Origin of the sequence: Pseudomonas sp. UV AK001 (assembly GCF_046097675.1) — a bacterium.
Lineage (GTDB): Bacteria > Pseudomonadota > Gammaproteobacteria > Pseudomonadales > Pseudomonadaceae > Aquipseudomonas > Aquipseudomonas kribbensis.
Genome location: NZ_JBJUVZ010000001.1, coordinates 790,141 through 1,712,886, shown reverse-complemented (window position 1 = coordinate 1,712,886; position 922,746 = coordinate 790,141). Strand labels below are relative to the sequence as shown.

Genomic DNA, 922,746 nt, shown 5'->3' with positions numbered 1-922,746 from the left:
AGGGCGGCAGCAGGTTTCACCGCCTGCCCACAGCCTTCGACTGACCGTAACCGATCTGCAAGGGCCCGATGCTCAAGAGCGTCTCACCCGGTTGATCGACGAGGAGGGCGCCAGACCGTTCGACCTGAGCCGTGGCCCGCTGATGCGCGTAAGTCTGGTGCGGTTGGCGCCGGACGACCATGTGCTGATGCTGACCCAGCACCACATCATCTCCGATGGCTGGTCGATGGGCGTGCTCACTCGTGAGCTGGGGCAACTCTACGAAGCCGCACTACAGGATCGCGGCGATCCGCTGCCGCCGTTGCCCGTGCAGTACGTGGATTACGCCGTGTGGCAGAAACAATGGCTGACCGGTGAAGTGCTGGAGCAGCAGAGCCGTTACTGGCGCGAAACCCTTACCGGCGCCCCGGTGCTGCTGGAGTTGCCGACGGATCACAAGCGTCCGCCCGTGCAGGATTACCTCGGTGGCTTTGTCCCGCTGGTCTTCGACGAAGCCTTGACCACGCGCCTGAAAGCCCTGGGCATGCAACAAGGCACCACGCTGTTCATGACCTTGCTGGCCGGTTTTTCGCTGCTGCTGTCGCGCCTGTCGGGGCAGGATGATGTGGTGATCGGCGTGCCATCGGCCAACCGTCCGCAGCAGGAGCTGGAAGGGCTGATCGGTTTCTTCGTCAACACCCTGGCCCTGCGCATGACCCGATCGGGTACGCCTTCAGTAGCGCAATGGCTGCAACAGGCGCGCCGGGTCGCGCTGGAGGCTCAGGAGCATCAGGACCTGCCATTCGAGCAAGTGGTGGAGTTGCTCAACCCGCCGCGCAGTCTGGCCCACAGTCCGCTATTCCAGGTGCTGTTTGCCTGGGAGCAGGATCAGGATTCCGATCTGCTGCTGACCGGGCTCGACGTCACACCGGTCGAAAGCAGTCATCACGTGGCCAAGTTCGATCTGCAACTGGCGCTCCATGAGCGCGACGGGCAGATCGTCGGTGGTCTGGAATACGCCTCGGGTCTGTTCGAACGCAGCACCGTCGAGCAGTTCGGCGAGTACCTGCGCCGGGTGCTGATGCAGATGGTCGAGGACAGCGAACAGTCGCTGGCGGGGATCAAGCTACTGAGCGCCGAGCAACATCAGCAAATTGTTCACGACTGGAACCGCACCGCGCGGGATACCACGTCGCTGCCCGGTTGTGTGGCGCGATTCGAAACCCAGGCTCGGCAAAGCCCCGAAGCCGTGGCGCTGCTCGCCGACCGTGAGCAACTGAGCTACGGCGAACTGAATCGCGCGGCCAACCGTCTCGCGCATTACCTGATCGAACAGGGCGTCGGCCCCGAACATCGCGTCGGCCTGTGCCTGGAACGCTCGCCGCAAATGGTCATCGGCCTGCTGGCAATCCTCAAGGCCGGCGCGGCGTACGTGCCGTTCGACCCGGCTTATCCGAGTGAGCGTCTGGCGTTCATGTTCAGCGATGCCGCGCCGACCATGCTGCTGACGCAATCGAGCCTGATGGCCGGGCTGCCGGCCAACGAGGCGCAGATCTGCTGCCTGGACACTGACGCATCGCAATGGGCACAACACCCGACGGATGATCCGCAAGTCAATGTGAGCCCGGAAAATCTTGGCTACGTGCTCTACACCTCCGGCTCCACCGGGCGACCTAAAGGCGTCGCCCACAACCGTCGTGCGCTGGACAACCTGATTAACTGGCAACTCGATCAAGCCACGGCACCTCAGCGCGTGCTGCAATTCGCCTCGCTGAACTTCGACGTTTCGTTCCAGGAAATCTGCAGCACCCTCTGCCAGGGCGGCAGTCTGCTGCTGATGACCGAAGACAGCCGCAAGGACCTCGCCGCGCTGCGCCCGACTCTGGTGGCCGAAGGCGTGCAACGCGCCTTTCTGCCGTTCGCCGTGTTGCAGCAACTCGCCGGCCTGACCGAAGCCGATGCACCGATGCCGGCCGGCGGTTGCGAAATCATCACCGCCGGTGAAGCCCTGCAAATCAATGACGAGCTGCGCGGTTTTGTCCGTGGGTTGGGCGGCGCGCAGTTGCACAACCAGTACGGGCCGACGGAAACCCATGTGGTCAGCCAGTTCAGCCTTGACTGCAACGAGGCCGAATCGTGGCCGGACGCGCCGCCCATTGGCCGTCCCATCGCTAATGCGCGGCTCTACGTGCTGGACGAGCATCTGAATCCGGTGCCGATCGGCGTGGCGGGCGAGTTGTACATAGCCGGCGCGTGCCTGGCCCGGGGTTACCTGAACCGCCCGGACCTGACCGCCGAACGCTTCCTGCCGGACCCGTTCAACGACGAGCCGGGCGCGCGGATGTACCGCAGCGGTGACCTCGCGAAGTTCCAGGCCGACGGCAACGTGCTGTACCTGGGACGCATCGACCAACAGGTGAAGCTGCGCGGTTTCCGCATCGAACTCGGCGAGATCGACAGCCTGTTGCAGCAGCAACCTGGCGTGCAGGAAGCCGCCGTGCTGTTGCGCGAAGACGTGGCCGGGGACAAGCGTCTGGTGGCCTATGTGGTCGGCTCCGCGAGCAGTGAATTCCTGCGTGCCGAACTGCAACGCCAGTTGCCCGAACACATGATCCCGAGTGCCTGGGTCCGGCTTTCGCAACTGCCGCTGACCCGCAACGGCAAGCTCGACCGACAGGCGCTGCCGGCACCGGAACGCAGCGCCGGGGCGACCTACGAGGCGCCACGCAACGACATCGAACGGCAAATGGCCGAGATCTGGGCCGAAGTGCTCAAGTGCGAGCGGGTCGGCATCCACGACAACTTCTTCGACCTCGGCGGTCATTCGCTGCTGGCGACGCGGATGATCTACGCGATCAACCAGCGCATGGGCGCGCAACTGTCCCTGAGCAGCCTGTTTCAGACCCCGGTGTTGAGGGATCTGGCGGCGCAGGTTACGCGTGAAGAGCAGAGCGTTGAACCGGCGTTCATCCAGATCGATCCGGATCGCGGTAACCGGCATGAACCCTTCCCGCTGACCGATATTCAGCAGGCCTACTGGTTCGGTCGCGAGGCCACGGTCAGCCTCGGCGGTGTCAGTGCCCACGGCTACGAAGAACTGCGCATTCCCGGGTTCGACGCCGAGCGTTTCGAGCAAGCCTTGAACCGCATGATCCTGCGCCACGACATGCTGCGCGTGGTGTTTCTCAGCGACGGCACGCAACAGGTGCTGGCGCAGGTGCCGACCTACCGCATGCCCCGCAGCGACCTGCGCGGTTTACCCGCCGAAGAGGCGCAGCGCACGCTGGAGGCGACCCGCGAGCGCCAGTCCCATCAGGTGCTGGACGCCAGTCGCTGGCCGCTGTTCGAGTTCAGCCTGTCGCTTCTTGATGACGGCATTACCCATCTGCATATCAGCCTCGACGCGCTGATCGTCGACGCCGCGAGCACGCAGATTCTCGCCCGCGAACTCATGGCGTTCTACGTCGATCCGGCGCTGGAACTGGCGGAACCAGGCCTGACTTTCCGCGACTACGTGCTGGCCGAACAACAGCTGCGCAACGGTCGCCGCTACGAGCAGGCGCTGGGCTACTGGCGCGAGCGGGTGACCACTCTGGCCCCGGCGCCGGACCTGCCGCTGGTGCGCCAACCCGAGAGCATCGTCAACCCGCACTTCACCCGCCGCGACCGCGACATGTCGGCGGCGCAGTGGGCGCAACTCAAAGCCGTGGCCAAGCAGTTTGCGGTGACGCCGTCGGTGATGCTCCTGACAGCCTTCAGCGAAGTGTTGGCGCTGTGGAGCCGCACCCCGCGTTTCACCCTGAGCCTGCCGCTGTTCAACCGTATGCCGCTGCACCCGGATGTCGACGAAATCATTGGCGACTTCACCTCGCTGGTGCTGCTGGAAGTCGGCATCGACGGGGCGCAGAGCTTCACCGACAAGGCCCGCGCCGTGCAGGCGCAACTGTGGCGCGACATCGACCATTCGGTGGTCAGCGGCGTACGGGTGCTGCGCGAGTTGTCTCAGGCCCGGGGCGTGCAGCAGACGGCGATGCCGATCGTGTTCAACAGCACGCTGTCGGAAGCGGCGCCGGAACTGGCCGAATTCAACCTGGCCGACGCATTGAACGCCAAACACATGCACAGCATCACCCAGACCCCGCAGGTGTGGCTCGACCACACGTTGCTGGAGCTGGAAGGACGCCTGTTGTTCAACTGGGACAGCATCGACGAACTGTTCCCGCAAGGCATGATCGAGCAGATGTTCGTCGCCTATAACACGTTGCTCGACAGCCTCTGCGAACCGGCAGCCTGGGGCGCCAACACGCCACAACTGCTGCCGCAAGCGCGATTGCCGGCACCGGTCGACAATCAGCAAACACTGCCGTTGATGCACGAACTGTTCGAGCGTCAGGCCCTCGCCTCGCCGGATGCAATGGCGGTGATCGGCACGCGGCAGCTGACGTACGCCCAGCTTCGCTTTGAGGCCCGGCAACTCGGCGCCCGCCTGCAAGCGCAGGGCGTGCTGCCGAACCGGTTGGTGGCGGTGGTGATGGAGCGCGGCTGGGAGCAAGTGGTGGCAACGTTGGCGATTCTGTACGCCGGCGGCGCCTACCTGCCCATCGAACCGACTCAGCCAGCGGAACGGCTGCGGCATATTCTGGAGCGGGCCGAGGCGAGTCTGGCCCTGACCCAACCGGTGCTGCTCGACAAAATCGAATGGCCGGCACAGGTCACGCCCATTGCCGTGACCGATGCAGTCTCAAACGACGCATTGCCCCTGCAACCGGTGCAGATCAACGAAAGCGACCTCGCTTACGTGATCTACACCTCCGGCTCCACCGGCCAGCCGAAAGGCGTGGTGATCGACCATCGCGGTGCGGTCAACACCTTGCTCGACATCAACCGCCGTTTTGCCGTGGGCCCGAACGACCGCGTATTGGCGATCTCCTCGCTGAGTTTCGACCTGTCGGTCTATGACTTCTTCGGCACACTGGCCGTGGGTGCGGCGGTGGTCATCCTTGATCCGCAACTGACCCTCGATCCGGCGCACTGGCTTGAATTGATCAAGCGTCATCAGGTCAGCCTGTGGAACTCGGTGCCGGCGCTGCTCGGCATGCTGGTCGAGTACGTGGAGGGCGAGGGCGACGCGTTGCCTGCCAGCCTGCGGGTGGCGATGTTGTCCGGCGACTGGATTCCGTTGACCCTGCCCGAGCGGGCCTGGGCGTTGCAGCCGGACTTGCAGTTGATCAGCCTGGGCGGCGCCACCGAAGCGTCGATCTGGTCGATCTATTATCCGGTGAAGCACGTCGATCCGGCCTGGCGCAGCATTCCCTACGGCAAGGCCCTCGATCATCAGCGCTTCTACGTGCTGGACGAAGCCCTGCAAGTGCGCCCGACCTGGGTCGCGGGGCAGCTTTACATCGGCGGCATCGGTCTGGCCAAGGGTTACTGGCGTGACGAGAAACTCAGCGCGGGCAGTTTTTTCGACCATCCACTGACTGGCGAACGGCTGTACCGCACCGGCGACCTGGGGCGCTTGCTGCCCGACGGCAATATCGAATTCCTCGGCCGCGAAGACAATCAGGTCAAGGTCCAGGGCTATCGCATCGAGCTGGGCGAGATCGAAGCCGCGCTCAATCGCCATCCCGGCGTGCAGAGCGCGGTGGTGCGGATTCTTGGCAGCACGCTGGGTGAGAAACGTCTGGCGGGTTATGTGCTCAAGGCCGATCCGGCGTTGCAGGCCAGTGACTTCACCGACTACCTGACGGACAAGCTACCGGCGTACATGATTCCGTCGTCGTTCACCTTCGTCGAAGCCTGGCCGTTGTCCTCCAACGGCAAGGTCGACAAGAAGCGCCTGCCGGAACCCGAGCAAATCGAGGAACAAGGCCCGGCGCTGGAAGTCGAGGGCCCGCAGGAACAGCGGCTGGTGGAAATCGTGCAGGGCGTGCTCAAGCGCGAATCCATTGCCGCCAATGCCAACCTGCTGAATCTCGGTGCGACCTCGATCGATATCGTCAGGATCAGCAACGCCTTGTCCGGCGCCTTGCAGTTCCGCCCGCATGTGGCGCAACTGCTGGCCCAGCCGACGTTGCTGCATCTGCTCGGCATGTACCGCCAGAACCGGGCCCGTCAGGAATTGCTCGGCAACGTCCAGCAGACGCCGGAGACCCCGCAGGACATCATCGAAGATCCGCAGCAGCGGGCGCAGTTCAAGGCTGAGCAACGCGGTCGCCGTGCCTTCGCTCAAGCCTTGCCGGAGGTGGCACTGGACTTGCCGCAAGACCCGGCGTTCGCCCGGCGTTTGAGTGATTACCGCTCGGTGCGCCAGTTCGGCGCGCAGCCGATTGCCACTCAAGCTTTCGCGCACTTGTTGGCGGCACTGGCCCAGGGGCAGCTCGACGGTGAAGTGAAATACCAGTTCCCTTCGGCGGGCGGGTTGTACCCGATTCAGGCTTATCTCTACATCAAACCGGATCGCGTGCTCGGCGTACCCGGTGGCGCGTATTACTACGATCCTCGCCAGCATCGCTTGCTGGCGCTCCAGAGCGGGCTGCTCGACCCGGACACCTACGACTATTTCGTCAATCGCCCGGTGTACGAAAACGCCGCGTTCTCGCTGTTTTTCATTGCCGACATGGCCGCGATCCGCCCGCTGTATGGCGAGCGCAGTCGTGACTTCTGCCATATCGAAAGCGGCGCCATGGCCCAGTTGCTGAGCATGACCGCCGTCGAACACGGCCTGGGCCTGTGCGGCATCGGCTCGGTCGAGGAGCAGCAACTGACGGCGCTGTTCGACCTCGGGCCGAGTCATGAATTGATCTACTCGATGATCGGCGGCCTGCGCACGGCCGATGAACAACACCGCGCGCCGGTCGAGGCGTTTGCCATCGAGCCTGTGACCGCAAGCCTGGACGACGAAGACATGGAGGAGTTCGAAGTATGAATGCCGATCAATTGCTGGCGTTGTTCGCTCGGCATGGCGTGGTGCTCGAGGTGGACGGTGACAGGCTGCGTTGCAAGGCGCCGCGGGGGTTTCTCACCGAAGAACTGACCCAGGCGCTCAAGCTCCACAAGCAGGAACTGATTGCCTTGCTCGGCGGCCAGGATGACACGGCGATTCCCCGGCGCGCCGACGGGAAAACGGACTGGCCGTTGTCATTCTCGCAACGACAGTTGTGGTTTCTCGATCAACTGGAACCCGGCAACCCGTTCTACAACGTGCCCACGGCGGTGACGCTGAAGGGGCGACTGGACGTGGCGCTGCTGGAGCGGGCACTGAATGAACTGGTTGCCCGCCACGAAGTCTTGCGCACGACGTTCTGCAGTGTGGATGGCGAGCCGCGTCAGGTGGTGCATCCGTCGATGCCGCTGTCGTTGTCGGTGACGGATCTGCGCCAGCTATCTGCCGATGAGCGGGAGCAGCAAGTGCGATTCGCCGTCGAACAGGACGCCCGGGCACCGTTCGATCTGGCCACCGGGCCATTGCTGCGCGCGTCTTTGTTGCGTTTGGCGGACGACGAATACCTGTGGCTGTACAGCGTGCATCACATCATCGCCGACGGTTGGTCGATGGGCGTGATCCTGCAGGAAGTCGCGACGCTCTACGGCGATTATCTGCGCGGCGAAACCTCGACTCTCGCGCCGTTGCCGGTGCAATACGCCGATTACGCCTGCTGGCAGCAACAGCGCGTCGGCGGTGCGGCGCTGGATGCTCAGCTCGATTACTGGCGTCGCACCCTGGACGACGCGCCGCTCTTGTCGACTCTGCCCGCCGACCGGCCGCGCCCGTTGGTGCAGCGTTATGTCGGCGCCACTTTCAGCTCCTCCGTCGATGGCGGCACGTTGCGCGAACTCACGGCGCTGGCCTGGCAGACTCAGGGCACGCTGTTCAACGTGCTGCTCGGTGCTTTGGCGGTGTTGCTGTGGCGCCACAGCGGTCAGCAGGATCTGTGCATCGGCACGCCGTTCGCCAACCGCAATCGCCCGGAGGTCGAGCCGCTGATCGGCCATTTCGTCAACACGCTGGTGCTGCGTCAGCGCCTGAATCCGCAGCAGACCTTCGCCGAACTGCTGCGCGATGTGCGTGGCCAGATGCTCGACGTCCACGCTCATCAGGACGTGCCGTTCGACCGCGTGGTCGAAGCCGTCAACCCGCAGCGCGATCCGGGACATTCGCCGCTGTTCCAGGTGATGCTGGTGCTGCAGAACACCCCCGGCAGCGGCGTACAGATGCCCGAACTGGAACTGACGCCGTATGGCACCAGCAGCGCCACGGCCAAGTTTGACCTGGCGTTTGAATGGGTCGAGCGGGAAGGGCGGCTGGACCTGTTGGTGGAGTACAACACCGACCTCTATGACGTCGCCACCATCGAACGCCTGAGCGGGCGTTACCGTCATCTACTTGAGCAGATCGCCGTCGACGCCAAGCAACCGATCAATGCCTTGCCGTTGATGAACGAGGCCGAGCGTCAGCAGGTGCTGGTCGACTTCAACCGCACAATGCCGCTGACGCAACCGGCGCAATGCGTGCATCAGTTGGTCGAAACTCAGGCCGCGAGTAACCCTCAGGCCTGCGCGGTGGTGTTTGAAGGGGAGTCACTGAACTACACCGAACTCAATGCCCGGGCCAACCGACTGGCGCGGCACTTGCGCACGCTGGGCGTCGGCCCGGACGTGCGCGTGGCGGTGTGCATCGAGCGTTCGCTGGAACTGCCGGTGGCGTTGCTGGCAGTGCTCAAGGCCGGTGGCGCCTATGTGCCGCTGGACCCGGATTACCCGCTGGGACGCCTGAGCCACATGCTCGGCGACAGCACGCCGGCAGTGCTGCTGACCCTCGGCTCGGCGCACGGGATTTTGCGTCAGGCCATACAAGGTTCGACCTGGGAAGCGCCAATCCTTGACCTCGAAAAAGATGCCGCGAGCTGGGCATTGTTGCCGGCGGACAATCTCGACCCACGCAATGTCGGCGTCACCCCTGACCATCTCGCCTACGTGATCTACACCTCCGGCACCACCGGATTGCCAAAGGGTGCAATGGTCGCTCACCGAGGCCTGAGCAACCTGCTGCTGTGGTGTTTGCAGGTCTGCGGTGAAGCGGGGGCGATGTTGCACAAGATCCCGTTCGGTTTCGATGCCTCGGCGTGGGAGACATTCTGGCCGCTGGCAACCGGCGGGCGTCTGATCATTGCGAAGCCCGGCGGGCATTACGAACCAGCGTATCTGGCGCGTGAGGTGCGCGAGCAGCAGGTCACGGCGCTGGTGTTCGTGCCGGCGATGTTGCAGCTGTTTCTGGAAGTCGAAGAGGTCAGCCTGTGCACTTCGCTGACCGATGTGTTCAGCGGCGGCGGTGAACTCCCGCCAGCCCTGGCCCGGCGTTTTCAGGAGCGTCTGCCCAATGCGCGGCTGCACAACGTCTACGGCCCGACCGAAACCACGGTGATCAACAGCATCTGGACCCTTGAGCCCGGCGCCGAAGTACCGGCCCGGCAACTGCCGATCGGCCGGCCGATTTCCAACAACCGTTTTTACGTGCTCGATGACCGCGATGAGCCGGTGCCGGTGGGTGTCACCGGGCAATTGCACATTGGCGGCGTCGGCGTGGCCCGGGGGTATCTGGGGCTGGCGCAGCTCAGTGCCGAGCGCTTTATCGACAATCCGTTCGTGGCAGGTGATCGCCTCTATCGCAGCGGCGATCTGGCGCGCTATCGACCGGATGGCCAACTGGAGTTTCTCGGGCGCAACGACTTCCAGGTCAAGTTGCGCGGTGTGCGTCTGGAGCTGGGCGAGATCGAAACCCGGCTCGAAGCGTTTCCCGGCATTCGCAGCGCCGTGGTGCTGATGGTCGGCGAAGCGGCGCAGGATCAGCGACTGGTGGCCTGTTGTGTGGTCGCCGAGTCGATGGATGACGCGGCGGTGCAGGCCCATCTGGCGACGACGCTGCCCCGTGCGGTCGTCCCCGGCAGTTATCTGTGGCTCGACGCCTTGCCCCTGACGGCCAATGGCAAGGTCGACCGTGCCGCGCTGACGGCGTTGGCGAATGAGGAAATGGTCAATCGTCAGGTCAACCTGAGCAGCCCGCGCGACCACATAGAACTGACGCTGTATCAAATCTGGAAACGTCTGCTGCTGGTGCCGCAGATCGGCATCCGCGACAACTTCTTCAACGTCGGCGGCACCTCCATCGCCGCGATCAAGATGGCCCATGAAATCAGCCAGGTGTTCGCGGTTGAGATGCCGGTGCGCGTGGTACTCAGTTATCCGACCATCGAAGCGCTGGGCGGCTGGCTGCGGGTCGGGGCGAACCCGGCGGTGGCGCAGGGCAATCTGATCGAATTCCGCCGTGGCGCGGGGCAGAGCAATGTGGTGTGCATTCACCCGGCGGGCGGTACGGCGTTCTGTTATCTGTCACTGGCCAAGGTGTTGCCGGATGAGGCTGGTGTTTACGGCGTGCAATCGCCGGGGCTGAATCCAGGGGAGAGCACCGAGCCGACGGTCGAAGCGATGGCCGAAGCGTATCTGCGATTGATCGAACCGCTGACGACGCAACCGCTGATTCTCACCGGGCTGTCGTTCGGCGGTCTGGTGGCTTATGAAATGGCGCGGTTGCTGACGGCGGCCGGGCATCGTCGGGTGACCGTGGTGTTGCTCGATACCCAAGGCAGCGATGATCCGGGTTTCCGCGAGCAGATCGGCACCGTGGACATGGCCGAGTTCCGCGACAAACTGGTGCGCTTCAACGGCATGTACCCCGGCATTGAAGATGCCCAGGTCGAGCGCTATTTCCACATTTACAACCATAACCGAATGGCCATGGCCTCCTATGAATGTGCGCCGCGCGCCGGGCGTGTGGTGCTGATTCAGGCGCGGGAAGACTTCAGCCGTCATCAGTTGCATGAACTGCGCGGGTTCTGGCGTCGTCGCGCGGGTAGCGGCTATCTGGCGAAACTGGTCAGCGGCGGGCACTGGGACATGCTCGAAAGTGCGGAAATCCATCGGGTCTCGCAGATCATCCGTCAGGAGCTGCAACGCTTCGCCGCGCAGGAGGCGAAATGATGAGCGCATCCAATGACCTGACGTTGCTCGCGCGCTTTGCCGGGCAAGTGCAGCGCAATCCGCAAGCCCCGGCCGTCATCGACGGCTCGGTAACCCTGACTTACGCCGAACTGGCCAGCGCCAGCGAGCGCATCGCCCGAGGGTTGCTGGCACGCGGTGTCGGGCCCGGCCAGTCGCTGGCGTTGTGCATGCCACGTTGCTGGCAATGGCTGGCGGCGATTCTCGGCGCATTGAAAATCGGCGCCGTGGTTGTGCCGCTGGACCGTGCCAGTCCGCTCAAGCGCCGGGAGTTGATGCTGGCGGATGCAGCGTGCGTGGGGCTGATTACCCTGGACGAAGAGCCACTGATGTCGTCCTCACTGTGGCAAGTCAGTGTCGAGGCGTTGCTCGATCAACCGGACGTTCCGCCGCAAGCGCTGACCGCAGAAGTCGCCGAGGTGATGTTCCTGTTCTACACCTCGGGCACCACCGGCATTCCGAAAGCCGTGGAAGTCGGCGAGCGTGGTCTGTTGCGTCTGGCGCACACCGCCGGCTATATCGAAATTCGTCCGGCGGACCGCTTCGCCTGCCTGTCCAACCCGGCGTTCGACGCATGCAGTTTCGAGCTGTGGGCACCGCTGCTCAACGGCGGTTGCTGCGTGATGATCGCCGACGAAGACGTGCTGGATGCCCGGCGGCTGGCCGAGGTGCTGGAGCGGACGCAGGTCGACAACCTGTTCATGACGGTGTCGTTGTTCAACACCTTGATTGCCGAGTGGCCGTCGTGCTTTGCCAGCGCTCGTCAGGTGCTGATCGGCGGCGAGCAGATCAGCGCCGCAGCCGTTCGTGCATGGTATCGGGCCAACCCTGAGAGCCAGTGCCGGATTCATAACGTCTACGGCCCTACCGAATGCACCACGTTCGCCCTGTGCTGGCCGATCAGCCGCGACTTTACCGGTGACCTGGCGCCCATTGGCCGGGCGCTGCCGGATACTGGCGTGCAGGTGCTGGACGAGCAGCAACAGCCGGTGCCCGTGGGAGAGGTGGGCGAACTGTATTTGAGTGGCAGCGGCGTCGCCCGTGGCTACCGCAACCGGCCCGAAGAAACGGCCCGCCAGTTCGTGCGGTTGCCCGACCTCGACGGTGGCGCGCACGTCCATTACCGCACCGGTGATCTGGTGCGCTGCAATGCCGAAGGTTTGATCGAGTGCCTGGGGCGGGTTGACCGTCAGGTGAAGATTCGCGGCTTCCGCATCGAGCCGGGGGAGGTGGAGCAACGGATCCTGGAGCATCCGGGCGTGGCGCAGGTGTACGTCTGCACCCGGCGTCAGGCGGCGGAAGATCATCAGTTGCTGGCGTTCATCGTTCCGCGCGGGGAGCTGGACTATCACGCGTTCGAAGCCCATTTGCGGGCGCAACTGGCGCCGTACATGCGACCGCATCAGTTGTTCCTGCTGGAGCGTCTGCCGCTGACGGCCAATGGCAAGATCGATCGCGACAGCTTGCTGGGGCAACCGCTGAATCCGTGGTATCCAGCTTCAGTGGCCATGGAAAACGACAATTCTTCGCCACTGCTGGACTGGTTGCTGAGTCAGGCCCGTTCGCTGCTCGGCCAACCGGGCCTGAGTGCGCAGGATGACTGGCTGGGCAGCGGCGGCGATTCGCTCAAGGCCATGCGTCTGCGTTCGGCAATTCGTAACCGTTGGCAGCGCGAGATCCCCCTCGATACTCTGCTCAACGAGTCTTTCTCATCATTGGCCGGGCAACTGCTGGGTGAGCGTTGCGATTCGATCTATCCACCTGCGCCCGGGATCAGTCGCGCCGCACGCTTGCCGGCCACCGCCGAACAGCGCCGTTTGTGGTTGTTGCAGCAACGTTCGCCGACCTCGACCGCTTACAGCGTGCCGCTGATTCTGCATTTGGCGGCAGGTGTCAGGGTCGCGGCGCTGGGCGAGGCCGTGGACCGTCTGGTGAAGCGCCATCCCGGTTTGCGCACGGCATTCGCATCGGGTGCCGAGGGTCTTGATCAGGTGATTGCCGAGCAAGGTTCGGCCTGCCGCACCTTTGCCGTCGGGCACTTTACAGAAGACAACTGGCAGGCCTTCGCGGAACTGGTGTTCGCCACGCCGTTCGACCTGTTCACGCCGAACCTGTTTCAGGCGTGGCTGTTGCCGTTCGCCGATGGCAGCGTCCGGCTGCTGCTGAATCTGCATCACATCATCGTCGATGGCTGGTCGGTGAACCTGCTGTTCGACGGCCTGAAGCAGCTCTACAGCGACGCCGTTCAAGGTCACGAAAGCCCTGAATCGACAGCCCATCTGACGACACTGGAGTTTGGCCAGTGGCAGCGCCAGTGGGGCGTCGATCCGCATTATCGCGACCACCGTCGCGCACTGGCCGAGTTGCATCGTCGGCAGGAAGAACCGTCGCCCGCACTGATGCCAATGCGCGAAATCAGCGCGGACGCCCGGTTGCATCGAGAACCCTTGGGCACCGTGCGCAGCGCCGCCCTCGAACGGTTCTGCACGCAACAGCGACTGACCCGTTTCGAAGTGCTGTTCAGTGTCTTCGCCTGGAGTCTTTACGCCTTGACCGGGTGCGAGCGGCCCCGGATCGCCAGCCCGGTGGCCAACCGGCCACTGGCGGAGTTCGAGGACAGCGTCGGCATGTTCGCCAACACCGTGCTGATTCCCGCCGCCTTAAACCACACGGTGACCCTGAGCGAGCAGCTACATCAACAGACCGCCACCGTGCGCGAGGTACTGGCGCTGCAGGACGTGGCGCTGGCGGATCTGGTCGAAGACCTGCGGCTGTCCTCGAGTATCGCGCTGTTCGATTTCATGTTCGTGCTGGAAAACACTGATTACGCGGCGCTGGCTGACTCCAGCCTGCGCGCGACCCTTGAGTTCAACGAACACCTGCACGCCAAGTGTCCGCTGACTTTGTTGATGGTGGGCAGCGGTTCGCAGCTGGAGTGCTGGTGGGAATTTCAGTGCAGCTATTTCGATGCCGGGCAGATTAGCGCGGCGAACGCGTTGTTCCGCCGTGGTCTGGACCTGTTGCTGGAAAGCCCGGCGGCGACGCTCGACAGTCTGCTGGGCCCTTATCGACACACTCTGGCCCCGGCCAGTGAGGGGCCGAAGGGCGAGCTGCCGTTCAACACCCTTGCGGACTGGTTCGAGCATCAGGTGCATTGCACGCCGGAGGCGGTTGCGCTGGTGCAAGGTCAGCGCCAACTCACTTATAGCGAGCTGAATGGACTGGCCGACGCTCTGGCTGGTGACTTGGTCGAGCGCCATCCGTTGCCGATTCGGAATGCGCCGCTGCATGTGGTGCTGTTTCTCGACGCCTCGGTCGAGCACATCGTCGCGCTGCTGGCCCTGGCCAAACTCAATCTGACCGCCGTACCGCTGGATCCCGCTTATCCGGTGGCGATCCAGCGTCAGGTGCTGGAGCAGGCTCAGCCGCATTGTGTGCTGTTCAGCGACACGACGACGGCCGCGCTCGATGACCTCAATGCCGGACGATTCGCCGTGCACCGGGTCGATCTGCACGTCGATGCCGAAGCGTTCAAGCGCCCACGTCACGCCGGCGAGCGACCGCTGTACACGCTGTTCACCTCCGGCTCGACCGGCACGCCCAAAGGTGTGCAAGTGTCGGAACGAACCCTGTGCAACCTGCTGCAATGGCAGCGCAGCGAAGGGCAGTTGCCGGCAAAAGTGGTGACCCTGCAGTTCTCGATGCTGTCGTTCGATGTGTCGTTTCAGGAGATTTTCAGCACCCTGTGCGGGGGCGGCTGCTATCACCTGATCACGCCGCGCTGGCGGCAGGATGCCGAGGCGTTGCTGGGTTACATGGTCGAGGCGCGGATCGAACGGTTGTTTCTGCCGTACGTGGCGCTGCAGCATCTGGCGCAAACCGCTGTGGCTCGGGGAATCTACCCGTCGGCATTGCGCGAAGTGATCACCGCCGGGGAGCAGCTGCTCTGCACGGACGCGCTGCGCAACTGGTTCGGCGGGATGCCGCAGGCTTCGTTGTTCAATCACTATGGCCCGACCGAAACCCACGTGATCAGTGCCTTGCGTCTGCCTCCGCAGCCCCGTGAATGGCCGTTGCGTGCACCGATCGGTCACGCCGTCGGCAATGCCCGTCTGCTGTTGGTGGATGAATACGACCGTCCGGTTCCGAACGGTTGTCGTGGCTATCTACTGGTGGCGGGGCCGATGGTTGCTCGATGCTATCTGGCTGATGCTGATCTGAATGCCAAGCGGTTTGTAGAGCTGCCAGAGGGCCGCTTGTTCTATCGCACCGGCGATCTGGCGTGGGCCGATGCCCAAGGCTGTCTGCATTATTTGGGACGTGACGACCAGCAGATCAAACTCAGCGGTCATCGTCTGGAGCTGGGGCAGATCGAAGCGGCGCTGATGCAGGTGCCGGAAGTGGTCAACGCGGTGGTGGCGGTTCAGAGCGATCCGCCGCGCCTGATCGCATGGCTGCAACTCGACGGCGAGCCTGCGACGTCGCAACAGCTGGATCGTCAGGTCGCGCAACGTCTGCCGGCCCATGTGCGGATCGATGAGTATCGGCGGATCGACGTCTGGCCACGCACCCCAAGCGGCAAGATCGATCGCAAGGCCTTGCCGAATGTGGGCGAGGCGCTGGAGCGTCGCAGCACGCCACATCCGGTTGTGCAATTGACCGCGCTGGAGCGGCAACTGAGCGAACTGTTCCGGGATGTGATCGGCCGTGACATCGAGCCGGATCAGACCTTCTTCGAGGCCGGTGCCACCAGCCTCGGCCTGATGCGTTTGCATGGTCGTTACGCCGAAGCGCTGCCGCACAAGGTGACGATGGCCGACCTGTTCGAACACGTCACGATTCGGCGTCTGGCGGCGCATCTGTCGACGGCTTCGGTGGCAGCAGTGGAGCGTGTCCGGCAAACCGATGCAGGTCATCAGCCGATGGCAATCATCGGCATGTCGGTCAATGTGGCCGGGGCGCAGAACCTGTCCGAGTTCTGGGCGATGGTGCAGGGGAATGAGCTGGGCATCGAACACTTTGATGCGAGCGAAGTTCTGGTCGGCGCCCGCAGCCAACTGGCCGGCATGCTCGATTTTGATCCCGAATACTTCGGCATCAGCCGCCAGGAAGCGCGCCTGATGGATCCGCAACAGCGGCACCTGCTGATGGGCTGTGTGCAGGCCTTGCAACACGCAGCCATCGTTCCGTCGGCGGACGGTCCGCGTATCGGCCTGATCGCCAGTTGCGGCGAAACCACCTACTTCCAGCAGCTGCTGCGTGAGACTGCTGAAGGCGATCTGCCGGACGGCTTCCAGATGGCACTGCATCACGACAAGGACTTTCTGGCGACCAAAGCCGCCTATCACCTGGACCTCAACGGCCCGGCCCTGAGCGTGCAGGCGGCGTGCGGCAGCTCGCTGATCGCCGTGCACCTAGCCAGTTCGATGCTGCGTCAGGGCGACAGTGACGTGATGCTGGCCGCCGGCGTGCTGATCGACCCGACCTTGACCGATGGCTACCGTCATCGCTCGCAGCACATCTTCTCCGCCGATGGCCTGTGCCGTCCGTTCAGCGACGACGCCAGCGGCACCATCGGCGCCAGCGGTTATGGCGTGGTGGTGCTCAAGCCGTTGGCCAGGGCGCGGGCGGATGGTGACCGGATCTACGCGTTGCTCGAAGGCTCTGCACTGAACAACGATGGCCGGGCCAAGATGAGTTACACCGCGCCGTCGGTGGCCGGACAAAGCGCGGTCATCAGCGATGCCTTGAATCGTGCCGGACTGACGGGCGCGGACATCGGCTACATCGAAGCCCATGGCACCGGCACTTTGCTGGGGGATCCGATCGAGGTCGCGGCATTGACCAAGGCCTTCGGCGAGGCGCCGCCCGACAGTTGCGCGCTGGCCTCGGTGAAAAGCCAGATCGGTCATCTGGGTGCGGCAGCGGGGGTGGTCGGGCTGATTCGCGCCAGTCTGGCAGTGTTCCATGGCGTGTTGCCGCCGAACCTCGGGTTTGGCCGGATCAATCCGCAAATCGATCTGGAGCATTCGCCGTTCTACGTGCCCACCACGTCCCGGCCGTGGCCGGAAGGGCGGCGGCGACTGGCGGGTGTCAGCAGTTTCGGGATCGGTGGCACCAACGCTCATGTGATTGTCGGCGCCGCACCCAAGACGCAGGACGTGACCGAGGAAACGCTGCCACTGCTGATGATCTCGGCTCACAGCCGAGCGGAACTGCTGCGCGATATCGCGGTGATCCGCGAACACCTGCAAACGCATCCAGAGCAGCACACCGCATTGCTCCGGCACTTGCAGTCAGGTCGCCGGCAACTGCGCTGGCGCTTCGGGATGGTCTGCCAACCGGGTGACGAAATTCCCTTGCAGCCGACAACGATCAAGGAAATCACCACGTCGGGTGCACAACTGATCGCCCGTGATCATTCAGCGCAGGTATTGCTGGAGGCCTGGTACGAAGGCGCTCATATCCAGTGGCCGCAGCGCTCGGCACCGCCGCCCTGGGATTTGCAGCCGTCGTCTTTTGATCTCCAGACCTATCGCTTTCAACCCGCTGGCGAAATCGTTGCCCCCGTTTCGGCCGGCATCGAGCGGCAACCTCTGGCGCAGTGGTTTCATCAGCGGCAGTGGGTGCGCGTCCAGCGCCTGAACACAAAGGTCATGAGCGCCGCACGAGAAACGCTGATCCTTTGCAGCCATGAAACACCCGGCGCGGCATTGCTGGAAAATCTGCGAACGGTTTATCGACGCGTGGTTCAAGTCCGCACCGGCAATGGTTTCAAGCCTCTCGGCACAGATCGTTTCGAACTGGATCCGCTGGACACCGAAGCCCTGAATCGTCTGCTCACCGAGGTCACAGAACCTGAACCCGGCGAACTCGACTGGCTGCACACCTTGCCGCTGGCGGTGTCAGGGGCGGTCAACGAGCAATCGCTGGATCTGGCGCAGTGGGCCTGTCTGGACACGGTCAGTGCGTTGATGCAGGCCTGGGGGCAAACCATGCGCACGACACGACTGCGGTTGTGGCTGATGTCGTGGCAGGCGTGCCCGGTGGATGGCGAGGTTCGGCGTCCCGAGTTGGGGGCACTGGCCGGGATCAGCGAAGTGGTGCCCCAGGAATACCCGGTGCGTTGCCACTGGCTGGACTGGCCGTCGCCGCACCTTGATGCGCAGGCCGCAGAGCTGGCGGCGCTGCTCGGTGATCCGGCGACGTTGCCTCGGCGGATGGCGGTGCGCGACGGTTACCTGTGGCAGCCACGGTTGATCGCTCAGCCATTGCCGGGCCCGACCACGACTTCCAGCCTGCTGCCGGAAGATGGCACGTTTCTGGTGCTGGGCGGCACTGGCGGGATTGGTCGAACCCTTTGCGAACATCTGTTGCAAGCGCCCGGGCGGCGTGTGGTGTTGCTCTCGCGTCAGGGGCAGTTGCCTGCAAATCTCGCAGCTTATTCGCCGCGAATCGATTGCCTTCAGGCGGACATCGCCGATCTGTCACGCTGGCCGCAGGTACTCGATCATCTGGCCCGACGTTACGGTCAACTGACCGGGTTGATTCATGCGGCGGGTGTCGGTGCAGGCAGTCTGATTCGCCACCGTGACACCCGGCAGATGGCCGAGGCGATGGCCGCCAAGACTCGCGGCATGCTGGCGGTCGAAAGCCTGATCGAACAGCTTTCGCCGGGCTTCGTCCTGTACTGCTCGTCGATGTCGGCACTGTTCGGCGGCGCGGGTCATCTGGATTATTCGGCAGCCAGCGGCGTGCTCGACGGCTTCGTGCATTACCGTCCGGACACGACCAATGCTTGCCTGCGCCTGGGGATCAACTGGGACATCTGGCGCGACATCGGCATGGCCACGACCAGCAATGGCGGGGATGCTGCGCATCAAGAGCATCTGACGGTCGGCTTGTCGGCTGAAGAGGGGTGTCGGGTGTTCAATCTGGCGATGGCGGCGCAGTTGCCGCAATTGCTGGTTTCCACCACCGGTATCGACACGGCGCGGCGTTTCTATCCGGTTCGCCATGGCGCCGTTGTCGCGCAGGTCGAAATGCCCAAGGGTGTGGATCTTTCCGAGCGCCTGCGTGAATGCCTGTGCAAATGGCTCGGCGTGGCTGAGCTGGAGGATGACGATTCGCTGTACGACCTGGGCGCGGATTCGCTGACCTTGCTGGACCTGATCGATGAACTGCAAGCGGCCACCGGCGAGGTGTTCCAGCTGTCGCAGTTCAGCCACAAAGTCAGCCTGAGCGAGGTGTTGGGGCTGGTGGCAGATTCCACGGCAGAGGCTTCAGATGACGCGTCGCACAGCTGGAGCGACGCGGTGCGGATCGACCAATGGCATGCCGGTGCCGGTCGCGAATGGCTGTATTTGATCCATCCGGTGGGCGGTGATGTTCAGGCCTACCGGGAACTGGTTTCGACACTGCCGACGGATCTGGGTGTCTGCGTGATTGCGGACCCTGCGTTGCGTGTGCCGGCGCTGGCGAACATCAGCATTGTCGAGCGGGCCCGGTGGTATCTGCAGACGATCAAGGCCCACCTCCCGGACGGTTGCGCCTGGCGCCTGGCGGGTTGGTCGTTCGGGGCCTGGGTAGCGCAGGCGCTGTGTCAGCAGGCCCACGTTGACGGCTTCCGACAACCTCGGTTGTACCTGATCGATCCACCCGCGCCGGATGCCGGTGCGGAACTGGCCAGCATCGACGAGCAGACCATCGAACAGGTGTTCCAGCGTGAGTTCGCCCAGCGCTGGCCCGACGTCGAAGGGCAGGGGATGTCCGAGGAACGTCAGGCTTATCTGCAACGGCTGACGGTGTGCTGCCGCAATAACATGGCCAGCATGGTCGACTTCCGGCCTCCAGCGCTGAGCAACACACAGGTGCAGATGTTTATCGCCGGGCACGCCAACCCTTATGGGCTGGGCAACGCCTGGAACATGAATGACCTGCAACGCAACTGGCAGGCCTTGCTGCCGCAGCTGCAGAGCTGGCAACGGCTCGACACCGACCACTACGGCATCGTCGCGGGCCCTTGGGCGCGGATGCTCGCTGAGGTCATCGGTATGGAGGGGCCGTCGAGATGAATGAGCCGATCTTGATGCCTCGCTGGTGGCTGACGTTGATGCAGGTGCTGTGTGAAGACCAGCCCGAAGTCCTGCGTCAGCGGATTCACGGGTTCGAGGACACGCAGTCGCTTCGTCCGATTCATCGTTGGCAAGCCGATGTTGTCGTGCCGATGTTGTGCGAGGCATTGCCGAAGCACCGGTCAGCGCTGCTTGCCTTGCAAAGCCTGCATCAACGGGCGGCCCTTGGTTTGTCCGGGCGTCAGGGCGAGTGGCGGGCCACGCTCAAACCGGTGTTGCTGGCGCTGTATCGACGGGCCTATGCCTATGACGCGGCGTACGCCCAGGCCCATGCCAGTGCGATGACTTACGGCCTCGCGCCGAGCAACACCGCGATGATCGCCGAGCACTTCGGCGATGCCGAGGCGTTCGCGGTGTATTACGCGCAACTGAATACCGAGGCCAGCGCCTCGGCGTTCGCTCAGGCCCATGCCACCGCCAATGTTGAAATCTCGTCCCGAGCCTTCGCGGCTGACGACGCGGATGCGTATGCGCAGGTTTGCGCAGCGTCGGCGCGGGTTTACGTCTGGGCCTGTGCCCAGACCGACGAACAACGGCGTGTGCTGTTCAACCATCTTGCAGAAGGGCTGGTCCGGCACCTGCAGTCCCATCCAACAGGAGAAACGACATGAATGACGCGCAGCAGCAATTCGATGTGGTGATCAACGCTCAGGGTCAGTATTCCCTGTGGCCGGCGGGCAAGCCGATGGCCAGCGGCTGGAATGCGGCCGGGATGCGCGGTGAACGTCAGGTCTGTTTGGATTACATCAATGAGCACTGGATCGACATGCGCCCGCGTTCTCTGCGCGAGCAGTCATCGGTGTCGTTCCAATAAAAAGGTGAGGAAACATGGATCAGTTGGCACTCAAGGCAATCGAGCGCATCGCCGCAGAAAAACGTGCGCCGTATCAGCGCATCACGGTCGACCGGATCACACCGATCATCGGTGCCGAAATCGGCGGCGTCGATCTTTCGCAACCGCTGGATGACGCTCAGCTCGCGGAAATCCGCCGGGCCTTTTTGGAGAATCATGTGCTGGTGTTCCGCGATCAGCATCTGTCGGTGGAAGAGCACAAGGCGTTTGGTCGGTTGTTCGGCGAACTGCGGGCGTTGCCGGTGGAGGACATCGATGGCGATGACCCGGAACTGGTGGTGATCCGCGCCAATGCGCAATCGCGCTACGTGGCCGGCGAAACCTGGCACACCGACGGCACGGCTGACCTGGCGCCGTCCATGGGTTCGATGTTGTACGTCAAGGAAACCCCGGCCATCGGCACGGGCGGCGATACGCTGTTCGCCAACATGCACCTGGCGATTGAAATGCTTTCGCCAACGATGCAGCAGTTTCTCGGCGAATTGACCGCGATTCACGACGGTGCAATTCCATGGAAAGGCTATGAGGCGCCGGCCAATCTGCCCAAGACCGAACACCCGGTGGTGGTGCGCCACCCGGAAACCGGGCGCAAGTCGCTGTTCGTCAATTCCGGGTTCACGTCGCACATCGTGCAATTGTCCGGGGGCGAAAGTCAGGTGCTGTTGAACATGCTGTTCGACCTGGTGGCCCGGGAGCCATCCCTCAGCTGCCGCGTTCGCTGGGCGCCGAACACGCTGGTGTTCTGGGACAACCGCTGCACCCAGCACCACGCGATCTGGGATTACTTCCCGCATTCGCGTTATGGCGAGCGGGTGACGATCCTCGGGACGCAGCCCAAGGCTTGAAAACATCGGAGGGAGCAATGCGCTCCCTTTTTTTCTAGACGCCGCGCCGAATCAGTTGCTCGACGATCAACTCACCGAACGCCAGGTTGCCGTGCAGCGGGTCATCCCCTTCGCAGAACGCCTCACGCTGAAAACCCTGCTCATCATTCGCTGCCTCGCGCACGTCGATCAACTCGACACCAAGCCCTTGCAGGCGTTCGATCAGCAATGACTGCGCCGCCATGAACACGCGTGGGTCCGACAGCTCCGGCACCCGTTGCGGCGGCAGTACGGCGAACACCTTGAGATTCAGCGCCAGGGCCTGTTCATAGAAGGCCAGGGCGGGGCGGGACAGGGTGTCGATGACCGCCTCAAACAACGGCCCGGCGAGAAAACCGTCGTCGAACTCACCCTGCGCATTTTGGTAACAGGTCCAGTTCGGCGCGGTGGCCAGATAGTGCAGGCTCAGGCCGATGGTGCTCACCAGCGGTACGCCGACCTTCGCCAGTTGCGGGACTTCCAGCGTGTCGAGGGCCTGGCGGTACAGCCGATCCATTTCCGCATCCCGAAAGGCCACGTCATGACGGGTCAACTGGAAGAAATCGACGGCGAAATCCCGGCCGGTGCCCAGCGGACCGCCACCGAAAGGCAGCTTACGGGCCTGCGCTGCCTTGCCGATGACGCCGGCATGGGAGTCGCCCAGCAGCAGAAACCTAGGCGTAGTAATCGAGTACGGCGTCTTCACAGACAAGATCCTCGCTGGATACACTAGTGGAGGTGGTCGGCGCCTGCACCGACTGGACGGCTTCAAGTCCGGCAAAGAATTGCTGCATCACGAACGCCACGCCCTCTGGCGTGACTTCCCGCTGGTTGGGCTGGTAGAACGCGCCCTTGAACGGGGTGCCGGTGATGATTTCGTAGGACGGGAAATAGTCGACGTCGGGCAGGTCTTCACACAATTGCCCGGCGACTGCACGCAGCACTGATTTGGAGTAGGTCGTGGCGCTCAGCACATGTTGCCCGGTGGCGGTGGCCGTCAGGGGCACCGGTGAAACGGTGAGCAGCAGGCGCAGTTGCGGGTTGATCGAACGCATCAATTCCACCGCCCTGACCATGTCGCCATAGGTGTCCATGAAGCCGAAATTGCAGAACCGATGGAGCTGCGGATCGAAGGTTCCGCGTACGGTGCCGGGGCACACGGGATACACCAGACCGGTCTGTCGATGTTGCCAGGCTTCGGTCAAACCGAGGGTGAACACAAACACTTTGGCCCGGCGCAGCGCTTCGCGGATGGCGTCCAGGGTGGCCTCGCGCGAGTCGAACAACGCCTGCTCGCTGGCAAATCCGTCGGGCTCCACGGCGGGGCGGAACGGGTCGAAGAAGCGCCCGTCATGCACCCAGGTCTCATCCGGCGGCGCGCTCACACCCAGTGCCCATTCGAGCCATTGGCACAACATGGCCGGGGTATACAGATTGCCGGTGCGGAACGAAAACACCCCGTAGTTGTGAGTTTTCCAGTCGGCCTCCGGCAACGCGTCCGGGGCGGGCTCCGCGTCCAGCCAGTGCATGCCGCGCTCCACCAGTGCGCGGCCGATGTGCTGGGCGAAACAGGAGCCGGCGGTGACGATGGCATCCTTGTTGCCGATATCGAATTGCGGGGTCCACAGCTCACCGATGTCCGGCGGGGACTTGTCGGCGATGGCCGTACGCCAGAAAGCGCGGGGTGGCAGGCATTGATAGGGATTCACGACGAGAGGCCTCCTTGGCGAGTCGTTGAGCGCAAGGCTCAGCGGATTTGATAGTGGTAGATCAGATCGTCGAACCACCGATCACCGATCCGGTAGGCCTGCGGCACACGACGTGCGAACACAAAGCCGCATTTTTCCAATACCTTGCAGGACGCGATATTGCCATCGGTGACGGTCGACTCCAGCGAGTTCAGCCCGATGGCCGCGGCGTAGTCGATGATCGCCTTTCGCGACTCGGTGCCAAAGCCTTTGCCCTGATGCTCCGGCAACAGCAGGCATCCCACCTCCGCGTGCCCCGGCGACAGGATGCGAAAACCGGTCACGCCCAGCTCGTGGCCGCTGGTCCTGTCGGTCACCACCAGGCACAGCCAGTGCTCCGACTGCGGGCCCCATTCCGGGAGTCGATGCTCGAAGCCCTGGCGGACCTGTTCCTCGGCAATCTCGCCGAACACGTACTGCATGGTCTGCGGCTCGGAATGCAACCTGAGAAACAACGGCCAGTCGGATTCGACCATCGTGCGCAGGTCCAGTCGATCCGTGGATAGCTCGAGCATCCGCTGCTCCTTGCAAGAATGGAAAAAGGAGAGGGTTTTTTACTTGGTGTGGGGGGAAAGATCAATGAGCTGAACCGCTCGGCGGATTCGATGGTTTTGCTGTCGGGGCATCGTGCTGATTGCAGTGGTTGCGAGATTTGGGTTCTGCACAATTGCTCTTGAATTTCTCGTGTTTCTTTCTGCCGTTTATTTGAGGCTTCCAAGCCTCATCTGCAGTGTGCACTTCTGTGCACCGGAGTCGGAAGAGCGGGCGACAGAGTACGCAACCAGTGAGCCTTCCGTTGTTGTTTCTGTGATGAAAAGCAGGGAGGGACCGAAGAGGGCGTTGACTTCTTCCGGCATGCAGGTCGGTAAATAGGTGCGCAGCACTCGCGGGTCGTAGAAGCGAAAGGCGAGCTCATTGCCTTCGAAGTCCACTACTTTGAGCAAGGTGCGAAAGTGACGGCGTAACTGGCGGAGGGAAACATCAGGTGGTGCAACGACAAAATACCCCCAGCTTGCTCCCCACCCCAGATCCAGCAATGAACCGGTGAACGCTTGATCAGGATCAAGATGTACCAGATAGGGTGCAACGGCAGACAGCGCCGGAGTGAGACGTCCTGCGTACAGGCAGGTGAAATTGGCCTTGCTCGCACGGATCATGGGTTCGATTCGGTCATCCCGAGCACCGTCCAGCAATGCATATACCTGCGGTGCTTGCGGACCTTTCCCTGCGCTCCACAACTCCCGAATAAGCCATGTGACCAGGCTCAGGTCTGATTCATGCGGAGCATTCATTTCGAACAGATCTCACAGAATGGCTTTCCGTCTTCGGCCGCTTGTTTGAGAGGTCTGACTTGGCGATTCTGGCGTTGTATAAGGGCCTTTTTGCGTTCGGCAGCCGATAGGGACGGCGCAGAGATACGGGGCGCAGTGGCAGTCGTAGCGGCTTTCAGTCGTTGGCCGTTTTTATCGCTGTCAGCTATCCACGGAATGACCGGGTCCAGAATCTGGATACCGGAACCCACCCCCGGCGCACCACCGGTGTTGGCCTTCACTTCTGCACCACTGATGGTCACGCCACCCGCATCCACCTTGACGAAACTCCCCCCAGCCTTCGCCGTCAGCTCCATCCCGCCTTCAATCACCACTTTTTCGCCAGCGTGGTAGTGAATCTCCGTACCCGCTTCAACGAACTGCCCGGTGCCGACCTTCACATGGCGGGTCACGCCCACGGTCAGGTGATCGTTGGCACGCATCTCACTGACACGATCCAGATGAGTGATGCGGTGTTCTTCAACCTTGAATTCACTTAAAACATTGGCTTCGACCGTGTCATGCCGTTCATTGCCAACCCGAATCTTCTGGTCGTGCTCGATGTTTTCGTCCCAGTCGCGCTGGGCGTGGATGTAGATCTGCTCGACGCCTTTCTTGTCTTCGATGCGGAACTCGTTGTAGCCCTTGCCGCCCGGTGAACTCAGGGTCTTGAAGGTGCTGCGGGTCTTGTTCGCCGGCAGGTCGTAGGGGACGACGTTTTCCTTGTGGTACAGGCAACCTGTGACCAGCGGCTGGTCGGGGTCGCCTTCGAGGAAGGTCACCAGCACTTCCATGCCGATGCGCGGGATGGCGATGCCGCCGTAGGCTGCGCCGGCCCAGCCGCTGGCGACGCGCAGCCAGCAAGTGGTCTTGTCGTCAGCCTGGCCGTCGCGGTCCCAGTGGAATTGCACTTTCACGCGGCCGTACTGGTCGCAGTGGATTTCTTCGCCGGCGGGGCCGGTGACGATGGCGGTCTGGCTGCCGAGGACTTTCGGTTTCGGGTGTTCGAGGGCAGGGCGGTAGTGGGCGTCCCACGGGGTGGCGACGAAGCTGTTGCGGTAGCCCTGGTGGAAATCGCTCTTGTTGTCGGTGACGTCGCTGGTGACGTTTTCGCCCAGCACTTGCGGCTGCTTGCCTTCGTGGAAGATTTCCAGCAGCAGCCACAGGTCGTTCCACTCGGCGCGCGGGTGTTCGGCCAGCGTCAGGAAATGGCCCGTGGTCAGCGTCGGCTCGTCACCCTTGCCTTCGGCGAGTTTGTAGTCGCTGCGATGGCGTTCCAGGGCGCGGGTCGAAAGGAACTTGCCGCGCTCACGTGTAGTGAAGCGGCCGGGGTAGTCGTAGTCCTCGAGGTCCGGCATGAACGCGGATTTGACTGCGCCTTCGGGCAGGATCTTCGGTTTCTCGAAATCGTAATCGCGACGGCTGACGCGGCTGGTGCGGGTTTCCAGGCGCAGGTTGAAGCGCTTGATCACCGGTTTGTCGGCGGTCATGCCGGAGTCTTGCTGGTAGTTCACCGGTTTCAGTTTGCGGAACACGGTCTGGTCGTCGCCGAACACCAGTTTGTGGCCGCTGCTGCTGTGCTGGAAGTGGAAGTGAATGCCTTCCTCTTCGCACAGGCGCTGGATAAAGTGCAGGTCGGATTCGTCGTACTGCACGCAGTAATCGCGTTCCGGGTACTCGGCGCCGAGCTGGAAGCTGTAGGCGTCGGCCAGAATGCCGCGATCTTCCAGTACCTGGGCGATGATCTTCGGCACGGTCAGTTGCTGGAAGATCTGCTGGTCATGGTTGTGCCGCAGGTAGGCCAGCTGTGGCTCCAGGCTGAGGCTGTAGCGAGTCAGGGTCTTGCCGGAATCGCCTTGCTCGATGCGATACACCAAGCCATGAATCTTGCCTTCGCCGGTGGCGCCGAAAGTCAGGCAGCCGGGCTTGTGCAGGAGTTCTTCGAGGTTGAGGTCGGGACGGGCGCTGACCAGTTCGAGGTCGAAACGGAACGGTTCGTTGAGGGCTTCGCGACCGGTGAAGCTGAGGACTTGCAGATCGGCCGAAGCGCCTTCGAGCGTGAGGGTAATGTGGGTAGCGTTGGCGTCCAGCATGCCTTGAACTCCGTCCTGGTCGGCACAACGAAAAGTTGCGCCAGAGTGAAATCCATTCCTGTTAAAACTGACGCTACCCGATGGTTGACAGTGTTTCTGTCTGAGCTGCCATTCCCATGCGTCGGGCGACTGGCCGGGGGGCGGTTGATGTGGCATGAATAAGGTAGTCTGCAAAATGGCTGAATGCCACTATCTTGTGAAGTTGAACGCGTACAAACTTGAGTTTGGCGCAGACAGGCAGGCCAATAAACCAATGGACGGTCGATTGTATGCTGATGATCAGACGCGAACAGATGGAGGCGTTCGACAACAACGCGCGCGAACAGCTTGGCAGGAGGGTGGTACTAAACCTCAAGGAAACAGCCCCGCATACTGTTATGGGATTGTCATCGACGGAGTCGGACGCTCGGCTGGCAACGGCGTTGGAGATGGCTGAGAAATACGCTCTGCGAGAGGCGCCGGATCTTCGCTCATTCATTCGGCTTTGCTTTGTAGTCGGACCGCTGTTTGCAGAGTATCCCGCTGCACATGATTTATTGATCTCGGCGGGGCCGGACAAGAACCGGCGCATGACACCGTTGTTCGAAGGTATGAAAACGGATATCTGGGAGCGTGCTGCAGACAACGATATCGTCACTCGAGCGCAAACTCCGTTTCCGTTCGCGAGCCTGTTACCCGGCAAACCTGCCCAAGACGCGTACGTTCCCAAGTCGGTTCGTCCCTCGATATCGATAGAGCCTTTGGCGGCAGCCCATGCCGATCTGTATTTCCACTACGCACTTCACCCGGATGTCTGGAGGCTTGGCCGAATGCCGCCGCGTATCAGTCTGGAACAGGTCCAGACGCACATCAGGTCGGTCAGTGCCGGAAATGGTCAGGAGGCCTACGCGATCAGACACTCGGAGGCTGGATTTATTGGAGCGATCACGTTACGTAACGAACTGCCCTTCACATGCATCGCCTATTGGGTCGCCCGGCCGTTCTGGGGCTATGGAGTTGCCACCGATGCCATTGGAAAACTGCTTGTGCATCTGAGCAAGCAACCGCACTCGATAAGGTTACGGGCGAACATTGCACGGACGAACATACCGTCGATACGCCTGGTCGAGACGCTGGGGTGGAAAGAGCTGGCGCGAACGCTCGAAAGCAAGGGCAACAGGATCTTCGAGTTTCATATCTAGGGACGACCAGGGAGCGTGTCGAGATGGAAATGGATCAATCCAGCATGATGGAAGAGGATATCCAGGCGGCATCCGGTATCTATGATGAGGATGACGAACACATCGGCGAACAAATGATCAGGCAAGAGTGCCCGTTAGCGATCTTTGACGACACATTCAGTGTGGCACTCGGATTGGGGTACCCGCAAATACCGGCGAAACTTTCAGATTTCAAAAAGTGCAATGCGGTGGCCTATTGCTCATACGTTTATCGATATCACGATAACGGTGGCAAAGGCGCCATGAAATATCAGCCCGTGGGTTGCTCTGATATTTATTTACCTGCGCAGTGTGAAGAACTGCGCCAACGACGAGGAAGGGCAGAGGTCAAGTTCAAATTTGAAATGTTGCTGAAACCCGGATGCAATGACGTTCATCGCAAAGTCATGGCTGTTCCGACAATTGGTTGTCCTGCGCTGCTGAAAGACATCAATTTCTGCAGAGCGCTTTTGTGGGCGGCCCATGCCAAAGAACGCCCTACGTTCCTCGTTGTCCATGGAACGGAGGCAAAGTGTTATATGGATAATGTCGGAGACGTCATGGAAAAACTTAACGTCGGAATTGTCTCCTGGACGTGCGACCAACCGATTGCAGGCTTTGGTATTTCAAGACTTGCCGCCCAACAAGCCGGCCTGCGTTACAGCGACAGGGGCCTTGTCGTCATGTCGGATGTCAACGTTGTCAATACCGGCAACCTGCAGAGCGGTTACGAGACTGACAGGGAAGATAAACTTCCCTTCAAATCCACCTATCGATATTCCTCTATGGGCAGCGGTTCCGGAGTTCCTGTTTATAAATGGCGCGATCCTGTAGTTGCCGATGAAGATGGCGATGGCGCTCAGGTCGGGATGATGATCGAGGTTAAAAAGAGCGAGGGGGGCGGTGGACGGCCTCTTGAACAGGTCATCATGATCAGTGACGAGTTGATGTATGACCCGTGCTTCATCACATCCTCAGAAGACTCTGATGTGACCGCAACATTTGTAGCAGAAGAAAGAAGCTGGCGATCCAGAGGCAGGATCGATCATCAAACCTTTCGGGTGAAGAGCAAAACCATTGCGAAAATCGACATGGGATCTGTGTTTTTGACTCAGGCATACGGGACGTTGCGCGATGACTATCTGGCTACGTTGACGTGGGAGGATGATGTTCAAATTAAATATTGCGAGGACAAAAAAATACGGACCACCAGTGTAGGGACGCTAGCAAAAGAGTTTGCCGAAAAACATAAAATTTCAGCACTACACATTCGTTCGTTGATTATCGAAAAAATCTTGCTGGAATATAAAGAAAGGGTGCTTCATGAATGAAACAGACCTTTGACATTAAAACGTATCAGAAGATACCCCCCCGCTGGAAACAGGGGGGTATCTTCACGACGGTCAAAGTCTGCAGGTTCCTTTCGTTGTGATGTATTCAGCCAGCCAGCGTCGCGTTATCGATCACAAACCGATACTTCACATCGCCCTGCAGCATCCGCTCATAGGACGCGTTGATCTGATCGGCGCGAATCAGCTCGATGTCGGAAACGATGCCGTGTTCGGCACAGAAATCCAGCATCTCCTGGGTCTCGGGAATGCCGCCGATCATTGAGCCGGCGATGGTGCGGCGTTTCATGATCAGATTGAACACGTTTGGCGATGGATGCGGCGAGGCGGGGGCGCCCACAAGAGTCAGCGCGCCGTCACGCTTGAGCAGCACCAGAAACGCATCGAGATCATGTGGCGCGGCGACGGTGTTGAGGATGAAGTCGAAACTCTTGGAGTGCGCGGCCATTTCTTCCGGATTGCGCGAAATCACTACCTCATCTGCGCCCAGGGCTTTTGCCGCTTCGCGCTTGGACTCGGATGTGGTGAACGCCACCACGTGCGCGCCCATCGCATGGGCAAGCTTGATGCCCATGTGGCCCAGGCCACCGATGCCGACCACGCCGATCTTCTTGCCCGGCCCGGCGTTCCACTGACGCAGGGGCGAGTAAGTGGTGATGCCTGCGCACAGCAGCGGTGCGACAGCGGCCAGTTGTGCTTCGGGGTGGCGGATGCGCAGCACGTAGCGCTCATGCACCACGATGTTTTGCGAGTAGCCGCCGAGGGTCCAGCCGGGGGCGTCCGGGGTCGGGAAGTTGTAGGTGCCGATCATGCCGTCGCAGTAGTTTTCCAGGCCGGTTTCGCAGTCCTCACAGTGTTTGCAGCTGTCGACGATGCAACCGACGCCGACCAGATCGCCGACCTTGTATTCGGACACATGGGCACCGACCGCCGAAACGCGGCCGACGATTTCGTGTCCCGGGACGCAAGGGAATTGTGTGCCGGCCCACTCGGAGCGCACCTGGTGCAGGTCGGAATGGCAGATGCCGCAGAAGGCGATGTCGATCTGGACGTCATGGGCCGCAGGGGCGCGGCGATTGATCTGGATGGGCTCAAGGGGTTTGTCGCCCGCGTGGGCACCGTAGGCTTGTACAAGCATGGGAACGTCCTCGATGGATCTGTCGGACAGCCATCCTCCCGCTCCGAACCCACATTCCGTTAGTGCATTTCTACTGAATTCTTGCCTGATCCTGTGCGTCAGCGCCGTGCAGAAAGTTGCTGCGGTGCCAGGAACGCATCGTGGAAGTAATTGCGCAAGGCCTGCATCGCCGGGCTGAATTCACGCTCGCGGTGCCAGGCCAGGCCGACGCTCATCGGGGTTACCTTGTCGGTGATGGTCAGGGTCTCGATGCGCTTGCCTTCCAGCGACCAGGGACGGTGCACCAGGTCCGAGAGAATCGCCACGCCGCTGCCATTGGCGACCATGCTGCGCACGGCTTCTACAGAACTGGTGCGTACCCGCACGTTGGGTTGCTGGCGGGCGTTTTCCCAATAGCGCATGGCACTTTGTTCCGCTTCATCCACGGTCAGCAGGATGTAGGGTTCCAGCGCGACATCCGAAAGGCTGACGGCTGAGCGCTCACAGAGCGGATGGTGGCTGGGCAGCCACAGCCGGCGTTCGGAGTTGAACAGGGTTTCCGAAACGATGTCGGGGTGCGTGAGGTTCGCGGTAAGCACCACCGCCATATCGAATTTGCCTTCCAGCAATCCCTGTTCGATGGCCTGCCGTTCCTGCTCGTGGACTTCGATGGCGACGTCCGGGTGCCAGTGTTCCAGCCGTTGCAGATGGTGCGGCAGAAAATAACCGATCACCGTGTAGCTCGCGGCCAGGCGAATCAGGCCGCTGGCGCGGATGTCGGGTAGCGGGCTGTTCAGCGCGTCGTCGACGCTGCGCAAAATCACGTAGGCGCGGTTCAGGAAGTGCCTACCGGCATCCGTCAGACTCATGCCTTGTGCCGAGCGCTGGAACAGCAACGTGCCGAGCATGCCTTCCAGTTCCTTGATCGCCGTGGTCACCGCCGACTGGGAAATATTCAAATGAATCGCTGCCTGGGAGATCTGACCGATCTCGGCGGTGGCAACGAAATAGCGAACCTGACGCAAGGTCAACGACATGGGTGTTCCTGTTTTTTCAGGTATCTGTTTTTCAGAAGATACCCTATCTGTTAATAGATCTTCCCAAGGGGTTGGCGGGAATTTAACGTGGCCTGCATGAAGTCACAAGGGTCAGGAGCAAGGGTTATGCAGGCAGTAGATTTCAACTCGGACATGGGCGAAGGCTTCGGCCCGTGGACCATCGGCGATGGTGTCGACGACGAACTGATGACGTTCATCAGTTCCGCCAACATCGCCACCGGTTTCCATGCCGGCGATCCCGGCACCATGCGTCGCACCGTCGAGCTGGCCAAGCGTCTGAAGGTCGGCATCGGTGCGCATCCGGGGTTTCGCGATCTGGTGGGTTTCGGGCGCCGACACATCAATGCACCGGCTCAGGAACTGGTCGACGACATCCTTTATCAACTGGGCGCACTGCGCGAACTGGCGCGGGTGCAGGGCGTGACGCTGCAACACATCAAGCCTCACGGCGCGCTGTACATGCATCTGGCCCGGGACGAAGAAGCAGCGCGTCTGCTGGTGGAAAACCTGCAACGGCTGGAGCCCGATCTGTTGCTGTATTGCATGCCGAATTCGGTTATCTGGCGTGTCGCCAAAGAACTCGGCCAACCGGTTGTTCGCGAATTCTATGCAGACCGCGAATACGACTTGAGCGGCTCCATCGTCTTCACCCGCAATGTTCGCGCCTACGATCCGGAATTTGTCGCCGCCCGTGTGTTGCGCGCTTGCCAGGAGGGGGTGGTGCGCACCGTCGAGGGTGAGGATCTGCCGATCGAGTTCGATTCCATCTGTCTGCACAGCGATACGCCGGGCGCTTTGGCGCTGGTCGAGGCCACCCGCAAGGCGCTCGATGCCGCCGGGATCGAGGTGCGCCGACCCCGCTGAATAAAAACGAAACACCCGGCACACAGACGCCGGGGTTCAAACATTTTTTGCCTGCCTTTCTACAACTATTCCAAGAGGAACAGACATGGCCGAACACTCTGTCATCACCCCGTTACCCGGGACTTTCTACCGAAAGGCCACGCCTGATTCGGCGAATTACGTCGAAGTCGGCGATCCAGTCAGCGCCGACACGGTGATTGGCCTGATCGAAGTCATGAAGCAGTTTTCCGAACTGACCGCCGGGACGGCGGGGCGCCTTAGTGCCTTTCAGGTTGAAGACGGTGATCCGGTGGAGCCGGGTCAGGTCGTCGCTACGCTTGATAGCGAGTGAGGGCGTGAACATGACTCAACCTATTCGTAAATTGCTGGTCGCCAACCGTGGCGAAATCGCCGTGCGCATCATCCGTGCGGCCAAGGCCCTGGGCATTCCCACCGTTGCCGCGTGCAGCGAGGCCGATATCGACTCTCAGGCCGCACGCCTGGCCGATGAAGTGCATCTTCTGGGGCCGGCCCGTGCCGATAAAAGCTACCTGAACATCGAGGCGTTGCTGGGTGCCCTGCAAGCGACGTGCGCCAATGCGGTTCACCCTGGATATGGTTTTCTGTCCGAGAACGCCGGGTTTGCCGAAGCCGTGATTGCCAGCGGCGCGATTTTCGTCGGGCCGGACCCGGACACGATCCGGCGCATGGGTGACAAGGCCGAAGCGCGGCGTACCGCCCAGGCGGCAGGTGTTCCAGTCGTGCCGGGTTCGCCGGGCGAGCTGTTTGATGTCGAGTCGGCGCTTCGGGCGGCGGAATCGGTCGGTTACCCGTTGCTGATCAAAGCCTCGGCCGGTGGCGGCGGGCGGGGTATTCGTCTGGCAGAAAGTGCCGCGCAATTGAGTGAAGAGTTTCCCCGTTCGCAGCGCGAGGCACAGGCCGCTTTCGGTAATGGTGCGGTATATCTGGAGCGCTTTATCGGCAAGGCCCGGCACATCGAAGTACAGGTTCTGGGCGACGGGAAAAACGCCGTGCACCTGTTCGAGCGCGAGTGTTCGCTACAGCGCCGGCGTCAGAAAATCTTTGAAGAAGCACCGTCGCCCGTACTCGACGCGCAGCAGCGGGAGGCACTCTGCGCCAGCGCCGTACGCTTGACTGAATCCCTCGGCTACAAGGGAGCGGGCACGCTGGAGTACCTGTATGACGACGTCACCGGCGAGTTTTTCTTTATCGAGATGAACACCCGAATCCAGGTGGAGCACCCGGTCACCGAACGGGTCACCGGCATCGATCTGGTACAGGCGATGCTGCGAATTGCCGGTGGCGAACCACTGGGCCTGAAACAGAGTGACATCCGTCTGAATGGCGCGGCCCTGCAAATGCGCTTGAACGCCGAAGACCCGGCCCGGGACTTTTTCCCCAGCCCCGGTCTGGTCGAATCGTTGGTCTGGCCGCAAGGCGAAGGCGTTCGTGTGGACACCCACCTGTATGAAGGTTATCGGGTGCCACCGTACTATGACTCGCTGTTGGCCAAGCTCATTGTGCATGGGCCGGATCGCTCCACAGCCCTGGCGCGTGCCCGGACAGCAGTGGCGCAAACCCTGCTGACCGGCATGGCCAGCACCTTGTCGCTGCACGCTGAACTGCTGCAACAACCGTGGTTGCAAACCGCCGACTTTCATACCGGGACGCTGGAAAACTGGCTGTCCGCACGCCGCAGCGGAGGTGAAGCATGAGTCGTCCGATCCGCTACAGCTTTGGTGCCGATGAGCATCTGTTTGCCGAAGTCAGTGAAAGCATGTCCCTCGAGGCGTTTTTCAAGGGCATGGCGGTCACCCGCGCCGTGGAGCGGTTGAAACTCGATGGCGTACTCGATGTGTGCCTGGCCAACGCATCCTTCCAGATCCGCTTCGATCCGGATCGCATTGCGCCGCAGGCCTTGCTCGAGGCGGTGCAGGGCGCCGAGGCAGAAGCCGTTGCCGAGCGCACATTGCAGACCCGGATCATTGAGATTCCGGTGCTGTACAACGATCCATGGACCCACGAAACGCTGATGCGTTTTCGCGACCGGCACCAGGACCCGAGCGCCACGGATCTGGAATACGCCGCGCGCATCAATGGCCTGGCGGACGTCGATGCGTTCATTGCGGCTCATAGCGGGGCGCCATGGTTTGTCTCGATGGTGGGGTTCGTCGCCGGTTTGCCCTTCATGTTCCAGATGGTCGAGCGCGAACGTCAGTTGCAGGTGCCCAAGTACCTGCGTCCACGTACCGACACGCCGAAACTGACACTGGGTCACGGTGGTTGCTTCGGTTGTATCTACTCGGTGCGTGGCGCCGGGGGCTATCAGATGTTCGGTGTCACACCGGCGCCCATTTACGACCCGCAGCAATCGCTGGCGTACCTGAAAGACCACATGGTGTTTTTCCGTCCGGGTGACATCGTGCAGTTCAAGCCAATGGATCGTGCAGCGTATGACCAGGCCGTTGCAGAGGTGGAGGCCGGGCATTTCGATTTACGGATCCGGCCGGTGGAGTTTTCACTGGATGCGTTTCTCGCCGACCCGGTCGGTTATCCCGTGTCGCTGCAGGAGGTGCTGGCATGATCAAGGTACTCAAACCCGGTCTCGCCACGTCGGTTCAGGATCTGGGCCGCGAAGGTTACTACCACCTCGGCATCCCGCCGTCCGGCGCGCTCGATCAATATGCGCTGAGAGCGGCCAATCATCTGGTCGGCAACGCGGCGGATTGCGCCGCACTGGAGTGTACGTTGCTGGGCCCTGAGCTGGCGTTTCAGCAAGACGCACTGGTCGCGGTGTGCGGCGCGCACATGGCACCTCGACTCGATGGTGTGGAAATGCATCACGCCACCGCGTTCGCGGTGAAGGCCGGCCAGGTTCTGCGTTTCGATTTTCCCAAGGCCGGTGCCCGGGCTTATCTGGCGGTGGCAGGCGGAATCGATGTACCGCTGGTGTTGGGCAGTCGGTCGACTTATGCGCTCGGGGCGTTGGGCGGTTTTGCCGGACGCCGCCTGATCGCCGGAGATGAATTGCCGGTGGGCAACGCCAGCGACAAGGGGCGTGCCGGGGCCAGTCTGCCCATGGCGCTGCGCCAGTCACTGGGCGGGGAGATCACTCTGCGTGTGGTGCCGGGGCTTTATTACGATCGCCTGAGCGACGCGGCAGCGAAGAGCTTTTTCGCCGAGCCGTGGACCGTCGGATCGGAAGCGGACCGCATCGGCTATCGCTTCAAGGGCGGCAGCGCGCTGGATTTCCAGCCGAGAGAGCAACCCTTTGGTGCCGGCTCCGATCCGTCGAACATCGTTGACAGCTGCTACCCGATCGGCTCGATTCAGGTACCTGCCGGCCTCGAACCCATCGTGCTGCATCGCGATGCCGTATCGGGTGGCGGTTACGCCATGATCGGCACCGTCATCAGTGCCGACCTGGATCTGATCGGCCAGATGCAGCCCAACCAGAAGGCTCGCTTTGTAGCGGTCAGCCTCGACGAGGCCCTGGACGCACGGCGCTCCTACAAGAAAAAACTCAGCTGCCTGAGCAAGCTTTTCCCTTCCTGACTCTGCCCGCCGCACCGCGCGGGCCCTGCCACACGCCAGGCCAACGCCGCACCTCGGTGCGGTGAAGGCTGCCCGCGCTTCAACCTTTGACTGGTTCTGGAGTACACGCATATGGCTGCTTTATCGCAATCGAGTCAAACCGGGCAGGATCCGGCCCATCATCCTGTTCCCGCCGAAGCCCGCATGGGCCGACTGTCTCTGACCATGGCCTGGTGGGCCGTGTGCAGCGCCATGTTCTACATCGTGGTCGGCGCTTCGCTGGCCTTGTCTTTCGGCGCACGCAATGCGCTGATCGGGATGGTGCTGTCGGTGATCAGTTATGGACTGGTCAACAGCGTTCTCAGCCGTTTCGCCATGCGCAGCGGCTGGTCGGTCGCGTTGTTTTCAAGCGTGTTGTTCGGCCGGACCGGGGCATGCCTGGCCACGCTGATTTTCTTTTCGACGGCGATTTACTACGCCGTGTTCGAAGGATCGGTGATCGCCGTGGCGCTCAATCACCTGTACCCGGAACTGGTCTATCCACTGGCTGCCCTGCTGGTGGTTCTGTACAGCGTGCCGATGATTCTGGGTAGCGTGCAGCACTGGCTGGACAAGCTCAACGGCGTGTTGTTGCCGGTGTACCTGGGCGGTTTGCTGGTGGCGGTCGGGCTGTCGATCAGCCGTTATGGTTACCAGCCGCAATGGCTCGACTTCGGCCCGGCAACCCCTGCGACCTTCGGCTGGTGGGACTGCTTTGTGGCCTACATGGGCGTCTGGATCCTGATGCTGTTCACCTTCGACTACGCCCGTTTCGGCAAGCCGCAGGACGCTCAGTATCATGGGCGCTGGAACTTCGGCATGCCGTTTTATGCCGTGACGTTTCTGCTCAACGGCGCGGCAGGCATCTATCTGGTCAGCAGCATTCCCCATGAAGGTGCGCTGAACGAAGTCTCTGTGGTGATGGCAATTCTGCAGTTGATGGGGCTGTGGGGCCTGCTGTTCGTCTGGGCCACGCAAACCCGGATCAACACCGCCAACTACTATCTGGCGACCCTCAACATGCAGGCATTCTTCGGTCGTTTCGGCATACGCGGTTCGTACCTGCTGTGGGCAGTGGTGGTCGGGGTGATCGTGTACGGCTTGATGCTCGCCGACGTGTTTTCCTACTTGCTCAAGGCATTGGCGTATCAGGGCATTTTTGTGGTCGCCTGGGTCGGTGTGGCATTGGCGCAGATTGTCTATGGCAGCAATGACGAAGGTGCACTTGAACGCAGCCCGGCGTTCAACCCGGTCGGCCTGATGGCGTGGTTCGCTGCCACGGCACTGGGGTTGTTGCTGATGTGGACGGGCGGTGTTCCCGGCAGTTTTTCTGCACCGGCGACGGTGCTGCTCGCGTTCGGCTTGCAGGCCGGGCTTGCCTATCGGCATCGGTGGGTAGGGCAGAGGGCAAGTTGAGAGGATCGGCGTTGGCCCGCTCGACTGCGGGCCAGCGTCGCGAGTGCATGGTCAGGAAGTCGAACGTCGGACTTATGTGATTCTGATATCAGTGCTATCCAATTAGTGCCGTTTATCCATCAATCGTCGAAGGGTAGTTTGCATCTCCATACCGTATTGATGGAAACGAGGGGGCAAACGATGCGAACCACGATGAAGGCCGGCGTGCTGGCCGAGATGATCGGAATGTCGGGCGCTGAAGTCGAGGCGGCGGATTACCGGCAGAATCCGTTCACCTTGACCTACGGTGGCGCGATCACCCGTAACGAACCGGGCAAGGTCAACATTCACCCGGTGACCTACACGCTCAATGGCCTGGCCATTTCCGCCAACGTCTACACCCCCGCGAACTACGATCCTGCCCGGCACTATCCCGCCGTTGTCGTCGCGCACCCCAATGGCGGGGTGAAAGAGCAGGTTGCCGGTCTTTACGCTCAGCGTCTGGCCGATCAGGGCTACATCACGATCACGGCGGACGCGGCGTATCAGGGCGCAAGTGGTGGCGAGCCACGCAACATCGACAAACCGGCCAACCGCGTCGAAGACATTCACGGCATGGCCGACTTCATCGCCAGCTACCCGGGCGTCGACACTGCCCATCTCGGCTTGCTCGGCATCTGCGGCGGTGGCGGCTATTCGTTGAAGGCTGCGCAGACCGACAAGCGCTTCCGCTCGATTGCCACGGTGAGCATGTTCAATTCCGGGCTGGTGCGCCGCAACGGGTATCAGGATTCGCAACTCGACACCATCCAGCAGCGCTTGCAGCAAGCCTCGGCCGCCCGTGCCCAGGAAGCTGCCGGCGGGGAAATCCAATACATCGGCGATGCCAAACTGACCGACGAGCAGATCGCCAAATTGCCGTTCGACCTGTACCGCCAGGGCTTCGAGTATTACGGCAAGACCCACGCGCATCCCAACTCGACTTTCCGTTACACCCTCAGCAGCCTGCTGAACCTGATGAGTTTCGATGCGACGGACCAGATCGAGCTGATCGACAAACCGTTGCTGATGATCGCCGGCAGCAAGGCCGACAGCCTGTACATGTCGGAGCAAGCCTTCGCCAAGGCCACCGGCACTCAGGACAAGACGCTGTTCAAGATCGACGGCGCCACGCACATCGAAACCTATTGGGTGCCGGCCTACGTGGACGTCGCCATGCAACAGCTGACGGCGTTCTACGCCCGAACTCTCTGATTCGAAGGAAGCCATCGCCATGAACAAAACCTTGTTGGGCCTCGCCATGTGCGCAGCCACCCCTTTTGCCAGCGCTGCCGAAGTCGCGGGCGGCGGCAGTGAGCCGTCGAGCGCGCAGCAGATCCGTCGTGCGGGTTCCCAGGCTTCATTCGTGGGGCCTGAAGATTATTTCTCCGGTCGGGTGCGCGTCGATCCGCTGTTCAACGACACGGGCGAAATCAACGCGTCCGGCGCTTACGTGACGTTCGAGTCGGGCGCCCGGTCAGCCTGGCACACGCATCCGGCGGGGCAGCGGCTGGTGGTGATTTCCGGTGTCGGGCAGACCCAGGAATGGGGCAAGCCTGTGCAGGAGATTCACCCCGGCGATGTGATCGTCTGCCCGCCGGGCGTCAAGCATTGGCACGGCGCCGCGCCCAACAGCACCATGACCCATCTGGCGGTGACCGGCTCGGTGAACGGCAAGAATGTGGAGTGGCTGGAGAAAGTCGCCGAAGACCGGCCAGTGCCGCCGGCAGCACCCGTAGAGGCCGCTGTCTCCGACGTTCTGTCCGCAAGACAGCAGGCGATCGTGCCGATTGGTGCGGCCATGGCCAGCAGCAACATGCCGCGTCTCAACAGCGCTTTGAACGAAGGGCTGGATGCCGGGCTGACCGTCAGCGAGGCAAAGGAAATCCTGGTGCAGTTGTATGCCTACGCCGGGTTTCCCCGCAGCCTCAATGCGCTGGGCGAATTGATGAAAGTGGTCGAGGCACGCAAGCAACGGGGCATTCACGATGAGCCGGGGCGCGAACCCGGTCACGCCGTGGCGACAGGCGACGCCTTGCTGGCAGTGGGCAAGGCCAATCAGACCCGTATCGCCGGGGCGCCGGTTCAGGGCCCGTTGTTCGACTTCGCGCCGGTCATCAACCAGTTCCTGCAGGCGCATCTGTTCGGCGACATCTTCGAACGCGACAACCTGGACTGGCAAAGCCGCGAACTGGCCACGGTTTCAGCCCTGGCGGCTACGCCCGGCGCCGAATCGCAGTTGCGTTCGCATGTCGCGGCCAGCCTGCGGGTGGGCTTGAGTGCTGCGCAAATGCGTCAGTTGACGCAGGTGCTGACTCGTCACGGAGAAGTCGAAGCGGCGGCGCGCGCGAGCGAAGCACTGGAAAAACACCTGGCCCAACCCTGAGCCGCGTCAGCCGCCATAGCGCAACGCATCGCGCAGCAAAGTGAAGGCGGGTGAACTCTGGCGCCGGCTGGGGTAGTAGAGGTGATAGCCGGAAAACGGCTCGCACCAGTCGGCGAGCACCCGGATCAAGCGGCCCTGCGCGACATGCTCCTGCACTAGGTCTTCCGGCATGTAGGCCAGCCCCAGCCCCTGGAGCACGGACTGCAGGCGCATGGCAATGTTGTTGAACACCAGTTGCCCTTCGACTCGCACATTCAGGGTTTGCCCGTTCTTCTCGAATTCCCAGAGCAGCAGGCTGCCGTGGGTCGGCATGCGCAGGGTGATGCAGTTGTGTTCCATGAGGTCGGGTGGAATCAGCGGTTTGCGGTGGCGGGCGAAGTAGGCCGGGGAGCCGACTACCGCCATGCGCATGTCCGGCCCGATGCGCATGGCGATCATGTCCTTGGCTACCTGTTCGCCCAGCCGCACGCCGGCGTCGAAGCCTTCGGCGACGATGTCGGTCAGGCCGTAGTCGACGATGATCTCGATATTCAGGTCGGGGTTGTCGGGCATCAGCCGGGCGAGGGCGGGTTGCAGAATCGTAATCGCCGAATGCTCGCCAGCGGTGATGCGCAGTTTGCCAGCGGGCTTGTCGCGAAACTCGCTGAGCAAGGCCAGTTCGTGATCGATCTCCTCGAACCGCGGCGCAATCACACGCAACAGGTGCTCGCCGGCCTGGGTCGGGGAAACACTGCGGGTGGTGCGCGCGAGCAAGCGCACGCCCAAGCGTTCCTCCAGTTGACGCATCGCCCGGCTCAGGGCCGGTTGCGACATGCCCAGTTTCGCCGCCGCACGGGTGAAGCTGCGCTCTTGCGCCACCGCCGAAAAGATCGCGAGCAGGTCGTAGCTTTCAACGGACATTGATGCGCCCCTATTATGAACTGCCGGCGATTATGCCATCAGCCATAACAATCGGCCGACTTTAAAAACCTGTGCGACAGCTCGGATCAGGTCGATTTTTTACGCATTCTTTACGGTGGAGTATTGGGTTCGCATTGATACTGGCCGCGTTTTTTTGACCGCCCCTGAGCCTTGTATTCCTGAAGGCCACGGTCCGCGTATTGCCCAAGGATGGCATGCCACTACTTCCCGCCGTTCGAGAGCCGCGACCCTTGAGTAAAACCAACGAAAATTCCCCAACCAAAACCTCGGGCGCAGCCATGCTGGTGGCCGCTGTCGGTGTGGTTTACGGGGATATCGGCACCAGCCCCCTCTACACCCTCAAAGAAGTGTTTTCCGGCCACTACGGCGTGCAGCTCAATCACGACGGTGTGCTGGGCATTCTGTCGTTGGTTTTCTGGTCACTGATCTGGGTGGTCTCGATCAAGTACGTGTTGTTCATCCTGCGGGCCAACAACCAGGGTGAGGGCGGCATCATGGCGCTGACGGCGTTGGCCCGTCGTGCGTCGGCGCCTTACCCGCACTTGAGCAAGGTGCTGGTGTTGCTCGGTCTGTTCGGTGCGGCGCTGTTTTACGGCGACAGCATGATCACCCCGGCGATCTCGGTGCTCTCGGCGGTGGAAGGGCTGGAGCTGGCGTTCGACGGCATCGAACACTGGGTGGTGCCGCTGTCTGTGCTGGTGCTGGTGGCGCTGTTTTTGATCCAGAAACACGGCACGGCGCGGATCGGCATCCTGTTCGGCCCGGTCATGGTGCTGTGGTTCGTGGTGTTGGGCGCGCTCGGGGTCTACGGCATTGTGCAGCGCCCCGAGGTGTTGCAGGCGCTGAACCCGGTCTGGGCGGTGCGCTTCTTTACGGCCCATCCGGGCATGGGCGTGGCGATTCTGGGCGCGGTCGTCCTGTCGTTGACCGGTGCGGAAGCGTTGTACGCCGATATGGGCCATTTCGGTCGCAAACCGATTGCCCGTGCCTGGTTCATGCTGGTCCTGCCCGGCCTAGTCCTGAATTACTTTGGCCAGGGCGCGTTGATCCTCGGCAACCCGGAAGCGGTGCGCAACCCGTTCTATCTGCTGGCCCCGGAATGGGCGCTGCTGCCGATGGTGGCGCTGTCGACGCTGGCGACGATCATCGCTTCGCAAGCGGTGATTTCCGGTGCGTTCTCCCTGACGCGCCAGGCCATCCAGCTGGGCTACGTCCCGCGCATGTTCATCCAGCACACCTCGAGCCAGGAGCAGGGCCAGATCTACATCGGCACGGTCAACTGGGCATTGATGGTCGGCGTGGTGCTGCTGGTGATCGGTTTCGAATCCTCCAGCGCCCTGGCTGCCGCGTATGGCGTGGCGGTGACGGGCACCATGTTGATCACCACGCTGCTGTCCGCCGCCGTGGTGTTGTTGCTGTGGAAGACGCCGCGCTGGCTGGCGATCCCGATGCTGTTCGGTTTTCTGTTGGTGGACAGCCTGTACTTCGCCGCCAACGCACCTAAGATCCTGCAGGGCGGTGCGTTCCCGGTGATCGCCGGCATCGGCCTGTTCATTCTGATGACCACCTGGAAGCGCGGACGCAAGATCATCGTCGAGCGACTGGATGAAACCGCGTTGCCGCTGCCGTTGTTCATCAGCAGCATCCGTGCGCAGCCACCTCATCGCGTGCAGGGCACGGCGGTGTTCCTGACGGCCCGGGCCGACGCGGTTCCCCACGCGCTGCTGCACAACCTGCTGCATAACCAGGTGCTGCATGAGCAGGTGGTGCTGTTGACCGCGGTGTCCGAAGACAGTCCGCGAGTGCCGGTGGATCGCCGCTTTGAAGTCGAGTCCTATGGCGACGGCTTCTTCCGGGTCAACCTGCATTTCGGTTTTACCGAGGAACCGGATGTGCCAATGGCGCTGAGCCTTTGTCACTTGGCCGAACTGGATTTCAGCCCGATGCGCACCACATACTTCCTCAGTCGTGAAACGGTCATCCCGACCAAACGCATCGGCATGGCCAAGTGGCGGGAGTACCTGTTCGCGTTCCTGCTCAAGAATGCCAACAGCAACCTGAAGTACTTCAAGTTGCCGCTGAACCGGGTGATCGAGCTGGGGACGCAAGTCGAAATGTAAGGACGGGAAACGGCTCAGGGCTGCCCGATGCTGACGGTGACACACAGACCGCTGCGCTCGATGACGTCGGTAAACCCCAGATCAACCTTGAGCCCCGTTCGATCGGCAATCGCCTTGACGATGGACAGCCCCAGCCCCGAGCCCGACTCATCGGTGCCCAGGCTGCGGTAGAACGGGTCGAAGACGCGCGCCTGTTCTTCCACGGCAATCCCGGGACCGGTGTCGCTGACTTGCAGGACGACCGCCGCTTGCTCCCGCTTGACCGAGAGGTCGATGCGTCCGCCGGGAGGGGTGTAGCGGATGGCGTTGTCCACCAGGTTGCGGATCAGGATCAGCAGGTCGGTTTCGTTGATGCTGACCTGCACGTCCTCGCTGCTCTCGACGCCGATATCGATATTCTTGCGGTCCGCCAGCGGCAGCAGGTCTTCCAGAATCCGTCGGTAAATGTGCAGGACTGAAACGCGGCTCGGCGCTGTATTTGAGCTGGACTGCGCGGCAGCCAGGCTCAGCAACTGATCGATCAGGTTCCGGCTGCGTTCTATGCCTCGGGACAGCGGCAACAGGCGTTCGCGGGCGGCGGCCGGCATTTCCGTGGCGGCCAGTCGTTCGGCCTGCAGGGACAGGGCGGTCATCGGCGAGCGCAGTTCATGGGCAGCATCGGCGACAAAACGCCTCTGGTTGTCCACGGACTGGGCGACGCGGCCGAGCAGGCGGTTGATGGCCACCACAAACGGCCGGATCTCGCTTGGCACATGGCTTTCGTCCACCGGGTGCAGGGCCTGTTCGTCACGCTGATCAATGTCGGCCGAGAGCGTGGCGATGGGGCGGAACATCTTGCGCACCAGATCGCCCACCACCAGCAACAGCACCGGAAACAGGATCAGAAACGGCAACAGGCTGCGCCAGGCGCTTTCGCGGGCCTCCTTGTCGCGCACGCCGGTTTCCTGGGCGACAACGATGCGCTCGCCACGGGCGGTGGTTCTGACCAGCACGCGAAAGTCTTCACCGGTCACCTTCAAGGTCGACAGGCCATCGGACAGGGTCGTGGGGAATGGCAGTGGCAGCAGGGCGTCGTCGTTGCCGACCGCTTGGCTGCCGTCGGCCAGGTATTGCACGATGACCCGGGACTCTTCGTTGTCGTCGTCCACGGCCTGAGCGGCGGGGTAGTGCAGGGTCATTTGCTGGCGGTCGTACAGGGCCGCCACTTGACGCAGGGTTTCATCCTGCATTTCGTGGGCTTCGTCCAACGCCGAGACAAACGCAAACGCAGCGGCCAGCAGTGCAACGACCAGAATCGCCAGCGACAGGGTGACCGACAGCCGCAGTTGCACCGAATCCCTCAGGCGCCTTTTGAAACCATCCATCCCATTCCCCTGACGTTCTTGATGACGTGACTGCCGAGTTTGCGGCGCAGGGCGTGAATCAGAAACTCCACCGCGTTGCTTTCCACTTCATTGCCCCAGCCATAGAGCCGGTCTTCCAGTTCACTGCGCGAAAGGATTGCGCCGGGCCGGATCAACAGAGCCTGCAACAGGGCGAATTCGCGGCTGGACAATTGCACGTCCGGGTTGTCGGCGGTCGTGGCTTGCTTGGAGACCAGATCGAGGGACACCACGCCGTTGTCGAGCAAGGACAACGCTGTCCCGCCCTTGCGCCGCAGCACCGCGCGCATCCGCGCCAGCAATTCGGCCATGTCGAAAGGTTTGAGCAAGTAATCGTCGGCGCCGCCATCGAGACCGCGCAGGCGATCGTCGAGACCGTCCCGGGCGGTGATGATCAGCAACGGTACCGGGTTGTTGCGAGCGCGAATGCTGTCGAGCACGTCCAGTCCGTCCTTGCCGGGCAGGCCGAGGTCCAGCAGCACCAGGTCGTAGTGCTGGGTGTCCAGGGTGGCCAGTGCGGTGAGGCCGTTTTTCACCCAGTCGGTGGCGTAGCTGGCGTCGTTCAGCGCGCCCTGGATGGCGTCGCCGATCATCGGATCGTCTTCCACCAGTAATATCCGCATGACCCGCTCTCCAAAAAAATAGCGCGACGGGCAGGGCCGTCGCGCTTGTATTGAAGCATCTGTGCAAGGGTTTGTCCGGCCCCGGATCAGGCGTTGCCCTTCAGCGAGTCAAAGGCCTTGAGCAACTCATCCATCCGCGCCTTGCAGTCCTTCTGCTGCGGGGCGCTGGCGCGCAAGGTATCGAGCGAGCGGTCGATGGCCTTGTCCAGCATGTGCCAGTCGCCGGCGGCACGGGGTTTGATCCCGGCCTCGGCCGAGTCCCAGGCGGTTTCCAGATCCTTGATCCGGGCCTTGGCACCGGGCAGATCATTTTTATCGACGAGGGCAGCTACGTCGGCCGCGATGTTGCGGAACTCGGACAGATCACCCAGTTTGGAGGCGGCCTGGCCTTGTGTGCTGACTGCGCCTGCAGCGGCGTTTGCAGCAGGCTTGTCTGCCGGTTTCGAGCAGCCGGCAGCAATGCTCAGCAGGCAAATGGACGAGACGATGGCAACGTGACGAATGATGTCTTGAATCTGGCGCATGATGATTCCTTGATGAAAGTCTGAAGGTTTACTGAGTGATGGCTTTGCGATTGCCGACGCTGATCTGCGCGACGGTGACCAGCAGGACGATGACGCAGAGGAAGATCGCGCTGGTCCAGGTCGCGCCCATGCCGAGGCCGCCGTAGGTCTTGGCCTGGGTCAGCAGGTCGCCGAGGGAGGCGCCGAAGGGGCGGGTCAGGATGTAGGCGATCCAGAACGTCAGCACGGTGTTGGCACCCAGACGCCAGGCGATCAGGGTGGCCGCGATCAGCGCGCCGAAAATCACTGCGCCGACGGTGAAGCCCAGGCCCAGCGCTTCAGTGGCCAGGTCGCCGGCGGCGGTGCCGAGGGCAAAGGTGCAGAGCACCGTGGCCCAATAGAACAGCTCCCGGCGCGGGGTGACGATTTCGCGGATCGACAGGCTGCGTTCGGTCCGGTACCAGATCAGGAAATTCACCACCAGCAACACAGAGAACACCGCCGTGCTGGTGTAGAGGCTGACGTCCAGCATGTCGGTCAGGATGTCGGTGATCTGCGTGCCGACGATGCTCACCAGCACCACGGTCAGCCAGTAGATCCACGGGGTGTAGGCTTTGGTACGCAACTGGGTGAACAGCGCGATGGCCAGCAGCGCGGCCATGCCGAGGCTGGTCGGGCCGGCGCCGAAACCGGCGTCGACGGCCAGAAAGTCGGCACCGGTTTCACCCACGGTCGTGGACAGGATCTTGATCACCCAGAAGGACAGCGTCACTTCGGGCACTTTGTTGAGCCAGTCGGCTATGGCGGGTTTCATGGGTGGATGGCCTCTCCTGAGCAGCGCTGAATGTGCGCAGGAGAGAAGGTATCCAGTGAAACTTAGCTGAGCCTGAGGGGCAGGCGATTGTCAGCGCAGCGGCACGTAAATATCCGTTTGCCACTGTTCCTGCGGGGTCTCGGGACTGATGCTCAAGTACTCGAAGAACAGCGGGTGATCGCGCAACTCTTCGCCGCTGGCGGGCAGCCAGTCGCGGTAGACCGGGTAGATGGTTTCGCCGATGTGATCGGTTGAACCTGAGTGACGCACCACCGCGCAACGGCCGGCAGGAATGCTCAGCTCGCGGACGCTGAATTCATTCGGTGCCACCGCTTCACGGATTTCGCCGCAGATCGCGAAATGAAAGTCCTCCGGCGGCGTCGTGTCGGGATTGCCGTAAGGAATCCCGAAGGTGCGGCTCGACGCCACCGGCGACTGCCCGCTTTGCTGGCGCCACTGGATGAAGCGTTGCACGCTTTGATTGACAAGGCCTGGTGGCCCACGGTGATCGAGTGCAGCGACCTGGACTCCGGCGAAGTCGACGATTTGTACCTGCATGGTAATGCTCCTTGAAAAGTGAGGTATGGCGAAGACCGTGTGCCAGACGCTCCAGTCCGGAGCCTTGCGAAATGCCCCCGGCGAAGTGCCGAAGGCTCGCTTGAATGCCCTGGAAAACGCTTCGGGACTTTCGAACCCCGCGTCGAGCGTGGCTTCCATCACCGAATGGTCGGGCAGGGTGCTCAAACGGTGCGCGGCACGGCGCAGGCGCATCAACTGCACATAGCGCGAGACGGGCACGCCGACGTATCCCGTAAACTGGCGGTGAAAGTGGAACTCGGAAAAGTTCGCCACCTGGCTCAGCGTTTTCACCGACAGATCGCCCTCAAGATTGGCGTCGATGTAGGCGAGTACGACGGTGAAGCGCTTCGCGTAGGCTGTTTGCGTCGGTGCGTCTGGCACGGAGTGAAGCTCCTGGAGTAACGGTCGGCCCTAGAATCGTCGAAAGCGGCGTACAGATACCTAGCCGGACTTGCTGAGGGTTTGACCTCTTCAGGCATTACATCCGAACGACCCTGCACGAATCAATCGCGCGCCTGAGCGACGATTGCAAAGTTGCCCGGGGCTTTTTCCAGCAATCCGAGGAATCTCACCAGATCCACCGTGCTGCCATCGACCTTCAGGTCTTTGGACGTAAGCGCGTCCTTGAATCCCGCCGTGCCGCCCAGCAGTTGCACGAAAAGATCCTTGGTGACGCTCAGCGTGGCGTTGGCATTGCTGGCCGGTGCGCCCCGGCGATAGTGCAACACGGCGTTCTCGATCCACAGCACGAATGATTCCTTCGTATCGGTCAGTTGCAGGTTGAAGGTCCAGTTTTTGCCGTCCGCCGCCGGCCCGTCGAGGCTGGCGGCCATGGCTTCGAGGAAGCGTTCGGTAGGTGTCTGCTTCATCAGCTCGATGAGATCCGAGCGGCGCACGCCTTTTTCCGGCGGGCCGTTGCGCAGTTCCTGGGCGGCGGTCAGGTAGCTGTTGCGCCAGGTCGCCGATTCCGATTGATAGCCCAGCTGTTCATAGGCTCGGGCCAGCAGTTCCTTGGCGGCCTTGTCGCCGGGTTGGTCGAGGACGGCTTGATCCAGCAGCTCGGCGACCCAGCGGTATTCGCCTTTGTCATAGGCCGCGCGTGCGGCTTCGAGCACTTTGGCGCTGCCGCCCATCAACTCGACGTAGCGCTTGGCGGATTCCCTGGGAGGGAGCGGATTCAGATGCGCCGGGTTGCCATCGTAGGCGCCGAGGTACATCTGGTAGATCGCCTTGACGTTGTGTCGCACGTCGCCGTAATAGCCGCGGGTGCCGAAGTACGAGGCCAGCGAGTCGGGCAACTGGATCTTCTCGGCGATCTCGTCGGGCGTGTAGCCGGCATTCATCAACCGCACGGTCTGGTCGTGCATGTATTTGTAGACGTCACGGTGTTTGGTGATGAATTCGCGGATGCGCTCATTGCCCCAGACCGGCCAGTTGTGCTGGCCGAAATAGACTTCGGTGTCGCCCAGTTCATCAAGGGCAGCCTGGGCGTAATCGGACCAGAGCAATGCGTCGCGGACCTTGGCGCCACGGATCGGCAGCAGATTGTGCATGGTCTGCGCCAGCAGCTCGGCACCGCCGTAGGCCTTGCGTTCGGGGATGGAGAAAGTCAGCTCGGCCGGGGCCTCAGCACCGGGAATGTTGTGGAACACGAAGGTCACGCCGTCGATCACAAGCTCCTGCGTCGGCTGATCGATGATCTGCGTCGGCGGCAGAATGCCGATGCTGCCGTAGGCGACGTTTTTGCCCAGCCCGGTATCCACCATGCCGGTGGCGCCCGGTGCCAGGTTCTTGCCGAACTGATACATCGAACGGCGCGACATCGCAGGCCCGGCCAATACGTTTTCGCTGGTGGCTTCCTCCATGAAACCGACAGGAGCCACCACGGGAATCTTGCGTTCGGCCACTTCCGCGACCGAGGTAATGCCCAGCACACCACCGAAGTGGTCGGCGTGGTCATGGGTGAAGATGATGGCGGTCACGGGTTTGTCGCCCAGTTGTGCGCGGGCGAATGCCAAGGCAGCGGCGGCGGTTTCCTTCGAGGTCAGTGGATCGACCACGATCCATCCGGTCTGGCCCTCGATCAGCGTCATGTTGGCGATGTCGAAGCCGCGCAACTGGTAGATGCCGTCGGTGACTTTGAACAAACCGATCTGGGCGTTGAGCATCGCATGGCGCCAAAGGCTCGGATTGACCGTGGCGGGGGCCTTGCCTTCGACGAACCTGAACGCATCGAAATCGATCAGCACAGAGCCGTCGGAGCCGAGGATCTGGCCGGTCGGCCGGGCGATGAGACCGCGCTGGGCGTCTTCCATGTCCCGCGTGTCGTTGAGGTCCAGGCCGTTGATTGAGGCTTCTATCACCGCCGCCGTGGCGGACGTCGCTTCGCCGCTGGCAACGCTGGGCGGTTTGTCACAGCCGGCGAGGGAAACCAGCGTCAGGGCGATCAGTGTGTGAAAGGTCGGTCTCATTCTTGTTGTTCTCCGAGGATCGATTCATCAGAGAGTAGGGAGGCGGGCGTGATGTATCCAATGCATTGTTTACATCCAGACAATGCGTGGCTAGCATCGGCCAGATGGACCTCAAACGACTGACACACCTGCTGGCCCTTGCCGATGAACGCCATTTCGGCCGCGCCGCCGAACGCGTGCACCTCAGCCAGCCGGCGCTGAGCCGCAGCATCCAGGCACTCGAAAGCGAAACCGGACAGCGCCTGTTCGACCGGGACAGCGGCGATGTACGCCCGACGCCGGCAGGGGAGTTTCTGATCGAGCGGGCGCGACGGCTGCTGTTCGATGCACGCTCGCTGGAACGGGACCTGGCGCTTTACGGCGATGGCCGGCTCGGCAGCCTCGCGTTCGGCGTCGGGCCGTTTCCGGCAGCGATGCTGATGCATCAGGTGGTGCCTCGGTTGCGCCGGGAATATCCGCAAGTCACCCTGCGGGTAGAGATCAACAACTGGCAGATTCTCGAAGCACGGTTGCGGGATGAGGCGATCGAATTCTTCGTCGCGGACATCCGCAATTTTTCGGCCGACAGCGACCTGTTGATCCGCTCGTTGGGTCAGGCCTCGGCGGGGTTCTTCGTCCGGCCACAACACCCGTTGTCCGGACGCGCGGTGACGATGAGAGACCTGGAAAAGTACGGCATCGCCACGACACGCCTGCCGGCCGTGGTGAAGGAAGAGACTGCGCATACCCTGGGCATTTCCGCTCGCCAGGCCTTGCCGCTGGCACTGGAGTGCGACGATGTGGCGCTGCTCAGGACGGTGGCCTGCTCGACCGATACCATCCTCGGCGTGATTCACGGCGCCGTGGCTGAAGACCTGCGCAGCGGCAACCTGATCGAATTGCAGGTCATGGACCGGCCCGGACTGCACTCCGAAATCGGTGTCGTCAGCCTGCCCAACAGAAGCCTGTCACCGACCGCCCGCTGCGTGATCGACGCCATCGTCGCCGAGATGGAGCAATGCAACGCCTCGACCTGACCGGTACCCCGGTCGGCGGCCAAAACGCCAAAGCACAAGACTTCCCGCTCAAAAACCGGATAATGGCGGCCATTCTGTTCAGCTCGCTATTCTGGTAGTCCCCCATGGAAATCAAGGTCAACTTTCTCGACAACCTTCGACTTGAAGCCAAGTTCGACGACTTCACGGTGGTGGCCGACCAACCGATCCGCTACAAGGGCGATGGTTCGGCACCGGGTCCGTTCGACTACTTCCTGGCTTCGTCGGCGCTGTGTGCGGCGTACTTCGTGAAGCTGTATTGCGAAACCCGCAATATCCCGACCGATAACATCCGCCTGTCGCAGAACAACATTGTTGACCCGGAGAACCGCTACAACCAGATCTTCAAGATTCAGGTCGAGCTGCCGGCAGACATCTCCGACAAGGACCGTCAGGGCATCCTGCGTTCCATCGACCGTTGCACCGTGAAAAAAGTGGTGCAGGCCGGCCCCGAGTTCGTCATTGAAGAAGTGGAAAACCTCGACGCCGACGCCCAGGCACTGCTGATGCCGGGCGCGAACTCCAGCGCGAGCACTTACATTCCGGGCAAGGACCTGCCGCTGGAGCAGACTATCGCCAACATGTCGGGCATCCTCGCCGACCTCGGCATGAAGATCGAAATCGCCTCGTGGCGCAACATCGTGCCGAACGTGTGGTCGCTGCACATTCGCGACGCGCACTCGCCGATGTGCTTCACCAACGGCAAGGGCTCGACCAAGGAAGGCGCGCTGGCGTCGGCTCTGGGCGAGTTCATCGAGCGTCTGAACTGCAACTTCTTCTACAACGATCAGTTCTGGGGCCTGGACCTGGCCGATGCGCCATTCGTGCACTACCCGGACGAGCGCTGGTTCAAGCCGGGTAGCAATGACGAGCTGCCGAGCGAAATCCTCGACCCGTACTGCCTGAAGATCTACAACCGCGACGGCGAACTGCGCGGTTCGCACCTGATCGACACCAACTCCGGCAATGAAGAGCGCGGCATCGTTTCGCTGCCGTTCGTGCGCCAGTCGGACGGCGAGGTGGTGTACTTCCCGTCGAACCTGATCGAAAACCTGTACCTGAGCAACGGTATGAGCGCCGGCAACACCTTGGCCGAAGCCCAGGTGCAGTGCCTGTCGGAAATCTTCGAGCGTGCAGTGAAGCGCGAAATCATCGAAGGCGAATTCGCCCTGCCGGACGTGCCGCAGGAAGTGTTGGCCAAGTACCCGGCGATCATGGCCGGCATTCAAGGCCTGGAAGCCCAGGGCTTCCCGGTGCTGGTGAAGGATGCGTCGCTGGGGGGCGAATTCCCTGTGATGTGCGTCACGCTGATGAACCCGCGTACCGGCGGCGTGTTCGCCTCGTTCGGCGCACACCCGAGCTTCGAGGTGGCGCTGGAGCGCAGCCTGACCGAACTGCTGCAGGGTCGCAGCTTTGAAGGCCTGAACGATCTGCCGCAACCAACGTTCGAAGCTCAGGCGGTCACCGAACCGAACAACTTCGTCGAGCATTTCATCGACTCCAGCGGCGTGGTGTCGTGGCGCTTCTTCAGCGCCCAGGCGGAATACGAATTTGTGGAGTGGGACTTCACCGGCGAAGGTGAAAACTCCAACGTCGAAGAAGCCGAAACCCTGTTCGGCATCCTCAAGGGCATGGGCAAGGAAGTGTACATGGCGGTCTACGAGCACATCGGTGCCACCGCTTGCCGCATCCTGGTGCCGGATTACTCGGAAATCTACCCGGTGGACGACCTGATCTGGGACAACACCAACAAGGCGCTGTTCTTCCGCGAAGACATCCTCAACCTGCATCGCTTGAACGAAGAAGAACTCCAGTCGCTGGTCGAGCGTCTGGTGGAAAGCGAACTGGACGACTACACCGACATCACCTCGCTGATCGGCATCGAGTTCGATGACAACACCGTGTGGGGTCAGCTGACCATCCTGGAACTGAAACTGCTGATCTGGCTCGCCCTGGGACAAATCGAGGAGGCTAAGGAAGCGGTGGAGATGTTCCTGCAGTACAACGACAACACCGTCGAGCGGGGTCTGTTCTATCAGGCCGTCAACGGGGTGCTGGAGATGCAGCTGGACGAGGATCTGGAGCTGGCCGACTACGAAACCAACTTCCGCCGCATGTTCGGCAACGAACGGATGGACGCGGCGATCGGCTCGGTGGACGGCAGCGTACGCTTCTATGGCTTGACGCCGACCAGCATGAAGCTCGAAGGCCTCGACCGCCATCTGCGACTGATCGACAGCTACAAGAAACTGCACGCGGCCCGGGCCAGCGTGAAGACTTCGTAACGCTGACAGTAGCGACAAAAAAAGCACCTTCGGGTGCTTTTTTGTTGTCGGGTGGTGGGGCGGTCGCTGGCTCTGTTACGTGTGAGTCGGTTCCTGGCTTGTCCAGACGGCCAGTTCATAGCCATCCGGATCAATGAAGTGGAATCGGCGGCCACCGGGATTTTTTAATGGGGACAGATTTATTTTTAAAATAAATCTGTCCCCTTTTGAAAATACTTGCACCCTGATGCATCCATTTGCGCGGCTGCTCCGTAAGTTCATCACCCTCATTCGAAGGGTCGAAGAATTCAGGAGACACACCATGCACTCGCTCATCAAACGCATCGCCATCGCCTGCTTCACATTGCTCTGCCTTGGCACGGGATCGAGCTTTGCCGCCGATACCGTGATGGTCGGCGGTGCGGCCATGTACCCGAACAAGACCATCGTCGAAAACGCCGTCAACTCGAAGGACCACACCACGCTCGTTGCAGCGGTCAAGGCGGCGGGGCTGGTCGATACCCTCAACAGCAAGGGTCCGTTTACTGTCTTCGCGCCGACCAATGAAGCCTTCGCCAAGTTGCCCGCCGGCACCGTCGATACGCTCGTCAAACCGGAGCACAAGGCCGACCTGACCACGATCCTCACCTATCACGTGGTTGCCGGCACTCACACGGCAAAACAGCTGATGAATGACGCCAAAATGCACGGCGGCAAAGTCTTGCTCAAAACCGTTCAGGGCGAATCCCTGACCGTCATGCTGCACGACGGCAAATTGTGGGTGGTGGATGCCAAAGGCGGAAAGGCAGCGATCACCATTGCGGACGTGATGCAGTCCAATGGTGTGATTCATGTAGTGGATACGGTGCTGATGCCGAAGTAGTCCTTTTAATGGGGACAGATTTATTTTTTAAATAAATCTGTCCCCATTTTCACCATTTTCAGGCGCTTTTCTGTTTTAAATGGGCGACTGTCAGTCAGGGGGACATGCAATGGATTTGAAGTTCAGTCACGTCGATGTTCTGGTCAATAACCTCGAGGAGGCCTGTGCCTACTATGCGCAGATCCTGAAAGCCAGAATCTCCAGAACCCTCATCTGGGAGCGGGGTGGCCTGCACGTTCGCTACGCGGTTGCGCTGATCGGCCAGGAGCGTTTCATGCTGGTCCAACCGTTGGCGGGCAATCTCAAGGAACTGCTGGATTCGTCGGGGGAAGGAATGATCTATCGTCACTGCTATTCGACACCGGACATCGAGAAAGCCTACGACGAACTGGTGATCGCCGGTGTGCAGCCAGAAGACGAAAACGGCCAGCCACTGGAACGTGCAAACCTGCAATCACCGTCCGGGACACGCATCATCTGGCTGCCCAAGCGCTTCGGGCATTTCTCTATCGAGATTCTGGAAGAGCAGACGCTTGAGGCGTTCATCGAATCGATTTTTTAATGGGGACAGATTTATTTTTAAAATAAATCTGTCCCCATTTGAGGGGCTTGGAATTGGCCTGTGTGCCCTCATAACAAGGGTTACCTCCAACATCCCCAAGGGGAAGGACAGACCATGACCAGCCAAACCGAAACTGCCATCCTCGCCGGCGGCTGCTTCTGGGGCATGCAGGACCTGCTGCGGCGCTACCCCGGTGTCCTGAAGACGCGCGTCGGTTACACCGGCGGCGATGTGCCGAATGCCACCTACCGCAATCATGGCAACCACGCCGAGGCCATCGAAATCGTCTTCGATCCTGCCGTTATCAGTTATCGGCAGATCCTCGAATTCTTCTTTCAGATACATGACCCGACCACGCCCAACCGTCAGGGCAATGACCGCGGTCCCAGCTATCGCTCGGCGATCTATTACCTCAGCGAACAGCAACGCGACGTCGCCGAAGACACCGCTGCCGATGTCGACGCCTCACGCCTGTGGCCTGGACGCGTGGTGACCGAAATCGAGCCGGCCGGGCCGTTCTGGGAAGCGGAACCGGAGCACCAGGATTACCTGGAGCGCATTCCGAATGGCTACACCTGCCACTTCATTCGCCCGAACTGGAAGCTTCCGAAGCGCGCCTGAGGTTCAGTAGCGTCAGTGTGAAAGAGGGGATCGGTCTGTTTTCCGAAAAACGGACCGGTTCCCTTTTTTTGCCTTCAGTCCAGAAATGTAGCTAAGCAAGTTAGCTATATGTTAGTTTCGCGTCCTCACCACGACCCGCCGGGACTGACCCTACACATGACATCGCCTTCATCACCGCCCGATCCGTCCGAAGATCCCCGCAATCTGCAGATCGCCAGTGATGTCGTCGGCCAGCAGTTGCAGCAGATCGCCATCCTCACGCGCAAGGCGGCCAGCCATCTGGGCGCGGTTCTGGGCATCAATCAGACCGATGTCGCGGCGCTGGAGCATCTGATCGCGGATGGACCTCTGCCGCCGACCGAACTCGCGGCGCGGCTTTCCGTGACCTCCGCCGGTATCACGCAGGTCATCGATCGACTGGAACGCGCCGGGCATGTGGTCCGCGAGCGGCAGCTCAATGACAAGCGCCGGGTGCTGGTGTGTCCGGTTCCGGAATCGGTGGCGCAGGCCTATCGGCATATCGCGCCGATGCTCAATAGCCTGAGCGCCGTGCTCGGAGCCCTCGATGGCGAGGATCGCGCCGTGGTTGAAGCCTTCCTGGGTCAAGTGATCGAGGTCTACCGCACCACGTTGCCAGGCAACGCTGTGGTCACGTCTGAAAACCGGGACGAGTGATGAACCCCAAAAAAGTATTGGTGACCGGCGCAAGCATCGCCGGGCCTGCGCTGGCGTATTGGTTGTCCCGGCAGGGTATGGACGTCACGGTGGTGGAGAGGGCGCCTGCGTTTCGCGATGGCGGACAGACGATTGACGTGCGGGGCGCCGGGCGTGAGGTCGTCCGGCGCATGGGCCTGGAAGATTTGATTCGGGCGAACACGACCCAGGAACAAGGCATCGCCTTCGTTGACCGGAACAATCGGACCAAGGCGTTTCTGGGGGTCGAAGCGTTCGACGGTGAGGGGCCGATTGCCGAACTGGAGATCCTGCGGGGTGAGCTCGCCAAACTGCTGATCCAGCACGGCCAGGACCGTGTCCTGTACCGCTTCGGCGATAGTGTTGAAGCCATGGAAGACGATGGCGAGCAGGTTCATGTGCGTTTCGAGCAGGGTAGCGAACAGGTTTACGATCTGGTGATCGTGGCTGAAGGGATTGGTTCGACGACCCGCAACCGGGTGTTCGGCAACGAGGTCCAGCGTCGTCCTCTCAATCTGTACACGGCTTACTTCACCGTGCCTCGACAGCCGAGCGATGGCCAGGTCATGCGCTGGCACAACCTTCCGCGTGGTCGCTGTGTCTGCTTGCGGCCGGACAATCTGGGCACCACCCGCGCGTTTTTGTCTTTTCAGCAGGCGCCGTGTGGATACGAAAAACTCGCGCAGGACGAACAGAAGTCCTTGCTCAGGCAAATATTTGCCGACGCCGGTTGGGAAACGCCCCGCGTACTGGCTGCGTTGGAGGATGCCACCGATCTTTATCTGGACGCAGTGGGGCAGGTCAAAATGTCCCGCTGGTCCAAGGGACGCATCGCGTTGGTTGGGGACGCAGCTTATTGCGCATCGCCCATCAGCGGCATGGGCACCAGCCTGGGGCTGTGCGGCGCCTATGTGCTGGCCGGTGAACTGGGGCGTCATGCCGACCATACCCTGGCGTTCGCGGCCTATGAAAAACGGATGCGGCCCTTCGTCGCCCAGGCGCAAAACGTGCCCGGCTTCGCCCCCAGACTGGCCTCGCCGCATTCGCGCCTTGGCATTGCCCTTGGTCACACGGTGTTGAGGCTGGCCAGCGCGCCGGGGTTCAAGCGCCTGTTCGGGAAGATCCTTTCGCCGAAGGCGGATGCTATCGAGTTGCCGGAGTATGGCGAGCAGCAGTGAATCAATGGGGACAGATTTATTATCAACAAATAAATCTGTCCCCATTTTGCATTAATCTGTCCCCATTTTATTGTCCCCATTTTATTAACATCAGCGGGTCATAAAGCGGCGAATCGCCTGAGTGGTTTCCACCGGCGCTTCTTCCATCAGCCAATGGCCCGCGCCGGCGATCACCACTTCGGTGACGTTGTCGGCGGCGTTGCGCATTACGATGGCTTCGTTGTTGCCGAAGGATTTCTCACCACCGACGGCCAGGACCGGCATCGTCAGTTTGTTCTTTGACGACGCTTCGTTGTCCACCGCGTCCTGGCGAATGGCGCGGAACTGGGCGAAGGCTGCGTGCATCGCGCCGGGGCGGGCGTAGAGTTTGGCGTAGTGCTGGCGGGTGGCTTCGTCGACTTTTTTCGGGTCGCCGGCGAACTCGTTCCAGAACCGGTCCAGATAAATGCGCTCACGGCCGGCGACCAGCCGCTCCATGTCCACGCCTCCAAAATCGAAGTGCCAGAGCATCGGCGAACGCACGATGTCATTCCACGGCGCAATGCCCGGAACGGGCGCATCCATCACTACCAGGCGGTCGGTCTTTTGCGGATACCGCGAGGCATAGGCGAAGGCGACCATGGTGCCGATGTCGTGACCGATGACGACCGAATGTTCGATGCCCAGCGAGGCGAGTACGGCGCGGATGTCTCCCGCCTGGGTCTTCTTGTCATAGCCACCGTCGGGTATCGACGACAACCCCATGCCGCGCAGATCAGGGATTACCACGGTGTGATCCTTCGCCAGATCGGTGGCGAGTGGCACCCACATGTCCCCGGTATCACCAAAACCATGCAACAGCACCACGGCTGGGCCTTTGCCGCCGATGCGCGTGTGGATTTTCGCGCCGTCCACGGCAACGTCTTGCGTGCGGAAGTCAGCGGGGAACGGTTTTACGTCAGCATGTGCCGGAGCACTCAGGGCCACCAGCAAGGAGGCGGTCAGCAAGGCGCGGATCATCACGGAGACTCCAGAGGAGGTAGTGGATGGAGCGTAGACCGCTTTTAGAACCCCGCCTTTTAGCGTTGAGTGTTTTGCGCGGGCGTCTGCTTCTGGCTGACTTGAGGTGTGGTGCAAAGCCTGTCGAGAAAGGTCGAAACCTGCCGTTTGCCACGCAGACGCACTACCGGGATGTTTGGCCCGATTGATTGACGTACGTTATCGATACCCGGGCGGTAATCCTGGTCAAAGGTCCATACGAACTTCAGAAATGTCAGGAATTTTCTGTCGATTTTCTCTCTGCAGCCTGTCGCGAGATCCGGGCGAGGGCGGTTCATGATGCTGCGCCGAATTACGCGGGCGAAGCAGGTGAGTCGCGGCGTATCGAGCCAGATAATCAGGTCGGCACGGGGCAGGCGCAGATCGAAGGTTCGCCGGGCATAGTTGCCTTCACACACCCATGAATCTGCTTTGATTGCTTCGCGGACCCGTGTGCGGAACTGCTCCGCGTCGGGCTCGACCCAGCCTGGCTCCCAGAACAAGGTGTCCAGGTGAACCACGGGAAGGTTCAGGCGCCGGCCGAGGGTGCGGGCGAGGGTGGATTTGCCGCTGCCGGCATTACCCAGAATCACAATCCGTTGCATGGGGACGTCCTGTCGAAAAAAGCCGGCAATTGTGCAGGCTTCGGGTGTTCAATCAAAGCGGATTCAGTCGTATTTCTTGCCTGACCCGTAGATATCAGGGAAGCTCCCGCGAATCCTGTCTCGGGCAAGTTGGCTTTACGATCGAATCGTTAGGGAAGCGGTGAATGGCGTTCAAGGTGTTGGTGGTCGGTGGGTATGGAAACTTCGGCAGCATCGTCTGCCGGCATCTGGCGTCGATGCCCGATGTTGATCTGGCGATCTCGGGTCGCGATCCGCACAAGTTGCTGCGCAAGGTCGAGGCGTTGCAAGCCGCTTCAGGAAAAACCTGCGCCAGTTGGTGTGGTGATGCCATGGGGAATGGGTTCAAGTCCGCTCTGAATTCGATGGGGATCGAGTTGGTCATCCACACCGGAGGCCCGTTTCAGGGGCAGTCCTATGCGGTAGCCGAGAGTTGCATCGAGGCCGGGGTGAATTATTGCGACTTGTCTGACTGCCGAACCTTCGTCAACGGTATCGCTGTACTCGATGCGCGCGCGAAAGCGGCGGGCGTGGCGATTCTCAGTGGTTGCAGTTCAGTGCCGACGCTATCGTCAGCCATCATCGATCAGCAGCGGTATCGCTTTCAGCGCATCGACTCGATCGAGCATGGCATTTCCTCTTCCGCGAAGATGCCGGGGCTGTCGACCGTCGAAGGTGTGCTTGCCTACGCGGGCAAGCCGATCAAGCAGCTCAAGGATGGCCGGGTTCACGAGGTGCCGGGCTGGCAGGATCTGACGCTGCGCAAGATGCCGCACCTGGGCACTCGCTTGCTGGCTAATGTCGACGTGCCGGACATGGACATTTTCGCCGGTCGTTACGGTGCCCGTACCTTGAGTTTCAAGGCTGGGGCGGGGTTGAAACTTGGCGGTGTCGCCAATGCTCTATTTGCCCAGGCCCAGAAGATGGGGCTGATTCGGGACCATGCGCCTTGGGCTGCGCGACTGCATCGCCTGGGCACCCGCTTCGAGCGATTCGGCGATGGCAAAAGTGCGATGTACATCGACGTGCAAGGTCTCGGGGTTGAAGGACAACCGCTGTCCATGACCGCTCAACTCACGGCCGGAAATGACAAGGGCCCGGAAATCCCAAGCTGCGCCGCTGTGGCCCTGGCCACCAAAATGGCCCAAGGGTATGTGCCCGAGTCCGGCGCCCGGCCTTGCGTCGGCGAAATCACCGTCGACGAATACATGGCCGCGATCAACGACCCTGGAAACCTCAGCCTGTCCGTGCATTTCTCTGACGGGCAGCGCTGACCATGCTTTATCTGTGCCTCAAGTACATTCATGTGATCGCCGCGGTTTTCCTGTTCGGCTTCGGCATGGGCTCCTACCTTTACCTGATCGCCGCCAGCCGCACTGCCAACCCTCAGGTGATCGCTCACGTGGCGAAAATGGTCGTGCGCTTCGACGCCTGGATCACCACCCCGGCAGGTTTCATTCAGATCGCATCGGGCTATGGGCTGATCAGGCTGGCCGGCCTTCCGTTGACCACGGAATGGGTGCTGACCTCGTTGATCATCTTTCTTTGCGTGGGATCGCTCTGGCTGCCGGTACTGGTGCTTCAGAAGCGCCTGTACGTGATGGCTTCGAATGCAATCGAGACCGGAGGAGGGCTTGAGGATGAATACCGGTCGGTCTACCGGAAATGGTTCTGGATGGGGGTGGCCGGTTTTCTGGGGATGTTCGTGATTGTCTTGATGATGGTGACGAAGATGACGCCCGTGCAGGTGCTAGGGCTGTTGCTGTAGTGAAGCCTTCAGAAAGCGTTGCTCATGATCGGGATCAGGCAGAAGACAGGTGTCATATTGTCCAAACAGCCGATAACGATTCAGGGCAATACGATCGTAGGCCCAGTTCCGAAGCCCGCGCGGGAAAATGCGCAAGCATTGCAATGGACGCCAGCGGGCAGGCAGTTGGGCAACGACTTCGAAAAAGGCATCGGAGCGCTCCCAATAGTGTCGGTCGCGGATGACCGCCATGGTGTCGAACTGATCGAGGGGTAACTCTGCCCAGGCGAGCAGCGCCTGCCCTTCGGGAGACTGCACCGCTGCCAGCCGGACTCGCTGATGGCGGTCATGGCGAATCAGGAATTTCGCCCAGCCATTGCACAACTTGCAGACACCATCGAACAACACCACCGTCTCGCCGGGTTTCAGCAGGGGAGCGGGTGACGGGCGAATCCGGGAAACGGGCATAGACATCGGTCCATTGAGGCCTGGTTTCCCGGATCATATCCTTAAACGGTCACGACAATCTTGCCGACCTGCTGGTTGGCTTCAAGAAAGCGATGCGCTTCTTGAATGTCCTCGAGGGGGAACGTCTTCGCGATGATCGGCTTCAGCGCGCCCGATGCGAGACCGTCGGAAATGAACGTCTTGGCTCGGGCCAGAGCGGCAGGATCCGCGACGACCTCCGCGTAGAGGTAGCCCTTGAGGGTCAGGCATTTGCCCAGCACGGTGAACAGCGGGAACGGCGTAGGCTCCGGGCTCAAGGCGCCGTACTCAAGCAGAATGCCGCCCCTGGCCATGCTCTGGGTGAGTTGTTCGAAAGCGGGGCCGCCGATCGGATCGAACACCACGCGCGCACCCTGGCCATCGGTCAGGGCCATGACGGCGGCAACGATATCCTCTTCATCGCTGACGATGACGTGCGCGGCGCCGGCGTCCAGCAAGGCTTGCTTCTTGGCGCGGGTGCGGGTCACGGCAATCGAAGTCGCGCCGACCATTCGGGCAATCTGGAAGGCGGCGAGGCCAACGCTGCTGGAGGCGGCAGTGACCAGCACAAAATCATTCCTCGTCAGTCTGGCCTGTTCGACGAGCGCGCCCCACGCGGTGACGTATTGCATCCAGGAGGCGGCAGCCTGCGCGAAAGTCAGGTTCGACGGGTGTTTGACCGTGAGCTCGGCGGGCACGTTGGCCAGTTCGCCGTAGGTGCCCCATTTCGCGATGTCCAGCGGCGGAATCAGGCTGACCGCATCGCCGACCTTGAACTCGCTGACACCGGCACCGACGGCAGCTACCACCCCGGCGGCTTCATAACCGAGGCGGCTGGGAAATTGCGCTTCCTGCAGATAGGCGTGATTGCGGAACATGACCTCGGCCCGATTCAGTCCAAAGGCCTTGACCTCGATTTGCACTTCGCCGGGTGCCGGGGCCGGCACATCGACCGATTCCAGTTTCAAAACGCTTGCGTCGCCGTATTCATGAATCCTGACAATGCGTGCCATGGTTACCTCTTCTGTGATCAATGAGGCCGGTGTGAACGACCTGAGTACCAGTGATAACGCGCCTGCTGGAGTTGTGCGCGTCGTTGCCATGGCCGTCAATTTAGGCTTTGGCCCGGGTCGGATAAAGACCTACGATAGCGCAACACTAGAAACACAGGGTTTCCAATGGATCGCCTCACATTGATGGCCGTCTTCGTCAAAGCGGTGGAACTTGGCTCCTTCAGCGCGGTGGCCGATGAGCTCAATCTGTCCCCGCAACTGGTCGGCAAACAGGTCAAGATGCTCGAGCAGCATCTGGGTGTCTCGCTGCTCAATCGCACGACCCGCAAACAGAGCCTGACCGACTTCGGCCGCACGTTCTATCAACGGGCGAAGCTGATCCTGGCCGATATGGACGCCGCCGAAGAAATGGCCGCGATGACCCGAGGCGTGCCCAGTGGCCGCCTCAGAATCAACGCACCGGTCACCTTTGGCGTCAGCACGCTGGCGCCTCGACTGCTGGAGTACATGGTCAGGTATCCGCAGGTGTCGGTGGATCTGACCCTGTCCAACGAACTCGTTGACCTGCTGGAGGGCGGGTATGACGTGGTGTTTCGAATCGGTGAACTGTCTGACAGCGGTCTGAAGGCATTGCCTTTGAAGCCCTATCAAATGGTGCTGTGCGCGGCGCCTGCCTATCTGGCCAGGCGTCCACCGATTACGACCCCGCTGGATCTGCAGGAACATGAATGCCTGGCGTTCGCCTATTCCGACGGTCGTTCCCACATTCGCCTCGAAGGGCCGGACGGTTGCATCGACGTGCCGATTAAAAGCAGATTGACGATCAATCAGGCCGACCCGTTGCTGTCGGCGGCGGTGGCCGGACTGGGTGTGGTGCTGTTGCCGCTGGAGCTGGTCAAGGATGCGCTGAGAAGCGGAACGCTGGTCGGGCTGCTGCCGGACTACAACGTCCCGGTCTCCCCGATGAATCTTCTGTACGCACCGGACCCTCGGTTGACGCCCAAGTTGCGAAGCTTCGTGGATTTTGCAAGGGGTGTGTTTGGGGCGGGTGCGTGAAGGAAGATTGTGGCCTTCATCTCTGATTTTCTGGCTGGCTTGTAGCCCATTGCTCCCGGGTCAACCCGTAACACTTGCACCAGGCCGGTGTCGTGGACAGCGTCAGCTCGGCATCATACAAGTGCACCGCACCGATCTTCATGGCGGCTTTTTGCGAGCGGATGTTCGACGGTGCGATGTGGAGATAGACCGTGTCGTACGCCTTGAAGGCGTGTTCCAGCATCAGCTGCTTCAGTTCGTGATTGGTTTCGCCACCCCATTTCGCCCGCACCAGAAAGGTGTACCCGATGGCGATACTGTCCGGCAGGTCGGGCGGTGTGTAATAACTCGACATGCCCACGATCAGCCCCGAGTCGATATCGATGACGACCAGGGTTTTGCCGGTGGCCAGCCGCGCGGCGAAGTACGTTTCGAATACCGGCTGCTCATGGCGGTCGCTGGCGGGGTGGCCTGCCCAGATTTGCGGGTCCGAGGCCGCCAGAAACAGACCTTCAAAATCGTTTTCGGTCAGAGGCCTGAGCCTCAGCGTGCTCCCGCATAAAACGGGTTGGCAGTCGAAGTCGCGCACTTGATGGGGGTCCTTTCCAGTTGAATCGTGGGAAGGGAACCAGTCTAGAGTCTCGGATCCTCAAGAAAAGAGCCAATGCGCCTGATATTGATGGAGCCATCGCGCTCAAGCTTGATGACTACGGTTTCGACGCTTGAATCGCCGCATCAAGCAATGGCCCCGTGATCAGCCGTGCCTTGTAATCGCTGACGAAATAATTGATTCGATTGGCCAGGTACTGAATGGACAGCCAGCCCAGGCCGTGGTGATCGCGCAACTCATCGTCGTTGAGCTTGATCAGAGCGTCATAACTCACAAAAGACGCTTCGCAATTGACGAGCAGATACAGGGATCCGTCTTCAGCACCCAGAAGGTCCCAATAACTGTCGTTCAGGTGATAGGTTGCAGGGGCAAGTCGAAGCAGCTTCATGTTTGATTCCCGTGAAAAGGCGTGAGAAGGGGACTGATTTATTTCAGGAACCGATCCGAAAACCCTCTGGCCAGCCTCACCACAGCAACGCTTCAACTTCATCAAATTTACCGGCGACCCTCAAAAAGGTATCCGCCCATCCGCTACTCATGCCGAGTTCCTGCAACGGTCCGGTCGGTGCGAACAGCACGGCGACCTTCAACCGCTCTGGCAAGGTGCCAGCCTTTAAGGAGTGAATTAGGGCTTGCAGTTCTGTTTTCGCATCGAGCTCATCAGCCCAGGACGACCAGCAGAAGTCGTTATCCGGAATCGACACCAACTCGATAACGGCCTCAAGTATGAGGATGAGTGATTCGATATCGGACTCACACTGGGTGGGTCCTTGGAGTAAACGACGCAGGTGACGGGTTTCCATGGAGCATTCCAGATACGGTTTCTACGTTAAATGAGGCAGGTATTGATTGTGCGAGCCGCACATCCTGTGTCGACTCTACGCCCGAATCAAACCAGATTGGGCCGCAACTCGTGCACCAGATCAATCAGCGCACGCAACCGAGCCGGCACGAAGCGATGGCCCGAGTAGTAAAGCCTCAACCCGCCAAACGACGGACACCACGGCATCAGCACCGGCACCAGCGCGCCGCTGGCCAGTTCTTCCTGGATGAACCACTCGGAAATGAAGCCGATGCCAAGGCCCAGCACCACGGCCTGTTTGATCGCCAGCAATTCGTTGAACACGAAGCGCGTCGGCAGATCCATCTGCAGTTTCTCGCCGTCGCGTTCCAGCTCCCAGTGATAGAGGCCGCCGTGGGCCATGCGCATGCCGATGCTCTGGTGGGTGAGCAGATCCCGTGGGTGTTCGGGCACGCCGTGGCGTTCGAGGTACTCGGGCGTTGCCACCATGAGCATGCGGATGTCGTCTGACAGCGCCACCGCAATCATGTCCTGCGGCACGGATTCCGCCAGGCGGATCCCGGCGTCGAAGCCCCCGGCGACGATGTCGACCATGCTGGCCTCGCTGACGACGTCGATGCGCACCTCGGGATAACGTCGGGCGTACTGATTGAGCAGCGGCTCCAGCAGCAGGTACGCCGCGCCGTGCGGCGCGTTGATGCGCAGTGTGCCGCTGGGCTCGTCGAGACCGACGCTGGCCTCTTCGCCGGCACTCTTGATCTGCGCCAGGGCCGGGGCGATGCGCTCCACATAGCGCTGCCCGATGTCGGTGAGGGCAACGCTGCGCGTAGAGCGATTGAACAGACGCACCTTCAGGCGCGCTTCGAGGCCGGCCACCGCGCTGCTCACCGCCGTGGTGGACATGCCCAGTTCCTGTGCCGCGCCGCGAAAACTTTTGCGTCGGGCGACGGCCAGCACCACTTCCAGCTCGGTCATTCCTGTCCTGTGCATGGATTGTCCTGAAAATAGGGATGCTTCATAAGCCGAAGGATAGCTTATCGGAACAATCAACCCTTCTTAGACTTCGCTTCATCGAGGCTTGCTTCAAGCGGGTCATTTTCAGCGAGGAGTTGCCATGCAGCGCATTGAACACATCTACATCAACGGTGAGTACGTCCTGCCACACGGTCAGGAATGGTTCGACCTCCATAACCCGAGCACCGAGGAAGTCATCGGCCAGGTTCGACTGGGCGATGCACTCGACGCCCAGCGTGCCATCGCCGCCGCCAAGGCTGCGTTCCCGGCCTGGTCTCGTACCACGCGTGAAGAGCGTGTTGCCGCCCTGCAACGCATGCACAAGGCCGTCGCGGCCAGAGAGGAAGAACTGCTGGAAGCCATCCTTGAGGAGTACGGCTCGCCTGCGGTTCGCGGGCGCTGGATGGCGACGTACCCGGCGGATGTGATTGCGCAAGCGATCGAGGCACTGGAGGCGTTCGACTTCGAAGAGCAGGCCGGCATGGCCAAGGTCATTCTGACGCCCGTGGGCGTGACCGGGCTGATCACGCCGTGGAACAGCAATGCCGGCTTCATCTGCAACAAGCTGGCCACCGCACTGGCGGCAGGCTGCACTGCCGTCATCAAACCCAGTGAGATGAGCGCGTTGCAGACGCAGGTCGTAATCCGGGCGTTGCACGAAGCAGAGCTGCCACCGGGTGTCTTCAATATCGTCAACGGACGAGGCGACGTGGTTGGCGAGGAGATCGCCCGCCATCCCGACGTGGCCAAAATCTCGTTCACCGGGTCGTCCGCGGTCGGTCAGCATCTGGTCAGAACCGGTGCCGACACCCTGAAGCGCGTGACCCTGGAGCTGGGCGGCAAGTCACCCACCGTGGTACTCGATGACGCGGATTTCGAGGCGGTCATGCCGCTGGCGCTGCACGCAGGATTTCTCAACAGCGGCCAGGCCTGCATCGCGGGTACGCGCATTCTTGTTCCGCGTAAACGGCTCGCAGAGTTCGAGCAGGCTGCGAAGGAAGGCGTCGCACAGTTTCAATCGGGCGACCCACGCAACGCCGACACCGATATCGGCCCGATGGTGAGTCAGAAACAATGGGACCGAGTGCAGCGCTACATCCGTATCGGCCAGGAAGAGGGCGCGAGGTTGCTGGCGGGTGGCGAAGGTCGACCTGAAGGCCTGCACGCCGGATGGTTCGTCAAACCTACGATCTTCACCGACGCCAACAACCAGATGCGTATCGCGCGAGAAGAAATCTTCGGTCCCGTGCTGACGATCATCCCTTACGAGGACGACGCCGATGCGATCCGCATCGCCAACGATACGGACTATGGGTTGAGCGCCCTGGTGCTGGGCCAGAACCCCGAACGCTGTGTGAACATCGCCCGCCAGATCGATTCGGGGCGCGTGCTGATCAACACCCTGGCCCACGAACCGCGTGCTCCGTTTGGTGGATTCAAACACTCGGGCCTGGGGCGCGAAATGGGCAAGTGGGGGATGAGTGCGTATCTGGAGCCGAAGACGTTGATCACCCTTGACGCTGTGAAGTGAAAGGATTGCGTCCTTGTCGGGGAGTGCTGTGTGAGGATCGGAAATCGGGTGGTATGCATTCCTGGTTTCCAGCAGCGCTACGCATGATCGCCCGGGTCTGAAGTTGACCGTCCATGCTGCCTTGTCGCAGCATGGCGTCTCCCGAATTCCACGGCTGGAAACTCATGTCTGAACCTTTGGACCTTGATGAATTGTTGGAGCATGTCAGCGATGAAGCCTCGTTCATTCGCTTCATCAAGGCGCTGGGTGCTGATTTTGCCCACGAGCGATCATTGGAAGGCCTTTCACCTTCAGCCCTCTATGGAGCAGGCGCTTCAGGGTGGGAAAACGGATCCGTTGACTCGTTCCTTGATGCCGCCGCCGCGTGGGCGGATTCGAGCAGCCGATCCTCCTCAAACGGAGGTGCGGTATCGAACGTATGGCAGCGTTGCGCAGCCATTCTGCTGGCCGGAAAGTTTTATGAGTGAGCTGCCCGCGACCTTCGCGTCTGACCGGAAGAACCCCATGCCCAGAGTGTTACCGGACAACGAACTCAACGCGTTATTGGTGGAAGCCGAGGACAACGGTTTAACGCTCAGTGATCTTGCCGCCACTTGCACGCAGTTCTCCATTGCACCGCGAGATCTGCTGAACGAACTCTCCATAACCATTGCCGATGGCTATCTGGAGAGATCGCTGGACTATGAGTTTTGCGATGGTGTGATGAACGGAATCATCAACGCCGTGGTTGAGGTCGCCATGACTGAAGATATGCCTGAACCCGCCTTCTCGCTCTATCAGGCGTTCGATCTGGGTGAGTGGATCCGCAGTGAAGACCCGCCGGGAACTGATCCCAGTGAGAAATACGCGAGGCCAGTGGTTGAGGACATAATGCGTACGTTGAGGGGCTGAGGTTCATTGTCGATTCTGACGGGCGACTGACGTGGAATCGGGCTTGCGCTTCTGGCCGTCACGCGCCGTCATCAATCACACCGACTCATCCGCCGAGCACCAACGATTGCGCCCCAGCCGCTTCGCCTGATACAGGCAGGTATCCGCCGACTTCAGCAGCATGGCCGGCGTCACCGCGTCGTCAACCGGATGGCGGGTCGCAATGCCGGCGCTGGCGGTCACGTATCCGAGGGGATGCCCGGTGTGTTCCAGTTCCAGCGAGCGGATGGCTTGCAGGATGTCCTCGGCGACCTGGATGGCGCCGGCGTTTTCGGTGTTGGGCAGCAGCACGGTGAATTCTTCGCCACCGTAGCGCACGGCGAGGTCGCCGGGGCGTTTGACCGCTTGCTGGATCGCACGTCCGACGGCGTTCAGGCAGTCATCGCCGGCGGCGTGGCCATAGCGGTCGTTGTAGCGTTTGAAGTGGTCGACATCGAGCATGATCAACGACAGCGACGAGCCCTGGCGCCGGGCCAGACGAATCTCGTCCGCCAGCGCATTGTCCAGGCGCCGACGGTTGCCGAGGCCGGTGAGGCTGTCGGTCAGTGCCATATCGCGCATGGCCTGGTGGGCGGAACGGATTTCCCGTTCCATCGCGATCCGCTGGCGCAACTGGCTCAGTACGATCAGTCCGAAACCGGCGAGGACCAGAATCAGGAAAATCAACACGAAGCCGTTTTTCAGCAAGTCCCGACGCCACGGCGCGGTGATGGAATCTTTCGACAGGCCGGCCTCCACCACCAGCGGATAGGTGGTCAACGCGCGATAGCCGTACAGGCGCTCGGTGTCATCGACCACCGCCCGGATCTGGGCAATACCTTCGTTGGAGGCGGGCAGGTAGGTCTTGAAGATCTCGCTGTTCGCCAGGCTTTTGCCCACCACGGAGGCGATGAAAGGGCGGCGAACCAGAATCGTGCCGTCACGCATGGCCAGCACCAGTGCGCCTTTGTCATCGATCCGGAAATCGCCGTAATAGTCGACGAAGTAACTGACCTTGACCGTCCCCAGCAGCACGCCGGCGAACGAGCCATCGGGGTTGTTCAAGCGGCGGGAGATGGGAATGATCAGGTCATGGGTGGAGCGGCTCTCGACCACCTGGCCGATGCGTACCTGCCGATCCTCATGGGTGCGGTGGTACTCGAAATAATCGCGGTCGGCGTTGTTGGCCATTTCCGGGGTGACTTCTTTGTCAGTCACGATCCAGTGGCCGTCCCGGCCGTAGATGAACAGGCCGTGCAGCTGCGGCATGATTTTCGATTGCTGCACCAGCAGCTTGTGAATGCGCGGGACATCGAGGTTCTGCAGACCATCACCTTCGACACGCTCGGCCAGCCCGGCGGTGACCACATCGACCTGGCGAATCGTATCCTCGGCGTGCTGGGCCGTGGCGCGGGCCAGGTTGGTCACCGAATCGCGCGCGGACGCAAAGACCGAACGATAGTCACGCCATGTCCGCCAGCTCTCGACCGCCAGAAACGCCACGACCACCACCAGCATGAAGCTGACGGTCAGCCGAAAGGTCGAACCGGCCTTCATCGCTTTGCCGGCGGGGCGCCGCGTGTCGTTCGCCGTGGGCGCTTGTGTGTTGCGTCCGAGCATCAACTTTTCCCTGGATGTCGTTCTGAACGTATTGCTGGCGAACATTATGACAAGGATCGGCGGGAAGGTCGGGACCGCCGTGTGATTGAGCCCCGGATTGAGTGGATTGTCTCGTTTGGGTTGACGGTAAAACGCTTTGCAGGTGATTTATCGCTTTCAGGCGAGTCATTAATCTGTGCCCATCTTGAACGCAAGCGAACTTCCACAACTAAAAAGGGATTCAACATGAGCACTGCAACCTACAACCGCCTGAACAAAGACGACGCCGTGGTTCTGCTGGTCGATCACCAGACCGGTCTGATTTCGCTGGTCCAGGACTTCTCGCCGAACGAGTTCAAGAACAACGTGCTGGCACTGGCCGACCTGGCCAAATTCTTCGAGCTGCCGACCATCCTCACCACCAGTTTCGAGCAGGGTCCGAACGGCCCGCTGGTGCCGGAACTCAAGGAAATGTTCCCGGATGCGCCGTACATTGCCCGCCCGGGCCAGATCAACGCCTGGGACAACGAAGACTTCGTCAAGGCCATCAAGGCCACCGGCCGCAAGCAGATCATCATTGCCGGTGTTGTCACCGACGTGTGCGTGGCGTTCCCGACCTTGTCGGCACTGGCGGAAGGGTTTGACGTGTTCGTGGTGACCGATGCTTCCGGCACTTTCAACACCACCGTGCAACAGGCCGCATGGAACCGCATGACCCAGGCCGGCGCACAGATGATGAACTGGTTCTCCGTGGCCTGTGAGCTGCACCGCGACTGGCGCAACGATATCGAAGGGTTGGGCAACCTGCTGTCGCAGCGGATTCCGAACTACCGCAATTTGATGAATGGGTATGCGGCGCTGACGGCTCGTCAGGGTTGATCGCGATAGTGCAATAAATACGAAAGGCCTGCCCTCAGAAGCAGGCCTTTCGCTTTTTCAGAAACGATCCAGCCTGTAAGGCTCGACACTCGGCAGCTCCACATCCCGAGTCGCAGCCAGCGGCGAAACCATCCGCTCGACCATCTCCGCCGTCACCGCCGCTTGCGTCAACCCCAGATGCTGATGCCCGAACGCGAGCAGCACCTTGCCGTCGTTTGTCTGGTCGATGACCGGCAGCGAGTCCGGCAGCGAAGGCCTGAACCCCATCCACGGTGTGGCCGCTTCAATACTCAACTCCTCACGAAACAACCCCTTGCTCAACCGATGCAACTGCCAGGCCCGGGCCATGGTCGGCGGCGCTTCCAGTCCGGCGAACTCGACGGTGCCCGCCAGGCGCAAGCCTTCGGACATTGGCGTCATGATGAACTTGCGTTCCAGTGAGGTGACGGGGAAGGGCAGCCGGTTGTGTTCCTGAGGCAGCATCAGGTGATAACCGCGTTCGGTGTCCAACGGTATTTTCTTGCCGGTCAGCGCTGTCGTCAGTCTGGCCGAATGGGCACCGCAGGCGATCAGTACTCGACGGGCATTCAGGCGGCCGGTTCCGGTATTGAGTGAAACGCCCTGTGCATTCAGTTGTCCGCCTTCGACCCGTTGTTTCACAAACTGCACGCCACTGGCCTTGGCGGCGCTGACCAGTTCACACACCACCCGGTACGGATCGATGAAGTGCCCGGTGCTAGGGAAAAACAATCCGCCTTGCAGGTGTTCGCTCAGTTGCGGCGCGGTGTCACGCACCGCAGATGCCTGCCATAGGTCGACCGGGACCTGTTGCTGACGCAAGCGCGCCTGCAACGCATCAATGGCCGGACGCGAGTCGGGCCGTTCGAACACCAGCAGCGAACCTTCCACCTTCAGCAGATCGGGTCGCTGGATGTCACCGAGCAACCGGTGCCAGGCCTCCAGCGAACGCTCATTGAGCGCTCGCAGACCTGCCACCGTGCGCTGGAACGGCGCCGAGCGCAGATTCAGCAGCAGCCGGGTGAACCAGGGCAGGGCGCAGGGCAGGTATTTCCAGTCCAGGCGCAGCGGCCCCATCGGGTCCATGAGCATGGCCGGCAAGCGCTTGAGAATCGACAGGTCGGCAATCGGAAACACCTGCTCGGTCGCCAGGTGCCCCGCATTGCCGAACGATGCGCCGTGGCCGGGTTCCTGCGGGTCGATCACGACCACCTGCAAACCCTGCCGCGCCAGACGCAGTGCGCAGGCAACGCCGATGATGCCGGCGCCGACCACGGCGATGTCATGGGTGATGTTCGACATGGTTTCAGGCTTCCCTTTGGCCATCGAGCAGGCGTCGCAGTGCCAGTGGATTGGCCTGTTTGAGCGAGGTTGGCAGCAAGGCGTCGGGGAAATCCTGATAGCAGACCGGGCGCAGGAAGCGCTGGATGGCGGCAGTGCCGACCGACGTGGTGCGCGGATCGGACGTGGCCGGGAACGGCCCGCCATGCACCATCGCATCGCAGACTTCGACGCCGGTCGGCCAGCCGTTGACCAGCAAGCGCCCGGCCTTGCGCTCCAGGGTCGGCAGTAATGAGCGGGCCTGATCCTGATCCTCGTCATCCAGATGCAGCGTGGCGGTCAGTTGACCTTCCAGATGTTCCAGAACCTCACGGATTTCATCGTGACTGATGCACTGCACGATCAAGGATGCCGAGCCAAAGGCTTCGGCTTGCAGCGTGTGATCGGCAAGAAAATCCGCAGCATCGGTGACGAAAAAATGTGCCTGGCCCTGGTTTGGACCTGTCCCTCTCTGGCCGACCGCTGCAAGGCGAGCACGCGGATTTTCCGCCAGTGCGTTCACGCTGGACTCGTAAGCATTGAAGATGCCGGGTGTGAGCATGGTCTGGGCCGGGCTGCGCTGGATGAGCTCGGCGGCGGCGCCAATGAAGGTGTCGAGTTCCGGCCTCTTGAGGGCGATCACCAGGCCGGGATTGGTGCAGAACTGCCCGGCGCCCAGCGTGAGCGAGTTAACAAAACCTTCAGCCAGCGCTTGCGAACGATTGCGCAGCGCAGCGGGAAACAGCAGCACCGGGTTGATCGAGCTCATTTCCGCATACACCGGAATCGGTTCGGGGCGAGCCTGAGCCGCTTTGATCAACGCGAGCCCGCCGCTGCGCGAACCGGTGAAACCGACGGCTTTGATACGTGGATCACTGACCAAGGCAATGCCGACTTCACGCCCGGAACCGTACAGCAACGAGAACACGCCCTCAGGCAGTCCGCCGGCCTTGACGGCCCGAGCCACTGCACGGCCGACCAGTTCGCTGGTGCCGGGGTGGGCGCCGTGGGCCTTGACGATCACTGGGCAACCGGCGGCCAGTGCCGAAGCGGTATCGCCGCCGGCGACGGAGAACGCCAATGGAAAATTGCTCGCGCCGAACACCGCCACCGGCCCCAGCGCAATCTGGCGCTGACGCAGATCCGAGCGCGGCAGCGGCTGACGCTGCGGTTGTGCGCTGTCAACGCGCACATCCAGCCATTCGCCGGCGCGTACGGTGCGGGCGAAAAGGCGCAATTGCTGGCAGGTACGTCCGCGTTCGCCCAACAGGCGAGGGCGCGGCAGGCCGGTTTCGGCCATGGCGCGGTCGATCAACTCATCGCCGAGGGCTTCGATCTCGTGGGCGATGGTTTCGATGAATTCGGCGCGTGCGTCCAGCGCGGTTTCGCGGTAGCGGTCGAACGCAGCCCAGGCCAGCGCGCAAGCCTGTTCGACGTGCTCGGCGGAGCCGCCAGCGTAAGCGGGCTCCAGCAGCGCGTCGGTGGCCGGGTTGATTCCCTGAATGACCTCGCGATCACCCGAGATAGTTTGCTGACCGATCAGCAGTTTGCCCGTAAGAGACATGGCATGTTCCTGAGAAGAAAGAAGGCCCGCCGCCGGTAATCACGGCGGGCTGAAACGGGGCTACGGGTCAGGCGAAGTTTTGTTCTGCCGACCAGTTTTCGTACCAGTGACGGAACAGCGCGTACTGGGCTTCCGCGTAGCGACGCTGGGAGTCGCTGAGGGCGTCGGTCTCGTTGAAATGCAGGGTGTATTCCTTGTCGCCGTTGAGCACCATCAGGTGTTTGTAATACAGCACCAGATCCGCGCCTTCGTCGAAGGACGACAGCACCGCCAGCGCCGATTCCAGTTCCCGCGCCTGACGCCGGGCCTTGGCGTCCCCCTTGGCCGCTTGCTTGCTCAGGGCCACCAGTTGCAGCACTTCGCGGGGCAGGGCGTTGCCGATGCCGGTGATCGCGCCGGTGGCGTTGCAGTTGACGAAGCCGTGCACGACCTGAGTGTCGACACCCACCATCAAGGTCACGTCATCGTCCTTGGAAGTGATGTTTTCAGCGGCGTAGCGCAGGTCGGCGCCACCACCGAACTCCTTGAAGCCGATCAGGTTCGGGTACTCGCGGCGTAGTTCGAAGAACAGGTCGGCGCGGGTTGCGAAGCCGTAGTAAGGGCTGTTGTAGATCACCGCCGGCAGGTTCGGCGCGGCCTGCAGAATCGCGGCGAAGTGCGCCTTCTGCGCGGCGAGCGAAGAGCCTCGGGACAACACCCGTGGAATCACCATCAAACCCTGAGCACCGACTTTGGCCGCATGGGCCGCGTAGGAGACCGCTTCACGGGTGTTGATGGCGCCAGTACCGACGATGGTCGGAATCCCGGCAGCCACCAGCCGCGCCACGCCTTCCTGACGCTCGGCTTCGGTAAGCAGCGGCCAGTCACCCATGGAGCCGCAATACACCACGGCGCTCATGCCGATATCGATCAACTCGCGACCCTTGGCCACCAACGCATCGAAGTCCGGTTTGCGTGCGGCGGTGCACGGGGTCATCAGGGCGGGCATGCAGCCAGTGAAGATGTTGTCGCTCATTATTGTTCTCCTTGGAACGGTCATTCAGATAGGTTTGAAAATCAGCGCAGCGGCTCAGATGCCCCACGCGAACGGATCGTTTTCGTCGATCAGCAGCGTGCTGTCGGCGGTCATGTAGGCGCGGCCGGTGATGAACGGGCGCACGCGTTCACCTTCCCGTTCGAAGCGACCTTCGAACTGGCTGCCGGTGATGCTGGCTTGTACCCAGCGCTGGCCGGGCTGAAGTTTTTCGTCGGCGGCCAGACAAGCGAGTTTGGCGCTGGTGCCGGTGCCGCACGGTGAGCGGTCGTAGGCTTTGCCGGGGCACATGACGAAGTTGCGGCTGTCGGCGTGGTCGTCATCGGCAAACAGTTCAACGTGGTCGATGATTGCGCCGTCTTCGCCATGGATGCCTTGGTCCTCGAGGGCCTTGAGCATTTTCCAGGTGAAGTCGGTCAGGGTTTCGACGTTGTCCATCGTCAGCGTCTGACCGTGCTCGGAGACCAGGAAAAACCAGTTGCCGCCATAGGCGATGTCGCCGAGGAAACGGCCGTATCCCGACACCTCAACCGCTACTTGTTTGCGCAATCGGTAAGCCGGTACGTTGCCCAGGGTCACGGCGCCGTCCTCATGCAACGTCGCGCTGACCGGGCCGACCGGTGTGTCGATCTTGTGCACGCCCGGGGCGATCAGCCCCAGATGCTGCAAGGAGGCGATCAGGCCGATGGTGCCGTGGCCGCACATGCCCAAATAGCCGGCGTTGTTGAAGAAAATCACCCCGCAAGTGGCGTCCGGCGACACCGGTTCGCAATACAGCGCGCCCACCAGTACATCGTTGCCGCGCGGCTCCAGCAGGCAGGCCCGGCGCCAGCGGTCGTGCTGGTTGCGCAGGGCATCGCGCTTTTCGGCCATGGTGTTGCCGGGCAGATCGGGGAAACCCTTCATCACCAGACGCGTCGGTTCACCGCCGGTATGCGAATCAATGACGTGTACGCGTTTCATGTTCGTGTCCCTTCAAAAGGTTTCAATAAGCGCCGGCAGCGCGCGGGTTGGCAGCGGAGACCGGGGACGTCGAAGCGACTTCGCTTTCATCCTCTTCGGACTCCAGACGCAGCAGGTGCGACGGCACACCGGTGGCGGCGCCCCAGTAGTAGATGCCGGTGGCGAAAGCGGCGACGACCAGCGTGTCGAAAGGGTGGGCGAGGATGCCGAGGCCACCGAAAGTGCCGAGTTTCGACAAGACGATGGTCACGGCGTAGAAGGCGATCAGCCACGCCGATGAGCGCACTTGATGGGCAAGGCTCAGGTGTCTGGTCGGTACGAAACGGCCGCACAGCAGGTACACGACAAACATCAGGATTTGCAGGCCGAGCAGCCAGGAGACGGTGTCCCACCCGGACCAGTAAACGATCAGCGCAGCGATGATGAACGACACCGGCCCCAGCACGCCCATGCACTTGACTCGGAACGGGCGCGGCATGTCCGGCGCATTGCGACGCAGTGCAGCGACGGTCACCGGGGCCACGGCGTAGCTCAACACCAGTGCGGCGGACACCACGTTGATCAGCGCTTCCCAGGACGGGAACGGCAGGGTCCAGAACACCGACAGGGCAAAAGTCAGCCACAGCGCCGGGCGCGGGATGCCGGATTTCTCATCGATGCGGGTGAACACTTTGAAGAAGGTGCCGGTCTGCGCCCAGCCGTAGATCACTCGTGGTGTGGCGTTCATGTAGATGTTGCCGCAGCCGCTGGGCGAGATCACCGCGTCGGCCACCACCAGATAGGCCAGCCAGCCCACGCCGAGCGCCAGGGCGATATCGCGGTACGGCAGGGCGAACTCCTTGGAAACCCCGGCCCAGCCATTGGCGAGCAGTTCAGTCGGGATGCCGCCGAGGAACGCCGTTTGCAACAGCACGTAGATCGCGGTGGACAGCAGCACCGACAGGATCAGCGCAATCGGAATGGTGCGTTGCGGATTTTTCACCTCACTGGCCACCGAGATGATCGGGGTCAGGCCGAGGTAGGCGAAGATCACGCCGCCAGCGGAAACGGCCATCTCGATACCCGAGAGCCCGAAGGGTGCGAAGCCCTGAACCTGAAAGTTCTCCGGTTTGAAGAAGGTGAACAGCACACCGATCACCAGTAGCGGCACGATGAACTTGAACACGCTCACCAGATTGTTGGCCTTGGCGAAGGTTTTCACGCTGCGGTAGTTGAGCAGGAAGAACACGCAGAGCAGACCGAACTGCACCAGCCAGCCCAGCACCGTCGGATCGCCGCTACCGGCTTTGGTCAGGCCGGGAAACCATGCAGCGGCATATTGGCGCGAGGCGACCACTTCGATCGCCACCAGACTGGAAAACGCGATCAGTGTGATGAAACCCATCAGATAGCCGAGCAGCGGCCCGTGGCTGTAGACCGGATAGCGAACCACACCGCCGGCCCGGGGCAGCGCAGCGCCCAGTTCGCAGTAGACGATGCCCAGCAGCAACACGGCGAAACCGCCCAGCAACCAGGAAAAAATCCCCGCCGGCCCGGCAATCGCAGAAACGTGACTGGCCGCGAACAGCCACCCCGAACCGAAGATCGCTCCGAGCCCGATAAACGTGAGGTCGATCAATGAAAGCTGTTTTTTGAACTTGCCTTGGCCTGACATGGCGTCGCCTTCTTGTGAGTTATTGGATAGGCAGGTGTATGTCACTGGGACGGGCCAACATTGAACTCATCGGCCGCTGCGTGATTGATGTTTTGCGCAAGCCTGGATGACGAAATCAGCACAATTGCGCTGAACGACGGCAGGCCTCGACAGGCCGTGGGCGTTGCTGCACTCTGCACGCGAACGCCGTATGGCGGGCCGTTGGCCGACTCACCCGCGAAGGAAAACACCGACGATGCAGAACGCATTTGCGCGCCTGTGCGAGGGCGATGAGCACAATCGCCCCCAGACCCTCGAAGCCCTGGTGGCGGGCGTTGCCGCACTGTTGCCGATGCTGGACGTGATCCCGAATGCGGTGATTTTCATCAAGGATCCGGACGCGCGTTACGTCCTGGCCAACCGCACACTGGTGCAGCGCTGCGGGTTGAAAGACCTGAAGCCGTTGCTCGGCAAAACCAGTGCGCAGGTATTTCCCGCGCAATTGGGGCCGGGCTACACCGAGCAGGATCGCCGGGTGCTGGAAGAAGGGTGGGTGCTGGAGGATCAGCTGGAATTGCATCTGTACGGCAGTCGCGAGCCGGGCTGGTGCCTGACCCACAAGCGACCGTTGTACAACCGCGATGGTGCGATCATCGGTCTGGCGGGGATTTCGGTGGATCTGCAATCGGCCAGCGAGACGCATCCGGCCTTCGAGCGACTGGCCGCCGTCGACGAGCACATTCGCACGCATTTCAATCGCCGGGTGACGCTGGGCGAGCTGACCCGGATCGCCGGTATTTCGGTGGCGCAACTGGAGCGTTACTGCAAGCGCGTGTTCCACCTGACGCCCCGGCAGATGATCCAGAAAGTACGGCTGGAGCATGCCCATCGTTTGTTGCACACCGACCTGCCGATCACCGAAGTCGCCCTGCAGTGCGGCTACACCGACCACAGCGCCTTCACTCGCCAATTCAAGGCCTCGACCGGATTCACACCGCGTCAGTACCGGCAGGCGACAGAGCAATGAACGGTTCCCGGGTCATTGCGGATAAACTGAGCCCGTCAGCCCCAATGTGCGCAGGTAAAACGAGATGAACCGGATACAGATACGCCATTGCGCGTATTTTCTTTGCGCGATCATGCTGACGTTGACGACAAGCTGCTCCAGCAAGGCTCGCTATGCGACCGTGGGTGATCGCTGCTATGCCAAAGCGGTGCCGACGATGGGCGAGGGTGGCCTGGCCTGGGGACAGACCCTGGGCCAGGCACAGAAAAAATCCATGGATAACTGCATGCGCTACGCCGGCCGCTCCGGCGGTACACCCGGTACTTGTCAGGTGGTGTTGGCCAAGTGCAAGTGAATACCCAGTCATACCGGTATATCTGATTTCACATAAGCAACATGCTTCTCACGACATGGGCGAGGCCGGCGCGAATCTCTAGCATGGATTTCGCACTCGTCGTCCGCAGGCCAACAACACAACCAATAGCCTGCGGATGCGCACCTCTTCGGTGCCTTTTCCACGTCAAGGAGAACTCACATGTCCACGGCCGCAATAGCCTGCCAGTCCGTTACCTGGAACCCGATCACCAAGAGCAGCACCTTCACCGCACAAGACCGCGAGACGCTCAGCAAGCACTGGCACCCCGTGGCCTTTTCGGCAGACGTGACCGACAAACCCTATGCCGTCACGCTACTGGATGAGCCCGTCGTGCTCTACCGGGCCGGCGGGAAACTGAACGCCGCCCGGGATATTTGCAGTCATCGCGGCGCGCCGCTGAGCAAAGGTTGGGTGAAGGGCGAAAACATCATCTGCCCGTATCACGGCCTGCACTTCGGCACCGATGGTCGATGCACGCGTATCCCGTCGGAGCCCAATGCCAATCTCACCGAACGCCACCGCATCCAGATGTACGCGACCCGCGAGGACTTCGGGCTGATCTGGGTGCTGATGTCGGGAACGAAAGCGCCATTTGCTGAAATGCCGTCCTGGGCCGATGACAGCTTCCAGCGCATCCTGCCGCCGTCCATCGACATTGCGGCTTCCGCCGGCCGGCAGGTGGAGGGCTTTATCGATGTCGCGCACTTTGCGTGGATCCACCACGAGGCTTTTGCCGAGCGCGACAACCCGGTGGTGCCGACCTACAAGGCCGAGGTCACGCCGTACGGGGTTCATGCCGAGTACATCAGCAACGTCAGCAACTTCCCCAAGAGCCTGCAGCATCGCGCGCCGGAAGGCTTTCTCTGGAACCGCACCTTCGATGTCTTTGCGCCGTTCACCGCGCGCCTGACCGTCAACTTTCCCGAACCGGAACACCGCTTGGTGATTCTGAACGCAGCCAGCCCGATCTCGGCGCGCAAGACCCGCATGTTCTGCGCCATCACCCGCAACTTCGACAAGGAGATGCCGCTTGAAGACGTCTACGCGTTCAACCAGCAGGTCTTCGAAGAAGATCGCGACATCGTCGAGCTGTGCCGCCCGGAAGACTTGCCGCTGGATCTGTCGCTGGAAATCCATATTCCTGCCGACCGTTCCTCCACTGCCTACCGTCGCGCCTTGAGTGCGCTCGGCCTGGGACGCGCCTTCACCAGCTGACCCAACCGCTGCGTATCGATTGACTGGAGGATCGACCATGTTCAAGTGGGAATGTCTTGTGTGCGGCTTCATTTACGACGAAGCCGTGGGTATGCCTGAGCACGATATCCCGGCCGGGACTCGCTGGGAGGACGTGCCGGAGAGCTGGTATTGCCCGGAGTGCGGGGTAGGGAAGGCTGACTTTCAGATGATTCAGGTCGGGCAGAGTGCAGAGCCGAACTCCGTGCCGGAGCAATCCGACCCGGTGATCATTCTGGGCTCAGGGCTAGCCGGGTACACCGTGGCGCGCGAACTGCGCAAGCGGGATAGCGACACGCCAATCCTGATCGTCACCCGCGACGGCGGCGAGTTCTACTCAAAGCCGGCGCTGTCCAACGCCTTCCAGACCGGACGTTTGCCGGAGCAACTGGTGACCTTCAGCGCCGAGCAGATGGCCGCGCAACTGCAAGCGCAGGTCAGGACACGTACTTCGATTGAACGGATCGACACCGATGCCCGGTCGATCTACATCGACGGCCAGCCACTTCGCTACCGCGCGCTGGTGTTGGCGCTCGGGGCGGATGCGCGTCGCCCCGCGCTGCAAGGCGATGGGGTGGACGCGATCATCACGGTGAACGACCTGGAAGATTACCGGCGCCTGCGTCAGCAGATCAGCGCTGATAGCCGGATCGCCATTCTGGGCGGCGGGCTGATCGGCTGCGAGTTCGCCAATGATTTGCGGCATGCCGGTCATGAAGTGTGGGTTGTCGACCGGGCCACCTGGCCGCTGAGTCGCCTGCTGCCTTCGGAGGCTGGAGAGGAAATGGCCAATGCACTGGCGTCGATCGGCGTGCGCCTGGAGCTTGGCAATGCGCCCATTGCGGTTAACCGCGCGGGTAAAGGGTATGCATTGCAACTGGCCGATGGCCGCGTGCTGGAAGCGGATTATGTGTTGAGTGCCATTGGCCTCGAACCCCGCGTCGATCTGGCGCGGGCGGCGGGTATTCGGGTTGCCGGCGGTATTGTCACTGACGCTTATTTGCGTGCGAGCGCCGATAACGTTTACGCCTTGGGTGATTGCGCGCAAGTCCATGACCTGGTGCTGCCCTATGTGATGCCGATCATGTTGCAGGCCCGGGCGCTGGCCCGGACCCTGGCGGGTCAGCCGACGCCGGTCGCTTATCCCGCCATGCCGGTGACGATCAAGACCAGCGTCTTGCCGACCATTGTGGCGTCGCCGATGAACCCCGAGGGAGAGTGGTCGACCGAGTGGGCGGGTCGCTGTGACAAAGGCATTGCTCACGTGAAATCCATTTATCTGGATCAGCAGAGCCAGATGCAGGGATTCGTCCTGATGGGCGGTGCGGTCCATGAAAAGGCCGAGCTGCTGAAAAGGCTGCCGGACTGGCGGTAGCACTGCCTTTGAACCCTCGCATGGACGCGAAAATGAATGGCGCTATATCATCTGGTATATAGCGCTATATAAAACTGTCCACCGGAAAAGAGGTTGCTGTGTCCAACGCTTTGCCCAATTGCGACGTTCAACTGATCCGCACGCTCTACACGCTGCTGACAGAGTGCAGCGTGTCGCGCACGGCCGAGCTGCTCGGGCAGACCCAACCGGCAATCAGCGTCGCGCTGCGCAGGCTGCGCGAGCTGACCGGCGATCAATTGCTGGTGCGAAGCGGCAGCCGGATGGTGCTGACCGCGCACGGCCTTACCTTGATCGAGCCCGTTTCGCAGGCTCTGAACGGTATCGAGCAGATCCTGCATCCGGTCGATCTGTTCGATCCCGCCACCACCCGACAGACCTTTCGCATCAGCACGCCGGATTACCTGAGCGTGTTTTTCGTGCCCGCCATCATCGAGCGTTTTTATGCGCAAGCCCCGTTCGCCACGCTGGAGCTCAAGCACCTGCAAGCCGAGGGCGGCTACTCCCGTGGACTGGAGGACGGTTTTCTGGATCTGGTGATCGGCAACTGGCGAACGCCGGCCGAGCATCTTCATCTGCAGCCCTTGTGCGACGATGACTTGGTTTGTCTGATGCGTAAGGAGCATCCGATTCCGCAAGGCGGGTTGACCCCGGAGGCCTATGCGGAAGCAGACCACCTGGCGGTGATGACACACAACGCGTCCGGGCAGGGCACGATTGGCGCCGAGCTGGCGAAAAGCGGCCTGGCCCGGCGCGTGAAAACGACCTTGCCGTATTTCTGCATTGCGCCTTACGTGCTGGTCAAATCGAATCTGGTGTTCACCACCACACGTTCGTTTGCCAAGCATTACACCGAGTTGTTGCCGCTGCGGATCGAGCCGTTTCCGGTGCCGGCGCAGCCCTTGCGCTACTACCAGTTGTGGCATGCGCGCAAACATCGTTCGCAAGCGTCGAAGTGGCTGCGCAGCGTGGTGTTGGCCGCAGCCAAGGCGATTGGCCCCGAGCCTTTGATGCCGATCAGTGAGAACCGCAGGTGCTAGGGGAGCAGGACAAGACTCGTTCTCTAGGTGCGTTGCAAGGCCCGCGACACGTACATTTTGGTAATCATTGACACCATCTCTTTCGCCCCGAAACAACGGAAGTAAAAGTGGCCGTACTCGGTTTCCAGACTCACAATCTTGGTCAAGAACCCCCATTCCAGGCTGACCTTTCGAATCGATGCCATGGGGATTTCAATATCCAGAACCCCGTCCTGAACCATACGGTTCATGGCATTGGCGTTCATGAAAATCGTGGAGTGGGTCACCGTCACCTTCCCGCCAACCCAGAGTCCGCTGGGGGCCAGAAAATTGGCCAGTTTCGTCTTCAATACTGCTTCGGCCATCCCTGCATCTCCTTCGTTCAAATCACAATCCAGCCTTTCAGCCGCCTGTTTACCTGACAAAAAACAAAATCGCCATGTGTTTACTTCGTTCATTCATACGTCGCAGTTCTCACTGCCCGTAACTGTCTGTCTGGAGTTCTCTCGATGCCCTCTCTCAAAACACTGCCCGCTGCATTGCTGGGGCTGGCCCTTGCCTGTCCGGTCGAAGCCGAGTCTCAGGGCATGGAGTTGGGGCAGGTGTTGATCGGGGCTGAAGAACAGACTGGCGAAGATCTTTCGGTGGAAGAGGCCAGGTCCCGGCTTGCGCAAGTCCCCGGCGCTACCAATGTGGTCGATATGCGGGCTCCGTTGCAGGGGCGGGTGGCGAGCAATCAGGATGTGCTGGCGTATCAGCCGGGCGTATATGCGCAGTCGGCGGGTAACGAAGGGGTGAAAATATCGATTCGCGGCTCGGGCATCAATCGGGCTCCCGGTGCTCACGCGTCGGGGCTGTACACGATGCTCGACGGGCTGCCGCTGACCGGCCCCGGCGGTACGCCTTATGAATTGCTGGAGCCACTGTGGCTTGACCATGTGGAAGTGCTGCGCGGTGCCAACGGTTTCGACCGCGGCGCGCCGGCCCTCGGCGGGGCGGTCGATTACGTCAGCCACACGGGCTACAACGCGCCGCGGTTGAATGTGCGCTACGTCATGGGCAGCCACGGCTATGCGCAACGGCAAGCCAGCTCGGGCCAGGTGCTGGGCGATTTCGATTACTACCTGTCGATGACCGACGCGCACTCCGACGGTTATCAGGATCACACCGCCAGCAAGAGCCAGGGTGTGATCGCCAACTTCGGTTATCGCTTCAATCCGAATCTGGAAACCCGTTTCTACATCCGTCACCGCGAGACCGACAATGATCTTGCCGGGCGAGTGACCAAGTATTCCATCGAGCACGATCCACGTGCGGCCAACCCGGCCTACGTGACCCGCAACGACAGCCGCGATCAGCCCGGCAGCACCTTCATCGGCAACAAGACCACGTACTACATCGACGATGATTCGAGCATCCAGACCGGTCTGGTTTATCACGATTACCCGATGGATCTGCGTGAAGGTCCGAACCGTTTGAAGGTCGCGTACACCGATGTCAGCGGCACGTTCGACTACAAGCGCCGCGATACGCTTTGGGGGCTCGAAAGCCGCAGCACGGTTGGCCTGCGGGTGACCAAACACCTGCCCAACGACGGCGCCAGCGAGCTGGTTCGGATCCCCACCGGCAACACCGCCGGTTATGCGCCGGGCACGCACATGCGCAACTTCACTTATCAAGGCTCGGACACCGTCCTGCACTTTGGCAATGACCTGGAAATCGCCAATGACCTGTGGCTGACCACGGGCCTCGCCGCGATCTACACCCGCCGCGAAAGTGCCGTGACTTACCCCGACGGAGGCGGCAAGACCAGCCTCGGCGACTGGGACTACGCGCCACGTCTGGGCCTGCGTTATCAGGTGACGCCGGACCTGCAACTGTTCGGCAACCTCAGTCGCTCGGTCGAAGCGCCGCATCCGTGGTCGCTGATCTACAGCTCCAACGTACGGTTCCCGGCGGGCAGCGGCGCCGCCACCGGCACCCAGCGCGATCCGGTCAAACTGCAGAACCAGACCGCGACCACGCTGGAACTCGGTGGTCGTGGCAACAGTGCACTCGGCGAATGGAGCCTGGCCTGGTACTACGCCCAGGTGCGCCACGAACTGCTTTCGGTGTTGCCGGATGCCAACGCGACTACCCCGTACGAACTCAACGCCAGCCCGACCGTGCACCAAGGCATTGAAGCCAGCCTGAACAGTAACCTGTGGTCGGCGAACGACGGCGGCAAGTTGAGCCTGCGTCAGGCCTACACCTTCAGCGACTTCCACTACCGCAATGACGATCGCTTCGGCGACAACCGTCTGCCGGGCCTGCCGATGCATTACTACCAGGGCGAACTGCGCTACGATTTCCCGCAGGGTTTCTTCGCCGCAGTCAACATGCAACTGGTGTCGAAAGTCGCGGTGGATTACGCCAACAGCTACTACGCCGACCCTTACGCCACCTTCGGCGCGACCCTTGGATACAACGCACCCAAGGGCGACTGGCAGACCTGGCTGGACATGCGCAACCTGACCGACAAGCACTACGCCGCTACAGTTACGCCGGGCTATGACGATAAAGGACTGGACGCTGCACGCTCCACGCCGGGCGAAGGCATGGCGATGTATGTCGGGGTGTCGTGGAGTCTGCTCTGAGGACCCACCCTCAGACAATATCGTCGATCAGAATATGGCGCTGCCCGCGACTGCACTGCTCGATCCGCGCCTCGACCTTGTAGACCGTACGCAGCATCGGCTCGGTGATGACTTCGTGGCTGGGCCCGCTGCCATGGGCGGTGCCGCCCGCGATGACCAGCACTTGATCGGCAAAACGCAGCGCCTGGTTCAGGTCGTGGATGGCGATGAACACGATCACTTCGCGGCGGCGCGCCAGGGCTTTCATGAAGTTCAGCACCTGCACCTGCCGGTGCATGTCGAGTGCGCTGGTGGGTTCGTCCATCAGCAGGATTTCCGGTTCGCGCACCAGGGTCTGGGCGATTGACACCAACTGTTGTTGGCCGCCGCTCAGTTCGCCGAGGTTGCGAAACGACAGTTCGGTGACCCCGAGCGCCTCGAGAATCTCGTCCACCAGTTGCAACTCATCGTCGTGAACCGACCAGTTGGGCGTCAGTTGCTTGCGCGCCAGCAGCACTGATTCGTACACCGTGAGCCGGGCGCTGGCGTTCAGGCCCTGGGGCATGTAGCTGATGCCTTGCGTACCTTTTTTCGAACCTTCCAGAATCACTTCGCCCGGGCCGTCGATCAGCCCGGCCATGCGTTTGAACAACGTCGATTTGCCCGCCGCATTGGGCCCGACCACCGCCACGACCTGGCCGCCGGTAAACGTCGCGGTGCTGACACCGGAAATGATCTCGCGCTGGCCGTAACCGGCCCCGAGGTTTTCGAGCCGCAGCTTCACCATGAGTTTTTCTTCCCGTTGAGAATCAGAGAAATGAAGAACGGCACGCCGATCAGTGACGTGACCACGCCGATGGGGAATATCGCCCCCGGGATCAGGGTCTTGCTGACCACCGAACTGGCGGACAGGATCAGTGCACCGGTCAACAACGAGGCCGGCAGGAAAAACCGCTGATCCTCGCCGATCAGCATCCGCGCGATGTGCGGCCCGACCAGTCCGATAAAACCGATGGTGCCGACGAACGCCACCGGAAACGAGGCGAGCAGGCTGACCATGATCAATGTCTGAAAACGCAGGCTGCGCACGTTGATGCCGAAGCTCGCGGCCTTGTCATCCCCCAGACGCAGGGCCGTCATCGCCCACGCGCGCTTGGCGAAAATCGGCAGGGTGATGAGGATCACCACGCAGATCACCCCGAGCTTGGGCCAGGTGGCTTTGGTCAGGCTGCCCATGGTCCAGAACACCACGGCCGCCACGGCCTGTTCGGTGGCGAAGAACTGCACCAGCGCCAGCAGCGCATTGAAGGTAAACACCAGTGCGATGCCGAGCAGCACGATGGTTTCAGCGGTCACGCCACGGCGCATGCTCATGAAGTGGATCAGCAGCGCCGAGAGCATCGCCATGATGAACGCGTTGAGCGGCACCATGTATTGCGCCGCCAGCGGAAACAGCGCCACGCCGAAGGCCAGCCCCAGTGCTGCGCCGAAACCGGCCGCCGCAGAAATGCCGAGGGTGAAAGGGCTGGCGAGCGGGTTGTTGAGGATGGTCTGCATCTGCGCCCCGGCCAGCGAAAGCGCCGCGCCGACAGCGACCGCCATCAGAGCCACCGGCAGACGGATGTCCCACATCACCACCCGAACCTGCGCCGAAGCTGTATCCGGCGAGAACAGCGCTTCGAGCACTTCACCAAGGCTGTATTTTGCCGGGCCGAGGGCCAGGTCGAGCAATACGCTGAAGATCAGCAGCACGGCCAGCCCGAGCAGAATCAGCCGTTTACGCAGCACCAGCCGCCGGTAGGTGACGCTTTGCACGATCGGTGCTTCGCCCAGCGAACTCATGGTTTGGTCTCGTTTTTTTGCAGGCTGACGAAATAGCCAGGTTCATAAGGCACCGGCAGGAAGCGCTCGTGCAGCTCGCGAAATGCGGCATCCGGATCAAGATCGGCGAACAGCTCCGGGTGGAACCATTTGGCCAATTGCTGAATGGCCACGAACTGGTAAGGACTGTTGTAGAACTGATGCCAGATCGCATGAAACGCCTGAGTGTTCTGCGCTTTGATCCCGGCGTAGGCCGGGCGCTGGGTGTACCAGGCCAGTTTGCGTCGGGCTTCGGCCAGGTCCGCGCCCGGTCCGACACCGACCCAATGGCCGCCCGGTGCAAAGGCTTCCCAGTCGGCGCTGGTGACCACGACGTGGTCGGGGTTGGCGACGATCACTTGCTCGGGGTTCAGTTGCCCGAACGTACTCGGAATGATCCGTCGGGCGATGTTGTTGCCGCCGGCCATGTCGACGAACAGGCCGAAGTTCTCGTTGCCGAAGCTCAGGCAACAATCATCGGTGTAGCCGCCGATGCGTTCGATGAACACGCTGGGGCGGGCCGGGTGGTGTTTCTCGATCACGTCGGTGACGCGGTGGATCTGCTGGTTACGAAAGTCGATGAAGGCCTCGGCGCGTTCTTCCTTGCCGAACAACTTGCCGAACAGGCGCATGGTCGGTTCGGTGTTCTGCATCGGGTTGTTGCGAAAGTCGACGTACACCACCGGAATGCCCAGGGCGTCGAGTTTCTCGATGTAGCGCGCATCCTCCGTCGCGTGCTGGGCTTCGATGTTGAGGATGATCACGTCTGGCTTCTGCGAGATCGCCTGCTCGATGTCGAAGGTGCCGCTCTCGAAGCCGCCGAAGGTCGGGATTTTTGCGATGTCGGGGAATTTGCGCAGGTAGGCGTTGTAGGTGTCCGGGTCGGACTGGATCAAATCCTTGCGCCAGCCGACGATGCGTTCGATGGGGTTCTGCGTGTCCAGCGCGGCCACCAGATACAACTGGCGACCTTCACCCAGGATCACTCGACGGACCGGCAGGTGAACCTTGACCGTGCGGCCCTGCAAATCAGTCACGGTGCCCAGTGCCGGATCCGGTTCTGCAGCCTGTGCGCTGCCTGGCATCAGGGAGGAAATCGACAAACCCAGCAGCCCGGCGAACAGCAGGGCGGCGAAGGTCTGGCGGCGGCGAAAAACATTAACCATGGTGTATGCCTTTGCAAAAGCCGGATCGGACCACGACGCCAGGCGCCGCACCGGGCCGGACGTTTCAGAAATCGACAGTGGCCGAGAGCAACAGGGTCCGAGGCGCACCTTGAGAGAACGCGCCATAGGAGGCGACGCCCGACCAGTATTCGCGGTCGAACACGTTCTGCACGGTGGCCCGGAACGTGGTCGGCCGTTCGGCGATGCGCGTGGCGTAGCGGGCGCCGACGTCGAAGCGGGTCCAGTCATCCAGTTTCTGCGTGTTGGCCTGATCGACGTACTGGCTGCCGGTGTAGATGGCGCCGCTGGTCAATGTCAGGCCTTCGACTTGCGGGACGTCCCACTCGGCCCAGAGGTTGGCCTGCACCTCTGGCACCCCCACGGGCTTGTTGCCGCGGTTGGCGGCAACGCTGGTTCGGGTCAGCTCTCCGTCGAGCAGCGTCACGCCACCGAGCAGGCGAGTGCCCGGGGTGACTTCGCCTGCCATGTTCAGCTCCACGCCGCGGTTGCGTTGCTCGCCCTGGACCGAAAACACGCCCGAGGCCAGTTCACCGCTGGGTTTCTGTAACTGGAACAGGGCCAGGGTGGACATGAAACTGCCGTAGTCGAGCTTGACCCCAAGCTCCTGCTGCCGGGAAACGTAGGGAGAAAAGATCTCGCCGGCGTTCGAAGCGGCGGAAGGCGCGATGTCACCCTTGCTCAGGCCTTCGACGTAGTTGTAGTAGAACGAGACATGCTCCCAGGGCTTGATCACGAACCCGTACAGCGGCGTGGATTTGCTCTTGTCGTAGGACGTGGTGACGAAGCCGGCCGCGTTGTAGTTGTCCGATTTGATGTTCTGCTGGCGCAACCCGACCGTGACTTGCACGCGTTCGTCGAGCACCGACAGGGTGTCGGCAAGGGCCACGCCCGACAGTTCGCTTTGCGAGACTTTGGGTGTATCGGGTTTGGCGATTGCAGGTTTCGGGCGGTCGATCGGGTGGTAGATGTTGGACAGGATCGCCGGGCCGGAAATGATGCCCCGCGCCAGCTCATCGCGATAGCGGGTGACTTGCAGAGCGGTGCTGTGGCTGACCGGCCCGGTGTCGAACCGCAGCCGCGCACCGGCATCGACGGTGTAGCGCTGGACTTCGAATTTGTAATAGCCGGGGATAGACGAGGTGTCGCCCGCTGCGTTGACGATGGTCGGGGTCTGGTCGGACATGCGCGCGACATCCGACCGTCCGCCACCGGCGTGGGCGAACAGCGTCAGGTTATCGTTGAGATCGTATTCGCCACCGAGCAACGCCGATTTGTCCCGGGTATCCGACCAGCCCCATTCCTGGCTGACGCTGGTGCGTCCGTTGGCCGCCGACGGAATGTCCACGCCGGGGGCGATCAGAAATGGTCGGGAAGCGGCGTCGAATGATTCTTTCTGGTTGATCAGATCCAGGGTAGTGCGCAGGCGCTCGCCCTGATAGTCGAGGGAAATGGCGCCGATGCCGACTTCCCGGGACTGTTTTTCGATGGCGGTTTCACCTTGCTGGATGCTGCCGTTGATCCTCACCCCGAACCGCCGTTCTTCGCCGAAGCGGCGGCTGATGTCGAGGTGGCTGCCCACTTGTGTGTTCAAGGCGTAATTGGCGGTGAAGCGGGTCAGGTCTTCGTCCAGCGAACGCTTGGGCACCACGTTGATCACGCCGCCGACGCCACTGTTGGGCGACATGCCGTAGAGCAGGGCGGCGGGGCCTTTGACCAGTTCGATCCGCTCGGCGTATTCGGTGAACACCCGGTAGTTGGAGGCCACGCCGTACACGCCGTCGAACGCCAGTTCACCGAGGTTGCCTTCGCCGACCGGAAAACCACGGATGAAAAACGAATCGACAATGCCGCCGGCCTGTCCCGTGGAGCGCACCGAAGAGTCGCGCTCCAGCAAATCGCCGACGGTGACCGCCTGCTGGTCCCTGATCAGCGTCGAGGTGTAGCTGCTGACGCTGAACGGGGCGTCCATCGCGTCACGGTTGCCCAGCATGCCGAGGCGTCCGCCCCGAGCGGCCTGACCGCCCGGCAGCACCGTCGGGAGGCTGTCGGTGCGCTTTCCGGTGCCTTCGACCGTGGTGTCCGGCAAGGTCACCCGGCGTACCACCAACGTCCATGTGCCGTCGCTGCGGGCGACCATTTCCAGGCCGCTGCCTTCCAGCAGCCGGGACACCGCTTCCTGAATCGAGTACCTGCCGGACAATCCCGGACTGACGAGGCCTTCAGTGATCGATGGTTGAAACGACAGGGCAATCCCGGCGTCCACGGCAAAACTCGACAGGGTCACGCCAAGCGGCCCCGGAGCGATGTTGTAGGCTCGAACGGTGACCGCGTCCAGTTGCGCCGGCTCGGCAGCCAGCGCAAACGCACCGCCGGCCAGGCCCAGCACGACGCTGAGCAACACACTGCATATAACGGGCTTTAGTAGCAGACGATCCGAAGACAAGGGTCGTGCAACGAGCATGAAGGGATGACCCTATGGACGAGGTGGAATGGTTGTTCCTTTCATTGCCAGCCGAGAACAAAAAAAGTATCACCCGTTCGGTGATTTTTTTGCTCAGGCGGGTGAGAGCGTCACCCAGTAACCGCTCAAGTGCCCTGAAACGTGCACGGGATAGGTCTGCGCCAGCATGTTCAGCGAGCGCTGGGTATCGCTGATGGGAAAGGCCCCGGAAATGCGCAAGTCGGCAATGGCCGGGTCGCAGCGCACGAAACCCCGGCGATAGCGCGCTAGTTCGACGACGAAATCCGCCAGGCGCATCTTGTCGGCCATCAGCATGCCTTGGGTCCAGGCGCCGACGTTGCGGTCGGTCGGATTCACTGAGCCAAAGGCCTGTGATGAAAAGTCGGTGCGTTGCCCGGCGTCGACGATGATCGGGGTGCGCTGAGGGTTGTCGGCCAGTTCGACCTGCACGGCGCCTTCGAGTACCGCGAGTTGGGTACGCGGCTGCCATTCACGAACGGTGAAGCGGGTGCCCAGCGCCTGCATCCGGCCCTGACGGGTGCTGACCAGAAAGGGTCGAGGCTGCGCGGCGTTGTCCGGCGCAGTCTGCACGAGGATTTCGCCTTCGCGCAAATTGATGAGGCGCTGTCGGGTGTCGAACAGAACGTCGATGGCCGTGTCGGTGTTCAGGGTGATGTGCGAGCCATCGGCCAGGGTCAGTTCGCGGCGCTGGCCGACGGCGGTGTGGTAATCGGCGGACCATTGCTGCGATTGCGCCAGTTTCCAGCTGCCCCAACCGGCGGGCACCGCTGCCAGCAGCAAGGCCAGTTTGCCGAGGGCTGCGCGGCGTTCCGGGTTGCTCGGGCGATCCAGCGCCGACATTGCCAGCGCCGGAGGTAAACCGCCGAACTTGCTTTGCAGCAATTGGGCGCGAGCCCACGCCCGATTGCGCTCGGGGCTGCTGACTTTCCAGTATTCCCATTCCGCGCGCTCGGTCTCGCTGAGGTCGTTTTCGCTCAGGCGCATCAGCCACTCGGCGGCTTCTTCGAGAATTTTCGGGTCGAGCGGCGGTTCATTGCGACGCGTGAGCATTCATTCCACCAGCATCAGGCACTGCACGAAAGCCTGTTTCATGTAGCGCTTGACGGTGATCAGCGAGACGTCCAGCTGCTCGGCGATGTCGGCGTATTTCAAACCGCCGATCTGCGACAGCAGGAATGCGCGTTTGACCAGTGGCGGGAGGGTGTCGAGCATCGCGTCGATTTCGTGCAGGGTTTCCAGCACCACGAAACGCAACTCGGGCGAGGTGACTTCCGGCGCCGGCAAATGCGCGAGGGCATCGAGGTAGGCGCGTTCCAGTGCCTTGCGCTGATACCAGTTGATCAAAATGCCCTTGGCCACGCAGCTCAGGTAAGCCCGGGGTTGCTCGATGGCCGTGACCTGGGAGGCGAGGATCCGGGTGAAGGTGTCCTGCGCCAGATCCGCCGCATCCATGGCGTTACCCAGTTTTTTCTTCAGCGTGTTGTACAGCCAGCCATGATGGCCGCTGTACAGCGCTTCGATCACGCGCAGATGGTTGTCGTTGTTCGCGGGAAGGGTTTCGCTCATGGCTGCAGTGTTTTGCAATTGAGAAGTATTCCCAATGCTAGTGTACAAAGAGCCCGCGACGCAAGCGCGAATCAGCATCCGTTTTCAGGCGCGGGGCATTCTCATCAACGCGTCCACCATGGCATCGATTTCGGCCTCGGTGTTGTAGGCGTGCAGCGATGCGCGGCTGACTTCCAGCAGGTCCCGTTGCTGCATATCGAGCATCGTCGAGCGGAAGGTCGAGGTGGTGACGTTGATGCGTTTTTCCTGCTGCGCCAGCCATGCCTGGACTTGCGCCGCGCTGGCGTTCTGGCAGGTGAAGGTGACGATGCCCGACTTGATGGCGCCCATGTCCTGCGGCGTAATTCCCGGCACGTCGGCCAGGCGATTGCGCAGGTGCGCCGACAATCGTTGAATGCGTTGCCACATGGGCTCGATGCCTTGCGCCAGGGCGTAACGGGCCGCCGCGCCCATGCCCAGTTTCGCGGCAACGTTGCATTCCCAGTTTTCGAAGCGTCGGGCATCGCCGCGAATTTTGAAGGTGTCCGGGGTCAGCAATGAAGCCGCGTGCAGGTCGAGAAACGCCGGTTCGAGGCTTTCGCACAAAGACTTTTCGACGTACAGAAAGCCCATGCCCCGAGGGCCGCGAAGGTATTTGCGGCTGGTGGCAGCGAGCATATGGCAGCCGATTTTCTGCACATCGATCGGCATCTGCCCGACGCCCTGACAGGCATCCAGCAGGAACAGAACTCCGGCCGCGCGGGCGAGGGCGCCGATCTGTTCGATGGGCTGCACCGGGCCTCCATTGGTGGCGATCACCGGCAGCGAAACCAGGGCAACCCGATCATCGCCAAGCATGTCCCGCAGCGCCGACAATGACACCTGGCCCTGCTCGTCATTGGGAATGACCCTGATCTCGATCCCGCGCTGTTGCTTGAGTTGCAGGTAGGGAATGTAGTTTCCGGCGTATTCGGTGGTCGATGTCAGCACCACATCGCCCGGCTGCAGCGGCAATGAATAGAAAGCCATGTCCCAGGCGCGGGTCGCATTCTCGATCACCGCGATTTCTTCGGGACGGGCGTTGATCAGTCGGCCGATGTCTTCATAGACATTTTCCATTTCAACGGATTGCTGTCCGGCGGCTTCGTATCCACCGATCCGGGCTTCAAGTTGCAGATGACGGGTCATCACCTCGATTACCGGGTCAGGCATCAGCGCCGCACCGGCATTGTTGAAGTGAATCAGTTGCTCGACACCCGATGTGTCGGCGCGCAGTTGTTCAATGTTCAAAGCAAACTCCTTGATCAGTCGCCCGGCGGGATCTGGCTCGGTTGCATCACCATGGGCCGATAGCGCAACGCAACGATGGGAATCAGCGCGAGGATGTAGGCGAGGCAGACAAACAGGTAGGTGTACTGCAAACCATAAACCTGGCTGAGCAGCCCGCCGGCCGAGATGCCGGCGATGGACGCAAATTGCGCGGTGCTTTGGGCAATGCCCAGCACGTAGCCCTGGCGCGAGCTGTCGGCGGTCTTGGAGATCAGGGCCATCAGCACCGGCGTCGTGGCGCCGAGCAATACGCCCCAGATGAAGTAGGCGCCGACGAACATGATCGGATTACGCGTGATGCCGGCCAGTGCCGTGAGCGCAATGCAGCCGATCACGACATAGGTGATGCGTTGCAAGGTGTCCTGCTGACTGCGGTGCTCGAAATAACGCGACCACGCCGTTGCCGACAGAATGAAACCCAGCGCCAGCAAGCCATAACACAGCCCGACCACCGAATTGCTGACCTCGAACACCGAGCTGACATACAGCGAGAACGAGGTCTGCGGCAGCATCCGCGCCAGCAGCAAGATACCCATGACACCCAGCAGCGACAGCAGCGGCGTGCCTTGCCAGACGCTGCCACTGTGACTGCTTGGCGTCGCTGTATCCGCAACCGGGGCCTTCTTCACCGGCGGCACGTCCGGCAGCGTGACGGCCGCGACCACGGTGCAGATGGCGCATAACACCGCCGCGATCAAGTTGATCCAGAAGAACGTCGCGTAATCGAGGATCAGCCCGCCCACCACCGCGCCGAGCAACGAGCCGACGTTGGTGGAAATCTGCAGGATCGCGAACAGCCGCGCCCGCCGCGAAGGCGCTTCGATGCTCACGCCATAGGCCTGGGCCGGGGCGATGTAGCCGGCGAAGGCGCCTTGCAGGAAGCGCAGGATCAGGATCACCCAGATGTCACTGCACAGGGCCAGCCCAAGCTGGGTCAATGACAGGCCGGCGAGGGCGCGGATCATCATCAACTTGTGGCCGTAGCGGTCGCCGATACGGCCCCAGAATGCACTGGTCAGAATAATGCCCAGCATCGGCCCGACGTACACGGCGATGCTGGCGAAGCTGAAGAGCGAGTCCGACGAGGTCAGCCCACGCAGGTGGACGGGCCAGAACGGCCCGCTCATTTCCATCGCACCCATCGAAATGAGCTGGATCGCGAACAGAAGATAAATCAGGACTCTTACGCGCGAACCCGCGATGGCACCTGCATGGGTCATGGGTCAGCCTCGGTTATTGAACGACATTGAGCGGGTTGGTCAGCGTGTGCTGAATCCGGTAGTTGGAGTACTGCATCATGTGCATGCGCAACAACGAACGGGTCGGCCACGGATCATTGAGGAAGGCCTTGCGTTCGACTTCCCACAGGTCCGGCGCAACACGCTCGCGCACGGCGGCGAAGGCCAGTTCGGTCTCTTCACGCAGAATGTCCCACATCCGGTTGTTGTCCAGCGCGTACTCCTTGGTCAGCCACAGGGCCATTTCATGCAGGTGCGTGAGGAACGCCGCGTCCAGCACGAACATGCGCACCGGCTCGATATCGCCTTCGAACACCGTTGGCAGAATGCCCGGTTGCACGTGCGGTTGCAGGGTGTAGCCGCGTCCTTCCAGCAATGGAGCGTAGGTCCTGCCGTCGCCGAAATCACGGATCAGCAGACTACGTGCTTTGCCATCCGGGGAAAACAGCACCATCGTGTTCTGCTGGTGCGCCTCGAGACCGATGCCGTACATCAGGTAGATCGCCACCACCGGATGAGTGACGACTTTGGCGTATTGGCGGAACCACTCTTCAATCTGAGCGGTATTGGCCCGAACGCCATCGCGCTCGATCAACTCGGTGAACAAGGGGCGGCCGTTGCCGGGCAGCCGTGTGAACAGCGACGCCACGGTGATCGGCAGACACTCGTCGGAGCGTTCGAACGCTTGCTGGCTGGCACGGAACACCACCGACAGATGCCGGCCGGGGTGATCGTCCTGCGTGATCGCGTTCTTGTAGCGCACACCGATTTCTTCCGGGAAGATTTCCAGTCGCTGCTCGAAGCCGTTTTCGACTTCGAGGATTTTCGTGATGACCGTGCTGATACGCGGCCCCATGTGGATCGACTTGGCTTGCAGGCTGCGCAGTTCGCTGGTCATCCACACGGCAATCGGCAACTTGATCAGCGGCGCGCTCTCCTTGAGCACCGGCATCATCGTGCGGTAGGACATGGTCGGCAGGGTCTGGATGTCCGGGCCGTCGGTGATCAGGATGCCTTCTGCGATTTCTGCCGCGAAGTTTTTCAGCACGTAAGCCTGCAAATGCCATGAGTGAATCGGCAGTGGCAACCACTGGGATTCGTCCAGACCCTTGTCGTTCAGCGACGCTTTCCATTGCTCCCATTGAGTCGGGAAGTTGCTGGCGAACCAACTGCGGTAGTCGGTGACGTGGGGCATGCTTTCGCTTTTCGCCATGTCGGCCCGCAGCGCGGCAATGCGCAGCGGCACCTGGGCGTTGAACTCCGGCGACAGTTGCTCGACTTCTTCATCGCTCAGGCCCGGGCGGGCTTTCCACGTCGGATAGTACGGGTGACCTTCCAGCGAACCCCACTGGTCGAGGAGGATCGCGGCGTCCTTGGTGCTGGCGTGCTGGCGCAGGTAATCGGTCAGGCTGTCGAGGCCTTGTTCCCGGGCGGCGGCGGCCAGTCGTGCGTTCCATTGCTGGCGATGCTGACGCGCGTGGGCGTCGTTCATCAGGCTGTTTTCCATGTCCGACTTGAGCCCGGCGATGCCTTCATCGGTGGGTTCGAAATCGAAGCTGTCGCGCAGCACATCCAGCAAGTCGTGATGGGTGTGAATCACCTGGCGTACGCCTTCATCGGTCACCAGCACCACATCGCCGTCATTGACCACGGTGTCGGCCGGGCCCTTGGCGATGTTGGAAAAGAACACATGGGAGCGGCCATCTTTCAGCGCGTACGTGGCCTCGTTGCCGGCCTCGGAGAAACGCAGCCCCGAGCGGTCCAGAATGTTTTCGGCAAACAGGCAACGGATCATCCGTCGCAGGGCGTTCTTGCGGGAGTAGGCGATGAGTGTCTTGAAGTCATCCATATCAGCTATCTGCTCGTCGAGAAATTAATGAAATGTTGAACCCGCTCACGCCGTGCGCGGCCAGTGGCGGGGGAAGTAGTCGAGCGCCGAGTCGCGCAAGCCCTGCATATAGGAAACGCTCCATTGCAGGACTTCTTCGATGTAGGGGACTTTCAGTTCGAAGCGCCGGGCCATTTCCACCAGCAGCACCAGGCCGTAGGCAACGTCTTCATTGAAGGCGCGGCTTTCGCGTTCGATCACGTAACCCGTGCGGTTGTCGTCGGCCGGAATCATCGGGGCGAGGATGTCGTTGTAGGCCTGGTTGGTGCGCAGGATCGACAACATGCTGCTCTGATCGCGGATCTGTTCGCCGTAGGCCTCGACGATTTCCTGCTTGAGGGATTTCACCGACGACAGGTCGATGCCCATACGCTGGCTGATCACGCTGCACAGTTCCTGGCTTTCCTGATCCATGCGCTCGAGAAAATAGGCGCCCAGTTCGGGGCACTCGGTCCACCAGCACATGCGCTGCGGGAAGATCTTGCGATGCCATTGGCCGTAAGGGCCGATCAAGCCGTAGATCACCGAGCTGTGCATGATCGGATTGCCCGGTGTCAGGGTGATTTCCAGGTAGTGATCGAGCATCGTCACGCAGGGGCCGTACAGCGTCGTGAGGATGTCCTCCAGGTGGTGCCGTGATTGCGCTGATTCCCGGTCGTGCAGAGCGACGTACAACTGGCTCTTGCCGCCGCCCATCTTCACCGACACGCCCGGCTTCAGATCGAACGCGGTGTGTGGCACATCCTTCATGCCCCAGATCACTACGTTCGAACGCTCGCCCAGCGTGGCTTCCGCCAGCCAGTCGAAGCCGCAGAATCCCGGAATCGCGCCGACGTACACCGGTTTGCTCGCGCTCAAATGCGGCGCGATGGCTTGCAGGGTTTGTGGTCGAGCGTGGGCCGGTACCGTGATGATCACGATGTCGGCGTCGGCCACCACGACGCTGGCATCGGTGCTGACCTGATCCGGCCGTGCGCTCAGCGTCGAACCGTCCGGCATCAGCGCCTGCATCGGCAGGTTGGCGAGGTGCCGGTCGACCACTTCCTGATTGTTGGTGAGCATCGAGACCTGAACATTGGGCAGCTGTTTGAACAGAATTGCATTCAGGTGCCCGGTCCGGCCTGCGCCGCAGATGGCGACTTTCAGCGGTTTCATACAGAGACTTTCCTGTGTGGGAGACGCGTCAGGCGACGCTCAATTGCAGGGGAGTGGCGTCGGATTCAAGCCAGCGGGTCTTGCCCAGCCAGTTATCCAGTTGTGGTGCTACGCCCGGGTCCAGCAGGTCCCGCTCTTCCAGCCATTTGTCGTCGAACACGGTGTGCAGATATTTCTCGCCGCCGTCGGCAATCGGCACCACGACGTTGCCGGTCAACGTGCCTTTGTGGATCAGCTCCAGCGCCTTGTAGATCGCACCGCCGGTCGAGCCTCCGACCAGCAGGGCCAGATTGCGCGCGATGTAGCGGGCGGTTTCGAAGGCCTGGGAATCGGTGACTTGCAGGCCCAGATCGATGCAGCTGTAGTCGAGCACCAGGCCGACAGTGTCGCCGGCGGGAGTGCCGGTTCCCGACTGGTAATACGGATAGCCCGGATGACCGAAGACAATGGAACCGGCCGGTTCGACGGCGACGGTGACGATGTCCGGGTTGTGCAGTTTCAGACCCCGTGCGATGCCGGTCATCGAGCCGCCGGTGCCGACGCAACCGACATAGGCACCGATGTGGCCACCGGCCTGGGCGATGGTTTCACGGACGAAATCGCTGTAGCCGCCGGCGTTGGCCGCGTTGTCGGACTGGTTCATGAACACTGCACCGGGGATCTGCGAGGCGAGTTCGGCGGCCAGCCGTTGACGCTCGACCACGGCCACTTCGTCTTCCCGATAGGTCCCGGCGACAAAGCGGATCTCCGCTCCCAGTGCTTTCATCACTGCGATCTTGTCCTGCGCCGCATGGTGATCGACCACGGCAATGAAATGCAGATCGAACTCCACGGCTGCCATGGCGAGGCCGATACCGGTATTGCCGGAGGACGATTCCACAACCACGCCACCGGGTTTCAACTTTCCGGATTTGAGCGCCGCCAAAACCATGTTTCTCGCCATACGGTCTTTAATACTGCCGCCGGGGTTGTTCTTCTCTATCTTGAGCAAAAGCCGGGCGTTGGTATCCGGAACATCGATGCCCAACATTGGTGTATTGCCAATAAGATCCGAAACTTTATTCAGTATCATCTGGACGTCTTCCCTTAATAGTCAGGTGTAAATGCGTAGTTACCTTCCGTACAACATGTCGCCATCAGTCGCTGCGGCAACGGGTGGCGATGAAATTCATTTTCCAGCAAGTCCATCTGGTAACCGGCGGTGTTGGCGTAGATCAATAAGTCACCGGTTTGTGGTGTTGTGTCGAAGTTGATCAGGCGATGAGTGATTACATCATCATCCAGGCAACTATGGCCGGCGATGTAGGCTTGCATCGGAACAGGTTTCGATTCTTTCGATGTAATAAGGATTGGATCGACAAGGTATTCAGACGAGAACCAGGTTTCACACGCGCTGAAACTGCTGCCTTCGGCAAAGATCACAACTTTGTTGTCGGCCAGCTGTTTGGTTCGGGTGACGCGGAATACTGAAATGGCCGCTTGATCCACCAGGCTTCGGCCCGGTTCCAGTGCCAGTTTTATATTCTGGCTCTTCAAGTAACCGGCAATGGTTTTTCCTGGGGAATGATCCGACTCCAGGAATAACTCCAGCCACTGGCAAGCCGTCAGACTGCTGCCATAAGGGTAATAAGAGCTGGGAACTCGACGATTCTGATAATGCCCCGGGTTGTTATCGTTCTGCAGAAAACTGTTGTAATCCTGCGGGTCTACATATCGCATCGGCAGGCCTCCACCGATGTCGATCATGACCGGGTCGAGGCCCATTTCCCTTGCTGCATCGATGAAGCCGGTGACTTCACGGAAAGCCTGTACCCGGGTTTCGTAGCCGTAGCCGCCGAGGTGGAAATGGAACCCCTCGAAGTGGAACGACTCACGTTGTTCCACCAGGTACTGAAGGCACTGAAACAAATCCTCCGCGCCCATTCCGAAGCGGCTCGCCGGGCAAGTTGTCGGCCTGTAACGCAGCAGAATCCGGGCTTTGGCCGATGGTTGCGAAGTGTCGAGCAGCGCTTTGAGATGGCTGAACTCTTCCAGTGAATCCACACAAATCAGCGAACCGCCTTGTATCAGCGCGCGATGAAACGCTGCCGTTTTGGCCGGCCCGGTTGCGCACAAATGTTCCGCCGGCGTTCCGGCGCGCAGTGCCGCTTGCAGCTCAAACAGGCTCGACACGTCGGTGCCGATGCCCGAAGCCGATGCCGCAGCCAGCAGGCATTGCGACTTGTTGGCCTTGGCTCCGTAGAAAATCGCGTAGTCGACTTCGTGTCGTTTCAACACCGATTGCAGCGCCTGAACGTTGGCCTCAAACGCATGTGGCCATACCAGATTCAGCGGGGATCCGTGTTGGTTAACGAGTTCAAAAAGCTTTTCCGGAGAAAGTTTAAGTAGATTGGCGATAACAGGGTCGATTAACGGTTTCAGCACTTTTTGGTATTGGACTTCTGTTGTTTCTTTAGTTTGCGGCGCAATTAATTCAGGCATAGAAAACCCCTGGCGTCGATAATCGCCATGTGCAGGTCGACAACTAATTTTTGTCGAGTTGTGTGTTCTTGCTGCTCGTCAGATACGAGGGTTTAAAGAGGTGGAGGCGGATGACAGATCCGCTCTGCAAATAAACACGGGGTATTTTCTTTCATAAAATTTTCACAAAACTGTTTCATGAGAACCCCACTCCTTAAGGTTCAGGCAGGCAAGGATAAGGCCAATGACTGATGGCCTTTTCTCTTTTTAAGTGCCATTACCTGACATGTAAATGACATCATTGCGCCGAACTTTCCGTGAACAAAATCACAGGTCTTGATTTGAATCCTGACCCTGTCAGCGGCTCGAACAATATTGCGAACAGGAACGATTATCAAGTAAGGTTTTCAAATATTTTTGAATGAACACACACAACAGGGGAGTGCGAAGCCGCTTGTTCGCATGCTCAAGTAAACGCTCGCGTGTTGATTTCAAAAACCTTCAACGCCTTGTTATTCAAGGTGTTGACGGTTGATTCAAGACACCGGGATTCAGCCCGGTTTTTCCCCTGTAACAGGTGTTCGATTTTTTTTGGAAACCCACGACTGAAGCACGCTCAGGAGAGTCCCGATGACTGTTCGTCACAGCACCAACGCCACGCTTCCCATCAGCTACCTCTTCGTTCCCGGCAACCGGCCGGAGCGCTTTTCCAAAGCGGTCGAGGCCGGGCCGGACGCGATCATTCTCGACCTCGAAGATGCCGTTCATCCGAACAGCAAAGCCGTGGCCCGGGCGTCGATCTGGGCCTGGCAGCAGAGCACGCCCGAAACCGCCAGCCAGCGTTACATCCGGTTGAACAGCGTCGGCAGTTCGCTGTTTCGCCAAGACATGACCTGGCTGGGCGACATGCGCTACCCCGAGCGCTGCGCAGGGATTTTCCTGCCCAAGGCCGAATGCCCGGAGAGCCTGTCCCGCGTGGTCGAACGCCTGCTGGAATGGAACCCCGAACTGCAAATCGTCGCCATCATCGAGACCGCCAAGGGCTTGCATCAGGTCGAGTCGATTGCAGCGATTCCCGGCCTGGCGCGGCTGGCATTCGGCTCGCTGGATTTCTCCCTGGACATCGATTGCAGCCAGATTCCCGAAGCGTTTCTGTTCGCTCGAAATCGCATTGTGTTGGCATCGCGCGTTGCCGGTTTGCCGGCGCCGATCGATGGCGTGACCCCGGCCATCAGCGACATGGCGCTGGTCGAGCGCGACTCGCGTTATGCCCGGTCACTGGGGTTCGGCGCCAAGCTGTGTATCCATCCCGCGCAAATCGCCACGGTGCAGAAAGCCTATCTGCCCAACGCCCGCCAACTGGCGTGGGCGGACCGGGTCCTGAATGCCGTGGCCGGGGGCAGCCACGCGGTGCAAGTCGACGGCGAAATGGTCGATCTGCCGCTCATCGAACAGGCGCAACGCCTGCGGGACATGGCCAGCCAGTACGCGCTGGTCGCCAGCGCGGATGTCTGCTGAAACGGGGGACGAATCATGGGACATGGTTACCAGATTGCCCTGCGTCCACTGTGCGTCGTGCGGCAATCCGAGCAGGTCGATCCGCTCAACGTGCAACGGCTGCGCGAGGCGATCGTCCAGGCCGGGCACTGGCTGGAACCGATCATCGTCGAGCGCTCCCGGGGCATCGTGATGGACGGCAATCACCGGTTCAACGCAGCGCGGGCGCTAGGGTTGAAGCGGGTGCCGTGTATCCAGCTCGACTACGCTGACCCACGTGTCTGTGTGCGGCACTGGCAAACCGGGCAAGCGTTCGAGGTGGCGCGGATTTTCACCACCATCGAGCGCGGCGAACTGTTCCCGTACAAGACTACCCGGCACGCGTTTGACCCGGCGCTGCCGGTGATCTCCATTCCGCTGCAATGCCTGTACGACTGACCTGTACCGGAGGGTGGGCTTCTCCCGCCCATCCTCCGCGCAAACCGGTCGCCAAAAAAATTCCGACGACGCTGATACTTTTTCGATTGCTGGCTGGCAAATAGGAGTCATTACCATTTTCAGCCATTCGAGAAGGACCCCATCGTCATGTCTGTTGCACGTCGACCTTGCAGTGAACGCGCGTTAACCCTGGCTATTCGCACCGCCATGCTGAGTTCTATTCTGGCCGCAGGAAGCGCCACTGTCTGGGCAGCAGACCCCAAGCAATCCGAGCAACAGGACACCGTCACCACGGAAGGCCTCACGCTGGACACCACCAACGTCAACGCCAGTTACAACGGCGCGACCGCCTTGCCGGAAGTGCTCGCCGGCGGCCAGGTCGCCCGGGGCGCGCGGCTCGGGATGATGGGCAACAAGGACGTGATGGACACGCCGTTCAGCGTAACCAGCTACACCGCGAAAACCCTCGCCGACCTGCAAACGGTGACCGTGGCCGATGCACTGGAGCGTGACCCTTCGGTGCGTTCCACCGGGCAGACCGGCGGCATCGTCGATTCGTTTTTCATTCGCGGATTTGCGATAGGCGAGGGCAACCTCGGCGAACTGGCCTACGACGGTGTGTACGGCGTAGCCCCGAACTACCGGGTGTTTACCGAATACGCCGAACGCGTAGAAGTGCTCAAAGGGCCGGGCGCGCTGATGTACGGGATATCGCCGAACAGCGGCGTCGGCGGCGTGATCAACATCGTGCCCAAACGGCCGCTGGACGAAGACCTGACCCGCTTCACCGGCACTTACGCGTCCGACTCGCAAGTGGGCGGGCACCTGGACGTCAGCCGGCGTTTCGGCAGCGAGAACCAGTTCGGCATCCGTTTCAACGGCAGTACCCAGGGCGGCGATACCGCCATCGACAATCAGGAGCGCGCACTGGACATCGGTGCCATCGCACTCGATTACAAGGGCGAACGGCTGCGCTTGAACCTGGATTACATCAGCCAGAAAGAGAGCTTCGACGCGGCCTCGCGACCGTTCACCATTGCACCCGGCGTGAAGGTACCATCGGCGCCGAACGGTCGCACCAATCTGCCGCAGGACTGGGGCTGGTCGGACACCAAGGAGCAGTCGGCATTGCTCGGCGGCGAGTACGACCTCAATGACAACCTGACCGTGTTCGCCCACGCCGGCGGCGGTCGCTCCGACGTCAAACGCATGTCCGACCAGGTGCCGAGAATCCTTAACGACGCCGGCGACACCAGCAACATTCCTGGCTACTACAAATTCAACGTCGATCGTTCGACCGCCGATGTGGGGATGCGCGCGCTGTTCGCCACCGGTCCGGTCACTCACACCACCACGATCATGGCGACCCGTTATCAGGACGAGTTGTCCCGGGGCATCAACAACGGCACGGAAATCCGCTCGAATATCTATCACCCGGTGGACGTGCCCAAGCAGTACATCAACTCGCCGAAAGTGCTGCGCATTTCCGAGTCGGAACTGTCCGGCGTCGCACTGACCGACACCCTGGGTTTTCTCGATGACCGGATTCAACTGACCCTCGGCGTGCGCCGTCAGGACATTGAATCGCGTAACTACAGCGCGTCCGGTTCGGTCAGCTCCCGTTACGACGACAGCGCCACCACACCGCTGGCGGGCGTGGTGGTCAAACCGTGGGAAGACGTCTCGCTGTATTACAACTATGTCGAAGGCCTGAGCAAAGGTGACATCGCCCCCGGCACGGCAGCCAACTCCGGCGAAACCTTCGCACCCTACAAATCCAAGCAGCATGAAATCGGCGTGAAGTACGAACACGGCACGTTCATGACTACCCTGGCGCTGTTCCAGATCGAAAAACCGAGTGGCGAAATCGGCGCCGGCAACGTGTTCTCGGTGCAGGCCGAACAACGCAACCGTGGTGTCGAGTTGAGCATGTTCGGCGAAGTGGCGCCGGGCACTCGCCTGATGGGCGGCGTGACCTTGCTCGACGGCGAACTGACGGATTCGGCCACCGCTGCCAACCGTGGCAACAAACCGGTGGGCGTGCCGGATGTGCAGGCCAACCTCTGGGCCGAGTGGGACACCCCGTGGGTCGAAGGTTTCACCCTGACCGGTGGCGCGATCTACACCGACAGCCAATACGTCAATCAGGCCAACACCCAGGAGCTGCCATCCTGGACCCGCATCGACGCCGGCGCCCGTTACGCCACCAAGATCGAAGGTCGGCCGACGACGTTCCGCGCCACGGTGCAGAACGTGTTTGATCGTGAGTACTGGTCGGGTGTGGCGTCCTACGGTGCGTTCTCCCCGGGCTATCCACGCACGCTGCAATTGTCGGCGACCGTCGACTTCTGATCGGGAGGTGCACTTGATGGCGGAGCTGTCGAGTGCGCCTTCTTCTATATATAGCTACGCACAGCGGCTGATCACAAAAAGGAGCATTCGAATGTTAACCAGCCCGGCATCGACTTCCTCTGGCAAGCAATCGCAGTTCCCGTTGGCGAAAGGTCAGCGGGCCTTCGATTTCGAGCGCAGTACCAATGAGCACATCCGTGAACTGCTGCATTATTACGGACTGCGCACCAGCCTGATCCGGATCAAGGTGATCGATGCCTTGCTGGTGGCTGCACGGGAAGGACGCGCCGTTGGCGGGCGCGGGGTGCACGGATATCTGCAGGCGTTTGTCAGCGGAATTCAGTTCATCAGCGTGAGGGAAGTGCTCAAGCGTTTGTGCGAGGAGGGCGTCATCGTGTTTCAGCCGGACAAGAGTTATCGGTTTACCGGTGAAGCCTACGCATTGCTGGAGCAGCATGCCGAGCGCTGATTGCTGATGGGTTCAGCGTTGTTGATCCGGGGCCTAAGCTAATGCAAAAAGGGTATTTGTCGGAAGTTTTTAATATCGTTTAGTTTTGGTTCATCAACGAATCAAAGCATCAAACCGACAGACCCCCGATTGCCATGACGGCACACGCTGAATCGATCACAGGCTCTTCAGGTTTGATTCACACGGGAGTGAATCATGCCGCATACCTTGGACATCACCGCATTACCAACCCTTGATCTGTCACAGCTCGACGGTACGCCGCAGCAGCGCCAGGCCTTTCTCGATGACTTGCGTCACGCTGCTCGCGATGTCGGGTTCTTCTACCTGACCGGCCATGGCATCGACGCCAATCTTCTCAAGCAGGTTCAGGATCACGCCCGCCAGTTTTTCGCCTTGCCCGACAGTGAAAAAGCCGCTGTCGGGATGATCAATTCGCCGCATTTTCGCGGTTACAACCGCGCAGCTTCGGAGATCACTCGCGGCCAGCCGGACCAGCGTGAACAGTTCGATCTGGGCGCCGAGCGTGAGGTCTTGCCGCTGACGGCCGACAGTCCGCTGTGGGCGCGTCTGCAAGGTCCGAATCAATGGCCGCAGGCGTTGCCGCTACTCAAGCCGTTGCTGCTCGATTGGCAACAAGCGATGACCCATATGTCGCTGCGCCTGCTGCGCGCTTTCGCTCAGGCACTCGCGCTGCCGGAGAACGCCTTCGACCGGTTGTACGGCGACAAACCCAACGAACACATCAAGCTGATGCGCTATCCGGGGCAGTCCTCGACAGCGAGCAATCAGGGCGTCGGCGCGCACAAGGATTCGGGTTTCCTCAGCTTCCTGCTGCAAGACCAGCATGCTGGTCTGCAAGTGGAGATCGAAGAGGGGCGCTGGATCGATGCGTTGCCACGGGACAACACCCTGGTGGTCAACATCGGCGAGTTGCTGGAGCTGGCCACCAACGGTTATCTGCGCGCCACTGTGCATCGCGTGGTCTCGCCGCCGGCGGGGAGCGAGCGTTTATCCATCGCGTTTTTCCTTGGCGCGCAACTCGACGCGGTGGTGCCGCTGTACCCGCTGCCGGCGGTGTTGCTGCGCGAAGCGCGGGGGCCGGCGAGCGATCCGCTCAATCCGCTGTTTCGTGACGTCGGCTGGAACTACCTCAAGGGCCGGCTGCGTTCGCACCCGGATGTGGCGCGTCGATTCTACGCCGACGCCTTGCTGCCCGAACCAGCGGCTCGCAAGACCGCAAACGCCTGATCCATCACTCGCTAAAGGATTCTCCTCATGTTGAAAACAGCAGGTTTGACCCTCGCCGTCCTCGGCGCGCTGGTGACTTCGATCAGTGTTCAAGCGCTGGAGCCATTGCGCGTTGCGGCCGACCCGGTGCCCCACGCGCAGATCCTCGCGTACATCCAGAAGCTTGATCCGCAACTGGACCTCAAGGTGATCGAGATCCCGCAGGGAGTGAACTCCAACGAGTTGCTGGTGCATGGCGATGTGGACGCCAACTACTTCCAGCATCTGCCATACCTGCAATCCCAGGAAAAAGCCCTCGGCGAAAAACTCGCAGTGGCGGCCACGGTGCACATCGAACCGCTGGGCATCTATTCCCATCGCCACAAAACCTTCGCCCAACTGCCGGACAAGGGCACGGTCGCGGTGCCGAACAACGTCACCAACCTGAGCCGCGCGTTGTACCTGCTGCAGGACAACGGCCTGATCAAACTCAAACCCGGTTTCAATGACCCGGCGGCCGATCAGGCGACACCGAAGGACATCGCCGAAAACCCGAAACACCTGAAGATCCTCGAAATCGAATCACCGCAACTGCCCCGCGCACTGGACGACGTGGACCTGGCGGTGATCAACGGCAACTACGCGCTGGAAGCCGGGCTGGTGCCGGCCAGGGATGCGCTCGGTCTGGAGAAGGCTGAACACAACCCGTACGCCAACATTCTGGTGACCACGCCGAAACTGGAAAACGATCCGCGCATCCAGCAACTGGCCAGGGATCTGACTTCGCCGCAAGTGGCCAAGTACATCGCCGAGAGCTTCAAGGGCTCGGTGATCCCGGTGGCGGATGCCAAGCCATGATCCTCGTCGAGCGATTGAGCAAGACCTATCCGTCAGCATCGACCCCGGCGCTGGATCAGGTATCGCTGAGCATTCCCGATGGCGCGATCTACGGGATTCTCGGGCGCAGCGGCGCGGGCAAGTCGACGCTGCTGCGTTGCCTCAATCTGCTCGAACGTCCGGACACCGGGCGGATTCTGCTGGATGGCGAAGACCTCACCGCGCTGTCCGACGGTGAACTGCGCCGCCAGCGTCAGCGCATCGGCATGATCTTCCAGGGTTTCAACCTGCTGCATTCGCGCAATGTGTTCGACAACGTCGCGGTACCGCTGGAAATTGCCAAAGTCGCCAAACCACAGCGTCATGAACGGGTTCGGGAACTGCTGGATCTGGTGGGGCTGAGCGACAAGGCTGAAGCCTTTCCGTCGCAATTGTCCGGCGGCCAGAAGCAGCGGGTCGGGATTGCCCGGGCCCTGGCGGCGCGGCCTGCGTACCTGTTGTCGGACGAAGCGACCAGCGCTCTCGATCCGGAAACCACGACGTCGATTCTGGAACTGCTGCGCGACATCAATCGTCAGCTTGGACTGACCATCGTCTTGATCACTCATGAACTGGACGTGGTGCGTTCGATCTGCGATCACGCCGCGTCCATGGCCAACGGAAGGCTGGTGGAGGCGGGGCCGGTGGCCCGATTGCTCGCCGATCCGCAGTCCGCCCTCGGCGCTTCCCTGCGGCCCAGTTGCGGATTGCCGCTGGGGCACGACGCGCCGGGCCTGAGTTTTCTGCGGCAATACGGCGTACGGGCGGCCCACTCATGAACCGCGTGATCGACTGGAATGAAATCCTGCAACTGGTGCTCAACGCCACCGGCGAAACCCTTTACATGGTGCTGCTCGCCGGGCTGTTCACCCTGTTGATCGGCCTGCCGCTGGGGGTGTTGCTGTTCATCAGTCGCCGTCAGGGTCTGTACCCGTTGCCCCGGATCAATCAGGCACTGGGCGCGATCATCAACCTCGGTCGCTCGCTGCCGTTCGTGGTGATGCTGATTGCCCTGATCCCGCTGACCCGTCTGGTGGTTGGCACCACGTTGGGCAGCACCGCCGCCGTAGTGCCGATCACCATCGGCGCCTTTCCGTTTTTTGCGCGGATCGTCGAGAACGCCCTGGACGAAGTCGAAAAGGGCCGCATCGAAGCCATCCTCGCCATGGGCGGCGACATCCGCCATGTGATTTTCAAAGTGCTGTTGCCCGAAGCGCTGCCGGCCCTGTTGGCGGGCGTGACCCTGACGCTGGTGATGCTGATCGGTTTTTCCTCCATGGCCGGGGTTATCGGTGGCGGCGGACTGGGCGATCTGGCCATCCGTTACGGCTATCAGCGGTTCAACAACGAAGTGATGGTCGCCACCGTGGTGGTGTTGGTCATTCTCGTCCAGGGCGTGCAGAGCCTGGGTGACCGGCTGGTGCGTTCGCTGGCTCATCGACGTTAAGGAATCTTATGAGTGCGCCTGTCACCGTGGTCTCCGAACCACTGATTCGTGTGCGTGAACTGAGCAAGACCTTCGGCTCGAACCGGGCGCTGGATCGGGTCAGCCTGGAGATTTTTCCCGCTGAAGTAGTGGCGCTGCTGGGGGCGAACGGTGCGGGCAAGTCAACGTTGGTGAAGATCCTCGCCGGCAGCCAGTCGGCCGACAGCGGCGAGATTCAGGTGGATGGTCAGCTTCGACAGTTCAACTCGCCGCTGTCGGCACGGCGCGTTGGCATCGTTGCGGTCCATCAGCAGATCAACGAGGGCATCGCACCCGGATTGAGCGTGGCGGAAAACCTGCTGCTCGATGAACTGTGCCGCCCGGACGGCGACTTCTGGCTCAACCGTAAACGCCTGCTGGAGCGCGCCGCGAATATTGCCGCCGGACTCGGCCTGGTGCTGCCGTTGGAGCAACCGATCGAACACCTCGGCCAGGCCGAACGGCAACTGGTGGTGCTGGCCCGTGCCTTCGCTCTGCAGCCACGGTTGCTGATTCTCGATGAGCCCACGGCGGCGCTGTCGGATGCCGAAGCGCAGCGCCTGTTCGGTCTGATCGACACGCTGCGCAGCCGGGGCGTGGCGATCATTTATATCTCCCATCGCCTGTCGGATCTGCAACGGGTGGCGGATCGAGCCATCGTCCTGCGTGACGGACAACTGGCCGGCGAATTCAGTGCGCGGCAACTGCCTCAAGCGCTGGAAGCCATGCTCGGCCAGGCGCTGGGGGCGCACGTCTACACGCCGAGAACCGCAGGGCGCGAAGTGCTGAAGCTGCGCGGAGTGAAACTGTTGCCACGTACCCGAGCCTTTGACATGACCCTGCACGAAGGCGAAGTCGTGGTGTTGACCGGGTTGCTCGGCGCCGGCAAAAGCGAGATCGCCGAAATGCTGTTCGGACTGCGCAACCCGTTGTCCGGCTCATTGCAACTGGATGGTGTGGACTGGCAGCCGGGCTCGCCGCGTCAGGCGATCCAGAGCGGCGTGTTCTTCGCCGCCGAAGACCGGGCCAGTCAATCGCTAGTGCCGGATTTTTCATTGCGCCGGACCCTGACCCTGCCGTTTCTCGAACGCTTCACCCGTGGCGGTTTCATCCGTAATCGTGCCGAAGCGGCAGCGGTGGAGGCGCAGGTTGCGGCGCTGGGGATCAAGACCGCTGGCATCGATGTGCCGATGAGCGCGCTGTCCGGCGGCAATCAGCAGAAAGTCGTGCTCGGCCGCTGGCTGCTCGGCGAGGGCAGGGTGCTGATCCTCGACGAGCCTTTTCAGGGCGTAGACGTACGTGCCCGACGCGAGATCGGCCAGCTGCTGCGCAACAGCGCCGATGGCCGCGCCACGCTGGTGATCTGTGCGGATGTCGATGAAGCCCTGGAGATCGCCGACCGGATACTGCTGGTACGCGATCACGCGGTGGTCGCCGAGTACCCGCGTGCCGGTCTGGATCGCGCCGTTCTGGTCGCTGCGCTGGCCGGCACCGATCCGCAAAGTTCTTTTGTTCAAGCCGCGCCAAGGAGTAGAGCGAGTGCCTGATTCGAGTTCCCTGTTGTCATCCGCCCCGGCGACGTCCGAGCGCTTCGTGCAGGCGCTGATCCGTTACGGCCTGCTGTGGGTGCTGGCATTGATCGTGGTGTTTTTCAGTGTCGCGGAGCCGGCGTTTCTGCGGGTCGGCAACCTGTTCAGCATCTTGCAGTCGGTGTCGATTGTCGCGCTGCTGGCATTGGGCGTGACGCTGACCATGGCCGTTGGCGGGCTGGACTTGTCCATCGGTGCGGTGGCCGCCATGAGCCTGATGATCGCCAGTTACGTGATGGTGGTGCTCGGTTGGGGCGCGCTGCCGGCGGTGCTGGTCAGTCTGGCGGGCGGCGCGCTGGTCGGGCTGCTCAACGGCTGGCTGATCGTGAAGATGCGCGTGCCGGACATTCTCGCGACGCTGGGCAGCATGTTCCTGGTGATCGGCATGCAGTTGATTCCCACGGGCGGGCGCTCGATTGCGGTGGGGATGACCCTGCCCAATGGCGATGAAACCGAAGGCTCGTTCAGTGCGCTGTTTCTCGCCCTTGGACGTGGACGGTTGTGGGACGTGGTGCCGGTTCCGGTGTTGATCACGGCGGTTGTCGCGCTGGCGGTGTGGCTGTTTCTCGAACGTACGCGCATCGGCCGGTTGTTCTATGCGATTGGCGGTAACGAGCAGGCGGCGCGTCTGGCCGGTGCGCCGGTGCAGCGCTTCAAGTTGCTCGCTTACGTGTTGTCGGCGCTGCTGGCCTCGCTCGGCGGAGTGTTGTTGGCGGCGCGGTTGGGGCGCGGCGATGTCAGCTCCGGCAACGGTCTGGTGCTGGATGCACTCGGCGCTGCACTGATCGGTTTTGCCGTGCTCGGGGCGAAGAAGCCCAACGCGTTCGGCACGCTGGTCGGTGCGCTGCTGGTGGCGTCGTTGCTCAACGGCCTGACCATGCTCAACGCACCGTATTACGCACAGGATTTCGTCAAGGGACTGGTGCTGGTGCTGGCCCTGATGTTCACCTTCGGCCTCGCGCATCGGGCGCGCTGAGCCGGTTCATTGATGCTTCAAGGAACGATCCATGCACGGTTCAATCAAGCAGTTCGCACGTCATTGCCTCACCGGTGCCTTGCTATCGGCACTGGCGCTGAATGCCCAGGCCAAAGCCTTGCCGGGGGCGCCGGCACCGTTCGATAAAGGTCAGGTACAAATTGCGCTGGTGGGGTATCTGTTTTCCGGGGATTTCCCTGAAGCCTACCTGCGCGGCGTCGAGAAACAGACCGAAGCGCTGGGCGCCAACCTGCGGGTATTCGATGCCCGGCAACAGGCGGCCAGCCAGGGCGAGATGATCGATCAGGCGGCCGACCTTGGCGTTGACGGGATCATCGTGCAACTGGGTCTGGCCGAAACCCTCAAGGGGCCGATTGACCGTGCGCTCGCCAAAGGCATCAAGGTCGTCGCGTTCGACGTCGATCTGAACACGCCGCAGGTGACTCAAGTCGAGCAGGACCACCACGCACTGGCGCGTCTGGCACTCGATCAAGCGGTGAAGGACAACGGCACCCGCTTCGACGCCGGGTACGTTTACATCAGCGGTTTCACACCGATGGAGCGTCGCGACGAGATCTGGAGCCAGGTCAAAAAGAGTAATCCGGGGATCATCGAGAAGGCGCGGTTCGGCACGCTCAATCCGCCAATTGCCAACTCCGTGGCCGATCAGGCCAGCGCCGTGCTGCGGGCCAATCCGGGGATCAGCGTGATCTTCGCGCCGTTCGACGAGTTCGCCAAAGGCGCGAAGATCGCCGTCGATGAGGCGGGCCTGAGCAGCAAGGTGAAGATCTACAGCGCCGACATTTCCACCGCCGACATTCAAATCATGAAGGAACCCGACAGCGCCTGGGCGGCGACGGCGGCGGTCAATCCGCAAGTGGCCGGCGCGATCAGCGTGCGCAGCCTGGCGCTGCTGATCGCCGGCGAGAATCCGGGGCACAAGGTGCTGGTGCCGCCGACCCTGATTACCCGCCAGCAGTTGCTGGATCTGGATGTGAAAAACGTCCGCGATCTGGGACAGAAACTGCCGTCCTTCGGTGATACCGCCAACGTCGCGCGGGCGCCGTGGATTCCTGTGGCGAACTGAAAATCCCAACCCCCAAAAAACTACAGCAGACATATGCCGTGCACTGACTGACGACTCCTTTTTTGTCGGCAGCGGACGGGTATTAGCTGCGTTAAAAGGAGCTGTCACATGGTTCACCGTTCCCGTTCATTACTGGCTGTCGCTGTTGTCAGTGCGATCTGGCAACTTCCTGCGCAGGCCGAGGACACTTCCACCCACGTTGACGATGACACACGGCTGGGCACCGTGCTGGTCACTGGCACCCGAGGCACGGCGCGCACAGTACTGGATTCGCCAGTGCCGGTGGATGTGCTGACCGCCGAAGACCTCAAGTCCGCCGGTGCCGCCGACGGCGAACTGGGCGCGGCGTTGCAGACGCTGTTGCCGTCGTTCAGCCTGCCGCGCCAGTCCAACTCCGGCGGTGCCGACCATGTGCGTGCCGCACAGCTGCGGGGCATGAGTCCGGACCAGGTGCTGGTGCTGGTCAACGGCAAGCGCCGGCACACCTCGGCGGTGGTCAACGACTCGTCGAAAATCGGTCGCGGCACGGCGCCGGTGGACTTCAACTCGATCCCCATCAGCGCCATCAAACGCATCGAAGTGCTGCGTGACGGCGCCGGTGCGCAGTATGGTTCAGACGCGATTGCCGGGGTGATCAACATCATCCTCGACGATGCCCCGGAGGGCGGTGAAATCTCCACCAGTTATGGCGCGTATCATACCCATCAGGACGCCATCGACCGCACCACCACCGACGGCCAGAACAGCGTGACCACGGCCAAGATCGGCACCCGGCTGGGCGAGGAGGGCGGGTTCATTCGTGGCGGCACCGAGTACAAGAACCGCAACCCGACCAACCGTGCCGGTTTCGATGGTTTTGCCGACACGCCGGGCCAGCGCAACTACGTGATGGGCGATGGTCTGGCGCGGGACGTGAACCTGTGGTTCAACAGTGAGCTGCCGCTGGCCGGCGGCAAGGCTTACAGCTTCGGCACTTACAACCAGCGCCATACCACCGGCGCCGAGTTCTATCGTTATCCGTCGGAGCAGCCGCAGTTCTATCCCGACGGCTACCTGCCGCAATCCCTTGGCGACAACACCGACATTTCCGCCACCGCCGGTTTCAAGGGCCTGATTGGCGACGACTGGGACTTCGACAGCAGCCTGACCCATGGCCGCAACCGCTTCGAATCGGCTACCCGCCGCACCCTCAACGTCAGCCTCGGTGCGGACTCGCCGACCCGTTTTGACACCGGCGATTACGAGCTGCGCCAGACCACCGCCAACCTTGATTTCAGTCGCGAACTGCGCCTCGGCGGCCGCTCGTTCGTGCTGGCGCTTGGGGGCGAATATCGTTACGAGAACTACCTGACGTTCGCCGGTGACGAGGCTTCTTACATCGGCTCCGGGGCTGATGGCGCCAACGGTTTGCGCCCGAGCGAAGAGTCGGATCTGGATCGCAACGTGTTCGGCACTTACGCCGAATTGTCCGGCGATCTCACCGACCGGTTCTTCGTCGACGCCGCCACCCGCTGGGAGCATTACGACGATGCCGGCAGCAAACTCACCGGCAAGCTCAGCGGTCGCTACAAATTGACCGAGCAGTGGGCGGTGAGAGGCGCGGTGTCGAACAACTTCCGCGCACCTTCGCTGGCGCAGAGCGGCTTCCAGAACACCACCAGCAACTTCGGCGAGGGCGGCACGCTCACCGACATTCGTGTGCTGTCGGTCAATGATCCGATTGCCCGGGCACTGGGGGCGCAGAAGCTCGATCCGGAAACCTCGAACAACTACAGCCTCGGCCTGACCTTCCAGTTGAACGAACGCTTCGATGCCTCCCTCGATGTGTTCCGCATCGACGTCAAGGATCGCATCACGCTGTCCCAGCGCATCGGCAGCGATGCCCTGGAAAGCTATATCAACGACAACTTCGGCGTGCCGGGCGTGCACGACGTCAACTTCTTCACCAATGCCGCCGACACCAGCACCCACGGTGCGGAACTGGTGCTCAACTACCATCAGCCGTTCTACGAAGGGCAACTGGGCCTGACCACCGCATACACCTACAACCACACCAAAGTCACCAGCACCAAAGGTACGCCGTCGCAACTGACCGCATTGGGGATTGGCAACGATGCGCTGGTGGGCGTCGAGGAAACCAACACCCTGACCGATGCGGCACCCAAGGATCGCTTCGTGTTTTCCGCCAACTGGGTCAGCGAACACTGGGGCTTGCTCGGGCGTCTGACCCGGCAGGGCGAGACCACCCGAGTGTTCGATTTCGGCGACTCGCAGCCCGAGCAAACCTATGGCGCGGTGTGGCAACTGGACGCCGAAGTGACCTACAAATTCACCCCGAAATTCAACATCGCCCTGGGTGGCAACAACCTGACCGACAACTACCCGGAACGCTCCGGTTCAGCCATCAACTACGGCGGCAACCTGCCGTACGACGTGCTTTCGCCGATAGGCACCAACGGCGCTTACTACTACGCCCGCGCCACTTACGGCTTCTGAGATTTGCCGCCATGGATGGCGGACCCTCTGCAGGATCACGCATGAGTAAAACCAACGGCCCTCAATGCCATTTGCCGGTATTCCAGGCGTTGCTGATCACCCTGGGCATGGTCATCACCACCGATATTCTCAAAACCGCGCCGACCGTTGCCTTGAACGTCGGGCCGGAACATTTCTATTGGGTCTGGGTTCTCGGCGGACTGGCGTCGATGGCCGGGGCCTTGTGCTTTGCCGAAATGGCCACCGCGTTTCCGCACCCGGGCGGTGACTATCATTTTCTGCGCACCGCTTATGGCGAGCGCATGGGTTTTCTGTTCGCCTGGTCGCGTTTTTCAGTGATGCACACCGGGTGGATCGCGTTGTCGGCGTTCATGTTTGCCGATTACTTCAACGCGGTTTTTCCGCTGGGGCATTACGGCTCGGGGCTGTTCGCCGGCGCGATCATTGCGGCATTGGTGCTGCTGAATCTGACGGGCAAGCACATCGGCTTCATCACCCAGACCGTGCTGGTCGGGCTGCTTGCTCTCGGGTTCCTGAGCATTGCCAGCGCCGGGGTCTGGCTGGCGTGGCAAGGGATCGAACCGACGCTGCCCAGCGATCCGGTCGTGCCCGAACACACCGGCGCGGCAGGGTTTTCCGCCGCGATGATCTTCGTGTTTCTGGCCTTTGGCGGCTGGAGCGATGCGGCGACGTTGTCCGCCGAAGTGCGCGATGGCCGACGCGGAATCTTCATTGCCATGCTCGGCGCACTGACGGTGTTGATGGCGATCTATCTGGCGCTGAACTGGGCGTTCGTTCAAGGTCTGGGGTTCGCAGGCCTGGCGGCAAGCAATGCGCCCGCCGTGGAGTTGTTGAATCGTGCGTTCGGTGCGCCGGGCGTGATGCTGATCCTGCTGATGGTCGGCATCGCAGCCATCGCCACCATCAATTCGACCCTGCTGGTCGGCGCCCGCACGACGTACGCCGCCGCCCGGGACGTGCCGCAATTGCGTCGCTTCGGTGAATGGGACGAACGCGATGGCGTGCCGCGCAAGGCCTTGCTGGCGGAGGGGGCGGTAGCGTTGTTGCTGGTGTTGTTCGGCAGTTTTACTCAGAGTGGCTTCAACACGATGGTTGAGTATCTGACGCCGGTGTACTGGTTATTTTTGAGTTTGAGCAGCCTGGCGTTGATCATTCTGCGGCGGCGATTTCCCGAGGTGCCGCGGCCGGTCAGGGTGCCGCTTTATCCGATTTTGCCGCTGCTGTTTTTCGGGTTGTGCGTGTACATGCTGTATTCCAGCGTGACGGTGGTGGGGTTGGGGGCGTTTCTGGGGATCGGGGTGTTGCTGGTAGGGGCGCTGGTGCTGGCGGGGTTGAGCCGCCTGGTGTCGACACCTCGGCAAGCTCTACAGCAGACAGCGGATTAGAACGATACCTGGGCCGGTTGCGACAAGCGCAACACCGACAAATCCCCCGTTATGCGCTTGTAAGCCAGACGAATCGCCTCAATGTCGCTCTCACGTTTCGGGCTGCCTTCGTGCAGGATCACAATCACCTTGGTCGCCAGCCGCTCAGGCACTTTCGCGTCATGGTCCTTCCACTGCCCGTAGGCGTCCAGCACGGTGAAACCGTCCGGGAACCGCGACGTCACTTCCTGATCGAGAAACTCGCGCCAGCGCGCGGGGCTCACCACACCTTCCTTGCCTTCTATCGGCCCCACCGAAAAATACAACTCGGTGCGAACCCACTGTGCCTGGGCCGGGCGCGTGGTATCGCCTTGCAGGGTTGAACTGGCGGGATCCTTTGTATGCACGGAAACGGGAGGAGGACTGGCACAACCGGCGACTGCCAAAAACATAGCGGCCATCAACAGGCTTTTTTGCATGGAAACTCCCTTTTTATGAGTTGAGGTGCAGGCGTGAGCAATCATCTGGGGCATCAGTAAAGAGATGCGAGGCAGACGGAATGAGCTGAGACTACGTCGTTATTTTTATAACGATAAATACTGATTTTGTATTTGTTAATTCGTCTCGGTTATTTGAGAGTGACCGGTGGTTTATCCCTTGCGTTCTCTCACTCAGCCATCTCAATCCTGAACTGGCCGAAACTTCCGCCTTGCTTGATGTTGATCGGCACGAACATCCCATAGGTCTGAAGATAGGCATACGTTGTCGTGTTTTGGCCGTAGTGATAGTCCTTGCCAGTGCAATCGATAACCTTGGCGATGCCGGTCAACGTCGAATAAAACTCGCTGGCAGACTCCTGGGACTTCACCTCGCATTCAATTCGCCTGTCGGTCAGCTCGGGTACTTTGTTGAATGGGATGTGAGACCTTTGCACGGTGTAGCTCAAATGCGTGCCAACCGGCATGTTCGCCCAGTCACCTTCGAATCGCAGGTCCGTAATGGCGTCCGTTTTTACCGTAATCCGCTTGTGGTCATTGGTGTAATCGATTTTGGCCAGCCTGGTCAGTCCACGAAAACTGAGGCTGACCGATTGGCTGATTTCTCCTTCGAATCGCTCAGTCAGCTGTTTGCCCGGCTCATGCGCAAGGTAGGTGCTATCGCGTCCCAGACGTCCCAGCTCATTTTGAATGCGGGTGTTGAGATACGACAGATCGATACCGTTGAAAATGTCGGGCTCAGGTTCCTCGTACGTTTCCTTGAACGACAGGCGCAAGTGTCGAATATTCTTTTCCGGGGCGGGCAATTTCAGCCCTTCGATGGCTTTCACCACAGACGCGGGCAATACAGGGTCGGGCAATATAAAAGCGGTCTGTTCCCGCCCCAGGAAAGGTTTGTATTGGTCCAGCGCTTGCCGGGGACCGCAAGCCAGGGTCAGCAACTGACGCTGATCCGCATTGAGGTTTTGCAGCGCAACCGGCTGGCGTTCTAACAACCCACCAATCACACGGCTTTGCTTATCAAGATAAAAAGTACTGAGTGGGGTCAACCGCTGCTGAGCACAATCAGCGCTCCAGCGTTGGCGCTCCCGTGCGAACAGCGATTTACTGGGCGTAGGCATCAGTTCTTCGGCCGGTGGAACCCGGGAAGACCAGAACAACGTGTGGCCGTCTTTCTGAGTGAGGCTGGCGCGATCGATCATTTGCCAATCCTGATGTTCGGGCGCCGTAACCACTTGCCATTGAGAAGCTGAAACTTGAGCGCACACTTGCTTCAACTGGTTGCTTTGCAGAAACAGTGCTTTCTGCTCGGCAGGCAATTGCCTGCCCTCTGGCGTGCGACCGTGGCCATCAGCTGTGAGCTGCAACATGCCGGCAGTGGTCAAGTAGGCCATTTGCGCGTCCGGCAGATGGCAATCGGCATCGAAGCGCACCAGATGAATGCGTTTTCCCTCGACCCTCATGACCATATATGTGACGTGGTCACCTTCACGCACAATGGAGTCCGGCTCGGGTTGACCGGTTATGGCGGTCTCGAACTCCTTACGACCCATGGCATCGAAATCGGGCAAGGTCTGAGGCTTGGGAGGGTTTTGGCATCCGCTCAGCACGAGGGCAACGATCAATAAAGACAAGCAACTGAAACGGTGAATCAAGGCATCCATGCAGGCACACATCGTCAAGGGAAAGTGATGGCATATTAACATGCCTGTTGGCAGTCACCCTCGATACAATGGCTCGCGGGCTGTCCAGAACGCGCTCAGCAGATAATCCCGCACATACACCAGGCTCGGACTCTGCAACGCGCTCTTGCGCCACACCAGATACAGCACGTTGACCGGCGCATCGGTGAACAGGGTCGGAGAAATCAAACGACCGTCAGCAACCGCGTCGGCGCACTGATAATCCGGCAACACCGTCCAGCCGTGACCGCCGAGCACCAGGTCCTTGATGATCCGCAGGTCTGGAATGGTCAGCGACGCTTGCAGTTGCGGGGCGATCTGGAACATCGATGACCAAAGCGGGCGCACCAGGGCGAGGTCTTCGTCGAAGGCAATCAGCGGCACCTCAGTCAGCTGTTCTTGAGTAGGGTGTTCCCCCAATCGGTCCAGCAAGCTGGGTGCGTAGACCAGCAGCATGCGTTCGGTCAGCAGGTGGGCGAAGCCGTGGGTCTGTTCGTCGGGCAGTGACGCGGTAATTGCAAAATCGATCTGCCTTGATTCGAGCATCTCGTAGATGCGTTTTTTTGCGCCAGTGTGAAAGCGCAGCAGGAAACCTTCACCCATCAGCGGCGCAAGCCGGGCGGCGATTTGTGAGTGAATGAAGTCCGAAGGCCCGACCAGATGAATCGTGCCGCCCTTGAGCAGCCCGGGCCGCAGCGAGGCGATCTTGTTTTCCAGACCGTCCAGAAATGGTGCGACCGAACGGGCCAGTTCGTCGGCGGCTGCGGTGGGTTCGACGCCCCTCGGCAGACGCTGGAACAGCGGCTTGCCCACCAATGCTTCCACGGCCTGGACATGCATCGAAGCCGCCGGCTGGGTGATGCCCAGGTGCTCGGCGGCTTTGGAAAACGACTTGGCGCGGTAGGCTTCGAGGAAGGTTCGCAGGTGGGTGAGGTGGCTCATGGATTGGCGGCGTCCGGGGGCTGAACCTGGTTTTTACCATGGTGCGCAGGTGGTGTGCTCGTCTCGGGAAAACGCCGTTGCGGCGCTTTCCCGACGCGAGGCTCGTCAGATGTTATCGGCCGGGCGATAGCGTGTGGCGGAGGTCGCGGACATCTGGCAGAGAATCAACAGAAGACCGAGTGCCGAAACCACTGCGCCGGTGAGGCCCACATAGCTCAGGCCGATCTGGCTGATGGTCACGCCACCGGCGACTGAGCCCAAGGCAATCCCGGAGTTGAAACCGGCAATGTTCAGGCCGGCAGCGACACCATGGGCATGGGGAGCATGCTGTTCGGCGATTCCGATCAGTCTGGCCTGCAGGGCCGGTACGGCGGCGAAGCTGAACATTCCGAGCAGAGCTACCAGCACACCCATCAGCACTGGCGAACCGGAGAACGCCCAGATGCCGACGGTGACCAGTGCGATACCGGCGATCAGCGAGGCGCTGGCGCGGTCAACGCCCCAGGCATCCGTGAGTTTGCCGCCGAGCACGTTGCCGATGGCAGCCATCACGCCGTAGAGCAACATGAACACGCCGACAGTGGTGGCGGTGGTGCCGGTAACATCGGTCAGCACCGGAGCGATGTAGGTGTAGGCCACAAACGAACCGGCGTAACCGAGCACGGTGACCAGCGCACCGGCCAGCAGTTTGCGGTTGAACAACGTCTTGAGACTGTCGACTGCCGAACCGCTGTTGGTGGCGGTCGGCAGCGGATCGCGCATGCCGAACAACAGCCCGAAGAAGCCGATCGCGCCGAACACCGCGATGGCGGCCAACACCAGACGCCACGACATCACACCGCCCAGATACGTGCTGATCGGCACGCCGATGGCCATGGCCAGCGTGAAACCGCCAAACACCACGGCGACAGCGCTGCCAGCGCGACCGGGACCGGCCAGGCGCGCGGCGGTGCTTGATGCCACAGCCAGGAACAGGCCGTGGCCCATGCCGGCGATGAAGCGGGCGATGAGCATCAGCGTCAGCGTGCTGGAAAAGGCTGCCGCCAGACTGCCCGCACTGAACACCAGCGCCGTGGCGAGCATCACGTTCTTGCGTGACCAACTGGCGGTCAGCGCACTGAAGATCGGCGCGGCAACGGTAGCGCCCAAAGCATAGGCAGTGATGGTTGCGCCGGTGGCCTCGACATTGACGCCGAGACTTTGCGCCATCACCTCGGTCAGGCCGATCGGCACGAATTCAGCGAGCCCGAGGGCGAAGGCGCTGAGGGTGAAGATATAGATGACAAATGGCATGGGAGCCTCTCGCAAATGGAAGATGGCGAGAGGCTAGGGCGTGCTGATTTATAAATGAAATTCTGTTTTTGCGGTGCTGGTATAAAAATATTGATAGGTTTTTGGCGAGGCAAAAAAAAGCGCGTGAGTTTTTGACTCACGCGCCTTGGGTTCATTTGCTGGCGTTCAACACAATCCGATACCGCGCCTTGCCGCTGCGCAGATGATCGACGGCCTCATTGACCTTGCTCATCGGAAATTCTTCGACCTGCGGCAGGATCTGATGCCGTGCGCAAAACTCCAGCATGGTCGCCGCCGTGGCGGGCGAGCCCACCGGTGAGGCAGACAGGGACTTTTGCTGAGGGATGAGATTGAACACATGCACCGGAATCGCATCGGGCACGATGCCGACGAAGTGCAGCCGGCCTTTGCCGCGCAGGGTGGCGAGCATCGCCGTCCAGTCGAGATTGGCGTTGGCGGTGATCAGCAGGAAATCCAGCGTGCCGGCAATCGCTTTCAGCGCATCGCTGTCGGTGGAGGCAACGACCTTGTGCGCGCCAAGGCGTTTGGCTTCGTCCTGTTTGCTCAGCGACGAGGTGAACGCCGTGACGTCGCAGCCCCAGGCATTGAGAAAGCGCAGCGCGAGATGACCGAGGCCGCCGATGCCCACCACGCCGACCCGGTCGGTCGGCTTGATGTCGAATTCCACCAGCGGGTTGAATACCGTGGAACCGGCGCAGAACAATGGGCCGGCCAGCGCGGGATCGAGATTGTCCGGGAGTTTCAGGGCCCAGGCCCAGTGGGTGCGCAGCCGATCGGCGAATCCGCCGTGGCTGCCGATGATGGTGGGTTTGGCGGTGGCGCAAAGGTGATGGGAGCCGCCGATACAGGAAGAGCAGTGCATGCAGCTGCCCTTGTACCAGCCGATCCCCACGCGCTGTCCGACTTCCAGTCCGCGGACCTGCGGGCCTGTACGCACAATGCGGCCGACCACTTCGTGGCCGGGAATGAACGGGTATTGGCTGATGCCCCAATCGTTGTCGATCAGCGACTGGTCGGAGTGACAGACGCCGCAGTATTCCACGGCGACTTCGACTTCTTCATCCCCGAGCGGGCCGGGATCGTAGCTGTAGCGCTCCAGCGGAGCGCCGGCCGAGGTGGCGGCCCATCCGGTAAATGTCGTCGGTTCGGTGTTATTGCTCACAGGACACCTCCAGGTCTGGCGCTGCGGGCGCAGCCTGAAGAGTCTAGCGGGTCATCGCGTATGCGCGAGCCAGGTGTCCAGCACGCGCCGGTCGAGTTCTTCCCAGTCCGCCATGCCCAGCACTCGCGTGGTGTTGAGGCCGCGCAGATAGCCGCGTAATTGATTGGCCACGGCCCGTACCGACTCCGAATCGTCCGCTGGCTGGCCCAGCACGGTTTCGTATTCGACGAGGTATTCGGCCACCCGGTCGCGGAATTCGGGCAGGACGGCATCGCGGATCAAATCAAAGGTTCGCACGGAAAATCCTCATTTGTTTTCGTTGTGATCGAGTGTGCAGCAGTCTGCACGCTGCGCAACTATTGGTTCAAGTAATAGTGACCATCAAGAAACGCAAGTTCTGCTTTGCGGCCGACAGGCGGAAAATCGCCTCCATCGAAACGCAGCTCAAGGAATTTGCGCGATGAAGACTCTGACCCGACTGGCTTTGGTCGCCCTGCTGATGGGAGGGGTAGCCACCACTGCACCGACTTACGCAGCCGACGCCGGTACGTGCCATTTTCTTCCCATCGGCAGCGCCAGCAGCGGACTGCAGCACTCGCAAACCGTGGGTGTGCTGTACAGCGAAAACACCCTGGACAACCTGCAATACCTCGAGCGTTACCACGATGTGGCGGAGAACGGTGCCAAGGATGCACTCGATGCGCGGATTCGCGAGGCCTTCGTCAACAGCTCCGATCCGGAACTGGCCATCGACTGGTTGATGAGCTCGCTGCAACAGCAGTTTCTCTCGGTGACCGTCTACGACAGCCTGGATCAACTGGTGCAGGCCCATCCCGACGTGGTGGTGATGCTCGACACCCACAACCGTCTGCTGACCCAGCGCAACAGCCAGGTCGAAGCGCGGTTCGCCGCACGCTTCTACGACGCCAACCTGCAATACATTGGCAAGGCCGAAGGTGCGGTGGAGAAACAGATGCCGTCGGTGTGGGTTCACAACAAGGCGGCGCCCGAGATTGCGGCCCAGATCGAAAAACAACGGGACCTGCAATTCAGCGCCTTGAAGCAGTTCGATGATTCGCTCAAGGCCCTGGTGACTGCTGGCTGAGCACACATATTAAAACCGCAACGGCAGCGCCCGTGACGCTGAACGTTGCTTGAGAACCGAACCTTTTATTTTCAGGATTTTATCCATGCGTGCCTTTTTTATCCCTGCCATGGCTTCCGCCACTTTGCTGCTGAACGCTTGCGCCTCGGCGCCGAACGATCCGACGCTGACCTTGCAGACCCACAAGACCCCGGCCCAGTACGCCGAATGCGTCGTGCCGAAACTGCAGAGCAGTGCGATGAACCCGACTGTCTCCCAGACCCAGCGCAGCTACCGGATCGTGGTGCCGAGCAAAGTGTCGGCGGACAACGTGCTGGAAGCCTACAAGGCGCAGGACGGCGGCAAGGTGTTCTTGTACGAGCGCCATTTGCTGGCGTCGAGTTTCATGCCGTCGAGTTTTGAACGGGCTGCCCAGGAGTGCCTGTAACGCCTGACGGTCAGCGCTTTTGACGATGCTCCTTTGGTTGGCCGCAACCAACCAATTCCTTTGCCCCGCACCTTGCGGGGCTTTTTTTTGCCCGACGTCTGGCGCAGTCGGCGCTACGCTGGATAGCGGACAAGGTTTTCGGGAGAACAAGAACATGAAGAAGGACAACAGCGGCGTGGCGACCGAGAATCCCTCGGTGCTGATCGACGCAAGAATCAAGGAACTCAACGACTGGCGCGGCCAGAAACTGGCCGAGATCCGCGCGATCATTCACGAGGCCGATCCGGAGGTCATCGAGGAGTGGAAGTGGCGCGGCGTTCCGGTCTGGTCACACAACGGCATCATCTGCACCGGAGAGACCTACAAGGCCGTGGTGAAAATGACCTTTGCCAAGGGCGCGGCGCTGGAGGATCCGTCGGGACTGTTCAATGCCAGCCTTGAAGGCAATACCCGGCGGGCGATTGATGTTCACGAAGACGACAAGATTGATGCAAAGGCACTGAAAGCGCTGGTGCGTTCGGCGATTACGTTGAATTCGAAAAAGTGATTTGCCGTTGAGGCAGAGATGACGCGGAGGAGGGTGAAACGAGGAAAAAATGGCAGGGGCGGCTGGATTCGAACCAACGCATGGCAGGATCAAAACCTGCTGCCTTACCGCTTGGCGACGCCCCTGTAGCTATTGTGTTCAGCCCCGAGAGGACCTCTGCAACAGTGGGCAGCACTTTACCAGCGCTCTTGCGTTCTGGGAACCCCTGAAGCAAATAAATTTCATGGAAAACAGCTACTTATTTCCCGGAGCGGGTGAAAGGGCCGGATTTTCAGGACGTCCTGGCGGTCCAGGCGCCCGAATCCTGCGGGCGCCTGGACCCGATTTCACACCAACGTACTCGGCGCCACCCCCAGCAAACCCGTCAGCGTGTTCATGATCGCCTGCTGACGGGCACGGTCCGTCTGGTGCCTGGCCTCGGCGGCGGCGACATCGGCGTGGCAGTGCGGGCAGATCGATTCGTGGGGATGAATGTACTGCAGGCAACTGCGACACAGCGCCAGTTGCACGGGGATGCGTCCTTCCTCCGGCGACTTCTGACCCTGATTGATCCACGCCAGTTTGATCACCTGGCCGCTGTCGCTGACGCTGCTGACCTGCTCGCCGGTGTCGATGCGTTCGGTGATCAGGTCGAAACGGCCGATGGCGAAGGAGCGCTGCGCCGCGTCTTCGAGCTTGACGATGCGCTCGCGCAGTCCGCGTTTTTGCAGTTCCAGGGTGCGGTAATGGCAGTAAGGATTGTTGCCCGGTTTGCCCAGCAGCGAGTGGGACGTCCAGGTGCAGCCGCCCCGGCAGACATCGTTGTAGTAGCAGCTGCGGCAGTAGCCCCAAAGATCGTCGACCGAGCGCAGGCGTCCGAAGTGGATACCTTCGCTGTAGTGCCAGATGTCGTGCAGGCTCATGTTGCGCACGTTGCCGCCGGAGAAACCGACGGTCGCCAGTGACGGACAGCCTTTAACCGTGCCGTCCGCTTCGAGCGCCAGCACGGTCTGACCCGCCGCGCAGCCGCTCCAGTGCACGCGCTCGTCACCGAAGCCGCGCCACAAATGTTCGTAAGGGCCGTAGTAGCCGATGTTGTTGCCGACGTTCATCAACAAACCGCGATCCACGCCCTCGCGGTACAGCCGTGCGAGCAGCGGCATCACCTCCAGCAATTGATAGGGTTGCAGCAAGAGTTCCGGGTGATCCACGGCATTGCCCATGGCCACGGTGATCTGGATCTGCCAGTGGGTGGCGCCGAGTTCGATGATGGTGTCCATCAGTTCCGGCAAATCGGGCAGGGTCGCCGCGCCGATCTGGGTGTTGACGCTCACCGCCAGCCCGGACGCCTTGGCCCGGCGCAGGGTATCGACCGCCTTGTCGAAAGAGCCGGGGACGTTACGCACCTTGTCGTGCAACGGCGCGAGCCCGTCCAGAGAGATTCCGACCCCGTTGAGGCCCGCGTCTACCGCCGCCTGCATCTTCGCCGGCGTCAGATTGCGCCCGCCGGTCTGGATCGCGCAGTACATGCCGTGGTCGTGGATGGCCTGGATCAGTTGCGTCCAGTCCTTGCGCAGATAGGCTTCGCCGCCGATCAAAGTGATCTCGCGGGTGCCGAGGGCAGCGAGAGAATCGATAACGTCGAGGCATTCACGGGTGTTGAGTTCATCGGGGCGTCGATGCCCCGCGCGCGAGCCGCAATGCAGGCATTTGAGGTCGCAGGCCAGGGTGATTTCCCAGACCACGTGCACCGGCACGTAGCGTTTGAGATCGGTGTCACTGAGGTAGCGGGCAGGGCGGTTGTCTGTCATGGGAGATCCTTGCGCACGGGCCTGTGCGCGGCACGAGTGGACTGACCTCGAGTGGCTGGAAGACCGGGCGCGGTCACCCATGACCGCGCCCGGGCCGTAGCGCTTAGCGCGCTTCCAGTCGCGCGATTTCCGCGTTCAGCTGCGCAAGGGCACTGCGCAAGGCGTCCTCGTGGGCCAGCTGTTGTTCGCCCTGCTGCACGGCGACTTTCAACTGCGCCAGATCACCGCTTTCTTTCGCCGTTTGCACGGCCACGGCATACAGCGGGTGGACATGGTGCTCGGGCGGCAGTGGCTCAACGCTCGGCGCCTGATGCACGGCGACGTGACGCACGTCCTGCCACTGACCGCCTTCGTTGTAGCGGTAATCGACAAAGCCGCTGGTCCAGTCGTTCAGAATGCCCTTGAGGTGGAAGGTCTGGGCAATCTGACTCAACGGACCGCTCGGGTTACCGCCGAGGGTGAGAATGATGTAGTTCTCGGTGGATGGCGTCAGCCTGGCCTCGGAATAATCGCCCCAGACCTGGGCGTGGAAGTTCACCGGTGGCCAGGTGCTTTGAAAAACACTCGCGGTTCCGCTGACTTTTTTACGGACGGTATCGACCACGATATCGAGGGTCAGAACCGGTGCGCCCAGCAGTGAGTTGCTGGCAATGAGACGGGTGTGAAAAAGTCCGATCGACATGATGCTGCTCCCTTGTGAAAGTGATGGTTCCAAATGGCCGATCAGCGACTTTGCACGCGGCTGATTTCTTTGTTGGCGTCGTCCACTGCTTTGCGCAACAGCGGCAGTTGCTCCAGCTGCTGTCTGGCCTGGGCGGACAGGCTCTTCATCTGGGCCAGGTCACCGCTGGCGATGGCGCCCTGAATCGGCGCGGCATACAGCGGCAGAACCGGTTTGTGCCGCTCGATCACCGGGCCGGGATTGAAAGATTGCAGGACGTTCGAAGGCACCTCCACCAGATGTGCCGGCACATTGTTCAGTTCGTGCCAGCGCTGGCCGTCGAAATACTCATAGTTGGCCACGCCTTCACGCCAGTCAGTGCCGACCACCAAATGAATCTTGAAGTTGATGATGGAGTTGGAGCCGGGGCCTCCATGGTTGCCTTGAGCGGTGATCAGTATCTTGCTGACACCGGGCTTCATGACTGTCATGTAGGTGTATTCGCCCCAGACATCCGAGTCGATGTCGAGCGGCGGATTGGTCGCCTGAGTCACGGCGGCGTTGCCGGTGACATGCTGCTGTGGCGTGGACACCAGCAGGTTCAACGCAAGACTTTGCGCCCCCGGCTGACCTGTGCCGATCCGATAGCTCACGGGGAACAAGCCGACATTTTGTTGCTGAACTGAACCAGACATGTGAATTGCCTCCATTGCAATGTGGTTGATGGCCTTAGTGTTTTTCCAGACGGGAAACTTCTTTGGCCAGTTTTTCGTACGCGGTTTGCAGCTCCTTCGCTTCCGGCTTCGTTGAATCGCGCTGCTTCAACAAAGTCTTCATCTGTTGCAGATCGCCTCCCGTGATGGCGCTCTGGATGGCGACGCCGTAAGGCGGCATGTTGTGTTTTGAGCCAGTCATATCGAGGGTTTCCTCGTGGTGGTTGCCGAACATCCCCTTCAGGCGAGGGGCGTCTTTCCTGACAGGCAGGCGACAGCAAACGGCAGGAATCACTGGCGACAGTGGTGCCTGGCGAGGTGAAGGCCTGATCCGTCCGGATCCGTCAAATCGTGGTGATTGAATGGGCGCCGATGCGACGCCGAGGGCGTCAGCCGAAACCGTCCGGTCTGCTGTCCGGAATCGGGGAGCGCGTCTGCCGTGGCAGAGGGCAAGAGAAGTTCGCCTGTACGTTGGTCATCTTTCTGTCCTTGATAGAAAGCAACGAAACACAGGGATAGGTTGTTCACTCATCAAGAGTGCATTAACCCGCAAGCACAAAAACCATCCCTGATTTTTCTTCCAGTGCTGCTGATGGCGTTCGTCGAGAGACGTTTGCCAAGTGGCCAGCATATCGCCAGCCACGCAACCCTAGCCCTGTTTGTCCGGGGCTGCCAGAAAAAGCGCCGAACGGTCATGGCCGCTGCTATCCTGCGCGAATCATGAAGCAGGCAGTGGAAGATCGCGCTGTATGAACACGAATCGTGACCAGTTTCCCTTGCCCGAAGACCTCAAGGTATTCCTGACGGTCATCCGCAAGAACAGCTTCGCCAGCGCCGCCGACGAGTTGGGCTATTCGCCGGCCTACGTCAGCAAACGCATCGCGGTGCTCGAAAGCACGCTCTCGACAAAACTGTTACACCGCACCACCCGGCGCATCGCCCTGACCGACGATGGCGAGCGGGTACGGATCTGGGCGGAAAAGCTGCTGGGGGACTTCGATGATTTCCTCGGCGAGATGGCCCAGGCCCGGCACCAGCCAGCCGGGTCGCTGCACATTTGCAGCAGCTTCGGTTTTGGCCGCAATCACGTCGCACCGGCGATCAGCCAACTGGCCCGCACCTGCCCAAAGCTCGACATTCGCCTGGACGTGTTCGACCGCGTAGTTGATCTGGTGGGCGAGGGCTTCGATCTGGAAATCCTCGTTGGCGATGACCTGCCGGGTCAGCATCTGGCGCGCAAACTGGTGAGCAACCGGCGGGTGCTGTGCGCCACGCCGGACTACCTCGAGCGTCGGGGCACGCCGCAATCCCTCGAAGATCTGCAAGACCACGACTGCCTGGTGCTGAAGGAACGCAACAATGCGTTCGGCATCTGGGAACTTACCAAGGACGGGCAGCAGGAGTCGGTACGGGTCAGCGGCCCGCTGTCCTCCAACAGTGGCGAAATCGTGATGGAGTGGGCCTTGAGCGGCGGCGGGATCCTGTTGCGCTCGATGTGGGACGTCAAACCGATGCTCGAACAGGGGCGGCTGGTACAGGTGCTGGCGGATTACACCCAGAGCGCCAACGTCTGGGCGGTGTACCCGACACGGCTCAGCGAGTCGGCCAAGTTGCGGGTCTGCGTGGAGTTTCTCGAAGAGTATTTCCGCGACTTGTCCGTTGAATGAAAAACCGGGTTGTTCGCTGAGCCACCCGGTTTTTTGTGTTCAGCTCAGCCAGGGATTTTCTGCCAGATGTCGCGCTTCAAACGCGCGAATCTGCCCGGCCCGTTGCAGCGTTGTGCCGATAGCGTCCAGCCCCAGCAGCAGTGACTGTTTGCGCAACTCATCAATCTCGAAAGCGATCCGTGTTCCGTCCGCCAGCTCGATGGTCTGCTCGGGCAGATTCACGCGGATGTGCGCGGTTGCCGGAACGCTGATGATGTCGGAGACCTGCTTGAGCTGCGCGGCATCGAGCTGAATCGCCAACACGCCGTTGCGCTGACAGTTGTCGTAGAAGATCCCGGCGAACGTGGTGCCGATCAGCGCCCGGATGCCGACCTGTTTCAAGCCCCACACCGCGTGCTCACGACTGGAGCCGCAGCCGAAATTCGGTCCGGTCACCAGAAACGCCGCGTCCTGCCAGGCGGGCTGATTGAGCACGAACCCGGGATTGGGTTCGCCCGAGGCCAGAAAACGCAGATCGAAAAATAGCCCCCGATCCAGCCCCTGACGATCGATGCCCTTGAGAAACTGCTTGGGCATGATCACGTCGGTGTCGATGTTGGCCGCCAGAAACGGCGCGGCGCTGCCGCTGATAGTGGTGAACGGTTGCATGGCTCAAACTCCCGGCGCGAAGGCGCGAACGTCAGTCAAATGTCCGGTGATGGCGGCTGCGGCGACCATTGCCGGGCTCATCAGGTGAGTGCGCGCACCGGCGCCCTGACGGCCTTCGAAGTTGCGATTGGTGCTGGACGCGCAGCGATCCCCCGGCGCGAGCACGTCGTCGTTCATCGCCAGGCACATCGAACAGCCCGATTGCCGCCATTCGAAACCGGCGTCGCGAAAGATCTGCGCCAGCCCTTCGTCTTCCGCCTGATCGCGAACCAGCGTCGAGCCGGGCACGATCATCGCCCGCACGTGGGGCGCCACGTGCTTGCCGCGCACTACGCGGGCAACGTCACGCAAGTCTTCGATCCGCGCATTGGTGCAGGAGCCGATGAAGGCGTGGCTGATGACCACTTCGCTCAGCGGCGTGCCGGGTTTCAGGCCCATGTAATCGAGGGCGCGTTGCAGACCCTGACGCAGTATCGGGTCGGGCTGGCTGGCCGGGTCCGGCACTCGTCCCCCGACCGGGGAGGCCTGATCCGGGCTGGTGCCCCAGGTAACCATCGGTTCCAGCGCCGAGACATCCAGGCTGACCTCACTGTCGAACACCGCGCCATGGTCGCTGTGCAGGCCTTTCCAGCGCTCGACCGCCAGCTCCCAGAGTTCGCCTTTGGGCGCGCGCGGCTTGAGTTGCAGATAGGCGAAGACCTTGTCGTCCGGCGCCATGAACGCCCCACGGGCGCCGGCCTCCACGGCCATGTTGCAGATGGTCATGCGTGCTTCGACGCTGAGGTCGCTGATCGCCGGGCCGGTGAATTCGATGGCATAACCGGTGGCTCCCGAAGCACCGATCTGCTCGATCAGCGCCATGATGATGTCTTTCGACGTGACACCCGCCCCCAGCTCACCGTTGACCGTCACCCGCATGGTTTTCAGGCGTTTGTAGACCAGGGTCTGCGTTGCCAGCAGGTGCTCGATTTCCGAGGTGCCGATGCCGAAACCGAACGCACCCAGTGCGCCGTAAGTGGTGGTGTGGCTGTCACCGGCCGCCACCACCATGCCCGGCAGAATGAAGCCTTGTTCCGGTGCGACGACGTGTTCGATGCCCTGGCGCTTGTCCAGCACATCGAACAGTTCGATGCCGAAGTCGCGGCAATTCTCTTCGAAATACGACACCTGCCGCGCACCGCCCACGTCGGGCATGGTTGCGGTGCGGGTCGGCGCGGTGGGGTTCACATGATCGACCACCGCCAGCGTCGCAGCCGGCCGCCAGACCTTGCGCCCGGCGTCGCGTAAACCACTGAAGGCTTGCGGACTGGTGTATTCGTTGGCGACCTGGCGGTCGATGTACAGCAGCACGTGGCCCTGATCGTCGAGATCGCAGACGGTGTGACTGTCGATGTGTTTCTGGTACAGGGTTCTGGGGCTGGGCATGGCGCAGGCTCTTTTCGGTCAGTGCAAAAACAACGTACGGACAGAATTGTTGATTGCGGAACCTGCATCAAGCGCGCATTGGTGAAGCCGTTGAACACGAAGTGTGAGTAATGGAAAGCAGTGGGGTGCTACTCGGTAGCCTCGAACGCCTCGTGGTATTTCACTACACCCACCGGCAACTCCCCACCAAACGCCAACGCCTGAAAATACTCCGCCGGAATCCCCGGCAACTCCAGGCCCGCATAAGCCTTGAAGCCGAAACGACCGTAATAGCCCGGATCACCCAGCACCACGCAACCAGCGCCGCCGATGCGCTGCAACTCCGCCAGCGAGGCTTTCATCAGCGCCGAGCCGATGCCTTGCTGCTGGCGGGTCGGGCACACGGAGATCGGGCCGAGGCCATACCAGTCCTGTATTCCGGAGGAAATCGTCACCGGCGAAATGGCCACATGGCCAACCACCGTGTCGTTCTCCAACGCCACCAGCGAAACACTGAGCTGGCCGGCGTGGCGCAAGGCGTTGACGATGAATTGTTCGGTGTGGCTGGAGTGTTCTTCGTGCTGGAACGCCGCTTCGGTCAATTTCGCGATGGCGTCGATGTCTTCGGGGCGTTCGTTGCGGATCGTGATGTGTGTATTCATGCGTTCTCGGGTATCCCGGTCGATCAGCGTTCGAAGGGTTTCGAACAGCGGATCGGCGTTGGTGTATTGCTTGCCGTAGGCCAGGTTGAAGCCATAGTCGAAGTCTGGCGGATTCTTCCCTTGAGTGTGTTGTAAAAGTGTTTCCAGCTTGTCCAGCGCCTTCACGGCCTTGGCTTCGGGAGAGCCGGCGTTTTCGTAGTCGTCCCAGAGTGCGAGGATTTCGTTTCTCAGGGCGTCGTCCAGGGAGCGGGTGAGCAGGAGCAAGTCGTTGCGTTCCTGTTCGCCCTTGTCGGGAAAACCGACTTGATCGACCGCCGGAATGTCACCGTTGATGGCCTCGCCGAGGTCGTGGATGACGCACATCTTCAGGACTTTCAGCACATCGAGCCCGCCCAGGTCGTCGGCAAACACGATCGCCATCAGGCACAGGCGCCAGCTGTGTTCGGCGGTGCTTTCGCTGCGCCCGGAGGACGTGTGCGCGCTTCTGAGGACGTCCTTGAGCCGCTCTGCTTCGCGCAGGAATTCGAGGCGTCCCTTGATTTTTTCGAGGTCCATACACTGGCCGGGATAGAGAAAACAGGGCTTAAAGCCTAGGCCCGGCCTCGATCATCGTCCACGCATAAAATATGCGGCGGGTGGCCTACAGCGTTTCCACCAGCCGTGCGGCGGTGCCGTCGGAGAGGGCGATCCGCGTCCAGCGGCAGAGACCCGGCTGGATCGGCACGAGGGTGGAGTCATTGCTGCCCGTCAGGAATTCCAGAGCCGGCGGCGCCTGGACTTCCCGCCAACCGGTGTCATCCAGCAAGGATTCCTTGTGCTGGATTTCCGCTGTCGCAAACCGCCACAGCGATTGCCCCAGCAGATCGCTCAGCGGGCTGGCGAACTGCGCGGCCCGGGCCGGGGAGCAGGCCAGAAGGCGATGGGTCAGGTCGCAGACGAGATGAACCGGCCGCGCACTTTCCGTCACCAGCCGTGCGAGGGCCTGATCGGCGGCGCTGTCGAGGCGCGCCGCGAGCAACGTTTCGAGTTGCCGATGCGCCTCCGGGTCCATTGCCAGCACACCGCTTTCCCAGCGGGAAATCGTCGACTGGGTGACCTTGAACAACTCGGCGGCATGGCTCTGCTTGACGCGGTGCAGCGCACGCCAGCGTCGCAGGGCGATGCCGGGGAGACTGGGCTTGAGCAAGGTGTCGGGCATGGCGATGGATCGCAAAAGGAATGCGGGCCGACAGTCTGAAGACTGGCGGCCCGTGCTGCAAATCGAAGCGATATCAGGTCACTCCGGCACTTTGGCAATCACCTTGATCTCGAACTGAAATCCGTACAGCCACGTCACGCCGACCGCCGTAATCGTCGGATGCGGCGCCTCGCCCCAGAACTCCGGCACCACTTCCCAGATGGTTTCGAAGGTCGATTGCGGATCGACCATGAACACCGTCACGTCCACCACGTCATCGAAACTGCCGCCGGCCGCGCCGAGAATCGCATTCAGGTTGGTGAACGCCCGTCGCACCTGTTGTTTCAGATCCGGCTCGGGCGAGCCGTCCTCAAGGCTGCCGACTTGCCCCGAGACAAACAGAAAACCGTTGGATCGAACGGCCGGCGAATAGCGATTGCGCTCATAGAGGGCATGGCGTCCGGGTGGGAAAACCACGTCGCGTTTTGGCTGGGCGTGGGTCATGGGGTGTCTCCTTCAATGGGTTGAAAACTGTGATGGAGAAACTCTAGGGGCTTGCATCGGCCCGATAAACGCGCAACCTTGGCGTTCACTGTTTGGGATAACCAAACAATCGAGCCGCCATTAGAGGTTGGATATGGACCGTTTTGACGCGATGCAGGCCTTCGCCCGGGTGGTGGAGGCGGGCAGCTTCACCAAGGCCGCCGAGACCCTGCACATGAGCAAGACCACCGTGACCCATCTGGTACAGCAACTGGAGGCGCGCCTGCGGGTCAAGTTGCTCAACCGCACCACGCGCAAGGTCAACGCCACGGCGGACGGCGCGGCCTATTACGAGCGGGTGATCAGATTGCTGGCGGACATGGATGATGCCGAGACCAGCCTTCCCGGCGCGGCGGCCCAGCCCAAGGGGCGCTTGCGGGTCGATGTGCCGAGCCCTCTGGCCAATCTGATTCTGGTGCCGGCACTGCCCGAGTTCTGCGCGCGCTACCCGGAGATCCAGATCGATATGGGCGTCAGTGACCGGATCGTCGACATCATTGATGAAAACGTCGACTGCGTGGTGCGCGGGGGCGAGTTGCGGGATCAGTCACTGATGGCCCGGAAGGTGGCGGATCTGCAACTGGGCGTCTATGCCGCGCCAGGTTACCTGGCCCGGGCCGGCATCCCGACGCACCCCCGGGAACTGGAGGACAGCCATCACCGGGTGGTCGGTTTCCTCTGGGCGCGCACCGGCAAACCGGTGCCTTACGCGTTGCACAACGAACACGAAGACTTGCAGATCAAGGGCCGCCACGTACTGGCGGTGGATGACGGCAATGCTTACCTCTCGGCGGGCCTCGCGGGACTGGGCGTGTTGTGGTTGCCCAAGTACATGTCCAAAGCACACGAGGCCAGCGGTGATCTGGTGCCGCTGTTCCAAGACTGGCGCCTCGATCCGATGCCGCTCTACGTCGCGTACCCGCCCAACCGTCACATCAGCCGCAAACTGCGAGTGTTCATCGACTGGATCGCCGAGGTGATGGCCCGCCATGCACCGGTCATGGATCGCCCAGGTTCGCCAGCAACCACTCGGTGAAACTGCGGGCCATCGGGTCGCTTTCGCTGTCGCGGTGGGTCAACAGCGCCCAGTTCGGGCCGCGAATAGTGTCGTCCACCAAGGCCTGCAACAGCCCGTCGGCCCGGGCCTTGCGGCTGAGCAACTGGCTGACCAGCGCGATGCCGAGCCCGCCGCACGCGGCGTCCAGCAACAGGCCGGGATCGGAGAAGTTCAGGCCCTGATCCTGCTGGCCGACATCGATCCCCGATTCCACCGCCCAATGGCTCCAGTCCATTTCCCGCTCGCCGTGCAGCGTTGTCCGCTGTGCGCTCGGTACGCTCAGCAGGCTTGGGTGACACGCCGGATACAGGCGGTCGGCGTGCAGCACCTTGAAGCTGCATTCGGCCTGGGAGCTGATGTCGTCGCGCACCGCCAGATCGATGGTCTGGGTGGCCATGTCCGGCACTTCATCGGTGCTGAAAATCCACAGATCCACCTTCGGGTGCTGACGGCGGAAATCCCCCAGACGCGGCAGCAACCAGTGCCGGGCAAACGCCGGCGTGGTGTTGAGCACCAGTTGATTGGGTTTCTGGTACTGCCCCAGCCGACGAATGCCCACCGACAGTTGCTGCAGCATCGCCTGAGTGGTGCTGAGCAGATCGTGGCCGGCGTCGGTCAGGGCGACGCTGCGTCCGCTGCGGAAAAACAGCGGCTGCTCCAGGTACGCCTCAAGGCTGCGGATCTGCTGACTGATGGCCGACTGCGTGAGGCTCAGCTCTTCGGCAGCCTTGTGAAAACTGCCCAGCCTTGCGGCGGCTTCGAAGCCGCGCAACGAGCTGAGGGGTGGCCAGTGTTTCAGCATGATCGATAAGTTCCTCTAATCAGTTTCCCGCTAAATCCATCGTTTGTTTGCCCGTCAGGCCGCCATTAGCATGCACGTCAACGCCGCCAAGGCTGTTTTCATTGAACACAATGGCTTAACTCAAAGGGCTTTTTACCATGCAGCAGAACAAAAACAACAACAGCGGTTGGATGATGCCGGCAGAGTGGGTGACGCACGCCGCGACCTGGATGGTCTGGCCCCACAACAAGGCCCTGTGGGAGTCGGGCTGGCGCGTGACCCTGCCGTTGGTGCAGGAAGATTTCGCCCGCGTCGCCAACGCCATCGCCCGGTTCGAACCGGTGAAAATGGTCGTCGATCCGTCGGCCATCGCCAGTGCCAAAGCCTTGTGCGGGCCGAACATCGAACTGATCCCGCTGGCGGTCAACGACAGCTGGTGCCGCGACTCCGGCCCGAGCTTCGTCGTTCACCCCGAGCAAGGTCTGGCCGGTGTGAGCTGGCGCTTCAACGCCTGGGGCGGCAAGTCGGCCCACGACCTGGACGAAAGCCTCGCCCGCCGCGTGCTCAATCATTTGGGCGGCGAGTGCTTCGGCACGGCGCTGAGCAACGAGGGCGGTGCGATCCATGTGGACGGCGAGGGCACCTTGATCACTACCGAATCGGTGCTGCTCAACCCCAACCGTAACCCCGGTGTGAGCAAGGCCGAGATGGAAGAACTCTTCAGCCGCCTGCTCGGCGTGAAGAAAACCATCTGGCTGCCGGGGGATCCGGATTACGTCACCGGCGACATGACCGATGGCCACGTCGATGGCGTCTGCGCCTTCGCTCGCCCCGGCGTGTTGCTGGTGGACGCCACTCACGATCGCAGCTCGGTGTACGCCGAAGTGGTGCGGGAAAACCGTCGCGCACTGGAGCTGGCGACCGACGCCCAAGGCCGCCAGTTCGAGCTGATCGAGCTGTACGAAGCCACCGACGCGGTGGACACCGAAGCCGAAGTGTTCTGCGCCTCGTACACCAATTTCTACATCGCCAACGGCGCGATCATTATGCCGGCGTACGGCATCGAGGCCGACCATGTGGCGGCAGAAACCCTGGCCAAGGCATTCCCGGGACGTGAAGTGGTGCCGGTGCAGATCAATCATCTGGCCCACGGTGGCGGCGGTGTGCACTGCATCACCCAACAGCAGCCAGCCTGGCCGGTGGAGGGTTGATCGATGACGATGCTCAAAGTCGCTACCACCCAGATGCCGTGCACCTGGGACCTGAAAAGCAACCTCGACCGCGCCGAGCAACTGGTGCGTGAAGCAGCGGCACAGGGTGCGCAAGTGATTCTGTTGCAGGAGCTGTTCGCCACGCCGTATTTCTGCATCGAGCAGAGTCACCATCATATGGCGCTGGCCGAGGAGTACCGCGACAGTCAGGTGCTGTCGCGCTTCGCCGCGCTGGCCCGGGAACTCGGCGTGGTGCTGCCGCTGAGTTGGTACGAGAAGGCCGGCAATGCCTACTTCAATTCCCTGAGCGTGGCCGATGCCGACGGGCGCCTGTTGGGCGTGTACCGCAAGACCCACATTCCCAACGCCATCGGCTATCAGGAGAAGGAATACTTCAGCCCCGGCGACACCGGTTTCAAAGTCTGGGACACCGCGTTCGGCCGTCTCGGCGTGGGCATCTGCTGGGATCAGTGGTTTCCGGAAACCGCGCGCTGCCTGGCGTTGATGGGCGCTGAAGTGCTGCTGTTCCCGACCGCCATCGGCTCTGAACCGGGCTGCGCGGATCTGGATTCGCGCGACCACTGGCAGATGACCATGCGTGGCCACGCTGCCGCGAACCTGCTGCCGGTGATCGCCTCCAACCGGGTTGGCCGTGAAGTGGCGGGCACCGATGCGGCGCTGCAAATGAATTTCTACGGCTCGTCGTTCATCTGCAACCACAAGGGAAAAATGCTCGCCGAAGCCGACCGCGCCAGCACCGGTGTCTTGGTGCAAAGCCTGGATCTGGCAGTCATGCGTGAAGATCGCCTGAGCTGGGGCATCTACCGCGACCGTCGCCCGGAAATGTACGGCGCCTTGTTGAGCCAGGACGGCCGTCACCTTAACGCCCGCTGGAATCCTCAAGGAGTCTGATATGCATACCTCACACAAGTGGTTGCTGGGCGCTCTGGGTCTGGCGCTGGTTGGTCTGATGCCGGCCGTACACGCCGAAGACAAGACGCTACGGTTGTACAACTGGGCGGATTATTTCGCCGAAGACACCCTGAGCAAATTCACCGCCGAAACCGGGATCAAGGTGATCTACGACGTGATGGACGGCAGCGAAACCCTGGAAGCCAAAATGCTCTCCGGCGGCAGCGGCTACGACCTGATCTTCCCCGGCGACACCGTGGCCGAAAGGCTGATGCGCGCCGGCAGCCTGTTGCCGCTGGATCCTTCGAAAGTCACGGCGATGAATGACATCGAACCGGGCCTGCAAAAACTGCGCAGCCATTACGAGCATTCGAACAAAGCCACCGTGCCGTACACCTGGGGCACCATCGGCCTGACTTACAACGCCGAGCAGATCAAGCAGCGCATGGCCGATGCGCCGGTCAACAGCCTCGACATGCTGTTCAAGCCGGAACTGGCGGCGAAATTCGCCGATTGCGGGATTTCGATGATCGACTCACCGGACGAAGTGCTGGCGGTGGTGCTCAATTATCTGGGCCGTGATCCGCGCAGCGCTAAGTCCGAGGATCTGGCAGCGGCCAGTGATTTGCTGATGAAACTGCGGCCGTATATCCGCAAGTTCCAGTCGCAACCAGTGACCGATCTGGTCAACGGCAACCTGTGCCTGTCCCTCGGCTACAGCGGTGACATGACCCAGGCCCAGCGCACCTCGGACAGCGCCGGCAAGAAGACCCGCTTCCAGTACCGCGTGCCCCGCGAGGGCACCACGGTGTGGATGGACACCATGGCCATTCCGGTCGATGCCAAGCATCCGGAATACGCCTACGCGTTCATCAACTTCGTGATGCGCCCGGAGAACATGGCCGCGATCAGCAATTTCACCGGTTACCCGACCTCCAACGCCAAGGCCCGGCCAATGGTGGATGAGGCGATGCGCAACAACCCGGACATCTACCTCGACGAAGCGACCTATGCTCGTCTGATACCGGGCAAGGATATTCCCCAGGCCGACATGCGTGCCCGCATGCGCACCTGGACCAAGTTCAAGACCGCCACTGCAAAGTGATTTTTCCGGGCCGCTTCGGTGGCCCTTTACACATCAGGAACGTACACATGCCCACTCGTCGCGAGTTCATCAAACAGGTTTCAGTCGCCGCCGGCGCAGGCGCTGCCGTCATGGGCCTCGGTCTGTCCCCGGCGCGGGTGCTGGCGGCCAGCGAAGGTCGCTGGTTCATGCCCGACGAGGGCGACAAACACGAACGCGCCTACATGGCCTTTGGCGCGCAGGACGCGATCTGGGAAGACTTCACCGAAGACGTCCAGGAAGCCCTGGGCCGCATCGCCCGCGCCATCGCCCGTTACGAACCGCTGACCATCTACTGCCGCAGCGGCGAACGCAGCCTGGCCGAAGAGATTTGCGGCACCTCCAACATCACCTACCAGATCGCCAACCTCGACGACATCTGGATGCGTGACATCAGCGCCAACTTCGTCATCGATGACAAAAGTGGCCTCGGTGCGGTGGACTTCAATTTCAGTGGCTGGGGCAACAAGCAGCAGCACTCCAAAGACGCGAAAATCGCCCAACGAGTGGCGCAAGACGCACAAGCGACCTACATCCGCAGCGAACTGGTGGGCGAGGGCGGCGGCATCGAAGTCGATGGCCACGGCACCGGGATCATGACTGAAAGCTGCTGGGTCAACGCCAACCGCAACCCCGGCTGGAGCAAGGCCGACGTCGAGGCGGAACTGAAGGCGCGTCTGGGCCTGCGCAAGATCATCTGGTTGCCGGGCATCAAGGACAAGGACATCACCGATGCCCACGTCGATTTCTACGCGCGCTTCGTCAAGCCCGGCGTAGTGATCGCCAACCTCGACACCGACCCGCAATCCTACGATCACAAGGTCACGCTGGCGCATCTGGAAATCCTGAAGAAGGCCACCGACGCCGACGGTCGCCCCTTGCAGATCCACACCGTGTCGCCACCGCTGAAGCCGCGCAAGACCAAATTCAACAAGAACAACGACGACTTCGCGGCCGGTTACATCAACTACTTCGTCATCAACGGCGCGGTCATCGCCCCGGAGTTCGGCGACAGGGACGCCGACAAGAAGGCCTTCGACCTGCTCAAACAGCTCTACCCGAACCGTGACGTGGTGCAGATCAACATCGATGCCATCGCCGCCGGTGGTGGCGGGATTCACTGCGTGACCAGTCACCAGCCGGCGTGAGGTCGTTCCTCAGCGAAACCGTTGGGGAAGCGCTTCGGCAAAGGGATAGAAGTCAAACCAGGGTTTGGCTTCGTCGATCACCTGGCTGAATGACGGGCGCTGTACCAGCCGCTCGAAATAGGCGCCGAGGCGAGGGCGGTCGGCGCCAAACGGCACCAGCGTACTGGCGTAGAACAGGGCCGGGCTGGCCGAGCAATCCGCCATGCTGTAGTCCGGGCTGGCGATCCACGGGTGGGTGGCCAACTGGTTTTCCAGCATGTCGTAGGCGGTGTTCAGCAACGTGCGCTGGCTGCTCAGGTCGGCGTTTCTGCTGTGGATGCGGTCGGCGACGATCTGCGACATCGGCGTCATCACGTAATTGTCGAAAAACCGGTCCCAGAGGCGAACCTGCAGCGCTGTGTCCCAATCGTCGGGGATCAGGCGGCCAGCCCCGGCGTGATAGCGGTCCACGTATTCAATGATCACGCTCGACTCCGGCACGTTGCGCTGGCGGGCACGATCCTGCAGCACCGGAAATTTGACCAGTGGCCACAGCGCCCGCAACTCGGCTCGTTCGGCTTCGCTGGACAGGTCGATCAGGCGTTTTTCGAAGGCGACGCCGTGTTCGTACAGGGCAATCAGCGCTTTGTGGCAATAGGACGACAACGGATGGTAGTAGAGGGTCAAGTCCATGGTTCAACGCCTCGCGTTGGTGGTGAAAAACACTACACAGGTATAGCGCGCCTGCGCACGGCCACACATTTGATTTCCACCAGCAACCCCGGATGGGCCAGTTCGCTGACGCCGATGCAGGTCCAGGCGCAGAAGCCTTTGGGGAATACGCGGTTTTTCACGTCACGGAACACCGGCATGTGTTGGCTCATGTCGACGTGATAGGTGGTCATCTCCACCACATCGTTGAAGGTGCAACCACCGGCCTTCAGCACTTCGTCGAGGTTTTCCCAGGCACGGATGAATTGCTGCTCGGGGTCTTCGATGACTTTCAGATCTGCCGTCCGGCCGACCTGACCGGCACAGTAAAGCGTGTCGCCGACCAGAACCGCCGGGGCATAACCGGCGCGTTCGACGATGGGCTTCATGGAGTCGGGGATGATGATTTTGCGATCGGGCATGGTGTTTTCCTTCAGCGTTGCATTTCAGCGGCCGTGGGCATTCGCCGCCAACTGTTCGGTATCCACCCGCACAAACACCGAATCACCCACTGCTGTCAGCACATCCCTGGCGTATACCTCGCAGATCACCCGGCTCTTGCGCCCGACTTCTCCTTCGACTTTCGCCTTCAATGTCAGCGGTACGCCCATCGGCGTCGGCTTGATGAACTTGATGCCGAGGTTGCCGGTGACGCAGTTGATGCGCGGCAGGCTTTCGGCTTCACGCCCTTCGGCGCGGTAGTGATAAGCCATCGCCGTCCAGTTGGAATGGCAGTCCACCAGCATCGCGATCAAACCGCCGTAGACCAGCTCCGGCCAGCCGCAGTATTTGGCTTCGGGCACATGCTCGGCCATGACATGCACGCCGTCCTCGTGCCAGAAGCTCTTGATGTGCAAACCGTGCGGGTTGCTGCTGCCGCAGCCGAAGCAGACGCCGTCGGGGGCGGCGGTGTCTTGCAGGGAGGTGTCGAGGGTGGACATGCCGGGGTCATCCTTAAACTGTTAGCCGAACCGGGCCGAATCTTAACCTTGAACGACGTCAGATCAACAACCCCAACGTATCGAACAACTCGACATCTTCCGGCCTCGCCGAGCGTGCACGGCGGCGGATCACTTGCAGCAGGCAATCGACAAAACACTGCGCCGCCGCCCCCAGCGGGGCGTTGCGCGGGGTGACGATGCCGATGATATCGTTGGCGAACGTCTCGGCCAGATCGAGCCGGGCCACGCGTTCACGGTAGCCGGGCACTGTCAGCATCGGTTCGGGAAAGTAGCTGAGCATGTCGGTCTGCTCGATCAGCGACAGGGTCAGTTGCGGCGAGTGGGCGCGGTGAATGTGTTGCAGGTCGATCTGCGCGCCGTGTTGCCAGAACAGCTCGGTCATCAAGCCTTCGTGGCTGGCGTCGGGGTAGTTGACCACCCAGTCCTGATCGAGCAGTTGGTGGATGGAGTCAGCCTTGCGCAACGGGTGCTCGTGGCGGGCGACCACCGCCATGCGGTAGGAGAAGATCGGTTCGCTGACGAACTCCGGACGCGGCAGCAGCGACGAGACCAGGCCCACCGCGAACTCCATGGTGCCGTCGCGCAGTTTTGGCAGGGCCACGGCCATCAGGCCTTCGAAGATCTCCAGACGCACTTGCGGCATGCGCTGGCGGAACAGGGTGACGACCTCCGGCAACAGGGTCATGCCCATCCACGGCGAGATGCCCAGGCGCAACTGGCCCTGGGCCTGATCGCTCAGGTGCGTCAGCTCCAGTTGCGCGCGCTCGAGCTGACTCAGCATCTGCCGCGCATGCTGCAGCAGCGACTGACCGTAAGCGGTCAGCACCACGCCGCTGGCATTGCGCACCAGCAGCGGCAATTGCAGGTGTTCTTCCAGTTCGCGCAGGGCCTTGGCCACGGCAGTCTGCGAAACCCCCAGTTGCCGCGCCGCCGCTCGAATGCTGCCGCAGTCGGCAATCATCACCAGCGCTCGCAGTTGATGCAGCTTCATCCTTTTCTCCCGTTGTGACGGTGTAAACCCACGGTTTTCAGCCCCCATTTTTTGCGACTGCCGCGGCATTCGGCAAGTCATTAGGATCGCAGGGTATCAGTCGAACACCCGAAAACGCCCCCATAAAAACAAGGAACCTGCTGATGACCGACCTGCCTGCACTGCCCGGTATCCGTGCGCTCGAAGAAGAAATGATCGCGCTGCGCCAACACATTCACGCCTACCCGGAACTGAGCTTCGAAGAGTTCGCCACCGCCGATCTGGTGGCGGGCAAGCTGAGCGAATGGGGCTATGAGGTGCATCGCGGACTCGGCGGCACCGGCGTGGTCGGCCTGCTGCGCCAGGGCAGCGGCGGCAAGATGATCGGCTTGCGCGCCGACATGGATGCGCTGCCGATCATCGAGCAGACCGGGCTGCCGTATTCCAGCCGCCACGAAGGCGTGATGCACGCCTGCGGGCACGACGGGCACACGGCGATGCTGCTGGCGGCGGCGCGTTATCTGGCCGAAAGCCGCGACTTCGACGGTTCGCTGGTGGTGATCTTCCAGCCTGCCGAAGAAGGCGATGGCGGCGCGCAACGCATGCTCGATGACGGTTTGTTTGAACTGTTCCCGTGCGACGCGGTGTTCGCCATGCACAACATGCCGGGGTTGCCGGTGGGCAAGCTGGGCTTTCTCGAAGGGCCGTTCATGGCCTCCACCGATACCGTGACCATCCGTGTCGATGGTGTTGGCGGCCACGGCGCGATGCCGCACAAGGCGGTGGATCCGGTGCTGGCCGGGGCGGCGATTGTCATGGCATTGCAGAGCATCGTTTCGCGCACTGTCGATCCGCTGGACACGGCGGTGGTGACGGTGGGTGCCTTTCATGCCGGGATCGCCGCCAACGTGATTCCCGATCACGCCGAGCTGCAGTTGAGCGTGCGTGCACTCAAGGCCTCGGTGCGTGACGAATTGATTGAGCGCATCACCCGCATTGCCCAGGCCCAGGCCAGCGGTTTCGGGGCGCGGGCGACGGTGGATGTGGACGAGGCACAACGCTTCCCGGCGCTGTTCAACGATGAAGCCAAGACTGCTTTTGCGCGGCAAGTGGCGATCGATTGGGTGGGCGAGGAAGGGCTGATCCCGAACATGAAACCGCTGACCGGCAGCGAAGATTTCGCGGTCATGCTGCAGCGCTGCCCCGGCTGTTATCTGCTGATCGGCAATGGCGACGGGGAGGGCGGCTGCATGGTGCATAACCCCGGTTACGACTTCAACGACGATTGCCTGGCGACCGGCGCCAGTTACTGGGTGCGACTGGTGGAAGCCTTCCTGGCCTGATCCGCTTCGACAACTTCAGGAATTCGCCCCATGTCCACTGCCATTACCAGCGCCGCGGCCACTGCAGTCGCGACGCGCAAACCCATCGGTGCGCGGGCCATTGCCGCGATCACCATCGGCTCCGGCCTCGAGTTCTATGATTTTTCTGTCTACAGCTTTTTCGCCACGCTCATTGGCCGGCAGTTTTTCCCGGTAGAGAGCACGCTGGGGCAATTGCTGCTGTCACTGGCCACGTTCGGCGTCGGCTTCGGCATGCGCCCGATCGGTGGGATCGTGCTCGGTGCCTACGCCGACCGGGTCGGGCGCAAACCGGCGATGATGCTCACGCTGTGGCTGATGGCGCTCGGTTCGCTGCTGTTTGCCATCGCCCCCACCTACGCGCAGATCGGCCTCGCGGCACCGGTGCTGATTGTGCTGGCGCGATTGGTTCAAGGGTTTGCGATGGGCGGCGAAGTGGGGGCCTCCACGGCGATGCTGATGGAATACGCCGACGACAAAAACCGAGGTTTCTACGGGAGCTGGCAGCTGTTCAGCCAGGGCTTGAGCTTCATGTTCGGCGCGCTGGTGGCGCTGGGGTTGAGTTCGACCTTGTCGGCCGAATCCCTTGAAAGCTGGGGCTGGCGATTGCCGTTCGTACTGGGGATGCTGGTGATTCCGGTGGGGCTGTATATCCGTCGCCACCTCGATGAAACTGCCGAGCAGGAACCGCCGGGCGATGGCGTCACCTCCGGCCTGCGCCTGATTTTCCGGGACTATCGCAAAGTCCTGCTGACCGGCGTGCTGCTGGTCATCGGCAGCACGGCGTCCAGCTACATCGTGCTCGATTACATGACCAACTACACCGTCAGCGTGCTGCACCTGCCGATGACCATGGGCACCACGGCTGCGTGTCTTGGCGCGCTGGTGCAAATCAGTCTGTCGATCTGGGCCGGTCGACTGAGCGACCGCATCGGTCGTCGCCGCACCATCGCATTGGGCTGCATTCCGATGCTGTTGCTGATCTATCCGGCGTTCATGTTGATGAACCGCTTTCCGACCCTGGGCACGCTGCTGGGTGTTTCGATGGTCACCACATTGTTTCTGGTGCTGATCACCGTGCCGACGCTGGTGCTGGTGACGGAGATGTTCCCCCGCAAGATTCGCGCGTCGGGACTGTCGATCATCTATTGCCTGGGTGTGTCGGTGTTTGGCGGGTTTGCGCAGTTCTTTGCCACCGGGCTGATCGGTCTGACCGGCAACAACAACGCGCCTGCGCTGTATGTGATGACGTGTCTGTGCCTGACCCTGGCGGGGCTGGCGATGGTGCGGGAGACCGCAGGCAGGCCGCTGGAGTGAGCGGCCCGGGCGCGGCGCACTAGTTGCGCTGCGCCAGGTTGCGTTGAAACTCTTCGAAGCTGCAGGGCAGCGTCGTGGCTTTGCGTTTCTTCGACTTGTCGTGCTCGTCGGGCAATTGATCGCTCAACTCCCAGACCTCAAGCATCTTCGCGTACTCGAAGGCGTGGCGCGGGCTGCTCTGAATCCATTGCTGGAAGGCCTGGCGTTCGTCAGGCGTGCAGGTTTCGTCTTGCAGACGCAGGCACCAGTGCGCCGCCTGATTGAGGACTTCATCGTCGGCGTCTTGAGGGCTTTGGAGGTTCATTGACTGCTTCCAGGATGGCCGGAGAGGGCACTTTACCCTGCCTCTTGCAAAAAAAACGTCAAAGATCGACAGGGATTTAGCCTGCCTGACGGACAGAACGCGCGCCCGCCGGACAGATCGCGCCGCCATTTACGCTTTTCGCAGATTTGCCATATTCAGTCACATTTCGTTGTAGATAGTGGGCAGCCCAACCGGTTTCCAATGAGGCTGCATCGTGTTTCCACGTCTTCTGTGTTCGCTGTCCGTGTTGAGTCTGTCCATTGCCGCCGCCCACGCGGCCGACCTTGATACCCCGCGCCTGCAGGGCATCGACAACTTCCGCGATGTCGCCGGTATCACCACGGCCTACTCGACGACCCATGACGGCACGATGCGCGCCGGTGTGTTCTACCGCTCCAACGCGCTGACGCCGACGGCGTCGGACCTGGCGACCCTCAGCGGTCTGGGGATCAAGGCGGTTTTTGACCTGCGCACCCCCAGCGAAATCGCGGCCACGCCGGACACGATGATCAGCGGCGCAACCTATCAAAACATCGACATCATCGGCGCCACCACTTCGGGCGCGAACATCACCACGGTCTCGTTCAAGAGCGCGGCCGATGCGATTGCGATGATGCAGGAGACCAACCGCGCCTTTGTCAGCGACGCCGGCATGCGCGGTCAGCTGGGCGTGCTGTTCAACGAACTGGCGGGCGTCGACGGCGCCGCGCTGTTCCACTGCACCGCCGGCAAGGACCGCACCGGCTGGACCGCCGCCGTGCTGCAAAGCATCGCCGGGGTCGACAACGCGACGATCATGAGCAACTACCTGGCGACCAACGACTACACCGCCGCCCGCGTGGCCAAGACGCTGGCGATGATGCCGCCGAGCATGGCCGCGGTCTATGCGCCGCTGCTGGGCGTGGAGGCGAGTTACCTGCAAGCGGGTCTGGATCAGGTGACCGCGCAATACGGCAGCATGGACAACTACCTCAAGCAGGGTCTGGGTCTGTCCCAGGAAACCATTTATGTGCTGCGCGGCAAAATGGTCGAGTACAACAGTCTGCCGGGCCAGGTCGGACTGGTCGGCAACGCCGCCGCCGGTGCGCAACTGTTACAGGAATTGCAGAACAGCAAGCTGTCGGGCACCTACAGCGCCTACAACTACTACCTGCAATCGGCCATCGACGCCGGCACTCTGGGCGGCGTCGAGTCTACGGTTGGCGGTCAGGTGCACGCCGATGCGGCCAGTTACCTGCTGCGTCAGAACGCGATGATCGAGCAAGCCGCCGCGCCATTCGCCAGCGGCACCGACCTCAGGGTCGGCCAATACCGCTTGTGGAGCACCGCGCTCGCCGGTTACCTCGGCACCGAAGGTTCGGCCCATGCGCAAAGCAGCAACGAACACAGCCAGGGCCTGATGGTCGGCGTTACCCAGCGCTTCTCCGAGCAACTCAGCGCCCGGGGCGGGATTGGTTACAGCAAAGGTACCGTCGGCGGGGCGGGCGGCGAGGCTGATACCGACTTCACTTTCCTCAATCTGGGTGCCCGTTACGGTTTCACCAGTCTGGAACGTGGTTTGTTTGCCGATGCCAATCTCAGCGCCGGTTACGTCGACTACGACAGCAAGCGCGACCTCGGCGGTGGTCTCGGTTCGGCGAAGGGCGACACCCACGGCAACCTCAGCGGCGCCACGCTGGCGCTGGGTTATCGCCTGCCGATGAACGATGTGGTTCTGGAGCCGAGCTTCGGCGTGCGCGTCAGTCGTCTGGACCTGTCGGGCTTTCAGGAGAAGGGCAGCGAACTGGCCCTCGACGTCGACAGCCTCCAGCAAACCCGTCGCAGCGCCGTGGCCAATCTTGACGTCTCGTTTGCTCCGATGCCGATGGGCGCGTGGCAACTGGTGCCGGGCGTGCGGGTCGGCTACGAGCGTGTGCTCGGTGATCATCAGGTCGACAGCGAAGGCCATCTGCTGGGGCTGGATATCGAACAGCGCGCGGCGTTCGACAACCGCGATCAGTTCAGCGGCGGCGTCAACCTGATGGCCAGCCTCGGCGCGCTGAGCCTGGGCGCCGAAGTCGGTACCAGCGGTGGCGGCGACAGCCACGGTTTTAGCGGCGGGCTCAAGGCCAGTTATCAGTTCTGATCAATTTGAAGGTGAAGAAAAAGGACTGCCTCAGCGCAGTCCTTTTCGCATTTCTGCGGGGCTCACGCCGTAGGCGTCCTGAAAGTACTGGCAGAACCGGCCGACGTTACTGAATCCGTATTGCAGGGCCACGTCGGTCACCGATGACGATGGGCCGTGCTTCAACGCTTCGCAGGCACGTTCCAGCCTGACCTGGCGCTGGTACGCCACAATCGACGTCCCGACGAACCGCCGGAAGCCTTCCTGCAAGGCCCGCAGGCTGACGTTCACCAGCCCCGCCAGATCCGTCCCGCTGACCAGTTGCTCGGGATGCGCCTGAATGTATTCGATGGCTTGCTTCACATGCCGAGGTGCGATCTGCGCCTCGGGTCGGCGCAAGGCTTCGCTGAAATTGTGCGGCCAGGCTTCCAGCACCGCGTCCACCAGCATTTCCCGCAGGCGCGACGGCATCAGCGAACCGGCGTTCAACAACAGGTCGAATTCGGTGCCGGTGGCCAGGTCGATCAGTGCACGAATGCCCTGAAACGCCGGGCTGTTCAGATCCACCCGCGGCTCGAAATGCAGCTTGTGCACGATCGGTCGGCCCAGCAGTGACGACAGGCGCTCGGTGAGCGCCGCGCGGCTGATCGACATGCCGTGCTGGGCATGATTGTCGACGAAACGCATCGAGCGCAAATCCGCCTTGTCGATGGCCAGCCCGATGTGGGGCAGGCCCAGGGATTCGGCGGAGTCGTTGAAGATGATCCGGCCGGCGGTGGGAATCACAAAGGTGATTTCATCGTAGGGCTCGGGGAACGCTACGGTGAAATCGCCCCGGTAATGCATGCGCCGGAAACTGACGCCGTCGTGCCGGCCGTAGACGCCGCCGATGATGATGTCCTTGGGCGGCGGCGGTGTGTCGCCATAACGATTGCCGAACATGCGGGAGAACAGCGCACCGAAGTCGTCGCAGGACATGTCGGCGGATCTGAGAATGATGGTCTGGCGCGTCGGGCTTGAGTACACCGGGAAGGTCACCTTGGCAGTCGGGGCAAAGAGGCGCGAGGACGTTAGCAACCGAGAATGACAGCGACATGACACAAACGGATTACCCCGCTTGCCAATGCGCCTTCAGGAAATCGATGAACACCTTGACCTTGCGTGTATTGCGCCGATGGGCCTGATACAGCACGTAGATCCACGGGCCGAAAGCGCTGGGTTCACGCCAGTATTCAGGCATCAATTCCACCAGTTCGCCCCGGGCGAGATACGGCGCGGCGCTCCACTGCGGGAGAAATTGCAGGCCCTGGCCGTCGAGCAGGCAGGCCAACAGGAAATCGTAATTGTCACTGGCGATGCGCGGGGTCGGCTGGGTCATGCGCAAGCGTCGCTCGCCTTGCTTGACCCACCAGAAATGCCGGTTGAGCAGCGGGTGACGGAAGATCAGCCAGTCGTGCTGGTGGTAGTTGTCCAGCGACACATCGCTGCCCTTGCGCGCCAGATAGGCCGGGCTGGCGCAGAGCTGCACGCGGTTTTCCACCAGCGGCTGGGCGATCACTCCCGGCAGATCGATCGGCCCGTCACGCAGCGCCAGGTCGTAGCTGCCATCCACCGGGTCGTCGTAGTTGTCGCTCAGATCCACTTCCAGATTCACCTGCGGATGCTCGTTCAGAAAGCGGCAGCACACCTGATTGAGAAAGGCCGGGGCGAAGGAGGGCGGGGCGATGATGCGCAACTCACCGCGCAATTCGTGCTTGAGCTGTTCGACACCTTCGCTGGCCAGTTGCAGTTGCAACAGCGCCTGACGCGCGCCTTCCAGATAGATCCGCCCGGCTTCGGTCAGCGCCATGCGTCGTGTCGTGCGGTCGAACAAGCGGCTGCCGAGTTCCTCTTCCAGTTGCGCTACGGCCTTGGTCAGGGCCGACGGCGTGTTGCCGAGCACCTCGGCGGCACGGCTGAAATTACCGTGCTCGGCGGTGGCGACGAACATGGTCAGGGCGCTCATTTTGTCCATTGATCTATTCCTGATGGGCACAGAAGTTGTGCGTGAGACGGCATTCAGTTATTCGGCGGGCTTGGCTAATCTGGCCTCAGCCTAACAAAAATAACGAGAACGCTCATGAGGCAGCTTCTGACCCTGATGGTGTCGTCCGCACTGGCCTGTGCCTCGCTGGAAAGTCTGGCGGCCACCGATCTGATCCTGCACAACGCGAAAATCTACACCGCCGAACCCGGCCAGCCGTTGCAGCAGGCCATCGCCATCGAAGGTGACAAGGTCGTCGCGGTCGGCTCGAATGCGCAAGTGCTGCGCCTGAAGACCGCCGACACCCGGCTGATCGATCTGGGCGGCAAAGTAGTGATGCCCGGTTTCATCGACTCTCACTCCCACACGATCAAGGGCGGCCTGCAGATGCTGCAGGCCAATCTCGACGGGCAGCTACTGCCGCTCGATGAACTGGAATCGCGCTTGCGCCAATGGCGTGAGGACGGCAAGGCCCGGCGCGGCGAGTTCCTCAGCGTCGGCGGATTGCCCTCGACTTACTGGAACCAGACCGACGCGCTGGAGCAACGTTTCAATCAGGGCGAGTGGGCCGATCAGCCGTTGTTGCTGCTGGGCTGGGACCTGCACACCGGCTGGGCCAATCAGGCGATGCTCAAACGCGCCGGCATCGATGCTGCGCGCATCCAGGCGCTCAAGCCCGAAGAGAAAGACACCCTCGGTCATCATCCGGACGGACAACCGAACGGTTTTATGGTGGATGCCGGGCTTTACCCGGTACAGGCCCTGTTGCCGCCGCCGACCGATGAAGCGCTGCTGGCGGGCGGTCGCGCCGCGCTGGATTACTACAAGAGCCTGGGCATCACCGGTTGGATGGACCCGCTGGCCAACGAACTGCCCGGGGCCGACGTGAAAAACGATTCGCTGGGCGTGCTGCCGACGTACAAGACGCTTTCGGAAAACGGCGAACTCACTGCCCACGTTGCGGCACTGTTGATGGCGGATTCGAAAGCCACGCCAGCGGATCTCGATGAACTGGACAAGGTCCGCCAGCAGTTCCTCGGCGTACATAACCTGACCCTGCCGGGCATCAAGGTGTTTGCCGACGGCGTGGCCGAGTCGCCCGCACAGAGTGCGGCGATGCTGGAGCCATACAAAAACTCGAAGAAGTCCGGCGAGCTGCTGATCGACCCGGCGCACTTTGGCGAACTGGTCAGCGCCGCCGACGCCCGTGGCTGGCTGGTGCACATCCACGCCATCGGCGACCGCGCGGTACGCGAATCCCTCAACGGCATCGAGCAGGCGCGCAAGGATCGCCAGAGCGGCATCGCTCATTCGATCACCCACCTGCAAATGGTCAACCCGAAAGAGTTCGCCCGCTTCAAGGCGCTGAACGTCATCGCCTCGATGCAGATGTACTGGGCCAGTGCCGATGAGTCGAGCATGGATCTGGTCAAGCCCTACGTCAGCGCCATGGCCTTCATGTACACCTACCCGGCGCGTTCGCTGCTCAAGCAGGGCGCCACCATCGCCGGCGCCAGCGACTGGCCGATCACAACGCCCGAGCCGTGGAAAGCCATTTATCAGGCCGTCAGCCGCAAGGGCCCGAAAGGCGTGCTCAACGCCGCCGAAGACATCGACCGCCAGGTCATGTTCCAGGCCTACACCCTCAATGCCGCCAAGGTTCTGCGACTGGAAGACCAGATCGGCTCACTCAAACCCGGCAAACAGGCCGACCTGATCGTGCTCGACCGCGATGTGTTCACGGTCGCCCCCGAAGCCCTGCGCGACACCCAGGTGCTCAACACCTTTTTCGCCGGTCGTGAAATCTATCGCCGCCAGCCGTAAGCCGCACTCCGATTACAACGCCAAAAAAAGGAAAACCTTTCGTGAACCTTCATTGCTTCGTCACCGACACTCGCAACCCGCAAACCCGTGGGCACCAGATCGGTGATGCCTTCAGCGCGCAGATTCGCCAGACCGTTGCGCTGTACCTCGACTTTTTCAATCAGCTCGATATCCCGCCGCAGCAAGTGCGCGCCATCGGCGAAGCCAGCCTGAAAGCCCTTGGAGACTGGAGCCCGGCACTGGCCGAGGAAATCGTCGCCATGGCCGAAGGCGCGGATCTGCCGCTGTGGCAACTCGCGGCCCTGAACGCCCGCACCGAAATCCTGGCGGTGATGCCCTCGAATGAAGGCGAATGCTCGACCGCTGTGTTCGCGCCCCATGGCCCACAGGCGCCGAAAACCATCCAGACCTGGGACTGGCACGACACGCTGGTGCCCAACGGCCTGATCCTGCAACTGACCACCGACGCCGGGATGACCGTCAAGCTGTTCACCGAGTTCGGCATGCTCGGCAAGATCGGCGTCAACAGCGCCGGGCTCGGGCTGCACTTCAACATCCTTCACCATGCCAGCGACAACGGCAGCGGCGGGGTGCCGGTGCACGCGATTGCGCGGCGGATTCTGGAACAGGCGCGCAGTGTCGATGAGGCCATCGAACTGGCGCGTTCGGCACGGGTCAGTGCGTCCACGGTGCTGACGGTATTCACTCGCGAAGACTCGAAAATCCGCGCCTGCAGCATCGAAATGTCGCCGGCCGCCACCGCCGTGGTGTTGCCGAACGCTGAAGGCTGGATCACCCACACCAACCATTTCCTCGACCCGGAGCTGAGCGCTGGCGAACGCACGCCGGACGCCTCGACCACCTACGCGCGCATCAATCACGTCAACGCCTTGCTGAGCGGCATGACCGAGGGCGACCTCGTGCGCCGTGCCGATGCCATGTGCGGTGCGGCCGGCGAAGAGGCGCCGATCTGCTTCCATCCCGACCTGAGCATGCCGGCCACCGAACGCTGGGAAACCTTGCTGACCATTGGCATCGACACCGAATCCTGTGTGCTCGAATTTGCCGCCGGCAACCCGAAACAGCTGGCCCGCAACGGTTACCAGCGCTTCTGAAACCCTTGCAGCAACGCCCCGAAAAACAACAACAAGAGGAGCACCCCAACATGGCCAGTCACCCTGCACGCACGGCGGGTTCACCGTCGGCGCTGAGAACCTTCTTCGTCTCCGGCATGGGCACCGCCCTGGAGTTTTATGACTTCGTGATCTACGGCACCGCCGCCGCGCTGGTGTTCCCCAAGGTGTTTTTCCCGCAGATGGACCCGCTCACCGCGACCCTCGTTGCCTTTGGCGCGTTCGGTGCGGGGTTCTTCGCCCGGCCGTTGGGCGGCATGGTGTTCGGGCATTACGGCGACAAACTCGGTCGGCAGAAAATGCTCGTTATCACGCTGTTGTTGATGGGTCTCAGCACCTTCCTGATCGGTTGCCTGCCGGGCTACGCAACAATCGGCGCAGGCGCGCCGGCCTTGCTGGTGCTGTTGCGACTGGTGCAGGGATTTGCCGCCGGGGGCGAGTGGGGCGGGGCCGCGCTGTTCGGCATCGAGTCGGCACCCGTGGGGCGTCGAGGGCTGTGGGGCAGTTTCACCAGCATGGGCATCGGCATCGGCGGGATTCTCGGCTCGGCGGTGTTCGCCGTGGTCAGCGTGGCGGCGAACGACGACCTTGCCGGTTTTGCCTGGCGTATTCCGTTCTGGCTGGGCGGCGTGCTGGTGCTGGTCGGGCTGTATGCGCGGTTGCAGAAACCGGCGCAGTCGCTGGGCGAGTCAAAGGGACACGGGCGCATGCCGTTGATTGAAGCGTTGCGTGCGCGACCTCGGGCCATGCTGTTGTGTACTGGCATCGCGTTTGGCTACGTGACCATCGCTTACATCGGCAGCACGTTCTTTCTGTCCTACGCCACCCAACTGGGCTATGGCAGCACCGATGCGCTGATTTTCGACATTGCGTTGTCCGTCGCCATCGTCATCACTGCGCCGCTGTTTGCCTTGCTCTCCGACCGGATCGGCCGGCGCAAGGTGATGATCCTCGGGGCGTTCATCATGGCGGCCGGGTTCTTCGTGTTCTTCCCGCTGGTGGGGCTGAAAAGCCTGTTGGTGTCGACGTTCGCCTACATCGTGATCGGTGCGTTCATGGGCGCGACGCAGGGGCCGATCCCGGCGTTTCTCGCCGAGCAGTTCCCACGGGATATGCGTTATTCAGGGATGTCGGCGGCGTACCAGATCGGTGCCGCGCTGGGTGGCGGGACGGCATCGAGTGCGGCTACGGCCATTCTGATCGCCAACAACCACAACGCGTTTGGCGTTGCAGTTTATGGGGCGGTGGCGCTGGGGATTGTGGCGGTCTGCTCGTTCTTCCTCAAGGAGACCGCGCACTTGAGCCTGGATGAAATCGACGCGCCATCAAGTGGCGCGCCGACCTCTGCAACAGTGCCGGGGCGTTTGCAGACACCCTGACAACGGCATTCAGGTTCAGGCCGAAAGGTGTTCGTAGAGAATCGTCGCACCGACGATCATCAGCACCACGCCACCGACGATTTCCGCACGCTTGCCGACCACGGTGCCCAGCACCCGACCCAGCATCACGCCAATGGTGACCATGGTCATGGTCGCCAGGCCGATGGCGGCAGCGGCCACCCAGATGTTCACATCGACGAACGCCAGGCCGACGCCGACAGCCAGTGCGTCGATGCTGGTGGCCACGGCGGTGACGGCGAGGATGAAGAACGAGTGCTGCCCCGGTTTTTCTTCTTCGGCTTCCTCATGCTTGAGGCCGTTGTAGATCATGTGCAGGCCCAAAGCGACGAGCAGAGTGAAGGCGATCCAGTGGTCCCAGCTTTCCACCCAGCGGGTGGCGGCCTGGCCGATGAACCAGCCGATGACCGGGGTGATCGCTTCGATGACACCGAAGATCAGACCGGTGCGCAGGGCTTCGGTCAGGCGTGGTTTGTGCAGGCTGGAGCCCTTGCCGATGGCGGCCGCGAAGGCATCCGTGGACATGGCGAGTGCGAGGAAGATCAGGGAAACAGGATTCACGGGCAATACTTCCAGTCGGGCCATGAGTCAACGACACAACCACACGCCCGACTTTCGGCATGGATGTGTCGTCGGTCTCACCAACCAGAAGGTGTTCGCACCACGGCATGTTGCCGAATATGTTGATACGAACGCTACCGAGGGGCTCGGAAGCAGGTTACTCCCCAACGAAGGCCCGGATCATAGGCAGGCAAACATGAAAATTTCGTTAAATGCCCGGCGCAGGTTCGGTTGATCCCGCAGGGATTCGCAGCTCGGCGCACAGCCCGCCCTCAGGCCGGTTGTACAGCTGCAGAGTGCTGCCGATCTTGCTCACGATCATCTGCACGATGGCCAGTCCCAGACCCGCGCCATTGGCGTGACCCTCGCTGTAGAAACGTTCGAACAACCGCGCATATTGCTGCTCATCGATGCCGGGACCGGCGTCTTCGACGCTGATCGAAACCGCGCCGCAGGCCTGTGGCTGCACCTGCACGCGCACCTCGCTGCCGGGCGGGGCGAAGTTCAGCGCATTGGTTACCAGATTTTGCAGAGCGATGGCCAACGCTACCGGATCGGTGTCGACCGGGCAGTGATGATCGCTGTCGAGGATCAGTTCGACGTCTTTTTCCAGGGCCAGCGGCGTCAGCTCGGCCAGTTCTTCACGCACCAGTGCAGTCAGCTCGACGCGGGCATTTTGCGGGGACGCCAGACGCGGTTCGATGCGCGCCATGGTCAGCAACTGGCTGGCGATGCGCGTGGCGCGGTCCACGGCGCTGACCAGAAACTCCAGCGCTTCTTCGCGTTGTTGCGGGGTGTTGGCCAACTGCGCGTTCTGCGCGTGAATCCGCAAGATTGCCAGTGGTGTGCGCAGCTCGTGGGCGGCGTCGGCGATAAAGCGTCGCTCCCGGGCCAGCAGGTTGTCGATCTGTTGCAGCAGGCGGTTGAGCGCGGTCTGCATCGGCTCCAGGTCCTGGGGCAGGGGGCTCAGGTGCAGGGGTTTCAGGGTGTCGGTGTCGCGGCCGCGAATCGATTGGGCCATGGCGCGCAACGGCTGCAGACCCCAGCCGATGGCCAGCCAGATCAGGATGGTCAGCAGCGGCACGCCGATCAGGCTCGGCCACAGGGTATGGCCGACGATGCGGGTGATCAGGTCCTGGCGGATGTCGTCGCGCTCGCCGACCCAGATCAACAGGCCTTGTCGCGGATCCTGGAGCAGGAAGGCGCACCAGTCGCGACCGTTTTCCATCAGGTCATGGGCGCCGAGGGTGGCGGGCGGTGCATCCAGAATCGGGGCTTCGGCGGAGCGCATCAGCAACTGGCCGTCGTTGCGCCAGACCTGAAAGGTCAGCCGCGTCTCGTAGGGATGCGCCGCCTCGCCATCGCCGTCACCGTCTCGGCTCATCGCCTCGTCGAAGGCCTGATGCAGGCGCTCCCAATCGTTGTCGCCGGGTGCGCGCTGGGCCAGCACGCCTTGCAGCAGGCGCGCACTTTGCGCCAGCTGGGCGTCGTAGATTTCTTCGATTTCGTGGTGGCTGTAGCGCAACACTGCCCAGCTGATCAACACATCGCCGAGTAGAACCAGAAACAGCACCGGCAGCAGAATCCGCGCGCGAATCGAGTTCATGGCTTGAGCTCCACGACGTAACCCACGCCGCGCACGGTGCGGATCAGTTCGGCGGAAAGCTTCTTGCGCAGGTTGTGGATCAGCACTTCCAGGGTGTTGCTTTCGACCCGTTCCTGCCAGCCGTACAAGGTGCGCGACAGGCGCTCGCGGGTGACGACTTTGCCGGGGCGGGCCATCAGTTGATGCAGCAGTTGATATTCCATCGGCGTGACCACCACCGTGCTGCCGCGCCAGGTGACTTGCTGGCTGATCGGGTCGAGGCAGACGCCGGCGTGTTCCAGTACCGGTTGCGCACGGCCCTGACTGCGCCGCAGCAAGGCACGGATGCGCGCCTTGAGTTCATCGACATCGAATGGCTTGACCAGATAATCGTCAGCGCCGGCGTCCAGCCCGGCGATGCGTTCGGTGGTGCCGTCGCGAGCGGTGAGGATCAACACCGGCAAATCATGCTGGCTGGCGCGCAATTGTTGCAGCAGCGCCAAGCCGTCGAGCCTAGGCAGGCCGAGGTCGAGCAGCAACAGATCGAAGCTTTCGCTGCGCAATGCGTGCAGCGCACTGACGCCATCCTGCAACCAGTCGAGAGTGTAGCCCTCGTTGCTCAGGGCGACGCGGATGCCCTGGCCGAGGGCGCGGTCATCTTCGACCAGAAGTAGGCGCATGGCATTTTCTCTGTGGGAAATCGGGCGCGTGTCCGGCGGCATCATGCCGCTCGCCTTGCTGCCGTGGCAGTCCCTGAACCGGCGAAGATGTTACGACTCGTTGCCAACTAAGCTTTCGTTAAGCTTGGTTTTGCACAGTGAGGCCTTTCCCATCCAGCGAGAGTGCTTCCATGCGCAAACTTGTGCTGTTGTCCCTGATTGTCGCCAGCCCCCTGGCCGTCGCCGGCCCGCAATGCACCACGGCCGAACGTTCGCAGTGGCAGGACCAGAAGGCGTTTCAGGAACAACTGAAATCCCAGGGTTACGAAATCAGCAAGTTCAAGGTCACCGACGGCAACTGCTACGAGATCTACGGCTTCGACAAGGACAAGCGCAAGGTAGAGATCTACCACGATCCGGTCAGCGGCAAAGCGGTGAAAACCGAGATCAAGGGCTGATGCCACGGGACTCCCTGCGCCTCTGGGACCCGGTGGTGCGGGTGTTTCACCTGTCCATCGCCGGGGTCTTTGCCGCCAACTACTTCTTCAATGAGGCCGGTGACGACTGGCATGTCTGGCTTGGTTATTACGCCATGGGCTGGCTGCTGGTGCGTCTGGTGTGGGGATTCGTCGGGCCGCGCAGTGCGCGCTGGTCGGACTTCTGGCCGACGCCGTCACGGCTGGCGGCCCATGCCCGGTCGCTGATCGCCGGGCGGCCCGAGCATCGACTCGGGCATTCACCGATTGGCGCGCTGGTAATGATCTTGATGCTGCTGGCGATGCTGACCATTGGCCTCAGCGGCTGGGCCATGGAAGAAATCGATGCCCTGTGGGGCGCCGACTGGCCGTTGCAAGTCCACGAAACCGCCGCCGATGCGTTGCTGGCGCTGGTGATCGTGCACATCGTGGCGGCGCTGTTTGAGAGTGTTCAAGTGCGCGACAACCTGCCGTTGTCGATGCTCACCGGGCGCCGGCGTCGTCTGCCGGACGATCCGGGCCAGTGACAGGGATGTTCTTTCGATGGTTTGCCATCTCGTAACTGCCATGAGCTGCCTATGCGTGCCTTGTCCTTTCGTTTGAGATTCATCGTCGCCGCGCTTGCCGTGAGCCTGATTTTTATCGCGGCGTGGCGCAGTCACCCGGAGCATGTGCTGGCGCCGTTCGCGGTTGAAACGCCTGCGGTCCAGACTTCGGCGAATGCGGCCGAGCCGATGTACAGCAGCCGTTTCGTGTCCTCGGAACTGGATGACTTCGTGCACTCGTCTTCGCTCACCGCACTGCCCGGCGGCGACCTGATGGCGGTGTGGTTCGCCGGCTCCCGCGAAGGCGCCGCCGACGTGCAGATCCGCACCGCGCGTTTCAACGCCAAAACCGCAGAGTGGGGCGCCGAACAGGTGCTGGCCACCCGCGAATCCACCGTCGCCGGCACCCAGCGCTACATTCGCAAACTCGGCAATCCGGTGATTGCCCTCGCGCCGGATCAGCGCTTGTGGATGTTCTACGTGTCGGTGTCCGTCGGCGGCTGGGCCACCAGTGCGATCAACGTGATGGTCTCCGATGATCTGGGGCGCAACTGGACGGCGCCGCGACAGCTGATCACCTCGCCGTTCTTCAACATCAGCACCCTGGTGCGCGCCGCGCCGGTGTTCCATGCCGATGGCTCGATCGGGCTGCCGGTGTATCACGAGTTCATGGGCAAGTTCGCCGAATACCTGTATCTGAGCGCGGACGGCGACGTGATCGACAAATTCCGCATCAGCCGGGGCAAGCATTCGCTGCAACCGACCATCGTGCCGCAGGACGAGCGCCGCGCCGTGGCGATGCTGCGTTATGCCGGTGAAACCCATCACAAGGTGCTGGCCAGCCGCACTGAGGACGCCGGGCAGACCTGGAGCGAACCCTATCCGCTGGAACCGGCCAACCCCAATTCGTCGCTGGCGGCGGTGGGCACCGCTGATGACGGTTTGCTGGTGGCGCTCAATGACCTGCGCGACGGTCGCTTCAAGCTCAGCCTGTACGGCACCGATGCCAATCTCAACGACTGGCGCAACGTGATCGAACTCGACCAGTCCCCCGATCCCCTCGGCCAGCCGTTCTCGCCCGAGGCCTACAAGGCGATCATTGGCGAAGGCTTTCGCGCCTCCAGCGGCGCGCAGCGTTTGCCGCTGGAACAACGTTTCCTGAGCAATCTCGACTACCGCGTGTGCAAGCCCGAAGGCTGTGAATTCGAGTACGAATATCCGTACTTCAGCCGTGGCCGCGATGGCCTGTATCACCTGGTGTATTCCTGGAACAACACCTTCATCAAACATGTCAGCTTCAACGATGCCTGGCTGGCGGAGCGCCTGTGATGCTGTTTCTCTGGCAAGCCCATTTGAGTTTCATCCTGCTCGGTTTTGTTCTGCTGGGCTCCTTTCAATTCACCCAGCGCTGGCGTCCGTGGCTGTTGCCGATGCTGGCGCTGGTCAGCTTCATTCCGCTCAACGGCCTGCCGCTGGCTGCGTATGTGCGCAGCTTTACCGATGACCTGGCGATTACCACGCTGGTGTTTCTTGGCTGGGCCGCGTTGTTGCGCCTCGGTGTGGTTCAACCCTTGAGAACGTTTTCGCGAGTGCAGGTGCTGGGGCTGTTCGTGGTGCTGACGGCGCTGTTGTACCCGGCGACGATGGGCCTGACCTATGTCGATCCTTACCGTTGGGGCTTCAATCCACGGCCGATGATCGTGGTTGTCGGGCTGGCGACACTGGTGTTGCTGTGGTTGCGTAACGCGCTGGGCGTGGCGATGCTGGCCCTGGCCACGTTGGCATTCGCGCTGCGCCTCAAGCCTTCCGAAAACTATTGGGATTACCTGATCGACCCTTTGCTGGCGGGTTATTGCCTGATCGCCGGATTTGGACTTTGCATTAAGGCAGCGTGGCAGTTCCTGCCATCTCAACGAACAACACAGAGGTAAACGATGGGGTGGTTGCAATCGCGTCGCCTGCGCTATGGCGTGGGCGCGACAGGTCTGGCGTTTCTGCTGTTTGCGTTGCTGCGGCTGGTGTTCCTGATCGGATTCTCCGGGGTGGGTGCCGCGCAGTTCTTTGCCGACCCGCAATGGCTGCAAACCCTGGGCATCGGTTTTCGCTTCGACCTGAGACTGGCGCTGTTGATGGTGCTGCCATTGGCGGTGCTCGCATGGTTGCCGCGCTGGAACCTGACCACGGTGCCGCTGTTGCGAGGCGTGGCCCGGGTTTATCTGTTGCTGGCATTGGGGCTGATCGGTCTGGTGTACATCATCGACTTCGGTCATTACGCCTACCTCGGTGTGCGGATCAACGCCACAGTGCTGCGTTATCTGGAGGATGCGCAGATCTCGCAGCAGATGGTCCGGGAAACCTATCCGGTATTCTGGATTGCGCTGGGTTGGCTCGCCGTTCTGGCGCTGTGGTTCTACGGATTTGTACGGCTGGAACGGTTGACCCTGACCCGTGAACCTCGAGTGATCCGCCGCAGCTCAGTCGCCGTGGGCGCAGGGCTCGGCGTGGTGGCCGTCCTGCTGGCGCTGTTGGGCCGGGTCGACAAGCTCAACCTGGAAAACCCGGTGCCTCTGCGCTGGAGCGATGCGTTCTTTTCCGGCAACGGACAGATTGCCGCCGTGGGCCTGAACCCGGTGTTGTTCCTCTACGACACGCTCAAGGCCGGGCAGGCGCAATTCGACGAGTCGCAGGTGCGGGCGCATTACCCGGTGATTTCCCGTTATCTGGGGGTGGATCGGCCGGATGTGCAAAGCCTCACATTTGAGCGTCAGCAAGCCGTGCAGCCTTATCGCGTCGCGGGTGAGCGAGCGCCGAACGTGATGTTTGTCATGCTCGAATCCCTCGGCACCAGCGCGGTGGGCGCCTATGGCAACCCGTTGAACCCGACGCCCAACCTTGATCGGCTGGCAAACGAGAGCTGGTTCTTCAAACACTTCTACGTCCCGGTCACCGGCACTGCGAAAACCGTGTGGGCGAGCATCACCGGCGTCCCCGACGTCACCCGGCAGGAAACCGCCACCCGGCATCCGCTGATCACCAACCAGCGTACGCTGATCAATGCCTTCACCGATTACCAGAAGCTCTACATGATCGGCGGCAACGCCGGTTGGGCCAACATCAATGCGCTGATCCAGCAAAGCATCGACGGCGTGCGTCTGTACGAGGAGCGCGACTGGCGTTCGCCACGGGTGGATGTGTGGGGGATTTCCGATCTGGATCTGTTCAAGGAAGGCGATGAGATTTTGCGCGCACTGCCCAAGGACAAACCGTTCTTCGCCTACGTACAAACCTCGGGCAATCACCGGCCGTTCACCATTCCCAAGGACAACGACGGCTTCGAGGTCAGCAACCTGTCGCTGGAGCAGGTGCAAAACGCCGGCTCACGCAGCGTCGAGCAATACAACGCGGTGCGGCTGCTGGACTTCAACATCGGTCGACTGATGGAACTGGCCAAGGCCGGTGGCTATTACGACAACACGATTTTCGTGTTCTTCGGCGATCACAACACCCGCATCAGCCGCATCCCGCACATGCCGCCCGCGTTCGAGCAATTGGGGCTGGAAAGTAACCATGTGCCGATGCTGATTCACGCGCCGGGGCTGCTCAAGCCGAAGGTGATCGAAGAGGCGGTGGGGCTTGCCGATTTGCTGCCAACCGTGGCGGGCATGGTCGGCGTTTCTTTCGACAACCGCGCCATGGGCCGCGACCTGCAGCAACCGGCGCCCGAAGGCGAGCGGGTGGTGCCGCTGGTGTTGCGCGAAGGGACATTCCCGTTGATCGGCGGAGTAACCAAGGATCACTTGCTGCAAATGCAACACGACGGCAGCGCGCCGACGTTGCATGACCTGAAATCGGCGACACCGCTGGAGAATGTCGCCGATGCGCATCCCGAGGAGGTTCAGCGGCTGGTCGAGCTGACCCGGGGACTGCACGAAAGCGCACGGCTGATGCTGTATCGCAACGTGCGTTGACGGCCCTCTCTCGATGAAAGAGGGCCGCCACGGTTTCAGGTGTGATGGATGTCGCGATCCTTGGTTTCCGGCATGAAGAAGATGCCGAGAATCGCCGTCATCACCGCGATGACAATCGGGTACCACAAGCCGTAATAGATGTCCCCGGTGGCCGCGACCATCGCGAATGCCACGGTCGGCAGGAACCCGCCGAACCAGCCGTTACCGATGTGGTAGGGCAGCGACATCGAGGTATAGCGGATGCGCGCCGGGAACAGCTCGACCAGCCACGCCGCAATCGGGCCGTAAACCATGGTCACGTAGATCACTAGCACGGTCAGCAGGAGCAAGACCATCGGGTAATTGGTCTTGGCCGGATCAGCCTTTTCCGGATACCCGGCTTCTTTCAAAGCGGTACCGAGGCTGGCGGTGAAGGCGTCGTTGCGGGTCTTGAAGTCGGCGGCCGGCATGGCCGTGCCTTCGAAACTTTCGATGACCTTGTCGCCAATGCGCACCTGGGCCACGGTGCCCGGTTCCGCCACCACGTTTTCGTACGGGATCGCCCGTTTGGCCAGGATGGTTTTCGCCAGATCGCACGAACTGGTGAATTTGGCCTTGCCCACCGGATCGAACTGGAACGAGCACTGGTCAGGGCTGGCGACCACTTTGACCGGGTTCTTTTCCTGGGCGATGAACACGTCGGGATTACCGTACTGGGTCAGCGCGTGGAAGATCGGGAAGTAGGTCACCGCCGCCAGAATGCACCCGGCCATGATGATGCCCTTGCGCCCGATGCGGTCCGACAGACTGCCGAAGATCACGAAGAACGGGGTGCCGATCAGCAACGAACCGGCGATCAACAGGTTGGCGGTCTGCGGGTCGATCTTCAGGGTTTGCAGCAGGAAAAACAGCGCGTAGAACTGCCCGGTGTACCAGACCACCGCTTGCCCGGCGGTGCCGCCGAGCAGGGCCATGATTACGATTTTCAGGTTGTCCCAACGGGCGAAGGATTCGGTCAGCGGCGCTTTCGACGCCTTGCCTTCGGCCTTCATCTTCATGAACACCGGCGACTCGTTCAGTTGCAGACGGATGTACACCGACACCGCCAGCAGCAGGATCGACAGCAGAAACGGAATCCGCCAGCCCCAGGCCTCGAACGCCTCGGTGCCCAGCGCGGTGCGGCAGGCCAGAATCACCAGCAGCGAGAGAAACAGCCCGAGCGTCGCGGTGGTCTGAATCCACGAGGTGAAATACCCGCGTTTACCCTTCGGCGCATGCTCGGCCACATAAGTCGCCGCGCCGCCGTATTCACCGCCCAGCGCCAGACCTTGCAGCAACCGCAGGGTAATCAGAATGATCGGCGCTGCGACCCCGATGGTCGCGTAACCCGGCAGGAAACCCACAATCGCCGTCGACACACCCATGATCACAATCGTGATCAGAAACGTGTGCTTGCGTCCGATCATGTCGCCCAACCGGCCGAACACCACCGCCCCGAACGGCCGCACCGCAAAACCGGCGGCAAAGGCGAGCAGGGCGAAGATGAACGAAGTGGTCTCGTTGACCCCGGCAAAGAAGTGCTTGGCGATGATCGCGGCGAGGGAGCCGTAAAGGTAGAAGTCGTACCACTCGAACACCGTTCCGAGTGACGACGCGAAGATGACCTTGCGCTCCTCCTTGCTGACACTGTGGTGCGGATGCGGCGCACTGCCGGTGGACATGCTGTCGAGTACGGCCATGGGGGTTCTCCGTCGTGCTTGTTGTTATAGGCCGGAGCACTTCATCAACGTCGCGTACCCGAGGCCTTTGGTTGGTGCTGGAGCAGGTGCTTCGTGGAGCGTGCACAGACTCCCGACCTCGCGGGAGGGCGGGGTTTCTTTGAGCATAATTGGGATTGGGGGGATATCCAGTGTCGGCGGATGTGGGCAGTGACGGAGAGAGATTGGTTGGTTCGGGGAGAGAATGAGTTAAAAGAGTTTGCGGCCGTAGGTTCTTATGGCTATTCAGAATTTGAGTTGTTCTAAATAATTATTAAAAACTGTTATTTCTATCAGGTGTGGTTTTAGGCTTTTATGTCGATACTTTTTCTGGTGGAGGGGCGAAAACAAATCTGTCCCCTTGGGTTGTTTTATGTTTGATACTGCCAAATAAAGGGATTTCAAGATGAGCGACCAATCTGCAAGTTCGAATTCGCAAGTTGATCCGGAAGCCGTGGGCTGGACAACTACATACCTTACATCATCTACGGAAGGGTTCAGAAGCGAGCTAAGACTCCGTTTTCAAAAAGTCGGAACTCAAGTAAATGTCCAAACTGAAACATACAAAATTGACAAGGGAAATAATCAGGGTGGTAACAAGGCAAATATTAATCTCAATGTCAAAGGCAATGCGGGCGGGGAGAAGCAACTCAACTCTGGTGATAATCTTCACCAGGATGGAGTGTCAAGGCTTTATGAGAAGCATTTTACAATAAATGTCGGGAACTCCAGCTCGCTATCCATGTCAGCACTAACTATTTTTGATAAGTCTGGTGGTGGAGATCCACGTTCGACTGCTTTCGCGACGTTTCCTATTTAGTTTTTCCAAAGGGGACAGATTTATTTAATCATCCCCTTTCGATTATCAGCAATTTTGTCGACGACTCCGTATTCAAGCAATTTTGTCGACGACTCCGTATTCAAGAAAGGTGCACCATGAATCAATCTATCGCCAGCGCATTCGTTGTGTCGATTGCCGCTCTATGCCCACCTGTGCTGGTGCAAGCAGCTCCAATCACTTGCGACGGTGTTGCTGTAGTTTTGATAACCCCCGATATAGTCAGAGGGGCAACCTTTGACGTCGAGGTGACGGTGCGCAGCGATTTGTTGGGAAAGGTTAGCGGTGTGGTGCAGTTCGCTGGCTTTCAAGGGCAAAGCTCAAATCTCACGTCGGTTAACCAGACGTTTTCGGCAGAAAAGACCAAAGTAACAGTCAACACGAAACCCACGGCCTTCGCCAATAACTACAAGGGCACGCTGCTGGGCGTTGTGAACGGCGTTCAATGTGAAAAACGGGTGGAAGGTGTGCTGGACTTGCGTGCTTCCTGATCAAAAGGGGACAGATTTATTTAATCGCCCCCTTTTGACGTTAAGCATCTTTTTCGGGCCGTCCTCGCGCTCTGAAGTCAATTCGTCTCCCGGTGATTTTCTCGATTTCGTCGACGAATCTCGTGTTTCCAGTCAGTTGGCTCCGTTGAAGTGCACCTCTGATGAGTTGCAATTCATTGGTGGGTGTCGCCATCTCAACAAACGATTTATAGCGTTCACGCCTTATGGCATCCGTAGGCCCTAGCTCCAGAAAGCAGGGATCTTTGTCCAGCCATGTGGATTCAGAGAAATCGCTCAGACGCAGAGCAAAACTTGACCAGCGATAATCTACTGCACGCGCCACCATGTGCGCTCGCACTGGGTTTAGCTCTATGTATCGACTGCAAGCCAATAGATAAGTATCGGATTGAACAACGCTAGATTTGTAGCGACTTTCCCACAGCGTCCCGGTCCTCCCCTCAACCTTGTTGCGATACCGCGTCATCCGTCCGGCGAGGGCTTTCATGAGCTGTCCAAGGCTGGACGTTGATTCCCCTGGGGCGAGCAGCAAGTGGACATGGTTGGTCATCAAGCAGTAGGCATAAACTTTTATACCCAATGCTTCCTTGAACTCGCGCAGGTCAGAAAGATAGCGTTCGTAATCCGCCGGTACGGCGAACACAACCTGCCTGTTGTGGCCGCGCTGCACGATGTGGTGCGGGTAGTGGGGTAGCACGATGCGTCCCGTTCTGGGCATGGGTCTTCCTACGTCCTTGTTTTGATGGATGAAGCTTAGAAGGTGGTTAGGCTTAGGCAGGCGGGATGTGTCAGAGAATGTATCTGAGGGGACTGAGGGGGTGTAAGTAAGTCGGTGTTCGTTGCCTCTTATGGTTATTTAGAATTTTGGTTGTTCTGAATAAGTATTAAAAACTGTAATTTCTGTCAGGTGTGGTTTTTGGTGTTTGTGTTGATACTTTGCTTGTGGGTGCGCAGAAAATAAATCTGTCCCCTTTGATTTTCTTTGATTTTGCAAATGGCACGGATCTATTAATGAAATTCAAGGAGGTGCGGCAATGGCTACTAAAACGCTTTTGGTCACTGACTTGCCTGAGGGGGCGACGCCTGACAGTGTCAAGGCTGTAATTCAACGCAAATATAAAGTGCAGGTGTTAGAAATCGGATCTGTTAGTCGCAAGGGCGGCATTACGTCATTACAGGCTATTTATGTCCCCGCAGATGATTTAACTGACCCCGCTCCCGCTATGACTTTTGCACAGTTGGACGCTACAACAGTTTTATCGCGGTGAGTTCGCTGGAGCCAAAGGAATAATAGGGGAGCTGTTTTTTAAACCGCCCCCCTAAATAGCAGTAAAAATGAGTCCTGCCGCTATGGATTATTCGGTTGGAGCGACTTTATCCAGTACCTGATTCACCGCCAATTCCGCCAGCATCACGATCTGCGCGATGCCCTGTGCGGTCTTGCGATGGGGGCCTTCGAGGAGGTCGACGAAGTTGTTGAGCATGACGTTGGCCGAGCCCAGGGTTTCGACGGCGTCGGCGAGCAGGGATTCGTTATTGCTGGCCGGGTTGGTCTGGTAGAGGCGGTTGGGGGTGTAGGGCGCGGCCATCATGTGGGCCGATATCGGGCCGAGGTGGTAGTCGAGGGCGCGGTTGGCGGCTTCGTTGAATCTCTTCGAATCAGGGCATTCATAGGGGGACGTTGGGTCGGTGATGCTGGCCGGTTCGGTGACCGGGGGATTCGGAGTTGCTTTGAACATTGGCTCTAACCTCTCTAAGGAGTGAGGCTGCAACCATCTCGCTGCTAAACGAATAGGGTGGCAGCTGCGCGCAGGTTAGCAGACCGATGAGCCAAGCAATCGGCGCACCCGAAGGTGCCCTGCGCACAGCCACCATCAAGCTCAGAAATATCTGAATTGATAGAGGCTTGTACGGCTTGACTCGACGGGCTGCTAAACCCGATCACTGCGAATCAGTGACCCGATCCAAGTTACCGGCCGACCCCAAGGCGCACAAGCCGGCGGATTCTGGCGTAGCCGTAGGCTCTGGCGCAAGGATTTGTGGGCAATTGCGCGTAACTTCAGGTGTCTCTAAACACACGTATCGAAACCTGTTTATCGGCCAACAAAACACACTGAAACATCCGTCAGAACCCACCCCGAAAACCACCATGGCTTCAATCCCGCCGCCGTGTCTGTAAACTGGCCGCCCGAAACGGCGCGCGATGGCGCCGTCCTCACTGCCAGCGAAGGACTTTCCCATGGCCAACCAAGACATCACCTACACCCCGGACCCGGATGCAGACTCGATCTCTTCGGACGTGACCGAATTCAACGGCATCCTGATGTCGACCCAGATCCCGACCCGTGCCGACGGCAGCCTGGAACTGGGCGACGTCACTGCGCAAAGCGAATGCACGCTGCAGGCGCTGAAAGTAGCGCTGGAAAAGGCCGGCAGCTCGATGGACCGCGTGCTGCACCTGACCATCTACCTGACCGACATGGCTGATCGCGCCGCATTCAACGAGGTGTACAAGCGCTTCTTCGCCAAGCCTTGGCCGGTGCGCGCAGCGGTTGGCGTGGCGGCGCTGGCGGTTGAAGGAATGAAGGTGGAAGTCACCGCAATGGCTGCAAAAGCCTGAGTTTGCGGTTCGGTTTGGCAGTTCTGCCCTGAGCAGGGCTGCCACCCGGCAGCGCAGGCGTGCCGCCCACGCGTTTCGCGGCTACAATGCGCGCCTCGACCGTGACAGCCTGACTAAAAACTATATATGTCCTTGCCCAAACATCACCTGGAACTGCTCAGCCCCGCCCGTGACGTGGCCATCGCCCGCGAGGCCATCCTGCATGGCGCCGACGCGGTGTACATCGGCGGCCCGAGCTTCGGTGCGCGCCACAACGCGTGCAACGAGGTGAGCGAAATCGCCGAACTGGTGGAATTTGCCCGTCGCTATCACGCGCGCATCTTCACCACCATCAACACCATCCTGCACGACAACGAACTGGAGCCGGCACGCAAGCTGATCCATCAGTTGTACGACGCCGGCGTCGATGCGCTGATCGTCCAGGACCTGGGCGTGATGGAACTGGACATTCCACCCATCGAGCTGCACGCCAGCACCCAGACCGACATCCGCACCCTTGAGCGGGCCAAGTTCCTCGATCAGGCCGGTTTCTCGCAACTGGTACTGGCCCGTGAACTGAACCTCAAGGAAATCCGCGCGATCGCCGATGAAACCGATGCCGCCATCGAGTTCTTCATTCACGGCGCGTTGTGCGTGGCGTTTTCCGGTCAGTGCAACATTTCCCACGCGCAGACCGGGCGCAGCGCCAACCGTGGCGACTGCTCCCAGGCCTGCCGTCTGCCGTACACCCTGAAAGACGAAAAGGGTGGCGTGATCGCCTACGAAAAACACCTGCTGTCGATGAAGGACAACAACCAGAGCGCCAACATCCGCGCGCTGGTCGAGGCTGGTGTGCGTTCGTTCAAGATCGAAGGTCGCTACAAGGACATGGGCTATGTGAAGAACATCACCGCCTATTACCGCCAGCGTCTCGACGACGTGCTCAACGACCGCCCGGACCTGGCCCGCGCCTCCAGCGGCCGCACCGCGCATTTCTTCATGCCGGACCCGGAAAAGACCTTCCACCGTGGCAGCACCGACTACTTCGTCAGCGAGCGCAAGATCGACATCGGCGCGTTCGATTCGCCGACCTTCACCGGTCTGGCGGTGGGTACGGTCGAGAAAGTCGGCAAGCGTGACATGCAGGTCATCACCCACGAGCCGCTGTCCAACGGCGACGGCCTCAACGTGCTGGTCAAGCGCGAAGTGGTGGGTTTCCGCGCCAACATCGCCGAAGCCAAGGGCGAGTTCGAGGAAGAAGGCGAGAAGCGCTATCGCTATCGCGTCGAGCCGAACGAAATGCCGGAAGGCCTGTACAAGCTGCGCCCGAACCATCCGCTGAACCGCAACCTCGACCACAACTGGCAGCAGGCCTTGCTCAAGACTTCTGCCGAGCGTCGTATCGGCGTGAGCTGGCTGGCGAAGCTGCGTGAAGAGCGTCTGGAACTGACCGTGACCAGTGAAGAGGGCATCAGCGCCAGCGTCGCGCTGGACGGCCCGTTCGGCGTCGCCAACAAACCGGAGCAGGCGCTGGAGACCTTGCACGACCTGCTCGGTCAGCTCGGCACCACCGAGTACCACGCGACCTCGATCAAACTGGATGCGCCGCAAGCGTTCTTCATCCCGAACTCGCAGCTCAAGTCGTTGCGCCGTGAAGTGATCGAAGCGCTGACCGCTGCCCGCGTTGCCGCCCACCCACGCGGTTCGCGCAAGGCCGAGACCACGCCACCGCCGGTGTACCCGGAAGCGCATCTGTCGTTCCTGGCCAACGTCTACAACCAGAAGGCTCGCGACTTCTACCACCGTCACGGCGTGAAGCTGATCGACGCGGCGTACGAGGCCCACGAAGAGGCGGGCGAAGTGCCGGTGATGATCACCAAGCACTGCCTGCGGTTCTCCTTCAACCTGTGCCCGAAACAGGCCAAAGGCGTGACCGGCGTGAAGACCAAAGTCGCGCCGATGCAACTGATTCATGGCGACGAAGTGCTGACCCTGAAGTTCGACTGCAAACCGTGCGAAATGCACGTGATCGGCAAGATGAAGGGCCACATCCTGAATCTGCCGCAGCCGGGCAGTGTGGTGGGGCATATCAGCCCTGAAGACCTGATGAAGACCATTCCTCGGGCGCCGCACTAATTTGCAGGCAATAAAAAACCGGTGACGAAAGTCACCGGTTTTTTTATGCCCGCCAGAAACTCAACTGGCTTCGTAGCGCGATGCCGTTGGCGGCGCCGCTTCGCCACTCAACGCATCGACCATCGGCGGGTGCTCCTGCGCGGCCTGACGCAGATCTTCGGTCACCCGCAGCTCGGCGCCGGTCGGCGAGAACGTCGCTGCCGCCGCAAACGGCGCCGGATTGGCCGGCACCGGACGCTTGCCACGACGCCAGAAGAAGAACGTCACCATGGCCAGGTTGACCAGCGCGAAGGCCCAGAACAGGCCGGTTTCGCCGTGGGCGTTCATCGCCGGCGAGATCAGCAGCGGGCTCATCGCCGAGCCCAGCGAGTTGATCAGCAGCATGCCCTGAATCATCGGCACCAGAGTTTCGACCGGCGCACGGTCGGCAGCATGGCTGACGGCCACCGGGTACAGCGCGAACACGCCGCCGCCCAGCAGGAACAGCATCGCCGCGAGCATGGCCGAGGACAGCGGCACCAGCACGATCACCAGTGACAGCACGGTGCACGCGGCGCACAGCACGGTAAGCACTTGCAGACGATCCTTGCGGTCGGACCAGCGCCCGACCGGGTATTGCAGGAGCATCGCGCCGAGGACCGTCCAGGCCATCATGCTACCGACTTCGCCGACATTCAGGCCGATGCGTTGCAGGTACAGCGGCAGCAGGGTGTAGATCGCCGCGATGGTCACGCCGGAACCGAAGCAGCCGACCAGACCGGTGGGCGACACGCCGAGCAGTGCCCGAGGCTTTAGCGGCTCGACCTGTTCCAGCAACGGCGAAACGCGCGGCAGGATTACGATCGGCAGCACCGACAAGGTCGCGAGCATGCCGGCGACCATGAACGGCGCGGTGTCGCCCAGACCGGTGATTTTCCCCAAAAACGCCTGACCCAGTACCCCGGCGCCGTAGAGAACGATCATGTACAGCGCCAACAGACGCCCGCGAATCTTCGCGTCACCGGCCAGCAGCAGCCAGCTCTCGATCACCAGAAACACGCCGACCGTGGCCCAGCCGTTGATCAGGCGCAGCACGACCCAGCCCCAGGTGTCATAAAACAGACCTTGCAGCAGGATGGTTGCGGCGATCAGCGAGGCGAAGCTGCTGTAGGCACGGATATGGCCGATGCGCAGGATCAACCGGTCGTTGAAGATTGCGCCCAGCGTCAGGCCGATGAAATAGGCCGAGGACACGATGCCGATCATCGTCGCCGATTCGCCGGCAGCGCCCAGGCGCAGGGTGGTCAAAGAAGACAGAAAGCCGTTGCCCAGGGCAACGATGAAGAGCCCGAGCAGGGGCGCCAGCGCCATGGCCAGCAAACGCGGTGTCATAAAAACCTCAAGTGATCGAACAGCGGAACGTGCGCCTCTGCGCATGCGAGTGCCAAGCCGAAGTGTGTTGAAGACAAACGACCGCCGAACGGGCAGGACGATTGAGCCAGGCTGACTTCGTGAAAGTCGCCGGCTGTTCAAACCTGAGGGTTGTCATGGCTGCGGGCAGGCGCCGGTCGGGCGACTGCAAGAGGAGGCGCGATTTTAAGCCTTGTGCGGCGTTTGCCAAGGTGCCGGGCCTGCGACGTTGGGACGCAGGCCGAATCGATAACCCCAGCGCATTCATTGCCCGGATGAAAAGTTGCTGTATCGATCCGGTTTCCCTCGTTAGCCTGTGCGGTCGAATCGCGATATTGATCCAGAGGCAATGATGCAGATAAGAGGCGAGCGTGCCGCCACGGCGTGCGGGTTGTTGGCGATTGTGTTGTGGAGCACCGCCGCCGGGTTGATCAGGGGCGTCAGTGAACATTTCGGCCCTCTGGGCGGGGCGGCGATGATTTACACCCTGGGGGCGATCCTGCTGGTGATGTTTCTCGGGCGGCCGCGCCTTCGCTCCACGTCAACACTCTATCTCCTGCTCGGCAGTGGGTTGTTCGTTGCCTATGAGGTGTGCCTGTCTTTGGCGCTGGGGTTTGCCAGTGACCGGCAACAGTCCATCGAACTGGGCGTGGTCAATTACCTGTGGCCGTGCCTGACCGTGGTGCTGGCGATCTTCATGAACGGGCAGAAAACCCGCTGGTTCATCGTTCCCGGCAGTGCGCTCGCGCTGTTCGGCATCCTCTGGGTGGTCAGCGGCCAGGGCTTGTCGTTGCCGGGGATCATCGCCAACTTCAATTCCAACCCGTTGAGTTACAGCCTGGCGCTGGCCTGCGCGATCACGTTTGCGCTGTATTGCAACGTCACACGCCGCTACGCCAACGGGCAGAGTCTGGTGGTGCTGTTTTTCGTGCTGACGGCCGTTGTGCTGTGGGTGAAGTGGGGCTTCAGCAATGAGCATATTTCCACCTTCACCCTGGGCAACTCCCTGGAACTGATCGCCACCGGCATCGCCATGGCCGGTGGTTATGCGCTGTGGAACATCGGCATCCTGCGCGGCAATCTGACCTTGCTGGCCACCGCGTCCTACGGCGCACCGGTACTGTCGTCGGCGTTCGCCGCGCTGTGGCTGGGCGTTAGTTTGCAGATGCAGTTCTGGCAGGGTGCGGTGCTGGTGACCGTAGGTTCGCTGATCTGCTGGCAGGCGACGCGGCAACGTCAGATCTCCTGAAAAACCCGGCGTTGCCGCGCATACCGGTCAGCCCACGGACTTCAACGGAACCGGCCCCTTGAGCCGGTCCATCATCGTCGCGCAGTACCAGTCATCGAACTGGCAGACGCCGGTTTCCGCCGTTTCCGAGTAGGGCCCCGGTTCATAGGACGGGGACGTCACGCCACGCTGGGTGCCTTCGACCAGTGTGCGGTCCTGATCGTTGGTGGCGACCCAGACTTTGGTCAGGCGTTCGAGGTCGTAATCCACGCCTTCCACCGCCGTGTCGGGCACCAGCCATTTGGTGGTGACCATGGTTTGTGTAGCGCTGATCGGCAACACCCGGAAGCTCAACGCATGGTCGCCTAAGAAGTGGTTCCAGGTGGACGGGTAGTGGAAATAGAGCAGGGCGCCGATGTCCGGTTCAGCGGTTTTGTCCAGACGCCCGTTCACCGCAGGCTTGCCGTCCATGGTGTAGCTGACGGCCCCGGACGACAGCGGAATGCGGGTCATGCGGTACTGGCCGTTGATGTCCATTACCAGGCGACTTGGCAGGCCGGCTTTCTCGCAAGTGTTCCAGTAAGCCGACAACTGTGGGTCGTCTTCGCCTCTGAGGCCGCCGACCGACAGGTTGTCGACGAAGGATTTCAGCAGCTCCGGGTGGGAACCGTCGCAGTGGTAGCACTCGCGGTTGTTTTCGAACACCAGTTTCCAGTTACCGTTCTCGATGATGGTCGACTCGAACGCCACTTTGCAGTTGTCCAGATAATGCGGGGCGATGAACGGGCTGACGGCTTTGCGAAAACCTTCGAAGTCTGGCGCCTTGGCGGCGACGCAGACATAGATGTAGCTGTGCACGATCTCGCAATGCACGGACTTCAGGTTGTACTGGGCCTTGTCGAAATCCTGGCCCATGTTGCCGGCGAACAGCAGGTTGCCGTCCAGCTCGTAGGTCCATTTGTGATAGGGGCAGACCATCTTCGCGACCTTGCCGTGCTCGTGTTCGCAGATCTTGGCGCCGCGATGGCGGCAGGCGTTGTGAAATGCCCGGACCTCGCCATCCTTGCCGCGCACCACGGCGACCGGGTAATCACCGATCTGCAGGGTGAAGTACTGGCCGGGTCTGGAAATTTCGAAGGTGTGCCCGGCGAAAATCCAGTCCTTGTGCCAGATCTGTTCGAGGTCCTGGCGATAGACGTTTTCATCCTTGTAGAGGGCGCCCGGCAGCGAATGCCAGGGTTTGCGCTGGGCGATCAGGTCAAACACGGTGTCTTTATTGTTCATTGTTATCCTCGTCATGCGCGTAGGGCCGGAACAGGTCCAGCCTATCTGTGCCGGGAAACCCGTCACAAACGACATTTCCTGCGGACAATCGATGCGTTGCGGTTATGGGTGAGGGCGTCCGAAGATCGGCTCAAGCGTGGCGATGGCCGACGCAGACTGGTCCAGATTGCGAATCGCCCGTTTCACCGCGAGGCTGCGTTCATGGCCGAGGCTTGAGGCGAACAGGTCGAATTTCTGCTCCAGTTCTTCGCGGCTCAGGGCCGTTTCGGGATCGCCGCGCGCGGCGGTGATCGGGCTGACGAGTACACTGCCGTTTTTCAGGGTGACGGTGACGCGCGAGAGGATTTCATTGGGGAATCGCGCGGAAATATCGGCGGCTTCGACGATCTCGATGCGTGTACTCAAGGCGCGGATGTCGGCGGCATGAATGGATTCGCCGGTCACTTCATCCGGTCCGAGCTTGCCTCTGACAATCAGCGCCGCCAGCGGAAACGCCAGGGCGTACTGCGCCTGATCGGCATCCGCCGGGGTGTGACCTTGCAGGCACATCGATTCATAAAAGGTCTCGACGCGGATGGTCTCGATCCCGTCAGCGTTGAGCCCAGGGTTCTCCTGTTGCAGCTGAAGCATCGCGGTCAGTGCCGGTTGCGCCCAGCGGCACACCGGCCAGGGTTTGAAATACTGGCTGTCGATTTCCCAGCGCTGACCAAGGTCGAGCCAGTGCTCGGCGACCGAAGCATCCTCGACGGTTTCCGCCGGCGCGCCGGTCACGCCTTCCTTGGCCAGCAGCAGCGCATTCAACCCGACGAAGGCGCCGCTGCCGTGGGCGTCACGCAACATGGTCGGAAACGCGATCAGGCGCATCATCGGGCATCGGGCGCTGAAGTACTCGGCAATGCCCAAGGCATGGCGGAACGTCGGCTCGTCAAAACCCAGCAAACGGGCGCCGGCGCAGACCACGCCAATCGCTGAAAAGCCGCCGGACGCGTGGTAAGTCGAGGAGGTCGCCATCAGGGCCGTTCCGGCGCGCAGTCCGGTTTCGTAGCCAATGCACAACGCGGTCAACAGCTCATGCCCGCTGACGTTTTTGCCTTGGTGATGCAGGGCATCAGCGAGGGCGAGGAGGGCCGGCACCACGGTCGCACCGGCGTGCCCCTTGGATCGGAAGTGACCTTCGTGGGCATCGAGGCTGTCGGCGGAAAAGCCGCCGGCCCAACCCGCGCCTAGCAGGTTAACGCGCCGACCGTCGAACAGCAGACGGCTGCCGAACTCGCCGGCGGGGTAGTGGGCAACGGCAAAACGGCGCAGCGCCACACTGGTGTCGTTGGACGCCGCACCGGCCATGACGGCGACGATATCCAGCAGGCTGTTCTGCAGGATCTCCCGGGTCTTGGCCGGGGCCTGGAGGAAATCAAAGTCGCGGCAGAATTCGTAGAGTGACATTCAACAATTCCTTCCTGTTGGGGGGAGCCGGCCAGATCCCGGCCGGCGCCGCTCCACAATGAGTCAGGAAGGTTGTGCGGCTCCAACGACATTTTCGTCGGGCTATTGATAACCTAATCGATGGCTAACGACGGGGAAACTTCGACAGGATCCACTCGCGAAACCGCCGTAGCGCGTCTTCGTTGTCGGCGTTCTCGCGGCAGCTCAGGTAGTGCCAGCTGTTGCGTAGCTGGACTTCCTGCTCGATCGGACGCACCAGCAAGCCCTGTTGCACCAGCGGTGCGACCAGATGATTCCAGCCCAGCGCGATGCCTTGATGGGTGAGCACCATGCTGATCAGCAGGTTGTAGTCGTTGGCATTGAAAATCTGCGGACTGGTTGCCGGGCGGTCGTCGATGTCGATGGACTGAAACGCCAGCCACACGCCCCAGTCGACGTGCTCGGCGACTTGCGAGCGACCATAGGGGCTGAGGTTGAGCAGGGCCGAATCACGCACGCCCTCAATAGTGGCGATTTCCGGGTGCTGCTCCAGATACTGCGGCGTGCACACCGGGTAGATCAGGTCATGGCACAGCGGGTAGCTGCGATAGCCTTCGCGGATGCGCGAAATCTTGGTGATGAACACGTCGGGCTGCACGCCCGGTTCCATGGTCAGGAAGTTCTGCGTGGTGATCAGGTTCAGCTCGATGCCTTCGCTCTGGGCGAAGAACTCCGGCAGGTGATTCGACAGCCACAGCGCCGAGAACGCCGGGGAGCAGCAGATGGTCAGCACCTTCTTGACCGACTGACTGCTGCGGATGCGCTCGGCAGCCTGGGCAATGTTCACGAACGAAAGCTGGGCGGCGTCGAAAAACAGCGCGCCCGCCGAAGTGAGTTCAACGGCACGCCCGACGCGGGTGAACAACTGCGCGCCGAGGTAGCTTTCCAGCTCGCGGATCTGCCGGCTGATGGCGGCCTGGGAAACGCACAATGCTTCGGCAGCACGGGTGAAACTCTGGTACTTGGCGGCGGCGACAAATGCCTTTACGGCCCGCAAGGACGGCATCTTCAGCAAGATGGTGTCTGGGTCGACATGCTTGGTCATTTGTACGGCCTCCTCACGATACGGCTCCCGGGCGAAGCGCGACGAGGGTAGCCCAAGCCTGCGCGCAGGGATACGCCGGCGTCGCAGCAAGGATAGTCGCGGTCGCTGGCAGGCGATGCCGGCTGCCAGCGGCGGATGCCGGCGTGATCGATAACCCGACGTTATCAACATGCCCCTGTAAATGTCGTTGGATTAAGCAGGGGGATGCTAATAAATTTGAAACGTCCCTCGTTCCTGGGGTCCCAAAAATAATAAAAGGAAACCCGTCGTGACGACTTATAACTATTACCGCTGCCGCTCTAAAACCGTTTCGCTCGATTGCATATTGTTTGAATTCGAATATGCACAACGCGATGGAGGCAAGGTATGACTCGCTCCGACGAAATAATTTGCGTCAAGAATGTTTATAAAGTCTTCGGCACTCAGCCAGCACTGGCCATGAAGTTGATCGAAGAGGGCGCCTCGAAAGCCGAAGTCTTCAAAAAGACCGGCCAGGCCATCGGCGTATTCGATGCCAACTTCTCGGTCAAGCGAGGCGAGATCTTTGTCATCATGGGGTTGTCCGGCTCGGGCAAATCGACCATGGTCCGACTGTTCAATCGCCTGATCGAGCCGACCTCCGGCAGCATCTTTCTGAATGGCCGGGAAATCACCGGCCTGGGCGACAAGGACCTGTTGCAGGTGCGCCGCAAAGACATGGGCATGGTCTTCCAGTCCTTTGCCCTGATGCCGCACATGAGTGTCATCGACAACGTCAGCTTCGGCCTGGAAATCAGCGGAGTCGGCGAAAAGGAACGCTACTGCCGGGCCATGGGCGCCCTTGAGCAGGTCGGGCTTTCCGGGCAGGAAATGTGCTTCCCTCACCAGCTCTCCGGCGGCATGCAACAGCGGGTCGGCCTGGCCCGGGCGCTGGCCAACGACCCGGCCATCCTGCTCATGGACGAAGCGTTCTCCGCCCTCGATCCGATGATCCGCAGCGAGATGCAGGGCGAGCTGATCAAGCTTCAGGCCGAGCAGGATCGCACCATCATTTTCATCTCCCACGATATTGAAGAGGCCGTGCGCATCGGCCATCGCATCGCGATCATGGAGGGCGGGCGCGTGGTGCAGATCGGTACGCCCCGTGAGCTGCTGTGCAACCCGGTGAACCAATACGTCCGGGACTTCTTCAACGGTTTCGATACCAGCCGGATCTTGCGCGCCGGCGATATCGCACAAACCGATTCGGGCATTGTTTATGAACCGGGTCGTCAAACTCCGATAAAGGCTGACGCTTCCTTGCGCGAGATTTTTCATCTTGTTGCGGCATCTTCAACACCAATGCCGGTAGTTGATGAAGTTGGACTTTATAAAGGGTCGATCTCGCAAGGGCATCTATTAAGTTGCCTGGGCAATAGCTGAGATCCTGATTTAAAAAAAGAATGGTCACGCAGTCCGCAAGTGCGAGGTAGTGTCATGTCCGACTTTAACTTTCTGGATCCCTTCCAGAGTTTGAATATTCCTCTGGGATCGTGGGTTGAAACCGCCCTCAAATACCTGGTGCATAACTTCCGGGATGTCTTCCGCTCGATTCGCTGGCCGGTCGATCAGGTGCTCGACGGCGTCCAGTGGGGGCTGCTTTCGCTGCCGCCAACGGTGTTCATCATCATTGCCGGGCTGATCAGCTGGCAGATCGGCGGCAAACGCATCGCGATCTTCAGTGTGGCGACCCTGACCGGGCTCGGGCTGATCGGCGTGTGGAACGACGCGATGGTCACCCTGGCGCTGGTGCTGACCTCGCTGTTGTTCTGCGCGGTGATCGGCATTCCGCTGGGCATCCTGTGTGCCCGCAGCGACCGCACGGAAATGATCATCCGCCCAGTGCTGGACGCCATGCAGACCCTGCCGGCGTTCGTGTACCTGGTGCCGGTGGTGATGCTGTTCGGCATCGGCAACGTGCCCGGTGTGATCGTCACGATCATCTTCTCCGTCGCGCCGCTGGTGCGTCTGACCAACCTCGGCATCCGTCAGGTGCCGGCGGACAAGGTCGAGGCGGCGCGGGCCTTCGGCTGCACACCGATGCAGATGCTGATGAAGGTTCAACTGCCGCTGGCTGCGCCGACCATGATGGCGGGCTTGAATCAGACGCTGATGTTGTCGCTGTCGATGGTGGTGGTCGCCTCGATGATTTCGGTCGGCGGGCTGGGGTTGATGGTGCTCAGCGGCATCGGTCGCCTCGACATGGGCCTGGCCAGTGTCGGCGGGGCAGGGCTGGTGTTGCTGGCGGTGTTCCTCGATCGCCTGACCCAGGCCATGGGTGAACGCAGCAGCGATCTGGCCACCGGTCAGCGCTGGTATGAAAGCGGGCCGGTCGGCCTGGTCATGAAGTTGAAGAAAAAGAAGAACGTTGCTCGTGCGGTCATTAACTGAACCTTTCTGCTCACCGATTAAAACTCCAAAGCGTGGTGAAACATGAAACTGGCAAATCTCAAGAAAAGCGTCATGGCGGGTGTGGTTGCTTGTGTATTGGGCACGGTGCTGTGTTCGGCGGCCTATGCGGCCGATGCCAACAAACCCGGCGCCGGCGTGTCGATCACGCCGATTTTTCCGACCATCGCCGAAGAGCGCTTTCGCGGCGAAGTGGTGATCGCCGGGCTCAAGGAGCTGGGCTACGACGTCAAACAGCCGAAGGAAACCGATTACCCGGCGATGTTCCTCGCGCTGTCCTACGGCGACGCGGATTTCACCGTGCATGAGTGGGAGCACCTGCACGAAGCCTTTTACGAGAAGGCTGGCGGCGATGACGTGATGGTCAAGGTCGGGCAGATCATGAAAGGCGTGCTGCAGGGTTACCTGATCGACAAGAAAACCGCAGACGCCTATCACATCAAGGATCTGTCGGACCTGAAGAAACCGGAGATCGCCAAACTGTTCGACAGCAACGGCGACGGCAAGGCCGACCTGACCGGTTGCAACCCGGGCTGGGGCTGCGAAGTCATGGTCGAACACCACATGAAGGCTTACGGCCTGGAACCGACCGTCGTCGACAATCGCGGCTCGTACTTCGCGTTGATGGCCGACACCATCGCCCGCTACCAGCAAGGCAAACCTGTGCTGTTCTTCACTTGGGTGCCGCAGTGGATTTCCAGCGTGCTGGTCGAAGGGCGCGATGTGGTCTGGCTGCCGGTGCCGTACACCGACCTGCCTGACGGCAAGGAAAGCAAGGACACCTTCTACGAAGGCAAGAACCTCGGCTTCCCGGTGGACACGATCAATGCCGTCATGAACAAGGAATTCGCCGAGAATAACCCGGTAGCCCGCAAGTTCCTCTCCGAAGTCAGCATCAGCACCGCCGACGAAAGTGCGCAGAACCTGAAGATGCAGAACGGCGAAAAGTCCCTGGCCGATATCAAGCGCCACGCTGCCGAATGGATCAAGGCCCACCAGCAAAGTTACGACGGCTGGCTGAGCGATGCGCGGGCGGCGGCCAAGTAAGCGGTTGTTCGTTAGTTCGAGTGGCGGTTATCCCGTGGCGTAAAGCCGTCATTCAAACGCATTCATTTACGCAACTTTGATGGCTGTTTTCATTCAACGCGATTCCGCGCGTTCGCTTCGTGTCGGGTTCGATTTGTCATTTCAACAATAAACGGTTCAACACTATGAAAGTCAGTTCGCTGCCCGCCGATGATGACAGCTGTGGCTGGTTCCACCTGAGCCGGCCACGCAGCCCCGAGCCTGGCCATCGCGGCCACCGTTTGGCGCGTTGGGTGGTCGTGGGGGCCGGCTTCACCGGTCTGGCGGCGGCCCGCCAGCTCGCGCTGAACTTCCCCGACGATGAAGTGGTGCTGATCGAAGCGCAGGAAGTGGGATTGGGACCGTCCGGTCGCAATGCCGGTTTCGCGATCGATCTGCCCCACGACATCGGGGCCGAGGACTATATCGGTGATATCGACCTGGCCAGGATCAGTCTGAAGCTGAACCTGGAAGGCCAGTCGATCCTGCGCAATCTGGTCGATCAGTTCGGTATCGATTGCCAGATGAAAGCCTGCGGCAAGTATCAGGCGGCCGTGGAAGAACGCGGGATCGCGGTGCTGGAAGCTTATCGCCGGGGTCTCGACAAGCTCGGTCAGCCGTATCAGATGATCGAGGCCGAAGAATTGCCCGAGCATCTGGGCACCCGTTTCTATCGCAAGGCGCTGTTCACCCCCGGTGCGGTGCTGGTTCAGCCGTCGGCACTGGTGAAGGGCCTGGCGGACAGTTTGCCGGCCAACGTCACCCTCTACGAACGCACGCCGATTCTGGAAGTGGAATACGGCGCCAAGACGTTGCTCAAGCACGCTCACGGCAGCATCACCGCCGACAAACTGATCCTCGCCAACAACTCGTTCGGCATGCGCTTCGGTTTTCTCCAGGGCCGCATGTTGCCGATCTACACCTACGCCAGCATCACCCGCCCGCTGACCGATGAAGAGCAGGCGCGTCTGGGCGGCAAACCGTACTGGGGCGCGATTCCGGCCGATCCGTTCGGCACCACGGTGCGGCGTACTCCCGACAATCGTTTGCTGATCCGCAACAGTTTCAGCTTCAACCCCGATGGCCGCAGCAACAGCAAATACAACGAGCGCTTCGTGCACCGTCACCGCGCGTCGTTCGATCAGCGCTTCCCGATGTTGCCGGGTGTGGCGTTCGAATACACCTGGGGCGGGGCGCTGGCCATGTCGAGGAACCACAACGGCTTCTTCGGCGAACTGGCGCCGAACGTGTACGGCGCGCTGGGCTGCAATGGCCTGGGTGTCACCCGTGGCACGGTCACCGGCAAGTTGCTGGCCGACTGGCTGGCCGGGGAGCGCGACGGCTTGATCGATTTTCTGTTGCAGGCCCCGGGGCCGACGGGCAACCCGCCCGAACCGTTTCTGTCGCTGGGCGTGAACATGAACCTGAAGTGGGGGCAATACCGCGCCGGCCGCGAAAGTTGAACGCTCATCGCCCGACCTGCGCGATGAACTGAAGTAGCGATGCACTGAATACAAGGACAAGAAATGAACAACGTTGCTGTATCAATCGAGGACGTACCGCTCAATGGCTTTCATCGTCTGCTGACGATCCGTTCGGCCGGTGGCTCCTTTGTCGACGGGTATGTTCTGAGCATCATCGGTGTGGCGCTGGTGCACATGTCCAGGTCTCTGGCGCTGGACGATTTCTGGGAAGGCATGATCGCCGCCTCGGCGCTGATCGGCATTTTCTTCGGCGGGTTTCTCGGCGGCTGGCTGACCGATGTGCTGGGCCGCAAGCGTCTGCTGTTTGTCGGGCCGACCCTGTTCATCGTGGCCTCGCTGGCGCAACTGTGGGTCGATTCGGCGGTGGCGCTGTTTTTTCTGCGGCTGCTGCTGGGGGTGGCGGTCGGCATCGAGTACCCGGTGGCGACTTCGCTGCTGGTCGAGTTCATGCCGCGCAAATATCGCGGCCCGCGTCTGGCAACGCTGACGATCATGTGGTTCGCCGGGGCTGCAACGGCGTATGTCGTGGGCGAGCTGATGTTCAAGCTGTGGGGCTCCGATGCCTGGCGGCTGGTGCTGGCCAGCGCGGCGGTCATCGGCGCCATGCTGTTTCTGGTGCGCATCGGCACCCCCGAGTCGCCGCGCTGGCTGCTGAGCAAGGGCCGCGCCGCCGAAGCCGAGGCGATCATCAAACAGGTCTACGGCAACGATTTCTCCCTGGCCAATCTTCCGGAGCACCGGGTGGGCGAGAAGTTGACGATCTTCAACCTGCTGCACTCCGGCTATGGCAAACGCATGCTGTTTGTCGTGGTGTTCTGGACTTGCTCGGTGGTGCCGCTGTTTGCCGTGTATGCCTTTGCGCCGAAGGTGCTGGCCGCGCTGAATCTGCAGGGCGACTGGTCATCCCTGGGGTCGGTGGCAATTACCTTGTTCTTTGTCATCGGCTGCGTGATTTCGACCCGGATCATCAACCGCGTCGGCCGACGCAATCTGCTGATCTACAGCTTTCTCTGCTCCGGGCTTGCGCTGCTCGGGCTGGCGGTCGGACACGCCGGGCCCAATGCGCTGGTGCTCGCCTTCTTTGCCGTTTACGCCTTGTTCATCGGTGGCGCCCAGATGCTGACGCTGGTGTACCCCAATGAACTGTTCCCCACGGAAATCCGCGCCTTCGCGGTCGGCGTCGGCACGTCACTGTCGCGCATCGGCGCGGCGGCGGGGACTTATCTGGTGCCGGTTTCCCTGAGCACGCTGGGCATCGCCCAGACCATGTACATCGCAGCGGCCGTCACCTTGGTCGGCCTTGTGCTGTCGTGGGTGCTCGCGCCGGAAACCCGCTCGCTCAACCTGCAACAGGCTGCCTCGCTGAACTGAACCTTGCCCGAGCCATAGCGGCGTCGGGCCAACGCATTGAACACTGCAATCACTGGAGAAAAACCTATGAACTTTGACGGCATCTTTACCCCTGCCATTACGCCTTTGTCCGCCGATGGCCAGATCGATTATTCGGCCTTCGCCGAAGTGCTCGAGTATCTGATCGAGTCGCGGGTTCACGGCATCGTCATCGGTGGTTCGACCGGCGAGTACTACGCCCACACCACCGCCGAGCGGCTGAAAGTGGCCGAGCGCGCGAAGGAAGTGATCAACGGCCGCATCCCGCTGGTGATCGGCACGGGCGGGATTCGCACCGAGGATGCGGTGGCCTTCGCCGAGCACGCCAAGTCGATCGAGGCCGACGCGATTCTGGTGGGCTCGCCGCCCTATGCCTTGCCAACACAGAAGGAAATCGCCGCCCACGTGCTGGCCGTGGACAAGGCCGCCGGCCTGCCGATCATGCTTTACAACTATCCGGCACGGATGGGCGTAGCGATGGGCCCGGAATTCTTCGAGGCGATTGCCGGTTGCAAGAACATCGTCGCGATCAAGGAAAGCTCCGGCGATACCGCCCAGTTGCATCGTCTGGCGCATTCGCATCCTTCGATTCAGCTGTCCTGCGGCTGGGACGACATGGCCCTGGAGTTCTTTGCCTGGGGCGCGCGCAGTTGGGTCTGCGCCGGTTCGAACTTCATTCCGGCCGAGCACATTGCGCTTTACGAAGCCTGCGTTCTGGAGAAGAACTTCGACAAGGGCCGGCGGATCATGTCGGCGCTGTTACCGCTGATGGATGTGCTGGAGAGCGGCAAGTTCGTTCAGTCGATCAAGCACGGCAGCGAACTGGTCGGCCTGCAGGCCGGCGGCGTGCGCAAGCCGATGCAGCCGCTGGAAGCGTCCGAGAAGGAAGTGCTGGAAAGCGTGATCAAAACCCTCAAACAGAATGTGGCGCGCATCGTCGCGGAGGTTTGAAATGGCCGATCTTCTGAGTCAAGCGCAATACCGTGAGCTGGCGGCGAAGCTCGAGTTTCGCAATCAGGCGTTTATCAACGGCGAGTTTTGCAGCGCGCTGTCCGGCAAGACGTTCACCACGACCAACCCGGCCACTGAAGCGGTGTTGACCGAGATTACCGCCTGCGGTGCCCAGGACGTGGACGTCGCTGTCGCCGCCGCCAAGGCTGCGTTCGAAGACGGACGCTGGCAGGGGCTGGCGCCGTCGGCGCGCAAATCGGTGTTGCTGCGGTTCGCCCAATTGCTGGACGACCACTCCCATGAACTGGCGGTGCTGGAAAGCCTCGACAGCGGCAAACCGATCCGCGAATGCCAGAACATCGACGTGCCCGAGACGATTCATACCCTGCGCTGGCACGCCGAGCTGATCGACAAGATCTACGACTCGACCGCACCGACCGGTAACGGCGCGGTGACCATGGTCGTGCGCGAGCCGATCGGCGTGGTCGGCCTGGTGTTGCCGTGGAATTTCCCGCTGCTGATGCTCGCGTGGAAGATCGGCCCTTCGCTGGCCGCTGGCTGCTCGATTGTGGTCAAACCGGCCAAGGAAACCACCTTGAGCACCCTGCGCGTAGCCGAGCTGGCGCATCAGGCGGGGATTCCCGCCGGCGTGTTCAACGTGGTGCCCGGCGGCGGCAAGGAGGCGGGCGAACCGCTGGGCCGTCACCCGGACGTCGCCATGGTCAGCTTCACCGGCTCGACCGATACGGGGCGGTTGTTCCTCAAGTACTCCAGCGAATCCAACCTGAAACGCATCGTGCTGGAGTGCGGCGGCAAGAACCCGGCGGTGGTGATGAACGATGTCGAAGACGTCGATCTGGTTGCCCAGCACGTGGTCAACGGCGCGTTCTGGAACATGGGCGAAAACTGCTCGGCCTCGTCGCGGCTGATCGTGCATTCGGACATCAAGGACGAATTGCTCAAACGCGTGCAGGTGCATCTGGCCGACTGGAAAATGGGCGATCCGCTGGACCCGGAAAACCGTCTGGGCTCGATGATCAGCAAGGCGCATTTCGAGAAGGTCCGTTCGTACCTCGACCATGCCCGGGATGAGAATCTTTCGGTGCTGGCGGGGGGCAACACAGCCGACAACATCTTCGTCGAGCCGACCATCGTCGATGGCGTCAGCCGTGACAGTCGTCTGTTTCAGGAAGAAATCTTCGGCCCGGTGCTGAGCGTGACCACGTTCACCTCCGTCGACGAAGCGATCAGCCTGGCCAACGATACGGCTTATGGCCTGGCAGCCTCGGCCTACACCGGCAGCCTGCGCCATGCGCTGAAACTCTCGCGGGGGATCCGCGCCGGTATCGTCACCGTGAACTGCTTCGGCGAAGGTGATGCGTCGACGCCTTTCGGCGGCTACAAGGAGTCGGGTTTTGGTGGGCGTGACAAGTCGATCTGGGCCCATGACCAGTACACCGAGCTGAAAACCATCTGGATCGACGCGTCCTGATTCATCGCGGTTTTTCGCAGGTCTTTTTCGCCCCGATCGGTACGCGCGTACCGGTTGGGGCGAATTGCGTTCATTCCCGAGTATTTTGCCGCTTCGGCGGTTAGCATGGCGCTACAACAATGAAACCGATGGACCACACCTTGATCGAACGACGCCAATTCAGCGGTGGCATGAAGGGCAAGAACCTTCGCTACCTGAACGAGCCCGCCAGCGGGCCGGGACGCATGACCCGCACCGGGTTTGTGCTGCTGGAGCATTTTTCCCTGCCGGCCTTCACCCAGGCGCTGGACACCCTTGTCACCGCCAATCTGCTGCGCCCCGGTCTGTTTTCCACCCGCACTTTCGGCCTCAGCGACGGTGAAGTGATCAGCGATCTGGGGCTGGTGATCCGCCCGGATTCACGGCTTGAGGCGAGCGTGTTGCAGGAACTGGACTTGCTGGTGATCTGCGGCGGTTACCGCACGGAATTGAAGGCCAGCGACGAGTTCATCGGCCTGCTGAAAATGGCCGCCGAGGCTGGCGTGTTGCTCGCCGGGTTGTGGAATGGTTCGTGGTTTCTGGGGCGGGCAGGGGTGCTGGAAGGCTATCGCTGTGCAATTCACCCGGAGCATCGACCGGCGCTGGCGGAAATCTCCAAGGCCACCCAGGTCAGCAGCGAGCCTTATGTGATCGACCGCGACCGGTTGACCGCGTCGAGCCCGTCCGGGGCGTTTCACATGGCGCTGGACTGGATCAAAAGCCTGCACGACAAGGCGTTGGTCGAGGGCATCGAAGACATTCTGGCGTTCGAGGAGTCGCGCTACCGGCGGATCAAACCCACCGAAAACATCAGCGTCAGCGCGCCGTTGCGCGAAGTGGTGAAGCTGATGGACGCCAACCTCGAAGAACCGCTGGAGCTGGAACAACTGGCGGTGTACGCCGGGCGTTCCCGGCGTCAGTTGGAACGACTGTTCAAGGAACAACTGGGCACCACACCGCAGCGTTATTACATGGAACTGCGCATCACCGAGGCCCGGCGTTTGCTGCAGCACACTGAGTTGTCCCAGGTGGATGTGTTGGTGGCTTGCGGGTTCGTCTCGCCGAGTCATTTCAGCAAGTGCTACAGCGCCTATTTCGGTTATCGGCCGTCCAAGGAAAAACGGCTCGTCAAATGACGAGCCGTTTTTGGGTACATCTTTAGAGGTGATCGGCGTCGATAATTGCCTTGGCGAAGGTCTGCGGACTTTCCTGCGGCAGGTTGTGGCCGATGCCGCCGTTGATCAGACGGAACTCGTACTTGCCGGTAAAGCGTTTGGCGTAGTCCTCGGGCGCCGGGTGTGGTGCGCCGTTGGCATCGCCTTCCAGGGTGATGGTCGGCACGCTGATCGACGGCGCGGTGGCGAGTTTCTGCTCCAGCGCTTCGTACTGGCTTTCACCCTGCACCAGGCCCAGGCGCCAGCGGTAGTTGAACACGGTGATGGCGACGTGATCCGGGTTCTCCAGGGCCTTGGCGCTGCGGTCGAAGGTGGCATCGTCCAGCGCCCATTTCGGTGAGGCGGTCTGCCAGATCAGCTTGGCGAAATCGTGGGTGTTCTTGGCGTAACCGGCAGCACCGCGGTCGGTGGCGAAGTAGAACTGATACCACCATTGCAGCTCGGCCTTGGGCGGCAGCGGGTTCTTGCCGGCGGCCTGATTGCCGATCAGATAGCCGCTGACCGACACCAGCGCTTTCACTCGCTCCGGCCACAGCGCCGAGACGATGTCCGCCGAACGTGCGCCCCAGTCGTAGCCGCCGAGTACGGCTTGTTTGATTTTCAGTGCATCCATGAAATCGATCACGTCACTGGCGAGTGCCGCCGGTTGACCGTTGCGCACGGTCTTGTCGGACAGGAAGTGCGTGTCGCCATAACCCCGGGCGTACGGCATCAGCACCCGATAACCCTTGGCCGCCAGAATGGGGGCGACTTCGTCGTAGCTGTGAATGTCGTAGGGCCAGCCGTGCAGCAGAATCACCACCGGGCCATCGGCCGGGCCGGTTTCGGCGTAGGCCACGTCCAGCACGCCGGCTTTCACATGTTTCAGTGCGCCGAAGGGCAGGTCGGCTTTCACACTGGCGGCTACGGTCTTGACCGGTTCCGGTGCAGTTGATTGCGCGTTGGCGTACGCGCCGAATTGCATCAGAGCGGTGGCGAGAATCGACAGGCCCAGCAGGCGACGACGGGTGTTGCCGGTAGCGGTGGTGTGCAGTGCAGTTTTCATGGTCAGGCTCCTTTGCAATCGACGGGGATGGGGTTCTGGGTGAACCCTTCTGAACTGGAGCCCAGTAAAACCTGTTGGTGTATCCGTGCTGTTTCGGTTTTGCTCCCGAGTTGAAGGTGTGTGTATCCGCAGGCATCCCGTACACAGTGCGATACAAATCCGCCGTCCATTTAAAAGCCCCGAATGATCGGGGCCTGTTGTGTCGCGCTTTTGGCAGATTCAGGCTTGGGTTACGTGCTTCGGTCCGGCCAGGGCCCAGGCGATCAGTCCCAGTAACGGTACAAACACGATCAGTACGATCCAGACGCCCTTGTTGCTCGATTTCCCTTCGCTCTTGCGTACCCGGTTGATTGCCCACAGTTCCACGAGCAAAAGAATGATGGCCAGCACGATCCACGTGGTTTCGATTTGCATGAGCTACCTCCTGATGGTCATTCGGTTAGGCGGGCGGTGAAACCGAGGGTTCATTAAATTTGCGCCAGGCCTGCGCCGGTCAACCTGCACAAATCTTCTAAACGCTTCGACCTGAAGCGCGGTAAGTTAGGCATCGAACCCAATTCTCCGGAGCCTTTGCGTGGACAAACGCAACTGGATCGACCTGTCTCAGGATGCTGACACCGGCATCGAGTCGATCCGTGCCCATTTCCGGGGCCATGCCTACGATCCGCACTGGCATGACAGTTTTCTGGTGGGCGTCACCGAGCAAGGGGTTCAGCAGTTCGATTGCCGGCGGGTGCGGCACTTCAGTACGCCGGGCAAAATCTTCATGCTGGAGCCGGGGGAGATCCACGACGGGCACGCGCCCACCGAGGAAGGCTTTACCTATTCCATGCTCTATCTCGATCCGCACTGGCTGGAGCGCGAGTTGCTGGCGCTGTTCGAGCAGGCGCCGGACAATAGTCAGCTCGGATTCGCCGACACCCTGAGCCAGGACCCGCGACTGGCCACTTCCATCAATCAAGCCTTTCAGGCCCTGCATCACGGTGACCTGCGCATCGTCCGGCAGAGCGCGGTCGACCACTTGCTGGGTGCTTTGACGTCCCACCTCGACTGGCGCAAGCGTCAGGCGTTCGATCCTCGCTTGCCGCGCGTGGCGCAGGTGGCGCGGGACTATCTGCATGCCCATGCCTTCGAAGACATCGGGCTGGATGATCTTGCCCGGGTCTGCGGGGTTGACCGCTTTCGGCTGACCCGGGCCTTCAAGTCGGCCTTCGGGCTGGCGCCCCACGGTTACTTGATCCAGTTGCGGCTGGCTCGGGCCCGGCAATTGCTGGCGCGAGGCGAAACGCCCGCCGACGTCGCCAGTGCGCTGGGGTTTGCCGATCAAAGCCATCTCGGCCGCTGGTTTCGCCGTGCCTATCACCTGACGCCGGCGGACTACCGCAAGCGTTGCTCAAACCTTCCAGACTGAACCGCGCACAACCGCGACCATGGCTCTCTGTTCTGATCCGGAGTCCATGCCATGGAATCGTTGTTGCCCTTTCTGCTGTTTTCCTTTGTCGCCTCGATCACCCCGGGGCCGACCAATATTCTGGTGATGAGCCACAGTTCGCGACGCGGGATGGTGGCCACGCTGCCGATCATCTTCGGCGCCTGTGTGTCGGCGGCACTGGTGGTGCTGGTGGTCGGGCTCGGCGTGGGTGAAACGCTGCTGCGTTATCCCCGTGTGCAGCAGGCGATGGCCTGGGCCGGGGTGCTGTGGCTGAGCTGGCTGGCGTGGCAGATCTTTCGCAGCACGCCGCCATCCCTCGACCCTGCAATGGCGGGTGAAGAAGGGATCGGCGTTTATGGCGCCGCCGGCCTGCAACTGATCAATCCCAAGGTGTGGATGATGGCGGTGGCGGTGGTGAGCGTGTTTGGCGGGAGCGGCGACGAGAGTACACGGATGGCGCTGTTGGCCTTTGTTTTTCTGCTGGTCTGCCTGCCGTGCATGACGGCGTGGGCGGTGCTGGGCGTGGGCAGTGCGCGGTTCTTTGGATCGCCACGGGCATTCAGGCGCATGAATGCAGGGTTGGCGTTTTTGCTGTTGCTGTCGGCCTGGTTGACGGTGTTGGTGTAGCCCTCCAGAATCGCGCCCCGATCCGGCCAGTGGTGCCGAACGCTCGACGTAAAAGGGGTTGCGGTTGAACGAACAGACATTGTCCATGCGCCTGGAGCGTGTCGCTGCACACGTACCCGCCGGTGCGCGCCTGGCCGATATCGGCTCGGATCACGGCTACCTGCCGGTGGCGTTGATGCGTCGTGGAGCCATCGAGGCGGCGGTGGCGGGGGAGATGGCTCTGACACCGTTTCGCTCGGCTGAGCGCACCGTTTGCGAGAACGATTTGCAGAAGCAGATCACCGTGCGTCTGGCCAATGGCTTGATGGCCGTCGAACCGGCCGACGGGATCAACGCGATTACGATGTGTGGCATGGGCGGCGAGACCATTCGCGACATCCTCGAAGCCGGCAAGGCGCGCCTCAGCGGCCGCGAACGCCTGATCCTGCAACCCAACGGCGGCGAGCAACCGCTGCGCCAATGGTTGATGGAGAACGACTACCGGATCCTCTGCGAAGAAGTCCTGCGGGAAAACCGCTTCGACTACGAAATCATCGTCGCCGAGCGTGGCGAGCCGGTGATTTACTCCGCCGAAGAACTGTACTTCGGTCCCCTGCAATTGCAGGCGCGCAGCCCGGCGTTTGTCAGCAAGTGGCAGCAACGGTTGCGGCACAAGCAGCAGACCCTGAGCCAGTTCGGGCGGGCGCGGCATACAGTGTGTGAAGAGAAAGTGCAGGATCTGGCGAGGCAGGTGCAGTGGATCACCGAAGTGCTCGCTTGAACCTGACTCACGGCTGATATCATTCAACAACTTTCAAGCAGGGCAAGACACCATGAACCGCCAAAAGAAACTGCAACAACTCTTCAAGGAAAAATCCAGGAAGGCCAACGCCAAACTGGCGCCGAAAAGCAACAAGCCCAAGTACATCAGCAAGGCGGATCGTCTGAAAATGGCGGCTGAAGCAACCGAAGAAGCAATCGTTGGCGCTGAGAGTTGATCCGAGCGATGAAGTCCGTCTACCCGTTTATTCCCAAATCCAGTACCAAACTGACGCCTGGCGATTTCTGGGCCATCCCGCTGGACGATGGCAGTTTCGCCTGTGGCCGAGTCATCGAGCTGCCGCCCAAAGGGCGTGGCGGTGCAAGGGTTTCTTTTCTGGGCGCATTGCTGGATTGGCATGGACCTATGGAACCGACAGCGACACGGATTGCGGGCGCCCGGACGCTCACGCAGTCGGTGATGCGCATCAAGGCAATCATCGAGAGTGGCGGGCAGATACTGGGGCACCGGCCGCTGGAAGAGGACAACATCGAACCCTTCGAACAAATTGATGGTGCAACCATTTTAAGGGGCTTCGTCCCCGTCAGAGCCTGGCGTGTTTCAGACAACGACTCTTTGCCGACCTTTGCGATGTGGGGTTATGACGTCATTTCCCGCGAAGCTCATAAACGTTTTCTAAAGTCTTAGCTTCAGCCACCCGGCTGCACACGGCTGCACAAAAGGGGACCACCACAAAAGGGGACAGATTTATTTTCCAGATTTATTTTCCAACACAAAAGCAGAAAATAAATCTGTCCCCTTTAGGTTCCTAGGTTCTAGGTTCAACCGCTTCGGGTTTCCCCGAGTATCCGGGCCGCGTCCCGCGAGGGGGGCAGGCCGAATACCCGTGTGTAGTCACGGCTGAACTGTGTAGCGCTTTCATACCCGACTTCGAACGCCGCCTGGGTGACATTCCGGGTACTCGCCACCATCAGCGTTCGGGCTTGCAGCAGTCGAACCCGCTTTTGATATTGCAATGGGCTCAGCGCCGTAACGGCTTTGAAGTGTCGGTGGAAGGCTGACACGCTCATTGACGCAAGCCGAGCCAGATCGTCCACCCGGATCGGTTCGGCAAAGTCCTGTCGTATGTGCGCAATGGCCAGGTTGACGCGCGCCATGGCGCTGTCGGGGGCGGCGATGTCACGCAGCATCCAGCCATGGGGGCCTTGCAGGACACGGTACAGAATTTCCCGCTCGTAGACCGGCGCCAGTGCCGCGATTTCTTCAGGTTTTCCCATCAGGCGTAGCATGCGCACCCAGGCATCCATCAAGGGCGGGGTGACAGCCGCCACCGAAAAACCGGTGTCCTGTTCATGTTGGCCGAAGGGTTTGGGCAGATCGGCCAGCAGCGTCGTCAAGACAACCGGATCAAGCGTCAGACTGACCGCCAGGTACGGCTCGCCGGCAGAAGAGCGGTGGACCTGGCCGACTGCCGGCAGGTCGATGGACATGACAAAGTAGGTCGCCGGGTCGTAATGCAGCGTACGGTCGGCGATGGTCATGGTTTTGCTGCCTTGCAGAATCAGGTTGATCATCGGTTGGTAAACCGCCGCCAGCAAATGCTCGGGGATTTCGCCCTGAACCATGGCGACGCGCGGAATACCCGTTTCCGTGCGGCGGTTTTCGGCGTGTCGGGCCAGGGTACGAAGTTCTGTCAGTTGGCTGTTCATGCCGAGCATCTGACCCCACGCGAATACGTCCACGCAAGCAAAAAGCAGAAACAGGCAGGTTTCGAAGAGGAACGGCTGCGCTCACCGCCCGCCCGATGGCTACTGTGGTGACTCACCTCAAACGACATTGGAGTAGCGCATGAGCGTTATCGTTATTACCGGCGGCAGCCGTGGCATCGGCGCCAGTGCGGCCGAGCAGTGTGCCCGGCGCGGTATGGGCGTCATCCTGACTTATCAACGCAATGCCGACGCGGCAGCCTCTGTTGTCCAGGGTATCCAGGCTTCGGGCGGCAGCGCCGTGGCGCTTCAACTGGACGTGGCCGACGTCAGCCAGTTCGACGATTTCCGCCAGAATGTCGTGCACGCACTACAGGCCACCTGGGGTGTGGAAAGACTGTCCGGGCTGGTCAACAACGCCGGCCACGGCTTGTTCAATTCGCTGGAAACGGTGACCGAGGCGCAGTTCGACGGTTTATTGAACGCCCACCTCAAAGGCCCGTTTTTTCTCACACAGACTCTGCTGCCGCTAATGGAGGAGGGCGCCAGTATCGTCAATCTGACCAGTGCGACCACCCGCGTCGCAACAGCGGGCGTGGCGCCATATGCCGCCGCCAAGGGTGGGCTTGAGGTCCTGACGCGTTACATGGCCAAGGAGTTCGCGGATCGCCGGATTCGGGCCAACGCGGTTTCGCCGGGCGCGATACGCACTGAATTGGGCGGCGGTTTGAATGATGAATTCGAGGCCTTGCTGGCCTCGCAAACGGCGCTCGGCCGAGTGGGCGAGCCGCAGGACGTCGCTCGCGTCATTTCCCTGTTGCTGAGCGAAGAGAGCGGCTGGATCAACGCTCAGTCCATTGAAGTCGCGGGCGGCTATTTCATCTGAACCGATCATTGAACGCGAGGCAGCACCATGCTTGATCATATTTTTCTGTCAGTCAGCGATATCCAGCGCTCCATTGATTTCTATACGGCCGTATTGAACCCGCTGGGCATCACCGCCAGGCTCGATTACGAAGGCAAGGACGGCCCGCCGGGGCATCCCGACCTGAAAGGTTTCGGTGCCCATGGCCGGATGTTTTTCTGGTTGCGCGCAGGTGTAGTAGAGGGGCGGGCAGTGCATGTAGGTTTTGTCGCCAGCAGCAAGGCCGAGGTTGACGCGGCTTACGCGGTGGCCATTGAACGGGGTGCTGTCGACAACGGCCCGCCGGGCGCACGCTTGCATTACGACCCCGACTATTACGCGGCCAACGTCCTCGATCCGGACGGTTACAGCCTGGAATTCGTCTACAAAAAATGGCAGCACGTCCAATGAGTACATTAATGATCTACGGCGCGACGGGTTACACCGGGCGCATGGCGGCCGAGCACGCTCGGTCGTTGGGCCTCGATGTCGTCATCGCCGGCCGGACAGCGGAAAAACTCCAGTCCCTCGCCGCGCAACTGGACGTGCCTTATCGAGTGTTCGCTGCGGATAGCGTCGCAGCAGAGTCTCTGGAGGGCGTTGCAGTACTGTTGAACTTTGCAGGGCCGTTCGCGCAGACGGCGGACATTTTCATGCAGGCGTGTATAAAGGCCGGGGTGGACTATCTGGATATCACCGCAGAGATCAATGTCTATCGGCGGGCCGAGCAGCTAGGCGCCGAGGCCGCGAAGGCCGGTGTCATGTTGCTGCCTGGCGTCGGCTGGGATGTGGTGCCGACCGATTGCCTGGCGATGCATGTCGCTCGACGAGTACAGGAACCGCGTTCACTGAAGATCGCCCTGCAAGTGGCCGGCTCCATGTCTCGCGGGTCGGCTCTGAGCGTCGGTGAAATCGTTGGCGCGGGCCTGCTGGCCAGGGTCGACGGACAACTGGTCGCCACGCCCGATGCAGAGCCCCGCCAATTCGATTTCGGCGACGGACCGGTGGCTTGCGTACCGCTATCGTTCGGCGACCTGGTCACCGGGTGGCACTCCACCGGCATTCCCGACATCGCCATGTATGTGCACATCAGCGGCGACGCGTTTCCCGAGGGCGATCTGTCGCTGTTGCCGGACGGTCCCAGCGCCGAACAGCGTGAGGCTCATCGCGCCCGTGCGGTGGCCGAGGTCTCTGGCGTCAACGGCAGTGCCGCGCGGTCGGTCATTGAAACGGTCAACGGCTATACCTACACACCGTTGGCAGCCGTGGAGGCTGCTCGTCGAGTGTTGGCGGGGGAACGACGGCCAGGTTTTGAAACACCGGCTCGGGTATTCGGCATCGAGTTTGCCCGGAGCATTGCAGGAACAACCGTGACTGACTTCTAAAAACATCGGGACGACGAGCCGCCTTTCCATCAAGTACTCGGCGGCTTCGCCAACTCAATCCCCGCCGCCCCCAGCCGCTTGAGTATCTCGAACAACAGATCACTCTTGGTCTTGCCGACAATCCTCGGGCTGTCGACATAACCGGTCACGGTCAACGTGATGCCATCGGGCGAAAGTTTGCTGAATCGCACGAACGGCGCTGGTTTGCCGAGGATGGTTTCGTGCTCTTTGTAGGTGTCGAGCAGCAGGCCTTTGACCTGTTCCGGGTCGATGTCCAGCGGGAACATCAGCTCCAGCGTCGCCACGCCCTGGGCGCTGCCGCCGAGGGTGACGTTGCGCAGGTTCTGCGAGATCAGCTGCGAGTTGGGCACGATCACGATGGAGCGGTCGCTGAGCTGGATTTCCGTGGCGCGCACGTTGATCCGGCGGATGTCGCCCTCGACGCCGCTGATGCTGATCAGGTCGCCCACCTTGACCGGGCGTTCGGTGAGCAGGATCAGCCCGGAAACGAAGTTCTTCACGATCTCCTGCAGACCGAAACCGATGCCTACCGACAGTGCGCTGACGATCCACGCCAGGTTGGTCCACTGCACGCCCAGCGACGACAGCGTCAGCAGAATCACCACCGCGTAGCCGATGTTGGAAAACAGCGTACTGAGCGACGCGCACATGCCCGGGTCCATGTCGGTCTTGGGCAGGAACTCGTTGTCGAGCCAGCGGCGCAGGGCACGAATCAGGTAAATGCCGATCAGCAGGGCGAGTATGGCGTTGAGCAAATGCCCGGGAACGATGTTCAGTTTGCGCAGGCCGGCACCGCCGAGAATGGTGCCGATGCTGTTGGCCAATTGGCCCAGTGTGGTGCCGATGCCGCCCACGAACAGCGTGATCACCGCCAGCAACAACAACGCCGCCCGACCCACGCCGGCCAGCAGGGTCGAGGCCTGTTCGAGGCGCCGGTCGCCGACGCCCAGCAGTTGCTTCAAGGCCTTGCCGCTGGAATGGCGGGGCGAGAAGACGTATTCGCAACTGTCCTTGAGCAACTGCATCAGCAGGTAGAAACCGGACAGCACGATAAACGCCCACACCAGTTCATAAGTGATGAAGCGCGCCAGCGATACGTAGCCTGTCAGCAACGCGCCGAGGGAAGTGACCATCGCCAGCGTGGTCACGGTGTAAATCACCCCGGCCAGGGTGTTGCCCGTCACCTGCGTATCCCCGGCCGCCGCCAGCGCCTTGCGCACCTTGCCGACGCGCATCAGCAGCACGGTGACGATGGCCAATACCACCAGTGCGATCACGCCGCGGCCGGTGATCACGATCTGGCTGCTCATGCCGGACGAGTTGCCGACCTGCACCGCCGTTACCAGCACCAGCAGTGTCGCGGCGAGGACCCTGGCGAAAGGCTTGAGCGTGAGCGCTACCGGTTCGGCAATCGCCGGCAACCGCCACGACGGGTGCTCGGTGGACAGCAAGGCGCGGCTCAGGCTGGTGATCATCACGCAGGCGTACACGACTTTCTGGAATTCGTCGGAGAACGTCGCCAGCATCGGCGGCAGCGGCACATGCCGGGTACAGGCGTAATACAGCAGTTCCAGGGCTATCGCGGTGGTCGCCAGTGTTGCCAGCGCCGAGGCGAAGGCCAGCGAACTGCGGCGCAAGCGGCCTTCGGGCATGCGATGGATGCACACCCACGCCAGCCAGCGGTCGGCGAGCCGTCGGCCCAGGGTCCAGACCAGGAAGGACAGCACCACCAGCACGCCGGTGTAGAACCGTTGCCCCGGTTGCCAGGCCTCGTTGCCGGTTTCCTTGATCTGGTCGACGAACATCTGCAGGCGTTGGCGATCGGCAGGGTCTGGATCGATCATCGGCGACCAGAAATCAGGACTGAGCACGCTGTCGGTGCGCAGGGTGAGTTCACTTTCCAGCAACGTGCGGCGAATGCCGGCGATCTGGGTGATCAGCTCCGTGGCGTTCTGCTTGAGCGTGGCCAGATTCTTCAGCGCGGTATCGACCTTGTTCTTCTGCTCGATCAGCGCCGCCCGTTGTGCGGCGATATCGGCCTGTTCGGCGGCCACCGTTTCTGTCGGTGCGGCGCCCAGCACGCCCAGTTGCACGGTCAGCTGTGCCTGTTGTGGCAGCAGCGAAGCCGACAGCCGATCGATGTCCAGAATGAACGCCTGCACCCGATCCTGCGGGCCTTCGAGCTGGTTGTAATTGTTGGCGGAGGAGATTTGCTGCTTGAGGCCATCGAGGCGTTGTTGCAGGGCTTGCAGATCATTCTGGGTGACGCCGGGGAGCGGGGCACCGCTGTCGGGCGAGGGCGACAAATCTGCGGCCGACACCATGGCCAGCCCCGGGACAAGCAGGATCAGGGCGACGAACATCAATGACTTCAATGCGTTGCGCATGGGACTGGCGATTCCGGTTGAACACACAATCAATGAGGTTAGGTGATCGTTCGAGCGCTGCATGATTTTCCGTTGCTAATCCTGGCTTAATGCTCATCCGCTGATATCGCCGGCATCCGATTGTGAATCCCGTTTCTCGCAACTAGACTTCCGGCCATGAAACGCTACCTGCGGTTTTGTCTCGTCTTCCTGATCAGCCTGGCGCTTCCCCTCAGCGGGATGGCGGGCGTGCAGGCACCGACAGAACCCTGCCCGATGCAAGCCATGGGCATGGCGATGATGGATGGCATGGGCATGGATTGCTGCAAGGACATGAAAAACCCCACCGATCACGGCGCTCCTTGCAAGCCGGGCCAGGAGTGCAAGACCGGCGGCCTGCTGCAAGTCGCGATCCTCAAGCCGCCCGTCACCGTGTTCAGCCCCGTTGCGCATTCTTTCTTCAGTGATTCCCTGCCCGTAGCGACCCCGTCCGGGGTCTGGCGACCGCCCCGCGTCTGATTCCTGTCTCCCCTAAAAGCTCATTCCGCCCCGGCGGAGTGGATTGGCTGTGCGCGTGTTTTACGCCGCGCACAGCGGACGATCACAGGAATCGTAAACATGAAATTCAAGTGCACAGGTTGGCCCTTCGCGGCCGGCCTTGCGGCAAGCGTGCTCGCGTGGCCGGGTTTCGCCGCCGCGCTGACACTCGATGAAGCGTTGCGGCTGGCGGAAACCAACGCACCGTCGCTGAACGCTCAAGATGCAAAAATTCAGGCCGCCAGCAGCGCCGCCATCCCGGCGGGGGAGTTGCCCGATCCGAAACTGGTGCTGGGCGTGCAGAACTATCCCGTGGGCGGCCCGGACCGCTACAGCCTCGACAAAGACTTCATGACCATGCAAATGGTCGGCTGGCGCCAGGACATGCCCAACGGCGACAAGCGCAAGGCGCGTATCGAAGTCGCCGAGGCGGGCGTCGAGCGCGCGGCGGCGGAACGTCGCGTCGAACGTCTGAAAGTCCGTCAGGCCACGGCGCTGGCGTGGATTGGCAGCTATTCGGTGGAGCGCAAACAAGCGCTACTTCAGGACTTCTACAAGGAAAACCACCTGCTGAGCGATACCGTGCGGGCGCAGATCGCCGGTGGCCGGGCGCAACCTGCGGACGCGGTGACGCCGAAACAGGAAGCCGCCCGACTGGCGGAGCAAGAAGACAACCTGACGCTGGAACGCACCCAGGCCCGGGCGGCGCTCAAACGCTGGATCGGCACCGCCGCCAACGACAAGCCCGAAGGCAACCTGCCGCAATGGTCGGTCGAGCCCGCCACCTTCAATCATCAACTGCAACACCATCCCGAACTGGCCGCGTTTGCGCCCATGGCTCGCGAAGCAGAGGCGAAGGTGCAGGAAGCGGTGTCGGAGAAAAAGTCCGACTGGAGCTGGGAAGTGGATTACCAGCACCGTGGCCGCGAATTCGGCGACATGGTCAGTGTGCAGTTTTCCTGGGATCTGCCGCTGTTTCCCGAATCGCGACAAAACCCGAAGATCGCCGCCCGCCAGGCCGAACTCAGCCAGATCGAAGCGGAACGCGAAGCCTTGTCCCGGGAGCACACCGAACAACTGGAAAACGAGCTGGCCGAGTACGCGCGCCTCGACCGGGCGGTGCTGCGCAACCAGCAGAGTCTGGTGCCGTTGGCCAAAGAAAAGGTCGAGTTGAGCCAGGCCAGTTATCGCGCCGGCAAGGGCGATCTGAACGCCGTGGTCAGCGCCCGCCGTGAACTCATCGAGGCGCGCCTCAAACAGATCGACGTGGAAGAACAGCGCGCACTGACCGCTGCGCGTCTGCATTTCGCTTACGGGGAGAGCAGCCTGTGAACCTGCCAAAACACAACAGCTTCTGGCTGGCCGGCCTCGCCCTTGCGGTGGGGGTTGCTGCGGGCTACGGCGTGGCTTATCAGCGCATGCCTGGGGAAACCGGTGCGGGAACCGAGCAGGGCGCCGAACCCAAGGCCCTGTACTGGTACGACCCGATGTACCCGCAGCAGAAGTTCGACAAGCCGGGCAAGTCGCCCTTCATGGACATGCAACTGGTGCCGCGATACGCCAGCGAAGGCGCAGGCAATGCGACGGTGAGCATCGATCCGGGCCTGACCCAGAATCTGGGGCTGCGCACGGCAACGGTTGCGCGCGGACGGTTTTCCTCCAGCCTCGATGTGACCGGTGTGCTGGCCTTCAACGAGCGCGATGTGGCGGTGATCCAGACCCGCACCAGCGGTTTTGTCGAGCGGGTCTATGCCCGGGCGCCGGGGGATGTGCTGGCGGCGGGGGCGCCATTGGCGGACATTCTCGTACCGGACTGGGCGGCAGCGCAGACCGAGTTTCTGGCCCTCAAGCGCAGCGGCGATCGGGAGCTGATTTCGGCGGCGCGCCAACGGCTGCAACTGACCGGCATGCCGTTGAGCCTGATTGCCCAGTTGGAACGCAGCGGCAAGGTTCAGCCGAACCTCACCGTCACCAGCCCAGTAAGCGGCGTGATTCAGGAACTCAATGTGCGCACCGGCATGACCGTGGCGAGCGGCGAGACGCTGGCGCGGGTCAACGGGTTGGGCAGTGTCTGGCTCGCCGTGGCGGTGCCGGAAGCGCAGACCGGTTCCATCACCGAAGGGCAATCCATCGAAGCGCGACTGCCGGCGTTTCCCGGCATCGTGCTCAACGGCAAGGTCAGCTCCATTCTTCCGGACACCAACCCCGACAGCCGCACCCTGCGCGTACGGGTCGAACTGGCCAACGCCGAGGGTCGCTTGCGTCCGGGGATGACCGCTCAAGTACGGCTGAACCGCTCGACCGGGCAGGACAGCCTGTGGGTGCCGAGTGAAGCGGTGATCCGCACCGGCAAACGGGCCTTGGTCATGCTGGCCGAGGACGCGGGGCACTATCGCCCGGTGGAGGTGCGGCTCGGCGAGGAAAGCGACGGCAAAACGGTGATCCTCCAGGGCCTGGAAGAAGGACAAAGGGTCGTGACTTCCGGCCAGTTCCTGCTCGACTCCGAGGCCAGCCTGAAGGGCATCGTCGCCGCCCCGCTTGAGACGGACGGCCAAGCCTCGGGGAGTCAGCCATGATCGCCGCGCTGATTCGCTGGTCCGTGGCCAACCGCTTTCTGGTGCTGCTGGCGACGCTGTTCGTCACCGGTTGGGGAGTGTGGTCGGTGCAGAGCACACCGATCGATGCGCTGCCGGATTTGTCCGACGTGCAGGTGATCATCCGCACGCCATACCCCGGGCAGGCGCCGCAGATTGTCGAGAACCAGGTGACCTATCCGCTGACCACCACCATGCTCTCGGTGCCGGGGGCGAAAACCGTGCGCGGTTATTCGTTCTTCGGTGACAGCTTTGTGTACGTGCTGTTCGAGGACGGCACCGATCAATACTGGGCGCGCTCGCGGGTGCTGGAGTACCTGAGCCAGATCCAGAGTCGCCTGCCGGCCAGTGCCAAACCGGCGTTGGGGCCGGACGCCACCGGGGTCGGCTGGATCTATCAGTACGCGCTGCTGGACCGCAGCGGCCAGCACGATCTGGCGCAGTTGCGCGCGTTGCAGGACTGGTTCCTCAAGTTCGAGCTCAAGACCCTGCCCAACGTCGCCGAAGTCGCCACCCTCGGCGGTATGGTCAAGCAGTATCAGGTGCAGCCCGATCCGGTAAAACTGGCCAGCCTCGGCATCACCCTGGCGCAGGTGCGTGAAGCCATCGGCAAGGCCAATCAGGAAACCGGCGGTGCGGTGCTGGAAATGGCCGAGACCGAGTTCATCGTGCGTGCGTCCGGCTATCTGAAAACCCTAGATGACTTCCGGGCGATCCCGCTCAAACTCGGTGCCGGCGGGGTGCCGGTGACCCTGGGCGATGTCGCGACGATCCAGACCGGACCGGACATGCGCCGGGGCATCACCGAACTGGACGGCCAGGGCGAGACCGTCGGTGGCGTGGTGGTCCTGCGCAGCGGCAAGAACGCCCGAGAGACCATCGCAGCGGTCAAGGCCAAACTCGAGGACATGAAAAGCAGCCTGCCGCCCGGCGTGGAGATCGTCACCACCTACGATCGCAGCAAGCTGATCGATCGCGCCGTGGACAACCTCAGCCACAAATTGCTCGAAGAGTTCATTGTTGTGGCGCTGGTTTGCGGGATCTTCCTCTGGCATCTGCGCTCGTCACTGGTGGCGATCATCTCGTTGCCGGTGGGTGTGCTGATTGCGTTTATCGTCATGCGCCATCAGGGGCTGAACGCCAACATCATGTCGCTGGGCGGGATTGCGATTGCCATCGGCGCGATGGTCGATGCCGCCGTGGTAATGATCGAGAACGCGCACAAGAAAATCGAAGCGTGGCACGCCGACAATCCGGGGCAGGAACTCAAGGGCGAACGTCACTGGCAGGTGATGACCGACGCGGCGGCGGAGGTGGGGCCGGCGCTGTTCTTCTGCCTGTTGATCATCACGCTGTCGTTCATCCCGGTGTTCACCTTGCAGGCCCAGGAGGGACGGCTGTTCGGCCCGCTGGCGTTTACCAAGACCTACGCCATGGCGGCGGCAGCGGGGTTGTCGGTGACGCTGGTGCCGGTACTGATGGGTTACTGGATTCGCGGGCGGATTCCGGATGAACGCCACAATCCGCTCAACCGTTGGCTGATCCGGATCTACCAGCCCGCACTGGATGCGGTGTTGCGCCGACCGAAGTTCACGCTGCTGGTGGCGTTGCTGGTGTTCGTCAGTGCGGCGTGGCCTGTTTCGCGCCTGGGTGGCGAGTTTCTGCCGCCGCTGGACGAAGGCGATTTGCTGTACATGCCGTCGGCCTTGCCGGGTTTGTCAGCGCAAAAAGCCGCGCAATTGCTGCAGCAGACCGACCGGCTGATCAAGACCGTGCCCGAGGTCGAGCATGTGTTCGGCAAGGCCGGTCGCGCCGAAACCGCCACCGACCCGGCACCGCTGGAGATGTTCGAAACCACGATCCAGTTCAAGCCCCACGAGCAATGGCGCCCGGGCATGACCCCGGAAAAACTCGTGGAAGAACTGGACCGTGTGGTGAAAGTGCCGGGGCTGACCAACATCTGGATCCCGCCGATCCGCAACCGCATCGACATGCTCGCCACCGGGATCAAAAGCCCCATCGGCGTGAAGGTCGCCGGCAACGATCTGGCCCAGATCGATGCGGTGACCCATGCCGTCGAGCGTGTGGCCAAAGACGTGCCCGGCGTCAGTTCGGCGCTGGCCGAGCGACTTACCGGTGGTCGCTACATCGACGTCGATATCGACCGCAACGCCGCCGGCCGTTACGGGCTGAACATCAGTGATGTGCAGTCCATCGTCGCGGGGGCCATCGGCGGTGAAACCGTCGGGGAAACCATCGAGGGGCTGGCGCGGTTCCCGATCAACATCCGTTACCCGCGAGAGTGGCGCGATTCACCCGGTGCCCTGGAGCAGCTGCCGATCTACACGCCTTCGGGCAGTCAGGTCACCCTCGGCATGCTGGCGAAAATCCGGGTCACGGACGGCCCGCCGATGCTCAAGAGCGAAAACGCCCGACCGTCCGGCTGGGTGTACATCGACGTGCGCGGGCGGGACATCGCTTCGGTGGTGGGTGACTTGCGTCGAGCAGTCAGCGAGCAGGTGAAACTGCAGCCCGGCATGAGCCTGAGTTACTCGGGGCAATTCGAGTTTCTCGAACGGGCCAACGCTCGCCTGAAACTCGTGGTTCCGGCCACGCTGTTGATCATCTTTGTGCTGCTCTACCTGACCTTCACCCGCTTCGACGAAGCGCTGCTGATCATGGCCACGTTGCCGTTCGCCCTGAGTGGCGGTGCGTGGTTTCTCTATCTGCTGGGCTACAACCTGTCGGTCGCCACCGGGGTCGGGTTCATTGCACTGGCCGGGGTCTCTGCCGAGTTCGGCGTGATCATGCTGCTGTATCTGAAAAACGCCTGGGCCGAGTGCGAAGACGGCGGCGACCGCACCGAGCGCGGGCTGGTCGCGGCGATTCGCGAGGGTGCCGTACAGCGTGTACGCCCCAAAGCCATGACCGTGGCCGTGATCATCGCCGGCCTGCTGCCGATCCTGCTGGGCAGCGGCACCGGCAGCGAAGTCATGAGCCGCATCGCCGCGCCCATGGTCGGCGGCATGGTCACGGCGCCCTTGTTGTCCCTGTTTGTCATCCCGGCGGCGTATCGACTGATGCGCCGTCGTCACTTGTCCGTTGAAACCCTCCCACCTGAAGGAAAAACCTCATGAAACTGATCCCGATCTCTGTTGCAGGCACGCTGGTTGCGTTCGCTTTTACTGTGCAGGCAGAAGACATGCCCGGCATGAAGATGGACGACATGCAGGGCATGCAGATGCAGTCCGCGACGCAACAGGCACCTGCCGCGAATGCCGAGGGCACGATCAAGGCCATTGATGCCGTGAAACACACTGTGACCATCGCACATGGCGCCGTAGCGTCGTTGCAGTGGCCGCCGATGACCATGGGCTTCGCCGCGACTGAGGAACAACTGGCCGGGTTGGCGGTGGGCGACCGGGTGAAGTTTTCGTTCCGGATGGAGGGCAGCAAGGCGACGCTGGTTTCGATCAGCAAGTAAGGTCGAGATGTAAAAAAACCGGCGCGAATCATCGCGCCGGTTTTTATTCAGGTTTTCAGATTGAGCGTTGGTTGACCCGCTGCATCAGTTCTTCCGCCGACTCCTTGCGCTCCGAGTAGCGATCCACCAGGTCCGGGCGATCACGCAGCAACAGCGTGAACTTCACCAGTTCCTCCATCACGTCGACCACCCGGTCGTACAGCGCCGAAGGCTTCATGCGGTTGCCTTCGTCAAACTCCAGATACGCCTTGGGCACCGAAGACTGATTGGGGATGGTGAACATGCGCATCCAGCGGCCCAGAACGCGCAGTTGATTGACCACGTTGAATGATTGCGAACCGCCGCAGACCTGCATCACCGCCAGGGTCTTGCCCTGGGTCGGGCGTACTGCGCCAAGCGCCAGCGGCACCCAGTCGATCTGCGCCTTGAACACCGCCGACATCGCGCCGTGACGTTCGGGCGAGCACCAGACCTGGCCTTCGGACCATTGCATCAGCGCAAGCAACTCCTGGACTTTCGGATGATCGCCGGGCGCGTCATCCGGTAGCGGCAGGCCCGATGGATTGAAGATCCGCGTTTCGGCGCCGAAGTGCTCCAGCAGCCGGGCGGCTTCTTCCACCAGCAAGCGGCTGAACGAGCGTGGGCGGGTCGAGCCGTAGAGCAGCAGGATACGTGGCTTGTGGAGGCCGTCGTCGCGCGTGGTTTTCTGAATCAGTGATGGGTCGAGATTGGGCAGGTCGGTCATGACGGCTCCGGTCAAAGCAGGCTGATGCGGTCGAGCTCGCGCTTGAGAGCAGCGCGGTCGAGTTGGGCGAAGGGCAGGGAGAGGAAGGCCCGGCAGCGGGTTTCGATCCGGGCGAGGGTGGCGTGGAAGGCTGCGTTGATAGCGGTCTCATCGTCATGCACCTCTGACGGATCCTCCAGTCCCCAATGGGCTTTCAGGGCCGGGCCGAAGTACACCGGGCAGGCTTCGCCGGCGGCCTTGTCGCACACGGTGATGACAATGTCCGGCGGGTTGTCTTCGAAGGCATCGTTGCCCTTGCTGCTCAAGCCGGCGATGGAAATGCCGGCCTCCTGCAACGTGGCCAGGCTGCGCGGCAGCACCTGGCCCTTGGGGAAACTGCCGGCGCTGACCGCCTCGAAACCTTGCGGTGCCAGGTGATTGAACATCGCCTCGGACAGAATGCTGCGGCAGCTGTTGGCAGTACACATGAATAGAACGCGCATGATCGGTCCTCAGCAGCAGGCGGATGTATTGAGCGGGCGGTCGCCCATGGCGGCGAGCCGAGCACTGTTTTCTTCCAGCCACGCGGTGTTGGCGGCGAGGGTGGTCTGCAACATCTCGCGTACCCATTCCGGTAACTGCGGATTCAGTCGGTAATACACCCACTGGCCCTGACGCCGATCCAGCAGCAAACCACAGGTGCGAAGTTGTGCCAGATGACGGGAGATTTTCGGCTGACTGTCGTCCAGCGCGCAGACCAGTTCGCAGACGCACAACTCGCCTTCACGGGTGATCAGCAACGTGGCCCGGGCGCGGGTTTCGTCGGCGAGGCATTTGAAAACGGTGGCGGGGGTGAGCATGAAGGTGCCCTGGATACATATGGGGTTTCGAATATACGGATATCCATATGTTTAGGGCAAGCGCTTGAATCGATGAAACTGCACGCGTCGATAGAAGGCGTTGCGTGGCTCAACGCTTGCTGAAGGCCAGCCGCGCGGCAAACAGCACGAAAATCACCCCGGTGGTGCGATCCATCCAGCGAATCACCTTCTCCCGGCGCAGAAATCCGGACAGCGGCTGCGTCGCGCCGATCAGCACCAGCGACCAGATCAGTCCCAGCACCACATGAATGCTCACCAGCCCGAACGTCCACGGCACCAGTGGCTGCCCTTGCGGAATGAACTGCGGCAGAAACGACACGTAGAAAATCCCCACCTTGGGATTGAGCACGTTGCCCAGCATGCCCTTCAAGAACCAGTTGCCTCCCGGCCTGCCGTTGGCTTCGGCGGCTGTCAGCGAGCGGCGAGGGCGCAGCAGCATGTTCAACCCGAGCCACGCCAGATACGCCGCGCCGCAGTACTTCAACAGGTTGTAGGCCAGCTCCGACACCGCAATCAACGCCCCGAGTCCGAACGCCACCGCCGCGCCCCACAACAGGCAACCGGCGTTGATGCCCAATGCAGCACGCAAGGCCTGTTGCTTGCCTTCGACGGTAGCGGTGCGCAGGACCAGCGCGGTGTCGAGGCCGGGTGTCAGGGTCAGCAGCGTGGCGGCGAGGGTGAAAGCGAGGAGGTTGTCGGCGATGGACATGGCGCGTGGGTTCCCTGTTCTGGATGGGGGAACGGTAGCGGTTTCAGGCGGGGGGATCCAGCAGGGAGATGAGGCGGGGTTCGATGGCGTCAGGTTGTATCTCCAGGATCGCCAGCGTGACCGGCAGTTTGAAGCGACGAGGGCCGGCGCTGCCTGGGTTGACGTAGAGACGGTCGCCACGCCATTCGATAAGCGGTTTGTGGGAGTGGCCGGTGATGATGAGTTTTACACCGGGGTCGAGATCGCCGGGAACGTCGGCGATGTCGTGGACGAGCAGGGTTTGCCAGCCGTTGAGGATGAAGGTCAGAAGGTCTGGGATCTCGGTGGCCCAGGGGCTGTTCAGATCATTGTTGCCGCGCACGGCATGGACGGGGGCGATCTCGGCCAGCCGGGCGAGGATGTCCGGGTTACCGATGTCGCCGGCGTGGATGATCCGGTCGCAGCCATGCAGTGCGGCGAGGGCTTCGGGGCGCAGGAGATTGTGGGTGTCGGAGATGAGGCCGATCTTCATGCAGAGACTCCAATTGTGGCCGTACCACTTATCGGATCAACCCAATCGTGTCAGGACCTCGGGCGTTCCTGGTTGGGATCAGACGAAAGAGAGCATCACAACCCAATCGCCCATGTCTGACTCACCAGCTCCTTCCCGAAGCTAAATATCGGCTCTTCCTCTACCAACTCAAACCCCGCCCGCTGATACAACTTGCGCGCATCCACCAGATTGCTGGTCGTCCACAAAATCATCTTTTTGTACCCGACATCCCGGGCAAACCTCAGGCATTCCTCGACCAGTCGATTGCCGATCCCCAACCCGCGCGCGCTGGCGTCCACAAACAACATGCGCAGTTTCGCCGTGGTTTCGTCATGACGGATGACAAACACCGAGCCCACCACCTTGCCGTCCTTTTCCGCGATCCAGCAGCGTTCGCTGGCTGGGTCGAACTCGCGCAGGTACTTGGCGACGATCTCGGCGACCAGCGCCTCGAACTCCCAGTTCCAGCCGTATTCGCGGGTGTAGATTACGGTTTGTTGCTGCACCACCAGGCCCATGTCGCCGGGTTGTGGGTCGCGCAACAGGTAGGCTGGTTGTTTGCCTCCCTCGAGCAGGGTCTGGATCTGCTTCATGGACTCGATCAATTGCAGTTGCTGCGGCTCGGCCAGGCGTTCGAGCAGGGTGATGACTTCCTGTCGAGAGGCCTGTTCCAGCGGGGCGAGGATTTCGCGGCCGAGGTCAGTGATGTGCAACAGGCTGGCGCGGGCGTCGGTGGCGGAGGGGACCTTCTGGATCAGGCCTTTTTTATCGAAGCCGCTGATGATCCGGCTCATGTAGCCCGCGTCCAGGCCCAGCATCTGGCGCAGGTCGGCGCTGGTCAGATCGCCGCCGGAGGCCAGTTCGTAGAGGATGCGCAGCTCGGTCAACGAGTAGTCGCTTTGCAGCAGGTGTTCCTGCAGCACGCCGATCTGATGGGTGTAGAAGCGGTTGAATTGCCGGACGATGTCGGCTCGTTCGATCAGTGGGGTCGCGGACATGACATGTGCTCGAATGGTTGCCTTGAGCAACTATATAGTTGCCTAAGGCAAGCATGTCAAATGAATTGCTCAGCTTCTTTCAGTGCAAACTCTGCCGGATCGAACCGTTCGCTGGTGTCCATTCGAATGTTTCTGAGCCCCACCGTTTCCAGGTGTGATGCGTAGAGCGTTTCCGAAAAATAAGTGATCAGCAGTGTGCGGCGGTGAGCGCCGGTGGGGTTCAGGCTCCCCGCGTGAACCAGGTCCGCATCGAATATCAGGATGTCGCCCGCGTTGCCCGTCAGTTGCACGGATCGGGATTCGTCAGTGAAATCGAACGGGGGCTCGCCGAGTGCAGGGCTATGGCTGCCGGGGACGAGGCGGGTGGCGCCGTTCTCGGGGCCGTAATCGTTGAGGTACACCAGCGCGATGGCGGTGTCGCCGGGGCGTTGTGCCGACAGGTCGCGGTGCAGTTGTTGGTGGCCGCCACCGGCAAGTGGTTCGCGGCCCTCGACCTGGGAAAGGAAGAAGCGCTCGCCAATCAATTCGCCCACCACCGACAGCAAGGATGGCAACCGGCACACAGCCTGAACGGTCGGGTCAGTGTCCAGCAGCGAATGGCGCCAGACGATGCCGCGGGGCACGGGCCATTCGCTTGAGGGCCTTACGCCTGTGTCGAACGTTGCCCGAAGCCCGGTCAGCCATGCAGCCGGGATTGCCTGGCGCAGAAGGGCATAACCGTTTTGGTGAAGTTGCCTAGCGCAGGGCGTAGACCCAGGCATCCGTTGCCGTCCCGTCATCCAGAGTCACCTTGGTCAGAACCCGCTGATACTCGGCCCCTTCAAACTCATCGAGCGCCGCCCAGTGCGACTGGAAGTTATCGGAGGAGAACACAAAGCCTTCAATGACGTCGCCATCGTTGGCAATCACCAACCCGGGGAAACCCATCGCCGCCCCCCAGCCGGCCTGCGACAAACGCCCCTTCAATGAAGCGGCCTGCCATGTGCCGCCAATGTTCAGCATCACATGTTCATTCGGCCGGCCGGGGCCCAGGGTTCCATAAACGAAGAGACGCTCCACGATTGCTCCTGATGGTCAAAAGAAAGGAATCCTGACGTAAGGTCGATGTGCAGGCAACAGCGCCATCAGTTCTGAGCCGACCGGTTCAGAAAACCGTCGATCAGCGCGACGACCTGCTGCTGGATAACCTCACGGGAGCGAGCGCCACCGTCCTCGCAAATGATGCCGTCGCCCGGCGCGTCCTCTTCGAGCATCGCCACGGCGCCGGGTTTGCACAATGAAAGGAAGGTGAAGTGACTGGCGTCATTGATCTCGACATACGTCGAGGAGGCCGCAGGCAAGCGCTTGGCGAGGTATGCGGATTCCAGCTCGGCCGGTAGCGCTTCGGACGGTACGCCCGCCGCGATCACCAGTGTCGGTACTGACAGCGCTGTGAGGCTTGCGTCGGTCAGTCCACGGGACAAACCCAGGTCCATTGAAACGATGGCGGTGACGCGTTTGTCGCGCAGGTCGGCACTTAGCCGGGTTTTCGAGTCCGGGCGCGATGCAGGGTTCATCTGCTGGTAAACACTGCAACTGGACAGTTTCGGATGTGTCGGGCAGTCCTTGGCAAAGCGTTCTGAGTCGAAGCGTGCGCCAGCGATCTCCAGCGCGGTCCAGCCGCCCAAGGAGTGGCCGACGACGGCAATACGATGGTTTGACACCGCGCCAAATTGCCCGGGCCGAGCCGTGACCGCATCGATGACACGGCTGATGTCGACAGGTCTTTGCCACAACTGCGCAGCCGCTTGCGGACTGCGGTCATGGGTCGTGCTCCCGGGGTGATTGACCGCCGCCACGATATAACCCTGATGCGCCAGTGCACTGGCCAGCCATGCCTGGTTGCTCCAGTTGCCCCGGTAGCCGTGAGAGAGCACCACCAACGGATGTTCTCCGGCAACGGGTGGTGCATCGTTTACAACCGGGACGCCGACAAAGGCCGGATTGTCACCCACCAATTCCGGGGTGGCGGTAGTGGTTGCGGGATACCAGACGACCATCTGCAACGGGCGATCATTATGTGCGTCCGGCAAAGTCGTGGAGTGGAAACCGATAGGGTTTTCACCTGCGTGTGCGCTGGTCGAAAGACAGATAAGCAGCAGGGTGCCGAGGGCTTTTTTCATTGTTTTTATCTTCCTTGATCAAATTCGGCTAGCGAGCCGTTCACTCGAACGTTCTACCAGAAATACGAAACGGCGAAACATGAAAAAGTTGCCGAGAGGCAGACATTCGCGATCCCGTCTTCAGAAAACCCTCGCAATGACGATAACTAGCCCAACCCGGAGTCGGGTTCAAGTCGTTCAAGGTCCAGGGAAAAGAAGTTAATGATCAAGGATAAAACCGAGCGCTCGCGCAAGAGTTACGCTTCGGGTGTGCGGCACTTTGCAAAACGGATTTCGTTGCTGGCATTGGCTGGCGTACTGGTCGCGGGCTGCTCCAGCCATAAACCGACGCCACTCGTGGTCGCACAGAATCAGTGCCTGGACGCAGGGCCGGTCGGGACTGTCGCGTACGAGACGTGCGTAAAGGAGCAAGAGAACAAGAAAGCAAAAGCGCTTGCAGCGCTTCTTTACGGTCCCTTTCCTGAAAGAATGGTAACGAGCGACGACGGCAGGTTTCAGGAGTCCGACTTCCCGGATACGCCGCTAATCGCGACTTTCAAGGTTGTTGACTCTCTCTCGGCGACTGAAAAACGCGCGCTGCCCTTCAAGGCCCGAATTACCTGGAAATATATCTCGAAGAAAGTCGTGCCGGTGGAGCGAGACCGCGAGCGCATGACCGAAATGGAGAAACTGATCTTGCCTGCCCTGGAAGACAAAGGCCTGGCCAAGTGGATCTGCACGGTGACGGGAGGGCAGCAACGCGAATGGATCTTCTATACCCAAAGCGAAGAAGCGTTTATCGCTAAAACCCGGGCGATTCTCTTGCAGACCGGGCCATACCCGATTGAGTTGAGCGCAAAGCGGGAACCGGAATCGAGTGCGCAAAGCCTGACGGAAACTATCAGAATGACGCCCAAAAAATGCGTTGAATGACAATGCAGTGGCCGCTCCACCGGCAACCTGCTTGATCGGGGCAGAGCGTCAAGGATTCAATGTCCTGAGCTGCTGCGCCAACTCCAGCACCACCCGACCACTGCCCACCGTCGGCAACAGATGCGTAAACGGAATATCGATCATCCGGTCCTCACGCACGGCCCGCAGGGTCGACAGCACCGGATCCTGCATCAGCAACTGGCGCTTGCGAGTGGCTGGCGACCACTGTGCGTCGGCCAGCAGGATCACGTCCGGGTCCTTGGCGAGCAGGGATTCGCGGCTGACGGTCACCCGGTATTGGTTGATGTCGGCGAACAGGTTTTGCGCCCCGGCGGCGGCCAGCAGAGTGGTGACAAAACCACGGCGGCCTTCGCTGTCGAGACCGTTGACCTCGCTGTCGAGGTAGAACACTGACAGCGGCCTGCCCGGACGGGTTAAAGCCTTGGCCTTTTCCAGATCGGCATCCATCGCATCGCTCAGTTCCCGAGCGCGCTGCTGTTTGTGCAGCAAGGCACCGAGGGTCAAGAGGTCGTTGCGGATGTGTTCAAAGTAGTCCAGCGAATGCCCGTTGCAGGCCGACTCCAGCAGATACGTAGCAACTCCATTGCGCCCCAGTCCGCTGCGTGACGTCACGCCGTTGCCGAATGCCGTCGCAAATCCACCGACCACCAGATCCGGCTTCTGCGCGTACAGCACTTCGCTCGACGGATAGCGGTGCGAGATCACTGGCACGCCGAAGTACTCGGTCCGAGGCGTGCCGGTATCATCCAGATAAGCCACACCCGCCAGCGCCGGGCCTGCGCCCAACGCCAACACCAGATCGGCCGCATGCTGATTGAGCGCAACAATCCGCGACGGTGGCGACGCCGGCAGGTGCCAGGTCTCGCCACAATTGCGGTAGTCATCTGCCAGAGCCGCAGAAGCGCAAAGCAGGGCGCCCACGAGCAAACACAGCTTTCTCACGAGCGCTCCTTGATCAGTAGATCCTCGACCACTTCACCGCCCACCAGATGCACTTCGACCAGTCGCTGCGCATCGGCGTGGCTGCGCACGCCGTACCAGCAGGCCTCCGGATACACCGTCAGCACCGGGCCGAGATTGCACGGAAACTGACAGTGCGTACGTGTCAGCAAAACCCCGCCCGGCGTCTCGATGCGGTCATGCGCGAGCAAGTGTCGGCGCAGGGTTTTCCATAGCTGCAAGGCGCCGCGCTGGGTGCAGCGCGGGCCGGTGCAGAGGAACACGTGGCGCGCATGCTCGGGCACGTGCGACCAGTCCGGGTGCGTGTCGACGCCGTCGATGGTTTTGATCTCAGCCATCAGAAACGGTACGTGTAGCGCACTTCGGAGGTGAGGGGCCGTCCGAGGTTGTCGACGTTGTTAGAGCGACTGGTGACGTAATCGCGGTCGAACAGGTTTTCCACCAGCAGGCTCACCCGGTGCTGATGAGCACCGTCGAGATAGCGATAAGCGTCGGCGTCCACCACCGAATAATGGCCGTACTCGACCTGTTTCGAGCTGATCACATCGCGGATATAGCGGATCGCACCGCCGGCGCCCCACATCCGGTCTTCTGATTCGTAACCGATGCGCGAACGAGCGAAGAAGCTTGGCACATCGTTGATCGTTACCCCCGCGCGGGACTCGGTCAGGTTGCGGGTCATGTCGGCCTGCAGGCTCCATTGATCGTTGAGCGCCAGTTTCGCGTCCGCCTCGAAACCACGCATCTGGATCCGCCCCTGGCCGTTGACCCACTGGATGTCATCGAGGGTGATCAGGTCATCGATCTTGCGTTTGAACAGAGTGACGCTGGCGCTGAACTCGCGGTCGATGAGCAAGCCTTTGTAGTCGAGGCCGAGTTCGGCGTTGCGGCTTTTCTCCGGTTTCAGGTTACGGTTGCCCAGTTCATCGCCCGGCTCGTTGACGAACAGTTGCTCGGCGTTCGGCAGTTTGTAGGCCGTGCCGTACTGGCCACGAACAGACCAGTTTTCATTGAGGTCGTACAGCGAAGTGAGCATGCCGACCGTGGCACTGTCGCCGCCGCTCATGGCTTCGTGGCGGATGCCGATACTCGGATGCCACTCGGGCAGGGCGTCGATCTTCGGACGCAACTGGGTGTAGAAGGCGTGGGCTTCAGCCTTGTCATTGTCGATGATCAGCACATCGTCCTGGCCCTTGAACCACTGGTTGTCCGTACCGAACACCAGCACGTGGCCACCGGGCAATTCAGCCTTGCCTTCCGCCTGCACGCCCCAGTCGGTGAAGCCCCAATAGTCGTTGTGGTTGATGGTTTTTACACCGCCATCGGACGTGTTGTTGATGCGCGTGTAGCGGGTGTCCCAGTCGTTGATGTGGCCTTTGACGAAGTAGCTCAGACGTTCATTGACGTTCTGTTCGAAGGTCGCCGTGGCGATCTGCTGGATGCGGTCGTTGGTGGTCTTGTGGTTGTCCACCGGGCGGGCGAAGTCGAGATTGGCGTCGGCGTATTGGTAGAACAGTTCCAGGCGCGTGTCATCGGCAAAGGACTGAATCGCCTTGGCGCCGAAGGTGGTGACTTCGTAGGCGCGATTCTTTTCGCTGCTGTTCCTGATGTCGTGATTGCGAAACGGCTGATAGCCGTCCGAAACGTTATGGCTGACGTAGGCCAGCAGGCCCAGGTCGCCGAAACCGTTGGTGAAGATGTTTTCGACCCGCGCATCCTCGGTGGTGCCACCGAACGTATCCACGCCCATGTTCACTTCGCCGGAGGCTTTGCGGCTCTGCGGGCTGCGGGTGACGATGTTGATCACGCCGGACACGGCTTGCGTGCCGAACAGCAGACTCTGTCCGCCCTTGAGCACTTCGATGCGCTCGATGGCGTTGGCCGGCAGGGTGTCCAGGTACAGACCGCCGTAGAGGCGGTTGTTCAAGCGCACGCCGTCGAGCAGGATCAGCGTGTCATCGTTGCGCCCCCCCAGCAGGGAATAGGTGCCGTAGTCGAACGGGCCGTTTTTCGGCGCGACGTACAGGCCGGGAATGAACATCTGCATCACGCGGCTGACATCGGCGCTGGGGCCGGCGCGTTCAATTTGCTCGCGGGTGACGATCTCGACTTTGCTGCCGAACTGCGCCATGTCGGCCACGGTGGTGGACTCCACGGACGGCGCGGAAACGATTTGCTGAGTGAGTTCAAGCGGCGCGTCGTCCGCCAGCAGCAGGGGGCTGAACAGACAGCCAAGCAACAGGGATGGAGCCGGAGTGTTGAAAGGTTTGATCATCGTCTTCTCGAAAGGATCTTCGCAGAAGAGCATGCAGGAGAAGGCATCGCGCACACGCCGACACCGGCCCATGCCCGCCCACCGCAGGAGTTTGCCAAACAGCATTTCAGGCCGGTCTCCGGGCTCGCGCGTCTGGACGCTTTCACCTTCCCATGGCCGTCTGGCCACAGTGGTGTGTCGAAAGCATCACGCGCCTACCGTTGCGGGGGCAGCACCGGACTGGTTCGAAACGAACGCACCGGTTTCCCGTTTCACCCCATGCACGGCGGCATGGGACACCTGAAACAGGGCGGCATCTGAACATTCGGATGACCGCTCGTCAACTTGCCGGATCAAGCCACTTGCGTGTTTTGCTGAACGAACCGCTCGATCAACCACCGCGCCGCCGGCCCCGGTGGCGCATCGGTGCGGTAGATGGCGTCGAAGGTGTATTGCCCGCTGGCGTACTCCGACAAATCCAGCTGTACCAGCCGGCCGCTGTCCAGATCCTCCTGAATCATCGGCCTCGGCATGTTGCCCCAACCGATGCCCTCACGCAGCAACATGTGTTTGGCGCCCAGGTCCGCCAGGCGCCAGGTGCGGTTGCTCAGCACAGCGAACTCCTTGTCTTTGGTCAGTTGCGAGCGGTCGGACAGCACCAGCTGTGTGTGCTCGCGCCCGGCACCCGGAACATTGCCTTCGGCGCTCGCCAAAGGATGATTCGGCGCTGCCACCGGAATCAGCTCGACGCTGCCGATGCCGATTCTTTCAATGGCGTTGATGCCGTCATTCATCGGCCCGCTGACGCCAACCACCGCGCCGCGATTGATCACCCGTTCAGTCACGGCACCGAGCGCTTCCATGTGCAGATGCAGGGCAACGGTGGGGAACTCTTCGCGAAAGGATTTCAGCGCATCCACCACGCGCTCGGCGGGCAACATGACGTCGAGTACCAGATGCACTTCGGCTTCCAGCCCCTGCAGCAGGCCTTTGACCTTGGCGCGCAAGCCATGCACGCCGTTGGCGATGGTCCGGGCTTCGGCCAGCACGGTGCGGCCGGCGTCGGTGAGTTGCGGCTTGCGGGTGGTTTCACGATCGAACAGGGTGACGCCCAGTTGCATCTCAAGATTGGCAATCGAGTAGCTGATCACCGAGGTCGCCCGATGAAGTTTGCGCGCGGCGGCGGCAAAGCTGCCGACTTCCACGACGGTCAGAAAGACCCGCAGTTGATCGAGTGTCGGTGTGCCTGGGTCGGAGATCATGCCGGTGTCCTTGAGTTACCGTGAGGGACGTTACTGGATGTACAGCTTACCTATTTTATCGAACGTAACGATCTAAATTAGTCGGCTATTCAGATGAGCTGCCGAGGCGCAACATTTCTTCATCCGAACGGTTCAAGTCGAACCGGACCCCATTGAAGGAAATTCTCCCATGGCTACTTCTGCAAACATCACTCAAGCAACTGCTGTACAGAATGCTTCCGACACCAAACAAGCATCGGCTGCCTTGATCGGCCGGGTCTTGCTCAGCGTGATTTTCATTCTCTCCGGTTTCTCTAAACTCGCCGCGCCGGCCATGATGATCGGCTACATCGGCTCGGTTGGGCTGCCGCTGCCGCAAGTGGCGCTGGCACTGGCAATCATCGTCGAAATCGGTGGTGGCCTGGCGCTGATCGCCGGTTACCGCACCCGCACCGTCGCCGCTGTGCTGGCCGCGTTCAGCGTGGTCACCGCTCTGGCCTTCCACAATGCGCTGGCTGACCAGAACCAGTTCATCCACTTCTTCAAGAACATCGCCATGGCCGGCGGCCTGCTGCAAGTCGTGGCCTTCGGTGCCGGTCGCTTCAGCCTCGACGCCCGTCGCCGCTGAAAGCCGGGCGCCGCGAGGGACAGGTTCCCTCGCGGCGCTTTGCCGTTTGTTGGCCGTTCCCCGCATCAGAATCGAGTAATCATCATGACCGTTCAGCAACATCTCTCCGGCTACACCCGCGAACCTGTCACTCACCGCACTCTGCGCTACCGCACCAGCGGGAGCGGGCACGGCTCGATCGTGCGGCTGATGAGCCCTTCGGATCTGGGCCAGTTGATCAAGCCCTTCGTGTTCCTCGACCTGTTCGAAGGCGAGGCCTCGTTCATTCACAACATGCCGATGCACCCGCATTCGGGGATCGCCACCGTGACGGTGATTACCGAAGGCAACCTGCGCTTCGAGGACGCCGGATCGGGCAAGGGCATGATCGATTACGGCGGTGTCGAGTGGATGCGCGCGGGCGGCGGGGTGTGGCACGGCAAGGAAATGTCGGTGGGCACGTCGCAGCGGATACAGGGTTTTCAACTGTGGGTGGCTTTGTCGCCGGAGCTTGAGAACGCCAGTGTCGACAGCCAGTATCTGGAATCCTCCGCGATGCCCGTAACGGGGCCGGCGCGGGTGATTCTCGGTGTCCATCAAGGCGTGCAAAGCCCGGTTCGGGCGCCTGCCGGTATCAATTATCTGCTGGTCACATTGAGTGCCGGCGAAACCTGGACTTATACGCCACCCGAAGGCCACGAGTCGTTATGGCTGAGCGTCAGCCGTGGATTGCTGGCGACACCGGATCTGGTCAGTGCGGGCGAAATGGCGATTTTCGAACCGGGCAACGGTGCCGTTACCCTGAAAGCCCTGCGCGATGGCACGGTGTTCGTGATCGGCTCGGCGCAGCCTCATCCCCATGATTTGGCGCTGGGCAACTACTCCGTGCACACCAACTCGCAAGCCCTGCGTGAGGGCGAAGCGAAGATCGCGGAAATCGGCGGGCGGTTGCGCGAGTATCTCAAGCAGGCGGATGGAGTGGGGGCGGTGCCGGTGTTCAAGTAAGCCCCGGGGCTGGCTAGCCTTCGACACAATACCGAAGACGTGTTGACTTTCAGCTAGCCGCCGCTAATGCGGCGCATCTGTTTACGATGGCTTGGGGCAGGTGGAACGCAACCCATCGATGTGTTCCATCAATCCATCAGGAATGCTCTGCCACATCGGATCAAGTATGAAATCAACGCCTTCGCGGCGAGCCATCTTCGCCGCAGGGACAAAGTCAGCGTCACCCGCAATGAGGACAATCTGATCGACCTGTTGCTTGAACGAAAGCGATGCGACATCGACGCCGATTCTCATATCCACGCCTTTTTGCCGCGTGTCTATGCTGACATCGGCCTCAGTCAAGTCTGATATCTGAATTTTGCCCTTGAGCAGATCGCCGATTCTTGCGGGTTTGATTGTCCATTTCACGTCTTTCGACAGATGCCCCAGACGCAATGCCAACTTGCGTTTGCTACGCAACCGAATGTGCAGCTCTCTACGAAAAACTGCCTCTCTGGATTTAGAGAAGTCCACGAGTTTTTTCGTTATTGGGTTGTGTTGCTTGGTGTCCAGGGGAGGACAGTCGTAGAAGAAAATCCTGTAAAGCTCCTTTCTGGGACGTTGCTGTGGCCCTGAAGGTAAGCCACTTTGGCCAGAAAAGGTTCTGGACATCAGGTGAGCCGTCGCCCATCGATGTACGAGATCGGCAGCGCGCTCGGCATTGAATGCGTTGTGAGGCTCAATCCTTCGAAATCGCTTGATGAAGTAGGCGCCGTCAACCAGAACCGCTGTGGGCATACATTCTTCCTGAAAACAAAAACGCCCAAGGGTTTGGCACGTCCTGGATGGTTAGGACGGCTTACTGCCTTGGGCGGGATGTGGGCAGATTAGGGAGAGATGACAGTGTCGTCAATCGTGCCATCTTTGTTTTTGATCAAGGACTAGCCATCAATCCTGAATGTGCTCTTGATTTTGTCGATGAGCAGTGAGCTAGAAAGATAAAGCCTAAGGATTTGGCTCACAAGCCAGCGCTTTCTGACGTATTTGTAGGTTTTTGCGCTGGGGGCTGTAGCTTGAAAGAGTGGGTATTACTGCCTTGAACAGTCAATATCCAAGCGCAGTCGTATCGATTTGAGTATCTGCAATACAGGGGAGAAGTTGATGCTTGAAGACATCCTGACTAAAGGCCTGTCCGTGGTGTTCTGCGGGATCAATCCCGGCCTGTTGGCGGCGGAGCAGGGGCGTCACTTTGCGGGGCGGAGCAATCGGTTCTGGCGCACGCTGCATCTGGCCGGGTTCACGCCTGTTGAAGTGGCCCCGGAAAACGATCGCTCGATTCTGCAATTTCAGTGTGGGCTGACTGCCGTGGTCGAGCGGGCGACGGCGCGGGCGGATCAACTGTCGGCGCAGGAGTTCACCGCTGCAGCGAGGGACTTCGAGCGCAAGATCAAACGTTATGCACCACGTTATGTGGCGTTTCTTGGTAAGGCTGCCTATGCCGGATTGTCCGGGAAAAAAGCGCTTGAATGGGGCCCGCAGGACAGCACGTTCGGCGGGGCCGATGTGTGGATCCTGCCCAACCCCAGCGGTCGCAATCTGGCGTTCAATCAGGAGCAATTGGTGACGGCGTATCGAGCGCTTTATCTGGCGTCGAGCGCATCGCGATAAAGCGCCGCGTGACTTTCATCAACGGTGCTGTGCGCTCAGGCATAATCCCGCGCCGGGCAGCAATCGCCCCAATGGCATCCGGTCTGTCGTCCAGGAAACCCGCAATCCATGCATTCGCTTCAATCCGCAATCGATTTCACCGTCCCGTTCGGAAGCCACAAGCTTTACGCCGATACGCTGCCGGGCAGCGGTCGCCCGCATTTGTTCTGCATTCACGGTGGCGGTGCCCGCAGCCGAGAGGTGTTTGCAGACCTGCGCCAGATATTGCAGGGGCAGGGCATCGGCTCCACCGCGCTGGATTGCATCGGGCATGGGCAAACCGGGGGCGTGTTCGCCGAGTCTTCCCTGCACCGGCGCGACCAACAGTCGCTGTCGGTCATCGAGCACAGCGGAACCCGGCCGACCGCTCTGATCGGCATCAGCATGGGCGCCTACAATGCCGTGCGCCTGAGCGAAATCCTGGATGTCCGGATGCTGATTCTGGTCGTGCCCGGGATCTACACCCCGCAGGCGTACAAGGTGCCGTTCGGCCCTGAGTTCTCGGCGATCATTCGCCAGCACCGCAGCTGGCTGGCGAGTGATGCCTGGGACATTCTCGGTCGGTTCAAGGGCCGGTTGCTGGTGATTGCGGGGGAGCGGGACGAAGTCATTCCGCTGGAAATCCCCGAACGTCTCCTGGCCGCTGCGACTCAGGCACAGGATCGGCAGTTGTGGGTTGTTCCGGATGCCGGTCATTACGGTTTGTTGCCGCTGGTGTTGCAGAATCCCGAGTGGCTGGCCGCGATCACTGCGGGGCTGGCGCCGAGCGGTTGAGTGCAAGTCTGTGAGGGCCGTCTGATCTTCCATCCGGGCGACAGGATTCGTCTATCGTCATGAAGATCAACACTTGGCCAGGATCAGGGAGCTGATCATGAATCGTCAGGAAGACCTCAACATCATCTGGAAGCGCATATTCTGGATTTTCATAGCCCTGTTGGTGCTGGCGATTGCCGTCACTTACAGCCTGCCCGACTACAAAGTGCCGTTTATCGTTTGCATCGCCGGGAACGTTGGGGGCTATGTAGGGTTTCACCGACGACTGTCAATTCTTGACGACCCGGAAATCGAAAACCTCTCCCGATCATGGTTCGCCTTGATTCTGCCTTCATTCATCGGCGGGATACTGGCGGGGCTCTTGTACCTCTTGTTTCTTTCCGGTGTTATCAGGGGCGATCTGTTTCCGGTGATCGTTCCGGATGAGGATCCGCAATGTCTGAAGCAAATCTTCAATGACATCTTTTGCCAGCATGCGGAGGGGTATGCGGCTTACGCCAAGTTGCTGTTCTGGTCATTTGTCGCGGGTTTCAACCAGGACTATGTCGTTGACCTGATTGAAAACATAAAGGGTAGCGATAAAAAGACTGACTGAAACAGGCACTTAGTTCTGTTTTTTTGAAATGACGTCGTTCATGTACCGATTCAAATCGCGAAAATCATTAACGCTCCAGGCGTGCGGGGGGATCTTTACGCCGTTCTCGCGCAAGGTTTTTGGAATCAGGTCGCCGTTCGGGCGAAGAATGATTGAGGACACGATAACGCCCGGATAATCATTGAGCCGTTTCTTGAAGGCAGGTGTTGTCAGATCAGGTGTCGGTGGATTGCTTTTATGGGCCAGTGGGCCTGTTCCCTTGATATCGGGTCCGTGGCACACAGCGCATCTTTGAACGTAGAGGTTCTTGCCGTTGGTGTTATCGGCGAAGACGTGTGTGGTTTGAGTTGATAGCGCGACAGCCATCAAGACAATGAGCGATGTTTTCATTGTGGAATCAGCTTTCGTCCGTTTTGAATGCTGGGAAAAAACGCCGCAATACTATCCATATTCCTTGTTGCTGTCGTCAGAAGGCGATATCGGCGTCACCGCATGTGCCATAGGTTAAACGCCGGTAACTTTTGTACGTTTTCAGCAATTCAATCTGTCAGAAGATGCCTTGTCGCCGGTGAGGGAATCGACCTCGGAAGCCTTGGGTCAACCCTTTGGCCAAGGCGTATTTCGCTGCATTTTTCCCGCATCGACTGATCGCAAGTTGACACCATCAAGCCATCTCCTATCGTTCTCCGCAGACCGCATCCAGGGACCGGATGAGCCGGACAGCCTTTGCGGGCGCGGTCGTTCATGCCATTCCAAAAAGGAGCAGCAAAATGTCCAGTGCGACCAATACCTACGACGTGCTCGTCAATATCGACGCCGATTACCTGATTGCCCATCCCAACGACGTCGGCGGAGCGATTTCCATGCTGGTGACACGCGATGCTGTCGATCCACATGCCAGCGGCAACACCGGCGAAGGCGGCAACGAGTTGTGGATCGATGTCAAAACCGGCGACAACATCCGCTGGCGTGCCACCACGCTGTCGCGCAACTTCGACCGCATCGCGCAGATCAAGAACGTCCAGCCCGGCGACCCTCATCAGGGCGGCGATTACAGAGGCACCATCTCGACACCGGTCTCTTTCAACGTGCCGGGTGTGGTGATCTACTTGAACAAAGCGGCTCCCGGCGGTATTTCCAAAACCGATGTGACGTATTCCCTGTGGCAAGCCACTGCTCTGAATCCAGGCAAACTCTGGTACACCATCAACTTCGCGCTGTATGACCGTGACCTTAACCAGATTGGTACCGACCACACCTGGGACCCCTACATCACCGTCAATAACCAATAACTGAACAGCCAAAAAGCCCGGCCAGATACTCTTCGTCAGTGACGAAGGGTTCTGACCGGGCTTTTTTATTGACTTTCATCAGTCTCGTTCAGGGAATGTTGGGGCGCGTAATGCTTGAATAGTCCCCTTCGTGGGCTAGGCTAAAATTCAACTTTTCGGTAAACGGGCGACACGTTCCAGTGCTACCGGAGTTAAAGGATTTCAGCCAAAAAGAACAACTTCACTAAAGGGTTACCGATGGATCGATATGATGCCCCGCTTGTTGTAGATCGCACTTGGCGGGCAGGCATGTTGAAAGGATTGATTGCAAAAAATCCATGCCTGAGCATTTTCTTCATGACACTGGCCGTGTTCATGGTGTTGCAGTACAAACCTGCTGTCCTCAACTACACAACACGCTTTGTCGACTTTGCCGAGTACATGTTGCTGCACGGCGTCACGCTGTTTCCCATTGCCGACGACCTCAAGCCTTATCCCGACTACACGGTCCTCAATACCTTGCTGGTCTATCTGGTTTCCTTGCCGTTCGGCCGGGTTTCGATACTTTCCATGGGATTTCCGTCCTGCGTGGCCGCGTCCCTGATGCTGGTGTTCATTTATCGGCTGGGTGCGCTGCACAGCAAGAAGTGGGGCGCCTACGGCGTGCTTTTCAGCCTGTTGACCTGGGCCTTTCTCGACGGCGTCAACTCGCTGGCACTGGATATCTACCCGGCGTTGTTTACGGTGATGTGCTTTTACATTGCCTATTCGGCCGAATTGAAAAAAGACCCGCGACGCCTGGCGTTTCTGTTCGTGGGCCTGGCGCTGGGCTTTGCGTTTCGTGGGCCGATCGGTTTGATCGGGCCGGCAAGTGTCATCGGGGCTTATTACTTCCTGAGCCGCCAATGGCGCATGTTGCTGCTGTTTTCATTCCTGTCGGGCCTGATCCTGGCCGCCGGGGTTGTGCTGCTGGCCTGGGCGGCCTACCTGCAAGGGGGGCAAACGTTCCTCGAAGACGTGCTTAACATGCAGGGCATCGGCCGCTTCGGCTCCGACCACGCGCCACGCTATTACTTCTACTTCTCCGCAGGCCTTTTCACCTATGGCTTCACGGTGTTTTACGCCATCAACGTGATCCTGAAGAAGTACAAGCTGTTTTTCCGTTCGACCCGCGACAAAGACATCGAGCTGCTGCTTTACCTGACCGGGTGGTTGTTGGTGTTGCTGGTACTGTTCACCATCCCGAGTTCCAAAAAAGCACGCTACATCCTGGCAATCACCCCGGCCATTTCACTGCTGGCCGCGTACCTCTTCGTCAGCCAGGAAGCCGCCTTCGTACGCGCCAAAAACGGCCTGCTGAAGTTCTGCCTGAAGTTACCCATGCTGGGGTTGGGGATGCTGGTTTCGGTGCTGGTCTACAACAACTTCGCCGAAGTCCCGTTACAGCCCAACTACCTGGGCGCAGGGTTGGGATTGATTGCGCTGCTGAGCTTCTACCACGCCAAGCGCGAGTACTTCGCCGAGCATCCTTATCGCGAGTTCATGACGCTGTCGTTTGGGGTAGGGGCGTTTTTGATTCTGGATATGTTTTTCTTCAATCCGATCACCTATCACCTGGAACTGATGATCGAACCTACGCCGAAGTTTTTGCCGTATTGGTTTTGGTGAAGCGCTGTAGAGGCAGCCATTGACTGCTTCTACAGCCACCCACCGCTTACGCCACTTCGACGTGATCCAGCGCCTGATTCACCGCCAACCCGGCGACCATCACCACCTGCGCAATCCCCAACGCCGTCTTGCGATGCGAGGGTTCGAGCGTGGACGCAAAGTTATTCAACATCTCCCTTGCCGAACCCAGGGATTCGCTGGCATTGGCCAGCAGGGACTCAGTGTTGTACTTGGGATTGGCCCGGAACATCGGCTCGGGATCGATGCAGCACGACATCACCCGGGAAGACGGGGAGAGGTAGTGATCCAGAGCACGCTCGGCGGCGTCGTGGAATTTCTTCGAATCGGGAATTCGTAAGGGGAGGTTGGGTCGGTTTCGGGTGGGTTGGGTGTTGGTTTGATCATGGTGTAACTCCTTGTGTCGTCATCAGGAGCCATCACCCACTCGCTACCAAACGATGGGATGGTGGCCATACGCAGGTTGGTAGACCGGGACACAAGGAGACCGGCGCACTCGAAAGTGCCCTGTGCATGGCCACCATAAAACCGGGACGATTGAACGCCGCGATGGGTTGAGTGGAGGAGCAAACCCTGCAGTAGAAAACTGCAGGGCGCGGTGGCTTTTAACCTTGACTTGAAACCGGCTAATGGGTGTCACTTTTTGGTTCGATTTACCATCACCAATTTTCTGATTCTGTTTTGTACTTATCAACTTTTTCTTCTGCTGCAGTAGGAAAAGTCTCTGAGTTTCGAGGTTTTTTCTTCACGCAAGTATTTCGATTGACGTTCGTTACGGTCTTAGTTTAGTTTGTTTTAATACTCAGCATGGCATATGTTGGTTGTATTTATAAACTGTGGAGATTTGAATAAATGGAATTTGGAAAAGTATCGAAATATGCGTTTTTATCTCTAGTGGCGTGCGCCGCTATTGGGTTAAATGTAGCAAGCGCAACCGCCCGCATTTATACTGCTACGATCGATAGCGATGGTAATGTCCTGTCGCAGAATCCGAATTGGGTTTCCAAAGTTGAGCATGTTGTCCACCAGAATTATTTCGCTAATTATCAAGTGGAGTTCAATAAGAGAACCTTCAATAAAGCGCCAGGTTATTGCTCCGTTTCACTTGCGGACACGCGTTCGGCAGATGATATCTATTATGGTCAGGCGAGACTGGGGGCGGCACCGAAGCAATCGGGTTTGAGCGTGGTCACTCAGTTGGCGGGTAAACCAGGAGCCTGGGTAGACTCTTCTCAGAGTTTCATGCTGATGTGTGTCCAGTAAGTAGTTGATTTAGCTGCTGGCGACTGATCGAGCTTGCTTGCTTGCCAAGACCTGTGAAGCTCGTCATCTGTTAGTTGTTTAAAAAAAACGCCCGTATCGCAGGATACGGGCGTTTTTTTCTCCTGTGCTCAGCGTGAACCAGGCATGGAAAAGATGGCTCGAAAGGATAACGGTTTTTTTGCGCGACAAAGGGATAGGGAAATAACTATTTGGTACTGCTGGATAGGTTTAATAAATAAATCCGGTAAATAAATCGGTAAATAAATCAGTCCCGATGGCACTTGTACGCCTTGTCGACGGGACAACGGTTTCGATGCCCGACACCCTTGCCAATCAGGGTACCTATCCGCAATCTCGCGGTCAGAAAGTCGGTCTTGGTTTTCCGTTGTGTCGAGTGGTGGGGCTCGTTTGTCTTTCCAGTGGCGCCGTTTTAGATGCCGCCCTTGGGCGTTTCCGAGGCAAGGGTGGCGATGAACAGACGCTGATTAGATCAATGCTCGATACGTTGAAAACAGGCGATATCTTGTTGGGCGCCGCTTACTACGCCTCCCCAAGGTTTCGGGTGACGCCGCTCCAGAAGTGTTCAAACCTACGCCTTAACCCACCGCCCCCGACTCCAGGCGCTCAACGAATCCACCCCAAGCACCAACCCCAACATCGCCAAAATCACCGTCCCCGCCTGCGCTTCCTGAAACAGACTCAAGCTCACATACAACATCTGCCCCAGCCCCCCAGCCCCGACAAACCCCAGCACGCTGGCCATCCGGATATTGTTCTCCCACCGATACAAACAATACGCCAGCAACTGCGGCGCCAGATTCGGCAGCGTGCCGTAGCAGAACGCCAAAACCGGATTCCCCCCTTGCAACCGAATCGCCTCCGCCGGTTCCGGCGGCGTGTTCTCCAGCGCCTCAGCAAACAACCGCCCCAACACGCCAGTGGTGTGCAGGGCCAGAGCCAGGGTGCCGGCGTTAGGACCGAGCCCAGCCGCAAACACCATCAGCGCAGCCCATACCAATTCAGGAATGGCGCGCAGGCCGTTGAGCAGCAGGCGGGCGGCACTTTGTAATGGCCAGCCAAAGCGGCCGGCGGCGGGGAGTGCCAACAACAGTCCCAGGACGGCGGCGAGGAGGGTGCCGAGGGCGGACATGGCGAGGGTTTCCATGGCGCCGTGGAGGATGGCGTTGAGGTAACCGGCGCTGAAGTCGGGGCTCAGGAAGCGGCCAACGTACGAGCCCATCTGTTTCAGGCTGGTGGCGCTGCCGAGTTCTTCGAGGTCGAGGCCAAGGTAGGCGAACGAGGCGATGACGGCGAAGACGATGGCGAGGATCAGCGCCGTGTTGATCAGGCGCTTCATGTCAGTCTCCAGCGCAGCAGGCGGCTGAGTTGGTCGGCGCCGAGTACCAGCAGCAGGAAGGTCAGCAGCATGCTGGCGACTTCGCCGCCGGCGAACATGCGGATCGACAGGTCGATCTGTTGGCCGAGGCCGCCGGCGCCGACGAAGCCCATGACCACCGAGGCGCGGATCGCGCATTCCCAGCGGTACACGGTGTAGGAGAGCAGTTCCGCCGCGACGTTGGGCAGCACGCCGTAGGCGAAACTGGCCAGGCGCCCGCTGCCGGCCTGGAGCAAGGCGTGGGCCGGGCGCTGGTCGGTGGATTCGAAGATTTCCGCGTAGACCTTGCCGAGCATGCCGCTGTAGGTGATGGCGATTGCCAACACGCCCGCCGCCGGGCCGAGGCCGACGGCGCGCACGAACAGCAGCGCCCAGACGATTTCCGGCACGCTGCGCAGGAAGATCAGCAATCCGCGCACGGGCCAGCGCAGTAACCGGCCCAACAGGCTCGGGCGGCCGCCGTGGGACGCAGCGGACAGTGACAAGGCGCGGCTGGCGAGCAGGCTGGCCGGCACCGCCAATATCAGTGCCAACGCCATGCCTGCCGTGGCGATGGCCAGGGTTTGCAGGGTGGCCTTGAGCAGCAGTTGCAGAAAGTCCCGGTCATGGGCCGGCGGCCAGAAGGTCGAGACGAAGCGGCCCATTTCGCTCTGGCTGTCGGCGTGCAGCAACACGCCGAGGTCGAGTTCGCTGAGCTGAATGCCCGGCCACAACAGGGCAATCGCCAGCAGTGTCAGCAACAGGCGTGGCAGTGCGGCGGGGTCGCGGGTGTCGGTGCTCAGCATCGTGGAATCTGCACAATCAGCGGCGTCAGGGCCGGCGCCGGGGATTGCAGTTGTTCGTTGGCGTACAGGCTGTCGAGCATGTCGTGGCTGACTTGATCGGACGGGCAATCGAACAGGATCTGCCCCTCGCGCAGGCCGATGATGCGCGGGAAGTGCGCCAGCGCCAGTTCCACCGCGTGCAGGCTCGCCACCAGCGTGACGTTGTGCTCTTGGGCGTGGCGCGACAGGACCGTCAGGGTGTGCCCGGCGAGGACCGGGTCCATGGCCGATACCGGTTCGTCCGCCAGTAATACCTCCGGCGCCTGATACAGCACGCGAGCGATGCCGACCCGCTGCAATTGGCCACCGGAAAGTTGCTGGCACTGGCTGAAGAGTTTGTCCGCCAGATCCAGCCGCGCCAACGCGGCGCGGGCGCCGGGGATGTCCAGTGGATGCAGCAGATTGACGAGGCTTTTACCCAGGCTCCATTGCCCGAGTTTGCCGGCCAGCACCGCCGTCACCACCCGTTGCCGGGGCGGCAGGGGCGGTGCCTGATGCACTAGGCCGATTTTTGCGCGCAGGTATTGGCGCTGGCGGGCGGACAAGTGCCAGGCCCGTTGGCCCAGCACCTCGATGTTGCCGCTGCTCGGCCGAATGGCGGTGGCCAGCAGGTTGAGCAGGCTGGATTTACCGGCGCCGGACGGGCCGATGATCGCCACCTGCTCGCCGCTGTTGATCTGCAAATCCACACCACGCAGGGCTTCGACGCCGTTGGCGTGGTGCAGAAAGACTTGCTTGAGGCTCAGGGTCATTTCAGCAGTTCGGCGGCGCGGGCTGCTTCCTCGATGCCTTTGTAGTTGTCCGGGCTGGTTTCGATGAAGCGGCTGGCGGCCTGCAGATCGAGGATTTTCTTCTGCTCGGGGTTGGCCGGGTCGAGGGCGAGGAAGGCTTTTTTGATCTTCGCTGCCAGCGCCGGGTCGAGGGTGCCGCGCACGGTCCAGTTGTAATCGAAGTAGGCCGGGGTGGTGGCGAAGACCTTGACCTTGTTGGTGTCGACCTTGCCGGCGTCCACCAGTTTCTGCCAGACGCTGGCGTTCAACACACCGGCATCGACCTTGCCGGCCTGCACCCAGGCGACGGTGGCGTCGTGGGCACCGGAGTAGCCGACGCGGCTGAAATAGGTTTCCGGTTTGATGCCGTCCTTGAGCATGAAGTAGCGCGGCATCAGGCTGCCGGAGGTCGACGATACCGAACCGAAGGCGAAGGTCTTGCCCTTGAGGTCGGTGAGGCTTTTCACGTTCGGGTCGGCGGTGATGAATTTGCTGGTGAACTGCGCGTCCTGCTCGCGCTGCACCAGCGGGATCACCGGGGTGGTGGCATCGGTTTTCAGCCGCGCCTGGACGAAGGTGAAACCGCCCAGCCAGGCCATGTCAAGGCGGTCGGTGGCCAGGGCTTCAACCACGGCCGGGTAGTCGGCCACGGGAACGAATTGCACTTTCATGCCCAATTGCTGCTCCAGATAAGCCCCCAGCGGTTCGAACTTGCGCAGCAGTTCGGTCGGGGCCTCGTCGGGAATCGCGCTGACTCTCAACACGTCTGCGGCCTGGGCCAGCAGGGTGGAAAAGGACAGGGCCAGGCCTGCAGTCAGTGCCAGGGTGCGTTTGAGCATGGGAATCTCCGTTTCATGGGCGTCAGGATCGGTGCGTAGCCTGCGGAAAAACGTCGGCGGCTGCAACGTCAGGTTAGACGAATCGGCGCGACAGCGAGGCTCAGTCCACCTGCGCGAAGCGCTCCACCAGCCAGTCGATGAACACCCGCACGCGATTGCTCAGGTGCCGGTTCGGCGGATACAGCAGGTGGAACGGGTACGCCGGCGGGCGCCAGTCAGTGAGGATCGGCACCAGTTCACCCCGCTCGATGGCCGCCCTGACTGTGTAGCTGAATGTGTGAATGATCCCCAGCCCCGCCAATCCGGCCGCCAGATGCGAGTTGCTTTCGTTGACGCTGACCAGGCCTTTGCCTTCGATTTGATGGCGTTCGCCGTTGCGCTGGAAGTTCGACGGCAGGATGCGCCCGGTGGAGGCCGAGCGATAGGCGATCATTTGATGCCGGGCCAGTTCCAGTGGGTGCATCGGCGTGCCGTGGCGCTGCAAATAGCCGGGCGTGGCGCAGGTGGTCCAGGACACTTCGCCCAAGCGGCGCACGGCCAGAGCCTGCTCGGTCAGCGGGCCGCCGCGAATCACGCAGTCGACGCGCTCGCTGATCAAGTCCACCGGACGGTCACTGACGCCAAGATCGACCTGAATGTCCGGGTAGCGCTCGAAGAACTTCGGCAGTTCGGGAATCACCAGCATGGTCGCAGTGGAGCCGCCGATGTCCACACGAATCCTGCCGCGCGGCAAGCCCTGGGCCTGGCTGAAACCCTGATCGATGTCGTCCAGTTGATGCAGCAGTTGCTGTGTCAGCTGGTAATAGGAGGCGCCGTCGGCTGTAACGGTCAGGCGCCGGGTGGTGCGTTGCAGCAGGCGCACGCCGAGGTGGCTTTCCAGTTGCCCGATCAGTTTGCTGACCGTGGTTTTTGGCTGGTTCAACGAGTCGGCGGCTTTGGTGAACGAACCGCTTTCCACGACGCGGGCGAAGACGCGGATCGCCAGTAACTGATTCATCGGGCTGCACTCAAGGATCGAAGACAGGGCTGAGTATTGTGCATATCTGTGCACAAACAAAACCGATTTTGCGGATTTTTCAAATCAATCCATCGGCCTAAAGTCGCTTCCAACGGCTCACCTACGACCCGTCACCTTCCCCGAAACGGTTACTGGAGATTCATCATGAGCAACAGACTCGAAGGCAAAATCGCACTGATCACTGGCGGCACCACCGGCATCGGTCTGGCCTCGGCGCAGGAATTCGTCGCCCAGGGCGCCACGGTATTCATCACCGGCCGTCGTCAGGCCGAACTGGACAAAGCCGTCGCCGCCATCGGCCCTCGCGCCATCGGCATTCAGGGCGACGTGGCAAAACTGGACGATCTGGATCGCGTCTACCGCGAAATCGCCGAGAAGGCCGGCCACCTCGACATCCTGTTCGCCAATGCCGGTGGCGGTGACATGCTGCCGCTGGGTTCGATCACCGAAGAGCATTTCGACCGGATTTTCGACGCCAACGTGAAGGGCACGCTGTTCACTGTGCAAAAGGCGCTGCCTCTGCTGCGCGATGGTGGTTCGATCCTGCTGACTTCATCGACCACTTCGGTGCAAGGCACGGAAAATTTCAGCGTCTACAGCGCGAGCAAAGCCGCCGTGCGCAATTTCGCCCGGTCGTGGCTGCTGGACTTGAAACCCCGGCGCATCCGCGTCAACGCCATCAGTCCCGGCCCGGTGCGTACGCCAGGTTTGGCAGGGCTGGTGCCGGCGGAACACGCGCAGGGTCTGTTCGATCAACTGGCGTCGGTGGTGCCGATCGGGCGTCTGGGCGAACCGAGCGAGATTGCCAAGGCTGCGCTGTTCCTCGCTTCGGATGACAGCAGCTTCGTCAACGGCATCGAACTGTTCGTCGACGGCGGCACCGCGCAGATCTGATTGGAGTCACTCAATGCCCCGGCACTTGTTCGTTCGAGTGCCGGGGCTCGTCTGTTTCATCGGTTTCTTCGGCCGGCGCCTTGTCCCAGATCAGGCGCGGGTCGAAGCTCATGGCCGAGAGCATGGTGAACACCACCACCAGCCCGAAAAACAGAATCCCCGGTCGCGGCTCGATATCCCCCAGCGCCTGGAACTTCACCAGCGCCGCCACCAATGCGACCACCAGCACGTCGAGCATCGACCAGTAGCCGATCAACTCGACGAACCGGTACAGCTTCGAACGTTCCCGGCGCGCCCAGTGGCTGTCCCGTTGCACGGTGACCAGCAGCAGCGTCAGCGCGATGAACTTGATCCCCGGCACCGCGATGCTGGCGATGAAGATGATCAGCGCAATGTCCCACGCACCGTGCTCCCAGAACTCCAATACACCGCTCATGATGGTGCTGTCGGCGCCGTTGCCGAGCAGGGTGGTGTTCATCACCGGCAGCAGATTCGCCGGCACGTAAAACGCCAGGGCGGCGAACATGTAGGCCCAGGTGCGGGCCAGGGAGTTGGTCTTGCGTCGGTGCAGCGGTGCGTCGCAGCGCGGGCACTGGTGCGGCTCGTCGGTCATGTCGCAGGCCAGTCCGCAGCTGTGGCACAGGCAGAGGTTGAGTTCGCTGGCGGTCGGTGGTCGTTTCACAGGATGTCCCACAAATCACGTATGTCGCGTCCGGCGACGCGAATCAGCAACAGGCTGAGCACGGCCAGCGCGAACAGGCCGATGCCGGGGATCACATCGAGCATGCCCGCCAGTTTGAACACCGCCACCATCGCCCCGAGCAGGCACACTTCGAGCATGCTCCATGGCCGCAGCGCTTCCAGCCAGCGCATGCACAGCTTGAAGGCCGGCGAGCGGCGCGAGGCGAGGGCGAAGCTCAATACCCAGATGAGCAAAACCAGTTGAAAGGCCGGGGCGATGATGATCGAGATCGCCGCGACCATGGCCATGAAGGTGATCGGCCCCTGACTCAGGGCCAGCACCGAATCCCACAGGGTCGCGCTGTTTTTCAGGCCCTTCATGCTGATGCTCATCACCGGGTAGAAATTGGCGAACAGCCACAGCATCGCAGCGGTGAAACTCAGGGCCAGACGCTGCTCCACGCTCAGGTTGTTGTGGCGCTGGAGCACGCCGCCACAACGGGCGCAGAGGGATTTCTGGTAGCGGGCGAGCGTGGCTTTTTCGTACACGCAGTCGCAGTGCTCGCAGATGATCAGGTGATCAGTCGTGGCCATGGGGCGCTCGAGGGGAGGAGGGCTTGAACCTTCTTCAATATAGGCGCGTTGGGGCATCCGACAACTGTCACATCCCGAAATGCACCTTTGGTCTGCCGGCCCGCCGGGTTTGTGGAAGCGTTCCATACTCCTTGGCGCCGAATTCATTACGAGCAGGAGCAGGGCCATGAGTGAAAAACCGACGATTGTGCTGGTACACGGGTTCTGGGGCGGGGCCGCGCATTGGGGCAAGGTGATTGTCGAGCTGTCGCGCAAGGGCTACCGCTCGATTCAGGCGGTGGAGATGCCGCTGACGTCGCTGGCCGACGATGCCGAACGCACGCGCAAAATGGTCGCGCAAGTGAGCGGTCCGGTGCTACTGGTCGGGCATTCCTACGGCGGGGCGGTGATCACCCAGGCCGGCAATCAACCGAATGTGACGGGCCTGGTGTACATCGCCGCGTTCGCCCCGGATCAGGGCGAAAGCCCCGGCGGCATCACTCAGGAACATCTGCCCGCCGCCGCGCCGAATCTCGCCCCGGACAGCGACGGTTTCCTCTGGCTCAAGGCCGACAAGTTCCATGAAAGCTTCTGCCAGGACCTGTCGGCGGATGAAGCGCTGGTGATGGCCGTCACCCAGAAAGCGCCGCTGGCCAGCACTTTCGGCGATGTCATCAGTGATCCGGCGTGGAAGCACAAACCGTCGTGGTATCAGATTTCCAGTCAGGACCACATGATTCACCCGGACAACCAGAAACGCATGTCCGCCCGGCTCAATGCGAAGAAAGTCATCACCCTCGACGCCAGTCACGCCTCGCTGGCCTCCCGCGCCGCTGAAGTGGCGGCGCTGATCGACGAGGCCGCCAAGGCCTGACAACGACCACGCAACCGGACGATTCACACCGGTTGCGTGGCTTCCTCTTCCGCTATCGCAGCCTTCACACCGGGCCGCTCGGCGATGCGCGTCATGTAGCTCGCCAGTGCTGGCCAGTCTTCGATGGCGATGCTGAACGTCGGCAACCACTTCAACACCGTGAACAGATAGGCATCCGCCACGCCGAACGCCTGCATCAGAAAGGGTTGGGTCGCAAGGATTCGGTTCAGGTAATCCAGTCGCTTGAAGAGTTTGTGTTTGAAGATCGTTTTGATGGAATCCGGGATTTCGCTGCTGAAGAGCGGTGCGCTGCCGCCGTGGATTTCCGAACTGATGAAATTCAGATGCTCCTGCAGGCGCGAGCGCTCCCAGGTGCCATTGGCCGGGGCCAGTCTCAGGTCGGGGGTAAGGTCGGCGAGGTATTGCAGAATCGCCGGGCCTTCGGTCAACACCTCGCCGTTGTCGAGCATCAGTGCGGCCACGTAGCCCTTCGGATTGATCTCGCGAAAGTCCCGGCCGTCGGCGGTGCGCTTGGTCTGGTTGTTGACCCGGATCAGTTCGAACGGCAGCGTCAGTTCTCGCAGCACAATGTGCGGGGCCAGCGAACAGGTCATGGGGGCGAAGTACAGTTTCATGGGCTCTCCTTCAAATGGGAGCCCAGAATCCGGCATTGTGGCGGCGCTTCGCAAAGGACATCTGCGGTGCTAGCGTATGACAAAATCTCATGGACTGAAGAAGCCCCATGCTCACCCGACTACCGTCGCTCAACGGATTGCGCGCCTTCGAATCTGCGGCCCGACACCTGAGTTTCACCCACGCCGCCGAAGAGCTGAATGTCACGCAAACCGCGATCAGCCATCAGATCCGCCGCCTCGAAGATGAACTGGGCGTGCGGCTGTTCATGCGCTTGAAGGACGGATTGGCGCTCACAGAAGAGGGCAACGCTTATTTTCCCGGTGTACGTTCGGCGTTCATGGAACTGCGCCATTCGACCGAGCGTTTGCTGGAGGCGAACAATCAAAGCGTTCTGACGATCAGTACTTTGGTTTCGGTTGCATCCAAATGGCTGCTGCCGCGCCTGCCGTCCTTTCGCGAGGCGTTTCCCGAGATCGATGTGCGGATCAGTGCGTCCACGGAGTGGGTGGACTTTCGCAAGGGTGGCATCGATGCAGCGATCCGCTACGGCAACGGAAACTGGCCGGGACTGCGCGCCGACTGGCTGATGGCCGACGAGATTTTCCCGGTGTGCAGCCCGCGTTTGCTCACCGGGCCGGACCCGATCCGCACCCCGGCCGATCTGGCCCGGCACACCTTGCTGCACGTCAGCGGGCAGACCACCGATGACTGGAGCGCCTGGCTGAACGCCGCAGGTCAACCGCCACCATCGGCCAAAGGCCCGCGCCTGACCTTCGACCTGGCCATGATGGCGGTGCAGTCGGCGATTGACGGGCAGGGCGTGTGCATCGGGCGCTCGACCTACGTCGAGGACGATTTACGCGCGGGTAGGCTGGTGGCGCCGTTCGATTTGCGGCTCAAGTCCGATTCGGGTTTCTACTTCGTCACGCCCCATGAAAACGCCGGTTCGAAAAAGATCGTCGCCTTCAGGCAGTGGCTGTCGCAGATGGCGAGAGTTGTATGAGCGTGTATCAATCCCGCCCTCGTACACAGTGAGCTAACAAGCGCCGATATCGGGACACATTCCCGGTACATGCCCTCCTCAAAGTAGAGGCGTCACTTCACTACTTCCAAGAGGGCAACACCATGCGCCGCACACTCCTGATGACCGCAGCCGCCGTACTGGTTTCAATGGCCGGCCTGGCAAACGCCGCCGACACTCAATCTGCCGCCCCGGCGAAGAGCTGGCAACAAGGCCTGAGCCGCACGGATCTGGTCCATCAGGACCTGGGCGCTGCGGATCGCGAAGTGATCCAGGCCCGGGTCGATTTCGAACCGGGCATCACCTCGCCCCGGCACGCACACCCGGGCGTTGAAGTTGCTTACGTCATCAGCGGCACTTTCGAATACCAGCTCGAAGGCCGGGCGCCGGTGACGCTGAAGGCCGGCGATTCGCTGTTCATCCCGGAAGGTGTGGCGCACATCGCGAAAAACGTCGGCAACGACAAGGGCTCGGAGCTGGCAACTTACATCGTCAAAAAGGGCGAGCCGTTGTTGATCCTCAAGCAATAACGCCCGGGACACTGAACAGGCCTGCCAATGTGGCAGGCCTTTTTTGTTGTCGGCGGATTCAACGCAGGCTGATGCCGCGCGATTCGAACTGAAGCAACTTCAGCGCGCATCTACCTCTTTCACAACTCTGGTAGATGCCCTTTGCTTGCGCCGCTTGAACCAGCTGAAAAACGCATGCACCGGATGCAAAACAGCCGTCAGCACGCCAAGCAGCAGGATGATGAAAAGGATGATCAGCGGGATGCTTTCGTGCGAGAACATGGTGGGTTACTCCTGTAGTCACTATGTTGGAACCCGCAGACTAGACGCATCCGGTGATGTTTTTGGTGAACGTATGTTCATCCTCGGGCGCTTCGATTGTGCTACGGGGAGGCGGTGGATTTGCTCCGGGATCGTCATCCATCGCATGCTGAGCGCCGCACTCACCATCACTGAAGACGCTCCCCTTGCAGACCCTCCGTCGCGCCCGACCCGAAGACGCCGCGCCCATCGCCACACTGGTCGATGAGGCCTACAGCCCGTACATCCCGCGCATCGGCCGCAAACCCGCGCCCATGCTCGATGACTACGTACAAGTGCTGCGCGAAACCGAGACGTTCGTGCTGGCCGACAACGATGAAATCCTCGGTGTGCTGGTGATGAGCCAGGAGGGCAACGAGCTGCTGCTGATCAACGTCGCCGTGTCGCCCCGGCACAAGGGCAAGGGCCTCGGCAAAGTGCTGATGACCTTCTGCGAAACCCATGCACGGAGTCTCGGTTGCGATGCGGTGCGGCTGTACACCCACGAGCGGATGACCGAGAACGTCGCCATCTATGAAAAGCTCGGTTTTGTGGAAACCCACCGCGCCACCGAGGACGGATTTGCCCGGGTTTTCATGCGCAAAACGCTTGTCGGTTCTCGCTGACCGTCACCCGGGCATGTCGAAATCAGGCATCGGCATGCCGCACCCGGGCTATTTGCGTTCAACTTCAGCCACGTAAGGTGAGGCGTCCATCAGAGAACAACAAAAACAATGAACAGCCTGAATTCGAAGGAATCGAGCGGTCAACTGGCGCAGGGGTTCAAGCCGCGTCACGTGACCATGTTGTCAATTGCGGGAATTATCGGCGCGGGGTTGTTTGTCGGTTCCGGGCACGCGATCGCTGCGGCGGGGCCGGCGGTGTTGCTGGCGTATCTGTTTTCCGGCCTGCTGGTGGTGCTGGTCATGCGCATGCTGGGGGAAATGGCGGTGGCCCGACCGGACACCGGATCGTTCTCCACCTACGCCGATCAGGCCATCGGCCGCTGGGCCGGCTTCACCATCGGCTGGCTCTACTGGTGGTTCTGGGTGCTGGTCATCCCCATCGAGGCGCTGGCCGCCGGGCATGTCTTGAATCAATGGTTTCCCCAGGTCGATGCGTGGCTGTTTGCGTTGGTGTCGATCATTCTGCTGGTAATCACCAACCTGTTCAGTGTCTCCAAATACGGCGAGTTCGAATTCTGGTTCGCCATGGCCAAGGTCGTGGCGATCATCGGCTTCATCGGCGTGGGTTTTGCCGTCCTGATGGGCTGGATTCCCGAGCGTGAAGCCAGCGGTCTCAGCCGCTTGATGGAAGAACATGGCGGGTTCGCCCCCAATGGTTTGTCGGCGGTGGTCGGCGCCTTTATCACCATCATGTTCAGTTTTATCGGTACGGAAGCGGTGACCATCGCCGCCGCCGAATCGGACAATCCGGCGCAGAACATCGCCAAGGCTACGCGCTCGGTGATCTGGCGCATCGGCGTGTTCTATCTGTTGTCGATCTTCGTGGTGATTTCCGTGGTGCCCTGGAACGATCCGCTGCTGGCGTCCGTCGGTTCCTATCAGCGCGCACTGGAACTGATGAACGTTCCCCACGCGAAATTCATGGTCGATGTAGTGGTGTTGATCGCCGTGGCCAGTTGCATGAACTCGTCGATCTATATCGCTTCGCGCATGCTGTTTTCACTGGGGCTTCGCGGCGATGCACCGCACGCGTTGAAAGTGACTTCCGGCGCAGGCGTGCCAAGGGCGGCGGTGATTGCCAGCAGCGTCATCGGCGCCGGGGTGACGTTGCTCAGCTACTTCATGCCCGCCGGCCTGTTTCAATTCCTGCTCGCCAGTTCTGGTGCCATCGCGCTGTTGGTGTACCTGGTGATCGCGGTTTCCCAACTGCGTATGCGGCGGATGCTGCTTCGGCAGAATGTCGAGCTGACCTTTCGCATGTGGCTGTTTCCGTGGCTGACCTATCTGGTGATGGCCTTCATCTGCGCCGCGCTCGCGGTGATGATGCTGACGCCGGAGCATCGTCTGGAAGTGACGTCGACCATTGGCCTGGCGCTGGCCATTTCCTTTATCGGACTGGTGACCACGCGTCAGCATGGGCAGGCGGGTGCTTCTGTCCCAGTCAAACAAAACGCCCGAGGCACTGCCTCGGGCGTATAGTGGGATCGGGATTCAGATCAAGCGCAGGGTCACGTCGATGTTACCGCGCGTGGCCTTGGAGTAAGGGCAGGTCTGGTGCGCGGCTTCCACCAGCGACTGGGCGACCGAAGGCTCCAGCCCCGGCAGGCTGACATTCAAGCGTGCCTGGAGGAAAAACGCATCGCCGGTCTTGCCCAGATCGATTTCGGTTTCCACCGCCACATCCGCCGGCAGCCTGATCTTCAGCGCAGCCGCCGCTTTGCCCATGGCGCCGATGAAACAGGCCGACCAGCCGGCCGCCAGCAGTTGTTCCGGGTTGGTGCCACTGCCATTGGAGCCCGGTGGTGACAGCTTGACGTCCAGATTGCCGTCGGAACTGCGCGAGGCGCCATCGCGTCCGCCGGTGGTGCGGGTCTTGCCGGTGTACAGCACGGTGTCGATTTGATTGATCATGAGAAGGCCTGCCTGTGTGAGTGGTGAAGTCGGAGGGAAGGCTCCGATGGCCCACACTTTTGCATCGGCATGTACCGGGGATGTGTCATGAAACGGGGGTTATGTATCGCTGTGTAGCAATGCGTTCAGCCTGATCGCTGAGACAGCGTCAGCAGAACCCCGAAGCCCACGAGCAGGCCGCCGAACGCCCGGTCAATCCACTGCCGTGCCGCCAGCAGTTTCTCCCGCACCCGCCCGGCCGAGAAACACAGCGCCACCAGGCTGAACCACAGCACATGCGCCCCGGCAATGAACACCCCGTAGGCCATTTGTACCGGCAGGCCGGTGTCCGGCCGGACGACACCCATGAACAGGCTCACGATGAAAATCGAGGTTTTGGGGTTCAACGCATTGGTGAGAAAACCCGAGCGCAGTGCGGCCAGATCCGACAGGGCGGGTGACGCAGCATCCGGCTGCTGAGCGTCAGCTCTGGAGCGAAGCATCTTGATGCCCAGATAAACCAGATACGCAGCCCCCGCCAGTTTCAGTGCATTGAACAACCAGGGCGATTGTTGAAGCACCAATCCGAGCCCGAGCAGGGTGTAGCCGACATGCACCAGCACGCCCAGACCAATGCCCATCGCCGTGAGTACGCCTGCGCGTCGAGAGAGCAGCAAGCCGTTGCGCGAGACCAGGGCGAAGTCCGGTCCGGGGCTGATGCATGCCAGCAGGGTGATGGTGATTACGACTATCCATTCGCTCATGGTGGAACCTTGGGTGGGTTGGTGATAGAAAGCCATGTTTACAGATGCTGAGCGCTGGAACTAACGATGATTTCTGAAGCAAATGGTGAATCTGACTCACCGTTTTCCGAGGGTCGAATGCCTTCTCTGCTGGCGCTGCGCTGCTTCGAATCCGCAGGCCGGTTCGAGAATTTCGCCCGTGCGGCTGACGAACTGCATCTGACACCCGGCGCCATCAGCCGGGCGGTGCGTCTGCTTGAAGAGGATCTGGGCGTTGATCTGTTCGAGCGGCGCCAGCGAAGGGTTTTCCTGACTGAGCCGGGGAAGCGACTGTTGAAAGCGGTAAGCGAAGGTTTGGGGGTGATGAACCAGGCCGTCCGCGAGATCCGCACTGAGGCGCGCCGGACGCGGCGGCTGGTCTTGTCGTGCGAGCCGACGCTGTTGATGCGCTGGTTGATTCCGCGCTGGAGTGATTTCCAGCAACAACATCGCGGCCCGGACATTCATCTGGTGGCCGGCGGCGGTCCGTTTTCATTTGAACAAGGAATTGACCTGGCCATTCGGCGCGACGATTTTCCCCGGCCTCCCGGTTACCACGCCGAGCGCTTGTTTGCCGAGAAGGTCGGGCCAGTCTGTCGGCCGGATAAAGTCGGCCAGTGGTTCGATGAAAGCGGCAAAGGCCTGCGTGCCACGGCGCCTCTGCTGCAAACGAGCAGCCGGTCTACGGCCTGGCAGGAGTGGGCCGCCGCAGCGGACCAGTCCGTTTCTGCGACGCAGATGCGGGCTTTTGAGCACTTTTATTTCAGCATTCAGGCGGCTGTCGCTGGACTTGGAGTGGCCATAGGTCCGTGGCATCTGGTCCGTGACGATATAGAGAGCGGGGTGTTGGCCGCACCGGCAGGCTTCGTTGAAGACGGCTCGCATTATTGCCTGCTGTCGCCTGCGCCTCCCAAACCGGGCAGCCTGGAATTGGATTTGCTGGAGTGGTTACGGTCGGTAGGTTGAGGCCTGTCGGTTTTCAATGGCTGGCCGGCGTTGCCTTGCCCAACAAATCAATCCGGCACCCCGGCGCCGCATCGTTCACCGTCACCCGCATGTCATGCAGGCGCGCGACCGCCGACACCATGCTCAAGCCCAACCCGTTGCCCGGCGTATGGCGGCTGGATTCGGCGCGGTACAACCGGCGCAACACCGCCTCGCGTTCGGCCGGGGGAATGCCGGGGCCATTGTCGGTGACGCGGATTCCGACGCTGTCCTGATCGGCAATCACGCTCAACCGCACCTGGCTGTGGTCGGGCGAGAACTTGATGGCGTTGTCGAGCAGGTTGCACAGGGCGTCGAACAGCAGTTGTGCGTCGCCGGCCATGATCGCGGGGGCCTGACTGTTTTCGATGGTCAGGCTGATGCCGCGTTCTTCGGCCAGGGGTTCGTAGAGTTCGGCGGCATCGGCGCTGATCAGGTTCAGATCCAGCGGGGCGAAGTGGCTGCGCCGGGCGCTGTTTTCGATTTCCGAGATCCGCAGCAGGGCCTTGAAGGTCAGCAGCAGGGCTTTGGCCTCGGTCAGCGCCGCGTCGATGCTGGCGGCGTATTGCGCTTCATCCAGGCCCCGGCGCTGGGTGCGTTCCAGGCCGGCAATCAGGCGCGTCAGCGGAGTGCGCAGGTCGTGAGCGATGTCGTCGCATACGCCTTTGACTTCGCTCATCAAACGCTCCAGTTCATCGAGCATGCTGTTGACCACCGAGGCGAGGCGGTCGATGTCATCGTTGTTGCCCTTGACCGGCAAACGTCCTTTCAAATCACCTTCGATGATGCCCTTGATCGAGCGGCTGACCTTGTCCAGCCGTCGGTGTGCCGAATAGCCCAGCACTACCGCACCGAGCAGCCCGACCAGCAACAGCAGGAGGCCGCCGGAAATCAGCGCGTTGATCAGCAGTTCGTCGAATTCGCGGATGTCGTGGACGTCCTGAGCAACCAGCAACGTTTTACCGTCCGCCAGTTTATGCACGATGAAACGCACCGGCCGGTGATGCCCGTTGGACTTGAGCCAGCGAAACTCCTGCGGCTTGTCATAGGCGGAGAAGGGCGGCAGTTCTTTGATCACGCCGGCAATGAATTTGCCGTCGACATCGAACAGGCTGTGGGGCAGGCGTGCTTCGACGTCCTGCAGGGCGTGTTTGCGGATTTCCTGCAATTGCAGTTCCGGCGGCTGGGCGCTGCGGTTTTCCACTTGTCGATACAGGGCGGTGTCGGCTTCGGTCTTCAGGTAGAACGCCGTTTGCCAGTAGACGTAACCGAACAACGCCAGAAACGAGCAGCCGAACAGCCCGAGAAACAGCAGCGCCGTGCGAAAGCTGATGGTGCGCGGGATTTCACTCAGGTGAACGGAGGACATACCCGGCTCCACGAATGGTATGGATCATCGGCGGCTCGCCGTCACCATCAACCTTGCGGCGCAGGCGGCTCATGTGCACTTCGATCACGTTGGTGCGCTCGTCGTAGCTGTAATTCCATACCGCTTCGAAGAGCATGGTGCGGGTCACCACCTGATCGGCATGCCGTACCAGATGTTCGAGCAGCGCGTATTCCCGGGGCACCAGATCGATGGTGCGTTCGCCACGGCGTACGGTACGGCTCAGCAGATCGACGTCCAGGTTACCGACCTTCAGACGGGTTTCCTGAGTCACGGCCACCGGTTCGGCCCGGCGCCGGTTCAAGGCGTCCAGGCGGGCGGTCAGCTCGATGAATTCGAATGGTTTGGTCAGGTAGTCGTCGCCCCCGGCGCGCAAGCCGCGTACCCGTTCGTCCAGCGCACTCAGGGCGCTGAGGATCAGCACCGGGGTGTTCACGCTGGCGGCGCGCAACGCGGTGAGCACGCCCAGACCATCGAGGCCGCCGGGCAGCATGCGGTCGAGCACGATCAGGTCGAATGGCTCGCCGAGGGCTTTCAACAGACCTTCACGGCCATTGTCGACGCTGCTCACGGTGAAGCCGTGGTCAGTCAGCGCCGCTTCGATTTCGCGGCGGGTGGGCAAGTCGTCCTCGACGACCAGAACATGGGTCATGGCTTTTGAACCACTCACATCATCAGGCAGAGATGGCATAGTGTGGCAAAGCCTGCGGTTGCGCCACGTTCCCGCCGGATAAATAAAAGTTCAGGTTGGCTTGATGGAGTAGGTGCCTTGCGCATTCTCGTGGTTGAAGACGACGCCCAGACCGCCGCTTACCTGCTGCGCGGTTTGAGCGAAAGCGGGCATGTGGTCGATGTCGCCGGCGATGGCAACAGCGGTCTGGACATGGCGCTGGAAGGCATTCACGACGTGCTGATCGTCGATCGACGCCTGCCCGGCCTCGACGGCATCGGCCTGATCAAGGCCTTGCGCGCACGACAGGTGCGGGTGCCGATCCTGATGCTCAGCGCCCAGGCCTCGACCGAGCAGAAGGTCGAAGGGCTGCAGGCCGGTTGTGACGATTATCTGGCCAAGCCTTATGCCTTCGCCGAAGTGCTGGCGCGGCTCGAAGCCTTGCTGCGCGGGCGCGATCAGGTCGCGGGGCCGGCGCGGCAACTGGTGGTTGGCGAGTTGCAGCTGGACTGCGCCACGCGCACAGCGGTGCGGCGGGGCAAGGTGATTGCCTTGCAGCACCGCGAAGCCCTGTTGCTGGAAAAACTCATGCGCCACAGCGGCCAGATCGTCACCCGCGACATGCTGCTCGACAGTGCCTGGGACTACGATTTCGACCCCAACAACAACGTCATCGACAAACACATCCACCGCTTGCGGCGCAAACTCGATGACGGTTTCGACTATTCGCTGATCCGGACCATCCCCGGCGCCGGTTACAGCTTCCAGACGACGCCCGAGCAAGGCTAAACAAAAGTTTATCTGCCGGGGAACGCTCTGGCAGGCACCCCTCGCTATCTTCGCCGCATTCGTGGATCGCTCCACAAAGGCTCAAGCGGGGAGACAGCTTGCTCATGTCGGTTCCAAAGACCAAGGCGCGCAGACGGCGCGTTGCATTTCAATCATCGGCGACTTTGATTCTGCTGGGCGTATTGACCCTCGGCGGCTGTTCGATGGTGCCCGAGTATCGGCAGCCCGGGTTGCCGCTGGCCCAACAGTGGAACGCGGCTTCTGGCGGTCAATCCGCTGCGGGCGGTCAATGGTGGCGCGAGTTTCACAGCGCCGAGCTGGATCAGTTGATCGACCGTGGGCTGGCCTCCAACTTCACCCTCAAAGCGGCGATCAGCCGCATCGACGAGGCGCGGGCCTCCGCGCAGGTCACCGGCGCCGGGCAATATCCGGCGCTGAATCTGGGCGGCAACTATCAGCGCCAGAACAACTACGGCACCACGCAAAAACGCAGCGTGTTTGCCGAAGCCACCTATGAAGTGGATTTCTGGGGCAAGCAGCGCGCCGCCGCCGATTCCGCCGATGCGCTGGCCAACGCCACCGCGTTCGATGCCCAGACCCTGCGCATGAGCCTCAGCGCGAGCATCGCCGACAGTTACTTTCAGGTGCTGTCGCTGGAAGAGCGCCTGCGTCTGGCCCAGTCGATAGCCGACGACGCCCGCCAGGTGCTGGATCTGGTGGAAGTCCAGGCCAGTCAGGGCGCGGTTTCCAACCTCGAAGTCGCCCAGCAGCGCAACGCCATGCAGACCTTCGAAGCGGCGATGCCACCTCTTCGTCAGCAACGGGATCAGGCGCTGTATCAACTGGCGGTTCTGGTAGGCGCGCCGCCCGAGGGTTTCCATTTGCAGGGCGACAGCCTCGGCGCCGTGCAAGTGCCGCAACCGGCGACCGGTCTGCCCATCGGCCTGCTGCGTCAGCGGCCGGACATTCAGGCTGCCGAAGCGCGGCTGAAGTCTGCCAACTTCGACGTCGGCGTGGCCCGTGCCGCGTTCCTGCCGAATCTGTCGCTGGACCTGCTGGGTGGTATCGACACCCTCGCCGGCGGGCAGATCTGGAGCGTCATCGGCACCCTCGGGCAACCGGTGTTTGCCGGGGGCCAACTCAAGGGCCAGCTGCATTTCGATCAGGCCCACGTACAGGAACTGACCGCCAGTTATCGCGAGTCCATCGTCGAAGCCCTGCAAGACGTCGAAACCCAGATCAGCGCCGCCCGCGAGCTCGACAAGAGTTACGCGCTGAACGCCTCGGCAGTGGATTCGGCACGGGAAGCGGCGCGCCTGGCGCAGGTTCGCTACCGCCTCGGCTCCACCGACTTCCAGACGCTGCTGATCGTCGAACGCACGCAATATCAGGCCGAAGACACGCTGTTGCAGGTTCGTCTGCAACACCTTCAAGCGGCGGTCGGCCTGTTCCGGGCCCTGGGCGGGGACTTTTCCGCTGACGCCCTCGCACTCAATTCTTCTGTTCAGGTGACTCATCCATGACTGTCCTGCACCCACGTCGTCGCACCGTTTTCCTGGGCGTCGCGGCACTTTCGCTGGCGGTGGCCGTCGGCGGTTTTCAATGGATCAAACAGGCTCACGCTGCGCCGGTGAAAACTGATGCCGGTGCGATCCCGGTACAGATGACGCAGGTCAGCCGTCAGGATCTGCCGGTGTGGATCAGCGCCATCGGCAACGTGCAGGCGCTCAACAGCGTCAATGTGCGGGTGAGGGTGGACGGCGAGTTGCAGAAAGTCCTGTTCAACGAAGGGCAGACCGTCACCGCCGGCAGCCTGTTGGCGGTGATCGATCCACGGGTTTATCAGGCCCAGGTCGCCCAGGCGCAGGCGTTGCTGGCCAAGGATCAGGCGCAACTGGCGAACCTCAGGGTCAACCTCGACCGGGCGAGCAAACTCGCCGCCGCCAAGGCCGGCCCGACTCAGGATGTCGACACTTACCGCGCGCAACTGGCCGCGCAACAGGCGACGGTGCAGGCCGACCAGGCGGCGCTGGATGCGGCGCGGCTGCAACTGGAGTTCACCCAGGTAAAAGCGCCGCTGACCGGCCGCACCGGCCAGCGTCTGCTGGATGTTGGCGCGATTGCCCACGGTGCCGAGGCGACGGGGCTGGTGACGATCACCCAGATGAATCCGATCTCCGTCGCGTTCGCCGTCTCCCAGGACGAACTGGCGGAGATCCTCGAAGAGAACGCCAAAGGTGCCTTGCAAGTGGTCGCGATGACCCGCGATGGCCAGCAGGAAATCGCCAAAGGTCATCTGAGCTTCATCGACAGCCAGGTGACGGCGGCCAGCGGGCAGATCCAGCTCAAGGCGCAGTTCGACAACGCTGATGCCAAGCTTTGGCCGGGTGAGTTGGTGAGTGCGCGCCTGCTGGTGCAGACCCATCGCGACGTGGCCGTGGTACCCGCCGATGCGGTGCAACTGGGGCGTCAGGGCAATTTCGTCTATGTGGTCGATGCCGATCAGCGGGTACAGCCGCGTCTGGTGGACGCCGCCAATGTGGTGGACGGCAAGCAGTGGATTCGTCAGGGCCTGAATGCCGGCGAAACCGTCGTGGTGCAGGGCCAGTCGCGGGTGGCGCCGGGGTTGAAGGTGATGCCGGTCAAGACTGACACCAGCGCCGATCTGGCGGAGGCCGCCCGATGAATGCGCTGGCCGGACTGATTCAACGGCGTGTGGGGCTGAGCCTGCTGGCGCTGGGCGTCATGCTGCTGGGGGCTTTCGCGTACTTCCAGTTGCCGGTGGCGCCGCTGCCGACGGTGGATTTTCCGACCATTCAGGTCACCGCGAAACTCTCCGGGGCGAGCGCGGAAACCATGGCCTCGTCGGTGGCAACGCCACTGGAACGGGCCTTCGCCGCCGTGCCGCAAGTCACTTCGATGACCTCGTCCAGCGCCGCCGGCAAGACCCAGGTGGTGCTGCAATTCGACCTGTCGCGGGACATCGACGGTGCCGCCCAGGACGTACAGACGGCGATCAACACCGCCACCCCGAACCTGCCCAAGACCATGTCCAGCGCGCCGACCTTCAACAAGGTCAACCCGGCGGAAGGCACCGTGCTGTCGCTGGCGGTAACGTCGCCGACCCGCACGCTGCCGGAGCTGGATCGCTACGCTGACAACTACATCGCCCAGCGCCTGTCGCAAATGCCCGGCGTCGGGCTGGTGGATTTCCATGGCGAGCAGAAACCGGCGGTGCGCGTGCAGATTGATCCCGATGCGCTGGCCGCTCGCGGTCTGACACTGGAAGACGTACGCAGCGTGATTGGCGTCAGCACTCTGGATCAGCCCAAGGGCACCCTCGATGGCCAGAGCCGTTCGATCACCCTTGGCGCGACCGACCAGTTGCTCGATCCGCAGCATTATCGCGATCAGGTCGTCGCCTATAAAAACGGCATGCCGATCAAGCTAGGCGATCTGGGCCGGGTCATCGCCGGAGCCGAGGACACCCAACAAGCCGCGCAATTGGGACGCGAACCGACGGTCATCGTCGACATCCACAAGCAACCGGGTTTCAACCTGTTGTCGACCATCGCCACGATCAAGGCCAAGTTGCCGGAGCTGACCGCGTCCTTGCCCCGCGACGTGCAGGTGCAAGTGGTGGGCGACCGCACCCAGACCATCGAAGCGTCGGTCAATGACATGCAGTTCACCTTGCTGCTGTCGATTGCGCTGGTGGTCGTGGTGATCTTCGTGTTCCTGCGCAAGGCCACCGCCACGCTGATTCCCAGCCTGACGATTCCGCTGTCGCTGGTGGCCACGTTCGGTGTCATGTATCTGCTCGGCTACAGCCTCGACAACCTGTCGATCATGGGCCTGGCGATTGCCGTCGGGTTTGTGGTGGACGACGCCATTGTGGTGATGGAAAACATCGTCCGACACCTGGAGATGGGCAAGTCGCGCCTGCAATCGGCAGTCGATGGCTTGCGCGAGGTGGGCTTCACCATCGTCTCGATGACGGTGTCGCTGATTGCGGTGTTCCTGCCGATCCTGTTGATGTCCGGCATCGTCGGGCGCTTGATGCGTGAGTTTGCGGTGACTGTCAGCGTAGCGATCATCATGTCCGGCATCGTCTCCCTGACCATCACGCCGATGCTCTGCGCCTGGCTGCTTAAACCCCATGCCGATCAGGAGGAGGGGCGTTTCGCCCAGGCCTGCGAGCGAGTGTTCGACCGGTTGCACAACGGGTACCGGCGCAGCCTGGACTGGGTGCTCGATCATCAGCGCATCACCATGGCGGTGGCCATCGCCACTCTCGCGGCGACAGCGGTGCTGTATGTCGGGATTCCCAAGGGCTTCTTTCCGCAACAGGACAACGGTCTGATTCAAGGTGTGGCGGAAGCGGCGGCGGACATTTCGCCGACGGCCATGCGTGCGCAGGTCAACCGTGCGGCGGAGATCATTGGCCAGGATCCGGCGGTAGCGCGGGTGTATTTCTGGATCGGCCCGAACCCGACGGTCAGCCAAGGCAAGGTGATGATCAACCTCAAACCTTTCAGTGAGCGCACGGCCAGCGCCGCGCAGGTCATCCAGCGCTTGCAACCGGCGCTCGACGGGTTGTCCGGGGTCAAGGTGTTCATGCAGGCCAACCAGGACATCCAGATCGGCGGCCGGGCCAGCAAGACCCAATATCAATACACCCTGCAGGACCCGGACAGCGTCGAGCTGGATCACTGGAGCGGAGTGCTGCTGGCCAAGCTCAAGACCTTGCCGCAATTGCAGCACGTGACTTCCGACCAGCAGCAGGCCATTCCGCAATCGACGCTGGTGATTGATCGTCCGACCGCTGCGCGTCTGGGCGTGACCGTGCAGGCCATTGATGACGTGCTGTACGACGCGTTTGGCCAGCGGCAGATCGCGACCATGTTCACCCAGCTGGATCAGAACCATGTGATTCTGGAACTCGATCCGAGCTGGCAAACGTCCATCGCCACCCTCGAGCATCTGTTTGTTCGCGCAAGCTCCGGGGCACTGGTGCCGCTGAACCTGTTGGCCAGTCTCAAGACCGAGCAGGTGCCGATCATCATCAACCATCAGGGCGTGTTCCCGGCCATTACCCTGTCGTTTGACCTCGCGCCGGGGCATGCCTTGAGCGAGGCGGTCAGCGCGATCAATCAGGCGTCGCTGGCGGTCGCCATGCCTGACACCGTGGCGGGCAGTTTCCAGGGTACGGCCCAGGCATTTCAGGATTCGCTGAAGTCGCAGCCATGGCTGATTCTGGCGGCGATCCTGACGGTCTACATCGTGCTTGGCGTGTTGTATGAAAACGCGATCCACCCGCTGACGATCATCTCGACCCTGCCGTCCGCCGGTTTCGGCGCGCTGCTGGCCTTGATGCTGTGCGGGCAGGACCTGTCGGTGCTGGGGATGATCGGGATCATTCTGCTGATCGGCATCGTCAAGAAGAACGCGATCATGATTGTCGACTTTACCTTGCAGGCGCAGCAGCGTGGCTTGTCGCCGCGTGAAGCGGTGAGGGAAGGGTGCCTGTTGCGCTTGCGGCCGATTCTGATGACTTCGCTGGCGGCATTGCTGGGCGCGGTGCCGCTGGCGTTCGGGCACGGTGCCGGTTCGGAATTGCGTCAGCCGTTGGGAATTGCGATTGTCGGTGGCCTGGCGGTTTCGCAGATCCTGACGCTCTACACCACGCCGGTGGTTTACCTGTGGTTCGAGCGTCGGCGGCGCAAGGCACACGCCGCCGAGGTCATCGAGGCTTCCTGACGCTTACTGCGATTTGTAAGTCAGGACGGTGAAGGTGTCGGGGTGAAATGCCGGGTCGGGCTTGGGTTGTTCCCGGCTTGGCGCCGGTTGGGTGAAGTCGGCGGTGAACAGATAGGCCTGACCGCGTCGGGCGTCCAGCACCATGTTGTGCGCCCATGGCCGGGTCCCGACGCTGCCGAGCAACTTGTACTGATTCTGATTGTCGCGCTGGACCACTGCAAGGCTGGCATCGGCGCCGCTGGGCACCAGCAACTGGTCTTTCACCCGATCGTAAGCCAGCGCATTCACGGCGCGGCCGATGGGCAGGGTGCTCAAGGCCTTGCCGGTTTTCAGGTCGGCGACCACCAGAATCGGGTCAGCGCCACGGCAAGCCACGAACAGGCGTTGACGCGATTCGTCCACGGCCAGTGCGCTGGGTTTGCTGCAACCCTTGAATGTCCAGAATTGCTGCTGTTCAAGCTTCGCCCCTGAGAGCACGGCGACTTTATCTTCGTCGCGCATGGGAACGATGAAGTGGCCGTTTTCAAGGATCACCGGGCCGTCGAGTTTTTGCGCCGGCACATCCACCGCATCGGTCAGGCGATCGGTTTTCGCATCGATCAGATACAGCGTCGAATGATCGCCGCGTCGGCCGCTGGTGACGATCAACCGGTCGTGGCTGGCGTCGTAGACCAGGTTGTTGAGGTTGCCTGAATCGAGCTTGAGTCGCTGCAGCACTTGCAGACGATCCAGTGCCACGATGCCCAGCGTTCCATCCATGTTGGCGACATAGGCGCGGTTGCGTTCCGGTACGAAGGCAACAGCATTGGCGCCGGCGGAGTTGTCGAGGGTCTTCAGCAGTTTCTGCTGGTCGACGTCGAACACCGACAGGCCGTTTTCGCGGCGAGCGACGAACAGTTGCGCGCTCTGTGGTTGCAGGGCGGCGAATCCCCAACTATGACCGTCACCGGGCAATGTTTTGGTGGCGTTCAGGGTGTACAGCAGCGGCGCGTCGGCCTCGGCGTATTGGGCCCCGGACAGGCAGATCGTCAGGACGGCAAACGCTCGCCAGGTTTTTGCAAATACCATTCAAAACCTCAAAATTTCAGTGTTCGGCAGGAACGGTTCATGCCCGGTCCATTGCTTCATCCAGCCCTTGATCTTCACCGAGAAAACCGCCGCTCTGATGCTGCCAGAGCCGCGCGTAGGTGCCGTTTCGTTCCAGCAGTTCGGCGTGGGTGCCTTGTTCGATGATGCGGCCCTCGTCCATGACAATCAGTCGGTCCATGGCGGCAATCGTCGACAAACGATGCGCAATGGCGATGACGGTCTTGCCTTGCATCATTTCATCGAGGCTTTCCTGGATGGCGACTTCGACTTCGGAATCCAGTGCGCTGGTGGCCTCGTCGAGCAGCAGGATCGGCGCGTTCTTGAGCATCACCCGGGCGATGGCGATACGTTGGCGCTGACCGCCGGACAGCTTGATGCCGCGCTCGCCGACCAGCGTGTCGTAACCGGTATGGCCCTGGCGGTCGCTCAGTTGGCTGATGAAGCCGTCGGCCTGGGCGTTGACCGCAGCACGGTGAACCTGCGCATCGGTGGCGTCCGGACGTCCGTAGGCAATGTTGTCGCGGATCGAACGGTGCAGCAGCGACGTATCCTGAGTGACCATGCCGATGGCGCTGCGCAGACTGTCCTGCGTCACCTGTGCGATGTTCTGCCCGTCGATGCGAATCGTACCGCTGTCGACGTCATAGAAGCGCAGCAGCAGATTGATCAGCGTCGATTTGCCGGCCCCGGAGCGGCCCACCAGACCGATTTTTTCCCCGGCGCGGATGTGCAGGCTCAAGCCGTCGAGCACCTGGCGCTCGCCGTTGTAGTTGAAATGCACGTTGTCGAAGGCCACGGCGCCGCCGGAAGGCACCAGCACGCCGGCGTCGGGTGCGTCTTGCACCTTGGGGCCGCGGGTGAGGGTGGCCATGCCGTCCTGCACGGTGCCGATGTTTTCGAACAGCGAGGTCATCTGCCACATGATCCAGTGGGACATGCCGTTGATCCGCAACGCCATGGCGGTAATTGCCGCCACCGCGCCCGCACCGACCTGACCCTGATGCCAGAGCCACAGGGCATAACCCCCGGCACCCAGGATCAGCCCGACCACCAGGGCCTGATTGACGATCTCGAACTGACTGACCAGACGCATCTGGCGAAAACCGGTGAGCTTGAAGTCTTCCATCGCCGCCCGCGCGAAGTGCGCTTCGCGGTTGGAGTGCGAGAACAGTTTGACGGTGGTGATGTTGGTGTAAGCGTCGGAAATACGCCCCGTCATCGACGAGCGCGCATGGGCCTGTTCCTGCCCGACCTGTCCCAGGCGCGGCACGAAATACAGCATCGCCAGCCCGAACAGGGCGACCCAGGCAATGAACGGCAGCATCAGTTTCAGGGCAAACCCACCGGCCAAAGCGATGATCGCAATGAAATAAACGCCGATACCGGGGGCGATTTCGATGATCGTGAACAGGACTTCGCGTACGGCCAGCGCGGTCTGCATCACTTTGGTCGTGACCCGGCCGGAGAACTCGTCGGAAAAGAACGAAAGGCTTTGCCGCAACATCAGGCGATGGAAGTCCCAGCGCAGGCGCAGCGGCAAGTTGATCGCCAGAATCTGGTGCTGGACCATCGTGCGCAGCGCGACCAGACCGACGCTGGTGAGCAAAACGATGGCGATGCCCCACAGCACACGGCTTTCCTGACCGCTCGCGGCGCCGCCGGCCTGCCAGGTCGAGAGCAGGTCCACCACTTGCCCGAGAAACGAAAACAGCCAGGCTTCGTAGATCGACACACTGGCACTGAGCAGCGCCAGCGCAAGCACGTAGCCACGGGCACCCCGGGTGCAGGCCCACAGAAAACGCATCAGGCCAACGGGCGGTGGCGGCGCCTCGTCGGGCGGGAAAGGATCGAGCCTGCGTTCAAACACGCGAAGCATAAGGGTCTCCGAAATGATCAGGTTCAGGGGAGTATGCCATCTTCGCCGCTGGCCCCGGATAGGAGGACAACGATCGCTCGGCCATCTTTGACCATTGGTCAGTTCTCAATACTATCCAACAGGGTAAAGACTATTTTTTATCCGGGTCAGCGAAGTGACAGCAGCCCTTGGGAAACGATCACTTTAGCTGAGCCCGGTGACGCCGCTTTCAGGATGGATCTTGAAAGGCGCGGAGCATCGTTCGCTCGATGCGTAACGGAGATCCCGCGCCTTTTTACTTGTTAAGGAGAACGCAGATGGCAAGCAATCGAGTACTCGAAACCTCAGACAAAACAGCGCTCGTCGAAGCCGAGGTGTATCGCTGGTACAACCTGTTTTTCCCGTGGTCACGGGGCATGTCTTCGCAATCGGAAGGCGCCATTAAGCCTTTGTACGATGCGCTGGCGGACGATTTTCGCGTGGTGCTCACGGATGGCCAGATCATGGAACGGGCCGACTACTGGGAACGACTCTGGGGCCTGCATGGCAAGCGTGCCGGAAGCCCCGAATCGCATATCACCAATCTCTCGATCACGCCGCTACCCGGTGGCTTTTTCCTGACGGTGTTCGATCTGGTCAAGGACGGGATCACCAAGAAGAAGGTCGACTCCGCGCTGATGCGTCTTGATGAGAACTCCCCATCGGGCATCTCGTGGATTTACGTCCATGAAAGCGAGCATGAGAGGGCGGCCGCGTAAGGTTTCCGACTTCACTTCTGTGCGCCGGTCGCAGTGTCAATCACCGCGACCTGGGCGACTCATTCTTCGTCGCGGATCTGCATCAGCGCGAATCCCAGCAGATTCAGGCCTTGCCACAGGTCGGGATTGCTCGCGTTTTGGTGGTCCTGGGCGAGCCCGATGCCCCAGATGCTGTCGACCGGACTTGCCTCGACGATGATGCTGGAGCCGGTTTCCTTGAGGAACGCATGCAGTTCCGGGTTTTGCGAGAACTTGGCCCGGTTGGCCCGGACGACAATCTCGTATCGATGTTCCAGCCAATCGTGTTCGTTGAAGCCGCGCACCTTGCGGCCAAGCGCCTTGGCTGCGTTGGGTGTGGGCGCCTGGAGCACTTGAGCACGAATGTCCTGATCGCCGAACAAGGCGGCCTTCTCGGCCATCATGAAATGTTCGGCTGTCGCGTAGCGTTGCCCGTCTACAACGAATTCGGCTTCGAACCACTGGCTGAAGCACGAAGCAGTGACGCCGTGCTTGCTGCGCTGGTGTCCCCAGAAAAAGACATAGTTCAGATCCTCTCCAGCGTTGAAGCGGGAGCGGAGGTCTTCCAGATATTTGGAGTCTTGCAATTGGACTTCCTTGGCAGTTGGATTTTGGCGTGGGAGGTTTACCACATCATTCACTTGTGTTGAAACTCGTGCGAGTTCGGAGCATTTCAAACCTATCAACACAATTTTTTGCGCACAGCCTTCAATACCGCTTCGGTGTACCAGGTCTCGACATCGATGGCGATGGCTTCACCCGCATCGGGCACTAACTCGATTTGGGTGTTTATGCCTTGCTCAAGAAGCATTCGCTGCGCGTCTTGAAGTAGCCGGCGTTTGCCCGTGAGCCAAAGTCGTTGTTCCCCCGTGAGCAATGCAAAGGTTTGCGGGTAGTTGCATTGCAGTTTTCGGCGCAAGTTGACCAGTGCCGGTTTGTCAGTCCGGTCAAATATTGGAGTCAGTACATACGGGTTGCCCGAGGCTGCCTCCAGGTCGTATTTGTCTTGCAGATGATCATCGACACTCCAACCGACGACCATCTCATGCTCGCCCGTCCTGACGTTGATCAAGTGCGCATTAACACCGACGTAACAGTGCTCCGTCATGCCGTGGACGACGAAATCCTCACTGTTACTGCGAATGACCCAGTAATCACCGTTGGCCGAAAGCTCACAGAACTGAATGACAAAACGTTCGGGCTTGCCATCTCTCATGACGCCGTCAGACAGGCCGAGCACAAATTCACAGGCCTGTTCTGCGGTCAGTCCGGCGTTATGCTCCGTCATGCCTTGCCAAAACCAAGCAATTTACCCAGCCAGCCTGCTGACGCAAGCCTGAGTGACTTTTCGAGGGTGTTCTTTTGCTGGGTATCCATGATGTCCATCGGCAGTTCCATCGATGCAGGCAAAAAAGAGTTACGAGAGCGCGCAGTTTTTCACGCTGCTGTGAAAACAGGAAGAACAATAGGGAGGCCAAGCCTGCGCACACTTGGCCGTTGCGCTTCACGTTTGCGCACCTCCGGCTGTATCGTTATGCCTGCGGGCACGTCTCACGCCGATACCCACTGAGCGGCGCTGCGTTAGAATCGCGTCATGTAAATGAGCGATCAGGTCTGTTCGATGGATGATGCAACAAAGGCGCGCCTACAGTGGCTGGACGAGTCGGCCAGCGATCATGGTTGGAACAATCGTGAGGAAATTAACGCGAGTGAAAAATGCATTTGCAGCGCCTGCGGCCAATGGTCAGAACCCGCCCAAATCACAAAGTGGTACAACGAAAGGCACGCCTGTTGCCCTCATTGCGGGTTGACCGGTGTTGTTGTTGGCTCCAGGTCGGGGCTGCCGCTTGAGGCGTACGAGAACTGCCGAATCCCTGAGTAGAAGTAGAAAAGGGGACAGAAAAGGGGACTGATTTATTTGCTGAGAAGTTAAGTCAGTCCTCTTTTCGATACTATCGACCTAGCGATGCTTTTATAAGGCGCAGTCCGTCTTGCCAAGACTCGTATTCGTCACTCTCGATCCAAAGCTCCGCGAGCTCTGAGTTTTCGGATAACACACGCTCAATGACCATTTGTGCTTTGGTGAGCAGAGCCGAACCTGGTTTAGTCGTTTGACTCTTCACCCAAGTAGATATCGCCTCATCAGGGGCTCCAGGGATTTCCTGGCCGTTGAGCAAAGCCAAAACCGCTGCAGCAGCTATCCCACGGTCTGCCTCTGGAGCCTCCAGATACTCATCCGCTACGATTACATCCTCCAGCGCTGACTGGATCAGGTCGAAATCGCTGGACTCGCTCAGTTCAATAGCAAAATCAGCTGCTTCGTCGTTACCAAATGCATGAATTGACCATGTACCCATCGATAATTCGTCCTTTAACATCGGTGCTGCAGCACCAAGAATTTACGCAGTCCGGAAGTGCGGTTGCAACTTGCGGGCTTTTTTTCGTACGCGGAGTAAAAGTGCTGACTACTTGTTCCGCATCAGCACATACGCTTCACCGCCGTTCCGGTCATGCTGAAGAATAAAGTTGTTGTCCTGGATACGCACCTTCGATGGCACACGACCTGCTACCGGCGTTTGCGAGTAAGTCTGTGCGGCGCTCAGCAGCTGGCGGGTCAGACGGTGCGCACCAGGGCTGACCTGACAGCGCTCGGCACATGCACTTATCCAGGACCGGCCCACCGCTGCGTGGGCGGCAAGCCGGCAATGTTGCGCAGTTCAGCGCTTGAGAAGGTCCAGCGCGACGTCGACGATCATGTCTTCCTGACCGCCAACCATGCGACGTCTGCCCAGTTCGACCAGTATGTCCAGGGTCTTGAGGCCGTACCTGGCGGCGGCAATTTCGGCATGCCGCAGGAAGCTTGAATAGACGCCCGCATAACCCAGTGCCAGGGTTTCACGATCAACCCGCACCGGCCGATCCTGCAGCGGGCGAACGATGTCGTCGGCGGCGTCGAGCAGCGTGTAGAGATCCGTGCCGTGGTTCCAGCCGAGCCGTTCGGCGGCGGCGATGAACACTTCCAACGGCGCATTGCCGGCGCCGGCCCCCATGCCTGCGAGACTGGCGTCAATGCGGTCGCAGCCTTCCTCGACGGCGGTTATAGAGTTGGCGACGCCCAGCGACAGGTTGTGGTGGGCGTGCATGCCGGTTTCGGTTTCCGGTTTCAGAACGGCTTTGAAAGCCCGGAAGCGCTCGCGAACATCCTGCATGTTCATCGCGCCACCGGAGTCGGCCATGTACACGCAGGTCGCGCCATAGCTTTCCATCAGCCGGGCCTGGGCCGCCAGGTGCTCAGGGGCGATCATGTGGCTCATCATCAGGAAACCGACGGTGTCCATGCCCAGCTCGCGAGCATATTCAATGTGCTGTTTCGAAACGTCGGCTTCCGTACAGTGCGTAGCGATGCGCACCACCCGTGCGCCGGCGTCATAGGCGGCCTTGAGGTCGTGCACCGTGCCGATCCCCGGCAGCAGCAGGGTGGTGATTTTGGCGTGCTCGAGGACATCGGCCGCCGCTTCGATCCATTCCAGATCGGTATGGGCAGCGAAACCATAGTTGAAGCTCGAACCCTGCAGGCCGTCGCCGTGAGCGATTTCGATCGAATCGACCCTGGCCTTGTCCAGTGCGCGCGCAATGTCCTGCACATTCTGAAGAGAGTACTGATGGCGGATGGCATGGCTGCCGTCGCGCAGGGTGACGTCGGAGATATAGATTTTCTTGCCGGGATTGAATGTCATGTCGGGCCCTTCAGGCGTTGAGCATCGACTGCGCCATGCGCTCGGCGGTGGCCAAGGCAGCGGAGGTCATGATATCGAGATTGCCGGCGTAGGCTGGCAGGTAATGGGCGGCGCCTTCGACCTCAAGGAATACCGAGGTCTTGAGGCCGCTGAAGTGTCCCAGCCCCGGAATGTTCAAGGGTGCCGATTCGGCAATGACGTCAAACTGAACCTTCTGTTTCAGGCGATAGCCCGGCACATAGGCCTGGACTGCCGCCACCATCTCCTCGACGGAGGCCTCGATCTGCGCCTGATCGGCGGCTTCGGACAGCACGAACACCGTGTCACGCATCATGAGTGGCGGTTCGGCGGGGTTCATGATGATAATCGCCTTGCCTTTGGACGCCCCACCCACCATTTCGATAGCCCTGGAGGTGGTTTCCGTGAATTCGTCGATGTTGGTGCGGGTTCCGGAGCCGGCGGATTTGCTGGCGATCGAGGCGACGATTTCGGCGTAGTGAACCCGGGCAACACGGGATACGGCGGCGACCACTGGAATGGTCGCCTGACCACCACAGGTGACCATGTTGACGTTGAGTCGATCCAGGTTTTCCTCGAGATTGACCACTGGAATGCAGTAAGGGCCGATAGCCGCCGGAGTGAGGTCGATCAGGCGGATACCCGGCTTGATCGAGCGCAGGCGTTTTTCGTTCTCGATATGGGCGCTAGCCGAGGTGGCATCGAAGACGAAATCGATGTCCTTGAACGCGTCCATGCGGGTCAGGCCTTCAACCCCCTCGTGGGTGGTCGCGACGCCCATGCGTTCGGCGCGGGCGAGGCCGTCGGATGCAGGGTCGATCCCGACCATCACCGCCATTTCCAGGTGTCTGGCGTTGCGCAGAATCTTGATCATCAGGTCGGTGCCGATGTTGCCGGAACCGATGATGGCGACCTTGAGTTTGGTTTGACTCATGGGAGCAATCTCTCAGAGTGGCCAGGCCACGACAGCCTGGCGTAGAAGGACGGGCAGGTCAGATGAAGCGGCAACGGATCTGGCCAAGTCGGGTCAGGTGCAAGTGCAGGCTGTCCCCGGCCACGACAGGCGTCATCGGCCCCAGAGCACCGGAGAGCAGCACGTCGCCGGCCTGCAAGGGCCGGCCCATCCGGGCCATGGTGCGAGCCAGCCACAGGCAGGCGTCCACCGGATTGCCGAGGCACGCAGCGCCGACACCGATCGAAGCCGTGGCGGCATTTTTTTCCAGCAGCATGCCTTCCAGCCGAAGGTCCAGCGAGGCGAGTGGAGTCGGCTGTTTACCCAACACATACAGCCCGGATGAAGCGTTGTCCGCCACCGTGTCCACCAGCGATATGTTCCAGTTCTCGATGGCCGAGTCGACGATTTCCAGCGCAGGCACCACGTACTCCACCGCCCGCAGCAGTTCCGCGAGGGTCGTATCTTCATACGGAAGATCGCGGCCCAGAACGAACGCAATCTCGCCTTCGGCCTTGGGCTGGATCAACTGACTGATCTGGATTTCACCGCCATCGGCGATTTCCATATCGGCGAACAGCATGCCGAAATCCGGTTGATCGACGCCCAGTTGCTGTTGCACGGCAGGCGAGGTCAGTCCGATTTTACGGCCGACCAGACGCCGCCCCTGGGCCAGGGCCAGTTGAGTGTTGATCTCCTGTACGGCATAGGCGCCGGTCAACGAATCGATACCGAAAGTGGACGAGATCCGCGCACAGGGTTCGCGTTGTTCCCGTGCTCTGGCCAGGGCAGCGGCGGCGTCTTGCAGAGGCTTCAGAGGGAACTGGCTCATGCGATTTTCCTCAGCAGTCGAGGCTCGTCTGCGACGACTTCAGCACCGGAGCTCCATTGCAGCTGGAACTTGAGTTCGTTGATGGCCCGATCCAGATCCGCGGCCTCGACCATGGCGAAGGTGAATTTGTCCGGGCGCACCACGGCGACGGCTCCGCAGGAGAACCCCGAGCGCTTGAACCAGGCGACCATCTCACCCTGCACATCCTCCAGTTCGACCAACTCTTGGGTATTGGAACGATCGGTATCGGCGCCCTGCGGACGGGTGCCGAACGGGAAGAGGGTGGCGAAACGCGTGTTCTGGATATCCAGCAGTTTCCGGGAGGCCTGACTCAGGTGGGCGCGTGGATCGACTTCAAGACCGATCAAGGCAAAACCGTCGCCCAGCAGGTCATCGAGCAATACGCGCTGGCCCTTGAAGGTGCGGACTTCGGGTTGCGGAATCATCCGGCCTTCCGGCGAGCGCCGATGGCGGCGTGGCATGCCCAGATAGCTGTCAGGGGCATAGGTCGGGGCCGGTTTGAAACGGCCTTCGCGAACATAGCGACCGAGAAATGGCGTCGCCAGGACGGTCTTGACCAGCAGGTTGCGCATCAGGCTGGAAACGGGGCTGGACATCGAGACGAAGTCCTTCATCTGCACCGAAATATCAATCATCGCCTTGGCATGGTGGAAGCGTTCGCTGCCATAGGTGTCGAGCAGCCGCTCACCGGCTTGCCCCTTGATCACGGCGTCGATTTTCCAGGCCAGGTTGTAGGCGTCACGCACGCCGGAACTCATGCCCTGGCCCATGAACTGCGGCGTCATGTGGGCAGCATCGCCGGCAATCAAAACCCGGCCCTTGCGCCAATCCTTCGCCACCAGCGCGTTAAAGGTGTAGACCAGCTTGCGTTTGACCTCGAACTTGTCCGGATCGACGTAACGGCTGATCAGGTTGCGCACCACTGTCGGGTCTTCCATCTGTTCGCGAGTCTGGCCGGGCATCAGCATGAATTCGAAGCGATGGAAACGACCGGGCTGAGGGCAGCAGACCGTCGGGCATTCAGGGTCGCAGATGAAGCTGAAGTAGGGCAGATGACGCAAGGCTTCCTCGCCTTCCTTCATCTCCAGGTCGACCACCAGCCAGGGTTCGGGAAAGTTCTTGCCGCTCATGCCGATGCCCAAGGCCTCACGGACCGTACTGCGGCCGCCGTCAGCCCCCACCAGATAGCGCCCGCGAATGGTTTGCGGGTCCGGATCGACTTCGCAGGCCTGACGGGCATCCGTCGCATCACTGAAGCGGAAGGTGCTGGTGGCCTGATGGGTCACGGTCACCCCATGTTCATCCTGTGTGAACTGCGTGAGTTCACGACCACGGGCAACCCGCACATTGGGGTAACGCTCGAGCAGATCGCTCAGCGTGGTTTCCAGCCAGGGCTGGTAAAGGAAGTTGATGATCGGCCAGCCATAGGGGCGATCGAGGCGCCAGTACTGGCCGAGGATCTTGCCATTGGCCAGCACCCATTGAGCGGGTGTATCGACTTGCATGTTGGCTGAAAGCTCGGCGGCAACACCGGCCGCCTGCATGACGCGCATGCATTCGTCGTCCGTATAGACCGCCCGGGCGTTGCCGTAAAACATGGGCTCGCGTTCTAGCACAAGTACCGACAGACCACGCTTGCCGAGCAGATGCGCGAGCGTGGCGCCCGTCGGGCCAAGCCCGGAAATAATCACGTCGACGCTCGTTACAGACTCGTTTTTGTTATTCATGACGATATCTCTCTTACAGCGGTGAATATTCGGGCTTGAGCAACGAACGTGTGCCACGGGCGAAGTTGCGCAGGTTGGTGGTCAACGTGTACCAGGCACCGCTTTTCTCCGGGCGATGCCCCCAAAGGCTGATGCCTTGATAGGAGGTTGTGCGCCAATGCGCCTCATCGACCACCCTGGCGTTGCAACCCAGTTCCAGCTCGAAACCGCTGGGGCTCATCACGTAGAACGATTGCTCACGGTCGTTGGGGTGCTCACCGATTTCGTGGGCCATTTCGAAACCGAGGGTCCTGCAGCGCAAATAGGCATTGGTCAGTTCGCTGACCGAGGTGGTCAGCAGGTTCATGTGCTGCACACGGGTACGAATCGGATCCATCGGCAGGCCACGCAAACGGGCGATGGCAATCGAGTGGTGACGTTCGTTGACCCGGAAGAAATCAATGTCCAGGGTCACTCCGGCAATCCGCTCGACGATGTGGTCGCTGGCTCTGGCATCAAATATTTCCTGCCAGAAGCGCTGCATCTGCTGTGGTTTGCGCGAGGTGATCGCCAGGTGGCCCATCCCGGCGGAACCGGTGATGAAACCTGCACTGAGCATGTTCAGGGGCTTGTCGGTCAGCAGCGGCTCCCAGAACAGCTCGACGGCCATGCGTTTGGGGCCGAGCACCCGCCAGAACCTTTTCACGCCGCGTTGTGCGGCTTCTTCCGGTTGGCTGGGTTGCGCTTCGATACCGAGGCGTTGCAGGCGCTTGAGCACTTCATCGAGGGTGGCCTGGTCGCGTAATTGCCAGCCGACGGCAAGAAAATCCTCCTGCGGACCGCGCTGGATAATGATCCGCCGCTGGTGCTGATCCATACGGAAAGCCAGGGTTTGTTCGTCCGAGCTGGCCAGGTGCAGGCCGATGCCGTGCTGGAGCAGCTCACGCCAACGAGCCAAGTGGCGTGACTCGATCAACGCATAGCCCATGCTGCTGGCGCCGAAGATGTCCGGCGTTGTTCGACTGATCGTTGCTTGATTATTCATGACGACAACTCAGCGCGCTGTGCGACTGGCGAGGAACGCCAGGGTCACGGAGTTGAATTCGTCCGCACGTTCCCACTGCACCCAATGACCGGTCCGGCTGAACAGGTAGAGGTTGCAATCCGGCATGCGACTGCGCAGCGCCTCGCCGCCGCTGGGACGATTGACCTTGTCGTCCGCGCCCCAGAGCACCAGGGTCGGAACCTGGCAATGCTTGAGGCGTGAATCGCGGGTGAAGTCCCAGCGCGAGAAGCGGGGAATACCGGTTGGCCGGCGCAGGGGAGGGGCCGCAATGACCTGCGGGTCGATACTCGCCTCGAAACGTTCGCGGATCATTTCGTCACTGACCTGGCTGCCGTCATACACCAGGTAGTTGCGGATAAAACGCGTGATCTTGGCCAGCGTCGGGCCTTCACCGTTGTAGTAGTCGAGCAACAGCTTGAGACCGGGTGTCGGCAGGCTGCGAGTGGTATTGACGCCACCGGGGCCCATCAGCACCAAAGCCGACACCCGGCCGGGTGCATCCAGCGCCATGCGCAAGGCACAGGCGCCACCCAAAGAGTTGCCCACCACGTGAGCGCTGCTGATGTTCAGGGTGTCGAGCAGGCCGAGCATCGCCCCCGCCAGATCGCCGAAGGGGTCCTTGCGATCCACACCTTTGGTGGATCGGCCGTAACCGGGCATGTCGGCCACAATGACGCGGAACTGCCGGGCAAGCGATTCGATATTGCGCGAGTAGTTTGAGAGCCCCGAGGCTCCCGCTCCGCCACCGTGAAGCATCAGCAGGGGATGGCCGACGCCCGTTTCGCTGATGAAAATCTGCCGACGACCCACTTGTACCGTTCGCGAGGTCAGGGCAGGAAGAGGTTCTTTATTGTTCATTGTCAGTTCCTGGCGTAAGGCACTTCGACCCGGGCGGTGGGTCAGTGCTTGCGACAGACTCTAACACTCAAGATTATAATTGAACAACAGTGTTCAGTTGTCATTTTGCGGGCAATAAAAAAGCCAGACTCCCCAAGGGATCTGGCTCAAGAAAATCAGCGTAGGACTTCAGGCTGCGAGAAGGGGCAGATCCTGTGTAGCTATGCCGCGCGCTTCATCGGCTGGCACGCCGAGAGCCCTGAGAACGAATTCGGCCATATCGGAACCCGCGTCGCGCCAGGTCTTGTGACCCTGAAGTACCAGCATCGTGGCCCCCAGTACGCCACCTCCGATCATCGCCATCACCGAAGGCAGCTGCTCCTGTCGAAAGCTGTATTGCTCACTGCTCAGGCCGCTGAGCACATCGTGCATGGGTGGACCGCTCCACATCTGTTGCAGCGTCTCATTGCTGGCCCCGTAGCGCACGATGAACGCGCCCCAGTGCGGCTCTTCATGGGCGCGGCGGATATACAGGCGGATACCGGTGGCCAGGCGGACGGCAGGGGACGCATGGGGATCTGTACTGCGCGCGGCCCTGTCGTTCATTTCGGCACTGAGCTGGCTGGCGACATCTTCGAACAGCGTCTCCACCGAGTTGAGGTTGTTGTAGATCGTGCCGCGCGCTACCCCGGCGATCTGTGCCAGTTCGCTGACATTGACCTCTTCGACACGTTTCTCGACAAACAGCCGGATCGCAGCTTCATGGATGCGCTTCTGCACGGGACTGAGTTTCAAAGCAATGAGCTCCAACGGAGAGATTCAGGACATTGAACAAGCGCGTTCAAAATAAAGCAAATCAGCGTTTACCGATCATTGACATAATTGAACACAAATGTTCAATATTGATCTCAAGAGCTGTACGGCCACCGAGCACGGTTCTTTACCCAGTGGCCGCAGGCGCTCGGTCGAAGCCCAAACAAGAGAGTCAGCATGTCAATCAAGCAAGGCCGTATCGATGTCCACCATCACATCATTCCACCTGCATTCGTCGATGCGATGAATGCCAGAGGGCTGCACTCCGTTGCGGGAGCGCCGCTGCCAGACTGGACCCCGGAAAAATCCATTGAGGTGATGGATGCGAACGGCATCGAACGGGCAATTACCTCGCTGTCTGCGCCCGGCGTCCACTTCGGTGACGGGGTCCAACAAGCCAGCGAGCTGGCGCGACGCTGCAACGAGTTCGCTGCGCAGATGCGTACACGCTATCCGAGCCGCTTCGGCAACTTTGCGGTGCTGCCGATGCCGTTCACCGAGGCCGCCTGCCGTGAAGCCGTTCATGCGCTGGACGTGCTTAAGGCCGAGGGCATTGTTTTGCTGGGCAGCACCGACGGGGTGTTTCTGGGTGATCCGCGCTTCGACGAACTGATGGCCGAACTCGACCGCCGAAAAGCCGTGGTATTCATCCATCCCAACATGCACCAGACCAGCGAAAGCATCGGTCTGCAGACCCCGGGATTTCTCATTGAGTTTCTCTGCGACACCACGCGCGCGGCGGTCAATCTGATCCTTGGCGGGACCATGGAGCGCTATCCCGGCATTCGCTGGATTCTGTCCCACTCCGGCGGCTTCCTGCCGTTTGTAGCCTGGCGTGTCTCGCTGGCCAACATGTTGCCGGAATTTCAGCAGCACGCGCCGCAAGGCGTCATGACCTACATCCGTCGCTTTTACTTCGACACGGCGTTGTCACCGTCACCTTATTCCATGGCGGCGCTCAAGGAACTGGTGGAACCGTCACACATTCTTTTCGGCAGTGACTATCCCTTCGCCCCGGCTCCCGCCACGGCGCTGCAGTGCCGGACGCTGGAAAGCCTGGAGATGTGGTCGCCGGCGATCATGCATGGCATCAACCGTGCCCATGCACTCAGTCTTTTTCCGCAGTACAGCCAGCCAAATGAAGTGGTCACCCCGGCACCGATCTATGAGGGCGAATCCTTCTCTCAACGCTTGCGACGCAGCATGACCCGACCGATCGGTGCGCTGGCAGAGCGGATGCGCAAACGCTGAACCAAACCCGTCGCCATGGATGGCCGGCGACCTATCTCATCATTGAATCCAACGATCCATCCGCGTGCCTTGGGTGTTCGCGCCCACCAAAAAAATAACAAGAGCCAGATCATGACAATAAGAAATCAGCTTTGTGTGCTGGGGCTTTGCCTCACCTCCACTCAACTCCTGGCCAACGGCCTGCAAATCAACGAACAGAGCATCAGCTCGGGAGGCAAGGCTTATTCCGGTCGGGCTTCTGATGTGCAGGACGCCTCGATCGTTTACGGCAACCCCGCCGGCATGTCCCGCCTGGCGGGTGAACACGTCAGTGGCGGTCTCAGTTTCATTGATGTCAGTTCGCGCATCAGCAACATCAATACCACGGTGTCGGGCACTTCGCACGGCGATATGGTGCCTGATCCGATTGTCGTGCCATCGGGCTTCTACACGCTGCAACTCAACGAGGACTGGCACGTTGGGTTCGGGGTTTATGCCCCGTTTGGCGGGAGCACGGACTACGAAAGCAACTTCCAGGGACGCTACCGCAGCTCGCAGACTCAGGTGAAGGTCGTCACCTTGCAGCCGACGGTCAGTTACCGGATCAATGATCGACTGTCCGTGGGTTTTGGGCCGACGATCAACCGCATCGACGGGCTGCTCGAAAGCAAGATCGCCAACAACGCGGTGGGCGGGCAGGGCGACGGAACTGTCAAAGTCACCGGCGACGACACGGCCATGGGCTTCAGTCTGGGCATCCTGTTCGACCCGCTCGACGACCTGACCCTGGGGCTAACCTATCACTCCAGAGTCGATTACAAGCTGAGCGGAAAGACCAAGGTCTCCGGTGCCAATGGATTGCTGGCACCGATCCCGGGGCTGGGGCTGCCGGGGCTCAACGGCAAATATGACGCGAGCCTGGATTTCACTTCACCGGAAACGGTCGATGCCTCGGCGACCTGGCGCATCAATGATCGACTGGATGTCTCCGCCGGTGCGTTGTGGAGTCGCTGGAGTCGCGTGCAGGAATTGAGGGTGCTGAACTCCGGTGTGCCACAGGCCTATGGCCCTTTCGATACGATCCTCGAAACCCTGAAGTGGCGTGATACCTGGTCGTTCTCCACCGGCATGTCCTATCGCCTGAACAAGCAATGGAAGGTTCGTGGCGGGATCGCCTATGAGCCGACACCGATGCCCAATCAGTACACGTCCACCCGTGCACCAACGGGAGACCGGAAGATTTTCACGGTTGGCCTGAACTGGCAGATGACCGATCAGACTTCGCTTGATCTGGGATACGGCTACATCCACGAAGATCCGGTGAAGGTTTCACAGGACACGTCTCAGGGCGGGCTGCGTCCGGGTTACAGCGCCACCTACCAGAACACGGTCAATGGCCTTGGGCTGCAGTTGAATCACAGCTTCTGATCAGTCTTGCTCGACGACAAGATTGCGCTGGACACCCAGATCGACAATGCCGTCCGCGCTACGGATTCTCGCCTCGACCCTGTCGCCCGGCTTGAGGTAGCGCTCGCGACGGGCCTGGGCCTTCAGAAACAGTTTCCACTTGAGGGCCTCGGGCAGCAGGGCGGCAATGCGCTGGGTGGCGGGTGATGGAATGGCCAGCGCACAGCCGGCCGGAGTGCCTGTGGCAATCAGGTCTCCGGCCGCGAGATCTTGCACGGCAGACAGTTCTGTCAGGGTCTGCGCAGGGGTGTAAACCATGTTCGCGGTATTGTCGTCTTGGCGCAGTTGGTCGTTGACGGTCAGGCGCAGCTGCAAGGCCTTGAGGTAGTGCATCTGGTTGGCTTCCAACAGACACAAATAAGGCCCGACCGGGCCGAAGGTGCGGAAACTTTTGCCTTTGTAGAACTGCATCTGCGGAATCTGGATGTCCCGCGCCGAATAGTCATTGACGATGACCAGCCCGGCCACGAACTGGTGCAGGTTGCTGTCGTCAATCTGGACCGGGCCGTTGATGTCGCTGCGCATGACCAGGCCCAACTCGATCTCGTAGTCGAGAAAGCGGACATGGCGTGGCTTGATCAGGTCGCTGTCGGCCGGGCAAATGCAACTGGCTGCCTTGGTAAACATCATGTTGTACGACTTGGCGTCCGGATCCATCCCGGACTCGATCATGTGCTGACGGTAGTTGGCACCCTGACAGACAAACTGCTGGTTGCGGGTGACCGGGGAGAGCAGCCGCACTTGATTGAGTTCGAGTGTCGGGCTCTTCAGGTCGCGCAACTGCTCGATGCTGACTTGCCGGATGAACTCGCCGGTTGTCGCGTATTGCCCAGAAACGGGCGTGATGCGCTGATTGTGAATACGTCCCCATTGGACGGTGTTCTGATATTCGAAACGGACAACCTGCACAGCCATGACAACGACTCCTGGGGGTGAGGAGGGGGCCAGCGCCAACCTCGTGTGGTTTGCGACGCTGCAAAATCAGGCGAACAGGCGTGCCAGTGTGATCAGCTTGCGCACGCTCAGATCCGGACTGCGGCGAAGATGGCGGAACAAGGAAAGAACATTCGCCGGTGTCAGTTTCGGTTTGGTAAACCTTCTGGGCATGGATTTGCCCCACTGGGACATCGCCGCTGCGCTGACACTGTGCACACCTGTGGGCTGGTCGGCAGTGAATCGGTCACCATCACAATAGTGCTCGTGCTTGTCGCCGAACGGGTCCTGCCAGTAATCGAAGATCTGGCTTCCAAGAATGTGCCGGCCAATACCCCAGGCATGGCGCCAACCCCGATCCCGAAGAACCTTCTGGCCCATGCCGACGGCGTCCAGATCGACCACCTCATAAGCGCTATGGCTGTAGGCCGGCATGAATCCCTGGGCCAGGGCCAGCGTGTGATGGTCGGCTGGCGTGTCGGCCAGATTCAGACGCAGGAAGGCCACCGCCGGCGAACCGTCAGGCAACAACTGCACATCGCTGGGAATGAATCCGAAGTGTTGTGTGTACCAGGCGCAGGTGCGCTGGAAGTCCGCCACTTCCAGCACGAGATGGCCAAGGCGGATGATCTCTGGTGGAGCAATCGGCGGACGCTGGGTTGCATTGATGCGCACCACGCTATCCCCAAGGTTGAGTGGCAAGGGCGAGCGATGGGGCCTGGAGCCAACCACCGACTGGCCATGAAGGGCCTCGACGAGGAAACCGGACGGGTCGCGCAAGGTGACTTGTTCGCCACCTCCGGGGTGATCGCACGGCATGATGGGTGATGCTTGTGGTAACAAGCTCAGACGCTCCAGGTCGGTACGGGAACCGACACTCAGACCGAAACCAATAAAACGTGGCTTCTTGCCGCGGTGTACGCGATAGCAATAGGGAGTCGGTCCGGTGCCACGTAAAAGCAGCAGATCCGCATTGCGCAGAACCGTCAGCAGCCCGAAGTCCTGGAGAAAGCGCTCGGTTCGTTCCAGATCCGGCCGTTCGAAAATCATATGAGTCAGTGCACGGGCGCGTACAGTGGGAGCCACGTGGCGTGCTGGCTGTGCGGGATTGAGCTTCACTATGGGAGACTCTAGGCGCAAGAGTATGGCGTAGCGCAAGTTGAACATGGTCGTTCAATTTGAGTCAAATGTGTCGCCTTGGTGAATTCCGGAAAACATAAATTTTCCGGACCAGGCCGAGATCGATTTTGTGAAGGTCTCTACTGATCTCAAGAAATCAGACCCGCGAACATTGACTGTCTGCTTTTGCCCGAAAGCTCCCATTTCATACTCACCACAATTGGACAGAGTAATCCACATTGACTCTCAACTCGCCGACGTTACGCGCAAAGTCACTGTGGTAGTCGGCTTGACGAATCCTGAATGCCACATCCTTGAACGTGCCGCTTTGAATCACGTAGGAGAGCTCTATTCCACGTTCACGCTCTTTGCTGCCGATGGCATCACCCGGCAGTTCAATGTGATCGCCCTTGATGTAGCGCCACATACCGCGTAGCCCGGGAATGCCTAAAGCCGCAAAGTCGTAGTCGTACCGAATTTGCATCACACGCTCGTTGGGATTAACGAACTCGGAGACCAATGCCCCTTCGGTGTTGACGTTGACACTCGTACCTGAAACGTAGGGCAGGGCCGTATCGCCCGTGAGTTGCATGTAACCCACGCCCAGGGAATGAGCACCCGCCAGCCAGGTAAACATACTGCTCAGCGTTTGGTTATCGACGGCTCCTGCTTTTTCATTGCCGTTTTCACGACTGTTGAAATAACGTAAATCGGTCTTGAAACGGCTGTGCCCAAGGTCCAGGAAATGCACCAGGTCGATATAGTCCTGCTCATACAGATCGTTAAGCGTGGCGTGGTAATAGCGGGTAGTAAGGGTTTTCGACCAGTTGTAGTCAGCCCCGACAATATTCAAATCGTTTGAGGTCGCCCCGGCCTTGAATCGGCGGTTGGGATTGGCGATTGCCATGGGTTCAAAATCAGTGGAGTCGCGATATTTGATGCGATCCAGATGCGCAACATGCAACGTTAACCCATCCATTTCTTTGGACGTCAGGTAGCCCCCCCGTAGTAAAGGCGGGAACAACCGCATGGTGTTAGCCAGCAACACAGGCATCAAGGGTTGCAGTGTGCCCAGTTGCACCTCTGTCTTTGAGTAGCGCGCCTTGGCAGCCAGGCCGAATTTGGAATAATCATCTGCAACTTCGTGAGTCGAGGCGTTATACGCCAGTATTCCGGTGCCGGTTCTACCAGGGCCTGAATCAAGCTTCACGCCGAGCATTCCGACGGCATTCAAACCCAAACCGATCGTGCCCTCGGTATAGCCCGAGGCATAGTTGAATATGAAACCCTGTGCCCATTCTTGTGCCTGGGACTGGCCACTGCCATCGCGATAATCCCTATCGTAATAGAAGTTGCGTAACGTCATTTTTGCAGAGCTATCGCTGATAAAGTCATTTGCCTGCAAGGATGAACTCATGGCGACGAGGGTCGTCAGTACAAAATATTTGTTCATTTTGGCCTTCATTTTGTTGTTATTGATAGGCGTGTACTGAATGAAAGGCGAGCGAATCCGCCTCGCCGACAAACGAGGTCGGCGAGGTGGATTTATTGCGTGTTCAGTTTTTTAGATGTGGAAATAACGTCAGGCCGGATTGACGATTGATGGCACTTAACTGACCTTTAGAGAAACCTTGGTAAGTGTCCAGGTTACGTGTGAACCATTTAACCTTGTCGTTGATTGCGTAGGGTATGTCACTGCCAAAAAGCACATGGCCGGGGCGCGCGAACGCCATCAGGCTCGGCAGCACGGTCGCACTGGCGGACAGTGCAGTATCGAAATAGAAGTTCTGCATCTGGCTGATCAGTTCTTGAGGGGTAAATCCCAGGCCAAGATTGCCCAGGCTTTGCGCAAATCGGTCAGCCCCGTAGGGAATGAAACCGCCAGCGTGGGACAGAATGATTTTGACGTCAGGGTATTTGGCAGGTACTCGATTCGCCAGCAGACTCAGTGCCGCGCGGGTCGTATCAAAAGGATAGTCCGCCGTGGGGCCAGGAATGCCAGGGATAAGTTCCAGCTTGGGTTGAGTTGGGTGTATGAGCACGACAGCCTTGTAGGTTTCCAAAGCCTGCCAGACAGGATCGAAGTGGGCGTCGCCCAGGTAGAGACCGTCGTAGTTTGAAAGCAGAATCACGCCTTCGGCTTTCAACACCGTCATGGCGTGTTCCAGCTCCTTCAAGGCACCTTCGATGTCTTGCATCGGCAGGGTCACAAAGCTGCCAAAGCGCCCTTTATGATCACTGGCAAGTTGCGCGGCGTATTCATTGACGCGACGCGCCATGTCCAGGGCCGCTTGTCCCTTCCAGCCTGCGACACCCGGCGCAGTGAGCGAGAGCATGGCCATGTCGATGCCCAGGCTGTCCATGAACTCGATGTCCGAGACGGGGTTCCAGGCTGGCATTTTCCAGCCTGACGGATCGCCGCCATTTTTAGCCAGGTCGGCCGCCCAGAAATCCGGAACGAAGTGATGGTGTACGTCAATGCGCCGGGCATTCGTGTTGATCATTCCATCCGAAAACGGTGAAGCGGTAGAAGCGACGGCAGGCATTACGGACATGACAGCACCTGCGGAAATGGCTACGCCTGTAGCGTTCAGGAAGTCTCTGCGTTTCATGGCGGTTTCCTTGTCAGCGAAGAATTTGAACAGGGCGATGTTCAATTCAGGGTTATGGAGCAGCCCCGTACTGTTCTTGCACGGGGTTCGAGAAAGGGGTTTCAGTCGATTTGAGCGCCGTTGCGCCGTACCGACAGGTAGAACATCGCCAGGGCGGCGATGACGATGCCGGGTGCCGAAGCCATCATCACCCCGGTGGTGCCGGTGCCAAGTGCGAGCATTTTGCCGGCCACCAAGGGGCCGCTCATGGCACCCAGGCGGCCGATGGCGACGGCGCTGCCGACGCCTGTGGCGCGAATCGTCGGACGATAGAAGTGCGGTGCCAGGGCATACAGCACGCATTGACCGCCGGTGGCAAAGAAACCGGCGACGAAACCGGCTGCCAGCATGCTTTCCCACCGACTGGCCAGACCCAGAGCTATCAGTGAACCGAGAATGCCGACGTAGATCAGCGCGGACAGGGCCCAGGCCGGCAACCGGTCCATCACCCAACCCAGCGACAAAGTGCCGAGGGCCGCGCCAAACTGCAGTGCCAGCATGACCCAACTGGCCTGGCGGCCGCTGAAGCCCTGGCCGACCAACAGGCTGGGCAACCAGTTGATCAGGATGTACACCACCATCAGGGTGAAGAAGTAACTGACCCAGATCATTAGCGTCGGCAACGCCGCTCCTTCTCGGAACAGACCCCGGACCACTCCGATCGGGGCAGATTCACGGGCGTTGCGAAACTGCGCCGACTCCGGCAGATACAGCCCCAGCAGCGGCACGATCAACAGCGGCACCACACCACCGACGTAGAACACCACCTGCCAGCCGCCGGCGAGCTCAGCGATGCCGATGCTGGCTGCCAGCGCCGCACCCAGCGGCACGCCGCAGTACATCAGGCTGACGGCAGTGCCACGCAGGCGCGGGCCGGCCACTTCACTGGTCAGGGCGATCAAATTGGGGAGGGCGGCACCTAGCCCCACTCCGGTGAGGCAACGGGCAATCATCAGACTGTTGAAGTCCCAGGCCATGGCCGTGACCAGGGAGAACAGCCCGAACAGTGCCACCGAGGCCATCAGTACCCGTTTGCGGCCGATGCGATCGGCCAGCAGGCCGCCGAGGAATGCACCGGGCAACAGGCCGAAAATCCCGGCGCTGAAGACCCAGCCCATGTGCATTTTGTCCAGCTGGAAAGCTGCCGCCATGCCTTGGGCGGCGATCCCCGAGGCTTGCAGGTCCAGGCCTTCCATCAGGGCGACGAGGAAGCAAAGACTAATGGTCCGTGCCATATACAGCGTGGTGGTTGTCACGTTCAGCGATGTCATGGGAAGTACCCGTTTTATTGTTGTAATGGGCAAAGCAGAACCGACCGACCGCTGCGTGGACGGTCGGCCGGGGTGGTACAGGGGTCAGCGTTTGAGCAGGTCCAGCGCGACGTCGACGATCATGTCTTCCTGGCCGCCGACCATGCGCCGCTTGCCCAGCTCGACAAGAATGTCGAGGGTCTTGAGGCCGTATTTGGCGGCGGCAACTTCGGCGTGGCGCAGGAAGCTGGAGTAGACCCCGGCGTAACCGAGGGCCAAGGTTTCGCGATCGACCCGCACCGGGCGGTCCTGCAACGGACGCACGACGTCGTCGGCGGCGTCCATCAGGGTGTAGAGGTCGGTGCCGTGGTTCCAACCCAGGCGCTCGGCGGCGGCGATGAACACTTCCAACGGCGCATTGCCGGCGCCGGCACCCATACCGGCGAGACTGGCGTCAATGCGGTCGCAGCCTTCCTCGACAGCGGTGATCGAGTTGGCCACGCCGAGCGACAGATTGTGGTGGGCATGCATCCCCGTCTCTGTTTCCGGCTTGAGCACCGCCTTGAACGCGCGGAAACGATCGCGCACGTCCTGCATGTTCATTGCACCACCGGAGTCGGCCATGTACACGCAGGTCGCGCCGTAGCTTTCCATCAGTCTGGCCTGCGCGGCGAGCTGCTCGGCCGGGATCATGTGGCTCATCATCAAAAAACCGACGGTGTCCATGCCCAGCTCGCGGGCGTACTCGATGTGCTGTTTCGAGACATCCGCTTCGGTGCAATGGGTGGCGATGCGCGCCACCCGAGCTCCGGCGTTGTAGGCGGCCTTAAGGTCATGCACGGTGCCGATACCGGGTAACAGCAAGGTGGTGATCTTCGCGTGCTGGATCACGTCGGCGGCCGCTTCGATCCATTCCAGATCGGTGTGTGCGGCGAAGCCATAGTTGAAGCTCGACCCTTGCAGGCCATCGCCGTGAGCCACCTCGATTGAATCAACCTTGGCCTTGTCCAGTGCGCGCGCGATGTCCTGAACATTTTGCAGCGAGTACTGATGTCGGATGGCATGGCTGCCGTCGCGCAGGGTCACGTCGGAGATGTAAAGTTTTTTGCCGTTCATGAAATTCTCCTCAAGCCTTTTGCATCGACTGCGCCATGCGCTCGGCGGTGGCCAAGGCAGCGGAGGTCATGATGTCGAGGTTGCCGGCGTAGGCGGGCAGGTAATGGGCGGCTCCTTCGACTTCGAGGAATACCGAAGTCTTTAGCCCGGAAAATTGTCCGAGGCCCGGAATGTTCAGCGGCGCGTGTTCGGGAATCACGTCGAACTGCACTTTTTGCTTGAGGCGATAGCCCGGCACATAGGCTTGCACTGCCGCCGCCATCTCCTCGACGGAAGCCTCTATCTGCGCCTGATCGGCAGCTTCGGACAGCACAAACACGGTGTCGCGCATCATCAGCGGCGGCTCGGCCGGGTTCATCACGATGATTGCCTTGCCCTTGGCTGCACCGCCGATCACTTCAATGGCCCTGGAAGTGGTTTCTGTAAACTCGTCGATGTTGGCACGGGTGCCGGGGCCGGCGGATTTACTGGCGATCGAGGCGACGATCTCGGCGTAATGCACCTTGGCCACCCGCGACACCGCTGCGACCATCGGGATGGTCGCCTGGCCACCACAGGTCACCATGTTGACGTTTGGCTGAGCCAGATTCTGTTCCAGGTTGACCACCGGCACGCAATACGGGCCGATGGCTGCCGGGGTCAAATCTATCAGGCGGATGCCGGGTTTGACCGAGCGCAAGAACGCATCGTTCTTCACGTGGGCGCCAGCCGAGGTAGCGTCGAAAACAAAATCGATGTTCTGGAACTCGTCCATGCGCACCAGGCCTTCGACACCTTCGTGTGTCACTGCCACACCCATACGCTGGGCGCGGGCGAGGCCGTCGGAGGCAGGGTCGATGCCGACCATCACCGCCATTTCCAGATGCCTGGCGTTACGCAGGATCTTGATCATCAAATCGGTGCCGATGTTGCCCGAGCCGATGATCGCGACTTTGAGTTTGTTCATGGTTGTTGCCCCTTATGCAAAGTCGACCGCGACACGACCGATACCGTCGATCTCGGCTTCAAAACGGTCACCGGCAGCGACCGCGACCATCGGCCCGAGTGCGCCGGTCAGAATGATGTCGCCGGCGCGCAGCGGATCGCCCAGGCGGGCCATGGTGCAAGCCAGCCAGACCGCAGCGTTGAGTGGATGTCCCAGGCATTCGGCGCCGCTGCCGCTGGATACTTCCTCGCCGTTGCGGGTCATGCGCATGGTGGCTGCCTGCAGGTCGAGGCCGTCGATCTGGCGGGTGCTTTCGCCGAGGACGAAACAGCCACTGGAGGCGTTGTCGGCCACGGTGTCGACGAAGCGGATGTTCCAGTTCTGGATCCGGCTGCCGACGATTTCCAGCGCCGCAGCGACCCAACCGGTGGCGGCCAGTACATCGGCGAAAGTGGTCTCGGTGCTCGGCAGGTCACGCTCGAGGATCAGGGCGATTTCCGCCTCGATCTTCGGCTGCAACACGCGACCGATCGGTACACGGTCGTTGTGGTCATAGCGCATGTCGGCGAGCAGGGTGCCGAAGTCAGGCTGATCCACACCCAGTTGCCGCTGGACCTTGGGATTGGTCAGGCCGATCTTCCGGCCGATCACGGGGTTGCCATTGCCCACCGCGTGAGCAATGTTCAGGCGCTGGATGGCGTAGGCGGCGTCTGCATTGTCTTCGCCGATCAGTTCGCGCAAAGGCGCGATGGCTTCGCCGTGGGCCTGGGCCTGGCGCAGGTCGCTTGCCAGTTGCTCCAGTGTGGCTTGAGTCAGGGTCATGGTGGCCTCGGTCATCAATGGGTCAGGAAATCCAGCACCAGGCGGTTGTAGGTGTCGGCGTGTTCCCACTGGGCCCAATGGCCGCAACGGTTGAACACATGCAGTTGCGCGTCGGGCAGACCGGCCAGCAGGCGCAGGCCGGTGTCCATCGGCACGAAGCGGTCCTCGCGGCCCCAGACAATCAGGGTGCGGGCCTTGATCTCGTGCAGGCGATGGCTGAAGTCCGGGAACTGCTTGGGGTTCAGGGTGCTGCTCTTGACGAAGTTATCCAGGTGATCGCGGCGCGCCAGGATGTTGTCCAGGCGGGTCTGGAACATCGCGTCGGTGATGCTGCTGGCGTCGAAGACGAAGACGTTCATCATCTTCTTCAGGTTCTCGATGGTCGGCTCGCGGTACAGCGCGCCGATCAGCTTGATGCCCTCGGTGGGTTGCGGGACGAAGGCGCTCGGGCCGCCGGTGCCGCCGCCCATCAGGATCAGTTTGCCGATGCGTTGCGGGTAGGCGAGGGCGAACGCCACGGTGCTGTGGCCGCCCATGGAGTTGCCGATGATGTGCACGCGGTCCAGGTCCAGCACGTCGATCAGGCCTTTGAGGGCGCGGGCGTTGAGGTCCGAGCGCGAGCCATCGCAAACCACCGGATCGCTTTTGCTCCAGCCAGGGCAGTCCATCAGGATCACCCGGTAGCCGGCGTTGACCAAGGGCTCGATGTTGCAGTGAAAGTTGGCCCAGCCGCTGGCACCGGGACCAGAACCGTGGAGCATGACCACGGTTTCGGCGCCCGGATTTTCAGGGATTGGACCGACATCGTTGTAATGCAGTTGCAGGTCCAGGTCGCCTTCCTTGATGCGGGTAAAGCGGCTGGTGGATGCTTCGGTGAATCCAGTGGCAGTCATGGCAGTTCCTCGAAATTCAGTGATGGTTGTGCTGTGGTCGTGCGCCGAGGCTGGCGAAGCCTGCGATCCATTCAGGGATCGGTCGGTAGTAGCGGTCTTCGGTCTGGTACGGGCCGAAGGAGGAGAGGGCGGCGAACGCCGCGACCCAGGTTTTCACTTCGTGGGTGGATTTGCCGGCCAGTGCCGATAGCTCGTCATTGCCCAGCCCATCGAAATCGCTCAGGCGTCCCTGTTCGAGGCTGTTGAGAAAGCCCCGGTCCCAGGTCGGGTTGAGCGGATGTAGGCAGTGCTGGTCCTGAACGAATTCCCTCGCGGCCTGGATGACCCGGTTCTGGCGGGCCAGGCGCTCATCGGCAGGCAGATCGCGGCCGCTCCCCATCAGTCGGTCCGCCATACGCGCATCGACTTTGGCCAGCTCCGGCACCGGTGGCTGGTGCGACAAGCCGCCGGAGGCCAGAAACAGCACGCGTTTGTTCAACGTTTTGGCCCATCGACCGATAGCCTCGCCGAGCAAGCGGGCACGCTTGAAACCGGGCAGGGGTACCGCCACCGAATTGATGAACACCGGGATTACCGGACAGCCTTGCAAGCCGCCGAGCAACAATTCCAGTGGCTGAGCGAAGGCATGGTCGACCTGCATGCAATACGACACGGCGGTATCGACCCCAGCATTGAGCACCGCCTGGGCGCACGACTCAGCCAGCGCCTTGGGTACGTCGAGTTCACCGGCAGCCGTACCGAAATCGCCGATTGCATGGGCTGCCATTCCGATGCAGAACGCCGGCATCACATCGTAGAAAAAGCCGTTGTAGTGGTCCGGGCCGAACAGCACGATCAACTCCGGGGCGAAGCGGGCAATACGCTCACGGGCCGCGGCGGTCATGCCGTCAATTTCGGCCAGCACCTGCGGTTCGGGGTCGACGAACCCCACCAGCGGCGTGTGGGATATGCAGTGCAGATAAGCGCTCATCTCAGGCCACCTTGCTGGCGACGAAAGTCGCGGCCGGGTGCGGCAGAGCCTTGAGCGCAAGGATCAACTGATCGCAGGCCTGACCCACGGTTTGCGGAATGGCCAAACCGGCAACAAAACGATCCGGGCGTACGAGGGCGATGGACGATGCCCCGTGGGCAAACCACTCGCGGATCCGGCCGCTACTGTCACCGACGCGAATCACGCCTTTGCCGGCATCGCTGGCGGACTTGAGCTGGACGTCCGGCAGCACTTGAATGAAGCGCGTACCCAGCGCCTGCCACTGTTCGATTTGCGCAGCCGAAAGGCCCCAGGTCGGATCGCAGCCCCAGGCAATGATTGCGAAATGCTTGCCGATCACTTCATCGAGCAGCACCCGCTCGCCGGCTTCGGTGAGCACCTGCGGCTGGATGAACATTTTGCCCACCGGCGAGGCGCTGTCTTGCGCGGCGATCAGCGCGCCCTTGGTGTATTGCGGCATCGGCTTGAAGCGCATTTCCAGGAAGAAGCGTTTGACCGGCGGCAGATAGTTCAGCAACCAGGACACGCCATCGCGAAAGGTGCCTTGCCAGCGCTTGGGCGGTGCCAGTACGTGACCGGCGAGTACCGACAGATCGATCATTGCCTTGGCGTGGTCGCGACGCTCCTGTTCGTAGCTGTCGAGCAGGCTATCGGCGGCCAGGCCTTGGATCACCATCGCCAGTTTCCACGCCAGATTGGAGGCGTCGCGCATGCCGCTGTTGTAACCCTGGCCTTGCCAAACCGGCATGATGTGCGCGGCATCGCCGGCCAGCAGCACCCGCCCCTGACGGAAACGTCCGGCCAGGCGGGCGTTGTGGGTGTAGACGCGACTACGGATCAGCTCGATGTGGTCCGGGTTGGGCAAGACTTTGCCGAGCAGCTTGCGCATGTTTTCCGGTTTGCTCAGCTCGGCTTCCGTCTCTCCGGGCATGACCATGAACTCGAAACGCCGAACGCCATGGGGCAGGGCAGCAGAAACGTAAGGGCGCACCGGGTCACAGCACAGGTAGACGTGAGGAGTGCCCAGCGGATCGTTGGCGATATCGACCACGATCCACTGGTTCGGCGCGGTCTTGCCTTCGAAGCTGATGTCCAGGCTGCGCCGCACCAGGCTGTTGCCGCCGTCGCAACCGATCAGGTAGCGGGCATGCAGGCGCTCGCCGCGACCGTTTTGATCTTTGAGGTTGAGCACAACGACGCTGTCGCTTTGTTCGAAGCTCTCCAGTTCGCGACTGAAAAGCACTTTGACGTTATCGAAGCGTTGCAGGCCGTCGAACAGCACGCGGTCGGCCAAGGGCTGGATGAAGGCGTTGCGTCGTGGCCAGCCGAACTCATCGGTCTTGGGCTGGATATCGGCGAAGCAGCGACCTTTGGGAGTAAGGAAACGCATCGCGTGCCAAGGGGTGGTGTGGGGCAGCACGGCGTCGACCAGGCCAACCGCCTGGAAGGTACGCAAGCTTTCATCGTCCAGGCCAATGGCGCGGGGGTAGTCGATCAGACTGTCGAGTTTTTCCACCAGAGTGACTTTCACGCCACACTGGCCAAGGTAATTGGCGATCATCAAGCCGACGGGACCGGCGCCGACGATGGCGACGTCGGTGCTCAGCTCCAATGGGGTAGGCGTGGGTGCAGAACTCATGGATATCTCCCTACAGCGCTTTTGGATTTCTTGTTGGGCGCAGTATGGAAATGGTCGGGCTGGTCGACAACGACAACCCTTGTTAGTGTGCACCAGGTGCACAACGTTGATTTGCAAGCAGAACGGAGCGATTCGATGAGCGAGACCGAATACAAGGCCGTGCGTGGATTGATGCGCGGCCTGGCCCTGATCAACGGCCTGAATCGCTTCGACGGCGGCGCCAGCACGGCTCAACTGGCCGAGCAGAGTGGGCTGCACCGCACCACCGTCAGGCGCCTGTTGGAGACCTTGCAGGCCGAAGGTTACGTGCGGCGCAGCGAGTCCGACGACAGCTATCGGCTGACCCTGAAAGTGCGGGAATTGAGTGAGGGTTTTCGCGATGAGCAGTGGATTTCCTCCATCGCGGCACCGCTGCTGGGCGAGCTACTGCAAGAGGTAGTTTGGCCCACCGATCTGTGCACCCTGGACGGCGACGCCATGGTGATTCGCGAGACTACCCATCGCTTCAGTCGCCTTTCGTTCCACCGTTCCATGGTCGGGCGGCGCCTGCCGTTGCTGATGACCGCCACCGGACGTGCCTACTTCGCTTTTTGCCCGCCTGCCGAACGTGAAGAACTGATTGAGTTGATGATCAGCCGCGAAGACGAGCAATCCGCGCTGGCAACTGACCGGCGTTTTGTTGAGCGGTTGGTGGAACATACGGTAAGCAGGGGATACGGAGAAAATAATTCCCACTGGGGCCAGGAGCGCAAGATCGCTGCCATCGCCGTTCCGATCACGCATGAGGCGCGGCTAATGGGCTGTTTGAACCTGGTTTACATCGCTAAGGCGATGTCGGTGGAGGAAGCGGCTCGGCGCTATCTGCCAGCGATGCACAGTGTGGTGCGAAAGATCCAGGTTAAGTTGGGTGGCGAAGGCGAATGTGTCTAGTCATCCACTTTTCAGCCCACATCTCCCTGCGTGTCGAGGTCGAATATGTGGCTTCGGAGAGGTAGGGTTGCGGAAATGACCAAAAAGATGCGGAAACGATACAGAAAGGGAGAGACAAGATTGCCGATTCCCGGAAACGACAAAGCCCTGAATAATCAGGGCTTTGTCGTATCAAATATGGCGGAGGCGATGGGATTCGAACTCATGGACCTGTTACAGTCGACGGTTTTCAAGACCGTTGCCTTAAACCACTCGGCCACACCTCCGTTGCGTTGCGGGCGCCATAATACCTGAATGAAACACACTGTCAAACTCTGTGCATGGCTTGTTACAGAGCGTCTGTTATGATCTTTGCGACTGAACGTTTCAAACCAACAGGAGTGTCGCCATGCGCGAACAGGATTACGCAGTTCACAACAGCGTGCAGGCTGAGCAGCTAGAGGTTAGCCGCGTCCTGCGCAACACATACGGCTTGCTGGCGCTCACCCTCGCTTTCAGCGGTGTGATGGCTTTCGTGGCCCAGCAGATGCGCGTCGGCTACCCGAATATCTTCGTGGTGCTGATCGGTTTCTACGGCTTGTTCTTCCTCACCAACAAACTTCGTGATTCGGCCTGGGGCCTGGTGTCGGCGTTTGCCCTGACCGGTTTCATGGGTTTCCTGCTCGGCCCGATCCTCAACCGTTACCTGGGCATGCAGGGCGGCGCTGAAGTGGTCAGCTCCGCGTTCGCGATGACTGCACTGGTGTTCGGTGGCCTGTCGGCCTACGTGCTGATCACCCGCAAGGACATGAGCTTCCTCGGTGGCTTCATCACCGCCGGTTTCTTCGTGTTGCTGGGTGCGACGCTGGCGAGCATGTTCTTCCAGATCAGCGGCCTGCAACTGGCGATCAGCGCAGGTTTTGTGCTGTTCTCGTCGGTCTGCATCCTGTTCCAGACCAGCGCCATCATCCACGGCGGCGAGCGCAACTACATCATGGCGACCATCAGCCTGTATGTATCGATCTACAACCTGTTCATCAGCCTGTTGCAGATCTTCGGCATCATGAGCCGCGACGACTGATCGCTACACCGCTATAAACAAGAAACCCGCGAGAGCGGGTTTTTTGTTGTCTGCAAAAACGTGATCAGTTGATGATCATGCTGCCGTCGGCGTGTTGCTTGTAAATCGTGTAGGGCAGCAGAAACGTATCCAGCACCCCGGAAACGGCTCCGTCGACCACCAGCCCGAGGGAGGGGTTCTTGTAGTTGAACGCATCGACGTCATCCGGTTTTTCGGCGTGCAGCATGCAGAAATCGTACGTCACGCCGCTGTAGATACGCGGTACGGCGCCGCAGTAGGTTTTTTTCGCCTTCAACTGATCGACGTTCGTTTTATCGCTGAGCGCTACTGTCTGTATGGTCCCGCAACCCGTCAGCATCAATGCCGCCAGTATCACTGCCTGAATTTTCATGCCGCGAATCCTTCGCTGGAAAAAACTCAATCTACGCCGCTCACGCCATCGGCGGCAATCGTCGTTTGACCGGTGTTTTCTTGACGATGGCCGTATTGGTCTCGGCCAGGGTATTGAGGCGGTCGAGCAGGGTGTCGAGTTGCTCCATCGACCGCACATGCAGGCGGGCGATGAAACAGTCCTCGCCGGTGACCTTGTCACACTCGGTGAACTCGGGAATCGACAGGATCTGCCGCTCCACTTCCTGCAACTGCCCCGGCAATGGCCGCACGCGGACGATGGCCTGCAACTGGTAGCCGAAGCACTTGGGATCGATCTCCACGGTATAGCCCTTGAGCACGCCGCGCTCTTCCAGTCGGCGCAAGCGTTCGGCCACACTCGGCGAGGACAACCCGCTGATCTGCGCCAGGGCCTTGAGCGAACGCCGGGAGTCTTCCATCAAGGCCCCGATCAGGATCTGGTCGATATCGTCGGTCATACAAAAACTCCCGCATTAGGCGAATGACGCAAACCACCCTTGATAAAAAAGGCAGAAATCGAGTTTAGCCTGCTTTTTGCGCTGGAGAAGCCTCGGTCTCGCTTGGCATACTTTTGCCACACATTAAGGAGATTGATGATGGACAAAACAATCCGTCGCGGCTCATTCGAAATGACCGCTGCCATGCTGATATCCGGGACGATCGGCTGGTTTGTGCTGGTGTCCGGGCAACCGGTGCTGGACGTGGTGTTCTGGCGCTGCGTATTCGGCGCAGGGACTTTGCTGTTGATTTGCTCCGCTTTCGGTTTCTTGCGCCCGGGCATTCTGACCCGCACCACGTTCCTGCTGGCCGTGCTCAGCGGCATGGCGATTGTCGGCAACTGGGTGCTGCTGTTCGCTTCCTATTCACGGGCCTCGATTGCCATCGGCACGGCGGTGTACAACGTGCAACCGTTCATGCTGGTGGGATTGGCGGCGCTGTTTCTGGGCGAGAAGATCACCCTGCAAAAGCTGTTCTGGCTGGCGATTTCGTTTATGGGAATGCTGGCCATCGTCAGTGCCCACGGCGGGCAGGGCGAGGGCGGCAATGATTACCTGATGGGCATCGCGCTGGCACTGGGGGCGGCGTTTCTGTACGCCATCGCCGCGTTGATCATCAAGCGCCTGACCGGCACACCACCACACCTGATTGCGCTGATCCAGGTCTGCACTGGTGTGTTGCTGCTGGCACCGTTCGCCCACTTGAACGCGCTGCCGCAGGCGCCGGGTGCCTGGGCCAGCCTGGTGACGCTGGGCATCGTCCACACCGGTCTGATGTACGTGTTGCTCTACGGCGCGATCCAGAAACTGCCGACGGCGCTGACCGGCGCACTGTCGTTCATCTATCCGATTGCGGCGATTTTCGTCGACTGGTTTGCCTTCGGCCATCACCTGCAGACTCTGCAATGGGTCGGTGTGGCGGCGATCCTGCTGGCCGCTGCCGGCATGCAACAGGGCTGGGGCTTCAAGTCGCGGCGTCTGGCGGCGCAGTGACTTCAGATCTCCTTGATCACGGACTTGAACAGGTCTTTGAGTTGTTTATTACCGGCATCCACCAGATGGTTATCGTCGAAGTACAACGGCACACCCTTTTTTGACCCCATGCAGCTACCATCCGGGCAAAGGTTTGGGGTCGGGTCCACCACCTGCGCATTGCAACGTTTCGCCACAATGTCGATGGCATTGTTGGCGATCCGGTTGCGTTGCTCGTAATCCTTCAACGGGATCGAAATGTCGGCTGAGTCACCGAAAATGCGCTGGTGCAGATTCAGGCCTTTATAGACGCTGAACGGCATTTCCGGGATCGGCTTGACGATGTAGACCGGATGGTTTTCGGCGATCGCACAGACGGTATTTGCGTATTCGGCGACATAGGCATCGCCGAAGGACACAGGCAACCGATCCGGAAAATGAATCTGATAGCTGTTACTGCGACTCGGATCGGCATACAGCGCCGCTCTGCTGAACAGCACCACGGGAACCCCGACGTACGAGTTTTTCAGTATCTGCAGTTTTTCGTGATTGAACGCCTGGCATTTGCGCTCGAGTTTTTTGTCGTGCATCTGGAAGCTTTGCAACGTCGGACAACCACCGAGCGACCAGGACAGGGCTGCCTGCGGATTATTCATCTGCACGGATGCTGCGGTGGATTGCGCATGGCTGTCGCCAAAAAGAATGACAGACACCTCGCCACGGCCCAGCTTGCAATCGGCGGCGTCGTAGGCACTCGGAAGGCACTCTTGGGTATAGAGCTTGCTGATGTATTCGGGTTGTCCGAGGTCGACAAAGGCGAACCGAAGGTTCGGATGGTCCTTGACCAGTGACGCCGTTGTGGCGGACAGGATAACCATCCCGATTACCCACGACGCAAACTTGAAAAGTGTGCCGCGTGCGGTGGTCATCGGCGTGATCTTCGACTCCACCAGGTAATACGACATGGCACCCAGAACGAACGAAAGCGCCACGGCACCCGCTACATGCGGCCAGCTGTCGAGCAGGCCGCAAGTGTAGAGCAGAACCACCAGTGGCCAGTGCCACAGGTAAACCGAGTAGGAAATGGTGCCGGTGAACTGCAATGGCTTGAAAGTACTGAAGACAGAGCGAGTATTACCATAGATCACCAGTACGGTGCCCAATACCGGTAAAAGCGCCAGGTAACCTGGCCACAGATCCTGCTCCGAAAAGCACAACACGCTCCCCAAAATGGCCAGCAGCCCCAGCCCTTCAAAGATAAAACCGTTACGTTTGCCCAGTTGCAGGGGGAAGAGAAACACCAGGCCGCCGGCAATCAGTTCCCAGGCGCGGGTCGGCAACATGTAGAAGGCAAATACCGGGTCTGTGCGAGTAACAACAGCCGACCCAGCAAAAGACAAGGCGGCCAGCATCAACAGGGTATAGCGGGTTTTTTGTGGGCCCAGAAATCTGTACAGCGCCATCAGCAGCAGGGGATACAGCATGTAAAACTGCCATTCCACTGACAGCGACCAGGTGTGCAACAACCAATTTTCTTGCAGCGGCGCATCGAAGTAGCTGCCACCCTTGGCGAACATGAAGTTGGAACTGAACAGCAGGCTGCTTTTGATCGTTCTGATGACGTCGCGATAGTCATCCAGCGGCAGGAAGACGAAACCGAACAGCAGCAGGGCGAAACACACCGCCAGTAGCGCCGGGATGATTCGCCGGGCTCTCGATGCGTAAAAACCCGCCAGGGAGAAGCGTTGCTGTGCCAGACCGGTGAAGATGATGCCGGTCATCAGGAAGCCGGAAATGACGAAGAACACGTCTACGCCCGCAAATCCGCCGTCGAATCCTGGGATAGCGAAGTGATAGAGCACCACCGATAGCACGGCAAGCGCCCGCAAGGCATTGATATTCGTCCTGAATTGCATTTATGCATCCGCCCACGTCCGTTGTGGGGGCGCATTGTAGAGATGATGTCGAAATTGTTACATCGAAAAATACGTCGATCAGATATTCCAGCGCGGCGCCGTCTTCGCCAGGCGCTGGCGCATTTCGCCGATGTTGGACGCCAGTTGCCGGGTCAGCAGACGGTAACCGTCCAACGGACTGTAAACCGGCGCATCAAGGCTGGCGTCCGGCAATTCCACCGGGCGCCCGAGACGCTGGGTCGCACCGGTTTTCAAGGCCCGGGCCATGCCGATCAGTTGCACACGGATCTGCCGATGCTCGGCCTTCAATGCCGATTGCAGATGGGCCATCGCTTCAGGGTCGTTGGTGTCCGGTCGAGTATTGCCGAGGATTTCCAGGGTGCTGATGCACATGCGCAGGTTGCGCTGGATCGCGTCCAGTTCGGTCATCGAGACCTTCACTTCCTTGGACACCGACGGCATCAGCGAGCGCAGTTGCACCATCACCGTGTTCAACCGGCCCATCAGTTTCAGATGTTCATCGGCGGAAACCGGCTCACCGCTGATGATCCGCCCGTACACGGTTGCGCAGTCGCGCAACGCATCGGCCAGGTTGTAGCGCCACGAGTACACCGCGTACAGCGGCAGGGCAAAGGAAAAGGCCAGGGCCAGGGCGATTCCGATCAGGATATCGACCCCGCGCCACAGCCCGTCGGTGATCGGGTTGTCGCCATGCCCGGCGACAATGAAAACGGTAATGGCCGAGAGCAGGGCGGTGTAGCCGCCCTTGCCGATGGCGTGATACGAGAAGAATCCGCACACCACCGCCATCGCGAAATAGGTCAGCCATGGCATTCCCAGCCACGCCTGCTGCGCCACCAGCAACAGACCGACGCCGGCGCCGATCAAGGTGCCGGTGGCGCGTTCGGCGGCTTTCTTCCCGATATTGCCGTGGTGTTGCAAACCGCCGATCACCACCAGCATGGTCACCGACGCCCACTCGCCGTGAGGCAGGTTGATGCCGGTGGTCAGCAGGATCGTCGCCAGCAACCCCAGTGCCACCCGCACCGCATGAATCAACCGCGCATGCCGGTAGCGACGGTACGGGTCCAGCAATGGCCGCAGAATCCGCCGCAACAGCGGCGGCCAGCGGTGAGGGCTGAAAGTGCTCAGCGGTGATTCCTCCTTAGAAGATGTAATCGGTGGCGATGAAGTTCGAATCGCGCCCGCGAATGATTTCGCTGATCAGGTCCTTGTTGGGTTCCTGGAACTTGGTCGCCACCAACGTACGGATTGAAAACACCCGCAGCGCATCGTGTACCGACAGCGTGCCTTCGGCGGAGTTCTTGCGCCCGTTGAACGGGTAGGTGTCGGGACCGCGCTGGCACTGGGCATTGAGGTTGATCCGCCCGACCTGGTTGGCGAAGGTATCGACCAGGCGGCCGACCGCCACCGGGTTGGTGCCGAAGATGCTCAGTTGCTGGCCGAAGTCCGACTCCAGCACGTAGTCGATCACGGTATCGAGATGGCGGTACGGCACGATTGGCACTACCGGGCCGAACTGCTCTTCCTGATACACGCGCATCTGCGGTGTCACCGGGTACAGCACCGCCGGATAGAAGAACGACTCCCGCGATTCGCCGCCATTCGGGTTGACCACCTGAGCGCCCTTGCTCTGGGCATCGGCCACCAGGCCGTGCAAGTAATCGACCTTGCCCGACTCCGGCAACGGCGTCAGCGACACGCCACTGTCCCACGGCATGCCCGGTTTGAGGCTGGCCAGTTTCGCGTTGAATTTTTCGATGAAGCTTTCGACCACGTCTTCATGCACGAACAGGATTTTCAGCGCGGTGCAGCGCTGGCCGTTGAACGACAGGGAGCCGGTGACGGCTTCGCTGACGGCATTGTCCAGATCCACCTCCGGCAGGACGATGCCGGGGTTCTTCGCATCCAGCCCCAGTGCGGCGCGCAAACGGTGTGGTTTCGGGTGCAGTTTCTTCAGGTCGCTGGCGGCCTTGTTGGTGCCGATGAAGGCGAAGATGTCGATCTTGCCGCTGGCCATCAGCGCACTGACGGTCTCGCGGCCGCTGCCGTAGATCACGTTGATCACGCCGGTCGGGAAGCTGTCGCGGAAGGCTTCGAGCAGCGGACGGATCAGCAGCACACCGAGCTTGGCCGGTTTGAACACCACGGTGTTGCCCATGATCAGCGCCGGAATCAGCGTGGTGAAGGTTTCGTTCAGCGGATAGTTGTAAGGCCCCATGCACAGCGCCACGCCAAGCGGTACGCGACGGATCTGGCCGAGAGTGTCCTGTTCCAGCTCGAAGCGGCTGGAGCGGCGGTCGAGTTCTTTCAGCGCATTGATGGTGTCGACGATGTAGTCGCAGGTGCGGTCGAACTCTTTTTCCGAGTCCTTGAGGTTCTTGCCGATTTCCCACATCAGCAGTTTCACCACGGCGTCGCGCTGCTGGCGCATGCGCCCGAGGAAGGCTTCGACGTGCTGGATGCGTTCGGCGACGCGCATGGTCGGCCACAGGCCCTGGCCCCTGTCATAGGCGCGCACGGCGGCGTCGAGGGCGGTGAGGGCGGTGTCGGCGTCCAGCAGCGGCGTGCTGCCGAGGATCACTTGTTCATCGCCGTTTTCGCCGTGCAGATAGACCGGGCTGCGCACGGTGGCGAGGGGGCCGTCCCAGCGGCGCAACTGGCCATCAACCAGGTATTCGCGTTGTTCGACCTGACCGTCGAGGCGGTATTTTTCCGGGATGTCGCTGACAGAAGGGAACAGATTGCCAAGGATGTTTGCTGTGGTCATGTCGCTACCCCGCGTGTCATTGAAAAAGTCTGTAACGGTTATACGCCTGAATGCGCCGAAATTTAAACCCGCAAATGTCACGCGAATGTCACGCAAAGGCGCAGGGCAGAGGGCTCAGCAGAATATCCGCCGTTTAGACGATGTCGAGCTGCGTCCTGGCTGTCCCCGGATGCCCCCTTCGCTGGCCCGCAATGCCCTCAACGCGCTGGCGTCGCTGCCTTAAGGTGTGATCACAACAATAAGTGGCACCCCACGCGAGGATCGTTATGCGGGCATCCCGAATCATGTTGCCGCTGATGCTGGCCGCTGCACTGGCCGGCTGCGGCGAAGACCCCAACCCCCCGGCCAGCACCAACAACGCCATTCCCAAAGACCCGGCGCTGGCGCAGATCTACGCCAACAGCTGCCAGCTCTGCCACGCCAATCCCGCCGCGAATGCGCCTCTGACCGGTGACCGCAAGGCCTGGGAACCGCGCATCCAGCAGGGCGCCGACACGCTGCTCGACCACGCCATCAATGGCTACAACGGCATGCCGCCGATGGGCCAGTGCGTCGAGTGCTCGGAAGAACAATTCCTTCAGTTGATCGGCTTCATGGCCGACCAGCCGCTGCCACAATAAGGGTGCGCGCATGACGATGGATCTGACTCGACGTCAGCTGTTGCAACGGGCAAGCATCGTCGGCGCTTTCAGTGCGCTGGCGACGAATCCGGCCTTGGGCCAATTGATGCGCGCACCCCGGTTGATCCCGTGGCGCAACTGGTCGGGCGGCCAGAGTTGCCTACCGGCGGCGCGAGTGGCGCCAAAGAACCTGGATGAACTGACGGCAGTGATTCAGCAGGCACCAGGCAAGATCCGTCCGGTCGGCTCGGCGCATTCCTTCAGCGCGCTGGTGCCTACTGACGGCACGCTGTTGTCGCTGAGCTACTTCAATGGTCTGCTCGATCACGACCCGAAAACCCTGCAAGCCGAATTCGCCGCCGGCACGCCGATGTCGCGCATGGGCACACCGCTCAAGGACGTCGGCCAGGCCCTGCAAAACATGGCCGACATCGACTACCAGACCCTCGCCGGCGCGATTTCCACATCCACCCACGGCACCGGCAAAACCTTCCAGTCCTATTCCGCCCACGTCTGCGGCATGCAACTGGTGACGGCCAGCGGTGAAGTGCTGGACTGTAACAGCCAGCGTCATCCCGAAGTGTTCAACGCCGCCCGGGTGTCCCTCGGTGCATTGGGCGTAGCGACCAAAATCCGCCTGCAAAATCGCCCGGCCTATCGCCTGCGCGAACGCCAATGGATCGCCAAGACCGAAGAACTGCTGGAAGACATCGACAAGAACACATCGGAAAACCAGCACTGGGAAATGCTCGTCGTCACCCATTCCGACTACGCCTTGTCCATCGCCCTCAACGAAACCACCGATCCGGCCACGCCGCCGATCCCGCCCGAAGATGAGGGCGGCAATGAGTTCGTGACCCTGATCGAAAAGATCGACAAGTACGGCAGCGACTTCCCGGGCCTGCGCAGTTCGCTGCTCAACAGCCTGCGGCATCTGGCGAGTTTCGAGGATCGGGTGGGCGATTCGTTCGACATCTACGCCAACGTGCGCACCGTGCGTTTCAACGAAATGGAATACTCGGTGCCCGCCGAACATGGTCCGGCGTGCCTGCGCGAGATTCTCAAACTGATCCGCGACAAGGACCTGCGCACCTGGTTTCCCATCGAGTACCGCTACGTCAAGGCCGACGACATTCCCCTGAGCATGTTCGAGGGCCGCGACAGCTGCTCGATCTCGGTCCACCAGCATTACCAGATGGACCATCACAACTTCTTCGCCGCCGTCGAGCCGATCTTCTGGAAGTACAACGGCCGCCCGCACTGGGGCAAGTTGCACACGCTCAACGCGCGGACTTTGCAGACGTTGTACCCGCGCTGGCAGGAATTCATTCAGGTGCGCCAGGCGCTGGACCCGAGCGGCAAGTTTCTCAACGGGCATCTGTCATCGATTCTGGGGGTGAGTTGATGGCGGTCAATCGACGCAATTTTGTGCTCGGCACCTTGGGTGTCGGCGCCTTGCTGGTGGGCGTGGGTGCGTGGCTGCGGCCGGGGGATCGCGGCGGGCCTTACAGCGAGTATTTCCGGGCGCTGAACAACGAACTCAAGAGCAAAGGCCCGATGCGCCCGGTGTTGTTGATCGATCTGGATCGCCTCGACCACAACATCGACGTCGTGTTGGGCTCGGTGAAACGCAGCGGCAAACACCTGCGACTGGTGGAGAAATCGCTGCCGTCGCCGGGGCTGCTCAGCTACATCGGCCAACGGGCCGGGACGCAACGGTTGATGTCGTTTCATCAGCCGTTTCTCAATCACGATGCGCAGGTCTATCCGCAGTCCGACATCCTGCTCGGCAAGCCGTTGCCGGTACGCTCGGCGGAGCTGTTCTACCAGACCCACAAAGGCCCGTTCGACCCGGCGAAGCAACTGCAATGGCTGATCGACAACCCCGAGCGCCTGCAGCAATACCTCGCGCTGGCGCAGGGACTGGGCACCCGAATGCGGATCAACATCGAACTGGACGTCGGCCTGCACCGGGGCGGGGTCAGTGACGTGAACGTGCTCGGGCAGATGCTCGCGCTGATCGCCGCCAACCCGCAGCACCTGGAATTCGCCGGCTTCATGGGCTACGACCCGTTCGTGGGCATGGGCGTGCCGGGGATTCTCGGTTCGCCCGAGGAGCTGTTCGCCAAGGTAATGGTGATTTATCAGCGCTGCGTCGACTTCACCCGGCAGCAATACCCGGCGCTGTGGCATGACGGCTTGTGCCTGAACACTGCCGGAAGTCCAAGTTATCGCATGCACGAAAACGAAAGCCTGAGCAGCGAAGTCTCGGTGGGCACGGCGATGCTCAAGCCGACGCACTACGATCTGCCGTCACTGGTGGAGCATGTGCCTGCCACGTACATCGCCACGCCGGTATTGAAAAGCACCGGGGCGGTGAACATTCCGGCGCTGGATGACAAGTCGAAGCTGTTTTCGTGGTGGGACGCCAACCAGCGCCAGACGTTCTTCATCTACGGCGGCAACTGGATGGCCGAGTTTGAATCGCCACCGGGGCTGCAGAGCAATGGGATTTACGGGCGCAGTTCGAATCAGGAGATGGTCAACGGTTCGAATGCCGTGGGGCTGACCGTGGAGGATCAGGTTTTCCTGCGACCGACCCAGACCGAGGCGGTGTTGCTGCAGTTTGGTGATTTGCTGGCGGTGCGCGGCGGCAAGATCGTTGATACCTGGCCGGTTTATTCCTGACGTTGAATCACGATGAAAGCCTGTGGGAACCAGCCAGTTCCCACAGGTTTTTTTATGCCCGCCGTTTCCCGATCAAATTCTGTAATGAAGCTTTTATGACAAAAGTTCGGTAGCACATCGCCAGTCCGGTCATGCCTATGTAACGCGCTTGAGGGGCCCTTTGGGCGCTTTTCACAAGCCGAGGCGGGACGCCGGGAGTGAGGCAATGGGGACTATGGAACGCTACTCGAAAGTGGGCATGCAGGAACTCGATCAACGCCTGTCGAAGATCGTCGAAGCCGCGCGCAAGAAGCCGGTTTCGGTGTATCGCTACGGCGCGCCGTGGGTCTGGATCGTGTCGCAGGATGACTGGCAGGGCGCCTTGAAAGAGGTCTCCAGCTACATTCCGCCGGGTCATTCGCTGGTGCTTTTGCGCCCGCAGATCGACGACCTGTTCGACGCCCACGCCGATCTCCTGCACGAGCTCAACGCCCAGCCCGGCATGCTGATTCCGGCGCAAACGGTCATGCACATCCTGCTCCTGCAACTGTTGTATTCGGTGCCGAGCGAGCAGCAGTTGTTCGAACAACTCAATTACAACCTGCTGTTCCGCTGGTTCGTCGGCCTGGGCCTGAACCAGAAAGTCTGGAGCTACAACGTCCTCAGTCGCGACATCGCCACGCTGCTCAACGAGCCCCGTGCGGTGCTGCTCATTCAGAAAATCATTGGCGAAGTGTTCTGCGGTGCCTTGCTGCAAATGCCCGAGTTCTCCTTGAACTTCGCGCTGCTGCACACCTGGCTCGGCAAGCACGCCTGCGCCCCGCACGTCAGCAACTGACGGCGGCCAGCAACCGACGCAATACACAGGGCGCCGAGACGCCAACAGGTCATCGCGAATTTCAGGGGGTAGTGTGGAGCAGATTTTCACGTCACGGCTGGCGCTGTGGGGCTGGCTGCTGGTGACGGCCGGCGTGCAGCCGGCGTTCGCCGAGGAGGCCGCAAACGCAGGTGCGCAGCGTCTGGTGGACGTCAACGAATACTTCGTGCGCGGCAACACCGTGCTCGATGCCCGGGCCATCGAAGAAGCGGTGTATCCGTTCCTCGGCCCGCAAAAAGCCCTGAGCGACATCGAAGGCGCGCGGGACGCCTTGCAGAAGGTCTATCAGGAACGCGGCTATCAATCGGTGTTCGTCGAACTGCCGGAGCAAGCGGTGGCCGACGGCATCGTCTACCTGCAAGTCAGCGAAACCAAGGTCGGCCGGGTGCGGGTGGTCGGCGCCAAACACTATTCGCCGCTGGACATCCGCGACAACGTCCCGGCGCTGAAGGAAGGCGAGGTGCCGGACTTCGCCAAGGTCCAGGGCGAACTGGCGCAACTCAACAAGACCCCGGGCCGGCAGGTGATGCCGCTGGTGCGCGAAGGTCAGCGCCCCGGCACCATGGACGTCGATCTGCAGGTCGAAGACCAGAACCCGTGGACCGCCAGCGTGGGTCTGAACAACGACTACAGCGCCGACACCGAAAAGCTGCGTGCCGTCACCAGCCTCGGCTACAACAACCTCTGGCAGCTCGGCCACAGCATCAACCTGACCTACTTCACCGCGCCGCAGGACACCGACAACGCCAAGGTCTGGTCGGGCTCGTACACCGCGCCGCTGACCGACCGCTGGAGTGTGCAGTTCTCCGGTTACCAGTCCGACAGCAACGTCGCCACCATCGGCGGCAGCAATGTGCTCGGCAAGGGCCATTCCTACGGTGTGTCGGCGATCTACACCATCCCTTCCAGTGGCAGTTGGTCAAACTCGCTGTCGGCCGGCATCGACTTCAAGGACTTCGACGAACGCCTGACCCTGTCCGACGAGAGCGACAAGGTGCCGCTGAAGTACGCGCCGTTCACCTTCGCCTACAACGGCTATCGCTACACCGAAAAAAGCCAGCTCGGCCTCGGCCTGAGCCTCGTTGCGGCCACCCGCAGCATTTTCGGCTACGGCAGCTCCGACGAAGAATTCGACTACAAGCGCTACCGCGCCAAGCCGAGTTTCGCCGTGCTCAAGGGCGATACCAGTTTCACCTGGACCTTCGACAACGACTGGCAGAGCGCGAGCAAAGCCGCGTTCCAACTGGCATCGGGGCCACTGGTTTCCAACGAACAATTCTCTGCCGGCGGCGCGACTTCGGTACGCGGTTATCTGGCCGCCGAACGCACCGGCGATGACGGCGTGTTGCTCAGTCAGGAGGTCCGCACACCGTCGCTGGCCAAGTACGCCGGCACCTGGATGCAGGACTGGCGCTTCTACGCCTTCGCCGAAGGCGCGCAACTGTACCTGCGCGACGAACTGCCGGACCAGGACGCCAGTTACGCCCTGGCCAGTGTCGGCCTCGGCACCCGCGCCAGCCTGAGCAAATGGCTGTCCGGCAGCGTCGACTGGGGCTACCCGCTACTCGAAGGGCCGAACACCTCGAAACAGGAATCGCGCCTGCACTTCAACCTACAGGCCACTTTCTAACAAGGAGCACTTTCCATGCAGCGCCTATTCCTTTCGTTGTTGATCTGCCTGGGCTTCGTGCTCCCGGCCACGGCTCAGGCCTGGTGGCAGGACGACTGGCATTACCGCAAACAGATCGCCGTCGACACCACGCCGCAAGGCGCCGGGATCAATCAGGCCCTCGGCCGCACCGCGCTGCTGGTGCGCCTGCACACCGGCAATTTCACCTTTGACGGCGTGAAAGAGGACGGCTCGGACCTGCGCTTTGTCGCAGCCGACGACAAGACCGTGCTTAACCACCAGATCGAAAGCTTCGACGCGCTGATGGGTATGGCGCTGATCTGGGTCGATGTGCCGAATGTCGAGGGTGGCCAGCGCCAGGACATCTGGATGTACTACGGCAACCAGAAAGCGCCGGCGACCGGCAACGGCCAACTGACGTTCGATCCGAATTACACCGCGCTCTACCACTTCGACGGCGCCACCGGCACCCCGGCGAAAGACACCACCGCCTACGGCAACACCGCGCAGAGCGCGACCGGTGCCGCGATTGACGGCGTAGTAGGGCGGGCCTTGCAGTTCAGCGGTCAGCCGTTGCTGCTGCCGGCCAGTCCGTCGCTGCAGCACAACGCCGGCAGCGCCTTCACCTTCAGTGCCTGGCTGCGACTGGATCAGGCCAACGGCGAGCAACTGATCCTGGCCCGCCGCGAAGGCACCAACAGCCTGCTGGTCGGTGTGAACCAAGGTGTGCCGTTCGTGGAGATCGACGGCCAGCGTGCGGTGGCCACTCAACCGCTGAATCCGGGTCAATGGCAGCACGTCGCACTGACCGCTGAAGGTTCGAAAGTAACGCTGTACATCAACGGTCGCGAAAGCGCAGCGCTGGCTCAAGCGATGCCGGCGTTCAACTCGGTCATGGCCATCGGCGCCGATCTGCACGAAGGTCCTTTCCAGCCATTCATAGGCGCCATCGATGAACTGCGCCTGTCGAAAGTCGCCCGCCCGGCGCCGCTGTTGCTGGCCGACGCCACTTCCCAGGGCGCCGAGTCGAAACTCGTGGGTTATGGCGTCGATGAAGAACAGTCCGGCTTCGGTTTCGGCAGCCTCGGTTTCCTGCTCAACGCGGTGCCGATAGACGCCTGGGTGATCATCGCGGTGCTGGTGCTGATGATGTTCCAGTCGTGGATCATCATGCTGCGCAAGAACCGCACCCTCAGTCGCGTGACCGCCGCCAACGAAGACTTCCGCGTGCAGTTCGCCAAGGTCGGCACCCGCCTGGAGATGTTCGCCGACGACACGCAACTCGCCCAGCGTCTGCAGCACTCGCCGCTGTGGCGCCTGTATCAAGTGGCAGTGAAAGAGATCCGCACCCGCCGTGAGCAGGGCGCCGATACCTCGTCCGTTTCCGCCGCCACCATCGAAGCCATCCGCTGCTCGATGGACGGCGTGCGCACCCGTGAAAACCAGCAACTCAGCTCGAAACTTTCGACCCTGTCCAACGCCATCGCCGGCGGCCCGTACATCGGCCTGCTCGGCACCGTGCTGGGGATCATGGTGGTGTTCCTCGGCACCGCCATGGCCGGTGACGTCAACATCAACGCCATTGCGCCGGGTATGGCTGCAGCCTTGCTCGCCACGGCCATGGGCCTGTTCGTCGCGATCCCGGCGCTGTTTGGCTACAACCGCCTGATCACCCGCAACAAGGAAGTCAGCGCCGACATGCGCGTGTTCGTCGACGAGTTCATCACCCGTCTGGCGGAGATGCACGGCGAAGGCCAGTCCAGTGAAGCGGCGCATCAGCGCGGTCATCACGCCAACCACTCCGTACCGGCCTGAGGAGCACTGACATGGCGTCCGTAAATGCCTCCCACGACGATGACGAAGATGCTGCGGTAGACAGCATCAACATCACTCCACTGGTGGACGTGCTGATGGTGGTGCTGGTGATGTTCATCCTCACCGCCACCGCGCAGGTCTCCGGGATCCAGATCAACCTGCCCAAGGCCAGCGCCGCGGTGTCGCTGTCCGAGGCCAAGACCAAGGCGATTTCGGTCAACGACGGCGGCCAGGTGTTCCTCGACGCCTACCCGGTGACCCTGCCGGAGCTGGAAGAACGCCTGCGCATCGAGAAGGCACAGAACCCGGACTTCCCGGTGATCGTGCGCGGCGACGCCACGGTGCAATACCAGAAGGTCATCGAAGTGCTGGATCTGCTGCGCCGGCTTGAACTGTCCCAGGTCGGTCTCGTCACCGGCAAACCGACGCAGGGCTGAGTCATGACTGCACAGATGCCAATCGAACCGCTGCCGGTGAAGAAGTCGCCAGTGCGCTACGTGAAGTGGGGCGCCGGGTTGATCCTCGGTGCGCTCGCCGCGTGGTTCCTGTGGCAGTGGGCCAACGACATGAGCGGCATCCGCCGGGAGGCGCCGAAGGTGCCGACGATCATTCCGTTGCCGCCACCGCCACCTCCGCCGCCGGAAAAACCGCCGGAGCCGGAAACCCCGGTGGAAGAAAAAGTCGTCGAGCCGGAGCCGACGCCCGAGCCACAGGAAGTGAAACCCGAGGAAGAAGCGCCGCCATCGCCGGCGGACGACCTGGCCAACCCGATGCAAATGGACGGCGACGCCCAGAGCGGCAACGACGCCTTCAACATCGGCGCGGGCAAGGGCGGCGGTATGGCCGGCGCCGGTGGTGGACGTGTGGGCAACGGCACCTACAGCCAGTTCCTAGCGTTCACCTTCCAGAAGCTGCTGCGCGAGAACCCGGACCTGCGCAACCTCGCGTTCTCGCTGCAGGCCGATGTCTGGCTGAGCGGTGTCGGCGAGATCACCCGGGTCGAACTGGTCAAGTCCAGCGGCAACCCCGAGATCGATACGCAGGTGCTGGCCGCGTTGCGTAACGCGCCCCATCTGAGCGAACGGCCACCGGCCTCCATCACCTTGCCTGTGCGCATGTCCCTGCAAGGGCGGCGTCCGGGTTAACCGAATTCATAAAGCTGTATGAAAAGGAGTTGTGTGCAGATGATTTCCAACGTGAATCGATTGTCCCTGGCGGTCGGCATGGTCATCGCGACCCTGGTCGGTCAGGCCGCGGCAGCGCCTGCGCCCTCGGAGAACGCCACGATCAATCTGATCCGCTTGCTGGTCGAGCAGGGCATTCTGAAACAGGACAAGGCTGACGCCTTGATCGCCCAGGCCCAGAACGAAGCGGCCCAGGCCAAACAGGCTGCGGCATCCACCGCTGTGGCTGCCGGGCCGGTCGCGGCGCCAGGTGATGTGCGGGTGCAATACGTGCCGGCCGCGGTGCGCGACCAGATCCGTGATCAGGTCAAGGCTGAAGTCATGGCCACCGCCAAGCAGGAAAACTGGGCCGCGCCCAACACCTTCCCGGACTGGGCGTCGCGCATCAGCTTCGACGGCGACATCCGTCTGCGTGACGAATCGCGCTACTACTCGGGCAGCAACAGCAACGAAATCGTCGACTTCGCCAAGCTCAACAACAACGGTCCGTACGACGTGAACCCCAACAGCAGCACCGCGCTGCCGCCGTTGCTCAACACCCGTGAAGACCGCACCAATCTGTTCCGCCTGCGTGCGCGACTGGGCATGAAGGCGGAAATTTCGCCGGAATGGACTGCCGGCATCCGCATCGGCACCGGCTCGGACAACAACCCGGTGTCGACCACCCAGAACCTCGGCGGCGGTTTTGCCAAGAAAGACATCTGGCTTGATCAGGGTTACCTGACCTGGAAGCCGTCGGATGAACTGACCCTGACCGGTGGCCGCTTCGCCAACCCGTTCATGTCCACCGACATGCTGTATTCCAACGACCTGAATTTCGACGGCGTGGCAGCGATTTTCGACCACAAGCTCAACCGCGACTGGGGCGTGTTCGGCACCGTCGGCGCGTTCCCGGTGGATTACACCAGCGACACCACCACCAGCAACGGCTTCGACAAGGAAGAAAGCGACAACAAATGGCTGTACGGCGCGCAGGTCGGCGCCAAGTGGGCGATCAACAGCAACAACCGCTTGAAAGGTGCGCTGGCTTACTACCGCTTCGAAGACATTCAGGGCCAGCGCTCCAGCCCTTGCGAGCCGTGGGCCGGCGCGCCGGGTTGCGACAGCGACGGCACCCGCGCGGCGTTCATGCAGAAGGGCAACAGCGTGTTCCTGCTGCGCGATATCACGCCGAACCCGCTCAACCCGAGCACCACGCCACAGCCGCAATTCGTCGGCCTGGCGTCGGAGTTCAACCTGCTGGACCTGAACCTGGTCTGGGACGCCGACCTGCCTGCCGACTTCAAACTGCGTAGCCAGGGCAACTACATCCACAACCTCGGCTACGACGAAGGCGACATGCGCAAGCGTTCGGCCGGGCAACTGGTCAACAACCTCGACAGCAGCGGCAACATCGAAAGCGGCGCCAATGCGTGGATGGTGCAGTTCACCCTCGGCAACGCGCTGGACCTGAAGAAGCAGGGCGACTGGAACCTGTTCGCCGGCTACAAGTACATCCAGCCGGATGCCTTGCCGGACGGCTTCAACGACTCGTCGTTCCACCTCGGCGGCACCAACGCCAAGGGCTACATCCTCGGGGGCAACTACGGTCTGGCGAAGAACGTCTACGCCACCGGCCGCTGGATGAGCACCGAGGCGGTGTACGGCGCGCCGTTCGACATCGACGTCTTGCAGCTCGAGATCAACACGCGCTTCTAAGGCGCCGGGAGAGGGTTATGAACGCGCGATTTTTAGTGTTGGGTCTGGGCTTGATAGTCGCCAGCGGGGCCAGCGCCGAAGGCATGGAGGAACGCCTGCGCACGCAATTGCGCAGCACCACCCTGCAGCTGCAAACCCTGCAAAGCCAGCAGGCCCAGGCCAGCGCCGCGCAACTGGCGGCGCAGAACGAAGCCAAGGAAGCGCAGGCGCAAATCAAGCAATTGACTGCCGAGCTGGCCAAGGCCAAAGGCCTCGCCGAGCAACTCGCCGGGCAGCAGCAGAGCCTGCACAGCCAGGCCCAGGCGCAGGTGGCGGCCAGCAACGAACAGACCGGCAAGTTCAAGAAGGCCTATGACGAGCTGTTGGTCATGGCCCGTGCCAAAGAGGCAGAACGGTCTAAGCTTCAAACGCAATTGGCCGAACGTGACACACAAGTGCAGCAATGTTCGGTCAAGAATCAGCAAATGTACGGCGTGGCCAAGCAGATCCTCACCGCCTACGAAAACATCGATGTGGCCGAGGTGATGAAGATCCGCCAGCCCTTCGCCGGCAGCGCCCGGGTCAAGTTCGATGAACTGGCTCAGGGCTTCGGCGATGACCTGTACAAGACACAATTCGATGCGCCGCAAGCCGCGATCGCGCACTGATTAAAAGACTCATAGACAAGGAAGAAGTAATGACTCAATTGATCTCCCACGTATCCCCGCAATCCCTGACCGAAGTGCTGCAGGCCGCCGGTTATCGCGTCAACCAGACCGAACAAAACGGCATCGTTCAACTGCTTAGCGCCAGCCAGGGCATCGGCTACGCCGTACGTTTCGGCAACCCGGCGGTGGTGGAGCAGGGCAGCTACGTCGACTTCACCTTCAGCTGCGCACTGCGCGTACAGGGTGAGTTGCCAGCGGGTGTGGCCGAGCAGTGGAACGCGACCCGCCGCTTTGCCCGGTTGTCGTTGCAGGGCGAGTTTCTGGTGATGGAGATGGACGTGGTGGTGGCCGCTGGCGTCAGCAGCGATTACCTGCGCGGCAATCTGGAACTGTGGGATCGCCTGCTGCAGGAATTCATCGTGTACCTGCGTGACTTCACCCAGAACTCCGCTGCCGCCCAGGCTCCAAAGGTTGAGCAAGAGGAAGTCGCGCCGTGACGAAACCTGCCATGGTGATCAGCGCCGCTGCGGTGGCGCTGTTGGTGGTGGCCGTGGCGCTGGTGGTGCGGCCGGGCAATGACCCGGTCGCCGCCCAGCAATCGGCGCCGGTCATTGCGGCGAATGCCGGGCCGGCGGTGGCGCGGTTGGGCAATCAGCAGGTCACGCCGGAGGAATTGCAGGCGTTGCTGACGGCTGTTCCACCGCAAACCCGCGAGCAACTGCGCGGCAATCGTGAGGCGCTGGAGCGCTGGATACGTTCACGCCTGGCTGAAAAAGCCGTGTTGGAACAGGCCGACGCCCAGGGCTGGGCGCAGCGTCCGGACGTGGTGCGGCAAACCCGCGCCGCCACCGAGCAGATCGTGTTTCGCGACTATTTGCAGTCGGTGAGCAAAGTGCCGGCGGATTACCCGAGCGCCGCCGAGTTGCAGCAGGCCTATGACGCGGGCAAGGCCAACTGGCAGACGCCGGCGCTGTATCGGGTGAGCCAGATTTTCCTCGGGGTGAATGAACCGCAGAATCTTGAAACCGTGCGCAAACAGGCCGGAGAGCTGAGCAAGAAGGCGCAAGCATCTCCGACGGAGTTTGCAGCGATGGCCAAGGAGTTTTCTCAGGATCGGCTCACTGCTGAACGCGGTGGTGACACCGGCCTGCAACCGTTGCAGCAACTGGTGCCGGAAGTGCGTGGCGCCGTGGCGCGGCTCAAGGTCGGAGCGGTTTCCGATCCCGTGCAAAGCAGCGCCGGGTTTCACGTGATCAAACTCACCGAACAGCAACCGGCCCGCACCGCGACCCTCGACGAACTGCGTGACCAACTGACCCAGGCCTTGCGGGCACAACGTCAGGAACAGATCGCCCAGGCGTATCTGGACGGCATGCTCAACACCGCAACGCTGAGCATTGACGGGGCAGAACTCAACAAGGTGCTGGAGGAAAAACTGTAATTCAGACTCACCGCAGCTCCCGCGGGAGATGTGTGCAAAGGCAAACAACAAAGATCGACAGGGAGTCATCGATGTCATTCACCGAACCCGCAGGACGACAGGGCAGCCCCGATTTTCGCTGGCCGCAGGAAAAGGCCGAACCCTGGCTGGCGCAGGTTGCGAAGATCGAGGGTGAAATCGCGCAATACTTTCTGGTCAGCGCCCGTTGCGGCTGCTTCATGCAGGCCGCCCGCAGCCTCAACGTGCGCTCGACCCTGTTGCGCAAGCAACTGGCGCAACTCGAACAGCAACTGCAATGCGCACTGTTCAGCTTCCAGGGCAGCGCCTTGACCCTGACCCGCGAAGGCCAGCAATTACAGGCGCAACTGGTTGCCCTGGCTCACGAACGCAAACTCCCGGTGATCGAGCAACCCCTGATCAGGCTGGCCGTCGCCGAATCGATCCTGCATGACATCCTCGGTCGCGACCTCATCGCACTGCTGCGCCGCAACGCCAGCGTGCGCCTCGAGATCATCGCCCTCGACAGCGAACTGGCCCTGCGCGCCGTCAGCGCCGACATCGTGCTGTGGCTCGCCCACGGCGACACCCCGCATCCCGGCCCGACCTTCGCCACCAGCGAACCGCAACGCCTGGCGCAACTGGAGTACCAGCCGCACATTGCCAAGCGCTACTCCCGCGTGACTGCACGGCCAGAAAGCCCGGACGACCTTGCCGACTTCATGCTGGTGCAATGGCAGCATGATCGGCAGATCGACAGCTTCCGGCCCTGGAACAATCTGGTCGAGCAACGTCTGGCTGGCGTGGTGCAGATGCAATCCTATGAATTGATGCTGGAGATGATTCGCTGCAGCGCGTGCATCGGGTTGCTGCCGATGTACATGAGCCGGTTTGATCGCGGGTTGGTGGCGTTGCCGGGGTTGTTTGAGGAGGCGATGCGGTTGCAGGCGTGGTTGGCGGTGAACAGTGACTCGCAGAGTGTCGGGGAGGTGCAGGTGCTGGTGGAGTTGATTCAACGCACGTTCAATGAGCGAAAGGAGTGGTTTGAATAATCGCGTAAAAGGACGGACTTAATTTAATAAATCCGTCCCCTTTTTCAATTTGCTGATGGATCAAGGGTATACAAGATCGGGCAGTGGCCCGGTATAGATCGGTGCTTCTGGCCCGACCACGGGCGCACTCATAACGCCTCCGCCGCTATCCAGCCGGACGACTCTGATATTTCGTATACCGAAATCGTTACCGTTACTGCCGTCCTGGAAATTGCTGACGTACAGCCGTGCAACTTGCCGTTGAGTGATAGTGAAGGCGTTCAAAAACAGATACCACACTCCATTCTTGGGAACTACGCGGCGGTCGCCGGGCCATTGCACCATACCTGTATCCGCACACAGGATCGGATTGACCAACTGCGGGTTGGGAGAATCGGCAACGTGAGTCCCTTCAAATGTGAAGTGATATTGGCCTGGTATGAACAGAAAGTCATGATAGAAAATCGCTCCGGCGAATCCGGTCGGTGCTCCTTGGTCGGTGAAGTTGAAAAACGCGGTCACCCATTGATTGGCCATGAGGAACGGGCGGATGGATCCGGAACGAGCTCCTGCGTAGGGAATCCAGCCGTTATAGGAGTCCGCAAGTGAGGTGTAGTGATCTTGCCACTCCAACCTGACATCGAGTAGCCATTTCGTTGAATCAGCGCCGACGGGCAATGGCCTGGCAATGAATGTATGAAAAAAAACCGCCAGCCCGGAGATGCTGTAGTTCCAGATTCCGGCGGCGTTGGCCGTCACGGTTTGTCGAACTGTGCCGTTGAGCAGGATTTGCACCTGCTGGTTGCTGCCTGCGGTACCGGTCAATGTGCCCCCCGTCTCGTAGGTCCAGCCTCCGTTGGACACACTGGTGTTTGCCGAGTCTGTATACGAAGTAATCGTGACACTCGATGCCTTGACGGTGTACACCTGATCCGCAAACTTCGTCGCCGTCGCAAAGTTGTTGCTCTTGTCCTCCGACACCCAGAATTCCATCCGCAAACTGGAGGCATCCCTCAATTGGGACAGAAAGCTGGCCGGCAACGGTTTGGGCCAGAAGCCCTGGCTGACCCAGGTCGCATTGACCTGATTGGCACCGCCATTCCAGATCTGCAAGGTGGCGGCCGAACTGTCGGGTTTCTGTCCGGTCAGTTTGAGCCAGACCTGCTGCCCCACCGCGATTCCTGTCCAAATCAGGCCGTGAATCGTGGCGTCTTTTCCGTTCAGTGCTGTCACGTCAAGCACCTTGCCCGGTTCTGCCTCCACGATGATCGGCGGGTTACGTTCAACCCGGTCAAGGTGCACGTCAACCACAAGTTCTTTCGACCAGAATTCCTGCGGGTTGAATACTCCGTTCGATGACGTGCCGGAAAAGTCGTCTATCTGACTGATGACGTTGTACTTGAATATGAACTGTGGGTTGTTGGGGGCATGGGCGAAATCGGCAGTCTTGAAGGTCAAGACCACTGGTTTGGTTTCGGGGTTGGGATCCTGTGCAGTTGGCACGATCTGGTGGGTGAGGGTTTTACCGCCATAGTTGATGGTCAGCAGGTCATACAGCGCCATGCCGAGGTAACTCATTGTCAGCTTCACGCCTGCTGCAGCTTCGGCCGGACCGATACTCTTCGGGGTGACATCAATGTTCAGCAATGAATTGCCAGGGGTCGGATCCGGATCATTGCCGGCAGGGGCGACGAGGGAATGCAGCACAGACAACTCTGACGAATCCTCATTGCCCGACTGGCGCTGGAGGTTGACTTTCAGGTTGTTTACTCCGTTTGATAGCAACCCCGGCGGCACGAGAAACCTAAGCGGTGAGGTCTTGTCCACGGTGGTCTGGGCCGGGGTCGGCACAGGCAAGCCATTGAGGTAAATCCGTCCGGTCTCGTCGGGTTCCTGATCCAGATAAGGCCCAAACAACACCAACAGTCCCTTCGAGTCCGCGTAATAGTTGAGCCGGGAGAGCCCAACCTGGGCGACCGGGTGAATGATCGGGTAGGTCTGGCTTGGAATATAGGGCGGTGTCAGTGCCAGGGCGACGATGGGGCCGCCGCTGGATGCGGGATTGTTCATGGCACGCAACTCCTGGGTGATTGATGTGCCATGAAAACCTTGTGCGATCCGTTTCGGCTACTGTCAGATCTGACAGGTGAGACTGGTTTTAAGACGGACGGTCATCAGTCGAAGTGGTCTAAACAGCCACCTCACACAGGAAAACGGCCTACTTGAGGCCGTTTCGGTTTTATCACTCAGGGCCGAGGTTCAGCCGCCACGTCCAGATTATCCAGCACCCGATTCACCGCCAGTTCCGCCAGCATGATCAGTTGCCCGATGCCCAGCAGCACATGCCGCTGCGGCGCATCGATCATCCCGGCGAAATCGCTGGCCATGGTTTTGGCCGAGGTCAGGGTTTCGCAGGCGTCGGCCAGCAGTTCTTCATTCGGGATGCCGGGGGCGATCAGGTAGCGGGTATTGGGTTTGAGCAGCGGCTTTCTGGGGTGGAACGGGTGAGGTAGTGGTTGAGGGCGCGTTCGGCGGCTTCGTGGAATTTCTCTGAATCGAGGGTTTCGTAGGGCGAGGTCGGGTCGGTTTCGGGTGGGTTTGGCGTTGGTTTGATCATGATTGAATCTCCAGAGTCATGGAGCCGCCACGATTCGCTGCGATACGAAGGGGTGGCAGCTATACGCGGGTCGCAGACCGGGACTCTAGAACCGGCAGACCCGAGGGTCTCCCACGTACAGCCGCCATAAAAATGGAGGGTGTTGTGCGTCTAGAGATCGCGGGCTGCGAGACCCGATCGCTGATTTATCAGCGACCCGGAAACGATAGGGGCCGTCCTCAAGGCGCACAAGCCGGCGGATTCTGGCGGATGCGTAGGCAATGGCGCAAGGCGTTGTGGCTTGCCGGAAGTTTCGGTCAACGGCTTTAAACAGTCATGGCGAATCCGTGAAGAAGCGGTTTACAGTGACCGGCCACGCACTGGTCCAGGAGGGATCTGTCATGCCTGAGCACAACCCCGCCATTCACCTCGAACGCTTCAGCGAATCCCACATCGAAGGCGTTACCGCGCTCTACAACGACCCGGCCGTGACCCGGCAGGTGTTGCAGATGCCGTTTCAGTCTGCCGAGATCTGGCGTCAACGACTGATGCCGGAAAACGAGCGGATGGTGAAACTGGTGGCGTTGCATCAAGGTGCGGTGATCGGGCATCTCGGCCTGGAGGCTTTTTCGCGGATTCGTCGCAGCCATGCCGGCAGTGTCGGCATGGCCGTTGCGGTGGCGTGGCAGGGCAAGGGCGTCGGTTCGAAGCTGTTGGCGGCGGCGCTGGACGTCGCCGACAACTGGATGAACCTGCACCGCGTCGAGCTTTCGGTGTACGCCGACAACGAGGCGGCCATCGGGCTCTATCGCAAGTTCGGCTTCGAAACCGAGGGCCTGTTCCGCGATTACGCCGTGCGTGACGGGCAGTGGGTCGACACCCTGAGCATGGCGCGTCTGCGCAGAGTCTGAATTGCTGTGAAAGATCGTTCCCACGCAGGGCGCGGGAACGATCAACAGTGGGCAGCCATTTGCGGCTACATGTCGAGATTGATCCAGCCCGACTTCGCCGTTTCCGGCGCCACCGCTTTCACGGTTTTACCGGTGGCCAGTTCCACCCGCCGCGCTACCTCGGGATCATCCGCAAACGGCGTCAGACTCGCATCATCCAGGCTTTCAGCCGTTTCATGGCGCAAGCAATACTCCACCGACAGCCACAGAAACAGCACGCCCAACACATTCAAAAAAATATCGAACATGACCGGCTCCCTGCTTCAGGCTATCTGCGCTTCACGGTGGGCAATCGCAACATCCGCCACCCGCACCGTGCGCCACACGTTGTAGGCCATCAGCAACATGCCGCTGAGGAAGAACACCCCGCCGGCAAACCGTACGACAAACCCCGGATGGCTGGCCTGCAGCGCCTCGACGAACGAGTAGGTCAGCGTGCCGTCCTCGTTGATTGCCCGCCACATCAGGCCCTGCGTAATCCCGTTGACCCACATCGAAGCGATGTACAACACGGTGCCGATGGTCGCCAGCCAGAAGTGCAGGTTGATCAGCGGCGTGCTGTGCATTCGTTCGCGGCCGAAGACCTTGGGCACCATGTGATAGGTCGCGCCGAAGGTGATCATCGCCACCCAGCCGAGGGCGCCGGCGTGTACGTGGCCGATGGTCCAGTCGGTGTAGTGGGAGAGAGCGTTGACGGTCTTGATTGCCATCATCGGGCCTTCGAAGGTCGACATGCCGTAGAACGCCAGCGACAGAACGAGGAAGCGCAGGATCGGGTCGGTGCGCAACTGATGCCAGGCGCCGGACAGCGTCATCATCCCGTTGATCATCCCGCCCCAGCTCGGTGCCAGCAGGATCAGCGACATCGCCATGCCCAGCGACTGCGCCCAGTCCGGCAGCGCGGTGTAGTGCAAATGGTGCGGGCCGGCCCAGATGTACAGGGTGATCAACGCCCAGAAGTGCACGATCGACAACCGGTACGAGTACACCGGCCGATTGACCTGCTTGGGCACGAAGTAATACATCATCCCGAGGAACCCGGTGGTCAGGAAGAAGCCCACCGCGTTGTGCCCGTACCACCACTGCACCATGGCGTCGGTGGCGCCGGAATACACCGGATAGGACTTGAACCAGTCCACCGGAATCGACAGGTGATTGACCACGTGCAGCATGGCGATCACCAGGATGAACGCACCGAAGAACCAGTTACCGACGTAGATATGCTTGGTCTTGCGTTGCACCACCGTGGTGAAGAACACGATGGCGTACGCGACCCAGACCACTGCCATCCACACCGCGCCGGAGAACTCGATCTCGGCGTATTCCTTGGTGGTGGTGTAGCCCATCGGCAGGGTGACCAGCATGATCACGATCACCGATTGCCAGCCCCAGAAGGTGAAGGCAGCGAGTTTGTCCGAGTACAGCCGCACCTGGCAGGTACGCTGCACCGCGTAGTAGCTGGCGGCGAATTGCGCGCTGCCGGCGAAGCCGAAAATCACCAGGCTGGTGTGCAACGGTCGCAAGCGGCCGAAGGTGGTCCACGGCAGGTCCAGATTCATATCCGGCCATACCAGTTGCGAGGCGATCCATACCCCCATCGCCATGCCCACGACACCCCAGAAAACCGTCGCGATGACGAATTGGCGGACGACCTTGTAGTTATAAGCCTGTCCGATTGTTGCTGTGCTCATGGTCAATTCTTCCACGGTTGCAAAGTCTTGCCAGGCCACCCGGTCTGGCACGAGCTGCACTGTAGAAACCCCGCCAGAAACAAAACAGGCTCAGGAATTGTTCATTTATGCGGATCAGATCGAAGCGCTGCCTGCGGCCATCTGCCGCGCCCTGATACGGTTTTTATGCGTTCAGGTGAATCTGTTGTGCACTGCGCCGTTCGTCCATAGTCAGGCAAAATACTGTGGGAACGGGCGAACCCGAGATAGCGCCAGACGCGAACTGGCGCTATCTCGGGTTCGCCCGTTCCCACAGGAGTCTTTGCATTCCTGATGAGGTAGCCGATGTATCAATACGACGATTACGACCGGGCGCTGGTGTTCGAGCGCGTTGCGCAGTTTCGCGATCAGGTCGAGCGCTTCATGGCCGGGGAGTTGAGCGAAGAAGAGTTTCTGCCGCTGCGCCTGCAGAACGGCCTGTACATGCAAAAGCACGCCTACATGCTGCGGGTGGCGATTCCCTACGGCACATTGAGCGCCGAACAAATGCGCACACTGGCGAGCATCGCCAGTGACTACGACCGTGGCTACGGCCACTTCACCACTCGGCAAAACATGCAGTTCAACTGGATCGAGCTGAGCGAGGTGCCGGACATTCTCGAACGTCTGGCGCAGGTCAACATGCATGCGATCCAGACCTCGGGCAACTGCGTGCGCAACATCACCACCGAAGCCTTCGCCGGGGTTGCGGCGGACGAGTTGATCGACCCGCGTCCGCTGGCGGAGATCCTGCGGCAATGGTCGACGATCAACCCGGAATTCCTGTTCCTGCCGCGCAAGTTCAAGATCGCCATCTGCTCGGCGAAGCAGGACCGTGCGGCGATCATGATGCACGACATCGGCCTCTATCTTTACCCCGGTCGCGACGGGCAGATGCTGCTGCGGGTGATCGTTGGCGGTGGTCTGGGGCGCACGCCGATCCTTGGCTTGCAGATCCGCGACGGCCTGCCGTGGCAGCATTTGCTGTCCTACGTCGAGGCGGTGCTGCGGGTCTACAACCGCCATGGCCGGCGGGACAACAAGTACAAGGCGCGGATCAAGATTCTGGTCAAGGCGCTGGGCATCGAGGCCTTCGCCAAGGAAGTCGAAGAGGAATGGCAGCACATCAAGGACGGGCCGGCGCAACTGACCGAGGATGAATACCTGCGGGTCGCCAACGCCTTTGTGCCGCCGAGCTACCGCACCCTGGCCGGCACCGATCTGGATTTCGGCACGCACCTGGCCGACAACCCGGCGTTCGCCCGCTGGGTCGCGCGCAACGTGCAGCCGCACAAGGTTCCGGGCTACACCAGCGTGGTGCTGTCGACCAAACCGGGCGTTGCGGCCGCACCGGGGGATGTCACCGGCTTGCAGATGCTGGCGGTGGCCGACTGGTCCGAGCGTTTCGGCTTCGGCGAGATTCGCATCGCCCACGAGCAGAACATCGTCCTGCCCGACGTGCCCAAATCAGAGCTGTATGCGCTGTGGCAACTGGCGAAAGAGCAGGGGCTGGGCGCCGCCAACGTCGGCCTGCTGACCGACATCATTGCCTGTCCCGGCGGTGATTTCTGTGCGCTGGCCAACGCCAAGTCGATCCCGATTGCCCAGGCGATTCAGGCGCGTTTCGACAACCTCGATTACCTGCACGATCTGGGCGATATCAGCCTGAACATCTCCGGCTGCATGAACGCCTGCGGCCATCACCACATCGGCAACATCGGGATTCTCGGTGTCGATAAAAACGGCAGCGAGTGGTACCAGATCACCCTCGGCGGGGCACAGGGCAAGAACAGCGCGCTGGGCAAAGTCATCGGCCCGTCGTTCAGCGCCGCCGAGGTGCCACAGGTGATCGAGCGGATCATCGGCACCTTCGTCCGTTACCGCGAGGCTGAAGAACTGTTTGTCGATACCGTGGCACGCATCGGGCTGGAACCGTTCAAGGAACGGGTCTACCCGAAAGCCCTGGAGGTGTCGGCATGAACAATCTGCTGCGGATGGAGGCGAGCGGGGCGCGGATCGTGCTCGATGATCCGTGGACGCTGATCCGTTCACCTGAAACAGCGACCAGTTCCGGGCTGCTGATTCTGCCGCTGACCCACTGGCTCGAATCGCCCTCGACCCACGCAGTCTGGCTGGGCCCGGACGATAGCGTCGAAAGCCTGCTGCCATGGCTGACCTCGCTGCCGCTGATCGCCCTCGACTTCCCGAGCTTCCGTGACGGCCGTGCCTACAGCCAGGCCTATCTGCTGCGCAGCCGCTTCGGCTGGAAAGGCGAACTGCGTGCCATTGGCGATGTGCTGCGCGACCAGCTCAGCCACATGCGCCAGTGCGGTTTCGACAGCTTTGCCGTGCGCGAGGACAAATCCGCCGAGGATGCGCTCAAGGGGCTCGCGGGGATGAGCGTGTTGTACGGGCGCTCGGTGATCGAGCCGCGGCCGTTGTTTCGGCGGCGTTGACTCAGATGTTTCAACCTGTGATTTCGAGTATCTGGCTCAGAGCGCGGTGGCCTCAATGATCGAGAAGGGGGTTGTCGTTGTTTTGATGCTTTCTACCTTGAAAGCGGCTCGTTCGAGTAACTTGATGAACTCCTGAGCTGTGCGCTCTTTCCCATTGCCAAAAAGCATCATTTCAATGTCACTCATTCTGGCGAGAGGAGGGCTGGAGGCGGAAAAAACCTGTTCAATGATAAACAGACGGCCTCCAGGATTGAGTGCTCGATGACTGTTCAAAAGAATGGTCAGGGCATCGTGGTCCGCCCAGTCATGAAGGATAAACTTCATGACATGCGCATCGGCTTTCACCGGGATTGCGTCAAAGAAAGAGCCCTTTATGAAGTCACAGCGTTGAGCGCTGGCAAAGTGGCTCAAGTGTTTGCTTTGCCGAGCCCGGTCAATGGCGTCGGGCAAATCAAGCAAATGACCTTTTAAATGCGGTTGGTGTGTGAGGATTTGTGCAAGAAAAATTCCACTACCACCACCAATATCCAGGACCGAATGTAGTTTCGAAAGATCCAGTTCTGTGGCCACGTAAGGGCCCCATATTGATGAAAGGGCATTCATGGCGTTGTCGAACAAGGCACCTGCAATTGGATTTTTTGTAAGGTATTCGAAGACGGGCTCGCCCATGACTTCATCAAAGGCAGGGTTGTTTGATCCAAGGCGTGCGAACAAATGTTCCCAAGTCTTGTTGTGCCAGTCCTGGCCACAAAGCAACGCAAAAGGGTGCAGTGTTTCATCCTTATCTGAGCGCAGTAGTTCGCCCATCTCGGTCAGTTCGAGCAAACCCGTGTCATGCAGGCGGATGAGACCTAAAGCATCGACTGCACTCAGCAGCCGGTTGAGTTCCGGTTTATTGATGCTGAGGATGCTGGCAAGTTTTTCCATAGAGTTGAAACCTGTCTGGATCTTGTCGACGATTCCAGCCTTCGCACTGGTGTAAATGATCTGTGAAGCCCAAGAGCCAATGATCAGATCGAACAAGCGATTGGCAGCGTCTGGAACAGATTTCTTTTGCATAGAAAAGTCGTGATTCATGGCAATACTCTCGAGTTGCCCAACAAGACAGCATGTTTGGCTTTATCGTTAATGCTGAACGGCCGTCATTCTTGCGAAGCCGGTTGAAAAGCGGGCGCTCTCGGGGACATAGCAGAGAATCACATCTCCATGCTTCAGTTTTTTGCTTTTGAGCAAGTCGTTTATCAAGAAATAAATAGAGGCGGAACCAATGTTTCCTACCCTCTCCAGATTCGTATGCCAGCACTCGAATGGTATTTCGAAGTCAATGGATTTGAGCGAGTTGTAAACTTTTTCTCGAAAATAGTTTGAGGAGTAATGGGGCAGAAACCAGTCGATTTGTTGTGGGTTTGTTGGGTGTTTTTTAAGGGTGTCTTGTAATCCTCTTGCAACGGTGAAATCGATGACATGTTCATTGAGAAGCCTCACGTCCTGCGTGAACGAAAAAATGGATCGATCCCCGAGTTCCTGATAAGAGTTAAACTCTCGCCAGCCTTTAAGGGAGCCGTCCTCAAGCTTTTCTGCACCTAAATACATGCAAGGTGGCAACAAGTTTGCGTAGGAGAAAATTTCAATCCAGTCTATACGCAAGGACATTTCTGATTCGTTGGGTTTGTTGGTCATCAGAAAAGCGCCAGCGCCGTCAGACAGCATCCAGCGGAGAAAGTCTCTTTCGAAGGCTATTTCAGGATTGGAGTCGAATCTCTCGGCAGCTGAATGTAACTCCTCAGCGAAGTTTTTTCCGCGCATCATTGTCGAGGTCAATTCTGAGCCTGTCGTAATTGCATTGTTTTCCAAGCCAGAAAGGATCGAGCTGTAACCGAATTTCATCGCAGATAATCCGCTTAAACAACCACCGCTGAAAGATGCAAGTTCACAAGGTGGATTTCCTAGCTCACCATGTACCATGGAGGCAATGCTAGGAAGAATTTGATCGGGACTGCTTGTTCCACAACTTATTAATGAGATGTCAGATAGTGACGAGCAATTGAATAATGCATTGCGGATTGCCTCTGCGGTAAGTTGTGCATTGTTGTGAGTTGTTCTCCCTGTCAGTCGGTCGATAGCGTAATGCCGACTTTTGATTCCATTGCTTTTCAGAATTCTTTCTCGAAGAATTGATGGTTTGCCTGCAACCATACCAAGGATGTCCTCAATTTCATCGTTCGAAACCGGGTTTCCGGGCAAGAAGGTGGCAGTACGATTGATGTATACGGTGTTGTTCACGAGAACTTCTCCATTCGATCGTCATTTGACCCGGATGGGCCTTCGAAGTATTTAAGCTCTTTCTCAATAGCCTGCTTCCGCCAAGGTCTTCGAAGCACTCTGATAGTCATCGTCAAGGGAACAACGGTTGCGATAACAACAATCAGAAAAAACCCGTAAGCAATGGCCGCTAGTTTTCTGAGCAAATGCCCTTGCGGTCCCAGTGTCCGAAACAATTTTCCCCAGATCAGGAAGCTGCGACGTGCGATTTTTTCGCTGTCGATCAGTCGTTGATCAACCGTTGCGGCTTTCAATCCCGTCAGGACCGGTTCTTTTTTTTGTATATCTCCATGGATAAGTGAAAAGAGAAGAGCTTTTCCAAATCGTTGTGTTGCAACGATGTCATTATTTTGAATCCCTGCTCTGGGGAAAATACGCAAAAAAGCATTTCTCTTTCCCGTCAGCATCCAGCGTGGCGTTGTTACAAGTGTTTTTAACGCACTTCCTCTGTCCGTTAGTACCACGTTGTCCAAAATATATGAGTTGGCCTGGTCTATTAACTGTTTAACTTGCTCTTGGGCCTCGATCCACATGTTTCGGCAAGCGATCAATGTTATGACCGGAGTTCCATTGAGTACCGATTTTCCCTCGCTGGACTTTAAAAAAGCAGTGATCGGCGGGCTGGGCGATAGAAACCAAACAGTGTAAGCAAGAATAATCAAATCGTATTTTTTGCTTTGGTCGAATTGAAACGGATGCAACGCAGGTGCGAGTAGTGAGACAGCTTCCGGAAACTGATCGATGAACTGATCGAAGGGCCAAGGAAATGGGTAGGGCGTAATGGGTTTTAGTTCTTCCACGTCTACTGTAATGGAATGGTTGTCAATTATTGGGCGTATGAAGGACTCTGCAATCTGTTTCAACTGTCCGGTCTGGGAGTAATAGATCAGAAGTATATTTTTCATGGGTGTCAGAGCGGGAAGTTTTAGAATGAATCTATTTTTTATTGTTTAGTATCGATTTCCTACTGTCAGAAATTACAGTTTTTTAGAGTTTTTCGCTTTATCTGTAATTTCTAAACGGAAAGTTTCATATGGAAACTGAATGCTCGAGGATTGATTGCACAATCGGGCTCTGGCGCCATGTACCGGGGAATCCCCTACGACGGGCGTATTTCAGGGATTTTTCCTTGGGTCGATGCTGGCCTTTTGGTAGAGTCCCCGTCGCCAGCGGGTTTTCGGCTGGACGACGGAACGAAGAAGGGAGTCTGATCAGTGGGTCCGGGCAAAAAGATTCTGGGCCTCACCGCGTTGCTTTTGATGCTGACGCTGTGGGCCGGTTACATCTACGTATTCAACGAAAACCGTGGCGGTCAGCTCGGCGGTGTCGGCGAAAGCACCGCGTGGTGCGGCACGCCGCCGTCCTCGGATGCGGCGCTGCTGGGCAAGGATCAACTGACCTTGCGCATCACCAACAACCTGCGCGGCGAGTTCATGCTCAGCGGTGCGGTGGTGGTTTCCGAGCGCACCTTCAACCGCTACGACCTGGGCCGCAACGAACTGCGTCTGCGCCTGGAACCGTTGCAGTGGTCCTACGGCGTCACGCCGATCTTCCTTGAGCAAGTGAAGGTCCTGCCCCTGAGCCGCAACCTCGCCTCGACCGACAAGAGTGCTTTCGCCCAGCTCGAATCGCGCCCGATTGGCGTTCAGGGCCGTGTCACCGAGTTCCCTTTCGACACCTATCGCTACGGCTACAAACCGGTGCTGTACTACGTCAAGGGCAACGAGCGCATCGACCTGCGCTTCAAGAACATCACCACGCTGATGGAGATGTCCAACACCTTCACGCCGATCCAGAAGTACAACCGCGCCGACTACATCAACGAGAAAAACGTGATGGTCCGCGACGAGGACTACAAAGCCTACGGCCACCACGAATGCGCGTTCAGCGTCGAGCGCAAAGGCGCGTTCAAGGTTGTGGTGCTGCTGATGTTGCTAGTGCTGTGCCTGCCGTTGCTGCTGGTGTTCTACCGCGACGAGCCGGGGATCGACTTCCTCGCAACCCTGGTGGGCATCGGCGTGGTACGTACGGTGCTGGTGGGGCCGGTGCAGGATTTCCAGCTGTACAACATCGACTTCCTGTTCGGCGCGGCGTTGTTGCTGGTGGGCACGGTGTCGCTGATCAAGGCGATGCGGCTTCACAGTCGGCGGGAGATGGCGTTGCGCAGCGGGGAGACGTCGACCTGGTGAATCTGATCTGAATCGGGTTCTATCGTGCTTCAGTCCGGGGGCGGGATTCATTTCCCGTCCGGCAAGCGCAAAGCCTGTGGTTTTAGCTATACCTGTAACTCCCCGATGCAATAAATCAGGCCTTCTGACAGGAGTTACAGCATGAAGCTAGCCCTAATGATGAGCACCCTGTGCATTGCCACGCTTGGCGTGGTGGGTTGCTCCAGCAAGACCGTCGCTCCGGATGAGTATTCAGGCTTCCTCAAGGACTACAGCCAACTCAAGGAGGCCAAGTCACCGTCCGGTGCCGAGGTGATGCGCTGGGTCGATCCCAAACTCGATATCAACAAGTTCACCAGCGTCTACATCGAACCGACCCAGCTGTATCCCAAGCCTCAGCCAACGGTAAAAATCCCGCAACAGACCCTCAACGGCATCACGGCTTACTATGATCAGGCGCTCAAGCGTGAAGTGGGCAAATCCCTGCCGTTGGCCAGCGGGCCCGGCCCGGGCGTGATCGTCGTGCGCGCGGCCATCACCGCCGTCAGCAGCAAGACCGAGGGCCTGCATGCCTATGAAGTGATCCCGATTGCTCTGGTGGCGGCAGCGGTCACGACCGCCAGCGGCAGTCGCGATCAGGAAACCACCCTGGCCACCGAAGCGGTGTTCCTCGATGGCGGCAACAACAAGGTGGTGGCGCAGGTCGTGCGCAAGGGCACCGGCAAACCTCTGGAAAACGACTCCCAAGTGATGAAGGCCGATGACGTGAAAGCCGTGATCGATGGTTGGGCGTCGGACATGCACCAGTCCTATCTGAAAATGAAATCCAGATAAGGCGGCCTGATGGCCTCCACGGCGTGAGTCGTGGGGGCCGGTTTGCGAGAGCGGGGCTGTCAGTGCTTTTTCGCCTGCTCACGAATCCGCTCTTCCTGCTCGCGCAGTTCCGGGGTGAACTCGGCACCAAAGTCTTCCGGGCAGAATATCTGGCGAATCTCGATTTCGGCCTCGGTGCCCGGCATCGGGTTGGGGCAGCGCTTGACCCACTCGATGGCTTCCTCCTTCGATTTCACGTCCCAGATCCAGTAACCGGCGATCAGCTCCTTGGTTTCGGCAAAAGGACCGTCGATCACACTGCGTTTTTCGCCGCTGAAACGTACCCGGGCACCCTTGCTGCTCGGGTGCAGGCCATCGGCGGAAACCAGGATGCCGGCCTTGGACAGTTCTTCGTTGTAGTTGCCCATGTCGGTCAGCAACTGTTCGCTGGGCATCACGCCGGCTTCGGAATCCTGGCTGGCTTTGACAATGATCATGAAGCGCATGGTGTTTCTCCGTGAGAAATGGGGGGATTCACTGCTTTGTCGAACGGCCAGGGCTTGAATCGACAGCTCGTTAAAGAAAAGATGCAGAACCGCGTTTTAACAAGCATCGCCTTCATACGGAATGTGTCCGCCATGCCCACCCTGGAACTCACCACGCTGATCCCCGATCGCACCCCGGAAGAAGTGCTCGATTTCTGTCTGGAGGGCGTCAATTTCCCGAAGATCTTCCCCGAACGCGTGACGCCGTTGGGTGATATCGACCTGAACAACCTGCGCATCGAGGAGGGCCGGCAATTTCGCTTCCGGCACTGGATGTTCAACCTGATCCCGTCGAACTGGACAGTGACGATCCGCGAAGTCGGCGACACGCATTTTGTCGATGAAATGCTCAAGGGGCCTATGCGTGCCTTTCGTCATGAACATCGGGTGGCGGCGGGCGAGGGCGGTACGCTGTACACCGACCGCGTGACGTATTCGGCGATTGGCGGGGCGTTCAGCGAAGGACTGCTGGTGAACGGTTACATGCGACGGATCTTCGAGGCCCGGCATCGCAATATGCTGCAATTGCTCGGTTAGCGCTCAGGGTTGTATCCAATCCTGCGGGGTGACACATGACAATTTCAGTTCAGGCATAGGTCGTCGGACAATTTCGTGGTTAACTTCCGCCTCTTGCATGCTTTCCCAACAACGTTAAGAAGGACTCCGTTCATGGCTCAAGTCACTCTCAAAGGCAACCCGGTTCAAGTCAACGGCCAACTGCCACAAGCCGGTTCCAAGGCGCCAGCCTTTTCCCTGGTAGCCGGCAATCTGTCCGACGTCACCCTGAAAGACTTCGCCGGCAAGCGCAAAGTGCTGAACATCTTCCCAAGCGTCGACACCCCGACCTGCGCCACTTCCGTGCGCAAGTTCAACGCTCAGGCCAACGACCTGGCCAACACCGTGGTGCTGTGCATCTCGGCTGACCTGCCATTCGCCCAGGCTCGCTTCTGCGGCGCCGAAGGCCTGGAAAACGTACAGAACCTGTCGACCCTGCGTGGTGCCGAATTTATTCAGAACTACGGCGTGGCCATCGCTGACGGCCCGCTGAAAGGCCTGACTGCCCGTGCGGTGGTTGTTCTGGACGAAAACGACAACGTGCTGCACAGCGAACTGGTCAAGGAAATCGCTGAAGAGCCGAACTACGATGCAGCGCTCGCCGTATTGAAATAAGCGCTTTTACAATTGTTAACGGCCTGGCTCTGTCCAGGCCGTTTTCATTTGTGTATCAGTGTTTTGGCTCACACCTTGAAACGTAAGTTGAAGGTAAATTGCCGGTAAAGCTGCTTTGCTTTACCCCCACCAGTGCTTATCGTTCAGCCTCCCGTAAAAGAAGCCCACGCGCCCAATGGTTAATCACTCCATGCAATCGTCTTCCCGAAACTCCCGTCGCTGGCTGTTGAGCCTGCTTGTCCTGCTGGTCATCGCCGGCCTGTGCTGGAAATTCTGGCCCGCCGGATCGACCCACAAGGAGGGCGGCGAGAAAGCCGCGGCCGGTCATACCGGTCGTTCGGGGATGATGCGTCCGGGCTTCGGCGGGGCGGCAGGTCCGATCCCGGTGCGTGTGGCGCCGGCGGTGACCGGTGACTTCCCGCTGTACTACAAGGCGCTCGGCACCGTGACCGCGCTCAATACCATCAACGTGCGCAGCCGGGTCGGCGGCGAACTGGTGAAGATCTATTTCGAGGAAGGGCAGATGGTCAAGGCCGGCGACCTGCTGGCGGAGATCGACCCGCGCCCGTACCAGAACGCCTTGCTTCAGGCCGAAGGCACCTTGCTGCAGAACCAGGCTCAGTTGAAAAACGCTCAGGTCGATGTCGAGCGCTATCGCGGTCTGTATAAAGAGGACAGCATCGCCAAGCAGACCCTGGACACCGCCGAAGCACAGGTCGGCCAGTTCCTCGGCACCGTGAAGACCAATCAGGCGGCGGTCAATGACGCCAAGCTCAATCTCGAATTCACCAAGATCCGCGCACCGATTGCCGGTCGCGTCGGTCTGCGTCAGCTTGACGTCGGCAATCTGGTGGCTGCGAACGACACCACGTTCCTCGCCGTCATCACCCAGACCCAGCCGATCAGCGTGGTCTTCACGCTGCCGGAAAACACCCTTGAAACCGTACTGGCCCGCTACCACAGCGGCGCGAAGCTGCCGGCCGAAGCCTGGGACCGTGGCGACACGAAAATTCAGGCCACAGGCGTGCTGCAAAGCCTCGACAACCAGATCGACGTGACCACCGGCACCCTGAAGTTCAAGGCGCGCTACGAAAACCGCGATCAGTCGCTGTTCCCCAACCAGTTCGTCAACGTTCATCTTCTGGCTGACACTCTCAAAGGCGTCGTGCTGGCACCGTCGGCAGCGATTCAGTTCGGCACCAACGGCACCTTCGTCTACGCGCTGGACGGCGACAAGAAAGTCACCATCCGCCAGTTGAAGATCGGCGCCAGCGACGGACAGAACACCGTGATCACCGAAGGCCTGGCCGCCGGCGATCGCGTGGTGCTGGAAGGCACCGACCGCTTGAAGGAAGGCAGTGAAGTGGAAGTGGTCAACGACAGTCAGGATGTACCCACCACGCCGACCGGACACCTGCAAGGCAAGTCCGCCGCCAGCGCACCTGATGCTGCCGTCACTGACAAGGCCAAGAAGGGCGCATGAACATTTCGCGTCTGTTCATCCTCCGCCCGGTCGCCACCACGCTGAGCATGCTGGCCATCGTGCTGGCCGGCCTGATCGCCTATCGCCTGCTGCCGGTTTCGGCCTTGCCGCAGGTGGATTACCCGACCATCCGGGTCATGACCTTGTACCCGGGCGCCAGTCCGGACGTGATGACCAGCGCCGTCACCGCGCCGCTTGAGCGCCAGTTCGGGCAGATGCCGGGTCTGACGCAAATGGCCTCGACCAGTTCCGGCGGTGCGTCGGTGCTGACCCTGCGTTTCAGCCTCGACATCAACATGGACGTCGCCGAACAGCAGGTGCAGGCCGCGATCAACGCCGCGACCAACCTGCTGCCGACCGACTTGCCGGCGCCGCCGGTGTATAACAAGGTCAACCCAGCGGACACCCCGGTGCTGACCCTGGCCATCACCTCCAAAACCATGCTGCTGCCCAAGCTCAACGATCTGGTCGATACGCGCATGGCGCAGAAAATCGCCCAGATCAGCGGCGTCGGCATGGTCAGCATCGCCGGCGGCCAGCGTCAGGCGGTGCGGATCAAGGTCAACCCGGAGGCACTGGCAGCCAACGGCCTGAACCTGTCGGATGTGCGCACGCTGATCGGCGCGTCCAACGTCAACCAGCCCAAGGGTAACTTCGACGGCCCGACGCGGGTGTCGATGCTCGATGCCAACGACCAGCTGACTTCGCCCAAGGACTACGCCAACCTCATCCTGGCCTACAAGAACGGCGCGCCGCTGCGGCTCAAGGATGTTGCGCAGATCGTCGACGGCGCCGAGAACGAGCGTCTGGCGGCGTGGGCCAATCAGAATCAGGCGGTATTGCTGAACATTCAGCGTCAACCGGGCGCCAACGTGATCGAGGTGGTTGACCGGATCAAGGCGCTGCTGCCGAGCATCACCGATAACCTGCCGGCCGGCCTCGAAGTGACCGTGCTGACCGACCGCACCCAGACCATCCGTGCCTCGGTCACCGACGTGCAGCACGAACTGCTGATCGCCATCGCGCTGGTGGTGATGGTGACGTTCCTGTTCCTGCGTCGGGCCAGTGCCACCATCATTCCGTCGGTGGCCGTGCCGCTGTCGCTGATCGGTACGTTCGGCGTGATGTACCTCGCCGGTTTCTCGGTCAACAACCTGACTCTGATGGCTCTGACTATCGCCACCGGTTTCGTGGTCGACGATGCGATCGTGATGCTGGAAAACATCGCCCGCTTCATCGAAGAAGGCGACAGCCCGATGCAGGCCGCGCTCAAGGGCGCGAAGCAGATCGGCTTCACCCTGATTTCCCTGACCCTGTCGCTGATTGCGGTACTGATTCCGCTGCTGTTTATGGCCGATGTAGTGGGGCGGCTGTTCCGCGAGTTCGCCATCACCCTGGCAGTGGCGATCCTGATTTCCCTGGTGGTCTCGCTGACCCTGACGCCGATGATGTGCGCGCGTCTGCTCAAACGTGAGCCGGAAGAACATGAGCAGGGCCGTTTCTACCGGGCCAGTGGCGCGTTCATCGACTGGATGATCGCCGCCTATGGGCGCAAGTTGCAGTGGGTGCTCAAGCACCAGCCGCTGACCCTGCTGGTGGCCATCGGCACCCTGGCGCTGACCGTATTCCTTTATATGGTGGTGCCCAAGGGCTTCTTCCCGGTGCAGGACACCGGGGTAATCCAGGGCATTTCCGAAGCGCCGCAGTCGATTTCCTTTGCCGCCATGGGCGAGCGCCAGCAGGCGCTGGCCAAGGTGATTCTCGAAGATCCGGCAGTGGAAAGCCTGTCGTCCTACATCGGCGTCGACGGTGACAACGCCACGCTCAACAGCGGTCGTCTGCTGATCAACCTCAAGCCTCACGGTCAGCGTGACCTGACGGCTGCCGAAGTGATCACCCGCCTGCAACCGCAACTGGACAAACTGGTGGGCATCCGCCTGTTCATGCAGCCGGTGCAGGACCTGACCATCGAAGACCGTGTCAGCCGCACCCAATACCAGTTCAGCATGTCTTCGCCGGACGCCGAACTGCTCAGCCTGTGGAGCGGACGTCTGGTCGAGGCATTGGCCCAGCGCCCGGAACTGACCGACGTTGCCAGTGATTTGCAGGACAAAGGTTTGCAGGTGTTCCTGGTGATCGACCGTGACGCGGCTTCACGCCTCGGCGTGTCGGTGGCGAACATCACCGACGCACTGTACGACGCCTTCGGCCAGCGGCAGATTTCGACCATTTACACCCAGGCCAGCCAGTATCGCGTGGTGCTGCAGGCCCAGGCCGGGGAGAAGATCGGGCCGCAGGCGCTGGATCAGATTCACGTCAAGACCACCGATGGCGGACAGGTGCGGTTGTCGAGCCTTGCCCATGTCGAGGAGCGTCAGGCGCAACTGGCAATTACTCACATCGGCCAGTTCCCGGCGGTGATGATGTCCTTCAACCTGGCCCACGGCGTGGCGCTGGGGCATGCGGTGGACATCATCGAGCAGGTGCAGAAGGACATCGGCATGCCGATTGGCGTGCAGACCCAGTTCCAGGGCGCGGCCGAAGCCTTCCAGGCTTCGCTGTCGAGCACCTTGCTGCTGATCCTGGCGGCGGTGGTGACGATGTACATCGTGCTCGGCGTGCTCTACGAGAGCTACATTCATCCGATCACGATTCTGTCGACCCTGCCGTCGGCGGCGGTCGGCGCCTTGCTGGCGTTGCTGCTCAGCGGTAATGACCTGGGCATGATCGCGATCATCGGCATCATCCTGCTGATCGGTATCGTCAAGAAGAACGCGATCATGATGATCGACTTCGCCCTCGACGCCGAGCGCAACCAGGGCATGGCGCCGGAGCAGGCGATCTATCAGGCGGCGCTGTTGCGCTTCCGGCCGATCCTGATGACCACGCTGGCGGCGCTGTTCGGCGCGGTGCCGCTGATGCTGGCCACCGGTTCCGGTGCTGAATTGCGTCAGCCGCTGGGTCTGGTGATGGTCGGCGGATTGCTGGTCAGCCAGATCCTGACGCTGTTCACCACGCCGGTGATCTACCTGTACTTCGACCGCCTCGGTCGGCGCTGGGGCCGTGCGCCTTCGGCCGTGGAGCCGGTAGAGCAGCCATGAACCTGTCCGGTCCTTTCATCAAGCGCCCGGTGGCGACCATGCTCCTGAGCCTGGCGATCATGCTGCTGGGCGGCGTGAGCTTCGGCCTGCTGCCGGTGTCGCCGCTGCCACAAATGGACTTCCCGGTGATCGTGGTCCAGGCGAGCCTGCCCGGTGCCAGCCCGGAGGTCATGGCGTCCACTGTTGCCACGCCGCTGGAGCGCTCGTTCGGCGCCATCGCCGGCGTCAACACCATGAGCAGCCGTTCCAGCCAAGGCTCGACCCGGGTCATTCTGCAATTCGACCTCGACCGCGACATCAACGGCGCGGCGCGGGAAGTGCAGGCGGCGATCAACGCTTCGCGCAATCTGCTTCCGAGCGGGATGCGCAGCATGCCGACCTACAAGAAGGTCAACCCGTCGCAGGCGCCGATCATGGTGCTGTCGCTGACCTCGGATGTGCTGGAAAAAGGTCAGCTCTACGACCTGGCTTCGACCATCCTGTCCCAGAGCCTGTCCCAGGTGCAGGGCGTCGGCGAAGTGCAGATCGGCGGCAGCTCCCTGCCTGCAGTGCGCATCGAACTCGAACCCCAGGCGCTGAACCAGTACGGCGTGGCGCTGGACGATGTGCGCAAGACCATCGCCGGCGCCAACGTGCGCCGGCCGAAGGGCTCGGTCGAAGATGACCAGCGCCTGTGGCAGATCCAGGCCAACGACCAGCTGGAGAAAGCCAAGGACTACGAATCGCTGATCATCCATTACAACGGCGGTGCCGCCCTGCGTCTGAAGGACGTGGCCAAGGTCACCGACGGCGTGGAAGACCGTTACAACAGCGGTTTCTTCAACGATGACGCGGCGGTGCTGCTGGTGATCAACCGCCAGGCCGGCGCCAACATCATCGAGACGGTCAACGAGATCAAGGCGCAGTTGCCGGCGTTACAGGCTGTGTTGCCGGCCAGTGTGAAGCTGAACCTGGCGATGGACCGTTCACCGGTGATCAAGGCCACGTTGCATGAAGCAGAGATGACACTGCTGATCGCCGTGGCGCTGGTGATCCTGGTGGTGTTCCTGTTCCTCGGCAATTTCCGTGCGTCGCTGATCCCGACCCTGGCGGTGCCGGTGTCACTGGTTGGCACCTTTGCGGTGATGTACCTCTACGGCTTCTCTCTGAACAACCTGTCACTGATGGCGTTGATTTTGGCCACCGGGCTGGTGGTGGACGACGCCATTGTGGTGCTGGAGAACATTTCCCGGCACATCGACGAAGGCGTCAAGCCGATGAAGGCCGCGTATCTGGGGGCCAAGGAAGTCGGGTTCACACTGCTGTCGATGAACGTGTCGCTGGTGGCGGTGTTCCTGTCGATCCTGTTCATGGGCGGGATCATCGAGAGCCTGTTCCGTGAGTTCTCCATCACCCTGGCCGCCGCCATCGTGGTTTCGCTGGTGGTTTCCCTGACCCTGACGCCGATGCTCTGCGCCCGCTGGCTCAAACCGCATACGCCGGGCCAGGAAAACCGCCTGCAACGCTGGAGCCGTCGTACCAACGACTGGATGGTCGGCAAGTACGCCACCAGCCTCGACTGGGTGTTGCGTCACCGGCGTCTGACGTTGCTGAGCCTGATCATCACGGTCGGGGTCAACGTCGCGCTTTATGTGGTGGTGCCGAAGACGTTCCTGCCGCAACAGGACACCGGCCAGTTGATCGGTTTCGTGCGCGGTGACGACGGTCTGTCGTTCAGCGTGATGCAGCCGAAAATGGAGACCTTCCGCCGCGCCGTGCTCAAGGACGAAGCGGTCGAGAGTGTCGCCGGGTTCATCGGCGGCAACAACGGCACAAACAACGCTTTCATGCTGGTGCGCCTGAAGCCGATCAAGGATCGCAACATCTCGGCGCAGAAAGTCATCGAGCGTCTGCGCAAGGAAATGCCCAAGGTGCCCGGCGCGCAATTGATGCTGATGGCCGACCAGGACCTGCAATTCGGTGGCGGCCGTGAGCAAACCACCTCGCAGTACAGCTACATCCTGCAGAGCGGTGATCTGGGCGCGTTGCGCGAGTGGTATCCGAAAGTGGTCACCGCGTTGCGCGCCTTGCCGGAGCTGACTGCCATCGACGCCCGTGAGGGGCGCGGCGCGCAACAGGTGACGCTGATCGTCGACCGCGATCAGGCCAAGCGCCTGGGCGTGGACATGAACATGGTCACCGCCGTGCTCAACAACGCTTACAGCCAGCGGCAGATTTCCACGATCTACGACAGCCTCAACCAGTACCAGGTGGTGATGGAGGTCAATCCGAAATATGCCCAGGACCCGGTCACCCTCAATCAGGTGCAGGTGATCACGGCCGATGGTGCGCGGATTCCGCTGTCGACCATCGCTCACTATGAAAGCAGCCTGGAAGACGACCGGGTCAGCCATGAAGGCCAGTTCGCCTCCGAAAGCATCTCGTTCGACATGGCAGAAGGCGTGACGGTGGAGAAGGGCAGCGCGGCCATCGAGCGGGCGATTGCCAAGGTCGGCCTGCCGGAAGACGTGATTGCGAAAATGGCCGGTACCGCCGACGCCTTCGCGGCCACCCAGAAGAGCCAGCCGTTCATGATCCTCGGCGCGCTGCTGGCGGTGTATCTGGTGCTGGGCGTGCTGTATGAAAGCTACATTCACCCGCTGACGATTCTGTCGACACTGCCGTCGGCCGGGGTCGGTGCGTTGCTGTCGATCTATGTGCTGGGCGGCGAGTTCAGCCTGATCTCGCTGCTCGGGCTGTTCCTGCTGATCGGTGTGGTGAAGAAGAACGCGATCCTGATGATCGACCTGGCGCTGCAACTGGAGCGTCATCAGGGCATGGCGCCGCTGGAGTCGATCCGCAGTGCCTGTCTGCAACGTCTGCGGCCGATCCTGATGACCACGCTGGCAGCGATTCTCGGTGCCTTGCCGTTGTTGCTGAGCCGGGCCGAAGGCGCGGAAATGCGCCAGCCGCTGGGCCTGACCATCATCGGCGGGCTGATCTTCAGCCAGATCCTGACCCTTTACACCACACCTGTGGTTTACCTCTATCTCGACAAGGCCCGCCATCGCTTCAACAAATGGCGTGGCGTACGTACCGATGCCGCACTGGAAACTCCGCTATGAATGACCGTTCGCTTATCCAACTGGCCAGTGTTCGCGGCTCGCGTCTGCTGAGCCTGTCGCTGTGTGTGGCGATGCTCAGTGCGTGCGCCGTCGGCCCGGACTACCAGCGCCCGCAGACCGCCGAAGTCGCCCAATACAAGGAGGCCGAGGGCTGGCGTCAGGCCAGTCCGGCCGACTCCCTGGCCCGTGGCGCCTGGTGGGAACTGTATGGCGACCGTCAGCTCAACGAGTTGATCGAGAAGCTCAACAGTTCCAACCAGACCGTCGCCCAGTCCGAGGCACAGTACCGTCAGGCCCAGGCCCTGGTGCGCGATGCCCGTGGAGCGTTTTACCCGACGCTCGACCTGAGCCTGGGCAAGACCCGCTCCAGCCAGGGCACCGGCAGCAGCAGTTCGAGCCTGAGCAGTTCTTCCAGCGGTATTCGTGACACCTACAACGCCCAGTTGGGCGTGAGCTGGGAAGCCGATGTCTGGGGCAAGTTGCGTCGTGGTCTGGAAGCCAATGAAGCCAGCGCCCAGGCCAGCTTCGCCGATCTGGCCGCGATGCGCCTGAGCCAACAGTCGGAGCTGGTGCAGAACTACCTGCAATTGCGCGTGATCGATCAGCAGAAGCGTTTGCTCGAGTCGACGGTGGAGGCCTACGAGCGTTCGCTGAAAATGACCCAGAACCAGTACAACGCCGGGATTTCCGGGCGTGATGCGGTGGCGCAGGCACAGACCCAGCTCAAATCCACCCAGGGCGATCTGGTGGACCTGATCTGGCAGCGGGCACAGTTCGAAAACGCCATCGCGGTCCTCACCGGCCAGCCGCCGGCACAGTTCAAGATTGCTGAAACCCAGGACATCCCGAAGCTGCCGCAGATTCCGTTGAGCCTGCCGTCGCAACTGCTGGAACGGCGCCCGGACATCGCCTCGGCAGAACGCTCGGTCATCGCAGCGAACGCCAATATCGGTGTCGCGAAAGCGGCGTATTACCCGGACTTCAGTCTGAGCATGAGCGGCGGCTACAGCAGCAGTACTTCGCGGGATCTGGTCAGCCTGCCGAACCGTTTCTGGTCGGTCGGGCCGAAAATGAGCCTGCCACTGTTCGACGGTGGCCGTCGCTCGGCGGAAGTCGACCGCACCGAAGCGAAGTACGACGAGACCGTGGCCAAATACCGGCAGACCGTGCTCGACGGCTTCCGCGAGGTGGAAAACTACCTGGTGCAATTGAAGGTGTACGAGGACGAGGCGGCGGTACGTCAGGAAGCGCTGGATGCAGCACGAGACTCCCTGCGTCTGACCCAGAACCAGTACAAGGCCGGCCTGATTGCCTACATCGACGTAGTGGTGGTACAAGCCACGGCGCTGAGCAACGAGCGCACCGTGCTCAACATCCTGCAAAGTCGACTGATTGCCAGCGTGCAGTTGATCGCGGCGCTGGGCGGTGGCTGGGACGGGCAACTGGAAACCAGCCAGAATCCCTGACGCTGAATTCCCACGCAAAGCGTGGGAATGATCAGTGCCGTGACTGCCGGGCTAGAGCCTTGTCGAACGATCAAACAAGCGTTTCATCGGCTTGATGGCCATTTGATTACTTTGTCAGTGCGTTCTTCTGTGCAATCAGTACAATCGGCGCATTTGGCCCCGCTGAGAACGGAAGCAGTACGGCGGGGTGGTCACGAGAATTCCCATGCTCATCGGTAGTTATTCCTTCACGCTGGTTTTCATTTCGCTGTGTGTGGCGATCCTTGCGTCTTACACCGCGCTCGACCTCACCGGGCGCATCGCCACCGCCAAGGGGCGCGCCGTGCATTTATGGACGGCCGGCGGCGCCTTTGCCATGGGGGTTGGCGTCTGGTCGATGCACTTCATCGGCATGCTGGCTTTCAAACTGCCGATCAGCCTGGGCTATGACATTCCGATCACCGCGCTTTCGCTGTTGATCGCGGTGCTGTCCTGCGGCTTTGCCTTGTGGCTGGTCAGCCAGCCGAAACTGCCGGCCTGGCAACTGGCCTTCGGTGCCTTGATCATGGGCGCCGGCATCAGCGCCATGCACTACACCGGCATGGCCGCCATGCGCATGCAGCCGGGCATCGATTACGACCAGACCCTGTTTGGCGCTTCGCTGTTGATCGCGGTTGGCGCTTCGGCGGCGGCGTTGTGGATTGCCTTCCGCCTGCGTCAGCAATCGCCTTACGTGCGCCTGTTCCGTGCCGGCGCTGCCATCGTCATGGGGATCGCGATTGTCGGCATGCACTACACCGGCATGGCGGCGGCGCGTTTTCCTGAGGGCAGTTTCTGCGGTGCGGCGCTCAGCGGTCTGAACGGCAATGGCCTGGACAACCTGGTGCTGATCACCACGCTGGCGGTGCTGACCATTGCGCTGCTGACCTCGATTCTCGATGCCCGCCTCGAAGCGCGAACCGCCGATCTGGCCCATTCACTGACCGTGGCCAACCGCGAACTCACCCAATTGGCCCTGCACGACACGTTGACCGGCCTGCCGAACCGCATGTTGCTGGACGACCGGATCAATCAGGCGATGAAAAAGGTCAACGAGCAGGGCGGCTGTTTTGCGCTGATGTTCATCGATCTGGACGGCTTCAAACCGGTCAACGACGCGTTCGGTCACCACATGGGCGATCAGTTGCTGCGTGAAGTGGCGGTGCGTCTGCGCGAAGATCTGCGCAGCCTCGACACCCTGGCGCGAATCGGCGGCGATGAATTCGTGCTGCTGGTGCGTTTGAGCGAGCCTGACGATGCGCTGGGTCTGGCGGCGCGTCAGGTCGGCTTGATCGCGCAGTCATTCCGGGTCGCCGAGCATGAGCTGCAGATTTCTGCCAGCGTCGGCATCGCGGTATATCCGGGCAACGGCCAGAACGCCCAGGAACTGCTAATGAACGCCGACGCGGCGATGTACCACGCCAAGGGCGGCGGCAAGAACGGCTACAGCTTCTTCGACGCCTCGATGAACAGCAACGCCCGCAAGCAACTGCAACTGTTGCAGGACCTGCGCGCGGCGCTCGAACACAATCAGTTCAGCCTGCATTACCAGCCCAAGTTCCATGCCGCCGATGGTCACCCGGTCGGTGCCGAGGCGCTGCTGCGCTGGGAGCACCCGCTCCACGGCATGCTGATGCCGGACAAGTTCATCGATCTGGCGGAGAAAACCGGGCTGATCATTCCGATCGGCGAATGGGTGCTCAACGAAGCCTGCCGGCAGATGCGCGAATGGTACGTGCTGGGTTACACCGACTGGCGCATCGCGGTGAACCTCTCGGCCTTGCAGTTCTGTCACACCGGACTGGTGCGCAGCGTGGCCAAGGCGTTGGCCACGCACCACTTGCCGGCCAACAGCCTGACTCTGGAAATAACCGAAACTACCGCCATGAGCGACGCCGACGCGAGCATGACGGTGCTGCAGGAACTGTCCGACATGGGCGTCGACCTGTCCATCGACGACTTCGGCACCGGTTATTCGAGCCTGATGTACCTCAAGCGCCTGCCGGCCAACGAGCTTAAGATCGATCGCGGTTTCGTCCGTGATCTGGAACACGACAGCGATGACGCGGCGATTGTCTCGGCGATTGTTGCGTTGGGTCAGGCACTGGGCCTGCGTATTGTGGCCGAAGGTGTGGAGACCGGCGTGCAGCAGGACTTCCTGACGCAACTGGGCTGTGATTCGCTGCAAGGTTACCTGCTGGGCCATCCGATGCCGGCCGAGCGCTTCCTGCAGGATATCGAGCGCGGCAAACAATTGGCGGCAAGCTGAACGGCTGACGCAGGCCATGCAAAACCCCGCAATGACGGTTATTCTTGCCCCGACTGTTACGTGTGCATTGGGGGGAAGGCCAGCATGGATAAAGTCATTGTGATCACCGGCGGCGGGCGCGGAATCGGGGCCGCCACGGCGCTGTTGGCTGCCGAGCAAGGCTATCGGATCTGCATCAATTATCAGTCTGACGAACAGGCGGCCCATCACGTACTCGATCAGGTACGCGAGCGCGGCGCCACCGCCATTGCCGTTCGCGCCGACGTCAGCATCGAAGACGAAGTGATCGGCCTGTTTCACCGGGTCGACACCGAGCTGGGCCGGGTCACCGCACTGGTGAACAACGCCGGCACTGTCGGGCACAAATCGCGGGTCGACGAAATGTCCGAATTCCGCATCCTCAAAATAATGAAAACCAACGTCCTGGCGCCGATCCTCTGCGCCAAGCACGCGATCCTGCGCATGTCGCCCAAACACGGCGGGCAGGGCGGCAGCATCGTCAACGTGTCTTCGGTTGCCGCGCGTCTGGGCTCGCCGAACGAGTACGTCGACTACGCGGCATCCAAGGGCGCTCTCGACACGTTCACCATCGGTCTGTCCAAGGAAGTGGCAGGCGAGGGGATTCGGGTCAATGCGGTGCGTCCGGGCTACATCTACACCGATTTTCACGCCCTGAGCGGCGATCCGGACCGGGTCAGCAAGCTGGAGTCGGCGATTCCGATGGCCCGTGGCGGGAGACCGGATGAGGTGGCGGAGGCGATTGTGTGGTTGTTGTCGGACAAGGCTTCGTATGCGACCGGGACGTTTGTCGATCTTGGCGGCGGACGTTAGTGAAGGATCGTTCCCACGCGTTGCGTGGGAACGATCGCATCAGAACGACCGCACAATCCGCCCCAACGTCTCCATCGCCTTTTCCGAAGCCTCGGTCCACGGGCTACCGTAGTTCAACCGGATGCAATTCCTGAAGCGCTGGGTCGGCGAGAAGATCGGCCCCGGCGCAATGCTGATGCCCTGCGCCAGTGCCATCTGAAACAACTTCAACGAATCCATCTGCGGTGGCAGTTCCAGCCACAGGAAATAGCCGCCGGCCGGTTGGCTCACGCGGGTCTGCGCCGGAAAGTAGCGGGCGATGGCCGCAAGCATCGCGCTTTGCTGTTCTTCGAGGGCGTAGCGCAATTTGCGCAGGTGACGGTCGTAGCCGCCGTGTTGCAGGTAATCGGCAATGGCCGCCTGGGCCGGCATCGAGGCGCACAGTGAGGTCATCAGTTTCAGGCGTTCGATCTTCTGCGCGTAGCGTCCGGCGGCGACCCAGCCGATGCGGTAGCCGGGGGCCAGGCTTTTGGCGAACGAGCCGCAGTGCATCACCAGACCTTCGGTGTCGAAGGCCTTGGCCGGTTTTGGCGCCTGCTGGCCGTAATAGAGCTCGGCGTAGACGTCGTCCTCGATCAGCGGCACCTGATGCCGTTTCAGCAGTTCCACCAGTTCCTGTTTCTTGGGCTCGGGCATGGTCGCGCCCATCGGGTTCTGGAAACTGGTCATGCACCAGCAGGCCTTGATCGGATGGCGCTCCAGGGTCTGGGCGAGTACGCCGAGATCGATGCCGTCTCGCGGGTGTACGGGGATTTCCACGGCTTTGAGTTTCAGCCGTTCCAGCACTTGCAGGCTGGCGTAGAACGCCGGGGCCTCGATGGCCACCAGGTCGCCGGGTTCGGTCACCGCTTGCAGGCACAGGTTCAGCGCTTCGAGGGCGCCGTTGGTGATCAGCAGTTCTTCCATCGGCAGCATCAGCCCGCCGACCATGTAGCGCAGGGCGATCTGCCGGCGTAGTTGCGGGTTGCCCGGCGACATGTCGGTGACCACCATGCGCGGGTCCATTTCCCGGGCGGCACTGGCCAGCGAACGTGACAGGCGTTGCAGCGGGAACAGTTCCGGACTGGGGAATGCAGAGCCGAACGGCACGGTGCTCGGATCCTTGATTGATTCCAGCACCGAGAACACCAGTTCGCTGACGTCGACCTTGGTGGATTCGTTGACCTGGCTGCTGATCACCGGCTCCGAGAACGGGCTCGGGGCGTGGGTGTTGACGAAGTAACCTGAGCGCGGCCGGGCGCGGATCAGGCCGCGACGTTCCAGCAGGTAATAGGCCTGGAACACCGTGGACGGGCTGACGCCGTAGGTCTGGCTCGCGTAGCGCACCGACGGCACCCGCTGACCGGGGCCGAGGACGCCGGAGCGGATCAGTTCAGCGATGTCGTCGGCGAATTTTTCGTAGCGTTTCATCGGGGGCCTTGGTGCGTGGTGTTGGGTGTTTGTGTGGTGGGTCAGTGACATCAGCCCCTCACCCTAGCCCTCTCCCAAAGGGAGATGGGACTGATTGCGGGATGCTTCAGGGTTACGCGGACCTGAACCTACTGCTGTGAATCCATAATCGACTCGGTTTTTCAGGTCGCTGATTATCGAAATACACCTCGGTCGGTTCCCTCTCCCACTGGGAGAGGGCTAGGGTGAGGGGGATCGCACTGACACTCCGCACCCCCCGAAACCGCCGCCATCTTAAAGCCTCAGCGATTCATCGGCGCAACAAACCGGCTCTTCGCCACGCTATAAATCTCTGGCTCATCGCTGTCGGCAATCTTGAAGCTCAAGGTCTGCGAGCTGCTGGCCGGGCGTTCTGTGGTCATGGCCACCGACACCGGCACATCGACGATCTCGCCCGGGGCCAGGCTCAGTTCGGTCTTGCCCTGCAGCTGGAAGCCGTCGCCGTCCACCAGGGTCAGGTTGTAGTCCTGGCGCTGCTGGGTCTTGTTGATGACTTTAAGCGTGTAGATATTTTCGATCTGGCCCTGACCGTTTTCACGGAACAGGCCACGGTCCTTGGTCACGTCCAGCGACACCATTGGCCGCTCGACCAGGGCCAGGGCGAGAGCGCCGATCATCACCACCAGCACCGCGACGTAACCAATCAGCCTCGGACGTAACAGATGCGTCTTGCCACCCTGCAATTCGCGCTCGGAGGTGTAGCGGATCAGGCCTCGCGCATAGTTCATCTTGTCCATGATCGAGTCGCAGGCGTCGATGCACGCCGCGCAGCCGATGCATTCCATTTGCAGACCATCGCGGATGTCGATACCGGTCGGGCAGACCTGCACGCACAACTGGCAGTCGATGCAATCGCCGAGGCCGGCTTCGGCCGGTTTCACCTCGCGTTTGCGTGGGCCACGGTTTTCGCCACGGGCTGCGTCGTAGGAAATCGCCAGCGTGTCCTTGTCGAACATCACGCTCTGGAACCGCGCATACGGGCACATGTGCATGCACACCGCTTCGCGCAGCCAGCCGGCGTTGATGTAGGTGGCGGCGGTGAAGAACAGCACCCAGAACAGGCTGACACCGCCGATCTGCAAGGTCAGCAGCTCTTCGGCCAGCGGGCGGATCGGGGTGAAGTAGCCGACGAAGGTCAGGCCGGTCAGCACGCTGATTGCCAGCCACAACGTGTGCTTGGCCGCACGCCGGGCCAGTTTGTTCAGGCTCCACGGGGCCGCTTGCAGTTTTATCCGCTGGTTGCGTTCACCTTCGGTGATCTTCTCGCACCACATGAAGATCCACGTCCACGAGCTCTGCGGGCAGGTGTAGCCACACCAGACCCGGCCGGCGAACACGGTAATGGCGAACAGGCCGAACGCGGCGATGATCAGCAGCGCCGACAGCAGAATGAAATCCTGCGGCCAGAAGGTCGCGCCAAAGATGTGGAACTTGCTTTCGGAAAGATCCCACAGCACCGCCTGACGCCCGCCCCAGTTCAGCCACACGGTGCCGAAAAACAGCAGGAACAGAAATCCCGCGCCGCTCATGCGCAAGGTGCGGAACAGGCCGGTGAAGCTGCGGGTGAAAATCTGGTTGTCGCTGGTGGCGTGTTTCGCCTTCATTGGGCGCGCCGGTACTTTTTTTATCTGGGGAGATGCTTCTACGGTTCGGACGGGGATTCGTTCGCTCATGGTCGTTCGCTCATCAGCCTCCATCAGGCCAGTGAACTATGAGCGCCGATCTGTTTGCATAACAGACTCAGGTATTTCAATAAAAAGCGTATCAGATGACTTTTGCAGCCAAGCCTGCGACAACTTGAAGCAGCCCGCAGGCCAAGGCGCAGATGCCTATCCCAGACGTCTGCACCGGTTGTTGATCGAGGTCAGTCAAATCACCGAATCACTGTCGTCGGCCTTCAGATGTTTGCGTCCGTCCCGGGCGCCTGCGACGGTCAGTGCATCAGCTTCGGTTTCGGTAACGTAGATGCGCCGTCCTTCCACTTCGACGAACGACATGGCTTTTTCGCTATCTGTTCTGACTTCCAGCGTGTCGCAGATCCGGATTTCCTCACCATTTTCAACGGTGAAAAAACAGACTTTCGATTCCGGATTGCTTTCATCGATACGAAGAGGCATGGGGTTGTCCTTTTTCACAGGGGATCTGAACCGTTAGGGCTTGCGCTGCGCCGATCGTTCTACGCAACCGATTAATGGTCGGCGCTGTCCACCCTTTATCGCCCCTTCACAAGGACTGCACGATGAACGCCTGGTGGCATGAAGTGTGGGAAACCCTGCAAGCGGAATTCGCCGACATCGGCGATGCATCGCAGCTGACGCGGATCACCGTGCGCCTGCTGATGGCCGCGATATTGGGCGGGATTCTCGGGTTCGAGCGCGAACACAAGGGCAAGGCCGCCGGGGTGCGAACGCACATGCTGGTGGCCCTCGGCGCGGCCTTGTTTGTGCTGGTGCCGCAGTTGTCGGGATCCCAGGCCGACGCGATGAGCCGGGTGGTGCAAGGGGTGATTGCCGGGATCGGTTTTCTCGGCGCCGGCACCATCCTCAAGAATCACGAAGGCGACGAAGGCCATGTCAAGGGCCTGACTACCGCCGCCGGTTTATGGATGACCGCCGCCATCGGCGTCGCGGCCGGACTGGGCCGCGAGGCGACGGCGGTGCTCAGTACATTGCTGGCACTGGGGGTTTTCAGCGTGATGCCGCATATCGTAAGGATCTTCGAGAAAGATCACGACCAACCCCACTGATCAGACAATCACCGGCGGCATGGTCGACGGTGGCTCTTCCTTGGGCGGCGGCGTGGTGCCCGGTGGCTCCTGTTCCGGGATCGGTTGCGGCTCGGTTTCGGGCAGCACCGGTTTGTCGATGTTCGGATCGGGCGTTTCAGCAGGGATCGGAATCGTCATCAGATGAACCTCCGTGTGGCACATGGCGTGAGAAGTGCTTAAGTGGGTTGACCACTTCTGCGCGAAATCGATCCGATTTTGTGGCGGGGCAAATCCCTGTGAACTTTTGTCGCCGAGGTTCGCTCGGAACCTGAGAGCGTTCATGGTCGGGCACAGGTCTGGCCGTGAGTATCGAACAGGCAAACGAGCGTCCTTGGGGCGTTAAGGAGAGATGCTCAATGACTGCTGAAAAACCCTCCGAACAGAGCTACAACCCGCACATCCCGCTGTCGCAGGCGTTGCTGCTGCCGCGCATTGTCATTGAAAACACCCGGCCGACCCTCGATGGCGGGCAGTTTGCCGTCAAGGCTGTGGTCGGGCGCGAGATCGTGGTTACCAGCAAAATCTTCGCCGACGGTCACGACAAACTGGCGGTGCGCATACGCTGGCGCGAGGAAGGCGAGGAAGTCTGGCAAAGCGAAGTCATGAGCGATCAGGGCAACAACGGCTGGGAAGGCCGGTTCCGGCCCCAGCGCATGGGCCGCTATCTGTACCTGATCGAAGCCTGGATCGACCAGTTCGCCAGTTTTCAGTACGAACTGGAGAAGAAGCACCTGGCCGCCGTCCCCGTCAGCCTTGAGCTGCAGGAAGGCCGCACGATGGTGCAACAAGCGGCCGAACGCAGCGAGGGCCAGCTCAGCGAACGGCTGGCGGCGTTGCACCACGAATTGTCCGGCCTGCTCGAAACCGAGCAGGTCGCGCTGTTTCTGCACCCGCAAAGTGCGCAGCTGATGGCCGAGGCCGATCACCGCCCGTATCTGAGCATCAGCCCGGAATTTCCGCTGGATGTTGAGCGGGAACTGGCCGAGTTCGCCAGTTGGTACGAGCTGTTTCCCCGCTCGATCACCGACGATCCCGCCCGCCACGGCACGTTCAACGATGTGCACTCGCGCCTGCCGATGATTCAGGACATGGGCTTCGACGTGCTGTATTTCACGCCGATTCATCCGATCGGCCGCAGCCATCGCAAGGGCCGCAACAATTCCCTGACGGCTGGTCCGGACGATCCTGGCAGTCCTTACGCGATTGGCAGCGAAGAGGGCGGCCACGAAGCGATTCACTCGCAGCTCGGCACCCGCGAGGATTTTCGTCGACTGGTGGCGGCGGCCGCTGACCATGGGCTGGAAATCGCCCTCGATTTCGCCATCCAGTGTTCTCAGGATCACCCATGGCTCAAACAGCACCCGGGCTGGTTCAACTGGCGGCCGGACGGCACGATCAAATACGCGGAGAACCCGCCGAAGAAATATCAGGACATCGTCAACGTCGACTTCTATGCGCCGGAAGCGATTCCGAGCCTGTGGGTCGAACTGCGTGACATCGTCGTCGGCTGGGTCGAGGAGGGCGTGAAGATCTTCCGCGTCGACAATCCGCACACCAAACCGCTGCCGTTCTGGCAATGGCTGATTGCCGATGTGCGCACGTTGCACCCGGAGGTGATCTTCCTCGCCGAGGCGTTCACTACTCCGGCGATGATGGCGCGGCTGGGCAAGGTCGGTTACACCCAGAGCTACACCTATTTCACCTGGCGCAACACCAAGGCTGAACTGGCGAGTTACTTCAGCGAACTCAATGAATCGCCCTGGCGCGAGTGCTACCGGCCGAATTTCTTCGTCAACACGCCGGACATCAACCCGGCATTCCTGCACCAATCGGGGCGCCCGGGATTTCTCATCCGTGCGGCGCTGGCGACCATGGGCTCGGGCCTGTGGGGCATGTATTCGGGGTTCGAACTGTGCGAATCGGCGCCGGTGCCGGGCAAGGAGGAATACCTCGATTCCGAGAAGTACGAGATCCGCGTCCGCGACTTCAACCAGCCCGGCAACATCATCGCCGAGATCGCCCAGCTCAATCGCATCCGCCGGCAGAACCCGGCGCTGCACAGTCATCTGGGCCTGAAGATCTACAACGCCTGGAACGACAACATTCTGTACTTCGGCAAGCGCAGCGCCGATGGCAGCAATTTCATTCTGGTGGCCGTCAGCCTCGATCCGCATCACCCGCAGGAAGCGAATTTCGAACTGCCGCTGTGGGAAATGGGTCTGCCGGACGACGCCACCACCCACGGCGAGGACCTGATGAACGGCCATCGCTGGGACTGGCACGGCAAGTACCAGTTCATGCGGATCGACCCGGCTTATCAGCCGTTCGGGATCTGGCGGATCACCGCTGCCTGATACGGGCCGACGCATTCATGCATTGAACAGGAGTTTCACATGGCGAAGAAACCCAAGTCAGCCACCTTCATCAAGGACCCGCTCTGGTACAAGGACGCGGTGATCTATCAGGTTCACGTCAAATCCTTTTTCGATTCCAACAACGACGGGATCGGCGATTTTCCCGGCCTGATCGCCAAGCTCGATTACATCGCCGAACTGGGCGTCAACACCATCTGGCTGTTGCCGTTCTACCCGTCGCCACGCCGTGACGACGGTTATGACATTGCCGATTACCGTGGCGTACACAGCGATTACGGGACCATGGCCGACGCCAAGCGCTTCATCGCCGAGGCGCACAAACGGGGTTTGCGGGTCATTACCGAGCTGGTCATCAACCACACTTCGGATCAGCACCCGTGGTTCCAGCGGGCGCGCAAGGCCAAGCCCGGTTCGGCGGCCCGCGACTTCTATGTGTGGTCGGATGACGACCAGAAATACGACGGCACGCGGATCATTTTCCTCGACACCGAAAAGTCCAACTGGACCTGGGACCCGGTGGCCGGCCAGTACTTCTGGCACCGTTTCTATTCGCACCAGCCGGACCTGAATTTCGACAACCCGCAAGTCATGAAAGCCGTGCTGTCGGTGATGCGCTACTGGCTGGACATGGGCATCGACGGCCTGCGGCTGGACGCCATTCCGTACCTGATCGAGCGCGACGGCACCAACAACGAAAACCTCCCGGAAACCCACGACGTCCTCAAGCAGATCCGCGCCGAAATCGACGCCAACTACCCGGACCGCATGTTGCTGGCCGAAGCCAATCAGTGGCCGGAAGACACTCAGTTGTACTTCGGCGATACCGACGCCGAGGGCGTCAATGGCGATGAATGCCACATGGCGTTCCACTTCCCGCTGATGCCGCGCATGTACATGGCGCTGGCCCAGGAAGATCGCTTCCCGATCACCGATATCCTGCGGCAGACCCCGGAGATCCCGGCCAATTGCCAATGGGCGATCTTCCTGCGCAACCACGATGAACTGACGCTGGAAATGGTCACCGACAAGGAGCGCGATTACCTCTGGAACTACTACGCCGCCGACCGCCGTGCGCGGATCAACCTCGGCATCCGCCGGCGTCTGGCGCCGCTGATGGAGCGCGACCGCCGGCGTATCGAACTGCTCAACAGCCTGTTGCTGTCGATGCCCGGTACGCCGACCCTGTATTACGGCGATGAGATCGGCATGGGCGACAACATCTACCTCGGTGACCGCGATGGCGTGCGCACGCCGATGCAATGGTCTATCGACCGCAACGGCGGTTTCTCCCGGGCCGATCCGGCCAGTCTGGTACTGCCGCCGATCATGGACCCGCAGTACGGCTTTCAGTCGGTCAACGTCGAAACCCAGGCCGGCGATCCGCATTCGTTGTTGAACTGGACTCGTCGCCTGCTGACGGTGCGCAAGCAATCCAAGGCGTTCGGTCGCGGCACCTTGAAAATGCTGTCGCCGGCCAATCGCCGCGTGCTGGCCTACACCCGCGAATACACCGGGCCGGACGGCAAGCACGAAATCATCCTGTGCGTGGCCAACGTTTCGCGCAGCGCCCAGGCGGTGGAGCTGGACCTGTCGGCCTACGTCGGCATGGTGCCGGTGGAGATGCTCGGCGGTAATGCATTTCCGCCCATCGGCCAGCTCAACTTTCTGCTGACCCTCGCGCCCTACGGCTTCTACTGGTTCGGCCTCGCGGCGGAAAACCAGATGCCGAGCTGGCACGTCGAGCCGGCGCAGAGCCTGCCGGACTTCACCACGCTGGTGCTGAAAAAACGCATGGAGGAACTGCTCGAAGCGCCATCACGGGCCACCCTAGAACAGGCGATCCTGCCGAGCTGGCTGCAGAACCGCCGTTGGTTCGCCGGCAAGGACGCGGCCATCGAGCACGTCCGGCTGGCCTACGGTGTGCGTTTCGGCGACGCGCAGCATCCGGTGTTGCTCAGCGAGATCGAAGTCAGCAGCGGCGGGCAGGCCAGCCGTTACCAACTGCCGTTCGGGTTTATCTCGGAAGATCAGGTCGGGCCCGCGTTGCCGCAGCAACTGGCGTTGTCCCGTGTGCGTCGGGTCCGTCAGGTCGGTCTGATCACCGATGCATTCAGCCTTGAAGCGTTTATTCGGGCGGTTTTACAAGGCATGCAAAGCGGCACGGTGCTGGACTCCAGCGATGGCGAAATCCGTTTCGAAGCTACGCCGCAGCTCGACAAACTTGGCCTTGGTGCCGAATCCGAAGTGCGCTACCTGTCCGCCGAGCAATCCAACAGTTCGGTGGTGATCGGCAACAGTCTGGTGCTTAAGCTGATCCGTAAAGTCGCTTCTGGCGTACACCCCGAACTGGAGATGAGCGCTTACCTCACCGCTGCCGGATTTGCCAATATTTCTCCGCTGCTGGGTTCGGTGATTCGCCGCGACGGGCAGGGCGAGGACAACCTGCTGATGATTGCCCAGGGCTATCTGAGCAATCAGGGCGACGCCTGGGAATGGACGCAGAACAACCTCGAACGGGCCTTGCGCGATGAACTGGCGGACGCCGTGTCCGAACAGTCGCAGCACTATAACGCCCTCGGCGAGTTGAAGGATTTTGCCGGCATGCTCGGGCAGCGTCTGGGGGAAATGCATCAGGTACTGGCGGCGCCCACCGACAACCCGGACTTCGCGCCACAGGTCAGTTCGGCCAAGGATGCGCAGGCCACCGGCAAGGACGTGGGCGCTCAGGTCGAGCACGCTTTGAAGCTGCTCAAACAGCATCAAAGCGAACTCGATGCGGCGGATCAGAAGCTTGTGAGTCGTTTGCTCGACCACAAGAAAACCATCCTCGCCCATGTGCAGGAACTGGCGAAGAAATCCGCCGGCGGCTTGCGCATTCGGGTGCACGGCGACCTGCATCTGGGGCAGGTACTGGTGATCAAGGGCGATGCGTACCTGATCGATTTCGAAGGCGAACCGGCGCGGCCACTGTCCGAGCGTCGTGGCAAGCACAGCCCGTACAAGGATGTCAGCGGTGTGCTGCGTTCCTTCGATTACGCGGCTGCGATGACCATCAACGTGCACAACGTCGATAACAGTCCCGAAGCCGAAGCGGCGCGTCGACGGGTGGCTGAACGCTATTTGCGTGAAGCCCGCGAGGCATTTGTCGAGGCATATCAGCGAGCGGCAGCTAGTCTTGATCATGCCTGGCAGGATCCTGAAGGTGCCGACGCCGCACTGGCGTTGTTCGGTCTGGAGAAAGCGGCCTACGAAGTGGCCTATGAAGCCGAAAATCGCCCCACCTGGCTGCCCGTGCCGTTGCACGGTCTGTATGGGTTATTGACGGGGCTGGAACCCTTTTCCGATCTTGGTGGAGAGTAGTCATGAGTTTCTCGAACAAGGAACAGGGTCAGGTTAAAGAGCGTTTGCTGCCCGGGGCCAGGGACATCGATGCCCTGGTGCGCGCAGAACATCAGGACCCGTTTTCCATTCTCGGGCCCCACGGCGATGGTGCCGGCGGGCAGTTCATCCGGGCGTATCTGCCCGGCGCATTGAGTGTCACGGTGCTGGACAAGGACAGCGGCGAAGAGCGTGGCCCGCTGGAGGCGACCGAGACGCCGGGGCTGTTCGTCGGGCATTTCGAATCGGCGCGGCCTTATCTGTTGCGTACGCGTTGGGCCGGTGGCGAACAGGTCGCGGAAGATCCCTACAGCTTTGGCCAGTTGCTCGGTGAAATGGATCTGTATCTGTTCGCCGAAGGCAATCACCGCGACCTCAGCAGCTGCCTCGGTGCGCAACTGAAAACCGTGGATGGCGTCGACGGCGTGCGTTTTGCCGTGTGGGCGCCGAATGCCCGGCGGGTGTCGGTGGTCGGCGATTTCAACGTCTGGGACGGGCGTCGGCATCCGATGCGGCTGCGCCATCCGTCCGGGGTCTGGGAACTGTTCATTCCGCGCCTGCAGGCGGGGGATCTGTACAAATACGAAATCCTTGGCGCCCACGGCATCCTGCCGCTCAAGGCAGACCCGATGGCCCTGGCCACCAGCCTGCCGCCGGACACCGCGTCGAAAGTCGCTTCGCCGTTGCAGATCGACTGGCAGGATCAGGACTGGATGAGCAGCCGTCGCGAGCGTCAGCAGCACAATGCGCCGCTGTCGATCTATGAATTGCACGCCGGGTCCTGGCAATGCGAACTCGATGACCTCGGCGAAGTGGCCCGCCAGTACACCTGGCCGGAACTGGCCGAGCGGCTGATTCCCTATGTGAAGGAACTGGGTTTCACCCACATCGAACTGATGCCGATCATGGAGCACCCGTTCGGCGGTTCCTGGGGTTACCAGTTGCTGTCGCAGTTCGCCCCGAGCGCGCGTTACGGCACGCCGGATGAATTCGCGGCGTTCATCAACGCCTGCCATCAGGCCGATATCGGGGTGATTCTTGACTGGGTGCCGGCGCATTTTCCGACCGATACCCACGGCCTGGCGCAGTTCGACGGCACCGCGTTGTACGAGTACGGCAACCCGCTGGAAGGCTTCCATCAGGACTGGGACACGCTGATCTACAACCTGGGCCGCACCGAAGTGCACGGCTACATGCTCGCCTCGGCACTGCACTGGCTGAAGCATTTCCACGTCGACGGGCTGCGGGTCGATGCGGTGGCGTCGATGCTCTATCGCGACTATTCACGCAAGGCCGGCGAGTGGGTGCCCAATCGCCATGGCGGACGGGAGAATCTGGAAGCCATCGACTTCCTTCGCCACCTGAACGATGTGGTGGCGCTGGAGGCTCCGGGCGCGCTGGTGATCGCCGAGGAATCCACGGCCTGGCCGGGCGTCAGTCAAAGCACCCAGCAGGGTGGCCTCGGCTTTGCCTACAAATGGAACATGGGCTGGATGCACGATTCGTTGCATTACATCCAGCAGGATCCGGTGTACCGCGCCCATCATCACAACGAGTTGAGTTTCGGTCTGGTGTACGCCTGGTCCGAGCGCTTCATCCTGCCGATCTCCCACGACGAAGTGGTTCACGGCAAGCACTCGCTGATCGACAAGATGCCCGGCGACCGCTGGCAGAAGTTCGCCAACCTGCGGGCCTATCTGAGCTTCATGTGGACCCATCCCGGCAAGAAGCTGCTGTTCATGGGTTGCGAGTTCGGCCAGTGGCGCGAGTGGAATCACGATCAGCAACTGGACTGGTATCTGCTGCAGTATTCCGAACACAAAGGTGTGCAGAAACTGGTTGGCGATCTGAATCGGTTGTACCGCGAAGAGCCGGCGCTGCACGAGCAGGACGATGCGCCGCAAGGGTTCCAGTGGTTGATCGGTGACGATGCGATCAACAGCGTTTATGCGTGGCTGCGCTGGAGCAAGGAGGGGACGCCGGTGCTGGTGGTGGCCAATTTCACACCGGTGCCGCGTCAGTCGTACCGGGTGGGCGTGCCGTTTGCCGGGCGCTGGAAGGAACTGCTCAACAGTGATGCCGACACCTATGCCGGTTCCAACTATGGCAATGGCGGCGGGGCGTTTACCGAGGATGTACCCAGCCACGGTCAGGCGTTGTCGCTGGAGCTGAATCTGCCGCCGCTTGCGGTGCTGATCCTCAAGCCCGAGGGTTGAGGATGAACCTGCGGGAGCAAACGGCTTGCTCCCGCAGGAGCGTCCTTACCAGCGCATCCGCACCCCCAGACTGCCGATCAGCCCGTTCAGATCATTGTCATCCACATCACTGCTGTAGTCGGCGCTCACGTACAGGCTCACGCTCGGCGTGACCTTCGCCACCAGACCCAGACCGAGTTCCACCGTCGAGGACTTGCGGCTGCTGCTGATCTTGTCCACCTGATCGAGCGTCACCGCGTTGCCGGTGTACACCGTGTGCCACAGGTTGGTGCGCACGTAGGGTTCGACCGGCAGACCGCTCAGGTCGTAACTGCCTTTCAGTCGGGCACCGACCCGACCGCTCCAGGACGAAATGTCGGTCGATGAAGCGTTGCCCGAGCCCGCGTAAGGCGTATCGAGAGTGATGCGCTGATTGATCAACTGCGCCTGCGGTTCGACTACCCAGTTTTCGCTCAGGCCGATCGGGAAACCGCCTTCCACGGAGAGGGTCATCGCGCTGCCTTCCGTGGCTAGGCGCGCGCCCTGTTCATTGCGGCTAAAGCCGCTGACCCGGCCACCGCTGGCCGCCAGGTCGACGTGCCAGCCTTCGGCACCGATCAGGCTGTAATAGGCACCGAGGCTCTGGCCCTGCAGATTGAGGGTGTCGGTGGTCGGGTCGGCGAGAGCGCGGTTGGCGATCAGGCCGTTGCTGTTGCCCTGGAGATGATTCAGGCCGCCGATCAGGCCGATGCGCTGAGTCTGGCCGCCACTGCCATGCAAGGTCAGCACGGCCGGCCCTTTGACTTCCCCCGAGCCGGGCACCGCAAACCCGGTGCCAAGGATGTCGCTCTGTGCCAGGCGAGAGGGCTGCCCGTAAAGCCGATCCCAGTCCGAGGGGGCGAGGTCCTCGGTGATCAGATGCGTGCCGCGCAGATCCGGGCGCGGGCTCAGGCGTTGCGGATCGGGCGTGATGACGGTCGCGGGCAGCGTCATGATTGGCACGTCCTGGCGATACCAGGGAGTGGTCTCATCCGCCACAGGAGCCGCCTGCGCCTCCATGGATGAGCAGAGCAAGATAGAACTTGAAACGGTGCAAAAGGTGATTTTGATCTCGTGTGGGGTGAGTGAGGTTTTCATGAAGGTCTACCTTGCTAGCGCATGCGGTATCTCGCCTTGGCGTCTCTCCTACCCCGAATGAGGGGCGACCGAATGGAGCGAGGCGAACCTGGGGCAGCCCGTTTTCACGAGTGTCCTAAGGCTCGCCCCGAGTAGTGATTCCGGGGGTAGTAAGGTAGAGCTAAGAAGACCGCCGACATTGCGTCAAGAAAATGGACGATGAGCGGTATGGCTAAATCAAAGAACGCAAGCGTTTGTTTTTTTGCACATATATAAGTTGTTGTTTGCAGGGGTAAACACGCCTTGAACCGCGAGACAGAGCGTTTGCTTAGCCTGCTATCGGCCTGCCAACTGATGCGAATGCCCCTGTTTCCTGCCAGACCACGCAGCTCATTACTGTCAATATTGCTACTGTAGTCGGCGCCGGCGTAAACACTCACTGCGCGGTCGAACTACAAATGCACCTCGACCGCCAGCGGCAAGTGATCCGACAGATGCGTCCATGGCTTGCTGCCAAGAATCTGCGGGTCATGGCTGCTGGCATTGCGCAGGTAGACCCGATCCAGCCGCAGCAGCGGAAAGCGCGCCGGGTAGGTCTTGGCCGGTCGCCCGTGATGGCGCTCGAACGCTTCGTGCAGGTAGTCGCGACGGGCGAGGGCGAGGTTGCCCTGCATCTGCCAGTCATTGAAGTCGCCGGCGATGATCACCGGTGCATCGTCCGGCAGGGATTCGAGCAACTGACAGAGCAACTGCAGCTGCAATTGCCGGTGGCTTTCCAGCAGGCTCAGATGCACGCAGATGGCGTGCACCTCGGCATGCCCCGGTACGTCCAGTACACAGTGCAGCAGGCCCCGTCGTTCGGGGCCGGTGATCGAGACATCGAGGTTGCGGTATTCGCGGATCGGGTACTTCGACAGCAGCGCATTGCCGTGGTGGCCGTCGGGGTAGACGGCATTGCGCCCGTAAGCGAAGTCGCTCCACATGCTGTCGGCGAGAAATTCGTATTGCGAGGTTTGCGGCCACTCGTTGTAGCGGTTCGAGTGCCGTTCGTGTTCGCCCACCACCTCCTGAAGAAACACCAGATCGGCGCTGGTGCTGCGTACCGCTTCACGCAGCTCCGGGAGGATGAAACGCCGATTGAGTGCGGTGAAACCCTTGTGTGTATTGACCGTCAACACCCGCAGGCGATGAATGGCGGACACGTCGATGGCATGACGCTTGGGATCGCTGGACACGGTCGCTCCTATGAATCATGACTGCCTCTTCTTGCGACTGATCCGGGCGCGGGCAGTTCACCTTGAGTGACTGCCCGCGCCCACTTGTCAGTCAACGAAGACAATTTCATAAGGCAGACGCATGCGCTCCAGAATAGCCTTGGGCAACAGCGGTGCAATGCCGATGGCCGGCTCGCCGTTCAACTGGCTGGCGTAGGCGTGCGTGGCGTGGCTCTTGCGTGCGACGGTCCAGGTGTCGAGGCGCAGCTTGCGGGCGCGGTGCCAAGGGATCTGTGCCTGGTCGCGTTCCGGCCAGTGCCAGGCCCAGACCGGCACATCGTGATACGTGGCACCGACCTGTCGGGCGGCTTTGGCGCTGGCCCGGCCGACCACTTCATGATCGGCGCTGCCGTCCTCGCACCAGGTGCTGAACACCACGTCGCCGGGGCGCAGGTAGCGGGAAATGAATTCCGTCAGCTGGGTTTCCTGATCGAGCAGCGCATTGTCGGTGAAACCGCCGCGCACCCATTTCAGGCTGTGCATCGGCAGACCCAGCCGGCGCAGGGCCTCGACGCTTTCCTGGGGACGGAACACGCTCAGGCGTTTTTCTGACCACTGACGCGAGCCGGGGTGACTGGCACTGCCGTCGGTGATCGAGAGCAATTGCAGGGGATGGCCGAGGGCCGACAACAGTTGCAGCAGGCCGCCGCAGGTCACAACTTCATCGCCGGGATGGGGCGCAATGACCACCGCACGGGCACCGGGCGGCACGAGACTGTGAGTGTTGATGACCGGAATATTGTCGAGTTGCGCGGCGCTGTTCCATATTTGCGCCGGCAGGCCGCTTTCGTTGAGAGATAACGGTTTCATGGGGCAGGACGTCCTTGTTGTGTCTGGCCTTCAGTCGCACACGACCACGCATGTACGACCCCTGAAGACTGGTTGATTACCCGGCAGCGCTCCGAACCCTGGATTGCCGCGATGCAGAGTATTGCTCAAGAAGGGCGGTTCGTCGCGTTACAGATCAATCTGCTCCGCTTTTTTTTATTCAGTCTGTGCCAAGTGTCGCAGATAGTCGCCAAAGCCACCGCGCGCGCGACTGTCCAGACGTGCGCTGGTAATGACCTGCGGGCGATGGCTCCAGGCGATGCTGGCCCCGCATCGCTCCAGTTGCCGGACCAGTTGCACATCCTCGTCACAGGGCAACGGCTCGAAACCTCCGGCGCGGACGTAGGCTTGCGCACTGACACCCAGATTGGCGCCATGGATGTGCCGGTGACCTTCGCAGGCCTGGTAATCACGGTGATAGCGAATCTGCGTCGCTTCATCGAACGATTCATGCCAGCGTTCGACCGTCACCGTGCCGCACACGGCATCCATGCCCAGCCCCAGTTGTGCCACCAGCCAGTCTTCGGCGACACGGCTGTCGGCGTCCGAGCAGGAAATCCAGCGCGCACCGCGTTCAAGCAATTGCTGCGCACCGAGGGCGCGAGCCTGCCCGACATTGCGCGCGTCGATGCTCAGCGCCAGCACCGGGTACTGGCTGACGATGTGCGCCGAACGATCGGTGCAACTGTCGAGCACCACTAGGATTTCCACCGGTTCACCCGCCAGCAAAGGATGGTCACCCGCGCGCAGGGCGGCGCAGAGGCAGTCATCGAGCCAGTCTTCTTCGTTGTGGGCAGGAATCAGGATGCCAATCATCGCAAACCCTCCAGTGCGGCCACCGAGCGGGGCTCGCGACTCCAGACTTCCAGCAGGAAATCCGCTTCCTGATGCAGGACCAGTCGCGGCAGGTGCAACTGTTCGTGAATCAGGTCGTGGACCTGGCGGGCATTGAGCGGGCAACCTTCGATGACCGGGCGCCAGTGGCAGGCCAGCAGTTGCCCGTCTGCGGTCAATGAGTCGTTGATGCGATGGATGAGCTCTGTCAGATCCTGTCGATCCAGGTAGTAACCGATTTCGCTGAATACGATCAGATCGAAACGCTCCTCGGGCCACTCGCCGGGCAGTCGGCAGTGGCGCACCTCGGTGTGGTCGAACAGGCTCAGTCGGGTACGCGCCAGATTGACCGCAGCGGCGGCCGTGTCGCAGCACACCAATCGGTCGCAGCGTTCGGCCAGTGCCGCACTCAGTTCACCGTTGGCGCACCCTGGTTCAAAGATTGCCCGGTAGTGCGGACGGGGCAGGGCCGCCAGGGTCACGAGGCGTTTGCGCTGCTCGTACCAGCGCTGGCGGAATCCCCAGGGGTCGCTGTTGCCCGCGAACAGGCCTTCGAAGTAACGATTCTCGACACTCACAGGAAGACCACCTCGAACGGTTGCAGCAGTCGATCGATGACATAGGGGGCGAGCACCGGTGGCAGGCCCGCGTCGGGATCGCCTTCCAGCTGGCTGGCAAACGCATGCACCGCATGACGCTTGCGCGCGACCTGCGCCGGGTTGAGCAGAATCTTGCGCGCCCGTTCCCAGGGCACGATGGTGTCTTCCGGGGTTGCCCAGTGCCAGGTCCAGACCGGCAGTTCGTGGCAAATCGCACCGACGCGCCGGGCCGCTTCGATGCTGGCGCGGCCGACGGCTTCGTGGTCGCTGTGGCCGTCCTCGCGCCAGGTGGTGAAGATCACGTCGTCGGGTTGCAGGTAGTGGGTCAGGTATTCGCACAGCATCGACTCGCGCGCGGCGACTTGCGTGTCGGGGAAGCCGCCGCGCAACCATTGCAACTGGTGCATGGGCAGGCCGAGGCGGCGCAGGGCTTCTGCGGATTCCTGCGGGCGGACCACACTCAGGCGCTCCACCGGCCAGCGATCCGAGCCGGGATGACTGGCGCTGCCATCCGTGACCGAAATCAGTTGAAGTGTGCGCCCCGCCGCAGCGAGCAGTTGCAGCAGTCCGCCGCTTCCCAGGACCTCGTCGTCAGGGTGTGGGGCAATCACCACTGCCCTCGATCCTGGCGGCACCAGGTCGAGGATGTCGATGCTGTCCAACGCCGTCAGATGACGTGAGCCCTGCCATTCATGCAGCGAGGTTCCCTCGCCGACAATCGGGTTGCGCTTCATAGGGCCCAACCCTCGCGTGGTTGCTGCGCAATCAGTTGGCCCAGTGCCGCCAGATCCCGTTCGGCGTGGCTCTGGCGCAGGTACACCGGCAGGTCGGCCGCCAGGCGGGCAAAGTGCGGATCCTTGCAGAACGGCCCGGCCCCGAGTGCCCGTCCGGTCTCGCGTATGACCTGCTCGGCGGCATCTTCGACCACTGCGCGAACGCGGCGGGCCAGCAGTTCGGCGCAGTTGTGGGGATCGCTGTCGATGTCCAGAGCGCTGACACGCAGCACTTGAGCGGCCGCGTGCAAGGCGCTGTCGACGGCGCCGAGACTGGCCAGCGCGTGAGGCTCTTCACGTCGTGAACACTGTTGGCGCAAGCGCTCGGCGATCTCTTTCGCGGCGCCGTACCAGCACGCGGCGATCCCGATCCCGCCGTGCCAGAAACCCGGACGTTGCAGGTAGTCGCCAGGGTCGCCGATCGCCTGGGCCTCCACATCATCGAACAGCACCTCGACGCTGCCGGTGGTGGCCATGCCGACGGCTTGCCAGCCCTGGTCGGTCACGCTAACCCCCGGTTGATCGAGCGCCACGGCCACCAGTTGCTGGCGGTCCTCTTCATCCCAGGCCGTGAGCAGGGCATGAGTAAGCACCGCCGCCCCGGAGCACCAGGCCTTGCGCCCGTTCAACCGCACCAGTTGCCCCGAACGGCTGACCCGAACCCGCGCCTGCGGTGGTTCGGCCGCCCACATACCCCACGTACTGTCGGGTGTCGGTGTGCCGCCGAGTTGCTCGATGATCGCCAAGGCATCGGTGTGACCTTCGTAGAGTTTGCACAAACCCAGATCATGCCCGCCGACTTCGGACAGTCGCTGCCAGCGCTCCAGCGTGCGACCGCTGCCGGGCAACGGCAGTCGGTCCAGTCCGGCCTCGACCATTTCCCGCAGGCACCGCCCCAGCGCTGCGCTATCCCGGTAGTCCGGCGTGTGACGCGAGAAATAGTCCGAAAGATCCATCTCAGTCTTCCTCGTCGCGTTGCAATTCGAACAACAACAGCGAGCGCCCGGTGACCGAGTACTGATGGCCGAAATCGAAGCGTTCCTGACCCCGGATCGATGGTTGATTGGTGTCGACCATGCAGGTCCAGAAACTGCCTTCAGGCACTTCCGGCAGGGTGAAGTTGACGATGTCGTGGTGGGCGTTGACCACCAGCAGCAACGTCGCGTCGGCGCCCTTGCGGCGGATGCCGGTTTCCTGGGCGCGGCCATCGAGCAGCATGCCCAGGCAACGGTTGTGCGCATCGTGCCAGTGCTCGGTGGTCATTTCCGTGGCGTCCGGTGCCAGCCAGGTCACGTCCTTGACCCCGATGTCTTCGTTGTATTCGCCCACCAGAAAGCGTCCGCGGCGCAGGATCGGGTAGGTCAGCCGCAGCTTGATCAGGCGCTTGACGAACTTCAGCAGCGCCTTGCCGTCCTCGCTCAGGTCCCAGTTGACCCAGCCGATCTCGCTGTCCTGGCAATAGGCGTTGTTATTGCCGTCCTGGGTGCGGGCGAACTCGTCACCGGCAACGATCATCGGCGTGCCTTGGGCCAGCAGCAGAGTGGCAAAGAAGTTGCGCATCTGCCGGTGGCGCAGCGCGTTGATTTCCGGATCGTCGGTGGGCCCTTCGACGCCGTGGTTCCAGGACAGGTTGTTGTTGCTGCCGTCCTGATTGTTTTCGTCGTTGGCCTCGTTGTGCTTGTCGTTGTAGGACACAAGGTCGTTGAGGGTGAAACCGTCGTGAGCGGTGACGAAGTTCACCGACGAGTAAGGGCGTCGGCCACGCTGATTGAACATCTCGCCGGAAGCGGTCATGCGGCTGGCGAAGTCGGCGAGCTGGCCGTCATCGCCTTTCCAGAACGCGCGTACGGTGTCGCGGAATTTGTCGTTCCATTCGACCCAGCCCGGCGGGAAGTTGCCGACCTGATAGCCGCCGGGGCCGCAGTCCCAGGGCTCGGCAATCAGTTTCACCTGACGCAGTACCGGGTCCTGACGGCAGGCGACGAGGAAGCTGTGGCGTTCGTCGAAACCGTCGTGATAGCGCCCGAGGATGGTCGCCAGATCAAAGCGGAAGCCGTCGACGTGCATTTCGCTGGCCCAGTAGCGCAAAGAGTCGGTGACCATTTGCAGCACGCACGGATGGCTCAGGTCCAGAGTGTTGCCGGTGCCGGAATCGTTGATATAGAAGCGCTTGTCGTCCGGCATCAACCGGTAGTACGAGGCGTTGTCGATCCCGCGCATCGACAGGGTCGGGCCTTGTTCGTTGCCTTCGGCGGTGTGGTTGTAGACCACGTCGAGGATCACTTCGAGGTTGGCTTCGTGCAGGTGCGCGACCATCTCCTTGAACTCGGCGATCTTGCCGCTGGCCAGGTAGCGCGGGTCCGGGGCGAAGAAGGCGATGCTGTTGTAACCCCAGTAATTGGTCATGCCTTTGTGCAGCAGGTGCTGGTCGTTGACGAAGGCATGAATCGGCAACAACTCCACGGTCGACACACCCAATTTGCGGATGTGTTCCAGCACGTCGTCGACCATCAGCCCGGCAAACGTGCCGCGCACGTTATCCGGCACGGCGGGGTGACGCATGCTGATGCCGCGCACATGGGTCTCGTAAATGATGGTTTTGTCCCACGGTACGCTGACACGGTGGTCGTTGCCCCAGGTGTGCGCCGGGTCGATGACCTTGCATTTGGGCACGAAGGGCGCGCTGTCACGCTCGTCGAAACTGAGGTCGGCATCCGGGTGCCCGATGGTGTAGCCGAACAGTGCTTCGGACCACTTCAACTGGCCGACCAGTTGCTTGGCGTAAGGGTCGATCAGCAACTTGTTGTGGTTGAAACGGTGACCGTTCGCCGGGTCGTAGGGACCGTAAACCCGGTAGCCATAAATCAGCCCAGGATGGGCGTCGGGCAGATAGCCGTGGAAAATCTCGTCGGTATATTCCGGCAGTTCGATGCGTTCGAGCTCGACTTCGCCGGCATCGTCGAAAATGCACAGTTCGACGCGGGTGGCGTTGGCGGAAAACAGCGCAAAGTTCACCCCCAGCCCATCCCAGGTGGCGCCGAGCGGGAAGGGCAGACCCTCGCGGATTCGCGTGGGTTCGGCGTGTGTGGCGGGCTCGGCTTTCTTTGGACGGGTCATAGGTGCTCCTGCAAATCGGGGGTGGGCATTTTCAAAGGGCGAGTGAGCCCGCTGTGGCGAGCGAACCCGCCACACGGTCATTCATTTCTACGGTTGGAAAAGCCTCAGATGGCCGGGGGCTTGCGCGGTGCGCGGGGCTTTTTCTCGGCGGCTTTTTCGCCCGGGGGAATCACTTTGGCGGCGCTGGCAGGCTTGGCTTTTGCCGTTGTGGCTTTGGGCTTGGCCGCTGTTGCCTTGGGGGTGGAGGCCTTGGGGCTCACTGTTTTGGCAGCGGCCGCCTTCGGCGATTTCTTCGGAGCCAGTGCCTCGGCTTCGGCCAGTTTGCGCGCCATCTCCCAGTGGCGGGCTTCCTGACCCTCGGGCTTACCTTCCGATTCCCAGATCTGATAGGCGAATTCGCGGATGCGTTTATCGTCGGTACTCATCGCAATGCTCCTGAACTGAACTCATGCTTCTAGAAGTGTTGGATAAACAGATTGACCGGGAAGTCCCCCAGCGCAGCGCTGACCTCCAGCTCCCTGTTTTTTGTGACTGCGGTGCTCGAAAAAAGTCCCTTCAGATTTTCGTCGGAGGCGGCGAACGGTAATTCCACCCGTGTATCGCCCCAACGCAGCGCATCGACCTGCGGGACGGCACCGTTTTCCAGCAGGGGCGCGCAACGGATCGGCACGATGACGATGGCCCGTTTCCCCCCGTGCTCGCGGGCAAACGCCAGCACGTTGTGCGCCTGGCTGCCCAGCACCTCCAGGGCCTGGTACGAACCACGGCGGAACAGCTCAGTGTGCTCGGCGCGCAGGTTCAGTACTTGCGCGATCAATGCCTGCTTGATGCGTCCGTCGCGCCAGTTCGACAGCAGTTCCGCTACGGGCGCGGGTCTCACGGATTGCTCACGCAGGCCGTAATCCACCGGCCGGCGGTTGTCCGGATCCACCAGGCTGAAATCCCAGTACTCGTTGCCCTGATACAGATCCGGCACCCCCGGCACCGTCATGTGCAGCAAGGTTTGCGCCAGGCTGTTGAGGGCGCCGGCAGCGGCGATGCTGTTGACGCTCTTGGCCAGTGCCCCGCGCAGCAGTTCACCTTCCGGCGCCAGCAACAGCTGCTCGGTGAAGGATTGCGCGGCGTTTTCGTAGGCCTCGTTCGGCGCACTCCAGCTGCTTTGCAGCTTGGCTTCGCGCAGAGCCTTTTGCTGCCATTGCCAGATGCGTCTGGCGTAGTCAGTGAATCCATCCTGATCGTCGTTGTGCAGCTCCAGCGGCCAACTGCCGAGCAGCGCCTGATACAAGATCAATTCGTCAGCGGACGACGGCATCTGGTCGTCATTGCGCAATGGCCGGGCGAGGGCGCGCCACAGCTCGACCTGCTCGGCGTACCAATGGCTGCGCTCGCTGAGCACAGCCAAGCGCGCCCGAGTGTCTTCGCCGCGTTTGTGGTCGTGGGTAGCGGTGGCCAGCAGGTTGTCGGGGAATATCGCCAGACGTTGCTGGTTTGCCGCATGAAAGTCGCTGACCGGGGCGCTGAACTGTTCAGTGTTGTAGCCCACGTCATTGCGCGACAGCAACACCGCCGAACGATACAGCGCGGTGTCTTCCACGGCTTTGGCGGCAGCAGGCGAGGTCAGTTGCTGAAAGCGCACGCAGGCATGACGCAGAATCTTGCGCGAACGCCCACGGGGTTTGCGCCGCCACGGCTGGCCGCCGAGCCAGCCGGCCACGGAGTCGAGCACCGGCCAGTCGCTTTCGCTCAGTGTCTGCCGCGCACCTTCCATGGCCTGCTGGAAAAACACCTCGTCCTGCGCGGAGCGCCCCATCGCGGTGATGTAGGTGCGATACACCGGGAAGTGCACGATCAACGCCTGCAACACCCGGCGGATCGAACCGAGCGTGAGGTCGCGGGTCATCAGGTCGTCCCGCGCCACTTGCAGGAGCGCCTGGGCAACGCTTTCGCAATCGCTGGCCAGCGAACCGTTGAGAATCTGCTGACGCGCCAGCCGTGCCTCTTCGATAAACGCGGCGGGGCGTTCGGTGCGGCGTTGCCACAAGTCGCCGAGCACGTGCTCGCCGGCCGGGTCGTGTTGCAGCAGCGACAGCTGATTCATGAACTCGTAACCGGTGCTGCCATCTACCGCCCAGTCGGTGCGCAGGGTTTCGCCGTCGCCGAGAATCTTCTCGACGTAGACCGGCAAGTGTCGCCCCGGTGCCAGAAAGTCAAGGCGTCGCCGCAGCTTGCGACAGTAACCCCGTGGATCGGCGAGGCCGTCGATGTGGTCGATGCGCAAACCGTCGATCAGGCCTTCTTCGATCAACTGGAAAATCTTGCCGTGGGTCGCTTCGAACACGGCGGGCCGCTCTACCCGCAGACCGCCGAGTTCGTTGATGTCGAAGAAGCGTCGCCAGTTAATGTCGTCCGCCGCCGTGCGCCAACTGGCCAGGCGATAGCTTTGCCGCTCCAGCAGTTGATGCAGGCGCTGGAAACCGTCTTCGGTCTTCGAGTCGTAGCCCGTCAGATTGCGCTGAATGGTTTGCAGGACGTGCGGGTCGCTGGCCAGTTGCTGCAGTTCGTCCTTGAGCGGTATTGCCAGCGAGCGGGCGTCGGTCTGGTAGCTGAGGCTGCTGAAACGATCGGCCAGCGACTTGAGTGCTTCGTTCGCCGGCTCGTCGGCTTTCAGCAGTTCGCCGTAATCCCCGGGGCAGATCGGGAAGTGATGCTCGTAATGCTCGACGTGGAAGGTGCCGGCCCCGGCGTTGAACACCAGCGGCAGCGTGCCGTCCTGCAATGCAATGCCGTAATCGCTGCCGAGGAAGGGCAGCAACAACTGGCCTTCCATCAACGGGTCCGGCGAGTGCCATTGAATGTCGAAGAACTCGCCGTAGGGACTGAGCCGGCCCCATTCCAGCAGATCGAGCCACCACGGATTGTCACCGCCACCGACCGCCATGTGATTGGAGACGATGTCGAGGATCAGCCCCATGCCGTGTTCACGCAGGGCCGCGACCAGCCGGCGCAAGGCCGGTTCGCCACCGAGTTCCGGGTTGACCCGGGTCGGGTCGACCACGTCGTAGCCGTGCATGGAGCCGGCGCGGGCGGCGAGCAGCGGTGAGGCGTAAACATGGCTGATGCCGAGGCGGGATAAGTACGCCACTAGTGGCACCGCCTCATCGAGGGTGAAGCCCTTGTGAAACTGCAGACGCACCGTGGCGCGCAAGGTCAGGTTTTGCACTGCACTCATTGGTCACGCTCGGCGGCCTGAAGGCGGGCACAGGCGAGCAGTTCCAGACGCCGAGCGGCATCGACGCCATCGAGCAAGGTGTCACTGGTGCCCGGCAGGCGCCGCGACCAATTCGGATGGGTGTCGATGGTGCCGGGCAGGTTGGCCTGCTCGTCCAGGCCCAGCGCGTCTTCCAGCGGCAGCAGCACCAGCGGCGCGCGGGTGTGGCCAAGGAAGCGGACACTGGCGTCGACCACCTGATCGGCTTCGTGGGACTCCTCGCGAAAGTTCTGCGGATCCTGGCTCAGGGCATTGCGCAAACCGTCGCGCTCACGTTCGCGATAGCGGCGCCAGTCGATTTCGCCGTTGGCGTCGATCAGCCCGAGTCGCGCGTTCCAGTCGATGTCCCGGCCATGCCACCAGCCGTTGAGCGTCGGCAGGTCGTGGGTGCTGGTGGTGGCCAAAGCGTTGTCCGGCCAGTCGAGGATCGGCTTGAACCAGGTGTTGTCCTGTTCGAACAACAGCACGCGCATGCCAAGCATGGCTCGGGCGACCAGTTTTTCCCGCAGGCCATCGGGCACGGTGCCGAGGTCTTCGCCCAGCACGATCGCTTGATGGCGGTGGGATTCGAGGGTCAGCAGACGCAGCAGGTCGTCCACCGGGTAATACAGGTACGCGCCGTCCGCCGGCGCTGCGCCGTTGGGAATCACCCACAGCCGTTGCAGGCCCATGACATGGTCGATGCGCAGACCGCCGGCGTGGGCAAAATTGGCGCGCAGCATGTCGATGAACGCCCGAAAACCATTGCGTACCAGACCTTCCGGGGAGAACGCCGAGATGCCCCAGCCCTGACCGGAACGATTGAGAATGTCCGGTGGCGCACCGACCGTCAGCGACGCCAACAGTTCATCCTGAAAACTCCAGGCCTGGCTGCCGGCGCCGTCGGCACCCACCGCGAGGTCAGCGATAAGACCGATGCCCATGCCGGCGCTGCGGGCGGCGTTTTGCGCGCGTTCAAGACAGCGGTGTATCAACCACTGGCAAAACGCGAAGTAACCGATGCGTTCGGCGTATTCCTCGGCAAACGCGCTGAGGGCTGCGCCGCGCGGGTCGTGCCAGTGTTCGGGCCATTCGCGCCAGTCGAGGTTCTCGCCACGGGCGGCACGCATTTCCTGGATGGCTTCGAAGCGGCAGTGATTCTCCAGCGCTTCGCCACCCGCATCGCGGTAGCTGGAGAAATCCGCCTGCAATGGATGTTCGCCACGGATGAAGCCTTCGTACAGCGCTTGCAGGAGTTTTTGCTTGGCGTCGGCGGCGCTGGGCCAGTCGATCAGTTTCAGGTTTTCCAGTTGCTCGAATTGATCGTTGAGGCCGGCCGCGTCGATGGCATCGCGCAGGGCTCGCTCGCCGAGAATCGTCCCCGGCGCGGCATACAAGGAATTGAGGAACAGTCGGCTGGACGGCGAATAAGGGCTGTAGCGCCCGGTGTCGGCACTGAACATCGCGTGCAGTGGACTGATTGCCAAAGCGTCGGCACCGCGTTCGCCGGCGCTGCGGACCAGTTCCTCAAGTGCCTGGGTGTCGCCGAAACCGCCGTCGCCGGGGCGGCGCAGGCTGTAAAGCTGCACGCTCAGGCCCCAGGCGCGGGGGATCGGGTTGTCCACGGCATCGCCCACGCTGTAGCAACGTTCGGGTGCCACGGCGAGGGTGAAATGTTGATCGGCGATATGGATTTGCTGATATCCGACTGGAATTTCACCGGGCAGCACCGCATCGGCATCGAGTTTGAGCGACAGCCGCGTGCCGTCCTCCAGATGAATCTCACAGGGGCTTTCGGGTTCGAAGTAACGCGCCAGGTCCAGGCCCACGCCGACATCGGCGGTCAGCAGCGGCGGCAATTGGCGGTCCTGTTGCACTTGTTGCAGTTCCAGCAGGCTGGCGTCGATTTCCTGGGCCGAGCCGGCCGGGTGACCGAGCCCGGTGAGGACATTGCGCAGCACCGCCGGGGCGACTTTTTGCTGACGGCCATTGGCGTCGATCCAGTCGACCGCAAGGCCGGCTCGGCTGGCGAGAATTTCCAGTTGCGCATCGCTCATAGGCGCTCTCCATCCAGGGGTGGCAAAGGGGTTGCGGCCGTGAGGCTGACGAGCGCGCAATACGGGGGCAGTTGCCCTTCATCCGTCAGGTCGGCAGCGGGCGGCTGGCGCAGCAGCCACACCGATTCGGCCTGTGGTGGGTTGACCACCGGGCTATCGCCGAGGTTCAGGTCGATTCGCAGCTCGCTGCCATTGCCCAGACGCCAGCGCGCGCTGACAGCGCCAGGCCCCAGCACTTGAGCGCCGAGCGCCTGTGTACCGGGCAAGTGCGGAATGATGTGTTGGTGGCGCAGTTGCAACAGGTGCCGATACAGCGCCAGGGTGGCCTGCTGTTTTGGCGTGCCGCTGCCGATCAGCCGGGGTTGCGAGGCGTGGAATGTCTGCTCGGCGTTGGGATCGGGAATCTGCTCGCGACGCTGTGGATCGGCAAACGCACTGAACGCGGCGAACTCATTGCGTCGACCTTCGCGCACCAATTTGGCGAGTTCGCCGTGGTGGCTGGTGAAAAACAGAAAGGGTTGCTCGGCGGCAAACTCGTCACCCATGAACATCAACGGAATCATCGGAGACAACAGCAACAACACGGTGGCGGCCTGCAGGGCGCGAGGATCGGCCAGTTGATGCAGGCGTTCACCGAAGGCGCGGTTGCCGATCTGGTCGTGGTTCTGCAGGAACAGCACGAACGCAGTGGATGGCAGATGTTCGCTTGGCTCGCCACGGGGCGTGCCGTGGCGGGTCAGGTGACCCTGAAATACAAAACCCTGACTCAGACAGCGAGCCAGTTGTTCGGTGGGATGTTCGGCGTAGTCGGCGTAATACGCGTCGGTTTCGCCGGTCAGCAGTACGTGCAGGGCATTGTGGCCGTCGTCGTTCCACTGGGCATCGTAGGCGTCTTCCAGCAGGCTGGCCTGATTGTGTTCGTTCTCCACGGTCAGCCAGACATGCCGGGACGGGTCGATTTGCTGGCGGATGCGCTGCGCCAGTTCTTGCAGGAAATCCGGATCTTCGATGGCATGCACCGCGTCCAGACGCAGGCCGTCGAAACGGTACTCCAGCAGCCACATCAGCGCATTTTCGACGAAGAAGTCCCGCACTTCGCGACGCCGGAAATCAATGGCCGCGCCCCAGGGCGTGTGTTTGTCGTCGCGGAAGAAACCCTTGGCGTATCGGTGCAGATAGTTGCCGTCGGGGCCGAAGTGGTTGTAGACCACGTCGAGAATCACCGCCAGGCCATAACCGTGAGCACTGTCGATCAGGTGTTTGAGCTGTTCCGGCGTGCCATAGGAAGCCTGCGGCGCAAAGTGCAGCACGCCGTCGTAGCCCCAGTTGCGAGCGCCGGGAAACTGCGCGATCGGCATCAGTTCGATCGCGGTAACGCCCAGCCCGGCCAGTCGCGCCAGATGCTGCTCGACCTCGGCAAAACCGCCGAGGGCGCCGACGTGCAGTTCGTAGATCACCGCTTCGTTCCATGGCCGGCCTTGCCATGTACTGTGTCGCCAGTGATAAGCGTGCGGATCGACCACCACGCTGTGCTGGTCGAGGTCGCCGTCCTGCGCCCTGGAAGCCGGGTCGGGCACCTCCAGTTCGCCGTCGATGTTATAGCGGTAGCGACGGCCGGCGGGGCAGTGACTTTTGATCACGAACCAGCCATCGCCCTGCGGCAGCATCGGCAGGGACTGGCCATTGTCCAGCTCGACGCTGACGTAAAACGCATCCGGCGCCCACAACGCGAATTGCGTGTGGTCGGCATCCAGCATGATCGCGCCGTGGGGCCAGGTTTCAGGGGACCGTGACGGCATCGTTGACAACCTCCCTGGTTATTTGTGGTGCGTTTTACCCAGCGCCTTGGCCACCAGCTGTTCGTAGAGTTCGGCGTAGGGTTCGACGGCCTGGCACCAGTTGAACGGTGCCGCCATCGCCCGGCAACGCATGGCGTGCAGCAGATCCGGAAAGGCAAACACCTTGAACGCGCGGCTCAGGGCTTCGCGGTAGCTGTCGGCCGTGGACTCGTTGAACAGGAACCCGGTGACGCCGTTTTCAATGGTGTCGGCCAGCCCGCCGGTGTTGCGTGCTACCGGCAGCGAGCCGAAACGCTGGGCGTACATCTGGCTCAAACCGCAAGGTTCGTAACGCGAAGGCATCAGCAGGAAATCGCTGCCGGCGAACATCCGCCGGGCATCGGTTTCATTGAAGCCGATGCGCACGCCGATCTGGCCGGGGAAGCGCAGGGCCAGTTCGCGCATGGCCTGTTCTTCTTCGGGTTCGCCGCGACCGATGATGGCGATCTGGCCACCGTTCTGCACGATGTACTCGGAGACCGCTTCGGTCAGGTCCAGGCCTTTTTGATAGACCAGTCGCGACACCACGGCAAACAGCGGACCTTCGGAGTCTTTCAGGCCAAACAGCTCGCGCACATGAGCGGCGTTGATCGCTTTGCCTTCCCAGTCACCGATGGCAAACGGCGCGAACAGGTGCGGATCGGTGGCGGCATCCCAGCTCTCGTCGATGCCGTTGGGAATGCCGCTGAGCAAGCCTTGCTGGGTCTTGGCGGCGAGAAAGCCGTCGAGACCGCAGCCGAAATCAGGGGTGGTGATTTCCTGCGCGTAGGTGGCGCTGACCGTGGTGATGTGGCTCGAATAGGCCATGCCGGCCTTGAGGAACGACATCTTGCCGTAGAACTCCATGCCTTCCTGTTGCAGGGCATGGGCGGGAATCCCGAGTTCCGGGCACGAACCGAGACTGGTCACGCCTTGATAGGCGAGGTTGTGAATGGTGAACAGGGTCGGCGTGCGTTGCCCGCGCCAGTGCATGTAGGCAGGTGCCAGCCCGGCCGGCCAGTCGTGGGCGTGCACCAGATCCGGGCACCAGTGGATTTGTGCGAGGTTGGCGGCGATATCGGCGGCGGCCAGGCCCAGGCGGGCGAAACGAATGTGGTTGTCCGGCCAGTCGCGACCGTTGTTGGCGCCGTAAGGGCCACCGTCGCGGGCGTAGAGTTCAGGGCAGATCAACACATAAATGACCAGACCGTCAGGCATGTCCATGCGCCCGATCTTGCAGGGAGGCAGCGCGGCGTGGCCGCCCAGTTCACCGATGATATGGATCGGATTTTCGCTGTTCATCACTTGCGGGTAACCGGGGATCAGCACTCGGACATCATGCAGATGCGCCATCGCGCGGGGCAGGGCGGCAGAAACGTCACCAAGACCGCCGGTCTTCACCAGATCGGCGATTTCCGAGGTCACGAACAACACTTTCTTCTTGTTGGGATTCTGACTGGCTACCGGTGCCAGGTTTTTTGTACCCGGGACGTTGATCGACCGGCTGCCGGGAACGCTCATGGTGCTCGATTCGCCGACCGGCTGGTGAGCACGCTCTCCCTGAATATCCAATGCCGCACTGATCATATGAATCTCCCGTTTTGTTGATCTGATTCTTGTCTTGAACAAGCGATGTCCATGGCCAAATCCTGTGGCCGGGCGCAAACGCGCCACGCATCGGTGAGCAAACGCTACCCAACACGCGCAAGCAGAATGGGTGAAGAGGCCGTTGCAAGGAATGAACCAGTCGCTTTGGCCCTGTCTTTCAGATGACCCGTCGCGATCAGCAAAAGTTTCGACAAAATTTCCGCGTTGTGACCGGTCGGTTTCGCCTCGCGAAAACCAGTCTAGGCCAGATCCTAGAGCGGGCCAGGGCAATCGGACGAATTGTTCGACAATGTGTTGCAGGGCCACGGAAACTGCGGCTTTGAGCGGGGCATCGCACCGACGAAGTGCATGTTTGAAGGGGCGGACGGTGCAAAACGGTGACCGCTCGGTCACGTTTTCGGGCGCAAGGAACGTGCGGATGCACTGTTGCGGTGCGGACAGTTGTGTTGGCAGGCGGTCATCGGGTGCTGCTTCACGGGCATGGGCTGCCCGCGAAGCAGGCGTGGATCAATTCAGCAGACGGATCGGTTCTCCCGCCGACCAGGCCTGAATGTCCTCGATCATCTGCGAAAAGAATTGTTCATAGTTCTGTCGGCTGACATACCCGACATGAGGCGTGGCCAGCACATTGTCCAGCGTGCGAAACGGGTGCAGCGCCGGCAGCGGTTCTTCATCAAACACATCCAGAGCCGCACCACCGATGCGCTGTTTCTGCAAGGCCTTGATCAGCGCGGTTTCGTCGACTATCGGCCCGCGTGCTGTGTTGACCAGCAGGGCAGTGGGCTTCATCCAGTCCAGTGCCTGGGCATCGACCAGACCCCGGCTGCGGTCACTGAGCACCAGGTGCACCGACAGCACGTCAGCCTGTTCGAACAATTGCTGCTTGCTGGCATAGGTGACGCCGGCCTGTTCAGCGCGCTCGGCGGTGAGGTTTTCACTCCATGCAATGACGCGCATGCCGAACACCTGCCCGAATTGCGCCACCCGTTGGCCGATACTGCCGAGCCCGAGAATGCCAAGAGTCTTGCCGTGCAGGTCGCCACCCAGCCCCCGCTGCCATTGACCGGCACGCAGGGCGTTGGCTTCGTTCACCAGATTGCGGGTGGCGGCCATGATCAGCGCCCAGGTCAGTTCCGGTGCGGCGTGTTTGTAGCTGTCAGTGCCGCAGACCTTGATCCCGAGGCGGGCGGCGGCCGACATGTCCAGCGCTGCGTTGCGCATCCCGCCGGTGACCAGCAATTTGAGGTTCGGCAAACGCGTGAGCAAGTCTTCATCGAAGCGCGTACGTTCGCGCATCACGCAAATCACCTCGAACCGGCCCAGTCGTTTGGCCAGTGTGGCGTTGTCCGCCGGGTACTCATGGACAAAGGTCACTTCGCCGAGACTGTCCAGCACCGACCAGTCGACCACGTCCCGCGCCACGTCCTGCCAGTCATCGATCACTGCAATCTGCACCGCCATCAGCCTTGACTCCTCAACGAACGGGATTGGTTTTGTTCAGCCAGCCGAGCAGCGCCTTGTGGAACTGCGCCGGTTCTTCCATCTGCGGCGCATGGCCCAGGCCGGGGAATTCCACCAGCGTGGACTGCGGAATCAGCTTGGCGACCTGCTTGCCCAGCACCTCGTAGTGACCGATTTTCGCTTTCACCTCGGGCGGTGCAATGTCCTTGCCGATAGCCGTGGTGTCGGACGTGCCGATCAGCAACAAGGTCGGCATCTTCAGGTCCTTGAACTCGTAGTACACCGGCTGGGTGAAGATCATGTCGTAGATCAGCGCCGAGTTCCATGCGACCTGAGTCTTGCCCGGGCCATTGCTCAGGCCGGCGAGCATGTCCACCCAGCGGTCGAATTCGGGTTTCCAGCGACCGTCGTAATAAGTGCTGCGCTCATAGTCGCGGATACCCTGGGCGGTGACTTTCAGTTCGCGCTGATACCACTGATCCACGCTGCGATACGGCACACCGAGGGCTTTCCAGTCTTCCAGACCAATCGGGTTGACCAGTGCCAGTTGCTCGACCTGATCCGGGTATTGCAGGGCGTAGCGGGTGGCCAGCATGCCGCCGGTGGAGTGGCCGAGCAGGGTGGCTTTCTGGATGCCCAGCGTCTTGAGCAATTGCTGGGTGTTGGCGGCCAGTTGCTGGAACGTGTACTGGTAGTGTTCGGGTTTGCTGGAAGTACAGAAACCGATCTGATCCGGGGCAACCACCCGGTAACCGGCCTCGCTCAGGGCCTGGATCGAACTGTCCCAGGTCGCGCCGCAAAAATTCTTGCCGTGCATCAGCACCACGGTGCGCCCGTTGGCCTTGCCGTGGGCGGCGACGTCCATGTAACCCATCTGCAGAGACTGGCCCTGAGACTGAAAGGCAAAGTGCTTGAGGGTGTAGGGATATTCGAAACCCTGCAGTTCCGGGCCATATTGCGGGCCTTCGGCGTGAGCCAGCAGGGGCAGGGCAGCGGTCAGCAGCAGGCCGGGCAGCCAGCGGGTCAGCGACACAGACATGGGACAACTCCACAGGAAATCGGCCGATGCTGGAACGGCCGGATTAGGGCGACGTTAAACACAGGCAATGCCCGCGCCCGATCGTTCAACCGAGCCAGCCGAGGGTGAGCATGGCCAGCACGCCGTAACGCGCGCCTTTGGCGAAAGTGACGATCAGCAGAAAACGCCCGAGCGGTTCACGCATGACCCCGGCGATCAGCGTCAGGGGATCGCCGATGACCGGCAACCAGCTGAGCAAAAGCGACCAGTGCCCATAACGCTGATAGTGCACACGGGCGCGGGCCATGTGCTTCGGGCTGACCGGAAACCAGCGTCGATCCTGAAACCGTTCCAGTCCACGTCCCAGCCACCAGTTCACCAGCGAGCCAAGGACGTTGCCCAGCGTCGCCACCGCCAGCAGCCCCCACAGCCAATAACGATCGCTGACCAGCAACCCGACCAGCACGGCTTCCGATTGCAGCGGCAACAGCGTCGCCGCGCCAAACGCGGCAAGGAACAGCCCGAGATAACCCGCCGTCATCAATGGGCCGGGTAATCCGCCACCACTACATCGGAACCGTCCTTCTTGAGGCCAATCACCTGATAGGCATCGCTCATGCCGTCCATTTCCATCCCCGGCGAGCCCATCGGCATGCCCGGCGCGGCAACGCCGAGCAGATCGTCACGCTTGCTCAGGGCCAGCACCTGTTCTGCGGGAACGTGGCCTTCGACGAATTTGCCGTTGATGATTGCCGTGTGGCAGGACGCGAGACGTGGGGGCACACCGTGTTGTTGCTTGAAGCTGCTCATCTCCGCTTCGACATGATCCTCGACCTTGAAGCCGTTGGCTTCCAGATGGCTGATCCACTTTTTGCAGCAGCCGCAGTTGGCGTCGCGATGGACTTCGATCGGAATGAGGTCGGCGGCTTGCGCCAGGGAGGAAAGGAGCAGGGCGCTCAGGGCGGCCAGACGCAGAGGGTTTTTCATGCAGGGTTCTCGACTCGGGTGACGGTCAAAAAGAACGCATTTTGACCGGTTTTTCCTGCCCGGCATCAACGGAGTGTTTCCAGTTGATACAAGGCAGGCCGTCAGCATGATCGTAGATCAAAGCTGACAGCCGCCTGAGTGCAAGGTGACAAATCCGTCAGCTGACCTTGAACCGCCCCATGATCGCACTCACCCGGCTGTTGGCTTCCAGCAACTGGCGGGTGTTGGTTTCACTGGCCTGGCCGCTTTGTACGAGTTCATCCACCATGTGGCGGATCTGCACCATGCTGCGGTTGATCTCTTCGGTGACGGCGCTCTGCTGTTCAGCGGCGGTGGCGATCTGGGCGCTGAGGCTGTTGATGTGGCTGACGGAGCCGGCCATGTCATCGAGTCCGGTGGTGACCCGCGCAGTAGCGTCGGCGGCAGACTGGCAGCTGGCCTGGGTGTTTTCCATGGCGCTGACCGACGAGCTCACGCCTTGGGTCAGGCGGGTCAACATTTCGTTGATTTCCGAGGTGCTGGCCTGGGTGCGAGCGGCGAGGGCGCGCACCTCGTCGGCTACCACGGCAAAACCGCGGCCCTGTTCACCGGCCCGGGCGGCTTCGATGGCGGCGTTCAGTGCCAGCAGGTTGGTCTGGCCGGCGATGGCGCCGATCACACCGAGGATTTCGGTGATGCGCTGGGCGTCCTGCTGCATGTTCTCGACTTTGTGGGTAGCACTGGCCACTTCATCGATCAACGCCACGACGCTGCTGGTCGCTTCACCCACTACCACCCGCGAACGGTCGGCATTTTCGTTGGCTCGCTGGGTAAACGCAGCGGTTTCGGCAGCGTTTTGCGCGACGCTTTCGGCGGTCGAACTCATCTCGTTGATGGCGGTGACGGTCTGGTCGGTTTCCGAGGCATGGCGCAGCAGGATCTGACTGGTGTGCGCCGATGTACGTTGCAGGTTGTCGAGGCTCGAAGCCATCGCGCCGGTGGCCTGGGTGACTTCGCCGATCATGTTCTGCAGGTAGGCGATGAAGGTGTTGACCGAGTGACCGATCGCGCCGAGCTCGTCTTCGGCACGGATGGTGATGCGGCGGGTCAGGTCGGCATCGCCGCTGGACAGCGAATCGATGTTGGCCTTGAGCGCTTTCATGCGCGCAACCAGTTGGCGAATCGCGTAGATCTGCAACAGCACCAGCAGGATCACCAGCGGAATCTGCAACAGGCTGAGGCTGCTGAGTACGTCATCACGTTGCGCGGTGAGCATTTTGGTCGGCAGTGCAGTGGCGAGGAACCAAGGCGTGCCTTCGATCGGGCGCATGAAGAAGGTGCTGGCTACACCGTTGTTGTCGAATTCGACACGCTGGGCCTGATCACGTTGTTGCAGGCCAGCCTTGACCTGGCTGGCGAATGGCGAACCGGCGGCCAGTTCGCTGATGTTTTTCAGCACGATCGGGCCGTTGATGCGCGAGCTGTTGCTGATGATCTTGCCGTCGGCCTCGACGATCAGCATTTCGGCGTTGAGGTCTTTTTCCTTGCGCGCCACCAGGTCGTTGAAAAAGCCCAGGGTCACGTCAATGGTCGATACGCCCCAGGTCGTGCCGTTTTTCTGGATAGCCATGGCGCAGTTGGTGCGCGGCTCGGCACTGGCATCATCTTTATAGGCTGCGGCCCAGGCGCATTGGCCACGCGGGGTCTGCAGGCCGCCCTTGTACCAGCTCTGGTCGTAGTAGTTGGGGGCTGCGTCGCTGTTCCAGAAAGTATTCACGGCGAGCTTGCCGGAGCTGTCGCGGTGCCAGAACGTGCTGAACTTGTTGCGACCCGCCTCGCGCTGGCCCGGCAGTGGCCAGATACCGCCGCCAAATACTTTCAACTCGCCGTACTGATCCACCAGCCCCGGCAGCACCGTATCGATGGCGGCGCTGTCGAGCAGCGGGATGGTCTGGGTGATGCTGCGCTGCTGCGACTGAACCTTGTTCAGTTCGCCCTGGATCTGCTCGGCGACCTCGGCAATGCGGTTGAGTACCACCTGCTCTTCGGTATGGCGCAGTTTCGGCGCGACCAGTTGACTGATGCCCACCACGGTCAGGACCGACAGCAACAGGATGAACAGAACCAGAAACAACGTATAGCGAGCCTGAATGGTACGGAATGCGGGCATGGAGACCGGTCCTTCGTTTCTTGTTAGGGGCGAGGAGCAAAACAGTAGGGGTATCCCTTACATATCGTCGCTGCGGGAGGAAGCTTTAGGTACTCACGTGCTAAAAGCTCTTGACACGTTGACCGGCAAGTAACAATTCCGACACACACACACAAACTAACCAGCCCGTTCGTTAGAGTAAAAACCCGAGTTTCGTCGGACTGGCCAGATGGCTTTGGATCAATGTCTTCGGGGGTTGCAGTGCTTTGTATCGAGAATGTACGAAATTTGTAAAAAAGTGAAAAACAGATTGGTGCCTTCAGTTTGCCGGCCGATACTCCGGACAACTCAAGACGTTCCACAAGGATATTTTCATGTTCTTTTCGCAAGGAGCACGCTCATGACCGTTGGTTATACCGGCGCGTGGCAGCCCAAGGCAGGTTTGCTGGTTCGAGATGCAGGAAGCTCGGGCAAACCGGTTTCTCAAAGCGTGAAGGTCAAGCAGATGCTGGCCCTGGTCGGCAACGACCCCACCGTTCTCAATACGGCGGAAATGGACAAACAGCGTTTGCACAAGAACATCAAGGGATTCGATCCGGAAAACGTCTCTCCCAAGCAATTGGGCAAACTGACTGACTTCCTGCGCAGTCGGGGCCTTATATCCGAAGTGACCTCGATGACGCTGCTCAATGCCGGTGACAGGTTCGATCGCTTCGGCATTCAGAAAGACCCGGATGCCAAGTTCAATGCGTTGGAATATTTCGCCACGCAACTGGACACCATCAACAACAACAGCCTCAAGGGCAACAAGTACGCCAATACATTGATCCCGGAGTACAAGAAAGCCATTTATGTGCTGCAGAGCCTGAAAACCTACGGACAGGGCGGTGAACGCGCGCCTCCGACCGACAAAGGTGTCAGCGCCAAGGCATGATCCTGCAACGACAAGCCCCCGATAAGGGGGCTTGTCGTTATTGCGCCATGCTCGCCATTTTCAATTGCAGGTCATCGTGCAGCCTCTGCATCTGCGGGCAAATCAAGGTCAGCGAGGGAGGTTTTGCGCCGCGATGAAACAGCGCCAGCCATCCTGCACCTCGTTCATCCGGCGCCAGTCCGGTGAACACGAAACCCGCCGTCGTCAGCGCGTGCAACGCGCTATCAAAATCCTTCGCCAGCCTCAGCCTGATTGAAATGAGCCAGTGCGCCGGCAGTTCCTGCAACTGCTTGAGCAAACAACCATCCAGTTTCCTGAACGTCCCTTCATAACGATCCCACCGCTGCTCAAGATGAACCGGTTCGCCCACCCATGGTGCTGCCTTTTCCTGCGTTCCGAACACACTGCACATCTGCTGCATGAAGTCCCGACAGCTGTCGGGCCATGCCAGTGCCGGTAGCGGCCGCCGGTTCCCATCAATGGGCAGGTAACCGATGACGAGCGACTCCCGTGCCGAGGCGTCATGCGGAGACGGGACACCGTCGGGGAGCCATCCCGTATTGTGAAAGCCGAGGCCGGCTGCCATGCGCTGGGTGTAGGGGTGACAGGTCACCTGTCTGATCGTCACGCCCCGTAATCCCAGTGTCCGGGCATCGATCAACAGCTGCCGCCCCAGCCGGGTGGCAATATTCTGGCCGCGGATTTCGGAGGCGACCACGCTGAGCGCAAGTTCAGCGACAGGCGAATCTTCGGTGCGAAGCAATGTCGCGTTCCCCAACACTTGATTTCCGGTCACCGCTACCCGTGAATGCCAGCGGCCTTGCGCATGGTTGCGGTCAATCATGCAGGGCAGATAAACGTGGGCCTGGGCGTAGAGGTCGCCATAGATCTCGCGAAACAGCTTACTCACGGCTTTCGCGTCGTAGTTGCGGTAGTTCCGCAGCGTTACGCTCTCCATCAGCGAAGCTCCGCACGAGGATTGTTGTAGACACGCAGGTCCACCACGCGTTGGCGCTTGCCGGAGCGTGGGTGGCGTGACAGGTCTTGAACCGTGCAACAGTCGATCCGTAAATCCAGCAGATGATCGGCGTTCAGTTGCGAAATCAACGGATAGCGCTCGATCAATGCGCTGCGCAGCATCTGCTCTGATTTCGCCGACGCGGAACGCACGGCATCCGGAGCCCATTTCAGGGTCAGGATGTCTTTTGTGCCGGTCTGCTCGATCACCAGTTGCCAGTCCTCACTGCGGGTGATGCGTTGCACGGCATTGCCAATTTCATCAGGCAGTAACGTCAGAATCCCCACCCGGACTCGCTGGCTGTCGGCGCAGCGGCCCATCAATGCGAATTTGCGTGTGGGGGTTTGATCATCCTCTCGCCAGCAGGCGCGGTCGCCAACCGGGTAGCGAATCAACGGCATCAACCGCCGGGTGAGATTGGTCATCACCAGACGTCCGGTGCGATCGCATTCCTCGATCACTTCGCCGGTCTGCTCGTCGAGGATTTCCAGCACGCTGTGGCCCTGGGTCATTCGATGTTCACCCAATGCGCAGTCGAAATGGCTGGCGCCGATGAAGCCCGCGTCGACACTGGCGTAACCCATGGAGGCAACCCTTACATTGGGGAATACCCGGCCGAGCAGTTGCAACTGCGCCGGGAACAGGCTTTCACCACCGTAGAGCAGGGATTCGACGCACTCCAGCCGGCGTCCCTGGCGCTCCAGCCATGCGGCAAAGGACAAACAATACGCAGGCACACCCGCCAGGACATTGATTCGATGCCGTGTTATCGCATCGGCCAGAACGGCCGGATCTACGTGACCGGTGAAAGGGAACTCCACGATGCCCGGCTGTACATGGGCCAGGGCGTCGTGGGTGAAGATGAAACTGGCATACAGATCACCGACGAAAAACAGGTTGGCGACCCGGTCACCCTTGTTCAACCGACCCTTGAGGCTGCCTGCGAAATCTTCCACCAGCGTTTGCCATTCACGGCGCTCGAAGACCGACAATTTGCCGTCGCCGGTCGTCCCGCCGGTCTTGAACACCAGTGCGTTATCCAGGCCTGCGGTCAGCACCGGCCAGTGGTCGAGGTCGTGGCTGCCTTTCCAGTACTGCGCAGGGTCAATGACCGGCAGTTCGGACAGCGACGTTACCTGCTCGGGCACCTCGCTGAAGTGGCTGGCGTAAAAGCTTGAATGCTGACGTGCAAAAGCCACCAGCGCCTGCCAATCAGTTACCGGATTCATGGTGCGCTCCCTGCAGAACAGAGGAGGCGCGGGCTCCCCGATTATCGATCAGCAGCGGCGTCTTGCCGCTGTGGCTGTTTCGGGCGAACCGGTCGATGGCGCACATTTGTGCCTCTATCTTCAGCAGCCCGGTCTGCACGAGGGTGACCAGCGTCGGGTAGCCCAGCAGTCGTTCATGCACCTCGTGGGGTTCGAGCGCACTTCGCAATTTCATGCATTCGAGTCCGTCGGGGGCATGTTCGAGAATCACCTGGAATTCGGTCTGCAGGTGCTGCGCCAGCTGCGACAGACAGATGAAATCGGTGCCGATGCGCACCAGCCTCCCATGGCGCCGAAGCAATTCGAACCGGGGTGTCGTCAGGCCGCAGCCACACCGTCCGGGGACCCAGCGACCGCTGTCGCCGACGTCATACCGCTGCACGTTCTGACCTTGCCGTTCGAGGGACGTGAACACCAGGCGGCCGGTTTCGGTGCCATGGACGGGACGATCGGCCTCGAACGCGACAATTTCCAGATGCTGGATATCGCTCAAAAGATGAAACACACCATCGTCGGTGGCCGGGCACGCATGACCGAGCGGGCCGGCATCGACACTGCCGTAGATCGCCGAGCGGATCAGGGTGACACCGCAATCCTGCATCAACTGGCGGCTCTGTTCGCCGGGGTGCTCACCGCCGAGGAATACCTTTTCGATCCCGCCATAGGCGCGTAAACGTGTTTGTTCGTTGAGAAACAAACGGTGCAACGTACTCGGCATGCCGATCAGCGTGTTCACCCGCTGTTCGACGATCAATTGCGCAATTTCCCGGTAATCGTCATCGGCCGGGGCACCCATCGGCAGGTGTGTGACGTGCAGTTGTTCCAGCACGTTGGAGAAGCTGAAAAAGCCGCCATACAGACCGCCGCTGAAAAACAGGTTCATCACCCGGTCCCGGCTCGGATCGAGTCCGGCGGCGAACAGACCGTCGGCCGTAGCGCGCATCTGCCGGTGGAAGTCGCGATAACTGAAACCCGAGAGCGCCGGTACGCCGCTGCTGCCGCCGGAGCGGAAATACAGCTGGGCCGCCGGGTTGATCGGCCGTGCGATGAAATCTTCCTTGTTCATGATCGGCAGGTTCGTCACGCAGGGCGCAATGGCTGCGCCGTCGAGCAAAGCGTGGGAGGGCAGTTGTGTCGGCGACAGGCTTACCGAGACTCGCCGGCTCAGACGCTGCAAGGCATAGACGCCGTCATGCGGTTCGCCTTCGTAGCCATCGTGAATCGCCGACACCGGGGCAATCCGGGTGACACCAGCGGCGATCAGGCTCCGTGAAAGCGCTGCAATCCGCTGTTCCGGGCAGATCAGGGCGCAGCTTTGCAACACGTTTCTCCATGGCAGCAACGTCTCGATCAACCGTGCGTGCGGCACTGGCTTGAGCAGCAGGCTGCGAAACAATGGTGAAGGCTGCAATGACGGGTCGTGGGTCCAGATCACGCGCCAGCCCGGAGTTTCCCAGACCTCGCCAGCCACCTCGGTAAAACTGTTTGCGAGCCGGGCCATGGCCGTATCGGTGGTGATTTGCGAAGCTTCCTGAAGGGTTGGCTGCAATGGCGGCCATTGCTCCGCACGGCGTTCGAATGCTTCGGACAGCCGTAAACCGATTTCGCGCAGTACGGCCTGGTCGTCGCTGTCCACCAGCAACCATTGCGGACTGGAGCAGGCTTGCTGATCGAGTCTGCAGACTTCATCGACCACGCCATCCAGTGTCTGTGGCGAGACCGCGTCCGGGGTCAGATAAACGAAGCTGATGCGATGTCCCCAATCGATCCAGCGGCAACCGGCGGGGATCTGCTCACGGATCGCTTGTAGCGCCGACTCGCCACCCCAGGCCGAGACGCCGTTGGCCCATTGGCACAACTGGCCGATTTGCGCGGTAGTCGCGGGTACGACGGCAATATGCCCGGCCAGTTGGCCGCTGGGATCGCATTGCGTCAGCGCATGGAGCAATTGCGCGGTCAGACCGTCGTCGCTGCTGCTGGGGCGCAGCCAGTTGACGTTACCGGCCAGCAGACTCTCGATCACCGCACAGAACGCCAGGAGAGTCGCGTTGCCGGGGGTGACGTGCACCACCAGGCCCAACGGGCCCCAGCACTCGAAGCGTGGTTGGCGATAATCGGGCCGGCGCAGCGCAGCGGGTTGATCGCCCAGTTCACGTTCGAGTTTGCGCAACAGCCCTTGCGGCTGGCAGAACTCGATCAGCGACTGACGATGTTCGATGTCGAGTGGCAGGGCCAGCGTGCTGTCGCTCAGCCGGGCGGCAAACGCGGCCACCGCTTCGATGACCGTCTCACTGTGCAAGGGCCGGCTCAGGTTCAATGGCAGTGTCTGACGCAGTTGCTCCAGCGCGGCATCAAGGCTGAACTGATCGTGAAGTTGTCCATTGATCAGGTACATATCAGTGCCTCCCCAGCAGCTCGGAAGCCGCCATGGCGCAGCTTCTGCCGGCACTGGTGGCGGCGCGGCCATGCAGCTCGAACCAGTCGCTGTCCAGACCGCAGCCGCAGCTGGCGCCGGGGTGCAGGGTGACGAGGTCGCTCATGACGACGGCATGGGCCGGGCTCGAAGAAATGTAGGGCGAGACCGCACTCAGCAGCCCGGGCCGGCCATAAGGCAGCACGGCGAAATCGGATGAGTTGCGCACGAACACCTTCGAATAGACCGGAACATGGAAATGATGGTGAGTGCACTCGAAGTAAGGCACCGGGTGCTCGACCGCGCCGTAGCCGTCGCGGCATCGGGACGGTTCGATCCCGAGTTGCCGATGGATACGCTCGTACAAATGCTGGCGAGGAATTTCCTGCGCTGCGCTGGTTTTCCATCCGCCGCCCAACAGCGCCAGTGAATCCGTTGCGAGCTGCAGGTTTGCCACTCCGGTGGCCTGCATGCGTTGCAGCGTCTGCCAGAGAAACGCCGGGAAACCGATGATCCGCACCGGCAGGCCTTCTTCGGCAAATGACTGCAAGGCCGAGATGACGCCGAAGCCGTCGAACTCGTGGCCGCCACCGGTTCGACGCAAGGCATAGGCCACGCGGTTGACCGGAGCGAACCGGCACAGGAACTGATCGGTGAACGACGTGCCCAGGCTGATGCTGGCTTCGGGCTCGTAGCTCAGCAGCAAGTAATTGCACGGCGTGTGCGGACTGTCCCAGCCGTAGTGGTGGACGATTCGCTCAACCATGTATTGCGCCGCCGCCAGGCTGCGCTCGTCATAGCGCATGCGGCTTTTCTGGCCACTGGTGCCGGACGATGTCAGCTCCAGAGCCTGTGCACCGGTCGGGCTGAGCAGTTGTTGTTGCTTGAAAAAACTGGCGAAGATCGGGGGCAGTCTCGACCAGTCGTCGAGGCTGTCCAGGTCCGTCACGGTGAGCCCGTTGGCATTCAGCCAGTGTTCATAACCGGGCGTATGTTCACCGTGAAACCGGCTGATTTCGGCCATGGCCCGATCAAAGAGCCCTGCCGGCACGGATTCCGGACAATAGGGTTGCGTCAACGCACAGAGTGCGTCGCTATAGGGGAAATGGAACATCAGGCGTCCTTGTTATTAATGTGACGAAGAAGCGGTTTCTGCCGAGGCGTTTCGAAGAAACCGGTACAAGAGAGGCAGGCTCAGCAGCCCGCCCACTGCCGCCCAGAGGGCGAAGGATTCGAGGCGGGCACCGCCGCCGATGACCGCGATGAGCGAACCGCCGGTACCCATCACGGCAATGGAGATCATGCCCACGGCTGCCGAGACCAGCCCCTTGCTGTCATCGCTGGAAAACAGCGCCAGCCGATACAACACGGCATTGCTCATGCCCAGGCCGACGGCGTACAGCGCGAGGCCGCCGATCAGCAAACCGAGGGATACGCCGATCAGCGCGCCACCCAGCAAGGTCAGCAGCCCAAGGCAAAACGGCCAGAGTGCGAGGCGAATCAATTGCGGCAGTTCGCGTGAGGCCAGCAACCGGTCAAGGATCAGATTGCCGACGATGACCGCCGAAAAGATGGGGATCTGCCACAGCGCGTACTCTCGCGTGGACAAGCCAAGCCAGTGGATCAGCAACAGTGGCGCGAGCCCGATCCAGGCAATCAGCGGCAGGCTCATCAGCCCGAGTGCAAGACTTGCTCCAAGGAACTCGGGGTTGCGCAGCAGCGCCAGGTAGCGATGACGGGTCTTTCGCCAGGACAGCGGAATCGGGGCCTGGTGGCCGCCATCGCGGCGAACCACTCCAATGGTTTCCGGCAGGCAGACATAGAGCCCGATCCATGCGATAGCGGCAGCCAGCCCCAGGGCCAGAAACAGGCCGCGCCAGTTCATCCATTCCAGCAACAGGCTGCCGAGCAACGGCCCCAGCAACGGCGACAGCAGCGCGATATTGCCGAGCAACGCCATAAGCCGCACGGCATCGGCTTCGGAGAAGACTTCCTGGAGCGCGGGATAACTGACCGCGACCACGAACCCCAGCCCCATGCCCTGAAGCAGCCGTAATGCATTGAACACTTCAATGCCGGGGGTGACGATCGCAGCAACGCAGGTCACTGCGAAGAGCGCACAGCCAACGAGCAACAAGGGGCGCCGGCCAAACCGGTCGGACAGTGGCCCGATCAGCCATTGCAGGCAGACGCCTCCGATCAGATACAGATTGAACGCGTTGGGGATGTGACGAGGATCGGCACCGAGGTCCTCGGTGACGGTGAGCATGGCCGGCATGATCATGTCGCTGGCCATGTAGGTCAGCCACTCGAACAGCGTGATGGCCAGGCAGAAGCCAAGGGTTTTCAGCGGGGGGATATCGATAAGTGTTCTTTGCATGCGCTTCCATGGCCTTCAAAGGGGAGAGCGCAAAGGGTAGGGGCGAAGGGCGGCGTGTTCCTACGCCGTTGCTGCGACGTCGTATGTCGCAGATTTGCAGGGTATTGCTGGAGGTGGAATACCTACTGCTGTGGGCGAAACATCTGACATTTTGAGGGGGGATATACGGAAAATGCCCACATCATCGTGGGCATTTCTTACAGGCGTTCAATCAAATGTTGCATTTGAAAAGACGATTATCAGTGCTCTTCCGAGGTCGGATTTACCGATGTTGGTAGTAACCAGGGCCTCCGCCATAGTAGCGATGATCGCCATGCCAGCCGCCGTGGGGGAAAATGATACAGCCGCTCAGCGTGAGCAGCGCCAATACAGGAATCAGCCAGGTGATTCGACGCAGCATTTCAAAAGTCCTCATGGTTAACGCCGTATGGAGTCAAAACTCTTCATCGGCTGTAACATGAGACCCCGTTTGCAGCGGCGCATCCCCGTGACACGGTATGCCCATGGCATGAAAGTCGATACAAACCCGATACATTTCAAAGTTTCAGGAATTCGCAATGACTCAGTCGCAACGTTTGAAGTACTCGATTCTGATCGCCCTCACTGTACTGGCGATCATGTTCGGCCTGTCCTGGCTGCAGAATGCCGGGATGATCAGCCAAAAAGTGTTCCAGTACATCGCCATTGGCGTGGCGGTGGTCGTGGTGGTGATCAACGGAGTGATGCGCCGCAAGGTCAAACCCTGACGGCGCTCGAGAAGGGAATCAATCGCTGTTGAGGACGGCGGCAGCCTGTGGATGCAGGCTGTAGCTCTTGTCGGCATTGAAGGTGATCACACCTTCGGCGCACAGGCGCTTCAACACTTCGCGCACGCTTAGAAACGACAGCGGAATGCCCAGTTCCAGCAATTGGCTGTGGACACCGCGCACACCCAGGCTGCGCTCGCTCTGGGCGGCGACCAGCAGGGCATCGATGACTTTCAGGCGGATCAGGCTGGTGCGCAGGCCGAAGCTCTTGAGCAGCAGGCGAATACGTTCATTGCCGTGGCGCTCGGCTCGTTGTCCGAATACGCCGGCGTGCGAACCCATGGAAGCTCCTTGTGGTGCCTGGCTACCGTCCGATGGTAGTTGCGGGATGTACATGCGATTTCTCCTTTTCAGAGCCTGATCAGGAAGGGTTATGGGTGCTCTCTCTAAACAAGACGTATCAGCCCGACAAATCATGAAGCGAAAAATGTAGAAAATTTGTCGATGATTCGTCTTTTCTCCGTGATCCGGGCTTTAAACGGTCTGGTAACCCCCTAAATTTTTTTTCATCGGTTTCGTTTCCCGGTCAGGCTCATTGCGCGTGGACGCGTGGGTGATTTCAGGGCGGAGCTGCTGCGCATGGTTTTTCGAATACGGCGCGCTCCGCTCTCAGGCATTTCGATCAGGAGCGAGCGTGATTATTTCCAGGCAGTTAACCGGGCTGACCCTTGCCGGCATGTTTCTCGGGCTGAGTCTGTCGGCGCAGGCGTTCAGTCCGTCCACCCAGGCCGGGGCCGACATCCGTCGCACAGGATTTGGCGTGCCGCATATCCGCGCGGAAAACGAACGTGGCCTCGGGTTCGGCATCGGTTACGCCTATGCGCAGGACAACCTGTGCCTGCTGGCCAACGAGATCGTCACGGTCAACGGTGAGCGGTCGCGCTACTTCGGGCCGGATCAGTTGACGGTCGAAGAGCGCGAGAACCGCGTCAGTGACGTGTTCTTCCAATGGCTCAATACCCCTCAGGCGGTCAGTGCCTTCTGGCAGGCGCAGCCGGTCGAAGTGCGTGATCTGGTGGAGGGTTATGCCGCCGGCTACAACCGGTATCTGGCCGAGCGTCGCCAGCAAGGGCTGCCGCAACAGTGCCAGGGCGAATGGGTGCGTGATATTGCGGCCGAGGACCTGGTGAAGTTGACGCGTCGGCTGCTGGTCGAGGGCGGCGTCGGTCAGTTCGCCGAGGCACTGGCCGGCGCCACGCCGCCGCAAGCCACTGCACAAAACCCAAGTCATGCCCGCGCCTATGATCTGGCCGCCACGCGCCTGCAACGTTTCGCCCTGGACCGCGGCAGCAACGCGGTGGCCGTGGGCAGCGAGCGTTCCTTCAACGGCCGTGGAATGTTGCTGGCGAACCCGCATTTCCCGTGGGTCGGCGGCATGCGCTTTTATCAGATGCACCTGACCATTCCCGGCAAACTGGATGTGATGGGCGCGGCGCTGCCGGGTCTGCCGATGATCAACATCGGTTTCAACCAGCACCTGGCCTGGACCCACACCGTTGACTCGTCCAAACACTTCACCCTGTATCGCCTGCAACTCGATCCGAAGGACCCGACCCGCTACCTGCTCGATGGCAAGTCGTTGCCGCTGAACAAGCAGACGGTGACTGTGCAGGTCAAACAGGCGGACGGGCAGATGACGCCGGTATCACGTGATATCTACAGTTCGCAGTTCGGCCCGATCGTGCAGTGGCCGGGCAAGCTCGACTGGGACAACCAGTACGCCTACAGCCTGCGCGATGCCAACCTCGACAATGATCGTGTGCTGACCCAGTGGTACTCGATGAACCGCGCCGCCAACCTCAAGGATTTGCAGGACTCGGTGCACAAGATTCAGGGCATTCCGTGGGTCAACACCCTGGCCGTGGATGACAAGGGGCAGACGTTGTACATGAACCTGTCGGTGGTGCCGAACGTCAGCGCCGACAAACTGGCCAACTGCAGCGACCCGCGCATCGGCCTGCAAATGATCGTCCTCGACGGTTCCAGCAGCGCCTGCGCCTGGGACATCGATCCGCAAGCGGCGCAGCAGGGTATTTATGCGTCGAGCCAGTTGCCGCAATTGCTGCGCAAGGACTTCGTCCAGCACTCCAACGATTCGGCCTGGCTGGCCAACCCGGCACAACCGCTGACCGGTTTTTCGCCGCTGATCAGTCAGGAAGGCCAGCCACTGGGGCTGCGCTCGCGTTTTGCGCTGGATCGTCTGGCGAACCTGAGCCAAAAAGGTTCGGTGTCGGTGCAGGACCTGCAACACATGGTGATGGATGATCAGGTGTTTCTCGCCGGGCAGGTGCTGCCGGATCTGCTGAAATTCTGTGCTTCGCAAACCAGCGTCGAGGCCGCGTTGAAATCGGTGTGCAGCAGTTTCAAGGCCTGGGACGGTCGGGCGAACCTGGATTCGGGAATAGGCCTGATGCATTTCCAGAACATCATGCAAGCCTTGCAGGAGTCTCCGGATATCTGGCGCGTGGCATTCGATCCGAAGGACGCGCAGCACACCCCGCGCGGGTTGGCGACCGAGAAGCCCGAAGTGGCCAAGGCGTTGCGCGAAGCGATGCTGGCTTCAGCCGAGTCGGCCGGCAAGATGGGCCTGACTGCACATACCCGTTGGGGCGATGTGCAGGTGGTCAGCAGCGGTGGTCAGCAGACGCCGATCCATGGCGGGCCGGGTACGCTGGGTATCTACAATGCGATCCAGAGCGTGCCGCGTGAGGACGGCAAGCTTGAGGTCGTCAGCGGCACCAGTTACCTGCAAGTGGTGACGTTTGACGACAGGGGGCCGCACGCTCAGGGCCTGCTTGCGTTCTCGCTGTCCAGCGATCCGGCGTCGAAATACTCGCGGGATCAGACCGAAGCCTTCTCGAAGAAGCAGTGGAGCGTGCTGCCGTTCACCGAACAGCAGATCAAGGCCGATCCGCAGTATCAGGTGCAAAGCGTGCGTGAAGAACTGGATAAGACAGGGAAGGTGGCGGCGCAGTAATCAGTCGTCACGATGTCACAACACGCACTGAAGGCCGCTCCCGCAAAGGGGCGGCCTTCAGCTTTTTGGCGGTTGCTGCGGCATCGGATTGATCACCGGGTTGCCGTCCTTGTTGCGGGTGATAAACACCGGCAGGACTTTGGGCATCGAGCCGGCGAAGCTGTTCAGCTCTTTGATGTTGTAGATGCCACCGACCCGGATCGAACCCGTGGCGCTGTCGGCCAGCATCAGCGGTTTGTCCAGGTAACGGTTGATCAGTGGCAGGGCTTCGTTCAACGCCAGGTTGTCGAGGATCAGCTTGCCGCTGCGCCAGGCCAGCGAGGTGTCGCTGGCGTAGGTCTGGCTGATTTGCGGCATGTAGTCGCCGTGCTTGTAGCGAGCCTGCATCGAAGGCCCCAGACGCAGGCCGTCACCGGACAACTGAGTGTTGCTGGTGACCAGCACCGAGCCTTCGACCAGATTGACCTTCACCTGATCTTCATACATCCAGACGTTGAAACGGGTGCCGGTGACGCGAATCCTGCCTTCGGCCGCTTTCACGATGAACGGGTGGCTCAGGTCATGGCTGACTTCAAAGAACGCCTCGCCCTTTTTCAGGGTGACCCGACGCTCGTCCTTGTAATTGCTGAAGGTCAGATCGGTATTGAGGTTCAACTCGACCTGACTGCCATCGCTCAAGGTGACGTGGCGGACGTTGTCGGTGGCCGCGAAATGCTGATAACTGTTGGGCAGCCAGCCAAGGTTCCATCCGGACCAGGCCGCCAGTGGCAGCGCCAGCGCACAAACGGATGCCGCTACCGCATATTGACGCCAGGTCCGGGCCGCTGGGCGGATCGGTACGGTCACCGCAGGCTCCGGGCGCGGCAAGTGATCGGCGACATCCCAGATTTCCAGCATGGCCTCGTATTCGAACGCGTGCAGCGGGTGCGCGTCGCGCCATTGCTCGAATGCCAGCCGTTCCTCGGCGGTGCAATCGACGGCGTGCAGGCGCATGCACCAATGCGCAGCGGCATCGGTGATCGCATCGTATTCGGCTTCGGAGAGGGTGTTCTGGGTCATTGACTCGTCCTGATTTGCTGCATTCTAACCTTCAGGGGAAGGTGGCGAGAACCGGGGTCATGGCGATTTCCCATCAATGGGGCCAATTTCCCTGTCATTCCCCTTAAAACAGGGTGTATTGAGAACAGTATTCATAATCCGGGTGAAAAAATGATCAAAAGCGCACTGTTCGCATTTACAGTCGCCAAAGGCTGTCTTCAAGAAATGCGCGGGAACCTAGCCCGCGCAATTCTGTTTCAAGGGGACTGAATCTGATCCAGCCGTCGGCCGATTTCGCAGATCAGGCGGGCGATGGAGTCCGCATTGCGCAGGATGACGTCGATTCGCGCGTCCGGTTTCTGCTGATCGAGAAAGGCGTTGCGAGCTTCCTGCATGGTTTTGCTTCCCGTCAGTTTGAGAACCTCATCACTGATAGGTTTCATGTCCGGAATGTTGTCGATGTCGACCCAGGACTTGAGTGTCGAATTCCATTCCGTGAACAGCTGTGCCCGGGGAGTGCTCAGTGACAATGCAGACGTCTGATCGAATTCCAGGTCCTCAAACAGCTTCTTTCCGGCGTAGGTAATGGTCGAGATCAGGTCGCTGAACGGCTCCCGTGCTCTTAACGAGGCAATATCCAGCGCATTGCTGTACTGGTGGGAAAACTCGTGAATCAACGTTGAAGCCTGCGCATGGCCATCGACATCGAACGCCTCCAGCAAATGGTTATTGAACCGCCCCAGTTGCTGGTCGAAAAAATGCTCGGTGAAATGCACCAGTTTCTTCTCATCGCCGTCCACTACGAACGCAATGATATCGTGCGAGTACCGGTTAGAGCCGACGATGAAGCGATCGGTGTTCAGTAATTCATCTCCTGGATCCACCAGCGCCCGGCAGATCGGCAGGATTGTGGCACTGATCTTGGCAAGCATGGCCGTCGTGACGTCAGGTACATCAAAAAAGCTCTCGAGGAATCGGCTGACCCGGGAATTGTCAGTGCCGTGGCTGAGTGGTGTCAGATTGTGCAGGCAGAAGAGGGCGTAGCGCCGGGCCAGGTCGATGGCGTTGACCAGCATTCTGGCCTTGTCCGGATACTTCTGACGGATGTCGTCCATCCCGCGAGCCTCTATGTTCAACATCATGCGGCGTAGCCGGGAAATTTCGGTGCGCTCGGTCGGTTTTCTGAAGGCCTGGCCATAGTGGATGGTTTGATGAGTCGGCACCTGTACCATGGCCAGACCGTTTTTCTGAAACTGCAAACTGTGTTTCCCGGCACCCGTCAACTGCCAGTATGAGTCGCGTTTTGTGACCTGGTAGACCTTGCCATTGATGGCTGCATAGTCGCGATCGCTGCCGGACTGGTGATAGGTTCCCGTTGTCGAGCCGTACACAAGATCCTTGAGCGCGAGGTCGGTGACCTCGAATGACTGCATCAGGGAGCGTTCGGGCGAAGTCGGTTCGATTGCGCTGATGCCGGGCGTCGTGATGTCTCCCGTTTCCTGCTCGACCGCCTCTGCGTCGGTCGAGACTTCCGGCAACAGCGCCATCTGTACCATTTGCACACCACCGGAAATAAAGGATTGCAACGCCCGTTTCCAGTGGTGGTCCTGCAAGGCTTCGGCCGAGTCTTTTATGTTGTCGTAGGCACGCCAGAGAAACGGCACAAAAGCCAGTTTTCCCTGCAATGCTGCCGAGACTTGTTTGATACCGTGGCTGAACAGGGTCTTGGCGGTTTCCCAGTCGGACTGCGCTTCGCGCTCGGACTGTGATTCAAGCTGCTGCTGCAAAAGCTTGAGGTTTTCGTTGTACAACTGCTCCAGCAGGTTGCCCTCGATAGGGCGGCTGGCCAGGGTCATTTCGCTGGTCTGGCCAACGGTGGCCGCCAGCAGACTGCGAAAAACGGCCTGTCGTCCGGCAGGCAAGCGCCGAAGCAACAGATTCTGGAGAGCTCCGGGCGTGTTCAGGGCCGCGATCAGCGCCTTTTCGTCCTTGAATTCGTGAAATAGCTGTTCGGCATACGGTGTGTAAAGCACCAGTGGCCCCACGTGTCTCTGACCCGGAGCAAAAACGTAAATCCCCAACGCGGTTTCTGCATTCGCGCCGGCCGTCTTGACCAGTGCCAACGGGCTGACGACCGTATGGGCGCCGGGCACGGTGGCGCGGGCGTATCCATCGGGCATGTCCAGTCCCTGGCAGACTTGCGCATAAGCGGCGGCAGACAGGTGCTGCTGCAGTTTCAAGGCGTGGGCGTGCTGCATCAATTGCCAGGGGAGCTGGCTGAAAAAGCGTTGCTTGCGCTCGCGACCCTCCACCGTGTCCGTCGAAAGTGCGGCGGCGATCTGGCGACCATAGGTCGTCGGGATTTCCAGCGACAGCAGCAATTGATCGACGGCTTTGCGATCCAGTCCGGGAGGCAGGGTCTCGGTGGTTTTCGACGCTACCCTGTACCCCGTGTTCTGGAGCACGTTGACGTGATTCAGGGCAAACTCGACCAGGTCGCGGGGCGGGCCTGCGAGTGCCAGATTGGGGATGACCTCGATCTTCCGGGGATCAAGTTGTTCGTTCGGAAAACGAAGGTCGAGCGCAGTTTTCAATGCTTGTTTGACATGGTCGGCCAGCGGCGTAACACCCGTCAGGTAATCCTTGTCGTCGATGACACTCCGGTTCCACCGTTCAAGCAGTTCGACGTGTCTCTTCTGGTCCCTGACCGGCGCCATGCTCAGCCAGGCGGGAAACGTCTGCTGGTTCTCGATGGCCCGGGCATGCTCGTTCGCCAGGCTCAGGTTGGTCGGGGGCAGTATCTTGCGTAGCACTGATAATGCCTTTTCCCGTTTCACCCCTTTGTCCATGCGCCGACGCACTTGTTCGCAACGTGCCAGATAGTGCTCGATGCCCGATTGCATACGCTCATGCAACACGTTGCGATGGATGATGTGCAACCGTCCAAGCGTGTAGCGCTGATGAGGCTGGTACTGATCGGGAACGATATTTTCCAGCAGTGACAGGCGTTGAACGTTATCGAGCAGCCGCCGGCTCAGTGCCTGTCGGGCAATGGCGGTATTCTCGAATACCTCCAGCCCCAGCGCCGGTGTCCAAAGCACGGTCCGTCCGGAATGTTGGGGGTCGAGGCCTCCGCGCTCGGTCATGAGTACGCAATGGGCCAGGCGCCACACCGTTCTGCCGTCAGGAGACTCGAGCGTCAGAGCATAGGCATCGGGTCGGAAGCCTTCGAGCCCCGAACGTTCCATGCGGCTCGGCCGGTCGGCATTGATGACGGTTTCGACGACCGCTTGCGCCCAGGCAGGCAAGCTGCCGCTCGATGCTCTTATCCGGGCTTCGCCGTTCACGCCGACGAACCAGGCGTGGGCCATATCCGCTTTCAGGGTCTCGAGCCAGGCGCGCTGGGTCGCTCGGGTTGTCATGGGCTGATTGTCCAGACTCTCCAGAAGTGGAGACTCGACGGCCTGGAACGTCTTGATGGCGGCGCGGGCCTTGTCGGCCAGGAGCAGCGAAGGCTGTTGACTGCCGGACCAGACCGGTTGTGTGCTCCAGCGCCCCTGCGCGTCGAGTTGTTGCAGGCGCTCGTGAATCATCGAGCGGATATCCAGGCTCTTGTCGAACAGCGCGTGCAGGTTCACCGATCCGTCGCTAAGTCGAAACACTTGCAGGGCATATTCGATGTTCTGTCGTTGCTTGGTGATGATCGATTCGCACAGGAACCGGAACACCTCGCCTGCTACCCGGTCTCCCGAAACCTGAGGCTGGTCGAAGTCCAGGAAGCGGCTGCGCTCTTCCAGGCTGAGCAAAGCATAGAGTTCGTCTTCGTGACCCTCAGCGATGAATTTGTCCCGCAGGGTCGCTTTCAGGTCCTCATAGTCCTTGAGCTGCTGCAAACCCTGAGAGGGCGTGTAGAGAAATGCATCGGCGCTACTGATCATCAGCGAGCCCGCCAGCTCCACATAATTGGCCGGGTTTTCCCAGAGGCGTACGGTCTCGGCGATGGGGGCAGGGCGACCTTCGGCAACGGGGCGAATCAACTGATGCAACGTGTTGAACTGGTTTGCATCGAGAATTCCGGCTTCGCGCTTGAGCATCCAGTCGACGCGGGCCTGGTCTTCCAGCACCCGGGCGAGAAATGCGCGGCGCGTCGATCCCAGGGCCGCTGCGCTGTTCCAGTAATGTTTCAGTTGCCGGAACAGCAGAGCCGGCAACATGCCGGACGCCTGGGTGACGGCATTTCTCCACTGCTCCTGATCGTGCTTACCCTGAGTCCTGCCGGGATGGGAAAAATCCGGCAGACGGGCACCCGGCCAGCGCTGGTGACGGTAGTGCACCAGCACCGCTTCACTCAGACTCAGAGTGTCGGCCCTGGGGACGTTTTCAGTGGCTGACTGATTGCTTTCTCCGTCGCGGGCCTTGTAAACACTGACCCGGGTGTTGCTTTGTTGCAGAGCCCCGAAATGAGGCTTGAGCAGTTCATCCAACGCGCTGTCCAGCAGTTGAGTGAGGGTCGGTAGCTTCTTGAGTTCATCCAGCATGGCCTGGGCGTTGAGTTCGGGACCGTGCCTGAGGGTGGAATCACGATCCTCGAACACCTCCCCCTCAATGATCGAAAACGTCACCGAAATGCGCTCGGCATTCTGTAGTCGTCGCTGCTGGGCCAACGGTAGAAGTGCCAGCAACGCATCCTGGTCGTCGATAGATTTGAGGCGCTCTTCGAGCTGCGCCTTCAGATTCGCGCGGCTGTGGTGTTTGCGGATGCCTTCGTACGGGGTATAGAGGATCTGGCCCTTGTCGTAAGGGGTTTCACTTAAAACAAATGCACCCGGCAGTGGAACGGGATTCTTACTGTCGGCATTGAGCAAGACACGTTCGGCCAACATGGGCGGTTTTTGCTCGCGTCGCAGGGCATCGGACGCCAGCCTGACGTTGGCCAGCCAATTGAAATCCTTTTCTGCCAGGCCATGGGTTTTGCTCAACCCGGGCCACAGGCCTGGGGAGTCGAGGACTTCGGTGAAGAGCAATGGAGAGGTTGGTACAGACATCGTCAAGTCTCGAAAAAATTGAAAGTGCGGTGAGGTTCGAGACCGAAAGTTAAAGGCGCGCAGACGGACGAAGGTGGTACCGGGGTATAGCGTCGGAACCATCGCTGCGTGCATTGCAGGGTTGACAGGCCACCGGCTGCCCGTGGTTAATCCGGAGGCGTCAGTTCGTACGCTGTTGTTCCCTCCAATAATTATTCTGGAGCTTCAGATGTCTGCGCCACACGATCATGCGGTCTCGTCCACGCTGTCCCTGGACGAGCTGACTCAACTGCTGGAAACGATCTTCATCCGTCACGGCACCTCGGCTGAGGTGGCCGCAACGCTGGCCGCCAATTGCGCCAACGCCGAGCGGGACGGTGCTCATAGCCATGGGGTTTTCCGGATCCCGGGATACGTGTCGACTCTCAACAGCGGCTGGGTCAACGGCCAGGCTGTGCCGAAAGTCGAGGACGTGGCTTCAGGGTTTGTCAGCGTCGATGCCGGTAACGGTTTTGCTCAGCCTGCGCTGACGGCGGCGCGTCCGCTGCTGGTGGAAAAGGCCCGTAGTGCCGGGATCGCGATATTGGCGATCCGCAATTCCCATCACTTTGCCGCGCTGTGGCCGGACGTCGAGCCTTTCGCCGACGAAGGCCTGGTGGCACTGAGTGTGGTCAACAGCATGACCTGCGTGGTGCCCCACGGCGCCGACCGGCCGCTGTTCGGTACCAACCCGATCGCCTTCGCCGCGCCTCGGGCCGACGGGGCACCGATCGTGTTCGACCTGGCCACCAGCGCCATCGCCCACGGCGACGTGCAGATCGCCGCACGCAAAGGCGAGAAGTTGCCGGCGGGCATGGGTGTAGACAGCCTCGGCCAGCCGACCTGCGATCCGAAAGCGATTCTCGAGGGCGGCGCCTTGCTGCCGTTTGGCGGGCATAAAGGGTCGGCGCTGTCGATGATGGTTGAGCTGCTCGCCGCTGCGCTGACCGGTGGCAACTTTTCATTCGAATTCGACTGGAAGAACCATCCCGGGGCCAAGACTCCGTGGACCGGTCAGTTGCTGATCGTGATCGACCCGAGCAAGACCGCCGGGCAGAACTTTGCCGAACGCAGTCAGGAACTGGTCAGGCAGATGCACGGGGTAGGGCTCAAGCGTTTGCCGGGTGACCGGCGGCATTTGCAGCGGGCCAGATCATTGGCCGAGGGCATCGTGCTGGACGAGCAGACCCTGGCGCAGTTGCGTGAACTGGCGGGCGAATGACAATTGAGCGGACATGAAAAAGGCGAGCCCCGATCGGCTCGCCTTTTTTGTTTTCGCTCAGCGGCGGCCGAGCAACAGACCGACCACCAGACCGAAACCGGCCGAGATCGCCACCGTCTGCCATGGGTGACCGCCGATGTAGCTTTCGGTGGCATCCACCGCCGGTTTGGTGCGGTCACGCACGCTGGACACCGAATCCAGTGCCTGCTGCAGTTTCAGGGCGATTTGTCCGCGCAGGGTTTCCGCTTCCTCGCCGACCAGTGAAGCACTGCTTTTGAGCAGTTTGTCCGACTCTTCGATCAGAGCCTGAAGTTCGCTGAACGCTTGATCCTTGATTTGGTCTTCAGCGGCTTGAACGGCGCTTTTGCGGGCCATTGGGTGACTCCTTGCAGGTGAATGGACAGTGAACAATGGAGTGTGGCGCTGCTTGAAAAGTTGCAGTGAATTTCCGTCAGGAAGAAAAACCAGCGCCGGAGATTTCCGTCCAGCGTGTAAGATGTCGCCATTTCATGCAGCAGGTAATTCCCCATGAGTTTCAATCTGGCCGACAAATCCCTCGCAGAGCGCGCCGCGCTGGAAGACGAGAAATCCCGACTGTTCGAACTCTGGCAGAACAATCTGGGCAAAGCCAAGGGCGAAGCCGCGCGATTGTTCGGCGAACGCTCCAAGCGCAAGGGCAAATGGGCCGAGTTCGTTCGCGCCGAACTGGACGGCATGTCGCCGCCGGAGTTCGCCAACATGGTGCGCAGTGAAGTCAACCGGCTGATGGCGGCCAACAAGTAATCATTCGGTCTTGAAGCTGGCGACAATCGCTTCGCGCACTTTCAGCACTACCGGATCGATCTGGGTATTGGTGCGCCAGCCCAGTTCGACCGGATAACGCGGCAAGGCCAGCGGGCAGGGCAGCAGGGCCAGCCCGCTCAGTGACGCAATGGCCTGCGCCGCGTGGGTGGGGATGGTCGCCACAGCGGTACTGCCCTTGAGCAGATGCGGCAACGCCGCGAAATGCGTGGTCGAGGCGCACACCCGGCGACTCAGCCCCAGCGCTGCCAGCCCTTCATCGGTGATTCCGATAAAACCGCCCGACGACACCAGGATGTGCTCCCGGGTGACGAACTCCTCCAGACCGATCTGCTGCTGGCCGGGCGCAAGGCTCGCCGGATCCACCAGACACGCATAACCCCCTTCACCCAAGACCTGACGGCTGAGCAGCCGTTCTGCGAACCCGCCGGCGGTGATCGCCAGGTCGATGCTGCGCTCCATCAGGGCCCGGGCGACGATCTGGCTGTGGGTCTGGCGGAAGATCAGCCGCAGCTTCGGCGCCCGTCGTCCGATCTCTTCGATCAGGCGCCGCCCGTAGGCGATTTCGAAATCATCCGACAGCCCGATACTGACCGAACGCCCGTCGTACTGATTGGCCGCTGGATCGACCATCGCCAGGCTCTGCCGGCACTTGTTCAGGGCATCGCTGACCACAGGCTTCAGCTGATTGGCCTTGAGCGTGGGCGCCAACCCTCGACCCGTGCGCACGAACAATTGATCGCCATAGACCTCGCGCAACCGGCGCAACGCGGCGCTGACCGCTGATTGTGTCACGCCCAGGCGCAACGCCGCACGGCTGGCGCTGGACTCTTCATGCAGCGCTTCAAAGACTTTCAGCAGGTTGAGATCAACGGTGGCGATATTCATTTGGCTCATATCATTCAGCAGTGAGTCGGGCTTTATTCATGATCCCGTGGCGCCGGAGAATGAGCAACACCTGAACTTCACGGAGTGACCGCCATGCCCAAATCAATCGTTGCCGCCCTGCAGATCGGCGCCTTGCCCGGTGGCAAGGGTGAAACCCTGGAACAGATTCTGAGCTGGGAAGGCGCCATCATCGAGGCCGGTGCAGCCCTGGTGGTGATGCCCGAAGCGCTGCTTGGCGGTTACCCGAAAGGCGAGGGCTTCGGTACGCAACTGGGTTATCGCCTGCCCGAAGGGCGCGAGGCCTACGCCCGTTACTTCGCCAACGCCATCGATGTGCCGGGTGCGGAAACCGAGGCACTGGCCGGGCTATCGGCGCGCACCGGGGCCAATCTGGTGATCGGTGTGATCGAACGGGCCGGCAGCACCCTGCATTGCACCGCCCTGTATTTCGACCCGCAGGCAGGCCTGGTGGCCAAACATCGCAAACTCATGCCCACCGGCACCGAGCGGCTGATCTGGGGCAAGGGTGACGGTTCGACCCTGCCGGTGCTCGACACTCAGGTCGGCAAACTCGGCGCAGTCATCTGCTGGGAAAACATGATGCCGCTGCTGCGTACGGCGATGTACGCCAAGGGCATTGAGGTCTGGTGCGCGCCGACCGTGGACGAGCGCGAGATGTGGCAGGTCAGCATGCGCCACATCGCCCATGAAGGGCGCTGCTTTGTGGTCAGCGCCTGTCAGGTGCAGGCCTCGCCGAATGAGTTGGGCGTGGAGATTGCCAACTGGCCGGGGGATCGACCACTGATCGCCGGTGGCAGTGTGATCGTTGGTCCGATGGGCGACGTGCTGGCCGGGCCTCTGCGCGACGAGGCCGGGTTGCTCACCGCCGAGATCGATACCGATGAACTGGTGCGGGCCCGCTATGACTACGACGTGGTCGGCCACTATGCACGGCCGGATGTGTTCGAATTGAGCGTGGACGAGCGCGCCAAACCCGGTGTGCGCTTCACCGCTTGAGGCGCTGCTGTTGCCACTCCTCGCGGGTGATTTCCCAGATTTCCCGTGGGAAGCGGCCGCTGACGAAGTCATCCTCGTCGGTGCGGATCAAACGCATGCCCGTGCGTTCCGAGAGCTTGCGCGAGCCAATGTTCGGCGCGGCCTTCGGCACGCGCATCAGCGGTTGATCGAGGGTTTCGAACCAGTAGCGGGTCACGGCTTCGCTGGCTTCGGTCATCAGGCCCTGACCCTGCCAGGCCGGGGCCAGCCAGAACCCGCGATGGTTGTCCGTCTCGTCCATCAGGCTGATGTTGCCGATCAACTGCTCAGGTGCCGATTTGAGACGAATCGTCCAGTGCCACTCTTTGCCCGCCGCAATCGCCGGCAGCGCAATGTCCCGCAGATAAGTGAGGGCGCCGTCGTCCGGATACGGCCAGGGGACGAGAGCGTTCAGATAACGCACCACTTCCCAGTGCGCAAATTGCTGCTGGATGGCTTCGGCATCCGCGAGTTCAAGCGGACGCAAGATCAGCCGTTCGGTGTACAGCGTGGGAGTGTCTTCCATAAACCACGACTTCCATGTTCTGACAGTGGGCCGTGCAGGCTACCGCATCTTTACCAGGTTGCGGCACTGGCTCGCGGCAGGCTGAGCTTGCCGCTGTCGACAAAACGCATGGTGCCAAACACACCGCCCGCCAGTTTGCCGCGCAACACATAAGGCAAGTTGTCCAGGGTTTGGGTCTGGCTCAGGCCCAGGGTCTGGCGCAACACCGAGAACGCCGAAATGCTCACCGGGACACTGACGATGGCTTCGGAGAACCGTGGGATGGAACCGCTTTGATCGCTGACACCGGACGCGAACGAATGCCCGTTCACATCAAGATCCAGCGCGATGCCGTTGTAGTCGATGGCGGTTTCGTTGGGGTTCTGCACCCGCAGCTTGATGGCGAAGCGCACTTCCAGGTCCTGGCTCGGCAGCGGTTCGACGCCGACCACGTTGATGTTCACCGGATCACGGTTGGGAAACAGCGCACAAGCACTGAGGGAGAGCAGAAGCAGGGACAGGATGACGGCTTGGGTACGACGCATTGATGCTCTCTCATTGAAAAAGGGCTGAACCGTTACCGGTATCAGCCCTTTTTTCATCGAGCGGACAGGATCAACGGTTCAACTGTGCGACAGCGGCCTGGGAGGCAGGTTCAGCTTTGGCCGGCACGTCCGGGTTTTCCATGACCTGAAGGATAGAGGCTTCCGGGTCGAAATCATCCTCTTCCAGTTCGATGAATTCTTCCGGCAGGAAGATGTTCAACACGATCGCACACAACGCACCGACGGTGATCGGCGACTCGAAGATATTGCGCAGCGCCTGCGGCAGTTCGCGCAGCACTTCCGGCACGGCGGCGATGCCCAGGCCCATACCGACCGAAATCGCCACGATCAGCATGTTGCGCCGATGCAGGCCGGCCTCGGCGAGGATCTTGATCCCGGCCACCGCCACGGTGCCGAACATCACCAGCTCCGCGCCACCGAGCACCGGTTTCGGCATCAGTTGCAGCACCGCGCCGATCATCGGGAACAGACCCAGCAACACCAGCAGCCCGGCAATGAAGAATGCCACGTAGCGGCTGGCCACGCCGGTGAGCTGAATCACTCCGTTGTTCTGGGCGAAGGTCACCATCGGCATGCTGTTGAACACCGCAGCCATCGCCGAGTTGAGGCCGTCCGCCAGCAGCCCGGACTTGATCCGGCGGATGTACAACGGGCCTTTGACCGGTTGCCGGGAAATCATCGAGTTGGCCGTCAGGTCACCGGCGGCTTCCAGTGGCGACACCAGGAAAATTACCGCCACCGGCACAAACGCCACCCAGTCGAAGTTGAAGCCGTACTTGAACGGCACCGGCACGCTGACCACCGGCACCTCGGGCAGGTTGGCGAAATCCACGGTGCCCATCAGCCACGCCACCACGTAGCCGAGGGTCAGGCCGATGACGATCGCGCCCAGGCGCAGGAACGGCACGTCGACCCGGTTCAATACCACGATGGTGCCCAGCACCAGCGCCGCCAGGAACACATGACTGCCCGCGCCCAGGTCCGCCGCGCCGAAGCCGCCGGCAATGTCGGTCATTGCCACCTTGATCAGCGACAGGCCCATCAGCGTAATGATGGTGCCGGTCACTACCGGGGTGATCAGCATGCGCAGCTTGCCGATGAACTGGCTCAGGACCACTTCGATGAACGCGGCGAAGAAACACACGCCGAAGATCGTCGACAGGATCTCATCGGTGCCGCCGCCCCGGGCCTTGACCATGAAACCGGCGCTGAGAATCACGCTGATAAAGGAAAAACTGGTGCCCTGCAGGCACAGCAGCCCCGAGCCGACCGGGCCGAAACGCTTGGCCTGAACGAAGGTGCCGAGGCCGGACACGAACAGCGCCATGCTGATCAGGTACGGGATTTCGCTTTGCAGGCCGAGGGCGCCGCCCATGATCAGGGTCGGGGTGATGATGCCGACGAAGCTGGCCAGCACGTGTTGCAGCGCGGCAAACACCGTCGCGGTGAAGTGCGGGCGGTCGTTGAGACCGTAGATGAGATCGTTGTTGCGCGGGGCTTTTTCAGAGACGGTCATGGTGGTTTGCGTTCCGCAATGCGGGGCCGGGTCGGAAAATGGGTGCGCAGGATGCCGCAAGCGGGGAGCGAGGGCAACGCATTAAAACTGCCCAAAAGGTCAGGTTCGACCAAAGGCTGACAGCAGATCTTCTTCAAACGCCTTCTGTGCATCCCCCGGCACCTGTGCCCGATGGCGAGCCAGATGGAACGCCACTTCAAAGCTCAACTCGCCTTCCAGTACCGGACGCAGCAGCCCTTTGTCCTGCCATTGACGGGCGTAATGGCTGGGCAGGTAACCGAGATGTTTACCCGACAGGATGAAGGCGAGGGTGCCTTCGACCTGCTCGGAGCGCGCCGAGCAGACCTTGCCCTGGAACGGTTCGTCACTGCGCAGAAAACGGTACGGATGATCGACCCGGTCACAGGCCTGCAACGCCGCTTCATCGGGGGCATCGTTGGTGAACAGCGGATGGCCGGGCGCGCAATACAGATGCTGGGTTTCGCTGAACAATTCGCGGTAATCAAAGGCGCTCTGCACCTGGGAGAAGTAACCGATGGCCAGGTCCAGCCGCTGTTGCAGCAGCAAGCGCTCCATTTCGCCGGGCATGGCGCTGATCAGCTCGATGCGCACCGATTCGTCCCGCTCGCGAAACCGCCGGATCGCCTCGGCCACCCGTTGCAGCACCGATTGATCGACCGCTTCCGACAGGCCCAGCCGCACTTCGCCGATCAAACGCCCGGCGACGCCGTTGGATTGATGGCGGAAGGTCTCAATGGAATCGAACAGGCTGCGCGCCGCAATCAGCAGTCGCTCGCCTTTGGGAGTAAGGCTGAAACCACCCTTGCCACGGTTGCACACCCGATAGCCGATACGGGTTTCAAGCTTGGCCATTTGCTGGCTGATGCTCGACTGGCTCAGCCCCAGCTCACCTTGGGCGGCGCTGAAACCATTGGACTCGACCACCCCGAGAAACAGGCGCAGCAGCTGCAAATCGACATCGTGGAGCTGACTGAGCATTACATTACTCCGGCGTAAAGTCAGGTTAACAAACTTGATATTTTTGCAATGTATCCGACAGCGCATCCTGCCACCACTTCCTCTGGTCAGGTGTTTCGTCATGGCTCCCTTGTTCAAGCTGTGTTTGCCCGCGCTGTTGCTCTCCGTCTCCATCGCCGCCCAGGCCGAGGACAAGACGCTCAACCTCTATAGCTGGGCCGATTACGTGGCGCCGGAAACCCTGCAGCGCTTCGAAAAGGAAACCGGTATTCATGTGCGCTACGACACCTTCGACACCTCCGAGGTGCTGGAAACCAAACTGCTCACCGGCGGCAGCGGCTACGACGTGGTGGTGCCGTCGTCCAGCGTGCTGGCCCGGGGACTTGCAGCCGGCGCATTGAAGGAGATCCCTCACGACGGGCTCAAGGGTTACGCCAACCTCGATCCGGATCTGCTGGAAAAACTGGCGGCGGTTGATCCCGGCAATCGCTACGGCGTGCCCTACACCTGGGGCACGCTCGGTCTGGGCATGAACGTCGAAGCAGTCAAGCAGCGGTTGCCGGACGTGCCGCTCAACAGCCTTGATCTGCTGTTCAAGCCCGAATACGCCAGCAAGCTCAAGGATTGCGGGATCGCCATTCTCGATTCGCCGCAGGAAGTGATCGGTCTGGCGCTGCACTACCTCGGCAAGGATCCCTACAGCACCGACAAGAACGATCTGGCCGCCGCCGAAGCCTTGTTGCAGAAGTTGCAACCCTCGGTGCTCTACGTCGCCACGGGTCGGCAGATCAGTGATCTGGCCAACGGCAGCGTGTGCCTGGCGCTGACCTACAACGGTGACGCAAGCATGGCCGCCGATCAGGCGCGCAAGGCCAACAAGCCGTTCGAAGTCGCCTACCGGATCCCGAAAGAGGGCACGCTGGTGTGGCAGGACAACCTGGCCATCCCCAAGGACGCGCCGCACCCGGAAGCTGCGCGGGCCTTCATCGAGTTCATGTTGCGCCCCGAATCCGTGGCGGCGCTGACCAACACACTGTTCTTCGCCACCGCCAACCAGGCCGCCACGCCGCTGGTGGACGAAGCGGTGCGCAACGATCCGGACATTTACCCGAAACCCGAAGTGCGCGAGCGGTTGTACGCCGACCGCAGCATGAGCCTCAAGGACATGCGTCAGCGCACGCGTCTGTGGACCACTTTCCGTAGCCATCAATAACCCTGGATAAAGACCAAAGGAGCACATCGATGGACGTGCCAATGCAAAACGATCAGGCCCTGACCCGTCACAGCCTTTACGGCACTGCTGCCGAAAGCACCTACGCCGGGATCACCAGTTTCATGCGCCGGCGCTACAGCCGTGACTTGCGCGGTGTGGACGTGGCCGTCAGCGGTGTGCCGTTCGACACCGCCACCAGCAACCGTCCGGGCGCCCGTTTCGGGCCGCGCGGGATTCGTGCGGCGTCCACCGGGATCGCCTGGGAACGGCACTGGCCCTGGGCGTTCGACCCGTTCGATCATCTGGCGGTGATCGACTACGGCGATTGCGACTTCGATTACGGCTCGCCGCACACCATTCCGGAAAGCATCGAGGCCCACGCCGAGCACATCCTCAGCTCCGGCAGCGCGATGCTCACCTTCGGCGGCGATCACTTCATCAGCTATCCGCTGCTCAAGGCCCATGCACGCAAGCACGGCACGCTGTCGCTGATCCACTTCGACGCCCACAGCGACACCTGGCCGGACGAGGGCGGCAAACGGGTCGACCACGGCACCATGTTCTGGCACGCGGCGCGGGAAGGGCTGGTGGATCCGGCGCGCTCGGTGCAGATCGGCTTGCGCACCACCAATGACGATCATCAGGGCTTTCAGGTGCTGGACGCGCGGCAGGTGCATCGCCGTGGCTGCGAGGCGATTGTCGAGGCCATTCGCGCGCGGGTCGGGGACAATCCGGTGTACCTGACGTTCGACATCGACTGTCTGGATCCAGCGTTTGCTCCGGGCACCGGGACGCCGGTCTGCGGCGGGTTGAGCACGGTGCAGGCGCTGGAAATCCTTGGCGGTCTGCGCGGGATCAATCTGGTGGGCATGGACGTGGTGGAAGTAGCCCCGGCGTACGACCATGCGGACGTGACGTCGCTGGCGGCGGCGACGCTGGCGATGGAGATGCTGTGTCTGTACGCGGCAAGGCACAAAGTCGACGCGTGACCGGCTCTGAGCCTGGTGAAAGCTCCTGACAATTTCTGACACCAGGCTCTGCTAAGCTCCGGCAAATTTCCGTCCTGAGCCCCGCATCGTGTCGCGAACCACTCGTTTACTGACTTTGCTGCAAGTGTTGCGCGGCAAGAAACGCCCGGTGACGGCGGCGACGCTGGCGTCCGAGCTGGAAATCTCCGAACGCACCCTCTATCGCGACATCGCCGAACTGACGGCCCTCGGCGCGCCGATCCACGGCGAGGCGGGCATCGGTTATGTGCTGCGCAGCGGTTTGTTTCTGCCACCCTTGATGCTCAACGCCGATGAGACCGAAGCCATCGTTCTGGGCTTGCGTTACGTCGATCAGCGCGGCGACGAGGTCCTGAGCAAAGCCGCAGCGGATGCGCTGGCAAAAATTGCGGCGGTGCTGGATCCCCAGGCTCAGGAGGCGATGCGCAATCCGACGGTGATGCCCGGGCCGCCCGGTTACGGGTTCCCACAGAACGTGGTGCCGCTGAATGTGTTTCGTCAGGCAATCCGCGATCAGGCCAAGCTGCACATCGATTATGCCGACGCACAACAGGTGCCGAGCCAGCGCTTGATCTGGCCTTTGGCGCTGGGGTTTCTCAACGAGGTGCGGATCATCGTCGCGTGGTGCGAGTTGCGCAGCGCCTATCGCACGTTTCGCACCGACCGGATTGCCGCCGCCAGCCTGCAGGGCGAGCGTTATCCGGGACGCCGCAGCGACCTGCTGCGCACCTGGCAGCGACAGATGCAACTGGATGACAACGGGCGTTTCACTCCTGACAAAAACTGACGCAGAGCTGTTCTAGGATGGCGTCAGAACCGAAAACAAGGAGTTGCACTCATGTTCCATCCCACCTCGATACTCGCCCCGGCCATCGTTGAGTACATCAACGCCGCCAATGCTCGCGATACGTCCCGGGTCGGCAGTTTTTTCGCCGAGGATGCCCATGTGTTTGATGAAGGCCGTCATCAGGTCGGCCCGCAGGCCATCGCCGACTGGATGCAAGACACCGCCCAGCGCTATCAGCCACGGGTCGAGGTGCTCGGCGTCCAGCAGCGCACCGGCAAAGTGCTGGTGCAAGGGCTGATTTCCGGGACGTTTCCCGGCAGCCCGCTGGAGCTGCGCTACACCTTCCGCCTCAACGAGCAGGGCAAAATCGCACGGCTGGATATTTCCGTGTAGCCATCGTGGCATACTGCCGCGCATGACTTTCGACTCCCCCTTAAGCGCCTGGCAACATGCCGTCGAGCACAAGGGCTTCATCCAGGATGAAGCCCAGGAGCACGCGGTCTGGGCGTTGCAAAAATGCCATGAAGCCCTGCACGCCGGTGCCCGCTCGGTCACCGGCGTCTACCTGTGGGGCCCGGTCGGGCGCGGCAAGACCTGGCTGATGGACCAGTTCCATCAAAGCCTGCGGGTGCCGGCGCGGCGGCAGCACTTTCATCACTTCATGGGCTGGGTCCACCAGCGCTCGTTTCAACTGACGGGTATCGCCGATCCGCTGCGGGCATTGGCCCGGGAACTGGCGGCCGAAGTGCGGGTGCTGTGTTTCGACGAGCTGTTCGTCAATGACATCGGCGATGCGATCATCCTCGGCCGGTTGTTCCAGGTGATGTTCGACGAAGGCGTGGTGGTGGTCTGCACCTCCAACCTGCCGCCGGATCAGTTGTACGCCGACGGATTCAACCGCGACCGCTTCCTGCCGGCGATCACGGCGATCAAGCAACACATGCAGGTGGTCGCGGTGAACGGCGCCGAAGATCATCGATTGCATCCGGGGGCCCTCGAGCAACGTTATTGGGTGGCGGCGCCGGAGCAGGATTGTGCGCTGGCCGGGGTGTTCGATTCGTTGACGGCCGGACAGGGTGCCAGCTCGGATCCGGTGCCGGTCGGCTATCGCGCCTTGAATGTCGTGAAAGCCAGCGAGTCCGTTTTGTGGTGCCGTTACGCCGACCTGTGCGAGCAACCCTTCGCGGCCATGGACTTCATCGCGCTGTGCGACAGCTACCGGGCTATCCTGTTGAGCGAGGTGCCGAACCTGAGCGCACAAAAGCGCGAAGGGCGGATTGCCCGTGGCACCGAGGATGGCGCGGAGCGGGTGGTGGCCGGCGATCGCGAATTGCCGCAACTCTCGGTTCACGACGACGGCGTGCGCCGCTTCATCGCGCTGGTCGACGAGTGCTACGACCGCAAGGTGCCGTTGTACATCGAGGCCGAAGTGCCGATGGATGCGCTGTACACCGAGGGCTACCTGGAATTCCCGTTCCGCCGGACCCTCAGCCGTTTGCAGGAGATGCAACTGCAACGCTTCGCCGAGACCTGAAACATGGAGGCGCGACATGACTCAGCCACTGTCCCACCATTTGCTGACCATGGCCTATCAGAACGCCTGGGCCAACCATCGACTGGCCAAGGCCTGGAGCCAGCTCGAAGACGGGGAGCTGGCAGCGCCACGGGTCAGTTTCTTCCCGAGCATTCGCCTGACCCTCAACCACATCCTCACCTGCGACTGGTTCTACGTCGATGCGCTGGAGCGCGAGTTGCGCGGTGACGAACCGCATCCCGACTGCTACGTGTTCTTCAATGCAGACGAACCCTTCACCGAGGCGCAGGCCTTGCGCCGCGAACAGGCGCACGTCGATCGCCGCTTGATCGCCTATTGCGAACAACTGCGCGATGCCGATCTGGGGCGCATCGTCACCATTGCCCGGGACACGCCGCAACACGACAGCCGTCTGCGGATGATTTCGCATCTGTTCGAACATCAGATCCACCATCGTGGCCAGGTCCATGCCATGCTCAGCGGTACGCCGGTGAAGCCACCGCAACTGGACGAGTTTTTCTGTGCCGGCGAATCCGGGTTGCGGGCCGAGGATTTCGTCGAGCTGGGCTGGACGGAAGAGCTGATCTGGGGGCACTGAAACGGTCGGGTTGTGGCCGGAGGCTGCCTCGCGCTAAGGTCGGTGAGCCTTTCAGTGCGTATGAAACGCACCGGGGCCCGTGCGATCGAGGATGGAAATGGATTCCGCAGAGATTTTGGTACTTCAAGCCAGCTATACCAACCCGCTGCATGCCGAGGCCATCGGTGTGGTGCTCAATCATTACGCCGAAGACCCGATGGGTGGCGGTCATCCCATTGCCCCCGAACTGTTGCAGCAACTGCCCGCCGAGCTGGCCAAGCGGCCCCACGCGTTCAGCGTCCTGGCCTTTGTCGGCGGGGAGCCGGCCGGGCTGGTGAACTGTTTCGAGGGCTTTTCGACCTTCGCCTGCAAGCCACTGGTCAATGTGCATGACGTGTCGGTGGTGACAAAGTTTCGAGGATTGGGACTGAGTCAGAAAATGCTGCACAAGGTCGAGGAAATCGCCCGTCAGCGCGGTTGCTGCAAGATCACCCTGGAAGTGCTCGAAGGTAATGCCGTCGCTCAGGGTTCCTACGCCAAATTCGGTTTTGCGCCGGGCATGTTCGACCCGAATCACGGGCGCATGCTGTTCTGGATCAAGGAACTGCAGGCATAAAAAAGGCGCCCCGAAGGGCGCCCAACTGTCATCTGCGAAGCCAGAGCGGAGCCATCGCAGGTCCATCGGTAAACCTTGTTACATCACGGACGGTAATGCTCGGTGACCTGTGCTGTCTGGTCGCCCGGAACGTGGAGTTCGTTGGTTTTGGTGTCAGCCTGTTGGCTTTGGGCGGTGTGGACCGGGAAGTTTTCCCAGTGATAGCGCATCCGCTCGGCACCGCCCTCGGCGAAAGCGCTGGCGGATGCCAGTGTGATCAGACCGGCAAGGAGTGCAGTCGTGGTTTTCATGGTTGTCTCCTACGAAAAAATGTCGGAGCCGTTCGTCCATGAATCAGAGCCTCGAGGCGCAGTCTCCGTCGAGGGCATTAACCAGGGGTTAACGCGCGTTCCGTGCAGGTTTTACCGATTGTTTCCAAGGAGTATCGAACGAAGGCTGCACGCGTCGATGACGCGTGCAGATCGCAGGGAAAGGCTCAGAGCTTCCAGTCGAGGCTTAGTGTCACGGTGCGCGGATCGCCCCAGTACACGCCGTTGTAGAAACCGACGTTGTCGTAGTACTTCTTGTCGAACAGGTTGTCGACGTTCAGCGATGCCGACAGGTGTTTGTCGAACTCATAACGCGACATCAGCTTGACCACGGTGTACGCCTCCTGACGGATGCGCGCAGGTTCTGTGATGATCCGGCCGTTGGTGCTGCGGCCGATCGGCCGTTTGGCGTTGCCGTAAACATCGCTCTGCCAGTTGAGAGCGCCGCCGACGGTCAGCGCATGCCAGTTGCCCGGCAGGCGATAGGCGGTGGAGAGGCGGAACATGTTCAGCGGCTGATTGGTGTTGCTGCGTTGCTTTTCACCGTTGGCCGAGTGGGTGTAGGTGTAACCGGCAGTCATGTTCCAGCCATCGAGTATCTCGCCGGAGACTTCGGCTTCGAAGCCATTGACCTTGTTGCCCTTGCCGCCGGACTTGTAGAACTGCTCGCCCGTGTCCGGATCGGGCAGCGCCGATTCATCGAGCTCGGCGACGTTGTCCTGTTTGCTCCAGAACACTGCGGTGGAAACGTTCAGGCGCTCCTCCAGCAAGCTGCCTTTGAGCCCCACCTCATAATTGCTGCCCACCACCGGATCGATGTAATTGCGGCTGGCGTCACGCACGCCCTGTGGTTTGAAAATGTCGGTGTAGCTGACGTACGCGGTGTATTCCGGCGTCAGGTCGTAGAGCAGGCCGGCGTAGGGTGTCCACATATCGTTGTGTTTCTGGCTGCTGGCGTCGACGCCAGTCAGTTGCAGGTTCTGATCGTAGGCGTAGGTCTTGCTCGAGGCCTCCCAGCTGCCGTAGCGACTGCCCAGCACCGCGTGCCAGTCGTCGGTCAGGCTCAGGCGCGTGGCAAGGTAGCCCGCCTTTTGCCGCGTACTGTCCTTGAAGCTCGGCAGGCTGGTGGTTTTGTCGGGGTACTTGTTGATGCCGCCCATGTATTTCCAGTCACGCACGCTTTCGTAGTCGGATGCACGCGGGCCATCAACGTTGTACGGATCTCTTGAGCGGCGCTCGGCTTCGCCGTAGCCGAACATCAATTCGTGTTCACGGCCAAACAGCGAGTAAGGGCCGGCCAGATTGAGGTCGTAGGCCCGCATGCTCTGGTCGCCGATCATGTGGCCGATGGTTGCGGTCATACCGCTGCGGTCGGGTTCAGGGTAACCGGAGCCGGCGTAGTAGACTTTGCCGTCACCGTCGCTCTTGCGGTGGGTGTAGGCCGCCTTCAAATGCCATCCAGCCGCCAGTTGCTGATCGAGGGTGGCGAACGCGGTCTTGTCGCGCAACGGCCACGAGCTCCACGAAGTCGCCATGTTGGTCGAGCGACCGAGGCCGGCCTTGCTGCCGTCGGCATTCCAGTACGGCGTGGTGCCCCACGAGGTGCCTTGCACCTGTTTGTCCTGATAGTCATAACCGACCGCAAGCACGGTCGAATCGGTGAGGTCGGCTTCGAGGATGCCGTAGCCGACCTCCCGTTGCAGGGCATACTTGTCGCGGAACGAACCGCTGTCGCGATAGGCCAGCACACTGCGGCCACGCAGGCGCCCGTCGAATGCCAGCGGCCCGCCGACGTCGACGTAACTGTAGTAATCGTCGTAGCTGCCGCCGCTGACGCCGGCCGATGCCTGCAGTTGCGAGGTCGGGCGCTTGCGTACCATGTTGATCGTGGCTGAGGGATCGCCGGCACCGGTGGTCAGGCCGGTGGCGCCGCGTACCACTTCGATGCGGTCGTAGATGATGGTGTCGGCGTCAGACTTCATGTAACTGAAGGTATTGAGCATCCCGTCGATCTGGAAGTTGTTGATCGAGTACCCGCGAGACGAATAACTGACCCGATCCGAATCGTTGTGCTGCACCACGATGCCGGTGGTCTGGCTCATGGCTTCGGACAATGTGCCGAGTTTGAAATCATCCATTTGCTGACGAGTGACCACGGACACCGATTGCGGGGTTTCCTTGATCGACAGGTTCAGCTTCGTCGCGGTGTTCATCGCGCCGGTGGTGTAGGAATCGGTGTTCTCGGTATTGCTGCCCAGGCCTTGGGCGGTGACGCTGGTCGAGGCGAGTTCGAGGGCCGTGGCGGCGGCCTCCGGTTGCTTTTCTGCGTCGGTTTCGGCGAGCAGGTCAGGGCTCAGGGCCATGCTGCACAGTCCGAGGGTGAGGGTCATGGAACGGGTGATGGGCGCGAACATCGCAGCCGACTCCTTGTCTTCGATGGAAAATTTCCTTTGGTTCAAAGACGAAGCGGGAGAGGGCGATTTAGTAACAAACGAGAAATATTGTCATTTCCAGGTGTTGCGACAGAATGAAAAAAGGGCCGTTTCCGGCCCTTTTCAGGTTACTGCTTGACCACTTCCTTCGGCGCCTCTTCGGGCTTTTTCGGCTTCATCAGACTGAAGTCGATCAGGGCGCGCTGTTCGCGCTCGTAAGGGTTGCCGATCAACAGGGGACGCTGTTTGAAGCTGTCGCTGACCACGCTTTTACTGCGGTCCAGTTCATCGAAGCTCAAGCCCGCGAGGTCCGCCCAGGTGTGGATCAGGTGGGCGCTGCTATAAGGCCGACTCAGATCGGCGGCAAAACTCCAGTCGTGGTTTTCACGCCACTTCGGCGACGCCCAGGCCATGAACGGAATGGTGTACATCGGCGCGGTCGGTTTGTTTTCGTTACGACCCAGGGTGGTGTGACCCGCCGAGTCGAACACGTCTTCACCGTGGTCGGAGAGGTACAACAGGAAACCGTTCGGATCGGACTTGGCGTAGTCCTTGATCAGGCTCGACACCACGAAGTCGTTGTACAGCACCGCGTTGTCATAGCTGTTGTAGGTCGGCACCTGATCGTCACGCACACCGGCCGGAACGCCAGTGCGGTCCTGGAACTTGTCGTAGCTCGGCGGATAACGGTACTGGTAGCTCATGTGTGTACCGAGCAGATGCACGACGATCAGTTTGCGCGGTGCCGGGTCGGTCAGGGCCTTGTTGAACGGCTCGATCACGTCGCCGTCGTACTGCGCAGCGTTCTGGTTGCGGTTGTTGTTCAGGTACACCTGCTCGTCGGCCTGTTCGGAGAAGGTCGTGAGCATGGTGTTGCGCTTGGTCATGGTCTGCTGGTTGGTGATCCAGAACGTCTTGTAGCCCGCCTGCTTCATCATGCTGACCAGCGACGGCGTGGACAGGTACAGATCCGGGTTTTCTTCGTCGGCGAAGGTCAACACCTGCTGCAGCGCTTCGATGGTGTACGGACGCGGGGTGACGACGTTATCGAAGACCGACAGTTGGTCCTTGAGCTTGTCCAGTTCCGGCGTGGTCTTGCGCTGATAGCCATAGAGGCTCATGCGCTGGCGGTTGGTGGACTCGCCGATCACCAGCACCAGGGTCGCAGGCTGATTGGCGCCGGCATCCTTGAGGTTGTGCAGTGGCGGGATCTTGCTCGCGCTGTGGAGCATGCCCTGCATCTCGCCCAGGGTTTCCAGGTAGCGGTGATAGGCCACGGCCATCTGCCATGGCACGGCCGGTTCGATGCGGGTTTCGAATTTCTCGAAACCGCCGGCGAAGCTGCCGGTGCGCTGGGTCTGCTTGACCAGCGGATAACCGACTACGGCGATCAGGATCGCCATGGCCGCCACGAAGGCGCGGCCACGGGGCATGTAGACCGGACGCAGGCGGGTCCACAGGAAGTAGGCGAAGGCGGTATGCGCGAGGAACGCAGGAATCATCCACCAAGCGAAGTACTGAGTGATGTACTCGCCGGCTTCCGACACGTTCGACTCGAACATGATGAAGATGACGCTCTGGGAGAATTCCTGCTGATAGATGAAGAAATAGCCCAGGCTGGCCATCGAGCAGGCCCACAGCACCACGCCGATCACGGCGGCGAGCAAACGGGTGCGTTTGGGGAACAGCAGCATCGGCGCCAGCCAGACTGCGCTCATCACGAACGCCTGACGGAATCCGGTGAAGCCCGAGGTGCCGGTCAGCTGGATCAGCAGTTGAGTGATACCGGAGAAGTACCAGAAGAACACAAACAGCCAGATGAAACCGGCCCAGTCAAAACCTGCCGCAGCAGTCTTGCTGCGTTTAAACCATGCCATTCAGCACTCCAACTCAGTCACCATTGCCACCGCCGGGACGTTTCATGAAATCGGGAGCATGAAACCGACGAACGGAAGCCGCGCGCGGAGACGCACGGCAGAATGGGCCGGAGTATCAACAAGCGAATGTGAAAACTTCGTTAGTTGCCGCAAATGGCAGAGGGCGGATCATGTCGGGAACGGCAGGCCTGCGGTTCCCGGATCGGGCGGGCGGTCAGGCGTTGGGTGAGCGCTGGACGCGTGGCAGAGGCTTTGGCTCAACGCCTTGGGTCATCAGACGCAGTTGCGCCAGCTCTTGTTTAAGCTGGTCGCGTTCGTCCTTCAACTGACGAAGTTCATCGCGGCGGATCGTGACGTACAGGGTTTGTGGCGGCATTGCTGTGTGTACTGTGCCCATTGCTCACCTCGCAAATGGCGTGTCTCAACTGCAGATCGCTCCCGATAAAGGGCGCTGATCTGCTATCGGCGCCGATTCTGGTTTCTTTTGCTCGTGAATGGAACTTTTTTATTTTTCATGGTCGTTGTGTCTTCGCCACGTTTCCCGACGTTATCAGTCTGGATCGGGCACAATGCCCGGAAACTTCACACCGACGCTCTGGACTAACCTCCATGAGAGCGTTGGGCTATAACCTTTGACACACTTTTATTTGTAGTAAGGAGCATCAGCACATGCAACTCGGGATTATTGGACTGGGCCGCATGGGCGGCAATATTGCACGGCGTCTGATGCTCAACGGTCACACCACCGTTGTTTACGACCGCAATACCGCCTTTGTCGACACCCTGGCCGCCGAGGGCTCTACCGGCGTTGCCGATCTGCCTGCTCTGGTTTCAGGCCTGGCCAAGCCGCGTGCCGTGTGGGTCATGCTGCCGGCCGGCGCGCCGACCGAAGACACCATCGAAACCCTGAGCACGCTGCTCGAGGCTGGCGACACCATCATCGATGGCGGCAACACCAACTATAAGGACGACATCCGCCGGGCCAAGACCCTGGCCGAAAAGGGCCTGCACTACATCGACGTCGGCACCTCCGGCGGCGTCTGGGGCCTGGAGCGCGGCTACTGCATGATGATCGGCGGCGATGCCGAAACCGTTAAGCGTCTGGATCCGCTGTTCGCCGCACTGGCACCGGGCATGGGCGACATCCCGCGCACCAAGGACCGCAAGTCCGACGATCACCGTGCCGAGCACGGCTACATCCACGCAGGTCCTGCCGGTGCCGGTCACTTCGTGAAGATGATTCACAACGGTATCGAGTACGGCATGATGGCGGCCTTCGCCGAAGGCTTCGACATCCTCAAGACCAAGTCCAGCGAGCTGCTGCCGGAAGATCAGCGTTTCGACCTGAACGTGGCCGACATCGCTGAAGTCTGGCGTCGTGGCAGCGTGGTGTCGTCGTGGCTGCTCGACCTGACCGCCGATGCCCTGGCGGTCGACCCGAAACTCGACGGTTTCTCCGGTTCCGTGGCCGACAGCGGCGAAGGTCAATGGACCATCGAAGCGGCAATGGAACAAAAGGTGCCGGTACCGGTGCTGTCCAACTCGCTGTTCTCGCGCTACCGCTCCCGCGGTCAGGGCACGTTCGGTGACAAGATCCTCTCGGCCCAGCGCTTCGGCTTCGGCGGCCACGTAGAGACGCCTAAGAAATGACCCATACGATCCGCAGAAAATCCAAGGCAGAACCCGCACCACCGACCACGCTGTTTTTGTTCGGTGCCCACGGCGACCTGGTCAAGCGCTTGCTGATGCCGGCGCTGTACAACCTCAGTCGCGACGGCTTGCTTGACGAAAATCTGCGGATCGTCGGCGTTGACCACAACGCCATTACCGATGAAGCCTTCGCGCAAAAGCTCGAAGACTTCATCCGTACCGAAGTGGCGGCGAAGGTCGGCAAGGGTGATCAGATGCTTGATCCGGCCTTGTGGGCCAAGCTCGCCAAAGGTATCAGCTACGTCCAGGGCGACTTCCTGGACGACAGCACTTATTCAGCGCTGGCGGCGAAAATCGCTGACAGCGGCACTGGCAATGCGGTGTTCTACCTGGCCACCGCTCCACGTTTCTTCAGCGAAGTGGTGCGTCGCCTCGGCGCCGCGAAACTGCTGGAAGAAACTCCAGACGCCTTCAGAAGGGTGGTGATCGAAAAACCGTTCGGCTCCGACCTGCAAACTGCCGAGGCGTTGAACGCCTGCCTGCTCAAGGTTATGAGCGAGAAACAGATCTACCGGATCGATCACTATCTGGGCAAGGAAACCGTACAGAACATTCTGGTCAGCCGGTTCTCCAACAGCCTGTTTGAAGCGTTCTGGAACAACCACTACATCGACCACGTGCAGATCACCGCCGCCGAAACCGTCGGCGTCGAAACCCGTGGCAGTTTCTACGAACACACCGGCGCCCTGCGGGACATGGTGCCCAATCACCTGTTCCAGTTGCTGGCCATGGTGGCGATGGAGCCGCCGGCCGCGTTCGGCGCCGATGCGGTACGGGGCGAGAAGGCCAAGGTGGTCGGTGCGATCCGTCCTTGGACCACCGAAGAAGCACGGGCCAATTCGGTGCGCGGTCAGTACAGCGCCGGTGAGATCGACGGCAAGCCACTGGCCGGTTATCGCGAAGAAGCTAACGTGTCGCCCGACAGCACCACCGAAACCTACGTGGCGCTCAAGGTGATGATCGACAACTGGCGCTGGGTCGGCGTGCCGTTCTACCTGCGCACCGGCAAACGCATGAGCGTGCGCGACACCGAGATCGTCATCTGCTTTAAACCGGCGCCGTACGCGCAGTTCCGCGACACCGAGGTCGATGAGTTGCAGCCGACCTACCTGCGTATCCAGATTCAGCCCAACGAAGGCATGTGGTTCGACCTGCTGGCCAAGCGGCCGGGGCCGGCGCTGAACATGGCCAACATCGAGCTGGGGTTTGCCTATAAGGATTTCTTCGAAATGCAGCCGTCCACCGGCTACGAAACCCTGATCTACGACTGCCTGACCGGTGACCAGACGCTGTTCCAGCGCGCCGACAACATCGAGAACGGCTGGCGTGCGGTGCAGCCGTTCCTCGATGCCTGGCAACAGGATGCGAGCGTTCAGCCTTATGCCGCCGGCGAAGACGGGCCTCAGGCCGCCGATGATCTGCTGACTCGCGATGGTCGCGTCTGGCATGGTCTCGGATGAGCGAACCTATCCGTTTTCTGCTGAGCGACATGGACGGCACGCTGTTGCTGCCCGATCACAGCCTGAGCCAGCGCACCATTGATGCAGTTCGTGCATTGCGTGAAGCCGGCGTGTTGTTCAGCCTCGCCACCGGGCGACCGCCAAAGGCCATGCTGCAGCAGATCGAGGCGCTTGGCGTCGATCTGCCGACCGCTGCGTTCAACGGCGGCACGATCGTCAATCCGGACGGCAGTATTCTGGTTGCTCACTATCTGCCGGCCACGGCCGCGTTGACGGCGCTGGCGTTGTTTGCCGATCAGCCGGAGGTCGAAATCTGGGTGTTCAGCGGTGGTGACTGGCTGCTCAAGGATCCTGATGGCCCAATGGTGCCCAAGGAGCAGCATGGGCTCGGTTATCCGCCGGTGGTGGTCGACAGTTTCGAGCCGTACCTGGAGCGCATCGACAAGATCGTCGCGACCAGCAACAACACCCAATTGCTTATCGAGCTGGAGGCGCGTTTGCTGCCGAAGGTCGAGGGCATGGCGCAGGTCTCGCGTTCGCAGCCTGTGTATCTGGACGTGACGGCACTCGAAGCCAACAAGGGCGAGGCTCTGGCAACGATTGCTGCCCATCTCGGTGTTCCATTGGCGCAGACCGCTGCGATTGGCGACGGCGGCAACGACCCGGCCATGTTTCATGTCGCTGGCCTGTCTATCGCCATGGGCAGGCAGAAGACGCCGTGAAGCGTCAGGCGGACGTGGTGACCGGGCCGAACACCGAGGACGGTGTGGCGCAGGCCATCGAGAAACACATTTTGCCGCGTTGATCGATACATGAAAAAACGGGAGCCCAAGGACTCCCGTTGTTGTTTCTACAGCCAGTAACTCACGGCATACCAGCCGAGCAATCCCATCACCACGGTGTAGGGCAACGCCATCCACACCATCCGCCCGTAGGACAAACGCACCAGCGGCGCAATCGCCGACGTCAGCAGAAACAGGAACGCAGCCTGACCATTGGGCGTCGCCACGCTTGGCAGGTTGGTGCCGGTGTTGATCGCAATCGCCAGGGTTTCGAAATGTTCGCGGCTCATGTGGCCGGACAGGAATGCCTGTTTCACTTCGGTGATGTAGATCGTCGCCACGAACACGTTGTCACTGATCGCCGACAACAGACCGTTGGCGATGAACAGCATCCCCGGTTGCTGATCGGCAGGCAGTGCCAGTACCCACTGGATCAACGGCGCGAACAGTTGCTGATCATGGATCACCGCCACCACGGCAAAAAACACCACCAGCAACGCAGTGAACGGCATGGCGTCCTTGAATGCGCTGCCCAGACGATGCTCGTCGGTGATGCCGGTAAATGCGGTGATCAGGACAATCACCATCAGACCGATCAGACCCACTTCGGCGACATGGAACGCCAGACCGGCAATCAGGATCAATGCGGCCGCGCCTTGTACCAGCAGCGCGGCGCGCTGGCGAGGCGTACGTTCGGCATCGTCTTCACGGGCGTAATCGGCCAGCACTGCGCGGACATTGTCCGGCAGCAAGGTGCCGTAGCCGAACCAGCGCAGTTTCTCCAGCAGCATGCAGGTCAACAGACCGGCCACCAGCACCGGCAGCGATACCGGCGCGACCTTGAGGAAGAATTCGGCGAAGTGCCAGCCCATCTCATGGCCGATCAGCAGGTTCTGCGGCTCGCCTACCAGCGTGCAGACGCCGCCCAGCGCAGTCCCGACAGCGCCATGCATCAGCAGGCTGCGAAGGAAAGCACGGAACTGCTCCAGATCCTCGTGATGCAGCTTCGGCAAATGCTGATCGTCGCTGAATTCGCTGTCCTGGCGCGGATCGTTGCCGGAGGCGACACGGTGATAGACCGAATAGAAGCCGACGGCGGCACTGATGATCACGGCGGTTACGGTCAGCGCGTCGAGAAAGGCCGAAAGAAACGCCGACAAAAAGCAGAACATCAGCGCCAGCAGCATCTTCGAACGCACGCCGAGCAGCAACCGCGAGAACAGGAACAGCAGCAGATCCTTCATGAAGTAGATGCCGGCGACCATGAACATCAGCAGCAGGATCACCGGAAAATTGTGCTGCAACTCTTCATACAGCGCCTGGGGCGTGGTCATCTTCAACAACAAGGCTTCGATCAGCAGCAAACCGCCGGGCATCAGCGGGTAGCACTTGAGCGCCATGGCCAAAGTGAAAATGAATTCGATCACCAACAGCCAGCCGGCAGCGACAGGACCTGCCAACCACAGCACCACGGCGTTGAGAATCAGGAATCCGACGATGCACGCCTTGTACCAGCTGGGCGAATGCCCGAGAAAGTTGTGCGCGAACGCCTGGGCCATCGAACCGGACATCGGTTGCTCCTTGCTTTAAGAAGCGCGCAAGGTGCCGCAAGCGCTGAGCAAGATCAAGTGTGGGAAGTTTCTGTTTATGGGTTCAGATAGCGCGCAACCACAGCGCGGTAGTTGCCATCCAGTGAATAGCCTCCAACCAGAATCCCGCCTTCCGGTTGCAACGCCAGGGATGTAGCGGTGTCGAGACTACGGCCCAGCCGCGTACGCAACCAGCCGTGGCCGGCGCCGAAGCTATGGTCGAGGCGACCGTTGGCCAGATACCGCGCAACAATGAAATCGGCCTCGACGCCTCCAATCGTGGCACCGGCAGCGATCAGCCGACCGTCCGGCATGCGTTGTGCGGCACTCCACTGGCAGCCGCTGGGGCCGATGTCCAGCAGGGTGGGTTGACCGTTGTTGCAGTGCAGTTCGGGACGGCCATTATTGTGGACAGTCAACGCCATACAACGAATCGGGTCCCGGCTGCTACCAAAGCAATGCAGATGTTGCCCCGACTCAATGACCTGATTCGCCAGAGCGCTGTGCCCCTGAGCCTTGAACGACAGGAAACCGTCTACCGCAAACCGTTCATCGAGCTGCCCGTCCGGCAGGTAGCGTGCGAGCAGTCCTTCCTGGGGAAAGTCGATTGCGCCAGCCACCACGATTCGTCCGTCTTTCTGCAGCAACAGACCGCCCAGCCAGGTGTTGAGCAACAGGTGTCGAACCATTACAAAGCCCCGGCCATTGAAGGTCTTGTCCAAAAGGCCAACGGGGGTGACGCGGATCAGCATGCCAACGTGGTCCGCCAGTGAGCAGTGGTGATTAGCGATCAACAGGATATGCCCGTCATCCTGGACGGCGAGATCGCAGGCTTCTGCTCCCGGGACGCCGGGTGGAAGCCACGTATCGCGGGTGCCCAAGGACAGGTCACCGGGCAGGCGAATGATCTTGACGCCGTTGTCGCCGAAGTCCGGGTCCGGCCGGCCGTGTTCATCGAACAACGTCAGGGCGGGAAGGGTGCGATGTTCGGATTCGTAATGCAGGCCAGCCAGCAGGATTCTTCCGTCGGGCAGGGCCTGAACCTTGCTGCCCGTGGCTTCGAATCCGGCAGCGAACTGACCGATCACACTGCCTTGAAAACCGAAACCAAGATCCGCCGAACCGTCCTCCAGAAGGCGAGCAATACCGAAACGGCTACCTTGGGGCGTACCGATTTTGGCTGCGACCAGTATGCGATCTTGCCGATCGAGCGCCACATGCTGAGTCAGACTGGACGTGCTGCCGGCAAAATAAACCTGAGTCACGCCGTTGTTGGCAAACGACTTGTCGAGTTGTCCGGCGTTGTTCGCGGGCGTCGGCAGCGCGATGGCGGTGTGGATTGACATTCATGCTTCTCCTTGCGAGTCGGCCCGTATCCGTAAGGAGGGTCGGTAACTGCATGGCGAAACATTCAATCCCTGAACAGGCGCAAGTACAACTGACAGAACTAACAGGTGGAGCGTCGTTCTGTGCCAGAACAGTGACTTTTTGAACCAGTCGCAAGCCTGCCAAGTATTCGCGCACGAAAGTGCAGTGGAAAGTTGTACAAAGTGGCTGAAGTTAAAAAGGATTCAGCAACTTGAAAGAAGAGGGCGGATGACTTTGAAGTCATCCGCATTGCCCTCGGATCAGTGTGGCATCGACCAGGACTGCAGTGCGTAACCTTCGTCGCTCAGCTCAGCGCGAGCCTGTTGCAACAGGAACTCAAGTTGGGCCGGATCGGAATAGGCACTGCTTGGAATACGGGTGCGACCGATCTGCGAGTTGGTGCGGTCGATAACGGTCAGGCTCAGTTCGCCATTGCCGTCTTGTGGGGCCCAGGCCACGCATTGAAAAGGTTTGAACGCGTGGTTGGCAATCAAAAGAGCTTCGTTGATACGGAGCGGGGCGGTCATGGGGTCTTCTCTCTATTAGTGCCCAATCAAGTGATGTGCCGTCGGTTGGGCTTACCGTTCGGCGAGTTACTTGTACTGATGCACGCAACCCGCTGACAGGTCACACAGGATTTGAAGAAATTTCGACTTTCTTTCATACAATCTCTGTTACGGCGTTTTTTGAAAGCTGGGTGAAAGATTCGAGTCGATAGCCAACTAATAAAACAGGTTCTTATAACTGCTTCACTTGTACACCTATAAGCAATCGATACAAGGCGCCGTCAAATTCTTGCTAATGTTACAGCCAGGTCTGCCAAATGACTGTTTTTACAATCATTTCCTATAATTTGGCGCCAAGGAACAGTCATGAGCGAAGCGCCTGCGTTACGACGTTTATTGGTAGTCGACCCTTGTGACGACTGTCACCGATTATTGCCCGGTTTGCGTGCGGTCGGCTGGGATGTCGACAGCTGTAGCCTGGAAAACGCCGCCGACCGCAGTTGCGATGTCGGCCTGCTGCGTTTGCAGCCCTTTCACCTGGAACGTCCCGAAGCTGTTAAAGAATTGATCAGCCGCAGCGGTACCGAGTGGATCGCCGTGCTGAATCAGGAAGTGCTGCGCCTGCAGAACGTCGGGGACTTCGTTTGTGAATGGTTTTTCGACTTCCATACCTTGCCGTTCGACGTCTCTCGGGTACAGGTCACGCTCGGTCGGGCGTTCGGCATGGCGCGCCTGCGCGGCCAGGGCAATGTCCATGTGGACCAGCCGGAGCACGAGCTGCTGGGCGACAGCAAACCGATCCGTGAACTGCGCAAGCTGTTGAGCAAACTGGCTCCCACCGAGTCACCGGTACTGATTCGCGGGGAAAGCGGGACCGGTAAGGAACTGGTCGCCCGTACCCTGCATCGGCAATCGCAGCGCCACAGCAAACCGTTCGTGGCCATCAACTGCGGGGCAATTCCCGAACATCTGATCCAGTCCGAACTGTTCGGTCACGAAAAAGGCGCATTCACCGGGGCTCATCAACGCAAGGTCGGACGCATCGAGGCGGCTAATGGCGGCACATTGTTTCTCGATGAAATCGGCGATCTGCCGTTGGAGCTGCAAGCCAATCTGCTGCGATTTCTCCAGGAAAAACACATAGAGCGAGTAGGCGGCAGCCAGCCGATCCCGGTGGATGTCCGGGTGCTGGCAGCCACCCACGTCGACCTTGAAGCGGCGATCGAGAAAAAGCGCTTTCGTGAGGACTTGTACTACCGGCTCAATGTGCTGCAAGTTGTGACCGCGCCGTTGCGAGAACGGCATGGCGATCTGTCGATGCTGGCCAACCACTTTTCCCATTTCTATAGCCACGAAACCGGCCGCCGTCCGCGCAGCTTCAGTGAAGACGCTCTGATCGCCATGGGCAAGCATGACTGGCCGGGCAATGTCCGTGAACTGGCCAACCGCGTGCGACGCGGCCTGGTGCTGGCTGAAGGCCGGCAGATCGAGGCCCGTGACCTGGGGCTGATCAGTCAGCAGTCGCTGGCCACACCGATGGGCACCCTCGAAGACTACAAGACCCGCGCCGAACGCCAGGCGTTGTGCGATGTGCTGAACCGGCACAGCGACAACCTCAGCGTGGCCGCCAAGGTGCTGGGGGTTTCACGGCCGACGTTCTACCGCTTGTTGCACAAACACCAGATCCGCTAGGGCGCGGTGCTTCTTCGGGGAAGAAGCTGAAAAGGCCCGCTGCGAGTGCATCGCAGCGGGCCTTTTTATGATGTTGCGTTCAGGGTGGGGCGGGTTAGAAGTAGTACGGGAATTTCAGGCTGAAGGAAAAGTCCGGGGCATCGTCGGTCATGCCGATGGACAGGTTGGGCACGATGGTCAGGTTGTCGGTGGCCGCGATGGTCATGCCGACGTTGAAGTAACCGGCGTTGGCGTCGCTCGACACCACCGATTGCCAGTCTCCGCCATCCTGTTTCAGCTTGCTCTTGCGTTGCACAAGGTCGGATACCGAGAACGACATACTCATTTTTTCGTTGAGTGCGAAGGCTATGCCTGCGCCGATCTGGAAGCTGTCGCCGATACGGACCTTGCCGGGGGTTTTCTGGTTGACCGTGGAACTGATGTCGTCGAACGACTCCTCCAGGTTGTGGGTGTAGGAAAGGCTGCCGAACAGCACGGCCGGGTCAAACGTCTTGACCAGCGATACGCCGGGGGTGATCGACCAGACGCCGTTGCCGGTCGGCAGGGTGTCAGGCACGAACAGGTTGGAGTTGGCGTCGCTCTGGCGCAGCTTGATGCCGAACGGATCCTTGCCGGTTGGCGCCTTGACCCGCAGGGTAACCACCGCGTCCGGGGTGTTGACCGACTCGTCCAGGAACTTGTAGGCGATGCCGAAGTTGACGTCGCCAATGGTCGGATCCCGCGTCACATCCTGTTCGGTCGTCACGTTAGCCGCGCCCTGGTTGCCGCCGCCCGACTGATAAGTCGAATCGCGATACACCACCGGTACGTTCACGTCGAACTGCCAGCGGTTATCGAAGTTGTAGCGGCCTGTCAGGTCGAGGGTCCAGGTGTCGGCCTTGATCCGGTCAAGGTTGATGTTGCCCAGGAAGATCGAGTCCAGAGCCAGGAAGCCATTGAGAATCAACTGGCGCGTGTCATAACGCGAATAGGTGATACCGGTTTCGAAGCTGAACTTGCCCCCGCCAAAGAAGCCGCTGGCCTCGTCGTACAGGTTGGACACACTCTGTGCAGGTTGTGAATCGTCGGCCAGCGACTGGCCATAGGATGCGCCACTGCCCCCGGCGGCGCCCCCCGACGCTGCTGCGGCCCCGGTACCGGTGGCCACTTTGGGATTGCCTTTCATGTCGGCTGGCGATTTGGCCAGACGTTTTGGTGGTGGAGAAGCCGGTTGATCTTCGACCTGGCGGACCCGTTGTTCGAGCACCGCCAGGGCTTTCTGTTGCACTTCGTATCGTTGCTTAAGCTCCAGAAGTTCCTGTTTCAAGGTCTCTACATCCGCATCAGGTGCTGCTTGCAGCATCGCCGCGGGTAGAAGAGTACTCAAACATACAGCGGCACGCAGTGATACTGATCGATACATGAATAAGCCGTCCCTTTAAGCCCAATGGATCGAGACTCAGCGTAGTTCAATATCCGATATTGCGTAGTGCTCTGAGTTGACTCAAATTGCAGTCCAGTGCGCCGGCGCTCATGCCGTTATTGTTAAGGACAACATTGAGTTGCGTCAGGTTGTTGACGACGTTTGCATTTCCGAGCAAGCGGGTGTTTTGCAGCAGACCTCCTTGAGCCACTTGTTGCAGGGCCGTGCCCTGATTGCCTGCGGCCTGAATGGCCATTTGTACGCCACCGCCAGTGGCCGAAACCGCGACACTGCCAGCGGCATTACTGCCGGAAATCGTTTGTCCGGCCATCAGGGCCTGCCCTTGGGCCGGTACCAGCGCGGGGGCCTGGTTGGCTTCGGAAACATTGATCGCCACGTTGTTGTAGGCCGTGTTGCCGTCGCCGGCGGCGCGAACGCTTTGCGTCACGCCCTGGGAGCTGTTGAGTCCTGCGCCACCAATGACCGAGCCGGTACCCGTTTGCGGGGTGCTGCCGTTGCCGGTTTCCTTGATGGTCGAGACATAGAATTCGGGTTTTACGGTTGCTGCCTGCAATTGCATCGAGGTCGCAGCCCCGATCAGATCACCGCTGGCGTTGCGCCAGGTACTGCTCATGACGATGCCGAAGCTGATGATCCGCCCCGGCATGACATAACGACCGCGAAGCTGTGACAGCTCCGAATCCTGGATTTCTATGGGTTTGAATCCTGCATTGGCATAGCCTGACGCACTCGCTGCCAGGCAGGCGGCGGCCAGCCAGTATGAGGTTTTCATCTGCTGCTCCCGGGACATCCAGCCCCACTCTTTATAATCGGCGATTAAAAGAAGTCGCTCTGTATGAACCCGAAGTCCATCAATTCAGCATCTTTGACGGGGTTGAAGTTATCCAGCTTGTTCTTGGCGGTCAGCGGTGCCGGAGGACTGCGTAATGCATTGGTCTTGTCGTATCCGGGGCCGACGATGGCAAAGACGATGCCGTTCCAACCTTTGACAAAGTCATCATGGGCGTAGCGTTTGTGTCCTAAAACCGGGTCTCCGATGTAGACCCAATCCTTGTCTGCCCGCTGCAGCACCACGAAATGCTTGTAGCCGCGAATTTCCATCAGTACCACCACCGGAATAGTGACCGCGTCGAGTTTTTCCGGAGGAATCTTGTAGCCCCTGGCGCGCATGCCGATGCTTTCTATGTAGCGCTTCATGTCCAGCATGGAGAAACCTTGTGTACGGACAAGGTCCTGGTCGGAGTTGACCAGCATGCCTTTGATGATGTGCTCTTCATCGACGTCGAGCCAATAAGCCTGGCGCAGTACCGTCGCCAGTGCGGCGGCGCCGCAGCTGAAATCGGTTTTTTGTTCGACGATGTCGGAAAACTTGCGCTCACGAATGCTTTGCACGTTTTTGTAGACGAGTGTGCCACCCGGCAGGGCAGCCACGGGCATCTGGGCAGCCTGGGCCAGGCCGGACAGGCAAAGCAGAGCGAGGAGGGTAGTCTTACGCATGATCGATACGCCTATGCGGACTGAGGAAAAGCCCCGTTTCCGGGGCTTTCGTTTCGATCGCGATTACATGCAGGCTTTGCAACCTGCAGCGATGGACAGCGAGTTGCTTTGTTGGTTGCCAACGCCGGCAGCGTTGTTGAAGCCACCGTTGCCAGACCAGTTGTTGCCCACGTTGGTCATGTTGGCGTTGTTGGTGACAGGGTTTTTCCAGCCGTCTGGAGTCATCACTTGTTGAGTGGTCACACCAGCCAGACCGAAGACACCCACGGCAACGAAATCAGATTTCTGATCTTTGCCGCCGTTACCACCGTGGCCACGGTCGTTGTTGCCGTAGCCGCCACCATAACCACCATGACCGTGATCATCGTCTTTGGTGGTTGCAGTGCCTGCGGCCACGAATGCGCCGGCGGCGGTGACAGTGCCAGTAAGGGTATCTTTTTTGTAGGTCTGAGTGCCGTTGTTGCCGACTTGCAGACCGGTGGTGCTTTGGTTGGCGGCGGCAGCGGCTTGCGCTACACGACCACCGGATACAGCGATTGCCAGGTTGTTTTTCTGTTGGTTGAAGTTGCCGGCGGCGTTGTTCACGCCGATGTTACCCGAGCCGCTGTTGCCGACGTTGTTCAGGCTGGCGTTGGCAGTGCTGGAGTAGTTGGCAACGGTGTTGTTGGTGTTGACCTGGGTTGCGCTGGAGGCAGATACGGCGGAGCCGAAGATGAAGCTTTCGTCGGCGGTTGCCAGTGCAGCGGCGTTGTCTTGCTGGTTGCCGTCACCGCCAGCGTTGTTTGCGCCGATGTTGCCGTTGGCGCCGTTGAGGGAGCCGCTGACGTTGGCGTTATTTTGAGTGCCCTGGTTCAACACAGTGTTACCGCTGTTGTTTTGCGCATCGAGCACTGCAGCACCGGCACCTGCACCGATTTGCAGCAGTTCTTCAAGGGTTGGGCCTTTTGGGCCGTGATCGTGACCATGACCGTGATTGTCATCACGACCGCCTGCCTGTGCTGCGATTGCCATCACTGCTGCGAGTGCGAAAACCAGTGGTTTGAGAGCCATTGTAGGTTTCATGGTGTTTCTCCGTCGTGCTTATTAGTTGGTTAAGTGTTGGTACTTTCTAATTGCACTGCTTGTTTGGGTCAGTCAGCGACCCGGATGCTCAGGGTGTTAGCCATTCGGTTCCCCACCCCGGCACTCTGGTTCACCTGGATTACCCCGCGACTGCCGGTGAAGGCCTGATCACTTGTCGTGACCTGGCGACTGCCGGGGGTACCAGTTGCTCCTGAGCTCGGTAACAACGCCACGTTCTGTTGGGAAAGGGCGCTATCGTCAACGCTCTGCGGTGCAGCACTGATGCTGATGCGCATGGCGTTGGCCATCTGGTTGTTGGCCCCGGAACCCTGGTTCACGCCCAGTGCGCCGTTGCCGTTACTGAATGAGGTGCCGCCGATGGTCGAGCTCGCGTTGATCGAGCGGTCGGCGGGGGTGTCGAGTTTCTGGTGAATGGTGGTGGTGGCGCTGGCCGACGTGCCGATGGCAATCGACTTGACGTTGGTCTGTTGCTGCTGATCGCCGGCGGCCTGGTTGACGTTGAAGTTGCCGTTGTACTGAACGCCGGAGTTTTGAATGTTGGCGCTGTCCACGGCGCTTGGGTCGGCCATCACGCTGGTGCAGCCGAGGAGTGCCAAAAGGAGCAGGGAACGATTCATCTTATTGGCCTCCGGCCATGCGGGTCAGCGGAGCCAGACCGGTGCTGAGGGAGCGGTTGATGGTGTTGGAAATCGTGCCGCCACCGCCGCCGCCATGACCGGCGCTCATGCCGGGCAGGCCGTTTGGATTGGTCAGGACGTTCATGCCGGGCATGCTGGAATCAACCCCGATGTTGCCGCGAATGGATGCGCCACTGGCTACACTGGCAAAGTCACCGTCATTGAGTTCGGTGCTGGTCATTGCTTGATTGATGCGACCCGAAGGGTTGGCATTCACTGTGGTCGGGTAGGGGTCTTTGCCGGGAGCGCTGCGTCCGATCGGAATGGGCTGGACGTCGCGGTTGAGCACGATCACGCCATTGCCTTCGGCCTGAACGTTGGAACTGAGGAATGTGCTGGCTGCTGATCCGATCAGCAGAAGGCAGGTGAAGGCTTTGTTGATGTTTCCCACGGCGGCAATTCCTTCTTCAGTGGGCTGGCCCAAGTCAGCGTTGTGAAGGAGAGAGCGAAAGCTGTGCCGGTTTTTAAATATTCTTGGATTTCAACGGGTTGGCTCAAAGGTGTGCAGCCCTGATACAAAAGCTGTTTCAACATTGAAACAACACATCGTCGCTCCAAGCGCCCGTACCCATTGCAAAGCTCTGGAACAAGGGTTTGCGATCAGGTGTTTCACAGGCGTAACAAGTCGGGTGACAAAGCGATGAAGGCCGTTGAGACGGGCACTTTGCACCCGGGGGAGTGTTTCAGGAACGGACACTTTGGCCCCAAAGCAGGGGAAATCGCCCCGGGAAATGGGGTCAGCTTTCCAGCAGGTTTCGCACGGCGTCGAAGGCCTGAATCTGCCGCGTGGCCCAGTCACCCTGAATGATCCGGACTGGTTGGTGATGTTGTTCCAGCCAGGCCTTTGTGGCGTTGTAGAACGCCAGTCGTTCACTCAACTGCGGCTGGCAGCGCTGGCCATCGTCGGTCCAGTCGATCTGCTCCGGGGAGAGCAGCAGGTGCAGGTCGTAATGACGCGCCAGCAGTTCCGGTTCCAGCCAGTCGGGACAGTCGCCGAACAACGTCCGGCTCCAGAGAATGTTGCTCAACAGATGAGTGTCTAGAATCAGCAACGACGGCTGCTGTACTCGAGCTTCGTCTTCCCACTGCAATTGGCCGCGAGCAATCTCGGGAATGTCTGCGAGGCAGGTGTCCCTCGGATTCTGCTCGATGAACCAGCGCACGTACTCGTCCACCCGCAAACCGCCGAACTGTTGCTGCAGCCCGGCCGCCAGCCAGCTCTTGCCGGTGGATTCCGGCCCGGTCAGGACAACGACTTTCATGCGCGCAACGCCGGATCGGCGCGCCATTCCCGCCAGCCCTGCACCGCGATCAGGGTGAACAGGGCGTAAAGCGCAGCGGTGAGGTAAAGGCCCTTATAAAGAAACAGGCCGACGAAGATCACATCCAACACGAACCACAGCGCCCAGCATTGCAGGCGCTTGTGCGCCATCCAGAATTGCGCGACCAGGCTGAAAGCGGTCAACGCCGCGTCGAGCCAGGGCTGCGCGGCATCGGTCCAGTGCGCCATGGCCGCACCCAGCAAAAGGCTGCCGGCGGCGCCGATGGCCAACCCTTTGAGCATCGAAGGTGTGTCGAGCCGGCTGACCTCACGGCCGTCATGCATCGTCCCGGCCCGGGTCCATTGCCACCAGCCGTAGACTTGCAGCGCGGCGTAAACCACTTGCAGCAACATGTCCGAATACAGCTTCACTTCGAAGAAGATCCAGCTGTAGAGCAGCACCATGACTAGCCCGATCGGCCAGCACCAGGGGTTCTGTTTGACCGTCAGCCAGACGGCGATCACACCGAGGGCGGCGGCAAACAGTTCGAGCCCGGACATGCAAGATCCTTGGAGGGAGTAAAAGAGGGAGCGGATTGTACCCAAAAACCGGTGGGAGTGAGCTCCCACCGGTGACCGGGATCAGACGCGGAACTGGCGCAGCAAACCGTTCAATTGCTCGCTCAACTGACCGAGCCGCACGCTGGCTGCACTCGACTGCTCGGCAGCCAGTGCGGTGCTGTGGGACAGGCCGGCAGCCTGGGTGACGTTCTGGTTGATGTCCTCGACCACGTGCGCCTGTTGCAGGGTCGCACTGGCGATCGAGGCGTTCAGGCCGTTGAGGTTGCGCAGCGCCTGGCCGATGGCATTGAGGCTGGCGCCGGCCAGTCCGGCCTGTTCGATGGTCAGTTGCGACGCCTTGCTGCTGTCGCCGATCACCTTCACGGCGGCTTCGGAATGGTTTTGCAGGCGCTCGATCATCGACTGGATTTCCGCCGTGGATTTCTGCGTGCGTTGCGCCAGCAAACGAACTTCATCCGCCACCACGGCAAAACCACGGCCCTGTTCGCCCGCCCGGGCGGCTTCGATGGCGGCGTTGAGTGCCAGCAGGTTGGTCTGCTCGGCAATCGAACGGATCACTTCCAGAACGCTGCCGATCTGCGTGCTTTCGGTTGCCAGCGTACGAATCACTTCGACGGCCTGATCGATGGTGCCGGACAGTTTGTCGATCTGTTGCAGGCTGCCGTCGATGTTGATCTGGCCTTGCTGCGCCTGGGCTTCGGCATCGCGCATTTCGTTGGCGGCATGCTCGGCGTTCTTGGCCACATCCTGCACGCCGTAAGTGACTTCGTTGATGGCCGTCGCCACCAGCTCCATCTGCTGCGATTGTTGCTGGCTGCGTTGTTGGGCCTGACTCGCGTCATTGCCCAGTTCAGTGGAGGACTGGCCCAGCGCGCTGGCCGACACCTGCAAATCGCCGATCACCCGGCGCAGCTTGGCGGTGAAGGCATTGAAGTGATGGGCCAGTTGCGTGACTTCGTCCTGGCCATGGGTGTCGAGGCTGCGGGTCAGGTCGCTTTCGCCGCTGGCGATGTTGGCCATGGCGTTTACGGTTTCCTGCAGCGGGCGGACGATGCTGCGGGCAATCAGGATCACCAGCACGCCCATGATCAGCGCGATGACCAGGCCTACGACGGACGCCTTGATCACCTGGCCCTGAAACTCGGCCTGCACATCGTCGACGTACACACCGGAACCCAGCACCCAGCCCCATGGTTCGAACAGTTTCACGTAGGAGGTCTTGGCCACCGGCTCGCTGGCACCGGGTTTCGGCCAACGGTAATCGACCATGCCGGCGCCCTTGGCTTTGGCAATGGCAACCATCTCGTTAAACACCGCAAATCCGTCCGGGTCGCGGATCGCCGAGAGGTTCTGGCCTTCGAGCTTGGGATTGGTCGGGTGCATGACCATCACGGGCGTGAGGTCGTTGATCCAGAAGTAGTCGCTCTGGTCATAGCGCAGGCCGCGAATCGCGGTCAGCGCCTGTTTCTGGGCGGCGTCGCGGGTCAGGGTTCCGGCCGCTTCCAGGCCCTGGTAGTAGGTCAGCAAACCGCTGGCGGTCTGCACCACGTGCTGGGTTTTCTGGGCCTTGGCGTGATACAGGTCATCGTGGATCTGCTTGAGCATCAGCAGGCCCAGGGTCAGCAGCATGACCACCGCCACAATCAAGATGAGCCACAAGCGTCGGCTGATCGACACACTGCGCAAGCTGTTCATAACGCTGTCACTCCGGTTTCTTTTTCTTGTAATAAATCACCGCCAGCATCCAACCACATTTCAGTGGCCGGGCATACGCGACCCAAGTCGTAGAGCGCGGCAGCGCGATTACGGCTTGTCTGTTAGGATTTCGGCCCCGTGGGTGAAAACCTGAACCCAAGTTGACATTTCACGGAATTTTGACCGTTTCGTGTGGATCCTTGGCGCGCGGAATCGGTACAGCAACACAGCTACGCTGATCGCAGTGAACGTAAAAAAATACTATCGGGGCATGCCTGAGCGCATCGCTCTTTGGGGGATTGATGGACCTTTGGACCGCCTTGCAGGCACTGATTCTTGGAGTTGTAGAAGGGCTGACGGAGTTTTTGCCCATTTCCAGTACCGGACACCAGATCATCGTCGCCGACCTGCTGAATTTCGGCGGCGAACGCGCCATGGCGTTCAACATCATCATTCAGCTCGGCGCGATTCTCGCGGTGGTCTGGGAGTTTCGCCGCAAGATCCTCGACGTGGTCATCGGCTTGCCGACCCAGCCGAGTGCCCGGCGCTTTACCGCCAACCTGCTGATCGCCTTCCTGCCCGCCGTGGTGCTGGGCGTGATCTTTGCCGATCTGATTCACAAATACCTGTTCAACCCGATCACCGTGGCGACGGCGCTGGTGGTCGGCGGCTTCATCATGTTGTGGGCCGAGCGCCGGCAGCATGAAGTGCACGCCGAAACCGTGGACGAGATCACCTGGAAAGATGCGCTGAAGGTCGGCTTCGCGCAGTGCCTGGCGATGATCCCGGGCACCTCGCGCTCCGGCTCGACCATTATCGGCGGGCTGCTGTTCGGTCTCTCGCGCAAGACCGCCACCGAGTTCTCGTTCTTTCTGGCGATGCCGACCATGGTCGGTGCGGCGGTGTATTCGGGCTACAAGTACCGCGCGCTGTTCGTACCGGCGGACTTCCCGGTGTTTGCGATCGGTTTTGTCACCGCATTCGTTTTCGCCATGATCGCCGTGCGCGGTTTGCTGAAGTTCATCGCCAGCCACAGCTACGCGGCATTCGCCTGGTACCGGATCGTGTTCGGCCTGTTGATTCTGGCGACCTGGCAGTTCGGCTGGGTGGACTGGGCGGCGGCCAAGGCATGAGTGACTCCCGCGCACGCCGCCAGGATCGCGGCCCGTCCGGTGGCAGCATCCAGCATCTGAAGCTGAAGCTGTTCGTGCTGCTGATCGTCTGCGCGTTGCCGCTGTTCGGCTCGCTGTCGATGTGGCTGCGCGGGATCTCATGGGTGCCGTTGATGGCCTACGGGATTGTCAGCGTGCTGGCGTTCTTCCTGTACTGGGCGGACAAGCGCAAGGCCCGCGCCGACGCCTGGCGCACGCCGGAAAACGTCCTGCACGCCGTGGAACTGGCGGGCGGCTGGCCGGGCGCATTGATCGCCCAGCAAGTCTTCCGGCACAAGACGCGCAAGGTGTCGTTTCAGATTCTGTTCTGGGTGATCGTTGCGCTGCACCAGGTGTTCTGGATCGATCAGTTGTTCCTCGGTTCGAACCTGTTGGCGTTGGGGTAGGGCTACAGCAGCAAGCCCACCTGGGTTTTCTTCGGCAATTTGCTCACCACCAGTTGATGAGAGCGTTGCAGCAATCCTCGCAGTTCCTCGGCGCCCAAGGGGTAGGGCGGGTGCATGATGATCCACTGCGCCCGCGCCAGATAGGGTGCCGGGTGAATGCCCGGCCGGTCGCAATGACCGAGAAACAGATCCTTGTCGACCTTGAACGCCAGCGACTCACCGCGCAGCCCCTGCAAGGCGAACATCTTGTTGCCGGCAATCGAAAACACCCGCACACCGCCCCATTTATAGTCTTCCCGGGCACCGGGCAATGCCAGGCAGAAGTCCGCGACGTCCGCTTCGCTCATCTTTCCTTGTTTCATAACAGCCGCTCTCCACAGGCATTGAACGATTCGACCAGATGATCTATCCACGCGCGCACCGCCGGCATCACACCGCGCCGATGCGGATACACCGCTTGCAGCCAACCGCCGGGCAACGACCAGCCCGGCAGCAATTGCACCAGCGTGCCGTTGTTCAGTTCCGCCTCGCAATACATCATCGGCAACAGGGTGAAACCCTGGCCGGCCAGCACACACGCCTTGCGCACAATGAAGTCGTCGATGCCCAAACGTGCTTCCAGCGCCAGATCGCAACTCTTGCCGTGCTGATCGAGCAGGCGCACATGCACCATGCGATCGGCTTCCAGCGCGCCGAGCACCGGCAGGGTTTTCAAGTCCTGCGGATGATTGATTTCCACGCCCTGTATAAAGGAAGGACTCGCGACCACCACCATTTGCGCCTGACGCAAGCGACGGGTTACCAGCATCGGTTCTTCGTCGCCGTGTTCGCGAACACGCAGGGCGACGTCGATGCCTTCGGTGATGAGGTCGACCCGGCGATTGATCAGGGTGACTTCCAGTTGCACCTGCGGGTATTTGCCCAGGAAGTTGCTGATCACCACCGGCAGCATTTCATGGGCCAGCCCCGTGGGGCTCGACACCCGCAGGCGTCCACGGGGTTCGCTGGACATGCTGGCCACCGTTTCATCGGCCATTTCCGCTTCCAGCAGCATCGCCTGACAGTGGCGCAAATAGCGTTCGCCCACGGCGGTCAGCTTCAATTGGCGGGTGGTGCGTTGCAGCAGACGCGCGCCCAGGCGTTCTTCCAGTTCGGCAATCCGCCGCGACAGGCGCGACTTGGGAATGCCCAGCAAGCGGCCGGCAGCGGCGAATCCGCCGGCCTCGACCACTTTGGCGAAATAGTAGAGATCGTTGAGGTCTTGCATGGGGAATTCCGACTGTTCTATCAGTGGGACAAACTATCGCATTGTTGCCGTCTAATCAGCTATTGGTTTCGTAGGTAGGATTGTCTCCATTCCGTCGCCACCGGCGATTCTTTCCAGGAGATTCCACTATGAAACTGCTGCACATCGATTCGAGCATTCTGGGCGACAACTCTGCTTCCCGTCAGCTGAGCACCGAAGTCGTCAAAGCGTGGCAAGCCGCCGAGCCAAGCGCTGTCGTGACCTACCGCGACCTGGCTGCCGACGCCATCAGCCACTTCTCGTCGACCACTCTGGTCGCCGCCGGCACCACCGCTGAACTGCGCAACGCCGCACAACAGCACGAAGCCGAACTGAGCGCCAACACCCTGGCCGAGTTCATCGCTGCTGACGCCATCGTCGTTGCCGCGCCGATGTACAACTTCACCGTGCCAACCCAGCTCAAAGCCTGGATCGACCGCATCGCCGTCGCCGGCCAGACTTTCCGCTACACCGAAGCCGGCCCTGAAGGCCTGTGCGGTGGCAAGAAAGTGATCATCGTCTCCACCTCGGGCGGCATCCACGCCGGTCAGGCTTCGGGCGTTGCTCACGAAGACTACCTGAAACTGGTGTTCGGCTTCCTCGGCATCACCGACATCGAAATCGTCCGTGCCGAAGGCCTGGCTTACGGTGAGGAAGTTCGCAACAACGCCATGAGCGCGGCCCACGCCCGCATCAGCGAGCAACTGTTCGCCGCAGCGTAAGGCTTTCGTAAAGAACAGCTCTCGTTCAGGCAACACCCAAAAAACTCTGTATTCTGGTTCTGCAAGGGCCAGATACGGAGTTTTTTGTGTCCGACTGTTACATAATCTGGCCCGGGTTATGCAGTCTTACGATCAACGTCTGAGTGCAACGCCGCGCCGAATCACCGAACCACGGAGTTTCGGGCGTCGAACACAACGGATCTTTCGATTGAGTAACAACAGGGTGGGGCATCCCATGATGCGTCTTTGTGCAACGTTACTGATTTGCCTGCTCGGCAGCCTGAATTCAGTGCACGCAGCCCCCGGCCAGCACCCACGCTGGAGCGTCGGTTATCACGAGATGACGTTCCTCGATCCGCTCGACCTGCAACCGATGCGTGCCATCGCGTTCTATCCCTCCAGCGACCGCGAGCACATGAGCCTGCTCGAGGGCTACTCGGTCGAAGCCGGTGAAGACACCAAAATCGCCCTCGGCCGCTTTCCGATGCTGATGCTGTCCCACGGCAATACCGGCACGCCGCTGGCCCTGCACGACCTCGCCACATCGCTGGCCCGCAAAGGCTTTGTGGTGGTGGCAGTGATTCATCCCGGCGACAACTCCAAGGATCACAGCCGCCTCGGCACCTTGAGCAACCTTTATGGGCGTCCGATCCAGATTTCCGAAGCCATTACCGCCACGCTTGGCGACCGCATGCTCGCGCCGTTCGTGAACGCCGATCAGGTCGGTGTCATTGGTTATTCGGCAGGGGGCGAGACCGCGTTGATTCTTTCCGGCGCGCAGCCTGACCTGGATCGCCTGCGCCGTTACTGCCAGGAGCGTCCGGACGACCGCGACGCCTGCAACACCCAGGGCGAACTGATCGTCGATCGCGACGACCTGCAACCGGTGGCCGACCCGAGAGTCCACGCCTTGCTGTTGATGGCGCCGCTGAGCCTCAAGTTCGGCCGGCACACCCTGGCCGACGTGCATGTGCCGGTGCTGCTGTACAGCGGCGACGGCGACAAACTGGTGGCCTTCGACAAGAACGCCGCTGCCCTGGCACGCAAACTGCCGACCGCGCCGGACTTCAAGTTGCTGGCCGGGGCCGGGCACTTCGTGTTCATGGCACCGTGCAATGAAGAACAGATCCGTGCGATGCCGGCGCTGTGCACCGATGCTGACGGGGTGGATCGCGAAGACATCCACCGCAACCTGATTTCCGAAGCCGGGCGGTTTTTCTCCAATGCGCTGGGCAAGCCTTCCCGGGCGGGGATGCAGACGGCGGATCAGTAAGCGTCAGGCCATCGCCCGACGCTTGAGCCACAAGGTCAGCGCCAGTCCGCTCACGGACAACAGCGCTGCGCACAGGAAGATCCACGAATATCCCAGATTCAACGCCACTGCGCCCATCAAGGGGCCGGCAACCGCCAGTGCCAGATCGAAAAACACCGCGTAAGCACTCAACCCGGCACCACGGCTGGAGTTGGGCACCTGCTTGATGGCTTCAACCCCCAGCGCCGGATACACCAGTGACAGCCCGAACCCTGCCAGCCCGGCGCCGATCAGTGCGTATCCGGTGGACGGTGCGAGCCAAAGCAACATCAATCCGACGGTTTCGATGCTCATGCAGGCGATGGCCGAAGCGAAGCCGCCAAATCGGGCGATGGCGGAAATGAACAGCAGCCGCGACAGGATGAAGCACACACCGAACACCGTCAGGCAGTAGGCCGCACCGGTCCAGCCGCGATTGAGGTAATACAGGGTAATGAATGTGGTCAGGGTGCCGTAACCGATCGAGGCGAGGCTCAAGCTGGCGCCGAATGGTGCGATCCGCCCGAACACTGCCCAGAACGGCAACCGCTCGCCGCGCACCACCGGCACGGAAGGTTTGTTGCGAATCAGCAGCAGTGCGCCGGCGGCCAGTACCGACAGCGCAATGCCGAGACTGGTAAAACCGTAATCGGCCACCATCAGCACGCCCAGCGGTGCGCCGATCGCGATGGCGCCATAAGAGGCGATGCCGTTCCAGCCGATGGACCGTGCGGTGTGCTCGGCGCCGACCTGGCCCATACACCAGCTGATGGTGCCGACACCGATCAAACCTTGCGCGATCCCGAGTAGCAAACGCCCGGCAATCAAAATGATCAGGCTTGGCAGCGGGAAGTCCTGAAGCAGGGTCGACAGAAATGTCAGCACACCGCTGAGGACGATCCCCAGCAAGCCATAAACGATTGCCCGCTTGGTGCCGACGGTATCCGACATGCGCCCGGCCATGGGGCGGCTGAGCAGGGTGGCCAGGTATTGCGATCCGATCACCAGACCCGCAACGACGGCACTGAAACCCAGTTGTTCGTGCACGTAACCGGGAAGCACCGCAATCGGCAGACCGATGCAGAGAAAGGCGATAAAGGTGTAGAAAACGATGGAGACGATCTGCAGGGTGATCGCCATGGAGCTTTGCGGTGGCTGTTGCTGCGCAGACATGAGGGCTCGTTCGCGGGCGGCGGTGGGAGAGTCCGCATGATGGCTTGGCGCTGGAATAAAAGAAAGCAGGCTAACTATCTTTCCTTGGCGCAATAAAAAGCCCCGCCATGGGGCGGGGCTTTCGACTCGAGGCCGCTATCAGAACACGACGCCCTGGCTGCGCAGGTAATCGTCATAGGTGCCGCTGAAGTCGGTCACGCCGTTCGGGCTCAGCTCGATGATGCGCGTGGCCAGGGACGATACGAACTCACGGTCGTGGCTGACGAAGATCAGCGTGCCCGGGTAGTTTTCCAGCGCCAGGTTCAGCGCCTCGATCGATTCCATGTCCAGGTGGTTGGTCGGCTCGTCCATTACCAGAACGTTCGGCTTTTGCAGGATCAGCTTGCCGAACAGCATGCGACCTTGCTCACCACCGGAGATGACCTTCACCGATTTCAGGATCTCGTCGTTGGAGAACAGCATGCGGCCCAGGGTGCCACGAATCACTTGCTCGCCCTGAGTCCACTGACCCATCCAGTCAAACAGGCTCACGTCGTCTTCGAAGTCGTGGGCGTGGTCCTGAGCGTAGTAGCCCAGCTCCGCACTTTCGGTCCACTTCACGGTACCGGCGTCCGGGGTCAGTTCGCCCATCAGGGTGCGCAGCAGGGTGGTCTTGCCGATACCGTTCGGGCCGATGATCGCCACGCGTTCGCCGGCTTCAACGGTGAAGCTGAAATTCTTGAACAGGGTCTTGCCGTCGAAGCCTTTGGACATCTGCTCGATGGTCACGGCCTGGCGGTGCAGCTTCTTGGTCTGTTCGAAACGGATGAACGGGCTCACGCGGCTCGATGGCTTGACCTCGGCCAGCTGGATCTTGTCGATCTGCTTGGCGCGGGAAGTGGCCTGCTTGGCTTTCGAGGCGTTGGCCGAGAAGCGGCTGACGAACGTCTGCAGTTCGGCAATCTGGGCTTTCTTCTTGGCGTTGTCCGACAGCAGTTGCTCGCGGGACTGGGTCGCCGCGGTCATGTATTCGTCGTAGTTGCCCGGGAACAGACGCAGTTCGCCGTAGTCCAGGTCGGCCATGTGGGTGCAGACGCTGTTCAGGAAGTGACGGTCGTGGGAAATGATGATCATGGTGCTGTTACGCGCCGTCAAAATCGTTTCCAGCCAGCGGATGGTGTTGATGTCCAGGTGGTTGGTCGGTTCGTCGAGCAACAGCACTTCCGGATCGGAGAACAGTGCCTGAGCCAGCAGGACACGCAGTTTCCAGCCCGGCGCGACTTCGGTCATCGGGCCGAAATGCTGTTCCAGCGGAATGCCCAGGCCCAGCAGCAGTTCACCGGCGCGGGATTCGGCGGTGTAGCCGTCCATCTCGGCGAACTCGGTCTCCAGCTCGGCCACGGCCATGCCGTCTTCTTCGCTCATTTCCGGCAGCGAATAGATGCGATCGCGCTCGGCCTTGACCTTCCACAGCTCTTCGTGACCCATGATCACGGTGTCGATCACGGTGAATTCTTCGTAGGCGAACTGATCCTGACGCAGTTTACCGAGGCGCACGTTCGGCTCAAGCATCACCTGGCCGGCGGACGGCTCCAGGTCGCCACCGAGGATTTTCATGAACGTCGACTTGCCGCAACCGTTGGCGCCGATCAGGCCATAACGGTTGCCGTTGTTGAATTTCACCGAAACGTTTTCGAACAGCGGCTTTGCGCCGAACTGCATCGTGATATTAGCTGTAGAAATCAAAGGTTTATCCTGCGAAGCATTCTGAGTAGCGAGGGTGCGGCCGGAGCGCTTGGCCCGAGTCGAAGTGCGCTGAGGCGGGAAATCCCGTTATCAACCAAGGGGGGCGCGTAAAGTTTGGCGGCGATTGTACTGGTCTGGCTCTTCCAGCGATAGGGCGGTGATCCCCGGAATGCCAATTGGCGCAATCGCGGGACAGTTTTTCACAGATGAAGGTTCACTATTGGTTACAAACTGTGGCTAAAATGCCATCCATTCACCCAATGCCCTTGCCCGGCATGGGCTCAAGGATGTGCCACCGAGACGCTGCTTTGTATCCAGACCACTGCCACAGACCTATGGCCACAGCCAGAAAGGCGCGCAGTTTGTTCACTTTTGACGTGTGACGATTTCCGTGAAACTCATCATTGCTGCTATTTATGTCATTTCTATTGCATACGTTCACCTGCGTGGCCGTGTGCGTCACAAACTGGGCCGTCAGTTGAGCGATCACTCGACGTTTCTCGCGCCGATCAACTGTTTCCTTTATCTGTTTTCGAAGAAGCCGAACAAACCCTACCTCGATCCGAAGGACTTTCCCGATCTGAGCCCGTTGCAGGCCCATTGGGAAGAAATCCGCGAGGAAGGTCAGAATCTGCTGCGTGCCGGTGCGATAAAGCGCTCGGACCAGTATGACGATGTCGGTTTCAACTCGTTCTTCAAGACCGGCTGGAAGCGTTTCTATTTGAAATGGTACGGCGACAGCCATCCGTCGGCGCTGCAACTGTGCCCGCGCACCACTGAACTGGTGCAGAGCATCGGCTCTATCAAGGCGGCAATGTTCGCCGAACTGCCACCGGGCTCGAAACTGGTGCGTCACCGTGATCCGTACGCCGGTTCCTACCGTTACCACCTGGGTCTGGAAACGCCGAACGACGCCGGTTGCTACATCAATGTCGATGGCGAGAACTATCACTGGCGCGACGGCGAAGCGGTGATGTTCGACGAGACCTACATTCACTACGCGGAAAACACCACCGACAAGAACCGCATCATCCTGTTCTGCGACGTCGAGCGACCGATGAAGTACCGCTGGGCAGCCGCGTTCAACGGCTGGTTCAGCCGTACCGTGATGTCGGCGGCCGGTGCGCCGAACGATGCGGGCGATCGCACCGGCGGTATCAACCGCCTGTTTACTAAAATCTACAAGATCCGCCTGCGCGGCAAAGAGCTGAAAAAGCGCAATCGCGCGCGCTACTACCTGGAAAAATGGGCGATCTTCGGTGGCCTGCTGGCGATCTTCATTCTGATCTGATAACTGATCTGATAAATCGGGCGACTGTTGAAAGACAGTCGCCCGATTTCATTTTCACGACGCTTTTTTGGTCTTTTTCGCCGGGGTGGCCTTGCTCGCGGTCTTCTTCGCCGGTTTGGCCGGTGATTTCCCGCCAAGGCTGCGTTTGAGCAGTTCGGTCAAGTCGATCACATCCGCCGACTTGCGTTCTTCTTCGCCATCAACGGTCTCAACGTCCTCGATCTTGCCTTCATGGGCCTTCTTGTCCACCAGGGCCATGATCTTGTCTTCAAACTCGTCGCGGTAATCCTCGGGATTCCAGTCGGCGCTCATGTCTTCAACGAGTCGTTTGGCCATGTCCAGTTCGGCTTTCGCCAGTTGCGGCTGGGTCACTTCGCTGCCCAGCGCCAGTTCATCGAGGCTGCGCACTTCCTGTGGCCAGCGCAGCTTCACCAGCACCAGTGCCGACTCCAGCGGCATCAGCGCCGCCAGATACTGACGCGTATGTAACACCACGCGGGCGAGGGCGACTTTTTTGGTTTTGCTCAGGGTTTCGCGCAGCAATGCGTAAACCTTGCCGCCGCGTTTGTCCGGGGCCAGGTAGTAGGGCGTGTCGATGTTCTGCAGCGGAATCTGCTCGCTGTCGACGAAGGCAAAGATGTCGATGGTCTGGGTCGAGACCGGGTGGGCCGAACGGATTTCTTCCTCGCTAAGCACGACATACCGGCCTTTTTCGAACTGCACACCTTTGACGATGTGCTCCTTGGTCACTTCCTTGCCGGTGACCTTGTTGACCCGTTTATAGCCGACCGGGTCCATGCTGCGACTGTCCAGCCAGTCGAAGTCCACGCCCTGGGACGAGGTCGCCGAGACCAGCGCCACGGGGATGTGCACCAGACCGAAACTGATTGCGCCTTTCCAGATTGCCCGAGCCATGGTGCCGTTCTCCGCGTGATGTTCGGGTGACCCGTGGGCATGCGTGAAAGTTTCCGTTGCCAGCCGACGGGCAACTGGTCAAACGGTGTTACACCTTGTTTAGCGATGACGGGTTAACAAATCCGAACCCTCGGCGTAGCGTGGACTCGAAGGCTCTATTCCACGTGCATCGAGAGAGGCCGTCCATGAACCGTTTTCTGCTTGGCATCGCATCGCTGGCCCTCAGTGGCGGGCTGGTTCACGCCGATGCCCTGTTGCTGGCGCAAAGCCCGACCGGCAACAGCAGCAATCCCTACAACAGCCCGATTCACCGGGCCAATCCCAACAGCATGCAGGGCACGCAGCCCGCCAATCCGGTGATCCGCGGGCCGAGTACGGTGCCCGCGCCTCGCCAGCCCACCGTCGAGAACGGCGGCATCGGTAATGGCCAGCCCGTGCGTTCGGTGCCGAGCACGCCGCCGAAATTCATTCCCAACCCACCCGCCCGTGACGGCGACAGCAACCGTTGAATGGCAGAGCCGCTTCTGTCAGCCCTTCAAACGAACAAAAGGAATCGTGCATGTTGCGTAAAACCCTTTTAGCCGGCCTGTGTGCCGGCGCTGTTATCTGCAGCCCGGCATTCGCCGCTGCCCCCAAGGAATTGCAAAGCGAGCAGGGCACCCTTGAAGTCACGACGATTACCCAAGGGCTTGCGCACCCATGGGCACTCGCGTTCCTGCCGGATCGTCAGGGCATGCTGGTGACCGAGCGTCCGGGCAATCTGCGGGTGGTGGGGGCTGACGGCACGTTGTCGGCGCCGATCGATGGCGTTCCCAAGGTCTGGGCCAAGGGGCAGGGCGGGTTGCTGGATGTGGTGCTGTCACCGGACTTCAAACAGGATCGGCTGGTGTACCTGTCCTACGCCGAGGGCGGTGGTGCCGGTGACAAGGCCGGGACGGCGGTCGGGCGCGGGCGCCTGTCGGACGATCTGAAAACCCTGAAGGACTTCAACGTGATTTTCCGTCAGGAACCGAAACTGTCGGTCGGCAATCACTTCGGTTCGCGGCTGGTATTCGACCGGGACGGCTACCTGTTCATCACCCTTGGCGAAAACAACGACCGCCCGACTGCCCAGGATCTGGACAAGCTGCAAGGCAAGGTCGTGCGCATTTACCCCGACGGCAAAGTGCCGGATGACAACCCGTTTGTCGGTCAGTCCGGTGTGCGCCCGGAAATCTGGTCCTATGGCCATCGCAACCCGCAGGGCGCAGCACTCAATCCATGGACCGGGACTTTGTGGGAAAACGAGCACGGCCCGCGCGGTGGCGACGAGGTAAACATCATCGAACGCGGCAAGAACTACGGCTGGCCGCTGGCAACCCACGGCATCAACTACTCGATGCAGCCGATTCCGGAAGCCCAGGGCAAAACCGTCGAAGGCACCGTTGCCCCGCATCACGTCTGGGAAAAATCACCGGGTGTCACCGGCATGGCGTTCTACGATGGCGACCGTTTCAAGCCCTGGCAGCACAACGTGTTCATCGGGGCGCTGGTGACTCAGGAACTGATTCGTCTGCAGTTCGACGGCGACAAGGTTGTGCATGAAGAGCGTTTGCTGGGCGATCTGAAGCAACGGATTCGCGATGTGCGCCAAGGGCCGGACGGCTATCTGTATCTGCTGACGGACGAGTCCGACGGTGCGCTCTACAAGGTCGGACTCAAATGAACGCTTCATGCGGGTGAGCGGGCGTAAAGCACCACCGCAGCCCGCAACTTGCCCCGCCCGAACCGGCACATCTTTTCGAACTCCCCATGGCTGACCGGCACATGCTGGCAGTCCATGGGCTGGCGATGCTGGCTGTGGTCGACATCCGGGTCGTGCAGGTAGACGAAGTCTTCGTCGCAGTCGGTGACGATCACCCAGTGCGGGGATTTGGAGCGGGTCAGACGATAGCTGCTGATCAGCACCAAAGGCTGCCCGCCAGCGTTTAGCAGGCGGGGCAAATCCAGTGTCGTGCCGATGGTTTGATCGACATCGGTGTCGTTCAGTTGTGCCATGAACTCGTCGTGCACCAGGCGCATGACGTCTTTTTTATGCGCGTCGCGCACGCCGTCGAGAAACAGCGGCCCGGCCATGCTCAGTTGCAAGCGCACGCGAAACCCTCGGCGCCATGCGGCCAACGCCAGGCCTTGAGGGCTGCAACCGCCATGGCCGGCGGTCATGAACACGGTGGTCGCCTCACGCCAGAGCTGCAGTTCTTCGCGGCGCTCCAGCGGTCGTTCAGCCTGCAAGGCGCCCATGGCCATCAGCAGGCACGCCGGCCCGCAGGTGAAGTCGGTGGTCTGCCGGTAATAGGGCACCTTGATGCTGCATGAGTCGTGGTGTTGCAGGATGCGCTTTTCCAGGCGCAGGGCGTCCGCGTGATCCTCGTAATAGTCGTGAATCAACGCAAAGCGCCGATAGCCACTGCGTTCGTACAACGCAATGGCGGTCGGGTTGTCAGTGCGCACTTCCAGTCGCAGGTAAGCGCAGTCGTGCTCCAGAGCGCAGGCTTCGATGCGTTGCAGTAATTGCTTGCCCAGGCCACCGCCCCGGGCTTCGGGGGAAATGGCGATGGAATACAACCGCGCAAGCGATGTGCCGCGATGGAACAGCACCAGCGCATAACCCAACAGCTGACCCTCGCGCTCGGCCACCAGCAACTGGCCGTTCGCGCGGGTAATCATCCATTGGAAGCTGCGGCGGGTGAGCCGGTCCGTGGTGAAACAGTGCATTTCCAGTGCTAGCAGCGCCGGTAAATCATCAACTGTCGCCAAGCGAAAAACAGTGTTCATATGACCGCCGTAAAAGTTGCGTAACGAAACGGGACTTTCGAAAAAGTTCGTGCTTAATAGAAAAGGTCTTGTTCTCCAACGGATCAATTTCTATGTCAGCGGTACAGGGTCATTGGCGCGAAGTATCCAGTCAAAGTTTGCCACCGGCAACTTATTTAAAGCCGCAAATCAGAACTTCCAGTCAAGTGTTGATCATCGTCGAACGCAAGGAAGACTGGGCCTCTTACTTTCCCAGCGAAGACATCCTGACGGCCCAGGAATACCTCGAACAACCGCCCGACAGCGAGCCGGGAAAACGGGTGCAGGTGATCAACCTGTGCCGCAGCTACAAGTATCTGGGCCACGGCTACTACTGCTCCCTGCTGGCCGAAGCCCGGGGGCACAAGGTGATTCCGTCGGTGCGCACCATCAGCGAGCTCACCAGAAAATCCCTTTACGGTCTGGCGCTGGATGACCTGGATAAAACCCTGGAAAAGGCCCTCAGTCATCATCTCTACAGCGATACCGAAGGTTTTACGCTGACACTTTATTTCGGCAGAACCCATATAGAGCCGTTGCAGGATCTGGCCCGACAATTGTTTGAAGTGTTCCCGTGTCCGATTCTTTTAGTTGAGTTCCGCAGAACTAACGGTTGGCACATCGAAGGCATCAAGTCCGGTGCGCTGCACAAGTTGCGCGACGATCAGGAAGATCAGTTCGCCAATGCGCTGGACGGATTCAGCCGCAAGGTCTGGCGAGTACCGCGTTCACCGCAAGTGGCGCGTTATGACCTGGCGATCCTGCACGATCCGCAGGAAGCGTTGCCGCCGTCCAACGCCCGGGCGCTGGCGAATTTCGTGCGGGTCGGCAAGGGCATGGGCATCGATGTCGAACTGATCGAGCGCAAGGACTACGCAAGGCTGGCCGAGTACGACGGCTTGCTGATCCGCGAAACCACAAGCGTCGACAACCACACCTACCGTTTTGCCAAGAAAGCCGAGAGCGAAGGGCTGGTGGTGATGGATGACCCGACGTCGATCCTGCGTTGCACCAACAAGGTCTATCTCACGGATCTGCTCAACAGCCATCAACTGGGCATGCCCGCTACGGAAATTCTCTACAAGGAACGACCGGAAGACTTCGAACGGGTGGGCGAGCGTCTTGGATTTCCGTTGGTGCTGAAGATTCCCGATGGCTGCTTCTCTCGGGGGGTGATCAAGGTCGAGAGCCAGCAGGCCCTGCTGGAAGCCACCGCCGAACTGTTCGAACACTCGGTGCTGTTGCTGGCCCAGGAATTTTTCTACACCGAGTACGACTGGCGCATCGGCGTGCTCAACCGCAAACCGATCTTTGCCTGCCAGTACTTCATGTCCAAGGGCCATTGGCAGATCTACAACCACAAGGCCAAGGGCCAGGACGTCAACGGCGAATGCCGCACGCTGGCGATCCACGAAGCGCCGCGTGCGGTGGTGGATCTGGCGGTGAAAACCGCCAACCTGATCGGCGACGGCCTGTATGGCGTTGATCTCAAACAGGCCGGCGACAAGGTTGTGGTGATCGAGGTCAACGACAACCCGAACCTCGACGCCGGCATCGAAGACGCCTATCTGCAGGACGATCTGTATTCGCTGGTGCTGGAGGAGTTCGTGAGGCGCCTGGAACTCAAACGTCGCGGCCAGGCCTGGTGAGCGGCCGATGATCAACAGCTTTGCACTGAGCCACGGCGCCTTGCAGCGGGTCGAGCGGCTGGACGCCGAGGTGATGCTGTTCAGCGACCCCGACGCGGCTGAACGCGACCTGCTCCACAGTCACTTCAAACTGGATGAGCATGCTCTGGCCTCTGCGCTGGACCCGGACGAGGTGTCGCGGATTGAATTCCATCCCGATCATCTGTTCCTGATCTGGAAACGCCCCGAGAACTACTCCGGGGGTGGCAGTCTGGCGTTCGAGGTGTCGTCCTGCGGTTTGCTGTTTTCGCCGGGCCAGTTGCTGGTGATCGCCACCGACGACACGCCGCTGCACGGTCTCGGCACGGGGCGGCCACTCAAAACGCCACTGGATGTGTTGCTGGACCTGCTCTTCAACAACATCCATCACTACCTCGGGCATCTGAAGGTGATCAAACTGGTTGCCCGGGAGTTGCAACAGAAATTCAACGCTTCGATGCAGAACCAGCATCTGGTGCAGATGTTCAACCTCAGCGAAAGCCTGATCTATTACATCAACGCGCTGCACAGCAACGGCGCGGTGCTCACTCGGCTGCGCAACCACGCAGAAAAACAGCATTTTGGCAGCGAAGCCATTGGCCTGATCGACGACCTGATCATCGAAAACAACCAGTGCTACAAGCAGGCGGAAATCTACTCCACGGTGTTCTCCGGGCTGATCGACGCCCGGGGCAACCTGATGAACAACAGCATGAACAACCTGCTGCGCAAGCTGACGCTGATCAACGTGGTGTTCCTGCCGCTCAACCTGATTGCGAGCATTGGCGGCATGTCGGAATTCAGCATGATGACCGCCGGCACGCCGTGGTGGGTGTCGTACCCGTTGTTCCTCGCGGCGATGCTGTTGGGGGCGGGAGGGATGCTGTTCGGGCTCAGGCGTCTGGCGAAGTGACGGCGGCCGGGCGTTTGCGATCCTGCAGACCCCGGACCACCAGGTACAACAGCGGCCCGACCGAAACAAACACCGCCGTCAGCAACAGATACGGCACCACCGACCAACCCGACTGCCCGCGCTTGCGCGCATCCTTGTACATCCAGATGCCCGCCAGGGAGGCCAGCAGATAAAGATCGATCACCACCTGCGCAGTGTCCGGCCGCGACATCAGGCTGATGCCGAAGTCGATCAGCGATTGCTCGGCTTGCAGCATCACGGAAACGGTGTAGCCGCTGAAGGCGATCAGAGCGGTGAGGGGCAGGGCGATGGACATCATGTATTCCTTCCTTGGTCAGATGAGCGAAAGGCCAGCCTACAGACCCGCCGCAAAAATCGCCATTGACTTGCCAGCAATGCCCGGGCTAATTTCGAGCCCATGAATTCCACCGTATTGCGCTGCCAGCCAAGCATTATTACCGCCATTCCTCATTTGGCGGGCTAGCTCACGACTGCAGCACCCAACCCGCCCTAGAGGCGGGTTTTTACTTTCTGTCTCCGGGGTTCTGAATAAAAAGTCAGGAGACGACCATGCGCCACAGCCCCGACCAGCAAGCCTTGCTTGAGCAATACGTGAAAAAGATCCTCGCCGCGCCGGTGTATGAACTGGCGGTGCGCACGCCGCTGCAACCGGCACCGGCGCTGTCCGAGGCGCTGGGCAACCGGATTCTGCTGAAGCGCGAGGACCTGCAACCGACGTTCTCCTTCAAGATTCGCGGTGCCTACAACAAACTGGTGCAGTTGAGCGATGAGCAGAAGGCGCGCGGAGTAATCACGGCGTCGGCGGGCAATCACGCTCAAGGCGTAGCACTGGCGGCGCGTGAATTGGGCATTGCTGCGACTATCGTCATGCCGGCAACAACACCTGAGTTGAAAGTGCTGGGCGTCAGCAGTCGCGGAGCCGAGGCATTGTTGCATGGAGAAAGCTTTCCGTTCGCCCTGTCCCACGCGCTGCAACTGGCCGAGCAGACGGGAAGAACCTTCGTCTCGCCGTTCGACGATCCCGATGTGATCGCCGGCCAAGGCACCGTTGCAATGGAGATCCTGCGCGAGCATCAGGGCGCGCTTGATGCGATTTTTGTCCCGGTGGGCGGCGGCGGGTTGATCGCCGGCATCGCGGCGTATGTGAAATACCTGCGGCCGGAGGTGCGGATCATCGGCGTGGAGTCGGAGCACTCGGCCTGCCTGAAAGCTGCGTTGCAGGCGGATGCGCGAGTGGTGCTGCCCAGCGTCGGCACCTTCGCCGATGGCGTGGCCGTGGCGCAGATCGGCGCCTATGGGTTCGAGATCTGTCGCTTCTGCGTCGATGAAGTGATCACCGTCAGCAACGATGAACTCTGCGCGGCGATCAAGAACATCTACGACGATACCCGCTCGATCACCGAGCCTTCCGGCGCGTTGGCGGTTGCGGGTATCAAAAAGTACGTGGTGCAGACCGGCGCACGGAATCAGACGCTGATCGCCATCGATTCCGGCGCCAATATCAACTTCGACAGCTTGCGCCACGTCGCCGAACGCGCTGCGGCCGGCGATGTGGCCTAAGAGTGCTCAGGGCAACAACGGGCGCAGAAAGCTGCGCTCGTAACTGACGATGAACTTCTTTTCGACCAGATCGGCCACCAGTGCCGTGCTTTCCGGGTCGGTCAGTGCAATGTGGCGATAGCTTTCGTAATCCGCCAGCGACGGAAAACTGAACAGGCAGTAAGCGATGTTGCTCGCGCCTTCCGAGGGCAGAAAATAGCCGTGATGCGTTCCGCCCAGCCGTTCGACGATGCCTAGCCAGGTTTTGGCATAGGCTTCGAAGGCGTCGAGCTGGTAGGGATCAATCACGTATCTGACGTGGCAGGTAATCAATGCCGCTGCTCCTTGGCAAGTTACTCGGGAATGGCAGTGCCGACTTTGTCCGAAGCCGACCAGATGCGATAACGCACTTCGACATCCGTCGGTGCGTAAACCACGATCGGCAGTTTGCTGTTGTAGCGCACGGTGAAGCCGTCACCGATCACCGGGACGAAGGCGCGCTTTTTCTGGGTGCCGGGCGGGCAGGCCATCAGGGTGCTCATCGGGCCGCTGACTTTTTCGAGGCGGTAGAACGGATAGCCCCAGCCTTCGAGGTTTTTCTCTTCGAGGGTGCCGCCCAGGCGTTGGCGGTTGCAGTCCACCTCGAGTGTCTTGCCGGCGAGGATTTCGACTTTGAAATTCTCTTCCTGGGCCTGCTGCGGCAGATGAATGACCTGGCGGGTGAATCCGGCTTCGGCTTTGGGGTAGGGCGCCGTGTCTTCGAGTTTGGCGGCGTGGGTGAGGGTGGAGACGCTCGCAAGCATCAGGCCGGCCGTCGCGTAAACAGTGAAATTTCCCATTGAAGCCTCCTGGCGGGTGTACGTTGGTTGATGGGCATTCTCACTGCCATGGGCAATGAATGCAAACCGCCAGCCGCATGCAAATTGCAGTGCCTGCACGATCGGATCTTGCATTTTGCAACTGGCCACTTGCCTGCGTTTTCGCCAAGTCATTGATTTGGCAGGAGGTGAAGTCGACCCGATGAAAGGCACGTTTTATGCGTTGATTTGGTGCGGCGCACCGAGTTTGTGCGCCTACACTCCAATGGGCATTTCGCAGTACAACCGCTTGCCATACCCAGGGATTCAGCGGGGATACACCCGCCGGGAACAGTGGCAACGGTCAATGTGAATACTTGATTGGCAGTCTCACAGTAAGGAGAGGGTTCGCCATGTTTCTGTCTGCCTTGGAACTACGCAATATCATTGAAAGCAGCTTTCTGCCGAAACGCTGCCAGTGCACGCTGTCCCCGGATCTGTCGATGACCGTCAAGGTTTATGGCGACCATCGGACCGATCAGGTCGATTTGCTGGTGAGTGGCATCGATGCCAGTCATTTGAACAGCTGTCGCGAAATCAACGGCCTGATCGCCGGGTTGCGCTCCAATCTCGCGCAACACACGGCAACTCATCATTCAGTGCCGCGATCCAAAGTCGTTTAACCGACCGTTTCACCCAGTTCGACTGTCACGCGCCGGGCCTGCACGAAACCAAGGCCCAGCGCGAACTCGACCAGCACCGCGAGCAGAATCCCGGGGCCGGCATGGCCGTTGAGCCATTCAGCAAACCCCAGCACCGCCAGACCAAAACAGCCGACGATAAAACCGTTGTTCATTGCATCGCGTGCGATCGACACCGGCGCGTTGCGCACCAGATAGAACATCACTCCCAACGCCGCGAACAGCACCGCCATGCGTCGTGCGACAAATCCTGCTGCCTCGGAGTATTCAATGCTCCAGATCGAAAGCAGTACTTGCGGCACGAGGCCCCAGGACAGCGCCAACAGAAAACACAGGGAAAAGGTGATGGTCGACAACGTGCGAAACGACAACTGCATGGCGAATCCTTGCGGCAGTGAGGAGGGGCCCCCGAGCATAACCTTCGAGCCCCTTGCCCGCCTACCGCAAAGCCACAAATCAGAGCTTTCTGTCAGTTCTGGAAGTCGCAGGCGTCAGACATTTTCCGGTAGGTGATTTCCTCGGGTTTGCCTGACGTATCGATGTACTTCATGTCGGCATCGATCACTTTGCAGGCCTTGGTTGGCTGCTCGGTCATCGAGACCACTTTGGCCACATTCAACGGCATGCCATAGGTGTACGGCACCGCTTTGGTCGTCGTGGTGTCATTGGCCTGGGCCAGCCCGGCAAACGCAGTGCAGGCGAGGACGGTGGAGAGCAGGAACGGACGAATGTTCATGGAGAAACTCCCGTGCGACGGAATGAAAGCCCGGCGTGAAACACGCCAGACCTGCCGCACTGGGCGTCAGCATCGGCTGAGAGCGTGCGGATGACTAGAGTCTTTGACCACGGCGTTAAGCGAGGGTTAACCCGGCTGAATGCCGGCTGTCTGACGGGGGATTGTTTCTCGGGGGATTCTCGGCGCCTTCCTACAGGAACCGGTGCCTTGTCTGCTTCCGGCGGCTGGAGCGGGGCGGTTATGGTTTGGTGTCGCTGCAAAATCAGCGACTTAGGTTTGGTCACCTAACGTAATCACCTGTGCATGTGTGCCATTATTCGCCCCGACGGACATTCGTGTCTGTGGAGTGCATTGCTGTGGCGGCTGTGTGCAGGGTCGCCTTCGGGCGAGCCGAGTCGGGTGGTTCTCGGTTGACCAAGCCTGTACACAGTCCGCCTCCCCATCGTTTGGTCACGGTGCTGGCGGTTACATTCAAGCTGCCTTGAGTAATTCCAATGCCAATACTGAAACTAAGCTCCGCCCGCTACCTCCCGCTCAACAGCGGCGTCACCGACAGCGCACCGCTGGTCATCGACACCCAAGCCAACCCCCAAGACATCTTCGAAGCCGCCGTCCAGCGCGTACGCGCCGCCGCCGACTTGCTCGAAACCCTGCATTGCCTGTGCTTCAAACACGCCGATGTCCAGGACATTCCCCACATCACCCATGCGCTGTATCTGCTGGCGCAGGATGGCAATGATTTGCTGCAGGTAGCTCAGCAGAGAATGTTGAACTGGCAGGCGCCGGTTTAACGGAACACAAAAGTAAAAAGGGGAGTCCGTCTGGACTCCCCTTGGTCATAGGGCAGGATGAAGCCGGTGAGATCGGATGTTCATACCGAATCACGCAGTCCTTAGCTGAGCACTGCCCGCCTGAGGAATCATCGCGAGCTGAACCTCAACATTGTTCTCTTTCTTCGCCAGCCAGCGTTCAATATTGATGTCATGTTCTGGCCCTTGGGTCGCGGAGCCGTAGATATCTTCCGGCGTGAGTTTCTGGAAGCTTAGAGTGTGCAGTCGTTGTCTTGACGTATCGATGCGCCCCATCTCAGCTCTGAGAGAATTGATTTGTTGTAGAACAGTTCGACGATCAGGCTGGAAGGAGTGATTGAGTTCAGCTTCCTTGGCTTTCAAGCGTTCCTGCATTTCCTGTAGTTGATAGTAGATCTGATCGTATTCAGTCTTGGTCACCACTGTACGGCCGGCATCTTGAGTTTGCTGCCATCGGCGAAGCGTCGCCCATGCATTTGGAATGTAGGATGGGACCATGTAGTGGTCAGACATCTGGAACAGTTGCTGGATAAACATGGCACGATCAGGCAAGTCGCCGAACTTTTTCACTGCTCGTGTACAGGCGGCTTCTTCGATGGACTCGCATCCGGGATTCCAGAGCACAGCAGATTGTTCGCGTCCCTTGAAATGCACCGGCATGAAATGGCGCAACTCACCTTGGTGCTCATAAGGTGCTCCACCGATTCGCGTCAAACCCAGAGCAAAAATCAGAGCACCTAGAGGAGCAGTAACGAAGCTGAGTACCAAGCCAGGTATCCAGACGCTTTTTCTGGTGTTCATCCAAGGCGCCGGAACACTCGGGATTGGGTCGTTGTCGTTGACCATGCGGTGATGCGCCAAAGCTGCTGCGCCATTCACGAAGTCGGCATCGCCGGCTCTTGGCGAGCCGTAGGTATAAAGCAAAATGTCATAACCATTTGGATGCCGTCTTAAGGCCTCAGCAAGGAGTGTAGCGATTGCTCCCCCCAAGCTGTGCCCGCAGATAATTATCTTTTGCCCAGTGTGAAATTGGCCGAGATAAATTTCGACAAGTTTACTCAATGCGTCATAGGCCTCGTAAAAGCCTTGGTGAGACTTGCCGACACCCGCTGCAAAGGGAATCTGCTCAGCATCTGTATCGCGCACAAAGTCAACGAGTTCCAATGTGCCCCGGACGGCGATCAATACTATTTCGTCATGATGAGTTATGAAGGCTTGAGTGTTAGTTCCTTCATCGCTGTCGTCAAAGAAATGCAGTTTCGCAGGGTGCTCTTGTTTTTCCTTTAAGTCAGGTTTGTTCTGATCATAAAGAGTTGGATCGAAAGGCAAAATCTCGAATCGCTTGGAATACGGAACATCTTCGTATAAAGGGTAGTAAGGTTTTGCCTGTCCAGCGTTAACTTTCCAAGGTTCCTTGTAACTAGCCATTCCCTCGGCAAACATGTTTCCGACACTAGGATCGAGAGGGAAGCTAACCGTATCTATCGGGTTTTCAGCTGGTGATTGACCGAAATTGCAATAGCTTAAAGCGGCGAATAAAGAAAGTTGATAAAGATTTAATGCGCTGAATTTGTTGTCTTTCGAAAGTATTGGCCGGAAAGCGCGTAACGGTCTGACCTCCAGAACGGTATGCTTGTTAGGTAATAATGCAACTCCGCCAAGCTCTGACTCCTCTGGGCCAAATCCCAAGTCACCCATAATTTTAAGCAGGCTAAAGTTTGGTGGGTACTTTCTCGTTGAGTAAGGGGGCAGGTGAGCGGATTTGCTTACAAGGTCCTTAACTTCAACGTGAAAAAATTGCTGAGCGTTATTTTTTGCAGGGTTGTTTTCAACGCGCGTGCCATCCTTTCTTACAAAGCGTGTTTTCTCTGCCCTTACTTGGAGTTCAGTAATTGGGAGCGGATAGCTGCTTCGTTGAGAAAGAGCGTTGTAGAGGTTCTCTGTACCTTTGTAAGGGCTATCAACCGTGAGTACAACAGGTCCTTGATAGTGGTTTATGACCTTGGCCGAACCATTTGCATCCAGTACGCCGATGTATTGTTGATGGGCGCTATCGCTTAAGACGTACGCAAGGCCTGCGTATGGCTTGCCGTCGCCATTTTCATCAACCAGTTGAAAACTGATCCAGTCGCCACGCAATGGGCAGGCTTCCGACTTTTCGCTTAACATGGGATCGCAAGTGTTTTGGGATGCCATAAAAAATATCCTTATTCAGTACAGTTTGGGTAAACAGTGCACTCGCGACCGTCGGGCATTTTAAAGGACTTAAAGTCTTTTTTGTTACCGCGACAAAATCCGTATTGATCATCAAGATTTTCGCCCATGCAACGCTTCCATCCCTCTGGGAACTTGATCCACGTATCGCCCATATATGGGCGTTCCTCCTTTGAAAGGGAAAACTCTACAGTCAGCGTCTTTCCTGCCAGTTGAGCTCGCGACAATGAACTGGTGGCAGAGTCTTTTTCATCTTGCGAAGTACCTATTGCCTTGCATTTCAATATCTTTGTTATGTATCGATTTGATCCGATTGTTCGAAATAGCCACTCGCATTCTCTTTTTAATAAAAGAGGTGAGAGAGAAGGCTGGTTATTTGCTGTGGCGTCGTCGAACGCAATGCTGGTGTAATCTCGCCCCAAGTTAAGTCTGGCTGCACCATATTTTGCATCTACTTCGTAATCAAAACGCTCCAAAACCAGAGGGCAGCCGCCGTCAGTGCTGGAAAGCGGGATCGTAAACTGCGCTGTCTGAGCTTTTTCACTCAGTTCCTGTTTGAAAATTTTTAACCCAGGATGATTCTTGCCATTTTTTGCCGGGACTTTGCAGGTTTCTCCAGTGCGAGGAGCATAGATGGCTTCACCCTTCACCTCAAACCCCGGCGGAAGCTCCGTCACCAACGTAAAGCTGTCCTGCTGAGCAACCGAACAACCAGTAGCCCCAATCGCACCCAGTCCAATCATCAAACTACGAATAAACCCATTGAAAACGTTGCGATGACGCATTTGATTGTCCTTTGTCCCGTGGCGGTCGTTTCGAGCGAGTGACGCCCAAGGTCTTGAATTCAATTCAGTGCGGCGTCATCGCTGTGATCAGCGAAAAACCGTTCGCACCGTTCGAAATGCTTTTCCGGCGTTTCCCCCGGCAAGGGCTGCCAGGCCACATCCCCGGCATTTTTGGGGTTAAGGCGCAGGGGCAACATGAATTCCCGTTGCTCTGGTGTGTTCCATTGCCAGGCTTCGAGCAGATCCATCTGTTCTTCCAGCCATTCGAGGATTGGGCGGGTTTCGGAAAGTTTTGCAGCGGTTTCGGCGTGATACACCAGCAGCCAGCGTTTCAGGTTGGCTCGCAGGATTTCGCGAGTTCGTTCCGGCGGCGTAGGGACTTCAAGCCAAGGCGCCGGATTCGGCACCGCATACATGCCGGGCCTGCTGTTGTCCGCACTTTTCCACTGATCTTCATCCCAATACAGCACGCTGCTGATCGGGCCGAGCAGCAGCGGCCATTCGGTTTCTTTCATGTTGGCCAGGCAACGGGCGAGTACGCGGTTGTCCTGGAAGCGGAACAGCGAGCGATCGCCGTCCTCGTCGATGACCATGCGGGCGATCCAGTGCTGGGTCAGGCTGTCGAGATCGGCCTTATCCATGCTGCCGATCCAGCCCCAGTTGCGCTGCGGGTCATCCAGCAATTGGGTGAACGCTTCGCTGCCCGGGTTTTCGAGTTCGGTCAGCCATGGGCTGATGGAGGCGAACTGGGCGAACTCGGTACGTCGGTAGAGCTGCACTGAGCGCTGCATTACGCCGGCGCTGTACAACGGAGTGACCGGGTTCGGTTCGGCGAGGCAGTCGAGCACCAGGATCAGGACGCGATTGAGGCGAGACTGTTCGCCCAGCCAGTTATTGAGCGCGTCACTCATGCCACGGCTCCCAGATCACATTTGCCTTCACGGCAGGCCTCGCAGATCGGGCAACGGGTGTCGCCTGCCTTGCGCGCTGCTTTGGCCAATGCCATTTGGACGGCAGCCGGGACGAGCAGGGCGCCGGGCTTGTCCTTGGCAGCGGCCCACGGAATGACCGGGTCCAGAATCTGGATACCGGAACCCACCCCCGGCGCACCACCGGTATTGGCCTTCACCTCCGCACCGCTGATGGTCACGCCACCCGCATCCACCTTGACGAAACTCCCCCCAGCCTTCGCCGTCAGCTCCATCCCGCCTTCAATCACCACTTTCTCGCCAGCGTGGTAGTGAATCTCCGTACCCGCTTCAACGAACTGCCCGGTGCCGACCTTCACATGGCGGGTCACGCCCACGGTCAGGTGATCGTTCGCCCGCATCTCACTGACACGATCCAGATGAGTGATGCGGTGTTCTTCAACCTTGAATTCACTTAAAACATTGGCTTCGACCGTGTCATGCCGTTCATTGCCAACCCGAATCTTCTGGTCGTGCTCGATGTTCTCGTCCCAGTCGCGCTGGGCGTGGATGTAGATCTGCTCCACGCCTTTCTTGTCTTCGATGCGGAACTCGTTGTAGCCCTTGCCGCCCGGTGAACTCAGGGTCTTGAAGGTGCTGCGGGTCTTGTTCGCCGGCAGGTCGTAGGGGACGACGTTTTCCTTGTGGTACAGGCAACCGGTGACCAGCGGCTGGTCGGGGTCGCCTTCGAGGAAGGTCACCAGCACTTCCATGCCGATGCGCGGGATGGCGATGCCGCCGTAGGCCGCGCCGGCCCAGCCGCTGGCGACGCGCAACCAGCAGGTGGTCTTGTCGTCGGCCTGGCCGTCACGGTCCCAGTGGAATTGCACCTTCACGCGGCCGTACTGATCGCAGTGGATCTCTTCGCCGCCGGGACCGGTGACGATGGCGGTCTGGCTGCCGAGGACTTTCGGTTTCGGGTGTTCGAGGGCAGGGCGGTAGTGCGCGTCCCACGGGGTGGCCACGAAGCTGTTGCGGTAGCCCTGGTGGAAATCGCTCTTGTTGTCGGTGACGTCGCTGGTGACGTTTTCGCCCAGCACTTGCGGCTGCTTGCCTTCGTGGAAGACTTCCAGCAACAGCCACATATCGTTCCATTCGGCGCGCGGGTGTTCGGCCAGGGTCAGGAAATGGCCGGTGGTCAGCGTCGGCTCGTCACCTTTGCCTTCAGCGAGTTTGTAGTCACTGCGATGGCGTTCCAGCGCACGGGTCGAGAGGAACTTGCCGCGCTCGCGGGTGGTGAAGCGGCCGGGATAGTCGTAGTCCTCGAGGTCCGGCATGAACGCGGATTTGGCCGCGCCCTCGGGCAGGATCTTCGGTTTCTCGAAGTCGTAGTCACGACGGCTGACGCGGCTGGTGCGGGTTTCCAGGCGCAGGTTGAAGCGCTTGATCACCGGTTTGTCGGCGGTCATGCCGGAGTCTTGCTGGTAGTTGACCGGTTTCAGTTTGCGGAAAACGGTCTGGTCGTCGCCGAACACCAGTTTGTGGCCGCTGCTGCTGTGCTGGAAGTGGAAGTGAATGCCTTCCTCTTCGCACAGGCGCTGGATGAAATGCAGGTCGGATTCGTCGTACTGCACGCAGTAGTCGCGTTCCGGGTATTCGGCGCCGAGCTGGAAGCTGTAAGCGTTGGCCAGGATCCCGCGATCTTCCAGCACCTGGGCGATGATCTTCGGCACGGTCAGTTGCTGGAAGATCTGCTGGTCATGGTTGTGCCGCAGGTAGGCCAGCTGTGGCACCAGGCTCAGGCTGTAGCGGGTCAGGGTCTTGCCGGAGTCGCCTTGCTCGACGCGATACACCAGGCCATGAATCTTGCCCTCGCCGGTGGCGCCGAAAGTCAGGCAGCCGGGCTTGTGCAGGAGTTCTTCGAGGTTGAGGTCGGGGCGGGCGCTGACCAGTTCAATGTCGAAACGGAACGGTTCGTTGAGGGCTTCGCGACCGGTGAAACTGAGGACTTGCAGATCGGCGGAAGCGCCTTCGAGCGTGAGGGTAATGTGGGTAGCGTTGGCGTCCAGCATGCCTTGATTTCCGTCCTTTGGATTAGCGTGGGCGGATGGTGCAGGATTAAACGGCCTCGTTCAAGGCGCAAATGCCGTAGAGGCGCGGGCCGCAGCCCATCAGGAAAACCCTTAGACCGGTGGTTTCGCCCCGTGAAACCGGCACTTGCGGGCGACAGTTCCCGTGTAATCGCCCGCGCCGGTGCTCAAGAACAATCAGTCAGTTTCAGACTAAAGTCGCCTGTGGCACGTCAAAGCCATCTGCCATCATGGGCGCTCACCCCCGCGTGTTCACTTCCTTCCGGTTCTTCAATGTTCCGGGACGGGAGCTATTTCTGGTTTGTTTGCGCCCCCTGCGCAATCGTTGTTCTGTTGGAGTTTTCAATGCGTCCCCCATTTCCCCTCATCACCCCGCGCCAGTCGCTTGGCTTCGGAGCCTTTGTGCTGTGCGCCGGTTTTACCGCGCAGGTTCAGGCCGGCGGTTTCTTCGAAGACACCACGGCGAAGATCGAATCGCGCACGGTGTACTTCAACCGCGATTTCCGTGATGGGCACACCTCCAATGATCAGGGCGCATCCAAGCGCGAAGAGTCGGCGCAGGGTTTTATTCTCAATCTGCAATCGGGTTACACCGAAGGCACTGTCGGTTTCGGGATCGATGCGCTGGGCATGGCGGGCTTCCAGCTCGACTCCAGCCCTGATCGCAGCAACAGCGGACTGCTGCCATCCAGTGGCGACAACCCGCGCGGATCGAAAGGTCAGTACGCGAAGATGGGCCTGACGGCCAAGGTGAAAGTCTCGGACACGGTGCTGAAATACGGCGCGCTGCTGCCGGATCTGCCGCTGCTCAAGTACAACGACGGCCGTCTGCTGCCGACCATGTTCAACGGCGCGATGCTGACCTCCAAAGAGGTGAAGGACCTGACCTTCATGGCCGCACGCCTGGACAAGTACACCGCCCGGGATTCGACCGATTCCCAGGACATCCGCGTGCACTGCAAGAACAAGCGCTATGCGTGCAACACCACTGCCGATCATTTCGACATGTACGGCTTCGACTACAAGATCAACGATCGCCTGACCGCGCAGTATCACTACGCCGAGCTGGAAGACATCTATCGTCAGCACTTCGTCGGCCTGTTGGCCAACCAGCCGCTGGGCGATGGTGTGTTGAAAGCCGATCTGCGTTTGCTGAAAAGCGCCGACAGTGGTGATGCCAAGGCCGGTTCCATCGACAACCGCGCCTTGAGCGGCATGCTGTCCTACGGCATCAGCGGCCACACTTTCAGCGCCGGCTGGCAGCGCATGAACGGCGACAATTCGATGCCGTACCTCGATGGCAGCAACCCTTACCTGGTGAACTACGTGCAGGTCAACGACTTCGCCGCTGCGCAGGAACGTTCCTGGCAGCTGCGTTACGACTATGACTTCAAGGCCATCGGCATCAACGGCCTGAGCTTCCTGACCCGTTATGTGAACGGCGATCACATCAAGGTCCCGGGCAGCGATCAGGAAGGCAAAGAGTGGGAACGCGACAGCGAATTGAAGTACGTGATCCAGAGCGGAACGTTCAAGGATGTCAGCCTGCGTTTGCGTAACGCGACGTATCGGACGAACTACGAGAAGTTCGCCCGGGACGTGGATGAGACCCGGTTGATCGTGAGTTACAACTTTTCGGTGTTGTAACCCATAGATCGGCGGTGTCTGAACTGACGCCATCGCGAGCAAGCTCGCTCCCACAGGGATTCAGGGTGACCACAATTTAGTGAGCACCCGGGAAACCTGTGGGAGCGAGCTTGCTCGCGAATGCGTCCTTAAGGGCTCCGAGGGTCAGAGCCAATGCCAGAACCTGCTCCAGAACCCGCGATTCAAATCATCCTTGCACGCCGCATATTGCTGGCCGTACATGTCCGAGCGGTTCTGCACCTTGCGCGCCACCGGCGGCAGCCACGCCTTACTGGCATAAGTCTTCTGCCGGAAACCGCCCCAGCCCTCGTGGTAGTTGAGGTACTGGTTATAGGCATCGTACTTGTATACGCCGTTGATCGAGGTGGTCTTGTCCATGTACCAGCCGACAAAGTCGATGGCGTCATCGAAGTCTTCGCGGTCGGCGCCGTGGCGGCCGGTGCTTTTCTGGTAGTCGGCCCAGACTTCATCCTTGGCCTGCGCGTAACCCGCTGCGGTCGTGACGCGTCCCCACGGGATCACCCACAACAGGTATTTGCGCGGCGTCTTGGCGTCGTAGCGGTAGCCGGACTCCTGATACATGATCGCGAATGGCACCTGGATCGGTACGCCCCAGCGCTTTTGCGTGACTTGCGCGGCATCGTACCAATCACTTTTCTCGCGGAAAATCTCGCAGAGGTTTTCCGGCGAACGCGGCGGCGATGTTCCGCAACCACTCAACAGTGCCGCCAAAATCAAAAGTCCAACCGTGCGCCCCGAATTCAAAAGCCGTCATCCCGTCGTGCAAAAAAGGGCGCCAGTCTACGCGGTCAGGTCAACTGGTGGCGATAAGGCAAATCCGGACCTGTTTTACTGCATGTAAGAGCGGCGGCCTGTACGGCAAACCTGAGCATGCCTTCGATCTGTTCGCGACCCAAATGCTGAACACCTTCCACCGAATCCAGTTCATGTTCGGTCAGCCAGGTAATCAACGCGGCCTGGAAGGTATCGCCGGCGCCGACGGTATCGGCGATTTTTACCGAGCTTGCCGGCACCGACCATGAACCGTGAGCACGGCTGAATACGGTCGCGCCTTCACCGCCACGGGTCAGGAACACCACCTGGCAGCGATGCTGCAGCCAGCCTTCGATGACGCGTTGCGGATCCTGCTCGGGATACAGCAGGCTCAAGTCCTCGTCGCTGACCTTGATCAGATCCGCCAGCTCCACCAGCGTGGCGATCCGCTCACGCCACAGCTCAATGTTCGGCTCGGGATTGAGGCGCACGTTCGGGTCGAGGCTGATCAGGCGTTTGCCGCTTTCGCGTTGGATCAGGGCGAGCAGGGTATCGGCCACCGGTTGCACCACCAGCGAGAACGAACCGAAGTGCAGTCCACGCACGTCCGGGCCCAGCGTCGGCAGATGCGCCAGGCTCAACTGGCGGTCGGCGCAGCCTTCACCCCGGAAGCTGTAGTGCGGCGAGCCATTGGCACCCACCGCGACCATCGCCAGCGTGGTCGGCGCGGCGAAGTCCACCAGATAATCCGGGCGTACGTCTTCGTCCTGCAGCACCTGCTGCAAGCGCCGGCCGAGGTAATCGGTGGACAGCCCGGCGAACAGTGCCGAGTCCACGCCCAGACGGCGCAAACCCACCGCCACGTTGAACGGTGAGCCGCCGGCAATCGCCTTGAAATTGACTTTCGACGCCTGCCCGCCGGCATCGTCTTCGCTGAAGAAATCGAACAGCGCTTCGCCACACACCAGGTACATAGTTGTTTGCTCTTTATAAGGTTGCGACATGCAGTCGATAGCGTTCATAGGCCTGCTGGAAGGCTGCGACATTGGCGGCAACCGGCAGGGTTTCACTGTTCAGGTCGAGCTTCACACAGCGCTCGCACAGGTCGGCCAGAGTGTCTTCGTGACCGTTTGACCATGACTTGCACCACGCGGCCTGAATCGCCGCGCCGAGGGCGGCGGCTTCGCTTTGCTCGGTGCAGATCACCGGGGTGTTCATAATGTCGGCGACGATCTGCCGCCACACCGCGCTTTTCGAACCACCGCCGATCAGGCAAATGCTGCGGCTTTGTAAACCATTCTGGCGCAACAGATCCAGTCCGAAACGCAGGCCGAAGGTGGTGCCCTCAACCGCTGCGCGGCACAGATTGGCTTGCGTCAGGTTATCGATCGTCAGGCCATGCAGGCTGCCGGTGGCGTGGGGCAGGGGAGGCACGCGTTCGCCGTTGAGGAACGGCAGCATGCTCACGCCTTCAGCGCCAATCGGGGCCTGGGCCACCAGGGCATTGAAGGTGTCAAGATCGAGGTCGAACAGTTCGCGAATCGCCCCGGTAGCGTTGGTCAGGTTCATGGTGCAGATCAACGGCAGCCAGCCGCCGCTGGACGAGCAGAAGGTCGCGACCGAAGCATCCGGGCTGACCTTCGGCGCCTCAGAGTAGGCGTACACCGTGCCGGAGGAGCCGAGGCTCATGGTGATCGCGCCCGGCTGAATATTGCCGGTGCCGATGGCGCCCATCATGTTGTCGCCACCACCGCTGGACACCAGCGCATTGGGATTGATGCCCAATTGTTCGGCAATTGCCGGCAGGATCGTACCGACTGCTTGATGAGCGTCGATCAGTTCCGGCAGCGCCGCTTGCAGGCGGCCGCTGGCATCGATGTCGCGCAGCAGTTGCAGATCCCATTGGCGGGTGCGCACGTTGAAGTAACCGGTGCCGGATGCGTCGCCGTATTCGCTGCAGCTACGGCCGGTGAGCCAGAAGTTCAGGTAATCGTGGGGCAGGAGGATTTTGGAGATTCGTGAGAAAACGGCGGGGTGTTGTTCTTTGGTCCATAGCAGTTTGGACACGGTGTAACCCGGCGCAATCACCACGCCGAGGCGTTCCAGCGAGCCTTTTTCGCCGCCGAGGTAAGTCAGCAGGCGGTCGTTTTCTGCGGTGGTTTCGGTATCGCACCAGAGCTTGGCCGGGCGCAGGACCTGGCCTTGGTCGTCGAGCAGTACCAGACCGTGTTGCTGGCCGGAAACACCGATGCCGAGGATCGACTGGCCATCGACGTTCGCCGCCAGCAACGCACGCCGGGTGGCGAGGGCGAAGGCCTCCAGCCATTGCGCGGTGTCCTGCTCGCGACGGCCGTTGGCGCCGCTGATCATCGTGTGGGCGGCGGCGCCCTGGCCCAACACCTGACCGCTGGTGGCGTCGAGGATGATGGCTTTGGTGCCTTGGGTGCCGCAGTCGATGCCGAGGAAGAGTTGTTGGTTGTTCATGGTGTGAACCTGTTGGTTTTTTGGCGACTTCTAAAGCCACCCCTCACCCCAACCCTCTCCCCAGAGGGGAGAGGGGGAAAGGGAGCAGATTTGTATCTGTTTCAAAACCTGAGTTCGGCTCCGGACTTTCAGGTCGATGTACTTCGAATAAACACCTCGGTAGGTTCCCTCTCCCTCCGGGAGAGGGCTAGGGTGAGGGCTTTCTTCAGGTCAGAAGATGTTCGAGAGTCCGCGTCACACCTTCCTCCCGCAAACTATTCAGGCACCACTCAAACGCCGCGACAAACTCCGCCGAACGCGGTATAGCCGTACCGAAAATCTCCTCAACCCCCAACAACTGCTCAGTGATCAAGGCATCCTCCGCCACCAACGCCTGACAAAACGCCGCCCGAGGATCCGGAATCGAATAAGTGTCGCCATTCTCGTCCACGCCCTTCAGATAAAGCGCCCAGGCCGCCACCACCAACGCCGCCCGTTTGGTCTCGCGCCCATCGGCAATCAAGCGATTGATCGTCGGAATGGTGAACTTTGGAAACTTCGAAGAACCATCCGAACAAACCCGTTCCAGTTGATCGGCAATCGCCTGATTGGAGAAGCGCGCCACCAGCGTGTTCTTGTACTCGGTCAGGTCGATGCCCGGCACCGGCGCCAGTTGCGGGGTCACGTCCAGGTCCATGTAGGCGCGCATGTAGCGCACGAACAACGGGTCATTCATGGTTTCGTGGACGAAGCGATATCCCTTCAAAAAGCCCAGATACGTCAGGGCCAGATGGCTGCCGTTGAGCAGTTTGATCTTCATCTCTTCGTAGGGCGAAACGTCGTCGGTGAACTGCACGCCGACCTTTTCCCAGGCCGGGCGGCCGTTGACGAATTTGTCTTCCAGCACCCATTGCACAAACGGCTCGCACACCACCGGCCACGCGTCGTCGACGGCGTGTTTGTCCGCCAGTTGCAGGCGATGCGCGGTGCTGGTCATCGGCGTGATGCGGTCGACCATGGCGTTGGGAAAGCTGACGTTGGCGTCGATCCAGTCGCGCAGGTCGGGATCGAGTAGCGCGGTGAACGCCAGCAGTGCCTTGCGGGTGACGGCGCCGTTGTGTGGCAGGTTATCGCAGGACATCACGGTGAACGCCGGAATGCCCGCTTTGCGTCGCCTGGACAGCGCTGCACAAAGGAAGCCGAACACGGTTTGCGGCTGTTGCGGGTAGGTCAGGTCGTGCTGAATCTGCGGCAGGTGCGCCATGAACTCGCCGTTGCTGTCATCGATGCAGTAGCCGCCCTCGGTGATGGTCAGCGAGACGATGCGGATTTGCGGATCGGCGAGTTTGTCGATCAGCACCTGGGCGCTGTCGCTGGCCAGCAGCATGTCGCGGATCGCGCCGATGACGCGGACTTCGGTGTCGTCGCTGTCACCCAATTCGAACAGGGTGAACAGGTAATCCTGTTCCTTGAGATCGTCCCGGGCTCGACGGTCTTCGGCGCGCAGGCCGACACCGCAAATGGCCCAGTCCAGCGCTTCGCCGGTGTTCATCAGCGCGTCGGTGTAATACGCCTGATGGGCGCGGTGGAAGCCGCCGACGCCGATGTGGGCGATGCCCTGGCGGGTGTCGCTAAGGCTGTAGGCCGGCAGTTTCACCTCGGCGGCGAGGCGGTTGAGGTTTTGCTTGTTCAGTTTCATCGGGGCGGTCTCGAAATCAGGCGGCGGCGCGCAACGGGCGGGTCAGCGCCACGCCGTCGGCATCGAACAGATGGCAGTGAGCGGCGTCCAGGTGCAGGTTCAATTGTTCGCCATAACGGCTCGCCAGATCACCGCGCACGCGCATGGTCAGGGCTTCACCGGCGTTGGTCTTGACGTGGCAGAAGGTGTCGCTGCCCAGTCGTTCGCTGACGTCGGCGGTGACTTGCAGGGTGCAGTCACCCGGTTGCGCCAGTTCCAGATGTTCCGGACGAATACCCAGGGTCACGGCGCTGCCGACGCTCAGGTTCGATGCATTGAACGGCAGGGTGATGCGTGTGCCGGCGTCCAGCGAGACTTCGCAGCTCCCACCATCGATCCGGGCGATCTTGCCCTTGAGGAAGCCCATTTTCGGCGTGCCGAGGAACCCGGCGACGAACAGGTTGGCGGGGTTGTGATACAGGTCCAGCGGCGATCCGACCTGCTCGATCTTGCCGCCATTGAGCACCACGACCTTGTCGGCCATGGTCATGGCTTCGACCTGATCGTGGGTCACGTAGATCATGGTCGCTTTGAGGTCCTTGTGCAGGCGCAGCAGCTCCAGGCGCATCTGCACCCGCAGGGCGGCGTCGAGGTTGGACAGCGGTTCGTCGAACAGGAAGATTTTCGGGTTGCGCACGATCGCCCGGCCGATGGCCACGCGCTGACGCTGGCCGCCGGACAATTGTTTCGGCTTGCGTTCCAGCATCGGGCCCAGTTCGAGAATCCGCGCCGCTTCACCGACTTTCTTCTCGACTTCGGCTTTCGGTACGCCGGCCAGGTCGAGGGCGAACGACATGTTCTTCTTCACGGTCATGTGCGGGTACAGCGCGTAGGTCTGGAACACCATCGCCAGGTCCCGCTTGGCCGGGCTGACTTCGGTGATGTCGCGTCCGTCCAGTTCGATGGTGCCGCCGCTGACTTCCTCAAGGCCGGCGATCAGTCGCAGCAGGGTGGATTTGCCGCAGCCCGATGGGCCGACGAACACCACGAATTCCTTGTCGTTCACCTCAAGGTCGATGCCCTTGATGATGGAAAAACCTTCGAAGCCTTTTTGCAGATTCTTGATTTTCAGGTTGGCCATGGTGGCGCTCCTTTTGCGGATTCTTATTTGACGGCGCCGAACGACAGGCCGCGCACCAGTTGTTTCTGGCTGATCCAGCCAAAGATCAGGATCGGCGCGCAGGCCAGGGTCGAAACGGCCGACAACTTGGCCCAGAACAAGCCTTCGGGGCTTGAGTAGGAGGCGATCAACGCGGTCAGCGGCGCGGCTTTGGACGAGGTCAGGTTCAGCGACCAGAACGCCTCGTTCCAGCACAGGATCAGCGACAGCAGCACCGTCGAGGCGAGGCCGCCCTTGGCGATCGGCAGCAGCACGCGGAGCATTTCCTGGGCGAGGGTGGCGCCGTCGAGGCGAGCGGCTTCGAGGATGTCTTTGGGGATGTCCTTGAAGTAGGTGTAAACCATCCAGACCACGATCGGCAGGTTGATCAGCGTGTAGATCACGATCAGCGCAATGCGCGTGTCGAGCAGGCCGAAACTCTTGGCCAGCAGGTAGATCGGCATCAGCACGCCCACCGGCGGCAGCATCTTGGTGGAGAGCATCCACAGCAGCGTGCCTTTGGTGCGCTGGGTTTCGTAGAACGCCATCGAGTAGGCCGCCGGCACCGCGATCAGCAGGCACAGGGCGGTGGCGCTGAAGGAAATCACCACCGAGTTCCAGGCGAAACTGAAGTAATCGCTGCGCTCGTTGATGTGCAGGTAGTTCTCCAGCGTCGGCGTGAAGAACAGCTGCGGCGGCGTGGCAAAGGCGTCGATTTCGGTCTTGAAACTGGTCAGCACCATCCAGAAGATCGGGAAGAAAATAATGATTGCGATGGCCCAGGCCAGCGTGCCGAGCAGCAGGCTTTGCAGCCGGCGGGATTGTTGAAGAGTCATGGCGGGCCTCAGGCTTTGTCAGTCAGGTTTTTGCCGATCATCCGCACCAGAATGATCGCGGCGATGTTGGCGATGACCACGGCGATCAGGCCGCCGGCCGAGGCCATGCCGACGTCGAACTGCACCAGTGCCTGGTTGTAGATCAGGTAGGCGAGGTTGGTCGACGCATAGCCGGGGCCGCCGTTGGTGGTGGTGAAGATTTCGGCGAACACCGACAGCAGGAAAATGGTTTCGATCATCACCACCACCGCAATCGGTCGCGCCAGGTGCGGCAGGGTCAGGTGCCAGAAGATCGCGACGGGGCCGGCGCCGTCGAGGCGTGCGGCTTCTTTCTGTTCCTGGTCGAGGGACTGCATGGCGGTCATCAGGATCAGGATCGCGAAGGGCAGCCATTGCCACGAGACAATGATGATGATCGACAGCAGCGGGTAGTGAGCGAGCCAGTCCACCGGTTGCGCGCCGAACAGCTTCCAGAGGTAGGCAAGGATCCCGGAGACCGGGTGGAAGATCAGGTTCTTCCAGATCAGCGCACCGACCGTGGGCATGATGAAGAACGGCGAAATCAGCATCACCCGCACAATGCCGCGACCGAAGAATTCACTGGCCTCCAGCAGCGCACTGATCAAAACCCCGAACACCACGCTGATCAGCAGCACGCTGCCCACCAGCAGCAAGGTGTTGGTGGCGCCGGGCAGGAAGCCCGAATCGGTCAGAAAGTAGGTGAAGTTATCCAGCCCGACGAATTCGTTGATGCCCGGGTCGAGCAGGTTGTAGCGGATCATCGAGAAATAGACGGTCATGCCCAGCGGCACGATCATCCACAGCAGCAACAGGGCCACCGAAGGGCTGACCAGAAACCAGCCGGGGTTGGCCACGCGGTTTTTGCGCCGGGGTTGCGACAAGTCGATGTGGGCTTTGGCAGTTGAAGTATTCATGGCGTTTACAACCGAGTCATACAGACCTATGAAGATCCCCTGTGGGAGCGAGCTTGCTCGCGAAAGCGGACTTTCAGTCGACATCAATGTTGAATGTCAGATTGCTTTCGCGAGCAAGCCCGCTCCCACAGGAGGCAGGAGCAGCTTTTCGCAGGATTACTTCGGATAACCCGCGCGCTTCATCTCGCGTTCGGTGGTTTGCTGCGCGGCGGTCAGCGCCTGGTCGACCGTGGTCTGGCCGATCAGCGCGGCCGAAAACAGCTTGCCGACCTGGGTACCGATGCCCTGGAACTCGGGAATGGTCACCAGTTGAATGCCAATGTAAGGCACGGGTTTGAGGGTCGGTTTGCTCGGATCAGCCGCTTTCAGCGATTCAAGCGTCACCTTGGCAAACGGCGCTGCGCTCATGTAAGCCTCGCTGTAGGTCGAGGCGCGAGTGCCCGGCGGTACGTTGGCGATGCCGTCGGTCTTGGCGACCAGTTCGCCGTACTCCTTGGACGTGGCCCAGGCACTGAATTCCTTGGCGGCGTCCTTGGCCTTGGAGCTGGTCGGAATCGCCAGAGCCCACGAGTACAGCCACGCAGAACCCTTGTCGGTGACCTGATGCGGCGCGTAAGTGAAGCCGACGTGATCGGCGACCTTGCTCTGGGTCTTGTCGGTGACGAACGAGCCGGCGACGCTGGCATCGACCCAGATCGCGCATTTGCCGCTGTTGAACAGCGCAAGGTTTTCGTTGAAGCCGTTGCTGGATGCCCCCGGCGGGCCGGACTTCTTCATGGTGTCGACGTAGAAGTTCAGCGCGTTCTTCCATTCCGGGCCGCTGAATTCCGGCTTCCACTGCTCATCGAACCAGCGCGCACCGTAGGCGTTGGCGACGGTGGTAATCAGCGCCATGTTCTCGCCCCAGCCGGCCTTGCCGCGCAGGCAGATGCCGTATTGTTCCTTGTCCTTGTTGGTGAGTTTTTCGGCGAAGCCGGCGATCTGCTCCCAGGTCGGACGCTCGGGCATGGTCAGGCCGGCGTCCTTGAACAGGTCGGTGCGGTAATAGGTGATCGAGCTTTCGGCGTAGAACGGCAGGGCGTACAGCGAACCCTTGACCGACAGGCCTTCACGCACCGACGGGAACACATCGTCGAGGGCGTAGCTGGCCGGCAGATCCTTCATCGGCTCCAGCCAGCCCTTGGCGCCCCAGAGTGCGGCTTCGTACATGCCGATGGTCAACACGTCGAACTGCCCGCCCTGGGTGGCGATGTCGGTAGTCAGGCGCTGACGCAGGACGTTTTCTTCCAGCACGACCCAGTTCAACTTGATGTCCGGGTGCTCGGTCTCGAAGGTTTTCGAAAGCTTTTGCATGCGGATCATGTCGCTGTTGTTGACGGTGGCGATGGTCAGGGTCTGGGCGCCAAGGCTGACGCTGCTGAGGGTCATGCAGGTGAGGGCAAGCAGAGCTTTTGCAGTGGGTTGCATCGTGCACTCCTTTTCTGCACCCGGCGGGGGCAGAAGGACAGTTATTGTTTTTGTGTTCTTCCAGCAGGGGAAGAATGTGCACTGATTACAGCCTTCAATCGCAGGGCTGACAAATCATCCCTAGCACTTGAATCGATACTTTTTTGCACTCGGGACTGGAGTGATTAACGCAGGGAAGGGGGTTTCAGCAGCGTTGCGCTGATGAAACCGTACAGGTTTCAGGCGTCAGCCGTGGTTCTGCTCGGTCAGGCGTTGCACCACCAGCCGCCGGTAATGCGAAGGCGTCATGCCTTTGAGCTGCTGAAAGCGCCGGTTGAAATTGGAGATGTTGTTGAAGCCCGACTCGAAACACACCTCGGTCACCGGTTTGTCGCCATCCGCCAGCAGTTCGCAGGATTTGCTGATGCGCAGTCGGTTGACGAACTCGATGAAATTGCGCCCCGTGGCCTGCTTGAACACCCGGCTGAAATAGGTGGGTTTCATGCCCAGATGCTCGGCGACTTCCTCCAGCGGCAGTTCGCGGGCGTAGTGGGCGAAGATGTAATCCACCGCGCGGTTGGTGCGGTCGATGTTGTGTTCGTCAGCCAGTTGCGGCGTGGTTGCGCCGGACAGCAGCTGGTAGTCGTCGGTGGCGGCCAGCAGCTCCATCAGAATGAAAAAGTGCCCGAGACGGGTGATGCCTCGGGTGTCGGCAATCTTCTGCATCAGGTTTGTCGCTTGGCGGATCGTGCGTGGACAGCGGAACTCGATGCCGTACTGCGCACGCTCCAGCAATGGCGCCAGGGTCTTCAGTTCGGCAAACACCTGATGACCGCTTTCAAACAGTTCATCGGTGAAGTTCACCAGCATGTCGCGTTTCTCGACCACTTCGTCTACGGCCACCTGGCTGATCCAATTGTGCGGCAGGTTGGGGCCGGTGAGGAACAGTGTCTGGGGGTAGAAGTTGCCGATGTAGTCACCGATGAACACCTTGCCCGAACTGGCCACGATCAAATGCAGTTCGTATTCCTTGTGGAAATGCCAGCGCACCAGGGGGCAAGGGAAGCCATGCTGGCGATAGATGATGGACAACCCGTTGTGGTCATCCATCAGCTCGTAAGAGGGGTCAGTCACGCGGGCGGTTCGGGTCATGATCGGGCGCTTTTTTTGTTATCGCCTGGCGATGATGCCTCTTTCTGTTCAGGCTTTTCCAGCGTCCGTTACTGCACCGCGTTGGCGCCGTTCAACCTTCAAAATGTTGGCAACCCGGCAAAGCTCTGAAAGGTCGGACTCTTCGATGAAGTCGGCGTTGATAATGTTGCACTTCAAAATCCAGTCACTGTTATTGAGATCGAACCAATTATTCAGTTCGCCATGAATATCGACCGGGCCCCCCAGTACGGTGTAGCTTGTCGCTGACAACGACCAGGGTTGCCAGGCGCCTGGCGGATTCTGCATGACTCGACCAATAAACTGTTTTAATTCGTCCGTGTTGGTAACACCACTCCCGGACCATTGGTGGTCGATGTAATAATGAAATAACTTATGATCAAGTTGCCAGTGGGATCGCGCTGCTGCGAATACACGTTGTTGCGTGCTGATTCGTTTCAGGTTGCGAAGACTCAAAGACTGGTTTTGGCGCGGAATAAGGCGAGGGCCCAGGAATTGGGTCATCATCTTGTTGAAATGACTGTAGTCGAAGTCCTCTCCGTCAAAATTGTGAAAGTCCAACACAATGAACTCATCTGGATAATTGTCCAGAAAGGAATTTACATCGTCTATCAGGTCCATCAAAGTTCGAGAATTACGATGACCATTATGGTGAACGACGAACCTTTTCGGGCCTTCTGCCTTGGCGTTATAGGCCAGGCGAATATCAAGTGCCCTGCTGCCATAGTTCAATTGTGCATAAAAGGAATTGTGCTGACATGCAAGCCAGTGCGGGGGAGGGCCGAAAAACGGATAGGATGCGCGCCAGTCGCTGCCAGAATTATGGCTACCCGGCAAAGTCATTTCAGATATCGACAACGAATCAATATCGGGGGTCGTGCTCATCCAGTTGTTAATGGGCATAAATATATCCTGCTTAAGTTTTCAAGAGTGTGCCGCGTTGCGGTCGTCAAGGCGGCGTTTGCAGGACTTTTATAGTGTGTTGATGTTGATTTGGCTATTTGGATAGTTGTGCAAATTATTAGTCGTTGTGTTTTTGTTTTTCCGTATTAATTATTTTTGTTTTTGGCCTCAATCCATTGCGCCATGTATTGGGTGCTCTTGTGTGAATGATGGCGCAACATGCTGCCAGTAAAGTTTTGGCGTCTTAGTCGAGCAATGTTTTTACGGCACTCCTGCAATTTGTTGATCAATGCCGGTCCATGTATGGCTTGCGGGTAAACGTCGCTGAGCAGTGCTTGTCCCTGAGACTGAGCTGCTTGCCAGCGGGCCTCGTCGCGAAAGAGTTCAACGGCGGCATTGGCCAGATCCTGTGCCGTACGGCAAATGGCTCCCGGCCAGGATTGGTCGGTGTGCATGCCTTCCGCGCCGATCGGTGTGGTGACACTCGGGGTGCCGCAGAGCATGGCGTCGATCAGTTTGCCCTTGATCCCTGCGCCAAACCGCAGAGGTGCCAGGCAGATGCGCGCATCGGACATGACCTGCAACGCATCTTCGGCCCAGTTCATGATGTGAAAACCCTGCGCGGCGTTGTGCAAGGCTGCGGCTTTCGGCGGTGTGTAGGCGCCGTAGATGTGCAATTGTGCTTTCGGCAGTTGCTCGCGGATCAGCGGCCAGACGGCCGACTTCATCCATAAAACCGCGTCCCAGTTCGGCGCGTGGCGGAAATTGCCGATACTGAGGAAGTGCGCGCGCTCCTCGAAAGGTTTTACCGGTGTGCTGGACGGATTGACCATCAGCGGACACCAGTGCAACAACTCGGGCGGCAACTTGAACTGCTGCACCAGCAACTCGATTTCCACCGGCGATATCATCAGGTTCAGATCGCAGCGAAACAGCGCGGCAATCTCGCGTTTGGCCAGGTCGGTGTCAGCCATCAGCTCGAATTCTTCGCGTAGCGCAGGCGCGAACAGCTCATTGAAGTCATTCGCGTCATCGCTGGCCTTCAGCCGATCTTTCAAGCGCTGATGACGAGCGTGTCGCAAACTCTGCAAGTCCGACGTTTCCAGTACGCGCAGAGCGTCGGGACAGTGTTTTTCCACACGCCAGCCAAACTGTTCTTCAATCATGAACTGATCGAACAGCACGATATCAGGCGCCAGCTCGCTGACGAAGACATCGAAGCTGCTGTTGTTCAATTCGATGGGGACAGTGCGGATACCCAGTTCGGCAAGATCGGCCGGATGTTCACCAACGCCCGCAGGGCTGGCAAACGTAATGTCCCAGCCCTGTTGCAGGAAGGTCTCGAGAATCTGCATCACATGTCCGCTCGCGGCAGAGGAGCGGGGTTCCGGCCAGACGTAACCAATGACGAGGACTTTGGTTGCGGGCTGACTCATGAGTAACGATTCCGGACGGTGAGAAGGGGATAAAAAAGCGCGCGAATTAGAGCATAACCCGCGCGCCAAGTGATGCGTTTTTGTCAGAGGGATGCGCTGCTCAGATTGATTCTCAGCGAACCCTTGATAAAGCCCAGATTCGAGGTGTTTTGAATCCCGCGACGAATTTTTTCTAGATTGAGCAAAAAAACCTTCGGATGATTGCGCGCCTGATTGAGCAGGGAAACCGCCAGTGAGTAAGAGTCCGCGTTATGCAGTGCCGGATGCCGTCGCACCAGATCAGGCAAGGTGCCAGAAATGGTGTCGAAATACTCGAGCCCTTCGCCATACGCACTCGCATGCTGCAGGTTCGCAAGGTTTTTGGGGCTGACCGATTTGGTGTTCTTGGCACTGCCCAATTGGAGCAGGCCGGCCACATCAAATTCGGCGGGGGCATTGTGGCCCCCTTTCACTTGGCCGTAATAAAGGTCCAGGGTATCCGGAGCGCCGTGAGCCAGTTCATGAATCAGTACATCGCCGATCCGGCCATCGTCGTACTTCGTCATACGGTAATAATCATCAAGCCCTTCGGGATAGATCACCAGAAACTGCTCGGGCGGATTCTTCAGATACGAACCGTCGAGAATGCTCGCCTTCCAGCGTTGGTAAGTCTCCGGGCGCAACGCCGCTCGGGCTTCTGAACCTTTTTGGTAAGTAATGTTGGCCTGCGTGATGAAGTCCAGATCGTTGCGCATCTGTTGCAGATTAGTCTTCACATGCTTGAGAACCTCATCGGAATCATTACCGAAAACATGCTTGAGGATGGCTCGCACGTCGGTGTTGTCGGCATCCAGTAGCATCAACATTGCATTGTCGAGTTTCGATTTGGCGACCGGCAGTCCTTTTTTCACATAGCCCCGGGTGTAACTGAAAGGCTTCGCACGACCGAAAAGCCGCCGAAGCGGCGCCAGAGGTGACACCTTCAGATTTCTCAACTTAGGCCCCCAGGCACCACCGACCCTCAGGTTCAGCGCGTACCAGTCACTGTTTCGCTGCAGCGCCAGAAGGTTGACCGGATCGCCCAGGTTGTCCGCTGCTTTCCAGGTGCCTTGAAACAAGTCGGATTTTTGCGCGGCCTTCACCAGGTCATAAGATTGAGCGCTGCCTGTCAGTTTGCGCAGTTGGTTAGTCGCAGTTTCTACCGCATTGAGCCCGTGCCTGCTCAGGAGCAACACGCCTTTTTTGGCTATCCGTCCACCTTGCACTGCCAACGCCGGTAAACCATCCAGAGGGTTGAAAATCGACACCGAAAAGCGCGCTCCGGCCTTGGCAAGGCTCAGCGCTTTGGCGGTCGTCGAGGTTGTCTTGCCGACGACGCCGGCAATTTTGGCGCCAAATCCGACTACCAGCCCCAGCAATGCCAGACCATCGAGAATACAGCCGCCGATGCCTTCGGAGACTCGCTCTGCATCGCCGGAACGGATGTCTTCAATGCATTTCTTGAAGGGCACGATCACGTTGATGATTGCCTCATTCACCTGGTCGTTTTTAGTGCGGATTCGCTGCAGTGCGGTCTGTGCGTACAGCGAAGAGTACAGCTCTTCACGGGTGGCTACGGGATGATTGCCGAGTACACCCTCTGCCAAAGCATCAAATGCCCGAGAAAAAAACAGGGGCACCGGTTGGACTTCATCTGACACCAGGGCGAAATTCCAGAGCTTTTCCACCACCACACTAGAAGACACTCCTTTTTTGGGGGCGCTACCTTTCATATAGGCATCAAAGTCCAGAGGCCATCGCTGCTCCAGGTTCTTGGGCAAAAAGTCTGTATCGGCTCCTTCATACGACAAGGACGGTTCTTCATATACAACACCGCTGGATCGCAACATTTCGGCCAGCTCAGGGCGCTCAAGACACATTCCTCTGAGCGAAAAGAGTTCGTAACAGCGAAAAGCTCTTTCATGCTGGCATCCGAGAATAATGCCGTAACGGCCCTTTGCGGCATTACGCTGACGTGGGGTTTCCTGAAATGGGTTAAGCGGATTTACTGCCTCACGTACGGTATATAAGGTAATGAAACCATTGGCGATCATTCTCCTGTCAGGTTCTGGCAAGTTGGCAACCGCCATCTTCAGAATGGATGACAGGCATTTCTTCAGTGCCAGATAGTATTGTTCGAAAGCCTTGTCGAATATCGAGTCGATCGGCTTCAACTCATTGATACGCGAAAAAGCGCCACGGGGTGGATTGAACTTTCCAACGGTTACGAACTTATCGGTAAGTTTGCCGTTTACGACCAGATCGCCAGACATGTACAGATCAAGAATCGAAACACGGAGTCTCCCTATTGCGGAAGTCAGGTATACATTCCCCTCGCTGACGGGGAGAAGAAGAAGCCCCCACTCAAAAGCGTTGCGTTCGGCAAGTGCAAGATCGAAGTTGGCCTTGAACACTTGCTGTTCAAGGTAGTGCCCCTCCGGCATAACGCGCTTGAGCTCCTGCAATGCCAACTCCCGTCGATCAGGCGGAATAACCGCAATACCGGTTTCGACGTCGTTCAATGCTTCCACATACTGGCTGAAACGGTTGGCAGCAGTGGTAAATGCATTCACATCATCGTTGTCGGCGGTGGCTGGCAGTATTCCGTTGAGCATCCCCCACTGGATGATGGGCGTGATGGTCGTCAGCTCGTGCAGCGTACGTTGAGTAGTACTGACGGGGGCCAGCTCGGAAAACACTTTTACCTGTTCATAGGTCATCAGGCGTGAGGCACCGGGCGCCGTGAGTTCGATCATTTCAACAGCCTGGGACACGATTACCCAGTCTGGTTTGCCGATTGCCAGTTCGGCGGGTGTCTGCTGAACCATCAATTGTGGCGCAGCACAAGCCAGCAAAAGGTGCGCGGCCAACGGAGCATAGAGCGGGTCCAGTTGCAGTTCGCGAGTCAGTTGCCATTCAAACGCTTCAACCACTTGCGGTGCTGTTTTCGACGCATTGGCCGGGTGATACAGCTGAAACCCGGCAATGATCTTCGTCTGCCGTTCGACTTCAATGCCGAGATCAAGAATCAGCGCAGTGGCGACCATGCATTTGATCTGTCTCGCAGCCACTTCATGGTTTTCATCCAGAGTCCATCCGAGGCGGTCATGCAGGTAGATGCCCAGTGCACCGGCTTCAGGGGTCTTCAGGAAGTGGTCCAGATGAGCGGCCGCTTGCTCGCGCCTCAAGCTGGCTGTGACTGATTTGAAGTCTGGCGTAACGATATGTTGCAGAAGGCTGAATCGGCCCCGTGTGGTGTTCTTGGCGATCTGCCTGATCGTTTGACGATCACTTGCCGAAAGATGGAAGGCCGAGTCAGCAGGTGCCATCAACAGTTCGTGATAGTCCCCGGTGACCGGACTGGCCGGCAGTTGAAACTCGAGCCAGGCAATCAGTTTCCGGGTATCTGCAACGTTGGTCGGTAGTGTGTAGTCGTGGAACCGCAGCCATTGTTCGACGCCAATGATATTGGCAAAAAAAACGTAGCCTCCAGTCTGTTCCGCGCAATCGGCCAATATGCCTATCTCCTGACGCAGTTCGGCAGTGATCGCGTTATCGTTAGTCAAATTGCGCCAGGGGCCTTGATCCTTAACAAACAGCCTTGCGTGTTCATCCACGCATACAGCCGTGTCCGCTGAAAGCGAGTGAACTTCTGCCAGAAACAGGAAGTCGTCGGTTTTCAGCATCTTCGACAAGGCGATGCGGGCATATTCAACCGCGTGATCGAGCGTCGTATCCGCTACGCGCGGAACAGTGGTGTAGTGCAAGTCAACGGCTTCAACGGGGGCGCGGTTTCGCGCAATAGCGGAAAGTGCCAGGGCAATACTGGTTTTCTCTGCCTGATCCAGTTTTTGACGTTTGGCAATCTCGAAACTATCGATGTCCAGCAGGCTTTCGCTCTGTGCAAGTTGCATGAACAATTTATCCTTGAATTGTTTTTGGTCTTGGGCCTCGATGTTTATGTTTGGGTTGGTGAAACAATAAATACAAAACTACCGGGCGCCGCCAGAGTAATGGTGACTAGCAGTGAATGGGTAGTTGTAGTTGGTTTCAAAGTTGGTCCGGGCAGATTGAAATAGTCTGCCCACTGGCGGAAATATAAGTTGTGGGAAAATCAGCTCTGTCCAAGAACTGCTTTGACTTTGTCACGCAACTGATCAATTGAAAACGGTTTGCCGATCACATGCATGTCTGCCGGCACTTCAATGGTCTCGGCATAACCGCTGGCAAACAGAATCGGCAGTGAAGGGCGGATATTACGGGCCTCGGTGGCCAGTTGACGGCCATCCATGATCGGCAGCCCGACGTCGGTCATCATCAGATCGATGTGCTGATTTGCATCCTTGATGATTGCCAGGGCCTGTTCGCTGCCGTCCGCCTCCAGAACCTTGAAGTCCAGTTCCTCCAGCACGTCGACGATCAGCATGCGCACGATGGTGTCGTCTTCTACTACAAGGATGGTGGACGTGGTGGTGGACATAGTGGCGGCTCTCAAGAATGGGGGGGGGGGACGGGGCGCCGGTCGATCAAAATTGCCGGGCTCTTGCATGAGTAAGTGGCGCATGGCCACAAGTTCCCGGATGGATACAAAAAAGAATAGGCGCAAACGGGCGGGCAAGGATAACCGTTAGCCTGCGATCCGGCGCAGGCAAATGTGGGAAAACAGTGCTAAGACTGTGAGAAAAATGGATCCATGCCGCCGTTTTGGGGCAAACTCCCTGGTTTTCAACAGTTCGACAAGGCTGCCACATGTCCTCTCCGTCTTCGGTTGATGAATCACGGTTTCGCAAACTGCTGACCCGCAACATCGCGCTACCACTGGGCGTCGGTGCGATCAGTGCCGTGTTCTTCGTGTCGCTGATCACTTATTTGCTGTCGGTTATCCAGTGGGTGGAGCACACCGACCGGGTGATCAATAACGCCAACGAAGCGGTGAAGCTTACGGTCGACCTGGAAACCGGCATGCGCGGCTTCCTGCTCAGCGGCGACGAGCACTTCCTCGATCCCTATGAAACCGCCAAGCCTCGCATTGCCGTAGCGCTCAACACCTTGCTTGAACTGACCGCCGACAACCCGGTGCAGACCGATCGCCTGCGCCGCTTGCAGGCGTTGCAGACCGAGTGGGCGACTTACGCGCAATCGATGATCGACCTGCAGCGCGCCAGCGGCGACTACAAGGCCGCGGTCAAGGCCGGGCGCGGCAAGCGCCTGACCGATGAGATCCGCAAGCAATTCGATGACGTGATCGACACCGAGCAGACATTGCGCACCACGCGCAACGAAGATGTGCGCCGGACCACGATCTGGAGCATCAGCCTGTATCTGCTGTTCATCGCCGGCATCAGCGGTTTGCTGGCCTACATTGGCCGGCGCGATCTGGTCAGTCTTTCCAACAGCTATAGCGCCAACCTGGCCGCGCAACTGGCCAGTGCTGAACGTCTCTCGCAGCAAGCCTGGCTGCGCACAGGCCAGACCGAACTGGCCGAGCAGGTGCTGGGGCAACTGACGCTCAATCTGTTGGGTCGCAACATCCTGCAATTTTGTGCGCAATACCTGGGCACTGCCGTCGCGGCGTTGTACGTGCGTGAAGAACATGGCGGCCTGAAGCGCGTGGCAACTTACGGTTTCTCTCGCGAGCAGGAACAACAGGAACAATCCCTCTATAGCGACGAAGGCATCGTTGGCCAGGCCGCCCAGCAGGCGCGATTGATTCGCCTCGATTCGGTGCCGGCCGATTACTTCAAGGTCAGCTCTGGTCTGGGTGAAGGCTTGCCGCACAGTGTGCTGGTGGTGCCGACCAGCGATGACGACCGGGTCAACGGTGTAATTGAACTGGGTTTCCTGCGTCCGCTGACCGAGCGCGATTTAGCCTTGCTTGAACTGATTGCCGGCAACATTGGCACGTCCATCGAAGCGGCACGTTATCGCCAGCGTCTGCAGGAAGTCCTGGCCGAAACCCAGCAGCTCAACGAAGAGTTGCAGGTACAGCAGGAAGAGCTGAAAACCGCCAACGAAGAACTGGAAGAACAGTCGCGGATTCTCAAAGAGTCCCAGGCGCACCTGGAAACCCAGCAAGTCGAGCTGGAGCAGACCAACGAGCAACTGGCCGAACAGGCCCAGACCCTGGCCGAGCAACGCGACGCCATGGACCAGAAGAACACCGAACTCAATCAGGCGCAGGTGCAACTGGAAGAACGCGCCGAAGAGCTGCAGCGTTCGAGCAAGTACAAGTCCGAATTCCTCGCCAACATGTCCCACGAACTGCGCACGCCGCTGAACAGTTCGCTGATCCTGGCCAAGTTGCTGGCGGAAAACCCGCAGGAAAACCTCAGCGCCGAGCAGGTGAAGTTTGCCGAGTCGATCTATTCCGCCGGCAACGATCTGCTCAACCTGATCAACGATATTCTCGACATTTCCAAGGTGGAAGCCGGCAAGCTCGAAGTGGTTCCGGAAAACACCAGCGTGGCGCGTCTGGCCGATGGCTTGCGCAGCGTGTTCGAGCCACTGGCGGCAGACAAGAAACTGATGTTCAGCGTCGAGTTGCAACCGGATGCGCCAATCACCCTGTTCACCGACCGCCAGCGTCTGGAGCAGGTGATCAAGAACCTGCTGTCCAACGCCGTGAAATTCACCGAGCACGGCACGGTCAGCCTGACCATCGCGGGCCAGCCGGACGATCGCATTGCCTTTATCGTGCGCGACTCGGGGATCGGGATTGCGCAGGACCAGCAGGAAAGCATTTTCGAGGCTTTCCGCCAGGCCGACGGCACCACCAACCGCAAGTACGGCGGCACCGGTCTGGGGCTTTCGATTTCCCGGGATCTGGCGATGTTGCTGGGCGGTTCGATCAGCGTCAGCAGCGCGCCGGGGCAGGGCAGTGTGTTTACCCTGGTATTGCCGCAGCAATACAGCGAAGACGGTGAGGCGGCGATCGCACCGCTGACGTTTACCCCGCCCGCACCGGTTGCCGCGCCGGTCGTGGCGGTATCGCCGGTGGCCTCCGCGGATATCCCGCGCTTCAACGATGACCGCAACAAGGCACCGTTCGACACCCGCTGCATTCTGGTGGTGGAAGACGAGCCGAACTTCGCCCATATCCTCTACGACCTGGCCCATGAACTGGGCTATCAGTGTCTGGTCGCCCACGGAGCCGACGAAGGTTATGACCTGGCGAAAGAGTTCGTTCCGGATGCGATCCTGCTGGACATGCGCCTGCCGGATCACTCGGGCCTGACCGTTCTGCAACGCCTTAAAGAACACGCTGAAACCCGGCACATCCCGGTGCACGTGATTTCGGTCGAGGATCGTGTCGAGGCCGCCATGCACATGGGCGCCATCGGCTACGCGGTCAAACCGACCACCCGGGAAGAGCTCAAAGACGTGTTCGCGCGCCTTGAAGCCAAGCTGACCCAGAAGGTCAAACGCGTGCTGCTGGTCGAAGACGACGATCTGCAACGTGAAAGCATCGCCCGCCTGATCGGTGACGACGACATTGAAATCACCGCCGTCGGCCTGGCGCAGGACGCGCTGGAGCTGCTGCGCACGACGATCTTCGATTGCATGATCATCGACCTGAAGTTGCCGGACATGCTCGGCAACGATCTGCTCAAGCGCATGTCCACCGAAGACATCTGCTCGTTCCCGCCGGTCATCGTCTACACCGGGCGCAACCTGACCCGCGATGAAGAGGCCGATCTGCGCAAGTATTCGCGTTCGATCATCATCAAGGGCGCACGCTCGCCGGAGCGCCTGCTGGACGAGGTCACACTCTTTCTGCACAAAGTCGAATCGCAGTTGTCCCATGAACGGCAGAAGATGCTCAAGACCGCGCGCAGCCGCGACAAGGTCTTCGAGGGCCGCAAGGTGCTGCTGGTGGACGACGATGTGCGTAACATCTTCGCCCTGACCAGCGCGCTGGAAACCAAGGGTGCAGTCGTGGTGATCGGCCGGAACGGCCGTGAAGCGATTGAAAAACTGAAAGAAGTCGAGGACATCGATCTGGTGCTGATGGACGTGATGATGCCGGAAATGGATGGTTTTGAAGCCACCATGGAGATCCGCAAGGATCCGCGCTGGCGCAAGCTGCCGATCATCGCGGTGACGGCCAAGGCCATGAAGGACGATCAGGAGCGCTGCCTGCAGGCGGGCGCCAATGATTACCTGGCCAAACCCATCGATCTGGATCGCCTGTTCTCGCTGATTCGCGTGTGGTTGCCGAAGATGGAACGCATTTAGTGGAACGTAGTAATCACATTGAACGAAACAGTGAAATCGAACTGCGGTTGCTGATCGAGGCGATTTATCTCAAGTACAGCTACGACTTTCGCGATTATTCCGGTGCGTCGATCAAGCGCCGGGTGCAGCATGCGCTGAGCCAGTTCGAATGCGCGACCATTTCGGCGTTGCAGGAAAAGGTCCTGCATGACCCGACGGCGTTCATGCAGTTGCTGCAACTGCTGACGATTCCGGTCAGCGAGATGTTCCGCGATCCGTCGCACTTCCTGGCGATCCGTCAGGAAGTGGTGCCGCTGCTCAAGACCTACCCGTCGATCAAGATCTGGATCGCCGGCTGCAGCACCGGTGAGGAGGTCTACTCGATGGCGATCCTGCTGCGCGAAGAAGGCCTGCTCGACCGCACGATCATCTACGCCACCGACATCAACCCGCGCTCGCTGGACAAGGCCAAGCAGGGGATCTTTTCGATGGAGAACGTGCGCGCCTACACCGCCAACTACCAGCAGGCCGGCGGTCAGCGCTCGTTTGCCGACTACTACACGGCTGCGTATGGTTATGCGATTTTCGACAAGAGCCTGTGCGAGAACGTGACCTTCGCCGATCATAGCCTGGCAACGGATAGCGTATTCTCCGAAACTCAATTAATTTCATGTCGTAACGTGTTGATTTATTTCAATAAAAAACTTCAGGATCGGGCGTTCGGATTGTTCCATGAGTCGCTGTGCCACCGTGGATTTCTGGTACTGGGCAGCAAGGAAACGCTGGATTTTTCCGGCTACTCCAACCAGTTCGAGCCCTTGGTGAAACAAGAACGGATCTACCGCAAATCATGAACAGTGCAGCGGATTTGCCTCGGGTCGAGGCGATTGTGGTCGGGGCTTCCGCCGGTGGCGTCGAGGCCTTGCTGACCCTGCTCGGTTCGCTGCGGGCAGGCTTCGGTTTGCCGATCATCATCGTGCTGCATCTGCCGGAAGAACGACGCAGTCAACTCGCCGAGGTATTCGCCCGGCGCGTGGCGCTGCCAGTGACCGAGGCCATCGATAAACAGGACATCAGCCCCGGCACGGTGTATTTCGCCACACCGGGCTATCACCTGTCGGTAGAGCAGGATCGCAGCCTGTCGTTGAGTCTGGAGGACCGTTTGCACCATTCGCGGCCGTCGATCGATTTTCTGTTCGAGTCCGCTGCCGATGTCTACGGCCCGACGCTGGCTGCCGTACTGCTGACCGGGGCCAACCACGATGGCGCACGAGGTCTGGCCCAGGTCAAACGCCAGGGAGGGCTGACCATCGTTCAGGATCCGCAGGACGCGCTGGTGGCGACCATGCCCGAGGCTGCATTGAAGACTCATCAACCGGATCACATACTTCCCATACGCGGCATCGGCCGTCTGCTTGTCGAGCTGGAACGAATCGCATGCTGAGTAATATCCAAGCAAAACTGCTGATCGTCGACGATCTGCCCGAGAACCTGCTGGCTCTCGAAGCGCTGATCAAACGCGAAGACCGCACCGTCTACAAAGCGCTTTCGGCAGACGAAGCGCTGTCGCTGTTGCTGCAACACGAATTCGCCATGGCCATTCTCGATGTGCAGATGCCCGGCATGAACGGCTTCGAACTGGCCGAACTGATGCGCGGCACCGAGAAGACCAAGAACATCCCGATCATTTTCGTCAGCGCCGCCGGCCGTGAGCTGAACTACGCGTTCAAGGGCTATGAAAGTGGCGCGGTGGACTTCCTGCACAAGCCGCTGGATATCCATGCGGTGAAGAGCAAGGTCAACGTCTTTGTCGACCTGTATCGCCAGAGCAAGGCGATGAAACAACAGGTCGAAGCACTGGAGCAGAGCCGTCGCGAACAGGAAGCGCTGTTGCAGCAACTGCAAAGCACCCAGGGCGAACTGGAGCAGGCCGTGCGCATGCGTGACGATTTCATGTCGATCGTCGCCCACGAAGTGCGCACGCCGCTCAACGGCCTTATCCTCGAAACGCAGCTGCGCAAGATGCACCTGGCCCGGGACAACGCCGCCGCGTTCACCCTCGACAAGATGCACGCCATGGTCGACCGCGACGAGCGCCAGATCAAAAGCCTGATCCGGCTGATCGAGGACATGCTCGACGTGTCGCGGATCCGCACCGGCAAGCTGTCGATCCGACCGAGCCGGTTCGATCTTTCGCAACTGGTGGGCAACCTTCTGCAGAATTTCGCCCAGCAGATCGAAGCGGCGGAGACTGAAGTCAGCTTTACCGCAACGGAAGCGGTGGAAGGGCAGTGGGACGAGTTCCGCATCGAGCAAGTGGTGTCGAACCTGCTGACCAACGCCTTGCGGTATGGCGGCAAGAGTCCGGTGCAGGTGCGGGTTTATCGCGAAGGCAATGAAGCGCGGGTCGAAGTTGCGGATCAGGGCATCGGCATCAGCGAGGAGAACCAGAAACGTATTTTTCAACAGTTCGAACGGGTTTCCGCCAAGACGGTGGTCGCCGGTCTCGGGCTGGGTCTGTTCATTTCCGAGCAGATCGTCGCCGCCCACGGCGGCTCCATCGTCGTCGAAAGCAGGATCAACGAGGGCGCCCTGTTTCGCGTTTGTCTGCCGCTCCAGGAAAACGGCGAAACAAACGCAACCTCTGAGTGACCACACGGTCGTATCAGCAGCTATTGACCGAACAAAGGCTTCCCATGAGCGTAGATGCACAAGATGTAGTACTCGTCGTCGAGGACGAACCGGTAATCCTGATGGTGCTGACAGACTATCTGTCGGGGCAGGGCTATCGCGTATTGCAGGCCGAAAACGGCGAGCAGGCGTTCGAGATTCTGGCGAGCAAGCCGCATCTGGACATGTTGATTACCGATTTCCGCCTGCCGGGTGGAATCTCCGGCGTGCAGATCGCCGAACCCGCCGTAAAATTGCGTCCTGACCTGAAGGTGATCTTCATCAGCGGCTATCCGCAGGAAATCCGCGAGACCGGCAGCCCGATCACCCGCCGGGCGCCGATCCTGGAAAAACCGTTCGACCTGGACGTGTTGCAGGAGAAGATTCAGGAACTGCTGGCCTGAGGCGTCAACCGCCTCAGCTTTTGATCATCTCCCGCACCTTCGCCGTCAACAGATCGAAGGTGAACGGCTTGGTGATCATCTGCATGCCAGGGTCGAGGAATCCGCCGCGCACCGCAGCGTGCTCGGCATAGCCGGTGATGAACAGGACTTTCAATTCCGGCCGGTATTGTCGGCCGATTTCCGCCAGTTGCCGGCCGTTCATGCCCGGCAGACCGACGTCGCTGATCAGCAGATCAATGCGCTGCGCCGAGTCCAGGATGGGCACGGCACCGTCGGCGTCGCTGGCTTCGACAAATCCATAACCCAACTCGCTCAATACGGCGCTGACCAGCACCCGCACGGCCGGGTCGTCTTCGACGATCAGCACGGTTTCGCCTTCCAGGGCGTCCGGAGTCTGTTCCGTATCCATCGGGGTATGGGGCAGGGACTCACCCTGAAAGCGCGGCAGATAGAGTTTGACCGTGGTGCCCTGATCGATTTCGCTGTCGATCGACACATGCCCGCCGGACTGCTTGCTGAAGCCATAAATCATCGACAGGCCCAGCCCGGTGCCCTGACCGATGGGTTTGGTGGTGAAAAACGGATCGAATGCGCGGTTGATCACGCTCTGCGGCATGCCGCAGCCGTTGTCTGTGACGCTCAGGACGACATAGTCGCCGGGTTGCAGATTGCTGTAGCTCGCGGTGAAGTCACGATCCAGCACCTGATTGCCCGTTTCGACCACCAGATTGCCACCGTCGGGCATCGCGTCCCGGGCGTTGATCACCAGGTTGAGCAGGGCGCTTTCCAGTTGATTGGGGTCAGCCTCGGCCACCCACAATTGTTCATGCAAACGCATGTCCAGCTGGATGCTTTCGTTCAGGCTGCGTTGCAGCAGCTCGCCCATCGATTGCACCAGATCATTCATCTGCACCGCTTTGGAATCCAGCGACTGCCGGCGGGAAAACGCCAGCAAGCGGTGAGTCAGGCCCGCCGCCCGGTTGGCAGAGGTCACGCCCAGATCGATCAGGCTGTCGAGATCCTCTGTCCGGCCACGGGCAAGACGCCGGCGCAACAGTTCAAGACTGCCGATGATCCCGGTCAGCATGTTGTTGAAGTCGTGGGCGATCCCGCCGGTGAGCTGACCGACCGCTTCCATCTTCTGCGACTGGCGCAGGGCTTCTTCGTTGTGTCGCAGTTGCGCAGTGCGTTCCTCGACTTGTTGCTCGAGGGTTTCAAGGGTCGATTGCAGACGCCGCTCGCTTTCGCTCAGATCGATCAGCCGGTCGCGGGCTTCGTATTGTCGTCGTCGACCGCGCAAGGCTGTGGACACCAGGCTGATCAAGGTCGCCGGATGAAAAGGGCGTTCAAGGAATGTCACGTTGCCCAGCAATTCACTGAGGCGCGAAGACGGACCTTGCTCGGCGCCGCCATGATGAGTGAACAAAACGATGGGCAGATCCGACCATGCCGGCTGTTGCTTCAGATAGGCCAGCAGGCCTTCCAGGTCCGGGCCATTGAGGGCTTCGGCGGCAATCAGCAACAGACCGGCGCCGGGCTCCAGTTCGGTACACAGGTTTCCCAGGTCGGTGGTGATCAGGCCGCCATACCCGGCCTCGTTGAGGATCATCAGCGCAATCTGGCTGTCGCGACCCAGGGGCGCCAGAATCAGCGCCCGTTCGGACAGCGGGACGGTGACGGTCACAAGTTCTCTTCCTTGAGCAGCGGATTGCTCGCGCCGAGGTACGTGGGCACACCGCGCAGCACACCCTGGAAGGCTTCCAGCGGTTCGCCGATGGTCATGCCCTGGGCGGAAATCCGGTATTCGCGGATGGTCGATTCATGGCTGCCGGTGCGTTTCTTGATGATCGAAATGGCCCGGCGCACCTTGCCGAGGGCTTCGAAGTAACGCAACAGGATGACCGTGTCGGCCAGATAGGTGATGTCCACCGGCGCCTGCATGTCGCCGACCAGACCATGCTGGGCGACGGTCATGAAAGTCGCAGCGCCCTTGCGGTTCAAGTACAGCAGCAGTTCGTGCATGTGCAGGACCAGCGCGTTTTCTTCCGGCATGGCGGCCTGATAGCCGTTGATGCTGTCGATCACCACGGTCTTGATGTCGGCTTCATCGACACAGCGTCGTACCCGGTGAGAGAACTCGCCTGGGGACAGTTCGGCCGCGTCGACCTGCTCGATCAGCAGATTACCGGTGGCTTGCAGGGCCTTGAGGTCGATACCGATGTTCTTCATGCGCTCGAACAGCAGGCCCAGTTCTTCATCGAAAATGAATAATGCCGCTTTCTCGCCCCGTGCGACTGCGGCAGCGGCGAAGATCATCGAGATCAGCGATTTGCCGGTACCGGCCGGGCCGAGTATCAGCGTGCTGGAGCCGGTCTCGATGCCGCCGCCCAGCAGTGCGTCCATTTCGCTGATGCCGCTGGTCAATTGCAGACGCGGGTAGTCGCCCCGATGTTCAGCCGCCACCAGACGCGGAAAGACATGCACGCCATCGCCCATGATGGTGAAGTCGTGAAAACCGCCGCGATATTTCTGACCGCGATACTTGATCACCCGCACGCGTCGGCGTTCGGCGCCGTAGTTGGGAGTCAGTTCTTCGAGGCGGATGACGCCGTGGGCCACGCTGTGGACGGTCTTGTCGAGGGATTCGGTGGTCAGGTCATCCAGCAGCAACACCGTCGCGTCATAGCGCACGAAGTAGTGCTTGATCGCCAGAATCTGGCGGCGATAGCGCAAGGAGCTTTGTGCCAGAAGGCGGATCTCCGACAGGCTGTCGAGCACCACCCGGGTCGGCTTGAAGCGTTCGACCACTTCGAAAATCTGTTTGGTGGCTTCACCCAGTTCCAGATCAGAAGAGTACAAAAGGCTTTGTTGATGCTCGGCATTGAGCAGACTCTCCGGCGGTGTCAGCTCGAAAATCTCGATGTTTTCATTCAAGTCCCAGCCGTGGGAGGCCGCACCCTGGCGCAGTTCGCGCTCGGTTTCGGAGAGCGTGATGTACAGCGAGCGTTCTCCGGCACGGGCACCGGCGAGGAGAAAATGCAACGCCACCGTGGTTTTACCGGTACCGGGCTCGCCTTCCAACAGGAACACATGACTGCGAGAGAGACCACCGGCCAGGATGTCGTCCAGACCTTCGATGCCCGTGGCGGCTTTTGCGCTGATCAACTCGTTCGATGTAGACAAAAAATGCCCTCTCATGACTAGGGGAAACGAGGCAGCGGGCGGTGTACGCCTTTGCGGGCTGCCTGTTTACTTGACCCTTTGCCGAGAGGGCGGTTCCGAATTTCTTTCCGGGTGTTTCATGAAGCCTGTCAGAAGTCGTTCAAAGACCCTGCTGCAACGAGGGGTCGTCCGGGTTCATCTGCTCGAGCTGGGCCAGCAGCACCTGCACGTTCTGCAACTGGCCACTTTCTTTCCAGTAACTGATCAGCAGCACCCGTGCCTTGCGGTCGGCGGGGTGGCGCTGAACGATTTCCTGTAACTGTTTCTGCGCCGCTTCGAGTTCCTCGGCGCTGTGCAGCGTGGTGGCGAGGTCGTAGCGATAGTCCTTGTTATCAGGCTCCAGCTCCACGGCCTTGGACAGACCGAGCAGGGCGAACTCCCGTTGATCGTGATGCAACAGCCACAGGCCCAGGGCATGTTGCAGGTAGGCGGAATCGGGTTGGGCCTTCAGTTGTCGGGCCAGCAGTTGCCGGGCGGCGTCGCTCTGGCCCTGGCGGTCGAGCACCTCGATCTGCATCACCAGCGCCGGCAGATTGGCGGGATCCAGGCGCAGGGTCTGCTCGAGGGCTTCCTGCGCCTGTTTGAGCTCGGCATTGTGGAGGTACAGACGCGCCAATTGCGCATGGTTGGCGGCACTTTCCGGCTGATGCTTGAGCGCCTCCTCCCACACGTCGATGCCTTGCTGCAACGGCGCGAAGTACAGGCCCAACTGGTCCGGCGACAGGCCGAGCAGGGCGTTGATCGCGGCAAAACGAACGTTCTGGTCTTCATCGTCGAGCAACGGGCCAAGCAACAGACTGCGCTGGCCGCCCGGCACCAGACCGGTCACGCTCCTGATCGCCGCCATTCGCACGTCGGGGGACTCGTTCTGGAGATCGGCATCGGCCAGTTTCAACGCTTGCGGGCTCGGGTAGTTCGGCAGTTCGGCATGCAGCCAGACGCGCCGCTTGACGGAAAGATCCGGTCGTCCCAATTGCTGGTACAAAACCCGCGCCGCGCCCGGCTGGCCGGCCCGGGCGGCGGCCAGCGCTTCACTGTAGCCATGCTTGATGGCTTCCGGCACCACGGGAGCGGTGCTGCGCAGCGACAGCCAGGCAACCAGAAGGACAAGCACGAGGCCAAGACTGATGAACACGTAGCGGCGGGACTGAGGCATGCAGGTATCCGAAGCTTTCATATTGACGCAGAGGGGCAAGCTTCGGTCAGCTGACGCCTTGAGTCAAACACTCTGCCCGATATGTCACACGACTGAGGATGAATATCCCTACAACATCTGTCGGTCCCGGAAGCCGTCGAGCTTTCGATGCAGTGACTACGCTTGGTGAAGTTCCTTTGGCGAGTGCGTTCATGCAAGCCCTGCTCAATTATTTCAAGACGGTGATCCATCCTGGTCAGGCCGTGTTGCTGTTTGCCCTGCGCACCATTGCAGCCGGGTTGCTGACGCTGTACCTGGCGTTCCTGTTCGATCTGGATCAACCCAAATGGTCGATCATGGCGGTGGTCATCATCAGTCAGCCGCTGGCCGGGATGGCGCTGGCCCGCAGTTTCGGTCAGGTCATCGGCACCACGCTGGGCGCGGCGGTGGCGGTGCTGATCATGGCGATTTTCCCTCAGGCGCCTTTGCCCTTCATCACAACCCTGGCGCTGTGGCTGGCGCTGTGCACGGCCGGCGGCACCTTGCTGCGCTACACCAGTTCCCAGGCGTTCGTGCTCAGTGGCTACACCGCCGTGGTGGTGGCGTTGCTGGCCATTCCGGACCAGGACGGCACCTTCCTGCTGGCGGTTACCCGGGTGACCGAAACCCTGCTGGCGGTGGCCTGCGTCTGTGTCGTCAGCCTGTTGACGGCCCGTCCGGAGGCGGTTTCGCGCAACTACTTCGCCAAAGTCGATCAGGTGATCAAACTGGTCGCCACCCATGCCGCTGCGGTGATTCGTACCGAAGAAAGCGAATCCGAATTCCAGCGCCGGCAAATGCTACTGCTCGGCGAAATCAGCGCCCTGGAAGGCTTGCGCCGTCATCTGTATTTCGATGCACCGCGTCTGCGCAGTGCCAACAATCTTGTGTTGATGCTGGGCAATCAACTGATGCTGCTGACTTCGCGCCTGACAGCCCTGCGTCATCAGCGGCAGTTGCTGACCGAACGCTGGGACGGGGATCTGCCGCTGGAGGTCCAGCGCTTGCGTGCCGATGAACTGGCGTTTCTCGATCAACTGGCACAATACGGGCGTTCAATGCCGGAAGACATGAGGCATCAGCTGGTTGTCCTGCAACAACAGTTCGAAGCGCTGGCCTACAGGGCCGAACAGTTGACCGAGGACATGAGCGCAACCTTGCGTTCGCTGGCATGGGCCCTGCGCTGGGAGCAGGCGCGGCTGCTGCAACAACTGGAGCAGATCCTCGAACTGAGCGAAGCCATACAGGAAGGTCGGGAGGCCAGTTGCATGTTCCGTGGCCAGTCCAGCCCGCTGCACCTGGATTTCACTCTGGCGACGATGAATGCGATCCGGGCCTTCAGTGCATTGCTGGTGGCGGGGCTGATCTGGATCGAAACGGCCTGGGACGGTGCCCGTGGCGGGATGATTCTGGTGGGGATTCTGTGTTCGCTGATGGCAACGTTCCCGCGCCCCTTGATCGCCGCGCAGAGCTACGCCCGGGGACTGGGCCTGGCACTGGTGGTTTCGGCTTTGTATCAGTTCATGCTGGTACCGGCGGTCAACGACTTCGAATGGCTGGCGTTATTGCTGGCTCCGCTGCTTTATGTGATTGCGGTGGGACTGGCCAGCCCTGCCACGGCGGGCATCGGCATGGGGCTGGGCTTGTCGAGTTTCCTGATGCTCGGCCCGCAGAACGTCGGCACCGGGCAGAACACTGCCATTCAATGGTTCGAGTTTGCCGGTGCCTACGTCAGTGCGGCGATGCTGGCCCTGATCGTCTATGCGTGGATCTTTCCGTTCCGGCCGGTGTTGCGAATCCGTCGGTTCTACAACGAAGCGCGGGAACAGGTGTATCAACTGATCAAATTACCCGCCACGGACGAACAGCAATTCGCGTTCGAAAGTCGTATGGTCGATCGCCTGACCACCATGCTGGGTCTGTTGCCGGCAGCCAATGATCCGGACATGCAACGACGCTATGAAATCAGCCTCGCCTGTGTGGCGCTCGGTGTCGCCATTCACCAGCTCAGACAACAGGTGCAGGGCAACGCTTTACTGACGGACACCTTCGGCCGGCAACTGATGGACGCCTTGCGCCAGACCGGCCGCTTCGTCGCTGGCCGGCCGGATGTACACCTGCCGGCCTTGCTGACGACGCTACATGCGCTCGGTGACGAACTGGATGACCTGCATGCCGCCACACACGAGCACCTGTGGTCGGTATTCCGCATGCGTGTGGCGCTGCTGATCGTCGTCTCGTTCCTTGAGCGTCACGGTGAATATCTGCAACACAACGCCCCTGAAGGAGAACCCGTCCTTGCCCATTGATTTCGAGGTAGGCGGCGTCTACCTGCCGCCAATCGCCCAGGCGCTGATCCTCGCCATACCGGTCTTTCTGTTACTGGACTGGGTATTGCGCCGCCTCGGCGTGCTGTGCCTGGTCTGGCATGAAGCGCTGTTCGAAGGCGCGTTGTACGCCTGTGTTTGCGCCACATTGATTCTGTTGATGGGAGCCTGATGCCTTGAAGACGTTGCTCACTCGATTGACGACATTGGCAGTGGTGCTGCTGGCCATCGTGCTCGGCTGGTTCGCCTGGGAGCATTACACCCGTGCGCCCTGGACGCGGGATGCGCGGGTGAGGGCAGACGTGGTGACCCTGTCGGCGGATGTCTCGGGACGCATCGTCAGTCTGGCGGTGCAGGACAACCAACACGTCGAGAAGGGCCAATTGCTGCTGGAGATCGATCCGGCTCGCTACAGTCTGGCGGTTGAACATGCCCGGCGTTCGGTCGAGGTGGCCAAGGCCACTCTTGGTCAATCCCGGGCGTCCATCGTGGCCAGCGAGGCCTTGCTGAAACAGCGCGAGAGCGAAGAGCGGCGCAGGCGCACGCTCAAACAGGGCTTTGCGATCTCCGGCGAAGAGTGGGAAAAGTCCAGCACTGACGTGGCTGTGGCCCAGGCCGACTTGCTGCGCAATCAGGCCAATCTCGGCCTGGCCGAGGCCAATGTGCAACTGGCGATTGCAGCACTGACTCAGGCCGAGCTGGATTTGCAGCGCACCCGTGTCGAATCGCCGGTCAGCGGCTACGTCACCAACTTGCTGACCCGACAGGGCGACTACGCGGTGGCCGGCGGCGCATTGCTGGCACTGGTGGACAGTGACTCGTTCTACGTCAGTGGCTATTTTGAGGAAACCAAGTTGCCACGGATCGAGGAGGGCGACAGGGTTCGGATCGAATTGATGAGCGGAGAGAAGTTTGGCGGCACGGTCCAAAGCATCGCCTTCGCCATCGCCGACCGGGAAAACGCGCCGGGCAGTCGATTGCTGGCCAACATCAATCCCAGTTACACCTGGGTAAAACTGGCACAACGGGTGCCGGTGCGAATTGGCATCGACCCCGACTATGCAGGCAAGGATCGCCTCAGGGCAGGCACCACAGCCACCGTCACCGTTCTGGAAAACCACGAAAGACAGGCACAAAAAAGCCCCGCGACCGAATGATACGCGGGGCAAAAAATTGGTTGGTTGCGGCCAACCAAAGGAGCTCTTTAAAAAACTGTTACTTGCTGGCGACCGTTTCCGGTTGCCAGCCACCACCGAGGGCCTTGTAGATCGCGACGATGCCGCGATACAGCTCGACTTCGGCCTGAGCCTGGCTGTCTTCGGCATTCAAGCGTTCGCGCTGAGCGTCGAGCAGCACCAGGAAATCGGTGGTGCCTTCGCGGTAGCGGATTTCAGCCAGATCGGCAGCCTTGCGGCTGGATTCGCTTTGGCGGATCAGCGAGATCAAGCGTTGCTGACGTTTGCCGTAATCGCTGAAAGCGTTTTCCGACTCTTCCAGAGCCAGCAGCACTTGTTGCTCGTAGGTCGCCAGTGCGCCTTCGGCATCGGCGTCGGCACCGCGCAAACGGGCACGCACGCTGCCAAGGTCGAACGCCGCCCAGGTGATGCTCGGGCCCAGCGCCCAGGCATTGGCCGCCGAGGAGCCGATCTGCGAACCACGCCCGGCGGTCCAGCCGAGGAAGCCGCTGAGGCTGACCCGTGGGAACAGGTCGGCCTTTGCCACACCGATACGCGCCGTGGCGGAAGCCAGTTTGCGTTCGGCGCTGAGGATGTCCGGGCGACGTTGCAGCAGTTCGCCCGGATCACCGATCGGCAATGCCTTGGCGATGGCTGGCAAGTCTTTCGGGCTCAGGTCGACGGTCAGTTTGTCCGGACGTTCACCCAGCAGGGTGGCGATGCGGTTTTTCTGCCGAACCTGTTCCGCCTGCAATTGCGGCACGCTGGCTTCGACCGAGGCCAGACGGGCATCGGCGCGCTCGACATCGAGCTGATCGCCCACGCCGGCGTCACGCAGGCTGATGGTGATCTTGCGCGACTCCTGCTGGTTTTCCAGGTTGGCCACGGCGATCTTTTCCCGCAGTTGGGCGCCACGCAGTTGACCGTAGGCGTCCACCAGTTCGGCAATCATGGTGACTTGCAGCTGATACAGATCGGCTTCGGCAGCCTGCTGATCGGCTTCGCTGGCTTCCAGGTTGCGCTGGATGCGACCAAACAGATCGACCTCCCAGGCCATGTCCAGACCCAGGTCATAGCGTTCGCTGTTGACCCGTTGGGTGGTCTGGCCGGGAATCTGTCCCTTGCCCAGATTGCTGCTGGCACGGCTGGTGATGGTCGGCATGGCGTCATTGCTGACGTCGTCGCGAATCGCCCGGGCCGCTTTCCAGCGAGCAAAGGCGACGCGCAGTTGACGGTTACCCTGCAGTGATTGAGTCACCAACTGGTTGAGGGTCGGATCGTCGAACTGCTGCCACCAGATGCCTTCGAACTTCGAACGGTCAAAGTTCTTCTGGCCGGCGGCGCCGTCGGTGGCGGCCGTGATGTTGGCCGCCTCCGTGGCTGGGGTCTTGTAGTCAGGGCCGACTGCGCAGGCGCTCAGCGCCAGTACCAGCAGGCTCGGCAGGAAGACTTTCAGACTCATTGGTGCGCCTCCAGTTGCTGTGGAAGATTCTGCGCCTTGGCCGCTTTGCGGGCTTCACTGCGTTCCACGAAGTTGCGGATCAGTACATAGAACACTGGCGTCAGCAGCAGACCGAAGAAGGTCACCCCGAGCATGCCGGAGAACACCGCCACACCCATGGCGTGACGCATCTCGGCACCGGCACCGCTGGAGAACACCAGTGGCACCACACCCATGATGAACGCGAAGGAGGTCATCAGGATCGGCCGCAGACGCAGACGGCAGGCTTCCAGTACAGCAGCCAGCGGATCGAGACCTTCCTGTTGTTTGTCCTTGGCGAACTCAACGATCAGAATCGCGTTCTTACAGGCCAGGCCCACCAGTACGATCAAACCGATCTGGGTGAAAATGTTGTTGTCGCCGCCGGAAATGATCACGCCGGTGATGGCCGAGAGCAGGGTCATCGGTACGATCAGGATCACCGCCAATGGCAGGCTCCAGCTTTCGTATTGAGCGGCGAGCACCAGGAACGCCAGCAGTACGCAGAGCGGGAACACGAACAGCGCGGTGTTGCCGGACAGAATCTGCTGATAGGTCAGGTCGGTCCACTCGTAGGTCATGCCGTTCGGAAGTTCATCCTTGAGCAGTTTCTCGATGGCTTTTTCGGCCTGGCCGGAGCTGTAGCCCGGGGCTGCCGCACCGTTGATTTCAGCAGTGATGAAGCCGTTGTAGTGCATCACGCGATCCGGCCCCGAGGTGTCGCTGACCTTGATGAAGGTCGCCAGCGGGATCATTTCGCCCTTGTTGTTGCGTACTTTCAGCTGGCCGATCTGGTCGGATTCGAGGCGGAACTGTTGCTCGGCCTGAACGTTGACCTGATAGGTGCGCCCGAAGCGGTTGAAGTCGTTGGCATACAGCGAACCCAGGTAGATCTGCAGGGTGTCGAAGATGTCGCTGACGGCCACGCCGTGGGTCTTGGCTTTTTCCCGGTCGATGGCGGCATCGACCTGCGGCACGTTCACGGTGTAGCTGGTGAACAGGTTGGCCAGCTCCGGAACGTTATGGCTCTTGGCAATAATGTTCATGGTTTCCTTGTACAGCTCTTCGTAGCCCAGGTTGCCCCGGTCTTCGATTTGCAGGCGGAAACCACCGATGGTGCCCAGACCTTGTACCGGCGGCGGCGGGAAGATCGCCATGTACGCTTCCTGGATATTCGCGTATTGGCCGTTCAGGGCCCCGGCAATTGCACCGGCGGACATGCTCGGGTCTTTACGCTCGTCGAACGGTTTCAGGGTCACGAACACGATGCCGGCGTTCGGGCTGTTGGTGAAGCCGTTGATCGACAGGCCCGGGAACGCTACGGCGCTTTCCACGCCCGGCTGTTTCAGTGCCAGGTCGGACATGCGCTTGATCACGTCTTCGGTACGGTCCAGGCTCGCGGCGTCCGGCAGTTGCGCGAAGGCCACCAGGTATTGCTTGTCCTGACCGGGTACGAAACCGGTCGGCGTGCTGGAGAAACCGAAGAAGGTCAGCACCATCAAGCCTGCGTACAGGAAGAGGGCGATGCCGCTGCCACGGATGACCCGGCGCACGGTGCCGACGTAGCCATGACTGGCGCGGTCGAAGAAGCGGTTGAACGGACGGAACAGCCAGCCACCGAAGATCTTGTCCAGCACCCGCGAGAAGCGGTCTTTCGGCGCGTCGTGACCTTTAAGCAACACAGCGGCCAGCGCCGGCGACAGGGTCAGCGAGTTGAAGGCCGAGATCACGGTCGAGATCGCGATGGTCAAGGCGAACTGCTTGTAGAACTGACCGGTGAGGCCGGAGATGAATGCCGCTGGTACGAACACCGCACACAGCACCAGCGCCGTGGCAATGATCGGACCGGTTACTTCACCCATGGCCTTTTTGGTCGCATCGAAGGGGTTGAGCCCCAGTTCGATGTTCCGCTCGACGTTCTCCACCACCACGATGGCGTCGTCCACCACGATACCGATCGCCAGTACCAGGCCGAACAGCGACAGGGCGTTGAGCGAGAAGCCGAACAGGTGCATCACCGCAAACGTACCGATCAACGATACCGGCACCGCCACCAACGGAATGATCGAGGCGCGCCAGGTCTGCAGGAACAGGATCACCACCAGAACCACGAGGATCAGTGCTTCGAAGAGAGTGTGAACCACCGCCTCGATGGAGCCGCGCACGAAGATCGTCGGGTCATAGACGATGCTGTAGTCCATGCCTTGCGGGAAGCTTTTCTTCAGTTCTTCCATCTTGCCGCGAACTTCGTTCGAGATTTCGATGGCGTTGGAGCCTGGACGCTGGAAGATCGGGATCGCCACGGCCGGCTGGTTGTTCAGCAGCGAACGCAGGGCGTACTGGCTGGAACCCAGTTCGATGCGGGCAATATCCTTCAGGCGAGTGATTTCACCGTTGTCGCCGGCGCGAATGATGATGTTCTCGAACTCTTCCTCGGAGACCAGACGGCCCTGAGTGTTGACCGACAGCTGAAAGCTCTGGGCATTCGGGGCTGGGGGCGCGCCCAACTGGCCGGCGGCGACCTGACGGTTCTGCTCGCGAATCGCGGTCACCACATCAGTGGCAGTCAGATTGCGCGAAGCGGTCTTGTTCGGGTCCAGCCATACACGCAGCGAGTAATCGCCCATACCGAACAGCTGCACGTCACCGACACCACCGAGGCGAGCGAGCTCATCCTTGATGTTGAGGATTGCGTAGTTGGACAGGTACAGCATGTCGTAGCGTTTGTCCGGCGAGGTCAAGTGCACAACCATGGTCAGGTCGGGCGAAGCCTTGTCGACGGTGATACCGATGCGCGTCACTTCCTCTGGAAGTTTCGGCTCGGTCCGGGTCACGCGGTTCTGCACCTGCACCTGCGCGTTGTCCAGGTCGGTACCCAGGGCGAAGGTGATGGTCAGGGTGATCTTGCCGTCGGCGGTGGACTGCGAGGACATGTACAGCATGTTCTCGACGCCGGTGATGGCTTGCTCCAGTGGAGCGGCCACGGTTTCACCGATGACTTTGGGGTTGGCGCCCGGGAAGTTGGCACGTACCACCACGGTGGGCGGCACGACTTCCGGGTATTCGCTGATCGGCAACTGGAACAGCGAGATAGCGCCGGCGATCAGGATCAGCAGCGAAAGCACCGCTGCGAAGATCGGCCGTGAAATGAAGAATTGGGAAAAATTCATCGGAGTTGTCGTCCCTTAACCGCGTGGGGTCGCTGCAGCCAGTTTCACAACCGATCCAGACGCGCCTTTGGCAGGTGCGACTTTGGGCAGGTTGCTGGCTTCCAGCGCTTGTCGTTGTTGAGCGAGAGCGGCAATGGTTTGCTCGCTGGCCATCGGGATCACTTCAGGGGATACCGGAGAGCCAGGGCGAACCCGTTGCAGACCCTTGACGATGATCGTGTCGTCCTTGTTCAGGCCGCTGCGCACGATGCGCAGGCCTTCGATCTTCGGACCGAGCTCGACGGCGCGGTAGGCGGTCTTGTTGTCGCCATCCATCACCAGCACGAACTTCTTGCCGAGGTCGGTACCGACCGCTTCGTCGTTGATCAGCATGGCGTTGTAGGTGCCGCTGCCGACCAGTTTCAAACGCGCATACAGACCCGGGGTGTAAGTGCCGTCGCTGTTGTCGAACACGGCGCGACCACGAATGGTGCCGGTCTTCGGGTTGACCTGGTTGTCGACGAAGTTCATCTGGCCCAGGTGCGGGTTGCCGTCTTCGTTGGACAGGCCCATGTACACCGGAGTGGTGGCGCCGCGCTGACCCTGACGGGCGAGCTGGGTGTATTTGAGGAATACACGCTCGTCGGCGTCGAAGTAGGCATAGACCTTGTCGGTGGACACCACGCTGGTGAGCGGGGTGGTGTCGGCGGTCACCAGGTTACCGGCGGTGATCTCGGCCCGGCTGACGCGGCCACTGATCGGTGCGGTTACACGGGTGAAACTCAGGTTCAGTTTGGCCAGATCCAGTTGTGCTTGCAGGGCGCCGACAGCGGCACGCGCTTCTTGTGCAGCGCTGGTGCGCGAGTCAGCCAGCTCGGCGGAAATGGCGTTGCTGGCACGCAGGCGTTCGCCACGGCCGGCTTCGTTTTCACTGCGAGTGGCGTTGGCGCGAGCCTGGGCTACGAGAGCTTCAAGGCGGCGAACCTCGGCCTGGAACGGACGCGGGTCGATCTGGAACAACAGGTCGCCTTTCTTGACCAGTGCACCTTCGGTGAAGGCGACTTCGTCGATCTGGCCGGAGACCCGTGGACGGATTTCAACGGTTTCCGGCGCCTCGAGGCGCCCGGTGAATTCGTCCCACTCGTTGACCGGTTGTTCCAGCACCTTGGCCACGCTGACCTTGGCAGCAGGCATGGCGGCGGCGGTTTCTGGAGTCTTGCCGCAGGCGCTCATCACCATCACGGCCAACAGAGCCAACGGGAAGCGCAAATGTTTGAGTGATTGTTCCATGGATGCATCCGCCAATGTATTGAAGATGGGCGGATGATGCTCGGCAGGTAGATAGCAAACGAATCGAATGACACGAAGGTAACTATCATTCGGAATGATATAAGACCGAGCGAAGCCCTCTAGCATGCACCTTTCGTTAGGGGGCTATCAATATGGTCGATGACAAATCTGTGTTGCGCGACCTGCAAGGATGAGATCGACAGGAATTCTTTGCGGCAGATGCAAAGAGACGGCCATGGCGGCCGTCTCGATCAGCGTGTTGCGCGGTGACTCAGTTGACGCCTTTGCGGTTCGGCCCGAAGCGGTTCGGACCTGGCTGGCTGTCCTGCACCAGAAACACCAGGTTGACGATCGGCAGCAGCAACCACCAGCCGCTGCGGTCGGTGTCGTGCATGCGGCGTGCACCGACGGCGATGCTTGGCAGCAACATCGCCAGGCTGTACAGGTTGTAAAGGATGCCCTTGGTATTGAACATTGCATCGAGAACACCGATGACAATGCAGATACCCATGTTGATCAGAATGAACATCCAGTACTCGCGGCGGGTGGCGCGACCCTTGAATTCGGCGTAGTTCTTCAGCGCTTCCATGTAAGGGTTGCCCGTCGCGATGGCGGGACCGCTTGCAAAGGACGGCTGGGTCGCCTGAGGTGCGCCGCATTGCGGGCAAGCCACGGCCAGGCTGCTAATTTCCTTGGCGCAACCGCGGCAGAAAACCATGCTCATATTTTTTCCCTAAAATTATTCAATCGATAGACAGGACAAAACGAACGCGGCAATGCCTGACAAGATAATGCCGGCAATCGCGAGGTTTCTTCCTGGATGTTTTTGGTTGATACAGACAATGCCGCAAATGAGACCCGCGATGCTGAGAAATCCCACACCGACAATCGCGTCCCTGTCCCATTCGGAGTCATCAAACAGGGTGAGTGCGCTGATAATTCCGAGGATCAACGAAACGATGGCCAGCCAAGGCATTTCGGCTTGCGTTTGCGGCACTGGGGCCTGCTGAGGAGCCCCGCATTGGGGGCAAGTGAGCGCCGTTTCGTGTAGCTCCTTGGCGCAAGCACGACAATAGACCATTGCCATCGTTTTCCTTAACTGAGTGCGAATGCCCGACCTGACATCAATCGGGGCGGCGACAAATTAAACTTTATTGCGGGATTTGTCATTAGGCACTTTGCCAGCACTCGCGCGGCGCACCGAAATGACAGGGTTTTCTGCGCCAGTCATTTCTTCGGCATGGTCGAGCGCTTCACCGGCTCTTTGCTGTTCAAGATGCGTCGCGCGGCATGTACCGCCCGCTCGGAGAGCATTTCCATGCGCGCTGACTGCAGGTCCCAGGCGTGCCAATAAAGCGCTACATCAGTGAAATGGCCGGGTGCCAAATCCACCAGCTCCCGATTTTTCAGCAGGTCGCTTACCTGCATGTACGGCACCATCCCGTATCCGAGGCCACGACGAATGGCTTTGAGGCGTGCTTCGGGAAGTGACAGGTAATGGGTCGGATAAGCATCTGCCTGCAGACCGAAACGCGACCGCATGAAATCAGACTGCAAGGTGTCCTTGCGCGAATAAGCGAATACCGGTGCCTTGCGTGCAGCCGCGCGGGTCAGGCCCTTGGCAAACCAACGCTGCTGAAAGGCGGGCGATGCCACCAGTTGGTAGCGTACTGACCCCAGCAACTCGGCAAAACATCCTCGCATCGGCTGTGAGCGCGTGCCGATGCAACCGATGACCTGGCCACTTTCCAGTAATGCATAGGTGTGGTCCTGATCGTCGACCACGACGTCGAGCAGGATTTTTTCGCTGACGAATATCTCGGCCAGAGCAGGGAAAAACCAGGTCGCCAGCGTGTCACCGTTGACGGCTATGACAACCCGCAGATGGTCTTTTTCGTCACCGGTCAGGTCGTTGAGGAGTTCCTCTTCGAGCACCGTTGCACGGCGAAGATAGAGCATCAGCTTTCGTCCGGCCTGAGTGGGTTCGCACGGTCGCCCGCGCACCACCACCGAGCTGCCCAGGCGAACTTCCAGTGCGTGTATCCGTTGGGACACCGCCGACGGCGTCACGTTGAGCCGTTCCGCGGCCTTTTCGAAACTGCCGCTGTCGACGACGGCAAGGAACGCCTGCATCTGTTTTGCATCGAGTTGCATGGCCGCCAGTCTCGTTTAGTTTTTCTAATCCGTACTGAAAGATACTTCGTTTTTCTTCATCTCGGTACCGAACTGCTCAATCATTCCATCACGGCGATCTGACCGATTCAGACCCGCACAAACGTCGCGCTATTGACCACACGGGGTCAGCGTTATTAGGAATGAAATGTCCAGCAACCGATGCCTGCCATGAAACTCAACATGATTATTGCTGTGAGCGCTGTCGCATTGGTCGGCAACTATATCTGGCAGTCCCACGACTTGAAGCTCGGACCCTACGAATATCAGGCGTCAGCGAATGCTCTGCTATCGAGGCACACCCACTCAGGGGCTCGTCAGTTGGCCTTGGACAATGCCTGCAAAAAGTGTGCATCGCTTGGCAAGCAACTCGGCGAGTTTGAAGTTCAATCTCGCTTGCCGCTGGATCCTGAGAATGAAGTCGCCCACGTGAGGTTCGTCTGCAAGTGATTTCAAACAGCGCCTTTTACCGATGGAGAAAACCATGAAGTTCATTTTTTTCACGTTGTGCGCGATGCTTTTGAGCGCATGTGCCACTTCTGTTCATGATTGGTCCAGGCCGGGCGCAAGTGCCTCTGACATCCAGCACGACAAAGCTGAATGCCACTACCAGGCCAAAGCGGCAACGGCCAGCTACCACTCCACGCCGGCAGCAAATGACCAGACTCACGGCATGGGCAGCGCCGTGGGGGATGGCATCGTTATCGCTGAAAAACAGATCGATCTGACCAATGATTGCATGCGGGTCAAAGGCTATGCCGGCCAATGACGCACGCCTGTATCCCGAGCGCCGAGAGTTTCACCCCACCCCACGATGAACCCGTCCGCGTTTCTTTATAGTAGAGTCGCCATCGAACCACCTGTCGTCTGAGGCTTTCCGGCAATTGGTGTACGCAAAACCGACAGATGGACACGACTTTCAAATGAGCGACTCTACGACGACCACCAGCGGCAATTGGTATGCGGTCATTGCGCTGGCACTGGCGGCATTCGTCTTCAACACCACCGAATTTGTCCCGGTCGGCCTGTTGAGTTCGATTGGCAGCAGCTTCGACATGACGTCGGCTCAGGTTGGCCTGATGCTGACCATCTATGCCTGGGTGGTGTCGCTGACGTCGCTGCCCATCATGCTGCTGACGCGCAACGTCGAGCGGCGCAAGCTGTTGATCGTGCTGTTTGCGATGTTCATCGTCAGCCACATTCTGTCGAGTGTGGCGACCAGCTTCGCCGTCCTGTTGCTGAGCCGGATCGGCGTGGCGTTATCCCATGCATTGTTCTGGTCGATCACCGCTTCTCTGGCTGTGCGACTGGCGCCGCCCGGTAAACAGGTCCAGGCCTTGGGCCTGCTGGCGACCGGCACTTCCCTGGCGATGGTGCTCGGTATCCCACTCGGCCGGATATTGGGCGAGGCGATGGGGTGGCGAACCACCTTTGTCGCGATCGCAGTGTTGGCGGCTACGCTGATGTTCTGGCTGGCGAGGGTATTGCCCTTGTTACCCAGCCAGAACTCCGGATCACTGAAAAGCTTGCCGTTGTTGTTGAAGCGACCGGCGCTGGTGGCGATCTATGTCCTGACGGCCATGGTCGTGACCGCTCACTTCACCGCCTACAGCTACATCGAGCCTTTCGTTCAGGTGGTGGCGGGCATGAGTGGCGAGACGGTCACGCTGATTCTGCTGTTATTCGGTGGCGCGGGGATTTTCGGATCTCTGCTGTTCAGCTGGCTGCACCGGTACAGCCCGCAGCGCTTTCTGATTGTCGCGGTGTCGTTGCTCGCGTTGTGTCTGGCGTTGCTGCTGCCATTGAACGGCAAGGTCTCATACCTGTGTGCGCTGAGTATCTTCTGGGGGATGGCGATCATGGGGTTTGGTCTGGCGTTGCAGTCCAAAGTTCTGGTGCTGGCGCCTGACGCGACCGATGTGGCGATGGCGCTGTTTTCGGGGATCTACAACATCGGCATTGGCGGCGGGGCGTTGATGGGGAGCTGGGTGGGGAGCCAGTTTGGTTTTGCTTATGTCGGGGTTGTGGGCGGGATGTTGGCGGGGTTGGCGTTGTTGCTTTATTGCCTGTCGGTCTATCGGGTGGCTCGATCCGGGGCTTCGGTCTGACGCATCAACTTGATGCGTCAGGCATAGCGCTAAATCATGACTCTTTGTTGGGTTGGGCTTTTGAGAAGTCCAACCGCTTCAACAGCTCCATGATTATTTCCTGCGTGTTGAGGGGAAACGGATCAGCGCTTGTTTTAGAGAAGTCTCTTCCGGCAAACAACTTTGATGCGATTGTAATTTTAATTTTGTGCTGCTCCTCCTCGGGAAGCGAAGCGAGGAAAGGAGAGATCGCTTTTAAATCAAGTGAGGTCTGAAGGTGCTGATACTGCTGCTCTCTGTGTTTGGCGGATTCTCTTGCAAGATAAGCAGCCGGCACGGATAGCAGAAAAGTCAGTGTGATCCGGAACAAAGACTTTTGCCAGTTGAACTCGGTGCCGATGGTTTCCCAGAATGAATAACCCAGAGAGAAAGCGATCAAAGCCATACAGGTCAATGAGCCGATGCGAAGCCAATCGGCTTTGTTTTTCTCCTCGGTAGCGCTCTTCTCATAATCGCCTGCGACGGCTCTTCCGGAGACGTGGCCGAGGATGTTGTCTATTTCTGCTTTTTTGCCCTCGATCTCATGCAGGGCTACTGAATATAAAGCGGTTATTTTGTCTATTTCAGTGCTGGCAATGGATTCCAGCCCGCTGATTCTCTGTTCAAGGCCGGTTATTTTGAAGTCGTTATCTGCCAGGATTTTTTTGAATCGCTGGCCATGTTTTTCCTGTTCGTCCCAAGAGATTTTTGCGGGGGCCGTGGAAAAACCCTGTTTCAGTACGCCGTTTAAAAGCCCCCCGATTTCAATCGGCTCAAGCGGTTTGAGTGGCTTAGGTTCTTCACCTATCAAGAGCGTCAGTTTTTCGGCGTTTTCCGCTAGGCTGTTTTTGACTTCTATGGACTCAGACGCTGCCAGCTGAGGCGCGAAGTGCAAGATAATCTTGGTTGAGGATGCCAGTGCCTTTGCGTTTTGGGCGATTTTTACTTCATCGTTTTTTTTGATCGAGGTTGCAAGGTCTGTAATTTCCCGTTGCAGACCTTTGAAGTAAATATTCAATCCGTCATCTACGGGCGTGTCGGCAATGAGGTCTTTGAGTTGGATCAATGAGTTTTCAAGCTCACCAGCAAGCTTGATGATTGCTATCGTTTTTTCTTGCATGTGATTTCAGAGATCCTTCCTGGTTCAGGAGCAACTTTTAAAGCTCCGTTTTAATCGTGTTTCAAATGCTGGCGCTGAATCTCGGTGGAGCGTTTTTGCCTGCAAACTGAACCTTCATATTCAGTTTGCAGGCAATTCAAGACTATCCGGATCCCCAAAAAACATCTGAATCCGCGACCTCAACCACCGCTCCCCCGGATCGTTATCCTGCGACCCACGCCACGCCATGTGCAGTTCGAACGTGCGCGTCGGCAGCGGTGGATCTTCCGCCCGAACGCCGCCCGCAGACGTCAGCGCATCAGCCGTGTAATCCGGCACCGTCGCGACGATGTCGGTTCCGGCCAGCAACGTGCTCAAGCCATTGAACTGCGGCACGGCCAGCACCACGTGGCGTTTGCGGCCGAGTTTTTCCAGTTCTTCATCGATAAAGCCGCTGAGGTCGCCGGCGAACGACACCAGCGCGTGGGGGCGGGCGCAGTAGTCGTCCAGGCTCAGCGGCCCCGGTACGGTGTCGGCGCGCAGCAGTTTTGGCTGGCTGCGGCGCAAGACCTTGCGCTTGGCGTTGGCCGGCAGGTCGGTTGTGTAGCTGACGCCGATGGAGATTTCGCCAGAGGCGAGCAGACCGGGCATCAGGATGTAGTTGACGCGGCGTACCACCAGCACGATGCCCGGCGCCTCGGCACGCAGGCGCTTGAGCAGCATGGGCAGCAACGCGAATTCGACGTCGTCCGACAAGCCGATCCGGAATACCGAGGTGCTGGTGGCGGGGTCGAATTCGGCGGCGCGGCTGACCGCTGTCGAAATCGAGTCCAGTGCAGGCGAGAGCAGGGCGAAGATTTCCACCGCACGGGCGGACGGTTCCATGCTGCGTCCGGTGCGTACAAACAGCGGATCATCGAATAGACCGCGCAGGCGCGAAAGCGCCGCGCTGATCGCCGGCTGGCCGAGAAACAGCTTTTCCGCCGCGCGGGTTACGCTGCGTTCGTGCATCAGGGTTTCGAATACGATCAACAGGTTCAGGTCGACACGACGCAGGTCATTACGATTCATCTGGAGTCCTGGCAGAGTCATCAAGCTTGACGAGAGCGACCATATGAGAACAATGGCCGGCATGAATCTTACGGGGAAAGGCTGGTACTCTGCACCGGGTAATTCAGCTTTACTGAGATGGATGCAGCAGTTTTTTCATGGATTTGCTCAATGCTGGCCATACTGCGGAATCAATGACAGGCATGTCGACTATTAATAGCCACTGATAGTCTTGGCCGGAAAGCCCAGATAGAGTTCAGGGCATTAGAGGTTACTTTGACGAGGTTTGCGATGTCCCGCACGATCCGTTTTCACAAGTTTGGTCCGGCCGAGGTGCTCAAATGCGAAGAGCATGCGGCCGCTCAGCCAGGTCCTGGCGAAGTGCAGGTGCGTGTCGAGGCGATCGGCATCAGCTGGTATGACACGCTCTGGCGTCAGAACCTGGCATCGTCACAGGCTCGCCTGCCTTCGGGCCTGGGCCATGAAATGGCGGGTGTGGTCACGGCCATTGGCGACGGTGTCGAAGACCTGATCGTCGGTGACAAGGTGGCCAGCTTCCCGGCCGAGAGCCCCAATGACTATCCGGTCTACGGCGAACTGATCGTTCTGCCACGTACCGCGCTCACCCGTTATCCGGACGTGCTGACCCCGATCGAGGCGAGCGTGCATTACACGCCGCTGTTGATCGCCTATTTCGGTTACGTCGATCTGGCACGAGTCAAACCCGGGCAGTTTGCCCTGGTCACTGACGCCAGTCATTGCGCCGGTCCGTCGTTTGTCCAGTTGGGCAAGGCGCTGGGTGTGCGCGTGATTGCCGCCACGAAAACCGCCGAAGAGCGCGAATACCTGCTTTCCCTCGGTGCCGAGAAGGTAATCGTCACCGAAGAAGAAGACCTGTTGATGCGGATCAACAAGATCACCGACAACTGCGGCGTCAACGTCGTGTTCGACGGTCTCGGCGGCCCGCAGATGTCGCTGCTGGGCGATGTACTGGCACCTCGCGGCAGTCTGGTGTTGTATGGTCTGCAAGGTGGCAACCAGACGCCATTTCCGGCGTGCGCAGCGTTCCAGAAGAACATTCAGTTTTTCGTGCACTGCATCGGCAACTTCACCGGCAAGCCGGAACTGGGCATCGTCCAGGATCACGTCGCGCTGCAACGTGCCCTGCGTGACATCAACCAGTTGACGGCCGACCGCGTGCTGCTACCGCTCAAGACTCGGGTCTTCCCGTTCAACGAGTTTGTCGAAGCGCACCGCTACATGGATGAATGCCCATGCCGTGAGCGGGTCGCCCTGCAAGTCGAACCTGCCTGACCTTTGTGTTCAGAGTCCGTGGCCCCACGGACTCTTGTGCGTTCCATCCTTCAGACCATGAGAAACCCTGGGCGCAATGCCTGGGGACGTTCAGCAACTGAACTGGTTTTTACTCTTGATCTGTATCTTCTAATCGCCATTCAGACCCTGATAATTGAATGACTACTTTCATCTCAAGGAATGAGCTATGGCTGTGCATTCTGTTTACTTTTCGCAATACCGGGCAATAGTGGCTGGCCGATATTTCAGACTCTGTTTAATTGCTGTAGGGCGTCCCAGTAGTCCCTTCTTTTTTTCTTGTGCTCATCGTGTGCAAGCCATTGTAAGAATTTTCCTAGGAAAACTTCTGTGTCGAGAAAAGCCTGTAAAGACGCGGGCTTGCGGCGTGTGGTTGGTGAATTTCAATTGTTGTGGACTCAACTGTTTCAAATAACTACAAAACCTTAAGTGTTAGCATTTCAGCGTCTATTAATTAATGAAGAGTGATTGCGTATCCGGCGTTCGTGGCTGCGCAATATAAAACCTTTGATATCGGGTGAAGTACTGATGAGCACGATCCATGACCAGGCAATGAACTATGTCTACCAGCAAGTATTGCAACGATTGCTGAGTTTCTTTTCCCGAGCAGAACGCACGGCATTGCAGCTGTTGATTCAGCGATTGGCGGTAGCCGCAGGGGGCATGGATCGTGTCGGTGAATTCAAGGTGCTGGTCACGCAATCGGGCACTCGTGATTGTTGCTACAGCCTGGCCCTGTTGCGTGCTGCGCAACTGAGTATCGCCGGACGGGCTCCGGGAACCTTCCAGTTACGGGTGGCGACCCTGCGTGGTTGCGCCACACCGGCGTCGGCATTGCACAACATGCATCGCAGCTTCAGCGCCCTGTTTCTGTATGACGACCCAAGGGTCGAACTGCTGATGATCGACAACCGGGAGGTCTTGCCTTTCAATCATCAGGAGCCTCTTTCCGACGATGGGCGCGAGGCTAACCGCATCAATTTGCTGATGGTTGGCCACCGCCGCTCCTGGAGCGAGAGCCTGGAGCTCTGGGATGATGCGTACCTGGCCACGGCCGAGTTCTACGGACAGGTCGCTCGGTGGAGCAATGGTGTCGATGCACTGGTCAGCAGCGACTCCGCACGCCGTCAGGCGCACTTCCTGCAAGGACTGGATCGTGCAGCGCAGAAGGCCGGCATGGGCGCGCTACCGAAGCGGACCGCCGGGTTCGATGAGTTGTTCGATGTGCTGGACGGTATGGGAGGTGACTGTTACCGGGAACTCCGTGCACCCGACGATCTGCCGCCATGGCGGCCGCTCGGCCAGTTCGAAGCCTGCCGACGCACCAGTTATATCGGCATCGATGACATCGTGGTGGGCAAGATGGAGGAACGGTGGCCCTTGCTCAGCGATTTTCTCGGGTTCCAGACTGACGATCTGCTGTTCGAGCCGGGTACCGGTGAGTCGACGGATCCCTTGATCGCGGCCTACCTGAGCGGTCTCCAGGCTTGCTGCATCGAGGGTCGCAATTACGAAAGTGGCGTATCCGAATACCTGCAGCGCTGCCTCGCATCGATGCGCCGCCAGGACGTTCCGGAGCAAACCTGCGAGCGCTTCATGGCGACGTTCGGCACCCTGACAGATCCAGGCGAGCATAGGTCACTGGCCGCCACTGCCTTGCAAAAGAATTTCGGGCTCAATGAAGCGCAATTGGTCTGTCTGATGTTTGCACCTTTCACCGAGGGTGGCGCAGGGCTCGAACGTTTTCTGCGAATATGCCATCCAGGCATGCTGGTGGCCATGCCGGATCTGCATCGCGCGATGCAGGGGTTGCACGCCCCTGAGCAGGTTTTGCAATGGATGACCGATGTCAGCGGCTTGTCCGTGCAACTGATCAGCCGGTTGTATGCCATGGCACCTGTCCGAGTGGCTGAGCAAACGACGCACGCCCCGGACCCTGCCGACAGTGAGGTTGCCGTAGGCGACCGCTCGGCGGAAGGCTGAGTGTGAGTATTGCGCCCGCCCGCCAAAGAATGCCGGACGCCCGCTCATGAACGCCTCGCGTGAAACCGATTTCGCCTATCAGGCTGTCTATCGCTATCTCACTCAACTGATCGATGGGCCTGGCGGCGAAGGTGCGATGCGGCTGCCATCCTTGAGGCAACTGGCCGAACGGTTGAACGTGTCGATTTCGACCATCCAGTACGCCTATGCACTGCTCGAGAAAGAAGGCCGGGTCTATTCCGTGGCCAAGTCCGGGTATTTCGCACAGCCGGCGTCCTCGGTCATGCCGCCGGGTCGAGGCAATGACCTGCTGGAAACCGTCTATGTCAACGCCAGGTGTTTCGGCATGCGCGTATTGAGCGCCGACGATCCGGCATCGATCCAGCCGCTGGACAGCCCGCTGCTGATGCTCGAACGGGAGCTGATGCGGCAATACCCTCGGCAATCACAGGTCCCGGCCCAGCCTTGTGGCGAGCTCGAGTTGCGCATGCTGCTGGCGGCTCGATACACCTCGTCCCCGAGCCACTGCTGGCACGCCGAGGACGTCTATATCGGCGCTGATGTGAGAGGGGTACTGGAGATCCTGATCGCTGTTCTTGAACTGCGTAACGCGACTGTGGTGGTTGAATCGCCCTGCGACTGGATGGTGTTGCGCCTGTTCCAGTCTGCCGATGTGAGGGTCATCGAGCTGCCGGTGCAACCTGGCGGGGAGCTTGATCCACGGCAATTGAAAATGTTGCTGGAAACCGAACCGGTTCGACTGATCCTGCTGTCCTCTGTGTTGAACATGCCCCGTGGCAGTCTGACACCTGAGGAAAATCGCGAAGCCATCGCGCAGTTGCTGAGGGATCATGGAACCTGGGTGCTGGAAAACGACAGCTACAGTGAGCTGGGTGACGACTGTGAGCGTCGGCCTCTGCGGGATTTGCTGGACCCGGATCGTCTCCTGGTGTTTTCCACCTTCGAAAAGGTGATCGGTGTCGAAGCGCCTTACGGCTTCGTGCTTGCTCGCCAGTGGCGCACCGACTTGCAACGGCACTTTCTGCTGCGCTCGTTCCGACTTTCGCCGATTCGCCAGAAGGCCATTGCCCGACTGTATGCCAGTGGTCGGGTCGATCAGCATCTCCCGGTGTTGAAGCGCCTGCTCAAGGAGCGTCGTACCCGGTTGATCGAGTTGCTGCGCGAAGGGCTGGGCGACGCGCTGCACATTGATGAGCCGCAGGGCGGCGCGACGGTATGGGTGCGCTCGTCGCGTCGAGTGGTGATGGGCGCCGTGTTCCAGCGCTTGCTCAAGCAGCACGTGTTGATCGCACCGGGCGAACTGTTCAGCGCACAAGGCATGCATGGGCAACACATGCGCCTGAGTGCGACAGCCAGCAACGGGCCTGAACTGGAAGGCGTCGTCGGTTTGATCGGCGATGCGTTGCGACTGGCGCCCGATGGCTGAGCTGTTAAAAAACATCGGGGACGCACTGGATAGATCCCATCGCACTACGGTCAAACTGCCAGTAAACTCCGCTGTAATTTCCTGAACCACTCTATTTCAGAGGTTTTGCATGACACTCAGTCCTTTTGCGGGCAAACCGGCACCGGCAGAGTTGTTGGTCGACATCCCGCGACTGGTAACGGCGTATTACACCGGTCAACCCGACGCTTCGATTTCCACCCAGCGTGTGGCGTTCGGTACTTCTGGACATCGTGGCAGCTCCTTCGACTTGAGTTTCAACGAGTGGCATGTTCTGGCCATCAGCCAGGCGATCTGCCTGTACCGCGAAGCCCAGGGCATCACCGGCCCGCTGTTTGTCGGCATCGATACTCATGCGCTGTCCACACCGGCCGGGGCCAGTGCCCTGGAAGTGCTGGCAGCCAACGGCGTGACCGTGATGATCGCCGAAGGTGACGAGTACACCCCGACGCCGGCCGTGTCCCACGCCATTCTTTGCTATAACCGTGGCCGCACCACCGGCCTGGCTGACGGCATCGTCATCACGCCGTCGCACAACCCGCCACAAAGCGGTGGCTACAAATACAACCCAACCAACGGCGGCCCGGCCGACACCCACATCACCAAGTGGATCGAAGCCAAGGCCAACGAACTGCTGACGAACAAACTGGCGGGCGTAAAACGCATCGGTTACGAACAGGCGCTCAAAGCCCCGACCACGCACCGCCACGATTACGTCAACACGTACGTCGCCGACCTGATCAACGTCATCGACTTCGATGCCATCCGTGGCGCCAAATTGCGCCTGGGTGTCGATCCGTTGGGCGGAGCAGGGGTACGCTACTGGTCGGCCATCGCCGAACACTATCGTCTTGACCTCGATGTGGTGAACAAGGAAGTCGATTCGACGTTCCGCTTCATGACCGTCGACTGGGATGGCCAGATCCGCATGGACCCATCGTCCAGCCATGCCATGCAAGGCCTGATCGGCCTCAAGGAACGCTTCGACGTCGCGTTCGCCTGCGATCCGGACCATGACCGTCACGGCATCGTTACTCCGTCCGGCGGCCTGCTGGCGCCGAACAATTATCTGGCAGTGTCGATCGACTACCTGTTCCAGAATCGCCCGCAGTGGCGCGCCGATGCGGCCGTGGGTAAAACCGTGGTCAGCAGCGGTCTGATCGATCGCGTGGCCAAGCGTCTGGGCCGTCGTCTGTACGAAGTGCCGGTCGGTTTCAAATGGTTCGCTGATGGCCTGTTCGACGGCTCTCTGGGTTTTGGCGGCGAAGAAAGTGCCGGCGCGTCGTTCCTGCGCAAGGACGGTGGCGTCTGGAGTACCGACAAGGACGGTCTGATCCCGGCCCTGCTGGCTGCTGAAATGACTGCCCGCACCGGTCGCGACCCAAGCCAGGCCTATCGTGCACTGACCGAAGAGCTGGGCGAGCCGTTCTCGGTACGTGTCGACGCCAAGGCCAACCCTGAGCAGAAAGCCCTGCTGAGCAAGTTGTCGCCTGAACAGGTGACCTCGACCGAACTGGCGGGCGAGAAGATCCAGAGCATTCTCAGCAAGGCACCGGGCAACGATCAGGCCATCGGCGGTCTGAAAGTGATGACCGAGAACGGCTGGTTCGCCGCACGTCCTTCGGGCACCGAGGACATCTACAAGATCTACGCTGAAAGCTTTATCGGCGACGACCACCTCAAGCAACTGGTGGCCGAAGCGCAGACCCTGGTCGATGGTGCAATTTCCACCAAGTGATCACTGCTGAATAGAAAAGGGCGACCAAGAGGTCGCCCTTTTTTTGCCCGCAATCCAGCCGGTCAGGCCAGATCCACCAACACGATTTCACTGTCTTCAATGGCCGTGACGGTCAGCACCGGCTCCTGGCTCACCGCGACACCGTCTCGAGCTTGTGCACGCAAGCCGTTGACTTCAATCATACCGGTGGCCGGTACGAGATAAGCGCGGCGTCCGGCATCCAGTCGATACTCGGCGGTTTCCCCGGCCTTGATGGTGGCCGCCACCAAACGTGCGTTGGCGCGAATCCGCAGGCTTTCATCGTCACCGTCCTTGCCGCTGGCAAGCGTCACGAAACCTTCGCGCTCACCTTTGGGGAACGGTTTGGCGCCCCAGGATGGCGGTGCACCGGTTTCGGTCGGCAGAATCCAGATCTGGAAGATCTTGGTCGGAGTCGCTTCCAGGTTGTATTCACTGTGGGCGATCCCGGTGCCGGCGCTCATCACCTGAACGTCGCCTGCTTCAGTGCGACCCTTGTTGCCCAGGTTGTCCTGGTGGGTAATCGCACCTTCACGCACGTAAGTGATGATCTCCATGTCCCGGTGCGGGTGAGTGGGGAAACCGGTGCCCGGGGCGATGATGTCATCGTTCCACACCCGCAGGTTGCCCCAGCTCATGCGCTGTGGATCGTAGTACTCGGCGAACGAAAAATGGTGATGGGCATCCAGCCAGCCGTGATGGGCGCCGCCCAGCGAGCTGAAGGGTCTGAGTTCAAGCATGATCTTCTCCTCAAAAGGTTCGTCATGGGGCGTTTCGGCCGCAGCCACGAAGCGAGACCGGTGATTGATGGCGAGCATCATCTATCAACCAATAATCGAGAAAAAGCGTAAAAAGTGCTGCATTCCCATCGAATTGGCTGATGTTATAAATCTCGAAACGCTGTCATGCAGCCTTCAGTTCATCGCCTAACTCAATGACCTGTAAGCATTTCGCTAGAACTCAACGATAAATGCAGACACCATAGCCCTCAACAGCCTCAGCCTCTGGAGTCCGTCAGCGTGGCGCAACACACCCCCGATCTTCCTCCCGAACTTCGTCCCCTGGCCGAGATGCCGTGGTTCAAACGCCTGGCGGCGCGTTTCCTCGGGCATGGTCTGACGCAATTGCGCGCCCAGCATCGGGCCTCGTGGCTGCACGGTCAGGCCGATGGCTTTCGCAGCGGGCACACCGCCGGGTTCGATTACGGCTACAAGGAAGGCAAGGCCGAGGGGCTGGAAGAGGGTCGTCAGGTCCTGTTGATCCGCGACAGCCGCAGCACCGAGCATCGTGCGCCGGGTATCGACAATCACCTGTTCGATGACTGGCGTCTGCCACTGACTGCCGAACTGAAGAAACGCATCAAGGCTGACGTTGCCCGCTTGCTGCCGGCCCACGCCCAGCCGAGCGTGGCGCAATGGAAGATGATCTTCAGTGATACGCCGTCAACGTCGGTAGTCGCCGGGGCGGGGGCTGGCAAATCGACCACGCTGGTGTTGCGCATCCTGCTGCTGACGCACTACCTGGGCTTTGAGCTGGATTCGATGACCGTGGTGACGTTCACCCGGGAATCGCGCAAGGATTTCATCAGCAAACTGATCGAGCTGTTTGCCCTCTGGGGTCATTCCCTGAGCCAGAAGACCGCCCGGGATCTGGTGCGCACCTTCCATTCGCGCATTCTGCCGATGGTGCGCAGCCTGCCGGGGTTCGAGCGTTTGCAGGCGTTTGAAAACCTCAGCCTCCGGCCCCAGGGCGGGGACGAGGACGTCGACAGCAATCCATTCGATCTGCGGATCAACGACGCCCAGCGCCAGCAGCTCAACGCCTGCTATCACCGGCTATACACCGAGGACGAACGTTTCCGGCAATTGATCCAGCCACTGTCCCGGCATGCCCTGCAGCTCAAGGAGCTGGAGCGCGATCACCCGGACGTGCAAAAACGCATGGCAGTGACCGAACTGGCGGCCAAGCGTGACGAAGAACTGTGCGATCTGATCGAGGATCTGTGGTTTCGCGCCGGTGCCTGGCCGATCAAAGGTGTCGAGCCGAATCGTCAAACCTTCGAGATCAACGGCTCGACCTTTCACTGTCATGGCTATATCCCGAGTCTCGATGCCTGGGTCGTTTTGGGCTTCGATCCGAGAGAAAACCCGCAAGTCTGCCGTCCCAATGCGAAGCTGACGGTCCGCGCAGAATGGGCCGTGAAGCGCACCCTGTTTCAAGCTTTCTGCCGTAAGCCATTGATATGGATAGATAGTTACGAGTCATCAAGACGTGTTTTGTCCACGTTGGCAGGGGACGCCAGTGCGGGGCCTGGCTTCGATTACAAGGTCAAGGGAGAGCTCGCATCCGCGCCATTGCTGGACTGTTTTGTCGCTGCCGCCGGATTTATCGAGAACCTGGGCCTGGATGTACCGGACGCCGTTGGCCGCATGAGTTTCGCCAAGGATGATCCGGACCGGTCTTTCTTCGAGGCGCTGAGCCTGTTCTGGCGCGCACTGGAAGATCATCTGCTCGACCAAAAGCCGCCGATCATGACCTACAACCGCATGTTCGCGCTGTTCAGCGAGCACTCGCCGGAAAACCTCAAGCTACTGAGCGATGAACTGCTGCGCCCCATGTCGCACCTGATGATCGACGAGTTTCAGGACGTTTCACCGCAGATCGTCTCGTGGATTCGCGCGAGCCTTGCAGAGATCCGCAGCCGTGGCCCGGCCATGCACGTCGGACGCGGTGCGCAACGCTCATCCTTGCTGTGCGTAGGGGATGACTGGCAGTCGATCTACGGCTGGCGCGGCAGCTCGCCAAGCTACTTCATGGAGTTCAACAAGGAGTTTTCCTCGCCAAGCACCACGCGGGTGATGCTCAGCGACAACTACCGCAGTCATCAGCACATCATCGACGCGGCCGAGCACATCGTCCGTGCCGCACCGGCGATTCCCGGCAAAAAAGCCAAGGCCAGCGGCGAGGAGAAGCCGTTGCAACCGGTCAACGTGCTGGAGCGCGATGATCAGGCGCTGGGCCAACGCCTGGCGGAACATTACAGAAATGGCGATTCGATCTTGATGCTCTATCGAAAAAGTAGTGATAAGTCATTGATAGAACAGCATATTCAGTCAGTAGTTAATGTTGATTCGAGCTTGCCGTACGAGTCCCGACGCTTGAAGCAGCTGACCTATCACAGCGCCAAAGGCTTGCAGGCCGATGCGGTGTTTCTGCTGGGCGACTGCCAGCACCTCACCAGTTCGCCCTACAAGAATCAGGTCTACCGCATGGCCGGGCTGGGCAAGGCCGGTGACAACGAGCCTTACGACACGGCGCAGAAGGACGAAATCCTGCGTCTGGCCTATGTCGGCATAACCCGGGCAGTGAGTCATTGCTATTGGTACGTCGAGCCGCAGGATGCCCAGGCCGTGAACATGCCGCGTGCATCGGACCGGGTCGCCAAGGGCAAGCCGTTCTTCGTCGATCACCGGCCGGAAAAGAAAACCGCCTGAACCGATCGTCCACAAAAAAAAGCCCGCGCAGCGGGCTTTTTGTTTTAAATCAATAGTTTATGCGTAACTTCTAAGAGACTCCGGAGGAACAAAAGCTTCCAGTTCGTCCTCGACGGCTTCGATTATTCGTTCAACATCCGCTGCGTTCATCACCGTGGCACAGGGAATGCCGGCAATGGCGATCAGGGTTTCGCCGCTGGCCCGATCGAACAGGCGGGCGATCATGCTGCCCGGTGCGTCCATCGTGGCTTCGAAACCCATGGGATGAAAATGCCAGCGCATCAGCTGGCAAGCGTTGGGGAATGTGACCTTGCTTGACCCTTTGTTCATGTGTTGCCCGCCTTCTTCATCGAGCGCTTCCGTTTGCTCATGGTAGGTGGGAAGAGCCTTCATTGGCTCAACCGGTGACTGTTCTTAAAAGTAGCATCTGGATGTGAAAACCCTGTGAGAATTTTCAGGCCGTTTGGCGATTGCAGGGATTTTTTTGATGTAAGTCACGGCTGATGAAATTGTCGCCAAAGTGCCACTATGCGCCGCTTGGTTGATGAAGCGCCAGAAGTTGGGCAAGCTCGGTTCTTTTGCCAAGAGTCCCTTATGCACGCCGATGATGACGGCCCGCAGCAGACCCCGGCCACGGCCGAAACGGTCATGCGCTATCACCTGTGCTGGAAACACCGGGACCTGGATGGCGTCATGGCGCTTTACCATCCGGACATTCAGTACAACGATTTCTTCCAGAACCGCGTGCTCGGTCTCGACGAGTTGCGCGAGTACGTTCGCGTCAGCATGCCCCGTGAATCCGACGAGGCGCTGGAGCATTGCGACCGGATCCGCATCGACGGCAACACGGCGTTCATTCAATACGAAGTGACCCTGCGTGGTGGCAATGGCCTGGTGTCGTTCCGTTCCAGCGAAGCGATTACCGTCAAGGACGCGAAAATCTGGCGGGTCAACGAATACGCGTCGCTGGTGCGCGAGCAGGGCTCCAGTACCTCGACGCCGAGTCAGCGTCCGGCGGCGAGCCGACTGGGCCTGTCGCCACGCCAGCTGAGTTTCATGGCCGAAGACCTGCAGCAGTATTTCCAGCGTCAGCAGCCGTACCTCGATCCCGAACTGGATCTGCAACGGGTGGCGAAGGAGTGCGGTTACAGCCGCAATCAGATTTCGTATTTGCTGAACCAGGTGCTGGGGCAGAGCTTCTACCGCTACGTGAATCAGGCGCGGCTCCAGCATTTGCTGCAATCGCTGGACAACGCCACGCCGCCGCTGCGAATCGATGAACTGGCGTTCGCCGCCGGGTTCAACTCGATTTCGGCGTTTTATAGCTGTTTTCGCCAGCACACCGGCCAGTCGCCCAAGGCTTATGCCAAACAAATTTCTTTGCGGACACGCGCGCAAGACAGTCCCTGAGGCCAGCCACTAGGATCGACGCCATCGAAATCTGGATTGGCGGAGTCTTGCATGCCGGCGTGGCGCACTATCAGTTTGTGGATGGACCAACTCGACGAGCCGCTCACTGCGCGCCCGGCGCTGGAACAAGACCTTGACGTCGACGTGGCAATCATCGGCGCCGGCTACACCGGGTTATGGACTGCGTATTACCTGAAGAAACACGCGCCAGGCCTGGACATTGCCATTGTCGAGGCGCAAACCGCCGGTTTTGGCGCGTCCGGTCGCAACGGTGGCTGGCTGATGGGTAATCTGCTGGGCGAGGATCGCCTGCTGGCGGGCCTGTCGCCACAACAACGCCGCGCCTCATTCGATCTGCTGCACAGCATTCCCGATGAAGTGGAAGTCGTCCTCGAACGCGAAGGCATCGACTGCGATTACCGCAAGGGCGGGGTGCTGTACTGCGCCGCGCGCTATCCCGAGCAGGAAGCCAGCCTGCGCGAGTATCTGAACAAACTGCACGCCCAAGGCCTGACCGACGACGATTATCGCTGGCTCAATCCTGAGCAACTGGCGCAGCAGATTCGCGTCGCCAAACCTTACGGCGGGATCTTCGCCCCGCACGTGGCGACCATTCAGCCGGCAAAACTGGTGCGTGGCCTGGCCCGGACCGTTCAGGGCATGGGCGTGAAGATCTACGAGAACAGTCCCGTGACCCATTGGCAGTCGGGCAGTCTGCGTACCGACAAGGCCAGCGTGCGCAGTCGCTGGATCGTCCCGGCCATCGAAGGTTATTCGGTGACGCTACCGCCGCTGGGTCGTTATCAATTGCCGGTGCAGAGCCTGATTGTCGCCACCGAACCGTTGTCGGCGGCGACCTGGGACGAAATCGGCCTCAACCGTGGCCAGGCTTTCAGTGAGTTCAGCCGTCAAGTCACCTACGGCCAGCGCAGCGCCGACAACCGGCTGATCTTCGGGGCCCGTGGCGGCTATCAGTTCGCCGGCCAGTTGCGCCACAACTTTGATCTGACTCGGGATGAAGTGGAGCTGCGGCGCCATCTATTCGGCGAGCTGTTCCCGCAGTTGAAAAACACAGCGATCACCCACGCCTGGGGCGGCAATCTCGGCATGTCCCGGCATTTCAAGCCACACATGCTCTGCGACCGGGCCAACGGCATCGCGCTGTCCGGCGGTTATGGCGGGGAGGGCGTCGGTGCTTCCAACCTCGGCGGTCGCACCCTGGCCGATCTGATTCTCGAGCGCGATACCGAACTGGTGCATCAGCCCTGGGTGCTGCCGGACGGCGGGATCCATGCGCTGCGGGCCTGGGAGCCGGAGCCGTGCCGCTGGCTTGGCTACAACGCGATCATCAAAAGCTTCGTTCACGAAGACCAGACCCTGGCCAACCCGGCGACCGCACCCTGGCGGCGCAAGCTTGCCAGTCGGGTGGCCGGGTTCATGGAAGGTTTCATGCACTAAACGTTGTTCAATTCCAAATAGGTAACGCGATGAGCATCACCCAATTCAAGAACACCGCCACGCTGCAACTGGATGAGTCCAACCCGGTGGCCGTGCCGCTCGGCACGCCGGTGGCGATTGCCTCGACCACCGCCGTCGAGCGCGACGACGGCGTCGAAACCGGCGTCTGGGAATGCACGCCAGGGCGCTGGCGGCGGCAGATCACCGCCCAGGAGTTCTGTCACTTCATTTCCGGTCGCTGCACATTCACCCCGGATGACGGCGGCGAAACCCTGCACATACAAGGTGGCGACGCACTGATGTTGCCGGCCAACACGCTCGGCATCTGGGACATCCAGGAGACCGTGCGCAAGACCTACGTCCTGATTTTCTGATTGCTTGATCCTTTTGATTGCCTGCCAACAACAATAGCCAATACAGGAATCGATCCATGATCCGAAAGACCCTCGCTCTCGCCCCCTTGATGCTCGCAGCTTCCCTTGCTCAGGCAGCGGAAACGGTCAAGGTCTACAACTGGTCCGACTACATCGCGCCGGACACCGCGAAAAACTTCGAAAAGGCCACCGGTCTCGGCGTCACTTACGACGTCTACGACAGCAACGAAACCCTCGACGGCAAACTGATGACCGGCAAATCCGGTTACGACGTGGTGTTTCCGTCCAACCATTTCATGGCGCGGCAGATTCAGGGCGGGGCGCTGATGAAACTCGACAAGAGCCAGTTGCCGAACTGGAAAAACCTCAATCCGGTGTTGCTCAAGGCCTTGCAGACCAACGATCCGGGCAATGAGCATGGATTTCCGTACCTGTGGGGCAGCACCGGCATCGGTTACAACGTCGCCAAGGTCAAGGCCGTACTGGGCGATAACGCACCGGTGGACTCCTGGGATCTGATCTTCAAGCCCGAATACATGGAGAAGCTGCAGAAGTGCGGCGTGGCGATCCTCGACAACGGCCCGGAATTGCTGCCGGCGGCGCTCAACTACCTGGGTTTGCCGCATCACAGCAAGAACCCCGAGGACTACAAGAAGGCCGAAGCGCTGCTGATGAAAGTGCGGCCGTATGTCAGCTACTTCCACTCCTCGAAGTACACCAGCGACCTGGCCAATGGTGATATCTGCGTGGCGGTCGGTTTCTCCGGCGACATCCTGCAAGCGGAAAACCGCGCCAAGGAAGCGAAGAACGGCGTCGATATCGGCTATGCGATTCCAAAGGAAGGCGCCGCGATCTGGTTCGACATGGTTGCCATGCCCGCCGATGCGCCGGATGCCAAGGCTGGTTACGCCTTCATGAACTACCTGCTGCAGCCCGACGTCATGGCCGGCATCAGCAACTACGTGCATTACGCCAATGGCAATGAACAGGCGGACAGCCTGATCGACCCGGCCATCAAGAACGACACCAAGGTGTATCCGAGCGCGGAAATGATGGGCAAATTGTTCGCGCTGGAGGCTATGCCGCTGAACATCGACCGGATTCGCACTCGCGTCTGGAACAAGATCCGGACAGGCAGTTAAGAATCATGGAAGTAAGGATTTAAATAGCGGATCAGTCTAAAAAACTGTCAGATCTAACAGGTGGAATTCCTGTATTTAACGTGTGTAATCAAGTCGGCAGGTACAACGCCTGCTAATGTTAAATGCAGGAGATCTACCATGTTGAATAAGGACAATCGGTTAAATAAGCCTTCGGCGGACACCAAACCTCATGCAAGAAATGTCTGGACATGTACGGGCGAGATTACAAACACGATCACTAAGAAAACATATCCGTTAGAGACAGATTTTGTGGCCCGTGATTATGGAATGCAGTATGGGATTACGATTGCTGGCAGGGACCCGGAAATTCCCGGCATGTCGAGTGCTCTCAGGATTCTTTTCAATGAAAGTCAACCACCTAGTGCAACCTACCCTATTGGCAGGGAGGGGATGTACGTTGAGTACGGGCGGGAATATCACGAGTCTTATTACTCCGCCGCAGATGGCGAGTTGAAATTGATCAATCTCGCAGATAAAAAGTGGTTAGAAGGTGATCTGACAATGAATACCAACGAAAACTCGGGTGATCAATACACGATCAAAGCGAAGTTTACCCTGCAGCAATAAAATCTGTGCCGTGCGCATGCCGGCTTTAATGCTCCTGCTTTAATTAAAGTCGGCAACTCGTTTTACAAGCTTTAAATCGACGATTTAAAATCAAGCGTTCGGCCAGTTAGAGGCCAAGTGTGATTGAGCAGCGACCACACGACTCTATCGCTTGATATCAATTCAGTAGCACTTGAAATGCCTAGTGCAGAAATTGCGACGCAGCCGACAAAAATTAACTTACCTTTATTTAATATTTAAATAGAAAATCGTCAGACAATTGGGCAAATGTACCAAGTTTTGAACATTTTTTCGGCGCCGCACTCTTTGTTTACGGGGCTTTCGCTGAACAGTTCAATTTGATTTCAAAAAAACGCTAGACGTTAGATTTCAAATTGTGTCAGGTTTCTTACGCCTTCATTGGGCGAGTGATAGGACAATCTCGCCAGAGGTTGTCGCTATCGGACAAAAACTGTTCCATTGCTAAACAAGGAAGTGTGTTTATGTCGAAAGTAAAAGCTAATGCTATTGATACCGCCGAACAGGCTTTCCAGCTGAACGCGGCGCCACAACCACTGGCAGCGACCAGTTCGGCGTTCAACCAGATCAATAGCTTCAGCCATCAGTACGATCGTGGCGGCAACCTCACGGTCAATGGCAAACCCTCCTTCTCGGTGGATCAAGCCGCAACTCAACTGCTGCGTGACGGTGCTTCCTGGCACGACCTCGACGGTAGCGGCAAGATCGAACTGACCTACACCTTTCTGACTTCCAAGACTGCCAACTTCGGCGGCCTGGGTGTCACCGGTTTCAGTCAGTTCAGTGCCCTGCAAAAAGCCCAGGCGGTGCTCGCCATGCAATCCTGGGCCGATGTCGCCAACGTGACCTTTACCGAAGCCGCCAGAGGTGGCGACGGCCACATGACCTTCGGTAACTACAGCGGCGGTCAGGAAGGCGCGGCGGCATTCGCGTTCCTGCCAGGCACCGAGCCAGGCTATGACGGTCAGTCCTGGTACCTGACCGGCAGTGGATACGACGTCAACAAGAACCCGGGCGTGAACAATTACGGGCGTCAGACTTTGACCCACGAAATCGGCCATACCCTGGGCCTGTCTCACCCTGGCGACTACAACGCCGGCGAAGGCAATCCGACGTACAAGGATGCTTCCTACGGGCAAGACACCCGCGGCTACAGCCTCATGAGTTACTGGAGTGAAAGCAACACCAGCCAGAACTTCAGCAAGGGCGGTGTCGAAGCCTATGCCTCCGGCCCGCTGATGGATGACATCGCAGCGATCCAGAAGCTCTACGGCGCGAACATGTCCACCCGTACCGGTGACACCACCTACGGCTTCAACTCCAACGCCGGTCGCGATTTCCTCAGCGCGACTTCATCGTCGGACAAGCTGGTGTTCTCGGTGTGGGATGCGGGCGGCAAGGACACCTTCGACTTCTCGGGTTTCACCCAGAACCAGAAGATCAACCTCAATGAAGCCTCGTTCTCCGACGTTGGCGGCCTGGTGGGCAACGTGTCCATCGCCAAGGGCGTCACCATCGAGAACGCCATCGGCGGTTCGGGCAATGACCTGATCATCGGTAACAGCGCAGCCAACGAACTCAAGGGCGGTGCCGGCAACGACATCATCTGGGGCGGCGGCGGTGCCGACAAGCTGTGGGGCGGTTCGGGTTCGGACACCTTCGTGTTCGCAGCCAGTTCCGATTCCAAGCCGGGTGCGATCGATCAGATCCTCGACTTTGTCAGCGGTCTGGACAAAATCGACCTGAGCGCGATCACCAATGGTTCAGGCCTTCACTTCGTCAGCGCCTTCACCGGTGCGGCGGGCGATGCCATCCTGACCTCCTCGGGCGGCAACAGCCTGCTGTCGGTGGACTTCTCCGGGCACGGCGTGGCGGACTTCCAGGTCAGCACCGTTGGCCAGGCGGCGATCAGCGACATCGTAGCGTGATGTGAAAAAGGAAAGCGGCGCGTGATGCGCCGCTTTCTTTACTTGCATCGCCTTGGCCGGTAAGCAAGGCTACACGCCGGAGTGAAATTTCCTATGATCCAATTCGCTTTTACCCGCAAAGCGGCAGCGTGCCTGTTGCCGGTGCTGATGATGATTTCTGGAGAAACAACCATGGCAAGCAGCCTCAGACTCGAAGATCCATCGGTATTTGCCGGGCAGTGGCAAGCAACCCTGACCGCTCGCAATGACGCTCCCGAAGCGCAGACGCTGCAAGACAAACCGTCGAACACCTGCCAGATCGACCTCGAAGCCAACCAGACCCTGGGCAAGGGCGCCGATTGCCTGAGCGCGTGGCTGCAAGAGAGCGCCATCGGCTGGTTTCCCGACCCGGACGGTCTTTCGATTACTGGCAAAGAGGGCTCAAGAATCCAGTTCTTCAGCCGACAACGTGATGGGCTTTATCTGAGCACTTTGAAGTCAGGCCTGGTGATTACACTCGAACGAGCTGCCAAACAGCCCTGATCACCGGAATCGACTCAAAGTTTAAATATAAGGCGCCCCGTCACAGTTATAAGCGAGTCTGCAATAACGCCAACGCCGGAGTTAGTCGCGAAAGTTGTTATTGAAGTGTAAGCAAGTGCTGGCGGTGTATGTCCCGTCTTCTGTGCGGGCAATTAATTGAAGTCTCGCCAAGTACGGCGGCGAATATCATTTCAGGAATAATCAATGAAGATGGCGAAGGCCCCGGCCACCGCTCCCTTATTCAAGGCGTTGGGTGACTATAAAAGTATTCTGATCAGCGTTGGATGCTTTACCGCACTGATTAACGTGCTGATGCTGGTGCCCTCCATTTATATGCTCCAGGTCTATGACCGAGTGCTGTCTTCGCAAAACGAAACCACGCTGGCGATGCTGTCGTTGATGGTCGTGGGGTTCTTTGCATTCATCGGCCTGCTGGAGGTGGTGCGCAGCTTCATCGTGATCCGCATCGGCAGCCAGCTGGAGCGCCGTTTCAACCTGCGGGTCTATCAAGCCGCGTTCGAGCGCAACCTGTTCAAGGGCGAGGGCAACGCCGGCCAGTCTCTGGGCGACCTGACCCACATTCGCCAGTTCGTCACCGGGCCTGCGCTGTTCGCGTTCTTCGATGCGCCGTGGTTCCCGGTCTATCTGTTTGTGATTTACCTGTTCAATGTCTGGCTCGGCGTCCTTGCCACGGCCGGCGCGCTGCTGTTGATCGCCCTGGCGTGCCTCAACGAATACATGACCAAGAAACCACTGGGCGAAGCCGCCGGTTTCTCGCAAAAGTCCAGCCAGTTGGCCACCAGCCACCTGCACAACGCCGAAACCATTCAGGCGATGGGCATGCTTGGCTCGCTGCGCAAGCGCTGGTTCCAGGTGCATTCGCGCTTCCTCGGCCTGCAGAACCAGGCCAGTGACACCGGCGCGGTGATCAGCTCGCTGAGCAAGACCTTGCGTCTGTGCCTGCAATCGCTGGTACTGGGCCTGGGTGCCTTGCTGGTGATCAAGGGCGACATGACCGCCGGGATGATGATCGCCGGTTCGATCCTGATGGGCCGCGTGCTCAGCCCGATCGATCAGCTGATTGCCGTGTGGAAGCAGTGGAGCGGGGCTAAGCTGGCTTACCGCCGACTCGATTCCCTGCTGCAGTCGTTTCCGCCGAGCGACGACGCCATGGCACTGCCGGCGCCGAAGGGCCAGATCACTTTCGAACAGGTCAGCGCCGGCCCGCCCGGGCAACGTGCCGCGACCTTGCACATGGTTAATTTCAATCTGGCGGCCGGTGAAGTGCTGGGCGTGCTCGGTGCCTCCGGCTCCGGCAAGTCGACCCTGGCGCGGGTACTGGTCGGCGTGTGGCCGACCCTTGGTGGCACGGTGCGTCTGGACGGCGCCGACATCCATCGCTGGAACCGCGACCAGCTCGGTCCGTACATCGGCTACCTGCCGCAGGATATCGAACTGTTCAGCGGCACCATCGCCGAAAACATCGCGCGCTTCAGCGAGACCGATCCGCAGAAAGTCGTGGCCGCCGCGCAACAGGCCGGGGTTCACGAAATGATCCTGCGCATGCCGCAAGGCTACGACACGCAACTGGGCGAGGACGGCAGCGGTCTGTCCGGCGGCCAGAAACAGCGTGTGGCCCTGGCGCGTGCAATTTACGGCACACCTAGCCTGGTGGTGCTGGATGAGCCGAACTCCAACCTCGACACCGTCGGCGAAGCGGCGCTGTCCAGCGCCATCGTTCAGCTCAAGGCCCAGGGCACCACGGTGGTGCTGGTGACGCATCGTTCTTCTGTGCTGGCCCAGGCCGACAAGTTGGTGGTACTCAGCGATGGCCGACTGCAAGCCTTCGGTCCGAGCCATGACGTGCTCAAGGCACTGTCCGGCAACCCGCAGCAACAGCCGCAACAACAAACTGAAAAAACCGCGCAGGCACCGGGCGGGCTCAGCATGAGCCGGCAGTACCAGCCCACGACAAGGAATTCGGGTGTATGAGCAGCGCGAGCATGAACACAGAAAACGAAGCCACGATGGAACACGACTACATCACCGAACGCCCGGAGCGCGACGCGAAGTTCTTCGCCCGCATGGGCTGGATTCTGGCGCTGGCCGGCGCCGGCAGCTTCTTTGCCTGGGCCGCACTGGCACCGCTGGATCAGGGGATCCCGGTGCAAGGCACGGTGGTGGTATCCGGTAAACGCAAGGCTGTGCAGTCGATGAGCAGCGGCGTGGTCAGCCGGATCCTGGTGCGCGAAGGCGAGATCGTGAAGCAGGGCCAGCCCTTGTTCCGCCTCGACCAGACCCAGGTTGCCGCCGACGTGCAATCGCTGCAGGCCCAGTACCGCATGGCCTGGGCCAGCGTGGCGCGGTGGCAGGCCGAGCGTGACAACCTCAAGCAGGTGACGTTTCCGCCCGAGTTGAGCGACAACGCAGACCCGCGTCTGGCGCTGGTACTGGAAGGCCAGCGGCAACTGTTCAGCAGCCGTCGTGAAGCGTTCTCCCGCGAGCAGGCTGCGCTGCGTGCCAGCATCGAAGGCGCCACTGCGCAGCTGGCCGGCATGCGCCGCGCCCGCACCGATCTCAATGCTCAGGCGGACTCTCTGCAACAGCAGTTGAGCAACCTGCAACCGCTGGCGGACAACGGCTACATTCCGCGCAACCGCTTGATGGAATACCAGCGTCAGCTGTCGCAAGTGCAGCAGCAACTGGCCGAGAACACCGGTGAAAGCGGCCGGGTGGAGCAGGGCATTCTCGAATCGCGCCTGAAACTGCAACAGCATGGCGAGGAATACCAGAAAGAAGTCCGCAGCCAACTGGCCGACGCGCAACTGAAAAGCGTCACCCTGTCCGAGCAACTGACCTCCGCCGGTTTCGACCTGCAACACAGCGAGATTCTTGCGACCTCGGACGGCATCGCCGTCAATCTCGGCGTGCACACCGAAGGCGCGGTGGTGCGTCAGGGCGAAACCCTGCTGGAGATCGTCCCGCAAGGCACACGCCTGGAAGTGGAAGGGCACCTGCCGATCAACCTGATCGACAAGGTCGGTACGCACCTGCCGGTGGACATCCTCTTCACCGCGTTCAATCAGAGCAAGACCCCGCGCGTCCCCGGTGAAGTCAGCCTGATTTCCGCCGACCAGATGGTCGATGAGAAAACCGGCGCGCCGTATTACGTGTTGCGCAGCAGCGTCAGCGACCAGGCCATGGAGAAGCTCAACGGCCTGGTGATCAAGCCCGGCATGCCGGCGGAAATGTTCGTGCGCACGGGCGAACGTTCACTCCTCAACTACCTGTTCAAACCGCTGCTCGACCGGGCCGGCTCCGCATTGACTGAAGAATAAGGATGTTCGGCTGTATGAATAAGCTTTCCATGCTGGCGGCAGCGTTCGCGCTGCTCGCGGGCAACAGTGCGGTGGCGGCCATGGGGCCGTTCGAAATCTACGAGCAGGCATTACGCAACGACCCGGTGTTCCTCGGCGCGATCAAGGAACGCGATGCAGGCCTTGAAAACCGGGCCATCGGCCGCGCCGGGTTGTTGCCGAAACTGGGTTACAACTACAACAAGGGCCATAACACGTCGAAGGCCACGTCCCTCGACTCCCGGGCAAGGAACAACACTGAAGAGCGTAACTACAACAGTTACGGCTCGACCCTGACCCTGCAGCAGCCTTTGCTCGATTACGAAGCCTACGCGGCCTATCGCAAAGGCGTGGCGCAGTCGCTGTTTGCCGACGAAAACTTCCGCGGCAAGAGTCAGGAGTTGCTGGTACGGGTGCTGGACAACTACACCAAGGCCTTGTTCGCTCAGGATCAGATCGACATCGCCCAGGCCAAGAAAAAGGCCTACGAGCAGCAGTTCCAGCAGAACGAACACATGTTCAAGCAGGGCGAAGGCACGCGAACCGACATTCTCGAAGCCGAATCGCGTTATGAACTGGCGACGGCCGAGGAAATCGAAGCGCGCAACGAGCAGGATGCCGCGTTGCGTGAATTGGGAGCACTGATCGGTGAGCAAGCGGTGAACATCACCGATCTGGCGCCACTGGATCAGAACTTCCAGACTTTCGCGCTGATGCCGGCCAACTACGACACCTGGCACGAACTGGCGATCAGCAACAACCCGAACCTGGCGTCACAGCGTCAGGCCGTGGAAGTGGCCCGTTATGAAGTGGAGCGCAACCGCGCCGGGCATCTGCCGAAAGTCAGTGCCTACGCGGCAATGCGCAAGAACGAATCGGAAAGCGGAAACACCTACAACCAGCGCTACGAGACCAATACCATCGGCTTCGAAGTCAACGTGCCGCTGTACGCCGGTGGCGGCGTCTCGGCATCGACCCGTCAGGCCAGCCGCAACATGGAGCAGGCCGAATACGAACTGGACGGCAAGACCCGCGAAACCCTGATCGAGCTGCGTCGCCAGTTCAGCGCCTGCCTGTCCGGGGTCAACAAACTGCGCGCCTACCAGAAAGCCCTGACCTCGGCCGAAGCCTTGGTGGTCTCGACCAAGCAAAGCATTCTCGGCGGTGAACGGACCAATCTGGATGCGTTGAACGCCGAACAACAACTATTTACCACCCGCCGCGATCTGGCCCAGGCACGCTATGACTACCTCATGGCCTGGACCAAGTTGCATTACTACGCGGGCACCTTGAGCGAGCAGGATCTGGCTCGGGTGGACGAAGCATTCGGGCAAGGCCCTCGGACGCAATAACACCGTAGCTTTTACACCAAACAACAAAAACGAGTGGTGAACATGGACGTACGCTTCAAGCCGGCATCGGTCGGCACTCTGTTGCTCGCAATTTCTGTCAGCCAGGCTCAGGCGCAATACCTGGAGTCTGGCAAGCCCGGCGACGCCGCCAGTTGGCGTTCCGCCGAATTCCTGCGGGACTGGGGACTGGGCCGGATGCAGGCCGATCAGGCCTACGCCGCCGGCATCACCGGCAAGGGCGTGAAGATCGGCGCGCTGGATTCCGGTTTCGACGCCGCCCATCCCGAGTTCGCCAGCGACCGTTATCACCCGGTGCCGGCCAGCGGCAGCTATGTCGATGGTTCGCTGTTCACGGTCAACGGCACGCTCAACCCGAACAACGATTCCCACGGCACTCACGTAGTCGGCACCATGGGCGCATCCCGCGATGGCACCGGCATGCACGGCGTGGCGTTCAATGCGCAGATCTACGTCGGCAACACCAACAAGAACGACAGCTTCCTGTTCGGCCCCAATCCCGACCCGCGCTACTTCAAAGCGGTGTATGACGCACTGGCCGATGCCGGCGTGCGGGCGATCAACAACAGTTGGGGCAGCCAGCCGCCGGATGTCAGCTATCGAACCCTGGCGGACCTGCATGCGGCTTACGCCCAGCACTGGAACAAGGGCACCTGGCTTGATGCCGCCGCCGATGTTTCGCGCCGCGGCGTGATCAACGTGTTCAGTGCCGGCAACAGCGGATACCCCAACGCCAGCGTGCGCTCGGCGCTGCCGTACTTTCAGCCGGATCTGGAAGGTCACTGGCTGGCCGTGTCGGGGCTGGATCAAAGCAATCAGCAGAAGTACAACCAGTGCGGCATCGCCAAATACTGGTGCATCACCACGCCGGGGGCGAAGATCGACAGCACCGTTCCCGACGGTGGCTACGGGATCAAGTCCGGCACCTCTATGGCCGCCCCCCATGCCACTGGCGCCCTGGCCCTGGTGATGGAGCGTTACCCGTACATGAACAACCAGCAGGCGCTGGAAGTGCTGCTGACTACAGCCACCCAGCTCGACGGCTCGGTGACCGACGCACCGACCGAGCGGGTCGGCTGGGGTGTGGCCAACCTGAGGCGGGCGATGGGCGGGCCGGGGCAGTTGCTCGGCGCGTTCGACGCCAATCTGGCCACCGGGCAACGCGATGTGTGGAGCAACGATATCTCCGACAAGGCACTGATCCAGCGCCAGAGCGAAGACCTCGCCGAACACACTGCCTGGCAGCAAACCCTGCAAGACAAGGGCTGGCAGAACGGCGTTCCGTCAGGTGCCAGTCAACAGGAGCAGACCGATTACGCCGTTGGCACGGCCCGTGAGGCAGCGGCCGCCAATCGGGTGTATCAGGGCAGCCTGATCAAGTCCGGCGCCGGGCATTTGATCCTGACCGGCGACAGCACCTATCGCGGCCCGACCACGGTCAATGGCGGCCTGCTGAGCGTCAACGGCTCGCTGACGTCGGCGGTCACGGTCAACGACGGTGGCACCCTCGGCGGTTCCGGGCGGATCGGCGCACTGACCGCCAACAGCGGCGGTCGTGTGGCACCGGGCAACTCCATCGGCACCTTGAATGTAGCCGGTGACGTGACCTTCGCACCGGGCTCGACCTACGCGGTGGAGCTGTCACCGACGGCCAGCGACCGCATCGTCGCTGGCGGCACTGCGACCATCAGCGGTGCCACCGTCAGCCTGTCGCTGGAAAACAGCCCGACCTTGCTCAGCACCGCCGAAGCGAAAAGCCTGCTCGGTCATCAGTACGACATTCTGCAAGCGGCGGGCGGTATTCAGGGTCAGTTCGGTGCGGTGGTTCCCGACTATCTGTTCATCGGTGGCAGCCTCGCGACTACCGGCAACGGGATCACGCTGAGTGTCGAGCGTAATGCGACGTCTTTTGCCAGCGTCGGCCAGACGCCGAACCAGCGGGCCGTGGCCAGCGCCGTCGAAGGCATGGGTGCCGGCAGCTCCGTGTACGAAAGCCTGCTGCTGTCTGCCACTGCCAGTGATGCACAGCAAGCCTTCCAGCAACTGAGCGGGGAAATCTACCCGGCCCTCGGTTCGGTGCTGATCAACGACAGCCGTCAGTTGCGCGACGCCATCGGTGAGCGCCTGCACGACGCCAACAGCGCGCAAGGCAACGGCTGGGTCAAGGCCCTCGGCGCCTGGGGCACAACTGACTCGCAACGCGACACCGCCGGCTACAGCACCTCGATTGGCGGCCTGCTGGCCGGTGTCGACGGCGCGCTGGACGATCAGACCCGCATCGGTCTGGTCACCGGTTACAGCGACAGCTCGTTGAGCATGGGTTCCGGCACGCACTCCTCAGCCAAGGTCGACAGTTACCACCTCGGTGCCTATGCCGGGCATGACATCGGCGCCTGGCGTTTGAGTACCGGCGCGGCCTACAGCTGGCATCGCGCCGACGTCAAACGGGACCTGCAATACGGCGACGTCAGCGCCAAACAGAAAGCCAAGGTCGATGCCGCTACCACTCAGGTATTCGGCGAGGCGGCCTATCGGCTGAACGTGCAACTGTTGGCTCTGGAGCCGTTCGCCAATCTGGCTTACGTGCATCTGGACAGCGACGGTTTCACCGAGAAGGGCGATGCTGCCGCGCTGAAAAGCAATGGCGACCAGCGTGACGCGGTGCTCAGCACCCTCGGCGTCAGGGCGATCAAGACGATCAACCTGTCGGGCTCGCAAAAGCTTGATGTCAGCGGCCATCTCGGCTGGCAGCACAGTCTCTCTGACATCGAATCCGAACAACATTTGCGCTTCGCCAGCGGCAGTGCGCCGTACAGCGTCGAAAGTTCGCCGCTGGTACGCGACGCCGCGCTGGTCGGCGTGCAGGCCAGCCTGGCCCTGAGCCGCGACGTGCGGGTGAACCTTGATTACAACGGACAACTGGCCAGCCGCGAGAAGAGTCACGGCGTCGGCCTGAGCCTGAACTGGCAGTTCTGACTCATCAAGAGATGATCGTTCCCACGCTCCCGCGTGGGAATGCAGCCCGTGACGCTCTGCGTCCCTAGAGGCATTCCCACGCAGAGCGTGGGAACGATCAATTCAATAGACGGATTCTGTGCAACATCACTAAGGAAGGTCGCTGGATGAAAAACAACAACACCCCCGCGCAATCGGGTGGATGCTTTCGCCTGAAAACCCTCAACTGCGCCTTGCTCTGCGCCATGGCCACCTGGGGCAGCGCACACGCCGCCCCCTACGTGGAAAACGGCCGGGCAGGGGACCCGGCCAGTTGGCGCAGTGCCGAGTTCAAGGCGGACTGGGGCCTTGGCGCGATCGGCGCGGATTACGCCTACGCCGCCGGTTACACCGGTAAAGGCGTGAAACTGGGGATCTTCGACCAGCCGGTATACGCGGCGCACCCGGAGTTTTCCGGGCCGAACAAGGTCGTAACCCTGGTCACCAGCGGTATCCGCGAATACACCGACCCGTACATTCCGGTCAAAGCCGGGGATGCCTTCCGCTATGACGGTTCACCTTCGGTAGGTTCCAACGGCAAACTCGGCGCTCACGGCACCCACGTCGGCGGTATCGCGGCGGGCAGCCGTGATGGCGGGCCGATGCATGGTGTGGCGTTCGGGGCACAGATTATCAGTGCCGACAACGGCGACCCGGGCCCGGAAGACGGCATCGTCCGCGGCAACGACGGCGCGGTGTACAAGGCCGGCTGGGATGCGCTGATCGCCAGCGGCGCGCGAATCATCAACAACAGTTGGGGCATCGGCATCACAGACCGTTTCGACCTCGGCGGCCGCGACCCGGCGTACCCGCACTTCACCGTCAACGACGCGCAATTGCAGTTCAACGAGATCCGCACATTGCTCGGCACCAAACCCGGCGGCGCCTATGACGGTGCAATCGCTGCAGCCCGCAGCGGGATCGTGACCATTTTCGCGGCGGGTAACGATTACAACCTGAACAACCCGGACGCCATCGCCGGCCTCGGTTACTTCGTGCCGGAAATCGCGCCGAACTGGATGACCGTCTCTGCTTTGCAAAGAAACCCGGATCAGGCCAGCGCCAACCCGTACATCATGAGTACCTTTTCCTCGCGTTGCGGTTACACCGCGAGCTTCTGCGTTTCGGCGCCGGGTACGCAGATCTACAGCTCGATCATCGGCGGCACCAACGCCGACAACCTGACCACCGGCTATGCCAACTACAACGGCACCTCGATGGCCGCGCCACACGCGGCCGGTGCGGTGGCGGTGTTGATGGAGCGTTTCCCGTACATGACCGGTGCCCAGGTCGCCAGCGTATTGCGCACCACGGCCACCGACCTTGGCGCTCCGGGCATCGACGCCCTGTACGGCTGGGGCATGATCAACCTGCGCAAGGGCATCGACGGCCCGGCGATGTTCGTCACCGAGCAGGACATTCCGGCCGAGTTCCGCATCGAAGGCGCCTACGGTTCCAGCCAGTTCGTGGCGGATCTGCCGGGGATCGGCGCAATTATTGACGCCGGCAAACCCACCGAGCGCGTGTGCACCGACATCACCTGCGGGCTCGACACCTGGCGCAACGACATTTCCGGCCACGGCGGTCTGACCAAACAAGGCATCGGCACGCTGGTGATGACCGGCGCCAACACCTACACCGGGCCGACCCTGGTGAATGGTGGCCGACTGGCAATCAACGGCTCGCTGCAATCAGCGGTCACGGTCAACGACGGCGGTATTTTGGGCGGTAACGGGCGCATCGCCGCACTGACCGCGAAAAGCGGTGGTATCGTGGCGCCGGGCAACTCCATCGGCACCTTGAACGTGGCGGGGGATGTGACCTTCGAACCGGGCTCGACCTATGCCGTGGAAGTCTCGCCCACCAGCAGCGACCGAGTGGTCGCTGGCGGCACTGCAATCATTGACGGCGCAACGGTCGCCCTGACCCTGGAAAACAGCCCGACGCTGTTGACCACGACTGAGGTGAAATCGCTGTTGGGCAGCCAGTTCAACATTCTGCAGGCGGCGGGCGGCATTCAGGGGCGCTTTGGTCAGGTCTTGCCAAACTACGCGTTCCTCGGCGGCACGCTTGATTATTCCTCGGGTGGTGTTCAACTGAACGTCGGGCGTAACGGCGCTTCGTTCGCCAGCGTCGGCCTGACCCCGAACCAGCGCGCCGTCGGTGCGGCCGCCGAACGTCTGGGCGCGGGCAATGCGTTGTTCGAAACCCTGCTGCTGTCGCCGACTGCCGCTGTGGCGCAGGACGCGTTCCAGCAACTGTCCGGCGAGATTCACCCGGCCATCGGCACATTGCTGATCAACAACAGCCGTTACCTGCGTGATGCGGTGGGCGAACGCCTGCGCGAACGGGATCTGTTCGATGCCGGTGCGCCGACCGATGACCGCAGCAACGCCTGGTTCAAAGTGCTCGGTGCCTGGGGCAAGACCGATGGCGGCCATGAAAATGCCAATTCCAACAGCTCCATTGGCGGACTGTTGCTCGGTGTCGATGGCCTGATTACTGAAGATACTCGCCTGGGTTTCGTTACCGGTTATAGCGACAGTTCTTTGAACATGGGCAGCGGCACGCACTCGTCGGCATCGATTGACAGCTATCACCTGGGTACGTACCTGGGGCACCAGATCGATGCCCTGCGCCTGACCGCCGGCGCGGCTTACAGCTGGCATCGCATCGACGTCAAACGTGACCTGCAATTCGCCGGTGTCAGCGGCAAGCAGAAAACCAAACGCGACGCGACCACCGCACAACTGTTCACAGAAGCTGCCTACGATCTCGGTCTGCAGCCGATGAACCTGGAGCCGTTCGCCAACCTGGCTTACGTGCACCTGAACAGCGACAGCTTCACCGAAAAGGGTGATGCCGCCGCACTGAAGGGCGGTGAAGACAACCGCGACGCCGTGCTGTCGACCCTCGGCGTCCGCGCCAAGCGTACGTTTGCCCTGTCGGACAAACATCAGCTGGAGCTGGGCGCGACACTGGGCTGGCAGCACAACCTGAGCAGCGTGGATTCCGACAACCACTTGGCCTTCGTCAATGGCAATAGCGCGTTCAACGTGCAAAGTGTGTCGATGGATCGAGATGCAGCGGTGGTCGGCGTGCGCGCCGGTCTGGCGCTGAATCGCGATGTCCGGGTCAACCTGGACTACAACGGACTCATCGGTTCGAACGAGAAGGACCACGGTGTGGGCCTGACGCTGGACTGGCAGTTCTAAGGTGTAGCGGCAGTTCTGCAGAGAACTGCCGTTTTTGAAAGGAAGAGAGAGCACAACATGGGATTGTTCGATTACAAAAATGCCGACGGCAAAGCGCTGTACAGCGATGCCATCGCGCTGACGCTGTATTCCTACACGCCGACCGGGCAGCCTTTGCCCGGCACCGGGTGGTCGCCACTGGGCGCCTCGGCCCTGGGTTATCAAGGCAAGACCGACGCGAAAGGGACGTTCTTCGGCGAGAAGGACGGCTTCACCAGCGCCGAGGCGGAAGTGCTCGGCAAATACGACGCTGCCGGCAAGTTGATCGGCATCGGCGTGGCTTTTCGCGGCACTGGCGGGCTGAGTTACAGCGACACCTTCGGTGACATGAAAAACAATCTGCTGGCCGCCATCGGGCCGGTTGATTACGCCAGGAATTACGCGAAGAACGCTTTCGACAACCTGCTCAAATCCGTGGCCGCGTTTGCTTCGGCCCATGGCATCGCCGCCAAGGACGTGCTGATCAGCGGCCACAGCCTCGGCGGCCTCGGGGTCAACAGCGTGGCGGAACTGAGTGCCAGCGACTGGGGCGGCTTCTTCAAGGACGCCAACTACATTTCGTTCGCCTCTCCGACCCAGAGCAGCACCGGCACCAACGTGCTGAACATCGGCTACGAGAACGATCCGGTATTCCGTGTGCTCGACGGCACCACGTTCAGCACGGCGTCGATGGGCAAACACGACAAGCCGCACGACTCGACCACCGACAACATCGTCAACTTCAACGACAACTACGCGTCCACCGCGCAGAACCTGGTGCCGTTCAGCATCGTCAATCCGCTGAACTGGTCGGCCCACAGCTCGCTGGGCTATGCAGACGGCCTGAACCGGGTGATCGACTCGAAGTTCTACAACCTCACCAGCCAGGACTCGACCATCATCGTGTCCAATCTGGAAGCCTCGTCCCGGGGCAAGACCTGGGTCGAGGATCTGGGCCGCAGCGGCGAGCCGCACACCGGCAGCACCTTCATCATCGGCACCGACAGCAACGACTGGCTCAAGGGCGGGGCGGGCAACGACTTCCTCGAAGGCCGTGCCGGCGATGACCTGTTCCGCGATGACGGGGGCTTCAACATCCTGCTCGGTGGTCAGGGCCACAACACCTTCGACCTGCAGAAGCCGTTGCAGAACTTCAGCTTCGCCAACGACGGCGACGGCACGCTGTACGTGCGCGACGCCTACGGCGGCATCAGCATGACCCGTGACATCGGCGCAATCGTGAGCAAAGAGTCCGGTTCGATGTGGAGCAGCAAGGAAATCACCTGGACCGTCACCGGCAAAGGCCTGGCCAACGGCGCCGAACTGACCCAGTACAACCATTCGCTCAACGGCGGCGCACTCGGTGACACGCTGAAGGCCACTGCGGACGGCGACTGGCTGTTCGGCCTGGGCGGCGACGATCATCTGTTCAGCGACAAGGCCCACGTGACCTTCGTCGGCGGCGCCGGCAACGACGTGATGAATGCGGTGGGTGGCAACAACACCTTCCTGTTCAGCGGCGCCTTCGGCTTCGACTCGATCCATGGCTACCAGGGCAGCGACAAACTGGTGTTCATGGGCGTGCAGGGCGCGGGGCAGGGCTACGACTACAAGCAACATGCTTCGCAGTCCGGCGCCGATACCGTGCTGAAGATTGGCGACTATGCCGTGACCCTGATCGGAGTGGGGGTGGCTAACCTGTCGGACTCGAGTTTCGTGTTCGCTTGATCCCCTGCGGACACCGCTGCGCATTGCGGTGGTGTCCATCGGGGCTGCAAGACAGAAGTGTTGTATCGAAATGCTCCGGAGCGCCCCGGGAGGGGCATTCTGGTTGTGAGCTATCTCTGAATAATTCCAACAAAGAGAGAGGCAACAGCAATGGGTGTGTATGACTACAAGAACTTCACCACAGCGGATTCCAAGGCGTTATTCAGCGATGCCATGGCCATTACGCTGTACTCCTATCACAACCTCGACAACGGTTTCGCGGTCGGCTATCAGCACAACGGCTTCGGCCTCGGGCTGCCGGCCACGCTGATCAGCGCGCTGATCGGCGGCACCGATTCTCAAGGGGTGATTCCCGGGCTGCCGTGGAATCCCGACTCGGAAAAACTCGCCCTCGACGCCGTGAAGAAAGCCGGCTGGACACCCATCACCGCCTCGCAACTGGGCTATGACGGCAAGACCGACGTGCGCGGAACCTTCTTCGGCGAAAAGCCCGGCTACACCAGTGCGCAAGTGGAAATCCTCGGCAAGTACGACGCTCAGGGTCATCTCACGGAAATCGGCATCGCTTTTCGCGGCACCAGCGGCCCACGGGAAATCCTCATCGGCGACTCCATCGCCGACGCCATCAATGACCTGCTCGCCGCGTTCGGTCCCAAGGATTACGCCAAGAACTACGTCGGCGAAGCCTTCGGCAACCTGATGAACAATGTGGTGGCGTTCGCCAAGGCCAACGGCCTCACCGGCAAGGACGTGCTGGTCAGCGGCCACAGCCTCGGCGGGCTGGCGGTCAACAGCATGGCGGACCTGAGCGGCAGCAAATGGGGCGGGTTCTTCCAGAACTCCAACTACATCGCCTACGCCTCGCCGACCCAGAGCAGCACCGACAAGGTGCTCAACGTCGGCTACGAAAACGACCCGGTATTCCGTGCTCTCGACGGCTCGACCTTCACCGGGGCATCGCTGGGCGTGCACGATGCGTCGAAAGTCTCGGCCACCGACAACATCGTCAGCTTCAACGACCACTACGCCTCCAACGCGTGGAACGTGCTGCCGTATTCGATCGTCAACATTCCGACCTGGATCTCGCACCTGCCGACGGCTTACGGCGACGGCATGAACCGGGTCATCGAGTCGAAGTTCTACGACCTCACCAGCCGTGACTCGACGATCATCGTGGCCAACCTGTCGGATCCGGCGCGGGCCAACACCTGGGTGCAGGACCTCAACCGCAACGCCGAGCCTCACAAGGGCAGCACCTTCATCATCGGCAGCGACGGCAACGACCTGATCCAGGGCGGCAGTGGCAACGATTATCTGGAAGGGCGTGCCGGCAACGACACCTTCCGCGACAGCGGCGGCTACAACATCATCCTCGGTGGTTCAGGCAACAACACCCTCCAGTTGCAGCAGTCAGTGAACAAGTTCGACTTCGCCAACGACGGCGCCGGCAACCTGTACATCCGCGATGCCAACGGCGGGATCAGCATCACCCGCGACATCGGCAGCATCGTTACCAAGGAACCGGGCTTTCTCTGGGGCCTGTTCAAGGACGACGTGACCCACAGCGTGACAGCCGATGGCCTGAAGGTCGGCAACAACGTCACTCAGTATGAATCGAGCGTGAAGGGCACCAGCGGCGCCGACACCCTCAAGGCCCATGCCGGTGGCGACTGGTTGTTTGGCCTGGATGGCAACGATCACTTGATCGGTGGCGCGGGCAACGACGTGTTCGTCGGCGGCGCCGGCAATGACCTGATGGAGTCGGGCGGCGGGGCGGATACGTTCCTGTTCAGCGGCGCATTCGGCCAGGACCGGGTGGTGGGCTTCAACGGCAACGACAAAATGGTGTTCCTCGGCGTACAGGGTGTATTGCCCGGCGATGACTTCCGTGCCCATGCCACGTCGGTGGGGCAGGATACGGTGCTCAAGTTTGGCGCTGATTCGGTGACGCTGGTCGGGGTTTCGCTGAGCAGTCTCAGCGCCGATGGGATCGTGATCGCCTGAGGATGACTGTGGAGAGGGAATATTTCCCTCTCCCTGTCAAAAGTGACTCGTTGGCCACTACCTGACTCAAACCCCTGCACCAACAGGAAACGCGGACTAAAGTCATCGCATGCGCACTCGTCATGTATGGGCAAGCCGCCATTGAGTACAGGAGATTCAAACGTGAAAGGTTTCAAGGGGTATATCGGTATCGTCGGGTTGGCGCTGCTTTCGGCCAACGTCTGGGCCGATTTGCCTCACAGCTCGATTCTGAGCCGCTACGGTGTCAGCTCCGATGAATTGCCGAAACCGGCACCCACCGAGAACACCGAGTCGGTCGAGGAAAAAAGCCGCTTTCAGCTCCAGCCGGAACAACCGTTCGTGACGATCCGTCTGGGCGACGGCAAACAACCGGAAACCACTGGCAACCTCAGCATCGACCGCATGGACCAGCAGGAACGCGAGCGTTGCCAGCGATTGCAGGCAGAACTGGCCCGGCGAGGTGAACATTACTTCAGTTGCGACAACAGCATTCCGGGCATGACCCTGCCGCAATAATCGCGGTTTCAAGGGAGCTGCCAGAAGGGCGGCTCCGCTTTTGCAATCAGTCTTCCTTGCGCACCGTGGCCACTTCGTCGGCCTTGACCCGGATCTTCGCGCCGGAAATATCCCGGAACTCATAGAAGCCGTCCTCGGACTTGGTTTTCGGCATGTCCTGGGTCAGATACTGCGTGCCATTCTGCAAGGTCACCACGGTCGGGGTGGAGCAGCCGGCCAGCGCCATCAGCGCTACGACGGTCATCGGCATAAACAACGTTTTGAAATTCATACCCGGTATTTCCTCATTCATTTCGACCGGTGTCGGTCCTCTAACGCGGTTGGTGCCAAATCCCCCGTAAAAGTTCGATGGACTGGCGAAAAAACCTCAATCGCGGATGCCACTGATCCTTTTCCGTTTGCACCCGTCGGGGCAGAACTGGTATCTGTACGCATAACCAGTATTCGCTTGCCATGGCCCGTTATCATTGTGACTTCCAGCCCCCTCGACGATCCGTTCTATTACCTCAACAACTTCCGGCAAGTGCTTGACTGGCTTGAGCTTCGTTATGCCGACGTGATGAGCGAAACGGAGCATGCCTTCATTCGCGACTTCAAGTCACTGCCTCGCGGCTCCCAGGGTTTGCTGGTGCGGATGGTGATGCGCAAGGGCGTGCACTTTCGGGCGGGCAAACTCAACTATCCGGAAATTGGCGACATTGCATCAGCCGCGCAGCCGTTGCTCGATCATGGCTGGCTGGACGAGCAAGCGCTGCTGACGATGCCGGAGCTGTTCGATCTGCTGCTGAAGGCTGAAGTCGTGCAAGCCTTCGGCCCGGCCATCGATGATCCAAAGGGTCGCAAGGTCGACTGGTTGCCGATCCTGCATGAGCAGTTTCCCGAGTCACGCTGCTGGCATGACTGGTGTCCGGCGATTGCAGACCGATTGTTCAGCCTGACGCTGATGGACCTGTGCGACCGGTTTCGCCTGATGTTCTTCGGCAATCTGTACCAGGACTGGTCGGAGTTTGTCCTGGCTGACCTCGGAATTTATACCTACGAAAAAGTCGAATTCAGCGCCGATTCCCGAGGCCTGCGCAGCCGTGCCGACGTCGATGCCTGCCTGTTTCTGCACGATTGCCAGCAGCGTTTCGAGGCGGGTGAGGCGGTTGAGCCGATTGCCGAAGAACTGGGCGTTTTGCAGTTCGACAACCCGTGGTTGCAGCGTCGGCTTGGCAAGCTGCTGTTCCAGATCGGCCAGCATTGCGAACGCATCGCGGAATTTGCCCTGGCCCTGAGCCTTTATCGCGGCTGTGCCTATCCTGGCGCGCGGTTGCGGATGATCCGGGTGCTGGAACGCTGCGGCGAATATGCCCTGGCGCTGGAGCTGGGCACGCTGGCCGAACAGGCGCCGGAAAGCGCCGCCGAACACCAGGGCCTGCAACGGGCGCTGCCACGGCTGCGGCGCAAACTCGGCGGGCCACCGCTCAAGCGCGTTGCAGCACGATCTGTTGAACGTCTGGATCTGCACCTGCCTCGGCTCGATCCGGCGCTGTCGGTGGAGTATCACGTGCAGGCGCATCTGCATGAGGACACAGGCCCGGTGCATTACGTCGAGAACAGCCTGATCAACTCGCTGTTCGGCCTGCTGTGCTGGCCGGCGATTTTCGCGCCGCTACCGGGCGCGTTTTTCAATCCGTTCCAGCGCGGGCCGGCGGATTTGCTTCATGAGGATTTCCAGGGACGGCGGGCCGAGCTGTTCGAAGTCTGCCTGGCGGAACTCGACGACGGCCGTTATGCCGAAACCATCCGTGCACGGTTTGCCGCCAAGTGGGGCATTCAGTCGCCGTTCGTGTTTTGGGGCGCCCTCAATGAAGAACTGCTGGAACAAGCGCTGATCTGCCTGCCGGTGGAACACCTCAAACACTGGTTCAATCGCCTGTTGCTGGACATCAAGGCCAACCGCGCCGGCATGCCGGACCTGATCCAGTTCTGGCCGCAACACAAGACCTACCGGATGATCGAAGTCAAAGGCCCCGGCGACCGCTTGCAGGACAATCAACTGCGCTGGCTGGAGTTCTGCCACACGCACCAGATGCCGGTGGCGGTGTGTTACGTGCAATGGGCGGAGCAGGGCGCTTGAGCTACAGCATCGCGGTGCGGGCGCTGTGCGAGTTCACCGCCAAGAGCGGCGACCTCGACTTGCGCTTCACCCCGTCGCCCACCGCGCTGGAGGGCATCGCCGGTCACCGCACCGTCGCCTCGCGGCGCAATGACGCCTATCAGAGCGAGGTGGCGCTGGAAGGCGAGTTCCGCACCTTGAAGGTCAAGGGCCGGGCAGACGGCTACGACCCGACGCAGAACTGCCTGGAGGAAGTCAAAACCTATCGTGGCGACCTGAGCAAACAACCGGCCAATCACCGTGCGCTGCATTGGGCGCAGGGGAAAATCTACGGCTGGCTGATGTGCTGCCGGCTGCAGCTGGAACAGATCAATCTGGCGCTGGTGTACTTCGACATCGTCAGCGAAAAGGAAACCTGCCTGGTCGAAGCCTTCAGCGCTGAAGCATTGCGCGAGTTCTTCGAACAACAATGCGGCTTGTTCCTGGTATGGGCTGAGCAGGAAATGGCCCACCGTGAAGCGCGCAATCAGGCGGCGCAGCAACTGGGCTTTCCCCATGACAATTTCCGCCCCGGCCAGCGTCATCTCGCCGAGTCGGTGTTCAAGGCTGTCAGCACCGGCCGCTGTCTGATGGCCCAGGCCCCCACCGGCATCGGCAAGACCCTCGGCACGCTGTTCCCGATGCTCAAGGCCCTGGCGCCGCAGCAGCTGGACAAGGTGTATTTTCTCACCGCCAAGACACCGGGGCGCAAACTGGCGCTGGATTCGGCGCAAGTGCTGTTCGATCACAATGCAACCCTGCCGCTGCGAGTGCTGGAGATGGTTGCGCGGGACAAGGCTTGCGAGCATCCCGACAAGGCTTGTCACGGCGAATCCTGCCCGTTGGCTCAAGGCTTTTATGACCGGTTGCCGGCGGCCCGTGAAGCCGCCAGTCAATTGCGGTTGCAGGATCAGGCGGCAATCCGTGAAGTCGCCGCGCAACATTCGGTGTGTCCGTATTACCTGAGCCAGGAAATGGCACGCTGGGCCGATGTGGTGGTGGCGGACTACAACTATTACTTCGATTTCACCGCGCTGCTGTTCGGGCTGGCCCAGCTCAATCAATGGAAAGTCGCGGTGCTGGTGGACGAGGCCCATAACCTGGTCGAGCGCGGGCGGCAGATGTACAGCGCCACTGTCGATCAGGGGATCTTCAACAGCGTGCGCAAAACCGCCCCCGAGGCCTTGAAAAAGCCCTTGCAGCGGGTCAACCGTGAATGGAATACCCTCAATAACGCGCAACTGGCGCCGTATCAGGCCTACGACAAGGCGCCGGAAAAACTGCTGCAGGCGATCACGTCGTGCAGTGCGAGCATTGGCGATTACCTCAATGATCACCCGCAAGGGCTCGACAGCGGCTTGCAGAATGCCTGGTTCGAGATGCTGCAATTCGGCCGGGTCGCGGAGTTGTTCGACGAGAACTATCTGTTCGACATCAGCAAGCGCGACCTCGAGCGCAAACGTCCGCTATCGCAACTGTGCCTGCGCAACGTGGTGCCGGCGGCGCTGCTCGGCCCGCGCCTGAAAGCGGCCCGCAGCTGCGTGCTGTTTTCCGCGACCCTCAGCCCGCGTCACTATTACGCCGACCTGCTCGGCACTCCGGCCGACACGGTGTGGATCGACGTTGAATCGCCGTTCAGCGCCGAACAGTTGCAGGTGCGGATCGTTAGCCAGATTTCCACCCGATTCACCCATCGTCAGGCGTCGCTGGAACCGATAGTCGAACTGATCGCCCGCCAGTTCGGTGAGCGTCCGGGCAACTATCTGGCGTTCTTCAGCAGCTTCGATTACCTGCAACAGGTTGCGCAGTTGCTCGCCGAGCGGCATCCGCACATCACCCTATGGCAGCAATCACGGGGCATGGCCGAAGGGCAGCGGCAGGCGTTTCTCGATCAGTTCACGGCCCACAGCCAGGGCGTCGGGTTCGCCGTACTCGGCGGTGCATTCGGCGAAGGCATCGATTTGCCCGGAGCCCGGTTGATCGGCGCCTTCGTTGCCACGCTGGGGTTGGCGCAGTTGAACCCGGTCAACGAACAGATGAAACGGCGTATGGCAGCGATCTTCGGCGCCGGTTACGACTACACCTACCTGTTTCCCGGCATGCAGAAAGTGGTGCAGGCAGCCGGGCGGGTGATCCGCACCCAGCAGGATCGCGGCGTGGTCATGCTGATCGACGACCGCTTCGCCGAGAGCCGCATCCAGCAGCTGTTGCCGCGCTGGTGGCAGCTCGATCATGCAGATGCGGCTTTTCAATCCGCCGGTTTGACGCATACTCCTGTTATTGAAAATCTGCTTTGAGCCAAGCCTGATGAGCGAGAACAAGAAGTCCGCTGCGATCGAAGAAATGCGCTTTCGCCTGTTGATCGATGCCGTGGTCGATTACGCGATCTACATGATCGACCCCGGCGGCATCATCACCAGCTGGAACTCCGGGGCCAAACGCTTCAAGGGTTATGAGGAAGCCGAGATTCTCGGCGAACACTTTTCGCGCTTCTACACCGATGAAGACCGCGCCGTCGGCATGCCGCAACGGGCACTGGATACGGCGATCCGCGAAGGACGGTTCGAAGGCGAAGGCTGGCGGGTGCGCAAGGACGGAACGCATTTCTGGTGCCATGTGGTGATCGACCCGATCTACAGCCCGGACGGGCAACTGCTCGGTTTCGCGAAAATCACCCGTGACCTCACCGACCGCAAGATGGCCGAAGAAACCCTCAAGCAAAGCGAACAGCAATTCCGCCTGCTGGTGCAGGGCGTGACCGACTACGCGATCTACATGCTCAGCCCGGAAGGCCGCGTAACCAACTGGAACCCCGGTGCGCAACGGATCAAGGGCTATGCGCCCAACGAAGTCATCGGCAAGCATTTCTCGATGTTCTACACCCCGGAGGACCGCGAAATCGGGGAGCCGCAACGAGCGCTGGAAACCGCCGTGCGCGAAGGCCGCTTCGAGAACAAGAGCTGGCGTTTGCGCAAGGACGGCACGCGGTTTCTGGCTCATGTGGTGGTCGATGCGATTCGTGGTGAAACCGGCACGTTGCTCGGTTTTGCCAAGATCACCCGTGACGTGACCGAAGCCCACCAGGCGCAACTGGCACTGGAGCAGACCCGCGAAGCGCTGTTCCAGGCGCAGAAGATGCAGGCCATCGGCCAACTCAGCGGCGGTATCGCCCATGACTTCAATAACCTGCTGACAGTGATCCTCGGTAACCTTGAGATCGTGCGTAAACGCGTCGGCGACGACCCGAAGGTCAGCCGTCTGCTGGAAAACGCCACCCAAGGTGCGCTGCGAGGCGTGTCACTGACCCAGCGCATGCTGGCCTTCGCCCGGCGCCAGGAACTCAAGACCGAACCGGTGGACATCCCGAAACTGGTGCAAGGCATCACCGGCCTGTTGCGCAGTTCACTGGGGCCGGGGATTCGTATCGAAACGCAGTTTCCCGACGATCTTGAAGCGGTGCTCGCCGACACCAACCAGCTCGAACTGGCGGTACTCAACCTGGCTACCAACGCCCGTGATGCGATGCCCGAGGGCGGCAGCGTGGTCATCGGTGCCGAGCCGCGAGTGGTTTTGCAGGAGAGTCAGGCAAGCCTTGCGGCGGGACGCTATGTCTGCCTGAGCGTGACCGATACTGGTGAAGGCATGGACGACGCGACGCTGGCCTCGGCGACCGATCCGTTCTTCACCACCAAAGGTCTGGGCAAAGGCACCGGGCTGGGGTTGTCGATGGTGCATGGTTTCATCGAACAGTTGGGCGGCCGTTTCATTCTCAAAAGCGTGAAGGGGCAGGGAACTTGCGCCGAGCTCTGGATGCCGGTCGCCGTTGACGGGATGGCGGCCAAGCCTCTGAGTCCCAGGCCGTCCATGGCATCAGTGCCGCGACTCAGCGTGCTGGTGGTGGACGACGACAGTCTGGTGCGTACCAGCACCAGCCTGTTGCTGGAGGATCTGGGGCATCGGGTCATCGGCGCGGCCTCCGGTGCGCAGGCACTGGAGCTGTTTGACCAAGGGGAAGTGATCGACTTGATGATCACCGACATGGCCATGCCGAAAATGAACGGCGCGCAGCTGGCCCATGCCGTGCGCGTTCTCAAGCCGGATTTGCCGATCATCCTGGCCACCGGTTACGCCGAGCGCCTCGAAGGGTTTGCGGCGCAACTGCCACGGCTGTCGAAACCGTTCAATCAGATGCAACTGGTAGAGATCATCGCCCAGTCGATGAAGTGAGGTCAGGCATCAGCTTGTTTACGCTGTTCGTAACGGGCAAGGAGCGGCTGGGTGCTGATGCCGTGCAGCAAAATGCTCAGGGCCACGACCGAAAGAGTGAGATCGGTACACTGCGCGGCCAGTGTCTCGCCCAGGCCGTGGTTCAAGGCGTAGAACAGATAGAACAGGCTGCCGATGCCACGAATGCCGAACCAGCCGATCAACATCCGCTGACGCCACGCCAGCAGCGATCCCCATGGCATCAACGCCACACAGGCCGGGCGGATGACACAGAACAGCACCGCGCCGACCCACAGCGCCCGCCAGTCCCAATGGGTGACCAGCACCACGCCGAGCAGGGTCACCAGAAACACTTCCATGGCCCTTTCCACCAGACCACCGAAAGCGAGCATGTCGCCCATCATGATCCCGGCAGCCACCTGACTGCCTTCCAGGCCTTCTGTGTCGCCATGCACGGCGTGTTGCGGTTCGACGTTCTGGTGGCCGACCACCGGTTGCACCAGATGCTCGGCCGGCGACTGATGGGCGCCGGTGGACTTCACTTCCTCCTGACGCAGGCCCAGTCCGGCGGCGAACACTGACAGAAAGCCGTAGCCGCCTAAGGACTCGGCCACCACAAAAGCGAGTGCGATCAAGGCCAGTGCCAGATAATCGTTGGGGCTGACAGTGCTGTCTTCATTGCGCGTCTGTAACGCGAGGGTGGCCCGTCCCAGGCCTCGGCCCATCCAGTAACCCGTGAGCAAACCGACAGGGACTGCCCAGAGCAGATCGCGCAATACCCAGTGGCTCCATTCGGCGGTCAGGCCATCGCCTTGCAGCAGCAACAGTCCGAGGATCACGAAGGGGAAGGCCACGCCGTCGTTCAGCCCGGCCTCGCCGGACAGTCCGAAGCGCACACTGTCGACATCCCGCGCATCGTTTACCTGCACCAGCGCCGCCAGCACCGGGTCGGTGGGGGCCAGAATCGCAGCGATCAGCAACGACGGCCCCCACGACAGTTTCAGAGCGTAATGCAGCAGCAGGCTGACGCCGATGATCGTCAGCACCATCACCGGGCCTGCCAGCCCGAAAGCTATTCGCCAGCGCTTGTCGCGCAACGGCAGCCGCAACTTCAAACCGCAGACGAACAGCGAAAACAGCACCGCGACTTCAGTCAGGTGCTCCATCCATGAGGCGGCATGTTCCAGCGGCAGTTTCAGCAGATCGAGCCCGCTCGGGCCGATACCGATGCCGAGCAACAGGCACACGGCCGACGTCGTGACCGGCATCCAGCGCAGGTACGACGAGGTCAACGCCAGCATCAGCAGGACGGCGCCCAGCACCGTTACCCAGATAATGAATGTCATGGTTCGCGGCCCGCCCTGACCATCGCGACCCGACAGGGCCATGAAGTATGGAGAGGTGCTCGCGGCGACGGTTCAGTTTTTCTCGGGGAAGAGGCGGCGGGCGATGACTTGCAAGTCGCCCGCCGTGATTGACGCAATGACTCAGGCCTGGCGCTGGACCAGCGCACGCTCCATCCGCGCAATGCCTTCTTCCAGCAACGAACGCGGGCAACCGAAGTTCAGGCGCACGAATTGCTGGCTAAGGTCACCGAAATCGATGCCCGGGCTCAGTCCGACGCGAGCCTGTTCGAGGAAGAACTGCTGGGGATTGTCCAGGCCCAGGGCCGAGCAATCGAGCCACGCCAGATAAGTGCCCTGCGGCACGTTGATCGTTACGCCGGGCAGACGGCTGCGAACCGCTTCGACCAGAAAATCGCGGTTGGCCTGCAGGTACTGTTTCAGTTCTTTCAGCCACGGCCCGGCCTCGCTGTAGGCCACGCGGGTGGCTTCCATGCCCAGCGGATTGACGCTGTCGACCATGCCGCAGCGAGCGTGGTTGACGCGCTCACGCAGAGCGGTGTCCTGAATGATCATGAACGAGGTCTTGAGGCCGGCAATGTTGTAGGCCTTGCTCGCCGACATCAGGGTGATGGTGCGTTGGGCGATTTCCGGGCTCAGGGACGCGGTCGGAATGTGCACGCGACCGTCGTAGCACAGCTCGGCGTGGATTTCGTCGGAGATGATCCAGGCGTCCTGCGCCATGCAGATGTCGGCCACCGCTTGCAGTTCTTCACGGTCGAAGACCTTGCCGATCGGGTTGTGCGGGTTGCTCAGCAGCAGGGCGCCACCACCGGTGAGGGATTCCCGCAAGGCATCCAGCGGCGTGGCGTAGGTGCCGTCGGCTTGAGCATTGAATTCCAGCTCGACTTTGTTCAGGCCCCAATGGCCCGGTGCATGGCGCAGCGGTGGGTAGTTCGGGGTTTGCACCACGACATTCTGTTGCGGTTGCACCAGTGCCTTGAGCGCCATGTTGAAGCCTGATTCGACGCCCGGCAGGAAGATCAACTCCTGCGGTTTGACCCGCCAGGCGAACTTGTTCCAGAGGTCGGCGACGATGGCCTCGCGCAAATTGTCCTGGGCGACGCTGTAGCCGACCAACGGGTGCAGCAGACGCTGTTGCAGCGCCTCGATGACTACCGGCGGTGCCGCGAAATCCATGTCAGCGACCCACATCGGCAACACATCGGCCGCATAGCGGCTCCACTTGGTGCTGCCGGTGTCGTGGCGGTCGAATACCTGATCAAAATCGAAAGTCATGCGCGGTCTCTGAGGGCGGAGATGGGTCGTGCCGGCGATGATAAACCTCCATCCCCTGCGGGCGCGAACTTGTGACCGACGAATGGCCGACGGTCGGTTTTCACACAGACCACGGCGCAGTTGTCTACAGTGAAAAAGTCGGCACTCGCTTGCCGCCACCGTGATTGTCCAGAAAAAAACCCGGCTCAAGTACCGGGTTCCACCTGATCAGGAGTGCACGATGGATCTCAGCCGTCGTCAGTTCTTCAAGGTCGCCGGTATCGGCCTTGCAGGCTCTAGCCTGGGCGCGTTGGGCATGGCCCCGACGCTGGCCTTCGCCGAGCAGGTGCGCCACTTCAAGCTCGCCCACACCCATGAAACCCGCAACACCTGCCCGTATTGCTCGGTCGGTTGCGGTCTGATCATGTACAGCCAGGGCGATGCCGCGAAGAACGTTGCGCAAAACATCATCCATATCGAGGGCGACGCCGACCACCCGGTCAACCGCGGCACCCTGTGCCCGAAAGGCGCCGGCCTGCTGGACTTCATTCACAGCCCCGGCCGTTTGCAGTACCCGCAGGTGCGCAAGCCCGGCAGCAGCGAATGGACCCGGATCACCTGGGACGAAGCCCTCGACCGCGTCGCCGACCTGATGAAGGCCGACCGCGACGCCAATTTCGTCGAGAAGAACGCCCAGGGGCAGACGGTGAACCGCTGGCTGACCACCGGATTCCTCGCCGCGTCGGCAGCGTCCAACGAAGCGGGTTACATCACCCATAAGGTGGTGCGCAGTCTCGGCATGCTGGGGTTCGATAACCAGGCGCGTGTCTGACACGGCCCGACGGTGGCAAGTCTTGCCCCGACGTACGGCCGTGGAGCCATGACCAACACCTGGACCGATATCGCCAACGCGAATCTGATCCTGGTGATGGGCGGCAACTCCGCTGAAGCGCATCCGTGCGGCTTCAAATGGGTGACCGAAGCCAAGGCGCACAACGCCGCGCGGCTGATTGTGGTCGACCCGAGATTTACCCGGACCGCCTCCGTGGCCGATTACTACGCGCCGATTCGCACCGGCAGCGACATCGCGTTCATGGGCGGGTTGATCAATTACCTGCTGACCGAAGACAAGATCCAGCACGAATACGTGCGCAACTACACCGACGTATCGTTCATCGTCAAAGCCGGGTTCGGCTTCGAGGACGGACTGTTCACCGGCTATGACGCGGCCAAGCGCAGCTACACCGACAAATCCAGCTGGGGTTACGAACTGGGCGAGGACGGCTTTGCCAAGGTCGACCCGACCCTGCAGGACCCGCGTTGCGTCTATCAGCTGATGAAGCAGCATTACAGCCGCTACAACATCGACCTGGCGAGCCAGATCTGCGGCATGCCGGTCGATGCAATGAAGAAAATTTGGGAGGAAATCGCCACTTGCTCGCAACCGGGCAAGACCATGACCATCCTTTACGCATTGGGCTGGACCCAGCACTCGATCGGCTCGCAGATCATCCGCAGCGCAGCGATGGTGCAATTGTTGCTGGGCAACGTCGGCATGCCCGGCGGCGGGGTCAACGCCTTGCGCGGGCACTCGAACATTCAGGGCCTGACCGACCTCGGGTTGCTGTCGAACTCGTTGCCGGGCTACCTGACCCTGCCGATGGATGCCGAGCAGGACTACAACGGCTACATCAAGAAACGCACGCAATTGCCGTTGCGCCCGGGGCAACTGTCCTACTGGCAGAACTACAGCAAGTTCCACGTCAGCCTGATGAAAGCCTGGTACGGCGCCAACGCGACCGCCGAAAACCAGTGGGCCTACGACTACCTGCCGAAACTCGACATCCCCAACTACGACATCCTCAAGGTGTTCGATCTGATGGGGCAGGGCAAGGTCAACGGCTACATGTGCCAGGGCTTCAACCCGATTGCCGCGCTGCCGGACAAGAACCGGGTGATGGCTGCTCTCGCCAAACTGAAATGGCTGGTGGTGATGGACCCGCTGGCCACTGAAACCTCGCAGTTCTGGGAAAACGTCGGGCCGTACAACGATGTGAAAAGCGCCGACATCCAGACCGAAGTCATTCGCCTGCCCACCACCTGCTTTGCCGAAGAGGACGGCTCGCTGGTCAACAGCAGTCGCTGGCTGCAATGGCACTGGAAAGGCGCCGACGGCCCCGGCGAGTCACGCACCGACGTGCGGATCATGACCGAACTGTTCATGCGCCTGCGTCAGCGTTATCAGACCGAGGGCGGGGCTTATCCCGATCCGATCCTCAAACTCTCCTGGCCGTACAAGGTTCCGGAAGAGCCGTCTCCGGAAGAAATCGCCAAGGAGGTCAACGGCTACGCCACCACCGACTTCACCGACGCCACGGGCGCAGCGATCAAGGGTAATTCGCAACTGGCCGCCTTCGCCCAGCTCAAGGATGACGGCAGCACCGCCTCTGGTTGCTGGATCTTCTGCGGCAGCTGGACCGAGGCCGGCAACCAGATGGCCCGGCGCGACAACGCCGATCCGTATGGCATGCATCAGCACCAGGGCTGGGCGTGGGCCTGGCCGGCCAACCGGCGGATTCTCTACAACCGCGCTTCGGCGGACATGCAGGGCAAACCCTGGGATCCGAAAAAACGCCTGGTGTGGTGGAACGGCAAGGCCTGGGGCGGCACCGACGTGCCGGACTACAAGGCCGACGTGCCGCCGGAAGCCGGAATGAACCCGTTTATCATGAACCCCGAAGGCGTGGCGCGGTTCTTCGCCGTCGACAAGATGAATGAAGGGCCATTCCCCGAGCACTACGAGCCGTTCGAAACGCCGATCGGCATCAACCCGCTGCACCCCGAAAACAAGAAAGCCACCAGCAACCCGGCGGCCAGGATCTTCGATTCGGTGTGGGACAGCCTCGGCGTGGCCAAGGACTACCCGTACGCCGCCACCAGTTACCGGTTGACCGAGCATTTCCACTTCTGGAGCAAACATTGCCGGTTGAATGCGATTGCCCAACCGGAACAGTTCGTGGAGATCGGCGAAGTGCTGGCGAAAGAGAAGGGCATCGCAGCCGGTGACCGGGTGCGGGTCAGCTGCAAGCGCGGGTTTATCGAAGCGGTAGCGGTGGTGACCAAAAGGATCCGGCCGTTGCAGGTCAACGGCCAGGTCGTGCATCAGATCGGCATCCCGCTGCACTGGGGTTTCACCGGCCTGACGCGTCACGGCTACCTGACCAACACCCTGGTTCCGTTCCTCGGCGATGGCAATACACAGACCCCGGAATCCAAGTCATTCCTGGTCAACGTGGAGAAGCTCTGATATGGCCAGCCAAGACATCATTGCCCGCTCGGCCACCACAACGCCGGCACCCTCGGTGCGCAATCAGGAGGAAGTCGCCAAGCTGATCGACACCACCAAATGCATCGGCTGCAAGGCCTGCCAGGTCGCGTGCTCGGAATGGAACGAGCTGCGCGACGAGGTCGGCCACAACCATGGCACCTACGACAACCCGCAGGATCTGAGTGCGGAGTCGTGGACGCTGATGCGCTTCACCGAGCACGAAACCGACGCCGGCAACCTCGAATGGCTGATCCGCAAGGACGGCTGCATGCACTGCGCCGAGCCCGGATGTCTGGCGGCTTGCCCGAGCCCGGGGGCGATCATCAAGCACGCCAACGGCATCGTCGATTTCGATCAGGACCACTGCATCGGTTGCGGTTATTGCATCACCGGTTGCCCGTTCAACATTCCGCGCATTTCGCAGAAGGACCACAAGGCCTACAAATGCACCTTGTGTTCGGACCGCGTGGCGGTAGGGCTGGAGCCGGCCTGCGTGAAAACCTGCCCGACCGGGGCGATTGTCTTCGGCAGCAAGGAAGACATGAAAACCCACGCGGCCGAACGCATCGTCGACCTCAAAAGCCGTGGCTTCGACAACGCCGGTCTCTACGATCCCGAAGGCGTCGGCGGCACTCACGTCATGTATGTGCTGCACCACGCCGACACGCCGAAGATCTACGCCGGCCTGCCGGAAAATCCGGCGATCAGTCCGCTGGTGGGCCTGTGGAAAGGCATCAGCAAACCCCTGGGCCTGCTGGCCATGGGCGCGGCGGTGCTGGCCGGGTTCTTCCATTACGTGCGCATCGGCCCGAACCGCACCGAAGAGGATGATCACCCGGAACCGCCCGACACCTCGGTCCACGTGGTCGACCCGGCGGTGCACACCTTCGATCCACGCGGGGAGGACCGGCCATGAGCAACAAGACGATCCTGCGCTACACCGCCAACCAGCGCACCAACCACTGGCTGGTGGCGATTCTGTTCTTCATGGCCGGGCTTTCGGGACTGGCACTGTTTCATCCATCGATGTTCTGGCTGACCAACCTGTTCGGCGGCGGGCCGTGGACGCGGATCCTGCACCCGTTCATGGGTGTGCTGATGTTCGTGTTTTTCCTCGGCCTGGTGTTCCGCTTCTGGCGTTCGAACTTCTTTATCGACAACGACTGGAAGTGGCTGCGGCGCATCGACCGGGTGTTGGTCAACGACGAGGAAACGGTACCGCCGGTGGGCAAGTACAACGCCGGGCAGAAGATGCTGTTCTGGACTTTACTGCTGTGCATGCTCGGGCTGTTGTTTACGGGGCTGGTGATCTGGCGCGCGTACTTCAGTCATTACTTCGGCATCACCACGATTCGCTGGGCGATGTTGCTGCACGCACTGGCCGGGTTTGTGCTGATCCTCAGCATCATCGTGCACATCTATGCCGGCATCTGGATCAAAGGCTCGGTGGACGCGATGCTGCACGGTTGGGTCAGCCGCGCCTGGGCGAAAAAACATCACGCACTCTGGTATCGCGAAGTGGAATCCCAGGATCCGCCGGAGCGACCGGTCACCAAAAAGGGCTGACACTTGCCAACCATTCTTGAACCCGGGGAAATCGAAGCGGCGGCCAGTGCGCCGCCGTTTCTGCACTTGCCGCCGCACAACCTGTTCACGCTGCGCGCCGAACGTCTGGAACATTTGGCGATCGGTCATCCGCTGGCCGACTACCTGCGCCTGATCGCAGGACTCTGCCGCGTGCAACAGCAAGTCCTCGACGATCCGCCTTCAAGCGCCCCGACTGATGAGCAACGGCTTGAGGTCTGCCGGCAACACGGCATGCCACCGTTCGCCGCCGACACCCTGATCCGCGAGGACGGCTGGCAGGCGTATCTCGATGCCTTGCTGCAGCGCTACGGTGCACCGGAACAACCCGCCGTCGCCGATGCGGTCACGTCGTTGCGGGTTGCCGGTTCCGGCCAGTTGCGGGCCTGGGCGGTGGCGCTGGTCAGCGGCCAGTATTCGCTGGTGCCGGCGGCGCTGGTGCCATTTCTCGGCGCGGCGCTGCAAACGGCCTGGAGCCACTGGCTGCTCAGCGCACCGCACCTGCAACTGACCCCCGGCAACAGCCTCGGCCAGTGCCCGGCCTGTGGTTCGCCGGCCATGGCCGGAGTGATCCGCCATCGTGGCAAACACAACGGCTTGCGTTATCTGGTGTGCTCGCTGTGCGCCTGTGAATGGCATGTGGTGCGGGTCAAGTGCGTGTATTGCGAGCAGAGCAAAGGGCTGGAATACCTGAGCCTTGAGGATGATCGTCACGCTGCAAATCAGGCGCCGTTGCGGGCCGAGGTCTGCCCAAGTTGTAACAGCTACCTGAAACTGCTGTATCTGGAAAACGATGCGGACGCCGAAGCGCTGTCGGCAGACTTGAGCAGTCTGCTGCTGGACATGCGCCTGGCCCAGGACGGCTATCAGCGGCTGGCACCGAATCTGTTGCTGGCACCCGGAGACGAATAAGCAGAGCGTCTACACTCTGGCGCAACGGCTTTTTATCCGGAGCGTCTGATGCCTGCCAGTGTTGCCCAGCGTTTGCCTTCCATCGACAGTCTGTTGCGTCACAACGCCTTCCAGCCCGTGGCCGAGCGACACGGGCGTGAGGCGCTGCTGGCGATGTTGCGTCAATTGCTCGACGACTTGCGCGGTTCGGTCGTGGCAGGGCAGCTCTCGGCGGTCGAGATCAGCCCTGAAGCCCTGGCCGGCAGGATTGCCGAGCGTCTGGCATTGCAACAGCGCAGTCAGGTACGACGAGTGTTCAACCTGACCGGCACGGTGCTGCACACCAATCTGGGCCGTGCGCTGTTGCCGGAAGAAGCCATCGACGCCGTGCAACTGGCGGCCCGCTATCCCTTGAACCTCGAATTCGACCTGGCCAGCGGCAAGCGCGGCGACCGCGATGACCTGATCGAAGGCCTGATCCGCGAACTGACCGGCGCCGAAGCCGTCACCGTGGTCAACAACAATGCCGCCGCGGTGCTGCTGACCCTCAACAGCCTCGGTGCGCGCAAGGAAGGCATCATCTCCCGTGGCGAACTGATCGAAATCGGCGGCGCGTTCCGCATCCCCGACATCATGTCCCGGGCCGGCGTGCGTCTGCACGAGGTCGGCACCACCAATCGCACCCATGCCCGGGATTACGAAGCGGCGATCAGCCCGCGCAGCGGCTTGATCATGCGCGTGCATGCGAGCAACTACAGCATCGAGGGTTTTACCGCCCGGGTGCCGACGGCTGAATTGGCGGAGCTGGCCCATCGGTATGGCTTGCCACTGCTGGAAGACCTCGGCAGCGGCAGTCTGCTGGACCTGACCCGCTGGGGCCTGCCGGCGGAGCCGACGGTGCGTCAGGCGTTGCTCGATGGCGCAGACATCGTCACCTTCAGCGGCGACAAACTGCTCGGCGGGCCGCAGGCCGGGGTGATCGTCGGGCGCAAGGATCTGATCGCGAAAATCAAAAAGAACCCGCTGAAACGCGCCTTGCGGGTCGACAAGATGACGCTGGCGGCGCTGGAAGCGGTGCTCGGGCTCTATCGCGATCCTGATCGCCTGGCCGAGCGGTTGCCGACCTTGCGCCTGCTGACCCGCCCGCAAGATGACATCCTCGCCCAGGCCGAACGCCTGCAACCGGCATTGGCCAGGGTGCTCGGTGAAACCTGGACTGTGACGGCAGAGAAAACACTGGGCATGATCGGCAGCGGCAGCCAACCGGTGGCGCGGCTGCCGAGCGCGGCATTGTGTGCCCGCCCGCAGGTTTCGAAACGACTGCGCGGGCGCTCGCTGCTGAATCTGCAAAGCGCATTGCGCGAGTTACCGATCCCGGTGCTCGGACGCCTCGACGATGACGCGCTGTGGCTGGATCTGCGGCAACTCGACGACGAGTCGGCGTGGCTCGCGCAACTCGGGCCGTTGCAGACATGATCGTCGGCACCGCCGGGCACATCGACCACGGCAAGACCTCGCTGCTTCAGGCCCTGACCGGACAAACCGGCGACCGCCGCCCGCAGGAGCGTGAGCGGGGCATGACCATCGACCTCGGTTATCTCTATGCCGAACTGGCGCCCGGAGCGGGTTTGACCGGGTTCATCGACGTGCCGGGCCACGAGAAATTCACACACAACATGCTCGCCGGCGCCCAAGGCATCGATCTGGTGTTGCTGGTGGTGGCGGCGGATGACGGCGTGATGCCGCAGACCCGCGAGCATCTGGCGATTGTCGAGTTGCTGGGCATTCCCCGGGCGCTGGTGGCGATCACCAAGGCTGATCGGGTCGAGGCGGGCAGGTTGGTGGAGGTTCGCCGGCAAATCGAACATCTGTTGGCGCCCGGTCCGTTTGCAGGCGCGCCGATGCTCGCGGTTTCAAGCGTGACGGGTGAAGGCGTCGATGCCCTGCGGCAAGCGTTGCTGCAGGCACAGAGTGAAGTGTTGAAGCGGGGTCGCGAGGGTGGTTTTCGTCTGGCCATCGACCGGGCATTCAGCGTCGCCGGTGCCGGGATTGTGGTGACGGGCACAGCGTTGTCGGGGGTGGTCGCGGTGGGCGACAGACTGATCCTCGGGCCGTCGGGCAAAACGGTGCGGGTAAGGGGACTGCACGCGCAGAATCAACCCGCAGAGCTGGCGTTTGCCGGTCAACGGGTTGCCCTGAACATCAGCGCTGATCGCCTGGAGCTCGGGCACATCCATCGCGGCCAATGGCTGCTCGCCGAAACGCTGTTCGCGCCGACTCAACGCCTGGATATCGACTTCCAGCTGCTGCCCGATGAGACGCGCACCTTCGAACACTTCCAGCCCGTGCATCTGCACCTCGGCACGCAAGATGTGATCGCCCGCGTGGCATTGCTCGAAGGACCCCGGCTGCTTCCGGGAGAGCGCATGCTCGCGCAACTGCTGACCCATGTTCCGGTGCACGGCGTGAAAGGCGATCGATTGATCCTGCGCGATCCCAGTGCCCAGCGCACGCTCGGCGGCGGTCAATTGCTCGACCCGTTCGCCCCGGCCCGGCAACGGCGCAGCCCCGGGCGTCTGGCGCAATTGCGGGCGCTGGCGATCAGCTCCAGCCTGGAGCAAGCGCTGCCAACGCTGCTGGAGTACAGCGAAAGCGGCATTGATTCGCAGCGTCTGGAGCGTCAGTTCAACCGTCCGCGTGAGGGCTGGTCACTGCCGGACAACGTCCGTCTGATCGAAACCCGTCAGGGCCAGGTGCTGTTCAACGCCCAGCGTTGGGGCATTCTCAAGTTCACCTTGCTGGAGCAACTGGCGCGTTTCCATGAGCTGGAGCCCGACCAGATGGGCCCGGATCGTGATCGTCTGCGGCGCTTCAGCGGACTGAACATCGAGCATTCGACCTTCATCAGCCTGCTGGAGGAACTGCGCAGCGCCGGCTCGCTCACCGCCAGCGGCCCTTGGCTTCACCTGCCGGACCATCAGGTGCGCCTGAATGCCGACGACGAAACCCTGTGGGAGGCGTTGCAGCCGCTGTTCGAACAGGCCGGTTTCGATCCACCGTGGGTGCGCGACGTGGCCAAAGCCGTGAGCCAGGAGGACGCCACTGTCCGGCTGTTGCTGCGCAAACTGGCGCGGCTGGGCGTGGTGCATCAAGTGGTGCGGGATCTGTTCTTCACCGACATCACCTTGCGGCAGATGGCGGCGGTGCTACTGCGTCTGGGTGAAGAAAATCCGCCGATTCAAGTCACGGCGTTCCGTGATGCGCTAGGCTTGGGACGCAAACGCAGTATCCAGATCCTCGAATACTTCGACCGCCTCGGCCTGACCCGGCGTCTTGGCGAGGGTCGACAGATCCGCTTCGACAACGCGCTGGCCAACCCCGGCGCCGACTGAGTTCAAGGAAGGCAATCGCGCCCGGTGGCGCGGCCGGGCTTCAAACCCGGTTGGGGACGGCATCCGTTCCCGGGCAGGTTCGACTCCGGCTGCCTTCCGCCATTTTCTGCATTCAGAACCCTAGCGGGTACTGAATCACCACGTAGATACGGTCAATGTCATCCCCCGCCTGAGCGCTGTTGGCCCGGTGCGAGACGTGGGACAGCTGCACGGAAAGATCCTTGGCCGCGCCGGACTGGACGATGTAGCGCAGATCGATGTCGCGCTCCCAGTGCTTGCCGCCGTCCCCTTGTTGTGGCTGGTATTGGCCGCTGTCCGGGTCGAACGGGTTGTAGGCGCCACCCTTGGGCGCGTGGGTGCCGTCGATGTGGCTGCCGGAGACGTAGCGGGTCATGAAGTTGAGTCCGGGAATGCCGAACGCGCCGAGATCGAGGTCGTAGCGGGCCTGCCACGAGCGCTCGTGGGCGCCGTTGAAGTCGGCGTATTTGATCGAGTTGGCGAGGTAGATCGAGTCGCCGCCGACGAAATCGAACGGTGTGTCACCGTTGATGCGTTGCCAGCCGAGCATCACCGCGTGCGGGCCGAAGGCGTATTTACCCGAGAGGCTGAACGCGGTGTTGTCGATTTCCCCGGCCAGTGCCTGCCCGGTGTCGCGGGTGTGGTAGACGTTGGCGTCGAGCAGCACGCCGGACTGTTTGAAATGCAGGTTGGCGTAGTACTGATGCCAGGTTTCGCTCAAATCGGACGCGTACAGCGCGCCGCCGACCGGGCTGTCACTGACCAGGTCTGCGCCGATGAAGCTGATTCCGCCGGCCTTGGTATTGGCGCCATAACCCTGGAAGTCGCCTTGGCCGGATGAGCTGTCCTGATTCTTGAACGCGGTGAAATGCCCGGCCACCAGATTGACGTTGTCGATTTCACGGCTGTTGAGCAGAAATCCGGTGGCGTATTCCGGTTGCAGGCGTTTGTCCGAGGTGTCGAACACCGGGGTCTCGACGGTCATTTCACCGAAGGCGAGGGTGGTGCGCGAGGCCTTCAGCTTCAGGGCACCGCCGGCGCTGGAATAGTCGCTTTCGCTGCGACCGTCACTGTCCACCGGCAACAGACCGGTGCCGGAATGTCCCCGGCCGCCGTCCAGTTTCAGCCCGTAAAAGGCGTGCGCATCGAGGCCAAAACCGATCGTTCCATCGGTGAAACCGGATGCGAAAGTGCCGATAAACCCTTGAGCCCACTCCTGTTTGTAGTTCTTGCCGCTGGGCGAGGGCGAGCGATAGTCGTTGCTCAGGAAGAAATTGCGGCTGAGCACTTCGCCCTTGGCGTCATCCAGAAAACCGCTGGCCAATGCTGTGTTGGCGACGCCGCCCAGCAGCAAGGCCAGCGTGATACCCGAGGGCGAGAAACCTTTCATGTGTCAGTGACCGGCGTAGGTGGAATGTCGCCGGATTGTCGTGCGGGCTACCTCTGAATGATTGAGCGGATGTGCTGAGTCAATCGACAACCGGCAAATCGATCCTCGCCACCAGTCCCGAGCCCTTGCGATTGCTCAAGGTCAGTTCACCACCCTGCTCACGCACGATCGCCCGGGCCGCCGAGAGGCCGAGCCCTACGCCGCCGGTTTCACGGTTGCGCGAGGTTTCGAGGCGGAAGAACGGATCGAATACCCGCTGCAGCGCCTCTTCGGGAATGCCCGGGCCTTCGTCGCAGACTTCAATGCAGATCGAGTGGGTGTTGCGGCTGAGTGCGATGCGTGGGCGTTCGCCGTATTTCACGGCGTTTTCCAGCAGGTTGACGATCACCCGCTTCAGGCTCAGCGGTCGGCCGTCGTAGACCAGGTGGGCCGGGCCGTTGAAGTCGATGAGGATGTGCTGGTCGCGGTAGTCGTCGAGGATGGTTTGCAGCAGTTCCGACAGATCGAACGCCGTGGGTTGTTCAAGCTGTGTGCCTTCGCGGAAAAACGCCAGGGCGGCGTTGATCATCGATTGCATTTCTTCGATGTCGCGAATCAGTTTTTGCTGATGGTCCAGGTCTTCCATGAATTCGCTGCGCAGGCGCATCCGGGTCAATGGCGCGCGCAAATCATGGGAGATGGAGGCGAGCATATGCGTGCGCTCACCGATGAAATGCTGGATCTGCGCCTGCATCGCGTTGAAGGCGATGATGGCCTGACGGATTTCGTGGGGCCCTTCGATCTCGATGGGCGGTGCGTTCAGGTCGACGCCAAAACGCCTGGCGGCCCCGGCAAAGCGTTGCAGCGGATTGGCCAGTTGGCGGGTGGCGATCCAGGCAACCAGCAAGGTGGCGATCAGGCCCAGTGAGGCAATCACCGCGATCCGGGCGTTCAGGGTCAATCCCCAACTGCGTTCCGGCGGCGTGAAGGACAGCCAGCTGCCATCGGTCAAGGGAATGAGGGCGACATAGTGAGCCTGGGCACTGCCTGGCGGCCAGTCATCGGGGTTGAACACTTCAATTTCCCGGTGACTGCCCAGCAATTGTTCCAGTGCCGGGATTTTCGAGGTCTCGACCGCGGCGCCGTCGCCGGGCAGTTTGAATTCGCTGCGCTGCGCGTTCCACACCACTTCAAGCGAAGGACTGCTGGCGGCACTCGCCAGTTGCGGGCGCAATTGCGCGGGAGCTGCCTCGATCAGCCTGGCACTCGCGGCAATCCGCTCCAGCAATCCGGTGCGCTCGATGGGCGGGCGGGCCCAGATGCCCGCCACCTGCACGAACAGGGCATTGAAAGCCAGCGAGGCGAGCATGGCCGCGACAATCGTCAGGGCAATGCGGCGACTGAGGGTGTCGCGACGCAGGATTCGACCGATCATGAGCGGCTGACCTTGGCCGTGAACATGTAGCCGCCATTGCGCACGGTGCGGATCAGGTCCGGACGTTTGCTGTCCGGCTCGATCTTGCGCCGCAAGCGGCTGACCTGCACGTCGATGCTGCGATCAAAGGCTTCGTGGCCCTGGCCGTGGGTCAGGTCGATCAGTTGCTCGCGGGTCAGGATTCGCTGGGGATGTTCGAGAAAGACCAGCAGCAGATCGAATTCCCCGCCGGACATCGGGATCATCACGCCCTCGGGTGAGCGCAGCTCGCGGCAGGTAATGTCCAGGTGCCAACCGGCGAAGGTCATGACCGGGCGTGCGGGCTCGCTGGTGCGGTGGCCATGTTCGCCGGCGCGGCGTTGCAGTGCGCGCACCCGGGCCAGCAATTCCTGGGGTGCGAAGGGTTTGGTCAGGTAATCGTCGGCTCCGAGTTCCAGACCGACAATCCGGTCACTCAGTTCGGCCATGGCTGTCAGCATGATGATCGGGATCCCCATTTGCGCGCGGATTTTCTGGCACAGGCTCAAACCGCCTTCACCCGGCAGCATCAGGTCGAGAATGATCGTGTCCGGTCGCGCCCGGTCAATGGCCGCCCACATGGCCTGGCCGTCCGTTACCACGTCGACTTCGTAGGCGTGCTGAACGAAGAACTTCTTCAGCAGGGACAGAATTTCCACGTCGTCATCGACGATCAGCAGTCTGCTCACGTTTGCAGGATCCATGAATCAAAAGAGGGCATCTAAAACCATTTCTATCGCGGGGTCATTTATTTCAATCCTGCAACATTCCTTCCGGGCGGACATCAGCCGGACATCCTCGGGCAAAAAACCTCGGGCACTCTGCCGGCATTCCATCCAAGGGGGTTCATATGAAGGATATGAAAAGCGCTTATTCGACTCAGGGGCATGGTGCCGTGCGCCCGCTGATCCTCACTCAGCGCACCACTAGCAGCGTGTTCAACGCGCCGATCTTTTTCCAGGAGACCTGCCTGGGAATCGTTCCGGACCAGAGCCAACTGGTCATGCGCCGCTACTTCGAGCGCTTCAGCCCGGCCGACAGTCATTGGGTGGAATACATCCACTCCATCCCCACGACCGAATTCATCCACTGGATCATGACCCACGGCCAGTTGCGCATCGAGTGTTCTGAAAACACCCCGTTCGGCCAGATTCAGACCGCAGGGGAAGCGCATTGATGAGAAACCGTCATTCGCTGGTGCTGTTGTTGGCAGCGACTTTGAGCCTGTCGGCCTGCAGCAGCAAAAAAGTCGAACCGGAAATGTACTCCGGGTTTCTCAACGACTACAGCATGTTGAAGGAGCAGCAGACGCCGTCGGGGCAGACAGTTCTGAGCTGGGTCAGCCCGGCGTTGGCGACTGGACGTTACACCCGGGTTTATCTGGCGCCGAGCCAGTTCTATCCGCAGGTTCAGCCCACGGGGCGAATTCCGCAGAGCACGTTGTCAGGTGTGACCCGTTACTACGATGCAGTCCTCAGGCTTGAAATGGGTAAAACCCTGCCGCTGGCATCCGGACCCGGACCGAACACACTGGTTGTGCGGCCGGCCATCACGCAAGTCGCCACCAGCACCCAGGGCCTGCGGTACTACGAATGGCTGCCCATCACGCTGGTCGCGGCCGGCGTGAGCACCGCTGCCGGCATTCGTGACCAGGACAGTGAGATCGCCACGGAAGTGTCGATCGAGGACGGTTCGACCGGCGAGGTCGTGGCGAAGGTCGTTCGCAAGGGCACGGGCGTGCCATTGGAAAACGACAAACAGGTGATGACCGCCGAGAACGTCATAGGCGTGCTCGACGGTTGGGCCGCTGATTTGAGCCAGATCTATGTCGCTGCGCGCAAGGTGACCGCGCGCTGAAAGCCGCGCCGTCAGAGCGCCGCTTTCACCTGCAGACCGACCACCAGTGCATTGTCGATTTCCTGACCGGAGAACGCGCCCGGCTCGATGATGTACTGCAGGTTCGGGCGCAGGGTCAGCCACGGGGTGGCTTGATAACCGTAGCCGAGTTCGATCAGTTGTTCGGCGCCGTCGATATTGGAGAGCGGTGTGCCGTTGGCCAGTGCGGCGTCTTGTTGCACGTCGCGGCTGCGCGGGTTCTGTACGGCCCGGCCGTAGCCCAGGGCGACGGTGTCACGCGGGCGGCCTTCGAACGGTTTGTACAGGACCACGCCGGCGCCATACCACTTGCTGAACGGCGAAGCCGCTTCGCTGGCCGCCGAGTATTGGCCGAAGGCGTGAAGGCTGCGGCCTTCGGACGTTGGCGAACTCCATACGGCCTGATCGATCAGCAGGTAGTGGCCGCCGCGACCGGACACTTCCTTGTCGCTGCCGATGCGTTTCACGTCGGAGCTGTCGTAGTAATAACCGAGCTTGTATTCACCAGGCAGGGTGCCGGCATGTTTGTAGACCAGTTCGACAGGCACCACGGTGCCGGTGGTGTGTTTCGGTCCCAGGTGCCAGGCGCGGCTGGAGTTGCCGTTGCTTTCGGGATCGACGTTGAACGCGGCCACGCGCAGTTGCCATTCCGGCGACAGGTCGTATTTCACCCGCACGCCCAAGTGCGCGTTGGGGTAGTTGGTCCAGCCGCTGCCGCCGGACATGTTCAGCGGATGGCCGCAGAAACCGGCGTTCATGAAGTTGCAGAGAATGCCGCTGTCGAGGCCGCCGAGGTCGTTGCCCATGGCCATGTAGCCGAGTTTGACGTTCAGTGCCGGGGTGAACAGGGTGCGCTCGTAACTCAGTTCGGTCAGGCGGGTGTAGAGGCCGCCGTAGTTTTCCTGGATCGGCAGACGGTTGCCGACCAGATCTTCCGAGGCGCTGTTGCCGCGCCGGTCGTTGATGGTCAGCTGGACCTTGCCGGCGTTGTCGACGCCATAGATTTTGCTCAGATCAAATTGCGCGCCGAGCTTGATGTTCTGTGAGTAACGGGCCGAACGGTGCAGGCCACCGTCGGCGTTGTAGGCGGTTTCGCCGGTGTAGTCGCCGGTGAACTTGACGCCATCTTCGTCGAGCTGGTGGCGCAGGCCGCCCCAGTCGCCGGTCAGGGTGTTGCGGGTGAACACATTCGAATCGGTGTCAGCGAAAGCGGGCAGGGCGGTGCTGCAGGCAAGAGCGAGCAGTACGCCAGTGTGGTAAAAACGAACAACGAATGACATTGCTGAAATCCAGAGCCAGGAACATGAAACGGCGCGACACCCGAAGGTGCCGCGCGCAGTGAAATGAAGGAGGGCGCAGCGGTTTACGGCAGGGCGTAGGCCATGACGTAGTCGCCACGATCGGTCGACTGACGGGCGCCACCGGCGGTGATGACCACGTACTGCTTGCCGGTTTTCGGCGACACGTACGTCATCGGGCCGCCCTGGCTGCCGACCGGCAGACGGGCTTTCCAGATTTCTTCACCGTTGCCGCTGTTGTAGGCGCGCAGGTAGAAGTCCTGGGTGCCGGCGATGAAGATCAGGCCACCTTGAGTCGACAGGGTGCCGCCGAGGGTCGGCAGACCGATCTTGATCGGCAGGTGCATGCGGATGCCCAGTGGACCGGTGTCTTCAACGGTGCCGACCGGAACCTGCCAGGCGATTTTCTGGGTCTTCATGTCGATCGCGGTCAGGGTGCCGAACGGCGGCGCCTGGCACGGAATGCCGGCTACCGACAGGAAGCGGTTCTTGTTCACCGCGTACGGCGTGCCTTTCAGCGGAACGGCGCCCATGCCGGTGTTCAGCGCTTCGCCACCGGAGGTTGCTTCACCTTTGTTTTGCGACGGGATCATCTGAATCCATAGACCCAGACGCATGTCGTTGACGAAGATGAAACCGTGCACCGGGTCAGTGGAGATGCTGCCCCAGTTCATGCCGCCCAGCGAGCCCGGGAAGCTCAGGGACTTGTCAGTACCCGGTGCGGTGTACAGGCCTTCGTAGCGCATCGACTTGAAATCGATCCGGCACAGCAGTTGGTCGTACGGGGTGGCGCCCCACATGTCCGACTCGGTCAGGTGCTGGGCACCGATCTGCGGCATGCCCACGGATTTCGGCTGGGTTGGCGAGTACGGTTCGTTCGGAATGTTCGACGCCTTGACCGGTACTTCTTTGACTTCGGTCAGCGGTTTGCCGGTGGCGCGATCCAGCACGTAGATCTGCCCGGCCTTGGTGCCGATCACCAGCGCCGGTACGGTTTTGCCGTCCTTGGTGAAGTCGATCAGGCTCGGCTGCATTGGCAGGTCGAAGTCCCAGAGGTCGTTGTGCACGGTCTGGTAGACCCACTTTTCTTCGCCGCTGTTGGCGTCCAGCGCCAGGATCGAAGCGCCGTAGGTGTGGTCGAGCTTGTTGCGCTCAACACCGTAGATGTCGGTGGAGGAACTGCCCATCGGCAGGAAGACCGTGTTGGTTGCCGGGTCGTAAGACATCGGCGCCCAGCTGTTCGGCGTGCTGCGAACATAGGTTTTGCCATCGGCCGGGGCCTTTTTATCTTGCGGGTTGCCCGGGTCGAAGGCCCAGCGCATCGCACCGGTCATCACGTCGAAACCACGGATCACGCCACCCGGCATGTCGGTCTGCACGTTGTCCGCCACGCGACCGCCAACGACCACGGTGGTGCCAGCCATCAGAGGGGCGGAGGACAGTTGATAGTAGCTGTCCGGGACATCACCCAGACCGGCCTTCAGATCAACCTGGCCGTTATTGCCGAAACCCTGGCAGAACTCGCCGGTGTCGGCATCGACCGCGATCAGGCGGGCGTCGATGGTGTTGGTCAGCAGACGGCGGGTGCAGTTGGCGGCAGGAGCGGCCGGGGTTTCGGTGACTGGCGAGCTGGTCGGTTTGGCAACGGCTGCGCTGGCATCGAAATAGGCCATGCCTCGGCAACGCTGCCAGACTTTGGACTTGGCGTTGATCGCGTTTTTCCAGAGTTCCTTGCCGGTGTCGGCATCCAGCGCTATCAGGTTGTTGTGCGGGGTGCAGATGAACACCTTGTTGCCGATCTGCAGCGGGGTCAGCTGGTCTTCGGCGCCATTGCCATCGCTCTCGGCGACGTCGCCGGTGTGGTAGGTCCACGCGACTTTCAACTTGTCGACGTTGCTGCGGTTGATCTGGTCCAGCGCGGCGAAGCGGCTGCCGCCTTCGGTGTTGCCGTAGTGAGCCCAGTCTTTCTGCGCTTTTTCCGGCTCGACCGGAGTGAGGCCCGGGCCGTTGCCGGTAGGGGCGACGGTCGGGTGAGCCACGAACATATTGCCGGCAGCCACGGCCAGGCCAACTGCCAGAACAGCGGCAACGCCGTAAGCACCGCGACCCGCAACGCCGCCATTGGCGCGTTTCAGCATCGGGTAGACCAGCGCAACCGCCAGACCTACGGCGCTGAACATGAACAGACGCGAGAACACCGGCCAGAACACCAGGCCCGCATCGCTCACTGCCCAGATCGCAGTCCCGACCAGAAACGCCGCGAACAGCCAGGCGCCGGCAGGCTTGCGGCGAGCGATCAGCAGACCGGACAGGGCCATGACCAGACCACCCACCAGGAAGTACCAGGAGCCTCCCAGGCTGACCAATTTCACACCGCCAGCCGCCAGTGCCAGGCCGAGCAGGGCGATGATCACCCCAAGCCCGACCAGAATGAATGTTGATATGCCCGAGAGGCGTTGACTCTGCTTCACGTTGAATGTCCCGTTGAAATGAGGCGGGCAGTATATCGTTAGGTAACTACCTAGTTAAATCACTAATTCAGAATGAAAGGGGTTTTTGCGCTCAATGGTGCGACGAATCGACGCTGGCCTTGTCCTCGCGGTTCCTCAGGGACAATAGGAACGGTGGGAAAGTCTTTTATTTGCCAGCAGATATGGAATTTATGACAGGTCGATCTCGGCTTGGTAGTTCCCGCCGAACAGGATCGGCGGGAACGCTATTGGCTACGGGCGAGAAGTGGACTTAGTGAGCCATCACCTCATCCAGTGCCTGCTCAAGGGTGCTGACCGTACGCTCGATGTTGTGCAGCTTTTCCAGTCCGAACAGACCGATACGGAAGGTCTGGAAGTCGGCCGGTTCATCGCACTGCAGCGGCACCCCGGCGGCGATCTGCAGGCCGTGGCTGGCAAACTTCTTGCCGTTTTTGATATCGGCATCATCGGTGTAGCTCACCACGACGCCTGGGGCCTGAAAGCCGACGGCGGCCACGCTTTTGAAGCCCTTGCCGGTCAACATGGCGCGCACCCGGTCGCCCAGAGCCTGTTGTTCGCTGCGGACCTTTTCGAAACCGTAGGCTTGGGTTTCATTCATTACGTCGTTGAACCGCGCGAGAGAATCACTGGGCATGGTCGCATGGTAGGCATGCCCGCCCTGTTCGTAGGCCTGCATGATCTGCAGCCACTTCTTCAAGTCGCAGGCAAAGCTGCTGCTTTGCGTGTGCTCGATGCGCTCGAGGGCCAGGGAGCTGAACATCACCAGAGCGCAGCAAGGAGAGGCGCTCCAGCCTTTCTGCGGTGCGCTGATCAACAGGTCGACGGCACATTTGTGCATATCAACCCAAAGCGTGCCGGAAGCGATGCAGTCCAGCACGAACAGGCCGCCCACCGCATGCACGGCGTCGCCGACGGCCCGCAGGTACTCGTCGGGCAGGATAATCCCTGATGAAGTTTCAACGTGTGGTGCGAAGACAATCTGCGGCTTGTGCGTGTGAATGGCTGCCAGGACTTCGTCCAGAGGCGGCGGGGCATAAGCGGCCTGGCGACCCGATTCGACCGGTCGGGCTTTCAGCACCGTAGTAGCCGCCGGGATGTTGCCCGTCTCAAGGATCTGGCTCCAGCGATAACTGAACCAGCCGTTGCGTATCACCAGACATTGCTGGCCGGTGGCGTACTGTCGCGCAACCGCTTCCATGCCGAAGGTGCCGCTGCCCGGAACCACCGCAACCGCCTCGGCGTTGTAGACCTGTTTCAGGGTCCTGGAAATGTTCTTCATCACCGCTTGAAATGACTGCGACATGTGGTTGAGCGAGCGGTCGGTGTAGACCACGGAGTACTCGACCAACCCCTCAGGATCGATACTCGGGTATAGCTTTGACATGGGGTGACTCCTTCTGTGATTCCCTGGCAGTCAAAAGGTCTGGCGAACATCATCGGGAAGCAAGTTTAGGCAAAGGGCAGGGATGAGCTGATTGAATTGCAGAAATGAGGATAGAGTGGTCATCAATGCCTCAATCGTTGTGTGAAAAATGAATCGTCCGCTGTTTGTTTCTCTGGATGGGCCAAAAGGAACCGGCAAAACCACATTACTGGAAGCGGTGACGGCAGTGCTGAGGGCCGACAACAAGAAAGTCATCCGGCTTTGCGAGCGAAAAAGCGATCCGCACAGGGGTGCCACCATGGCCCTCGTCAACGAACTCGCCAGAAATCACTCCCGGGATCTGGAGTGGGCTGTGTGTCAGCGCTTTGCAGATAGCCGGAGCTGGATCTCCCGGCACGTGCTGACGGAACAGCCGCCGGGCAGCATTATCCTGATCGATCGCTGGTATCCGTCGGATGCCGCGTTTCGCCATACCGTCCCGTTTGCAGAGATTCTCCGGTTGAATATCGAGCGGAACGTGCAGGTGCCAGACCTGCATGTCGGCGTCGTCACCGCGCCGGATATTTCATGGGCCAGGGCAAAGGCACGGTCCAGAGGACTGGGCGGTACGGTGATTCAGAAGCACGCTGAACATGTCGCGTGTACCGAGATGTTCGAGCAAGCGGCTGCCGATCACGGCTGGGTTTTGTGCCGCAATGAAGGCAGGATCGAAGACGCAACGATGCAGGTGGTTTCCGAGATCCGTAAATTGATTGGCTGATCAAGAAAGACGCCGAGCAGCCAGCACCCCATTCAAAAACATCCGCTCAAGCGTCCGCGCCGAATCCGCATGGGCCGCACGCCCGCGCAGTTCGGCATCCACCAGTCCGTAGACCAGCGATATGAACAACTCGGTGAAGATCGCCGCAGTGATATCGATGCGAAACAGCCCTGCCTGCTGGCCTCGCAAAAAGAACCCGTCCAGCGCCTCCAGATAAAACAGCCAGCGCCTGCCACCCTGTTCCAGGTCGAGGAAGTCAGGGCGGTATTGCGCCATCAGAAAGGCCAGCAGTTCGCGGTGGGCGAGGTGTTCCCGGATCAATCGGCGCAGCGCCTCCAGCGGTTCCAGATGCTGCAGGCCGGCGTTGTCGATAATCAGCTTCAGCGTGCCCTCGGCGTGCTCCTCCAGTTTGGCTGTCAGGTTTTCCCGTGTTCCGCAGTAGCGGTGCAGGGTGGCCTTGCTCACGCCTGCCTGTTGCGCCAGTTCCTTCATCGTCGCCCGCGGCCGGTTGGCCACGGCCAGGGTCAGCGACTTGAGCAGCTGTTCATCATGGGAAATCGAGTTCATCAGAGGCCTTGAGCGGTGTTCATATAAGATTCACAAAATACTCACATGAGACAATATTGACTCATTAGGATTTGAAACGTAGCATTCGCGCCAAATTCGATCAAGCCTTGGGTGAGTTATGGGCAATTTGCGTGCGGTAGGAATGGCGGGTTCGCTGGCAGTCGCCATTGCGTTGGCCGGGTGTGGGCCGGCAAGTGAACAGGCGGCGGTGGCGGAAGTGGCGCGCCCGGTAGAAGTGGTGGCGGTGAAGACCGAGCCTTTGGCGCTGACGTCGGAGCTGCCGGGCAGGGTTGAACCGATGCGCGTTGCGGAAGTGCGCGCTCGGGTGCCGGGCATCGTGATGCAGAAGCGTTTTGAAGAAGGCGCGGATGTGAAGACCGGGGATCTGTTGTTCCAGATCGATCCGGCACCGCTCAAAGCGGCGCTGTCCCGGGCCGAAGGTGAACTGGCCCGCGCCCAGTCCGTTGCGCTCGAGGCACAGGCCCGGGTCAAACGCTATGAGCCGCTGGTGAGGATCGAGGCGGTCAGCCAACAGGATTTCGACAGCGCCATGGCGGATCTGCGCAGCGCTCAGGCCGCCACCCGTTCGGCCCAGGCCGATCTGCAAAGTGCCCGGCTGAACCTGGGTTATGCCTCGGTGACGGCACCTATTTCCGGCCGTGTCGGCCGTGCGCTGGTCACCGAAGGTGCCTTGGTCGGGCAGGGAGATGCGACGTTGATGGCGCGGATTCAGCAACTGGATCCGGTCTACGTCGACTTCACCCAATCGGCTGCCGACGCGCTGCGTCTGCGCGAATCGCTCAAGGACGGAAAACTCTCCGCCGACGACAACAAGGCACTGTCGATTCGCGTCGATGGCACCAACTACGAGCGTCAGGGTGCGCTGATGTTTACCGATGTCGCCGTGGATCGCGGCACCGGGCAGGTGTCCTTGCGCGGCAAGTTCGCCAATACCGACGGCGTGCTGTTGCCGGGCATGTACGTCCGCGTGCGTACGCCACAGGGTACCGACAGCCAGGCCATTCTCGTGCCGCAACGCTCGGTGCAACGGGGCAGCGATGGCACTGCTCAGGTGATGGTGGTCGGCGCAGACGAGCGGGTCGAAGCGCGCAGTGTGGTGACCGGCGCCATGCAGGGTTCGCGCTGGCAGATCAGTGAAGGCCTGAAGGCGGGCGATCAAGTGATCGTCGGTGGTCTTGCCGGACTGCAACCGGGGGCCAAGGTCGTACCGGGTCAGTCTCAGGCCGTGGCTCAGTCGTCCGAGTCGAAACAATAAGGGCGCCGTCGCCGCGAGGATTTCCCGATGTCCAAGTTTTTCATCAAACGCCCGAACTTCGCCTGGGTGGTGGCGCTGTTCATCTCTCTGGCCGGCCTGCTGGTCATTCCGATGCTGCCGGTGGCGCAGTATCCCGACGTTGCGCCGCCGCAGATCAAGGTCACGGCGACCTATCCCGGCGCCTCGGCGAAAGTGCTGGTGGATTCGGTCACCAGCGTGATCGAAGAGTCGCTCAACGGTGCCAAGAACCTGCTGTATTTCGAGTCGACCAACAACTCCAACGGCATCGCCGAAATTGCGGTGACGTTCCAGCCGGGTACTGATCCGCAGCTTGCTCAGGTTGACGTGCAAAACCGCCTGAAAAAGGCTGAGTCGCGCATGCCACAAGCGGTTCTCACCCAAGGTCTGGAGGTGGAGCAGGCCAGTGCCGGTTTCCTGCTGATCTATGCGCTCAACTATAAGGAAGGCACCCAACACACCGACACGACCGCGCTGGGCGACTACGCCGCGCGCAACATCAATAACGAACTACGTCGGGTGCCGGGCGTCGGCAAGCTGCAATTCTTCTCCTCTGAAGCCGCGATGCGCATCTGGCTCGACCCGCAGAAACTGGTGGGCTACGGGCTGTCCATCGACGACGTGAGCACCGCCATTCGTGGGCAGAACGTGCAGGTGCCGGCCGGCAGTTTCGGTAGTACGCCAACCAGCAGCCAACAGGAACTGACCGCCACGCTTGCAGTGAAAGGCACGCTGGATAATCCGCAAGAATTTGCCCGCATCGTTCTGCGCGCCAACGAGGACGGCTCGACGGTCAAACTGGGCGACGTCGCCCGGGTGGAAGTCGGTCAGGAAAGCTACAACTTCAACTCGCGCCTGAACGGCAAACCGGCCGTGGCGGCGGCGATCCAGTTGTCCCCCGGCGCCAACGCGATCCAGACCGCAACCGCCGTCAAGGAACGCCTGGCCGAACTGTCGGCGTACTTCCCGGACGACGTTGAATATTCCGTTCCCTACGACACTTCGCGTTTCGTCGACGTTGCCATCGAGAAGGTGATTCACACCCTGATCGAGGCGATGGTGCTGGTATTCCTGGTGATGTTCCTGTTCCTGCAGAACATCCGTTACACGCTGATCCCATCGATTGTGGTGCCGGTGTGCCTGCTCGGCACGCTGGTGATGATGTACCTGCTGGGCTTCTCGGTGAACATGATGACCATGTTCGGCATGGTGCTCGCGATCGGCATTCTGGTCGACGATGCCATCGTGGTGGTGGAGAACGTCGAGCGGCTCATGGCGGAGGAGGGGCTGTCACCGGTCGACGCGACGATCAAAGCGATGGGGCAAGTATCGGGCGCGATCATCGGTATCACCCTGGTGCTGTCGGCGGTGTTCATGCCACTGGCGTTCATGTCCGGTTCGGTGGGGGTGATTTACCAGCAGTTCTCGGTGTCGCTGGCGGTGTCGATCCTGTTCTCGGGCTTCCTCGCGCTGACGTTCACACCAGCACTGTGCGCCACGCTGCTCAAGCCGATTCCGCAGGGGCACCATGAAAAACTCGGTTTCTTTGGCGCCTTTAACCGTGGCTTTGCCCGACTCACCGAGCGTTACTCGATCCTGAACAGCGGGCTGGTCGCGCGCGCCGGTCGCATGATGCTGGTGTACTTGGGCATTATCGCGATGCTCGGTTACTTCTACCTGCGTTTGCCGGAATCCTTTGTGCCCGTGGAAGACCAGGGCTACATGATCGTTGACGTCCAGTTGCCGCCGGGCGCAACCCGTACCCGCACCGAAGCCACTGGCGAACAACTGGAACGCTATCTCGCGTCCCGTGAAGCGGTACAGTCCACATTCCTGGTCTCGGGCTTCAGTTTCTCCGGGATGGGCGACAACGCGGCGCTGGCATTCCCGGTGTTCAAGGACTGGTCGTTGCGTGGCGAGGATCAATCGGCGATGGCCGAGGTCATGGCGCTGAACGAACAATTTGCCGTGACCAACGACGGCGCCGTGATGGCGGTGCCGCCGCCACCGATCGACGGTTTGGGCAACTCCGGTGGTTTTGCGTTGCGTCTGCAGGATCGCGGCGGCCTCGGTCGCGAAGCCTTGCTCGCCGCCCGTGACCAGGTGCTCGGTCAGGCCAACGGCAACCCGAAAATCCTCTACGCCATGATGGAAGGCCTGGCCGAGTCGCCGCAATTGCGCGTGGTGATCGACCGTGACAAGGCCCGCACCCTGGGCGTGAGTTTCGAGTCCATCAGCAGTGCGTTGTCCGCCGCGTTCGGTTCTGAAGTGATCAACGACTTCACCAACTCCGGTCGTCAGCAACGTGTGGTCGTGCAGGCCGAGCAGGGCGACCGGATGACCCCGGAAAGCGTGCTCAAACTGTACGTACACAACAGCACCGGCAATCTGGTGCCGTTGAGCGCCTTCGTCACCACGCACTGGGAAGAAGGCCCGGTACAACTGGTGCGCTACAACGGTTATCCGTCGATCCGCATTGTCGGTGACGCCGGACCGGGTTACAGCACCGGTGAAGCCATGGCGGAAATGGAGCGAATCGCCGCGCAATTGCCGGCAGGTTTCAGCTACGAGTGGACGGGGCTGTCGTATCAGGAAAAGGTTTCCAGCGGCCAGGCGACGCAACTCTTCGCGCTGGCGATCCTCGTGGTGTTCTTGTTGCTGGTTGCACTGTATGAAAGCTGGGCGATTCCGCTGACGGTGATGCTGATCGTGCCGATCGGTGCCATCGGTGCGGTACTCGCGGTGATGGTCGCCGGCATGCCCAACGACGTGTATTTCAAGGTGGGCCTGATCACCATCATTGGTCTGGCGGCGAAGAACGCCATCCTCATCGTCGAGTTTGCCAAGGAACTGTGGGAGAAGGGCTATAGCCTGCGCGATGCCGCCATCGAGGCTGCACGTCTGCGTTTCCGGCCGATTGTCATGACCTCCATGGCCTTCATCCTCGGCGTTGTGCCGCTGGCACTGGCTACCGGGGCAGGGGCGGCAAGTCAGCGTGCAATTGGTACCGGTGTGATCGGCGGGATGCTCAGCGCGACGTTGCTGGGTGTGCTGTTCGTACCGATCTGTTTTGTCTGGGTGCTGTCGATGCTGCGCAGCAAACCGGCACCCATTGAACAACCCGCTTTGGCTCAGGAGTGATTCCATGCGTATTTCTGCACTTTCTACGCTGGTGATCGCCATGCTGCTGAGCGGTTGCTCACTGGCACCGACTTATGAGCGTCCTGTTGCGCCGGTGGCGGATACTTGGGCGGGGCAGTCGGCGAAGCAGGGCAGTCCGATCAATCAGTTGGCGTGGCAGACGTTTATCGTCGATCCGGACCTGCGTCGCCTGGTTGGGGTCGCGCTGGACAATAACCGCTCTTTACGCCAGACGCTTCTGGACATCGAGCAGGCCCGGGCGCAATACCGCATTCAGCGGGCGGACCGAGTTCCGGGCTTGAACGCCAGTGCATCCGGCAATCGTCAGCGCTTGCCGGCGGATCTGGCCAGCAATGGTCAGGCAGGCGTTGCCAGCAGTTATCAGGTCGGCGTGTCGCTGCCGGAATACGAGCTGGATCTGTTTGGTCGGGTGAAGAGCCTCACTGACTCTGCGTTGCAGGAGTACCTGGCGACTGAAGAGGCAGCCCGTGCCGCGCAGATCGCCCTGATCGCCGAAGTCAGTCAGGCCTTCCTGATTCACGATGGCGCCCAGCGTCGTCTGGAGCTGACTCAGCAAACGCTGATCAGCCGCGAGTACTCGTTCGCGCTGATCAGCCAGCGCCGATCAAACGGCACGGCCACAGCGCTGGACTATCAGGAAGCGTTGGGGCTGGTAGAGCAATCCCGCGCCGAACAGGAAAGCAATCTGCGGCAGAAACAGCAGGCCTTCAACGCGCTGGTGTTGTTGCTGGGCACCAAGGATGCAGCGAAGTCGATTCCTGAGCGGCTGTCGACGGAACCGATGCTGGTTCAGGACATTGCGCCTGACACCACCTCCGCCTTGATCGAGCGCCGACCGGACATCCTCGCCGCCGAGCACCGACTGCAGGCGCGCAATGCCGACATCGGGGCGGCTCGGGCGGCGTTCTTTCCGCGCATCAGCCTGACCGGCAGCTTCGGCACGTCCAGCGCGCAAATGTCCGGCTTGTTCGACGGCGGCTCGCGGTCCTGGAGTTTTGTGCCGAACCTGTCGCTGCCGTTGTTCGATGCCGGGCGCAACAGTGCAGGGTTGAGCCTCGCGGAAGCTCGCAAGGACTCAGCGGTAGCGGCGTATGAGGGCACGATTCAGACGGCGTTTCGCGAGGTCGCCGATGCATTGTCCGCCACCGACACCTTGCGCCGGGAAGAAGCAGCCCGACGCGCATTGGCCAACACCAGCAGCGAAACGCTGAAACTGGCCAAGGCGCGTTATGAAGGCGGCATCGACAGTCACCTGCGCTACCTCGATGCCCAGCGCACCAGTTTCGTCAACGAAACGGCGTTCATCGAGGTCAGCACCCAGCGGCAGATTGCCCTGGTCGATCTGTTCCGCTCGCTGGGCGGAGGCTGGTCGCCGGACAAGTCCTGAAAGGAGCTCCTTCGGGTTGGCGCATCCAACCCGTTAGCCCCGTGGATCGAAAGGTCACGGGGCTTTTTTGCAGGGTGAAATGCTATTGAGGACGGGCAGGGTTGGCAGCGCCATGCAGGAACATCTGTTCCACGACATTGGCCGAGTTGGCGCTGGCGGCACGCCCACGGCGCTCGGCATCGACCATGGCGAAGATCATGGTCAGGAACAGCTCGGTAAAGACCGCCGCCGTGATATCGATACGGAACGCGCCCAATTGCTGGCCGCGCAGAAAAAAGGCATCGAGGGCATCGAGGTAAAACTGCCAGCGCTTGCCTTCATCGGTGTCGGTGAACGTGTCGGGGCGATACTGAAAGAGCAGGAAAACCAGCATTTCACGATGCGCCAGATGCTCATTGACCAAGCCGCGCAGGGCTTGCACCGGATCGCCATTCAACAGGTCGGTCGAAGTGGTGATCTGGTTCAGAACGGTCTCACCGTGGCTTTCCATGATCTGCACCAGATTGTCACGGGTGCCGCAAAAGCGGTGCAGCGTCGCCTTGCTGACGCCGGCGGCTTCAGCCAGTTCCTTGAGCGTCGCGCGTGGACGATCAACGATGGCCAGGGCCAGGGCCTTGATGAGTCGTTCGTCTTGGGGAGTCAGGGACATCAGTGGGTCTCGGAGCGAATTTCAATGCGTGGGATTGTGCAGGAAAAGGCCTGTACCCGACCAGTTGAAATTCCCCCGGAACCCCGGCCAGGCATCGTCCACCGTTGATTGAGTACATCCAATGCGCGCGAGGTCTGCAATAATGACCGCCATTGCGGCGCGAGGGCATGTCGAGTGCTCGTGTCGGTATCCGGCATTTTGATTTGGAGGATTCCATGCGTGACATCATTGATGGCTTTCTGCGTTTCCAGCGCGAGGTCTATCCGCAACGTGTCGAGCTTTTCAAGCAGCTCGCGACAGAACAGAACCCCAAGGCGTTGTTCGTCACCTGCTCGGACAGCCGTGTAGTACCAGAACTCCTCACACAGCGCGAACCGGGCGAGCTGTTCGTGATCCGCAACGCCGGCAACATCGTGCCGTCGTACGGCCCTGAACCGGGTGGTGTTTCGGCCACCGTCGAATATGCGGTTGCCGTGCTCGGCGTAAAGGACATCGTGATCTGCGGCCACTCGGATTGCGGGGCGATGGGCGCGATTTCACGCTGCACCTGTCTGGATCATCTTCCGGCCGTTGCCAACTGGCTTCGCCACTCGGACGCCGCGAAAGCAATCAATGCGGCGCATGAATTCGATACGCCGCGTGACAAGCTCGACGGCCTCGTGCGTGAAAACGTGATCGCACAACTGGCGAACCTGCGCACTCACCCATCGGTAGCACTGGCGCTTGAGCAGGGGCGTTTGAACCTGCATGGCTGGGTCTACGACATCGAGGCGGGCTGCATCGATGCGCTGGATGGCGCCACTCGCCGCTTCATCAAACTTTCCGATTCACCGACCACCGTTGCCGTCGCTGCGCGCAACGTTGATCAGGTGTAACGCCGACGGACGAGTCAGGACGGAGATGGCTTCGTCCTGGCCAACCAGCCCCGGGATTTGGTCGAGGCGAGACGGCTTTTGAGTTGATGATCAGCCGCGAAGACGAGCAATCCGCGCTGGCAGCGGACCGGCGGTTTGTTGAACGGTTGGTGGAACATACGGTAAGCAAGGGATACGGCGAAAATAACTCCCACTGGGGCCAGGAGCGCAAGATCGCCGCCATCGCCATTCCGATCACCCATGAGGCGCGGCTAATGGGCTGTCTGAACCTGGTGTACATCGCCAAGGCGATGTCGGTGGAGGAAGCGGCTCGGCGTTACCTGCCAGCGATGCACAGTGTGGTGCGAAAGATCCAGGTTGAGTTGGGTGGCGAATCGGAGTGACAGGCCATAAGCAGGTTTCATAAAGTTCCGCTCTGACACATCATTTAACATAATATACATTACACGTAACTAGATGTTACGAGATCAGCCCGGTTGCGCACCCGATTTCAATCTCCACCATGGCTCTCCAAGGCACCTTGCCTTTGATGCGCGGTCATCTCTCAATTTCAAATGTACGGCTCTCAACCCTCGTCACGCGTCTGCTTTTCAATCAGCGCTCGATGCTGCGGATACTGCACCGTGAGTTTCCGCCGATTCCCCATTTCCATATCCGCAAAATCAAACCCTGGCGAAACCGCTTCGCTGATCAAGCCAAATCCGTTCTCGCCATCGAGCAGTCTGGAGGCTTTCCAGATTCCGCCCGGTACGTGCAGTTGAAGTTGTTGGCCGGCCAGAACATCGTTGCCCATCACCAGCGTCTGCAGCGAACCGTCAGCATGAATCAGGCTGTACTCGATGGCATCGCCCAGATGGAAATAATGCAGGATGTCCGACTGGTTGAAATGAAACTGGCCGACCGGTGAATCTTCGGTCAACAGGTAGTAAATCGACGTCATCAGATAACGCGGCCCGCCCGTTGTTTCGAGCATATCCCGGTGGTCGGCCTGATAGGTTCTGCGAAAGAAACCGCCTTCGACGTGAGGTTCAAGGTCCAGTGATGCGATCAGGTTTGACGCAGTAATCGAGCGTGGATTCATGACCTGCTCCAACGATTTTCAATACAGCGTGTAATAACTCGACTAAACGGTCATTTAGTGTAGTTAACCTATAATGGCCTAACATTCGAAGACGTTCGCTGCACTTCTGCTCTTGACTTCACCACGCCGCAATATGCGAATCCGCCCTCGGCTCCGTCCCGCCACAAAGCACGCCACTGACCGGATCACGAAGAATGATCTGCCCCCGGCCGTAATCCGTCAGATCAAAGGCAATCTGTACCTCATGCCCCCGACGCACCAACGCATTGGCCAGATCCCTCGAAGCTCCCTGCTCGATCCCGACTTTCATTCCCCCCAGCCATTGCCAACGCGGCGCGTCCAGCGCTGATTGCGGGTTCAGCCCGAAATCCACCAGGTTCATGACCATCTGCACATGCCCCTGAGGCTGCATGTACCCGCCCATCACACCAAACGGTCCAAGTGCCTTTCCGTCCTTGGTCAGGAACCCCGGAATGATCGTATGAAACGTCTTCTTGCCCGGCGCCAGGCAGTTGGCATGTTCCGGATCAAGGCTGAATTCCTGCCCTCGGTTCTGCAGTGCAATGCCGCTGTCAGGCAGCACCACACCCGAACCAAAGCCGTGGTAATTGCTCTGGATGAACGACACCATGTTGCCTTGCCCATCGGCCGTCGCCAGATAAACCGTACCGCTCGCGTGAGGATCGCCGGGCTTGGGTGGCTGAGCTTTATCGCCAATCTGCCCACGGCGCCGTGCGCTGTAGTCATCACTCAACAGATCGGCCACCGCCACACGCATGTGCAGTGGATCGGTGATGTAGTGCAAACCATCACTGTAGGCCAGTTTCATGGCCTCCAGCTGACGATGCCAGGTCTGTTGGCTGTCACGATGATCGAAGTCGAAACCCTCGAGAATCTTCAGCGCCATCAACGCAACCAGACCCTGGCCGCTTGGCGGGATTTCCCAGACATCCACACCACGATAGTTGACGTGGATCGGCTCCACCCACTTCGCACGGTAATGTTCCAGATCCGTGGCTCGCAGATACCCGCCAGTCGCCCGTGAATGTGCATCCAGCCGTTGGGCCAATGCGCCGCGATACAAACTCTCGCACCGGCTCTGCGCCAACTCTTCAAGCGTCCGCGCTTGTGCCGGATTGCGAAACAGCTCCCCTGCCCTCGGCGCCCGCCCCTCAATCAGGAAAGTATCGAACCACGCATCCAATACTTCGTCGCGATGGGGACTGAACTCATCCAGAGCAACCTGCCACTGATGGGCAACCACGGGTGACAGCGGAAAACCATCCCGCGCCAGGCTGATCGCCGGTTGCAGCAAGTCAGCAAACGGCAGCACCCCGAAACGTTCAGAAAGTTCGGCCCAGGCCGACGGGCAGCCGGGCACCGTCACCGGCGTCCAGCCATACAACGGCATTTGTTCATGACCGGCCGCCTTGACTGCTTCAACGTTTAACGCAGCCGGCGCATGGCCGTTGGCATTGAGACCATGCAACTGATCCTTGAACCAGACCAGGGCAAAAGCATCGCCGCCAAGGCCACACCCCGTAGGCTCGACCACGGTCAGCGCTGCCGCAGTGGCGATGGCGGCGTCGATCGCATTGCCACCCTTTTGCATCATCTCGATACCGGCCTGAGCGGCCAGTGGCTGGGACGCCGCCACCATGCCTCGACGGGCAAACACGCTTTGGCGTTGCGACGGATATGGATATTCGTGAGCAGAAAAATTCAGCATGGCAAAGGCTCTTCAAAACAAGGATTCATTGGCCGGACTTGATCCGGTTCCATTCGCGGGTCATCAGACGCTGGATGTTTTCCGGCAGATCGGCGGAGACAAAGGTGTGGCTGATCACCTCATCGCCCGGATAGATCCCCGGGTTGCCGCTGACCTTGGGATCCATCAACGGCGTGGCGTCCTTGTTCGGGTTCGCATACCCGACGTAGTCGCTGACCGACGCAATCACCTCGGGTCGCAGCAGATAGTTGATCACTGCATGGGCGTTGGCCACGTTGCCGGCGTCCTTGGGGATCGCCAGCATGTCGAACCACAGGTTCACGCCTTCCTTGGGAATGACGTAGCGGATATCGATGTTTTTCCCGGCCTCGCGGGCCCGGGTCTGGGCCTGCATCACGTCGCCGGAGTAACCGATCGCCACACAGATATCGCCATTGGCCAGGTCCGCGGTGTACTTCGAAGAGTTGAAGTAAGTCACCGACGGCCGCAAGCTCATCAGCAGTTTCGACGCCTGCTTGTAGTCGTCCGGCTTGACGCTGTTGGGGTCGAGCCCGAGATAAAGCATGGCTTGAGGAATGATCTTTACCGGCGCATCGAGAAAGGCCACGCCGCAGCTTTTGAGCCTGGAAAGGTTCTGCGGATCGAACACCATGGCCCAGGAGTCCAGCGGCACGTCCTTGCCCAGCACCGCGCGGACTTTCTCCTCGTTGTAGCCAATGCCCACGGTGCCCCACATATAAGGCACGGCATAACGATTGCCCGGATCGGCCGCTTCCAGTCGCTGCATCAGACGCGGGTCGAGGTGCTTCCAGTTATCCAGCAATTCACGCTGCAACGGCTGATAGGCGCCGGCCCGGATCTGCTTCGACAGAAACTGGCTGGAAGGCACCACCACGTCATACCCCGAGTGCCCGGAAAGCAACTTGGCCTCAAGCATTTCATTGGTGTCGAAGATGTCGTACTGCACCTTGATGGCGTTGTCTTTCTCGAAGTTCTTCAGGGTGTCAGGGCCGATGTAGTCGGACCAGTTGTAAACCTTCACCACCGGGTCGGCAGCCTGGATCATGGGCACCACGGCAGCGCAGCACAGGGCTGCAAACACGCTCGATAAACGCATCGTCAATATCCTTGTGAGTCTCACAGCACGCGGCTGAGAAAGGCTTGGGTACGTGGATGAGTGGGGTGACTGAAAATCTGTTCCGGTGGGCCCTGCTCGATCAGTTCACCTTGATCGAGTACCACCACACGGTCCGCGACCTCACGGGCAAAACCCATTTCATGGGTGACCACCACCATCGTCATGCCCTCCTCCGCCAATTCCTTCATTACCTGCAGGACCTCACCGACGGTTTCCGGGTCCAGCGCACTGGTGGGCTCGTCGAACAGCATCGCCTGAGGTTTCATGGCCAACGCCCGGGCAATCGCCACCCGTTGCTGTTGGCCACCGGAAAGCATCGACGGGTAATGGTTGGCCTTCTCCGCCAACCCGACACGCTTGAGCAGAGCCCGCGCCTGTTCCTCCGCCGCCTTGCGCGGCACACCCAACACCTGAATCGGGGCTTCGATGATGTTTTCCAGCGCGGTCATGTGCGGGAACAGATTGAAGCGCTGGAACACCATGCCGATGTCCCGCCGCTGACGGGCAATGTTGCGTTCCGAATCCCGCACCAGGCTGCCATCGGCCTTCGTGCGATAGCCCATGGACTGGCCGTTGACGCGGATCTGCCCGGACTGAATGTCTTCCAGCAAATTGATGCAGCGGATAAACGTGGTTTTGCCCGACCCCGAGGCGCCGATCAGCACCACCACCTCACCGCGCCGCACTTGCAGGGAAATCCCTTTGAGAATCTCGAGGTTGCCGAACGACTTGTGAATGTTCAGCGCTTCGATGATCAGTTCGTCACTTTGTTGCGCCATGGTTAACGTCCCCTCAGCAGTTTCAGCGTGCTGCGACCGAACATCCGGCTGGATGCCGGCGGCGGCGACGAAGGCCGGTCCGACTGGCCGAAACGCGTCTCCAGCCAGCGCTGGAAGAAGCCCCACAATGTGGTGAGCAACAGGAAATAGATCGCCACCACGAGGTACAACTCGAACACCCGGAAGGTCGCCGAAGTGACCATCTGCGTGCTGAGCAGCAACTCCTGCACACCGATCACGCTGACCAGCGTCGTATTCTTGAGCATCACGTTGAACTCGTTGCCCAGCGGCGGCACGATCACCCGAAACGCCTGCGGCAGAACGATCCGGCGCATCAGCTTGGCAAAGGTCATGCCCAGGGAACGCCCGGCCTCGTATTGCCCCTTGTCGACGGCACCGATACCGGCCCGAATGATCTCGGCCATGTACGCGCCCTCGTTCAGCCCCAGGGCGATGATCGCGGCCTGGATGTTGCCGGGGACCATCAGCCCGAACAGCTCGATGTCTTCGAAGCGGAAAATTCCGCCCGCCGCCAGCGCCGTGTAAAGGAAGACGATCTGCACCAGCAACGGCGTCCCGCGCATCAGCCACACATAAAAGCGCACCGGCAGATGCAGCAACGGGTTCTTCGATAAACGCAGCAACGCCGCCGCCAATCCCAAAACACAACCCAATAACATGGCCAGCACACTGATCAGGCACGTCAGCCAGAGCCCGGTGAGGTAGACCCCGCTGGGCTGCAACAGGTACTGCCAGAACACATCCCAATTGAAATTCATCAACGTCTACCTCAATCAAGGGTGTCGCTGGAGACGTGCCATTTACTCAGGAGCTGGTTGTAGCTGCCGTCGCTGCGCATGTCGGTGATCACCTGCTGCACGGCGGCACTCAGTTGCGGATCGTCCTTGCGAATGCCCAGGCCTGTGAGGATCCGGCTGAAGGCCGGAACGCCTTCCTCGAACAGGTCCGGGGCCATGGCGGCGTAATATCCGGCGGTTTCCACTGTGGTGCCGTAAGCGTCGACCTGACTGATGCGCAGCGCCTGGAATGCATCGGTGTCGCTGTTGTAGACCACCAGTTTCATCGGTGGCTTGCCGGCCTTGGTCAGGCTTTCGTTCTCGGTATCGAGCAAGGTCTTGATGGTCGACCCGTTGAGCACCGCAATCTTGTGCCCGCTCAGATCAGCCAGCGTCTTGAGCCCTTTCGGATTGCCCTTGGGCACCACCACCGCCTGGCTGGAATACATGTAGTTGACGATGTCGATCACCTCGCGGCGCTCGGGCTTGTCGAACAACTGGTCGACGATCATGTCGCACTGCTTGGCCAGCAAGACCGGCAGCAATCCGGAGAACGGAATCACCCGCCACTCGACCTTCTTGTCTCCCAGACGCTTGGCGACTTCCAGGCCCAGATCGACGGTCAGGCCTTTGGGTTTTTGCGCCTCATCGAAGGAAACAAGGGGCGGCGAATCCATGCCCGAGCAATAGGTGAGTTTGTCGACCTTGAGCAAGCGCTCCGGCACGGTGGGTGCGGCAACCGCCCACTGCGTACAGAGCCCCAGGGAAATTGCAGCCAACAACAGGCGAGACGTATGCATGACCAGACACTCCAGTTCGGTTAGTAACGGGGCAGTACTCAAAGTCAAAACATCGGCGGGTTCGTTGCCCGCTCTGTGGTTATCGTTCCGATTGCAGAAACTTGATCAGCTCGGGGACCGTGCCTTCGATGTGCTCGCGCACCACCGCTTCGGCCTTGACCGCATCGCCGGCGCGAATCGCATCGAGGATCACCACGTGTTCCTCGCGTGCACTCAGCGGTTTTTCCACGTGCTGCAACCAAAGACGCATGGGGGCTTCGATCAGCGTGTAGAGCGCGCTAATCTGTTTCACCAGACGAGGTCTTCCGCTGAGGCTGCACAGGTATTCATGGAACTTGCGATGACGACCGACCCACTCCGCACTCTCGTCGCGGTAGTCATCCATTTCATCGAGCAGACGTTCCAGGGCCGTCAACTGACGCTCGCCGATCTTCGGCACGGCGACTCGAATCGCCAGCCCTTCCAGCGCGCTGCGCATCTCGAAGACCTCGTGCATTTCCTCGACATCCAGACCGCTGACAATCGCACCGCGATTGGGCCGCAGCGTCACCAGGCCCTGAGCATCGAGACGGCGAAAGGCTTCGCGCACGGGCATCCGGCTCATGCCGATTTCACCGGCGATGTCCTCGGCGATCAGCCGGTCACCCTTGCGGTAACGACCGCCGCAGATGCCTTCCAGAAGAAAGTTGTAGGCCTCCTCCTCGGCGGTCATCGGTTGGCGCTGGTCGTAGGCGGGAGCGAATTGCATGGCGGCACCTTTTGTCTTTTTGTATCCAATTATCCACGGATACATAAAAGCAGAATGCGTGCCAGAACCTGCAGCACCGCGCCAAGGGGTTGATTCGAATGAATTAAGGAGAAAATTAGCCGTGCACAGCCACCAGAGTTGCCGGCACGAAGATCGGGATTTGCTACCTATTGGCTCATTGCGAGCCCGGAAAAGGTGCAGAACGGTAGCCAGGTAACACCCCGCAGGCGCCGTCTTTCGCAAGGTCCAATGGAAGCTTTACGAAACCGGTAAACACCGAAAGCCTTTGTGGCCGGGTAGTGTCTGCACCATTGAGGTGATAAAAACTGCCTCATCTGAATGTGTTGCTTCAATCTGCCTTAAACGGAAATCACCCAGTGAACCCAATACAAATATTCTTTGTTACCCTCGTCCTGCTTTTGGGCAGCACAGCTTTCGCGACAGAACAGCCCGCCAAAAATTACATTTACTTCCCTTACCGCGAAGCAAACGGTTCAAATATCAAAGCCGACAAGGCCTTAGCCGACCCTCGCTTTGCCGGGGCGCAGATTGTCTATACCTGGCGCAGCCTGGAGCCGGTCAAGGACCAATACGATTTTTCCGCGATCCGGCAGGATCTTGCCTACTTGAGTTCCATGGACAAGAAACTCTGGATACAGCTGCAGGAAAAATCTTTCCAGCCAAATGTAAAGAATGTACCGGACTATCTGCTGCATGACCCCATTTACAACGGCGGCGTGCTGAAACAGAGCATGCTCTCGGCCCCGGAACGCGATCCCGACAAACCAGAGTCCGATGACGAGTATGGATGGTCGGCAAAAATGTGGGAAAAACCGGTACGTGATCGTTTCCAGAAGCTGATTGCAGCCTTGGGAAAGGAGCTGGATGGAAGAATCGAAGGGATCAATTTCAGCGAGAGTTCTATTGAAATCGGCGTTGAGCAGCCAGACGGTACGACCCTCTTTCCCAAGGATTTCGATCCAAAAGTCTATGTAGATTCGATCAATTCAAATATGCAGGCATTGAGCCGCGCTTTCAGAAAGTCGACTCCGATGGTCTACCTGAATTTCTTGCCTGGCGAGTGGTTACCCTGGCAGGACAAAGGCTATATGCGTAGCTTGTTCGACGAAGCCAGGAAACTGAAGATGGGGGTCGGGGGACCTGACTTGATGCCTTATCGCAAAAGTCATATGGCGCAGACCTACGGTTTCTTCAAGGCTTATCCGAATACTCTGGTGAAAGGGATGGCAGTTCAGGATGGCAACCTGCGCCAGATCAACCCCAGTACAGGCAAGAAAAACACGGTTGCCGATATCATCGAGTTCTCCCGCAACTACCTCGGACTGGATTACATCTTCTGGGTAGAGGACGAACCCTACTTTACTGACGAGGTGCTGAAGCAACTGCCACATTAAGCGGAGGACCGATTCTGAAGCAGTAAAAACAGACACCGGTTCTGAACCTGCGCTGCGAAAAGCCGGCAGGCTCAGCCGGTGCCTGGCCCGTCTCAACTGCCATACACCTTCGCAGCCGGCACCGCCCGGTTCAGTAATTGCGCGACCGCTCCGCCGACTTCACCCACGGCCCAACGGCCCTGCCTGTCCAGTTCCGGCCCGCGACGCCAGCCATCGGCAATCGACAGCTTGCCGCCCTCCACTTCAAACATCTGCCCGTTCACCTCTGCGGATTCCTGAGAACCGAGCCACACCACCAGCGGCGCGACGTTCTCCGGCGCAAAGTAATCGAAGCCCTCCTCCGGTTTTTTCATGACGTCGGCAAACACCCCTTCGGTCATGCCGGTACGCGCGGCCGGGGCCAGGGCGTTGACGGTAATCCCATAACGCCCCAGTTCTGCCGCTTGCACCAGCGTCAGCGCAGCGATGCCGGCCTTGGCTGCGGCGTAGTTGGACTGGCCGATAGATCCCTGCAAACCGGCGCCGGAGCTGGTGTTGATGATCCGCGCACTCACGGACTGGCCACCCTTTACCTGCTCACGCCAGTAACGCGCTGCGTGGCTGGAAATGCAGAAATGCCCTTTGAGATGCACCGCCATCACCGCATCCCAATCGGATTCGCTCAGGCTGGTGAACATGCGATCACGACAGATGCCTGCGTTGTTGACCACCACTTCCAGCCCGCCGAAGGTCTCGATTGCCTGACGCACAATCAACGCTGCATCGTCATAGCGGGTGATGTCGTTGCTGTTGGCCACCGCCCTGCCGCCCAGGGACTCGATGGCATCCACCACCGCCAATGCGGCCTCACGGTTGATGTCGTTGACCACCACTTTCGCGCCCTCGGCGGCGAAGGCCAGCGCATACGCCCTCCCCAGCCCTCCCCCGGCACCGGTGATGATCACGACGCGGTTTTTACAGATCTGCATGGTGCTGCTCCCGTCAAAACTTCATTCACAAACGTTCGATGATGGTCACGTTGGCCTGCCCGCCGCCTTCGCACATGGTCTGCAAACCGAAGCGGCCACCGCTGCGCTCCAGCTCATGCAACAGGCTGCACATCAAGCGCGTGCCGGTGGCGCCCAACGGGTGGCCGAGGGCAATTGCGCCGCCGTTGACGTTGGTCTGTTCGTGGGGATATCCGGTCTCTTTCAGCCAGGCCATGGCAACGGAAGCAAAGGCTTCGTTGATCTCGACCCGGTCAATGTCTTCCAGCTTCATGCCGGCGCGTTTCAATGCACAAGCCGTGGCCGGAATCGGCGCCGTCAGCATCCAGATCGGGTCTTCGGCACGCACGCTGAGGTGGTGGATTCGCGCACGCGGCGTCAGCCCGTAGCGTTTGAGTGCCGCTTCGGACACGATCAGCATCGCGCTCGCCGCATCGCAGGTCTGACTGGACACCGCCGCCGTCACCCGGTCGCAGCCAAACAGGAAATCCAGTTCGGCCATTTTCGCCAGGCTGGTCTGACGCGGCGTTTCATCGTGAACCACGTCGGCCAGTGGCACGATTTCCCGCAGGAATCGGCCCTGTTCGATGGCGCGCAATGCGCGCTGATGGGATTCCAGCGAATACGCTTCCAGTTGCTCGCGGGACAATCCCCACTTCTCGGCAATCATCTGCGCCGAACGAAACTGGGTCGGCGGTTGCGCGCCGTAGCGCCGTACCCAGCCTTCGGAGCCGCTGAACGGATCACTGAACCCCAAAGGCTCGGCCGCGATCATGGCCGATGAAATCGGGATCTGCGTCATGGTCTGCACGCCGCCGGCGATGACCACATCCTGGGTGCCACTCATCACCGCTTGCGCAGCAAAGTGCACCGCTTGCTGGGACGAGCCGCACTGGCGATCGATCGTTGTGCCGGGCACGGATTGCGACAACCCGGCAGCCAGCCAACTGGTCCGCGCAATGTCCCCGGCCAGCGGGCCGATCGTATCGACGCAGCCAAAGATCACGTCGTCGTAATCCTCATCGGGAATGCCGTTGCGCTCGACCAGCGCACGCAAGACATGGGCGCCCAGATCGGCCGCGTGAATATGGCTCAAACCACCCTTGCGCCGCCCAGTAGGCGTGCGCAGGGCGTCGACAATATAAGCTTCAGGCATGATTTTTCTCGGTAAGTGTTGCCGTCAGAACGTCTCGCCGGCACCCAGTGTGCAACGACCGTCGAACAAGGCTGAGCGGATCCGCTCTTTGTGAGCACCGCGATCGCCCCAGACCTTGTCCAGCGCCCAGGCACGTTTCATGAACAGGTGCAGATCGACTTCCCACGTGTAGCCCATGGCGCCGTGGGCCTGAATGGTGTTCTTCGCCGCCAGCATCGCGGCCTCGGAGGTCGCCAGTTTGGCGTGGGAAACCAGCACCGAGCGGTTCGGCTGCTGTTCGGCGACAGCATAGGCCGCGCGATACAGCGGCCCCTTGGCGAACTCGATCTGCACCGCGACATTCGCCATCAAATGCTTCACGGCCTGGAACGACCCCACCGGTTTGCCGAACTGTTTGCGCTCGAAGGTGTAGTCCACCGCAAGATCGACCATGCGTTTGGCCAGCCCCAACATCTGCGCGGCACTGCCCAGCGCGCCACGATCAACCGCCTCTGCCCACAGTCGCCGCCCCTGTTCGCCGGAGGCCACGCAGGTCGCCGGCGACGGAGTCCAGGAGACCTGGAACAATTGCCGAGCCGGATCGACCGACACATTGCGGGTCAACTGCACCGCGCCGGGTTCGACCGCATGCACCTCATCGCCATGGGCCAGCAACAGCAGATCGGCGACATGGGCATCACTGACCAGCGGATTGCCCGGTTCGGTAACCGCCAGCCGTGCGCTGCCTTCCGCAATACGTCCGAGCCAGTCCTGCTTGAGTGCCCCGTGGCGCTCATCAAGTCCGGCGAGCAACGGCACACCCACCAGCATCGTCTCCACCAACGGCTCGGGCAATCCGGCATACCCGCATTCCTGAGCGAGCAGCACGAAGTCCAGCTCGTTCATGCCCATTCCACCAAACGCTTCGGGAACGGTCAGCGCGGTCAGCCCCAGCTCGACCAATTGCGCCCACAGCTCATCACTGCGCCCGCTATCGGTCTGCCAGAGTTCGCGAATGCGTTCCGGCGTCACCTCGTTGATCAGAAAATGCCTGACGTTGTCCTGGAACAGCAGTTGGTCGCGGCTGAAATTAAAGTCCATGGTCTCTTCCTCAAGCTCGCGGCATGCCGAGCATGCGTTCGGCAATGATGTTGCGCTGGATCTCGTTGGTGCCGGCGTAGATCGGCCCGGCCTGGGCAAACAGAAAACCTTCCAGCCAGTGGCCGACATCGCCCGCCGCCGGGGCTTCGGGCAGCAGCTCGCCACGCAGGCCGAGAATGCTCATGGCGGTGTCGTGCATGCGCTGATCGAGTTCCGACCAGAAGATTTTGTTGGTCGAGGATTCCGGCCCGATCTTGCCGCCCTGCACCAGTTGCGACGCGGTGCGGTAGGTGTTGAGGGTGTAGGCCTCGGCGTCCAGCCACGCGCGCATTACCGCCTCGCCAATCGCCGGGTCACGGTCGGCCTGCTCGCGATCGGCCTGATACAACTGCACCAGTCGCCGGGCCGTTTCCTGAAAGCGTGCGGGCGAACGCAGCAGCAAGCCGCGTTCGAAACCGGCGGTGGACATCGCCACATGCCAGCCCATGCCCTCGCCGCCCAAGGCGTTTTCCACCGGGACCTTGACGTCGTCGAAGAAGATTTCGGCGAACCCCGGCAAGCCGTTGAGCTGAGGAATCGGCCGCACCGTAATCCCCGGTGTATCCAGCGGCAGAAGAATGAACGTCAGGCCATGATGACGCTGGGAGTTCGGGTCGGTGCGAAAGATCCCGAACACCCAGTCGGCCCACACGGCGCGGGTCGACCAGGTTTTCTGGCCGTTGATGACGTAGTGGTCGCCAACCCGTTCGGCCCGCGAACGGATCGCCGCCATGTCGGACCCCGCCCCCGGCTCGGACCAGGCCTGGGCCCAGATATCCTCGCCGGTCGCCATGCGCGGCAGAAAGCGCGCTTTCTGGGCTTCGCTGCCGTATTCCATCAGCGTCGGGCCGAGCAGGAAAATGCCGTTCTGGTTGACCCGTGCAGGCGCTTCGGCGCGGTAATACTCCTCCTCGAAAATCAGCCACTCGATCAAGTCGCAGCCGCGCCCGCCCAGCTCGACCGGCCAGGTGACCATGCCCCAGCGCCCGTCGTTGAGGCGGTTTTCCCAGGCCCGGTGTTGAGCAAAACCTTGTTCGGTGTCGAATGATTGCAGCGGCTCGCGAGGCACGTTGGCCGTCAGCCACGCCCGCGCTTCGGCGCGAAAGGCCTGTTGGGCCGGGGTATAGGTCAGATCCATGTGCGCACCTTCAGCCGTTGAACCGGGCATCACGTTTCTCGATGAACGAGTCCCGTGCTTCCTGTGAATCCAGTGAGCGATAGGCTTCAAGCGTGAAGCCCTGCTCCCAGCGATATTTGTCTTCCAGATTGCCGTCCTCGATGCCGTTCAGTGCTTCCTTGGCGAGGCTGATCATGGCCGGGCTCTTGGCGGCGATGGTGCGGGCGATCTGCAATGCCGTTTCACGCAAGTCTTCGCGCTTGACCACCCGTTCCACCGCCCCGAGACGCCAGGCTTCGGTCGCGTTGATCGGCTCGCCGGTGAAATACATGTGCCGGACCTTCTGCACCGGAAAAAGCCGCTGCAAATGCGCGCCGCCGCCCATGGCGCCACGGTCGACCTCAGGCACACCGAACGTGGCGCACTCGGAGGCCACGACAATGTCGGCGGCGCCGCAAAGTCCGATGCCACCGCCGAGCACAAAACCGTGCACCGCGACGATCACCGGTTTCGGGTTGCGGTGAATGGCTTTGAAGCTGTCGTAGTTGCCCTTGTTGACCGCCACGATCAGGTTGCCGTCGGCGGCCAGTTCCTTGATGTCGACCCCGGCGCAGAAGCCGCGACCTTCGGCCCGGATCACGATGACCCGCACCCGGTTGTCGGTGCCCAGGCCTTCGATTTCACGGGCGATATCGGCCCAGGCCCGGCAGTTGAAGGCGTTGACCGGCGGCTGGTTGAACACCAGCTCGGCAATGCCGTTATCGATACTGACGCTGAATGGCTGCATGTTTTTTCCTTTCACGACACGCGACGGCAGAGTTCGTCCAGACGCAATTCGGCGTCACGAACGATCTGCTCGATCAGTTGGGCACAGCTCGGCAGGCTGTCGATGGAGGCGGCGACTTGCCCTGAAGGCAACACGCCTTCGGCCGGCAGTCCGTCGACCATGGCTTTCTGGATGACCATCGGCGCGTTGGCGGCCATGATGCTTTGCGCGGCAGTCAGGTCTCCGCTGCTGCGCATTTTCAGAGCGCTGGAAAGCAACTGAGTCAAACTCATGCCGCTATGGCGGCGGTAAGCAAGACCGCTGCGCACCGCCAGCACCCAGCGTTTGAACACGCCGCTGGTTTCCAGTCGGTCGAGCAGTTCGTTACGGATCATCCGCTGCGGCATGCCGTCGATGGCGCGGCTGACGATGATCGCCGCCGGATCCTTGATCGCCAGATAACGCGCGAGGGTCTGCGCCGGCACCGGACTTTCGGCACACATCAGAAACCGCGTGCCCATGGCGATACCTTCGGCGCCGTAGGCCAGGGCCGACACCAGCCCTCTGCCGTCCTTGAAGCCACCGGCCGCCACCACCGGAACCGACACTGCGTTGACCACCTGATCAAGCAGCAACGACGTCGGCACCGAACCGGTATGCCCCCCGCCCTCGCCACCCTGAACGGTGACGGCATCGGCGCCCATTTCCACGGCTTTCTGCGCGTGTTTCAGCGCACCCACCGTGGGAATGCACACCACACCGGCGTTCTTCAGGCGCTGGATCATCTGTTTGCCGGGAGAACGGCTATAGCTGACCGCCCGCACCTTGTGGCGCAGCACCAACTCGACGATGTCGTCGGCGTTGGGCTGGTACATATGGAAATTGACCCCAAATGGCTGATCCGTCAGGCGCCGGGTTTCGAGGATCGCCGCCTCCATGTGCTGCGGCTCGATGGTCGCGCCGGCGAGGAAACCAAAGGCGCCGGCATTGCTTGTGGCGGCGACCAGTTTCGGGTCAGCCACCCAACCCATCGCCGTCTGAATAATCGGGTAACGGCAACCGAGCAACTCGGTCAGCCGGGTATTCAATGAGATCGCCATGTTCACGCTCCACCCGTCGAACGTTGCGAACTGGCCATGGCCCTGGCGTCGTAGCCGCCGAGCCGGTCGCCGGACACCAGTTCATTGTGGGCATGGGCGAAATGGTGCAGGCCGAAGACCATGTCCATGGTCGCGCGCTTGCCCATCAGGTCCTCGGCGTTGTTGACTGCCTGCTTGCTCAATTGCAGGCCCAGGCGCGGCATCTGGGCGATGCGCCCGGCGATATCGAGGGTTTCCTGTTCGAGGGACTCGCGAGCCACCACCCGATTGAGCATGCCCATCTGATAGGCGCGGGCCGCCGGCATGCGCTCGCCGAGGAACAGAAACTCCTTGGCGATACGTGGGTTCAGTTCGTGCACATGGGCAAAATACTCGACCCCGGGAATGCCCATGCGCACCACCGGATCGGCGAAGTACGCATCCTCGCTGGCCACAATCAGGTCGCAGACCCACGCCAGCATCAGCCCGCCGGCAATGCACGCGCCCTGCACCATGGCGATGCTCGGCTTGGGCATTTCCCGCCAGCGCCGGCACATGCCCAGATAGACTTCCTGCTCCCGGGCGTAAAGAAATTCGCCGCCGGGTTTGTTGGTGTGGTCATACCAGAGACTCGCCCGGTCGAACGTCTTGTGAACGTCCCGCCCCGGCGTGCCGATGTCATGCCCGGCGGAAAAGTGCTTGCCGGCCCCGCGCAGCACGATGACTTTCACCTCGTCGTCATCGCAGGCACGGCGAAACGCCGCGTCCAGCGCGTAGGTCATCTGCGAGTTCTGGGCGTTGTGGTACTCGGGACGATTCATGGTGACCAGCGCCACCTCCCCGCGTACCTCGTAAAGCACCACGTCGGCGGCATTATTATCGTTATGTTCAGCCATCACTTTTCTCCGAAACGGTGCGACTCAGCGCTGGCCCGGCGGGTTGTCTTTGAGCTGGCTGGCGCGCAGGTTATGCGGGTCCAGACGCTCGATCAGTTGCAGCTGCGCGGCGGTGGGTGCCGCTGTCGTCGGGCAATCCTGCGGCACATGCAGCTCGAACCCGGTGTTGTCCTGCACCTGCTCCACGGTCACGCCGGGGTGCAGCGAACGAATCCGCACTTGTCGTTGCGGGCCGAGAAAGTCCAGCACGCACAGGTCGGTGACGATCAGGCGGATATCAATCTCGTCCAGCGACCAGCCCCGGGCCAGGCGCGCCGGGTTGTAGCCGACCGAAGCGACCATATCGACCTCGCCTTCGACGAACACCCGACGGTTGTGGCTGGGCACGCAGAAGGAGTTGGCATGGCTGATCGAGTTGCCGGGAAAGCCCCGCACGCCGAGCATTTGTGCCTTGGGTTTGGCGTAGTCGCCGATGCAGGAAATGTTGGCCTGACCGAAGCGGTCGATTTGCGTCGGGCCGACCAGCGCGTGGCGCTTGCCGCTCCAGACGTTGTCGAAAATCCGCGAAAAGCCCATCCAGCTGTCGCGCTTGGGTTCGTAGCCGTTGCGTGTGCCGAGCGGCACCGGCTCGGCGACCATGTACGCCTCGGAGTCAGTCATCAGCAACTGCGGATTGCTGGTCAGCATGCTCAATGAAGCGGCCAGTCGCGGAATCACTCCGATTCCGGTGGCGAGCACCTCGCCGTCATCGCGCCAGGCCTCGGAGGCGGCGCAGATCATCAGCTCGGCGAGGCTGTAAGTCGTTGCAGAAGTCGTCATGTCTAGGCTCGCTTAGTAGACCGGCAGAGGAAGCTGGCGGATGGCGTCCAGGCCGCCGACCTTGTCCAGGTACTGTTCGTGGGTGCAGTCGACATAGTCGCGGACGTAGTCCTGCCAGCCCTCGCCGGCCTGGGCCGAAGCGTTGTAGGCCTTGAAATGCGCGACATCGAAGCCGTACAGCGGCGCGCAGGAAGACGGGTGCGCACCGCCCGGCACGTGCGCCACGGCGGTGGTCAGGTTGCGTTCCCAGAACACCTGGTGCGCCCGCGCCGGATCGGCATGGAAGTAGTCGCTGTCGACCAGTTCGTCGCAGGTCACGTAGCTGTGGGTCGCTGCCCGCACGAGCAAGTCGTCCATGTAGTGATCGGGACCGCTGATCTGGCACACGCCACGCTCATCGGCGCGATCAACGTGAATCAGCGCCGCATCGAGCTTGAGAGCCGGCATCGCGACCCATTGCTTGTTGTCGGCATAAGGCGAGTCGATCAACTTGATTTGCGGGTTGTGCCGCAGCACATCGGTGCCCAGCCCCACGGCGGTGGGAATGAACGGCACTTTCATCGCAGCCGCACGCAGGCCAAGCAGGAGCATGCCTTCGTCGATTTCCATCACTTGCAGCGCCGCGTCCTGACGCGCCTTGCGGAAGTACGGCTCCAGCGGGATGAAATCCAGGGATACGAAGGCAAACACCAGTTTGCGGATCTTGCCGGCCGCGCAGAGCATGCCGACGTCCGCGCCGCCATAGGCGACCACGGTCAGGTCCTTGAGGTCGGAACGCAGAATCTCCCGCACCAGTGCCATGGGTTTGCGCCGCGGGCCCCAGCCACCGATGCCGATGGTCATGCCGTCACGCAGTTGGCCGACCATTTCGGCCGTGGTCATTCGCTTGTCCATCGTCGTATTCCTCATTGGCGACCGACACTGAAGTCATGGCCCCAGTGGCTGACCACGGTGCTTTCGAACGGGGTGTGCTGGTCCCAATCGACCACCAGGCCATCGCAGCCGTATTCCAGGTCAAACCCGGACGGAGTCTTGATGTAGAACGAGATCATCTGGTCGTTGGTGTGCTGGCCGAGGGTGGCGGACATCTTCACGCCATTGGCCTGTACCCGGTCGAGGGCCCGGCCGACTTCATCCAGGGCGTTGACCTCGACCATCATGTGCACGCAACCGTGGGGCATCGGGCACTCGAAAATCGCCAGCGAGTGGTGGCGGCCGTTATTGCAATGCAGGAAGTGAATGCGTTTTTGCGGTTCGGCCGGGTCCGGTGTGAAGCGGACTTTCATCAGGTCCGACAGGCCGAAACCGAGCACCTGTTCGTAGAAATCCCGGCAACGGTCGAAGCCCGGTGCCGGCAGCACCACATGGCCCATGCCCAGTTCATCGGTGACGAAGCCCTTCACGCCGACCGGCGAAACGAAGCGTGCGAAGTCCTGCAATGGCCCCCAGAACAGTTCGTGGCGGTTGCCGTCCGGGTCGCTGAAAAGCACCAGCTCCTGGACTTTGCGGTCCCGGGCCTGCGCCTCGGTGCCACGGGTGACTTGCACATCGGCGCGTTCCAGCTCGCTGACGGCCTGCTCCAGCGCCGCTTTGCCCGACACTTCCCACCCGCAGGCGCCGAAGCCGTTCTCGGTACTTTTCTCCACCAGAATCCGGTGGTGGCGTTCGTCCATTTTCAGGTACAGACGCTCATCGTCATCGCTGCCGGCCACCATCATGCCGAGCACCTGACTTGCGTACTGCCGCCACTGCGCCAGATCGCTGGATAACAGGGTGACGTAACCCAGACCACGGATATCCATGGATGCACTCCTCGTTGTTCTCAGGCCGAGCCGCCCAGCGGTGATTGCCGGAAGACTGTATTGAGGCCTATTCAAACGGGTTCGCAGAGGGGAAACATCGTCCAATGGGACTAGCGCAGACCCGGAACGCAGGCATAAAAAAACGGGCCTTGGGGACCCGTTGGAAATGGGGACTGGATTCCGTTCCAGACCTTAATTGCGATCAACAGCAGGCATCGGTCCGCTTACTTTTTGCGGAAATGCGGAATCACCTTCTCGCCAATGTTCTTCAACGTTTCCAGCTGCGCCCACTGCGGCACGGTGCCCATCTGGCAGATGAACAGGATTTCGTCGGCGCCGGCATCAATCAACCGCTGCACATAGCCAATGCAATCCTCGACAGTGCCGTAGGCATGGTTGGGGTTCATCATGGCCATGGTCGGGTCGGAGAAATCGACGCTGACCTCTTCCGAGGCAAACCGAGACTTGATTACGCTTTGCCCGTTGCCATCGACAAAGGTGTCGTCCTTCCACTTTTCCGGGTCCGGACGCTCACCGCCGCCGTACCAGTAACCCAGCGACTCCATGAAATAACGCTGGCCACGGATGCCGATGCGCCGTGCTTCTTCATTGTTTTCCAGCACGATCGCCGGGCACAGCGCGGCGATGTGGCGGTTGGGACGGAAGCCCACCTGATGTTTCACGTCACGGTTGTCCCAGGCCTGGTGATAGACCTCGACCTTCTTGGCGATCTCTTCCGGGCCGCCAAAACCCAGCACCAGTGCGCCCATGCCGCGACTGCCGGCCTTGTTCAGCGATTCGGTGTTGGTGCAGGCCAGGTACATCGGCGGGTGCGGGTCCTGGTAAGGCTTGGGATGGATCGGCCGTTTCGGGATCTGCACAAAATCGCCCTGATGCTCGATCTCATCGAACACGAACATTTTCGGGATCAGGTACATCATCTCGTCGATCTGCGGCTGCAACGTCGTCAGGTCGTAGCCGAAGGTGCCGGCTTCCTGCTGGGTGCCGCCCTTGCCGACGCCGAAATGCACGCGGCCCTTGGACAGCAGGTCGAGGGTGGCGATGCGTTCGGCGACTTTGACCGGGTGGTTCATCGCCGGCGGCAGGCAGACCACGCCGTGGCCGATGCCGATCCGCTCGGTCTTGCCGGCGACAAACGCCAGCATGGTTTCCGGCGCGGACATGTGCGAGTAGTTACTGAGCGCCGTGTGCTCCACGCACCAGAACGTATCGAAACCCAGTTTGTCGGCGAGCACGGCCTGTTCGACGGTGTCTTCGAAAATCTTGCGATCGCCTTCACGGCTGGAGTCCACCGTCTGGGCTTCGTAAATCAGGGAAAATTTCATGGTTGATCCTTGTACTTGTTGGATGCGCAACCGGCGCGGGTGAGCGACGCCTTGGCGCTCATGCTCAGGCATCGCCGGGGCGCCGGAATCCTGCAAACGGACTAGCCGATTCAGCGCAATGGGCTCAGAGGAAAAAGTCGTTGCTGTCCTGGCCCATGCTCACGGCGCCGAGGTTCCAGGCGTACTTCGCCGGGCTGTTGGCGACATGGGCGCGACCGGTGTGAATGTCGCGGAACGCGCGGTTGATCGGGTGGCTGCGAAAAATCGTCGAGGCACCGCTGTTGAACATCAGCTCGCCCACCGCTTTCGCGCATTTGTCGGCGACCAGCGCCGAGTCGTAACGCATCTTCACCCGCTCGGGCATGCTCAGCGGCTCGGCTTGTTGCGCCCGTTCCAGCATCAAGGCGAAGTTGCGATAGAGCACGGTCTTGCATTCGTCGACACAGACCATGGCGTTGGCCAGCGCCGATTGCGCGGCCGGGTCCTGGACCATCTTGCGTCTGTCGTTGACCCCGACCCGCGCACGGTTGTGCTCGACAAACTGATCCACCGCACCTTGCAGCGCACCGATGGCCGCCGACGACACGGCCCGCACGAAAATCTGCCCGAACGGCAGGCGAAACAGCGGCGCGGTGTTCACCGCATTCCCGGGGCTGTTCTGCATGAAACCGTCGAACGCCCGATGAGTGCGGTATTCGGGAACGAAGGCGTTCTCCACCAGAATGTCGTGAGAACCGGTGGCTTCGAGCCCCATGACGTTCCAGTTATCGAGAATCTGGTAGTCACTGCGCGGCACCAGGAACGTCCGGTAATCCGGTGCACCACCGGCCTCTTCCGCCGGCACCAGGGCCCCGAGAAACGCCCATTCGCAATGCTTGCTGCCAGACGAAAAGCCCCAGCGCCCGCTGAGTTTGAAACCGCCCTCCACCCGTTCGACCTTGCCCACCGGCATATAGGAAGAAGAAATCAGCACGCTGGAGTCATCGCCCCAGACATCCTGCGCCGCACGATCGTCGAACAGCGCCATCTGCCAGTTATGAATCGCCACGACGCCAAGCACCCAGGCCGAAGACATGCAGCCCTCGGCGAGGGTCATCTGCACTTCGAAAAAATCCTTGGGCTCCAGTTCATAGCCATCCCAGCGTGCCGGTTGCAGGATGCGAAAGAACCCCGCTTCCTGAAAATCCTTCAGGGTTTCTTCCGGCAACTGGCCGGCTTGCGCGGCGTGGAGGGCGCGCTCACGCAGAATCGGTACCAGCTCGCGGGCACGCTGGCTCAGACGCTGGCGAATCAGGTCTTGGTTGAGCATTTTTATTGTTCTCCATTGTTCACCCCGTCCGCCGGGGCGCGCGTGCAGCGAGGCACGTGCCGCACTTGCGGTGTCTGCCTCCTGTGCGGCATTCAAACAATGTGAAAAGCGCCGGACATCCCTCAAACGGACCATGTCGGTGATGATCCGAGGCACGTACGCGGACTACCCAAAGGCCTAGTCCCCTCGGACGATGCTGCACAGGCACGCCAGCGCAAAAATCCATCGCACTCCAGTACAACCACAGGACGAGTGCGATGAACGACGACAATCTGAAAGCCGACATGCTCCAGGCCATGCGCCGTCTGGCCAAGTCAGTCACCATCATCAGTACCAGCAACGGCTCCGAGCGTTTCGCCATGGCCGCCACGGCGGTGGATTCCCTCAGCACCGAGCCGCCGTCGCTGCTGATCTGCGTGAACAAGACCGCCTCTTCCCACGCGGCGCTGGCCACCGGCGCGGACTTCTGCGTGAACATCCTCGGCGTCGAACAACAAGGGCTCGCCCATCGCTGCAGCGGTTCGATCAAGGGCGAGGCGCGCTTCGATCAGGGCAACTGGCTGACCAGCCCCGGCGGCATTCCGTACCTGAGTGACGCCCAGTCGGCGATTCTCTGCCGTCAGGACGGCCACTTCAGCTATGGCACCCACACCGTGTTCATCGGACGCATCCTGCAAATCCACACCAGCGACACCATCACCCCGCTGGTCTACCTCGACGGCAGCTACACCACCACCGCCAACCCGGCATCTGCCTTCGCTGCTGCGGGCTGAGGCCTGACCATGGACGCTCAACAACAGTTGTCGCCATTGCGCGTGAACAGCGCCGAGCAGTTGGACTGGGACGATCGCTGCGATTTGCTGGTGGTCGGATTTGGTGGCGCCGGAGCCTGCGCGGCGATCGAGGCGGCCAGTCGCGGCTTGTCGGTGTTGGCACTCGACCGCTTCGCCGGCGGCGGTGCCACGGCCATCAGCGGCGGCGTCGTGTATGCCGGTGGTGGCACGCCGTATCAGCGTCAGGCCGGTTACGAAGACAGTCGCGACGCAATGTTCAACTACCTGCGCCAGGAAGTCGGCGAGGCCGTGAGCCTCCAGACTCTGCGCGAATTCTGCGAAGGCAGTTGCGAGCAGCTGGCCTGGCTCGAACGCCAGGGCGTGGCATTCGAATCCAGTGTGCCACCGCACAAGACGTCCTACCCGAGCGACCGGTTCTACCTTTACTACTCCGGCAACGAAGCCGTCCCGGCCTATGCGGCGATTGCCAATCCGGCTCCCCGTGGTCACCGCACCAAAGGCCCCGGCCTCTCGGGCGCAAGTCTGTTCGCCCCGCTGAAAGCCAGCGCCTTGCGCCTCGGCGCACGCCTGCGCAGCCAGTGCGAAGTCCGGCGTCTGGTGATCGATGCCAATGACCGCGTGGTGGGTGTTGAAGCCTGGCACCTGCCGAGCGGCAGTCGTGCTGCACGGCAACATGCCCGCTTGTCACGCTGGGCCACGGCGATTCACATGTACGCGCCGGCAGTGGCCGATCGGTTACGCGCTCGCTTGCGGCGCATCGAACTCGCCAGTGCCGAACGCCAGTTGATTCGCGCCGATCAAGCTGTGTTGCTGAGCAGCGGCGGTTTCATCTTCAACCGCGAATGGGTTCGTCAGCATGCGCCGCGTTATCTGCCCGGTTTACCGTTGGGCACCACCGGTTGCAACGGCAGCGGCATCGCCCTGGGCCAGAGTGCCGGCGGCCGCGTGGCGCGCATGGACAAAATCAGCGCCTGGCGTTTCATCAACCCGCCGCTGGCCTGGGCCCGAGGCCTGATCGTCAATGCGCGCGGCGAGCGCTACGCCAACGAAGAAATCTACGGCGCGACCCTCGGCCACGCGATGGTGGAAGAACAGAACGGCCGCGCCATCCTGATTCTCGACCGGGCGCTGGTACGCGAAGCGCTGCGTCAGATCGGCCCGGGCAAAGTCTGGGCCTTCCAGCGTTTGCCGGTGCTGCTCAATCTGCTGTTCAACGCCAGACGTAGTCGCAACCTTGTCGATCTGGCCAAGCGCTGCGGATTACCGCCCGACAACCTGCAACGCACCGTGAATACCTACAGCCGCGCCGCTCGCGGGGACATCGTCGATCCGTTCGGCAAATCGCAAGCGATGCTCGCCGACATGGATCAGGGCCCGTGGTACGCCCTCGACCTGTCCTTCGCCAGCCGCCTCTTCCCCTGCCCCGTCATCACCCTCGGCGGGCTGAAAGTCTGCGAAACCGGCGGTCAGGTGCTGAACCACGCCGACCAGCCGATTGCCGGCCTGTACAGCGCCGGGCGCAACGCGGTCGGAGTCGCTTCCAATCTGTATGTCTCGGGCCTGTCCCTGGCCGATTGCATTTATTCCGGCCGGCGCGCCGCCGCCCACGTGGCCGAACAACTTGCTGCTCAAACCACACGCTCAGGAGAACAACAATGCAACGTGTAGAAGGCAAAGTCTGCATCATCACCGGCGCCGCCAGCGGTATCGGTCGCGAAGACGCCCTGCTGTTGGCCCGCGAAGGCGCCAAGGTGGTGCTGACCGATCTCAACGACACCGCCGGCCGTGAAGTGGCCGCACAAATCGGAAGCAACGCGCTGTTCATCCGTCACGACATCGCCAGCGAAAGCGACTGGCAGAACGTGATCAAGACCACCCTGGAACACTTCGGCCGCCTCGACGTGCTGGTCAACAACGCCGCGATCCTGGCGTTGGGCAGCATCGAAGACACCACGCTGGAGCTGTGGCAGAAGGTGCAGAAAATCAACGGTGACGGCTACTTCCTCGGCTGCAAGTACGCGATCCAGGCGATGAAGGAAACCGGCGGCGGTTCGATCATCAACATGTCGTCGGTGGCCGCGCTGGGCGCGATGCCGATGTTCTGCGCCTATTCGGCGTCCAAAGGCGCGGTGGCGGCGATGACCCGTTCGATTGCCCTGCACTGCAAGCAACAGGGTTACCGCATTCGCTGCAACAGCGTGCACCCGGACGGCGTCAACACGCCGATGACCCAGGCCCTCACCGGTGGAGTGGCGATCAATCAGCAAGACCTCGATCAGGACCCGATGAACCGCATGTGCGCGCCGGCCGATATCGCCAATGTGGTGCTGTTCCTCGCCACCGACGAGTCGCGATTCGTCAACGGTGCCGAGATCCGCGTCGACAACGCCCAACTGATCAGCGGGCTCTGAGGCCGAGGTGAACATGGGCACGCAACAACAGAACCTGACACCGGCCCAGGCCACGGCAACCAGCCATTCCTTGCAAGTGTGCGCGGTGATCGATGAAACCGCCGATGCCCGCTCGCTGGTGCTGGACATCCCGCCAGACCTGCGTGAGCGCTTTGCCTACAAACCGGGGCAGTTCCTGACGTTTCGCGTGCCCTGTGCCGGCAAGCTACTGACCCGTTGCTATTCCATGGCCAGTTCGCCGCTGACCGATGAGCGACCCAAGGTCACGGTGAAACGGGTCGAGGGCGGCCGGGTGTCGAACCGGATGAACGAGGTGCAGGTCGGTGACTGGCTGGACGTACTGCCGCCGGCCGGGCATTTCTGCCTCGATGAGCATCAGCCGGATGACGACAAACCTTTGGTGCTGTTCGGCGGCGGATCGGGCATCACCCCGGTGTTTTCAATCCTCAAATCGACGCTGCAGCGCAGTCGGCGGCCGATCAAGTTGATTTACGCCAATCGCGATGAGGCGTCGGTGATTTTCAAGGATAAGCTGCGGCAACTGGCCCAGGCCCATCCGGAACAACTGCAAGTGGTGCACGCGCTAGATTCGGTGCAAGGTTTCCTGACCGCTGCCCAGGTGCGCCATCTGCTGAAAGGGTCTGCCGGCGGCGAATACTTCATCTGCGGCCCGGGGCCGTTCATGGACACCGTCGAACGGACTTTGCTGGAACTCGGCGAATCTGCAGAACGCATCCACGTCGAGCGCTTCGTCTCCCCGCCCGATCCCGACGAATTGCTCGCGGAAGAAACGGCAGCCCGGCAAGCCGCCCTCGGCTCGCACTGCGAATCGCTGGTGGTCGTGCTCGACGGTCAATCACACGAAATTGCCTGTCAGCCCGGCGACACCCTGCTGCAAAGCTGCAAGGCCGCCGGCCTCGACGTGCCCTCCTCCTGCGAAGAAGGTTTTTGCGGCGCCTGCATGTGCGTCGTCGAGGAAGGCGAAACCCGGATGGCCCGCAACGACGTGCTCAGCCCCCGAGAACTGGCCGAAGGCTGGACCCTGGCCTGCCAAAGCCGCCCGGCCGGCGCACGGGTGCGCTTGAAGTTCCCGGATTGAGCGCCCGTCGACAATAGTCTCAACGGACGATCTCCCGGATGCGATCTGCAGTTAGACTCGGCCAGCCCATTGGCCCAAAAACAATAAAAGAGGTGCAGTTATGGCTCGTTTGCAAAACAAGGTCGCGGTGGTTACCGGCGGCGCATCGGGGATCGGCCTGGCCTGCGTGCGGCGCTTTGCCGCCGAAGGCGCGCAGGTCGTCGGCCTGGACATCGGCAACGCCCCAGCGGACTTTCCGGGGCTGTTCATGACCCTGGATGTGCGCGATGAAGCGCAGGTGCAACAGGTCATGCAGGAAGTCGTCAATCACTTCGGTCACATCGACGTGCTGGTCAACGCGGCAGGCGTGGCCGACCAGGGTAGCGTCACCCAGACCAGCACCGCCAACTGGCAGCGGGTGCTGGACATCAACCTGACCGGCAGCATGCTCACCAGCAAATACGCGCTGGCTTCGATGGAACCCCGGCGCAGCGGCTCGATCATCAATATCGGCTCGATCTTCGGCTTGCAGGGTTGCGACGGCAACGTTGCGTACAACGTGTCCAAGGGCGGCATCAACCAGTTGACGCGTTCGATGGCGATCGACTTCGGTTACGCCAATATTCGCGTCAACGGCCTGTGCCCCGGCCTGATCGAAACCCCGATGACCAGCATGGTTCGCGAACACGAAGCCTTCCACGCGTTCTTCGCCTCGCAACACATGCTCAATCGCTCCGGGCAGCCGGAAGAAGTGGCCAACGTCGCGCTGTTCCTGGCCTCGGATGAAGCGTCCTTTGTCAGCGGCCAGATGATCGCCGTGGACGGCGGCTTCTCCGCCGGCCGCCGCTTCGCCCCGCCTGCTGCCTGATTTGCCTCGCCGGGCGCCTGCCCGGCACACCCCTTTCTTCCGCACCTGTCCTCTGGCCGAGGAGGCCCCATGCTGCCTGTCGAAAACGCACTGACCATCGTCCAACTGTTCGCCAACGCTGCCCGCAACTATGGCGACCGCCCGGCCATCGAGGATGACGGTCGCTCGATCAGCTACCGGCAACTCGATCAACTGCGCAGCCAGGCGGCCCGGGCATTACTGGCGTTGAACGTCCAGCCCGGCGACCGCGTAGCGATCTGGGCGCCGAATATCTGGGAATGGATTGTTGCCGCCGCTGCGCTGCAAAGCGTCGGCGCCGCGCTGGTACCGCTCAATACGCGCATGAAGGGCAGCGAGGCCGGTTTTATTCTGCGCCAGAGTGGCGCTTGCGTGCTGTTTGCCATTGGCGAATTCCTCGGTGCCGATTACCCGCGCATGCTCGCCGCCGAAGACTTGCCGGCGCTGCGCCACATCGTCACCTTGCGCAGCGACGGCTGGGACGCGTTTCTGGCGCTGGCTGGCAAAGTCTCGCCCGAAACCCTGCAAACACGCGAACAAGCACTCGGCCCGCAAGACCTCTCCGACCTGCTGTTCACCTCGGGCACCACCGGCAAGCCCAAAGGCGTGATGAGCAATCACGGGCAAACCCTGCGAGTGGTGCGGGACTGGAGTGAAGTGGTCGGTCTGCGCGAAGGTGATCGTTACCTGATCGTCAATCCGTTCTTCCATTCCTTCGGGTACAAGGCCGGCTGGCTGGCGGCGCTGATGCGCGGCTGCACCATCGTGCCGCAGCAGGTCTTCGACGTGCAGGCCGTACTCGAATGCGTGCAGCGCGAACGAATTACCGTGCTGCCCGGCCCGCCGACTCTTTATCAATCCTTGCTCGCCCACCCACAGCGCGATGCATACGACCTGACGTCCTTGCGCATTGCGGTCACCGGGGCGGCGACGATTCCGGTGGAAATGATCCGCCGTATGCGCGATGAACTGGGGTTCGCCACCATCGTCACAGCGTACGGCCTCACCGAAACCTGCGGTTTTGCCACGATCTGCCGGCCGGGGGACTCGCTGGAATTGCTCGCATCCACCAGCGGCCGGGCCATGCCGGGGGTGGAAGTGCGCTGCATCGGCGCCAACGGTCGCAGCCAGCCGGTGAACGTCCCCGGCGAAATCCAGGTGCGCGGCTACAACCTGATGCAGGGTTATTTCAACGATCCGCAGGCCAGTCAGGAAGTCCTCGACGCCGACGGCTGGCTGCACACCGGCGACATCGGTGTGCTCGACGAACAGGGTTACCTGCGTATCACCGATCGCCTCAAGGACATGTTCATCACCGGCGGTTTCAACGTTTATCCGGCGGAAATCGAACACTGCCTGCTGGGTTATCCCGGCGTGGCGCAGGTGGCGGTGATCGGCATTCCCGATGAACGTCTGGGCGAAGTGGCCATGGCCTTTCTGCTGCCGGCGCCGGGTGTCGAGATCGAGCAGGCCCGGTTCCTCGCCTGGTGCCGTGAGCAGATGGCCAACTACAAGGTGCCGCGCCGTGTGCAGGTGCTGGAAAGCATGCCCCTGAACGCGGCGGGGAAAGTGACCAAGAATGTGTTGCGGGAGTGGGCGTTGAGCTGACTGCTGTCCCCCAGTGGACACCCACTGGGGGAATGACCTTCAGATTACCCGGGCGGGATGCTGCTGACGCGGATCGCCCAGCAGGGCGCGATGAGACGGTGGCTGACGGCCGCCGTCTTCGCTGATGCCGTAACCGGCGGCAATTTCGGCAGTGATCAGCGTCTGCCCCGAGCGCGCCATCAACTGCGGATCATTGAGCAACGCGTGAATCACCCGGCCATTGAATTGCGGAGTTTCGGCGTGCGCCAGAAAGGCCTTGTACTGCTCGCCATGCTGTTCGCCGGCAATCCGCGTGCGCTCGGTCAGTTGCGGCCCGAGCCACAGCGATAACGCCGCCACGCCACGACCCTCGAAATCGATGGCCATGTCCGCCGCCAGTTTGTCGCAACCGGCCTTCTGCGCACCGTAGGCCGGGCCGTGCATGTAACAGCCACCGCCAAATGACGAGGTAAAGCAGATCAGCCCTTGTGCACTCTTCAACAACAGCGGCGCGGCGTGGTAGCTGGCGATGTAGGCCGAGCGCAGGCCTACGTCGAGGATGCGCACCAGGTCCAGCGGTTTCTCCCAGAACGGCCCCGGTTCGATCAACCGGTCGTGGATGAACGCGGCATTGTTCACCAGCAGATCCAGCCGCCCGCATTCACGTTCGACCTGGGCGAACAGCGCCGCGACTTGCGTATCGTCGGCATGGTCGCAAACCACCGCGACACCCTCTCCGCCCGCCGCTGTAATCGCAGCGGCCGTGTCCTCCAGTGAGCTATTCAGGGCCTGTCCGTACAGATGCGCACCTGCAGCTTCCGGCGCACGCCCGGTGACGTAAACTCGCATGCCCGCCGCGCCCAGTGCCAGGGCGATACCTTGACCGACGCCGCGACTGGCGCCGGTCACCACTGCCACTTGCCGATTCATTTGACGCTCCCGAACTGACTGATCACCGCCCCGCTCTTTTGGCTCTGGCGCTTGATGTGATTGGCCGCCAGGTAACCGAAGGTCATCGCCGGGCCGATGGTTGAACCGGCCCCCGGATAGGTACGGCCCATCATCGACGCAGCACTGTTGCCAATCGCGTACAAGCCTTTGATTGGCTGGCCATCCTCGTGCAAGACCCGGGCGTGAACGTCGGTGAGCAAGCCGCCCTTGGTGCCGATGTCGCCGGCATCGATGCGCACCGCGTAGAACGGCCCCTTGAACAACGGCGCCAGACACGGATTGGGCGTTACATGGGGATCGCCGTAATAGCGGTCGAACAGCGACTCCCCCTTGTGGAAGTCTTCGTCATAGCCGCGCACCGCCATGCCGTTGAAACGCTGTACCGTGCGCAGCAGCCCGGCCGCATCGATACCGATTTTCTCCGCCAGGGTCTGCAGATCCGGCGCCTTGAAAAAGTAATCACGCAGATGTTCGGGCAGTTGCCAGTCGCGCTGGGCGTATCCCGGCAACAACGCGCCGCAGGGGTATTTGCGGCGAAACTCGGCGTCGAACACCATCCAGCACGGCACACTCTCGGCGCCTTCGCGGTTGCTGGCGTACATCGCCTCGACGATATCGGTGTAGGGCGCGGCCTCGTTGACGAAGCGTTCGCCCGCCGAGTTGACCAATACGCAACCGGGCAATGTCCGCTCGACGAACATCGCCCGTTGTTTTTCCTCGCCGCGAACATGGGTGGTCGGCGCCCACCAGCTGTGTTCCATCAGCGCCGTGCGGGCGCCGATGGCTTGCCCAGCGCGAATGCCGTCGCCGGTATTGTGCGGCGGCGTGGCGCTCCAGTCGGTCTTTGATGGTTGCGGCAGATACTGCGTACGCATCGCCTGATTCCGCTCGAAACCACCAGCGGCGATGATCACGCCGTAGCGCGCCTTGACGTTCAAGCGCAATCCGTCGCGGCTGACCCGCGCACCGCCGACCCGGTCGCCGACAATCAGCAATTCTTCCAGCCCGCAGTTCAGCCACAGCGATTTGCCGCGATCCTGCAACGAACAGCGCAAGGCGCCGATCAAGGCATTGCCCAGGGTCAGGTAGCGATCACGCTTCGACAGGCGCCGCCCCTCGCGGTCGCGCCAGTAACGCCACATGACTTTCAGTGTCAGGCGCAACCAGCCGGGGCCACGGCACAGCAGCACCTGCGCCTCTTTCATGGTCATCGCCATGCGCCCCATCATCAACGTGCCGGGGGATGGCGCACGCATGCGCAGAAACTCTTCACCCAGCTCGGCGGCGTCGAACGGTTGCGGGTCCATGGAGCGATAACCGGGTTTGCCGCCTTCGACTTCCGGGTAGTAATCGGCGTAGCTGGCCTGGGCCTCGAAGCGCACGCGGGTCTTCTGTTCAAGGTATTCGACCATTGCCTTGCCGTGCTCGACGTAGGCTTCGATGCGCCCGTCGTCGATCTCGCCGTGGGTCACTGCGCGAATATAGGCAATCGCTTCGGCGTCGCTGTCGCTGCCGCCCAGGGCCTCGATCCGGTGATTGCCGGGGATCCAGATCCCGCCGCCGGACACCGCCGAGGTGCCGCCGTACTCGTTGCTCTTTTCGATCAGCAACACGTTCAGTCCCAGGTCGTGAGCGCGCAGCGCCGCGGTCATCCCGCCCGCTCCGGAACCCACCACCAGCACATCGCAGCACTCATCCCATTTGATCTCGGCAGCTTTCATGCGATCACCCTTGCTCAGCGCCTTCAAGGCAAAAACCGCCGGCCGGATCTTCGTCCGGCGCAGTCGGTCTCGGGATTGTTGGGTGCGTGTGCCGGGTGGTCATCGTCCGATGGGACTAAGGAATGTTCGTCCTGCCCCTGTGCAAATCGCCCCGTGCAAATCGCTTAGTCCGCTTGGACGATGTTGCGTCAGATCAGTGACCGCATAGTCGCCCACGGCACCACTCCCCCCCTGAAATGCAGGTCGGGCAGGTCTGACCTGGGCATGAGGACGACATGATAAAAACAATAATCGCCCCACAATCGCTTCACCCTCGCGTACAACTGGCCGTGTTGCTGCTGGCCGGTGGACTGGGCAGCCAGGCCAGCGCGATGACCTTCCAGCCGAGCGAAGATCTGAGCGTCGACTGGGACACCACACTGACCTACAGCCTCGCCTGGCGCACCGAAGGTCGCGATCACAAACTGACGGCCAACGCCGATGCCAACGACGGCGACAATGCGTTTGCCAAAGGCAGCCTGATCAACAACCGCGCCGGTTTCCTCACCGAAGCCAACATCAAATGGCAGGACGACTACGGCGTGTTCGTGCGGGCCACGGGGTTCTACGACAACGTCTACGATCAGGACAACGACAACAACACCGGCACTTCGAACTGCTTTGCCGGCGGCCATTGCAGCCGGCCGGACCGTTTTTCCCAGGACACCATCGACCAGCACCGCAACGAACTGCGCATGCTCGACTACTACGCCTACGGCAGCTGGGATCTGGGCGGGCACAACCTCAACGCACGGCTGGGTAATCAGGTGGTGAGCTGGGGTGAAAGCCTGTTCTACCCCGGCATCTCGGCGGCGCAGAGCCCGGTGGACGCGACCAAGTCGACCACGCCCGGGGTCGAGGTCAAGGAAATCCTCCTGCCGGTCGGGCAACTGTTCACCCAGTTCAGCCTCACCGACAGCCTCGATATCCAGGCCTACTACCAGTACAAATGGGAAAAGACCCAGCTGTTCGGGGTCGGCAGCTACTTCTCCACCACCGACTACATCGACGAGGGCGGCTACAACGACGCCAGCGGTTTCGTCACGCGGCTGGCCAACGACAAACCGAGCAATCAGGGCCAGTACGGTGTGGCCTTCACCTACGCCGCCGAGTCGCTCAACAACACCGAGTTCGGCATTTACTACTCGCGCTATCACGACAAGACGCCGTCGCTGGACTTCCAGTCCGAACTCGGTCGCTACCGTGCGGTGTACTTCGACAACATCGACCTGTTCGGCGCCAGTTTCTCCACGGTGATCGGCGATGTCAGCTGGGCCGGCGAAGTCAGCTACCGCGACGGTGCGCCGGTGATGGTCAACAACGGCTTCTCCAGCGCGGTACGCGGCAAGACCATGCAAGCGCAGTCGTCGATGATCTACGTGCTCGGCCCGACCTCTTTCGCCGACAACACCACGCTGACCGGCGAGGTCGTCTACAACACCGTGATCAGCAACGACAAGTCGCAGCCCGTGACACTGGCGCCGGGCTTCACGTTGCCGGGCACCGACAGTCTGGTCTACGACCGCGAGGCCTGGGGTTACACCGCGCAGGTCAGCTTCGATTACAACGACGTGTTCAGCGGCTGGGACATGTCCGTGCCGATCACCTACAGCACTGCGGCCCACGGCGACAGCTCGATTGTCGGCTCGATCAACCAGGGCGAAGGCGACGACCGCGCCAGTATCGGCAGCTCGTGGCGCTACCTCGGCAACTTCACCGTCGAAGCCCGTTACAACGCCTATCTGGGCAACGCCAATAACAGCCCGTTGGCCGACCGCGACAACGTCGCCCTCAACTTCAAGTACCGGTTCTGATTCCCCTGTCGGAGGAGCACAGCATGTCTCGATTCACCCAAACGTTATTGAGCACGGCGCTGACCGTCGGCCTGCTCGGCAGTGGCCTGGCCTACGCCAAGGTCAGCCCCGAAGAGGCCGCGCGACTGGGCCAGGACCTGACCCCGATGGGCGCCGAAAAGGCCGGCAACGCCGACGGCAGCATTCCGGCCTGGAGCGGCAAGTGGCGCGGCCTGCCGCCGGGCCTGAAATTTGCCGGCCCCGGCACGCCGTACCCGGACCCGTACGCGGCGGAGAAACCCCTGTTCGTGATCGACTCGAAGAACATGGACAAGTACGCCGAGAACCTGTCCGACGGCGAGAAAGCCTTGCTCAAGCGCTACCCGGAGACCTTCAAGATCCCGGTGTACCCGAGCCATCGCGACTTCCGCGCCGATCAGCGTCTGGAAGACCTGATCAAGAAAAACGCGGTGACCGCCGAGCTCGACAACGACAACAACGACACCAAGAACGCCTGGGGCGCCTCGCCGTTTCCGATTCCGAAGAACGGCAGCGAGTTGATGTTCAACCACACCCTGCAAGGCCGGGCCAACACCGAAGAGGCCAACTACGGCCAGGCGGTGGTGTACGCCAACAAGGAAAAAGTGCTCGAAGAGGTCAACTACAAGATCTTCTCGATCTGGTCCAGCCCGGACAAGAACCTCGACTCCGCCAATGGCATCCTGACCAACTTCCTGATCACCACCCTGGAGCCGGTGCGCAAGAAAGGCGAGATCGTCGTCGGTCACGAGTTCATCAACCCGACGGCCTGGCCGCGTCAGGCCTGGCAGTACAGCCCCGGCCAGCGCCGCGTTCGTCGCGCGCCCACCGTCGGCTATGACTCGCCGACCGGCGCCGGCGGTTTTCGGGTGTACGACGAAGACCGTTTGTTCAACGGAGCGCCGGACCGCTACAACTGGACCATCGTCGGCAAAAAGGAACTCTACATTCCGTATCACAACTACAAGATCGACGATCCGAGCGTGACGGCGGATCAGATCCTGTCGACCACCGGCCACGTCGATCCGCAGTACATGCGCTACGAGAAACACCGGGTCTGGGTGTTGCAGGCCACGCTCAAGGAAGGCGCCCGTCACGTTTACGCCAAGCGTGTGTTGTACCTCGACGAAGACACCTGGTCCGCGACCATGGCTGACAACTACGACGCCCGTGGCCAGTTGTGGCGCACCAACATGCAGACCTCGGTCTACGCCTACGACATCCAGCGCTACCACGCACGCCTCGGCATCTACCATGACCTGATTGCCGGCTCCTATCTGGTTGACCGTCTGCTGGTCGATCAGAAACCCGCCAAGCTCAATGCCACCGCCTTCTCCGAAGACGAATTCACCCCTGGCAACCTGCGCAAACTCGGCACCCGCTGAACCCGCGACGCCCCGACCGATTCATTCGGTCGGGGCGTTGTTTTTTTCTCAATTTGCACCTTGATGGAAACTGCCCATGAACAGATTACTCACTGCGGCCCTGGCCGTGGCTGGCCTCGGTTTGTCGATGCAGGCCAATGCCCTGAACATTTTGCTGACCAACGACGACGGCTGCCGTGCCCCCGGCATTGACGCGATGTATCGCGCACTGACCGCTGCCGGCCATACCGTCACCCTGGTCGGTCCGTTGAATGACAGCAGCGGCATCAGCGCCGCCAGCGTTGTGGTACCCGGCCAGGCTCTGGCGGTGACTGAACTGGCGCCCGGCAGATTCTGCGTCGGCCCGCCCGAGGGCTACACCCCGCCGACCGGCAAGACTTCGGCCATCGGCACGCCGGTGGATGCGGTCAACGTCGGGCTGGACGTGTTGCTCAAGGAGACACCGCCGGATCTGGTGGTGTCCGGCATCAACTTCGGTGAGAACGTCGGCCCGCTGACGCAGATGTCCGGCACTCTCAACGCCGCTGTCCGGGCCATGTTCAAAGGCGTCCCGGCCGTGGCGGTGTCGACGGCCATCGACATGGACCTGATCATGCGCGACCAGCAGGCCGGCTACCGCAAGACCCTGGGCGCCATGGATGACACGGCGAAGTTTGCGGTGAAAGTTATCGAACAGGCCCATCAGAGCTGCGCCAAACACAGCTGCAAACTGAATGTGCTCGGGCTGCCGGGCGTCAACGGGCTTAACCTCAACTACCCGGCGTTGCCTGCCAATCAAGTCAAAGGCGTGAGTTTTGCCCCGATCGGCAATTGGGACCGGGTGAACTTCACTTCACAGCGCGGCGCCGACGGTACGGTTCACGTCAATCTGGTCGCACCGCCAAAACCTACGGCCACTCAGCAACAGGCCGATGCGTATCAGCTGTGGCAAGGGCATGCAGTGATTACGGTGATCGCCGGCAATATGAGCGCGCCGCCGGCGGTGCAGGATCAGGCGAAGAAAATGCTCAAAAGCATCCAGCCTTGAAACGACACAACCCCTGCAGGTGATCACCCGCAGGGGTTGAACGGTTTTATACAGCGGGTTGGAACGGGACGAACTCGGTGACTTCGAGATCAAACCCCGACACCGCTTTGTAAGGCACCGGCGAACTCATCAAACGCATCTTGCGCACATTCTGATCCCGCAGGATCTGCGCGCCGATGCCCAGCGTACGGTGCGGAAAATGCGGCGGGCGGGATTTGCCGCCGCTGCGCTGACGCAATTGCTCGAGCACACCTTCAGCGGTTTCCTTCTGCGCCAACAATACCAGCACGCCGCAATCGGCCGCCGCGATACTCGCCAGCGAACGCTCAAGGGTCCATTGCTGCGGTCCGCTTTCGCTTTCGCAGCCCAGGGCGTCGCGCAGGGTTTCGATGCCTTGCACCCGCACCAGTACCGGTTGGGCACTGTCGATCCGGCCTTTGACCAGCGCCAGATGCAGCGCGCCTTGATAGGTGTCCTGATACGCCGTCACCTGAAACTCGCCGTGGCGGGTCAGCAAGGGATAGGCCTCGCCGCGTTCGATCGTGCCTTCGTGAAGGATGCGGTAATGAATCAGCTCGGCAATGCTGCCGATGCGCAAGCCATGGCGGCGGGCGAATTCGTGCAACTGCTCGCCACGGGCCAGCTCGCCGTCCTCGTCGAGAATGCCCACCAGCGTCGCCGCCGGTTGCAGGCCTGCGAGACGGGTAAGGTCACACGCCGCCTCGACATGCCCGGCCCGCTGCATGACGCCACCGGGCAAGGCCTGCACCGGGAAGATATGCCCCGGTTGCACCAGATCCGCCGGGCCGCTGGCCGGGTCCACCGCCACCAGGATCGAGCGCGCCCGGTCGGCGGCGCTGATCCCTGTGGACACGCCGGTAGCCGCCTCGATCGACCGGGTAAACCCCACGCCATGCTGCGCCCGCGAATGGGGCACCATCAGGTCCAGCCCCAGTTCGCGGCAGCGTTGCTCAGTCAGTGCCAGGCAGATCAAGCCTCGCGCCTGCACTGCCATGAACGTCACTGCCTCGGCCCCGGCCCGTTCGGCGGCCATCAGCAGTGAGCCTTCGGCATTGTTCTCGTCATCGGTGATGACCACCATCTGTCCCGCCGCGATGGCTTCGAGCAGTTGCGGCACACTGTCGAATGCCAGACTCATTGCAGCGCCTCGCGCAGGTCGGCGGCGGCTTCGGACAACACCTGGGCCGCGCCTTCGACAAACGGCGCCATGCTGATGAAACCGTGAATCATCCCTTCGCAACGCTGCACCCGCACCGGCACTTCGGCTTGACGCAGGCGCTCGGCGAACGCCTCGCCTTCGTCACGCAGCGGATCGAATTCGGCGGTGATCAACGTCGTCGGCGGCAAATGCGCCACGCTCCCGGCGCGCAATGGCGAGGCCAGCGGGTCCTCGCCCTGCCCGTCTTCCTGCAAATACTGCTGCCAGAACCAGTTCATCATGGCGCCGGTGAGGAAGAAGCCATCGGCAAATTCCCGGTAGGAATGGCTGTCGCAACCGGCATCGGTCACCGGATAGAACAGGCACTGATAGCGGATCTTCGGCCCCTGCCGCTGCACCGCCAACTGACTCACTGCCAACGCCAGATTACCCCCGGCGCTGTCCCCCGCCACCGCGAGCCGACTGCCATCAACGCCCAGTTGCGCCGCATGCTCCACCAGCCAGCAAGTCGCCCGGTAACAATCCAGCGGTGCCGCCGGGAACGGGTGCTCCGGCGCCAGACGATAGGCCACCGACACCACCACGGCGTCGGTCAGGTGAGCCAGCGAGCGGCACAGGTTGTCGTGGGTATCGAGGTTGCCGACGACAAAACCGCCGCCATGGAAATACACCAGCAACGGCAGATTGCTCTCTTCCGATGGCCGATACAGACGCGCATCCAGTTCGCCAATCGCCCCCTCGACCCGCAAATTGCGCACCTCGACCATTGGCACGCCGGGAATCGCCGGCTGCATGTTGTCGCAGAACTGCCGGTAGTGCGCCGCATCGAGCTGGCTGTAATCGGGTGCCGGCAGGTCGCTGAATTGCTGGAGAATCAGCGCGATCTGTTTATCGAGCGGCATGGGCATCTTCCTCTACATCGGACATGTTGAATTGTGGGTTGGACTCTTCGAGGATGCTCTGCACCCGCTGTTGCAGGGCGGACTTGAAACCTTTGTGGGGAAAGACCCAGAAGCGCTTTTCGGCGATGGCGGCGAACACCTGCTCTGCGAGTTCGGCAGGCGTCATGCCCTGGCGAATGCTGCTGTCGAGCAATTGACTGAAGGACGAACCGGCGCCGTCTACCACTTGATTGGAGGCCATGATTTCACTGGCCACCGGCCCCGGGCACACCACTGAAACCGACACGGGTGCACCGAGCATGCTCAGTTCGTAATGCAGGGTTTCCGACAACGCGACCACCGCCTGCTTGGTCACGCTGTAAGGCGCCATCAACGGGCTGCTGAGCAGACCGGCCAGGGACGCGGTGTTGATCACATGGGCCGCACGACCCTGACGCAGAAACAACGGTACGAAACAGCGAATGCCGTTGATGACCCCGCAGAGGTTGACGTCGAGCATGCGTTGCCATTGCTGCGCGGTGATTTCCCAGCTGTAGCCGGTCTGCATCACGCCGGCATTGTTGAACAGCAGATCGACCCCGCCAAATTGGTCGAGGGCAACATCGCGCAAGTGCTCCACCTGTTGCAGATCGCCGACGTTGGTGACGCAGGCGACCACCTGGGTTCCGCCGCTTCGCAGTTCTTCGCAAAGTGCTTCCAGCCGCAACCCATCGAGATCGGCCAACACCAAACGCATGCCCAACCTGGCCGAATGTTCGGCCAGCCCCCGACCAATGCCGCTGGCGGCACCGGTAATGACCGCGACCGGCCCTGATTGCTGATTCATTGCCTGCTCCTGACAAACGTCCGATGACGTCAGTAGAGCGGGCGCCGCTCGGCCGGCCATCGTCCATTCAGACGATGCCCGCTTCTACAGGGGCGGCAGAATCTCCAGCAAGCTCAAACCCGTGAACCTGGGAGAATAACAAGATGAGTACCCTGCACCGTATCGAAGCCAAACTGCTGGAAGACCGCTACGCACGCGGCTGGCACTGCCTGGGCCTGGCCGCCCCCTACCGCGACGGCAACGCCCACCGCCTGGACGTGTTCGGCACCCGGCTGGTGGCGTTTCAGGGCGAGGACGGCGAGTTGCACATTCTCGACGGTTATTGCCCGCACATGGGCGCCGACCTCAGCACCGGGTGCGTCGAAGGCAATTCGATTCGCTGCCCTTTCCATGCCTGGCGCTGGGGCGCCGATGGCGTGTGCGATGACATTCCTTACGCCAAGCGCATTCCGCCTCGGGCCAAACTGAAGAGCTGGCCGTTGATGGAAGAAAACCATCTGCTGTTCGTGTGGAATGACCCTGAAGGCAACCCGCCGCTGCCCGAGCAACGCATCCCGCGCATTGACGCCTGCTTCAGCAACGAATGGGCCGAGTGGGAAGTCGCCGAATTGCAAATCGACACCAACTGCCGCGAACTGATCGACAACGTCGCCGACATGGCGCACTTCGGCACGGTGCACGGTGCCCCGGTCGAGGCCTTCAGCAACGTGTTCGAAGGCCACCTCGCAACCCAGATCATGAGCGCCCGCAGCGAGCGGCTGTCCGGCGACAGTGCGTTGAGCACCGTGGCCACCTATTACGGGCCGGCCTACCAGATCACCGAAATGACCGGTGCCATGAACGGCCAGCCGATCCATTCGATCCTGCTCAACTGCCACGTGCCGATCGACCTCGACAGCTTCACCCTGCGCTACGGCGTGCTGGTGAAAAAGATCCCGGGCTTGAGCGAAGAGCAGAATCAGGCGATGGCCAAGGCCTATGTGCAACAGGCCCAGGCAGCCTTTTACGAAGACGTGTCGATCTGGCACAGCAAGACCCGCGTCGACAACCCGCTGCTGTGCGATGGCGACGGCCCGGTCTATCAATTGCGCCGCTGGTACGAGCAGTTCTACACCGACATCGCGCTGCTTTCAGCGGAGGTGAAGGAGCACAAAGAGTTCATCGTGCGGGCCCGCGAACCCGCCTGATGACAGGGTTTTCGCGATCCTGCGCCTGACCGGCCGCCGCCGGTCAGGCCTCGTGCCCGGGCGTTGCAAGTGGTCGATACAGGCGCTTATTCTCGGGCACCGCAAACCACTAATAATAAGAACGGGTTCCCCATGCAGCAGAGCATCAGCCTCGACACGTTCAGCGATCTCATCGGCAACCTGTATCAGGGGCCGCTGGAAACCATTCCCTGGGCGACCTTCCTCAACCAGCTCAACGTCTACCTGAAAAGCAAATACGTGACCTTCATCTTGCGGCCGCCCAGCACCCACGTGGACGGACTGATGGTCAACACCACCGGCACCTCGACCGAGGCAGTTGCCTCGTACAACACGCATTTCTTCACCCTCGACCCCTTCGTCGGCCTGCCCAATCGCCAGGTGGTGACCCTCGCTGAGTTCGTCTCCAGCGATGACTGGCAGAAATCCGAGTTCTACAAGAACTTCCTTGAAGCGGTGGACGTGTTCCATATCCTCGGCGCCGACATCAACACCTGCGACGGCGCCCAGTGCCGGATCCGCATCAGTCGCGGGCGGGATGACAAGCCTTTCGGCGATGAAGAGAAAACCCTGCTCGCGCATTTCATTCCGCACCTCGAGCGCTCGATCAAGGTTCACATGCAACTCAACCGCATCGAGGTCGAACGCAACCTCTACGCCGGTGCGGTGAATCAGATGGCAGTCGGCACGATCATCCTCGATGAAGCCGGCAAAGTGCTGCAGACCAACCAGGTCGCCGACCGGCTGATCCAGGAAAAGGACGGCATCAAACTGGTCAACGATGGCCTGCAGGTCGGTACGGACCGCGACACCCAGGAATTTCGCCGTTTGGTGAAGCAGTCGCTGCTCTCGCAGAAAAGCAGCAACCCGTCGATGGTCGAAGCGCTGCGCGTGCAGCGGCCGTCCGGGCGCGCGGACCTGGGCATCATCGTGCGTTCCGTGCCGCTGTCGGAGTGGAGCGAAGGCAAACAGTGCCCGACGGTGGTGATCTTCATCAGCGACCCGGAGCAACAGTCCACCGCGCCCCAGGAGATCGTCCGCGCCCTGTTCGACTTCACTCCGGCCGAAACCCAACTCGCCATGTTGCTGGCCAACGGGCTGACCCTCGATGAAGCCTCGGAAGAACTGGGCATCAGCCGCAACACCGCCCGCGCCCACCTGCGTTCGACTTTCTCCAAGACCGGCGTGACCCGCCAGACCATGCTGGTGCGCCTGATCCTGCGCAGTGTGGCCACCCTCGGCTGACACCCGTCCCGCGCCATCGTCCGCCCGGGCGATGGCTTTTATGCCTGACTAGTCCATTCAGACGAAGCCGAAGATCTCCCGCCGCCCTACCTTGCCTCTACAACAATAAAAATCCGTATGAGGCCCGCCATGCGAAACTCCACCTGCGCCCTGCTGCTGATCGTCTGCGTCGGCAGTTCCGTCAGCCTGTGTCAGTTGTTCAGAAACGAAGCCTATCGACCAAGCGCCGCGCTCCTGGGTTGTTCGAGCACGGCGGTGAACTGCTACCCGCCGCTGGTGCGCAATCTGCTCCCGTAAACCAGCTCCCAATAAAAAAGCACCGGCCTGCAAGCAGCGCCGGTGCTTTTTGTTGTCTGCCGAGGATCAGCTCGGCAGGAAGCCCCGCGCCCGGGACAGGGTCAGCGCCAGGTCCTCGATCATGTCTTCCTGACCGCCCACGGTGCCGCGCCGCCCCAGCTCCACCAGCAGTTCGCGGGCGGCCACCAGGTACTTTTTCTCCGCACGTTTGGCGAACAGCAGGAACGAGCTGTAGACCCCGGCATAGCCCAGCGTCAGGGCATCGCGGTCGAGACGGATCGGCTGATCCATCATCGGCACGATCAGGTCTTCGGCCACGTCCATGATCCCGTACAGATTGACGCCGCTTTCCACGCCCATCCGCTCCAGCACCGCAACGAACACCTCCAGCGGCGTGTTGCCCGCGCCGGCGCCCAGCCCCGCCGCCGAGCCGTCGATACGCGCGGCACCCGCTTCGATCGCGGCCAGGGAGTTGGCAATCGACATGCCCAGGTTGTGGTGGCCGTGAAAGCCCACTTCGGTGGCGGCGTTCAAACCGACGCGCAGTACGCCGATTTTCTCGCTGACCTCGTCCGGGAGCATGTAGCCCGCCGAGTCGGTGCAGTAAATGCAATTGGCGCCATAGCTCTCCATCAGCCGCGCCTGTTCCAGCAGTTTTTCCGCGCTGACCATGTGGGCCATCATCAGGAAACCGACGGTGTCGAGGCCCATTTTTGCCGACATGCCGATGTGCTGGCCGGAAACGTCGGCCTCGGTGCAATGGGTGGCGACGCGAATGGTCGACACCCCGTGTTCATGGGCCATGCGCAGATGATCGAGGGTGCCGATACCGGGCAACAACAGCGCCGAGACTTTCGCCTGGCGCAGCCGTGGAATCACCGCCGAGAAGTATTCCTCGTCGCTGTGGGCCGGCATGCCGTAGTTCAGCGATGCACCGCCGAGGCCGTCGCCATGGGTGATTTCGATCAGCGGCACGCCGGCGGCATCGAGGCCGGTGGCCACGGAGATCATCTGGTCCAGGCTGATCTGATGCTGTTTGGCGTGCATGCCGTCGCGCAGGCTCATGTCGTGCAGACGAACGCGTTTACCTTGCAGATTCATGGTCTTACTCCACTTAACGGGCGGGCAGTTGCAGGGCGCCCTTGTGGGCTTCTTCGGCGAACATTTCGGCAGTGCGCAGGCCGGCGGCGGTCATGATGTCGAGGTTGCCGGCGGACTTGGGCAGGAAATCCCCGAGGCCTTCCACCTCAATGAAGATCGAGACCTTGCGGCCATCGAACACCGGGCCGTTGATCAGCTTGTAACCGGGCACATAGCGCTGCACTTCCTCGACCATCTGCAGCACCGAGGCGCGAATCCGCTGCTGATCCGGCTCCTCGTCCGTCAGGCAATGGATGGTGTCGCGCATCATCAGCGGCGGCTCGGCCGGGTTGATGACGATGATCGCCTTGCCGCGACGGGCGCCGCCGATCTTCTCGACCGCGCCGGCCGTGGTGCGGGTGAATTCGTCGATGTTCTGCCGGGTGCCCGGGCCCACCGAGCCGGACGACACGGTGGCGACAATCTCGCCGTAACTGACCGATTGCACCCGCGACACCGCCGCGACCATCGGGATCGTCGCCTGGCCACCGCAGGTGACCATGTTGACGTTCATCGCCAGCGACGCCGCGTGCTCCTTGAGGTTGACCGGCGGCACGCAGAACGGGCCGATGGCCGCCGGCGTGAGGTCGATCATGATCACCCCCAGCTCGTTGAGCTTGCGGCTGTTCTGCTCGTGGACGTAGGCCGAGGTCGCGTCGAAGGCGATGCGAATGTCATCGTCGAGGACATGGGGGAGCAATCCGTCGACACCTTCGGCGGTGGTTTTCACACCTAGTTCGCGGGCGCGTTTGAGGCCTTCGGATTCGGGGTCGACGCCGACCATCCACACCGGCTCGATCCACTCGGATCGACACATTTTCATCAGCAGGTCAGTGCCAATGTTTCCCGGGCCGATAATGGCCGCTCTGAGTTTCTTGTTCATCCGGTTAAACCCCACGGGTCAGGCGCAGAAAGACACCCGGGCAGAACCCAGGCCATCGATGGTCAGAGAAAAACGGTCGCCCGCACGGGCAGGCTCAAGCGGCACCAGAGAGCCCGAGAGAATCAGCTCTCCGGCCTTGAACGGAATACCGAACGCACCCAAGGTGTTGGCCAGCCAGGCCACCGCCGTCAGCGGGTTTCCCTGCACGGCCGAGCCCAGTCCTTCGCTCAGCGGTTCGTCATTCTTGAATACCCGCATGTGCAGATTCGGCAGGTCCAGCGCTCGCGGATCGGCCTGGACATCGCCGAGCACAAACACACCGCAAGAGGCGTTATCGGCGACGGTGTCCTGAATGCGGATGCGCCAGTCGTGGATCCGCGAGTCGACGATTTCGAAGCACGGCGTCACGTACTCGGTTGCCGCCAGCACATCGGCCTCGGTCACGCCGGGGCCGATCAGGTCATGTTTGAGCCGGAAGGCAATTTCGCCCTCGGCGCGGGGCTGGATCAGCCGGTTCGCCGACAGGGAAATGTTCGCGTCATTGCCGAACGACATCTGTCGGGTGATGAAGCCAAAATCCGGCTGATGCACGTTGAGCATTCGCTGGACCGCTGCCGAGGTCACGCCGATCTTCTTGCCGACGATTTGGTCACCGGCCGCGACCCGGCGTTCGATGCAATAGAGGGAAACGTGGTAGGCGTCTTCGATGCTGATCGACGGCCAGCGCTCGGTCAGCGGGGCCACGGTGTTGCCCGCAAGCAGCGCCTGATACAACTCTTCGCCGAACTGGCGACGCAATTGCGCGCTCATCGCTGGCCTTCCTGAAAGAAGAACAGACACTCGCGATTGAACAGCTCGCGGTACTCGACCATCACCCAATGCCCGCATTCGCTGAGCAGCACAAACCGGATGTTCTGGCAGAGCTGCATCATCGTTTGCGCACCCGACACCGGACAGAACTTGTCGTCCATGCCCCAGAACCCGAGGATCGGGCACTGCAACTCCTTCAGGCGCTCGGTCATGTTCGGCACTTGCATGGTCGACAGCACGCAGACCGGTTGCTCGCGCACCACGGCGACCCGTTCGTTGACCGTTTCAGAACTGATCAACGACTCGTCGAACAATTGCAGGGTCAGCAAGCGGCGCATGCCGTCGGCGTCGTGCAGTTCACCTCGGGCAAACGCGGCGCCCATTTTCTGGATGCCTTCCATCTGCAGGTAATACTGCTCCTTATCCATCAACCCGCCCGGCGCCATCAGCACCAGTCGGCTGACCCGCTGCGGCTGGTCCAGGGCCAGTTTGATGGCGATGGCGCCGCCCAGGGAGTTGCCCACCAGGATGCAGCGCTGGACATCCAGGGCATCGAGCAGACCGCTCAGGGCGGTGACGAAAAAGTCCAGGGTGTAGAGGGTGTCCGGTTTGTCGGACGCGCCGTAACCCGGCAGGTCGGGCACGATCACGCGATAACCGGCGGTGACGAACAGCGGGTAGTTCTGCTTGAAGTTGCTGTGGCCGCTGGCACCGGGCCCGCTGCCATGAATGAACACCACCGTCTCGGCGCTGCCGGTGCCCTCCCCGCCGATATCCAGATAATGCAGCCGCAACCCCTGCGGCAGCGTAACGAAGTGCCCTTGCGCCATTGCGCTCATAAGGTGTGCTCCCGGCTATTGTTGTGGCCGGATTATTTCCGCTGGCCAGCCCCCCAACATCGTCCGACAGGACTAGCCGTCCTAGTCTTTTCGGACGTTGGCCGCCGGGCCCCGCGCCGCTAGCATCGAGGGCATTGATCTCTGACAGAACGAGGCTTTTGCATGCTGGATGCGCTGGATTTTCGCGGCAAAGTGGTGCTGGTCACCGGGGGCGGCAAAGGCGCTGGCCGGGGCATCACTCAGCGGTTTCTCGACGGCGGTGCCGAGGTGGTGATCTGCGGTCGCGAGGCGCCAGAGTCATTGCCGGCGAGTGCGGGACATGAAGCGGTTTTCCTGCCGTGCGATCTGCGTGATGTCGAGCAGTCCGGGCGATTGATCGACACCATCGTCGAGCGTTTTGGCCGGCTCGACGTGCTGGTCAACAATGCCGGCGGCTCGCCCAATGCCGACGCCGCCAGCGCTTCGCCGCGTTTCAGCGAAGCGATCATTCGCCTGAACCTGCTGGCCCCGCTGAATCTCTGTCAGCAGGCCAATCGGGTGATGCAGGCGCAGGACGGCGGCGGTGCGATCATCAATATCTGCAGCGTCAGCGCGGTTCGCCCTTCGCCGGGCACGGCGGCTTATGGCGCGGCCAAGGCTGGGTTGTTGAATCTGACCCGCTCGCTGGCCGTGGAATGGGCGCCGAAAGTGCGGGTCAACGCGGTCACGGCCGGGTTGATCCTTACCGAGCAGGCCGCCCTGCATTACGGCGATCAGGCCGGTGTTGCCCGCGTGGCTGCAACCATTCCGCTGCAACGCCTGGCGGCGCCGGAAGACATCGGCGACACCTGTCTGTACCTCGCCTCCCCTCTGGCGCGTTATGTCAGCGGCGCGGACATCACCGTGCACGGCGGTGGCGAACGCCCGGCGTTTCTCGACGCTGCCCAATCTCATTGAACCCGATCAAAAGGAAATCCAGCATGCCGGCAACTGCCTGCCACAGCGTTCTGCTCGAACTGTCTCCGCCCGCTGCCTGGGCCAAACTGCGGGATCTGCGCCTGGCGCCACACTACGTGCCGGGACTCACCGGCTGCCAGCTGCACCCCGGGCCAATCGAAGGGCTTGGCGCCAGTCGCCGGGTGTTTCGCAAGGGCGGCCAGTGGCTGGATGAAAGCGTGGTGCAATGGCAGGATGGCGTCGGTTTTGTCCTGGTGCTGCACAAGGCCAGCGCCGGCGCGCCCTTCCCGTTTCGCGAAGCCAGTTTCAGTTATGCCTTGCAGCGCGAGGGTGAGTTCAGCCGCATGACCACCCAGATGCACTACAGCCTGCGCGGTGGCAGGCTGATGGAAAAACTGCTGGGCAAGGCGTTGAACAAGGTCGTGCGGCAGATCGCCGAGAATTTGAAGGTCTATTACGAAAACGGCATCGCACAATGAAGCAGGTTGCAGGCTGCGATATGGCGCAGCCTGCAACTGAAATCAGGGCTGCGGCCCGATGTTGGCTTCGCTCCAATAGGCTTTCATCGAGCGGATCTTGCCGGCGTCATCGAATTCCATCACGTCGATTACATGCAGCGAGCATGGTTGCCCCGCCCACTGCATGTCGACCCGAAACGGCATCGCCCCACACCCGTTCAAGGTCGCACGCACCGGGCCGGTCAGCGTGGCCGACACCTGGCTCGCGCCCAGGCCCTGGCGGTAGAAACGCTCGATGTCCGCGAGGCCCTGAATCGGCGGCTGACCGACCGGGTCTTCGACCGTCGCACCCTCGCTGTACAGTGCAAGAATCCCGTCGATATCGCCTGCATCCACCAACTCCACATAATGGGCCATGGTGGTTTGAATCTGCTGTGCGCTGATCATTCAGACCACCTCGAACAGTGCCGCAGCGCCCATGCCACCGCCGATGCACATGCTCACCACAACATAGCGCAAGCCACGGCGCTGGCCTTCGATCAAGGCGTGTCCGACCATCCGCGCACCGGACATGCCAAACGGATGCCCCAGCGCAATCGCCCCGCCGTTGACGTTCAACCGCTCCTGGGGAATGCCCAGCGTGTCGCGGCAATACAGCACCTGACAGGCAAACGCTTCGTTCAGCTCCCAGAGGCCGATGTGGTCCATGGTCAGGCCCTGACGCTTGAGTAGCTTCGGAATCGCGTAGATCGGGCCGATGCCCATTTCATCGGAGTTGCAGCCCGCGACGGCCATCCCACGATAAATCCCCAGGGGTTCCAGCCCGCGTTTCTCGGCCAGTTTGGCGCTCATCAACACCGAGGCCGACGCGCCGTCGGACAGCTGCGAAGCATTGCCGGCGGTGATGAAACGGCCCTTTTCGGTCCATTCGCCGCCGGCCCAGACCGGTTCCAGTGCGGCGAGATTCTCGCGGGTGGTGTCGACGCGGTTGCACTCGTCGCGTTGCAGGCTGAGGGTTTCGAAACGGGTTTCGCCGGTGGCCTTGTCGAAGATCGCCTTGCGGCTGGTCATCGGCGCCAGTTCCCGGTCGAACAGCCCGGCACTCTGGGCCAGCGCGGTACGCACCTGGCTGTGGTAGCTGTATTCGTCCTGCTCCTCGCGGCTGATGCCGTAGCGGGCGGCGACGATCTCGGCGGTTTCGATCATCGGAATGTAAGCATGCGGATCGCGCTCGAGCACTGCACCTGACTGGTTGCGATAGAGGTTCTTGTGCTTGTTCTGCACCAGCGAAATCGATTCCAGGCCACCGGCCACGGCGATGTCGATTTCGTCGCACATGATGCTTTTGGCGGCCATGGCGATGCTCATCAATCCCGATGAGCATTGGCGTTCGACGGCCATACCCGACACGGAAAACGGCAAGCCGGCGGCAATCGCGCACTGGCGACCGAGGTTATAGGACTGCGTGCCCTGTTGCGCCGCCGCGCCGATGATCACGTCGTCCACTTCACCGGGCTCGATGCCGGCCCGGCGCACGGCTTCGCGCACCACATGGCCACCGAGCAGCGGCGCTTCGGTGTCGTTGAATGCACCGCGAAAGGCTTTGCCGATCGGGGTACGGGCGGTCGAAACGATGACGGCTTCTTTCATGCGGGACTCCTCGAAGGTGCTGCTGGATCTTGCGGGTAGTAGCGGCTGATGGTGTCGACCACACAGCCGGGGCGTTCTTCGCCGTCGATTTCGACGCTGACGCGGATCGTTGCCTGGACGCCGCCCTTGACCTCGTCGACGGCCATCAACTGCGCACGCCCGCGCACACGTGACCCCACCGGCACCACCGTGGGAAAGCGCACGCGCTCGCAGCCATAGTTGACGCCCATGGCAATGCCGCGCACTTCGACGATCTGCGGCAGAAACAGGTTGACCAGCGACAGGCTCAGATAGCCGTGGGCGATGCAGCCGCCAAACGGACCGCTGGCGGCCTTGAGCGGATCGACGTGAATCCACTGATGATCGCCGGTGGCTTCGGCAAACAGATTGATGCGGTCTTGCGCCAGCAACAGCCAGTCGCTGACGCCCAGCTCTTCACCCACCGCATCGCGCAGGGCGAAAGGCGTGTCGAAAATACGCGGCATGTCACGCCCTCTGGCTGGAGACCGACAACACTTCGCCGGTCATGTAGGAGCTGTAGTCGCTGGCCAGGAACATCATCACGTTGGCCACTTCCCAGACCTCGGCGGCGCGGCCGAAGGCTTCGTTGGCCGCCAGTTGCTCGAGCACGGCTTGCGGCGCGGATTTGCGCAGAAAATCGTGCAACGCAATGCTTGGGCTCACCGCGTTGATGCGGATTCCGTAGTCGGCGGCTTCGACGGCTGCGCAACGGGTCAACGCCATCACGCCAGCCTTCGCGGCGGCGTAGTGCGCCTGCTCTTTCTGCGCCCGCCAGCCGAGTACCGAGGCGTTGTTGACGATGACTCCGGCGCGCCGCTCCATCATCTTCGGCAGCATGGCCCGGGTCATGCGCATGGTGCCGGTCAGCGTCACGTCGAGAACACGGCTCCATTGCTCATCGGTCATGTCTACCAGCAGCGCCGAGCCGCCAAGGCCAGCGTTATTGATCAACACATCGACGCCTTCGAGGTCACGCTCGGCGCCGGCAATCAGCTGTTGCACCTGGGCTTCGTCGGCGACGTTGCAGACCTGCCCGAAAACCTGCTGCAGACCGGTGGCTTCGCGGATTTTCAGCACCGCTTCGGCTAAACGCCCTTCATGGATATCGCTGATCATCAAGGCACGGCAGCCTTCCTCGGCGGCCCGCAGCGCAGCGGAAAACCCGATACCGGCGCCGGCGGCTGCCGTGATCAGCACCGACTTGCCACGCAACAGACCGTGACCGGCGACATAGTGAGTAACAGACATGGAAAACTCCTTGATCACACAGGAAGGCGTGGCTCTTTGGGCATGCCCAAAGCGCGCTCGGCGATGATGTTGCGCTGGATCTCGTTGCTGCCGCCGTAGAGGGTGTCGGCGCGGCTGAACAGGTAAAGCGATTGCAGGCGCGTGAGTTGATACGGCGCGGCCTCGAGCAGTTCGGCATCGGCGCCAAGCACATCCATCGCCAACTTGCCGAGATTGGCGTGCCAGGTTGACCAGAACAGCTTGTAGATGGTCGCTTCCTTGCGCAGCGAACCGTCCTGGGCACCCGACAACATGCGCAGCGAGTTGTAACGCATGATCCGCAGGCCGCTCCAGGCCTGGGCCAGACGCTGGCGCAAGGCCGGATCGCGCGAGGCGCCATTGGCCCGGGCGATGCCGATGATCTCGTTCAGCTCATTGTGAAATTGCATCTGCTGGCCGAGCGTCGACACCCCGCGCTCGAAACCGAGCAGCGCCATGGCGATCTTCCAGCCTTCGCCGGGCAAACCGACGATGTTGGCGGCATCGGTGCGGGCGTCGTCGAAGAACACTTCGTTGAATTCCGAAGTGCCGGTCAGTTGCTCGATGGGTCGCACGGTGATTTCGGCCTGCGCCATCGGCACCAGCAGGAATGACAGACCGCGATGGCCGACACTGCCGGGCTCGGTACGGGCCAGCACAAAACACCAGTCCGATTCATGGGCCAGCGAGGTCCAGACTTTCTGCCCGTTGATGATCCAGCTGCCGCTGTCTTCATCCAGCGTGGCCCGGGTCTTGACGTTGGCCAGGTCCGAGCCGGCGCCCGGTTCCGAATAGCCCTGGCACCAGAACGCCGTGCCGTTGACGATCCCCGGCAGGAATCGCTGCTGCTGTTCGGCGCTGCCGAAAGCGGCGATGGTCGGGCCGGCCAGGCCTTCGCCGATATGGCCCATGCGTCCGGGGCCGCCGGCGCGGGCGTATTCTTCGTGGAAGATCACTTGCTGGCTGATCGACAGGCCACGGCCGCCGTGCTCCGGAGCCCAGCCCACGCAGGTCCAGCCGCCCTCGGCGAGCTTGCGTTCCCAGGCTTTGCGTTCCTCGGGGAACATGTGCTCGTCACCCGGGCCGCCGCGAAAACGCAGGGCTTCAAACTCGCCGCTGAGGTTGATGCGCAACCAGTCGGCCACTTCCTGACGGAAGCGCTCATCGTGTTCGCTGAAACTGATTTTCATGGCTGCTCCCCCAGAATCGCCTCGGCGATACGCTCCAGATGCCAGGCCGGCAAACCGAGAAAACTCTCGCTGGCGCGGGCGCGTTTGAAATACAGGTGCACGTCGTATTCCCAGGTGAAACCGACCCCGCCGTGCAACTGGATGGCCTCCGAAGCGCAGTGAAAGAAGGTTTCAGAACACTGGGCCTTGGCCAGCGCGGACGCTGTCGACAACTCGGCGGCCACCTGCGGATCACCTTCGGGATCGAGCACTTCCTGGGCAACGTAGGCCGCGTAATAACTGGCCGAACGCGCACATTCCACTTGCAGCATCATGTCGGCGGCGCGGTGTTTGAGGGCCTGGAAACTGGCGATCGGCCGGCCGAATTGCTGGCGTTCCTGCATGTAGGCGACGCTCAGATCCAGCACCTGTTGCGCGCCGCCGGTCTGTTCGCAAGCCAGGGCGATGCAGGCCAGTTGCAGCACGCGCTCAAGATGCGGCCAGCCTGCGCCGAATTCGCCGAGCAGGCATTGCCCGTCGAGGTACACGCCGTTGAGCCGGATGCGTGCCTGACGACGGGTCTGGTCCATGGTCGGCAGCATCTGCCGCTCGATTCCGGGGTGATCGGCATCCACGGCGAACAGACTGATGCCTGCCTCGCCAACGGATCCGGGCAGCCGCGCGGCGATGATCAGCAGGTCAGCGCCATGCCCGTCGAGCACATGATTGAGCGTGCCGTTGAGCACAAAACCATCGCCCTCCTGCACCACCGTGGCTTGCACATCTTCGGCGGCGCGGCCATTGGCGCTGCTGAATGCCAACGCGGCGGTGACGCTGCCGTCGGCAATCAACGGCAGCCAGCGCTGCTTTTGTTGATCGTCAGCAGCCAGCAACAGCGCCGGTGTGGCCATGCAGGCGGTGGCAAAGAACGGAGAACACAACAAACGCCGGCCCATCTGTTCCAGCAGGATTCCCAGCTCGACAAATCCGAGCCCCAGCCCGCCATAGGCTTCGGGAATATGTATCGCCGGCCAGTACATTTCGCTGCACAGGCGCTGCCACAACGCCTCGTCGAAACCCCGCTCGCTGACCATCGCCGCGCGCACGGCGGCTGAATCCGAGACATCCGCCAGAAAACCTTCGGCCGATTCACGGATCATTTCCTGTTCGTCGCTGAATGCAAACTCCATCGCGGCGCCTTCTACTCGTCTGGCGGAACACCCGTGAAGTGGTGCCCCTTTGAACAGCCAGTCTGGTCCGGGCGGTGTCCAGCAGAATCGTCAGGCTTGCCTAGTCCGAATGGAGGTTGTCGAAAGTTTTGAACGAATCGGCTTTCATCCGGATCTTTCTTTCAAGGTTAACTTGCAAGTTCAAAGGCCAACTAACCGAGTAATTCACTCAACTATCAAGAACACTTATAGCCAGCCGCAATAACTCAAATAACAAAAAATAATGCCACATGGCCACCATCCAAGTAGCTTGCTAACAAACCCAGTTGAAATGGTTTCTCATCTGGCGCTTTAAACAGTAATTAAAACACTTCAACAAAAGCACTCATCATGTTGAATAAGCAGAGAAAACCCACGGACAAATCCCGACACCTTCCGACACTCTCACACCCACTAAACCCCCGCTGAAAAACGCCATCACCCAATCGACTTGCAAAACCACAACAACCGTCTAGGTTCATGAATATCTTCACCGGCACGACCCATCGAATAATAAAAACAGCCCTCCCGGCGGGAGCGTTCATTCTTCTGAAACAAACAAGACGCTGCTTTAGTTGCTGAACGGAACTCAGTCATCACAATCAAGAGGGATGCTTGATGAAGCACAGCCGTTGGTATCGTGCGCTCTCGAAAAATGCGTCGGCCGGACATTTCTGGCTGTCACTGTTTTGCTTTGCAGTACTGGTGATTGCCAGCTTCCTGTTGTTCGAACAGCAGATCCAGGACTTCCTCAATCATCTCGACCTGTACCTGCCGACTTCTCCCACCCAGCAACTCAACCTGGCGCTTTTGCTGATCGCCCTGTTGGCGCTGGACGTTGTGTTGCCCGTGCCTTCCAGTGTGGTCGCGCTACTGGCCGTGGCCATGCTCGGCAGCGTCGGCGGTTATCTGGTGATCCTCATTGGCCTGTGTCTGGGTGCCGGATTGGGTTACGCACTGGGTGCCGGTTATTTCCGGATGCTGTCCAGTCGTCTAGGGCTGCATCAACGCAAGCCCGGGCAAATGGCCTATCGACTGAGCACGCTGTCGTTGATCTGCCTGCGCGGCGTGCCGGTACTGGCGGAAACCTCGGTGGTGGCCGCCGGCATGCAGCGTTATCCGCTGCGCTCATTCCTGCTGGTGACCACCCTGGCCAACGCCGGTCTGGCACTGGCCTATAGCGCCATCGGCACATTCCTCGTCGAAGAGAACGCGTTGCTGGTGACGATTCTCGCCAGCATGGTGTTGCCGGGGTTGTTCATCGCCGGCTACAGCCTGTTCAAGGCCTTGCGCAAACACAGCGGCGGCCAAGTGTTGCACGGGCGCTTCGAGGTCAGTTACGACTACCCGGTGGTGTTCACCGATCACCTGTTCGATTCTTCCAATCCCTGCCTGCATCAACAGCTCACCGCCCGGCAAAACGGCCGGGTGACGGTGATGGTGTTCGCCGATGAACAACTGCTGAAAAGCGCGCCGCACCTGCTGGATCAGATCGATGGCTACTTTGCCGCCCACGCAGCGGACCTGCATTTGCAGGCGCCCCCGATTGCCGTTCCGGCCGGTGAACGGAGCAAGGACTCACAGGTGTTGGAGCAGCTCTACGCCGACATGCTGAAACATGGGTTGGACCGGCATTGTTATGTGCTGGCCCTTGGCGGCGGCGCGGTGCTGGATTCCGTGGGCTACGCCTGCGCCACCTTCCATCGTGGCATCCGCCTGATCCGCGTGCCGAGTACCGTACTGGCGCAGAACGATGCCGGCATTGGCGTGAAAAACGGCATCAATGCCTTCGGCCAGAAAAACCTGCTCGGCGCCTTCTACCCCGCCACCGCTGTAATCAATGACTTCCAGTTGCTCACCAGCCTGACCCGCCGCGACCAGATCGCCGGGCTGGCCGAAGCGGTGAAAGTCGCGCTGATCAAGGACCGGGAATTCTTCGAATGGATGGAGCAACAGGCCGACGCCCTCGCCCGCTTCGATCATCCGGCCAGTCGTTACGCGATCCGCCGTTGCGCCGAACTGCACCTGTCGCACATTACCGGCGCCGGCGATCCCTTCGAGCGCGGCAACGGCCGGCCACTGGATTACGGGCACTGGGCCGCGCACAAGCTGGAAAACCTCAGTCATCACCGCTTGCGCCATGGCGAAGCCGTGGCGGTGGGCATGGCCCTCGACGGGCTCTACGCCAATGCCCTCGGGCTGTTGAGCGATGTCGACTGTGAACGGGTGATGAGCCTGTTGGCCCGTCTCGGTTTCAACCTGTGCCCACCGGAACTGACCCTCAAAGATGCGCAAGGTCGCTCACCGGTGTTGCTCGGGCTGGAAGAGTTCCGCCAGCACCTCGGCGGACAACTCTCGATCCCGATGCTCAGCGGAATCGGCCAGTCGGTAGACCTGCATGAAATCGACGACGCACGGATGGAGCGGGCGCTGCAGAAGCTGTCCGCCCGCAGCGCTCCGGTGCTCGACTTGAGCGAGGGTTTCGCGAAATGAGCCAGACCCCGCAAAGCCTCAAGACCTGGCTGACCCTCGGCCGGGTTTCCAACCTGCCCACGGTGTGGACCAACACCCTGGCCGCCGCGCTGCTGGCCAGCAGCGCCGGGGCACTGGCGCCGCCCTCGTGGCTGGTGTGGATTCTGCTGCTGTTCACCCTGTCGCTGCTGTATCTGGCCGGCATGTTGCTGAACGATTTGCTGGATGCCGACTGGGACCAGCAACACCACAATCCTCGGCCCATCACGCTGGGGCTGGTGAGCCGCCAGCAGGTGCGCCTCGCCACAGTGCTGTTACTGACATTGGCGGCCGCGTCGGTGCTGGGCCTGAGCCAGTTGATCGACCAGCCGCATTGGCTGCTGGCCAGTGTCTCCCTGCTGGTGGGCTGCATCATCGGCTACAACGTGCTGCACAAAAAATACGCCCACAGCGTCTGGTTGATGGGCGCCTGTCGCTCGGCGCTGTACCTCACGGCGGCGGCCAGTCTGGCGGTACCGCCGGAGCCGATCTGGCTCTGCGCGATTTTGCTGGGTGTCTACATCAGCGGGCTGACTTACCTGGCGCGCAATGAACACAACAACCAGTTGCTCAGTCGCCTGCCTCTGCTCCTGATGCTGAGCCCGCTGGCCCTGGCCATCTACGCCGACAGCCTGTGGTTCTGGCCGGTGCTGCTGCTCTGGCTCGGCTGGCTGGGCTGGCATTACCGGCAGCACCTTGCCGACCCGCAGCAGCGCAAGGTCCGTGCCTTTATCGGGGCCGGCCTCGCGGCGCTGCCACTGTTCGATGCGCTGGTGATGGCCGTGGCCAATCAACCATTGGGCAGCCTGCTGTGTGTTCTGGTGTTTTTCCTGCTCCCACACTTCCAACGCTGGATCAAACCGACATGAACATGGACGTCACCGCGCCGCCGACGGCGGCCCTCGGCATGCGCCGCGATTGCCTTGCCGAACACCATCAGGCCCTGACACGGCAACTCGATGACAGCGAATTGCACTGGTGGCGTCAGGCACAGGAACAACTGGTCCGGCAACCGGACGCCAATACCGCATCGCTCCTGAGCGGCCAGTGCAAACGTCATCTGCGTGACCGGGCACTGCCCGACAGCCACTGGAATCTAGTCCAGCTGGCACGTGCGTTATTGCTGGCACAGGTCCTTGAACAGTCCTCCGAGGGCGGACAATTGTCCTTGCTGCGCCAGCTTTTTCTGTGGGGCGACGATCAGGAAAAGATCGCCATCCTCAAAGCCTTCGACTGGCTCGACAGCCATGGGCACTGCGTGGATCTGGCGTTGCAGGCCGGGCGCACCAGCAACAGCCAGGTGTTTGCCGCCCTCGCCCTCGACACCCTCTACCCGTCCCGTCATTACCCGGAACGGGCCTTCCACCAACTGGTGCTGAAAGCACTGGGTATGGGGCTCGATGTGCGACGTCTGACCGGCCTGAGCCAACGACACAGCCTCACCCTCAATCAACTGGCCCTCGATCTGCTGGAAGAGCAACTCGCGGCTGACCGGGCGGTGTCCGTCGGCTTGCCCCTGGCGATTGCCTTCGACCGGCTCACCCCGGCGCAGCGTCAGCGACTGGTCGAGCTGAACCAGCAGCAACGTTTGCCGCCGGAATGGCGCGCTCACCTGAACTGATACCCAACGTCTCCTTTCCCTTGACGAGGATTTACCATGCCCAAGTATTTCGATCCGCACATTCACATGGTCAGCCGCACCACCGACGACTACCAGAACATGGCTGCCGCCGGCATCACCGGGGTGATCGAACCGGCCTTCTGGCAGGGTCAGGCCCGGACCAGTGTCGGCAGCTTCATCGATTACTTCGACACCCTGCTGGGCTGGGAGCGCTTTCGCGCCAGCATGTTCGGCATCCATCACTTCTGCACCATTGGCCTCAATCCCAAGGAAGCCAATGACCTGTCGGTGGCCAATGAAGTGCTGGAAATTCTGCCGCGCTATCTGGTGAAGGACGGCGTGGTGGCGGTCGGTGAAATCGGCTACGACGACATCACGCCCGAGGAAGATCGCTTTCTCGCCGCGCAGCTGGAACTGGCCAGACAATTCAATCTGCCGGTGCTGGTGCACACGCCGCACCGCGACAAGATCGGCGGCACCAAGCGCACGCTGGCCGTTATTCGCGAGGTGGGGATCAATGAGAATCTGGTGATCATCGATCATCTCAACGAACTGACCTTGCCGCTGGTACTGGACAGCGACTGCTGGCGCGGCCACTCGATCTACCCCAACACCAAAATGTCGGAACAGCGCATGGTCGCCCTGCTTCAGGAGTACGGCACCGAAAAAATGGTGGTCAACAGCGCCGCCGACTGGGGCATCAGCGATCCGCTCAAGGTGCCGAAAACCGGTCAGGCGATGTTGGCGGCGGGCTTCAGCGAGGCTCAGGTCGAACAGGTGCTGTTCCACAACCCGGTGGACTTTTTCGCCCAGAGTGGACAACTGGACAAAACCCTGATCAGCACGCCGCTGCCCATCGATCAGCGCCGGCAGTGGCAGGACAACTCTGCCCTGCGCGGGCAGGAGCCGGTGATCAAATGAGTGCCGGCATGGGTTGGGCTGCCGCGCAGGTCGGGTATTGCAGCAATGTGCACCCGACCCATGACTTGGCCAGGCTGAAGGCCTCCATCGAACAGCACTTTCAGGGCGTGCGCGCACAACGCGGGCTGAAACAACAGGACAGTGGACTGTGGATCAGCGCCCTCGCCGCCACCGGGTTACAGCAGAAAACCGCACGTGCGGAGTTTCTCGGTCTGCTGCAACGCAGTGGACTGCGACTGACCTCGCTCAACGGTTTTCCCTACGGGCAGTTTCATGAGGGTGCGGTGAAAGCCGCCGTGTACCTGCCCAGCTGGGCCGAGCCGAAGCGCCTGGCGTACAGCCTCGAACTGGCGCAGATCCTCGCGCAGGCGTTGCCGGCGGACTGTCATCAAGGGGTGATTTCCACCGTGCCGCTGGGGTACGCCGCCACCTGGAGCCCGACGCTGCAACAACGTGCCGAGTTTCAATTGCGCGAACTCACGACCTCACTGGCCAGACTGCATCGGGAGACCGGCAAGAAAATCGTGTTCTGTCTGGAGATGGAACCGGACTGCGTGCTGGAAAACACCGATCAGGCCATCGCCTTCTTCCGCCGCTGGCAAACCACCGATCCGCACCATGAGTATCTGGCGCTGTGTTTTGACGTCTGCCACCAGGCCGTGATGTTCGAAGACTGCTATCGCTCGCTGGTCAGGCTGCGGCAGGCGCGGGTGCCCATCGGCAAGATCCAGCTGTCCAATGCTCTGGTCTGCCGCCTGCCCTCCGCGGACGACAGCCGTCGTGAACAAGTCCTCCAGACCTTGCGCGACTTTTGCGAAACCACCTACCTGCATCAGGTGAAGGCGCTGGATGCGCAGGACCGCTTGGTGGCCTGGGCGGATCTGCCCGCCGCCCTCAACGATTGCGCGAAGCACCCGGATCGCTATGCCGAGTTGCGTATTCATTTCCATATTCCGCTGTTCAGCGAACAACTGGTGTTGCCCGAGCTGAGCGGTAGTCAGGTCGCTCTGGCGCAGACCTTCGACTATCTCGCCGACCATCGGGAGTTTCGCCCCGTGCTGGAGGTGGAAACCTACAGCTGGGGCGTCCTCCCCGCCCAACTGCGCCCGACCACCGAAAACGCCCAGCTGCAGGGCATCGCGGCGGAACTGAAATGGGTCGAGGAGCAGTTGCGCCAACGGCAACTGTTGCAGCCACAAGCGCAGGAGACCTACGCCGATGCCCTCTGAACAACCACGTCAACCGCTGCTGCTGATCAACGTGGTCGGGCTGACGCCGGCGTTGCTGGGCGACGCGACCCCGAACATCAATGCCCTGCTCAAAACCGCAAAAATGGCCAGCCTGCAACCGGTGTTCCCGGCGGTCACGTCGTCGGTGCAGGCTTCGATCCTCACCGGGCGGCCGCCGTCCGAACACGGCATCGTCGGCAACGGCTGGTACTTTCGCGATCAGGCTGAAGTGAAGTTCTGGTTGCAGCCCAATACATTGATTCAGGGGGAAAAGGTCTGGGAAACACTCAAGCGTGAGATCCCGGGGTTTCGCTGCAGCCAGTTGTTCTGGTGGTACAACATGTATGCCGACGTGGACGCCGCCATCACCCCGCGTCCGCACTACCCCGCCGATGGCCGCAAGTTGTTCGGCCTGTATTCGTCGCCCGCTTCGCTGCATGAAACCATCGAACGGCAGATCGGCGAGTTCCCCTTTCCGGGGTTCTGGGGGCCGGCGGCGGGCATTGCGTCCAGCCGCTGGATCGTCGATTGTGCCATCGCTGAATTCCAGCTCAATCGGCCTGATCTGCAATTGATCTACCTGCCGCATCTCGACTACAGCCTGCAGCGGGTGGGGCCCGATCATCCGTCGATTGCCGATGAGGTGCGGGCCATCGACAATGAAGTCGGGCGTCTGCTGGCCTTCGCCGAGGAACAGGGCGCAGCGGTGATGTTGCTGTCGGAATACGGGATCGAAGCGGTCAACCAATCGGTGTCCATCAACCGCGTGCTGCGCTCGGAAGGTTTGCTGGAAGTACGTCAGTCGCTGACCTGGGAACTGCTCGACCCCGGCGCCAGTGCAGCCTTTGCCGTGGCCGATCACCAGATCGCCCATGTCTACGTGAAAAACGCCCGGGACATTCCCCGCGTCAAAGCGTTGCTGCAGCGCCAGCCCGGCATCGAGCAGGTGCTGGACAAGGCCGAGCAACGAGCCTTTGCGCTGGACCACCCGCGCAGCGGTGAGCTGGTGGCCGTGGCCGCAGCGGGTTACTGGTTCGATTACTACTACTGGTTCGACGATCGCAAGGCCCCGGACTTTGCCCGCACCGTGGACATCCACCGCAAGCCAGGCTACGACCCGCTGGAGCTGTTCATCGACCCGGCCATTCGCTTCCCGAAACTGCGAGTCGCGCGCCGCCTGCTGCAGAAAAAACTCGGTTTCCGCTACTACATGGACCTGATTCCACTGGACACCGGACTGGTCCGTGGCAGTCACGGCCGCCTGCCCGAGCGCGAGGACACCGGGCCGCTGCTCATCACCAATTGCGATCTGCCGCTGCCGCAAACCCTGGCGGCCACGGCAGTGAAACAACTGCTCCTTCAGCATTTCCTGGGGCACCTCTACCACCACTCGGCCAATGCCAAGGAGCTTCCATGCGGCGAGCCATTTCTTTAACCGTTCTCAGTGCACTGGCCGGTTTGGCTCAGGCACAGGACACCAACAGTTTCGATTGCAATCAATTCCTCAAGTTTGGAACCGACGTTGCCAAGACCCGGGCGGCGTTCCAGCAGAGTCCCGAAACCATGGCCTGGAACTGGTTTGTCTGTCTGAACCAGTTCAGCCCCACCCAGGCCAGCAACCGGGTATGGGAAACCATGAAGCCTTCGGATCAGGTCTACCTGCCCGATGGCGCTGCGCCCGGCGCCTACGCCAGTCCCGTGCCGCCTCCGACCGAGGTGCTGACACAGGCCCGGACTCTGGGAATGGACCTGAACCGGACCTTCCACAACCTCAATGCCACGCAACAGGTCGACGGCCTGGCGCTGCACATGGGCGGTGCCGTGCCTGTTTCTCAGAAAGGCAACCCGGTACGTTTTCAACTGTTGATGGGTGAAGACACCTTCGACTACATCGTGCAGCGTCAGGTCTACAACATGAACGGTCAGGCCGCGCTGCCGGGCAATCTGGACTTCCCGGCCACCGCGTGGGAGTTGAAGGCCGCGTGGCTGTGGATCGGCTCGGACACCACCTACCGGCAAACCCTGGCCAACGACGGTTACTACATTGGCCAGGCTTATTACGAGCAGGATGGCACCTATCAGGTCGGCTACGCGGCGTTGAGCGGTCTGCACGTGGTCAATAAGCTGGACGCCAACTGGGTCTGGACCACTTTCGAAAACGTCAACAACAGCAAATACACGGTGACCAACGCCCCCACACCGACGCCGATGACCAACACCACCGGGCCGACTCCGGCCGCCAAACCGGTGAACGTCAGCTTCCAGGCGAGCAACCCGACGCTGTCGAAGTACGAACTGATCGGGGTCGAGTTCCAGCCCGTCACTCAGGTGCTGGCCAACTCGCAACTGGAGTCGGCGTTTCAGAACACCTCGTCCTGCCTCGCCTGCCACGGCACTGCGGCCTACTCGAACGACAAGGGCTACTACAACTTCGCCATGAAACAGGATGGCGGCATCGTCTACCCGACCACTCCGCTGCCGGCTTCCGACTTCGAAGGCTACAAAAAACTGGACTTTGTCTGGTCGCTGAAGCGCGCCCAGTGGCAACGCTAAGGAGCACGACATGAGCGTATTGAACTTCCCCCGGATCTACCTCAACGGCCATATGTTCTGGAACCCGCCGACGGCCAACAACAACGATGTGCTGCCGCTGTATGACGCGGTGAAGATGGACATCAACTGGCCGTTTACCAACTACTTCGACATCACCCAGGAGAACGCTCCCACCACCCTGATGCCCTGGATCATTTCCCCGGTGCAGCAGAATGATCTGCCGCCCTATGTGCAGCAGGTGCCGACCAACGGAGGTCCGAACACCTTCCCGTTCATACCCGCCGAATGGGACCTGTTTGGCGACAACGCCTGCGGGACGGTGAGTTACCAGAGCACCCGCTCGACCATTATTGGCGGCGAGTTGCAGGCCAACACCTACATTGCTCAGGACGCGCTGGTCGGCAGGGACTTCCAGCTGCTCGGCAACCCTTTCGGCAGCCAGAGCCCGACAGCCGCGCGCTTCGTCGATATCAGCCCGTGGCAGAACACCTTCACGGCGCTGTACTTCGACAAGTTGCAGCTGGGAGATGCCACCTGTGGCCTGACCCTGAACCGGCAATACCGGATGCTCGACCGTTTCCTGACGTTCAATTGGGCCGGCGACTTCGGTGGTCTGGCGTATGTCACCACCACCTGGCAGACCTGCTTTCCCCGGGACAATCTGGAATGGGTCATCGGCGATTCCGTCCTGCTGAGCAATCTCCAGCAACAGATGGAGGCGCAAAACGCTCAGGGCCTGATGTTCAGGTTCGCCACGTACCTCACCTGTTACGACAGGAACGGCGTGTTCAACGACTTCCCGTACATCAACACCCGCAACAATGACCCATCAGCGCTGGCCCGCATGACCGCGATGTATCAGAAGGGGCTGGACAACGTTTCCGATATTTTCTTCAACCCCGCCTACAACCGTACCGTCGCGACCCTGGGTCTGTGGTTCGATCACGAATACCCCACGGCGCCCGCCGGCCCGCGTCTGGTCACCGACCAGAAGATCATGGTCACTCGCCCCGGCATGTCTGAGCCGACAAGCACCAATCTGGGTGTGACCTCGGCGCAGATCACCCACAACACGCTGTCGCTGGATCTGGCCAACACGTTCCCGTTCTATCCGCTGGACAAGAACGCCGATGTCCTGACGGCCGAGAAGTTCCAGGCCGGCGACTTCAAGCTGGGCGTATCGCAGAACGGGAATTTCGTGCCGGTGGTCGACATCGGTTTCGATCAGTATCAGCAGTCGGCTTTCGACAAACGCTCGGGCCTGCTGGATATCCCCCTCAGCGCCACGCAAGCGACCACCTTGCAATCGGGCCCGCTGGAACTGCAGCAACAGACTTCATCAGGCCCAGTGAAGGCCGCCACTCAGCAAGTCTGGACCGCCGAGGTGGTAGAAAGCGGCACCTTCGTCGACGTGAACGATCACAAGACGCTGACCATCATGGTGCAGAACAATGGTCAACCGGCCGCCAACACCACACTCTGGGTTGTGGAATACGGCAACCCTTACAACGTGACCACCAGCGACTACTACCTGACGTTCATAAATAACCCTGACTTCACGCTGTTCTACGACAACGCAGACCGCAACAAAAACACCGCCAACCTGCCACAGTTCAAGGGCACGGCGCCGGTAGCGAACTACCTGGCCACCGGCAGCGGTCGTCGACTGGTCAATCTGGAAACCAAAGACAAACCGGTGGGCGTTGAGGTCAGTTATCAGTCATTCATGAATGGCTCAAGTAAACCGATCACGGTGCCCCTGACCCCTTGCCTGGAGTTCGACGCCGGCGTCTACGCCCACGGAACGCTGGATAATGATCAGACGGTGGACTACTCCTACGTCGCCATCACCACCGACCCCGATGGCAAAGCCCAGGTGAGTTTCCGTGCCAAGGCCCCGGGTTTCCCTACGCTGCGCTTCATCGTCAAGGAAGGCGCCAGCGACCCGGACATCCCTTTCAGCTTCGCGCTCACAAACGCCCAGATCGACTTCCTCGCCCCGCTACGCGTCCTGCCACTGGACATGCAGCTGCAACAGGACTTCGTCAATCACTGGAACGACATCTACAGGAACAAGAACGCCCCCGCCGCCATCTGGGAGGAATTCATCTACCCAAGGGTCCTGAAAACCTTCTACTACCTGTACCCGATCATGAACAAGTTCATGCCGCTCAACTCCCGCACGCGGGTGGAAGGTGCCGTCGACCAGTTGATCCGGCTGATCAGCAAGGAGTACCAGGAAGAAAGCACCCTCGCGATGCCCATCACCCGTGACCTGTCGCAGAGCCGGCGCGCGGTGCTGGAGTTGTGGGCGCAGAAACTGGTCAAGCGCAACTTCCCGCCCGTGAAACTCAACATGAGCGATTACGACGACCTCTGATCCATCAGGAAAGATGAGCCGCTGCGGGCGCTCAGGCCCGCAGTGCGCCTTGCCAGGGAGTGACCCATGAACGTCAGCCTCTTGAACCGTCTGTTGCTGTTGATCCTCCTGTTTTGTCCGTCTGCATTCGCCCAGGACAGCGGCGCCGTCTACTTCACCAATGGCGTACACAACACGCTGGGGTGCAATGAACAGAACGGCAACTGCATCGCCAAACGCAATCCGGGTGAGCCTTCCGACCCGTTTTTTCCTGCGTTCTGGATCAGTAACTGGACCATGTACCGGGTGATGCACAACTACGAAAACAACCCGCCGCCCTACAGCAACCCGCCAACGACCCTGAAGCCTGCGGACTACACCGTCTCTCGCGGAACCAGCTACTACGACACGACGTACATCCCGCCGGACGGCGACGGCTTCGGCGCGATGATGGAGCACTACGAGAAATACTGCCTGCCGATCTTCCCGATCAAGAACAACAACTACACCTGCTCGTTCGTGTCCCTGGGCAACAAGGCGTACTTCCTCACCTATCCGCAAGACCGACCGAAAGACATGCCGGCCTGCTGCATGTTTTCGCCGATGAATCATCCGCCACGGCAGGATTTCATCGAGCACCTGCCCTACAGCGCCGAGCGCAGCAAGAATCTCGATGGCAGCGTGCAGGCCTACGCCCTGGATCTCGACTCGCCGCAAGGACCGATCCTGTTCGGCTATGCCTTCTACAAAAAAATGTCGGGAAAACCGCCCTACCGGCCGCCGCAGTCGTTCTTCTTTTCCGGCGATACCAGCGTCGCCAACGCACCGATCGTGAGCCAGAACTACACCGACTTCCGCATCGCCAAACCGAACCCGAAACAGACCTGGGCGCAGGTCGCCGCCATGTGCCCGTCGAATCCGCCGCCCTGCCAGTTGTTCGAGCCACCAGAGTCGCAGAGCAATGGCCAGAAGGCGCAGTGGAACAGGCTCATGCAGCGTAAACCGTGATCAACGACGAAGGATCGCCATGAAAACCACACTCTGTTTTTCCGTGATGTTGCTGGGTCTGGCCAGCCTGCCGGTGCTGGCCAGGGAACAAGCCATGACATCGACGCAAGCCAGCCAGTTGAACTGCCAGCCGCCCAGTACCGCACCGGCCGCCACGGCCGGTCAGGATCAGTTCGATCAATACAGCTGGCAGATGTTCATCGCCCTGAGCTGGCCGGCAAAGAGCGGGCAGCGCGGCAATCCCGACTGCACCAAGCAGCCCGGTGCGGCGGGTTACACCGTCTGGCAAACCTACAAGACCGTCGGGGAAATCTTTCTGCCGAACGCTGCCAATCCCGGGCCGTGGAATTCCCCGCAAATCGCCAAGAGCTTCAACATCATCAACATCGCCTCTTTGAAAAACAGCGCTCAGGTCAACGCCGTCGATCAGGCGGTCGGCGGCTGGTTGATCGATCAGGCGAAAAACCCGACCTACTACGACATTTCGGCCAACGAGACTTCATACAACTACATCGTGGGCAACAACTTCTATAACGCCGACGTTGTCTCCAAAGCCAACAACATCACGTTCCCGTGGGGTGTCATCGAGATCAAGTCGAGCTGGCGCATCCTCACTCCCCATGACAACGCCAGCCGTTACCTGACCCTGCTCGCCCGGGTGGCGACCTTCGATGAGCAGGGCCAGAAGAACGGTGTCACCGAGGCTTTTCTGGGGCTGGTGGGTTTGCACATCATCACCAAGGCCAACGGTTATCCGCAGTGGATCTGGTCGACGTTCGAACAGGTCGACAACGTTCCGCCCAAGGCTCTGGTGAACGGCCAATGGGTCGATCAGCCGGTCGCGGGCACGGCCTATTCCTACTTCAACGCCGCTGCGCCCGCTGCATCCCTCAACCAATCGCCATGCGACTGGCAGACCCAGGGCCCGCATCAGGTCTGCGTGCCGAAACCCGGCACCACGTTCCAGACCCCGAACCCGCTGAACCGGGTCACGCCGATCGCCGACATCACCAACCAGATCAACGCCAGTTACCAGGCCGACCCGGGCCTGCAAAACAGCGTGTTGAAGTACTACCAGCTCATCACCACCCAGCGCCCGCTGATGCCTGACAACCCAGGCAACCCGCTGGGCCAGCCGACGCCGGCACTCTCGGCCAACGTGACCATGGAAAGCTACATCCAGCCCAACAGCAGCTGCATGAACTGCCACTCCATGGCGACGCCGGTCAAGAGTCCCTACAAGTCCGATTACTCGTACCTGTTCAAATTCGCCAATTCGCCGCTCGGCAAAACCATCAAGGACGGGAAATAAATCATGAGCATCCTCAACGGCCCGCGACTGAATTTCTGGGGAGGCATCCGCACGGATGTCAGCCTGCCGAACAACTCACCGACCATTCCTTATGACGGCGATGACAACTGGCCGATCTTTGACCTGACCACTTCGACCCTGGCATCGGGGGCCCGGTCTTATACCGACGATCAGTTGAACAGCATGATCAATGCGCCTACGGGCGACTACTACACCGCCGGTGGCTGGAATCATTACGGGCAACATGTCGTCGACATGCAGAATGCGCTGATCAGTTCTCAGGGCAGCCCGGGCAGCGTCAGTACCACCGGGGATATGGTGGGCCAGCCGGTCTATCTGCTGGGTTCCGTGGACCCGGTGACCGGACAGAAGCCGGTTTCAGGCCCGATGATGGTGGACCTCGACCCCACCTCGACCACCACCACCCAGATATTTGTCGGTGGCCTGCAAATCGGTGGCAGCAGCAACATCCAGTTGCTGATTCACGACAATGCAGTCTGCAGCAGCCTGGATCTCGGTAAGCGGGTGCTGCAGCCAACGCCGAAGGAGCTGGATGCACCCGGTTCCTGCCGTATCAGTGGCACCTTCCAGTTGACCTTCCCGCTGAGCAGCATTGTCAGCTGGAACCAGAACAGCGCCGGTTTGCGAGCGATCATCCAGGCGCCGGGCGCCACCGGTATCGTCCTGCGCTTCGTGATGTTCGAAATGTGCCCGACGATGACCACGCCCCAGTTGCAAGCCGATTATGCCGCCGGCAGAGACACCCCGAACCCGAGCATCGGCCGGGTCATCGGCACATTGGCGCCGGCGTTCGCCAATGAGCCGCTGGACTGTCAGGCGGGCCGTCAGATCGTCAATCAGGGCACGGGCGGCACCGGCTATGCGGACCTGAGCAGCCCGGCCATGCTGAGCGTCGACATGGTCAATATCATTCCGAAACAGACGTTCAGGGCCGTCCGCGATGACATCACCAGCCCTATCGGACCTAACGGCAATTACGGCACTGTCACCGTGGCAGCCGGCGAGACCACCCTGGGCACACTCGATCCGACCAGCAGTTCCCTGTTCGACTATTACGTGTATGGCGGCATTGTCGATCTGCCGCTCAATACGACTCAACAGTCGGCGGTCAGATCCTCGCCGCTGGCCATCAGCGCCCCCGGCACGGTCGCCGGGACTACGTTGCAGGCCACGGAGTCTGTCTATCGGGTCTATGCCGATCAGCGCAGTGTCTATACCGAGGACTACCCGCAGGGCCTGTCGATTACGCTGCAGGTCCGGTATCTGGGGGCTGCGGTGACCAGCACAACCGAAATCGATCTCACCGCCGCGCCCTCGGGACCGTATTACACGCAACAGCGCTACTGCGACTTCCTCTATTTCCCTCCTGCCCTGACGGTGAGCCCCGGTCAGTTGTCCGTCACCTTCTCCGTCAACGTAAAACCCGCCGCAGCGCCCCTCGCCGGTTTCGTCGCCCTGACCTACACCGTCAACGGTCAGGACAGCGGCACGTATTTCACCAACTTCCGCAAATACGCCGAGACCGACTTCGGCATCCCCAGAGGCACCACCATCACCTGGGAACAGATGTACCCGAACGTCCTGCGTTTTCACTATCTGGCCTTCCCGGCCATGTCCCGCTACATCCCGCTGAATCAGCCGGACGCGATCATGGGCGCGAAGAACCCGATCCTCGCGCGGACTTCGGATGCCTACAAAGGCACCACGCTGTTCATGCCTGTGGTGAGGTCGATGTCGCCCTGTCAGCGGGCGCTGTTGCGGGCCTATCTCACGGGCGAGCCGTGGCAACCACCGCAGTAATCGCGCCCCTCAGCCCATGGAGAAAAACCTATGACTGTTCATATTCCTGCGCGCCCCCGCGAGACGCTGCGCCCGAGCAACATCATTGCCGAGGGCCTGCTGAACCCGCGTGGCGCCTGCCTGCAAGCCGATGGCAGCCTGCTGCTGGTCGAGGCTGGTTCGGGCCTGCCGGACCAGACATTCAGCGGCCGCATCAGCCGCCTGCAACCCGACCCGCTCCACCCCGGCGCCTGGCTCGCTCGCGAAACTGTGGCTCAGGGCTTTCGTTCGATGAACATGCAGGCCCGCATGCTGCGCGATGAAATCATGGGCCTGTCGGACGTCGCCTGCGGTGACGGGCGCTGTCTGGTCAGCCAGACCGACTACGTCGCGGGCTCGAAGCTGCTGGACCTGCAATACACCCCGCCGGAGCCTGTGTTTCACAGCCGGGGCAATCTGAATGCGCTGTGTTATCACCCGACCCGCCGCAGTTGGCTGGCGGTCAAACCCGATACCAACCAACTGGTGGAATTCAGCCGCGGCGAAGATGAACAGGTATTGGTGCAGTTGCCGGATCTGGACATGGGCCAGGAAGCTGTCCCCGTCACGCTGCTGTACGAACCGACGACAGACGCCGTGCTGATCAGCCTGTTCTCCGGCGAGCTGCAAGGCGATCCGAGCCGCAAAGGCATCGACTTTGACGATCAGGCCGGCCAGGTGATCCGGGTCTGGCCCGACACCGGCCGGATCGAAGTGCTGATTCGCGGCCTGCAACTGCCCACCGGACTGGCGCTGTGTCCGCAAGGAAACGTGTTGGTGCTGGAGCTCTGCAGCCGTCTGCAACAACCGCTGCCGCCTGACTGGAATGGCGAACCCCTGCATGGCGGTTTCACCCGGTTCAGCGGGCGACTGTTGAGCTGCAATCTGCAAACCGGCGAAGTGACCGTGCTCGCCCGGGACCTGGATACCCCGTCCAACCTGTGCCTGGTGCAGGACGCGGTGCTGGTGAGCGAAGGCATGGGATTGACAGGGCGACCGTTGCCCACGCCGGATAACAAGGTGGTTGCATTGAGCGGCAGGCTGCGCCGGGTGCAGCTCTGAAAACAGAAAAAAGGGCGCGGCCTCATTGAAGCCGCGCCCTCTGTCTACTGAGTCACCACAATCTTGCCGATCATCTGCGGATGCAGCACGCAGAAATACTCGAACTCGCCCGGCGTATTGAACACCCAGGAGAAACTGTCATTGGTGTCCAGCGCTCCCGAGCGGAACACTTTGTGGGTTTCGGCCACCGTGTGCGGGATCTGGTCGTCATTGACCCACGTCACCTTGGTGCCCACCGCCACGGTCAAATCCTTGGGACCGAACATGAACTCCTTGATGTCGACCTTTACTTCCTGTGCCCAGACCGGCATCGACAAAAACAGGCACAGCACTGCCAACAGTCGCGCTTTCATCGGGCTGCCCTCCCCCTAGACCAGTGTCGAATCGATCAGCGCCAACGGATGATCGCCCTGTGTCGCGCGCACTTCGGTGATCCCCAGATAGTTGCGCAACTGATCGGCCGCCACGGTCATCGGACCCGGCGACGGAGCCGCGCCCGGTGCCGGTTGCGGATAGGCCGTGCCACGGGCGGTGTGAAAGGTGATGTTGCCTTCGACTTTCTGGATCACCTGATGGATATGCCCGTTCAACACCGTTACCGAGCCGTACTTGCGCAGCATCGCAATCGCCTGATCGCCATCCTCGGTGCCCCAACCCCAGGGCTGATAGATCGTCCACAAAGGAATGTGGGTGAACACCACGATCGGCGTACTGGTCGATACCGCGCGCAGATCATCGGCCAGCCACGCCAGTTGATCGGCGCCGAGGTTGGCTTCATGTCCGGCCTGGAAGTTGAAGACATTGACCAGCGCAATGAAATGCACGCCGTGGTCATCGAAGCTGTACCAGCCATTGCCTTTGGTGCCCTTGCCATAACGCTCCAGATAGAGCTTGCCGCCGCCCTCGTCGAGGGTGTCGTGTTCACCGGGGATGTAATGCACGGTAGACGGCAAGCCTTTGAGCACTTGCGCCGCCGTGTCGAATTCCTCGGCCTTGGACAGGTGGGTGATGTCACCGGTGTGCAGGATCAGCGACGGCCGTTTCGGCAGTGCGATGACCTTGTCGATCGCCACTTGCAGGGTTTTCACCGGCTCCGGGTTGGCTTCCTTGTTGAAGCCGATGTGCGAATCGCTGATCTGCACGAAATGAAAGGTGCTGGCCAACGCCTTGGGATCGCTGACGTTACCCGCCTCATCCATCGCAAAGGCTCTGGGAATGCCGCCGCTCAGCGCCCAGAGGACCCCGGCCCCGGCCCACGCCGAGCACTTGAGCAGCGTTCGCCGGTCCGGGTTATGCAGCAAGCCGTCGGTGCGCAGTGGATGTTTTGTTTGATTGTCCATCGGTAGGTCCTCGCTGGCGGACTACAGTGATGTAGCTGACACCAGGAAGAACCTTTCGGGACGAAGGTTTATTCCACGCCGCAAAACAAATATTTTTCAGGGAATAAAACACGACCCATCACAGTTATAGGGGTGTGACGGTGCGGAAATCACTATGAAGCGTTTTGAGGAATTGATTGCACCGCACCTGGACGCGGCTTACAACCTCGCACGCTGGATCACGGGCAGCGACAGCGCCGCACGGGACGTGGTGCAGGAAAGCGCCCTGCGTGCCTACCGGTTTTTGCAGCGTTTCGCCAACGGCAATGCCAAGGCCTGGTTCCTGACCATCGTGCGCAACGAAAGCTACACCTGGCTCAAGGCCTCGGCCGGGCGCCACTGGGTCGCCATCGATGACGAAACGGGTGATATCGACGGCGCATTGAGCCACACCCAAACCCCGGAACTGCTGGCCATTCATACGGAAAACGCGGCATTGATCCAGCAGGCACTGAGCGCCTTGCCGCCGGCGTTTCGCGAGGTCATTGTGCTCAAGGAGCTCGAAAACATGTCGTACAAGGACATCGCGCTGGTGGTCGATATTCCCATCGGCACCGTGATGTCGAGGCTGGCCCGGGCCCGTGCGATGCTCAAGCTCGAACTACTGAAGTGGCACGACGATGAATGAACTCGACTGTACGGCTTGCCAGACGCAACTGCATGGTTATCTGGATCAGGAACTTGATCCGGCAATGGCTGCAAACGTGACTGCGCATCTGGCCCTGTGCGCCGCGTGCAAGCATCTGTATGCGGAGGCGAAGGTGCTGAAGATCAGCGTAAAACGCCATGCGCCCTATTACGCGGCACCGGAATCACTGGTCGCGAGCGTGTTGGCCGCTGTTGCTCCCGCACCGCCGAGCCCGTTCGAACGCTGGCGAAAATGGTTCGCCCCGGCATTTTCCGCTGCCGCCCTGGCCTTGGCGATGGTGCTTTACGTCGCGACACCGGGCAGCGAACAGCCGTTGATGGAGGAAGCGGTTTCCAGCCATGTTCGTTCGTTGATGGGGGCTCACCTGAATGATGTGGTGTCGTCGGATCGCCACACCGTGAAACCCTGGTTCACCGGCAAACTCGACTTCTCGCCACCGGTGCTCGACTACTCGGCACAAGGTTTCCCACTGCTCGGCGGACGGTTGGATTACCTGCAGCACCAGACCACGGCAGCCCTGAGTTACGGCCGGGCCAAACACATCATCAATGTGTTCATCATGCCGACAACGGACGCCGACGAGCCGACGCAGAGTCAGTCGATTCGCGGTTTCAACGTGGTTTCCTGGCAGGCTGACCACATGCGATTCGTGCTGGTTTCCGATGTGGAGAAAGGTGAACTGGAGGCGCTCGGCCAGTTGCTCAGGAACGGCGCCTGAAAGGATGTATCCCGTCCGTTAGCGGCATGATCGCTTCAATGTTTCACTCGGCAACTCATTGAACAGCGCCCGATAGCTATTGGAAAACCGCCCCAGATGCCAGAACGACCAATTCATCGCCACTTCGGCCACCGTGGTGCCTGACGCGGCGCCCTTGAGCAGTTCCCGGCGGGCACTGTTGAGCCGGCGCAAACGCAGCCACTGAGTCGGTGACATCCCGGTATAGGCCTTGAACGTCTGCTGCAATTGTCGCAACGACACCCCGGCCACCTGAGCCAGCTCCAGCAGATTGAGGGTTTCTTCCGGCGAGTCCGCCGCCCATTCCCCCACGCGTTTCATGGTTTGCCGCTCTTCGGTGCGGCGCTGCAAACCACCGCTGTCCAGACACACCCGGGCGTTGTCGAGGATGAACAGACAGTCCTCCAGCAACTGCTGGGTCAGTGCTTCTTTGCTTGGCTGATCAAGGGTTTGCGACAACTTTGTGAGAGTCGAGCTTAACCAGCGGCTGAACAGCGCATTCTGCGCGCCATTGAGCGGCGCCATGAACAGGCCTTCCAGCCGGGCCACGTCCAGACCATTGCGGCGGACAAATTCCGGGCCGAACACCACGGCGATTTCCTGGTAGTTCTCCGGGGTGATCCAGATGTTGCGGCTCTCTTCGTTCAGCAGATAGAGCGCGTTATCACTGCGATCGAAACAGAACGCCAGAGACCCCGAGGGCGCACTGAAATTCTGCTCGACCCGAGTGTTCATCTGTTCTTCGTAGACCTCCACCCCTTCCAGGTCCAGATAGCGGATTCGCCCGGCGAAATGCCCCGGCGACATCTGTTGGTAATGCTGGACCCAGCCCGGTGTCGCGCGGATCTGCTCGGCGACATCGGCGGTGTTGAAAGCTTGAACCTGTAGCGGATTACACGTTGTCATGGGAGACCTTGCGCACTCTTTTGGTGCGCTTTGGTGCTGCTGAAAGTGGATAGATGGAACGGCAAGGCCCGCCCAAGATAGTCGTCAACGCGCCACAGGGGAAGCCTGCGAAAGATGAAATCGCATTTCCCCCGCGTCAATAAAACCAACGACGAGGTCTTTATGAATGCCCCTTTCGATCAGCTGTTCACATGGCTGAAAGATCACAAGATTACCGAAGTGGAATGCGTGGTCAGCGACCTGACCGGCATCGCCCGCGGCAAAATTGCACCGACCAACAAGTTCCTGCATGAGCGAGGCATGCGCCTGCCGGAAAGTGTGCTGCTGCAAACGGTAACCGGGGATTTTGTCGACGACGACATCTACTACGACCTGCTCGACCCGGCCGACATCGACATGGTCTGCAAGCCGGTGAGCGATGCGGTGTACGTGGTGCCATGGGCCATCGAACCGACGGCCATCGTGATCCACGACACCTTCGACAAGTTCGGCAACCCGATCGAACTGTCGCCGCGCAATGTGCTGAAAAAAGTCCTGCAGCTGTACACCGACAAGGGCTGGAAGCCGATCGTTGCGCCGGAAATGGAGTTTTACCTGACCCAGCGTTGCGAAGATCCGGACTTGCCGTTGAAGGCTCCGCTGGGCCGTTCCGGTCGCGCTGAAAGCGGTCGTCAGTCGTTTTCCATCGATGCGGCCAACGAATTCGATCCGCTGTTCGAAGACGTCTACGACTGGTGCGAACTGCAAGGTCTGGATCTGGACACGCTGATCCACGAAGACGGCCCGGCGCAGATGGAAATCAACTTCCGTCACGGCGACGCGCTGGATCTGGCCGACCAGATCACCGTGTTCAAGCGAACCCTGCGTGAAGCCGCGCTCAAGCACAACGTCACCGCGACTTTCATGGCCAAGCCGATTGGTGACGAACCCGGCAGCGCCATGCACCTGCACCAGAGCGTGGTGGAAATCGCCACCGGCAAGCCGATTTTCGCCAATGCCGACGGCAGCATGAGCGACCTGTTCCGTCATCACATCGGTGGTCTGCAGAAACTCATTCCTAAAGTGCTGCCGATGTTTGCGCCGAACGTGAACTCGTTCCGCCGCTTCCTGCCGGACACTTCAGCGCCGGTCAACGTCGAATGGGGCGAAGAAAACCGCACCGTCGGCCTGCGGGTTCCGACCTCCGGGCCTGAGGCGATGCGCGTGGAAAACCGTCTGCCTGGCGCTGACGCCAACCCGTACCTGGCGATTGCCGCGAGCCTGCTGTGCGGTTACATCGGCATGGTCGAGGGCATCGAGCCAAGCGCTGCCGTCGAAGGTCGCGCCTATGAGCGCCGCAACCTGCGCCTGCCGATCACCATCGAAGAGGCCCTGACCCAGATGGAAGAGTGCGACACCGTCGCCGAGTATCTTGGCAGCAAGTTTGTGCGTGGCTACGTGGCGGTGAAACGTGCCGAGCATGAAAACTTCAAGCGCGTGATCAGTTCCTGGGAGCGTGAGTTCCTGCTGTTGAGCGTCTGAGACCTTCACTACCCTTGTGGGAGCGAGCTCGCTCGCGAATGGGCCAGTTCAGTTAACGAAGACGGCGACTGACGAACCGCTTTCGCGAGCAAGCTCGCTCCCACAAGGGGAGCAACCCATCACCTGAAATCCAATAATTCGAAGAGGTGTCGATATGCGTCTGTTGAAATCCCTGATCCCCGCCGCCCTGGCCCTGGCCTGCAGTGCAGGTGCCCACGCCGAACCCCAGGTCAGCATCTACAACTGGACCGATTACATCGGCCCGACCACCCTCGCCGACTTTCAGGCCGGCAGCGGTATCAAGGTGATCTACGACGTTTTCGATTCCAATGAAACCCTGGAAGGCAAACTCCTCGCCGGGCGTACCGGTTACGACGTGGTCGTTCCGTCCAACCACTTTCTCGCCCGTCAGGTGAAGGCCGGTGCGTTCCTCAAACTGGACCGCTCGCAACTGCCGAACTGGAAGAACCTCGATCCGAAACTCCTGGCCCTGCTCGAGAAGAACGATCCGGGCAACGAACACTCGGTGCCGTACCTGTGGGGCACCAACGGCATCGGCTACAACGTCGACAAGGTCAAACAGGTGCTGGGTGTCGACCACATCGATTCCTGGGCCGTGCTGTTCGAACCGGAGAACCTGAAGAAACTCACCCAGTGCGGCGTGTCGATGATGGACTCGGCGGACGAGGTGTTCCCGGCGGTCCTCAACTACATGGGCATGGACCCGCGCAGCGAAAACCCTGAGGACTTCAAGAAAGCCGAAGCCAAACTGCTGAGCATCCGCCCGTACATCACCTACTTCCACTCGTCGAAATACGTGTCGGACCTGGCCAACGGCGATATCTGCGTGGCGTTCGGTTATTCCGGTGACGTATTCCAGGCCGCCAACCGCGCCAAGGAAGCGAAGAACGGCGTGAACATCGCCTACACGATTCCCAAGGAAGGCGCCAACCTGTGGTTCGACCTGCTGGCGATTCCCGCCGATGCCGGCAACACCAAGGAAGCCCACGCCTTCATCAATTACCTGCTCGATCCGCAAGTGATCGCCAAGGTCAGCGCCTCGGTCGGCTACGCCAACCCGAACCCGCCGGCCAAGCAATACATGGACGTGGCACTGGTCAGCAATCCTGAGGTGTATCCGCCTCAGGAAGTGCTCGACAAGCTCTACATTTCCACCACCCCGCCCCAGTCGATCATGCGTCTGATGACCCGTTCCTGGAGCAAAGTGAAGTCGAACAAATGAATCAGTACACCCAGGAACACGCTCGCTCCTACTACGCTGCATCGGCTCGGGCGAGCACGCAATACCCTGCGCTTGAAGCTGACCTGATCGCCGATGTCTGCGTGATCGGCGGCGGCTTCACCGGCGTCAACACCGCCATCGAGCTGGCCCAGCGCGGCCTCTCGGTGGTGCTGCTCGAAGGCCGGCGCATCGGTTGGGGCGCCAGCGGGCGCAACGGTGGCCAGTTGATCCGCGGCATCGGCCATGAAGTCGAGGGCTTCGCCCGTCATGTCGGCGCCGAAGGCGTGCGCTACCTGCAACAGGCCGGTGTCGATTCGGTGGAGCTGGTGCGCCGGCGCGTCGAAGACAACGCCATCGAGTGCGACCTGCGCTGGGGCTTCTGCGAACTGGCCAACACCCCGGCGCAGTTCGAGGCGTTCAAGGCTGAACAGGAGAGTCTCGCGGCCTCGGGTTATGCCCATGCAACGCGACTGATCAGCCCTGAAGACATGCGCCGGCAAGTCGTCAATTCGGGTGTCTATAAAGGAGGCTTGATCGACATGGGTTCGGGCCACCTGCACCCGCTCGATCTGGTGCAGGGCGAAGCACGACTGGCGGCATCGCTCGGGGTGCGGATCTACGAGCAGAGCCCGGTACTGGAGATCATCCACGGTGCGACGGTAAAAGTGCGCTGCGCTTCAGGCACGGTGCGCGCCGGCAGTCTGGTGCTCGGTTGCAACGCGCATCTGGATGAACTCGAGCAACAGCTCAGCGGTAAAGTCTTGCCGGCGGGCAGCTACATCATCGCTACCGAGCCTCTGTCCAAGGAACGCGCCGCCGAGCTGATCCCGCACAACCTGGCGCTCTGCGACCAGAAAGTCGGCCTCGACTATTACCGGCTCTCGGCGGACCGGCGCCTGCTGTTCGGCGGTGCCTGCCACTATTCCGGCCGGGATCCGGCAGACATCGCCGCCTACATGCGACCGAAGATGCTCAAGGTATTCCCGCAACTGGCGGACGTGGGCATCGAGTTTCAGTGGGGCGGCAAGATCGGCATCACCGCCAATCGCTTCCCCCAGGTCGGGCGGCTCAAGCAGCACCCGAACGTGTTCTACGCCCAGGGTTACTCCGGCCATGGCCTGAACGTCACCCACTGGTGCGCCAAACTGTTGGGCGAAGCGATTCATGCCGGCCACAGTCAGGGCATGGACGTGTTCAGCGGCGTGCCGCACATGACCTTCCCCGGCGGCCCGGCACTGCGCTCGCCGCTGCTGGCACTGGGCATGTTCTGGTATCGCCTGCGGGAAATGCTGGGCTGAGGCTTGCCGATTTGCTCTATCGCAAAGCACTTCTATATTGATGAAGTGCTTTTGCGTTCCTGACGCTCAGTGCCCAACACACTCTGGAGGTCATGGATGGAGTCGTCAGCCACCGACAAACCGCAGGCACCCGGCCAGGCACCGGTCAAGACCCGGCGCTTCAGCATTTCGCTGGTCTGGATCGTGCCGATCGTCGCGGTGCTGGTGGGCATTTCGCTGGTGGTGCACAACCTGATGCAGGAAGGCCCGACCATCGTCGTCACCTTCAAGACCGGCAGCGGTCTGACCGCCAACAAGACCGAAGTCAAATACCGCAACGTGGTGGTGGGTCAGGTCTCGGACGTCGAGCTGGCCGACGACCAGAAGAGCGTCAACGCCACGATCAAACTGGCCAAGCAGGCCGAAACCTTTACCCGCGAAGACTCCAAGTTCTGGGTGGTACGCCCCCGTATCGGCGCCGGCGGCGTGTCGGGCATCGATACCCTGCTTTCCGGCGACTACATCGGGGCCGATATCGGCCAGTCCGAGTCCCGCGCCAAAAACTTCAAGGGCCTGGAAAACCCGCCGCCGATCACCTATGGCGAACCGGGCAGACGCTTCAACCTGCACTCCTCGGATCTCGGCTCGCTGGACATCGGCTCCCCGGTCTATTACCGCAAGATTCCGGTTGGCCAGGTCGTGGCTTACGCGCTCGATCCCGATGGCAAAGGGGTGAATATCGAAGTGTTCATCCACGCGCCAAACGATGCCTTCGTCACCGAGAACACCCGGTTCTGGAACGCCAGCGGCATAGACGTGAACGTCGGTGCCAATGGTTTTGCGGTGAAGACCGAATCGCTCTCGACCTTGCTGGTCGGTGGCATTGCCTTTCGCGCACCGGATTACAGCCCCAATGATGTGGCGGCAGCGGATGAAAAGTCCTTCGACCTGTTCGACGACCAGCAGACCGCCCTCGCCCCGCCCGCCGGTAAACCGCAGTACCTGAGCCTGCGTTTCGATCAGGCCATGCGCGGCCTCAAGGTCGATGCGCCGGTCGAATTCCTCGGCATGGAAATCGGCCGCGTGGTGAGCATCAACCTCGACTACGACGAGAAGAAACGCAGCTTCCCGGTCAACGTCGGCATCGTGATCTACCCGCAGCGCCTCGGCCGGGCCCACGAAAAAATGCTCAAGGTGCTCAACCACAACCCGGAAGACGAAGCCGCCGCGGTGCGCCTGATCGGCACCTTCGTCGACAACGGACTGCGCGCCCAGGCCCGGAGCGGCAACCTGCTTACAGGCCAGCTGTACATCGCTCTGGATTTCTTCCCGAAAGCCGAAAAAGTCGCGTTTGACCCGACGGCGCGTCCGATCGTCATTCCGACCATTCCCGGCAGCCTCGAACAGTTGCAGGAAAAACTCGAGGCGATGGTCGACAAGCTCAACAAACTGCCGGTGGAGCGTATTGCCGGCAATCTCGACGGCAACCTCGTCGAACTGCGCAAAAGCCTGAGCCAGTTCAATGCCAAGACGCTGCCCAGTGTGCAAAACACCCTGGCCGACGTGAGCAAGACCCTGCAATCGGCCAATTCAACGCTGGCCGAAGATTCGCCGCAGCGAGAAAAACTCACCCAGACCCTCGACGAACTCGGGCGCATGTCGCGTTCGCTGCGTGAACTGTCGGATTACCTCGGACGCCATCCGGAATCGCTGATTCGCGGTCGCCCCGACAACGCTGCGCCACTGGATCTCAAGGGACCGCCGCGCAATTGAGCACAGGAGCCTTGCCATGGCTTTACCGCTGAAGTTCACCGTGCTCGCCGCGTGCCTGCTGCTGGGTGCCTGTCGCAGCGACCCGATCAGCTTCCACACCCTGACCCCGGCACAGCCGATGCCTGGCCGATCAGGACAGGACATCGCGATTGAAAGCATCAGCGTGCCGCCCCAGGTCGACCGCCCGCAAATCGTCATTCGCCAGGGCAACAGCGGCCTGGCGATTCTGGAAACCCAATGGTGGGGCGCGAGCCTCAGTGACGAGCTGCGCAGTGCGCTGGTGGATCAGTTGAGCAACGCTGGAGTTGCGCGCAAAACGTCGGTGCGCATCGATGTGCAGCGTTTCGATTCGGTTCCCGGGCAATACGGATTGATGGACGTGAAATGGCGCCTGCGTCCGGCCGACGCGGGCGATAGCGGGCTGCTCACCTGCCGCTCGATTCTGCAGACGCCGTCCGGATCGAGCATCGACGACCTGGTGAACGCACAGCAGAACAACGTCAAACGCCTCGCCGAGCTGATCCGTCAGGCCGCCGGCAATGCGCGCAGTTGCCCGCCGTCCTGAGCCGCCGGTTTCAACTCCACGCTGAAGCGGCTGCCGCTGGACTGGCCGCTGCTCAACTGCACCCGCCAATGCTGGCGCTTGCAGATCCGCTGCACCAGCGACAACCCCAGGCCGAGGCCTTCACCGCGGCCCTCATCACCACGCACGAAAGGCTGGAACACCGCCTGACGCTGTTCCTCCGGGATGCCGATGCCGCTGTCTTCCACCACGAAACCGTTGCCGGTCAGGGTCAAGCGGACGAACCCGTGATCGGTGTAGTGCCAGGCATTGCGCAACAGATTGCCCATGACCGACTGCAGGAACGTCAGGTTGAAGCGTTCCATGCACGGCTGCTCCACCTCGTAGAAAAACTCCAGGCCCTTTTCACGAATCAGTCTGCCCCAGATCTCGCTCTGGGCATCGGCGACGTCCTTGAGCGTGACGCAGATATCGCTGCCGGTATCGTCCTCGGCGCGAGCCAGCATCAGGAAGGTATCCACCAGTTGGCGCATCTCGTGGCTGGCCCGGGCGATGCGATTGACCTGCGCGGTTGAACGGGCATCGAGTGACGGATTGGCGAGCAACAACTCGCAAGAGCCACAAAGCACCATCAATGGCGTGCGCAGTTCATGGCTGACATCGCTGGTGAACAGTTTTTCGCGGCTCAGGGTTTCGCGCAGACGGCCCAGGGTCTGGTCGAACGACAGCGCCAGTTCTCCCACTTCATCCGCCGCATAGTCCGGATGCAGCGGAGGCGCCAGCACCAGCAACTGATCGCGATGACGCACCTGACGCGCCAGACGAATTACTGGTGCCATGACCCGGCGTGCCAGCAACCGGCCAAGCACGAGCGCCAGCAGAACACTCAGGACAAAACCGACCGTGACCACGATGAACAACAATCGCTCGCGCTGTTCGAGGCTCTCCTGATCGCGCAACAACACATATTTGCGTCCACCGACCACTTCGACCATGGCAAAAAAGTCATCGCCATCGAAGCTGATTTCCTGAAAACCGGGTGCCAGTGACGCCAGCGAGGGAATAAGAGCCATCGCGCCAGGGCCGCCTTCGAAGAAAAACAACTCGCTCTTTTCCGGCTGGTGGCTCCAGCGATTGATGTCCTCCATGGCCAGCAGGCGATGCAGACCGCCGCTCAAGGTGCTGGTGGCCAGCCTGTGCTCGACGACGTGCACGGCGGCGACAATGCCCAGCGCAAACACCCCGGCGACGAGAGCGCTCATCAAAGCGAACACGATGACGATCCGTTTCGTCAGGCTTTGCTTGAGATCCATTCGGGTCGATGACTCCATTGCTGAATTCAGACTTCACGGTCAAAAACAGCGACATTGACCGAACCTGCGCAGCTTCACTGCAAACATAAACATTTGTTAAGACTGGCCAGTAAAAAAAGGGTATTTGAGTCTGGTTATCAAACACCGGATTAGTTGGGTTTTATCGACTCTCGCGAAATTTTCACATGTTCTTCACCGCCCCCCGACGTGCATGAACGTAATGTTCAGCCATTATTCAAGTACACAACTATAAAAGTTGGTTAAATCGCCGGCCAATATCGCCTGCGACGTCAAGGGGCATGCCGTGGAGCGACAGATGCAATTAACAGCGACATATAAACAACGCCGTACGCTGCGACTTGGAAAACTGTTGACCGGCATCGGTGTAGTGGTCGCCATCGGACTGGTCAGCGGCTTCGTCTGGGTAACCCGCTCGCCCGTGGATCTGGGCAACGCCGGCAAGGCTGCCCGGGCTGACTGGACACAGGCCTGGCAGGCTGGCGAAGTCGTGGCTCTGGTGCGTCATGCCGAACGCTGCGACCGTTCCGACAACCTCTGCCTGGGCCCGGCCGACGGCATCACCCAGGCCGGTAACGACTCTGCAGCGCTGGTGGGCAAAGGCTTCGTCGGTCTGGGCATGCAGCAGGCGCAGGTGTTCACCAGCCCGTTGACCCGTACCGTGCAGACCGCCCGCGCCATGTTCGGACAGGACGCCACGGCCCAGACCTGGCTCGAGTCCTGCGGTTCTTCTCTGCGCAACGACGTGGTGGCGCACAAGGTTGCCAAGCACAATCTGGTGCTGGTCACCCACAGCGGATGCATCAGCGATTTCGAAAAACAGACCGGTTTTCCTCACGCGGTTGCCGCCGAATACGGCAGCACCCTGTTCGCACGCATCGATGACAAAGGGCAACTTAAAGTGTTGGGCATCATGAATGCCGATGCCTGGTCTCAACTTAATAGTCATTAATGCTTTAGTTGGGGCGGACCGGAAAAGTTGCACTTTTTTAACTAGCCAGGAACGGATTTCATTAATTTGTAATGAAAGATGTATCTGCCCCCGATTTACTGGACAACGGTTTTTTTTAAGCTTGGCTATAGTGCGAGAACTCCGGCCTGGAGGTTCGGCAGCTCTCTGGATACAGGAAACGCCCGTCCCCCGATCGCACACCTGCATTCATTCAACACGATGTCCCGCCCGCTCAGGAACGCGCCGGGCAGGACATCGACACAAGAACTTCGTTTGGCACCAAGGCTTTGTCATGACGTCTGAAAACAACCCGCTGCGACACGCTGCCCGTCATTTCTCCCCCACCACGACTTTCGAGCGTTGGGCCATTCCCGGCCTGATTCTGGCTTTCGTGGTGTTTTATCTGTTGCCGCTGATGACCCACGGCCTGTGGATCCCCGATGAAACCCGCTATGGCCAGATCAGCCAGGAAATGCTGCTCAGCGGAAACTGGGTCGCGCCGCATTTCATGGGCATCCGCTATTTCGAAAAACCGATTGCCGGCTACTGGATGATTGCGATCGGCCAGGCGATCTTCGGTGAAAACCTGTTCGGCGTGCGTATCGCTTCGGCCCTGAGTACCGGCGTCAGCGTCTGGCTGACGTACCTCATGGCCCGCCGGTTGTGGAACAACCCACGCATCAGCGTTGCCAGCGCCCTGCTTTATATGAGCTTCGGGCTGATTGCCGGCCAGGCCGGTTACGCCAACCTCGATCCGCAGTTCACCTTGTGGGTCAACCTGAGCATGGTCGCCGTTTGGTTTGCCATCGACAGCCAGACCCCTCGCGCCCGTCTGGGTGGCTGGGCGCTGCTCGGTGTCGCCTGCGGCATGGGCCTGATGACCAAAGGGTTCCTGGCGTTATTGTTGCCGGTGCTGATCGCCCTGCCCTACATGATCTGGCAACGCCGCTTCGGCGAACTGGTGCGTTACGGACTGGTTGCCGTGGTGGTTTGCGTGCTGATCAGCCTGCCGTGGGTCTTGGCGGTTCATTACCGGGAACCTGATTTCTGGCGTTTCTTCTTCTGGCACGAACACATCCGTCGCTTTGCCGCCGGCGATGCCGCGCAGCACGCCCGCCCATGGTGGTTCTATCTGCCACTGCTGTTTGCCTCCACCCTGCCGTGGGCCGTCCTGCTGCCTTCGACGCTCCTGCGCACCTGGCGCGAAAAGCGTGAAGCCAAAACCGCCTACCTGGCGTTGTGGTTCCTGTTGCCACTGGCCTTTTTCAGCCTGAGCAGCGGCAAGCTGCCGACCTACATCATGCCGTGCCTGCTGCCGATCGCCCTGCTGATGGGGCAGACCGTGGTCAACTGGCTGGATCAGCACAGTGGCCGTGTCCTGCGCCTGAACGGCGTGATCAACACCGTCATCGCCAGTGCGGCGCTGGTGGCGCTGCTTTATCTGCAGGCAACCAAGGAAATCTACGAAAACACCGAGATGTTCAGCCTGTCGCTGGCCTATATCGTGCTGGTGGGCTGGATCATCGCCAACGCCTTGCAAGTGCTGCGTCCGCTGACGTTGTGGGCCATGCCGGCGCTGGGTATCGGCCTGCTGGTGGCGTTGCTGCCGGCGGCCATGCCAGGGCAGATCGTCAACAGCAAGATGCCCGACCAGTTCATTGCCGAGCATCAACAGGAACTGAGTGAAACCGCGTCGCTGCTGAGCAACGATCTGGGTGCGGCTTCCGCGCTGGCATGGCGTCTGAAGCGTCCGCAGGTGGATCTGTTCAACACCATCGGTGAACTGAAGTACGGCCTCGAAGACCCGGCCATGGAAGCACGTAAAGTCACGATGGACGGCGTCGGCCAGTGGATGACCGAAGCGCGGAAGAAAGGCGCGGTCGGTGTGGTCTTGCGCGTCAACAGTACGCAGGAAGAGCAGGAAGTCGGATTGCTGCCGGTAGACGGCAAGCATTACCGTCGCGGCAATCTGCAGATCTTCATCTTCCCGCAGCGCCAGCCATGACCTTGCGCAATAACGACCGGGGCGCCCTGCTGCTCCTGCTGGCCGCCAGCGCCCTGATGTTGCTGCTCGGCCTGGGCAGCCGCGAACTCTGGGGGGCAGAAACCCGCTGGGCCAACATCGCGTTGCAGATGATGCAAAGCGGCGATTACTTCGACCCGTACCTCAAGGGTGATCCCTACTACGACAAGCCGCTTTTGTCGTACTGGCTGATCACCGCGACCGCCTGGCTGACCGGCAGTCTCGATCACTGGTCGCTGCGCCTGTCTTCGGTGGTGTCCGCGTGGCTCAGCGTCTGGCTGGTGTATCTGCTGGGCGAGCAGCTGTTTCGCAAAGGCACTGGCCTGATCGCCGGCTGGATGCTGGCGACCACCTTCTATTTCGTGTTCTGGGCGCGGGTCGCCACCGCTGACATCCTGACGGTCTGCGGTGTGCTGGCGGCGGTCTGGTGGTATTGGCGCGGGCCGGACGACACGCGGTTTTCGCGCTATCTGGTGTTCTGCGTCCTGCTGTCCCTGACGTCGTTGTTCAAAGGCCTGATCGGCTTCATCCTGCCGGGGCTGGTTTTACTGCCGCACCTGCTGAGTGAGGGCCGCTGGAAACGTCATCTCAACCTGCGCCTGCTCGCGGCGCTGGTGATTGCCGGGGCGTTCTACATGACGCCGTTCCTGCTGTCGCACCTCTATGGCGCGCCGAACTACGGGGAAAACGGGCTGGGGCTGGTGTTGCGGGAAAACGTCGTGCGGTTTTTCCAGCCGTTCGACAACATCGGCCCGATCTACACCTATTTGCTGTACCTGCCGATCTACACCCTGCCCTGGGCGCCGTGCTGGATCATTGCCCTGTGGGTCGCGGCGAAGAACTGGAAACACATCGAACCGGATACCCGCTGGCTGATTCAGGGCCTCGGGTTGTTGATGCTGTTCTTCACCGCCAGCGGCAGCCGGCGCAGTTACTACGTGCTGCCACTGGTGCCGTTCGCGCAACTGCTCGGGGCCTGGTGGATTACCCGGCGCATGGCTGCGCGCAACGCCGAGAGCCCGTTTGGCGGGCGCGGACTGAAAATCGGTTTTGCCGTGACCACGGTGTTGCTGCTGGGGATTCTCGGCGTGCTCTACCCCTGGACCAACAGCGGTGGCGGCGCGATCCGTTTCGGCGAGACCGTGCGCCTGCAAGCCAGCCAGCGTGCGCCGTTGAGCCAATGGCACTTCGTCATGGTCGAGGTGGACAACAAGGTTCCGATGTACCTGCAGACCGGTGGCGAACCGTTCTACTACGTGCCGGAAACCCGCGACTTCCCTCGCGACGGCGATGCTGCCGCGATGTTCGAATGGCTGGAACGCACCAGCGGCAAGCACTGGGATCCGAAGCGTACGATCTTCGTCGCCCAGTACCGCACCGGCGAACCCGTGCCGCTCTCCAGGCTCGGTCAAGACCATCAAGTCATCACGACTACCCCGACCCGCGGCGAACAAGTGTTCCATGGCCGCGAGGATCAAAGCGTCGCCTACCTGCCCCAAGGCTCCTGAAAGACAACGCCGGGTTCGCCCGGCGTCCCCGCCCAGTGACTGCTAACCTGAATGGCAATGACATGTATTAACGGTTTGTTTGACGTTTTTTTCTCATTTGCCTCTCTACATTGCCAGCCAGCCAACATATGCAAATCATTCGCATTGAAGTTTTCCGGCGAATGCTTGCCCATAACGTCTAAAAAACAGGAGCTGCTACGTCATGAGTCCATCCCTTCCGTCCTTTCTCAAGCACGCTACTCTGGCAACCGCGCTGCTCGCAGCCGGTCAGGTGTTTGCCGCCGATTCCGTCGGCATCGTGGTCTACAACGCCCAGCACGAAACCCTGACCAAGGCCTGGGTCGCCGGCTTCACCGAGGAAACCGGGATCCCGGTCACGATCCGCAACGGCGACGACACGGAAATGGGCAACCAGCTCGTGCAGGAAGGCGCGGCCTCCCCGGCGGACGTGTTCCTGACGGAAAACTCCCCGGCCATGGTGCTGGTGGACAATGCCAAGCTGTTCGCCCCTGTAGCGCCGGCCACTCTTGAACAAGTGGGCTCGGCCTATCGTCCGGCCCATGGCCAGTGGGTCGGCATCGCCGCTCGCTCGACAGTCTTTGTCTACAACCCGGCCAAGCTGCCGGAAAAAGACCTGCCAAAATCCCTGATGGATCTGGCGACCCCGGCATGGAAAGGTCGCTGGGCTGCATCCCCTGCCGGCGCCGACTTCCAGGCCATCGTCGCCGCCGTGCTGGAACAGAAAGGCGAAGCCGCTACCCTGGAATGGCTCAAAGGCATGAAAGCCAACTTCACCGCCTATCGTGGCAACAGCTCGGTGCTCAAAGCGGTGAATGCCGGCCAGGTGGACAGCGGCGTGATCTATCACTATTACGCTTTCGTCGATCAGTCCAAGACCGGCGAAAACAGCAAGAACACCGCCCTGCACTACTTCAAGCATCAGGATCCGGGCGCGTTCGTGAGCATCTCCGGTGGTGGCGTGCTGAAGTCCAGCAAACACCAGGAAGAAGCACAGAAATTCCTCCAGTACATCACCGGCAAGCAAGGCCAGGAAGTGCTGCGCACCGGCAACTCCTTCGAATACGCCGTGGGCAAGGACTCGGCTTCCAACCCGAAACTGGTGCCGTTGAAGGATCTGGACGCACCGAAAGTCGACGCATCGAAGCTCGACAGCAAGAAAGCCGTCGAACTGATGACTCAGGCGGGACTGCTTTAATTGATGCCTGAAACTCTGCCGGCGGGGATCGCTGCGGCGCCCTCCGCCAACCTTTCACGCAGGACCCGCGCCCTCAACGGGCGCGGGAGCCCCTGGGTGGTCGTACTGGCGATCGGTGTTTCATTGCTGTCGTTACTGCCGATCGGCTTTGTGGTCGGTGTGTCGTGGTACACCGGCTGGGCGACCATCGAAGCCTTGATCTTCCGCCCTCGGGTGGCCGAATTGCTGATCAACACCGTGCTGCTGGTGTTGATCACCCTGCCGATCTGCATTGTGCTGGGCATCACTCTGGCCTGGCTGACCGAGCGCACCAACCTGCCCGGTCGGCGTTTGTGGTCAGTGCTGGCGGTTGCGCCGCTGGCGGTGCCGGCGTTCGTGCACAGCTATGCATGGGTCAGCCTGGTTCCGTCGATCAATGGACTGCCGGCCGGTGTGCTGGTGTCTGTGATCGCTTACTTTCCGTTCCTTTATTTGCCGATTGCGGCGACGTTGCGTCGTCTCGACCCGGCGATCGAAGACGTGGCCGAATCCCTCGGCCTGAAACCATGGGCCGTGTTCTTCCGGGTGGTGCTGCCGCAATTGCGCCTGGCCATCTGTGGCGGTGCGCTGTTGGTGGGCCTGCACTTGCTGGCCGAATATGGCCTGTACGCAATGATTCGCTTCGACACCTTCACCACGGCCATTTTCGATCAGTTCAAATCCACCTTTAACGGCCCGGCCGCCAACATGCTCGCCAGTGTTCTGGCGCTGTGCTGCCTGGCGATGCTGACCGTGGAATCTGCCGCTCGTGGCCATGCGCGTTATGCCCGGGTCGGTTCCGGCAGCGCCCGGGAACAGCGGACCGTGCGTCTCAAACCCGGCATCGCAGCCCTGGGCCTGTGCCTGCAAACCCTGACCTGCCTGCTGGCCCTCGGCGTTCCGATGCTGACGCTGGGCAGATGGTTGATCGCTGGCGGCGCTGAAGTCTGGCAAGGCGAAGAATTGTTGCCGGCCTTGCTCCAGACCCTGTCGTTCGGCGTGGCCGGTGCGGTGTTGACCAGTCTGGCGGCGATCCCGATTGCCTGGCTGTCGATCCGCGCGCCCGGCAAGCTTCAGCGTCTGCTGGAAGGCTGCAATTACATCACCAGTTCCCTGCCGGGGATTGTCGTGGCGCTGGCGCTGGTCACCGTGACGATCCACTTCGCCCGGCCGATCTATCAGACCACCATCACCGTGCTGCTGGCGTACCTGCTGATGTTCCTGCCGCGGGCGCTGGTCAGCCTGCGTGCCGGTTTCGCCCAGGCGCCGGTAGAGCTGGAAAACATCGCGCAAAGCCTCGGCCGCTCGCCGTTGCGTGCCTTGTGGCTGATCACCCTGCGCCTGGCCGCACCCGGTGCGGCGGCGGGTGCAGCGCTGGTGTTCCTGGCAATCACCAATGAATTGACCGCAACCCTGTTGCTCGCGCCCAATGGCACGCGCACCCTGGCCACCGGTTTCTGGGCCATGACCAGCGAAATCGACTACGCCGCCGCAGCACCTTACGCGCTGTTGATGGTGGTGCTTTCGCTGCCGCTCACGGCCATCCTCTATCACCAATCCAGGCGCAGTGCCGGCCGATGAACGCTCTCGACATCATCAATCTCAGTAAATCCTTCGGCGCGCAAACCGCGCTGGACACTATCAACCTGTCCGTCCCGACCGGCAGTCGCACCGTGATCGTCGGCCCGTCAGGCTCCGGCAAGACCACGCTGCTGCGGATGATCGCCGGGTTCGAGTTCCCCGATGCCGGCAGCCTGACGCTCAACGGCCAGACGCTGGTGGACAGCACCCACGCCGTGCCTGCCTACCAGCGCCAGATTGGCTATGTTCCACAGGATGGCGCGCTGTTTCCGCACATGACCGTGGCCGACAACATCGGTTTCGGACTGAGTGAAACCGGCAGCGCCAGAACCGAACGCATCCAGGCATTGATGGACAGCGTGGCCCTGAACGCCAACATGGCGGCGCGCTGGCCCCATGAGTTGTCCGGCGGCCAGCAGCAACGGGTGTCGCTCGCCCGGGCACTGGCCCAGCAACCGCGCCTGATGCTGCTGGATGAACCCTTTTCCGCCCTCGACACCGGTTTGCGCGGTGCCATGCGCAAAATGGTCGCGCGCCTGCTCGAAGAGAGCGGCGTGACGACGATTCTGGTCACCCACGACCAGGGCGAAGCCTTGTCGTTTGCCGATCAGTTGGCGGTCATGCGTGACGGGCGACTGGTGCAGTCGGGGCATCCGATGGACCTCTACCGCTATCCGGACGACGAGCAGACCGCACGTTTTCTCGGCGAAGCGGTGGTCATGCCGGCGCAGATCGAGGCCGGTTGGGCCCATTGCGATCTTGGACGGATCGCGGTGAACAGCAACGGTTTCTCCGGTCCTGCACAGATCATGCTGCGCCCGGAACAGCTTCAACTGTCCGACCTTCCCGCCGACTCAGAGGGCTGCAACGCCGTGGTCACCGAACGCGATTTCGGCGGCAACACGTGCACCCTGACGGTCGAGCTGCGTGCCGCAGCCAATGAGGAATCCGGTCGTTCGCTGCTGGTCCGCAGTACCGGGATGCACGCGCCGCCGGCCGGCAGCGCGGTACAACTGTCGATTCTAGGGGCGGCCCACGTCTTCGACGTGTCGTAACACTCGACTACAGATCGAAACGATCCACGGCGCGACGCCGTTCATTGTCGTCGCGCACGTCGTAGTTGGCGGTCGTCTGGATATTGCTGTGGTGCGCGAGTTTCTGGGCGATCGACAGATCGTGCTCTTCGATGACCCGGGTGATGAACGAACGCCGGAAATCGTGGGGCATGATCTTGACCCCGACCTGGGTCCCGCGCTGGCGGGCGATGTAATAGATCGCGTGCTTGGTGATGCGCTCCCGGGTGATGTGGCTGCCCCGGCGGATGCGGTTGAACAGAAACGTATCGTCGCTCTCGCCTTCCTTGAGCTCTGAACGACGAAACTCCAGCCAGGCACTGAGCTTGGCGAACGCCCAGGCCGGTGCGTATTTGATCAGTTGTTTATTGCCCTTGGCGGTGACGCACAGGCTGCGTTCAGTGAAGTCCACCTGGTTCAGATCCAGATCCACCGACTCGGACTTACGCATGCCGGTGCCGTACAACAATGCAATCACCGCCGCATCGCGCAACCCCTGCGGACGCGGATCGGCCGCGCAGACTTCCATCAGCTCATGAATCAGCGTGCGCTTCAGGTTGCGCCCCTGAGACAGCCGCGTACCGGCAATGCCCTTGACCGAGCGCATCTTCAACAGGTGATCCTGGCTGATCAGGCTCATGCGCCAGGCTTCGTTCATGACACCACGAATGGCATTTACATAGAGTGAAGAGGTGTTGGGGGCATAGTTGTCAGCGCGCAATGCGGCGACTAACGCGACAACATCCTCGGGTTGCAGGGCGTGCCAGGGAATGTCCTCGACATTCATGTCTTCAAAGCCGAGGCGATCGGCGGCATCTTGTAAAACGTACCGCATGGTGAGCTGGCTGGAAGGTGCCAATCGCGCCAAATACAAGGACAAAGGGTTACTTGCGATAGATTCTGAAGAGGTAACGGATAAGCTGCTCAAACGAAAGGCCTTGAGTAAAAAACAGTCCAGCACAACAACTAACAACTGCAATGAACTTGAAGTAAGAAAGAGTCTTGTAGTAGGACTTTTCCGATAAAGCCGCGGAAATCTGAACAGCGGCTGTATGAATTTCAGATAAACGATTCGCCGACCGGTTTTTCATATTCCTTTCACAAAATCGGGAATAACCTTAGCTAGATAGGTCCTCAGTCGGTACCGCCCAACCTGCCGGGCAACGCCTGAAAAGTCAACCAACCCCCGACGTCATGCTTACCAAGCAACTCGTTGATGCAAAACCCGTTTTTTGTGTCTACGCTGGGATTGGATCCGATGAACAGATGGATCTGTCCATTTTTTTCGCAATGAGGTGTCCATGAGTCAGGCGTTTCTCCCCTTCTCTCGCCCGAGTATCGGCGATGAAGAAATTGCGGCCGTCGAGCAGGTTCTGCGCTCGGGCTGGATCACCACCGGGCCGAAAAACCAGGCACTTGAAGAACAGTTCGCGCAGTACGTGGGATGCAAGCACGCCGTTGCACTGTCATCTGCCACCGGCGGCATGCACATCACCCTGCTGGCTCTGGGTATCGGCCCTGGCGATGAAGTCATCACACCGTCGCAGACCTGGGTCTCCACCGCCAACATGATTTCCCTGCTCGGTGCCACACCGGTGTTCGTCGATGTCGACCGCGACACCCTGATGACCGACGCCGCCCGTATCGAAGCGGCCATCACGCCGCGCACCAAAGCCATCATTCCCGTGCATTACGCCGGTGCCGCGTTCGATCTGGATCCGCTGTACGCACTGGCGGACAAGCACGGCATCGCCGTCATCGAAGACGCGGCCCACGCCGCCGGCACCCGCTACAAGGGCCGCCACGTCGGCTCCCACGGCACGGCGATCTTCTCGTTCCACGCGATCAAGAACATGACCTGCGCCGAAGGCGCGATGTTCGTCACCGACGACGAAGCCCTGGCCAGCCGCGTGCGCATGCTCAAGTTCCACGGTCTGGGCGTCGATGCCTATGACCGTCTGACCGGAGGCCGCAAACCGCAGGCCCAGGTCATGGAGCCGGGCTTCAAGTACAACCTGTCCGACATCAACGCCGCCATTGCCCTGGTGCAACTGCAGCGTCTGGACGCCATCAATGCCCGCCGCACCGAGCTGGCCGGTCAGTACCTGCAAAAGCTCGAAGGCTTGCCGGTGCAGCCGCTGGCGATTCCACAATATGCCCAGCAACACGCCTGGCACCTGTTCATCCTGCGCATCGACAGCGAGCGCTGCGGGATGGATCGCGAAGCCTTCATGAAGGGTTTGCAGGAGCAAGGCATCGGCACCGGCATCCATTTCATCGCCACCCACCTGCACACCTGGTACCGCCAGCGTGACCCTGACCTGTACCTGCCCAACACCGAATGGAACTCGGCGCGGCTGTGCTCGATTCCGCTGTTCCCCGACATGACCGACCAGGATCTGGATCGTGTTGTCGGCGCCATCGCCACTCTTATGGACAAACGCTCGTGAGACCTTACCCGATTAAATGCGTGTCGATCGTCATCCCGGTCTACAACGAACAGGACAGTCTGCCTGAGCTGCTTCGGCGCACAGAGGCGGCCTGCGCCCAACTCAAACATGACTACGAAATCGTGCTGGTCGACGACGGCAGCCGCGACGAGTCGGCCAATATGCTGGAAGAAGCCGCCGGACGCGAAAACAGCCCGTTCGTGGCCGTCATCCTCAACCGCAACTACGGTCAGCACGCCGCGATCATGGCCGGTTTCGAGCAATGCAAAGGCGACGTGGTGATCACCATCGACGCTGACCTGCAGAACCCGCCGGAAGAAATTCCGCGTCTGGTGGCCGAAGCCGAAAAGGGTTACGACGTCGTCGGCACCGTGCGTGGCAACCGTCAGGACTCGGCCCTGCGCCGCTACCCGTCGAAACTGATCAACCTCGCGGTGCAACGTTCCACCGGCGTGGCCATGAGCGACTACGGCTGCATGCTGCGCGCCTACCGCCGCACCATCATCGACGCGATGCTCGCCTGCCGCGAACGCAGCACGTTCATTCCGATCCTGGCCAACAGCTTTGCCCGCCACACCACCGAAATCGTCGTGGCCCACGCCGAGCGTGAGCACGGCGACTCGAAATACAGCCCGATGCGCCTGATCAACCTGATGTTCGATCTGGTCACCTGCATGACCACCACGCCGCTGCGTCTGCTGAGCATCGTCGGCTTCGCGATGGCAGGTCTGGGCGCACTGTTCGCCGTTGCGCTGATCGTGCTGCGCCTGGCGTTCGGTGCAGGCTGGGCCGGTGACGGCACGTTCGTACTGTTTGCGGTGCTGTTCGTGTTCACCGGTGGCCAGTTCATCGGCATGGGTCTGCTGGGTGAATACCTGGGACGCATGTACAGCGACGTGCGCGCCCGCCCGCGCTTCTTCATTGAAAAGGTGTTGCGCAGCCAGCCGGCCTCCCCGGCACCTGCGGTCACCGTTGACGGCCTTACTTCCAATTCCACTTCCGATCAGGTTCTCTCATGAGTGCAAAAACTGTTGTCTTCGCTTACCACGATATTGGCTGCGCCGGCATTGAAGCCCTGCTTAACAGCGGCTACGACATTGCAGCAGTGTTCACTCACGCCGACGATCCGAAAGAAAACGCCTTCTACGCCTCGGTTGCACAGCTGTGCGCCAGCAAAGGCATCCCGGTCCACGCGCCGGAAGATGCCAACCACCCGCTGTGGATCGAGCGCATCGCCAAGCTCGACCCTGAGTACATTTTCTCGTTCTACTACCGCAACCTGCTGAGCGAACCACTGCTGGCACTGGCAAAAAAAGGCGCGTTCAACCTGCACGGCTCGCTGCTGCCACGCTACCGTGGTCGCGCACCGGCCAACTGGGTGCTGGTCAACGGCGAAACCGAAACCGGTGTCACCCTGCACCGCATGGTCAAGCGCGCTGATGCCGGCGCCATCGTTGCCCAGCAACGCGTTGCCATCGAGCGCAGCGACACCGGTCTGACCCTGCACGCCAAACTGCGCACCGCCGCCAGCGACCTGCTGCGCGACACTCTGCCGAACATGCTGCAAGGCAAGATCACCGAAACCCCGCAAGACGAATCCAAGGCCACCGTATTCGGCCGTCGTACTCCGGCGGACGGCAAACTGGTCTGGGCCAAACCGGCCGAAGAGCTGTTCAACCTGGTTCGCGCCGTGACCCGTCCGTATCCTGGCGCCTTCTGCGCCGTGGGCGAGCACAAGCTGATCGTGTGGAGCGCCGAAGTCGTCAAGGGCAACGAAGGTCAGGCCCCTGGCCGTGTGATCAGCGTCGATCCGCTGCGCATCGCCTGCGGTGAAGACTCGCTGGTGATCAACGCCGGTCAGCGCAACGACAACGGTCTGTACCTGAGCGGCCCGCAACTGGCCAACGAACTGGGTCTGGTAGACGGTTCGCTGCTTCGCGGAGCCGAATCCGGCCGTGCGCCACGTCGTACCCGTGTGCTGATCCTGGGCGTCAACGGTTTCATCGGTAACCACCTGTCCGAGCGCCTGCTGCGTGACGACCGCTACGAAATCTATGGCCTGGACATCGGTTCCGACGCCATCGACCGTCTGCGCGACCACCCACGTTTCCACTTCGTCGAAGGCGACATCAGCATTCACTCCGAGTGGATCGAGTACCACATCAAGAAGTGCGACGTGGTCCTGCCGCTGGTGGCCATCGCCACGCCGATCGAATACACCCGCAACCCGCTGCGCGTATTCGAACTGGACTTCGAAGAGAACCTGAAACTGGTTCGCTACTGCGTCAAGTACAACAAGCGCGTGATCTTCCCGTCGACCTCGGAAGTCTATGGCATGTGCCAGGACAAGAACTTCGACGAAGACAGCTCCAACCTGATCGTCGGCCCGATCAACAAGCAGCGCTGGATCTACTCGGTTTCCAAGCAACTGCTGGACCGCGTGATCTGGGCTTACGGCGCCAAGGGCCTGAACTTCACCCTGTTCCGTCCGTTCAACTGGATGGGTCCGCGTCTGGACCGTCTGGACTCGGCCCGTATCGGCAGCTCCCGCGCCATCACCCAGCTGATCCTGAACCTGGTGGAAGGCACTCCGATCCGTCTGTTCGACGGCGGCGAGCAGAAGCGCTGCTTCACCGACATCGCCGACGGCGTCGAAGCGCTGGCCCGCATCATCGACAACGACAACGATGTCTGCAACGGCCAGATCATCAACATCGGCAACCCGGAAAACGAAGCCAGCATCCGTCAGCTGGGCGAAGAACTGCTGCGTCAGTTCGAAGCTCACCCGCTGCGCAGCAACTTCCCTCCGTTCGCCGGTTTCCGCGACGTGGAAAGCAAGGCGTTCTACGGTGCCGGTTACCAGGACGTGGAACACCGCAAGCCAAGCATCGCCAACGCCAAGCGCCTGCTGAACTGGGAGCCGACCGTGGAAATGCGCGAGACCATCGGCAACACCCTGGACTTCTTCCTGCGTGAAGCCATGCTCGAAATCGCGGACAAGCGTTAATGCAGGCAGGTCTTCGTATCGATGTCGACACCTACCGAGGCACCCGTGAAGGGGTGCCCCGGTTGCTGGAAATTCTCGACGAAGCGCAGGTCAAGGCAACGTTCTTCTTCAGTGTCGGCCCGGACAACATGGGCCGACATCTGTGGCGCCTGATCCGTCCGCAATTCCTCTGGAAAATGCTGCGTTCCAACGCCGCCGGCCTGTATGGCTGGGACATCCTGCTGGCCGGGACCGCCTGGCCGGGCAAACCGATCGGTCGCGACCTCGGGCACCTGATGCGTCAGGCCCGGGACGCCGGCCATGAAGTCGGCCTGCACGCCTGGGATCACCACGGCTGGCAGGCCAATGCCGGCACCTGGAGCGACGCGCAACTGATCGAGCAGATCCGTCGCGGCGTCGACACCCTGAGCGACATCATCGGCGAGAAAATCCAGTGCTCTGCCGCCGCCGGTTGGCGCGCGGACGAGCGCGTGGTCGAAGCCAAAGAAACTTTCGGTTTTCGCTATAACAGCGATTGCCGCGGGAATCGGCTGTTTCGACCACTGCTGGCCGATGGTTCAGTGGGTGCGCCGCAGATTCCGGTGGACATGCCGACCTTCGACGAGGTGGTCGGTCCGACCGTGGCGGCGAAGGACTTCAACGCCTTCATCCTTGACCGGTTCCGCCCGGACAACCTCAACAACTACACCATTCATGCCGAAGTAGAAGGGATTCTGATGGCCGACGATTTTCGCCGTTTGCTGGCCGATGCACGTCAGCGAGAAATCGAGTTCAAGCCTTTGGGCGATCTGTTGCCCGAGTTTCTCAACACATTGCCTGTCGGCCGTGTGCAGCGTGGCGTCCTCGAAGGCCGTGAAGGCTGGCTGGGAGTGCAAGGGGCATGAGCAAACGCTGGGCACTGCCGCTGCTGATCGGACTGTTTCTGCTCGCCTACCTGCTGCCGCTCGGCACCCATGGCTTGTGGATTCCCGATGAAACCCGTTACGCCCAGATCAGCCAGGACATGCTGCTGAGCGGCAACTGGGTGTCCCCTCATTTCATGGGCCTGCGTTATTTCGAGAAACCGATTGCCGGTTACTGGATGATCGCGCTGGGTCAGGAAATGTTCGGGCAGAACCTGTTCGGCGTCCGCTTCGCTTCGGCCCTCAGCACCGGTTTGAGTGTGCTGTTGTGCTTCCTGGTTGCCCGTCGCCTGTGGAACGAGCCGAGCAAAAGCTTCATCTGCGCCCTGCTCTACATGAGCTTCACGGTGGTTGCCGGTCAGGCGGGTTATGCCAACCTCGATCCGCAATTCACCTTCTGGGTAAACCTGAGCCTCGTCGCCCTGTGGTTTGCCGTCGACAGTCGTAGCACCCGGCAACGCGTAATCAGCTGGGCCGTGTTGGGGCTGGCCTGCGGGATGGGGTTCATGACCAAGGGTTTTCTCGCCTGGCTGCTGCCGGTACTGATCGCCCTGCCCTGGATGCTCTGGCAGAAACGCTGGCGTGAATTGCTGATCTACGGTCCGGTGGCGGTTGCCGTGGCGATCATCGTCAGCCTGCCGTGGGTACTGGCCGTGCACAGTCAGGAACCGGATTACTGGCGGTTCTTCTTCTGGCACGAACACATCCGCCGCTTTGCCGGTGACGATGCTCAACACGACGCGCCTTGGTGGTTCTACCTGCCATTGCTGGTTGCCTTCAGTCTGCCGTGGGTCGGCATGCTGGTGCCGGCGTTCAAGCAAGCCTGGCAGACCCGCACGCAACCGGGCATTGCCTTCCTGCTGCTGTGGCTGGTGATGCCGCTGGCATTTTTCAGCACCGCCAACGGCAAACTGCCGACCTACATCCTGCCGTGCCTGCTGCCGCTGGCGCTGTTGCTGGGTCATGCCCTGGCCGACCGACTGCGTCTGGAACAGGGCCGGGCCTTGAGCATCAACGGTTTGCTGAACCTGGTGCTGGGCGTCGTTACGCTGATCGCACTGGTTTACCTGCAATTGAAAAAACCGGTGTACGACCATGAGCTGCACAGCATGGTGCTGGTGTTCATTGCCCTGATCGGCTGGATCATCGCCAACCTTGCGCAAGCGTTTCTGCCGCTGCAGTGCTGGGCCGCTCCGGCGCTCGGCAGTCTGTTGCTGATCGGCGTGCTGCCGGCGGCGCTGCCGAAGTCGGTGGTGGCCAACAAGACTCCGGACCAGTTCATCCTGCATCACCTCGACGAACTGTCCGGCACCACGCACCTGCTGAGCAACGATCTCGGTGCCGCCTCGGCACTGGCCTGGCGCCTGAAGCAACCCAAGGTGGCGTTGTACAACACCGTGGGCGAGCTGAAGTACGGCCTGAGCTATCCGGAAGGCGCGGAACAGCGGATCACCACCGATGAAGTCCAGCAGTGGGTACGCGATGCCCGCCGCACCGGCTCGGTCGGCGTGGTCATGCGGGTCAAGGGCGACGACGAGCTGCATGAAGTCGACCTGCTGCCCAAGGACGGCACCCGTTACGAGCAAGGCAATCTGGTGATCATCGTCCTGCCCAAGGATCCGTCATGAGCTGGTTGCTGTTGCTGACGGCGTGTCTGCTGACGTGCCTGGGCCAGGTTGCACAGAAGTACGCGGTGGAGAGCTGGCGCGGGGTCGATTCGTCCTGGGCCGACAAACTGCGCTCGCCCTGGCTGTGGCTGGCGCTGTTCGCACTGGGCTCGGGCCTGCTGGTCTGGCTGCTGGTGCTGCAACGCCTTGAAGTGGGCATCGCTTACCCGATGCTCAGCCTCAACTTTGTGCTGATCACCTTGATCGCGCGTTTCGTGTTTCGCGAACCGATCGATCGCCAGCACTGGATCGGTGTCGCACTGGTGATCGGCGGCGTGGCACTGCTGGGACAACAGTCATGAGTCAGGGACGCGGAATCGGCTTTGCACTGGGCAGCGTGTTGCTGGTCAGCGGCGCCCAACTGGGCATGCGCTGGAGCATGACGCGCCTGCCGCAGCCGGAACAATGGCTGTCAGCCTTGAGCAGCGGTAGCGTCGATCTGTCGGCGCTCGCGGTTGTCGCCACGGCCATTTTTGCCTACGCACTGTCGATGCTCTGCTGGCTCGCCGCCCTGCGCGACCTGCCGCTGGGCCGGGCCTATTCGCTGCTGAGCATCAGCTATGCGCTGGTGTATCTGTTGGCGGCCAGTCTGCCGCTGTTCAACGAATCCTTCAGTTTCACCAAATCACTGGGCGTGGCACTGGTCATGCTCGGTGTCATCACTATCAACACTCGTCCGGCACAAGCGCCCGATTTGAGGAGTGCTCCATGAAAATCACAGTATTTGGAAGCGGTTACGTCGGCCTGGTGCAAGCCGCGGTTCTGGCCGAGGTCGGCCATGATGTCGTGTGCATGGATATCGATCAGAAGAAGGTCGAACTGCTCAGCCAGGGTCACGTCAGCATCTTCGAACCGGGCCTGTCGAGCCTGGTCCGTGAAGGCCTGGATTCCGGTCGTCTGCACTTCACTGCCGATGAGAAAAACGCCGTGCTTCATGGTCGCGTCGCCTTCATTGCCGTGGGCACACCGTCCAGCGAGGATGGCTCGGCCGACCTGAAATACGTGCTGTCGGTGGGCGATGCCGTTGCCCGTCATCGCGAGCAACCGCTGATCCTGGTGGAAAAATCCACCGTACCGGTCGGCACTGGCGACACCCTGCGCGCCCATATCCAGGCCGCGCTGGACAAGGCGGGTCGCGCGCTGCAGTTCGATATCGTCTCCAACCCGGAATTCCTCAAGGAAGGTTCGGCGGTCTCCGACTGCCGTCGTCCGGACCGCATCGTCATCGGCTGCGAAGGCGATGAAGTGCGTGACGTGATGCGCGACCTGTACTCGCCGTTCAACCGCAACCATGACCGCATAATGTTCATGGACCTGCGCAGCGCCGAGCTGACCAAGTATGCCGCCAACTGCATGCTGGCGACCAAGATCAGCTTCATCAACCAGATCGCTGAACTGGCCGAACACCTGGGCGCCGACATCGAGTCGGTACGCCAGGGCATCGGCGCCGACACGCGCATCGGTTACCACTTCATCTATCCGGGCTGCGGCTACGGCGGCTCGTGCTTCCCCAAAGACATGCGCGCGCTGATCCACAGTGCCGAACAGGCCCATTGCTCCAGCGACCTGCTGCAAGCGGTCGAGGCGATCAACGAACGTCAGAAGCACAAGCTGTTCGACCGCATCAATGCGTTCTACAAGGGTGATCTGCGCGGCAAGACCTTCGCCCTGTGGGGTCTGGCGTTCAAGCCGAACACCGACGACATGCGCGATGCGCCAAGCCGCGTGCTGCTTGATTCGCTGTTCGCCGCCGGCGCCAGCGTTCGCGCGTTCGACCCGGAAGCGATGCAGGAAACCCAGCATCTGTACCCGAACGAAGAAAAACTGATGCTGATGGGCACCCCTGAATCGGTGCTTGCCGGTTCCGACGCGCTGATCATCTGCACCGAATGGCAACAGTTCAAGGCGCCGGATTTCGACCTGATCCAGCAACGCCTCAAGGATCCGGTGATCTTCGACGGCCGTAACCTGTACGACGCCGACCGTCTGGCGCGCAATGGCTTCAAGTACTTCCCGATCGGCCGTGGGGACTCGCGCAAGTTGCCGATCCCGCTGCAACAATGGCCTAACACTGCGGACGTCGCTTGATTACGTTGTCGCCTGCCATCCGCCGGCAGTCCCTGATCGCAGGGCTGCTGGCACTGTTGTTGTTTATCGCCGGGGTTTATGGACAGGCACCCATTGGCTTTGATTCACGCTTTGTACTGTTTGCCCAGGAAATGCTGCGACACGGGCCGACGGTATTCCCGACCACCTACGGCGAGCCTTACGCAGACTATTCGGCGTTGTCGACGTTGTTCATCTGGCTGTTGGCGTTGCCTTTCGGGGCTATCAATACACTGACCGCGTGGTTGCCCAGCGCCATCGCGGGCGGGGTGATCGTGATGTTGATGTACCGCTTGCTGGCGGTGCATTCGCAGCGCTGGGCATTGATCAGCATTGCGCTGCTGATGCTCACCAGTACGTTCATCACGGAAGTCCGCGCGGTGTCGCAAGACCTGATGCTGGCTGCCGTCGCGTTGTCGGTGTTCTACCTGGGTTACGCGCACGACCATTTCGGCTCCGGCCGACGCTGGCCGCTGATTTTCGTCCTGCTGTTGCTGGGTTTCGGCATCCGTGGGCCGATCGGGCTGGTGGTGCCGACCGGCATGCTCTGCAGCTATTACCTGCTCAATCGTCAGTGGACACGGCTGTTCGTGTTCGGTGTGCTGGCGTCGATCCTGCTCGCGGCGTGTGTCGGCCTGTTGTTGTGGCTGGCCAAGCTCAGCGGCGGCGAGGCTTTCCTGCAAGACGTGATCCGCATGCAGTTCATGGGGCGCATGGATGGCAGTGAAGGCGTCAGCGGTTCGCTGTACTACTTCACCAGTTCGCTGGGCAACTACGCGCTGGCTTACCCGCTGGTCATTGTGGTGCTGGCGGCGGCGTGGCTGAGCAAACCGCATCAGCGCGGACCGGCCTTGCGGCTGGTGCAATATTGCGCGGCGGCCGGGTTGATCGTCATGGTCGGTCTGTCGATTCCACAGGCGAAGAAGGCGCGTTACCTGCTGCCGATGTTGCCGATGGCCGCGATCATCGCCGCGTATCCGTTCCAGGTGGCTCACGGTCGAGTGTTTGCGTGGCTGCGCGGGATCATTCAGGCCCTGTGGCTGCTGACGCCGCTGTTGCTGATCGTTGCCCTGCTGGTTGCGCGACGCAAGTTCCCGGAGCTGTTGACCGGTGTCATGCCGGTGCTGATCGTGCTGGGCGTGCTGCAACTGCTGGCGTTGTCCAGACTCTGGAAGCCGCGCTGGCGTGCCGAAGTGCTGGCACTGAGCGCGGTACTGGCGTTGTGGACGGTCTATGCCGCCGTGTTCGAGCCGGTGGAACGCGCGCTCTATGACACCCGTTCTTTCAGTCGGGCGGCGTTCGCCCAGGTTCAACAGAACCCGGCCCCGCTGGTGCTGCACGGCATGGGCAAGGACGCCAAGGCGATCAAGTTCATGGTCAACGTCGAGCAGGACCTGCAACCGCAGTTCACCGAAACCGTTCAGCAACTGGAAGCACTCCAGGGTCCGGCCTGGCTGATCATGGACAGCAAGGATATGCAGTCACTGCAAGGCACGCCGCTGGCCAGCCTGCAACCGGTACTGAGCGGTCGCTTCGACAAGAACGATTACGTGCTGTTGTACCTGAAACCCTTGTAGACCTCGCTGAAGGCTGCGATCTTGCGGAGCTTCCCAGGATCGCAGCCATCGGCAGTTCCCGCATGACATTCCTTATACGCCCCGCCCGGCCCGCAGACGCGGCCACCCTCCCCGCCATCGAACGTTCGGCCGCTGAACTGTTTCGTCTGGATCCTGCACTGGCCTGGCTGGCCGACAGCGATGTACCCGACGCCGCGCAGCATTTGCAGGCCATCGAGCAGGGACATGTATGGATTGCAGAAAATACTGTCGGACAACTTGCCGGTTTTTTAAGGGCCGTTGAAATCGACAACCAGTTGCACGTCGAAGAGCTGTCCGTCAGCCAACACTTTCAGGGCCAGGGCATCGGTCGCAAGTTACTGTTGGGCGTGATTGAACACGCGCGACGACAGCAACTTGAGGCGGTCACGTTGACCACTTTTCGCGACCTGCCGTGGAATGCGCCGTTCTATCAACGAATGGGTTTTGTGCCATTGAACGAAGTGGATGCCGGGCCGCGTTTGATCGAGGTACTCAACGACGAAATCGCCCACGGTTTGCCCGGTGAGCGACGTTGCGCGATGCGATTGATGCTCGGCTGAATTACAACGGCGCTTTCAGATCAACGCCCAACGCCTGAGCGAACGCCTTCACCAACGGACTGCGCACGGTGTTGTGACGCAGGATCAGATTGAACGGCGTGGCGATGTTGATTCGCTCCGGCAGCACTGCGCGAAACTGCCCCGCCGCCACCAGCGTGGCCGCGTAATGCCGGGGCAGGAAGCCCACGAAGCGCCCGGTCTTGATCAGCAGCGCTACGGCTTCGACCTGGGTCGCCGAGGCGGAAAAGCTGTCGTAGCGGGCAAAATTGAGTTTGTCGCGATGAATCGCGTAGCGGTGGTTGATGCACTCGTAATCCTGCAGCACCTCGCTGTTCATTTGTGCTTCGGGCATGTCGAACAACGGATGGCCGACAGCGCAGTAAACCTCCGAACGTTCTTCATATAACGGGTAATAATCAAACTCTTCCCGTTTTTGATAAACCGGCACTATTCCCGCCACCAGGCGCCCTTCTACCACGCCTCTTTCCACCTCATCCAGCTGGGTGGCCTGAAGTTGAAATCTTACTTTCGGCGACTCTTCATTTATCTTTTTAAGCGCAGCAACTAACGGTGAATTAAGGTCGCTGATCGTATTATCAATAACGCCCACACCAAGATCGCCAATAAGTTCGTTCTGCGCTGAACTAAGCCGATCCCGAAAGTTGTCGACCGACGCGAACAGGTCAATCGACGCCTGATACACCAGACGCCCTTCCTCGGTCAGGTGAAATCCCTCGCGCCCCCGGGTACACAGACGCATGCCGATACGGATTTCCAGGTCGGAGATCTGCTTGCTGATGGCCGCAAGGCCCACGTTCAGCTCGTTTTGCGCGGCGCTGAAGCCTCCCGCCTCGACCACGGCCTTGAACACCTTGAGCAGTTTGAAATCCAGTCCGCTTAGGGCCAGTGGCGCTCTGTGAGCCGTTTTCAGCGGCGGGTTTCCGGAATTGGAAAGTGGGGTTTCCATAATGCTGATTTACCTCTGGCGCAATGTTCAACAATCTGTGTCCAACAACAAAAACATCGCCGACTAATAATAATGATCACAGAAAACAGGCCTTGGCAACCGCCAAAAAATCCCGAACATCAGTGCCAACTCACTGATCGCCAAACATTAAAAGCTGACACTTCGATCAGCTCTTGTCTCTTTGCAACTGCCCTCTTGAAAACTGCTTTGGCCTGATTCCGCGCGCTGACTTTTCAGCGTGTTCGAAAGGCCCGGCACACCGATTTCAGTTCGCGTTACCGACGAGGAAAACAACAAATGTCTCAAACCACCGACCGTCTCTGGGGTGCCCGTTTCAAAAGCGGCCCTTCCGCAGCCCTGGCGGCCCTGTCCCGTTGCCCCGAGCGCTATTTCCGCCTGACGCCGTACGATCTGGCCGGTTCCAAAGCCCACGCCGGGGAACTGCAACGTGCCGGCCTGCTGGACGAGCAGGAAACCCGCACGATGATCGAAGCCCTGGACGGCATCGGTGCCGATTTTGCTGCCGGGCGCATCGCCCCGACGCTGGACGACGAAGACGTTCACACCTTCATCGAGCGCCTGCTGACCGAACGCCTCGGTGCATTGGGCGGCAAGCTGCGCGCCGGCCGCTCACGCAACGACCAGACCGCCAACGACCTGCGCCTGTTCCTGCGGGATCACGTGCGCACCCTGGCCATTGAAGTGCTGGCCCTGCAACAAGCGCTGGTGGATCAGGCCGAGCAGCACGTCGACAGCATCTGCCCGGGCTTCACCCACTTGCAGCAAGCGCAGCCGATCGTGTTCGCCCATCACCTGTTGGCCCACGCGCAATCGATGCTGCGTGACGTGCAGCGACTGGTGGACTGGGACGCCCGTACTTCGCTGTCGCCACTCGGTGCCGCAGCCATGGCCGGTTCCGCCATCGCTCGCCAGCCGCAGCAATCAGCGAAGGAAATGGGTTACGCCGGCGTCTGCGAAAACTCCATCGACGCCGTGGCCAGCCGCGATCACGTCGCCGAGTTCCTGTTCATCGCCAGCATGCTCGGGATCAACATCTCGCGTCTGGCCGAAGAGTTTTGCCTGTGGTCGTCGCGCCAGTTCCGCTGGGTCGATCTGGACGACGCGTACGCTACCGGCAGTTCGATCATGCCGCAGAAGAAAAACCCCGACATCGCCGAATTGGCCCGAGGCAAGGCTGGCCGCCTGATCGGTAACCTGACCGGCCTGCTCTCGACGCTCAAATCCCTGCCGCTGTCGTACAACCGTGACCTGAGCGAAGACAAGAACGGCGTGCTCGACAGCGTCGACACCCTGCTGCTGGTGCTGCCGGCGATGGCCGGAATGGTCGCGACCATGACCGTGAACGTCGAAGAACTGCGCCGTCAGGCTCCGCTGGGTTTCACCCTTGCCACCGAAGTCGCCGACTGGCTGGCGGTGCGCGGCGTACCGTTCAAGGAAGCCCACGAAATCACCGGTGCGCTGGTCCAGGCCTGCGAAAAACACAACCTCGAATTGTGGGAAGCCTCGCCGGCGCTGCTGGCCGAGATCGACCCGCGCCTCACGGCAGACGTGCGTGACAGCCTGACTCTGGAAGCCGCCATCGCTGCCCGCAGCGGTTGGGGCGGCACCGCGCCGCAACAAGTGCGCGAGCAGATCGGCCGCCTGAAAACCGCCCTCGCTGTGCAACAACAGTGGACCGAAAACTACCAGGGCTTCCGCCTCTGAGCCGGGTCCCCCTCCCACCGGGAGGGGGTTGATCGAAAAGTACAGTGTACGGAGAAACACCATGAGCCAGACTCAGGCAGAACGACTCCAGGCGGAGCGCAAACTGGCGGAAAACCAGTTCGACATCACCCAGTACCAGCATGTGCCACGGCGCTATTACGGGCGGATCTTCTTCGCCACATTGATTGTGATCGCGATCATCGGCCTGGTACGGGCCTTCGCCGAAGGCAAGATCGAATGGTCGTACATCGGCCAGTTCCTGACTTCCGAAGCGATCATGTGGGGCCTGCTCAACACGATCATCATGGCCGTGCTGGCCATGGCGCTGGGCATCGTGTTCGGGGTGATCACCGCGATCATGCGCATGTCGGCCAACCCGATCCTGCGCTACGTGGCGCTGACCTACACCTGGCTGTTTCGCGGTACGCCGCTGATTCTGCAACTGCTGTTGTGGTTCAACCTGGCGCTGATCTTCCCCACCATCGGCATTCCCGGCCTGTTCGAACTCGACACGGTGAGCCTGATGACCCCGTTCGTGGCCGCCCTGCTCGGCTTGAGCATCAACCAGGGCGCCTACACCGCTGAAGTGGTGCGCGCCGGCCTGCTGTCGGTGGACACCGGCCAGTACGAAGCGGCCAAGTCGATCGGCATGCCGCGCCTGCAAGCGCTGCGCCGGATCATCCTGCCGCAGGCCATGCGCATCATCATTCCGCCGGTCGGCAACGAATTCATCGGCATGGTGAAAATGACCTCGCTGGCGAGCGTGATCCAGTACTCGGAACTGCTCTACAACGCCCAGAACATCTACTACGCCAACGCCCGGGTCATGGAGCTGCTGATCGTCGCCGGTATCTGGTACCTGGCCACCGTTACCGTCCTGTCCTTTGGTCAAAGCCGTCTGGAGCGTCGTTTCGCTCGCGGCGCCGGCAAGCGCTCGTAAGCCGCGCAGGAGAATCGAACATGAGAAGCATCGTCAAGGCTGTGGCCCTGAACAAATATTACGACCAGTACCACGCGCTCAAGGACATCAACATCGAAGTCGAGCAAGGCGAAGTGCTGTGCATCATCGGCCCGTCCGGCTCGGGAAAGAGCACCCTGCTGCGCTGCGTCAATCAGTTGGAAAAGATCGACAAGGGCGGTTTGTGGGTCGATGGCGAACTGGTGGGCTACCGCGTCGTCGGGCACAAGCTGCACGAACTCAACGAGTCGCAGATCGCCCGTCAGCGCCTGGCCACCGGCATGGTGTTCCAGCGCTTCAACCTGTTTCCGCACATGACTGTGCTGCAAAACATCATCGAAGGCCCGTGCCAGGTGCTCAAGCGTTCGCCCAAGGAGGCGCACGAAGAAGCCCTGGAACTGCTGGCCCGGGTCGGCCTGGCCGACAAACGCGACAGCTACCCGATCGAATTGTCGGGCGGTCAGCAGCAACGAGTGGCGATTGCCCGCGCCCTGGCCATGCGACCCAAGCTGATGCTGTTCGATGAACCCACTTCGGCACTCGACCCGGAACTGGTCGGTGAGGTGCTGTCGGTGATGCGCGATCTGGCGCAGACCGGCATGACCATGATCGTCGTCACCCATGAACTGGGCTTCGCCCGGGAGGTTTCCAACCGCATGGTGTTCATGGACGGCGGGCAGATCGTGGAGGCTGGAAGCCCCGAAGAAATACTAATAAGTCCGCAAAACCCGCGCACCCAAAGCTTCATTTCTGCCGTTCGAACCTGAGGCCCCTTTGGCCTTCACAACACTCATAAGAGAACGTCCATGAAGAACTTCGTTATCCCAGCAGTACTCGCAGGCCTGATGGCTTCCAGCATCAGCTTCGCCGCCGAATTGCCGGCCGGCATCAAGGAAAAAGGCGAGATCGTCGTCGCGATCATGCCCAACTATCCGCCGATGGATTTCAAGGACCCGGCCACCAACAAGCTCACCGGCCTGGACTACGACCTGGGCAACGCCCTGGCCGAGCGCCTCGGGATCAAGATCAAGTGGCAGGAAACCGGTTTCGAGCAAATGATCAACGCCCTGACCACCGACCGCGTCGACATCGTGCTGTCGGGCATGACCGACACTGCCGAGCGCCAGGCCAGTGTGACCTTCGTTGACTACTTCACCAGCGGCCCGCAGTTCTACACCTTGCAGAAGAACACCGCGACCAACGAAATCACCGACCTGTGCGGCAAGAAAGTCGGCACCAGCCGCCGCACCACGTTCCCGGCGGAAATCGCCGCGTGGAGCAAGGAGCACTGTGAAGCGGCAGGCAAACCGGCGATCAACGTGATCGGCACCGAAGGCTCGGCGGACGCCCGCGCCCAACTGCGCCAGAGCCGTATTGATGCGGCGATGCAGGGCAGCGAAACCCTGTCGTACCTCAAGACCCAGGAAAAGGACATGTACAAGACAGTCGGCCAGCCAATCTCCGTGCAGTTCACCGGATTGGGTGTGAGCAAGAAAAAGCCTGAGCTGAGTGAAGCGGTGAAGGTGGCGTTGCAGAGCATGGTGGATGACGGCAGCTACAACGCGATTCTGAAGAAGTGGGATCTGGAGCTGGGTGCGATCAAGGAAGTGACCATCAACGCTGGCAAGTAATCCGGTCAGCGCCACCTTTCCATTGTGGGAGCGAGCTTGCTCTGGGCGGCATTCCGACGAAGTCAGCGTGTCATTCACCAGTGATGTCGACTGACATGGCCTCATCGCGGGCAAGCTCGCTCCCACAGGTACAGCGTACGTCCTTACATGTGTGGAGCGCCCAATGCTCAGTTCACCCCAACCCACCTGGCCCGACCAGCACAAAGCCTGCCTCGCCCTGGCCTTCGACCTCGACGGCCCGACCGGCGACGCGATGCTCAACGGCTCGATCTGGCGCAAACCCGAGTACTTCGGCTTCGGCGGCTACGGCCCTTACCGTGCCCTGCCACGCCTGCTGGATCTGCTTGACGCCTTCAAGATCCCGACCACTTTCTTCGTCCCCGCGTGGGTCGTGGAAAACTGGCCGAAACAATGCCAGGCCATCGTCGAACGCGGTCATGAAGTCGCCTACCACGGCTACAAGCACGAATCCTTCTACGCCCTGACGCTGGAGCAGCAGCAGGCCGTGATGAACAAGTCCCGCGACGTGTTCTGGCAATACCTGCACATCCGCGCCGAGGGCTTTCGCACCCCGTCCGGCGACTGGCGCGCCGAAACCCCGGCGATGCTGGCCGGCAACGGCGTCATCTATTCCAGCAGCATGCGCGGCGATGACCGTCCGTATCTGGTCAATGTCCCCGGCCACGACACGCCGTTGGTGGAGATCCCCGGTCGCTGGGAAATGGACGACTACGCCTCCCTCGCCTACACCCGCGCACCGAACTTCCCGTCCGGGCTCGACCGCACCGCCAGCTACGAACTGACCCTCGATAACTGGCAACGCGAGTACGACGGCGCGATGGACGAAGGCCTGTGCCTGACCACGCTGTTTCACCCGAAAATCACCGGCAAACCGGGGCGCATCCTGTTGCTGGAGAAACTCTTCGAATACATGCGCCAGCGCGATGACGTGTGGTTCGCCACCTGCCGCGACGTCGCCCGCTGGTGGCTGAAGGAGCATCACCATGGCTGACGCTGACAACCTCTGGCCCGCCGGCAAACGCTGCGCGGTGGTGCTGACTGTCGATTACAACGACATCCACGGCATCCTCACTCAGGCCCCGGAAGTCGCCGGGCGCGACAAGACGCTCTCGGTGTGGCGCTACGGCACGCAACGGGGTGTCGAGCGCCTGCTCGGCCTGTTCAGGGAACTCGGCGTGCACGGCAGCTGGTTCGTGCCCGGCATCGTCGCCGAGGAAAATCCGCAGCACATTGCGGCCATCCAGGCTGACGGCCATGAAATCGCTTGCGCCGGTTACCGCCATCAGGATTACGACACACTGGATCTGGCAGAGCAAAGCGCGGAAGTCGCCAAAGGGTGCGCGGCGCTTGAGGCCTTGACCGGCATCCGTCCAACCGGCTTCCGGATTCCTGCCGGTAACGGTGCCCCAGGGTTCATCGAAGCCTTGAAAGATCAAGGCATTCGCTGGTCCTCGTCATGGCGTGGCGATGATCTGCCGTTCTTGCACCCGACCGCGCCCGAAGTGGTCGAGCTGCCGCTGCATTACGAACTCGAAGACGAACCCTATTTCGCCTTCAACCTGAGCCCGGCCGTGCCGCCAGCGCAATCGCGGATCGCCTCCTACAGCCATACCTTGGGCAACCTGCAAATGGACTTCGCCGGATTTCACCGCTTCGGCCTGTGCTACGTGCTGCGCCTGCACCCGGAAATCATCGCCACGCCGGGGCGCATCGGCGTGCTGCGGGAATTGCTGCAAGGCATTCAGCAGCATGACGACGTGTGGATCGCCACCGGCGCTGAGGTCGCGCAGTGGTGGACGCAAACGGCGGCGCCGGTCGCGCAGGATCATCCGGCGTCGGTGTATGAGCGCCATTATCGGGACCATCTCGTATGACCGAACGCATGCAGCGGCTGGCGCAGTTTTGCGTCGAGACCCGCTATGAAGATCTGCCCCCGGCGTTGGTGGAACAAGCCAAGCGGCACATTCTCGACACCTTCGGCGCAGCGCTGGCCGGGGCCGACAGTGTGGTCGCGCTTCAGGCGCGGCAGGCGTTCGGCGCCGAACCGGGCACCGCACTGGTCTGGGGTTCATCACTGCGTGTCGGCGCCGGGCATGCGGCGTTGCTCAACGGCATCGGCGCCCATGCGCTGGAGCTGGACGACACCGGCGGCTGCGATCATTCCGGCGCGGTGGTGCTGCCGGCGGTGATGGCGGCGCTGTCACTGGTGGATCGGCCGGTGGACGGTCGCGAGTTCATCACCGCCGTGGTGATCGGTTACGAAATCGGCCGGCGGGTGCTGGAAGCCTGCGGCAGTTATTCGGCCCACAACGGCGCCGGCTGGCACTCCACAGCCACCTGCGGCGTGTTCGGCGCGGCGGCGGCCTGTGCGCGGATCTTTGCCCTGGATGCAGCGCAAACCGTGTCGGCGCTGGGCATCGCCGGCAGTTTCAGCGGCGGGTTGTGGGCGTTCATCCACGACGGTTCGCAAAGCAAGAAACTGCACAGCGGACGTGCTGCCGAAGGCGGTTTGCTCGCGGCGCGTTTTGCTCGCGAAGGCGTCAGCGGGCCGTCGGTATTGTTTGATGATGTCTGGGGCGGCTTTCTCAAGACCCTCGCGCCGGGTAGCGCGCAACCGGATGCATTGGACGCCGGGTTGGGACAGGTCTGGAAACTCGCGCGCTGCTCGATCAAACCCTACGCCGCGTGTCGTGGCACTCATTCGGCGATCGATGCACTCGGCTTGTTGCTGGAGCAATTGCAGATCGGCGCCGATCAGGTGGAAGACATCCAGGTGAACCTGTGCGGCTTTCTGATCGACATGTGTGGCGGTCGCGACACCCGCAGTCTGGCCGCCGCGCAGATGAGCCTGCCCTACGCCCTCGCCGCGCGACTGGTGCATGGTCATTGCCGGCTCGAGGCTTACGATGAACAGCCGCGCAACGATCCGCGCATTGCGCAATGGCTGACGCGCATTCGCCTTGAAGTGGATGAGCGTCTGTCGGAGGATGGCGAGCCGGTGGTCATTGTTCGAACCCGCGATGGGCGCGAAGCGAGCCTGTGTGTCGAGGTGCCGCTGGGCGCGCCGGGCAATCCGCTGAGCGAGGCGGCGCTGGAGGAGAAGTTTTTCAGTCTGGCGTTGCGGGTGATTTCACCGCTCAAGGCCGAGCCACTATTGGCGCAGCTACGACAGCTGCAAACGCTGGATTCCGTGCGCGATCTCGAGCACCTGTTAACCGAATAAGGACATTTGATTTTCCGTGGCCACCTACTCGCTCGTTATCCGCCGCCTGATGATCGTTTCGCTGACCATCGTCGTCAGCCGCGCCATCACCAGCCCTTTGCTCACGCTGTTCTTGAGCAACAAGCTCGGCCTCAACCAACAGGACGTCGGGTTGTTGCTGGGCATCGCGGTGTTCATCGCCACCCTGCTCGCGCTGTACGGCGGCTACATCATCGACCGGCTGGAAAAGCGCCGGTTGCTGATTCTGGCGATGCTCTCCAGCGCCATCGGCTTCGTGCTGCTGACCTTCGCCAAAGACCTGTACCTGACGACCGCGACGCTGGTCATCACCGAAACCGCCTCGGCTTTGTTCCTGATCGGTTCCAAGGCGATCCTCAGTGAAAACCTGCCCATGGGGCAGCGGGCCAAGGCATTTTCCCTGCGCTACACCCTGACCAACATCGGCTACGCCACCGGCCCGATGCTGGGTGTGGTGATCGCCGGGGTGTACCCGATTGCACCGTTCCTGATTGCCGCCGGCATAGCCTTCGGCAGCATCTTCCTCATGATCGGGATTCCCAGGGACGCCAGCCCAATCGCCGCCATCGGCCAGCCGCAGAGCTTTCTGAAAACCCTGATTACCCTGAAAAACGACCGCACGCTGATCATGTTCACCTGCGGCTGTCTGCTCAGCACTGTGGTTCACGGGCGCTTCACGCTGTACCTGTCGCAATACCTGCTGGTGGTCGAAGACTCGCAGCGTGCGCTGCAAACCATGGCCGCCCTGCTCGCCTGCAACGCCATCGCGGTGATCCTGCTGCAATATCAGATCGGCCGCTTTCTCAACCGGGAAAAACTGCGCTACTGGATCGCCGCCGGCACCAGCCTGTTCATCCTCGGCTTGATCGGTTTCAGCCTCGCCGACAGCCTGGTGACCTGGTGTATCGCAATGTTCATCTTCACCCTCGGCGAGATGATCATTTACCCGTCGGAATTCCTGTTCGTCGACACCCTGGCCCCGGAAGAATTGCGCGGCAGTTATTACGGCGCGCAGAACCTCGCAGCATTGGGCGGTGCTTTAAGTCCGGTGATCTGCGGTTTCCTGCTGATGCACACGCCGGCGCCGACCATGTTCTACGCCCTCAGCGCGCTGACCGCGATGGGCGGATTCCTGTGCTTCATGAGCGGGCGGCGAGTGGCTTTACTTCAAAAATAATGCACTGAAGATGCATTTATATGAATTTGTCAGCATCGAGATTGCTTGGCACACTGTGCGCGTTCCTCCCCCAATAGTTGGAACGCTTCGAAGGACTTTCCGGGTTGACGGACAAGTCCTTTTTTTTGCCTTCGGTTTTCTTCAAAGGATCGCTTCTTCATGCTCGCTCGCTGGTTGCCCGCTGCCATCAACACCCGCCCCACCGAATGGAGCCGTGCCGCCATCGGCATGGCACTCGGCACGCTGTTCAGCGTGTGGGCATGCAGTCAGGTGTTCGGCATCGAAGTCGCCTACCACCTGATCGGTCCGTTGGGTGCGTCGGCGGTGTTGCTGTTCGCCGTATCCTCCGGCGCCCTCGCCCAGCCGTGGTCGATCATTGGCGGTTACCTGTGTGCGGGCGTCGTCGCGTTGCTGGTGGCCCATGTGCTCGGCCGCACCCTCGGCAGTGCCTGTCTGGCGGCGGGCATGGCGCTGATCCTGATGTGCTGGCTGCGCTGCCTGCACCCACCGGCCGGCGCGGTGGCCTTGACCATGGTGCTGGCGGATCCGACGACCATCGCCATGGACTGGAAAGCCCTGGAACCGGTGATGCTCAGCGCCGCGTGCATGCTGCTCGCCGCTTTGGCCTACAACAACCTGACCCGCATCCGCTACCCGAAACGCCCCGCCGAACCTGCGCCGGCCGTGGCACCAGTGGATATTCAGTCCATCACGGCCGAGGATCTGAAACTGGCGCTGGCGGACATGGAGGCGTTCATCGATGTGACGCCGGAGGATCTGGAACAGTTGATTCATGCCAGTGAACTGCACGCCAAACGGCGGAGCATTGGCCAAGTGTTCCGCTGAGTCCAGAGCCTGCCTCTGTCAGCGTTGTCGATTGAAAAAAAGCCGCGATCCCGTGCATTTGGCCTAAGGTAAAAATGCAGACACCCCATGCAGATATCCCCGTTGTACACGGCAAATTTGCACTGTTACGATCCGCTAACGCCCGCGCGCGGGCTTCTCGAATAAAGACAATAAAAGCAGGGAGTTAGTGATGACTGCTCAGGCTTCATCCCCGCGGACTTCGTCCATGGATGCCACGCAAAACGAAGTGCTGGCCGAGGTTCGCAATCACATCGGTCACCTCACCCTCAACCGCCCCGCCGGCCTCAATGCCCTGACCCTCGACATGGTGCGCCAGCTCCAGAAACACCTGGATGCCTGGGCTTCCGACGCCAATATTCACGCCGTGGTACTGCGCGGAGCCGGCGAAAAGGCCTTCTGTGCCGGTGGCGACATTCGTTCCCTGTACGACAGCCATAAAAGCGGCGACACGCTGCACGAAGACTTCTTCGTCGAGGAATACGCCCTCGACCTGACGATCCACCACTATCGCAAACCGGTGCTGGCGCTGATGGACGGTTTTGTCCTCGGTGGCGGCATGGGCCTGGTGCAAGGCGCCGATCTGCGGGTGGTCACCGAGAAGAGCCGCCTGGCGATGCCGGAAGTGGCCATCGGTTATTTCCCGGATGTCGGCGGCAGTTATTTCCTGCCGCGCATTCCCGGCGAACTGGGGATTTACCTGGGCGTCAGCGGCGTGCAGATTCGTGCGGCGGATGCACTGTATTGCGGCCTCGCCGACTGGTATCTGGACAGCAGCAAACTCGGCACCCTCGACGAGCAGCTCGATCACCTGGAGTGGCACGACACACCGCTCAAAGATCTGCAAAACCTGTTGGCCCGCCACGCCGTGCAAACCCTGCCGGATGCGCCGCTGGAGGCCTTGCGCCCGGCCATCGACCACTTCTTCGCCTTGCCTGACGTGCCGAGCATCGTCGAGCAACTGCGTGCCGTGACCGTTGCCGACAGCCACGAATGGGCGACCACCACCGCCGACCTGCTGGAAACCCGCTCGCCGCTGGCCATGGGCGTGACCCTGGAAATGCTGCGTCGCGGCCGGCACCTGAGCCTGGAACACTGTTTCGCCCTCGAACTGCATCTGGATCGCCAGTGGTTCGAACGCGGCGACCTGATCGAAGGCGTGCGCGCCTTGCTGATCGACAAAGACAAATCACCACGCTGGAACCCGCCGACCCTTGCCGCGCTGCACGCCGAGCATGTCGCGAGTTTCTTCTACGGTTTCGAAGAGAGCGGGAGCTGAGCCATGCACGATCTCGAATTGACTGAAGACCAGGTAATGATCCGCGACATGGCCCGGGACTTTGCCCGTGGCGAAATCGCCCCTCACGCCCAGGCCTGGGAAAAGGCCGGCTGGATCGATGACGGTCTGGTGGCGAAGATGGGCGAACTCGGCCTGCTGGGCATGGTGGTGCCGGAAGAATGGGGCGGCACTTACGTCGACTACGTGGCCTATGCGCTGGCGGTGGAAGAGATTTCCGCCGGCGACGGCGCCACCGGCGCGTTCATGAGCATCCATAACTCCGTGGGCTGTGGCCCGGTGCTCAATTACGGCAGCGAAGAACAGAAACAGACCTGGCTGGCGGACCTAGCCAGCGGCGCGGTGATCGGCTGCTTCTGCCTGACCGAACCCCAGGCCGGCTCCGAAGCGCACAACCTGCGCACCCGCGCCGAACTGCGCGATGGCCAGTGGGTGATCAACGGCGCCAAGCAATTTGTCAGCAACGGCAAGCGGGCGAAACTGGCGATTGTGTTTGCCGTGACCGATCCGGATCTGGGCAAGCGCGGCATTTCGGCATTTCTGGTGCCGACCGATACGCCGGGTTTCATTGTCGATCGCACCGAACACAAGATGGGCATCCGCGCTTCAGACACCTGCGCGGTGACGTTGAACGATTGCCGTATTCCCGAAGCGAACCTGTTGGGTGAGCGCGGCAAAGGCCTGGCCATTGCCCTTTCCAACCTTGAAGGTGGGCGCATCGGCATTGCCGCGCAAGCACTGGGTATCGCCCGTGCGGCGTTTGAAGCGGCGCTGGGTTACGCCCGTGATCGGGTGCAGTTCGGCAAGGCCATCGTCGAGCACCAGAGCATCGCCAACCTGCTGGCGGACATGCAGATGCAGATCAACGCGGCACGGCTGATGATCCTGCACGCGGCGCGACTGCGCACGGCGGGCAAACCCTGTCTGTCGGAGGCTTCGCAGGCCAAGCTGTTTGCATCGGAAATGGCTGAGAAAGTGTGCTCGTCAGCGATTCAGATTCATGGCGGGTATGGGTATCTGGAGGATTATCCGGTGGAGAAGTACTACCGGGATGCGCGGATTACCCAGATTTATGAGGGATCGAGCGAGATACAGCGGATGGTGATTGCGCGGGAGTTGAAGAACTACCAACTCTGATGAATCGCCCCCACGCAATGCGTGGGGGCGAACACCATTACTTGCCTTGGAACTCCGGCGGCCGCTTGGCCACAAACGCCGCCATCCCTTCCTTCTGATCCTGCGTCGCAAACGCCGCATGGAACACCCGGCGCTCGAAGCGCACGCCTTCAGTCAGGTTGACTTCAAACGCACGGTTGACGCTTTCCTTGACCATCATCGCAATCGGCAGCGACTTGCTGGCGATCACCGCCGCGACTTTCAGCGCTTCATCCAGCAACTCGTCGCTCGGCACGATGCGCGCAACGATGCCGCAACGCTCGGCTTCCACCGCGTCGATCAAACGCCCGCTCAAGCACATTTCCATGGCCTTGGCCTTGCCCACGGCGCGGGTCAGACGCTGGGTGCCGCCCATGCCCGGCAGCACGCCAAGGTTGATTTCCGGCTGGCCGAATTTGGCGTTGTCGCCGGCCAGGATGAAGTCGCACATCAGCGCCAGTTCACAGCCGCCACCGAGGGCGAAGCCGTTGACGGCAGCAATGATCGGCTTGCGGCGGTTGGCCACGCGGTCACTGTCGCTGAACAGGTCGTCCATGTAGATCTGCGGGTAGGTCAGCTCGGCCATTTCCTTGATGTCGGCGCCGGCAGCGAAGGCTTTCTTCGAGCCGGTGATGACGATGCAGCCAATGTTCGCATCGGCTTCCAGGCCATCGAGGGCGCGGTTCACTTCGCTGACCAGTTGCGCGTTCAGGGCATTCAGCGCCTGCGGGCGGTTCAGGGTGATGACGCCGACGCGGCCATGGGTTTCCAGCAAAATCGTTTCGTAACTCATGTGCAGATTCCTTCTCAAAGATTGCGCGAAATGACCATGCGCTGAATGTCGCTGGTGCCTTCGTAGATCTGGCAGACCCGCACGTCGCGGTAGATGCGCTCCAGCGGGAAGTCGTTGAGGTAACCGTAACCGCCCAGGGTTTGCAAGGCCATGGAGCAGACCTTCTCGGCCATTTCCGAGGCGAACAGTTTGGCCATCGACGCCTCGACCAGTGCCGGCTGACCGCTGTCACGCAGGGCGGCGGCGTAATGCACCATTTGCCGCGCCACCGCGATCTGGGTCGCCATGTCAGCGAGTCGGAAGGCCACGGCCTGATGCTCGATGATCGGCTTGCCGAAGGTGTCACGCTCGCGGGCGTAATCACGGGCCGCTTCGAATGCGGCGCGGGCCATGCCCACCGATTGCGAAGCGATGCCGACACGGCCGCCTTCCAGGTTGGCCAGGGCAATCTTGTAGCCCTCGCCCTCCTCGCCCAACCGGTTGGCCACGGGCACCTTCACGTCTTCGAACAGAATCTGGCAGGTGTCCGAGGCGTGCTGGCCGAGCTTGTCTTCGACGCGGGCGACTTTGTAGCCCGGCGAATCGGTCGGCACGATGAACGCCGTAATCCCGCGCTTGCCGGCACTCGGATCAGTGACCGCAAACACAATCACGATCCCGGCGTTTTGCCCGGAGGTGATGAACTGTTTGCAGCCGTTGAGCACGTAGTGATCGCCTTCCAGCCGTGCACGGGTTTTCAGGCTGCTGGCGTCGGAGCCGGCCTGGGGTTCGGTCAACGCGAAAGCACCGAGCATCTCGCCGCTGGCCAGCGGTTTGAGGAAGCGCTCGCGCTGGTCGTCGTTGCCGAACTTGAGGATCGGCACGCAACCCACCGAGTTGTGCACGCTCATGATGGTCGAGCAGGCGCCGTCGCCGGCGGCGATTTCTTCCAGGGCCATGGCGTAGGCCAGGTAACCGGTGTCGCAACCGCCCCACTGCTCCGGCACCAGCATGCCAAAGAAGCCCAGCCCGGCCATTTCGCCGATGGCTTCTTTCGGGAAGCGGTGCTCGCGATCCCACTCGGCGGCGAACGGTTTCAGCCGTTCCTCGGCAAACTGCCGGGCCATGTCGCGGATTTGTTGTTGGTCGTCATTGGGAATCATGGCAAATCCTTAACTCGGGTTCAGACGCACTCGACCGCCATCGCCGTGGCTTCGCCGCCACCGATGCAGATCGCCGCGACGCCGCGTTTCAGGCCTTTCTGGCGCAGGGCCGAGAGCAAGGTCACCAGAATCCGCGCGCCGGACGCGCCGATCGGGTGGCCCAGGGCGCAGGCACCGCCATGGATATTCAGTTTGCTGTGGGGGATTTCCAGGTGGGTCATCGCCGCCATGCCGACCACGGCAAAGGCTTCGTTGACTTCGAAAAGATCGACCTGGTCCAGCGACCAGCCGGTTTTCTTCATCAGTTTCTTGATCGCGCCAATCGGTGCCACCGGGAACAGGCCTGGGGTGTCGGCAAACGCAGCGTGGCCGTGAATCACCGCCAGCGGTTTCAGCCCCTGTTTCTGCGCTTGCGACTGACGCATCAGCACCAGTGCGGCGGCGCCGTCAGAGATCGAACTGGAGTTGGCTGCGGTCACAGTGCCACCCTCGCGGAATGCCGGTTTCAGCGAAGCGATCTTGTCCAGTTTGGCTTTTGGCGGCTGTTCGTCGTTGCTGATCACAACCTGTTCCTTGCCGACGGTCACGGTCAGCGGAACGATTTCGTCCTTGAAGCTGCCGTCCTTGATCGCTTGCTGGGCGCGGGTGGTCGAGGCGATGGCGAAAGCGTCCTGAGCCTCGCGGCTGAAGTCGTTGGTTTCAGCGCAGTCTTCGGCGAAGGTGCCCATCAGGCGGCCCTTGTCGTAGGCGTCTTCGAGGCCGTCGAGGAACATCGAATCCAGCACCCGACCGTGGCCCATGCGGTAACCGGCGCGGGCGCGATCCAGCAGGTACGGCGAATTGGACATGCTTTCCATGCCGCCGGCGATCACCACATCGGCGCTGCCGGCCAGCAGCATGTCGTGGGCCAAAATGGTAGTTTCCATGCCCGAGCCGCACATCTTGTTGACCGTGGTGCAGCGGGTGGATTTGTCCAGCCCTGCGCCCAAGGCAGCCTGACGCGCAGGCGCCTGGCCGAGACCCGCCGGCAGTACGCAGCCGAACAGCACTTCATCGACCGCATCGGTAGCAACACCGGCGCGCTCGACCGCAGCCTTGATCGCAGCGGCACCCAGTTGCGGCGCGGTCAGGCTTTTCAGTTCGCCCTGAAAACCGCCCATCGGGGTGCGGACGGCGCTGACGATGACAATCGGATCGTTGGAGATGGTCATGAGAAATCCTCCTTACTTGGCGGCCATGCGCAAGGCACCGTCGAGACGGATCACCTCGCCGTTGAGCATGCTGTTTTCAATGATATGCCGCACCAGCGCGGCGTACTCGGCAGGCTTGCCCAGGCGCGGCGGGAACGGCACGCCGGCGGCCAGCGAATCGCGCACTTCCGGGGTCATGCCGGCCATCATCGGGGTTTCGAAAATGCCGGGGGCGATGGTCATCACGCGGATGCCGAAGCGCGCCAGTTCACGGGCGGCAGGCAGGGTCAGGCTGGCGATGGCGCCTTTGGACGCGGAATACGCGGCCTGGCCGATCTGGCCGTCGAACGCAGCGACCGACGCGGTGTTGATGATCACGCCGCGTTCGCCGTCAGCGTTGGCTTCGCTTTCGGCAATCGCTGCCGCTGCCAGACGCAACATGTTGAAGCTGCCGATCAGATTGACGTTGATCACCTGGGCGAAACTGGCCAGCGCGTGCGGGCCGTTCTTGCCGAGGATCTTCTCGCCGCGAACGATGCCGGCGCAATTCACCAGACCATTCAGGCTACCGAAAGCTTTTACCGTAGCCTGCACGGCGGCTTCGGCGGCGGCTTCGTTGCTGATATCGGCCACTACGCTTTGCGCACCGAGGCGCTGAGCCTGGGCGGCGACGGCTTCGGCGTTCATGTCCACCAGCATCACTTTGGCGCCGGCGCTCACCAGCAATTCAGCAGTGGCTGCACCCAGGCCGGACGCGCCGCCGGTGACGATAAAAACCTTGTTCTCGATCTGCATGACTGACTTCCTGATTCAAGCTGAAACGTTGTGCGCCGCGGCCTCTTGAGCCTTGGCGATTTCCTGGTTGCGCAAGATAAAGCGCTGCAATTTGCCGCTCGGGGTTTTCGGCAACTCGCTGACAAATTCGATTTCACGGGGGTATGAATGCGCGGCCAGACGCTTGCGCACGTGCTGACGCAGTTCTTCCGCCAGCGCCGGTTCGGCGCGGTATTGCGGGTTGAGCACCACGAAGGCTTTCACCAGTTCGGTGCGCTCGGGATCGGGTTTGCCGACCACGGCCGCTTCAACCACCGCCGGGTGCTCGATCAGGGCGCTTTCCACGTCGAACGGGCCGACCCGGTAGCCGGAAGTGGTGATCACATCGTCACTGCGGCCGACAAAGCTGATGCTGCCGTCCGGGTTCCACTCCACGGTGTCACCACTCAGGTAGTAATCGCCGACGAAGGCCTTGGTCGGCGCGCCTTCGTAACCGGCGAACCAGCACATCGGCGACTGTGTGCGGTCGATGGCGAGGATGCCGGGCTGACCGACGCCGAGTTCGTTGTTCTGCTCGTCGAGCACCACGATGCGATGGCCCGGCGAAGCAAACCCGGCGGCGCCGAGGTGGATCGGGTGTTCGAGGCCGTGGTGGTTGCACAGCACCATGCCCAGTTCGGTCTGGCCGTAGTGATCGTGAATGACCACGCCGAGGTTGTCGGCGAACCAGCGGATCACTTCCGGGTTCAACGGTTCGCCGGCGCTGCTGACGATGCGCAGCTTGCCTTTGATCGACCTGGCGAATTCATCGCCGCCGGCAATCAGCAGGCGATAGGCCGTGGGCGAACCGGTGAGATTGGTGATCCCGTATTTGTTGATGACCCGGCAGGTGCTTTCGAGGGTGAACGGGCCATCGTAAAAGGTGATTGGATGGCCCATGGACAACGGGCCGGTCACGCCGAAATAGATACCATAGGCCCAGCCCGGATCGGCGACGTTCCAGAATGCATCTTCCGGGCGCAGATCCACGGCATCGCGGGTGTAGCTCTGGAACGCGACGACAGCCTTGAGCGGCACCGACAGCGCTTTCGACGGGCCGGTGGTGCCCGAGGTGAACATCAGCAGGAACGGGTCTTCACCGGTCAGCATCACCGGTTCGCAGACGCTGGAATGATTGGGCAGTTCGGCCCAGAAACTGAAATCGCCACGGACGATGCCCTGACCTTTCGGGCCGCCGACGGTAACCAGCGTCGGGCAATCGGCGACTTCGCTGAGCTTCGGCCGGTTGACCGCATCGGTGACCACGACTTTGGCGCGGGAGCTGTTCAGGCGATGTTCGAGGGCTTTGGGGCCGAATGCGGTGAACAGCGGTTGATACACCGCGCCGATGCGCCAGGTGGCGAATACGGTGATCAGCAGTTCGATATTGCGCGGCAACAGGCCGGCGACCTTGTCGCCCTTCTGCACGCCCTGGGCGAGCAGGAAATTGGCGAAACGCGCGGCTTTGTCCTGCAGATCGCTGAAGGTGTAGGTCGCACTGGCGCCATCGCGGCCTTCCCAGAACAGCGCGATGCGCCCCGGCAAGGCGTGGCGGTCACAACATTCGACGCAGGCGTTGAGCGCCTCGAGCGAGCCGCTGAGTGCGGCGTCCACGGTGTGCTGATAATTGAACTGTTCGGTGGCAGACAAGTAATCGCGCATTGCCAGAATCCCTCTGTGTTTTTATTAGGTCGGGGAACCGTAAACATCAGAGGAATACTCGCGCCGCACGCCGGCTGCGGCAATGGCCAAAGCCCTCAAAGTGGATGACTGGTTTGGCCAAGAATCCGGACTTTGATCGTTCCCACGCTCTGCGTGGGAACGAGAGTCAGGGGCGGGTCAGACCGCTTCGTTGAGAATCAGGCTGCGATAGTGCCCCGGATTGGTCCCGGACCACTTGCGAAACGCCTTGTAGAACGAGCTCGCATCGGCAAATCCCAGGCGTGTGGCGATGTCGACAAAACTGATTGAAGGTTCCGCCAGCCAGGTGATCGCCAGTTCCTTGCGCACGCTGTCCTTGAGGCCCTGATAAGTCTGCCCTTCTTCCGCCAGACGCCTGCGCAAGGTCGAGGCCGACATGCACAACTGCTGGGCCAGGGCTTCGGTTTCCGGCCACTGTTCGGCGGGCAGCTGACGCAGATCCTGCTTGATCCGGCTGGCGAGGCTTTCCGGGTCGCGGTACTTCACCAGAATGTTCGCCGGGGCATGGGCGAGGAAGCGCTTCAACTCCTCGGCGCTGCGCTTGATCGGCAGATCCAGCACCTCGGCGGCGAAAATCATCCGCGTGCGCGGCCGGTCGAAGCGCAGGTTTTCGGAGAACATCACCCGGTAGTCATCGCAGAAGTCCGGCGCCGGGCAGCGCAGCTCTATGGCCAGAATCGGAATCCGCCGCCCCGCCAGCCAGCACGCCACGCCGTGGACGATCATCCAGTAAGTGAAATAGGTGAAGGCTCGGCGCGGCTCGGGGTCGTCCTCCAGCAGCACGATCTCCGCCAGACTCTGCTGGCGCACCAGTTGCGCCGGTATGCGTTCAAGCATCAGCGACAGGAAATTCAACCCGGCACCCAAACCGGCAACCAGATTCGGCTGGGCCATCGCGCTGCGGCAGAGGAACTCCAGGCTGCCGGATTTCAATTTGCGCGGGTCCATGCCAAAGAACTCGTCATCACCCCGCCGCGCCAGCAATCGCCATAACCGCGCGTACTGGCTGGCCGGGACGCGGGCGTCGTCGGTGGCCAGCAGCGCCGGATCGATGCCGACCTTGTTCAAGACTTCTTCCGTGGCCACGCCCGGGGCACAACTTTGCTGCAGTGCTTCGCGCACCAGTTGAATGGCGATGGTGTCTTTTTCCGACATGGATCGAGGCAAATCCTGTTGTTGTTCGAGTGGCTGGCATCTTAACGCAGCCGCCCGGGCACGGCTCGCTTCATCCGGAATGGCCGTGACGCATTTGAGAATGGTTGATCTTCAAGCCTGTTCAGCTACCGTTCAGGTAAATGTCAATGACTGACATGTGAGAATGACTTTCATTATGTTACAACTTGTAACCTCATTTCGTTACACAGTGGATGCCGAATGCTCGTTCCCTTTCTGATCATGCTGCGTGAAGGCATTGAAGCCGCGCTGATCGTTGGCATTATCGCCAGCTACCTGCAACAGACCGGCCGTGGCCAATGGATGCCGGCGGTGTGGATCGGCGTGTTTCTCGCCGCTGCGCTGGCTTTGTTGGTGGGCGGCGGCCTGGAGCTGGTCAGCGCCGAATTCCCGCAGAAACAACAGGAACTGTTCGAAGGCGTGGTCGGCCTCATCGCCGTGGGCATTCTCAGCTCCATGGTGTTCTGGATGCGCAAAGTGGCGCGTTCGATCAAGCATTCGCTGCAGGCATCTCTCGATCACGCACTGACTTCTTCGAAGCATCAGGTCATTGCCCTGATCGCCATGGTGTTTTTCGCCGTGGCCCGGGAAGGACTGGAAACGGTGTTCTTCCTGCTCGCCGTGTTCCAGCAAAGCGAAGGCCCGGGCGCGCCGATCGGCGCCCTGCTCGGCCTGATCCTGGCCATTGTCGTCGGCTTCCTGATCTACAGCGGCAGCATGCGCCTGAATCTGTCGGCATTCTTCCGCTGGACCGGGCTGTTCATCCTCGTGGTCGCCGCCGGCATCCTCTCCAACTCGGTGCAGGCACTGCATGAAGCCGGGGTGTGGAACCACCTGCAAACCGTGCTCTTCGACTTCAGCGCGACGTTGCCGATGGACGGCCCGTTGGGCTCGGTGCTGGCCGGCATGTTCGGTTATCAGGATGCGCCGACCGTCAGCACCCTCGGCGCGTACCTGATCTATCTGGTGGTGGCGCTGGTGATGTTCTTCTATCCGGCTCCCGCCCCGGCGCCCAAAGCCGCCGCCTCGAATTCCGTTTCCAGTAAATAAGGGCCTCCATGTCAAAGCCTAATACTCCCCAGGCCTCCCCTCCCCGTGCCTTGCGCTGGGCGGTGGCCGGTTCGGTGGTCGTGATGATCGCCGCCGGCGGCCTGTTCTACTACGCCTCGAAAATGGCTGCGGCCAAACGTCAGCACAATCACGACGAAGTGGTGGTCAACATCCACCCCGGCAGTTGCGAGCCGAACGAGCTGAGCGTACCCGCCGGGCGCGCCAGTTTCCGCATCGTCAACCGCTCCGACCGGGCGGTGGAATGGGAAATCCTCGACGGTGTGCTGGTGATCGAAGAGCGCGAAAACATCGCGCCGGGCCTGAGCCAGGTGATCAACGCCAACCTGCAACCCGGCGACTACGCCATTACCTGCGGCCTGCTGAGCAATCCGCGCGGCGTGCTGCACGTGACACCGACCGCTGCCTCGGATGCCGCCGCCAAGGCCAAGCCGTCGATGGTCGCGTTTGTCGGGCCGCTGTCGGAGTTCCGTGTTTATCTGGCCACCCAGGGTAGCGCGCTGATCAGGGCCGTCACGGCGCTGAATCAGGCGATCACCAGCGGCGATCTGGCCCAGGCGCAAGCGGCGTACCTGCCGGCCCGCGCGGCGTATCAGCGTCTGGCCCCGGCCGCACAACGCCTGGCCGAGCTGGACAACAGCATCAACGCCCGCGCCGATTACTTCGAGAAACGCGAGCAGGATCCGGCCTTCGTCGGCTTCCATCGCATCGAGTACGCGCTGTTCCAGCAACGCAACCTCGACGGTCTGTCGCCGATTGCCGAGCGTCTGCTAGGCGACGTCACCACGCTGAAACAACAGTTGCTGGCCCAATCGCTGCCGCCGGAGCAACTGGTGGAAATCCTCGTGCGCAACCTCAACACCCTGGCCGACGTGCGCGCCGCCAGCGGCGAAGAGGAACGCTACAGCCACGGCGATCTCAACGGCTTCGCAGCCAATCTGGAGACCGCGCACAAAGTCGTCGAACTGCTGCGCCCCCTGCTGACGAAATCCGCCGCCGACCTGCTGCCGAAAATCGACAGCGCGCTGACTGACTTCGACAACACCCTGAACAGCTTCAAGGTCAAGGACGGCTACGCCAGCTACGACACCGTCAACGGTGAGCAACGCAAGCAGATCGCCGACAAGGCCAAGGCCCTGGCCGACGCCCTCGACGCCATTGATCCCGCCCTCGGCCTCTCCGGCCTGTAAGCAGAAGACGAATACCGATGAACGATTCCGAACACTTCAACCTGCAACGCCGTCGCGTACTGATGGGCATGGGCGCCGCCGGCGTCGCTCTGGCCGGCACCGCCCTGAGCTGCCCGGCCATGGCCGCTGCGCCTGCACAAGTCACCGAAGCGCCGAGCAGTGACAAGACCCAGGATCATCACGACTTTCATGGCGTGCACCAGACCGGCATCGTCACCCCGCGCCCGGCATCCGGCATGCTGGTGTCCTTCGATGTGCTGGCCAGCGACCGTGAAGACCTCGAACGCCTGTTCCGCACCCTCAACGAGCGCATCGCGTTCCTGATGAAGGGCGGCCCGGTGGCGCAGATCGACCCGAAATTGCCACCGCCGGATTCCGGCATCCTTGGCCCGGTGGTCACGCCGGACAACCTGACCATCACCGTGTCGGTGGGCGAATCGCTGTTCGACGAGCGTTTCGGCCTCGCCGCCGCCAAACCCAAGCGCCTGATCCGCATGGTCGGTTTCCCCAACGATGCGCTGGAAGCCGATTGCTGCCACGGCGACCTGAGCCTGCAGTTCTGCTCCAACACCGCCGACACCAACATCCACGCCCTGCGCGACATCGTGAAGAACCTGCCGGACCTGCTGCTGGTGCGCTGGAAACAGGAAGGCAGCGTGCCGCCGCAAGCCCCGGCCAAACCCGGTGTACCGGCGCAATCGGCGCGTAACTTCCTGGGTTTCCGCGACGGTTCGGCCAACCCGGATTCCAACGACGGCAAAGCCATGGACCGCATCGTCTGGGTGCAGCCGGGCAGCGACGAACCGGCCTGGGCGGCCCATGGCAGTTATCAGGCGGTGCGGATCATCCGCAACTTCGTCGAACGCTGGGACCGCACGCCGCTGCAGGAACAGGAAAGCATCATCGGCCGGGTCAAAACCACTGGCGCGCCGATGGGCGCCAGCCATGAGACCGAAGTCCCGGACTACAGCAAGGACCCGGAAGGCAAGCTGACCAAGCTCGACGCGCACATCCGTCTGGCCAACCCGCGCACCGCCGCGAGCCAGGCCAACCTGATCCTGCGCCGGCCATTCAACTATTCCAACGGTGTGAACAAGAACGGCCAGCTCGACATGGGCCTGCTGTTCATCTGCTACCAGGCCGATCTGGAAAAAGGCTTCATCACCGTACAGACCCGCCTCAACGGCGAGCCGCTGGAGGAATACCTCAAGCCGGTCGGCGGCGGTTACTTCTTCACCCTGCCGGGTGTTACGGGCGACAAGGATTTCATCGGTCGCTCGCTGCTCAACGCTACCCAACCAAAAACAACTGCATAGCATTCAACAGGAGCCGCCCCCATGAAAAAGACGCCCATCGCGTTATTGCTGACCCTTGGTCTACTCAACACTCCGCTGTCGGCGTTCGCGGCGACTGCACCGCTGGATCTGGTCGGGCCGGTTTCGGACTACAAGATCTACGTCACCGAGCAACTGGACCAGTTGGGCACCCACACCAAACAATTCACCGATGCGGTGAAAAAGGGTGACTTGGCCACCGCGCAGAAGCTCTATGCACCGACCCGCGTCTACTACGAGTCGATCGAGCCGATTGCCGAGCTGTTCAGTGACCTCGATGCGTCCATCGACTCCCGCGTCGACGACCACGAAAAAGGCGTTAAGGCCGAAGACTTCACCGGTTTCCACCGCCTCGAGTACTCGCTGTTCTCGGAGAAGAGCACCCAGGGCCTGAACGATCTGGCCGACAAACTGGATAAAGACGTGCAGGATCTGCAGACCCGCGTCGCCGGCCTGACCTTCCCGCCTGAAAAAGTCGTCGGTGGTGCTGCCGCCCTGCTGGAAGAAGTCGCCGCCACCAAGATCTCCGGTGAGGAAGACCGCTACAGCCACACCGACCTCTATGACTTCCAGGGCAACATCGACGGCGCGAAGAAAATCGTCGACCTGTTCCGTCCGCAGATCGAGAAGCAGGACAAGGCCTTCGTGGCCAAAGTCGACAAAAACTTCGCCACCGTGGACAAGATCCTGGCCAAGTACAGGACCAAGGATGGTGGTTTCGAGACCTATGACAAAGTGAAGGATAACGACCGCAAGGCGCTGGTGGGCCCGGTCAATACCCTGGCGGAAGACCTGTCGACCTTGCGTGGCAAGCTCGGTCTGAACTGAGTTCCGCGCATAAAAAATCCCCCGGACGCGTTTGCGCGTTCGGGGGATTTTTGTTTTCCGGCGTTACAGAATCCGGTACAGCAACCGTTCGACCCGCACCCGACTCACGCGCTTGAGGAACTTTGCCACCCCGGCCGGGTAATCCGGCAAGGCTTCCAGATCCTGGAAACGTTCGATCCGCGTGGTGTGTTCGAAGATGTTTTCCAGCTCAAGACGACGCGGCTCCAGCCACTCGCCTTTCGGGTCGTCGATCAGCAGCGCGTTTTCCAGATCGAGACGGAAAGCCCGCGGGTTGAGGTTGTTGCCGGTCAGCAATGTGTAGCGCTGGTCGATCCACATGCCCTTGAGGTGATAGCTGTTGTCGCCTTCACGCCACAGATGCAGGTTCAACTGGCCGCTGTCGATGTTGCGCTGATGGCGCTTGGCGAAACGGCGCAGGCTGATCTCGTACAAGTACGGCAACGCGGCGATCACCTTGAACGGCTCGCTCGGCGGAATGTAGAAGTCGTTGGCGGTCTTGTCGCCGACCACGATGTCGATCTTCACGCCGCGCGCCAGCGCCCGGTTGATCTCGCGGATCACCCCCAGCGGCAGGTTGAAGTACGGCGTGCAGATGGTCAGCTGCTTCTGGGCGCTGGCGATCAGTTCCAGAATCACCCGGTTCAGCGGGTTGTTCTTGCCCACGCCGAGCAACGGGCTGACCGAAAGGCCGGTATGCGCCGTGCCGCCGACGCTGGTGTCGTACGCCGCGTACTTGAGACGGCTGCGCAGGTCGCCGATGTCGTTGCGCAGGCTGCGGGTGGTCGGCAGGTGCGGCAGGTCGAGGCGATGCACCGCTTTCGATTCGATCAGGCCGTGCTTGACCAGATGATGCATCGAGTCCGCCAGTTCACGGCTCTGCAATACGTGATAACGGTCGAAGCGGTACTTGTCGAACTTGTGCAGGTAGACGTTGTTCAGGCTCGCGCCGCTGTAGACCACGCAATCGTCGATCACGAAGCCTTTCAGGTGCAGCACACCAAACAGCTCGCGGGTCTGCACCGGCACGCCGTAGACCGGCACCACGCTTTGGTGGGTACGGGTCATCTCCTGATACCAGGCGGCGTTGCCCGGTTGCTTGCCGGCGCCGATCAAACCGCGCTGGGCGCGCAGCCAGTCGACCACGACAACGATTTCAAGCTCCGGGCGCTTGAGCTTGGCGGCGTGCAAGGCCTCAAGGATTTCCTGACCGGCTTCGTCGTTTTGCAGATAGAGCGCGACGAGGTAGATGCGCTGGGTCGCCTGGGCGATTTTCTCCAGCAGGCAACGACGGAACTCGGCGGCGCCGGACAGAATGGTCACGGCCTCGGCGGTCAGCGGAAAGCTGCGCAGTTTGGGCAGCAGAGAGCGTTTGAAAAGCAACGGCATAGGGCTCGCAATGGGTCGAATCCGAAGAACCCGAGAGCTTACACCATCAACTCCTTCGGGTCTCCCGCCTGATCAAAAAAAATAACTTCTTGACCAAGGAGAACGATCGTTCTACTGTTCACCACATGAACGAAATCACAAGCAATGACACGACCCGCGACATCATTCTGGATGTCACCGAAAAGTTGATCTACAAGAGTGGCATCGCGGCCACCGGCATGGATCTTCTGGTGAAAACCGCCGGTGTCTCCAGAAAGAGTATCTACCGCTACTTCGCCAACAAGGAGGAGCTGACCGTCGCCGCCCTGAAACGCCGCGACTTGCGCTGGATGCACTGGTACAGAAGCGCCGTCGATCAGGCCGAAACCCCGGCCGATCGCCTGCTCAATCTGTTTACCGTGCTCAAGGGCTGGTTCGCCTCGGAAGGCTTCCGGGGCTGCGCCTTCATCAATACCAGTGGCGAAACCGGCGATCCGCAGGATCCGGTGCGCCTGGTCGCCAAAGACCACAAACAGAAGCTGCTCGACTACCTGTGCGAGCTGTGTACCGAACATGGCGCCGAGGACCCGCAACTGCTGGCCAGACAGTTGCTGATCCTGATTGACGGCGCCATTACCGTAGCGCTTGTGATGGGTGATCACAGTGCCGCCGATAATGCGCAATGCATGGCGCGAAAGTTATTGGACCTGTAAAGCCTCAATAAGCGACAAGTTGTTAAATCGTTAATTTGATCGGGAGACAAACATGTCTACTGCAGCCGAAGTGCGTCCGCCATTACCACCCTTCAACCGTGAATCGGCCATTGAGAAAGTTCGCCTGGCCGAGGATGGCTGGAACTCCCGCGACCCTCAGCGGGTTTCGCTGGCCTATACCCTGGACACCAAATGGCGCAACCGCGCCGAATTCGCCAACAACCGCGAGGAAGCCAAGGCCTTCCTGACCCGCAAATGGGCCAAGGAACTGGATTACCGCCTGATCAAGGAACTTTGGGCTTACTCCGACACCCGCATCGCCGTGCGCTACGCCTACGAATGGCACGATGATTCGGGCAACTGGTTCCGTTCCTACGGCAACGAAAACTGGGAGTTCGACGAGCACGGCCTGATGTTCCAGCGCTATGCCTGCATCAACGACATGCCGATCAAGGAAAGCGAACGCAAGTTCCACTGGCCGCTGGGCCGGCGCCCGGATGATCATCCGGGGCTGTCGGAGCTGGGTCTGTAACTGCGGACCTCGCTACTTCCGGTGGAAGCACGGATGCTTCCACTTAATGCATTTCCTCAAAAACAGAAGTCAGTCGCATTTATCGCAAAAGGTACTAATGGACTGTCAGTAATGACAGTAGCGACCACAGAGATTTCATCAAATCATTGCCATGCAGCCACATTAGGCCGAATTAACGGCCTCTCTTCTACCCATGACAGTGAGCGACTGATATGACCGAGAAAAACATGGTTCCAAATGGTGATTTCAGTACCGGTGATTTCCGCAAATGGATTCCAAAAGGTTACGACACACCTATATCCGTCGAACTCCACAACGGTAACTATGCCGCACGCTTGGTTGGTGGTAGAAACCTGGGTCAGAGTCTGACAACCGAGACCTTTCAAATTCAACCGGGAGAGTTCGCTTTCAGTTTCCAGATCCAGGTTCCCAATGCCGCCCCGTTGCAAGACACCAAGGATCGACGAATTCACCCTCCGATCCTCGACAAAACCTCCAGCCCTCTGTTTCACGCGCACATCTACTACACGCTTTGGGCGACCAATCGCAACACTGGTGAACATGAAGTATGGCTCGAAGTGCGCTATGTCGATTCGCAAACAAGGACGCTGACGCTCAAAGGCACTATCCGGCCCGGTTACGAGTGGTTAAGTGTTCACTTCGCTATTCCCAACGATTTCTTTGGAAACAATGGGCCGTATTTCATCGACAACGTCTGGTTCTCGACTATGTAGCCACTGACATTCAGGCATTATTGGATCGATGAGTATCCCAGTCGCGATGAACGGGTGTTACAGCTATGATGACCGCCCGTTCCTGCCCTGCCGAAATAAGCCGATTCCATGCCTTTCGAACTCAGCGTTGACCTCACTACCCTGGCCGTTCTGGCCCTTGTCGCTTTCATTGCCGGATTCATCGACGCCATCGCCGGCGGTGGCGGTCTGTTGACCACGCCTGCGCTGCTCACCGCAGGCCTGCCGCCGCATCTGGTGCTGGGCACCAACAAGCTGAGTTCGACCTTCGGCTCGGCCACCGCCAGTTTCACCTTCTACCGACGCAAGCTGTTTCACCCACGGCAGTGGATGCACGCGATCATCGGCACCCTGGTCGGCGCACTGACCGGCGCCATCGTCGCCCACTATCTGCCGGCGGAATGGCTGAACAAGATGCTGCCGGTGATCGTCTTCGCCTGCGGCCTGTACCTGTTGTTTGGTGGCACGCCGAAAGCGCCGCTGGACAGCGATGCACCGATCAAGAAAAAGTGGCAATCGAGCCAGGGTTTCAGCCTTGGTTTCTATGACGGCGTGGCCGGCCCGGGCACTGGCGCGTTCTGGACCGTCAGCAGCCTGCTGCTCTACCCCATCGATCTGGTCAAGGCCAGCGGCGTGGCGCGCAGCATGAACTTCGTCAGCAACATTGCGGCGCTGTCGGTGTTCGTGTTTTCCGGGCAGGTGGACTGGATCATCGGCCTGAGTATGGGCCTGTCGGTGATGGTCGGCGCGTTCTTCGGGGCACGCACCGCGATCAGCGGCGGCGCCAAGTTCATTCGTCCGGTGTTCATCACCGTGGTGCTGGGGTTGACCGTGCGTCTAGCCTGGCAGCACTGGTTCAGCGTGGCCTAAGCGCCGCGCCACGTAGACGTCGATCAGGTAACGGGCAATCGATTTGGACGCCGGCAACGGCGGCAGATCGTGCACGTTGAACCACTGGGCGTCTTCGATCTCGTCTTCCTGACAGACAATCTCGCCGCCGGCATATTCGGCATGGAAGCCCAGCATCATCGAGTGCGGGAACGGCCAGCACTGGCTGCCCATGTACTGGATGTTCTTCACTTCGATGCTGACCTCTTCGCGCACTTCGCGAATCAGGCAATCCTCGGCCGACTCCCCTGGCTCGGCAAACCCGGCCAGCGTGCTGTAGACCCCGGTGACGAAGCGCGGCGAACGCGCCAGCAGCACTTCATCGCCCCGGGTCACCAGCACGATCATGCTTGGCGAAATGCGCGGATAACTGCGCAGGTCGCAGGGCTGGCAATACATCGCCCGCTCCCGCGGCACCTGGGTCATGGGCTGACCGCAGTTGCCGCAGAACCGGTGTTCACGGGCCCACGTCCCGATCTGCGCCGCGTAACCCAGCACCTTGTAGATCGTGTGATCGCCGTCGAGCATGAACGCCCGCAGGCCTTTCCAGTTGCAACCCGGCACCTCGCTCGTGCTGCGCAGTTCCAGCAGGTACACCGGTTCACCATCGAGGTGACCGATACCGTGCTCGGCGAGGATCGACAAGTCCTGGCGCTTGAGCCATTCCCGGGGGAACAGCGCGCCGTTGTCATCGAACAGAAAGCCCTCGGGGCTGCGCGCGACGGCCCAGCCGCCGGGTTGATCGGTGTCCAGTACTGCGGTGGTCCAGCGAGATGTCATGGTTTCTCAATCCAGAAATTCGGGTTTCTGTTTGCTCATGTGGGCGGCCATGGCCACGCGCAAGTCGGTGGATTGCAACATGGCGGCGTTCCAGGTGGCAACGTACTCCAGACCGTCGTCGATACGATGGTCGCGCATGTAGCTGATCATTTCCTTGGTGCCGGTGACCGCGATCGGCGACTTGCCGGCGATGTCCCGGGCAATGTCCATCACGCCTTCGATCAGGCTGTCCTTGTCGCTGTAGACTCGATTGACCAGCCCGATGCTGCGGGCCTCTTCGGCACCAAAGGTACGACCGGTATAAGCCAGCTCACGCAGCATGCCGTCACCGATGATCCGTGGCAACCGTTGCAAAGTGCCTACGTCAGCCGCCATGCCGATATCGATTTCTTTAATGGAGAATTGTGCGTCTTCGGCGGCGTAGCGCATGTCGCAGGCCGCGATCAGATCGATGGCGCCGCCCAGGCAATAACCCTGGATCGCCGCGAGCACCGGTTTGCGGCAATTGTCGACGGCATTGAACGAGGCTTGCAGGGTCAGGATCTTTTTGCGCAGCAGGCGCGCGTTGCGGCCGACGTCCTTGCCCAGCTCATTGGCCACGCCGGCCAGCATCATCAGGTCGATGCCCGAGGAAAAGTGTTTACCGGCACCGCTGAGCACCACCACCCGCACTTCGTCGGTGTCGTCGATCCACTGGAATACCTCGACGATTTCGCTCCAGAACGCAGCGTTCATCGAGTTGATCTTTTCCGGCCGGTTGATCTGCACATGGGCGATGTTGTCGGCCAGTTCGACGCTGAAGGCGGTGTATTGAGTCATGGCAGAAATCCTTTACCGGTCTGAAAATGAGGCCTGAACTATATCAAGGCCTCAGAACGGCGGTTCGGCCAAATGCAGGACTCTAGCCGCCCTTCACCGCCACGAACGCAGCAGTCTCGTAGGGCACGGTCATCACATCCCTGCCCCGCAGTTCGGGATCGGATGCGATCAACGCCCGCAACTGTTCATCGATCCGTGCACGCTCTGCATCCGGCAGCGCCGCGATGAAACTGGTGGAACGCACCCGGTTGAAAATCACATCTTCCGGCGAACCGGTATGACCATGGTGAAAATGTTCGGCCTGCAACGGCCCGAATGCCGGGTGCGGGAACACTTTGCGCCAGGCGCCGGTGTAGTAACGCGGCGTGTCACCTTCCCGGGCGTTGACGATGGCATCGAGCTTGGGCACCCAGCCGACCCGGGTATCGCGCAGGTTCCAGATCAGCCCGAGCTTGCCGCCGGGCTTGAGCACCCGGGCGATTTCGTCCAGCGCCTCGGTGCTGGCGAACCAGTGAAAGGCCTGGGCGCAGACCACGGCGTCCACCGAGGCGTCGGGCAGCGGCAGATCCGTCGCCATGGCGCTCACGGCCAGCACATCGGGCCAGTTGGCAGACAATTTTTCCAGCATCTGCGCCACCGGCTCCACGGCAATCACCTGGGCACCGGTCGCCACCAATCGTCCGGTGAACTTGCCGGTGCCGGCGCCGAGGTCGATAACGGTCTTGTGGGCGTCCAGTTCCAGGGTTGTCGTCAGCCAATCGGTGACCGCCGGCGGATAGTCCGGCCGACCTTTGACGTAGGTTTCGGCTGCGGTCTTGTAACCGGCGGCAGCGGAGTGGTGAACCTGATCTTTCATGGCGCAACTCCCGGGGTAGAACGGCGGATTGACGACAGACGTCAGGAGCATAGCGCTCGGGTTTGCGCTTTCCTTGAATGGCACCTGACAAAGCAATGAATAAAACTTCACCTTGTGGTGTTCAACGTGACACATGACCCCACTATGGAGCCTTGCCCATGACTTTCCGTTCCGTTATGTTCGCCGCCCCGTTGCTGATGGCCGCGATGTTGTCCAGCCCTTTGGCCCTGGCCCACGGTGATGAAGACGAGCCGGTGCAGAAGCCCAACTGCCCGAAAGGTCAGGTGTACGACAGCAAAACGCAGAAATGCGTGACGCAGACCAGCAGCCTGGTACCGGACGCCGACCGCACCGACTACGCCTATCGTCTTGCGAAGGACGGCCGATATGAAGAAGCCCTGGCCTTGCTCGACACCCTGAAACAGCCGAACACCGCCAAAGCACTCAACTATCGCGGTTACGCCACGCGCAAGCTGGGCCGAACCGACGAAGGTATCGGTTATTACCTGCAATCGGTCAAACTTGATCCGCAATACGCACAGGTCCGCGAATACCTGGGCGAGGCTTATGTCATCAAGGGCCGCGTCGATCTGGCGCAGGAGCAGTTGCAGCATATCCAGAAGATCTGCGGCACGGGCTGCGAGGAATACCGGGACCTGGCCGAAGCCATCAACGATTCATCGAAAACCTGACACGACACGCGGAGGCGAACATTTTCAGCGATCAGGCCTTCAGAGCCGAACTCGGACAACACCTGGCGCGCCTGTGGCGTTATGGCTTGCTGCTGTCGCGCAACCGGCACGTGGCCGAGGATCTGGTGCAAGCCACTTGCGTGCGGGCGCTTGAACGTTCGGGCCAGTACGTGGCCGGCACGCGCATGGATCGCTGGCTGCTGAGCATCCTGCATTCGATCTGGCTCAATGAAGTGCGCGCCCGCCGGGTGCGCCAGGGCCAGGGCGTGGTGGACGCCGACAGCCAGCTGACATTCGACGGCGAATACGCCGCGCAGACCCACGTCATGGCGGCGCAGGTGATCCGCCGCGTCGATGCGCTGCCGGAGACCCAGCGTGAAACGGTGTACCTGGCCTATGTCGAGGGTCTGTCCTATCGCGAAGTCGCCGAGATCCTGCAAGTGCCGATCGGCACCGTCATGAGCCGTCTCGCCACCGCACGCCTGAAACTGGCCGAATATCCACCGCTGCATGCGGTACCGAACACCCCCGCAGGAGACCGGCAATGAATACGCCTTCCGACGAGCAACTGGTGGCGTATCTGGACGATGAACTGGACCGCGAACAACGCAGCCAGCTCGACAGCCTCATCGCCGACGATCCGCTGCTCAATCTTCGGGTGCAGTGGCTGAGCCGCAGCAACCTGCCCTATCGCGACGCCTACGATGAGCTGGCACGACAGGCACCGCTCGATCGCCTGCACGCCCGGCTGGATGCCGCGCCCTCCCCGCAACGGCCCGGATTCAGCCGGCGCTGGTTCATCGGCGCGGCAGCAGCGGGCATGGTGCTCGCGGGTGTAGCGGCCGACCGTTTGTTCCTCGGTTGGCAAGCGCAGCAATCGCATGGCTGGCGCGAGCTGGTGGGCGATTACATGGCGCTGTACGTCCCGCAAACCCTTGAACACCTGGCCACCGACGAAGCCTCGCAACTGGCGCAATTGCGCACGGTTGATGCACGACTGGGCCTGAACCTGTCGCCCGCGAAACTCAAACTTTCCGGCGCACAGTTCAAACGTGCGCAGCTGCTTGAATACGACGGCGTGCCGATTGCGCAGATGACCTGGCTCGACGCCACCCATGGCCCGCTGGCGCTGTGCGTCACGCGAACCAACAGTGGCAGCCAGGCGCTGGCCCACGAGCGTCGGCACGGGATGAACGTGGTGTACTGGACCGAACGTGAACACGCGTGGATGCTGATCGGGCATAACCCGCCGACCGAGCTGGAAGAGATGGCGAAAATGTTTAAGACCCGGCTGAACGTTTAAAGATTTTTGTCACTATGCTGCCGGGGTGATTTTCCAAGAAGGATGGATTTATGCCGATTTCGCCACGCACAGCCCTGCTGGTCATCGACGTACAGAACGATTTCATTCCCGGCGGCCAACTGGCCGTGCCCGAGGGAGACCTGATCGTCCCGCTGATCAATCGCCTCGCCGAACAGTTCAACCAGGTCGTCATTGCCCAGGACTGGCACCCGGCGGGCCACGCTTCGTTTGCCTCCAGCCATCCCGGCCACCAGTCCTACGACGTGATTCAACTTCCATACGGCGAGCAAACCCTGTGGCCGGATCACTGCATTCAGGGCTCGCACGGCGCCGAGTTTCACTCGGGACTCGACTTGCCCCACGTTCAACTGATCATCCGCAAGGGCTGCAATCCGGACATCGACAGCTATTCGGCGTTTCTGGAAGCGGACCGGGCGACCACCACCGGGCTGGCGGGTTATCTGAAGGAGCGCGGCATCGACACGGTGTACATGGTCGGTCTGGCGCTGGATTTCTGCGTGATGTTTTCCGCGCTGGATGCACGGACGGCGGGGTTCAATACGTTTGTGGTGCTGGATGCGTGCCGGGCGATCGACATGAACGGCTCGCTGGCGTCGGCGATGGAGCGGATGCAGGTGGCAGGGGTCGGACTGATTCAATCCACTGAACTGCTCTGACTGATGCTCGTTCCCGCGACGTTCGGGGGAACGAGCAGCTTCACGCCGGGGTCGGCAGCCAAAGCCTGAACCGCGCTCCACCCAACGGCGAACCTTCCACCGTCAACGTCCCGCCCTGCGCTTCCAGCGCCCGACGGCTGATCGCCAGTCCCAGGCCGAACCCGCCAGTTGCCCGGTCACGGCTGCGATCCAGTCGATAGAACGGTTCGAAAATCCGCTCACGCTCGTCTTCCGGAATGCCGATCCCGTCGTCATCCACCCAGATTTCACAGCCCTTCGGGCAGACCTGCACACCGATCTGAATGCGCTTTTCGCAGTAACGCATGGCGTTGCGCAGCAGGTTCTGAATCGCGCGAGCCGTCAGGCGTGGATCCAGGGAAAAACGCTCCAGCTGATTGTGCAGCAACACATCGATGACGATTTCCGGAGACTCCAGTTCTTCGTCGACGCTGCCCAGAATGCTGTCGATGAACTCGTCCAGCGACACTTCGACCTGCTCCGGCAAGCGCGCCGGGTTTTGCAGGCGACTGTAGGACAGCAACTCCAGCACCAACTCATCGAGTTCGCGAATGTGCGCCACCAGACCTTGCAGGCGTTCACGACTGGTTTGCGGCAAATCATCGGACAGCGCCAGCGCCAGGCCGAAGTCCAGTCGGGTCAGTGGTGTACGCAGCTCATGGGATACCGCGTTGAGCAGATCACGCTGCTGATTGAGCAGGTTTTCAATGTCGCCGGCCATGGTGTCGAACACATTGGCCAGACTGCCGATGTTCGAACTCGAGCCGATTTGCGTACGTTCGCTCAAATGGCCTTTGCCGAAGCGCTCGGCGGTGCGCTTCAGGCGCTCAAGATCGCGCCAGTGCGGACGCAACCAGAGCAGCAGGCACGCCAGCAGGCTCGCACCGATCAGGACGTTTATGCTCCAGTACAGCAAGTTCACGTCCATCGGATCCGGCGGCACCACCATTTGCACGGCGATCTCCCCGTTCAGCGGCGTCACCGCCAGCGTACGCCAGCCCCAGTCACCGATGCGCACCACGTTTTCACCACGGCGCAGGCGTTCCTGCTCGATCGGGGTGAAGTCGGCGTTATCGATGCGGGCGAGGACGATGTGCAGCGGCTGGAAGTCCTTGTCCATCGACGCGGCAACCGCCGGCCACTGATCCTGCGGCACCGCGCGAAACTGCTTGGTGATCAGCGATTGCAGGCCCCGGGAATAGTCGAGGTTGTAAGTCACGAAGCGATCCCTGAACGCCATCACCACCAGATCCGGCACCAGATAGATTGCCGCGCTGTAGGAAACGATCGTCACCAGATAAAGGCGAAACAGGATTCTGAACATCGACTCAGCATTCCCACTCGGAACGGCTGAACAGATAACCCTTTCCCCACACGGTCTTGATCTTGCGCGCCTCGCCCGCGTGGTCGTCGAACTTGCGCCGCAATTTGGAAATCGCCACGTCCACCGAGCGGTCGGTGCCGTTGAACTCTATACCGCGCAGGCGCTGCAGGATCTGGTCGCGGCTCAGCACTTCGCCGGCATGACGGGCCAGCACCACCAGCAAATTGTATTCGCCGCTGGACAGCTCGACCGGTTGTTCGCGCCAGGTCACGGTGCGCTCCGACAGGTCAATACACAGATTGCCCATCAGGATGCGGTCGTTGGCGGTCATCGGCTCGCCGAGGCTGCTGCGGCGCAACAACGTGCGCACTCGGGCCAGCAGGACTCGTGGCTCGCAGGGTTTGGTCACGTAATCGTCGGCGCCCATTTCCAGGCCCAGCACCTGATCATGGCTGTCATCGCGGGCAGTGAGCATCAGGATCGGCAGCGTCGCCGAGTCTGCGCGCAACAGGCGACACACCTGCAAGCCATCGAGGCCCGGCAGCATCAGGTCGAGAATCACCAGATCCGGCGGATTGAGCCGTGCCCGTTCGCGCACATGGTCGCCCCGGCCGATCACGCTGACGGAATAGCCGTTGCGCTCGAGATAGCTGGAGATCAGTTCGGCGAGGGCGGTGTCGTCTTCGACCAGGAGGATGTTGGGCATTGAGGTGATCCAGAGCGAGCGATGGCGACGGTCATGTCGCAATAAATTTCAAGGCGTAAAGGATATACGCCCTCACTCGTCCCTGAGCAAAACCCTTACACAATTTCACACAGCGCCTACAAAGCTTCACCGCTACCCTCGGCGACTGTCCGTAGGATGCGCAGATCAATATTGGGGGTTGTACATGTCGAAGAATCTGCTGGCCGGGCTCGGCCTGATCGCATTGGCGCTGACGCTGAGTGCCTGTGGTAAATCCTCGAGCACCGAGGAACAGGCGCCGCCGGCCACCGTGCGGGTCGAAACCCTTGAGGCGCGCCCCCTGTCGATCAGCAGCGAACTGAGCGGGCGCATTGCTGCGCCGCGCATCGCCGAAGTCCGCGCCCGGGTGGCCGGCGTCGTGCTGCAACGCACCTATCGCGAAGGCAGCGACGTAAAAAAGGGTGACGTACTGTTCCGCATCGACCCGGCACCGTTCAAGGCTGACCTGGACAGCGCCGAAGCGGCTCTGCGCAAGGCCGAAGCCAATGCGTTCCAGGCAAAATTGCAGGAGCAGCGCTACGCCCAGTTGATCGACGACAAGGCCATCAGCGCTCAGGACTACGACAACGCCCGCGCCAACGCCCGACAGACCGCCGCCGACGTTGCCGCCAACAAGGCTGCCGTCGAACGAGCGAAACTGAACCTGGGTTACGCCACCGTCACTGCGCCGATTTCCGGCCGCGTCGGTCGCGCCCTCGTGACCGAAGGCGCACTGGTCGGCCAGAACGAAACAACGCCCATGGCGCTGATCCAGCAACTGAACCCGATCCACGCCGACCTCACCCAGTCGACTCGTGAACTGAATGAACTGCGCCGCGCTTTCCGCTCCGGCCAGTTGCAGCAGGTCGGCCAGGACCAGGTCAAGGCCACGCTGATCCAGGACGATGGCAGCCTCTATCCGCTGCCGGGCAAGTTGCTGTTCAGCGACATCACGGTCGATCCGGGCACCGGGCAGATCGTTCTGCGCAGCGAGTTCCCCAACCCCGACCTCGATCTGCTGCCCGGCAGCTACGTTCGCGTGCGTCTGGAACAAGGCGTGATCCAGCATGGTCTGACCGTGCCGCAACGTGCGGTGCAACGCGACAGCGCCGGTGTGGCGCAAGTGCTGACCGTTGACGATCAGATGCGCGTCGCCCTGCAACCGGTGCAACTGGGCGCGGTGCAGAACGACCGCTGGATCGTCACCGGTGGCCTGAAGGCCGGCGACCGCGTGGTCATCGAAGGCCTGCAGCACGCCCGCCCCGGCGAAACCGTGCAGATCGACGACACCCCTCTTCCACTTGCCCAGACCTCTGGTCAGTAAGCAGGACGCTCTTCTATGCCGCAGTTCTTTATCGACCGCCCGGTGTTCGCCTGGGTCGTCGCGTTGTTCATCCTGTTGGCCGGTGCGCTGGCCATCCCGCAATTGCCGGTGGCGCAATACCCCGACGTCGCGCCGCCGCAGATCGAAATCTATGCCGTGTACCCGGGCGCCTCGGCGCAGACCGTCGACGAAAGCGTGGTCAGCCTGATCGAGGAAGAGCTCAACGGCGCCGATCACTTGCTGTATTTCGAATCGCAGAGCAGCCTCGGCAGCGCCACGATCAAAGCCACGTTCCAGCCGGGCACCAACCCTGAGCTGGCACAGGTTGACGTGCAAAACCGCCTGAAGGTGGTCGAGTCGCGCCTGCCGCAAGCGGTCAACCAGCAAGGGTTGCAGGTGGAAAAAGTCTCCGCCGGTTTCCTGCTGCTGATCACCCTGACCTCCAGCGACGGCAAGCTCGATGACGTAGCGCTCAGTGATTATCTGGCGCGCAACGTGATGAACGAGATCAAGCGTATCGACGGCGTCGGCAAGGCCCAGTTGTATGGCGCCGAGCGGGCGATGCGGATCTGGGTCGATCCGCAGAAGCTGATCGGTTTCAACCTGACGCCGGCCGACGTCAACGCCGCCATCGTCGCGCAGAACGCCCAGGTCTCGGCGGGCAGCATCGGCGATCTGCCGAACCCGGGCACTCAGGAAATCACCGCGACGATTCTGGTCAAGGGGCAACTGTCGACGCCGGAAGAATTCGCCGACATCGTGCTCAAGGCCAATCCGGACGGCTCCACCGTGCGCATCAAAGATGTGGCGCGGGTCGAGATCGGCAGCCAGGAATACCAGTTCGGCACCCGCCTGAACGGCAAGCCGTCCACCGCTGTCGGCGTGCAACTGTCGCCGGGCGCCAATGCCCTCAGCACCGCAACGCTGATCCGGGCGAAGATGGATGAACTGTCGCGCTATTTCCCGACCGGCGTGGAATACAAGATCCCCTACGACACTTCGCCGTTCGTGAAGGTCTCGATCACCAAAGTGGTCTACACCCTCGGCGAAGCCATGCTGCTGGTGTTCGCGGTGATGTTCCTGTTCCTGCAGAACATCCGCTACACACTGATCCCGACGCTGGTGGTGCCGGTGGCGCTGATGGGCACCTTCGCGACCATGCTCGCGCTGGGCTTCTCGATCAACGTGCTGACCATGTTCGGCATGGTGCTGGCCATCGGCATTCTGGTGGACGACGCCATCGTGGTGGTGGAGAACGTCGAACGGATCATGGCCACCGAAGGTCTGTCTCCGAAAGAAGCAACGCGCAAGGCGATGCGGCAGATTACCGGCGCGATCATCGGCATCACGCTGGTGCTGGTGGCGGTGTTCATTCCGATGGCGTTCATGCAGGGTTCGGTGGGCGTGATTTACCGGCAGTTCTCGCTATCGATGGCCACCTCGATCCTGTTCTCGGCCTTCCTCGCCCTGACCTTGACCCCGGCATTGTGCGCAACGTTGCTCAAGCCGATCGCCAAGGGCGAGCATCACGAGAAGTCCGGGTTCTTCGGCTGGTTCAACCGCCGCTTCGAGCAACTGACCGATCGCTATCAGGGCTGGGTCGGCTACGCGCTGAAACGCACCGGGCGTTACCTGCTGATTTACGTTGTGCTGCTGGTGGGGCTCGGCCTGTGCTTTGCGCGCCTGCCCTCCTCGTTCCTGCCGGTCGAGGACCAGGGTTACACCATCACCGACATCCAGTTGCCGCCGGGCGCGACCAAGAATCGTACCGTGCAGGTCGCCGAACAGCTTGAAGCGCACAACAGTGGCGAACCGGGCATCAGTGACAGTGTGGTGATTCTTGGTTTCAGCTTTTCCGGCAGCGGGCAGAACGCCGCACTGGCCTTCACCACGCTCAAGGACTGGTCGCATCGCGGCAGCGACGACTCGGCCAGCTCGATTGCCGATCGTGCCAACATCGCCCTGAGCCAGATCAAGGACGCGATGGCATTCTCGGTACTGCCGCCACCGGTCGACGGCCTCGGCACCTCCAGCGGTTTCGAATTCCGCTTGCAGGATCGCGGCGGCCTCGGCCATGCAGCCCTGATGGAGGCACGCACCCAATTGCTGGAAGCCGCCGAGAAAAGCCCGATCCTGATGAACGTCCGTGAAAGCGCCCTGGCCGAAGCGCCGCAAGTGCAGCTGGAAGTGGACCGCAAGCAGGCCAACGCGCTGGGCATTTCCTTCGCCGACGTCGGCAACGTGCTGTCCACCGCCATCGGTTCTTCGTACGTCAACGACTTCCCCAATCAGGGGCGCATGCAACGGGTGGTGGTGCAGGCCGAAGGCGACCGCCGCAGTCAGGTCGACGACCTGCTGAAGATGCACGTACGCAACGACGCCGGAAAAATGGTGCCGCTGTCGGCATTCGTCAGAGCCACTTGGACCCAAGGCCCGGCCCAGCTGACCCGTTACAACGGCTACCCGGCGATCTCGATTTCCGGCGAGCCGAAACCCGGCCACAGCACCGGCGAAGCCATGGCGGAAATCGAAAGGCTGGTAGCGCAAGGGCCGAAAGGCATGGGTCAGGAATGGACCGGTCTGTCGCTGCAGGAACGTTTGTCCGGCAGTCAGGCGCCGATTTTGCTCGGTCTTTCGCTGCTGATCGTGTTCCTGTGCCTGGCGGCGTTGTATGAGAGCTGGTCGATTCCGACTTCCGTGCTGCTGGTGGTGCCGCTCGGTGTGCTCGGCGCGGTACTGGCGGTCACGCTGCGCGGGATGCCCAACGATGTGTTCTTCAAGGTCGGGCTGATCACCATCATCGGCCTGTCGGCGAAGAACGCGATCCTGATCATCGAGTTTGCCAAGAGCCTGTATGACGAAGGTCACGATCTGGTTGATGCCACGCTGCAAGCGGCGCGTCTGCGGTTGCGGCCGATTGTCATGACGTCGCTGGCGTTCATTCTGGGCGTGGTGCCGCTGGCGATTGCCACGGGCGCAAGTTCGGCGAGTCAGCAGGCGATTGGCACAGGGGTGATTGGCGGGATGATTACCGCGACTTTGGCGGTGATCTTTGTGCCGGTTTTCTTTGTGGTTGTAGTGAAAGCCGTAACCCGATGGGCCGGAAAAAAATGATGCTTCGCTATAAGACGGTCGGCTTTTACACCTGTCAACATTGACAGGTTCGCCGATCGCCTAAGGCCTTTAGGCTAGCTCCTGTCACGTTTCACTTCGCGGTTTGACTTGAATCAGGAGCTACTCATGTCGAATGTAAAGGGCAATGCAGATGGCAAATTCACAGCCACGACAAGCGATCCCGAACTTCCGGATTTTGCTGCAAAAGAAATGTTCTACTCAGTGGCCATGGGCCGGTCCCTACAAGGATGGGCCCCCTTGCCGCAATGGCCGGACGAACGCAGAAACATTGCCCTGAATTTCCGGAACGAGGGCGATATGGACAGCCAGACCTTCGATTTCGCCGATGCTGATCCCCAGGCTTCAGCACGCTGGTGGAAAAGTACATCAGGCTCTAGCCAAGCGCCTTTCGTTGCGCATAGCGGCACAGTCACTGTCACCATAAACGCGACCACAGACGAAGCCAGGGCAACGTTCAACTTCGTTGCGGTGTCGCAAAATGGAAAGGAGCAAGTAACTGTCAACGGAGAACTTGACCTGATACCCAACGACCAAGGGAGTGCAAAACCATGACTGCAGCTCAACCAGTCTCCGAAGGTATCTTGACCGCCGATGTCGATGGTCTGAAGCCGCCAGTGAAGGGAAGCTACACAGCAGAAACCGTCACTCTTACGGCTCAGTACGATAGTCTGTTCAAACAAGAGGCCTGGGCGGCCAGTGGAGAATGGTGGATTGCTGGCCCGAGTCGTCCTAGACGGAATCTGAGTATTGTTCTGAATGTGGCGCAAACCGCCAATTTGAATATTACCTACAACCTGGTAACGGATTCGAGTCTGGTCAGGGCAGTGTTCGTGGAAAGGCTCGCCGTTGATATCGACCCCTTTTACCCGGCGATTCAAGGGACAGTCACTTTTTTCAAGCTCCCTGCTGCCGGCTCAGACAAGGGGCAGATTGAAGCCGAATTCGAGTTCCAGGGTCAGAACGGGGATCCTCTTCCGGAAACCGTGATGGTCTCCAAAGGCAAGCTTCATATCCAAAACTGATGCTTTTATGCGCCAGTCCATCTGAAACGAAAAAACCTTGAACCTCTGTCAACGCTGACAAAGGTTCAAGGTTTTTATGTTCGCCCCCCCCCCCCTGCCACCTGCCAGAACCCACACCCATGCTATGGTTTGCTCGACACCGTCAACACAGAGCCTCCCATGCGCTTCCTCGCCCGCACCCACCCTCGCCTCTCCGCCGCCGCATTGCTCGGCCTTGCCGCAGGCCTCCTGGCCCCGGCGGAATCCGTCATCAGCAAAATCCTCATTGGCTGGAATGCCGGGGTCTGGACTTACCTGATCCTGATGCTTTGGCTGACCATCCGAGCCAAAGCGCCGGACGTCAAACGTATTGCCGAGGTCGAGGATGAAAATGCCGGGCTGGTGCTGTTCGTCGTCTGTATCGCCGCTCTGGCCAGCCTGGCCACCATTACTGTCGAACTGGCCGGCAGCAAGGACCTGGAAACCACCCGCAAGCTCCTGCACTACGGGTTTACCGCGTTAACCGTGATCGGTTCGTGGCTGCTGATCGGGGTGATTTTCTGCGTGCACTACGCCCGGCTGTTTTACACCTGGGACGGCAAGGAGCCGGCGCTGCGCTTTGCCGAAGGGCTGACGACACCCAACTACTGGGACTTCCTGTACTTCTCGTTCACCATCGGCGTGGCGGTTCAGACGGCAGATGTCGGTGTGGCCACGCGGGAGATTCGCAAGATCGTGCTGGCACAGTCGCTGATCGGTTTCGTATTCAATACGGCGATTCTGGGTTTCTCGATCAACATCGCCGCCGGATTGTTCGGCTGAGCGCACAAAAAAACGCCCCGGCATTGCTGCACGGGGCGTTGTTGTTTCAGCGCATCAGAAGAAATAACTGACTCGCAGGCTGCCACTCCAGTCCTGGTTGACAGTATTGCCCTTGCTGCCGCCAACCTGGCCCGAAACCTGCCAGTTGCGTTGTGCCGGCGTCCACTTCAGACCCGCTCCATATTCAACCCCGCTGCTGGCGCGATCATCATCGAAGCTGTCGTCGTTGATCTTGACCCGGTTGGCTTTGACGAACTCATGGTTGGCACCCAAAGACAGGCTCGGCTCCAACAGACTGCCGTTTTCAAGCGCAATGACTCGCCCCCCCCTTACACCGACATTGCCCTGAAGCGAACGCATGGTGTCGGCTTCGACTTCAAGACCGTTGTCCAACCGATAGCTGTCGCTCTGGGTCACACCGGTCGATACCCGGACCTGCGGCTCGACAAACCAGTTGTCCTTCAGGCGAATATGCTTGCCCACCGCCACCGAACCGCTGGCGCCCAGAGCCTTGTAATCGCCCTTGGCCCGCGTGCCATCGCTCATGGTGACCTTGGCCTTGTTGTCGAACTGATTGACCTTGGCCATGACGTTGACGAACACGCCGCTTTCAACATCGTAGGTGCTGCCGTAGACGCCGACGTTCAGACTGTCGACCGTCGCGCTGGAGCCGTATTTGAGGTCCATGTTGGTGCGGCTGGCGCCTACGAAACCACCGATGACCCATGGGCGACCGCCGATATCCACGGTGGTATCGGCACCACCGGTGATGCCGTTCTGGTTTTGGGTGTAACCGTCGCCATAGGCATTTTTGACGTTGTACTGGTTGCCATAGGTGCGTACCCAGACACTGTTGCTCAGCTTGGTGGTGTCACTGTCGCTGGCCGTGCGAAGCGAAGCATCGGGGCGAATGCTCAGACCACGGTCACCGATCTGGTCGCTGAGCATGTTCATCTCGGCATTCAGCACGCTGCGGGCACTGCCGGCCAGGGCCAGGGCGGTGTTGGTCGACGTGCTGACAGTTCCCTTGTCCGGGGTGAGGTACAGGCCCTGCCCCTCCTGTTTCAATCGATAGACAAACGTACCGGCATCCACTGTGTCCTTGTTGGCCAGCGCAAAAGCGGCGGTGCCGGCGGCAATGTTGCCGACTTGCACCGGTTCTGCAGTAACCGGCGTCGTGCCCGTGGCAGAAACCAGCAATTGATGCTGACCGCTTGCGGTGCCGGTCACGTTCAGGAAGTCGGTACTGCCTGTTCCCAGGTCGGTGCCCATCACGAAGGTGCCGTTACCTGTGAGATTGCCGACGTTCAGTCGCTGAAATTGCTCGTTGGTGCCCATTTGCACGACACCATTGTTCATGCCCAGTTGCTGCACGGTGCTGTCGCCGGTCATGACCCATCGCGCAGCATTGTTGATGGTCAGGTTGCTTGAGTTATTGATCTGGCCGGTGAGTAGCGAACCGTTATCCAGCAGCACGCTGCCGCTGGCATCGCTGGTGACATTACCGGTCAGCGAGCTGCCATTGTTCAGGGACAGGCTGGCGACATTGTCGACGTTGCCGTTGATGACTGAGCCATTGTCCAGGCTGACAGTGGCCGCGGTTCCCGCCACGGCTTCTACGTTGCCGTTCAAGGTAGCGCCGGTGTCGAACCGGGACTGAGTCACATTCTGCAGATTGCCGTTGAGCGTGGCGCCGTTCTTCATCAGCAATGCAACCGTACTGCCGGTCTCGGCAATCACATCACCTGCCAGGGTACTGCCATCGACATTGAAGTTGGCGGTGGAGCGGTTGATCGCCTTCAAAACCGAGCCATCGCCGCCGATCAGTTCAGAGTTGCCACTGACATTGATGTTGGCGACAGTCCCGGCCCTGGCGGAGGAGCCCAGCACGATAGCTGACCCGGTTCCACCGTTCACGCGAGTATTGTCAAGCGTCACGGTACTGGCGTTGACGCCTTCCGAGTCAGTCACGATTTGCAACCCGTCCTTCGCGCCAGTGATCGTGCTGCCCGTCGCTGAAAGTGTTGCGCCGCCCAATTGCACGCCGTAACTGTTAGCGCCCGTGCCGACGACAGTGGAATCTGTAAGGTTCAGCACGGCAAAACCTACCGCGTTTACACCGCCAGTCACGCCGGTGATGACACTGTTACCCGAAACGGTGGCAGAGGAAGAGGCTGGCGTGTTGATGTTTCGTCCCAGCAGAAGCCCGAAACTGTTGGTACTGGTGATCGTCGAGTTGTTGATCGTTGCATTGCTGTTGAGCAGTTGAATGGCTCCCCGGCCCGCCGCGCTATTGACCGTGGCGCCGGTCATATTCAACGAGGAGGTGTTGGCATCGATACGCTGGCTCTGGCCACCGTTGAAAACGACATTGGCATTTTGTGAAGCGATGGTCAGCGCTGTCGCGTTGTTGACGGTCAACGTTCCCCCCTGGGACACCACCCAGGCTTCCGGTGCAGGTGGATTGGTGACCACTTCACTTTCGCCCGGCAACAGGGTTCGGCTATAGGCCTCGGGAGAGGCGATCAACGCCGCTGCCATCATCAGTCTGATAGTGTTCGAATGTTTTGGAAGGAAAAAAATGGACATGGGTACTCCTCAAACCTGCACGATTACAGAAACTGTTTTTTGGCAGTGTTGAAAGCTCCCACCCAAAAAACGTCCGACAGCCTAATGAGAAAACCGAATGTTTAATGTAGGAATAGTCCTTATATGAGTGACGATTTGTCCTTCAGAAGTGAAGACATTTAGGATATTTCCTTCCTGATATCGGTAGAAATCGCGAGAGAGACCGTCAGATCCCTCTCGCGGTGCAAGCAACATCCACTCTGTTAATCACACAGCGTTAAGCAGGAGCCACTGTCAGATCGCAATACTGGAAGCTGCTATTGATGGTATCCAGAGGTTTGATGATCGGAGTTGACGATTGCGTACCGCCAGCAGCCGTATACCAGTACTTCCCATAGGCAATGACACCTCGCTTCGGCTGTGCGGCTTTGAAGTTTGCGGGAGTACCTACACCTGCAACGTCAGGCACATTGGCAGCCTTGATGGTGTAAGGTTGCGAGTCCGCCGTACCGTTAATCAACTGTGTACCTGCAGCATCCAAGTACGCTTCAAAGTGTGCGGTAATAATGGTGCCTGGCGGTAATAACGGGTCTTTTTTGATATTCAGCCCCATCACATAATTACTCGTAGGACTGATCATCGCGAAGCACTCGATATAGTCGCGAACTGCAGGCTTGCGGACATTGACTGTTGGAGGCGGCAGCACGATCGGAATCTGGTTGACGACCACTGTTTGAGGCAAGGATTTATTGACGTTCTTGCCCAGTCCCGTGATTTCGATCGTGTAGCGGGCCGTATCGCTTGGTGGTTTCAACTTGGCCATTTCACTTGCCGGGATAGGAACAGAAAAACTCGACACAGCCCCAAACGGACTAAATGTTGCAAAAGGTACTGTAGCGTTACCCAAGTAACACTTGACCTCATGCTCCGGCAGAATGTCCGGATCTGTCAGGGCGTTTGTCACTGTAAATGTGCCTGGTTTGTCACGATCAGTAGCCGCCACAACGTTTGCAACACCGGAAGCCCCCGTCACAACCGGTAGCTGGAGATTCGGGTTCTCCAGATCAGGTGGATTCGTAGGTATTACACCCGCGACACGCGAGTCAAAAGTAAAGGTTGCAAACGGTGATTCGGCATCAGGCGTAATACCGGCACGCACTATTACGGATTTGATCTCGACTTCCACGGGATTATCGGCATCAGCAAGCAGCGGATAAACATCTGCGAATGCAAAGTCAAAATTCAAATTAGCGTTAGCCCATGGCTGTGGCGCAGTCTCGAAAAAAACAGTGACATCGAGGGCTTTAGTAAGCACAAGATAGATTTCATCCCCCGACTCCGCGTCTTGAATTGTCGAGTTTTCGACGATAGCCGTAAGCGCGATGGGGGCCGGAGGTGTAGTCGTGCTGAGAAAATCTTCCCAGTAAAGCGTCGTGGTGTAATTTGGATCGGTCTTCGGCACCAATGGGGCTTTATTGATCGATGGTGCTAATGGTAATTTCAATGTCAGCAAGGGTGCAGAAACAGATTCCTGGCCTTCATTACCGATCCAGTCGGTCCACTGATAAATCCAATTGACGCGCCCATTAGGGAATGCAAGCAACTCGGTGCTAGGAAAACTGAACTTACCCGTCACATCGACAGTTCCATTAAAAACCTCAACTCTTTGCGAACCGGAAACAAGCCAGACTCTTAAATTGTCATCGTTCCTACGCCCGAAATACCCGACGTTAACCGTACCCTCCACATCTTGATTCGAGGTTATCCAGGTGCGATCAACTGTCTTCTGTGCATCCGCAGGACCGTTGTCAAAACTTGGAGCAGGCGTTGGCTTAATTTTTCTCGGAGGGTTTTTCGTATCGACCGGTGCGAGTTGGTCAACTATAAATTCCACCGTACCGAAATCAAAGTTACCGGTGCCCTGTTTGTAGTAAATGACCTGCAACTCCCATTCAGTCGGACCTGGGGATGTAGCCTTTTCCTTAAACAGATTTGCGTCCAGGTCCAGCGGGATAGGCGAGACAGGTCGACCAGCAATTGGGCCAAGCACCACGTCATCCGGGTAATCAATCCAGGTCACTTCTCCTTTTTCACGATATTTGAATCCAACTTCATCCAGGTCATGCTCATCAGCGGGGCGAGCCAGGTTGATAGTCAATTTACCGGAGTCCATCATGGCTTTCTTGATAAAGCCACCCGGGAGCGTATCAACTGTAATAGTCAAATCAAGAACCCCACCACCTGACAAAGCAGAAGCCGGGCGTTGTTTTCTAGGTACAAATGTAATTCCCATTGTCGTCTCTCCTTGCGAGTTCAGGCCGGAAGGGCCAGGTGTACCAGGTGTTACTCGATCGATTTTCACCAATCCTTTTTTTGATTCAGCTACGAGCCTGCTGCCATCAAACACCTGACAAATAAAAACAGCGGAGTCGTTATTAGCCAACGAACTTATATAGTTTGGAAATGGCACTTCATGCATAAAGCCATTTATTATTTCCGTATCGGAAAGCGTTTTCCTCCATTGGCCAAAAGCCTCTTTCACTTCCGGACCACTTCCGTTGAGTGACCGGTATCCCCTCCAGGTAATCACTGCAACATATCCCGACAGCGCAATGTTAAGCAGGGAAGGAATTTTTAGAGCACCGCCACTTGTCAATGGAGGAATTTTGTTGTTATTCCAGTACCCCCAGAGTGTTGCGCCCACCGCCGTAGGTTCCGGAAAGGACAAAGGCAGTTTGTGATCAATGGTTAGTTTGCGGAGTGGAGATATATCCGGATTACCTCCACCTCTCTTCCATAAATTGTAATAAACATGCGCAACACCATCAGTTGCCATTTGCTGAGGCGTCAAAGGCACATAAACAAAAGGATCAATAATCCCCGCTGGATATTCATTATCAAAAATAATTGTTTCTACTGAGTTTTGTACCCAGAACACCATCAGTTGATCTTTGGGTCCCGTGTCATCCGGGCGAGGTATTTTGATTCGAGTACCAGCCAGCAGGATATCTCTGGGAATATGTCCGTCCAGATCATTGTCATCAACACCTTCAACTGAAAGAGGTGCGGCAAATATGCCGTTTGAAGGACTGTATCTGGAAAAATCAGCTGAACTCATGATTCAAATCCACCACATTAATCGGGGTTCCGTTTGTGAAATCCCCTGCTGATCCGTTGGTCAAATTAGGCGCTTCTGTATGTCTTTCTCCAACTGTCAGATCTGACAGGTGCAGCTACCGCCTGTCGGAAACGGTGGACCTTTTTTCCAATCAGCCCCCCACCCTTCACTTGACGCAGCCAAGGAATCTGGTGTTTCCTGAAACCGGTTTCAGACAATAAGAAGACCCAACCGTGAACGATTTCTCCGCCGCCCAGCGCAGCCGCGTGACCATGCTCGATGTCGCCGAACACGCTGGCGTGTCCAAGGCCAGCGTCTCGCGCTTTATCGGCGATGACCGCGCCCTGCTCTCCGATGCCATTGCCCAGCGCATCGAGCAGTCGATTGCCGAACTCGGCTATCGCCCCAATCAAATGGCCCGAGGCCTGAAACGTGGCCGCACGCGCCTGATCGGCATGCTGGTGGCCGATATCCGCAACCCTTATTCGATTGCCGTGATGCACGGGGTGGAGACCGCTTGCCGTCGACACGGCTACAGCCTGGTGGTGTGCAACACCGACCGCGATGACGAGCAGGAACGTCAGCACCTGGCGCTGTTGCGCTCGTACAACATCGAAGGGCTGATCGTGAACACCCTGGGCCATCACCGGGATGAACTGGACGAGCTGAAGCGGGAAATGCCGCTGGTGCTGGTGGATCGCAAAGTCGACGGGCTCGACAGCGACATGGTCGGGTTGAACAACCCGCAAGCCATCGAGATGGCGCTCGAACATCTTCAGCAGCGTAGCTACCGCGATGTATTGCTGGTGACGGAACCCTATGACGGCACCAGTTCGCGGATCGAGCGGGTCAGCAGTTTTCAGCAGCAGATTGGCCAGCGCAAAGACATGCGTGGCGCGGTGCTGGAAACCGGCACAAGCCTTGCGAACGATCTTCAAACCTTTTTGAACACACCTGATATCGGGCCGAAAGCCCTGTTCTGCGCCAATGGCGTGGCGGCGCTGGCCTGCACCCTGGCCTTGCGCGAGATTGGCTGCCGGCTGTTCGAGGATGTCGGGTTGATCGCGCTGGATGATCTGGATTGGTATCCGCTGGTAGGCAGCGGGGTCTCCGCCCTCGCCCAGCCAACCGCCGAGATTGGGGCACAGGCATTTGAATGCTTGCTCAAGCGTTTACGTGGGAATGATGAAGCGGCGCGAACCGTGGATTTTGCACCGGTGCTGGTCGAGCGTGGTTCGACGCGCAGTAAGTCGAAATAAGGCCCTACGGGGCCACCAAAATTTTTTTGAACAAAAATGAAACCGGTTTCAGAGGTAGATAACAATGAATAAGCCTGCCGTCTCCATCAGCCTGTCCAGCTACGGCGCCGACCTTGTGCGCCGTCGCGGCCAAGGCTCTTTCATCGAGGTGCTGGCCGCTGCCAGCGCCAATCGCATCGAATGGCGCGAAGAGCTGCTGACCAACGAAGTCCCCGGCCAACTCGCCGCTGCCACACAAACTCAAGGCCTGCAAAGTATCTACTCGTCGCCCACCGAACTGTGGCTGGCCGGTCAGTCGCGGCCCAATCCCGAACTCATCACCGCGTTGCAAAACGCCGAAGCGTTCGGCTCGAAGTGGCTGAAGGTTTCCCTTGGTTTCTTCACCGACAACAACGATCTGCAAACGCTGGCGCAAATCCTTGCGCAAAGCCCGGTGCAACTGCTGGTGGAGAACGACCAGACCTTGCACGGCGGTCGAATCGAACCGTTCCAGCGCTTCTTTGCCGCCGTCGAGCAACACAACCTGCCGATCAAGATGACCTTCGACATCGGCAACTGGCAGTGGCAAGACCAGTCCGCCACCAGCGCCGCGCGGTTGTTGGGCCGTCACGTCGGCTACGTGCATTGCAAAGCCGTGGCCCGCCGTGCCGACGGCAAACTGGTGGCGGTGCCGCCGGCCCCCACCGACCTGCATCTGTGGGAACAACTGCTGCGGCACATGGCCCAAGGGGTCATGCGCGCCGCCGAATACCCGTTGCAGGGCGATGACCTGGTGCAACTCACCACCGAACACGTCGCCGCCCTCGCCCGCCTCGGCCAATCCTGCCTGGAGCCTGCTCATGTCTGAGATCGATATTCTGTCTTTCGGCGAAACCATGGCCATGTTTGTTGCTGAACAGAGCGGCGATCTGGCCTCGGTCGAGCAGTTTCACAAACGGATTGCCGGGGCCGACAGTAACGTTGCCATCGGTTTGTCCCGGTTGGGTTTCAACGTTGCTTGGCTGAGTCGGGTCGGTGCGGATTCACTGGGACGATTTGTCGTCGAAACCCTGGCCCGTGAAGGTCTGGATTGCAGCCATGTCGAAATCGATAGCGCGCACCCGACCGGTTTCCAGCTCAAGTCGCGCAACGATGACGGCAGCGATCCGACGGTCGAATATTTCCGTCGCGGCTCGGCGGCCAGTCACCTGTCGTCGCAGTCGATTACCCCGACGCTGCTCGGTGCCCGGCATTTGCACGCTACCGGCATTCCGCCGGCGCTGTCCGCATCGGCGCGGGAAATGTCCCGTGAACTGATGACCCGCATGCGCAACGCCGGACGCAGCGTGTCGTTCGACCCGAATCTGCGCCCGAGCCTGTGGGCCAGTGAGCGGGAGATGATCACCGAAATCAACCGCCTCGCCGCCCTCGCTCACTGGGTGTTGCCGGGGTTGAGCGAAGGCCGGTTGCTGACCGGGTTTGAAGACCCGGCAGACATCGCCGCGTTCTATCTCGATCAGGGTGCCGAGGCCGTGGCGATCAAACTCGGGCCGCAGGGTGCGTATTACCGCACGCATCTGGATCAGGGGTTTGTCGCCGGGGTGCCGGTCGAGACCGTGGTCGATACGGTCGGCGCCGGAGACGGATTTGCGGTGGGAATGATCAGCGCCCTGCTGGAGCACCTGAGTTTTCCCGAGGCGGTCAGACGCGCCAACTGGATCGGCAGCCGTGCGGTGCAGAGCCGAGGCGACATGGAGGGGTTGCCGACCCGATCCGAACTCACCGCTGATCGTTCCCACGCTGCGGCGTGAGCACACGCAACAACCAATCTATTGAACCTGCTGCGACAAAAACAACAAGCTCAGGAGCAAGACCATGAAAACCGTAACCCTCGCCACCCGCCGCTGGTGGTACATCATGCCGATCGTGTTCATCACCTACAGCCTGGCGTACCTGGACCGGGCCAACTACGGCTTCGCCGCCGCGTCCGGAATGGCCGCCGACCTGATGATCACCCCCGGCCTGTCGTCCCTGCTCGGCGCGCTGTTCTTCCTCGGGTACTTTTTCTTCCAGGTGCCCGGCGCGATCTACGCGCAAAAGCACAGCGTGAAGAAGCTGATCTTCGTCAGCCTGATCCTCTGGGGCGGGCTCGCCACGCTGACCGGCGTGGTCTCCAACGCCTATTGGCTGATCGTCATCCGCTTCATGCTCGGCGTGGTCGAAGCGGCGGTGATGCCGGCGATGCTGGTGTACCTGTGCCACTGGTTCACCCGCGCCGAACGCTCCCGGGCCAACACCTTCCTGATCCTCGGCAACCCGGTGACCATGCTGTGGATGTCGGTGGTTTCAGGGTATCTGGTGCAGCATTTCAGCTGGCGCTGGATGTTCATCATCGAAGGGTTGCCGGCGGTGCTTTGGGCATTCATCTGGTGGAAACTCGCCGATGATCGTCCGGCCCAGGCCAAGTGGCTCAACGACCAGGAAAAGCACGATCTGGAAAGCGCTCTCGCCGCCGAACAGGTCGGGATCAAAGCGGTGAAGAACTACGCCGAAGCCTTCCGGTCGCCGAAGGTGATCATTCTGGCGCTGCAATTCTTCTGCTGGAGCATCGGCGTCTACGGCTTCGTACTGTGGCTGCCGTCGATCCTCAAGGCCGGCGCGCAGATGGACATGATCGAGGCCGGCTGGCTGTCGGCGTTGCCGTATCTGGCGGCGGTGATCGGCATGCTGCTGGTGTCGTGGGGCTCGGACAAACTGCAAAAGCGCAAACGCTTCGTCTGGCCGCCGCTGTTGATTGCCTCGGTGGCGTTCTACGGCTCCTACGCCTTGGGCGCGGAACATTTCTGGTGGTCGTACACGCTGCTGGTGATCGCCGGCGCCTGCATGTACGCACCTTACGGGCCGTTCTTCGCCATAGTGCCGGAGATTCTGCCTGCCAACGTCGCCGGCGGCGCCATGGCGCTGATCAACAGCATGGGTGCTCTCGGTTCGTTCGGCGGTTCCTATCTGGTCGGTTACCTGAACAGCTCCACCGGTTCGCCCGGCGCTTCATATCTGTTGATGAGCGGCGCGCTGATGCTGTCGGTGGTGCTGACGATTTTTCTCAAGCCCGGCGCCAGCGACCGGGTGACGGCCAAGCGCGTCACACCGCGCCCGCTGCCGGCCCATTCCTGAATTGATAGAGAGAGGACTGCGATGAAAAAGCAGGTTGTGTTGTACAAGAAACTGTCGCCTTCACTGATGGCGCGCCTGCAAGAGCAGGTTGATGTAACGCTGATCGACAGCCTCGACGCCACCGGCCTGATGAAACTGCGCGACGCCCTGCCCGCCGCCCACGGTCTGCTTGGCGCCAGCCTGAAACTGGATGCGGCGCTGCTCGATCTGGCGCCGCAACTGGAAGCGATTTCCAGCGTTTCGGTGGGCGTCGACAACTACGACATCGACTACCTGACCCGGCGCCGGATCCTGTTGACCAACACCCCGGACGTGCTCACCGAAACCACCGCCGACACCGGTTTCGCGCTGATCCTGGCCACCGCCCGGCGCGTGGTGGAACTGGCGAACATGGTGCGCGGCGGCCACTGGCACCGCAGCATCGGCCCGGCGCATTTCGGCACTGATGTCCACGGCAAGACCCTGGGCATCATCGGCATGGGGCGGCTCGGCGAGGCGCTGGCGCAGCGCGGGCATTTCGGCTTTGGCATGCCGGTGATCTATCACAGCCAGTCGCGAAAACCGGCGGTCGAAGAGCGTTTTGATGCGCAGTACCGCAGCCTGGAGGATTTGTTGCGGCAGGCGGATTTCATCTGCTTGACCCTGCCATTGACGGCGCTGACCGAAGGTTTGATTGGCGCCGAGCAGTTTGCGTTGATGCGCCCGGAGAGCATCTTCATCAACATTTCACGGGGCAAGGTGGTGGACGAGGCGGCGATGATCGACACCTTGCGCCATAACCGGATTCGCGCGGCGGGGCTGGATGTGTTCGAGCGCGAGCCGCTGAATCATGACTCGCCGTTGTTGCAGTTGAACAATGTGGTGGCGACGCCGCATATGGGGTCGGCAACCCATGAAACGCGCGAAGCCATGGCGCGGTGTGCGGTGGAGAATCTGTTGGCGGCGCTGGCGGGAGAAAGGCCCGCCAATCTGGTGAATCCACTCTGATCGAAATCAGGCGCTGCGCACTTGCAGAAGCTGCGCAGCGCACAACGCAATCCGTGAACACGCATCCGCCAGCTTCACCCGATCCACCACCAAACCGATGCGAATATGCCCCGCCGCACTCGGCCCGAACGCCTCCCCCGCCAGCACCGAAACCCCATACCCTTCCAGCAGCCGCTCGGCAAAACCCTGCGCGCCGATCCCGGTCTGGCGCACATCGACCATCACGAACATCCCGCCATCCGGCTTGATCGGGTACAACCCCGGACAGCCGCGCAACCGCTCGCACACCAGATCCCGGCGCAACCGGTACTCCTCGCGCATCTGCGTCACTTCCGGCAAATCCTTCTCCAGCGCGACCTGAGCGGCTTTCTGCACAAAGTCCGGCAGACCGAACAGCATGCTCAACGACAGGTTCACCAGATGCTCGGCCAACGGCTTGGGCCCGATCATCCAGCCGATGCGCCACCCGGTCATGGCATGAGATTTGGACAGGCTGTTGATGGTCGCGGTGCGCTCGGCCATGCCCGGCAGGCTCGCCGGGCTGACATGCAAGCCTTCGTATAACAATTCGCTGTAGACCTCATCGCTGATCAGCCACAGATCATGGCGGATGCACAGCGCCGCCAGCTCCTGCCAGATCAGCAACGACAGGCTGGCGCCGGAAGGATTGTTGGGACTGTTGAGCAGCATGGCCCGAGTCTTCGGGGTGATGCGCGCCGCGACATCCAGCGGGTCAACGCGAAAGCCGTTTTCCGGCCGCACTGGCACCGGCACGACGGTTGCGCCACAGGCACCGAAAACACCTTCGTAGGTGACATACATGGGTTCGGCGACGATGACTTCATCGCCCGGATCCAGCAGACACTGCGCCACCGAATACACCGCGCATTGCGCGCCCGGCAGCACAATCACATGGTCAGCGTCCACGTCCTGGCCGCTGCGTCGCCGGTGGCGCTCGGCAATCCGCTTGCGCAGCTCCAGCCGGCCGCGCACTTCGGAATAATGGGTATCGCCCGCCAGCAGACTGTCGATGGCGCCGTGGATGATCGGCAGCGGCGTATCGAAGTCCGGATCACCCACCGACAGCAGCAATACATCGCCCCCTTCGGCGCGCAGCTCCAGCGCTCGGTCGTGAATCCGCCAGGCCGCTGCTCCCTCCCCGGCGATTCGTTGGGTCAAGGCTGAATAGCGCATGTACGTCTCCTGATTGCGCGGTCTCCAGCCTTCACCCTAGGTCAAATCACAAAGCGCGCCACCATCGCATTCAAATCCACCGCCAGACGCGACAGTTCGTGGGTCGCGGCGCTGGTTTGATTCGCACCGGCCGCCGATTGCGTGGCCAGATCGCGGATATTCACCAGGTTGCGATCCACCTCGCGGGACACCTGCGCCTGCTCTTCAGACGCACTGGCGATCACCAGATTGCGCTCGTTGATCTGGTGAATCGATTGCGTGATCTGCTCCAGCGCGATGCCGGCGGCACGGGCCATTTCCAGGGTCGTCTGGGTGCGCTGGTTGCTTTGCTGCATCGATTCGACGGCTTCACCAGTGCCGTTCTGAATACCGGCGACCATTTTTTCGATTTCCTGGGTCGATTGCGCGGTGCGATGGGCCAGGGCACGAACTTCGTCCGCCACCACGGCAAAACCACGCCCGGCTTCACCGGCACGGGCCGCTTCGATGGCAGCGTTGAGTGCCAGCAGGTTGGTCTGTTCGGCAATGGCGCGGATCACGTCCAGCACTTTGCCGATGTCGCGGCCCTGAGCAGCCAGGCCTTCGATCATCTGCGCGGTATTCTGCACGTCCTGGGTCATGGTCTGGATCGCGTCGACGGTTTTCACCACTTGATCGCGACCTTCACGGGCGGCGTGGGTGGACTGGTTCGACGCTTCGGAGGTTGAGACCGCGTTGCCTGCCACCTCTTCCACCGCTGCGGTCATTTCGTTGACGGCAGTGGCGGCCTGTTCGATTTCGTCATTTTGTTGTTGCAGGCCACGGGAGGCTTCTTCGGTCACGGCGCTGAGTTCTTCGGCAGCGGCACCCAATTGCGTGGCGGAGCCGGCGATCTGTTCGATGGTCTTGCGCAGGTTGGTCTGCATCGCGGCCAGCGCTTCAAGCAGACGCGCCGGTTCGTCCTTGCCGTCGACTTCGATGGCTTTGGTCAGGTTGCCGCCGGCGATGGTTTGCGCAGCGGCCACGGCACGGTTCAACGGGGTGACGATGCTGCGGGTCAGCATCAAGGCCAGCAATACGGTAGCCACAGCGGCAATGACTGCGACGATAACCACGCCAGTGATGGCGCTGTCGTAATGCTCACCGGCCTGAATGGAGGCTTCTTTCGCACCGGCGGCATTGATCGCAATCAGCTTGTTGAGCTGCTCGCCCATCTGGTCGGTGCCGTCCTTGATCTTGGTGTTGATCAGGGTGCGCATGTCCTCGACCTTGTCCTGGCGGGACAGGTCCATCATCTGGTTCTGCGCTTGCAGGTAGTTGTCCAGGGTCGTCGCGAAAGCCTGATATTGCGCGCGCTCCTCACTCTCTGCCGGCAATGCGGCGTAAGCGGCCTGAGCGCTGCGTACCTTGTCCACCAGCACGCCGATGCGTGTCTGTGCTTCCTGCAGGCCGGCGGCGTCACGGTTGACCAGAATGCGGAACGAGAGGATCCGCAGGCGCAAGACGTTTTCCGTCACCACGCCAAGGTAAGCGACGCTGGGCAGCTGATTGGTCTGCATCTCGACGGACGCCTGCCGGATGACCGACATGCGGTTGACGGCGAACACGCCGAGCACGATCACCAACAGGGCAATAAAGGCAAAACCGAGGAAGGCACGGGGCGCGATATTCAGATTACGCAAGGACATAGTAGGACTCTCGGATGATTGAAACTGCGAGCGTCCATGCCGTAATCACTGCCCCGCGAGAGCGGGTTTCAGTCCGGCGTCACTGTGCTGGGAAATCTTCTGTGCGCCTGATCGCTGTATCGGCCAGGCTTTAGGAAGTTTGCGTGTAAAGAAGAAATATTTTTCAAAGTGTTGCGAGTGTTTCGCTATTGAAACACCCGACGTTTTAGATGATGGGTGACAGGTCAGGCCGGGGTTGCCATGCGCCAGACGCGGGCAATGTCCGTAGCACGTTCGCGCAACAGACGCGGCGCTTCGGCGCAGGCTTGTTCCAGAGTCATCGGGCCGCTGGTGACGGCGAATGCCGCATCGATGCCGTGCTCGTAGAGCGCCTGATAACCCTCGCCCAGAGTCCCGGCGATGACGATCACCGGTACGCAGTGTTGCTTGGCGATGTGCGCCACGCCGAACGGGGTTTTGCCGCGCAGGGTCTGGGCATCGAAGCGCCCTTCGCCGGTGATCACCAGATCCGCACCTTTTACGGCATCAGCCAGCCCGACCAGTTCCGCGACCACTTCGACCCCGGCCTGAAACCGTGCGCCGAGAAACGCCTTGGCCGCAAAACCCAGTCCACCTGCCGCACCGCTGCCCGGCTCGTCCCGAACATCCTTGCCCAGCGCTTGCGCGCAGAATTCAGCAAAGTGACCGAGGGCCTTATCCAGTTGCTGCACTTGCGCCGGGGATGCGCCTTTCTGCGGGCCGAAAATCGCCGAAGCGCCGTGGGGGCCGCACAGCGGATTGTTGACGTCGGCGGCGATGTCGAAACGCACCTGCGCCAGACGCGGGTCGAGTTCACTCAGGTCCAGACGTGCGAGTTGCGCCAGCGCCAGACCACCCGGCACCAGCGACTGCCCTTGAGCATCCAGCAGTTTCACACCCAGCGCCTGCATCGCGCCGGCGCCGCCGTCGTTGGTGGCACTGCCGCCGATGGCCAGAATCACCCGTTGTGCGCCAGCGTCCAGCGCGGCGCGGATCAGTTCACCGGTGCCGAACGTGCTGCTGATGCAGGCATCGCGCTGCCCCGGTGGCACCAGTTGCAGGCCGCTGGCCTCGGCCATTTCGATGATCGCGGTGTGGTTGTGCGGCAGCCAGCCCCACGCGGCTTCGACCGCCGCGCCCAACGGGCCACGCACGCGGGTGCGGCGCAACTCGCCTTCACAGGCGTCGAGAATCGACTCCACCGTCCCTTCGCCACCGTCGGCCATCGGGCATTTGACCAGTGTCGCCTGCGGCCAGACCTGCGCCAGTCCCAGGGCAATGGCTTCTGCAACGCCTTGGGCACTCAGGCTGTCCTTGAACGAATCGGGGGCGATGACGATTTTCATGCGAATTCTCCAGTTCCAATGCCCCTCATGCTGCCAGTCGCTTGAAACGTTGACGCCTGTCCGCTGCACAAGTGGCGCAGGCGTTTATTGTTCATTTCGACAAATCGTCAGTCTGCGGCAGCAATTGCACCCCGAGATACAGCGCCAGCATGCCGTCGAGCTTCAGCGGATCGACCCCGCTCAACTCGGCAATCCGCTCCATGCGGTAACGCAGGCTGTTGCGGTGAATCCCCAAGGCATCGGCGCAGGCCTGGCTCTGCCCGTCGTGATCGCACCAGCTGCGTAATGTTGCGAGCAACTGGCCGTTGCTGTCCTTGGCGATCACTTTGCGCAGCGGTTTGAGCAGTTCATCCAGCGCATCATCGTTGCGATGGCGCCAGAGCATCACCGGCAAACGATAGCGATTGAGGGTCAGCAGCCGTGAGTGCGGGAGCACTTCGCGGCCATAGGCGAGCAAGTCGCCGACCCGCCGATAGCACCGGCGCAGCCCGGTCAGCCCGTCGGCCTGACCGCCGACGGCGATGCGGAGGATGTTCCAGCCCAGGCCATCGAGTTTTTCCAGCAGGCGATCATGCTCGACGTTCTGGCTCGCCGGCCGGCACCACAGCAATGACGACTTGGCCGAACTCACGCACCAACTGTCCGGATAGCGCGACATCAGCCAGGCACTCAGCGCCTCGACGGTTTGCCCCGGCCCGTGCTCCAGGCCCAACTCAAACAGATACGGCACCCGCGTCAGTTGCGGCTTGAGCCCGAGTTGCTGGGCTTCATCCACCAGACGCGGCGAATCCCCTGCTTCACTCAACAGCAAGGCGAGCAAGTCATCGCAACGTTGCCGCCGCCATTGCTGCTCGGATTGCTGGTTGCGCTGGCCGACCAGCATTTCAGCGGTCATGCGCACCAGTTCGGCGTAAGTGCGCAGTTGTTCGGGCTCGCCAGTGATACCGAGCACACCGATCAAACGCTGATCGAGCAACAACGGCAGATTGATCCCCGGCTGCACGCCTTTCAAATGCACGGCGGTCTGCGCGTCGATCTCCACCACTCGCCCGTTGGCCAGCACCAGTTGCGCGCCTTCGTGACGGGTGTTGATCCGCTCCGGCTCGCCGCTGCCGAGGATCAGCCCCTGGCTGTCCATGACGTTGACGTTGTACGGCAAAATGGCCATGGCCCGGTCGACGATGTCCTGGGCGAGGTCGTGATCGAGTTCGAACATAAGGGGAAAATCCTTGAAAACAGGCGCGGACGGTTGTTCACCCGCACAGGGTCTGCCAGCAAACCCTGTGCTCAGGCACAAAGACAATCCGGCCAAAGGTGACCGAGACTCTCAGGGCGATCAACGTTACCCTTTGCATCGCAAAAAATCATAATAAAGAGAGAGCCGCCATGTCGCAGAGCGCCGCTGCCGCCCAGACCATCGCTGACGATAAAAATGCCGTCTACAAACGCATCACCCTGCGTTTGATTCCCTTCATCTTCATCTGCTACCTATTCAACTACCTCGACCGGGTCAACGTTGGATTCGCCAAACTGCAGATGCTCGACGCGCTGAAATTCAGCGAAACCGTGTACGGCCTCGGTGCCGGTATCTTCTTCATTGGCTACGTGCTGTGCGGCGTACCGAGCAACCTGGCGCTGACCAAATTCGGCCCACGGCGCTGGATCGCGCTGATGATGATCACCTGGGGCACGTTGTCGACTTGCCTGCTGTTCGTCACCACGCCGACTCAGTTCTACACCCTGCGCCTGTTCACTGGCGCCGCCGAAGCCGGGTTCTTCCCGGGCGTTGTGCTCTATCTCTCGCAGTGGTTCCCGACCTTCCGCCGTGGCCGGATCATGGCGCTGTTCATGTCGGCGATCCCGGTGTCCGGCCTGCTCGGCAGCCCGTTTTCCGGCTGGATCCTCAATCACTTCGCCGCAGGTCAGGGCGGCCTGGCCGGTTGGCAGTGGATGTTCCTGCTGCAAGGCATTCCGACTGTGATCCTCGGCGCACTCGCCTACTTCCTGCTTAGCGACAACTTCGCAGCTGCCAAATGGCTGACCCCGCACGAACGTTCGGTGCTGGAAGCCGATCAGGCGGAAGACTTGGCGAACAAACCGAAAACCACCTCCGACTCGCTGATCGCCGTGTTCAAGAACCCGGCGATCTGGGCCTTCGGCCTGATCTACTTCTGCATCCAGAGCGGCGTGTACGCGATCAACTTCTGGCTGCCGTCGATCATCAAAAACCTCGGCTTCAGCGACAACCTGGTGATTGGCTGGTTGAGCGCAATTCCTTATCTGCTGGCCGCCGTGTTCATGTTGGTAGTCGGTCGTTCGGCGGACTTGCGCAAAGAACGCCGCTGGCATTTGGTGGTGCCGATGTTGATGGGCGCTATCGGCCTGCTGATTGCGGTGAACTTCGCGGCGAATCCGGCGATTGCGATTCTCGGCCTGACCATCGCGACCATGGGCGCGCTGACCGGTTTGCCGATGTTCTGGCCGGTGCCGACCGCCATGCTGAGCGCAGGTGCTGCGGCGGGTGGTCTGGCGTTGATCAACTCCATGGGGCAGATGGCTGGATTCCTCAGTCCTTATCTGGTGGGTTGGGTCAAGGACAGCACCGGGTCGACTGATGTGGCGCTGTATCTGCTGGCGGGTGTGATTGTTGCCGGGAGTCTGCTGGCGTTGCGAATGACGCGGACGTTGCGGGCCTGATTATCGGCAGACACACAAAAACGGCCCATTTCGGGCCGTTTTTTATTGGCACTCTATGATCGCTCAGGGCCGGGCTTCAGCCGCCGTGTCCAGATTATCCAGCACCCGATTTACCGCCAGTTCCGCCAGCATGATCAGTTGCCCGATACCCAGCAGCACATGCCGCTGCGGCGCATCAATCATCCCGGCGAAATCGCTGGCCATGGTTTTGGCGGAGGTCAGGGTTTCGCAGGCGTCGGCCAACAGTTCTTCGCTTGGGATGCCGGGGGCGATGAGGTAGCGGGTGTTGGGTTTGAGCAGTGGTTTTCTGGGATGGAACGGGTTGAGGTAGTGATCGAGGGCGCGTTCGGCGGCTTCGTGGAATTTCTTGGAGTCGAGGGTTTCGTAGGGGGACGTTGAATCGGCTTCGGGTGGGTTGGGTGTTGGTTTGATCATGGCAAAACTCCTAAGGCGCTTATTGGAGCCACCACTCTCGCTACCAAACGATGGTGGTGGCCAGACGCAGGTTGGTAGACCGGGCCTTAGGAGAAACGGCGCACCCGAAGGTGCCCTGCGAATGACCACCATAAAACAGAGACAAAAGACTCTACAAAATGGAGCACTCTGCATTTAAAGACCCGGGCTACCAAACCCGATCGCTGTTCTTTTCAGCGACGGAATAACGATAAAACCCGGCCTAAAAGCGCACAAGCCGGCGGATTCTGGCTTAGTCGTAGGCAACGGCGCAAGGTTGTGTAGCCTGCGGTGCGTGTCTGGACGTGTCCTTTAAACGCCACGATTAAACGCTCACAAGATCCCCGTTTTTGCATCCAGCTCCAGCACCAATCCCCCCGGCATCTGAACAAAAATCTGCCAAACCCCATCCTTCGGCACCTGCGCCACCTGATACGGCAACCCACTGCCCTGCACCCGCTTCAAAACCACCGCCGCGTCTTCATCCGTACGAAACGCAATATGACTCAACGCCGCCTCCTCCAGCGCAGGCTGCTCAATCACATGCACCAACGCCTGCTCGTCCTGATACAACCACCGCCCCGGAAACGGAAACGGCGGCCGACGTCCCGGCGTCAATCCCAATAACCCGCCAAAAGCGTCCTGCAGCGCCTGCCCGTCAGCGGTGTTGAAGGCCAGATGATCGAATGTCCACGTCATGTCTGTCTCCTGCGGTTATTCAGGATTGCAGTATCTGCGCTTGCCAATCCCGGAAAAATCCCGCAAAACGCCAAGGATCTTCAACGGATTTTTACTAATGAGCTCGATCCTCGATCTGGAAATCTTTGTCCGCACCGCCGACTCCGGCAGCATTTCCGCCGCCGCCCGGGCGCTGGAGCTGACCCCGGCCGCCGCCAGCATCGCGCTGAAACGCCTGGAAACCCGCCTCGGCATCCGCCTCTTCGCCCGCTCGACCCGCAGCATGCGCCTGACCGAAGAAGGCCGGCGCTATCTGGAAAGCGTGCGTCTGGCGCTGGCCACCCTGGCCGAGGGCGAACAAGCGCTGAAGCAGCAGACCGAAGGCCTGAGCGGCGTGCTGCAACTGGCGGCGCCGTCGGACTTCGGGCGCAATGTGTTGCTGCCGTGGCTGGACGATTTCAAGCGCGAGCACCCGCATATTCAACTGCAATTGCTGCTGAACGACCGGCATGCGGATCTGTTTCGCGAGACGGTGGATGTGGCGCTGCGCTTTGGCGTTCCGAGTGATTCGACGCTGGTGGCGTTGCCGATTCTGCCTGAGCATCGCCGTGTCGCCTGCGCCAGTCCTGCGTATCTGGAGCGCCACGGCACGCCGCAAACCCCTGCCGAATTGAGCGAGCACAGCGCCCTGCTCTATCTGCGCAACGGTCGGCCGTACAACACCTGGCGTTTCCATCGCGAAGACGAAACGGTCGAGGTCGAAGTACGCGGCGACTACCTCAGCGACGACGGCGAAGTCGCCCGCCGTTGGGCGCTCGCCGGGCACGGCATCGCCTACAAGGCCTGGCTCGACGTAGCCGAAGATGTCCGCGCCGGGCGGCTGGTGACGCTGTTCGATGATTGGCGGGGTGAAAGCGTGCCATTCAATCTGCTGTGCCCGCACCGAGTGCAAGTCTCGGTGCGGGTCAAGGTGTTGCAGGCGTTCTTGCGGGTGCGTTGCCGAGCGCTCGAGATTGTCGAGAATCAGGGCTGACGCAAGCCATTGTAATGATTCAGTGGCCCGCCCCGCCCCTCTATCGAGCAGTAGTAAATATGGATGTCGTCGCCAGGCGGCACACCTCGATCGCCAGGCAATATGCTGAAGCTGGCCTGACCGTCTCGGTGAATCACGATAGCCCGATTGAGTTCCCGAGCCAGCGCATTCAGTTCCGGCTCCCCACCCCACAGAATATTTCCTTCCGTGTTCCGCAGATTGTTGACGTACTGATCCGGGTTCTCTTGATTCTCAATCAGACCCAGATTTTCGCTGATATGTCTGGCAGCCAGCTCGCGCAACTGGCTGGCGCTTTGGCCCACTCTGAGGCCGATAGCGGAAAACATACAGTGGCCATCATCGGCGACCCGCTCGACCAGCAAGCCATCGACCACGGGCGGATACCGTTCGGGATCGATTTTCCACTGTCTCTCCAGGTCGGCGAGCGTACCGAGAGTCAACGGGCCACCATGCTGGTAAAGCCCACACGGCACACGTACCTGATAGGACTTGTTTCCTTTGGTGAACGTCGCGTCCGTCGTCTTTTCAAGACATGCATGGGTATAAGCCGGGGCGCGGCCGAGCGCTTTGATCGCTTCGGGATCTTTTTTGCAGTACGCATCCCAGAGATGCGTTATGCAACTTGAAATCTTCGCCGTTGCGGCGTCATTAAGGCTCATTATTTTTTTGTCGGGGGAATCCACCGTGAAAGGATTGTCCTCGCAGGCTTCGACGGTGCTCAGCGTTTTGCCAAAAAAATATTTGACTTTGCGAAAGTTGGCAGTGAGATCGTTGTCGTCAGAGAGCAGCTTGAACACCAGTGGCGGTACCCGACTGACGCCGTGGGTAAAACAGGAACGATTGTTTTGCGTCACCAGAAACAGGCGATCTGGCGTGTCCCGATCCTTCTGCGCGACAGTGTCCGCCACCTTGATCAGGCACACGTTGAACTTGTACAGATGCCAGCTGTCGGCGTGATTTTCAGTGAGCCCTATCATCCCGGCCAGTACGGAGTTGCCAACCAGTGGTCCATGAGCAAACGCAGGGGTGAGTCCCAAATGGCTCGAATGCACCTGCATCTGATCGTCCATGCCAGAGAATTTTTTATCCCATATCCGCAATAGATAATTTTGAAACGCCTGGTGTGGTTGCCCTTGCAAGTTATGGCGCTTGATCGTCGCCATCAGGACCGCGATCGTGGTGCGCTCGATGATGGTGTGCAAGCGTTCAAATTCAGCTCGGGCCAACGCTACGTTGATGTATGTCCGCTTGTGGGCGTTTTCGTCAGTCCAGAGGCTTTCGACATCCTCGCCAGCCTTCTCTCCCTTCTTGGTCGGGGCTTTGTGGTGATTTTTCTTTTTCTCTGCTGCACCGCCAACCGGGTCCCTGGCATGACTGCAATGAAACTGCGTGTAGCTGTAAACAAGGTCATCGGTCCCCGGGAGGAGCATTTGTTCCAGTACGGTCAATGAATGCGCATTGTTGTCGTAAAGCGCGTTCACCTTGGCTCTATAGAGGCCCTCCAGTTCCATGGATTCCAGCAAATCGTAGTAACGTTTAAAGTTTTTGAGGAACTCCGACATCCCTATCCCTCCGAAGCAAACGTCAACACGGCCCGCAAGCCATCATTGAGATCATCGAAGGTATGACCGCTCGTAGCGAAGACCGCATCAATGGTCTCGGCATCGAAGCGGGAGTTCAGCTTCAACTGGCTTAACAGAAGTGTTTCCAGCACGGTCACGACCTCCACTTGTGAGGCGATCCCATGCGCGACAACGCGGGGCGTGAATTTTTCCACGAGGTGGATAACGTCTCGACGGCCACGCTGCGCGCAGCGGACCGGATGCTCCTGATGGAAAAACTCCACCACTGTCTCGCCGAACGCTTGCTGCTGTGCGCGTTCAAGCACTTCAATCTGCTCTTTTCGGATCTTGATCATGTTCAAAACTTCCCTGGATAAGACATGCGCGGCTCCCTGCTCACTGCTTGATGCTGATGATCAACGGTGCGGAGCATAGACAATCCGGATTGTTGTGCAGTGCAAGGTTTGAAATATTTCCGGGCGGGCATCACGTTCAGTCTTTCCCATTGCCCTTCGCGGCGCTTCTGGTATTTGATTAAGGCTTTCCCACCGACAAAAGGATTTCGGCATGAGCTATCGCACACTGGGTCACTCGGGGTTGCAGGTGTCCACCCTCACCCTCGGCACGATGATGTTCGGCGAACAGACCAGCGCGGAAGACTCGCTGCGCATCATCGACAAGGCCTGGGATCAGGGCATCAATTTCATCGACACCGCGGACGTCTACACCAACGGTCGTTCGGAAGAGATCGTCGGCGAGGCCATCGCCCGTCATCGTCATGAATGGGTGCTGGCAACCAAGGTCGGTTTCGGCCCGGTGGACGGCGTACCGAACCGCAGCGGTCTGAGCCGCAAGCACATCTTCAACGGTCTGGAGGCCAGCCTGACCCGACTCGGCACCGACTACCTCGACATCTATTACCTGCACCGCGAAGACCACAACACGCCGCTGGAAGTGACGATCTCGGCGATTGGCGATCTGATTCGCCAGGGCAAGATCCGTTATTGGGGCCTGTCGAACTATCGCGGGTGGCGAATCGCCGAGGTGATTCGCGTTGCGGACAAACTGGGTGTCGATCGCCCGGTGATCAGCCAGCCGCTGTACAACATCGTCAACCGTCAGGCCGAAACCGAGCAGATCACCGCCGCCCAGACTTACGGCCTCGGCGTCGTGCCTTACAGCCCGCTGGCCCGTGGCGTGCTCAGCGGCAAGTACGCGCCGGACGTAACCCCGGACGCCAACAGCCGTGCCGGGCGCCAGGACAAGCGGATTCTGGAGACTGAATGGCGCGTGGAGTCGTTGCGCATTGCCCAGCAGATTCAGCAATACACCAAGGAGCACGGGGTCGGGATTGTCGAATTTGCAATTGCCTGGGTGCTGAACAACGGCGCGGTAACGTCGGCGATTGTCGGGCCGCGCACTGAAGAACAGTGGGATGCGTACACCAAGGCGCAGGCGGTGAAAATTACAGCGGAGGATGAGGCGTTTATCGATTCGCTGGTGACACCGGGGCATGCGTCGACGCCGGGGTTTAATGATGTGAGCCATTTTGTGTCGGGGCGCAAACCGCGTCAGGCTTGAGATTGCTGCCCTCATCGGAACGCCGCCCGCCTAACCCTCTCCCGGAGGGAGAGGGAACCGATTGGGGAATATTGAAGCTAAGCTTTTGCCTGAAGCTTTCGTGGTGAATCCATAATCGACTGGCGTTTTCAGGTCGACGGATTTCCTGAGACACCTCGGTCGGCTCCCTCTCCCTCCGGGAGAGGGTTAGGCGGGCGGCGTTCCGATGAGGGAGCTTTTGATTGTTGGAAATATTGAGCACTCGACCAATATTCAGCACAAAAACCACGTATCCTGCGCGCCCCGTTTGACCATCACCCCCGCGAGGACAGTTTGTCTAAAGGTATCGCTCTCTCGGTAACAGCCTCGACGCTGTTTGCCGTCATGTATTACTACACCTCGTTGCTCACCCCGTTGAGCGGCGTGGAAATCTACGGTTGGCGGATGTTGCTGACCGTGCCCTGCATGACCGTTTTCATGTTGTTGTCCGGCGAATGGCGGCGAGTGCTGGAGCTGCTGCGCCGGATACCTGCGCTGCCGAAGCTGATCGGTGGCCTGATCCTGTCGTCCGCTTTGCTGGGCGTGCAGTTGTGGCTGTTCATGTGGGCGCCGCTCAATGGCTACAGCCTCGACGTATCGCTGGGCTACTTCCTGTTGCCGCTGGCCATGGTGCTGACCGGGCGCATCGCTTATGGCGAAAGCCTGTCGTACTTGCAGAAAGTCGCGGTGTTCTTTGCCAGCCTCGGCGTGTTGAACGAGCTGTATCAGGTCGGCGGGTTCTCCTGGGCGACGCTGGTGGTGGTCGTCGGCTACCCGTTGTATTTCGTACTGCGCAAATACCTGAAGACCGACAACCTCGGCGGCTTGTGGGTCGACATGACCCTGATGCTGCCGGTCGCGTACTGGTTTGTGCGCGGCGGCGAACAGGGTTTCGGCGTGTTCGATCAGTACCCGGCGCTGGCGTGGCTGATTCCGTTGCTCGGCCTGATCAGTGCGTCGGCGCTGGTGGTGTACATCATTGCCAGTCGTTTGCTGCCGTTCAGCCTGTTCGGCTTGTTGAGTTACGTTGAACCGGTGCTGTTGCTGGGTGTGGCGCTGCTGCTCGGCGAAAGCATCAAGCCTGGTGAATGGCTGACCTACATCCCGATCTGGCTTGCGGTGGTGGTGCTGGTGTTTGAAGGATTTAAACATCTGATGCGCCAGCGGCGCCCGTAAGACGCGCAATAAAAAGCCCGGCCTGCACAATTAATTGCAGGCCGGGCTTTTTTACATCTGCTGGTTACTCGGTGGCGAGTACGCCACGACGCACCTGGTCACGCTCGATCGATTCGAACAGTGCCTTGAAGTTACCCTCGCCGAAACCATCGTCGCCTTTACGCTGGATGAATTCGAAGAACACCGGGCCCATCAGGGTTTCCGAGAAGATCTGCAGCAGCAGACGCTTGTCGTCTTTGTCCGATGCGCCATCGAGCAGGATGCCGCGCGATTGCAGCTGATCGACCGGCTCGCCGTGGTTCGGCAGGCGGCCTTCGAGCATTTCGTAGTAGGTGTCCGGCGGCGCAGTCATGAAGCGCATGCCGATCTTCTTCAGCTGATCCCAGGTCTTGACCAGGTCGTCGGTGAGGAACGCCACGTGCTGGATGCCCTCGCCGTTGAACTGCATCAGGAACTCTTCGATCTGCCCGGCGCCCTTCGACGATTCTTCGTTGAGCGGGATGCGGATCATGCCGTCCGGCGCGGTCATCGCTTTCGAGGTCAGGCCGGTGTATTCGCCCTTGATGTCGAAGTAACGGATCTCGCGGAAGTTGAACAGCTTCTCGTAGAAGTTCGCCCAGTAGGCCATGCGGCCGCGATACACGTTGTGGGTCAGGTGGTCGATGATCTTCAGGCCGGCACCGACCGGGTTGCGGTCAACACCTTCCAGGAACACGAAGTCGATGTCATAGATCGAGCTGCCTTCGCCGAAACGGTCGATCAGGTACAGCGGCGCGCCGCCAATGCCTTTGATCGCCGGCAGGTTCAGTTCCATCGGGCCGGTTTCGATGTGGATCGGCTGGGCGCCGAGTTCCAGCGCGCGGTTGTAGGCCTTCTGCGAATCCTTGACCCGGAACGCCATGCCGCAAACGGACGGACCGTGTTCAGCCGCGAAGTACGAAGCGACGCTGTGGGGTTCGTTGTTGAGGATCAGGTTGATCGCGCCCTGGCGATACAGGTGCACGTTCTTGGAACGGTGGGTCGCGACCTTGGTGAAGCCCATGATCTCGAAGATCGGCTCCAGGGTGCCAGGTGTCGGCGATGCGAACTCGATGAACTCGAAGCCCATCAGGCCCATTGGGTTTTCGTATAAATCTGCCATGGTTGGCGCCTCATCATTCTTATCAATTAACCAGAGTTATTTGTCAGTAATGCTGAGACCGGTGGGTGGCGCACAGGAGATGCCACGCACACTGCGGGCGAGGAAGTCACCGTAGATCAGTTGAAACCCGAATATCTTCATTGTCGACCCAAGGCTCTTGCGGGCGAGGCTTCTGCTGCCAGAAGACGATTATTATTGTATGCGTAACCCGATTCTACACAGCGTAAATAGGGTTGTCTGCCCTCTCTATAAAATCCGCTTTTTTCGGCCCGGTGCAAGGGGTTTGTTGCACAGCCAGATGCCCGCCAGAATCAGCACGCCGCCCAGGCACATGGGCAGCGTCAGTTGCTCGCCCAGCAGGGCGGCGCCAGCCAGCACGGCGGTCAGCGGGTTAAGCGCAATGAACACGCCGGAGCGGGTCGCGCCGATTTTGCGGATGCCGTCGTAATAACCGATGTAGGCCAAGGCCGAGCCCAACACCCCGAGATAGATCAGGCTCAGCCACTGCGTCATCCCGAGACCGGCCACCGCCGCCCCGCTCACTTCGCCGCGAACGACGGCCAGCGCCCAGAGCATCAGCGTGCCCAGCAGAATCGAAAAGGTCACCGTCTGCAACGGCCCTATGCTCTGGTTGAGGCGGCGGGAAAACAGCGAATACACACCCCAGCTCAACACGCATCCGAAAATCAGCAGATCGCCGATCCACGCGTCCGGCGTCGCAGCCAGCAGTTGCGGATTACGGCTGACGATCACCACACCGGCGCCGCCGATGCAGATCAGGATCCCGATGACTTTCAATCGACTCAGACGCTCCTTGAACAACAGCCAGGATGCCAGGCCGATCACCGCCGGATTCAACGCAACGATCAGCGAGGCCCGCGATGCGTTGATGTATTGCAGGCCGTAAAAGAAGCACAGGTTGTAGAAGAAAATCCCGAAGAACCCCAGCAATGCCAGTTGCAGCCATTGCCCCGCATTCGGCCTTGCAAGGGGAATTCGCGCCAGCCACAAAAAACCGAGCAACGCGACGCTGGCCAGCAAGAACCGAAGGCTGGCAGCGAGGATCGGACTCAGGCTGCCGGCGAGAAGCCGCCCGGCCACCCAGGTCCCGCCCCAGATCATGCTGACCATGGCGAGGTTCAGATAGACGGGCATGTCCGAGGCCACCGGACGGATTGATTCATGACTATTCATAACGCGCTCGACGACGAAACTGACGGATGCCGTATCATTCGAGTCATTGTCGATCATCGTAAAATGAGCTTTTACTCATGACTTTGACCCAGCTCGAAATTTTCTCTCTGGTGGCCGAACTGCGCGGCTTTACCCTCGCCGCCCATCGTCTGGGGATTTCCCAGTCGGCGGTGTCCCACGCCTTGAAGTCACTGGAACAGGAACTGGGTGTCGAATTGTTTCGCCGGCATCAATCGCAAGTCGAACTCAGCGACATTGGCGAGCAATTGCTGCTGCGTGCACGGGCGATGCTCGGGCTGGCCAACACATTGCGCCAGGAAGCCGCCGATGCGCGCGGGCTGAAAAGCGGCACCTTGCGTATCGGCTCGTTCGGCCCGACTTCATCGATCAGGTTGCTGCCGCGGATCCTCCAGCATTTCCGCCAGGCGCACCCGGGCATCGAGGTTCACATCGACGAAGGGCCGGACCGGCAGGTACTCCAGTGGCTCGACGAGCGACGGATCGATGTCGGCTTCGTGGTATTGCCCGAAGAACGCTTCGATACGTTTGCCCTGATGGAAGACCAGATGGTCGCCCTGCTTCCGCTCGACCATCCTCTGGCCACGCAGGCGCAACTGAGCCTGAAAGACCTGTGCAGCGACCCGTTCGTACTCACCGAAGCCGGCTCTTCGGAACTGGTATCGCGACTGTTCAACGCGGCAAGGCTGAGCCCGAATATCCGCTACCGCTGCTCGCAACTGCTGAGCACCCTCGATACCGTGAGCCGGGGCGACGCCATCACCCTCGTTGCCGAAGGTTCGCTGCCCGACGAGCCAAACCCTCAATACGTGAAGCGGCCATTGTTACCCGCCGTGGTGCGCCACATTGGCCTGGCCGTGCTTGATCAGCGTCAGGCATCCCCCGCCACTCTGGCTTTCATCAAATTGGCGACTGCACTGGATTACCGCTGAGCGGCGCAAGCGCCAACGGCCATCTATCATGGGCACAGACCCAACGCTTTCTAGAAGGTGCATCCTTGCCCCGCCTGCCGTCGAGAGCCCCACACCACCGCAACAGGATGCGCCCATGCCTCTGACCGTCAGGCCCCGCCGCAAACGCAGCACCCGAATCATCGTGACGCTGCTATGCGGCCTGCTGCCGATCATCATCGGCACGGTCATTCTGCATATGCAGGCCGAGCGCACGCTGGAACAGAGTTCCCGGCAAACCGCCGAGGAAGCCTTGCGCCAGTTCGACCTGATGCTCGACAACACCGCCCAGTCCGCCCGGGAATTGCTGCCGTTGGCGGGCCAAACCTGCGAGGACGTCAAACTGGCCCTGCGCGAACAAGTCACCCGCCGCCCGTTCGTGCGTTCGACCAATCTGGTGTGGGACAACAACCTCTATTGCAGTTCGTTGTTCGGCGACTTCAAGGAAGCCGTCAATCCGGGGGACTACACCCAAGGCAAGTTATGGCTCATGAACGGCAACCCGGTTACGCCTGATACGGCGCTGCTGGTGTATCGACTGAGCGATGGCCGGGGCGGCGCCCTGACGACGCTGGACGGCTATCACCTGAGCAATATCCTGCGCCTGATCGGCCGGCAGACATTGCTATTGCTGCAGGTTGGCAATAACTGGCTTTCTGCCGACGGCAAAGTGCATCAAGGCCCCCTCCCCGAGTTGCCGGTGGCCCAGAGCACGTTGAACTCTCCGCACTATGCCTACACGGTGAGCGCAGGATTCCCCGAAGGTGAAGTCTGGAACTACATGAGCGACGAATATCCGCCGTTGTTCAGCCTGTTGATTTTCTTTGGCGCGGTATCCGGGGCAATCGGCTATATCGTGCAGAACCGCGCAACATCCCCCAGTCACGAAATGCTGCGTGCGCTGGAAGCCGGAGAGTTCATTCCCTACTTCCAACCGGTGGTCTATGGCGACAGCAAACGCTGGTCGGGATGCGAAGTGCTGATGCGCTGGAATCATCCCAAGGAAGGCCTGGTACGCCCGGACCTTTTCATACCGTTCGCAGAACATTCCGGGCTGATCGTGCCAATGACCCGTTCCTTGATGCAGCAGACCGCCGTAGTGCTCGGGCCGCTTTCTGCTTCCTTCGAGGCCCCGTTTCATATCGGCATCAACATTACGGCCAGTCACTGCCACGATCTGGAGTTGCTGGAAGACTGCCGCGAGTTTCTGGCGGCATTCGCCCCCGGCAGCATCAGCCTGGTCCTGGAGTTGACGGAACGCGAGTTGATCGAGCCCACCGCCATCACCCATCAGCTGTTTGCGCAACTGCGCGCCATGGGTGTGAAGATCGCGATCGACGACTTCGGCACCGGCCATTCGAGCCTGGGCTATTTGAGAACATTCAATGTCGATTTCCTGAAGATCGACCAGACATTTGTCGCCATGATTGATAAGGACGCCCTGTCCCGACACATTCTGGACAGCATCATCGAACTCTCCGCCAAACTGGATCTGGGCATTGTGGCCGAAGGCGTGGAAACACAGGTCCAGGCCGATTATCTGGCCGCGCATCACGTCAACTTTCTGCAAGGCTATCTGTTTGGCAAACCGATGCCGGCCGCAGACTTCATCGATGCATTAACTCACCATTAACTAAACGCGATAAAACCGACGGACTCGGACCGTTCGCACCAAATTGATACAAGACATCGCTGTTTTTACATAAAGAAAACGTCAGGATTTACTCTTGACGCATTAACTACTACAATTTTTCTTACCTGTTGCTAGATTGGCAGGTGAGCCACTATCACCGAGTCGCTTCAAGGCTCTTGGCTTATAGCTTTGTTTGCGGTTGGTATCAGCCAAACACACTATTGGAGTAAAGATATTGTCCAGACTCGCTGAATTTCGTGCAGCTGAAAAGGCCCTTCAGGAACAGCTCAAGCAGCTGGAATCGCTGAAGAACGATGCCGGGCTCAAGAAAGAAATCGAATTCGAAGAAAAGCTCCAGGGGCTGATGAAAACCTACGGCAAAGGCCTGAAAGACATCATCGCCATCCTCGATCCGAACCCGGCCAAATCCGGTCTGCAACTGACCGCAGCACCTAAAACCCGCCGCGCTCGCGTGGTCAAGGTCTATCAGAACCCGCACACCGGCGAGCTGATCGAGACCAAGGGTGGCAACCATCGCGGCCTGAAGGCCTGGAAGGAACAATACGGTGCAGCCACCGTTGATTCCTGGTTGCGCGGTTAATCCCCCGCAAACATAAAAGCCCTGCAGATGCAGGGCTTTTTTTTGGACAATATCTAACAAATGCAACAATTTCCCGTCTCGAAAGTTCATAGCCAAACAGCCTCTTGCACTGGAACTATGCTTCCGGATGTTGCGCCTTCGCAGGGCGAGCAACTTTGTATTTAATCACTTCAGGTATCTAGCGGGCTGAGGATCACCGAACAGCTGACTAAAATTTCAAGCTGTTTCTCGCCGCCACTATTTCATCAGCGCTGGCCTTGTAAACCTCGGCTTGCCCGGCATACGAAAGTACATAGGCCTTGTCCGCCTCTACTGCAGCAACCAATGTTTGTGACAGTACATGACGGCCGTTTTCGGTGACTGTACAAGTGGTCTCAAGCGCCGCGAGTGAACCGAGTGTGCTCGAATGAACCTTGTTACAGACACTCTGATAACCGCCCTGGAAAAAGTCCTTCTGCACCGACTTGCGCATCTCCAGCAACACGCCTTGCAGATTGACCTGATGACCCGTTTCCACACGCGTCATCGTCAACTCCATCACCATCACCTGATTGCCATCGGCATCGGTCTTTACCGCCCGCTGACGGGAAACTTCCGGCGTGGTTTCGGGCAGCGCTTCGACTTGCCAACCCGCAGGCCAGGTAATGCTCGGCGCATCAGCGCAGGCCGAAGCAGCGATGAGGGACAAGCCGAAGAAAACGAACAGCGATTTGAACGGTCGGATCATTACCAGAGGCACTCGCGGATTGAACCGTAAAGTCTGAGGCTCGCCCGCTTGCAGGGCAAGCCCGCGCTTTCGGTTTGGCGATGCCGCAAGGCATGCGTATCATTGCGCCCATTCACTCGCCCCAATTTGTTACGGAGGGCCCATGAGCCTGCAAGAACTGAACACCTTCCCTGGCGTCACCGCCACCCCGGACAGCGCAACCCGCAACTTCGTGTTCAACCACACCATGCTGCGCGTCAAGGACATCACCAAGTCGCTGGACTTCTACACCCGCGTGCTGGGTTTCTCGCTGGTAGAGAAGCGTGATTTCCCGGAAGCGGAATTCAGCCTGTACTTCCTCGCCCTGGTCGACAAATCGCAGATCCCGGCCGACTCTGCTGCCCGCACCGAGTGGATGAAGTCGATTCCCGGCATCCTGGAACTGACCCACAACCACGGCACCGAGAACGACGCCGATTTCGCCTACCACAACGGCAACACCGACCCGCGCGGTTTCGGCCACATCTGCATTTCGGTGCCAGACATCGTCGCAGCTTGCGCACGCTTTGAAGAACTGGGCTGCGACTTCCAGAAGCGCCTGACCGACGGCCGCATGAAGAGCCTGGCGTTCATCAAGGACCCGGATGGCTACTGGGTCGAGATCATTCAGCCGGCACCGCTGTAAACGCTGAAAAGCAAAAACCCCATCATCGCTGATGGGGTTTTTCTTTTTTCGGTCCGGGATTTACGCCGGAGCCGAAGTGCGTATCAGGTGATCGAAAGCGCCGAGGGAAGCCTTGGCGCCCTCGCCCACCGCAATCACGATCTGCTTGTACGGCACGGTGGTCACGTCACCGGCAGCAAAGATGCCGGGGATCGAGGTTTCACCCCGGTTATCGACGATGATCTCGCCACGCGGCGACAGCTCGATGGTGCCTTTGAGCCAATCGGTGTTAGGCAACAGACCAATCTGCACGAAGATCCCTTCCAGCTCGACAGTGCGCAGCTCGTCAGTATTTCGATCCTTGTAACGCAGGCCGTTGACCTTCTGGCCATCGCCGGTGACTTCAGTGGTCAACGCACTGGTGATCACGGTGACGTTCGGCAGACTGTGCAGCTTGCGTTGCAGCACCGCGTCGGCACGCAGCTGCACATCAAATTCCAGCAGCGTTACGTGGGACACGATACCGGCCAGGTCGATGGCTGCTTCGACGCCAGAGTTACCGCCGCCAATCACCGCTACACGCTTGCCTTTGAACAGCGGGCCGTCACAGTGCGGGCAGTAAGCCACGCCCTTGTTGCGGTATTCCTGCTCGCCCGGCACGTTCATTTCACGCCACCGTGCGCCGGTCGCCAGAATCACGCTCTTGGCCTTGAGGGTCGCGCCGCTGGCAAAGTGGACTTCATGCAGCTCGCCGTTCTTGCCCGGAATCAGCTTGTCGGCGCGCTGCAGGTTCATGATGTCGACGTCGTATTGTTTGACGTGTTCTTCCAGCGCGGTCGCCAGTTTCGGGCCTTCGGTTTCCTGTACGGAAATGAAGTTCTCGATGGCCATGGTGTCCAGCACCTGACCGCCGAAGCGTTCGGCCGCAACACCGGTACGAATACCTTTACGTGCCGCATAGATGGCTGCCGAAGCACCGGCCGGGCCACCGCCGACTACCAGCACATCGAAAGACTCTTTGGCGCTGATTTTCTCGGCCTGACGCTCGATGGCGCCGGTGTCGAGCTTGGCGAGGATTTCTTCCAGGCCCATGCGGCCCTGGCCGAAGTTTTCACCATTCAGGTAAATGCTCGGCACGGCCATGATCTTGCGATCGTTGACTTCGTCCTGGAACAGCGCGCCGTCGATAGCGACGTGGCGGATGTTCGGGTTCAGCACGGCCATCAGGTTCAGCGCCTGGACCACGTCCGGGCAGTTCTGGCAGGACAACGAGAAGTAAGTCTCGAAGTTGAACTCGCCCTTGAGCGAGCGGATCTGTTCGATCACTTCGACACTGGCCTTCGATGGGTGGCCGCCGACTTGCAGCAGGGCCAGCACCAGCGAAGTGAATTCATGGCCCATCGGGATGCCGGCGAAACGCAGGCTGATGTCGGCACCCGGGCGGTTGATCGAGAACGACGGTTTGCGTGCATCGTCGCCGCTGTCGATCAAGGTAATCTGGTGCGAAAGACTGGCAACATCTTTCAGCAGGTCGAGCATTTCACGGGATTTCGCACCGTCGTCGAGTGAAGCAACGATCTCGATCGGCTGGGTGACCCGTTCCAGGTACGATTTCAACTGGGCTTTAAGATTGGCGTCCAACATACGGGCGATCTCCTGACTTTATTTGAGGCGAAAAAAAGCCCGAGCGAATCTCGCCCGGGCTTTTCTATTGGGCGGTGCAGCTTACTGAGGTAGGTGCGGAGTTCCGCCCTGTGTTGCGTGTCTCACAGACTCAGATCTTGCCGACCAGGTCCAGGGACGGAGCCAGAGTGGCCTCACCTTCTTTCCACTTGGCCGGGCAAACTTCGCCTGGGTGAGCAGCGACGTACTGAGCAGCCTTGATTTTGCGCAGCAGCTCGGAAGCGTCACGGCCAACGCCGCCATCGTTCAGTTCAACGATTTTGATCTGGCCTTCAGGGTTGATCACGAAGGTGCCACGGTCTGCCAAGCCAGCTTCTTCGATCAGCACGTCGAAGTTGCGGGAGATGACGTGGGTCGGGTCGCCGATCATGGTGTATTCGATTTTGCCGATAGCTGGCGAAGTGTTGTGCCAGGCAGCGTGGGCAAAGTGGGTGTCGGTGGAAACGCTGTAGATTTCTACGCCCAGTTTCTGGAAGGCAGCGTAGTTGTCGGCCAGGTCTTCCAGCTCGGTTGGGCAAACGAAGGTGAAGTCGGCCGGGTAGAAGAACACTACGGACCATTTGCCTTTCAGGTCAGCGTCCGAGACTTGTACGAAGTCGCCGTTTTTGAACGCGGTAGCTTTGAACGGTTTTACTTGGCTGTTGATGATAGGCATTGATGACTCTCCGTCAGGGTTGTGAATTCGATGGGTGAATCCTACCCAGTCACTCGACGGATGGCTCATTGGCAAACCTGATGCTGCTGATTTGTTTTCGCTATTAGCTGACTGTATTAATAGAAGAAAACGATATCTACGGCGACAGCGGCTTATCCGTAATCCGGGCCATCCCGTGAAAAGGGCTCGCTTCAACATAGCGCATGGCGGACTTCATATCCTTCCAGCCCACGTAACTCATCAACGATTTGAGATCCCAGCCACTTTGATGGGCCCAGGTTGCGAAGCCACGTCGCAACGAATGGCTTGTGTAGCGCTCGGCGGAGATACCGGCACGCTCCAGGGCCTGGCGTAGCAACGGAATCACACTGTTGGCGTGCAAGCCCTCCTCGCTCAGATTGCCCCAGCGGTCGACGGCGCGAAACACCGGGCCCCGTACGAGCGCAGCTTCAGTGATCCAGTCGATGTAGGCCTGCACCGGGCAAAGCTTCAACAACGCCGGGGCCTGATAGGTCTGACCGAGGTTCTCCCGGTCGCCCTTACTGCGTGGCAGGTACAGGGTGATGCCGCTACCAGCATGAGCCTGGACATGCTCGATCTGCACCCGGCACAACTCGTCACTGCGAAAGCCCCGCCAAAACCCCAGAAGAATCAGCGCCCGATCCCGACAGGCTCTTAGCAGCAACGGCCGGTCCTGTTTTTCTCGAGCCTCTTTCATTTCCTGCTCAAGCCAGGCAACGGTCTGCTCAAGATCCTGCAGTTGTAACGGCTCGGCCTGTTTTTCCTGCGCGGGATGCAGCGCACGGATGCCCTTGAACACTTTGCGCACCACCGGCGTCTTGGTCGGATCGGCGAACCCCTGACTGTTATGCCACTGCGCCAGTGCTGACAGGCGCAGCTTCAGCGTATTGACCGACAGAACGCCCGCGTGAGCCACCAGATAGCGCGCGACGCTGTCCGCCGTCGCGGGCAGGAACCCGCCCCATACCGTTTCGAAATGCTCGACGGCCGCACGATAGCTGCGGCGGGTGTTGTCACGGGTGGCGGCTTGCAGATAGCGATCGATATCGCTCATGGGCTGATTTCTCGCAGGCGTACTGATTTGAAGATTGAAAAGCGGATTCTGGCGCTTCACATTGGGTAATACCAGTATATCCCGCCCGTTCATCTTGAAACATTTAACTTTGTTTTCAGCATGGTACACTGCGTACTTTGGTGGCATGTACCACAGTACGTAATCGTAGGAGCACATATGGCCCGTGGCGGCGTTAACAAAGCAGTAGTCCAGATCGCGCGCACAGCGATCCTCGCCCGTGGCGAACACCCAAGCATCGACGCAGTTCGCATCGAGCTGGGGAATACCGGATCGAAAACCACAATTCATCGCTATCTGAAGGAGCTGGATGACGGCAGCGCACCGGCAGACCCTTCGGCAGAACCCATCGATGACGAGCTCCTGGCGCTTGTCACGCGCCTGGCACAACGCCTGAAAGAACAGGCACAGGAGCCGATCGACCAGGCACGCGAACAGTACGAGCAACAACGCCAGGCACTGGAAACGGAGCTGAATCAGCTGCGCCAGGACCATGCGCAACTGGAGAAGAAGCACGACATCCAGGACGCAGCGCTAGCGAAAGAATCCGAAGCCTTGGGCGACACCCGCTCGATGCTGCAAACCGAACAGACACGCAATGCCGGCCTGAATCAGGCGCTGGCAGATTTCGAATTGCGCTTGCAGGACAAGGACGAGCAGATCCGCTCGCTGGAAGAAAAGCACCTGCACGCTCGCGACGCGCTTGAGCACTACCGCAATGCCGTTAAAGAGCAGCGCGAACAGGAACAGAGCCGTCACGAAAGTCAGGTTCAACAATTGCAGATGGAGTTGCGTCAGGCGCAGCAAAGTGCGCTGGTTCGTCAGGACGAAATCACTCAATTGCACCGTGACAACGAACGCCTGCTGACCGAGACCCGTGGCACGCTTCGCGAACTGAGCCTGCTGCAGGATCAGCTCAAGCACAGCAATCAGCGTCAGGATCAACTGCTGGAGCAAGCGACGCGTGTCGACAGCGAGCGCACCCTCCTCCAGGAACGCTTGCGCGTGGCGCTGCTGGAAAGTCAGACACTCAAGCAGAACGTCGACGAGCAGTCGCAGCTCAATCAGTCATTGGAGAAGGAATTGACCAAGGCGCAAGACAGCCTGCGCCTGGCCACCACCGTTGCGGCAGCGCCAGACGCAGCAGAACCGAAAAAGACTTAAGCGCCGACCGGCGTACGCATGGTGACAAACTCTTCGGCCGCCGTCGGGTGCACCCCGATGGTGTCGTCGAAGTCACGCTTGGTGGCGCCAGCCTTCAGCGCGATTGCCAGGCCCTGCACAATCTCGCCGGCATCCGGCCCGACCATGTGGCAGCCCAGCACCTTGTCGGTTTTGCCATCGACCACCAGCTTCATCAGCGTGCGCTCCTGGCATTCGGTCAGGGTCAGCTTCATCGGACGGAAGCGGCTTTCGAAGATCACCACATCGTGACCCGCTTCACGCGCTTCCTCTTCGGTCAAACCGACAGTGCCGATATTCGGCAAGCTGAACACCGCTGTCGGGATCATCTTGTAATCCACCGGCCGGTATTGCTCCGGCTTGAACAGGCGTCGCGCCACCGCCATGCCTTCCGCCAGCGCCACCGGGGTCAGTTGAACGCGGCCAATGACATCACCCAGCGCGAGAATTGACGGCTCGGTGGTCTGGTACTGCTCGTCCACCTTGATGAAACCTTTGTCGTCGAGCTGTACGCCGGTACTTTCCAGCCCGAGATTGTCCAGCATCGGGCGCCGGCCAGTGGCATAGAAAACGCAATCAGCCTCCAGCACGCGACCATCCTTGAGGGTCGCTTTCAGGCTGCCATCGGCTTGCTTGTCGATCCGCTCGATATCGGCATTGAACTGCAGATCCATGCCGCGCTTGGTCAGCTCTTCCTGCAGATGCTTGCGCACCGAACCGTCGAAGCCGCGCAGGAACAGATCACCGCGATACAGCAACGTGGTATCCGCACCCAGACCATGGAAGATGCCGGCAAATTCGACGGCGATGTAACCGCCGCCGACGACCAGGACGCGCTTTGGCAGCTCTTTCAGGAAAAACGCCTGATTGGAGCTGATGGCATGCTCATGCCCCGGAATTTCCGGAATCTGCGGCCAGCCACCGGTGGCGATCAGAATGTTTTTCGCGGTGTAGCGCTCACCGTTGACCTCCACTTCATGGGGACCAACGATCTTCGCGTGCGCTTCGTGCAGGGTCACGCCACTGTTGACCAGCAGATTGCGATAAATACCGTTGAGACGATTGATCTCGCGATCCTTGTTGGCGATCAAGGTAGCCCAGTCAAAGTCCGCTTCGCCCAGGCTCCAGCCGAAACCGGACGACTGCTCAAAGTCTTCGGCGAAATGCGCACCGTACACCAGCAGCTTTTTCGGCACGCAGCCGACGTTGACGCAGGTGCCACCCAGATAACGGCTCTCGGCCACCGCCACTTTTGCACCGAAACCGGCCGCAAAACGCGCAGCCCGCACACCGCCGGAACCGGCACCAATCACATAAAGGTCAAAATCGTAGGCCATTTCTATCTCCTCGGCAGGCGATCAGCATACCCGCCGTCGTCCTTTGGGCAAGCACTCCTGCCGATATAGGGGCGGAAAATGAAAAAGCCACCCGAAGGTGGCTTTTTCGTACAGACAGAACAGGCGCTATCAGTAAGCCTTGCCAGTCTTGTAGAAGTTTTCGAAGCAGAAGTTGGTTGCCTCGATGTAACCCTCGGCACCACCGCAGTCGAAACGCTTGCCCTTGAACTTGTAGGCCATCACGCAGCCGTTCTGGGCCTGTTTCATCAGGGCGTCGGTGATCTGGATTTCACCACCCTTGCCTGGCTCGGTCTGTTCGATCAGGTCGAAGATGTCCGGGGTCAGGATGTAACGACCGATGATCGCCAGGTTCGACGGTGCATCTTCCGGCTTTGGCTTCTCGACCATGCTGTGTACGCGGTAGATGTCGTCACGGATCATCTCGCCGGCGATAACGCCGTACTTGCTGGTCTCTGCCGGATCGACTTCTTGAATGGCAATGATCGAGCAGCGGAACTGCTTGTACAGCTTGACCATCTGGGTCAGTACGCCGTCGCCTTCGAGGTTGACGCACAAGTCGTCCGCCAGCACCACGGCGAACGGTTCGTCACCGATCAGTGGACGGCCGGTCAGGATCGCATGACCCAGGCCTTTCATTTCAGTCTGACGGGTGTAGGAGAACGAGCACTCGTCCAACAGCTTGCGGATACCGACCAGATATTTCTCTTTGTCGGTGCCCTTGATCTGGTTTTCCAGCTCATAGCTGATGTCGAAGTGGTCTTCCAGGGCGCGCTTGCCACGGCCGGTCACGATGGAGATCTCAGTCAGACCAGCATCCAGAGCTTCTTCGACGCCGTACTGGATCAGTGGCTTGTTTACCACCGGCAGCATTTCTTTGGGCATGGCCTTAGTCGCTGGAAGGAAGCGAGTACCGTAACCGGCTGCTGGGAACAAGCATTTCTTGATCATATAAGTCCTTGAAAGGGCTGTGTGTACGAGTTTCGGCGCAGTCTAATCAGGCGGCGTGCACCTTACAATGCCCCGCACTGGCTAACCGATGTCAACATAGAGAAATATTCTGGCGGATAGTTCAATCCGCACGCAGAAGCTGCGCATTCAGCGTAGCCCAAATATTCAGGAGCACCGCATCGACCCGCGCCCGCTCGCCCGTTTCCCGCTATCATGACGCCTTTGAACCAGCCAACGAGGCCGCTAGATGTCCGCAGCAAAAATCATCAACGGGTACACCGTCGCCAAGGCAAAAGATGGCCAGTGGCATATCACCGCCGCAAACGGCGAAGATGTGTCCGGTCCATTGCCCACTGAAGCGATGGCGGTTGAAGTGGCCGCGGTGCTTGATTACACGCCTCCTGCACCGAAGCGTCGCGGCAAGGATCAGGACTGATCGGCGACCACAAATACCGGCCCTGCCACTGCGCAGGGCTTTTTTTGGCCCGCACACAAAGACGTGGCCAATCGCTATAACCTTTTCACACCGGCGCTGTCATAGCGTCTAGCCCTCTCCTTCCGAAGACGACATCGCCATGAACACCCGTACCCTGCACCGCATGCTGCCACTGATTGCGCTTCTGGCCCTGACCGGTTGCGCCACGTCCGAAACGACTTATCTGAACAACGGCGAACAAGGCCTGAGCATTGACTGCTCCGGCGAGGCGAACTCCTGGGCCAGTTGCTATGAAAAGGCCGATGCCTCCTGCGCCGGGACCGGCTATCGCATCGTTGGAACGGAAGGTACGCCTGCCCCGAAGGAAAGCGACAAGACACTGGGTGTCGACGTCGGTAACTACAAGACTCGCAGCGTCGTGGTGGTCTGCAAGTAGGTTTTACATGTGGATTTCGGCGAACTTGATCCCCAGCCCGCGAACGACCTCAATCAGGTCATCCAGACGGCCAAACGATTCGACTTCGTCGTTTTCATCCACCAGAAAATAACTGCGCCCGGCGCTTTTCTTGAAAAACACGATCCACTCACCCGGATTCGCCGGGTTCTGAATCACATGCGTGGCCGCAATCAGCCCCTCTTTATGGCGCTCGCGCACCTGCTCCCGCTTCATGCACATCTCCAGAAATGACAATGCCGCCCAGGCGTGACCTGGACGGCATCAATACCGATGACTGACAGTTTATCAGCCGGAAATGCACACCGTGGCGGCATTGCGTACATCCCGAGGACGTATAGGCACATTGGACATGCGCTCATGCAACTTGATACTGCTGCCGCCAGAGCGATCCTCGATGTCAAACACCGCCGCCGGGCCGGATGACAATTTCCCCGGCACGATCACCCGAACTCCGTCCTTGTGCGGCTCCATTTGCAGGGCCCCGCGGCTTTGCGCCAGCTTGTCAGCCAGGCACTGCGCATATTCGTGGGGCTTCTTGCCGGAAATGACGTTCATGGTCGGCAACGTTTCATTAATCTCCGAAACGCTTGCACAACCACCCATCGCCAATGCCAACGGCACAATGACCACACCCCACTTCATACAGAATCTCCTATAAAGACCGTCGGACAGCACGAATGCCAATTTTCTCCGAGGCTCATTGCATTTAACGCACATGGAATCGCGAATAACTGTTTTTAATTGTCAAAGCAGCGCCCGACGGCCGGATAATAACCTGTCCGGACTGATAAACTGCCGCCAATCGACCTTGCTATCGTTTTGATTTTGTAGAAAAAGCCCTTCTGGAGGCGCCCATGAAATTTATTCACCAGCGCGAGCACCTCAACGAAGACGACATCGTCGTCATCCAATGCTCGCAAACCTGCAACATCCGCCTGATGAACGACGCCAACTTCCGCAGCTTCAAGAACGGCGGCCGTCACACCTACCACGGTGGCGCCTTCGACACCTTCCCGGCCCGCATCACGGCGCCGAGCACCGGTTTCTGGAACATCACCATCGACACCGTCAGCCGCCGCGCAATCAGCGTGACCCGCAAGCCGACCCTGACGCACTCGATCAAGATCATCCGTCGTTCCAGCTCGAAACTCAGCTGATCGCCCCCCCTCAATACAATCAGGTAAGCATGACCGTGGCTCAAACGACCAAATACGTCATCAAGTACAAACTCAACGGCGAGCGCCGCTTCGAATTCGCCCAGCTGGAAAACGGCACGGCGGAGGAAGCCAAGGCTGCACTGGATGCCCTGCACGGCCAGAGCGGCGACGTGATCAGCGATATCAGCGTCAGCAAGGCCTTGTAAGACACGGGTGACAATTCGACCGCAAGCGCCGGAGTGTTCCGGCCTCGCGGGCTGCCTAGACTGATCGCCTGGACAAGCACCAAGGAATCAGCATGCCGATGTCACCCGACTCTTCCCTCGACAGGCTCGACTGGGCCGCACTGGAGCAACAGCTGGATCAGGACGGCTGTACCGTCATCCGCTCGTTGTTGCGCCCGGAAACCTGCGAGCGCCTGAGTGCGCTTTACCCGCAAAGCGAACCGTTCCGCTCGCAAGTCATCATGGCCCGCCACGGTTTCGGGCGCGGCGAGTATAAATATCTGCGCTACCCGCTGCCTCCGGTGGTTGAGCGCCTGCGAAATGCGCTTTATCCGCGACTCGTTTCCCTGGCCAACCGCTGGCACGAACGAATGGGATTGGCGGAACGGTTTCCACCTCTGCACAGCGAGTTTCTCGCGCGTTGTCACGCCGCCGGTCAACTTCGGCCGACCCCGCTCTTGCTGCAATACGGCCCACAGGACTACAACTGTCTGCATCAGGATTTGTACGGCGAACACGTCTTCCCACTGCAAGTGGCGATTCTTCTGTCAGAGCCTGGCAAAGATTTCAGCGGTGGCGAGTTCGTCCTGACCGAACAACGTCCAAGAATGCAGTCTCGGCCGCTGGTAATGGACCTGAGAAAAGGTGACGCCTTGATCTTTGCCGTCAACCAGCGTCCGGTCAAAGGCGTGCGCGGCGATTATCGGGTCACCATGCGCCACGGCGTGAGTCGCCTGCACAGCGGAAAACGGCATACTCTGGGCATCATCTTTCACGACGCAACCTGACCATCATGCACAGCAATTTCGACCTCTTCACCGACACCGAGCAGCCACCCCGCTCCGAGCAGATTGGAGAGCAATCGTGGGTATTGCGCGGCTTTGCGCTGTCCCGTATCGAGCAATTGCTGCCGGCGCTCGAATCGGTCATCGAACGCGCCCCGTTGCGGCACATGATGACGCCCGGCGGCTTCAGCATGTCGGTGGCCACCAGCAGCTGCGGCGCCTTGGGCTGGATCACCGATCGCAGCGGCTATCGCTACTCGGCCGAAGATCCAATCAGCCACCAGCCCTGGCCGCAAATGCCTGAGGTCTTTCGCGAGCTGGCCCAGGCAGCGGCGAAGCAAGTCGGTTTTTCCGACTTCATACCGGACTCCTGCCTGATCAACCGCTATGTCCCCGGCGCGAAAATGTCTTTGCATCAGGACAAAGACGAACATTCCTACGCCGCACCTATCGTGTCCTTGTCATTGGGTTTGCCCGCCATGTTCCTGTTCGGCGGCTTCGCCCGCAGCGACAAGAGTCAGCGCATTTCGCTGCTGCACGGCGACATGGTGATCTGGGGCGGCGTCGACCGGCTGCGCTACCACGGCATCCTGCCGATCAAATTCGGTCGGCATCCGCAGTTGGGTGAACAACGTTTCAACCTGACATTTCGCACCGCTGGATAACCTCACGGAATTTGACCGCAAGGGCCGGAGTGTTACGGTTGGCGGCACTGGTTAACCTGAAATTCAACAGGTCAACGGACTCTCCATCATGAAAACGCTTTCGACCCCTTTGAACACTCAAGACGATCCACGCTGGGCCGCTGTCGTCGCCCGCGACCCACGTGCGGACGGCCAATTTGTCTATGCCGTGAAGACCACCGGCATCTATTGCCGCCCGAGCAGCCTGGCACGTCTGCCGAAGCCGCAGAATGTCGAGTTCTTCGACACCGCCGAAGAGGCCGAAGCGGCGGGATATCGCCCCAGCAAACGGGCGAGCAAGGACCAGAGCGACGTGGCCGCGCAACATGCCGCGACCGTGGCTGCGGCCTGCCGGCAGATCGAAAGCGCCGAAACCCTGCCGGCACTCAACGAACTGGCCGAGGCTGCCGGCCTTAGTGCCTTCCATTTCCATCGGGTCTTCAAAGCCGCCACCGGCCTGACCCCCAAGGGTTACGCCGCCGCACATCGCTCCCGCAGAGTGCGGCAACGCCTGGCGGATGGCGACTCGGTGACCGATGCGCTGTACGACGCCGGTTTCAACTCGAACAGTCGCTTTTACGAATCCGCAGACCAGTTGCTGGGCATGAAACCCGGCGACTTCCGGGCCGCCGGGCAAAACAACGACATTCGTTTTGCGGTCGGCCAATGCTCGCTTGGCGCGATTCTGGTGGCACAGAGTGACCGGGGGATCTGCGCGATTCTGCTGGGGGACGATCCTCATCAGCTTGTCTGCGACCTGCAGGACCAGTTTCGCCGGGCCAACCTGATCGGGGCTGATGCCGAGTTCGAACAACTGATCGCCCATGTGGTCGGTTTCATCGAAGCACCGGCCATCGGCCTCGATCTGCCACTGGATGTGCGGGGCACCGCGTTTCAGGAGCGGGTCTGGCAGGCACTGCGCGAAATTCCGGTTGGCAGCACCGCCAGTTACGCCGACATCGCACAGCGCATCGGCTCACCCAAAGCGGTTCGGGCGGTGGCCCAGGCTTGCGGCGCCAACAGCCTCGCGGTGGCGATCCCCTGCCACCGCGTGGTGCGCAGCGACGGCAATCTCTCGGGCTACCGCTGGGGCGTGGAACGCAAGCGTGAGCTGTTGTCCCGGGAAACCCGGTCTTAACGAATGCCGATGTAGATGGCTACCGACTCGGGGCCCAGGTAGGCCTCGAAGTCGGTGGCGTAGCGGCGCTGGATCTGCGGATTGGCTTCGAAGTGTTTCCAGATCCGGCCCCAGGTGGCGATGACGGCGTCGGGCAATGCGCCCTGCCCCTGAAACACCAGATACTCGCCGCTCTCGATCCGGATTGTTTCGAAACCGCTTTGCGGATCAACGACAGCAACGCCGGCGGTCACATCGAAGGCACCCGAGGCATCCGACTCGTAGGCCGAATACACCCCGTAAATTGGCGACTCGGTCTGCTTGCCGGGAATGACCTGCGCCAGGTTCCTGCCGAAGAACTCGCCCCACATCGGGCCGATTTTCGCGGTCTCGGCCTTGTGTTCTGCGGCGTTGGTGGTTCGAACGCGCAAGCCTGAAACCATGAACGACTCAACGTGCTGTTGTTGTAGATCCATCGAAGTGCCACTCCCTTTTTTGAAGTGCGGCCCGGCAGGTCCGCGATGGCGCTTAATGTGTCAGCGATTGACGTCCACGACAACCCGTCCGCGCAACTGTCCGGCGAGCAATTTCGGAGCAGCTTCGATCGCTTCGCTGAGGGCGATTTCGTGGCTGATCAGGGGCAACAGGGCGAAATCCAGATCCTTGGCCAGACGCGCCCAGGCTTCGATTCGACGGGCCTTGGGCTGGGTCACGCTGTTGATTCCGGCCAGCGTCACGCCACGCAAGATGAACGGGGCCACTGACGCCGGAAAATCCATGCCCTGAGCCAGACCGCATGCTGCAACGGTGCCTTCGGCGCGAGTACTCGCACAGGCATTGGCCAACGTATGACTGCCGACCGAATCGATCACCGCCGCCCAGCGCTCCTTCGCCAAGGGTTTGCCAGGCTCGGACAAGGTCGCGCGATCAATGATTTCGCTGGCGCCCAGTCGCTGCAGATACTCATGCTCCGACACCCGCCCGGTGGACGCCACCACGCGATAGCCAAGTTTGTGCAACAAGGCAATGGCAAAGCTGCCGACCCCGCCATTGGCGCCGGTGACCAGCACTTCGCCCTGCTCTGGCTTCACGCCATTGCGCTCCAGCGCCATGATGCACAGCATCGCCGTGTAGCCCGCCGTACCAATGGCCATGGCTTGCGCGGCAGTGAAGGCTTTTGGCAGCGGAATCAGCCAGTCGCCGTTGAGCCGCGCCTTCTGGGCCAGACCGCCCCAGTGGTTCTCGCCCACTCCCCAACCGTTGAGCAGCACCTGATCGCCAGCCTTATAGTCGGGATGCGAACTGACTTCGACCGTGCCCGCCAGATCGATCCCGGGCACCATCGGAAACTTGCGCACCACAGGGCTGCTGCCGGTAATCGCCAAGCCGTCCTTGAAGTTGAGCGTGCTGTATCCGATGCGCACCGTCACATTGCCTTCAGGCAACTGCTGCTCGTCGATTGTCTGCAGGCTGGCGCGATAACCGCTGTCGTCTTTGTCGATCAGAATGCCGTTGAACATGACTGCCTCTCAGGGGAAGGATTCAGGGGTCGTGGCATTCAAATAGCACACTGCAACATTTTGCCCCACTCGACTTTCCGCCAATCGTTGAATCCGCCGGGTGATTCCAGATCGGGCGACTATGCTATTTCGACTGCTTCCGTTATCCCCGAGAAGCCTTTGTCGATGGAGCTGACAATGTCCCGCGCCCGCCCTTTTCTTGTCTGGCTGATGCTCTGTCTGTTGGCATTCAACAGCGCGTGGGCGGCGCCTGAGACCAAGCCGGCAGACGCCGCTGCCGTTGAGCCGACCTGGCCGCAAGTCATCACCGGCGGCAAGTCAAAACTCACCGTGTACCAGCCCCAGCTCGACAGCTGGGACGGCTACACCTTGCAGGCCCGCGCCGCCGTCGAGGCGACCGATGCCGACGGCAAGGCGACTTACGGGATCGTCCAGTTCAGCGCTCACACGCTAGTCGACAAGGCGACTCGCTGGGTCATGCTCGACCAGTACAAGATCATCAAGGCCGATTTTCCCGCCGACTCCAGCCAGGCAGAGACGTGGATCACGACATTGCAAAACGATGCGGCCAAGCGCAAGAAAACCATCTCCCTGGATCAGCTCGAAGCCGCGGTCGGCGTCCTGACCGCCGAACAGAAAGCCGACACGACGCGCCTGGAAAACACACCACCGACCATCATCAGCTCGGATGTGCCGGCCATGCTCGTCTATATCGACGGTGACGCCGCGTATCGACCGGTGGATGGCACCGGATTGCAACGGGTCATCAACACCCGTCCTCTGCTGCTCAAGGACGCCCAGGGTAAACACTATCTGCACGTGTTCGATGGCTGGATGGTTGCCGATCAATTGACAGGGCCGTACACCCTGCTGTCCTCGCCTCCGGCGGATCTGGAGAAAGCCAAAAAAGCCGCGATCGAGAGCCGGCAAGTGGATCTGCTCACCGGGCAAAGCGATCCGAAGGACAAGGTACCGAGTCTGGCCAAGCCGCCGCAGCCGAAGATCTTCGTGGCCACGACCCCGACCGAGCTGATCGTCACCGACGGTGCGCCGCAGTGGCTGCCGATCCAGGGCACGCAATTGCTGTATGTCAGCAACACCACCGGGCACATCTTCAAGGAAATCGGCGACCAGAACAGTTATGTGCTGATCTCCGGCCGCTGGTTCCGTGCCGCTGACATGAACGGCCCGTGGACATTTACCCCGGCGGACAAGCTGCCGACAGACTTCACCAACATCCCCGACGACAGCCCGAAAGAAAACGTCAAAGCCTCGGTGGCCGGGACACCGCAGGCGAAGGAAGCGGCCATTGCCGCCACGATCCCGCAGACGTCGGCGATCAAGAAAAGCGCGGTCAAAATGACTGCCCCGCAATTCGATGGTGAGCCTCAACTCAAAGCCATCAGCGGAACCCCGCTTCAGTATGTGATCAACAGCGCGACGCCAATCATCCGGGTCGACGAAAACAGTTGGTACGCGGTGGAGAACGGGATCTGGTTCGTTGCGACAGCGGTCACCGGGCCATGGACCGTCGCAGGCTCGGTTCCGGCGGTGATTTACTCGATTCCGCCGAATTCGCCGATGCACTACCTCACCTACGTCAAAGTCTATGAATCCAGTGGTGACACGGTCGTTGTCGGCTATACCCCGGGCTATCAAGGATCGACGCTGGATCCAGCGACCGGCGTCGTGGTTTACGGCACGGGCTATCCGTACACGCCCTGGGTCGGCACTGTCTGGTACGGGCCGCCGGTGACATACGGTTTTGGCGTCGCCATTCGCTACACGCCGTGGACAGGCTGGACCTTCGGTTTCGGCTTCGGCTGGAGTTGGGGCGGCAGCACTGCCGCAATGGGTTGGGGCTGGGGCGCATATCCATGGTGGGGCAATTACGGCTGGGGTTACGCGTGGGGGCCACACCTGTATCCGGCGCCATTGGCCTGGGGAGGCGCAGCCTACGGATATCATGGCGGCGCCGTGGCCTGGGGTCCGGGCGGCTGGGCCGGCACCACCGGCAACATCTATCGGCAATGGGGCGACCGGGCGACGGTCAGCCGCTATGGCGCGGGCTACAACGCCTGGACCGGCAACCGCTGGGCCGGTCAGGTCGGCTCTTCCTATAACTCACGGACCGGGATCGCGACGGCAGGCCAGCGCGGTGCGGTACACAATGTCTACACCGGCAACTATGCAGCGGGCCGCAGTGGTGAAGTGGTCGGGCCCAACGGCGGTGCAATTGCCGGAGGGCGTGTTACGGCAGGCAATGTTCGAAATGGCACTCAGGTCACGGCCAATCGTGGCGCCGTCTACAACCCGAACACCGGAAACACCACGCAGTACGGCGGTATCCATGGGCGCAACAGCGGCGCCGCGCGGGTTGGCGACAACGTTTACGCCGGGCATGACGGCAACGTCTACAAGAAAACCGATGATGGCTGGCAGTCGATGGTCAAGGGTGGCGCGACACGAACGCCGATCAACAACAATGCTCAGTTGCAGAACCTCAACCGCGATTCGGCGGCGCGCAACGTTGGCAATCAACGGTTGAACAACTTCCACAACTCCTCGCAGTTCATGAACCATTCTTTCGGTGGAGGCGGTGGTGGCGGATTTCATCGACGCTGAACCGAATCCCGCGAGATCACAAATCTTGGCTGGCCCTGAACCCGGTTTTGCTGGTAAAAAAACCGGCTTCAGCTTCTCTGCCCTGCTTTGTCCTTCGGAGTCTTTTCCATGAACCAATGGCCAGATACGCGCATTCTTGACCTGCTCGGCATCGAACTGCCGATTATCCAGGGCCCTATGGCCGGTGCCACCAACTCGTCGATGGTGATTGCCGTGTGCAACGCGGGCGGCCTGGGTTCGATGCCGGCGGCGATGCTGAGCATCGAGCAATTGCGCGAAGAACTGAAGGCCATCCGTCAGGGCACCGATAAACCGTTCAACGTCAATTTCTTCTGCCACCAGCCACCGGCCGCCGATGAGCAGCGGGCACAGGACTGGAAAAATCTGCTGGAACCCTACTACCGCGAACTGGGTGCCGATTTCGATGCTCCGACGCCAGTATCCAACCGTGCACCGTTTGAGGCAGCCGCTTGCGAAGTGCTTGAAGAGTTTCGCCCGGAAGTGGTGAGTTTCCACTTCGGCCTGCCGGAAAAATCCCTGCTGGACCGGGTCAAGGCCACCGGCGCGAAAATCCTGTCATCGGCCACCAACGTCGATGAAGCCATCTGGCTGGAACAGAACGGATGCGACGCAATCATCGCCATGGGCTATGAGGCCGGCGGGCACCGGGGCATGTTCCTCAGCGATGACCTGAGCAGCCAGGTCGGGACCTTTGCCCTCGTGCCGCAAATCGTCGACGCGGTCAAAGTGCCGGTGATTGCCGCCGGTGCGATCGCCGATGCGCGAGGCGTGGCAGCGGCGTTCATGCTCGGTGCGTCGGCCGTGCAGGTCGGCACGGCTTATCTGTTTACCCCGGAAGCCAAAGTCAGCGCCTCTCATCACAAGGCGCTGCGCACGGCAAAAGACAGTGAAACAGCGATCACCAACCTGTTCACCGGGCGCCCGGCACGGGGAATCCTGAATCGAGTGATGCGCGAAGTGGGACCAATGTCGGCCAAGGCACCGGCGTTTCCGCTGGCCGGCGGTGCTCTGATGCCCTTGCGCGCAAAGGACGAGGCCGACTTCAGCAACCTGTGGGCCGGTCAGGCATTCACACTGGGCAAGGAGTTGAGCAGTGCTGAACTGACCCGGCAACTGGCCGAAGGAGCGCTCGCGAAACTGGCTAGGTAAAGGCACGGCAGACCGAGGGATTCCATGCCCTCACCTGCCCGCCTGAAACCAGCACTTTCCGTTTGGAGGCATTTCGCTATATATTCAGCTATATAGCGATTCACCCCCTCGCATCGGCGCAGTCTACCCCTCTAACAACAACTGCCCACTGCACCTGCCAACAACGGAGCTGTTACATGACCATTCGTGCCTCACGTTTTGCCCCTACCTGCCTGGCCTCCCTGCTTGCGGTATTCGCCGTCGGCGCTGTTCAGGCGGATGAAGTGCAAGTTGCCGTCGCGGCCAACTTCACCGCACCGATCCAGGCAATCGCCGCCGATTTCGAAAAAGACACCGGGCACAAACTGGTCGCAGCCTATGGCGCCACCGGGCAGTTCTACACCCAGATCAAGAACGGCGCACCGTTCGAGGTGTTCCTCTCCGCTGACGACACCACGCCTGAAAAACTGGAAAAGGAAGGCGACACCGTCAAAGGCTCGCGCTTCACCTACGCCATCGGCACCCTGGCGCTGTGGTCGGCCAAGGAAGGTTACGTCGATGCCAAAGGCGACGTCCTGAAGAAAAACGAATACCAACACCTGTCCATCGCCAACCCAAAAGCCGCGCCTTATGGCCTTGCGGCCACCCAGGTGCTGGAAAAGCTGAAACTGACTGAAGCGACCAAAGCCAAGATCGTCGAAGGCCAGAACATCACTCAGGCCTACCAATTCGTATCCACCGGCAACGCCGAGCTGGGCTTCGTTGCCCTCTCGCAGATCTACAAGGACGGCAAAGTCAGCAGCGGTTCGGCATGGATCGTTCCGGCGAGCATGCACGACCCGATCAAGCAGGACGCCGTCATTCTGAACAAAGGCAAGGACAACGCCGCTGCCAAGGCACTGGTCGACTACCTCAAAGGCCCGAAAGCCGCTGCGGTCATCAAGTCCTACGGTTATCAGCTGTAAATGTCGCTGACGAGTGCCGATTTCGCGGCGATCTGGCTGACCCTGAAACTGGCGTCCCTGACTACTGCGATCCTGCTGGTCATCGGCACTCCGATTGCCCTGTGGTTGTCGCGTAGCCGTTCCTGGCTGCGCGGTCCCATCGGGGCGATCGTCGCCCTGCCCCTGGTGTTGCCGCCGACTGTCATTGGTTTCTATCTGTTGCTGGCAATGGGGCCGAATGGCTTTCTTGGCCATTTCACTCAGTGGTTGGGGCTTGGCACGCTCACCTTCAGTTTCACCGGACTGGTCATCGGTTCGGTGCTCTATTCCATGCCTTTTGTGGTGCAGCCGTTGCAAAACGCCTTCTCCGCCATCGGCACTCGCCCACTGGAAGTGGCCGCGACTTTACGCGCCAATCCCTGGGACACTTTTTTCAGCGTCATCCTGCCGCTCGCGCGCCCCGGTTTCGTTACCGCAGCGATTCTCGGTTTCGCCCATACGGTTGGCGAATTCGGCGTGGTGCTGATGATCGGCGGCAATATTCCCGACAAGACCCGCGTGGTCTCGGTACAGATCTACGACCATGTCGAAGCCATGGAATATTCACAGGCCCATTGGCTCGCCGGGGCAATGCTGGTGTTTTCGTTCCTGGTGTTGCTGGCGCTTTATTCCAGCCGCAAGTCGCGCGCAGGCTGGAGTTGATCGATGATTGAAGCACGCTTGAAACTCGCTTATTCAGGCTTCGACCTGGATGTCGACCTGCACCTGCCCGGTCGTGGCGTGACCGCATTGTTCGGACAATCTGGCTCCGGCAAGACCACCTGCCTGCGCTGCATCGCCGGGCTTGAACGGGCCTCGGACGCCTTTGTGCAAATCAACGACGAAGTCTGGCAGGACAGCGAGAAAGGCATTTTCGTCCCGCCGCACAAACGTGCGCTCGGCTATGTCTTTCAGGAAGCGAGCCTGTTTCCACACCTTTCGGTACTGGCCAACCTGCAATTCGGACTCAAGCGGATTGCCAGGAATCAGCGCCGGGTCGACATGGCGCAAGCCACCGAACTATTGGGAATCGGCCACTTGCTGGAGCGTCATCCGCAGCATCTGTCCGGTGGTGAGCGTCAGCGAGTCGGCATTGCCCGGGCGCTATTGACCAGTCCGAAACTGCTGTTGATGGACGAACCGCTGGCCGCCCTCGACAGTCAGCGCAAAAGCGAAATCCTGCCTTACCTGCAAAGGCTGCACGACGAACTCGATATCCCGGTTCTGTATGTCAGTCACGCACAGGATGAAGTCGCGCGACTGGCCGATCATCTGGTGCTGCTCGATAACGGTAAAGCGCTGGCCAGCGGCCCCATCGGCGAAACCCTGGCGCGCCTCGATCTGCCTCTGGCAATGGGCGATGACGCTGGCGTCGTCATCGAGGGGCAAGTCATTTTCTACGATCACGACTACCAATTGCTCTGCCTGCAATTGCCCGACACGTTGTTGAGCATCCGCGTGACTCACTCCCCCATGGAAGTGGGTCAGGCGCTGCGCTGCAAAGTGCAGGCTCGCGATATCAGCCTGACTCTGCAAAACACCGAACACAGCAGCATCCTCAATCGGTTGCCGGTAACGGTGGTCAGTGAAATGCCCGCCGACAATGCCGCTCATGTGCTGATTCGCCTTGATGCGGGCGGCACGCCGCTGCTGGCCCGCATTACCCGCTACTCACGGGATCAGCTTGGTGTGCATGCGGGTCAGCATTTATGGGCGCAGATCAAGGCTGTCGCAGTTCTGGCATAAATCGCTCGGCACGACTGTCGGGGCCTGCGGTCAATCGCTGTAACAGCCCGATTGCCGCCCAGGAAACCCGCCATGCCCGATACCGCGCTGACCGATGTGTTGCCTTCGGACCTGCATTACGTCGATGACACCCAGCCGGGACTCTCCCGCAAAAAGCTGCGCGGCAAGTTCTGCTACTTCGACGCAACTGGCCAGCGCATCCGCGATCCTGACGAAATCAAACGCATCAATGCGCTGGCTGTGCCGCCGGCCTACACCGATGTGTGGATCTGCGCGGACCCACGCGGCCATCTGCAAGCCACTGGCCGCGATGCTCGCGGGCGCAAACAATACCGCTATCACCCGCGCTGGCGCGAAGTGCGCGATGCCGACAAATACTCGCGACTGCGCGAGTTCGGCATGGCGCTGCCGAAGCTGCGCAAACAGCTGGAAGTGCTGCTGGACGCGCCGGGGTTCAGCCGCGACAAAGTCATGGCTACGGTGATCACGCTGCTCGATGCCACGCTGATTCGCGTCGGCAATACGCAATACGCGCGGGACAATCGATCGTACGGCTTGACCACCTTGCGCAGCCGGCATGTCGAGATCAATGGCAGCGCGATCCTGTTCCAGTTTCGCGGCAAGAGCGGTATCGAGCATCAGATCACCGTGAAAGACCGGCGCCTGGCGCGGATCATCAAGCGTTGTCTGGAAATCCCGGGGCAGAACCTGTTCCAGTACCTGGATGAACAGGGCGAACGGCACACCGTCAGCTCTTCCGACGTCAACACCTACCTGCAAACCCTGACCGGCGCGGATTTCACCGCCAAGGACTACCGGACCTGGGCCGGCAGCGCCCTCGCTTTGGCGGTGCTGCGGGAGTTGCAATGGGAATCGGAAGCCGAAGCCAAGCGGCATGTGGTGGAGATGGTCAAAGGTGTGGCGCGGCAATTGGGCAACACGCCGGCGGTGTGCCGCAAATGCTATATCCACCCGGCCGTGGTGGAGCATTTCATGCTGGGCGCGCTGGCGGAGCTGCCAAAGCCGAGGATCCGCAAAGGTCTGCGCAAGGAAGAAGTCGCCTTGGCGCTATTTCTTGAGCGCATGTCTGACATGGCTTGAAGCGGTCGAACGTCTCGACTAGGCTATCGGACTTCCCCTCCCAAGGACGACCGCAGAAAGTGAACAACTAAGCCTTCAAAAATGTAATCGCGACACGCCTCTCAGGGCGCTTGTCTGTTTTCACGACATTTTTTGGAGGTGCCGATGACTCACGTCTCGCGTACGCCTGCCCTCGTCTCCCTGAACCAGCTGGGTTTCCAGTTCGCCAATGGCGAGACAATTTTCGATGCACTCGACTTGAAGTTCGATCACACGCCGACCGCCATCGTCGGGCGAAATGGTGTCGGCAAAAGCGTACTGGCACGCTTGATCGCCGGACAATGGCAGCCCACCACCGGCAGCGTGACGCGCACAGTGGCCACAACCTACGTAGCGCAAACCTTGGTCGCTGCACCTGGCGAGACGGTCGCCATGACCACTGGCAGCGCCGCCATTCTTCAGGCCCTGGAGCGAATGAACCGGGGTTGCGGATCCGTCGAGGATTTCGATCTCATTGGCGAACAATGGGATCTCGCGGAGCGTTTGCGGCGCTTGCTCGATGACGCCGGGCTGGCCGAGGTCGCACTCACTGACTTGACCGAACAACTCAGTGGCGGCCAGCAAGCACGAGTCGCACTGATCGGCGCGTTTTTGAGTCAGGCTTCGTTGCTGGTTCTTGATGAACCGACTAACCATCTGGATTCATCGGGACGGCAATGGCTGATGAACTCACTGGAGCGCTGGCACAGCGGGCTGATCGTCGTCAGCCATGACCGGCAACTGCTCGATGGCATGCAACGGATTGTCGAATTGAATGGCGTGGTGACAAATGACTTCAGCGGCAATTATTCGGCGTTCCATGAGCACCAGCGGATCCATCAAGCAGCGGCACAAGCACGTCTCGATCAAGCCCGAAGCGAGCGCCAGCGTGAGCGCGTGCGGTTGCGGCGTGAACACGACACGATACAACGCCATGCAGCCAACTCCCGACGTAAAGCCGAAACCGCCAACATTGCCAGTTTCGAATACGTGGCGATCAAAGGCGCCGCCCGGGAAATCATGGGGCATGTCCGACAAAGCCATCAGGCACGCAAGTCCGAGCTGGATGCCCAGGTACGGGAGGCATATGCCAAGGTACAGCCCGCAGACAATGTGCTGGTCAACCTGCCCGGAAGCACCGTGCCGAGCAATCGTCAGGTTTGCACACTGATTGAAGCCGGATTGCCGTGGCTGCCCCGCGCAGCAGCAACGAGCCGCTTGAGTCTGGTGATCCGTGGTCCGATGCGAATCGCTGTCAGCGGTCCCAACGGGTGCGGCAAATCGACCTTGCTGAAGGTGCTGGCCGGGAAATGGGCCCCTGTCGACGAGATCGCCACGACGCACGTTCCATTCGCGTTTATTGATCAGCAACTGGCCCAACTGGACGATCAGCGCTCGATCACCGAACAGTTGATGATTCAGGGCGCGGGACTGGACGAAGGCACGCTGCGCAGCAACCTCGCTCACCTGCAACTGGATGCTCGTCGCGCCACGGGATGTTGCGCCTTATTGAGCGGTGGCGAACGCCTGAAAGCGGCGCTGGCGCTGGCATTGTGGAGAGCAGAGCCCGCGCAACTGCTGTTGCTGGACGAACCGACCAATCATCTGGACCTGCCCTCGGTGGAAGCTTTCGAACGAGCCTTGCAGACGTTTCCAGGAGCGATTGTCGCCGTTTCACACGACAAGGACTTCCTCAAGGCATTGAAACCGACTCACTCTCTGAACTGGCATCGTTCCGAGTGGCTACTTCAACCGACGAACTGACCTGACTATTTTTTGCACGATTTGTCAGGGCTTCTATAGTTGATCTGATATGAATCAGCTGCGGTGACGCCATGGAAGACATATTCGTCGTGAAGCGTTGCAACCAGATCATCATTCACGGTCGCCGCGCAGGAGAAAGTCTTCACGAACCCGCCGAGGCCACCAGCTGGTATCGCATCAGTGACACGCGTACCGGCGGTTTCATCGGTGATGGTTACGATCTGGAAGAGGACGCCCGGCGAGAATGCCAGCGACTGAATGCCGTCAGCTCACGAGTAACGGACTGTGAGTCTTCGGGCCGATAGCTGTCATTTACGGGTCTATACTCAAACCAGCTGAAGGAGCAGCGCCCCAACGGCAGAGAGCTCGCGCTTCGCGGGCTTTTTGCTGCCTCAGAGCGGTTTCCTGAACGGAGGTGTTCCATGTCCGAAAGAGAGTCCATCACCACTCTCCTCACCTTGCTCGAGGCCCGGGAGGCACGCCTTGCCGCGGCCTGCAAAGAGATCGCCGACTGGGTTGATCATCAAGGCGGGCACCCGACCGCCCTGCGCATTCGCGATCGCTTGAACGACATCGAAAAGGATACTCCGCTGATTCGCAGCACCCTCTCGTCGCTAAAGCCTGTCGATCGGCCGCTGCCACGCTTCAGGTGATCCACTGATTCGCACAATGCCCGCAAAAAAGAACGTCCTTGGTGGTGAAAGGTCAAACCCTTTACACGTCACCAAGGAGGCGTCTCATGGTCATTCACTTCAAAGTCGACGGGCATCTGGCCTGTGGTCACAAGGGCAACAATCTCAGCGCCAGTCCCGAACTCAATCGCGTCAAGTGCCGCAGTTGCCGCAACACCGACGCTTATAAAAACGCACGCAAGGACCAGCGCAATGCGGCACGCCGGGCCGCTCGCCATGCCAAGGCAACGAACCATGCATCCAGTTGGCGATCCGAGTGGATCGAGCGTTTGACGGCGATGGCTGGCCTCCAGCGTCTGCCAAGGGGTTTTTCCGGGCAAGCCTTCGTCTAGACCGGTAACACAATGGGCCGTCTGTTCGGCCCATTTCTGCTGATGTGTTTATTACTGTGTAGCTCTGCCGATGCTATGGTGAGTCCTGTCGGTTCCAGTTTCGGTAACTCAGAGTGCAAACGTCCCTTGATCCTGAAGACAACTTCGGAACGCCCCCCTCGCCTCGCCGCAATCCGTCGCAAAAACGCAGCCGTGAACGGCAGGAACGAATTCTCGGCGTGGCTACACGGCTGATTGCCAGCAAGGGCAGCGATCAGTTGAAGATGAGCGAAATCGCTTCACTCTGCGAGATATCCATCGGTTCTCTCTATCAGTATTTTCCAGACAAAAGCTCGATCATCCTCAGCCTCGCGCAGCGTTACAACGCCGAAAGCCGCCGCTGCATTCAGGTTGCTCTGGAGAAGGTCCACGATTCCCAATCGCTGGAAGTCGCTTATTCGGAACTGCTGGATCTTTACTACCAGGTCATCACGGCAGAACCGGTCATGCGCGATATCTGGTCAGGCATGCAGGCTGACAAACAGCTGCTGGATCTGGAGCTGCAGGAAAGTCGCATTGCGGCGCAAATGTTGACCCGCGCGGTATTGCGCGCCTTCCCTGACGCCAATGAACAACAAGTGAGCGATGCGGCTTTTCTGGTCTGGCAACTGGGCGAATCAACGATGCGCCTGGCCATTTCCTGCTCTGAGGCAGAAGGCAAGCGACTGGTCGAAACCTTCAAGCGCATGTCGCTTCGGGAAATACTCCATCCGGCCCTCGCCGTCTCGCTCAATTCTGCGATCTAAATCCGTGACGTCCAACAAATGACCTGTCGTCGGCTAAGGGTAGTCGTTTCTTGACGGCATAACGTGAGCATCTATCGTATTTTTTTGTGAGAGATGCTCACGTTAACAGAGAGATGATCATGACACGCTCAGAAGCCCAACCCTTTCTGATACTCGGCGCTACCGGAAAAACCGGAAGCCGCATCAGCAAACGACTGATCGAAGAAGGACATCCGGTTCGACCGGGGTCGCGCAATGCCCCCATCCCGTTCGATTGGGACAATCCTTCAACCTGGAGCGCTGCTCTGGCAGGGGCGCGCGCAGTCTATATCTCCTATCAGCCCGATCTCGCCATGCCCGGCGCCCTGGAAACCCTGCAGGCGTTCGTTTCTCTCGCCGTCGAGCACCACGTCAAGCATGTGGTTCTGCTGTCAGGACGCGGTGAAATTGAAGCGCAAGAAGCGGAGCGTATTGTGCAGAACAGTGGTATCGACTGGACAATTCTGCGAGCCAGCTGGTTTTTCCAGAATTTCAGTGAAGCGCATTTCCTCGATCCGATCATCGAAGGTCAGCTCGTGCTGCCAGTCGGTAATATCGCTGAACCGTTTGTCGATGCGGAAGATATTGCCGATGTCGCCGTGCAGGCGCTCACAAAGCCGGGACATGCTGGAAAACTCTTTGAACTGACCGGGCCAAAAGCATTGACCTTCGCTGAGGCAATTCAGGAGATCGGCTCGGCAACAGGGCGCGATATCAAGTTCATACAAGTGCCGCCGGAGAGTTACCGCAAGGAACTTGAAATTGCGCAACTGCCGGCGCCCTGGATTGACCTGGTGCTTTATCTCTTCACCACCGTACTGGACGGGCGCAATACCGCTGTTGTCGATGGTGTAAGGCAAGCCCTGGGACGACCCGCGAATAATTTCAGTGCTTATGCCAGACGCACGGCTTCGACCGGGGTCTGGAATGCTTCGGAATGACAAAGGTGCAGGGACTTTTCGCGGAGCAAAGAAAAAGGGCTTGCATGAGAAATTTCATGCAAGCCCTTGATATTCATGGTGCCCGAAGCCGGAATCGAACCGGCACGCCCTTACGAGCGGGGGATTTTAAGTCCCATGCGTCTACCAGTTTCGCCATTCGGGCGGTAGCGCGGTGCTGCGTTGCCCTGATGCCGGTTCACAATCCTGACAGATTGCTGCCCCTACAGCAGAGGGGGAAATATATACATCACTTCCCGGTGAAGCAAGTTTGCAAAGGCTGTTTTAAAGACTAAGTCTTTCAGCGTGATGCAAATAAAAAAGCTCCGTAAATCATGGATCTACGGAGCTTGTTTATAGTGGAGGCCGAGGTCGGAATCGAACCGGCGTAGGCGGATTTGCGATCCATCTATAAATCTCTGTAGATCAATAGGTTAGCACTATTTTCGTTCCGCAAGCTACTGATTTTTAACGTCCTACAGACCAAGCAAATCAAGGGGTGTCTTTCTGGTTGCGGAACTGGATTCTAGCCCCTCACGCAATTCGTCGCTTCACCCTCCCGCTGACCGTACGGCATCGTATGCTGTATACATATACAGCTAGTGATTAGACCCCTTGATGGACCCTCTCGAAATCGAAAACACCGACGATTGGCTCGGCTGCCCCTCCCCCCCTCGAAACCTGCCAACATCAGCTCAGGCTGTATGAGAACGAGTTCGAAGAACTCAACTTGCAACTACGCCAAGCCCGGGAACAGATCTTCAAACTGGTTGATATGCATGCTGAAGCCATTAATCAGAGGGACGAAGCCAGGGCTACGCTCAGGGAGAAAGCGGCTGAAACGGCAAAGCTACGCAAGAGCCTTTATGATTTAGACATCACTGCGAGTGGCCGCGAGCGCGAAGTGAATTGGCTACGCGGAATTCTAAATGGCTTGACGCCTAACACGAAAACAATCCTGTAATTTGGCGACAGTGATTCAGGTCAGATATCACAACTCGGAACTTTGTTCATTTGGCATTGGATGGCATTGAGCAGCTATGCTGAAGCCTCCACTATTGAGAGATTGGGAAAGCTACAATGCCTATAACCATGACGGACTGCGGTGCAAGCGGCAACAAGGGAGACGGCATGCTCGTAATCGGGGATGCCGACCTCACGCTGAAAAATTTTCAATCAAACAACAATGGAGGTCACGGCTTCAACATCATTACCGTCGATGCTTTTATCGCGCAGCTGGGTCTTCCAAAAGGAACAGATCCACAGTTGATCAAAAAGGTTTTTGATCAACTCCTTGCAGGCCAGGCGGAGTCGCCTGAAATGGCTATCAAAAACAGCGGACTGTTTGGCAAGATATCAGCGGCTGGGGCTGACTTGTCGACGATCGCCGCAAACTTTTCAAATATCCTCAGCAACCCGAATCTGCAACATTTCCTAGGATTGCTGAACTGACATTACCGCAGCCCGCGCACGTACGCCTGACACGCTTGCAGTGCAATCAATCCCCGATCACCTTCATCGGTGATGGCGACAATTCGTTGAGCATGCGCCAGGTCAAGTTCGGCGCGTACGGCTGCATGATCCACGCCGCCGGCGCTGGCGGTGGCAGGCACTGAACAGCCACCGGCTGAACCCGCGGCGATGAGGACTGACAGCTGCAGTTCAGAAGTGGCAAGGCGATCGCGCAGGCAACCCTGGTTCTTTTGAGCATCGCTCAGTTCCTTGTAGTGGGATCATTCGCTGGCTAACAGGCGCTGCTCCAGTACCAGCCGTCTGTCCTGTTCGGCCTGCTGCGCAGTGGCAGCGGCCATGGTCAATTGGTTGAGGGTTTCACTTTGCAGCCGGGCCTGATCCACCAACTGCTTGCCGTAGCGCCAGCTCTGGAACTGCCAGGCGCTGGCGGCGCCAATCAGCACCAACACCAGAACACCCGCTGCTCTCCACAAACAAGGCATTACGGCACATCCCTGAAGAAGACGTGGCCGCCCAGCTTGCAGGTCTGTTTCGCCTTCGCGGCCCAGGCCGGTGGAGATTTCCTGCTGGTGGCGTAGTAGTGCGTGGCGCCGCCAGTGGGGTCCGAAACCTTGCCATCAATCACCTGGTCAGCGACCTTCCGTGCTTGAGCAAGCTCGTGGCTTGAGATCGGCTTAGCACCGTTGCGGTACGGGAAATTCAGATCGTTTTTGTTCCAGCAACTGAACTGATTGGGCTTCTGACAGACGCCGGCGTAACCTTCCCCCCCCCACCACGAATTGGTCTTGCCATCGTTCACGCGATTACGGATCGCCCACGCCACGGCCACTTGACCACCCGCGCCCTCACCGCGAGCCTCGCCCCAAAGCGTGCGCGCAAGAATGTCGCGCTCTTTTTTTGTAGCAGTCATCACCTTTCTCCAAGCGTAAAAAAACCGCCGGGATGGCGGTTGCGGATTTACAAAACAGACAAAAAACCTTTTACGTTTCAGAGAATTAAGCTGGTGACTCGATCCTTTTTCATATAGCATGCCGGCGTTTTGATACCACTTGTATCATTTTTTATACACAACCATCAGCACACAAACCCAATCACCCAGTGAGCTTATGGACCAAACTGGCACGATATGAATATGACTCGAACGGACTCGTCCACTTCGGAATACTTCCCTAACTTTGACATCCTCCGGTTACTTCTTGCATTAGAGGTTGTTGTCGCCCACCTATATTTATTTTCAACTCCTAACACCGCCTGGAATGCTTGGATTATGGCAGTACCAGCATTTCTTGCCATCAGCGGCGTTGTGGTACTTAAAAGCTACAGCGAGAGAGTATCACTAAAAGACTTCGCAAAAAGGCGAGCCCTTAGAATACTTCCAGCATTAAGCGCATCTATACTATTGATATTCGTCTTGTTTGACTCACAGGTAGCTGTAAATGCAATAACCACTTGGCTCTCAGGTGGAATTTACATACCTGAAAAAGGCTACACCAACCAGGCACTATGGTCGCTCGCATGGGAAGAGCTTGCATATCTAATTCTAGCTGGACTATGGGCTATAGGCGCATATCACAGACCTCGCTTTATATGGCTAGCCCTCATAATTTCTGTTTTTACAGTCTACATTTTTTCAGCCTCTAGACTTGGCCCGCTAGCAATTACACTTGCCATGCTTGCCCAAGCCTTTTTTGTAGGAAATTTGGCGTTCATATATAGAAAAAAACTTCATATTCTCGGACGCTTTGCACCTTGGGCATTCCTCGCGTTTACTCTTTTAGCACCACATCTTCCAGTTCGCCAACTGCTTCAAGCAATGGCGGTGGTTTGGGTAGGCATTGCAGGGTACAGGGTGATCGGTTTTCGCCTGCCCGACATCAGCTACGGCGTATATATTTATCATGTACCGATACTATTATTCATTACGGAAAAATGCCGGATTACAGACATTCAAACTGCAAGCTGGATCTTAATTGCCGCATTAATACCAACTTGTTTAGTAAGCTGGTATTTCATTGAGCGACCATGTATTCGCTACAAGCGTAAAACAACACCCGACAACGTAAACGCAACGACTCAACCAGCCGTTTAAGATATTAGTGATTCAATCAGACTGAAGTTACTCTGGCCAAGGAAGGCCGTATCGATCCAGCCCTATCTGACGGGCTGCCTGAATCTCATCCTCTGCCGCACCCATCATTTGAAGTCGAGTAGCCTCTGAAAAGAAGCGGTCGGATCCTGTAATCGGATCGGCATATGCTTGCAGCCGCTTCGCCTCGATCTGTTCTCGCTGGCGAGGAACCGGGATGTCCAAGATCATTGGCAAACCATCAGGCCCGGGCACTACTTGCTTGCCAGCGGAACGGAAGCGTACATACGCATCGTACTGTGCGTGCTCAGTTCCACGGCATCGGCCGGGAAGTCTGGATAGTTTGCGGGGTCGTCATACCAACTGTTTCTCGTCACGCATTCGGGAATTCGCACCCGCTGCAGCGCTGAAGGTCACACCGCCCTCAGCAGGCCAGGCTGCATTGCGTGGCTGGTTCAAGCGCAGTGCTGCAATGCATTGCAGCGTTTCTTCATCAGTCTTGTCGGGCGGGATCTGGTCAGCCAGCCAGCTGAGGCAGCCCATATAATCCGCAGGCTGCGCCACTGAGCGCACGCGAAAGCACCTGCGCATCGGATCGTCTGAGCGAGTCACTGACCAGATCAGACTGGGTCCGATTGATCAGCACCGGTAACGATGGAGTTTCAAACGGTATAGATCACCTGCCAGGAAGAGAGGGGTTTGATTTCCAACCGGGTGCCGCTGGAGACGGTCAGGACGACAATGAGATTCAACCGGTTGATATCGCGCTTTTCACTGCTGACCTCGATCCTGATCAATGCGGTCGTCTGCGATGGCTGGATAGCTGTCGCCCCCACCAGCCGTACCGTTCTTCATCGTCTATGGGGGGCATTCTCGAAACCCCGGCGCCAGGTGAACAAGCCAATGATGACTGCCCGCGTCAGGGATACTCCGCGATCGTCTGAAAAGCTCATCCTCCCCCCCCCGCTGCGGGAGGTCCGCTGTTGCCGCTGCCAGCCTGGACGCCAGCGTGAACGTCTCGACCTGGCTCACTCCGGACGCCACCTGGTCACCTTGCTAGACCAACCAGCCGGTCTGGGTGATCAACAGCGTATCAAAGTTCACGGCGGTAGCGGCCTTGATGTTCAGCGTATCGGTTTCAACACTGATGATCCGACGGCGCTTGAAGTGGATCCGGTCGCCTTCATCGTTGTAGATGCCACCTCACCTTCCTCCAGTTCCTTGATCCGGTACCGACGACCCGATGCAACCACCACGGCGGCATGAGAACGAACGCCGTTGAGGAACATGGCAAGCACTTCGGCGTGGGCCTTGGGATGACTGGTAGAGGTAATGAACCCGCCGGTTATCGCCCAGAATCGTGATGCACGCACAGCGAAGGTGCGTACCAATCGGGAGATAGCACTGCTATCGACCATGTTCACGCTCGCCCGCGAGTGGGTGCTCACAAACAAGGCCACCCCTGTTTCAGTTTTCGCCGGAAAAAAGAAACGCCATGGACCTGACCTATCTGACAGGACAACGCGCGACAGATGTGCTCAAGGCGTCGACCAACGACCTCAACAATGGCTTCCTGATGGTTGGCCAAAGCGGCTGCGCATTCAACTGTATGCAGGCGATACAGAAACGGACTTGTGCATCTTCATCAACGGCCTGCTGGATCGCAGAGCCGAAGCCGGCGTGAATAACCAACCAGACTGGACTGAGGATGAGTTACAACATGCTTCGAAACCGCTGGGACGAAGCCAGGAAAAGTGCAGCAACGAAAGCTGCAGCCGCCGGCGACACTGAGTTGGCTGGGACGATCCGCAAGTTTCAGTTTCGGGATATCCGACCGAAAGCCGGCAGCGAAATAGAGGACATCAAGGATGCAAGCCGCTTGCTCGGTCACTCGACTGAGGAGATGACAAAGAAGGTCTACCGGCGCGTCGGTGAAATCGTAAAGCCAACAAAATGAAGATCCTCAGATGAACTCACCAACTAACTTTCGACCTGGTTCTCATCTATCGAAACGGTAGCCTGAAACAACTAAATCCCATTTGATATCTGGGTGTGCAACCGAAACATCAGAGGGACCATATGCGATATATCGAACGCGACAAGGTCGGTCCATTTGCCCGGCGCTACAACAGAAGATTGCTCCGCCACATTTTGAATTTTTCCAATGCTGCTCCAGACACTGTCGCCAGTGATTCCAGACCCCACAAACATCAGAATCACTCCTGCGAGAGATGCGAAAATGCCGACGATCGTAAAGAAAAATCCAAGGAGATCTAACCTGTCACCAATGCTCGCAGCCATAAGTTCTTCCATATACATGCACTCCAGAGAGATCCCGCATTACCGTAATAATTAGAGCAATTCATCGATCAAACAGCTTCCGTTGCGGAACACCGATCAAAAATTGCGGAACATCTAATTTTTCGGCATGCATAAAAAAGCCCCGTAGATCATTGATCTACGGGGCTTTCAAGAGTGGAGGCCGAGGTCGGAATCGAACCGGCGTAGGCGGATTTGCAATCCGCTGCATAACCATTTTGCTACTCGGCCTCAAAACATTTGCTGTCAGTAGCGCAACAACAAACGCTGTACAAACTTGGAGCGGGAAACGAGACTCGAACTCGCGACCCCGACCTTGGCAAGGTCGTGCTCTACCAACTGAGCTATTCCCGCTTGGTGTGGCGCATTCTATAGAAATCAGAAGCGCCGTCAACCCTTTGATTCAAAAAAGTTTTATTTCTTTTCAACATCGGTCTTCAGATGCGGCCAGGCGGCCCGAAGGTATTGAACCATCGACCACAACGTCAGGCCTGCCGATACCATCAGCAACGCATAACCGATGAAAACCCAGAAGCTGAAAACCTTGGGGTTGGCCAAGAGAATTACCAACGCAAGCATTTGTGCTGCGGTTTTCCATTTGCCCAGGTTCGACACCGCCACATGGGCCCGTGCACCGAGCTCGGCCATCCACTCACGCAGCGCCGATACGACGATCTCGCGACCGATGATGACCGCAGCGGGCAGTGTGAGCCACAGATTGCCGTGCTCTTGCACCAACAACACCAGTGCAACAGCAACCATCAACTTGTCAGCGACAGGATCCAGGAACGCACCAAACGGTGTGCTTTGCTCCAGGCGTCGTGCCAGATAACCATCCAGCCAGTCCGTTGCTGCCGCGAAGGCAAAGACCGAACTTGAGGCCAGATAACTCCACTGGTAAGGCAGATAGAACAGCAAAATGAAGATCGGGATGAGCAGGACACGGAGAACGGTAATCAGATTAGGGATATTCATCGGCACAACTGGCTACGAGGTGAATGGGCATTCTACTCACTATGCAGGTTTGCATAAATCGACTCTGCTAGCTTTTTGCTGATCCCCGGTGCTTTGGCGATCTCTTCGATGCTTGCACGAGACAGCTCCTGCAATCCACCAAAATGTTTCAGCAAGTCCCTGCGACGGGTCGGACCTACGCCCGCCACGCCTTCCAGCGTTGACGTACGACGGGTTTTGCCACGACGCGCGCGGTGCCCGGTGATTGCAAAGCGGTGAGCTTCGTCACGGATCTGCTGAATCAGGTGCAACGCCGGGGAGTCGCCACGCAATGTGAACTCATGCGCAGCATCATTCAGATACAAAGTCTCGAACCCCGCCTTGCGCGTTGCGCCTTTCGCCACACCGAGCAGGATCAGATCCGGCACGGCCAGTTCGTTGAGCACATCACGCGCCATCGACAGCTGCCCTTTGCCACCGTCCACCAGCAGAATGTCCGGCAACTTGCCCTCCCCGTCCTTCAGTTTGCTGAAGCGCCGGGTCAGCGCCTGATGCATGGCCGCATAATCATCACCCGCCGTCACACCTTCGATGTTGTATCGTCGGTAATCCGACTTGATGGCCCCTTCCGGCCCGAAGACCACACAGGACGCGACAGTTGCCTCGCCACTGGAATGACTGATGTCGTAGCACTCCAGCCGCTGTGGCGGCTCATCCAGATTCAACACCTCGGCCAAGGCCTCGAATCGCGCGGCAACGTGCTGACGGTTGGCCAGTCGCGCACCCAGCGCCTGTTCGGCGTTGGTCACGGCCAATTGCTGCCAGCGCGCCCTCGTACCGCGAACCCGATGACTGATCGACAGTTCGCGCCCGCGAAGCTCCTGGATCGCCTCGACCAGCGTGGGGAAGTCATCATGAACGACGTTGACGATCAGCTCGCTTGGCAAATCCCGCTCAGGGCTGCTGATGAAATACTGGCCAAGAAACGCCGCCATGACTTCGGCAACGTCTTCCTCGATGCCAACCTGCGGAAAGAAGTTCTTGCTTCCCAGAACCCGCCCACCCCGCACACTGATCAAATGCACACAGGCACCACCGGGGTTGACGAAAGCTGCGATCACATCGATGTCGCCAGTCCCGCCTTCCATGCTCTGCTGATCCTGGACGCGACGCAGCAATGCAATCTGGTCGCGCAGCTCTGCAGCGCGTTCGAACTCGAGATTGATTGCAGCCTCTTCCATCGCGGTCGACAGTTCATTGGTCAACGCATGGCTCCGGCCCTCGAGGAACATCACCGAGTGCCGCACGTCTTCGGCGTAGACCTCTGGTTCGACCAGCCCGACACAGGGAGCCTTGCAGCGCTTGATCTGGTACTGCAGACACGGACGGGTCCGGTTCTTGTAATAACTGTCTTCGCACTGGCGGACGAAAAACGTCTTTTGCAGAAGACTGAGACTTTCGCGAATGGCCCCGGCACTCGGATAGGGCCCGAAGTATTTGCCCTTGGCCTTCTTGGCGCCGCGATGGATGCTGAGACGAGGGAATTGCCCGTCAGACAGAAACACATACGGATAGGACTTATCGTCGCGCAACAGAATGTTGTACGGCGGCCGCCACTCTTTGATCAGCGTTTGCTCAAGCAGCAGGGCTTCGGTTTCGTTGGCGGTGATGGTCGTTTCGACCTGGGCGATTCGCCCGACGAGAGCAGCGGTTTTTGGCGCCAGCCCGGTCTTGCGAAAGTAACTGGCCAGGCGCTTCTTCAGATTCTTGGCTTTGCCGACGTACAACAGGCGCCCATCGCTGTCGAACATGCGATAAACGCCGGGGCGCCCGCTGACAGTCGACAGGAAGGCGCCGGAATCGAATGTTTCAGTCATGGTCAGAGGCTGGCATCAACCATGCCGTGACGAACTGCCAGAAGCGTCAGCTCGACATCGCTGCTGATCGAAAGCTTCTCGAAAATGCGGTAACGGTAGGTGTTTACGGTTTTTGGCGACAGGCACAATTTGTCGGAAATGATCTGCACCTTCTGACAGCCGACAATCATCAGTGCAATCTGGATTTCCCGTTCGGACAAGGCATCGAACGGAGAATCATTGGTTGGCTGAAACGACTTGATTGCCAATTGCTGGGCAATTTGCGGGCTGATGTAACGCTGGCCGGCAAAGACCAGGCGGATGGCCTGAACCATTTCCGGCAAACCGGCACCTTTGGTCAGGTAGCCCGCGGCACCCGCCTGCAGCAATCGTGTAGGAAACGGATCTTCTTCGCACACGGTGACAGCGACCACCTTGATGTCCGGATGGCTGCGTAACAGTTTGCGGGTGGCTTCCAGACCGCCGATGCCAGGCATCTTGACGTCCATCAGCACCACGTCGGGCTTCAATTCACGGGCCTTGATAAGGGATTCTTCCCCGGACTCGGCCTGGCCGACCACTTGCAGGCCATCGATATCGGCCAGCATTCGTGTAATGCCTGTACGAACGAGATCATGGTCATCGACCACTAACACCCTAATCAAGCAGACACCTCGCGATATGGTCTTATTGGGATGCCGGACACCTTAGCAAAAACTGCCAGACAGACCTAGCGGCAAGCAACATATAAAAAATTTCAATTCATCATTCAGGGCTTGCCGGCCGTGCGTTTCAGAGCACAGGTGTACTGAAATCGAGCTGCATCCTCAGGAAACATTCGTCCTCGCCCTGCATAACCATTCCTTTTCTGCGATACAGGTTTTGCGCCGGATTATTCTTGAACACCGTCAGTCGCAATGCCGGTCGACGCTCCTGGTGCGCAATTGCAACAACCTGATCGATCGCCCAGGATCCTGCACCTTGTCCCTGAAATCCCTCGCAGACCTGCAATTCGCGAATATACAGCGCGCGAGCATCACGACTGAGGCTGAAATAACCGACGAGCCTGCCATCGGATTCAATCAACCAGTTCTCGCGCCCGGCCCAGGCAAGATCGAACGCTTCGTCCTGCCAAAGCAGATCGTAGCCGATGTAATAGCGGAGCATGTTCCGACAGGTGATTTCTCGCGCAAACGACAGGTCATCGAGCGATGCCGGTCGCAATTGAAAACCTGTTTGCACATCTACCACCTGCATGACCTACCCTCCCCTGATGCGACTTCGACGCGACCCAACCCTGAGCAGCTGAAAAGCCACAGTGTGTCACAGCCTGCCGAAGGCTCAACCGATAGAAAGCTACTTGTACCGGCAATAGCAATTTCTGATTGCTGATGCGCATCCGGCTCTAGTAAGCTCGGCGCATTCATCGGAGACAAGCCATGTTCAACGCCCTTGCACAGCTTCATGCCACCAGCGCCCAGCGCTCGGTTGCGGCTGCCTGCGTGAACAGCATCTGCGCTCCAGCCAGCTTTTATTTTGGGTATTGGTTTAGCCACTGGCGCGCCTGATACCCACACGGCGCCCATGACAGACGGGTCGCCTACCAGAGAATTCTCAACCCCCGGTCGGCCTCCCGACCGGGGGTTTTGTTTTTTCAGGCCCTGAACTTTCAGCGACACACCAGACACTTGAGGAATAACGACATGAACTACGCCACCTATTACCGCTACGACAGTTTTAACGCCTGGCGATTTAGCAGCCTCCGCTCGGGACAGCCTGCCGCCTCCGATCGGTCACCTACAGGTGGCAAGCCAACACACGTAGCCAATACGGCCAACTGTCGAACACCCCAATAGGGCCGAGTCGGCGGGAAAGACCCGCGACCAGCCCAGGAAGACCGAATATGAACTCGTCCGTTTCTGCTCTGCCACTGTCCACCCTGAACCCGGCCAACGAAGCATTGACCTTGCGTCTGCCCAGTTCACTGCAACTCAAGCAGCAATTGCCCCTGAGCAATGCCTTGAACCAGCAGGTTGCCAATCACCGTCAGGCGATCCGCGCCATACTCAATGGCGAAGACCACCGTTTGCTGGTCGTCGTCGGCCCTTGCTCCATTCACGATCCTGAATCCGCGCTCGAATACGCAGGCAAACTTGCTCGACTGGCCGATGAAGTCAGCGGCGAAATGCTCCTTGTGATGCGTGCTTACATCGAAAAACCCCGCACCACCGTCGGCTGGAAAGGCCTGGCCTACGATCCCCATCTCGATGGCAGCGACGACATGGCCGCCGGCCTGACATTGTCGCGTGAACTGATGCTGGAAATGATCCGCCTCGGCCTGCCAGTAGCCACAGAACTTCTGCAACCCATGGCAGCCGGCTACTTCGACGACCTTCTCAGTTGGGTCGCCATCGGTGCGCGGACAACCGAATCACAGATCCATCGCGAGATGGCCAGCGGGCTGAGCATGCCGGTCGGCTTCAAGAACGGCACCGATGGCGGCGTATCCGTTGCCGTCGACGCAATGCGTTCAGCGGCTCATCCACATCGCCATTTCGGCGTAGACAGCCAGGGCCATCCGGCAATCATTCCAACTTCGGGCAACCCGGATACACATCTGGTCCTGCGCGGTGGCCATCAAGGGCCGAACTACGATCGCGCCAGCGTGTCCCGAATCCATGCCGAGCTGAGCCGTTTGAAGATCCCGAGCCGGATCATGGTCGATTGCAGCCATGCCAACAGCGGCAAGGACCCTCTTCGTCAGCCGGAGGTTTTCAACGATGTGCTGGAGCAGCGCCTCCAGGGAGACCGTTCACTGGTCGGCATGATGATCGAGTCGCATTTGTTCGAAGGGTGCCAGCCATTGAGTGAGTCGTTGCGCTACGGCGTCTCGGTAACGGATGGCTGCCTGGGCTTCGCTGCCACGGAACGTCTGTTGCTCGATGCTGCGGAGCGTCTTCGGACACCGTCCCAGGCCTGAATATGAAACCAGCCTTCCGGAGCATGTCTGCCCGGAAGGCAGCTTGATCAAGCCTGCACGTTCAGCTGTGCCACATCGGATACCTGACTGACATCATCCAGTCTCTCAACCGAATAGGACACTCGCACAGTCGTGCCGACATGCTCGCGCCAGAAGCGATAGGGAACGATAAACACCAGAGGCTCGATCTCCATTCCGCTGGTTACTTCCCGATGATCACGATGAAAGTAGTGCTCGCCGTCACACTTGAGATAAACCAGCTCACCGATCTCTAACCGCGCGTTGTCGATCACTACGCTGACGCCATCAACGGCTTCTCGTACGTCCAGTGCCCCTTCCCGTGTTTCAAGCACTTGTGGTGCGGCCAGTTCGCCGCGCACCAACGGAGCAATGGTGATGCTCATGGAGCCCGATTCGCGCAGCGCTCCGGTTTTTTGTTCGATGGCATATCGAACAAGCACTTCGTTGCCAAGATTCGGGACGATGAATCGAGGATCGACCCCGAACACCAGCGGCGCTCCAACAGCAAAGGATTCGACGATCAAGCTGTCCCTGAATGAGGCGTGCTCTGCAGTCCCCTGCCAGTACAGCTCCACTCGATCACCCACCGACATCCCGGCATAAGGCTGGAGAGTGACAGTAGTGCCGTCGTTTACGCGCTCCGGATCAAGATGACCGCCAACGGCATCGTCAACCGTAGGTGGCAACAAACTGTATAGAACGTCCCCCACATTCAGCTGAGTCCTGACGGAGCTGACGGGCGACAAACACTTCACGCTGCTCAATGTCCAGAACATCTCCAGTGAACCACCATCCAGTGCCGCAATGTGAGGGTTCCGGATGACAAAAACGATCTCCCTTTCCAGCTGACCCTCGCTGATCGATCGCGCAAACTCGTGTCGATACGGCAAACCCTCGATATCAAGACCATGCCAACTCAGCACCACTCTGTCACCACATGCCATATCGGGATATGGCGCGATCCGGGTGACAACGCTGCTCAACGAAGGATCAAGAACACCTTTTTCCACCGCTTCGAGGGTAACCGCGGGCAATGAACCCGACGGTTCACGCAGACATGTGCGCCCCGATGAGTCGATTGTTGTTACGGCTAAAACATTGCCCCGCGTAGCTTCTTGCGCGCTCTGACTATTCATTCGTAGCTCCACTCCATGGAAACGCCCTGCAGCTTGCTTGCTGCTTCGAAGAGCCTTTATTCAATCAGTCAGACAAGAAAAACGATGTCGTCCAACCACCCCGCGTTCCAGTAGCAACCGCAACACAACAGGTAGGTAAAGACGGGGAAAACACATTGAACGAAGCAAAAGATGTCCAGATATTCCGATCCGGATTTCAGACTTTGAGGAAATTTCCTGCACGCACCGCCCCAGTTTCCGTATCCCGAGGGAGACGCTTCATACATCGAGAGCTTCAAGACTGATTTAAAGTGGCACCCGGCAAATATCGATGAACTTCTGCGATCAAGGATGAAAAATGCAACAAAAAACCACCACTCTTTACCCCATCCTCCTGGTGCACGGTTTGTTCGGATTCGAGCGTATCGGCCCATTCGAGCTGTTCCACGACGTCAGACAGGCGCTGAAGAGCATTGGCGTGCAGGTTTTCGTACCACACTTGTCAGCCATTCACGACAATGAAGTACGCGGCAGACAACTGCTATGCCAGATCGACGCAGTGCTCAAAGGTACGGGCGCGGCGAAAGTCAACCTGATTGGCCATAGCCAGGGTGCACTGGCTGCTCGGTACGCGGCAGCGCTTGCCCCACACAAGGTTGCATCCGTGACATCGGTCAGCGGGCCGAATCACGGTTCGGAACTGGCGGACTTCCTGCGCAAGGCACTGATCCCCGGGAAGCTGCCGGAAATCGTGGCGCAGAACGTGGCCACACGGTTTTCCGACCTTCTGTGCCTGCTCAGCGGGACCACTGCGCTGCCGCGAAATGCATTGGCCGCATTGAATGCCCTTACGACCGCAGGCGTCGGCGACTTCAATGACAAGTACCCGCAAGGCCTGCCGCAGAGCTGGGGCGGACAAGGCGCCGCACAGGTCAATGACGTGCGCTACTACTCCTGGAGTGGTGTCGTGCCGTCAATGAGTCTGCTGAAACCCGACCCGGTGCAAGACCTCTGCCGGGCCCTGTCGCAGTACTTCATGACCGAACCCTTGCAGAACGATGGCTTCGTCGGGCGCTATAGCTCTCATCTGGGCACCGTGATCCGTTCCGACTATCCGATTGATCATCTGGGCAGCCTGGGCCGAACCGCTGACAAGCACCCTGGAGCAGTCGATTCGATTCAGTTGTACGTCGAGCACGCCTTGCGCTTGCAGGCCGCCAACCTCTGAGAGCCAGCGTCAGACAACCGAACGGAACTTTGCCGAGAAATCGGCCACTGAATCCGGTAGGCTCCACCCTTTACTGATTTGATTGGAGATTTCCCCCATGGCCAAAGCCACTGCCCGCCACATCCTGGTTTCCAGCGAAGACAAGTGCAACGAACTCAAGGCCCAGATCGAAGCCGGCGCCGATTTCGCTGAAGTCGCAAAAGCCAACTCCACCTGCCCGTCCAGCCGTCAGGGCGGCGACCTGGGCTCGTTCGGCCCGGGCCAGATGGTCAAGGAATTCGATACCGTAGTGTTCAGCGCACCGATCAACGTCGTGCAAGGCCCGGTCAAGACTCAGTTCGGCTATCACCTGCTGGAAGTCACCAGCCGTCAGGACTGATCCTTCGTCCGATCCGCTGTGTAACGGCCCGCCAGATGGCGGGCCGTTGTGTTTTGGTTACACCACGCGGCTGGCGAACAGCGCCGGGCTCGCGTACAAATTGCGCTTATCGATCACCCGGCTTTAAGGCTGACAATGCGACTGGCTTTCTCCTCTTTGATGTTCACTGCCGTGGCTCTGTTGATGGGCGCCGCCGGTGTGAGTGCTGCACCGCAGCATGCATTGACCGTTTACGGCGAACCGGCAAAGTATCCGGCCAATTTCAGTCACTTCGACTACACCAATCCGCAAGCGCCCAAGGGCGGAACGATGCGCCGCTCGGCGATCGAGATCGGTCACTTCGACCATGTCCTGCCCTACATCGACAAGGGCATCGGCGTCACCCAGATCGACGGCCTGCTTTACTCACCGCTGGCCCAGCGCTCGATGGACGAGCCTTACACCGTCTACGGACTGGTGGCACAGAAGATGGAGCGCTCCGAGGATGGTCTGTCCCTGCGTTTCTTCATCAACCCCAAGGCTCGCTTCGCCGACGGCAAACCGATCACCGCCGAAGACGTGCGCTACACCTACGACCTGCTGATGACCCAGGGCAGCCTGCGCTATCGCACCCAGTTCGCCGACGTCAAAGGCGTCGAAGTTGAAGCACCGCTCACCGTGCGCTTCGATTTCAAGAGCAATGAAAACCGCACCCTGCCGCTGGATATCGCAACCCTGCCGGTGTTTCCCGAGCATTGGTGGAAGACCCGGGACTTCGCCGGCGGTGGCGGCTATGAACCACCACTGGGCAGTGGCCCGTACCGGGTCGGCAAGGTCGATTCCGGACGCAGCATCACCTTTGAACGCAACCCCGACTGGTGGGGCAAGGACTTGCCGGTCAGCCGCGGGCTCTACAACTTCGACCACTTCAGCATCGAGTACTTTGGCGACACCGATGTCGCCCGTCAGGTACTGCGCGGCGGCGCCTATGACTACAACCGCGAATTTTCCGCTACCGGCTACTCGATCGGCTACGACAGCCCGGCCCTGAGCGACGGGCGCCTGCAAAAGGCTCACCTGGCAACAGAAGCACCGCAATCGGCGCAAGGCTTCGTGTTCAACCTGCAAAAACCGATGTTCCAGGATCGCCGCGTACGTCAGGCCCTGGCCATGCTCTGGGATTTCGAATGGAGCAACCGGCAGATGATGCGCAACATGTACATCCGCCAGCAGAGTTACTTCTCCAACAGCGCTCTCGCCGCCCGTGAACTGCCGGACGCTGCCGAACTGAAGATCCTTGAACCGTTGCGCGGGCAGATTCCCGACGAGGTATTCACTCAGGTCTTCGAGGCGCCGAAAACCGACGGCAGCGGCCTGATCCGCGACAAACAGTTGCAAGCGCTGGAACTGCTGGAACAGGCCGGCTGGAAACCCGATGGCGACCAATTGGTCAATGCACAGGGCGAGCCATTGAGCTTCACTTTCCTGGTCAGCCAGAACGGCATGGACCGGCTGCTGCTGCCCTATAAACGCACCTTGAAACAGATCGGCATCAACCTCGACATACGCCGCATCGACTCTTCGCAGTACGTCAATCGCCTGATGAGCCGCGACTACGACATGATTGTCACCGGTTACCCCGTCACCACGTCGCCCGGCGGTGAGCTGCTCAATTACTTCGGTTCCGCGTCGGCCAACGATCCTGGCGCCAACAACTACATGGTGCTGAAGAACCCGGCGGTGGACACCTTGATCAACGGCCTGATTCGCGCCTCGACCCAGGCCGACATGCTCCATTACGCCCATGCGCTGGACCGGGTGCTGCAATGGAACTACTACTGGATTCCCAACTATTACCCGCCGGGCACATCGACCGTGTGGTGGAACCGTTTCGGCATCCCCACCGTGCAGGCGAGCAATGACGAAGCGATCGAAAGCTGGTGGGAAATCAGCAGCACGCCGCTGACCAACCAGCAAATGACGGCCGAGAAGATCAGCCGTGGCAGACCCGGAGGGCCGCACTGATGTGGGCTTACATACTGCGGCGCCTGCTGCTGATCATTCCGACGCTGGTGATCATTCTGTTGGTCAATTTCGTGATCATCCAGGCCGCGCCGGGTGGCCCGGTGGAACAGGCCATCGCCCATCTGCAAGGGATCGGCGGCGCCAGTGTCGGCGGCGGCGCAAGCGAAACCATGAGCAGCACCTCCCGCGCCAGCCGTGGCCTCGATCCGCAGCTGATCAAGGACATCGAAAAACAGTACGGTTTCGACAAGCCGGCCCATGAACGCCTGTGGCTGATGCTCAAGAACTATGCGCAGCTGGATTTCGGCAAGAGCTTCTTCCGCGGCGCCACGGTCACCGACCTGATCCTGCAGAAAATGCCGGTGACCATCTCCCTCGGGCTGTGGGCCACGTTGATCACCTATCTGGTGTCGATCCCGCTGGGCATTCGCAAAGCCGTGCATCACGGCAGTCATTTCGATATCTGGAGCAGTACGGCAATCATCATCGGTTACGCGATGCCGGCGTTCCTGTTCGCGATGTTCCTGATCGTGGTGTTTGCCGGCGGTACGTCGCTGAACTGGTTTCCGGTGCGCGGGCTGGTCTCGGACAACTTCGAATCCCTGTCGACACTGGGCAAGATTGCCGACTATTTCTGGCACCTTGTTCTGCCGGTCACTGCGCTGGTGATCGGTGGCTTCGCGACCCTGACCATCCTCACCAAGAACTCGTTTCTCAATGAAATCACCCGTCAATACGTGGTCACCGCTCGCGCCAAAGGCCTGAGCGAACGCCGAGTGCTGTATGGCCATGTGTTTCGAAACGCGATGTTGCTGGTGGTGTCGGGCATCCCACAGGCCTTCATCAGCGTGTTCTTCGCCGGCTCATTGCTGATCGAAGTAATTTTCTCCCTCGACGGTCTCGGGCGCATGAGTTACGAAGCGGCCGTGTCCCGAGACTATCCGGTGGTGTTCGGCTCGCTGTTCATCTTCACCCTGTTCGGACTCCTGATAAAACTGATCGGCGACCTGTGCTACACGCTGGTCGATCCGCGCATCGACTTCGCCGCGAGGAACGCCTGATGTTCAAGCTCTCGCCTCTGGGCCGTCGCCGTTTCGAACGTTTCAAGAAAAACCGCCGGGGCTGGTGGTCGTTGTGGCTGTTCATTGGCCTGTTCATGATCAGCCTCGGTGGCGAGCTGATCGCCAACGACAAACCGCTGGTGGTCAGCTATCAGGGCCAGTGGTACTTCCCGGTATTCAAGCGCCATACCGAACAGGAGTTCGGCGGCCAACTACCGTTCCAGGCCGATTACCGCAGCGACTATGTGCAGAACCTGATCCGCAAGGACGGTGGCTGGCTGTTGTTTCCACCGATTCCGTTCAGTGACGACACACCGAACTACGACCTCAACAAGCCGGCGCCGAGCCCACCGACTTCGGTCAACTGGCTGGGCACCGACGATCAGGCGCGGGACGTGCTGGCCCGGGTGATCTTCGGTGCACGGGTATCGATCCTGTTCGCCCTGATGCTGACTTTCGTCAGCGCCCTGATCGGCATTGCGGCCGGCGCCCTGCAGGGCTACTACGGCGGCTGGATCGATCTGATGGGGCAGCGTCTGCTCGAAGTCTGGTCGGGGCTGCCGGTGCTGTACTTGTTGATCATTCTTTCCGGGTTTGTCGAGCCGAACTTCTGGTGGCTGCTGGGGATCATGGCGCTGTTTTCATGGCTGGCGCTGGTGGACGTGGTACGGGCCGAGTTCCTGCGCGGGCGCAACCTGGAATACGTCAAGGCTGCGCGGGCCCTGGGCCTGACCGACCGCAAGGTGATCTTCCGGCACATCCTGCCCAACGCGATGAATGCCACATTGAGTTACCTGCCGTTCATCCTGACCGGGGCGATATCTACGCTCACTGCGCTGGATTTCCTGGGTTTCGGCATGCCGGCGGGCAGTGCTTCCCTGGGCGAGTTGATCGGCCAGGGCAAGCAGAACCTGCAGGCACCGTGGCTGGGATTGACGGCGTTTTTTACCCTGGCGCTGATTCTTTCTCTTCTGGTGTTCATTGGCGAAGCTTTGCGTGACGCCTTCGACCCGCGCTCATGAACGGATCCTTGAAATGACTGACAACCTGATCGAAATCCGTGACCTCAGCGTCGCCTTCCATGGCCAGGCCGTGGTGCGCAATCTGTGCCTGGACATCCGCCCCGGCGAGTGTCTGGCGCTGGTGGGCGAATCGGGCTCGGGCAAATCGGTGACGGCCCACTCGATCCTGCAACTGCTCCCGGACAGCGAAGCCCGGACCACCGGCAGCATTCGCTATCGCGGCCAGGAGCTGGTCGGTGCCGATCCCAAGACCTTGCGCGACCTGCGGGGCAACCGCATCGCCATGATCTTCCAGGAGCCGATGACCTCGCTCAATCCGCTGCATACCATCGAGAAACAGATCGGCGAAACCCTGCTCCTGCATCGAGGCATGGGCGGCAAAGAAGCACAGAAACGCATTCTCGAACTACTTGAACTGGTGGGCATCCAGAAGCCGAAAGAACGGTTGAAGGCTTACCCGCACCAATTGTCCGGCGGCCAGCGACAACGGGTCATGATTGCCATGGCTCTTGCCTGCGAACCGGAACTGTTGATCGCCGATGAACCCACCACAGCCCTCGATGTCACCGTGCAGCGCAAGATTCTGGTGCTGCTCAAATCCCTGCAACAACGCCTCGGCATGTCGCTGCTGCTGATCAGCCATGACCTCAATCTGGTGCGCAGCATTGCCCAGCGGGTGTGCGTGATGAAGGCCGGGGAAATTGTCGAGCAGGCACCTTGCGAAACCCTGTTCACCGAGCCGAAACACCCTTACAGCTGCGTGTTGCTCAATGCAGAACCCGAAGGCGAAGCATTGCCCCGGGACGAGCGGGAAAACGTGCTGGAAGTCGAAGACCTGCGGGTCGACTTCGTGGTAGGCGGCGGACTGTTCCAGCGCAAGCAATACCTGCGCGCGGTGGACGGCATCAGCCTGAATATCCAGCGCGGCAAGACCTTGGGCATCGTCGGCGAGTCTGGTTCGGGCAAATCAACGCTGGGTCAAGCAATCCTGCGCCTGCTCCATTCCGAAGGCAGCATCCGCTTTCAGGGCGAGTCCCTCGACGGACTCAACCAAAAGCAACTACGGCCGTGGCGCCGGCAGATGCAAGTGGTATTTCAGGACCCGTTCGGCAGCCTCAGCCCGCGCATGTCGGTGGCGCAGATCATCAGCGAAGGGCTGGAGGTGCATTGCCAGTCCACCGCTGACGAGTGCGACGACCAGGTGATCCGCGTGCTCAAGGAAGTCGGCCTCGACCCCGAAAACCGTCATCGCTACCCCCACGAATTTTCCGGTGGCCAACGCCAACGCATCGCCATTGCCCGGGCACTGGTACTGAAACCGGCGCTGATCCTGCTCGACGAGCCGACCTCGGCACTGGATCGCACCGTGCAGAAACAGGTAGTCGCCCTGCTCCGCCAGCTTCAGGAAAAACACGGCCTGACCTACCTGTTCATCAGCCACGACCTGGCGGTGGTCAGGGCACTGGCCCACGACATGATCGTGATCAAGGACGGCAAAGTGGTCGAACGCGGTGCCAGCCATGACGTGTTCGATTCGCCGCAGCACCCCTATACCAAAGAGCTGTTGGCGGCGGCGCATCCGGGATAGGCATAATCGCGCCACCTGACTTCCGCCAATGGACGCCGCCATGAACACCACCGAAAGCCTCAAGGATTACCAGCGGGTACGCTCCCTGGCGATCCGCTCGCTGTTCGAAATCATCGAGCAATCCAGTGAAGGCACGGTGATTGTCGACCGCGATGCGAACATCGTCTGGATGAACGAGCGCTACGCACGACGTTTTGGTCTCGACTCTGCGGCCGGGGCCATCGGCAAGCCCTGCGAAAGCGTGATTCCGGGCAGTCTGCTGCGTGAAGTGGTGCGCACCGGGCGACCGATTCTGCTGGACATGCAGGACACCCCGAAAGAACCGCTGGTGGTGATGCGCCTGCCGATCCATGACGACGCCGGATCGGTGATCGGCGCCATCGGCTTCGCCCTGTTCGACGAATTACGCACGCTGTCGCCGATGCTCAAGCGCTACTTGAGCATGCAGGAGGAACTGGCCTCGACCCGTTCGCTGTTGCGCGCACGCCAGACCAAATACAACTTCGCCCACTTCATCGGCACCAGTGCTGCGAGTCTGGAGGTCAAACGCCGTGCCCGGCGCAGCGCCAGCGCCGAGTCGCCGGTTCTGCTGCTCGGCGAGACCGGCAGCGGCAAGGAGTTGCTGGCCCAGGCCATCCACGGTGCTTCGCCCCGGGCGCACAAGGCGTTCGTCAGCATCAACAGTGCGGCGATTCCCGAAGCACTGCTCGAAGCGGAGTTCTTCGGCACTGCCCCCGGCGCCTTCACTGGCGCCGACCGCAAGGGTCGCACCGGCAAGTTGCAGATTGCTCAGGGCGGGACACTGTTTCTCGATGAGATCGGCGACATGCCGCTGCCATTGCAAAGCAAATTGCTGCGGGTATTGCAGGAAAAGGAATTCGAACCCGTAGGCTCCAACGACGTAATCCAGAGTGATGTGCGGGTGATTGCCGCCACTTCGACGGATCTGGAGGCAGCGATCAAACGCGGTGAGTTCCGGGCCGACTTGTACTACCGGCTCAACGTGCTGCCGATTCAGGTGCCGCCGCTGCGTGAACGGCTGGACGATCTGCCGGCCCTCAGTGAAGCGATTCTTGAGGAGTTGCGCAGTCAGCATGAACTCAATCGCGAAGCGCTGGATTTGCTGGGTCAGCATGCCTGGCCGGGGAACATCCGCGAGTTGCGCAACGTGCTGGAACGAGCGGCGTTGCTCAGTGATGACTTGATGCTGACGGCGAACGACATTCGTACTGCAATCGGTACGTTTACACCCGTTGAGCGCGCACTGACGCCCCTGTCAGAGCCTGTAACTCACGAGACATTCAGTCAGGCGCGGGAGCGTTTTGACCGGCAGCTGATTCAATCGACCCTCGCGCAATGCGGGGGCAAGGTGACTGAAGCGGCTGAGAGATTGGGACTTGGGCGTTCGACGTTGTACAAGAAGATGATTGCGCTGAGGATCGTAGAGTCTCAATAAAGAGACTCAATTCTCAGAACATGGACTGAATCAAAAGCATCGCGGGCAAGCCCGCTCCCACAGGGGTACGCGCTCAACTGTGGGAGCGGGCTCGCCCGCGAAGGCGCCCGTCCAACCACGCAGATTCTCAAAAACGAGACAAATTTCTTCCGCCCAGTCCTTGGCTCAACATTATTTCCTTATATTTCAACAGCTTAACCATCTGGCACAGTTCTCGCTATAGCCCCTTCCTGCACCCGTTCCACCCACAAAAATAACAATCGAAGGAGCACACCATGAGTGTGATCATCGCCTTGGCAGCCCTCGCGCTGCTGATGCTCGCGGCCTACCGTGGCTATAGCGTCATCCTTTTTGCACCGATCGCCGCCCTCGGCGCCGTCCTGCTCACCGATCCGTCCGCCGTCGCCCCTGCCTTCACCGGGGTGTTCATGGAGAAGATGGTCGGCTTCATCAAACTCTACTTTCCCGTGTTCCTGCTCGGCGCCGTGTTCGGCAAGCTGATCGAGTTGTCGGGTTTCTCGCGCTCGATTGTCGCAGCCGCCATCCGCTTGCTCGGTACCCGTCAGGCAATGCTGGTGATCGTGCTGGTCTGCGCCCTGCTCACCTACGGCGGCGTTTCGCTGTTCGTGGTGGTGTTTGCGGTCTATCCGTTCGCAGCGGAAATGTTCCGCCAGAGCAACATCCCCAAGCGCCTGATCCCGGCGACCATCGCCCTCGGCGCGTTCTCGTTCACCATGGACGCCCTGCCCGGCACGCCACAGATCCAGAACATCATCCCCAGCACCTTCTTCAATACCACCGCGTGGGCGGCGCCGTGGCTGGGTGTGATTGGCACGATTTTCGTGTTCTGCGCTGGCATGCTGTTTCTGCAGCACCAGCGCAACAAGGCTCAGCGTGCCGGTGAAGGCTACGGCACCGAACTGCGCAACGAGCCAGAAACCGCCGAAGACCTCAAACTGCCAAACCCGTGGATCGCCCTGTCGCCGTTGCTGGCGGTGGGCATCATGAACCTGCTGTTTACCCAGTGGATTCCGCAGTGGTACGGCAAGACTCACAGCCTCGCGCTGCCGGGCATGGCCGCACCGGTTACCACTGAAATCGCCAAACTCACGGCAATCTGGGCGGTGCAAGCGGCTTTGCTGGTGGGCATCCTGATGGTGCTGGCATTCGGTTTTAAAGCGATCAAAAGCAAGCTCGCCGAGGGCAGCAAAAGCGCGGTCAGCGGTGCACTGCTGGCAGCGATGAACACCGCGTCGGAATACGGTTTCGGCGCGGTCATCGCCTCGTTGCCGGGTTTTCTGGTGCTGGCCGACTGGCTCAGGAGCATTCCCAATCCGCTGGTCAATGAAGCAATCACCGTGACCCTGCTGGCCGGTATCACCGGCTCCGCCTCGGGCGGTATGAGCATCGCGCTCGCGGCGATGTCCGAACAGTTCATCAGCGCCGCCCACGCCGCCAACATTCCGCTGGAAGTGCTGCACCGGGTGGCCGCGATGGCCAGCGGCGGCATGGACACCCTGCCGCACAACGGCGCGGTGATCACCCTGCTCGCCGTCACCGGCCTGACACACCGTGAGGCCTACAAGGACATTTTCTGTATTACGCTGATCAAGACCCTGGCGGTTTTCGTGGTAATCGGCACTTTCTACGCCACTGGCATTGTGTGAGGTATTCATGACGACTCTTACTGGCAAGACCGCACTGGTCACCGGTTCCACCAGCGGCATCGGGCTGGGCATTGCGCTCACGCTGGCCAAGGCCGGCGCCAACCTGATCCTCAATGGCTTTGGCGATGCTTCGAAGGTGATCGCCGAAGTCGAGCAGTTCGGCGGCAAGGTCGGCCATCACCCGGCAGATGTCAGCAGCCCTGAACAGATCGCCGACATGATCGCCTACGCCGAGCGCGAGTTTGGCGGCGTGGACATTCTGGTCAATAACGCCGGTATCCAGCATGTCGCGGCGGTGGAAGAGTTTCCGGTGGAGCGCTGGGATTCGATCATTGCCATCAACCTGTCGTCGGTGTTTCACAGCACCCGCCTGAGCCTGCCGGGCATGCGCGCCAAAGGCTGGGGCCGGATCGTCAACATCGCTTCGGTGCACGGTCTGGTCGGCTCCACCGGCAAAGCGGCGTACGTGGCGGCCAAGCATGGCGTGATCGGCCTGACCAAAGTGGTCGGTCTGGAAACCGCCGCCAGCAATGTCACCTGCAACGCGATCTGCCCGGGCTGGGTGCTGACGCCGCTGGTGCAGAAGCAGATCGATGATCGCGCGGCCAAAGGTGTTGATCCGCAGCAGGCGCAGCACGATTTGCTGGCCGAGAAACAGCCGTCGCTGGAATTCGTCACGCCTGCGCACCTCGGTGAACTGGTGTTGTTCCTGTGCAGCGAAGCCGGCAGTCAGGTGCGCGGCGCCTCGTGGAATATCGATGGCGGGTGGCTTGCACAATAATCTGAAGCATAGAGGAAGCGACAACTGCCGCTTCCTCTTCAAGATGGCGAAAAGTAAAAATTTGTCACCTTAATATCGCGCCAGATTGATTCTTCCTTTTTTATGCATATGCGCCAAAGCAATAAATATCAGAGCAACATAATTATCCGCATTATCCAACTCGTGCGCTTTCAGGTTGACCGCCGAATAAACGTTGTAATTCTCAATCACACCATCAGCACTGGAATACGAATTATCATTGGCGCCCAACAACAAATGAGCCAACTCATGAGTCATCACATGAAGGAAAAATTCATTATCAAAGCCTTTCACCTTCGCCTTATAGAGTTCATTCACTTCCAGGCAGCGATAGTTTACAAGCAGACATGATTCCACACCCATAAACTCTGAAAATGCCGCACCATAAAGTTCCTGTTCGCCAATCACTGGCGGCGAAACAATCGGAGCAAAAACCCGATCAAAGGTATTGCGATCCGTGTAAACAATCTCCGACACCAACCGAGGATTACTTATGTCTCTCAATAACTTGAGCAGCTGTTTACGCAAATACAATCTGTCATTAAACAACGAATCGATGGCTACCTGAATCTCTGGACCTGCGGCTTTACTGGACGGCTTATCAAGCGCCACAAGAATCAAATGCAGTGCCCGCGGTAATGCGCAATGGATAAAATTCCGAGTCACTGTCAAAAACTTTCTATCCAGAACCAGTCCTTTAGCCGTAATCAGATGCGCCGCGTCATCATATTGATTGATGAAATCTTGCATGATGTTTTCATTATTACTCAGATGCTCAAGAATCTGATCGTCCGCCAATCCACTGACGTCCTCACCTTTTACACGACTTCGATTACGAGCATAGGAAACTTTAGACTCCGGCTTCCAATGTATAAACCCCCTCATCCTGGACATGAGTTGCGGCGTGGTAATAGTACGAAAAATCATTCGAGCACTCCTTGAAAACAGGCTTGCAAGCTAGCACAAGATTAATCAAACTCACCTCCCGTCTTTTGTAACTATTTTTCAGACGCGCCATGTCAGATATTATTACAACATCATAAAAACACCATAAATCCGTATAACTGACTTATAAGTAAAACCGAGGACGAAGCGATGTCAGAAATCTTGTGGCAGCCAGACACCGAACGCGTCAACAAGACCCGGATGGAGTCCTTTCGGCGCTTCATCATTCAGCGCCATCACGTGCACCTCGATGACTACCCGGCCCTGCACCAATGGTCCATCGACCATCGTGAAGCCTTCTGGCAGGCGATCGTGGATTTCTTCGGCATCAGTTTTCACACCCAGCCCGACGCGGTTCTGCGCGAAGGCTTGAAGATGCCCGGTGCCGAATGGTTTCCCGGCGCTACGTTGAACTTCGCCGAACACCTGCTGAGTCGGCGGGACGATGCTATTGCCGTGATCGCCATCGGGGAAAACGGCCAGCGTGAACTGCTGACCTGGGCCGAACTGGCCCAACAAGTCGCCGGGTTCCAGGCCAGCCTGCAAGCGGCCGGCGTCGTGGTCGGCGACCGGGTCGCGGCGTGCATGCCCAACACCTGGCAAACCCTGGTCGCCATGCTCGCGACGACCAGCCTCGGCGCGATCTGGTCATGTTCCTCACCGGACTTCGGCACCCACGGCGTGATCGACCGCTTTGGCCAGATCGAACCCAAAGTGCTGATCACCTGCGCCGGTTACCGTTACGCCGGCAAAGAGATCGATCAGACCGTCAAGATCAACGAAATCCTCGAACAGCTGCCGACCTTGCAACAGCTGATCATCGTGCCGTACGCACGCCCTCACGCCCATTCCACGGATTACCGGACACCCGCCAACGTCACGCTGTGGGACGACTTCTATGAACCCGGCGATGAACCGCACTTCGTCCCAGTGCCCTTCGACCATCCGCTGTACGTGCTGTATTCCAGCGGCACCACCGGCGTACCGAAATGCATCGTTCACAGCACCGGTGGCGTGTTGCTGCAACACGTCAAGGAGCACGGGTTGCATGTCGATCTGGGGCCCGGCGACCGATTGTTTTACTACACCACCTGCGGCTGGATGATGTGGAACTGGCTGGTGTCGGCGCTGGCGGTCGGCAGCGCGGTGGTGCTGTATGACGGTTCACCGTTCTATCCGGACAACGAGCGATTGCTGGAGCTGCTCGACGACGAGCAGGTCAGCGTGTTCGGCACCAGCCCAAAATTCCTCGCGACCCTGGAAAGCAGCGGCATCAAGCCCCGTGAAAGCCATGACCTGAGCCACCTGAAAACCTTGCTCTGCACCGGCTCCGCGCTTTCGCCGCAGAGTTACGACTTCGTCTATCGCGACTTCAAACCGGACGTCTGCCTGTCCTCGATGTCCGGCGGCACGGACATCGTGTCCTGCTTCGTCAACGGCAACCCGATGTCAGCGGTCCGCCGGGGCGAGATCATGGGCAAGAGCCTGGCCATGTCGGTGGAAGTGTGGAACGACGCCGGGCAACCGGTGGTTGGTGAAAAAGGTGAACTGGTGTGCACTCGACCATTCCCGGCGATGCCCATCGGACTCTGGAACGATCCCGACGGCGAGAAACTGCGCAAATCCTATTTCAGCCAGTTCCCCGGCGTCTGGGCCCAGGGTGACTACGCCGAACAGTTGCCTCACGGCGGGATGCTGATTCACGGGCGCTCCGACGCCGTGCTCAACCCCGGTGGCGTGCGCATCGGTACGGCGGAAATCTACCGTCAGGTGGAAAAAGTCCCTGAGGTGCTGGACAGCGTCGCCATTGGCCAACAATGGCAGGATGACGTGCGCGTGGTGCTGTTCGTGCGTCTGAAGGAGGGTGTGGCGTTGAAGGAGGCACTGCAACAACAGATCCGTCAGGTGATTCGCGCCAACACCACTCCACGCCACGTACCGGCAAAGATCCTTGCGGTCACGGACATTCCACGCACCATCAGCGGCAAAGTGGTGGAACTTGCCGTGCGCAATGTGGTGCACGGCCAGCCGGTCAAAAACACCTATGCATTGGCCAACCCCGAAGCGCTTGAGCAGTTTCGTGATCGGCCGGAACTGGTGGACTGATATCTGAAAGCACCGTTCAGCGCCGACGCCCTGTACTGGTCAGGCCATCGGCGCCGCTCATCAGGTGTTCAGATTCAGCCACACCTCGGCTTCAATACCGTTGTCATCACTGCCGGAGACCGCACTTTTCATCAAGTTGAGGTTTGCCGAGTACCCTGCATAATCGGTTACCACCTGACTGAGCAGAGCAGTTGCCAGCGCACAGGAGTCAGCATTGTCGATCGCCTTGGCAGTCACAGTCTCTGCAGTCGGCGCTTTTGAATGGCCTGCGGCGAGATTCAACAAAGGGGTTACATTAAGACCTTTATGTTCATCCACCGACGTCGTCGCAATCACTACATCCTTTCTGGCGGATGCGACGCGCAACATCTCGTGGATCAGATCGTCAGCAATTTCACCATAGGCCGGGCGCGAAGAGCCCAAGCGGGCTCTGAGGTTTTTGGCGTTGACTGCCAGGAATTTGTAATCATCCTTGCGACTTGCGGCAGCACGCTTCCACTCGCTGAAATCCAGTTCCTTGACGTTCAACGTTGTCGAGCGGTCCTTCAAGGGTTCGAGCAGGACATTGCTTGCCGAACAGCCACCGAAGTCCATCCTGACGACTTTCAAAAACGCGAGCAAATCATCCCGAACCTGAGGTGTCGTGCCCAGAAACATACCAATCGCCGGATCCGTTTTGAGCTTGAGCGACGGCTGCATCAAGACCACGATCGCGTTATCGATCTTGCGATTGGCAATCTCGATACCTTTATCAATGACATGATTGATGTAACTCACTGGCAGTTCATGGCCGGCGCCTGGCACAGAGAATGGCTGTTTCCACTGGAAGTCGAGCGGTTTGCCCCACGGCCTGCCAAATCTATTAACGCCGTACCATTGGCGACCGCTGGAGATCGCACACACTTCCACGACCTTTGCAGAGTCGAGGCGTGGGCGCCATTGACCTGCACCGAGCTGAGGCACGCTGTCCAGCTTGAGCAAGTCGACGGAAGAAGCCTTGCCCGTCAACCGGCGTAGCTGGAACGTCGCGCGCTCGACAATCCGTGCGCCTTCCTGACTCAAACACAAACCACGTTTATAGAGAGTCTTCGAGAGTCGATAACCTGCTGTCGGCAGTCCATCGAGTGGATTGAATGTCGATACCACCAGTTTCAAACCATACTTTCCCAAACTGCTCAGCTTCGACACGATCGATACAGTTCTGGCCGCGATATTCAGCAGTTTGGTAGTTGCACCCAGCACGGTGAAGAGCAAGCCGATTGCATCCATGGTGCATCCGTAAAGACCATCTGCCAGCCTGTTCTTGTCCCCCGACGCAATATCTTCAATACATTTTTTGAACGGTACAACCAGGTCGACGATATAGGTAATGACTTTGTCGGTCGTCACCCGTACCCGCTCGCGATCAGTGAGTTCGGTCAATGCCTCTGTATATTCCTTGACCGTCGCCAAAGGCCGGTGAGTGATAATGAACTGCGCGACCTCATTGAATCGTGGACTCATGAAGTTTTGATAGATGCTGCTCTTGGGTTCTTCTTTCTGCGTTGGTGCCACCAGAGTACCCAGTTTTTCGATAACCGCGACACTCGTCTGTTCTTTTCTCGGCTTGGAACCGTGGGTATAGCTTTCCAGATCAACAGGCACGTAATTCAAGGTATGAGCCGAGGGAACCTGGTGGCCAAGACGGCCGGAGAAATCCACTCTGGAGGCGAATCGTGTGCCCTCGATCTTTCGAATCAGATCTCCCAGCTTATCATTTCTCGTTATTTCTCCTTGCAAGTTGAACATCTCGTGACAGAGGTACTGATTGTCACCGTAGGCAACATACAGAATGATTGCGAACCGGCCTGTCGCCTCATCTCTTTGCGCCTGAGTTTCCATCAGTTCCGGTTTCTTGCTGTTCACACCGACCAGACCAAGGCTATGTACTGACGGATAGACAAGCGTACCCACGGGCGGGCGAACAGTGAAAAAAGAAATATCATGAGTCTTGTAAATCTCACGCTCGCCTGCTGGTAAACGCGCCATGGCTATTTTGATATTGGTCGACAACGCTTTATGCAGTTTTTCATGATGCTCTTGTGCTGCGCGCTCGAATATCGGCTGATTGGGCTGTAGCCGGGTCAGTTGCGGATAAACGGAATAGACACTTTTGTCATTCCCCCAGTCCCAGTGTTGCTTTTGAAGCTCGCCTTCGATGTGCAGATCCAGCATCGAAATCTTCGGCCCCTTATTGAACTGATCTGAATATGGCCTCAGCAAAGGTTTCTCAAGAACTTCACATCCAGGTACAGCTTCCTTGAGTGCTTCCAGGGCAATAGCCTTTCGGCTCGGCGGTGTTTCACCCCACACATTGGAACTTTGGGCCAGAGTATTCACGTAAGTTTCATAGGCTGACAAGGCTCGTTCGCTGGCGGTCTTTACCGAGTCTTCCAGCTCTTCGTGGCTAATGACTTCATTGATCAAGGCCCAATCGATGACTGCTTCGATGGCCGTCAGGCTCTGCAACAAGCCCATCGATTCACTAAGTTCATCCATATCCGTAAATGCCATGACCTGTTCATAAGTCATGTAACGAGCAGCCCCCCTGGACTTCATTTCCACAAAAGCCACGGCTTGAGAAAAGGTGACCCAGCCGAGAGACCCCACCATGAGATCCGCAGGAATGTCTTTGACCAGAAAACCAGGAGCCATGTCGGCCAACAACAGATGCGAAGCCAGAGGCGCCAATTTGGCGGAGACCATTCGATTGGCCACAAGATGCTGTTCAAGCCGGCTGCGGACAAGATTCAGTGGTTTGTCCACGACATCCGAATCCTGGTAGATATTGTATGAACCGATATGGTTTCTCGATTCCTTACCGCCAATACCCGGAAAGAGGTCAAGCAGAACTGCAGTCATCAGCAGTTGCGACAAATCAGCCTGCTCAAGCGTGTCACTTGAGTTTGAGCCATAACAACCCAGAGCTTCGACGTATTTTTTTGCCAATGCTTGCGCCGAAGAATGCGTGAGCATTTTCGAAAAAATTTCATTCGCGTTCCCCCACCCGATATCTTCGGCATCCGGCAATTTGACATTTTTGTACAACATGCCGAGCAATTTTTCACGACCAGGCGACAACTTGCTTTTGAGTGCACGAATTTCTTTAAAATGCGTATCGGTAAACACGACCGAATCATCATCCTGACCGCGGATATATTCCCAGTAGTTTCCAAGCTTATCGGGATCCGACCCCCTCCAACGGAGAAAGGATAAAAGTCTGTGGCTGTTTCCGACCCGTTCTGGCAACTTCATATCGTGAAAACGCAGCCATTGGGCAACGCTAACTGACTTCGTGACTCGCAGCTCCCCACCTGTTGCCTTTGCTGCATCAACCAATGACCGCAGACGAGAAGCATCCAGAGGGTCCGCCGCAAGTTCCGGCGCAACATCAAGAACTCCGTTCTTTGTCACAATGTTCATACGACCGCTGGCGGTAACAAACACATGCTTGCGATCGATGGCTCCTTTTTCTGTCAGTTTTTCCTGAAATGCTTCGGACTCGACGAACGCATTCAATATGCAAACTACAGAGCGCCACACTGTGTGAAATGAAGAACCTTCTTTCATGAAAAAAAATGAATTTTCCAGATCGACAGTATCATGATCAAGTCGATTGGCGACGAGAACCTCAATAAGACTGATAACACTTTCACGTTCGATACCATCAAACTTTCCACTCGAAATGGAATCACGCACATCACACGCAGCAAGCTGAATGGAATCACTTCGGACTTTCATGAACAACCAACTCCAAAAACAATCTATCAATTAAACGGAGTCAGCACCTTACTCACAAAGAAAAAATCATCAAGCCGCAAAATATTAAATAACCTTGCACACCCCTCCTTGAACAACAGAAGAAACTGTTTTTTCACCTGAATCCATTATTCGATCAGACTCCAATCACCTGACGGCGGGTGCCTGACACTCTCGGATTCAAGATGAAGTTTCAATTTCAACCTTAAGTCATTTGCGGAGTCAGCATGTTTCAAAGCTTCATCCCCATTAATTACACCTTCCACTACCAACTTGTAGAGTGCCGTATCAAATGTTTGCATCCCTAGTTCGGATGACTTTTCCATAATGACTTTGAGTTCACCCAATTGATTGCGCCGAATCATGTCGCCAATGGTCGGGGAGCCCAGCATCACTTCGACCGCTGCGGTTCTCTGCCCATCCAGGGTGCGAACCAGCCTCTGGGAGACGAACGCCTTTAGATTGTTGCCCAGAGCGTGCAGTAATTGCGCCCGCCGATCCTCAGGAAAGAAATTGATGATGCGATCCAGCGCCTGATTGGCGTTGACGGCATGTAACGTTGAAAGCACAAGATGCCCGGTTTCGGCAAATGACAACGCCTGCTCCATAGTCTCGCGATCACGGATCTCACCAATCAGAACCACATCCGGTGCCTGGCGCAGGGTGTTTTTCAGCGCTGCATGAAAGCTGCGGGTGTCGACACCCACCTCACGCTGATTAATGATCGAACGCTGATGTCGATGGATATACTCGATCGGGTCTTCGACCGTGACAATATGCCCGCTGCTGTGGCGATTGCGATGGTCGATCAGGGCTGCCAGCGATGTGGATTTACCCGAGTCGGTAGCGCCGACGAACAGGATCAGTCCCTGCTTGAGCATCACCGTTTCCAGCAGCACGGGCGGCAACTTGAGGTCTTCGAAGCGCGGGATGTCGAGCTTGACGTTGCGGATCACGATCGACACGTCATTGCGCTGTTTAAAGATGTTGACCCGAAAGCGGCCGATCCCGGTGCGGGAGATTGCCAGGTTCATTTCCAGGTCCCGGTCGAACTCCCGGCGCTGCTCGGCGTCCATCAGGGACGCGGCGACAGTTGCCACCTCACCGGGTTTGAATGGTTGTTCGCCCAGAGGCGTCAGTACCCCGTCAAACCGCGCACTGGGCGGCGCGCCGGTGGACAGGAACAGATCAGAACCGTGACGGCTCGCCAGTTGTTTGAGCAGTGCGTCGATTTCCATGGCCAAAGGCACCTGCGAAGCTTTCAATGAACACAAGACCGTGCGTCGTGACGCGACGGGCCTTACAGCGTCTACCGCACTAGGATAGTAGACGCCGCCTCACCGACCGACGCTCAGGACTGATGTGATGAACGCTGTACCGAACACCAACGACGCCCAGGCACTGATCGCCCGTACCGACTGGAGCCGCAGCCCGCTGGGCAGCGCTGGCACCTGGCCACAGAGCCTGCGCACCGCGGTGGACATCGTGATTCATTCGCCAATGCCGATGCTGCTGTTGTGGGGTCCGCAGCTTACCCAGATCTATAACAACGGCTTTGCGGTACTGGCCGGCAACAAGCATCCACACGCTTTCGGACAGCCGGCGCACCAGATATGGCCTGAGCTTCGAGACTTTACCGACCCGATTTACAGCGCCGTCCTACAAGGCCAGGTGCGAACCTACAGTGAGCGACGCTTTACCCTGCAACGGGACGGCAAGGAATCCGATTTCTGGCTGGACCTGACTTACAGCCCGATTCGCGACGAAAGTGCGCAAGTGGCCGGCATTCTGGTCACCGCCATCGAAACCAACGAACGCCGGCGCATCGCCCTGGAACTCAAGCAGCGTTCCGAAGAAAGCCTCAAGGCGCAAAAACAGACCGAGGAGCGCCTGCAACTGGCGCTGGCGGCCACCGACGCGGTGGGCACCTGGGACTGGGACATCGGTCAGGACCGTTTCATCGCCGACGCGCACTTCGCCCAGTTGCACGGGGTCGACCCGGCACTGGCCAGCCAGTTGCCGATCAGTGAATACCTGCACGGCGTGCATCCCGAGGACCGCGCGCTGATCGCCCGCAGCATCAAACATTGCATCACCCATGGCACCGAATACGCCGAGGAATATCGCCTGTTGCAGGCCAATGGCGACGTGTGCTGGGTATTCGCCCGCGGACGCTGCTACAAGGATCACCACGGGCGGCCAATGCGCTTTCTCGGCGCGGCGCTGGATCTGACCGAACGCAAGCACACCGAGCAGGCCCTGCGCCAGAGCCAGACCGAGCTGCAACTGATCATCAACGCAATGCCGATCCTGATCAGCTATGTCGACCGCGAAGAGCGTTTTCGCCTGAACAACGCCGCGTACCTGGACTGGTACGGGCTGACCCCGCAGGAGCTGTACGGTCGCACGATCCGCGAAGTGATCGGAGAAGAGTCCTACTTTCTGCGCGCCCCGTACATCGCCGAGGCCCTCGCCGGCCGGCCCTGTTCATTCAGCCTTTACACGCCCCATCGCGATGGCACTCAACGCCACGCCTTGATGAACTACCTGCCACGCCACGGCCCGGACGGCGCGGTGAACGGTTTTTACATCTTCGTGATCGACGAGACCGAACGCAAAAAGACCGAAGAGGCCCTGCGCAATCTCAACGAAACCCTTGAGGAACGCGTCAGCGCGCGTACCGAGCAACTGGCCCAGGCCAACCAGCGTTTGCAGAACGAAATGTTCGAACGCGAACGCGCCGAAGAAGCCCTGCGTCACGCGCAGAAAATGGAAGCGGTCGGCCAGCTCACCGGCGGCATCGCCCATGACTTCAACAACATGCTGACCGGAATCATCGGCAGCCTCGACCTGATGCAGCGCTACATCGCCAGTGGTCGCGCCGACGAGATCGGCCGTTTCACCGATGCGGCCGTGTCATCGGCCAATCGCGCCGCTGCGTTGACCCACCGCTTGCTGGCTTTTTCCCGGCGCCAGTCGCTGGATCGCAAGACGATCAATGTCAACGAGCTGATCCATTCCCTGGAAGACTTGATCCGCCGCACCAAAGGCGACCCGATCGAACTGACCTTGCGCCTGGCCGACAACGTCTGGCCCGTCAGTACCGATGTGAGCCAATTGGAAAACGCCCTGCTCAACCTGGTGATCAACGCCCGCGACGCCATGCCGGATGGCGGCGATCTGCTGATCGAAACGGCCAACGTTTATCTCGATGGCAACGACATCACCACCCTCGAACCGGTCAAGGCCGGTGATTACCTGATGCTGGCGGTCAGCGACAACGGCACCGGCATGACGCCGTCTGTGCGCTCCAAGGCCTTCGATCCGTTCTTCACCACCAAACCGATCGGCCAGGGCACCGGGCTCGGATTGTCGATGATTTATGGCTTTGCCCAGCAATCCGGCGGGCACGTCAGCCTCGACAGCCTGCCAGGTCAGGGCACCTGTGTGCGCCTGTACTTGCCTCGCCTGCATTCTCTGGTGGCGGAGCCGGCGGTGACTGAAACGGTGACGCAGACACCCGCCGTCGCAACCGGCGAAACCGTGGTGGTGGTCGAGGACGATCCGGCGGTACGCATGCTGGTCATGGACTTGCTCAAGGAACTGGGATATCGCGCCCACGAGGCCGAAGACGCCAAAGGTGCCCTGCCGTTGCTCGAATCCGACCTGCGTGTCGACCTGCTGGTGACCGATGTCGGCCTGCCGGGCATGAACGGCCGGCAACTGGCGGAAATCGCCCGTCAGCATCGTCCGGGGCTCAAAGTGCTGTTCATGACCGGCTATGCGCAGAAAGCCGCCGAACGCCAGGGTTTCCTGGAAGATGGCATGGACATGGTGGCCAAGCCGTTCTCCATTGATCTTCTGGCTGGCAAGATCCGTACGATGATCAGCCAAACCCCGTGACTTGAGGCATAATCCGCGCCCCGCCGTCACCCCGCTACAGGTATTGCACGATGAAAGCCCAAGCCCGCCACATTCTGGTCAAGACTGCCGATGAGGCCGAAAAACTCAAACAACGCATCGCCAACGGTGAAGCGTTCGATGTGCTGGCGAAGAAGTTCTCGACCTGCCCGTCCGGCAAACGCGGCGGCGATCTGGGTGAAGTGCGGCCGGGGCAGATGGTCGGCGCCATCGACGCGGTGATCTTCAAGAAACCGCTGCGCACGGTGCACGGGCCGATCAAGAGCAAGTTCGGCTATCACCTGGTGCAGGTGTTTTTCCGCGACTGATCCAGTGCCCCGAAGGCGCAGCTTCGGCAGCGCCTTCAGGAAACGGGTCAATCCCTGGGGATCAGCGCCCCCGGCACCTGAATCACCCGACTCGCCAACCAATGCCCCGCCTCCGCCGCCTGCACAGGGCTTGCGCCCGACAAGCGACTCGCCAGATACGCCGCACTGAACGAATCCCCCGCCGCCGTGGTGTCCACCACCTTCACGACCTTCTGTGCCGGCACTTCGAACGCTTCCCCGTCGCAACGGATCAGACAGGCTTCAGCACCGCGCTTGAGCACTACCTCCGGCGTGCCGATCTGCGCGTACGCCTCAAACACCGCGTCACAGTCTTCGAAATGGAACAGCGCCTGCTCGTCATCCACCGTCAGCAATGCCAGATCGACATGGGGCAACACGCTGCGATACGCCGCCCGCGCCTCTTCCACCGAGGCCCATAGCCGTGGCCGGTAATTGTTGTCGAAAACGATCCGCGCATCGCGCTGGCGGGCTTCGATCAAGGTCTCGATCAGCTTTTCCCGCCCCTGCGCACCGAGTACGGCCAGGGTGATTCCGCTGAAATACAGCACGTCGTAATCCGGCAGCGCTGCCAGAATCGGCACGGCCGCCGGGGTCGTGAAACAGTCGCGAACGGCCGCCTCGTTGCGCCAGTACAGAAAGCGCCGCTCCCCGGCAGCGTCGGTCTGGATGCAATACAGGCCCGGCAGACGACCGGGCAAGCGCTGGACAAGATCCAGGCCAATGTTTTCATCAGCCCAACTGCGGCACATGGCGTCACTGAAGCTGTCATCACCCAGCGCAGTAACGTAGTCCACCTGCGCCTTGTCGCCCATGGCGCGGGACAGATAGACCGCCGTGTTCAGCGTGTCGCCGCCGAAGCTCTGTTGCAGGCTGCCGTCGGCACGCTGCTGAAGCTCGATCATGCATTCGCCGATCAAGGCGATGCGCGGGGTGTTCGGACCCAAAGGGCTGAGCGTGTTCATCAGAAGCAGGTTTCCATGGTTTCGATCACCGACAACTGCTCATCCACCAGCAGCCCCACGCGCCACTTGTCGAAGGTCAGGCACGGGTGCGAAGTACCGAAGGAAATGATGTCGCCGACGCGCAATTCCACGCCCGGCGCCACGGTCATGAACGCGTGTTGATCCATCACCGCCGTCACCTTGCAGGCACCGACATCCTCGCCCACCGCCGGCACCACGCCGGCCTTGTAACGCATCAACGGCACCGGCATCCCTGCATCGAACGCCACGTCACGCTTGCCCAGGGCAATCACCGCGAACCCCGGCTCCGGCATTGACTGCACATGCGCCCAGACTTCCAGCGCCGGGCGCAGGCCCTCATGCAGATCGCTGCGACGGTCGAGCACGCAGCACTGGGCTTCCTTATAGATGCCATGGTCGTGAGCCACGTAGCTGCCGGGACGCAACACGCTGAGGAAACGCCCGCCAGCGTTCTGCGCTTCGAACGATTCGGCGATCAGGTCGTACCAGGCCGAACCCGACGCGGTGATGATCGGTTTGGCGATGGCGAACGCGCCGCTGTTCTGCAACTGCACCGCCAGACGCACCAGCGAGGCGGCGAATTCACGGATGCCGCTGACAGCGTGATCGCCATGGATCACGCCTTCGTAACCTTCGATACCGGTCAGCGCCAGCGCCGGTTGCGCGCCGATGGCCTTGGCCAGTTCGATGACTTCCTGCTCAGTCCGGCAACCGCAACGGCCGCCGACCACGCCGTATTCGATCATCACGTTCAGGCGCACACCGCGTGACGCGAAGTAGGCGCCCAGATCGGCGACGTTGTCCGGGTGATCGACCATGCAATAGAAATCGAAGCCCGAATCGGCCGTCAACAGATCGGCAATCAACGCCATGTTCGGCGTGCCGACCAGTTGGTTGGCCATCAACACCCGGCGCACGCCGTGGGCGTAAGCAGCACGGGTCTGGGTCGCACTGGCCAGGGTGATACCCCAGGCGCCGGCGTCGAGCTGACGACGAAACAATGCCGGGGTCATGCTGGTCTTGCCGTGGGGCGCGAGTTCGGCGCCGCTGTCGCTGACAAACTTTTGCATCCAGCGGATGTTGTGCTCCAGCGCTTCGCGGTGCAGCACCAGCGCCGGCAGGCTGATGTCACGCACCAGTTGCGCGCCGATGGCGGCATCACCCTTTTCCACGGCAGCAGTGTTGTTGGCAGTCGTCATGGTCGAACTCCTCACAGTCGCGTCCGCTGGCGGGCGCAGTTATTCGTTGATACGCCGGGCGAGGCTGTTGGCGCTCTCGATCAGAACCCGGCGATAGTCGTTGTAGTTGGTCTTGGCATCGGCGCGCGGGGCGACGATGCACAGGGTGCAGATGGCCACGCCGCTCGGGTCTTTGACCGGCGCGGCGAAGCAATGGGTAAAGGTGTCGGCGACACTGTCGAACGAGAAGAAACCGTCGATGCCGGCCTGACGGATTTCCTTGAGAAACGTCTCCATCGGCAGGCGTTCGCCATCCGGCAGGATGAAGTCGTCGGGGTCGATCAGGTCGCTGATCGCCTGGTCACTCAAATGCGCCAGCAGCAGGCGCCCGGACGCGGTCCACGGAATCGGCGCGTTCTCACCGATATCGGAGGAAATGCGGAAATGCCGCTCGCCCTCCTTCATCAGCGCCACCGTGTATTTGCGCCCGTTGAGCAGGCACATCTGCGCGGTTTCCCGGGTCTGGCTGACGATCTCCTGCAAGGCGTGATCGGCCTCGCGACTGAGGTCGAAGTGCCGCAGATGCGCCTGACCGAGGAAGTACAACTGACGACCGAGATAGACGTGACCGTCCTTGCCCACCGGCTCGAGAATCCGCCGTTCGAGCAAGGACGCCACCAGTTCGTAGACCGTGGATTTCGGGCTGCCGATGCCATTGGCGATGTCGTTAGGGCGCAGTGGCTGGCCGATCTCCTTGAGGAAATCGAGGATATCGAACGCCCGGTCCAGACCACGTGCCCGGCGCTTGATGGTGTCTTCGGTCATTTCAGTGGTTCCCATTCAAAGTGCCGGGAGTTTATCGCGAAAGATCGCTCCCACGCTCTGCGCGGGAACGGTCAACACTCAAGCCTTTTTCTTGTACGCGATGCAATCGATCTCGACCTTGCAGTCGACCATCATGCTCGCCTGCACACAGGCCCGGGCCGGTGCGTGTTCGGGCTTGAAGTACTCGCCGAAGACCTTGTTGAAACTGCTGAAATCCCGCGGGTCGTCCAGCCACACCCCGGCACGGACCACGTCTTCAAGGCCATAACCGGCCTCTTCGAGAATCGCGATCAGGTTCTTCATGGTCTGGTGCGTCTGCTCGACGATGCCACCGACAATGATCTCGCCATCCACCGCCGGCACCTGGCCGGAAACGTGCAGCCAGCCATCGGCCTCGACTGCGCGGGCGAATGGACGTGGCTGGCCGCCAGCGGCGGTGCTGCCGGTGCCGTAACGCGTAATGCTCATGGATGTGTCTCCTGATTGAAAAAGTGAAAAGTCAGAACCGCGTGCTTTTGAGAAATTCCGCCAGCCGCGGCGATTGCGGACGCTCGAAGAGTTCCTTGGGTGGCCCCTGCTCTTCGATGCGCCCCTGATTCATGAAAACGATCTTGTCCGAGACCTCGAACGCAAAACGCATTTCGTGGGTCACCAGCAACATGGTCATGCCGTCCTCGGCCAGGCCCTTGATCACGTTCAGCACTTCACCGACCAGTTCCGGGTCGAGGGCCGAGGTGACTTCGTCGAACAGCATCAGGCTCGGGTTCATCGCAATCGCCCGGGCAATCGCCACGCGCTGTTGCTGACCGCCGGACAACTGGCCGGGAAAGTGATTGCGCCGCTCCAGCAGGCCGACCCGCTCCAGCCATTTCTCGGCCAGGACCACCGCTTCGTCCTTGTGCATCTTTTTCACCTTGAGCAAACCCAGGGTGACGTTCTGCAACGCGGTGAGGTGCGGGAACAGATTGAATTGCTGGAACGCCATGCCGGTCATCGCCCGATGCCGCGCAATGACTTTTTCCGGGTGGCGCACGCGTTTGCCGTTGAGTTCGTCATAACCGATGGATTCGCCGTCGAGCAGGATCTGCCCGCCCTGGAATTCCTCCAGCATATTCACGCAGCGCAGCAGCGTGGTCTTGCCCGAGCCGCTGGAACCGATCAGCGTCACCACGTTGCCGCGCTGCATGCTCAGGTCGACACCCTTGAGCACTTCGACCGCGCCGTACTGTTTGTGCAGGCCACGGATGTCCAGCAGGGGCTGAGCGTTCTGGACGTTGGAAACTTGAGCTTGAGTCATGGCAGGGCCACCCGCTTTTCAATGTGCCGGCCGAGTAATTCGATGCCGTAGTTGATGACGAAGAACAGAAAACCGGCGAACAGATAAAACTCCAGGGTCATGAACGTCCGGGCGATGATCTGCTGGGTGCTGAGCAACAGCTCGGCCACGCCGATCACCGATAGCAAGGTCGAAGCCTTGACGATTTCCGTGGACGAGTTGACCCAGGTCGGCAGGATCTGCCGCAACGCCTGAGGCAACAGCACGTAGCCGAGGGACTGATAGAACGTCAGGCCGATGGCCTTGCTCGCTTCCATCTGTCCGCGCGGCAAGGCCTGCAACGCACCGCGCACGATCTCGGCCACGTGGGAGCCGCAAAACAGCGTCAGACCCAGGGCACCCGCCTGAAACGCGCTGATCTGCCAACCGAGCGCCGGCGCCATGTAGAAGCAGGCCAGCACCAGCACGAACACCGGGGTGCCGCGAATCAGATCGACATAAAAGCGGAACGGCGCGCGCATCCAGAACTTGCCGTAGGTCAGTACCAGCCCGGCGAATACGCCGATGACCGTACCGAACAGAATGGCCAGCGCCGACACCTGCACACTGGTCAGAAAGCCTTGCCACAGGGCTTCGCGGGCAATCCACAACTCATGCAACCAACTGGGGGATTCGTACATCGCAGCCTCCTATCGGCGGATTGCCAGACGCTGCTCGAGGTAACGCAGCAGCATGGCAATGAGGTAACAGGCCGCGACATACAACGCCGTGGTCACCAGCCAGGTTTCGATCACCCGGTAGCTTTCGACGTTGATCTTGCGTGCGTAATAGGTCAGCTCCGGCACCGCAATCGCGGCGGCCAGCGAGGTGTCCTTGAACAGCGAAATGAAGTTGTTCGACAGCGCCGGCAGCACGTTGCGCAACATCACCGGCACGGTGACGTATGCCTTCACCTGCCACTCGCCCAGACCGATGGCGAGCCCAGCTTCGCGCTGGCCCTTGGGGATGCTCAACAAACCACCCCGGAACACTTCGGTCAGATACGCCCCGGCATACAGCGACAATGTGATGATGAACGACGGAATCTTGTCCAGCCGGATCCCCAGGCTCGGCAACGCAAAGTAGATCAACAGAATCAACACCAGGATCGGCGTGTTACGGATCACCGTCACATACACCGATGCCAGCACCCGCAAGGCGCGATGTTTCGACAGCAAGGCAAACGCCATCAGCAGGCCGATCACGCAGCCGATGGCGATCGACACCAGCGCCAGTTCGAGGCCCAGACCGAGCCCCGCCAGCAAGGTGTCGAAATCGCGCCACACGGCGGCAAAGTTCAACTGATAGTTCATGGTTGGCAGTACCTTGAGCGGGGCGCATCAGGGCGCCCCACTCTCACGGGATCATTTGAATTCGACAGGGAAACCGATGGCGGGCGATGGCAGATCAACGCCGAACCATTGCTTGAACGATGCCGCGTAGGTCGGGAATTCGACGCCGGTCATGGCTTCATGCAGCGTGGTGTTGACGAAGTTCAGCCAGTCCTGATCGCCACGTTTGACGGCGCAGGCGTAGGTCTGCGGACTCCAGGCGTAAGTCGGGCTGCGGTAGCGGCCTGGGTTCTGCACCATCAGGTATTTGACCGAAGACTGGTCGGTGGCGGCGGCATCGGCGCGACCGGAGTTCACCGCCTGATACATCAGATCGACGCTGTCGTACTGATCGACCTTGGCCTTGGGCAGCGCCTGGTGCACCAGCTCTTCGGCGTACACGTTCTGCAGCACGGCCACGGTCACGCTGTCGCCAGCGGCTTGCAGGTCTTCGATTTCCTTGTACTTGCTGTTGTTCGGCAGCAGCAGGCCGACGCCTTCGCGGTAATACGGCAGGGTGAACGCCACTTGCTGCGCACGGCTGGCGGTGACGGTGATGAACTGGCAGCTCATGTCGACCTTGTCGGTCAGCAGGTTGGGAATCCGCGCATCGGATGACTGAACCACGAACTCGACCTTGTTCGGGTCGTTGAACAGACCTTTGGCCACCATCCTGGCGATGTCGATATCAAAGCCCTGCAACTTGCCATCCGCGCCCTGAAAGTGCCATGGCGCGTTGGTGCTGCCGGTGCCCACGATCAGTTTTCCACGGGCTAGGACGCTGTCGAGCTTGCTGTCGGCCGCCTGGGCCATGCCCACGACAGCGGACGAAGCCGCGAGAACAAAAACACACGCTTTGAACAAGGATGGTCGGCGATGCATGGCAAGCACTCCAGAGGATTGTTTATTCCGCTATACCGGAACTCGGTTTGTTACTACGGAATAGACAGCAGAAAGTGTGCCACGGGACTCGAGGGGAATCAGCAATGGATTTAAATTTGTTTTGAATCAAAGGGATAAAAAGAATGGTGAAGCCTGTGTTACGCGAGGTGTCGTTACGCTGCGCTACCGTTGGCTACACACGACGAGTACTCGGGCCACATATCGGTGCGCGGTGCACAAAAAAAGTGTTCGACACCTGTCAACTCTGACAGTAGCGGCAACCGCATCATTCGCCTTACCGTCAGCGTCATCCGGAACCGATGAACAGGTAAGTCTCCATGCGCTCGACATCCGAATACTCGACCCTGGCGCCGGCCTATCGCAAAGCCTTGAAAACCAGACGGCTGGTGGCTTTGTATTTCTACAGCGAACATTGCCCCGCCTGCCATTGGGCCAGCCCGGTATTCCGACAGATTGCCGAAGGTTTCAAACCTTGGGCCGACAGTTACATGCTCGATTTCGACAATTCACCAAGACACACACGCATCACTGGCTTCCCGGCGATCCTGTTCTACAAGGACGGAAAACTGCTGGAGCATTTGAAAGGAATAGGCGATGAGGAAATGTTGGAGCAATCCTTTGTTCGTTACATTGGAAAGATCAAACCGGCACCCGTTAAGCGCAAGCCAAAACATGACACAGCCTGGCTTTACCAGACTCTGCGAAATCTCTGCACCCTTCCCCGCACCTCTCCACGGAACTTTTCCTGAAAGTGCCACCTAAGAGCCATCAGGTAATGGCACTTTCGTTCCAATTGATCTGCAACAACTAGCCTCGAGGCCGGATTGGACAAGCTCCCATCCGGCTGCTTTTCTTTATTTCTCAGAAAGAGATAGGTGCTGCTGGCTACCCGGCCACGGCCTTGCTTCGTCCCAGGAGGGGTCTAATGTCCTTTAACGTCATGATGGTTTTCGGTACTCGCCCGGAGGCCATCAAAATGGCCCCGTTGGCCCGGGTTCTGCGTCAGTGGCCCGACATCAAACTCAACATCTGCTCGACCGGCCAGCATCGCGAGATGCTCAAGCAGGTCCTCGACGCGTTCGAACTGACGGTCGATGAAGACCTGCAAGTCATGACCCAGGGCCAGACCCTCAACGGTCTCTCGCAACACTTGCTTGCACAACTCGATCAGGCCTACGAACGGGTCAAACCGGACATCGTGCTGGTCCACGGCGACACCACCACCAGCTTCATCGCCGCCCTCGCCGCCTTCAATCGCCAGTTGCCAATCGGCCACGTCGAGGCAGGCTTGCGTACCGGCAACCTGCGCGCGCCCTGGCCGGAAGAAGCCAACCGGCGCCTGACCGGCGTCATCGCCGACCTGCACTTTCCGCCGACCGGCAAGGCCGAGGCCAATCTGCTGCGCGAAGGCGTGCCGCAGGGCAACATCGAAATCACCGGCAATACCGTGATCGATGCGCTGCTGTGGATGCGCACGCACCAGCAGCAAAGCCAGTGGCGGCCGGCGGCCGATTCCCCCTTGTCAGTGCTCGACGACAGCCGTCGCATGGTGCTGATCACCGGCCATCGTCGGGAGAATCTCGGCGACGGTTTCCAGAACATCTGCCAGGCCCTGGCCGATCTCGCCCTGCGCTACCCGGATGTGCAATTCGTCTACCCGGTGCACCTCAACCCGCAGGTGCAGAGTGCGGTGTACGGCATGCTCGCCGACAAACCCAACATCTATCTGGTCGCCCCTCAGGATTACCCGAACTTCGTCTGGCTGATGGGCCGTGCGCACTTCATCCTGACCGACTCCGGCGGCGTCCAGGAAGAAGCGCCGGCCATCGGCAAACCGCTGCTGGTATTGCGTGACGTTACCGAACGCCCTTCCGTACTCGAGGGCGGCACGGTGTTACTGGTGGGCACCGACACCGTGAAGATCGTCAAGGAAGCCAGCCAGTTGCTGGATGACGAAACAACCTACCAACGCATGAGCCGCGTCCACAGTCCGTACGGTGACGGCCACGCCAGTGAACGCATCGCCAAACGCCTCCACGCCTGGCTGAGCGCACGCTCGGCGGCGGGTAACGGCGTATGAGTCTGGGTTGGGTCGACTTCTTTGCGTATGTGCTGTTTGGTCTGAAGTATGTGGCGATCATCCTCGCCCTGCTGATGTTCATCCTTGGCCTCGATGACCTGTTCATCGACCTCGTGTACTGGAGCCGCAAGTTCATCCGGCGCTGGCGGATCTACGAGAAATTCAAGCGAGCCGACGAGGAACGCCTGTACTCGATTCCCGAGAAGCCGCTGGCGATCATGGTGCCGGCGTGGAACGAAGTTGGCGTGGTCGGCGAGATGGCACGCCTTGCCGCCTCGACCATCGACTATGAGAACTATCAGATTTTCGTCGGCACCTACCCCAACGACGCCGAGACCCAGGCCGATGTCGACGCGGTCTGCCAGCACTACCCCAACGTACACAAAGTGGTGTGCGCCCGACCGGGCCCGACCAGCAAGGCCGACTGCCTGAACAACATCATCGACGCGATCCTGCGCTTCGAGAGCGAGGCGAAAATCCAGTTCGCCGGGTTCATCCTGCACGATGCCGAAGACGTGATTTCGCCGATGGAATTGCGCCTCTACAACTACCTGCTGCCGAACAAGGACCTGATCCAGATTCCGGTCTACCCCTACGCACCAGAATGGAAGGGTTTCACTGCCGGCCACTACGTCGATGAGTTCGCCGAAAACCACGGCAAGGACGTCATCGTGCGCGAGGCCCTCACCGGCCAGGTGCCGAGTGCCGGGGTCGGCACGTGCTTCAGCCGTAAAGCCATCAGCGCCCTGCTGGAAGACGGCGACGGCATTGCCTTCGATGTGCAGAGTCTCACCGAAGACTACGACATCGGTTTCCGCCTCAAGCAGAAAGGCATGAAATGCATCTTCGCCCGCTACTCGGTCAGCGATCCGAAACTGGCGCTGGAACAACCCTGGGTGTTCGGGATGAACCGCGAGTTCTCTCAGGTGATCTGCGTACGTGAACATTTCCCACGGGACTTGCAGCACGCGATCCGGCAGAAATCACGGTGGATCGTCGGCATCGTGTTCCAGGGCACCAAAAACCTCGGCTGGAGCCGCAAGGGTCTGCTCAATTACTTCCTGTGGCGTGACCGTCGCGGATTGATCGCATACTTGCTGAGCTTTCTGGTCAACCTGCTGTTCCTCGTGCTGCTGGCGATGTGGGCGGTCACGGTGATTTCCCCGGACTCGTGGCGCTATCCGTCGATCCTTGCCGACAGTTCGTTGCTTTCGGTGCTGCTGTGGCTCAACGGGCTGATGCTGTTCAACCGTCTGTTCCAGCGTGGCTGGTTCGTCACCCGCTATTACGGACTGGTCGAAGGGCTGTTGTCGGCGCCGCGCATGATGTGGAGCAACTTCGTCAACTTCTTCGCCAACCTGCGCGCCCTGCGCCAGGTGATGGAGATGGGCGACTCGCGGCGCGTGGCCTGGGACAAAACCACCCACGAATTCCCGGCACTGACCAAGGCACAACGTACCCCGCTCGGCCATCGACTGGTGGAAAAAGGCTTGCTGACCGAAGAGCAACTGGAAGCGGCGATCACCAGCCCGGTGCGCCGGCGTCTTGGGCGCGAATTGCTGCTTCGCGAATACATCGACAGCACACAGCTGGTACAAGCCTTGGCCGAACAGCTGGATCTGGAATGGGCACCGCTCAACCCGTTCAAGCTCGACAAGCGCCTGATCGATGCCGTGCCACGCCGGGTCGCGTCGCACTACGGCGTGCTGCCGGTGGCCGAAGATGGCGACACCCTGATCCTGACCTCCGAAGGCCCGGTCAGTCAGGTCTCGCTCGGCGCCATCAGCCGACAATTGAAGCGCCCGGTGCGTAGCCGACTGGCACCCCAGGGCCGCGTCACATTGGGGATTCGCTACTGGTACGCGAGTCCCCGCCAGAATGAGGAAGTGCGTCATATGCTCGAAGTGCTTGAGCGCCATCAGGACGATGAAGCCTTGCTGGAGCGGGTCAGCCGCCATCAGGTGCTGCTGGGCAATCTGTTGCAGGTACGCGGCATGGTGCCGCCGACTCTTTTCAATCAGGCGCTGATCGACTTTGACGCCGAACAGATGTCCCTTGGCGAACACCTGATTTCCCGGGGCATGATTACCCAGGAAGTCCTGGAACAGGCCCTGGCCGATCAGGCCAGCGAGCAGCAAGCCGCCTACCGCATTGTCCGGGAGGTCGCATGAAGCCTGTGCATCGTCACACCTTGCTGATGGGCAGCCTGCTGCTGGGCCTGAGCGCTGCGTACCCGCTACAGGCTGCGCCGCTGAGCGACTTCGAACAGTTCCGCAGCTATCCCTACATGGACCGCAGTTATCGCGAAGCAAAAAAGGGCAACTGGAAAGAAGTCGAGCGACTGATGCGCCACTTGCTGGAAAAGGTCCCGAAAAACGACGAGGCCCGGGCACTGCTGGTTGAATCGCTGGCCAAACAACGCCGTTACAAAGACGCGATGCAAGCGTTGCCGGCCAACAGCGACGCCCTCCTCGACCTGCGCCTGACCTGGATCGAACAGGATCCCCCCACCAGCACTCAGGTTGAAAGCTGGATGGCCACCAGCAGCCTGAATGACCGCGTACGCCTGTGGCAGGCTTATAGCCTGAGCCTGGCCAAGTTCGGCGGCGCGGCCAAGGCCCACGACTGGCTCGCTCAACTGTCGCCCAAGGGTGATGACAATATCCTGCGTCTGGCACGGGCCAACTGGTCGGAGCAATTGCGCGACTGGAGCGGCACCATCGACCAGCTCGCACCGCTCGCTGCCCGCAAACAGCTGGATGCCGAAGGCTGGCAACGTCTGGCCAATGCCTACGTCCAGCGCCTGGACGAAAAACCGCTGCAACAACTGTTGCAACAGGCCCCGAGCCCCGAGGCTGCGCGCAAAGTCCGCCTGGCAATGGTCGACCGCGCCATTGCCATGGGCCACGAGCAACAGGCGCAACGCTGGATTCAGTCGTTGCCGGACTCCGATCTGGCCGATCCCGCACAACGTCAGCGCCTGTGGGAACTGGCGCGCAAGACCGAAGACGTGCCGACCGTGCAGCGTTTGAGCAACGACCTGCAGCGTCCTTGCCTGGAGACCGCCGAATGGCTGTCGCGCCAGGATCCGGAAGCAGCGCTCAAGCAATTTCGCGGTTGCACGCCGGACGACGACCCGCAAACCTGGCTGATACTCGCCCAACGCCTGCAAGCCACTGACCTGCTGCAAACCACCCGGCTGCCGCAGCCCTGGGACAGCCGCCGTCAGGAGCAATTGTTGAATGTCTGGCAGGATCAGGGGCGCGGTGACAAAGTCGATGCCTGGCTGGCCGGCCAGACGCAGACCGCCGACATCGTCAAGCGTCGGGCCGAACTGTCGCAGCGCATGGGACGCATGACCGAAGCGCAGACGTTGTGGGAGCTTCACTACCGGCAGACCGGCAACCTGAATTCGCTGAATCAGGCCACTTATCTGGCAGTAAACAATGGTGATCGCGCACAGGCGCAACAGTTGCTGGAAACCGCGTTCGACCGCCATCAAGGACGCTTGCCGGCCACAGCGCTGCAACGTCTGGCCGGTCTGTATTCGGCTTCGAAAACCACAACACCGGAACAACAACGACGCATGGTTTTGTTGCTCACCCATGTGGATGGCGCCACCCGTGGTCAGTTACTCGCGCAACTTGCAGAAAACGGCCAGTGCGATGCCGTTCAGCAAGCCATCGGCAACCACCCGCAGGTCGCAGGCGATTACCGAGCCCTCGGACGTTGCGCGATGCCGGAGCGGCCGGGTGAGGCTGTCGTGTATTACCAGCAAGCGGAAAAACTCGGTGACCGCAGCGGCCGGCTGCCGCTGGCCTACGCCCTCGAAGCCGCTGGCGATTCCGCTGGTGCGCTGGCCATCTGGCGCAGCATTCCCGCAACAGAACTGAGCGACAACGCCCGCCTTACCGCCAGCCGCAGTGCGTTGAATGCCGGTGATAGCCAGGCCGCTGAAGGTTACTGGCAGCAAAGCACGACGCGGGGCGCCAATGAGTGGGCCCTCGGTGCAGCCATCGCCGATGCCCGTGGCGATCATGTCCAGGCACTTGAACGTCAGCGCAAAGCCTTGCAACAAGCACCGGACGCCGGGCATTTCTACGCCGCGTCGGTCACCGCGCAAAAGGCGGGGGACTTGCCGCAAAGCACCGCATGGCTGGCCGAGGCCGTACGCCGCGCCCCGAACAACCCGCGTTACCGCGCCGACTACGGCATGCGCCTGGCCGGCGCCGAAACCCGCGAAGAACGCGCCACCGCGATCCCCTATCTGCAACAGGCCACCCGTGACTTCCCTGAGGATTACCGACTCGGTGAAACCCTGGCCTGGCGCTATGACGAAGTGGAAGACAGCGCCTCGGCCCGCAAGGAACTGCGCCGGGTGATCGATCTGGAACAGAACCCGGTGGCCGCCGACGACGAGGATGGCAGCATGGAAGCGCGCCGCTACCGTCAGCGCCGTGCCCATGAAACCCTCTCCCGCCGCGACAGCCGGACGATTGCCAGCACCTGGTCACCGGCCGGAGTTTCCACCAATGACTTCGTGCGCCCGGACGAGAGCAAAGGTTCGAACCGCCGCGCCGACTCGCAAAACGTACAACTGGCGATGTGGGATCACGCCCTCGGCGATGAACCGAGCCGCGCCGGCAGTACGCTGTCGGTGTATGGCCGGGTGCTGCTCGGTGGACAAGGTCGCTCCAGTTACGCCGAGTCCCTCGCCGCCGGTGTCGGTCTGCGCTACAAGCCGTGGGGCACGCAGAACATCAACTTCTACGGTGAGATCTACAAACAGAGCCAGTTCAACGATGACGACAACCACAGCCTGAGCCTCGGCCAGATGCTTGTGCCGGAAAAACTGCTGGATCAGATCAATGATCATCGCCAGGACGGCCATACCACCACCGACTACCTGTTGCGTGCTACGGCCTCGTTCCTCGATCAGGGCAAGTACCGCAACGACTGGCGCGTCGACGAAAACGACTGGGACGAACGCTTCCTCTACCTCGATGCCGCCTGGTGGACCAAGGCCGGCGATCACCAGTGGCTGTCGCGATTCCAGCAGGGGCATGCGTGGAAGCTGCCGAACAGCGGCGCCCAGACGATCATGCCTTACGGCTTCCTCGAATTTGCCAGCCAGGACCCGAGCAACGACTGGCGCCAGGATCTGCGCACCGGTGTCGGTCTGCGCTGGCAATGGTGGTACGACGAAGACCGCTACAACGCCTACCGTTCGAAACTGACGGTACGCACCGAATATCAACAGTCGCTGGGCGGCAATCTGTATGAAGGCGGCAACGGTGTGCTGCTGGGCGTGGAGTGGAATTTCTGATGGCTCGATGGATGTTGTTTTTCTGCCTGCTGATGGGCGCCACTCTCGCACGGGCCGATGAGCGGGTGTTCTATCAGCCGCTGAATGTCGACGCCGGCCTGACCCAGGCGCAGTGGCAGAAAGTCTGGCAGGAAACGGCCCGGCAAGGCACGCGAACCGTGATTGTGCAGTGGACCGCGTACGGCGACTCGGACTTTGGCGGCGCCAATGGCTGGCTCGCCAACAGCCTGAAACTCGCCCGACAGCAAGGCCTGCAACTGGTGCTCGGGCTGTCGATGGACCCGGCGTACTACAAACGCATCGACGAACTGGACAGCGCCGGCCTCGGTGCCTACTGGCAAGCGCAACTGGGACAATCGCTGGCACAGCAACAGAAGCTGCGCCAGGAGTGGAAGCTGCCGGTCAGCGGCTGGTATCTGCCGCTGGAGCTGGATGACTTGCACTTTCTGGCGTCGGATCGACGGGCAACGCTCCAGCGTCAGTTGAAAGACTTCGCAGCAAAACTGGACGCACCGCTGCATGTCAGTGCCTTCAGTGCCGGCAAGCTGGCCCCGACAGTCAATGCCCAATGGCTGGGGGATCTGACGGCGGCCGGCGCACAGGTCTGGTGGCAGGACGGTGCGGGTACCGGGCGCTTGCCAGTGCTGGTGCGCAACGGCTATGCCAGCGCACTGCCCTGCTCCGTCGGCATCGTGCGTGAAGCGTTCCGCCAGGTCAGCCGTGAAGGCGAGGCTTTCCGCGCCGAGCCGGCAACTCCGGATGCCACCTCCACCGGCTGTCATCAAACTGCCGTGTTCTCCCTGCGATACCGGCCGTGGGGACAGGTGATTCTCGACAATCAGCGCAAGCATCCGGGCAGCAATGTACAAAACCATTGAAGACGAAGTCCTGAAGCGAACCGCACCCGCCGAGTTGTGGGACGAGTTCATCCAGCATGAGTTCGAGCGGCTGCATTCGTTCTGCCTGCTGATCTACCTGGCCAGCATGGGCATCTGGCTGGCCTTCGACTTGATCGTCAGTTTTCTCGGCGATCAGGGTTTTACCTGGCGCTCGATGGTATTCATCGCCGCGTTCGCCGTGCTCGCCGTGGTGTTGATGTTCACGCGCAAGGCCCGTCATTTCGACTGGCTTAACCTGACCTTCGTGTTCCTCATCACCCTGGGCATACGGTTGGTGATCGACGGTTTGCCGCCGACGTTTCACGGCATCTGGCTGGTGCTCGCTGCCGCCACCACGCTTTACAGCGCCTCCGTGCTGCCACTCAGTCGCTGGTCATTCTTCGCTGCGCAGGTCGTCACCTGGCTGATACTCAACCCCTTCATGGGCACCGGTATCGGCCTGCTGGAACTCAAAGGCGTCATGACCATCGCCTACAGCGTGTTTCTCTGTGCGCTGACGATCTACACGTTTTTGAAGCTGCGCGAGACCAAGCTCTACAACTACATCATGTCCAAGCTGTTGCTGGATCAGGCCTACAACGACACCCTGACGGAAATCCCCAACCGCCGCTCGTTCATGACCCGCGCCGAAAAAAGCCTGCAAACAGCGCCTCGCGAGCACGACCATTACCTGGCGATGATCGACATCGACAACTTCAAGAAAGTGAATGATGTGTACGGCCACGACATCGGCGATGAAGTGCTCAAGCGGATCGCAGCCGACATCAAAGCGGTAATGGCACCGTTCGAATACGCGCGACTGGGTGGCGAGGAGTTTGCGATTTATCTGGCGGGCGTACGCCGCGAGGACGTCGAGACATTGGCCGGTGAGTTGTGCCGGGTGGTGCGTGAGCAAACCACCCGGCATCCGGTGACCATCAGCATCGGTGTGGCCCGGGTCGAAGATGGCGATACCCTCAACCAGGCCCTGATCAAGGCTGACGAAGCGTTGTATGAGTCAAAGCACACCGGGAAAGACCGGTACACCTTTCATCAGTGAGGCCGTCAGGCCTCACGCTTGAGCAACACTCGCGTTACCCGTCGCTCCTCGACCGCCATCACGGTCATCCCCCAACCGGCATGCTCCAGGCGATCGCCCTTCATCGGCAGCCGATCCAGAAGACTCATCACCAACCCGGCGAGGGTCTGGTAATCCTCGGTCGGTTCGGCCGTGAAACCGGTGCGCTGGCGAATCCGCGTCAGGTTCAACGCGCCATTCACCACAAACCCGCCCTGCTCCTCGACCACGTCCGGGCCAGCGATTTCACTGGCGTCCGGCAGCTCGCCGGCAATCGATTCGAGGATGTCGGTCATCGTCAGAACGCCGACAAAATCACCGAACTCGTTTACAACGAACGCAATGTGGGTCGACGCAGCGCGCATCTGCTCGAGAGCGTTGAGGATCGAATAGCTGTCGAGCAGGTTCAGCGTTTTGCGCGCCAGGTGCTCGAGGTTTGGCTCGTTGCCGGCCAGATATTCCTTGAGCAGCTCCTTCTTGTGAACGAAGCCCAAGGGTTCATCCACCGCGCCGTTGCGAATCAGCGGCAGACGCGAATAGGAAGAGTGCATCAGTCGCGTACGAATCGCCGCTGCGTCATCCGCCAGATCAATGTGATCGACATCCGCGCGCACGGTCATCAGGGTGCGGATCGGACGCTCGGCCAGTTGCAGCACGCCGCTGATCATCACCCGTTCGCGACGGTCGAACAGCTCCGCGTTTGGTGCCTCACCATCGTCCAGCAAGTCGGAGATCTCCTCGCCCACCTCTTCCACCGCCAGTTTACGGCCTCCCAGCAAACGCATTACCGCGTGGGCCGTACGCTCACGCATCGGGCGCAAGCCCTGCATCGAGCGCTTGCGACGGGCCCGGGCGATCTGGTTGAACACCTCGATCAGGATCGAGAAACCGATGGCCGCGTACAGATAGCCTTTCGGGATGTGGAAGCCCAGGCCTTCGGCAGTCAGGGCGAAACCGATCATCATCAGGAAGCCCAGACAGAGCATGATCACCGTCGGATGCGCGTTGACGAAACGGGTCAACGGCTTGCTGGCAACGATCATGACGCCAATGGAAACAACCACCGCGATCATCATCACCGCCAGTTCATCGACCATGCCCACGGCCGTAATCACCGCATCCAGGGAGAACACGGCGTCGAGCACGACGATCTGCGCCACGATCGGCCAGAACAACGCGTAAGCGGTGTTGGTCGAGCGTTCGCCGACGTGTCCCTCAAGCCGCTCGTGCAACTCCATGGTCGCCTTGAACAGCAGGAACACACCACCGAACAGCATGATCAGGTCACGGCCGGAGAAGCTCTTGCCGAACACCTCGAATAGCGGTGCCGTGAGGGTAACCAGCCAGGAAATACTCGCCAGCAGGCCAAGACGCATGATCAACGCCAGGCTCAGGCCGATGATTCGTGCGCGGTCGCGCTGATGCGGCGGCAGTTTGTCCGCCAGGATCGCGATAAACACCAGGTTGTCGATACCCAGCACCAGTTCCAGCACGATCAGTGTCAACAAGCCCAGCCATGCCGTGGGATCCGCTAACCATTCCATATTCTGTCTCTATCTCTCTTCAGTGATTTCAGGCTGCCGGGCACGGCAAAGTGCGGCGCGAAAGCTCGAAGGCTGCGCCATCAACGATAGTCGGGAGTCGGAAAACCGGATGCTGCGAGTGCGTCAAGACCGCGCCATGGCGCGAGGGGAACGTGGTTCTTTGAATAGAACTGGGAGGCTCCGAGAGGGTGTTCATGCAAATCCTGAATGAAAAAAGGCCTTGAAGCGTACAGGCTCGGATGACATTTCCCACAGCTGGAAATCATTTCAAAATCTGTACGCCCTCGCCGTCACGTCAGGATTCCGGGTAGATCGTAGCCAGGACCCGTTCGGCATTCGCGCCGCAGCTCATGCCTTCGGGCTTGGATTGAATGCTGTCGATCACCTCCAGCAACCGCGCCTTGCTCTGGGCCAGATGCTGCTGCATGACTTCGATCTGCTCGACCTTGCGCGTCAAGCCCTCCACCAGTTCTTCGTGCTTGAACTCGCCGGTTCCGGCGGCTGGCAGCAACTGCTTGAGTTCTTCAAGGGAAAACCCGGCCTGCTGGGCACTGCGGATGATGTTCAGGGTTTGCAGCACTTGCGGCGGGTAACGCCGATAGCCATTGCCCAGCCGTTCCACTTTCGGAATCAGACCCTGAGCCTCGTAGAAGCGAATGCTGGAAGCGCTCAGCCCGCTCTGTTGTGCCAGTTCACCAATTTTCATTTCAGCCTCGAATTGCCTGCTTGACATTAAAGTTAACTTTAAGCTTAGCCTCTCTCCATCACTGATGAGGAGTCAAGCAATGTCGCCCTTCCAGATTTTGAAACTGCCCAACGGTCAGACCGTCGGCAACCGTATCGCCAAAGCCGCCATGGAAGAAAACCTCGCGGATCGTGACCAGGCACCGTCCCGCGAATTGTTCCGCTTGTATCAGGCCTGGGCCGATGGAGGCGCCGGGTTGCTGCTGACCGGTAACGTCATGATCGATCGCCGCGCCATGACCGGCCCGGGCGGCGTGGTGCTGGAAGACGAGCGGCATCTGGACCGTTTCCGTCAATGGGCCGAAATCGCCCGCAGTGGCGGCGCGCAGGTCTGGGTGCAGCTCAACCACCCCGGCCGCCAGACTTTCGCCAACATGGGCCAGCAAGCGCTGGCGCCGTCAGCAGTGGCGCTGGAAATGGGTTCGTTCTCGAAACTGTTCGCCGAGCCCAAACCGATGACCGAGGACGACATCGAAGATGTCATTCAACGTTTCGCCAGGAGTGCCGCGCTTGCCGAGAAAGCCGGATTCACCGGCATCCAGATCCACGCGGCTCACGGCTATCTGCTCAGCCAGTTTCTGTCGCCGCTGACCAATCGCCGTACCGACCGTTGGGGTGGTTCGCTGGAAAACCGTGCACGTCTGCTGCTGTCGGTGATCGAGGCTGTGCGTCAGGCTGTTTCACCACAGTTTTGCGTGGCAGTGAAGCTCAATTCAGCGGACTTCCAGCGCGGCGGTTTCGATACGGACGACGCTCGTCAGGTGATCGAATGGCTCAACGAGCAGCCGATCGACCTGCTGGAACTGTCCGGCGGCAGCTACGAAGCCCCTGCCATGCAGGGCGAAGCCCGCGACGGACGCACCCTGGCCCGTGAGGCATTTTTTCTGGAAATGGCCAGCGAACTGGCCAGTGTGGCCCGCATGCCGGTGATGGTCACCGGTGGCATCCGGCGCCTGCCCATCGTCGAACAGGTACTCGACAGCGGCATCGACATGGCAGGTATCGCCACCGCGCTGGCCATCGAACCGAGCCTGGTCAAACACTGGCGCGAAGGTCGCCACAGCGAGCCGCAACTGCCGCCGATTCGCTGGAAACGCAAACCGCTGGCCGCGCTGGCGAACATGGCCGTGGTGCGCTTCCAGATGGCGCGCCTGAGCCGGGGCCGCAAGCCGCACCCCGAAGTGTCGGCACTCTGGGCGCTGATTCGCGACCGCTTGTACCTCAGTCGCCGCACCCGCCAGTACCGCCAGGCGATGGATGCTTAAACCCTAGCGCCCGGCAAACCGCAGACGAGACAGCTGGCGCAAATCCCCTTCGACGTAATAGTCGTTGGTCCAGCTGTCATCCGCCGCCAGCGGCTGCACCTGCTTCAAGGCCAGTTTCTTCGCAAAGTAGCGGAAGCGGTAATGCTCGTAGAAGCGCAGCAGTTCCAGGCCATAACGGTCCGCCAGTTCGGTGTCGCCGCGGATGATCAGGAAGTTCTCGTCGTTGCCGTTGCTGGCCGCGGCGCTGAGGTTGTGGCTGCCGCTGATAATCGTCGGGCTGTCACTGGTGAAGTCGGTGACGATGGCTTTGGTGTGCACCAGCAGGTTGCCCTTCTGGCCTTTCATGTTCTCTTTCAGCCAGCCCTCCAGCCCGGTGTTGAGCAGCGCGGTGGCGGCGAACTCGGCCGTGCGGTCGGCGTGGAATCCGGTGATGCGACTGGCAGTGTTCTGCAGGCCGTAACGCAGGATGTCGTCGTGGGGCTGGCCGAGCAGCGCGTTGAGAATGGCATCGGGCAAGGTGAACGCGGTGACGAATAGCACATCTTTCTTCGCCGTATTGATGATGTCGACAAACTCGCGCAGATCGGCAGCACCACTGCGCGGCGAGAACCCGGCAAACAGCGGTTGCGCCGGACTCATCGGGTTGTGCTGGGTGATCCAGTCGCGGGTGGCGCTGACATCTGCCGGCGTCGCCCAGACCTGCTCGAACGTCTGCAGGTAACTGGCCGCGACGGCCATGTCATCCAGCACATGCACGACGTTGGCCTGGCGATACACACCGTTGGCGGTGAAGTTGGTACTGCCGCACAGCACGGCCTGGGGCTGCCGTTCACCGCCAGCGATACGGCTGAGGACGATGAACTTGTCATGGAAAATATCGTGGGTCACACGCCCGCGCTTGTTGGCTTCCGGCAACCTGGCGAGGCTGGCCTCGTTCATCGTGGTGTCTTCATCGCCGGGCTTGGCGTGATACAAAACCCGCACCTGTACGCCGCGATCGAATGCAGCGTTCACCGTGTCGATGATGGCTTGCAACTGATACTCGTAGATCGCGATGTCCAGCGCCCATTCGCCATCGGGCGCACGTTCGATGAAACCCTGCAGGCGTCCGAGCAGGCCGTTCTCCAGCCATTGCCGTGCCGCATCGGGCCAGGCTTCGATGGGCATGTTCTTGTTGGCGCTGATCTGCGCGTCGAGATCGGGAAACTTGCGCTGGAACGCCTGACTGGCGGCCACGGCGCGGTTGAAGATCACGCTTTGATTGGCCGGATGACCATCGTCTGAAGTAATGCTCAGCTCAAGTGACTCCCCGAGCACCGGCGCATCGGCCGTGCCGTAGGCCAGATGTACTCGGTAATGCATGGTCGTCCCGGGATTGACCGCGTAATCGGCCCAGCGAAACTTCTGCAGCGGTGCGATATCACTGGGCGTGGCGTGAAACTGCGGGAAGGTGTGTTCCTTGCCGGGAAAGGTCAGGCTGTTGAACAGGAACTGCCACGGTTTGTCGCCCTGCTGCTTCTCGATGGCAAACCCCAGCAGGCCTTTGCGACGGGGTTCGGCGAGGTCCATCGCCAGCAGCACGCCGTTGGTGCCGGCGTAAGCCTTTACGCGAAAATCGTCCTGAGGATTGGCAACCAGTACGCGCATGATTCACTCCTTGTGATGTGGGCTGGATGCAGCATAGTCCTCAGACAGACAACAGGTCGTCGATATGCCGGTAATCCGCGTCCAGTGCAGTCGCCAACTGTCTGGCCCGGCCCAACCGGATCGGCCCGCGCTCGATATCGATCAACAGGCCCGGACACGCCAGTGCCGGCAATCCCGAGCACTCTTTCAAGCGCCCATCGGTGAGCACCAGCAGGCGCTGTTGTTCGGCGGGGAATCGTTTGCGACGCACCGTCAGCCAGTGTTCGGCCTCGTTCAGCGCCGCCAGCAATGGCGTGCCGCCGCCTGCGCCCAACTCATCGAGCCATGCTCGCAATCCACTGGAAGCTTTCAAACCCTGCACCTGCCATTTCGGCGCTGAGCCACTGGCGGTCAGCAAGGCGAGCCGAGCCCGTTGCCGGTAAGCATCATCGAACAATTGCGCGAGCACGCCTTTGGCATCGCTCAACGCTTGATGACGACGGGTCGAGGCCGAGGCATCGACGATCACCAGCCACAGTTCATGGGGTGTGCGGGTGCGCAGTTGAAACAGCAGGTCCGCGCGCACTTTCGGACGACCATTGAGCAAGGTTCCCGGCCAGTTCACCGAACCGCTGCGTGCCGCGTGACGTTTGCCTTGCCGGCCATTGTCCAGGCGTCCGGCGCGGGGTCTGGCATTCGCCCCCGCGTCGGATCGGGGGCGAATGCCTAAGGCTTTTTTGGCCAGACCGGCACTTCGCGGCGCGCGCCAATGGCCAGGGCCGGCGCCGGCATTTCACCCCATTGCCCCTGCCCTTCACTCGGCTCGGCCTGAGAGCCGGACGGCGATTGCGCGGGAGGCTGCGCATTGGATGGAGACTGTTCGCGACGGCGATGACGCAGTGCAAATTCGGCGACCGCATCGATGTCCTGCTCGGCAATGGCTTCTGCACCACGCCAAGCCGCATGAGCCCGCGCAGCACGCAGCCAGACCAGATCGGCACGCAGGCCATCGACGCCGGCAGCAAAACAACGCTCGGTGATCTGCGCCAGCGCTTCATCATCGAGAGGTATGCTGGCCAAGGCATTGCGGGCGTTTTCACAGCGCTCGCGCAGGGCTTGCTGCTCGGTTTCCCACTGTGCGCAGAAGGTCTGCGGATCACTGTCGAAATTCAGTCGCCGACGAATGATCTGCCCACGCTCAGCCGGTGCCGTGTGACCACCCAGGGCGACATTCAGGCCAAAGCGATCGAGCAATTGCGGGCGCAACTCGCCCTCTTCCGGGTTCATCGTGCCGATCAGCACGAACTTCGCCGAATGCCGATGGGAAATGCCGTCGCGCTCGATCAGGTTGGTGCCGCTGGCGGCCACATCGAGCAGCAAGTCCACCAGATGATCCGGCAGCAGATTCACTTCATCGACATACAACACGCCGCCGTCAGCCTTGGCCAGCACGCCGGGAGAAAACTGCGCGCGACCATCGCTCAATGCCGCATCCAGATCGAGGGTGCCGACCAGCCGCTCTTCGGTGGCGCCCAACGGCAAGGTGACGAACTGACCGCTTGCCAGCAGATCCGCAAGCCCTCGGGCCAGGGTCGATTTGGCCATGCCGCGCGGGCCTTCGATCAGCACGCCGCCGATCTTCGGGTCGATGGCGGTCAGGTACAGCGCCAGTTTCAGATCATCGGCGCCGACCACGGCGGAGAGCGGGAAATGTGGGATGTCGGTCATGTTCAGCTCTCTTCCTCTATATCCAGCAGCAGGTTCTCGAGTGCTTCTTTGTAGGCACCCGGCTCCTGCCACATCCCGCGCTGCTGCGCTTCGAGCATGCGCTCGGTCATGTTGCGCAGCGCGTGGGGATTATGCTCGCGCACGAACTCCCGGGTCGCCGGGTCCAGCAGATAGGCGTCGGCCAGCAACGCGTACTGGTGATCGTCGATCAACTGCGTGGTCGCATCGAAGGCAAACAGGTTATCGATGGTTGCCGCCAGTTCGAACGCGCCTTTATAGCCGTGGCGTTTGACGCCGTCGATCCATTTCGGATTCGCCGCCCGGGAACGGATCACCCGATTCAGCTCTTCTTTCAGGGTGCGGATCTTCGGCAAATCCGGCTGGCTGTGATCGCCGTGGTAACTGGCCGCTGCTTCACCGCGCAGGCTTTCCACGGCAGCCAGCATGCCACCCTGGAATTGGTAGTAATCATTGGAATCGAGTAAATCATGCTCGCGGTTGTCCTGGTTTTGCAGCACGGCCTGCACCTGGCTCAGGCGCTGGACGAATTGCTCGCGGGCGGCGGTGCCCTCGTCGGAACCACCGTAAGCGTAGGCGCCCCAGTTCAGGTAGACCTCGGCCAGATCCTCGCGGCTTTGCCACAGACGACCGTCGATGGCGCCCTGCACGCCCGCGCCATAAGCGCCGGGTTTGGCGCCGAAAATCCGCCAGCCGGCCTGACGTCGCGCAGCCTCCTCGTCCAGCCCCGACTGCTGCAGCGCCTCGCGTTCGGCACGCACTTTGGCGGCCAACGGGTTGAGATCGTCCGGCTCGTCCAGCTCCGCCACGGCTTGCACAGCGGCGTCGAACAGGCGAATCAGGTTGGCGAACGCATCGCGGAAAAAGCCGGAGACCCGCAGCGTGACATCGACCCGAGGCCGGTCGAGCAGGCTCAGCGGCAGAATCTCGAAATCATCGACCCGCTGACTGCCGGTGGCCCACACCGGGCGCACGCCCATCAGCGCCATGGCCTGGGCGATGTCGTCACCGCCGGTGCGCATGGTCGCGGTGCCCCAGACCGACAGACCGAGCTGACGAAGGTGGTCACCGTGGTCCTGGAGGTGTCGCTCCAGAATCAGCGTGGCGGACTGGAAACCAATCCGCCAGGCCGTGGTGGTTGGCAAGTTGCGCACGTCCACCGAATAGAAATTGCGCCCGGTAGGCAACACGTCGAGGCGACCACGACTCGGTGCACCGCTCGGGCCAGCGGGGACGAAGCGGCCGTTCAACGCGTCGAGCAAACCGCGCATTTCGGCCGGGCCGCAGGCGTCCAGACGTGGGGCGATCACCTCGCGCAGCGCTTGGATGATCGTCTGCACATCTTTCCAGTCCGAAGCGTTCAGTTGTGCCACATCCCCCGCCAGCGACTGCTTGATCAAATGCGCTGCGAACAGCTCAAGGCGTTCACGGGTATCCCCCGCCGTGCGCCAGACTTCATCGCTCAGCGATTGCAGTTCCATTGGACGCGGGCCGATCCAAGGATCAGCAAGCGCACAATCCAGCGGATCGAATCCCAATTCAAACGCCTTGGCCAGCGCCCGCAACAGGCTCGATTGCGCACCCTTGCCATCACCACGGGGAATTCGCAGCAGCGCCAGCAGGGTATCAATACGCAAACGCCCGCTCGGCGACTCACCAAAGATGTGCAGGCCATCGCGGATCTGCGATTCCTTCAGATCACACAGATAGGTATCCAGGCGCGGCAGCCAGATCGCCGCATCGGCATCGCTGTCGAGGGCTTCGTCGAGTTGCAATTCACGATCAATCTGCGTGTCACGCACCAGTTGCAGAATGTCCCGCTGCAATTCACGGGCGCGGCGTGGGTCAAGCAACTGCGCTTCGTAATATTCGTCGGCGAGCAATTCGAGATTGCGCAACGGGCCGTAGGTTTCGGCGCGGGTCAGCGGCGGCATCAAGTGGTCAATGATCACCGCCTGAGTGCGACGTTTGGCCTGAGCGCCCTCGCCCGGATCGTTGACGATAAACGGATAGACGTTCGGCAGCGGCCCGAGCAATGCGTCCGGCCAGCAGTTCTCCGACAGGCCCACGCCTTTGCCCGGCAGCCATTCGAGGTTGCCGTGCTTGCCGACATGAATCACACCGTGAGCGCCGTAGGTCTGGCGCAGCCAGAAATAGAACGCGAGGTACGCGTGCGGCGGCACCAGATCCGGATCGTGATACACCGCGCTCGGATCGACCTGATAACCCCGCGCCGGCTGAATGCCGACGAAGGTCAGACCAAACCGCAGGCCGGCGATCATCATCCGTCCGTCACGACACATCGGATCGTTTTGCGGCGCACCCCAACGCTCCAGCACCGCCGTGCGATTGGCTTCGGGCAACGCGTTGAACATCGTCAGGTAATCGTTCATTGCCAGACTTTGCTGACACGGGCGTTGGTCGAGGGTGTCGAGGTCGTTGCTGACGCCGCCGAGCAGTTGTCGGATCAGTTCGGTGCCGCTGTCCGGCAGTTCGGCCGGCAGCGGATAACCCTCAGCCTGCAACGCCCGCAGGATATTCAGTGCGGCGGCCGGTGTGTCGAGGCCGACACCGTTACCGATGCGCCCGTCGCGGGTCGGGTAGTTGGCGAGAATCAGCGCGATACGTTTTTCAGCGTTCGGCACCCGCGCCAGATCGACCCAGCGTCGCGCCAGTTCGGCGACGAAATCCATGCGTTCAGGCTGCGCCCGGTAGCACACCACATCGGACTGACTGCGCTCGCTGCGCCAGGCCAGATCCTTGAAGCTGATCGGCCGGCTGATGATCCGGCCGTCCAGTTCCGGCAAGGCAATGTGCATCGCCAGATCACGAGGGCCGAGACCCTGCTCGCTGTCGCGCCAGCCGGGCTCATTGTCCTGGGCGCAGATCGCCTGGATCACCGGAATGTTGCGACGGAACGGCCGCAGATGCGGTGCTTCCGGGCTGGATTGAGCAAAACCGGTGGTGTTCAGGATCACCGAGGCTTCGACCTCGTCGAGCCAATCCTCGACCACCGACAGGCAGCCGGGCTCTTTCAGACTGGCCACGGCGATCGGCAACGGATTGAGTCCGGCAGCCTGCAGCCGTTGGCAGAACACGTCGATAAACGCCGTGTTGGCCGCTTGCAAATGCGAGCGATAAAACAACACCGCCGCCACCGGTTGACCGGGCAGCCAATCGGCTTGCCAGTCGCTCAGTGCGGCGGTGTTTTTGTTCGGGTGGTAAATCGCCGTGCGCGGCAGGGTTTGCGGCTCGCCCCACATGTAATCCCGCGCCAGCCAGCGGTTGGCCAGGCAGCGGAAGAAATCCAGCGCATTACCCATGCCGCCCTGACGCAGAAACTGCCAGAGCCGGTCGCGATCCTCGGCGCCCACGGTGCTCAAATCGCTGAGCTCCGGGTCGGGCCGATCATCGCCCGGCACCAGAATCACCTGCACGCCACGCTCGGACAACTCGACCAGCTGCTCGACGCCATAACGCCAATAAGCGATGCCGCCGTGCAGCGAGATCAAAATGACCTTGGCGTGACGCAGCACTTCGTCGACGTAGAGGTCGACCGACGCATGGTTCTGCACCTGCATCGGGTTGGCCAGGCGCACACTTGGGTAATCCTCGGGCAGTTGCTGCGCCGCTTCGGCGAGCAGCGCGAGGCTGGAATCGCCGCTGCACAGGATCACCAGCTCGGCGGGGGTTTGTCCAAGGTCGGCAATGTTGTCATCCGACACGAAACCGCCGGGCTGAGTCCTGAGCAGGTGCATGGCTTAAACGCTGAGCGCGGCGCGCAGTTGCGCTTCGAGCTGGGCCGCGTCCAGTTCCTGACCGATCAATACCAGACGGGTGATGCGCGCTTCATCGGCGCCCCACTGACGGTCGAAGTGCTTGTCGAAACGCGTACCCACGCCCTGGATCAGCAGACGCATCGGCTTGTTCGGGATCGCCGCGAAGCCTTTGACCCGCAGGATGCCGTGCTGGACCACCAGTTGCGTCAGCGCATCGAGCAGCAGGCTTTCGTCGGCTTGCGGCAGTTCGATGGAGATCGAGTCGAAGGCGTCGTGATCGTGGTCATCGTGATCGTCATCGCCTTCACCGTGGTGGTGATCGTGATGGCTGTGGCGGCTGTCGATGTGTTCCTCGGAACCGGCGCCGAGGCCGATCAGCACGTCCAGTGGCAGGCGGCCGTTGCTGGCCTCGATGATTTTTACCGCTGGCGGCAGCTCTTCGGCGACTTCCAGGCGTACGCGAGCGAGGTCTTCAGGGCTGGTCTGGTCGGCCTTGTTGAGGATTACCAGGTCGGCGCTGGCCAGTTGGTCGGCGAACAGCTCGTGCAGCGGCGATTCGTGGTCCAGGTTCGGATCGAGTTTACGCTGGGCGTCGACCTGATCCGGGAACGCGGCGAAAGTGCCGGCGGCTACGGCCGGACTGTCGACTACGGTGATGACCGCGTCCACGGTGCAGGCGCTGCGGATTTCCGGCCACTGGAAGGCTTGCACCAGTGGTTTTGGCAGGGCAAGGCCCGAGGTTTCGATCAGGATGTGGTCGAGGTCGCCGCGACGGGCCACCAGTTCGCGCATCACCGGGAAGAACTCTTCCTGAACGGTGCAGCACAGGCAGCCGTTGGCCAGTTCGTAGACGCGACCGGTGGCTTCTTCTTCGGTGCAGCCGATGGTGCACTGCTTGAGGATTTCACCGTCGATGCCCAGCTCGCCAAACTCGTTGACGATCACTGCGATGCGGCGGCCCTGAGCGTTGTCGAGCATGTGCCGCAGCAAGGTGGTTTTGCCCGAGCCGAGGAAGCCGGTGACGATGGTGACGGGGAGTTTGGCCAGTGTTTTCATCGGATGCCCTTTGGCAAGGTGGCGGGCATACGGGACGAGACCGGCAACGCGGGTGCGTGCCTGGAGAGTTCGCCACCGGATCACCCCGCCCGGTTGAAAGTGAGAATCTGTGACGAGGCAGGTCTCCTGGCTGACGGTGTTCGGGCCTTGGCCCGGTATTCGCTGCGCCTTCCCGCTGGCTCTGGATTGAGTTGGCAGTGGCGTGGCAGCAAACAGCACCGTTCACAGTTGCGGGGGCAGCCGCGGCTTGGACCGCGTTCCCTTCTTAGCTTCGGCGTGGGCCGAAGAACCTCGAAAGCGCAAGGCTACGCATGGGTTCGTGATGGGTCAATGGGAGGTTGGTTTTGTGGGCATATCCGTTGCTGCGGTTATGGCCACTTAGGGTTCCGCCCTTACGGCGGGTCACTTTTTCCAAACGCCGAAAAAGTAACCAAAAAGGCTTCCCCCGGCGTACGGCACTTCGCTAAGGCTCAGTGTTCCCTCGCTACGGCGTCCATCAGGGGGCATCGCCTACGGTTTGCTTCGCTGCACCTCCTCTCGATGTATGCGGCTTCGCCGCACGGCGCTGCGCGCCTACCCCCTGATGGACACCTCCGCTCGGCCTGCCGAAGGGGCTGGAGAGCAAAAGCAAGATCAAGAGCCCCTCACCCTAGCCCTCTCCCGGAGGGAGAGGGGGCTGACCGAGTTGTTTGGGAGAGATACGCCGACGTGCGATACCGTGTTGAACTCAGGCTTTGAAAAGCACACCAATCGGCTCCCTCTCCTAGGGGAGAGGGCTGGGGTGAGGGGTAAACCCACCACAAAACCAAAGCCGAACACGCCCCGCTCCTCCCCACTCAACACGATGAGCGTTAGCTCGAGTACCGCTTTTGATCGCAGTGCCCGTCGGCAGGCTGAGTGGAGGGATTGATCCGGGGTGGGAGCGCAGCGACCGTTTGGCGAAGCCAAACACATCGAGAGGAGGTGCAGCGAAGCAAACCGTAGGCGATGCCCCCGGATCGATCCCGGAGCGAAGGAACCCCGAGCCTCAGCGAGGGGCCGTACGTCAGGGTAAAGCCTTTTTGGTTACTTTTGAGGCGTTTGTCAAAAGTGACCCGCCGTAAGGGCGGAACCCTAAGCGGCCATAACCGCAGCAACGGATATGCCCCCAATCCAATTGACTGAAATCCCCCCCGCATGGTCTCCTACACAACTTGTTACGGGTGCCCTTCACAGGGTGAAACGGGAAACCGGTGAATCATGTGCTTTACTCTAAAGCCATGTCAGTCCGGTGCTGCCCCCGCAACGGTAAGCGAGAGAGCGTCAGATCCACTGTGCCCACGGGCATGGGAAGGTGACGCTTGCAGGTCGGCAGACAGCCACCCCTCGTGAGCCCGGAGACCGGCCCGCAACACACAGTACGCATCTTGCGTCACTGAACATAACAAACCCGCGGTGGGCGGGCGCTGTTCGAACCTCTGCGTGCCCGCTCGCAGGGGGTTTCATGCGCTCCATTCACCCGCTGACACTCCAGAGGGAAGCGCCATGTCGATCATCAGCAGCACCGGCAGCAACACGGACAAAATCTCCAGCACCACCACCCTGAGCCAACGCCTGACCGCTGCGATCTTCGCGTCGATCCTGGGCGCCAGCCTGGTCTACTTCGCCGGTTTCTCGCACATCGAAGCGGTGCACAACGCCGCGCACGATACCCGCCACAGCGCCGCGTTCCCGTGCCACTGAGACCTGACGACATGATCAAGCGTATTGCGCAGACCGCAGGTTTCACCGGCCTTCTGGCCGCCCTGCTGCTGACCTTGCTGCAAAGCTTCTGGGTTTCGCCGCTGATTCTTCAGGCAGAAACCTACGAGAAGGCCGAGCCGGTGGCCGAAGTCCACGAACACGCCGCCGGCACCACTGCCCACACCCACGATGCCGAAGCCTGGGAACCGGAAAACGGCTGGCAGCGCGTGGTTTCCACCACCGGCGGCAACCTGGTCGTAGCCGTAGGTTTCGCCCTGATGCTGGCGGGCCTGTACACCCTGCGTGCGCCGACCAAGACCTCGCAAGGCCTGCTCTGGGGTCTGGCGGGTTACGCGACATTCGTGCTCGCTCCGACCATGGGGTTACCACCTGAGCTGCCAGGCACCGCCGCCGCTGACCTGGCTTCGCGCCAGATGTGGTGGATCGGCACCGCTGCTTCGACCGCTGTCGGCCTGGCGCTGATCGCGTTCGGCGGCAACTGGCTGCTGAAGATCCTCGGCGTGGCGATCCTCGCTGTGCCGCATGTAATCGGCGCACCGCAACCGGAAGTGCACTCGATGCTCGCCCCGGAAGCGCTGGAAGCTCAGTTCAAAATCGCTTCGCAGCTGACCAACGTGGCGTTCTGGCTGGCCCTGGGCCTGATCAGCGCCTGGTTGTTCCGTCGCAAAAGCGATGGTCAATACCACGCATGACCGATGACAGCGCAGCGCCGACCTTCGTGGTCGGCCTGGGCTGCCAGCGCGGCTGCCCGGCCAGTACGCTGCGCGCCTTGCTCGACCAGGCCTTGCAGGCCCATCGCATCGAACTCGAAGCAGTCAAGGCTTTGGCCAGCATCGACCTGAAGCGCGACGAACCCGGCCTGCAGGAACTGGCGGCACAACTGGCGCTGCCGTTGCTGTATTTCAGCAGCGAAGAATTGGCCAGTTATCAGCAACGACTGAGTCATCATTCACAGATCGCCTTCGAACGCACCGGTTGCTACGGCGTAGCGGAAAGCGCTGCTTTGGCGCTGGCCGAACAGCTGATCCAGGCCCCGGCAAAACTGCTGATCTCCCGGCAAAAGTACGCTCAGGCAACACTGGCGTTGGCCGGCGCCGCGTAAAATCCCGATAATCCCCGCTTTCGATCATGAGCATTCTTCATCTGAAGCGCTCTTGAAGCCTCGATCCGCCCTACTTTCACAGGATCCAACGATGACCGTTTACTTCATCGGCGCCGGCCCCGGCGACCCGGAATTGATCACTGTCAAAGGCCAGCGACTGATCCGCAGCTGCCCGGTGATCATTTATGCAGGTTCGCTGGTGCCGGCTGCGGTACTGGAAGGTCATTCGGCAGAAACCGTGGTCAACAGCGCCGAATTGCATCTGGAACAGATCATCGACCTGATCAAGACCGCCCATGCCAAGGGCCAGGATGTGGCGCGGGTGCATTCGGGCGATCCGAGCCTGTATGGCGCCATCGGCGAGCAGATTCGTTATCTGCGCGAGCTGCAAATCCCGTTCGAAATCATCCCCGGTGTCACCGCCACCGCCGCCTGCGCCGCGCTACTGGGCGCCGAACTCACCCTGCCGGACATCTCGCAAAGCGTGATCCTGACCCGTTACGCAGACAAGACGGCGATGCCTGTCGGGGAAGAACTGGGCAACCTGGCGCAGCACGGGGCGACCATGGCGATTCATCTGGGGGTCAATCATCTGGAGAAGATCCTCGCCGAGCTGCTGCCGCATTACGGCGCGGATTGCCCGATTGCGGTGATCCACCGGGCGACGTGGCCGGATCAGGACTGGGTCGTCGGGACGCTTGAGGATATTGCCGAGAAGGTGGCGGCCAAAGGCTTTCGGCGTACGGCGTTGATTCTGGTCGGGCGGGTGTTGGGCAGCGATCATTTCAGTGAGTCGTCGCTGTATCGCGCGGGTCACGCACATTTGTATCGACCATAAAAAACGGCGCTCACGGGGCGCCGTTTTTCATGCCGCAGCGAACGCCTTAGTAGTAGGCGTTTTCTTTCTGCGTGTGGTCGGTCACGTCGCGAACGCCCTTGAGCTCCGGAATGCGCTCGAGCAAGGTTCGCTCGATGCCTTCCTTCAGGGTCACGTCCGCCTGGCCGCAGCCCTGGCAACCGCCACCGAACTGCAACACGGCAATGCCGTCTTCAACCACATCGATCAGGCTGACCTGACCGCCGTGGCTGGCCAGCCCCGGGTTGATTTCGGTTTGCAGGTAATAGTTGATGCGCTCGTTGATCGGGCTGTCGGCGTTGACCATCGGAACCTTGGCGTTTGGCGCCTTGATGGTCAGCTGGCCGCCCATGCGGTCGGTGGCGTAGTCGACGACAGCATCGTCGAGGAACGCTTCGCTGAACGAGTCGATGTAGGCAGTGAAGCTTTTCAGCCCCAGCGCGGTATCTTCAGGTTTCTCTTCGCCCGGCTTGCAGTAGGCAATGCAGGTTTCGGCGTACTGGGTGCCAGGCTGGGTAATGAAGACGCGGATGCCGATACCCGGGGTGTTCTGCTTGGACAGCAGGTCGGCCAGGTAATCATGGGCGGCGTCGGTAATGGTAATAGCGGTCATGGAAACTCCTCGCAGGCTTGGGCGGAGTTTACGCCAATCGGCGCGCGGCACAAAGTCCCAGTATTTTTGTCGGAATAAAATACCGCCCCTCAGGCTGGTGACGGACGGTCGCTCCAGCGCTGAAAGTGCCGGTATCCGGCCTTTTCGATCCATTTATAGCTGGCCAGACTGCCCGCACCAATCAAGATCAGACAGACCGTAATGACGACGTACGGACTGAGCGAATAGCGCTGCGCCAGATAATGCCCGAGCATCAGAATCAGCGTGTGGATCAGGTACACCGAGTAAGAGCAGTCCCCCAGCAGTTTCAGCAATCGACTGCGGCGGGCAAATCGCTCCAGTGACAGGGCCGACATGACCAGAACGGCAGCCGGCACGCCCCAGGCCAGCGCCTGATACTCGCCGATCCACACATGAATCGCCACCAGCGCCGCCAGCATTGCAAATATCGGCCCCCAAAGCCCCGGTTTGATCCAGCCACGGCGATAGAGCATGCCGACGCCCATCCCCAGCAAGAACTCAACTACCAGGTCCGATCGGTAAAACTCGCTGATCCAGCCCAGGCCTGTGAGTACGTTGCAGACCAGAAACAGCAGCACCGCCACTACGGCAATCCGCGTGCTGACAGGAAACAACAATGCTCCGGCGAACAGCAGATAAAACAACATCTCGAAATTCAGGGTCCAGCCCACGTTCAGGGTTGGGTAGATGCCGAAGCCGCCGGGGTTGTCGCTGGCGACGAACAACAAAGACAACATGAAGTTCGGCCAGCCGAAGCGCTCGCCGGGGAACGCCGCTGGCAAGACGACCAGCAAAATCGCACTCACCACCGTATAAAACCAATAGGCCGGCGCAATCCTCATCAGTCGCAGGGCCATAAAACGCCACGGCGACAGATTTTTATCAGCAGTGGAGAGGAACATCACCAGACCGCTGATGACGAAAAACACGTCCACGCCGGCCGCGCCCTGATCGACAAACATTCGCCCAATCGGCCCGCCGGGCTCGAAATCGAAGAAGATCTGCATGACGTGATGCCCCACCACCATCCAGGCGGCCAGTGCGCGCAGGGCTTGCACTGAGATCAACATTGAGGTCGCTCCAGGTCACAACATCCCGATCACCGCTTCCAAAGTGGATTTGCGGTGCGTCCATGAGTTGTGACACTAGGACAACCTCAGAGGTCGATCAAAGATTCTCGTACCGGTTCATGTCCAGCACGCCCTCCTCCACCGGGTCGGTCTCATGGATGTACTGGCTCAGGTCATGGAAATAGAACCAGAACTGCGGATGGCTGCGGCGGATGCCCCAACGTTCGACGATTTTCTCGAACTGCGGCGCATCCTTGGCGCTTTCCATGGCATCGACAAACACTGGCACCTGATCCGCCGGGATGTTGAACATGAAATTCGGGTAGCTGCTGAGCACGCCCGGATAAATGGTCAGGGTGTCGAGGCCCGGTTGGTAACGCAGCGATTCACCGAGCAGGAACGCCACGTTGCTGTGGGCCCGGTTGCGCAGCAGGCTGTAAACCTCGCGTTTGCCACTGCGGGTTTCGATGCGCAGCATGGTCGCTTCCGGCAATTGATCGATCACCTTCAGACCGGCTGCAGGACGCGCCGTCAGGCGGCTCAGGGCCTGTTCGGCATTTTGTAGCGCCGGGTCAATGTTCGGCCGCGAGCAGTAGGCATCCACGCAGCGGTTGATCGGATCGGGCCGCGCATTGAGGTCGCCGTAACGGGCCAGCAACTGCATGGCAAAGTCGTGTTTCGGGTCTTTTTCGTCGAGCTTCAGCGCGGTCGGCTTGTCGTCGTCGATGGACTCGTAATCCAGCCACATCTTGAACTGGCCGCTGCTCTGGTACCAATCGTCGAGGTAATCCTCGCGGGAATCGGCCGGCATCAGGCGCAGGAAGTTCTGTTCGGCGCCGTTGCGGATCAGGTCGAAATACAACCGGGTCTGCGCCTGATGGGAGACGTTGCCGAACACATCGAAATTCACCGCCAACTGGTAGTAGGTGCGTTCAAGCAGCGGATAGTCGAACAGCCACATGGTTTGCGGCACTTCACCGATCAGGCCTTTGGTCACCGAGGCGCTGTCGAAGTGGCGGAAGATACTCAGCAGCGCATTGTCGTTGCCCGCCCACAGAGTCGACCAGCTCGGCGCCGGTTGATCTGCGTAGCTGTCCCGGCGCAGGGCTTCGTACTTGTTGCGCTTGTTGCGGTAGTCGTGCCACAGGCTCAGGACGCTGCCGACATCGTCGTTCTGCCCCGGCATGGCCAGCAATGGCGTGGCCTGGCCGCGATAGTTCGGGTCGGTGATGTACAGGTCGTGTTCCGGGGCCTGGAACAGTGCCCAGAAGTTGTCGCGGATCACGTCGGTTGCGATCTGCCCACGGCACACCGGGCCGCGAATGAAGGTACGCACGAAGTATTCGGCGTTATCGAGCATGAACTGATACCGCGCCTGCGCCGGAATCGCTTCGAAGGTGGCGAACGGATTGGCCCGGCTCTGGGGCCCGTAGCCCGGCAGCGCATGCACCTGCCAGTTGCCGTTGTAGAACAGGCTCTTGACCCGCGCCATCTTCGCCGCGCTCAGCGGATAGGTGATGTGGGTCTTGTGCACGATCACGCCCTGCACCGGCCACAGGCGGTAATACACCTGAGTGCCCGGGTCGTCATTGGGACGACGTGTGGCAATCAGGTCGATAGGCTGACCGGTCGGCGTGCGCGAACGCACCCACTGGAAGAAATGCCCCGGCTCGCCGTCCTTGAAATAGATGTGCGCCAGGAACCAGTGTTCGAACAGCCAGCGTCCGACCAGGCTTTCCCGGGCACCGGGCTGATTGAGCAGGTTTTCCCACTGCACGATCTGCAGCGCTTCCCTGGCACTCGGCGCCAGGCCTTGCTCATCGATCGGCGCGCCGGACGCCAGCCAGCGCTGTAACGTCTGGTATTGCTGATCGGTCAGGCCGGTCACCGCCAGCGGCATACCCTCTTTCGGGTGAGCGCCGGCATAGCCGTCGAACTCGGCGGGCATCGCGCACATGTTTTCCCGTTGCAGGCCGAGGACGATGTCTTCCGGCAGTTTGGCATTGGGTGTCAGTGGCGTTTTGTGCCCCAGTTCCAGCATGCGCGCCATCAGCGCGGCTTGGCTGCCCTGGGCGTCGAGTACCGAATAGAAGTCTTTCTGCTGCCAGGCACGTTTGCCAAAAGCGTCGTAGAACAGCCGCGTGGTCGGCGCCGCCTGAGTGCGCTCGCCATCGTAGACCGGCATCTTGCTCGCGCCACGGGCCGCGCCTTCAGCGCTGCCCAGGTTCAACTGACAGGCCGAGTCGTAGCACGCATGGCAGGCCACGCACTTCTCGGTGAAGATCGGCTGGATATCGCGGGTGTAAGAAATGGCAGGCGAGATCGCAGGACTTTGCGCCGCCGCGCCAAAGCTCAAAAACAGCAACACGATGCTGACGACGCGGTACGACATATCCCTGATCCTGATCCTGAATAAAAACGCCGCGATTCTACCGTTATGACGCCCGTGCCAACATGAGCGATATTCATGCAAAAGCGCCACATGCTCTAAATCCGCACAGGTTTGTTATGATCCCGCTCCTTCGTCATGGTCTTTTTCGAGTAGTCCCAATGTCCGATCGCAGCGTCCGCCTTCAAGCTCTCAAGCAAGCCCTCAAAGAGCGCATCCTGATACTCGATGGCGGTATGGGCACGATGATCCAGAGCTACAAGCTCGAAGAGCAGGATTATCGCGGCAAGCGTTTCGCCGACTGGCCGACCGACGTCAAGGGCAACAACGACCTGCTGGTCATTACCCGTCCCGACGTGATCGGCGGCATCGAAAAAGCCTACCTGGATGCCGGCGCCGACATCCTGGAAACCAACACCTTCAACGCCACCCGCATTTCCATGGCCGACTACGGCATGGAAGAGCTGGCTTACGAACTCAACGTAGAAGGCGCACGACTGGCGCGCAAGGTGGCTGACGCCAAGACCGCCGAGAACCCGGACAAGCCGCGTTTCGTCGCCGGCGTCCTCGGCCCTACAAGTCGCACCTGCTCGCTGTCGCCGGACGTCAACAACCCGGGCTACCGCAACGTCACCTTCGATGAGCTGGTAGAGAACTACACCGAGGCCACCAAAGGCCTGATCGAGGGCGGCGCCGACCTGATCCTGATCGAAACCATCTTCGACACCCTCAACGCCAAGGCGGCGATCTTCGCCGTGCAAGGCGTGTTCGAAGAGCTGCACATCGAATTGCCGATCATGATTTCCGGCACCATCACCGACGCCTCCGGCCGGACCCTGTCGGGCCAGACCACCGAAGCGTTCTGGAACTCCGTGGCCCACGCCAAGCCGATTTCGGTCGGCCTGAACTGCGCCCTTGGCGCCCGTGAACTGCGTCCATACCTGGAAGAACTGTCGGACAAAGCCAGCACCCACGTTTCGGCGCACCCGAACGCCGGCCTGCCGAACGAATTCGGCGAGTACGACGAGCTGCCGGTGGACACCGCCAAGGTCATCGAAGAATTCGCCCAGAGCGGTTTCCTCAACATCGTCGGCGGTTGCTGCGGCACCACCCCGGGCCACATCGAAGCCATCGCCAAAGCCGTCGCCGGTTACGCGCCACGGCAGATTCCGGACATTCCCAAGGCTTGCCGCCTGTCGGGTCTGGAACCGTTCACCATCGATCGCAGCTCGCTGTTCGTCAACGTCGGCGAGCGGACCAACATCACCGGTTCCGCGAAATTCGCCCGTCTGATCCGTGAAGACAACTACACCGAAGCCCTGGAAGTCGCCCTGCAGCAGGTCGAGGCCGGCGCCCAGGTGATCGACATCAACATGGACGAAGGGATGCTCGATTCGAAGAAGGCCATGGTGACCTTCCTCAATCTGATCGCCGGCGAGCCGGACATCTCCCGCGTACCGATCATGATCGACTCCTCGAAATGGGACGTGATCGAAGCCGGCCTCAAGTGCATTCAGGGCAAGGGCATCGTCAACTCGATCAGCATGAAAGAAGGCGTCGAGCAGTTCATCCACCACGCCAAACTGTGCAAACGCTACGGCGCGGCAGTTGTAGTGATGGCGTTCGACGAAGCCGGCCAGGCCGACACCGAAGCGCGCAAGAAAGAAATCTGCAAACGCTCCTACGACATTCTGGTCAACGAAGTCGGCTTCCCGCCGGAAGACATCATTTTCGACCCGAACATCTTCGCCGTGGCCACCGGCATCGAAGAACACAACAACTACGCCGTGGACTTCATCAACGCCTGCGCCTACATCCGCGACGAGCTGCCGTATGCCCTGAGCTCCGGTGGCGTGTCCAACGTGTCGTTCTCGTTCCGTGGCAACAACCCGGTGCGTGAGGCGATCCACTCGGTGTTCCTGCTGTACGCGATCCGCGCCGGCCTGACCATGGGCATCGTCAACGCCGGTCAGCTGGAGATCTACGACCAGATCCCGCAGGAACTGCGCGACGCCGTTGAAGACGTGATCCTCAACCGCACGCCGGAAGGCACCGACGCCCTCCTCGCCATCGCCGACAAGTACAAGGGCGACGGCAGCGTCAAAGAAGCCGAGACCGAAGAATGGCGCAGCTGGGACGTCAACAAGCGTCTGGAGCACGCACTGGTCAAGGGCATCACCACCCACATCGTCGAAGACACCGAAGAGTCCCGTCAGTCCTTCGCTCGTCCGATTGAAGTGATCGAAGGCCCGCTGATGTCCGGCATGAATATCGTTGGCGACCTGTTCGGCGCCGGCAAAATGTTCCTGCCGCAGGTGGTGAAATCCGCCCGCGTGATGAAACAGGCCGTGGCCCACCTGATCCCGTTCATCGAACTGGAAAAAGGTGACAAGCCGGAAGCCAAGGGCAAGATCCTGATGGCCACCGTGAAAGGCGACGTGCACGACATCGGCAAGAACATCGTTGGCGTGGTGCTGGGTTGCAACGGCTATGACATCGTCGACCTCGGCGTGATGGTGCCGGCAGAGAAGATCCTGCAGGTGGCCCGCGAAGAGAAATGCGACATCATCGGCCTGTCCGGCCTGATCACTCCGTCCTTGGATGAGATGGTCCACGTGGCCCGCGAGATGCAGCGCCAGGACTTCCACCTGCCGCTGATGATCGGCGGCGCAACCACCTCCAAGGCACACACCGCGGTGAAGATCGAGCCGAAGTACAGCAACGACGCAGTGGTGTATGTCACCGACGCTTCCCGCGCCGTGGGCGTGGCGACGCAGTTGCTGTCAAAGGAGCTCAAGGCCGGTTTCGTCGAGAAGACCCGCGAGGAGTACATCGACGTGCGTGAACGCACGTCCAATCGCAGCGCCCGTACCGAACGCCTGAGCTACGCCGCCTCGATCGCGAAAAAGCCGCAGTTCGACTGGGCTTCCTATGCACCGGTCAAACCGACGTTCACCGGCACCCGCGTGCTGGACAACATCGACCTCAACGTGTTGGCCGAATACATCGACTGGACACCGTTCTTCATCTCCTGGGATCTGGCCGGCAAGTTCCCGCGCATCCTTGAGGACGAAGTGGTCGGTGAAGCGGCGACCTCGCTGTACAAGGACGCCCGCGAGATGCTGACCAAGCTGATCAACGAGAAACTGATCAGCGCCCGTGCGGTGTTCGGTTTCTGGCCGGCCAATCAGGTGCATGACGACGATATCGAACTGTACGGCGATGACGGCAAGCCAATGGCGCGCCTGCATCACCTGCGTCAGCAGATCATCAAGACTGACGGCAAGCCGAACTTCTCCCTGGCCGACTTCGTCGCGCCGAAGGACAGCGAAGTGACCGACTATGTCGGTGGTTTCATCACCACCGCCGGGATCGGCGCCGAAGAAGTGGCCAAGGCTTATCAGGACGCTGGCGACGACTACAACTCGATCATGGTCAAGGCGTTGGCCGACCGCTTGGCCGAAGCCAGCGCCGAATGGCTGCACCAGCAGGTGCGTAAAGAGCACTGGGGCTACGCCAAGGATGAAGCCCTCGACAACGAGGCGCTGATCAAAGAGCAGTATTCCGGCATTCGCCCTGCTCCAGGCTACCCGGCCTGCCCGGATCACACCGAGAAGGCCACGCTGTTCGCCCTGCTCGATCCCGAGGCGCAGGAAATGCGCGCCGGCCGCAGCGGTGTGTTCCTCACCGAACACTACGCAATGTTCCCGGCGGCAGCAGTCAGCGGCTGGTACTTCGCCCATCCGCAGGCGCAATACTTCGCCGTGGGCAAGATCGACAAGGATCAGGTTCAGAGCTACACCTCGCGCAAAGGTCAGGAACTGAGCATGACCGAGCGCTGGCTCGCGCCGAACCTGGGTTACGACAACTAAAACGTCAGTCCTGATCAGACTCTTCGGAAGAGGAGGAACCGTCGGGTTCCTCCCAGCCCGCGTCAGCTATCCATTGTTCAAGCCGCTCCCGGGTGATGCCCAGTGCCGACTCGCCCCCGGTACGGTCAATGTAGTCACGGATCCGTTGCAGGCTGGCAGTCGACAATGAGCGGTAGTTTCCGGATAAACGGGTGTCGGCCAGCAGCTCGTCATGGTTCCCGTCAAAGAGCTGCGCCGGAATATCCCTGATCGGATTGCCCAGCAGTCTCAGTGTGCGCAAGCGTTCGGCCCGTAACACTTGTGCCGGCCATTCCCTGAGATCGTTACCACTCAAATGCAGCACTTCGAGCCAGGGCGGGATCGCTTCGTTGAAGTAGCGGATCCGGTTGTGGTTCAACTCCAGCAGTTCCACTTCCTCAAGAGACGCTGCACTGAAGGCTCTGAAATGGTTGTGGTTCAGGCGCAAACGCTTGAGATGATTCAGCGAACCCAATAATCGCTCGGCTGCATACTCGTCATGCAATCGATTGGCGGATAAGTCCAATTGCTCCAGTCGTTCCATACCGCCGATGGCTTCCGGCAGGTTTTCCAGCGCGTTGGCGGCCAGATCCAGGGTTTCCACTTGCTTGAATGAAGTGAGAAAACCTCGCAGCCCCTGCTCGCTCAGTTCCAACCCCCTGAGGTTCAGACCTGCTACGTGGGGAAAGGCTTCCGGCAGGTCGGGCAACGCCCCCACGCCGAAAATACCCTCCAGATCCAGCACATGGTCGGTTCCGCCAACCTCGCCAAGCAGGCCCAGTTGCCAGCACTCCATGATTCTGTGCGCCGCGTCCGCCCGGCCTTTCGAGGAAATCCGCGGCTGCCTGAAACGCAGGTCGACACTGCGCCGCACGAAGATCCAGCCATTGAGTTCGCGCGTCAGCGCTTCGAACCGTTGGCTCCAGTCATTGATACGAGCATTGACTTGCGCGTCGGTGGCCCCGAAGCGCAGGTACTCGATTACGTCAATGGCATCTTCCTCCACCAGACCGGGAATCACTCGCTGCAAGCGATTGATGAAGGAAGAAAGACTTTCTTCGGCAGCAGGCGCCGGTGGCAACGGCAGCAACCGCGATGCCACACGGGAGCCCGGCTCCATGGGTTGCACGCTCATATTCGGCAGGGGCTCAGCGGCAAATCTCGCCAGCGCCCCCTCCGGCAGCCCCAGCCTCGACTCGACCCGGGATTGGGCTTCCTGCAGGCGGATTTGGGTCTCCGGTTCAAGGGGGGTACCAGCCAGGAGCATGTTGATCAACAGGTCATCGCGGACCAGTGCCTCCGGTGCCAGCGTGGTAATGCGGGTATTGCGCAGATCCAGCCAGCGCAACGCCTGAAGGTGCTCGGCACCCCGTGGCCACTGCTGCAGCAGCGTGCCTTCCAGGTTCAGCACCTTCAAGTTCGGCATGCTCGACACATCCAGCCTGTAAAGCGGATTGCCGGACAGGTCGAGTTCGACCAGTCTGGCGCGGATATCCGTCGGGACCGGATTGGTTGTCAGCGCACAGTCACTGAGATCGAGATATCGAACCTCGGGAAAAGCACGGAGGAAACTGCGGATCTGACCGATTCCCGACCGACGCGATTGCAGAAGCAGGGACTTGACGTGAGGAAAACCCGCCGACAGCGACGGCAAGGGATCATCGCAGACCCAATCGAGTTGATCGTAGCCGCGGTTGCCTGCGGCCAAGGGTGCTTGACGCCAGCAGCGTTTCAAGTTGCGCGCGGCTATCAAACGCTCTTCAAGACCTGGGCCAGGGGCCGCCCAGTGATCGAGGGTCGATTCAAGGCGTTCCCACTCCTGCGCACGCTCGTTGAGCCACTGCATGATCTGAGCATCGCTTTGCCCCTCACGCATTGCTCGCAGCACAACTCCGTTGGCCTGTCTGAAATCCAGATTCGGATAGAGATCCAGCACTTGCACCACGAGTGAAGTGTTGATCCCCGGGCGCCCCAGCGCGCCCTCGCCGCTGGCGAGATACCCAAATCGACGATTCTGGAGGCGTATCGGAGGTTTGTACGCGCGTTTGCTCTGACTTGAGGGTGCCTCGGTCGTGCGAACCTGCTCAGGGTGCGCCGTTGCATAGTCGATGATTGTCCGTTGCAGCCGGGCACCGCTTTCAGCTCCGGACAGCCCGAGAGCCTGAAGGGTTTCCCTTGGCAAGGCACGCATGAGCGAGGGAAAAAAAGTGTCGAGCCGGCCGTTCAACGTCCATCCATGGTCACTGAACGCCTGAAACAGCGGCCCTTGCTTGACCATGTACACCCGGTTCGTGACCGACTGGCTGCCAATCGCCTCGAGCAAAGGCCCGTGAATGTGTGAATCACGAAGTTCAAGCCGTACATCGCCCGGCCAACCCGGCAACTTTTCGAGTAATCGCAAGGCCAGCCGACCGCTTTCGAGAGAGGGATGCTCTTGATACAGGCCGGCATAGGCTCGGGCCGCCCTTCCCTGTCCGGCGTACCAGCGTGCCTCCTCCAGCAGGCGGCGCGGCACTGTCTTCGACGTTTGCAAAGCCGCCAGTGATTCGGCGTCCGCGTGGGCCAGAACCTCCCGGGCAGCATTGTCACCGAGTCCCGGACATACCCGCTGCAGTTTGAGGAGCCGTGCATCCCGCGTGGCGGTTTGACGTTGCACGTCGAACAGTTGCAATGCATCGGCCAGTTCAGGCGGTGGCGGCAGGTTGTCCATGTGCATTCTGCGCAAGCTGTCGTCACTGACTCCGCCGATGTCGGCAATGGCCAGCAATTGCTCGTCGGTCAGCATTTCGGCGCTGTGGCCGATACGACGCAACAGTGTCAAGCGATCCCAGGTCAACGGTCGCTCCAGCGTGGACCGCCAGGCGCCAGCACCGTTGTGGCTCAGTATCGGCTGATAGGCGTCCGGATCGCGGGGATGCCTGATACGCCAGCGCAGGGATGCCCTGTCCCAGTTTTTTTCGTAGGCCCGACCCTGCATCCGGATCCAGGTTTTTTCCTGTGCCACGAATTGGCCCTGAGCATTGGGTCCGCCCTGAGGGAGCTGTTCAACAGGGCTTTCATAGGCGGTCAGATCCGGATTCCACAAGCGGGTGTCACCGTCGGCCAATGTGACTGGCCGCAGTTTTTCTATTACGGGCGCAGCCGTGGCCGGCCTGACGCGGGAAAAGGCTTTACCGGCGCCGGCAAGCAAACCGAACAGAGCCAGGTTTTCCGCAACATCGATCAGGTGCGCCTTGGCGGCCCTGCGATCGCCTTCGCTCCACTCGATGACGCCTTCAATGGATTCCTCCAGCAACTGGCCGACCATCACCGCCATCATGATCTCACCCAGCACCGGCACAAATCCCGCTGCGGTGGTCAACACCAGCATGCCGATGTTCAGTAATGCCGCGAGTTTCCTGCTGCGTACTTTTTCGTCGACATCTGCCGTGGGCACAGCGTGACTGCGGGCATCGGCAATGATCCGCTCGCGGTGCCGTTCAAAAAGATAGTTCCACAGATCGACATTTTCAGACGTGGGATTATCGCCCTCCCGTGGAATAACGGTGGGGGCCAGAAAAGGGTCATCCTCGGAGGGGGGTGCCTCCCCGGAGGGAGGCCAGTTCTGAACATGCCAAAGGCTCCCGAAAGGATTGAGGAATGTGATGACATCAACGGAAAAATGATCCGAGGACGATGCTTCTTGTAAAAAACGGCTGAAATAGTCCCCGCGGTCGGCATACGCCACGAAGCGACTGAAGAACCGCTGATAGGTCGTCGGCGTCGGATCTTCAGGTGACAAGCCCTCGCGCTCGGTGAATCTTCGCTTGAACATCGCCTCCATTTGTCGGCGGGTATAGCGCTTCAACGGGTGGTAAGGGTCATGAGGAATGTAGAGCAACAGATCATCGGTATAACGCTCGTCTTCACTGATCGAAAAACAGACGCAGCCTGTCATCCGATGCTTCATCAGACTCAGATCGTGAAACCAGACGTTCTTGCGGCCCAGACGCGGATCAAGGTCCCCATCTATGACCGTCAGGATCATCGTGTAATCCTCGGGTTCGATGTCGCGACAGGACAATGCGTACTGCGCGGCGGCGCGCAGATCGGCTTTGGCAGCGCCTATGAAAGTCTCACGCAGTGCCGTCGTTGCCTGCGCATCTTTGGAGTCAAAAAAATCCTTGAGATAGGCCTGATACTTCGCACCGATATCCAGCGAACGGCATAACGCCGTGAATCGAGTGACGGTCATCGGCGTTGTCAGGGGCAGCAACTCTCCAGGTTTCCACAGTTCGACCAGAAAACCGGAAGAACGGTGAAAGGCCCCCGGTTCGCATTCCGAATCTTCGAAGTTATGCAGGGCCGCCTGCAGCAACGAAAGCGTGAAGACTTCATAAACCCTCACTTCAATCGAGAACACACCGGCCTCGACAGCTTTGTTCAGGCGCAGATAGATCGTTTTGACATCCATTTCGATGCCGTACTCGTCTTGTAACGCCTCGATCAGCAGAGGCTCGGCAAACGTGTCGATGTCCTGCAGAGATGACAGTTGCCTGTCCAGCCGGGACTGGGCGACAAAGCTGGCGGTGAACCCGTCATGCAGGGCTCGACGCTGCGCCCGGGTGGCTTGCCGGTAGCCGCGCGGCAGTGTCGCACCGGCGTTTTTGAGTTCTGCACGGCGCTGCGAGGTAGCGTCCGTCAACCAATCGGGAATGGCCTGTTCGAGAAAGGGACCGTGGATGCTCTGTGAGGCGGCAGGCTTCATACCGGCAGTCGGGATCGATGACATAACGCTTCTCCTGTGAAAGTGAAGCGTCAGCACACCATTTCGAAGACTGCCTGCCGTGGTAGATAGTTATGTCGGTGCCCGCCAGGCGTTACCAACGATTTCTCACGCCGCCAGCCGATTGGCTATGCTCAACAGGCACACTTTTGAGACGAGGGATGTATGGACGATCCAGTCGACAACAAGCCACCGACTTTCTGGCAGATGCTGCACAGCGTCATGGCGGCGGCGTTCGGCGTGCAGAGCGGCAAGAACCGGGCAAGGGACTTCACCCATGGCAAGCCCAGCCACTTCATCTTTCTGGGCATTGCATTCACGGCGGTGTTCGCCCTGACGCTGTTTGGCATCGTGCAACTGGTGGTGCATCTGGCAGGCGCTTGAACAGCCTCAGTGCATCAGGGTCTGCAGGTTGAACGGATAGCGGTACGAGGCCGGGCGGCCCTTCGCCGACATCTTGTGAAAGTGCACGCCGTAGTCCGGTGAAGCGCCCATGGCCAGCATTCGGCGGGCATGATCCTTGTCGATCAGTTGCAGCAAGGGAATCTGCCGGTCGCGGCCACCGTAGCGGTTCAGGTCGACGCCCTGGGCATGATCGTGCACTTCCACCAGCGCCCAGCCTCCCAGGGTGAAATGACCGCCGAGCAAGGCGCTCAAGCGTCCGTCGATCATGGCCTGCAGCGCCGCAGGCGAGGTATTGACCGCGCTGAACAGCACGTCTTTGCCCGGCACTTTCCCGGTCTCTGAAACCGCTCGCATCGCGCCGAAAGCCATTTCGTCGTTGGCCGCCCACACCAATGACACTTTCGGGTAACGCACCAGCAACTGTCGGGCCTGCTCGTAGGCCCGTTGCTGTGTCCAGCCGCCGTAGACCAGTTGCCGCAATCGGACCTCGGGATGTTCGGCCAGTGCCCGCTGCATGCCTTGCTCGCGCAACTGCGACGACGGCGTGATCTTCAGGCCGGAGAACGCCAGCAATTCGATGCTGGCGCCGGGAGCCACTGGTGGATGCAGGCGAATCAACTCCTTCATCAACAGGTAACCGCCCTCCTCGTCATTGGGCACGAGGCTGCCGATGCGGTCGGCCCGGTCCCCGACCAATGCCTGTTGGTTGGGAGTCAGGGCAGCGTTGACGATAAACAGCTTCACCCCGCTCTGATTGGCCATGCGCAGGATCTGCGGCGCGATGTATTGCTCGTTGGCGAACATCAGATAGTCGGGGCGATCAGGCCCCTGCAAGGCCACCCGGGCCTGGGCCAGAGTCATTTCGGGCTGGCGCTGGGAATAGAGGATGCGCAGATCGACGCCCAGATCCCGGGCGGCAGCCTGCATGAATTGCGAGTAGCTGACCCAGAACGCTTCGTCGGTGGCGCCCGGATTCAGAAACAGCACAGACTCTGCCCGCGCGCCGGCTCCAAAGGCCAGGCCCAGCACAAGCAGACTGATGTGGAGAAACTTGAACATGAAACATCCGGGCCCGGGGAAAAATGGCCGCGCATTATAGCCATTCAATCGCCGGCCATTAGCGCCTGATCCCGCTTTTTGTCCGACAATCGTCGGAAGCGGGCCCGGAGGGGTCGTTTTACTGATGACTGACCCAGAACACCGCTGTGCCCACGACCAGAATGATCAGGAACAGAATGGCCCACGCATCGACACTGCTATCGCTTTTCCTTGCCTTGGTTGGATTGCTCATTGCATCGCCTCTTGTCGGTTTTATCGGTGATTGCAGAAAGACTCGACCACAGTTAAGACGATGATTGTCCGCACGACAAATGTGGGTTAGTTGACACCCGTTCTCGTTAGGCGATTTGGTTCTTTACATATACTCAAACATCACTTTTGCGCATAACTGCAAACGGGTATATTGCCCCGGCTCCATTAGGGAGTGCGCGGCCGTGCGCGCGTAATTGCCGAGGCACCATCGGACTCCAGCAAGCGAAAACGCAGCGTTTTCCGAGTAGCCCAAAGCCTGAGAACAGGACTTATATGTACGTATACGACGAGTACGATCAGCGGATCATCGAGGACCGCGTCAAGCAGTTCCGTGATCAGACCCGACGCTATCTGGCAGGTGAGCTGAGCGAAGAAGAATTCCGCCCCCTGCGCCTGCAAAATGGCCTGTACATCCAGCGTTTCGCGCCGATGCTGCGGGTGGCGGTGCCTTACGGCCAGCTGACCTCGCGTCAGATGCGCATGATGGCCAAGATTGCCCGCGACTACGACAAGGGCTACGCCCACATCAGTACTCGCCAGAACGTGCAGTTCAACTGGCCGGCGGTCGAGGACATCCCGGACATCCTCGCCGAGCTGGCCACCGTGCAGATGCACGCGATCCAGACCAGCGGCAACTGCCTGCGCAACGTCACCACCGACCAGTTCGCCGGTGTCGCGGCCGATGAGTTGATCGACCCGCGTCCTTGGTGCGAAATCGTCCGTCAATGGACCACGTTCCACCCGGAATTCGCCTACCTGCCGCGCAAGTTCAAGATCGCCGTCAACGGTTCGACCTCCGACCGAGCGGCCATCGAAGTCCACGACATCGGTCTCGAGCCGGTGCACAACGCTGCTGGCGAACTCGGTTTCCGCGTACTGGTCGGTGGCGGCCTGGGCCGTACTCCGGTCGTTGGCGCGTTCATCAACGAGTTCCTGCCATGGCAGGACCTGTTGAGCTACCTCGACGCGATCCTGCGGGTCTACAACCGCTACGGCCGTCGTGACAACAAATACAAGGCGCGGATCAAGATCCTCGTCAAGGCGCTGACTCCAGAAGTCTTCGCCCAGAAAGTCGATGCCGAGATGGAACACCTGCGCGGCGGCCAGACCACGCTGACCGAAGCCGAAGTGCATCGCGTGGCCAAACACTTCGTCGACCCGGACTACAAGGCGCTGGAAAACCAGACCGCCGAACTGGCCGCCCTCGACAAGGAACACCCGGGCTTCGCCCGCTGGCGCACCCGCAACACCCTGGCGCACAAGAAGCCGGGATATGTGGCGGTAACCCTGTCCCTGAAGCCGACCGGTGTTGCACCGGGCGACATCACCGACAAACAGCTCGACGCCGTCGCCGATCTGGCCGACCGCTACAGCTACGGTCAACTGCGCACCTCCCACGAGCAGAACATCATTCTCGCCGACGTCGAGCAGAGCCAGTTGTTCACCCTGTGGGGCGAGTTGCGTGAAGGTGGTTTCGCCACGCCGAACATCGGCCTGCTGACCGACATCATCTGCTGCCCTGGCGGTGATTTCTGCTCTCTGGCCAACGCCAAGTCGATCCCGATCGCCGAATCGATCCAGCGCCGTTTCGACGACCTGGACTACCTGTTCGACATCGGTGAACTGGACCTGAACATCTCCGGCTGCATGAACGCCTGCGGTCACCACCACGTCGGCCACATCGGCATTCTCGGTGTGGACAAGAAAGGTGAAGAGTTCTACCAGGTCTCCCTCGGCGGCAGCGCCAGCCGTGACGCGAGTCTGGGCAAGATCCTCGGCCCGTCGTTCGCCCAGGACGACATGCCGGATGTGATCTCCAAGCTGATCGACGTGTACGTGGAACAGCGCACCGAAGACGAGCGCTTCATCGACACCTACCAGCGTATTGGCATCGACCTCTTCAAGGAACGCGTCTATGCAGCGAATCATTAAGAACAACGAGGTCGTCGACGAAACCTGGCACCTGCTGCCCAAGGATTTCAACATCGACGAGATCAGCAACTGCGACGACCTGATCGTCCCGCTGCAGCTGTGGCGTGAACACGCCCGTATGCTCAAGGCTCGCGATGGCGGTCTTGGTGTGTGGCTGGACGCCGACGAAGAAGCCGAGGAAATCGGCGACGACGTGGATCAGTTCCAGGTCATCGCCCTGAACTTCCCGGCGTTCACCGATGGCCGCAACTACTCCAACGCCCGCCTGCTGCGTGACCGTTACGGTTTCAAAGGTGAACTGCGGGCGATTGGCGACGTACTGCGCGACCAGTTGTTCTACATGCGCCGCTGCGGTTTCGATGCCTTCGCCCTGCGCGCAGACAAAGATCCGTACGACGCCCTTGAAAGCCTCAAGGACTTTTCGGTGACCTATCAGGCCGCCACGGACGAACCGCTGCCGCTGTTCCGTCGTCGTTGAGAAAATGCCCCGGACCCAATCACGGGTTCGGGGCATTTCCTTGCACATTCTCCTGCTGCTGTTCTGACGCCCCTGTCGCCTGCCTCGTGTCAGAGTGCCGAGCCAGCGCCTCATTGGTCAGCCTTCTCAACACGTCTGTATTTTCATTTCTCAGATTCTCCAGAATTATCGTCACCTGCCGTGAAGCCGCTTGCCGGGACAAATCGTTGCGCCTTTCCAGTTGCGCCAGTGACGCTGCGCAGCGTTCCAGAGCGGCCGAAAACTCCCCCTCATGGGTTGCCCTCAGGTACTCGGACCAGAACTCCTGATTGCTCATCGACACTGACAATTGAGTCGTCTGCTCAAGCCTCTGCACTTCCCCATACACATGCTCGATCTGCGCATCAGTAACCTCGACATCGAGCCGTGTGTTCAACGCTTCGGGCTGAGCAGACAGTTCCAGACGTTGCGCCAGTCGTACGCGGTAAAGCAGGCTGAGTTCCAGCATCTGCTCGCGAGTGAACGGACCTGAACCGGCTCGGCGGGCGGCGTCCATCGATGCTTGTCTTTCGACTTCCCGCAATCGAAACCGCCCCCGCAACAGCCGGACCAATCGCCCTTCCACCGACCCGCCCGACGATTGATCCGCCACGACCTGATCGCACAAGACTCTGACTTCAAGATCACTGAACACCTCAGCGGCATTGACCATGCTCACCCTGCCCGCCCAGGCCATGCGAAAAAGTATGCGACGCAGCCTGTCACTTTCACACGCGGCTTCCAGCATATTCCAGACTCGCTGAGACAGCTCACCCAGCGAATGTGAATAATCGGCGCTACCACGCAACGCCTTTAAAACGTCGAAAAAGCTCCTGGATTGCGGATCGGCCGACAGCGTCGACCACACTTCCTTGACCCGCGACACCCTCACAGCGGGCAAGCCGATCACCCAGCCAGAGCTTGCGCCATCGGCGACGGAGTGCTGCGCAGTGGCGTAATCAGGCGTGATCACACCCAGGTTGATACCTTGAGACTGCTGATAGGTCGCAATCGCCTGAAGACTCGCCTCCGACAACGGATTGCCATCAACCTGGGTGCCTCTGTTCAACGCTTCAGGTGCATCGAATACAGACCGAGGTATTTCGACGATCAGGTTGTCGCGCAGGTCGAGGGTTTCCAGAGCCGCCAGCCCCTCCGTCTCAGCCGGCCACTCGCTGATGCCGGTTTCACGCAAACCCAGGTGACGCAATCTGCGCAGTGTACCGACCCGTGGCGGGCGCCCCAGCGTCGGGTTGAAACTCAGATCCAGTGACTGCAAATGCTCCAGGGGCGCCAGGGTGCTCATCGCCTGCTCAATCAGCTGAATCCGGTTGTCACTCAAATCCAGCACTGTCAGTCCGGGCATTGTTTCAATGGCCTGGGGAATGCGCGTCAGTTCATTGCTGGTCAGACTCAGCATGCGTAATCCCGGGAAATTGTGCAGGAAACTGTTCAGCCCGGAACCGGCTCCAACGGCATTCATGTGCAACGCATCGACATGGCTGAAGTCACCGATCAAGACCGGCAAGTCCCCCAGAGGAATGCCATCCAGCGTCAAAGGATGCTGGAAGTATCCGGCGTTTGAAGCAACGGCAGACTCCCTGCGCCAGGCGCGCAATATCGCTTGTGTTGCCCGTGTCTTGTTGTGCGCTGGCACCTGACGCCTGGTACCGTCTCCAGCCTGATAATACGTCGTGCGATGAATCCAGCGCTCGAGTGCTTGAACCAATGCCTGATATTGCTCCCGCATGTTCTCCAGCGCTCTGATGGCCAACACGTCATTGCTGTCGAGCGACAAAAGGAACTGATCGATTTGAGCGGACGAAAATGACGGATACAGCTCGCGTGCCCGTTGCACCAGAACAGCTGACCTGCTCCCGACAGCCTCTGTGCCGCCGGTCAGAGGCACAGAGCGTTCGACTCGCCGATCCGCAAGCCCCATCGGTGAACGGTAACGCCTGTCCGGCGCTGCGATGCCCAGCAGTGCGCGGATTTCCTCACGTCGCTGCAGCGCCAGTGACGTGATCTTCTGGCGCATTCCCTGACCTCCCGTTTCGGGCCCTAGCGCCTGGCGACTGTGAACCGGCAGGCTTTCCCAAAGCACCCGGAAGAAATCCGTGCGAGTGCGCATCAGGGAACTGGAGACCAGGTTTTTTTCAGTGTCCATTCCCATATACCTGTCAGCGAAGGCCTCGATAATCACCTTGCACCGCGCGTCTGGCAGTCCGACGCTTGCGCTTTCCTCCGCACTCGTCGCTGCCCAATCACGAATCTCGATATACACATCGCCCGGCCAGCCCGGAAGATGACTCAAGGTATCAAGAATCAGCCTGTCCACGTCCCGACCGCAGGCAGCGTCGAGGTACAAACCTTCAAAGGCACGATTCAGACGCAGAATCGCTTGATAGCGTCGCGCTTCTTCGGCCAGGCGCAACGGCACCTTGCCAGCCGCCAGTTGTTGCCATTCACTGCGGTCGGCATGCAGCACCAGCTCATCGGCAACAATGGCCGGCAGATTCGCGAACGTTGCCAGGACCGGTTCGGCCTTCGACTGTCCGATAATGTCCGTTCGGCGGTACAGACGGTCCGTCAAGGCGATCCGCTGAAAGGGGGCGAGTTCGCCTATGTGCTCGGCCAGCAATGTGCCTTGCAGGTTCGGGTCTTCAGTCGCATCGCCCAGCAGATGCAAGCGTTCGCGTTCGCTAAGTGCAGCCAGCAACGGCGAATAGAACGCTGCTTTTCGAAGCACCTCCTGGTTTACCGTGACGGATCGAGGGGCGTTGAGATCCCCATACCGTGCGAACTCGATGTCCTGAGTATCCGTGACAACAATCGCCAGATCCTGCGGCCAGTGCCCCACCGATGTCAGCAAATACAACTGCAGGTCCGCGTCTGCCTGTTGCGCAGACAAGGGTGACGCCACCGTGGCCATGAAATGCCCGGCCTCGGTGTCGGCCTGAAACCGGCGCACAGTGTCCGTCAGTATCGCCATGGGTCTGTTGAGGCTGATGATCGCCTGCCGCATTGCAGACTCATCGACGTTGCTGGCAGCGAGGATCTGCAGGGCACGGTCATCCGGTATCGCCTCTTCGCGATAACCGGTACGACGAAACAGCGTGAGCAAGCTCCAGTCCTGCGGTGTTTCACTCTGATGACGCCAGGCCCCCATCCCGTTGGTCTCAAGCGGGGGGCGGTAACGCGCCGATGCCTGTAGATTGCCGATTTCCCAAAGCCCGCTGCCTGGCACAGGTTGCACCGTATAGGTGTGGCTGCCCAATTTCAGTAGCCGGTGGTTGTCGCGCACGATCAGGCCACGTTCATCGGCCGGAAGCCGATCGAGCAGGCTCTCGGGCATGCGCAAAGCCGACACATCGGGATTCCAGAGCCGTCGGGACATCCAGCCGATCGGCACCTGCCTCAGTCCCTGCACGAAACTCGACGTCCGGACACTTCGATAGGCTTTGCCCGCCGCTGCGCTGCCTGCCGAAAAGGTCGCCATGAGTATCAGGTTTTCAAGGGTGTCGAACAGGTAGTCCGTCGCGCTCTCCTGATCGCCATGCGCCCAGCTGTCGATGCCCTCGTAAACTTCCTCGAGCAACTGCAGGCCGGCCACCGCACACATGACCTCTCCAAGAACCGGTACAAAGGAGGCCAGGAACAGCAATGTATTGACGCCGATGGACTCGTAGGTCTCGAGCCTTTGTTGGCGTGTTTTTTCATCTTCATCATCCGTGGACACGACCAGCAGTCTGGCATCGGCCCGAACCTGTTCGGCTCGATGTTGAAAGAGAGCCAGAAAGAGCTCCGTTTTCGCTTTACCTTCCGGGTACGCGACCGTAAGCGGTAAATACGGGGTATCAAAAGGAAGGTGGAGCGGCCCGACACTCAGCAGTCGGACGTCAACGCCCTTGAGGAATGACGGGCGATCCCGCAGCGTGACGAAGCGCATGAAAAATCTTCGGAATCCGGTGTCTTTCAAGCGTTTGCTGAGGCTGGTCTCAAAGTCGAGGAAGGATGCGTACTCTTTCAACGGATGATCCGGGTCTTCGGGTATGTAAACGACACAACGATCAACGTTGCCCGTAGACGCCATGACCGAACCGATAAACATCGGCCCTCTCAGCGTGACGCCAAGTATTTCAATATTCTGATATTCAAGTGCATTCTCGCCAGGCTGCGAAACTGCAACCGACTTGAGCCTTTGATAAACACTGACACTGATATGCCCGCGCAAATATGCAATATGCCGATCGACTTCAAACCGATCGCGAAAACAGGCAACGGAGGCATCAAGTAAAGTTGCAGGTCGTGCGCCATCGCCAAATAATGTCTCTATATGTTTCCGGTACTGTTTCCCAAGATCGAGATCCCGACACAAGATGGCGAACTCGTGAGGTTTGATTGCCAGCACGCGACTCGTTTTCCCCGTTACCTGCTCCGGAATGTAGAGCAGCGAAAGCTCGTGGTAATTGCCGGGCAGCGTTTCGGTCAGTTCGAAGTTCTCGCAGGCTGCGGTCAGCAAATCCCGGCCTATAGGCAGGACCAGTTTCTTGCGCAGGCCCAAAAGGCTCGACGTAGAACGCACATGCTGAAAAACCGCACCTGCGACATCGAATGGTTCGCCCAGCTTGTCTGACATGGCTTTGGCCAGCAACGGCGCACAAAAATGTTCCGGAGACTTCAGTGCCTGCAACTGTTTGAGAAGAATCTGTCGAGACTGAAAGCTGGATTTCAGACTGTTATAGAGAACATTTCGATCATTGACCGGTGCATTGAGCAGCCAGGATGGCATTTGTTGTTTGAGTAAATCAAAGAAAATGCCCTGTTCTTCCGGCGTCATTACAGGCATTGCTTCAAGGCGGTTTTCGACATCCATGTTCGACATCCCTGATCTGAAAAAGAACACTCAGACTAAGGTGCCGCCACACTCGAAAACAGTACGAATAACTGATGCTTTCGGATTCAATCAAACAACAATTCGAGACAATGAAATAGATAGATAAGACCGGTATGCGTATTGAAGTTGATATACGCTCGCACGCCATGGCAGCACGAGCGTAAAACCCGTTACCAGAAACGTTGTTGGGTCAGTCGACTCCACCAGCCCAGCAGCAGGCGATCCACTGAACCGCTGGCCGCCATTCCGATGCGCTCCTGCAGGCTTTTGCGTTCGGCATAGTGCAGGTGATAAACCTCGGACTGTTTGGCGCGCTCGGCCAGGTATTCGTCGCTGGTCTTGAGTTCGTCCACCAGTTGTTTTTCCAGCGCAGCGAGGCCAAGCCAGACTTCGCCGGTGGCGACTTCGTCGATCGCCAGTTGCGGGCGATAACGGGCGACGAAGTTCTTGAACAGTTTGTGGGTGATATCCAGGTCTTCCTGGAACTTTTCCCGGCCCTTTTCGGTGTTTTCACCAAACACGGTCAGGGTGCGTTTGTACTCGCCGGCGGTGAGTACTTCAAAATCGATGTCGTGCTTCTTCAAGAGTCGATTGACGTTGGGCAACTGCGCTACGACGCCGATGGAACCGAGGATGGCAAACGGCGCGCTGATGATCTTCTCGCCGATGCACGCCATCATGTAGCCGCCGCTCGCCGCGACCTTGTCGATGCATACGGTCAGCGGCACGCCCGCCTCCCGGATGCGCGCCAGTTGCGACGACGCCAGACCGTAGCTGTGCACCATGCCACCACCACTTTCCAGACGCAGGACCACTTCGTCCTTCGGGGTGGCCAGGGTCAGCAATGCGGTGATTTCGTGACGCAGGCTCTCAGTGGCGGATGCCTTGATGTCACCATCGAAATCCAGCACGAAGACCCGGGGTTTGGTTTCGTGCTGTTTTTTCTGTTTCTTCTCTGTCTTTGCCTGGCCTTTGCGCAGGGCTTTGAGCTGATCCTTGTCGAGCAGCGTCTGCTCCAGGCGCTCGCGCAGGCCCTTGTAGAAATCATTGAGCTTGTTGACCTGCAACTGGCCCGCTGACTTGCGTCGGCCCTTGCTGCGCAATGCAGCGAAACTGGCCAGCACCACCAGAATGGCGATGACCAATGTGACGGTCTTGGCCAGGAAACTGGCGTATTCGGTCAAAAACTCCACAGTGACTCCTTCAAACGATGCGCTATGACTTGCGATGCGCGGGATGCTTCCAGCATACCCATGCGATGCTTCGTCGGCCAGCCGTGAAACCTCTGGAAACAGGCCTGTAACGGGCATTTCAAACAAGCGTATGTTTTTTCATTGACAGCTCACTGCCATCCCCATAACCTCGCCACAACCTTCAACGTACCGGGATGACGCGGACGTGGGCAGTATCTACTTGATTCGACATGGCCAGGCCTCCTTCGGTGCAGACGACTATGACGTCCTGTCGTCGACCGGCGTACGCCAGGCAGAAATTCTCGGCCGTCACCTTGCCGAACTCGGAATCAGCTTCGACCGCTGCCTGTCGGGCGACCTGCGCCGTCAGCAACACACGGCCAACAGCGCGCTGGAACAGTTCGCCGCTGCCGGCCTGCCGGTCCCTGCCCTGGAAATCGATTCGGCCTTCAACGAGTTCGACGCCGACGCCGTGATCCGCGCCCTGCTGCCGGCCATGCTGCCCGAAGAACCCGAAGCGCTGGACATCCTGCGCAACGCCGCACAGAACCGTGGCGAGTTCCAGCGCATCTTTGCCCTGATCATCGAACGCTGGCTGGCCGGCACATACGACACGCCCGGCCTGGAAAGCTGGCTGGGGTTCGTTGAACGAGTCCAGGCCGGTCTGAACCGCATTCTCGATCAGGCCGACAACACCCAGAAAATCGCCGTGTTTACCTCGGGCGGCACCATCACCGCCCTGCTCCACCTGATCACACAAATGCCTGCCCGCCAGGCCTTTGAACTGAACTGGCAAATCGTCAACACCTCGCTCAACCAGCTGAAGTTCCGCGGTCGCGAGGTGGCTCTGGCTTCCTTCAACAGTCATGCACACCTGCAACTGCTGAAGGCCCCGGAACTCATCACTTTCCGCTGAGTCCGGATTACTGTGACCCTGCTGCAATCAACCAAAAAGGATCGAACCATGACCTCCGTAGCTGATGCCGTAAAAGCAATGCAAGCCAAGTTCAACCCAGCCGCTGCTGCCGGCCTGGATCTGGTCTTCGGTTTCAACATCACTGACGAAGACAAGCAATACGCTCTGATCGTCAAAGACGGCACTTGCGACATCCAGGAAGGCGAAAACGCTGACGCCAACTGCACACTGGTGCTGGACAGCGAAACCCTGAAAGGCATCGTCAGCGGCGAAACCGACGGCATGCAAGCCTTCATGGGCGGCAAGCTGCGCGTTGAAGGCGACATGATGCTGTCGATGAAGCTGTCCGAGCTGTTCCCGGCGTAAGTCGGCAGCCAGACTGCGAACAAATCCCGCCCCTGTGGCGGGATTTGTCATTTCAGGCGCTCAAACCGGCAAACGACGCTGCCAACAACTCCTGTGTATACGGATGCCGCGCCGAGCCGAACAACGCGTCCGTTTCTCCTCGTTCCACCACTTCGCCATCCTTCATCACGATCAGATCATGGGCCAGCGCCCGCACCACCGCCAGATCATGGCTGATGAACAAATACGTCAGACCATGTTCCTCCTGCAATCGGCGCAACAGCGCAACAATCTGTTTCTGTACGGTGCGATCCAGTGCCGAGGTGGGTTCGTCCAGCAGGATCAGATCCGGCTTGAGCGCCAGCGCCCGGGCGATGGCGATGCGTTGCCGCTGCCCGCCGGAGAACTCGTGGGGATAGCGATGACGTGTCGCCGGGTCGAGTCCGACATCCCGCAAGACATCGATCACGGCCTGCTCGCGCTCCCGCGCACTCAAGTCACTGTGAACCTGCAACCCCTCGGCAATGATCTGCGCCACACACAAGCGCGGACTGAGACTGCCGAACGGGTCCTGAAACACCGCTTGCAGGCGCTTGCGCAGCGGCCGCAGTTGTTTACCGCTCAAATGTTCCAGCGCTTCACCGTCAAAACAGATGCCACCATCGGCATCGATCAGACGCAGGATCGCCTGCCCGAGGGTGGACTTTCCCGAACCGGATTCACCGACGATTCCCAGGGTCCGGCCACGTTGCAGGCTCAGATCAATGCCATTGACTGCGTGCAGCCAGGACTTGCGGCGCAGCCAGCCACCACCGAGCCGGAAGCGCACGTTGAGATCGCGTACTTGCAGCAGATCCTCCGCACCGACCCTGTGCAGCGCCACGCCTCCGGGTTCGGCATTGAGCAGTTCGATGCTGTAGGGATGCTGCGGCGCCCGGAATAACTGCTCGCAAGTCGCTTGTTCGACGATCTCGCCGGCGCGCATCACCGCCACCCGCTGGGCGATGGTGCGCACCAGATTCAAGTCATGACTGATGATCAGCAGCGCCATGCCCAGTCGTTGTTGCAGATCCTTGAGTAACAGCAGGATCTTGCGTTGCACGGTAACGTCGAGGGCAGTGGTCGGCTCGTCGGCGATCAGCAGTTGCGGCTCGCAGGCCAGCGCCATGGCGATCATCACCCGTTGCCGTTGCCCGCCGGAAAGCTGATGAGGGTAAGCCTTCAAGCGTTCATGGGGGCGTTGAATGCCCACGAGCTCCAGCAACTCCAGAATCCGTTCCCGCGCCGCCGCCCCGGCCAGGCCTTTGTGCAGCGCCAGACTTTCGCCCAGTTGCCGCTCGATGCTGTGCAGCGGGTTCAGCGAACTCATCGGCTCCTGAAAGATCATCGCGACCCGGTTGCCGCGCAATTGCCGCAGATAACGCTCATGCACGCCGAGCAACTCTTCGCCCTCATAGCGAATGCTGCCTTCGATCTGCGTGATGTTCGGGTCGAGCAGTTGCAGGATGCTGTGGGCCGTCACCGACTTGCCGGAACCGGACTCGCCCACCAGCGCCAGGCATTCACCCGGACGGATGTCGAGGTCGATGCCGTGGACCACTTCCTGGCCTTTGAAGGCAACCCGCAGGTCGCGTATTTCGATCAAATGTTCACGCATATCAAGTCCTCGGGTCGAAGGCATCACGGCAGGCTTCGCCGATGAAGACGAGCAATGAAAGAATCAGCGCCAGCGCAAAGAACGCCGTCAGGCCCAGCCAAGGCGCTTGCAGATTGGTCTTGCCCTGACCGATCAATTCACCCAGCGAAGCGCTGCCCGCCGGCATGCCGAAGCCGAGAAAGTCCAGTGCCGACAAGGTCGCAATCGCCCCGGTAAGAATGAACGGCAGGTACGTCAGCGTCGCACTCATGGCGTTGGGCAGGATGTGCCGCACGATCACCTGCGCATCGCCGACTCCCAGAGCTCGCGCAGCTTTCACGTACTCCAGCCCACGGCTACGCAGGAACTCGGCGCGCACCACGTCCACCAGGCTCAGCCAGGAAAACAGCGCCATGATCCCCAGCAGCCACCAGAAATTCGGCTCGACGAATCCGGACAGAATGATCAGCAGATACAGCACCGGCAGCCCCGACCAGACCTCCAGCAAACGCTGCCCGAGCAGATCGACCCAACCGCCGTAATAGCCTTGCAAGGCACCGGCGGCGATGCCGATCAGCGCACTGGTGGCGGTCAGTGCCAAGGCAAACAGCAACGACACCCGGGTGCCGAAAATCACCCGCGCCAGCACATCCCGCGCCTGATCGTCGGTACCCAGCCAGTTGTCGCCGGAGGGCGGGCTCGGTGCCGGCTCCGTGAGGTCGTAATTGACCGTGTCGAAACCGAACGGGATCGGCGCAAACCACATTCGCCCGCCCTGCCCCTCGATCAGCTCGCGCACCTGGACGCTGCGATAGTCCGGTTGAAATGGCAGCTCGCCGCCGAAATCCTGCTCGGTGTAACGCTTGAAGGCCGGGAAGTACCATTCACCTTGAAACGTCACCAGCAAAGGTTTGTCGTTGGCGACCAGTTCACCTCCAAGGCTCAATCCGAAGAGTGCGAGAAACAGCCACAATGACCACCAGCCGCGCCGGTGAGCCTTGAACCGCGCCCAGCGGCGCTGCCCGATGGGAGAAAGCGTCAGCATCAGGCAGCCCTCGCCGTAAAGTCGATACGCGGATCGACCAGCGTGTAGCACAGGTCGCCCAGCAGTTTTATCAAGAGCCCGAACAGGGTGAAGATGAACAGCGAACCGAACACCACCGGGTAATCCCGCGACACCGCCGCTTCGTAGCTCAGGCGTCCGAGGCCGTCGAGGGAGAAGATCACCTCGATCAGCAACGAACCGCCGAAGAACACCGTCACCAGAGCCTGGGGCAACCCGGCGACCACCAACAGCATCGCGTTGCGAAACACATGCCCGTACAACACCTGCCGCTCGCTCAGTCCCTTGGCCCGGGCCGTGACCACATACAGTCGCGAGATTTCGTTGAGAAAACTGTTCTTGGTCAGGATCGTCAGGGTCGCGAAACCGCCGATCACCAGTGCGCTGACCGGCAATACCAGATGCCAGAAGTAATCGGCCACCTTGCCCCACAGCGTCAGCTCGGCGAAGTTATCCGAAACCAGCCCGCGCACCGGAAACCAGTCCAGCGCCGTACCGCCGGCAAACACCACGATCAACAGCAGCGCAAACAGAAACCCCGGCATCGCATAACCGATGATGATCGCCGCGCTGCTCCAGACATCGAACGCCGATCCGTTGTGCACGGCCTTGCGGATGCCCAGCGGGATCGACACCAGGTAGGTGATCAGCGTCGCCCACAGCCCCAACGACAAGGTCACCGGGAGTTTCTGCCAGATCAGTTCAGTGACCGTCGCGCCTCGGAAGAAACTCTTGCCGAAATCCAGTTGCGCGTAGCTCTTGAGCATCAGCCACAGGCGCTCGCTGGCGGGTTTGTCGAAACCGTACTGGCGCTCGATATCGGCCACCAGCTTCGGCTCCAGGCCACGGGTCGCGCGGGACTCGCCGCCAATGGTTTCGACATGGCTTGCGCCTACCGCCCCGCCGACACCGATCCCCTGCAGACGGGCGATGGCCTGCTCGACCGGGCCACCGGGCGCGGCCTGCACGATCACGAAGTTCACCAGCAGAATCGCCAGCAATGTCGGCACGATCAGCAGCAGACGCCGCAGGCTATAACCCCACATGTGCAAACTCCTTTTGCTGTTTTTGCGCCTGAGTAGCGGTCAATGCCGTGGGGCTGATTTCCCACCAGGTGTCGAGGCCGGCGTCATACAGCGGTGCAATCACCGGTCGCCCAAAACGGTTCCACCACACCGTGGAAATGCCCGGCGGGTAATAGTTGGGAATCCAGTAGTAGCCCCACTGCAGCACCCGATCCAGGGCACGGGCATGGCGCAAGAGGCTTTCACGGCTGTCGGCCTGCACCACGCCTTCGAGCAACGCATCCACCGCCGGATCGCGCAGTACCATGTAGTTGTTGGAGCCCGGATCATCGGCTCCGTCGGATCCGAAGTAATTGAACATTTCGCGCCCTGGCGCCTGACTCACCGGGTAACCGACAACGATCATGTCGTAGTCGCGACTGCGCACGCGATTGGTGTATTGCGCAGTGTCGACCTGACGGATATCGAAGCCGATGCCGATCTGCGCCAGGTTGCGTTTGAACGGCAGCAACAAGCGCTCAAAGCCTTTCTGGCCGTTGAGAAAAGTGAATTGCAGCGGCTCGCCGGCAGCGTTGACCAGTTGATCGCCACGGGGTTTCCAGCCGGCGGCGTCCAGCAGTTTCAACGCCTGCAATTGTTGCGCGCGAATGTTGCCGCTGCCGTCGGTGCGGGGCGCTTCGAACACCTGGCTGAACACCTCATCGGGGATCTTGCCGCGCCAGGGTTCGAGGATTTTCAGTTCTTCGGCGTCCGGCAACTCAGTGGCCGACAGCGCGCTATGGGAAAAAAAACTGCGCTGGCGCAAGTACATGCTGCGCATCATCTGCCGGTTGCTCCATTCAAAATCCCAGAGCATGGCAATCGCCTGCCGCACCCGCCGATCCTGAAACATCGGCTTCTGCAGGTTGAACACGAAACCCTGAGCCCCTTGAGCCGCGCCGGGTGCGAGGTGTTCGCGCAACAACTTGCCCTGCTCCAGCGCTGCGCCGGCATAACCGATGGTGTAACTGGTGGCGGAGAATTCGCGGTTGTAATCGAAGCCGCCGGACTTGAGCACTTGTCGCGACACGTCGGTGTCGGCGAAGAACTCCACACTCAGCTGATCGAAGTTGTAGAGCCCGCGGGTGACCGGCAAATCCTTGCCCCACCAGTCCTGAACCCGCTGGAATTTCACACTGCGACCAGCATCCACCGCGCTGATCCGATAAGGGCCGCTGCCGGGCGGAATCTCGAAACCGGCGCCCTCGGCAAAGTCCCGGGTACGCCACCAGTGCTCAGGTAAAACAGGCAGTACCGCCAGGTCCAGCGGCAAAGTGCGGCTGTCGTTGCTCTTGAAGACGAAGCGCACCTGGGTTGGCGACTCGACCTGCACCTCGGTGACATCGCGAAACTGTTGCCGGTACTTGAGGCTGCCCTGAGTGGTAAACAGCTCGAAGGTGTAGCGCACGTCCTCGGCGGTGATCGGCGTACCGTCTTCAAAACGCGCCTCTGGATTGAGATAGAAACGTACCCAGCGTCGATCCGCATCCAGCTCCATCCGCTGGGCCACCAGACCGTAGACGCTGTAAGGCTCGTCCTTGCTGCGATAAGCCAGCGGCGCGTAGAGCCAGCCGTCGATTTCGGCAACCCCGGTGCCTTTGTCGATGTAGGGAATCAGGTGATCGAACGGACCGCTTTCCAGCGAAGAACGCCGCAGGCTGCCGCCCTTGGGCGCATCGGGATTGGCGTAGGCCAGGTGCTGGAAGTCCGGGGCGTACTTCGGGGCTTCGCCGTAGACCGTGAGGGCATGCTGAGGCTGCGCAAATATCGCAGGGCTCAGCAGAAGACATACGCCCAGCAAAGTGAGTCTGGAAAACATGGGCAGATCCTTTAACCGCCTGCCTGATTGTGTTGTGCAACAGGCGGGCACTTTTTATAGGGCCGGCTTTAGAACGATGGGTTACTAAAACCGGCCATGTCTGGTCATTCTCAGAACTTGTAATTGAGCCGCGTGTACAGCGTTCGCCCAAACGGGTCGCCGTATTTCGGGTCGTAGCCGCTCTGAAAGGTGTAGGTCTGGTTACTGAAAGGCGGCTCGCGATCGAACAGGTTTTTTACCCCCAGCGTCACTGCCAGGGTCTTGCGCCAGGTGTAGGTGCCGGCCACGTCCCAGACGTTGTAGGAGCCGACGTAGTCGTGGGTCTCGCGATCCGAGTCGTGATAACCGCTGGTGTAGCGGTTGGTCAGGCTCGCGCCGAACGGGCCGTAATTCCAGCTGCCGGTCAGGCTGTGACGCCAGCGGGCCACCGCGCCGGCCGACGCGAAGTCACCCCCGCGAAAATCTCCGAGCTTGTCGATGAAATCGCCCTTGAGCTGCTGCTGATACTCGTAACGGCTGACGTAGGTGCCTTGCAGGCCGATGCCGAAATCACCGTATGGCGTGCTCGGCAGGCGATAGTCGAAGCTCACGTCGACGCCGTTAGTCTTGATCTTGCCGAGGTTGGCCAGACCGGTGACGACGTGATCGATGGAGCCGTCAGGCTTGCGGATCAAACGCTCCGGATACAGCTCCGGATTTTCGAACACTGCGGACTCGGGGAACTCGGCGATCTGGTTGGCGATGCTGATCCACCAGAAATCCAGCCCGGTGGTCAGGCGATCGAACGGCTGATAAACGAAACCGACGGTGACGTTGCGTGCGGTTTCCGGGCTCAAGTCCGTGTTGCCGCCCGTGGTCCGGTTGAACTGCTGGGCGCAGTCGCGGTTGGCGATCCCGCCATTGCTCGGATTACCCCCGGCGCACAGGCGCGGGTCGTTGTAGTTGGCGTTGGTGAAAGTGGTGAAATTCGGGTTATAGAGTTCATACAGCGACGGTGCGCGGAAACCTTCGCTATACGCGCCGCGAACCACCAGTTCCTTGAACGGCTGGAAACGGAACGAGTATTTCGGGTTGGTCGTGCTGCCGAAATCGCTGTACTTGTCGTGCCGCACGGCAGCGGACAATTCCAGGCTGTCGAGCACTGGCACATTGACCTCGGCATATTGCGCCGAGACGCTGCGATCCCCTGACACGCTGCCGTTGGGGTCCACGCCGAGGCTCTGCACATCACCGGCAAACGCGGCGAAATCCTGATGGAAGTCTTCCTTGCGATACTCGCCGCCCAGTGCCAATGCCGATGGACCAGCACCGAACCAGTCGCCGATCTCGCGGCTGACACGGCCGTCAATCGCCTTCACCCGGCCCACGGCAGTTGCGTAATCACCGTCCACCGCGTTGGCCGCCAGCAATGCCGAACCGGCAGCCGTCTGCGGCCCGAACGGATTGATCACGCCGTTGGCGATCCCCTGGCTGACGGCGCGGTCGTTCACGTAGCCACTGCGGATCGTGTTGACCACTTTGTTCTGGTTGTACGAAGCGCCAAGGTTGTAATCCCACCCAACCAGCGTGCCGTCGAAATTCAGCAGCAGGCGCTGACCGGTGTTGTCGTCTTCGTGGCGACGGGCGCCGACCGCCGTTTCGCGCCAGTTCACGTCCACCGGCTGCGTCGGATCAAGGGCAAAACCGCTCGGCGCGGGGGTGATGCCGTTGCCCGGATAAAACGCCGTGCCGGGATTGACCTGATTACCCATCAGGGTGCCGGGACCGATCTGGGTGCGGTTTTCATTGCGCGCCCAGAAGTATTCGAGGCTGACGTTGTGATCGTCCGACAGCTTGCCGGTGGCTTTGGCGAAGGCCGAAGTCTTTACAGTTTCCGGGACCAGATCGAGGTAACTCCACAGGCTCTGGCGGCAGATACCGTTACGTGCAAGCAGCCCCGGCGCGTTGCAACCGGATCCCGCCAACGGGTTGGTAGCGTTGCTGCCCTGGCTCCAGTTGGCCGGCGATGCCGTGCCGGAGGTGTAATCGAGCCCGCGCCCCGGCTGGTAGTTGTAGGTGTAACCGCGATCTTCAGCCGCCAGCCGTTGCTGCTTGTCGTAACTCACGACGCCGAAGACGTTGAAGCGATCGTCCTGCAAATCACCGAATCCCCAGCTGCCGCTGAAGTTACGGCTTTCACCGCCGCCGGAGTGCGTCGGCGTGTCGTAACTCGTACTGATCTGACCTTCGTTGAGGCTGGTCTTGGTGATGAAGTTGATCACCCCGCCAATCGCATCGGTGCCATATAGCGCCGAAGCCCCATCGCGCAGGACTTCGACCCGGTCGATGGCGGCGAACGGAATGGTATTGAGGTCCACACCGGAGCCATTAATGGCGTTGGTTGCGTTATTGCTCAAGCGGCGGCCGTTGAGCAGCACCAGCGTCTTGTTCGGGCCGATACCGCGCAGGTCGGCATAAGACGCCCCGCCGCTGCTCGAACCCACCGAACGTCCGGAGCCTACGGAGGACTGGTTGGCAGAGATCCGGTTGACCAGCTCTTCAGTCGTCGTCACACCTTGCTTCTGCAATTCTTCCACCCGAAGGATGGTGACCGGCACGGCGGTTTCGGCATCGACCCGGCGGATCGCGGTGCCGGTGACTTCGACTCGTTGCAGTTGAGTGGTCGGTTCTGTAGTACTGCTTTCGGCAGCTATCGCCGGCAGTGTGTTGATCGCCAGCAGCAAGGCCACGCTCAACGGGGATTTAACGGGTGAAAATCGAATCATGAACAGCCATCCCTGCGTTTTGGTTTATGCAGGGATGTGCGATGGCGAATGAAGATTTATAGAGTTCGATTTAGACCGTTGGGTGCTGAGGTTATTCTTTTTTTCTGCCCAAAATCATTACCCGGTTTAATGTCAGAGTGAAGCATCAGTGTATTTACCGAGTTCAATACAGATACTGTCGAGCCTGCACCCACACACGAATCAGACTAATGGCGACGCAGCAAGGTACTACCCAGAGCCAATCAGCCCCAGGCAAAGATAGCCAAAAAAACACAAATACTATCAGTGGAAAAATGACCACAGATACTTGATACCCCGGCGAAATAGTCGATTGCATCAAATGCGCAACGATGATAACTGCTGCGTGATGCATGGTGCCCAATGCTGACAGCCACAATACAAGAAAGAGCGATGAAACATTCGATGCAACGGTAGAAATCATCAGCAAACAGCCAATTAAAAACGGCAGTGCAAACCTCATATCACGCGGTGCACGGATCGACCGCCAGGCAACCGCACCCAAAATTACCGTACTCACAACGATAAGCACGACATCCATCACCAGGAGACCTGGTAACACCTCGAAGGACAGACCTCGATTCAGAGTGGAAAACATACAAGCGAGCATGTACATCGATGCGACGAAAACACCTTCCACAGGGCCCAACACAGGCAGGCTCAACCGACCAGATGTGTATTGTCCTAACCAAACCATGACCGTGGCCAAGCCGACAGTGCAGAGAAAAAAGACGGCCGTAATTGCATTAACTTCTTTAGCCGCTCCACACATCAGGATTGACACGACCACTAAACTGACCACCCCTGAATCGATACCGTGATCCAGAAACTCTCCCCAAGCAGAACTCCTGCCCAGGTTGCGCGCCCGTACCCCATCTACGTGATCAAGGATGCAATACATCCATGACATGCCCCCCCAAACCGGGAGCATAAAAGTCGTCCAACCGGACGGCGTTAAATACACTCCAATCGTCATGGTGACCGCGAAAAGTGCAGCCAAATACGTGACCTGATCAGGAGACATGCAAGGCGGTAATCGCTCGTCAACATAAGGCGCAATTTTAGTCGACAACCAATGCGCCAACGCAGATTGGTCAACGCAGCAGTATTGATATTTCGGCGATTTGGACCCGACCTGCATCGTCATAACTACCGCCCTCCTCAGGTTTCTGCCAAAAACATGAATCCGACGCTGTCTGTTCTAACTCAAAAAATACTGGCTCGACACTGTCAGATATGACAGTTGCAGAACAACTCAAAGCCAGTTACCCCCCAACATTTCAAATTTCCGCCAGAACGTTCCAACTGCCTGATTAGTCAGTTCAGCAGGATCGCCGCCCATACAATTAGTAATTACCGCTCAAGCAAGGTGTCCAGCTCGGCGAGTCTTCACGCTTGCGCTGTCGTCAGCCGCATTCGCGGACAGTATGTTGATCGTCAGCAGCAAGGCCAGGCTCGAGGGGGGATTTAACGTGTGAAAATCGAATCATGAACAGCCATCCCTGCGGTTTGGTTTATGCAGGGATGTGCGATGAGCAACAGGGATTTATAGGTCGCGGTTTAGACCGTTGGGTGATGAGGTTATGCAAATCGATAAGCCCGCTCATCAACTCAAAACCATCTCCTTGAGCAAACGGGTATCCAGCCCGAACCGCGCCTGCGAGACCATCCTGAACTGCCCCTCCGCCAGATCGCAGCTCACCAGCAAGTTCCACGAGTGCCGGGTTGCCGCCGAGGGAATGGGCGAAAAGTCTCATCCCCCGAAGTGATAACTCACATCCAGCCACCACTGCCGCCCATACGGGTCGTAGTTGCCGGTGGGGTAATACGGCCAGCCGGCCGAGTCGTCATGCTTGACCTGATTAAGCAGGTTGTTGACGGTCAGTCCGACACTTGCCCGGTCGTTCAAGCGATAGCGCGCACTGGCGTTGAACACTGTCCACGGTGACAGGCGCCCGTCGCCCGCGCCGTTGGTGACGGAGCCATAACGGATGCCCATCAGGGTCGCCGTGGCCTTCTGATAATCCCAGGTCAGGCTGGCGTTGACCTTGCTGCGCCAGTCGTAGTTGCTGCGCGAAGTGCGCAAATCCTGGGTCGGGGCGTCGTCGGATTCCTTGTAGAAATGCGACAGCACCAAGGTGTATCCCAGCGCCGAACTGAACGCTCCGTACTGCCCGGCACCCCAGCGAATGTTGCTCTTGAAATCGAGACCACTGACCCGCTCGCTGGCGGCGTTGATCGCATTGACCCGCACTCGCTGCAACTGATTGGGATCGACGGCGGCATTGCCGGGATTGCGATCGACACGAGCGAGAGTCGATTGGCAGTTGGCCGAGTTGATGTCCTGGGTGCCGTTGCGGCATTCGTTCTCTTCCTGCAGCAGGCGGTTTTCGTCGACGGTGGTCAGCAGGTCATCGATTTCCACCCTCCAGAAATCGGTGGAGAAATCGAAGTTGCGCGACGGCGACCAGACAAACCCGTAAGTCCAGGATTTTCCGCGTTCGGATGCCAGATCCGCCGTGCCGCTCTGGGTGTAATCGACACGCCCGCGATCACAGGCGCCCTCCACGCCCTGGCTGCAACCGTAGTAGTCGATCTGCGCCGGGTAGTAGCCGTTGCTGTCGGACTGGTAGATGTAGTTCAGGTCCGGCGCGCGGAAACTGGTGCCGTAACTGCCGCGCAGCAGCAGGCTGGTGATCGGCCGCCACTCCAGGCCGAGGTTGTAGGTTTTCTGCTGCTCGGTGCGGCCGCTGAATTTGTATTGGTCCCAACGCCCCGCCGCTGTCGCCAGCACAGTGTCAGTGACCGGAATGCTGAACTCACCGCCCGCCGCGTAGCGCTTGCGCGAACCGCCGGAGCTTTGTGCAGGCGTCACACCATAGAAACTGCCGTCATTCAGGCTGTCGTCCGGGTCGATGCGGTATTCCTGTTTGCCCGCTTCCAGTACGCCGGCAAATCCGACCGGGCCGGCCGGCAGGTCAAACAGGTCGCCATTGACCGAGGCGTTGTAACTGGTGGACACCGACTTGCTGCTCTGGGTCAGGTTGCCGCGAAACTGCTGCCATTCCTGCGGTGTGAGCGGTCGATCAAGACGTGAAGCATCCGGAGAGAACACCGGGTAACCGCCGCGTGTACCGAGCTGCGGACCCAAGTAGAAATCCTGGATCGACGACAGCGGCGTATAGCGTGTGGTGCGCACGCTTTTGTATTCCGAACGATTGGCCGCCAGATCATAGTGCCAGCCGGTGTCGGCGATTTTGTCCGAAAGCCCCAGGGTGCCAGTCCATGAGGTGTCGCGCCACTTGCTGTTGTTGCTGGTACGCCCGCCGATTTCCTCTTCACCGAAACGCCGATACCAACGCTCCAGATTGCCGCTGTTCTGGTTGATGAAGTCCGGCGACGTGAAGGTCGGGCCACGGGTGTTGTTCTGGATGTGGTCGAGGCCGTACATCAGGTCGGCGAACACCTGGCCGCTGTCGCTAAAATGCCAGGTGCCGCGGGTGTAGCCGTCGTAGTTTTCCTTTTGCGTCTGGATCGTCCAGTAATCGTTGTACATCTGGTCGGTGCGGCAACGCCCGCCATTGTTGAACAGTTTGTTGTCGAACGTGCCTTGATAGGCACCGCAGCCTGGTCCCAGGTACCGGTTATTACTCAGGTCGCGACGGTATCCGACATCCGCCAGCGGGCCGCTCTGCATGAAGCCACGGTCATCGGCCCAGATCGGATCGCGATTGGTCAGCTCAAGCCCGAACAGGCCGTCGAAGTCACCCCAACTTCCGCCGCCGCTGATCTGCAAGCGCTGATTGTCACCGCCCCCACGCTCGCTGGTACCGCCCTTGAGGTTCACGTCGACGCCATTCATCTTGTCCTTGAGGATGATGTTCACCACCCCGGCAATCGCATCCGAACCGTAGATCGCCGAGGCGCCGCTGCTGAGGATTTCGATGCGGTCGATGATCGCCGAAGGAATGTTCGCCAGGTTGGTGAAGTTGACCTTGCCGTCGTACGGCGTCGGGTAATCGGCAACCCGCCGGCCATTGATCAACACCAGCGTGTGGTTGGGTCCAAGACCACGCAGGTTGAGTGCGCTGGCGGCCGGCTGCCAGGTGTTGCCATAGTCTTCACCCTGAGTCATGCCGGTGTTCTGGGTTTGCGTGGCGAGGGCGTCGTAGACGTTCTTGTAGCCCCGCGCTTCCATTTCCTCATGGGTGATAACGTTGACCGGTGTCGCCCCATCGGACTGGGCGCGGGCGATCCGCGATCCGGTGACCGTGACTTTTTCCATGCGGTAATCGGCGCTGCTGGCGGGCGCCACGGCGGCGGCTTTCACAGGCGCGGTGCTCGGCGCGTCGGCTTGACGAATGCTCAAACCCTGAGTGCCCTGCTCCACTTGCAGTCCGCTGCCGAGCAAGGCTTTCTCTACGGCTTGCCGACCGCCCAACGCACCGCGCACTGCACTGCTGCGCTTGCCCTGCACCAGATTCTGGCTGAAGGAAATCGGCACACCGGTCTGGCGCGAGATGTCCAGCAGCACCTCGTCGAGCGCACCTGGGGCGATGTCGAAAGTGAACACCTGAGTGGCGGCATCTTGCGCCAGAACGGCCAAAGGAACGATGCCCATCGCCAGCGCGGCGGCCAGCGTCAGGCGGGTTGATTGTTGTTTGAATAAGAACATCGAGGGGCTTCCCTGTTGAAGGCGTCTGCAGGGAATGAGCAGCGGGCCGGCGCTTTTTATAGGGGGGCGGATAGACCGGGAAGTTATGGTTTTATAACCGCGCTTCGATGCTCACCCAGTAAGGGTTGTGCCAGGTGACGCGAATCGGCAGCGAGCGTTCGAGCAACTGCAAGGTGCGGTCGCTGTCGTCCAGCGGATAGAGGCCGCTGAGGCGCAGATCCGCGACTTCGGGGCTCAGGTGCAGAATCCCGCGACGATAGCTGCGCAGGCTGTCGATGACTTCGCTCAAGGGGCGGTCACGCACTTCGAGACGTCCCTGAACCCAGGCGCTTTCCTGTCCCTTGCTGCGCTCCAGAGCGAGGATTTCCCGTTCGTTGAACAACAGGCTTTCGCCCGCCTCCACCACTTGCCGCGCGCCGCCGGCAGTGACCACTTCGACCTGCGAATGCAGCATCACCAGCCGCGTCGAATCCTCAGCGCGCTGCACCAGGAATTTCGTACCGAGGGCGCGCATCCGCCCGTGTCCGGTTTCGACCACAAACGGCCGCGCCGGATTTTTCGCCACATCGACCAGCAGTTCCCCGCTGCGCAGCGCAAGCAGACGCTCTGCGCTGTCGAATCGCGGCACCACGCGGCTGAGGGCGTTCAGCATCAAGGTGGTCCCATCTTCCAGCGTGAATTCGCGTCGCTCGCCTGTTCCGGTCGACAACTCGCCGGCCTCGGGCAACCAGCCATAACGTCGCCCGAGCAACCCGGCCAACACCGTGACGCCGAGCACGCTCAGGCTGCCGCTGATGAATCGACGACGGCTGCTGGAGGGCGCATTCAGGCTGTGCAGCACACTCTCACGGGGCAGCCCGCGCAGGTTCGCATGGCGCAACAGATTCAGTCCTCCACCCATTTGCTCGATGATCTGCTGATGCCGTGGATCCGCTGCACGCCAGGCGTCGAAGGCTGCACGTTCTTGCAGGCTGACGTCGCCCGACTGCAACAACGCCATCCATTGCGCCGCTTCGTCGATCAGCGTTTCGTCTGGTCTCATGCCTGCATCGCCTGATAGCAACGTTTGAAGGCTTCGACCATGTACTGCTGCACCCGACTGGTGGACACACCGAGGCGCTCGCCGATTTCGCTGTAGGTCAGACCGTCGAGCTGATGGTAGAGAAACGCAGCCTTGGCCTTCGCTGACAAGCCGTTGAGCAAGCGATCCACCGCCAGCAGCGCTTCGATCACCAGTTCCCGTTCCTCGGGTGACGGATGTACTGGCTCCGGCGCCAACGCCAGGCTTTGCAGATAGGCACGCTCCAGATCCTGCCGGCGCCAGCCTTCGTAGACCAGACGCCGGGCAATTGTGGTCAGCAGTGCGCGAGGTTCGCGAATGGCCAGCGGATCGGGCAATGCCAGCACCCGCAGAAAGGTTTCCGAAGCAATGTCCTGGGCGCTGTGCGGGCAGCCGAGGGTACGGCTGACGGCGGCGCATAACCATCGGTAGTCCTTTTGGAACATTTGCCCGATGAGCTGGTAATGCGGGTTGTGACTCCCCATGCCTTACTCCCTGAAAACGGGCTCCACCCGCTGCGAAAATCCATGGATACGCCGGGATCGTCCGGCGTTGATCAGGGCTGCGACTGTGCAATAGCGTCGCGGACATTTGAAGTAATAAAAAATCAGGATATGCAAACCATTGAGTATAAGACGCTTTGTCGCCACGGCAACATTGGCTGACACAACGTTGATCTCGATCAGTGGCGCCCGCCACGCCACTCTCTAACCTTGCGCCTCCATCGATAGCCACGGACGGCTCACCGGGAGCCTGCGGCTGACCTTTCAAGGAAGAGCAATCATGCGATCACTCAACATCATTCTTCTGTCTTCGGCGTTCAACGGCCTGACCCAACGTGCCTGGCTGGACCTGCGTCAGGCAGGCCATTCGCCGAGCGTGGTGCTGTTCACCGACGAATCCGCCGTGTGCGAGCAGATCGAAAACAGCGGCGCTGATCTCGTGATCTGTCCGTTCCTCAAGGACCGTGTGCCCCATGCGCTGTGGAGCAATCTGCAACGTCCGGTGGTGATCATTCACCCCGGCATCGTCGGTGATCGCGGCGCCAGCGCGCTGGACTGGGCGATCATGCGTGAGCTGCCAACCTGGGGCGTAACCGCGCTGCAAGCGGTGGAAGAAATGGACGCCGGCCCGGTCTGGGCCACCTGCGAATTCAACCTGCCGGCAGGCCTGCGCAAATCCGAGCTGTACAACGGCCGGGTCAGCGACGCGGCGATCCGTTGCATCCGCGAAGTGGTGGAGAAATTCATCGATGGTTTCGTCCCGATGCCATTGGATTACTCCGATCCCAAGGTTCGCGGCTGTCTGCAACCGAACATGAAACAGGACGACCGCACCTTCAGCTGGCACGACTGCTCGCGTTTCATCAAGCGCTGCATCGACGCGGCGGACGGCCAGCCCGGCGTACTCGCCAGCCTCGCCGGCGGTCAGTATTACGTGTATGACGCGCACCTCGATCAGCGCACCGGCATCCCTGGCGAAATCCTTGCGGTACACGACGATGCGGTACTGGTGGCGACCGGTGATCACAGCCTGTGGATCGGCTCGCTGCGACGCAAACCGCAACCGGGTGAAGAAACCTTCAAGCGTCCGGCGCGGCATGTTCTGGCCGGGCAATTGGCGGATGTACCGGTGCTGGACTGGTCGATTGCCAACGCGCCATTCAGCGATGAGGCCTATCAGCCGATCCGCTATCGCGAGTCCGGGCGGGTCGGCGAGCTGACGCTGGAGTTCTACAACGGCGCCATGAGCACCGAGCAATGCCAACGCATGGTCGAGGCGCTGCGCTGGGCCAAATCCCGCGACACCCAGGTGCTGCTGGTCAAGGGCGGGCGCGGCAGTTTTTCCAACGGTGTGCATTTGAATGTGATTCAGGCTGCCGAAGATCCGGGCGCCGAAGCCTGGGCCAATATCCAGGCCATCGACGATGTCTGCGCCGAATTGCTCAGCGCACGGCAACTGGTGGTCAGCGGGGTCACCGGCAATGCCGGCGCCGGGGGCGTGATGCTCGCCCTGGCGGCTGACATCGTGTTCGCCCGCGCCGATATCGTGCTCAACCCGCATTACAAGAGCATGGGCCTGTACGGCTCGGAATACTGGACCTACAGCCTGCCCCGCGCCGTCGGCCCGGCCATGGCCGAACAACTGACTCAGGCCTGCCTGCCAGTCAGCGCTGCTCAGGCGTTGCAACTGGGCATGGTCCAGGAAATCGGCCCGCGCTGCCCGGACGAGTTTGGTTTGTGGTTGCTGCAACGGGCCAATTCGGTACTGACCGATCCGACGTATGCGGCGGTGCGTGAACGCAAGCTGCGGGTCGATCATGAGCTGATCCGCCAATGCCGCGAAAGCGAGCTGCAAGAGATGCAGGAAGACATGCTGTACAACCGCAATCAGTTTGCCGAGAAGCGCCGCAATTTCGTGTACAAGCGCAAGACGTGCTGCACGCCGGCGCGGTTGGTGGAGGATTGGGCTCGGGTGCGTGAGGCTGAGCTCGCCGGTTGATCGGCGGCGTCTGCTTTTCCCCTCATCGGAACGCCGCCCGCCTAGCCCTCTCCCCCAGGAGAGGGAACCGATCGGGGGATATTGAAGAAGTACGCCGACCTGAAAGATTTGCTTTGAATCCAAAATCGACTCGGTCTTTCAGGTCGGCGTATAGCGCAAGACAACTCGGTCAGTCCCCTCTCCCTCGGGGAGAGGGCTAGGGTGAGGGCGCTTTTGCCTTACAATGCGGGCACCTCAGACAACGGCGCCCCTATGGACATCGACCTCGCCCGCACCTTTCTGGAAATCGTCCGCCACGGCAGCCTCGCTGCGGCGGCGGAAAAGCTGTTCGTCACCCAGACCGCGATCACCGCCCGCGTACAAAAACTCGAAAGCCAGTTGGGCAGCACGCTGTTCGTGCGCAACCGCGCCGGTGCGCGGCTGACTGCCAACGGCGAGGCGTTCGTGGTCTACGCCAATCAGCTGGTGCAGACCTGGGAAGCCGCGCGCCGCGACCTGCCGCTGCCCGAGGGCTACGACAACGTGCTGCACATCGGTGGCGAGGTCAGCCTGTGCAACCCGTTGATGCTCAGCTGGGCCGCTGAACTGCGCGAGAAAATCCCCAGCCATGCCCTGCGCATGGACATCCGTGACGGCGAGAATCTGCTGCGTCAGCTGGAACTCGGCGTGCTCGACGCCGCGCTGGTCTATCAGCCGGAATACTGGCCGGGCCTGCAGGTCGAGCAAGTGCTGGAAGAGAAACTGATTCTGGTCCGGACACCCAACCGCCCCGCTCCCTACGTATACATCGACTGGGGCACCGACTTCCGCCGTCAGCACGATGCCGCATTGCCGGAAAAAGCCAAGGCCGCCCTGAGCTTCAACCTCGGCCCGCTGGCTTTGCAATACATTCTGGAGAACGGCGGCAGCGGCTACTTCCGCACCCGTGTCGTTCGCACCTACCTGGAAAGCGGCGCACTGGAAGTCGTGACCAAAGCCCCGGAATTCGGCTATCCGACCTACCTCGTCTATTCCCGCGACCGTGATTCGGCGACCCTGCAACAGGCGTTCGATCTGCTGCGCGAAGTGATCAAGGCCGACGACGACTGGTCCCAGCGCTGGAACCCGTTGAGCTGACGACCGCTATGCACCGGAGCATGGCAGTTGTGACCTCAAGGTAGACCCTGCACGAACGGCGGGATCGGCTAATCTGCCGGGATAACGACAATATCCGCAGGTGACCGCAGTGAGGCAGACCACCGAGGCATTTCGCAGCCGCTATCGCGCGGCGATTCATCCGCTGTACAACCCGTGGCTGCACGGTACCTTCGTGCTGCTGTTCGGCGTGCTGGCCATCGGCGCGTTCTGGAGCAGCGTGCAGCAGGTGCGTCCGCTGGAATGGCTGGCGGTGCCGCTGACCTTGCTGTTCTTCAATTTCGGCGTGTACGTGGTGCACCGCCACCTCGGGCATCACAAGAAAGCCTTCGCCAAGATGTTCTACGCCCGCCATGCCGGTGACCATCACAGCTTCTTCACCCCAGGCCACATGACCTGGGACAGCGCCCGCGACTGGCGGGTGATCCTGTTTCCGGCGTGGCTGATCGTGGTGCACACGCTGGTGATTACCCTGCCCCTGTGGTGGCTGTTCGCACAGGTCAACGCCAACGTCGCCGGGCTGTTCGGCGGCTGCATGGTGCTGGGTTATTTGACCTATGAGGTCTTTCACGCCTGCGAGCACTTGCCGGAAAAGCATCCGTTTAGTCGTCTGCCATGGATTCGCCAGATGCGCCGTCTGCACGAATTACATCACCGGCGTGAACGCATGCAGGAGCGCAATTTCAATATCGTCCTGCCGTTGATGGATTACCTGTTCGGCACCCTCTACTGGGAGCCGGAATCCGTCCCCCTCACCGATTCGAGAACGCCCATGACCCGCATGCAGCATCCGATCGACATCGCCGGCGAGCCGATTGCCGTACTCGCCTACGCCGCCACCGTCAGCCGCTGGCCCGAGTGGCATCCGTCCTCGCTGAAAATCGACGGCCCCGCCGGGCCGTTGCATGCCGGCGCGCGTTTCGAGGAAGACATTCATGCTGGTGGCCGCGAAGGCCATTTGAGCTGGGAAGTCACCGAATACCTGCCGGGGCGGCGCTGGTGTGCCCGGGCTCAGGGCGATCATGGATTGTCATTGCATCTGACCTACGAATGTTCGGCCGCAGGCGAAGGAACGGCTTTCGTACGTACTCTGGATTACCGCTTCGAGAGCCTGGGCATGCGCATCGCCAATCAGCTGTTGCTCAAGCGCCGTATCGAACGTGAGTCGGCGGCCTCGATGCTGGCCTTGCGCGATATGGCGACCCGGCATCTGGCACTCGCGGGGGCCCACGTGTGAAGCTGCGCCAGCTGATCCTGCTGCTGGTGATTTTGATTCTGGCCTTCCTGTTGCTGATGCCGACCAAAGTCGAGCCGGTGGCGTGGAAGCCGCAAGCAGCCCCCTCATTGACTGAAGGGGTCTACGCGGACAATCAACGCCTCAAAAGTGCGAAGCAGGTCGGCCCGGGCGATATCGAAGGCCCCGAAGCGCTGTTGCTGGAGGACGACTTTCTGATCACCGGCCTGCATGACGGGCGCCTGCTGCGCACCAGCCTCGACGGCCAAAAGCGACAGGTACTCGCCGACACCGGCGGGCGTCCGCTGGGCCTGGCGCGGCATCCCAACGGTTTGCTGGTGATTGCCGACGGGGTCAAGGGCTTGCTGTCCCTTGATGCACAAGGACGGTTGACCGCGCTGACCACTGAAGCCAATGGCCTGAAATTCGGTTTCACCGATGACGTGGCCATCGACAAATCCGGGCATTACGCCTACTTCAGCGATGCCAGCAGTCGCTGGGGTTACGGCCATGATGGTGAGGCGATCATCGAGCACGGCGGCGACGGCCGCCTGCTGCGCTATGACTTCCAGACCGGCAAGACCAGCGTCCTGCTCGACAAACTGGAGTTCGCCAACGGCGTGACCCTCGGCCCGGATGACGCCTATGTGCTGGTCAACGAAACCGGCGCCTACCGCATCAGCCGCTACTGGCTGACCGGGCCGAAGGCCGGCACCCATGACCTGTTCATCGACAACCTGCCGGGGCTGCCGGACAACCTCGCCTTCAATGGCCGGGACCGTTTCTGGGTGGCGCTGTACACGCCGCGCAATCCGCTGCTCGATGGCACCGCCGGGCATCCGTTCGTGCGCAAGATGATCGTGCGGGCGATGACCGTTGTGCCCAAACCGGTGGAAAAACGCGGGTTCGTGCTGGCGCTGGATCTGGACGGCAAGGTGATCGCGAACTTGCAGGATGCGAGCGACGGCAATTACTCGCCGATCACCACGGCGCGCGAGTATGGCGACTGGTTGTATTTCGGCTCGCTGAAAGCCACGCACATGGCGCGGATGCCGTTGGAGGCTGCTTTGAAGTGAGGCCCCGGAATCCGCGTCGACTCGACTGGCCAGCGATGGCGGACGGTCAATTGCTGGACCGATCGAATTTGTCCGGGTCTTCATCTTCCGGCACCTCGTCGTCCTTCCGCTTTTCTTCCGGATGGCGGACGGTATGCGCCGGACTGTTGGGCTCGGGATGAGTGGGAACCGGGTCGAATGCACCCTGCTCTTCACTGGGAAATTTTGGATCTTTCATAAGGCACCTCGCAAAGAGTCGCTATGTGAAGACTCTGTACATTCGAGGTGCCCGTCGTGGCTGTCGTTCCAGTCGTGCCACCCCCGAAGGTCGATGGCGCGACTGACGGTCAGGTTCGAGCCTGCAATTGCTCGACGATCTTGTCTTTGACCTGCAAGCGTTTCTCTTTGAGTTTCTTCAGTGCGTCATCACTGGGCGCGTCCGAAGCTGCCGTCTCGGCCTTGACGACCTCGGCGTCCGCCTGGGAATACTTGTTGATCAGTGCGTCCAGATGTGGATCCTCGGTGCGTCGTTGCTGGATCTCTTCCTTCGTAAGCTTCAAGTCCTGATACAGGTCATGGGTCACCGGCATGGAACACCTCCGTCAATTGATCGGCAGCCGACGCGACCGATTGCGTCAGCCATTACCAGAATGGCCTTGGTTGTACCCTTCTGTCGACCACCTGTCAGACCAGCGGTGGCCGTTCGTCGCCCTGAAGCAAATACGATAAAACCTTACGCCGCAGGCTTCCCTCCATTGAGTAACACCCCCAAAACATCTGCGTGGAGAAACACCAATGGACGGATTCAACCTGCGTCATCTCGCCCTCGCCGTCGCGCTGAGTACCGGCATGGGCAGCGCCTTCGCCGCCACCTCCAACAGTTTTGTCGATAACGCGGCGGCCGGTGGCATCGCCGAGATCGAGACCAGCCGCCTGGCCCTGGAAAAAAGCCAGTCGGCGGACATCAAGGACTTCGCCAACATGATGATCACCGACCACGGCAAGGCCAACGATGAACTGGCGGCCATTGCCCAGGCCCACGACATCAAGGTTCCGGACTCCACCACCCTCGTGAAACAGGCCAAGGAGAAGATCCTCGACATGCGCGACGAGTCCTTCGACGCCGCCTACGCCAACAACCAGGTCAAGGCCCACGAAGAAGCCATCGAGTTGTTCAAGAAAGAAGCCAACACCGTGACCGACGACCAGGTCAAGGGCGCCACCGAGCTCAAGGGCTTTGCCCAGAAAATGCTGCCCGGCCTGGAAAAACACCTGGCAGCCGCCAAGGAGCTGCAGGCCAAACACCCCTCCAAATAACCGCAAAGCAAGCCAAGAGGCCGCCTCCACTGGACGCGGCCTCTTTTTATTGGGCATTCAAAGGTGCGAAAGATCGGCGTCACCGGCCACGCCAACTAGAGTTAACGGGGCATTCCTTGCGCCGGATCAAAAATATCCTCACAGGAACGAACAACTATTTCGAACGGCCAGGGTCATTCACTTCGCGCCGGTCATTTTCCGAAGAACCGGCCCCCAATTCGCAATGGAGCACGACGCACATGGCAGCACTGCAGAACAGCACACTCGATGCGATTAAAAACAAACAGGCACAACTGCTGGGCGAATGGATCAACGGACTGCAGGCCAGCGGCGCCACCCGCAACCTCAAGGAACACGACATACAGCAACAGACCAGCGAATTCCTGCAACTGGTGGTCACGGGGCTGGAAAGCGACAGCGGCACCAACATTGCCGCCCCCGGCTGGGAGGCCACCCGTCAGTTCCTTGAAAAGCTCTCCCACAGCCGCGCGCTGCTCGGTCAGGACTCGCAACAAACCGCCAGCTTCATCTTCTCGCTCAAAGGCCCGTTGTTCGCGCTGCTGCAAAACCATTACCAGGATCAACCGGCGCTACTGGCCGAACAACTCTGGGAAATCTCCGAACTGCTCGACGCTTTCGGCCTGCACACCATCCGCACCTTCCAGAAATCCCGTGAAGCGGTGATCAAGCGTCAGCAGGAAGAATTGCTGGAGCTGTCCACCCCGGTGGTCAAGCTGTGGGACGGCGTACTGGCGCTGCCGATGATCGGCACCCTCGACTCGCAACGAACGCAAGTGGTGATGGAGTCGCTGCTGCAACGCATCGTCGACACCGGTTCGGAAATCGCCATCATCGACATCACCGGCGTGCCGACCGTCGACACCCTCGTTGCCCAACACCTGCTCAAGACCGTCACCGCGATCCGCCTGATGGGCGCTGACTGCATCATCAGCGGCGTGCGTCCGCAGATCGCCCAGACCATCGTGCACCTCGGTCTCGACCTGCAAGGCGTGGTGACCAAGGCCAACCTGGCCGACGCCTTGAAACTGGCCCTGACCCGCCTGGGCATCACTCTCGCCAAGACGGTTTAACCGATGGAACGTATCCCGATTCTCCAGATGGGCGACTTCCTGCTGGTGACCATCCAGGTCGACATGCATGACCAGCTCGCCCTCACCCTGCAGGACGATCTGTCCGAGCGCATCAGCAAGACCTCGGCGCGCGGAGTATTGATCGACATTTCGGCGCTGGACATGGTCGATTCGTTCATCGGCCGGATGATCGGCACCATTTCCGGCCTGTCGAAAATCATGGACGCCGAAACCATGCTGGTGGGCATGCAGCCGGCGGTGGCGATCACCTTGGTGGAACTCGGCCTCAACCTGCCCGGCGTCAGCACCGCGCTGAATGTCGAGCGCGGCATGAAACTGCTTCAGGAACGAGTACGCCAGCAATGACGGTGCGCAGCAGCGGTACGCAACCGATCAACCTCGAGCAGGACGTGGTGCTCGCCCGGCAACTGGCGCGCAAACTGGCCACCGAGTGCGGCATGCGCCTGATCGACCTGACCAAACTGGTGACCGCCGTCAGCGAGCTGGCGCGCAACACCATGGTGTATGGCGGGGGCGGCGACATGGTCTGGCAGATCCTCGACGACAACCACAAGGTCGGCCTGCGCCTGACCTTCCGCGATGAAGGCCCGGGCATTCCCGACATCAAACTGGCGATGACCGATGGCTGGACTTCCGGCAGCGGTCTGGGCCTGGGCCTGACCGGCGCCAAGCGGCTGGTGGACGAATTCGAACTGGACACCGCACCCGGCAAAGGCACTCGCATAACGATCACCCGATGGACATGAACATCAGCGGGTCGTTGACCCAGGTCTTGCTGATCGAAGACAGCAGTCAGATCGGCCATGCACGGCGCACCGCCCAGCAGCTCGCCGAATCTCACGGCTTCGATGAGCGCGATGCCGGACGGGTGGCGCTGGTGGCCACGGAACTGGCGAGCAACGTGCTCAAGCACGCCGGTGTCGGCGAGTTGCACCTGCGCGCCCTGCCCCGCGCCAACGGTTTCGGCATCGAGATGCTGGCGGTGGACCGGGCCAAGGGCTTCGATCTGGAGTCCTGCATGATGGATGGCTTTTCCACCGGCGGCACCCAGGGCATCGGGCTGGGCGCGGTGGCCCGACAAACTGAAGTCTTCGACGTGCACGCCGATGCCCGGGGTGCGGTGCTGCTCGCACGCCTTTATCCACGCAATGACCAGACGCCGGACCTGCGCTACGGCGTCAGCCAGCACTCATTGCACAACGACCCGGCGTGCGGTGATGTCTGGCATCTGGCGGTGGATCGCAACAGTATCAGCGCGCTGATCGTCGACGGTCTGGGCCACGGCGAGGACGCCGAACGCGCGGCCCGGGCCGGGGAGAAAGCCTTTGCCCTGGATCCCTTCGCGGCCCCGGCGACGCTGATGGAAGACCTGCACCGGGAAATGATCGGCACTCGGGGCGGTGCCGTCGCGTTTGCGCAGTTCCATGGCGAGCGCGACAGCCTGAGCTTCGCCGGTATCGGCAACATCGGCGCCAGCCTCGTCAGCGCCGACAAATCCCGTGGGCTGGCCTCGCACCCGGGGATCGTCGGCGGCCAATACCGGAAAGCCCGGCCCTTTGACTATGCTCACGTGAATGGACATCTATTGATCATGTACAGCGACGGCTTGCAGTCCCGTTGGAACCTCCAAGACTACCCCGGCCTGGTGCATCGCCATCCCGCCGTGATAGCCACCGTCCTGCACCGCGACTTCTGTCGTGGCCGCGACGATGTAACGGTGCTGGTCGTTGCCCTGGAGGCCGCCCATGGCTGAGTCCCCGACTTTGAGCAGCGCAGAACAGACCGCGCTGATCGCCCAGTTGCAGAGCGAAACCGCGGCACTGCGCGAAGAACTCGACGAAACCAATCAGGGTGTACTGGCCCTGTACGCCGAACTCGACACCCAGGCCGAACAACTGCGCCAGGCCTCGGACCTGAAAAGCCGCTTCCTGTCGTACATGAGCCACGAATTCCGCACGCCGCTGGGCTCGATTTTGAGCATCAACAGCCTGCTGGCCGACGAACTCGACGGCCCGCTCAGCCCCGAGCAACACAAGCAGGTAGCGTTCGTCAGCAGCGCCGCCCGTGAACTCAGCGACATGGTCGACGACCTGCTCGATCTGGCGAAAATCGAAGCCGGGCGCATCACCATTTCCCCGGCGTGGTTCGACATGTTCGACCTGTTCGCGGCGTTGCGCGGGATGTTCCGACCGATTGTCGACGCCACGTCGGTGGACCTGATTTTCGAAGAACCGGTAGGCCTGCCGCGCCTGTACACCGACGACAAGAAGCTGGCGCAGATCCTGCGCAATTTCATTTCCAACTCGCTGAAGTTCACCACTCGCGGCGAAGTCCGGGTCTCGGCACGGCTTGAAGGTCAGGACAAAGTGCGTTTCGCCGTCAGCGATACCGGCATCGGCATCGCTGCGGAGTTGCACGGCACCCTGTTCGAAGACTTCTCCCAGGTCGATTCGCCGCTGCAAAAACGCCTGCGCGGCACCGGACTCGGATTATCCCTGTGCAAGCGTTTTGCGGAGCTGCTGGGCGGCGAAGTCGGCGTGGAAAGCGCACCGGGAGTCGGCTCGACCTTTTTTGTGATCATCCCGTTGGCGATCGCTCTGGAGAACGTCGATGAAACATGACATCCGCCTGTTGATCGTCGACGACAACGTCGCCACCCGCTACGCCCTGCGCCGGCGCCTGGAGCGCCACGGCTACGAAGTGCTGGAGGCCGGCACCGGCGGCGAAGGCCTGGCATTGATCGCCAGCGAGGCACTGGATGCGCTGATTCTCGACGTCAACCTGCCGGACATGAGCGGCTTCGATATTGTCCGCGAATTGCGCGCCGATCCCGGCACCGCCCTGCTTCCGGTGATCCATGTGTCGGCGGCGTCGATCCAGACCGGCGACATCATCACCGGCCTCGACGCCGGGGCCGACGCCTACCTGATTCACCCGGTGGACCCGGACGTGCTGCTGGCAACCCTGCGCACCCTGCTGCGGGTGCGCGACACGGAAAATGCCCTGCGCGAAAGCGAGGCGCGCTTCCGGGAAATCTTCGTCAATGTTTCGGCGCCGATTGCGGTCATCGATGCAACCCTGAAAGTCCACGAGTGCAACCACGCCTTTGCCCAACTGATCCAGGACAACCGTGACGCGCAGATCCTCGACGAGTGCTTTGCCGAAGATCAGGGCGCAATCCTCAAGGAATTGCGTCTGCGACTGGTGGACGGCGAGCGCTGGAAAGGCACGCTGAACATGCGCGTGCAGGGTGAAATCCGCGAAACCCAGTGGCAGATTTCCCCGTACCGTACGCCGGAACTGAGCCTGGTGTTCGTCGAAGACGTCACCGAACACCGTCACCGTGAACGCTCGCACCTGGCGCGACTGGACGACACCACCACGCAACTGGCCAAGGAAGTCGCCGACCGGGTACGCGCCGAAGCGCAACTGCTGCAGGTGCAGAAAATGGATGCTCTGGGCAAGCTCACCGGCGGCATCGCCCATGACTTCAACAACCTGCTGACCGGGATCATCACCAGCCTGGAACTGATCCAGAAACGCGTCGCCGATGCCCGTCTCGACAAGGTGCAGTTCTACGCCGACGCCGCGCTGAATTCGGCGATGAGCGCCGCATCGCTGACCCATCGCCTGTTGGCCTTCGCCCGGCAACAGCCACTGGACACCCGGCCGGTGGACATCAACGATCACGTGCGTTCGCTCGAAGAATTGCTGGTGCGCACCATCGGCGAACGCATCGCCCTCAAGCTTGAGCTGACCACCAAACCGGCCATCGCTCTGGTCGATCCGATTCAACTGGAAAGCGCGGTGCTCAATCTGGTCATCAACGCCCGGGATGCCTTGCCGCAGGGCGGCAATATCTGGGTCAGCACCTATGCGGCGTACTCCCATGGCGACCCGAATCTGACCGATGGCTCTTACGTTGCGCTGTCGGTGCGCGACGACGGCACCGGCATCGAACACAGTCTGATCGACAAGGTGTTCGACCCGTTTTTCACCACCAAGCCACTGGGTCAGGGCACCGGTCTGGGGTTGTCGACGATTTACGGTTTCGCCCGTCAGTCCGGCGGCGATGCACACATTCGCAGCGTCGCCCGGCGCGGCACCGAAGTGACCATCATGCTGCCGGCCACCAGCGACCCGACCGCCGCCGATCTGGTGCCACCAGCGGTCGATCCGCAAGGCTCCGGCGAGCATGTGCTGATCGTCGAGGACATGCCGTCGGTGCGGCTGTTCGTCACCGAAGTGCTGGAGGACGCCGGTTACCGCTGCACCCAGGCCGGCGATATCGAAACCGCCCTGGAGCGCCTGCAGAACGATCCGTCGATCAACCTGCTGCTGACCGACGTCGGCCTGCCGCGCATGAGCGGTCGTGAACTGGCGGACGTGGCCCGGGGCTGGCGCGACGGGCTGCCGATCCTGTTCATGACCGGCTACGCGGAAACCGCGATCAACCGTCAGGTGTTCCTCGGCGCCGGCATGGACATGCTGGTCAAACCGTTCCAGATCAGCGAATTGCTGGACAAGGTGCGCCGCACGCTCGACGGCGCCTGATACATCGCCATCGCGGGCTTGCCCGCGATGAGGCCGGCCCTGACGACGCAGTTAGCGGCTCAAGGCCCGGGCAAGAAACGGCGCAGTCCGGCTTTTCTTGCTCGCCGCCACTTTCTGCGGTGTACCGGCCACAACAATCCTGCCGCCCTGATCTCCAGCGCCCGGACCAATGTCGATCACCCAGTCGCTCTGCGCCACCACGCGCATTTCGTGCTCGACCACGATCACCGTGTGCCCTGCACTCACCAGATTGTCCAGTTGCTCCAGCAAGCGGTCGACGTCTCGCGGGTGCAACCCGGTCGTGGGCTCGTCCAGCACATACAACGTCGCACCCCGGGCATTGCGTTGCAGTTCGGTGGCAAGCTTGATCCGCTGTGCCTCGCCCCCGGACAGCTCGGTCGCCGGTTGTCCGAGACGCAGATAACCGAGGCCGATATCGCGCAGCACTTCCAGTGAGCGGCGGATCGCCGGTTGCTCGGCAAACACCGTCACCGCCTCGTCCACGGTCAATTGCAGCACCTGAGCGATGCTCAACCCCTGCCACTGAATCGCAAGCGTCTCGGGGTTGTAACGTGCGCCATGGCAGGTCGGGCACGGCGCATACACGCTGGGCATAAACAGCAACTCGACACTGACAAAGCCCTCACCCTCGCAAGTCGGGCAACGGCCCTTGGCGACGTTGAAGGAAAACTGCCCGGCGTCGTAGCCCGCCTCTTGCGCCTGAGGGGTGGCGGCGAACAGCTTGCGTACGTTGTCGAACAGCCCGGTGTAGGTCGCCAGATTGGAGCGTGGCGTGCGGCCGATGGGTTTCTGATCGACCTGCACCAGACGCTTGATCGACTCCAGCCCGGCGCTGATCTGGCCGCTACTGGCTTGCGGCGTGTCATCTTCCAGATTGAGTTCTTCCGGCTCGGCGTCACTGCTGCGACCGAGCTGCGCCCCGACCAGCTCCAGCAGCGTCTGACTGACCAGACTCGACTTGCCCGAACCCGAGACCCCGGTCACCGAGGTAAAGCAGCCCAGCGGAAACTCGACACTGAGGTTGTTCAGGTTGTTGCGCGTCACACCGTCCAGCCTCAACCAGCCCGAAGGTTTGCGCGCAGTTCGAGCTGACCGCTGTTGCTCGGCGAACAGATAGGCCCGGGTCTGCGACTGATCGATGGCCGCCAGCCCGGCAGGCGGGCCGCTATAGAGAATCTGCCCGCCCTTTTCACCCGCCGCCGGGCCGACATCGATCAACCAGTCGGCACGACTCATGGTTTCCAGATCGTGCTCGACCACAAACACACTGTTGCCGTCGGCCTTCAAACGCTGCAACGCCTCGAACAACGCCTCGCCGTCTGCCGGGTGCAAACCGGCGGAGGGCTCATCAAGCACGTAAATCACACCAAACAGTTGCGAGCCCAGTTGCGTGGCCAGGCGCAGGCGCTGCAACTCCCCGGACGAGAGAGTCGGCGTACTGCGTTCCAGCGCCAGATAACCGAGGCCGAGATCGGTCAGGGTGCTGACCCGCTCCAGCAGATCCTCGGCAATACGCTGCGCCGCCAGGCGTTTTTCCAGCGACAGGTTGGGCGTGTGGCGCACGTCCGGTGCGTCGGCGTGACCGCTGGCGCCATGGGCCACGCGCTGCTGTCGGGCTTCGCGGGTCTGGTTGTGGGTCAGGGTTTCGCCGGTTTCATCGGCGTGTTCCAGCCAGCTCGCGTCCGCCACCGGTTTCAAGACTTCGGCGACTTGCAGCAGCGGCATCCGCGACAACTCGCCGATGTCATGCCCGGCAAACGTCACCGACAGCGCCTCGCGCTTGAGGCGCTTGCCATCGCACAACGGGCACAGGCTGCCGAGCATGAATTGCGACACGCGTTTCTTCATCAGCGCACTTTGCGAATGGGTGAAGGTGTGCAGGATGTAGCGCCGGGCGCCGGTGAAGGTGCCCTGATAGCTCGGCTCCATCTTGCGCTCGAGGGCGACGCGGGTTTCTTCCGGCGTCAGCCCGGCGTATACCGGAACCGTCGGCGTTTCCTCGGTGAAGAGGATCCAGTCGCGCTGCTTTTTCGGCAGTTTGCGCCAGGGGATGTCGACATCAATGCCCATGGTGACCAGGATGTCGCGCAGGTTCTGTCCCTGCCAGGCCAGCGGCCAGGACGCCACGGCGCGCTGGCGGATGGTGAGCTCGGGATCGGGCACCATCAATGCCTCGGTCACTTCGTAGACCCGACCTAGCCCATGACAATCGGGGCAGGCACCTTGCGGCGTATTCGGCGAGAAATCCTCGGCGTACAGCATCGGCTGGCCCGCCGGGTAATTCCCGGCGCGGGAATACAGCATGCGGATCAGGCTCGACAGCGTGGTCACGCTGCCCACCGACGAGCGCGTACTGGGCGTGCCACGTTGCTGTTGCAGCGCCACTGCCGGTGGCAGACCGTCGATGGAGTCGACGTCCGGCACGCCGACTTGATCGATCAGCCGCCGCGCGTAGGGCGCTACCGATTCAAAATAGCGGCGCTGCGCTTCGGCATACAAGGTGGAAAACGCCAGCGACGACTTGCCCGAGCCAGACACGCCGGTAAACACCACCAGCGCATCCCGGGGGATGTCGACATCAACGTTCTTCAGGTTGTGTTCGCGGGCGCCGCGCACGCGAACCATGCCGGCGGCGGAATTTGAGCTGCGCTTGGAAGTCATTGGCCAGCCTTGGTCTGAAGAGAAATTGCTCAGGCGCTCAGCACCGCACGGATCATCTGCAACAACGCCTCGGGTCCGTAGGGCTTGCCGAGCAAATGGGTGTCGGGGCTGAGCTGGTGATTGCGCGAGATGATGTCGCGGGTGTGGCCGGAGGTGAACAGCACGCCCACCGGCGGCATTTGCACCTTGGCCCAGGCGGCGAGATCGGAGCTTTTGATCAGCCCGGGCATGACCACGTCGGTGAAGATCAGATCCACACGGGCCCCTTCCAGCAACATCTGCATGGCCGCGTCGCCATTACCGGCGATCAGCACGCGGTAGCCTTCTTCGCGCAACAGTTCCACCGATGAAGTGCGCACGGCTTCGTTGTCCTCGACCACCAGAATGGTTTCATTGCCACCGGCCTGCTGACGGCGCACGCCAGGCGTCTCATTGATCAGCGGCCGCAAACTGCGCGGGAAATACAGCTGCACCCGCGTGCCCTCGCCGATCTGGCTGTCGATCTCGACATGCCCGCCGCTCTGCTTGACAAAGCCGAACACCATGCTTAATCCGAGGCCGGTGCCTTGGCCATCGGCCTTGGTCGTGAAGAACGGTTCGAAGACCTGCTCCAGCATATGCGGGGCAATGCCGACACCGCTGTCACTGACCGAGACCCGCACGAAATCCCCCGGCACGATGCCCTTGCCGGCGCAGAACGCCCGGTCCAGCGATGTGTTGGCGGCGCCAAGGACGATGGTGCCCTCGCCCTTCATGGCATCCCGGGCATTGATCGCCAGATTGAGAATGGCGTTTTCCAGTTGATTGCGATCGACGTTGATGTGCCAAGGCTCTTCCGGCAACTGCACATCGATCTGAATGGTTTCTCCCAGTGCCCGTTGCAGCAATTCGCCGACGCCTTCGAAGATCTGCCGTGGATCGCACACCGCCGGCGACAGCGGCTGACGCCGGGCGAACGCCAGCAGTTGCGAGGACAGCTTGGCGCCGCGCTCCACCGCCGCCAGCGAGGCGCTGACGCGGCGTTGCACGTTGGCATTGTTCGGCTCGTGCCGCGCCAGCAAGTGCAGGTTGCCGGCGATCACTTGCAGCAGATTGTTGAAATCGTGTGCCACGCCGCCGGTGAGACCGCCGATGGCTTCGAGTTTCTGCGACTGGCGCAGTTGCTCTTCGGCGTTGAGGCGTGCTTCCACTTCATCAGCCACGCGCTGCTCAAGGTTGCGGGTGAATTTGAGCAGGGACTCCTCAGCGGTCTTGCGTTCATGGATGTCGATCAGTACGCCGGGGAAACGGTACGGTTGCCCCCGTTCATCGAACTCGCAACAGCCGCTGGCCAGTACCCACAGATGGCTGCCGTCGGCGCGGATCACCCGGTACTCGGCGTTGTAGGGCTCGCCGGTGCGCACCGAATTTTCGACGCACTCCTGCACCCAGGGACGGTCATCGGGATGAATGTGCGCTTCGGCAATGTGCTGCGGCAGGTTGGTGAGGTCTTGATCCGGGGGGAAGGAAAAGGTCCGGGCGAAGCGCTCGTCCGCCGACAGCACATTGTTTCTCACGTCCCAGACAAACGAACCGAGCAATGCCCCGGCGTTCAGCGCCAGACGCACTCGCTCGTTGTCGGCGCGATAGGCGTCTTCGGCGGCCTGGCGCAGGCGTTCGGACAGCACCAGTTCGGTGGTTTCCACCACCATCGCCATGACGCCTGCCGGAACCCCGGCGTCGTTGGCCACCGGGCTGTAATAAAGATCGAGCCAGACGTCCTCGGGCACGCCGTCGCGCAGCAGTACCAGATCCTTGTTGCGATATTCCAGGGTGCCGCCCGCCAGACAGGTGTCGACCACATGCCGGTTGAAATCGGCGACTTCCGGCCAGCCCAGTTCCACCGGCACACCCAGCAGGTACGGGTGACGCCCGCCGGCAAACCGCGAATAGGCATCGTTGTAGATCATGTAACCGGCGTGGCCCCAGAGCATGACCATCGGCAACGGCGAGGCGAGCATCAGTTGTACCGTGTTGCACAGGCTGGCCGGCCAGGTTTCGAGGGGGCCCAGATCCGTGCCGCTCCAGTCGAACGCACGGATTCGCCCGGCCATCTCGCCTTGCCAGCCGTCACACCCATGGCTATCGGATAAAAACTGCATTGGCTGCTTCAACGCCTTGTGGTTGATCCGGTTCAATCGCTGCGCGGTCAAGCGTCGCGCCCGTCTGTTTCGAGCGCGCCGGGCAACGATGGTTTCATTAGAGGTATAGCCGATTTCACCCTTGCCCGACGCTCAGACTTCGATCAGGTGTTTGAGCGGGTGGTAGCCGGTCTTGAGCTTCGCAGCAACGTCGAGAATCGCCTTCTGGATGCCGTCCAGATGCATGCAGGTCAGTTCGATGGCGGCGCTCTGGTTACCGGCCTCGATGTACTCGATCAACCGCAGGTGTTCGTCGTCGCGGCAGGCTTCGTGGCTGTCGTCATCCAGTGCGGCAGCATACAGCGAAGCGCGGGAAATCAGCTTCTGGAACCAGTCGAGCAGCACCGGGTTGTTCAGGCTGCGGGCCAGTTTGAGGTGGAACTCGCCGAGCAGGTGAATCAGCCGCTCGTGGTCACCAGCCGCATGGGCTTCATCTTCCAGCAGCAAATGCTCGCGCAGGTCCTGCATCGCGGCGGAGTCCTTGCGCCGGCACAGCTCGGTGACGATGCCAATCTCGATCAGACGCCGGGTTTCGAACAGCGAACGGATTTCCTCATCGCTGGGCAGCGACACCGACGCACCTTTATTGGGCTCGGTGGTGACCAGCCCGTCGGCCTCCAGTTGCTTGAGCGCGGCGCGAACCGACGTGCGGCTGACATTGAACAATTCCGCCAGCGACGCCTCACCCAGTTTCATTCCCGGACGCAGCGAACGCTTGCTGATCGCCTCGTAAACCCCTTGGTAGACGCGGTCGACCGTGGTTTCCGTTTTCTTTTCGGTCATTTGAAAGCTCCTTCGATGCTGGCAACGCGACCCGGCGAAAGACTCAGCCAGGGAAATGGGGGTTGCACAAGCAGATTAATCCGGGTATTTCTAAATTGCATTCAGATATTGCATACAATAATTAGAGGATTGCACCATTATGGGTCAACCAATAGCAATTGAAGTGCGTAATGTCTCCAAACGGTACTCCGACGATCCCGGCCTCGCGCCAGCCCTCGACAATGTCTCGGTGAACATCGCCGACAATGAGTTCTTCACCCTGCTCGGCCCCTCGGGCTGCGGCAAAACCACCTTGCTACGCACCATCGCCGGATTCGAACACGTCAGCGACGGCGAGATCCGTCTGGCGGGCGAAACCGTGAATCACCTGCCGCCGTTCAAGCGTCGGGTCAACACCGTGTTCCAGAGTTACGCGCTGTTTCCGCACATGAGTGTCGCGCAGAATATCGCCTTCGGCCTCGAGATGCAGGGTCTTGATCGCAAGACGATCCCCGGACGGGTCGACGAGATGCTCGCGCTGGTGCAAATGGAGCACCTGGCCGGGCGCAAACCGGCGGAATTGTCCGGCGGCCAGCAGCAGCGCGTGGCTCTGGCCCGGGCCCTCGCGCCGAAGCCGAAAGTGCTGTTGCTGGATGAGCCGCTGTCGGCGCTGGACCTGAAGCTGCGCAAGGAAATGCAGGTCGAACTCAAGCGCGTGCAGCAGGAAGCCGGGATCACCTTCATTTTCGTCACCCACGATCAGGAAGAAGCCCTGACCCTGTCCGACCGGATTGCGGTGATGTCCGCCGGCAAGATCCTGCAGATCGGCACCCCGACCGACATCTATGAACGTCCGCAGCACCGTTTCGTCGCCCAGTTCATCGGCGACATCAACTTCCTCCCCGGCCAGCTCAGGCGCGGCGAGCACAACCAGAACCTCTTCGTGCCCAACGGCATGCCGGTGGAAATCCCCTGCCCGCCTCAGGGCGTCAATGGCAGCAACGTGCAACTGGCGTTTCGTCCCGAGCGTTCGCAACTGGTCACGGCGGATCAGCCGCATCATCTGCGCGGGGTGATCGAGGCCGTGCTGTATGTCGGCACCGCGACTCTTTACCAGTGCCGTCTGAACAACGACATCAAAGTCATGCTGCGGGAAAACAATGAAGGCCTGAGCGCGTGTCGCGCGGTCGGTGAACCCGTGGCGGTGCACCTGCCGCCCCAGGCCTGCCTGTTGATGGAGGCCTGAGATGAGCGTCAGCAGCACTTCCCCCTCCCTCAACCGCGCGCTGTTGCTCAGCCCGGTGGTGTTGACCCTGCTTGCCCTGATCGCCATTCCGCTGGGGATCATGGGTTACATCAGCCTGCTGCCGCGCAACACCTACGGCGGCGTCGACTGGCAGGCCCAATGGCAACTGCAGAGCTACGTGCAGCTGTTTTTCCAGGAAGGTTTCGACGGTGAACTGGAGCTGAACTGGGTCTACGCCCAGGCGCTGTTGCGCTCGGTGTTCCAGGCCGGCGGCACCACACTGTTGTGCTTCCTGTTCGGCTTTCCGGTGGCGTTGTGGATGTCGAGCCTGACCCCGCGCCGGCGCAACCTGATGGTGTTGCTCATCACCATTCCGTTCTGGACCAACCTGCTGATCCGCAACTACGCGTGGCTGATCATCCTGCGCGAACAGGGCTGGGTCGCCCAGAGCCTCAACGCGCTGTTTCCGAGCGCCGGCGGCATCACCCTGCTCTACAACGACTTCGCCGTCAGCGTCGGTCTGGTCTACAGCTTCCTGCCGTTCATGATTCTGCCGATCTACTCGACCCTGGAAAAACTCGACTGGCGTCTGGTGGAGGCCGGCTATGACCTGGGCGCCAACCGCTGGCACGCGCTGCGCCGGATCATCCTGCCGCTGTCGATGCCCGGGGTGATTGCCGGTGCGTTGCTGGTGTTCGTGCCGAGCCTCGGCGCCTTCATCACTCCGGCGATCCTCGGCGGCGGCAAGACCCTGATGATCGGCAACCTGATCCAGCAGCAATTCGGCACCGCGCGCAACTGGCCGCTGGGCAGTTCGCTGTCGTTCCTGTTGCTGGGGATTCTGCTGTTGTCCCTGGTGCTCTATGCCCTCTACAGCCGCAGTGCGGCGAAAACCCTGAACCGGGGAGCGAAAGCATGATCTCTCTGCACCTGAAAAAACTCCCGGCAACCCGGGAAATCAGCCTCCTGATCCTCGCCTATCTGTACGTGCCGATCCTGGTGTTGATCGTCTACAGCTTCAACGCCAACCGCTCGGCGACGGTGTGGACCGAGTTCTCGTTCGCCTGGTACGGACGGATCCTGGCCAACCCGTCGATCCAGACGGCGGCGCTGAATTCGATCATCGTCGCGACCATCGCCACGATCTGCGCCACGGCGATTGCGCTGCTGGCGGCGCTGGCGACGTACCGGCCGTTCTACGGACAGAAAATGGTCGAGGGCGGGATCAACCTGCCGCTGATCCTGCCGGAGATCGTCACCGCCGTGGCCACCCTGCTGCTGTTCATGGCGCTGGGGATCAAGCTCGGGCTGATAACGGTGATCGTCGCGCACATCGGCTTCTGCATTCCGTTCGCCTACCTGCCGATCCGCGCACGGCTCAACGATCTGGACAAGAGCCTGCTGGAGGCCGCCAACGACCTGTACGCCAACCCGTGGCAAGTGTTCCGTCGCGTGACCTTGCCGCTGTTGTGGCCGGCGGTGTTGTCCGGTTCGGTGCTGGCGTTCGTGGTCAGCCTCGACGATTTCATCATGACCTTCTTCGTCGCCGGCCCCGGTTCGACCACCTTGCCGGTGTACATCTTCTCGGCGATCAAGGCCGGCGTGACACCGGAGATTAACGCGATCTCGACCCTGATGCTGGTGATTTCCATCGTTCTCGTGGTGCTGGCCTTCTGGCTCGGCCAACGCGGCAAACAACAATAAACCTGGAGCGCGCTCATGAAAGTCAAAAACATGCGTCTGGCAGTATCCGGTCTGGCCCTGAGTTGTTTCACCGCGTTCGGCGCCCACGCCGCCGAGCCCAAGGAATTGTTCTTCTACAACTGGACCGATTACTACCCGGTGGACCTGCTGGCCAAGTTCGAAAAGGAGACCGGAATCAAGGTCACCATGGACGGCTACGACAGTAACGAAACCCTGCTCGCCAAGTTGCAGGCCGGCGGCGCGGCGTATGACGTGATCGTGCCGTCGCAGTCGATCATGCAGACGCTGATCAAGCAGGATCTGCTGCTGGAAATCGACACCCCGACCCTGAGCAACTTCCAGTACGTCAAAGGCCCGTTCCGCGACCCGAGCTTCGATCCGGGGCGCAAATATTCGGCGCCGTACCTGTGGGGCACCACCGGGTTCTCCTATGACAGCGCCCGGGTGCCGGGGGGCAAGCTCGACGATTCGTGGAAAGAGTTCTTCGAACCACGCAAGGAACTGCAAGGCCAGCTCGCCGCCCTCGACACCTCCAGCAGCGTGATCAACGCCGCCAGCCATTACCTGAACGTCGACGAATGCACGGAAAACCCGCAGGACGCCAAGCGCATCCTCGAGCTGCTTCAAAAGCAGAAACCGTTTTTGAAGATGTACAGCTCCGACAACACCGTCGACCGCATGGCCTCGGGCGAAGTGATCATGATGCAGAACTGGAACGGCTCGACGGCCCGCGCCACCTTGCAGAAGAACACCATCAAGTACGTTTACCCAAAAGAAGGCGTGGCGATGTTCCAGGACAACTTCGCCGTACCGAAAAGTGCGCCGCATCCGGGCAACGCGAAGATCTTCATCGACTGGATGATGAAACCGGAGAACGCCGCTGCCGTGTCCAACGCGATTGCCTATGCCAACAGCATTCAGAGCGATCAGTTGCTGGATGCGAAGTGGAAGGTCATGGACGCGATCAACATGCCCGAGGAATACGCCTCGCGGCTGCGGCCGGAGAAGGAATGCAGCAACAAGGCGCGGGAGCTGCAGGATCGGATTTGGTCGAAGCTCAAAGGCTGATCCGAAACCGCAGCCCTCACCCTAGCCCTCCGGGAGAGGGCTAGGGTGAGGGGAAAAAATTTAAAGAACAAACGAGGTTCCAATGACTGCCCCCCGCTGGCTCAGAAACATCCGCCCCTACGGCGCCCCCGCCGAAGACCTGTTGATCGAAAACGGCAAGTTCACCCAACGCCGCCCAGCCTCCAGCACCCCACTGGCCGCCACCGACATCGACGGCCAGAACCAGTTGCTCACCGCCCCGCTGGTGGAAAGCCACGTCCACCTCGACAAGACGCTCTATGGCCAACCCTGGCGCCCGAACAGCGCCGGCCCGACGCTCAAGGACTACATCAGCAACGAGCGCCGCGTGTTGCGCGAAGTCAAAGCGCCGATTGCCGAACGCGCCGGCGCACTGCTGGAAAACTGCATCGCCCGGGGTTCGCTGACCATGCGTTGCCATGTCGACATCGACCCGGAGTTCGGCCTGCGTCACGTCGAAGCCATGCAGCAACTGCGCGAGCGCTATAACGACCTGATCGACCTGCAACTGGTGGTGTTCCCGCAAACGGGTCTGATCAGCCGCCCCGGCACCGCCGAGCTGATGCGTGAAGCCATGGCCCTGGGCGTGGAGAACGTCGGAGGGCTCGACCCTTGCGGCATCGACAACGACCCGATCGCGCAACTGGATTTCGTGTTCAAACTGGCCAGTGAATTCCAGCGTGGCGTCGATATTCACCTGCACGACAAGGGCGAACTGGGTCTGTGGCAAATTGCACGGATCGCCGATTACACCGAGCGTTTCAACCTGCAAAACCGGGTGATGATCAGCCACGCCTATTGCCTCGGCATGCTGCCGTGGAGCCAGGTCAAACCGGTCGCCGAACGCCTCGCTGCACTTGGCATTTCGCTGATGAGTTCGGCGCCGGCAGACTGCGCGGTGCCGCCGTTTCTGGCGCTGCGCGAAACCGGGGTCAACGTGTGCCTCGGCTCCGACGGCATCCGCGATGCGTGGTCGCCGATGGGCAACGGCGACATGCTGGAACGGGCGATGCTGCTGGCGTTCCGTTTCGACCTGGGCAAGGACGATGAACTGGCGGCGGCGTTCGAGGCGGCGACGGTCAATGGTGCTCGGGCATTAGGGATCGAGTGTTACGGCTTCGACATCGGCAAGCCTGCGGACTTTCTGTTGATGCCGGTCGAAACCCTCGGTGAAGCCGTGGTCGCGAGGCCTGTTCGTCAGGTCTATCGCGGCGGTGAACTGATCGCCAGTGGCGGTCGTCTGCTGGGCAGCCGTCTGTGAAACGGATCGGCCTGAAGGCCGGTTGCGTGGTCGGTTTCGACGGTACGCGACATGTGCTGTGGCGCGACGGCGAAGTGGTGTTTGCCGGCTCGCGGATCGAGTTTGTCGGGCGCGGTTACCAAGGGCCGGTAGATCAGTGGATCGACTACGGCAATGCGCTGATCGGCCCCGGCTTCATCGACCTGGATGCCCTCGGCGATCTCGATTCCACGGTACTGACCCTGGACAACGGCGATGAACGCGCCATGGGCCGGATGTGGTCGGCGGAGTATCTGGCGGCCGGCCCGCGTGAGTCGTTCAGCCCCGAGGAAGAGGTTTTCAAATACCGCTACGCCTTCACCCAGTTGATGCGCAACGGCATCACCACGGCGATGCCGATCACTTCGATGTATTACCGCGAATGGGCGGAGACCTATGACGAGTTCGCCGCTGTCGCCGATGTGGCGGGCGAGCTGGGGCTGCGCACGTACCTTGGCCCCTGCTACATGAGCGGCATGAGTTACTGGCGCGCCGACGGCAGCCTCGCCCACCACTGGGATGAGACGCGGGGTCTGGCCGGGCTCGACGCGGCCGAACGGTTTTTCAAGGATTACGACGGTGCCCATGGCGGACGGATTCGCGGCGCACTGCTGCCGGATCGCATCCAGACCTGCACCCCGGCGCTGTTGCAACGTACCTCCGCCCTGAGCCGCGAACTGAATGCACCGATGCGTCTGCACTGCTGTCAGGCGTCCGGTGAAGTAACGATGGTCGAGCAATTGCGTGGCACCTCGCCGCTGGGCTGGTTGCAGCAACTCGACCTGCTCACCCCGCGCAGTCTCTTGCCCCACGGCATCTACACCTCGGGCGATGACGATCTGCAACGGGTCATCGACGGCGGCGCGAGTCTGGTGCACTGCCCGCTGGTGTTCGCCCGCGACGGCGAGGCGCTGAACTCGTTTGGTCGTTATCGGGCCAAAGGCATCAACTTCGCCCTCGGCACCGACACCTGGCCGGCGGACTTGCTGGCCAACATGCGCCACGGTTTGAACATCGCCCGATTGATGGAGGGCGGCCCATCGCTGACCAGCAGCCTCGACCTGTACAACGCCGCAACCCTCGGCGGCGCCAAGGCGCTGGGCCGTGACGACCTCGGTCGCCTGGCACCGGGGGCTAAAGCCGACATCACCGTATTCAGCCTGCGCGGCCTGCATCTGGGTCCGCTGTTCGACCCACTGAAAAACCTGCTGCTGGCCGGACGCGGCGATGACTGCATCGCCAGTTACATCGACGGTCGTTGCGTGATGCACGACGGTCAGGTCAACGGCGTCGACTACCCCACACTGCAACGCCAGGCCCAGCGCCAATACGAAAAACTGATGCGTAGCCACAGCGACCGGGCCTTTGGCCGACCAGACTGGAAAACCCTGTTCCGGCCAGCCATTCCGTTCGCCGATGACTACAGCGCCGAAGCGCCACTGAGCGCCATCGATCCACTTCATTAGAGAACACTGCCATGCACAGCTTCGACTTCAGCCAACTGAGCCCACGGGAAAAATACAAGATCCTGATCGGCAGCGTGGTGCCGCGTCCAATTGCTCTGGTCACCACCATCGACGGCGAAGGCCGGGTCAATGCGGCGCCGTTCAGCTTCTTCAACGCGTTGTCGGCGGACCCGCCCATTCTCGCGCTCGGTGTCGAGAACTACGGCGACCAGAGCCCCAAGGACACCACACGCAATATCCAGATGAACCAGGAATTCACCGTCAACATCGTCAACGATGCACTGGTGGAAGCCATGAACGTTTGCGCCGTGCCGTTCGCGCCGGGCTTCGATGAGTTGACCGCTGCCGGCCTGACGGCGATCCCCGGCACCTCGGTCAAATGCCCGCGAATCGGCGAAGCACCGGTGGCGCTGGAGTGCCGGCGGATGATGGCGCTGAACATCGGCCAGTCGCGAGAGATCATTTTTGGCGAGGTGTTGATGGCGCATGTGCGCGACGAGTTGATCGACCCGAAAACCCTGTACATCGATCAATTGGGGCTGGATGCGATCGGGCGCATGGGCGGGCATGGTTATGCGCGGACCCGGGATTACTTCGATTTGCCGACCCGCTCGTTGCAAGCGTGGACGGAGGCGCCGGGGGGTGGCGAGCGGTTCTGGCCTGGCAAATAAAAAAGCGGCCCACCGAGGTGGGCCGCCGTGACAGGTCGATCAGTCAGTGCCGTACTTCGGCGACCGTGGCCCGTACAGCAGGCCTGCCGGATGTCCGGCCGACAGCAGTCGATTGCTGGCTACACCGGCAATCGGGTAGCCGGCATCGGTGGAGCTGTTGACGATCTGTTTCACCGCAGCGGTGATCAGCGCGCCGATCAGGCCGCCGCCACTGTTGTTGCCACCCTCTTCGCTCGACGCCCGGGCCGCACCGGTCCACAGGGTGGCACCGGTTTTCAGGTCCACCAGTTTGGCGCTGGCGGTCACTGCGGTTTCGCTGCTGATCACCATGTAGCGCGTGCCGTACTCGCTGACGGTAATGTACAGCGCCGCGTCGGCACCGAAGATTTCCTGCAGTTTGTTGACCGGCGCCTGATGGATGTCATCCGGCGTGGTCAGGCCGTTCTGGCGGAACGTCTCGTCGACCAAGGTAATCGGCAGCACGTAGTAACCGGCCTCGGCCAGCGGGAACGTCACTTGCGACAACAGGCTGTAGGACGCCTTGACGTCCGGCGAGGTGTTCAGCGGCGGCAGCACCAGAATGGACTTCGGACGCGCTTGCTTGTACGCCGAATAGTCCACGGTTTTCGGTGCGACGCAGCCACCGAGAACGGTCAGCGCCAGGCCGGCGGCCAGCAGTTTCAAGGCACGGGAGATCATTTGGCGTCTCCGGTCTTGGCGTTCTTGAGCAAAAAGTCCATGTAGGTGCCGGACTCGGGGAACAGGGTTTTCTCGGTGCGCAATTGCTGCACCATCTGATCGTCCTTGCCCATGCTCAGGTACAGCAGACCGAGGTGTGCGTGGTAACCCGGCGGTACGGGCTTGCCACTGGCGCGGATCTTTTGCAGATCGGCTTCCAGCGCTTCGGCCTGGGCCTCTTTCGGCGTTTCGCTTTTGAAGTATTCGTAGACTTGTGGCTGGTAGCCTTCCCACTGGTACAGGGTTTGCGGGCTGCTGCAACCGGCCAGCAAGGCGCTGGCGGTCAGGGCCATCAGCGACCGAGACAGGGACAGATTCATGGTGTGTTGCTCCTTGCGATGGGCGTCTATCAGTTGCCCGGTTTCCAGGCACCGGCGTTCATGCCATCAACCAGGCGATTGATCGCCTCGCGCATGGCCAGATCGAGGACTTTGCCGTTGAGGGTGGAGTCGTAGGCAGCGGTGCCGCCGAAGCCGATGATTTCGCGGTTGGACAAGGCGTATTCGCCGGCGCCCTGGGTCGAATACACCACTTCGGAAGTGCTGATGTTGACGATGTTCAGGTTGACCTTGGCGTAGGCGACCTGGGTCTTGCCACGGCCGAGAATGCCGAACAGCTGATGATCGCCGGTCTCTTTGCGGCCGAACTCGGTGACGTCACCGGTGACCACGTAATCGGCGCCTTTCAGACGCTGGGCCTGGCCCTTGATCGCCGCTTCCTGCTGGATCTCGCCCATGTTGTCGCGGTCGAGCACGGAGAAACGGTTGGTCTGCTGCAAATGAGTGATCAGGATGGTCTTGGCCTGACCGCCGAGACGGTCGACGCCGTCGGAGAAGATCCCGCGCATGTAGCTCGAGCGGTTGTCGAACTTGCCCACGGCCATCGGGATGCGGACACCGGTCCAGGCTTGAGTGGCGCTTTCCACCTTGGCCACCGGCAGTGCGCGGGAGCTTTCGGTGGCGCAACCGGAAAGCGAGCCGGCCAGGGTGCCGAGGACGGCAATCGCAACGCCCGAGACCAACATCCGGGAGATCATTCTCACTGTGCATTCCTTCTGAAAAATGATGTGTCCCGGCACGGCAAAAATCGTGGGGGATCGGGAAAGGGCCGGCATTATGCCAAAGTGCCATCAGTGATGACAGGTTTTTTTGACGCCAGTGAATTGGCTTACGAATCAGCAGGTTTGTCAGTGGAAATCGCGGCTTTGCACCCGAATCCCGTTGAGCAACGGACTGAGATCGCTCAAGCGTCCGGCAATCAGATGCCGGACCTCGCCTTCCCGCTCCCAGCGGCCATCGACCTTGAGCAGTTGCGAGCCCACCAGCACCTGGCGCTGACGCTCGGCCAGATCGCGCCAGACCACCACGTTGACGTTGCCGAACTCGTCTTCCAGGGTCACGAAGGTCACGCCACTGGCAGTGGCCGGGCGCTGGCGGCCGGTCACCAGCCCCGCCACGCTGACCGGTCGCCCGTGCTCGACCTCCAGCAACTCCCGGGAACTGCGACAGCGCCGCGCCCGCAGCTCGTCGCGCAACAACGTCAGCGGGTGCGGCCCCAGCGTGGTGCCGAGGGTGGCGTAGTCGGTGAACAGGTCCTCGCTGACGCTCGGCGTGGGCAGCCGCACATCGGGCTCCTCCTGACTCGGCAACCCGGCAAACAGTCCGAGCTGCTTCTGCACCCCGGCCACCTCCCAGCGTGCCCGATGGCGATGCCCGGCCAGGCCCCGCAGCGCTCCTGAGTCCGCCAGCAGCGCCTGGGCCCGGCTGTCGAGCCCGGCCCGTTCGCCCAGATCGGCGACATCGGCAAACGCGCCCCTCGCCCGAGCCTTTTCAATGTTCCGCGCATCCTCTTCGCGAAAACCCTTGATCATGCGCAGCCCCATGCGAATCGCCGGTTGCGCGCCGGTGATCGGCTCCAGGCTGCAATCCCAGTCGCTGGCGCGCACGTCCACCGAGCGGATCTGCAAATGATGCCGGCGCGCGTCCTGAAGAATCTGATCCGGACTGTAGAAACCCATCGGCCAGCTGTTGATCAGCGCACAGGCGAACGCCGCCGGTTCGTGGCACTTGAGCCAGCAACTGGCATAGGTCAGCAAGGCAAAACTGGCGGCATGGGACTCGGGAAAACCATAACTGCCGAAGCCCTTGATCTGCTCGAAGATCTGCGCGGCGAATTCCGGGCTGTAGCCGTTTTTCTTCATGCCGGCCGCCAGCCGTTCCTTGTGCGGCTCCAGCCCGCCGTGGCGTTTCCATGCGGCCATGGAACGCCGCAACTGGTCGGCCTCCCCGGGGCTGTAGTCGGCCGCGACAATGGCGATCTGCATCACCTGTTCCTGAAACAGCGGCACGCCGAGGGTGCGTTTGAGCACCACCTCCAGCTCCGGCGACGGATAGGTTTCCTTTTCTTCCTTGTTCCGGCGGCGCAAATACGGATGGACCATCCCGCCCTGGATCGGTCCCGGCCGGACAATGGCCACTTCGATCACCAGATCGTAGAAGTTTTGCGGGCGCAGGCGCGGCAGCATCGACATCTGCGCCCGGGACTCGATCTGGAACACACCGATGGTGTCGGCGCGGCTGATCATGTCGTAGGTCGGGCGATCGTCAGCCGGGATCGTGGCCAGACTCAGATCCTGGTTGCGATGACGGCGCAGCAGGTCGAAACAGCGGCGAATCGCACTGAGCATACCGAGAGCGAGGATATCCACCTTGAGCAGCCCGACCGCATCGAGGTCGTCCTTGTCCCACTGGATGATCGTGCGATCGGCCATGGCGGCATTTTCCACCGGCACCAGCGTGTCCAGCGGCTGCTCGGAGATCACGAAACCGCCGGGATGCTGCGACAGGTGCCGGGGGAAGCCGATCAGTTGCCCGGTCAGGCTCAGCACCCGGTGCAGGATCGGGCTGTCCGGGTCGAAGCCGTTTTCGCGCAGACGCTCCACGGGCGGTGTTTCATCGCTCCAGTGGCCGCAGCAGTCGGCCAGCGCATTGATCTGGTCCGGCGGCAAGCCCAACGCCTTGGCCACGTCGCGCACTGCGCCGGCGGCGTGATAGGTGCTGACCACCGCCGTCAGCGCCGCACGACGGCGGCCATAACGACGAAACACGTATTGCAGGACTTCTTCCCGGCGCTCGTGCTCGAAATCCACGTCGATGTCCGGCGGTTCGTTGCGCTCCCTCGACATGAAACGCTCGAACAGCAGCGTGGTGCGATCCGGGTCGATCTCGGTGATGCCCAAGGCAAAACACACCGCCGAGTTGGCCGCCGAACCGCGACCCTGACAAAGGATTTTCTGCTCCCGGGCGTAGCGCACCACGTCGTGCACGGTGAGGAAGTAACTTTCGTAGCCGAGTTCGGCGATCAGCTTCAATTCCTTATTGATTTGCCTCAGAACCTTGAATGGCGCCCCGTTTTCCCAGCGCCAGGCGATGCCCTCTTTAGTCAGCTGCCGCAGCCAGGAGCGGCCCGTATGCCCGTCAGGCACCAACTCTTTCGGATATTGATAACGCAACTGGCCAAGGTCGAACGTGCAGCGGCGGGCCAGCTTCACCGATTCGTCCAGCAGGGTCTGCGGATACAACTCGCTCAAGGCGTCGAGACTGCGCAGATGCCGTTCACCGTTGGAGTGCAGGCGCAACCCGGCTTCGGCCACCGGGACGTGATGACGGATCGCGGTCATGGTGTCCTGCAAGGCCCGCCGGCCACGGGCGTGCATGTGCACATCGCCGCTGGCCACGGCCGGAATTTGCAGCTCATCCGCCAGACTCAGGAGTGCGGCCAACCGCTGCTGATCGTTCTGCCCGCGATGCAACTGCACCGCCAGCCACAAACGCTCACCGAAGGTCTGTTTCAGCCATCGGCCCTCTTCCACTTCATCGACCGCCTCCGGCACCCACAGCACCAGCAATCCCGGCAACGGTTCGCTGAAGTCTTCGCGCAGCACCTGATACTGGCCTTTCTGCGTGCGCCGTCGGGCCTGGGTGATCAAGCCGCACAGCGCCTGATAACCCTCGATGTTCTCCACCAGCAGCACCAGTTTCGGGCCGTTCTCGATGCGGATCTCGCTGCCGATGATCAGCGGCAGCTCCACGGACTTCGCCGCCTGCCAGGCACGGACGATCCCGGCCAGGGTGCATTCATCGGTGATCGCCAGCGCCTGATAGCCGTGTTTTTTCGCCCGCTGGAACAGCTCCAGCGCACTGGACGCGCCGCGCTGAAAACTGAAGTTCGACAGGCAGTGCAGCTCGGCATAACCCTGATTCACGCGAACCAGCCCTGCAGCCACAACGGGCCGCCCTCACCCACTGCCCGGTACGCCCAGCCTTGCTGGCCGGCGCGGTTCTGGATCAGGTAATAGTCGCGGCGCACGTCGTCACCGTCCCACCAGCCGGACTCGATGCGTTCCGGGCCCATGAGGATGCGCGCCGAACCTTCGGGCACGGACTGAGGCTCACCCAACAGCCAGCCCGGACGCTGCACGCCGGGTAACGCAGCACAAGGCTGTTTGTCATCGGCGTTCTGCCACGCGCACTCCGGGCGATGATCGGCCTGGAAGCGCAGGCCCTGCACCGCTTCATCCCCCAGCCGCGCACGCAGGCGTTCGCGCAGTTGCTCCCAGGGCAAGGTCTGTTGCGGGCGGTCGTCGAACAGTTCCTGAAACTGCGGCACGAAACTCGGCAGATCCTCGGCCCGCAGACGAAAACCGCGCACCGGGGCCTCGACCTGCACCTGCTCCAACCGACCACGGGCCAGCTCGAAGAGCATCGCCGGATCGCGCTCGGCGCTGAGCAGACCGACCTTGATCAATGTGTCCGGCAACCCCGCATGCTCCAGATGCAGGTCGAAACGCTGCACGCCGCTGTCGCGTCCGCACAAGAACGCCGAGAGATCGGACGTCAGGCGGCGCAACGGGAACAACAGCGCCTGATGGGACTGCACGTCGAAATTGAGTTCGATGCGCACATCGAAGCGATCCGGCGGCAGGTAGAACGCCAGCGCCAGCGGCCGTGCGCCGAACAGCGTATCCAGATGCTTGAGCATCGGCGCCTCGAAACGCCGGGCCAGAGCCTGACGCGGCAGGCTCTGCACCTGATGGAGGTGGCGCAGGCCCATGCGCGACAGCGCCGTGGCCACACCCGGGTCAAGTCCGACACGGTCGACCGGCAGTTGCCCGAGGTGATGGCGCAAGGCTTCACCATCCGGCACCACCAGTCCGTCATAGGCATTGGCCAACACCCGCGCCGCCACCGGGTTGGGCGCGGCGACGATGCGGTGACGAAAACCCAGCTCCGTCAGCTCCGTGCGTAATCGCGCCTCGAACTGCGTCCAGGAACCGAACAGCCCGAGGCTTGATTCGATCTCGAACACCACGGTGCGCGGATAATGCACGCTGACCTGCGCGCTGAAACGATAGGCCCAGGCGGCGAGAAACTGCTGCCAGTGTTCGACCTCGGCGGCGTCGTAATCGACGGTGGCGAACCCTTTGCTCATGGCCTGCGCAGCGGTCATCGACTGCCCCGGACGCAAGCCCAGCGCCCGCGCCGCCGAATTGACTGCTTGCAACACCCGGCGCTGGGCCGGGCCGCTGAGCAGCGCCAACGGTTGCTCGGGATCGGGGCGCTGACGCAGCACGGCGTCGAGGGCCAATTGCGGGAACAGAATGCAGACCCAGCGCATGGCGACCTCAGTGCCCCACAGCGAAGGCAATCGGAGCACTGCGCGCCAGTCCGCCCCGGCATTTGAGCACGCGCAATTGCGCCGGACGGGCATCGATGGCAATGCGCAGCGCGGCTGGCGACGGGTTGACCGCTTCGCTCAATGGCCGCCACGCGAACGCCAGGGTCTGGCCGGTTTCCGCCGCCACCTGCAAACGGCGCAAGGCACGGTCGTCGGCCTTGTGCGGCCAGCACAGCACCGCGCCGCAACTGCCCGAGCGCAGGCATTGTTCCGCCGCCCACAAGGCATCGCGTTCGCTGGCCTGGATCACCGACAACTGCCGCAGATCGACCCCGGCATTGGCCCAGGCCTGCGGGTATGGCACAAACGGCGGCGCCACCAGCACGATGCGCTCCCCCGCCGCCGACAGCCGCGCCAACGTCGGCCACACCAGTTGCAATTCGCCCACACCGGGCCCGGCCAGGAGGATTTCGCTCAGCGCCGCTTCCGGCCAGCCACCGCTGGGCAAGGCTGCATCCAGCGCCGCGTGCCCGGTGGGTTGCGGGCTGGCGGTGGGTGGCGCAGGCCGGCCCTTCCAGACCTGGCCGCCATTGAACAGCGTATCCAGCGCAACGACGGCACCCATCAGCCTTGCCTCACCAGACCGCAGAACACGCCTTCGATGGCCAGGTCCTGATCGTCACGCACCACAATCGGCTGGTACGCCGGGTTGCGCGGCAACAGGCGGACCTCATCGCCGACCCGCTCGAAGCGTTTGATGGTGACCTCACCGTCGAGCCGCGCCACCACGATCTGGCCGTTGAGCGCCTCGGGGTTACGCCGCACACCGACCAGATCGCCGTCGAGAATGCCGTCCTCGATCATCGAATCGCCCTGTACCCGCAACATGTAGTCGGGCGTGCGGGAGAACAGCGCAGGATCGAGCATCAGCCGATTGTGGATGTCGGCATCGGCGCCGATGGGCGCACCGGCAGCCACCCGGCCGAGCACCGGCACTTCAAGCAGTTCCGGTCGCGCCGGCTGCCCGAGCAGGCGAATGCCCCGGGCCTGATGCGGATTGACCTCGATGAACCCGGCTTCGGTGAGCGCCAGCACATGCTTGCGCGCCACGCTGCGGGAGGCAAAACCAAAAGCCTCGCTGATTTCAGCGAGGCTTGGGGGCTGACCGTGTTCGGCGATGCGTTCGCGGATAAAAGTCAGGATGGCGGTACGGCGGGGAGTCAGATTTGTCATGGAGTACATTTGTACTCTTGTGGGAATTTCCTGACAAGCACCGCCAGTCAGCTCAAACCGCGCTCCGCCAGAAACTCCGCGATGTAATCAATGAACGCCACAACCTTGGCCGTCGCCCGCCGATGGCTCGGGTATACCGCCAGAATGTGCGGACCGAAACTGTCCGGATCAATCTCGTAATCGGCCATCACCCGCACCAGTCGCCCGTCGGCAATGTACGGCGCGGCGCTCCATAGCGGCGTGTGCAGCAAGCCGCGCCCGGCCAACGCGCTGGCCAGCAGCAAATCGTAATTGTCGCTGCGCAGCAGCGGCGCCGCCGGTTGCGCCAGACTCAGGCGCTGGCCGTCGCGCTCGGCCCACCAGAATTCGCGGCTGAGCAACGGATGCCGGTACAGCAGCCATTCATGCTGATCGAGGGTCTGCGGCGTGACCGGCAAGCCCTTGCGCGCCAGGTATTCAGGGCTGCCGCACAGCGCCAGACGATTGCTGCCGACCACCCGGGCAATCAGCCCCGGCAAATCGTCATGGCCCTCGCGCAACGCCAGGTCGTAGCCGCTTTCCAGCAGATTGACGAACTCGTCGCACAAATCCACTTGCAGGCTGATCTGCGGGTATTGCTGCAAAAAGCCGTCACACACCTGATCGAGAAACGCCCGGCCGTAGGCCAGTGGCGCGGTGATTTTCAGGCTGCCGCGCAGGCCGTGCTGCAACTGCTCGATTTCCTCGCCGGCCTCGTCCAGCCGTTGCAATACCTGGCGTGCGGTTTCCAGATAGAGCCGGCCGATTTCCGTCAGCAGAATCCGCCGCGTGCTGCGTTCGAACAGCCGTGCGCCGAGTTCGGATTCCAGATGATTGACCGCTTTGGTCAGGGCCGACGGGGTCTTGCCCAGTTGCTCGGCAGCGCGGCTGAAACTGCCGAGCTGCGCGGTGACCACAAACATTTTCAGTGCACCCAGCTTGTCCATGCTTTTTCCATTCAGGCAAAAACGTTTTTCGTGAGGGAGGCGTTCTGTCGGGCGTTGGCAGCCACTAATCTGGCCATCAGACGCAATAACAAGGAAATGTTCAATGAAAAGATTCATCCCGTTTTTCAGCAAAAACCTGTTGATCGCTGCTGTGAGTTTTGCCTCGATGGAAGCCATGGCAGCTACCGATCTGGTGCTGCTCAACGGCAAGATTTTCACCGCCGACCGCGCTCAACCGCAGGTTCAGGCGCTGGCCGTGGAGAACGGCAAGGTGCTGAAAGTCGGCACCGATGCGCAGATCAAAGCCTTGATCGAACCCGGCACCCAAGTGATCGACCTTCAAGGCAAGGCGATGATGCCCGGCTTGATCGACAGCCATTCCCACGCGATTTTCGGCGGACTGGAAATGGTCTCGGCCAACATGGAAGACGAGGTAGTCGAACTCGACGAACTGGAAAAACGCCTGCGCGCCTGGCGTGACGACGGCAAGGCCCGGCATGGCGACGTGTTGAGCGTGGCCGGCATGAGTTCGGCGTATTGGGCCAAGGCTGAAGCCCTGGGCAAGATCTTCAACAACGGCGAATGGGCCGACGTGCCGGTGGTGTTCACCGGCAGCGATCACCACACCGCGTGGGCCAACAACGTGATGCTCAAGCGTGCGGGCATCGACGCCGCGCTGCTGAAAACCCTGCCGGACGCGGAAAAAGACACCCTCGGCAAACTGGCCAGCGGTGAGCCAAACGGCTTTGTGGTCGATGCCGGTTGGGATCGGGTCGCCTCGAAAATGCCGGTGCCGAGCCCTGCCGACCTGCTCAAGGCTGCGCAATCGGCGGTGCGTTTCAACAACAGCCTCGGCATCACCGCGTGGATGGACCCGGCCGCCAACGCCGCGCCGGGCGAGCCGGTGTTCGCCCTCAAGCCCACCGAGAAAACCGTGGGCGTACTTCCGGCCTACAAAGCCCTGTCGGACAGCGGCGGCATGACCGCCCACGTCGCCGCGCTGCTGGTGGCCAACCCGAAAAGCGTCCCGGCCGATCTCGACACCCTCGACAAAGTGCGCCGGCAATTTCAGGGCATTCCCAACCTGACGCTGCCGGGGATCAAGATCTTCGCCGACGGCGTGATCGAGTACCCGGCCCAGAGCGCGGCGATGATCGATCCCTACAGCAACTCGCACAAACAGGGCGAGCTGCTGATTGATCCGCAGCACTTCGGCGAACTGGTCAGCACCATCGACCAGCGCGGCTGGCTGGTGCACATCCACGCCATCGGCGACCGCGCGGTGCGCGAATCACTGAACGGCATCGCCCAGGCGCGCAAGGATCGGCAGAGCGGCGTGACGCACTCGATCACCCACCTGCAAATGGTCAACCCGAAGGAGTTCGCCCGCTTCAAGCCGCTGAACGTGATTGCCTCGATGCAACTGCTGTGGGCCAGCGCCGACGACTACACCACCGACATGATCAAGCCTTACGTCAGCGCCCTCGCCTTCCGCTATCAATACCCGGCGCACTCGCTGCTCAAGCAGGGCGCGACGATTGCCGGCGCCAGCGACTGGCCGGTGTCCTCGCCGAATCCGTTCAACGCCATCGCCCAGGCCATCACCCGCACCGGGCCGCTGGGCGTGCTCAACGCCGACGAACGCCTGGACCGCGAAACCATGTTCTACGCCTACACCGTCAACGCGGCGCGCACCATCGGCCTGGAGCAACAGATCGGCTCGCTGAGCCCCGGCAAACAGGCCGATTTCATCGTGCTCGACCGCGACGTGTTCAGCGTCGATGACAAGGCCCTGCATGACACGAAGGTGCTGCAGACCTGGTTTGGTGGTCGCCAGGTCTACGCACCGACCCTCTAGCCGAACTGTTTTCCCTGTGGGAGCCAGCCAGCTCCCATAGGGGACGCGGTGTCCTCAAGTATTGAGTTGCGCCAGGTACTGCCACGGGTAGATCCCGCGTTGATGCCCATCGCTGAACACCAGTTGCAGCCCGTAGCCCTGCTGGTTGAGTTCGATCACACGAACCCGGTCATCCACCAACGGAGCCGAACCCCGCAGGCGAAACGCCCGGCACTGCGAGCACGGGCACTGGCGGCGCAGTTCGGCGTGGTCGAGCAATTGCTCGCGGCCATCCGGCCAGCTCAGTCGCAAGCGGTGTTCACTTTGGGAATTGCCTATCGCCAGCGGATTCATTGCAGCTGACTCAAGGCGATCCGCACGGCTTTGCGCACTTCCGGGTCGCCGTCGTCCTGCGCGGCCTGCAATGCCGCCACGGCCCCGCGATCATTCAACTCGCCCAACGCCAGCGCCGCTTCCTTGCGCAGGTTGCTGATGCGATGGCCGAGGGTGTCGATCAGGGCATCGAGTGCCGGCACGTAACGCAAACGGCCGAGGCTGCGGGTGGCGCGCAGGCGTACCTGCCAGTAGTCGTCGCCCAAGGCTTCGATCAGTGCCGGGCCTGCATCGGTGTGGCCAACCTTGCCGAGCGTGGTCGCGGCTTCTTCGCGCACTTGCCAGGCGTTGTCCTGCAAGGCCTGACGCAAGGCCGGCAGCACATCTGCGCCACTCGCCAGGCCCAGGGCGCCGGTAGCTGCGCGGCGTACTTCGGTGTCAGGATCGGCGCTTGCCAATCGGGCCAAGGCTGTCAGTGCGTCGAGTTGCTTGAGCCAACCGAGCACACCCACGGCTTCGCGGCGGACACTGGCATCGGCATCGCTCAACGCTTGAATGGCGGCGGGAGCAGCGTCGGGGAAACGCAACTCACGCAAGGCGCGGAATGCGGCAATCCGCACGCCGGTTTCCGCATGGGCGGTCCACGGCAGAATCACCCTGCCCGCCGCTTCGGTCTTGAGCAGGCTCAGACTCTGCGCCGCAGCAGCCTGCACTGCCGGCGACGGATCTGTCAGCGCCTGGCACAGCGCTTCAACCACCGGTTCGTCTTCCCAGGCTTCCAATAGGCGCGCCGCTTCGGCACGCACTTCTTCGGCAGGGTCTTCGGCCAACCGCTCGACCAGCCAGAGCAAGCCGTCCGGTTCTTCGAGGTCAGCCAGGTCAATCAAGGCAATCCGGCGTACTCCCGCGTCATCAGCGGTCAGACGCGGTTGCAAGGCAAGAATGTCGTCGTTTTCGGTCACAGCAAAAAATGAGGTCACAGGGCAAATCTCGGCAAGGCGTTTTCAGGAGGCAAACCGAGCGGATTGAGGCGCGGCAGCGGTCGTTCGTTGTCGTGGCGCAGCAGGTCGAGGCAGTGGCGCTTGAGGCGTGAAAACTCGTGGCTGGTGACCAGTCCGGTGGTGCGCGGGCGTAGGAAGTCGAGGCGCAGGTCTTCGATGATCCGCCCCGGCCGTGCGCTCATCACCAGCAAACGGTCGGCGAGGAACAGCGCCTCGTCGATGTCATGGGTGACGAACACCACGGTGGTGCGAATCCGCGTCCAGATGTCCAGCAGCAGTTCCTGCATGTTCAGTCGGGTCAGCGCATCCAGCGCGCCGAAGGGTTCGTCCATCAGCAACAGCCGTGGCCGGTTGACCAGCACCCGGGCGATTTCCACCCGTTGCTGCATGCCGCCGGAGAGCTGATCGGGCCAGCGTTCGGCGAAGCCTTCGAGGCCGACCAATTTGAGGATTTCATCAGCGGCGCGATGGCGCTCGGCCTTGCCGATGCCGCGCATTTTCAGGCCGAAGGCAACGTTGTCGCGCACCGTGCGCCACGGGAACAAAGTGTGATGCTGGAACACCATGCCGCGCTGCGGTGACGGGCCGGACACTTCGGCGCCATCGACTTTCAACTGCCCGCCATGGGGTTGCAGATGCCCGGCCAATGCGCCGAGCAAGGTCGACTTGCCGCAACCGGACGGGCCGAGAATGCACACGAACTGGCCGGGTTCGATCTGGCAATCCAGCCCCTGCACCGCTTCGAACGCCTGCGGGCCTTCGCCGAGGACGATGGATAACTGGCGGATGTCGATCCGCCCTTCCGGGGTTTGCATCACGCTCATCAGGCTTTTCCTCGTGGTCGGTGCCAGGGCGTGAACAGCCCGCCCAGGCGTTTGATCAGCAGGCTGCTGCCCATGCCCAACACGCCGATCAGCAACATGCCGACCACGATGTCGGCGTAGTTCTGGATGGTGTAGGACTCCCAGGTGTAGTAACCGATGCCGAACTGGCCGGAGATCATTTCGGCGGTCACCAGACAGAACCACGACGTGCCCATGCCGATGGCGAGCCCGGTGATGATGCTCGGCGCGGCGCCCGGCAGGATCACTTCCAGCAGGATCGCCCGGCGCCCGGCCCCGAGGCTTTTGGCCGAGGCGATCAACCGTGGATCGACGCCTTCGACGCCGTGCACGGTGTTGAGCAGAATCGGGAACAGTGCGCCGGTGAAGGTGATGAAGACCATCGACAGTTCCGACGACGGGAACATCAGAATGGCCAGTGGAATCCACGCCACAGCGGGGATCGGGCGCAGCACTTCCAGTGGTGGCAGCAGCAGGTCTTCGGCCCATTTCGAACGACCGATGGCCAGGCCCAGAGCGATGCCTATGATCAGTGCTGCGAGGTAACCGGCGAAAACCCGGCCGAGGCTGGCGCTCAGGTGCTGGATGAGCTTGCCGGAGTCGCCGAGGCCGAGGGCGGCTTCGATCACGGCCAGCGGGGTTGGGACGTTGGCGAAGGTGACGAGGCCGAGGTTCCAGTGGTGGCTGGCGGCGAGTTGCCAGAAGAGCAGGCAGAGCAGCAGCGAGGCTGCTCTTGATATCCAGCGTGCTTTTGAGATTTTCATGATTAGCGACTGACCACAGCCTGCGCGGTGGCATCAGTGAAATCAAACACCTTGCCACCCTGCGCCGAAGCAAACTGCTGCGCCTGCCCCTTCAACAAAAACGCGCTGAGGCGCCCCTTCGCATCACTGGCAAACCACGCCTGCTCCGCCAGCAACTTGATCCCGCTGTCACTCGCCTGGGCATACACCGCCCGAATGTTCTTGCCTTCCGACTTCAGGCCGGCCAACGCCGTGAACGCCTCTTCAGCCGAAGAATAGCGACGAACCTTGTCCTCACCCCGCACCCAGATTTCCGCGACATGGCTGAAATCGGTGATGACTTTTCCAGTCACCGCATCGACAGACTTCAACGGCGTCTGCGCGTAATTGGCCAGTTGCGCGGCGTAATCCAGATTCGAGGCCTTGAACGCTGCGCGGATGTACTGATCGTCGATAAAGGTATTCAGATCGAGCCCGCGATCGGCCTTCTTCAGCAGCTTCAGCGTGTCGATGGCAGTGCCCACGGCCTGGCGGTATTCCGGTTTCCAGCTCAGGTCGCGGGTCTGCACGCCCAGCGGGCCGTGGAACAGGTAATTGACCTCGGCATCGACGCCGGAGACCTTGGCGATCAGTTCGCTGTATTTCTCCGGTTCGGCGGCCAGCAGTTGATTGGCTTCGATGCTTGCGCGCAAATAAGCGACGACGATTTCCGGGTACTTTTTCGCGTAGGCCTGATCCACCAGCGCACCGTGGAAGGTCGGCGCATTGGCCTGGGCGCCGTCGTAGATCTTGCGGGCGAAACCACGGCTCGGGAACAGCTCGGCAAACGGTACGAAGTCGGCGTGGGCGTCGATCTTGCCGGCCTGCAACGCCGAGCCTGCGACCTCCGGCGGCTGGGCGATGATGTTCACATCCTTGAGCGGATCCCAGCCCTGCTCCGCCACGGCCCGCAGCAACATGCCGTGAGCCGTGGAAGCGAACGGCACGGAGATGGTCTTGCCCTTGAGTTCGCTCAGCGACTGCACGCCGGACGCGCTCGGCACCACGATGCCGTTGCCGCTGCCCTTGATGCTGCCCGACAGCACGCTGATGAACAGGCTGTGCTTGCCGGCGGTTTCGAACGCCACGCCGTTGAACGCGCCGGGGAAATCGGCCATGGCGCCGAAGTCGAGTTTGCCGGCGACCATCTCGTTGGTCAGCGGCGCACCACTGGTGAAGTTCTTCCACTGCACATCGTACCTGGCGTCCTTGTAGGCGCCGTCGTGAGGCAGGTATTTGTCGAGCAGGCCCAGCTCGCGGATCAACAAACCGCCGGCGGCGCAATTGATGGTGGTGTCCTGGGTGCCGATGGCAATGCGGATGGTTTCGGCCGAGGCCGACAGGGTGAACGAAGCCAGTACCAGACCGGCGATTGCTGCACGCAACATGGTTGAATCCCCTCGAATCATTTATTGGATGTTCGTCTCCGCCGCGATCAGGGCGCGGTGGGAAACGAGGGGTGTGTTGAAGCAGGCGTCCGGTGTTGCCGGATAGCGTTTTAGCGAAGCAGATACGGAATTTCGACTTTCACCGCACCGGTCGGGCAGTCCTTTTCGCAAGGCATGCAGTACCAGCATTCATCGAACGCCATGTAGGCCTTTTGCGTGGCCGGGTTGATCGCCAGCAGGTCCATCGGGCAGACGTCGACGCACACGGTGCAGCCTTTTTCGGCGATGCATTTGTCCTCGTCCACGGTGACGGGGGCATTGGAGCGGAAGAAGATTTCCTGGGCTTGATAGGCCATGGTCCGGACTCTCTCTAGTGATGGCTCAAGCGGCGAAAGCGCCGACCCGAAGGCGGTCGTAGGCCTGCATTTCATCGGCATCGAGGGGGATGATGTAAGGCTCGACGGCTTTCTTGAAACTGGTCATGCGCCCGTCTTCGCCCTTCTTCAGGTGGCAGTGGCAGAACCATTCGCGGTCATCCCGTTGCGGGTGATCGACGCGGTAGTGGTACAGACCCCAGCGGCTTTCGGCACGGAACAGTGAAGCGCGCGCAGCCATTTCGGCGCAGTCGCGGATCACGCTGGTTTCCATGGCGCGCATCAGCTCATGCGCGTTGTTGGCCTTCATCTCGTTGAGATCGCGTTCGATGTCTCTGAAGCGTTGCAGGCCGATTTCCATTTTCTTGGTCACTTTCGGCGGCTGCAGGTAGTCGTTGACGAAGCGCCGCAGCTTGTACTCGACCTGGGCCGGCGGCAGACCGTGTTCGCGGTCCAGCGGTGCGTAGACCCGGGCCTTTTCCTTTTCGATCTGCTCGGCATCCAGCGCGGAGAACTCACGCCTGGCGACAAAATCCGCCGCGTTGTGCCCGGCAAACCAGCCATAGGTGAACGCGCCGAGCATGTAGTTGTGCGGCACGGCGGCCATATCACCGGCCGAATACAAACCTTTCACCGAGGTTTCGGCGCGCTCGTTGACCCACACCCCGGACGCCGAGTGGCCGCTGCAAAAACCGATTTCCGAGATATGCATCTCGACCATCTGCGTGCGGTAATCGGTGCCGCGATTGGCGTGGAACTGGCCACGGCTCGGACGTTCGTTGCTGTGCAGGATTTCCTCGATGTTCTGGATGGTTTCCTCGGCCAGGTGATCGAGTTTGAGGAACACCGGGCCGTTGCCGCTCTCCAGTTCCTGGTGGAACTCCCACATCATCTGCCCGCTCCAGTAGTCGCACTCGATGAAGCGCTCGCCCTTGTTGTTGGCGGTGTAGCCACCCAGCGGGCCAGTGACGTAGGCGCAGGCCGGGCCGTTGTAATCCTTGATCAGCGGGTTGATCTGGAAGCACTCGAGGTTCGCCAGTTCCGCCCCGGCGTGATACGCCATCGCATAGCCGTCGCCGGCGTTGGTCGGGTTTTCGTAGGTGCCCATCAGGTAACCCGAGGACGGCAGACCGAGTCGTCCGGCCGCGCCGCATGCGAGGATCACTGCCTTGGCCTTGATCACATGGAAGTCGGCGGTGCGGCAGTCGAACCCCATCACGCCGTTGACGGCGCCCTCCGCGTCGGTCAGCAAACGGGTGCAGACGAGGCGATTGGTGATGTTCACCCGTGCGCGTTTCAACTGGCGATACAGGACTTTCTTGATGTCGTGCCCTTCCGGCATCGGCAGCACATAGGCACCCATGTGGTGGACTTTTTTTACCGCGTAATCGCCGGTTTCGTCCTTCTCGAACTTCACGCCCCAGCGGTCAAGCTGCTCGATGGTTTCGAAACTGTGGGTGGCGTAGGCGTACACCGCCGCCTGATTGACGATGCCGTCGTTGGCGATGGTGATTTCCTTGGTGTACTGCTCGGGCGTCGAGTGGCCGGGAATGATCGCGTTGTTCAGGCCGTCCATGCCCATGCTGATCGCGCCGCTGCGCTTGACGTTGGCCTTGTCGACCAGCAGCACGCGCAGTTCCTTGTTCTTTTCCTTGGCCTTGATCGCCGCCATCGGGCCGGCGGTGCCGCCGCCGATCACGACGATGTCGTATTCCTGTTCGAGTGTCGTTCGACTCATGCCTGCTCCCCTTTTTGCCGGTCGATCCGCAGGCGGTACTGGAACGCATCGCCACGGTAGTAAAGGTGTTCGAAGTCCAGCGGCTGGCCATTGGCGTCGTGGGTCAGACGCTCGATGCGCATGATCGGCGAGCCGGCCTCGACGTTCAGCGCCTGGGTCAGGTCGCTGTCCGCCAGCACCGCGTCGATGGCCAGGTCGGCGTGGCCGAGGGCTATGCCGCAGTCGTTTTCGAGGATCAGGAAGATGTCACGGGTCACCAGATCAGCCTTCTCCAGTCGTTCGCCGACGGCTTTGGGCAGGTAGGTGATTTCCAGCGAGATCGGCTCGCGGTTGATCAGCCGTACACGTTTGATCTGCGCGACGATTTCGCCTTCGGCAACCTGCAAACGCTCGGCAACCAGTTTGTCGGCGGCGATGAATTTGAAACTGCGCAGGCGGTTGATCACCTCGTAGCCACGGCCGGTCATGGACTCGGCGAGGCCTTGCAGAGTGCTGACGTTTTGAAAGGTCTTGGGCTTGGCGACGAAGGTGCCTTTGCCGTGGATCTTGAAAATCAGCCCTTCTTTCTGCAGATCACCCAGGGCCTGGCGCACAGTGATGCGGCTGACCTTGAACAGCGTGCCGAGCTCGCTTTCGGACGGCATCTGGCTGTCCTGCGGGTATTCGCCGTCGAGGATGCGGGCGCGCAGCACGTCGCGCAGTTGGGTGTGCAGCGGGACGCTACTTAAGGAGAGAACGTTATCGGTCATCACGGGATCACTTGTTATAACGAGTTATGACGTGATCTTAGAGACGTTATGACAAGCTTGAGAAATACCGAATGAGCATAAGGTTAGATGCGCCTTCAGTGGCGCTTGAGGATCCGGTCCATGACCCAATCGGTCTTCAGGGCCTCTGCCCCGGTCGCCGGATGCGGTGATTCGCCGCGAATCTGCGCGTTCATGCCCAGCACGTGATGCCACTGGATGTGTTCGTGATGGGGGATTTCCAGGCTGATGTGTTCATCGGCGTGCAGTTCGACCGGATGCTCATCGAACACCGAAAAACCGATTCGCCCTTGGCTGCCGATGATCTCGACCCGATCCTCGCGTCGGTCCGCGACAAAGCTCCAGCAGCCCATGCCCAACGCGCCCGAGGCAAATCTCCAACTGGCGCTGACCGCATCTTCCGCCGCGTACAAACCGGCCTGACGCGCCGTGAATCCGGCCACCTCGACGATATCGCCGAGCAGGTACTGGAACAGGTCGAAACCATGGCTGGCCAGATCCGCGAAATATCCGCCACCGGCCACCACCGGATCGGTGCGCCAGTTGGCGCTGCCGTCCAGATCCTTCGGCGACGGCGCCTTGGTCAGCGTCCAGCTCAGATGCCGCACCTCGCCGATACGCCCCTGCTGCAACCATTGCCGAACCTGCTGGAAACGCGGCAGCGAACGGCGGTAATAGGAGACGAACAGGTGCAGACCGGCGTCGGCAAACACCTGCTGCATGTCGCGGCTTTGCCCGGCGTTGAGGGCCATGGGTTTTTCCACGCAGCAATGCTTGCCGGCGGCGGCGACTTTCAGGCTATAGGCGTGGTGACTGTCGGGTGGCGTGGCGATGTACACCGCGTCCACCTCGGGGTCGTTGATCAGCGCATCGACGTCGGTGAAAGTCCGGGCGATGCCGTGGCGCGCGGCGTAATCGGTCACGGCTTCGAGGCGTCGCCCCATCACCGCCACCAGCGCAGAACCGGGCGCCTTGTAGAAGGCTGGCCCGCTCTTGCGTTCAGCGACGCTGCCGCAACCGATCATGCCCCAACGCACCACGCTCATCGTCGCGCCTCAGCCGATGCGCAGTGCGCGCAGGTCGAGGTGACCGTTTTGCAGCGGCGGGCACCAGTAGTAGCCGCCGGTGATCGGCCGGCTGATGCGGTACAGGCCGTCGGTGATGCCGTCCTCCAGACCGCTCATGCGCCGCAGTTGCGCTTCGAAAGCATCGAGGGAAAAACCGAACGCCAGGAACATCAGGCCGGCGCGGTCGCCTTCGATCCACGGCATCGAACGGCGCACGACGAAGGCTTCCGGAGCGAAGCTTTCCTGGGCGGTGCGCTTGACGTGGGCGGACACCGGGGCGTCGTCGATCTCTTCGTTGTCGCTCAGGCGACGGCCCATGATGTTGTCCTTGTCCTCGGCGGACAGCGCATGGAAACCCTTGAGGTCGTGCTGCCATTGCTGGATCGCGGCAAAGCTGCCGCCGACCAGACCGTCGGCGCCTTCACTTTGCAGTGCAGCGGCGATGGCGGCTTCGTCGTGCGGGTTTTCGGTGCCGTCTTCATAACCGGTGAGGTCATGTCCATCCTTGTGGCGGAAGGCTTCCTGCATCTGCACCAGACGCAGCGCCGGGGCCAGTGCAGCCTCAAGCGCAGTGCTGCGGTTGAGCAGATCACCACGGTCGATGCCGTGCAGCCAGACCCACAGGGCGTGCTGGGTCGACGGGTTTTCCACGCCGACACCGGTCAGTGCCGGGAAGCTGCGCAGGCCGTCGATGTTCACATTCAGGGCCTTGGCCAGGGATTCACCGAAACCGACCACCGCCGACTTGCCGTCCACCAGGTTCAGCAGGTTGTCGATCGCCTGCGGCAGCGCTTCAACCGACTCGAGGGCGAAAAACAGGTGACGTGCTTGCGGTGGAACTGGGGTGGCGAGGATGCCCGGCTGGTAGTAACTCATGTGAACTCCTTGGGAAAGAGCGCGGAGTTTAACTGTAGCCGGAGGGTTTGTGTGGGATCAGATGACGCACTCGCTGCGCCACGCACTCGGGCTTTTGCCGGTCCAGCGTTTGAACGCCCGCCGAAAACTGCGCACATCGCTGTAGCCGACTTCTTCGGTAATCCGCTCAATCGGCATGTCGGGATTGGCCAGCAGACTCATGGTGCGCGCCTGCCGCACTTGCTCCAGCAACGCCTCGAACGTCAACGAATGTTCAGTCAGTCGCCGGCGCAAGGTGCGGCTGCTCATGTTCAAGTCGCCGGCAATCTTTTCGATGTGGCTGCCCCGGCTCAGGTCCCGGGCAATGGCGCGCTCCACAGCCTGGATCAGATCGAGTTTCTGATGGACTTGCGCGGCTTCCAGTTCCAGCAGTTTGACTGCCTGACGCAACGCCAGCGAATGGTGGTTGGGCAGGTTCACATCCAGCCATTGCACGTCGATCAGCATGCGGTTGTGCAGACAGCCGAAGCGCACGTCCGGCCCCAGCAGCCGCCGGTATTCATCGACGTAATCCGGTGCAGCATGCACAAATTCCACGGCAATCGGCTTGAACGTCTCGCCCACCAGCGCCCGGCCGTAGACCAGCAGGCTGGCGTAAAACTCTTCGACGGCGAATATCTGCACCTCAGCGAACGGCAAGCGGCACTCCACGTCGACGTACACCTGCTCGCCCACCACATCCACGCTGATCACCACGATCCCGCCGGACGTGTGCTGATGACGAATGCCCAGTTCGAACGCATCGCGCAAGTTCTTGCACAGCGACAGCACGTGCCCGAGCAAACCCAGCGTGCCAAGCACGTTCTGCGCGCCGACCCACAGCCCCAGCCCCTGATTGGGCAAGGCCTTGAGCGCCCGCTGGATCATGGCCACGGCCTGGCGATAGGAAATCCGCTGCGACGGATCCTGCAGATCCTCGACGTCAAAGCCCAGGCCACGGCACAGGCTTTGCGGCTCGATGCCCTTTTTGGCGACGACTTCAGCCAGGGTCTGCAGCAGAAACGGCGACACCAGCGCCAGATCGAAGGTGGGGTCTTGGAGTTTTGCGTTCATGGGGGCTGACATTCCGGATCACGCTGAATTGTTATTTTTGTTACCGGTTATGTCGAAGGAAGTTAGCACAGGGTTGGCGGACTGTCCGCAGAAGCCCCCTTCCGTGTCCGCCAATACCCTGCCCCGTTGTACGCCAAGGGCTTATTTCTATAGTGGCCGGGCGTCCTGCGTGCCGGCGTTGCGCCCAAACACAATAATAATGAGGACGGACATGAACCCGAACCGCGCGACATTCCCTGTGCGACTGGCATTGAGCCTGCTTGGCTGCACCGTGACCCTGCCAGCCCTGGCCACCGAGGCCGGCGTCGACAACATCGGTACCGGCACCGACGGTTTTTTCGTGCTGCCGCTGGACGTCGACAACCTTCCCGAAAACATGGTTGCCTTCAATCTCTACTACAACCACTACAAGGCGACGAAGCTCAACATCAGCTCATTCGGCGGGAAAGTGCCGAATGTCGATATCGAATCCACCGCCGTGATCCCGCGTCTCGACTACCTGAGCCCGGTGCGGGTATTCGGCGGGCGCCTGGCCGGTTACATCGCGCAACCCTGGCTGAAGCAGGAAGTCTCAGTATTCGGCCAGAGCGACACCCGTGAAAGCATGGGCGATACCACCTTCGCGCCGATCATCCTGTGGGACATGGGCAAGAACCTGACCCTCGGCGCCGCCGTGGAAATCACCGTGCCCACCGGCGAATACAGCGTCGATCGGCTGGCCAACACCAGCAACAATTTCTACACCTACAAGCCGCTGTTCTCCTTCACCTGGCTGCCGACGGACAACACCGAAATCTCGATGAAGACCACCTACAGCTTCAACGAGAAGAACAAGGACACCGACTACAAGTCCGGGCAGATCTTCCACTTCGATTACTCGGCCAGCTACAAGATCACCGACGACCTGATGCTCGGCGTCAACGGCTATTACCTCAAGCAGACCACCGACGACAAACAGTTCGGCCACACCGTGCAGTTCGCCGGCCAGGACGTTGATGACGGCGTGCGCGGCCAGGTGTTCGCCATCGGCCCGGCGCTGCACTTCACCTTCCTCAAGTACGCCAGCGCGGAGATCCGCTGGGCCAGGGAGTTCGACGTGGAGAACCGGCCGGAGGGGGATATGTTGTGGGCGAAGGTGAGTATTCCGTACGCGTTCTGAGCGTATTTGTAGGAAAGCACTTGCGGATTTATAGGCTGAAAGCCTGAAAAACGCTGGGGTGGAATAGGCCTACAGCGGCGGTCGAGATTGCCGGACAACGGAGGGAAACATCCGGCAGATTTGAAAGGGGGGCTTGCAGATACTGGGTCCCGCTACCTCATGGTTCCTCAAGGGCTCATGGGGTGCATCGTCTGCCAGTGACGACAATGGGCCCATCCCCCCTTAGACTGCTGAAATTGATCACGGAGATCACTATGAGCATATTGCATTCCCCGTTTTACTCTGACTTCGAATCCGAAGAAGAGGCAGAGAGCTACGATCGCTGGTTTCGTGCCAAGGTGCAGGAGGCACTCGATGACCCCAGCCCTGGCATTCCCCATGATGAAGCTATGGCAATGCTCGACCAGATGCTGGAAGAGATGCGCAGGAAGCGCCGCTCTGCTGCTTGAATGGAGCAGCAAGTCCTCGCGTCAACTGGCTGACATCTTCAAATACATCGAGCAACGCAACACCAACGCTTCAATTTCGTTAAGACACAAGGTGGGTGCAGCAGCACAGCGACTTTCATCAATACCTTATGGTTACCGGCCTGGTCGAGTGCCTGGCACTCGTGAAATGGTGATTCATCCGAACTATCTGCTGGTCTATCGAGTGAATGGCCACATCAAAATACTGACGGTACTTCACGCCCGACAAAAATACCCTCCAACTTCATCAACCTAAAAAAAGGGCGGCCAAATGGCCGCCCGAAGCGTACTACACGAGAGTCCTTTTACAACGTCAGCTGCCCCCGCTCCTCTTCGGTCAGCTGTTGTTTCGCCTGTTCATCCAGCACCCCGGCGCCGAGTACCTGCACCGGGCTGTTGGGGTTGTAGCCCGGCGTCGGTGCACGGCTCGCGCCATCGCGGGTCGGGGCCAGTTGCTCGTTGCCGAAACTCAGCACCTGCACTGTGAACACCGAGGCCTGGTTCTGGCGCGACGCGGCTTGCTGCTGACGGGCGACGTCTTCCGCGGCCTGAGTCGCCGACGACGCAGCGGAACTGGCCGAGGTGATCGCCCCGGTGTTGACCGCCGAGACCACCGGCACACCGGTCGCCTTGCCCTGCACCGAGATGTTGGCGGCGTTGACCACCGTCAGCGCAGCAATGTTGACGTTGCCCGAGACGCGAATCCCCGCCTCGCCCGCATCGATGGTACCCAGCGGGGCGATCAGGTCGATGTCCCCCGGGGCCACTTCGGCAATCGGGTTGAGCGTGGCAATACCGGCGCCGGTGCTCGGCACCGATGGCGACAGGGTCACGTTGCCCCAGGTGTCGTACACGCGTTTCGGCGGGGTGTAGACCACGGTGGTTTTCGAGCCGCGACCGGCGTTGATGTCGCCCGAGGCGGACCAGCCCAGAATCGAGCCACCAAACGTGGTCATGATCCGGCTCTGCCCCAGCAGAATGCTGCCTTCGGAGTAGAGCTGAATATTGCCCGAGCCCTGGGTGATGATCCCCGCCGTGGACGGCGGCGCAGCACCTTCGATGCCGAACACCTGACCGCCGCCCGGCGTGAGCATCTGGATATCACCACCAAACAGCGTCTTGACCCCGGCGCCGCCATAAAGCGTGATGTCGCCGTCATAACGGACCGGGTTGCCGGCCACGTCGGTGGTCGGGAAAAGCGCAGCAATGGCGTTGCGACCGCGCAAGTAACTCCCTTTGCGTGGACCATCGACATCGTTGTACTCAAGACCACCGGCACGCAGCTCCGCGAAGTACACCTGACGGGCGAAGATCGCCTGCTCGGCACTCGGCAGCGCGGCGAAGAACGCTTGCGCCTGTTCTGTGTTGCCGCTGAAGCCATAACCGAGGGTCAGCCAGCTCTGCAATTCGTCGAGGTAAGTCTTGACCACTTTGCTTGGCTGCCCGTTGAGCGATGCGTTCGGGTCAGCGAGATTCTGCGGGTTCAGATAACGGGCGATGAACCGCGAATAATCCGGCCCCTGCGCGCCCACACCGGCCTGCAACACCACACTGGCACCCGGTCGCTGATCACCGGCCACCAATGAGCCAAGGCTGGTGATGCTGGCGCGATCTTCCATCAGGATGTTGCGCCCGGCATTGATATCCAGGACGCCGGGGCCCGCGATGTCGAAGCTGCTGTAGAGGATGTCCCGCCCTGCCGATACCCGCGAAACGTCCCTGGGGTCGTCATGCACGAACAGGTTGCCGGTCGAGGTGATACTTTCTGTTGGAGTTACGCCCATCTCGCCAGCAGGTACGGTCGTGGGGCTGCCCAGGTAAGTACCGGACGCCACGATATCGCGCCCCGCCAGCATCCAGACCGGGCCTGCCGCTTCATACCAGGTACGTTTCGACAGGCTGAACGTCAGCGTTTCACCACTGCGAACGCCGACCAGATCGCCGGTCAAGGCGTAGAACCGCGCCGGTGCCTGGACGTCATTCAATCCCGAGTAACTGTTGGCGCCGAAAGCGAACAACGGATAGCGCAGGTTTTTGTCCGGCAAAACCCCGTCGCTGTTGCGATTGCTCATGATCGGCGTGGCCGACGTGTTATTGCCGTAACCGTTGAAGGCCGGCGCGAACGGCGTGGCGGTGGCCAGCGGACTGGCGCCCGACTGATTGATCGCATAGCCGCCCGCGTAGATCGAATCCTGCGCCAGCAACTCCAGTTGCCCGGTGCTGGAAGGTGCCAACAACAGCGAATACCCGGTTGCCGGCACTGTTCCACTGCCCTGGCTGTAGACCGCTGAAGGTCCGGCATAAATCGAACCTTGCGCCGCCACCGCCCGCAGGATCGACGGATACACGAAGCGTCCGTCGGTAGGCGACGTATTGCGGCCGGTGATAGGGCCCTGACCGTTGACTTCGCCCAGTTGGGTGCTCGGTGTCAGGTTGCCTCCCGCCGAAAACAGGTCGATGGCGGTGTGATCGGTCCACAACGAGAAGCCCGTCAGGCCGCCACCCACATGGACGACACCGTCGTCCGTGGTGAACGGCGTGGAGTTCTGCAGCCGCACCCGACCCGGATCCGCCGCCCCGCCCAACACCAGATCGCCGCGCGTGCTGAGGCTCATCCCCGAATCCCCCGGAATCAGCACCAGCCCACCGGAGGCGCTGCCCATCGTGGACGTGAACGGGTCGAACGGGCGCACTTCACGAGGATCCTGGGTCGGGGTTGCGGCGCCATATTGCAGATTGATTCCGCCCAGCGCGCCTCCGGCCAGTCGCGCGGCACCGCGCAGGTTGATCAATGCGCCTTGCAGGTCGTGTTGTGCGACACCGATGCCATTCTCTCCGGCCCGGGCCTGCAATGACGGGTTCACCGACCCGCCGATGCGGATGTCCATATCACCGCCACCGGTCAATTGCAGACTGCCGTCGCTGCCCACGCGACCGGTGCTGCCGACCGCCACGACCAGCCCCTGTCCGCGCGGATAAAGGTTGGTTTTGTTACCGTCGCCCATCGCCTTGAGCATGCCGGCATCGCCCCCGGCACGCAGGCTGATATTGCCGCCACCCAAGGTGCCGAAACCGGTGAAACCGACCAGGTACGGGCCCGTATCAACGCTTTGATCCGGCAACGGTTGCGTTGCATAGCTGCCGAAGTTGATCCACCACGCGGTCGGCACATCACTGTTGCCGGTGCCCTGACGCCAGAGCCAGTTGCCCACGGCCACACTCGGGACTTGTTCACGGGTGTCCACGGTTTGCGACAAACCGCGACGGCCCAGTACATCGCCCGAAATCGAGCCGCCGGCATTGATGGTCAGGTTGCCGCCCATTTGCGGGTACCAGGCCTGATACAGGCTGTCGCTGCCACTGACCCATTTTTCGTAGTCGCCGCCGGCACTGCCCAGCACCGAGCCGTTGTCCGACTGTTTTCCGCGAGGCTGATTGAAGCGCGGATCGATGTCTTGCGACTGAGTACCGGCGGTGTAGACGCCGTACGGCGAATCCATGCTCAGGTTACCGGCGGCGAGCACGTCCAGATCACCGGTGCCGGTCCGCAGCACGCTGAACATCTGTGTGTGGGTCTTCACGGTGGTACCCGGTTTGTTTTCCACGCACAGTTCCGGGAATGCGCCACACCAGGCGAGTACATCATCGTCGGTCATCGGCGAGCCAGGCGGCATGCCCATCCAGTTGTCCGGTGCCCAGACCCAACGCGGCGCCGGCACACAGGAGTTCGGCGCCCAGTCGCACCACATCATTTGGTCCTCGGGGACGGGGTCGCCCGGCGTGAAGCCGCCCAGGTTGCCCTCGCCCCAGACCAGGGTCGGTGGTTTTTCTGTCACGGTCAGACCGTAATGGGTGTCGGCCAGGCGCAGGTTGCCATCGCTGGACACCGGTTTGATCGCCCGGCTGTCCGCGGCGCTCAGATCAGCCCCCGCCACCACGCGCATCGACCACGACGCGCTGCCGGCCGGCAACATGCTGGCGACCGCCCAATTACGCCCCTGGGTCGTGCCGGTCAATGGCCGCAACTCGATGAACGCCGTACCGTCCGCCAGCACGACATTGGTCATCGACGGAATCAGCGAGCCGCGCAACAGGGCCAGTGAACCGCTCAGGCGCACACCCTTGATCCCGTTATCGCCTGCCTCGACGCTGCCCGGCAGCGGCACGCCCTTGGGCCAGCGCAGGGCTTGCAGCGCTGTTGCCTCGTTTAAACGGATACCCGCTCCCAACCGGCTGCCCGCCGGCAAGGTCACGCTGTCGGCAAGCAGCGTACCGGCGGCATACAGCAGATTGCCCGAGGCATCGCGCACCGAACCGGCGAGCACCGTGCCGGCGCCGAAGGTGTAAGGCGCCACCAGCGTTGCCTCGGTCGGCAACAGCGTGCCGCTGGCCAGCGTCGTCGCTTGCAACGGGAGGTCGTAGTTCAACGTGGCGCCGACCGGGAACACCGTACCGTCCGCGAGGGTGACACCCGCCCCCGGCACGATCAGATCGCCACCGAACGGCTGAATTCCCGGCAGCAATTTCCAGCCCGCATCGTCCACGGTCTCCGGCGGCGGTGCGAAACCGTCGTTGAGGCTGCCGTGGATATCGAGGTTGCCGCCCGCACGAATCACCAGGCTACCCGCCTCGCCCGAGCCGTATACCGAAGTCTTCTGCGTATGCGGATTCAGGCTGGCATAGCGATAACCGGACAGGTCCACATCACCCTGTACCACCAGATCACCGTCGGCGGTTTTACTGGCGATCTCGACCCCGGGCCGTAGATGGAGGGCGTCGGCATAAGTGGCGTTGTTCAGACCGGCCAGTTTGTTATTCAGCAAGTTGCCGTTGGCCAGCGCCGCATTGATGAACGCCGTGCTGTCGCCGTGGATGCGATCAAGATATGCCTGATCGATCACCTGATACGGACGTCCACTGGCCGCCGGGTCCGTGCCGTCGCTGGCATCGGTATAGCGGCGCGTGGCATTGAGACCAATCGAACGCGCACCCTGAATACTCAGCGCACCACCGGCATCGATGGCAATGTCACCCGCTCCCAGGCGTGGCGCGTTCAGTTCCAGCGTGCCGCGCAGCAACCCGTCGGACTGCCCCGGCAGAGTGCCGCGAACGGCCTCGGTGCCATGGCGCAAGTCGATGCGCGCACCGGCGCCGAGGGTCAGCACGCCTTGTCCGGAGTTGAGTTCGACCATCGCCCGGTTCGGTGCGTCGATGATCTTGCCGTAGCTGTCGACCCGCAGCACGCGACCATGGGCGTCAAGCACCGCATTGCCCGCGACGGTCAGGCCGTTTTGTGCCGACAGTCGAATACTGCCGACCCGCTCGCCGCTGGCATCGACCAGACCAGCCACCGTAAGTCGGCCGTTGTCCACCGACACATTGACCTCGCCCGCCTTGAGCCCTTCGCCGATCAACAGATCGCCTTGCTTGAGCTGCAAGCTGCGGCTGCCGAAAACCTGCCCCGCGTTCAAGCGCTGATTGAGGGCCGCGAACTGCTGGCTCGCATCGCCGTTGAGGTGCTGCGCGCGGATATCCACACCACCGGCCTTGTACGGCACCAGCGTGCCGCCGGCATCGTAATAACCGCTGCCGGCAGCGAGGATATCGCCTTGCAGATCGACCATGCCGGCATCGGCGGCCAGGGCGACCGCACTCAGGTTACCGGCCTGATTGTTCTGCGCCGACAAATCGATACGCGAGCCCGCCGCCTGACGAATGTTGCCCTGGCTGCTGTACAGCGCCACGTCGCCGCCCCAGCTGTACTTGTTCACATCGTTGAACGGCAACGTGCGACCGGCCATATCCAGATACGCGCCACTGGCGAGGGTCAGATCGCCCTCGGACTTGACCACCAGTTTGCCGCTGGCCAAGGCGATACGACTGTCCAGCAAGACGCTGCGGGCATCGAGGGTCAGTTCCGCCCCCAGCGCATTGGCAGCGGTTGCTGCACCCGCCCCCGTCAGGGTCAGGTTGTTACCGGCCTTGATCAGGTTGACCGAGCCCGCCTCTCCCGTCAGCAACGGCGTACGCAGCGTGAGGTTGCCGCCGCTGTAGGCATAACCGCTGACCGGATCGAAAGCACCCTGCGTCTGGTACACCTCCAGGCTGCCCTTGTGGTTGGCGGTGATGCGATCACTGGCAGAGAGGTTGACGTTGGCAAAGCCCAACACCAGACGTTTGTTCTGGTCCAGACCACTGGCCTGCGGATTGGGGCCGTAGCCGAACTCGATGCGTTGCGCCTGAATATCGAACGTGCCCCGGCCCGTGCCGGCGCCCCCCGTGATCACCGCACCCGGATCCTGAGTCGCACCGTTCCAGATCAGATTGGCGGTGCGAATGGACGCCACGTCGCCGCTTTCACCCAGGCCGTAAATGGCCGGGGTGCTGAGGATCAGGTTTTGCAATTTGCTGGCACCGGTCTGCGGGTCCAGCGTATCGAGGCTGACGTTGCCGTAGAAATTGAACGCATCGCGACTGGTCAGGCTCAAGGTTTCCAGCGCCGGCGCGCCGTACTGAGTATCGCCCCGCAACAGGCGGTTCAAGACATTCTGGTTCAGGGTCAGACCGGTCGGCACCCGGTTGCCGGCGGCGCTCAAGGCCTCGGCACTGCCGGCGTTGACGGAGCCCACGGCCAGCGTCAGATGACGGGTGCCGAAGCGCACCGATTCGTCGAGTTCGAATTGCTTGTCAGTGGCGGCCGTTATGCTGCCGTTGGAATAGAGCAGTGTCGGGTTGTTGCACGTTGTCGTCGGGCAATTGCCAATGAGAATGTTCCCCGCGCCGGATGTCCCGGCCGACACCTCGGGTGCCAGCACATTGGTCCAGCCGTTTGAAACCACCAGCAGCCCTGCCGCACCCGGTTTGTAGATGAAGCCGGTGCTGGAATCGTAAGGTGCATTGCCACGCCCCAGAGTGTTGATACCCGAGCCGGCTTCGAGGGTAATTCCGCCATCGGCGCGGGTAGTACGCAGCAACACTTCGGGTGCCGACAACACGGCGCCCTCACGCAGGGTAATTGTTGTGGTATCACCGCTGAACGCGATGATGTTGCCCGACGTGTAGTAATCGATCGTCGGTTGCGCGCCGATGGTCAAACGGCCGGCATTGAGCGCGTTGAGGCTGTCGGCATACAGCGACACACCTGCAAATCCTTCAGTGCTCGAATGTCCCGCGCCGAGAATTTCGAAGTTCGCCGCGCCGTTCACCACCGCCGTACCGACGACGCCGCCCGTGGCGGGCTGGAACAGCGTCTGGCCATTGAAGTCCAGCGCGTTACCCGATGCGGCGCCCCGGGACAGATTCAGTCTCAAGGACTTGCCGTCCATGGGCGCCAATGCCCGAGGCACGCCCCGGCGCGCCGCATCGCTCTGGATGAACTGGCTGAAAGAGGTCTCGTTGTACTGCGAGTAATGGCGCAGCACATCGGCGGATGTCAGGATGACCTGGCTCGCCAGGCTGTCACGCAGGCCGGTATTGGCAATCGACATCCGCCCCGAACTCGTCCACGAACCATTGCGCAGTGGCAGCGCAGCGTTGGTTGCACCCGCTGCCGCCTGGCCATTGACCTCGACCCGGAAGGCCCCCGGCAACAGCGCAAAGGTCGAGGGCAGCAACGTATAGGTGCCCGCCGCCAGTCCCGGCACGCCGGCCCCGAGGGTGATCTGCTGGCCAATACGCGGGTCGACCGCCCCCGCCTCGGCGAGCATCGGCGCATAGGCACTCTGATTCCCCGGCACGATGGCGTACACCGGGTTGCTGGCCAGGTCCGGCAGGCTGAAGGTGCCGTCACTGGCATTGCGCACCAGCGGGTTGTAGCGGGCATCGGTGGAACCGCCACGCCCGGAAACGAAACCGGCACCGCGCAGATCACCGCCACCCGAGAGATCGATCAACGCGCCGCTTTGCACATCGACGTACTGCGAGGTAAGCGTCACGCCAGCGGTTTCGGCGGTGATCCCTCGAAGCAGAACGGACTTGCCGTTGTAGCGATAGTCGATGCCGTCGGTGGTGCCGCCATAAGGCATGACCAGTCCGGCGGCGCTGGCCGAGGTGATGCTGCCTGGCAACAGATGCAATGCCTGAGTAGTGAGAACCAGGCTGTCACCCAGATTGATCATGCCCAGTGGCGCACGGATCACCCCGCCCTGCTCGATATGGCCGGCGGCCAGCGTCAGGTTGCCGAAGACCGAGTAAGGCAGCGCGGCAGGCGCGGCCCCGGAACTGCTGATTCGCAGGGTCCGCGCCGGGTTGGCGTCACGCTGGACACTCTGATAACCCACGCGCACCTCGGCGGTGACATCACTGGCGGGGTAGATCTGCGCGGCACGCAGGTTCAGGTCGCCCGGTGTCCAGAGTTCGGTTTTCTCGACGTTGCCGGTGGGTGCCAGAAAGCGCAGATCACCTCGGCTATCGAGCGTGACCTGTTCAAAACCACGCCGCCCGACCTCCAGCGCCGGACCGCTGAGCTGCACGATTGACCCGGCCGTGCCGAACGACAGGCTGTTGCCCAGATCCAGCAGATCCGCCGTGGCGGTGAACTGTGACGGCGCCACGGCGTGCGTCGGATTGTTCATCACCCGCGGCCGGACATTTCCGGGGGCATCGAAATATTTGCCCGTGCCCGACAGGCGAACGTACGGCGCAGACAGATTGATCCGTGCGCTCTCTTGCGAGCCGTCGGCCAGCGACAGGGCCCCGGCATACAGGCTCAGGCTTTGATTCATGTGCAGATCGACGTTGCCGTCGAACGACAGCAGACCGTTGCTCAGCACGCTCAGGTTGTCGAAGCCGCCAGACATCAGCTGATCGGCCCCCAGACGGGCACGACCGTATTGCAACGCAGGCGCGGCGTCACCCGCTTGCAGACTGGCCGGCAACAGCGACGGACCGGCGTCCTGACCGATGACGATTTCGCGCGGCACGCGAACCGCGTTGCTCGCATCGCTGCGCAGATAACTCGGTGTCTCCAGCGCGATGTCCAGTCGCCCACCCGCCGCCCCGGCACCACCGGCCGCAGCACGCAGGTCGCCCTCGATGAACAGGCCGTTGTAGGAGCTCAGCGAAATGCGTCCGCCATCGGTGGCAATCAGCGTCGGCCCCTGCCCGGCGATATCCAGCATCGCCTGTGCGCCGGAGGCGTCCAGTCGCGCACCATCTCGCACGATCACATAAGCGTCGGCCGAAGTGGCCGTGGCTTTCTTCGCATCGGTTTCACCGCCAATGATGATCGAGCCGCCCTTGCCGACCTGGCCATACACGCGCCCCAGCGCATCGATGCCGGTGGCCACGCGACCGGCCACATCCAGCACCGCGTGCTCGCCGATCCAGATCGAACGGTTGTGGGTTTGCCTGTCGGCCGTCTGCGAGGAATCGGCGACATTGATCGAACCGAACTGCTGCTGACGAATATCGATCGTGCCGCCCCAGGCATTCAGCTCGCCATCGACCGTGAGCTGGCCGGCGCTGCGCAGATTGATGCGCTGCCCCGGATCGACACTGATACGCGAGCCCTGGCCAAGGGTCAGGACGTTGCGGGCCGGATCGACCAGAGCGATCTCGCTGGAACCGGCCTGCAAAGCCAGGCTGGCGCCGGCACGCTGGGTCAGTTGCGCCTTGAGCGGGTTTTCCTGGTAGAGCGTGGGCGTCCAGAGCTCGAGCGCCTGCTGTGGCGCGGTGCCACTGACCTGATTCGCGGCTGCGTCACCAAAACGGTAGGCCGGCATCAACACGTCTATAAGGGTGTTGTCCGCCACGTCGAGACGATTGAGACCGATCAGGCTGTAGGCGGAGAACCCCTTGTCGAACAGCTCCGGTTGCAGTTGCAACGTCTTGGTGTCGAAAGGTCTGTCGGACTGCCCGATGAGGATGTCGCCCGCCTGAATCAGCAAGCGGCCGCCGCCGGACACACCATAACCCCGCAGTTGCCCGCCCAGGGTCAGGTGAGTCTCACCCGGCGCGGACAAGGCGCTGGACTCCAGCGTCACGTCCCCGCCCTTGCCACCGCGGGTCTTGCCATTGGCCAGAATCGCGCCGCCGGACGACACGTCCAGCAGGCTGCCGGCACCGATCTCGATGTCGCCGCTACTGCGAATCGACACCACGCCGCCGTCCAGATACGCCAGGCTCGCGGCATCATCCGGGTTGGTGCGCAGGTTGCTCCACAGACCGCGAGTGTCCAGTTGTACCCCTTCAGCGACGCTCACACGCGTGGCCTTGCCGGTCGGTGCGACGAGTCGGGTGTCGGTAAGGCGATCGGTGATGAGCTGATTGAGCACGTTGCCCAGATGCAGGCTGCCGCCCCGGGCGGTCAGGTCGGCGTGGACCTGCACGTCCGGCCCGTAAAGGGTGATGTCGCCACCATTGTCGACCGTGACGGCGCCTTGCACGTCGATCCGCTCCTTGGCCGCCACTTTCAGCGCGCCCAGTTGCCAGCCACTGAGTTGCCCGGCATCAAGGAACAGCTTGCCGTTGCGCGCATCGGACACGGCGCCGGTCAGATCCGGATCAATGCCGGCGACCGGGCGCTCGCCGCCGATCTGCACCTGATCGAGCAGCGGATTGAGGCCATAAAGCAAGCCACCGGACGCCGCCACGTACGCCGGGTCATAACTGCCGACGATCAATTGCCCGCGTCGCGCCAGCGCCGTCTGACTCTGCGCATAGCCATCGAGTACGGCACGCGGTGCCTGGATCTGGCGTTCGCCCTGATAAACCTCGCCGAGCATCTGTCCTTCGAGCACGGCGTTGCGGGTGCCGATCACCAGTTGCCCGGCATCGCGCCCCACGGTGTAGCCCGATTCCTGACGCTTGGTCGGCGCAATCAACGGATTGTAGTAATAACTGGTCTGGCCCCAGCGCTGACTGCTGTCTTCATAGCCCTTGTACAGCCCGCTGTAGAGCAGATCCCCTGGCGCTTTGGAGACCTCATACAGGCGTCCGTCGGCACCGCGCAGCCAGCTCTGGCGAATCTCGCCGCTTTGAACATCCAGCGTGCCGCCGGACAGGTTGATCAACGAACCCTTCTCGGTGACCACGTCATTGCCGGCAAAACTGACCATCCCGCCCTGGGCCATCCATTCGCCGATGCTGTGGCCCTGGGTGCCGAGATAACCGCCGACCTCGAGCAAACCGCCAGCGGTGTACCAGCGATCCGTCGCGTAACCATTGGTGCCGGCCGGGACATAAACCAGCTCACGCACATCGACCCAGATGTCATTGCTGTTGAGCGCACCCTTCTCGCGATTGACCGACGCATCGCGCTGCTCGTTACCCTGGACGTTGATCTTGATGCTGTTGGATTCCATCGCGACCTTGACGCCGATGGCACCGGAAACATCGATCAATGCGCCGTCACGCACCAGGCTGCGACGCTGCGCCGCCACCGCGACCTGCCCGCCGGTGGCCAGGGTGATCGAACCATTCTGGAACTCGACGCTGCCACCGCTCTGGATGTCGATGCGCGACTGGTCGCTGCGAATCCTGTTGTTGGGCGACACGCCGGTCAGGGCGGCCTGATGCTGACTGTCGAGGGCGGTCAGATCACTGCTGTCGAGCAGGATCGCCGTGGCGCTGCCCTGCCCCAGCGTCACGCTGACCTGAGTGTCGGTGGCCGGATTGAGTAAATGGATGGTGCCGCGAGTGGCTACCGAGGTGCTGGCCAGCAGCACGCCGCTTTGCACGACCTCATGGCCGGTCAGGGTGATGTCGCCGGTCGCGGCCTGAATCAGACCGTTGTTGCTGACCTTGCCGGCAGTGCTGCCGGTCTTGAAACCCGGAGTGACTTCGTTGCCGAACGTCGTGGAGAAGGCATTGCCTTCAGTGCCCGAGCCTTTGCGAATGTAAAAGCGATCGCCTGCGCCGAGCACGGTCTGGCCCTTGGCGGTGTTGATGCTGCCGTCGTTCTGCACTTCGCTGCCGAGCAGCAAGGCATAGCCGCCGGCATCGGTCGATTTGGCCGGCCGCGCCGTTTCGATGGACGCACCGCGTTCCACCAGCACTTTGCCGGCCGCCTCGGTGAACGTCGGCTGGCTGCCGGTACTGTCGAAATACAGGCCCCGGTCGCGGAACTGAATGTCCGTGATGTTGGCCGCTGCGGCCACCAGGTTGCGTACGTTGACCTGGCTGGTGCCGCTGAACACGATGCCGTTGCGGTTGATCAGCATCACCGTGCCGTTGCCTTTGATCTGCCCTTGAATCTGGCTGGCCCGGGCATTCGGATCGTTGACCCGGTTGAGCACCGCCCAGTTCGACTGCTGGGCGAAATCGACCGTGGTGTTGCGACCGACGTTGAACGTCTCCCAGTTGAGGATCGCTTTGTCGGCGGTCTGCTCGATCGTCACCGTGGTCTTGCCATCGACCTGAGTCTGCTGCGGGCCTTTGGCGTTCTGCCAACCTTGCGTGAGGCTGTTGTCGACCTTCAGACCGCCCTCGCCCAGACCGTCAGGCACAAACTGCACCGTGCCCAGCGCCGCCGCACGACCGGCCGCCTGCGCCGCCTGTTGCGCAGCAATCGCGGCCACCGTGTTGTTCAGGGTCTGAATCGAGCGCTGCAACTGCTGATTGGCCTTTTGCTGCTGCGCCAGCGGCGGCGTCATCCCCGGCAATCCGCCCACGCTCGGGCGTGCTGCGGCGGCCTGTTGCGCCGCGCCCTTTGCCGCAAACCAGCCCGAACTGAACGCCGTCTGTGCCTGCGCACTGCCCGCCACCAGACACAACGCCACCGCGTGAGCCAACGGCTTGAGCAGCCACAGCGACGGCTCCCCGGTTTCACGCTTGGAGGACAGAACGTTGGTACGACGACGGGATGGGCGGGCGAGCATCACTACGAGATCCTTTTTGTTTGCCACATGAGGCCGCAGGTCGGCTTGCCCCTGCTGTTACGACATAGGCGGTTGGCGAGGGCCGCGACCGAACGGATGTCACACAAACTTCATGAATGAGGAGTAGATCGGCCAAAAAAAATGGCAGCAGCCCGAAGGCTGCTGCCATTTCATTGCGCTGAAGCGAGGCTTACAAAGGACGGCCGACAGCGTTGCAGACGCTGGCGTTGTTGATGTCCAGGTTGTTGCCCGAGGTGTTGGTGACGAAGTTGGCAGTCACAGCGGCTTTCCAGTTGGTTGGAACCGGAGTGAAGCTGTGAGCCACAGTGGCAGCGTTGTTGCCCGGGTTGCTGTAGTGAGTGGTCAGGAAGGATTTGACATCAGCGGCTACGGAGGCGTCCTTGTAGCACTGACCGAAGATGAAGTTGGTGTAAGCCACGATCGGGTAACCGCTGGCTGGGTTAGGAACAACCGGTACCCACTGCGAAGGATCGGAAGGAGTGGTTGGCAGAGCAGCCGAGCCCAGAGCCAGCGAAACGTTGGCGGTGGTTGGCTGTACGCCGTTGACGCGAGCAACCACTGCGTTGCTGGCGGCGTTCACACCGTCCGGACCTACGTAACCGATGGAACCGTCAACAGCGTTGACTTGAGTGGCCACATCAGCAGTACCGGCAACGCCTACCCAGTTCGAAGGCAGAGTCGAACCGGCTGGCAGACGAGCGCTGGTGAAAGTGGAGTTGGTGGCGAACTTGGTCGGGCAGATCGAGTTCAGGTGGCGGGTCAGGATTTCCGAAGTGCCGCTGGAAACGTTGCGATAAACAACGCGGATCGGCGTGGTGTCGGAAGTGCCCAGCAGAGCGCCCCAAGTGGTTTTGGCGCCGGAGAAGGCGTCGCACAGCTGCGCGCTGGTCAGGTTCAGAGCGGTCTGACCGGATTTTTTGTACGGAATGGCAACCGAAGTGGCCACCGATGGCAGCTGGATCAGCGGGCCGTACGAAGCGCCGAAGTTGGCGTTGTAGGTGCTGATTTCCGAAGCGCTGAGGATCGAGTCGCTACCGGCGAAGTGAACCGAACCGGTGGTGCTGAACAGTGCCGAGTTGTTGGTCAGGAAAGCGGTCTTGCCGGTGCCGCTACCGGTACCCACGTAGCTGAAGTTGGCTGGCAGGATGCTGTTGCTGGAACCTTTGTACAGAGCGGCAGGCAGAGTCGCGCCACCACCGGTAACGTTGGCAGCCATGGCCTGGGCGGAAGCCAGGGCAGCGACGGTCAGGGAAGCTGCGATCAGAGTGCGCTTGAACATGAAGAATCTCCTTTTCAACTAGGTTGGGAACACAGGTTTTCGGATTGCTTGCATGACACTGGGAGGACTCACCGCTGACCTTCGCAAGCGGGGTCCGTGGTTAAGTCGCACTGAGAAATTCGCAGTTTCCGGTGACAGATAAAGGAAAAAACCTCGGGAGGTGCGTGGTGATTTTCGAGGGATTTTCTCGGGTGTTCTCGCGGTTGTGCGAAGTGTCTACGGCAAGCTTTTCGGGGGAATCGGCCACAGCCCTTGAAGGGCCGTTGCAGATGACAGAAAGGAGAACCCGAGGACGGTTGCTTCGGCGCTCGGGTGATAGTTGGATGAGAGGAAAAAAGATTGGAAAAATTTACTGCACCAGCTGATTGATCTCGATGATCGGCAACAGCACCGCCATCACGATCACCAGCACCACCCCGCCCATCACCACGATCATCAACGGCTCCAGCAACGCGGTCATACCCATCGCCCGACGTTCGATATCGCGGGACAGGGTTTGTGCAGCACGTTCGAGCATCGGCGGTAGCGCACCGGTTTTCTCGCCGCTGGCGATCAGGTGAATCAGCACCGGAGGAAACACGTTCTCCACTTTCAGCGCGGCCGCCAGGTTGACGCCCTCACGCACCTTGGCGGTGGCCTCATTGACGCTCAGGCTCAAACGATCATTGGACAAGGTCTGCCGCGCCGCCTCCAGTGCCCGCAACAACGGCACCCCGGCGCCACCGAGAATCGCCAGCGTCGAGGCGAACCGTGCGGTGTTCAGTCCCAGCACAAACCGCCCGATCAACGGCAGCTTCAACACCCGATGATGCCAGCTCAGGCGCGCCGCCGGGTTGCGCAGGTACATCCGCCAGCTCCAGAACGCACCGGCCATGACGCCCGCGCACAACCAGCCCCACGCGCGGATGAAATCACTGGCATTGAGCATCGCCAGCGTCAGCCCCGGCAGGTCCTGCCGCGCCTGGGAAAACGCGCTGACCACCTGCGGCACCACATAACTCAGCAGGAAAATCACGATGCCGATCGACACCAGCCCGACCACGCCCGGATAGATGAATGCGGTGAGGATCTTGCCGCGCAGGTTGTTGCGTTCCTCGATGTAATCCGCCAGCCGCTCCATCACCTGCGCCAGATCTCCGGACTCTTCGCCCGCCGCAATCAGCGCCCGGTAAATCTCCGGAAAATCCCGTGGCCGCGCCGCCAGCGCTTCGGCCAGACGCATGCCGCTGCGTACGTCGGCACGAACGGCGCTGAGGGTGTGGGCGATGTGTTTTTTCTCGGCCTGCTCGACCGTGGCGCTCAGTGCAGCTTCCAGCGGCAGACTGGCGCCGAGCAGGCTCGACAGCTGCCGTGTGGCCCAGGCCAGATCGTTGTCCGACAGCTTGGCGCTGAACATGCCACCGCCGCCGTGCTGGGAGACGTTGCTTTCCTTCTCTACCGACAACGCCGTCAAACCACGACCGCGCAGCACGCCAAACGCCGCGCCCTGACTGTCCGCCTCGAGATGCCCGGATTCGATCTTGCCGCTGGCATCGGCGGCTTCAAAACGATAGCGATTCATCAGGCGTCCCGTGTCACACGAAGGATTTCTTCCGGCGCCGTGGCACCGCTGCGAATCCAGCGCTCGCCGTCTTCACGCAGGCTGAACATCCCGGCCTTGCTCGCCGCCGCACGCAACGCCTGCTCCCCTGCCCCTTGGTGAATCAGGGTGCGGATGTCGTCGTCGATGCAGAACAATTCATGAATGCCGGTACGACCGCTGTAACCGGTGTGATTGCACGCCGTACAACCCACCGGGCGCCAGGTGCCGGGCGTCGCCGGGTCTTCCTGTTTGCACTGATTGCACAGCCGTCGAACCAAGCGCTGGGCCAGAACGCCGAGCATCGACGAGGCCAGCAGAAACGGCTCGACGCCCATGTCGACCAGACGGTTGACCGCCGACACCGCGTCGTTGGTGTGCAACGTCGCCAACACCAGGTGACCGGTCAGCGAAGCCTGCACCGCGATCTGTGCGGTTTCGAGGTCGCGGATCTCGCCGATCATGATGATGTCTGGGTCTTGCCGCAGAATCGCACGCAAGGCCAGGGCAAACGTCATGTCGATCTTGGCGTTGACCTGAATCTGGCTGATGCCCGGCAAGTCGTATTCCACCGGGTCTTCCACGGTGAGAATGTTGCTGGTGCTCGCATCGAGCCGCGCCAGCGCCGCGTAAAGACTGGTGGTCTTGCCGCTACCGGTCGGGCCGGTGACCAGCACAATGCCGTGGGGCTGGCGGATCAGGTGATCGAGCTTGGCCAGCACCTGCGCGTCCATGCCCAGGGTTTCCAGATGCAGGCGCCCGGCTTGCTTGTCGAGCAAACGCATCACCACTCGCTCGCCATGACCTGTGGGCACGGTGGAAACACGAATGTCGATCGGCCGCCCCGCTACGCGCAACGCAATGCGCCCGTCCTGCGGCAGGCGTTTTTCGGCGATATCGAGCTGCGCCATGATCTTGATCCGCGACACCAGCGCACCGTGCAATGCCTTGCGCGGCGACACCACGTCGCGCAGGGTGCCGTCGACCCGGTAGCGCACCACCGAATGGGTTTCGAACGGTTCGATGTGAATGTCGCTGGCCTCGTCCCGCGCCGCTTGCGTGAGCAAGGCGTTGATCATGCGGATCACCGGCGCGCCGTCCTGGGTGTCGAGCAGGTCGGTGATTTCCGGCATGTCCTGCATCAGGCGGTCGAGGTCAACTTCGTTTTCCGCCGCGCCGACCACCGCCGCCGCGCTGCCGGTATCGGCGTAGGCCGTGGCGAGCAGGCCGTCGAGTTCGTCATCACGCACCCGCTCAAGCTTCGCCGCGCCGAACTGCCGGCGCACCTCGCTGATCGACCAGCCCGGCGTCGACGGGCACACCGTCAGCACGCCGTCGCGCAGCAGAATCCGCTGCGCCTTGGCCCAGGCGTAGGGCAAGCTGCTCATAACCGCGGGCCTGCTTCAATCGGCACAGCCTTGATGACAGCGCGCGGCCCGGAGGTCGGAACGGCTGCCGGCACGCCCTGCGCAGCGGTTGGCAATTGCGGCGCCTGCATGTCCGGCATCGCCCAGCTGCGCTCCGGTTGCAGACCGCCCTGAGCGCGGCGCATGAAGTCGTAGCGGTTGAGCGTGATGCTGCGGCCCGCCGCGCTGTCGCGGATGATGTACGGGCGCAGGAACACCATCAGGTTGGTCTTGGTGATCGAGCGGCGTTCGTTGCGAAACAGCGCGCCCAGCCCCGGAATGCTCGACAGCCACGGCACTGCGTCATTGCTCTGGCTGTAGCCGTCCTGCAGCAGGCCGCCGAGCACCATGATCTGCCCGTCGTCGAGCAGGATGCTGGTGTCGATCGCACGTTTGCTGGTGACGATCCCCGCCGACGTCGAAGCCGCCGAAGCGCGCTCGTCGATGCTGCTGACTTCCTGATAGATGTCGAGCTTGACCGTACCGCCCTCGGAGATCTGCGGCCGCACGTTGAGCTTCAAACCGACCTCTTCGCGGGTCACGGTCTGGAACGGGTTGTTGCTGGTGCCCCCGCCGCCGGTGACGTAGCTGCCGCTGACAAACGGGATGGTCTGGCCGACGAAAATGCTCGCCGCTTCGTTGTCCAGGGTCAGCAGGTTCGGCGTCGACAGCACGTTGGTGCCGCCCTTGCTCTTCAGCGCCCGGGCCAGCACTTTCAGGTCGAGAATCTTGCCGATGCCGGGGATATCGACGGTGCCGTTGACGTAGCCGAGGTTCAAGCCTTTGGGCAACACGTCGACACTGGTCTTGCCGTTGACGTTGATCCCCGAGCCGCCAAGGTTGGCGCCACCGATCACGCCATTACCGGCCAGATTGCCGGTCTGCCATTGCACGCCGAATTCGCTGGCGTCGTCCTCGCCGACTTCGACGATCAGGCTTTCGATCACCACTTGCGCGCGGCGCTGGTCGAGCAGATCGATGACTTCCCGCAGGTTGCGGTACAGCGGTTCCGGCGCGGAAATCAGCAAGGTGTTGGTGGTGGCGTCCGCCTGAATGGTCACGCCGCCGGCGCTGAACGCGACGTTCTGCTCGCTGCTTTGCGCGTTGCTGCTGCCACTGCCAGTGCTGCTGCCCTGGGCGTAGCTGCCGCCGGTGCTGCCACTGTTGGTGGTCGAAGTCGAACCGTTGGTTTGCGTACCGCTCTGGCCGTTCTGCCCACCGCCCGAGTTGGTGGAACTGCCCATGTTGCTGAGCACCGAGCGCGCATTGTCGCTGGTGCCGCTGTCGCTTTCGCCGGTCAGCAAACCGCGCAGGGCCTGAGCCAGTTTGCCGGCCTGAGCGTTGCGCAGATACACCACGTGCAGGTTGCTCGGGTTGCTCTGGGCGTTGTCGAGTTTGTAGATCAGGTTGCGCGCCAGCTCCGTGCGCTCCGGGCTGCCGGCGCGAATGATGATGGTGTTGGAGCGCGGATCGCCGATCACAGCGATTTTCTGGGTCGGATCGTTGCCCGGTGCGTCGAGCAGGTCGGCGACCATCGGTGCGATGTCGGCGGCGATGCCGTTCTGGATCTGCACCACGTCGGTGTCGATGGCACTCGGGGTGTCGATGCCCTGAATCAACTGCGCGACCCGCGTCAGGTTCTCCGCATAGTCGGTGACGACGATGGTGTTGTTGCCCGGATAAGCGTTGATCGGGTTGTTCGGCGACACGATCGGGCGCAGCACCGGGATCAGGTTCACCGCGTTCTCGTATTGCAGGCGGAACGTGCGGGTGAGCATGCCGTTGCCGGCCGGTTTGTCGGCGCTGTAGATCGGCCCGCCGAGCAACTTGGCGTCGGCCTCCGGCACCACCTGCGCCACGCCGCCGACATCCACCACGCTGAAACCCTGCATGCGCAGCGCCGCCAGCAGCATGTCGTAGGCCTGATGCGCCGGCACCTGACCTTCGGAGACCAGCGTCAGGTTGCCCTTGACCCGAGGATCGACCAGAAACTGCTGACCGGTCGAGCGCGACAACGCCCGCACCACCGCTTGAATATCCGCGTCGACAAAGTTCAGCGTCACCGGTTGATCGCCCAACGGATTGGCCGGCAACGTCGTGCCCCGGGCCGAAACACCGCTGCGGGCGCGTTCGGTGATGTTGTGCAATTGCTTCGGCGCAGGTCTTGCCTGAGCCTGCGCACGCTCGCGGTCGAGCACCGCGTCGCCGCTGCGCTGGGTGTTGGCCAG

Annotated in this window: 788 protein-coding genes, 6 tRNA genes, 12 pseudogenes and 3 riboswitches (2 of these 809 cut by a window edge); of the genes and pseudogenes, 404 read left to right on the top strand and 402 right to left on the bottom strand. The window is 60.7% G+C overall.

Going from position 1 to position 922,746, the window contains the following annotated elements; genetic code table 11:
• The 6 genes in view from ACKLNA_RS07755 to ACKLNA_RS07730 are tightly spaced (at most 14 nt apart) and all read left to right on the top strand, a layout consistent with a single transcriptional unit that may run on beyond the window.
• Nucleotides 1–6,907: the 3' portion of an amino acid adenylation domain-containing protein gene (locus ACKLNA_RS07755; RefSeq protein ID WP_408985492.1), read on the top strand. 2,093 nt of this gene lie to the left of the window's left edge; the window shows 6,907 of its 9,000 coding nt (coding positions 2,094–9,000); its start codon lies off the left edge, out of view; it ends in the stop codon at nt 6,905–6,907.
• On the top strand, nt 6,904–11,016 hold the full coding sequence (locus ACKLNA_RS07750) for an amino acid adenylation domain-containing protein (protein WP_408985491.1): 4,113 nt from the start codon (nt 6,904–6,906) through the stop codon (nt 11,014–11,016). Before ACKLNA_RS07755 ends, ACKLNA_RS07750 begins: the two co-directional genes overlap by 4 nt.
• Entirely contained in the window at nt 11,013–20,108 is a 9,096-nt protein-coding gene (locus ACKLNA_RS07745) for an amino acid adenylation domain-containing protein (RefSeq protein ID WP_408985490.1), read from the top strand. Before ACKLNA_RS07750 ends, ACKLNA_RS07745 begins: the two co-directional genes overlap by 4 nt.
• Nucleotides 20,105–20,779, top strand: a complete 675-nt coding sequence (locus ACKLNA_RS07740) for a hypothetical protein (protein ID WP_408985489.1) — start codon at nt 20,105–20,107, stop codon at nt 20,777–20,779. The genes ACKLNA_RS07745 and ACKLNA_RS07740 overlap by 4 nt, the downstream gene beginning before the upstream one ends.
• Nucleotides 20,776–20,982: an MbtH family NRPS accessory protein gene (locus ACKLNA_RS07735; RefSeq protein WP_119429213.1), complete on the top strand. Its 207-nt coding sequence runs from the start codon at nt 20,776–20,778 to the stop codon at nt 20,980–20,982. The genes ACKLNA_RS07740 and ACKLNA_RS07735 overlap by 4 nt, the downstream gene beginning before the upstream one ends.
• 14 nt (nt 20,983–20,996) lie before the next feature.
• Nucleotides 20,997–21,866, top strand: a complete 870-nt coding sequence (locus tag ACKLNA_RS07730) for a TauD/TfdA dioxygenase family protein (RefSeq protein WP_408985488.1) — start codon at nt 20,997–20,999, stop codon at nt 21,864–21,866.
• Between the two features lie 34 nt (nt 21,867–21,900).
• On the opposite strand, the gene ACKLNA_RS07725 is transcribed toward ACKLNA_RS07730, so the two are convergent.
• The 5 genes from ACKLNA_RS07725 to ACKLNA_RS07705 form a co-directional block, all read right to left on the bottom strand.
• Complete coding sequence (locus ACKLNA_RS07725; RefSeq protein WP_408985487.1) at nt 21,901–22,590, bottom strand: hypothetical protein; 690 nt, start codon at nt 22,588–22,590, stop codon at nt 21,901–21,903.
• Complete coding sequence (locus tag ACKLNA_RS07720; RefSeq protein ID WP_408985486.1) at nt 22,559–23,593, bottom strand: GSCFA domain-containing protein; 1,035 nt, start codon at nt 23,591–23,593, stop codon at nt 22,559–22,561. Before ACKLNA_RS07720 ends, ACKLNA_RS07725 begins: the two co-directional genes overlap by 32 nt.
• A gap of 38 nt (nt 23,594–23,631) precedes the next feature.
• Nucleotides 23,632–24,147: a GNAT family N-acetyltransferase gene (locus tag ACKLNA_RS07715; RefSeq protein WP_408985485.1), complete on the bottom strand. Its 516-nt coding sequence runs from the start codon at nt 24,145–24,147 to the stop codon at nt 23,632–23,634.
• 186 nt (nt 24,148–24,333) lie between these two features.
• The gene (locus ACKLNA_RS07710; RefSeq protein WP_408985484.1) at nt 24,334–24,924 is read right to left on the bottom strand and encodes a DUF4123 domain-containing protein; all 591 of its coding nucleotides are present in this window, start codon (nt 24,922–24,924) and stop codon (nt 24,334–24,336) included.
• Nucleotides 24,921–27,035 carry a type VI secretion system tip protein VgrG gene (locus ACKLNA_RS07705; protein ID WP_408985483.1) on the bottom strand — a complete coding sequence of 705 codons (2,115 nt, stop codon included), beginning with the start codon at nt 27,033–27,035 and terminating at the stop codon, nt 24,921–24,923. Before ACKLNA_RS07705 ends, ACKLNA_RS07710 begins: the two co-directional genes overlap by 4 nt.
• A gap of 269 nt (nt 27,036–27,304) precedes the next feature.
• On the opposite strand from ACKLNA_RS07705, the gene ACKLNA_RS07700 reads away from it, so the two are divergent.
• Together ACKLNA_RS07700 and ACKLNA_RS07695 are read left to right on the top strand one after the other, a co-directional pair.
• Nucleotides 27,305–28,216, top strand: a complete 912-nt coding sequence (locus ACKLNA_RS07700; protein ID WP_408985482.1) for a GNAT family N-acetyltransferase; N-acetyltransferase — start codon at nt 27,305–27,307, stop codon at nt 28,214–28,216.
• Between the two features lie 23 nt (nt 28,217–28,239).
• Nucleotides 28,240–29,565 (top strand): hypothetical protein, encoded by a 1,326-nt coding sequence (locus ACKLNA_RS07695; RefSeq protein ID WP_408985481.1) that lies wholly within the window; start codon nt 28,240–28,242, stop codon nt 29,563–29,565.
• Nucleotides 29,566–29,671: 106 nt separating this feature from the next.
• Here ACKLNA_RS07695 and ACKLNA_RS07690 read toward each other — a convergent pair whose 3' ends face one another.
• Together ACKLNA_RS07690 and ACKLNA_RS07685 are read right to left on the bottom strand one after the other, a co-directional pair.
• Nucleotides 29,672–30,721 carry an NAD(P)-dependent alcohol dehydrogenase gene (locus ACKLNA_RS07690; RefSeq protein WP_408985480.1) on the bottom strand — a complete coding sequence of 350 codons (1,050 nt, stop codon included), beginning with the start codon at nt 30,719–30,721 and terminating at the stop codon, nt 29,672–29,674.
• A gap of 98 nt (nt 30,722–30,819) precedes the next feature.
• Nucleotides 30,820–31,737 carry a LysR family transcriptional regulator gene (locus ACKLNA_RS07685; protein WP_408985479.1) on the bottom strand — a complete coding sequence of 306 codons (918 nt, stop codon included), beginning with the start codon at nt 31,735–31,737 and terminating at the stop codon, nt 30,820–30,822.
• 126 nt (nt 31,738–31,863) lie between these two features.
• Between ACKLNA_RS07685 and ACKLNA_RS07680 the strand changes: the two genes are divergently transcribed.
• The 8 genes from ACKLNA_RS07680 (at nt 31,864) to ACKLNA_RS07645 (ending at nt 40,015) form a co-directional block, all read left to right on the top strand.
• The gene (locus tag ACKLNA_RS07680; protein WP_408985478.1) at nt 31,864–32,622 is read left to right on the top strand and encodes a 5-oxoprolinase subunit PxpA; all 759 of its coding nucleotides are present in this window, start codon (nt 31,864–31,866) and stop codon (nt 32,620–32,622) included.
• 85 nt (nt 32,623–32,707) lie between these two features.
• On the top strand, nt 32,708–32,953 hold the full coding sequence (locus ACKLNA_RS07675) for an acetyl-CoA carboxylase (RefSeq protein WP_085708515.1): 246 nt from the start codon (nt 32,708–32,710) through the stop codon (nt 32,951–32,953).
• A gap of 10 nt (nt 32,954–32,963) precedes the next feature.
• Nucleotides 32,964–34,337 (top strand): acetyl-CoA carboxylase biotin carboxylase subunit, encoded by a 1,374-nt coding sequence (locus tag ACKLNA_RS07670; RefSeq protein ID WP_408985477.1) that lies wholly within the window; start codon nt 32,964–32,966, stop codon nt 34,335–34,337.
• Nucleotides 34,334–35,206, top strand: coding sequence for an allophanate hydrolase subunit 1 (locus ACKLNA_RS07665; RefSeq protein WP_134827184.1), 873 nt, complete (start codon nt 34,334–34,336; stop codon nt 35,204–35,206). The genes ACKLNA_RS07670 and ACKLNA_RS07665 overlap by 4 nt, the downstream gene beginning before the upstream one ends.
• Nucleotides 35,203–36,177, top strand: a complete 975-nt coding sequence (locus tag ACKLNA_RS07660; protein WP_408985476.1) for a biotin-dependent carboxyltransferase family protein — start codon at nt 35,203–35,205, stop codon at nt 36,175–36,177. Before ACKLNA_RS07665 ends, ACKLNA_RS07660 begins: the two co-directional genes overlap by 4 nt.
• 111 nt (nt 36,178–36,288) lie before the next feature.
• On the top strand, nt 36,289–37,611 hold the full coding sequence (locus ACKLNA_RS07655) for a purine-cytosine permease family protein (RefSeq protein WP_408985475.1): 1,323 nt from the start codon (nt 36,289–36,291) through the stop codon (nt 37,609–37,611).
• 180 nt (nt 37,612–37,791) lie between these two features.
• Nucleotides 37,792–38,844, top strand: coding sequence for an alpha/beta hydrolase (locus ACKLNA_RS07650; RefSeq protein ID WP_408985474.1), 1,053 nt, complete (start codon nt 37,792–37,794; stop codon nt 38,842–38,844).
• A 19-nt stretch (nt 38,845–38,863) separates the two neighbouring features.
• Nucleotides 38,864–40,015, top strand: coding sequence for a cupin domain-containing carboxymuconolactone decarboxylase family protein (locus tag ACKLNA_RS07645; RefSeq protein WP_408985473.1), 1,152 nt, complete (start codon nt 38,864–38,866; stop codon nt 40,013–40,015).
• Nucleotides 40,016–40,021: 6 nt separating this feature from the next.
• On the opposite strand, the gene ACKLNA_RS07640 is transcribed toward ACKLNA_RS07645, so the two are convergent.
• Nucleotides 40,022–40,915, bottom strand: coding sequence for a LysR family transcriptional regulator (locus ACKLNA_RS07640; RefSeq protein ID WP_408985472.1), 894 nt, complete (start codon nt 40,913–40,915; stop codon nt 40,022–40,024).
• A 299-nt stretch (nt 40,916–41,214) separates the two neighbouring features.
• Here ACKLNA_RS07640 and ACKLNA_RS07635 point away from each other — a divergent pair, with 299 nt between their 5' ends.
• Complete coding sequence (locus ACKLNA_RS07635; protein WP_408985471.1) at nt 41,215–43,056, top strand: potassium transporter Kup; 1,842 nt, start codon at nt 41,215–41,217, stop codon at nt 43,054–43,056.
• A gap of 14 nt (nt 43,057–43,070) precedes the next feature.
• On the opposite strand, the gene ACKLNA_RS07630 is transcribed toward ACKLNA_RS07635, so the two are convergent.
• The 6 genes from ACKLNA_RS07630 to ACKLNA_RS07605 form a co-directional block, all read right to left on the bottom strand.
• On the bottom strand, nt 43,071–44,420 hold the full coding sequence (locus tag ACKLNA_RS07630) for an ATP-binding protein (RefSeq protein ID WP_408985470.1): 1,350 nt from the start codon (nt 44,418–44,420) through the stop codon (nt 43,071–43,073).
• A complete protein-coding gene (locus tag ACKLNA_RS07625) occupies nt 44,396–45,061 on the bottom strand; it encodes a response regulator (RefSeq protein WP_114882371.1) in 666 nt (221 codons plus the stop codon). Before ACKLNA_RS07625 ends, ACKLNA_RS07630 begins: the two co-directional genes overlap by 25 nt.
• A gap of 86 nt (nt 45,062–45,147) precedes the next feature.
• A complete protein-coding gene (locus ACKLNA_RS07620) occupies nt 45,148–45,585 on the bottom strand; it encodes a hypothetical protein (protein ID WP_408985469.1) in 438 nt (145 codons plus the stop codon).
• Nucleotides 45,586–45,613: 28 nt separating this feature from the next.
• Entirely contained in the window at nt 45,614–46,378 is a 765-nt protein-coding gene (locus tag ACKLNA_RS07615; RefSeq protein ID WP_085708503.1) for a hypothetical protein, read from the bottom strand.
• Nucleotides 46,379–46,468: 90 nt separating this feature from the next.
• A complete protein-coding gene (locus tag ACKLNA_RS07610) occupies nt 46,469–47,338 on the bottom strand; it encodes a GyrI-like domain-containing protein (protein WP_408985468.1) in 870 nt (289 codons plus the stop codon).
• 122 nt (nt 47,339–47,460) lie between these two features.
• On the bottom strand, nt 47,461–49,428 hold the full coding sequence (locus tag ACKLNA_RS07605) for an alkyl/aryl-sulfatase (protein WP_408985467.1): 1,968 nt from the start codon (nt 49,426–49,428) through the stop codon (nt 47,461–47,463).
• Nucleotides 49,429–49,514: 86 nt separating this feature from the next.
• Here ACKLNA_RS07605 and ACKLNA_RS07600 point away from each other — a divergent pair, with 86 nt between their 5' ends.
• Nucleotides 49,515–50,444, top strand: a complete 930-nt coding sequence (locus tag ACKLNA_RS07600; RefSeq protein ID WP_408985466.1) for a LysR family transcriptional regulator — start codon at nt 49,515–49,517, stop codon at nt 50,442–50,444.
• A 104-nt stretch (nt 50,445–50,548) separates the two neighbouring features.
• Nucleotides 50,549–52,747: an OsmC domain/YcaO domain-containing protein gene (locus tag ACKLNA_RS07595; protein ID WP_408985465.1), complete on the top strand. Its 2,199-nt coding sequence runs from the start codon at nt 50,549–50,551 to the stop codon at nt 52,745–52,747.
• Between the two features lie 75 nt (nt 52,748–52,822).
• Here ACKLNA_RS07595 and ACKLNA_RS07590 read toward each other — a convergent pair.
• Nucleotides 52,823–52,909 (bottom strand): annotated as a pseudogene (locus ACKLNA_RS07590) (VOC family protein); the annotation flags it as partial.
• Nucleotides 52,910–53,048: 139 nt separating this feature from the next.
• On the opposite strand from ACKLNA_RS07590, the gene ACKLNA_RS07585 reads away from it, so the two are divergent.
• From ACKLNA_RS07585 to ACKLNA_RS07565, 5 genes are all read left to right on the top strand, one after another.
• Entirely contained in the window at nt 53,049–53,609 is a 561-nt protein-coding gene (locus ACKLNA_RS07585; RefSeq protein WP_408985464.1) for a fasciclin domain-containing protein, read from the top strand.
• 109 nt (nt 53,610–53,718) lie between these two features.
• Nucleotides 53,719–54,171: a VOC family protein gene (locus tag ACKLNA_RS07580; protein ID WP_408985463.1), complete on the top strand. Its 453-nt coding sequence runs from the start codon at nt 53,719–53,721 to the stop codon at nt 54,169–54,171.
• A gap of 114 nt (nt 54,172–54,285) precedes the next feature.
• Nucleotides 54,286–54,792, top strand: a complete 507-nt coding sequence (gene msrA / locus ACKLNA_RS07575) for a peptide-methionine (S)-S-oxide reductase MsrA (protein ID WP_119429189.1) — start codon at nt 54,286–54,288, stop codon at nt 54,790–54,792.
• A gap of 108 nt (nt 54,793–54,900) precedes the next feature.
• Entirely contained in the window at nt 54,901–55,467 is a 567-nt protein-coding gene (locus ACKLNA_RS07570; RefSeq protein ID WP_408985462.1) for a MarR family winged helix-turn-helix transcriptional regulator, read from the top strand.
• A complete protein-coding gene (locus ACKLNA_RS07565; protein ID WP_408985461.1) occupies nt 55,467–56,663 on the top strand; it encodes an FAD-dependent monooxygenase in 1,197 nt (398 codons plus the stop codon). Before ACKLNA_RS07570 ends, ACKLNA_RS07565 begins: the two co-directional genes overlap by 1 nt.
• A 90-nt stretch (nt 56,664–56,753) precedes the next feature.
• Here ACKLNA_RS07565 and ACKLNA_RS07560 read toward each other — a convergent pair whose 3' ends face one another.
• Nucleotides 56,754–57,662: an alpha/beta hydrolase gene (locus ACKLNA_RS07560; RefSeq protein ID WP_408985460.1), complete on the bottom strand. Its 909-nt coding sequence runs from the start codon at nt 57,660–57,662 to the stop codon at nt 56,754–56,756.
• A gap of 59 nt (nt 57,663–57,721) precedes the next feature.
• Nucleotides 57,722–58,285 (bottom strand): AAA family ATPase, encoded by a 564-nt coding sequence (locus ACKLNA_RS07555; protein ID WP_408985459.1) that lies wholly within the window; start codon nt 58,283–58,285, stop codon nt 57,722–57,724.
• Nucleotides 58,286–58,449: 164 nt separating this feature from the next.
• Here ACKLNA_RS07555 and ACKLNA_RS07550 point away from each other — a divergent pair, with 164 nt between their 5' ends.
• Entirely contained in the window at nt 58,450–59,577 is a 1,128-nt protein-coding gene (locus ACKLNA_RS07550; protein WP_408985458.1) for a saccharopine dehydrogenase NADP-binding domain-containing protein, read from the top strand.
• Between the two features lie 2 nt (nt 59,578–59,579).
• Nucleotides 59,580–60,071 (top strand): DUF2269 family protein, encoded by a 492-nt coding sequence (locus ACKLNA_RS07545; RefSeq protein WP_408985457.1) that lies wholly within the window; start codon nt 59,580–59,582, stop codon nt 60,069–60,071.
• On the opposite strand, the gene ACKLNA_RS07540 is transcribed toward ACKLNA_RS07545, so the two are convergent.
• Both ACKLNA_RS07540 and ACKLNA_RS07535 read right to left on the bottom strand, forming a co-directional pair.
• Nucleotides 60,054–60,518: a thiol-disulfide oxidoreductase DCC family protein gene (locus tag ACKLNA_RS07540; protein ID WP_408985456.1), complete on the bottom strand. Its 465-nt coding sequence runs from the start codon at nt 60,516–60,518 to the stop codon at nt 60,054–60,056. The two genes, ACKLNA_RS07545 and ACKLNA_RS07540, sit on opposite strands and share 18 nt — an antisense overlap.
• Nucleotides 60,519–60,559: 41 nt before the next feature.
• Complete coding sequence (locus ACKLNA_RS07535; RefSeq protein WP_408985455.1) at nt 60,560–61,549, bottom strand: zinc-dependent alcohol dehydrogenase family protein; 990 nt, start codon at nt 61,547–61,549, stop codon at nt 60,560–60,562.
• Nucleotides 61,550–61,714: 165 nt separating this feature from the next.
• On the opposite strand from ACKLNA_RS07535, the gene ACKLNA_RS07530 reads away from it, so the two are divergent.
• The gene (locus ACKLNA_RS07530; RefSeq protein WP_408985454.1) at nt 61,715–62,605 is read left to right on the top strand and encodes a LysR family transcriptional regulator; all 891 of its coding nucleotides are present in this window, start codon (nt 61,715–61,717) and stop codon (nt 62,603–62,605) included.
• A 16-nt stretch (nt 62,606–62,621) separates the two neighbouring features.
• On the opposite strand, the gene ACKLNA_RS07525 is transcribed toward ACKLNA_RS07530, so the two are convergent.
• The 4 genes from ACKLNA_RS07525 to ACKLNA_RS07510 form a co-directional block, all read right to left on the bottom strand.
• Nucleotides 62,622–63,173, bottom strand: a complete 552-nt coding sequence (locus tag ACKLNA_RS07525) for a GNAT family N-acetyltransferase; N-acetyltransferase (protein WP_408985453.1) — start codon at nt 63,171–63,173, stop codon at nt 62,622–62,624.
• A 118-nt stretch (nt 63,174–63,291) separates the two neighbouring features.
• Nucleotides 63,292–63,582, bottom strand: a complete 291-nt coding sequence (locus tag ACKLNA_RS07520; RefSeq protein ID WP_408985452.1) for a hypothetical protein — start codon at nt 63,580–63,582, stop codon at nt 63,292–63,294.
• 76 nt (nt 63,583–63,658) lie between these two features.
• Complete coding sequence (locus ACKLNA_RS07515; RefSeq protein ID WP_085733975.1) at nt 63,659–63,997, bottom strand: hypothetical protein; 339 nt, start codon at nt 63,995–63,997, stop codon at nt 63,659–63,661.
• A gap of 86 nt (nt 63,998–64,083) precedes the next feature.
• A complete protein-coding gene (locus ACKLNA_RS07510) occupies nt 64,084–64,986 on the bottom strand; it encodes a LysR family transcriptional regulator (protein ID WP_408985451.1) in 903 nt (300 codons plus the stop codon).
• A gap of 124 nt (nt 64,987–65,110) precedes the next feature.
• Here ACKLNA_RS07510 and ACKLNA_RS07505 point away from each other — a divergent pair, with 124 nt between their 5' ends.
• The 3 genes from ACKLNA_RS07505 to ACKLNA_RS07495 all read left to right on the top strand — a co-directional run bounded on the left by ACKLNA_RS07505 (nt 65,111) and on the right by ACKLNA_RS07495 (nt 67,432).
• Entirely contained in the window at nt 65,111–66,541 is a 1,431-nt protein-coding gene (locus ACKLNA_RS07505) for an aldehyde dehydrogenase family protein (protein WP_408985450.1), read from the top strand.
• Nucleotides 66,542–66,705: 164 nt separating this feature from the next.
• The gene (locus tag ACKLNA_RS07500) at nt 66,706–67,008 is read left to right on the top strand and encodes a hypothetical protein (RefSeq protein ID WP_408985449.1); all 303 of its coding nucleotides are present in this window, start codon (nt 66,706–66,708) and stop codon (nt 67,006–67,008) included.
• Nucleotides 67,001–67,432, top strand: a complete 432-nt coding sequence (locus ACKLNA_RS07495; RefSeq protein ID WP_408985448.1) for a hypothetical protein — start codon at nt 67,001–67,003, stop codon at nt 67,430–67,432. Before ACKLNA_RS07500 ends, ACKLNA_RS07495 begins: the two co-directional genes overlap by 8 nt.
• 75 nt (nt 67,433–67,507) lie before the next feature.
• On the opposite strand, the gene ACKLNA_RS07490 is transcribed toward ACKLNA_RS07495, so the two are convergent.
• The gene (locus ACKLNA_RS07490) at nt 67,508–69,070 is read right to left on the bottom strand and encodes a diguanylate cyclase (RefSeq protein WP_408985447.1); all 1,563 of its coding nucleotides are present in this window, start codon (nt 69,068–69,070) and stop codon (nt 67,508–67,510) included.
• A gap of 225 nt (nt 69,071–69,295) precedes the next feature.
• On the opposite strand from ACKLNA_RS07490, the gene ycaC reads away from it, so the two are divergent.
• Nucleotides 69,296–69,928: an isochorismate family cysteine hydrolase YcaC gene (gene ycaC, locus ACKLNA_RS07485; protein WP_085708478.1), complete on the top strand. Its 633-nt coding sequence runs from the start codon at nt 69,296–69,298 to the stop codon at nt 69,926–69,928.
• Nucleotides 69,929–69,985: 57 nt separating this feature from the next.
• Here ycaC and ACKLNA_RS07480 read toward each other — a convergent pair whose 3' ends face one another.
• The 5 genes from ACKLNA_RS07480 to ACKLNA_RS07460 form a co-directional block, all read right to left on the bottom strand.
• Nucleotides 69,986–71,248, bottom strand: a complete 1,263-nt coding sequence (locus tag ACKLNA_RS07480; protein ID WP_408985446.1) for an NAD(P)/FAD-dependent oxidoreductase — start codon at nt 71,246–71,248, stop codon at nt 69,986–69,988.
• Nucleotides 71,249–71,252: 4 nt separating this feature from the next.
• The gene (locus ACKLNA_RS07475) at nt 71,253–72,830 is read right to left on the bottom strand and encodes an aldehyde dehydrogenase (NADP(+)) (RefSeq protein ID WP_408985445.1); all 1,578 of its coding nucleotides are present in this window, start codon (nt 72,828–72,830) and stop codon (nt 71,253–71,255) included.
• A gap of 67 nt (nt 72,831–72,897) precedes the next feature.
• On the bottom strand, nt 72,898–73,845 hold the full coding sequence (locus tag ACKLNA_RS07470) for a dihydrodipicolinate synthase family protein (protein ID WP_408985444.1): 948 nt from the start codon (nt 73,843–73,845) through the stop codon (nt 72,898–72,900).
• Between the two features lie 54 nt (nt 73,846–73,899).
• Nucleotides 73,900–74,826, bottom strand: a complete 927-nt coding sequence (locus ACKLNA_RS07465; RefSeq protein WP_408985443.1) for a 4-hydroxyproline epimerase — start codon at nt 74,824–74,826, stop codon at nt 73,900–73,902.
• A 22-nt stretch (nt 74,827–74,848) separates the two neighbouring features.
• Nucleotides 74,849–76,480 carry an APC family permease gene (locus tag ACKLNA_RS07460; protein WP_408985442.1) on the bottom strand — a complete coding sequence of 544 codons (1,632 nt, stop codon included), beginning with the start codon at nt 76,478–76,480 and terminating at the stop codon, nt 74,849–74,851.
• A 235-nt stretch (nt 76,481–76,715) separates the two neighbouring features.
• Between ACKLNA_RS07460 and ACKLNA_RS07455 the strand changes: the two genes are divergently transcribed.
• The 5 genes from ACKLNA_RS07455 (at nt 76,716) to ACKLNA_RS07435 (ending at nt 81,507) form a co-directional block, all read left to right on the top strand.
• Nucleotides 76,716–77,486: an AraC family transcriptional regulator gene (locus ACKLNA_RS07455; RefSeq protein WP_085733987.1), complete on the top strand. Its 771-nt coding sequence runs from the start codon at nt 76,716–76,718 to the stop codon at nt 77,484–77,486.
• Between the two features lie 64 nt (nt 77,487–77,550).
• A complete protein-coding gene (locus ACKLNA_RS07450; RefSeq protein ID WP_408985441.1) occupies nt 77,551–77,820 on the top strand; it encodes a hypothetical protein in 270 nt (89 codons plus the stop codon).
• A gap of 180 nt (nt 77,821–78,000) precedes the next feature.
• Nucleotides 78,001–79,056, top strand: a complete 1,056-nt coding sequence (locus tag ACKLNA_RS07445) for a Rieske 2Fe-2S domain-containing protein (RefSeq protein ID WP_408985440.1) — start codon at nt 78,001–78,003, stop codon at nt 79,054–79,056.
• Between the two features lie 37 nt (nt 79,057–79,093).
• Nucleotides 79,094–80,449 (top strand): FAD-dependent oxidoreductase, encoded by a 1,356-nt coding sequence (locus tag ACKLNA_RS07440; RefSeq protein ID WP_408985439.1) that lies wholly within the window; start codon nt 79,094–79,096, stop codon nt 80,447–80,449.
• A 98-nt stretch (nt 80,450–80,547) separates the two neighbouring features.
• Nucleotides 80,548–81,507 carry a LysR family transcriptional regulator gene (locus tag ACKLNA_RS07435; protein WP_408985438.1) on the top strand — a complete coding sequence of 320 codons (960 nt, stop codon included), beginning with the start codon at nt 80,548–80,550 and terminating at the stop codon, nt 81,505–81,507.
• Nucleotides 81,508–81,530: 23 nt separating this feature from the next.
• On the opposite strand, the gene ACKLNA_RS07430 is transcribed toward ACKLNA_RS07435, so the two are convergent.
• Nucleotides 81,531–81,944, bottom strand: a complete 414-nt coding sequence (locus tag ACKLNA_RS07430; protein WP_408985437.1) for a hypothetical protein — start codon at nt 81,942–81,944, stop codon at nt 81,531–81,533.
• A 51-nt stretch (nt 81,945–81,995) separates the two neighbouring features.
• On the opposite strand from ACKLNA_RS07430, the gene ACKLNA_RS07425 reads away from it, so the two are divergent.
• Entirely contained in the window at nt 81,996–84,122 is a 2,127-nt protein-coding gene (locus ACKLNA_RS07425) for a TonB-dependent receptor family protein (protein ID WP_408985436.1), read from the top strand.
• A 10-nt stretch (nt 84,123–84,132) separates the two neighbouring features.
• On the opposite strand, the gene ACKLNA_RS07420 is transcribed toward ACKLNA_RS07425, so the two are convergent.
• The 12 genes from ACKLNA_RS07420 to ACKLNA_RS07365 all read right to left on the bottom strand — a co-directional run bounded on the left by ACKLNA_RS07420 (nt 84,133) and on the right by ACKLNA_RS07365 (nt 99,266).
• Entirely contained in the window at nt 84,133–84,888 is a 756-nt protein-coding gene (locus tag ACKLNA_RS07420) for an ABC transporter ATP-binding protein (protein ID WP_408985435.1), read from the bottom strand.
• A complete protein-coding gene (locus ACKLNA_RS07415) occupies nt 84,882–85,943 on the bottom strand; it encodes an iron ABC transporter permease (protein WP_192553379.1) in 1,062 nt (353 codons plus the stop codon). The genes ACKLNA_RS07420 and ACKLNA_RS07415 overlap by 7 nt, the downstream gene beginning before the upstream one ends.
• A complete protein-coding gene (locus ACKLNA_RS07410; protein ID WP_408985434.1) occupies nt 85,940–87,127 on the bottom strand; it encodes an ABC transporter substrate-binding protein in 1,188 nt (395 codons plus the stop codon). The genes ACKLNA_RS07415 and ACKLNA_RS07410 overlap by 4 nt, the downstream gene beginning before the upstream one ends.
• 64 nt (nt 87,128–87,191) lie before the next feature.
• The gene (locus ACKLNA_RS07405) at nt 87,192–89,609 is read right to left on the bottom strand and encodes a TonB-dependent siderophore receptor (protein ID WP_408985433.1); all 2,418 of its coding nucleotides are present in this window, start codon (nt 89,607–89,609) and stop codon (nt 87,192–87,194) included.
• Between the two features lie 93 nt (nt 89,610–89,702).
• Nucleotides 89,703–90,680 (bottom strand): FecR domain-containing protein, encoded by a 978-nt coding sequence (locus ACKLNA_RS07400; protein ID WP_408985432.1) that lies wholly within the window; start codon nt 90,678–90,680, stop codon nt 89,703–89,705.
• Entirely contained in the window at nt 90,681–91,196 is a 516-nt protein-coding gene (locus ACKLNA_RS07395; RefSeq protein WP_408985431.1) for a sigma-70 family RNA polymerase sigma factor, read from the bottom strand.
• 84 nt (nt 91,197–91,280) lie between these two features.
• Nucleotides 91,281–92,465, bottom strand: coding sequence for an aminotransferase class V-fold PLP-dependent enzyme (locus tag ACKLNA_RS07390; RefSeq protein ID WP_408985430.1), 1,185 nt, complete (start codon nt 92,463–92,465; stop codon nt 91,281–91,283).
• 14 nt (nt 92,466–92,479) lie between these two features.
• On the bottom strand, nt 92,480–93,724 hold the full coding sequence (locus ACKLNA_RS07385; RefSeq protein ID WP_408985429.1) for an MFS transporter: 1,245 nt from the start codon (nt 93,722–93,724) through the stop codon (nt 92,480–92,482).
• Between the two features lie 13 nt (nt 93,725–93,737).
• Nucleotides 93,738–95,591, bottom strand: a complete 1,854-nt coding sequence (locus ACKLNA_RS07380; protein WP_408985428.1) for an IucA/IucC family protein — start codon at nt 95,589–95,591, stop codon at nt 93,738–93,740.
• Nucleotides 95,592–95,636: 45 nt separating this feature from the next.
• The gene (locus ACKLNA_RS07375) at nt 95,637–96,785 is read right to left on the bottom strand and encodes an NAD/NADP octopine/nopaline dehydrogenase family protein (RefSeq protein ID WP_408985427.1); all 1,149 of its coding nucleotides are present in this window, start codon (nt 96,783–96,785) and stop codon (nt 95,637–95,639) included.
• Nucleotides 96,786–96,813: 28 nt separating this feature from the next.
• A complete protein-coding gene (locus ACKLNA_RS07370) occupies nt 96,814–97,857 on the bottom strand; it encodes a PLP-dependent cysteine synthase family protein (protein WP_192553384.1) in 1,044 nt (347 codons plus the stop codon).
• A 14-nt stretch (nt 97,858–97,871) separates the two neighbouring features.
• Nucleotides 97,872–99,266 carry a Y4yA family PLP-dependent enzyme gene (locus ACKLNA_RS07365; RefSeq protein WP_408985426.1) on the bottom strand — a complete coding sequence of 465 codons (1,395 nt, stop codon included), beginning with the start codon at nt 99,264–99,266 and terminating at the stop codon, nt 97,872–97,874.
• Between the two features lie 609 nt (nt 99,267–99,875).
• Between ACKLNA_RS07365 and ACKLNA_RS07360 the strand changes: the two genes are divergently transcribed.
• The 13 genes from ACKLNA_RS07360 to ACKLNA_RS07300 all read left to right on the top strand — a co-directional run bounded on the left by ACKLNA_RS07360 (nt 99,876) and on the right by ACKLNA_RS07300 (nt 115,123).
• Nucleotides 99,876–100,763, top strand: a complete 888-nt coding sequence (locus ACKLNA_RS07360; RefSeq protein ID WP_408985425.1) for an HpcH/HpaI aldolase/citrate lyase family protein — start codon at nt 99,876–99,878, stop codon at nt 100,761–100,763.
• 15 nt (nt 100,764–100,778) lie between these two features.
• Nucleotides 100,779–101,180: a ParB N-terminal domain-containing protein gene (locus ACKLNA_RS07355; protein ID WP_408985424.1), complete on the top strand. Its 402-nt coding sequence runs from the start codon at nt 100,779–100,781 to the stop codon at nt 101,178–101,180.
• Nucleotides 101,181–101,327: 147 nt separating this feature from the next.
• Nucleotides 101,328–103,532 (top strand): TonB-dependent receptor, encoded by a 2,205-nt coding sequence (locus ACKLNA_RS07350; protein ID WP_408985423.1) that lies wholly within the window; start codon nt 101,328–101,330, stop codon nt 103,530–103,532.
• Between the two features lie 91 nt (nt 103,533–103,623).
• A complete protein-coding gene (locus ACKLNA_RS07345) occupies nt 103,624–104,001 on the top strand; it encodes a fe2+ zn2+ uptake regulation protein (protein ID WP_408985422.1) in 378 nt (125 codons plus the stop codon).
• A 195-nt stretch (nt 104,002–104,196) separates the two neighbouring features.
• Nucleotides 104,197–105,249, top strand: coding sequence for an isopenicillin N synthase family dioxygenase (locus ACKLNA_RS07340; protein WP_408985421.1), 1,053 nt, complete (start codon nt 104,197–104,199; stop codon nt 105,247–105,249).
• Nucleotides 105,250–105,276: 27 nt separating this feature from the next.
• Nucleotides 105,277–106,086 (top strand): MetQ/NlpA family ABC transporter substrate-binding protein, encoded by an 810-nt coding sequence (locus tag ACKLNA_RS07335; RefSeq protein ID WP_408985420.1) that lies wholly within the window; start codon nt 105,277–105,279, stop codon nt 106,084–106,086.
• Nucleotides 106,083–106,883, top strand: coding sequence for a methionine ABC transporter ATP-binding protein (locus tag ACKLNA_RS07330; protein WP_408985419.1), 801 nt, complete (start codon nt 106,083–106,085; stop codon nt 106,881–106,883). Before ACKLNA_RS07335 ends, ACKLNA_RS07330 begins: the two co-directional genes overlap by 4 nt.
• On the top strand, nt 106,880–107,551 hold the full coding sequence (locus ACKLNA_RS07325) for a methionine ABC transporter permease (protein WP_085733994.1): 672 nt from the start codon (nt 106,880–106,882) through the stop codon (nt 107,549–107,551). The genes ACKLNA_RS07330 and ACKLNA_RS07325 overlap by 4 nt, the downstream gene beginning before the upstream one ends.
• A gap of 8 nt (nt 107,552–107,559) precedes the next feature.
• Nucleotides 107,560–109,116, top strand: a complete 1,557-nt coding sequence (locus ACKLNA_RS07320) for a sugar ABC transporter ATP-binding protein (protein WP_408985418.1) — start codon at nt 107,560–107,562, stop codon at nt 109,114–109,116.
• Nucleotides 109,109–110,134, top strand: coding sequence for an ABC transporter permease (locus ACKLNA_RS07315; RefSeq protein WP_408985417.1), 1,026 nt, complete (start codon nt 109,109–109,111; stop codon nt 110,132–110,134). Before ACKLNA_RS07320 ends, ACKLNA_RS07315 begins: the two co-directional genes overlap by 8 nt.
• Nucleotides 110,135–110,165: 31 nt before the next feature.
• Nucleotides 110,166–111,221, top strand: a complete 1,056-nt coding sequence (locus ACKLNA_RS07310; protein WP_134826555.1) for a substrate-binding domain-containing protein — start codon at nt 110,166–110,168, stop codon at nt 111,219–111,221.
• Between the two features lie 108 nt (nt 111,222–111,329).
• On the top strand, nt 111,330–113,717 hold the full coding sequence (locus ACKLNA_RS07305; RefSeq protein ID WP_408985416.1) for a TonB-dependent receptor plug domain-containing protein: 2,388 nt from the start codon (nt 111,330–111,332) through the stop codon (nt 113,715–113,717).
• Between the two features lie 41 nt (nt 113,718–113,758).
• Complete coding sequence (locus tag ACKLNA_RS07300; protein ID WP_408985415.1) at nt 113,759–115,123, top strand: APC family permease; 1,365 nt, start codon at nt 113,759–113,761, stop codon at nt 115,121–115,123.
• Here the strand turns inward: ACKLNA_RS07300 and ACKLNA_RS07295 are convergent.
• The 6 genes from ACKLNA_RS07295 to ACKLNA_RS07270 form a co-directional block, all read right to left on the bottom strand.
• Nucleotides 115,120–115,581 (bottom strand): DUF3574 domain-containing protein, encoded by a 462-nt coding sequence (locus ACKLNA_RS07295; protein WP_408985414.1) that lies wholly within the window; start codon nt 115,579–115,581, stop codon nt 115,120–115,122. The genes ACKLNA_RS07300 and ACKLNA_RS07295 overlap by 4 nt on opposite strands.
• A 188-nt stretch (nt 115,582–115,769) precedes the next feature.
• Nucleotides 115,770–117,263: a hypothetical protein gene (locus ACKLNA_RS07290; RefSeq protein ID WP_408985413.1), complete on the bottom strand. Its 1,494-nt coding sequence runs from the start codon at nt 117,261–117,263 to the stop codon at nt 115,770–115,772.
• A gap of 54 nt (nt 117,264–117,317) precedes the next feature.
• Entirely contained in the window at nt 117,318–118,223 is a 906-nt protein-coding gene (locus tag ACKLNA_RS07285) for a LysR family transcriptional regulator (RefSeq protein WP_408985412.1), read from the bottom strand.
• A 105-nt stretch (nt 118,224–118,328) separates the two neighbouring features.
• Nucleotides 118,329–119,516, bottom strand: a complete 1,188-nt coding sequence (locus ACKLNA_RS07280; RefSeq protein ID WP_408985411.1) for an MFS transporter — start codon at nt 119,514–119,516, stop codon at nt 118,329–118,331.
• 151 nt (nt 119,517–119,667) lie between these two features.
• Nucleotides 119,668–120,699 carry an NAD(P)-dependent alcohol dehydrogenase gene (locus ACKLNA_RS07275; protein WP_248741327.1) on the bottom strand — a complete coding sequence of 344 codons (1,032 nt, stop codon included), beginning with the start codon at nt 120,697–120,699 and terminating at the stop codon, nt 119,668–119,670.
• A gap of 51 nt (nt 120,700–120,750) precedes the next feature.
• Nucleotides 120,751–120,996, bottom strand: a complete 246-nt coding sequence (locus ACKLNA_RS07270; protein WP_085708437.1) for a hypothetical protein — start codon at nt 120,994–120,996, stop codon at nt 120,751–120,753.
• Between the two features lie 163 nt (nt 120,997–121,159).
• Between ACKLNA_RS07270 and ACKLNA_RS07265 the strand changes: the two genes are divergently transcribed.
• The 3 genes from ACKLNA_RS07265 (at nt 121,160) to ACKLNA_RS07255 (ending at nt 122,778) form a co-directional block, all read left to right on the top strand.
• Nucleotides 121,160–121,804, top strand: a complete 645-nt coding sequence (locus tag ACKLNA_RS07265; RefSeq protein ID WP_408985410.1) for an ATPase — start codon at nt 121,160–121,162, stop codon at nt 121,802–121,804.
• Between the two features lie 85 nt (nt 121,805–121,889).
• Complete coding sequence (locus tag ACKLNA_RS07260; protein ID WP_408985409.1) at nt 121,890–122,231, top strand: hypothetical protein; 342 nt, start codon at nt 121,890–121,892, stop codon at nt 122,229–122,231.
• Nucleotides 122,232–122,385: 154 nt separating this feature from the next.
• On the top strand, nt 122,386–122,778 hold the full coding sequence (locus ACKLNA_RS07255; RefSeq protein WP_408985408.1) for a DUF1801 domain-containing protein: 393 nt from the start codon (nt 122,386–122,388) through the stop codon (nt 122,776–122,778).
• A 50-nt stretch (nt 122,779–122,828) separates the two neighbouring features.
• On the opposite strand, the gene ACKLNA_RS07250 is transcribed toward ACKLNA_RS07255, so the two are convergent.
• From ACKLNA_RS07250 to ACKLNA_RS07230, 5 genes are all read right to left on the bottom strand, one after another.
• Nucleotides 122,829–122,903 (bottom strand) — tRNA-Gln (locus tag ACKLNA_RS07250).
• A gap of 201 nt (nt 122,904–123,104) precedes the next feature.
• A complete protein-coding gene (locus ACKLNA_RS07245; RefSeq protein WP_408985407.1) occupies nt 123,105–124,568 on the bottom strand; it encodes a GDL motif peptide-associated radical SAM/SPASM maturase in 1,464 nt (487 codons plus the stop codon).
• Between the two features lie 103 nt (nt 124,569–124,671).
• Entirely contained in the window at nt 124,672–125,250 is a 579-nt protein-coding gene (locus ACKLNA_RS07240; protein ID WP_408985406.1) for a DUF1842 domain-containing protein, read from the bottom strand.
• A 41-nt stretch (nt 125,251–125,291) separates the two neighbouring features.
• Nucleotides 125,292–125,924 carry a DUF1842 domain-containing protein gene (locus tag ACKLNA_RS07235; RefSeq protein WP_408985405.1) on the bottom strand — a complete coding sequence of 211 codons (633 nt, stop codon included), beginning with the start codon at nt 125,922–125,924 and terminating at the stop codon, nt 125,292–125,294.
• A gap of 34 nt (nt 125,925–125,958) precedes the next feature.
• On the bottom strand, nt 125,959–126,144 hold the full coding sequence (locus ACKLNA_RS07230) for a DUF1843 domain-containing protein (protein ID WP_085708738.1): 186 nt from the start codon (nt 126,142–126,144) through the stop codon (nt 125,959–125,961).
• 547 nt (nt 126,145–126,691) lie between these two features.
• Here ACKLNA_RS07230 and ACKLNA_RS07225 point away from each other — a divergent pair.
• Nucleotides 126,692–127,609 (top strand): LysR substrate-binding domain-containing protein, encoded by a 918-nt coding sequence (locus ACKLNA_RS07225; RefSeq protein WP_408985404.1) that lies wholly within the window; start codon nt 126,692–126,694, stop codon nt 127,607–127,609.
• A 39-nt stretch (nt 127,610–127,648) separates the two neighbouring features.
• Here the strand turns inward: ACKLNA_RS07225 and leuD are convergent, their stop codons facing one another.
• The 6 genes and pseudogenes from leuD to ACKLNA_RS07195 form a co-directional block, all read right to left on the bottom strand.
• Nucleotides 127,649–128,257: a 3-isopropylmalate dehydratase small subunit gene (gene leuD / locus ACKLNA_RS07220; protein ID WP_408985403.1), complete on the bottom strand. Its 609-nt coding sequence runs from the start codon at nt 128,255–128,257 to the stop codon at nt 127,649–127,651.
• Nucleotides 128,258–128,260: 3 nt separating this feature from the next.
• Nucleotides 128,261–129,682 carry a 3-isopropylmalate dehydratase large subunit gene (gene leuC, locus ACKLNA_RS07215; protein ID WP_408985402.1) on the bottom strand — a complete coding sequence of 474 codons (1,422 nt, stop codon included), beginning with the start codon at nt 129,680–129,682 and terminating at the stop codon, nt 128,261–128,263.
• Between the two features lie 128 nt (nt 129,683–129,810).
• A complete protein-coding gene (locus ACKLNA_RS07210) occupies nt 129,811–130,323 on the bottom strand; it encodes a GNAT family N-acetyltransferase (RefSeq protein WP_408985560.1) in 513 nt (170 codons plus the stop codon).
• Nucleotides 130,321–130,878: pseudogene (locus ACKLNA_RS07205) on the bottom strand (HD domain-containing protein); the annotation flags it as partial. The pseudogene ACKLNA_RS07205 and the gene ACKLNA_RS07210, both read right to left, overlap by 3 nt.
• A gap of 85 nt (nt 130,879–130,963) precedes the next feature.
• Nucleotides 130,964–131,521: a helix-turn-helix domain-containing protein gene (locus ACKLNA_RS07200; RefSeq protein WP_408985401.1), complete on the bottom strand. Its 558-nt coding sequence runs from the start codon at nt 131,519–131,521 to the stop codon at nt 130,964–130,966.
• 78 nt (nt 131,522–131,599) lie between these two features.
• Nucleotides 131,600–132,004 (bottom strand): RidA family protein, encoded by a 405-nt coding sequence (locus ACKLNA_RS07195; RefSeq protein WP_408985400.1) that lies wholly within the window; start codon nt 132,002–132,004, stop codon nt 131,600–131,602.
• Nucleotides 132,005–132,137: 133 nt separating this feature from the next.
• Between ACKLNA_RS07195 and ACKLNA_RS07190 the strand changes: the two genes are divergently transcribed.
• Nucleotides 132,138–133,079 (top strand): LysR family transcriptional regulator, encoded by a 942-nt coding sequence (locus ACKLNA_RS07190; protein ID WP_408985399.1) that lies wholly within the window; start codon nt 132,138–132,140, stop codon nt 133,077–133,079.
• Here ACKLNA_RS07190 and ACKLNA_RS07185 read toward each other — a convergent pair.
• Complete coding sequence (locus ACKLNA_RS07185) at nt 133,042–133,902, bottom strand: LysR substrate-binding domain-containing protein (protein ID WP_408985398.1); 861 nt, start codon at nt 133,900–133,902, stop codon at nt 133,042–133,044. The genes ACKLNA_RS07190 and ACKLNA_RS07185 overlap by 38 nt on opposite strands.
• Nucleotides 133,903–134,039: 137 nt before the next feature.
• Here ACKLNA_RS07185 and ACKLNA_RS07180 point away from each other — a divergent pair, with 137 nt between their 5' ends.
• From ACKLNA_RS07180 to ACKLNA_RS07165, 4 genes are read left to right on the top strand one after another with little or no spacing between them, the layout of a single operon-like run.
• A complete protein-coding gene (locus ACKLNA_RS07180) occupies nt 134,040–135,092 on the top strand; it encodes an agmatine/peptidylarginine deiminase (protein ID WP_408985397.1) in 1,053 nt (350 codons plus the stop codon).
• 3 nt (nt 135,093–135,095) lie between these two features.
• Nucleotides 135,096–136,004 (top strand): N-carbamoylputrescine amidase, encoded by a 909-nt coding sequence (aguB, locus tag ACKLNA_RS07175; protein WP_408985396.1) that lies wholly within the window; start codon nt 135,096–135,098, stop codon nt 136,002–136,004.
• Between the two features lies 1 nt (nt 136,005).
• Nucleotides 136,006–137,109 (top strand): extracellular solute-binding protein, encoded by a 1,104-nt coding sequence (locus ACKLNA_RS07170; RefSeq protein WP_408985395.1) that lies wholly within the window; start codon nt 136,006–136,008, stop codon nt 137,107–137,109.
• Nucleotides 137,110–137,156: 47 nt separating this feature from the next.
• On the top strand, nt 137,157–138,275 hold the full coding sequence (locus ACKLNA_RS07165; RefSeq protein WP_408985394.1) for an agmatine/peptidylarginine deiminase: 1,119 nt from the start codon (nt 137,157–137,159) through the stop codon (nt 138,273–138,275).
• A gap of 9 nt (nt 138,276–138,284) precedes the next feature.
• On the opposite strand, the gene ACKLNA_RS07160 is transcribed toward ACKLNA_RS07165, so the two are convergent.
• Genes ACKLNA_RS07160 through ACKLNA_RS07145 form a run of 4 tightly spaced genes read right to left on the bottom strand, consistent with a single transcriptional unit; the run spans nt 138,285 to nt 140,918 of the window.
• Entirely contained in the window at nt 138,285–138,947 is a 663-nt protein-coding gene (locus ACKLNA_RS07160) for a glutathione S-transferase family protein (protein ID WP_408985393.1), read from the bottom strand.
• 32 nt (nt 138,948–138,979) lie between these two features.
• Nucleotides 138,980–139,387 carry a RidA family protein gene (locus ACKLNA_RS07155; RefSeq protein WP_408985392.1) on the bottom strand — a complete coding sequence of 136 codons (408 nt, stop codon included), beginning with the start codon at nt 139,385–139,387 and terminating at the stop codon, nt 138,980–138,982.
• 24 nt (nt 139,388–139,411) lie between these two features.
• Nucleotides 139,412–139,906 (bottom strand): PaaI family thioesterase, encoded by a 495-nt coding sequence (locus ACKLNA_RS07150; protein WP_408985391.1) that lies wholly within the window; start codon nt 139,904–139,906, stop codon nt 139,412–139,414.
• A gap of 58 nt (nt 139,907–139,964) precedes the next feature.
• On the bottom strand, nt 139,965–140,918 hold the full coding sequence (locus ACKLNA_RS07145; protein ID WP_408985390.1) for a LysR family transcriptional regulator: 954 nt from the start codon (nt 140,916–140,918) through the stop codon (nt 139,965–139,967).
• Nucleotides 140,919–141,061: 143 nt separating this feature from the next.
• Between ACKLNA_RS07145 and ACKLNA_RS07140 the strand changes: the two genes are divergently transcribed.
• Nucleotides 141,062–142,240 carry a M20 aminoacylase family protein gene (locus tag ACKLNA_RS07140; RefSeq protein ID WP_408985389.1) on the top strand — a complete coding sequence of 393 codons (1,179 nt, stop codon included), beginning with the start codon at nt 141,062–141,064 and terminating at the stop codon, nt 142,238–142,240.
• A gap of 30 nt (nt 142,241–142,270) precedes the next feature.
• Nucleotides 142,271–143,575, top strand: coding sequence for an MFS transporter (locus tag ACKLNA_RS07135; protein ID WP_408985388.1), 1,305 nt, complete (start codon nt 142,271–142,273; stop codon nt 143,573–143,575).
• A 19-nt stretch (nt 143,576–143,594) separates the two neighbouring features.
• On the opposite strand, the gene ACKLNA_RS07130 is transcribed toward ACKLNA_RS07135, so the two are convergent.
• Entirely contained in the window at nt 143,595–143,879 is a 285-nt protein-coding gene (locus ACKLNA_RS07130) for a FecR/PupR family sigma factor regulator (RefSeq protein WP_408985387.1), read from the bottom strand.
• Between the two features lie 214 nt (nt 143,880–144,093).
• Between ACKLNA_RS07130 and ACKLNA_RS07125 the strand changes: the two genes are divergently transcribed.
• Nucleotides 144,094–146,004, top strand: coding sequence for a tyrosine-protein phosphatase (locus tag ACKLNA_RS07125; RefSeq protein WP_408985386.1), 1,911 nt, complete (start codon nt 144,094–144,096; stop codon nt 146,002–146,004).
• Between the two features lie 30 nt (nt 146,005–146,034).
• Here ACKLNA_RS07125 and ACKLNA_RS07120 read toward each other — a convergent pair whose 3' ends face one another.
• Both ACKLNA_RS07120 and ACKLNA_RS07115 read right to left on the bottom strand, forming a co-directional pair.
• Nucleotides 146,035–147,009 (bottom strand): AraC family transcriptional regulator, encoded by a 975-nt coding sequence (locus ACKLNA_RS07120; protein WP_408985385.1) that lies wholly within the window; start codon nt 147,007–147,009, stop codon nt 146,035–146,037.
• An 82-nt stretch (nt 147,010–147,091) separates the two neighbouring features.
• Entirely contained in the window at nt 147,092–147,997 is a 906-nt protein-coding gene (locus ACKLNA_RS07115; protein WP_248741361.1) for a LysR family transcriptional regulator, read from the bottom strand.
• 105 nt (nt 147,998–148,102) lie between these two features.
• Here ACKLNA_RS07115 and ACKLNA_RS07110 point away from each other — a divergent pair, with 105 nt between their 5' ends.
• The 3 genes from ACKLNA_RS07110 to ACKLNA_RS07100 are packed head-to-tail and all read left to right on the top strand — an operon-like array spanning nt 148,103 to nt 152,342.
• Nucleotides 148,103–149,830 carry an amidohydrolase gene (locus ACKLNA_RS07110; protein ID WP_408985384.1) on the top strand — a complete coding sequence of 576 codons (1,728 nt, stop codon included), beginning with the start codon at nt 148,103–148,105 and terminating at the stop codon, nt 149,828–149,830.
• 41 nt (nt 149,831–149,871) lie between these two features.
• Entirely contained in the window at nt 149,872–150,945 is a 1,074-nt protein-coding gene (locus ACKLNA_RS07105) for a C45 family autoproteolytic acyltransferase/hydolase (protein ID WP_408985383.1), read from the top strand.
• Between the two features lie 50 nt (nt 150,946–150,995).
• On the top strand, nt 150,996–152,342 hold the full coding sequence (locus ACKLNA_RS07100; protein ID WP_408985382.1) for an MFS transporter: 1,347 nt from the start codon (nt 150,996–150,998) through the stop codon (nt 152,340–152,342).
• Between the two features lie 15 nt (nt 152,343–152,357).
• On the opposite strand, the gene mntP is transcribed toward ACKLNA_RS07100, so the two are convergent.
• The 3 genes from mntP to ACKLNA_RS07085 form a co-directional block, all read right to left on the bottom strand.
• The gene (gene mntP / locus ACKLNA_RS07095; RefSeq protein WP_085708402.1) at nt 152,358–152,921 is read right to left on the bottom strand and encodes a manganese efflux pump MntP; all 564 of its coding nucleotides are present in this window, start codon (nt 152,919–152,921) and stop codon (nt 152,358–152,360) included.
• Nucleotides 152,922–153,129: 208 nt separating this feature from the next.
• Complete coding sequence (locus tag ACKLNA_RS07090) at nt 153,130–154,527, bottom strand: ATP-binding protein (RefSeq protein WP_408985381.1); 1,398 nt, start codon at nt 154,525–154,527, stop codon at nt 153,130–153,132.
• Nucleotides 154,524–155,186, bottom strand: coding sequence for a response regulator (locus ACKLNA_RS07085; RefSeq protein WP_408985380.1), 663 nt, complete (start codon nt 155,184–155,186; stop codon nt 154,524–154,526). Before ACKLNA_RS07085 ends, ACKLNA_RS07090 begins: the two co-directional genes overlap by 4 nt.
• Before the next feature lie 170 nt (nt 155,187–155,356).
• Here ACKLNA_RS07085 and ACKLNA_RS07080 point away from each other — a divergent pair, with 170 nt between their 5' ends.
• From ACKLNA_RS07080 to ACKLNA_RS07060, 5 genes are read left to right on the top strand one after another with little or no spacing between them, the layout of a single operon-like run.
• Nucleotides 155,357–155,623 carry a PepSY domain-containing protein gene (locus tag ACKLNA_RS07080; protein WP_114882494.1) on the top strand — a complete coding sequence of 89 codons (267 nt, stop codon included), beginning with the start codon at nt 155,357–155,359 and terminating at the stop codon, nt 155,621–155,623.
• Complete coding sequence (locus ACKLNA_RS07075; protein WP_408985379.1) at nt 155,623–156,168, top strand: cytochrome b/b6 domain-containing protein; 546 nt, start codon at nt 155,623–155,625, stop codon at nt 156,166–156,168. The genes ACKLNA_RS07080 and ACKLNA_RS07075 overlap by 1 nt, the downstream gene beginning before the upstream one ends.
• 51 nt (nt 156,169–156,219) lie before the next feature.
• Nucleotides 156,220–157,515 carry an exo-alpha-sialidase gene (locus ACKLNA_RS07070; protein WP_408985378.1) on the top strand — a complete coding sequence of 432 codons (1,296 nt, stop codon included), beginning with the start codon at nt 156,220–156,222 and terminating at the stop codon, nt 157,513–157,515.
• A complete protein-coding gene (locus ACKLNA_RS07065) occupies nt 157,515–158,117 on the top strand; it encodes a hypothetical protein (protein WP_408985377.1) in 603 nt (200 codons plus the stop codon). The genes ACKLNA_RS07070 and ACKLNA_RS07065 overlap by 1 nt, the downstream gene beginning before the upstream one ends.
• A 3-nt stretch (nt 158,118–158,120) precedes the next feature.
• Nucleotides 158,121–160,154 carry an LTA synthase family protein gene (locus tag ACKLNA_RS07060; protein ID WP_408985376.1) on the top strand — a complete coding sequence of 678 codons (2,034 nt, stop codon included), beginning with the start codon at nt 158,121–158,123 and terminating at the stop codon, nt 160,152–160,154.
• A 35-nt stretch (nt 160,155–160,189) separates the two neighbouring features.
• Here the strand turns inward: ACKLNA_RS07060 and ACKLNA_RS07055 are convergent, their stop codons facing one another.
• The gene (locus tag ACKLNA_RS07055) at nt 160,190–161,872 is read right to left on the bottom strand and encodes an MFS transporter (protein ID WP_085708394.1); all 1,683 of its coding nucleotides are present in this window, start codon (nt 161,870–161,872) and stop codon (nt 160,190–160,192) included.
• Nucleotides 161,873–162,296: 424 nt separating this feature from the next.
• Here ACKLNA_RS07055 and ACKLNA_RS07050 point away from each other — a divergent pair, with 424 nt between their 5' ends.
• Together ACKLNA_RS07050 and ACKLNA_RS07045 are read left to right on the top strand one after the other, a co-directional pair.
• Nucleotides 162,297–162,710 (top strand): hypothetical protein, encoded by a 414-nt coding sequence (locus ACKLNA_RS07050; protein WP_408985375.1) that lies wholly within the window; start codon nt 162,297–162,299, stop codon nt 162,708–162,710.
• Between the two features lie 116 nt (nt 162,711–162,826).
• Nucleotides 162,827–163,219, top strand: a complete 393-nt coding sequence (locus ACKLNA_RS07045) for a hypothetical protein (RefSeq protein WP_408985374.1) — start codon at nt 162,827–162,829, stop codon at nt 163,217–163,219.
• 40 nt (nt 163,220–163,259) lie between these two features.
• Here the strand turns inward: ACKLNA_RS07045 and ACKLNA_RS07040 are convergent, their stop codons facing one another.
• Complete coding sequence (locus ACKLNA_RS07040) at nt 163,260–163,955, bottom strand: transposase (RefSeq protein WP_408985373.1); 696 nt, start codon at nt 163,953–163,955, stop codon at nt 163,260–163,262.
• 430 nt (nt 163,956–164,385) lie between these two features.
• Here ACKLNA_RS07040 and ACKLNA_RS07035 point away from each other — a divergent pair.
• Nucleotides 164,386–164,502, top strand: a pseudogene (locus tag ACKLNA_RS07035) (hypothetical protein); the annotation flags it as partial.
• Nucleotides 164,503–164,592: 90 nt separating this feature from the next.
• Here ACKLNA_RS07035 and ACKLNA_RS07030 read toward each other — a convergent pair.
• Nucleotides 164,593–164,976 carry a DUF6124 family protein gene (locus ACKLNA_RS07030; protein ID WP_408985372.1) on the bottom strand — a complete coding sequence of 128 codons (384 nt, stop codon included), beginning with the start codon at nt 164,974–164,976 and terminating at the stop codon, nt 164,593–164,595.
• 500 nt (nt 164,977–165,476) lie between these two features.
• Between ACKLNA_RS07030 and ACKLNA_RS07025 the strand changes: the two genes are divergently transcribed.
• Together ACKLNA_RS07025 and ACKLNA_RS07020 are read left to right on the top strand one after the other, a co-directional pair.
• Nucleotides 165,477–165,857, top strand: coding sequence for a RidA family protein (locus ACKLNA_RS07025; protein ID WP_065261325.1), 381 nt, complete (start codon nt 165,477–165,479; stop codon nt 165,855–165,857).
• A 126-nt stretch (nt 165,858–165,983) separates the two neighbouring features.
• A complete protein-coding gene (locus ACKLNA_RS07020; protein WP_114882511.1) occupies nt 165,984–167,972 on the top strand; it encodes a U32 family peptidase in 1,989 nt (662 codons plus the stop codon).
• 60 nt (nt 167,973–168,032) lie between these two features.
• Here ACKLNA_RS07020 and ACKLNA_RS07015 read toward each other — a convergent pair whose 3' ends face one another.
• Complete coding sequence (locus tag ACKLNA_RS07015; RefSeq protein WP_085708385.1) at nt 168,033–169,343, bottom strand: MFS transporter; 1,311 nt, start codon at nt 169,341–169,343, stop codon at nt 168,033–168,035.
• 367 nt (nt 169,344–169,710) lie between these two features.
• Here ACKLNA_RS07015 and yddG point away from each other — a divergent pair, with 367 nt between their 5' ends.
• Nucleotides 169,711–170,610, top strand: a complete 900-nt coding sequence (yddG, locus tag ACKLNA_RS07010) for an aromatic amino acid DMT transporter YddG (protein ID WP_408985371.1) — start codon at nt 169,711–169,713, stop codon at nt 170,608–170,610.
• Nucleotides 170,611–170,637: 27 nt separating this feature from the next.
• Here yddG and ACKLNA_RS07005 read toward each other — a convergent pair whose 3' ends face one another.
• The 3 genes from ACKLNA_RS07005 to ACKLNA_RS06995 all read right to left on the bottom strand — a co-directional run bounded on the left by ACKLNA_RS07005 (nt 170,638) and on the right by ACKLNA_RS06995 (nt 174,400).
• Nucleotides 170,638–171,873, bottom strand: coding sequence for an aromatic ring-hydroxylating oxygenase subunit alpha (locus ACKLNA_RS07005; RefSeq protein ID WP_408985370.1), 1,236 nt, complete (start codon nt 171,871–171,873; stop codon nt 170,638–170,640).
• Nucleotides 171,874–171,975: 102 nt separating this feature from the next.
• Nucleotides 171,976–173,316, bottom strand: a complete 1,341-nt coding sequence (locus ACKLNA_RS07000) for an MmgE/PrpD family protein (RefSeq protein ID WP_408985369.1) — start codon at nt 173,314–173,316, stop codon at nt 171,976–171,978.
• Between the two features lie 124 nt (nt 173,317–173,440).
• Nucleotides 173,441–174,400, bottom strand: coding sequence for a LysR family transcriptional regulator (locus tag ACKLNA_RS06995; RefSeq protein ID WP_085604606.1), 960 nt, complete (start codon nt 174,398–174,400; stop codon nt 173,441–173,443).
• Between the two features lie 366 nt (nt 174,401–174,766).
• On the opposite strand from ACKLNA_RS06995, the gene ACKLNA_RS06990 reads away from it, so the two are divergent.
• From ACKLNA_RS06990 to ACKLNA_RS06955, 8 genes are all read left to right on the top strand, one after another.
• On the top strand, nt 174,767–175,801 hold the full coding sequence (locus ACKLNA_RS06990; protein ID WP_408985368.1) for a glycine betaine/L-proline ABC transporter ATP-binding protein: 1,035 nt from the start codon (nt 174,767–174,769) through the stop codon (nt 175,799–175,801).
• A 54-nt stretch (nt 175,802–175,855) separates the two neighbouring features.
• Entirely contained in the window at nt 175,856–176,809 is a 954-nt protein-coding gene (gene proW, locus ACKLNA_RS06985) for a glycine betaine/L-proline ABC transporter permease ProW (protein ID WP_085708380.1), read from the top strand.
• A 42-nt stretch (nt 176,810–176,851) separates the two neighbouring features.
• Nucleotides 176,852–177,874, top strand: coding sequence for a glycine betaine/L-proline ABC transporter substrate-binding protein ProX (proX, locus tag ACKLNA_RS06980; protein WP_408985367.1), 1,023 nt, complete (start codon nt 176,852–176,854; stop codon nt 177,872–177,874).
• Between the two features lie 164 nt (nt 177,875–178,038).
• Nucleotides 178,039–179,355: an NAD(P)/FAD-dependent oxidoreductase gene (locus ACKLNA_RS06975; protein WP_408985366.1), complete on the top strand. Its 1,317-nt coding sequence runs from the start codon at nt 178,039–178,041 to the stop codon at nt 179,353–179,355.
• A gap of 63 nt (nt 179,356–179,418) precedes the next feature.
• Entirely contained in the window at nt 179,419–180,747 is a 1,329-nt protein-coding gene (locus ACKLNA_RS06970) for an MFS transporter (protein ID WP_408985365.1), read from the top strand.
• A gap of 66 nt (nt 180,748–180,813) precedes the next feature.
• A complete protein-coding gene (locus tag ACKLNA_RS06965; RefSeq protein ID WP_408985364.1) occupies nt 180,814–181,716 on the top strand; it encodes a dihydrodipicolinate synthase family protein in 903 nt (300 codons plus the stop codon).
• A gap of 1 nt (nt 181,717) precedes the next feature.
• Nucleotides 181,718–183,208 carry an aldehyde dehydrogenase gene (locus ACKLNA_RS06960; protein ID WP_115077572.1) on the top strand — a complete coding sequence of 497 codons (1,491 nt, stop codon included), beginning with the start codon at nt 181,718–181,720 and terminating at the stop codon, nt 183,206–183,208.
• A 128-nt stretch (nt 183,209–183,336) separates the two neighbouring features.
• Complete coding sequence (locus ACKLNA_RS06955) at nt 183,337–184,362, top strand: GlxA family transcriptional regulator (RefSeq protein ID WP_408985559.1); 1,026 nt, start codon at nt 183,337–183,339, stop codon at nt 184,360–184,362.
• A 22-nt stretch (nt 184,363–184,384) separates the two neighbouring features.
• Here the strand turns inward: ACKLNA_RS06955 and ACKLNA_RS06950 are convergent, their stop codons facing one another.
• Together ACKLNA_RS06950 and ACKLNA_RS06945 are read right to left on the bottom strand one after the other, a co-directional pair.
• A complete protein-coding gene (locus ACKLNA_RS06950) occupies nt 184,385–185,446 on the bottom strand; it encodes an alpha/beta fold hydrolase (protein WP_408985363.1) in 1,062 nt (353 codons plus the stop codon).
• 219 nt (nt 185,447–185,665) lie between these two features.
• Nucleotides 185,666–185,860: a PLDc N-terminal domain-containing protein gene (locus tag ACKLNA_RS06945; RefSeq protein ID WP_119429086.1), complete on the bottom strand. Its 195-nt coding sequence runs from the start codon at nt 185,858–185,860 to the stop codon at nt 185,666–185,668.
• A 160-nt stretch (nt 185,861–186,020) separates the two neighbouring features.
• Between ACKLNA_RS06945 and ACKLNA_RS06940 the strand changes: the two genes are divergently transcribed.
• The 5 genes from ACKLNA_RS06940 (at nt 186,021) to ACKLNA_RS06920 (ending at nt 188,952) form a co-directional block, all read left to right on the top strand.
• On the top strand, nt 186,021–186,857 hold the full coding sequence (locus tag ACKLNA_RS06940) for an AraC family ligand binding domain-containing protein (RefSeq protein WP_408985362.1): 837 nt from the start codon (nt 186,021–186,023) through the stop codon (nt 186,855–186,857).
• A gap of 51 nt (nt 186,858–186,908) precedes the next feature.
• Nucleotides 186,909–187,505: a LysE family translocator gene (locus tag ACKLNA_RS06935; RefSeq protein WP_408985361.1), complete on the top strand. Its 597-nt coding sequence runs from the start codon at nt 186,909–186,911 to the stop codon at nt 187,503–187,505.
• A gap of 64 nt (nt 187,506–187,569) precedes the next feature.
• Nucleotides 187,570–188,265, top strand: a complete 696-nt coding sequence (locus tag ACKLNA_RS06930) for a tRNA (adenine(22)-N(1))-methyltransferase (protein ID WP_408985360.1) — start codon at nt 187,570–187,572, stop codon at nt 188,263–188,265.
• Nucleotides 188,266–188,317: 52 nt separating this feature from the next.
• Nucleotides 188,318–188,482, top strand: coding sequence for a DUF2986 domain-containing protein (locus ACKLNA_RS06925; RefSeq protein ID WP_408985359.1), 165 nt, complete (start codon nt 188,318–188,320; stop codon nt 188,480–188,482).
• An 8-nt stretch (nt 188,483–188,490) separates the two neighbouring features.
• A complete protein-coding gene (locus ACKLNA_RS06920) occupies nt 188,491–188,952 on the top strand; it encodes an Imm26 family immunity protein (protein WP_408985358.1) in 462 nt (153 codons plus the stop codon).
• Between the two features lie 134 nt (nt 188,953–189,086).
• On the opposite strand, the gene ACKLNA_RS06915 is transcribed toward ACKLNA_RS06920, so the two are convergent.
• Nucleotides 189,087–189,974: an AraC family transcriptional regulator N-terminal domain-containing protein gene (locus ACKLNA_RS06915; RefSeq protein ID WP_408985357.1), complete on the bottom strand. Its 888-nt coding sequence runs from the start codon at nt 189,972–189,974 to the stop codon at nt 189,087–189,089.
• 139 nt (nt 189,975–190,113) lie between these two features.
• On the opposite strand from ACKLNA_RS06915, the gene ACKLNA_RS06910 reads away from it, so the two are divergent.
• Genes ACKLNA_RS06910 through ACKLNA_RS06900 form a run of 3 tightly spaced genes read left to right on the top strand, consistent with a single transcriptional unit; the run spans nt 190,114 to nt 192,260 of the window.
• Nucleotides 190,114–190,857 (top strand): SDR family NAD(P)-dependent oxidoreductase, encoded by a 744-nt coding sequence (locus ACKLNA_RS06910; RefSeq protein WP_408985356.1) that lies wholly within the window; start codon nt 190,114–190,116, stop codon nt 190,855–190,857.
• 27 nt (nt 190,858–190,884) lie between these two features.
• Nucleotides 190,885–191,286 (top strand): VOC family protein, encoded by a 402-nt coding sequence (locus ACKLNA_RS06905; RefSeq protein WP_408985355.1) that lies wholly within the window; start codon nt 190,885–190,887, stop codon nt 191,284–191,286.
• Nucleotides 191,283–192,260: a saccharopine dehydrogenase family protein gene (locus ACKLNA_RS06900; protein ID WP_408985354.1), complete on the top strand. Its 978-nt coding sequence runs from the start codon at nt 191,283–191,285 to the stop codon at nt 192,258–192,260. The genes ACKLNA_RS06905 and ACKLNA_RS06900 overlap by 4 nt, the downstream gene beginning before the upstream one ends.
• Before the next feature lie 29 nt (nt 192,261–192,289).
• Here ACKLNA_RS06900 and ACKLNA_RS06895 read toward each other — a convergent pair whose 3' ends face one another.
• Nucleotides 192,290–194,668 carry a DUF3772 domain-containing protein gene (locus ACKLNA_RS06895; RefSeq protein WP_408985353.1) on the bottom strand — a complete coding sequence of 793 codons (2,379 nt, stop codon included), beginning with the start codon at nt 194,666–194,668 and terminating at the stop codon, nt 192,290–192,292.
• Between the two features lie 156 nt (nt 194,669–194,824).
• Between ACKLNA_RS06895 and ACKLNA_RS06890 the strand changes: the two genes are divergently transcribed.
• From ACKLNA_RS06890 to ACKLNA_RS06870, 5 genes are all read left to right on the top strand, one after another.
• Nucleotides 194,825–195,166: a hypothetical protein gene (locus ACKLNA_RS06890; protein WP_408985352.1), complete on the top strand. Its 342-nt coding sequence runs from the start codon at nt 194,825–194,827 to the stop codon at nt 195,164–195,166.
• A 99-nt stretch (nt 195,167–195,265) separates the two neighbouring features.
• On the top strand, nt 195,266–196,516 hold the full coding sequence (locus ACKLNA_RS06885; RefSeq protein WP_408985351.1) for a TolC family protein: 1,251 nt from the start codon (nt 195,266–195,268) through the stop codon (nt 196,514–196,516).
• Nucleotides 196,513–197,760, top strand: a complete 1,248-nt coding sequence (locus ACKLNA_RS06880; RefSeq protein WP_408985350.1) for an efflux RND transporter periplasmic adaptor subunit — start codon at nt 196,513–196,515, stop codon at nt 197,758–197,760. Before ACKLNA_RS06885 ends, ACKLNA_RS06880 begins: the two co-directional genes overlap by 4 nt.
• Nucleotides 197,757–200,915, top strand: coding sequence for an efflux RND transporter permease subunit (locus tag ACKLNA_RS06875; protein ID WP_408985349.1), 3,159 nt, complete (start codon nt 197,757–197,759; stop codon nt 200,913–200,915). Before ACKLNA_RS06880 ends, ACKLNA_RS06875 begins: the two co-directional genes overlap by 4 nt.
• Nucleotides 200,912–201,262 carry a copper-binding protein gene (locus tag ACKLNA_RS06870; RefSeq protein WP_408985348.1) on the top strand — a complete coding sequence of 117 codons (351 nt, stop codon included), beginning with the start codon at nt 200,912–200,914 and terminating at the stop codon, nt 201,260–201,262. Before ACKLNA_RS06875 ends, ACKLNA_RS06870 begins: the two co-directional genes overlap by 4 nt.
• Before the next feature lie 55 nt (nt 201,263–201,317).
• Here ACKLNA_RS06870 and arsH read toward each other — a convergent pair whose 3' ends face one another.
• The 9 genes from arsH to ACKLNA_RS06825 form a co-directional block, all read right to left on the bottom strand.
• A complete protein-coding gene (arsH, locus tag ACKLNA_RS06865; RefSeq protein ID WP_408985347.1) occupies nt 201,318–202,007 on the bottom strand; it encodes an arsenical resistance protein ArsH in 690 nt (229 codons plus the stop codon).
• 11 nt (nt 202,008–202,018) lie between these two features.
• Nucleotides 202,019–202,489 carry an arsenate reductase ArsC gene (locus ACKLNA_RS06860; RefSeq protein ID WP_408985346.1) on the bottom strand — a complete coding sequence of 157 codons (471 nt, stop codon included), beginning with the start codon at nt 202,487–202,489 and terminating at the stop codon, nt 202,019–202,021.
• A 9-nt stretch (nt 202,490–202,498) separates the two neighbouring features.
• Nucleotides 202,499–202,846: a metalloregulator ArsR/SmtB family transcription factor gene (locus ACKLNA_RS06855; protein WP_408985345.1), complete on the bottom strand. Its 348-nt coding sequence runs from the start codon at nt 202,844–202,846 to the stop codon at nt 202,499–202,501.
• Between the two features lie 109 nt (nt 202,847–202,955).
• Entirely contained in the window at nt 202,956–203,576 is a 621-nt protein-coding gene (locus ACKLNA_RS06850) for a LysE family translocator (RefSeq protein WP_408985344.1), read from the bottom strand.
• 43 nt (nt 203,577–203,619) lie between these two features.
• Nucleotides 203,620–204,087 (bottom strand): metallophosphoesterase family protein, encoded by a 468-nt coding sequence (locus ACKLNA_RS06845; protein WP_408985343.1) that lies wholly within the window; start codon nt 204,085–204,087, stop codon nt 203,620–203,622.
• Between the two features lie 95 nt (nt 204,088–204,182).
• The gene (locus ACKLNA_RS06840; protein WP_408985342.1) at nt 204,183–205,106 is read right to left on the bottom strand and encodes a GNAT family N-acetyltransferase; all 924 of its coding nucleotides are present in this window, start codon (nt 205,104–205,106) and stop codon (nt 204,183–204,185) included.
• Between the two features lie 56 nt (nt 205,107–205,162).
• Nucleotides 205,163–205,867 carry a phytanoyl-CoA dioxygenase family protein gene (locus ACKLNA_RS06835; protein WP_408985341.1) on the bottom strand — a complete coding sequence of 235 codons (705 nt, stop codon included), beginning with the start codon at nt 205,865–205,867 and terminating at the stop codon, nt 205,163–205,165.
• The gene (locus tag ACKLNA_RS06830; protein ID WP_408985340.1) at nt 205,842–206,165 is read right to left on the bottom strand and encodes a gamma-glutamylcyclotransferase; all 324 of its coding nucleotides are present in this window, start codon (nt 206,163–206,165) and stop codon (nt 205,842–205,844) included. Before ACKLNA_RS06830 ends, ACKLNA_RS06835 begins: the two co-directional genes overlap by 26 nt.
• Before the next feature lie 65 nt (nt 206,166–206,230).
• A complete protein-coding gene (locus ACKLNA_RS06825; RefSeq protein WP_408985339.1) occupies nt 206,231–207,268 on the bottom strand; it encodes an alpha/beta hydrolase family protein in 1,038 nt (345 codons plus the stop codon).
• 201 nt (nt 207,269–207,469) lie between these two features.
• On the opposite strand from ACKLNA_RS06825, the gene ACKLNA_RS06820 reads away from it, so the two are divergent.
• A complete protein-coding gene (locus ACKLNA_RS06820; protein ID WP_408985338.1) occupies nt 207,470–208,180 on the top strand; it encodes a DUF695 domain-containing protein in 711 nt (236 codons plus the stop codon).
• Between the two features lie 48 nt (nt 208,181–208,228).
• On the opposite strand, the gene ACKLNA_RS06815 is transcribed toward ACKLNA_RS06820, so the two are convergent.
• The 4 genes from ACKLNA_RS06815 to ACKLNA_RS06800 form a co-directional block, all read right to left on the bottom strand.
• A complete protein-coding gene (locus ACKLNA_RS06815) occupies nt 208,229–209,143 on the bottom strand; it encodes an ABC transporter substrate-binding protein (RefSeq protein WP_408985337.1) in 915 nt (304 codons plus the stop codon).
• Nucleotides 209,140–209,499, bottom strand: a complete 360-nt coding sequence (locus tag ACKLNA_RS06810) for a (2Fe-2S) ferredoxin domain-containing protein (RefSeq protein WP_408985336.1) — start codon at nt 209,497–209,499, stop codon at nt 209,140–209,142. The genes ACKLNA_RS06815 and ACKLNA_RS06810 overlap by 4 nt, the downstream gene beginning before the upstream one ends.
• Nucleotides 209,499–211,436 (bottom strand): TonB-dependent receptor plug domain-containing protein, encoded by a 1,938-nt coding sequence (locus ACKLNA_RS06805; protein WP_408985335.1) that lies wholly within the window; start codon nt 211,434–211,436, stop codon nt 209,499–209,501. Before ACKLNA_RS06805 ends, ACKLNA_RS06810 begins: the two co-directional genes overlap by 1 nt.
• Before the next feature lie 91 nt (nt 211,437–211,527).
• Nucleotides 211,528–211,734: riboswitch (cobalamin riboswitch) on the bottom strand.
• Between the two features lie 34 nt (nt 211,735–211,768).
• The gene (locus ACKLNA_RS06800; RefSeq protein ID WP_408985334.1) at nt 211,769–212,677 is read right to left on the bottom strand and encodes a LysR family transcriptional regulator; all 909 of its coding nucleotides are present in this window, start codon (nt 212,675–212,677) and stop codon (nt 211,769–211,771) included.
• A gap of 169 nt (nt 212,678–212,846) precedes the next feature.
• On the opposite strand from ACKLNA_RS06800, the gene ACKLNA_RS06795 reads away from it, so the two are divergent.
• Together ACKLNA_RS06795 and ACKLNA_RS06790 are read left to right on the top strand one after the other, a co-directional pair.
• Nucleotides 212,847–213,284, top strand: coding sequence for a DoxX family protein (locus ACKLNA_RS06795; protein ID WP_408985333.1), 438 nt, complete (start codon nt 212,847–212,849; stop codon nt 213,282–213,284).
• A gap of 84 nt (nt 213,285–213,368) precedes the next feature.
• Nucleotides 213,369–214,268 (top strand): pirin family protein, encoded by a 900-nt coding sequence (locus tag ACKLNA_RS06790; protein WP_408985332.1) that lies wholly within the window; start codon nt 213,369–213,371, stop codon nt 214,266–214,268.
• A gap of 81 nt (nt 214,269–214,349) precedes the next feature.
• Here the strand turns inward: ACKLNA_RS06790 and ACKLNA_RS06785 are convergent, their stop codons facing one another.
• Complete coding sequence (locus tag ACKLNA_RS06785) at nt 214,350–215,045, bottom strand: NYN domain-containing protein (RefSeq protein WP_408985331.1); 696 nt, start codon at nt 215,043–215,045, stop codon at nt 214,350–214,352.
• A 363-nt stretch (nt 215,046–215,408) separates the two neighbouring features.
• Between ACKLNA_RS06785 and mug the strand changes: the two genes are divergently transcribed.
• The 3 genes from mug to ACKLNA_RS06770 all read left to right on the top strand — a co-directional run bounded on the left by mug (nt 215,409) and on the right by ACKLNA_RS06770 (nt 217,323).
• The gene (mug, locus tag ACKLNA_RS06780; protein ID WP_408985330.1) at nt 215,409–215,915 is read left to right on the top strand and encodes a G/U mismatch-specific DNA glycosylase; all 507 of its coding nucleotides are present in this window, start codon (nt 215,409–215,411) and stop codon (nt 215,913–215,915) included.
• 108 nt (nt 215,916–216,023) lie between these two features.
• The gene (locus tag ACKLNA_RS06775; protein ID WP_408985329.1) at nt 216,024–216,728 is read left to right on the top strand and encodes an alpha/beta fold hydrolase; all 705 of its coding nucleotides are present in this window, start codon (nt 216,024–216,026) and stop codon (nt 216,726–216,728) included.
• A 97-nt stretch (nt 216,729–216,825) separates the two neighbouring features.
• A complete protein-coding gene (locus tag ACKLNA_RS06770; protein WP_408985328.1) occupies nt 216,826–217,323 on the top strand; it encodes a hypothetical protein in 498 nt (165 codons plus the stop codon).
• A 9-nt stretch (nt 217,324–217,332) separates the two neighbouring features.
• Here ACKLNA_RS06770 and ACKLNA_RS06765 read toward each other — a convergent pair whose 3' ends face one another.
• Entirely contained in the window at nt 217,333–217,713 is a 381-nt protein-coding gene (locus ACKLNA_RS06765; RefSeq protein WP_408985327.1) for a c-type cytochrome, read from the bottom strand.
• 380 nt (nt 217,714–218,093) lie between these two features.
• On the opposite strand from ACKLNA_RS06765, the gene ACKLNA_RS06760 reads away from it, so the two are divergent.
• Nucleotides 218,094–218,615, top strand: a complete 522-nt coding sequence (locus ACKLNA_RS06760; protein WP_408985326.1) for an AidA/PixA family protein — start codon at nt 218,094–218,096, stop codon at nt 218,613–218,615.
• A gap of 336 nt (nt 218,616–218,951) precedes the next feature.
• On the top strand, nt 218,952–220,262 hold the full coding sequence (locus ACKLNA_RS06755) for an ArnT family glycosyltransferase (protein WP_408985558.1): 1,311 nt from the start codon (nt 218,952–218,954) through the stop codon (nt 220,260–220,262).
• 46 nt (nt 220,263–220,308) lie between these two features.
• Here ACKLNA_RS06755 and ACKLNA_RS06750 read toward each other — a convergent pair.
• A pseudogene (locus ACKLNA_RS06750) lies at nt 220,309–220,667 on the bottom strand (DUF6124 family protein).
• A gap of 465 nt (nt 220,668–221,132) precedes the next feature.
• Between ACKLNA_RS06750 and ACKLNA_RS06745 the strand changes: the two are divergent.
• Both ACKLNA_RS06745 and ACKLNA_RS06740 read left to right on the top strand, forming a co-directional pair.
• The gene (locus ACKLNA_RS06745; RefSeq protein ID WP_408985325.1) at nt 221,133–221,543 is read left to right on the top strand and encodes a hypothetical protein; all 411 of its coding nucleotides are present in this window, start codon (nt 221,133–221,135) and stop codon (nt 221,541–221,543) included.
• Nucleotides 221,544–221,826: 283 nt separating this feature from the next.
• Nucleotides 221,827–222,093, top strand: a pseudogene (locus tag ACKLNA_RS06740) (IS4 family transposase); the annotation flags it as partial.
• Nucleotides 222,094–222,132: 39 nt separating this feature from the next.
• Here ACKLNA_RS06740 and phnE read toward each other — a convergent pair.
• From phnE to ACKLNA_RS06715, 5 genes are all read right to left on the bottom strand, one after another.
• Nucleotides 222,133–222,900 carry a phosphonate ABC transporter, permease protein PhnE gene (phnE, locus tag ACKLNA_RS06735; RefSeq protein ID WP_408985324.1) on the bottom strand — a complete coding sequence of 256 codons (768 nt, stop codon included), beginning with the start codon at nt 222,898–222,900 and terminating at the stop codon, nt 222,133–222,135.
• Nucleotides 222,897–223,724: an ABC transporter permease gene (locus tag ACKLNA_RS06730; protein WP_085709854.1), complete on the bottom strand. Its 828-nt coding sequence runs from the start codon at nt 223,722–223,724 to the stop codon at nt 222,897–222,899. The genes phnE and ACKLNA_RS06730 overlap by 4 nt, the downstream gene beginning before the upstream one ends.
• Nucleotides 223,718–224,515, bottom strand: a complete 798-nt coding sequence (locus ACKLNA_RS06725) for a phosphonate ABC transporter ATP-binding protein (protein ID WP_408985323.1) — start codon at nt 224,513–224,515, stop codon at nt 223,718–223,720. Before ACKLNA_RS06725 ends, ACKLNA_RS06730 begins: the two co-directional genes overlap by 7 nt.
• A complete protein-coding gene (locus ACKLNA_RS06720; protein WP_305832958.1) occupies nt 224,512–225,372 on the bottom strand; it encodes a putative selenate ABC transporter substrate-binding protein in 861 nt (286 codons plus the stop codon). Before ACKLNA_RS06720 ends, ACKLNA_RS06725 begins: the two co-directional genes overlap by 4 nt.
• Before the next feature lie 100 nt (nt 225,373–225,472).
• Entirely contained in the window at nt 225,473–226,369 is an 897-nt protein-coding gene (locus ACKLNA_RS06715; RefSeq protein ID WP_408985322.1) for a LysR substrate-binding domain-containing protein, read from the bottom strand.
• 165 nt (nt 226,370–226,534) lie between these two features.
• Here ACKLNA_RS06715 and ACKLNA_RS06710 point away from each other — a divergent pair, with 165 nt between their 5' ends.
• Nucleotides 226,535–227,284, top strand: a complete 750-nt coding sequence (locus ACKLNA_RS06710) for an SDR family NAD(P)-dependent oxidoreductase (RefSeq protein WP_408985321.1) — start codon at nt 226,535–226,537, stop codon at nt 227,282–227,284.
• A 10-nt stretch (nt 227,285–227,294) separates the two neighbouring features.
• On the opposite strand, the gene ACKLNA_RS06705 is transcribed toward ACKLNA_RS06710, so the two are convergent.
• Complete coding sequence (locus ACKLNA_RS06705; protein ID WP_085709859.1) at nt 227,295–227,966, bottom strand: paraquat-inducible protein A; 672 nt, start codon at nt 227,964–227,966, stop codon at nt 227,295–227,297.
• A complete protein-coding gene (locus ACKLNA_RS06700) occupies nt 227,963–228,559 on the bottom strand; it encodes a paraquat-inducible protein A (RefSeq protein ID WP_114882977.1) in 597 nt (198 codons plus the stop codon). The genes ACKLNA_RS06705 and ACKLNA_RS06700 overlap by 4 nt, the downstream gene beginning before the upstream one ends.
• Before the next feature lie 166 nt (nt 228,560–228,725).
• Between ACKLNA_RS06700 and ACKLNA_RS06695 the strand changes: the two genes are divergently transcribed.
• The gene (locus ACKLNA_RS06695) at nt 228,726–229,412 is read left to right on the top strand and encodes an alpha/beta hydrolase (protein WP_408985320.1); all 687 of its coding nucleotides are present in this window, start codon (nt 228,726–228,728) and stop codon (nt 229,410–229,412) included.
• A gap of 23 nt (nt 229,413–229,435) precedes the next feature.
• Here the strand turns inward: ACKLNA_RS06695 and gstA are convergent, their stop codons facing one another.
• Complete coding sequence (gene gstA / locus ACKLNA_RS06690) at nt 229,436–230,047, bottom strand: glutathione transferase GstA (protein ID WP_408985319.1); 612 nt, start codon at nt 230,045–230,047, stop codon at nt 229,436–229,438.
• Nucleotides 230,048–230,154: 107 nt separating this feature from the next.
• Here gstA and ACKLNA_RS06685 point away from each other — a divergent pair, with 107 nt between their 5' ends.
• Together ACKLNA_RS06685 and ACKLNA_RS06680 are read left to right on the top strand one after the other, a co-directional pair.
• Nucleotides 230,155–231,051, top strand: a complete 897-nt coding sequence (locus ACKLNA_RS06685; RefSeq protein WP_408985318.1) for a transcriptional regulator GcvA — start codon at nt 230,155–230,157, stop codon at nt 231,049–231,051.
• A gap of 122 nt (nt 231,052–231,173) precedes the next feature.
• Nucleotides 231,174–231,599: a cupin domain-containing protein gene (locus ACKLNA_RS06680; protein WP_408985317.1), complete on the top strand. Its 426-nt coding sequence runs from the start codon at nt 231,174–231,176 to the stop codon at nt 231,597–231,599.
• Nucleotides 231,600–231,698: 99 nt separating this feature from the next.
• On the opposite strand, the gene ACKLNA_RS06675 is transcribed toward ACKLNA_RS06680, so the two are convergent.
• Nucleotides 231,699–231,860, bottom strand: a complete 162-nt coding sequence (locus tag ACKLNA_RS06675) for a hypothetical protein (protein WP_408985316.1) — start codon at nt 231,858–231,860, stop codon at nt 231,699–231,701.
• Between the two features lie 185 nt (nt 231,861–232,045).
• Here ACKLNA_RS06675 and ACKLNA_RS06670 point away from each other — a divergent pair, with 185 nt between their 5' ends.
• Together ACKLNA_RS06670 and ACKLNA_RS06665 are read left to right on the top strand one after the other, a co-directional pair.
• Nucleotides 232,046–232,504 (top strand): GNAT family N-acetyltransferase, encoded by a 459-nt coding sequence (locus ACKLNA_RS06670; protein ID WP_408985315.1) that lies wholly within the window; start codon nt 232,046–232,048, stop codon nt 232,502–232,504.
• Nucleotides 232,505–232,612: 108 nt separating this feature from the next.
• Nucleotides 232,613–234,043 (top strand): amino acid permease, encoded by a 1,431-nt coding sequence (locus tag ACKLNA_RS06665; RefSeq protein ID WP_408985314.1) that lies wholly within the window; start codon nt 232,613–232,615, stop codon nt 234,041–234,043.
• A 12-nt stretch (nt 234,044–234,055) separates the two neighbouring features.
• On the opposite strand, the gene ACKLNA_RS06660 is transcribed toward ACKLNA_RS06665, so the two are convergent.
• Complete coding sequence (locus ACKLNA_RS06660) at nt 234,056–234,475, bottom strand: organic hydroperoxide resistance protein (RefSeq protein WP_085709867.1); 420 nt, start codon at nt 234,473–234,475, stop codon at nt 234,056–234,058.
• A 125-nt stretch (nt 234,476–234,600) separates the two neighbouring features.
• Nucleotides 234,601–235,218: a LysE family translocator gene (locus ACKLNA_RS06655; protein ID WP_408985313.1), complete on the bottom strand. Its 618-nt coding sequence runs from the start codon at nt 235,216–235,218 to the stop codon at nt 234,601–234,603.
• A 66-nt stretch (nt 235,219–235,284) separates the two neighbouring features.
• Here ACKLNA_RS06655 and ACKLNA_RS06650 point away from each other — a divergent pair, with 66 nt between their 5' ends.
• Nucleotides 235,285–236,202, top strand: a complete 918-nt coding sequence (locus ACKLNA_RS06650) for a LysR family transcriptional regulator (protein ID WP_408985312.1) — start codon at nt 235,285–235,287, stop codon at nt 236,200–236,202.
• A gap of 13 nt (nt 236,203–236,215) precedes the next feature.
• Here ACKLNA_RS06650 and ACKLNA_RS06645 read toward each other — a convergent pair whose 3' ends face one another.
• Together ACKLNA_RS06645 and ACKLNA_RS06640 are read right to left on the bottom strand one after the other, a co-directional pair.
• On the bottom strand, nt 236,216–237,589 hold the full coding sequence (locus tag ACKLNA_RS06645; RefSeq protein ID WP_408985311.1) for an ATP-binding protein: 1,374 nt from the start codon (nt 237,587–237,589) through the stop codon (nt 236,216–236,218).
• Nucleotides 237,567–238,259, bottom strand: coding sequence for a response regulator transcription factor (locus ACKLNA_RS06640; RefSeq protein WP_119430041.1), 693 nt, complete (start codon nt 238,257–238,259; stop codon nt 237,567–237,569). The genes ACKLNA_RS06645 and ACKLNA_RS06640 overlap by 23 nt, the downstream gene beginning before the upstream one ends.
• Nucleotides 238,260–238,376: 117 nt before the next feature.
• On the opposite strand from ACKLNA_RS06640, the gene ACKLNA_RS06635 reads away from it, so the two are divergent.
• The 4 genes from ACKLNA_RS06635 to ACKLNA_RS06620 all read left to right on the top strand — a co-directional run bounded on the left by ACKLNA_RS06635 (nt 238,377) and on the right by ACKLNA_RS06620 (nt 244,826).
• Entirely contained in the window at nt 238,377–239,066 is a 690-nt protein-coding gene (locus ACKLNA_RS06635; RefSeq protein WP_114882989.1) for a response regulator transcription factor, read from the top strand.
• Nucleotides 239,067–239,170: 104 nt separating this feature from the next.
• Nucleotides 239,171–240,589 (top strand): efflux transporter outer membrane subunit, encoded by a 1,419-nt coding sequence (locus ACKLNA_RS06630; RefSeq protein ID WP_408985310.1) that lies wholly within the window; start codon nt 239,171–239,173, stop codon nt 240,587–240,589.
• Nucleotides 240,586–241,752 (top strand): efflux RND transporter periplasmic adaptor subunit, encoded by a 1,167-nt coding sequence (locus ACKLNA_RS06625; protein ID WP_408985309.1) that lies wholly within the window; start codon nt 240,586–240,588, stop codon nt 241,750–241,752. The genes ACKLNA_RS06630 and ACKLNA_RS06625 overlap by 4 nt, the downstream gene beginning before the upstream one ends.
• Nucleotides 241,749–244,826: an efflux RND transporter permease subunit gene (locus ACKLNA_RS06620; RefSeq protein ID WP_408985308.1), complete on the top strand. Its 3,078-nt coding sequence runs from the start codon at nt 241,749–241,751 to the stop codon at nt 244,824–244,826. The genes ACKLNA_RS06625 and ACKLNA_RS06620 overlap by 4 nt, the downstream gene beginning before the upstream one ends.
• 3 nt (nt 244,827–244,829) lie before the next feature.
• Here the strand turns inward: ACKLNA_RS06620 and ACKLNA_RS06615 are convergent, their stop codons facing one another.
• Complete coding sequence (locus tag ACKLNA_RS06615; protein ID WP_408985307.1) at nt 244,830–245,894, bottom strand: YncE family protein; 1,065 nt, start codon at nt 245,892–245,894, stop codon at nt 244,830–244,832.
• 37 nt (nt 245,895–245,931) lie between these two features.
• On the bottom strand, nt 245,932–247,791 hold the full coding sequence (locus ACKLNA_RS06610; RefSeq protein ID WP_408985306.1) for an ABC transporter ATP-binding protein: 1,860 nt from the start codon (nt 247,789–247,791) through the stop codon (nt 245,932–245,934).
• 296 nt (nt 247,792–248,087) lie between these two features.
• On the opposite strand from ACKLNA_RS06610, the gene ACKLNA_RS06605 reads away from it, so the two are divergent.
• Complete coding sequence (locus tag ACKLNA_RS06605; RefSeq protein ID WP_085709877.1) at nt 248,088–248,528, top strand: hypothetical protein; 441 nt, start codon at nt 248,088–248,090, stop codon at nt 248,526–248,528.
• Nucleotides 248,529–248,587: 59 nt separating this feature from the next.
• Here the strand turns inward: ACKLNA_RS06605 and ACKLNA_RS06600 are convergent, their stop codons facing one another.
• The 10 genes from ACKLNA_RS06600 to ACKLNA_RS06555 all read right to left on the bottom strand — a co-directional run bounded on the left by ACKLNA_RS06600 (nt 248,588) and on the right by ACKLNA_RS06555 (nt 258,510).
• Entirely contained in the window at nt 248,588–249,133 is a 546-nt protein-coding gene (locus ACKLNA_RS06600; protein WP_085709878.1) for an NADAR family protein, read from the bottom strand.
• A 95-nt stretch (nt 249,134–249,228) separates the two neighbouring features.
• Nucleotides 249,229–249,834, bottom strand: a complete 606-nt coding sequence (locus ACKLNA_RS06595; RefSeq protein ID WP_192553534.1) for a hypothetical protein — start codon at nt 249,832–249,834, stop codon at nt 249,229–249,231.
• 664 nt (nt 249,835–250,498) lie between these two features.
• Nucleotides 250,499–250,924, bottom strand: coding sequence for a DUF4259 domain-containing protein (locus tag ACKLNA_RS06590; RefSeq protein WP_408985305.1), 426 nt, complete (start codon nt 250,922–250,924; stop codon nt 250,499–250,501).
• Nucleotides 250,925–251,263: 339 nt separating this feature from the next.
• The gene (gene dmpG / locus ACKLNA_RS06585) at nt 251,264–252,283 is read right to left on the bottom strand and encodes a 4-hydroxy-2-oxovalerate aldolase (RefSeq protein ID WP_408985304.1); all 1,020 of its coding nucleotides are present in this window, start codon (nt 252,281–252,283) and stop codon (nt 251,264–251,266) included.
• 10 nt (nt 252,284–252,293) lie between these two features.
• Complete coding sequence (locus ACKLNA_RS06580) at nt 252,294–253,235, bottom strand: acetaldehyde dehydrogenase (acetylating) (RefSeq protein WP_408985303.1); 942 nt, start codon at nt 253,233–253,235, stop codon at nt 252,294–252,296.
• 58 nt (nt 253,236–253,293) lie between these two features.
• The gene (locus ACKLNA_RS06575) at nt 253,294–254,085 is read right to left on the bottom strand and encodes a 2-keto-4-pentenoate hydratase (protein ID WP_408985302.1); all 792 of its coding nucleotides are present in this window, start codon (nt 254,083–254,085) and stop codon (nt 253,294–253,296) included.
• The gene (locus ACKLNA_RS06570; protein ID WP_408985301.1) at nt 254,082–255,833 is read right to left on the bottom strand and encodes a bifunctional 3-(3-hydroxy-phenyl)propionate/3-hydroxycinnamic acid hydroxylase; all 1,752 of its coding nucleotides are present in this window, start codon (nt 255,831–255,833) and stop codon (nt 254,082–254,084) included. The genes ACKLNA_RS06575 and ACKLNA_RS06570 overlap by 4 nt, the downstream gene beginning before the upstream one ends.
• Before the next feature lie 13 nt (nt 255,834–255,846).
• Complete coding sequence (locus ACKLNA_RS06565) at nt 255,847–256,857, bottom strand: VOC family protein (RefSeq protein ID WP_408985300.1); 1,011 nt, start codon at nt 256,855–256,857, stop codon at nt 255,847–255,849.
• Between the two features lie 9 nt (nt 256,858–256,866).
• A complete protein-coding gene (locus ACKLNA_RS06560) occupies nt 256,867–257,736 on the bottom strand; it encodes an alpha/beta fold hydrolase (protein ID WP_408985299.1) in 870 nt (289 codons plus the stop codon).
• A gap of 168 nt (nt 257,737–257,904) precedes the next feature.
• Nucleotides 257,905–258,510 carry a TetR/AcrR family transcriptional regulator gene (locus ACKLNA_RS06555; protein ID WP_085710178.1) on the bottom strand — a complete coding sequence of 202 codons (606 nt, stop codon included), beginning with the start codon at nt 258,508–258,510 and terminating at the stop codon, nt 257,905–257,907.
• Nucleotides 258,511–258,705: 195 nt separating this feature from the next.
• On the opposite strand from ACKLNA_RS06555, the gene ACKLNA_RS06550 reads away from it, so the two are divergent.
• Complete coding sequence (locus ACKLNA_RS06550; RefSeq protein WP_096821691.1) at nt 258,706–259,779, top strand: amidohydrolase family protein; 1,074 nt, start codon at nt 258,706–258,708, stop codon at nt 259,777–259,779.
• Between the two features lie 111 nt (nt 259,780–259,890).
• Nucleotides 259,891–261,186, top strand: a complete 1,296-nt coding sequence (locus ACKLNA_RS06545; protein ID WP_408985298.1) for an OmpP1/FadL family transporter — start codon at nt 259,891–259,893, stop codon at nt 261,184–261,186.
• On the opposite strand, the gene ACKLNA_RS06540 is transcribed toward ACKLNA_RS06545, so the two are convergent.
• From ACKLNA_RS06540 to ACKLNA_RS06490, 11 genes are all read right to left on the bottom strand, one after another.
• Nucleotides 261,187–262,140 carry a fumarylacetoacetate hydrolase family protein gene (locus ACKLNA_RS06540; RefSeq protein WP_408985297.1) on the bottom strand — a complete coding sequence of 318 codons (954 nt, stop codon included), beginning with the start codon at nt 262,138–262,140 and terminating at the stop codon, nt 261,187–261,189. It abuts the gene before it with no gap.
• A gap of 66 nt (nt 262,141–262,206) precedes the next feature.
• Nucleotides 262,207–263,298 carry a VOC family protein gene (locus ACKLNA_RS06535; protein WP_408985557.1) on the bottom strand — a complete coding sequence of 364 codons (1,092 nt, stop codon included), beginning with the start codon at nt 263,296–263,298 and terminating at the stop codon, nt 262,207–262,209.
• A gap of 190 nt (nt 263,299–263,488) precedes the next feature.
• Nucleotides 263,489–264,730, bottom strand: a complete 1,242-nt coding sequence (locus tag ACKLNA_RS06530) for an OprD family porin (RefSeq protein ID WP_408985296.1) — start codon at nt 264,728–264,730, stop codon at nt 263,489–263,491.
• 103 nt (nt 264,731–264,833) lie between these two features.
• Nucleotides 264,834–265,889, bottom strand: a complete 1,056-nt coding sequence (locus ACKLNA_RS06525; protein WP_349734189.1) for an amidohydrolase family protein — start codon at nt 265,887–265,889, stop codon at nt 264,834–264,836.
• Nucleotides 265,890–265,990: 101 nt separating this feature from the next.
• Entirely contained in the window at nt 265,991–267,199 is a 1,209-nt protein-coding gene (gene mhpT, locus ACKLNA_RS06520) for a 3-(3-hydroxy-phenyl)propionate transporter MhpT (protein WP_408985295.1), read from the bottom strand.
• Between the two features lie 84 nt (nt 267,200–267,283).
• Nucleotides 267,284–268,294, bottom strand: a complete 1,011-nt coding sequence (gene dmpG, locus ACKLNA_RS06515) for a 4-hydroxy-2-oxovalerate aldolase (protein WP_408985294.1) — start codon at nt 268,292–268,294, stop codon at nt 267,284–267,286.
• A 10-nt stretch (nt 268,295–268,304) separates the two neighbouring features.
• Nucleotides 268,305–269,240, bottom strand: a complete 936-nt coding sequence (locus ACKLNA_RS06510; RefSeq protein ID WP_408985293.1) for an acetaldehyde dehydrogenase (acetylating) — start codon at nt 269,238–269,240, stop codon at nt 268,305–268,307.
• 12 nt (nt 269,241–269,252) lie between these two features.
• Nucleotides 269,253–270,041: a 2-keto-4-pentenoate hydratase gene (mhpD, locus tag ACKLNA_RS06505; RefSeq protein WP_408985292.1), complete on the bottom strand. Its 789-nt coding sequence runs from the start codon at nt 270,039–270,041 to the stop codon at nt 269,253–269,255.
• Between the two features lie 14 nt (nt 270,042–270,055).
• On the bottom strand, nt 270,056–270,934 hold the full coding sequence (locus tag ACKLNA_RS06500) for an alpha/beta fold hydrolase (protein ID WP_408985291.1): 879 nt from the start codon (nt 270,932–270,934) through the stop codon (nt 270,056–270,058).
• A gap of 16 nt (nt 270,935–270,950) precedes the next feature.
• A complete protein-coding gene (mhpB, locus tag ACKLNA_RS06495) occupies nt 270,951–271,904 on the bottom strand; it encodes a 3-carboxyethylcatechol 2,3-dioxygenase (protein ID WP_408985290.1) in 954 nt (317 codons plus the stop codon).
• 1 nt (nt 271,905) lies between these two features.
• A complete protein-coding gene (locus tag ACKLNA_RS06490) occupies nt 271,906–273,564 on the bottom strand; it encodes a bifunctional 3-(3-hydroxy-phenyl)propionate/3-hydroxycinnamic acid hydroxylase (protein WP_408985289.1) in 1,659 nt (552 codons plus the stop codon).
• 135 nt (nt 273,565–273,699) lie between these two features.
• Between ACKLNA_RS06490 and ACKLNA_RS06485 the strand changes: the two genes are divergently transcribed.
• A complete protein-coding gene (locus tag ACKLNA_RS06485; RefSeq protein ID WP_408985288.1) occupies nt 273,700–274,494 on the top strand; it encodes a DNA-binding transcriptional regulator in 795 nt (264 codons plus the stop codon).
• Between the two features lie 178 nt (nt 274,495–274,672).
• Here ACKLNA_RS06485 and ACKLNA_RS06480 read toward each other — a convergent pair.
• Nucleotides 274,673–274,760, bottom strand: a tRNA-Ser gene (locus ACKLNA_RS06480).
• Nucleotides 274,761–274,882: 122 nt separating this feature from the next.
• On the opposite strand from ACKLNA_RS06480, the gene ACKLNA_RS06475 reads away from it, so the two are divergent.
• Nucleotides 274,883–275,554, top strand: a complete 672-nt coding sequence (locus tag ACKLNA_RS06475; RefSeq protein ID WP_027613775.1) for a Bax inhibitor-1/YccA family protein — start codon at nt 274,883–274,885, stop codon at nt 275,552–275,554.
• A gap of 64 nt (nt 275,555–275,618) precedes the next feature.
• Here the strand turns inward: ACKLNA_RS06475 and ACKLNA_RS06470 are convergent, their stop codons facing one another.
• Nucleotides 275,619–275,945, bottom strand: coding sequence for a YceK/YidQ family lipoprotein (locus ACKLNA_RS06470; RefSeq protein WP_408985287.1), 327 nt, complete (start codon nt 275,943–275,945; stop codon nt 275,619–275,621).
• Nucleotides 275,946–275,985: 40 nt separating this feature from the next.
• Nucleotides 275,986–276,423 carry an Lrp/AsnC family transcriptional regulator gene (locus ACKLNA_RS06465; protein WP_064381847.1) on the bottom strand — a complete coding sequence of 146 codons (438 nt, stop codon included), beginning with the start codon at nt 276,421–276,423 and terminating at the stop codon, nt 275,986–275,988.
• A gap of 138 nt (nt 276,424–276,561) precedes the next feature.
• On the opposite strand from ACKLNA_RS06465, the gene ACKLNA_RS06460 reads away from it, so the two are divergent.
• Nucleotides 276,562–277,455 (top strand): DMT family transporter, encoded by an 894-nt coding sequence (locus ACKLNA_RS06460; RefSeq protein WP_408985286.1) that lies wholly within the window; start codon nt 276,562–276,564, stop codon nt 277,453–277,455.
• Between the two features lie 2 nt (nt 277,456–277,457).
• Here ACKLNA_RS06460 and ACKLNA_RS06455 read toward each other — a convergent pair whose 3' ends face one another.
• From ACKLNA_RS06455 to ACKLNA_RS06445, 3 genes are all read right to left on the bottom strand, one after another.
• Nucleotides 277,458–279,350 (bottom strand): acyltransferase family protein, encoded by a 1,893-nt coding sequence (locus tag ACKLNA_RS06455; protein ID WP_408985285.1) that lies wholly within the window; start codon nt 279,348–279,350, stop codon nt 277,458–277,460.
• A gap of 78 nt (nt 279,351–279,428) precedes the next feature.
• Nucleotides 279,429–280,469, bottom strand: coding sequence for an FUSC family protein (locus ACKLNA_RS06450; protein WP_178083429.1), 1,041 nt, complete (start codon nt 280,467–280,469; stop codon nt 279,429–279,431).
• A gap of 46 nt (nt 280,470–280,515) precedes the next feature.
• Nucleotides 280,516–282,141, bottom strand: coding sequence for an NADP-dependent glyceraldehyde-3-phosphate dehydrogenase (locus ACKLNA_RS06445; RefSeq protein ID WP_134826661.1), 1,626 nt, complete (start codon nt 282,139–282,141; stop codon nt 280,516–280,518).
• A gap of 266 nt (nt 282,142–282,407) precedes the next feature.
• Between ACKLNA_RS06445 and ACKLNA_RS06440 the strand changes: the two genes are divergently transcribed.
• From ACKLNA_RS06440 to ACKLNA_RS06380, 13 genes are all read left to right on the top strand, one after another.
• A complete protein-coding gene (locus tag ACKLNA_RS06440; RefSeq protein WP_408985284.1) occupies nt 282,408–282,761 on the top strand; it encodes a c-type cytochrome in 354 nt (117 codons plus the stop codon).
• Between the two features lie 76 nt (nt 282,762–282,837).
• Nucleotides 282,838–284,166: a D-arabinono-1,4-lactone oxidase gene (locus ACKLNA_RS06435; RefSeq protein WP_408985556.1), complete on the top strand. Its 1,329-nt coding sequence runs from the start codon at nt 282,838–282,840 to the stop codon at nt 284,164–284,166.
• Nucleotides 284,167–284,240: 74 nt separating this feature from the next.
• The gene (locus tag ACKLNA_RS06430; RefSeq protein ID WP_408985555.1) at nt 284,241–285,449 is read left to right on the top strand and encodes a DSD1 family PLP-dependent enzyme; all 1,209 of its coding nucleotides are present in this window, start codon (nt 284,241–284,243) and stop codon (nt 285,447–285,449) included.
• Nucleotides 285,450–285,654: 205 nt separating this feature from the next.
• Complete coding sequence (locus tag ACKLNA_RS06425; RefSeq protein WP_114882629.1) at nt 285,655–286,266, top strand: transposase; 612 nt, start codon at nt 285,655–285,657, stop codon at nt 286,264–286,266.
• A 73-nt stretch (nt 286,267–286,339) separates the two neighbouring features.
• Nucleotides 286,340–287,935 (top strand): ShlB/FhaC/HecB family hemolysin secretion/activation protein, encoded by a 1,596-nt coding sequence (locus ACKLNA_RS06420; RefSeq protein ID WP_408985283.1) that lies wholly within the window; start codon nt 286,340–286,342, stop codon nt 287,933–287,935.
• A gap of 15 nt (nt 287,936–287,950) precedes the next feature.
• Entirely contained in the window at nt 287,951–289,750 is a 1,800-nt protein-coding gene (locus ACKLNA_RS06415) for a DUF2341 domain-containing protein (protein WP_408985282.1), read from the top strand.
• Nucleotides 289,751–289,761: 11 nt separating this feature from the next.
• The gene (locus ACKLNA_RS06410; protein ID WP_007955109.1) at nt 289,762–290,187 is read left to right on the top strand and encodes a biopolymer transporter ExbD; all 426 of its coding nucleotides are present in this window, start codon (nt 289,762–289,764) and stop codon (nt 290,185–290,187) included.
• Nucleotides 290,188–290,190: 3 nt separating this feature from the next.
• Nucleotides 290,191–290,895: an energy transducer TonB gene (locus ACKLNA_RS06405; RefSeq protein WP_114882635.1), complete on the top strand. Its 705-nt coding sequence runs from the start codon at nt 290,191–290,193 to the stop codon at nt 290,893–290,895.
• Between the two features lie 39 nt (nt 290,896–290,934).
• Nucleotides 290,935–292,632 carry a putative porin gene (locus ACKLNA_RS06400; RefSeq protein WP_408985281.1) on the top strand — a complete coding sequence of 566 codons (1,698 nt, stop codon included), beginning with the start codon at nt 290,935–290,937 and terminating at the stop codon, nt 292,630–292,632.
• A gap of 17 nt (nt 292,633–292,649) precedes the next feature.
• Nucleotides 292,650–293,279 carry a DNA repair protein gene (locus tag ACKLNA_RS06395; RefSeq protein ID WP_408985280.1) on the top strand — a complete coding sequence of 210 codons (630 nt, stop codon included), beginning with the start codon at nt 292,650–292,652 and terminating at the stop codon, nt 293,277–293,279.
• A gap of 29 nt (nt 293,280–293,308) precedes the next feature.
• A complete protein-coding gene (locus tag ACKLNA_RS06390) occupies nt 293,309–293,776 on the top strand; it encodes a YbjN domain-containing protein (RefSeq protein ID WP_408985279.1) in 468 nt (155 codons plus the stop codon).
• Nucleotides 293,777–293,787: 11 nt separating this feature from the next.
• Nucleotides 293,788–294,720: a peptidylprolyl isomerase gene (locus tag ACKLNA_RS06385; RefSeq protein ID WP_408985554.1), complete on the top strand. Its 933-nt coding sequence runs from the start codon at nt 293,788–293,790 to the stop codon at nt 294,718–294,720.
• Nucleotides 294,721–294,791: 71 nt separating this feature from the next.
• Complete coding sequence (locus ACKLNA_RS06380) at nt 294,792–295,769, top strand: LysR family transcriptional regulator (protein WP_408985278.1); 978 nt, start codon at nt 294,792–294,794, stop codon at nt 295,767–295,769.
• A gap of 60 nt (nt 295,770–295,829) precedes the next feature.
• On the opposite strand, the gene ACKLNA_RS06375 is transcribed toward ACKLNA_RS06380, so the two are convergent.
• Together ACKLNA_RS06375 and ACKLNA_RS06370 are read right to left on the bottom strand one after the other, a co-directional pair.
• Complete coding sequence (locus ACKLNA_RS06375) at nt 295,830–297,818, bottom strand: hypothetical protein (protein WP_408985277.1); 1,989 nt, start codon at nt 297,816–297,818, stop codon at nt 295,830–295,832.
• Nucleotides 297,819–297,994: 176 nt separating this feature from the next.
• A pseudogene (locus ACKLNA_RS06370) lies at nt 297,995–298,365 on the bottom strand (DUF6124 family protein).
• A 380-nt stretch (nt 298,366–298,745) separates the two neighbouring features.
• Between ACKLNA_RS06370 and ACKLNA_RS06365 the strand changes: the two are divergent.
• A complete protein-coding gene (locus tag ACKLNA_RS06365; RefSeq protein WP_408985276.1) occupies nt 298,746–299,255 on the top strand; it encodes a GNAT family N-acetyltransferase in 510 nt (169 codons plus the stop codon).
• Between the two features lie 65 nt (nt 299,256–299,320).
• On the opposite strand, the gene ACKLNA_RS06360 is transcribed toward ACKLNA_RS06365, so the two are convergent.
• Complete coding sequence (locus ACKLNA_RS06360; protein ID WP_408985275.1) at nt 299,321–299,542, bottom strand: cbb3-type cytochrome c oxidase subunit 3; 222 nt, start codon at nt 299,540–299,542, stop codon at nt 299,321–299,323.
• A 15-nt stretch (nt 299,543–299,557) separates the two neighbouring features.
• Nucleotides 299,558–300,985: a cytochrome-c oxidase, cbb3-type subunit I gene (gene ccoN / locus ACKLNA_RS06355; RefSeq protein WP_207986088.1), complete on the bottom strand. Its 1,428-nt coding sequence runs from the start codon at nt 300,983–300,985 to the stop codon at nt 299,558–299,560.
• 324 nt (nt 300,986–301,309) lie between these two features.
• Here ccoN and ACKLNA_RS06350 point away from each other — a divergent pair, with 324 nt between their 5' ends.
• Together ACKLNA_RS06350 and ACKLNA_RS06345 are read left to right on the top strand one after the other, a co-directional pair.
• Nucleotides 301,310–302,983, top strand: coding sequence for a nitrite/sulfite reductase (locus tag ACKLNA_RS06350; protein ID WP_408985274.1), 1,674 nt, complete (start codon nt 301,310–301,312; stop codon nt 302,981–302,983).
• Complete coding sequence (locus ACKLNA_RS06345) at nt 302,980–303,459, top strand: DUF934 domain-containing protein (protein ID WP_408985273.1); 480 nt, start codon at nt 302,980–302,982, stop codon at nt 303,457–303,459. The genes ACKLNA_RS06350 and ACKLNA_RS06345 overlap by 4 nt, the downstream gene beginning before the upstream one ends.
• Nucleotides 303,460–303,495: 36 nt before the next feature.
• Here ACKLNA_RS06345 and ACKLNA_RS06340 read toward each other — a convergent pair whose 3' ends face one another.
• The 3 genes from ACKLNA_RS06340 to ACKLNA_RS06330 are packed head-to-tail and all read right to left on the bottom strand — an operon-like array spanning nt 303,496 to nt 306,644.
• Nucleotides 303,496–304,536, bottom strand: a complete 1,041-nt coding sequence (locus ACKLNA_RS06340) for a methyltransferase (protein ID WP_408985272.1) — start codon at nt 304,534–304,536, stop codon at nt 303,496–303,498.
• A gap of 48 nt (nt 304,537–304,584) precedes the next feature.
• A complete protein-coding gene (locus tag ACKLNA_RS06335) occupies nt 304,585–305,742 on the bottom strand; it encodes a beta-ketoacyl-ACP synthase III (RefSeq protein ID WP_408985271.1) in 1,158 nt (385 codons plus the stop codon).
• Nucleotides 305,739–306,644, bottom strand: a complete 906-nt coding sequence (locus ACKLNA_RS06330) for a dialkylrecorsinol condensing enzyme (protein ID WP_408985270.1) — start codon at nt 306,642–306,644, stop codon at nt 305,739–305,741. The genes ACKLNA_RS06335 and ACKLNA_RS06330 overlap by 4 nt, the downstream gene beginning before the upstream one ends.
• A gap of 351 nt (nt 306,645–306,995) precedes the next feature.
• On the opposite strand from ACKLNA_RS06330, the gene ACKLNA_RS06325 reads away from it, so the two are divergent.
• Nucleotides 306,996–307,970, top strand: a complete 975-nt coding sequence (locus ACKLNA_RS06325; RefSeq protein WP_408985269.1) for a hypothetical protein — start codon at nt 306,996–306,998, stop codon at nt 307,968–307,970.
• Between the two features lie 141 nt (nt 307,971–308,111).
• Entirely contained in the window at nt 308,112–308,783 is a 672-nt protein-coding gene (locus tag ACKLNA_RS06320) for a DUF3313 domain-containing protein (RefSeq protein WP_119426232.1), read from the top strand.
• 59 nt (nt 308,784–308,842) lie between these two features.
• On the opposite strand, the gene ACKLNA_RS06315 is transcribed toward ACKLNA_RS06320, so the two are convergent.
• Nucleotides 308,843–309,268 carry a YciI family protein gene (locus ACKLNA_RS06315; protein WP_085708233.1) on the bottom strand — a complete coding sequence of 142 codons (426 nt, stop codon included), beginning with the start codon at nt 309,266–309,268 and terminating at the stop codon, nt 308,843–308,845.
• 132 nt (nt 309,269–309,400) lie between these two features.
• On the opposite strand from ACKLNA_RS06315, the gene ACKLNA_RS06310 reads away from it, so the two are divergent.
• The 8 genes from ACKLNA_RS06310 (at nt 309,401) to ACKLNA_RS06275 (ending at nt 322,749) form a co-directional block, all read left to right on the top strand.
• Nucleotides 309,401–309,844, top strand: coding sequence for an SRPBCC family protein (locus tag ACKLNA_RS06310; RefSeq protein ID WP_408985268.1), 444 nt, complete (start codon nt 309,401–309,403; stop codon nt 309,842–309,844).
• 132 nt (nt 309,845–309,976) lie between these two features.
• Complete coding sequence (gene tpx, locus ACKLNA_RS06305) at nt 309,977–310,477, top strand: thiol peroxidase (RefSeq protein WP_408985267.1); 501 nt, start codon at nt 309,977–309,979, stop codon at nt 310,475–310,477.
• Nucleotides 310,478–310,652: 175 nt separating this feature from the next.
• Complete coding sequence (locus ACKLNA_RS06300; protein ID WP_119426230.1) at nt 310,653–311,960, top strand: MdtA/MuxA family multidrug efflux RND transporter periplasmic adaptor subunit; 1,308 nt, start codon at nt 310,653–310,655, stop codon at nt 311,958–311,960.
• Complete coding sequence (locus ACKLNA_RS06295; protein WP_408985266.1) at nt 311,957–315,061, top strand: MdtB/MuxB family multidrug efflux RND transporter permease subunit; 3,105 nt, start codon at nt 311,957–311,959, stop codon at nt 315,059–315,061. The genes ACKLNA_RS06300 and ACKLNA_RS06295 overlap by 4 nt, the downstream gene beginning before the upstream one ends.
• Nucleotides 315,058–318,165: an efflux RND transporter permease subunit gene (locus ACKLNA_RS06290; protein WP_085708228.1), complete on the top strand. Its 3,108-nt coding sequence runs from the start codon at nt 315,058–315,060 to the stop codon at nt 318,163–318,165. The genes ACKLNA_RS06295 and ACKLNA_RS06290 overlap by 4 nt, the downstream gene beginning before the upstream one ends.
• On the top strand, nt 318,162–319,631 hold the full coding sequence (locus ACKLNA_RS06285) for an efflux transporter outer membrane subunit (protein WP_408985265.1): 1,470 nt from the start codon (nt 318,162–318,164) through the stop codon (nt 319,629–319,631). The genes ACKLNA_RS06290 and ACKLNA_RS06285 overlap by 4 nt, the downstream gene beginning before the upstream one ends.
• A gap of 205 nt (nt 319,632–319,836) precedes the next feature.
• Nucleotides 319,837–321,918: a putative bifunctional diguanylate cyclase/phosphodiesterase gene (locus ACKLNA_RS06280; protein WP_408985264.1), complete on the top strand. Its 2,082-nt coding sequence runs from the start codon at nt 319,837–319,839 to the stop codon at nt 321,916–321,918.
• An 84-nt stretch (nt 321,919–322,002) separates the two neighbouring features.
• Nucleotides 322,003–322,749 carry an SDR family oxidoreductase gene (locus tag ACKLNA_RS06275; RefSeq protein ID WP_085708225.1) on the top strand — a complete coding sequence of 249 codons (747 nt, stop codon included), beginning with the start codon at nt 322,003–322,005 and terminating at the stop codon, nt 322,747–322,749.
• 39 nt (nt 322,750–322,788) lie between these two features.
• Here the strand turns inward: ACKLNA_RS06275 and mapR are convergent, their stop codons facing one another.
• From mapR to ACKLNA_RS06260, 3 genes are all read right to left on the bottom strand, one after another.
• Nucleotides 322,789–324,198 carry a GntR family transcriptional regulator MpaR gene (mapR, locus tag ACKLNA_RS06270; protein WP_408985263.1) on the bottom strand — a complete coding sequence of 470 codons (1,410 nt, stop codon included), beginning with the start codon at nt 324,196–324,198 and terminating at the stop codon, nt 322,789–322,791.
• 281 nt (nt 324,199–324,479) lie between these two features.
• Nucleotides 324,480–325,910: a cytochrome c oxidase accessory protein CcoG gene (gene ccoG, locus ACKLNA_RS06265; RefSeq protein ID WP_192553455.1), complete on the bottom strand. Its 1,431-nt coding sequence runs from the start codon at nt 325,908–325,910 to the stop codon at nt 324,480–324,482.
• 195 nt (nt 325,911–326,105) lie between these two features.
• Nucleotides 326,106–326,354: a DUF3203 family protein gene (locus ACKLNA_RS06260; protein WP_408985262.1), complete on the bottom strand. Its 249-nt coding sequence runs from the start codon at nt 326,352–326,354 to the stop codon at nt 326,106–326,108.
• A gap of 122 nt (nt 326,355–326,476) precedes the next feature.
• Between ACKLNA_RS06260 and ACKLNA_RS06255 the strand changes: the two genes are divergently transcribed.
• The gene (locus ACKLNA_RS06255) at nt 326,477–326,983 is read left to right on the top strand and encodes an MgtC/SapB family protein (RefSeq protein WP_115077809.1); all 507 of its coding nucleotides are present in this window, start codon (nt 326,477–326,479) and stop codon (nt 326,981–326,983) included.
• Here the strand turns inward: ACKLNA_RS06255 and ACKLNA_RS06250 are convergent, their stop codons facing one another.
• On the bottom strand, nt 326,984–327,142 hold the full coding sequence (locus ACKLNA_RS06250) for a hypothetical protein (RefSeq protein WP_167443771.1): 159 nt from the start codon (nt 327,140–327,142) through the stop codon (nt 326,984–326,986).
• A 218-nt stretch (nt 327,143–327,360) separates the two neighbouring features.
• On the opposite strand from ACKLNA_RS06250, the gene ACKLNA_RS06245 reads away from it, so the two are divergent.
• Genes ACKLNA_RS06245 through glgB form a run of 3 tightly spaced genes read left to right on the top strand, consistent with a single transcriptional unit; the run spans nt 327,361 to nt 334,973 of the window.
• On the top strand, nt 327,361–329,358 hold the full coding sequence (locus ACKLNA_RS06245; protein ID WP_408985261.1) for an alpha-1,4-glucan--maltose-1-phosphate maltosyltransferase: 1,998 nt from the start codon (nt 327,361–327,363) through the stop codon (nt 329,356–329,358).
• Nucleotides 329,359–329,397: 39 nt separating this feature from the next.
• A complete protein-coding gene (treS, locus tag ACKLNA_RS06240; RefSeq protein ID WP_408985260.1) occupies nt 329,398–332,739 on the top strand; it encodes a maltose alpha-D-glucosyltransferase in 3,342 nt (1,113 codons plus the stop codon).
• Between the two features lie 2 nt (nt 332,740–332,741).
• On the top strand, nt 332,742–334,973 hold the full coding sequence (glgB, locus tag ACKLNA_RS06235) for a 1,4-alpha-glucan branching protein GlgB (protein WP_408985259.1): 2,232 nt from the start codon (nt 332,742–332,744) through the stop codon (nt 334,971–334,973).
• 45 nt (nt 334,974–335,018) lie between these two features.
• Here glgB and ACKLNA_RS06230 read toward each other — a convergent pair whose 3' ends face one another.
• From ACKLNA_RS06230 to ACKLNA_RS06145, 18 genes are all read right to left on the bottom strand, one after another.
• Nucleotides 335,019–336,089 (bottom strand): autotransporter domain-containing protein, encoded by a 1,071-nt coding sequence (locus ACKLNA_RS06230; RefSeq protein WP_408985258.1) that lies wholly within the window; start codon nt 336,087–336,089, stop codon nt 335,019–335,021.
• A gap of 431 nt (nt 336,090–336,520) precedes the next feature.
• Nucleotides 336,521–337,303, bottom strand: a complete 783-nt coding sequence (locus tag ACKLNA_RS06225; RefSeq protein ID WP_248741462.1) for an endonuclease/exonuclease/phosphatase family protein — start codon at nt 337,301–337,303, stop codon at nt 336,521–336,523.
• Between the two features lie 87 nt (nt 337,304–337,390).
• A complete protein-coding gene (locus tag ACKLNA_RS06220; RefSeq protein ID WP_408985257.1) occupies nt 337,391–338,152 on the bottom strand; it encodes a PIG-L deacetylase family protein in 762 nt (253 codons plus the stop codon).
• A gap of 174 nt (nt 338,153–338,326) precedes the next feature.
• Nucleotides 338,327–338,986, bottom strand: coding sequence for a glycosyltransferase (locus ACKLNA_RS06215; RefSeq protein WP_408985256.1), 660 nt, complete (start codon nt 338,984–338,986; stop codon nt 338,327–338,329).
• Nucleotides 338,983–339,582 carry an SAM-dependent methyltransferase gene (locus tag ACKLNA_RS06210; RefSeq protein WP_408985255.1) on the bottom strand — a complete coding sequence of 200 codons (600 nt, stop codon included), beginning with the start codon at nt 339,580–339,582 and terminating at the stop codon, nt 338,983–338,985. Before ACKLNA_RS06210 ends, ACKLNA_RS06215 begins: the two co-directional genes overlap by 4 nt.
• Nucleotides 339,579–340,337, bottom strand: a complete 759-nt coding sequence (locus ACKLNA_RS06205; protein ID WP_408985254.1) for a PIG-L deacetylase family protein — start codon at nt 340,335–340,337, stop codon at nt 339,579–339,581. The genes ACKLNA_RS06210 and ACKLNA_RS06205 overlap by 4 nt, the downstream gene beginning before the upstream one ends.
• On the bottom strand, nt 340,334–341,332 hold the full coding sequence (locus tag ACKLNA_RS06200; protein ID WP_408985253.1) for an acyl-CoA dehydrogenase family protein: 999 nt from the start codon (nt 341,330–341,332) through the stop codon (nt 340,334–340,336). The genes ACKLNA_RS06205 and ACKLNA_RS06200 overlap by 4 nt, the downstream gene beginning before the upstream one ends.
• Nucleotide 341,333: 1 nt before the next feature.
• Nucleotides 341,334–343,493, bottom strand: coding sequence for a glycogen debranching protein GlgX (gene glgX / locus ACKLNA_RS06195; protein WP_408985252.1), 2,160 nt, complete (start codon nt 343,491–343,493; stop codon nt 341,334–341,336).
• A 104-nt stretch (nt 343,494–343,597) separates the two neighbouring features.
• Nucleotides 343,598–343,918, bottom strand: a complete 321-nt coding sequence (locus ACKLNA_RS06190) for a DUF2934 domain-containing protein (RefSeq protein ID WP_408985251.1) — start codon at nt 343,916–343,918, stop codon at nt 343,598–343,600.
• A gap of 29 nt (nt 343,919–343,947) precedes the next feature.
• Nucleotides 343,948–346,722 (bottom strand): malto-oligosyltrehalose synthase, encoded by a 2,775-nt coding sequence (locus ACKLNA_RS06185; protein WP_408985250.1) that lies wholly within the window; start codon nt 346,720–346,722, stop codon nt 343,948–343,950.
• Nucleotides 346,719–348,797, bottom strand: a complete 2,079-nt coding sequence (malQ, locus tag ACKLNA_RS06180; protein ID WP_408985249.1) for a 4-alpha-glucanotransferase — start codon at nt 348,795–348,797, stop codon at nt 346,719–346,721. The genes ACKLNA_RS06185 and malQ overlap by 4 nt, the downstream gene beginning before the upstream one ends.
• Nucleotides 348,794–350,596 (bottom strand): malto-oligosyltrehalose trehalohydrolase, encoded by a 1,803-nt coding sequence (gene treZ / locus ACKLNA_RS06175; protein WP_408985248.1) that lies wholly within the window; start codon nt 350,594–350,596, stop codon nt 348,794–348,796. Before treZ ends, malQ begins: the two co-directional genes overlap by 4 nt.
• 18 nt (nt 350,597–350,614) lie before the next feature.
• Nucleotides 350,615–352,201, bottom strand: a complete 1,587-nt coding sequence (gene glgA / locus ACKLNA_RS06170; protein ID WP_408985247.1) for a glycogen synthase GlgA — start codon at nt 352,199–352,201, stop codon at nt 350,615–350,617.
• A gap of 528 nt (nt 352,202–352,729) precedes the next feature.
• Entirely contained in the window at nt 352,730–353,683 is a 954-nt protein-coding gene (locus tag ACKLNA_RS06165; protein ID WP_408985246.1) for a D-2-hydroxyacid dehydrogenase family protein, read from the bottom strand.
• A gap of 13 nt (nt 353,684–353,696) precedes the next feature.
• Entirely contained in the window at nt 353,697–354,722 is a 1,026-nt protein-coding gene (locus ACKLNA_RS06160) for an alpha/beta fold hydrolase (protein WP_408985245.1), read from the bottom strand.
• 85 nt (nt 354,723–354,807) lie between these two features.
• A complete protein-coding gene (locus ACKLNA_RS06155) occupies nt 354,808–355,242 on the bottom strand; it encodes a YqaA family protein (RefSeq protein ID WP_408985244.1) in 435 nt (144 codons plus the stop codon).
• A complete protein-coding gene (locus ACKLNA_RS06150) occupies nt 355,242–355,688 on the bottom strand; it encodes a DUF411 domain-containing protein (RefSeq protein ID WP_408985243.1) in 447 nt (148 codons plus the stop codon). Before ACKLNA_RS06150 ends, ACKLNA_RS06155 begins: the two co-directional genes overlap by 1 nt.
• A 157-nt stretch (nt 355,689–355,845) precedes the next feature.
• Nucleotides 355,846–357,837 carry a methyl-accepting chemotaxis protein gene (locus ACKLNA_RS06145; protein WP_408985242.1) on the bottom strand — a complete coding sequence of 664 codons (1,992 nt, stop codon included), beginning with the start codon at nt 357,835–357,837 and terminating at the stop codon, nt 355,846–355,848.
• 379 nt (nt 357,838–358,216) lie between these two features.
• Here ACKLNA_RS06145 and ACKLNA_RS06140 point away from each other — a divergent pair, with 379 nt between their 5' ends.
• Nucleotides 358,217–358,750 (top strand): hypothetical protein, encoded by a 534-nt coding sequence (locus ACKLNA_RS06140; RefSeq protein ID WP_408985241.1) that lies wholly within the window; start codon nt 358,217–358,219, stop codon nt 358,748–358,750.
• A 37-nt stretch (nt 358,751–358,787) separates the two neighbouring features.
• On the opposite strand, the gene ACKLNA_RS06135 is transcribed toward ACKLNA_RS06140, so the two are convergent.
• From ACKLNA_RS06135 to ACKLNA_RS06110, 6 genes are all read right to left on the bottom strand, one after another.
• Nucleotides 358,788–359,708 (bottom strand): GNAT family N-acetyltransferase, encoded by a 921-nt coding sequence (locus tag ACKLNA_RS06135; protein ID WP_408985240.1) that lies wholly within the window; start codon nt 359,706–359,708, stop codon nt 358,788–358,790.
• Nucleotides 359,708–360,997: a phenylacetate--CoA ligase family protein gene (locus ACKLNA_RS06130; protein WP_408985239.1), complete on the bottom strand. Its 1,290-nt coding sequence runs from the start codon at nt 360,995–360,997 to the stop codon at nt 359,708–359,710. The genes ACKLNA_RS06135 and ACKLNA_RS06130 overlap by 1 nt, the downstream gene beginning before the upstream one ends.
• Nucleotides 360,981–363,431 carry an acyl-CoA reductase gene (locus ACKLNA_RS06125; RefSeq protein WP_408985238.1) on the bottom strand — a complete coding sequence of 817 codons (2,451 nt, stop codon included), beginning with the start codon at nt 363,429–363,431 and terminating at the stop codon, nt 360,981–360,983. Before ACKLNA_RS06125 ends, ACKLNA_RS06130 begins: the two co-directional genes overlap by 17 nt.
• Before the next feature lies 1 nt (nt 363,432).
• A complete protein-coding gene (locus tag ACKLNA_RS06120) occupies nt 363,433–364,563 on the bottom strand; it encodes an acyl-protein synthase (protein WP_408985237.1) in 1,131 nt (376 codons plus the stop codon).
• Nucleotides 364,564–364,578: 15 nt separating this feature from the next.
• On the bottom strand, nt 364,579–365,829 hold the full coding sequence (locus tag ACKLNA_RS06115) for an MFS transporter (protein WP_408985236.1): 1,251 nt from the start codon (nt 365,827–365,829) through the stop codon (nt 364,579–364,581).
• A gap of 262 nt (nt 365,830–366,091) precedes the next feature.
• Nucleotides 366,092–366,229, bottom strand: a complete 138-nt coding sequence (locus ACKLNA_RS06110; protein WP_167443772.1) for a hypothetical protein — start codon at nt 366,227–366,229, stop codon at nt 366,092–366,094.
• Between the two features lie 157 nt (nt 366,230–366,386).
• On the opposite strand from ACKLNA_RS06110, the gene ACKLNA_RS06105 reads away from it, so the two are divergent.
• Nucleotides 366,387–366,575, top strand: a complete 189-nt coding sequence (locus ACKLNA_RS06105) for a hypothetical protein (RefSeq protein WP_085708192.1) — start codon at nt 366,387–366,389, stop codon at nt 366,573–366,575.
• 18 nt (nt 366,576–366,593) lie between these two features.
• Here the strand turns inward: ACKLNA_RS06105 and ACKLNA_RS06100 are convergent, their stop codons facing one another.
• Nucleotides 366,594–366,971: a fe2+ zn2+ uptake regulation protein gene (locus ACKLNA_RS06100; protein ID WP_408985235.1), complete on the bottom strand. Its 378-nt coding sequence runs from the start codon at nt 366,969–366,971 to the stop codon at nt 366,594–366,596.
• Nucleotides 366,972–367,269: 298 nt separating this feature from the next.
• Between ACKLNA_RS06100 and ACKLNA_RS06095 the strand changes: the two genes are divergently transcribed.
• The gene (locus ACKLNA_RS06095; RefSeq protein WP_408985234.1) at nt 367,270–369,612 is read left to right on the top strand and encodes an acylase; all 2,343 of its coding nucleotides are present in this window, start codon (nt 367,270–367,272) and stop codon (nt 369,610–369,612) included.
• Between the two features lie 57 nt (nt 369,613–369,669).
• Here ACKLNA_RS06095 and ACKLNA_RS06090 read toward each other — a convergent pair whose 3' ends face one another.
• Nucleotides 369,670–370,671 carry a FecR family protein gene (locus tag ACKLNA_RS06090; RefSeq protein WP_408985233.1) on the bottom strand — a complete coding sequence of 334 codons (1,002 nt, stop codon included), beginning with the start codon at nt 370,669–370,671 and terminating at the stop codon, nt 369,670–369,672.
• A gap of 236 nt (nt 370,672–370,907) precedes the next feature.
• Entirely contained in the window at nt 370,908–375,695 is a 4,788-nt protein-coding gene (locus ACKLNA_RS06085; protein WP_408985232.1) for a dermonecrotic toxin domain-containing protein, read from the bottom strand.
• 208 nt (nt 375,696–375,903) lie between these two features.
• Between ACKLNA_RS06085 and ACKLNA_RS06080 the strand changes: the two genes are divergently transcribed.
• A complete protein-coding gene (locus ACKLNA_RS06080) occupies nt 375,904–376,935 on the top strand; it encodes an Ldh family oxidoreductase (RefSeq protein WP_408985231.1) in 1,032 nt (343 codons plus the stop codon).
• A 57-nt stretch (nt 376,936–376,992) separates the two neighbouring features.
• Here the strand turns inward: ACKLNA_RS06080 and ACKLNA_RS06075 are convergent, their stop codons facing one another.
• Nucleotides 376,993–377,310, bottom strand: coding sequence for a YqjD family protein (locus ACKLNA_RS06075; protein WP_016982860.1), 318 nt, complete (start codon nt 377,308–377,310; stop codon nt 376,993–376,995).
• A 153-nt stretch (nt 377,311–377,463) separates the two neighbouring features.
• Between ACKLNA_RS06075 and ACKLNA_RS06070 the strand changes: the two genes are divergently transcribed.
• Nucleotides 377,464–377,718, top strand: a complete 255-nt coding sequence (locus ACKLNA_RS06070; protein ID WP_007957535.1) for a hypothetical protein — start codon at nt 377,464–377,466, stop codon at nt 377,716–377,718.
• On the opposite strand, the gene ACKLNA_RS06065 is transcribed toward ACKLNA_RS06070, so the two are convergent.
• Entirely contained in the window at nt 377,719–378,633 is a 915-nt protein-coding gene (locus ACKLNA_RS06065) for a LysR substrate-binding domain-containing protein (RefSeq protein ID WP_408985230.1), read from the bottom strand.
• Between the two features lie 84 nt (nt 378,634–378,717).
• Between ACKLNA_RS06065 and ACKLNA_RS06060 the strand changes: the two genes are divergently transcribed.
• Complete coding sequence (locus ACKLNA_RS06060; protein WP_408985229.1) at nt 378,718–379,641, top strand: carbon-nitrogen hydrolase family protein; 924 nt, start codon at nt 378,718–378,720, stop codon at nt 379,639–379,641.
• On the opposite strand, the gene ACKLNA_RS06055 is transcribed toward ACKLNA_RS06060, so the two are convergent.
• The 4 genes from ACKLNA_RS06055 to ACKLNA_RS06040 all read right to left on the bottom strand — a co-directional run bounded on the left by ACKLNA_RS06055 (nt 379,631) and on the right by ACKLNA_RS06040 (nt 383,245).
• Nucleotides 379,631–380,185, bottom strand: a complete 555-nt coding sequence (locus ACKLNA_RS06055; RefSeq protein WP_265814541.1) for a GNAT family N-acetyltransferase — start codon at nt 380,183–380,185, stop codon at nt 379,631–379,633. The two genes, ACKLNA_RS06060 and ACKLNA_RS06055, sit on opposite strands and share 11 nt — an antisense overlap.
• Before the next feature lie 50 nt (nt 380,186–380,235).
• Entirely contained in the window at nt 380,236–380,709 is a 474-nt protein-coding gene (locus ACKLNA_RS06050; RefSeq protein WP_408985228.1) for an LEA type 2 family protein, read from the bottom strand.
• A 70-nt stretch (nt 380,710–380,779) separates the two neighbouring features.
• Nucleotides 380,780–382,246 carry a nucleobase:cation symporter-2 family protein gene (locus tag ACKLNA_RS06045; protein WP_408985227.1) on the bottom strand — a complete coding sequence of 489 codons (1,467 nt, stop codon included), beginning with the start codon at nt 382,244–382,246 and terminating at the stop codon, nt 380,780–380,782.
• A 99-nt stretch (nt 382,247–382,345) separates the two neighbouring features.
• On the bottom strand, nt 382,346–383,245 hold the full coding sequence (locus ACKLNA_RS06040; protein ID WP_408985226.1) for a LysR family transcriptional regulator: 900 nt from the start codon (nt 383,243–383,245) through the stop codon (nt 382,346–382,348).
• Between the two features lie 100 nt (nt 383,246–383,345).
• On the opposite strand from ACKLNA_RS06040, the gene ACKLNA_RS06035 reads away from it, so the two are divergent.
• From ACKLNA_RS06035 to ACKLNA_RS06005, 7 genes are all read left to right on the top strand, one after another.
• On the top strand, nt 383,346–384,437 hold the full coding sequence (locus ACKLNA_RS06035; RefSeq protein ID WP_273536360.1) for a polyamine ABC transporter substrate-binding protein: 1,092 nt from the start codon (nt 383,346–383,348) through the stop codon (nt 384,435–384,437).
• Between the two features lie 29 nt (nt 384,438–384,466).
• Nucleotides 384,467–385,426: an agmatinase gene (gene speB, locus ACKLNA_RS06030; protein ID WP_114882763.1), complete on the top strand. Its 960-nt coding sequence runs from the start codon at nt 384,467–384,469 to the stop codon at nt 385,424–385,426.
• Nucleotides 385,427–385,514: 88 nt separating this feature from the next.
• A complete protein-coding gene (locus ACKLNA_RS06025; RefSeq protein WP_114882765.1) occupies nt 385,515–386,231 on the top strand; it encodes a YafY family protein in 717 nt (238 codons plus the stop codon).
• 51 nt (nt 386,232–386,282) lie between these two features.
• Entirely contained in the window at nt 386,283–386,624 is a 342-nt protein-coding gene (locus ACKLNA_RS06020; RefSeq protein ID WP_085708179.1) for a nuclear transport factor 2 family protein, read from the top strand.
• Nucleotides 386,625–386,646: 22 nt separating this feature from the next.
• Nucleotides 386,647–387,765, top strand: coding sequence for a cell division protein ZapE (gene zapE, locus ACKLNA_RS06015; RefSeq protein WP_408985225.1), 1,119 nt, complete (start codon nt 386,647–386,649; stop codon nt 387,763–387,765).
• 16 nt (nt 387,766–387,781) lie between these two features.
• Complete coding sequence (locus tag ACKLNA_RS06010; protein ID WP_408985224.1) at nt 387,782–388,363, top strand: DinB family protein; 582 nt, start codon at nt 387,782–387,784, stop codon at nt 388,361–388,363.
• Nucleotides 388,364–388,460: 97 nt separating this feature from the next.
• Nucleotides 388,461–388,958 carry a GNAT family N-acetyltransferase gene (locus ACKLNA_RS06005; protein WP_408985223.1) on the top strand — a complete coding sequence of 166 codons (498 nt, stop codon included), beginning with the start codon at nt 388,461–388,463 and terminating at the stop codon, nt 388,956–388,958.
• 83 nt (nt 388,959–389,041) lie between these two features.
• Here the strand turns inward: ACKLNA_RS06005 and ACKLNA_RS06000 are convergent, their stop codons facing one another.
• Together ACKLNA_RS06000 and ACKLNA_RS05995 are read right to left on the bottom strand one after the other, a co-directional pair.
• Nucleotides 389,042–389,248 (bottom strand): hypothetical protein, encoded by a 207-nt coding sequence (locus ACKLNA_RS06000; RefSeq protein WP_408985222.1) that lies wholly within the window; start codon nt 389,246–389,248, stop codon nt 389,042–389,044.
• A gap of 185 nt (nt 389,249–389,433) precedes the next feature.
• Complete coding sequence (locus tag ACKLNA_RS05995) at nt 389,434–391,680, bottom strand: TonB-dependent siderophore receptor (protein ID WP_408985221.1); 2,247 nt, start codon at nt 391,678–391,680, stop codon at nt 389,434–389,436.
• Here ACKLNA_RS05995 and ACKLNA_RS05990 point away from each other — a divergent pair.
• Nucleotides 391,667–391,837 carry a hypothetical protein gene (locus tag ACKLNA_RS05990; RefSeq protein WP_408985220.1) on the top strand — a complete coding sequence of 57 codons (171 nt, stop codon included), beginning with the start codon at nt 391,667–391,669 and terminating at the stop codon, nt 391,835–391,837. The genes ACKLNA_RS05995 and ACKLNA_RS05990 overlap by 14 nt on opposite strands.
• Here the strand turns inward: ACKLNA_RS05990 and ACKLNA_RS05985 are convergent.
• Together ACKLNA_RS05985 and ACKLNA_RS05980 are read right to left on the bottom strand one after the other, a co-directional pair.
• On the bottom strand, nt 391,827–393,575 hold the full coding sequence (locus ACKLNA_RS05985) for a phosphoethanolamine transferase CptA (RefSeq protein ID WP_408985219.1): 1,749 nt from the start codon (nt 393,573–393,575) through the stop codon (nt 391,827–391,829). The two genes, ACKLNA_RS05990 and ACKLNA_RS05985, sit on opposite strands and share 11 nt — an antisense overlap.
• 214 nt (nt 393,576–393,789) lie before the next feature.
• Complete coding sequence (locus ACKLNA_RS05980) at nt 393,790–393,972, bottom strand: DUF6026 family protein (protein ID WP_408985218.1); 183 nt, start codon at nt 393,970–393,972, stop codon at nt 393,790–393,792.
• 272 nt (nt 393,973–394,244) lie between these two features.
• Between ACKLNA_RS05980 and gnd the strand changes: the two genes are divergently transcribed.
• From gnd to ACKLNA_RS05965, 3 genes and pseudogenes are all read left to right on the top strand, one after another.
• Entirely contained in the window at nt 394,245–395,225 is a 981-nt protein-coding gene (gnd, locus tag ACKLNA_RS05975; RefSeq protein ID WP_408985217.1) for a phosphogluconate dehydrogenase (NAD(+)-dependent, decarboxylating), read from the top strand.
• Nucleotides 395,222–396,745, top strand: a complete 1,524-nt coding sequence (zwf, locus tag ACKLNA_RS05970) for a glucose-6-phosphate dehydrogenase (protein WP_408985216.1) — start codon at nt 395,222–395,224, stop codon at nt 396,743–396,745. The genes gnd and zwf overlap by 4 nt, the downstream gene beginning before the upstream one ends.
• Nucleotides 396,742–397,550 (top strand): annotated as a pseudogene (locus ACKLNA_RS05965) (HAD family hydrolase). Before zwf ends, ACKLNA_RS05965 begins: the two are co-directional and overlap by 4 nt.
• A 45-nt stretch (nt 397,551–397,595) precedes the next feature.
• On the opposite strand, the gene nhaB reads toward ACKLNA_RS05965, so the two are convergent.
• The 3 genes from nhaB to ACKLNA_RS05950 all read right to left on the bottom strand — a co-directional run bounded on the left by nhaB (nt 397,596) and on the right by ACKLNA_RS05950 (nt 401,011).
• A complete protein-coding gene (gene nhaB, locus ACKLNA_RS05960) occupies nt 397,596–399,098 on the bottom strand; it encodes a sodium/proton antiporter NhaB (RefSeq protein WP_408985215.1) in 1,503 nt (500 codons plus the stop codon).
• A gap of 74 nt (nt 399,099–399,172) precedes the next feature.
• Nucleotides 399,173–400,462, bottom strand: a complete 1,290-nt coding sequence (locus ACKLNA_RS05955) for a hypothetical protein (protein ID WP_408985214.1) — start codon at nt 400,460–400,462, stop codon at nt 399,173–399,175.
• Between the two features lie 282 nt (nt 400,463–400,744).
• Nucleotides 400,745–401,011 (bottom strand): hypothetical protein, encoded by a 267-nt coding sequence (locus ACKLNA_RS05950; protein WP_085731086.1) that lies wholly within the window; start codon nt 401,009–401,011, stop codon nt 400,745–400,747.
• Between the two features lie 345 nt (nt 401,012–401,356).
• On the opposite strand from ACKLNA_RS05950, the gene ACKLNA_RS05945 reads away from it, so the two are divergent.
• Nucleotides 401,357–402,682, top strand: a complete 1,326-nt coding sequence (locus ACKLNA_RS05945) for a sigma-54 dependent transcriptional regulator (protein ID WP_114882782.1) — start codon at nt 401,357–401,359, stop codon at nt 402,680–402,682.
• 94 nt (nt 402,683–402,776) lie between these two features.
• On the opposite strand, the gene ACKLNA_RS05940 is transcribed toward ACKLNA_RS05945, so the two are convergent.
• The 9 genes from ACKLNA_RS05940 to ACKLNA_RS05900 all read right to left on the bottom strand — a co-directional run bounded on the left by ACKLNA_RS05940 (nt 402,777) and on the right by ACKLNA_RS05900 (nt 410,900).
• Nucleotides 402,777–404,084: a hypothetical protein gene (locus ACKLNA_RS05940; RefSeq protein ID WP_408985213.1), complete on the bottom strand. Its 1,308-nt coding sequence runs from the start codon at nt 404,082–404,084 to the stop codon at nt 402,777–402,779.
• Between the two features lie 46 nt (nt 404,085–404,130).
• Nucleotides 404,131–404,877: a hypothetical protein gene (locus ACKLNA_RS05935; protein ID WP_134826737.1), complete on the bottom strand. Its 747-nt coding sequence runs from the start codon at nt 404,875–404,877 to the stop codon at nt 404,131–404,133.
• Between the two features lie 44 nt (nt 404,878–404,921).
• On the bottom strand, nt 404,922–405,602 hold the full coding sequence (locus tag ACKLNA_RS05930; protein ID WP_085708163.1) for a C39 family peptidase: 681 nt from the start codon (nt 405,600–405,602) through the stop codon (nt 404,922–404,924).
• A gap of 63 nt (nt 405,603–405,665) precedes the next feature.
• A complete protein-coding gene (locus tag ACKLNA_RS05925; RefSeq protein ID WP_408985212.1) occupies nt 405,666–406,664 on the bottom strand; it encodes a heme utilization protein in 999 nt (332 codons plus the stop codon).
• A gap of 68 nt (nt 406,665–406,732) precedes the next feature.
• Complete coding sequence (locus tag ACKLNA_RS05920; protein WP_085708161.1) at nt 406,733–407,302, bottom strand: adhesin; 570 nt, start codon at nt 407,300–407,302, stop codon at nt 406,733–406,735.
• A gap of 1 nt (nt 407,303) precedes the next feature.
• Nucleotides 407,304–407,753: a hypothetical protein gene (locus ACKLNA_RS05915; RefSeq protein ID WP_408985211.1), complete on the bottom strand. Its 450-nt coding sequence runs from the start codon at nt 407,751–407,753 to the stop codon at nt 407,304–407,306.
• A gap of 346 nt (nt 407,754–408,099) precedes the next feature.
• Complete coding sequence (locus ACKLNA_RS05910; RefSeq protein ID WP_408985210.1) at nt 408,100–408,624, bottom strand: AAA family ATPase; 525 nt, start codon at nt 408,622–408,624, stop codon at nt 408,100–408,102.
• Complete coding sequence (pnuC, locus tag ACKLNA_RS05905) at nt 408,621–409,184, bottom strand: nicotinamide riboside transporter PnuC (RefSeq protein WP_408985209.1); 564 nt, start codon at nt 409,182–409,184, stop codon at nt 408,621–408,623. The genes ACKLNA_RS05910 and pnuC overlap by 4 nt, the downstream gene beginning before the upstream one ends.
• Before the next feature lie 81 nt (nt 409,185–409,265).
• Nucleotides 409,266–410,900: a methyl-accepting chemotaxis protein gene (locus tag ACKLNA_RS05900; protein WP_408985208.1), complete on the bottom strand. Its 1,635-nt coding sequence runs from the start codon at nt 410,898–410,900 to the stop codon at nt 409,266–409,268.
• Nucleotides 410,901–411,202: 302 nt separating this feature from the next.
• Between ACKLNA_RS05900 and ACKLNA_RS05895 the strand changes: the two genes are divergently transcribed.
• Together ACKLNA_RS05895 and ACKLNA_RS05890 are read left to right on the top strand one after the other, a co-directional pair.
• A complete protein-coding gene (locus tag ACKLNA_RS05895; protein ID WP_114882802.1) occupies nt 411,203–412,033 on the top strand; it encodes an undecaprenyl-diphosphate phosphatase in 831 nt (276 codons plus the stop codon).
• Nucleotides 412,030–412,458: a DUF1294 domain-containing protein gene (locus ACKLNA_RS05890; protein ID WP_408985207.1), complete on the top strand. Its 429-nt coding sequence runs from the start codon at nt 412,030–412,032 to the stop codon at nt 412,456–412,458. The genes ACKLNA_RS05895 and ACKLNA_RS05890 overlap by 4 nt, the downstream gene beginning before the upstream one ends.
• A gap of 2 nt (nt 412,459–412,460) precedes the next feature.
• Here ACKLNA_RS05890 and ACKLNA_RS05885 read toward each other — a convergent pair whose 3' ends face one another.
• Nucleotides 412,461–412,820, bottom strand: a complete 360-nt coding sequence (locus ACKLNA_RS05885) for an MmcQ/YjbR family DNA-binding protein (RefSeq protein ID WP_085731075.1) — start codon at nt 412,818–412,820, stop codon at nt 412,461–412,463.
• A complete protein-coding gene (locus ACKLNA_RS05880; protein WP_085708153.1) occupies nt 412,817–413,725 on the bottom strand; it encodes a LysR substrate-binding domain-containing protein in 909 nt (302 codons plus the stop codon). Before ACKLNA_RS05880 ends, ACKLNA_RS05885 begins: the two co-directional genes overlap by 4 nt.
• A 128-nt stretch (nt 413,726–413,853) precedes the next feature.
• Here ACKLNA_RS05880 and ACKLNA_RS05875 point away from each other — a divergent pair, with 128 nt between their 5' ends.
• Both ACKLNA_RS05875 and ACKLNA_RS05870 read left to right on the top strand, forming a co-directional pair.
• On the top strand, nt 413,854–414,465 hold the full coding sequence (locus tag ACKLNA_RS05875) for an FMN-dependent NADH-azoreductase (protein WP_085708152.1): 612 nt from the start codon (nt 413,854–413,856) through the stop codon (nt 414,463–414,465).
• Nucleotides 414,466–414,700: 235 nt separating this feature from the next.
• Nucleotides 414,701–415,738 carry an alpha/beta hydrolase family protein gene (locus tag ACKLNA_RS05870; protein WP_408985206.1) on the top strand — a complete coding sequence of 346 codons (1,038 nt, stop codon included), beginning with the start codon at nt 414,701–414,703 and terminating at the stop codon, nt 415,736–415,738.
• Nucleotides 415,739–415,741: 3 nt separating this feature from the next.
• Here ACKLNA_RS05870 and ACKLNA_RS05865 read toward each other — a convergent pair whose 3' ends face one another.
• Both ACKLNA_RS05865 and ACKLNA_RS05860 read right to left on the bottom strand, forming a co-directional pair.
• Entirely contained in the window at nt 415,742–416,929 is a 1,188-nt protein-coding gene (locus ACKLNA_RS05865) for an MFS transporter (protein WP_408985205.1), read from the bottom strand.
• A 138-nt stretch (nt 416,930–417,067) separates the two neighbouring features.
• Nucleotides 417,068–418,654 carry an ABC-F family ATPase gene (locus tag ACKLNA_RS05860; protein WP_085731070.1) on the bottom strand — a complete coding sequence of 529 codons (1,587 nt, stop codon included), beginning with the start codon at nt 418,652–418,654 and terminating at the stop codon, nt 417,068–417,070.
• A 391-nt stretch (nt 418,655–419,045) separates the two neighbouring features.
• On the opposite strand from ACKLNA_RS05860, the gene lpxO reads away from it, so the two are divergent.
• The gene (gene lpxO / locus ACKLNA_RS05855; RefSeq protein ID WP_085708729.1) at nt 419,046–419,945 is read left to right on the top strand and encodes a lipid A hydroxylase LpxO; all 900 of its coding nucleotides are present in this window, start codon (nt 419,046–419,048) and stop codon (nt 419,943–419,945) included.
• A gap of 54 nt (nt 419,946–419,999) precedes the next feature.
• Here lpxO and ACKLNA_RS05850 read toward each other — a convergent pair whose 3' ends face one another.
• On the bottom strand, nt 420,000–420,860 hold the full coding sequence (locus ACKLNA_RS05850) for a Ku protein (protein WP_408985204.1): 861 nt from the start codon (nt 420,858–420,860) through the stop codon (nt 420,000–420,002).
• 185 nt (nt 420,861–421,045) lie between these two features.
• Here ACKLNA_RS05850 and ACKLNA_RS05845 point away from each other — a divergent pair, with 185 nt between their 5' ends.
• Together ACKLNA_RS05845 and ACKLNA_RS05840 are read left to right on the top strand one after the other, a co-directional pair.
• Nucleotides 421,046–421,369, top strand: a complete 324-nt coding sequence (locus ACKLNA_RS05845) for a hypothetical protein (protein ID WP_408985203.1) — start codon at nt 421,046–421,048, stop codon at nt 421,367–421,369.
• Between the two features lie 50 nt (nt 421,370–421,419).
• Nucleotides 421,420–422,565, top strand: a complete 1,146-nt coding sequence (locus ACKLNA_RS05840; protein WP_408985202.1) for a PQQ-dependent sugar dehydrogenase — start codon at nt 421,420–421,422, stop codon at nt 422,563–422,565.
• Between the two features lie 5 nt (nt 422,566–422,570).
• On the opposite strand, the gene rimI is transcribed toward ACKLNA_RS05840, so the two are convergent.
• Nucleotides 422,571–423,674 (bottom strand): ribosomal protein S18-alanine N-acetyltransferase, encoded by a 1,104-nt coding sequence (gene rimI, locus ACKLNA_RS05835; RefSeq protein ID WP_408985201.1) that lies wholly within the window; start codon nt 423,672–423,674, stop codon nt 422,571–422,573.
• A gap of 92 nt (nt 423,675–423,766) precedes the next feature.
• On the opposite strand from rimI, the gene ACKLNA_RS05830 reads away from it, so the two are divergent.
• Both ACKLNA_RS05830 and ACKLNA_RS05825 read left to right on the top strand, forming a co-directional pair.
• Entirely contained in the window at nt 423,767–425,341 is a 1,575-nt protein-coding gene (locus tag ACKLNA_RS05830) for a RimK family protein (RefSeq protein ID WP_408985200.1), read from the top strand.
• Nucleotides 425,342–425,348: 7 nt separating this feature from the next.
• Complete coding sequence (locus ACKLNA_RS05825) at nt 425,349–426,272, top strand: magnesium transporter CorA family protein (protein ID WP_408985199.1); 924 nt, start codon at nt 425,349–425,351, stop codon at nt 426,270–426,272.
• Here ACKLNA_RS05825 and ACKLNA_RS05820 read toward each other — a convergent pair.
• The gene (locus ACKLNA_RS05820) at nt 426,253–426,591 is read right to left on the bottom strand and encodes a DUF2834 domain-containing protein (RefSeq protein WP_408985198.1); all 339 of its coding nucleotides are present in this window, start codon (nt 426,589–426,591) and stop codon (nt 426,253–426,255) included. The genes ACKLNA_RS05825 and ACKLNA_RS05820 overlap by 20 nt on opposite strands.
• 251 nt (nt 426,592–426,842) lie before the next feature.
• Here ACKLNA_RS05820 and ilvA point away from each other — a divergent pair.
• Nucleotides 426,843–427,844, top strand: a pseudogene (gene ilvA, locus ACKLNA_RS05815) (threonine ammonia-lyase, biosynthetic); the annotation flags it as partial.
• Between the two features lie 15 nt (nt 427,845–427,859).
• On the opposite strand, the gene ACKLNA_RS05810 reads toward ilvA, so the two are convergent.
• A complete protein-coding gene (locus ACKLNA_RS05810; RefSeq protein WP_085703035.1) occupies nt 427,860–428,165 on the bottom strand; it encodes an NIPSNAP family protein in 306 nt (101 codons plus the stop codon).
• 20 nt (nt 428,166–428,185) lie between these two features.
• Nucleotides 428,186–428,671: a serine protease inhibitor ecotin gene (gene eco / locus ACKLNA_RS05805; protein ID WP_408985197.1), complete on the bottom strand. Its 486-nt coding sequence runs from the start codon at nt 428,669–428,671 to the stop codon at nt 428,186–428,188.
• 371 nt (nt 428,672–429,042) lie between these two features.
• Between eco and ACKLNA_RS05800 the strand changes: the two genes are divergently transcribed.
• Entirely contained in the window at nt 429,043–429,312 is a 270-nt protein-coding gene (locus ACKLNA_RS05800) for a DUF1652 domain-containing protein (protein ID WP_085709758.1), read from the top strand.
• On the opposite strand, the gene ACKLNA_RS05795 is transcribed toward ACKLNA_RS05800, so the two are convergent.
• Both ACKLNA_RS05795 and ACKLNA_RS05790 read right to left on the bottom strand, forming a co-directional pair.
• Nucleotides 429,309–429,707: a hypothetical protein gene (locus tag ACKLNA_RS05795; RefSeq protein ID WP_408985196.1), complete on the bottom strand. Its 399-nt coding sequence runs from the start codon at nt 429,705–429,707 to the stop codon at nt 429,309–429,311. The two genes, ACKLNA_RS05800 and ACKLNA_RS05795, sit on opposite strands and share 4 nt — an antisense overlap.
• A 92-nt stretch (nt 429,708–429,799) precedes the next feature.
• Nucleotides 429,800–430,066 (bottom strand): DUF2790 domain-containing protein, encoded by a 267-nt coding sequence (locus ACKLNA_RS05790; RefSeq protein ID WP_408985195.1) that lies wholly within the window; start codon nt 430,064–430,066, stop codon nt 429,800–429,802.
• Nucleotides 430,067–430,560: 494 nt separating this feature from the next.
• Between ACKLNA_RS05790 and ACKLNA_RS05785 the strand changes: the two genes are divergently transcribed.
• The gene (locus tag ACKLNA_RS05785; RefSeq protein WP_408985194.1) at nt 430,561–430,857 is read left to right on the top strand and encodes a hypothetical protein; all 297 of its coding nucleotides are present in this window, start codon (nt 430,561–430,563) and stop codon (nt 430,855–430,857) included.
• Nucleotides 430,858–430,947: 90 nt separating this feature from the next.
• Here ACKLNA_RS05785 and ACKLNA_RS05780 read toward each other — a convergent pair whose 3' ends face one another.
• Genes ACKLNA_RS05780 through ACKLNA_RS05765 form a run of 4 tightly spaced genes read right to left on the bottom strand, consistent with a single transcriptional unit; the run spans nt 430,948 to nt 436,854 of the window.
• The gene (locus ACKLNA_RS05780) at nt 430,948–433,071 is read right to left on the bottom strand and encodes a lipase family protein (protein ID WP_408985193.1); all 2,124 of its coding nucleotides are present in this window, start codon (nt 433,069–433,071) and stop codon (nt 430,948–430,950) included.
• An 11-nt stretch (nt 433,072–433,082) separates the two neighbouring features.
• Entirely contained in the window at nt 433,083–433,874 is a 792-nt protein-coding gene (locus tag ACKLNA_RS05775) for a hypothetical protein (protein WP_408985192.1), read from the bottom strand.
• 59 nt (nt 433,875–433,933) lie between these two features.
• Nucleotides 433,934–434,785 carry a DUF4123 domain-containing protein gene (locus ACKLNA_RS05770; RefSeq protein WP_408985191.1) on the bottom strand — a complete coding sequence of 284 codons (852 nt, stop codon included), beginning with the start codon at nt 434,783–434,785 and terminating at the stop codon, nt 433,934–433,936.
• On the bottom strand, nt 434,782–436,854 hold the full coding sequence (locus tag ACKLNA_RS05765; RefSeq protein WP_408985190.1) for a type VI secretion system tip protein VgrG: 2,073 nt from the start codon (nt 436,852–436,854) through the stop codon (nt 434,782–434,784). Before ACKLNA_RS05765 ends, ACKLNA_RS05770 begins: the two co-directional genes overlap by 4 nt.
• A gap of 363 nt (nt 436,855–437,217) precedes the next feature.
• On the opposite strand from ACKLNA_RS05765, the gene ACKLNA_RS05760 reads away from it, so the two are divergent.
• The gene (locus ACKLNA_RS05760; protein ID WP_408985189.1) at nt 437,218–438,519 is read left to right on the top strand and encodes an OprD family porin; all 1,302 of its coding nucleotides are present in this window, start codon (nt 437,218–437,220) and stop codon (nt 438,517–438,519) included.
• 144 nt (nt 438,520–438,663) lie between these two features.
• Here ACKLNA_RS05760 and ACKLNA_RS05755 read toward each other — a convergent pair whose 3' ends face one another.
• The 7 genes from ACKLNA_RS05755 to ACKLNA_RS05725 form a co-directional block, all read right to left on the bottom strand.
• The gene (locus ACKLNA_RS05755) at nt 438,664–439,284 is read right to left on the bottom strand and encodes a hypothetical protein (protein ID WP_265814505.1); all 621 of its coding nucleotides are present in this window, start codon (nt 439,282–439,284) and stop codon (nt 438,664–438,666) included.
• A 44-nt stretch (nt 439,285–439,328) separates the two neighbouring features.
• Complete coding sequence (locus ACKLNA_RS05750) at nt 439,329–440,267, bottom strand: carbohydrate kinase family protein (RefSeq protein ID WP_408985188.1); 939 nt, start codon at nt 440,265–440,267, stop codon at nt 439,329–439,331.
• 13 nt (nt 440,268–440,280) lie between these two features.
• Nucleotides 440,281–441,777, bottom strand: a complete 1,497-nt coding sequence (gene xylB, locus ACKLNA_RS05745) for a xylulokinase (RefSeq protein ID WP_408985187.1) — start codon at nt 441,775–441,777, stop codon at nt 440,281–440,283.
• Nucleotides 441,778–441,982: 205 nt separating this feature from the next.
• Complete coding sequence (locus tag ACKLNA_RS05740; RefSeq protein WP_408985186.1) at nt 441,983–443,455, bottom strand: mannitol dehydrogenase family protein; 1,473 nt, start codon at nt 443,453–443,455, stop codon at nt 441,983–441,985.
• 16 nt (nt 443,456–443,471) lie between these two features.
• Nucleotides 443,472–444,575, bottom strand: coding sequence for an ABC transporter ATP-binding protein (locus ACKLNA_RS05735; protein WP_408985185.1), 1,104 nt, complete (start codon nt 444,573–444,575; stop codon nt 443,472–443,474).
• Between the two features lie 23 nt (nt 444,576–444,598).
• Nucleotides 444,599–445,429, bottom strand: coding sequence for a carbohydrate ABC transporter permease (locus tag ACKLNA_RS05730; protein WP_085709773.1), 831 nt, complete (start codon nt 445,427–445,429; stop codon nt 444,599–444,601).
• Between the two features lie 8 nt (nt 445,430–445,437).
• The gene (locus ACKLNA_RS05725; RefSeq protein ID WP_119426385.1) at nt 445,438–446,364 is read right to left on the bottom strand and encodes a carbohydrate ABC transporter permease; all 927 of its coding nucleotides are present in this window, start codon (nt 446,362–446,364) and stop codon (nt 445,438–445,440) included.
• 41 nt (nt 446,365–446,405) lie between these two features.
• Between ACKLNA_RS05725 and ACKLNA_RS05720 the strand changes: the two are divergent.
• Nucleotides 446,406–446,504 (top strand): annotated as a pseudogene (locus ACKLNA_RS05720) (metal ABC transporter ATP-binding protein); the annotation flags it as partial.
• A 16-nt stretch (nt 446,505–446,520) separates the two neighbouring features.
• Here the strand turns inward: ACKLNA_RS05720 and ACKLNA_RS05715 are convergent.
• From ACKLNA_RS05715 to ACKLNA_RS05690, 6 genes are all read right to left on the bottom strand, one after another.
• The gene (locus tag ACKLNA_RS05715) at nt 446,521–447,831 is read right to left on the bottom strand and encodes an ABC transporter substrate-binding protein (RefSeq protein WP_408985184.1); all 1,311 of its coding nucleotides are present in this window, start codon (nt 447,829–447,831) and stop codon (nt 446,521–446,523) included.
• Nucleotides 447,832–448,056: 225 nt separating this feature from the next.
• Nucleotides 448,057–448,962, bottom strand: coding sequence for an AraC family transcriptional regulator (locus ACKLNA_RS05710; protein ID WP_408985183.1), 906 nt, complete (start codon nt 448,960–448,962; stop codon nt 448,057–448,059).
• Nucleotides 448,963–449,010: 48 nt separating this feature from the next.
• Nucleotides 449,011–449,883: a phospholipase gene (locus ACKLNA_RS05705; RefSeq protein WP_408985182.1), complete on the bottom strand. Its 873-nt coding sequence runs from the start codon at nt 449,881–449,883 to the stop codon at nt 449,011–449,013.
• Between the two features lie 146 nt (nt 449,884–450,029).
• On the bottom strand, nt 450,030–451,319 hold the full coding sequence (locus ACKLNA_RS05700; protein ID WP_408985553.1) for a glycosyltransferase: 1,290 nt from the start codon (nt 451,317–451,319) through the stop codon (nt 450,030–450,032).
• An 83-nt stretch (nt 451,320–451,402) separates the two neighbouring features.
• On the bottom strand, nt 451,403–455,251 hold the full coding sequence (locus ACKLNA_RS05695; protein WP_408985181.1) for a hypothetical protein: 3,849 nt from the start codon (nt 455,249–455,251) through the stop codon (nt 451,403–451,405).
• A 200-nt stretch (nt 455,252–455,451) separates the two neighbouring features.
• A complete protein-coding gene (locus ACKLNA_RS05690; RefSeq protein WP_408985180.1) occupies nt 455,452–455,817 on the bottom strand; it encodes a response regulator in 366 nt (121 codons plus the stop codon).
• A gap of 269 nt (nt 455,818–456,086) precedes the next feature.
• Here ACKLNA_RS05690 and ACKLNA_RS05685 point away from each other — a divergent pair, with 269 nt between their 5' ends.
• The 5 genes from ACKLNA_RS05685 to ACKLNA_RS05665 are packed head-to-tail and all read left to right on the top strand — an operon-like array spanning nt 456,087 to nt 462,625.
• Nucleotides 456,087–459,572: a response regulator gene (locus ACKLNA_RS05685; RefSeq protein ID WP_408985179.1), complete on the top strand. Its 3,486-nt coding sequence runs from the start codon at nt 456,087–456,089 to the stop codon at nt 459,570–459,572.
• Complete coding sequence (locus ACKLNA_RS05680; protein ID WP_085709782.1) at nt 459,572–460,405, top strand: protein-glutamate O-methyltransferase CheR; 834 nt, start codon at nt 459,572–459,574, stop codon at nt 460,403–460,405. Before ACKLNA_RS05685 ends, ACKLNA_RS05680 begins: the two co-directional genes overlap by 1 nt.
• The gene (locus ACKLNA_RS05675) at nt 460,402–460,995 is read left to right on the top strand and encodes a chemotaxis protein CheB (RefSeq protein WP_248739626.1); all 594 of its coding nucleotides are present in this window, start codon (nt 460,402–460,404) and stop codon (nt 460,993–460,995) included. Before ACKLNA_RS05680 ends, ACKLNA_RS05675 begins: the two co-directional genes overlap by 4 nt.
• Entirely contained in the window at nt 460,989–462,203 is a 1,215-nt protein-coding gene (locus tag ACKLNA_RS05670; protein WP_085709784.1) for a hybrid sensor histidine kinase/response regulator, read from the top strand. The genes ACKLNA_RS05675 and ACKLNA_RS05670 overlap by 7 nt, the downstream gene beginning before the upstream one ends.
• A gap of 44 nt (nt 462,204–462,247) precedes the next feature.
• Nucleotides 462,248–462,625: a response regulator gene (locus ACKLNA_RS05665; protein ID WP_007954537.1), complete on the top strand. Its 378-nt coding sequence runs from the start codon at nt 462,248–462,250 to the stop codon at nt 462,623–462,625.
• A gap of 13 nt (nt 462,626–462,638) precedes the next feature.
• Here ACKLNA_RS05665 and ACKLNA_RS05660 read toward each other — a convergent pair whose 3' ends face one another.
• The 3 genes from ACKLNA_RS05660 to ACKLNA_RS05650 form a co-directional block, all read right to left on the bottom strand.
• Nucleotides 462,639–464,309 carry an ATP-binding protein gene (locus ACKLNA_RS05660; protein ID WP_408985178.1) on the bottom strand — a complete coding sequence of 557 codons (1,671 nt, stop codon included), beginning with the start codon at nt 464,307–464,309 and terminating at the stop codon, nt 462,639–462,641.
• A complete protein-coding gene (locus ACKLNA_RS05655; protein ID WP_408985177.1) occupies nt 464,306–465,808 on the bottom strand; it encodes an ATPase domain-containing protein in 1,503 nt (500 codons plus the stop codon). Before ACKLNA_RS05655 ends, ACKLNA_RS05660 begins: the two co-directional genes overlap by 4 nt.
• A 139-nt stretch (nt 465,809–465,947) precedes the next feature.
• Nucleotides 465,948–467,003 carry a tetratricopeptide repeat protein gene (locus ACKLNA_RS05650; RefSeq protein ID WP_408985176.1) on the bottom strand — a complete coding sequence of 352 codons (1,056 nt, stop codon included), beginning with the start codon at nt 467,001–467,003 and terminating at the stop codon, nt 465,948–465,950.
• Between the two features lie 191 nt (nt 467,004–467,194).
• On the opposite strand from ACKLNA_RS05650, the gene ACKLNA_RS05645 reads away from it, so the two are divergent.
• From ACKLNA_RS05645 to ACKLNA_RS05635, 3 genes are read left to right on the top strand one after another with little or no spacing between them, the layout of a single operon-like run.
• Entirely contained in the window at nt 467,195–469,330 is a 2,136-nt protein-coding gene (locus ACKLNA_RS05645) for an FUSC family protein (RefSeq protein ID WP_408985175.1), read from the top strand.
• Nucleotides 469,320–469,520, top strand: a complete 201-nt coding sequence (locus tag ACKLNA_RS05640) for a DUF1656 domain-containing protein (RefSeq protein ID WP_408985174.1) — start codon at nt 469,320–469,322, stop codon at nt 469,518–469,520. The genes ACKLNA_RS05645 and ACKLNA_RS05640 overlap by 11 nt, the downstream gene beginning before the upstream one ends.
• A 4-nt stretch (nt 469,521–469,524) precedes the next feature.
• Nucleotides 469,525–470,505 (top strand): HlyD family secretion protein, encoded by a 981-nt coding sequence (locus ACKLNA_RS05635; protein ID WP_134826780.1) that lies wholly within the window; start codon nt 469,525–469,527, stop codon nt 470,503–470,505.
• Nucleotides 470,506–470,563: 58 nt separating this feature from the next.
• Here ACKLNA_RS05635 and ACKLNA_RS05630 read toward each other — a convergent pair whose 3' ends face one another.
• The 6 genes from ACKLNA_RS05630 to ACKLNA_RS05605 form a co-directional block, all read right to left on the bottom strand.
• Nucleotides 470,564–471,985 (bottom strand): efflux transporter outer membrane subunit, encoded by a 1,422-nt coding sequence (locus tag ACKLNA_RS05630; RefSeq protein WP_248739631.1) that lies wholly within the window; start codon nt 471,983–471,985, stop codon nt 470,564–470,566.
• The gene (locus ACKLNA_RS05625) at nt 471,982–475,173 is read right to left on the bottom strand and encodes an efflux RND transporter permease subunit (protein ID WP_408985173.1); all 3,192 of its coding nucleotides are present in this window, start codon (nt 475,171–475,173) and stop codon (nt 471,982–471,984) included. Before ACKLNA_RS05625 ends, ACKLNA_RS05630 begins: the two co-directional genes overlap by 4 nt.
• A gap of 15 nt (nt 475,174–475,188) precedes the next feature.
• A complete protein-coding gene (mexE, locus tag ACKLNA_RS05620) occupies nt 475,189–476,442 on the bottom strand; it encodes a multidrug efflux RND transporter periplasmic adaptor subunit MexE (protein WP_085709792.1) in 1,254 nt (417 codons plus the stop codon).
• A gap of 271 nt (nt 476,443–476,713) precedes the next feature.
• Nucleotides 476,714–477,166, bottom strand: a complete 453-nt coding sequence (locus ACKLNA_RS05615) for a DUF805 domain-containing protein (RefSeq protein WP_085709793.1) — start codon at nt 477,164–477,166, stop codon at nt 476,714–476,716.
• 15 nt (nt 477,167–477,181) lie between these two features.
• On the bottom strand, nt 477,182–477,529 hold the full coding sequence (locus tag ACKLNA_RS05610; protein WP_085709794.1) for a DUF4190 domain-containing protein: 348 nt from the start codon (nt 477,527–477,529) through the stop codon (nt 477,182–477,184).
• A gap of 140 nt (nt 477,530–477,669) precedes the next feature.
• The gene (locus ACKLNA_RS05605; RefSeq protein ID WP_408985172.1) at nt 477,670–478,596 is read right to left on the bottom strand and encodes an HTH-type transcriptional regulator ArgP; all 927 of its coding nucleotides are present in this window, start codon (nt 478,594–478,596) and stop codon (nt 477,670–477,672) included.
• A gap of 189 nt (nt 478,597–478,785) precedes the next feature.
• Here ACKLNA_RS05605 and ACKLNA_RS05600 point away from each other — a divergent pair, with 189 nt between their 5' ends.
• The 3 genes from ACKLNA_RS05600 (at nt 478,786) to ACKLNA_RS05590 (ending at nt 480,722) form a co-directional block, all read left to right on the top strand.
• Nucleotides 478,786–479,064: a hypothetical protein gene (locus ACKLNA_RS05600; RefSeq protein ID WP_408985171.1), complete on the top strand. Its 279-nt coding sequence runs from the start codon at nt 478,786–478,788 to the stop codon at nt 479,062–479,064.
• 34 nt (nt 479,065–479,098) lie between these two features.
• Nucleotides 479,099–479,383, top strand: coding sequence for a hypothetical protein (locus tag ACKLNA_RS05595; RefSeq protein WP_408985170.1), 285 nt, complete (start codon nt 479,099–479,101; stop codon nt 479,381–479,383).
• 154 nt (nt 479,384–479,537) lie between these two features.
• On the top strand, nt 479,538–480,722 hold the full coding sequence (locus ACKLNA_RS05590) for a sugar transporter (RefSeq protein ID WP_408985169.1): 1,185 nt from the start codon (nt 479,538–479,540) through the stop codon (nt 480,720–480,722).
• A 34-nt stretch (nt 480,723–480,756) separates the two neighbouring features.
• On the opposite strand, the gene ACKLNA_RS05585 is transcribed toward ACKLNA_RS05590, so the two are convergent.
• A complete protein-coding gene (locus ACKLNA_RS05585; RefSeq protein WP_408985168.1) occupies nt 480,757–481,860 on the bottom strand; it encodes a hypothetical protein in 1,104 nt (367 codons plus the stop codon).
• A gap of 120 nt (nt 481,861–481,980) precedes the next feature.
• Nucleotides 481,981–482,910: a LysR family transcriptional regulator gene (locus ACKLNA_RS05580; RefSeq protein WP_408985167.1), complete on the bottom strand. Its 930-nt coding sequence runs from the start codon at nt 482,908–482,910 to the stop codon at nt 481,981–481,983.
• A gap of 270 nt (nt 482,911–483,180) precedes the next feature.
• On the opposite strand from ACKLNA_RS05580, the gene ACKLNA_RS05575 reads away from it, so the two are divergent.
• The 4 genes from ACKLNA_RS05575 (at nt 483,181) to pgm (ending at nt 489,407) form a co-directional block, all read left to right on the top strand.
• Nucleotides 483,181–484,203 carry a zinc-dependent alcohol dehydrogenase family protein gene (locus ACKLNA_RS05575; RefSeq protein ID WP_408985166.1) on the top strand — a complete coding sequence of 341 codons (1,023 nt, stop codon included), beginning with the start codon at nt 483,181–483,183 and terminating at the stop codon, nt 484,201–484,203.
• Nucleotides 484,204–484,749: 546 nt separating this feature from the next.
• The gene (locus ACKLNA_RS05570) at nt 484,750–486,204 is read left to right on the top strand and encodes a hypothetical protein (protein WP_408985165.1); all 1,455 of its coding nucleotides are present in this window, start codon (nt 484,750–484,752) and stop codon (nt 486,202–486,204) included.
• A 46-nt stretch (nt 486,205–486,250) separates the two neighbouring features.
• A complete protein-coding gene (locus tag ACKLNA_RS05565; protein WP_408985164.1) occupies nt 486,251–487,651 on the top strand; it encodes a PLP-dependent aminotransferase family protein in 1,401 nt (466 codons plus the stop codon).
• A gap of 109 nt (nt 487,652–487,760) precedes the next feature.
• Nucleotides 487,761–489,407: a phosphoglucomutase (alpha-D-glucose-1,6-bisphosphate-dependent) gene (pgm, locus tag ACKLNA_RS05560; RefSeq protein ID WP_408985163.1), complete on the top strand. Its 1,647-nt coding sequence runs from the start codon at nt 487,761–487,763 to the stop codon at nt 489,405–489,407.
• Between the two features lie 62 nt (nt 489,408–489,469).
• On the opposite strand, the gene ACKLNA_RS05555 is transcribed toward pgm, so the two are convergent.
• Complete coding sequence (locus ACKLNA_RS05555; RefSeq protein WP_408985162.1) at nt 489,470–490,165, bottom strand: pirin family protein; 696 nt, start codon at nt 490,163–490,165, stop codon at nt 489,470–489,472.
• Between the two features lie 279 nt (nt 490,166–490,444).
• Between ACKLNA_RS05555 and ACKLNA_RS05550 the strand changes: the two genes are divergently transcribed.
• Nucleotides 490,445–492,919, top strand: coding sequence for a UvrD-helicase domain-containing protein (locus ACKLNA_RS05550; protein ID WP_408985161.1), 2,475 nt, complete (start codon nt 490,445–490,447; stop codon nt 492,917–492,919).
• 57 nt (nt 492,920–492,976) lie between these two features.
• On the opposite strand, the gene ACKLNA_RS05545 is transcribed toward ACKLNA_RS05550, so the two are convergent.
• Complete coding sequence (locus ACKLNA_RS05545; RefSeq protein ID WP_096820481.1) at nt 492,977–493,249, bottom strand: DUF1652 domain-containing protein; 273 nt, start codon at nt 493,247–493,249, stop codon at nt 492,977–492,979.
• Nucleotides 493,250–493,513: 264 nt separating this feature from the next.
• On the opposite strand from ACKLNA_RS05545, the gene ACKLNA_RS05540 reads away from it, so the two are divergent.
• From ACKLNA_RS05540 to ACKLNA_RS05470, 15 genes are all read left to right on the top strand, one after another.
• A complete protein-coding gene (locus ACKLNA_RS05540; RefSeq protein ID WP_114882900.1) occupies nt 493,514–494,329 on the top strand; it encodes an AraC family transcriptional regulator in 816 nt (271 codons plus the stop codon).
• Between the two features lie 51 nt (nt 494,330–494,380).
• Nucleotides 494,381–495,787: an NAD(P)/FAD-dependent oxidoreductase gene (locus ACKLNA_RS05535; protein WP_408985160.1), complete on the top strand. Its 1,407-nt coding sequence runs from the start codon at nt 494,381–494,383 to the stop codon at nt 495,785–495,787.
• 29 nt (nt 495,788–495,816) lie between these two features.
• Nucleotides 495,817–496,161, top strand: coding sequence for a cupin domain-containing protein (locus ACKLNA_RS05530; RefSeq protein WP_408985159.1), 345 nt, complete (start codon nt 495,817–495,819; stop codon nt 496,159–496,161).
• Nucleotides 496,162–496,217: 56 nt separating this feature from the next.
• Complete coding sequence (locus ACKLNA_RS05525; RefSeq protein WP_408985158.1) at nt 496,218–497,303, top strand: polyamine ABC transporter substrate-binding protein; 1,086 nt, start codon at nt 496,218–496,220, stop codon at nt 497,301–497,303.
• Between the two features lie 138 nt (nt 497,304–497,441).
• Nucleotides 497,442–497,891 carry a hypothetical protein gene (locus tag ACKLNA_RS05520; protein WP_408985157.1) on the top strand — a complete coding sequence of 150 codons (450 nt, stop codon included), beginning with the start codon at nt 497,442–497,444 and terminating at the stop codon, nt 497,889–497,891.
• A gap of 482 nt (nt 497,892–498,373) precedes the next feature.
• On the top strand, nt 498,374–499,837 hold the full coding sequence (locus ACKLNA_RS05515) for a serralysin family metalloprotease (protein WP_408985156.1): 1,464 nt from the start codon (nt 498,374–498,376) through the stop codon (nt 499,835–499,837).
• Nucleotides 499,838–499,930: 93 nt separating this feature from the next.
• Entirely contained in the window at nt 499,931–500,359 is a 429-nt protein-coding gene (locus ACKLNA_RS05510; RefSeq protein ID WP_408985155.1) for an AprI/Inh family metalloprotease inhibitor, read from the top strand.
• 204 nt (nt 500,360–500,563) lie between these two features.
• The gene (locus tag ACKLNA_RS05505) at nt 500,564–502,351 is read left to right on the top strand and encodes a type I secretion system permease/ATPase (RefSeq protein WP_408985154.1); all 1,788 of its coding nucleotides are present in this window, start codon (nt 500,564–500,566) and stop codon (nt 502,349–502,351) included.
• Nucleotides 502,348–503,697, top strand: coding sequence for an HlyD family type I secretion periplasmic adaptor subunit (locus ACKLNA_RS05500; protein ID WP_408985153.1), 1,350 nt, complete (start codon nt 502,348–502,350; stop codon nt 503,695–503,697). Before ACKLNA_RS05505 ends, ACKLNA_RS05500 begins: the two co-directional genes overlap by 4 nt.
• A 2-nt stretch (nt 503,698–503,699) precedes the next feature.
• Nucleotides 503,700–505,067: a TolC family outer membrane protein gene (locus ACKLNA_RS05495; RefSeq protein WP_408985152.1), complete on the top strand. Its 1,368-nt coding sequence runs from the start codon at nt 503,700–503,702 to the stop codon at nt 505,065–505,067.
• 42 nt (nt 505,068–505,109) lie between these two features.
• Nucleotides 505,110–508,061, top strand: coding sequence for an autotransporter domain-containing protein (locus ACKLNA_RS05490; RefSeq protein ID WP_408985151.1), 2,952 nt, complete (start codon nt 505,110–505,112; stop codon nt 508,059–508,061).
• Nucleotides 508,062–508,207: 146 nt separating this feature from the next.
• Nucleotides 508,208–511,294 (top strand): autotransporter domain-containing protein, encoded by a 3,087-nt coding sequence (locus ACKLNA_RS05485; RefSeq protein WP_408985150.1) that lies wholly within the window; start codon nt 508,208–508,210, stop codon nt 511,292–511,294.
• 57 nt (nt 511,295–511,351) lie between these two features.
• Nucleotides 511,352–513,040, top strand: coding sequence for a polyurethanase (locus ACKLNA_RS05480; protein ID WP_408985149.1), 1,689 nt, complete (start codon nt 511,352–511,354; stop codon nt 513,038–513,040).
• Between the two features lie 150 nt (nt 513,041–513,190).
• On the top strand, nt 513,191–515,044 hold the full coding sequence (locus tag ACKLNA_RS05475; protein WP_408985148.1) for a polyurethanase: 1,854 nt from the start codon (nt 513,191–513,193) through the stop codon (nt 515,042–515,044).
• A gap of 162 nt (nt 515,045–515,206) precedes the next feature.
• Nucleotides 515,207–515,581: a hypothetical protein gene (locus ACKLNA_RS05470; protein WP_408985147.1), complete on the top strand. Its 375-nt coding sequence runs from the start codon at nt 515,207–515,209 to the stop codon at nt 515,579–515,581.
• Between the two features lie 46 nt (nt 515,582–515,627).
• Here ACKLNA_RS05470 and ACKLNA_RS05465 read toward each other — a convergent pair whose 3' ends face one another.
• Nucleotides 515,628–515,852: a YgdI/YgdR family lipoprotein gene (locus tag ACKLNA_RS05465; protein WP_192553493.1), complete on the bottom strand. Its 225-nt coding sequence runs from the start codon at nt 515,850–515,852 to the stop codon at nt 515,628–515,630.
• Between the two features lie 198 nt (nt 515,853–516,050).
• Here ACKLNA_RS05465 and ACKLNA_RS05460 point away from each other — a divergent pair, with 198 nt between their 5' ends.
• Genes ACKLNA_RS05460 through ACKLNA_RS05450 form a run of 3 tightly spaced genes read left to right on the top strand, consistent with a single transcriptional unit; the run spans nt 516,051 to nt 521,948 of the window.
• Complete coding sequence (locus ACKLNA_RS05460; RefSeq protein ID WP_408985146.1) at nt 516,051–517,703, top strand: VRR-NUC domain-containing protein; 1,653 nt, start codon at nt 516,051–516,053, stop codon at nt 517,701–517,703.
• Complete coding sequence (locus ACKLNA_RS05455) at nt 517,700–520,018, top strand: ATP-dependent DNA helicase (protein ID WP_408985145.1); 2,319 nt, start codon at nt 517,700–517,702, stop codon at nt 520,016–520,018. The genes ACKLNA_RS05460 and ACKLNA_RS05455 overlap by 4 nt, the downstream gene beginning before the upstream one ends.
• A gap of 10 nt (nt 520,019–520,028) precedes the next feature.
• A complete protein-coding gene (locus ACKLNA_RS05450) occupies nt 520,029–521,948 on the top strand; it encodes a PAS domain S-box protein (protein ID WP_408985144.1) in 1,920 nt (639 codons plus the stop codon).
• A gap of 2 nt (nt 521,949–521,950) precedes the next feature.
• Here the strand turns inward: ACKLNA_RS05450 and ACKLNA_RS05445 are convergent, their stop codons facing one another.
• Together ACKLNA_RS05445 and ACKLNA_RS05440 are read right to left on the bottom strand one after the other, a co-directional pair.
• Entirely contained in the window at nt 521,951–523,294 is a 1,344-nt protein-coding gene (locus ACKLNA_RS05445; protein WP_408985143.1) for a cation:proton antiporter, read from the bottom strand.
• A gap of 141 nt (nt 523,295–523,435) precedes the next feature.
• Nucleotides 523,436–524,590, bottom strand: coding sequence for a MalY/PatB family protein (locus tag ACKLNA_RS05440; RefSeq protein WP_408985142.1), 1,155 nt, complete (start codon nt 524,588–524,590; stop codon nt 523,436–523,438).
• 220 nt (nt 524,591–524,810) lie between these two features.
• Here ACKLNA_RS05440 and fdnG point away from each other — a divergent pair, with 220 nt between their 5' ends.
• The 7 genes from fdnG (at nt 524,811) to ACKLNA_RS05405 (ending at nt 533,866) form a co-directional block, all read left to right on the top strand.
• On the top strand, nt 524,811–527,876 hold the full coding sequence (gene fdnG / locus ACKLNA_RS05435) for a formate dehydrogenase-N subunit alpha (protein ID WP_408985141.1): 3,066 nt from the start codon (nt 524,811–524,813) through the stop codon (nt 527,874–527,876).
• A gap of 1 nt (nt 527,877) precedes the next feature.
• Nucleotides 527,878–528,813, top strand: coding sequence for a formate dehydrogenase subunit beta (gene fdxH / locus ACKLNA_RS05430; protein WP_114882929.1), 936 nt, complete (start codon nt 527,878–527,880; stop codon nt 528,811–528,813).
• Nucleotides 528,810–529,463, top strand: a complete 654-nt coding sequence (locus ACKLNA_RS05425) for a formate dehydrogenase subunit gamma (protein ID WP_114882931.1) — start codon at nt 528,810–528,812, stop codon at nt 529,461–529,463. Before fdxH ends, ACKLNA_RS05425 begins: the two co-directional genes overlap by 4 nt.
• A gap of 3 nt (nt 529,464–529,466) precedes the next feature.
• Nucleotides 529,467–530,393 carry a formate dehydrogenase accessory protein FdhE gene (fdhE, locus tag ACKLNA_RS05420; RefSeq protein ID WP_408985140.1) on the top strand — a complete coding sequence of 309 codons (927 nt, stop codon included), beginning with the start codon at nt 529,467–529,469 and terminating at the stop codon, nt 530,391–530,393.
• 48 nt (nt 530,394–530,441) lie between these two features.
• Nucleotides 530,442–531,848 (top strand): L-seryl-tRNA(Sec) selenium transferase, encoded by a 1,407-nt coding sequence (gene selA, locus ACKLNA_RS05415; protein ID WP_408985139.1) that lies wholly within the window; start codon nt 530,442–530,444, stop codon nt 531,846–531,848.
• Complete coding sequence (gene selB, locus ACKLNA_RS05410; protein WP_408985552.1) at nt 531,845–533,764, top strand: selenocysteine-specific translation elongation factor; 1,920 nt, start codon at nt 531,845–531,847, stop codon at nt 533,762–533,764. Before selA ends, selB begins: the two co-directional genes overlap by 4 nt.
• Nucleotides 533,765–533,770: 6 nt before the next feature.
• Nucleotides 533,771–533,866, top strand: a tRNA-Sec gene (locus tag ACKLNA_RS05405).
• Nucleotides 533,867–533,876: 10 nt separating this feature from the next.
• Here the strand turns inward: ACKLNA_RS05405 and ACKLNA_RS05400 are convergent.
• The 3 genes from ACKLNA_RS05400 to ACKLNA_RS05390 all read right to left on the bottom strand — a co-directional run bounded on the left by ACKLNA_RS05400 (nt 533,877) and on the right by ACKLNA_RS05390 (nt 537,308).
• The gene (locus ACKLNA_RS05400; RefSeq protein ID WP_408985138.1) at nt 533,877–535,172 is read right to left on the bottom strand and encodes an OprD family porin; all 1,296 of its coding nucleotides are present in this window, start codon (nt 535,170–535,172) and stop codon (nt 533,877–533,879) included.
• 79 nt (nt 535,173–535,251) lie between these two features.
• The gene (locus ACKLNA_RS05395; protein ID WP_408985137.1) at nt 535,252–536,586 is read right to left on the bottom strand and encodes an ATP-binding protein; all 1,335 of its coding nucleotides are present in this window, start codon (nt 536,584–536,586) and stop codon (nt 535,252–535,254) included.
• Nucleotides 536,583–537,308, bottom strand: a complete 726-nt coding sequence (locus ACKLNA_RS05390; RefSeq protein WP_408985136.1) for a response regulator — start codon at nt 537,306–537,308, stop codon at nt 536,583–536,585. Before ACKLNA_RS05390 ends, ACKLNA_RS05395 begins: the two co-directional genes overlap by 4 nt.
• Before the next feature lie 146 nt (nt 537,309–537,454).
• Here ACKLNA_RS05390 and ACKLNA_RS05385 point away from each other — a divergent pair, with 146 nt between their 5' ends.
• Both ACKLNA_RS05385 and ACKLNA_RS05380 read left to right on the top strand, forming a co-directional pair.
• On the top strand, nt 537,455–537,781 hold the full coding sequence (locus tag ACKLNA_RS05385) for a hypothetical protein (RefSeq protein WP_085709834.1): 327 nt from the start codon (nt 537,455–537,457) through the stop codon (nt 537,779–537,781).
• Nucleotides 537,781–538,461, top strand: coding sequence for a DUF3313 domain-containing protein (locus tag ACKLNA_RS05380; protein ID WP_408985135.1), 681 nt, complete (start codon nt 537,781–537,783; stop codon nt 538,459–538,461). Before ACKLNA_RS05385 ends, ACKLNA_RS05380 begins: the two co-directional genes overlap by 1 nt.
• Nucleotides 538,462–538,472: 11 nt before the next feature.
• Here ACKLNA_RS05380 and ACKLNA_RS05375 read toward each other — a convergent pair whose 3' ends face one another.
• The 3 genes from ACKLNA_RS05375 to ACKLNA_RS05365 form a co-directional block, all read right to left on the bottom strand.
• On the bottom strand, nt 538,473–539,759 hold the full coding sequence (locus ACKLNA_RS05375) for a carbohydrate porin (RefSeq protein ID WP_408985134.1): 1,287 nt from the start codon (nt 539,757–539,759) through the stop codon (nt 538,473–538,475).
• Between the two features lie 83 nt (nt 539,760–539,842).
• Nucleotides 539,843–542,248: a glucose/quinate/shikimate family membrane-bound PQQ-dependent dehydrogenase gene (locus ACKLNA_RS05370; protein WP_408985133.1), complete on the bottom strand. Its 2,406-nt coding sequence runs from the start codon at nt 542,246–542,248 to the stop codon at nt 539,843–539,845.
• A gap of 271 nt (nt 542,249–542,519) precedes the next feature.
• Nucleotides 542,520–543,653: an aminotransferase class V-fold PLP-dependent enzyme gene (locus tag ACKLNA_RS05365; RefSeq protein WP_408985132.1), complete on the bottom strand. Its 1,134-nt coding sequence runs from the start codon at nt 543,651–543,653 to the stop codon at nt 542,520–542,522.
• Nucleotides 543,654–543,801: 148 nt separating this feature from the next.
• On the opposite strand from ACKLNA_RS05365, the gene ACKLNA_RS05360 reads away from it, so the two are divergent.
• Entirely contained in the window at nt 543,802–544,413 is a 612-nt protein-coding gene (locus ACKLNA_RS05360) for a dTMP kinase (RefSeq protein WP_408985131.1), read from the top strand.
• Here ACKLNA_RS05360 and ACKLNA_RS05355 read toward each other — a convergent pair whose 3' ends face one another.
• Entirely contained in the window at nt 544,414–544,980 is a 567-nt protein-coding gene (locus ACKLNA_RS05355; protein ID WP_408985130.1) for a TetR/AcrR family transcriptional regulator, read from the bottom strand.
• 118 nt (nt 544,981–545,098) lie between these two features.
• Between ACKLNA_RS05355 and ACKLNA_RS05350 the strand changes: the two genes are divergently transcribed.
• From ACKLNA_RS05350 to ACKLNA_RS05340, 3 genes are read left to right on the top strand one after another with little or no spacing between them, the layout of a single operon-like run.
• The gene (locus tag ACKLNA_RS05350) at nt 545,099–546,256 is read left to right on the top strand and encodes a MexC family multidrug efflux RND transporter periplasmic adaptor subunit (RefSeq protein WP_408985129.1); all 1,158 of its coding nucleotides are present in this window, start codon (nt 545,099–545,101) and stop codon (nt 546,254–546,256) included.
• A 27-nt stretch (nt 546,257–546,283) separates the two neighbouring features.
• Nucleotides 546,284–549,415: a multidrug efflux RND transporter permease subunit gene (locus ACKLNA_RS05345; RefSeq protein WP_408985128.1), complete on the top strand. Its 3,132-nt coding sequence runs from the start codon at nt 546,284–546,286 to the stop codon at nt 549,413–549,415.
• A 4-nt stretch (nt 549,416–549,419) separates the two neighbouring features.
• Nucleotides 549,420–550,823: an efflux transporter outer membrane subunit gene (locus ACKLNA_RS05340; RefSeq protein WP_408985127.1), complete on the top strand. Its 1,404-nt coding sequence runs from the start codon at nt 549,420–549,422 to the stop codon at nt 550,821–550,823.
• Between the two features lie 82 nt (nt 550,824–550,905).
• On the opposite strand, the gene ACKLNA_RS05335 is transcribed toward ACKLNA_RS05340, so the two are convergent.
• The gene (locus ACKLNA_RS05335; RefSeq protein WP_119426309.1) at nt 550,906–551,472 is read right to left on the bottom strand and encodes a TetR/AcrR family transcriptional regulator; all 567 of its coding nucleotides are present in this window, start codon (nt 551,470–551,472) and stop codon (nt 550,906–550,908) included.
• Nucleotides 551,473–551,687: 215 nt separating this feature from the next.
• Here ACKLNA_RS05335 and ACKLNA_RS05330 point away from each other — a divergent pair, with 215 nt between their 5' ends.
• Nucleotides 551,688–552,347, top strand: a complete 660-nt coding sequence (locus ACKLNA_RS05330) for a carbonic anhydrase (protein ID WP_085709845.1) — start codon at nt 551,688–551,690, stop codon at nt 552,345–552,347.
• 86 nt (nt 552,348–552,433) lie between these two features.
• Nucleotides 552,434–552,730, top strand: a complete 297-nt coding sequence (locus tag ACKLNA_RS05325; protein ID WP_408985126.1) for a hypothetical protein — start codon at nt 552,434–552,436, stop codon at nt 552,728–552,730.
• Nucleotides 552,731–552,912: 182 nt separating this feature from the next.
• Here ACKLNA_RS05325 and ACKLNA_RS05320 read toward each other — a convergent pair whose 3' ends face one another.
• The 7 genes from ACKLNA_RS05320 to ACKLNA_RS05290 all read right to left on the bottom strand — a co-directional run bounded on the left by ACKLNA_RS05320 (nt 552,913) and on the right by ACKLNA_RS05290 (nt 559,419).
• Nucleotides 552,913–553,428, bottom strand: a complete 516-nt coding sequence (locus tag ACKLNA_RS05320; RefSeq protein WP_408985125.1) for a cupin domain-containing protein — start codon at nt 553,426–553,428, stop codon at nt 552,913–552,915.
• A gap of 118 nt (nt 553,429–553,546) precedes the next feature.
• The gene (locus ACKLNA_RS05315) at nt 553,547–555,157 is read right to left on the bottom strand and encodes a gamma-glutamyltransferase family protein (RefSeq protein ID WP_408985124.1); all 1,611 of its coding nucleotides are present in this window, start codon (nt 555,155–555,157) and stop codon (nt 553,547–553,549) included.
• Between the two features lie 25 nt (nt 555,158–555,182).
• Nucleotides 555,183–556,274, bottom strand: coding sequence for a polyamine ABC transporter substrate-binding protein (locus ACKLNA_RS05310; RefSeq protein WP_408985123.1), 1,092 nt, complete (start codon nt 556,272–556,274; stop codon nt 555,183–555,185).
• Between the two features lie 20 nt (nt 556,275–556,294).
• Nucleotides 556,295–557,074, bottom strand: coding sequence for an amino acid ABC transporter ATP-binding protein (locus ACKLNA_RS05305; protein ID WP_408985122.1), 780 nt, complete (start codon nt 557,072–557,074; stop codon nt 556,295–556,297).
• Between the two features lie 2 nt (nt 557,075–557,076).
• Complete coding sequence (locus ACKLNA_RS05300; RefSeq protein WP_408985121.1) at nt 557,077–557,853, bottom strand: amino acid ABC transporter permease; 777 nt, start codon at nt 557,851–557,853, stop codon at nt 557,077–557,079.
• An 11-nt stretch (nt 557,854–557,864) separates the two neighbouring features.
• Nucleotides 557,865–558,671: an ABC transporter substrate-binding protein gene (locus tag ACKLNA_RS05295; protein ID WP_408985120.1), complete on the bottom strand. Its 807-nt coding sequence runs from the start codon at nt 558,669–558,671 to the stop codon at nt 557,865–557,867.
• Between the two features lie 79 nt (nt 558,672–558,750).
• Nucleotides 558,751–559,419: a GntR family transcriptional regulator gene (locus tag ACKLNA_RS05290; protein ID WP_408985119.1), complete on the bottom strand. Its 669-nt coding sequence runs from the start codon at nt 559,417–559,419 to the stop codon at nt 558,751–558,753.
• 377 nt (nt 559,420–559,796) lie between these two features.
• Here ACKLNA_RS05290 and ACKLNA_RS05285 point away from each other — a divergent pair, with 377 nt between their 5' ends.
• Complete coding sequence (locus ACKLNA_RS05285) at nt 559,797–560,834, top strand: hypothetical protein (protein ID WP_408985118.1); 1,038 nt, start codon at nt 559,797–559,799, stop codon at nt 560,832–560,834.
• A 92-nt stretch (nt 560,835–560,926) separates the two neighbouring features.
• On the opposite strand, the gene ACKLNA_RS05280 is transcribed toward ACKLNA_RS05285, so the two are convergent.
• The 12 genes from ACKLNA_RS05280 to ACKLNA_RS05225 all read right to left on the bottom strand — a co-directional run bounded on the left by ACKLNA_RS05280 (nt 560,927) and on the right by ACKLNA_RS05225 (nt 573,229).
• Nucleotides 560,927–561,802, bottom strand: a complete 876-nt coding sequence (locus tag ACKLNA_RS05280) for an SDR family oxidoreductase (protein ID WP_408985117.1) — start codon at nt 561,800–561,802, stop codon at nt 560,927–560,929.
• Nucleotides 561,803–561,827: 25 nt separating this feature from the next.
• Entirely contained in the window at nt 561,828–562,976 is a 1,149-nt protein-coding gene (locus tag ACKLNA_RS05275) for an acetyl-CoA C-acetyltransferase (RefSeq protein ID WP_408985116.1), read from the bottom strand.
• Nucleotides 562,977–563,000: 24 nt separating this feature from the next.
• Entirely contained in the window at nt 563,001–564,056 is a 1,056-nt protein-coding gene (locus ACKLNA_RS05270) for an acyl-CoA dehydrogenase family protein (protein ID WP_408985115.1), read from the bottom strand.
• Nucleotides 564,057–564,066: 10 nt separating this feature from the next.
• Complete coding sequence (locus ACKLNA_RS05265) at nt 564,067–565,233, bottom strand: acyl-CoA dehydrogenase family protein (protein ID WP_408985114.1); 1,167 nt, start codon at nt 565,231–565,233, stop codon at nt 564,067–564,069.
• 10 nt (nt 565,234–565,243) lie between these two features.
• Nucleotides 565,244–565,999 (bottom strand): enoyl-CoA hydratase family protein, encoded by a 756-nt coding sequence (locus ACKLNA_RS05260; protein WP_408985113.1) that lies wholly within the window; start codon nt 565,997–565,999, stop codon nt 565,244–565,246.
• 11 nt (nt 566,000–566,010) lie between these two features.
• Nucleotides 566,011–567,078, bottom strand: a complete 1,068-nt coding sequence (locus ACKLNA_RS05255) for a nitronate monooxygenase family protein (RefSeq protein WP_085709902.1) — start codon at nt 567,076–567,078, stop codon at nt 566,011–566,013.
• 2 nt (nt 567,079–567,080) lie between these two features.
• On the bottom strand, nt 567,081–567,953 hold the full coding sequence (locus ACKLNA_RS05250; RefSeq protein ID WP_408985112.1) for an enoyl-CoA hydratase: 873 nt from the start codon (nt 567,951–567,953) through the stop codon (nt 567,081–567,083).
• Nucleotides 567,954–567,977: 24 nt separating this feature from the next.
• Nucleotides 567,978–568,772 carry a CoA-transferase subunit beta gene (locus tag ACKLNA_RS05245; RefSeq protein ID WP_408985111.1) on the bottom strand — a complete coding sequence of 265 codons (795 nt, stop codon included), beginning with the start codon at nt 568,770–568,772 and terminating at the stop codon, nt 567,978–567,980.
• A gap of 12 nt (nt 568,773–568,784) precedes the next feature.
• Nucleotides 568,785–569,666 (bottom strand): CoA transferase subunit A, encoded by an 882-nt coding sequence (locus ACKLNA_RS05240; RefSeq protein WP_408985110.1) that lies wholly within the window; start codon nt 569,664–569,666, stop codon nt 568,785–568,787.
• 11 nt (nt 569,667–569,677) lie between these two features.
• Entirely contained in the window at nt 569,678–570,574 is an 897-nt protein-coding gene (locus ACKLNA_RS05235; protein WP_408985109.1) for a VOC family protein, read from the bottom strand.
• A 224-nt stretch (nt 570,575–570,798) separates the two neighbouring features.
• Nucleotides 570,799–571,920, bottom strand: coding sequence for an LLM class flavin-dependent oxidoreductase (locus ACKLNA_RS05230; protein WP_114883119.1), 1,122 nt, complete (start codon nt 571,918–571,920; stop codon nt 570,799–570,801).
• Nucleotides 571,921–572,044: 124 nt separating this feature from the next.
• Nucleotides 572,045–573,229: a flavin-dependent monooxygenase gene (locus ACKLNA_RS05225; RefSeq protein WP_408985108.1), complete on the bottom strand. Its 1,185-nt coding sequence runs from the start codon at nt 573,227–573,229 to the stop codon at nt 572,045–572,047.
• 257 nt (nt 573,230–573,486) lie between these two features.
• On the opposite strand from ACKLNA_RS05225, the gene ACKLNA_RS05220 reads away from it, so the two are divergent.
• The 6 genes from ACKLNA_RS05220 to ACKLNA_RS05195 all read left to right on the top strand — a co-directional run bounded on the left by ACKLNA_RS05220 (nt 573,487) and on the right by ACKLNA_RS05195 (nt 580,006).
• On the top strand, nt 573,487–574,002 hold the full coding sequence (locus tag ACKLNA_RS05220) for a flavin reductase family protein (RefSeq protein WP_248739738.1): 516 nt from the start codon (nt 573,487–573,489) through the stop codon (nt 574,000–574,002).
• Nucleotides 574,003–574,011: 9 nt separating this feature from the next.
• A complete protein-coding gene (locus ACKLNA_RS05215) occupies nt 574,012–575,691 on the top strand; it encodes an FAD-binding protein (RefSeq protein WP_408985107.1) in 1,680 nt (559 codons plus the stop codon).
• Entirely contained in the window at nt 575,679–576,434 is a 756-nt protein-coding gene (locus ACKLNA_RS05210; protein WP_249486139.1) for a glucose 1-dehydrogenase, read from the top strand. The genes ACKLNA_RS05215 and ACKLNA_RS05210 overlap by 13 nt, the downstream gene beginning before the upstream one ends.
• A gap of 13 nt (nt 576,435–576,447) precedes the next feature.
• Nucleotides 576,448–577,533, top strand: coding sequence for a 2Fe-2S iron-sulfur cluster-binding protein (locus tag ACKLNA_RS05205; RefSeq protein WP_408985106.1), 1,086 nt, complete (start codon nt 576,448–576,450; stop codon nt 577,531–577,533).
• Between the two features lie 100 nt (nt 577,534–577,633).
• A complete protein-coding gene (locus ACKLNA_RS05200; RefSeq protein WP_114883131.1) occupies nt 577,634–578,380 on the top strand; it encodes an SDR family NAD(P)-dependent oxidoreductase in 747 nt (248 codons plus the stop codon).
• Between the two features lie 69 nt (nt 578,381–578,449).
• Entirely contained in the window at nt 578,450–580,006 is a 1,557-nt protein-coding gene (locus ACKLNA_RS05195) for a FadD3 family acyl-CoA ligase (protein ID WP_408985105.1), read from the top strand.
• Between the two features lie 39 nt (nt 580,007–580,045).
• Here ACKLNA_RS05195 and ACKLNA_RS05190 read toward each other — a convergent pair whose 3' ends face one another.
• Both ACKLNA_RS05190 and ACKLNA_RS05185 read right to left on the bottom strand, forming a co-directional pair.
• Nucleotides 580,046–580,915: an SDR family NAD(P)-dependent oxidoreductase gene (locus tag ACKLNA_RS05190; protein WP_408985104.1), complete on the bottom strand. Its 870-nt coding sequence runs from the start codon at nt 580,913–580,915 to the stop codon at nt 580,046–580,048.
• Nucleotides 580,912–582,657, bottom strand: a complete 1,746-nt coding sequence (locus ACKLNA_RS05185) for an FAD-dependent oxidoreductase (protein WP_408985103.1) — start codon at nt 582,655–582,657, stop codon at nt 580,912–580,914. The genes ACKLNA_RS05190 and ACKLNA_RS05185 overlap by 4 nt, the downstream gene beginning before the upstream one ends.
• A gap of 275 nt (nt 582,658–582,932) precedes the next feature.
• Here ACKLNA_RS05185 and ACKLNA_RS05180 point away from each other — a divergent pair, with 275 nt between their 5' ends.
• From ACKLNA_RS05180 to surE, 3 genes are all read left to right on the top strand, one after another.
• Nucleotides 582,933–584,510: a DUF1302 domain-containing protein gene (locus ACKLNA_RS05180; RefSeq protein WP_408985102.1), complete on the top strand. Its 1,578-nt coding sequence runs from the start codon at nt 582,933–582,935 to the stop codon at nt 584,508–584,510.
• A gap of 23 nt (nt 584,511–584,533) precedes the next feature.
• On the top strand, nt 584,534–585,913 hold the full coding sequence (locus ACKLNA_RS05175; RefSeq protein ID WP_408985101.1) for a DUF1329 domain-containing protein: 1,380 nt from the start codon (nt 584,534–584,536) through the stop codon (nt 585,911–585,913).
• Nucleotides 585,914–585,989: 76 nt separating this feature from the next.
• Nucleotides 585,990–586,940 carry a 5'/3'-nucleotidase SurE gene (surE, locus tag ACKLNA_RS05170; protein ID WP_408985100.1) on the top strand — a complete coding sequence of 317 codons (951 nt, stop codon included), beginning with the start codon at nt 585,990–585,992 and terminating at the stop codon, nt 586,938–586,940.
• 46 nt (nt 586,941–586,986) lie between these two features.
• Here surE and ACKLNA_RS05165 read toward each other — a convergent pair whose 3' ends face one another.
• The 3 genes from ACKLNA_RS05165 to ACKLNA_RS05155 are packed head-to-tail and all read right to left on the bottom strand — an operon-like array spanning nt 586,987 to nt 589,848.
• Nucleotides 586,987–588,099, bottom strand: a complete 1,113-nt coding sequence (locus ACKLNA_RS05165; RefSeq protein ID WP_408985099.1) for a 3,4-dihydroxy-2-butanone-4-phosphate synthase — start codon at nt 588,097–588,099, stop codon at nt 586,987–586,989.
• On the bottom strand, nt 588,096–589,022 hold the full coding sequence (locus ACKLNA_RS05160; protein WP_408985098.1) for an alpha/beta hydrolase: 927 nt from the start codon (nt 589,020–589,022) through the stop codon (nt 588,096–588,098). Before ACKLNA_RS05160 ends, ACKLNA_RS05165 begins: the two co-directional genes overlap by 4 nt.
• Entirely contained in the window at nt 589,009–589,848 is an 840-nt protein-coding gene (locus tag ACKLNA_RS05155) for an SDR family NAD(P)-dependent oxidoreductase (protein WP_408985097.1), read from the bottom strand. The genes ACKLNA_RS05160 and ACKLNA_RS05155 overlap by 14 nt, the downstream gene beginning before the upstream one ends.
• A gap of 143 nt (nt 589,849–589,991) precedes the next feature.
• Between ACKLNA_RS05155 and ACKLNA_RS05150 the strand changes: the two genes are divergently transcribed.
• The 3 genes from ACKLNA_RS05150 (at nt 589,992) to ACKLNA_RS05140 (ending at nt 592,595) form a co-directional block, all read left to right on the top strand.
• Nucleotides 589,992–591,035 carry a Rieske 2Fe-2S domain-containing protein gene (locus ACKLNA_RS05150; protein WP_408985096.1) on the top strand — a complete coding sequence of 348 codons (1,044 nt, stop codon included), beginning with the start codon at nt 589,992–589,994 and terminating at the stop codon, nt 591,033–591,035.
• Between the two features lie 132 nt (nt 591,036–591,167).
• A complete protein-coding gene (locus ACKLNA_RS05145) occupies nt 591,168–592,298 on the top strand; it encodes a helix-turn-helix transcriptional regulator (protein ID WP_408985095.1) in 1,131 nt (376 codons plus the stop codon).
• A 129-nt stretch (nt 592,299–592,427) separates the two neighbouring features.
• Complete coding sequence (locus ACKLNA_RS05140; RefSeq protein ID WP_167443775.1) at nt 592,428–592,595, top strand: hypothetical protein; 168 nt, start codon at nt 592,428–592,430, stop codon at nt 592,593–592,595.
• A gap of 66 nt (nt 592,596–592,661) precedes the next feature.
• Here ACKLNA_RS05140 and dmpG (ACKLNA_RS05135) read toward each other — a convergent pair whose 3' ends face one another.
• The 4 genes from dmpG (ACKLNA_RS05135) to ACKLNA_RS05120 are packed head-to-tail and all read right to left on the bottom strand — an operon-like array spanning nt 592,662 to nt 596,267.
• Nucleotides 592,662–593,696, bottom strand: a complete 1,035-nt coding sequence (dmpG, locus tag ACKLNA_RS05135) for a 4-hydroxy-2-oxovalerate aldolase (RefSeq protein WP_408985094.1) — start codon at nt 593,694–593,696, stop codon at nt 592,662–592,664.
• 13 nt (nt 593,697–593,709) lie between these two features.
• Nucleotides 593,710–594,618 carry an acetaldehyde dehydrogenase (acetylating) gene (locus ACKLNA_RS05130; RefSeq protein WP_408985093.1) on the bottom strand — a complete coding sequence of 303 codons (909 nt, stop codon included), beginning with the start codon at nt 594,616–594,618 and terminating at the stop codon, nt 593,710–593,712.
• An 18-nt stretch (nt 594,619–594,636) separates the two neighbouring features.
• Nucleotides 594,637–595,428: a fumarylacetoacetate hydrolase family protein gene (locus ACKLNA_RS05125; RefSeq protein ID WP_408985092.1), complete on the bottom strand. Its 792-nt coding sequence runs from the start codon at nt 595,426–595,428 to the stop codon at nt 594,637–594,639.
• A complete protein-coding gene (locus ACKLNA_RS05120) occupies nt 595,425–596,267 on the bottom strand; it encodes an alpha/beta fold hydrolase (protein ID WP_408985091.1) in 843 nt (280 codons plus the stop codon). The genes ACKLNA_RS05125 and ACKLNA_RS05120 overlap by 4 nt, the downstream gene beginning before the upstream one ends.
• A gap of 162 nt (nt 596,268–596,429) precedes the next feature.
• Between ACKLNA_RS05120 and ACKLNA_RS05115 the strand changes: the two genes are divergently transcribed.
• Complete coding sequence (locus ACKLNA_RS05115; protein WP_408985090.1) at nt 596,430–597,203, top strand: SDR family oxidoreductase; 774 nt, start codon at nt 596,430–596,432, stop codon at nt 597,201–597,203.
• 23 nt (nt 597,204–597,226) lie between these two features.
• Complete coding sequence (locus ACKLNA_RS05110) at nt 597,227–597,682, top strand: SRPBCC family protein (protein ID WP_408985089.1); 456 nt, start codon at nt 597,227–597,229, stop codon at nt 597,680–597,682.
• 42 nt (nt 597,683–597,724) lie between these two features.
• Here the strand turns inward: ACKLNA_RS05110 and ACKLNA_RS05105 are convergent, their stop codons facing one another.
• From ACKLNA_RS05105 to ACKLNA_RS05080, 6 genes are read right to left on the bottom strand one after another with little or no spacing between them, the layout of a single operon-like run.
• Nucleotides 597,725–598,108, bottom strand: a complete 384-nt coding sequence (locus ACKLNA_RS05105; RefSeq protein WP_408985088.1) for a steroid Delta-isomerase — start codon at nt 598,106–598,108, stop codon at nt 597,725–597,727.
• On the bottom strand, nt 598,109–599,311 hold the full coding sequence (locus tag ACKLNA_RS05100) for an acetyl-CoA C-acyltransferase (RefSeq protein WP_134826986.1): 1,203 nt from the start codon (nt 599,309–599,311) through the stop codon (nt 598,109–598,111).
• Nucleotides 599,308–599,796, bottom strand: coding sequence for a MaoC family dehydratase (locus ACKLNA_RS05095; protein ID WP_408985087.1), 489 nt, complete (start codon nt 599,794–599,796; stop codon nt 599,308–599,310). The genes ACKLNA_RS05100 and ACKLNA_RS05095 overlap by 4 nt, the downstream gene beginning before the upstream one ends.
• A gap of 1 nt (nt 599,797) precedes the next feature.
• Nucleotides 599,798–600,580, bottom strand: a complete 783-nt coding sequence (locus ACKLNA_RS05090; RefSeq protein ID WP_408985086.1) for an SDR family oxidoreductase — start codon at nt 600,578–600,580, stop codon at nt 599,798–599,800.
• Nucleotides 600,581–600,594: 14 nt separating this feature from the next.
• Nucleotides 600,595–601,788, bottom strand: a complete 1,194-nt coding sequence (locus ACKLNA_RS05085; RefSeq protein ID WP_408985085.1) for an acyl-CoA dehydrogenase family protein — start codon at nt 601,786–601,788, stop codon at nt 600,595–600,597.
• Nucleotides 601,785–602,957, bottom strand: coding sequence for an acyl-CoA dehydrogenase family protein (locus tag ACKLNA_RS05080; RefSeq protein WP_408985084.1), 1,173 nt, complete (start codon nt 602,955–602,957; stop codon nt 601,785–601,787). Before ACKLNA_RS05080 ends, ACKLNA_RS05085 begins: the two co-directional genes overlap by 4 nt.
• A 636-nt stretch (nt 602,958–603,593) precedes the next feature.
• Here ACKLNA_RS05080 and ACKLNA_RS05075 point away from each other — a divergent pair.
• The 12 genes from ACKLNA_RS05075 to ACKLNA_RS05020 all read left to right on the top strand — a co-directional run bounded on the left by ACKLNA_RS05075 (nt 603,594) and on the right by ACKLNA_RS05020 (nt 619,390).
• Complete coding sequence (locus ACKLNA_RS05075) at nt 603,594–605,468, top strand: 3-dehydroquinate synthase (protein WP_408985083.1); 1,875 nt, start codon at nt 603,594–603,596, stop codon at nt 605,466–605,468.
• Nucleotides 605,465–606,355, top strand: coding sequence for a UbiA family prenyltransferase (locus ACKLNA_RS05070; protein WP_408985082.1), 891 nt, complete (start codon nt 605,465–605,467; stop codon nt 606,353–606,355). Before ACKLNA_RS05075 ends, ACKLNA_RS05070 begins: the two co-directional genes overlap by 4 nt.
• Nucleotides 606,352–607,107: an EboA domain-containing protein gene (locus ACKLNA_RS05065; protein WP_408985081.1), complete on the top strand. Its 756-nt coding sequence runs from the start codon at nt 606,352–606,354 to the stop codon at nt 607,105–607,107. Before ACKLNA_RS05070 ends, ACKLNA_RS05065 begins: the two co-directional genes overlap by 4 nt.
• A gap of 36 nt (nt 607,108–607,143) precedes the next feature.
• On the top strand, nt 607,144–608,028 hold the full coding sequence (locus ACKLNA_RS05060) for a TatD family hydrolase (RefSeq protein WP_085709939.1): 885 nt from the start codon (nt 607,144–607,146) through the stop codon (nt 608,026–608,028).
• A complete protein-coding gene (gene eboE, locus ACKLNA_RS05055) occupies nt 608,025–609,257 on the top strand; it encodes a metabolite traffic protein EboE (RefSeq protein ID WP_408985080.1) in 1,233 nt (410 codons plus the stop codon). Before ACKLNA_RS05060 ends, eboE begins: the two co-directional genes overlap by 4 nt.
• On the top strand, nt 609,247–610,692 hold the full coding sequence (locus ACKLNA_RS05050; RefSeq protein WP_408985079.1) for an alkaline phosphatase family protein: 1,446 nt from the start codon (nt 609,247–609,249) through the stop codon (nt 610,690–610,692). Before eboE ends, ACKLNA_RS05050 begins: the two co-directional genes overlap by 11 nt.
• Nucleotides 610,671–611,810, top strand: a complete 1,140-nt coding sequence (locus tag ACKLNA_RS05045) for a hypothetical protein (RefSeq protein ID WP_408985078.1) — start codon at nt 610,671–610,673, stop codon at nt 611,808–611,810. Before ACKLNA_RS05050 ends, ACKLNA_RS05045 begins: the two co-directional genes overlap by 22 nt.
• Nucleotides 611,811–611,820: 10 nt before the next feature.
• Nucleotides 611,821–614,190 (top strand): hypothetical protein, encoded by a 2,370-nt coding sequence (locus tag ACKLNA_RS05040; protein ID WP_408985077.1) that lies wholly within the window; start codon nt 611,821–611,823, stop codon nt 614,188–614,190.
• A 66-nt stretch (nt 614,191–614,256) separates the two neighbouring features.
• Nucleotides 614,257–615,177: a hypothetical protein gene (locus tag ACKLNA_RS05035; RefSeq protein ID WP_408985076.1), complete on the top strand. Its 921-nt coding sequence runs from the start codon at nt 614,257–614,259 to the stop codon at nt 615,175–615,177.
• A gap of 19 nt (nt 615,178–615,196) precedes the next feature.
• Nucleotides 615,197–616,489 (top strand): hypothetical protein, encoded by a 1,293-nt coding sequence (locus tag ACKLNA_RS05030; protein ID WP_408985075.1) that lies wholly within the window; start codon nt 615,197–615,199, stop codon nt 616,487–616,489.
• Between the two features lie 3 nt (nt 616,490–616,492).
• On the top strand, nt 616,493–618,310 hold the full coding sequence (locus ACKLNA_RS05025) for a hypothetical protein (protein WP_408985074.1): 1,818 nt from the start codon (nt 616,493–616,495) through the stop codon (nt 618,308–618,310).
• Nucleotides 618,311–618,340: 30 nt separating this feature from the next.
• Nucleotides 618,341–619,390, top strand: a complete 1,050-nt coding sequence (locus ACKLNA_RS05020) for a hypothetical protein (RefSeq protein ID WP_408985073.1) — start codon at nt 618,341–618,343, stop codon at nt 619,388–619,390.
• Between the two features lie 44 nt (nt 619,391–619,434).
• On the opposite strand, the gene ACKLNA_RS05015 is transcribed toward ACKLNA_RS05020, so the two are convergent.
• Together ACKLNA_RS05015 and ACKLNA_RS05010 are read right to left on the bottom strand one after the other, a co-directional pair.
• Nucleotides 619,435–619,743, bottom strand: a complete 309-nt coding sequence (locus ACKLNA_RS05015; protein ID WP_119428166.1) for a cupredoxin family copper-binding protein — start codon at nt 619,741–619,743, stop codon at nt 619,435–619,437.
• 15 nt (nt 619,744–619,758) lie between these two features.
• A complete protein-coding gene (locus ACKLNA_RS05010; protein ID WP_408985072.1) occupies nt 619,759–620,730 on the bottom strand; it encodes a metallophosphoesterase family protein in 972 nt (323 codons plus the stop codon).
• Between the two features lie 154 nt (nt 620,731–620,884).
• Between ACKLNA_RS05010 and ACKLNA_RS05005 the strand changes: the two genes are divergently transcribed.
• Entirely contained in the window at nt 620,885–621,397 is a 513-nt protein-coding gene (locus tag ACKLNA_RS05005; RefSeq protein ID WP_408985071.1) for a sigma-70 family RNA polymerase sigma factor, read from the top strand.
• Nucleotides 621,390–622,136 carry an anti-sigma factor family protein gene (locus ACKLNA_RS05000; RefSeq protein WP_408985070.1) on the top strand — a complete coding sequence of 249 codons (747 nt, stop codon included), beginning with the start codon at nt 621,390–621,392 and terminating at the stop codon, nt 622,134–622,136. The genes ACKLNA_RS05005 and ACKLNA_RS05000 overlap by 8 nt, the downstream gene beginning before the upstream one ends.
• Before the next feature lie 18 nt (nt 622,137–622,154).
• Here ACKLNA_RS05000 and ACKLNA_RS04995 read toward each other — a convergent pair whose 3' ends face one another.
• Nucleotides 622,155–623,060 carry a helix-turn-helix domain-containing protein gene (locus ACKLNA_RS04995; protein WP_408985069.1) on the bottom strand — a complete coding sequence of 302 codons (906 nt, stop codon included), beginning with the start codon at nt 623,058–623,060 and terminating at the stop codon, nt 622,155–622,157.
• A 162-nt stretch (nt 623,061–623,222) separates the two neighbouring features.
• Between ACKLNA_RS04995 and ACKLNA_RS04990 the strand changes: the two genes are divergently transcribed.
• The 5 genes from ACKLNA_RS04990 (at nt 623,223) to ACKLNA_RS04970 (ending at nt 629,439) form a co-directional block, all read left to right on the top strand.
• On the top strand, nt 623,223–624,581 hold the full coding sequence (locus ACKLNA_RS04990; protein ID WP_065257395.1) for a glutamine synthetase family protein: 1,359 nt from the start codon (nt 623,223–623,225) through the stop codon (nt 624,579–624,581).
• Between the two features lie 154 nt (nt 624,582–624,735).
• Nucleotides 624,736–625,824 carry a polyamine ABC transporter substrate-binding protein gene (locus ACKLNA_RS04985; protein ID WP_408985068.1) on the top strand — a complete coding sequence of 363 codons (1,089 nt, stop codon included), beginning with the start codon at nt 624,736–624,738 and terminating at the stop codon, nt 625,822–625,824.
• Nucleotides 625,821–627,122: an NAD(P)/FAD-dependent oxidoreductase gene (locus tag ACKLNA_RS04980; RefSeq protein ID WP_408985067.1), complete on the top strand. Its 1,302-nt coding sequence runs from the start codon at nt 625,821–625,823 to the stop codon at nt 627,120–627,122. The genes ACKLNA_RS04985 and ACKLNA_RS04980 overlap by 4 nt, the downstream gene beginning before the upstream one ends.
• A gap of 96 nt (nt 627,123–627,218) precedes the next feature.
• Nucleotides 627,219–628,874 (top strand): intermembrane transport protein PqiB, encoded by a 1,656-nt coding sequence (locus ACKLNA_RS04975; RefSeq protein WP_408985066.1) that lies wholly within the window; start codon nt 627,219–627,221, stop codon nt 628,872–628,874.
• 16 nt (nt 628,875–628,890) lie between these two features.
• On the top strand, nt 628,891–629,439 hold the full coding sequence (locus ACKLNA_RS04970) for a membrane integrity-associated transporter subunit PqiC (RefSeq protein WP_408985065.1): 549 nt from the start codon (nt 628,891–628,893) through the stop codon (nt 629,437–629,439).
• Here ACKLNA_RS04970 and ACKLNA_RS04965 read toward each other — a convergent pair.
• Nucleotides 629,400–630,710 (bottom strand): HAMP domain-containing sensor histidine kinase, encoded by a 1,311-nt coding sequence (locus tag ACKLNA_RS04965; protein WP_114883217.1) that lies wholly within the window; start codon nt 630,708–630,710, stop codon nt 629,400–629,402. The two genes, ACKLNA_RS04970 and ACKLNA_RS04965, sit on opposite strands and share 40 nt — an antisense overlap.
• Before the next feature lie 316 nt (nt 630,711–631,026).
• On the opposite strand from ACKLNA_RS04965, the gene ACKLNA_RS04960 reads away from it, so the two are divergent.
• The 6 genes from ACKLNA_RS04960 to ACKLNA_RS04935 all read left to right on the top strand — a co-directional run bounded on the left by ACKLNA_RS04960 (nt 631,027) and on the right by ACKLNA_RS04935 (nt 639,081).
• Nucleotides 631,027–631,680: a histidine phosphatase family protein gene (locus ACKLNA_RS04960; protein WP_408985064.1), complete on the top strand. Its 654-nt coding sequence runs from the start codon at nt 631,027–631,029 to the stop codon at nt 631,678–631,680.
• Nucleotides 631,681–631,972: 292 nt separating this feature from the next.
• Entirely contained in the window at nt 631,973–633,685 is a 1,713-nt protein-coding gene (gene arnT / locus ACKLNA_RS04955; RefSeq protein WP_408985063.1) for a lipid IV(A) 4-amino-4-deoxy-L-arabinosyltransferase, read from the top strand.
• On the top strand, nt 633,682–635,211 hold the full coding sequence (locus ACKLNA_RS04950; protein ID WP_408985062.1) for an ArnT family glycosyltransferase: 1,530 nt from the start codon (nt 633,682–633,684) through the stop codon (nt 635,209–635,211). Before arnT (ACKLNA_RS04955) ends, ACKLNA_RS04950 begins: the two co-directional genes overlap by 4 nt.
• Nucleotides 635,212–635,413: 202 nt before the next feature.
• Nucleotides 635,414–636,427: an iron ABC transporter substrate-binding protein gene (locus tag ACKLNA_RS04945; RefSeq protein WP_085709962.1), complete on the top strand. Its 1,014-nt coding sequence runs from the start codon at nt 635,414–635,416 to the stop codon at nt 636,425–636,427.
• 3 nt (nt 636,428–636,430) lie between these two features.
• Nucleotides 636,431–638,026: an ABC transporter permease gene (locus ACKLNA_RS04940; RefSeq protein ID WP_408985061.1), complete on the top strand. Its 1,596-nt coding sequence runs from the start codon at nt 636,431–636,433 to the stop codon at nt 638,024–638,026.
• A complete protein-coding gene (locus ACKLNA_RS04935; protein ID WP_408985060.1) occupies nt 638,023–639,081 on the top strand; it encodes an ABC transporter ATP-binding protein in 1,059 nt (352 codons plus the stop codon). Before ACKLNA_RS04940 ends, ACKLNA_RS04935 begins: the two co-directional genes overlap by 4 nt.
• Nucleotides 639,082–639,088: 7 nt before the next feature.
• Here the strand turns inward: ACKLNA_RS04935 and xerC are convergent, their stop codons facing one another.
• Nucleotides 639,089–640,027 carry a tyrosine recombinase XerC gene (gene xerC, locus ACKLNA_RS04930; protein WP_408985059.1) on the bottom strand — a complete coding sequence of 313 codons (939 nt, stop codon included), beginning with the start codon at nt 640,025–640,027 and terminating at the stop codon, nt 639,089–639,091.
• A 373-nt stretch (nt 640,028–640,400) separates the two neighbouring features.
• On the opposite strand from xerC, the gene arnB reads away from it, so the two are divergent.
• From arnB to ACKLNA_RS04880, 10 genes are all read left to right on the top strand, one after another.
• Entirely contained in the window at nt 640,401–641,549 is a 1,149-nt protein-coding gene (gene arnB / locus ACKLNA_RS04925; protein ID WP_408985058.1) for a UDP-4-amino-4-deoxy-L-arabinose aminotransferase, read from the top strand.
• Nucleotides 641,546–642,568, top strand: coding sequence for an undecaprenyl-phosphate 4-deoxy-4-formamido-L-arabinose transferase (gene arnC, locus ACKLNA_RS04920; RefSeq protein ID WP_114883231.1), 1,023 nt, complete (start codon nt 641,546–641,548; stop codon nt 642,566–642,568). The genes arnB and arnC overlap by 4 nt, the downstream gene beginning before the upstream one ends.
• Nucleotides 642,565–644,556, top strand: a complete 1,992-nt coding sequence (gene arnA / locus ACKLNA_RS04915) for a bifunctional UDP-4-amino-4-deoxy-L-arabinose formyltransferase/UDP-glucuronic acid oxidase ArnA (RefSeq protein WP_408985057.1) — start codon at nt 642,565–642,567, stop codon at nt 644,554–644,556. Before arnC ends, arnA begins: the two co-directional genes overlap by 4 nt.
• Complete coding sequence (gene arnD / locus ACKLNA_RS04910) at nt 644,556–645,440, top strand: 4-deoxy-4-formamido-L-arabinose-phosphoundecaprenol deformylase (protein WP_085709968.1); 885 nt, start codon at nt 644,556–644,558, stop codon at nt 645,438–645,440. Before arnA ends, arnD begins: the two co-directional genes overlap by 1 nt.
• On the top strand, nt 645,437–647,086 hold the full coding sequence (gene arnT, locus ACKLNA_RS04905; protein WP_408985056.1) for a lipid IV(A) 4-amino-4-deoxy-L-arabinosyltransferase: 1,650 nt from the start codon (nt 645,437–645,439) through the stop codon (nt 647,084–647,086). Before arnD ends, arnT (ACKLNA_RS04905) begins: the two co-directional genes overlap by 4 nt.
• Nucleotides 647,083–647,427: a 4-amino-4-deoxy-L-arabinose-phosphoundecaprenol flippase subunit ArnE gene (gene arnE / locus ACKLNA_RS04900; protein WP_065257283.1), complete on the top strand. Its 345-nt coding sequence runs from the start codon at nt 647,083–647,085 to the stop codon at nt 647,425–647,427. The genes arnT (ACKLNA_RS04905) and arnE overlap by 4 nt, the downstream gene beginning before the upstream one ends.
• Nucleotides 647,424–647,837 carry a 4-amino-4-deoxy-L-arabinose-phosphoundecaprenol flippase subunit ArnF gene (arnF, locus tag ACKLNA_RS04895; RefSeq protein ID WP_408985055.1) on the top strand — a complete coding sequence of 138 codons (414 nt, stop codon included), beginning with the start codon at nt 647,424–647,426 and terminating at the stop codon, nt 647,835–647,837. Before arnE ends, arnF begins: the two co-directional genes overlap by 4 nt.
• Nucleotides 647,834–649,213, top strand: a complete 1,380-nt coding sequence (locus ACKLNA_RS04890) for a UDP-glucose dehydrogenase family protein (protein WP_408985054.1) — start codon at nt 647,834–647,836, stop codon at nt 649,211–649,213. Before arnF ends, ACKLNA_RS04890 begins: the two co-directional genes overlap by 4 nt.
• Nucleotides 649,210–650,808: an ArnT family glycosyltransferase gene (locus ACKLNA_RS04885; RefSeq protein ID WP_408985053.1), complete on the top strand. Its 1,599-nt coding sequence runs from the start codon at nt 649,210–649,212 to the stop codon at nt 650,806–650,808. The genes ACKLNA_RS04890 and ACKLNA_RS04885 overlap by 4 nt, the downstream gene beginning before the upstream one ends.
• A 62-nt stretch (nt 650,809–650,870) precedes the next feature.
• Nucleotides 650,871–651,389, top strand: coding sequence for a GNAT family N-acetyltransferase (locus ACKLNA_RS04880; RefSeq protein WP_408985052.1), 519 nt, complete (start codon nt 650,871–650,873; stop codon nt 651,387–651,389).
• A gap of 1 nt (nt 651,390) precedes the next feature.
• Here ACKLNA_RS04880 and ACKLNA_RS04875 read toward each other — a convergent pair whose 3' ends face one another.
• Nucleotides 651,391–652,356, bottom strand: a complete 966-nt coding sequence (locus ACKLNA_RS04875; protein ID WP_408985051.1) for a LysR family transcriptional regulator — start codon at nt 652,354–652,356, stop codon at nt 651,391–651,393.
• Nucleotides 652,357–652,653: 297 nt separating this feature from the next.
• Between ACKLNA_RS04875 and argH the strand changes: the two genes are divergently transcribed.
• The 11 genes from argH to ACKLNA_RS04820 all read left to right on the top strand — a co-directional run bounded on the left by argH (nt 652,654) and on the right by ACKLNA_RS04820 (nt 664,407).
• Nucleotides 652,654–654,081 (top strand): argininosuccinate lyase, encoded by a 1,428-nt coding sequence (gene argH / locus ACKLNA_RS04870; RefSeq protein WP_408985050.1) that lies wholly within the window; start codon nt 652,654–652,656, stop codon nt 654,079–654,081.
• Between the two features lie 61 nt (nt 654,082–654,142).
• On the top strand, nt 654,143–655,021 hold the full coding sequence (locus ACKLNA_RS04865) for an amino acid ABC transporter permease (RefSeq protein WP_096821468.1): 879 nt from the start codon (nt 654,143–654,145) through the stop codon (nt 655,019–655,021).
• A 20-nt stretch (nt 655,022–655,041) separates the two neighbouring features.
• Nucleotides 655,042–655,806: an amino acid ABC transporter ATP-binding protein gene (locus tag ACKLNA_RS04860; RefSeq protein ID WP_096821469.1), complete on the top strand. Its 765-nt coding sequence runs from the start codon at nt 655,042–655,044 to the stop codon at nt 655,804–655,806.
• Nucleotides 655,807–655,845: 39 nt separating this feature from the next.
• Nucleotides 655,846–656,670 carry an ABC transporter substrate-binding protein gene (locus tag ACKLNA_RS04855; protein WP_119428190.1) on the top strand — a complete coding sequence of 275 codons (825 nt, stop codon included), beginning with the start codon at nt 655,846–655,848 and terminating at the stop codon, nt 656,668–656,670.
• 163 nt (nt 656,671–656,833) lie between these two features.
• Nucleotides 656,834–657,682, top strand: a complete 849-nt coding sequence (locus ACKLNA_RS04850; protein ID WP_408985049.1) for a polysaccharide deacetylase family protein — start codon at nt 656,834–656,836, stop codon at nt 657,680–657,682.
• Complete coding sequence (locus ACKLNA_RS04845; RefSeq protein ID WP_408985048.1) at nt 657,675–658,565, top strand: polysaccharide deacetylase family protein; 891 nt, start codon at nt 657,675–657,677, stop codon at nt 658,563–658,565. The genes ACKLNA_RS04850 and ACKLNA_RS04845 overlap by 8 nt, the downstream gene beginning before the upstream one ends.
• Complete coding sequence (locus ACKLNA_RS04840; protein ID WP_408985047.1) at nt 658,562–659,914, top strand: MmgE/PrpD family protein; 1,353 nt, start codon at nt 658,562–658,564, stop codon at nt 659,912–659,914. The genes ACKLNA_RS04845 and ACKLNA_RS04840 overlap by 4 nt, the downstream gene beginning before the upstream one ends.
• A 16-nt stretch (nt 659,915–659,930) precedes the next feature.
• Nucleotides 659,931–661,109 (top strand): MFS transporter, encoded by a 1,179-nt coding sequence (locus tag ACKLNA_RS04835; RefSeq protein ID WP_408985046.1) that lies wholly within the window; start codon nt 659,931–659,933, stop codon nt 661,107–661,109.
• 159 nt (nt 661,110–661,268) lie between these two features.
• Nucleotides 661,269–661,955 (top strand): HPP family protein, encoded by a 687-nt coding sequence (locus ACKLNA_RS04830; RefSeq protein ID WP_408985045.1) that lies wholly within the window; start codon nt 661,269–661,271, stop codon nt 661,953–661,955.
• 190 nt (nt 661,956–662,145) lie between these two features.
• Nucleotides 662,146–663,252, top strand: a complete 1,107-nt coding sequence (locus tag ACKLNA_RS04825) for an enoyl-CoA hydratase/isomerase family protein (RefSeq protein WP_408985044.1) — start codon at nt 662,146–662,148, stop codon at nt 663,250–663,252.
• 3 nt (nt 663,253–663,255) lie between these two features.
• Entirely contained in the window at nt 663,256–664,407 is a 1,152-nt protein-coding gene (locus ACKLNA_RS04820) for an acyl-CoA dehydrogenase family protein (protein ID WP_085709979.1), read from the top strand.
• 37 nt (nt 664,408–664,444) lie between these two features.
• On the opposite strand, the gene ACKLNA_RS04815 is transcribed toward ACKLNA_RS04820, so the two are convergent.
• The 6 genes from ACKLNA_RS04815 to ACKLNA_RS04790 form a co-directional block, all read right to left on the bottom strand.
• The gene (locus tag ACKLNA_RS04815) at nt 664,445–665,218 is read right to left on the bottom strand and encodes an enoyl-CoA hydratase (RefSeq protein WP_085709980.1); all 774 of its coding nucleotides are present in this window, start codon (nt 665,216–665,218) and stop codon (nt 664,445–664,447) included.
• 14 nt (nt 665,219–665,232) lie between these two features.
• Nucleotides 665,233–666,360, bottom strand: coding sequence for an acyl-CoA dehydrogenase (locus tag ACKLNA_RS04810; RefSeq protein ID WP_114883249.1), 1,128 nt, complete (start codon nt 666,358–666,360; stop codon nt 665,233–665,235).
• A gap of 20 nt (nt 666,361–666,380) precedes the next feature.
• On the bottom strand, nt 666,381–667,571 hold the full coding sequence (locus ACKLNA_RS04805) for an acetyl-CoA C-acyltransferase (RefSeq protein ID WP_408985043.1): 1,191 nt from the start codon (nt 667,569–667,571) through the stop codon (nt 666,381–666,383).
• Nucleotides 667,572–667,583: 12 nt separating this feature from the next.
• Nucleotides 667,584–668,345: an SDR family NAD(P)-dependent oxidoreductase gene (locus ACKLNA_RS04800; RefSeq protein WP_169430501.1), complete on the bottom strand. Its 762-nt coding sequence runs from the start codon at nt 668,343–668,345 to the stop codon at nt 667,584–667,586.
• A gap of 15 nt (nt 668,346–668,360) precedes the next feature.
• Nucleotides 668,361–670,025: an AMP-binding protein gene (locus ACKLNA_RS04795; RefSeq protein ID WP_408985042.1), complete on the bottom strand. Its 1,665-nt coding sequence runs from the start codon at nt 670,023–670,025 to the stop codon at nt 668,361–668,363.
• Between the two features lie 177 nt (nt 670,026–670,202).
• On the bottom strand, nt 670,203–671,219 hold the full coding sequence (locus ACKLNA_RS04790) for an AraC family transcriptional regulator (RefSeq protein ID WP_408985041.1): 1,017 nt from the start codon (nt 671,217–671,219) through the stop codon (nt 670,203–670,205).
• A 219-nt stretch (nt 671,220–671,438) separates the two neighbouring features.
• Between ACKLNA_RS04790 and efeU the strand changes: the two genes are divergently transcribed.
• From efeU to efeO (ACKLNA_RS04770), 4 genes are read left to right on the top strand one after another with little or no spacing between them, the layout of a single operon-like run.
• Nucleotides 671,439–672,287, top strand: coding sequence for an iron uptake transporter permease EfeU (efeU, locus tag ACKLNA_RS04785; RefSeq protein WP_408985040.1), 849 nt, complete (start codon nt 671,439–671,441; stop codon nt 672,285–672,287).
• 8 nt (nt 672,288–672,295) lie between these two features.
• Entirely contained in the window at nt 672,296–673,495 is a 1,200-nt protein-coding gene (efeO, locus tag ACKLNA_RS04780) for an iron uptake system protein EfeO (RefSeq protein WP_408985039.1), read from the top strand.
• A 17-nt stretch (nt 673,496–673,512) separates the two neighbouring features.
• Entirely contained in the window at nt 673,513–674,811 is a 1,299-nt protein-coding gene (gene efeB / locus ACKLNA_RS04775) for an iron uptake transporter deferrochelatase/peroxidase subunit (RefSeq protein WP_119428205.1), read from the top strand.
• A 21-nt stretch (nt 674,812–674,832) separates the two neighbouring features.
• Complete coding sequence (efeO, locus tag ACKLNA_RS04770) at nt 674,833–675,657, top strand: iron uptake system protein EfeO (protein ID WP_408985038.1); 825 nt, start codon at nt 674,833–674,835, stop codon at nt 675,655–675,657.
• 63 nt (nt 675,658–675,720) lie between these two features.
• Here the strand turns inward: efeO (ACKLNA_RS04770) and pssA are convergent, their stop codons facing one another.
• Nucleotides 675,721–677,064: a CDP-diacylglycerol--serine O-phosphatidyltransferase gene (pssA, locus tag ACKLNA_RS04765; RefSeq protein WP_408985037.1), complete on the bottom strand. Its 1,344-nt coding sequence runs from the start codon at nt 677,062–677,064 to the stop codon at nt 675,721–675,723.
• A gap of 125 nt (nt 677,065–677,189) precedes the next feature.
• On the opposite strand from pssA, the gene ACKLNA_RS04760 reads away from it, so the two are divergent.
• From ACKLNA_RS04760 to ACKLNA_RS04745, 4 genes are all read left to right on the top strand, one after another.
• A complete protein-coding gene (locus tag ACKLNA_RS04760; protein ID WP_408985036.1) occupies nt 677,190–677,756 on the top strand; it encodes a TetR/AcrR family transcriptional regulator in 567 nt (188 codons plus the stop codon).
• Nucleotides 677,757–677,808: 52 nt separating this feature from the next.
• Nucleotides 677,809–678,288, top strand: a complete 480-nt coding sequence (locus tag ACKLNA_RS04755; protein WP_085709991.1) for a nuclear transport factor 2 family protein — start codon at nt 677,809–677,811, stop codon at nt 678,286–678,288.
• A gap of 212 nt (nt 678,289–678,500) precedes the next feature.
• Nucleotides 678,501–679,022: a hypothetical protein gene (locus tag ACKLNA_RS04750; RefSeq protein WP_408985035.1), complete on the top strand. Its 522-nt coding sequence runs from the start codon at nt 678,501–678,503 to the stop codon at nt 679,020–679,022.
• Between the two features lie 108 nt (nt 679,023–679,130).
• The gene (locus ACKLNA_RS04745; protein WP_119428211.1) at nt 679,131–679,910 is read left to right on the top strand and encodes a TSUP family transporter; all 780 of its coding nucleotides are present in this window, start codon (nt 679,131–679,133) and stop codon (nt 679,908–679,910) included.
• Here ACKLNA_RS04745 and nudC read toward each other — a convergent pair.
• The 3 genes from nudC to ACKLNA_RS04730 form a co-directional block, all read right to left on the bottom strand.
• Entirely contained in the window at nt 679,878–680,708 is an 831-nt protein-coding gene (gene nudC, locus ACKLNA_RS04740; RefSeq protein WP_408985034.1) for an NAD(+) diphosphatase, read from the bottom strand. The two genes, ACKLNA_RS04745 and nudC, sit on opposite strands and share 33 nt — an antisense overlap.
• A 6-nt stretch (nt 680,709–680,714) precedes the next feature.
• Nucleotides 680,715–681,527 carry a crotonase/enoyl-CoA hydratase family protein gene (locus ACKLNA_RS04735; RefSeq protein WP_085709995.1) on the bottom strand — a complete coding sequence of 271 codons (813 nt, stop codon included), beginning with the start codon at nt 681,525–681,527 and terminating at the stop codon, nt 680,715–680,717.
• 82 nt (nt 681,528–681,609) lie between these two features.
• Nucleotides 681,610–682,383: a methyltransferase domain-containing protein gene (locus ACKLNA_RS04730; RefSeq protein ID WP_408985033.1), complete on the bottom strand. Its 774-nt coding sequence runs from the start codon at nt 682,381–682,383 to the stop codon at nt 681,610–681,612.
• Nucleotides 682,384–682,541: 158 nt separating this feature from the next.
• On the opposite strand from ACKLNA_RS04730, the gene ACKLNA_RS04725 reads away from it, so the two are divergent.
• From ACKLNA_RS04725 to pncA, 4 genes are all read left to right on the top strand, one after another.
• Nucleotides 682,542–683,075, top strand: a complete 534-nt coding sequence (locus tag ACKLNA_RS04725) for a tetratricopeptide repeat protein (RefSeq protein WP_408985032.1) — start codon at nt 682,542–682,544, stop codon at nt 683,073–683,075.
• Nucleotides 683,076–683,137: 62 nt separating this feature from the next.
• On the top strand, nt 683,138–683,623 hold the full coding sequence (locus tag ACKLNA_RS04720) for an RNA polymerase sigma factor (RefSeq protein WP_114886697.1): 486 nt from the start codon (nt 683,138–683,140) through the stop codon (nt 683,621–683,623).
• Entirely contained in the window at nt 683,620–684,378 is a 759-nt protein-coding gene (locus ACKLNA_RS04715) for an anti-sigma factor family protein (RefSeq protein WP_408985031.1), read from the top strand. Before ACKLNA_RS04720 ends, ACKLNA_RS04715 begins: the two co-directional genes overlap by 4 nt.
• A gap of 50 nt (nt 684,379–684,428) precedes the next feature.
• Nucleotides 684,429–685,055, top strand: coding sequence for a bifunctional nicotinamidase/pyrazinamidase (pncA, locus tag ACKLNA_RS04710; RefSeq protein WP_408985030.1), 627 nt, complete (start codon nt 684,429–684,431; stop codon nt 685,053–685,055).
• Between the two features lie 40 nt (nt 685,056–685,095).
• On the opposite strand, the gene ACKLNA_RS04705 is transcribed toward pncA, so the two are convergent.
• Together ACKLNA_RS04705 and ACKLNA_RS04700 are read right to left on the bottom strand one after the other, a co-directional pair.
• Nucleotides 685,096–686,397, bottom strand: coding sequence for an ATP-binding protein (locus ACKLNA_RS04705; RefSeq protein ID WP_408985029.1), 1,302 nt, complete (start codon nt 686,395–686,397; stop codon nt 685,096–685,098).
• 4 nt (nt 686,398–686,401) lie between these two features.
• A complete protein-coding gene (locus ACKLNA_RS04700; RefSeq protein WP_007960391.1) occupies nt 686,402–687,103 on the bottom strand; it encodes a response regulator transcription factor in 702 nt (233 codons plus the stop codon).
• 184 nt (nt 687,104–687,287) lie between these two features.
• On the opposite strand from ACKLNA_RS04700, the gene ACKLNA_RS04695 reads away from it, so the two are divergent.
• From ACKLNA_RS04695 to ACKLNA_RS04675, 5 genes are all read left to right on the top strand, one after another.
• Complete coding sequence (locus tag ACKLNA_RS04695) at nt 687,288–688,445, top strand: efflux RND transporter periplasmic adaptor subunit (protein ID WP_134827046.1); 1,158 nt, start codon at nt 687,288–687,290, stop codon at nt 688,443–688,445.
• Between the two features lie 15 nt (nt 688,446–688,460).
• Nucleotides 688,461–691,559 (top strand): multidrug efflux RND transporter permease subunit, encoded by a 3,099-nt coding sequence (locus ACKLNA_RS04690; RefSeq protein ID WP_408985028.1) that lies wholly within the window; start codon nt 688,461–688,463, stop codon nt 691,557–691,559.
• A gap of 126 nt (nt 691,560–691,685) precedes the next feature.
• Entirely contained in the window at nt 691,686–692,132 is a 447-nt protein-coding gene (locus tag ACKLNA_RS04685) for a hypothetical protein (protein ID WP_408985027.1), read from the top strand.
• Complete coding sequence (locus ACKLNA_RS04680) at nt 692,129–692,602, top strand: hypothetical protein (protein ID WP_408985026.1); 474 nt, start codon at nt 692,129–692,131, stop codon at nt 692,600–692,602. Before ACKLNA_RS04685 ends, ACKLNA_RS04680 begins: the two co-directional genes overlap by 4 nt.
• Nucleotides 692,603–692,761: 159 nt before the next feature.
• Entirely contained in the window at nt 692,762–693,403 is a 642-nt protein-coding gene (locus tag ACKLNA_RS04675) for a DUF1345 domain-containing protein (RefSeq protein WP_114883288.1), read from the top strand.
• Between the two features lie 54 nt (nt 693,404–693,457).
• Here the strand turns inward: ACKLNA_RS04675 and ACKLNA_RS04670 are convergent, their stop codons facing one another.
• Together ACKLNA_RS04670 and ACKLNA_RS04665 are read right to left on the bottom strand one after the other, a co-directional pair.
• Nucleotides 693,458–695,992 carry an autotransporter outer membrane beta-barrel domain-containing protein gene (locus tag ACKLNA_RS04670; protein ID WP_408985025.1) on the bottom strand — a complete coding sequence of 845 codons (2,535 nt, stop codon included), beginning with the start codon at nt 695,990–695,992 and terminating at the stop codon, nt 693,458–693,460.
• 256 nt (nt 695,993–696,248) lie between these two features.
• A complete protein-coding gene (locus ACKLNA_RS04665) occupies nt 696,249–699,089 on the bottom strand; it encodes a hypothetical protein (RefSeq protein WP_408985024.1) in 2,841 nt (946 codons plus the stop codon).
• 233 nt (nt 699,090–699,322) lie between these two features.
• Between ACKLNA_RS04665 and ACKLNA_RS04660 the strand changes: the two genes are divergently transcribed.
• From ACKLNA_RS04660 to ACKLNA_RS04640, 5 genes are all read left to right on the top strand, one after another.
• A complete protein-coding gene (locus ACKLNA_RS04660) occupies nt 699,323–700,348 on the top strand; it encodes a LacI family DNA-binding transcriptional regulator (protein WP_408985023.1) in 1,026 nt (341 codons plus the stop codon).
• Between the two features lie 64 nt (nt 700,349–700,412).
• Complete coding sequence (locus ACKLNA_RS04655) at nt 700,413–701,195, top strand: sugar phosphate isomerase/epimerase family protein (protein ID WP_408985022.1); 783 nt, start codon at nt 700,413–700,415, stop codon at nt 701,193–701,195.
• A complete protein-coding gene (locus ACKLNA_RS04650) occupies nt 701,188–702,138 on the top strand; it encodes a sugar kinase (protein WP_408985021.1) in 951 nt (316 codons plus the stop codon). Before ACKLNA_RS04655 ends, ACKLNA_RS04650 begins: the two co-directional genes overlap by 8 nt.
• A gap of 64 nt (nt 702,139–702,202) precedes the next feature.
• Nucleotides 702,203–703,501, top strand: coding sequence for an MFS transporter (locus ACKLNA_RS04645; protein ID WP_408985020.1), 1,299 nt, complete (start codon nt 702,203–702,205; stop codon nt 703,499–703,501).
• Between the two features lie 21 nt (nt 703,502–703,522).
• Nucleotides 703,523–704,488: a 2-hydroxyacid dehydrogenase gene (locus ACKLNA_RS04640; protein WP_408985019.1), complete on the top strand. Its 966-nt coding sequence runs from the start codon at nt 703,523–703,525 to the stop codon at nt 704,486–704,488.
• Between the two features lie 6 nt (nt 704,489–704,494).
• Here ACKLNA_RS04640 and ACKLNA_RS04635 read toward each other — a convergent pair whose 3' ends face one another.
• The 4 genes from ACKLNA_RS04635 to ACKLNA_RS04620 all read right to left on the bottom strand — a co-directional run bounded on the left by ACKLNA_RS04635 (nt 704,495) and on the right by ACKLNA_RS04620 (nt 709,929).
• Complete coding sequence (locus tag ACKLNA_RS04635; protein ID WP_408985018.1) at nt 704,495–705,682, bottom strand: pyridoxal phosphate-dependent aminotransferase; 1,188 nt, start codon at nt 705,680–705,682, stop codon at nt 704,495–704,497.
• Nucleotides 705,683–705,723: 41 nt separating this feature from the next.
• Nucleotides 705,724–707,349 (bottom strand): methyl-accepting chemotaxis protein, encoded by a 1,626-nt coding sequence (locus tag ACKLNA_RS04630; protein WP_408985017.1) that lies wholly within the window; start codon nt 707,347–707,349, stop codon nt 705,724–705,726.
• 224 nt (nt 707,350–707,573) lie between these two features.
• Nucleotides 707,574–708,713, bottom strand: coding sequence for a glycerate kinase (locus ACKLNA_RS04625; RefSeq protein WP_408985016.1), 1,140 nt, complete (start codon nt 708,711–708,713; stop codon nt 707,574–707,576).
• Between the two features lie 91 nt (nt 708,714–708,804).
• Nucleotides 708,805–709,929, bottom strand: coding sequence for a sugar diacid recognition domain-containing protein (locus ACKLNA_RS04620; RefSeq protein ID WP_305832820.1), 1,125 nt, complete (start codon nt 709,927–709,929; stop codon nt 708,805–708,807).
• 170 nt (nt 709,930–710,099) lie between these two features.
• Between ACKLNA_RS04620 and ACKLNA_RS04615 the strand changes: the two genes are divergently transcribed.
• A complete protein-coding gene (locus ACKLNA_RS04615) occupies nt 710,100–711,410 on the top strand; it encodes an MFS transporter (protein WP_408985015.1) in 1,311 nt (436 codons plus the stop codon).
• 63 nt (nt 711,411–711,473) lie between these two features.
• Here the strand turns inward: ACKLNA_RS04615 and ACKLNA_RS04610 are convergent, their stop codons facing one another.
• Complete coding sequence (locus tag ACKLNA_RS04610) at nt 711,474–711,845, bottom strand: DUF6124 family protein (protein WP_085710015.1); 372 nt, start codon at nt 711,843–711,845, stop codon at nt 711,474–711,476.
• A 351-nt stretch (nt 711,846–712,196) separates the two neighbouring features.
• The gene (locus tag ACKLNA_RS04605; RefSeq protein WP_408985014.1) at nt 712,197–712,562 is read right to left on the bottom strand and encodes a hypothetical protein; all 366 of its coding nucleotides are present in this window, start codon (nt 712,560–712,562) and stop codon (nt 712,197–712,199) included.
• Nucleotides 712,563–712,659: 97 nt separating this feature from the next.
• On the opposite strand from ACKLNA_RS04605, the gene ACKLNA_RS04600 reads away from it, so the two are divergent.
• The gene (locus ACKLNA_RS04600) at nt 712,660–713,574 is read left to right on the top strand and encodes a LysR family transcriptional regulator (protein ID WP_408985013.1); all 915 of its coding nucleotides are present in this window, start codon (nt 712,660–712,662) and stop codon (nt 713,572–713,574) included.
• Here ACKLNA_RS04600 and ACKLNA_RS04595 read toward each other — a convergent pair.
• Together ACKLNA_RS04595 and ACKLNA_RS04590 are read right to left on the bottom strand one after the other, a co-directional pair.
• Nucleotides 713,565–715,157: an OTU domain-containing protein gene (locus tag ACKLNA_RS04595; protein WP_408985012.1), complete on the bottom strand. Its 1,593-nt coding sequence runs from the start codon at nt 715,155–715,157 to the stop codon at nt 713,565–713,567. The two genes, ACKLNA_RS04600 and ACKLNA_RS04595, sit on opposite strands and share 10 nt — an antisense overlap.
• Nucleotides 715,158–715,159: 2 nt before the next feature.
• Nucleotides 715,160–715,513, bottom strand: a complete 354-nt coding sequence (locus ACKLNA_RS04590) for a hypothetical protein (RefSeq protein WP_408985011.1) — start codon at nt 715,511–715,513, stop codon at nt 715,160–715,162.
• A 211-nt stretch (nt 715,514–715,724) separates the two neighbouring features.
• Between ACKLNA_RS04590 and ACKLNA_RS04585 the strand changes: the two genes are divergently transcribed.
• Nucleotides 715,725–716,738, top strand: coding sequence for an aldo/keto reductase (locus tag ACKLNA_RS04585; RefSeq protein ID WP_408985010.1), 1,014 nt, complete (start codon nt 715,725–715,727; stop codon nt 716,736–716,738).
• Between the two features lie 312 nt (nt 716,739–717,050).
• Nucleotides 717,051–717,932 carry an EamA family transporter RarD gene (gene rarD / locus ACKLNA_RS04580; protein ID WP_134827061.1) on the top strand — a complete coding sequence of 294 codons (882 nt, stop codon included), beginning with the start codon at nt 717,051–717,053 and terminating at the stop codon, nt 717,930–717,932.
• Nucleotides 717,933–717,996: 64 nt separating this feature from the next.
• Here the strand turns inward: rarD and hppD are convergent, their stop codons facing one another.
• Nucleotides 717,997–719,073: a 4-hydroxyphenylpyruvate dioxygenase gene (gene hppD, locus ACKLNA_RS04575; RefSeq protein ID WP_085710021.1), complete on the bottom strand. Its 1,077-nt coding sequence runs from the start codon at nt 719,071–719,073 to the stop codon at nt 717,997–717,999.
• Between the two features lie 246 nt (nt 719,074–719,319).
• The gene (locus ACKLNA_RS04570; RefSeq protein WP_408985009.1) at nt 719,320–720,267 is read right to left on the bottom strand and encodes a DMT family transporter; all 948 of its coding nucleotides are present in this window, start codon (nt 720,265–720,267) and stop codon (nt 719,320–719,322) included.
• Between the two features lie 77 nt (nt 720,268–720,344).
• On the opposite strand from ACKLNA_RS04570, the gene ACKLNA_RS04565 reads away from it, so the two are divergent.
• The 3 genes from ACKLNA_RS04565 to ACKLNA_RS04555 all read left to right on the top strand — a co-directional run bounded on the left by ACKLNA_RS04565 (nt 720,345) and on the right by ACKLNA_RS04555 (nt 723,469).
• Complete coding sequence (locus tag ACKLNA_RS04565) at nt 720,345–721,217, top strand: LysR family transcriptional regulator (protein WP_408985008.1); 873 nt, start codon at nt 720,345–720,347, stop codon at nt 721,215–721,217.
• A gap of 115 nt (nt 721,218–721,332) precedes the next feature.
• A complete protein-coding gene (locus ACKLNA_RS04560) occupies nt 721,333–722,868 on the top strand; it encodes an EAL domain-containing protein (protein ID WP_408985007.1) in 1,536 nt (511 codons plus the stop codon).
• Nucleotides 722,869–723,103: 235 nt separating this feature from the next.
• Nucleotides 723,104–723,469 (top strand): histone-like nucleoid-structuring protein, MvaT/MvaU family, encoded by a 366-nt coding sequence (locus ACKLNA_RS04555; protein WP_064381416.1) that lies wholly within the window; start codon nt 723,104–723,106, stop codon nt 723,467–723,469.
• Nucleotides 723,470–723,677: 208 nt separating this feature from the next.
• Here the strand turns inward: ACKLNA_RS04555 and ACKLNA_RS04550 are convergent, their stop codons facing one another.
• Nucleotides 723,678–724,196, bottom strand: a complete 519-nt coding sequence (locus ACKLNA_RS04550) for a DUF4946 domain-containing protein (protein WP_134827065.1) — start codon at nt 724,194–724,196, stop codon at nt 723,678–723,680.
• A gap of 142 nt (nt 724,197–724,338) precedes the next feature.
• On the opposite strand from ACKLNA_RS04550, the gene gloA reads away from it, so the two are divergent.
• The gene (gene gloA, locus ACKLNA_RS04545) at nt 724,339–724,860 is read left to right on the top strand and encodes a lactoylglutathione lyase (protein ID WP_408985006.1); all 522 of its coding nucleotides are present in this window, start codon (nt 724,339–724,341) and stop codon (nt 724,858–724,860) included.
• Nucleotides 724,861–724,920: 60 nt separating this feature from the next.
• On the opposite strand, the gene ahpF is transcribed toward gloA, so the two are convergent.
• From ahpF to ACKLNA_RS04530, 3 genes are all read right to left on the bottom strand, one after another.
• Complete coding sequence (gene ahpF / locus ACKLNA_RS04540) at nt 724,921–726,483, bottom strand: alkyl hydroperoxide reductase subunit F (RefSeq protein ID WP_408985005.1); 1,563 nt, start codon at nt 726,481–726,483, stop codon at nt 724,921–724,923.
• A 130-nt stretch (nt 726,484–726,613) separates the two neighbouring features.
• On the bottom strand, nt 726,614–727,177 hold the full coding sequence (gene ahpC, locus ACKLNA_RS04535) for an alkyl hydroperoxide reductase subunit C (RefSeq protein WP_003224621.1): 564 nt from the start codon (nt 727,175–727,177) through the stop codon (nt 726,614–726,616).
• Nucleotides 727,178–727,313: 136 nt separating this feature from the next.
• Nucleotides 727,314–728,252 carry a site-specific integrase gene (locus ACKLNA_RS04530; RefSeq protein ID WP_408985004.1) on the bottom strand — a complete coding sequence of 313 codons (939 nt, stop codon included), beginning with the start codon at nt 728,250–728,252 and terminating at the stop codon, nt 727,314–727,316.
• 177 nt (nt 728,253–728,429) lie between these two features.
• On the opposite strand from ACKLNA_RS04530, the gene ACKLNA_RS04525 reads away from it, so the two are divergent.
• Nucleotides 728,430–729,434, top strand: coding sequence for a DNA-binding protein (locus tag ACKLNA_RS04525; RefSeq protein ID WP_408985003.1), 1,005 nt, complete (start codon nt 728,430–728,432; stop codon nt 729,432–729,434).
• Here the strand turns inward: ACKLNA_RS04525 and gorA are convergent.
• Nucleotides 729,431–730,789: a glutathione-disulfide reductase gene (gene gorA, locus ACKLNA_RS04520; protein ID WP_408985002.1), complete on the bottom strand. Its 1,359-nt coding sequence runs from the start codon at nt 730,787–730,789 to the stop codon at nt 729,431–729,433. The genes ACKLNA_RS04525 and gorA overlap by 4 nt on opposite strands.
• A gap of 129 nt (nt 730,790–730,918) precedes the next feature.
• A complete protein-coding gene (gene galU, locus ACKLNA_RS04515; RefSeq protein WP_085710029.1) occupies nt 730,919–731,758 on the bottom strand; it encodes a UTP--glucose-1-phosphate uridylyltransferase GalU in 840 nt (279 codons plus the stop codon).
• 247 nt (nt 731,759–732,005) lie between these two features.
• On the opposite strand from galU, the gene ACKLNA_RS04510 reads away from it, so the two are divergent.
• Both ACKLNA_RS04510 and ACKLNA_RS04505 read left to right on the top strand, forming a co-directional pair.
• Nucleotides 732,006–732,194, top strand: a complete 189-nt coding sequence (locus ACKLNA_RS04510) for a hypothetical protein (RefSeq protein WP_085710030.1) — start codon at nt 732,006–732,008, stop codon at nt 732,192–732,194.
• Nucleotides 732,195–732,333: 139 nt separating this feature from the next.
• Nucleotides 732,334–732,630 (top strand): hypothetical protein, encoded by a 297-nt coding sequence (locus tag ACKLNA_RS04505; RefSeq protein ID WP_408985001.1) that lies wholly within the window; start codon nt 732,334–732,336, stop codon nt 732,628–732,630.
• A gap of 3 nt (nt 732,631–732,633) precedes the next feature.
• Here the strand turns inward: ACKLNA_RS04505 and ACKLNA_RS04500 are convergent, their stop codons facing one another.
• Together ACKLNA_RS04500 and ACKLNA_RS04495 are read right to left on the bottom strand one after the other, a co-directional pair.
• Nucleotides 732,634–732,864, bottom strand: coding sequence for a hypothetical protein (locus tag ACKLNA_RS04500; RefSeq protein WP_085710032.1), 231 nt, complete (start codon nt 732,862–732,864; stop codon nt 732,634–732,636).
• A gap of 72 nt (nt 732,865–732,936) precedes the next feature.
• Nucleotides 732,937–733,293 (bottom strand): hypothetical protein, encoded by a 357-nt coding sequence (locus ACKLNA_RS04495; RefSeq protein ID WP_085710033.1) that lies wholly within the window; start codon nt 733,291–733,293, stop codon nt 732,937–732,939.
• A 212-nt stretch (nt 733,294–733,505) separates the two neighbouring features.
• Between ACKLNA_RS04495 and ACKLNA_RS04490 the strand changes: the two genes are divergently transcribed.
• From ACKLNA_RS04490 to ada, 5 genes are all read left to right on the top strand, one after another.
• Nucleotides 733,506–733,808: a DUF1883 domain-containing protein gene (locus ACKLNA_RS04490; protein WP_039768744.1), complete on the top strand. Its 303-nt coding sequence runs from the start codon at nt 733,506–733,508 to the stop codon at nt 733,806–733,808.
• Nucleotides 733,809–733,837: 29 nt separating this feature from the next.
• Nucleotides 733,838–734,014, top strand: a complete 177-nt coding sequence (locus ACKLNA_RS04485; protein WP_162803442.1) for a hypothetical protein — start codon at nt 733,838–733,840, stop codon at nt 734,012–734,014.
• A 92-nt stretch (nt 734,015–734,106) separates the two neighbouring features.
• Complete coding sequence (locus ACKLNA_RS04480) at nt 734,107–734,820, top strand: 2OG-Fe(II) oxygenase (RefSeq protein WP_408985000.1); 714 nt, start codon at nt 734,107–734,109, stop codon at nt 734,818–734,820.
• Nucleotides 734,821–734,825: 5 nt separating this feature from the next.
• Nucleotides 734,826–735,482 (top strand): DNA oxidative demethylase AlkB, encoded by a 657-nt coding sequence (alkB, locus tag ACKLNA_RS04475; protein WP_408984999.1) that lies wholly within the window; start codon nt 734,826–734,828, stop codon nt 735,480–735,482.
• Between the two features lie 88 nt (nt 735,483–735,570).
• Nucleotides 735,571–736,638 (top strand): bifunctional DNA-binding transcriptional regulator/O6-methylguanine-DNA methyltransferase Ada, encoded by a 1,068-nt coding sequence (gene ada / locus ACKLNA_RS04470; RefSeq protein WP_305832805.1) that lies wholly within the window; start codon nt 735,571–735,573, stop codon nt 736,636–736,638.
• Here the strand turns inward: ada and ACKLNA_RS04465 are convergent.
• A complete protein-coding gene (locus ACKLNA_RS04465) occupies nt 736,635–737,093 on the bottom strand; it encodes a GyrI-like domain-containing protein (protein ID WP_408984998.1) in 459 nt (152 codons plus the stop codon). The genes ada and ACKLNA_RS04465 overlap by 4 nt on opposite strands.
• A gap of 60 nt (nt 737,094–737,153) precedes the next feature.
• On the bottom strand, nt 737,154–738,137 hold the full coding sequence (locus tag ACKLNA_RS04460) for an MDR family oxidoreductase (RefSeq protein WP_408984997.1): 984 nt from the start codon (nt 738,135–738,137) through the stop codon (nt 737,154–737,156).
• A gap of 177 nt (nt 738,138–738,314) precedes the next feature.
• Here ACKLNA_RS04460 and ACKLNA_RS04455 point away from each other — a divergent pair, with 177 nt between their 5' ends.
• The 12 genes from ACKLNA_RS04455 (at nt 738,315) to ACKLNA_RS04400 (ending at nt 750,291) form a co-directional block, all read left to right on the top strand.
• A complete protein-coding gene (locus ACKLNA_RS04455; RefSeq protein ID WP_408984996.1) occupies nt 738,315–740,762 on the top strand; it encodes an autotransporter in 2,448 nt (815 codons plus the stop codon).
• Nucleotides 740,763–740,870: 108 nt separating this feature from the next.
• Nucleotides 740,871–741,932, top strand: coding sequence for an NAD(P)H-dependent flavin oxidoreductase (locus ACKLNA_RS04450; RefSeq protein WP_408984995.1), 1,062 nt, complete (start codon nt 740,871–740,873; stop codon nt 741,930–741,932).
• Nucleotides 741,933–742,108: 176 nt separating this feature from the next.
• Nucleotides 742,109–742,876: a molybdate ABC transporter substrate-binding protein gene (modA, locus tag ACKLNA_RS04445; RefSeq protein ID WP_114883351.1), complete on the top strand. Its 768-nt coding sequence runs from the start codon at nt 742,109–742,111 to the stop codon at nt 742,874–742,876.
• Nucleotides 742,877–743,557, top strand: a complete 681-nt coding sequence (gene modB / locus ACKLNA_RS04440) for a molybdate ABC transporter permease subunit (protein ID WP_085710042.1) — start codon at nt 742,877–742,879, stop codon at nt 743,555–743,557.
• A 3-nt stretch (nt 743,558–743,560) separates the two neighbouring features.
• On the top strand, nt 743,561–744,640 hold the full coding sequence (gene modC / locus ACKLNA_RS04435; protein ID WP_408984994.1) for a molybdenum ABC transporter ATP-binding protein: 1,080 nt from the start codon (nt 743,561–743,563) through the stop codon (nt 744,638–744,640).
• Nucleotides 744,641–744,712: 72 nt separating this feature from the next.
• Nucleotides 744,713–745,741, top strand: coding sequence for a DNA topoisomerase IB (locus tag ACKLNA_RS04430; RefSeq protein ID WP_408984993.1), 1,029 nt, complete (start codon nt 744,713–744,715; stop codon nt 745,739–745,741).
• Nucleotides 745,742–745,885: 144 nt separating this feature from the next.
• Nucleotides 745,886–747,523 (top strand): ATP-binding cassette domain-containing protein, encoded by a 1,638-nt coding sequence (locus ACKLNA_RS04425; protein WP_408984992.1) that lies wholly within the window; start codon nt 745,886–745,888, stop codon nt 747,521–747,523.
• Between the two features lie 71 nt (nt 747,524–747,594).
• Nucleotides 747,595–747,828 (top strand): hypothetical protein, encoded by a 234-nt coding sequence (locus tag ACKLNA_RS04420; RefSeq protein WP_408984991.1) that lies wholly within the window; start codon nt 747,595–747,597, stop codon nt 747,826–747,828.
• A gap of 117 nt (nt 747,829–747,945) precedes the next feature.
• A complete protein-coding gene (locus tag ACKLNA_RS04415; RefSeq protein WP_085710047.1) occupies nt 747,946–748,176 on the top strand; it encodes a hypothetical protein in 231 nt (76 codons plus the stop codon).
• Nucleotides 748,177–748,262: 86 nt separating this feature from the next.
• On the top strand, nt 748,263–748,547 hold the full coding sequence (locus ACKLNA_RS04410) for a hypothetical protein (RefSeq protein WP_408984990.1): 285 nt from the start codon (nt 748,263–748,265) through the stop codon (nt 748,545–748,547).
• Between the two features lie 113 nt (nt 748,548–748,660).
• Nucleotides 748,661–749,332, top strand: coding sequence for a TetR family transcriptional regulator (locus ACKLNA_RS04405; protein WP_408984989.1), 672 nt, complete (start codon nt 748,661–748,663; stop codon nt 749,330–749,332).
• 119 nt (nt 749,333–749,451) lie between these two features.
• Nucleotides 749,452–750,291 (top strand): NAD(P)H-binding protein, encoded by an 840-nt coding sequence (locus ACKLNA_RS04400; protein WP_408984988.1) that lies wholly within the window; start codon nt 749,452–749,454, stop codon nt 750,289–750,291.
• 76 nt (nt 750,292–750,367) lie between these two features.
• Here the strand turns inward: ACKLNA_RS04400 and ACKLNA_RS04395 are convergent.
• Nucleotides 750,368–750,454 (bottom strand) — tRNA-Leu (locus ACKLNA_RS04395).
• A 564-nt stretch (nt 750,455–751,018) separates the two neighbouring features.
• On the opposite strand from ACKLNA_RS04395, the gene ACKLNA_RS04390 reads away from it, so the two are divergent.
• Together ACKLNA_RS04390 and ACKLNA_RS04385 are read left to right on the top strand one after the other, a co-directional pair.
• Entirely contained in the window at nt 751,019–751,252 is a 234-nt protein-coding gene (locus ACKLNA_RS04390) for a hypothetical protein (protein ID WP_408984987.1), read from the top strand.
• A 116-nt stretch (nt 751,253–751,368) separates the two neighbouring features.
• A complete protein-coding gene (locus tag ACKLNA_RS04385; protein WP_408984986.1) occupies nt 751,369–751,740 on the top strand; it encodes a hypothetical protein in 372 nt (123 codons plus the stop codon).
• A gap of 2 nt (nt 751,741–751,742) precedes the next feature.
• Here ACKLNA_RS04385 and ACKLNA_RS04380 read toward each other — a convergent pair.
• Nucleotides 751,743–752,243: pseudogene (locus tag ACKLNA_RS04380) on the bottom strand (lysis protein).
• Complete coding sequence (locus ACKLNA_RS04375; RefSeq protein ID WP_408984985.1) at nt 752,243–752,671, bottom strand: cell wall hydrolase; 429 nt, start codon at nt 752,669–752,671, stop codon at nt 752,243–752,245. Before ACKLNA_RS04375 ends, ACKLNA_RS04380 begins: the two are co-directional and overlap by 1 nt.
• Nucleotides 752,672–752,893: 222 nt before the next feature.
• On the opposite strand from ACKLNA_RS04375, the gene ACKLNA_RS04370 reads away from it, so the two are divergent.
• On the top strand, nt 752,894–753,850 hold the full coding sequence (locus ACKLNA_RS04370; RefSeq protein ID WP_408984984.1) for an acyltransferase family protein: 957 nt from the start codon (nt 752,894–752,896) through the stop codon (nt 753,848–753,850).
• Nucleotides 753,851–754,237: 387 nt separating this feature from the next.
• Here ACKLNA_RS04370 and ACKLNA_RS04365 read toward each other — a convergent pair.
• Nucleotides 754,238–754,520: pseudogene (locus ACKLNA_RS04365) on the bottom strand (baseplate J protein); the annotation flags it as partial.
• Nucleotides 754,521–754,546: 26 nt separating this feature from the next.
• On the opposite strand from ACKLNA_RS04365, the gene ACKLNA_RS04360 reads away from it, so the two are divergent.
• From ACKLNA_RS04360 to ACKLNA_RS04350, 3 genes are all read left to right on the top strand, one after another.
• On the top strand, nt 754,547–755,113 hold the full coding sequence (locus tag ACKLNA_RS04360) for a hypothetical protein (protein WP_408984983.1): 567 nt from the start codon (nt 754,547–754,549) through the stop codon (nt 755,111–755,113).
• Between the two features lie 229 nt (nt 755,114–755,342).
• A complete protein-coding gene (locus ACKLNA_RS04355) occupies nt 755,343–755,531 on the top strand; it encodes a hypothetical protein (RefSeq protein WP_408984982.1) in 189 nt (62 codons plus the stop codon).
• A 24-nt stretch (nt 755,532–755,555) separates the two neighbouring features.
• Nucleotides 755,556–755,804, top strand: coding sequence for an integrase (locus tag ACKLNA_RS04350; RefSeq protein ID WP_408984981.1), 249 nt, complete (start codon nt 755,556–755,558; stop codon nt 755,802–755,804).
• Nucleotides 755,805–755,875: 71 nt separating this feature from the next.
• Here the strand turns inward: ACKLNA_RS04350 and ACKLNA_RS04345 are convergent, their stop codons facing one another.
• The 7 genes from ACKLNA_RS04345 to ACKLNA_RS04315 all read right to left on the bottom strand — a co-directional run bounded on the left by ACKLNA_RS04345 (nt 755,876) and on the right by ACKLNA_RS04315 (nt 760,233).
• Nucleotides 755,876–756,160 (bottom strand): hypothetical protein, encoded by a 285-nt coding sequence (locus ACKLNA_RS04345; protein WP_408984980.1) that lies wholly within the window; start codon nt 756,158–756,160, stop codon nt 755,876–755,878.
• Between the two features lie 163 nt (nt 756,161–756,323).
• Nucleotides 756,324–756,397: transfer RNA gene (locus tag ACKLNA_RS04340), tRNA-Cys, on the bottom strand.
• A 47-nt stretch (nt 756,398–756,444) separates the two neighbouring features.
• Nucleotides 756,445–756,520 (bottom strand) — tRNA-Gly (locus tag ACKLNA_RS04335).
• Between the two features lie 60 nt (nt 756,521–756,580).
• A complete protein-coding gene (pgsA, locus tag ACKLNA_RS04330; protein WP_085603312.1) occupies nt 756,581–757,141 on the bottom strand; it encodes a CDP-diacylglycerol--glycerol-3-phosphate 3-phosphatidyltransferase in 561 nt (186 codons plus the stop codon).
• Nucleotides 757,142–757,173: 32 nt separating this feature from the next.
• The gene (uvrC, locus tag ACKLNA_RS04325; protein ID WP_408984979.1) at nt 757,174–758,997 is read right to left on the bottom strand and encodes an excinuclease ABC subunit UvrC; all 1,824 of its coding nucleotides are present in this window, start codon (nt 758,995–758,997) and stop codon (nt 757,174–757,176) included.
• Nucleotides 758,998–758,999: 2 nt separating this feature from the next.
• Nucleotides 759,000–759,641, bottom strand: a complete 642-nt coding sequence (uvrY, locus tag ACKLNA_RS04320) for a UvrY/SirA/GacA family response regulator transcription factor (protein WP_032829778.1) — start codon at nt 759,639–759,641, stop codon at nt 759,000–759,002.
• Nucleotides 759,642–759,768: 127 nt separating this feature from the next.
• The gene (locus tag ACKLNA_RS04315) at nt 759,769–760,233 is read right to left on the bottom strand and encodes a GNAT family N-acetyltransferase (protein ID WP_408984978.1); all 465 of its coding nucleotides are present in this window, start codon (nt 760,231–760,233) and stop codon (nt 759,769–759,771) included.
• Between the two features lie 646 nt (nt 760,234–760,879).
• Between ACKLNA_RS04315 and ACKLNA_RS04310 the strand changes: the two genes are divergently transcribed.
• Nucleotides 760,880–761,956, top strand: coding sequence for a 3-deoxy-7-phosphoheptulonate synthase (locus ACKLNA_RS04310; RefSeq protein WP_408984977.1), 1,077 nt, complete (start codon nt 760,880–760,882; stop codon nt 761,954–761,956).
• A gap of 47 nt (nt 761,957–762,003) precedes the next feature.
• Here the strand turns inward: ACKLNA_RS04310 and ACKLNA_RS04305 are convergent, their stop codons facing one another.
• On the bottom strand, nt 762,004–763,113 hold the full coding sequence (locus tag ACKLNA_RS04305; RefSeq protein WP_408984976.1) for a hypothetical protein: 1,110 nt from the start codon (nt 763,111–763,113) through the stop codon (nt 762,004–762,006).
• Between the two features lie 337 nt (nt 763,114–763,450).
• On the opposite strand from ACKLNA_RS04305, the gene ACKLNA_RS04300 reads away from it, so the two are divergent.
• The 9 genes from ACKLNA_RS04300 (at nt 763,451) to hbdH (ending at nt 774,278) form a co-directional block, all read left to right on the top strand.
• The gene (locus ACKLNA_RS04300; protein WP_408984975.1) at nt 763,451–764,320 is read left to right on the top strand and encodes an esterase/lipase family protein; all 870 of its coding nucleotides are present in this window, start codon (nt 763,451–763,453) and stop codon (nt 764,318–764,320) included.
• Between the two features lie 97 nt (nt 764,321–764,417).
• Nucleotides 764,418–764,699: a peptidylprolyl isomerase gene (locus ACKLNA_RS04295; protein ID WP_041478733.1), complete on the top strand. Its 282-nt coding sequence runs from the start codon at nt 764,418–764,420 to the stop codon at nt 764,697–764,699.
• Between the two features lie 135 nt (nt 764,700–764,834).
• Nucleotides 764,835–766,703, top strand: a complete 1,869-nt coding sequence (locus ACKLNA_RS04290) for an extracellular solute-binding protein (RefSeq protein ID WP_408984974.1) — start codon at nt 764,835–764,837, stop codon at nt 766,701–766,703.
• Nucleotides 766,703–767,764: a microcin C ABC transporter permease YejB gene (locus ACKLNA_RS04285; protein WP_085710058.1), complete on the top strand. Its 1,062-nt coding sequence runs from the start codon at nt 766,703–766,705 to the stop codon at nt 767,762–767,764. The genes ACKLNA_RS04290 and ACKLNA_RS04285 overlap by 1 nt, the downstream gene beginning before the upstream one ends.
• Nucleotides 767,764–768,786 (top strand): ABC transporter permease, encoded by a 1,023-nt coding sequence (locus tag ACKLNA_RS04280; RefSeq protein ID WP_408984973.1) that lies wholly within the window; start codon nt 767,764–767,766, stop codon nt 768,784–768,786. The genes ACKLNA_RS04285 and ACKLNA_RS04280 overlap by 1 nt, the downstream gene beginning before the upstream one ends.
• 13 nt (nt 768,787–768,799) lie before the next feature.
• Complete coding sequence (locus tag ACKLNA_RS04275; RefSeq protein ID WP_408984972.1) at nt 768,800–770,374, top strand: ABC transporter ATP-binding protein; 1,575 nt, start codon at nt 768,800–768,802, stop codon at nt 770,372–770,374.
• A 40-nt stretch (nt 770,375–770,414) separates the two neighbouring features.
• Nucleotides 770,415–771,830 (top strand): sigma-54 interaction domain-containing protein, encoded by a 1,416-nt coding sequence (locus ACKLNA_RS04270; RefSeq protein ID WP_408984971.1) that lies wholly within the window; start codon nt 770,415–770,417, stop codon nt 771,828–771,830.
• A 275-nt stretch (nt 771,831–772,105) separates the two neighbouring features.
• A complete protein-coding gene (locus tag ACKLNA_RS04265) occupies nt 772,106–773,497 on the top strand; it encodes a GntP family permease (protein ID WP_408984970.1) in 1,392 nt (463 codons plus the stop codon).
• Between the two features lie 7 nt (nt 773,498–773,504).
• Nucleotides 773,505–774,278, top strand: a complete 774-nt coding sequence (hbdH, locus tag ACKLNA_RS04260; protein ID WP_408984969.1) for a 3-hydroxybutyrate dehydrogenase — start codon at nt 773,505–773,507, stop codon at nt 774,276–774,278.
• A 69-nt stretch (nt 774,279–774,347) separates the two neighbouring features.
• Here the strand turns inward: hbdH and ACKLNA_RS04255 are convergent, their stop codons facing one another.
• Complete coding sequence (locus ACKLNA_RS04255) at nt 774,348–775,223, bottom strand: hypothetical protein (protein WP_408984968.1); 876 nt, start codon at nt 775,221–775,223, stop codon at nt 774,348–774,350.
• A gap of 168 nt (nt 775,224–775,391) precedes the next feature.
• On the opposite strand from ACKLNA_RS04255, the gene ACKLNA_RS04250 reads away from it, so the two are divergent.
• Nucleotides 775,392–777,347 carry an acetoacetate--CoA ligase gene (locus tag ACKLNA_RS04250; protein WP_408984967.1) on the top strand — a complete coding sequence of 652 codons (1,956 nt, stop codon included), beginning with the start codon at nt 775,392–775,394 and terminating at the stop codon, nt 777,345–777,347.
• A 60-nt stretch (nt 777,348–777,407) separates the two neighbouring features.
• Here the strand turns inward: ACKLNA_RS04250 and ACKLNA_RS04245 are convergent, their stop codons facing one another.
• Together ACKLNA_RS04245 and ACKLNA_RS04240 are read right to left on the bottom strand one after the other, a co-directional pair.
• Nucleotides 777,408–781,127: a hypothetical protein gene (locus ACKLNA_RS04245; protein WP_408984966.1), complete on the bottom strand. Its 3,720-nt coding sequence runs from the start codon at nt 781,125–781,127 to the stop codon at nt 777,408–777,410.
• A gap of 146 nt (nt 781,128–781,273) precedes the next feature.
• Nucleotides 781,274–782,383 (bottom strand): PilT/PilU family type 4a pilus ATPase, encoded by a 1,110-nt coding sequence (locus tag ACKLNA_RS04240; RefSeq protein ID WP_408984965.1) that lies wholly within the window; start codon nt 782,381–782,383, stop codon nt 781,274–781,276.
• A gap of 127 nt (nt 782,384–782,510) precedes the next feature.
• Here ACKLNA_RS04240 and ACKLNA_RS04235 point away from each other — a divergent pair, with 127 nt between their 5' ends.
• Together ACKLNA_RS04235 and ACKLNA_RS04230 are read left to right on the top strand one after the other, a co-directional pair.
• Nucleotides 782,511–785,048, top strand: a complete 2,538-nt coding sequence (locus ACKLNA_RS04235) for a PAS domain-containing protein (protein WP_408984964.1) — start codon at nt 782,511–782,513, stop codon at nt 785,046–785,048.
• A 50-nt stretch (nt 785,049–785,098) separates the two neighbouring features.
• On the top strand, nt 785,099–785,374 hold the full coding sequence (locus ACKLNA_RS04230; RefSeq protein ID WP_065260528.1) for a peptidylprolyl isomerase: 276 nt from the start codon (nt 785,099–785,101) through the stop codon (nt 785,372–785,374).
• Between the two features lie 47 nt (nt 785,375–785,421).
• Here ACKLNA_RS04230 and ACKLNA_RS04225 read toward each other — a convergent pair whose 3' ends face one another.
• The 8 genes from ACKLNA_RS04225 to ACKLNA_RS04190 form a co-directional block, all read right to left on the bottom strand.
• Nucleotides 785,422–786,357, bottom strand: a complete 936-nt coding sequence (locus ACKLNA_RS04225; protein ID WP_408984963.1) for a sugar kinase — start codon at nt 786,355–786,357, stop codon at nt 785,422–785,424.
• On the bottom strand, nt 786,357–787,577 hold the full coding sequence (locus ACKLNA_RS04220; protein ID WP_408984962.1) for an amino acid deaminase: 1,221 nt from the start codon (nt 787,575–787,577) through the stop codon (nt 786,357–786,359). The genes ACKLNA_RS04225 and ACKLNA_RS04220 overlap by 1 nt, the downstream gene beginning before the upstream one ends.
• Nucleotides 787,578–787,616: 39 nt before the next feature.
• Nucleotides 787,617–788,381: an IclR family transcriptional regulator gene (locus ACKLNA_RS04215; RefSeq protein WP_248740732.1), complete on the bottom strand. Its 765-nt coding sequence runs from the start codon at nt 788,379–788,381 to the stop codon at nt 787,617–787,619.
• A 78-nt stretch (nt 788,382–788,459) separates the two neighbouring features.
• Nucleotides 788,460–788,849, bottom strand: coding sequence for a RidA family protein (locus tag ACKLNA_RS04210; RefSeq protein WP_007912330.1), 390 nt, complete (start codon nt 788,847–788,849; stop codon nt 788,460–788,462).
• 31 nt (nt 788,850–788,880) lie between these two features.
• Nucleotides 788,881–789,678, bottom strand: coding sequence for an amino acid ABC transporter ATP-binding protein (locus ACKLNA_RS04205; RefSeq protein WP_134020291.1), 798 nt, complete (start codon nt 789,676–789,678; stop codon nt 788,881–788,883).
• A complete protein-coding gene (locus ACKLNA_RS04200) occupies nt 789,675–790,337 on the bottom strand; it encodes an amino acid ABC transporter permease (RefSeq protein WP_065260531.1) in 663 nt (220 codons plus the stop codon). Before ACKLNA_RS04200 ends, ACKLNA_RS04205 begins: the two co-directional genes overlap by 4 nt.
• 9 nt (nt 790,338–790,346) lie before the next feature.
• Complete coding sequence (locus ACKLNA_RS04195) at nt 790,347–791,009, bottom strand: amino acid ABC transporter permease (RefSeq protein ID WP_059405928.1); 663 nt, start codon at nt 791,007–791,009, stop codon at nt 790,347–790,349.
• Nucleotides 791,010–791,060: 51 nt separating this feature from the next.
• The gene (locus ACKLNA_RS04190; protein ID WP_248740609.1) at nt 791,061–791,909 is read right to left on the bottom strand and encodes a transporter substrate-binding domain-containing protein; all 849 of its coding nucleotides are present in this window, start codon (nt 791,907–791,909) and stop codon (nt 791,061–791,063) included.
• Nucleotides 791,910–792,247: 338 nt separating this feature from the next.
• Between ACKLNA_RS04190 and ACKLNA_RS04185 the strand changes: the two genes are divergently transcribed.
• The 6 genes from ACKLNA_RS04185 (at nt 792,248) to ACKLNA_RS04160 (ending at nt 801,274) form a co-directional block, all read left to right on the top strand.
• Nucleotides 792,248–792,679, top strand: a complete 432-nt coding sequence (locus ACKLNA_RS04185) for a thioredoxin family protein (protein WP_408984961.1) — start codon at nt 792,248–792,250, stop codon at nt 792,677–792,679.
• Between the two features lie 176 nt (nt 792,680–792,855).
• Nucleotides 792,856–794,010 (top strand): non-hydrolyzing UDP-N-acetylglucosamine 2-epimerase, encoded by a 1,155-nt coding sequence (gene wecB / locus ACKLNA_RS04180; protein ID WP_408984960.1) that lies wholly within the window; start codon nt 792,856–792,858, stop codon nt 794,008–794,010.
• Nucleotides 794,007–796,181 carry a cyclic di-3',5'-guanylate-activated glycosyltransferase NrfB gene (nrfB, locus tag ACKLNA_RS04175; protein WP_408984959.1) on the top strand — a complete coding sequence of 725 codons (2,175 nt, stop codon included), beginning with the start codon at nt 794,007–794,009 and terminating at the stop codon, nt 796,179–796,181. The genes wecB and nrfB overlap by 4 nt, the downstream gene beginning before the upstream one ends.
• On the top strand, nt 796,178–799,336 hold the full coding sequence (locus tag ACKLNA_RS04170) for an NfrA family protein (RefSeq protein ID WP_408984958.1): 3,159 nt from the start codon (nt 796,178–796,180) through the stop codon (nt 799,334–799,336). Before nrfB ends, ACKLNA_RS04170 begins: the two co-directional genes overlap by 4 nt.
• Nucleotides 799,336–800,214, top strand: a complete 879-nt coding sequence (locus tag ACKLNA_RS04165) for a DUF4434 family protein (protein ID WP_408984957.1) — start codon at nt 799,336–799,338, stop codon at nt 800,212–800,214. Before ACKLNA_RS04170 ends, ACKLNA_RS04165 begins: the two co-directional genes overlap by 1 nt.
• The gene (locus tag ACKLNA_RS04160) at nt 800,198–801,274 is read left to right on the top strand and encodes a diguanylate cyclase domain-containing protein (RefSeq protein ID WP_408984956.1); all 1,077 of its coding nucleotides are present in this window, start codon (nt 800,198–800,200) and stop codon (nt 801,272–801,274) included. Before ACKLNA_RS04165 ends, ACKLNA_RS04160 begins: the two co-directional genes overlap by 17 nt.
• Before the next feature lie 5 nt (nt 801,275–801,279).
• On the opposite strand, the gene ACKLNA_RS04155 is transcribed toward ACKLNA_RS04160, so the two are convergent.
• Nucleotides 801,280–802,836, bottom strand: coding sequence for a TerC family protein (locus ACKLNA_RS04155; protein ID WP_408984955.1), 1,557 nt, complete (start codon nt 802,834–802,836; stop codon nt 801,280–801,282).
• Between the two features lie 295 nt (nt 802,837–803,131).
• On the bottom strand, nt 803,132–803,542 hold the full coding sequence (locus ACKLNA_RS04150) for a MerR family transcriptional regulator (protein WP_408984954.1): 411 nt from the start codon (nt 803,540–803,542) through the stop codon (nt 803,132–803,134).
• Nucleotides 803,543–803,621: 79 nt separating this feature from the next.
• Here ACKLNA_RS04150 and ACKLNA_RS04145 point away from each other — a divergent pair, with 79 nt between their 5' ends.
• Nucleotides 803,622–804,845 carry an NADH:flavin oxidoreductase/NADH oxidase family protein gene (locus tag ACKLNA_RS04145; protein ID WP_408984953.1) on the top strand — a complete coding sequence of 408 codons (1,224 nt, stop codon included), beginning with the start codon at nt 803,622–803,624 and terminating at the stop codon, nt 804,843–804,845.
• A 3-nt stretch (nt 804,846–804,848) separates the two neighbouring features.
• Here the strand turns inward: ACKLNA_RS04145 and ACKLNA_RS04140 are convergent, their stop codons facing one another.
• From ACKLNA_RS04140 to cobW, 5 genes are read right to left on the bottom strand one after another with little or no spacing between them, the layout of a single operon-like run.
• A complete protein-coding gene (locus ACKLNA_RS04140) occupies nt 804,849–806,492 on the bottom strand; it encodes a phospholipase D-like domain-containing protein (protein ID WP_408984952.1) in 1,644 nt (547 codons plus the stop codon).
• 40 nt (nt 806,493–806,532) lie between these two features.
• On the bottom strand, nt 806,533–807,216 hold the full coding sequence (locus ACKLNA_RS04135) for a vWA domain-containing protein (protein WP_408985551.1): 684 nt from the start codon (nt 807,214–807,216) through the stop codon (nt 806,533–806,535).
• On the bottom strand, nt 807,198–808,199 hold the full coding sequence (locus ACKLNA_RS04130; protein ID WP_408984951.1) for an ATP-binding protein: 1,002 nt from the start codon (nt 808,197–808,199) through the stop codon (nt 807,198–807,200). The genes ACKLNA_RS04135 and ACKLNA_RS04130 overlap by 19 nt, the downstream gene beginning before the upstream one ends.
• A 2-nt stretch (nt 808,200–808,201) precedes the next feature.
• Nucleotides 808,202–811,975 (bottom strand): cobaltochelatase subunit CobN, encoded by a 3,774-nt coding sequence (cobN, locus tag ACKLNA_RS04125; protein ID WP_408984950.1) that lies wholly within the window; start codon nt 811,973–811,975, stop codon nt 808,202–808,204.
• Nucleotides 811,976–811,978: 3 nt separating this feature from the next.
• On the bottom strand, nt 811,979–813,052 hold the full coding sequence (gene cobW, locus ACKLNA_RS04120; RefSeq protein ID WP_085710085.1) for a cobalamin biosynthesis protein CobW: 1,074 nt from the start codon (nt 813,050–813,052) through the stop codon (nt 811,979–811,981).
• A gap of 98 nt (nt 813,053–813,150) precedes the next feature.
• A riboswitch (cobalamin riboswitch) is annotated at nt 813,151–813,361 on the bottom strand.
• A gap of 874 nt (nt 813,362–814,235) precedes the next feature.
• Nucleotides 814,236–814,456: riboswitch (cobalamin riboswitch) on the top strand.
• A 120-nt stretch (nt 814,457–814,576) separates the two neighbouring features.
• On the opposite strand from cobW, the gene ACKLNA_RS04115 reads away from it, so the two are divergent.
• From ACKLNA_RS04115 to cobM, 4 genes are all read left to right on the top strand, one after another.
• On the top strand, nt 814,577–814,774 hold the full coding sequence (locus tag ACKLNA_RS04115; RefSeq protein WP_016983301.1) for a CbtB domain-containing protein: 198 nt from the start codon (nt 814,577–814,579) through the stop codon (nt 814,772–814,774).
• Between the two features lie 11 nt (nt 814,775–814,785).
• Complete coding sequence (locus ACKLNA_RS04110; RefSeq protein WP_408984949.1) at nt 814,786–815,487, top strand: CbtA family protein; 702 nt, start codon at nt 814,786–814,788, stop codon at nt 815,485–815,487.
• Complete coding sequence (locus tag ACKLNA_RS04105; protein ID WP_085710087.1) at nt 815,484–815,897, top strand: cobalamin biosynthesis protein; 414 nt, start codon at nt 815,484–815,486, stop codon at nt 815,895–815,897. Before ACKLNA_RS04110 ends, ACKLNA_RS04105 begins: the two co-directional genes overlap by 4 nt.
• Nucleotides 815,898–815,988: 91 nt before the next feature.
• Nucleotides 815,989–816,735, top strand: coding sequence for a precorrin-4 C(11)-methyltransferase (gene cobM / locus ACKLNA_RS04100; protein WP_408984948.1), 747 nt, complete (start codon nt 815,989–815,991; stop codon nt 816,733–816,735).
• 46 nt (nt 816,736–816,781) lie between these two features.
• Here cobM and nfuA read toward each other — a convergent pair whose 3' ends face one another.
• The 3 genes from nfuA to ACKLNA_RS04085 all read right to left on the bottom strand — a co-directional run bounded on the left by nfuA (nt 816,782) and on the right by ACKLNA_RS04085 (nt 820,849).
• On the bottom strand, nt 816,782–817,366 hold the full coding sequence (gene nfuA / locus ACKLNA_RS04095) for a Fe-S biogenesis protein NfuA (RefSeq protein WP_007959519.1): 585 nt from the start codon (nt 817,364–817,366) through the stop codon (nt 816,782–816,784).
• 89 nt (nt 817,367–817,455) lie between these two features.
• On the bottom strand, nt 817,456–818,457 hold the full coding sequence (locus ACKLNA_RS04090) for an acyltransferase family protein (protein ID WP_408984947.1): 1,002 nt from the start codon (nt 818,455–818,457) through the stop codon (nt 817,456–817,458).
• A gap of 97 nt (nt 818,458–818,554) precedes the next feature.
• Nucleotides 818,555–820,849 carry a fatty acid cis/trans isomerase gene (locus tag ACKLNA_RS04085; RefSeq protein ID WP_408984946.1) on the bottom strand — a complete coding sequence of 765 codons (2,295 nt, stop codon included), beginning with the start codon at nt 820,847–820,849 and terminating at the stop codon, nt 818,555–818,557.
• A gap of 158 nt (nt 820,850–821,007) precedes the next feature.
• On the opposite strand from ACKLNA_RS04085, the gene metH reads away from it, so the two are divergent.
• A complete protein-coding gene (gene metH / locus ACKLNA_RS04080) occupies nt 821,008–824,718 on the top strand; it encodes a methionine synthase (RefSeq protein WP_408984945.1) in 3,711 nt (1,236 codons plus the stop codon).
• A 4-nt stretch (nt 824,719–824,722) separates the two neighbouring features.
• On the opposite strand, the gene ACKLNA_RS04075 is transcribed toward metH, so the two are convergent.
• Nucleotides 824,723–829,507: a dermonecrotic toxin domain-containing protein gene (locus ACKLNA_RS04075; protein WP_408984944.1), complete on the bottom strand. Its 4,785-nt coding sequence runs from the start codon at nt 829,505–829,507 to the stop codon at nt 824,723–824,725.
• Between the two features lie 159 nt (nt 829,508–829,666).
• Between ACKLNA_RS04075 and ACKLNA_RS04070 the strand changes: the two genes are divergently transcribed.
• A complete protein-coding gene (locus tag ACKLNA_RS04070; protein WP_065257810.1) occupies nt 829,667–829,885 on the top strand; it encodes a DUF2970 domain-containing protein in 219 nt (72 codons plus the stop codon).
• 6 nt (nt 829,886–829,891) lie between these two features.
• Here the strand turns inward: ACKLNA_RS04070 and ACKLNA_RS04065 are convergent, their stop codons facing one another.
• The gene (locus ACKLNA_RS04065; protein WP_408984943.1) at nt 829,892–830,965 is read right to left on the bottom strand and encodes an ABC transporter substrate-binding protein; all 1,074 of its coding nucleotides are present in this window, start codon (nt 830,963–830,965) and stop codon (nt 829,892–829,894) included.
• A gap of 525 nt (nt 830,966–831,490) precedes the next feature.
• Here ACKLNA_RS04065 and ACKLNA_RS04060 point away from each other — a divergent pair.
• Nucleotides 831,491–833,149: a nitrite/sulfite reductase gene (locus ACKLNA_RS04060; protein ID WP_265814293.1), complete on the top strand. Its 1,659-nt coding sequence runs from the start codon at nt 831,491–831,493 to the stop codon at nt 833,147–833,149.
• Nucleotides 833,133–833,627 carry a DUF934 domain-containing protein gene (locus ACKLNA_RS04055; RefSeq protein WP_085730747.1) on the top strand — a complete coding sequence of 165 codons (495 nt, stop codon included), beginning with the start codon at nt 833,133–833,135 and terminating at the stop codon, nt 833,625–833,627. The genes ACKLNA_RS04060 and ACKLNA_RS04055 overlap by 17 nt, the downstream gene beginning before the upstream one ends.
• A 19-nt stretch (nt 833,628–833,646) precedes the next feature.
• On the opposite strand, the gene ACKLNA_RS04050 is transcribed toward ACKLNA_RS04055, so the two are convergent.
• Entirely contained in the window at nt 833,647–838,521 is a 4,875-nt protein-coding gene (locus ACKLNA_RS04050) for a dermonecrotic toxin domain-containing protein (protein WP_408984942.1), read from the bottom strand.
• 191 nt (nt 838,522–838,712) lie between these two features.
• On the bottom strand, nt 838,713–839,735 hold the full coding sequence (gene sohB, locus ACKLNA_RS04045; RefSeq protein WP_408984941.1) for a protease SohB: 1,023 nt from the start codon (nt 839,733–839,735) through the stop codon (nt 838,713–838,715).
• Nucleotides 839,736–839,940: 205 nt separating this feature from the next.
• On the opposite strand from sohB, the gene ACKLNA_RS04040 reads away from it, so the two are divergent.
• Nucleotides 839,941–840,651: a histidine phosphatase family protein gene (locus ACKLNA_RS04040; protein WP_408984940.1), complete on the top strand. Its 711-nt coding sequence runs from the start codon at nt 839,941–839,943 to the stop codon at nt 840,649–840,651.
• 48 nt (nt 840,652–840,699) lie between these two features.
• Nucleotides 840,700–841,017, top strand: a complete 318-nt coding sequence (locus ACKLNA_RS04035; RefSeq protein WP_114883460.1) for an SCP2 sterol-binding domain-containing protein — start codon at nt 840,700–840,702, stop codon at nt 841,015–841,017.
• A 52-nt stretch (nt 841,018–841,069) separates the two neighbouring features.
• Here ACKLNA_RS04035 and ACKLNA_RS04030 read toward each other — a convergent pair whose 3' ends face one another.
• From ACKLNA_RS04030 to ACKLNA_RS03985, 10 genes and pseudogenes are all read right to left on the bottom strand, one after another.
• The gene (locus tag ACKLNA_RS04030) at nt 841,070–842,653 is read right to left on the bottom strand and encodes an ABC transporter ATP-binding protein (protein WP_408984939.1); all 1,584 of its coding nucleotides are present in this window, start codon (nt 842,651–842,653) and stop codon (nt 841,070–841,072) included.
• A gap of 1 nt (nt 842,654) precedes the next feature.
• The gene (locus ACKLNA_RS04025) at nt 842,655–843,677 is read right to left on the bottom strand and encodes an ABC transporter permease (RefSeq protein WP_408984938.1); all 1,023 of its coding nucleotides are present in this window, start codon (nt 843,675–843,677) and stop codon (nt 842,655–842,657) included.
• On the bottom strand, nt 843,677–844,741 hold the full coding sequence (locus tag ACKLNA_RS04020) for a microcin C ABC transporter permease YejB (RefSeq protein WP_408984937.1): 1,065 nt from the start codon (nt 844,739–844,741) through the stop codon (nt 843,677–843,679). The genes ACKLNA_RS04025 and ACKLNA_RS04020 overlap by 1 nt, the downstream gene beginning before the upstream one ends.
• Complete coding sequence (locus tag ACKLNA_RS04015; protein ID WP_408984936.1) at nt 844,728–846,578, bottom strand: extracellular solute-binding protein; 1,851 nt, start codon at nt 846,576–846,578, stop codon at nt 844,728–844,730. The genes ACKLNA_RS04020 and ACKLNA_RS04015 overlap by 14 nt, the downstream gene beginning before the upstream one ends.
• 110 nt (nt 846,579–846,688) lie before the next feature.
• Nucleotides 846,689–849,343, bottom strand: a complete 2,655-nt coding sequence (locus ACKLNA_RS04010) for a TonB-dependent receptor (RefSeq protein ID WP_408984935.1) — start codon at nt 849,341–849,343, stop codon at nt 846,689–846,691.
• Nucleotides 849,344–849,506: 163 nt separating this feature from the next.
• Nucleotides 849,507–850,508: a CDP-alcohol phosphatidyltransferase family protein gene (locus ACKLNA_RS04005; RefSeq protein WP_408984934.1), complete on the bottom strand. Its 1,002-nt coding sequence runs from the start codon at nt 850,506–850,508 to the stop codon at nt 849,507–849,509.
• A 459-nt stretch (nt 850,509–850,967) separates the two neighbouring features.
• Nucleotides 850,968–851,111 (bottom strand): annotated as a pseudogene (locus ACKLNA_RS04000) (RES domain-containing protein); the annotation flags it as partial.
• A 3-nt stretch (nt 851,112–851,114) separates the two neighbouring features.
• A complete protein-coding gene (locus ACKLNA_RS03995) occupies nt 851,115–854,036 on the bottom strand; it encodes a TonB-dependent receptor domain-containing protein (protein WP_408984933.1) in 2,922 nt (973 codons plus the stop codon).
• A gap of 91 nt (nt 854,037–854,127) precedes the next feature.
• Nucleotides 854,128–855,078, bottom strand: coding sequence for a FecR domain-containing protein (locus tag ACKLNA_RS03990; RefSeq protein ID WP_408984932.1), 951 nt, complete (start codon nt 855,076–855,078; stop codon nt 854,128–854,130).
• Nucleotides 855,075–855,581, bottom strand: a complete 507-nt coding sequence (locus ACKLNA_RS03985; protein WP_085710106.1) for a sigma-70 family RNA polymerase sigma factor — start codon at nt 855,579–855,581, stop codon at nt 855,075–855,077. The genes ACKLNA_RS03990 and ACKLNA_RS03985 overlap by 4 nt, the downstream gene beginning before the upstream one ends.
• Before the next feature lie 298 nt (nt 855,582–855,879).
• Between ACKLNA_RS03985 and ACKLNA_RS03980 the strand changes: the two genes are divergently transcribed.
• From ACKLNA_RS03980 to ACKLNA_RS03965, 4 genes are all read left to right on the top strand, one after another.
• Nucleotides 855,880–857,598, top strand: a complete 1,719-nt coding sequence (locus ACKLNA_RS03980; RefSeq protein WP_408984931.1) for a hydrogenase maturation protein — start codon at nt 855,880–855,882, stop codon at nt 857,596–857,598.
• A gap of 252 nt (nt 857,599–857,850) precedes the next feature.
• On the top strand, nt 857,851–858,714 hold the full coding sequence (locus ACKLNA_RS03975) for a LysR family transcriptional regulator (protein WP_085710108.1): 864 nt from the start codon (nt 857,851–857,853) through the stop codon (nt 858,712–858,714).
• Nucleotides 858,715–858,823: 109 nt separating this feature from the next.
• Complete coding sequence (locus tag ACKLNA_RS03970; RefSeq protein WP_408984930.1) at nt 858,824–859,969, top strand: sterol desaturase/SRPBCC family protein; 1,146 nt, start codon at nt 858,824–858,826, stop codon at nt 859,967–859,969.
• Nucleotides 859,970–860,025: 56 nt separating this feature from the next.
• Nucleotides 860,026–861,042, top strand: a complete 1,017-nt coding sequence (locus ACKLNA_RS03965; protein ID WP_408985550.1) for an SMP-30/gluconolactonase/LRE family protein — start codon at nt 860,026–860,028, stop codon at nt 861,040–861,042.
• A gap of 46 nt (nt 861,043–861,088) precedes the next feature.
• Here ACKLNA_RS03965 and ACKLNA_RS03960 read toward each other — a convergent pair whose 3' ends face one another.
• Together ACKLNA_RS03960 and ACKLNA_RS03955 are read right to left on the bottom strand one after the other, a co-directional pair.
• Nucleotides 861,089–861,259: a hypothetical protein gene (locus ACKLNA_RS03960; protein ID WP_167443776.1), complete on the bottom strand. Its 171-nt coding sequence runs from the start codon at nt 861,257–861,259 to the stop codon at nt 861,089–861,091.
• Between the two features lie 109 nt (nt 861,260–861,368).
• Nucleotides 861,369–861,611, bottom strand: a complete 243-nt coding sequence (locus ACKLNA_RS03955) for a YdcH family protein (RefSeq protein WP_085710111.1) — start codon at nt 861,609–861,611, stop codon at nt 861,369–861,371.
• A gap of 205 nt (nt 861,612–861,816) precedes the next feature.
• On the opposite strand from ACKLNA_RS03955, the gene ACKLNA_RS03950 reads away from it, so the two are divergent.
• The 7 genes from ACKLNA_RS03950 to ACKLNA_RS03920 all read left to right on the top strand — a co-directional run bounded on the left by ACKLNA_RS03950 (nt 861,817) and on the right by ACKLNA_RS03920 (nt 868,004).
• Nucleotides 861,817–862,338, top strand: a complete 522-nt coding sequence (locus ACKLNA_RS03950; RefSeq protein ID WP_408984929.1) for a DUF4142 domain-containing protein — start codon at nt 861,817–861,819, stop codon at nt 862,336–862,338.
• Between the two features lie 239 nt (nt 862,339–862,577).
• Nucleotides 862,578–863,429, top strand: coding sequence for an STAS domain-containing protein (locus tag ACKLNA_RS03945; protein ID WP_408984928.1), 852 nt, complete (start codon nt 862,578–862,580; stop codon nt 863,427–863,429).
• A 3-nt stretch (nt 863,430–863,432) separates the two neighbouring features.
• Nucleotides 863,433–863,795 (top strand): STAS domain-containing protein, encoded by a 363-nt coding sequence (locus ACKLNA_RS03940; RefSeq protein WP_007959463.1) that lies wholly within the window; start codon nt 863,433–863,435, stop codon nt 863,793–863,795.
• On the top strand, nt 863,792–864,196 hold the full coding sequence (locus ACKLNA_RS03935) for an anti-sigma regulatory factor (protein ID WP_408984927.1): 405 nt from the start codon (nt 863,792–863,794) through the stop codon (nt 864,194–864,196). Before ACKLNA_RS03940 ends, ACKLNA_RS03935 begins: the two co-directional genes overlap by 4 nt.
• On the top strand, nt 864,193–865,203 hold the full coding sequence (locus ACKLNA_RS03930; RefSeq protein WP_408985549.1) for an ATP-binding protein: 1,011 nt from the start codon (nt 864,193–864,195) through the stop codon (nt 865,201–865,203). The genes ACKLNA_RS03935 and ACKLNA_RS03930 overlap by 4 nt, the downstream gene beginning before the upstream one ends.
• On the top strand, nt 865,196–866,071 hold the full coding sequence (locus ACKLNA_RS03925; RefSeq protein WP_408984926.1) for a sensor histidine kinase: 876 nt from the start codon (nt 865,196–865,198) through the stop codon (nt 866,069–866,071). Before ACKLNA_RS03930 ends, ACKLNA_RS03925 begins: the two co-directional genes overlap by 8 nt.
• Nucleotides 866,061–868,004: a response regulator gene (locus tag ACKLNA_RS03920; protein WP_408984925.1), complete on the top strand. Its 1,944-nt coding sequence runs from the start codon at nt 866,061–866,063 to the stop codon at nt 868,002–868,004. Before ACKLNA_RS03925 ends, ACKLNA_RS03920 begins: the two co-directional genes overlap by 11 nt.
• A 51-nt stretch (nt 868,005–868,055) precedes the next feature.
• Here the strand turns inward: ACKLNA_RS03920 and ACKLNA_RS03915 are convergent, their stop codons facing one another.
• The 3 genes from ACKLNA_RS03915 to ACKLNA_RS03905 form a co-directional block, all read right to left on the bottom strand.
• Complete coding sequence (locus tag ACKLNA_RS03915) at nt 868,056–870,686, bottom strand: excinuclease ABC subunit A (protein ID WP_408984924.1); 2,631 nt, start codon at nt 870,684–870,686, stop codon at nt 868,056–868,058.
• Nucleotides 870,687–870,715: 29 nt separating this feature from the next.
• Complete coding sequence (locus tag ACKLNA_RS03910) at nt 870,716–872,827, bottom strand: ATP-binding protein (RefSeq protein WP_408984923.1); 2,112 nt, start codon at nt 872,825–872,827, stop codon at nt 870,716–870,718.
• A 132-nt stretch (nt 872,828–872,959) separates the two neighbouring features.
• On the bottom strand, nt 872,960–873,649 hold the full coding sequence (locus ACKLNA_RS03905; protein WP_085710119.1) for a GntR family transcriptional regulator: 690 nt from the start codon (nt 873,647–873,649) through the stop codon (nt 872,960–872,962).
• A gap of 139 nt (nt 873,650–873,788) precedes the next feature.
• Here ACKLNA_RS03905 and ACKLNA_RS03900 point away from each other — a divergent pair, with 139 nt between their 5' ends.
• From ACKLNA_RS03900 to ACKLNA_RS03870, 7 genes are all read left to right on the top strand, one after another.
• A complete protein-coding gene (locus tag ACKLNA_RS03900) occupies nt 873,789–874,874 on the top strand; it encodes an ABC transporter ATP-binding protein (RefSeq protein ID WP_408984922.1) in 1,086 nt (361 codons plus the stop codon).
• Nucleotide 874,875: 1 nt separating this feature from the next.
• Entirely contained in the window at nt 874,876–875,793 is a 918-nt protein-coding gene (locus ACKLNA_RS03895) for an ABC transporter permease (protein ID WP_408984921.1), read from the top strand.
• Nucleotides 875,790–876,578: an ABC transporter permease gene (locus ACKLNA_RS03890; protein WP_408984920.1), complete on the top strand. Its 789-nt coding sequence runs from the start codon at nt 875,790–875,792 to the stop codon at nt 876,576–876,578. Before ACKLNA_RS03895 ends, ACKLNA_RS03890 begins: the two co-directional genes overlap by 4 nt.
• Nucleotides 876,579–876,593: 15 nt before the next feature.
• Nucleotides 876,594–877,646 (top strand): extracellular solute-binding protein, encoded by a 1,053-nt coding sequence (locus tag ACKLNA_RS03885; protein ID WP_408984919.1) that lies wholly within the window; start codon nt 876,594–876,596, stop codon nt 877,644–877,646.
• Nucleotides 877,647–877,728: 82 nt separating this feature from the next.
• Entirely contained in the window at nt 877,729–878,925 is a 1,197-nt protein-coding gene (locus tag ACKLNA_RS03880; RefSeq protein ID WP_408984918.1) for an amidohydrolase family protein, read from the top strand.
• Nucleotides 878,922–880,409, top strand: a complete 1,488-nt coding sequence (locus ACKLNA_RS03875; protein WP_408984917.1) for an amidohydrolase family protein — start codon at nt 878,922–878,924, stop codon at nt 880,407–880,409. Before ACKLNA_RS03880 ends, ACKLNA_RS03875 begins: the two co-directional genes overlap by 4 nt.
• 11 nt (nt 880,410–880,420) lie before the next feature.
• Nucleotides 880,421–881,080, top strand: a complete 660-nt coding sequence (locus ACKLNA_RS03870; RefSeq protein WP_114883506.1) for a flavin reductase family protein — start codon at nt 880,421–880,423, stop codon at nt 881,078–881,080.
• A gap of 39 nt (nt 881,081–881,119) precedes the next feature.
• Here ACKLNA_RS03870 and ACKLNA_RS03865 read toward each other — a convergent pair whose 3' ends face one another.
• The 8 genes from ACKLNA_RS03865 to ACKLNA_RS03830 form a co-directional block, all read right to left on the bottom strand.
• Nucleotides 881,120–881,779: a DUF799 domain-containing protein gene (locus tag ACKLNA_RS03865; protein ID WP_192551849.1), complete on the bottom strand. Its 660-nt coding sequence runs from the start codon at nt 881,777–881,779 to the stop codon at nt 881,120–881,122.
• A complete protein-coding gene (locus ACKLNA_RS03860) occupies nt 881,776–882,138 on the bottom strand; it encodes a DUF4810 domain-containing protein (RefSeq protein WP_085710128.1) in 363 nt (120 codons plus the stop codon). Before ACKLNA_RS03860 ends, ACKLNA_RS03865 begins: the two co-directional genes overlap by 4 nt.
• Nucleotides 882,139–882,167: 29 nt before the next feature.
• Complete coding sequence (locus ACKLNA_RS03855; protein WP_167748751.1) at nt 882,168–882,854, bottom strand: CsgG/HfaB family protein; 687 nt, start codon at nt 882,852–882,854, stop codon at nt 882,168–882,170.
• 150 nt (nt 882,855–883,004) lie between these two features.
• The gene (locus ACKLNA_RS03850) at nt 883,005–886,103 is read right to left on the bottom strand and encodes an error-prone DNA polymerase (protein WP_408984916.1); all 3,099 of its coding nucleotides are present in this window, start codon (nt 886,101–886,103) and stop codon (nt 883,005–883,007) included.
• Nucleotides 886,079–887,494, bottom strand: coding sequence for a Y-family DNA polymerase (locus ACKLNA_RS03845; protein ID WP_408984915.1), 1,416 nt, complete (start codon nt 887,492–887,494; stop codon nt 886,079–886,081). The genes ACKLNA_RS03850 and ACKLNA_RS03845 overlap by 25 nt, the downstream gene beginning before the upstream one ends.
• A gap of 7 nt (nt 887,495–887,501) precedes the next feature.
• Nucleotides 887,502–888,119, bottom strand: a complete 618-nt coding sequence (gene imuA / locus ACKLNA_RS03840) for a translesion DNA synthesis-associated protein ImuA (protein WP_085695894.1) — start codon at nt 888,117–888,119, stop codon at nt 887,502–887,504.
• A complete protein-coding gene (gene lexA / locus ACKLNA_RS03835) occupies nt 888,119–888,736 on the bottom strand; it encodes a transcriptional repressor LexA (RefSeq protein ID WP_114883516.1) in 618 nt (205 codons plus the stop codon). The genes imuA and lexA overlap by 1 nt, the downstream gene beginning before the upstream one ends.
• Nucleotides 888,737–888,774: 38 nt before the next feature.
• On the bottom strand, nt 888,775–889,692 hold the full coding sequence (locus tag ACKLNA_RS03830) for a LysR substrate-binding domain-containing protein (RefSeq protein WP_408984914.1): 918 nt from the start codon (nt 889,690–889,692) through the stop codon (nt 888,775–888,777).
• A 103-nt stretch (nt 889,693–889,795) separates the two neighbouring features.
• On the opposite strand from ACKLNA_RS03830, the gene ACKLNA_RS03825 reads away from it, so the two are divergent.
• Nucleotides 889,796–891,550, top strand: a complete 1,755-nt coding sequence (locus tag ACKLNA_RS03825; protein WP_408984913.1) for an amidohydrolase — start codon at nt 889,796–889,798, stop codon at nt 891,548–891,550.
• A gap of 54 nt (nt 891,551–891,604) precedes the next feature.
• Here the strand turns inward: ACKLNA_RS03825 and ACKLNA_RS03820 are convergent, their stop codons facing one another.
• The 11 genes from ACKLNA_RS03820 to ACKLNA_RS03770 all read right to left on the bottom strand — a co-directional run bounded on the left by ACKLNA_RS03820 (nt 891,605) and on the right by ACKLNA_RS03770 (nt 901,789).
• Entirely contained in the window at nt 891,605–891,883 is a 279-nt protein-coding gene (locus tag ACKLNA_RS03820; protein ID WP_408984912.1) for a DUF971 domain-containing protein, read from the bottom strand.
• Nucleotides 891,880–892,842 (bottom strand): HEAT repeat domain-containing protein, encoded by a 963-nt coding sequence (locus tag ACKLNA_RS03815; RefSeq protein ID WP_408984911.1) that lies wholly within the window; start codon nt 892,840–892,842, stop codon nt 891,880–891,882. The genes ACKLNA_RS03820 and ACKLNA_RS03815 overlap by 4 nt, the downstream gene beginning before the upstream one ends.
• Nucleotides 892,839–893,687, bottom strand: coding sequence for an ABC transporter ATP-binding protein (locus ACKLNA_RS03810; RefSeq protein ID WP_408984910.1), 849 nt, complete (start codon nt 893,685–893,687; stop codon nt 892,839–892,841). The genes ACKLNA_RS03815 and ACKLNA_RS03810 overlap by 4 nt, the downstream gene beginning before the upstream one ends.
• Nucleotides 893,687–894,469 carry an ABC transporter permease gene (locus ACKLNA_RS03805; RefSeq protein WP_408984909.1) on the bottom strand — a complete coding sequence of 261 codons (783 nt, stop codon included), beginning with the start codon at nt 894,467–894,469 and terminating at the stop codon, nt 893,687–893,689. The genes ACKLNA_RS03810 and ACKLNA_RS03805 overlap by 1 nt, the downstream gene beginning before the upstream one ends.
• A gap of 2 nt (nt 894,470–894,471) precedes the next feature.
• Complete coding sequence (locus tag ACKLNA_RS03800; protein ID WP_408984908.1) at nt 894,472–895,875, bottom strand: ABC transporter substrate-binding protein; 1,404 nt, start codon at nt 895,873–895,875, stop codon at nt 894,472–894,474.
• Nucleotides 895,876–895,985: 110 nt separating this feature from the next.
• Nucleotides 895,986–896,231, bottom strand: coding sequence for a ferredoxin family protein (locus tag ACKLNA_RS03795; RefSeq protein WP_007959413.1), 246 nt, complete (start codon nt 896,229–896,231; stop codon nt 895,986–895,988).
• A 25-nt stretch (nt 896,232–896,256) separates the two neighbouring features.
• Complete coding sequence (locus ACKLNA_RS03790) at nt 896,257–897,987, bottom strand: fumarate reductase/succinate dehydrogenase flavoprotein subunit (RefSeq protein WP_408984907.1); 1,731 nt, start codon at nt 897,985–897,987, stop codon at nt 896,257–896,259.
• On the bottom strand, nt 897,984–898,736 hold the full coding sequence (locus ACKLNA_RS03785; protein ID WP_248740667.1) for a GntR family transcriptional regulator: 753 nt from the start codon (nt 898,734–898,736) through the stop codon (nt 897,984–897,986). The genes ACKLNA_RS03790 and ACKLNA_RS03785 overlap by 4 nt, the downstream gene beginning before the upstream one ends.
• A gap of 95 nt (nt 898,737–898,831) precedes the next feature.
• Nucleotides 898,832–899,800, bottom strand: coding sequence for a Gfo/Idh/MocA family protein (locus tag ACKLNA_RS03780; RefSeq protein WP_408984906.1), 969 nt, complete (start codon nt 899,798–899,800; stop codon nt 898,832–898,834).
• 9 nt (nt 899,801–899,809) lie between these two features.
• On the bottom strand, nt 899,810–900,697 hold the full coding sequence (locus tag ACKLNA_RS03775) for a Dyp-type peroxidase (RefSeq protein WP_134022424.1): 888 nt from the start codon (nt 900,695–900,697) through the stop codon (nt 899,810–899,812).
• 57 nt (nt 900,698–900,754) lie between these two features.
• Nucleotides 900,755–901,789 (bottom strand): AraC family transcriptional regulator, encoded by a 1,035-nt coding sequence (locus ACKLNA_RS03770; RefSeq protein ID WP_408984905.1) that lies wholly within the window; start codon nt 901,787–901,789, stop codon nt 900,755–900,757.
• Between the two features lie 211 nt (nt 901,790–902,000).
• Between ACKLNA_RS03770 and ACKLNA_RS03765 the strand changes: the two genes are divergently transcribed.
• From ACKLNA_RS03765 to ACKLNA_RS03755, 3 genes are all read left to right on the top strand, one after another.
• Nucleotides 902,001–902,948 carry a transporter gene (locus tag ACKLNA_RS03765; protein WP_408984904.1) on the top strand — a complete coding sequence of 316 codons (948 nt, stop codon included), beginning with the start codon at nt 902,001–902,003 and terminating at the stop codon, nt 902,946–902,948.
• A gap of 254 nt (nt 902,949–903,202) precedes the next feature.
• Nucleotides 903,203–903,397, top strand: a complete 195-nt coding sequence (locus ACKLNA_RS03760) for a stability determinant (RefSeq protein WP_408984903.1) — start codon at nt 903,203–903,205, stop codon at nt 903,395–903,397.
• Nucleotides 903,303–903,671, top strand: coding sequence for a type II toxin-antitoxin system RelE/ParE family toxin (locus ACKLNA_RS03755; protein WP_408984902.1), 369 nt, complete (start codon nt 903,303–903,305; stop codon nt 903,669–903,671). Before ACKLNA_RS03760 ends, ACKLNA_RS03755 begins: the two co-directional genes overlap by 95 nt.
• Nucleotides 903,672–903,720: 49 nt before the next feature.
• Here ACKLNA_RS03755 and ACKLNA_RS03750 read toward each other — a convergent pair whose 3' ends face one another.
• The 5 genes from ACKLNA_RS03750 to gspD form a co-directional block, all read right to left on the bottom strand.
• Entirely contained in the window at nt 903,721–916,233 is a 12,513-nt protein-coding gene (locus ACKLNA_RS03750) for a filamentous haemagglutinin family protein (protein ID WP_408984901.1), read from the bottom strand.
• A 190-nt stretch (nt 916,234–916,423) separates the two neighbouring features.
• On the bottom strand, nt 916,424–917,533 hold the full coding sequence (locus ACKLNA_RS03745) for a substrate-binding domain-containing protein (RefSeq protein WP_408984900.1): 1,110 nt from the start codon (nt 917,531–917,533) through the stop codon (nt 916,424–916,426).
• 349 nt (nt 917,534–917,882) lie between these two features.
• Nucleotides 917,883–919,094: a type II secretion system inner membrane protein GspF gene (gene gspF / locus ACKLNA_RS03740; protein WP_408984899.1), complete on the bottom strand. Its 1,212-nt coding sequence runs from the start codon at nt 919,092–919,094 to the stop codon at nt 917,883–917,885.
• Complete coding sequence (gene gspE / locus ACKLNA_RS03735) at nt 919,094–920,500, bottom strand: type II secretion system ATPase GspE (protein ID WP_408984898.1); 1,407 nt, start codon at nt 920,498–920,500, stop codon at nt 919,094–919,096. Before gspE ends, gspF begins: the two co-directional genes overlap by 1 nt.
• On the bottom strand, nt 920,497–922,746 hold the 3' portion of the coding sequence (gspD, locus tag ACKLNA_RS03730; protein WP_408984897.1) for a type II secretion system secretin GspD. Its footprint extends 123 nt past the window's final position; 2,250 of the gene's 2,373 nt are visible here — the last part of the coding sequence; its start codon lies off the right edge, out of view; it ends in the stop codon at nt 920,497–920,499. Before gspD ends, gspE begins: the two co-directional genes overlap by 4 nt.

Bases quoted from the DNA above. Each gene is read 5' to 3' on its own strand.
- ACKLNA_RS07750 (WP_408985491.1), top strand. From the start codon at position 6,904: ATGAATGCCGATCAATTGCTGGCGTTGTTCGCTCGGCATGGCGTGGTG.
- ACKLNA_RS07745 (WP_408985490.1), top strand. From the start codon at position 11,013: ATGATGAGCGCATCCAATGACCTGACGTTGCTCGCGCGCTTTGCCGGG.
- ACKLNA_RS07740 (WP_408985489.1), top strand. From the start codon at position 20,105: ATGAATGAGCCGATCTTGATGCCTCGCTGGTGGCTGACGTTGATGCAG.
- ACKLNA_RS07735 (WP_119429213.1), top strand. From the start codon at position 20,776: ATGAATGACGCGCAGCAGCAATTCGATGTGGTGATCAACGCTCAGGGT.
- ACKLNA_RS07730 (WP_408985488.1), top strand. From the start codon at position 20,997: ATGGATCAGTTGGCACTCAAGGCAATCGAGCGCATCGCCGCAGAAAAA.
- ACKLNA_RS07715 (WP_408985485.1), bottom strand. From the start codon at position 24,147: ATGCTCGAGCTATCCACGGATCGACTGGACCTGCGCACGATGGTCGAA.
- ACKLNA_RS07710 (WP_408985484.1), bottom strand. From the start codon at position 24,924: ATGAATGCTCCGCATGAATCAGACCTGAGCCTGGTCACATGGCTTATT.
- ACKLNA_RS07705 (WP_408985483.1), bottom strand. From the start codon at position 27,035: ATGCTGGACGCCAACGCTACCCACATTACCCTCACGCTCGAAGGCGCT.
- ACKLNA_RS07700 (WP_408985482.1), top strand. From the start codon at position 27,305: ATGCTGATGATCAGACGCGAACAGATGGAGGCGTTCGACAACAACGCG.
- ACKLNA_RS07695 (WP_408985481.1), top strand. From the start codon at position 28,240: ATGGAAATGGATCAATCCAGCATGATGGAAGAGGATATCCAGGCGGCA.
- ACKLNA_RS07690 (WP_408985480.1), bottom strand. From the start codon at position 30,721: ATGCTTGTACAAGCCTACGGTGCCCACGCGGGCGACAAACCCCTTGAG.
- ACKLNA_RS07685 (WP_408985479.1), bottom strand. From the start codon at position 31,737: ATGTCGTTGACCTTGCGTCAGGTTCGCTATTTCGTTGCCACCGCCGAG.
- ACKLNA_RS07680 (WP_408985478.1), top strand. From the start codon at position 31,864: ATGCAGGCAGTAGATTTCAACTCGGACATGGGCGAAGGCTTCGGCCCG.
- ACKLNA_RS07675 (WP_085708515.1), top strand. From the start codon at position 32,708: ATGGCCGAACACTCTGTCATCACCCCGTTACCCGGGACTTTCTACCGA.
- ACKLNA_RS07670 (WP_408985477.1), top strand. From the start codon at position 32,964: ATGACTCAACCTATTCGTAAATTGCTGGTCGCCAACCGTGGCGAAATC.
- ACKLNA_RS07665 (WP_134827184.1), top strand. From the start codon at position 34,334: ATGAGTCGTCCGATCCGCTACAGCTTTGGTGCCGATGAGCATCTGTTT.
- ACKLNA_RS07660 (WP_408985476.1), top strand. From the start codon at position 35,203: ATGATCAAGGTACTCAAACCCGGTCTCGCCACGTCGGTTCAGGATCTG.
- ACKLNA_RS07655 (WP_408985475.1), top strand. From the start codon at position 36,289: ATGGCTGCTTTATCGCAATCGAGTCAAACCGGGCAGGATCCGGCCCAT.
- ACKLNA_RS07650 (WP_408985474.1), top strand. From the start codon at position 37,792: ATGCGAACCACGATGAAGGCCGGCGTGCTGGCCGAGATGATCGGAATG.
- ACKLNA_RS07645 (WP_408985473.1), top strand. From the start codon at position 38,864: ATGAACAAAACCTTGTTGGGCCTCGCCATGTGCGCAGCCACCCCTTTT.
- ACKLNA_RS07640 (WP_408985472.1), bottom strand. From the start codon at position 40,915: ATGTCCGTTGAAAGCTACGACCTGCTCGCGATCTTTTCGGCGGTGGCG.
- ACKLNA_RS07635 (WP_408985471.1), top strand. From the start codon at position 41,215: ATGCTGGTGGCCGCTGTCGGTGTGGTTTACGGGGATATCGGCACCAGC.
- ACKLNA_RS07630 (WP_408985470.1), bottom strand. From the start codon at position 44,420: ATGGATGGTTTCAAAAGGCGCCTGAGGGATTCGGTGCAACTGCGGCTG.
- ACKLNA_RS07625 (WP_114882371.1), bottom strand. From the start codon at position 45,061: ATGCGGATATTACTGGTGGAAGACGATCCGATGATCGGCGACGCCATC.
- ACKLNA_RS07620 (WP_408985469.1), bottom strand. From the start codon at position 45,585: ATGCGCCAGATTCAAGACATCATTCGTCACGTTGCCATCGTCTCGTCC.
- ACKLNA_RS07615 (WP_085708503.1), bottom strand. From the start codon at position 46,378: ATGAAACCCGCCATAGCCGACTGGCTCAACAAAGTGCCCGAAGTGACG.
- ACKLNA_RS07605 (WP_408985467.1), bottom strand. From the start codon at position 49,428: ATGAGACCGACCTTTCACACACTGATCGCCCTGACGCTGGTTTCCCTC.
- ACKLNA_RS07595 (WP_408985465.1), top strand. From the start codon at position 50,549: ATGGAAATCAAGGTCAACTTTCTCGACAACCTTCGACTTGAAGCCAAG.
- ACKLNA_RS07585 (WP_408985464.1), top strand. From the start codon at position 53,049: ATGCACTCGCTCATCAAACGCATCGCCATCGCCTGCTTCACATTGCTC.
- ACKLNA_RS07580 (WP_408985463.1), top strand. From the start codon at position 53,719: ATGGATTTGAAGTTCAGTCACGTCGATGTTCTGGTCAATAACCTCGAG.
- msrA (WP_119429189.1), top strand. From the start codon at position 54,286: ATGACCAGCCAAACCGAAACTGCCATCCTCGCCGGCGGCTGCTTCTGG.
- ACKLNA_RS07570 (WP_408985462.1), top strand. From the start codon at position 54,901: ATGTTAGTTTCGCGTCCTCACCACGACCCGCCGGGACTGACCCTACAC.
- ACKLNA_RS07565 (WP_408985461.1), top strand. From the start codon at position 55,467: ATGAACCCCAAAAAAGTATTGGTGACCGGCGCAAGCATCGCCGGGCCT.
- ACKLNA_RS07560 (WP_408985460.1), bottom strand. From the start codon at position 57,662: ATGATCCGCGCCTTGCTGACCGCCTCCTTGCTGGTGGCCCTGAGTGCT.
- ACKLNA_RS07555 (WP_408985459.1), bottom strand. From the start codon at position 58,285: ATGCAACGGATTGTGATTCTGGGTAATGCCGGCAGCGGCAAATCCACC.
- ACKLNA_RS07550 (WP_408985458.1), top strand. From the start codon at position 58,450: ATGGCGTTCAAGGTGTTGGTGGTCGGTGGGTATGGAAACTTCGGCAGC.
- ACKLNA_RS07545 (WP_408985457.1), top strand. From the start codon at position 59,580: ATGCTTTATCTGTGCCTCAAGTACATTCATGTGATCGCCGCGGTTTTC.
- ACKLNA_RS07540 (WP_408985456.1), bottom strand. From the start codon at position 60,518: ATGCCCGTTTCCCGGATTCGCCCGTCACCCGCTCCCCTGCTGAAACCC.
- ACKLNA_RS07535 (WP_408985455.1), bottom strand. From the start codon at position 61,549: ATGGCACGCATTGTCAGGATTCATGAATACGGCGACGCAAGCGTTTTG.
- ACKLNA_RS07530 (WP_408985454.1), top strand. From the start codon at position 61,715: ATGGATCGCCTCACATTGATGGCCGTCTTCGTCAAAGCGGTGGAACTT.
- ACKLNA_RS07520 (WP_408985452.1), bottom strand. From the start codon at position 63,582: ATGAAGCTGCTTCGACTTGCCCCTGCAACCTATCACCTGAACGACAGT.
- ACKLNA_RS07515 (WP_085733975.1), bottom strand. From the start codon at position 63,997: ATGGAAACCCGTCACCTGCGTCGTTTACTCCAAGGACCCACCCAGTGT.
- ACKLNA_RS07510 (WP_408985451.1), bottom strand. From the start codon at position 64,986: ATGCACAGGACAGGAATGACCGAGCTGGAAGTGGTGCTGGCCGTCGCC.
- ACKLNA_RS07505 (WP_408985450.1), top strand. From the start codon at position 65,111: ATGCAGCGCATTGAACACATCTACATCAACGGTGAGTACGTCCTGCCA.
- ACKLNA_RS07500 (WP_408985449.1), top strand. From the start codon at position 66,706: ATGTCTGAACCTTTGGACCTTGATGAATTGTTGGAGCATGTCAGCGAT.
- ACKLNA_RS07495 (WP_408985448.1), top strand. From the start codon at position 67,001: ATGAGTGAGCTGCCCGCGACCTTCGCGTCTGACCGGAAGAACCCCATG.
- ACKLNA_RS07490 (WP_408985447.1), bottom strand. From the start codon at position 69,070: ATGCTCGGACGCAACACACAAGCGCCCACGGCGAACGACACGCGGCGC.
- ycaC (WP_085708478.1), top strand. From the start codon at position 69,296: ATGAGCACTGCAACCTACAACCGCCTGAACAAAGACGACGCCGTGGTT.
- ACKLNA_RS07480 (WP_408985446.1), bottom strand. From the start codon at position 71,248: ATGTCGAACATCACCCATGACATCGCCGTGGTCGGCGCCGGCATCATC.
- ACKLNA_RS07475 (WP_408985445.1), bottom strand. From the start codon at position 72,830: ATGTCTCTTACGGGCAAACTGCTGATCGGTCAGCAAACTATCTCGGGT.
- ACKLNA_RS07470 (WP_408985444.1), bottom strand. From the start codon at position 73,845: ATGAGCGACAACATCTTCACTGGCTGCATGCCCGCCCTGATGACCCCG.
- ACKLNA_RS07465 (WP_408985443.1), bottom strand. From the start codon at position 74,826: ATGAAACGCGTACACGTCATTGATTCGCATACCGGCGGTGAACCGACG.
- ACKLNA_RS07460 (WP_408985442.1), bottom strand. From the start codon at position 76,480: ATGTCAGGCCAAGGCAAGTTCAAAAAACAGCTTTCATTGATCGACCTC.
- ACKLNA_RS07455 (WP_085733987.1), top strand. From the start codon at position 76,716: ATGCAGAACGCATTTGCGCGCCTGTGCGAGGGCGATGAGCACAATCGC.
- ACKLNA_RS07450 (WP_408985441.1), top strand. From the start codon at position 77,551: ATGAACCGGATACAGATACGCCATTGCGCGTATTTTCTTTGCGCGATC.
- ACKLNA_RS07445 (WP_408985440.1), top strand. From the start codon at position 78,001: ATGTCCACGGCCGCAATAGCCTGCCAGTCCGTTACCTGGAACCCGATC.
- ACKLNA_RS07440 (WP_408985439.1), top strand. From the start codon at position 79,094: ATGTTCAAGTGGGAATGTCTTGTGTGCGGCTTCATTTACGACGAAGCC.
- ACKLNA_RS07430 (WP_408985437.1), bottom strand. From the start codon at position 81,944: ATGAACGAAGTAAACACATGGCGATTTTGTTTTTTGTCAGGTAAACAG.
- ACKLNA_RS07425 (WP_408985436.1), top strand. From the start codon at position 81,996: ATGCCCTCTCTCAAAACACTGCCCGCTGCATTGCTGGGGCTGGCCCTT.
- ACKLNA_RS07420 (WP_408985435.1), bottom strand. From the start codon at position 84,888: ATGGTGAAGCTGCGGCTCGAAAACCTCGGGGCCGGTTACGGCCAGCGC.
- ACKLNA_RS07415 (WP_192553379.1), bottom strand. From the start codon at position 85,943: ATGAGTTCGCTGGGCGAAGCACCGATCGTGCAAAGCGTCACCTACCGG.
- ACKLNA_RS07410 (WP_408985434.1), bottom strand. From the start codon at position 87,127: ATGGTTAATGTTTTTCGCCGCCGCCAGACCTTCGCCGCCCTGCTGTTC.
- ACKLNA_RS07405 (WP_408985433.1), bottom strand. From the start codon at position 89,609: ATGCTCGTTGCACGACCCTTGTCTTCGGATCGTCTGCTACTAAAGCCC.
- ACKLNA_RS07400 (WP_408985432.1), bottom strand. From the start codon at position 90,680: ATGCTCACGCGTCGCAATGAACCGCCGCTCGACCCGAAAATTCTCGAA.
- ACKLNA_RS07395 (WP_408985431.1), bottom strand. From the start codon at position 91,196: ATGAGCGAAACCCTTCCCGCGAACAACGACAACCATCTGCGCGTGATC.
- ACKLNA_RS07385 (WP_408985429.1), bottom strand. From the start codon at position 93,724: ATGACCCATGCAGGTGCCATCGCGGGTTCGCGCGTAAGAGTCCTGATT.
- ACKLNA_RS07380 (WP_408985428.1), bottom strand. From the start codon at position 95,591: ATGGATGACTTCAAGACACTCATCGCCTACTCCCGCAAGAACGCCCTG.
- ACKLNA_RS07375 (WP_408985427.1), bottom strand. From the start codon at position 96,785: ATGAAACCGCTGAAAGTCGCCATCTGCGGCGCAGGCCGGACCGGGCAC.
- ACKLNA_RS07370 (WP_192553384.1), bottom strand. From the start codon at position 97,857: ATGATACTGAATAAAGTTTCGGATCTTATTGGCAATACACCAATGTTG.
- ACKLNA_RS07365 (WP_408985426.1), bottom strand. From the start codon at position 99,266: ATGCCTGAATTAATTGCGCCGCAAACTAAAGAAACAACAGAAGTCCAA.
- ACKLNA_RS07360 (WP_408985425.1), top strand. From the start codon at position 99,876: ATGACTGTTCGTCACAGCACCAACGCCACGCTTCCCATCAGCTACCTC.
- ACKLNA_RS07355 (WP_408985424.1), top strand. From the start codon at position 100,779: ATGGGACATGGTTACCAGATTGCCCTGCGTCCACTGTGCGTCGTGCGG.
- ACKLNA_RS07350 (WP_408985423.1), top strand. From the start codon at position 101,328: ATGTCTGTTGCACGTCGACCTTGCAGTGAACGCGCGTTAACCCTGGCT.
- ACKLNA_RS07345 (WP_408985422.1), top strand. From the start codon at position 103,624: ATGTTAACCAGCCCGGCATCGACTTCCTCTGGCAAGCAATCGCAGTTC.
- ACKLNA_RS07340 (WP_408985421.1), top strand. From the start codon at position 104,197: ATGCCGCATACCTTGGACATCACCGCATTACCAACCCTTGATCTGTCA.
- ACKLNA_RS07335 (WP_408985420.1), top strand. From the start codon at position 105,277: ATGTTGAAAACAGCAGGTTTGACCCTCGCCGTCCTCGGCGCGCTGGTG.
- ACKLNA_RS07330 (WP_408985419.1), top strand. From the start codon at position 106,083: ATGATCCTCGTCGAGCGATTGAGCAAGACCTATCCGTCAGCATCGACC.
- ACKLNA_RS07325 (WP_085733994.1), top strand. From the start codon at position 106,880: ATGAACCGCGTGATCGACTGGAATGAAATCCTGCAACTGGTGCTCAAC.
- ACKLNA_RS07320 (WP_408985418.1), top strand. From the start codon at position 107,560: ATGAGTGCGCCTGTCACCGTGGTCTCCGAACCACTGATTCGTGTGCGT.
- ACKLNA_RS07310 (WP_134826555.1), top strand. From the start codon at position 110,166: ATGCACGGTTCAATCAAGCAGTTCGCACGTCATTGCCTCACCGGTGCC.
- ACKLNA_RS07305 (WP_408985416.1), top strand. From the start codon at position 111,330: ATGGTTCACCGTTCCCGTTCATTACTGGCTGTCGCTGTTGTCAGTGCG.
- ACKLNA_RS07300 (WP_408985415.1), top strand. From the start codon at position 113,759: ATGAGTAAAACCAACGGCCCTCAATGCCATTTGCCGGTATTCCAGGCG.
- ACKLNA_RS07295 (WP_408985414.1), bottom strand. From the start codon at position 115,581: ATGCAAAAAAGCCTGTTGATGGCCGCTATGTTTTTGGCAGTCGCCGGT.
- ACKLNA_RS07290 (WP_408985413.1), bottom strand. From the start codon at position 117,263: ATGGATGCCTTGATTCACCGTTTCAGTTGCTTGTCTTTATTGATCGTT.
- ACKLNA_RS07285 (WP_408985412.1), bottom strand. From the start codon at position 118,223: ATGAGCCACCTCACCCACCTGCGAACCTTCCTCGAAGCCTACCGCGCC.
- ACKLNA_RS07280 (WP_408985411.1), bottom strand. From the start codon at position 119,516: ATGCCATTTGTCATCTATATCTTCACCCTCAGCGCCTTCGCCCTCGGG.
- ACKLNA_RS07265 (WP_408985410.1), top strand. From the start codon at position 121,160: ATGAAGACTCTGACCCGACTGGCTTTGGTCGCCCTGCTGATGGGAGGG.
- ACKLNA_RS07260 (WP_408985409.1), top strand. From the start codon at position 121,890: ATGCGTGCCTTTTTTATCCCTGCCATGGCTTCCGCCACTTTGCTGCTG.
- ACKLNA_RS07255 (WP_408985408.1), top strand. From the start codon at position 122,386: ATGAAGAAGGACAACAGCGGCGTGGCGACCGAGAATCCCTCGGTGCTG.
- ACKLNA_RS07245 (WP_408985407.1), bottom strand. From the start codon at position 124,568: ATGACAGACAACCGCCCTGCCCGCTACCTCAGTGACACCGATCTCAAA.
- ACKLNA_RS07240 (WP_408985406.1), bottom strand. From the start codon at position 125,250: ATGTCGATCGGACTTTTTCACACCCGTCTCATTGCCAGCAACTCACTG.
- ACKLNA_RS07235 (WP_408985405.1), bottom strand. From the start codon at position 125,924: ATGTCTGGTTCAGTTCAGCAACAAAATGTCGGCTTGTTCCCCGTGAGC.
- ACKLNA_RS07230 (WP_085708738.1), bottom strand. From the start codon at position 126,144: ATGACTGGCTCAAAACACAACATGCCGCCTTACGGCGTCGCCATCCAG.
- ACKLNA_RS07225 (WP_408985404.1), top strand. From the start codon at position 126,692: ATGAACACGAATCGTGACCAGTTTCCCTTGCCCGAAGACCTCAAGGTA.
- leuD (WP_408985403.1), bottom strand. From the start codon at position 128,257: ATGCAACCGTTCACCACTATCAGCGGCAGCGCCGCGCCGTTTCTGGCG.
- leuC (WP_408985402.1), bottom strand. From the start codon at position 129,682: ATGCCCAGCCCCAGAACCCTGTACCAGAAACACATCGACAGTCACACC.
- ACKLNA_RS07210 (WP_408985560.1), bottom strand. From the start codon at position 130,323: ATGAATACACACATCACGATCCGCAACGAACGCCCCGAAGACATCGAC.
- ACKLNA_RS07200 (WP_408985401.1), bottom strand. From the start codon at position 131,521: ATGCCCGACACCTTGCTCAAGCCCAGTCTCCCCGGCATCGCCCTGCGA.
- ACKLNA_RS07195 (WP_408985400.1), bottom strand. From the start codon at position 132,004: ATGACCCACGCCCAGCCAAAACGCGACGTGGTTTTCCCACCCGGACGC.
- ACKLNA_RS07190 (WP_408985399.1), top strand. From the start codon at position 132,138: ATGGACCGTTTTGACGCGATGCAGGCCTTCGCCCGGGTGGTGGAGGCG.
- ACKLNA_RS07185 (WP_408985398.1), bottom strand. From the start codon at position 133,902: ATGCTGAAACACTGGCCACCCCTCAGCTCGTTGCGCGGCTTCGAAGCC.
- ACKLNA_RS07180 (WP_408985397.1), top strand. From the start codon at position 134,040: ATGCAGCAGAACAAAAACAACAACAGCGGTTGGATGATGCCGGCAGAG.
- aguB (WP_408985396.1), top strand. From the start codon at position 135,096: ATGACGATGCTCAAAGTCGCTACCACCCAGATGCCGTGCACCTGGGAC.
- ACKLNA_RS07170 (WP_408985395.1), top strand. From the start codon at position 136,006: ATGCATACCTCACACAAGTGGTTGCTGGGCGCTCTGGGTCTGGCGCTG.
- ACKLNA_RS07165 (WP_408985394.1), top strand. From the start codon at position 137,157: ATGCCCACTCGTCGCGAGTTCATCAAACAGGTTTCAGTCGCCGCCGGC.
- ACKLNA_RS07160 (WP_408985393.1), bottom strand. From the start codon at position 138,947: ATGGACTTGACCCTCTACTACCATCCGTTGTCGTCCTATTGCCACAAA.
- ACKLNA_RS07155 (WP_408985392.1), bottom strand. From the start codon at position 139,387: ATGCCCGATCGCAAAATCATCATCCCCGACTCCATGAAGCCCATCGTC.
- ACKLNA_RS07150 (WP_408985391.1), bottom strand. From the start codon at position 139,906: ATGTCCACCCTCGACACCTCCCTGCAAGACACCGCCGCCCCCGACGGC.
- ACKLNA_RS07145 (WP_408985390.1), bottom strand. From the start codon at position 140,918: ATGAAGCTGCATCAACTGCGAGCGCTGGTGATGATTGCCGACTGCGGC.
- ACKLNA_RS07140 (WP_408985389.1), top strand. From the start codon at position 141,062: ATGACCGACCTGCCTGCACTGCCCGGTATCCGTGCGCTCGAAGAAGAA.
- ACKLNA_RS07135 (WP_408985388.1), top strand. From the start codon at position 142,271: ATGTCCACTGCCATTACCAGCGCCGCGGCCACTGCAGTCGCGACGCGC.
- ACKLNA_RS07130 (WP_408985387.1), bottom strand. From the start codon at position 143,879: ATGAACCTCCAAAGCCCTCAAGACGCCGACGATGAAGTCCTCAATCAG.
- ACKLNA_RS07115 (WP_248741361.1), bottom strand. From the start codon at position 147,997: ATGGACAAAATGAGCGCCCTGACCATGTTCGTCGCCACCGCCGAGCAC.
- ACKLNA_RS07110 (WP_408985384.1), top strand. From the start codon at position 148,103: ATGAGGCAGCTTCTGACCCTGATGGTGTCGTCCGCACTGGCCTGTGCC.
- ACKLNA_RS07100 (WP_408985382.1), top strand. From the start codon at position 150,996: ATGGCCAGTCACCCTGCACGCACGGCGGGTTCACCGTCGGCGCTGAGA.
- ACKLNA_RS07090 (WP_408985381.1), bottom strand. From the start codon at position 154,527: ATGAACTCGATTCGCGCGCGGATTCTGCTGCCGGTGCTGTTTCTGGTT.
- ACKLNA_RS07085 (WP_408985380.1), bottom strand. From the start codon at position 155,186: ATGCGCCTACTTCTGGTCGAAGATGACCGCGCCCTCGGCCAGGGCATC.
- ACKLNA_RS07080 (WP_114882494.1), top strand. From the start codon at position 155,357: ATGCGCAAACTTGTGCTGTTGTCCCTGATTGTCGCCAGCCCCCTGGCC.
- ACKLNA_RS07075 (WP_408985379.1), top strand. From the start codon at position 155,623: ATGCCACGGGACTCCCTGCGCCTCTGGGACCCGGTGGTGCGGGTGTTT.
- ACKLNA_RS07070 (WP_408985378.1), top strand. From the start codon at position 156,220: ATGCGTGCCTTGTCCTTTCGTTTGAGATTCATCGTCGCCGCGCTTGCC.
- ACKLNA_RS07065 (WP_408985377.1), top strand. From the start codon at position 157,515: ATGCTGTTTCTCTGGCAAGCCCATTTGAGTTTCATCCTGCTCGGTTTT.
- ACKLNA_RS07060 (WP_408985376.1), top strand. From the start codon at position 158,121: ATGGGGTGGTTGCAATCGCGTCGCCTGCGCTATGGCGTGGGCGCGACA.
- ACKLNA_RS07055 (WP_085708394.1), bottom strand. From the start codon at position 161,872: ATGGCCGTACTCGACAGCATGTCCACCGGCAGTGCGCCGCATCCGCAC.
- ACKLNA_RS07050 (WP_408985375.1), top strand. From the start codon at position 162,297: ATGAGCGACCAATCTGCAAGTTCGAATTCGCAAGTTGATCCGGAAGCC.
- ACKLNA_RS07045 (WP_408985374.1), top strand. From the start codon at position 162,827: ATGAATCAATCTATCGCCAGCGCATTCGTTGTGTCGATTGCCGCTCTA.
- ACKLNA_RS07040 (WP_408985373.1), bottom strand. From the start codon at position 163,955: ATGCCCAGAACGGGACGCATCGTGCTACCCCACTACCCGCACCACATC.
- ACKLNA_RS07030 (WP_408985372.1), bottom strand. From the start codon at position 164,976: ATGTTCAAAGCAACTCCGAATCCCCCGGTCACCGAACCGGCCAGCATC.
- ACKLNA_RS07025 (WP_065261325.1), top strand. From the start codon at position 165,477: ATGGCCAACCAAGACATCACCTACACCCCGGACCCGGATGCAGACTCG.
- ACKLNA_RS07020 (WP_114882511.1), top strand. From the start codon at position 165,984: ATGTCCTTGCCCAAACATCACCTGGAACTGCTCAGCCCCGCCCGTGAC.
- ACKLNA_RS07015 (WP_085708385.1), bottom strand. From the start codon at position 169,343: ATGACACCGCGTTTGCTGGCCATGGCGCTGGCGCCCCTGCTCGGGCTC.
- yddG (WP_408985371.1), top strand. From the start codon at position 169,711: ATGATGCAGATAAGAGGCGAGCGTGCCGCCACGGCGTGCGGGTTGTTG.
- ACKLNA_RS07005 (WP_408985370.1), bottom strand. From the start codon at position 171,873: ATGAACAATAAAGACACCGTGTTTGACCTGATCGCCCAGCGCAAACCC.
- ACKLNA_RS07000 (WP_408985369.1), bottom strand. From the start codon at position 173,316: ATGTCACTCTACGAATTCTGCCGCGACTTTGATTTCCTCCAGGCCCCG.
- ACKLNA_RS06995 (WP_085604606.1), bottom strand. From the start codon at position 174,400: ATGACCAAGCATGTCGACCCAGACACCATCTTGCTGAAGATGCCGTCC.
- ACKLNA_RS06990 (WP_408985368.1), top strand. From the start codon at position 174,767: ATGACTCGCTCCGACGAAATAATTTGCGTCAAGAATGTTTATAAAGTC.
- proW (WP_085708380.1), top strand. From the start codon at position 175,856: ATGTCCGACTTTAACTTTCTGGATCCCTTCCAGAGTTTGAATATTCCT.
- proX (WP_408985367.1), top strand. From the start codon at position 176,852: ATGAAACTGGCAAATCTCAAGAAAAGCGTCATGGCGGGTGTGGTTGCT.
- ACKLNA_RS06975 (WP_408985366.1), top strand. From the start codon at position 178,039: ATGAAAGTCAGTTCGCTGCCCGCCGATGATGACAGCTGTGGCTGGTTC.
- ACKLNA_RS06970 (WP_408985365.1), top strand. From the start codon at position 179,419: ATGAACAACGTTGCTGTATCAATCGAGGACGTACCGCTCAATGGCTTT.
- ACKLNA_RS06965 (WP_408985364.1), top strand. From the start codon at position 180,814: ATGAACTTTGACGGCATCTTTACCCCTGCCATTACGCCTTTGTCCGCC.
- ACKLNA_RS06960 (WP_115077572.1), top strand. From the start codon at position 181,718: ATGGCCGATCTTCTGAGTCAAGCGCAATACCGTGAGCTGGCGGCGAAG.
- ACKLNA_RS06955 (WP_408985559.1), top strand. From the start codon at position 183,337: ATGGACCACACCTTGATCGAACGACGCCAATTCAGCGGTGGCATGAAG.
- ACKLNA_RS06950 (WP_408985363.1), bottom strand. From the start codon at position 185,446: ATGAAAACTGCACTGCACACCACCGCTACCGGCAACACCCGTCGTCGC.
- ACKLNA_RS06945 (WP_119429086.1), bottom strand. From the start codon at position 185,860: ATGCAAATCGAAACCACGTGGATCGTGCTGGCCATCATTCTTTTGCTC.
- ACKLNA_RS06935 (WP_408985361.1), top strand. From the start codon at position 186,909: ATGGAATCGTTGTTGCCCTTTCTGCTGTTTTCCTTTGTCGCCTCGATC.
- ACKLNA_RS06925 (WP_408985359.1), top strand. From the start codon at position 188,318: ATGAACCGCCAAAAGAAACTGCAACAACTCTTCAAGGAAAAATCCAGG.
- ACKLNA_RS06920 (WP_408985358.1), top strand. From the start codon at position 188,491: ATGAAGTCCGTCTACCCGTTTATTCCCAAATCCAGTACCAAACTGACG.
- ACKLNA_RS06915 (WP_408985357.1), bottom strand. From the start codon at position 189,974: ATGAACAGCCAACTGACAGAACTTCGTACCCTGGCCCGACACGCCGAA.
- ACKLNA_RS06910 (WP_408985356.1), top strand. From the start codon at position 190,114: ATGAGCGTTATCGTTATTACCGGCGGCAGCCGTGGCATCGGCGCCAGT.
- ACKLNA_RS06905 (WP_408985355.1), top strand. From the start codon at position 190,885: ATGCTTGATCATATTTTTCTGTCAGTCAGCGATATCCAGCGCTCCATT.
- ACKLNA_RS06900 (WP_408985354.1), top strand. From the start codon at position 191,283: ATGAGTACATTAATGATCTACGGCGCGACGGGTTACACCGGGCGCATG.
- ACKLNA_RS06895 (WP_408985353.1), bottom strand. From the start codon at position 194,668: ATGCGCAACGCATTGAAGTCATTGATGTTCGTCGCCCTGATCCTGCTT.
- ACKLNA_RS06890 (WP_408985352.1), top strand. From the start codon at position 194,825: ATGAAACGCTACCTGCGGTTTTGTCTCGTCTTCCTGATCAGCCTGGCG.
- ACKLNA_RS06885 (WP_408985351.1), top strand. From the start codon at position 195,266: ATGAAATTCAAGTGCACAGGTTGGCCCTTCGCGGCCGGCCTTGCGGCA.
- ACKLNA_RS06875 (WP_408985349.1), top strand. From the start codon at position 197,757: ATGATCGCCGCGCTGATTCGCTGGTCCGTGGCCAACCGCTTTCTGGTG.
- ACKLNA_RS06870 (WP_408985348.1), top strand. From the start codon at position 200,912: ATGAAACTGATCCCGATCTCTGTTGCAGGCACGCTGGTTGCGTTCGCT.
- arsH (WP_408985347.1), bottom strand. From the start codon at position 202,007: ATGACCGACCTGCCCAATCTCGACCCATCACTGATTCAGAAAACCACG.
- ACKLNA_RS06860 (WP_408985346.1), bottom strand. From the start codon at position 202,489: ATGCGCGTTCTATTCATGTGTACTGCCAACAGCTGCCGCAGCATTCTG.
- ACKLNA_RS06855 (WP_408985345.1), bottom strand. From the start codon at position 202,846: ATGCTCACCCCCGCCACCGTTTTCAAATGCCTCGCCGACGAAACCCGC.
- ACKLNA_RS06850 (WP_408985344.1), bottom strand. From the start codon at position 203,576: ATGTCCATCGCCGACAACCTCCTCGCTTTCACCCTCGCCGCCACGCTG.
- ACKLNA_RS06845 (WP_408985343.1), bottom strand. From the start codon at position 204,087: ATGAAGATCGGCCTCATCTCCGACACCCACAATCTCCTGCGCCCCGAA.
- ACKLNA_RS06840 (WP_408985342.1), bottom strand. From the start codon at position 205,106: ATGTCCGCGACCCCACTGATCGAACGAGCCGACATCGTCCGGCAATTC.
- ACKLNA_RS06835 (WP_408985341.1), bottom strand. From the start codon at position 205,867: ATGCCTGGGTCTACGCCCTGCGCTAGGCAACTTCACCAAAACGGTTAT.
- ACKLNA_RS06825 (WP_408985339.1), bottom strand. From the start codon at position 207,268: ATGAAAAAAGCCCTCGGCACCCTGCTGCTTATCTGTCTTTCGACCAGC.
- ACKLNA_RS06820 (WP_408985338.1), top strand. From the start codon at position 207,470: ATGATCAAGGATAAAACCGAGCGCTCGCGCAAGAGTTACGCTTCGGGT.
- ACKLNA_RS06810 (WP_408985336.1), bottom strand. From the start codon at position 209,499: ATGGCTGAGATCAAAACCATCGACGGCGTCGACACGCACCCGGACTGG.
- ACKLNA_RS06805 (WP_408985335.1), bottom strand. From the start codon at position 211,436: ATGATCAAACCTTTCAACACTCCGGCTCCATCCCTGTTGCTTGGCTGT.
- ACKLNA_RS06800 (WP_408985334.1), bottom strand. From the start codon at position 212,677: ATGATCTCCGACCCAGGCACACCGACACTCGATCAACTGCGGGTCTTT.
- ACKLNA_RS06795 (WP_408985333.1), top strand. From the start codon at position 212,847: ATGGCTACTTCTGCAAACATCACTCAAGCAACTGCTGTACAGAATGCT.
- ACKLNA_RS06790 (WP_408985332.1), top strand. From the start codon at position 213,369: ATGACCGTTCAGCAACATCTCTCCGGCTACACCCGCGAACCTGTCACT.
- ACKLNA_RS06785 (WP_408985331.1), bottom strand. From the start codon at position 215,045: ATGCCCACAGCGGTTCTGGTTGACGGCGCCTACTTCATCAAGCGATTT.
- mug (WP_408985330.1), top strand. From the start codon at position 215,409: ATGCTTGAAGACATCCTGACTAAAGGCCTGTCCGTGGTGTTCTGCGGG.
- ACKLNA_RS06775 (WP_408985329.1), top strand. From the start codon at position 216,024: ATGCATTCGCTTCAATCCGCAATCGATTTCACCGTCCCGTTCGGAAGC.
- ACKLNA_RS06770 (WP_408985328.1), top strand. From the start codon at position 216,826: ATGAATCGTCAGGAAGACCTCAACATCATCTGGAAGCGCATATTCTGG.
- ACKLNA_RS06765 (WP_408985327.1), bottom strand. From the start codon at position 217,713: ATGAAAACATCGCTCATTGTCTTGATGGCTGTCGCGCTATCAACTCAA.
- ACKLNA_RS06760 (WP_408985326.1), top strand. From the start codon at position 218,094: ATGTCCAGTGCGACCAATACCTACGACGTGCTCGTCAATATCGACGCC.
- ACKLNA_RS06755 (WP_408985558.1), top strand. From the start codon at position 218,952: ATGACACTGGCCGTGTTCATGGTGTTGCAGTACAAACCTGCTGTCCTC.
- ACKLNA_RS06745 (WP_408985325.1), top strand. From the start codon at position 221,133: ATGGAATTTGGAAAAGTATCGAAATATGCGTTTTTATCTCTAGTGGCG.
- phnE (WP_408985324.1), bottom strand. From the start codon at position 222,900: ATGAAGCGCCTGATCAACACGGCGCTGATCCTCGCCATCGTCTTCGCC.
- ACKLNA_RS06730 (WP_085709854.1), bottom strand. From the start codon at position 223,724: ATGCTGAGCACCGACACCCGCGACCCCGCCGCACTGCCACGCCTGTTG.
- ACKLNA_RS06725 (WP_408985323.1), bottom strand. From the start codon at position 224,515: ATGACCCTGAGCCTCAAGCAAGTCTTTCTGCACCACGCCAACGGCGTC.
- ACKLNA_RS06720 (WP_305832958.1), bottom strand. From the start codon at position 225,372: ATGCTCAAACGCACCCTGGCACTGACTGCAGGCCTGGCCCTGTCCTTT.
- ACKLNA_RS06715 (WP_408985322.1), bottom strand. From the start codon at position 226,369: ATGAATCAGTTACTGGCGATCCGCGTCTTCGCCCGCGTCGTGGAAAGC.
- ACKLNA_RS06710 (WP_408985321.1), top strand. From the start codon at position 226,535: ATGAGCAACAGACTCGAAGGCAAAATCGCACTGATCACTGGCGGCACC.
- ACKLNA_RS06700 (WP_114882977.1), bottom strand. From the start codon at position 228,559: ATGGCCACGACTGATCACCTGATCATCTGCGAGCACTGCGACTGCGTG.
- ACKLNA_RS06695 (WP_408985320.1), top strand. From the start codon at position 228,726: ATGAGTGAAAAACCGACGATTGTGCTGGTACACGGGTTCTGGGGCGGG.
- gstA (WP_408985319.1), bottom strand. From the start codon at position 230,047: ATGAAACTGTACTTCGCCCCCATGACCTGTTCGCTGGCCCCGCACATT.
- ACKLNA_RS06685 (WP_408985318.1), top strand. From the start codon at position 230,155: ATGCTCACCCGACTACCGTCGCTCAACGGATTGCGCGCCTTCGAATCT.
- ACKLNA_RS06680 (WP_408985317.1), top strand. From the start codon at position 231,174: ATGCGCCGCACACTCCTGATGACCGCAGCCGCCGTACTGGTTTCAATG.
- ACKLNA_RS06675 (WP_408985316.1), bottom strand. From the start codon at position 231,860: ATGTTCTCGCACGAAAGCATCCCGCTGATCATCCTTTTCATCATCCTG.
- ACKLNA_RS06665 (WP_408985314.1), top strand. From the start codon at position 232,613: ATGAACAGCCTGAATTCGAAGGAATCGAGCGGTCAACTGGCGCAGGGG.
- ACKLNA_RS06660 (WP_085709867.1), bottom strand. From the start codon at position 234,475: ATGATCAATCAAATCGACACCGTGCTGTACACCGGCAAGACCCGCACC.
- ACKLNA_RS06655 (WP_408985313.1), bottom strand. From the start codon at position 235,218: ATGAGCGAATGGATAGTCGTAATCACCATCACCCTGCTGGCATGCATC.
- ACKLNA_RS06650 (WP_408985312.1), top strand. From the start codon at position 235,285: ATGATTTCTGAAGCAAATGGTGAATCTGACTCACCGTTTTCCGAGGGT.
- ACKLNA_RS06645 (WP_408985311.1), bottom strand. From the start codon at position 237,589: ATGTCCTCCGTTCACCTGAGTGAAATCCCGCGCACCATCAGCTTTCGC.
- ACKLNA_RS06640 (WP_119430041.1), bottom strand. From the start codon at position 238,259: ATGACCCATGTTCTGGTCGTCGAGGACGACTTGCCCACCCGCCGCGAA.
- ACKLNA_RS06630 (WP_408985310.1), top strand. From the start codon at position 239,171: ATGTCGGTTCCAAAGACCAAGGCGCGCAGACGGCGCGTTGCATTTCAA.
- ACKLNA_RS06625 (WP_408985309.1), top strand. From the start codon at position 240,586: ATGACTGTCCTGCACCCACGTCGTCGCACCGTTTTCCTGGGCGTCGCG.
- ACKLNA_RS06620 (WP_408985308.1), top strand. From the start codon at position 241,749: ATGAATGCGCTGGCCGGACTGATTCAACGGCGTGTGGGGCTGAGCCTG.
- ACKLNA_RS06615 (WP_408985307.1), bottom strand. From the start codon at position 245,894: ATGGTATTTGCAAAAACCTGGCGAGCGTTTGCCGTCCTGACGATCTGC.
- ACKLNA_RS06610 (WP_408985306.1), bottom strand. From the start codon at position 247,791: ATGCTTCGCGTGTTTGAACGCAGGCTCGATCCTTTCCCGCCCGACGAG.
- ACKLNA_RS06605 (WP_085709877.1), top strand. From the start codon at position 248,088: ATGGCAAGCAATCGAGTACTCGAAACCTCAGACAAAACAGCGCTCGTC.
- ACKLNA_RS06595 (WP_192553534.1), bottom strand. From the start codon at position 249,834: ATGACGGAGCATAACGCCGGACTGACCGCAGAACAGGCCTGTGAATTT.
- ACKLNA_RS06590 (WP_408985305.1), bottom strand. From the start codon at position 250,924: ATGTTAAAGGACGAATTATCGATGGGTACATGGTCAATTCATGCATTT.
- dmpG (WP_408985304.1), bottom strand. From the start codon at position 252,283: ATGACATTCAATCCCGGCAAGAAAATCTATATCTCCGACGTCACCCTG.
- ACKLNA_RS06580 (WP_408985303.1), bottom strand. From the start codon at position 253,235: ATGAGTCAAACCAAACTCAAGGTCGCCATCATCGGTTCCGGCAACATC.
- ACKLNA_RS06575 (WP_408985302.1), bottom strand. From the start codon at position 254,085: ATGAGCCAGTTCCCTCTGAAGCCTCTGCAAGACGCCGCCGCTGCCCTG.
- ACKLNA_RS06570 (WP_408985301.1), bottom strand. From the start codon at position 255,833: ATGAATAACAAAAACGAGTCTGTAACGAGCGTCGACGTGATTATTTCC.
- ACKLNA_RS06565 (WP_408985300.1), bottom strand. From the start codon at position 256,857: ATGAATAATCAAGCAACGATCAGTCGAACAACGCCGGACATCTTCGGC.
- ACKLNA_RS06560 (WP_408985299.1), bottom strand. From the start codon at position 257,736: ATGAACAATAAAGAACCTCTTCCTGCCCTGACCTCGCGAACGGTACAA.
- ACKLNA_RS06550 (WP_096821691.1), top strand. From the start codon at position 258,706: ATGTCAATCAAGCAAGGCCGTATCGATGTCCACCATCACATCATTCCA.
- ACKLNA_RS06545 (WP_408985298.1), top strand. From the start codon at position 259,891: ATGACAATAAGAAATCAGCTTTGTGTGCTGGGGCTTTGCCTCACCTCC.
- ACKLNA_RS06540 (WP_408985297.1), bottom strand. From the start codon at position 262,140: ATGGCTGTGCAGGTTGTCCGTTTCGAATATCAGAACACCGTCCAATGG.
- ACKLNA_RS06530 (WP_408985296.1), bottom strand. From the start codon at position 264,730: ATGAACAAATATTTTGTACTGACGACCCTCGTCGCCATGAGTTCATCC.
- ACKLNA_RS06525 (WP_349734189.1), bottom strand. From the start codon at position 265,889: ATGAAACGCAGAGACTTCCTGAACGCTACAGGCGTAGCCATTTCCGCA.
- mhpT (WP_408985295.1), bottom strand. From the start codon at position 267,199: ATGACATCGCTGAACGTGACAACCACCACGCTGTATATGGCACGGACC.
- dmpG (WP_408985294.1), bottom strand. From the start codon at position 268,294: ATGAACGGCAAAAAACTTTACATCTCCGACGTGACCCTGCGCGACGGC.
- ACKLNA_RS06510 (WP_408985293.1), bottom strand. From the start codon at position 269,240: ATGAACAAACTCAAAGTCGCGATCATCGGCTCGGGCAACATCGGCACC.
- mhpD (WP_408985292.1), bottom strand. From the start codon at position 270,041: ATGACCCTGACTCAAGCCACACTGGAGCAACTGGCAAGCGACCTGCGC.
- ACKLNA_RS06500 (WP_408985291.1), bottom strand. From the start codon at position 270,934: ATGACTGCCACTGGATTCACCGAAGCATCCACCAGCCGCTTTACCCGC.
- mhpB (WP_408985290.1), bottom strand. From the start codon at position 271,904: ATGAGCGCTTATCTGCACTGCATATCCCACACGCCGCTGGTGGGGTTC.
- ACKLNA_RS06490 (WP_408985289.1), bottom strand. From the start codon at position 273,564: ATGAGTTCTGCACCCACGCCTACCCCATTGGAGCTGAGCACCGACGTC.
- ACKLNA_RS06485 (WP_408985288.1), top strand. From the start codon at position 273,700: ATGAGCGAGACCGAATACAAGGCCGTGCGTGGATTGATGCGCGGCCTG.
- ACKLNA_RS06475 (WP_027613775.1), top strand. From the start codon at position 274,883: ATGCGCGAACAGGATTACGCAGTTCACAACAGCGTGCAGGCTGAGCAG.
- ACKLNA_RS06470 (WP_408985287.1), bottom strand. From the start codon at position 275,945: ATGAAAATTCAGGCAGTGATACTGGCGGCATTGATGCTGACGGGTTGC.
- ACKLNA_RS06465 (WP_064381847.1), bottom strand. From the start codon at position 276,423: ATGACCGACGATATCGACCAGATCCTGATCGGGGCCTTGATGGAAGAC.
- ACKLNA_RS06460 (WP_408985286.1), top strand. From the start codon at position 276,562: ATGGACAAAACAATCCGTCGCGGCTCATTCGAAATGACCGCTGCCATG.
- ACKLNA_RS06455 (WP_408985285.1), bottom strand. From the start codon at position 279,350: ATGCAATTCAGGACGAATATCAATGCCTTGCGGGCGCTTGCCGTGCTA.
- ACKLNA_RS06445 (WP_134826661.1), bottom strand. From the start codon at position 282,141: ATGACCACAGCAAACATCCTTGGCAATCTGTTCCCTTCTGTCAGCGAC.
- ACKLNA_RS06440 (WP_408985284.1), top strand. From the start codon at position 282,408: ATGCGGGCATCCCGAATCATGTTGCCGCTGATGCTGGCCGCTGCACTG.
- ACKLNA_RS06425 (WP_114882629.1), top strand. From the start codon at position 285,655: ATGGGGACTATGGAACGCTACTCGAAAGTGGGCATGCAGGAACTCGAT.
- ACKLNA_RS06415 (WP_408985282.1), top strand. From the start codon at position 287,951: ATGCAGCGCCTATTCCTTTCGTTGTTGATCTGCCTGGGCTTCGTGCTC.
- ACKLNA_RS06410 (WP_007955109.1), top strand. From the start codon at position 289,762: ATGGCGTCCGTAAATGCCTCCCACGACGATGACGAAGATGCTGCGGTA.
- ACKLNA_RS06405 (WP_114882635.1), top strand. From the start codon at position 290,191: ATGACTGCACAGATGCCAATCGAACCGCTGCCGGTGAAGAAGTCGCCA.
- ACKLNA_RS06400 (WP_408985281.1), top strand. From the start codon at position 290,935: ATGATTTCCAACGTGAATCGATTGTCCCTGGCGGTCGGCATGGTCATC.
- ACKLNA_RS06395 (WP_408985280.1), top strand. From the start codon at position 292,650: ATGAACGCGCGATTTTTAGTGTTGGGTCTGGGCTTGATAGTCGCCAGC.
- ACKLNA_RS06390 (WP_408985279.1), top strand. From the start codon at position 293,309: ATGACTCAATTGATCTCCCACGTATCCCCGCAATCCCTGACCGAAGTG.
- ACKLNA_RS06385 (WP_408985554.1), top strand. From the start codon at position 293,788: ATGGTGATCAGCGCCGCTGCGGTGGCGCTGTTGGTGGTGGCCGTGGCG.
- ACKLNA_RS06380 (WP_408985278.1), top strand. From the start codon at position 294,792: ATGTCATTCACCGAACCCGCAGGACGACAGGGCAGCCCCGATTTTCGC.
- ACKLNA_RS06375 (WP_408985277.1), bottom strand. From the start codon at position 297,818: ATGAACAATCCCGCATCCAGCGGCGGCCCCATCGTCGCCCTGGCACTG.
- ACKLNA_RS06365 (WP_408985276.1), top strand. From the start codon at position 298,746: ATGCCTGAGCACAACCCCGCCATTCACCTCGAACGCTTCAGCGAATCC.
- ACKLNA_RS06360 (WP_408985275.1), bottom strand. From the start codon at position 299,542: ATGTTCGATATTTTTTTGAATGTGTTGGGCGTGCTGTTTCTGTGGCTG.
- ccoN (WP_207986088.1), bottom strand. From the start codon at position 300,985: ATGAGCACAGCAACAATCGGACAGGCTTATAACTACAAGGTCGTCCGC.
- ACKLNA_RS06350 (WP_408985274.1), top strand. From the start codon at position 301,310: ATGTATCAATACGACGATTACGACCGGGCGCTGGTGTTCGAGCGCGTT.
- ACKLNA_RS06345 (WP_408985273.1), top strand. From the start codon at position 302,980: ATGAACAATCTGCTGCGGATGGAGGCGAGCGGGGCGCGGATCGTGCTC.
- ACKLNA_RS06340 (WP_408985272.1), bottom strand. From the start codon at position 304,536: ATGAATCACGACTTTTCTATGCAAAAGAAATCTGTTCCAGACGCTGCC.
- ACKLNA_RS06320 (WP_119426232.1), top strand. From the start codon at position 308,112: ATGAAGCTAGCCCTAATGATGAGCACCCTGTGCATTGCCACGCTTGGC.
- ACKLNA_RS06315 (WP_085708233.1), bottom strand. From the start codon at position 309,268: ATGCGCTTCATGATCATTGTCAAAGCCAGCCAGGATTCCGAAGCCGGC.
- ACKLNA_RS06310 (WP_408985268.1), top strand. From the start codon at position 309,401: ATGCCCACCCTGGAACTCACCACGCTGATCCCCGATCGCACCCCGGAA.
- tpx (WP_408985267.1), top strand. From the start codon at position 309,977: ATGGCTCAAGTCACTCTCAAAGGCAACCCGGTTCAAGTCAACGGCCAA.
- ACKLNA_RS06300 (WP_119426230.1), top strand. From the start codon at position 310,653: ATGGTTAATCACTCCATGCAATCGTCTTCCCGAAACTCCCGTCGCTGG.
- ACKLNA_RS06295 (WP_408985266.1), top strand. From the start codon at position 311,957: ATGAACATTTCGCGTCTGTTCATCCTCCGCCCGGTCGCCACCACGCTG.
- ACKLNA_RS06290 (WP_085708228.1), top strand. From the start codon at position 315,058: ATGAACCTGTCCGGTCCTTTCATCAAGCGCCCGGTGGCGACCATGCTC.
- ACKLNA_RS06285 (WP_408985265.1), top strand. From the start codon at position 318,162: ATGAATGACCGTTCGCTTATCCAACTGGCCAGTGTTCGCGGCTCGCGT.
- ACKLNA_RS06280 (WP_408985264.1), top strand. From the start codon at position 319,837: ATGCTCATCGGTAGTTATTCCTTCACGCTGGTTTTCATTTCGCTGTGT.
- ACKLNA_RS06275 (WP_085708225.1), top strand. From the start codon at position 322,003: ATGGATAAAGTCATTGTGATCACCGGCGGCGGGCGCGGAATCGGGGCC.
- mapR (WP_408985263.1), bottom strand. From the start codon at position 324,198: ATGAAACGCTACGAAAAATTCGCCGACGACATCGCTGAACTGATCCGC.
- ccoG (WP_192553455.1), bottom strand. From the start codon at position 325,910: ATGAGCGAACGAATCCCCGTCCGAACCGTAGAAGCATCTCCCCAGATA.
- ACKLNA_RS06260 (WP_408985262.1), bottom strand. From the start codon at position 326,354: ATGCCTCTTCGTATCGATGAAAGCAATCCGGAATCGAAAGTCTGTTTT.
- ACKLNA_RS06255 (WP_115077809.1), top strand. From the start codon at position 326,477: ATGAACGCCTGGTGGCATGAAGTGTGGGAAACCCTGCAAGCGGAATTC.
- ACKLNA_RS06250 (WP_167443771.1), bottom strand. From the start codon at position 327,142: ATGACGATTCCGATCCCTGCTGAAACGCCCGATCCGAACATCGACAAA.
- ACKLNA_RS06245 (WP_408985261.1), top strand. From the start codon at position 327,361: ATGACTGCTGAAAAACCCTCCGAACAGAGCTACAACCCGCACATCCCG.
- treS (WP_408985260.1), top strand. From the start codon at position 329,398: ATGGCGAAGAAACCCAAGTCAGCCACCTTCATCAAGGACCCGCTCTGG.
- glgB (WP_408985259.1), top strand. From the start codon at position 332,742: ATGAGTTTCTCGAACAAGGAACAGGGTCAGGTTAAAGAGCGTTTGCTG.
- ACKLNA_RS06230 (WP_408985258.1), bottom strand. From the start codon at position 336,089: ATGAAAACCTCACTCACCCCACACGAGATCAAAATCACCTTTTGCACC.
- ACKLNA_RS06220 (WP_408985257.1), bottom strand. From the start codon at position 338,152: ATGAAACCGTTATCTCTCAACGAAAGCGGCCTGCCGGCGCAAATATGG.
- ACKLNA_RS06215 (WP_408985256.1), bottom strand. From the start codon at position 338,986: ATGATTGGCATCCTGATTCCTGCCCACAACGAAGAAGACTGGCTCGAT.
- ACKLNA_RS06205 (WP_408985254.1), bottom strand. From the start codon at position 340,337: ATGAAGCGCAACCCGATTGTCGGCGAGGGAACCTCGCTGCATGAATGG.
- ACKLNA_RS06200 (WP_408985253.1), bottom strand. From the start codon at position 341,332: ATGGATCTTTCGGACTATTTCTCGCGTCACACGCCGGACTACCGGGAT.
- glgX (WP_408985252.1), bottom strand. From the start codon at position 343,493: ATGACCCGTCCAAAGAAAGCCGAGCCCGCCACACACGCCGAACCCACG.
- ACKLNA_RS06190 (WP_408985251.1), bottom strand. From the start codon at position 343,918: ATGAGTACCGACGATAAACGCATCCGCGAATTCGCCTATCAGATCTGG.
- ACKLNA_RS06185 (WP_408985250.1), bottom strand. From the start codon at position 346,722: ATGAGTGCAGTGCAAAACCTGACCTTGCGCGCCACGGTGCGTCTGCAG.
- malQ (WP_408985249.1), bottom strand. From the start codon at position 348,797: ATGAGCGATGCGCAACTGGAAATTCTCGCCAGCCGAGCCGGCCTTGCG.
- treZ (WP_408985248.1), bottom strand. From the start codon at position 350,596: ATGCCGTCACGGTCCCCTGAAACCTGGCCCCACGGCGCGATCATGCTG.
- glgA (WP_408985247.1), bottom strand. From the start codon at position 352,201: ATGATCAGTGCGGCATTGGATATTCAGGGAGAGCGTGCTCACCAGCCG.
- ACKLNA_RS06165 (WP_408985246.1), bottom strand. From the start codon at position 353,683: ATGGCGGTGCAGATTGCAGTGATCGATGACTGGCAGGACGTGGCGCGG.
- ACKLNA_RS06160 (WP_408985245.1), bottom strand. From the start codon at position 354,722: ATGTCTGTGTCGCTGACCCGCTGGCTGCCCGGCCTGCTGCTGACCGCT.
- ACKLNA_RS06155 (WP_408985244.1), bottom strand. From the start codon at position 355,242: ATGACGGCGGGTTATCTCGGGCTGTTCCTTGCCGCGTTTGGCGCGGCG.
- ACKLNA_RS06150 (WP_408985243.1), bottom strand. From the start codon at position 355,688: ATGAAAAACCCTCTGCGTCTGGCCGCCCTGAGCGCCCTGCTCCTTTCC.
- ACKLNA_RS06145 (WP_408985242.1), bottom strand. From the start codon at position 357,837: ATGCCCGCATTCCGTACCATTCAGGCTCGCTATACGTTGTTTCTGGTT.
- ACKLNA_RS06140 (WP_408985241.1), top strand. From the start codon at position 358,217: ATGACCGTTGGTTATACCGGCGCGTGGCAGCCCAAGGCAGGTTTGCTG.
- ACKLNA_RS06135 (WP_408985240.1), bottom strand. From the start codon at position 359,708: ATGGAGAGCGTAACGCTGCGGAACTACCGCAACTACGACGCGAAAGCC.
- ACKLNA_RS06130 (WP_408985239.1), bottom strand. From the start codon at position 360,997: ATGAATCCGGTAACTGATTGGCAGGCGCTGGTGGCTTTTGCACGTCAG.
- ACKLNA_RS06125 (WP_408985238.1), bottom strand. From the start codon at position 363,431: ATGTACCTGATCAATGGACAACTTCACGATCAGTTCAGCCTTGATGCC.
- ACKLNA_RS06120 (WP_408985237.1), bottom strand. From the start codon at position 364,563: ATGTTCCATTTCCCCTATAGCGACGCACTCTGTGCGTTGACGCAACCC.
- ACKLNA_RS06115 (WP_408985236.1), bottom strand. From the start codon at position 365,829: ATGCAAAGAACACTTATCGATATCCCCCCGCTGAAAACCCTTGGCTTC.
- ACKLNA_RS06110 (WP_167443772.1), bottom strand. From the start codon at position 366,229: ATGCTGCGTCGAATCACCTGGCTGATTCCTGTATTGGCGCTGCTCACG.
- ACKLNA_RS06105 (WP_085708192.1), top strand. From the start codon at position 366,387: ATGACTCAGTCGCAACGTTTGAAGTACTCGATTCTGATCGCCCTCACT.
- ACKLNA_RS06100 (WP_408985235.1), bottom strand. From the start codon at position 366,971: ATGTACATCCCGCAACTACCATCGGACGGTAGCCAGGCACCACAAGGA.
- ACKLNA_RS06090 (WP_408985233.1), bottom strand. From the start codon at position 370,671: ATGACCCAGAACACCCTCTCCGAAGCCGAATACGATGCGATCACCGAT.
- ACKLNA_RS06085 (WP_408985232.1), bottom strand. From the start codon at position 375,695: ATGTCTGTACCAACCTCTCCATTGCTCTTCACCGAAGTCCTCGACTCC.
- ACKLNA_RS06080 (WP_408985231.1), top strand. From the start codon at position 375,904: ATGTCTGCGCCACACGATCATGCGGTCTCGTCCACGCTGTCCCTGGAC.
- ACKLNA_RS06075 (WP_016982860.1), bottom strand. From the start codon at position 377,310: ATGGCCCGCAAAAGCGCCGTTCAAGCCGCTGAAGACCAAATCAAGGAT.
- ACKLNA_RS06070 (WP_007957535.1), top strand. From the start codon at position 377,464: ATGAGTTTCAATCTGGCCGACAAATCCCTCGCAGAGCGCGCCGCGCTG.
- ACKLNA_RS06065 (WP_408985230.1), bottom strand. From the start codon at position 378,633: ATGAGCCAAATGAATATCGCCACCGTTGATCTCAACCTGCTGAAAGTC.
- ACKLNA_RS06060 (WP_408985229.1), top strand. From the start codon at position 378,718: ATGCCCAAATCAATCGTTGCCGCCCTGCAGATCGGCGCCTTGCCCGGT.
- ACKLNA_RS06055 (WP_265814541.1), bottom strand. From the start codon at position 380,185: ATGGAAGACACTCCCACGCTGTACACCGAACGGCTGATCTTGCGTCCG.
- ACKLNA_RS06050 (WP_408985228.1), bottom strand. From the start codon at position 380,709: ATGCGTCGTACCCAAGCCGTCATCCTGTCCCTGCTTCTGCTCTCCCTC.
- ACKLNA_RS06045 (WP_408985227.1), bottom strand. From the start codon at position 382,246: ATGACCGTCTCTGAAAAAGCCCCGCGCAACAACGATCTCATCTACGGT.
- ACKLNA_RS06040 (WP_408985226.1), bottom strand. From the start codon at position 383,245: ATGCTCAGTCAGCTCCACGATGTCGATTTGCAGCTGCTGCGCCTGTTT.
- ACKLNA_RS06035 (WP_273536360.1), top strand. From the start codon at position 383,346: ATGGCTCCCTTGTTCAAGCTGTGTTTGCCCGCGCTGTTGCTCTCCGTC.
- speB (WP_114882763.1), top strand. From the start codon at position 384,467: ATGGACGTGCCAATGCAAAACGATCAGGCCCTGACCCGTCACAGCCTT.
- ACKLNA_RS06020 (WP_085708179.1), top strand. From the start codon at position 386,283: ATGTTCCATCCCACCTCGATACTCGCCCCGGCCATCGTTGAGTACATC.
- zapE (WP_408985225.1), top strand. From the start codon at position 386,647: ATGACTTTCGACTCCCCCTTAAGCGCCTGGCAACATGCCGTCGAGCAC.
- ACKLNA_RS06010 (WP_408985224.1), top strand. From the start codon at position 387,782: ATGACTCAGCCACTGTCCCACCATTTGCTGACCATGGCCTATCAGAAC.
- ACKLNA_RS06005 (WP_408985223.1), top strand. From the start codon at position 388,461: ATGGATTCCGCAGAGATTTTGGTACTTCAAGCCAGCTATACCAACCCG.
- ACKLNA_RS06000 (WP_408985222.1), bottom strand. From the start codon at position 389,248: ATGAAAACCACGACTGCACTCCTTGCCGGTCTGATCACACTGGCATCC.
- ACKLNA_RS05990 (WP_408985220.1), top strand. From the start codon at position 391,667: ATGGGCGCGAACATCGCAGCCGACTCCTTGTCTTCGATGGAAAATTTC.
- ACKLNA_RS05995 (WP_408985221.1), bottom strand. From the start codon at position 391,680: ATGTTCGCGCCCATCACCCGTTCCATGACCCTCACCCTCGGACTGTGC.
- ACKLNA_RS05985 (WP_408985219.1), bottom strand. From the start codon at position 393,575: ATGGCATGGTTTAAACGCAGCAAGACTGCTGCGGCAGGTTTTGACTGG.
- ACKLNA_RS05980 (WP_408985218.1), bottom strand. From the start codon at position 393,972: ATGGGCACAGTACACACAGCAATGCCGCCACAAACCCTGTACGTCACG.
- gnd (WP_408985217.1), top strand. From the start codon at position 394,245: ATGCAACTCGGGATTATTGGACTGGGCCGCATGGGCGGCAATATTGCA.
- zwf (WP_408985216.1), top strand. From the start codon at position 395,222: ATGACCCATACGATCCGCAGAAAATCCAAGGCAGAACCCGCACCACCG.
- nhaB (WP_408985215.1), bottom strand. From the start codon at position 399,098: ATGTCCGGTTCGATGGCCCAGGCGTTCGCGCACAACTTTCTCGGGCAT.
- ACKLNA_RS05955 (WP_408985214.1), bottom strand. From the start codon at position 400,462: ATGTCAATCCACACCGCCATCGCGCTGCCGACGCCCGCGAACAACGCC.
- ACKLNA_RS05950 (WP_085731086.1), bottom strand. From the start codon at position 401,011: ATGACCGCCCCGCTCCGTATCAACGAAGCTCTTTTGATTGCCAACCAC.
- ACKLNA_RS05945 (WP_114882782.1), top strand. From the start codon at position 401,357: ATGAGCGAAGCGCCTGCGTTACGACGTTTATTGGTAGTCGACCCTTGT.
- ACKLNA_RS05940 (WP_408985213.1), bottom strand. From the start codon at position 404,084: ATGTATCGATCAGTATCACTGCGTGCCGCTGTATGTTTGAGTACTCTT.
- ACKLNA_RS05935 (WP_134826737.1), bottom strand. From the start codon at position 404,877: ATGAAAACCTCATACTGGCTGGCCGCCGCCTGCCTGGCAGCGAGTGCG.
- ACKLNA_RS05930 (WP_085708163.1), bottom strand. From the start codon at position 405,602: ATGCGTAAGACTACCCTCCTCGCTCTGCTTTGCCTGTCCGGCCTGGCC.
- ACKLNA_RS05925 (WP_408985212.1), bottom strand. From the start codon at position 406,664: ATGAAACCTACAATGGCTCTCAAACCACTGGTTTTCGCACTCGCAGCA.
- ACKLNA_RS05920 (WP_085708161.1), bottom strand. From the start codon at position 407,302: ATGAATCGTTCCCTGCTCCTTTTGGCACTCCTCGGCTGCACCAGCGTG.
- ACKLNA_RS05910 (WP_408985210.1), bottom strand. From the start codon at position 408,624: ATGAAAGTCGTTGTCCTGACCGGGCCGGAATCCACCGGCAAGAGCTGG.
- pnuC (WP_408985209.1), bottom strand. From the start codon at position 409,184: ATGTCCGGGCTCGAACTGTTTGCCGCCGCCCTCGGTGTGATCGCCGTC.
- ACKLNA_RS05900 (WP_408985208.1), bottom strand. From the start codon at position 410,900: ATGAACAGCTTGCGCAGTGTGTCGATCAGCCGACGCTTGTGGCTCATC.
- ACKLNA_RS05895 (WP_114882802.1), top strand. From the start codon at position 411,203: ATGGACCTTTGGACCGCCTTGCAGGCACTGATTCTTGGAGTTGTAGAA.
- ACKLNA_RS05890 (WP_408985207.1), top strand. From the start codon at position 412,030: ATGAGTGACTCCCGCGCACGCCGCCAGGATCGCGGCCCGTCCGGTGGC.
- ACKLNA_RS05885 (WP_085731075.1), bottom strand. From the start codon at position 412,820: ATGAAACAAGGAAAGATGAGCGAAGCGGACGTCGCGGACTTCTGCCTG.
- ACKLNA_RS05880 (WP_085708153.1), bottom strand. From the start codon at position 413,725: ATGCAAGACCTCAACGATCTCTACTATTTCGCCAAAGTGGTCGAGGCC.
- ACKLNA_RS05875 (WP_085708152.1), top strand. From the start codon at position 413,854: ATGAAACTGCTGCACATCGATTCGAGCATTCTGGGCGACAACTCTGCT.
- ACKLNA_RS05870 (WP_408985206.1), top strand. From the start codon at position 414,701: ATGATGCGTCTTTGTGCAACGTTACTGATTTGCCTGCTCGGCAGCCTG.
- ACKLNA_RS05865 (WP_408985205.1), bottom strand. From the start codon at position 416,929: ATGTCTGCGCAGCAACAGCCACCGCAAAGCTCCATGGCGATCACCCTG.
- ACKLNA_RS05850 (WP_408985204.1), bottom strand. From the start codon at position 420,860: ATGGCTCGGGCAATCTGGAAAGGCGCAATCAGTTTCGGTCTGGTGCAC.
- ACKLNA_RS05845 (WP_408985203.1), top strand. From the start codon at position 421,046: ATGAACCGTTTTCTGCTTGGCATCGCATCGCTGGCCCTCAGTGGCGGG.
- ACKLNA_RS05840 (WP_408985202.1), top strand. From the start codon at position 421,420: ATGTTGCGTAAAACCCTTTTAGCCGGCCTGTGTGCCGGCGCTGTTATC.
- rimI (WP_408985201.1), bottom strand. From the start codon at position 423,674: ATGAACACTGTTTTTCGCTTGGCGACAGTTGATGATTTACCGGCGCTG.
- ACKLNA_RS05830 (WP_408985200.1), top strand. From the start codon at position 423,767: ATGTCAGCGGTACAGGGTCATTGGCGCGAAGTATCCAGTCAAAGTTTG.
- ACKLNA_RS05825 (WP_408985199.1), top strand. From the start codon at position 425,349: ATGATCAACAGCTTTGCACTGAGCCACGGCGCCTTGCAGCGGGTCGAG.
- ACKLNA_RS05820 (WP_408985198.1), bottom strand. From the start codon at position 426,591: ATGATGTCCATCGCCCTGCCCCTCACCGCTCTGATCGCCTTCAGCGGC.
- eco (WP_408985197.1), bottom strand. From the start codon at position 428,671: ATGGGAAATTTCACTGTTTACGCGACGGCCGGCCTGATGCTTGCGAGC.
- ACKLNA_RS05800 (WP_085709758.1), top strand. From the start codon at position 429,043: ATGTTTCTGTCTGCCTTGGAACTACGCAATATCATTGAAAGCAGCTTT.
- ACKLNA_RS05795 (WP_408985196.1), bottom strand. From the start codon at position 429,707: ATGCAGTTGTCGTTTCGCACGTTGTCGACCATCACCTTTTCCCTGTGT.
- ACKLNA_RS05790 (WP_408985195.1), bottom strand. From the start codon at position 430,066: ATGAACATTCGTCCGTTCCTGCTCTCCACCGTCCTCGCCTGCACTGCG.
- ACKLNA_RS05785 (WP_408985194.1), top strand. From the start codon at position 430,561: ATGCCAATACTGAAACTAAGCTCCGCCCGCTACCTCCCGCTCAACAGC.
- ACKLNA_RS05780 (WP_408985193.1), bottom strand. From the start codon at position 433,071: ATGGCATCCCAAAACACTTGCGATCCCATGTTAAGCGAAAAGTCGGAA.
- ACKLNA_RS05775 (WP_408985192.1), bottom strand. From the start codon at position 433,874: ATGCGTCATCGCAACGTTTTCAATGGGTTTATTCGTAGTTTGATGATT.
- ACKLNA_RS05770 (WP_408985191.1), bottom strand. From the start codon at position 434,785: ATGAGTGACGCGCTCAATAACTGGCTGGGCGAACAGTCTCGCCTCAAT.
- ACKLNA_RS05765 (WP_408985190.1), bottom strand. From the start codon at position 436,854: ATGCTGGACGCCAACGCTACCCACATTACCCTCACGCTCGAAGGCGCT.
- ACKLNA_RS05760 (WP_408985189.1), top strand. From the start codon at position 437,218: ATGCGTCCCCCATTTCCCCTCATCACCCCGCGCCAGTCGCTTGGCTTC.
- ACKLNA_RS05750 (WP_408985188.1), bottom strand. From the start codon at position 440,267: ATGTACCTGGTGTGTGGCGAAGCGCTGTTCGATTTCTTCAGCGAAGAC.
- xylB (WP_408985187.1), bottom strand. From the start codon at position 441,777: ATGAACAACCAACAACTCTTCCTCGGCATCGACTGCGGCACCCAAGGC.
- ACKLNA_RS05740 (WP_408985186.1), bottom strand. From the start codon at position 443,455: ATGAAACTGAACAAGCAAAACCTCAACCGCCTCGCCGCCGAGGTGAAA.
- ACKLNA_RS05735 (WP_408985185.1), bottom strand. From the start codon at position 444,575: ATGGCCAACCTGAAAATCAAGAATCTGCAAAAAGGCTTCGAAGGTTTT.
- ACKLNA_RS05730 (WP_085709773.1), bottom strand. From the start codon at position 445,429: ATGACTCTTCAACAATCCCGCCGGCTGCAAAGCCTGCTGCTCGGCACG.
- ACKLNA_RS05725 (WP_119426385.1), bottom strand. From the start codon at position 446,364: ATGAATACTTCAACTGCCAAAGCCCACATCGACTTGTCGCAACCCCGG.
- ACKLNA_RS05715 (WP_408985184.1), bottom strand. From the start codon at position 447,831: ATGCAACCCACTGCAAAAGCTCTGCTTGCCCTCACCTGCATGACCCTC.
- ACKLNA_RS05710 (WP_408985183.1), bottom strand. From the start codon at position 448,962: ATGACCCGAACCGCCCGCGTGACTGACCCCTCTTACGAGCTGATGGAT.
- ACKLNA_RS05705 (WP_408985182.1), bottom strand. From the start codon at position 449,883: ATGCCCATTAACAACTGGATGAGCACGACCCCCGATATTGATTCGTTG.
- ACKLNA_RS05700 (WP_408985553.1), bottom strand. From the start codon at position 451,319: ATGAGTCAGCCCGCAACCAAAGTCCTCGTCATTGGTTACGTCTGGCCG.
- ACKLNA_RS05695 (WP_408985181.1), bottom strand. From the start codon at position 455,251: ATGCAACTTGCACAGAGCGAAAGCCTGCTGGACATCGATAGTTTCGAG.
- ACKLNA_RS05690 (WP_408985180.1), bottom strand. From the start codon at position 455,817: ATGTCCACCACCACGTCCACCATCCTTGTAGTAGAAGACGACACCATC.
- ACKLNA_RS05685 (WP_408985179.1), top strand. From the start codon at position 456,087: ATGTCCTCTCCGTCTTCGGTTGATGAATCACGGTTTCGCAAACTGCTG.
- ACKLNA_RS05675 (WP_248739626.1), top strand. From the start codon at position 460,402: ATGAACAGTGCAGCGGATTTGCCTCGGGTCGAGGCGATTGTGGTCGGG.
- ACKLNA_RS05670 (WP_085709784.1), top strand. From the start codon at position 460,989: ATGCTGAGTAATATCCAAGCAAAACTGCTGATCGTCGACGATCTGCCC.
- ACKLNA_RS05665 (WP_007954537.1), top strand. From the start codon at position 462,248: ATGAGCGTAGATGCACAAGATGTAGTACTCGTCGTCGAGGACGAACCG.
- ACKLNA_RS05650 (WP_408985176.1), bottom strand. From the start codon at position 467,003: ATGCCTCAGTCCCGCCGCTACGTGTTCATCAGTCTTGGCCTCGTGCTT.
- ACKLNA_RS05645 (WP_408985175.1), top strand. From the start codon at position 467,195: ATGCAAGCCCTGCTCAATTATTTCAAGACGGTGATCCATCCTGGTCAG.
- ACKLNA_RS05630 (WP_248739631.1), bottom strand. From the start codon at position 471,985: ATGAGTCTGAAAGTCTTCCTGCCGAGCCTGCTGGTACTGGCGCTGAGC.
- ACKLNA_RS05625 (WP_408985173.1), bottom strand. From the start codon at position 475,173: ATGAATTTTTCCCAATTCTTCATTTCACGGCCGATCTTCGCAGCGGTG.
- mexE (WP_085709792.1), bottom strand. From the start codon at position 476,442: ATGGAACAATCACTCAAACATTTGCGCTTCCCGTTGGCTCTGTTGGCC.
- ACKLNA_RS05615 (WP_085709793.1), bottom strand. From the start codon at position 477,166: ATGAGCATGGTTTTCTGCCGCGGTTGCGCCAAGGAAATTAGCAGCCTG.
- ACKLNA_RS05610 (WP_085709794.1), bottom strand. From the start codon at position 477,529: ATGGCAATGGTCTATTGTCGTGCTTGCGCCAAGGAGCTACACGAAACG.
- ACKLNA_RS05605 (WP_408985172.1), bottom strand. From the start codon at position 478,596: ATGCAACTCGATGCAAAACAGATGCAGGCGTTCCTTGCCGTCGTCGAC.
- ACKLNA_RS05600 (WP_408985171.1), top strand. From the start codon at position 478,786: ATGAAACTCAACATGATTATTGCTGTGAGCGCTGTCGCATTGGTCGGC.
- ACKLNA_RS05595 (WP_408985170.1), top strand. From the start codon at position 479,099: ATGAAGTTCATTTTTTTCACGTTGTGCGCGATGCTTTTGAGCGCATGT.
- ACKLNA_RS05590 (WP_408985169.1), top strand. From the start codon at position 479,538: ATGAGCGACTCTACGACGACCACCAGCGGCAATTGGTATGCGGTCATT.
- ACKLNA_RS05585 (WP_408985168.1), bottom strand. From the start codon at position 481,860: ATGCAAGAAAAAACGATAGCAATCATCAAGCTTGCTGGTGAGCTTGAA.
- ACKLNA_RS05580 (WP_408985167.1), bottom strand. From the start codon at position 482,910: ATGAATCGTAATGACCTGCGTCGTGTCGACCTGAACCTGTTGATCGTA.
- ACKLNA_RS05575 (WP_408985166.1), top strand. From the start codon at position 483,181: ATGTCCCGCACGATCCGTTTTCACAAGTTTGGTCCGGCCGAGGTGCTC.
- ACKLNA_RS05570 (WP_408985165.1), top strand. From the start codon at position 484,750: ATGAGCACGATCCATGACCAGGCAATGAACTATGTCTACCAGCAAGTA.
- ACKLNA_RS05565 (WP_408985164.1), top strand. From the start codon at position 486,251: ATGAACGCCTCGCGTGAAACCGATTTCGCCTATCAGGCTGTCTATCGC.
- pgm (WP_408985163.1), top strand. From the start codon at position 487,761: ATGACACTCAGTCCTTTTGCGGGCAAACCGGCACCGGCAGAGTTGTTG.
- ACKLNA_RS05555 (WP_408985162.1), bottom strand. From the start codon at position 490,165: ATGCTTGAACTCAGACCCTTCAGCTCGCTGGGCGGCGCCCATCACGGC.
- ACKLNA_RS05545 (WP_096820481.1), bottom strand. From the start codon at position 493,249: ATGAACAAAGGGTCAAGCAAGGTCACATTCCCCAACGCTTGCCAGCTG.
- ACKLNA_RS05540 (WP_114882900.1), top strand. From the start codon at position 493,514: ATGCACGCCGATGATGACGGCCCGCAGCAGACCCCGGCCACGGCCGAA.
- ACKLNA_RS05535 (WP_408985160.1), top strand. From the start codon at position 494,381: ATGCCGGCGTGGCGCACTATCAGTTTGTGGATGGACCAACTCGACGAG.
- ACKLNA_RS05530 (WP_408985159.1), top strand. From the start codon at position 495,817: ATGAGCATCACCCAATTCAAGAACACCGCCACGCTGCAACTGGATGAG.
- ACKLNA_RS05525 (WP_408985158.1), top strand. From the start codon at position 496,218: ATGATCCGAAAGACCCTCGCTCTCGCCCCCTTGATGCTCGCAGCTTCC.
- ACKLNA_RS05520 (WP_408985157.1), top strand. From the start codon at position 497,442: ATGTTGAATAAGGACAATCGGTTAAATAAGCCTTCGGCGGACACCAAA.
- ACKLNA_RS05515 (WP_408985156.1), top strand. From the start codon at position 498,374: ATGTCGAAAGTAAAAGCTAATGCTATTGATACCGCCGAACAGGCTTTC.
- ACKLNA_RS05510 (WP_408985155.1), top strand. From the start codon at position 499,931: ATGATCCAATTCGCTTTTACCCGCAAAGCGGCAGCGTGCCTGTTGCCG.
- ACKLNA_RS05505 (WP_408985154.1), top strand. From the start codon at position 500,564: ATGAAGATGGCGAAGGCCCCGGCCACCGCTCCCTTATTCAAGGCGTTG.
- ACKLNA_RS05500 (WP_408985153.1), top strand. From the start codon at position 502,348: ATGAGCAGCGCGAGCATGAACACAGAAAACGAAGCCACGATGGAACAC.
- ACKLNA_RS05495 (WP_408985152.1), top strand. From the start codon at position 503,700: ATGTTCGGCTGTATGAATAAGCTTTCCATGCTGGCGGCAGCGTTCGCG.
- ACKLNA_RS05490 (WP_408985151.1), top strand. From the start codon at position 505,110: ATGGACGTACGCTTCAAGCCGGCATCGGTCGGCACTCTGTTGCTCGCA.
- ACKLNA_RS05485 (WP_408985150.1), top strand. From the start codon at position 508,208: ATGAAAAACAACAACACCCCCGCGCAATCGGGTGGATGCTTTCGCCTG.
- ACKLNA_RS05480 (WP_408985149.1), top strand. From the start codon at position 511,352: ATGGGATTGTTCGATTACAAAAATGCCGACGGCAAAGCGCTGTACAGC.
- ACKLNA_RS05475 (WP_408985148.1), top strand. From the start codon at position 513,191: ATGGGTGTGTATGACTACAAGAACTTCACCACAGCGGATTCCAAGGCG.
- ACKLNA_RS05465 (WP_192553493.1), bottom strand. From the start codon at position 515,852: ATGAATTTCAAAACGTTGTTTATGCCGATGACCGTCGTAGCGCTGATG.
- ACKLNA_RS05450 (WP_408985144.1), top strand. From the start codon at position 520,029: ATGAGCGAGAACAAGAAGTCCGCTGCGATCGAAGAAATGCGCTTTCGC.
- ACKLNA_RS05445 (WP_408985143.1), bottom strand. From the start codon at position 523,294: ATGACATTCATTATCTGGGTAACGGTGCTGGGCGCCGTCCTGCTGATG.
- ACKLNA_RS05440 (WP_408985142.1), bottom strand. From the start codon at position 524,590: ATGACTTTCGATTTTGATCAGGTATTCGACCGCCACGACACCGGCAGC.
- fdxH (WP_114882929.1), top strand. From the start codon at position 527,878: ATGGCCAGCCAAGACATCATTGCCCGCTCGGCCACCACAACGCCGGCA.
- ACKLNA_RS05425 (WP_114882931.1), top strand. From the start codon at position 528,810: ATGAGCAACAAGACGATCCTGCGCTACACCGCCAACCAGCGCACCAAC.
- selA (WP_408985139.1), top strand. From the start codon at position 530,442: ATGCCTGCCAGTGTTGCCCAGCGTTTGCCTTCCATCGACAGTCTGTTG.
- selB (WP_408985552.1), top strand. From the start codon at position 531,845: ATGATCGTCGGCACCGCCGGGCACATCGACCACGGCAAGACCTCGCTG.
- ACKLNA_RS05400 (WP_408985138.1), bottom strand. From the start codon at position 535,172: ATGAAAGGTTTCTCGCCCTCGGGTATCACGCTGGCCTTGCTGCTGGGC.
- ACKLNA_RS05395 (WP_408985137.1), bottom strand. From the start codon at position 536,586: ATGATCGGTCGAATCCTGCGTCGCGACACCCTCAGTCGCCGCATTGCC.
- ACKLNA_RS05390 (WP_408985136.1), bottom strand. From the start codon at position 537,308: ATGGATCCTGCAAACGTGAGCAGACTGCTGATCGTCGATGACGACGTG.
- ACKLNA_RS05385 (WP_085709834.1), top strand. From the start codon at position 537,455: ATGAAGGATATGAAAAGCGCTTATTCGACTCAGGGGCATGGTGCCGTG.
- ACKLNA_RS05380 (WP_408985135.1), top strand. From the start codon at position 537,781: ATGAGAAACCGTCATTCGCTGGTGCTGTTGTTGGCAGCGACTTTGAGC.
- ACKLNA_RS05375 (WP_408985134.1), bottom strand. From the start codon at position 539,759: ATGTCATTCGTTGTTCGTTTTTACCACACTGGCGTACTGCTCGCTCTT.
- ACKLNA_RS05365 (WP_408985132.1), bottom strand. From the start codon at position 543,653: ATGTCAAAGCTATACCCGAGTATCGATCCTGAGGGGTTGGTCGAGTAC.
- ACKLNA_RS05360 (WP_408985131.1), top strand. From the start codon at position 543,802: ATGAATCGTCCGCTGTTTGTTTCTCTGGATGGGCCAAAAGGAACCGGC.
- ACKLNA_RS05355 (WP_408985130.1), bottom strand. From the start codon at position 544,980: ATGAACTCGATTTCCCATGATGAACAGCTGCTCAAGTCGCTGACCCTG.
- ACKLNA_RS05350 (WP_408985129.1), top strand. From the start codon at position 545,099: ATGGGCAATTTGCGTGCGGTAGGAATGGCGGGTTCGCTGGCAGTCGCC.
- ACKLNA_RS05345 (WP_408985128.1), top strand. From the start codon at position 546,284: ATGTCCAAGTTTTTCATCAAACGCCCGAACTTCGCCTGGGTGGTGGCG.
- ACKLNA_RS05340 (WP_408985127.1), top strand. From the start codon at position 549,420: ATGCGTATTTCTGCACTTTCTACGCTGGTGATCGCCATGCTGCTGAGC.
- ACKLNA_RS05335 (WP_119426309.1), bottom strand. From the start codon at position 551,472: ATGTCCCTGACTCCCCAAGACGAACGACTCATCAAGGCCCTGGCCCTG.
- ACKLNA_RS05330 (WP_085709845.1), top strand. From the start codon at position 551,688: ATGCGTGACATCATTGATGGCTTTCTGCGTTTCCAGCGCGAGGTCTAT.
- ACKLNA_RS05325 (WP_408985126.1), top strand. From the start codon at position 552,434: ATGATCAGCCGCGAAGACGAGCAATCCGCGCTGGCAGCGGACCGGCGG.
- ACKLNA_RS05320 (WP_408985125.1), bottom strand. From the start codon at position 553,428: ATGAATCCACGCTCGATTACTGCGTCAAACCTGATCGCATCACTGGAC.
- ACKLNA_RS05315 (WP_408985124.1), bottom strand. From the start codon at position 555,157: ATGCTGAATTTTTCTGCTCACGAATATCCATATCCGTCGCAACGCCAA.
- ACKLNA_RS05310 (WP_408985123.1), bottom strand. From the start codon at position 556,274: ATGCGTTTATCGAGCGTGTTTGCAGCCCTGTGCTGCGCTGCCGTGGTG.
- ACKLNA_RS05305 (WP_408985122.1), bottom strand. From the start codon at position 557,074: ATGGCGCAACAAAGTGACGAACTGATCATCGAAGCGCTGAACATTCAC.
- ACKLNA_RS05300 (WP_408985121.1), bottom strand. From the start codon at position 557,853: ATGAATTTCAATTGGGATGTGTTCTGGCAGTACCTGTTGCAGCCCAGC.
- ACKLNA_RS05295 (WP_408985120.1), bottom strand. From the start codon at position 558,671: ATGCATACGTCTCGCCTGTTGTTGGCTGCAATTTCCCTGGGGCTCTGT.
- ACKLNA_RS05290 (WP_408985119.1), bottom strand. From the start codon at position 559,419: ATGCAATTCGCTCCCGCCTACGACCAGCGCCAACCGATGACCGCCGAG.
- ACKLNA_RS05280 (WP_408985117.1), bottom strand. From the start codon at position 561,802: ATGCAGATCTGTAAAAACCGCGTCGTGATCATCACCGGTGCCGGGGGA.
- ACKLNA_RS05275 (WP_408985116.1), bottom strand. From the start codon at position 562,976: ATGCCTGAAGCTTATATTGTCGACGCCCTGCGCACGCCTACTGGGCGG.
- ACKLNA_RS05270 (WP_408985115.1), bottom strand. From the start codon at position 564,056: ATGGACTTTAATTTCAGCCGCGACCAACTGCTGTTCCAGGACAACGTC.
- ACKLNA_RS05265 (WP_408985114.1), bottom strand. From the start codon at position 565,233: ATGGATCTGACCTATACCCCGGCCCAACAGGCCTTTCGCGCCGAAGCG.
- ACKLNA_RS05260 (WP_408985113.1), bottom strand. From the start codon at position 565,999: ATGCAGCCATTCAGCGTCAGTATCGATAACGGCATTGCCGAGCTGGTG.
- ACKLNA_RS05255 (WP_085709902.1), bottom strand. From the start codon at position 567,078: ATGGCGATCTCATTGAATACCCGGCTGACCGAGTTGCTCGGTTGCCGT.
- ACKLNA_RS05250 (WP_408985112.1), bottom strand. From the start codon at position 567,953: ATGGCTGAACATAACGATAATAATGCCGCCGACGTGGTGCTTTACGAG.
- ACKLNA_RS05245 (WP_408985111.1), bottom strand. From the start codon at position 568,772: ATGACGACTTCTGCAACGACTTACAGCCTCGCCGAGCTGATGATCTGC.
- ACKLNA_RS05240 (WP_408985110.1), bottom strand. From the start codon at position 569,666: ATGGACAAGCGAATGACCACGGCCGAAATGGTCGGCCAACTGCGTGAC.
- ACKLNA_RS05235 (WP_408985109.1), bottom strand. From the start codon at position 570,574: ATGGATATCCGTGGTCTGGGTTACGTCACCCTGTTATCCAGCGATCTG.
- ACKLNA_RS05230 (WP_114883119.1), bottom strand. From the start codon at position 571,920: ATGAAATTTTCCCTGATTTACGAAGCCCAGACGGTGGACTCCAGCCGT.
- ACKLNA_RS05225 (WP_408985108.1), bottom strand. From the start codon at position 573,229: ATGCTCAACCAAGACCTGATTCGCCAGCGTCTGAGCCAGCGTGCCCGC.
- ACKLNA_RS05220 (WP_248739738.1), top strand. From the start codon at position 573,487: ATGAACGACGACAATCTGAAAGCCGACATGCTCCAGGCCATGCGCCGT.
- ACKLNA_RS05215 (WP_408985107.1), top strand. From the start codon at position 574,012: ATGGACGCTCAACAACAGTTGTCGCCATTGCGCGTGAACAGCGCCGAG.
- ACKLNA_RS05210 (WP_249486139.1), top strand. From the start codon at position 575,679: ATGCAACGTGTAGAAGGCAAAGTCTGCATCATCACCGGCGCCGCCAGC.
- ACKLNA_RS05205 (WP_408985106.1), top strand. From the start codon at position 576,448: ATGGGCACGCAACAACAGAACCTGACACCGGCCCAGGCCACGGCAACC.
- ACKLNA_RS05200 (WP_114883131.1), top strand. From the start codon at position 577,634: ATGGCTCGTTTGCAAAACAAGGTCGCGGTGGTTACCGGCGGCGCATCG.
- ACKLNA_RS05195 (WP_408985105.1), top strand. From the start codon at position 578,450: ATGCTGCCTGTCGAAAACGCACTGACCATCGTCCAACTGTTCGCCAAC.
- ACKLNA_RS05190 (WP_408985104.1), bottom strand. From the start codon at position 580,915: ATGAATCGGCAAGTGGCAGTGGTGACCGGCGCCAGTCGCGGCGTCGGT.
- ACKLNA_RS05185 (WP_408985103.1), bottom strand. From the start codon at position 582,657: ATGAAAGCTGCCGAGATCAAATGGGATGAGTGCTGCGATGTGCTGGTG.
- ACKLNA_RS05180 (WP_408985102.1), top strand. From the start codon at position 582,933: ATGATAAAAACAATAATCGCCCCACAATCGCTTCACCCTCGCGTACAA.
- ACKLNA_RS05175 (WP_408985101.1), top strand. From the start codon at position 584,534: ATGTCTCGATTCACCCAAACGTTATTGAGCACGGCGCTGACCGTCGGC.
- surE (WP_408985100.1), top strand. From the start codon at position 585,990: ATGAACAGATTACTCACTGCGGCCCTGGCCGTGGCTGGCCTCGGTTTG.
- ACKLNA_RS05165 (WP_408985099.1), bottom strand. From the start codon at position 588,099: ATGAGTCTGGCATTCGACAGTGTGCCGCAACTGCTCGAAGCCATCGCG.
- ACKLNA_RS05160 (WP_408985098.1), bottom strand. From the start codon at position 589,022: ATGCCGCTCGATAAACAGATCGCGCTGATTCTCCAGCAATTCAGCGAC.
- ACKLNA_RS05155 (WP_408985097.1), bottom strand. From the start codon at position 589,848: ATGAATCAGCAATCAGGGCCGGTCGCGGTCATTACCGGTGCCGCCAGC.
- ACKLNA_RS05150 (WP_408985096.1), top strand. From the start codon at position 589,992: ATGAGTACCCTGCACCGTATCGAAGCCAAACTGCTGGAAGACCGCTAC.
- ACKLNA_RS05145 (WP_408985095.1), top strand. From the start codon at position 591,168: ATGCAGCAGAGCATCAGCCTCGACACGTTCAGCGATCTCATCGGCAAC.
- ACKLNA_RS05140 (WP_167443775.1), top strand. From the start codon at position 592,428: ATGCGAAACTCCACCTGCGCCCTGCTGCTGATCGTCTGCGTCGGCAGT.
- dmpG (WP_408985094.1), bottom strand. From the start codon at position 593,696: ATGAATCTGCAAGGTAAACGCGTTCGTCTGCACGACATGAGCCTGCGC.
- ACKLNA_RS05130 (WP_408985093.1), bottom strand. From the start codon at position 594,618: ATGAACAAGAAACTCAGAGCGGCCATTATCGGCCCGGGAAACATTGGC.
- ACKLNA_RS05125 (WP_408985092.1), bottom strand. From the start codon at position 595,428: ATGAGCGCGCAATTGCGTCGCCAGTTCGGCGAAGAGTTGTATCAGGCG.
- ACKLNA_RS05120 (WP_408985091.1), bottom strand. From the start codon at position 596,267: ATGAGCGCAATGGCGCAAGGGCACTTCGTTACGCTGCCGCAGGGGTTG.
- ACKLNA_RS05115 (WP_408985090.1), top strand. From the start codon at position 596,430: ATGCTGGATGCGCTGGATTTTCGCGGCAAAGTGGTGCTGGTCACCGGG.
- ACKLNA_RS05110 (WP_408985089.1), top strand. From the start codon at position 597,227: ATGCCGGCAACTGCCTGCCACAGCGTTCTGCTCGAACTGTCTCCGCCC.
- ACKLNA_RS05105 (WP_408985088.1), bottom strand. From the start codon at position 598,108: ATGATCAGCGCACAGCAGATTCAAACCACCATGGCCCATTATGTGGAG.
- ACKLNA_RS05100 (WP_134826986.1), bottom strand. From the start codon at position 599,311: ATGAAAGAAGCCGTCATCGTTTCGACCGCCCGTACCCCGATCGGCAAA.
- ACKLNA_RS05095 (WP_408985087.1), bottom strand. From the start codon at position 599,796: ATGCCGCGTATTTTCGACACGCCTTTCGCCCTGCGCGATGCGGTGGGT.
- ACKLNA_RS05090 (WP_408985086.1), bottom strand. From the start codon at position 600,580: ATGTCTGTTACTCACTATGTCGCCGGTCACGGTCTGTTGCGTGGCAAG.
- ACKLNA_RS05085 (WP_408985085.1), bottom strand. From the start codon at position 601,788: ATGAAAATCAGTTTCAGCGAACACGATGAGCGCTTCCGTCAGGAAGTG.
- ACKLNA_RS05080 (WP_408985084.1), bottom strand. From the start codon at position 602,957: ATGGAGTTTGCATTCAGCGACGAACAGGAAATGATCCGTGAATCGGCC.
- ACKLNA_RS05075 (WP_408985083.1), top strand. From the start codon at position 603,594: ATGAAGCACAGCCGTTGGTATCGTGCGCTCTCGAAAAATGCGTCGGCC.
- ACKLNA_RS05070 (WP_408985082.1), top strand. From the start codon at position 605,465: ATGAGCCAGACCCCGCAAAGCCTCAAGACCTGGCTGACCCTCGGCCGG.
- ACKLNA_RS05065 (WP_408985081.1), top strand. From the start codon at position 606,352: ATGAACATGGACGTCACCGCGCCGCCGACGGCGGCCCTCGGCATGCGC.
- ACKLNA_RS05060 (WP_085709939.1), top strand. From the start codon at position 607,144: ATGCCCAAGTATTTCGATCCGCACATTCACATGGTCAGCCGCACCACC.
- eboE (WP_408985080.1), top strand. From the start codon at position 608,025: ATGAGTGCCGGCATGGGTTGGGCTGCCGCGCAGGTCGGGTATTGCAGC.
- ACKLNA_RS05050 (WP_408985079.1), top strand. From the start codon at position 609,247: ATGCCCTCTGAACAACCACGTCAACCGCTGCTGCTGATCAACGTGGTC.
- ACKLNA_RS05045 (WP_408985078.1), top strand. From the start codon at position 610,671: ATGCGGCGAGCCATTTCTTTAACCGTTCTCAGTGCACTGGCCGGTTTG.
- ACKLNA_RS05040 (WP_408985077.1), top strand. From the start codon at position 611,821: ATGAGCGTATTGAACTTCCCCCGGATCTACCTCAACGGCCATATGTTC.
- ACKLNA_RS05035 (WP_408985076.1), top strand. From the start codon at position 614,257: ATGAACGTCAGCCTCTTGAACCGTCTGTTGCTGTTGATCCTCCTGTTT.
- ACKLNA_RS05030 (WP_408985075.1), top strand. From the start codon at position 615,197: ATGAAAACCACACTCTGTTTTTCCGTGATGTTGCTGGGTCTGGCCAGC.
- ACKLNA_RS05025 (WP_408985074.1), top strand. From the start codon at position 616,493: ATGAGCATCCTCAACGGCCCGCGACTGAATTTCTGGGGAGGCATCCGC.
- ACKLNA_RS05020 (WP_408985073.1), top strand. From the start codon at position 618,341: ATGACTGTTCATATTCCTGCGCGCCCCCGCGAGACGCTGCGCCCGAGC.
- ACKLNA_RS05015 (WP_119428166.1), bottom strand. From the start codon at position 619,743: ATGAAAGCGCGACTGTTGGCAGTGCTGTGCCTGTTTTTGTCGATGCCG.
- ACKLNA_RS05010 (WP_408985072.1), bottom strand. From the start codon at position 620,730: ATGGACAATCAAACAAAACATCCACTGCGCACCGACGGCTTGCTGCAT.
- ACKLNA_RS05005 (WP_408985071.1), top strand. From the start codon at position 620,885: ATGAAGCGTTTTGAGGAATTGATTGCACCGCACCTGGACGCGGCTTAC.
- ACKLNA_RS05000 (WP_408985070.1), top strand. From the start codon at position 621,390: ATGAATGAACTCGACTGTACGGCTTGCCAGACGCAACTGCATGGTTAT.
- ACKLNA_RS04995 (WP_408985069.1), bottom strand. From the start codon at position 623,060: ATGACAACGTGTAATCCGCTACAGGTTCAAGCTTTCAACACCGCCGAT.
- ACKLNA_RS04990 (WP_065257395.1), top strand. From the start codon at position 623,223: ATGAATGCCCCTTTCGATCAGCTGTTCACATGGCTGAAAGATCACAAG.
- ACKLNA_RS04985 (WP_408985068.1), top strand. From the start codon at position 624,736: ATGCGTCTGTTGAAATCCCTGATCCCCGCCGCCCTGGCCCTGGCCTGC.
- ACKLNA_RS04980 (WP_408985067.1), top strand. From the start codon at position 625,821: ATGAATCAGTACACCCAGGAACACGCTCGCTCCTACTACGCTGCATCG.
- ACKLNA_RS04975 (WP_408985066.1), top strand. From the start codon at position 627,219: ATGGAGTCGTCAGCCACCGACAAACCGCAGGCACCCGGCCAGGCACCG.
- ACKLNA_RS04970 (WP_408985065.1), top strand. From the start codon at position 628,891: ATGGCTTTACCGCTGAAGTTCACCGTGCTCGCCGCGTGCCTGCTGCTG.
- ACKLNA_RS04965 (WP_114883217.1), bottom strand. From the start codon at position 630,710: ATGGATCTCAAGCAAAGCCTGACGAAACGGATCGTCATCGTGTTCGCT.
- ACKLNA_RS04960 (WP_408985064.1), top strand. From the start codon at position 631,027: ATGCAATTAACAGCGACATATAAACAACGCCGTACGCTGCGACTTGGA.
- arnT (WP_408985063.1), top strand. From the start codon at position 631,973: ATGACGTCTGAAAACAACCCGCTGCGACACGCTGCCCGTCATTTCTCC.
- ACKLNA_RS04950 (WP_408985062.1), top strand. From the start codon at position 633,682: ATGACCTTGCGCAATAACGACCGGGGCGCCCTGCTGCTCCTGCTGGCC.
- ACKLNA_RS04945 (WP_085709962.1), top strand. From the start codon at position 635,414: ATGAGTCCATCCCTTCCGTCCTTTCTCAAGCACGCTACTCTGGCAACC.
- ACKLNA_RS04940 (WP_408985061.1), top strand. From the start codon at position 636,431: ATGCCTGAAACTCTGCCGGCGGGGATCGCTGCGGCGCCCTCCGCCAAC.
- ACKLNA_RS04935 (WP_408985060.1), top strand. From the start codon at position 638,023: ATGAACGCTCTCGACATCATCAATCTCAGTAAATCCTTCGGCGCGCAA.
- arnB (WP_408985058.1), top strand. From the start codon at position 640,401: ATGAGTCAGGCGTTTCTCCCCTTCTCTCGCCCGAGTATCGGCGATGAA.
- arnA (WP_408985057.1), top strand. From the start codon at position 642,565: ATGAGTGCAAAAACTGTTGTCTTCGCTTACCACGATATTGGCTGCGCC.
- arnD (WP_085709968.1), top strand. From the start codon at position 644,556: ATGCAGGCAGGTCTTCGTATCGATGTCGACACCTACCGAGGCACCCGT.
- arnT (WP_408985056.1), top strand. From the start codon at position 645,437: ATGAGCAAACGCTGGGCACTGCCGCTGCTGATCGGACTGTTTCTGCTC.
- arnE (WP_065257283.1), top strand. From the start codon at position 647,083: ATGAGCTGGTTGCTGTTGCTGACGGCGTGTCTGCTGACGTGCCTGGGC.
- arnF (WP_408985055.1), top strand. From the start codon at position 647,424: ATGAGTCAGGGACGCGGAATCGGCTTTGCACTGGGCAGCGTGTTGCTG.
- ACKLNA_RS04890 (WP_408985054.1), top strand. From the start codon at position 647,834: ATGAAAATCACAGTATTTGGAAGCGGTTACGTCGGCCTGGTGCAAGCC.
- ACKLNA_RS04880 (WP_408985052.1), top strand. From the start codon at position 650,871: ATGACATTCCTTATACGCCCCGCCCGGCCCGCAGACGCGGCCACCCTC.
- ACKLNA_RS04875 (WP_408985051.1), bottom strand. From the start codon at position 652,356: ATGGAAACCCCACTTTCCAATTCCGGAAACCCGCCGCTGAAAACGGCT.
- argH (WP_408985050.1), top strand. From the start codon at position 652,654: ATGTCTCAAACCACCGACCGTCTCTGGGGTGCCCGTTTCAAAAGCGGC.
- ACKLNA_RS04865 (WP_096821468.1), top strand. From the start codon at position 654,143: ATGAGCCAGACTCAGGCAGAACGACTCCAGGCGGAGCGCAAACTGGCG.
- ACKLNA_RS04860 (WP_096821469.1), top strand. From the start codon at position 655,042: ATGAGAAGCATCGTCAAGGCTGTGGCCCTGAACAAATATTACGACCAG.
- ACKLNA_RS04855 (WP_119428190.1), top strand. From the start codon at position 655,846: ATGAAGAACTTCGTTATCCCAGCAGTACTCGCAGGCCTGATGGCTTCC.
- ACKLNA_RS04850 (WP_408985049.1), top strand. From the start codon at position 656,834: ATGCTCAGTTCACCCCAACCCACCTGGCCCGACCAGCACAAAGCCTGC.
- ACKLNA_RS04845 (WP_408985048.1), top strand. From the start codon at position 657,675: ATGGCTGACGCTGACAACCTCTGGCCCGCCGGCAAACGCTGCGCGGTG.
- ACKLNA_RS04840 (WP_408985047.1), top strand. From the start codon at position 658,562: ATGACCGAACGCATGCAGCGGCTGGCGCAGTTTTGCGTCGAGACCCGC.
- ACKLNA_RS04830 (WP_408985045.1), top strand. From the start codon at position 661,269: ATGCTCGCTCGCTGGTTGCCCGCTGCCATCAACACCCGCCCCACCGAA.
- ACKLNA_RS04825 (WP_408985044.1), top strand. From the start codon at position 662,146: ATGACTGCTCAGGCTTCATCCCCGCGGACTTCGTCCATGGATGCCACG.
- ACKLNA_RS04820 (WP_085709979.1), top strand. From the start codon at position 663,256: ATGCACGATCTCGAATTGACTGAAGACCAGGTAATGATCCGCGACATG.
- ACKLNA_RS04815 (WP_085709980.1), bottom strand. From the start codon at position 665,218: ATGAGTTACGAAACGATTTTGCTGGAAACCCATGGCCGCGTCGGCGTC.
- ACKLNA_RS04810 (WP_114883249.1), bottom strand. From the start codon at position 666,360: ATGATTCCCAATGACGACCAACAACAAATCCGCGACATGGCCCGGCAG.
- ACKLNA_RS04805 (WP_408985043.1), bottom strand. From the start codon at position 667,571: ATGACCATCTCCAACGATCCGATTGTCATCGTCAGCGCCGTCCGCACC.
- ACKLNA_RS04800 (WP_169430501.1), bottom strand. From the start codon at position 668,345: ATGCAGATCGAGAACAAGGTTTTTATCGTCACCGGCGGCGCGTCCGGC.
- ACKLNA_RS04795 (WP_408985042.1), bottom strand. From the start codon at position 670,025: ATGCGCGATTACTTGTCTGCCACCGAACAGTTCAATTATCAGCACACC.
- ACKLNA_RS04790 (WP_408985041.1), bottom strand. From the start codon at position 671,219: ATGTCGGAAAAAGACACCATCGCCATTCAACTGGTGCGCGAAGCACTG.
- efeU (WP_408985040.1), top strand. From the start codon at position 671,439: ATGCTCGTTCCCTTTCTGATCATGCTGCGTGAAGGCATTGAAGCCGCG.
- efeO (WP_408985039.1), top strand. From the start codon at position 672,296: ATGTCAAAGCCTAATACTCCCCAGGCCTCCCCTCCCCGTGCCTTGCGC.
- efeB (WP_119428205.1), top strand. From the start codon at position 673,513: ATGAACGATTCCGAACACTTCAACCTGCAACGCCGTCGCGTACTGATG.
- efeO (WP_408985038.1), top strand. From the start codon at position 674,833: ATGAAAAAGACGCCCATCGCGTTATTGCTGACCCTTGGTCTACTCAAC.
- pssA (WP_408985037.1), bottom strand. From the start codon at position 677,064: ATGCCGTTGCTTTTCAAACGCTCTCTGCTGCCCAAACTGCGCAGCTTT.
- ACKLNA_RS04760 (WP_408985036.1), top strand. From the start codon at position 677,190: ATGAACGAAATCACAAGCAATGACACGACCCGCGACATCATTCTGGAT.
- ACKLNA_RS04755 (WP_085709991.1), top strand. From the start codon at position 677,809: ATGTCTACTGCAGCCGAAGTGCGTCCGCCATTACCACCCTTCAACCGT.
- ACKLNA_RS04750 (WP_408985035.1), top strand. From the start codon at position 678,501: ATGACCGAGAAAAACATGGTTCCAAATGGTGATTTCAGTACCGGTGAT.
- ACKLNA_RS04745 (WP_119428211.1), top strand. From the start codon at position 679,131: ATGCCTTTCGAACTCAGCGTTGACCTCACTACCCTGGCCGTTCTGGCC.
- nudC (WP_408985034.1), bottom strand. From the start codon at position 680,708: ATGACATCTCGCTGGACCACCGCAGTACTGGACACCGATCAACCCGGC.
- ACKLNA_RS04735 (WP_085709995.1), bottom strand. From the start codon at position 681,527: ATGACTCAATACACCGCCTTCAGCGTCGAACTGGCCGACAACATCGCC.
- ACKLNA_RS04730 (WP_408985033.1), bottom strand. From the start codon at position 682,383: ATGAAAGATCAGGTTCACCACTCCGCTGCCGCCGGTTACAAGACCGCA.
- ACKLNA_RS04725 (WP_408985032.1), top strand. From the start codon at position 682,542: ATGACTTTCCGTTCCGTTATGTTCGCCGCCCCGTTGCTGATGGCCGCG.
- ACKLNA_RS04715 (WP_408985031.1), top strand. From the start codon at position 683,620: ATGAATACGCCTTCCGACGAGCAACTGGTGGCGTATCTGGACGATGAA.
- pncA (WP_408985030.1), top strand. From the start codon at position 684,429: ATGCCGATTTCGCCACGCACAGCCCTGCTGGTCATCGACGTACAGAAC.
- ACKLNA_RS04705 (WP_408985029.1), bottom strand. From the start codon at position 686,397: ATGTTCAGAATCCTGTTTCGCCTTTATCTGGTGACGATCGTTTCCTAC.
- ACKLNA_RS04700 (WP_007960391.1), bottom strand. From the start codon at position 687,103: ATGCCCAACATCCTCCTGGTCGAAGACGACACCGCCCTCGCCGAACTG.
- ACKLNA_RS04695 (WP_134827046.1), top strand. From the start codon at position 687,288: ATGTCGAAGAATCTGCTGGCCGGGCTCGGCCTGATCGCATTGGCGCTG.
- ACKLNA_RS04690 (WP_408985028.1), top strand. From the start codon at position 688,461: ATGCCGCAGTTCTTTATCGACCGCCCGGTGTTCGCCTGGGTCGTCGCG.
- ACKLNA_RS04685 (WP_408985027.1), top strand. From the start codon at position 691,686: ATGTCGAATGTAAAGGGCAATGCAGATGGCAAATTCACAGCCACGACA.
- ACKLNA_RS04680 (WP_408985026.1), top strand. From the start codon at position 692,129: ATGACTGCAGCTCAACCAGTCTCCGAAGGTATCTTGACCGCCGATGTC.
- ACKLNA_RS04675 (WP_114883288.1), top strand. From the start codon at position 692,762: ATGCGCTTCCTCGCCCGCACCCACCCTCGCCTCTCCGCCGCCGCATTG.
- ACKLNA_RS04670 (WP_408985025.1), bottom strand. From the start codon at position 695,992: ATGTCCATTTTTTTCCTTCCAAAACATTCGAACACTATCAGACTGATG.
- ACKLNA_RS04665 (WP_408985024.1), bottom strand. From the start codon at position 699,089: ATGAGTTCAGCTGATTTTTCCAGATACAGTCCTTCAAACGGCATATTT.
- ACKLNA_RS04655 (WP_408985022.1), top strand. From the start codon at position 700,413: ATGAATAAGCCTGCCGTCTCCATCAGCCTGTCCAGCTACGGCGCCGAC.
- ACKLNA_RS04650 (WP_408985021.1), top strand. From the start codon at position 701,188: ATGTCTGAGATCGATATTCTGTCTTTCGGCGAAACCATGGCCATGTTT.
- ACKLNA_RS04645 (WP_408985020.1), top strand. From the start codon at position 702,203: ATGAAAACCGTAACCCTCGCCACCCGCCGCTGGTGGTACATCATGCCG.
- ACKLNA_RS04640 (WP_408985019.1), top strand. From the start codon at position 703,523: ATGAAAAAGCAGGTTGTGTTGTACAAGAAACTGTCGCCTTCACTGATG.
- ACKLNA_RS04635 (WP_408985018.1), bottom strand. From the start codon at position 705,682: ATGCGCTATTCAGCCTTGACCCAACGAATCGCCGGGGAGGGAGCAGCG.
- ACKLNA_RS04630 (WP_408985017.1), bottom strand. From the start codon at position 707,349: ATGTCCTTGCGTAATCTGAATATCGCGCCCCGTGCCTTCCTCGGTTTT.
- ACKLNA_RS04625 (WP_408985016.1), bottom strand. From the start codon at position 708,713: ATGAAAATCGTCATCGCCCCCGATTCGTTCAAGGACAGCCTGAGTGCC.
- ACKLNA_RS04620 (WP_305832820.1), bottom strand. From the start codon at position 709,929: ATGTTCGAACTCGATCACGACCTCGCCCAGGACATCGTCGACCGGGCC.
- ACKLNA_RS04615 (WP_408985015.1), top strand. From the start codon at position 710,100: ATGTCGCAGAGCGCCGCTGCCGCCCAGACCATCGCTGACGATAAAAAT.
- ACKLNA_RS04610 (WP_085710015.1), bottom strand. From the start codon at position 711,845: ATGATCAAACCAACACCCAACCCACCCGAAGCCGATTCAACGTCCCCC.
- ACKLNA_RS04605 (WP_408985014.1), bottom strand. From the start codon at position 712,562: ATGACGTGGACATTCGATCATCTGGCCTTCAACACCGCTGACGGGCAG.
- ACKLNA_RS04600 (WP_408985013.1), top strand. From the start codon at position 712,660: ATGAGCTCGATCCTCGATCTGGAAATCTTTGTCCGCACCGCCGACTCC.
- ACKLNA_RS04595 (WP_408985012.1), bottom strand. From the start codon at position 715,157: ATGTCGGAGTTCCTCAAAAACTTTAAACGTTACTACGATTTGCTGGAA.
- ACKLNA_RS04590 (WP_408985011.1), bottom strand. From the start codon at position 715,513: ATGATCAAGATCCGAAAAGAGCAGATTGAAGTGCTTGAACGCGCACAG.
- ACKLNA_RS04585 (WP_408985010.1), top strand. From the start codon at position 715,725: ATGAGCTATCGCACACTGGGTCACTCGGGGTTGCAGGTGTCCACCCTC.
- hppD (WP_085710021.1), bottom strand. From the start codon at position 719,073: ATGGCAGATTTATACGAAAACCCAATGGGCCTGATGGGCTTCGAGTTC.
- ACKLNA_RS04570 (WP_408985009.1), bottom strand. From the start codon at position 720,267: ATGAATAGTCATGAATCAATCCGTCCGGTGGCCTCGGACATGCCCGTC.
- ACKLNA_RS04565 (WP_408985008.1), top strand. From the start codon at position 720,345: ATGACTTTGACCCAGCTCGAAATTTTCTCTCTGGTGGCCGAACTGCGC.
- ACKLNA_RS04560 (WP_408985007.1), top strand. From the start codon at position 721,333: ATGCCTCTGACCGTCAGGCCCCGCCGCAAACGCAGCACCCGAATCATC.
- ACKLNA_RS04550 (WP_134827065.1), bottom strand. From the start codon at position 724,196: ATGATCCGACCGTTCAAATCGCTGTTCGTTTTCTTCGGCTTGTCCCTC.
- gloA (WP_408985006.1), top strand. From the start codon at position 724,339: ATGAGCCTGCAAGAACTGAACACCTTCCCTGGCGTCACCGCCACCCCG.
- ahpF (WP_408985005.1), bottom strand. From the start codon at position 726,483: ATGTTGGACGCCAATCTTAAAGCCCAGTTGAAATCGTACCTGGAACGG.
- ahpC (WP_003224621.1), bottom strand. From the start codon at position 727,177: ATGCCTATCATCAACAGCCAAGTAAAACCGTTCAAAGCTACCGCGTTC.
- ACKLNA_RS04530 (WP_408985004.1), bottom strand. From the start codon at position 728,252: ATGAGCGATATCGATCGCTATCTGCAAGCCGCCACCCGTGACAACACC.
- ACKLNA_RS04525 (WP_408985003.1), top strand. From the start codon at position 728,430: ATGGCCCGTGGCGGCGTTAACAAAGCAGTAGTCCAGATCGCGCGCACA.
- gorA (WP_408985002.1), bottom strand. From the start codon at position 730,789: ATGGCCTACGATTTTGACCTTTATGTGATTGGTGCCGGTTCCGGCGGT.
- galU (WP_085710029.1), bottom strand. From the start codon at position 731,758: ATGATCAAGAAATGCTTGTTCCCAGCAGCCGGTTACGGTACTCGCTTC.
- ACKLNA_RS04510 (WP_085710030.1), top strand. From the start codon at position 732,006: ATGTCCGCAGCAAAAATCATCAACGGGTACACCGTCGCCAAGGCAAAA.
- ACKLNA_RS04505 (WP_408985001.1), top strand. From the start codon at position 732,334: ATGAACACCCGTACCCTGCACCGCATGCTGCCACTGATTGCGCTTCTG.
- ACKLNA_RS04500 (WP_085710032.1), bottom strand. From the start codon at position 732,864: ATGAAGCGGGAGCAGGTGCGCGAGCGCCATAAAGAGGGGCTGATTGCG.
- ACKLNA_RS04495 (WP_085710033.1), bottom strand. From the start codon at position 733,293: ATGAAGTGGGGTGTGGTCATTGTGCCGTTGGCATTGGCGATGGGTGGT.
- ACKLNA_RS04490 (WP_039768744.1), top strand. From the start codon at position 733,506: ATGAAATTTATTCACCAGCGCGAGCACCTCAACGAAGACGACATCGTC.
- ACKLNA_RS04485 (WP_162803442.1), top strand. From the start codon at position 733,838: ATGACCGTGGCTCAAACGACCAAATACGTCATCAAGTACAAACTCAAC.
- ACKLNA_RS04480 (WP_408985000.1), top strand. From the start codon at position 734,107: ATGCCGATGTCACCCGACTCTTCCCTCGACAGGCTCGACTGGGCCGCA.
- alkB (WP_408984999.1), top strand. From the start codon at position 734,826: ATGCACAGCAATTTCGACCTCTTCACCGACACCGAGCAGCCACCCCGC.
- ada (WP_305832805.1), top strand. From the start codon at position 735,571: ATGAAAACGCTTTCGACCCCTTTGAACACTCAAGACGATCCACGCTGG.
- ACKLNA_RS04465 (WP_408984998.1), bottom strand. From the start codon at position 737,093: ATGGATCTACAACAACAGCACGTTGAGTCGTTCATGGTTTCAGGCTTG.
- ACKLNA_RS04460 (WP_408984997.1), bottom strand. From the start codon at position 738,137: ATGTTCAACGGCATTCTGATCGACAAAGACGACAGCGGTTATCGCGCC.
- ACKLNA_RS04455 (WP_408984996.1), top strand. From the start codon at position 738,315: ATGTCCCGCGCCCGCCCTTTTCTTGTCTGGCTGATGCTCTGTCTGTTG.
- ACKLNA_RS04450 (WP_408984995.1), top strand. From the start codon at position 740,871: ATGAACCAATGGCCAGATACGCGCATTCTTGACCTGCTCGGCATCGAA.
- modA (WP_114883351.1), top strand. From the start codon at position 742,109: ATGACCATTCGTGCCTCACGTTTTGCCCCTACCTGCCTGGCCTCCCTG.
- modB (WP_085710042.1), top strand. From the start codon at position 742,877: ATGTCGCTGACGAGTGCCGATTTCGCGGCGATCTGGCTGACCCTGAAA.
- modC (WP_408984994.1), top strand. From the start codon at position 743,561: ATGATTGAAGCACGCTTGAAACTCGCTTATTCAGGCTTCGACCTGGAT.
- ACKLNA_RS04430 (WP_408984993.1), top strand. From the start codon at position 744,713: ATGCCCGATACCGCGCTGACCGATGTGTTGCCTTCGGACCTGCATTAC.
- ACKLNA_RS04425 (WP_408984992.1), top strand. From the start codon at position 745,886: ATGACTCACGTCTCGCGTACGCCTGCCCTCGTCTCCCTGAACCAGCTG.
- ACKLNA_RS04420 (WP_408984991.1), top strand. From the start codon at position 747,595: ATGGAAGACATATTCGTCGTGAAGCGTTGCAACCAGATCATCATTCAC.
- ACKLNA_RS04415 (WP_085710047.1), top strand. From the start codon at position 747,946: ATGTCCGAAAGAGAGTCCATCACCACTCTCCTCACCTTGCTCGAGGCC.
- ACKLNA_RS04410 (WP_408984990.1), top strand. From the start codon at position 748,263: ATGGTCATTCACTTCAAAGTCGACGGGCATCTGGCCTGTGGTCACAAG.
- ACKLNA_RS04400 (WP_408984988.1), top strand. From the start codon at position 749,452: ATGACACGCTCAGAAGCCCAACCCTTTCTGATACTCGGCGCTACCGGA.
- ACKLNA_RS04385 (WP_408984986.1), top strand. From the start codon at position 751,369: ATGCCTATAACCATGACGGACTGCGGTGCAAGCGGCAACAAGGGAGAC.
- ACKLNA_RS04375 (WP_408984985.1), bottom strand. From the start codon at position 752,671: ATGACTGCTACAAAAAAAGAGCGCGACATTCTTGCGCGCACGCTTTGG.
- ACKLNA_RS04370 (WP_408984984.1), top strand. From the start codon at position 752,894: ATGACTCGAACGGACTCGTCCACTTCGGAATACTTCCCTAACTTTGAC.
- ACKLNA_RS04355 (WP_408984982.1), top strand. From the start codon at position 755,343: ATGGACCTGACCTATCTGACAGGACAACGCGCGACAGATGTGCTCAAG.
- ACKLNA_RS04350 (WP_408984981.1), top strand. From the start codon at position 755,556: ATGAGTTACAACATGCTTCGAAACCGCTGGGACGAAGCCAGGAAAAGT.
- ACKLNA_RS04345 (WP_408984980.1), bottom strand. From the start codon at position 756,160: ATGGAAGAACTTATGGCTGCGAGCATTGGTGACAGGTTAGATCTCCTT.
- pgsA (WP_085603312.1), bottom strand. From the start codon at position 757,141: ATGAATATCCCTAATCTGATTACCGTTCTCCGTGTCCTGCTCATCCCG.
- uvrC (WP_408984979.1), bottom strand. From the start codon at position 758,997: ATGACTGAAACATTCGATTCCGGCGCCTTCCTGTCGACTGTCAGCGGG.
- ACKLNA_RS04315 (WP_408984978.1), bottom strand. From the start codon at position 760,233: ATGCAGGTGGTAGATGTGCAAACAGGTTTTCAATTGCGACCGGCATCG.
- ACKLNA_RS04310 (WP_408984977.1), top strand. From the start codon at position 760,880: ATGAACTCGTCCGTTTCTGCTCTGCCACTGTCCACCCTGAACCCGGCC.
- ACKLNA_RS04305 (WP_408984976.1), bottom strand. From the start codon at position 763,113: ATGAATAGTCAGAGCGCGCAAGAAGCTACGCGGGGCAATGTTTTAGCC.
- ACKLNA_RS04300 (WP_408984975.1), top strand. From the start codon at position 763,451: ATGCAACAAAAAACCACCACTCTTTACCCCATCCTCCTGGTGCACGGT.
- ACKLNA_RS04295 (WP_041478733.1), top strand. From the start codon at position 764,418: ATGGCCAAAGCCACTGCCCGCCACATCCTGGTTTCCAGCGAAGACAAG.
- ACKLNA_RS04290 (WP_408984974.1), top strand. From the start codon at position 764,835: ATGCGACTGGCTTTCTCCTCTTTGATGTTCACTGCCGTGGCTCTGTTG.
- ACKLNA_RS04285 (WP_085710058.1), top strand. From the start codon at position 766,703: ATGTGGGCTTACATACTGCGGCGCCTGCTGCTGATCATTCCGACGCTG.
- ACKLNA_RS04280 (WP_408984973.1), top strand. From the start codon at position 767,764: ATGTTCAAGCTCTCGCCTCTGGGCCGTCGCCGTTTCGAACGTTTCAAG.
- ACKLNA_RS04275 (WP_408984972.1), top strand. From the start codon at position 768,800: ATGACTGACAACCTGATCGAAATCCGTGACCTCAGCGTCGCCTTCCAT.
- ACKLNA_RS04270 (WP_408984971.1), top strand. From the start codon at position 770,415: ATGAACACCACCGAAAGCCTCAAGGATTACCAGCGGGTACGCTCCCTG.
- ACKLNA_RS04265 (WP_408984970.1), top strand. From the start codon at position 772,106: ATGAGTGTGATCATCGCCTTGGCAGCCCTCGCGCTGCTGATGCTCGCG.
- hbdH (WP_408984969.1), top strand. From the start codon at position 773,505: ATGACGACTCTTACTGGCAAGACCGCACTGGTCACCGGTTCCACCAGC.
- ACKLNA_RS04255 (WP_408984968.1), bottom strand. From the start codon at position 775,223: ATGATTTTTCGTACTATTACCACGCCGCAACTCATGTCCAGGATGAGG.
- ACKLNA_RS04250 (WP_408984967.1), top strand. From the start codon at position 775,392: ATGTCAGAAATCTTGTGGCAGCCAGACACCGAACGCGTCAACAAGACC.
- ACKLNA_RS04245 (WP_408984966.1), bottom strand. From the start codon at position 781,127: ATGAAAGTCCGAAGTGATTCCATTCAGCTTGCTGCGTGTGATGTGCGT.
- ACKLNA_RS04240 (WP_408984965.1), bottom strand. From the start codon at position 782,383: ATGGAAATCGACGCACTGCTCAAACAACTGGCGAGCCGTCACGGTTCT.
- ACKLNA_RS04235 (WP_408984964.1), top strand. From the start codon at position 782,511: ATGAACGCTGTACCGAACACCAACGACGCCCAGGCACTGATCGCCCGT.
- ACKLNA_RS04230 (WP_065260528.1), top strand. From the start codon at position 785,099: ATGAAAGCCCAAGCCCGCCACATTCTGGTCAAGACTGCCGATGAGGCC.
- ACKLNA_RS04225 (WP_408984963.1), bottom strand. From the start codon at position 786,357: ATGAACACGCTCAGCCCTTTGGGTCCGAACACCCCGCGCATCGCCTTG.
- ACKLNA_RS04220 (WP_408984962.1), bottom strand. From the start codon at position 787,577: ATGACGACTGCCAACAACACTGCTGCCGTGGAAAAGGGTGATGCCGCC.
- ACKLNA_RS04215 (WP_248740732.1), bottom strand. From the start codon at position 788,381: ATGACCGAAGACACCATCAAGCGCCGGGCACGTGGTCTGGACCGGGCG.
- ACKLNA_RS04210 (WP_007912330.1), bottom strand. From the start codon at position 788,849: ATGAGCATTACGCGTTACGGCACCGGCAGCACCGCCGCTGGCGGCCAG.
- ACKLNA_RS04205 (WP_134020291.1), bottom strand. From the start codon at position 789,678: ATGACTCAAGCTCAAGTTTCCAACGTCCAGAACGCTCAGCCCCTGCTG.
- ACKLNA_RS04200 (WP_065260531.1), bottom strand. From the start codon at position 790,337: ATGTACGAATCCCCCAGTTGGTTGCATGAGTTGTGGATTGCCCGCGAA.
- ACKLNA_RS04195 (WP_059405928.1), bottom strand. From the start codon at position 791,009: ATGAACTATCAGTTGAACTTTGCCGCCGTGTGGCGCGATTTCGACACC.
- ACKLNA_RS04190 (WP_248740609.1), bottom strand. From the start codon at position 791,909: ATGCATCGCCGACCATCCTTGTTCAAAGCGTGTGTTTTTGTTCTCGCG.
- ACKLNA_RS04185 (WP_408984961.1), top strand. From the start codon at position 792,248: ATGCGCTCGACATCCGAATACTCGACCCTGGCGCCGGCCTATCGCAAA.
- wecB (WP_408984960.1), top strand. From the start codon at position 792,856: ATGTCCTTTAACGTCATGATGGTTTTCGGTACTCGCCCGGAGGCCATC.
- nrfB (WP_408984959.1), top strand. From the start codon at position 794,007: ATGAGTCTGGGTTGGGTCGACTTCTTTGCGTATGTGCTGTTTGGTCTG.
- ACKLNA_RS04170 (WP_408984958.1), top strand. From the start codon at position 796,178: ATGAAGCCTGTGCATCGTCACACCTTGCTGATGGGCAGCCTGCTGCTG.
- ACKLNA_RS04165 (WP_408984957.1), top strand. From the start codon at position 799,336: ATGGCTCGATGGATGTTGTTTTTCTGCCTGCTGATGGGCGCCACTCTC.
- ACKLNA_RS04160 (WP_408984956.1), top strand. From the start codon at position 800,198: ATGTACAAAACCATTGAAGACGAAGTCCTGAAGCGAACCGCACCCGCC.
- ACKLNA_RS04155 (WP_408984955.1), bottom strand. From the start codon at position 802,836: ATGGAATGGTTAGCGGATCCCACGGCATGGCTGGGCTTGTTGACACTG.
- ACKLNA_RS04150 (WP_408984954.1), bottom strand. From the start codon at position 803,542: ATGAAAATTGGTGAACTGGCACAACAGAGCGGGCTGAGCGCTTCCAGC.
- ACKLNA_RS04145 (WP_408984953.1), top strand. From the start codon at position 803,622: ATGTCGCCCTTCCAGATTTTGAAACTGCCCAACGGTCAGACCGTCGGC.
- ACKLNA_RS04140 (WP_408984952.1), bottom strand. From the start codon at position 806,492: ATGCGCGTACTGGTTGCCAATCCTCAGGACGATTTTCGCGTAAAGGCT.
- ACKLNA_RS04130 (WP_408984951.1), bottom strand. From the start codon at position 808,199: ATGACCGACATCCCACATTTCCCGCTCTCCGCCGTGGTCGGCGCCGAT.
- cobN (WP_408984950.1), bottom strand. From the start codon at position 811,975: ATGCACCTGCTCAGGACTCAGCCCGGCGGTTTCGTGTCGGATGACAAC.
- cobW (WP_085710085.1), bottom strand. From the start codon at position 813,052: ATGAAAACACTGGCCAAACTCCCCGTCACCATCGTCACCGGCTTCCTC.
- ACKLNA_RS04115 (WP_016983301.1), top strand. From the start codon at position 814,577: ATGTCGATCATCAGCAGCACCGGCAGCAACACGGACAAAATCTCCAGC.
- ACKLNA_RS04110 (WP_408984949.1), top strand. From the start codon at position 814,786: ATGATCAAGCGTATTGCGCAGACCGCAGGTTTCACCGGCCTTCTGGCC.
- ACKLNA_RS04105 (WP_085710087.1), top strand. From the start codon at position 815,484: ATGACCGATGACAGCGCAGCGCCGACCTTCGTGGTCGGCCTGGGCTGC.
- cobM (WP_408984948.1), top strand. From the start codon at position 815,989: ATGACCGTTTACTTCATCGGCGCCGGCCCCGGCGACCCGGAATTGATC.
- nfuA (WP_007959519.1), bottom strand. From the start codon at position 817,366: ATGACCGCTATTACCATTACCGACGCCGCCCATGATTACCTGGCCGAC.
- ACKLNA_RS04090 (WP_408984947.1), bottom strand. From the start codon at position 818,457: ATGTTGATCTCAGTGCAAGCCCTGCGCGCACTGGCCGCCTGGATGGTG.
- ACKLNA_RS04085 (WP_408984946.1), bottom strand. From the start codon at position 820,849: ATGTCGTACCGCGTCGTCAGCATCGTGTTGCTGTTTTTGAGCTTTGGC.
- metH (WP_408984945.1), top strand. From the start codon at position 821,008: ATGTCCGATCGCAGCGTCCGCCTTCAAGCTCTCAAGCAAGCCCTCAAA.
- ACKLNA_RS04075 (WP_408984944.1), bottom strand. From the start codon at position 829,507: ATGTCATCGATCCCGACTGCCGGTATGAAGCCTGCCGCCTCACAGAGC.
- ACKLNA_RS04070 (WP_065257810.1), top strand. From the start codon at position 829,667: ATGGACGATCCAGTCGACAACAAGCCACCGACTTTCTGGCAGATGCTG.
- ACKLNA_RS04065 (WP_408984943.1), bottom strand. From the start codon at position 830,965: ATGTTCAAGTTTCTCCACATCAGTCTGCTTGTGCTGGGCCTGGCCTTT.
- ACKLNA_RS04060 (WP_265814293.1), top strand. From the start codon at position 831,491: ATGTACGTATACGACGAGTACGATCAGCGGATCATCGAGGACCGCGTC.
- ACKLNA_RS04055 (WP_085730747.1), top strand. From the start codon at position 833,133: ATGCAGCGAATCATTAAGAACAACGAGGTCGTCGACGAAACCTGGCAC.
- ACKLNA_RS04050 (WP_408984942.1), bottom strand. From the start codon at position 838,521: ATGGATGTCGAAAACCGCCTTGAAGCAATGCCTGTAATGACGCCGGAA.
- ACKLNA_RS04035 (WP_114883460.1), top strand. From the start codon at position 840,700: ATGACCTCCGTAGCTGATGCCGTAAAAGCAATGCAAGCCAAGTTCAAC.
- ACKLNA_RS04030 (WP_408984939.1), bottom strand. From the start codon at position 842,653: ATGCGTGAACATTTGATCGAAATACGCGACCTGCGGGTTGCCTTCAAA.
- ACKLNA_RS04025 (WP_408984938.1), bottom strand. From the start codon at position 843,677: ATGCTGACGCTTTCTCCCATCGGGCAGCGCCGCTGGGCGCGGTTCAAG.
- ACKLNA_RS04020 (WP_408984937.1), bottom strand. From the start codon at position 844,741: ATGTGGGGTTATAGCCTGCGGCGTCTGCTGCTGATCGTGCCGACATTG.
- ACKLNA_RS04015 (WP_408984936.1), bottom strand. From the start codon at position 846,578: ATGTTTTCCAGACTCACTTTGCTGGGCGTATGTCTTCTGCTGAGCCCT.
- ACKLNA_RS04010 (WP_408984935.1), bottom strand. From the start codon at position 849,343: ATGATTCGATTTTCACCCGTTAAATCCCCGTTGAGCGTGGCCTTGCTG.
- ACKLNA_RS04005 (WP_408984934.1), bottom strand. From the start codon at position 850,508: ATGACGATGCAGGTCGGGTCCAAATCGCCGAAATATCAATACTGCTGC.
- ACKLNA_RS03995 (WP_408984933.1), bottom strand. From the start codon at position 854,036: ATGTTCTTATTCAAACAACAATCAACCCGCCTGACGCTGGCCGCCGCG.
- ACKLNA_RS03990 (WP_408984932.1), bottom strand. From the start codon at position 855,078: ATGAGACCAGACGAAACGCTGATCGACGAAGCGGCGCAATGGATGGCG.
- ACKLNA_RS03985 (WP_085710106.1), bottom strand. From the start codon at position 855,581: ATGGGGAGTCACAACCCGCATTACCAGCTCATCGGGCAAATGTTCCAA.
- ACKLNA_RS03980 (WP_408984931.1), top strand. From the start codon at position 855,880: ATGCGATCACTCAACATCATTCTTCTGTCTTCGGCGTTCAACGGCCTG.
- ACKLNA_RS03975 (WP_085710108.1), top strand. From the start codon at position 857,851: ATGGACATCGACCTCGCCCGCACCTTTCTGGAAATCGTCCGCCACGGC.
- ACKLNA_RS03965 (WP_408985550.1), top strand. From the start codon at position 860,026: ATGCCGACCAAAGTCGAGCCGGTGGCGTGGAAGCCGCAAGCAGCCCCC.
- ACKLNA_RS03960 (WP_167443776.1), bottom strand. From the start codon at position 861,259: ATGAAAGATCCAAAATTTCCCAGTGAAGAGCAGGGTGCATTCGACCCG.
- ACKLNA_RS03955 (WP_085710111.1), bottom strand. From the start codon at position 861,611: ATGCCGGTGACCCATGACCTGTATCAGGACTTGAAGCTTACGAAGGAA.
- ACKLNA_RS03950 (WP_408984929.1), top strand. From the start codon at position 861,817: ATGGACGGATTCAACCTGCGTCATCTCGCCCTCGCCGTCGCGCTGAGT.
- ACKLNA_RS03945 (WP_408984928.1), top strand. From the start codon at position 862,578: ATGGCAGCACTGCAGAACAGCACACTCGATGCGATTAAAAACAAACAG.
- ACKLNA_RS03940 (WP_007959463.1), top strand. From the start codon at position 863,433: ATGGAACGTATCCCGATTCTCCAGATGGGCGACTTCCTGCTGGTGACC.
- ACKLNA_RS03935 (WP_408984927.1), top strand. From the start codon at position 863,792: ATGACGGTGCGCAGCAGCGGTACGCAACCGATCAACCTCGAGCAGGAC.
- ACKLNA_RS03930 (WP_408985549.1), top strand. From the start codon at position 864,193: ATGAACATCAGCGGGTCGTTGACCCAGGTCTTGCTGATCGAAGACAGC.
- ACKLNA_RS03925 (WP_408984926.1), top strand. From the start codon at position 865,196: ATGGCTGAGTCCCCGACTTTGAGCAGCGCAGAACAGACCGCGCTGATC.
- ACKLNA_RS03920 (WP_408984925.1), top strand. From the start codon at position 866,061: ATGAAACATGACATCCGCCTGTTGATCGTCGACGACAACGTCGCCACC.
- ACKLNA_RS03915 (WP_408984924.1), bottom strand. From the start codon at position 870,686: ATGACTTCCAAGCGCAGCTCAAATTCCGCCGCCGGCATGGTTCGCGTG.
- ACKLNA_RS03910 (WP_408984923.1), bottom strand. From the start codon at position 872,827: ATGCAGTTTTTATCCGATAGCCATGGGTGTGACGGCTGGCAAGGCGAG.
- ACKLNA_RS03905 (WP_085710119.1), bottom strand. From the start codon at position 873,649: ATGACCGAAAAGAAAACGGAAACCACGGTCGACCGCGTCTACCAAGGG.
- ACKLNA_RS03900 (WP_408984922.1), top strand. From the start codon at position 873,789: ATGGGTCAACCAATAGCAATTGAAGTGCGTAATGTCTCCAAACGGTAC.
- ACKLNA_RS03895 (WP_408984921.1), top strand. From the start codon at position 874,876: ATGAGCGTCAGCAGCACTTCCCCCTCCCTCAACCGCGCGCTGTTGCTC.
- ACKLNA_RS03890 (WP_408984920.1), top strand. From the start codon at position 875,790: ATGATCTCTCTGCACCTGAAAAAACTCCCGGCAACCCGGGAAATCAGC.
- ACKLNA_RS03885 (WP_408984919.1), top strand. From the start codon at position 876,594: ATGAAAGTCAAAAACATGCGTCTGGCAGTATCCGGTCTGGCCCTGAGT.
- ACKLNA_RS03880 (WP_408984918.1), top strand. From the start codon at position 877,729: ATGACTGCCCCCCGCTGGCTCAGAAACATCCGCCCCTACGGCGCCCCC.
- ACKLNA_RS03870 (WP_114883506.1), top strand. From the start codon at position 880,421: ATGCACAGCTTCGACTTCAGCCAACTGAGCCCACGGGAAAAATACAAG.
- ACKLNA_RS03865 (WP_192551849.1), bottom strand. From the start codon at position 881,779: ATGATCTCCCGTGCCTTGAAACTGCTGGCCGCCGGCCTGGCGCTGACC.
- ACKLNA_RS03860 (WP_085710128.1), bottom strand. From the start codon at position 882,138: ATGAATCTGTCCCTGTCTCGGTCGCTGATGGCCCTGACCGCCAGCGCC.
- ACKLNA_RS03855 (WP_167748751.1), bottom strand. From the start codon at position 882,854: ATGATCTCCCGGATGTTGGTCTCGGGCGTTGCGATTGCCGTCCTCGGC.
- ACKLNA_RS03845 (WP_408984915.1), bottom strand. From the start codon at position 887,494: ATGCGCTGGGTCTGCATTCTGTTCCCGCAATTGGCCCTCGACGCCGTG.
- imuA (WP_085695894.1), bottom strand. From the start codon at position 888,119: ATGGGTGCCGTCGTTGCGCTGGATACGCTGTTCAATGGCGGCCAGGTC.
- lexA (WP_114883516.1), bottom strand. From the start codon at position 888,736: ATGTACTCCATGACAAATCTGACTCCCCGCCGTACCGCCATCCTGACT.
- ACKLNA_RS03830 (WP_408984914.1), bottom strand. From the start codon at position 889,692: ATGGACAAGCTGGGTGCACTGAAAATGTTTGTGGTCACCGCGCAGCTC.
- ACKLNA_RS03825 (WP_408984913.1), top strand. From the start codon at position 889,796: ATGAAAAGATTCATCCCGTTTTTCAGCAAAAACCTGTTGATCGCTGCT.
- ACKLNA_RS03820 (WP_408984912.1), bottom strand. From the start codon at position 891,883: ATGAATCCGCTGGCGATAGGCAATTCCCAAAGTGAACACCGCTTGCGA.
- ACKLNA_RS03810 (WP_408984910.1), bottom strand. From the start codon at position 893,687: ATGAGCGTGATGCAAACCCCGGAAGGGCGGATCGACATCCGCCAGTTA.
- ACKLNA_RS03805 (WP_408984909.1), bottom strand. From the start codon at position 894,469: ATGAAAATCTCAAAAGCACGCTGGATATCAAGAGCAGCCTCGCTGCTG.
- ACKLNA_RS03800 (WP_408984908.1), bottom strand. From the start codon at position 895,875: ATGTTGCGTGCAGCAATCGCCGGTCTGGTACTGGCTTCGTTCACCCTG.
- ACKLNA_RS03795 (WP_007959413.1), bottom strand. From the start codon at position 896,231: ATGGCCTATCAAGCCCAGGAAATCTTCTTCCGCTCCAATGCCCCCGTC.
- ACKLNA_RS03790 (WP_408984907.1), bottom strand. From the start codon at position 897,987: ATGAGTCGAACGACACTCGAACAGGAATACGACATCGTCGTGATCGGC.
- ACKLNA_RS03785 (WP_248740667.1), bottom strand. From the start codon at position 898,736: ATGACCGATAACGTTCTCTCCTTAAGTAGCGTCCCGCTGCACACCCAA.
- ACKLNA_RS03780 (WP_408984906.1), bottom strand. From the start codon at position 899,800: ATGAGCGTGGTGCGTTGGGGCATGATCGGTTGCGGCAGCGTCGCTGAA.
- ACKLNA_RS03775 (WP_134022424.1), bottom strand. From the start codon at position 900,697: ATGAGTTACTACCAGCCGGGCATCCTCGCCACCCCAGTTCCACCGCAA.
- ACKLNA_RS03770 (WP_408984905.1), bottom strand. From the start codon at position 901,789: ATGAACGCAAAACTCCAAGACCCCACCTTCGATCTGGCGCTGGTGTCG.
- ACKLNA_RS03765 (WP_408984904.1), top strand. From the start codon at position 902,001: ATGAACCCGAACCGCGCGACATTCCCTGTGCGACTGGCATTGAGCCTG.
- ACKLNA_RS03760 (WP_408984903.1), top strand. From the start codon at position 903,203: ATGAGCATATTGCATTCCCCGTTTTACTCTGACTTCGAATCCGAAGAA.
- ACKLNA_RS03755 (WP_408984902.1), top strand. From the start codon at position 903,303: ATGACCCCAGCCCTGGCATTCCCCATGATGAAGCTATGGCAATGCTCG.
- ACKLNA_RS03750 (WP_408984901.1), bottom strand. From the start codon at position 916,233: ATGCTCGCCCGCCCATCCCGTCGTCGTACCAACGTTCTGTCCTCCAAG.
- ACKLNA_RS03745 (WP_408984900.1), bottom strand. From the start codon at position 917,533: ATGTTCAAGCGCACTCTGATCGCAGCTTCCCTGACCGTCGCTGCCCTG.
- gspF (WP_408984899.1), bottom strand. From the start codon at position 919,094: ATGAATCGCTATCGTTTTGAAGCCGCCGATGCCAGCGGCAAGATCGAA.
- gspE (WP_408984898.1), bottom strand. From the start codon at position 920,500: ATGAGCAGCTTGCCCTACGCCTGGGCCAAGGCGCAGCGGATTCTGCTG.